This is a genomic window from Streptomyces sp. NPDC015144 (assembly GCF_043079735.1).
Taxonomy (GTDB): Bacteria; Actinomycetota; Actinomycetes; order Streptomycetales; family Streptomycetaceae; genus Streptomyces.
The window spans coordinates 1-922746 of sequence record NZ_JBIBUU010000001.1; the positions used below are offsets into that span (position 1 = coordinate 1).

753 protein-coding genes, 2 tRNA genes, 12 pseudogenes, 1 CRISPR repeat array and 4 riboswitches are annotated in these 922746 nt (G+C 72.6%); of the genes and pseudogenes, 452 read left to right on the forward strand and 315 right to left on the reverse strand.

Annotated features, from left to right (window positions below):
• The 8 genes from ACF08W_RS00005 to ACF08W_RS00040 form a co-directional block, all read right to left on the reverse strand.
• Positions 1–6499 (reverse strand): amino acid adenylation domain-containing protein (locus ACF08W_RS00005; RefSeq protein WP_392277853.1); only part of this gene is annotated, 6499 nt, incomplete at its 3' end.
• Positions 6500–6656: 157 nt separating this feature from the next.
• Entirely contained in the window at positions 6657–6863 is a 207-nt protein-coding gene (locus ACF08W_RS00010) for an MbtH family protein (RefSeq protein ID WP_385217509.1), read from the reverse strand.
• Between the two features lie 74 nt (positions 6864–6937).
• Positions 6938–17167 (reverse strand): amino acid adenylation domain-containing protein, encoded by a 10230-nt coding sequence (locus tag ACF08W_RS00015; protein ID WP_392277854.1) that lies wholly within the window; start codon positions 17165–17167, stop codon positions 6938–6940.
• Positions 17168–17299: 132 nt separating this feature from the next.
• Positions 17300–18643 carry a serine hydrolase domain-containing protein gene (locus ACF08W_RS00020; RefSeq protein ID WP_392277855.1) on the reverse strand — a complete coding sequence of 448 codons (1344 nt, stop codon included), beginning with the start codon at positions 18641–18643 and terminating at the stop codon, positions 17300–17302.
• Positions 18644–18773: 130 nt separating this feature from the next.
• A complete protein-coding gene (locus ACF08W_RS00025; protein ID WP_385217498.1) occupies positions 18774–20153 on the reverse strand; it encodes a sensor histidine kinase in 1380 nt (459 codons plus the stop codon).
• A gap of 22 nt (positions 20154–20175) precedes the next feature.
• A complete protein-coding gene (locus tag ACF08W_RS00030) occupies positions 20176–20847 on the reverse strand; it encodes a response regulator transcription factor (protein WP_352279710.1) in 672 nt (223 codons plus the stop codon).
• Between the two features lie 299 nt (positions 20848–21146).
• On the reverse strand, positions 21147–23165 hold the full coding sequence (locus tag ACF08W_RS00035) for an FtsX-like permease family protein (protein WP_392277856.1): 2019 nt from the start codon (positions 23163–23165) through the stop codon (positions 21147–21149).
• Complete coding sequence (locus ACF08W_RS00040) at positions 23165–23911, reverse strand: ABC transporter ATP-binding protein (protein WP_352279706.1); 747 nt, start codon at positions 23909–23911, stop codon at positions 23165–23167. Before ACF08W_RS00040 ends, ACF08W_RS00035 begins: the two co-directional genes overlap by 1 nt.
• Before the next feature lie 175 nt (positions 23912–24086).
• Between ACF08W_RS00040 and ACF08W_RS00045 the strand changes: the two genes are divergently transcribed.
• Both ACF08W_RS00045 and ACF08W_RS00050 read left to right on the forward strand, forming a co-directional pair.
• Positions 24087–25370: a sensor histidine kinase gene (locus tag ACF08W_RS00045; RefSeq protein ID WP_392277857.1), complete on the forward strand. Its 1284-nt coding sequence runs from the start codon at positions 24087–24089 to the stop codon at positions 25368–25370.
• Entirely contained in the window at positions 25358–26023 is a 666-nt protein-coding gene (locus ACF08W_RS00050) for a response regulator (protein ID WP_385217486.1), read from the forward strand. The genes ACF08W_RS00045 and ACF08W_RS00050 overlap by 13 nt, the downstream gene beginning before the upstream one ends.
• A 76-nt stretch (positions 26024–26099) precedes the next feature.
• Here ACF08W_RS00050 and ACF08W_RS00055 read toward each other — a convergent pair whose 3' ends face one another.
• Positions 26100–27269, reverse strand: coding sequence for a glycosyltransferase 87 family protein (locus tag ACF08W_RS00055; RefSeq protein WP_392277858.1), 1170 nt, complete (start codon positions 27267–27269; stop codon positions 26100–26102).
• Between the two features lie 414 nt (positions 27270–27683).
• On the opposite strand from ACF08W_RS00055, the gene ACF08W_RS00060 reads away from it, so the two are divergent.
• Positions 27684–29489: a gamma-glutamyltransferase family protein gene (locus ACF08W_RS00060; RefSeq protein WP_392278317.1), complete on the forward strand. Its 1806-nt coding sequence runs from the start codon at positions 27684–27686 to the stop codon at positions 29487–29489.
• Positions 29490–29552: 63 nt separating this feature from the next.
• A complete protein-coding gene (locus ACF08W_RS00065; protein ID WP_385217478.1) occupies positions 29553–30380 on the forward strand; it encodes an inositol monophosphatase family protein in 828 nt (275 codons plus the stop codon).
• Positions 30381–30390: 10 nt separating this feature from the next.
• Here ACF08W_RS00065 and ACF08W_RS00070 read toward each other — a convergent pair whose 3' ends face one another.
• The gene (locus ACF08W_RS00070) at positions 30391–31239 is read right to left on the reverse strand and encodes a nucleotidyltransferase domain-containing protein (protein ID WP_385217475.1); all 849 of its coding nucleotides are present in this window, start codon (positions 31237–31239) and stop codon (positions 30391–30393) included.
• Positions 31240–31335: 96 nt separating this feature from the next.
• On the opposite strand from ACF08W_RS00070, the gene ACF08W_RS00075 reads away from it, so the two are divergent.
• From ACF08W_RS00075 to ACF08W_RS00090, 4 genes are all read left to right on the forward strand, one after another.
• On the forward strand, positions 31336–32742 hold the full coding sequence (locus tag ACF08W_RS00075) for a phytoene desaturase family protein (protein ID WP_385217515.1): 1407 nt from the start codon (positions 31336–31338) through the stop codon (positions 32740–32742).
• A 26-nt stretch (positions 32743–32768) separates the two neighbouring features.
• Entirely contained in the window at positions 32769–33305 is a 537-nt protein-coding gene (locus ACF08W_RS00080; protein ID WP_385217471.1) for an O-acetyl-ADP-ribose deacetylase, read from the forward strand.
• A 137-nt stretch (positions 33306–33442) separates the two neighbouring features.
• Positions 33443–34918, forward strand: a complete 1476-nt coding sequence (locus tag ACF08W_RS00085) for an AlkA N-terminal domain-containing protein (protein WP_352279689.1) — start codon at positions 33443–33445, stop codon at positions 34916–34918.
• 21 nt (positions 34919–34939) lie between these two features.
• Positions 34940–35464: a methylated-DNA--[protein]-cysteine S-methyltransferase gene (locus ACF08W_RS00090; protein WP_385217466.1), complete on the forward strand. Its 525-nt coding sequence runs from the start codon at positions 34940–34942 to the stop codon at positions 35462–35464.
• A gap of 61 nt (positions 35465–35525) precedes the next feature.
• Here ACF08W_RS00090 and ACF08W_RS00095 read toward each other — a convergent pair whose 3' ends face one another.
• The gene (locus tag ACF08W_RS00095; protein WP_352279685.1) at positions 35526–36113 is read right to left on the reverse strand and encodes a TMEM165/GDT1 family protein; all 588 of its coding nucleotides are present in this window, start codon (positions 36111–36113) and stop codon (positions 35526–35528) included.
• 334 nt (positions 36114–36447) lie between these two features.
• Between ACF08W_RS00095 and ACF08W_RS00100 the strand changes: the two genes are divergently transcribed.
• Entirely contained in the window at positions 36448–36855 is a 408-nt protein-coding gene (locus tag ACF08W_RS00100; RefSeq protein ID WP_385217462.1) for a (2Fe-2S) ferredoxin domain-containing protein, read from the forward strand.
• 9 nt (positions 36856–36864) lie between these two features.
• Here the strand turns inward: ACF08W_RS00100 and ACF08W_RS00105 are convergent, their stop codons facing one another.
• From ACF08W_RS00105 to ACF08W_RS00115, 3 genes are all read right to left on the reverse strand, one after another.
• Positions 36865–37605 carry a Sir2 family NAD-dependent protein deacetylase gene (locus ACF08W_RS00105; RefSeq protein WP_352279682.1) on the reverse strand — a complete coding sequence of 247 codons (741 nt, stop codon included), beginning with the start codon at positions 37603–37605 and terminating at the stop codon, positions 36865–36867.
• A 65-nt stretch (positions 37606–37670) separates the two neighbouring features.
• Positions 37671–38870 (reverse strand): hypothetical protein, encoded by a 1200-nt coding sequence (locus ACF08W_RS00110; protein ID WP_392277859.1) that lies wholly within the window; start codon positions 38868–38870, stop codon positions 37671–37673.
• Positions 38871–39028: 158 nt separating this feature from the next.
• Positions 39029–39559, reverse strand: a complete 531-nt coding sequence (locus ACF08W_RS00115) for an NUDIX domain-containing protein (RefSeq protein ID WP_385217452.1) — start codon at positions 39557–39559, stop codon at positions 39029–39031.
• Positions 39560–39691: 132 nt separating this feature from the next.
• Between ACF08W_RS00115 and ACF08W_RS00120 the strand changes: the two genes are divergently transcribed.
• Positions 39692–40810, forward strand: a complete 1119-nt coding sequence (locus ACF08W_RS00120; protein WP_352279677.1) for a glycerate kinase — start codon at positions 39692–39694, stop codon at positions 40808–40810.
• 46 nt (positions 40811–40856) lie between these two features.
• On the opposite strand, the gene ACF08W_RS00125 is transcribed toward ACF08W_RS00120, so the two are convergent.
• From ACF08W_RS00125 to ACF08W_RS00190, 14 genes are all read right to left on the reverse strand, one after another.
• Positions 40857–41345: an SRPBCC family protein gene (locus tag ACF08W_RS00125; RefSeq protein WP_352279675.1), complete on the reverse strand. Its 489-nt coding sequence runs from the start codon at positions 41343–41345 to the stop codon at positions 40857–40859.
• A 130-nt stretch (positions 41346–41475) separates the two neighbouring features.
• Positions 41476–42435 carry an MASE1 domain-containing protein gene (locus ACF08W_RS00130; protein ID WP_392277860.1) on the reverse strand — a complete coding sequence of 320 codons (960 nt, stop codon included), beginning with the start codon at positions 42433–42435 and terminating at the stop codon, positions 41476–41478.
• Between the two features lie 77 nt (positions 42436–42512).
• Positions 42513–43355, reverse strand: coding sequence for a PP2C family protein-serine/threonine phosphatase (locus ACF08W_RS00135; protein ID WP_392277861.1), 843 nt, complete (start codon positions 43353–43355; stop codon positions 42513–42515).
• 69 nt (positions 43356–43424) lie between these two features.
• Positions 43425–43823 carry a DUF6221 family protein gene (locus ACF08W_RS00140; RefSeq protein ID WP_385217438.1) on the reverse strand — a complete coding sequence of 133 codons (399 nt, stop codon included), beginning with the start codon at positions 43821–43823 and terminating at the stop codon, positions 43425–43427.
• 240 nt (positions 43824–44063) lie between these two features.
• Positions 44064–44921 (reverse strand): CDP-diacylglycerol--serine O-phosphatidyltransferase, encoded by an 858-nt coding sequence (gene pssA, locus ACF08W_RS00145; protein WP_352279668.1) that lies wholly within the window; start codon positions 44919–44921, stop codon positions 44064–44066.
• On the reverse strand, positions 44908–45555 hold the full coding sequence (locus tag ACF08W_RS00150; protein ID WP_352279667.1) for a phosphatidylserine decarboxylase: 648 nt from the start codon (positions 45553–45555) through the stop codon (positions 44908–44910). Before ACF08W_RS00150 ends, pssA begins: the two co-directional genes overlap by 14 nt.
• A gap of 181 nt (positions 45556–45736) precedes the next feature.
• Positions 45737–46942 carry an acyl-CoA dehydrogenase family protein gene (locus ACF08W_RS00155; RefSeq protein ID WP_352279666.1) on the reverse strand — a complete coding sequence of 402 codons (1206 nt, stop codon included), beginning with the start codon at positions 46940–46942 and terminating at the stop codon, positions 45737–45739.
• A 2-nt stretch (positions 46943–46944) separates the two neighbouring features.
• Complete coding sequence (locus ACF08W_RS00160; RefSeq protein ID WP_352279664.1) at positions 46945–47472, reverse strand: MaoC family dehydratase; 528 nt, start codon at positions 47470–47472, stop codon at positions 46945–46947.
• Between the two features lie 2 nt (positions 47473–47474).
• Positions 47475–48437, reverse strand: coding sequence for a CoA ester lyase (locus ACF08W_RS00165; RefSeq protein WP_352279662.1), 963 nt, complete (start codon positions 48435–48437; stop codon positions 47475–47477).
• Positions 48434–50446 carry a protein meaA gene (locus ACF08W_RS00170; RefSeq protein ID WP_392277862.1) on the reverse strand — a complete coding sequence of 671 codons (2013 nt, stop codon included), beginning with the start codon at positions 50444–50446 and terminating at the stop codon, positions 48434–48436. The genes ACF08W_RS00165 and ACF08W_RS00170 overlap by 4 nt, the downstream gene beginning before the upstream one ends.
• A 1-nt stretch (position 50447) precedes the next feature.
• Positions 50448–51821, reverse strand: a complete 1374-nt coding sequence (gene ccrA / locus ACF08W_RS00175) for a crotonyl-CoA carboxylase/reductase (RefSeq protein ID WP_392277863.1) — start codon at positions 51819–51821, stop codon at positions 50448–50450.
• Positions 51822–52180: 359 nt separating this feature from the next.
• The gene (locus ACF08W_RS00180; RefSeq protein WP_392277864.1) at positions 52181–52978 is read right to left on the reverse strand and encodes a GNAT family N-acetyltransferase; all 798 of its coding nucleotides are present in this window, start codon (positions 52976–52978) and stop codon (positions 52181–52183) included.
• A 61-nt stretch (positions 52979–53039) separates the two neighbouring features.
• Positions 53040–53855: a TetR family transcriptional regulator gene (locus ACF08W_RS00185; RefSeq protein ID WP_352279654.1), complete on the reverse strand. Its 816-nt coding sequence runs from the start codon at positions 53853–53855 to the stop codon at positions 53040–53042.
• Between the two features lie 91 nt (positions 53856–53946).
• The gene (locus ACF08W_RS00190; RefSeq protein ID WP_392277865.1) at positions 53947–55728 is read right to left on the reverse strand and encodes a 3-hydroxyacyl-CoA dehydrogenase family protein; all 1782 of its coding nucleotides are present in this window, start codon (positions 55726–55728) and stop codon (positions 53947–53949) included.
• Between the two features lie 359 nt (positions 55729–56087).
• On the opposite strand from ACF08W_RS00190, the gene ACF08W_RS00195 reads away from it, so the two are divergent.
• A complete protein-coding gene (locus tag ACF08W_RS00195) occupies positions 56088–56669 on the forward strand; it encodes an adenylosuccinate lyase (RefSeq protein ID WP_352279651.1) in 582 nt (193 codons plus the stop codon).
• 24 nt (positions 56670–56693) lie between these two features.
• Here ACF08W_RS00195 and ACF08W_RS00200 read toward each other — a convergent pair whose 3' ends face one another.
• From ACF08W_RS00200 to ACF08W_RS00210, 3 genes are all read right to left on the reverse strand, one after another.
• On the reverse strand, positions 56694–57032 hold the full coding sequence (locus ACF08W_RS00200) for a GNAT family N-acetyltransferase (protein ID WP_392277866.1): 339 nt from the start codon (positions 57030–57032) through the stop codon (positions 56694–56696).
• Positions 57033–57238: 206 nt separating this feature from the next.
• Positions 57239–58843, reverse strand: coding sequence for an alpha/beta hydrolase (locus ACF08W_RS00205; protein WP_392277867.1), 1605 nt, complete (start codon positions 58841–58843; stop codon positions 57239–57241).
• Between the two features lie 154 nt (positions 58844–58997).
• Positions 58998–60038: an Rv2578c family radical SAM protein gene (locus ACF08W_RS00210; protein ID WP_392277868.1), complete on the reverse strand. Its 1041-nt coding sequence runs from the start codon at positions 60036–60038 to the stop codon at positions 58998–59000.
• A 180-nt stretch (positions 60039–60218) separates the two neighbouring features.
• On the opposite strand from ACF08W_RS00210, the gene ACF08W_RS00215 reads away from it, so the two are divergent.
• The 6 genes from ACF08W_RS00215 (at position 60219) to ACF08W_RS00240 (ending at position 67954) form a co-directional block, all read left to right on the forward strand.
• Entirely contained in the window at positions 60219–60662 is a 444-nt protein-coding gene (locus tag ACF08W_RS00215; RefSeq protein ID WP_352279646.1) for an SRPBCC family protein, read from the forward strand.
• Between the two features lie 230 nt (positions 60663–60892).
• Complete coding sequence (locus ACF08W_RS00220; RefSeq protein ID WP_392277869.1) at positions 60893–63427, forward strand: MFS transporter; 2535 nt, start codon at positions 60893–60895, stop codon at positions 63425–63427.
• Positions 63428–63558: 131 nt separating this feature from the next.
• Positions 63559–65964 (forward strand): SpoIIE family protein phosphatase, encoded by a 2406-nt coding sequence (locus ACF08W_RS00225; protein WP_392277870.1) that lies wholly within the window; start codon positions 63559–63561, stop codon positions 65962–65964.
• 118 nt (positions 65965–66082) lie between these two features.
• Complete coding sequence (locus ACF08W_RS00230; RefSeq protein ID WP_352279642.1) at positions 66083–66802, forward strand: class I SAM-dependent methyltransferase; 720 nt, start codon at positions 66083–66085, stop codon at positions 66800–66802.
• Positions 66803–66874: 72 nt separating this feature from the next.
• Positions 66875–67381: a DinB family protein gene (locus ACF08W_RS00235; RefSeq protein WP_385217392.1), complete on the forward strand. Its 507-nt coding sequence runs from the start codon at positions 66875–66877 to the stop codon at positions 67379–67381.
• A gap of 6 nt (positions 67382–67387) precedes the next feature.
• Complete coding sequence (locus ACF08W_RS00240) at positions 67388–67954, forward strand: DinB family protein (RefSeq protein WP_392277871.1); 567 nt, start codon at positions 67388–67390, stop codon at positions 67952–67954.
• A 60-nt stretch (positions 67955–68014) separates the two neighbouring features.
• On the opposite strand, the gene ACF08W_RS00245 is transcribed toward ACF08W_RS00240, so the two are convergent.
• From ACF08W_RS00245 to ACF08W_RS00255, 3 genes are read right to left on the reverse strand one after another with little or no spacing between them, the layout of a single operon-like run.
• Positions 68015–68422, reverse strand: a complete 408-nt coding sequence (locus tag ACF08W_RS00245) for a GntR family transcriptional regulator (RefSeq protein WP_385217386.1) — start codon at positions 68420–68422, stop codon at positions 68015–68017.
• An 18-nt stretch (positions 68423–68440) separates the two neighbouring features.
• Positions 68441–69415, reverse strand: a complete 975-nt coding sequence (locus ACF08W_RS00250) for an ABC transporter permease (protein WP_392277872.1) — start codon at positions 69413–69415, stop codon at positions 68441–68443.
• Complete coding sequence (locus ACF08W_RS00255; RefSeq protein WP_352279635.1) at positions 69412–70356, reverse strand: ABC transporter ATP-binding protein; 945 nt, start codon at positions 70354–70356, stop codon at positions 69412–69414. Before ACF08W_RS00255 ends, ACF08W_RS00250 begins: the two co-directional genes overlap by 4 nt.
• Before the next feature lie 218 nt (positions 70357–70574).
• On the opposite strand from ACF08W_RS00255, the gene ACF08W_RS00260 reads away from it, so the two are divergent.
• The 7 genes from ACF08W_RS00260 to asnB all read left to right on the forward strand — a co-directional run bounded on the left by ACF08W_RS00260 (position 70575) and on the right by asnB (position 80892).
• Entirely contained in the window at positions 70575–71408 is an 834-nt protein-coding gene (locus tag ACF08W_RS00260) for a M55 family metallopeptidase (protein ID WP_352279633.1), read from the forward strand.
• The gene (locus ACF08W_RS00265; RefSeq protein WP_392277873.1) at positions 71401–72744 is read left to right on the forward strand and encodes a M20/M25/M40 family metallo-hydrolase; all 1344 of its coding nucleotides are present in this window, start codon (positions 71401–71403) and stop codon (positions 72742–72744) included. Before ACF08W_RS00260 ends, ACF08W_RS00265 begins: the two co-directional genes overlap by 8 nt.
• A gap of 21 nt (positions 72745–72765) precedes the next feature.
• Positions 72766–74745 carry a prolyl oligopeptidase family serine peptidase gene (locus ACF08W_RS00270; RefSeq protein WP_392277874.1) on the forward strand — a complete coding sequence of 660 codons (1980 nt, stop codon included), beginning with the start codon at positions 72766–72768 and terminating at the stop codon, positions 74743–74745.
• Positions 74742–75701 (forward strand): LD-carboxypeptidase, encoded by a 960-nt coding sequence (locus ACF08W_RS00275; RefSeq protein ID WP_392277875.1) that lies wholly within the window; start codon positions 74742–74744, stop codon positions 75699–75701. The genes ACF08W_RS00270 and ACF08W_RS00275 overlap by 4 nt, the downstream gene beginning before the upstream one ends.
• Before the next feature lie 125 nt (positions 75702–75826).
• Positions 75827–77656 carry a CocE/NonD family hydrolase gene (locus ACF08W_RS00280; RefSeq protein ID WP_392277876.1) on the forward strand — a complete coding sequence of 610 codons (1830 nt, stop codon included), beginning with the start codon at positions 75827–75829 and terminating at the stop codon, positions 77654–77656.
• Between the two features lie 208 nt (positions 77657–77864).
• Entirely contained in the window at positions 77865–78422 is a 558-nt protein-coding gene (locus ACF08W_RS00285) for a GNAT family N-acetyltransferase (protein ID WP_392277877.1), read from the forward strand.
• Positions 78423–78984: 562 nt separating this feature from the next.
• Entirely contained in the window at positions 78985–80892 is a 1908-nt protein-coding gene (asnB, locus tag ACF08W_RS00290) for an asparagine synthase (glutamine-hydrolyzing) (protein WP_392277878.1), read from the forward strand.
• On the opposite strand, the gene ACF08W_RS00295 is transcribed toward asnB, so the two are convergent.
• Positions 80805–82505 (reverse strand): hypothetical protein, encoded by a 1701-nt coding sequence (locus tag ACF08W_RS00295; protein WP_392277879.1) that lies wholly within the window; start codon positions 82503–82505, stop codon positions 80805–80807. The two genes, asnB and ACF08W_RS00295, sit on opposite strands and share 88 nt — an antisense overlap.
• A 229-nt stretch (positions 82506–82734) precedes the next feature.
• Between ACF08W_RS00295 and ACF08W_RS00300 the strand changes: the two genes are divergently transcribed.
• The 3 genes from ACF08W_RS00300 to ACF08W_RS00310 are packed head-to-tail and all read left to right on the forward strand — an operon-like array spanning position 82735 to position 85363.
• Positions 82735–83820: an NAD-dependent epimerase/dehydratase family protein gene (locus tag ACF08W_RS00300; RefSeq protein WP_392277880.1), complete on the forward strand. Its 1086-nt coding sequence runs from the start codon at positions 82735–82737 to the stop codon at positions 83818–83820.
• Entirely contained in the window at positions 83817–84377 is a 561-nt protein-coding gene (locus tag ACF08W_RS00305) for an NUDIX domain-containing protein (protein WP_352279620.1), read from the forward strand. Before ACF08W_RS00300 ends, ACF08W_RS00305 begins: the two co-directional genes overlap by 4 nt.
• Complete coding sequence (locus tag ACF08W_RS00310; RefSeq protein WP_392277881.1) at positions 84374–85363, forward strand: mevalonate kinase; 990 nt, start codon at positions 84374–84376, stop codon at positions 85361–85363. Before ACF08W_RS00305 ends, ACF08W_RS00310 begins: the two co-directional genes overlap by 4 nt.
• On the opposite strand, the gene ACF08W_RS00315 is transcribed toward ACF08W_RS00310, so the two are convergent.
• The 4 genes from ACF08W_RS00315 to ACF08W_RS00330 form a co-directional block, all read right to left on the reverse strand.
• Positions 85345–86445 (reverse strand): radical SAM protein, encoded by a 1101-nt coding sequence (locus ACF08W_RS00315; protein ID WP_352279617.1) that lies wholly within the window; start codon positions 86443–86445, stop codon positions 85345–85347. The two genes, ACF08W_RS00310 and ACF08W_RS00315, sit on opposite strands and share 19 nt — an antisense overlap.
• A gap of 117 nt (positions 86446–86562) precedes the next feature.
• Positions 86563–87420 carry a carbohydrate ABC transporter permease gene (locus tag ACF08W_RS00320; RefSeq protein WP_352279616.1) on the reverse strand — a complete coding sequence of 286 codons (858 nt, stop codon included), beginning with the start codon at positions 87418–87420 and terminating at the stop codon, positions 86563–86565.
• Complete coding sequence (locus ACF08W_RS00325; protein ID WP_392277882.1) at positions 87417–88331, reverse strand: carbohydrate ABC transporter permease; 915 nt, start codon at positions 88329–88331, stop codon at positions 87417–87419. The genes ACF08W_RS00320 and ACF08W_RS00325 overlap by 4 nt, the downstream gene beginning before the upstream one ends.
• Complete coding sequence (locus tag ACF08W_RS00330; protein ID WP_392277883.1) at positions 88321–89574, reverse strand: extracellular solute-binding protein; 1254 nt, start codon at positions 89572–89574, stop codon at positions 88321–88323. Before ACF08W_RS00330 ends, ACF08W_RS00325 begins: the two co-directional genes overlap by 11 nt.
• Positions 89575–89931: 357 nt before the next feature.
• On the opposite strand from ACF08W_RS00330, the gene ACF08W_RS00335 reads away from it, so the two are divergent.
• On the forward strand, positions 89932–91128 hold the full coding sequence (locus tag ACF08W_RS00335; protein ID WP_392277884.1) for a serine/threonine protein kinase: 1197 nt from the start codon (positions 89932–89934) through the stop codon (positions 91126–91128).
• A 2-nt stretch (positions 91129–91130) separates the two neighbouring features.
• On the forward strand, positions 91131–91889 hold the full coding sequence (locus tag ACF08W_RS00340; protein WP_392277885.1) for an HAD family hydrolase: 759 nt from the start codon (positions 91131–91133) through the stop codon (positions 91887–91889).
• Here the strand turns inward: ACF08W_RS00340 and ACF08W_RS00345 are convergent.
• Complete coding sequence (locus ACF08W_RS00345; RefSeq protein ID WP_392277886.1) at positions 91837–93306, reverse strand: N,N-dimethylformamidase beta subunit family domain-containing protein; 1470 nt, start codon at positions 93304–93306, stop codon at positions 91837–91839. The two genes, ACF08W_RS00340 and ACF08W_RS00345, sit on opposite strands and share 53 nt — an antisense overlap.
• A gap of 168 nt (positions 93307–93474) precedes the next feature.
• Between ACF08W_RS00345 and ACF08W_RS00350 the strand changes: the two genes are divergently transcribed.
• From ACF08W_RS00350 to ACF08W_RS00360, 3 genes are all read left to right on the forward strand, one after another.
• Positions 93475–94335, forward strand: coding sequence for a class I SAM-dependent methyltransferase (locus ACF08W_RS00350; protein WP_385208727.1), 861 nt, complete (start codon positions 93475–93477; stop codon positions 94333–94335).
• 9 nt (positions 94336–94344) lie between these two features.
• A complete protein-coding gene (locus tag ACF08W_RS00355) occupies positions 94345–95091 on the forward strand; it encodes a GNAT family N-acetyltransferase (protein WP_392277887.1) in 747 nt (248 codons plus the stop codon).
• Positions 95092–95108: 17 nt separating this feature from the next.
• Positions 95109–96967: a CRISPR direct-repeat array (repeat unit 29 nt; unit sequence GGGACCACCCCCGCACGCGCGGGGAACAC).
• Between the two features lie 275 nt (positions 96968–97242).
• Positions 97243–97527, forward strand: coding sequence for a hypothetical protein (locus ACF08W_RS00360; protein ID WP_392277888.1), 285 nt, complete (start codon positions 97243–97245; stop codon positions 97525–97527).
• 157 nt (positions 97528–97684) lie between these two features.
• On the opposite strand, the gene ACF08W_RS00365 is transcribed toward ACF08W_RS00360, so the two are convergent.
• The gene (locus ACF08W_RS00365) at positions 97685–99109 is read right to left on the reverse strand and encodes an amidase (RefSeq protein ID WP_392277889.1); all 1425 of its coding nucleotides are present in this window, start codon (positions 99107–99109) and stop codon (positions 97685–97687) included.
• A 47-nt stretch (positions 99110–99156) separates the two neighbouring features.
• Between ACF08W_RS00365 and ACF08W_RS00370 the strand changes: the two genes are divergently transcribed.
• Both ACF08W_RS00370 and ACF08W_RS00375 read left to right on the forward strand, forming a co-directional pair.
• On the forward strand, positions 99157–99807 hold the full coding sequence (locus ACF08W_RS00370; RefSeq protein ID WP_392277890.1) for a TetR/AcrR family transcriptional regulator: 651 nt from the start codon (positions 99157–99159) through the stop codon (positions 99805–99807).
• Positions 99804–100688 (forward strand): alpha/beta fold hydrolase, encoded by an 885-nt coding sequence (locus ACF08W_RS00375; protein ID WP_392277891.1) that lies wholly within the window; start codon positions 99804–99806, stop codon positions 100686–100688. Before ACF08W_RS00370 ends, ACF08W_RS00375 begins: the two co-directional genes overlap by 4 nt.
• Before the next feature lie 163 nt (positions 100689–100851).
• Here ACF08W_RS00375 and ACF08W_RS00380 read toward each other — a convergent pair whose 3' ends face one another.
• Positions 100852–101976 (reverse strand): hypothetical protein, encoded by a 1125-nt coding sequence (locus tag ACF08W_RS00380; RefSeq protein ID WP_385208741.1) that lies wholly within the window; start codon positions 101974–101976, stop codon positions 100852–100854.
• Positions 101977–102245: 269 nt separating this feature from the next.
• Here ACF08W_RS00380 and ACF08W_RS00385 point away from each other — a divergent pair, with 269 nt between their 5' ends.
• The 6 genes from ACF08W_RS00385 (at position 102246) to ACF08W_RS00410 (ending at position 110610) form a co-directional block, all read left to right on the forward strand.
• Entirely contained in the window at positions 102246–103895 is a 1650-nt protein-coding gene (locus tag ACF08W_RS00385; protein WP_392277892.1) for an ABC transporter substrate-binding protein, read from the forward strand.
• Positions 103896–104005: 110 nt separating this feature from the next.
• Complete coding sequence (locus tag ACF08W_RS00390) at positions 104006–106066, forward strand: alpha/beta hydrolase family protein (RefSeq protein ID WP_392277893.1); 2061 nt, start codon at positions 104006–104008, stop codon at positions 106064–106066.
• Positions 106063–107127, forward strand: a complete 1065-nt coding sequence (locus tag ACF08W_RS00395; protein WP_392277894.1) for an ABC transporter permease — start codon at positions 106063–106065, stop codon at positions 107125–107127. Before ACF08W_RS00390 ends, ACF08W_RS00395 begins: the two co-directional genes overlap by 4 nt.
• Positions 107124–107981: an ABC transporter permease gene (locus ACF08W_RS00400; RefSeq protein ID WP_392277895.1), complete on the forward strand. Its 858-nt coding sequence runs from the start codon at positions 107124–107126 to the stop codon at positions 107979–107981. The genes ACF08W_RS00395 and ACF08W_RS00400 overlap by 4 nt, the downstream gene beginning before the upstream one ends.
• Complete coding sequence (locus ACF08W_RS00405) at positions 107981–109894, forward strand: ABC transporter ATP-binding protein (protein WP_392277896.1); 1914 nt, start codon at positions 107981–107983, stop codon at positions 109892–109894. The genes ACF08W_RS00400 and ACF08W_RS00405 overlap by 1 nt, the downstream gene beginning before the upstream one ends.
• 98 nt (positions 109895–109992) lie before the next feature.
• Positions 109993–110610: a helix-turn-helix domain-containing protein gene (locus ACF08W_RS00410; protein WP_392277897.1), complete on the forward strand. Its 618-nt coding sequence runs from the start codon at positions 109993–109995 to the stop codon at positions 110608–110610.
• Between the two features lie 85 nt (positions 110611–110695).
• On the opposite strand, the pseudogene ACF08W_RS00415 reads toward ACF08W_RS00410, so the two are convergent.
• The 3 genes and pseudogenes from ACF08W_RS00415 to ACF08W_RS00425 form a co-directional block, all read right to left on the reverse strand.
• Positions 110696–111882, reverse strand: a pseudogene (locus tag ACF08W_RS00415) (dihydrofolate reductase family protein).
• A 38-nt stretch (positions 111883–111920) separates the two neighbouring features.
• The gene (locus ACF08W_RS00420) at positions 111921–112907 is read right to left on the reverse strand and encodes a DNA-binding protein (RefSeq protein ID WP_392278339.1); all 987 of its coding nucleotides are present in this window, start codon (positions 112905–112907) and stop codon (positions 111921–111923) included.
• 216 nt (positions 112908–113123) lie between these two features.
• Positions 113124–113483, reverse strand: a pseudogene (locus ACF08W_RS00425) (helix-turn-helix domain-containing protein); the annotation flags it as partial.
• Between the two features lie 239 nt (positions 113484–113722).
• Between ACF08W_RS00425 and ACF08W_RS00430 the strand changes: the two are divergent.
• From ACF08W_RS00430 to ACF08W_RS00450, 5 genes are read left to right on the forward strand one after another with little or no spacing between them, the layout of a single operon-like run.
• Positions 113723–114283 (forward strand): nucleoside-diphosphate kinase, encoded by a 561-nt coding sequence (locus tag ACF08W_RS00430; protein WP_392277898.1) that lies wholly within the window; start codon positions 113723–113725, stop codon positions 114281–114283.
• 19 nt (positions 114284–114302) lie between these two features.
• Positions 114303–115481: a radical SAM protein gene (locus tag ACF08W_RS00435; protein WP_392277899.1), complete on the forward strand. Its 1179-nt coding sequence runs from the start codon at positions 114303–114305 to the stop codon at positions 115479–115481.
• Entirely contained in the window at positions 115478–116080 is a 603-nt protein-coding gene (locus tag ACF08W_RS00440; protein ID WP_392277900.1) for an exonuclease domain-containing protein, read from the forward strand. Before ACF08W_RS00435 ends, ACF08W_RS00440 begins: the two co-directional genes overlap by 4 nt.
• On the forward strand, positions 116074–116685 hold the full coding sequence (locus tag ACF08W_RS00445; RefSeq protein WP_392277901.1) for an AAA family ATPase: 612 nt from the start codon (positions 116074–116076) through the stop codon (positions 116683–116685). Before ACF08W_RS00440 ends, ACF08W_RS00445 begins: the two co-directional genes overlap by 7 nt.
• Positions 116682–117461: an aldo/keto reductase gene (locus ACF08W_RS00450; protein WP_392277902.1), complete on the forward strand. Its 780-nt coding sequence runs from the start codon at positions 116682–116684 to the stop codon at positions 117459–117461. Before ACF08W_RS00445 ends, ACF08W_RS00450 begins: the two co-directional genes overlap by 4 nt.
• 115 nt (positions 117462–117576) lie before the next feature.
• Here the strand turns inward: ACF08W_RS00450 and ACF08W_RS00455 are convergent, their stop codons facing one another.
• Positions 117577–117930, reverse strand: coding sequence for a DUF6204 family protein (locus tag ACF08W_RS00455; protein ID WP_352280669.1), 354 nt, complete (start codon positions 117928–117930; stop codon positions 117577–117579).
• A gap of 233 nt (positions 117931–118163) precedes the next feature.
• Between ACF08W_RS00455 and ACF08W_RS00460 the strand changes: the two genes are divergently transcribed.
• Positions 118164–120131, forward strand: a complete 1968-nt coding sequence (locus ACF08W_RS00460; protein WP_392277903.1) for a DUF5107 domain-containing protein — start codon at positions 118164–118166, stop codon at positions 120129–120131.
• Between the two features lie 79 nt (positions 120132–120210).
• Here the strand turns inward: ACF08W_RS00460 and ACF08W_RS00465 are convergent, their stop codons facing one another.
• Positions 120211–120576: a VOC family protein gene (locus ACF08W_RS00465; protein WP_352280673.1), complete on the reverse strand. Its 366-nt coding sequence runs from the start codon at positions 120574–120576 to the stop codon at positions 120211–120213.
• A gap of 51 nt (positions 120577–120627) precedes the next feature.
• Entirely contained in the window at positions 120628–121437 is an 810-nt protein-coding gene (locus ACF08W_RS00470; protein WP_392277904.1) for a class I SAM-dependent methyltransferase, read from the reverse strand.
• Between the two features lie 220 nt (positions 121438–121657).
• Here ACF08W_RS00470 and ACF08W_RS00475 point away from each other — a divergent pair, with 220 nt between their 5' ends.
• The 3 genes from ACF08W_RS00475 (at position 121658) to ACF08W_RS00485 (ending at position 124950) form a co-directional block, all read left to right on the forward strand.
• Positions 121658–122509: an SMP-30/gluconolactonase/LRE family protein gene (locus tag ACF08W_RS00475; protein WP_392277905.1), complete on the forward strand. Its 852-nt coding sequence runs from the start codon at positions 121658–121660 to the stop codon at positions 122507–122509.
• A 90-nt stretch (positions 122510–122599) separates the two neighbouring features.
• Positions 122600–123835, forward strand: coding sequence for an aminotransferase class I/II-fold pyridoxal phosphate-dependent enzyme (locus tag ACF08W_RS00480; RefSeq protein ID WP_392277906.1), 1236 nt, complete (start codon positions 122600–122602; stop codon positions 123833–123835).
• Positions 123836–123885: 50 nt separating this feature from the next.
• Positions 123886–124950 carry an MBL fold metallo-hydrolase gene (locus ACF08W_RS00485; protein WP_392277907.1) on the forward strand — a complete coding sequence of 355 codons (1065 nt, stop codon included), beginning with the start codon at positions 123886–123888 and terminating at the stop codon, positions 124948–124950.
• On the opposite strand, the gene ACF08W_RS00490 is transcribed toward ACF08W_RS00485, so the two are convergent.
• Complete coding sequence (locus tag ACF08W_RS00490; RefSeq protein WP_352280682.1) at positions 124898–125518, reverse strand: DedA family protein; 621 nt, start codon at positions 125516–125518, stop codon at positions 124898–124900. The two genes, ACF08W_RS00485 and ACF08W_RS00490, sit on opposite strands and share 53 nt — an antisense overlap.
• Positions 125515–126297, reverse strand: a complete 783-nt coding sequence (locus ACF08W_RS00495; protein WP_385208785.1) for an MBL fold metallo-hydrolase — start codon at positions 126295–126297, stop codon at positions 125515–125517. The genes ACF08W_RS00490 and ACF08W_RS00495 overlap by 4 nt, the downstream gene beginning before the upstream one ends.
• 185 nt (positions 126298–126482) lie before the next feature.
• Here ACF08W_RS00495 and ACF08W_RS00500 point away from each other — a divergent pair, with 185 nt between their 5' ends.
• The 6 genes from ACF08W_RS00500 to secD all read left to right on the forward strand — a co-directional run bounded on the left by ACF08W_RS00500 (position 126483) and on the right by secD (position 135261).
• Positions 126483–126896, forward strand: a complete 414-nt coding sequence (locus ACF08W_RS00500) for a hypothetical protein (RefSeq protein ID WP_352280686.1) — start codon at positions 126483–126485, stop codon at positions 126894–126896.
• Positions 126897–127036: 140 nt separating this feature from the next.
• Positions 127037–129088 (forward strand): phage holin family protein, encoded by a 2052-nt coding sequence (locus ACF08W_RS00505; protein ID WP_392278318.1) that lies wholly within the window; start codon positions 127037–127039, stop codon positions 129086–129088.
• 38 nt (positions 129089–129126) lie between these two features.
• Positions 129127–131229 carry an NAD-dependent DNA ligase LigA gene (gene ligA, locus ACF08W_RS00510; protein WP_392277908.1) on the forward strand — a complete coding sequence of 701 codons (2103 nt, stop codon included), beginning with the start codon at positions 129127–129129 and terminating at the stop codon, positions 131227–131229.
• A 136-nt stretch (positions 131230–131365) separates the two neighbouring features.
• Complete coding sequence (locus tag ACF08W_RS00515) at positions 131366–132208, forward strand: rod shape-determining protein (RefSeq protein WP_385208792.1); 843 nt, start codon at positions 131366–131368, stop codon at positions 132206–132208.
• A 29-nt stretch (positions 132209–132237) separates the two neighbouring features.
• Positions 132238–132819: a hypothetical protein gene (locus ACF08W_RS00520; RefSeq protein WP_385208796.1), complete on the forward strand. Its 582-nt coding sequence runs from the start codon at positions 132238–132240 to the stop codon at positions 132817–132819.
• A 30-nt stretch (positions 132820–132849) separates the two neighbouring features.
• The gene (gene secD / locus ACF08W_RS00525; protein ID WP_392277909.1) at positions 132850–135261 is read left to right on the forward strand and encodes a protein translocase subunit SecD; all 2412 of its coding nucleotides are present in this window, start codon (positions 132850–132852) and stop codon (positions 135259–135261) included.
• Between the two features lie 35 nt (positions 135262–135296).
• On the opposite strand, the gene ACF08W_RS00530 is transcribed toward secD, so the two are convergent.
• A complete protein-coding gene (locus ACF08W_RS00530) occupies positions 135297–136091 on the reverse strand; it encodes a helix-turn-helix domain-containing protein (RefSeq protein ID WP_392277910.1) in 795 nt (264 codons plus the stop codon).
• A gap of 62 nt (positions 136092–136153) precedes the next feature.
• On the opposite strand from ACF08W_RS00530, the gene ACF08W_RS00535 reads away from it, so the two are divergent.
• On the forward strand, positions 136154–136459 hold the full coding sequence (locus ACF08W_RS00535; RefSeq protein WP_392277911.1) for a 4a-hydroxytetrahydrobiopterin dehydratase: 306 nt from the start codon (positions 136154–136156) through the stop codon (positions 136457–136459).
• Between the two features lie 7 nt (positions 136460–136466).
• Here ACF08W_RS00535 and ACF08W_RS00540 read toward each other — a convergent pair whose 3' ends face one another.
• On the reverse strand, positions 136467–137429 hold the full coding sequence (locus tag ACF08W_RS00540; RefSeq protein WP_352280701.1) for a LysR family transcriptional regulator: 963 nt from the start codon (positions 137427–137429) through the stop codon (positions 136467–136469).
• A 170-nt stretch (positions 137430–137599) separates the two neighbouring features.
• Here ACF08W_RS00540 and ACF08W_RS00545 point away from each other — a divergent pair, with 170 nt between their 5' ends.
• The gene (locus tag ACF08W_RS00545) at positions 137600–138550 is read left to right on the forward strand and encodes a class I SAM-dependent methyltransferase (RefSeq protein ID WP_392277912.1); all 951 of its coding nucleotides are present in this window, start codon (positions 137600–137602) and stop codon (positions 138548–138550) included.
• An 80-nt stretch (positions 138551–138630) separates the two neighbouring features.
• Here the strand turns inward: ACF08W_RS00545 and ACF08W_RS00550 are convergent, their stop codons facing one another.
• Positions 138631–139467 carry an aldo/keto reductase gene (locus tag ACF08W_RS00550; protein WP_392277913.1) on the reverse strand — a complete coding sequence of 279 codons (837 nt, stop codon included), beginning with the start codon at positions 139465–139467 and terminating at the stop codon, positions 138631–138633.
• A gap of 340 nt (positions 139468–139807) precedes the next feature.
• On the opposite strand from ACF08W_RS00550, the gene ACF08W_RS00555 reads away from it, so the two are divergent.
• Together ACF08W_RS00555 and ACF08W_RS00560 are read left to right on the forward strand one after the other, a co-directional pair.
• Positions 139808–141085, forward strand: a complete 1278-nt coding sequence (locus ACF08W_RS00555; protein WP_392277914.1) for a glycosyl hydrolase family 8 — start codon at positions 139808–139810, stop codon at positions 141083–141085.
• Between the two features lie 11 nt (positions 141086–141096).
• Complete coding sequence (locus tag ACF08W_RS00560) at positions 141097–142221, forward strand: PQQ-dependent sugar dehydrogenase (protein ID WP_392277915.1); 1125 nt, start codon at positions 141097–141099, stop codon at positions 142219–142221.
• A gap of 57 nt (positions 142222–142278) precedes the next feature.
• On the opposite strand, the gene ACF08W_RS00565 is transcribed toward ACF08W_RS00560, so the two are convergent.
• On the reverse strand, positions 142279–144078 hold the full coding sequence (locus tag ACF08W_RS00565; RefSeq protein ID WP_392278319.1) for an AMP-dependent synthetase/ligase: 1800 nt from the start codon (positions 144076–144078) through the stop codon (positions 142279–142281).
• 287 nt (positions 144079–144365) lie between these two features.
• Positions 144366–145268, reverse strand: a complete 903-nt coding sequence (locus tag ACF08W_RS00570; protein ID WP_392277916.1) for a LysR family transcriptional regulator — start codon at positions 145266–145268, stop codon at positions 144366–144368.
• 197 nt (positions 145269–145465) lie between these two features.
• Between ACF08W_RS00570 and ACF08W_RS00575 the strand changes: the two genes are divergently transcribed.
• Positions 145466–146491, forward strand: a complete 1026-nt coding sequence (locus ACF08W_RS00575; protein WP_392277917.1) for a bile acid:sodium symporter family protein — start codon at positions 145466–145468, stop codon at positions 146489–146491.
• 17 nt (positions 146492–146508) lie between these two features.
• Here ACF08W_RS00575 and fdhD read toward each other — a convergent pair whose 3' ends face one another.
• Positions 146509–147357, reverse strand: coding sequence for a formate dehydrogenase accessory sulfurtransferase FdhD (fdhD, locus tag ACF08W_RS00580; protein WP_392277918.1), 849 nt, complete (start codon positions 147355–147357; stop codon positions 146509–146511).
• A gap of 294 nt (positions 147358–147651) precedes the next feature.
• Between fdhD and ACF08W_RS00585 the strand changes: the two genes are divergently transcribed.
• From ACF08W_RS00585 to ACF08W_RS00595, 3 genes are all read left to right on the forward strand, one after another.
• Positions 147652–148602 (forward strand): beta-ketoacyl-ACP synthase III, encoded by a 951-nt coding sequence (locus ACF08W_RS00585; RefSeq protein ID WP_352281095.1) that lies wholly within the window; start codon positions 147652–147654, stop codon positions 148600–148602.
• A gap of 67 nt (positions 148603–148669) precedes the next feature.
• On the forward strand, positions 148670–150046 hold the full coding sequence (locus tag ACF08W_RS00590; protein ID WP_392277919.1) for a VWA domain-containing protein: 1377 nt from the start codon (positions 148670–148672) through the stop codon (positions 150044–150046).
• Between the two features lie 188 nt (positions 150047–150234).
• Positions 150235–150322: transfer RNA gene (locus ACF08W_RS00595), tRNA-Leu, on the forward strand.
• A 146-nt stretch (positions 150323–150468) separates the two neighbouring features.
• Here the strand turns inward: ACF08W_RS00595 and ACF08W_RS00600 are convergent.
• Positions 150469–151167 carry a tectonin domain-containing protein gene (locus ACF08W_RS00600; protein WP_392277920.1) on the reverse strand — a complete coding sequence of 233 codons (699 nt, stop codon included), beginning with the start codon at positions 151165–151167 and terminating at the stop codon, positions 150469–150471.
• A 454-nt stretch (positions 151168–151621) separates the two neighbouring features.
• On the opposite strand from ACF08W_RS00600, the gene ACF08W_RS00605 reads away from it, so the two are divergent.
• Positions 151622–152569 carry a RimK family alpha-L-glutamate ligase gene (locus tag ACF08W_RS00605; RefSeq protein ID WP_392277921.1) on the forward strand — a complete coding sequence of 316 codons (948 nt, stop codon included), beginning with the start codon at positions 151622–151624 and terminating at the stop codon, positions 152567–152569.
• The gene (locus tag ACF08W_RS00610; RefSeq protein ID WP_392277922.1) at positions 152566–153372 is read left to right on the forward strand and encodes a RimK family alpha-L-glutamate ligase; all 807 of its coding nucleotides are present in this window, start codon (positions 152566–152568) and stop codon (positions 153370–153372) included. The genes ACF08W_RS00605 and ACF08W_RS00610 overlap by 4 nt, the downstream gene beginning before the upstream one ends.
• Before the next feature lie 81 nt (positions 153373–153453).
• Here the strand turns inward: ACF08W_RS00610 and ACF08W_RS00615 are convergent, their stop codons facing one another.
• From ACF08W_RS00615 to sph, 6 genes are all read right to left on the reverse strand, one after another.
• Entirely contained in the window at positions 153454–153945 is a 492-nt protein-coding gene (locus ACF08W_RS00615) for a hypothetical protein (protein WP_352274796.1), read from the reverse strand.
• A 209-nt stretch (positions 153946–154154) separates the two neighbouring features.
• A complete protein-coding gene (locus ACF08W_RS00620) occupies positions 154155–154802 on the reverse strand; it encodes a class F sortase (RefSeq protein ID WP_392277923.1) in 648 nt (215 codons plus the stop codon).
• Between the two features lie 106 nt (positions 154803–154908).
• The gene (locus tag ACF08W_RS00625; RefSeq protein ID WP_385208845.1) at positions 154909–155355 is read right to left on the reverse strand and encodes a hypothetical protein; all 447 of its coding nucleotides are present in this window, start codon (positions 155353–155355) and stop codon (positions 154909–154911) included.
• Positions 155356–155456: 101 nt separating this feature from the next.
• Positions 155457–157445, reverse strand: a complete 1989-nt coding sequence (locus tag ACF08W_RS00630) for a sensor histidine kinase (RefSeq protein ID WP_392277924.1) — start codon at positions 157443–157445, stop codon at positions 155457–155459.
• A complete protein-coding gene (locus ACF08W_RS00635; RefSeq protein ID WP_392277925.1) occupies positions 157435–158166 on the reverse strand; it encodes a response regulator transcription factor in 732 nt (243 codons plus the stop codon). Before ACF08W_RS00635 ends, ACF08W_RS00630 begins: the two co-directional genes overlap by 11 nt.
• Before the next feature lie 52 nt (positions 158167–158218).
• Entirely contained in the window at positions 158219–159199 is a 981-nt protein-coding gene (gene sph / locus ACF08W_RS00640) for a sphingomyelin phosphodiesterase (protein ID WP_392277926.1), read from the reverse strand.
• A 339-nt stretch (positions 159200–159538) separates the two neighbouring features.
• On the opposite strand from sph, the gene ACF08W_RS00645 reads away from it, so the two are divergent.
• Entirely contained in the window at positions 159539–161656 is a 2118-nt protein-coding gene (locus ACF08W_RS00645) for a tetratricopeptide repeat protein (RefSeq protein WP_392277927.1), read from the forward strand.
• A 22-nt stretch (positions 161657–161678) separates the two neighbouring features.
• On the opposite strand, the gene ACF08W_RS00650 is transcribed toward ACF08W_RS00645, so the two are convergent.
• Positions 161679–163466, reverse strand: a complete 1788-nt coding sequence (locus ACF08W_RS00650; RefSeq protein ID WP_392277928.1) for a hypothetical protein — start codon at positions 163464–163466, stop codon at positions 161679–161681.
• A gap of 126 nt (positions 163467–163592) precedes the next feature.
• Complete coding sequence (locus tag ACF08W_RS00655; protein ID WP_392277929.1) at positions 163593–164405, reverse strand: SAM-dependent methyltransferase; 813 nt, start codon at positions 164403–164405, stop codon at positions 163593–163595.
• 283 nt (positions 164406–164688) lie between these two features.
• Between ACF08W_RS00655 and ACF08W_RS00660 the strand changes: the two genes are divergently transcribed.
• Positions 164689–166002 carry a cytochrome P450 gene (locus ACF08W_RS00660; protein WP_385208860.1) on the forward strand — a complete coding sequence of 438 codons (1314 nt, stop codon included), beginning with the start codon at positions 164689–164691 and terminating at the stop codon, positions 166000–166002.
• Positions 165999–167270, forward strand: coding sequence for a cytochrome P450 (locus ACF08W_RS00665; RefSeq protein ID WP_392277930.1), 1272 nt, complete (start codon positions 165999–166001; stop codon positions 167268–167270). The genes ACF08W_RS00660 and ACF08W_RS00665 overlap by 4 nt, the downstream gene beginning before the upstream one ends.
• Before the next feature lie 18 nt (positions 167271–167288).
• On the opposite strand, the gene ACF08W_RS00670 is transcribed toward ACF08W_RS00665, so the two are convergent.
• From ACF08W_RS00670 to xylB, 5 genes are all read right to left on the reverse strand, one after another.
• Positions 167289–167822, reverse strand: a complete 534-nt coding sequence (locus tag ACF08W_RS00670) for a DUF4232 domain-containing protein (RefSeq protein WP_392277931.1) — start codon at positions 167820–167822, stop codon at positions 167289–167291.
• A gap of 180 nt (positions 167823–168002) precedes the next feature.
• Positions 168003–169370 (reverse strand): cytochrome P450, encoded by a 1368-nt coding sequence (locus tag ACF08W_RS00675; protein WP_352274784.1) that lies wholly within the window; start codon positions 169368–169370, stop codon positions 168003–168005.
• A gap of 218 nt (positions 169371–169588) precedes the next feature.
• On the reverse strand, positions 169589–170434 hold the full coding sequence (locus ACF08W_RS00680) for a hypothetical protein (protein ID WP_392277932.1): 846 nt from the start codon (positions 170432–170434) through the stop codon (positions 169589–169591).
• Positions 170434–171708: a VWA domain-containing protein gene (locus tag ACF08W_RS00685; RefSeq protein ID WP_352274782.1), complete on the reverse strand. Its 1275-nt coding sequence runs from the start codon at positions 171706–171708 to the stop codon at positions 170434–170436. The genes ACF08W_RS00680 and ACF08W_RS00685 overlap by 1 nt, the downstream gene beginning before the upstream one ends.
• Before the next feature lie 75 nt (positions 171709–171783).
• Complete coding sequence (gene xylB, locus ACF08W_RS00690) at positions 171784–173265, reverse strand: xylulokinase (protein WP_392277933.1); 1482 nt, start codon at positions 173263–173265, stop codon at positions 171784–171786.
• A 206-nt stretch (positions 173266–173471) separates the two neighbouring features.
• On the opposite strand from xylB, the gene xylA reads away from it, so the two are divergent.
• Positions 173472–174641, forward strand: coding sequence for a xylose isomerase (xylA, locus tag ACF08W_RS00695; protein ID WP_352274780.1), 1170 nt, complete (start codon positions 173472–173474; stop codon positions 174639–174641).
• A 25-nt stretch (positions 174642–174666) separates the two neighbouring features.
• On the opposite strand, the gene ACF08W_RS00700 is transcribed toward xylA, so the two are convergent.
• The 5 genes from ACF08W_RS00700 to ACF08W_RS00720 form a co-directional block, all read right to left on the reverse strand.
• Positions 174667–175911: an ROK family protein gene (locus tag ACF08W_RS00700; protein ID WP_392277934.1), complete on the reverse strand. Its 1245-nt coding sequence runs from the start codon at positions 175909–175911 to the stop codon at positions 174667–174669.
• Positions 175912–176009: 98 nt separating this feature from the next.
• Positions 176010–176624: a DUF305 domain-containing protein gene (locus ACF08W_RS00705; protein ID WP_392278320.1), complete on the reverse strand. Its 615-nt coding sequence runs from the start codon at positions 176622–176624 to the stop codon at positions 176010–176012.
• A 50-nt stretch (positions 176625–176674) separates the two neighbouring features.
• Positions 176675–177319, reverse strand: a complete 645-nt coding sequence (locus ACF08W_RS00710; protein WP_392277935.1) for a DUF3105 domain-containing protein — start codon at positions 177317–177319, stop codon at positions 176675–176677.
• A 92-nt stretch (positions 177320–177411) separates the two neighbouring features.
• On the reverse strand, positions 177412–177834 hold the full coding sequence (locus ACF08W_RS00715) for a hypothetical protein (RefSeq protein ID WP_385208881.1): 423 nt from the start codon (positions 177832–177834) through the stop codon (positions 177412–177414).
• Positions 177835–177931: 97 nt separating this feature from the next.
• On the reverse strand, positions 177932–179449 hold the full coding sequence (locus tag ACF08W_RS00720; RefSeq protein ID WP_385208883.1) for an APC family permease: 1518 nt from the start codon (positions 179447–179449) through the stop codon (positions 177932–177934).
• 233 nt (positions 179450–179682) lie between these two features.
• Between ACF08W_RS00720 and ACF08W_RS00725 the strand changes: the two genes are divergently transcribed.
• Together ACF08W_RS00725 and ACF08W_RS00730 are read left to right on the forward strand one after the other, a co-directional pair.
• Positions 179683–180405 (forward strand): GntR family transcriptional regulator, encoded by a 723-nt coding sequence (locus ACF08W_RS00725; protein ID WP_385208885.1) that lies wholly within the window; start codon positions 179683–179685, stop codon positions 180403–180405.
• A gap of 33 nt (positions 180406–180438) precedes the next feature.
• Positions 180439–181641: an amidohydrolase gene (locus tag ACF08W_RS00730; protein ID WP_392277936.1), complete on the forward strand. Its 1203-nt coding sequence runs from the start codon at positions 180439–180441 to the stop codon at positions 181639–181641.
• 142 nt (positions 181642–181783) lie between these two features.
• On the opposite strand, the gene pcaB is transcribed toward ACF08W_RS00730, so the two are convergent.
• Positions 181784–183160: a 3-carboxy-cis,cis-muconate cycloisomerase gene (pcaB, locus tag ACF08W_RS00735; RefSeq protein ID WP_385208891.1), complete on the reverse strand. Its 1377-nt coding sequence runs from the start codon at positions 183158–183160 to the stop codon at positions 181784–181786.
• 138 nt (positions 183161–183298) lie between these two features.
• On the opposite strand from pcaB, the gene ACF08W_RS00740 reads away from it, so the two are divergent.
• Entirely contained in the window at positions 183299–184972 is a 1674-nt protein-coding gene (locus tag ACF08W_RS00740; RefSeq protein ID WP_392277937.1) for an FUSC family protein, read from the forward strand.
• Positions 184969–185475, forward strand: a complete 507-nt coding sequence (locus tag ACF08W_RS00745) for a MarR family transcriptional regulator (protein WP_352274771.1) — start codon at positions 184969–184971, stop codon at positions 185473–185475. Before ACF08W_RS00740 ends, ACF08W_RS00745 begins: the two co-directional genes overlap by 4 nt.
• A gap of 185 nt (positions 185476–185660) precedes the next feature.
• Here the strand turns inward: ACF08W_RS00745 and ACF08W_RS00750 are convergent, their stop codons facing one another.
• A complete protein-coding gene (locus ACF08W_RS00750) occupies positions 185661–186527 on the reverse strand; it encodes an IclR family transcriptional regulator (protein ID WP_385208897.1) in 867 nt (288 codons plus the stop codon).
• 420 nt (positions 186528–186947) lie between these two features.
• Between ACF08W_RS00750 and ACF08W_RS00755 the strand changes: the two genes are divergently transcribed.
• From ACF08W_RS00755 to ACF08W_RS00780, 6 genes are all read left to right on the forward strand, one after another.
• Positions 186948–188588, forward strand: a complete 1641-nt coding sequence (locus tag ACF08W_RS00755; RefSeq protein WP_352274769.1) for an ATP-binding protein — start codon at positions 186948–186950, stop codon at positions 188586–188588.
• Positions 188585–188992, forward strand: coding sequence for a roadblock/LC7 domain-containing protein (locus tag ACF08W_RS00760; protein ID WP_352274768.1), 408 nt, complete (start codon positions 188585–188587; stop codon positions 188990–188992). Before ACF08W_RS00755 ends, ACF08W_RS00760 begins: the two co-directional genes overlap by 4 nt.
• Positions 188989–189360 carry a DUF742 domain-containing protein gene (locus ACF08W_RS00765; RefSeq protein ID WP_392277938.1) on the forward strand — a complete coding sequence of 124 codons (372 nt, stop codon included), beginning with the start codon at positions 188989–188991 and terminating at the stop codon, positions 189358–189360. Before ACF08W_RS00760 ends, ACF08W_RS00765 begins: the two co-directional genes overlap by 4 nt.
• Positions 189341–189955: an ATP/GTP-binding protein gene (locus tag ACF08W_RS00770; RefSeq protein WP_352274766.1), complete on the forward strand. Its 615-nt coding sequence runs from the start codon at positions 189341–189343 to the stop codon at positions 189953–189955. Before ACF08W_RS00765 ends, ACF08W_RS00770 begins: the two co-directional genes overlap by 20 nt.
• A gap of 63 nt (positions 189956–190018) precedes the next feature.
• Positions 190019–191590 carry a cytochrome P450 gene (locus ACF08W_RS00775; RefSeq protein ID WP_392277939.1) on the forward strand — a complete coding sequence of 524 codons (1572 nt, stop codon included), beginning with the start codon at positions 190019–190021 and terminating at the stop codon, positions 191588–191590.
• A gap of 321 nt (positions 191591–191911) precedes the next feature.
• Positions 191912–193258 (forward strand): 6-phospho-beta-glucosidase, encoded by a 1347-nt coding sequence (locus ACF08W_RS00780; RefSeq protein WP_392277940.1) that lies wholly within the window; start codon positions 191912–191914, stop codon positions 193256–193258.
• A gap of 73 nt (positions 193259–193331) precedes the next feature.
• On the opposite strand, the gene ACF08W_RS00785 is transcribed toward ACF08W_RS00780, so the two are convergent.
• From ACF08W_RS00785 to ACF08W_RS00795, 3 genes are all read right to left on the reverse strand, one after another.
• Entirely contained in the window at positions 193332–196916 is a 3585-nt protein-coding gene (locus ACF08W_RS00785) for a WGR and DUF4132 domain-containing protein (RefSeq protein ID WP_392277941.1), read from the reverse strand.
• Between the two features lie 211 nt (positions 196917–197127).
• Complete coding sequence (locus ACF08W_RS00790) at positions 197128–197559, reverse strand: hypothetical protein (RefSeq protein WP_385208916.1); 432 nt, start codon at positions 197557–197559, stop codon at positions 197128–197130.
• Positions 197553–198011: an ATP-binding protein gene (locus ACF08W_RS00795; RefSeq protein WP_352274761.1), complete on the reverse strand. Its 459-nt coding sequence runs from the start codon at positions 198009–198011 to the stop codon at positions 197553–197555. Before ACF08W_RS00795 ends, ACF08W_RS00790 begins: the two co-directional genes overlap by 7 nt.
• 206 nt (positions 198012–198217) lie before the next feature.
• Here ACF08W_RS00795 and ACF08W_RS00800 point away from each other — a divergent pair, with 206 nt between their 5' ends.
• The 4 genes from ACF08W_RS00800 (at position 198218) to ACF08W_RS00815 (ending at position 200768) form a co-directional block, all read left to right on the forward strand.
• On the forward strand, positions 198218–199078 hold the full coding sequence (locus tag ACF08W_RS00800; protein WP_385208922.1) for a helix-turn-helix domain-containing protein: 861 nt from the start codon (positions 198218–198220) through the stop codon (positions 199076–199078).
• Positions 199078–199314, forward strand: coding sequence for a DUF397 domain-containing protein (locus ACF08W_RS00805; RefSeq protein WP_352274759.1), 237 nt, complete (start codon positions 199078–199080; stop codon positions 199312–199314). Before ACF08W_RS00800 ends, ACF08W_RS00805 begins: the two co-directional genes overlap by 1 nt.
• 125 nt (positions 199315–199439) lie before the next feature.
• Positions 199440–200249, forward strand: a complete 810-nt coding sequence (locus ACF08W_RS00810; RefSeq protein ID WP_385208925.1) for an SAM-dependent methyltransferase — start codon at positions 199440–199442, stop codon at positions 200247–200249.
• 84 nt (positions 200250–200333) lie between these two features.
• Positions 200334–200768 (forward strand): YchJ family protein, encoded by a 435-nt coding sequence (locus ACF08W_RS00815; RefSeq protein WP_385208928.1) that lies wholly within the window; start codon positions 200334–200336, stop codon positions 200766–200768.
• A 51-nt stretch (positions 200769–200819) separates the two neighbouring features.
• Here ACF08W_RS00815 and ACF08W_RS00820 read toward each other — a convergent pair whose 3' ends face one another.
• The 4 genes from ACF08W_RS00820 to ACF08W_RS00835 form a co-directional block, all read right to left on the reverse strand.
• Positions 200820–202907, reverse strand: coding sequence for an MDR family MFS transporter (locus tag ACF08W_RS00820; RefSeq protein WP_392277942.1), 2088 nt, complete (start codon positions 202905–202907; stop codon positions 200820–200822).
• Between the two features lie 57 nt (positions 202908–202964).
• The gene (locus ACF08W_RS00825) at positions 202965–203792 is read right to left on the reverse strand and encodes a hypothetical protein (protein ID WP_392277943.1); all 828 of its coding nucleotides are present in this window, start codon (positions 203790–203792) and stop codon (positions 202965–202967) included.
• A 65-nt stretch (positions 203793–203857) separates the two neighbouring features.
• Entirely contained in the window at positions 203858–204121 is a 264-nt protein-coding gene (locus tag ACF08W_RS00830) for a hypothetical protein (protein WP_352274754.1), read from the reverse strand.
• A 213-nt stretch (positions 204122–204334) separates the two neighbouring features.
• Positions 204335–205549: a helix-turn-helix domain-containing protein gene (locus ACF08W_RS00835; RefSeq protein ID WP_385208935.1), complete on the reverse strand. Its 1215-nt coding sequence runs from the start codon at positions 205547–205549 to the stop codon at positions 204335–204337.
• Between the two features lie 967 nt (positions 205550–206516).
• Here ACF08W_RS00835 and ACF08W_RS00840 point away from each other — a divergent pair.
• The 18 genes from ACF08W_RS00840 to ACF08W_RS00925 all read left to right on the forward strand — a co-directional run bounded on the left by ACF08W_RS00840 (position 206517) and on the right by ACF08W_RS00925 (position 224282).
• On the forward strand, positions 206517–207167 hold the full coding sequence (locus tag ACF08W_RS00840) for a hypothetical protein (RefSeq protein WP_352274752.1): 651 nt from the start codon (positions 206517–206519) through the stop codon (positions 207165–207167).
• A 135-nt stretch (positions 207168–207302) separates the two neighbouring features.
• Positions 207303–208793 carry a DUF6801 domain-containing protein gene (locus ACF08W_RS00845; RefSeq protein ID WP_392277944.1) on the forward strand — a complete coding sequence of 497 codons (1491 nt, stop codon included), beginning with the start codon at positions 207303–207305 and terminating at the stop codon, positions 208791–208793.
• Positions 208794–208842: 49 nt separating this feature from the next.
• On the forward strand, positions 208843–209802 hold the full coding sequence (locus ACF08W_RS00850) for a hypothetical protein (RefSeq protein ID WP_385208940.1): 960 nt from the start codon (positions 208843–208845) through the stop codon (positions 209800–209802).
• Between the two features lie 22 nt (positions 209803–209824).
• On the forward strand, positions 209825–210373 hold the full coding sequence (locus ACF08W_RS00855; RefSeq protein ID WP_392277945.1) for a hypothetical protein: 549 nt from the start codon (positions 209825–209827) through the stop codon (positions 210371–210373).
• Positions 210374–210930: 557 nt separating this feature from the next.
• Complete coding sequence (locus tag ACF08W_RS00860) at positions 210931–211926, forward strand: ATP-binding cassette domain-containing protein (protein WP_352274748.1); 996 nt, start codon at positions 210931–210933, stop codon at positions 211924–211926.
• Positions 211923–212786 (forward strand): MlaE family ABC transporter permease, encoded by an 864-nt coding sequence (locus ACF08W_RS00865; RefSeq protein WP_392277946.1) that lies wholly within the window; start codon positions 211923–211925, stop codon positions 212784–212786. Before ACF08W_RS00860 ends, ACF08W_RS00865 begins: the two co-directional genes overlap by 4 nt.
• Positions 212787–212789: 3 nt before the next feature.
• Positions 212790–213593 (forward strand): MlaE family ABC transporter permease, encoded by an 804-nt coding sequence (locus ACF08W_RS00870; protein WP_392277947.1) that lies wholly within the window; start codon positions 212790–212792, stop codon positions 213591–213593.
• Complete coding sequence (locus ACF08W_RS00875) at positions 213593–214906, forward strand: MCE family protein (RefSeq protein WP_392277948.1); 1314 nt, start codon at positions 213593–213595, stop codon at positions 214904–214906. Before ACF08W_RS00870 ends, ACF08W_RS00875 begins: the two co-directional genes overlap by 1 nt.
• Positions 214903–215934, forward strand: a complete 1032-nt coding sequence (locus ACF08W_RS00880; protein WP_385208953.1) for an MCE family protein — start codon at positions 214903–214905, stop codon at positions 215932–215934. Before ACF08W_RS00875 ends, ACF08W_RS00880 begins: the two co-directional genes overlap by 4 nt.
• Positions 215931–216950, forward strand: a complete 1020-nt coding sequence (locus tag ACF08W_RS00885) for an MCE family protein (RefSeq protein WP_385208956.1) — start codon at positions 215931–215933, stop codon at positions 216948–216950. Before ACF08W_RS00880 ends, ACF08W_RS00885 begins: the two co-directional genes overlap by 4 nt.
• A gap of 1 nt (position 216951) precedes the next feature.
• The gene (locus tag ACF08W_RS00890; protein WP_392277949.1) at positions 216952–218061 is read left to right on the forward strand and encodes an MCE family protein; all 1110 of its coding nucleotides are present in this window, start codon (positions 216952–216954) and stop codon (positions 218059–218061) included.
• Entirely contained in the window at positions 218058–219200 is a 1143-nt protein-coding gene (locus tag ACF08W_RS00895) for an MCE family protein (RefSeq protein ID WP_385208962.1), read from the forward strand. The genes ACF08W_RS00890 and ACF08W_RS00895 overlap by 4 nt, the downstream gene beginning before the upstream one ends.
• Positions 219197–220459 carry an MCE family protein gene (locus tag ACF08W_RS00900; RefSeq protein ID WP_392277950.1) on the forward strand — a complete coding sequence of 421 codons (1263 nt, stop codon included), beginning with the start codon at positions 219197–219199 and terminating at the stop codon, positions 220457–220459. The genes ACF08W_RS00895 and ACF08W_RS00900 overlap by 4 nt, the downstream gene beginning before the upstream one ends.
• Entirely contained in the window at positions 220456–220977 is a 522-nt protein-coding gene (locus ACF08W_RS00905) for a hypothetical protein (RefSeq protein ID WP_392277951.1), read from the forward strand. Before ACF08W_RS00900 ends, ACF08W_RS00905 begins: the two co-directional genes overlap by 4 nt.
• A gap of 23 nt (positions 220978–221000) precedes the next feature.
• Positions 221001–221651 carry a hypothetical protein gene (locus tag ACF08W_RS00910; RefSeq protein ID WP_392277952.1) on the forward strand — a complete coding sequence of 217 codons (651 nt, stop codon included), beginning with the start codon at positions 221001–221003 and terminating at the stop codon, positions 221649–221651.
• 88 nt (positions 221652–221739) lie between these two features.
• Positions 221740–222237: a hypothetical protein gene (locus ACF08W_RS00915; protein WP_366298244.1), complete on the forward strand. Its 498-nt coding sequence runs from the start codon at positions 221740–221742 to the stop codon at positions 222235–222237.
• A 40-nt stretch (positions 222238–222277) separates the two neighbouring features.
• Positions 222278–223033 (forward strand): hypothetical protein, encoded by a 756-nt coding sequence (locus ACF08W_RS00920; RefSeq protein ID WP_392277953.1) that lies wholly within the window; start codon positions 222278–222280, stop codon positions 223031–223033.
• A gap of 31 nt (positions 223034–223064) precedes the next feature.
• Positions 223065–224282 (forward strand): lytic murein transglycosylase, encoded by a 1218-nt coding sequence (locus ACF08W_RS00925; RefSeq protein ID WP_392277954.1) that lies wholly within the window; start codon positions 223065–223067, stop codon positions 224280–224282.
• Here the strand turns inward: ACF08W_RS00925 and ACF08W_RS00930 are convergent.
• Complete coding sequence (locus ACF08W_RS00930; RefSeq protein WP_392277955.1) at positions 224265–225332, reverse strand: ATP-dependent DNA ligase; 1068 nt, start codon at positions 225330–225332, stop codon at positions 224265–224267. The two genes, ACF08W_RS00925 and ACF08W_RS00930, sit on opposite strands and share 18 nt — an antisense overlap.
• 97 nt (positions 225333–225429) lie before the next feature.
• Between ACF08W_RS00930 and ligD the strand changes: the two genes are divergently transcribed.
• Positions 225430–226440, forward strand: coding sequence for a non-homologous end-joining DNA ligase (ligD, locus tag ACF08W_RS00935; RefSeq protein ID WP_392278321.1), 1011 nt, complete (start codon positions 225430–225432; stop codon positions 226438–226440).
• Positions 226437–227516 carry an ABC transporter permease gene (locus ACF08W_RS00940; protein ID WP_392277956.1) on the forward strand — a complete coding sequence of 360 codons (1080 nt, stop codon included), beginning with the start codon at positions 226437–226439 and terminating at the stop codon, positions 227514–227516. Before ligD ends, ACF08W_RS00940 begins: the two co-directional genes overlap by 4 nt.
• Here the strand turns inward: ACF08W_RS00940 and ACF08W_RS00945 are convergent, their stop codons facing one another.
• Both ACF08W_RS00945 and ACF08W_RS00950 read right to left on the reverse strand, forming a co-directional pair.
• A complete protein-coding gene (locus tag ACF08W_RS00945; protein ID WP_392277957.1) occupies positions 227517–229805 on the reverse strand; it encodes a DEAD/DEAH box helicase in 2289 nt (762 codons plus the stop codon).
• 102 nt (positions 229806–229907) lie between these two features.
• Entirely contained in the window at positions 229908–230690 is a 783-nt protein-coding gene (locus ACF08W_RS00950) for an IclR family transcriptional regulator (protein WP_392277958.1), read from the reverse strand.
• A gap of 216 nt (positions 230691–230906) precedes the next feature.
• Here ACF08W_RS00950 and ACF08W_RS00955 point away from each other — a divergent pair, with 216 nt between their 5' ends.
• The 9 genes from ACF08W_RS00955 (at position 230907) to ACF08W_RS00995 (ending at position 237781) form a co-directional block, all read left to right on the forward strand.
• On the forward strand, positions 230907–231017 hold the full coding sequence (locus ACF08W_RS00955) for a putative leader peptide (protein WP_366298210.1): 111 nt from the start codon (positions 230907–230909) through the stop codon (positions 231015–231017).
• Between the two features lie 168 nt (positions 231018–231185).
• A complete protein-coding gene (locus ACF08W_RS00960) occupies positions 231186–232208 on the forward strand; it encodes an ABC transporter substrate-binding protein (RefSeq protein ID WP_392277959.1) in 1023 nt (340 codons plus the stop codon).
• Between the two features lie 2 nt (positions 232209–232210).
• A complete protein-coding gene (locus ACF08W_RS00965; protein WP_392278322.1) occupies positions 232211–233224 on the forward strand; it encodes an ABC transporter substrate-binding protein in 1014 nt (337 codons plus the stop codon).
• Positions 233221–234051, forward strand: coding sequence for an ABC transporter permease (locus tag ACF08W_RS00970; RefSeq protein WP_392277960.1), 831 nt, complete (start codon positions 233221–233223; stop codon positions 234049–234051). Before ACF08W_RS00965 ends, ACF08W_RS00970 begins: the two co-directional genes overlap by 4 nt.
• Positions 234048–234812 (forward strand): ABC transporter ATP-binding protein, encoded by a 765-nt coding sequence (locus ACF08W_RS00975; RefSeq protein ID WP_385208996.1) that lies wholly within the window; start codon positions 234048–234050, stop codon positions 234810–234812. The genes ACF08W_RS00970 and ACF08W_RS00975 overlap by 4 nt, the downstream gene beginning before the upstream one ends.
• Positions 234813–235700, forward strand: a complete 888-nt coding sequence (locus ACF08W_RS00980; protein ID WP_392277961.1) for an ABC transporter substrate-binding protein — start codon at positions 234813–234815, stop codon at positions 235698–235700.
• Between the two features lie 4 nt (positions 235701–235704).
• Positions 235705–236778 carry an LLM class flavin-dependent oxidoreductase gene (locus ACF08W_RS00985; protein WP_352274725.1) on the forward strand — a complete coding sequence of 358 codons (1074 nt, stop codon included), beginning with the start codon at positions 235705–235707 and terminating at the stop codon, positions 236776–236778.
• A 191-nt stretch (positions 236779–236969) separates the two neighbouring features.
• Positions 236970–237218 carry a WhiB family transcriptional regulator gene (locus ACF08W_RS00990; protein WP_352274724.1) on the forward strand — a complete coding sequence of 83 codons (249 nt, stop codon included), beginning with the start codon at positions 236970–236972 and terminating at the stop codon, positions 237216–237218.
• A gap of 62 nt (positions 237219–237280) precedes the next feature.
• Positions 237281–237781: a tetratricopeptide repeat protein gene (locus ACF08W_RS00995; protein WP_352274723.1), complete on the forward strand. Its 501-nt coding sequence runs from the start codon at positions 237281–237283 to the stop codon at positions 237779–237781.
• Between the two features lie 57 nt (positions 237782–237838).
• Here ACF08W_RS00995 and ACF08W_RS01000 read toward each other — a convergent pair whose 3' ends face one another.
• Together ACF08W_RS01000 and ACF08W_RS01005 are read right to left on the reverse strand one after the other, a co-directional pair.
• Positions 237839–238813: an acyl-ACP desaturase gene (locus ACF08W_RS01000; RefSeq protein WP_352274722.1), complete on the reverse strand. Its 975-nt coding sequence runs from the start codon at positions 238811–238813 to the stop codon at positions 237839–237841.
• A 170-nt stretch (positions 238814–238983) separates the two neighbouring features.
• A complete protein-coding gene (locus ACF08W_RS01005) occupies positions 238984–239400 on the reverse strand; it encodes an SsgA family sporulation/cell division regulator (RefSeq protein ID WP_392277962.1) in 417 nt (138 codons plus the stop codon).
• Between the two features lie 174 nt (positions 239401–239574).
• Here ACF08W_RS01005 and ACF08W_RS01010 point away from each other — a divergent pair, with 174 nt between their 5' ends.
• A complete protein-coding gene (locus ACF08W_RS01010) occupies positions 239575–240675 on the forward strand; it encodes a WD40/YVTN/BNR-like repeat-containing protein (protein WP_392277963.1) in 1101 nt (366 codons plus the stop codon).
• Between the two features lie 57 nt (positions 240676–240732).
• On the opposite strand, the gene ACF08W_RS01015 is transcribed toward ACF08W_RS01010, so the two are convergent.
• Positions 240733–241032: a YciI family protein gene (locus ACF08W_RS01015; RefSeq protein WP_392277964.1), complete on the reverse strand. Its 300-nt coding sequence runs from the start codon at positions 241030–241032 to the stop codon at positions 240733–240735.
• Positions 241033–241199: 167 nt separating this feature from the next.
• Between ACF08W_RS01015 and ACF08W_RS01020 the strand changes: the two genes are divergently transcribed.
• Positions 241200–241877 carry an endonuclease V gene (locus tag ACF08W_RS01020; protein WP_392277965.1) on the forward strand — a complete coding sequence of 226 codons (678 nt, stop codon included), beginning with the start codon at positions 241200–241202 and terminating at the stop codon, positions 241875–241877.
• Between the two features lie 49 nt (positions 241878–241926).
• Positions 241927–242070, forward strand: a complete 144-nt coding sequence (gene mmpA, locus ACF08W_RS01025) for a morphogenic membrane protein MmpA (RefSeq protein WP_352274718.1) — start codon at positions 241927–241929, stop codon at positions 242068–242070.
• 28 nt (positions 242071–242098) lie between these two features.
• Here the strand turns inward: mmpA and ACF08W_RS01030 are convergent, their stop codons facing one another.
• Entirely contained in the window at positions 242099–243289 is a 1191-nt protein-coding gene (locus ACF08W_RS01030) for a saccharopine dehydrogenase family protein (protein ID WP_392277966.1), read from the reverse strand.
• A gap of 217 nt (positions 243290–243506) precedes the next feature.
• Between ACF08W_RS01030 and ACF08W_RS01035 the strand changes: the two genes are divergently transcribed.
• Genes ACF08W_RS01035 through ACF08W_RS01050 form a run of 4 tightly spaced genes read left to right on the forward strand, consistent with a single transcriptional unit; the run spans position 243507 to position 249280 of the window.
• Entirely contained in the window at positions 243507–244637 is a 1131-nt protein-coding gene (locus ACF08W_RS01035) for a CaiB/BaiF CoA transferase family protein (protein ID WP_392277967.1), read from the forward strand.
• Between the two features lie 51 nt (positions 244638–244688).
• Positions 244689–245831: an acyl-CoA dehydrogenase family protein gene (locus ACF08W_RS01040; RefSeq protein WP_392277968.1), complete on the forward strand. Its 1143-nt coding sequence runs from the start codon at positions 244689–244691 to the stop codon at positions 245829–245831.
• A gap of 32 nt (positions 245832–245863) precedes the next feature.
• Positions 245864–247078, forward strand: a complete 1215-nt coding sequence (locus ACF08W_RS01045) for an acetyl-CoA C-acetyltransferase (protein ID WP_392277969.1) — start codon at positions 245864–245866, stop codon at positions 247076–247078.
• A gap of 30 nt (positions 247079–247108) precedes the next feature.
• Positions 247109–249280, forward strand: coding sequence for a 3-hydroxyacyl-CoA dehydrogenase NAD-binding domain-containing protein (locus ACF08W_RS01050; protein ID WP_385209033.1), 2172 nt, complete (start codon positions 247109–247111; stop codon positions 249278–249280).
• 28 nt (positions 249281–249308) lie between these two features.
• On the opposite strand, the gene ACF08W_RS01055 is transcribed toward ACF08W_RS01050, so the two are convergent.
• The gene (locus tag ACF08W_RS01055) at positions 249309–250040 is read right to left on the reverse strand and encodes a MerR family transcriptional regulator (protein ID WP_385209036.1); all 732 of its coding nucleotides are present in this window, start codon (positions 250038–250040) and stop codon (positions 249309–249311) included.
• A gap of 131 nt (positions 250041–250171) precedes the next feature.
• On the opposite strand from ACF08W_RS01055, the gene ACF08W_RS01060 reads away from it, so the two are divergent.
• From ACF08W_RS01060 to ACF08W_RS01070, 3 genes are all read left to right on the forward strand, one after another.
• Positions 250172–250648: a macro domain-containing protein gene (locus ACF08W_RS01060; protein WP_385209039.1), complete on the forward strand. Its 477-nt coding sequence runs from the start codon at positions 250172–250174 to the stop codon at positions 250646–250648.
• 206 nt (positions 250649–250854) lie between these two features.
• Positions 250855–251880 (forward strand): helix-turn-helix transcriptional regulator, encoded by a 1026-nt coding sequence (locus ACF08W_RS01065; protein ID WP_392277970.1) that lies wholly within the window; start codon positions 250855–250857, stop codon positions 251878–251880.
• Positions 251881–252013: 133 nt separating this feature from the next.
• Positions 252014–254704: a M4 family metallopeptidase gene (locus tag ACF08W_RS01070; RefSeq protein WP_392277971.1), complete on the forward strand. Its 2691-nt coding sequence runs from the start codon at positions 252014–252016 to the stop codon at positions 254702–254704.
• Between the two features lie 84 nt (positions 254705–254788).
• On the opposite strand, the gene ACF08W_RS01075 is transcribed toward ACF08W_RS01070, so the two are convergent.
• Together ACF08W_RS01075 and ACF08W_RS01080 are read right to left on the reverse strand one after the other, a co-directional pair.
• Complete coding sequence (locus ACF08W_RS01075) at positions 254789–255838, reverse strand: LacI family DNA-binding transcriptional regulator (protein ID WP_392277972.1); 1050 nt, start codon at positions 255836–255838, stop codon at positions 254789–254791.
• Between the two features lie 162 nt (positions 255839–256000).
• The gene (locus ACF08W_RS01080) at positions 256001–257494 is read right to left on the reverse strand and encodes a M1 family metallopeptidase (RefSeq protein WP_392278323.1); all 1494 of its coding nucleotides are present in this window, start codon (positions 257492–257494) and stop codon (positions 256001–256003) included.
• 213 nt (positions 257495–257707) lie between these two features.
• On the opposite strand from ACF08W_RS01080, the gene ACF08W_RS01085 reads away from it, so the two are divergent.
• A complete protein-coding gene (locus ACF08W_RS01085; RefSeq protein ID WP_392277973.1) occupies positions 257708–259702 on the forward strand; it encodes a Xaa-Pro dipeptidyl-peptidase in 1995 nt (664 codons plus the stop codon).
• 51 nt (positions 259703–259753) lie between these two features.
• A complete protein-coding gene (locus tag ACF08W_RS01090; protein ID WP_392277974.1) occupies positions 259754–261391 on the forward strand; it encodes an ABC-F family ATP-binding cassette domain-containing protein in 1638 nt (545 codons plus the stop codon).
• A 40-nt stretch (positions 261392–261431) separates the two neighbouring features.
• On the opposite strand, the gene ACF08W_RS01095 is transcribed toward ACF08W_RS01090, so the two are convergent.
• Positions 261432–263852, reverse strand: a complete 2421-nt coding sequence (locus ACF08W_RS01095) for a Tex family protein (RefSeq protein ID WP_392277975.1) — start codon at positions 263850–263852, stop codon at positions 261432–261434.
• Positions 263853–264078: 226 nt separating this feature from the next.
• A complete protein-coding gene (locus tag ACF08W_RS01100; protein WP_385209059.1) occupies positions 264079–264942 on the reverse strand; it encodes a hypothetical protein in 864 nt (287 codons plus the stop codon).
• Positions 264943–265088: 146 nt separating this feature from the next.
• Here ACF08W_RS01100 and ACF08W_RS01105 point away from each other — a divergent pair, with 146 nt between their 5' ends.
• Together ACF08W_RS01105 and ACF08W_RS01110 are read left to right on the forward strand one after the other, a co-directional pair.
• Entirely contained in the window at positions 265089–266051 is a 963-nt protein-coding gene (locus ACF08W_RS01105; protein WP_392277976.1) for a GlxA family transcriptional regulator, read from the forward strand.
• 17 nt (positions 266052–266068) lie between these two features.
• The gene (locus ACF08W_RS01110) at positions 266069–266704 is read left to right on the forward strand and encodes a DJ-1/PfpI family protein (RefSeq protein ID WP_352274702.1); all 636 of its coding nucleotides are present in this window, start codon (positions 266069–266071) and stop codon (positions 266702–266704) included.
• A gap of 30 nt (positions 266705–266734) precedes the next feature.
• Here the strand turns inward: ACF08W_RS01110 and ACF08W_RS01115 are convergent, their stop codons facing one another.
• On the reverse strand, positions 266735–267493 hold the full coding sequence (locus ACF08W_RS01115; protein ID WP_392277977.1) for an enoyl-CoA hydratase/isomerase family protein: 759 nt from the start codon (positions 267491–267493) through the stop codon (positions 266735–266737).
• Between the two features lie 80 nt (positions 267494–267573).
• On the opposite strand from ACF08W_RS01115, the gene ACF08W_RS01120 reads away from it, so the two are divergent.
• The gene (locus ACF08W_RS01120; protein ID WP_385209069.1) at positions 267574–268200 is read left to right on the forward strand and encodes an HdeD family acid-resistance protein; all 627 of its coding nucleotides are present in this window, start codon (positions 267574–267576) and stop codon (positions 268198–268200) included.
• 135 nt (positions 268201–268335) lie between these two features.
• Positions 268336–268791: an ATP-binding protein gene (locus ACF08W_RS01125; RefSeq protein WP_392277978.1), complete on the forward strand. Its 456-nt coding sequence runs from the start codon at positions 268336–268338 to the stop codon at positions 268789–268791.
• Between the two features lie 49 nt (positions 268792–268840).
• On the opposite strand, the gene idi is transcribed toward ACF08W_RS01125, so the two are convergent.
• From idi to ACF08W_RS01140, 3 genes are all read right to left on the reverse strand, one after another.
• A complete protein-coding gene (gene idi, locus ACF08W_RS01130) occupies positions 268841–269434 on the reverse strand; it encodes an isopentenyl-diphosphate Delta-isomerase (RefSeq protein WP_352274698.1) in 594 nt (197 codons plus the stop codon).
• 134 nt (positions 269435–269568) lie between these two features.
• Positions 269569–270132 (reverse strand): GNAT family N-acetyltransferase, encoded by a 564-nt coding sequence (locus ACF08W_RS01135; RefSeq protein ID WP_392277979.1) that lies wholly within the window; start codon positions 270130–270132, stop codon positions 269569–269571.
• A 235-nt stretch (positions 270133–270367) separates the two neighbouring features.
• Positions 270368–271309 carry a cation diffusion facilitator family transporter gene (locus ACF08W_RS01140; protein ID WP_385209076.1) on the reverse strand — a complete coding sequence of 314 codons (942 nt, stop codon included), beginning with the start codon at positions 271307–271309 and terminating at the stop codon, positions 270368–270370.
• A 435-nt stretch (positions 271310–271744) separates the two neighbouring features.
• On the opposite strand from ACF08W_RS01140, the gene ACF08W_RS01145 reads away from it, so the two are divergent.
• The 17 genes from ACF08W_RS01145 (at position 271745) to ACF08W_RS01225 (ending at position 289988) form a co-directional block, all read left to right on the forward strand.
• Positions 271745–273514, forward strand: a complete 1770-nt coding sequence (locus ACF08W_RS01145; RefSeq protein WP_385209605.1) for a DUF5941 domain-containing protein — start codon at positions 271745–271747, stop codon at positions 273512–273514.
• The gene (locus ACF08W_RS01150; RefSeq protein ID WP_385209079.1) at positions 273511–274248 is read left to right on the forward strand and encodes a sugar phosphate nucleotidyltransferase; all 738 of its coding nucleotides are present in this window, start codon (positions 273511–273513) and stop codon (positions 274246–274248) included. Before ACF08W_RS01145 ends, ACF08W_RS01150 begins: the two co-directional genes overlap by 4 nt.
• Complete coding sequence (locus tag ACF08W_RS01155) at positions 274236–275297, forward strand: iron-containing alcohol dehydrogenase family protein (RefSeq protein WP_352274694.1); 1062 nt, start codon at positions 274236–274238, stop codon at positions 275295–275297. The genes ACF08W_RS01150 and ACF08W_RS01155 overlap by 13 nt, the downstream gene beginning before the upstream one ends.
• Positions 275275–276054 (forward strand): CDP-alcohol phosphatidyltransferase family protein, encoded by a 780-nt coding sequence (locus ACF08W_RS01160; protein ID WP_366299378.1) that lies wholly within the window; start codon positions 275275–275277, stop codon positions 276052–276054. Before ACF08W_RS01155 ends, ACF08W_RS01160 begins: the two co-directional genes overlap by 23 nt.
• An 8-nt stretch (positions 276055–276062) precedes the next feature.
• Positions 276063–276935, forward strand: a complete 873-nt coding sequence (locus ACF08W_RS01165) for a glycosyltransferase family 2 protein (protein WP_392277980.1) — start codon at positions 276063–276065, stop codon at positions 276933–276935.
• 109 nt (positions 276936–277044) lie between these two features.
• Positions 277045–277974, forward strand: a complete 930-nt coding sequence (locus ACF08W_RS01170) for an ABC transporter permease (protein ID WP_385209084.1) — start codon at positions 277045–277047, stop codon at positions 277972–277974.
• Complete coding sequence (locus tag ACF08W_RS01175) at positions 277967–278752, forward strand: ABC transporter ATP-binding protein (protein ID WP_352274690.1); 786 nt, start codon at positions 277967–277969, stop codon at positions 278750–278752. Before ACF08W_RS01170 ends, ACF08W_RS01175 begins: the two co-directional genes overlap by 8 nt.
• Positions 278753–279212: 460 nt before the next feature.
• Entirely contained in the window at positions 279213–280124 is a 912-nt protein-coding gene (hpnC, locus tag ACF08W_RS01180) for a squalene synthase HpnC (RefSeq protein ID WP_392277981.1), read from the forward strand.
• Between the two features lie 29 nt (positions 280125–280153).
• Entirely contained in the window at positions 280154–281074 is a 921-nt protein-coding gene (gene hpnD, locus ACF08W_RS01185; protein ID WP_392277982.1) for a presqualene diphosphate synthase HpnD, read from the forward strand.
• A 118-nt stretch (positions 281075–281192) separates the two neighbouring features.
• Positions 281193–282581 carry a hydroxysqualene dehydroxylase HpnE gene (gene hpnE, locus ACF08W_RS01190; protein ID WP_392277983.1) on the forward strand — a complete coding sequence of 463 codons (1389 nt, stop codon included), beginning with the start codon at positions 281193–281195 and terminating at the stop codon, positions 282579–282581.
• Complete coding sequence (locus ACF08W_RS01195) at positions 282578–283681, forward strand: polyprenyl synthetase family protein (RefSeq protein ID WP_352274686.1); 1104 nt, start codon at positions 282578–282580, stop codon at positions 283679–283681. Before hpnE ends, ACF08W_RS01195 begins: the two co-directional genes overlap by 4 nt.
• Before the next feature lie 106 nt (positions 283682–283787).
• Positions 283788–285785 (forward strand): squalene--hopene cyclase, encoded by a 1998-nt coding sequence (gene shc, locus ACF08W_RS01200; RefSeq protein ID WP_392277984.1) that lies wholly within the window; start codon positions 283788–283790, stop codon positions 285783–285785.
• Positions 285785–286444, forward strand: coding sequence for a 1-hydroxy-2-methyl-2-butenyl 4-diphosphate reductase (locus ACF08W_RS01205; RefSeq protein ID WP_385209097.1), 660 nt, complete (start codon positions 285785–285787; stop codon positions 286442–286444). The genes shc and ACF08W_RS01205 overlap by 1 nt, the downstream gene beginning before the upstream one ends.
• A gap of 5 nt (positions 286445–286449) precedes the next feature.
• Positions 286450–287469, forward strand: coding sequence for an adenosyl-hopene transferase HpnH (gene hpnH, locus ACF08W_RS01210; protein WP_352274683.1), 1020 nt, complete (start codon positions 286450–286452; stop codon positions 287467–287469).
• 254 nt (positions 287470–287723) lie between these two features.
• Complete coding sequence (locus ACF08W_RS01215) at positions 287724–289121, forward strand: aspartate aminotransferase family protein (protein WP_392277985.1); 1398 nt, start codon at positions 287724–287726, stop codon at positions 289119–289121.
• A gap of 62 nt (positions 289122–289183) precedes the next feature.
• The gene (locus ACF08W_RS01220; RefSeq protein WP_352274681.1) at positions 289184–289789 is read left to right on the forward strand and encodes an XRE family transcriptional regulator; all 606 of its coding nucleotides are present in this window, start codon (positions 289184–289186) and stop codon (positions 289787–289789) included.
• Positions 289790–289820: 31 nt separating this feature from the next.
• A complete protein-coding gene (locus ACF08W_RS01225; protein ID WP_352274680.1) occupies positions 289821–289988 on the forward strand; it encodes a DUF6126 family protein in 168 nt (55 codons plus the stop codon).
• A gap of 10 nt (positions 289989–289998) precedes the next feature.
• Here the strand turns inward: ACF08W_RS01225 and ACF08W_RS01230 are convergent, their stop codons facing one another.
• Positions 289999–290811: a tyrosine-protein phosphatase gene (locus ACF08W_RS01230; RefSeq protein WP_392277986.1), complete on the reverse strand. Its 813-nt coding sequence runs from the start codon at positions 290809–290811 to the stop codon at positions 289999–290001.
• Positions 290812–291036: 225 nt separating this feature from the next.
• Here ACF08W_RS01230 and ACF08W_RS01235 point away from each other — a divergent pair, with 225 nt between their 5' ends.
• The 3 genes from ACF08W_RS01235 to ACF08W_RS01245 all read left to right on the forward strand — a co-directional run bounded on the left by ACF08W_RS01235 (position 291037) and on the right by ACF08W_RS01245 (position 295504).
• Positions 291037–293133 carry an alpha-galactosidase gene (locus ACF08W_RS01235; protein WP_392277987.1) on the forward strand — a complete coding sequence of 699 codons (2097 nt, stop codon included), beginning with the start codon at positions 291037–291039 and terminating at the stop codon, positions 293131–293133.
• 295 nt (positions 293134–293428) lie between these two features.
• Positions 293429–293585, forward strand: a riboswitch (cyclic di-AMP (ydaO/yuaA leader).
• Between the two features lie 3 nt (positions 293586–293588).
• Positions 293589–294494: a peptidoglycan DD-metalloendopeptidase family protein gene (locus ACF08W_RS01240; protein WP_392277988.1), complete on the forward strand. Its 906-nt coding sequence runs from the start codon at positions 293589–293591 to the stop codon at positions 294492–294494.
• A gap of 164 nt (positions 294495–294658) precedes the next feature.
• Positions 294659–295504, forward strand: coding sequence for an SGNH/GDSL hydrolase family protein (locus tag ACF08W_RS01245; RefSeq protein WP_366299397.1), 846 nt, complete (start codon positions 294659–294661; stop codon positions 295502–295504).
• A gap of 54 nt (positions 295505–295558) precedes the next feature.
• Here ACF08W_RS01245 and ACF08W_RS01250 read toward each other — a convergent pair whose 3' ends face one another.
• From ACF08W_RS01250 to ACF08W_RS01275, 6 genes are read right to left on the reverse strand one after another with little or no spacing between them, the layout of a single operon-like run.
• Positions 295559–296434, reverse strand: coding sequence for an STM4011 family radical SAM protein (locus ACF08W_RS01250; RefSeq protein WP_392277989.1), 876 nt, complete (start codon positions 296432–296434; stop codon positions 295559–295561).
• 8 nt (positions 296435–296442) lie between these two features.
• Positions 296443–297819, reverse strand: a complete 1377-nt coding sequence (locus ACF08W_RS01255) for an STM4012 family radical SAM protein (protein ID WP_392277990.1) — start codon at positions 297817–297819, stop codon at positions 296443–296445.
• Positions 297816–298631, reverse strand: a complete 816-nt coding sequence (locus tag ACF08W_RS01260; RefSeq protein ID WP_352274673.1) for an STM4013/SEN3800 family hydrolase — start codon at positions 298629–298631, stop codon at positions 297816–297818. Before ACF08W_RS01260 ends, ACF08W_RS01255 begins: the two co-directional genes overlap by 4 nt.
• 37 nt (positions 298632–298668) lie before the next feature.
• The gene (locus ACF08W_RS01265; protein WP_385209122.1) at positions 298669–299823 is read right to left on the reverse strand and encodes an STM4014 family protein; all 1155 of its coding nucleotides are present in this window, start codon (positions 299821–299823) and stop codon (positions 298669–298671) included.
• A complete protein-coding gene (locus tag ACF08W_RS01270) occupies positions 299804–300772 on the reverse strand; it encodes an STM4015 family protein (RefSeq protein WP_392277991.1) in 969 nt (322 codons plus the stop codon). Before ACF08W_RS01270 ends, ACF08W_RS01265 begins: the two co-directional genes overlap by 20 nt.
• Positions 300773–300779: 7 nt before the next feature.
• Entirely contained in the window at positions 300780–301733 is a 954-nt protein-coding gene (locus ACF08W_RS01275) for an STM4015 family protein (protein WP_385209128.1), read from the reverse strand.
• A gap of 191 nt (positions 301734–301924) precedes the next feature.
• Here ACF08W_RS01275 and ACF08W_RS01280 point away from each other — a divergent pair, with 191 nt between their 5' ends.
• Both ACF08W_RS01280 and ACF08W_RS01285 read left to right on the forward strand, forming a co-directional pair.
• On the forward strand, positions 301925–302251 hold the full coding sequence (locus ACF08W_RS01280; RefSeq protein ID WP_352274669.1) for a hypothetical protein: 327 nt from the start codon (positions 301925–301927) through the stop codon (positions 302249–302251).
• Between the two features lie 94 nt (positions 302252–302345).
• Positions 302346–303347 (forward strand): DUF6745 domain-containing protein, encoded by a 1002-nt coding sequence (locus tag ACF08W_RS01285; protein ID WP_392277992.1) that lies wholly within the window; start codon positions 302346–302348, stop codon positions 303345–303347.
• Between the two features lie 49 nt (positions 303348–303396).
• Here ACF08W_RS01285 and ACF08W_RS01290 read toward each other — a convergent pair whose 3' ends face one another.
• Both ACF08W_RS01290 and ACF08W_RS01295 read right to left on the reverse strand, forming a co-directional pair.
• Positions 303397–303987: a TetR/AcrR family transcriptional regulator gene (locus tag ACF08W_RS01290; RefSeq protein WP_352274827.1), complete on the reverse strand. Its 591-nt coding sequence runs from the start codon at positions 303985–303987 to the stop codon at positions 303397–303399.
• 104 nt (positions 303988–304091) lie between these two features.
• Positions 304092–304655, reverse strand: coding sequence for a carboxymuconolactone decarboxylase family protein (locus ACF08W_RS01295; protein WP_385209136.1), 564 nt, complete (start codon positions 304653–304655; stop codon positions 304092–304094).
• A 314-nt stretch (positions 304656–304969) separates the two neighbouring features.
• Here ACF08W_RS01295 and ACF08W_RS01300 point away from each other — a divergent pair, with 314 nt between their 5' ends.
• From ACF08W_RS01300 to ACF08W_RS01325, 6 genes are all read left to right on the forward strand, one after another.
• A complete protein-coding gene (locus tag ACF08W_RS01300; protein ID WP_392277993.1) occupies positions 304970–306172 on the forward strand; it encodes an MBL fold metallo-hydrolase in 1203 nt (400 codons plus the stop codon).
• A 744-nt stretch (positions 306173–306916) separates the two neighbouring features.
• A complete protein-coding gene (locus tag ACF08W_RS01305) occupies positions 306917–308863 on the forward strand; it encodes an ATP-binding protein (protein ID WP_392277994.1) in 1947 nt (648 codons plus the stop codon).
• 7 nt (positions 308864–308870) lie between these two features.
• Positions 308871–309305 carry a roadblock/LC7 domain-containing protein gene (locus ACF08W_RS01310; RefSeq protein WP_352274664.1) on the forward strand — a complete coding sequence of 145 codons (435 nt, stop codon included), beginning with the start codon at positions 308871–308873 and terminating at the stop codon, positions 309303–309305.
• A gap of 2 nt (positions 309306–309307) precedes the next feature.
• Positions 309308–309679, forward strand: coding sequence for a DUF742 domain-containing protein (locus tag ACF08W_RS01315; RefSeq protein ID WP_352274663.1), 372 nt, complete (start codon positions 309308–309310; stop codon positions 309677–309679).
• Positions 309680–310103: 424 nt separating this feature from the next.
• A complete protein-coding gene (locus ACF08W_RS01320) occupies positions 310104–310664 on the forward strand; it encodes an ATP/GTP-binding protein (protein WP_385209607.1) in 561 nt (186 codons plus the stop codon).
• Positions 310661–311248: a GAF domain-containing protein gene (locus ACF08W_RS01325; RefSeq protein ID WP_385209147.1), complete on the forward strand. Its 588-nt coding sequence runs from the start codon at positions 310661–310663 to the stop codon at positions 311246–311248. The genes ACF08W_RS01320 and ACF08W_RS01325 overlap by 4 nt, the downstream gene beginning before the upstream one ends.
• 117 nt (positions 311249–311365) lie before the next feature.
• Here the strand turns inward: ACF08W_RS01325 and ACF08W_RS01330 are convergent, their stop codons facing one another.
• Both ACF08W_RS01330 and ACF08W_RS01335 read right to left on the reverse strand, forming a co-directional pair.
• Positions 311366–312277 carry a transketolase family protein gene (locus ACF08W_RS01330; protein WP_385209150.1) on the reverse strand — a complete coding sequence of 304 codons (912 nt, stop codon included), beginning with the start codon at positions 312275–312277 and terminating at the stop codon, positions 311366–311368.
• Between the two features lie 29 nt (positions 312278–312306).
• Complete coding sequence (locus tag ACF08W_RS01335) at positions 312307–313008, reverse strand: transketolase (RefSeq protein WP_352274660.1); 702 nt, start codon at positions 313006–313008, stop codon at positions 312307–312309.
• 125 nt (positions 313009–313133) lie between these two features.
• Between ACF08W_RS01335 and ACF08W_RS01340 the strand changes: the two genes are divergently transcribed.
• Positions 313134–313207, forward strand: a tRNA-Pro gene (locus tag ACF08W_RS01340).
• A 274-nt stretch (positions 313208–313481) separates the two neighbouring features.
• Positions 313482–313637 (forward strand): annotated as a pseudogene (locus ACF08W_RS01345) (threonylcarbamoyl-AMP synthase); the annotation flags it as partial.
• Between the two features lie 73 nt (positions 313638–313710).
• Here the strand turns inward: ACF08W_RS01345 and ACF08W_RS01350 are convergent.
• Together ACF08W_RS01350 and ACF08W_RS01355 are read right to left on the reverse strand one after the other, a co-directional pair.
• Positions 313711–316692, reverse strand: a complete 2982-nt coding sequence (locus ACF08W_RS01350) for a S8 family serine peptidase (RefSeq protein ID WP_392277995.1) — start codon at positions 316690–316692, stop codon at positions 313711–313713.
• 360 nt (positions 316693–317052) lie between these two features.
• Positions 317053–319209 carry a M4 family metallopeptidase gene (locus ACF08W_RS01355; RefSeq protein WP_392277996.1) on the reverse strand — a complete coding sequence of 719 codons (2157 nt, stop codon included), beginning with the start codon at positions 319207–319209 and terminating at the stop codon, positions 317053–317055.
• Positions 319210–319516: 307 nt separating this feature from the next.
• Between ACF08W_RS01355 and ACF08W_RS01360 the strand changes: the two genes are divergently transcribed.
• Positions 319517–320203, forward strand: a complete 687-nt coding sequence (locus ACF08W_RS01360; protein ID WP_392277997.1) for a hypothetical protein — start codon at positions 319517–319519, stop codon at positions 320201–320203.
• A gap of 132 nt (positions 320204–320335) precedes the next feature.
• On the opposite strand, the gene ACF08W_RS01365 is transcribed toward ACF08W_RS01360, so the two are convergent.
• The 3 genes and pseudogenes from ACF08W_RS01365 to ACF08W_RS01375 form a co-directional block, all read right to left on the reverse strand.
• A complete protein-coding gene (locus tag ACF08W_RS01365) occupies positions 320336–320782 on the reverse strand; it encodes an Lrp/AsnC family transcriptional regulator (protein WP_381476929.1) in 447 nt (148 codons plus the stop codon).
• 423 nt (positions 320783–321205) lie between these two features.
• Positions 321206–321384, reverse strand: a pseudogene (locus ACF08W_RS01370) (mobilization protein); the annotation flags it as partial.
• A 109-nt stretch (positions 321385–321493) separates the two neighbouring features.
• Positions 321494–322344: pseudogene (locus ACF08W_RS01375) on the reverse strand (IS5 family transposase).
• Positions 322345–322498: 154 nt separating this feature from the next.
• Here ACF08W_RS01375 and ACF08W_RS01380 point away from each other — a divergent pair.
• Positions 322499–322969 (forward strand): hypothetical protein, encoded by a 471-nt coding sequence (locus tag ACF08W_RS01380; RefSeq protein ID WP_234357293.1) that lies wholly within the window; start codon positions 322499–322501, stop codon positions 322967–322969.
• 129 nt (positions 322970–323098) lie between these two features.
• Here ACF08W_RS01380 and ACF08W_RS01385 read toward each other — a convergent pair whose 3' ends face one another.
• Entirely contained in the window at positions 323099–323449 is a 351-nt protein-coding gene (locus tag ACF08W_RS01385; protein ID WP_392277998.1) for a hypothetical protein, read from the reverse strand.
• Between the two features lie 49 nt (positions 323450–323498).
• Here ACF08W_RS01385 and ACF08W_RS01390 point away from each other — a divergent pair, with 49 nt between their 5' ends.
• The 7 genes from ACF08W_RS01390 to ACF08W_RS01420 all read left to right on the forward strand — a co-directional run bounded on the left by ACF08W_RS01390 (position 323499) and on the right by ACF08W_RS01420 (position 331352).
• Positions 323499–324329: a GntR family transcriptional regulator gene (locus ACF08W_RS01390; RefSeq protein WP_392277999.1), complete on the forward strand. Its 831-nt coding sequence runs from the start codon at positions 323499–323501 to the stop codon at positions 324327–324329.
• A gap of 31 nt (positions 324330–324360) precedes the next feature.
• Complete coding sequence (locus ACF08W_RS01395) at positions 324361–325404, forward strand: helix-turn-helix transcriptional regulator (protein ID WP_392278000.1); 1044 nt, start codon at positions 324361–324363, stop codon at positions 325402–325404.
• A 209-nt stretch (positions 325405–325613) separates the two neighbouring features.
• On the forward strand, positions 325614–326663 hold the full coding sequence (locus ACF08W_RS01400) for an ABC transporter substrate-binding protein (RefSeq protein WP_392278001.1): 1050 nt from the start codon (positions 325614–325616) through the stop codon (positions 326661–326663).
• A 29-nt stretch (positions 326664–326692) separates the two neighbouring features.
• Complete coding sequence (locus ACF08W_RS01405) at positions 326693–327826, forward strand: FecCD family ABC transporter permease (protein WP_392278002.1); 1134 nt, start codon at positions 326693–326695, stop codon at positions 327824–327826.
• Positions 327813–328757 (forward strand): ABC transporter ATP-binding protein, encoded by a 945-nt coding sequence (locus ACF08W_RS01410; RefSeq protein ID WP_392278003.1) that lies wholly within the window; start codon positions 327813–327815, stop codon positions 328755–328757. Before ACF08W_RS01405 ends, ACF08W_RS01410 begins: the two co-directional genes overlap by 14 nt.
• Positions 328754–330136 (forward strand): MFS transporter, encoded by a 1383-nt coding sequence (locus ACF08W_RS01415; RefSeq protein WP_392278004.1) that lies wholly within the window; start codon positions 328754–328756, stop codon positions 330134–330136. The genes ACF08W_RS01410 and ACF08W_RS01415 overlap by 4 nt, the downstream gene beginning before the upstream one ends.
• A 532-nt stretch (positions 330137–330668) precedes the next feature.
• The gene (locus ACF08W_RS01420; protein WP_385209191.1) at positions 330669–331352 is read left to right on the forward strand and encodes a hypothetical protein; all 684 of its coding nucleotides are present in this window, start codon (positions 330669–330671) and stop codon (positions 331350–331352) included.
• 82 nt (positions 331353–331434) lie between these two features.
• Here ACF08W_RS01420 and ACF08W_RS01425 read toward each other — a convergent pair.
• Positions 331435–331614, reverse strand: a pseudogene (locus ACF08W_RS01425) (transposase family protein); the annotation flags it as partial.
• Between ACF08W_RS01425 and ACF08W_RS01430 the strand changes: the two are divergent.
• The 8 genes and pseudogenes from ACF08W_RS01430 to ACF08W_RS01465 all read left to right on the forward strand — a co-directional run.
• Positions 331608–331727, forward strand: a pseudogene (locus ACF08W_RS01430) (IS701 family transposase); the annotation flags it as partial. The pseudogenes ACF08W_RS01425 and ACF08W_RS01430 overlap by 7 nt on opposite strands.
• Positions 331728–331997: 270 nt before the next feature.
• The gene (locus tag ACF08W_RS01435; protein WP_385209194.1) at positions 331998–332840 is read left to right on the forward strand and encodes a CPBP family intramembrane glutamic endopeptidase; all 843 of its coding nucleotides are present in this window, start codon (positions 331998–332000) and stop codon (positions 332838–332840) included.
• Positions 332837–334162 (forward strand): sensor histidine kinase, encoded by a 1326-nt coding sequence (locus ACF08W_RS01440; RefSeq protein ID WP_392278005.1) that lies wholly within the window; start codon positions 332837–332839, stop codon positions 334160–334162. The genes ACF08W_RS01435 and ACF08W_RS01440 overlap by 4 nt, the downstream gene beginning before the upstream one ends.
• The gene (locus tag ACF08W_RS01445; protein WP_392278006.1) at positions 334159–334839 is read left to right on the forward strand and encodes a response regulator; all 681 of its coding nucleotides are present in this window, start codon (positions 334159–334161) and stop codon (positions 334837–334839) included. Before ACF08W_RS01440 ends, ACF08W_RS01445 begins: the two co-directional genes overlap by 4 nt.
• 557 nt (positions 334840–335396) lie before the next feature.
• Positions 335397–335819, forward strand: coding sequence for a hypothetical protein (locus ACF08W_RS01450; RefSeq protein WP_392278007.1), 423 nt, complete (start codon positions 335397–335399; stop codon positions 335817–335819).
• Between the two features lie 38 nt (positions 335820–335857).
• Entirely contained in the window at positions 335858–336601 is a 744-nt protein-coding gene (locus ACF08W_RS01455; RefSeq protein WP_392278008.1) for a transcriptional regulator, read from the forward strand.
• A 38-nt stretch (positions 336602–336639) separates the two neighbouring features.
• Positions 336640–337104 (forward strand): roadblock/LC7 domain-containing protein, encoded by a 465-nt coding sequence (locus tag ACF08W_RS01460; protein ID WP_392278009.1) that lies wholly within the window; start codon positions 336640–336642, stop codon positions 337102–337104.
• 94 nt (positions 337105–337198) lie between these two features.
• Complete coding sequence (locus tag ACF08W_RS01465) at positions 337199–337573, forward strand: hypothetical protein (protein WP_385209212.1); 375 nt, start codon at positions 337199–337201, stop codon at positions 337571–337573.
• A 235-nt stretch (positions 337574–337808) separates the two neighbouring features.
• Here ACF08W_RS01465 and ACF08W_RS01470 read toward each other — a convergent pair whose 3' ends face one another.
• From ACF08W_RS01470 to ACF08W_RS01485, 4 genes are all read right to left on the reverse strand, one after another.
• Positions 337809–338786, reverse strand: a complete 978-nt coding sequence (locus ACF08W_RS01470) for an alpha/beta hydrolase (RefSeq protein WP_392278010.1) — start codon at positions 338784–338786, stop codon at positions 337809–337811.
• A gap of 446 nt (positions 338787–339232) precedes the next feature.
• Entirely contained in the window at positions 339233–340471 is a 1239-nt protein-coding gene (locus tag ACF08W_RS01475; RefSeq protein ID WP_392278011.1) for an NAD(P)/FAD-dependent oxidoreductase, read from the reverse strand.
• 404 nt (positions 340472–340875) lie between these two features.
• On the reverse strand, positions 340876–341535 hold the full coding sequence (locus ACF08W_RS01480) for a fasciclin domain-containing protein (protein WP_385209221.1): 660 nt from the start codon (positions 341533–341535) through the stop codon (positions 340876–340878).
• Positions 341536–341604: 69 nt separating this feature from the next.
• Positions 341605–343206 carry a molybdopterin-dependent oxidoreductase gene (locus ACF08W_RS01485; protein WP_392278012.1) on the reverse strand — a complete coding sequence of 534 codons (1602 nt, stop codon included), beginning with the start codon at positions 343204–343206 and terminating at the stop codon, positions 341605–341607.
• A gap of 229 nt (positions 343207–343435) precedes the next feature.
• On the opposite strand from ACF08W_RS01485, the gene ACF08W_RS01490 reads away from it, so the two are divergent.
• Together ACF08W_RS01490 and ACF08W_RS01495 are read left to right on the forward strand one after the other, a co-directional pair.
• A complete protein-coding gene (locus tag ACF08W_RS01490) occupies positions 343436–343864 on the forward strand; it encodes a CBS domain-containing protein (protein WP_385209227.1) in 429 nt (142 codons plus the stop codon).
• A gap of 103 nt (positions 343865–343967) precedes the next feature.
• The gene (locus tag ACF08W_RS01495; RefSeq protein WP_392278013.1) at positions 343968–344627 is read left to right on the forward strand and encodes a DUF2461 family protein; all 660 of its coding nucleotides are present in this window, start codon (positions 343968–343970) and stop codon (positions 344625–344627) included.
• A gap of 181 nt (positions 344628–344808) precedes the next feature.
• Here the strand turns inward: ACF08W_RS01495 and ACF08W_RS01500 are convergent, their stop codons facing one another.
• The 3 genes from ACF08W_RS01500 to ACF08W_RS01510 all read right to left on the reverse strand — a co-directional run bounded on the left by ACF08W_RS01500 (position 344809) and on the right by ACF08W_RS01510 (position 346237).
• The gene (locus ACF08W_RS01500) at positions 344809–345252 is read right to left on the reverse strand and encodes a DUF2267 domain-containing protein (protein WP_385209233.1); all 444 of its coding nucleotides are present in this window, start codon (positions 345250–345252) and stop codon (positions 344809–344811) included.
• Between the two features lie 65 nt (positions 345253–345317).
• Positions 345318–345713: a DUF2267 domain-containing protein gene (locus tag ACF08W_RS01505; protein ID WP_352274636.1), complete on the reverse strand. Its 396-nt coding sequence runs from the start codon at positions 345711–345713 to the stop codon at positions 345318–345320.
• 92 nt (positions 345714–345805) lie between these two features.
• A complete protein-coding gene (locus ACF08W_RS01510; RefSeq protein WP_385209239.1) occupies positions 345806–346237 on the reverse strand; it encodes an Hsp20/alpha crystallin family protein in 432 nt (143 codons plus the stop codon).
• Between the two features lie 129 nt (positions 346238–346366).
• Here ACF08W_RS01510 and ACF08W_RS01515 point away from each other — a divergent pair, with 129 nt between their 5' ends.
• The 3 genes from ACF08W_RS01515 to ACF08W_RS01525 all read left to right on the forward strand — a co-directional run bounded on the left by ACF08W_RS01515 (position 346367) and on the right by ACF08W_RS01525 (position 348757).
• Complete coding sequence (locus ACF08W_RS01515) at positions 346367–346990, forward strand: type III effector protein (RefSeq protein ID WP_392278014.1); 624 nt, start codon at positions 346367–346369, stop codon at positions 346988–346990.
• A gap of 166 nt (positions 346991–347156) precedes the next feature.
• Positions 347157–348203: a helix-turn-helix domain-containing protein gene (locus ACF08W_RS01520; protein ID WP_392278015.1), complete on the forward strand. Its 1047-nt coding sequence runs from the start codon at positions 347157–347159 to the stop codon at positions 348201–348203.
• A 146-nt stretch (positions 348204–348349) separates the two neighbouring features.
• Positions 348350–348757, forward strand: a complete 408-nt coding sequence (locus ACF08W_RS01525) for a hypothetical protein (RefSeq protein WP_385209248.1) — start codon at positions 348350–348352, stop codon at positions 348755–348757.
• A gap of 327 nt (positions 348758–349084) precedes the next feature.
• On the opposite strand, the gene ACF08W_RS01530 is transcribed toward ACF08W_RS01525, so the two are convergent.
• Positions 349085–349651, reverse strand: coding sequence for a TetR/AcrR family transcriptional regulator (locus tag ACF08W_RS01530; protein ID WP_385209251.1), 567 nt, complete (start codon positions 349649–349651; stop codon positions 349085–349087).
• 99 nt (positions 349652–349750) lie between these two features.
• Here ACF08W_RS01530 and ACF08W_RS01535 point away from each other — a divergent pair, with 99 nt between their 5' ends.
• A complete protein-coding gene (locus ACF08W_RS01535) occupies positions 349751–350656 on the forward strand; it encodes an alpha/beta hydrolase family protein (protein ID WP_385209254.1) in 906 nt (301 codons plus the stop codon).
• Positions 350657–350699: 43 nt separating this feature from the next.
• Here ACF08W_RS01535 and ACF08W_RS01540 read toward each other — a convergent pair whose 3' ends face one another.
• Positions 350700–351251 carry an HAD domain-containing protein gene (locus ACF08W_RS01540; RefSeq protein WP_392278016.1) on the reverse strand — a complete coding sequence of 184 codons (552 nt, stop codon included), beginning with the start codon at positions 351249–351251 and terminating at the stop codon, positions 350700–350702.
• 176 nt (positions 351252–351427) lie between these two features.
• Between ACF08W_RS01540 and ACF08W_RS01545 the strand changes: the two genes are divergently transcribed.
• Together ACF08W_RS01545 and ACF08W_RS01550 are read left to right on the forward strand one after the other, a co-directional pair.
• Positions 351428–353656, forward strand: a complete 2229-nt coding sequence (locus ACF08W_RS01545; RefSeq protein ID WP_392278324.1) for a HelD family protein — start codon at positions 351428–351430, stop codon at positions 353654–353656.
• A 340-nt stretch (positions 353657–353996) separates the two neighbouring features.
• Complete coding sequence (locus tag ACF08W_RS01550) at positions 353997–355508, forward strand: alpha/beta fold hydrolase (protein ID WP_392278017.1); 1512 nt, start codon at positions 353997–353999, stop codon at positions 355506–355508.
• A 142-nt stretch (positions 355509–355650) separates the two neighbouring features.
• On the opposite strand, the gene ACF08W_RS01555 is transcribed toward ACF08W_RS01550, so the two are convergent.
• Positions 355651–356289 (reverse strand): TetR/AcrR family transcriptional regulator, encoded by a 639-nt coding sequence (locus ACF08W_RS01555; protein ID WP_385209264.1) that lies wholly within the window; start codon positions 356287–356289, stop codon positions 355651–355653.
• A 69-nt stretch (positions 356290–356358) separates the two neighbouring features.
• Between ACF08W_RS01555 and ACF08W_RS01560 the strand changes: the two genes are divergently transcribed.
• Positions 356359–357642, forward strand: a complete 1284-nt coding sequence (locus tag ACF08W_RS01560; RefSeq protein WP_392278018.1) for a glycosyltransferase — start codon at positions 356359–356361, stop codon at positions 357640–357642.
• 64 nt (positions 357643–357706) lie between these two features.
• Here ACF08W_RS01560 and ACF08W_RS01565 read toward each other — a convergent pair whose 3' ends face one another.
• Positions 357707–358642: an NAD(P)-dependent oxidoreductase gene (locus ACF08W_RS01565; protein WP_392278019.1), complete on the reverse strand. Its 936-nt coding sequence runs from the start codon at positions 358640–358642 to the stop codon at positions 357707–357709.
• A gap of 239 nt (positions 358643–358881) precedes the next feature.
• Entirely contained in the window at positions 358882–359817 is a 936-nt protein-coding gene (locus ACF08W_RS01570) for a bacteriocin fulvocin C-related protein (protein ID WP_392278020.1), read from the reverse strand.
• 346 nt (positions 359818–360163) lie between these two features.
• Between ACF08W_RS01570 and ACF08W_RS01575 the strand changes: the two genes are divergently transcribed.
• Positions 360164–362407: a PQQ-binding-like beta-propeller repeat protein gene (locus ACF08W_RS01575; protein WP_392278021.1), complete on the forward strand. Its 2244-nt coding sequence runs from the start codon at positions 360164–360166 to the stop codon at positions 362405–362407.
• Positions 362408–362518: 111 nt separating this feature from the next.
• On the opposite strand, the gene ACF08W_RS01580 is transcribed toward ACF08W_RS01575, so the two are convergent.
• Positions 362519–362962 carry a MarR family winged helix-turn-helix transcriptional regulator gene (locus ACF08W_RS01580; RefSeq protein ID WP_385209278.1) on the reverse strand — a complete coding sequence of 148 codons (444 nt, stop codon included), beginning with the start codon at positions 362960–362962 and terminating at the stop codon, positions 362519–362521.
• 94 nt (positions 362963–363056) lie between these two features.
• Between ACF08W_RS01580 and ACF08W_RS01585 the strand changes: the two genes are divergently transcribed.
• Both ACF08W_RS01585 and ACF08W_RS01590 read left to right on the forward strand, forming a co-directional pair.
• Positions 363057–363404, forward strand: a complete 348-nt coding sequence (locus tag ACF08W_RS01585; protein WP_385209281.1) for a DoxX family protein — start codon at positions 363057–363059, stop codon at positions 363402–363404.
• Between the two features lie 170 nt (positions 363405–363574).
• Entirely contained in the window at positions 363575–364303 is a 729-nt protein-coding gene (locus ACF08W_RS01590; protein WP_392278022.1) for a GNAT family N-acetyltransferase, read from the forward strand.
• 76 nt (positions 364304–364379) lie between these two features.
• On the opposite strand, the gene ACF08W_RS01595 is transcribed toward ACF08W_RS01590, so the two are convergent.
• A complete protein-coding gene (locus ACF08W_RS01595) occupies positions 364380–365165 on the reverse strand; it encodes a response regulator (RefSeq protein WP_392278023.1) in 786 nt (261 codons plus the stop codon).
• Positions 365166–365316: 151 nt separating this feature from the next.
• Between ACF08W_RS01595 and ACF08W_RS01600 the strand changes: the two genes are divergently transcribed.
• On the forward strand, positions 365317–366282 hold the full coding sequence (locus ACF08W_RS01600) for an ABC transporter ATP-binding protein (protein WP_392278024.1): 966 nt from the start codon (positions 365317–365319) through the stop codon (positions 366280–366282).
• Positions 366279–367115: an ABC transporter permease gene (locus tag ACF08W_RS01605; RefSeq protein ID WP_392278025.1), complete on the forward strand. Its 837-nt coding sequence runs from the start codon at positions 366279–366281 to the stop codon at positions 367113–367115. Before ACF08W_RS01600 ends, ACF08W_RS01605 begins: the two co-directional genes overlap by 4 nt.
• Before the next feature lie 16 nt (positions 367116–367131).
• Here the strand turns inward: ACF08W_RS01605 and ACF08W_RS01610 are convergent, their stop codons facing one another.
• The 3 genes from ACF08W_RS01610 to ACF08W_RS01620 form a co-directional block, all read right to left on the reverse strand.
• Positions 367132–368727, reverse strand: a complete 1596-nt coding sequence (locus ACF08W_RS01610; protein ID WP_385209294.1) for a sensor histidine kinase — start codon at positions 368725–368727, stop codon at positions 367132–367134.
• A 64-nt stretch (positions 368728–368791) separates the two neighbouring features.
• The gene (locus ACF08W_RS01615; RefSeq protein WP_392278026.1) at positions 368792–370354 is read right to left on the reverse strand and encodes a mucoidy inhibitor MuiA family protein; all 1563 of its coding nucleotides are present in this window, start codon (positions 370352–370354) and stop codon (positions 368792–368794) included.
• A 7-nt stretch (positions 370355–370361) separates the two neighbouring features.
• The gene (locus tag ACF08W_RS01620; protein WP_392278027.1) at positions 370362–372326 is read right to left on the reverse strand and encodes a DUF4139 domain-containing protein; all 1965 of its coding nucleotides are present in this window, start codon (positions 372324–372326) and stop codon (positions 370362–370364) included.
• 235 nt (positions 372327–372561) lie between these two features.
• On the opposite strand from ACF08W_RS01620, the gene ACF08W_RS01625 reads away from it, so the two are divergent.
• Positions 372562–373353 carry an SGNH/GDSL hydrolase family protein gene (locus ACF08W_RS01625; RefSeq protein WP_352274614.1) on the forward strand — a complete coding sequence of 264 codons (792 nt, stop codon included), beginning with the start codon at positions 372562–372564 and terminating at the stop codon, positions 373351–373353.
• A gap of 212 nt (positions 373354–373565) precedes the next feature.
• Here the strand turns inward: ACF08W_RS01625 and ACF08W_RS01630 are convergent, their stop codons facing one another.
• From ACF08W_RS01630 to ACF08W_RS01650, 5 genes are all read right to left on the reverse strand, one after another.
• Positions 373566–374735 (reverse strand): glycosyltransferase, encoded by a 1170-nt coding sequence (locus tag ACF08W_RS01630; RefSeq protein ID WP_385209303.1) that lies wholly within the window; start codon positions 374733–374735, stop codon positions 373566–373568.
• Positions 374732–375541 (reverse strand): alpha/beta fold hydrolase, encoded by an 810-nt coding sequence (locus tag ACF08W_RS01635; RefSeq protein WP_352274612.1) that lies wholly within the window; start codon positions 375539–375541, stop codon positions 374732–374734. Before ACF08W_RS01635 ends, ACF08W_RS01630 begins: the two co-directional genes overlap by 4 nt.
• Positions 375542–375631: 90 nt before the next feature.
• Complete coding sequence (locus tag ACF08W_RS01640; protein ID WP_385209309.1) at positions 375632–375976, reverse strand: acyl carrier protein; 345 nt, start codon at positions 375974–375976, stop codon at positions 375632–375634.
• Positions 375966–380492 (reverse strand): beta-ketoacyl synthase N-terminal-like domain-containing protein, encoded by a 4527-nt coding sequence (locus ACF08W_RS01645; RefSeq protein ID WP_392278028.1) that lies wholly within the window; start codon positions 380490–380492, stop codon positions 375966–375968. The genes ACF08W_RS01640 and ACF08W_RS01645 overlap by 11 nt, the downstream gene beginning before the upstream one ends.
• Positions 380489–387340: an SDR family NAD(P)-dependent oxidoreductase gene (locus ACF08W_RS01650; protein WP_392278029.1), complete on the reverse strand. Its 6852-nt coding sequence runs from the start codon at positions 387338–387340 to the stop codon at positions 380489–380491. The genes ACF08W_RS01645 and ACF08W_RS01650 overlap by 4 nt, the downstream gene beginning before the upstream one ends.
• A 409-nt stretch (positions 387341–387749) precedes the next feature.
• On the opposite strand from ACF08W_RS01650, the gene ACF08W_RS01655 reads away from it, so the two are divergent.
• The 3 genes from ACF08W_RS01655 (at position 387750) to ACF08W_RS01665 (ending at position 390118) form a co-directional block, all read left to right on the forward strand.
• A complete protein-coding gene (locus tag ACF08W_RS01655; protein ID WP_392278325.1) occupies positions 387750–388985 on the forward strand; it encodes a sensor histidine kinase in 1236 nt (411 codons plus the stop codon).
• Complete coding sequence (locus tag ACF08W_RS01660; RefSeq protein ID WP_352274608.1) at positions 388957–389625, forward strand: response regulator transcription factor; 669 nt, start codon at positions 388957–388959, stop codon at positions 389623–389625. Before ACF08W_RS01655 ends, ACF08W_RS01660 begins: the two co-directional genes overlap by 29 nt.
• Before the next feature lie 127 nt (positions 389626–389752).
• On the forward strand, positions 389753–390118 hold the full coding sequence (locus ACF08W_RS01665) for a zf-HC2 domain-containing protein (protein ID WP_385209324.1): 366 nt from the start codon (positions 389753–389755) through the stop codon (positions 390116–390118).
• Between the two features lie 59 nt (positions 390119–390177).
• Here ACF08W_RS01665 and ACF08W_RS01670 read toward each other — a convergent pair whose 3' ends face one another.
• From ACF08W_RS01670 to ACF08W_RS01680, 3 genes are all read right to left on the reverse strand, one after another.
• The gene (locus tag ACF08W_RS01670) at positions 390178–391278 is read right to left on the reverse strand and encodes a C45 family autoproteolytic acyltransferase/hydolase (RefSeq protein WP_392278030.1); all 1101 of its coding nucleotides are present in this window, start codon (positions 391276–391278) and stop codon (positions 390178–390180) included.
• Positions 391275–392906 carry an amidohydrolase gene (locus tag ACF08W_RS01675; protein WP_392278031.1) on the reverse strand — a complete coding sequence of 544 codons (1632 nt, stop codon included), beginning with the start codon at positions 392904–392906 and terminating at the stop codon, positions 391275–391277. Before ACF08W_RS01675 ends, ACF08W_RS01670 begins: the two co-directional genes overlap by 4 nt.
• Before the next feature lie 75 nt (positions 392907–392981).
• Positions 392982–394415 (reverse strand): purine-cytosine permease family protein, encoded by a 1434-nt coding sequence (locus ACF08W_RS01680; protein ID WP_392278032.1) that lies wholly within the window; start codon positions 394413–394415, stop codon positions 392982–392984.
• Positions 394416–394504: 89 nt separating this feature from the next.
• Between ACF08W_RS01680 and ACF08W_RS01685 the strand changes: the two genes are divergently transcribed.
• From ACF08W_RS01685 to ACF08W_RS01695, 3 genes are all read left to right on the forward strand, one after another.
• Positions 394505–395137: a TetR/AcrR family transcriptional regulator gene (locus ACF08W_RS01685; RefSeq protein WP_392278033.1), complete on the forward strand. Its 633-nt coding sequence runs from the start codon at positions 394505–394507 to the stop codon at positions 395135–395137.
• A 180-nt stretch (positions 395138–395317) separates the two neighbouring features.
• Positions 395318–395938: an L-threonylcarbamoyladenylate synthase gene (locus ACF08W_RS01690; protein WP_392278034.1), complete on the forward strand. Its 621-nt coding sequence runs from the start codon at positions 395318–395320 to the stop codon at positions 395936–395938.
• A 189-nt stretch (positions 395939–396127) separates the two neighbouring features.
• Complete coding sequence (locus ACF08W_RS01695; protein WP_392278035.1) at positions 396128–397393, forward strand: MFS transporter; 1266 nt, start codon at positions 396128–396130, stop codon at positions 397391–397393.
• A gap of 231 nt (positions 397394–397624) precedes the next feature.
• Here ACF08W_RS01695 and ACF08W_RS01700 read toward each other — a convergent pair whose 3' ends face one another.
• Positions 397625–398812: an amidohydrolase gene (locus tag ACF08W_RS01700; protein WP_392278036.1), complete on the reverse strand. Its 1188-nt coding sequence runs from the start codon at positions 398810–398812 to the stop codon at positions 397625–397627.
• Between the two features lie 30 nt (positions 398813–398842).
• Entirely contained in the window at positions 398843–400039 is a 1197-nt protein-coding gene (locus tag ACF08W_RS01705) for an MFS transporter (RefSeq protein WP_392278037.1), read from the reverse strand.
• A gap of 139 nt (positions 400040–400178) precedes the next feature.
• Between ACF08W_RS01705 and ACF08W_RS01710 the strand changes: the two genes are divergently transcribed.
• The gene (locus tag ACF08W_RS01710) at positions 400179–400700 is read left to right on the forward strand and encodes a nucleoside deaminase (protein WP_352274598.1); all 522 of its coding nucleotides are present in this window, start codon (positions 400179–400181) and stop codon (positions 400698–400700) included.
• Positions 400701–400798: 98 nt separating this feature from the next.
• Here ACF08W_RS01710 and ACF08W_RS01715 read toward each other — a convergent pair whose 3' ends face one another.
• Entirely contained in the window at positions 400799–401203 is a 405-nt protein-coding gene (locus ACF08W_RS01715) for a DUF5997 family protein (RefSeq protein WP_392278038.1), read from the reverse strand.
• A 58-nt stretch (positions 401204–401261) separates the two neighbouring features.
• Between ACF08W_RS01715 and ACF08W_RS01720 the strand changes: the two genes are divergently transcribed.
• Positions 401262–402050 carry a LysR family substrate-binding domain-containing protein gene (locus ACF08W_RS01720; RefSeq protein ID WP_352274596.1) on the forward strand — a complete coding sequence of 263 codons (789 nt, stop codon included), beginning with the start codon at positions 401262–401264 and terminating at the stop codon, positions 402048–402050.
• Between the two features lie 51 nt (positions 402051–402101).
• On the opposite strand, the gene ACF08W_RS01725 is transcribed toward ACF08W_RS01720, so the two are convergent.
• Together ACF08W_RS01725 and ACF08W_RS01730 are read right to left on the reverse strand one after the other, a co-directional pair.
• Positions 402102–403433 (reverse strand): geranylgeranyl reductase family protein, encoded by a 1332-nt coding sequence (locus ACF08W_RS01725; RefSeq protein ID WP_392278039.1) that lies wholly within the window; start codon positions 403431–403433, stop codon positions 402102–402104.
• Positions 403434–403712: 279 nt separating this feature from the next.
• Positions 403713–404666 (reverse strand): DUF3048 domain-containing protein, encoded by a 954-nt coding sequence (locus ACF08W_RS01730; RefSeq protein WP_392278040.1) that lies wholly within the window; start codon positions 404664–404666, stop codon positions 403713–403715.
• Positions 404667–405207: 541 nt separating this feature from the next.
• Between ACF08W_RS01730 and ACF08W_RS01735 the strand changes: the two genes are divergently transcribed.
• On the forward strand, positions 405208–406653 hold the full coding sequence (locus ACF08W_RS01735) for a helix-turn-helix domain-containing protein (RefSeq protein ID WP_392278041.1): 1446 nt from the start codon (positions 405208–405210) through the stop codon (positions 406651–406653).
• 70 nt (positions 406654–406723) lie between these two features.
• Here ACF08W_RS01735 and ACF08W_RS01740 read toward each other — a convergent pair whose 3' ends face one another.
• Positions 406724–410212, reverse strand: a complete 3489-nt coding sequence (locus ACF08W_RS01740; protein ID WP_392278326.1) for a M28 family peptidase — start codon at positions 410210–410212, stop codon at positions 406724–406726.
• A 238-nt stretch (positions 410213–410450) separates the two neighbouring features.
• Positions 410451–410996, reverse strand: a complete 546-nt coding sequence (locus ACF08W_RS01745; RefSeq protein ID WP_392278042.1) for a hypothetical protein — start codon at positions 410994–410996, stop codon at positions 410451–410453.
• A 334-nt stretch (positions 410997–411330) separates the two neighbouring features.
• Between ACF08W_RS01745 and ACF08W_RS01750 the strand changes: the two genes are divergently transcribed.
• Positions 411331–411834 carry a DUF6924 domain-containing protein gene (locus tag ACF08W_RS01750; protein ID WP_392278043.1) on the forward strand — a complete coding sequence of 168 codons (504 nt, stop codon included), beginning with the start codon at positions 411331–411333 and terminating at the stop codon, positions 411832–411834.
• Positions 411835–412001: 167 nt separating this feature from the next.
• On the opposite strand, the gene ACF08W_RS01755 is transcribed toward ACF08W_RS01750, so the two are convergent.
• The 3 genes from ACF08W_RS01755 to ACF08W_RS01765 form a co-directional block, all read right to left on the reverse strand.
• Complete coding sequence (locus tag ACF08W_RS01755; RefSeq protein ID WP_385209624.1) at positions 412002–412160, reverse strand: hypothetical protein; 159 nt, start codon at positions 412158–412160, stop codon at positions 412002–412004.
• Between the two features lie 107 nt (positions 412161–412267).
• Positions 412268–413497: a serine/threonine-protein kinase gene (locus tag ACF08W_RS01760; RefSeq protein WP_392278327.1), complete on the reverse strand. Its 1230-nt coding sequence runs from the start codon at positions 413495–413497 to the stop codon at positions 412268–412270.
• A 224-nt stretch (positions 413498–413721) separates the two neighbouring features.
• Complete coding sequence (locus ACF08W_RS01765) at positions 413722–414207, reverse strand: Lrp/AsnC family transcriptional regulator (protein ID WP_352274590.1); 486 nt, start codon at positions 414205–414207, stop codon at positions 413722–413724.
• A gap of 257 nt (positions 414208–414464) precedes the next feature.
• On the opposite strand from ACF08W_RS01765, the gene ACF08W_RS01770 reads away from it, so the two are divergent.
• The 5 genes from ACF08W_RS01770 (at position 414465) to ACF08W_RS01790 (ending at position 420009) form a co-directional block, all read left to right on the forward strand.
• The gene (locus ACF08W_RS01770; RefSeq protein WP_392278044.1) at positions 414465–415442 is read left to right on the forward strand and encodes an alpha/beta hydrolase; all 978 of its coding nucleotides are present in this window, start codon (positions 414465–414467) and stop codon (positions 415440–415442) included.
• On the forward strand, positions 415435–416601 hold the full coding sequence (locus ACF08W_RS01775) for an acyltransferase (RefSeq protein WP_392278045.1): 1167 nt from the start codon (positions 415435–415437) through the stop codon (positions 416599–416601). The genes ACF08W_RS01770 and ACF08W_RS01775 overlap by 8 nt, the downstream gene beginning before the upstream one ends.
• A 10-nt stretch (positions 416602–416611) precedes the next feature.
• Complete coding sequence (locus ACF08W_RS01780) at positions 416612–417994, forward strand: sensor histidine kinase (protein ID WP_392278046.1); 1383 nt, start codon at positions 416612–416614, stop codon at positions 417992–417994.
• On the forward strand, positions 417991–418659 hold the full coding sequence (locus tag ACF08W_RS01785; protein WP_385209376.1) for a response regulator: 669 nt from the start codon (positions 417991–417993) through the stop codon (positions 418657–418659). Before ACF08W_RS01780 ends, ACF08W_RS01785 begins: the two co-directional genes overlap by 4 nt.
• A gap of 204 nt (positions 418660–418863) precedes the next feature.
• Positions 418864–420009, forward strand: a complete 1146-nt coding sequence (locus ACF08W_RS01790) for a glycosyltransferase family 4 protein (RefSeq protein ID WP_385209379.1) — start codon at positions 418864–418866, stop codon at positions 420007–420009.
• Between the two features lie 73 nt (positions 420010–420082).
• On the opposite strand, the gene ACF08W_RS01795 is transcribed toward ACF08W_RS01790, so the two are convergent.
• The gene (locus tag ACF08W_RS01795; protein WP_392278047.1) at positions 420083–420721 is read right to left on the reverse strand and encodes a TetR/AcrR family transcriptional regulator; all 639 of its coding nucleotides are present in this window, start codon (positions 420719–420721) and stop codon (positions 420083–420085) included.
• 116 nt (positions 420722–420837) lie between these two features.
• Between ACF08W_RS01795 and ACF08W_RS01800 the strand changes: the two genes are divergently transcribed.
• Positions 420838–421848 carry a hypothetical protein gene (locus tag ACF08W_RS01800; protein ID WP_392278328.1) on the forward strand — a complete coding sequence of 337 codons (1011 nt, stop codon included), beginning with the start codon at positions 420838–420840 and terminating at the stop codon, positions 421846–421848.
• 22 nt (positions 421849–421870) lie between these two features.
• Here the strand turns inward: ACF08W_RS01800 and ACF08W_RS01805 are convergent, their stop codons facing one another.
• From ACF08W_RS01805 to ACF08W_RS01820, 4 genes are all read right to left on the reverse strand, one after another.
• The gene (locus ACF08W_RS01805) at positions 421871–422431 is read right to left on the reverse strand and encodes a hypothetical protein (protein WP_392278048.1); all 561 of its coding nucleotides are present in this window, start codon (positions 422429–422431) and stop codon (positions 421871–421873) included.
• Between the two features lie 96 nt (positions 422432–422527).
• Positions 422528–423313, reverse strand: a complete 786-nt coding sequence (locus tag ACF08W_RS01810) for a 3-oxoacyl-ACP reductase (protein ID WP_352274582.1) — start codon at positions 423311–423313, stop codon at positions 422528–422530.
• 5 nt (positions 423314–423318) lie between these two features.
• Positions 423319–424689, reverse strand: coding sequence for an aldehyde dehydrogenase family protein (locus tag ACF08W_RS01815; RefSeq protein ID WP_392278049.1), 1371 nt, complete (start codon positions 424687–424689; stop codon positions 423319–423321).
• An 83-nt stretch (positions 424690–424772) separates the two neighbouring features.
• Positions 424773–426137 carry a glutamine synthetase family protein gene (locus tag ACF08W_RS01820; RefSeq protein ID WP_392278050.1) on the reverse strand — a complete coding sequence of 455 codons (1365 nt, stop codon included), beginning with the start codon at positions 426135–426137 and terminating at the stop codon, positions 424773–424775.
• A 321-nt stretch (positions 426138–426458) separates the two neighbouring features.
• Here ACF08W_RS01820 and eat point away from each other — a divergent pair, with 321 nt between their 5' ends.
• The 3 genes from eat (at position 426459) to ACF08W_RS01835 (ending at position 430171) form a co-directional block, all read left to right on the forward strand.
• On the forward strand, positions 426459–427916 hold the full coding sequence (eat, locus tag ACF08W_RS01825; protein ID WP_385209393.1) for an ethanolamine permease: 1458 nt from the start codon (positions 426459–426461) through the stop codon (positions 427914–427916).
• Between the two features lie 47 nt (positions 427917–427963).
• Entirely contained in the window at positions 427964–428683 is a 720-nt protein-coding gene (locus ACF08W_RS01830; RefSeq protein ID WP_392278051.1) for a gamma-glutamyl-gamma-aminobutyrate hydrolase family protein, read from the forward strand.
• 135 nt (positions 428684–428818) lie between these two features.
• Positions 428819–430171 carry a transglycosylase family protein gene (locus ACF08W_RS01835; RefSeq protein WP_392278052.1) on the forward strand — a complete coding sequence of 451 codons (1353 nt, stop codon included), beginning with the start codon at positions 428819–428821 and terminating at the stop codon, positions 430169–430171.
• Here the strand turns inward: ACF08W_RS01835 and ACF08W_RS01840 are convergent.
• A complete protein-coding gene (locus ACF08W_RS01840; protein ID WP_392278053.1) occupies positions 430161–431195 on the reverse strand; it encodes a DMT family transporter in 1035 nt (344 codons plus the stop codon). The two genes, ACF08W_RS01835 and ACF08W_RS01840, sit on opposite strands and share 11 nt — an antisense overlap.
• Positions 431196–431403: 208 nt before the next feature.
• Here ACF08W_RS01840 and ACF08W_RS01845 point away from each other — a divergent pair, with 208 nt between their 5' ends.
• Positions 431404–432084 carry a (2Fe-2S)-binding protein gene (locus ACF08W_RS01845; protein WP_392278054.1) on the forward strand — a complete coding sequence of 227 codons (681 nt, stop codon included), beginning with the start codon at positions 431404–431406 and terminating at the stop codon, positions 432082–432084.
• 34 nt (positions 432085–432118) lie between these two features.
• Here ACF08W_RS01845 and ACF08W_RS01850 read toward each other — a convergent pair whose 3' ends face one another.
• On the reverse strand, positions 432119–432574 hold the full coding sequence (locus ACF08W_RS01850; RefSeq protein ID WP_352274574.1) for an ATP-binding protein: 456 nt from the start codon (positions 432572–432574) through the stop codon (positions 432119–432121).
• 289 nt (positions 432575–432863) lie between these two features.
• Between ACF08W_RS01850 and ACF08W_RS01855 the strand changes: the two genes are divergently transcribed.
• Positions 432864–434348, forward strand: coding sequence for an SDR family NAD(P)-dependent oxidoreductase (locus ACF08W_RS01855; protein ID WP_385209408.1), 1485 nt, complete (start codon positions 432864–432866; stop codon positions 434346–434348).
• 465 nt (positions 434349–434813) lie between these two features.
• Positions 434814–434990, forward strand: coding sequence for a hypothetical protein (locus ACF08W_RS01860; protein WP_352274572.1), 177 nt, complete (start codon positions 434814–434816; stop codon positions 434988–434990).
• 159 nt (positions 434991–435149) lie between these two features.
• On the opposite strand, the gene ACF08W_RS01865 is transcribed toward ACF08W_RS01860, so the two are convergent.
• Together ACF08W_RS01865 and ACF08W_RS01870 are read right to left on the reverse strand one after the other, a co-directional pair.
• Positions 435150–435524, reverse strand: a complete 375-nt coding sequence (locus ACF08W_RS01865) for a fluoride efflux transporter FluC (protein WP_385209413.1) — start codon at positions 435522–435524, stop codon at positions 435150–435152.
• Positions 435521–435994 carry a fluoride efflux transporter FluC gene (locus tag ACF08W_RS01870; RefSeq protein ID WP_392278055.1) on the reverse strand — a complete coding sequence of 158 codons (474 nt, stop codon included), beginning with the start codon at positions 435992–435994 and terminating at the stop codon, positions 435521–435523. Before ACF08W_RS01870 ends, ACF08W_RS01865 begins: the two co-directional genes overlap by 4 nt.
• A gap of 178 nt (positions 435995–436172) precedes the next feature.
• On the opposite strand from ACF08W_RS01870, the gene ACF08W_RS01875 reads away from it, so the two are divergent.
• From ACF08W_RS01875 to ACF08W_RS01915, 9 genes are read left to right on the forward strand one after another with little or no spacing between them, the layout of a single operon-like run.
• Positions 436173–437135 (forward strand): urea transporter, encoded by a 963-nt coding sequence (locus ACF08W_RS01875; protein ID WP_385209416.1) that lies wholly within the window; start codon positions 436173–436175, stop codon positions 437133–437135.
• Between the two features lie 36 nt (positions 437136–437171).
• Positions 437172–437477 carry an urease subunit gamma gene (locus ACF08W_RS01880; protein ID WP_352274568.1) on the forward strand — a complete coding sequence of 102 codons (306 nt, stop codon included), beginning with the start codon at positions 437172–437174 and terminating at the stop codon, positions 437475–437477.
• A 5-nt stretch (positions 437478–437482) separates the two neighbouring features.
• A complete protein-coding gene (locus ACF08W_RS01885; protein WP_392278056.1) occupies positions 437483–438328 on the forward strand; it encodes a sirohydrochlorin chelatase in 846 nt (281 codons plus the stop codon).
• Positions 438325–438786, forward strand: coding sequence for an urease subunit beta (locus tag ACF08W_RS01890; RefSeq protein ID WP_385209422.1), 462 nt, complete (start codon positions 438325–438327; stop codon positions 438784–438786). Before ACF08W_RS01885 ends, ACF08W_RS01890 begins: the two co-directional genes overlap by 4 nt.
• Positions 438786–440510 (forward strand): urease subunit alpha, encoded by a 1725-nt coding sequence (gene ureC / locus ACF08W_RS01895; protein WP_352274565.1) that lies wholly within the window; start codon positions 438786–438788, stop codon positions 440508–440510. Before ACF08W_RS01890 ends, ureC begins: the two co-directional genes overlap by 1 nt.
• Positions 440511–440530: 20 nt before the next feature.
• Positions 440531–441313 carry an urease accessory protein UreF gene (locus ACF08W_RS01900; protein ID WP_392278057.1) on the forward strand — a complete coding sequence of 261 codons (783 nt, stop codon included), beginning with the start codon at positions 440531–440533 and terminating at the stop codon, positions 441311–441313.
• A gap of 42 nt (positions 441314–441355) precedes the next feature.
• The gene (ureG, locus tag ACF08W_RS01905; RefSeq protein WP_385209428.1) at positions 441356–441976 is read left to right on the forward strand and encodes an urease accessory protein UreG; all 621 of its coding nucleotides are present in this window, start codon (positions 441356–441358) and stop codon (positions 441974–441976) included.
• 1 nt (position 441977) lies between these two features.
• Complete coding sequence (locus ACF08W_RS01910) at positions 441978–442937, forward strand: urease accessory protein UreD (RefSeq protein ID WP_392278058.1); 960 nt, start codon at positions 441978–441980, stop codon at positions 442935–442937.
• Between the two features lie 27 nt (positions 442938–442964).
• Positions 442965–444314, forward strand: coding sequence for an ammonium transporter (locus ACF08W_RS01915; RefSeq protein WP_385209433.1), 1350 nt, complete (start codon positions 442965–442967; stop codon positions 444312–444314).
• A gap of 15 nt (positions 444315–444329) precedes the next feature.
• Here ACF08W_RS01915 and ACF08W_RS01920 read toward each other — a convergent pair whose 3' ends face one another.
• From ACF08W_RS01920 to ACF08W_RS01945, 6 genes are all read right to left on the reverse strand, one after another.
• On the reverse strand, positions 444330–445751 hold the full coding sequence (locus ACF08W_RS01920; RefSeq protein WP_352274561.1) for a lipase maturation factor family protein: 1422 nt from the start codon (positions 445749–445751) through the stop codon (positions 444330–444332).
• Positions 445752–445788: 37 nt separating this feature from the next.
• Positions 445789–446292 (reverse strand): DUF1990 family protein, encoded by a 504-nt coding sequence (locus ACF08W_RS01925; protein ID WP_392278059.1) that lies wholly within the window; start codon positions 446290–446292, stop codon positions 445789–445791.
• Positions 446289–447167 (reverse strand): YndJ family protein, encoded by an 879-nt coding sequence (locus ACF08W_RS01930; protein WP_392278060.1) that lies wholly within the window; start codon positions 447165–447167, stop codon positions 446289–446291. The genes ACF08W_RS01925 and ACF08W_RS01930 overlap by 4 nt, the downstream gene beginning before the upstream one ends.
• Before the next feature lie 154 nt (positions 447168–447321).
• Complete coding sequence (locus ACF08W_RS01935) at positions 447322–448386, reverse strand: FecCD family ABC transporter permease (RefSeq protein WP_392278061.1); 1065 nt, start codon at positions 448384–448386, stop codon at positions 447322–447324.
• A gap of 11 nt (positions 448387–448397) precedes the next feature.
• The gene (locus tag ACF08W_RS01940; protein WP_392278062.1) at positions 448398–449438 is read right to left on the reverse strand and encodes a FecCD family ABC transporter permease; all 1041 of its coding nucleotides are present in this window, start codon (positions 449436–449438) and stop codon (positions 448398–448400) included.
• An 11-nt stretch (positions 449439–449449) separates the two neighbouring features.
• Positions 449450–450496: an iron-siderophore ABC transporter substrate-binding protein gene (locus tag ACF08W_RS01945; RefSeq protein WP_392278063.1), complete on the reverse strand. Its 1047-nt coding sequence runs from the start codon at positions 450494–450496 to the stop codon at positions 449450–449452.
• Positions 450497–450856: 360 nt separating this feature from the next.
• Between ACF08W_RS01945 and ACF08W_RS01950 the strand changes: the two genes are divergently transcribed.
• On the forward strand, positions 450857–451909 hold the full coding sequence (locus tag ACF08W_RS01950; protein ID WP_352274555.1) for a chitinase: 1053 nt from the start codon (positions 450857–450859) through the stop codon (positions 451907–451909).
• A gap of 104 nt (positions 451910–452013) precedes the next feature.
• On the opposite strand, the gene ACF08W_RS01955 is transcribed toward ACF08W_RS01950, so the two are convergent.
• Positions 452014–453381, reverse strand: coding sequence for an FAD-dependent oxidoreductase (locus tag ACF08W_RS01955; protein WP_392278064.1), 1368 nt, complete (start codon positions 453379–453381; stop codon positions 452014–452016).
• A 256-nt stretch (positions 453382–453637) separates the two neighbouring features.
• Between ACF08W_RS01955 and ACF08W_RS01960 the strand changes: the two genes are divergently transcribed.
• From ACF08W_RS01960 to ACF08W_RS02005, 10 genes are all read left to right on the forward strand, one after another.
• A complete protein-coding gene (locus tag ACF08W_RS01960) occupies positions 453638–455704 on the forward strand; it encodes a SpoIIE family protein phosphatase (protein ID WP_385209456.1) in 2067 nt (688 codons plus the stop codon).
• 174 nt (positions 455705–455878) lie between these two features.
• On the forward strand, positions 455879–457264 hold the full coding sequence (locus ACF08W_RS01965; protein WP_392278065.1) for a wax ester/triacylglycerol synthase family O-acyltransferase: 1386 nt from the start codon (positions 455879–455881) through the stop codon (positions 457262–457264).
• Positions 457265–457397: 133 nt separating this feature from the next.
• A complete protein-coding gene (locus ACF08W_RS01970) occupies positions 457398–458387 on the forward strand; it encodes an aldo/keto reductase (RefSeq protein ID WP_392278329.1) in 990 nt (329 codons plus the stop codon).
• A 1-nt stretch (position 458388) separates the two neighbouring features.
• On the forward strand, positions 458389–458700 hold the full coding sequence (locus ACF08W_RS01975; protein WP_385209461.1) for an L-rhamnose mutarotase: 312 nt from the start codon (positions 458389–458391) through the stop codon (positions 458698–458700).
• Between the two features lies 1 nt (position 458701).
• Positions 458702–459556: an amidohydrolase family protein gene (locus ACF08W_RS01980; protein ID WP_385209464.1), complete on the forward strand. Its 855-nt coding sequence runs from the start codon at positions 458702–458704 to the stop codon at positions 459554–459556.
• A gap of 36 nt (positions 459557–459592) precedes the next feature.
• Entirely contained in the window at positions 459593–460453 is an 861-nt protein-coding gene (locus ACF08W_RS01985; protein ID WP_392278066.1) for an Fpg/Nei family DNA glycosylase, read from the forward strand.
• A gap of 68 nt (positions 460454–460521) precedes the next feature.
• Positions 460522–461274, forward strand: a complete 753-nt coding sequence (locus tag ACF08W_RS01990; protein WP_352280232.1) for a LytTR family DNA-binding domain-containing protein — start codon at positions 460522–460524, stop codon at positions 461272–461274.
• 61 nt (positions 461275–461335) lie between these two features.
• A complete protein-coding gene (locus ACF08W_RS01995; protein WP_392278067.1) occupies positions 461336–461698 on the forward strand; it encodes a hypothetical protein in 363 nt (120 codons plus the stop codon).
• On the forward strand, positions 461695–463176 hold the full coding sequence (locus tag ACF08W_RS02000) for a cation acetate symporter (protein WP_352280234.1): 1482 nt from the start codon (positions 461695–461697) through the stop codon (positions 463174–463176). The genes ACF08W_RS01995 and ACF08W_RS02000 overlap by 4 nt, the downstream gene beginning before the upstream one ends.
• Positions 463173–464420: a sensor histidine kinase gene (locus ACF08W_RS02005; RefSeq protein ID WP_392278068.1), complete on the forward strand. Its 1248-nt coding sequence runs from the start codon at positions 463173–463175 to the stop codon at positions 464418–464420. Before ACF08W_RS02000 ends, ACF08W_RS02005 begins: the two co-directional genes overlap by 4 nt.
• 10 nt (positions 464421–464430) lie before the next feature.
• Here ACF08W_RS02005 and ACF08W_RS02010 read toward each other — a convergent pair whose 3' ends face one another.
• Positions 464431–464952, reverse strand: coding sequence for a hypothetical protein (locus ACF08W_RS02010; RefSeq protein WP_352280236.1), 522 nt, complete (start codon positions 464950–464952; stop codon positions 464431–464433).
• Positions 464953–465077: 125 nt separating this feature from the next.
• Here ACF08W_RS02010 and ACF08W_RS02015 point away from each other — a divergent pair, with 125 nt between their 5' ends.
• Positions 465078–465275, forward strand: a complete 198-nt coding sequence (locus ACF08W_RS02015; protein WP_352280237.1) for a zf-HC2 domain-containing protein — start codon at positions 465078–465080, stop codon at positions 465273–465275.
• Here ACF08W_RS02015 and ACF08W_RS02020 read toward each other — a convergent pair.
• The 6 genes from ACF08W_RS02020 to ACF08W_RS02045 form a co-directional block, all read right to left on the reverse strand.
• Positions 465209–465778 carry a sigma-70 family RNA polymerase sigma factor gene (locus ACF08W_RS02020; RefSeq protein WP_352280238.1) on the reverse strand — a complete coding sequence of 190 codons (570 nt, stop codon included), beginning with the start codon at positions 465776–465778 and terminating at the stop codon, positions 465209–465211. The two genes, ACF08W_RS02015 and ACF08W_RS02020, sit on opposite strands and share 67 nt — an antisense overlap.
• 202 nt (positions 465779–465980) lie before the next feature.
• On the reverse strand, positions 465981–467423 hold the full coding sequence (locus ACF08W_RS02025; protein WP_385209483.1) for an amino acid permease: 1443 nt from the start codon (positions 467421–467423) through the stop codon (positions 465981–465983).
• Between the two features lie 203 nt (positions 467424–467626).
• Complete coding sequence (locus ACF08W_RS02030; RefSeq protein ID WP_385209486.1) at positions 467627–468088, reverse strand: universal stress protein; 462 nt, start codon at positions 468086–468088, stop codon at positions 467627–467629.
• 117 nt (positions 468089–468205) lie between these two features.
• Positions 468206–468601 (reverse strand): hypothetical protein, encoded by a 396-nt coding sequence (locus ACF08W_RS02035; RefSeq protein ID WP_385209488.1) that lies wholly within the window; start codon positions 468599–468601, stop codon positions 468206–468208.
• Between the two features lie 188 nt (positions 468602–468789).
• A complete protein-coding gene (locus ACF08W_RS02040; protein ID WP_385209491.1) occupies positions 468790–469557 on the reverse strand; it encodes a hypothetical protein in 768 nt (255 codons plus the stop codon).
• A gap of 16 nt (positions 469558–469573) precedes the next feature.
• On the reverse strand, positions 469574–470083 hold the full coding sequence (locus ACF08W_RS02045; protein WP_385209493.1) for a hypothetical protein: 510 nt from the start codon (positions 470081–470083) through the stop codon (positions 469574–469576).
• A gap of 664 nt (positions 470084–470747) precedes the next feature.
• On the opposite strand from ACF08W_RS02045, the gene ACF08W_RS02050 reads away from it, so the two are divergent.
• Positions 470748–471566: an SAM-dependent methyltransferase gene (locus tag ACF08W_RS02050; RefSeq protein WP_352280244.1), complete on the forward strand. Its 819-nt coding sequence runs from the start codon at positions 470748–470750 to the stop codon at positions 471564–471566.
• Positions 471563–473737: a putative bifunctional diguanylate cyclase/phosphodiesterase gene (locus tag ACF08W_RS02055; RefSeq protein WP_392278069.1), complete on the forward strand. Its 2175-nt coding sequence runs from the start codon at positions 471563–471565 to the stop codon at positions 473735–473737. The genes ACF08W_RS02050 and ACF08W_RS02055 overlap by 4 nt, the downstream gene beginning before the upstream one ends.
• A 45-nt stretch (positions 473738–473782) precedes the next feature.
• Here the strand turns inward: ACF08W_RS02055 and ACF08W_RS02060 are convergent, their stop codons facing one another.
• A complete protein-coding gene (locus ACF08W_RS02060; RefSeq protein WP_352280246.1) occupies positions 473783–474667 on the reverse strand; it encodes a LysR substrate-binding domain-containing protein in 885 nt (294 codons plus the stop codon).
• Positions 474668–474762: 95 nt separating this feature from the next.
• Here ACF08W_RS02060 and ACF08W_RS02065 point away from each other — a divergent pair, with 95 nt between their 5' ends.
• From ACF08W_RS02065 to ACF08W_RS02075, 3 genes are read left to right on the forward strand one after another with little or no spacing between them, the layout of a single operon-like run.
• Positions 474763–475470 carry a succinate dehydrogenase gene (locus ACF08W_RS02065; protein ID WP_352280247.1) on the forward strand — a complete coding sequence of 236 codons (708 nt, stop codon included), beginning with the start codon at positions 474763–474765 and terminating at the stop codon, positions 475468–475470.
• 1 nt (position 475471) lies between these two features.
• A complete protein-coding gene (locus ACF08W_RS02070; RefSeq protein WP_385209506.1) occupies positions 475472–477421 on the forward strand; it encodes a fumarate reductase/succinate dehydrogenase flavoprotein subunit in 1950 nt (649 codons plus the stop codon).
• The gene (locus ACF08W_RS02075; protein ID WP_385209509.1) at positions 477418–478164 is read left to right on the forward strand and encodes a succinate dehydrogenase/fumarate reductase iron-sulfur subunit; all 747 of its coding nucleotides are present in this window, start codon (positions 477418–477420) and stop codon (positions 478162–478164) included. The genes ACF08W_RS02070 and ACF08W_RS02075 overlap by 4 nt, the downstream gene beginning before the upstream one ends.
• A gap of 85 nt (positions 478165–478249) precedes the next feature.
• Here the strand turns inward: ACF08W_RS02075 and ACF08W_RS02080 are convergent, their stop codons facing one another.
• From ACF08W_RS02080 to ACF08W_RS02090, 3 genes are all read right to left on the reverse strand, one after another.
• Positions 478250–480016 carry a glycosyl hydrolase family 18 protein gene (locus ACF08W_RS02080; RefSeq protein ID WP_385209511.1) on the reverse strand — a complete coding sequence of 589 codons (1767 nt, stop codon included), beginning with the start codon at positions 480014–480016 and terminating at the stop codon, positions 478250–478252.
• A gap of 235 nt (positions 480017–480251) precedes the next feature.
• The gene (locus tag ACF08W_RS02085) at positions 480252–482678 is read right to left on the reverse strand and encodes an ABC transporter (RefSeq protein ID WP_392278070.1); all 2427 of its coding nucleotides are present in this window, start codon (positions 482676–482678) and stop codon (positions 480252–480254) included.
• Between the two features lie 138 nt (positions 482679–482816).
• On the reverse strand, positions 482817–484208 hold the full coding sequence (locus ACF08W_RS02090; protein ID WP_392278071.1) for a polysaccharide pyruvyl transferase family protein: 1392 nt from the start codon (positions 484206–484208) through the stop codon (positions 482817–482819).
• A gap of 226 nt (positions 484209–484434) precedes the next feature.
• On the opposite strand from ACF08W_RS02090, the gene ACF08W_RS02095 reads away from it, so the two are divergent.
• A complete protein-coding gene (locus tag ACF08W_RS02095; RefSeq protein ID WP_352280253.1) occupies positions 484435–484923 on the forward strand; it encodes a hypothetical protein in 489 nt (162 codons plus the stop codon).
• A 30-nt stretch (positions 484924–484953) separates the two neighbouring features.
• Here the strand turns inward: ACF08W_RS02095 and ACF08W_RS02100 are convergent, their stop codons facing one another.
• The gene (locus ACF08W_RS02100; protein WP_352280254.1) at positions 484954–485169 is read right to left on the reverse strand and encodes a dodecin; all 216 of its coding nucleotides are present in this window, start codon (positions 485167–485169) and stop codon (positions 484954–484956) included.
• Positions 485170–485372: 203 nt separating this feature from the next.
• Between ACF08W_RS02100 and ACF08W_RS02105 the strand changes: the two genes are divergently transcribed.
• The 3 genes from ACF08W_RS02105 to ACF08W_RS02115 all read left to right on the forward strand — a co-directional run bounded on the left by ACF08W_RS02105 (position 485373) and on the right by ACF08W_RS02115 (position 488473).
• Positions 485373–486629, forward strand: a complete 1257-nt coding sequence (locus ACF08W_RS02105) for an extracellular solute-binding protein (RefSeq protein ID WP_385209522.1) — start codon at positions 485373–485375, stop codon at positions 486627–486629.
• Positions 486630–486821: 192 nt separating this feature from the next.
• Positions 486822–487616, forward strand: coding sequence for a GNAT family N-acetyltransferase (locus ACF08W_RS02110; protein WP_392278072.1), 795 nt, complete (start codon positions 486822–486824; stop codon positions 487614–487616).
• Complete coding sequence (locus ACF08W_RS02115; RefSeq protein ID WP_392278073.1) at positions 487613–488473, forward strand: lysophospholipid acyltransferase family protein; 861 nt, start codon at positions 487613–487615, stop codon at positions 488471–488473. The genes ACF08W_RS02110 and ACF08W_RS02115 overlap by 4 nt, the downstream gene beginning before the upstream one ends.
• On the opposite strand, the gene egtD is transcribed toward ACF08W_RS02115, so the two are convergent.
• Genes egtD through egtA form a run of 4 tightly spaced genes read right to left on the reverse strand, consistent with a single transcriptional unit; the run spans position 488416 to position 492777 of the window.
• A complete protein-coding gene (gene egtD / locus ACF08W_RS02120) occupies positions 488416–489378 on the reverse strand; it encodes an L-histidine N(alpha)-methyltransferase (protein WP_352280258.1) in 963 nt (320 codons plus the stop codon). The genes ACF08W_RS02115 and egtD overlap by 58 nt on opposite strands.
• The gene (gene egtC, locus ACF08W_RS02125) at positions 489375–490130 is read right to left on the reverse strand and encodes an ergothioneine biosynthesis protein EgtC (RefSeq protein WP_392278074.1); all 756 of its coding nucleotides are present in this window, start codon (positions 490128–490130) and stop codon (positions 489375–489377) included. The genes egtD and egtC overlap by 4 nt, the downstream gene beginning before the upstream one ends.
• Positions 490130–491461 carry an ergothioneine biosynthesis protein EgtB gene (egtB, locus tag ACF08W_RS02130; protein WP_385209536.1) on the reverse strand — a complete coding sequence of 444 codons (1332 nt, stop codon included), beginning with the start codon at positions 491459–491461 and terminating at the stop codon, positions 490130–490132. The genes egtC and egtB overlap by 1 nt, the downstream gene beginning before the upstream one ends.
• A complete protein-coding gene (gene egtA, locus ACF08W_RS02135) occupies positions 491458–492777 on the reverse strand; it encodes an ergothioneine biosynthesis glutamate--cysteine ligase EgtA (RefSeq protein WP_392278075.1) in 1320 nt (439 codons plus the stop codon). The genes egtB and egtA overlap by 4 nt, the downstream gene beginning before the upstream one ends.
• A 146-nt stretch (positions 492778–492923) precedes the next feature.
• On the opposite strand from egtA, the gene ACF08W_RS02140 reads away from it, so the two are divergent.
• Entirely contained in the window at positions 492924–493751 is an 828-nt protein-coding gene (locus ACF08W_RS02140) for a TIGR02452 family protein (protein ID WP_392278076.1), read from the forward strand.
• Positions 493752–493830: 79 nt separating this feature from the next.
• On the opposite strand, the gene ACF08W_RS02145 is transcribed toward ACF08W_RS02140, so the two are convergent.
• Positions 493831–494298, reverse strand: coding sequence for a type II toxin-antitoxin system PemK/MazF family toxin (locus ACF08W_RS02145; protein ID WP_352280263.1), 468 nt, complete (start codon positions 494296–494298; stop codon positions 493831–493833).
• Positions 494299–494418: 120 nt separating this feature from the next.
• Here ACF08W_RS02145 and ACF08W_RS02150 point away from each other — a divergent pair, with 120 nt between their 5' ends.
• Both ACF08W_RS02150 and ACF08W_RS02155 read left to right on the forward strand, forming a co-directional pair.
• Positions 494419–495441, forward strand: coding sequence for a LacI family DNA-binding transcriptional regulator (locus ACF08W_RS02150; protein WP_352280264.1), 1023 nt, complete (start codon positions 494419–494421; stop codon positions 495439–495441).
• Between the two features lie 66 nt (positions 495442–495507).
• The gene (locus ACF08W_RS02155; protein WP_352280265.1) at positions 495508–495855 is read left to right on the forward strand and encodes a hypothetical protein; all 348 of its coding nucleotides are present in this window, start codon (positions 495508–495510) and stop codon (positions 495853–495855) included.
• 33 nt (positions 495856–495888) lie between these two features.
• Here ACF08W_RS02155 and trxA read toward each other — a convergent pair whose 3' ends face one another.
• Positions 495889–496266 (reverse strand): thioredoxin, encoded by a 378-nt coding sequence (trxA, locus tag ACF08W_RS02160; protein WP_352280266.1) that lies wholly within the window; start codon positions 496264–496266, stop codon positions 495889–495891.
• A 116-nt stretch (positions 496267–496382) separates the two neighbouring features.
• Between trxA and ACF08W_RS02165 the strand changes: the two genes are divergently transcribed.
• Positions 496383–497822: a dihydrolipoyl dehydrogenase family protein gene (locus ACF08W_RS02165; RefSeq protein WP_392278077.1), complete on the forward strand. Its 1440-nt coding sequence runs from the start codon at positions 496383–496385 to the stop codon at positions 497820–497822.
• 118 nt (positions 497823–497940) lie between these two features.
• Here the strand turns inward: ACF08W_RS02165 and ACF08W_RS02170 are convergent, their stop codons facing one another.
• Both ACF08W_RS02170 and ACF08W_RS02175 read right to left on the reverse strand, forming a co-directional pair.
• Complete coding sequence (locus ACF08W_RS02170) at positions 497941–498828, reverse strand: family 16 glycosylhydrolase (protein WP_392278078.1); 888 nt, start codon at positions 498826–498828, stop codon at positions 497941–497943.
• 189 nt (positions 498829–499017) lie between these two features.
• Positions 499018–499635 carry a histidine phosphatase family protein gene (locus ACF08W_RS02175; protein WP_392278079.1) on the reverse strand — a complete coding sequence of 206 codons (618 nt, stop codon included), beginning with the start codon at positions 499633–499635 and terminating at the stop codon, positions 499018–499020.
• Positions 499636–499906: 271 nt separating this feature from the next.
• Here ACF08W_RS02175 and ACF08W_RS02180 point away from each other — a divergent pair, with 271 nt between their 5' ends.
• Together ACF08W_RS02180 and ACF08W_RS02185 are read left to right on the forward strand one after the other, a co-directional pair.
• A complete protein-coding gene (locus ACF08W_RS02180) occupies positions 499907–500122 on the forward strand; it encodes a CbtB-domain containing protein (protein ID WP_352280270.1) in 216 nt (71 codons plus the stop codon).
• 27 nt (positions 500123–500149) lie between these two features.
• Complete coding sequence (locus tag ACF08W_RS02185) at positions 500150–500911, forward strand: CbtA family protein (protein WP_392278080.1); 762 nt, start codon at positions 500150–500152, stop codon at positions 500909–500911.
• Between the two features lie 281 nt (positions 500912–501192).
• On the opposite strand, the gene ACF08W_RS02190 is transcribed toward ACF08W_RS02185, so the two are convergent.
• Entirely contained in the window at positions 501193–501537 is a 345-nt protein-coding gene (locus tag ACF08W_RS02190; protein WP_352280272.1) for a tetratricopeptide repeat protein, read from the reverse strand.
• A gap of 176 nt (positions 501538–501713) precedes the next feature.
• Here ACF08W_RS02190 and ACF08W_RS02195 point away from each other — a divergent pair, with 176 nt between their 5' ends.
• Positions 501714–502679 (forward strand): pirin family protein, encoded by a 966-nt coding sequence (locus ACF08W_RS02195; protein WP_392278081.1) that lies wholly within the window; start codon positions 501714–501716, stop codon positions 502677–502679.
• A gap of 209 nt (positions 502680–502888) precedes the next feature.
• On the forward strand, positions 502889–504643 hold the full coding sequence (locus ACF08W_RS02200; protein WP_392278082.1) for a carbamoyltransferase N-terminal domain-containing protein: 1755 nt from the start codon (positions 502889–502891) through the stop codon (positions 504641–504643).
• Positions 504644–504710: 67 nt separating this feature from the next.
• Here the strand turns inward: ACF08W_RS02200 and ACF08W_RS02205 are convergent, their stop codons facing one another.
• The 4 genes from ACF08W_RS02205 to ACF08W_RS02220 all read right to left on the reverse strand — a co-directional run bounded on the left by ACF08W_RS02205 (position 504711) and on the right by ACF08W_RS02220 (position 509240).
• Positions 504711–505703 carry a TauD/TfdA dioxygenase family protein gene (locus tag ACF08W_RS02205; protein WP_392278083.1) on the reverse strand — a complete coding sequence of 331 codons (993 nt, stop codon included), beginning with the start codon at positions 505701–505703 and terminating at the stop codon, positions 504711–504713.
• The gene (locus ACF08W_RS02210; RefSeq protein ID WP_392278084.1) at positions 505700–506683 is read right to left on the reverse strand and encodes an NAD-dependent epimerase/dehydratase family protein; all 984 of its coding nucleotides are present in this window, start codon (positions 506681–506683) and stop codon (positions 505700–505702) included. The genes ACF08W_RS02205 and ACF08W_RS02210 overlap by 4 nt, the downstream gene beginning before the upstream one ends.
• 61 nt (positions 506684–506744) lie before the next feature.
• Positions 506745–508205: a sulfotransferase family protein gene (locus tag ACF08W_RS02215; RefSeq protein WP_392278085.1), complete on the reverse strand. Its 1461-nt coding sequence runs from the start codon at positions 508203–508205 to the stop codon at positions 506745–506747.
• A gap of 108 nt (positions 508206–508313) precedes the next feature.
• Positions 508314–509240 (reverse strand): aldo/keto reductase, encoded by a 927-nt coding sequence (locus ACF08W_RS02220; RefSeq protein ID WP_392278086.1) that lies wholly within the window; start codon positions 509238–509240, stop codon positions 508314–508316.
• Positions 509241–509430: 190 nt separating this feature from the next.
• On the opposite strand from ACF08W_RS02220, the gene ACF08W_RS02225 reads away from it, so the two are divergent.
• The 3 genes from ACF08W_RS02225 to ACF08W_RS02235 are packed head-to-tail and all read left to right on the forward strand — an operon-like array spanning position 509431 to position 512457.
• On the forward strand, positions 509431–510471 hold the full coding sequence (locus tag ACF08W_RS02225) for a cupin-like domain-containing protein (protein ID WP_392278087.1): 1041 nt from the start codon (positions 509431–509433) through the stop codon (positions 510469–510471).
• Between the two features lie 13 nt (positions 510472–510484).
• The gene (locus ACF08W_RS02230; protein WP_392278088.1) at positions 510485–511354 is read left to right on the forward strand and encodes an SDR family NAD(P)-dependent oxidoreductase; all 870 of its coding nucleotides are present in this window, start codon (positions 510485–510487) and stop codon (positions 511352–511354) included.
• Positions 511351–512457, forward strand: coding sequence for an amidinotransferase (locus ACF08W_RS02235; RefSeq protein WP_392278089.1), 1107 nt, complete (start codon positions 511351–511353; stop codon positions 512455–512457). The genes ACF08W_RS02230 and ACF08W_RS02235 overlap by 4 nt, the downstream gene beginning before the upstream one ends.
• A 46-nt stretch (positions 512458–512503) precedes the next feature.
• On the opposite strand, the gene ACF08W_RS02240 is transcribed toward ACF08W_RS02235, so the two are convergent.
• On the reverse strand, positions 512504–514486 hold the full coding sequence (locus tag ACF08W_RS02240) for a B12-binding domain-containing radical SAM protein (protein ID WP_392278090.1): 1983 nt from the start codon (positions 514484–514486) through the stop codon (positions 512504–512506).
• 260 nt (positions 514487–514746) lie between these two features.
• Between ACF08W_RS02240 and ACF08W_RS02245 the strand changes: the two genes are divergently transcribed.
• Genes ACF08W_RS02245 through ACF08W_RS02265 form a run of 5 tightly spaced genes read left to right on the forward strand, consistent with a single transcriptional unit; the run spans position 514747 to position 519931 of the window.
• Complete coding sequence (locus tag ACF08W_RS02245; RefSeq protein ID WP_392278091.1) at positions 514747–515877, forward strand: amidohydrolase family protein; 1131 nt, start codon at positions 514747–514749, stop codon at positions 515875–515877.
• A gap of 40 nt (positions 515878–515917) precedes the next feature.
• Complete coding sequence (locus ACF08W_RS02250; RefSeq protein ID WP_392278092.1) at positions 515918–517177, forward strand: hypothetical protein; 1260 nt, start codon at positions 515918–515920, stop codon at positions 517175–517177.
• Between the two features lie 28 nt (positions 517178–517205).
• On the forward strand, positions 517206–518060 hold the full coding sequence (locus ACF08W_RS02255) for a hypothetical protein (protein WP_392278093.1): 855 nt from the start codon (positions 517206–517208) through the stop codon (positions 518058–518060).
• Positions 518061–518095: 35 nt separating this feature from the next.
• Positions 518096–519070 (forward strand): TauD/TfdA dioxygenase family protein, encoded by a 975-nt coding sequence (locus ACF08W_RS02260; RefSeq protein WP_392278094.1) that lies wholly within the window; start codon positions 518096–518098, stop codon positions 519068–519070.
• 21 nt (positions 519071–519091) lie between these two features.
• Entirely contained in the window at positions 519092–519931 is an 840-nt protein-coding gene (locus ACF08W_RS02265; RefSeq protein ID WP_392278095.1) for a hypothetical protein, read from the forward strand.
• On the opposite strand, the gene ACF08W_RS02270 is transcribed toward ACF08W_RS02265, so the two are convergent.
• Positions 519904–520425 carry a class I SAM-dependent methyltransferase gene (locus tag ACF08W_RS02270; protein ID WP_392278096.1) on the reverse strand — a complete coding sequence of 174 codons (522 nt, stop codon included), beginning with the start codon at positions 520423–520425 and terminating at the stop codon, positions 519904–519906. The genes ACF08W_RS02265 and ACF08W_RS02270 overlap by 28 nt on opposite strands.
• Before the next feature lie 433 nt (positions 520426–520858).
• Here ACF08W_RS02270 and ACF08W_RS02275 point away from each other — a divergent pair, with 433 nt between their 5' ends.
• Positions 520859–522760 carry a Gfo/Idh/MocA family oxidoreductase gene (locus ACF08W_RS02275; protein ID WP_392278097.1) on the forward strand — a complete coding sequence of 634 codons (1902 nt, stop codon included), beginning with the start codon at positions 520859–520861 and terminating at the stop codon, positions 522758–522760.
• A 68-nt stretch (positions 522761–522828) separates the two neighbouring features.
• Positions 522829–523377: a hypothetical protein gene (locus tag ACF08W_RS02280; RefSeq protein WP_392278340.1), complete on the forward strand. Its 549-nt coding sequence runs from the start codon at positions 522829–522831 to the stop codon at positions 523375–523377.
• 224 nt (positions 523378–523601) lie between these two features.
• On the opposite strand, the pseudogene ACF08W_RS02285 reads toward ACF08W_RS02280, so the two are convergent.
• The 3 genes and pseudogenes from ACF08W_RS02285 to ACF08W_RS02295 all read right to left on the reverse strand — a co-directional run.
• A pseudogene (locus ACF08W_RS02285) lies at positions 523602–523730 on the reverse strand (IS5/IS1182 family transposase); the annotation flags it as partial.
• 105 nt (positions 523731–523835) lie between these two features.
• Entirely contained in the window at positions 523836–524702 is an 867-nt protein-coding gene (locus ACF08W_RS02290; RefSeq protein WP_392278098.1) for a DUF3592 domain-containing protein, read from the reverse strand.
• Positions 524703–524779: 77 nt separating this feature from the next.
• Complete coding sequence (locus tag ACF08W_RS02295) at positions 524780–525889, reverse strand: hypothetical protein (RefSeq protein WP_392278099.1); 1110 nt, start codon at positions 525887–525889, stop codon at positions 524780–524782.
• Positions 525890–526203: 314 nt separating this feature from the next.
• On the opposite strand from ACF08W_RS02295, the gene ACF08W_RS02300 reads away from it, so the two are divergent.
• Both ACF08W_RS02300 and ACF08W_RS02305 read left to right on the forward strand, forming a co-directional pair.
• The gene (locus ACF08W_RS02300; protein ID WP_392278100.1) at positions 526204–526755 is read left to right on the forward strand and encodes a DinB family protein; all 552 of its coding nucleotides are present in this window, start codon (positions 526204–526206) and stop codon (positions 526753–526755) included.
• A gap of 16 nt (positions 526756–526771) precedes the next feature.
• Positions 526772–526948: pseudogene (locus ACF08W_RS02305) on the forward strand (IS5/IS1182 family transposase); the annotation flags it as partial.
• A 273-nt stretch (positions 526949–527221) separates the two neighbouring features.
• Here the strand turns inward: ACF08W_RS02305 and ACF08W_RS02310 are convergent.
• Positions 527222–527776 carry a hypothetical protein gene (locus tag ACF08W_RS02310; RefSeq protein ID WP_392278101.1) on the reverse strand — a complete coding sequence of 185 codons (555 nt, stop codon included), beginning with the start codon at positions 527774–527776 and terminating at the stop codon, positions 527222–527224.
• Between the two features lie 244 nt (positions 527777–528020).
• On the opposite strand from ACF08W_RS02310, the gene ACF08W_RS02315 reads away from it, so the two are divergent.
• Positions 528021–529145, forward strand: coding sequence for an XRE family transcriptional regulator (locus tag ACF08W_RS02315; RefSeq protein ID WP_392278102.1), 1125 nt, complete (start codon positions 528021–528023; stop codon positions 529143–529145).
• Positions 529146–529505: 360 nt separating this feature from the next.
• Here the strand turns inward: ACF08W_RS02315 and ACF08W_RS02320 are convergent, their stop codons facing one another.
• From ACF08W_RS02320 to ACF08W_RS02335, 4 genes are all read right to left on the reverse strand, one after another.
• Complete coding sequence (locus tag ACF08W_RS02320; RefSeq protein ID WP_385209577.1) at positions 529506–529799, reverse strand: DUF1330 domain-containing protein; 294 nt, start codon at positions 529797–529799, stop codon at positions 529506–529508.
• 352 nt (positions 529800–530151) lie between these two features.
• Positions 530152–531432: an MDR family MFS transporter gene (locus ACF08W_RS02325; protein ID WP_392278103.1), complete on the reverse strand. Its 1281-nt coding sequence runs from the start codon at positions 531430–531432 to the stop codon at positions 530152–530154.
• Positions 531429–532553, reverse strand: a complete 1125-nt coding sequence (locus ACF08W_RS02330) for a PLP-dependent cysteine synthase family protein (protein ID WP_392278104.1) — start codon at positions 532551–532553, stop codon at positions 531429–531431. The genes ACF08W_RS02325 and ACF08W_RS02330 overlap by 4 nt, the downstream gene beginning before the upstream one ends.
• 191 nt (positions 532554–532744) lie before the next feature.
• Positions 532745–533173 carry a hypothetical protein gene (locus tag ACF08W_RS02335; protein ID WP_385215886.1) on the reverse strand — a complete coding sequence of 143 codons (429 nt, stop codon included), beginning with the start codon at positions 533171–533173 and terminating at the stop codon, positions 532745–532747.
• A gap of 311 nt (positions 533174–533484) precedes the next feature.
• Here ACF08W_RS02335 and ACF08W_RS02340 point away from each other — a divergent pair, with 311 nt between their 5' ends.
• Complete coding sequence (locus tag ACF08W_RS02340; protein WP_352276486.1) at positions 533485–533862, forward strand: SAV_915 family protein; 378 nt, start codon at positions 533485–533487, stop codon at positions 533860–533862.
• A gap of 19 nt (positions 533863–533881) precedes the next feature.
• Positions 533882–535231 carry a diaminopimelate decarboxylase gene (gene lysA, locus ACF08W_RS02345; RefSeq protein WP_392278105.1) on the forward strand — a complete coding sequence of 450 codons (1350 nt, stop codon included), beginning with the start codon at positions 533882–533884 and terminating at the stop codon, positions 535229–535231.
• Positions 535232–535428: 197 nt separating this feature from the next.
• Here lysA and ACF08W_RS02350 read toward each other — a convergent pair whose 3' ends face one another.
• Complete coding sequence (locus ACF08W_RS02350) at positions 535429–539661, reverse strand: S8 family serine peptidase (protein ID WP_392278106.1); 4233 nt, start codon at positions 539659–539661, stop codon at positions 535429–535431.
• Positions 539662–539752: 91 nt separating this feature from the next.
• On the opposite strand from ACF08W_RS02350, the gene ACF08W_RS02355 reads away from it, so the two are divergent.
• A complete protein-coding gene (locus tag ACF08W_RS02355) occupies positions 539753–540715 on the forward strand; it encodes a helix-turn-helix domain-containing protein (protein WP_392278107.1) in 963 nt (320 codons plus the stop codon).
• Between the two features lie 166 nt (positions 540716–540881).
• On the opposite strand, the gene cynS is transcribed toward ACF08W_RS02355, so the two are convergent.
• Positions 540882–541352: a cyanase gene (gene cynS, locus ACF08W_RS02360; RefSeq protein ID WP_352276492.1), complete on the reverse strand. Its 471-nt coding sequence runs from the start codon at positions 541350–541352 to the stop codon at positions 540882–540884.
• A gap of 62 nt (positions 541353–541414) precedes the next feature.
• Entirely contained in the window at positions 541415–542014 is a 600-nt protein-coding gene (locus tag ACF08W_RS02365; protein ID WP_352276494.1) for a carbonic anhydrase, read from the reverse strand.
• Between the two features lie 123 nt (positions 542015–542137).
• Between ACF08W_RS02365 and cynR the strand changes: the two genes are divergently transcribed.
• From cynR to ACF08W_RS02410, 9 genes are all read left to right on the forward strand, one after another.
• Positions 542138–543085, forward strand: a complete 948-nt coding sequence (cynR, locus tag ACF08W_RS02370) for a transcriptional regulator CynR (protein ID WP_392278108.1) — start codon at positions 542138–542140, stop codon at positions 543083–543085.
• Between the two features lie 16 nt (positions 543086–543101).
• Positions 543102–543746, forward strand: a complete 645-nt coding sequence (locus ACF08W_RS02375) for a GntR family transcriptional regulator (RefSeq protein ID WP_352276498.1) — start codon at positions 543102–543104, stop codon at positions 543744–543746.
• Between the two features lie 223 nt (positions 543747–543969).
• A riboswitch (cobalamin riboswitch) is annotated at positions 543970–544115 on the forward strand.
• Positions 544116–544216: 101 nt separating this feature from the next.
• Positions 544217–545326 carry a FecCD family ABC transporter permease gene (locus ACF08W_RS02380; protein ID WP_392278109.1) on the forward strand — a complete coding sequence of 370 codons (1110 nt, stop codon included), beginning with the start codon at positions 544217–544219 and terminating at the stop codon, positions 545324–545326.
• Positions 545326–546111, forward strand: a complete 786-nt coding sequence (locus tag ACF08W_RS02385; RefSeq protein ID WP_385215868.1) for an ABC transporter ATP-binding protein — start codon at positions 545326–545328, stop codon at positions 546109–546111. The genes ACF08W_RS02380 and ACF08W_RS02385 overlap by 1 nt, the downstream gene beginning before the upstream one ends.
• Positions 546112–546126: 15 nt before the next feature.
• A complete protein-coding gene (locus ACF08W_RS02390; RefSeq protein WP_392278110.1) occupies positions 546127–547149 on the forward strand; it encodes an ABC transporter substrate-binding protein in 1023 nt (340 codons plus the stop codon).
• Complete coding sequence (cbiE, locus tag ACF08W_RS02395) at positions 547142–548401, forward strand: precorrin-6y C5,15-methyltransferase (decarboxylating) subunit CbiE (protein ID WP_392278111.1); 1260 nt, start codon at positions 547142–547144, stop codon at positions 548399–548401. Before ACF08W_RS02390 ends, cbiE begins: the two co-directional genes overlap by 8 nt.
• Positions 548398–549147: a precorrin-4 C(11)-methyltransferase gene (cobM, locus tag ACF08W_RS02400; protein WP_352276507.1), complete on the forward strand. Its 750-nt coding sequence runs from the start codon at positions 548398–548400 to the stop codon at positions 549145–549147. The genes cbiE and cobM overlap by 4 nt, the downstream gene beginning before the upstream one ends.
• Positions 549148–549225: 78 nt before the next feature.
• Entirely contained in the window at positions 549226–549930 is a 705-nt protein-coding gene (locus ACF08W_RS02405) for a HEAT repeat domain-containing protein (RefSeq protein ID WP_392278330.1), read from the forward strand.
• Positions 549931–549934: 4 nt separating this feature from the next.
• Entirely contained in the window at positions 549935–550939 is a 1005-nt protein-coding gene (locus ACF08W_RS02410) for a MerR family transcriptional regulator (RefSeq protein ID WP_392278112.1), read from the forward strand.
• 9 nt (positions 550940–550948) lie between these two features.
• Here the strand turns inward: ACF08W_RS02410 and ACF08W_RS02415 are convergent, their stop codons facing one another.
• A complete protein-coding gene (locus ACF08W_RS02415) occupies positions 550949–552082 on the reverse strand; it encodes a cobalt-precorrin-5B (C(1))-methyltransferase (RefSeq protein ID WP_392278113.1) in 1134 nt (377 codons plus the stop codon).
• An 11-nt stretch (positions 552083–552093) separates the two neighbouring features.
• On the opposite strand from ACF08W_RS02415, the gene ACF08W_RS02420 reads away from it, so the two are divergent.
• Complete coding sequence (locus ACF08W_RS02420; protein WP_385215854.1) at positions 552094–552867, forward strand: cobalt-precorrin-6A reductase; 774 nt, start codon at positions 552094–552096, stop codon at positions 552865–552867.
• Here the strand turns inward: ACF08W_RS02420 and ACF08W_RS02425 are convergent.
• The 3 genes from ACF08W_RS02425 to cobG form a co-directional block, all read right to left on the reverse strand.
• Positions 552852–554357, reverse strand: coding sequence for a precorrin-2 C(20)-methyltransferase (locus ACF08W_RS02425; protein WP_392278114.1), 1506 nt, complete (start codon positions 554355–554357; stop codon positions 552852–552854). The genes ACF08W_RS02420 and ACF08W_RS02425 overlap by 16 nt on opposite strands.
• 2 nt (positions 554358–554359) lie before the next feature.
• Complete coding sequence (locus ACF08W_RS02430; protein WP_392278115.1) at positions 554360–554986, reverse strand: precorrin-8X methylmutase; 627 nt, start codon at positions 554984–554986, stop codon at positions 554360–554362.
• A gap of 62 nt (positions 554987–555048) precedes the next feature.
• Complete coding sequence (gene cobG, locus ACF08W_RS02435; protein WP_392278116.1) at positions 555049–556377, reverse strand: precorrin-3B synthase; 1329 nt, start codon at positions 556375–556377, stop codon at positions 555049–555051.
• A gap of 114 nt (positions 556378–556491) precedes the next feature.
• Positions 556492–556564: riboswitch (cobalamin riboswitch) on the forward strand.
• 91 nt (positions 556565–556655) lie between these two features.
• Here cobG and cobN point away from each other — a divergent pair.
• The gene (gene cobN, locus ACF08W_RS02440; RefSeq protein WP_392278117.1) at positions 556656–560252 is read left to right on the forward strand and encodes a cobaltochelatase subunit CobN; all 3597 of its coding nucleotides are present in this window, start codon (positions 556656–556658) and stop codon (positions 560250–560252) included.
• Positions 560253–560364: 112 nt separating this feature from the next.
• Positions 560365–560601, forward strand: a complete 237-nt coding sequence (locus ACF08W_RS02445; RefSeq protein ID WP_352276521.1) for a hypothetical protein — start codon at positions 560365–560367, stop codon at positions 560599–560601.
• 146 nt (positions 560602–560747) lie between these two features.
• On the opposite strand, the gene ACF08W_RS02450 is transcribed toward ACF08W_RS02445, so the two are convergent.
• Positions 560748–561758 carry a hydroxyacid dehydrogenase gene (locus ACF08W_RS02450; RefSeq protein ID WP_385215842.1) on the reverse strand — a complete coding sequence of 337 codons (1011 nt, stop codon included), beginning with the start codon at positions 561756–561758 and terminating at the stop codon, positions 560748–560750.
• A gap of 479 nt (positions 561759–562237) precedes the next feature.
• On the opposite strand from ACF08W_RS02450, the gene ACF08W_RS02455 reads away from it, so the two are divergent.
• The 8 genes from ACF08W_RS02455 to ACF08W_RS02490 all read left to right on the forward strand — a co-directional run bounded on the left by ACF08W_RS02455 (position 562238) and on the right by ACF08W_RS02490 (position 571283).
• Positions 562238–563566: an extracellular solute-binding protein gene (locus ACF08W_RS02455; protein WP_392278118.1), complete on the forward strand. Its 1329-nt coding sequence runs from the start codon at positions 562238–562240 to the stop codon at positions 563564–563566.
• Positions 563563–564534, forward strand: coding sequence for a carbohydrate ABC transporter permease (locus tag ACF08W_RS02460; RefSeq protein ID WP_392278119.1), 972 nt, complete (start codon positions 563563–563565; stop codon positions 564532–564534). The genes ACF08W_RS02455 and ACF08W_RS02460 overlap by 4 nt, the downstream gene beginning before the upstream one ends.
• Positions 564531–565397, forward strand: a complete 867-nt coding sequence (locus tag ACF08W_RS02465; RefSeq protein WP_385215833.1) for a carbohydrate ABC transporter permease — start codon at positions 564531–564533, stop codon at positions 565395–565397. Before ACF08W_RS02460 ends, ACF08W_RS02465 begins: the two co-directional genes overlap by 4 nt.
• Before the next feature lie 92 nt (positions 565398–565489).
• Positions 565490–566794: an alpha-L-fucosidase gene (locus ACF08W_RS02470; RefSeq protein WP_392278120.1), complete on the forward strand. Its 1305-nt coding sequence runs from the start codon at positions 565490–565492 to the stop codon at positions 566792–566794.
• A gap of 44 nt (positions 566795–566838) precedes the next feature.
• Positions 566839–568269 carry a polysaccharide lyase 6 family protein gene (locus ACF08W_RS02475; RefSeq protein WP_392278121.1) on the forward strand — a complete coding sequence of 477 codons (1431 nt, stop codon included), beginning with the start codon at positions 566839–566841 and terminating at the stop codon, positions 568267–568269.
• 94 nt (positions 568270–568363) lie between these two features.
• A complete protein-coding gene (locus ACF08W_RS02480; RefSeq protein ID WP_392278122.1) occupies positions 568364–569791 on the forward strand; it encodes a polysaccharide lyase 6 family protein in 1428 nt (475 codons plus the stop codon).
• Positions 569788–570612: a sugar phosphate isomerase/epimerase family protein gene (locus tag ACF08W_RS02485; protein ID WP_392278123.1), complete on the forward strand. Its 825-nt coding sequence runs from the start codon at positions 569788–569790 to the stop codon at positions 570610–570612. The genes ACF08W_RS02480 and ACF08W_RS02485 overlap by 4 nt, the downstream gene beginning before the upstream one ends.
• Positions 570613–570650: 38 nt before the next feature.
• Positions 570651–571283, forward strand: coding sequence for an SGNH/GDSL hydrolase family protein (locus tag ACF08W_RS02490; protein WP_392278124.1), 633 nt, complete (start codon positions 570651–570653; stop codon positions 571281–571283).
• A 70-nt stretch (positions 571284–571353) separates the two neighbouring features.
• On the opposite strand, the gene ACF08W_RS02495 is transcribed toward ACF08W_RS02490, so the two are convergent.
• Complete coding sequence (locus tag ACF08W_RS02495; RefSeq protein ID WP_385215815.1) at positions 571354–571515, reverse strand: hypothetical protein; 162 nt, start codon at positions 571513–571515, stop codon at positions 571354–571356.
• A gap of 250 nt (positions 571516–571765) precedes the next feature.
• Here ACF08W_RS02495 and ACF08W_RS02500 point away from each other — a divergent pair, with 250 nt between their 5' ends.
• Together ACF08W_RS02500 and ACF08W_RS02505 are read left to right on the forward strand one after the other, a co-directional pair.
• The gene (locus ACF08W_RS02500; RefSeq protein ID WP_392278125.1) at positions 571766–573388 is read left to right on the forward strand and encodes an amidohydrolase; all 1623 of its coding nucleotides are present in this window, start codon (positions 571766–571768) and stop codon (positions 573386–573388) included.
• Between the two features lie 92 nt (positions 573389–573480).
• Complete coding sequence (locus ACF08W_RS02505; RefSeq protein ID WP_385215806.1) at positions 573481–574266, forward strand: hypothetical protein; 786 nt, start codon at positions 573481–573483, stop codon at positions 574264–574266.
• A 31-nt stretch (positions 574267–574297) separates the two neighbouring features.
• Here the strand turns inward: ACF08W_RS02505 and ACF08W_RS02510 are convergent, their stop codons facing one another.
• From ACF08W_RS02510 to ACF08W_RS02520, 3 genes are all read right to left on the reverse strand, one after another.
• On the reverse strand, positions 574298–575293 hold the full coding sequence (locus ACF08W_RS02510) for an Acg family FMN-binding oxidoreductase (RefSeq protein WP_392278126.1): 996 nt from the start codon (positions 575291–575293) through the stop codon (positions 574298–574300).
• Positions 575294–575368: 75 nt separating this feature from the next.
• Positions 575369–576421, reverse strand: a complete 1053-nt coding sequence (locus ACF08W_RS02515; RefSeq protein WP_392278127.1) for a polyprenyl synthetase family protein — start codon at positions 576419–576421, stop codon at positions 575369–575371.
• Between the two features lie 5 nt (positions 576422–576426).
• A complete protein-coding gene (locus ACF08W_RS02520) occupies positions 576427–577473 on the reverse strand; it encodes a tetratricopeptide repeat protein (protein WP_392278128.1) in 1047 nt (348 codons plus the stop codon).
• 342 nt (positions 577474–577815) lie between these two features.
• Here ACF08W_RS02520 and ACF08W_RS02525 point away from each other — a divergent pair, with 342 nt between their 5' ends.
• The 3 genes from ACF08W_RS02525 to ACF08W_RS02535 all read left to right on the forward strand — a co-directional run bounded on the left by ACF08W_RS02525 (position 577816) and on the right by ACF08W_RS02535 (position 579597).
• Positions 577816–578265 (forward strand): hypothetical protein, encoded by a 450-nt coding sequence (locus ACF08W_RS02525; protein ID WP_352276546.1) that lies wholly within the window; start codon positions 577816–577818, stop codon positions 578263–578265.
• Positions 578262–578453 carry a DUF6381 family protein gene (locus tag ACF08W_RS02530; protein ID WP_352276547.1) on the forward strand — a complete coding sequence of 64 codons (192 nt, stop codon included), beginning with the start codon at positions 578262–578264 and terminating at the stop codon, positions 578451–578453. Before ACF08W_RS02525 ends, ACF08W_RS02530 begins: the two co-directional genes overlap by 4 nt.
• A gap of 127 nt (positions 578454–578580) precedes the next feature.
• The gene (locus ACF08W_RS02535; protein ID WP_392278331.1) at positions 578581–579597 is read left to right on the forward strand and encodes an LLM class flavin-dependent oxidoreductase; all 1017 of its coding nucleotides are present in this window, start codon (positions 578581–578583) and stop codon (positions 579595–579597) included.
• On the opposite strand, the gene ACF08W_RS02540 is transcribed toward ACF08W_RS02535, so the two are convergent.
• A complete protein-coding gene (locus ACF08W_RS02540) occupies positions 579594–580505 on the reverse strand; it encodes an aminoglycoside phosphotransferase family protein (protein ID WP_392278129.1) in 912 nt (303 codons plus the stop codon). The genes ACF08W_RS02535 and ACF08W_RS02540 overlap by 4 nt on opposite strands.
• A 245-nt stretch (positions 580506–580750) precedes the next feature.
• Here ACF08W_RS02540 and ACF08W_RS02545 point away from each other — a divergent pair, with 245 nt between their 5' ends.
• Positions 580751–581260 carry a DUF664 domain-containing protein gene (locus tag ACF08W_RS02545; RefSeq protein ID WP_392278130.1) on the forward strand — a complete coding sequence of 170 codons (510 nt, stop codon included), beginning with the start codon at positions 580751–580753 and terminating at the stop codon, positions 581258–581260.
• Positions 581261–581326: 66 nt separating this feature from the next.
• A complete protein-coding gene (locus ACF08W_RS02550) occupies positions 581327–582343 on the forward strand; it encodes a phosphotransferase (protein WP_392278131.1) in 1017 nt (338 codons plus the stop codon).
• A 10-nt stretch (positions 582344–582353) separates the two neighbouring features.
• Here ACF08W_RS02550 and ACF08W_RS02555 read toward each other — a convergent pair whose 3' ends face one another.
• Positions 582354–582920 (reverse strand): DUF4291 domain-containing protein, encoded by a 567-nt coding sequence (locus tag ACF08W_RS02555; protein WP_385215783.1) that lies wholly within the window; start codon positions 582918–582920, stop codon positions 582354–582356.
• 166 nt (positions 582921–583086) lie between these two features.
• Here ACF08W_RS02555 and ACF08W_RS02560 point away from each other — a divergent pair, with 166 nt between their 5' ends.
• From ACF08W_RS02560 to ACF08W_RS02575, 4 genes are all read left to right on the forward strand, one after another.
• A complete protein-coding gene (locus tag ACF08W_RS02560; RefSeq protein WP_352276554.1) occupies positions 583087–583533 on the forward strand; it encodes a nitroreductase family deazaflavin-dependent oxidoreductase in 447 nt (148 codons plus the stop codon).
• 78 nt (positions 583534–583611) lie between these two features.
• Positions 583612–584289 (forward strand): ABC transporter permease, encoded by a 678-nt coding sequence (locus tag ACF08W_RS02565; RefSeq protein ID WP_385215780.1) that lies wholly within the window; start codon positions 583612–583614, stop codon positions 584287–584289.
• Positions 584286–584963, forward strand: a complete 678-nt coding sequence (locus ACF08W_RS02570) for an ABC transporter permease (protein ID WP_392278132.1) — start codon at positions 584286–584288, stop codon at positions 584961–584963. Before ACF08W_RS02565 ends, ACF08W_RS02570 begins: the two co-directional genes overlap by 4 nt.
• The gene (locus ACF08W_RS02575) at positions 584960–585910 is read left to right on the forward strand and encodes an ABC transporter substrate-binding protein (protein ID WP_392278133.1); all 951 of its coding nucleotides are present in this window, start codon (positions 584960–584962) and stop codon (positions 585908–585910) included. The genes ACF08W_RS02570 and ACF08W_RS02575 overlap by 4 nt, the downstream gene beginning before the upstream one ends.
• A gap of 25 nt (positions 585911–585935) precedes the next feature.
• Here ACF08W_RS02575 and ACF08W_RS02580 read toward each other — a convergent pair whose 3' ends face one another.
• Positions 585936–586712, reverse strand: coding sequence for a nucleotidyltransferase domain-containing protein (locus tag ACF08W_RS02580; RefSeq protein ID WP_392278134.1), 777 nt, complete (start codon positions 586710–586712; stop codon positions 585936–585938).
• 98 nt (positions 586713–586810) lie between these two features.
• Positions 586811–587974: an ATP-binding cassette domain-containing protein gene (locus tag ACF08W_RS02585; RefSeq protein ID WP_352276562.1), complete on the reverse strand. Its 1164-nt coding sequence runs from the start codon at positions 587972–587974 to the stop codon at positions 586811–586813.
• A 106-nt stretch (positions 587975–588080) separates the two neighbouring features.
• On the opposite strand from ACF08W_RS02585, the gene ACF08W_RS02590 reads away from it, so the two are divergent.
• Entirely contained in the window at positions 588081–589376 is a 1296-nt protein-coding gene (locus ACF08W_RS02590; protein WP_392278135.1) for an alpha/beta fold hydrolase, read from the forward strand.
• Positions 589377–589448: 72 nt separating this feature from the next.
• Here ACF08W_RS02590 and ACF08W_RS02595 read toward each other — a convergent pair whose 3' ends face one another.
• Positions 589449–590030: a rhodanese-like domain-containing protein gene (locus ACF08W_RS02595; protein WP_392278136.1), complete on the reverse strand. Its 582-nt coding sequence runs from the start codon at positions 590028–590030 to the stop codon at positions 589449–589451.
• Between the two features lie 98 nt (positions 590031–590128).
• Between ACF08W_RS02595 and ACF08W_RS02600 the strand changes: the two genes are divergently transcribed.
• On the forward strand, positions 590129–590407 hold the full coding sequence (locus tag ACF08W_RS02600; RefSeq protein WP_352276566.1) for a metal-sensitive transcriptional regulator: 279 nt from the start codon (positions 590129–590131) through the stop codon (positions 590405–590407).
• Between the two features lie 62 nt (positions 590408–590469).
• Here the strand turns inward: ACF08W_RS02600 and ACF08W_RS02605 are convergent, their stop codons facing one another.
• Entirely contained in the window at positions 590470–591225 is a 756-nt protein-coding gene (locus tag ACF08W_RS02605) for a sulfite exporter TauE/SafE family protein (RefSeq protein WP_392278137.1), read from the reverse strand.
• 292 nt (positions 591226–591517) lie between these two features.
• Between ACF08W_RS02605 and ACF08W_RS02610 the strand changes: the two genes are divergently transcribed.
• From ACF08W_RS02610 to ACF08W_RS02635, 6 genes are all read left to right on the forward strand, one after another.
• Positions 591518–594196, forward strand: coding sequence for a beta-N-acetylglucosaminidase domain-containing protein (locus ACF08W_RS02610; protein ID WP_392278138.1), 2679 nt, complete (start codon positions 591518–591520; stop codon positions 594194–594196).
• A gap of 169 nt (positions 594197–594365) precedes the next feature.
• Complete coding sequence (locus tag ACF08W_RS02615; protein WP_385215757.1) at positions 594366–595334, forward strand: NADPH:quinone oxidoreductase family protein; 969 nt, start codon at positions 594366–594368, stop codon at positions 595332–595334.
• The gene (locus tag ACF08W_RS02620; protein WP_392278139.1) at positions 595331–596518 is read left to right on the forward strand and encodes an acyl-CoA dehydrogenase family protein; all 1188 of its coding nucleotides are present in this window, start codon (positions 595331–595333) and stop codon (positions 596516–596518) included. The genes ACF08W_RS02615 and ACF08W_RS02620 overlap by 4 nt, the downstream gene beginning before the upstream one ends.
• The gene (locus ACF08W_RS02625; protein WP_392278140.1) at positions 596515–597654 is read left to right on the forward strand and encodes an acyl-CoA dehydrogenase family protein; all 1140 of its coding nucleotides are present in this window, start codon (positions 596515–596517) and stop codon (positions 597652–597654) included. Before ACF08W_RS02620 ends, ACF08W_RS02625 begins: the two co-directional genes overlap by 4 nt.
• 140 nt (positions 597655–597794) lie before the next feature.
• Complete coding sequence (locus ACF08W_RS02630; RefSeq protein WP_392278141.1) at positions 597795–598688, forward strand: phosphatidylinositol-specific phospholipase C/glycerophosphodiester phosphodiesterase family protein; 894 nt, start codon at positions 597795–597797, stop codon at positions 598686–598688.
• 111 nt (positions 598689–598799) lie between these two features.
• Complete coding sequence (locus ACF08W_RS02635; RefSeq protein ID WP_352276578.1) at positions 598800–598991, forward strand: hypothetical protein; 192 nt, start codon at positions 598800–598802, stop codon at positions 598989–598991.
• Positions 598992–599035: 44 nt separating this feature from the next.
• Here the strand turns inward: ACF08W_RS02635 and ACF08W_RS02640 are convergent, their stop codons facing one another.
• From ACF08W_RS02640 to ACF08W_RS02650, 3 genes are read right to left on the reverse strand one after another with little or no spacing between them, the layout of a single operon-like run.
• Positions 599036–599407 (reverse strand): DUF779 domain-containing protein, encoded by a 372-nt coding sequence (locus ACF08W_RS02640; RefSeq protein ID WP_352276579.1) that lies wholly within the window; start codon positions 599405–599407, stop codon positions 599036–599038.
• Positions 599404–600117 carry a response regulator gene (locus tag ACF08W_RS02645; RefSeq protein WP_385215742.1) on the reverse strand — a complete coding sequence of 238 codons (714 nt, stop codon included), beginning with the start codon at positions 600115–600117 and terminating at the stop codon, positions 599404–599406. The genes ACF08W_RS02640 and ACF08W_RS02645 overlap by 4 nt, the downstream gene beginning before the upstream one ends.
• Positions 600114–601712, reverse strand: a complete 1599-nt coding sequence (locus ACF08W_RS02650) for an ATP-binding protein (RefSeq protein ID WP_385215739.1) — start codon at positions 601710–601712, stop codon at positions 600114–600116. The genes ACF08W_RS02645 and ACF08W_RS02650 overlap by 4 nt, the downstream gene beginning before the upstream one ends.
• A gap of 219 nt (positions 601713–601931) precedes the next feature.
• Between ACF08W_RS02650 and ACF08W_RS02655 the strand changes: the two genes are divergently transcribed.
• Genes ACF08W_RS02655 through ACF08W_RS02665 form a run of 3 tightly spaced genes read left to right on the forward strand, consistent with a single transcriptional unit; the run spans position 601932 to position 604702 of the window.
• A complete protein-coding gene (locus tag ACF08W_RS02655) occupies positions 601932–602747 on the forward strand; it encodes an ABC transporter ATP-binding protein (RefSeq protein ID WP_392278142.1) in 816 nt (271 codons plus the stop codon).
• A complete protein-coding gene (locus ACF08W_RS02660; RefSeq protein WP_392278143.1) occupies positions 602737–603609 on the forward strand; it encodes an ABC transporter permease in 873 nt (290 codons plus the stop codon). Before ACF08W_RS02655 ends, ACF08W_RS02660 begins: the two co-directional genes overlap by 11 nt.
• A gap of 58 nt (positions 603610–603667) precedes the next feature.
• Complete coding sequence (locus ACF08W_RS02665; RefSeq protein ID WP_392278144.1) at positions 603668–604702, forward strand: ABC transporter substrate-binding protein; 1035 nt, start codon at positions 603668–603670, stop codon at positions 604700–604702.
• Between the two features lie 52 nt (positions 604703–604754).
• On the opposite strand, the gene ACF08W_RS02670 is transcribed toward ACF08W_RS02665, so the two are convergent.
• Together ACF08W_RS02670 and ACF08W_RS02675 are read right to left on the reverse strand one after the other, a co-directional pair.
• Complete coding sequence (locus tag ACF08W_RS02670) at positions 604755–606053, reverse strand: hypothetical protein (RefSeq protein WP_392278145.1); 1299 nt, start codon at positions 606051–606053, stop codon at positions 604755–604757.
• A complete protein-coding gene (locus ACF08W_RS02675; RefSeq protein WP_392278146.1) occupies positions 606050–608077 on the reverse strand; it encodes a transglycosylase domain-containing protein in 2028 nt (675 codons plus the stop codon). The genes ACF08W_RS02670 and ACF08W_RS02675 overlap by 4 nt, the downstream gene beginning before the upstream one ends.
• 544 nt (positions 608078–608621) lie before the next feature.
• On the opposite strand from ACF08W_RS02675, the gene ACF08W_RS02680 reads away from it, so the two are divergent.
• The 7 genes from ACF08W_RS02680 to ACF08W_RS02710 all read left to right on the forward strand — a co-directional run bounded on the left by ACF08W_RS02680 (position 608622) and on the right by ACF08W_RS02710 (position 620201).
• Positions 608622–609653 (forward strand): pyridoxal-phosphate dependent enzyme, encoded by a 1032-nt coding sequence (locus ACF08W_RS02680; protein WP_352276591.1) that lies wholly within the window; start codon positions 608622–608624, stop codon positions 609651–609653.
• Between the two features lie 3 nt (positions 609654–609656).
• A complete protein-coding gene (locus ACF08W_RS02685; protein ID WP_392278147.1) occupies positions 609657–610883 on the forward strand; it encodes an MFS transporter in 1227 nt (408 codons plus the stop codon).
• A gap of 94 nt (positions 610884–610977) precedes the next feature.
• Entirely contained in the window at positions 610978–612051 is a 1074-nt protein-coding gene (locus tag ACF08W_RS02690; RefSeq protein ID WP_392278148.1) for an ornithine cyclodeaminase family protein, read from the forward strand.
• Between the two features lie 11 nt (positions 612052–612062).
• Positions 612063–612878 carry a methyltransferase domain-containing protein gene (locus tag ACF08W_RS02695; protein ID WP_352276596.1) on the forward strand — a complete coding sequence of 272 codons (816 nt, stop codon included), beginning with the start codon at positions 612063–612065 and terminating at the stop codon, positions 612876–612878.
• Positions 612875–616177 (forward strand): amino acid adenylation domain-containing protein, encoded by a 3303-nt coding sequence (locus ACF08W_RS02700; protein WP_392278149.1) that lies wholly within the window; start codon positions 612875–612877, stop codon positions 616175–616177. Before ACF08W_RS02695 ends, ACF08W_RS02700 begins: the two co-directional genes overlap by 4 nt.
• On the forward strand, positions 616174–617931 hold the full coding sequence (locus ACF08W_RS02705) for an amino acid adenylation domain-containing protein (RefSeq protein WP_392278150.1): 1758 nt from the start codon (positions 616174–616176) through the stop codon (positions 617929–617931). Before ACF08W_RS02700 ends, ACF08W_RS02705 begins: the two co-directional genes overlap by 4 nt.
• Positions 617928–620201, forward strand: coding sequence for a M20/M25/M40 family metallo-hydrolase (locus tag ACF08W_RS02710; protein WP_392278151.1), 2274 nt, complete (start codon positions 617928–617930; stop codon positions 620199–620201). The genes ACF08W_RS02705 and ACF08W_RS02710 overlap by 4 nt, the downstream gene beginning before the upstream one ends.
• A 58-nt stretch (positions 620202–620259) precedes the next feature.
• On the opposite strand, the gene glpK is transcribed toward ACF08W_RS02710, so the two are convergent.
• Complete coding sequence (gene glpK, locus ACF08W_RS02715; RefSeq protein ID WP_392278152.1) at positions 620260–621777, reverse strand: glycerol kinase GlpK; 1518 nt, start codon at positions 621775–621777, stop codon at positions 620260–620262.
• Between the two features lie 46 nt (positions 621778–621823).
• Positions 621824–622669 carry an MIP/aquaporin family protein gene (locus ACF08W_RS02720; protein ID WP_385215707.1) on the reverse strand — a complete coding sequence of 282 codons (846 nt, stop codon included), beginning with the start codon at positions 622667–622669 and terminating at the stop codon, positions 621824–621826.
• A 191-nt stretch (positions 622670–622860) separates the two neighbouring features.
• On the opposite strand from ACF08W_RS02720, the gene ACF08W_RS02725 reads away from it, so the two are divergent.
• Both ACF08W_RS02725 and ACF08W_RS02730 read left to right on the forward strand, forming a co-directional pair.
• The gene (locus ACF08W_RS02725; protein WP_392278153.1) at positions 622861–623277 is read left to right on the forward strand and encodes a hypothetical protein; all 417 of its coding nucleotides are present in this window, start codon (positions 622861–622863) and stop codon (positions 623275–623277) included.
• A gap of 103 nt (positions 623278–623380) precedes the next feature.
• Positions 623381–624043, forward strand: coding sequence for a DUF305 domain-containing protein (locus tag ACF08W_RS02730; protein WP_385215702.1), 663 nt, complete (start codon positions 623381–623383; stop codon positions 624041–624043).
• A gap of 58 nt (positions 624044–624101) precedes the next feature.
• On the opposite strand, the gene ACF08W_RS02735 is transcribed toward ACF08W_RS02730, so the two are convergent.
• A complete protein-coding gene (locus ACF08W_RS02735; protein ID WP_392278154.1) occupies positions 624102–625766 on the reverse strand; it encodes an ABC-F family ATP-binding cassette domain-containing protein in 1665 nt (554 codons plus the stop codon).
• A gap of 528 nt (positions 625767–626294) precedes the next feature.
• Positions 626295–626482: riboswitch (cyclic di-AMP (ydaO/yuaA leader) on the forward strand.
• Positions 626483–626485: 3 nt separating this feature from the next.
• Here ACF08W_RS02735 and ACF08W_RS02740 point away from each other — a divergent pair.
• Complete coding sequence (locus ACF08W_RS02740; protein WP_392278155.1) at positions 626486–626968, forward strand: transglycosylase SLT domain-containing protein; 483 nt, start codon at positions 626486–626488, stop codon at positions 626966–626968.
• 4 nt (positions 626969–626972) lie between these two features.
• On the opposite strand, the gene ACF08W_RS02745 is transcribed toward ACF08W_RS02740, so the two are convergent.
• Positions 626973–627290 carry a hypothetical protein gene (locus ACF08W_RS02745; protein WP_392278156.1) on the reverse strand — a complete coding sequence of 106 codons (318 nt, stop codon included), beginning with the start codon at positions 627288–627290 and terminating at the stop codon, positions 626973–626975.
• A 323-nt stretch (positions 627291–627613) separates the two neighbouring features.
• Between ACF08W_RS02745 and ACF08W_RS02750 the strand changes: the two genes are divergently transcribed.
• From ACF08W_RS02750 to ACF08W_RS02760, 3 genes are all read left to right on the forward strand, one after another.
• Positions 627614–629011: an APC family permease gene (locus ACF08W_RS02750; RefSeq protein WP_392278157.1), complete on the forward strand. Its 1398-nt coding sequence runs from the start codon at positions 627614–627616 to the stop codon at positions 629009–629011.
• A 180-nt stretch (positions 629012–629191) separates the two neighbouring features.
• Complete coding sequence (locus ACF08W_RS02755; protein ID WP_352276616.1) at positions 629192–630244, forward strand: NAD(+)/NADH kinase; 1053 nt, start codon at positions 629192–629194, stop codon at positions 630242–630244.
• A 195-nt stretch (positions 630245–630439) separates the two neighbouring features.
• Positions 630440–631321 carry a DMT family transporter gene (locus ACF08W_RS02760; protein WP_392278158.1) on the forward strand — a complete coding sequence of 294 codons (882 nt, stop codon included), beginning with the start codon at positions 630440–630442 and terminating at the stop codon, positions 631319–631321.
• A 70-nt stretch (positions 631322–631391) separates the two neighbouring features.
• Here ACF08W_RS02760 and ACF08W_RS02765 read toward each other — a convergent pair whose 3' ends face one another.
• Entirely contained in the window at positions 631392–631982 is a 591-nt protein-coding gene (locus tag ACF08W_RS02765; protein ID WP_352276619.1) for a lytic polysaccharide monooxygenase auxiliary activity family 9 protein, read from the reverse strand.
• 946 nt (positions 631983–632928) lie between these two features.
• Here ACF08W_RS02765 and ACF08W_RS02770 point away from each other — a divergent pair.
• From ACF08W_RS02770 to ACF08W_RS02795, 6 genes are all read left to right on the forward strand, one after another.
• The gene (locus tag ACF08W_RS02770) at positions 632929–633831 is read left to right on the forward strand and encodes a sterol desaturase family protein (RefSeq protein ID WP_392278332.1); all 903 of its coding nucleotides are present in this window, start codon (positions 632929–632931) and stop codon (positions 633829–633831) included.
• A gap of 51 nt (positions 633832–633882) precedes the next feature.
• On the forward strand, positions 633883–643260 hold the full coding sequence (locus ACF08W_RS02775; protein ID WP_392278159.1) for an amino acid adenylation domain-containing protein: 9378 nt from the start codon (positions 633883–633885) through the stop codon (positions 643258–643260).
• Positions 643250–644932 carry a phytoene desaturase family protein gene (locus tag ACF08W_RS02780; protein ID WP_385215680.1) on the forward strand — a complete coding sequence of 561 codons (1683 nt, stop codon included), beginning with the start codon at positions 643250–643252 and terminating at the stop codon, positions 644930–644932. Before ACF08W_RS02775 ends, ACF08W_RS02780 begins: the two co-directional genes overlap by 11 nt.
• A complete protein-coding gene (locus ACF08W_RS02785) occupies positions 644929–646677 on the forward strand; it encodes a phytoene desaturase family protein (protein WP_392278160.1) in 1749 nt (582 codons plus the stop codon). The genes ACF08W_RS02780 and ACF08W_RS02785 overlap by 4 nt, the downstream gene beginning before the upstream one ends.
• Positions 646674–647729: an NADP-dependent oxidoreductase gene (locus ACF08W_RS02790; RefSeq protein ID WP_352276627.1), complete on the forward strand. Its 1056-nt coding sequence runs from the start codon at positions 646674–646676 to the stop codon at positions 647727–647729. The genes ACF08W_RS02785 and ACF08W_RS02790 overlap by 4 nt, the downstream gene beginning before the upstream one ends.
• A 126-nt stretch (positions 647730–647855) precedes the next feature.
• Entirely contained in the window at positions 647856–649010 is a 1155-nt protein-coding gene (locus tag ACF08W_RS02795; RefSeq protein WP_385215889.1) for a cytochrome P450, read from the forward strand.
• Positions 649011–649033: 23 nt separating this feature from the next.
• Here ACF08W_RS02795 and ACF08W_RS02800 read toward each other — a convergent pair whose 3' ends face one another.
• From ACF08W_RS02800 to ACF08W_RS02820, 5 genes are all read right to left on the reverse strand, one after another.
• Positions 649034–649912 (reverse strand): NmrA family NAD(P)-binding protein, encoded by an 879-nt coding sequence (locus ACF08W_RS02800; RefSeq protein WP_392278161.1) that lies wholly within the window; start codon positions 649910–649912, stop codon positions 649034–649036.
• A 64-nt stretch (positions 649913–649976) separates the two neighbouring features.
• Positions 649977–651185, reverse strand: a complete 1209-nt coding sequence (locus ACF08W_RS02805; RefSeq protein ID WP_392278162.1) for an MFS transporter — start codon at positions 651183–651185, stop codon at positions 649977–649979.
• 61 nt (positions 651186–651246) lie between these two features.
• Positions 651247–651720, reverse strand: coding sequence for a hypothetical protein (locus ACF08W_RS02810; protein ID WP_392278163.1), 474 nt, complete (start codon positions 651718–651720; stop codon positions 651247–651249).
• Between the two features lie 230 nt (positions 651721–651950).
• Complete coding sequence (locus ACF08W_RS02815) at positions 651951–653372, reverse strand: NAD(P)/FAD-dependent oxidoreductase (protein ID WP_392278164.1); 1422 nt, start codon at positions 653370–653372, stop codon at positions 651951–651953.
• A 71-nt stretch (positions 653373–653443) separates the two neighbouring features.
• Entirely contained in the window at positions 653444–654049 is a 606-nt protein-coding gene (locus ACF08W_RS02820; RefSeq protein ID WP_392278165.1) for a TetR/AcrR family transcriptional regulator, read from the reverse strand.
• A gap of 177 nt (positions 654050–654226) precedes the next feature.
• Between ACF08W_RS02820 and ACF08W_RS02825 the strand changes: the two genes are divergently transcribed.
• Positions 654227–655642: a purine-cytosine permease family protein gene (locus tag ACF08W_RS02825; RefSeq protein ID WP_392278166.1), complete on the forward strand. Its 1416-nt coding sequence runs from the start codon at positions 654227–654229 to the stop codon at positions 655640–655642.
• 69 nt (positions 655643–655711) lie between these two features.
• A complete protein-coding gene (locus tag ACF08W_RS02830; RefSeq protein WP_392278167.1) occupies positions 655712–657364 on the forward strand; it encodes an amidohydrolase in 1653 nt (550 codons plus the stop codon).
• A gap of 246 nt (positions 657365–657610) precedes the next feature.
• Here ACF08W_RS02830 and ACF08W_RS02835 read toward each other — a convergent pair whose 3' ends face one another.
• The 4 genes from ACF08W_RS02835 to ACF08W_RS02850 form a co-directional block, all read right to left on the reverse strand.
• A complete protein-coding gene (locus ACF08W_RS02835) occupies positions 657611–659056 on the reverse strand; it encodes a glyceraldehyde-3-phosphate dehydrogenase (protein ID WP_385216321.1) in 1446 nt (481 codons plus the stop codon).
• 283 nt (positions 659057–659339) lie between these two features.
• Entirely contained in the window at positions 659340–660143 is an 804-nt protein-coding gene (locus ACF08W_RS02840; protein ID WP_352276639.1) for an N-acetyltransferase, read from the reverse strand.
• 52 nt (positions 660144–660195) lie between these two features.
• Positions 660196–660534, reverse strand: coding sequence for a GNAT family N-acetyltransferase (locus ACF08W_RS02845; protein WP_392278168.1), 339 nt, complete (start codon positions 660532–660534; stop codon positions 660196–660198).
• Positions 660535–660641: 107 nt separating this feature from the next.
• Complete coding sequence (locus ACF08W_RS02850) at positions 660642–661715, reverse strand: DUF2776 family protein (RefSeq protein ID WP_392278169.1); 1074 nt, start codon at positions 661713–661715, stop codon at positions 660642–660644.
• Positions 661716–662024: 309 nt separating this feature from the next.
• Here ACF08W_RS02850 and ACF08W_RS02855 point away from each other — a divergent pair, with 309 nt between their 5' ends.
• Positions 662025–662483: an Hsp20/alpha crystallin family protein gene (locus ACF08W_RS02855; protein WP_392278170.1), complete on the forward strand. Its 459-nt coding sequence runs from the start codon at positions 662025–662027 to the stop codon at positions 662481–662483.
• A 68-nt stretch (positions 662484–662551) separates the two neighbouring features.
• Positions 662552–663133: a hypothetical protein gene (locus ACF08W_RS02860; RefSeq protein ID WP_392278171.1), complete on the forward strand. Its 582-nt coding sequence runs from the start codon at positions 662552–662554 to the stop codon at positions 663131–663133.
• A 25-nt stretch (positions 663134–663158) separates the two neighbouring features.
• On the opposite strand, the gene ACF08W_RS02865 is transcribed toward ACF08W_RS02860, so the two are convergent.
• Together ACF08W_RS02865 and ACF08W_RS02870 are read right to left on the reverse strand one after the other, a co-directional pair.
• The gene (locus ACF08W_RS02865) at positions 663159–663764 is read right to left on the reverse strand and encodes a CBS domain-containing protein (RefSeq protein ID WP_392278172.1); all 606 of its coding nucleotides are present in this window, start codon (positions 663762–663764) and stop codon (positions 663159–663161) included.
• Positions 663765–663885: 121 nt separating this feature from the next.
• Positions 663886–666240: an ATP-binding protein gene (locus ACF08W_RS02870; protein ID WP_392278173.1), complete on the reverse strand. Its 2355-nt coding sequence runs from the start codon at positions 666238–666240 to the stop codon at positions 663886–663888.
• Positions 666241–666455: 215 nt separating this feature from the next.
• Between ACF08W_RS02870 and ACF08W_RS02875 the strand changes: the two genes are divergently transcribed.
• The 9 genes from ACF08W_RS02875 to ACF08W_RS02915 all read left to right on the forward strand — a co-directional run bounded on the left by ACF08W_RS02875 (position 666456) and on the right by ACF08W_RS02915 (position 675491).
• Positions 666456–667289, forward strand: a complete 834-nt coding sequence (locus tag ACF08W_RS02875; RefSeq protein WP_392278174.1) for a hypothetical protein — start codon at positions 666456–666458, stop codon at positions 667287–667289.
• The gene (locus ACF08W_RS02880; protein WP_392278175.1) at positions 667286–668077 is read left to right on the forward strand and encodes a hypothetical protein; all 792 of its coding nucleotides are present in this window, start codon (positions 667286–667288) and stop codon (positions 668075–668077) included. The genes ACF08W_RS02875 and ACF08W_RS02880 overlap by 4 nt, the downstream gene beginning before the upstream one ends.
• 354 nt (positions 668078–668431) lie before the next feature.
• Positions 668432–669025, forward strand: a complete 594-nt coding sequence (gene sigK, locus ACF08W_RS02885) for an ECF RNA polymerase sigma factor SigK (protein WP_392278176.1) — start codon at positions 668432–668434, stop codon at positions 669023–669025.
• Positions 669022–669771, forward strand: coding sequence for an anti-sigma factor (locus tag ACF08W_RS02890; RefSeq protein WP_385216355.1), 750 nt, complete (start codon positions 669022–669024; stop codon positions 669769–669771). Before sigK ends, ACF08W_RS02890 begins: the two co-directional genes overlap by 4 nt.
• A 216-nt stretch (positions 669772–669987) precedes the next feature.
• Positions 669988–671295, forward strand: a complete 1308-nt coding sequence (locus ACF08W_RS02895; RefSeq protein WP_392278177.1) for an NAD(P)/FAD-dependent oxidoreductase — start codon at positions 669988–669990, stop codon at positions 671293–671295.
• Positions 671292–672065, forward strand: a complete 774-nt coding sequence (locus tag ACF08W_RS02900) for a DUF1365 domain-containing protein (protein WP_392278178.1) — start codon at positions 671292–671294, stop codon at positions 672063–672065. The genes ACF08W_RS02895 and ACF08W_RS02900 overlap by 4 nt, the downstream gene beginning before the upstream one ends.
• Entirely contained in the window at positions 672062–673381 is a 1320-nt protein-coding gene (locus tag ACF08W_RS02905) for a class I SAM-dependent methyltransferase (protein ID WP_392278179.1), read from the forward strand. Before ACF08W_RS02900 ends, ACF08W_RS02905 begins: the two co-directional genes overlap by 4 nt.
• A complete protein-coding gene (locus ACF08W_RS02910) occupies positions 673378–674664 on the forward strand; it encodes a class I SAM-dependent methyltransferase (protein ID WP_385216364.1) in 1287 nt (428 codons plus the stop codon). Before ACF08W_RS02905 ends, ACF08W_RS02910 begins: the two co-directional genes overlap by 4 nt.
• Complete coding sequence (locus ACF08W_RS02915; RefSeq protein WP_392278180.1) at positions 674661–675491, forward strand: DUF1295 domain-containing protein; 831 nt, start codon at positions 674661–674663, stop codon at positions 675489–675491. The genes ACF08W_RS02910 and ACF08W_RS02915 overlap by 4 nt, the downstream gene beginning before the upstream one ends.
• A gap of 74 nt (positions 675492–675565) precedes the next feature.
• On the opposite strand, the gene ACF08W_RS02920 is transcribed toward ACF08W_RS02915, so the two are convergent.
• The 5 genes from ACF08W_RS02920 to ACF08W_RS02940 form a co-directional block, all read right to left on the reverse strand.
• Positions 675566–675796: a CDGSH iron-sulfur domain-containing protein gene (locus tag ACF08W_RS02920; RefSeq protein ID WP_392278181.1), complete on the reverse strand. Its 231-nt coding sequence runs from the start codon at positions 675794–675796 to the stop codon at positions 675566–675568.
• Positions 675780–676469: a HemK2/MTQ2 family protein methyltransferase gene (locus ACF08W_RS02925; RefSeq protein ID WP_385216374.1), complete on the reverse strand. Its 690-nt coding sequence runs from the start codon at positions 676467–676469 to the stop codon at positions 675780–675782. The genes ACF08W_RS02920 and ACF08W_RS02925 overlap by 17 nt, the downstream gene beginning before the upstream one ends.
• Positions 676470–676507: 38 nt before the next feature.
• A complete protein-coding gene (locus tag ACF08W_RS02930) occupies positions 676508–677470 on the reverse strand; it encodes an iron-containing redox enzyme family protein (protein WP_392278182.1) in 963 nt (320 codons plus the stop codon).
• A gap of 147 nt (positions 677471–677617) precedes the next feature.
• The gene (locus ACF08W_RS02935; protein WP_392278183.1) at positions 677618–678544 is read right to left on the reverse strand and encodes a Rieske 2Fe-2S domain-containing protein; all 927 of its coding nucleotides are present in this window, start codon (positions 678542–678544) and stop codon (positions 677618–677620) included.
• 148 nt (positions 678545–678692) lie between these two features.
• A complete protein-coding gene (locus ACF08W_RS02940) occupies positions 678693–678863 on the reverse strand; it encodes a CsbD family protein (RefSeq protein ID WP_352276669.1) in 171 nt (56 codons plus the stop codon).
• 148 nt (positions 678864–679011) lie between these two features.
• Here ACF08W_RS02940 and ACF08W_RS02945 point away from each other — a divergent pair, with 148 nt between their 5' ends.
• From ACF08W_RS02945 to ACF08W_RS03000, 12 genes are all read left to right on the forward strand, one after another.
• Positions 679012–679977 carry an LLM class F420-dependent oxidoreductase gene (locus ACF08W_RS02945; RefSeq protein WP_385216384.1) on the forward strand — a complete coding sequence of 322 codons (966 nt, stop codon included), beginning with the start codon at positions 679012–679014 and terminating at the stop codon, positions 679975–679977.
• Positions 679978–680038: 61 nt separating this feature from the next.
• Entirely contained in the window at positions 680039–680713 is a 675-nt protein-coding gene (locus ACF08W_RS02950) for an HAD family hydrolase (RefSeq protein ID WP_385216387.1), read from the forward strand.
• A 174-nt stretch (positions 680714–680887) separates the two neighbouring features.
• A complete protein-coding gene (locus ACF08W_RS02955; protein WP_392278184.1) occupies positions 680888–681946 on the forward strand; it encodes an SDR family oxidoreductase in 1059 nt (352 codons plus the stop codon).
• A 59-nt stretch (positions 681947–682005) separates the two neighbouring features.
• On the forward strand, positions 682006–682161 hold the full coding sequence (locus tag ACF08W_RS02960) for a hypothetical protein (protein WP_352276675.1): 156 nt from the start codon (positions 682006–682008) through the stop codon (positions 682159–682161).
• A complete protein-coding gene (locus tag ACF08W_RS02965; protein WP_385216393.1) occupies positions 682158–682607 on the forward strand; it encodes a monovalent cation/H+ antiporter complex subunit F in 450 nt (149 codons plus the stop codon). Before ACF08W_RS02960 ends, ACF08W_RS02965 begins: the two co-directional genes overlap by 4 nt.
• A complete protein-coding gene (locus tag ACF08W_RS02970; protein ID WP_352276679.1) occupies positions 682600–682896 on the forward strand; it encodes a hydrogenase subunit MbhD domain-containing protein in 297 nt (98 codons plus the stop codon). The genes ACF08W_RS02965 and ACF08W_RS02970 overlap by 8 nt, the downstream gene beginning before the upstream one ends.
• The gene (locus tag ACF08W_RS02975; protein ID WP_392278185.1) at positions 682893–683630 is read left to right on the forward strand and encodes an MnhB domain-containing protein; all 738 of its coding nucleotides are present in this window, start codon (positions 682893–682895) and stop codon (positions 683628–683630) included. The genes ACF08W_RS02970 and ACF08W_RS02975 overlap by 4 nt, the downstream gene beginning before the upstream one ends.
• Positions 683627–683977, forward strand: coding sequence for a cation:proton antiporter subunit C (locus tag ACF08W_RS02980; protein WP_352276681.1), 351 nt, complete (start codon positions 683627–683629; stop codon positions 683975–683977). The genes ACF08W_RS02975 and ACF08W_RS02980 overlap by 4 nt, the downstream gene beginning before the upstream one ends.
• The gene (locus ACF08W_RS02985) at positions 683974–685734 is read left to right on the forward strand and encodes a complex I subunit 5 family protein (protein ID WP_392278186.1); all 1761 of its coding nucleotides are present in this window, start codon (positions 683974–683976) and stop codon (positions 685732–685734) included. Before ACF08W_RS02980 ends, ACF08W_RS02985 begins: the two co-directional genes overlap by 4 nt.
• Before the next feature lie 150 nt (positions 685735–685884).
• Positions 685885–686664, forward strand: a complete 780-nt coding sequence (locus ACF08W_RS02990) for an alpha/beta fold hydrolase (protein WP_392278187.1) — start codon at positions 685885–685887, stop codon at positions 686662–686664.
• Positions 686661–688052 carry a hypothetical protein gene (locus ACF08W_RS02995; RefSeq protein WP_392278188.1) on the forward strand — a complete coding sequence of 464 codons (1392 nt, stop codon included), beginning with the start codon at positions 686661–686663 and terminating at the stop codon, positions 688050–688052. Before ACF08W_RS02990 ends, ACF08W_RS02995 begins: the two co-directional genes overlap by 4 nt.
• A gap of 73 nt (positions 688053–688125) precedes the next feature.
• Entirely contained in the window at positions 688126–688557 is a 432-nt protein-coding gene (locus ACF08W_RS03000) for a hypothetical protein (protein ID WP_392278189.1), read from the forward strand.
• Here ACF08W_RS03000 and ACF08W_RS03005 read toward each other — a convergent pair.
• Genes ACF08W_RS03005 through ACF08W_RS03025 form a run of 5 tightly spaced genes read right to left on the reverse strand, consistent with a single transcriptional unit; the run spans position 688539 to position 696989 of the window.
• Entirely contained in the window at positions 688539–689675 is a 1137-nt protein-coding gene (locus tag ACF08W_RS03005) for an enolase C-terminal domain-like protein (protein ID WP_392278190.1), read from the reverse strand. The genes ACF08W_RS03000 and ACF08W_RS03005 overlap by 19 nt on opposite strands.
• Positions 689672–691480 (reverse strand): thiamine pyrophosphate-requiring protein, encoded by a 1809-nt coding sequence (locus ACF08W_RS03010; protein ID WP_392278191.1) that lies wholly within the window; start codon positions 691478–691480, stop codon positions 689672–689674. The genes ACF08W_RS03005 and ACF08W_RS03010 overlap by 4 nt, the downstream gene beginning before the upstream one ends.
• A 58-nt stretch (positions 691481–691538) precedes the next feature.
• The gene (locus ACF08W_RS03015) at positions 691539–694646 is read right to left on the reverse strand and encodes an FAD-binding and (Fe-S)-binding domain-containing protein (protein ID WP_392278192.1); all 3108 of its coding nucleotides are present in this window, start codon (positions 694644–694646) and stop codon (positions 691539–691541) included.
• Between the two features lie 60 nt (positions 694647–694706).
• Positions 694707–695744, reverse strand: a complete 1038-nt coding sequence (locus ACF08W_RS03020) for an NAD-dependent epimerase/dehydratase family protein (RefSeq protein ID WP_352276691.1) — start codon at positions 695742–695744, stop codon at positions 694707–694709.
• Positions 695745–695804: 60 nt separating this feature from the next.
• Positions 695805–696989: an alcohol dehydrogenase catalytic domain-containing protein gene (locus ACF08W_RS03025; RefSeq protein WP_352276692.1), complete on the reverse strand. Its 1185-nt coding sequence runs from the start codon at positions 696987–696989 to the stop codon at positions 695805–695807.
• A 354-nt stretch (positions 696990–697343) separates the two neighbouring features.
• Here ACF08W_RS03025 and ACF08W_RS03030 point away from each other — a divergent pair, with 354 nt between their 5' ends.
• The gene (locus ACF08W_RS03030; RefSeq protein ID WP_392278193.1) at positions 697344–699416 is read left to right on the forward strand and encodes a catalase; all 2073 of its coding nucleotides are present in this window, start codon (positions 697344–697346) and stop codon (positions 699414–699416) included.
• A gap of 41 nt (positions 699417–699457) precedes the next feature.
• Here ACF08W_RS03030 and ACF08W_RS03035 read toward each other — a convergent pair whose 3' ends face one another.
• From ACF08W_RS03035 to ACF08W_RS03045, 3 genes are all read right to left on the reverse strand, one after another.
• Positions 699458–700345: a glucose 1-dehydrogenase gene (locus ACF08W_RS03035; protein WP_392278194.1), complete on the reverse strand. Its 888-nt coding sequence runs from the start codon at positions 700343–700345 to the stop codon at positions 699458–699460.
• 86 nt (positions 700346–700431) lie between these two features.
• On the reverse strand, positions 700432–701205 hold the full coding sequence (locus tag ACF08W_RS03040) for a VOC family protein (RefSeq protein ID WP_392278195.1): 774 nt from the start codon (positions 701203–701205) through the stop codon (positions 700432–700434).
• A gap of 719 nt (positions 701206–701924) precedes the next feature.
• Positions 701925–702263 (reverse strand): hypothetical protein, encoded by a 339-nt coding sequence (locus tag ACF08W_RS03045; protein WP_392278196.1) that lies wholly within the window; start codon positions 702261–702263, stop codon positions 701925–701927.
• A gap of 20 nt (positions 702264–702283) precedes the next feature.
• Here ACF08W_RS03045 and ACF08W_RS03050 point away from each other — a divergent pair, with 20 nt between their 5' ends.
• The 3 genes from ACF08W_RS03050 (at position 702284) to ACF08W_RS03060 (ending at position 704694) form a co-directional block, all read left to right on the forward strand.
• Positions 702284–702439 (forward strand): DUF6131 family protein, encoded by a 156-nt coding sequence (locus ACF08W_RS03050; protein ID WP_283850580.1) that lies wholly within the window; start codon positions 702284–702286, stop codon positions 702437–702439.
• Between the two features lie 120 nt (positions 702440–702559).
• On the forward strand, positions 702560–704041 hold the full coding sequence (locus ACF08W_RS03055; protein ID WP_392278197.1) for an aminotransferase class I/II-fold pyridoxal phosphate-dependent enzyme: 1482 nt from the start codon (positions 702560–702562) through the stop codon (positions 704039–704041).
• Positions 704042–704124: 83 nt separating this feature from the next.
• Entirely contained in the window at positions 704125–704694 is a 570-nt protein-coding gene (locus ACF08W_RS03060) for a type 1 glutamine amidotransferase domain-containing protein (RefSeq protein WP_385216441.1), read from the forward strand.
• 70 nt (positions 704695–704764) lie between these two features.
• On the opposite strand, the gene ACF08W_RS03065 is transcribed toward ACF08W_RS03060, so the two are convergent.
• The gene (locus ACF08W_RS03065) at positions 704765–705091 is read right to left on the reverse strand and encodes a plasmid stabilization protein (RefSeq protein ID WP_385216444.1); all 327 of its coding nucleotides are present in this window, start codon (positions 705089–705091) and stop codon (positions 704765–704767) included.
• 305 nt (positions 705092–705396) lie between these two features.
• Between ACF08W_RS03065 and ACF08W_RS03070 the strand changes: the two genes are divergently transcribed.
• Together ACF08W_RS03070 and ACF08W_RS03075 are read left to right on the forward strand one after the other, a co-directional pair.
• On the forward strand, positions 705397–705879 hold the full coding sequence (locus ACF08W_RS03070) for a hemerythrin domain-containing protein (protein WP_392278198.1): 483 nt from the start codon (positions 705397–705399) through the stop codon (positions 705877–705879).
• Positions 705880–705953: 74 nt separating this feature from the next.
• Positions 705954–707045: a glutamate--cysteine ligase gene (locus ACF08W_RS03075; RefSeq protein ID WP_392278199.1), complete on the forward strand. Its 1092-nt coding sequence runs from the start codon at positions 705954–705956 to the stop codon at positions 707043–707045.
• A gap of 39 nt (positions 707046–707084) precedes the next feature.
• On the opposite strand, the gene ACF08W_RS03080 is transcribed toward ACF08W_RS03075, so the two are convergent.
• On the reverse strand, positions 707085–707312 hold the full coding sequence (locus ACF08W_RS03080; protein WP_352276699.1) for a hypothetical protein: 228 nt from the start codon (positions 707310–707312) through the stop codon (positions 707085–707087).
• Positions 707313–707334: 22 nt separating this feature from the next.
• Positions 707335–707511, reverse strand: a complete 177-nt coding sequence (locus ACF08W_RS03085) for a hypothetical protein (protein ID WP_392278200.1) — start codon at positions 707509–707511, stop codon at positions 707335–707337.
• 374 nt (positions 707512–707885) lie between these two features.
• Between ACF08W_RS03085 and ACF08W_RS03090 the strand changes: the two genes are divergently transcribed.
• Positions 707886–709406 (forward strand): cytochrome bc complex cytochrome b subunit, encoded by a 1521-nt coding sequence (locus tag ACF08W_RS03090; RefSeq protein WP_392278333.1) that lies wholly within the window; start codon positions 707886–707888, stop codon positions 709404–709406.
• A gap of 21 nt (positions 709407–709427) precedes the next feature.
• On the opposite strand, the gene ACF08W_RS03095 is transcribed toward ACF08W_RS03090, so the two are convergent.
• Both ACF08W_RS03095 and ctaD read right to left on the reverse strand, forming a co-directional pair.
• On the reverse strand, positions 709428–709817 hold the full coding sequence (locus tag ACF08W_RS03095; protein WP_385216454.1) for a cytochrome c oxidase subunit 4: 390 nt from the start codon (positions 709815–709817) through the stop codon (positions 709428–709430).
• On the reverse strand, positions 709814–711529 hold the full coding sequence (gene ctaD, locus ACF08W_RS03100) for a cytochrome c oxidase subunit I (RefSeq protein ID WP_392278201.1): 1716 nt from the start codon (positions 711527–711529) through the stop codon (positions 709814–709816). Before ctaD ends, ACF08W_RS03095 begins: the two co-directional genes overlap by 4 nt.
• Before the next feature lie 418 nt (positions 711530–711947).
• Here ctaD and ACF08W_RS03105 point away from each other — a divergent pair, with 418 nt between their 5' ends.
• Complete coding sequence (locus ACF08W_RS03105) at positions 711948–712484, forward strand: cysteine hydrolase family protein (protein WP_392278334.1); 537 nt, start codon at positions 711948–711950, stop codon at positions 712482–712484.
• A gap of 210 nt (positions 712485–712694) precedes the next feature.
• Here the strand turns inward: ACF08W_RS03105 and ACF08W_RS03110 are convergent, their stop codons facing one another.
• Together ACF08W_RS03110 and ACF08W_RS03115 are read right to left on the reverse strand one after the other, a co-directional pair.
• On the reverse strand, positions 712695–714044 hold the full coding sequence (locus ACF08W_RS03110) for an MFS transporter (protein WP_392278202.1): 1350 nt from the start codon (positions 714042–714044) through the stop codon (positions 712695–712697).
• A gap of 439 nt (positions 714045–714483) precedes the next feature.
• Positions 714484–715122, reverse strand: a complete 639-nt coding sequence (locus ACF08W_RS03115) for a Dps family protein (protein WP_392278203.1) — start codon at positions 715120–715122, stop codon at positions 714484–714486.
• A gap of 420 nt (positions 715123–715542) precedes the next feature.
• Here ACF08W_RS03115 and ACF08W_RS03120 point away from each other — a divergent pair, with 420 nt between their 5' ends.
• Entirely contained in the window at positions 715543–715872 is a 330-nt protein-coding gene (locus tag ACF08W_RS03120; protein WP_392278204.1) for an ANTAR domain-containing protein, read from the forward strand.
• 89 nt (positions 715873–715961) lie between these two features.
• Here ACF08W_RS03120 and ACF08W_RS03125 read toward each other — a convergent pair whose 3' ends face one another.
• Positions 715962–716867 carry a polysaccharide pyruvyl transferase family protein gene (locus tag ACF08W_RS03125; protein WP_392278205.1) on the reverse strand — a complete coding sequence of 302 codons (906 nt, stop codon included), beginning with the start codon at positions 716865–716867 and terminating at the stop codon, positions 715962–715964.
• A gap of 334 nt (positions 716868–717201) precedes the next feature.
• On the opposite strand from ACF08W_RS03125, the gene ACF08W_RS03130 reads away from it, so the two are divergent.
• The 12 genes and pseudogenes from ACF08W_RS03130 to ACF08W_RS03185 all read left to right on the forward strand — a co-directional run bounded on the left by ACF08W_RS03130 (position 717202) and on the right by ACF08W_RS03185 (position 729672).
• Complete coding sequence (locus tag ACF08W_RS03130; RefSeq protein WP_392278206.1) at positions 717202–718206, forward strand: NAD-dependent epimerase/dehydratase family protein; 1005 nt, start codon at positions 717202–717204, stop codon at positions 718204–718206.
• Positions 718207–718217: 11 nt separating this feature from the next.
• The gene (locus tag ACF08W_RS03135) at positions 718218–719852 is read left to right on the forward strand and encodes a carbamoyltransferase (protein ID WP_392278207.1); all 1635 of its coding nucleotides are present in this window, start codon (positions 718218–718220) and stop codon (positions 719850–719852) included.
• Positions 719849–720904 (forward strand): glycosyltransferase family 2 protein, encoded by a 1056-nt coding sequence (locus tag ACF08W_RS03140; RefSeq protein ID WP_392278208.1) that lies wholly within the window; start codon positions 719849–719851, stop codon positions 720902–720904. The genes ACF08W_RS03135 and ACF08W_RS03140 overlap by 4 nt, the downstream gene beginning before the upstream one ends.
• Positions 720901–721506: a D-glycero-alpha-D-manno-heptose-1,7-bisphosphate 7-phosphatase gene (locus ACF08W_RS03145; protein ID WP_385216481.1), complete on the forward strand. Its 606-nt coding sequence runs from the start codon at positions 720901–720903 to the stop codon at positions 721504–721506. Before ACF08W_RS03140 ends, ACF08W_RS03145 begins: the two co-directional genes overlap by 4 nt.
• Positions 721503–722510 carry a glycosyltransferase family 9 protein gene (locus ACF08W_RS03150; protein ID WP_385216484.1) on the forward strand — a complete coding sequence of 336 codons (1008 nt, stop codon included), beginning with the start codon at positions 721503–721505 and terminating at the stop codon, positions 722508–722510. Before ACF08W_RS03145 ends, ACF08W_RS03150 begins: the two co-directional genes overlap by 4 nt.
• Entirely contained in the window at positions 722507–723469 is a 963-nt protein-coding gene (locus ACF08W_RS03155) for a glycosyltransferase (RefSeq protein WP_385216487.1), read from the forward strand. The genes ACF08W_RS03150 and ACF08W_RS03155 overlap by 4 nt, the downstream gene beginning before the upstream one ends.
• Entirely contained in the window at positions 723466–724707 is a 1242-nt protein-coding gene (locus ACF08W_RS03160) for a glycosyltransferase (protein WP_392278209.1), read from the forward strand. The genes ACF08W_RS03155 and ACF08W_RS03160 overlap by 4 nt, the downstream gene beginning before the upstream one ends.
• Positions 724704–725327, forward strand: coding sequence for an SIS domain-containing protein (locus ACF08W_RS03165; protein ID WP_392278210.1), 624 nt, complete (start codon positions 724704–724706; stop codon positions 725325–725327). The genes ACF08W_RS03160 and ACF08W_RS03165 overlap by 4 nt, the downstream gene beginning before the upstream one ends.
• Positions 725324–726787: pseudogene (gene rfaE2 / locus ACF08W_RS03170) on the forward strand (D-glycero-beta-D-manno-heptose 1-phosphate adenylyltransferase). Before ACF08W_RS03165 ends, rfaE2 begins: the two are co-directional and overlap by 4 nt.
• Before the next feature lie 6 nt (positions 726788–726793).
• The gene (locus ACF08W_RS03175; RefSeq protein ID WP_392278211.1) at positions 726794–727813 is read left to right on the forward strand and encodes a glycosyltransferase family 9 protein; all 1020 of its coding nucleotides are present in this window, start codon (positions 726794–726796) and stop codon (positions 727811–727813) included.
• Between the two features lie 49 nt (positions 727814–727862).
• Positions 727863–728768: a glycosyltransferase family 2 protein gene (locus tag ACF08W_RS03180; protein WP_385216591.1), complete on the forward strand. Its 906-nt coding sequence runs from the start codon at positions 727863–727865 to the stop codon at positions 728766–728768.
• Complete coding sequence (locus ACF08W_RS03185) at positions 728761–729672, forward strand: glycosyltransferase family 2 protein (RefSeq protein WP_392278212.1); 912 nt, start codon at positions 728761–728763, stop codon at positions 729670–729672. The genes ACF08W_RS03180 and ACF08W_RS03185 overlap by 8 nt, the downstream gene beginning before the upstream one ends.
• Before the next feature lie 60 nt (positions 729673–729732).
• Here the strand turns inward: ACF08W_RS03185 and ACF08W_RS03190 are convergent, their stop codons facing one another.
• Entirely contained in the window at positions 729733–730773 is a 1041-nt protein-coding gene (locus ACF08W_RS03190; protein WP_385216507.1) for an AI-2E family transporter, read from the reverse strand.
• 386 nt (positions 730774–731159) lie between these two features.
• Between ACF08W_RS03190 and ACF08W_RS03195 the strand changes: the two genes are divergently transcribed.
• Both ACF08W_RS03195 and ACF08W_RS03200 read left to right on the forward strand, forming a co-directional pair.
• Positions 731160–732947 (forward strand): serine/threonine protein kinase, encoded by a 1788-nt coding sequence (locus ACF08W_RS03195; RefSeq protein ID WP_392278213.1) that lies wholly within the window; start codon positions 731160–731162, stop codon positions 732945–732947.
• Positions 732944–734086 (forward strand): serine/threonine-protein kinase, encoded by a 1143-nt coding sequence (locus tag ACF08W_RS03200; RefSeq protein WP_392278214.1) that lies wholly within the window; start codon positions 732944–732946, stop codon positions 734084–734086. The genes ACF08W_RS03195 and ACF08W_RS03200 overlap by 4 nt, the downstream gene beginning before the upstream one ends.
• Before the next feature lie 157 nt (positions 734087–734243).
• Here ACF08W_RS03200 and ACF08W_RS03205 read toward each other — a convergent pair whose 3' ends face one another.
• Positions 734244–734699: a cyclic nucleotide-binding domain-containing protein gene (locus ACF08W_RS03205; protein WP_352276735.1), complete on the reverse strand. Its 456-nt coding sequence runs from the start codon at positions 734697–734699 to the stop codon at positions 734244–734246.
• 245 nt (positions 734700–734944) lie between these two features.
• Between ACF08W_RS03205 and ACF08W_RS03210 the strand changes: the two genes are divergently transcribed.
• Complete coding sequence (locus tag ACF08W_RS03210) at positions 734945–736669, forward strand: GAF domain-containing protein (protein ID WP_392278215.1); 1725 nt, start codon at positions 734945–734947, stop codon at positions 736667–736669.
• Positions 736670–736709: 40 nt separating this feature from the next.
• On the opposite strand, the gene ACF08W_RS03215 is transcribed toward ACF08W_RS03210, so the two are convergent.
• Together ACF08W_RS03215 and ACF08W_RS03220 are read right to left on the reverse strand one after the other, a co-directional pair.
• Positions 736710–737435, reverse strand: coding sequence for a response regulator (locus ACF08W_RS03215; protein ID WP_385216523.1), 726 nt, complete (start codon positions 737433–737435; stop codon positions 736710–736712).
• Positions 737436–737480: 45 nt separating this feature from the next.
• Positions 737481–738365, reverse strand: a complete 885-nt coding sequence (locus ACF08W_RS03220; protein ID WP_392278216.1) for a universal stress protein — start codon at positions 738363–738365, stop codon at positions 737481–737483.
• 579 nt (positions 738366–738944) lie between these two features.
• Between ACF08W_RS03220 and ACF08W_RS03225 the strand changes: the two genes are divergently transcribed.
• The 5 genes from ACF08W_RS03225 to ACF08W_RS03245 all read left to right on the forward strand — a co-directional run bounded on the left by ACF08W_RS03225 (position 738945) and on the right by ACF08W_RS03245 (position 744848).
• Positions 738945–741269 carry a heavy metal translocating P-type ATPase gene (locus ACF08W_RS03225; protein ID WP_392278217.1) on the forward strand — a complete coding sequence of 775 codons (2325 nt, stop codon included), beginning with the start codon at positions 738945–738947 and terminating at the stop codon, positions 741267–741269.
• Positions 741270–741476: 207 nt separating this feature from the next.
• Positions 741477–742505, forward strand: a complete 1029-nt coding sequence (locus ACF08W_RS03230; protein WP_385216532.1) for a zinc-binding alcohol dehydrogenase family protein — start codon at positions 741477–741479, stop codon at positions 742503–742505.
• A gap of 302 nt (positions 742506–742807) precedes the next feature.
• Positions 742808–743098, forward strand: coding sequence for a DUF1918 domain-containing protein (locus ACF08W_RS03235; protein WP_392278218.1), 291 nt, complete (start codon positions 742808–742810; stop codon positions 743096–743098).
• Positions 743095–743808: a helix-turn-helix domain-containing protein gene (locus ACF08W_RS03240; RefSeq protein ID WP_392278219.1), complete on the forward strand. Its 714-nt coding sequence runs from the start codon at positions 743095–743097 to the stop codon at positions 743806–743808. The genes ACF08W_RS03235 and ACF08W_RS03240 overlap by 4 nt, the downstream gene beginning before the upstream one ends.
• Before the next feature lie 134 nt (positions 743809–743942).
• Positions 743943–744848 carry a universal stress protein gene (locus ACF08W_RS03245; protein WP_392278220.1) on the forward strand — a complete coding sequence of 302 codons (906 nt, stop codon included), beginning with the start codon at positions 743943–743945 and terminating at the stop codon, positions 744846–744848.
• A 223-nt stretch (positions 744849–745071) separates the two neighbouring features.
• Here ACF08W_RS03245 and ACF08W_RS03250 read toward each other — a convergent pair whose 3' ends face one another.
• Complete coding sequence (locus tag ACF08W_RS03250) at positions 745072–745728, reverse strand: CBS domain-containing protein (protein ID WP_385216546.1); 657 nt, start codon at positions 745726–745728, stop codon at positions 745072–745074.
• 189 nt (positions 745729–745917) lie between these two features.
• Between ACF08W_RS03250 and ACF08W_RS03255 the strand changes: the two genes are divergently transcribed.
• The 4 genes from ACF08W_RS03255 to ACF08W_RS03270 all read left to right on the forward strand — a co-directional run bounded on the left by ACF08W_RS03255 (position 745918) and on the right by ACF08W_RS03270 (position 751149).
• Positions 745918–747000 (forward strand): zinc-dependent alcohol dehydrogenase family protein, encoded by a 1083-nt coding sequence (locus ACF08W_RS03255; protein WP_392278221.1) that lies wholly within the window; start codon positions 745918–745920, stop codon positions 746998–747000.
• Complete coding sequence (locus tag ACF08W_RS03260) at positions 746997–747770, forward strand: HAD family hydrolase (RefSeq protein ID WP_385216552.1); 774 nt, start codon at positions 746997–746999, stop codon at positions 747768–747770. Before ACF08W_RS03255 ends, ACF08W_RS03260 begins: the two co-directional genes overlap by 4 nt.
• A complete protein-coding gene (locus ACF08W_RS03265; protein ID WP_392278222.1) occupies positions 747767–750169 on the forward strand; it encodes a glycoside hydrolase family 65 protein in 2403 nt (800 codons plus the stop codon). Before ACF08W_RS03260 ends, ACF08W_RS03265 begins: the two co-directional genes overlap by 4 nt.
• Before the next feature lie 119 nt (positions 750170–750288).
• Positions 750289–751149, forward strand: coding sequence for a universal stress protein (locus ACF08W_RS03270; protein ID WP_392278223.1), 861 nt, complete (start codon positions 750289–750291; stop codon positions 751147–751149).
• A gap of 264 nt (positions 751150–751413) precedes the next feature.
• Here the strand turns inward: ACF08W_RS03270 and ACF08W_RS03275 are convergent, their stop codons facing one another.
• Positions 751414–752214: a GPP34 family phosphoprotein gene (locus ACF08W_RS03275; RefSeq protein WP_392278224.1), complete on the reverse strand. Its 801-nt coding sequence runs from the start codon at positions 752212–752214 to the stop codon at positions 751414–751416.
• Positions 752215–752557: 343 nt separating this feature from the next.
• The gene (locus ACF08W_RS03280; RefSeq protein ID WP_392278225.1) at positions 752558–754447 is read right to left on the reverse strand and encodes an ATP-binding cassette domain-containing protein; all 1890 of its coding nucleotides are present in this window, start codon (positions 754445–754447) and stop codon (positions 752558–752560) included.
• Between the two features lie 344 nt (positions 754448–754791).
• Between ACF08W_RS03280 and ACF08W_RS03285 the strand changes: the two genes are divergently transcribed.
• A complete protein-coding gene (locus tag ACF08W_RS03285; protein ID WP_392278226.1) occupies positions 754792–755199 on the forward strand; it encodes a hypothetical protein in 408 nt (135 codons plus the stop codon).
• 114 nt (positions 755200–755313) lie between these two features.
• Here ACF08W_RS03285 and ACF08W_RS03290 read toward each other — a convergent pair whose 3' ends face one another.
• Positions 755314–755682, reverse strand: coding sequence for a VOC family protein (locus ACF08W_RS03290; protein WP_392278227.1), 369 nt, complete (start codon positions 755680–755682; stop codon positions 755314–755316).
• Between the two features lie 353 nt (positions 755683–756035).
• Positions 756036–757001, reverse strand: a complete 966-nt coding sequence (locus tag ACF08W_RS03295; protein WP_392278228.1) for a pirin family protein — start codon at positions 756999–757001, stop codon at positions 756036–756038.
• A gap of 120 nt (positions 757002–757121) precedes the next feature.
• Here ACF08W_RS03295 and ACF08W_RS03300 point away from each other — a divergent pair, with 120 nt between their 5' ends.
• Complete coding sequence (locus ACF08W_RS03300) at positions 757122–757622, forward strand: carboxymuconolactone decarboxylase family protein (protein WP_366298522.1); 501 nt, start codon at positions 757122–757124, stop codon at positions 757620–757622.
• A gap of 217 nt (positions 757623–757839) precedes the next feature.
• On the opposite strand, the gene ACF08W_RS03305 is transcribed toward ACF08W_RS03300, so the two are convergent.
• From ACF08W_RS03305 to ACF08W_RS03320, 4 genes are all read right to left on the reverse strand, one after another.
• Positions 757840–759975, reverse strand: a complete 2136-nt coding sequence (locus tag ACF08W_RS03305) for an ATP-binding protein (RefSeq protein WP_392278229.1) — start codon at positions 759973–759975, stop codon at positions 757840–757842.
• Positions 759972–760676: a DUF4255 domain-containing protein gene (locus ACF08W_RS03310; RefSeq protein WP_352276768.1), complete on the reverse strand. Its 705-nt coding sequence runs from the start codon at positions 760674–760676 to the stop codon at positions 759972–759974. Before ACF08W_RS03310 ends, ACF08W_RS03305 begins: the two co-directional genes overlap by 4 nt.
• The gene (locus ACF08W_RS03315; protein WP_392278335.1) at positions 760673–763765 is read right to left on the reverse strand and encodes a hypothetical protein; all 3093 of its coding nucleotides are present in this window, start codon (positions 763763–763765) and stop codon (positions 760673–760675) included. Before ACF08W_RS03315 ends, ACF08W_RS03310 begins: the two co-directional genes overlap by 4 nt.
• Positions 763766–764028: 263 nt before the next feature.
• Positions 764029–764757 carry a LuxR C-terminal-related transcriptional regulator gene (locus ACF08W_RS03320; RefSeq protein WP_352276770.1) on the reverse strand — a complete coding sequence of 243 codons (729 nt, stop codon included), beginning with the start codon at positions 764755–764757 and terminating at the stop codon, positions 764029–764031.
• Positions 764758–764960: 203 nt separating this feature from the next.
• On the opposite strand from ACF08W_RS03320, the gene ACF08W_RS03325 reads away from it, so the two are divergent.
• The 14 genes and pseudogenes from ACF08W_RS03325 to ACF08W_RS03390 form a co-directional block, all read left to right on the forward strand.
• Positions 764961–766265, forward strand: a complete 1305-nt coding sequence (locus tag ACF08W_RS03325; RefSeq protein ID WP_392278230.1) for a hydrolytic protein — start codon at positions 764961–764963, stop codon at positions 766263–766265.
• Between the two features lie 649 nt (positions 766266–766914).
• On the forward strand, positions 766915–768450 hold the full coding sequence (locus tag ACF08W_RS03330) for a phage tail sheath family protein (protein WP_385218236.1): 1536 nt from the start codon (positions 766915–766917) through the stop codon (positions 768448–768450).
• Between the two features lie 41 nt (positions 768451–768491).
• Complete coding sequence (locus ACF08W_RS03335; RefSeq protein WP_352276775.1) at positions 768492–768932, forward strand: phage tail protein; 441 nt, start codon at positions 768492–768494, stop codon at positions 768930–768932.
• Positions 768929–769429, forward strand: coding sequence for a hypothetical protein (locus tag ACF08W_RS03340; RefSeq protein WP_385218233.1), 501 nt, complete (start codon positions 768929–768931; stop codon positions 769427–769429). The genes ACF08W_RS03335 and ACF08W_RS03340 overlap by 4 nt, the downstream gene beginning before the upstream one ends.
• The gene (locus tag ACF08W_RS03345; RefSeq protein ID WP_352276778.1) at positions 769426–769584 is read left to right on the forward strand and encodes a DUF6760 family protein; all 159 of its coding nucleotides are present in this window, start codon (positions 769426–769428) and stop codon (positions 769582–769584) included. The genes ACF08W_RS03340 and ACF08W_RS03345 overlap by 4 nt, the downstream gene beginning before the upstream one ends.
• Before the next feature lie 4 nt (positions 769585–769588).
• Positions 769589–772630 carry a hypothetical protein gene (locus ACF08W_RS03350; protein ID WP_392278231.1) on the forward strand — a complete coding sequence of 1014 codons (3042 nt, stop codon included), beginning with the start codon at positions 769589–769591 and terminating at the stop codon, positions 772628–772630.
• Positions 772631–772691: 61 nt separating this feature from the next.
• A complete protein-coding gene (locus tag ACF08W_RS03355) occupies positions 772692–773117 on the forward strand; it encodes a phage tail protein (RefSeq protein ID WP_072486909.1) in 426 nt (141 codons plus the stop codon).
• Positions 773118–773182: 65 nt separating this feature from the next.
• Positions 773183–773905, forward strand: coding sequence for a LysM peptidoglycan-binding domain-containing protein (locus ACF08W_RS03360; RefSeq protein ID WP_366299189.1), 723 nt, complete (start codon positions 773183–773185; stop codon positions 773903–773905).
• A complete protein-coding gene (locus ACF08W_RS03365) occupies positions 773902–775668 on the forward strand; it encodes a VgrG-related protein (RefSeq protein ID WP_392278232.1) in 1767 nt (588 codons plus the stop codon). The genes ACF08W_RS03360 and ACF08W_RS03365 overlap by 4 nt, the downstream gene beginning before the upstream one ends.
• A gap of 98 nt (positions 775669–775766) precedes the next feature.
• Positions 775767–776084 (forward strand): PAAR domain-containing protein, encoded by a 318-nt coding sequence (locus ACF08W_RS03370; protein WP_352276785.1) that lies wholly within the window; start codon positions 775767–775769, stop codon positions 776082–776084.
• A complete protein-coding gene (locus ACF08W_RS03375; RefSeq protein ID WP_352276786.1) occupies positions 776081–776506 on the forward strand; it encodes a GPW/gp25 family protein in 426 nt (141 codons plus the stop codon). Before ACF08W_RS03370 ends, ACF08W_RS03375 begins: the two co-directional genes overlap by 4 nt.
• On the forward strand, positions 776506–778467 hold the full coding sequence (locus ACF08W_RS03380) for a putative baseplate assembly protein (RefSeq protein ID WP_385218220.1): 1962 nt from the start codon (positions 776506–776508) through the stop codon (positions 778465–778467). The genes ACF08W_RS03375 and ACF08W_RS03380 overlap by 1 nt, the downstream gene beginning before the upstream one ends.
• Positions 778464–779027 (forward strand): phage tail protein I, encoded by a 564-nt coding sequence (locus ACF08W_RS03385; protein ID WP_385218217.1) that lies wholly within the window; start codon positions 778464–778466, stop codon positions 779025–779027. The genes ACF08W_RS03380 and ACF08W_RS03385 overlap by 4 nt, the downstream gene beginning before the upstream one ends.
• A gap of 4 nt (positions 779028–779031) precedes the next feature.
• Positions 779032–779097 (forward strand): annotated as a pseudogene (locus ACF08W_RS03390) (zinc ribbon domain-containing protein); the annotation flags it as partial.
• 2 nt (positions 779098–779099) lie between these two features.
• On the opposite strand, the gene ACF08W_RS03395 reads toward ACF08W_RS03390, so the two are convergent.
• The gene (locus tag ACF08W_RS03395) at positions 779100–779348 is read right to left on the reverse strand and encodes a hypothetical protein (RefSeq protein ID WP_392278341.1); all 249 of its coding nucleotides are present in this window, start codon (positions 779346–779348) and stop codon (positions 779100–779102) included.
• Between the two features lie 139 nt (positions 779349–779487).
• Between ACF08W_RS03395 and ACF08W_RS03400 the strand changes: the two genes are divergently transcribed.
• Positions 779488–780261 (forward strand): zinc ribbon domain-containing protein, encoded by a 774-nt coding sequence (locus ACF08W_RS03400; protein WP_385218252.1) that lies wholly within the window; start codon positions 779488–779490, stop codon positions 780259–780261.
• Between the two features lie 126 nt (positions 780262–780387).
• On the opposite strand, the gene ACF08W_RS03405 is transcribed toward ACF08W_RS03400, so the two are convergent.
• Entirely contained in the window at positions 780388–781332 is a 945-nt protein-coding gene (locus ACF08W_RS03405) for an aldo/keto reductase (protein ID WP_392278233.1), read from the reverse strand.
• On the reverse strand, positions 781329–783251 hold the full coding sequence (locus ACF08W_RS03410) for a hypothetical protein (RefSeq protein ID WP_392278234.1): 1923 nt from the start codon (positions 783249–783251) through the stop codon (positions 781329–781331). Before ACF08W_RS03410 ends, ACF08W_RS03405 begins: the two co-directional genes overlap by 4 nt.
• 133 nt (positions 783252–783384) lie before the next feature.
• On the opposite strand from ACF08W_RS03410, the gene ACF08W_RS03415 reads away from it, so the two are divergent.
• Complete coding sequence (locus ACF08W_RS03415) at positions 783385–784203, forward strand: amidohydrolase family protein (RefSeq protein ID WP_392278235.1); 819 nt, start codon at positions 783385–783387, stop codon at positions 784201–784203.
• 260 nt (positions 784204–784463) lie between these two features.
• The gene (locus ACF08W_RS03420) at positions 784464–785342 is read left to right on the forward strand and encodes a GntR family transcriptional regulator (protein WP_392278236.1); all 879 of its coding nucleotides are present in this window, start codon (positions 784464–784466) and stop codon (positions 785340–785342) included.
• Between the two features lie 64 nt (positions 785343–785406).
• Here ACF08W_RS03420 and ACF08W_RS03425 read toward each other — a convergent pair whose 3' ends face one another.
• From ACF08W_RS03425 to ACF08W_RS03450, 6 genes are all read right to left on the reverse strand, one after another.
• Positions 785407–787395 carry a right-handed parallel beta-helix repeat-containing protein gene (locus ACF08W_RS03425; protein WP_392278237.1) on the reverse strand — a complete coding sequence of 663 codons (1989 nt, stop codon included), beginning with the start codon at positions 787393–787395 and terminating at the stop codon, positions 785407–785409.
• Between the two features lie 79 nt (positions 787396–787474).
• Positions 787475–788386, reverse strand: a complete 912-nt coding sequence (locus tag ACF08W_RS03430; RefSeq protein ID WP_352280409.1) for a carbohydrate ABC transporter permease — start codon at positions 788384–788386, stop codon at positions 787475–787477.
• A gap of 10 nt (positions 788387–788396) precedes the next feature.
• Entirely contained in the window at positions 788397–789320 is a 924-nt protein-coding gene (locus tag ACF08W_RS03435) for a sugar ABC transporter permease (RefSeq protein ID WP_366299178.1), read from the reverse strand.
• Positions 789299–790543, reverse strand: a complete 1245-nt coding sequence (locus ACF08W_RS03440) for an ABC transporter substrate-binding protein (protein ID WP_392278238.1) — start codon at positions 790541–790543, stop codon at positions 789299–789301. The genes ACF08W_RS03435 and ACF08W_RS03440 overlap by 22 nt, the downstream gene beginning before the upstream one ends.
• 191 nt (positions 790544–790734) lie before the next feature.
• Positions 790735–792780 carry a heparinase gene (locus ACF08W_RS03445; protein WP_385218058.1) on the reverse strand — a complete coding sequence of 682 codons (2046 nt, stop codon included), beginning with the start codon at positions 792778–792780 and terminating at the stop codon, positions 790735–790737.
• Positions 792777–794063, reverse strand: coding sequence for an alpha-L-fucosidase (locus ACF08W_RS03450; RefSeq protein WP_392278336.1), 1287 nt, complete (start codon positions 794061–794063; stop codon positions 792777–792779). The genes ACF08W_RS03445 and ACF08W_RS03450 overlap by 4 nt, the downstream gene beginning before the upstream one ends.
• A gap of 175 nt (positions 794064–794238) precedes the next feature.
• Between ACF08W_RS03450 and ACF08W_RS03455 the strand changes: the two genes are divergently transcribed.
• Positions 794239–794988: a ribonuclease activity regulator RraA gene (locus ACF08W_RS03455; protein ID WP_352280414.1), complete on the forward strand. Its 750-nt coding sequence runs from the start codon at positions 794239–794241 to the stop codon at positions 794986–794988.
• A 181-nt stretch (positions 794989–795169) separates the two neighbouring features.
• On the opposite strand, the gene ACF08W_RS03460 is transcribed toward ACF08W_RS03455, so the two are convergent.
• Positions 795170–797518, reverse strand: coding sequence for an FtsX-like permease family protein (locus ACF08W_RS03460; RefSeq protein ID WP_392278239.1), 2349 nt, complete (start codon positions 797516–797518; stop codon positions 795170–795172).
• Positions 797515–798222: an ABC transporter ATP-binding protein gene (locus tag ACF08W_RS03465; RefSeq protein ID WP_385218052.1), complete on the reverse strand. Its 708-nt coding sequence runs from the start codon at positions 798220–798222 to the stop codon at positions 797515–797517. The genes ACF08W_RS03460 and ACF08W_RS03465 overlap by 4 nt, the downstream gene beginning before the upstream one ends.
• 213 nt (positions 798223–798435) lie before the next feature.
• On the opposite strand from ACF08W_RS03465, the gene ACF08W_RS03470 reads away from it, so the two are divergent.
• Both ACF08W_RS03470 and ACF08W_RS03475 read left to right on the forward strand, forming a co-directional pair.
• On the forward strand, positions 798436–799749 hold the full coding sequence (locus ACF08W_RS03470) for a sensor histidine kinase (protein WP_392278240.1): 1314 nt from the start codon (positions 798436–798438) through the stop codon (positions 799747–799749).
• Positions 799746–800480: a response regulator gene (locus ACF08W_RS03475; protein WP_392278241.1), complete on the forward strand. Its 735-nt coding sequence runs from the start codon at positions 799746–799748 to the stop codon at positions 800478–800480. The genes ACF08W_RS03470 and ACF08W_RS03475 overlap by 4 nt, the downstream gene beginning before the upstream one ends.
• A 48-nt stretch (positions 800481–800528) precedes the next feature.
• Here ACF08W_RS03475 and ACF08W_RS03480 read toward each other — a convergent pair whose 3' ends face one another.
• Together ACF08W_RS03480 and ACF08W_RS03485 are read right to left on the reverse strand one after the other, a co-directional pair.
• On the reverse strand, positions 800529–801227 hold the full coding sequence (locus ACF08W_RS03480) for a DUF1326 domain-containing protein (protein ID WP_385218044.1): 699 nt from the start codon (positions 801225–801227) through the stop codon (positions 800529–800531).
• A gap of 144 nt (positions 801228–801371) precedes the next feature.
• Positions 801372–801968: a TetR/AcrR family transcriptional regulator gene (locus ACF08W_RS03485; RefSeq protein ID WP_392278242.1), complete on the reverse strand. Its 597-nt coding sequence runs from the start codon at positions 801966–801968 to the stop codon at positions 801372–801374.
• 121 nt (positions 801969–802089) lie between these two features.
• Here ACF08W_RS03485 and ACF08W_RS03490 point away from each other — a divergent pair, with 121 nt between their 5' ends.
• From ACF08W_RS03490 to ACF08W_RS03500, 3 genes are all read left to right on the forward strand, one after another.
• Positions 802090–803103 carry a zinc-binding dehydrogenase gene (locus ACF08W_RS03490; RefSeq protein WP_392278243.1) on the forward strand — a complete coding sequence of 338 codons (1014 nt, stop codon included), beginning with the start codon at positions 802090–802092 and terminating at the stop codon, positions 803101–803103.
• A gap of 317 nt (positions 803104–803420) precedes the next feature.
• A complete protein-coding gene (locus ACF08W_RS03495; protein WP_385218034.1) occupies positions 803421–803684 on the forward strand; it encodes a hypothetical protein in 264 nt (87 codons plus the stop codon).
• A complete protein-coding gene (locus ACF08W_RS03500) occupies positions 803677–804756 on the forward strand; it encodes a response regulator (protein WP_392278244.1) in 1080 nt (359 codons plus the stop codon). The genes ACF08W_RS03495 and ACF08W_RS03500 overlap by 8 nt, the downstream gene beginning before the upstream one ends.
• Before the next feature lie 28 nt (positions 804757–804784).
• On the opposite strand, the gene ACF08W_RS03505 is transcribed toward ACF08W_RS03500, so the two are convergent.
• Positions 804785–806071, reverse strand: coding sequence for an MFS transporter (locus ACF08W_RS03505; RefSeq protein ID WP_392278245.1), 1287 nt, complete (start codon positions 806069–806071; stop codon positions 804785–804787).
• A 293-nt stretch (positions 806072–806364) separates the two neighbouring features.
• On the opposite strand from ACF08W_RS03505, the gene ACF08W_RS03510 reads away from it, so the two are divergent.
• The 5 genes from ACF08W_RS03510 to ACF08W_RS03530 all read left to right on the forward strand — a co-directional run bounded on the left by ACF08W_RS03510 (position 806365) and on the right by ACF08W_RS03530 (position 811306).
• Positions 806365–806679, forward strand: a complete 315-nt coding sequence (locus tag ACF08W_RS03510) for a rhodanese-like domain-containing protein (RefSeq protein ID WP_352280421.1) — start codon at positions 806365–806367, stop codon at positions 806677–806679.
• A gap of 108 nt (positions 806680–806787) precedes the next feature.
• A complete protein-coding gene (locus tag ACF08W_RS03515) occupies positions 806788–808173 on the forward strand; it encodes a rhodanese-like domain-containing protein (RefSeq protein WP_392278246.1) in 1386 nt (461 codons plus the stop codon).
• Between the two features lie 62 nt (positions 808174–808235).
• Positions 808236–808817, forward strand: a complete 582-nt coding sequence (locus tag ACF08W_RS03520; protein ID WP_392278247.1) for a rhodanese-like domain-containing protein — start codon at positions 808236–808238, stop codon at positions 808815–808817.
• A gap of 136 nt (positions 808818–808953) precedes the next feature.
• Positions 808954–809826 (forward strand): hypothetical protein, encoded by an 873-nt coding sequence (locus tag ACF08W_RS03525; protein WP_392278248.1) that lies wholly within the window; start codon positions 808954–808956, stop codon positions 809824–809826.
• A gap of 205 nt (positions 809827–810031) precedes the next feature.
• A complete protein-coding gene (locus ACF08W_RS03530) occupies positions 810032–811306 on the forward strand; it encodes an MFS transporter (protein WP_392278249.1) in 1275 nt (424 codons plus the stop codon).
• A gap of 145 nt (positions 811307–811451) precedes the next feature.
• On the opposite strand, the gene ACF08W_RS03535 is transcribed toward ACF08W_RS03530, so the two are convergent.
• Positions 811452–811976 carry an NUDIX domain-containing protein gene (locus ACF08W_RS03535; RefSeq protein WP_392278250.1) on the reverse strand — a complete coding sequence of 175 codons (525 nt, stop codon included), beginning with the start codon at positions 811974–811976 and terminating at the stop codon, positions 811452–811454.
• A gap of 780 nt (positions 811977–812756) precedes the next feature.
• On the opposite strand from ACF08W_RS03535, the gene ACF08W_RS03540 reads away from it, so the two are divergent.
• Together ACF08W_RS03540 and ACF08W_RS03545 are read left to right on the forward strand one after the other, a co-directional pair.
• Positions 812757–813545, forward strand: coding sequence for an SAM-dependent methyltransferase (locus tag ACF08W_RS03540; RefSeq protein ID WP_352280427.1), 789 nt, complete (start codon positions 812757–812759; stop codon positions 813543–813545).
• A 132-nt stretch (positions 813546–813677) separates the two neighbouring features.
• Positions 813678–814697: a carbon-nitrogen hydrolase family protein gene (locus tag ACF08W_RS03545; RefSeq protein WP_392278251.1), complete on the forward strand. Its 1020-nt coding sequence runs from the start codon at positions 813678–813680 to the stop codon at positions 814695–814697.
• Positions 814698–814771: 74 nt separating this feature from the next.
• Here the strand turns inward: ACF08W_RS03545 and ACF08W_RS03550 are convergent, their stop codons facing one another.
• Entirely contained in the window at positions 814772–815980 is a 1209-nt protein-coding gene (locus tag ACF08W_RS03550; RefSeq protein WP_392278252.1) for a Dyp-type peroxidase, read from the reverse strand.
• Positions 815981–816076: 96 nt separating this feature from the next.
• On the opposite strand from ACF08W_RS03550, the gene ACF08W_RS03555 reads away from it, so the two are divergent.
• Positions 816077–817378, forward strand: a complete 1302-nt coding sequence (locus tag ACF08W_RS03555) for a right-handed parallel beta-helix repeat-containing protein (RefSeq protein ID WP_392278253.1) — start codon at positions 816077–816079, stop codon at positions 817376–817378.
• A gap of 42 nt (positions 817379–817420) precedes the next feature.
• Here the strand turns inward: ACF08W_RS03555 and ACF08W_RS03560 are convergent, their stop codons facing one another.
• Complete coding sequence (locus tag ACF08W_RS03560; protein WP_392278254.1) at positions 817421–818248, reverse strand: hypothetical protein; 828 nt, start codon at positions 818246–818248, stop codon at positions 817421–817423.
• Positions 818249–818394: 146 nt separating this feature from the next.
• Entirely contained in the window at positions 818395–821133 is a 2739-nt protein-coding gene (locus tag ACF08W_RS03565) for an SdrD B-like domain-containing protein (RefSeq protein ID WP_392278255.1), read from the reverse strand.
• A 351-nt stretch (positions 821134–821484) separates the two neighbouring features.
• Here ACF08W_RS03565 and ACF08W_RS03570 point away from each other — a divergent pair, with 351 nt between their 5' ends.
• From ACF08W_RS03570 to ACF08W_RS03595, 6 genes are all read left to right on the forward strand, one after another.
• Positions 821485–822501, forward strand: coding sequence for a phosphotransferase family protein (locus ACF08W_RS03570; protein WP_392278256.1), 1017 nt, complete (start codon positions 821485–821487; stop codon positions 822499–822501).
• A 179-nt stretch (positions 822502–822680) separates the two neighbouring features.
• Positions 822681–823295 carry a helix-turn-helix domain-containing protein gene (locus ACF08W_RS03575; protein ID WP_392278257.1) on the forward strand — a complete coding sequence of 205 codons (615 nt, stop codon included), beginning with the start codon at positions 822681–822683 and terminating at the stop codon, positions 823293–823295.
• Positions 823296–823300: 5 nt separating this feature from the next.
• Complete coding sequence (locus tag ACF08W_RS03580; protein ID WP_392278258.1) at positions 823301–824749, forward strand: MFS transporter; 1449 nt, start codon at positions 823301–823303, stop codon at positions 824747–824749.
• A gap of 202 nt (positions 824750–824951) precedes the next feature.
• A complete protein-coding gene (locus ACF08W_RS03585) occupies positions 824952–831719 on the forward strand; it encodes an amino acid adenylation domain-containing protein (RefSeq protein WP_392278259.1) in 6768 nt (2255 codons plus the stop codon).
• A gap of 86 nt (positions 831720–831805) precedes the next feature.
• Positions 831806–836443 carry an amino acid adenylation domain-containing protein gene (locus ACF08W_RS03590; protein WP_392278337.1) on the forward strand — a complete coding sequence of 1546 codons (4638 nt, stop codon included), beginning with the start codon at positions 831806–831808 and terminating at the stop codon, positions 836441–836443.
• The gene (locus tag ACF08W_RS03595) at positions 836440–840429 is read left to right on the forward strand and encodes an amino acid adenylation domain-containing protein (protein ID WP_392278260.1); all 3990 of its coding nucleotides are present in this window, start codon (positions 836440–836442) and stop codon (positions 840427–840429) included. The genes ACF08W_RS03590 and ACF08W_RS03595 overlap by 4 nt, the downstream gene beginning before the upstream one ends.
• Positions 840430–840863: 434 nt before the next feature.
• On the opposite strand, the gene sbnB is transcribed toward ACF08W_RS03595, so the two are convergent.
• From sbnB to ACF08W_RS03625, 6 genes are all read right to left on the reverse strand, one after another.
• Positions 840864–841871 (reverse strand): 2,3-diaminopropionate biosynthesis protein SbnB, encoded by a 1008-nt coding sequence (gene sbnB, locus ACF08W_RS03600; protein ID WP_392278261.1) that lies wholly within the window; start codon positions 841869–841871, stop codon positions 840864–840866.
• A 53-nt stretch (positions 841872–841924) separates the two neighbouring features.
• The gene (sbnA, locus tag ACF08W_RS03605) at positions 841925–842872 is read right to left on the reverse strand and encodes a 2,3-diaminopropionate biosynthesis protein SbnA (protein ID WP_392278262.1); all 948 of its coding nucleotides are present in this window, start codon (positions 842870–842872) and stop codon (positions 841925–841927) included.
• Positions 842869–844095, reverse strand: a complete 1227-nt coding sequence (locus ACF08W_RS03610) for a glutamate synthase-related protein (RefSeq protein ID WP_392278263.1) — start codon at positions 844093–844095, stop codon at positions 842869–842871. The genes sbnA and ACF08W_RS03610 overlap by 4 nt, the downstream gene beginning before the upstream one ends.
• Positions 844092–845090, reverse strand: coding sequence for an asparagine synthetase A (locus ACF08W_RS03615; RefSeq protein ID WP_392278264.1), 999 nt, complete (start codon positions 845088–845090; stop codon positions 844092–844094). Before ACF08W_RS03615 ends, ACF08W_RS03610 begins: the two co-directional genes overlap by 4 nt.
• A gap of 97 nt (positions 845091–845187) precedes the next feature.
• Positions 845188–846474, reverse strand: a complete 1287-nt coding sequence (locus tag ACF08W_RS03620; protein WP_392278265.1) for a methylaspartate mutase — start codon at positions 846472–846474, stop codon at positions 845188–845190.
• Complete coding sequence (locus ACF08W_RS03625; RefSeq protein WP_385216071.1) at positions 846461–846931, reverse strand: cobalamin B12-binding domain-containing protein; 471 nt, start codon at positions 846929–846931, stop codon at positions 846461–846463. Before ACF08W_RS03625 ends, ACF08W_RS03620 begins: the two co-directional genes overlap by 14 nt.
• Positions 846932–847306: 375 nt before the next feature.
• On the opposite strand from ACF08W_RS03625, the gene ACF08W_RS03630 reads away from it, so the two are divergent.
• Positions 847307–856183 carry an amino acid adenylation domain-containing protein gene (locus ACF08W_RS03630; protein ID WP_392278266.1) on the forward strand — a complete coding sequence of 2959 codons (8877 nt, stop codon included), beginning with the start codon at positions 847307–847309 and terminating at the stop codon, positions 856181–856183.
• A gap of 85 nt (positions 856184–856268) precedes the next feature.
• Here ACF08W_RS03630 and ACF08W_RS03635 read toward each other — a convergent pair whose 3' ends face one another.
• Positions 856269–857264, reverse strand: a complete 996-nt coding sequence (locus tag ACF08W_RS03635; RefSeq protein ID WP_385216065.1) for a helix-turn-helix domain-containing protein — start codon at positions 857262–857264, stop codon at positions 856269–856271.
• Between the two features lie 651 nt (positions 857265–857915).
• Here ACF08W_RS03635 and ACF08W_RS03640 point away from each other — a divergent pair.
• Positions 857916–859856 (forward strand): glycoside hydrolase family 5 protein, encoded by a 1941-nt coding sequence (locus ACF08W_RS03640; protein WP_392278267.1) that lies wholly within the window; start codon positions 857916–857918, stop codon positions 859854–859856.
• Positions 859857–859939: 83 nt separating this feature from the next.
• Here the strand turns inward: ACF08W_RS03640 and ACF08W_RS03645 are convergent, their stop codons facing one another.
• Positions 859940–862363: an endonuclease/exonuclease/phosphatase family protein gene (locus tag ACF08W_RS03645; RefSeq protein WP_392278268.1), complete on the reverse strand. Its 2424-nt coding sequence runs from the start codon at positions 862361–862363 to the stop codon at positions 859940–859942.
• Between the two features lie 549 nt (positions 862364–862912).
• Here ACF08W_RS03645 and ACF08W_RS03650 point away from each other — a divergent pair.
• The 3 genes from ACF08W_RS03650 to ACF08W_RS03660 are packed head-to-tail and all read left to right on the forward strand — an operon-like array spanning position 862913 to position 865090.
• Entirely contained in the window at positions 862913–863728 is an 816-nt protein-coding gene (locus ACF08W_RS03650; RefSeq protein ID WP_392278269.1) for a thaumatin family protein, read from the forward strand.
• 16 nt (positions 863729–863744) lie between these two features.
• The gene (locus ACF08W_RS03655; protein WP_392278270.1) at positions 863745–864617 is read left to right on the forward strand and encodes a glycoside hydrolase family protein; all 873 of its coding nucleotides are present in this window, start codon (positions 863745–863747) and stop codon (positions 864615–864617) included.
• A gap of 44 nt (positions 864618–864661) precedes the next feature.
• Positions 864662–865090 carry a septal ring lytic transglycosylase RlpA family protein gene (locus ACF08W_RS03660; protein ID WP_392278271.1) on the forward strand — a complete coding sequence of 143 codons (429 nt, stop codon included), beginning with the start codon at positions 864662–864664 and terminating at the stop codon, positions 865088–865090.
• 153 nt (positions 865091–865243) lie between these two features.
• Here the strand turns inward: ACF08W_RS03660 and ACF08W_RS03665 are convergent, their stop codons facing one another.
• Positions 865244–865897: a hypothetical protein gene (locus tag ACF08W_RS03665; protein WP_392278272.1), complete on the reverse strand. Its 654-nt coding sequence runs from the start codon at positions 865895–865897 to the stop codon at positions 865244–865246.
• Between the two features lie 41 nt (positions 865898–865938).
• Entirely contained in the window at positions 865939–867012 is a 1074-nt protein-coding gene (locus tag ACF08W_RS03670) for a MerR family transcriptional regulator (protein ID WP_392278273.1), read from the reverse strand.
• 944 nt (positions 867013–867956) lie between these two features.
• Between ACF08W_RS03670 and ACF08W_RS03675 the strand changes: the two genes are divergently transcribed.
• The 10 genes from ACF08W_RS03675 (at position 867957) to ACF08W_RS03720 (ending at position 900227) form a co-directional block, all read left to right on the forward strand.
• Positions 867957–873446, forward strand: a complete 5490-nt coding sequence (locus tag ACF08W_RS03675; RefSeq protein WP_392278274.1) for an SDR family NAD(P)-dependent oxidoreductase — start codon at positions 867957–867959, stop codon at positions 873444–873446.
• Entirely contained in the window at positions 873443–879808 is a 6366-nt protein-coding gene (locus ACF08W_RS03680; protein WP_392278275.1) for an amino acid adenylation domain-containing protein, read from the forward strand. Before ACF08W_RS03675 ends, ACF08W_RS03680 begins: the two co-directional genes overlap by 4 nt.
• Positions 879805–887562, forward strand: a complete 7758-nt coding sequence (locus ACF08W_RS03685; RefSeq protein WP_392278276.1) for an amino acid adenylation domain-containing protein — start codon at positions 879805–879807, stop codon at positions 887560–887562. Before ACF08W_RS03680 ends, ACF08W_RS03685 begins: the two co-directional genes overlap by 4 nt.
• Positions 887563–887571: 9 nt before the next feature.
• Positions 887572–887805 (forward strand): MbtH family protein, encoded by a 234-nt coding sequence (locus ACF08W_RS03690; RefSeq protein ID WP_392278277.1) that lies wholly within the window; start codon positions 887572–887574, stop codon positions 887803–887805.
• Complete coding sequence (locus ACF08W_RS03695; protein ID WP_392278278.1) at positions 887802–890042, forward strand: lantibiotic dehydratase; 2241 nt, start codon at positions 887802–887804, stop codon at positions 890040–890042. Before ACF08W_RS03690 ends, ACF08W_RS03695 begins: the two co-directional genes overlap by 4 nt.
• Positions 890035–891807 carry an ABC transporter ATP-binding protein/permease gene (locus tag ACF08W_RS03700; RefSeq protein ID WP_392278279.1) on the forward strand — a complete coding sequence of 591 codons (1773 nt, stop codon included), beginning with the start codon at positions 890035–890037 and terminating at the stop codon, positions 891805–891807. Before ACF08W_RS03695 ends, ACF08W_RS03700 begins: the two co-directional genes overlap by 8 nt.
• Positions 891782–892573 (forward strand): thioesterase II family protein, encoded by a 792-nt coding sequence (locus tag ACF08W_RS03705; protein ID WP_392278280.1) that lies wholly within the window; start codon positions 891782–891784, stop codon positions 892571–892573. The genes ACF08W_RS03700 and ACF08W_RS03705 overlap by 26 nt, the downstream gene beginning before the upstream one ends.
• A 70-nt stretch (positions 892574–892643) precedes the next feature.
• The gene (locus ACF08W_RS03710) at positions 892644–893603 is read left to right on the forward strand and encodes a zinc-binding alcohol dehydrogenase family protein (protein WP_392278281.1); all 960 of its coding nucleotides are present in this window, start codon (positions 892644–892646) and stop codon (positions 893601–893603) included.
• Between the two features lie 54 nt (positions 893604–893657).
• Positions 893658–898739: an amino acid adenylation domain-containing protein gene (locus ACF08W_RS03715; protein ID WP_392278282.1), complete on the forward strand. Its 5082-nt coding sequence runs from the start codon at positions 893658–893660 to the stop codon at positions 898737–898739.
• Between the two features lie 528 nt (positions 898740–899267).
• Positions 899268–900227 (forward strand): helix-turn-helix domain-containing protein, encoded by a 960-nt coding sequence (locus ACF08W_RS03720; RefSeq protein ID WP_392278283.1) that lies wholly within the window; start codon positions 899268–899270, stop codon positions 900225–900227.
• A gap of 78 nt (positions 900228–900305) precedes the next feature.
• On the opposite strand, the gene ACF08W_RS03725 is transcribed toward ACF08W_RS03720, so the two are convergent.
• Genes ACF08W_RS03725 through ACF08W_RS03735 form a run of 3 tightly spaced genes read right to left on the reverse strand, consistent with a single transcriptional unit; the run spans position 900306 to position 903155 of the window.
• Positions 900306–900962, reverse strand: coding sequence for a response regulator (locus ACF08W_RS03725; RefSeq protein ID WP_385216014.1), 657 nt, complete (start codon positions 900960–900962; stop codon positions 900306–900308).
• A complete protein-coding gene (locus ACF08W_RS03730; RefSeq protein WP_392278284.1) occupies positions 900941–902029 on the reverse strand; it encodes a hypothetical protein in 1089 nt (362 codons plus the stop codon). Before ACF08W_RS03730 ends, ACF08W_RS03725 begins: the two co-directional genes overlap by 22 nt.
• Complete coding sequence (locus tag ACF08W_RS03735; RefSeq protein ID WP_392278285.1) at positions 902022–903155, reverse strand: sensor histidine kinase; 1134 nt, start codon at positions 903153–903155, stop codon at positions 902022–902024. Before ACF08W_RS03735 ends, ACF08W_RS03730 begins: the two co-directional genes overlap by 8 nt.
• Before the next feature lie 485 nt (positions 903156–903640).
• Here ACF08W_RS03735 and ACF08W_RS03740 point away from each other — a divergent pair, with 485 nt between their 5' ends.
• The 3 genes from ACF08W_RS03740 to ACF08W_RS03750 all read left to right on the forward strand — a co-directional run bounded on the left by ACF08W_RS03740 (position 903641) and on the right by ACF08W_RS03750 (position 906656).
• Complete coding sequence (locus ACF08W_RS03740; protein WP_392278286.1) at positions 903641–904474, forward strand: peptidoglycan-binding protein; 834 nt, start codon at positions 903641–903643, stop codon at positions 904472–904474.
• Between the two features lie 152 nt (positions 904475–904626).
• Positions 904627–905400: a D-Ala-D-Ala carboxypeptidase family metallohydrolase gene (locus ACF08W_RS03745; RefSeq protein ID WP_392278287.1), complete on the forward strand. Its 774-nt coding sequence runs from the start codon at positions 904627–904629 to the stop codon at positions 905398–905400.
• A gap of 158 nt (positions 905401–905558) precedes the next feature.
• A complete protein-coding gene (locus tag ACF08W_RS03750; protein ID WP_392278288.1) occupies positions 905559–906656 on the forward strand; it encodes a M23 family peptidase in 1098 nt (365 codons plus the stop codon).
• A 125-nt stretch (positions 906657–906781) separates the two neighbouring features.
• On the opposite strand, the gene ACF08W_RS03755 is transcribed toward ACF08W_RS03750, so the two are convergent.
• The 4 genes from ACF08W_RS03755 to ACF08W_RS03770 form a co-directional block, all read right to left on the reverse strand.
• Entirely contained in the window at positions 906782–907369 is a 588-nt protein-coding gene (locus ACF08W_RS03755; RefSeq protein ID WP_385215997.1) for an HAAS signaling domain-containing protein, read from the reverse strand.
• Entirely contained in the window at positions 907366–907758 is a 393-nt protein-coding gene (locus tag ACF08W_RS03760; protein WP_385215995.1) for a PadR family transcriptional regulator, read from the reverse strand. The genes ACF08W_RS03755 and ACF08W_RS03760 overlap by 4 nt, the downstream gene beginning before the upstream one ends.
• Before the next feature lie 142 nt (positions 907759–907900).
• A complete protein-coding gene (locus ACF08W_RS03765; protein ID WP_385215992.1) occupies positions 907901–909082 on the reverse strand; it encodes a PP2C family protein-serine/threonine phosphatase in 1182 nt (393 codons plus the stop codon).
• A 197-nt stretch (positions 909083–909279) separates the two neighbouring features.
• The gene (locus ACF08W_RS03770) at positions 909280–911556 is read right to left on the reverse strand and encodes a catalase (protein WP_392278289.1); all 2277 of its coding nucleotides are present in this window, start codon (positions 911554–911556) and stop codon (positions 909280–909282) included.
• 591 nt (positions 911557–912147) lie between these two features.
• On the opposite strand from ACF08W_RS03770, the gene ACF08W_RS03775 reads away from it, so the two are divergent.
• The gene (locus ACF08W_RS03775) at positions 912148–912375 is read left to right on the forward strand and encodes a hypothetical protein (protein ID WP_392278290.1); all 228 of its coding nucleotides are present in this window, start codon (positions 912148–912150) and stop codon (positions 912373–912375) included.
• A gap of 127 nt (positions 912376–912502) precedes the next feature.
• On the opposite strand, the gene ACF08W_RS03780 is transcribed toward ACF08W_RS03775, so the two are convergent.
• Positions 912503–912961: an NUDIX domain-containing protein gene (locus tag ACF08W_RS03780; RefSeq protein ID WP_392278338.1), complete on the reverse strand. Its 459-nt coding sequence runs from the start codon at positions 912959–912961 to the stop codon at positions 912503–912505.
• A 942-nt stretch (positions 912962–913903) separates the two neighbouring features.
• Between ACF08W_RS03780 and ACF08W_RS03785 the strand changes: the two genes are divergently transcribed.
• Positions 913904–914461 carry a hypothetical protein gene (locus ACF08W_RS03785; protein ID WP_392278291.1) on the forward strand — a complete coding sequence of 186 codons (558 nt, stop codon included), beginning with the start codon at positions 913904–913906 and terminating at the stop codon, positions 914459–914461.
• A 14-nt stretch (positions 914462–914475) separates the two neighbouring features.
• Here ACF08W_RS03785 and ACF08W_RS03790 read toward each other — a convergent pair.
• A protein-coding gene (locus ACF08W_RS03790) for an IS5 family transposase (protein ID WP_392278292.1) occupies positions 914476–915335 on the reverse strand; the annotation gives its coding sequence in 2 pieces (ribosomal slippage) (positions 914476–914993 and positions 914993–915335; 861 coding nt in all).
• Between the two features lie 50 nt (positions 915336–915385).
• Here ACF08W_RS03790 and ACF08W_RS03795 point away from each other — a divergent pair.
• The 8 genes and pseudogenes from ACF08W_RS03795 to ACF08W_RS03830 form a co-directional block, all read left to right on the forward strand.
• Positions 915386–915646, forward strand: a pseudogene (locus ACF08W_RS03795) (Tn3 family transposase); the annotation flags it as partial.
• A gap of 293 nt (positions 915647–915939) precedes the next feature.
• Positions 915940–917103: an ATP-binding protein gene (locus ACF08W_RS03800; protein ID WP_392278293.1), complete on the forward strand. Its 1164-nt coding sequence runs from the start codon at positions 915940–915942 to the stop codon at positions 917101–917103.
• A gap of 120 nt (positions 917104–917223) precedes the next feature.
• Positions 917224–917721, forward strand: coding sequence for a DUF4265 domain-containing protein (locus tag ACF08W_RS03805; protein ID WP_392278294.1), 498 nt, complete (start codon positions 917224–917226; stop codon positions 917719–917721).
• A 198-nt stretch (positions 917722–917919) separates the two neighbouring features.
• Positions 917920–918417, forward strand: coding sequence for a recombinase family protein (locus ACF08W_RS03810; protein WP_392278295.1), 498 nt, complete (start codon positions 917920–917922; stop codon positions 918415–918417).
• Entirely contained in the window at positions 918417–918926 is a 510-nt protein-coding gene (locus ACF08W_RS03815) for a hypothetical protein (protein ID WP_392278296.1), read from the forward strand. Before ACF08W_RS03810 ends, ACF08W_RS03815 begins: the two co-directional genes overlap by 1 nt.
• Before the next feature lie 307 nt (positions 918927–919233).
• Positions 919234–920352: a tyrosine-type recombinase/integrase gene (locus ACF08W_RS03820; RefSeq protein WP_392278297.1), complete on the forward strand. Its 1119-nt coding sequence runs from the start codon at positions 919234–919236 to the stop codon at positions 920350–920352.
• A complete protein-coding gene (locus ACF08W_RS03825; protein WP_392278298.1) occupies positions 920352–920678 on the forward strand; it encodes a helix-turn-helix domain-containing protein in 327 nt (108 codons plus the stop codon). The genes ACF08W_RS03820 and ACF08W_RS03825 overlap by 1 nt, the downstream gene beginning before the upstream one ends.
• 3 nt (positions 920679–920681) lie before the next feature.
• The gene (locus tag ACF08W_RS03830) at positions 920682–922148 is read left to right on the forward strand and encodes a hypothetical protein (protein WP_392278299.1); all 1467 of its coding nucleotides are present in this window, start codon (positions 920682–920684) and stop codon (positions 922146–922148) included.
• Positions 922149–922189: 41 nt separating this feature from the next.
• On the opposite strand, the gene ACF08W_RS03835 is transcribed toward ACF08W_RS03830, so the two are convergent.
• The gene (locus ACF08W_RS03835; protein ID WP_392278300.1) at positions 922190–922576 is read right to left on the reverse strand and encodes a hypothetical protein; all 387 of its coding nucleotides are present in this window, start codon (positions 922574–922576) and stop codon (positions 922190–922192) included.
• Positions 922577–922746: the final 170 nt, after the last annotated feature.

Here is a 922746-nt window from a genome sequence, read left to right on the forward strand (position 1 = left end):
TGACGGTGGTGTGTGGGGGTGTGGTGGGGTGTTGGGTGAGGGTGTTGTGTTCGGTGTCGAGGTTGATGGTGCGGACGCCTGGGGTGGGGTTGTCGCTTTGTGTGATGAGGAGTCGGGCGCCGGAGTTTTCGAGCATGTAGGTGAGTCGGTCGGCGGGGTATGCGGGGTCCAGGGGGAGGTAGGCGGCTCCGGCTTTCATGATGGCGAGGAGGCCGATGGCCATGCGTGTCCCGCGTTCGACGGACAGGCCGATCAGTTCGCCGGGTCCCGCGCCGAGTGAGATCAGGTGATGGGCGAGCTGGTTCGCGGAGCGTTCCAGTTCCGCGTAGGTGAGGGAGTGTTCGCCGCAGGTCACGGCGGTCGCGTCGGGGCGCTCGGCGGCCCGTTCCGAGACCTGGCTGTGCAGCGTTCCCGGCCACGGGTCGGCGCCCTCGGTCACCGCCCACTCCCGCACCACCCGATCCCACTCGCCCGCACTGAGCATCGGGACGGCGGACACCGGCCGGGCCGGCGCGTCGGCCATGCCGATGAGCAGGGCTTCCAGGTGCGTGGCCATCCGCTCGACAGTCGACGCGTCGAAGAGCGCCGGGTCGTAGGCCAGTGCGTACGCCAACTCCTCACCGGCGTAGGCGACCAGGTTCAGCGGGAAGTTGGTGACATCGGCGCCCTCCAGCCCGTGCAGCCGGATGCCGTCGTCGGCGTCGCCGGTGTCTCCGTCCACGGGGAAGTTCTCGAAGGCCACCAGGCTGTCGAAGAGGTTGGTGCCGCGCTCGACATCGCTCCAGCCCTGGATGCGGGGGAGCGGTACGTACTCGTACTGCCGCGCTTCGGCCTGCGCCTCCTGCACCCCGGCGAGCCAGGCGCCGACCGAGGAGTCCCCGTCCACACCGACGCGCACCGGCAGCGTGTTGATGAGCATGCCCACCATGGAGTCGGCGCCCGGCAGATCGGCGGGGCGGCCCGAGACGGTCGCGCCGAAGACGACGTCGCTCTCCCCGGCGTACCGCGAGAGCAGCAACGCCCAGGCGCCCTGGACCACGGTGTTGACGGTGAGCCGTTCGGCGCGGGCGAAGTCGTAGAGCTTGCGCGACGCGGCGGCGGGGAGCCGGGTCACCAGCCGTTCGGCCGACCGGGCGCGGTGGGTGGCGACCGGACGGCGGTCGTACGGGAGCGCCGTCGGCTGGTCGAACCCGTCGAGCAGGCCCCGCCAGTACGCCTCGGCCTCGGTCAGGTCCTGGCCCTGGAGCCACTCGACGTAGGTGCCGAACGGGCGCCGCGAGGGCAGCGCGGGGCGCTCGCCGGCCAGCAGTGCCCGGTAGGCCCTGGTCAGCTCGTCGAGCATCTGGAAGGTGCTCCAGCCGTCGAGCAGCACATGGTGGGAGGTACGCACCACCCGCACCGAGGTGTCGGAGGTGCGGGCGACGGCGATCCGGACCATCGGGGCGGCGGACAGATCGATGCCCAGCTCCCGGTCCTCGGCCAGGTGGCGGGCGAGCGCCCGGTCCTGCTCGTCGCCGCTCAGGAGGCGCCAGTCGAGGTGGCGGACCGGCTGCACGACGTTCCGCCGTACGACCAGCAGGGGTTGTTCCACCTGCTCCCAGACGACGGCGCCCCGCAGGATCTCCAGATGGTCGGTGACGTGCTGCCAGGCCTTCTCCAGGAGTTCCGGCTCGGCGACGCCGTCCATCCGGAAGCTCATCTGCTCGAAGTAGGCGCCGCTGTCCGGCTCGGCGAGGGTGTGGAAGAGCATGCCGCTCTGCATGGGGGTGAGCGGGTAGATGTCCTCGACGTCCCGGCCGTCACCGGCGATCCGGTCCACCGCGGACTGGTCGAGACGGGCGAGGGGGAAGTCGGACGGGGTCGCGCCGCCGCTCGACGGGTCCTGGCAGTGCTCCAGCAGGGAGCGCAGCGCCACCAGATGCTCCCGCGCCACCCGCTCCACCGTGGACCGGTCGAAGACCTCGCCGGAGAAGATCCAGGTGAAGCCGAGGGTGCCGTCCTCCACCATGCCGACGACGTCCAGCAGGTACGGGCGCGGCTCGTCCGCTGCGTGGTCCTGGCCGAGGGCGGGCAGCCGGTCGCGGACCAGACCGTCCTGTGCGGTGATGCCGTCCCACTGGCCGAGGTAGTTGAAGCTGATCGGCGGAAGCGGGTCGGTGCGCAGCGCGTGGCCGGGTGAGCCCGGCGGGGAGAGGAAGCGCAGGGCGTCGTAGCCGAGGCCGTGGCCCGGGACGGCGTGCAACTGCTCCTTGACGGACTTGATGGTCCCACCCCAGCCGGAGCCGTCCGGGAAGCTCAGCGCGACCGGGAAGTGCGTGGTGTACCAGCCCACGGTGCGCGACAGGTCGAGGTCGTCGAAGAGCTCCTCACGGCCGTGCCCCTCCAGGCCGATGACCAGGCGCTCCGCGCCGGTCCACGAGGTGAGTGAGCGGCCGAGCGCGGCCACGAGGACGTCGTTGATCCGCGTGCGGTACACCGACGGGACCCGGTGGAGCAGCGCATCGGTCTCCGCGCGGTCCAGGCGCACCTCGACGGTCTGCTCGGCCGCGGTGACGTTGCGCCCGGCGGGGTGGTCGACGGGCAGGGCGGGGGCGTTCGCGACGTCGACCGAGCGCCAGTGCGCCACCTCGGGGTCGAGACCGCCGCCCCGGACGTACGCGGTGAGGCGTTCCGCCCACTGCTGGTAGCTGCTGGTCCGGGCGCCGAGGCCGGCGGGGCGGCCCTCGGACAGGTGCGTGTAGGCGGTGGCGAGGTCCTCCAGCAGGACCCGCCACGAGACACCGTCCATGACGATGTGGTGGACGGCGAGGAAGAGACGCGGCGCCGGCTCGCCGACGCCCTGGGCGAACACGCCCTTCACCAGGGTGCCGGCCGACAGGTCGAGGGCCCGCTGTGCCTCCAGGGCCGCCGCGTCCAGCGCCTGTCCGGGGTCGGGGACCGCCGTGAGGTCGAGGACGGTGAGGAGGCCGGCGGGCTGCTCGCCGTACTCCTGGACCCAGTCGCCGTCCTGGCGGAGGTACCGCAGCCGCAGGGCGTCGTGGTGGGCGACGACCGCGTCCAGGGCCCGCGCCAGCAGGGCCGCGTCGGTGCCGGGCGCCAGCCGCAGGTGCACGGACATCGCGTAGTGGTCGGGGTCGACGGTGTGCTCGTCGAGGAACCAGCGTTGGATCGGGGTCAGCGGGACCCGCCCGGCGACCTGTGCTTCGGCCGGTGCCGACAACTCCTCGGCGGGGGCGGTGACCGCCGCGAGCGCGGCGACGCTCTGGTTCAGGAAGAGCAACCGCGAGGTGAGGCGCAGTCCGGCCTGGCGGGCGCGGGAGACGACCTGGATGGCGAGGATCGAATCGCCGCCGAGGTCGAAGAAGTTGTCGTGGACGCCGACCCGGGCGACACCGAGAACCTCCGCCCAGACGGCTGCCAGCGTCTCCTCGGTCGCGTCGCGCGGCGCGGTGTACTCGGTGCCCAGCCGGTCGGTGTCGACCTCGGGTTCGGGCAGCGAGCGCCGGTCGACCTTGCCGCTGGGGAGGAGGGGCAGTCGGTCCAGGGTGACGAAGACCGCCGGGACCATGTAGTCGGGCAGCTGCCCGGACAGGTGCCCGCGCAGGTCGGTGCCACGGGGCCCCGCCCCGCCGTCCTCGGGCACCACGTACGCGACCAGCCGCTGTCTGCCGGACTCCTCCTGCCAGGTGAGGACCACCGCGTCCCGCACCTCCGGGTGGCTGAGCAGGGCGCTCTCCACCTCACCGAGCTCGATCCGGAACCCGCGGATCTTCACCTGGTCGTCGGCGCGGCCCAGGAACTCCAGGTCCCCGGAGGCCAGCCACCGCGCCCGGTCGCCGGTGCGGTAGAGCCGGCCGCCGCCGGGGAAGGGGCTGTCGGTGAACCGTTCCGCCGTGAGTTCCGGCCGGCCGTGGTAGCCGCGGGCGATGCCCTCGCCGCCGATCCAGACCTCGCCCGGCACGCCCTGCGGGACCAGGTTCCGCCGGGCGTCCAGCACATAGACGCGGGTGTTGGGCAGCGGGCGGCCGATGGGGACGTAGACGGTGCCGCCGAGGCTCTCCTCGCTCGGCACGAAGACGGTCGAGTCGACGGTGGCCTCGGTGCCGCCGTAGGCGTTGGCGACGACACAGCCGGGGCTGATCCGGCGCAGGAGGTTGCGGCAGTCCTCGACCCGCCAGCCTTCGGAGCCGACCGAGATCAGTCGCAGCGGGGGGAAGTCCTCGCCGCGCCGCTCGACCTCCTGGAGGACGGCGTTGAGCAGCGACGGCACGATCTCCAGACCGGTGGCGCCGGTCCGTGCGATCAGGTCGAGGAGCGCGGCCGGGTCGGTGGTGACGTCCTTCGAAGCGATGACCAGGGAACCGCCGAAGGGCAGCGAGCGGATGAGGTCGGCGAAGAAGAGGTCCACGGAGAGGCTGGAGACGGACAGGAAGCGCGGCTTCAGCTCCGTGAGGCCGTACCGCTCGTCCCAGGCGTTCAGGATGTGCCGGACGTTACGGTGCTCGACGGCGACGCCCTTGGGGCTGCCGGTGGAGCCCGAGGTGTAGATGACGTACGCCAGGTCGTCCGGTGCGACGGTGGCCGGCGGCGGGGTGGCGGGCCGCCGCCCGATCTCCTCCGCCTCCGCGGCCAGGTCCACGAACCGTACGCCGTCCTCCAGCCGCAGGCGCTCACGCGCCGTGCCGTCGCCGACCACGATCCGGGCGCCGGAGTCGGCCAGCATGTAGGCGAGGCGGTCGCCCGGGAAGCCGGGGTCGAGCGGGACATAGGCCGCGCCCGCGCGGAGGATGCCGAGCAGGCCCACCGCCATGGCGGAGCCGCGCTCGACGCTCAGGCCGACCAGCGAGCCGGGGCCGGCGCCCAGGCCGGCCAGGTGGTGGGCGAGCCGGTTGGCACGCTCGTCCAGTTCGCGGTGGGTGAGGGTGGCGTCGTCGGCGACGAGGGCGACGGCGCCGGGCGTGCGGGCGGCCTGGGCGGCCAGCCGCTCGTGGACGAGCGCGTCGTCGCCGCACGGCAGCTCGGTGGCGTTCCACTCCACGGCGAGCCGGTGCCGCTCCGCCCCGGTCAGCAGCGGGAGCGCGGCCACCGGGCTGCCGGGGTCGGCGATCACGCCGTCGAGCAGGACGAGCAGATGGCCGGCGAGCCGCTCCACGGTGCCGGGGTCGAAGAGGGCGGTGTCGTACTCGACCAGGCCGCTCAGGGCCCCGTCCCGCTCGGTGAACTCGAAGGTGAGGTCGAACAGCGCGGCGTCCCGCTCCAGCGGGTAGAGGGAGACGGCCGCGCCGGGCAGCGAAACGGTGTCGGCGGGGGAGTCCTGGAGGGCCACCATGGCCTGCACCAGCGGGGTGCGGCTGGTGTCGCGCTCCGGCTGGACGGCCTCCACGAGCTTGTCGAACGGGACGTCCTCGTGGGCGAAGGCGTCGAGCACGGTCTCCTTCACCCGGTCCAGCAGCTCGCCGAAGGGCAGCTCCGGCGACACGTCGGTCCGCAGGACCACGGTGTTGACCAGGAAGCCCACCAACCGCTCCAGGTCCCGGTGGCCGCGCGCGGCCGACGAGGTGCCGAGGGCGATGTCCTGCTGGCCGGACCAGCGGGCGAGGACCGCCTTGACGGCCGCCGTCAGCGCCATGAAGAGGCTTGCGCCCCGCTGCCGGGCCAGCGCCCTGATCCCCGCGACGGTGGCGGCGGGCACGGTGAAGTGGTGCACCGCGCCGGCCGAGTCGCGGACGGCGGGTCGGGGCCGGTCGGTGGGGAGTTCGAGCGGGGTGATGCCCTTGAGCTGTTCGCGCCACCAGGTGAGTTGTTGGTCGAGGAGGCCGCCGTCTTCGAGTCGGTCGCGTTGCCAGGCGGCGAAGTCGGGGTACTGGACGGTGACGTCGGGCAGTTCGTGCGGGCGGTTCTGGACGTGGGCGGTGTACAGCTCGCCGAGTTCCTGGGCGATGACGCCCATGGACCAGCCGTCGGTGACGATGTGGTGCATGCCCAGGACGCAGATGTGCTCGTCGTCGGCGAGGCGGACGAGCAGGACGCGGACGAGCGGGCCGTTCCCCAGGTCGTACGGACGGGCCAGCTCCGCCAGGACGGTCTTGCGGGCGGCCTCCTCGTCACCGGCCTCGGCGTCCACCCAGTCGGCGTCGAGCCGCTCGTGGACGAACTGCACCCCCACGCCGTCCCGCAGGCCGAACGTCGTCCGCAGCGCCTCATGACGGGCCACCAGGTCACCGACGGCCGTGCGCAGCGCCCGGGCGTCGAGGCGTCCGGTGATCCGCAGCGGCAGCGCCGAGTGGTAGGCGGCGCCGCCCGGCTCGAAGTCCTCCAGGAACCACAGGCGTTGCTGGCCGTGGGACATCCGCAGGTCCCCGTCGCGGGCCACCGCGGGAACCAGCGGCGCGGTCCTCGCCGCCCCGCCGCCCCGACCGGCCAGGCGCTGGGCGAGGGCCTCCCGGAGGTGTGCGGGGAGTCCTGCTATCCGGTCATCGCGGGAAGACGGCTGGTTCATCGGAACAATCCCCCAGGGATATGCGGGTCGGCGGTCTGCTGGTCGAGGAGCGGGCTCCCGGCACGGGGTCCGGGGCGGTACAGGCGCGGTGTGCGGCGGGCCGGGCGCCCGGCCCGCCGCACGGAGCGGGGCCGGGGCCAGGTGGCGCCGTGCCGGGTCAGGCGGTCGCGGCGCGCAGGCTGCGCGGGCGCATGTCGGTCCAGAGCTCCTCGACCCGGGCGAGGCACTCCTCGCGGGAACGGTCGGCGAGCACGGTCTCCCAGCCCGCCGGGACGGCGGTGCCGGTCGGCCACAGGGAGTACTGGCCCTCGTCGTTGACGAGCACGTCGTAGGAACGGTCGGAGTTCTCGAAGGGGTTGGACACGGTGTGCCTTTCGTACGGGAGGGATGGGAGTGGGGTGCGGGCCGTCGTCGGCCCGTCGGGGACCACGGGACGCGTCAGGACGGTGCCGCGGCCGCCTCCAGTTCGGCGAGGATCACTTCCTCGACCTCGGCGGCCGATTCGAGGACCGTCGGCCGGTCGAAGACGGCGCGCGGGGTCAGGTCGGTGCCGAACACCGCGTTGATCCGCGACACCGTCCGCAGGGCCAGCAGCGAATCTCCGCCCAGTTCGAAGAAGTTGTCGTGCAGGCCGACCCGTTCGGCCCCGAGCAGCTCCTGCCAGATCTCGGCGATCAGCGTCTCGGTGGGCGAGGACGGCGCCACGTACGCGGTGGCGGTGGCGAGCCGCGTCTCCTCCGGGCCGGGCAGCGCCGACCGGTCGACCTTGCCGTTCGCGGTCAACGGCAGGGCGTTCAGGGCGGTGTAGTGCGCCGGCAGCATGTGCTCCGGCAACGAGGCCGCCAGATGGGCGCGCAACTCCGCGGCACCGGGCAGAGCGGCTCCCCGGGCCGGGACCAGATGGCCGACCAGGACGGTCCGGCCCGAGCCGGGTTCGGTGTGCGCGGCCACGGCCGCGTCCCCGACGGCGGGATGGGCGGCGAGCACGGCCTCGATCTCGCCGGTCTCGACGCGGAAGCCGCGGATCTTGACCTGGCCGTCGCCGCGGCCCAGGAACTCCAGCGTGCCGTCCGCCCGCCACGCCACCCGGTCCCCCGAGCGGTACATGCGGCTGCCCGGGGCGCCGAACGGGTCGGCGACGAACCGCTCCGCCGTCAGCCCGGCCCGCGCGTGGTAGCCGAGGGCGAGCCCCGCACCGGCGATGTACAGCTCGCCCGGCACCCCGCGGGGAACCGGTGCCAGCGCCCCGTCCAGGACGTACACCCGGGTGTTGGCCAGCGGCGAGCCCAGCGGCACGGAACCCTCGCCGAGCGCGCCGCGCACATCGTGCGTGGTGGTGAAGGTGGTGGCCTCGGTCGGGCCGTAGCCGTTGGTGAGCCGCAGCGAGGGGAGGGCGTCGAGGACCCGGGCACAGTGCTCGGGCGAGAGCCGGTCGCCCCCCGCCAGCAGTTGGCGCAGCCCGGCGAAGACCGTGACGTCGTCCTCGGCGACCTGGTGGAACAGGCCCGCGGTGAGCCACAGGTGGGTGACCGCGTGCTCCGCGAGGAACCGGCCGAGCCCGGCCGCGGTCGGCACCCCCGGCGGGTGCACCGCCACCCGGGCGCCGCGCAGCAGTGCCGTCCACAGCTCGAAGGTCGACGCGTCGAAGGAGAGCGAGGCGAACTGCGCCACCGTGTCGCCGGGGCGGACGTCGGTGTAGCCGCTCGCCGACGCCAGCCGGACCACGGCCCGGTGCGGGGTCAGCACGCCCTTGGGGGTGCCGGTGGAGCCCGAGGTGTACATGACGTACGCGAGATCGTCCGGCGCCGGGTGCGGCGCGGGCGCCGTGCCGCCGGGCCGGGCGGCGACCGCCCCGGCGTCCTCGTCCAGGTCGACCGTCCGGACCGGGGCGGCGGGCAGCCGGTCGCGCAGCGCCTTCTCGGTGACCAGTAGCCCCACCCCGGCGTCGCCGATCATGTACGCCAGCCGGTCGGCCGGATAGCTGGGGTCCAGCGGGACGTACGCCGCCCCGGCCTTGAGCGTGGCGAGCAGCGCGGTGACCGTGCGCGCGCCACGTTCCAGGCACAGGCCCACCGGGGTGTCCCGCCCGGCGCCGAGCGCGACCAGGTGGTGGGCGAGGCGGTTGGCCCGCTCGTCCAGTTCCCGGTACGTCAGTTCCCCGTCCGCGCCGGTGACGGCGACGGCGTCGGGGTGCTCCCGGACGCGGGCGGCGAACAGCTCCGGCACCGACGCCCCGGGCAGCTCCTCGGCGGTGTCGTTCCAGTCGCGTACGGTCTGCTCCGCCTCCGCCCCGGTGAGCATCCCCACCGCGGATACCGGCATGTCCCCGTCAGCGGCCGCGAGGGAGCCGAGCAGCGCCTCCAGCCGGCCGCAGAGCAGCTCGGCGGTCGCCTCCTCGTACAGCTCGGCGTCGTACGCCAGGGTGTAGCTGAGGTCGTCGCCCGCGTAGGCGATGAGGTTGAGCGGGTAGTGGGTGGCCTCCGTGCCCGCGAGACGGCGCAGCCGCAGCCCGTGGGCGGCGGCCGCCTCGTCGTCCATCGGGTAGTTCTCGAAGACGACCAGGGTGCGGAAGAGATCGGCGCCGCGCCCGACCGCGCCGCACGCCTGGATGCGGGGGAGCGGCACGTACTCGTACTGGCGCGCCTCCACCTGGGTCCGCTGGAGCTCCTGGAGCCAGGCGGTGACGCCCGCCGACTCCTCGACGCGCACCCGGACCGGCAGGGTGTTGATGAGCATGCCGATCATGGCGTCGGCGCCGGGCAGGTCGGCCGGACGGCCCGAAACGGTGGCGCCGAAGACCACGTCGGACTCGCCCGCGTGCCGGGCCAGCAGCAGCGCCCAGGCGCCCTGGAGAACGGTGTTGACGGTCAGCCGGTGCCGCCGGGCGAAGGCGAACAGCTCGCGGGAGGCGGCGGGGTCCAGACGCCGCGCCAGCCGGGCCGTGGAACCGGTGGCGTGGCCCGCAGCGGTGTGCCGCACGGCGGGCAGCGGCGTCGGCGCCGCGAAGCCGTCGAGGGTCTCGCGCCAGTACGTCTCCGCCTCCGCCAGATCCTGCCGCTCCAGCCAGTCGAGGTAGGCGCGGAAGGGGCGCCGGGCGGGCAGCGGGTGCTCCCGGCCCGCGGCCAGGGCCGCGTAGGCGGCGTGGGTCTGCGCCAGCACGTCGAAGGTGGACCAGCCGTCGAGCAGGATGTGGTGGAAGGCGCAGACCAGCCGGACGGTGGTGTCCGAGAGCCGGATGAGGGCGAGCCGCATCAGCGGCGCGGTGGTCGGAGCGACGGGGCGTGCGCGGTCCTCGGCGAGGAACCGCCGTACCGCCTCTTCCCGCTCGTCGGCCGGCAGCGCCCGCCAGTCGAGATGGGTCACCGGCAGTTCGGCGTGGCGCCGGACCACCATCAGCGGGCGCTCGACGTCCCGCCACTCCAGACCGGCGCGCAGGACACCGACGTGGTCGGCGACCTGCTGCCAGGCCAGGGCGAGCAGCCCGGGGTCGGCGATGCCGTCCAGCTCGAAGGTCACCTGCTCGGAGTAGGCGCCCGGGGTGGACAGGGTGTGGAAGAGCATGCCGCTCTGCACCGGGGTGAGCGGGTGGATGTCCTCGATGTCCCGGCCGGTGCCGGCGATCCGGTCGACCGCCGCCTGGTCGAGCCCGGCGAGCGGGAAGTCGGACGGGGTGGCGCCGCCGTTCTCCGGCCGCAGGCAGTGCTCCACCAGGCCGCGCAGCGCGGCGAGGAACGCGTCGGCGAGCCGCTGGACCGTCTCCGTGCGGTGGACGGCGGGGGCGTGGAACCAGTCGACGCGCAGTTCGCCGTCCCCGACGGCGGCCACGACGTCGATCAGGTGCGGACGGGGCTGTGCGGGCGCCTGGTCGGCACCGAGCCGCTCCGCGAGCCGCGAACGGACCAGGCCCTCGGTGCCGGTGGCACCGTCCCACCGGCCCAGGTAGTTGAAGCTGATCTCGGGGGCCGGGGCGTGTGACAGGGCGCGGTGTGCGGCGCTGCCGGGCTCGGAGAGGTGGCGCAGGGCGCCGTAGCCGATGCCGTGGCCGGGTACGGCCCGCAGCCGCTCCTTCACCGCCTTGAGGGCGCTTCCCCAGTCGCCGTCGGGGCCGTCGGGGAGATCCAGCGCGAACGGGTGGATGGTGGTGAACCAGCCGACGGTGCGGGTGAGGTCGACGTCGTCGAAGAGCTCCTCGCGGCCGTGGCCCTCCAGGGCGACGGTGACCGGCGCCCCGGCCCAGTCGCGCAGCACCCGGCCGAGCGCGGTCAGCAGCACGTCGTTGATCCGGGTGCGGTACGCCGCGGGCACCTGCTGGAGCAGGGCCCGGGTCTCGGCGCGGCCCAGCCGCACGGAGGCGGTCGCCGCGCCGCCGAAGGTGTTGGCCCCGGGCGCCTGGTCCCCGCCGCCGTCGCGGGGCAGCGGCCGGACGCCGGCCGACACCGCCCGCCAGTGGGCCAGTTCACCGTCCAGTGCGCCGGAGCGGACATGGCCGGCGAGCCGGGCCGCCCAGTGCTGGTAGCTGCTGGTCCTGGTGCCCAGGTCGACCGGGCGTCCCGCGGCGAGTCGGGTGTAGGCGGTCGCGAGGTCCTCCAGGACGACGCGCCAGGAGACCGCGTCCATCACCAGGTGGTGGACGGCCAGGAACAGCCGGGGCAGCAGGGAGGGGCCGAGGCGGAAGAACACGCCCCTGAACAGGCTGCCGCCCGCCAGGTCCAGTGACCGCTGCGCCGCCGACGCGGCCTCGTGCAGGGCGGCCTCCCGCCGGTCCGCCGGGAGCCCGGAAAGGTCGCGCACGGCGAGCGGCGGGGCGGCGGCACCGCCGTACTCCTGGACCCACCGGCCGTCGTCCCGGCGCGTGTACCGCATCCGCAGGGCGTCGTGGTGGCCGACGACCGCGGCGAGGGCACGCTCCAGCAGAGCGATGTCCGTGTCGGGCGCCAGTTCGACCTGCGCGGACATGCCGTAGTGGTCCGGGTCGACGGTGTGCTCGGTGAAGAACCAGCTCTGGATCGGGGTGAGAGCGACCTCGCCCGTCACCTCGGCCGGTCCGTCGCCCGCGGCCTCCTCGACCGTCCCGGCGGCCTCCGCGAGGGCGGCGACGCTCTGGTTGAGGAAGAGCAGCCGGGAGGTGAGCCGGATGCCGGCCTGGCGGGCGCGGGAGGCGACCTGGATGGAGAGGATCGAGTCGCCGCCGAGATCGAAGAAGTTGTCGTGGACGCCGACCCGTTCCACGCCGAGCACCTCGGCCCAGATGCCGGCCAGCAGCTCTTCGGTGCGGTTGCGCGGCGGGGTGTGGTCCGAGCCGCCGAGCTCCGCCCGGAAGTCCGGTTCGGGCAGGGCCCGCCGGTCGACCTTGCCGCTCGGTGTGAGCGGCAGCCGCTCCAGCCGGACGTACACACCGGGCACCATGTAGTCCGGCAGCGAACCGGACAGATGGGAGCGGAGCTCGCCGGTGGTCAGGTCGCGGTCGGCCACCAGGTGGCCGACGAGCCGCTGCCGGCCCGCTTCGTCGCGGTGCACGGCGACCACGGCGTCCCGTACGTCCGGATGGCGGCCGAGCGCCGTCTCGATCTCGCCCACCTCGATGCGGAAGCCGCGCAGCTTCACCTGGTTGTCGGCGCGGCCCAGGTACTCCAGGCTGCCGTCGGCCCGGCGGCGCGCCACGTCACCGGAGCGGTACATCCGCTCGCCCGGCGCCCCGTACGGGTCGGCGGTGAACCGCTCGGCGGTCAGACCCGGCCGCCGGTGGTAGCCCTGGGCCAGGTGCGGCCCGGAGATGTACAGCTCACCGGGGACCCCGACGGGCACCGGCTGGAGCGCGGCGTCCAGCAGCCGGACGCGCGTGTTGGGCAACGGGGTGCCGATCGGCGGGACGGCGCCCCCGGTGAGCGGAGCGCTCATGGTGGCGACGACGGTGGACTCGGTGGGTCCGTACGCGTTGATCATGCGCCGGCCGGCGGACCAGCGGGCCACCAGGTCGCCGGTGCTCGCCTCACCGCCGACGACCAGGGTGCGCAGGCCCTCCAGCCCCTCCGGGGTCAGGGTGGCGACGGCCGAGGGCGCCAGCAGGGCGTGGCTGATGCGGCGTTCGCGCAGGAAGCTCTGGAGCGCCTCGCCGACCAGCGGCCCGTGCGGCGGCAGGACGAGGGTGGCGCCCGCGGGCAGCGCCATCAGGATCTCCATCACCGCGCCGTCGAACGACGAGGAGGCGAACTGGATGACGCGGCTCCCCTCGGTCACCTCCAGCCGCTCGATCTCGGCGGCGGCCAGGTTCCCGACCCCCCGGTGCGGGACGAGCACCCCCTTGGGCGTTCCGGTCGACCCGGAGGTGTAGATGACGTACGCGAGGTCGTCCGGACGCGGCCCCGGCGCGGGCGCGGTGGCCGGGAGCCGGTCCCTCAGCCCGGGGTCGGCGTCGAGGTCGACGACGACGGCGCCGGTGTCCGGAAGGTACCCGGCCAGCTCGGTGCGGGTGACGACGAGTGAGGCGCCGGAGTCCTGGAGCATGAAGGCGAGCCGGTCGGCCGGGTAGCCGGGGTCGAGCGGCAGATAGGCGGCCCCGGCCTTCATGATGCCGAGCAGCCCCACCACGGTCTCCACGCCGCGCTCCAGGCACAGCCCGACGCGGGTTCCGGGCCCGGCACCGAGCGAACGGAGCTGGTGGGCGAGTTGGTTGGCCCGCTCGTCCAGCTCCCGGTAGCTCAGCGTGGTGTGCGGATCCTCCACGGCGGGCGCGTCGGGGCGACGGCGCGCGCTCTCGGCGACCAGCTCCGGGAAGGTACCGGCCGGCGGGGAGGTGGTGGCGCCGTTCCAGTCGTGGACGAGCTGGTGGTGCTCGGCGTCGGTCAGCATCGGCAGGGTGGCGAGGCTGCGGTCCGGCTCGGCCGCGGCGGCGGTCAGCACCGTGGTCACGTGCCCGGCGAACCGGGCGATGGTCGCCTCGTCGAACAGGGCGGTGCTGTAGCCCACCTGGGCGGTGAGGCCGTCCTCGCCCTCGAAGAACTCCACGGTCAGGTCGAACGGCGCGGCCTCGCGGTGCACCGGGTGGTCGGCGACGTCGAGGCCGGGCAGCCGGGCGCGGTCGGACGGCGCGTTCTGCAGCACCACCATGGCCTGCACCAGAGGGGTGCGGCTGTTGTCGCGGGCCGCGCCGACCGCGTCCACGATCCGCTCGAAGGGCACGTCCTCATGGGCGAACGCCTCCAGGGCGGTCTCCTTCAGCCGTGCCAGCAGTTCCTTGTACGACGAGGCGGTGTCGACGTGGGAGCGGAGCACCACCGTGTTGACGAGGAAGCCGACCAGTTCCTCCAGGTCGCGGTGGTTGCGGCCGGAGGAGGCCGTGCCGACGGCGATGTCCGTCTGGCCGGACCAGCGGGCGAGGACCGTCTTCACCGCCGCCGTGAGCGCCATGAAGAGGGTCGCGCCCTCCCGCCGCGCCAACTCCTCGACGGCCCGCGCGGTGGCGGCGGGCACGGCGAAGGTGTGCGTGGCGCCCGCGGTGGAGCGCACCCTGGACCGCGGTCGGTCGGTGGGAAGTTGCAGCGGAGTGATGCCGTCCAGCCGCTCGCGCCACCACTCCAGCTGCCGGGTGAGGAGGCCGCCGCCCTCGAGGCGTCCGCGCTGCCACGCGGCGAAGTCCGCGTACTGCACGGCGGGTTCGGGCAACCGGTGCGCACGGCCCTCGGTGCGCGCGGCGTAGCACGCGCCCAGTTCGCGCAGGACGATGCCGGTGGACCAGCCGTCGGTGACGATGTGGTGCATGCCCAGGACGCAGACGTGCTCGTCGTCGGCGAGGCGGACGAGCAGGACACGCACCAGCGGGCCGGCCGTCAGATCGTACGGGCGGGCCGTCTCGGCGCGGACCAGCTCGCGCAGCCGCTCCTCGCGCAGGGCTTCGGGGACGGCGGAGAGGTCCTCGGTCCGCCACGCGGGGGCGAGCCGCGCGTGGACGACCTGGACGCCGCGGCCGCCGACCACACCGAAGGTGGTCCGCAGCGCCTCGTGGCGCGCGGTCAGGTCCTGGACGGCGCCGTGCAGCGCGTCCGGGTCGAGGGCGCCGGTCAGCCGCAGGCCGGCGGCGGTGTGGTACTCGGCGCTGTCGGGGTCGAAGTCATGGAGGAACCACTGGCGTTGCTGACCGTACGACATCGGCATCGGCCGGGCGCCGTCGCGAGGCACGAGCGGGATGGCGGAGTCCTCGACGGAGTCCTCCGGTGCCACCGAGGCGGCGAGCCCGGCGATCGTCGGGGTGTCGAAGAGGGCGCGGGGCGCCACGGCGACGCCGAGTGCCGCGCGCATCCGGGAGACGGCGCGGACGGAGAGGATCGAGTTGCCGCCGAGCGCGAAGAAGTCGTCGTGGACACCGATGCGTTCGACGCCGAGCACGTCGGTCCAGATGGCGGCCAGGGTCTCCTCGACGGCGGTACGCGGCGCGTCCTCGGCGCCGCCCCCGCTCTCCCGCGGGGTGGCGGGGTCGGGCAGCGCCCTGCGGTCCACCTTGTCGTTGGGGGTGAGCGGCAGGGCGTCGAGGACCACGACGGCGGTGGGCACCATGTGGTCGGGCAGGCTCCGGGCGAGGAAGGCCCGCAGGTCGTCGGCGGCGGGGTGCCGCTCCCCGGCCGCCGCGACGTACGCCAGCAGGTTGGCGTTGCGGGTCACCACGACCGCCTGGGCGACGTCCTGGTGGAGCGCCAGGGCGCTCTCGATCTCGCCGAGCTCGATGCGGAAGCCGCGCACCTTGACCTGGTCGTCGACCCGGCCCAGGTATTCCAGGTCACCCGCCGCGTTCCAGCGGGCGATGTCCCCCGAGCGGTACATGCGCTCGCCGGGCGCGCCGAAGGGGTTGGCGACGAACCGCTCCGCGGTGAGGCCGGGCCGCCCCCGGTAGCCGCGGGCCAGCCCGGGGCCCGCGAGGTACAGCTCGCCGCGCACACCCGCCGGGACGGGCCGCAGGGCGTCGTCGAGGACGTACGCCCGGAAGTTGGCGATCGGGGTGCCGATCGGGGGGACCACGGCGCCGCTGAGCGGGCGGCTCATGGTGGCGCAGACGGTGGTCTCGGTCGGGCCGTACGCGTTGATCATGCGGCGGCCGTTCGACCAGCGGGCGACCAGGTCGGCGGTGCTGGCCTCGCCGGCGACGACGAGGGTGGCGCCGTCGGGCAGGCCGCGCCCTTCGGGCAGCACGGCGACGGTGGCGGGCGTCAGGGTGGCGTGGGTGACGCAGTGCTCGGCGGCGTAGGCGGCGAGCGGTTCGCCGGGCGCCAGGGTCTCCTTGGAGCCCATGACGAGGGTGGCGCCGTTCAGCAGACCCATGCAGATCTCCCAGAACGCCGCGTCGAAGCTGGCGGAGGCGAACTGGAGGACCCGGCTCCCGGTGGTGACGCCGAACGCCTCGGCCTGCACCGCGGCCAGGTTGCCGATGCCCGTGTGGGAGACGAGGACGCCCTTGGGGCGGCCGGTGGAGCCGGAGGTGTAGATGGCGTACGCCAGGTCCTCGACGGCCGGCGCCGTCCGGGGGGCGGTCGTCGGGCGGGCGTCGAGCGCGGCCCGGTCGGCGGTGAGGTCCACCAGGGCCGCGTCGGTGTCGGGCAGCCGGTCGCGCAGCTCGCGCTGGGTGACGACGATGCGGGCGTCCGAGTCCTGGAGCATGTACGCCAGCCGGTCGGCCGGGTACGCCGGGTCGAGCGGAAGGTAGGCGGCGCCCGCCTTCATGATGCCGAGCAGTCCGGCCGCCATGGCCGCGCCCCGCTCGACGCAGAGGCCGATCAACTGGTCGCGTCCGGCGCCGAGTTCCAGCAGGTGGTGAGCGATGCGGTTGGCGCGCTCGTCCAGTTCCCGGTAGCTCACGGGGCCGTGCTCGTCGATGACGGCACTCGCCTCGGGCCGGGCGGCCACCCGGGCGGCGAACAGCTCGGGGAAGGTGCCGGCGGGGACCGGTCGTGCGGTGTCGTTCCAGTCGTGCACGACCTCGGTGAACTCGTCCTCGGTGATCAGCGGCAGCGCGCTGACCGGTGTGTCCGGGCCCGCCGCCGCCCCGGCGAGCAGGACGGCGAGGTGCCCGGCGAGCCCGGCGGCCGTCGCCGGCTCGAAGAGAGCGGTGCTGTGCCGCACCCGCAGCCGGGTGCCGGTGACCTCCACCGAAAGGTCCAGCGGGTCGAAGTCCCGGTGCTGCGGAGGGAGTTCGTCCAGAACCGCGACCATGGCCTGGATCAGCGGGGTGATGCTGGTGTCGCGGGTGGGGGCGAGGGCGTCGACGAGGTCGGCGAACGGGACGCCGTCGTGGCCGAGGGCCTCGTCCAGGGCGCGGCCGGTGTCGTCCAGCAGGACGGCGAAGGGCGCGGCCGGGTCGACGGTGGTGCGGACGACGACGGTGTGGCCGGAGCGGGGGGAGACCGTTCCGAGCGCCATGTCCTCCTGGCCGGAGTAGCGGGCGAGCAGGGCGGTGACGGCGGCGGCGAGGACCGCGGTGGGGGCGGTGCCACGGCTTCGGCCCAGCTCCGCCAGGGCCGCCGCGGGCAGCTCGCACTCGTGGGTGGCGGTGCCGCTCGACCGGATCACCGGGCGCGGTCGGTCGGCCGGCAGGTCCAGCGGCGGGACACCGTCCAGCCGGGTCCGCCAGAAGTCGGTCTGAGCGGTGACCGTCCGGTCCACCGGCGCGTCGGCGCGAACCACGTGTGTACCTCCAGAGAAGCGGTTTCCGGGCAGGGGAGGGCGCGGGGTGCCCGGAAGCCGACGGGAAAGTCGGGAAGGGGGGCGAAGGACGGACGGCGCGCGGTGTCCCGGCCGGGACACCGCGGAAGGGCGCTACGAAGCCGCGGTACGCCGGGCGGAACGGCCGCCGAGTTGCATGAGGTGCGTCTCGCCCGAGGCGCGGTCCGTGACGAACCGGCCGGTGTAGGGGGCGGTGTCGGTGTCGGTCCGCCGGGCGGTGAAGGTGAGGTCCTCGTGGACCGTCAGGTCGGCGACGAGGCCGGTGGCGTCGGTCAGGCGGGGTGCGGTGCCGTCCTCGGCAGTGCGCACGCGGAACAGGGTGTCGCCGTTGCGGTAGTCGCCGTCGAACCGGCCGAGTCCGGTGGTGAGCCGTGGCGTGGCGGGGGCCACGGGCCGGTGGTCGCCGACCGGGACGCCGTCCTCGCGGAGCGCGTCGACCAGCTCCGCCCACATCGTGGTGCCGGTGGTGGCGTTGGTGGTCAGGGCCACGATGGTGCCGTCGGCGGGCCGGAACCGCAGGTGGGCGGTGCCGCCGTCGACCGTGCCGTCGTGGCCCAGCCAGTCGCCGTCCGGCGACGTGTGACGGGCCAGCCCCAGGCCCCAGCCGTCGGCCATGCCGAACGCGTCGGCCGCGGGCGTCCGGGCGTGCATCTCGGCGCGCTGCTCCTCGGGCAGGAGTGCGGCGGCGTCGGGACAGGTGCCCAGGAGCAGGGTGGCGAGGCCGGCCAGGTCGTCGGCGCTGCCGGCCAGCCCGCCCGCCGGGGCCCAGCTGGGGGGCAGGAAGAGGCCGACGGGCGTGACCGGGCGGGCCCCGCCGGGGCGGACCGTGTGACACTGCGCCAGGGGCCGCTGCCTGCTCGGTGCGTCATGCACGAAGGCCGGGTCGATGCCGAGCGGACGCAGTGTCATGTTGGCCAGGGCGGCCTGCCACTTCATGTCGGTGACGGCTTCGACGACCCTGCCGAGAATGTTGTATCCGGAATTCGAATAGGAGAAGCACGATCCGGGCCGGTGCAGTGTGCGGGTCGTTGTCGCGACACTCGCCGTGTAACGGGCGAGAGAGGTCTCCGCGACATCGTCCGTCTCGTGGTCGGCCACCAGTCCGCCGGTATGGCTGAGCAGGTGCCGCAGGGTGATCCCGGAAAACGCGTCGTCCGCCGCGCTGTCGAATTCCGCCACGTATTCCGCGACGGGGTCGTCCCACTCGATTTCACCTTCGGCGACGAGTTGGCCGACCAGAGTCGCGGTGAATGCCTTGGTCACCGAACCCAGGGCGAAAGCCGTTGTGGTGGAGACCGGATCGGTGGTGCCGGTCCGTGCCACCCCGGTGGTCACCGAGAGGCTGCTGCCCGCTCGGTGGATGGCGAGTTGTGCGCCAGGGACCGCGTGCGCACGGGCGAGAGTGCGTAGGAGATCCTCCGCCTGGTCCGCTTCCAAGATTCCCCCTTGTCGAACGCCGACGGTGCGGCTACCCGTACCGCGAGGGGTGCGGGTAGCCGTACCACCTCATCTTCGATCAACTGTTCGTTGAACGGCAAGAGCTTTCGATGTGAGGAAAAGTCCCAGCTCAGATGGGGTGCGGAGTCCAGGGAAGGGTGACGGTCACCCGAGTGGGGCCACCTGGTGGACTGCTGATGTCCAGCCAGCCGTTGAGCGCGGCGGCCCGGTCGCCCAGCCCGCGCAGCCCCGTCCCGCCCGCCAGCGAGGCGCCGCCCGTGCCGTTGTCGGTCACCGAGACGGCCAGGTGGTTGTCGTGCTCCTCGAGGGTGACCTGAATGAGGGGGGCGGAGGCGTGCTTCACGGTGTTGGCGAGGCATTCGGCGACGATGTAGTACGCCGTCGACTCGACATTCACATCGGGTCGCCGCCGAAGCCCGCTGATCACTTCGACCGGCACATGAAAGCGCTCGGTCAGCGCGGTCACCGCCGCTTCCAGGCCGCGGTCGCTGAGAATGGGCGGCTGAACTCCCCGTACCAGACTGCGAATCTCGTCCAGTGCCTTTCCTATTTCCTCATGCGTTTCCTCGACCACGGCACGCAAATGCGCGGCGTCGTCCCCGTGGCGGTTCTTGGCGAGGGAAAGGTTCATGAGAAGTACGGCCAGCCGTGCCTGCGCCCCGTCGTGCAGATCACGCTCCAGACGGCGGTAATCGGCGTCGTTCACCCGCAGCGCGGCGATGCGCTGGCGCTCCGCCGCCTCCTCGCGGCGATGGGTCTCCGCCTCGTCGAGGCGGCTCAGGATGCGGAGCACCACCCGGGCCCGCAGTCCGCCCATCCAGAACAGCAGCCCCATGAGCAGGGTGAAGACCGCCACCGAGGCCAGCGCCACCGCCACCCGGGTCACGGTGCTGGACACCGTCAGTGTGTTGCCGGGACCAAAGGCCAACTGCTCGGCCGGTCCCAGTGGCAGCGACACGAGGAAGACCACCACGGGCACCGCGAGCGCCGCCAGCGGCAGCAGCCACACCGTGCCGAGCAGAAGCAGACCGATGTACCGGATGTCGTCCCAGCCGGCCCGGGGCTGCTCCTCCGGCTCGGCCTTCGCCGTCGGCCGGATCGGGGCGTCGGTCTGGCCGGTGTCGGCGATCACCGAGCGGGCGAGGAGCCGCTCCAGGTCGGCGACGGCCCGCAGCAGCGGCAGACTGAACGAGAGTCCCTTGTACAGGACCGCCATCCGGTCCGGGAGCAGCCGCAGCACCTCGCGCATCGGACTCTCCGGTTCCGGGGGGCCCGGGTGGTCCTTCTTGCCGGGACGCCGTCGGAGAACCGTCGGCACCACGCGTACGCAGAGGACGACGGCTTGCGGCACGGCGACGAGCGGCAGCCACGACGCGACGCGCAGCAGCAGCGAGAGGACGAGCAGCGGGGCCAGCAGCAGCCCCACCAGGCTGCCGATGGAGAGGTAGATGAGGCCGGCCGCAACTCTGTACGGGGTCGAGGAATTCACCGGATCAGGAGCCCACCGCATCTCATTCGGGTTTGTCGTGGAGCCTGTCGGTTCCCCGCAGATAGTTCAGAACGGCCAGCACCCGCCTGTGATTCTCGCCCGAGTTCGCTATTTTCAGCTTGCCCAGGATCGAAGTGACGTGTTTCTCCACCGCGCGCTCGGATATCCCGAGACGGTTGACGATTCCGCTGTTCGTCAGCCCGGTCGCCATCAGTTCCAGCACCTGTCGTTCCCGCGGGGACAGTAGTTCCGTCGCGTGCTTCTCGCGCGGACTTCCCACGAACTGCTTGAAGATGTCCGAGTCCAGCACCGTCTCCCCCTGCCGGACCCGGTGCAGCGCCGAGAGGAACTCCGCGAAGTCGCCCACCCGTTGCTTGAGCAGGTAACCCGTCCCGGCCGGTGCCCCGTGGACCAACTCCTCCGCGTACGTGGGTTCCACGTACTGGGAGAGCAGCAGGACGGCGGTGCCGGTTCCCAGCCGCTGGATCTCCAGCGCGGCCCGAATACCTTCGTCGGTATGGGTCGGCGGCATCCGGACATCCATGATGACCACGTGCGGCCGGTCCTTGCGCACCACTTCCAGAATGCCCGTCGCATCGCCCAGCGAAGCCACGACCTCAATGCCCTCGTCCGCCAGCAGTCTCGCCATTCCCGCCCGCAGAAGCGCGGAATCCTCGGCGATCGCGACGCGCATGGAGACTCCTGCTCTTCGGGTTCGTGCCCATCAACCGATGGGTGAGTGATGCCGATTGGTACAAAAAAATGGTGTGGGCTGTCAGCATAGGGGCGGCGCGGAGCACACCGCTACGTTCACGGCGGCGACCGGCACGGAGCGGACGGAGGCGGGGAGCCCCCCTGCCGGGGGCGGAGCGGCGCGGCCCGAGAGTAGCCCAGACACGCCCTAGATGCCCGTGGTACCGGGCGGAGGTGCGTCGGGGGCGTCGCACCTCCGCCGGGGAGACCCGTGACCGGACTCGGACCCCCGGGGCCGGGTCAGACCTTCTGCGGGACCCGGTGAGCCCGGTGCGGTGTCGTGGTGGCGGTGCTGACCTGCCGCAGGAGGCGACCGGTCGCGGCGAGGCTCACCACCACCCCCACCAGGACACACGCCGCGAAGAGCGTTCCGAGCATGCCCCACGGCACGCTCAGCGGAGGCTCGCCGCCGAACACGCTCAGCGACCCCCGGTAGGCGTGGGCGCCCCACGCGACCACCGCGGCCGCGATCAGCGCCCCCAGCACCGTGGTGGCCAGGGTCTCCCACAGCGCCATCCGCCGGACCTGGCCCGCACTGACACCGATCATCCGCATACCGGCGATCTCCCGGCCGCGCCTGCTGTACGACATGACCAGGGTGCTCGCCACCGCGATCAGCGCGTACAGCGAGGCGGGCACCGTCAGCACGGCCAGCACCAGGCTGTTCAGCCGGTCCTGGTCGGTCCCGGTGCGCCCGAACCACGTGTCGGCCGACAGCACCCGCACCCGGTCGGCGCCGAGCCGCTCGGTGAGCTCCGCCGCGGCGGCCCCGGCAGAGGCCGCGCCCCGCCCGTCGAGCAGCACCGCCGCACGCTCCGGGCGCGGGGCGGGGGAGGCGCCCCGGGTGTCCGGCGGCAGCACCACCGGAGGCACGGCGGAACCGCCGTCCAGCACCGCCGCGACCTTCGCCCGGACCGGCTCGCCGCCGAACAGGCTGTAGGTGATGGTGGAGCCCGCGTGGTTCCCGTACCACTCGGAGAACTCCTTCGAGATGGCCACCGTGCCCGGCTCCAGCGGCCCGAGGGAGCCGCCCACCACGGTGATCCGGTGCGTACGCGAGAGCGCCACCGGGTCCGCCAGCGCCGCCTGCTCCTTCCACACCGAGTACGGTCCGGCCACCGCGATCTCCAGCGGCGCGGGGGCCGACACGGCGGCCACCCGCGGGTCCTCCCGCAGCCGGTCGACCGTGTCCCGGTCCAGCGTGGCGCCGTCCCGGGCGGGCTCGACCACGAGCTGGGCGGTGGTCCGCGCCCGGTCGTCCGCCGAGGTCGCCGCGCCCGTGGTGGAGAACACCGTGGTGAAGATCCCGACGATCGCGAGGATCGCCAGCACCGGCCCCACCAGCGACGCGGTCCGCCGCCGGGACGTACGCACCGACTCCGCCGCCAGCCGTCCCGCCACCGGGTCCGCCCAGCGCAGCGGCACCGCCATCAGGAGCAGCAGCGGCGGCAGGTACCACGGCCCGAGCAGGGTGGCCCCGATGGCCAGCGCCATCGTGCCGAACAGCGCCAGCGGCGTCGCCGCCTCGGCGCCCGAGCCCGGTGCGAGCGCCACCATCACCGCACCGGCGAGCAGCGCCGGCACACCGGTCACGGCGCGCCCCACCGTCATCGTGCGGGAGTCGAGGTCGGCCTCGCGCAGCGCCTCGCTCGGCCGTGCCCGCGCGGCCCGCTTCGAGGCGGCCACCATGCCGAGCACGGCGATGACCAGTCCGCTGCCCGCGGCGAACACCAGGGGCCACAGCAGCGGGCCCGGCCGCAGGTCGACCGGCGACAGACCGGTCCCGTTCAGCGCCTCGACGGCGACCGGCGCCGTCACCGCGGCGACCGCGCAGCCGAGCGCCGCGGCCGGCACCGCCACCGCCAGGGACTCACCGAGCACCATCCGGCGGACCTGGCCGCCGCCCGCCCCCACCAGACGCAGCAACCCCATGTCGCGGCGGCGCAGCGCGATGCCGAAGGCACAGGTCCCGGCGATGACGAAGACCGTCACGAACGCCGACACCACCCCGGCCATCGCCAGCACGCTCTGCACCCCGCCCATGTCCAGATCACCGCTGGAGAGGGTGTGGGCCGTGCCGGCGCCGTCCTTCAAGGTCGCCGTGGGGTTCGAGCCGTCCGGCGTCCCGTCCACCGCCCAGGTCGCCGCCAGCGCCGCCGCCGAGACGCCGATCAGCGCGACGCCGAGAGCGAGCGCGACGAACGTCCCGGCGAACAGGGCCCAGTAGTGCCGTACCGACTGCAACGAGATGCGCCACATCACTGCTCCCAGAGGCTGAGCTGCTGAGCGACCGCTTCGGCCGTCGGGTGGTCGAGCTTGCCGACGATGTGACCGTCGGAGAGGAAGATGACACGGTCCGCGCAGGCGGCGGCCGCCGGATCGTGGGTGACCATCACCACCGTGCGCGCGGCCCGGTCGACCGTGTCGCGCAGCAGCTCCATGATCTGCCGCCCGCTGCGGCGGTCCAGGGAGCCGGTGGGCTCGTCGGCGAACACGAGTTCCGGTTCGGCCACCAGCGTCCGCGCGATGGCCACCCGCTGCTGCTGGCCGCCGGAGAGCTGTGCCGGGCGCCGGCCCGCCTTGTCCCCAAGACCCACCTGCTGCAACGCCTCCATGATCCGGTCCCGTCGCACCCGCCCGCGCTGCAGCCGCAGCGGCAGCGCCACGTTCTCGTACACGGTCAGCATCGGCAGCAGGTTGAACTGCTGGAAGACGAAGCCGATGCGGCTGCGGCGCACCACGGTCAGCTCGCGTTCCCCGCAGGCCGCCAGGTCGGTCTCACCCAACAGGACCCTGCCGGTGTCGGGCTTGTCGAGCCCCGCCGCGCAGTTCAGCAGCGTGGTCTTGCCGGAACCGGAAGGACCCATCACCGCGGTCAGCGCCCGTTGGGGGAAGCCCACGCTGACCTCGCGCAGCACGGGTACGGGACCCGCGGCGCTCGGATAGCTCTTGGAGACGGCCGAGAGCTGGATGGCGGGGAGCTGAATGTCCGTGAGCAGTGGCATGCTCCCAGTCCAGCAGAGACACGGGCCCGGGGCAGTGGGGCTGCGAGGAGTGTCGGGGGGAGGGTTTTCCCTACTGCCGGGCCGCCGCCGGGCGGATAGAGTTCCAGGTGAACCCCACTCGATCGCCGTCCCGGTGCATCCGCCGGCCCCAGATCCTCCGGAGGAACACGGACCGATGAGTGTCGCCGTCTGGGAGGCCGTGCGACGGCGCCCGATGCGCTTCCTGGTCTCCGCCTGGCCCTGGCGCTGCTGGGCCTTCCTGCTGAGCGGCCTGGTCGTGGGAGCGGTGGTGCTGTTCCTGTGCGCCGCGCTGTTCCTGGCCGGCGTGGGCCTGTCGGTGGTGGGTGTCGGACTGCTGCTCCTGCTGGCCCTGGCGGTCCTCGGAGTCCCCGTCGCGGCCCTGGAACGGCGCCGGCTGCGGCTCGTGGAACCGGAACCGCCGCTCGACCCGCACGGCTCCCTGCCCGGGACGAGCGCGCTGCCGTGGCTGCGTACCCGGCTGCGGGAGCGGGCGACCTGGCGGGAGCTGGCGTACGCGCTGCTGCTCGGGTTCGTCTTCACGGCGACGGGCATCGGTTTCGCCGCGCTGCTCGGGCTCTCGCTGGTTCTCATGGTGACCCCGGTGATCGTCTGGGCCATCGCCCCCGACACGGTGATGCTGGTGCCCGGGCAGCCGATCTCCGACCCCGTCGCCGCTCTGCCCGGCAGCGCCGCCGGGCTGTTCGGCCTGGTGGTCTCGGCGTACGCGGGCGGCCTGCTGGCCGGTCTCCAGGTACGCGTCGCCCAGGTCCTGCTCTCCGCCCGCGACGAGGACTTCCAAAGCCGGGTCATCGAACTCACCCGCTCCCGGGCCCGGTTGGTCGACGCCTTCGAGGCCGAGCGCCGCCGGATCGAGCGGGACCTGCACGACGGCGCCCAGCAGCAGCTCGTGGCGCTCACCATGACGCTGGGGCTGGCCGAACTGGAGCTGCGCGGCGGGGAATCGGGCGCCAAGGAGCTCGTCACCCGGGCGAGGGGCGAGGCCCGCCAGGCCCTGGACCAGCTGCGTTCGCTGGTACGCGGTATCCATCCGCAGGTGCTCACCGACCACGGGCTGCCCGCCGCGGTCGCCGAACTCGCCCTGCGCAATCCGATTCCCGTCGTCGTCGACCTGGATCTGCCGCACCGGCTGCCGTCCGCCATGGAGACCATGGCGTACTTCACGATCACCGAGGCACTCACCAACGCCTCCAAGCACAGTGGCGCGGACCAGGTGTCCATCGTGGGCCGGGTCCGGGACGACACCCTCGTCCTGCTCGTCACCGACGACGGCCACGGCGGCGCCGACCCCGAGGCCGGTGCCGGTCTGCAAGGATTGGCGGACCGGGTGGCCATTCTGAAAGGCAGGCTCATCGTGACCAGTCCCGTCGGCGGACCCACGCAGCTCCGGGTGGAGGTGCCGGTTCCGTGCTCCGCGTAGTGCTGGCAGAGGACGCCGTCCTGCTCCGCGCCGGACTGGTCGAACTGCTCTCCCGGGTCGGGCACCAGGTGACCGCCGCCGTCGGGGACGCGGAGGAACTGGCCCGCGCGGTGCGGGCGGACCGGCCGGACGTGGTCATCACCGACGTACGGATGCCGCCCGGCTTCCGCGACGAGGGGCTGCGCGCGGCCCTGGAACTGCGCCGCGAGGATCCGTCCCTGCCGGTGCTGGTGCTGTCGCAGTACGTCGCCACCGCCTACGCCACCCAGCTGCTGGGCGGTTCGTCGACGGCGGGCGGCCTCGGCTACCTCCTGAAGGACCGGGTGGGGGACGTCACCGAGTTCCTCGACGCGCTCGACCGGGTCGCCGCCGGGCAGACCGTGATCGACCCGGAGGTGGTGCGGGTACTGCTCCAGCAAGGGGCCGCCGACAAGCCGCTCCAGCGGCTGACCCCCCGCGAGCGGGAGGTGCTCGCCGTCATGGCGGAGGGCCTCAACAACCAGGCCATCGCCCACCGGCTCACCATCACCGAGGCGTCGGTGGTCAAGCACGCCAGCAGCATCTTCATGAAGCTGGAGCTCGACCCGGCCGAGGGCAACCGCCGGGTCCTCGCCGTGCTCGCCCATCTGCGCCGCGAGGACCCCGCCGCCTGAGTGCCGGCACCGCGCTGCCGGGCCGGAGTTCCACCGGGGGCGCGGCCGTCCGGGCCACTCGCCGTCCGCCGAGCACTCACCGGTCACCGCCGGCCGGGACCGGACGGGCCGCGGGGCCGGCCGCCGCGACGAGGCTCCTGGCGGGTGCCGGCCGCCGCGCCGGGTCGGCCAGCCGGGCCCACACGCCGAGGAAGACCGGCAGCGCCAGGTAGCCGAACCGCCCCGCCGGAGCCAGCAGGAAGGCCGTACAGAGCCCCACCGCCAGCCGGTCGGCGGCCGGGACCAGACCGGCCGGCGGCCGGACCCACAGCGAGACGGCGACGGCCAGCCCGCCTGCCGCCAACAGGGCCGTCGCCGCATACCAGCCGTACGGGCCGAGGTCCGCGAGGAGCCGTCCGGGCAGCGGGCTCGCCGCCGGGGTCTCCCACTCGCCCCGCCCGGCGGGGAAGGCGAAGACCTGCTGGACCAGCGGGCCCGGCGACAACAGGGCGCTCGGCAGGATCGCCAGCACCGTCCCGGTCACCGTCACCACCGTGGCGCGTACGGCGGCACCCGGTCCCGAGCGGGTGGCCAGGAGCGCCGTGACGACGGCGAGCGCGGGCCACGCCGTCCACTTCAAGGAGCACGCCAGCGCGAGCGCGATCCCGGCGGCCACCGGACGGTGCCGGGCGGCCGACGCCAGTGCCAGGCAGAGCAGTCCGGTGAGCGGCAGATCGACACCGCTGACCGTGAGCGGCAGCGCCACCACCGGCGAGACGATCAACGCGGCACCGACGACCTGGCCGACACCCCTGCCACCAAGGACACGGCCCGCCGCCCACAGGCACCCGAGAAACACCGCCGCGAACCAGAGCCGCGCGTCCCCGAGGAACCGCAACGCCTCCCAGCCGTCACCCGGCAACGCCTTCGGCAGCCCGAACAGCGCCATGCCCGGCAGATAGGGAGTGACCTCCGCCACGGACTGCGGATCGGCCAGATAAGGAGTGCCCTGACGCAACGTCAGCAACCCGGCCCGCTCGACCACATCGACCTCGATCTGCGCCCCACCGGTCAGCACGAGCACCGCGAGCGGCACGAGAACGGCCCCCACCCCGGCGATCCACACCGAGACGACCTGGCCGTGCGAGCGCGAGCAGAGCACCACAACGGCCGCACACAGATACCCGACGCAGGCGCTCGCCCCCCAGAAACGGTGCGGCCCGAGCGTCGAAACCAACGGAAACGCGGCGGCCCACACCGCGGCCACGAGCCATCCGCAGCACCACAACTTCCGCGCGTTCAAGGTCTGTTGTACCCGGCGAGTCAGCACCGGACCATTGCAGCCAACTCCTTGGCCCGGGTCATGACAGCCAGGTCGAGACTTGGCGGTGGGGTTTTCCCCACCCCGCCCCGGCGGGTCCGGCGGCCGCTGTCCCCTCGACGCAGGAGAGTCGGCCGTGACCCTCGCCACGTGGCCGGGGCACTCGTCGCCTACCATCGCCCTTGACCACTACGCCCACTTCATGCCGGAGGCCGGGAAGAGGGGGCGCCGGGCGATCGACCGTGCGCCGGGGGAGCGGGGGGCGGAAAGCCCCGGCGCGGACTCCCCGGATCCTCCCCAGGACCGACCCCGCGTCCACGAGTTGGGCCGAAGCGAGCAGACAGCGAGGTGAGAGACCCTGTGTTCACCACCCGGCCCACCCTCCAGGGAACCTTCGGCATGGTGTCGTCCACCCACTGGCTCGCCTCGCAGTCCGCGATGGCGGTCCTGGAGGACGGCGGCAACGCCTACGACGCGGCCGTCGCCGCCGGATTCGTCCTGCACGTCGTCGAACCCCACCTCAACGGCCCGGCCGGCGAGGCACCGATGATCATCGCGCCGCGCGACGGCGAGGTGCGCGTGGTGTGCGGCCAGGGCCCCGCCCCGGCCGGTGCGACCATCGCCCACTACCGCTCCCTCGGCCTCGACCTGGTCCCCGGCACCGGACCGCTCGCCTCCGCCGTACCGGGCTCCTTCGACGCCTGGATGCTGCTCCTGCGCGACCACGGCACCAAGGGCCTCGCCGAGGTGCTCCGGTACGCGATCGGCTACGCCGAGGACGGCCACGCCCCCGTCGAACGGGTCGGCCGGACCGTGGAGACCGTCCGCCGGCTCTTCGAGACCGAATGGCACTCCTCCGCCGAGGTGTACCTGCCCGGCGGCCGCCCGCCCCGGCCCGGTGAGCTGTTCCGCAACCCCCGGCTCGCCGCGACCTGGCGCCGCCTGATCGCCGAGGCGGAGGAGAACGGCGGCACGGGGCGGACCGCGCAGATCGAGGCCGCCCGCCGGATCTGGCGCGAGGGATTCGTCGCCGAGGCCCTCGTCCGCCAGGCCGCCCGCGCCACCATGGACACCACCGGCTCCCGCCACACCGGCACCCTCACCGCCGCCGACCTCGCCGACTGGTCCGCCTCCTACGAGGCGCCCGCCACCTACGACTGGAACGGCTGGACGCTCGCCAAGGCACCCGGCTGGAGCCAGGGCCCCGCCTTCCTCCAGCAGCTCGCCCTGCTCCCCGCCGAACTGCCCCGCTACGGCAGCGCCGACTACGTCCACCTCCTCATCGAGGGCTGCAAGCTCGCGATGGCCGACCGGGAGGCCTGGTACGGCGACGCCGCCGACGTCCCGCTCGACGCGCTGCTCTCCGAGCCGTACAACGCCGAACGCCGCGCCCTGATCACCGGCACGGCCTCGCACGCGCTGCGCCCCGGCCGCCCGGACGGCCGCGAACCGGTGCTCGGCGCGCACGTGAGGGCCCTGGTGTCGGGCGCCGCCGGGCCCGCCCCCGACACCGCCCCGGCCCCCGGGGTCGGCGAGCCGACCGTGGCGGAGGACGGGACGACCCGGGGAGACACCTGCCACCTCGACGTGGTGGACCGCTGGGGCAACATGATCTCCGCCACCCCCAGCGGCGGCTGGCTCCAGTCCAACCCCGTCGTGCCGGAGCTCGGCTTCCCGCTCGGCACCCGGCTCCAGATGACCTGGCTCGAAGAGGGGCTGCCCAACTCCCTCACCCCCGGCCGCCGCCCCCGCACCACCCTCTCCCCGTCGCTCGCGCTGCGCGACGGGGTCCCCGTGCTGGCGTTCGGCACGCCCGGCGGTGACCAGCAGGACCAGTGGCAGGTGCACTTCTTCCTGGCGGTGGCCCTGCGCGCCCGGGTCCGCGGCGGGCTCGACCTCCAGGGCGCCGTCGACGCCCCGAACTGGCACACCGACAGCTTCCCGGCCTCCTTCTTCCCGCGCGGGATGCGCCCCGGCAGCGTCACCGTCGAGGGGAACACCGACCCGGAGATCGTCGCGGAGCTGCGCCGCCGGGGCCATGACGTCACCGTCGGCGAACCCTGGTCCGAGGGCAGGCTGTGCGCCGTGGCCCGGGACCCGGAGACCGGGGTGCTGTCCGCCGCGGCCAACCCGCGCGGCATGCAGGGTTACGCCGTCGGTCGCTGAGCGGCCATGCTCCCGCCACGACCGGGTCGTCGGCGCTCCGGTGGGACGTGATTGGCTGGGGGCATGTACGACGCACTCCTCACCGACGGTTCGACCGAGGTCCAGGCGGCGGTCCGCGCAGCGGCCGCCGCCGAGATCATGCCCCGCTTCCGGCAGCTCGCCGAGGACGAGATCATCGAGAAGAACGGCCCGTACGATCTCGTCACCACCGCCGACCGCCTCGCCGAGGAACACCTCACCGCCTCCCTGACCCGGCTGCTGCCCGGCTCGGTCGTCGTCGGTGAGGAGGCGGTGCACGCCGACCCGAAGGTCTACGACGCCCTCGGCGGCGACGCGCCCGTGTGGATCGTCGACCCGATCGACGGCACCCGCCAGTTCGTCCACGGCGAGCCGGGCTTCTGCACCCTGGTCGCCCTCGCCCACCGCGGCGAACTCCTCGCCTCGTGGACGTACGCCGCGGCCCAGGACCTGATGGCCGTCGCCGTACGCGGCGGCGGCGCCACCCTCGACGGCGAGGCGATACGCTCCGGCTCACCCGTCTCCGGCGAGCCGCTGCACGTGGCGTCGTCGCACCCGGACTACACCACCGACGAGCAGAAGCGCGCCCTGCTGGGGCTGCGCACCGACGGGATCGCCGCCCGGCCCTGCGGCTCGGCCGGCCTCGAATACCTCGACATCGCCCGGGGCGCGCTGGACGCGGTCGCCTTCACCTGGGAGTACGCCTGGGACCACGCGGCGGGGCTGCTGCTGGTCGCCGAGGCGGGCGGCACGCACACCACGCTCTCCGGCGCGCCGTTCCGTATCGCCGGCGGCAACACCCTGCCGTTCACGGCGGCCCGTGACGAGGCGACCGCCGCCCGCGTCCTGGCGGCCCTGCGCACCGGGGCCTGACCGGGGCGCCTCACCCGCCGCAGGCCGCGCGCACCTCCCCGACCAGCTCCGCCGCCAGCTCCACCGCCGCCGGATCCAGCCCCCGCAGCGCCGCGCCGACCCGCTCCGCGTAGCGCGCCGGGGCGTCCGGCAGGGCGGCCGCGGCGGCCGTGGCCCCCTTCTCGTTCAGGCACCAGACCCGGTGGTGGGCGTGGAGGGACTGTGCGAGGACCCCGAACGCCCGGGACAGGCACAGGGAGACGTGCAGCGCGTCCCCGCCGGGGGCCGACTTGCGGGCGGCGGCCACCGAGAAGTCCGCCTCCCAGGCCGCCGCGACGAGCGCCGCGCGCAACGGCTCCGGATAGCGCAGGGTCTCCTCCCTGAGCGGCGCCAGCTCCCCGCGCGGATCGGCCAGTACCCGCCCCAGCGCCACCTCGCCCGGATACGCGGGGGACCAGAAGCCGAGCGGATGGCCGGGCTGTACGCCCACCTCGTACCGGCCCTCGCGGCAGTCCGCCCAGACCGCCTCCACCCGGTCCAGGTCGCGCAGGATCCAGTCGACCTGGACGCCGTCCACCCGCAGCCAGGCCCCGCCGTCCACCCAGGGGCCCCAGCCGCCCGGCCCGGCGACCTCGACGGGGGAGCCCTGGAACCCGGAGGCCAGCGCGGCGAGCGCGGCCGTGTCGGGGGCGCCCCGGTAGTACACCCCGAGGTCCCAGTCGGAGTCGGGGCGGTGGGCGCCGCGGGCCCGGCTGCCGCCGAGGGCGACGGCCCGGACGCCGGGCACGGCGGCGAGCCCGGACGCCATCGCGGCGATACGGGCGGGCAGGACGGGGGCGGGGGCCGGAGCGGACACGGCGCGGGAATCCGAGGTGTTCATCGGGCGGTGACCCTACCCGCGGCGGGACTGTCGGTGGCGCCGAATATCCTGGCTCTCCTGGCCGTCGGCTGACGAAGGAGTCCGAAGGTGACGTCGATGCTCGATGCCGTCGTCGTGGGGGCGGGGCCCAACGGACTGACCGCCGCGGCCGAACTGGCCCGCAGAGGCTTCTCCGTGGAGGTCTTCGAGGCGGAGGAGACCGTCGGGGGCGGGGCCCGCACCGAGGAACTCACCCTCCCCGGCTTCCGCCACGACCCCTGTTCCGCCGTCCATCCGCTGGCCATCGGTTCGCCCGCGTTCGACACGATGCCGCTCGCCCGGCACGGCCTGGAGTGGATCCAGCCCGAGCTGGCGCTCGCCCACCCCTTCCCGGACGGCACGGCCGCCGTGCTCACCGGCTCGGTGGGCGAGAGCGCCATGTCCCTGGGGCCCCGCGACGCGGGCGCCTACCGCAGACTCGTCGCCCCCTACCTCGGCCACTGGGAGACCCTCGCCCAGGACTTCCTGCGCACCCCCTGGGACGGGCTGCCCCGCGACCCCTACCGCTGGGTGCGGTTCGGGCTCGACGCCATCCAGCCCGCCTCGCTCCTCTCCCGCCGCTTCCGCGACGCGAAGGCGCGCGGCCTGTTCGCCGGGCTCGCCGCCCACGCCATCGCCCCCACCAGCGGCCCGGCCACCGCGGGGATCGCCCTCCTCTTCGCGCTGGCGGCGCACGAGCGGGGCTGGCCCGTGCCGCGCGGCGGCTCGCAGGCGATCTCCGACGCCCTGGCCGGCTACGTACGCGAACAGGGCGGCACGATCCGCACCGGCACCGAGGTCCGGCGGCTCGACGAGCTGCCGCCCGCCCGCGCCTACGTCTTCGACACCTCGCCGACCGCCCTGGCCCGCATCGCCGGTCTCGGCCGCGCCTACCAGGGCTTCCGGTACGGCGCCTCCTGCTTCAAGATCGACTACGCGCTGTCCGGCCCCGTCCCCTGGACCGCCGAGGAGGCCCGCCGGGCCGGCACGGTCCACATCGGCCCCACGGCCGGTGAGATCGACGCCGCGCTGACCGCCGCGGTGCGGGGGCAGGACCCGAGCGTGCCGTTCCTGATCACCGCCCAGCCCAGCCTCGTCGACCCGTCCCGCGCCCCCGAGGGCAAACACGTCTTCTGGGCCTACGGACACGTCCCCTCGGGCTGGGAGGGCGACGCCACCGACGTCATCGAACGCCAACTGGAGCGCTTCGCCCCCGGCTTCCGCGACCTGGTGCTCGCCCGCGCCGTCGCCGGCCCGCCCCAGCTCGCCGCGCGCAACGCCAACTACGTCGGCGGCGACATCGCGTGCGGCGCGTTCGCCGGACTCCAGACCGTGATCCGCCCCAAGCTCGCCCGGGTCCCGTACGCGACGGCCCACCCAGCGGTTTTCCTGTGCTCCTCGGCGACCCCTCCCGGCCCCGGAGTGCACGGCATGTGCGGCCACCACGCGGCGAAGGCGGTCTGGCGCCGTCTGCGGGCGACGTGAGCCCGGGGCACGGCATGATGTCCGTCATGCGCACTTCCCACGGCGTCACCGTCAGGCTGGTCCGCGGCGACCTCACCCGGCAGTCCGCCGACGTCATCGTCAACGCGGCCAACTCCTCCCTCCTCGGCGGGGGCGGGGTCGACGGCGCGATCCACCGGCGCGGCGGCCCGGAGATCCTCGCCGCCTGCCGGGAGCTGCGCGCCTCGCACTACGGAAAGGGCCTGCGCACCGGCCAGGCGGTCGCCACCACGGCCGGCGCGCTCGACGCGCGCTGGGTGGTCCACACCGTGGGGCCGGTCTGGAGCAGCGTCGAGGACCGCTCCGCCCTGCTCGCCTCCTGCTACCGCGAGTCCCTGCGGGTGGCGGCGGAGCTGGGGGCGCGCACCGTCGCCTTCCCCGCCATCTCGACCGGCATCTACGGCTGGCCCCTGGACGACGGGGCGCGGATCGCCGTGCGCACGGTGATCGAGGAGGCCGTGCCGCCCGTCGAGGAGGTGCGGTTCGTCCTCTTCGACGACCACGCGTACGTGGAGTTCGAGTCGGCCCTGGCGGCGCAGCGCTGAACGCCCACCGGACCCGGGCCCCACGCGTACGTCCGGCACGCCTACGGCCCACCGGGCATCGGAGAAGTCCTGGCAGCCGGAGGTTGATGTCGGATTCTCGCCAGCCTCCGGGGCCCCGGACGACGGATGCTTGACCCATGTACACCGACACCGAGCGCTGTGTGCGGGCCGTCCGGTCCAAGGACGCCCGCTTCGACGGCTGGTTCTTCACGGCGGTCCTGACCACCCGGATCTACTGCCGTCCCAGCTGTCCGGTCGTGCCGCCCAAGGCCGAGAACATGACCTTCTACCCCAGCGCGGCCGCCTGCCAGCAGGCCGGCTTCCGGGCCTGCAAGCGGTGCCGCCCCGACACCAGCCCCGGCTCCCCCCAGTGGGACGCCCGGGCCGATCTGGTCGCCCGCGCGATGCGGCTGATCCAGGACGGCGTCGTCGACCGGGAAGGCGTCGCCGGACTCGCGAACCGGCTCGGCTACTCCGCCCGCCAGATCGAGCGCCAGCTCCACGCCGAACTGGGCGCCGGACCGCTCGCCCTGGCCCGCGCCCAGCGCGCCCAGACCGCCCGGGTGCTCATCGAGACGACCGGGCTGCCCATGGCGGACGTCGCGTTCGCCGCCGGCTTCTCCTCGGTCCGCACCTTCAACGAGACCGTCCGCGAGGTCTTCGCCCTCACCCCGGGCGAGCTGCGCGACCGCGCCGCCCGGGAGACGAGGCCGCCGGCCACCCCGGGCGCGATCACGCTGCGCCTGCCGTACCGGGCCCCGCTCAACCCGAGCAACCTCTTCGGCCACCTCGCCGCCACCGCCGTCCCCGGCGTCGAGGAGTGGCGCGACGGCGCCTACCGCCGCACCCTCGCGCTGCGCCACGGGCACGGCACCGTCGCCCTCGCCCCGCGCCCCGGCCACATCGTCTGCCGGCTCCACCTCACCGACCCGCGCGACCTCACCCTCGCGATCAGCCGCTGCCGCCGGCTGCTCGACCTGGACGCCGACCCGGTCGCCGTCGACGAGCAGCTCCGCGCCGACCCGCTCCTCGCCCCGCTGGTCGAGGCGGCGCCGGGGCGCCGGGTGCCGCGTACCGTCGACGGCGCCGAGTTCGCCGTACGCGCCGTCCTCGGCCAGCAGGTCTCGACCGCCGCCGCCCGCACCCACGCGGCACGCCTGGTCACCGCGCACGGCCACCCCGTCGACGACCCGGAGGGCGGTGGCCTCACCCACCTCTTCCCCGGCCCCGAACAGCTCGCCGGACTCGACCCCGAACAGCTCGCCCTGCCGCGCAGCCGCCGCACCACGCTCACCACCCTGGTGACCGCGCTCGCCGACGGATCGCTGCGGCTCGACACCGGAACCGACCGCGAACGGGCCCGCGCCCAGCTGGCCGCCCTGCCCGGCTTCGGCCCCTGGACCGTCGACGTGATCGCCATGCGGGCCCTCGGCGACCCGGACGCCTTCCTCCCCACCGACCTCGGCATCCGGCGCGCGGCCGCGCACCTCGGTCTCCCGGCCACCCCCGCGGCGCTCACCGCCCGTGCCGCCGCCTGGCGCCCGTGGCGGGCGTACGCGGTGCAGTACCTGTGGACCGTCGACGACCACCCCATCAACCACCTGCCCACCTGACCACGACCGGGAAGCCCAGCCATGACCACGACATCCCCGGACCCGGCGACCCGACGGCACACCGTCGTCGACAGCCCGTACGGCCCGCTCACCCTCGTCGCCGCCGACGGCGTCCTCTGCGGCCTCTACATGACCGGGCAGCGCCACCGCCCGGCCGAGGAGACCTTCGGCGCGCCCGACCCGCGCCCCTTCACCGAGCCGGTCCGCCAGCTCGACGCCTACTTCGCCGGGGAACTGCGCGACTTCGACCTGCCGCTGCGACTGGACGGCACCCCCTTCCAGCGCGAGGTCTGGGCGCTGCTCCAGCACATCCCGTACGGCGAGACCCGCTCGTACGGCGAACTGGCCGAGGAGCTCGGCAAGCCGGGCGCCTCCCGCGCCGTGGGGCTGGCCAACGGCAAGAACCCGGTGGGCATCATCGTCCCCTGCCACCGGGTCGTCGGCGCCTCCGGAAGCCTCACCGGCTACGGCGGCGGGCTCGACCGCAAGCAGCGGCTGCTGTCCTTCGAGAGCGGCACGGCCGACGACACCCCGGCCCTGTTCTGAACCGCGGACGGGCCCGGACCACCCCCCTCGGCAGGGGTGGTCCGGGCCCGTCCGTTCGGCGTCAGCCGACGAAGATCTCCACCAGGGTCCAGATCGCCAGCCCCAGCATGCAGAGCCCGCCGATCCGCTGGACCGTCTTCAGCGGCACTCGCTTGGCGATGAAGCGCCCGGCGAGCAGCGCCAGCGCCGACACCGACATCAGGGCGGCGGCCGACCCGATCGCGGTGGACCAGGTGCCGTTGCTCGCGGCCAGGTTGGCCGTGGTGATCTGGGTGAGGTCGCCCCACTCGCTGATGAAGACGGCCATGAACGCGGTCGAGTACACCGGCCAGAAACCGGTCACCGTCTTCGCGCCGCCGTCCTCCTCGTCGTCGTCACCACCGCCGGAACGCAGCAGCATGAACGCCCCGAACCCGAAGAGGGCGGCGGAGACGAGCTTGACGGTCCAGTCCGGCAGCAGCCCGATCAGGCTGCCCGCCCCCACCGCGATGGCGACATGGACGATGAACGCGGACGACGTGCCGAACCAGACGTACAGCGGCCGCATGCGGGTGCCCATCGCGAGCGACGCGAACATCGTCTTGTCGGGGAGTTCCGCGAGGAAGATGAGCCCGAAGGCGGTGACGATCGCCAGGGGGTCGAGATGCATTCCGGGTGGCTTTCTTCTAGGAGCCGGGCCCCGGGCCTTCGCGAAGCGCCACGGTGGGCATCCGGAGGACCACTCGGCCCGGCATGACGTCGGCGCCCACGGATGCGGGCGTGTCATACCTGACCGAAGGTCTCGCCCGCCCGCGACCATCCACGGGCCCGGCCACCGGGAACCCGGGGGCTCCAGTGTGTCGACGACCGGTTTGCGGGGCTACTCCCCTTCGCAGCCGCCCACTCTACCCCAGCCCACCCGGTTGTGGGCGATCGGATGTTCGAAAGGAAGGCGGGTAGAGTCCCCGGGTGATCGCCCGCGCCCGCACCGGAGGCCGCCCCGCATGAGCCGCCGCACCCGAGGAACGGTCCCCGACCAGGGGGCTTCCCGGCCCACCGTCAGCGTCTGCCGGGGCTGCTGCTGCGGAACGCCCAAGGTCCCCGGCCTGGACCACGCCGGGCAGCTCGCGGGGCTGCGGCGATCGCTGGAGGGGGCGGCCCGGGTGCGCGCCGTGGAGTGCCTGGACGCCTGCGAGCAGGCCAACGTGATCGTCGTGCAGCCGTCGGCCGAGGGCCGTCGCGCGGGCGGCCGCCCGGTCTGGCTCGGCCTGGTCAACGACCCGGACGCGGCCGACGACATCGTCGCCTGGGTCGCCGCCGGCGGCCCGGGAGTGGCCGAACCGCCGGAGATCCTCGACCTCTACACGTTCCGCCCCTCGCGCCGTGTGCAGCAGGAGCTCGACCGGGGCTGAGCGCCTCCCTCACGCCCCGGCCGCGCCGCCCGGAGGAGCCAGCCGCCGCAGCAGCGCGGGCAGCGCCGTACCGATCGGCTCCCGCACGACCTCCTCGGCGAGCGCGTCGTACGGCGTCGGCTCCGCGTTCACCACCACGAGCCGCGCCCCGTGCTCCACCGCGATCCCGGCCAGCGAGGCGGCGGGCTGCACCTGGAGCGTCGTCCCCACCGCGATGAACAGCTCGCAGCCCTTGGCGATCGCCATCGCGTCGCCCAGCACCACCGGATCGAGCCGCTCGCCGAACATGACCGTGGCGGACTTCAGGATGGAGCCGCAGGCCGTGCACGGCGGATCGGCCTCACCGGCCTCCACCCGGGCCAGCGCCTCCTCCATCGACGACCGGGCGTGGCAGCCGGTGCACACCACCTCGCGCGCCGTCCCGTGCAGCTCCAGGACCTTGCGGGCGGGCAGCCCGGCCAGCTGGTGCAGACCGTCGACGTTCTGCGTGATCACCCGGACCGGGGTGCCGGACCGCTCCAGCTCCACTACCGCGTGGTGCGCCGCGTTCGGCCGGGCGGCCCAGGTCGCGCTGGTCCGGCGCATCTGCCAGGAGCGGCGGCGGATCTCCGGGTCGGCCATGTAGAAGTCGTACGTGACGAGCTTCTCCGCCTCCGGGTCCTTGCGCCAGAGCCCCTGGGGGCCGCGGTAGTCGGGAATGCCGGAGTCCGTGGAGATCCCGGCGCCGCTGAGGATCGCGACAAGCGTCATGCCGCGAGCGTACGCAGCGCCGGGCGGGCTCCGCGAGACGGTTTCCCCCGGTGCGGGGGCGGACGTCAGGGGACGGGGGTGAACGGGGACGGGGTGAGCCCCGTCCAGGTGTTCAGCAGGGCGTGGGCGGTCTGCCGGGTCACCCCGCCGTCCTGGACCGTGCCGCTGCGCGCCACGTAGAACCGCCCGTCGTCGAGCGAGACCAGCCCGTACTGCCCGTACTGGCCCGGCGCCGGCCAGCCGTGCGTACCGGTCGCGGGGTCCTGCGCGCCCGCGCGCAGCAGCGACAGCAGCAGGCCGCGCTCCGGGCGCTGCTGCCCGCGCACCGGGCCGCGCACCGGCTTGCGGGACCCGTCCACGGCGAAGACCGAGTAGTTCGGGAAACCGGGCTTGGTGCCCTTGTAGACCGCCATCAGCCAGTTGCCGCTGTGCCCGTCGTACTCCAGGTTCTGCACGCCGTACGTGGTGTTCCCGGTGTACACGAAGAACTTGCCGCCGACCCGGGCGGGGCCGCTGGTGTGCGGGGCCGACTCGGTCAGCGGGCGCTCGTACTTCCTCCACCGGGAGACGTCGTACTGGAGCAGCACCTGGTGGTCGTTGTCGGTGCGGCCGGTGTTGGCGTACACGCCGTACGCCACGGTCAGCCGCGTCCCGGCGCGCTTGCCGCGCCGGTCGCCGAAGGCCGGGCCGAACGCGACACCGTCGATGCCGCTGCAGCCGTAGCGGTGGTCGGGGGTGGCGCCGGTGTCGCCGTCGAAGACGCCGTCGCCGTTCATGTCGGCGGTGAAGTCCTTCACGACCTCCTTGAGGTGGACGGTCGAGACGACCCCGGTGGACTGGGCGTCCATGTTCATCCGGGTGATGCGGTCGACGTCGAGGATCGCGATGTAGAAGGACTTCGCCTCCTTGTACTCCAGCGAGCCGTAGACCCGGCCGTCCTTCTCGTTGAAGTCCAGGTCGCCGAGGTGCCCGGTGAAGCCGGTGACCGAGCCGACCGGTCTGCCGGAGAGATCCGTCTTGACCAGCAGATTGGTCATCGAGAAGTACATGAAGCCCTTGCGGCGGTCGATGGCCATGCCCTGGAGATGGCCGGACTGCCAGGCACCGCCGTCGACCGACGACGGCAGGGTGGAGCGGGCGGCGGGCGCGGTGGCCGGTGCCGGTCCGGCCAGCGCCGTCGGCGCGGTGGCGACGACCGCCGCGCAGGCCAGTGCGGCGACGGCCGCGGCCGGCCGCCCACCAAGGAGTCCCGAGTGCGTACGCATGATCCCTCCGCTGTCCGTGGAGTTCCGGATGATGCCGGTCCGGCGTGCACGGCGGACCAAGAGCACATGAACGCACGATTCCGGCAGCCGTCGACCGGACTACCAGGTGACGCCCCGTCAGCACAACGGGGCACAACGGGAATTCGGCTCGTATCCGACTATGGGGTGATCCGGGTGCCGTACTCCTCCCCGGGCCGGACCTCCACCGGTCGCCCGTCTTCCAGCTCCACCGGCCCCCCGCCGTGACCGAGCACCTCCAGCGCCGCCCGTACCCGCGAGGCGAGCGGACCGAGCAGATAGCGGTCGGTCTCCGAGGGCTCCACCAGCCGCCAGGACAGCAGTTCCTCCTCCTGGAGCCGGATCGCCGCCAGCCGCGCCGCGTCCAGCACCCCGCCGTCGTAGACGTACGCGGCGATCGGCGGACGGTGCGGGCCGCGCGTCCAGTCCACGGCGAGCAGCCGCCCCGGCGGCAGGTCCAGCCCGATCTCCTCCGCCGTCTCGCGCCGCGCGGCCTGCCGGGGGGTCTCGCCCTCGTCGGACTCGATGGTCCCGCCGGGCAGCGCCCAGCCCTTCCGGTAGTTCGGCTCGACGAGCAGCACCCGCCCCCGCTCGTCCCGGAACAGCGTGGCCGCGGCGGCCAGCACCCGGGGGAGTCCGGCGATGTACGCGGCGTAGTCAGAAGTGGTCACGCGGGCAGCGTATCGGCCGGGCGCAACCGGGCGACCAGGGCTCTGGGCAGGGGGTATCCGCTGCGGATAGGGTCGGGGCGGCGCGACTGCCTGTTCGAGAGCAAGGGATGCAAGGTGGCGGACGGAGCAGTGATGGAGACCGCACGCGTGCTCGTCGCGGCGGACAAGTTCAAGGGCTCGCTCACGGCCGTGCAGGTCGCGGAGCGGGTGACGGCCGGGCTGCGGCGGGCCGTGCCCGGGGTGCGGGTGGAGACCCTGCCGGTGGCGGACGGCGGCGACGGCACGGTCGCGGCGGCGGTGGCCGCCGGGTTCGAGCGCCGCGAGGCGCGGGTGACCGGGCCGCTGGGGGAGCCGGTGACCGCGGCGTACGCGCTGCGCGGGACCACGGCGGTCGTGGAGATGGCCGAGGCCTCGGGCCTCCAGCACCTGCCCGCGGGGGTCTTCGCCCCGCTGACGGCCACCACGTACGGCTCCGGCGAACTCCTCGCCGCCGCGCTGGACGCCGGGGCCCGCACCCTCGTGTTCGGTGTCGGCGGCAGCGCGACCACGGACGGCGGCGCGGGCATGCTCACCGCACTCGGGGCCCGCTTCCTGGACGGTGACGGCGAGCCGGTCGGCCCCGGCGGCGGCGGGCTGGCCGCGCTGGCGAAGGCGGACCTGTCCGGCCTCGACCCCCGGCTGGCCGAGGTGGACCTGATCCTCGCCAGCGACGTCGACAACCCGCTGACCGGACCGAAGGGCGCCCCCGAGGTCTACGGCAGGCAGAAGGGCGCGAGCGAGGACGACATCGCGGTCCTGGACGCCGCGCTCGCCCACTACGCCTCCGTCCTCGGCCCGGAACAGGCGCGGCTGCCCGGCGCCGGAGCGGCCGGCGGCATCGGCTACGGGGCGCTGGTCGCCCTCGGCGCCCGCTTCCGCCCCGGCATCGAGGTGATGCTCGACGTCCTCGGCTTCGCCCCGGCGCTGGCCCGGGCCACCCTGGTGATCACCGGGGAGGGCTCGCTCGACGAGCAGACCCTGCACGGCAAGGCACCGGCCGGGGTGGCGGCCGCCGCCCGCGCGGCCGGGGTCACGACCGTGGCGGTCTGCGGCCGGCTCGCCCTGCCCCCGGAGGCCCTGGAAGCGGCGGGCATCCGGCGGGCGTACGCCCTCGCGGACCTGGAGCCGGACCCGGCCGTCTCCATGGCCCAGGCGGGCCCCCTGCTGGAACGCGCCGCCGAGGCGCTCGCACGCGACTTCCTGCTGCCCTGAGCAGGGGCCGCGCGGGGGCCGGGGGGACAGCCCCGGCCCCCGCGCGTCAGCCCTTGGACGGGGACGGATCCCGGTCCTCCCGCTCCTCGTCCGACCGCCCGCCGCCCAGCAGCTCGGCCAGGCAGTGGAGCTCCGAGGGCAGGTCCCGGCGCCAGGCCATCGTCACGAACGGCGCCAGAATGATCATGCCGCCGTCCAGATGGGGCCGGACCGAGACGGTGACCTTCGTCCCCTCCCCGCCCGGACTCAGCCGGAACTCCACCTCCGGGTAGTGGCGGCCCAGCGGCGTCCACATGCCCGTACCGCGGAAGGCCAGGTACTCGCCCGGGGTGCTCGCGACGCACCGCAGCCGGTGCATCCGCCGTCTGCCGGGGAACTTGCAGGTGTACTCGTCGCCCGGTTCGGCGGCGACCGGACCCTCGACCACCCGCTCTATGGTCGAGGACCATTCCGCCAGGTTCCGCGGATCCCGCAGGAACGAGAAGATCTCGTCGGCGGGGCGGGACACATGGACATGCGCAGAAACATGGGGCATGGCTCCACCTCTTACGGCGACCGTACGCCCGTTCAGCGGCCGTCCGGTTGCCCTTGTCGCGGTGCCGTCACCCGTCAGCCTGCGGCGCGTCACCGCTTCGCGCACCCGACACGGGGCCGATGGAGTGAGCTCAGGGCTCCTGCCGGCTCACCTTCCCGGAGAGCTGGTCACAGAGCCGCTTGATCTCCCGGTACGTGGCGCTCCGCTCCGTGACGACCGCGGCCAGCAGCAGCGAGGTGAGCGCGGCGGTGCCGATGAACGCCTGGAGCGTGATCATGTTGGCGAGCAGGCTGTGATGGGCGAAGGGCCCGGTGCCCCGTCCGGCACCGAGCACCGCGAGCACCGACACCCCCAGCGCACAGCACGCGGCGCCGCCGCGCTCGAAGCGGAAGGCCGCCCAGACCAGGAACGGGAACACGAGGAAGAGCAGCGGCGCCCCGACCACGACGGTGACCAGGACGGTGACGGCCCCGGTCGCCACCGCCAGCACGGCGGCCTCCGCCCACCGGGCCGGTCCCGCATCGAGCGGCGGCCGTACCCTGCGCAGCGCGAGCAGGAACGGCGTCACGACCATGACCCCGATGGCGTCGCCCGTCCACCAGACCGACCAGGTCGGCCAGAACTCCGCCGTGGAGAGCGCCCCCGAGGCGACCAGGGCGCCGACCCCCGTCACGGAGCTGATCAGCATGCCCGCCAGCGCGCCCAGGAAGACGAGCGCCAGCGCGTCCCGCAGCCGGTCCAGCTCCTCCCGGAACCCCGCGCGGCGCAGCAGCAGGACGGAGAAGATTGGGGCGAGCGTGTTCCCGGCGGCGATCACCAGCACGTACGAGAGCGAGGGCCCGATGGTGATGTTCACGCAGAGGGCGCCGAGCGCGATCCCGGGCCATACCCGCAGACCGAACATGAGCAGCGCCGCCACCGCGATCCCGGTCGACGGCCAGAGCGCGGTGACCTGTCCGCGCACCAATTGCTGGAGCAGCCCCAGCCGGGCCGTCGCGTAGTAGCAGGCGGCCACCGCGAGGACCGTCAGGACCGTCACCGTACGCTGCCGCGCCCGCGTCCTGTCCACCCTCCCAGCATCGGGCACCATGCCGCCGCCCGCCGCCTCAGGCGCCGCGGGAGGTGCCGGACACATGCCTGCGGCGTGGGGCCCGGCACCACCCGCACTCATTCATCGGACACCCGGCCCACCGGCGGCGCCCCGTCGTACCGCACCACGAGCACGGCGGCGTCGTCCTCGTGGCCGGTCAGGTCCGCCACCTCGATCACCTGCCCGGCCAGCGCCTCGGGATCGGCCCCGCGCGCCGCACCGACCAGCTCCGCGACCGCGGCGAGCCCCCGGTCCACCTGATACGCGGGCCCCTCCACGACCCCGTCGGTCAGCAGGACCAGGTACCCCGGTCCCGGCAGCCGTCGGCGGGTCACCGGGTACCACTGGTCGTCCAGGATGCCCAGCGGCACCCCGCCCGGGTCCAGAAGGACCCCGGACCCGCCGTCGTCGCCGCCCCACACCACCGGTACGTGGCCGGCCCGCGCCACCGAGAACCGGCCGCTGCCCGGGGCGATGCTCAGCAGACAGCAGGTCGTGAACAGCTCGCCGCCCAGCGAGATCAGCAGGTCGTTGACGCGGGCCAGCACGCTGCCGGGGTCGGTGGTGACACTGGCCAGCGCCCGGAGACTGGCCCGTACCTCGCCCATGAGCGCGGCGGCCTCCACCCCGTGCCCCTGCACGTCCCCGATGGCGAGCCCCACCGCCCCGTCCCGCAGGGCGAACGCGTCGTAGAAGTCGCCGCCGACGGCCAGGCCGTTCTGCGAGGGCGAGTACCGGGCCCCGACCCGCAGCCCCGGGAAGTCCGGCAGCCCGGCGGGGAGCATGTGCCGCTGGAGCTCCAGCCCCAGCTCGGCGCGGGCGCGCTGGTGCCTGATGTCCTCCAGGGCCTGGTCGACGAGGCGCCCGAGGTCCACGAGGAGCTCCTGGGCGGTCTCCGAATCCCTGCGGTGTCGGTGCATGGCGTCCCCGGGCGGTCCGATACGCCCCTTCTGAAACTTTAGGCCCATCCGTCGCCGCCCGTACGGTCGCTACTGGATGAACCGGGGCAGCCACCTGGCCCGGTACCCGGGGTGGGCGGCGTGCTCAGCGGCCAGCTGCCGCACGGCGAACCCCAGCCCCACCGCCCGGCCGGACCGGAACTCCTCCTCGGGCCGGTCGGTGTCCAGGTCCGCGACCTCGGCGTACTCGTTCAGGAGGACCCGGCTCGTCTCGATCCGGCGCAGCGTGCGCGCCGGGTCCTGGAGCGCGATGTGCTGGTCGAACCCGAGCGTGCGCAGGGTGAACGCGATCGACCCCGAGCGGTCGTGGATCTCGCCGGGCACCCCGGCCGGACACCGCCAGCTGTCGCCGCCCGCCTCCAGTGCGAGACGCTCCTCCTCGGCGAGCCGCGCCCGGACGAACTCGATCATGTCGGCGTTCTCTGTCATCGGGGTCCGCGTCCTTCGTCATCATGGCCTGGCTTCCAGGAACCGCGCCCCATGGCTCCGCTCCGCGGATGCCCGTGACCCGTGCCCGCCGGACACGGCCCGGAAGCCCCCGTTCCCCAGGGGTCAACATACTGTGCCCGCGCCGCCGCGCGGGGGCGCCCGCGCGGCGGCGCGCCCCGTACGAGAAGGACCCGGGTGCTGGGGAGCACCCGGGTCCTTCTCGTCACGTTCCGTACAGCGTTACGGCAGCTGCGCCGTGCGCGCCTCGCGGCGGTTGTCGCGGAAGGTGTTCACCCGCCGGGCCGTCGCGAAGAGCGGGATGACCGCGCCCAGGACCACCTGGAGCGCGCAGCCGGTCTGCAGGAGCAGCTGCCCGCCCGGGGCGTCCAGCGCCCATGCGGCCAGCAGCCCCATCGCGGAGACGATCCAGCTGAGCATCGCCACCGCGAGCACGCCCCGCGGCTTCGGGTACTCGACCCTGCTGACCATCAGCCACGCCACCCCGATGATCGCGAGGAGCGTCGGCACGAAGGGCAGCTCCAGAAGCACGATCGAGACGACCGTGAGCGCTCCGAAGGGGCTCGGCATGCCCTGGAACATGCCGTCCTTCATGGTCACGCAGGAGAATCTGGCAAGTCTGAGCACCACCGCCAGCAGCACCACGACCGCCGCGAGCGCCGACACCCGCTGGTGCGCGTCGTCCGCGACCATGCCGTAGACCAGGACGAAGTACGCCGGGGCGAGCCCGAAGCTGATCAGGTCCGAGAGGTTGTCCAGCTCGGCCCCCATCGGCGAGGAGCGCAGCTTGCGCGCCACGAGCCCGTCGAAGAGGTCGAAGACCGCGGCCAGGAGCATGAGGATCACGGCGGTGGCCGCGGAGTGCCGCGCCATGCCGCTCTCGTCGCTGCCCGTCAGGTGCGGGATGAGGATTCCGGTGGTGGTGAAGTACACCGCCATGAACCCGCAGGTCGCGTTGCCGAGCGTCAGGGTGTCCGCTATCGACAGCCGCAGAGAGAGCGGCATGTCCTCGCCGGCGTCCTCCTCGGACTCCGACTCCGGCACCCAGCCGGCCTTTGTGTCGGGATCAATCACGGTCAATTCGAGTCACCCCCGCGGTGGTGGCCTGGCCGACCTCGACCGCGACCTCGACACCTTCCGGCAGGTAGATGTCGACCCGCGAGCCGAAGCGGATCAGGCCGATGCGCTCGCCCTGCTCCACCTTCGTCCCCTGCGGGATGTACGGGACGATGCGACGCGCGACCGCACCGGCGATCTGCACCATCTCGATGTCGCCGAGCTCGGTGTCGAAGTGCCAGACGACGCGCTCGTTGTTCTCGCTCTCCTTGTTGAACGCCGGAACGAAACCGCCGGGCACGTGCTCGACGGACGTCACCGTGCCGGCCAGCGGCGCACGGTTGACGTGGACGTTCAGCGGGCTCATGAAGATCGCGACACGGGTGCGTCCGTCCTTCCACGGCATGATGCTCTGCACCACGCCGTCGGCCGGGGAGATGACCCGGCCCTGCGCGATCTCGCGCTCGGGATCGCGGAAGAACCACAGCATGCCCGCCGCGAGCGCGGTGGTGGGCACGGCCACCGCGGCCCAGCGCCCGGACTTGCGCGCCCGGGAGAGGCTGAGCGCCGCGGTGGCGACGGTCGGGAGGAGCCACGGCGAAGCTCCGCGCGCAAGGCGGACCCCGCCGCGTGGTGCAGAGGTTTGGCTGTCGGGCATGGATGACCTTCGTAGCGGATGAGGCCGCGCTGGCAACGGGGGACGGCGGCTTTTCCGGCGATGTTATCGGTTGCGAGCAACAACTGGGCAAGCCAGCAGCCGAGTCGGACGGGGGGCAGGCACCGGCCGAGGGTGACAGGGTGTGATCTTCTTCGCGGCCAAATCGCCCGCAAGGGGACAATCACCCCTGGAACCGGTACTCCTCAAGGAGTCGGCGCCCAATGATCATTTTCTGGATCTCGGCGGTACCTTCGCCGATGAGCAGCATCGGCGCCTCCCGGTAGAGGCGTTCGATCTCGTACTCCTTGGAGAAGCCGTAGCCGCCGTGGATGCGGAAGGCGTCCTCGACGACTTCCTTGCAGTATTCGGAGGCGAGGTACTTCGCCATCCCTGCCTCCAGGTCGTTTCGTTCGCCGGAGTCCTTTTTGCGGGCTGCATTTACCATCATCGCATGGGCGGCTTCCACCTTGGTGGCCATTTCAGCCAGCTTGAACTGGATGGCCTGGTGCTGCGCGATCGGCTTTCCGAAGGTCTGGCGCTGCTGTGCGTACGAAACGCCCAGCTCGAACGCACGCTGCGCGACTCCACAGCCACGGGCGGCCACATTCACCCGGCCGACCTCGACGCCGTCCATCATTTGGTAAAACCCCCGACCGGTGGTGCCCCCCAGCACTCGATTGGCCGGAATTCGTAGTCCATCCATGATGAGCTCGGTCGTGTCGACGCCTTTGTAGCCCATTTTGTCGATCTTGCCGGGAATGGTGAGCCCCGGCCGGACCTCTCCGAAGCCGGGCTCCTTCTCGACCAGGAACGTGGTCATCGACCTGTGCGGGGCGGTGCCCTCGGGGTGGCCTTCGTCACTCCGGCACAACACGGCCACCAGCGAGGAGGTGCCGCCGTTGGTCAGCCACATCTTCTGGCCGTTCAGCACGTACGCGTCGCCGTCCCGGACCGCCCGGGAGCTGATCGCCGAGACGTCCGAGCCCAGCGCCGGCTCGGACATCGAGAACGCGCCCCGGACCTCGCCCAGCGCCATCCGGGGCAGGAAGGTGTCCTTCTGCTCCTGGGTGCCGTGCTGCTTGAGCATGTACGCCACGATGAAGTGCGTGTTGATGATTCCCGACACGCTCATCCAGCCGCGGGCGATCTCCTCCACGCACAGCGCGTATGTGAGAAGCGACTCACCCAGCCCCCCGTACTCCTCGGGGATCATCAGCCCGAACAGGCCGAGCTCCTTGAGTCCCTCGACGATCTCGGTCGGGTACTCGTCGCGGTGCTCCAGCCCGGTCGCGACCGGAATGATCTCCTTGTCGACGAAATCCCGGACCGTGGCGAGGATTTCCCGCTGGACATCGGTGAGGCCGGCGGTCTGGGCGAGTCGCGTCATGGCTACTTCTCCACGTTCTTCTGCGAAGGCTGCTTCAGCTCGGGGCGGCCGGGCTGCTCGCCGCCGCGCTCCTTGATGTACGTCTCGGTGGGGACCATCACCTTGCGGCGGAACACGCAGACCAGAGTCCCGTCCTGCTTGTATCCGCGGGTCTCGACGTGGACGATTCCGCGGTCGCTCCTGGATTTTGACGGAATCTTGTCGAGCACGGTGGTTTCGCCGTAGATCGTGTCCCCGTGGAAGGTCGGTGCGACGTGCTTCAGCGACTCGACCTCCAGATTGGCGATCGCCTTTCCGGAGACGTCCGGTACGGACATGCCGAGCAGCAGCGAGTAGACGTAGTTGCCGACGACGACGTTCTTTCCGAAATCGGTCGTCCGTTCCGCATAGTTGCTGTCCATGTGCAGCGGGTGATGATTCATGGTCAGCAGGCAGAAAAGGTGGTCGTCGTACTCGGTGACCGTCTTTCCGGGCCAGTGCTTGTAGAGGGCACCGACCTCGAACTCCTCGTATGTGCGGCCGAACTGCATGGTCAGGCCTCCGGGGCTTCGAACTTGGAGGTGCGCTGCATACCGGCGGCGCGTCCCTTGCCCGCGACGACCAGGGCCATCTTGCGGCTCGCCTCGTCGATCATCTCGTCGCCGAGCATCGCCGAGCCCTTCTTGCCGCCCTCCTCGGAGGTGCACCACTCGTACGCGTCGAGGATCAGTTCGGCGTGGTCGTAGTCCTCCTGCGAGGGCGAGAACACCTCGTTGGCCGCCTCGACCTGACCCGGGTGCAGCACCCACTTGCCGTCGAAGCCGAGGGCCGCCGCGCGCCCGGCGACCTCGCGGTACGCGTCCACGTCCCGGATCTGGAGGAAGGGGCCGTCGATCGCCTGGAGGTCGTGCGTGCGGGCCGCCATCAGAATGCGCATCAGGATGTAGTGGTACGCGTCGGCGCCGTAGCCGGGCGGCTGCTGACCGACGACCAGGGTCTTCATGTTGATCGAGGCCATGAAGTCGGCCGGGCCGAAGATCAGCGTCTCCAGCCGGGGCGAGGCGGCCGCGATGTCGTCGATGTTCACCAGGCCCTTGGCGTTCTCGATCTGCGCCTCGATGCCGATCCGCCCGACCTCGAAGCCCATCGTCTTCTCGATCTGGGTGAGCAGCAGGTCGAGGGCGACCACCTGCTGGGCGTCCTGGACCTTCGGCAGCATGATGCAGTCGAGGTTCTGGCCGGCGCCCTCGACGACGGTGATGACGTCGCGGTACGTCCAGTGCGTGGTCCAGTCGTTGACGCGGACGACCCGGGTCTTGCCCGTCCAGTCGCCGTTGTTCAGCGCGTCCACGATGGTGTGCCGGGCGCCCTCCTTGGCGAGCGGGGCGCAGGCGTCCTCCAGGTCGAGGAAGACCTGGTCGGCGGGGAGGCCCTGGGCCTTCTCCAGGAACCGCGGGTTCGAGCCGGGCACGGCCAGGCACGAGCGGCGCGGACGCAGGCGATGGGTGGCAGTCATGCGGGGACCTCCAGAGGGTCGAGCTTGTTCGCTTTCCGGATCTCGTCGACGATACGGCCGATGATCTCCGTGATACCGAAGTCCTTCGGGGTGAATACGGCGGCGACACCGGCCCCGACCAGGGCCGCGGCGTCGGCGGGCGGAATGATCCCGCCCGCGATGACCGGGATCTCGGCGGCGCCCGCCGCCCGCAGCCGGCCGAGCACGTCCGGCACGAGTTCGGCGTGCGAGCCGGAGAGGATCGACAGCCCGACGCAGTGCACGTCCTCGGCGAGCGCGGCCGAGACGATCTGCTCGGGGGTCAGCCTGATCCCCTGGTACACGACCTCGAACCCGGCGTCGCGGGCCCGTACGGCGATCTGTTCGGCGCCGTTGGAGTGCCCGTCCAGGCCCGGCTTGCCGACCAGCAGCCGCAGCCGTCCCACACCCAGGTCGGCCGCGGTGCGGGCGGTCTTCTCGCGGACCAGTGCCAGCGGGGAGCCCGCCTCGGCGGTCACCGCGACCGGGGCGGACGAGACGCCCGTCGGGGCCCGGAACTCGCCGAAGACGTCGCGCAGCGCCCAGGACCACTCGCCGGTGGTGACCCCCGCGCGGGCGCACTCCACGGTCGCTTCCATCAGGTTCCCGGTGCCCGCGGCGGCCTTCTTCAGCGCGGCCAGCGCCTCGGTCGCCCGGGCCTCGTCGCGGTCGTCGCGCCATGCGTGCAGGGCGGCGACCACCGTGGCCTCGTTGGCGGGGTCGACCGTCATGATCGCCCCGTCGAGGTCCGCGGTGAGCGGGTTCGGCTCGGTCGTCTCGTAGATGTTGACGCCGACGATCCGCTCCTCGCCCGCCTCGATCCGGGCCCGCCGGGCGGCGTGCGAGGCGACCAGTTCGGACTTCAGGTAGCCCGACTCGACGGCGGCCATGGCGCCGCCCATCTCCTGGATCCGGTCGATCTCGGTGAGCGAGAGGGTGACCAGTTCGTCCACCGCGGCCTCGATCACGTGCGAGCCCGCGAAGATGTCCTCGTACTCCAGCAGGTCGCTCTCGTGCGCCAGCACCTGCTGGATGCGGAGCGACCACTGCTGGTCCCAGGGGCGGGGCAGGCCCAGCGCCTCGTTCCAGGCGGGCAGTTGGACGGCGCGGGCGCGGGCGTCCTTGGAGAGGGTGACGGCCAGCATCTCCAGGACGATCCGCTGGACGTTGTTCTCCGGCTGCGCCTCGGTCAGCCCGAGCGAGTTGACCTGGACGCCGTAGCGGAAGCGGCGCTGCTTGGCGTCGGTGATGCCGTACCGCTCGCGGGTGATCCGGTCCCAGATGCGGCCGAAGGCGCGCATCTTGCACATCTCCTCGATGAAGCGGACGCCCGCGTTGACGAAGAACGAGATCCGCCCGACCACGTCGCCGAACCGCTCCTCGGGCACCTGGCCGGAGTCGCGCACGGCGTCCAGCACCGCGATCGCGGTCGACATGGCGTACGCGATCTCCTGGACCGGGGTGGCCCCCGCCTCCTGGAGGTGGTAGCTGCAGATGTTGATCGGGTTCCACTTCGGGATGCGGCCGACCGTGTAGGCGATCATGTCGGTGGTCAGCCGCAGCGAGGGGCCGGGCGGGAAGACGTGCGTCCCGCGCGAGAGGTACTCCTTGACGATGTCGTTCTGCGTGGTGCCCTGGAGCTTCGTCGGGTCGGCGCCCTGCTCCTCGGCGACCACCTGGTAGAGCGCCAGCAGCCACATAGCGGTGGCGTTGATCGTCATCGAGGTGTTCATCCGTTCCAGGGGGATGTCCTGGAACAGCTTCCGCATGTCGCCGAGGTGGGAGACCGGCACACCGACCCGGCCGACCTCGCCGCGGGCGAGGACGTGGTCGGGGTCGTAGCCGGTCTGCGTCGGCAGGTCGAAGGCGACGGACAGGCCGGTCTGGCCCTTGGCGAGGTTCTGCCGGTAGAGCTCGTTGGACGCCTCGGCGGTCGAGTGACCGGCGTACGTCCGCATGAGCCACGGGCGGTCCTTCTGACGCCCGCCCATGTCAGACGCCCCGGCCGTGCTCGCCGGTCCGCGCCGTCGGGGCGTCGCGGAACAGGTTGATGGCGTCGAGGTGCTTCGCGCGCATCTCCTCGTCCCGGACGCCGAGCCCCTCGCGGGGCGCCAGGGCCAGGACGCCGACCTTGCCCTGGTGGAGGTTGCGGTGGACGTCGTAGGCGGCCTGGCCGGTCTCCTCCAGGGAGTAGACCTTCGAGAGGGTCGGGTGGATCTTCCCCTTGGCGATCAGGCGGTTGGCCTCCCACGCCTCGCGGTAGTTGGCGAAGTGCGAGCCCACGATCCGCTTGAGCGACATCCACAGGTAGCGGTTGTCGTACTCGTGTTGGTAGCCGGAGGTGGAGGCGCAGGTGACGATGGTGCCGCCCTTGCGGGTGACGTAGACGGAGGCGCCGAAGGTCTCGCGGCCCGGGTGCTCGAAGACGATGTCCACGTCCTCGCCGCCGGTCAGTTCGCGGATCCGCTTGCCGAACCGCTTCCACTCGCGCGGGTCCTGCTCGTGCTCGTCCTTCCAGAACCGGTAGCCCTCGGCGTTGCGGTCGATGACCGCCTCCGCGCCCATGGCCCGGCAGATGGCGGCCTTCTCCGGGGAGGAGACGACGCAGATCGGGTTGGCGCCGCCGGCCAGCGCGAACTGGGTGGCGTACGACCCGAGTCCGCCGCTGGCGCCCCAGATCAGGACGTTGTCGCCCTGCTTCATGCCAGCGCCGTTGCGGGAGACCAGTTGGCGGTAGGCGGTGGAGTTGACCAGGCCGGGCGCGGCGGCCTCCTCCCAGCTGAGGTGGCCGGGCTTCGGCATCAGCTGGTTGGACTTGACCAGGGCGATCTCGGCCAGGCCGCCGAAGTTGGTCTCGAAGCCCCAGATGCGCTGCTCGGGGTCGAGCATCGTGTCGTTGTGGCCGTCGCTGGACTCCATTTCCACGCTCAGGCAGTGCGCGACGACCTCGTCCCCGGGCTTCCAGGCGTTGACGCCGGGACCGGTGCGCAGGACGACACCCGCCAGGTCGGAGCCGATGACGTGGTACGGCAGGTCGTGGCGCTTGGTGAGCTCGGAGAGCCGTCCGTACCGCTCCAGGAAGCCGAAGGTGGACAGCGGCTCGAAGATCGAGGTCCAGACGGAGTTGTAGTTCACCGAGCTCGCCATGACGGCCACCAGGGCCTCGCCCGGGCCGAGTTCGGGCACCGGGACCTCGTCCAGGTGCAGCGACTCGCGGGGGTCCTTGTCGCGTGTGGCGAGCCCGTGGAACATCTCGGTCTCGTCCTTGTGCACGGTCACCGCGCGGTACGACTCGGGCATGGACAGGGCGGCGAAGTCGGCGGCGGTGCTGTCCGGCGACTGGATCGCGTCCAGGATTTCCTTCACGGGGTGCCTCCGGGGATCGGGGCGCTGAGGGAACGCTTGCGAGTCCCTGCGAGCAGAGGGGTGCGGTGGAGTGGAGAAACGGGTGCCGTCGGTCCGGCGGTGGAGAACTTCGGCTTGCTCTGTGGAGCGGAAGGGCTGCCTGTGACGCAGGCGTCCGGGCACGCGGGTGTTGCGCCCGCTGGGACAACCGCCGTTCGCGAGTTCTCGCTCCGGCGGCCGCCCGGACCACTTCAACGTATGGCACTCCGTGACACGTGGCAAGGCACTCCGTGCCAACAATTTCTCTCACTTGTCGGCACCCTGGCACCGATGAGCGAAAAGTGGGGTGTTCTGAGGGGAAATGCCCGATGGATGATCGATCAGTGGGAGCGGTGGACGAAGGGGGTCGTGGTGGTCAGAGCGAGGAATCCCAGCCGCTGGAGGATCGGGCGGCTCGTCTCCATGGCGTCCACCTGGAGGTGGCGGTAGCCGCGCTCCGCGGCGATCCGGGCCCGGAAGGCCACCAGCGCCCGGTAGACACCCTTTCCGCGCCACTCCTCGACCGTGCCGCCGCCCCAGAGCCCCGCGAAGCCCGTGCCCGCGTACAGCTCCATCCGGGCCGAACTGATCGGCTCCTCGCCCGCCATCGCGAGGACCCCGACGAAGTCGTCCGGGTCCTCGGCCAGCCTGGTCAGCACCTGGTGCCGCAGATGCGGCTGGGGCGTGCCGAACGCCCGCTCGCCGGCGCGGACCATCAGCTCCACGTCCGCCGCGTCCCGCACGGTGCGCAGCCGTACGCCCTCGGGGAGCGCCACCTCCGTCGAGACCTCCCCGACCGGGGCGACCATCAGGGTCTCCCGCTCCTCGGCCTCGAAGCCCGCCGCCAGCAGCCGGTCCGCCAGACCGGCCGGCCGGTCGTGCCCGTACAGCTTCCACTCGAACGCGTCGTGCCCGAGCGCCGCGTAGTGCGCCACCTGGGCCGCGATCACCGCGTCCGCCCGCGCGGGGTCCAGGCCGGGGTCCGACCAGACGACGCCGTTCCAGTCGTCGGCCGTGCCGGACTGGCGGACGACGTCGCCGGTGTGCTCGACCCGGACGCCCGGGCCGTCGGGGCGGGAGTGCTCACGCCTCTCGCGGTCGAAGAGGGCCAGCAGTGCTTCGGGGGTGGGTGCAGTCATCCGGCCACCCCAGCACCGGGGTGCGGGGGCGGCAACCGGATTTGCGTACGGGGCCCGCCGGTCAGCGGTCCCGGAGCGCCTGCTGGATCGTGCGCATGACCTCGTCGAGCGGCGCGTCCGTCCGCGCCACGGTGACCAGCACCTCGCCCTGGGACGACACCGACGCGGCCGGCTGCGGCGCGGGCTCGGCGCCGGTGGTCCGGCCGGCCCCGATGCCGGTGCCGAAGGTGTCCCGGACGATCGCGAACGCGTGGTCGAGCTGCGCCTCCACGTCGCCCTCGCCGCCCGCCCGCAGCCAGCGGCGCAGCACATGGTTGTGCGCGGTGACGACGGCGGACGCCGCGACCTCCGCCAGCAACGGGTCGTCGTTGCCGACATGGTGGTCGCGCTCGTCGAAATGGCCCAGCAGATAGCGGGTGAACAGCCGCTCGTAGCGGGCCACCGAGGCGATCTCCGCCTCCCGCAGGGTGGGCACCTCGCGGGTCAGCTTGTAGCGGGCCACGGAGACCGCGGGCTTCGCCGCGTACATCTTCATGACTTCCTTGATGCCGCGGCAGACGGTGTCGAGCGGGTGCTCGTGCGCCGGCGCCGCGTTCAGGACGGCCTCCGCCCGGACGAGGGTGTCGTCGTGGTCCGGGAAGATCGCCTCTTCCTTGGAGCGGAAGTGCCGGAAGAAGGTCCGCCGGGCGACCCCGGCGGCGCCCGCGATCTCGTCGACGGTCGTCGCCTCGTAGCCCTTCGTGGCGAAGAGTTCCATGGCCGCGGCGGCCAGCTCACGGCGCATTTTGAGCCGTTGGGCGGCGGCGCGCGTGCCTGCGGCACTTTCCGGGGCGTCGGGCGCGGCGGTGGCACGGGAGGACCTGGCGGGCTGGGACATGGTGTGAACGTACTGCATCGGGTCCGGGGAGTGCGCCCGTGGGGGAGGGCCGCCCGACGGATCGAGCAGCCCTCCCCACCCGGCCCCGCGGTCAGCGACGGGCATACTCGCGGAAGCCGCGCCCCGTCTTGCGGCCGAGACAGCCGGCGGCCACCAGATGTTCGAGCAGCGGCGCCGGGGCCAGGCCGGGATCGCGGAACTCGTTGTGCAGCACCTTCTCGATGGCCAGCGAGACGTCCAGCCCGACCACGTCGAGCAGCTCGAACGGACCCATCGGGTAGCCGCCGCCCAGCTTCATCGCCGCGTCGATGTCGTCGAGGCTGGCGTAGTGCTCCTCGACCATCTTGATCGCGTTGTTCAGGTACGGGAAGAGCAGCGCGTTCACGATGAACCCGGCCCGGTCCCCGCAGTCCACCGGGTGCTTGCGGACGGCACCGCACACCTCGCGGACGGTGGCGTGGACGTCGTCGGCGGTGAGTACGGTACGGACCACCTCGACCAGCTTCATCGCCGGTGCCGGGTTGAAGAAGTGCATCCCGACCACGTCCTCGGGGCGGGAGGTCGCCCGTGCGATGGCCACCACCGGCAGCGAGGACGTCGTGGTGGCCAGGACCGCGCCCGGCCGGCAGACCTTGTCCAGCGTCCCGAACAGCTGCTGCTTGACCTCCAGGTCCTCCGCCACGGCCTCCACCGCGAGATCGACCCCGGCGAAGGCGTCCAGCGAACCGGCCGGGGTGATCCGGGCCAGCGCCGCGTCCCGCGCCTCGGCGGTCAGCCGCCCCTTGGCGACGGAACGCTCCAGGGACGCGGCGATCCGGCCCTTGGCGGTGTCCGCCTTCTCCTGGCCGCGCGCGGCGAGCACCACGTCGTACCCGGCCTTCGCGAAGACCTCGGCGATCCCCGAGGCCATCGTCCCGGAACCGGCCACCCCCACCGAGCGCACCGGCCGCCCGGCCACCGCCGAACCGCCGTCCTTCGGGGTCAGCGCGTCCGGCACCACCTCCTGGCTCCCGGCCTCCGCGTACGTGTAGAAGCCGCGCCCCGCCTTGCGGCCGGTCAGCCCGGCGTCGCTGAGCTGGCGCAGTACGGGGGCGGGGGCGTGCAGCCGGTCGTGGGACTCGGCGTACATCGCCTCCAGGACGGTGCGGGCGGTGTCGATGCCGATCAGGTCGAGCAGCGCGAGCGGGCCCATCGGCAGACCGCAGCCGAGCCGCATCGCCGCGTCGATGTCCTCCCGGGAGGCGTAGTTGGCCTCGTACATCGCGGCGGCCTGGTTGAGGTAGCCGAAGAGCAGACCGTCGGCGACGAAGCCGGGACGGTCGCCGACCGCGACCGGCTCCTTGCCCAGACTGCGGGCGAGCGCGGTGACCGCCTCGACGGCCGGCGGCGCGGTCAGCACCGAGGAGACCACCTCGACCAGCTTCATCGCCGGTGCCGGGTTGAAGAAGTGCAGCCCGAGGACCCGCTCGGGGCGCAGCGACTCGGCGGCCAGCCGGGTCACCGACAGGGCGTTGGTCCCGGTCGCCAGGATCGTGGTCGGGGAGACGATCGCGTCGAGCTCCCGGAACACCCGCTGCTTGACCTCGTACGACTCGGGCACGACCTCGACCACCAACTCCGCCCCGGCGGCGGCCGCGAGCTCGGTCGAGGTACGGAAACGGGCGAGGACCTCGCCCCGCTCCCGCTCGGTGATCCGCTCGCGCCGCACGGCACGGGCGGTCGCGGATTCCAGCGCGGCGACGGCCCGGCGGGCGGCCGCGTCGCTGATGTCGATGCCGATGACCTGGTGACCGGCGCGGGCCAGGACCTCGGCGATGCCGGTGCCCATGGTGCCGAGACCGACGACGGCGATGGTGCCGATGGGGGTGTCCATCACGGGACTCCAGAGAAAGAGTGACGGCTGAGAGGAAGCGCGGCGCACGCCTACGGGCGAACAGGAGCCGCACACGCGGGCGTTGCGTGTCGTGGAGAACGGGCCCGGAGCGATGGGCGCACCGGGAACCGGAGAAGGGTGACGGGCTCTGTCCCGGAGCCGCGTCTGGCAGAACTGCCGAACCGACAAGCACTCCGGGCGGCTGCGTCACCAGGCCGTCGGAGCAGAGCGGGGAAGGTGTCCCGCTCACATGAGATTAACCGCGGGGTAACGAGCGCGCCAGACCTCGGCCGTTGTGTGTCGGGCCACATTCCGCCGCCCCCTCGATACGCTGCGTCCCCGCCGATACGCTGACGGTCATGGACGAGGAGTTCCGGTCGCTGGCCGACCGGCTTGCCGACGAGGCGGAGGCGGCCGGGCAGTCGGCGGCCTTCCGCGCCCTGCTCGCCACCGAGGACCCGGAGGAACTGGCCGGTGTCCTGGTGGAGCGCGAACGCCCGCTCTGGGCCCGGGAGATGGCCGCCTTCCGGCTCGGCTGCGAGGGCGACCGGCGGGCCTTCGAGGCGCTGGTCCTGCTGCTCAACCACCGCGACCCCGAGCGCTGTGTCTCCGCCGCCGTCGCCCTGGCGCGCCTGGGCGACCCCCGTACCCCCCGGGCCGCCGCCGCCCTGGCGACCAACGCCCTGCGCACCGCCTACGCCCTCCACCCGGTACGGCTGCTCACCGCGTTGCGCGCCCCGGAGTCCGTGCCCGCGCTGATGAGCACCCTGGAGCGGCTGCTGGCACCGGGCGAGCCGTACTGGCGGGTGGCGCTCGCCTGCGTGGAGGGGCTGGGGCAGTTGGGCGACGAGCGGGCCCGCCCCCTGCTGGCGGCGGCGGTGCCGCATCCACGCCTGGGCGGCGCGGCCCGGGAGGCACTCGCCCGGCTGGGCACCGGCTGAGCGGACGCGGAACCGTGGCGGGGCTCAGGCCGCCGCGCGCACGTACCGCACCTCGGGGACGAGCACACCGTCCGCCTCGAAGGTCTCCTCGGCGCCGTCCGCCGCGAAGCCCGCGCGTTCGTAGAAGCAGCGGGCCCGGGCGTTCTCCTTCAGCACCCACAGCTCCAGGCGGGTGAGCCCCCGCGCCGCCGCGCGGGCCAGGACCTCGGCCGTCAGGGCCCGGCCCGTCCCTGTCCCGATCCGCTCGGGCGCCACGTAGAGCGCGTACAACTCGCCCCGCTCGGGCGCGGCGGGGCCCTGGAGCGGTCCGTAGCACGCCCAGCCGATCACCCCCGGGCCGTCCGCCTCGGCCACCAGGTTCACCAGCGGGCCGCCCCGGGTGAGGGCGGCCCGCCGTCGTTCCGTGTCCTCGGCGACGTCCCCGCCAGCCGCGCGCCCGGAGCCGGGTGACCGCCGCGCAGTCGTTGGCGGTCATGTTCCTTATGCGCACGTCCGGTCGTGCCGTGTGGTCCATCGGGCCATCCTGGCGCAGCCGCCGGGACGGCCCGCGGGCGGGCGGGGCCGGCGGGTCAGGTGCGGGCGCCGAGCATGCGGTGCAGGACGGCGCCCCGGCTGCCGGAGTCCGGCGGCCGCACCGACTTGGCGGCGGGCCCGTCGGCCGGCGGCTCCGGCTCGGGGGTCCGGGGGCAGACCGCGTCCGCGACGTCCCGGCCGTGCCGGGCGCGGGGGACGGTGCCCTTGGCGAGGTAGTCCGCCAGGTAGCCGTCCAGGCAGTCGTTGCCGCCGAGGGTGATGCCGTGGTTGCCGCCGCCCTCCTCCACGACCAGGCTGGAGCCGTGCAGCCGGCGGTGCAGGGTGACCCCGCCCGGGTACGGGGTGGCCGCGTCGTCGGTGGCCTGGAAGAGCAGTGCCGGCGGGAGCGACCGGTTGGAGACGCGCACCGGGTTCAGCGGCGCGACCGGCCAGTCGGCGCACGGCGCGTTGTACCAGTGGTTGTTCCAGGTGAAGAAGGGTGCCTTGGTGTGCGTCCGGCGGCTGTCGCCGAGCCAGGTGTTCCAGAACCGGGGCCACCGCGCGTCGCGGCACTGCACGGCCACGTAGACCGCGTACCCGTTGTCGGCCTCGGCGTCGACCGCGCCGAACCTCTCGTACGCGTCCACCAGCGCGTCCTGGTCGCCGTCGTGCGCGTACGCGGCGAACGCCTCGGCCAGTTCCGGCCAGTAGCCGTCGTAGTAGCCGCCCGGCAGGAAGGTGTCCTCCAGTTCGCTCGGGCCGACCTTCCCGCCCGCGGGGTGGCGCCCGACCGCCGCGCGCATCGCGTACCAGGCGCGCTCCACCCCGGCCGGGTCGGTGCCGAGGCGGTAGGTGGCGTCGTGCTTCGCGATCCAGGCGGTGAACGCCTTGTGCCGGGCGTCGAAGGCGTGGTCCTGGGCGAGGTTGGCGTCGTACCAGACGTCGTCCGGGTCGACGTTGGAGTCCAGGACCAGGCGCCGCACCCGCTCCGGGAAGAGCTTGGCGTACACCGCGCCGAGGTAGGTGCCGTAGGAGTACCCGAAGTAGTTGAGCTGCCGGGCGCCGGTGGCCCGGCGGATCACGTCGAGGTCCTTCGCCGCGCTGACCGTGTCCATGAACGGCAGCAGGTCCGGGTACTTGCGCCCGCACGCCTCGGCGAACGCCCTGGTCCGGTTCCGGTTGGCCCGCTCCACGCCGGGCGAGTCCGGCACCGAGTCGGGGCGCACCGGGTCGAAGTAGTGGGGGACGCAGTCCAGCGCCGGTCTGCTCCGGCCGACACCGCGCGGGTCGAAGCCGATCACGTCGTAGTCCGCGGCGACCGCCTTCGGCAGCGCCGACGCCACGAATCCGGCCATCGTCAGGCCGCTGCCGCCGGGGCCGCCCGGGTTGACGAGCAGGGGGCCCTGGAAGTTCTTCGAGGTGTGCGGGACGCGGGACAGGGCGAGCGTGATCCGCCGGCCCGACGGGTCGTCATGGTCGAGCGGAGCGGTGACCTTGGCGCACTGGAGCCGCGGATACGCCTTGGTGCCGCAGTCGGTCCAGCGGAGCTGCGCGGCGGCGGGCCGGGCGGCCCCGTCGGCGGTCGCCGGGGGCGGTGCGGCGGTCACCAGACCGGCGACCGCCGCACCGACGGCGAGAAGAATTCCCGGACGTTTCGTCATATGGCCTCCCGAGGTGGGGGAAAGACGGCTGCGCGGGGGCACGGCCCCCGCCGCATGCTCCCCGCATTCGCGCCGGGTAGGACCTGTTGTGTGGAGAGTTGACCCGTTTGCCCGTGCGGCCCGTGTCCGGCCGCCCGTGCGGCGGGGCGCCGGGTCAGAGCAGGGACAGCTGGGTGGGGCCGGGGCCGTCGAGCGCGGCGGGCCGCTCCTCGCGGGCGGGGAGCTTCCGGGCGGCCCCGCGGTGGGCGGGGCCGATGCCGTACTCGGCCGCCAGCTCGTGGACGTACCGGGTGATGCGGCGCTGGTACCAGGTGGGTGCGTAGGCGCCCTGGGCGTACAGCCGTTCGTAGCGCCGGACCAGGTGCGGGTGGTGCTTTTCCAGCCACTGCGTGTACCACTCGCGGGCGCCGGGGCGCAGATGGAGGACGAGCGGGGTCACCGAGGTGGCCCCGGCCGCGGCGATGGCGCGGACCGTGGCGCGCAGCTGGTCGGGGTGGTCGCCGAGGAACGGGACGACCGGGGCCATCAGGACGCCGCAGTCGATGCCGTGCTCGCTCAGCCTGCGGACGGTGTCGAGCCGGCGGGCGGGGGAGGGGGTGCCGGGCTCCACGGTCCGCCACAGCGTCTCGTCGACGAAGCCCACCGACATGGAGACGCCGACCTCGGTCACCTCGGCCGCCTGCCGGAGCAGCTCCAGGTCGCGCAGGATCAGGGTGCCCTTGGTCAGGATCGAGAAGGGGTTGGCGTGGTCCCGCAGGGCCGCGAGAATGCCGGGCATCAGGCGGTACCGGCCCTCGGCGCGCTGGTAGCAGTCGACGTTGGTGCCCATCGCGATGTGCGCGCCGTGCCAGCGGCTGGAGGCGAGCTGGGCGCGCAGCAGCTCCGGGGCGTTGACCTTGACGACGATCTGGGTGTCGAAGCCGAGGCCGGTGTCGAGATCCAGGTAGCTGTGCGTCTTGCGGGCGAAGCAGTAGACGCAGGCGTGCGAGCAGCCCCGGTACGGATTGACGGTCCACTCGAACGGCATCCGGGACGCGCCCGGCACCCGGTTCACGATTGAACGGGCCCGGATCTCGTGGAAGGTGATCCCCCGGAACTCCGGGGTGTCGATGGTGCGCGTGGTCACCGCGTCCGCGGTGAAGAGCGCGCTGTCCCCGGCCGTCGCGGGGTTCTCGGTCAGATGGTCCCAGCGCATGGACGCCTCCTCGGTAGCACTGGCCCGAGAATAGAACACTTGTTCCCTTGATCGTTTTCTCCCCTTCGTCCCGGGCCGGGCGGAAGCGGACGGGGCGGGCGTCCGGACCGGATTTTGAGCGCGGTGCCGGAGATGGAAGGCTCGGTGTCCCCCGAACAACCGAGTGCTGGAGGAAGAGCCATGGCGCAGGTCGAGGCCACCACGGAGCGAGTCATCGCGGCGGACGCGGAGACGGTGTTCGACGCCCTGGCCGACTACCAGGAGGTCCGGGGCGAGGTGCTGCCCGGACACTTCAGCGAGTACGAGGTGCGCGAGGGCGGCGACGGCGAGGGCACCCTCGTCCACTGGAAGCTCCAGGCCACCAGCAAGCGGGTCCGCGACTGCCTGCTGGAGGTCACCGAGCCCACCGACGGGCAGCTCGTCGAAAAGGACCGCAACTCCTCGATGGTCACCACCTGGACCGTCACCCCGGCCGGCGAGGGCAGGTCGAAGGCGGTCGTCTCGACCGTCTGGAACGGCGCCGGCGGCATCGGCGGGTTCTTCGAGCGCACCTTCGCGCCCAAGGGCCTCGCCCGGATCTACGACGAGCTGCTGCAGAACCTCGCCACCCGCGTCGAGAAGTAGCCCCGGCTCCTCTCCCGGGCCCGGTCCGAACGCCAGACCAGGCCCGGGACGGCCATGATCCGCCTCACCGGTTCGGGTGGTTTTCCCCGTGCGCCGGTCCACCCGCCGCAGCGGCTCCCACCGGGCGTTAAACCGTTTCGCGCGCGCTGTCGGCGCCCCCGCCGCGTTTGCCTCGCTCCCCGCGCAGTGCGAGAAAAGGGCGGCGCAGACGCGACGAGGGGAGCGGACACGTGGTGGGCGGGAAGACTCTGCTGGAGGAAGAACCGGGTGGCGAGGAGACGGCCCGTACGGCCGTCGTGCCGCCCCCGCGGTCCGTCGGGCCGTTACCGGAGCAACGCTCCGGATCGTCCGCGCCACCGGGCGAGGCCGGTGGAAGGGCGGGCGCGGGAGCCGTCGGTGGGGGCGGGCCGGAGACCGACCCCCGGCGCATCCGGCTGATCTTCTTCGGACTGATGCTCACCCTGCTCCTCGCGGCGCTCGATCAGATGATCGTGGCCACCGCGCTGCCGAAGATCGTCGGCGAGCTGCACGGCCTGGAGAAGATGTCCTGGGCCGTCACGGCCTATCTGCTCGCCTCCACGATCGGCCTGCCGATCTACGGGAAGCTCGGCGACCTCTTCGGCCGCAAGGGCGTCTTCCAGTTCGCCATCGTCGTCTTCGTGATCGGCTCCGCGCTGGCCGGCTGGTCCCGCACCATGGACGAGCTGATCGCCTTCCGGGCCGTCCAGGGCATCGGCGGCGGCGGGCTCATGATCGGCGTCCAGGCGATCATCGCGGACGTCGTGCCGCCCCGCGAACGCGGCCGGTTCATGGGGCTCATCGGCGCCGCCTTCGGCCTCGCCTCGGTGGCGGGCCCGCTGCTCGGCGGATTCTTCACCGACCACGCCTCCTGGCGCTGGTGCTTCTACATCAACGTCCCGTTCGGCCTGGTCACCTTCGCCGTGATCACCGTCGTACTGAAACTGCCCAGGCCCGCCGTACGGCCCCGGCTCGACGTCCTCGGCGGGCTGCTGCTCGCCGCCGCGTCCACCTGCCTGGTGCTGCTGACCAGTTGGGGCGGCACCGAGTACGCCTGGGGCTCGCCCATGATCCTGGGGCTGGGCGCCGGAGCACTCGCGACGGCCCTGCTCTTCCTGGCCGTCGAGCGCCGGGCGGCCGAACCCGTCATCCCGCTGCGGCTGTTCCGCGACTCGATCTTCAACGTCACCGCGCTCGTCGGGGCGGTCATCGGGGTGGGCCTGTTCGGCGCCGCCAGCTATCTGCCGACCTTCCTCCAGATGGTCGACGGCGCCAGCGCCACCGAGTCCGGACTGCTGATGCTCCCGATGATGGGCGGCATCGTCGTCGCGTCCGTCGTCTCCGGCCAGCTGATCTCCCGCACCGGCCGCTACCGGCTGTACCCGATCATCGGCAGCGGGACCTCGGCGGTCGGCATGTGGCTGCTCTCCTTCCTCGACGTCGACACCCCGCGCATCGAGTACAGCATCGCGCAGGCCGTGCTCGGCATCGGGATCGGACTGGTCATGCCGGTGCTGGTGCTCGCCGTGCAGAACTCGGTCGTCCCCGCCGACATCGGCTCCGCCACCAGCGCCAACAACTACTTCCGGCAGATCGGCGGCAGCGTCGGCGCCGCCGTCTTCGGGACGCTCTTCGCTGGCCGGCTCGCCGACGCGCTCGCCGTCCGGCTCCCGTCCGGCGCCGACCTCCCGGACCCCGAGTCCATCACCCCGCAGCTCGTCCACGCGATGGAGCCCGCGCTGCGCGACAGCTACATCCAGGCGTACGCCGACGCGATGCCGCGGATCTTCCTCTACCTCGTGCCGGTGCTCGCGCTCGGCCTGTTCCTCGCCTTCTTCCTCAAGGAGAAACCGCTGGTGTCCCACCACAGCCCCGACAGCACCACCGAGTCCGTCACCACCGAGTCCCCCACCGTCCCGGTCGCCCGCACCGCCCCGGCGCTCCCGGCCGCACCGGCCACCGGCGCCGTCCCGCCCGCCGCCGCGCGCTCCGGCGTCGCGGTCTCCGGCCATGTCCAGCACCCCGACAGCACCAAGGTCGCGCGTGCCGCGCTCACCCTCATCGACGTCCAGGGACGGCAGGTCGGCCGGGGCGCCAGCGCTGCCGACGGGCGGTACACGCTGAGCGCCCCCGGTTCGGGTTCGTACGTCCTGATCGCCGCGGCGGGCGGACACCAGCCGCAGGCCGTCAGCGTCACCGTCGGCGAACGGCCGGTCGAACTCGACGTGGTGCTCGGCGGCGCCGGGCGCCTCGCCGGGGTCGTCACCACCGCCGACGGCACCCCGGTGCGCGACGCCTCCGTCACCCTCACCGACGTCCGCGGGGAGGTCGTCGCCTCCGCCCGCAGCGGCCGCGAGGGCGGCTATGTCATCACGGAGCTGGTGGCGGGCGAGTACACCCTCGCGGCCAGCGCCCCCGCCTTCCGGCCCGCCGCGCTGCCGGTGAGCGTGCAGGCGGCCCGGGAGACCCGGCAGAACATCGAGCTGGCGGGCGGCGCGGTGCTGCGCGGCGTCGTCCGGGCCAACGGCGGCAGGCCCGTCGAGGACGCCCGGGTCACCCTGCTGGACGCGGCGGGCAACGTGGTCGACACCCTCACCACGGGCGCCGACGGGACGTTCCGCTTCGTGGACCTGTCCACCGGCGAGTACACGGTGATCGCGGCCGGCTATCCGCCGGTCGCCACCGTCCTCCAGGTCGCGGGCGGTGGACGGACCGAACGCGACCTCCAGCTCGGCCACGAGGACTGAGCAGGCGCCAGCGAAGGACCGGGGCCGCCCCCGGCGACGATCGGCCCGACGACCGGCGCACACCGGTCGCCGGGCCTTACCGTGGAATCACGCACCGCGGAACGTCGCGGTGGGGAAGGAGCCTTCCACCCATGGACCGCGAGGTGCCGGGCCAACGGTCGCCCGTGCTGTACGACGCCGCGACGGGCCGGGTCCCGCTCGCCGTCGCCGTGGTCGACCAGGACGGGCGGATCTCCCACTGGTCGAGCGGCGCGGGCCGGCTCTTCGGCGTCGGCAGACACGCGGCGATCGGCAGCCCGGCCGCCGAACTCCTGCCGGTGTACGGGGCGTTGGCGCGGTCGGAGGGGGCGGCGGCGGAGGGTGACGGGTCCGACCCGGGGCCGGGCGGGGCCCTCGACCACCCGATGTCCGGCCGGGCCCGTCTCGACGAACCCGTACGGGGCCGGATCGATGTCCTGTGGTGGGCGTATCCGCTGATCGGCCCCGGGCCCGGGCGGCTCCTGGTGCTCGCCGCGGACAACGGGCGGCCGGGCGGCGACGGCCGGGAGACCGGGACGGCCGCCCCCGCCTTCGCTCTCCACACCGACTTCCCCGGCTCCCGTGAACTGGCCGGACGCCTTCCCGAGATCCTGCCCAGCATGAGCGTCGGCGAGGCCACCCGGATCGTCGACCAGGTACTCGAACTCGGCTATCCCGTCCTGGAGTTCAACCACCGCAGCCAGGCGCCAGTCACCCCCGACTGGGGCGTGCCCCGCCGCCCGGCACGCCACCCCGCCCCGCACGGTGACCAGGAGCGGACACCCGCCCCCGGCGCCGCGCCCCACCGGGAGGCGGACCTCGAACACGCGGCGGCCCGCGAACGGCTGGAGTTCCTCAACGAGGTCAGCGACCGCATCGGCACCTCCCTCGACCTGGCCCGCACCATCCGCGAGGTCACCAGCGCCGCCGTACCCCGCTTCACCGACTTCGCCGGAACCCACCTGCGCGCCGCCGTGCTGGCCGGGGAGGGGTTCCCGGACGGGCCGCCCGACGTCACCACCGTCTGGCACCGGGTCTGGGTCGAGCACAACGACGAACCGGGCCGCTGGGACGACACCGTCCCCGTCGGCGAGTCCATCGCCTTCCCCGAGCACACCCCGTTCTTCCGGTGCATGGTCACCGGCGAACCCGTACTCGTCCCGTACGTCGACGAGGAGCTCAGCAACCGGATCTCCGGCGAGTTCGAGAAGCGCGACCTGCGCCCGCTGATCACCCACCGCTCGCTGCTGATCGTGCCGCTCAAGGCGCGCGGCGTGGTCCTCGGCTTCATGGTCCTGATGCGCCGCCCCGACCGCGAGCCCTTCGACGACATGGACCGCACCACCGGCGCCGAACTCGCCGCCCGCGCCGGGCTCGTGCTCGACAACGCCCGGATGTACACCTACCAGGAGAACGTCGCGGAGACCCTCCAGGACAGCATGCTGCCCCGGATCGCACCCCGGACGGCCGGCTGCGACATCGCCACCCGGTACCTGCCCGGCGCCCGGCTCGGCCGGGTCGGCGGCGACTGGTTCGACTCGGTGGAACTGCCCGGCTCCCGGACCGCGCTCGTCGTCGGCGACGTCATGGGCCACGGACTCAACTCGGCAGCGATGATGGGGCAGTTGCGCACCGCCGTGCTGACCATGGCGACGATGGAGATGGCCCCCGCCCAACTGCTGCGCCGTCTCGACGACCTCGCCCAGCGCCTCGGCGAGCAGTATCTGGCGACCTGCCTCTACGCCGTCTACGACCCGATCCGCTCCGAGGTGCACCTGGCCAACGCGGGTCACATCCCGCCCGTACTGGTCCATGCCGAGGACGGCCGGGCGGAGCTGCTCGACCTGCCCACCGGCGCCCCGATCGGTGTCGGCGGCGTCGCCTTCCGGGCCGCCACGATACGTGTCCGCCCCGGCGACCGGCTGATTCTCTGCACCGACGGGCTGGTCGAGGTGCGCGGCCAGGACATCGGCGCCGGACTGGCCGCGCTCTGCGCCTTCGCCGCCCACCCCGCCGCCTCCATGGACGACGCCTGCGACGCGATCATCCGCGCCCTGAACCCGGCCGGCGGGCGCAAGGACGACGTCGCCCTGCTGATGGCCCGGCTCAACGGCATCCCGGAGGACCACGTCGCCTCCTGGCAGCTCGCCCCCGACCCGCGCGAGGTGGCGCGGGCCCGGCGCCTGGTGCGCGTCCGGCTGCGCGACTGGGGGCTGCCGGACGCGGTGGAGGCGGCCGAACTGATGGTCAGCGAGCTCGTCACCAACGCCGTACGGCATGCCCGTGGCAGCCGCCCCGTCGAGCTGCGGCTGGTCCGCACCGACGCCCTGCTCTGCGAGGTCCGTGACGACGAGCCCGCCCCGGCCACCCTGCTCGACGCCGCCCACGACGACGAGTCGGGGCGCGGCCTGCGGGTGGTGAGCAGCCTCGCCCGGACCTGGGGCACCAACAGCACCGGGCACGGCAAGACCGTCTGGTTCGAGCAGGCGATCGACCCGGCGCCGCGCCCCGCCCGGTGACCGGCGCGCGGACCGCCCGCCGAAGGTTCACCGCACGCCCCCTTGCCCCGGCCGCACCGGGACGGTAGGCCGGTCCCGGACGGGGGAGACACCCCGGAACGGACACCAGGGAGCGCGCATGGACGTGTCACAGCGGTACCGCGAGGCGTGGGAGGGCTACTGGACCGCCACCTCGGACACCCCGGGCGACGCGATCTGGGACGCCGACCCGTCCGTCACCGCCGCCCCCGACATCGAACGGCTGCTGCCCCACGCCGACCCCGCGCTGCCCGTCCTCGACCTCGGCTGCGGCAACGGTACCCAGACCCGCTACCTCGCCACCCGGTTCGTCCGCGCGATCGGGGTGGACCTCTCCCACGCGGCCGTCGCGCACGCCCGCCGCGCCGACCCCGGGGGCTCCGCCGAGTTCGCCCAGCTCGACCTGGTCGACGCGGCGGCCGTGGCCGCGCTGCACGACCGGATCGGCGACGCCCACGTCTATCTGCGCGCGGTGATCCACCAGAGCGAGCCCGAGGCCCGGCCGGCCGTCGCCGCGGCGGTCGCCACGCTGGTCGGGAAACGGGGGAGGGCCTTCGTGACCGAACCGACCCCCGCCTCCAAGGACGTGCTCCGGCAGGTGGCCCAGGGGCCGGACGGCCCGCCGGAGAAGCTGCGCCGGGTCCTGGAACACGGACTCCGGCCCGCCGAGGCCACGGAGGAGGAGGTGCGCCGGCTGCTCGGGGAGACCGGCCTCACCCTGCTGGCGGACGGTGCGGGCGCCCTGGTGCAGACCGCGTACCTGCCCGACGGGACCCGCGTCGAACTGCCCGCCCGCTGGTTCGTCCTGGGTCGCACCTGAGCAACGGCCGCACCCGGTGCGCCCGTCGGAAAACACGGGCGCGCCGGGGACCGGGCTTGGCATGATGACGCGATGACCGAGGACGTGAGAAACATGCCCCCGCAGGTGGGCGACGAGCGTGCGTCACTGAGCGGCTTCCTCCAGTACCAGCGGGAGACCCTGGCGATGAAGTGCGCCGGGCTCACCGTCGCGCAGCTGCGGACGGCGGCCGTGCCGCCCTCGGACCTGACCCTGCTCGGGCTCGTGCGCCATCTCGCCGAGGTCGAACGTTCGTGGTTCCGGCGGGTGCTGAAGGACGAGGTGGCACCGCCGCACTGGCCGGGGCCGAACCCCGGGGAGTTCGCCGAGTTCGACGTGGCGGACGCCGATCCCGCCGAGGCGTTCCGCGTCTGGGAGGAGGAGTGCGCCCGCTCCCGGGCCACCGTCGAGGCCGCCGACTCCCTCGACATCACCGGGAGCCACGGCGAGGAGGTGTTCTCGCTGCGGTACATCCTCACCCATCTGATCGAGGAGTACGCCCGCCACAACGGCCAGGCCGACCTGCTCCGCGAACGCCTCGACGGCGTCACCGGGGAGTGACCCGGAATGGACGGGAGGACGTGGACGGCGCCCCGGGTCGACCGTACGACCACCGGCGGCGACCAGGTGAACGTGCCGAGCGCCGCCGACGAGCGCGTCCTGCTCGACGGCTGGCTGCGCTGGCACCGGGAGACGCTGCTCACCAAGTGCGCCGGGCTCGACCCGGCCCGGCTCGCGCGGACCGCCGCCGAGCCGTCCGGCCTCAGCCTTCTCGGTCTGGTCCGGCACATGGCGGAGATCGAACGCTGGTGGTTCCGCCGCGGCTTCGCCGGTGCGCCGCTCGGCGACGTCTTCACCGGACCGGGCGACGGCGACGAGGGGCTGGAGGGCGTCGACGCCGCGCACGCGGAGCGCGACTTCGCCCGCTACCGCGACGAGGTCGCGGCGTGCGAGGCCGCGGTGGCGGGGCGCGGGCTCGACGAGACGTTCGTCCTGGCCACCCGCGGCCGGACCGTCAGCCTGCGCTGGGTGTACCTGGCGATGATCCAGGAGTACGCCCGCCACAACGGCCACGCGGACCTGCTGCGCGAACGGACCGACGGCGCCACCGGCGACTACCCGGCGGCGCGGTGAACGACGGCCGCTCCGGTCCCCTGCCGGGGGCCGGAGCGGCCGTACGTACCGGACGCGTGGTCAGCCGGTGTCCGCCTCGGGCGGGTACACGGCCGCGTACGCCGAGCGGAAGAGGGCGTCCACCTCCTGGCCGCTGAGTCCCTGGCCCTTCGCCTCGGTCAGCCACTCGGCGAGCGAGGCGCGCAGCGGGGAGTCGGTGCCCGCCTGCGGCGGGACGAGGGTGCGGGTGATGAAGGTGCCCGCACCCTGCCGCACCTCGGCGAGACCCGCCCGCTCCAGCTCCCGGTACGCCTTGAGCGTGGTGTTCGGGTTGACCTTGGTGTCGGCCGCCACCTGCGCGGCCGTGGGCAGCCGGTCACCCTCTTCCAGGGCGCCCATCCGCAGCGCCTGCTCGACCTGGCGCACGATCTGGAGGTACGTGGCCACTCCGCTGCGCCGGTCGATCCGGAACACGACCACTGCCTTCACCTTCCCGTCTGCCAGGCTCTAGAGCGGTCGACGGGACACCCGCCACAGGACGAACGCGGTGAGCACCGCGGTGCCCGCGAGCAGCAGGGCCGCCCCGAGCCACTGCATGCCGCCCATCTGGTTGTACTCCAGGTACTCGTAGACATTGTTCACGATGCCGTGCTTCTCGATGCACGCGTCCGTGGCCTTCTCGGTGGTCTTGGAGCACAGGCCCCAGCCGTAGAGGTGTCCGTCGGCGGAACTGATCCAGCGGTCCACCTCCAGCGAGTCGTTCAGCCGCGCGGGCATGTCGGCGTCGAGCGGGTAGACGAGCGTGCGGGTCGAGGCGAGGTGGACGATCATCTCGTCCCAGAACACCCCGAAGCCCCAGGAGAAGAAGAGTCCGGCCGCCATCGCCGGGAGGGTCCGGCGCACCAGCACGCCGATGGTGACGCCCACGGCGGTCAGGAAGAGGCAGAGGGCGGGGAGCACCGGTCCGGTGATGTCGAAGATCGACCCGCTCGCCCAGTCGTACGGGAACACCGAGCGGTAGGGCTTCCACCACCAGGTGAAGACGACCGACAGCACCACGCCGGTCACCAGCACCGCGCCGTAGGTCCAGGCGAGCTTCGCCGTCGCCCAGCGTCCGCGCGAGACGGACTGGGTGGTGACCAGTTGCGCGGTGCCGTTCTCCTTGTCGCCCGCGATCAGGGGGGCGCCGATGAAGACGGCGAGCAGCAGCGGCAGCGCCCCGAGCGCGCTGACGACGAGGTTGACGCCGTCGGAGTCGAAGTTCAGCGACATGACGTCCTTCTCCGGCCAGCCCGCGGCCGTCAGGACGTCCTTCATGCTGCTGCGCTCGTACATGATCCAGAGCGAGCCGAGGACGGTCGCGCCGAGTAGGGTGAGCAGGGCGCCCCGGTGCTGGCGCACGACGAGCCAGCTCAGCCCGCGCAGCAGCCGCGGTTTGGTGGTGTCGCCGGACCGGGGGGCTTCGGTGAGGGTGGTGCTCATGCGGTGTGGCTCCCTTCGGCCTCGGTACGGGCACCGGGTGTGAACAAGGGGGGCGCCTGCGGCGAGCGCAGATGGGCCAGGAGGACTTCCTCCAGGCTGGGTTCGGCGACCACCCAGTCGCCGGACAGCGGGCCCCGGGGCCGGACGAGCGCGTGGAACTGCCGGCCCTGGACGCGGTACTCGATGACCGTGTGGGGGGCGAGCAGGGCGGCCGGGTCGCCGTCCGTGGCGAGTCCGGTCACCAGCGAGTGGGCCGGGACGAGCGCGTCCGCGTCCCCCGCCATCCGGAGCCGGCCGCCCGCGAGCACCAGCAGGTAGTCGCACATGTCCTCCAGCTCGGAGAGCATGTGGGAGGACATGACGACGGTGGTGCCGTGCTCGACCGCCTCGGACATCAGCAGCGTGCTCATGTCGTGGCGGGCCAGCGGGTCGAGGTCCGACATCGGCTCGTCGAGCAGCAGCAGGTCGGGCCGCTTGCCGAAGGCGAGGGCGAACGCGACGCGGGTGCGCTGGCCGCCGGAGAGCGTGCCCACCCGGGCGTCCATCGGCACCTGGCCGGCCCGGACGATCCGCTCCGCCGAGGCCGCGTCCCAGTTGGGGTTGAGCTCGCTGCCCATGCGCAGGGTCTCGGCCACGGTGAACCGCTTGAACAGCGGCTTGTCCTGGCCGAGGAACGCGAATCTCGGCATCGCCCGGGGGTCGTCCACCGGCACGCCGAAGATGCTCAGGCTGCCTTCCGTGGGCTGCACCTGACGGGTCGTGATGCCGAGCAGGGTGCTCTTCCCGGCTCCGTTGGGGCCGACCAGGCCGCAGATCCGGCCGGCCGGCAGCCGGAAGGAGACATCCTCCAGCGCCCGGCCGCGACGGTAGCGCTTACCCAGGCCACGGGCCTCCAGGGCCCAGGCACCGGACGAGCCGGCCGGAGTCAATGCGTCTGCCATGCACTTCGCCTCAATTCCATTAGTCAATTAATGGAATCATGGTCTGGGGTAGTGGAATGTGTCAAGGCGACCCGGGGGCGCCGGCGCCGCCCCCGCAGGGCCCGGTGTCCGTGATGCGCCCGTTCGCGGTGTGCGTCGCGCACCCTTCGGAGGACTGGACCATTGAACGTGCTCGTGGCTCTGGCCTGGCGGTTCTCGGGCGCGTACCGTGGCCCGGCATGAAGATCCTGATCAGCGCGGACATGGAAGGCGCCACCGGCGTCACCTGGCCCGCCGACGTGCTGCCGGGCACGCCCCAGTGGGAGCGGTGCCGCGCCATGTTCACCTCCGACGTGAACGCGGCGGCGCTCGGTTTCTACGACGGCGGCGCGGACGAGGTGCTCGTCAACGAGGCCCACTGGTCCATGCGGAACCTCCTGCTGGAGCGGCTCGACGACCGGGTCGAGATGCTCACCGGGCGGCACAAGTCCCTCTCCATGGTCGAGGGCATCCAGCACGGGGACGTCGACGCCATAGCCTTCATCGGCTACCACACCGGCGCCGGCGCGGAAGGGGTCCTCGCCCACACCTACCTCGCCAACTCCATCACCGGCGTCTGGCTCAACGGCGCCCGCGCCAGCGAGGGCCTGCTCAACGCCCATGTCGTCGCCGAGTACGGGATCCCCGTCGTCCTGGTCACCGGCGACAACCTGACCTGCGTGGACGCGGAGGGGTACGCCCCGGCGGCCCGCAAGGTCGCGGTCAAGGACTACGTGTCGCGGTACGCGGCGGTCTGCCGCACCCCGGCCCGCACCGCGGCCGACATCAGGGCCGCCGCCAAGGAGGCCACCGCGCTCGCCGGACGGTACGAACCCGTCGCGGGCGGCCCCTTCACCGTGGAGCTGGAGTTCGACGCCGAACACCTGGCCCAGGCGGCCACCGTCGTCCCCGGCGTGGCGCCCAGCGGTGAACGGCGCGTCGCCTACACCAGCGCGACGATGTACGAAGGAATCCGCACGTTCAAGGCCGTGACGACGATCGTGTCGTCCGCCGTGGAGGAACAGTATGGCTGACGCGACCGGTACCCAGGACGGCGTCGACCGGCAGTCGCTCGACGAATCGGTGACCTTCACCTCCGAGCTGATCAGGATCGACACCACCAACCGGGGCGACGGCGAGTGCCGGGAACGGCCGGCCGCCGAGTACGTCGCCGAGCGGCTGGCCGCCGCCGGGATCGAGCCGACCCTGCTGGAGCGGACCCCCGGACGCACCAACGTGGTCGCCCGCATCCCCGGCACCGACCCCTCGGCCGACGCCCTCCTCGTCCACGGCCACCTCGACGTGGTCCCGGCCGAGGCCGCCGACTGGACCGTGCACCCCTTCTCCGGAGAGGTCCGCGACGGCGTCGTCTGGGGACGCGGCGCCATCGACATGAAGAACATGGACGCGATGGTCCTGGCCGTCGTGCGCGGCTGGGCGCGGGCCGGGATCCGGCCCCGCCGCGACATCGTCATCGCGTACACCGCCGACGAGGAGGCCAGCGCCGACGACGGCTCGGGCTTCCTCGCCGACCGGCACGCCGATCTCTTCGAGGGCTGCACCGAGGGCATCAGCGAGTCCGGCGCCTTCACCTTCCACGCCGGACCCGACATGCCGCTCTACCCGATCGCCGCCGGGGAACGCGGCACCGCCTGGCTGAAACTCACCGCGCACGGCAAGGCCGGACACGGCTCCAAGGTCAACCGGAACAACGCGGTCAGCGCGCTCGCCGCCGCCGTCGCCCGGATCGGCGCCCATGAATGGCCCGTCCGGCTCACCCCCACGGTCCGCGCCGCGCTCACCGAGATCGCCGCCCTCCACGGCATCCGCCCCGACCTCGACGCCCCCGGCTTCGACGTGGACGAACTGCTCGGCAAGCTCGGCCCCGCCGCCGACCTGGTCGCACCCACCGTCCGCAACAGCTCCAACCCGACGATGCTGGACGCCGGATACAAGGTCAACGTCATCCCGGGCCACGCCACCGCGTTCGTCGACGGCCGGATGGTGCCCGGCGGCGAGGACGAGTTCCACGCCACCCTGGACCGGCTGACCGGCCCCGACGTCGACTGGGAGTTCCACCACCGGGAGATCCCGCTCCAGGCCCCCGTCGACTCGCCCACCTTCGCGAAACTGCGCGCCGCGATCGAGCGCTTCGACCCGGACGGCCACGTCGTGCCGTACTGCATGTCGGGCGGCACCGACGCCAAGCAGTTCTCCCGGCTCGGCATCACCGGCTACGGCTTCTCGCCGCTGAAGCTGCCCGTCGGCTTCGACTACCAGGCGCTCTTCCACGGAGTCGACGAACGCGTCCCGGTCGAGGCCCTGCACTTCGGCGTCCGCGTCCTCGACCACTACCTGCGTACTGCCTGACGGCAGAGGGGGAATCGACACATGCAGCACACCGGGCCCCACGGAACCTGGCCCTCGCCGATCGACGCCGCGCTCGCCGCCTCCCAGGACGGCCGCCCGGAGTACGCCGGCACCGTCGGCGACGAGGTGTGGTGGACGGAACCGCGCCCCGCCGAGTCCGGCCGCCGCGCCCTGGTCCGCCGCCGGGCCGACGGCACGACCGAATCCGTCCTGCCCGCCCCGTGGAACGTACGGAGCCGGGTCATCGAGTACGGCGGAGTGCCCTGGGCCGGGGCCGCCCGCGCCGAGGGCGGCCCGCTGATCGTCTTCGTCCACTTCGCCGACCAGCGGCTCTACGCCTACGCCCCCGACGGGCCGGACGCGCCCCGCCCGCTCACCCCGCTCTCCGCCACCGGTGGCGGGCTGCGCTGGGTCGACCCGCAGCTCCATGCCGAGCGGGGCGAGGTCTGGTGCGTCCTGGAGGAGTTCACCGGCGAGGGCCCCACCGAACTGCGCCGGGTGATCGCCGCCGTACCGCTCGACGGCTCGGCCGCCGACGACCGCCGGGCGGTCCGCGAACTCGGCGACGACGGCCACCGTTTCGTCACCGGGCCCAAGCTCTCGCCGGACGGCACACAGGCGGCGTGGATCGCCTGGGACCACCCCCGAATGCCGTGGGACGGCACCGAGGTGATGCTCGCGGACGTCGCCGAGGACGGCACCTTCCACCACATCCGGTCCCACCTCGGCGGCCCCGAGGAGTCGGTGCCGCAGATCGAGTGGGACGCCGACGGGCGGCTGCTGTTCGCCAGTGACCGCGGCGGCTGGTGGAACCTCTACCGCGACGACCCGGACCGGGGCGCGGTCGCCCTCTGCCCCCGCGAGCAGGAGTTCGCCGGCCCCCTCTGGAAGATCGGCCTCGCCTGGTTCCGGCCGCTGGACAACGGGCTGATCGCCACCATCCACGGCAAGGGCACCACCACGCTCGGCATCCTCGACCCCCGGACCGGCGAACTCGTCGACGTCGCCGGACCCTGGACCGAATGGGCCGAGACCCTCACCGCGCACGGCAGCCGCGTCGTCGGCGTGGCGGCGAGCCCGTACAGCGGGTACGAAGTGGTTGAGCTGGACACCGCGACCGGCCGCACCCGCGTCATCGGCGCACCGCACCGGGACGTCGTCGACCCCGTCTACTACCCGAGGCCCGAACAGCGCACCTTCACCGGCCCCGGCGGACGCGAGATCCACACCCACCTCTACCCGCCGCGCAACCCCGACCACACCGCCCCCGCCGGAGAACTGCCGCCCTACGTGGTCTGGGCGCACGGCGGCCCCACCGGCCACGCCGCCCTCGTGCTCGACCTGGAGATCGCCTACTTCACCTCGCGCGGCATCGGCGTCGCCGAGGTCAACTACGGCGGCTCCACCGGCTACGGCCGGGAGTACCGCAACCGGCTGCGCGACCAGTGGGGCGTCGTCGACGTCGAGGACTGCGCCGCCGTCGCCGAGGCGCTGGCGAAGGAGGGCACCGCCGACCGGCGTCGGCTGGCCATCCGCGGCGGCAGCGCCGGCGGCTGGACCACCGCCGCCTCGCTGACCGGAACCGACGTCTACGCCTGCGGGACGATCATCTACCCGATCCTCGACCTGACCGGCTGGGGGACCGGCGAGACCCACGACTTCGAGTCCCAGTACCTGGAGTCCCTGGTCGGCCCGCTCGCCGAGGTCCCGGACCGCTACCGCGACCGCTCCCCGGTCGGCCGCGTCGACCGGCTCACCACCCCCTTCCTGCTGCTCCAGGGGCTGGACGACCCGATCTGCCCGCCCGTCCAGTGCGAACGCTTCCTCGCCGCACTCGACGGACGCGGCATCCCGCACGCCTACCTCACCTTCGAGGGCGAGGGCCACGGCTTCCGCCGCGCCGACACCATGATCCGCGCACTGGAGGCCGAACTCTCCCTGTACGGGCAGGTCTTCGGAGCCGAGCACGCCGACGTACCCCCGCTGGAGCTGAAGCGGTGACCCTCGAACCCCCGACCCTCGAACCACTGACCCGCCCCGCCCGGCTGCGCCCCGGGGCCCGGGTCGCCGTCGTGTCGCCGAGCGGCCCGGTCCCGGCCGACCGGATGGAGGCGGGGCTGGACATCCTGCGCGGCTGGGGCCTGGAGGTCGTCGAGGCCCCGCACGCGCGGGCGGTCCACCCCCGGCTCGACTACCTCGCGGGCACCGACGAGGCACGGGCCGCCGACCTCCAGGCGGCCTGGTGCGACCCGTCCGTGGACGCGGTGATCTGCGCCCGCGGCGGGTACGGCGCCCACCGGATGGCCGACCTCGTCGACTGGGCGGCGATGCGCGCGGCGGGGCCGAAGGTGTTCGTCGGCTACAGCGACGTCACCGTGCTCCACGAGGCGTTCGCCCGGCATCTGGGGATCGTCACCCTGCACGGCCCGATGGCCGGGACGGAGACGTTCCTCAAGGACCCGGACACCCAGGAGTCGCTGCGGACCACCCTGTTCGTGCCCGAGTCGGTGCGGACGCTCGGCCTGCCCGCCGCGCGGGCGCTGGTGCCCGGCCGGGCCCGCGGCATCGTCTACGGCGGCTGCGTCAGCCTGCTCGCCGCCGACCTCGGCACACCGTCCGCCCGGACCTCGGCGCGCGGCGGACTGCTGGCGATAGAGGACACCGGCGAGGACCCGTACAGCCTCGACCGCATCCTCACCCAGCTGCTGCGGGCCGGGGCGCTGAACGGGATCGCCGGGGTGGTCTGCGGGTCGTGGTCGGGCTGCGGGCCGTACGAGCGGGTGCGGGCCGTGCTCGCCGACCGGCTGGGACCGCTGGGCGTGCCGGTCGTCGAGGAGCTGGGCTTCGGCCACGGGCCGACCTCGCTCACCGTGCCGCTCGGGGTGTCCGCGGTGCTGGACGCCCCGGCGGACGGCGGTCCCGCCACCCTCACCGTCGAGGAGCCCGCCCTGCGCTGAACCCCGTCGAATCGTAAAGAAGTTGAGCAGTGTTCAGGAATCGCCGTCCGGGACGTTGACAGCCTCGCGACGCCGTCACAGCATGAGCGCGTTCCGTTACTTACCGTTCGGTAAGCGCTCTCGGTGTGGAGGTCCTCGTGTCGCGTGCTGTGTCCCGCCCCCGGTCCGGATACCGGACGACCTCCCGCAGGTCGCTCGCCTGGGTGGCCGGGGCCGCCCTCGCCGCACCGCTGGTCCTCACCGGTGCGGCGAGGGCGACCGCCGACGGGGCGGGCGGATACACCGTCACCCCGCTGAAGTTCACCGTCCGGGCCGGTGACCGCTCCTGCACCGTCGACGCGGACCTGTACCGCCCCGCCGGGGCCGACGCCGGCCACCCGGCCCCCGCCGTCCTCGCCACCAACGGCTTCGGCGGCAGCAAGTCGGACGGCACGACCGACGCCATCGGCAAGGCGTTCGCCTCGCGCGGCTACGTCGGCCTGGTCTACTCCGGCCTCGGCTTCGGCAAGTCGGGCTGCCTCATCACCCTCGACGACCCGGCCGTCGACGGCCGGGCGGCCGCCGGCCTCATCGACTTCCTCGCCGGGACCCGCGCCGCCGACGACGGCACCCGGGCCGACTACGTCGTCCAGGACGGCGCGGGCGACCCCCGGGTCGGCATGATCGGCGGCTCGTACGGCGGCGCCGTACAACTGGCCACCGCCTCCGTCGACCACCGGGTCGACGCCCTCGTCCCGCTGATCACCTGGAACGACCTCGCGTACGCGCTCGCCCCGAACAGCGCCGACGCCCGCACCGGTGTCTCCTCCGACACCGCCGGGGTCTTCAAGTGGCAGTGGACCAACGGCTTCTACCTGATGGGGGAGGGGCAGACCCTCCTCAACGCGAGCCTGGACCCGTCCCGGATCAACAACCTCGCCTGCCTGCACTTCGCGACGCCCGCCTGCGACACCGTCCGGCTGCTCAACTCCGGCAGCTTCCCGGCCGACCGCACCACCGCGATGCTCGACTACGCGCGCAGCGTCTCCCCGGTCGACTACCTCGGCAAGGTCAAGGCGCCCACCCTGATCGTCCAGGGCCAGACCGACAGCCTGTTCAACCTGAACGAGGCCACCGCCACCTACGAGAAGCTCAGGGCGCAGGGAACCACCACCAGGATGATCTGGCAGTCCTGGGGCCACAGCGGCGGCCAGAAGCCCGGCGAACTCGACCTGGGCCAGGGCAACCTGGAGGGCAGCTACGTCGGCCGGCGCGTCCTCGCCTGGTTCGACCGCTACCTCCGGGGCGACCGGAGCGCCGACACCGGCCCCGCCTTCGCCTACTACCGCGACTGGCAGAGCGGATACGGCACGGCGTCCGCCGTACCGGCCCTGTCGCGGACGATGTACCTCTCCGGCGACGGCAAGCTCGTCGGAGACCGGTCCGAGGTCGTCCGGGGCAGCCGCCAGTACGCCAACTGGCTGGTTCCGACCAGCCATTCGGAGAGCTCGCTCGCCGGGGTCATCGGGCTGCCCGACCCGAAGCCCTACGACATCAAGGGCACCTACCTCGGCTGGACCAGCGCCCCGCTGACGTCCCCCGTCGACGTCGTCGGCGCACCGAAGGCCACCCTGAAGGTCGTCTCGCCGGCGACGGAGCAGGTCCAGAACAGCGGCGACGCCGCCGACCGGCTCGTCCTGTTCGCCAAGGTCTACGACGTCGCCCCGGACGGCACCAGGAGCCTGGTCAACCGGCTGGTCGCACCGGTACGGGTCCCCGATGTCACCCGCCCGTTCACCGTACGGCTCCCGGGCATCGTCCACCGCTACGAGACGGGCCACCGGCTCGAGTTCGCGATCGCGGCGAGCGACACCGCGTACTCCGGCAACCGGGGGATCAAGCCGGTCACGGTCGTCAGCGCCCCGCAGGACACCGGCGTGCTGGAGCTGCCGGTGGTCGGCGGCGGGCTGGACTGAACCGCCTTCCCACTCGCCCTAGGACCTGTCTTCAAACTGCCGCCTGCCGTGCGGCGCCCGGCACGCACGCTCGCCGCGTTGTCGGGGTCACCCCGATACATCCAGTATCGGAGCGACCCTCCGCCTTGCGATCGCACGCACCGGACACCGCACGGCCCGGCCTCCGGCCGGACGACGGCAGTTTGAAGACAGGTCCTAGGGTGGCCGGATGACCGAACGTGAGTATCTGGCCGAGGGGCGGAGGGTGGGGATCCGCCCCTTCACCCCGGGCGACGCCGAGGAGTTCACCGCCCGCGCACGGGAGAGCCGGGAGCTGCACCGGCCCTGGCTCTTCCCGCCCGAGGACACCGCCGCGTACACCGCGTACGCGGACCGGCTGACCGGCGACCCGGCCAGGGCGGGCTTCCTCGTCTGCGAGCGCGGCGGCACGGGCGGCCGGACGGACGCGATCGCCGGATTCATCAACATCAACAACATCGTCGCCGGGGCGTTCCGTTGCGGCGCCCTCGGCTACGGGGCCTTCGCCCACGCGGCCGGGCGCGGCCTGCTCGGCGAGGGGCTGCGCCTGGTCCTGGACCATGCCTTCGGCCCGCTCGGACTGCACCGCCTGGAAGCCAACATCCAGCCCGGCAACGCCGGTTCGATCGCGCTGGTCCGGCGGGCCGGCTTCCGGCTCGAAGGCTTCTCGCCGGACTTCCTCTTCATCGACGGCGCCTGGCGCGATCACGAACGGTGGGCCGTCACGGCGGAGATGACCGGCCGATAGGGGTGCGGCGGGACGAGCCCGTGCGGTTCCACCGTCTCCTGGTCCTCCCGCCCGGTGGTCAGGGTCGGCAACGCGTACGTCGTCGACGGCACCGGCACCCGACCTCCGGCACCGCCCCCGTGCCGTCGACGGCTGTCCTCACACCCGCTGACCTGTGCCTTTCCGTCCGCTGCCGTCCTCGCTCCCCGGTCGCATACTGGGGAGAGCGGGGCGGCACGGGCGTGGGCCGTGCGGGGGAGCCGCCGACCTGGTTGGGCAAGAATTTGCCCGTGGCCGAATATCGTCTGCCCGCGGGGCGTGAAAGCCGTGCTCGCAGGGGTTACGGAGGTCCGGCAGCCGTATACGAATCGTTCTACGAAGCGGGAAACCGCGGCCGAAAGCAGCCGACGCGACCACCTGGACCGGTCGCGCTCGTGTTGACCGCGAGCGGGTACGGGCGGACGCTCGCCATATAGCTGCTGAATACAACTGGTTCGGCCGGCCACCGTCGTCCGGTACGCCCACGAGAGGGGCGGCACCGTGCGTACGGGCACCCGGGACGGACCGGATCAGGAGGACGCGCATGTGCGGCATAGTCGGCTGGGTCTCCTTCGACCGCGATCTACGGGCGGCCGAGCAGGTCACGGCGGTGGAAGCGATGACGGAGACCATGGCCTGCCGGGGCCCGGACGACCAGGGCGTCTGGAACGCCCCGCACGCCTCGCTCGGCCACCGGCGGCTCGCCATCATCGACCTGCCCGGCGGGCGCCAGCCCATGAGCGCCGGCACCCCCGAGGGCGCGGTCGCGCTCGTCTACTCCGGCGAGGCGTACAACTACACCGAGCTCCGCGAGGAGCTGATCGCACGCGGACACCGGTTCACCACCGACTCGGACACCGAGGTGGTGCTCCGCGGCTACCTGGAGTGGGGGGAGCACCTCGCCGAGCGGCTGAACGGCATGTACGCCTTCGCGATCTGGGACGGCCGCCACGACCGGCTCGTCATGATCCGCGACCGGATGGGCGTCAAGCCCTTCTACTACTGGCCGACGCCCGACGGGGTCCTGTTCGGCTCGGAGCCCAAGGCGATCCTCGCCAACCCGCTGGCCCGTCCCCGGGTGACCCTCGACGGGCTGCGCGAACTCTTCACCATGGTCAAGAACCCCGGCCACGCCGTCTGGGACGGCATGTACGAGGTGCAACCCGGCACGGTCGTCACCGTGGACCGCTCCGGACTGCGCACCCGCGTCTACTGGCGGCTGGAGACCCGCCCGCACACCGACGACCAGGACACCACGGTCGCCACCGTCCGCGCCCTCCTCGACGACATCGTCCGCCGCCAGCTGGTCTCCGACGTCCCCCGGTGCGTCCTGCTCTCCGGCGGGCTCGACTCCTCGACGGTCACCGCGCTCGCCGCCCGGCAGCTCGCCGAGACCGGCGAGAAGGTCCGCACCTTCGCCGTCGACTTCGTCGGCCGCACCGAGAACTTCGTCGCCGACGAACTGCGCACCACCCCCGACACCCCGTTCGTCCACGACGTGGCCCGGCAGTCCGGCACCCTCCACCAGGACATCGTGCTCGACCCCGGCACCCTCGCCGACCCCGGGGTACGGGCCAGGATGATCCGGGCCCGCGATCTGCCGATGGGCCTCGGCGACATGGACTCCTCGCTCTACCTGCTCTTCCGGGCCATCCGCGAGCACTCCACCGTCGCCCTGTCCGGCGAGTCCGCCGACGAGGTCTTCGGCGGCTACCTCCAGTTCTTCGACGAGAAGGCCCGCACCGCCGACACCTTCCCCTGGCTGGTGCGGATGGCCGAACACTTCGGCGACGACGCCGATGTGCTCCGCCCCGACCTCGGCGAGGCCCTGGACCTCGGCGGATACATTCAGGACAGCTACCGCACCGCCGTCGCCGACATCGAACGGCTCGACGGCGAGAGCGACTTCGAGTACCGGATGCGCCGGATCTGCCACCTCCACCTCACCCGCTTCGTCCGCGTCCTGCTCGACCGCAAGGACCGCGCGAGCATGGCGGTCGGCCTGGAGGTCCGGGTGCCGTTCTGCGACCACCGGCTCGTCGAGTACGTCTACAACGCGCCCTGGGCGCTCAAGTCGTTCGACGGCCGGGAGAAGAGCCTGCTGCGCGAGGCCGCCGCCGACGTACTGCCCCGCTCGGTGTACGACCGGGTCAAGAGTCCCTACCCCTCCACCCAGGACCCCGAGTACGCCGTCGCCCTCCAGGAACACGCCCGCGCACTCCTCGCCGACCCGGACCACCGCGTCTTCGAACTCGTCGACCGGGACCGGCTCCGCAGGGCCGCCGAGCGCCAGGCCCCGCAGATCACCGCCGCCTCCCGGCGCGGCCTGGAACGCGCCCTGGACCTGGCCGCCTGGATGGAGCTCTACGACCCCGAACTGGTCCTGGACGAACCGGCCGGACCTTCCCCGGCCGGAGACGGCCGGCCGGAGTCCTCGGGCACCTCCTCGTAGGCGAGCCACTGGGCGAAGGCGTGCAGCCCGCGCGCCCGCCCGGTGGCGGGCGCCCAGCCCGCCGGGAGCGGAGCCGCCACCGGGCGGCGCCACCCGGGCCGGGCGCCCGGCTCCGGCCGCACCGGTACGGGCCGCACCGCGTCGTGCACGGCCTGCGCCAACTCCGCCGCCGTGCACGGCTTCTCCGGCGCGACCGCGAAATCCCGCCCCCGGGGCCGGGTGCGCAGCACCACCGCGATCGCGTCGGCGAGGTCGGTCACGTACACCGGCCACACCTCCGCGTCCGGGTCGCCCTCGGCCACCACCGGGCGGCTGCGCAGCGCGTCCCACACCATCCGGCCGATGGGGGAGCGGCGCGAACAGCCGGGACCGTACACCTCGCCCACGTGCAGCGTGTACGGGACCGGCTCGTCCGGCGGACGGACCGTGACCCGGGGCTCGGGGGAGCCCAGCGCGGTCAGGTCGATCACCGCGGCGGACCGCTCCGACAGATCGGCCAGCCTGCGCACGAGGTGCTCCCCGAGCGGGTTCGCGGCCCCGTGCCAGACGGGACCGCCCGGCCGCCGACGGGGCGGGCGCCGGCCGTCGGCGGCCTCCCGCCCGGCCTCGAGCGCCCGGTGCGCCACCTCGGCCAGGGGCGCGCGACGGTGCGCGAGGTGCTCCTCCGTGCTGTTGTTGCTGATGCCACCGGTGCCGATCGTCGCCACCGACTCCGCGTACGCCGCCGACGCCCCGGGCGGGACGTCGAGCCCGGCGCGGACCGCCTCGAACCCCATGGCCAGGGCGGTCAGCCAGGTCCCCCGCACATCCGGTCCGGGCGCCCCGGCACCCGGTGGGCGCAGCAGCGTGCCGGGCAGCCCGGCCCCGCGCAGGTACTGCTCGGTGTCCAGATGCAGCCACCGCTCGGGGCCGGGCCCCGCGACCCGCACCGCGCACTGCGCCACCGAGTGCTTGAAGAACGGCACCACCGACAGGCCGGTCAGCGTCCGGCCCTCCTGGCCGGGCAGGTCGCCGGGGACGAAGCAGACCGAGCGGCGCGGGCCCCGGAAGGCGTTCCCGGAGATCGAGCCGCGGTCCTCGTGCTCGGCGAGATTGGGCACCGCGACGTAGCGGGGCACGCCCCGGGCGGTGAGGTAGCGGTGCATCAGGATGTCGTCCGGCCAGCCGCCGAGCCGCTGCCGCCCGTACGCCACGAATCCCTCGGCGACCCGGCGGGGCAGCACGATCGCCACGCACGGGAAGTACTCGTTGACCGCCCCGACCCAGCGGGCGCCCGCCATCGCCCCCATCCGGACCGCCGCCCCGTTGCGCGAGTCCCAGAGCGCGAACAGGGCCAGCGCCGCGTCCGGCAACTCCTCGACGGCGGACCGCACCCGGTCCAGGAAGGTTTCGGACAACACCATGTCGTCCTGGACCACCAATTGATGGGTGGCCCCCTCCTCGATCGAGGACCAGGCGGCGAGCGCGGTGCGCAGCACCGACGGGGTGCCGGTGGGATCGGGGTCCATGACGACCCGGAAGAGGCCGCCGTCCACGCTCAGGGCCAGTTCCTCGGCCGCCGCGCGGCGTCTGGGGTGGGTCATGACCACCGCGCTGAGCCGTGGGCGTGCCATAGGTCCTCCCTGGGTCCGAACCGGCCCGGCCCGCACCGGACACCCCGCGGGGACCGGATCCGCCAGCCGGATTCGGACAGTACGGGCGGCGCGGACGGCCCGCAAGAGTGCCGAAACGGCCCTCTGGCAGAGGGCCGACGAGCCCGGGAATGCTGGGGCCGGTATGCGCCGGAGCCCGGGGCCCGAGCGCCGCGTACCCCATCCTCCCCGACGCAGAAAGAGGCTTCCCATGCCCGCGTTACCCCCTTCGCAGCGGACCGACGGCGACGAGTCCGTCCACTCCCGCCTCGGCAAACTCCGCGACGCCCGGATCGTCGTGACCGGTGGCGGCGGCCTCGTCGGCAGCAGGCTGGTCCGCCTGCTGCACGGCGCCGGGGCCGTCGTCACCGCCCTGGACCGGATGGACGCCTACCCCGGCACCGGCCACGAGACCTTCGGCACCGCGCGCAGCGGCGCCCGGCTCGTCGTCGGGGACGTCCGGGACGCCGACACCGTCGGAGCCCTGCTGAAGGACGCCGACTTCGTGGTCCACGCGGCCGCCTACGCCGACGTCGCGGCCTGCACCCGCCGCCCCGACATCGCCTTCCGCGCCAACGTCGAGGGCACCCAGGTCGTCCTGGAGCAGGCCGCCCGCTTCCCCGTCCGGCGCCTGGTCCTCGTCTCCTCCGCGTCGGTGTACGGCAACGGCGACCCGGACATCGAGGGGCCGCAGGTCTTCCACGAGGACATGCCGCTCAGCCCGGTCTCCGTCTACGCCAACGGCAAGCTCTGGGCGGAGCACCAGACCCGGCTGATGCTCGGGGCCGGTGGCGGCACCGAGTACGCGGTGGTCCGCTACTTCTCCGTCTACGGCGACCCCCAGATACCCAAGCCGGGCAGCCACTCCTGGATGGTGCCCTGGCTCTCGCTCCAGGCCCGCCTCGGCCGCCCCATGCGGCTCAACGGCGGCGGGAACCAGGTCCGCGACCTGGTCCACGTCGACGACATCGCCGAGGCCACCGCGCTCGCCCTGATCGAGGAGCAGATGGCCGAACGGACCGTGAACGTCGGCACCGGCCGCCCCACCTCGGTCCGCGAGGTCGCCGACCTGATCGCCCCGTACTTCCCCGGCGCCCGGCGGATCGTCACCCCGCGCCCCGAGGGCGACCCGCTCGGCGGCTACGCCGACACCACGCGCTCCCGTGAACTCCTGCGCTGGCAGGCCCGGATCGGCGTCGAGGAGGGCGTCGACCGGTACGTGCGCTGGCTGCTGGCGACCCCGGACGCCACGCCACGCTGGCTGACCGAGGAGTACGAGGAGGCGGACCGGGCGTGACACGCTGCGCACCGACGGCCCCCACGGGGCGCACCGGCGGCGACGGAGGCGACACGCACACCATGGGCTACACCGGTTCCCACATCTGGTCACTGCGTCAGCGGGTCGGCTCCCGCAAGCTGCTGGTGCCCGGCGCACAGGTGCTGCTGATCGACGGGGCGGGCCGCGGTCTGTTCCAGCAGCGCGCGGACACCGGCGTCTGGGAGCTGCCGGCCGGCGCCTGCGAGGAGGACGGCGACTTCGCCGACGCCGCCGTCCGTGAACTCGCCGAGGAGACCGGTCTGCGGGTGGCGAGGGAGGACCTGGAGGCGTTCGGGACGCTCTCCGACCCCCGGGTGCACACCCTGACCTACCCCAACGGGGACGTGACGCACTGCTTCGCGCTCTGCTTCACCGCCCGGCGCTGGTCGGGGGAGTTGGCCCCCGGCGCCGACGAGGTGCGCCGGGCCGTCTTCCGGCCGCTCGACGCCCCGCCCCGACCCCTGCACCCGCCCACGGAGGTGGTGCTGTCCATGTACGAGACCTACCGTGCGGAAGGAAGGTTCCAGGCCCGGTGAACGCCACGGATCCGATACGTGCCGAGGTGCCCTGCCGGGCCTGCCTGTCCGGTGAGGACCTGGACTGGCTCGGCGGGGGCCGCTCGGTGAGCCTCGCCCTCGCCCTGCCGACGACCGTGGAGGTGCGGCCCGGCCCCGCGCCCGACGACGGGCCCGCGGACGGTTGGCAGCGGGAGGTGTGGACGTTCCTGCGCGGGCGGCTGGCCGGGCTCGCCCCGCGCCCGCCCGCGGTGACCGTGCGCAGCCAGGCGCCCGCGGCGAGCGGACTGTCCTCGTCCACGGCGCGGATCGTGGCCCTGTTCCGGGCGTACGCGGACCACGCCGTGCCCGGCGAGCGGGTCCCGGACGCCACGGTCACCCGGTGGGCGTACGAGTTCGAGTTCGCCGTCTTCAACGGGGGCGGCATGGACCACCTCGCGGTCGTCGAGGGCGGCGCGCTCCTCATCGACGGCCGGGAGGAGGGGCTCCCCGCCGTACGGGACCGCCTCGACCTCCCGGAGGAGTGGCGGGTGCTCGTCGTGGACTCCGGCACCCGCAAGGACACCCGCCACCACATCCGGGACGTCCGGGCGCAGCTCGCCGCGGGCGACCCGGCGCTGGCCGCCTACCGGGCCGCCGCCGATGCGGCGTCGGGCCGGGTGTGGGCGGCGCTGCGGGGCCGGGACCTGGCGGCGCTCGGGGCCGCGATGTCCGACGCCCACGCGGCCATGCGCGACCACCAGCGGATGTCGACACCGCTCCTGGAGAAGCTGCGGGCCCTCGCACTCGGCTCCGCCGGCCTGCCGCTGAAGCTCAGCGGGGCCGGCGGGGGCGGTGCGCTGGTCGGCGTCTGCCGGGCGGACGCGCTGGAGGAGACGGCGGCCCGGCTGACGGCGGCGCTGCGCACCGCGCACCCGGGGGCCCGGGTGGTGCCCGCCGCGGCGGCTCCGGGTGTGCGGCGGGCCCCGGAGCCGGTGGCGGCGGGAGGTCAGATGAAGGGGTCGTAGTCCTCCGGGAGCGGGGGCTCGCCGGTTCCGTCGGCGATGCGGTCCAGCTCCAGGTTGGAGCGGTGCCGTGCGCAGTGGAACCGGCAGTCCCGGCTCGGGTCGACGATGCCCCGGCGGTCCGCGTCCCGCCAGATGTCGGCGAGGTCGTCGGTGACCGCGTCCCCGATCCTCGCGAGCGGGTTGCCCCGGTGGTAGGAGCACACGTACACCCCGGACGGGGTGATCAGCGTGCGGAGTTCGGCGACCCGGCAGCGGTCGTACGCCTTGGGCTGGACGGGGCCGACGTGGCCGCGCAGCGAGGTGAGGGTGGAGGAGTTGACGAGCTGGAAGCGGTCGCTCTCCAGCCGGGCGGCCTCGGCGAGCTGGCGGTCCACGGACTCCAGCATCTCGCCGGGGACCTGCACGATGTGGTGGTCGTCGTCGAACATGGCCTTGGTCTCGAAGTAGTCGCAGCCGATGTCGTGGGCGAGTTCGGCCGCCAGCCCCACCTCGTGGTGGTTGGTCACGGTCGGCCCGCCCGGTTCCTGACGCGACATCACCAGGAAGGAGTAGCCGAGGGCGCCCTTCTTCTCGGCGGCCAGCAGCCGCATGTTGCCGATCACCTTGTCGAAGACGCTGCGGCCCTTGCGGTCGGGCCGGAACAGCCCGTACGTCTCGGCGGTGCCCGCGTCGACGGAGACCCGGACCCAGCTCGCGTACCGGGCGAGCTCGGCGAGGTTCTGCCGGATCATCGTGCCGTTGGTGACGACCCCGATGGCCAGGCCCGCCTCGCCGAGGATGCGTAAGACCTTGCGGGTGCCGCGGTGGGCGAGCGGTTCCCCGCCGCCTATGAGGACCACCGCGCGCACGGACAGGTCGACCAGCTCCTCGGCGAGCGAGGCGAGCCGCTCGGGGGTGAACCGGCCCTGGTTGAGGAGCTTTCCGCTGATGCACTCGGGGCAGGCCAGGTCGCAGAACGTGGTGGGGTCGAGGTCCACGACGAGCGGTGCGGCCGACGGCTCGCCCGAGGCGGCCCCGACGACCCGGGGCCAGTCGGTGGGCTGGTACAGCTTGGAGACGAGATCGAGGCGGTCGTGCGTCACAGGGTTCTCCTCTGCGGGGTGTACGGGTGTCGTCGCGGGGCGCACCGGTCCCGGCAGGGCCTCGGGGGTGTCCGGCGGACGCGTGCGACGTCCGCACCCGTCCGCCGGCCCCCTCGCTCAGCCCTTGACCGCTCCGGTGGCGAGCCCCGCGGCGATCTTGCGCTGGACGACCAGGAAGAAGACCACGACGGGCAGCGCGGTGAGCGTGGCGCCCGCCATCAGCCCGCCGTAGTCGGTGCCGAAACTGGTCTGGAAGGAGACCAGCCAGATACTGACGGTCTGTTTCTCCGGGGTGGACAGCAGCACGTAGACGAGGACGTACTCGTTCCACGCCTGCACCATCGCGAAGACGGAGGTGGCGACGAGCCCGGGGGCGAGCAGCGGCAGGACGACCCGGACGAACGCCCCGAGCCGGCCGCAGCCGTCGACCATCGCCGCCTCCTCCAGCTCCGCCGGGATCGCGACGATGAAGCCGTGCAGCATCCACACGGTGAACGGCAGGGTGAAGACGAGGTAGACGAGGATCACCCCGCCCAGGCTGTCGGTGAGACCGGCGTCGTTGAGCAGCAGGTAGACGGGGATGATCAGGGCGGCGAGCGGGATCATCTGGACGGTGAGGATCACCAGGACGAACGCCTTGCGCCCGGCGAACCGGAACCGGGCGAGCGCGAACGCGGCGAGGGTGCCGACCAGCAGCGAGACCAGGACGGTGCCCAGACCGATGACGGCGCTGGAGCGGACGTTGGCCCAGAAGTTGTCCGTACCCATGGCGCGGGCGAAGTTGTCGAGCGTGGGGTGGCTCGGCCAGAACTCGGGCGGCACACCGAGGATCTCGCTCGCGGGCCGGAACGCGGTGAGCACCATCCAGTAGACGGGGAAACCGAGGACGGCGGCGGTGAGCAGGCCGAGCAGGTCGTGGCGGAGGCGGTGGCGCCGTACCCCGGCCGTCCGCCGCCCGGTGCGTGCCCGGCTCATTCGACCTCCCCCAGCCGCAGCATCTGCCGCAGGTACACGACCGCGCCCACGAGCAGCAGCACGACGGTGACCAGGGCGATGGCGGCCCCGGCGCTGTAGCGGTTGACGGCGAACGACTCGATGAAGGAGTAGACGCCGAGGAGGTAGTACTCCCGCTCCGGCTGCCCGCCGCGCATCAGCCAGATCTGGTTGAAGACCCCGAAGTCCCAGATCGCCATCAGGGTGGTGACCATCACGAAGAGGGGCTTGATCGACGGGAAGGTGACGAACCGGAAGAGCTGGCCGGGCCGGGCGCCGTCGATCAGCGCGGCCTCCTCCAGCTCCGCCGGGATCCGGGTGAGCGCGGCGTGCAGGCTGACCGCGGCGAACGGCAGCGCCCCCCAGACGACCACCGCGACGATCACGGCGAAGCCCTGCCGCGGGTCGGTGAACCAGTTGTGCCGGGAGAGATCGACACCGGGCAGCGTCGACAGCAGCCAGTTGACCACCCCGTAGTCCGTGTCGAAGAGCCAGCGGAAGACGGCCGCGGCCACCATCACCGGCATCGCCCACACGGCGACCAGCACCCCCGCCAGGACCGCCCGCACCCAGGTCGACGTACGCCGCATCAGCAGCGCGACGAACAGGCCGAGCACCATCGTGAGGGTGACGCAGACGACGGTGAACAGGGCGGTGCGGGCCACCACCGTCCAGAAGAACCCGTCGCCGAGGATCGTCCGGAACTGGCCGAGACCGGCCCACGGCGGCGACTGGCCGCTGAACAGCTCCTTGCGGGTCATGTCCTGGAAGGCCAGGGCCACCATGTCCGCGAGTGGATAGGCCAGCACCACCAGCAGGGACAGGAACGCCGGAGCGATCAGCAGATAGGGCAGGGGGCGGCGCCGCCCGCGGCCGGGCGGGTCAGCGCTCATTGATCACCGCGTCGATCCTGCGGTCCGCCTCGCGCGTCGCGTCCTGGACGGACGCCTTCCCGGTGGCGATGCGCTCCAGCGTCTCGGGCAGGATGTTGGACTTCTCCACCGCGGTCCAGCCGGGCGCGAGCGGGGTGACCCAGCCGCGCGTGGCCGCCTGGGCGGCCGGGCCGTTGACACCCCCGGCGGCCACGTCGGCGAGCTGCACGGTGTTGTTCGGGAGCGTGTTGGCGGCGATCAGCTTCCGCTGCGACTCGCTGTCGGTGAAGAGCCGGATCCATTCGGCGGCCAGCTCCTGGTTCTTCGACTTCGCGGGAACCGCCAGCGTGGATCCCCCGAGGAACGGCGGGAGCAGCTTCCCGGACGGGCCGGGGAAGGCGAAGGTGGCGAACTTGCCCTTGAGCGCCGGATCGCCCCCGGAACGGGCGTCGGCGGCGGCCTCGGCCTCCCAGGTGTTCCCGTAGAAGACCCCGACCTTGCCCTGCCCGACCACGGCCGGCTCGTCGCCGTTGTCCTTCGCCCGGTCGCCGACGTAGTAGTCGTCCATCAGCTTCTTCCAGGTGGTGAGCCCGGCGACGGACTTCGGCGAGGAGAGCGCCCCCTGCCAGCGGCCGTCCTTCTCCACCGCCATCTCGCCGCCCGCGTCCTTCACGAAGGCCATCGCCGCCGACCAGTACCGGCCGGGCAGGTAGAGCGCCGAGAAACGCGGGTCGTCGGCCCCGTACTTCTCCTTCAGCCGGTCCAGGTCGGAGATCAGCTCCGGGTAGGTGCGCGGGGCGCGGGTGATCCCGCTCGCCTTGAAGTAGTCGGTGCGGTAGACCCCGACACGCGCCCCCGCGTAGTACGGCACGCAGTACGTCTTCCCGTCGAGGCGGCAGGCGTCGGCGAGCGCGGGCAGCCACTGCCCGGACCGCTCGAACGACTTCGGGTCCAGCTCCGCGAACGCCCCGTTGACCAGGTAGTTGGTGGTCTCGCTGTTCCCCATCTCCACCACGTCCGGGGCGTTTCGCCCGGCGAGGACGGCGTCGAGCTTCTGGTTCTTCGTCGTCCACTGCTGGTACTGGACGGCGACCTTCACGCCCGGGTGCTTCTCCGTGAACCGCCGGTTGGCGTCGGCGACCATCTCCGGCCAGCTCTCCTTGGCGTCCACGGTCAGCCACACCGTCAGATCACGACCGCCCCCCGACCCTCCCGAGGAGTCGCCCCCGCCCGAGGAACAGCCCGTCAGAGCCAACAGCAGCAAAGCACCCAGGATCCCGGATCGGCGGGGCAGGCGCGGTGTCATGAGTTCCTCCGTGCGGGATTCGTGGGGGACGTACGGGACTGCTGCGACGGTCTTCATCACTACCCCGGCGACCGGGACTCCCCGCCATAGCACGGAGTTTCGGCCGGAAGACAACGGTGCGCCCCGGGCCGAGGACCGGGCGCTCCCCGGCTGTGCTGCGCCGATGCCGAATCCCACCCCGGCGGCGACAGCCGTACTCCGGCCACGCTGACGCGAATGGCACGTTCGGTAGCCGGACGGCTCTTGACGGTGACGGCGCACTGCCCGCAGTTTGGCCCCTGCGGCACCCCACGACCCCGATCGAAGGGCTTGTACGTGACCGAGCAGAGCACCACCGCGTCCACCGACCCCGCCTCCCGCGGGGCCACCGCTCCCGCCGGCTCCGAACGTCCCGTACGGGTCAACGCCTGGAACGGGTGGGACCCCCTGCGCCATGTGATCGTCGGCCGCGCGGAAGGCACCGTGGTGCAGGCCCCCGAGCACGCGGTACGCCGCGACTACCCCGACGACGGCTTCCCGCTCGGCACCTACGGCCCCATGCCGACGGACATGGTGGCCGAGGCCGACCAGCAGCTCGACGACTTCGCCGAGATGCTGCGAAGGCGCGGCATCCGCGTGGACCGCCCCACCCCGGTCGACTTCACCCAGCGGGTCTCCACGCCGGAGTGGGAGCACGACTCCATGTTCGGCTGCATGCCGCCCAGGGACCTGCTGCTCACCGTGGGCAACGAGGTCCTCGAAGCGACCATGTCGTACCGCAGCCGCTGGTTCGAGTACCTCTGCTACCGGCCGCTGCTCCAGGAACTCTTCGATGCCGACGACCGGATGCGCTGGGAGGCGGCGCCCAAACCCCGGCTCACGGACGCCTCGTACAAGACCGGGTTCTGGGACACGTACAACGAGCTGCCCACCGAGGTGCAGCTGGCCCGGGTCCGCGACTACGACCTGGTGCTCACCGAGGCGGAACCGCTCTTCGACGCCGCGGACGTGGCCCGGTTCGGCAAGGACCTCTTCGTCCAGCTGTCGTTCGTCACCAACCGCAGCGGCTACGACTGGCTGCGCCGCCACTTCCCCGACCACCGGGTGCACGCGGTGACCTCGACCAACACCCATCCGCTGCACATCGACGCGACCTGGGTGCCGCTGCGGCCCGGTCTGGTGCTGCACTGCGGGGAGCGGCTGGCGGACGCCGAGCTGATGGAGTTCTTCAAGCTGAACGACTGGGAGATCGTGGAGGCGGTGCAGCCCGCCAGCTGGGACCACCCGCCGAAGCTGTCGTTCTGCAGCCCCTGGCTCGCCGGGAACATGCTGAACCTCGACGAGAACACCCTGTGCGTGGAGGAGAAGGAGGTGCGCCTCGCCGAGCAGCTCTCCTCCTACGGCTTCGAGATCGTGCCCGTGCCGTTCCGGGCGGTCGGCCCGTTCGGCGGCGGGCTGCACTGCGCGACCGTCGACATCGAACGGGACGGCTCCCTCCAGGACTACTTCCCGCGCCGGTACGGCCGGTTCTAGGGATGGCGACGGCGGGCGGGGGCGGGACCGGGGCGGTCGTTCTCGACTTCTACGGGACGCTGGTGCGGATGGTCGAGCCCCTGCCGCCGGACCACCGCGCGATCTTCGCCCGCCGGGGCCTGGCCGACCAGGGCGAACGCTGGGGCGACCAGTGGTCGGTGGGCCCCGCCGAGGGCGAGGAGCATCTGGCGCACTCGGCCGACGAGACCGCGTACGTCACCTGGGAGCGGGACCGGCTGCGGCGGCGGGCCCGGGGCTGCGGAGTGCCGGAGGGGGAGCTGGACGGTCTGGTCGCCGAGCTGGACGCGGCGATGAAGGCGGTCCGGCTCGCGCTCTACCCGGACGTCCCCGGCGTTCTCACCCGGCTGCGGGAGCGCGGGCTGCTGGTCGGGGTCTGCTCCAACTGGTTCTGGAACCTGGAGGAGTGCCTCGCCGGGGCCGGCATCGACGGCCTGGTGGACGTGGTGGTGGGCTCCGCGCGGGCGGGCGCCCGCAAACCGCATCCGCTGATCTACCGCACCGTGGCCGAGCGGTGCGGGCTGCCGCCGGGACGGGTGCTGTTCGTCGGCGACATGTGGACGCCCGATGTGCTCGGCCCGCTGGCGGCGGGGATGCGCGCGGTCCATCTGCACCGGCCCGACCGGGCGGTACGGGAGGCCGCGCCGCCCCTGCCCGAAGGGGCGGCGCGCATCACGTCACTGTCCGGCCTCATCCCGCTGCTGGACCCCGGTGGCGCAGCCGGTCCAGGAGGTTGCGGGTGACGCGCACGACGGCGGGGTCCTGCTCGTGCCCGCAGACCACGGGCCAGTCCGTGGTGCCCGCGGTGAAGACGGTGCCGCCCGCGGTGTAGAGGCCCATGGTGGCGGCGCGCGGGCTGCGGACGGACGGCTCGCGCACCGGAACGTTCCAGTGCCCCGGTTTGCCGTCATGGAAATTCTCGTGCACCGGATCGAGGACGTATATCCCGAGAATGAGAAAGGATTCCGGAGTTCCGTCCTCGCCGGTGGCGTGGGCGATTCCGTCCGCGTCGCGGAAGAACGCCGCCCCGTCGCATTCGTATCCGATGAGCGGTGTTCCGGCGCCCAGCCGATCCGGTGTTCCGCCGCCGGACGCGTCGCGCATGCCGGTGCCTTCGTAGAGCCAGTGACCGGCGTGCTGCACGGTGTATCCGACGCGCGGCCGGTCGCCCGGCCATTCGGTGGCGGGCCACATTCCGCCGTTGCGGAAACTCACCCCGGTCAAGGTGTTCTCCGGGCGGCCGACCCCGTCCGGTGCGGGCACCCACCACTGGTCGGTGGCCGGCAGATGCGGATATTCCTCGCCGACATGGTGATCGGTGTCGGAGACGAAAGCGGTGTTCCCGTCCGTCGGACGCACGCGCCACCAGCAGGTGTTGGCGCTGAGAAAGGCGATGTTCCCGCCGCTCCGGACGAACCGCTCGGCGTGCTCGCGCATCTCCGCGCTCCAGTACTCGTCGTGGCCGACGCTGAGCAGGAGGTCGTAGGAGTCGAGCAGGGCGGGGTCCTCGTGCAGGTCGAGGTCGGTGCAGTACTCGACCGGGTAGCCGTTCCGCTCCAGCCAGCCGATGAACGGAGCGTCCCAGTAGGCGAGGTCGATCACACCCCCCGGGCGGTGGAAGCCGACCTTGTGACCTCGGGGTTCGCCGTCGCCACCGGCCCGGTGCACCGGATGGTCGTACAGGCTGGCGCCCCGGTCCGCCCCCGGCAGGTCGGCACGGTTGTAGGCGTGCCGGGTGAAGGTCGACTTCTTGTAGAGGATGCGGGAGCGGCAGGCGGGGACCCGGGGGCGTACGACGAAGAACTCCCGGGCGGGCCCCTCCAGCCCGGCGAGGTCCAGAAGCGGTGGATTCTCCGGGCGGCCCGGTCCGCATGCGACGAACTCGACCACATGGATTCCCGGCTCCCAGTCCCCGGGAACGGGAAGGGTGAGCGGCGGCCAGCCCCAGTCGTCGGCGGGCGAGGCGAGCCCGGGCAATCCGTCGGGATGGGCGGGCGGCTCGTGCCGGGTACCGGGAAACTCCCCGGATTCCCCGACGGGGAAGAGTTCGCTGCCGAGCCGGTAGAAACGGAGACGGAATCGGGGGGCGTCGGTGGAGAGATGGAACGTCATTTCCTCGCCGACGGTGACGCTTTCACGGCCGAGATATCCCTCAATCATGCCGGTCATGCTAGGCAGCCGCCCCGGACCCGACAACGCCACCGCCAACAGGCCACCCGATCCGCTGTTTTCGGCCACGCACGGCGGGTCGGGACTTTCCGCCCGCTCTTCTGGGTAGGGCGGAATCCGGAAATGGCACAGCCGTCGATCGACCGCTGAGGGGCTCGCATGGGTGAAGAATTCCGCGGTGAATTCCGTGTACGGGAACTGGTGCTGGGTATCGAGGGGCTGGCGCTGCTGCGCAACGCCGTGGACGGTGACGAGACCTTCCTGCGCGAACGGGTGGCCGACATACGCCGCTTCGCCGTCGACGAGGAGCGGCTTCCGGACGGCGGCGCCCGGGTCAGCGAACTGGACGCGGCGGCCGGGTACGCCTCGTGGTCGACGGTCTACGACTCGCTGCCCAGCTCGTACATCGAGGTGGAGGAGCCGGTCGTCGCCGCGATCCTCGACGGCCTCGCACCGGGCACGGCGCTCGACGCCGCCTGCGGCACCGGCCGCCAGACCCGGACCCTGGCCGCGCGCGGCCACCGCGTCATCGGCGTCGACCAGTCGCCGCACATGATCGCCAAGGCCCGGGAACACACCCCGGACGCCGAGTACCGGGTGGGCCGCCTGGAGCGGCTGCCGGTCGACGACGACTCCGTCGACCTCGCCGTCTGCTCGCTGGCGATGACCCATCTCCCCGACCTCGCCCCCGCCGTGGCGGAACTGGCCCGGGTGGTCCGGCCGGGCGGCCGGATCGTCGTCACGGACCTGCACCCCTTCGTGATCGCGCTCCAGGGCCAGTGCCTCTTCGTGCACGGCGCCGAGGAACTGGCCTTTGTCCGCAACCACGTCCACCTGCCGAGCCACTACCTGGACGCCTTCGGCCGGGCCGGGCTGCGGGTGCGCGGCTGCCGCGAACCCCTCTTCAACGGGAGCCTGGCGCCCGGCGGTTACGAGGAGTTCATCGCGGACGCGGCCCGCGCCGCCTGGGACGGCCTCCCGATCGTCGTCGTCTGGGACGTCGAGGTCCCCGCAAGCTGAGGAGAACCCATGCCCCTGGACCTGGTACGCCACGCGCAGCGGCCCGAGCTGTGGGACCGCATCCCCGAGCGGTTCGCCGGAGTGGTGCCCGAGTACAACCTGCACGGCGACATCAACGGCGACTACTGGAATCGGCTGTTCGACGACTTCCCGGAGTTCCAGTTCCTCCTGTACGACGACGAGCACGAGGAGATCGCCGGCGTCGGCCGCTCACTGCCCCGCACCTGGGACGGCACCGAGGCGGACCTCGGCCCCGGACTCGACGACTCGATCGCCCGCGCCTTCGCCGACCGCGACGCCGGCCGCGCCCCGGACGCGCTCGTCGCGCTCGGCATCGAGGTCGCCCAGGACCACCAGGGGCGCGGCCTGTCCAAGGTGCTGCTCGATGCGATGACGGACACCGCCCGGCGGGCCGGGCTCGGGACCGTCCTGGTGCCCGTCCGCCCCACTTGGAAGGACCGCTACCCCCTGGTACCGATCGAACGGTACGCGGCGTGGACCCGCGACGACGGAACCCCGTTCGACCCCTGGATCCGGACCCAGATCGGCGCCGGCGGCACCCTCGCGGGAGCCTCCGCGCACTCCTCCCGGATCACGGGCACGGTCGCCGAATGGGAGAGCTGGACGGGCCTCCCACTCCCGGAGACCGGCGAATACACCTTCCCCGGCGGCCTCGCTCCCCTCCACGTCGACCGGGACCGTGACGTGGCCGCGTACTGGGAGCCGGGGGTGTGGATCGCGCACACGGTTCGGTAGACGGGGGCGGGGTCAGAGGGAGCATCCCCGCACGCGCGGGGAACACGCCGCAGTCGCGGCAACCGTTGTTGGTCGTGGGGACCACCCCCGCACGCGCGGGGAACACGTGGCCACGGTCCAGCTTGCACCCGCTCACACGGGACCACCCCCCGCACGCGCGGGGAACACGGACATGCATTCCTCCAGTGAGTGACGCTCGGGGGACCACCCCCGCACGCGAGGGGAACACTGCGCGGCGCGGACAGTCTCGATGGTGAGGGCGGGACCACCCCCGCACGCGCGGGGAACACCCGGTCGAGATGAGCGGCACGGCGCGCGCCTCGGGACCACCCCCGCACGCGCGGGGAACACTGACGCTCGCGAAGTCCGGCGTCGGCACCATCGGGACCACCCCCGCACGCGCGGGGAACACGACCCCTGGCGTGACCTACGAAGAAGGCCGTCGGGACCACCCCCGCACGCGCGGGGAACACAACCGGCGGGGCTTTTGTGCTTGTTACGCCTGGGGACCACCCCCGCACGCGCGGGGAACACGAGCACCGCCTGATGCTCCACGGCTGGGCACCGGGACCACCCCCGCACGCGCGGGGAACACGCGCGAAGTCCGCCATCCGCAGGTCCGTGGGCGGGACCACCCCCGCACGCGCGGGGAACACAGCTCGTCGACGGTGACGAAGACGACCGGCAGGGGACCACCCCCGCACGCGCGGGGAACACTTCGAGGCGGACTTCTTGGCCTCACGGGCCTCGGGACCACCCCCGCACGCGCGGGGAACACCGAGCCGTCGCGTACGGCGCGGACCCGGGCGAGGGACCACCCCCGCACGCGCGGGGAACACGCGGTGCATGTCATGCCCGCAAACATCTGGCGGGGACCACCCCCGCACGCGCGGGGAACACGCCGCCGCCGTGCCCCCGCGCCCGCGACGGCCGGGACCACCCCCGCACGCGCGGGGAACACGACGCAGGTGCGGCGGGCGGTTTTCTGGGCCTGGGACCACCCCCGCACGCGCGGGGAACACTCCCGTTTGAACCGGCCCTGGTCGACGGTGGAGGGACCACCCCCGCACGCGCGGGGAACACACCATTCAGGCTCTGGTGCGTGTGCCCGGCGCGGGACCACCCCCGCACGCGCGGGGAACACTGCCCCGCCGGGCTCCTCGGCTACGCCAGCGGGGGACCACCCCCGCACGCGCGGGGAACACACCATTCAGGCCCTGGTGCGTGTGCCCGGCGCGGGACCACCCCCGCACGCGCGGGGAACACGTGCCGGGGCACGGGTCCTCGCGAGGTGGATGGGGACCACCCCCGCACGCGCGGGGAACACGGGTGCTTCACCCGCTGGAGCTTGTTCGCCCAGGGACCACCCCCGCACGCGCAGGGAACACACGACGCAGGGCATTCCCGAGGCCACCGCCGAGGGACCACCCCCGCACGCGCGGGGAACACCAGCCGGACCGTGTTGCCCGCACCACCGCGGCGGAACCACCCCCGCACGCGCGGGGAACACAGAGCCCGGTGGCCTGGTCGTATCCGGGGGCGGGACCACCCCCGCACGCGCGGGGAACACCGCCGCCCGACCCCGGCCCCGGCTGTCGCGCAGGGACCACCCCCGCACGCGCGGGGAACACCGAGGCCGACGAAGCCGACGCGGAGCGGATCGGGGACCACCCCCGCACGCGCGGGGAACACGATCTGCTCATGTCGGCCGACGCGGCCGAGGAGGGACCACCCCCGCACGCGCGGGGAACACTGTCGGCCGTGTCGCGGCCGTGTCGGTGATGCGGGACCACCCCCGCACGCGCGGGGAACACTTGCCGAGCTCGGGTTCGATGCGGAGTGGTGCGGGACCACCCCCGCACGCGCGGGGAACACTCTTCGTGACCTGCGAGTTTATCGAGCGAGGGAGCTGTCCTGATCCAACTTCGTTGAATCCGTCATCCGGGGCATAAGCGTCATAATCCCTCTCTTGCGGTGTCTGGCCGGCGGTCGCCCAACATCATCGCTCCGCCCAAGGTTTCACGAGAAGTGGCCCGCGTCCCCGGCCTGCGGCCGAACCCTCGACGGCGGAATCGGGCTTCGCGAACTCCCGCAGGGCCGTAACGTATCCCGTTCTCGCCTCGTGAAGCAGTCTGCCTAAAGTTGCGGGCCATGGGATGGAATGAGTGGGACGAGTCGGAGTATCTCGACTGTCTGCGGTCCGAGCGGCGCGGGTACGCGTGGGTGATGAGGCGTCATGGCGGGATGACGCGGGAGCAGGCCGAGGCAGCCGCTCTGGACTGGTACCCGTACGAGGACCCTGGTGCTCCGTACCGCGGGCTCGTTTTCCATGACGAGGCGTGGCATTGGGCGATGCTCGCGATCCATGGTGACCGGTACGCGGTCGAGCGCCCCGACCTGGGCAGCCCGTCGTCCGAGTACCTGGCCCTTGAGTGAGTGTCGCGCCAGGAGCGTGTTCCGCCGGATCGGAAGGGGGCCGGGTGCCCGGAGAACGGGGGCGGACGCGGATGTGAGCGGTGCTTCGTGGACGCCGGGGCGGTGTGGTCGCCGCCCCAGGGTTCCGGACCGGCCGGGGCCGATTCGGCGGCGAGGTTCATGCCTTGCCGTGCTCTCCGTAGCGGTGGGCCCAGGGCAGGGCCTCCTCCAGTGAGGCCGATACACCGAGCAGAAGGTCCTCGCGCCCCCAGTCGGCCGTCAGTGAGACCCCGAGGGGCAGGCCCTGCGAACTCCAGCCCAGCGGAAGGCTGATGGCCGGGAAGCCGGTGGCGTTCGCCAGTACGGTGTTGCCCGTGAACGCGGTCATCGCGGCCAGTTCCGCCGCCGGGTCCGCGTCGTTGCGGAGGCGGCCGATGGGCGTCGGCGGGTTCGTCACCGTCGGAGTGATCACCACGTCCGCGTCGGCGTGGTCGAGCGCCCAGGCGCGGGCGCGGGCCTGGACGGTGCCGATCGAGGCGGCCAGCTCGCCCGAGGTGAACTCCTGCGAACGGGAACGGAGATGGCGGACGATCGGCCGCAGGGACGATGCGTCGAGAGCCATGGTCCTCGACCCGACGAGTGCCGCGAACATCATCTGGAACCCCTCGGTCAGTTCGGGGTCCGGTGCCTGGTCCCGGGCGAAGACCTCGTGTCCGAGCCCGGCCAGTGTGCGGGCGGTGAGCTCCGCGGCCGCGGCGACCTCGGGATCGACGGGGCCGCCGGAGACCGAGCCCTGGGCGAGTGCGATCCGGAGCCGTGGCACGGGCGCGTCGCATGCGCGCTCGTAGCTGTCGCACCGAGGTGGATGCACGGTGCCGGCCCCGGTGCGGCCGGTCAGGGCGTCCAGGAACGCCGCGGTGTCGCGGACCGTTCGGGCGATCGGCCCCCGTACGGAGAGGCCCATGCCGTCGTTGCCCGCCGGGCCCGCGGTGACAAGCCCGCGGCTGGGCTTGAGCCCGACCACACCGCAGGCGCTCGCGGGTGAACGTATCGAACCGGCGGTGTCACTGCCCTGCGCGATCGGGACCAGCCGGGCGCCGACGGCGGCCGCCGCGCCTCCGCTGCTGCCCGCCGCGCTGCGGCTGAGGTCGAACGGGCTGCGCGCCGGGGCGGACACCTCGGGTTCGGTGTAGCAGGCGGCTCCGAACTCGGGGACCGTGGTCTTGCCGAGGCTGATCAGCCCGGCGCCGGTCATGACGTCGACGATCTCGTCGTCGTGCTCGGGGATCCAGTCGCGGAACAGCGTGGACCCCAGCGTGGTGCGTACGCCCGCGGTGGCCTCCAGGTCCTTGATCGCGGTGGGCACGCCGAACAGGCGCGGCAGCCCGGCGTGATCCGTCGACCGCAGGACACGTTCGGCCTCGGCCGCGGCGACGCGGGCCCGGTCGGCCGACACGGTGGTGAACGCCCCCACCCGGTCGCCGTCGCCGTCGCCGTCGCCGATCCGGGCCAGCAGGTGCTCCACGACGTCGGTGGGACTCGTCTCGCCGCATGCGTAGGCGGCGGCCAGTTCCAGGGCCGTGAGGTCGTGCAACTCCGTCATCCGCACTCCCGTTGAAGTTTCGTTACGCGTATCGATATGGTGCGGGCATGGTGACCGAAAAGGCAAGCACTCCGAAGAACGGCCGCCCCCGGGCGGTGGCGCTCGACGCGATCCTGGACGCGGCGACCGAACTCTCCGACGACGAGGGGCTCGACGCCGTGAGCTTCCGCGCGCTGGCCGACCGGCTGGGCGTGTCGCCCATGGCGATCCACCGCACGACGGGAGGCGTCGACGCGCTCCAGCACGCGCTGGTGTCCCGCATCGTCGGCGAGGCGACCCGGGCGGTGGAGTGGCCGGAGGACTGGCGCGGCACCGTCCGGGTCTTCGCGAACGCGCTCCACGATCTGCTCATGCGACACCCCGTGATCCTTGAGGCCCATCGCCGGGCCCCGCTGGTCGGGCCGGGCGCCGACGAGACCGCGTTCCGGGTCGTGGCGGCGCTGCGCGGCGCGGGGCTCGACGAGGAGGCCGCCGCGTACGCGTACGGCACCGTGCACGACTTCGTCACCGGCCATGTGGCGATCCGCCTGGGCCGCGGCGATCTGGAACTGCACCACCTCCCGCCGGAACGCCGGGACACGTCGGTGTTCGCGGACCACCACGACTACGACCGCCGGTTCTCCTTCGGCCTCGACGTCGTCATCGGCGGAATCGCCGCGGCTGCCGAGGCCCCCGTGACCCACGAGGAGCGGCGATGACTCCCTCCCGGGCGGACCTGCCGCGGGTCGAGCTGCCCGAGACGCATCATCTGACGGTCCCGGGCGGGCGCCGCATCGCGTACTGCTCCTACGGCGACCCGGCCGCGCCGCCCGTGATCGTGCTCCATGGAAGCCCCGGCAGCCGCTACGAGGGCCTCGCCCTGCGGCAGGCAGCGACGGAGGCGGGCCTGCGCCTGGTCTTCCCGGACCGTCCGGGGTACGGCGAGACCGACCCGGTGCCCGGTCGTGGCTTCCACCGCTGGAACGACGATTTCGTGGCCCTGCTCGACCATCTCGGCCACGAGCGGGCCGTACTCGTGGCGATCTCGGGCGGCGGCGGGTACGCGCTCTCGGCGGCCCAGCGGCTTCCCGGGCGGGTGACGAGGCTGATCCTCGCCTGTGCCGCCGTTCCCGGGGCTCCCCGCGAGGCGTACGCGCACCGGATCCCACTGGTCAAACTGGTGAACATGGTCGCCGTCCGGGCTCCGGCGGTCGCCCGGCGGATGCTTGCGGGGAAAGGCGTCTTCAAGAAGGCGAGGAACGAGCCGAACCTCGATGCCTGGCCCCGCTCCGACCGGCTGCTCATGGCCGACCCCGACTACCGGGCGCTGTCCGAGGCGGACACGTCCGAGGGGCAGCGCCAGGGCGCGGACGCGGCCGTCGCCGACCTCGCCGGCTACTCCCGCCCGCTGCCGGACCCGCTGCGCTCGGTCTCGGTGCCGACCCTCTTCCTCCATGGCGAGGCGGACGGCAACGTCCCCGTGGAAGTGGCGCGCTGGGCGCACGCGCAGATCCCGGGGGCCGAACTGCGCACCGTCCCCGACGGCGGTCACCTGTTCCTGCTCGCGGACCCGGGGCCGCTCCTGCGGGAACTGGCCTGAGCGGTACCGGCGGCCGCGCGGGTTTAGGCAGGGGCGGTCGCGGACGCCGCGAGGAAGCCGGGGCGGACGGTCGATCGGCTCAAGGCTTGGCGAGCGTCGCGTCGCGTCGCGTCCGGGGGTGTGCCCGTATTCCGCCGGGCACACCCCCGTCCGTATCCGCTGGTCACACCAGAGCCCGGCCTGATCCGAACGAAGGACGCTCACCCACCGACTCGCCCGCGCGGACGCCCGCCCAGGCCAGGGCGGTCATCGCGCGGGCCTCGTCCGGGCCCGCCTCGGGGCGGCGTTCGGGCGGGAGGCCGGCCGGGCCTGCGGTGGCGACGGCGGAGTGCCGCAGCCGCTCCAGCGCGTCCGGGGGGACGCCGTCGGGCAGTGGCCCCAGGCTTTGGGCGGCGCGGGCCGCCTGCCTCCCGAGGAGCAGGCAGTGGATCCACAGCTCCTCGGCGAAGGCGTCGCCGAAGGTCCGGGCCACCTCCGTCGCGAGGTCCTTCGGCATCCGTGGGGCCCGTACGGCTTCCTCGGTGAGGCCGGTCGCGGGGAGCGCGTCGCGCCAGCGGTGGTGGCCGCGTCCGCCGTCGGCGCCGTTCTCCTGCCCGACGAGCCGGACGTACCCCTCGCCGTACCGCATGTACGGGATCCAGCCCGGCTCCTCCAGGACCCGCCCCCGGTCCAGCAGCGGTGCGGCGTCGGCGGCGGAGGTGGGGCAGACGGCGAGCCGGATGCCCTGCGCGGCGTGGTCGTTGATGCTCGTCGTGCCGATGTGCTCGACGACGTTCGGCACGGCGAGCAGGCTCATCCGGCCGCGCCCCCGGAAGAAGGCGGAGAGCAGTTCGTCGTCGTGGCGCTCGGCGCTGTCGCGGGCGTACGCGCGGAACGCGGCGGCGCTTTCGACCGGCAGGCAGAGGGCGAGGGACGGCGTGAACTCGTCCGGCACGGCCCGTACCCAGGAGGCCCCCGCGAGGGCGGCGAGCCGGGCGGCGGCGCCGTTGCGGGCGTGCCAGTTGGTGTAGAAGACCAGGGCCTCGTCGGGGAACCGGGCGGCGGACCGGCCCACGATCTCCAACAGTTCGGCCGGGGCGTCGACATCGTCCTGCACGACCAGGTGGTGACCGGCCCCCGGGGCCACCGCGGCCCAGGCGACCAGGGCGGTCCGCAGGGCGGAGGGCGGCCCCTGCGGGTCCGGGTCGAGGGCGAGGCCGTCGAGCCGGAGCCGGGCGGCGAGATCCCGGGCCTGGGCGAGGCGGACGGGGTGGGTCATGACGGCCGAACTCACGTGGGGCTGGGGCACGCTGCGCTCCTCGTCAGGGATGGTCGCCGGTCATGGTCGCAGAGCGGGGCCGGGCGGACCCGGGTGTGCCAGGAGTTTGGCCGGATCGGGGGCGGTGGCGGCCGAGGGGAGGCAGCAGTAGCCGACAAGAAGGGACAAATAAGCGTCAAAGGGGACTGTTTTGTTCGAATCCTAGGACTCCTTTGACACCCTCAAAGTTTCGCGTATACCTTCCATGCCCAGTTGGGTGTCCTCAGTGGACGCTCGATGTGGACGAAGGGGCTGTTCCCATGCATGCGGAACCCACAGGACAGTACGGTCGGATCGGGCGGCGCGGAGTGCTCCGCGCGGCGGGAGCGGGTGCCGGTGTGCTCGCCTTCTCGGCGATCCTCTCGGCCTGTGCGCCGCAGCGGCCCGAGGGCGGGGAACCGGCGGACGGAACCGCGGCCCGGGGCTCCGACGCCCCGATCCGCACACTGACCCTGGCGCTGCCGTCGTCCCTCTCCACCCTGGACGTCAGCCGCGAGTCCGGCATCCTCAACTACGTCGTGGCCTGCCTGGCCCAGGAGTCGCTGCTCTCGGTCGGGCCCACCGGCAAGCTCGGCCCCGGTCTCGCCGAGAGCTGGAAGCAGCCCGACGCCACGACGTACGTCTACACCCTGCGCCGCGACGCCAAGTTCTCCGACGGCACCCCGGTCACCACCGACGACGTGCTCGCCTCCATCGACGCCGCCCGGGACACCGGCAGCGGACTGGCCTACGCCTGGGCCGACGTCGCCTCCGTCCGGGCGACCGGGGCCCGCGAGATCACCGTACGGCTGAAGCACCCCGACGCGGCCTTCGCCTGGACGCCGACCCCCGGCACCCTACTGATCAGCAGCAAGGCGTTCCTCACCCGGAACAAGGGCAAGGTGGGCACGCCGAGGACGCTGCTGCTGGGATCGGGGCCGTACCGGGTGACGTCCTTCGCCGCCGACGACCACGTGGCCCTGGAGCGCAACGACCACTGGTGGGGCGACCGTCCCTCGGTGCGCACGCTGAAGCTGTCCTTCGTCCCCGACGCCGGGACCCGGCTCGTCGCCATGAAGTCCGGTTCCGTCGACGGTGCGCTGAGCCTCCCGTCCGACGAGGCGCGCAGCTGGGAGCGGGAGGCCCGGGTCACCTACACCGGCGACCGCTCCGTGGTGGCCCTCGCCTTCGACACCGCGCGGGCGCCCTTCGACGACGTGCACGTGCGCAGGGCGTTCGCCCACGCGGCCGACCGGGCCGGGATGACCAAGGGCATCCTGCACGGCAAGGCAGAGGTGGCCTCCACCCTCGTCTCGCCCGACATGTGGGGCGACCTGCTCACCGCCGACGCGGTCGGCACCGCCTACGACAAGCTCCCCGCCTGGGACTTCGACCTCGACCTGGCCCGGGCGGAACTCGCGAAGTCCGCCCACAAGGACGGCTTCACCGTCGACCTCACGTACCCGAGCAGCGGACCCCAGCTGGGCAAGGCGGCCCTGGCGCTGGCGGCCTCGCTGAAGGAGCTCGGCATCACGCTGAACGTCAAGGAGACCACGCTGGAGCAGTGGATCGCCGACCTGGTGCCCGGCAAGAAGCCCCTCCAGTTCCTCTGGTACTACCCCGTCACCGGCGACCCGGCGGAGCTGACCAACGCCTACCTGGACAGCGGGGCCACCCCGACCAACCTGCCGCACTACGCCAACAGGACCGTCGACAAGGCCCTGGCCACCGCCCGGAAGACCGTCGACCCGGCCGTGCGCGGCACCCACCTGATGACCGCCGTCACGGCCGCCGCCGCCGATCTGCCCTACCTGCCGCTGTGGTGGGCGCAGACCGCGACGGCCTTCTCCAAGGACCTCGTGTTCGAGGAACCCGGCCCCTTCGCCCTCGTCGGCCCCTGGGCCACCCGGGTCAAGAAGGCGGCCGCCTGAGACCGCGTGCCGGGCGGGAACCCCCTCAATTCCCCCGAGCCCGCCCGGCACGCACCCCTTCGGAACCGCCGGTCCGCCCCCACGCCCGTAGCAGCACGAACGGAACGCCCATGCCCTCCGCCTTCCCGGTACCCGGCACCGCCGGGGAACCGGCCGCCGCCGTCCGCCGCGTCCGTACCGCCATGTCCGAGCAGACCGTGCCGTCGGACAGCCGGATCGGTCCGGACGGACGCGGAGTGGCGGTCACCGTCTACGGGCCCTGGGGCAGCGACGTCCTGATCGCACCGGTCGACGGCCCCGGACTCCCGCTGCCCACCGCCCCGTCCGACCCCGCCGGACGGTCCCGGCACACCCCGCGCTGGCTGCCCGACTCCCGGACGGTCCTGCTGGTCACCGAACCGGTGCGGCCCGGCCCCCCGGTGCTGACCGCCTGGGACACCCGGACCGGCGAACACCGCGAACTCGCCACCGTCCCCGGTGCGGTGGAGGAGCTGTACGTCTCCGACGACGGCACCGAGATCCTGCTGCTGGCCGCCGACGACGGGGCCGAGCGCGACGGGATGAACCTGGGGCTGCCGGTCCGGCTCGGCCCGGCCCCCGCACCGGTCTCCCACCACCCGGACGCCGGACGGCGCCGGCTGCTCCACGCCCCGCTCCGGCCCGCCGACGGGTCCGGGCTGCCCGCGCCCGTCGAACTGCGGGACGCCGGGCCCGCCGGGCTGACCGTCTGGAACGCCGCCTGGCGCGGCGGCCGCACCGCCGTGGCCACCGTCTCCGAGGAACCGCTGCCCGCCGGCTACTACCACGCGCGGCTGGCCCGGATCGACCTCGCCGACGGTTCCGCCGTCACCCTCCACGAACCCCTGGGCCAGCTCGCGGCGCCCGCGCTCGCCCGGGACGGACGCCGTGCGGCGGTCGCCGAAGGCATCTCCATCGTCGCGGGCCGCCCGCTCCTCCTCGACCTCGACGACCCCACCGCCACGGCCGTGCGAACCCCCGGCGCCGAGGACGTCACCTGGACGGGATTCCGCCCGGACGACGAGGACCGGCTCCTGACCGCCGGATGGAGCGGCACCGGAAGCCGGATCGCGGAGATCCGGGCCGGGGCAGTCACCGTGCTCCACGAGGAGCGGGCCGTGCTCGGCGGGGCCGGCGCCCAGCCCGCCCTCAGCCTCAGCGTCGACGGCCGGACCGCCGCGACCGTGCGCGAGGCCCCCGGCGAACCGCCCCGGGCCGTCGTCGCAGCCACCTCCGGCCCCGACGCCTGGGCCTGGCGGCCCGTCACCGCCCCGGACCCGGCCGCCGCCCGCCGCGCCGGGGGCCACGGCGACCTCGCCCGGCTCCGGACCCGCGACACCGTCTGGACCGCCTCGGACGGCACCCCCGTACACGGCCTGCTGCTCGACGACCCCGCCCCGAAGCCCGGCCCCCGCCCGCTCGCCGTGGTGTTGCACGGCGGCCCGTCCTGGCAGTGGTCCGCCGGATACGCCCCGGCCGACGTACTCGGACTGGCACCCGCCCTGGCCGCCGCCGGATGGCTGGTGCTCCTGCCCAACCCGCGCGGCAGCAGCGGCTACGGCCTGGACCACGCCCGCGCCGTCGTGGGCGCCTGCGGCGAGGTGGACCTCGACGACGTCCTCACCGGCGTCGCCCACCTGGTCGCCGGGGGCGAGGCACTGCCCGGCCGGTCCGCCGTACTCGGCCACAGCTACGGCGGATTCCTCGCCGCGCTCGCCGCCGCCCGCACCGACGCCTTCCGCGCCGCGGTCGTGGTCTCCGCCCCCACCGACTGGCTGAGCTTCGCCCACACCTCCGTCATCGGCGGCGGGTACGAGGAGACGTACGCCCTCGGCGACGCCCGCACCCCCGAGGGCCGCACCGCCCTCCTCGACCACTCCCCGCTCTTCGCCGAGGGCGGCGGCGCCACCCCCGTCCTCGTCCTGCACGGCGAGCACGACCGGATCACCCCGCCCGGCCAGGCGCACGAGCTGTACCGCGCCCTGGCCCGCCGCGCCGGGGCCCCCGTCGAACTGCACGTCTACCCCGCCGAGGGCCACGAGTTCACCGACCCCGCCCACCTGCTGGACGCCACCGCCCGCGCCGAGCAGTGGCTCGCCCGGCACACCGGCCCCGAGGCGGCGCCCCGCCACGGCACGAAGGACACCCCGTGACCGACACCGGCCTTCCCCCGGCCGCCCCGCCGCCCCCCTGGCACACCCGGCTGCGCGACGCCCTGCCCCTGCGCCATGTCGCGCGGCGGCTCGCGGGCACCGCCGGGCTGCTGCTCGTCCTCTCGCTGGCCGTCTTCGCCCTGCTCCGGTTCGCCCCCGGCGACCCCGCCCGTACCCTCCTCGGCACCCGCAGCGCCACCCCCGAGGCGCTGGCCTCCGTCCGGGCCGCCCACCACCTGGACGAACCCTTCGTCACGCAGTACGCGCGCTGGCTGACCGGCGCGTTCGGCGGCGACCTCGGCACCTCCATCCGTACCGGCGAGAGCGTCGCGGCCGCACTGGGCGAACGGCTGGCGCTCACCGGCCAGCTCGTGTCCGCGGGCTTCGCCGTCGCCCTGCTGCTGGGGATCCCGCTGGGCGTGCTGGCCGGGCTGCGCGCCCGGCGGCCCGTCGACCGCGCCGTACAGAGCCTCGGCGTCCTCGCCCTGTCCACCCCGGCCTTCGCCGGCGGCCTGCTCCTCATCTACGTCTTCTCCCTGATGCTGGGCTGGCTGCCCGCGTACGGGCCCGGCACCGGCGGCACCGACCGGCTGCTCCATCTGCTGCTGCCCGGCATCACCCTCGGCCTCGCCGTGACCGCCGTACTGATCAAGCTCGTCCGGGCCGCCGTCATCCGCGAACTGGCCCAGGAACACGTCACGTTCGCCCTGGCCCGCGGCGTGCCGACCCGCACCGTGCTCGTCCGGTACGTGCTCCGGGGCACCGCCGTGCCGGTCACCACCGGCATCGGACTCGTCCTCGCCTATCTGCTGGCCGGAACCGTGCTGGTCGAGCAGGTCTTCGCGCTGCCGGGGCTCGGACAACTCCTCGTCCAGTCGGTGACCTTCAAGGACATCCCCGTCGTCCAGGCCGAGGCGCTCCTGCTCGCCGCCCTGATCTGCCTCGCGAACCTCGCCACCGACCTCACCCACCCCCTGGTCGACCCCCGGCTGCGCACCGGCCACCCCCGCCGCGCCCCCGGCCGGACCGCACCGGACGAGCCCGCCGAGGTGACGGCATGACCACCCCCTCCGCCACCGTCGCCACCACGCCCGCGAAGCGGACCGGGCGGCGCCTGTTCGGCCCGCTCACCACCGTCTGCGCCGTGATCGCCGTCCTCCTGGTCGCCGCCGCCGTCGCCGGACAGTGGCTGTTCCCCGACTGGAACCGGCAGGACCTGCTGGCCACCGGCGCCATGCCCGGCGCCGGACACCTCCTCGGCACCGACGAACTCGGCCGGGACATCTGGCACATGCTGATCGCCGGGGCGCGCAGCACCCTCGCCGGGGCCGCCCTGGTCGCCGTCGGCTCCATGCTCATCGGCAATCTGCTCGGCCTGACCGGCGGCTACTTCGGCGGCCCCGCCGACACCGCCGTACGACGCCTGGCCGACCTGCTGCTGGCCCTGCCCGCCCTGCTCGTCACCATCGTCGTCGCCGGGATCGGCGGCGGCGGGTACGCGCTCGCGGTCGGGGTCCTGATCGTGCTGACCTCGCCCGGCGACATCCGACTGGTCCGGTCGGCCGTCCTGGAGCAGCGCCACCGCCCGTACGTGGAAGCGGCCCGGACCCTCGGCCTGCCCGCCCGGACGATCATGGTGCGGCACATCTGGCCCACCGTGCTCCCGGTCGTCGTGGCCAACACGATGCTCAACTTCGCGGGCGCGATCGTCGCCCTGGCCTCGCTCTCCTTCCTCGGCCTGGGCGTACCGCCCGGGGCCCCGGACTGGGGCCGGATGCTCGCCGAGAACCGCACCCTCCTGTACGACAACCCGGCGGCCGCCCTGGCACCGGCCGTCGCCGTGATCGTTTCCGCGGTCGTGGTGAACCTCCTCGGCGACCGGCTGTTCGAGTACTTCTCCGACCGGAGGCCCTGATGACCGAGGTCCACACCGCCACCGTGCCCCTCCTGGAGGTCACCGGCCTGCGGATCGCCACGACCGGGGCCGCGTCCGGACCCGCCACCGTCCTCGACGGGATCGCCCTGACCGTCGCCGCGGGGGAGTGCGTCGCGGTCGTCGGGGAGTCCGGCAGCGGCAAGTCGCTCGCCGTGCGCGCCGTCGCCGGACTGCTCCCCGAGGGCGTCGCCGTCACCGGCGGCACCGTCCGCCTGGCCGGCCAGGACGTCGGGCGACTGCCCCGCGCCGAACGGCACGCCCTGCGCGGCCGCCGGATCTCCCTGCTCATGCAGGACCCGTTCACCATGCTCCACCCGCAGCTCACCTGCGGACAGCAGATCGCCGACGGGCTCCGCGCCGACCTGCCCGCCCTCGCCGCGGCCCGCGGACGGCGCGCCCGCCGCGCGGCCCTGCGCGCCGAGACGGTGCGCCGGCTCGCCGAGGTCGGTCTCGCACCGGACGTCGCCGACCGCTACCCCCACGAACTCTCCGGCGGCATGCGCCAGCGCGTCGCCACCGCCGCCGCCCTCGCCGGCGACCCGGAACTCCTCGTCGCCGACGAACCCACCACCGCCCTGGACGCCGCCAACCAGCGAGCCGTCCTGGAACTCCTGCGCGGCCTGCTGGACCGGCGCGGCATGGGACTGCTGCTCATCACGCACGACCTCTCGGTCGCCTTCGCCACCTGCGACCGGGTCTACGTCCTGTACGCCGGGACCGTCCTGGAGGAGGGCCCGGCGGCCGACCTGCGCCGCGCCCCCCGCCACCCGTACACCGCCGCGCTGCTCGCCGCCGAGCCCTCGGCCCACGTACGGCACGAACGGCTGCCCACGGTCCCCGGCTCCGTACCCCCGCCGGGGCGGCGGACCGGCGGCTGCCCCTTCGCCGACCGCTGCCCGCACGCGGCCCCGGAATGCCGCACCACCGCCGTCACGCTCCGGGTGCCGCCCCCGCTCCCGGGCCGCCCGGACAGCGGCGAACGGCTCTCCGCCTGCGTACGGCTGGCCGGGATCGGCGCCGACCTCACCCCGCCGTCCCCCGTACCGGCCGCCCCCGGCACCGGTCCCGACGTGGCCGAGGGCGCCGTACCGGCCCTGCGGATACGCGGAGTGCGCCGCACCTTCCGGGACGGCGGCGACCCCGCCGTCCGCGACGTGGACCTGACCGTGCCCGCCGGGCGGATCACCGCACTGGTCGGGGAATCCGGCTCCGGGAAGACCACCCTGGCCCGCATCGCCGTCGGCCTGGAGACCTTCGACGAGGGCCGGGTGGACGTCGGCCCCGTTCCGCTGACCGCCGGACGGCTGCCCACCCGGGCGGAGCGGGCACGGCTCGCCCCGCAGGTGCAGATCGTCTTCCAGGACCCGTTCTCCTCGCTGCCCCCGCTGCGCACCGTCGGAGCCACCCTGGCCGAGGCGCTGACCGCCGCCGGCCGGATCACCGGCGGCTCGGCGGCCGCGCGCCGGGCCCGGCGCACCGAACTCGTCGGCCAGTTGCTCGACCAGGTCGGCCTGGAACGCTCCTACGCCGAACGGCGCCCCGCCGCGCTCTCCGGCGGGGAACGCCAACGGGTCGCCCTGGCGCGCGCGTTCGCCGTCCGGCCCAGGCTGCTGATCTGCGACGAGGCGGTCGCCGCGCTGGACGTGTCCGTCCAGGCCCAACTCCTCAACCTGCTGGCCGACATGCAGCGCACCGAAGGGTTCGCGGTGCTGTTCATCACCCACGACCTGGGGGTGGTGCGCCAGATCGCCGACGAGGTCGCGGTCATGGTCCGGGGCGAGCTGGTCGAACGCGGCACGGTGTCCGAGGTCCTGGACGACCCGCGTCATCCGTGGACCCGCCGCATGCTGGACGCCGTACCGGGCTTGGACCCGTCCGTGTCCCCGTCCTAAACTGACGCCCGCCCAGGCCCGTGCCACCGCACCGACGAGCCGGAGGAGCAGGGGCGCCGCCCACCGGGACCGCAGCCCGGCCGAAGGAGACGTCCGCGATGCCCGTGCCCCAAGGCCCGCCACCCGCCGCCGCACCCGCCAGCACCCCGGCGACGAACCGCCCGGCCACCGGCGACGTCGTCCGCACCGCGCTGTCGGTCAACCTCAACCGCCGCCGTCTCGCCCGGGGCTGGAGCCTGCGCGAGATGTCCGCCGAGACCGGGATCAGCAAGGGGCTGCTCTCCCAGATCGAACGCGGCGAGGCCAACCCGACGCTGGACGTCGTCACCCGCATAGCCGCCGTCCTGCGCACCGACCCCGCCGACCTGCTGCGCGGATCGCTGCGCGAACCGGAGATCCTGCGGGCCGGCGAGATCGACGAGCCCGACGGCGAGAGCGCCGTCAACCTCCTCTTCGCCGCGCACGGCCACAGCCGCTTCGAGGTCTACCGCTCCCGCCTCCACCCGCACGCCCAGAGCCAGATCAGCTCGCACGGCACGGGATCCGTGGAGTACGTCATGGTCGTCTCGGGCCGGGTCACCCTCGTCGTCGACGAGGTGCCCTACGACCTACACGCCGGGGACAGCGCCCGCTTCGACGGCCGGGTCAGCCACTACTACACGACCGAGGACAGCCCGGCCGCCACCCACAGCATCGTCGGCTACCCGCTCGGCTGACACGGGGGCGTCACGGCGCCCCGCGTCGGCCCTTCGTGGTGATCCATGTCCGGCGCCAACGGGCGATCATGGTCTGACCCGTTACTCAGAGCAGGTGCCGGTTGGGGGCTTGCGCGGCGTCCGCGTATTCCGGCAGGGCGACGACCATGACGTCGGCTTCTTCGAGGATCTCGATGCCTTCGGCATCGGTGACGAAGGTGTCGGGTTCGCTCCAGGCGGTGACGACGCGGTGGATGCCGGATTCCTTGATGAGCTGGGCGCAGGGGCGGGGGCGGGATGCCCGCTTGGCGCAGGGTTCGAGGGAGCTGTAGATCGTGGCGGTGGCGAGGCGGGGGTCGGTGGCGGGGAGTTTGGCGAGGGCGCCTTCTTCGGCGTGGTCGTGCGGGTCGTTCTCGCGGGAGTAGCCGCGGGCGAGCTCGGTTCCGTCGGCGGCGACGATGACGGCCCCCACACTGAATGCGGTGACCGAGGGTGGGCAGCAGGTGGCCAGCTCGCAGGCGAGGGCAAGCCAGGCCCGGTCCGTCGCCTCGGCTGTACGGCCGGTGCCGGGTGGACCGGCTTGAAAGGGCGTGCTCATCGGGGCTCCGTCGATGTGTCCTTGGGCGCGTACCTCAGGAGTACCACGTCGTTGATCCGACGGACTTCGAGGAGCCTGAGTCGCGCGGTCGGACCACCGGGGTATCCGGCCGGGCCGAACATGCGTACCGCGTCCGGCTGGCCGACCAGCAGTGGGGCGACGACGAGTTGCAGCTCGTCGGCGAGTCCTGCCTCAAGGAGTTGTGTGTGGATGGTGCCGCCGCCTTCGATCATGAGCCGCTCGACGTCGTACACCTCACCGAGGAGGCCGAGTGAGGTCGGCCAGACGGCCTCGGCAGGGATGCTCCGTACGGTGGCCAGGTTGCCGAGGTTGGCTCGGGCCTTCGTGGCGGCCTCATCCCCGACGGCCAGGACGAGCTTGTCGCCGCCGTGGTGCCAGAACTTCCAGTCCGGGTCGAGATCGCCCGTTCTCGTGAGGGTGACCTTCAACGGGTACTCCGGCTTGCCAGCGGCGACCCGGGACGCCCTGCGCTCGGCAGAGTTGACGAGGAGGCGGGGGTTGTCGGCGCGGAGTGTTCCAGCGCCGACGAGGATGGCGTCGACGTCGGCTCGTACGGAGTCGACCCGGTCGAAGTCGTCCTGGTTGGACAGCAGCAGCCGTGCCTCGCCCGGACGGGTGTCGAGGTGGCCGTCAATCGATACGGCAGCGGACAGCAGGACGTAGGGGCGGGACACGCTATCTCCAGATCTCCAGAAGGTGCGCACGGGTCGGGTCAGGCTGGATGCAGAACGATACGGTCGAGCGCGGACCGGAATTCGGCTACGTCGTCCTCACCGACTGCCGGGGCCAATGCCTGGTCGAGCCGGTCGAGCTGAACGAAGATCCGTGCGGAACCGGTTTCGGCAGCGATTCCCACAGCCTGCCGGCCGATTCGTGCGGCCAGTGTCACGTTGCCGGTACCCGCGTGGGAACGGGCGGCGCGGGCGAGATAGACGCCACGGTCCCGCCGGTATGTGGAAGGAAGCACCGTGAGAGCGGCGTCGAAGCCCGCTGCGGCCCGTTCGTAGTCGCCGAGCGCGGCGAGCGAACGGGCTCTGGCAGTGTTGATGTAGGCCGTGTCGAGCCATGAGCCCCACACACCATCGCTATCCGATCGGCCGAGCATCAGGAGTGCGGTGTCGTACGCCCTGTGTGCTTCGTCTCCTTCGCCGAGCACGGCATGTGCGTGTGCTGCGTGCAGGACGGCGATGACTTCGAGCCGGCTGCCGGGCCGGGCCGTGCGTCGGGCGGCGGAGGCGAGCCCGAGGGCATCGATGGGATGCCCGGTGTCGACCGCGAGCTGAGCCTTGCGGGCGAGTACGTACGCGGTGAGGTTCGTATCGCCTGCGACGTGGGAGGCGTCGAGTGCTTTCGCCGTGTGGCCGTGGGCGGTACGTGTGTCGCCGATGTCCTGGGCGAACCAACCTGCCAGCTCTTCGTAGCGGGTTTCCAGCCCGCGAAGCCTCACGGCATCGGCGCCCCGCGCTGCCCGGCGTCTGGAAACGAGGTGGGCGAGATGTTGCTGTAACGCGGGCAGCACGTGGCGGGGGCCGATGAGGTTGTCGGTCTGGATCAACGTCCGGCGGAGCAGTGCGAAGTATTCGATGGGCGAGCCCATGTCCGCGAGTTCGGCGATGGTTGCCACTGTTGGGGCTGAGAGGGCCGATGCCGCCAGGCCAGCGATCCCGGAGGCGAGAACGGCACGGCGGGGCATGGGCACGAAGTGGATCCTTCCGAGGATTCGAGCGGGGACGACGACCAAGCTCGCCTCGTCATCCAGTGAGCTTGGCCGACTGGGCACGTACATGGCCAGAGGTGTCCTGTTGCTGGCCCCATGGCCCAGTCCATTGGCCCCATGGGCAGTTGTCTCACCTCTGGACAGGAGAACCGATCCGTTCTGGGGAGCCTGGCACTCTGCCTCGTCCCAGTGACGCACCAATGCGCCTGCGGTGTCGAGCACTCTGTCGAGGACGACGGCTGCCTCCCGTGGGACGGGACGTTCGGCGCGTTCGAAGCGCCCGAGATGAGAGCGGTCGATCAGCGCCTTCCGGGCGAGGACCTGTTGTGACATGCGGCGGGCCTCACGGAACTGGCGAAGTTCGTAACCCCACCGGTGCCACGGGCCAGCACCGGGAGTCAGCTCATTCGGTCGCTGCCCCATGCTTCCCCCACTGCCAATTTCGGGTTGCCCTGTGGATTGATGCCATCGGGAAGGCCGCATCCCGACGGGGCCTGCGGAGCCAGCTCGTGGGGCTCCATCCAGAGGCTCCCGAGCAGGCGCTCGAGCCGCTTTCATCGTCCGTACGAGCTGATCACACGGTATCCGAAGGGTCCACGTGGTGCTCCGGAACCGCGTCGTGAGACGCGAGAGTCAGCGATCCTATCCCGCGCTTCTTTCTCATTTGGGAGGCACATCATGTCCCTGGCGCTCCATCCGCACAGCAGATCTGCGTGGGCTGACCTGCCCAACGCGAGTGGGCTCGGCACGGATTCATGCGCTGGCCTGGGGGAGCCCCGTTCCGGCAGAGGCCCGTGGTGAACGGCAAGCCGCCGCCCGGGGCGGTGGTCGACGGGGTCGACTTCGGCCGTTGGTCCGTCGTGCTGTGCAAGCCGGACGCGGTGGAACGCGGTCTGGTCGACGCCGTCCTGGAGCGGATTGCCGCGACGGGCGCCACGATCGTGCACCGTGAGCAGATCGTCGCGGGGGCCTGGCAGGCCCACGTCCACTACTGGGACCTCCTGGTGGACCGCGACTGGTTCCCCGGCCGGGACATCCCCGCGTGCCTGGACGCGGAGTACGCGGGGCGGACCGTGGTCGTCGCGCTCGCCCACGGTGCCTCGGGCATTCAGGCCCGGCTGCGGGCCGTGCTGGGCCACTTCGACCCCACCGAGGCCGCGCCGGGCACGATCCGCGGCGACCTCGGCGACGACAGCCTCCGCGCCGCGCTCGCGGAGAGCCGGCTCGTGCGCAACCTCGTCCACACCAGCGACGACGAAGCCGCCGCCCGTCGTGACTTCGGCACCTGGTTCGGCGCCGGCCGCCGTGACCTCCTTGCTCCGGTCCTTCCTGTACAGAGCACGTCCGTCGAAGCCTGACTCCCACCTGGAGACCCTGATGAGCATGCCCGTCACCGGCGCCCGGCGCGCCCTGCCGATCCTCACCCCCGACCAGATCGGCGGCCTCAAGCAAGAACTCGCCGACGTCATCGAGTACCGGAAGTCGGGACTCTCGCTGAACTGGATCGTCGGGTGCCCGCTCGACTGCGGCTACTGCGTGCGCCATCTCTTCGACAACTTCGAGATGAAGGTCCCCCGCCGCCTGATGAGCGACGAGGAAGCCGTCCGTCGCCTCGTAGGCCACCCGTACTTCCGCCCGCACCGGACCCCGATCCAGCTGCTGAACCGGGCCACCGACCCGATGCTCCCCGTTGTCAAGCCACATCTCTTCCACGTGCTGCGTCAGCTCGACGACCAGGGGCTGACCAACCACGTCCTGATCATCACCCGCTGGCGCGTTGATCCTGTGGACTGCGCCGTCCTGAACAGCTTCACCCATCTGCGGCTGACCGTCCTGGTCACCCACTCCGGCATCGACAACCCGGCGATCGAACCGGTGGACAGCAACATCGCCGCCGCGTCCCTGCGCACCCTTCACATGCACGCCGAGCGGTACCGTACCGTCCTGTACTGGCGCCCCATCGTGCCCGGCCTCAACGACACCGGCCAACACATCGCCCGTGCCAAGGAGTTGTCCCAGCACGCTCACGCGACCGTCTTCACCGGGTTGTTCTTCCGCAAGGAGATCGCCGCGTACTACGAGGCGCACGGCCTGGAGATGCCGTACGAGGACACCGCCCGGCGCAAGATCATGCCCGAGGCTGCCGAGCGCCGGTTACTGGCCGCCTTCGAGGAGGACACCTCCTGGGGGCCGCTGTTCCGCAAGACCTCGTGCGGTGTCGCCTACGCGCACGGAGAGGCCGACTACAACGGGCACTACGGCATCCGCGAACTCTGCGACATCTGCCCGCCCGAACAGATCGCAAGGTGCGAGTCCGCATGGGTCCGGCCGGACCTGAACGCCGTCACGCGGGAGGCACGGGGGCTCGGCGCGAGCGGCGAGATCGAAGTCAATGACCGGGCCATCGTCGTTGAGGGGTTGGACGAACCGCCGCGCTACTACCTCCAGCACGGCTTCGGCTACCAGTGCCACGACCGAGCCAAGCCCCACCACCACCGCCAGCACGGCCGCGCCGACATCGGCTGGACGGCGGAGAACGGAACACCGACCCCATGAACTTCTCCTCCTGGCCCCCGCTCCTTGTCGTCGACGTCGAGGGCAACGGCACCAACCCGCCCGACCTCGTCGAGATCGCCGCGCTCCCGGTACGCGACGGACATCCCGACACCAGCACGGCGGGTGCCTGGCTGATCAGGCCCGCTCGCCCGGTGACACCGTTCGCGGTACGGGTGCACGGCCTGACCAACCAGGTCCTGGCCGACAAGCCGGGCTGGGAGGAGACCAAAGACGCGGTCCACGCCCTTCTCGGCACGGCGTGGATCGCCGCCCACCACGCGCACGTCGACTACCGGGCCCTGACCGCACACCTCCCGCAGTGGAAGCCGGCCGGGGTCATCGACACCCTCCGGCTGGCCAAGGCCACCTATCCCGACCTGCCGAAGTACGGCTTGGACGCGCTGATCGAGCACACCGCCCCCGACCTGAGCCAGGCCCCCGCCCAGCGCCACCGTGCCACGTACGACGCCTACGCGACCGCGCAACTCCTCATCACCATGGCCGACCACTACGAGACCTGGGACCAGCTTGTGGCCGCCGCCGTACCGCCCGGCCTCCCCGGCGCACCCGAACCCGAACAGGAGTCCACCCTGTGGTAATTACCCACCGCTCCATCCGCATCGGCGTGATGGGCACCCACTCCACCGGCAAAACCCTGCTGTTGCGCCGGATCGAGAGGGAACTGTTCGCCCGGGACATCACCGTCGCGCGCACCGGCCAGCTCGGCCGGCGCGCGGCGCTCGTCCCGCTGCCCAAGATGATGCACCACACCGCGGACTCCACCCGGTGGGTCATCGCCACCGGGATCGCGGACGAAGTCGCCGCCGCCGCACGCCCGGTCGGGGACACCTCTGTACAGGTCGTCCTCGCCGACCGGGCCTGCTGGGACGCGATCGGCTACTTCCGCGCCGCCCAGGAATGGAGCGGCCGGACCACACACCGCACCGAACGCGAAGCCCTGCACCAGCTCGCCGCCGCGAACCCCCCGTACGACCTCCTCCTCACCACCGTCCTCGACCCCCACCTCCCCGTCCGGCGCAAGCACGACTACGACCCCCGGTACCGGCAGCTGGTCGACCACCACACCCACGCCCTGCTCCGCGAGGAGAACCTGCCGCACCTGCGGGTCACCAGCGACGAAACCAGCCGGCAGCACGCCATCGACCGAGCCGTCGAACTCTGCCTCACGGAGACGCCGGTATGACCACCCAGCCACCCGGCGGCACCGTCGACATCGCCGGAAAGACCGTCTCCCGCCTCGGCTTCGGCACCATGCGCCTCACCGGCCCCGGCACCTGGGGCGACCCCGACAACCGCGACCGGGCCATCGGCATGCTGCGCAGCGCGGTCGACGCCTTCGGTATCACCCACCTCGACACCGCCGACGCCTACGGCCCTCACACCGTCGAGCACCTGATCAAGGACGCTCTCCACCCCTACCCGGGCAACCTCCTGATCGCGACCAAGGTCGGCTTCGCGAGACCGGCACCAGACGTGTGGGTGCCGCACGGCCACCCGGTCTACCTCCGTGCCTGCGTCGAAGCGAGCCTGCGCCGCCTCGCCGTCGAACGGCTCGACCTGTGCTACCTGCACCGCATCGACCCCGCCGTCCCCCTCGCAGACCAGCTCGGAACCCTCGCGGAACTGCGCGACGAAGGGAAGATCGGGCACATCGGCCTCTCCAAGGTCACGCACGACGACTTCACACTGGCCCGCAAGCAGATCCCCGTCGCCGCGGTTCAGAACGTACTGAACATCCACACCCGCTACGACGCAGTCCTGGAGGCGTGCATCGACGCGGAGATCCCCTACGTCGCCTACCGGCCGCTCGACGCGGGAGCCGCACTCCTGGACAGGGACGCGACCGGCCCGCTGTGCTGGCTCCTCGCCCGCGCCCCGAACATCGCCGTCATCCCGGGAACCAGCAAGCCGGAGCACCTGGCCCGCAACGTCAAAGCCATAACCGGGAGCCGAGCATGACGCTCCTCGCGGCTCCGGTTGTCGCTTGGCCACGGCACAGGACTCCGCGCCCGCATGGCCGACATGGAGCAGCTCCCGGGCTGGCTCCTCCGTGAGCTGCCGCGCCGGGGTCTTGTCACGCCGCCCCCGGCGCCCGCCTCCCCTTGTGGTTGACCTTCATGGTGTCCATGTCCGTCACCGTGGAGCGCAGCGGGCCGTGGCCGTATCCCTGCCCGTCCAGGTACGTCTCCGCGCGGTCCTCGGCGATGGCGCCCGCCATCTCCTCGCCGTCCTCGGCGTCGGAGACGACCACGTAGCGGAAGCTGAAGTGCTTGAGCACCCGGTCGTAGGCGAGCGTGCCCTCCTCGGTGAACCGCATCGCGCTCAGCCCGTGGTCGTCCACCTCGGCGAGCAGCCGGGCGCGCGCCGTGTCCGTCAGCCCGTCCCAGGTGCCGCGCACGATTACTCGGTAGGTGTGCTGCGTGCTCATCGTCTTCCACTCCGCGTTCCGGTGCGTGTGCCGCGCCGCTCGCGGCGCGGGCGGGGTCGGGGCCAGGGTACGGCGGTACGGGCGCGGCGCATCCGAATTTCCGGGCGACCCAGGCGGCGGCCGCTTTTGCCGAAGTCTGACAGCGGCGCCCCTGGTCAGGGAATTGCCGAGCGTGTTCCATGGTCATCGGGCGCCCGGACCCGCGGCGGCCCGCGTGAGGGAACGAGGTTGCCTTGGCCACGACCGTACGACGTGCCGTACTGACCCTGCCCGCCGCACCGCTGGGCCCGGAGAATCCGCTGCCCGCGCTGCGGCCGCTCGACGAGACGCACACCATCGACGAACGCGAACGGGCCGCGCTGCCGCGCGACATGGCACGCCAGATCGGCTACCAGCCCCTGACCACCGTGCTGCCGGTGCGCGTCCTCGACGGCTACGGCCGCGAGCGCACCCCCACCGCGATCGACACGATCGTCATCGAGAACGACCGGCTGCGCGCCACCGTGCTGCCCGGCCTCGGCGGCCGGATCCACTCCCTCCACCACAAACCCACCGGCCGGGAACTGCTCTACACCAACCCGGTCCTCCAGCCCGCCGACTTCGCGCTCAACGGCGCCTGGTTCTCCGGCGGCATCGAGTGGAACATCGGCGCCACGGGCCACACCACCCTCTCCTGCGCCCCCGTGCACGCGGCCCGCGTCCCCGCGCCGGACGGCGGCGAGATGGTCCGCCTCTGGGAGTGGGAGCGCCTGCGCGACCTGCCGTTCCAGGTCGACCTGTGGCTCCCGGAGGACTCCGACTTCCTGCATGTCGGTGTCCGCGTCCGCAATCCGCACGAGCACACCGCACCGGTGTACTGGTGGTCCAACATCGCCGTCCCCGAAGGGGACCGCACCCGCGTCCTGGCCCCCGCCGACGAGGCGTGGCACTTCGGGTACGAACGGTCCCTGACCCGGGTGCCGGTCCCGGTCTCCGGCTCCGTGGACCGCACGTACCCGCTGCGTGGCGACTTCCCCGCCGACTACTTCTACGAGGTCCCCGACGGCGCCCGCCGCTGGATAGCCTCGCTCGACGAGCACGGCCACGGGCTCGTCCAGACCTCGACCGACCTGCTGCGCGGCCGGAAGCTGTTCGTCTGGGGCGGCGGGGCGGGCGGCCGCCGCTGGCAGGAGTGGCTCACCGAATCCGGCACCGTCGGCTACGCCGAGATCCAGGCCGGGCTCGCCCGCACCCAGCTGGAGCACGTACCGCTGGAGCCGGGCGGCGAGTTCAGCTGGCTGGAGTCGTACGGTCCGCTCTCCGCGGACCCGGACACCGTGCACGGCGAGGACTGGGCCGCGGCCCGTGCCGAGGCCGAGGGACGGCTCGCGAAGGCGCTGCCGCGCGCCGATGTCGACGCCGCGTACGCCGCCTGGCGGCGCTGCGCCGACACCGCCCCCGGCGAGACGCTCGCCACCGGTTCCGGCTGGGGCGCCCTGGAGGTCCGGCGCGGCGGGTACGAGCTGCCCGGCACCCCGTTCGCCGAGTCCACCCTCGGCGAACAGCAGCGCCCCTGGCTGGAGTTGCTGGACCGGGGCGCCTTCGCGGAGCCGGACCGCCCGGTCCCGCCCGGTCCCTCCCTGGTCTCCCCGCACTGGCGCGACATGCTGGAGACGGCCCCGGCCGACCCGCTGACCGAATACCACCTGGGCATCGCCCAGTGGCACGCCGGGGACCGCGCCCAGGCGGTGCGGAGCTGGGAGCGCGGGCTGACGGCGGCCCCGTCCCGCTGGCCGCTGCTGCGGTGCCTGGCCGTCGCCGCCGGGGACGGGCGGCAGGGGGAGCGGGCGGCGGACCTGCTGGCCGAGGCGTTCGACGACCTGGGCGCGCGGCGCGACGGCGGCGAGGAGTGGACGGCGGTCGCGGCGGCGCTGGGCCGGGAGGCGATGGAGGCGCTGCTGGCGGCCGGGCGCCCGGCCGCGGCCCGGACCGTGTGGGACGCGCTGCCCCCGGAGGTCCGAGAGCGTGGCCGATTCCGGCTGCTGGAGGCCCGGCTGCTGCTCGCCGAGGGCGACCGGGGCGCCGCCCGGGCCGTCTTCGACGCGGGCTTCGAGGTAGCCGACCTGCGCGAGGGCGCGGAGATCCTGGGCGAGGTGTGGGCCCGGATCACCGACGAGCCGCTGCCGGACGCGTACGACTTCCGGATGCGCCCCAGCGGCTGAGCGCGGAACCCCGGGCCGGCCGGACCGGCCCGGGGCGGGGTTCAGCGGCTCCCGCCGGGCTCAGCGGGCCTCGTCGGGCTCAGCGGGCCTCGTCGGGCGCCTGGTTGCGGTCGGCGTACTCGAAGACCGAGCCGTCCGGGTGGACGGCGATCAGGTTGCGGCCCACCGGCGTCGGCACCGGCCCGGCGAGGATGCGGGCGCCGACCCGGGTGAGGTCGGCGTACGCCTCGTCGACGTCCTTCACCGCGATCGTCGCCGTCACCTTGCGGAGGATCTCCAGCTCCGACTCCGGGCCGCTCATCAGCAGGAAGCAGCCGATCGCGGCGACCGACACCCCGCCGCGCTCGAAGCGGAGCGCGGGACTCCCGGTGAGCTCCTGGTAGAAGGCCGTGGCGGCCTCCAGGTCGTCGACGCAGATCCGGAGCGTGGTTCCCTGAATGTCCATGCGGCCCAGGGTAGTTGCCGGTGTCATGCGGTGGAACCGGTTCCGGCCCGGTCAGGCCCGGCAGAGCACCTCGCCGTGCGGGACCATGAACCAGGCGTCCTCCCGGGTGCCCCACGCGCGCCACGCGTCGGCGATCGCCGCCAGTTCCCCGGCGCTCGCGAAGCCGCCGGAGACGGCCCGTTCCGCGTACGCCGAGCCGACCGTGCGGTCCGCCCACAGCCCGCTCCACCAGGCCCGGCTCTCCGGGGTGGCGAAGCACCAGCTCCCGGCGGACGGGGTGATGTCGGTGAAACCGGCCTGCCGGGCCCAGGAGAGCAGCCGGCGGCCCGCGTCCGGCTCGCCGCCGTTGCCCCGGGCGACCCGGCGGTACAGGGCGAGCCAGTCGTCCAGGCCGGGCACCTCGGGGTACCAGCTCATCGCCGCGTAGTCGCTGTCGCGGGCCGCGACGATGCCGCCGGGGCGGCACACGCGCCGCATCTCGCGCAGCGCCCGCACCGGGTCGCCCACGTGCTGGAGCACCTGATGGGCGTGGACGACGTCGAAGGAGTCATCGGGGAAGTCCAGGTCGTGGACGTCGGCGGTCGCGAACTCCACGTTCTCCAGGCCGCGTTCGGCCGCCACAGCGGCCGCCCCGGAGAGCGCCTCGGCCGAGGTGTCGACGGCGGTCACCCGGCCCGGGGCGACCAGGGCGGCCAGGTCCGCGGTGATGGTGCCGGGGCCGCAGCCGACGTCCAGGACGGAGAGGCCGGGGGCGAGCCGGTCGATCAGATAGGCCGCCGAGTTCGCGGCGGTGCGCCAGCGGTGCGAGCGCAGCACCGACTCGTGGTGGCCGTGGGTGTAGACGGCGGTCTCCTCGGGCATGGCCGTACGTCCTTCCGGAATGTGGGCGGGCGCGCCCCGGCGTGCGACGGCCGGGGCGCGGACGGCGGAACGCCGACCGGTGCGTCCACCGTACGCCGACGTGTCGCATGATGAGATGTGTGTCTTGTTATGTGGACAAGCGCCCGTTGCCGGGTCAGAAGGCGGCTGACTACGCTGGGTTCGGCGCTCCGGCCGCCCCCGCACCGCACGAGAGGCAGAAGTGAACGCACCACACCTGGACGTGGCCGTGCCCGAACGGGCCGAGCTCGGCGAGGGCCCGACCTGGGACGCCGCCACCGGCCGGCTGATCTGGGTCGACATCCTCTCCGCGCGCGTCCACACCTACGATCCGGTCGACCACCGCCGTACGGTGCTCGCCACCGAACAGCACGTCGGCGCGGCCAAACCCCGCGCGGGCGGCGGGCTCGTGGTCCATCTGCGCGACGGCATCGGCCTGTACGACCCCGACGGGGCCTTCCGCTGGCTGGTCCGTGATCCGGTGCCGGGCCGGCGGGGCAACGACGCGGCGGTCGCCCCGGACGGATCGCTCTGGGCGGGCACCATGCGGTACGACGGGGCCGAGGGCGGCGGAAACCTCGCCCGGTTCGCGGCCGACGGCACGGTGAGCGAGGTACTGCCCGCCGTGTCCTGCGGCAACGGCATCGGCTGGAGCCCCGACGGGCGGCTGATGTACTTCATCGACACCCCCACGCGCCGGATCGACGTCTTCGACGTCGACGGCCCGCACGCCGTGCGACGCCGCCCGTTCGCCACCGTCGAGGAGGGCGTGGGCTTCCCGGACGGGCTGACCGTCGACGCCGAGGGCGCCGTCTGGGTCGCGCTCTGGGACGGCGCCGCGGTGCGCCGGTACGCGCCCGACGGCGCCCTGGACCGGGTCGTCCCGCTGCCGGTGCGCCGCCCGACCGCCTGCGCCTTCGGCGGCGCCGCCCTGCGCGACCTCTACATCTCGACCGCCCGCACCGGGCTCACCGCACCGCACCCGCTCTCCGGCGCGCTGCTGGTGCTGCCCGACGCGGGACGCGGACTGCCCCAGGCGGCCTTCGCGGGCTGACGCCACCGGGCGCGCCCGCCCGATCCCTCGTATAAAGGGCCTGATGTACGAAGGGCCTGATGTGACGGCGCGGCGGCGAAGGAGGACCGGATGGCGCGGCGGCCGACCGACGACCGCTCCGTACGCGAGGACCGGGGCCCGGTCCGCTACGGGCCGCCCGCCCCGGACCCCGGCCTGCCCGTCCTGCCCGAACTGGCCGCGGTGCTCGCCTCGGCGGCCGACTCCGGCGCGCCCGAACCGACCGGCGGCGGCGCGCCCCTGCGCGAGGCCGCGACCGCCTACTGGCGGCGGCGCGGACTGCACGGCGGTCCGGAGCATGTCGCCGCCGCCCCGGGCGCCTCGCCGCTGCTGCTCGCCCTGATCGCCGCGCACGGCGGCGACGTGCTCGTACCGCGCCCCTGCCCCGCGAGCTGGATCCCGCAGGCCCGGCTGCTCGGCAGGCCCGCCTACCAGGTGCCGACCCCCGCCGAGTGCGGCGGCGTGCCGGACCCGTACGCGCTCCTGGAGACCGTGCGCAGGGTGCGCGCCGAGGGCGGCAGGCCCCGGCTGCTGCTGGTCTCCGTCGTCGACGACCCGACCGCCACCGTCGCCCCGCCCGAGCTGGTGAGCGAGGCGTGCGAGGCGGCGATCGCGGAGGGGATGCACGTCATCAGCGACGAGACCTGGCGCGACACCCTGCACCGGCCGCGCGACACCGTCCTGCTCAGCCCGGCCGAGATGTTCCCCGACGACGTCACCGTCCTCTGCGACCTGGCGGGTGCCCTGACCCCCGCCGCCTGGCCGGTCGCGGTCGCCCGCTTCCCGGGCACCGCACGGGCCGCGCTGCGCCACGCCCGTACGCTCGACATCCTCACCGCGCTCGGCGCGCACGTCGCCGGACCGGTCGCCCGGGCCGCCGCCCACGCGCTGCGCGAACCGGACGCCGTGACCGAGCGGGTCCGCCGGGCCGCCGCGCTCCAGGCCCGGGTCGCCGCCGCCGCGCACCGCGCGGTCCTGGCCTCCGGCGCGCTGGCCAGACCCCCGCAGGCGGGCCGTCACCTCTACGCCGACCTCGGCCCGCTGCGGGCCCGGCTGGCCGAACGCGGCGTCACGGACTCGCTGGAGCTGGAGGAGTACCTGACCGAACGGCTCTCCACCCCGACCCCGGGCGGCCACCGGTTCGGCGACGAACTGGGGGCGCTGCGCGTACGGCTGGGTACCGGCCCGCTGCTCGGGACGACGCCGGAGCGGCAACGGGAGTCGCTCACCGCTGTGGCGCCCCTCGAATTGCCGCACGTGGCCGAAGCGCTGAGCATTTTCGGGACGGCCCTGGCCGAACTGCGCTGACCATCCGCCGGGCGGTTCCGGGCGAGGAACCGCGAGACGGGAGTCGACCGATGACGGAACGGACCCGGCGCCCCCGCGCCGCGACCACGCTCCCGCGCACCGCCCCGCGCCCGCCCGGCGAGATCCGGCACTGGCCCAGGACCTTCGCCGACCGGCTCACCGCACCCCTCCCTGGGGTCATGGCCATGTCCCGGCTGCTCCGCGAGCGCGCCCTGCGGCCCGACGCCGAGGGACTGCGCGGCATCCCGCACCTCCCGTACGCCCCCGCACCGCTCCCGGCCGTCCCCGCCGGCGGCACCTGGGCCGGGCACGCCGGCTGGATCGTCCGCACCGGCGGGCTGACCGTCCTCACCGACCCCGTCTGGTCCCGGCGCATCCTCGGCACGCCCGCCAGGATCACCCCGGTCGGCGTCCGCTGGGAGGACCTGCCGCCGGTGGACGCCGTCGTCATCAGCCACAACCACTACGACCACCTCGACGCCCCCACCCTGCGCCGACTGCCCCGGGACACCCCGCTCCTCGTCCCCGCCGGGCTCGGCCGCTGGTGCCGCAGGCGCCGCTTCACCCACGTCACCGAACTCGACTGGTGGGAGGCGGTCGAACTCGGCGGCGTCCGCTTCGACTTCGTACCGGCCCACCACTGGTCCCGGCGCACCCTCACCGACACCTGCCGCTCGCTCTGGGGCGGCTGGATCATCGGCGCCCCCGGCGGCCGTCGCGTCCACTTCGCCGGGGACACCGGATACGGGCACTGGTTCACCGAGATCGGCCGCCGCCACCCCGGGATCGACCTGACCCTCCTGCCGATCGGGGCGTACGAGCCGCGCTGGTGGCTCGGCGACGTGCACCTGGACCCCGAGGAGGCCGTACTGGCCTACCGGGACCTGGGCGCCCGGGCGATGGCGCCGATGCACTGGGCCACCTTCCTGCTCTCCGCGGAGCCCGTGCTCGAACCGCTGACCCGGCTCCGTACCGCCTGGGAACGGGCCGGCCACCCCCGGGAACTGCTCTGGGACCTGCCGGTCGGCGCCTCGCGGGTCCTCGGCCCGGAGCCGTCGCCGGTCAGTGGCCGAACCGGGCCCGCGTCCGCCGCCACACCGCCGGACCGCCGCTGACCAGCAGCGTCAGCCCGACCGCCGCGACCACGCCCTGCCACGGCTCGGGGAAGAGCGAACCGCCCAGGATCCCGATCAACTGGTACGTCGCCGCCCACGCCAGACACGCCGGCACATCGCCACGGGCGAACCTGCGCAGCGGCATCCGGCCCAGCAGGCACGCCAGCATCACCGGTATCCGGCCCGCCGGCACCAGCCGGGACAGCACCAGCACCATCGCACCGTGCTCGTCCAGCTTCCGTTGCGCCTGGGCGAGCCGCTCCGGGGCGGCCCGGTCCCGGATCGTGTTCAGCCAGCGCGACCCGTTCCGCGACCGCACCCCGCGCTGACCGAGCCAGTACAGGCACAGATCACCGACGAACGCCGCCGCCGAGGCCACCAGGAAGACGATCAGCAGGGAGAACGGCGACGACTGGTGCAGCGCCACCACCCCGGCCGAACTCACCAGCGCCCCCGTGGGCACCACCGGCACCAGCGCACCCAGCGACACCAACAGGAACAGCGACGGATAGCCGACCGCCTGCTGCGTCGACTCCGGGGGCAACTGCCCCACGACCTGCGCGATCACCCGGCGGTCTCCGGCCGTATCCGCTCGCCGTGCGCCAGCCGGTGCACCGCCACCTCCGGAACCAGCAGCGCCGACTTCCGGACGAACTCGTCACCCGGCGCGTGGAACTCGTGCGGCCGGACCCCGTCCAGCCCGATCGGCCAGTACGTGCCGTAGTGCACCGGCACCGCCGACCGGGGCGACAGCAGGGCCAGCGCCTGCGCCGCCCGGCCCGCGTCCAGATGGCCGTGGCCCAGGTAGGGACCCCAGCCGCCCACCGGCAGCAGCGCCACGTCCACCGGCCCGACCGCGTCCGCCATCCCGTCGAAGAGCCCGGTGTCGCCCGCGAAGTACGTCCGCGCCTCGCCCTCGACCACGAAACCGAGCGCCGGGGAGCGGTGCCGGCCCATCGGCAGCCGCCGCCCGTCGTGCAGCGCCGGAACCACCCGCACCCGCACCTCGCCGAGCCGGACCGTGTCGCCCGGGACCACCTCGGTGATCCGCAGCTCCAGCGCCGCACCCAGCGACCGCAGCCCCGGCACCGCGCGCACCGCGCCGCGCGGCACCACCAGCCGGCTGCCCGGGGCGAGCCGGGTCATCGACGGCAGGTGCAGATGGTCGGAGTGCAGATGCGAGACGAGCACGGCATCGGCCACCGCCGCCTCCGGACCCGGCAGCTCACCGCGGCGGCGGCGCAGATGGGCGAAGCGCCGCGCGAACAGCGGATCGGTCAGCACCCGCACCCCGGAGTCCTCGATGGTGCAGGTGGCATGACCCCACCAGGTGACTTCCACCGGCACGTGCCGCCTCCTCGCTCCCGGGCCCATCCCGCCGCGTCCTGCTGTCGAGCCTAACGAACCGGGTGGGGGCGCACAGAGGCGTTCCCGGCCTGCGCCCCGCACCTCCCCGTGGTCCCGGCACGCGCCTTCTTGCGCCGCCGTGCGAACGGTAGGGTCGCCGACAGGGCTCAGCAGGGGGGACGGCCATGGGGGACAGGACGGACGTACGGGTGGCGGCCATCGCCAGCCTCACGCCGCTGGAGGAGCTCGACGACGATCCGTTCCTCGTGGACACCCGCGGCCAGCACGACATGTGCGCCCGCTGGGCCGCGGACAAGGGGTACGTCGTCACCCGCCAGCTCCGCCTGTACGGGCTGCGCCCGGACCACCACGCCTTATGGGCCGACGTGGAGAGCGGTGAGGTGGAGCTCTTCGTGGCCGCCAGCGACCGTGTCCTCGCCCGCGCGCTCTCCTCGGTGCCGGAGTTCGCCGCCGAGTGCGAGCGGCGCGGGGTGGGGCTGGAGATCGCGGGGCTGGACGAGCCCCGCTACACCCCCCGCACCAAGGCGAACGTGCACCGCAGACTCTCCATGCCGACGGCCGGCTACGACGGCTGCTGACCGGACCACCGGCCGCCGTGCCCGGCACCCCGCGGACCCGCTGTGAAAAGCTGGGGGCCCAGGGCCCGGAACGGAGGGGTCCGGACAAGAGGTGGAGCGGCGTGGTCGACGGGCGATGGCGGACGGCCGGCAGCGCCCTGATGCGCGTGGTCCTGGTGTGGGCGGTCTCGACACTCACGATGCTGGTGCTCGCCGGGATCCTGCCCGATTTCCACCTCCAGTCGGCCGACGGCGACAGCATCACCAAGACCGCGTTCACCGCGGCCTGGGGCGCCGGGGCCTTCGGCCTGCTCTCCGCCCTGGTCTGGCCGGTCCTGGTACGGGCCCTGCTCATCGTGCCCGCGCTCGTCCTCGGCCTGCTCGTCTTCTTCCTCAACGGCTCGCTGCTGCTGCTCGCCCTGCGCCTCATCCCGGACGGGCGCGGCGCCGCCAACCCGGAGACCGCGGTCGTCGTCGCCGCCGTGATGTCCGCCGTCGCCTCCGCCACCTCCACCGCGCTCGCCGTCCGCGACGACAACGCCTACCGGCGCAGGCTCTCCCGGCTGGCCGACCGGCGCCGCCGGCGCAGCGGCGCGGACGGCGGGCGCAGCGGCCCGCCCGGCACGGTCTTCCTCCAGCTCGACGGGGTCGGCCACGACACGCTCGCCCACGCCGCCGACACGGGGCTGATGCCGACCGTCGCCCGCTGGCTGGCCGACAAGGACCAGGGCCACCGGCTCACCCCGTGGCGCACCGACTGGTCCAGCCAGACCGGCGCCAGCCAGCTCGGCATCCTGCACGGCAGCAACCACGACGTCCCCGCCTTCCGCTGGTACGAGAAGGAGACCGGCGACGTCATGGTCTCCAGCCGCCCCGCCAGCGCCCTGGAGCTCCAGCGCCGGGCCGTCGAGCGCACCCGCGACGGCGGGCTGCTCACCCTGGACGGGGCCAGCCGGGGCAACCTCTTCAGCGGCGGCGCCGACCAGCTGGCCCTCGTCCTGTCCATGGCGGCCCGGTTCGGCAAGGGCCGCCGCTCCCGGGCCGGGTACTTCGCGTACTTCTCCGACCCGGCCAACGCCGTACGCACCGCGCTCTCCTTCGCCGCCGAGGTCGGCCGGGAGATCGGCCAGTCGACCCGGGCCCGGATACGGAAGGAGGGCCCCCGGGTCAAACGCGGCGGCTTGTACCCCTTCATCCGGGCCTTCGCCACCGTGGTCGAACGCGACGTGGTCGTCTCCGCCGTCGTCGGGGACATGTTCGCCGGACGCACCGCCGTCTACGCCGACCTGGTCGCCTACGACGAGGTCGCGCACCACTCCGGGCCGCACAGCCGCGACGCGGAGAAGGTGCTCGCCCGGCTGGACCGCTCGCTCGCGCTGATCGCCAAGGTCGCCGAGCACACCCCGCGCACCTACCGGATCGTGCTCCTCTCCGACCACGGGCAGAGCCCCGGGGAGACCTTCGAGGGGGCGTACGGGCTGAGCCTCAAGGAGCTGGTGCGGGCGGGCTGCGGGCTGCCGGTGCCCCGCCGGGCCCAGCGCACCCCCAGCGCGTCCGAGGCACGCGACACGGTACGGATCGCCCTGCACCGGCCGGTCGACGAAGGTGTGGCGGAACCTTTCGCCAAGCCGTCCGACCCCGTGGTCCTCGCCTCCGGGAACCTCGGCCTGATCTCCTTCCCCGACATCCGGGGGCGCGCCTCGCGCGAACAGCTCGACCGCGGCCGCCCGGCCCTCCTCGGCACCCTGGCCAACCATCCGGGCATCGGCTTCCTGCTGGTCCGCAGCGAGCGCCACGGATCGGTGGTGCTGGGGCGCGGCGGCACCGAGGTCCCGGTGGCGGAGCTGGTGGACGGCGAGGGGCCGCTGGCCCCGTTCGGCCCCGGCGCGGCGGACGCGGTGCGGCGCACGGACACCTTCCCGCACGTGGCCGACATCATGGTCAACTCGATGTACGACGGCGCCACGGGCCGCGTCCACGCCTTCGAGGAGCAGATCGGCTCGCACGGCGGCCTGGGCGGCGAGCAGTCCCGGCCCTTCCTGCTGTGGCCGGCCGGACTGTCCGCGCCGGTCGCGCCGGGGGAGGAGCTGGTCGGCGCCGAGCAGGTGCACCGGGTGCTGCGCCGCTGGCTGCGGGAGTGCTCGGGCCCTCAGGTCCCGCTGGTCCCGGGCGAGGAGGACGAGGGGGAGCCCCCGCTCCGGGCGGCCGGCTGACGGGCGGCCGAGGGGCGTTGTCAGTGGTGGACGGCAGGATGGGGGCCATGACGAACTCAGCTGTTGTGCTCGCCGACACCGCCGCCTACGCCGCCGCGGTCGAGGAGGCGACGCGGGCCGCCGCCGCGTACTACGCCACGGGTGAAAGCACCCTCGACGACGACGCCTACGACCGGCTGGTGCGGGGGATCGCCGCCTATGAGCAGGACCACCCGGAGGAGGTGCTCGACGCCTCGCCCACCGGCAAGGTGGCGGGCGGCGCCGCGAGCGGCGACGTCCCGCACACGGTGCCCATGCTCTCCCTGGACAACGTCTTCTCGGCCGAGCAGTTCGTCACGTGGACGGCCTCGCTGGAGCGCCGGATAGGAAGGCCCGTCGCGGCCTGGAGCGTGGAGCCGAAGCTCGACGGGCTGGCCGTCGCGGCGCGCTACCGGGCGGGCCGCCTGGAGCAGCTGATCACCCGCGGCGACGGCACCGCCGGCGAGGACGTCTCGCACGCGATCGGTACGGTGGTCGGCCTGCCCGAGCAGCTCGCCGAGCCGGTGACGATCGAGATGCGCGGCGAGATCCTCATGACCACCGAGCAGTTCGAGCGGGCCAACGCCGTCCGCACCGAGCACGGCGGCGCCCCCTTCGCCAACCCGAGGAACGGCGCCGCCGGCACCCTGCGCGCCAAGGACCGGGCGTACACGGTGGAGATGACGTTCTTCGCCTACGGAGCGCTGCCGCTGCCCGGGTCCGGCGAGCTGACCGACACCCTCGCCGAGCTCCCGCACAGCGAGGTCCTCGCACACGTCGCCCGCCTCGGCGTGCACACCGCCGCGGACACGGACGTCGCGCCGCGCACGGTCGCCACCGTCGAGGAGGTGCAGAGCGGCGTCGAGGAGATCGCCGCCCGGCGCGCCACCCTGCCGTTCGGCATCGACGGCATCGTGATCAAGGCCGACCTCGCCGCCGACCAGCGCGAAGCCGGCTCCGGCACCCGGGCCCCGCGCTGGGCCATCGCGTACAAGCTCCCGGCCGTCGAGAAGGTCACCCGGCTCCTCGACGTCGAGTGGAACGTGGGCCGGACGGGCATCATCGCGCCGCGCGCCGTACTGGAGCCGGTCGAGATCGACGGCTCGACCGTCAGCTACGCCACGCTCCACAACCCCGCCGACATCACCCGCCGTGATCTGCGCCTGGGCGACCGGGTGATGGTCTACAAGGCGGGCGACATCATCCCCCGCATCGAGGCGCCCGTCGCCCATCTGCGGACCGGCGAGGAGAAGCCGATCGAGTTCCCCGGGTCCTGCCCCCAGTGCGGCTCGGAGATAGACACCAGCGAGCAGCGCTGGCGCTGTGTCCGGGGCCGCGCCTGCCGCCTGGTCGCCTCGATCTCGTACGCGGCGGGCCGCGACCAGCTGGACATCGAGGGCCTCGGCACGACCCGGGTCGTCCAGCTCGTCGACGCCGGCCTGGTGACGGACTTCGCCGACCTGTTCACCCTCGACCGCGAGCAACTGCTGGGCCTGGAGCGGATGGGGGAGACCAGCACCGACAACCTGCTCGCCGCCATCGGGGCGGCCCGGACGCAGCCGCTCTCCCGGGTCTTCTGCGCGCTCGGGGTGCGCGGCACGGGGCGCTCCATGTCCCGGCGGATCGCCCGCTACTTCGCGGAGATGGACCGGATCAGGGCGGCCGACGCCGAGGAGCTCCAGCGGGTCGACGGCATCGGCAAGGAGAAGGCCGCCGGGGTCGTCGCCGAGCTCGCGGAGCTGGCCCCGCTGATCGAGAAGCTGAGGGCCGCCGGGGTCAACATGACCGAGCCCGGTGCCACGCCGCCGCCCCCGCCGGGGGAGGAGACCGGGGCGGACGAAGGTGCCGGGGCCGGGGAGGGACTGCCGCTCGACGGGATGACCGTGGTGGTCACCGGGGCCATGACCGGAGCCCTGGAGAAGCTCTCCCGCAACGAGATGAACGAGCTGATCGAGCGGGCCGGCGGCAAGTCCTCCTCCAGCGTCTCCAAGCGCACCTCGCTCCTGGTCGCCGGGGAGAAGGCCGGCTCGAAGCGCACCAAGGCGGAGGACCTCGGCGTCCGTACGGTCACGCCCGACGAGTTCGCCGGGCTGATCACCGACTTCCTGCCGCAGCCGGTGTGAGCCCGGCCGAGCCCTTGGAATCTGATCGGGAGTGGCTTTCTTTGCCTCCCTATTGCATAGTGAGGGCTCGGCCATGCCTCGCAATCAGCGGGCGCATGAGTGTGTGCGGCCGCGTGGGCGAGCCGGGGGAGGGACGATGCGTTCACTGCACCGCGGACCGCGGCTCGGCCCGTCCGCCCACCGCGACCACCGGGGCGCCACCCGCGGCCTCGCCCTCGATCTCGGCAGCTCCCGCACCCGGGTCTGGGTGCCCGGCCACGGCGTCCTGGCCGACCCGGACGTCCGCGGCGCGACCGACGCCGACGGCGCGTCCGGTACGGGGGCCGGTCACGGCCGCCCGGTCCGGCGCGGCCGGATCGTCGACCCCGACTCCTGCGGCCGGATGCTCGGCCGGATCGCCGACACGGCCCTGGGCGCCGACCGCACCGGCACCGTGATCGTGCTGAGCCACCCCGTCCTCGCCGGCCCCCGGCACCGCGCGGCGGCGCGCGAACTGCTCGCCGCCCTCGGGCCGTCCACCGTGATCGCCCTCGACAGCGCGCGGGCCGCCGCCGCGTCGGCCGGGCCCCGGGACGGCGGCCCGCTGCTCGTCGTCGACATCGGCGCCGGGCTGACCGAGGCCACCCTCCTCGTCGACGACCGGGTCCGCGACGCCCGCCAGGCGGAGACCGGGCTGGGCGATCTCGACCCGGCCGGGCCGCCCACCGCCGTCGTCCACGCCGTTCTGGAGATGGTCCTGGACATGTGGCAGCAGGACCGGCACGGCGCCGTCCTCGGCGCCCTGCGCAAGGGCCCGCTGCTCACCGGGGGCGGCGCCGCCCGCCCCGACATCACCGACCGGATCGCGGCCCGCCTCGGCACCCCGGTCCGCCTCGCCGACGATCCGGCGACCGCCGTCGTCCGGGGCGCCGGGATGGTCCTCAGCTCCGTGCTCCGCCAGGCCGCCACGGTCGCGTTCCCGACCGGCCGAGCAGGGTGACCCCCCTCCCGGGGCCGCCCCCGGGGAACGTGCCCCCGAGGGCACGGCCGGATGCCCCGGCACACCATCGCGCCGCCCGGGCGGCCCGGCTGCTCCTCGCCGCCCTCCTGCTCACCGCGCTCGCCGTCACCGGCGGCGCCCCCTCCGCCACCGGCTCCGTGCTGCCCGCCCGGCCCTCCGCCGGGGTGCCGTCCGCCGCCGCGTACACCCCCGGGGCCCACCGGCCCACCCCGCACAGCGACCGCACCGCCGGCACCGGCGCCGGTACCGCCCAGGACCTCCGCCGTGCCCGTACGGCCGCGGCGGCCGGACACACGGTCCACCCGCAGACCGGTCCCGCCCCACAGCCCCGGGCCGGCCGCGACCAGGCCCGTACCGCGCACCACCTCCCGCCGCCCCCCGGGCACGGCGCCCTGCTGCCCGGCACCCCCGGCAGCCTCCCCCCGCTCCGTCTCCACCAGCCCGCCCCCGCCGCGTCGCCGCGCGCCGCCGGGCGCCCCCGCGTCGCGCTCCCCGGCGTACGGGGACCTCCGAGGACGGCCGTCCCCCGGCCACCGGTCCTGCCACCGGTCCCGTCCCACAGCACCGCCGTTCCGTCCCCGCCGAGGTGAGGGCGGCCGGCGCCCCCTCGGAGGAAACCCATGACTCGCGCCACCACGGTGCGGGCGGTTCTGGCTGCGGCCGTACTGCTCGTCTCCGTGCTCATCACGCTGACCATGTCACCCAGACTCGGCCTCGATCTTCAGGGCGGCACCCGGATGGTGCTCCAGGCCAAGGACTCGGACACCGCGAAGGCGGACCGGGAGAGCACCGATCGCACCCTCGAAGTGCTGCGCCAGCGCATCGACTCCCTCGGCGTGGCCGAACCCACCCTGACCCGTTCCGGCGAAGACCGGATCATCGTCGAACTCCCGGACGTCCAGGACCCGCGCAAGGCTGCCGAGGTGATCGGCCGCACCGCCCAGCTCAGCTTCCACACGGTCCGGGGCCCCGGCACCGAGGAGAGCGCCGAGAAGGAGAACGGCACCAAGAACGGCGCCGAGAAGGAGAAGGACGCCGGGGAGGCGAAGGACGCCGGGAAGGAGAAGGACGCAGGGGAGGCGAAGGACGCCGGGAAGGACAAGAAGGACGGTCCGACCCTCCGCGACGAGCAGGGACGCGCCCTCGACCTGGGCCCCGTCCGGCTCACCGGGGCGGGCGTCAAGGACGCCACCGCCGAGTTCGACGCCCAGCAGGGCGCCGGCTGGACCGTCTCCCTCGACTTCCACAAGCAGGCCGGGCGGGACTGGACCCGGCTGACCGGCGAGGCCGCCTGCTCCCCCGAGGGGGACGAGCGCCGTCGCGTCGCCATCGTCCTCGACCAGCAGATCATCTCCTCGCCGCAGGTCTCCCCCTCGGTCGCCTGCAATGTGGGACTGCCCTCCGGCTCCACCCAGATCACCGGATCGTTCGGCGCGGACGAGGCCCGCGAACTGGCCCTGCTGATCAAGGGCGGCGCCCTGCCGCTGCCGGTCGAGATCGTCGAACAGCGGACCGTCGGCCCGACGCTCGGGGCCGCCGCCATCGACGCCAGCGCCCGCGCCGCCCTCATCGGCGCCGCCGCCACCGCGCTCTTCATCACCATCGTCTACCGGCTCTTCGGCGCACTGGCCGCCGTCGCGCTCGCCGCCTACGGGCTGATCTCCTACGCGGCCCTGGTGGCACTCGGCGTCACCCTCACCCTGCCCGGCCTCGCCGGTTTCGTGCTGGCCATCGGGATGGCGGTCGACGCCAACGTCCTGGTCTTCGAACGGGCCAGGGAGGAGCACGCCCTGCATCCCGGCCGGACCCTGCGCTCCTCGCTGACCGCCGGATTCCGCGGCGCCTGGAGCGCCGTCGCCGACTCCAACGTGACGACGCTGATCGCGGCCGGGCTGCTCTTCTTCCTCGGCTCCGGGCCGGTCAAGGGCTTCGGCGTCACCCTCGCCATCGGTGTGCTCGCCTCGATGTTCTCCGCGCTGGTCATCGCCCGTGCGCTCACCGAGATCGCCACCGGCTCCCGGTTCGTCAACGACTACCGGGGCGTCAACGGCATCGGGATCCCCGGCCGGGTCCGCACCTGGCTGACCCGCCGCGACCCCCGGCTGATGAAGTCCCCGCGCCGCTGGCTGACGGTCTCCGCCGTCCTGGTGGCGGTCGCCGTCCTCGGCATCGTCGTGCGCGGGGTCAACCTGGGCGTCGAATTCACCGGCGGCCGCCTGGTCGAGTACTCGACGAGCCGGCCCGTCGACGTGGAGCGGGCCCGGACCCTCCTGGCGGGCGCGGGCTTCGGCGACGCCGAGGTCACCACGGCGGGCGCGGGCGACCTCTCCGTCCGCACCGCCGGACTCGACAACGACGAGGAGCACGCCCTGCGCGCCGCCCTCGCGAAGGAGGGCGGCGAGACCACCAAGGTCCGTGACGAGCTCATCGGCCCCAGCCTCGGCGACGAACTGCGGCGCAACGCGCTGATCGCGCTCGGCATCGCCGTGCTGGTGCAGTTGGCCTACCTGGCCGTCCGGTTCCGCTGGACCTTCGCCCTGGGCTCGGTCGCGGCGCTGGTCCATGACGTGATCATCCTGGTCGGGGCCTTCGCCTGGCTCGGCCGGACCGTCGACGGGATCTTCCTGGCCGCGCTCCTCACCGTCATCGGGTACTCCGTCAACGACTCGGTGGTGGTCTTCGACCGGGTGCGCGAGATCTGGGCGAAGGCCCGCCGCACGCCGCTGTCCGTCGTCGCGGACCGGGCCGTCGTCCAGACCGTTCCGCGCACGGTCAACACCGGGATGGGCGCGCTCTTCATCCTCGTCGCCCTCGCCGTGCTGGGCGGCGACTCCCTCGCGGACTTCGCGCTGGCCCTGCTCATCGGCATCTGCGTCGGCACCTACTCCTCGGTGCTGACCGCCGTACCGGCCGCCCTGGTCCTGGAACGCAGCAGCAAGGCCCCGCCGCCCGCCCGCAAACGGTCCCCGGGCCGCCGCTCCGGTACGAAGAAGCCCCAGCGCGACCCGTACGACAACGGGGCACGCGTGTAGCACCGCGCCCCGACGGCCCCGGCTCCCCGGGGCCGTCAGGGCATGAGGGCGCGCAGATGGTCGGCGGTGGCCCGGTCGGCGGGCAGGAACGTCTCGATCGCCAGCTCGGCCACCGTCACGTCCATCGGCGTGTTGAACGTGCCGATCGAGCAGACGAAGGAGAGCGTCCGCCCGCCGTGCTCGATCAGCAGGGGGAGCGCGAAGGGCAGCGACGGCACAGGACCGGCGGCGCCGCCCTCCGGTACGGGGTAGGCCGCGACCTCCTCGTACAGCGCACGCAGCTCCGCCGACCGCACCAGGGCGATCTGACGCTCCATCTGGCCCAGCAGGTCGGCCCGCCACTCCCGCAGGTTCCGGATCCGCGGGGCGAGCCCCCGAGGGTGCAGCGTCAGCCGCATCGCGTTCACCGGGGGCGTCAGCAGATGCTCGGCCGCCCCCTCCGCCAGCACCGCCATCCCCCGATTGGCCGCCACCACGTCGTAGGTGCCGTCGACGACGATCGCCGGATACGGCTCGTACGCCTCCAGCAGCCGTTCCATCCCCTCGCGCAGCGGGCCGAACGCCGGGTCGTCCAGCGGGGTCTGCGCGTAGCGCGGCGCGTAACCCGCCGCCAGCAGCAGGGCGTTGCGCTCCCTGACCGGAACGTCGAGACGGTCGGCCAGCCGCAGGATCATCTCCTCGCTGGGGCGTGAGCGGCCCGTCTCGATGAACGAGATGTGCCGGGCCGAGGAATCGGCGCGCAGCGCCAGCTCGAGCTGGCTCATCCTGCGCCGCTCACGCCAACTGCGCAGCAGCGTCCCTACCCCCGTGTCGAGCGCGACAGTCGTCATACCCAGACCGTAACGTCACCGGCACCCCCGGCCGTACCGAACACCGAAGAGGGAGCCGCCCCATGCCCGCCGCACCGCTGTCCCGGCAGGAGATCGAGGACCGGCTGGGCGATCTGCCCGGCTGGTCGCTGGAGGGCGACCGGATCACCCGCGTCTACCGGCTCGGCGACCACATCGCCGCCGCCGCGTTCGTCCAGCACGTCGCCGCGGTCCAGAACGAGCTCAACCACCACTCCGACCTGACCCTCGGCTACAACACCGTCTCTCTCTCAGTGAACACGCACGACGCGGGCGGCGCGGTCACCGCCCATGACCTGGAGCTGGCCGCGCGGGTGGCGGCGATCGCCCCCGCCCACGGCGCGCGGTAGCGCCGCGTCACGCCGCCGGGCCGAAGCGGGGGTGCGCGGCGAGCCAGTCGGTGTAGCTCCCGCTGCGCCGCACCGCCTCGTCGTACGCCGCCCGGGTGTACCCGCTCACCGAGCCCGCCGCCGCACCGGCCGCCGCCGAACGCGGATGCCAGCCCAGCAGATGGCGCCAGCTCAGCGGCGAGCCGGTGATCGGCCGGGTCACCACCCCCGGAGCCGGCGGGAAGGTCGCCCGGCACAGCCCGACCGCCCGCCCCACCTGCACCAGATGGACGACGGACGCGGTGTCCGTCTCGTACACCGAGACGGGGCTGAAACCGGCCCGGGCGCAGGCACTCACGAAGCAGTCGGCGAAGCAGCCCTCGCCCGGCACGTCCGCCCAGCACTCCCGCGCCAGCTCGGCGAGGTCGAGCTCCGCCTCCCCGGCGAGCCGATGGGACTCCGGCAGCATCACGAAGACCGGGTCGACGCCGATCACCTGCCAGGTCAGCCGGTCGTGGGCGGGCGGCGGGCTCTCCCCGCACGTTCCGATGAGCGCGAAGTCCAGCCGTCCGTCCACCAGTTGGGTGGCGATCTCCGTGACCGACCAGGAGGTGTACGTCGACACGGGGGCCGCCGGGTGCGAGGCGACCAGCCGGTCCACCAGACCGCCCAGCAGCGGACCGTGCGTTCCGCCGAGCCGGAAGCGCTCCATCGCCCCCCACGCGTTGGCGAGGCGGACGGCCTCCTCCTGGAGCTCGCTGACCGCCGGCAGCACCACCCGGGCCCGCTCCAGCACCAGCTCGCCCAGGATCGTGGGCCGGGCCCCGGTGTGGTCGCGGTCGAAGAGCGGACCACCGAGCGCCTTCTCGATCCGGCGCAGCTGCGCGCTGAGCGCGGGCTGGGCAAGCCCGAGCGCCGCGGCGGCCTTGGTCAGGCTGCCGGTGTCGGCTATGGCACGTACGGTTCGCAGATGGCGCAACTCCAGCTCCATAAACGCAAGTTATGGGCCCGGAGGCCTACCGGCAATATGCAGGTGTCCATTGTGTGAGATACGCCCCGGAGTCGGCCGGTGCCGGACGGTCGCGCGCGTACGGAAACGGCTGCTTGCCGGACCGGCAACAAAACTTGCCGTGACCCTGGGGGCGTGATGACGCTGTTGCCATGAGCCAGCACACCGGACACGGACCGCACGCATCCACCGCGCCCAGCCACCACCACGGCGCCGCCCACGCGGGTCACCACCACGGCCACGGTCACCAGCAGGACGCGGGTGACATCGACTGGGACGTGATGGGGCCGGTACTGGAACTGGAGGCCGAGATCAGCAGGCCCCAGTACGAGCAGGCGGCGCGCTGGATCGCCGGACTCCCAGAGGCGCCGAAGGTGCGCCGGATCCTCGACATCGGCAGCGGCCCCGGGCTGATCACCTGCCTGCTCGCCGAGGTGTTCCCCGACGCGGAGGCCGTCGCCGTCGACGGCACGCCCGCACTCCTGGAGCGCGCCCGGGACCACGCCGAGCGCCTCGGCCTCGGCGACCGGTTCCGCACCCACCACGCCGACCTGGAGGACGGCCTCGACGGACTGGGCGAGGCCGACCTGATCTGGGCCGGGAACTCCCTCCACCACGTCGGCGACCAGCGCGCCGTGCTGGCCGGATTCGCCGGACTGCTGCGCCCCGGCGGCGTCGTCGCCCTGGCCGAGGGCGGACTCCAGCCCCGCCGGCTCCCGCGCGACCTCGGTTTCGGCCGCCCCGGACTGGAGGCCAGGCTCGAAGCGATCCATGTGGACCGGTTCGAGGAGATGCGGGCGGCGCTGCCCGGCAGCAGGCGGGAGACCGAGGACTGGAGCGCGCTCCTCGCCGCGGTCGGGCTGACCCCGCAGGGCGTGCGGAGCTTCCTGCTGGACCTTCCGGCACCGCTCGACGACCGGGCCCGCGAGTACGTCACCGTCGAGTTCGCCCGGCGGCGCGAGATGTTCCGGGACGAGCTCCCGGCCGAGGACGCCGCCGCGCTCGACCGGCTGCTCGACCCCGAGGACCCGGCCGGGCTGCGGCTGCGCCCCGATGTCTTCCTGCTCTCCGCGCGCACCGTGCACCTGGGCCGCCGGGGCTGAACGGAGCGCCGAAGGACGACAACGGCCCGCCGCCCGGCCGTGGAGCCGGGCGGCGGGCCGCCGCGTACGGGCGCGGGGGATCAGGCGCCGACGTTGAACTCGCCGGGGTTCGGGCCGATGCGCCTGCCCTCGTCCAGCGCGGCGAAGGCGGCCAGGTCGTCCGCGTCCAGCTCGAAGTCGAAGACGTCCAGGTTCTCCCTGATCCGGGAGGGCGTCACGGACTTGGGGATCACCACGTTGCCGGTCTGGAGGTGCCAGCGGAGCACCACCTGGGCGGGCGAGCGGTCGTGCTTCCGCGCGACCGCGACGACCGTCGGGACCTCCAGCAGGCCCTTGCCCTGGCCCAGCGGCGACCATGCCTCGGTCGCGATGGAGTGCTTCGCGTGGAAGGCCCGGGAGTCGGCCTGCTGGAACTGGGGGTGGAGCTCGATCTGGTTGACCGCGGGGACCACGGAGGTCTCGCCGATGAGGCGCTCCAAGTGCTCGGGCAGGAAGTTGGAGACGCCGATGGCCCTGGCCCGGCCCTCGGAGCTGATCTTCTCGAGGGCCCGGTAGGTGTCGATGTACGCGTCCTTGGCCGGGACCGGCCAGTGGATCAGGTAGAGGTCGACGTAGTCGAGCCCCAGCCGGTCGAGCGAGGCGTCGAAGGCGCGCAGCGTCGAGTCGTGACCCTGCTCGCTGTTCCAGAGCTTGGTGGTGACGAACAGCTCCTCGCGGGGGACGCCGGAGGCCGCGACGGCCTTGCCGGTGCCCCGCTCGTTCTCGTAGATCGCCGCGGTGTCGATGCTCCGGTACCCGGCCTCGATGGCCGTGGCGACCGCCTTCGCGGCCTCGTCGTCCGGCACCTGCCAGACCCCGAAACCGAGCTGAGGCATCTCGACGCCATTGTTGAGGGTGATGGAGGGGACCTTGCTCACGAGCGGTCGATCCTTACGTCGTCGGTCTGGTTCAACCACCCCAACGATCATCGACCGCCCAGCATTCCCGCCCGCCGGGCCGCCGTCCCGGGCTGCGGGCGCCTCGCGGGTACGTCCCCCCGTCCGTCACTCCCGACCGGGTCCGCCGGCCCGCGGTCGGCGGTCCGGAATCATCCCTCCGGCGTCATCCGTCCGGGGGATTGACCGTGTGTTGAGGGCACCCCGCCACCTCGGCACTTGGGATTTGGGCCCGCGAGAGGCATTGACAGAAGGCTCCGCAGGGAATCCCATGCTGTATCGGTTAGGAACCTTTCCTAACACCGGATCGGAAGGGACCACTGTGCACCCTGCCACCCCCCGACGCCGTCTGACGGCCGCACTCGCGGGCGTCAGCTGTCTGTTCCTGCCCCTGCTCGGTTCCCACGCGGCGACCGCCGCCGTCGACCCAGCGAAGGCCGCCGCCGACACCCCCGCGGTGCCCTTCGGCAGCCACACCAAGCCCTACGCCGCCGGGACCCTCAAGCCCTCGGGCACGCAGTCGGCGCTCGACCAGGCCGTGATCAAGGCCTACAACGCCTGGAAGGCCGCGTTCGTCAAGAAGAACTGCGGCAACGGCTGGTACGAGGTCATCTCGCCCGACGCCGACCACCCCTACGTCGCCGAGGCACAGGGCTACGGAATGGTCGTCACCGCCACGATGGCGGGCGCCGACCCGGAGGCGAAGACCGTCTTCGACGGCATGGTCAAGTACATGCTCGCGCACCCCTCGGTGAACAACGCCAACCTCCTCGCCGCCGAGCAGGACGCCTCCTGCAAGAGCGTCGACGGCTCCGACTCGGCGACCGACGGCGACCTGGACGTGGCGTACGGGCTGCTCCTGGCCGACCGGCAGTGGGGCTCCGGCGGCACCTACAACTACAAGGACCTCGCGGTCAAGCACATCAACGCCATCAAGAAGAGCGAGATCAACCCGACCACCCGTCTGACGCTCCTCGGCGACTGGTCGGACTCGGGGGAGGAGCACTACTGGATGACCCGCTCCTCGGACTGGATGATCGACCACTTCCGCGCCTTCAGGACCGCGACCGGCGACTCCACCTGGGACACCGTCCGCACCGCCCACCAGAAGCTGATCACCGGTCAGCAGTCCTCGTACGCCTCCTCCACCGGGCTGCTCGCCGACTTCGTCGTCAACACCAACGGCACCGCCAAGCCCGCCCCCGGCGAGGTGCTGGAAGGACCCAACGACGGCGACTACTCCTGGAACGCCTGCCGTGACCCGTGGCGCATCGGCGCCGACGCCGTCACCAGCGGCGACAGCGCCTCGCTCGCCTCGGCCCGCAAGCTGAACTCCTGGATCAAGACCAAGACGGGCGGCAACCCGGACAAGATCGTCAGTGGCTACCACCTGAACGGTTCGGCCTTCGACAGCGGCAAGGACATGGCCTTCACCGCCCCGTTCGTGGTCACCGCGATGACCGACTCCGGCTCCCAGGCATGGCTGGACGCCCTGTGGAAGAAGCTGGCCGGCACCTCGATCGACCCGGACCAGTACTACGGCGGGAGCGTCCAGCTCCAGTCGATGATCGTCGCGTCCGGCAACTACTGGGTCCCGTGACGGGCGCCGGGATGCGGACCGGAATACCGGCGACGCCACGGACGAGGGTGGCCGCGGCCCTGTCCCTGCTGCTCTGCGCCGCACTGGTGCAGGCGGTGCCCGGGCCGGCCGCCGCGGCCGGAACCACCCGGTACGGGGCGGAGCCCCCGGACGGCGGCGCTCCGTCCGGCGTCGCCACCGTCTCCGAGGGCTGGACCATCCCATGGGGCATCCACTGGATGCCGGACGGCACGAGTGCGCTGGTGACCGAACGGGACAGCTTCAAGGTCTTCAGGGCGACCCCCGACGGCACCAGGACCCGAGTCGGCACCGTGCCCGAGGCCGTCACGACCGGCGGCGAGGGCGGACTCCTCGGCATCGCCGCCGACCCGGAGTGGGCCGACAACCACTACGTGTACGTCATGCACACCGCCGCCGAGGGCAACCGCATCGCGCGCATGACGTACGACGGAACCTCGCTCGGCGGGTACACCGTCCTGCTCAAGGGGATCAAGAAGAACAAGTACCACAACGGCGGACGGCTGCTGTTCGGCCCGGACGGCTATCTGTACGCGTCGACCGGCGAGGCGCAGACCCCCGACCTCGCCCAGGACAAGGACTCGCTGAACGGCAAGATCCTGCGGCTGACCACCGACGGCGAGCCCGCCCCGGGCAACCCCTTCGGCACCTACGTCTACAGCTACGGGCACCGCAATCCACAGGGGCTCGCCTTCGACCGCAACGGACGGCTGTGGGAGGCGGAGCTCGGCGACAGCAAGAAGGACGAGCTCAACCTCATCGAGCCGGGCGGCAACTACGGCTGGCCGGTCTGCGAGGGCGACTGCGCCACCGCCGGCATGACCAACCCGAAGAAGACGTGGAAGGTGGCCGAGGCGTCGCCCAGCGGGATCGCCATCGTCCGCAACGTCATCTACATGGCCGCCCTGAAGGGGCAGCGGCTGTGGCGGATCCCGATCACGGGTGACACCGAGGAGGTCGGCACACCGAGCGCCTACTACGTCGGCACGTACGGGCGGCTGCGCACGGTCACCAAGGTGCCCGGCGCGGACCGGCTCTGGCTCTCCACCACCAACTGCGACAACAACGGGAAGCAGCCGGCCGGCTCGGACAAGCTGTTCCGGGTCTCGATCACCTAGAACGGGCCCGGAACGGGCCGTGTCGTACCGCTGTACCGCTGGGGCGCCCGGGTCGCCTCAGCGGTACAGCGCGGCGACCTCCGCCGCGTACGCCGTCTCGATGGCCCGGCGCTTCAGCTTCAGCGACGGGGTGAGCAGGCCGTGCTCCTCGCTGAAGGGGTGGGCCAGGATCCGGAAGGTACGGATCGACTCGGCCTTCGAGACCGCCGTGTTGGCCGCCACCACCGCCCGCCGGATCTCCGTCTCCAGCTCCCGGTCGCGCACCAGCTCCTCCGGCTTCAGCGGCGCCCGCCCCTGCATCGCCAGCCAGTGGTCCACCGCCTCCTGGTCCACCGTGACCAGCGCCGCGATGTACGGCCGGTCGTTGCCGACCACCAGGCACTGGGCGACCAGCGGATGCGCCCGCACCCGCTCCTCCAGCGCGGCCGGCGACACGCTCTTTCCGCCCGACGTCACCAGGATCTCCTTCTTCCGCCCGGTGATCGTCAGATAGCCGTCGGCGTCGAGCGCGCCCAGGTCCCCGGTGGCCAGCCAGCCCTCGCGCAGCACCGTCCGGGTGGCCTCGGGGGCGCCGAGGTAGCCCGAGAACACATGGTCGCCGTGGACCCACACCTCGCCGTCCTCCGCGATGTGCACGGTCGTCCCCGGGATCGGCAGCCCGACCGTGCCGTACCGGGTGCGCTCCGGCGGATTGGCCGTGGCCGCGGCGGTCGTCTCGGTCAGGCCGTAGCCCTCGTACACCGTGACGCCCGCGCCCGCGAAGAACAGTCCGAGCCGCCGCTCCATCCCGGAACCGCCGGACATGGCGTGCCTGATCCGGCCGCCCATCGCGTCACGGACCTTCTTGTACACGACCTTGTCGAAGAACTGGTGCTGCATCCGCAGCCCGGCGGACGGCCCCGGCCCCGTTCCGAACGCCCGGGCCTCCATCGCCTCGGCGTACTTCACCGCGATGTCCACGGCCTTGTCGAACGGCCCGAGCCGCCCCTCCGCCTCCGCCGTGCGCCGGGCGGCGTCGAAGACCTTCTCGAAGATGTACGGCACCGCCAGGACGAACGTCGGCCGGAACGACACCAGGTCCGGCATCAGCGCCTTCGCCGACAACTGCGGCTGGTGGCCCAGCTTCACCCGCCCCCGGATCGCCGCGACCTCCACCATCCGGCCGAAGACATGGGCCAGCGGCAGGAAGAGCAGGGTGGCCGCCTCGTCGCCCGGGGTGGAACGGAAGACCGACTTCCACCGGGCCACCATGGTGTCCGTCTCGAACATGAGGTTGGCGTGCGTGAGCACACAGCCCTTGGGGCGTCCGGTGGTCCCCGAGGTGTAGATGACCGTGGCCACGGAGTCCGGGGTCACCGCGCGCCGGTGCCGGTGCACCACCGAGTCCTCGACGTCGGCGCCCGCCCCGGTCAGTTCGGCCACCGCTCCGGCGTCCAGCTGCCACAGGCGCTTCAGCCCGGGGAGCCGGTCGATCACCGAGGCGACGGTCATCGCGTGGTCCTCGTGCTCGACCACGACGGCCGAGGCCCCGGAGTCGTGCAGCATCCACAGCACCTGCTCGGCCGAGGACGTCGGATAGACCGGCACGGACTGGGCGCCGATCGTCCACAGCGCGAGGTCGAAGAGCGTCCACTCGTAACACGTGCGCGCCATCAGGGCGATCCGGTCACCGAACCTGGTGCCCTGCGCGATCAGCCCCTTGGCCAGGGCCAGCACCTCGTCACGGAAGGCCGCGGCGGTGACATCCCGCCAGTTCCCGTGCGCGTCCTTGCGGCAGAGCGCGACCCGGCCCGGATCCTCCTCGGCATGGTCGAACACGGTGTCGGCCAGGCCGCCCACGAGGGGCGCGGCCGCCATCGGGGGGACAGTGAACTCGCGCAATGACCTGCTCCTTGTGGCGCTCCGCACGGCGCCGTGACGCTACCCCAACCGGCGGCGCGGCGGGAGGGCCCCGTACCGGCGGACAAGGTGGCATATGCACTGCCCAGCCGCCGAAATCCGGCCAGATGGGCAGGGCGCGGGCGCGGCTGAGGCCGCCACGTAAGCGACGGGAGGGGGAATCTCCACCGAATCTGTACGCCTCGGCCATTCCCGTTCCGGGGCAGAATCCGCCCGCTCACCCCATAAGCGGAGGATGGGCGGGGTCAGACGATGTCCGTACCGTCGGCCGGGCCGAGCGTGCCCGCGCCCCGGACCAGCCGGTCGGCACCGGCCAGGATCGCCGCCGCCAGCGCGTCCGCGGCCTCCTGCGCCGCGCCCCGGCGGCGGTCGTGCGACAGCACGAAGTCCACCCCGCCCAGCTCCGGCAGCCCCGCCCGGGACGGGAGGGGCACCAGGCCGGGCGGGACCAGCCCCCGGCTGTGCGCCATCACGCCCAGACCGGCGCGGGCCGCCGCGATCAGCCCGCTCAGGCTCGTGCTCGTACACGCCACCCGCCAGGACCGGCCGTGCTCCTCCAGCACCTCCAGGGCGCGGGCCCGGGTGATCCCGGGCGGCGGGAAGAGCACCAGCGGAACCGGCCGGTCCGGGTCGATCCGCAGCTGCGGCGCGCCGATCCAGACCAGTGTGTCCCGCCAGACCAGCTCGCCGTGCGAGTCGCCGACGCGCCGCTTGGCCAGCACCAGATCGAGCCGGCCGGCCGCGAGCCGCTGGTGCAGCGTCCCGGAGAGCTCCACCGACAGCTCCAGCTCGACCTCCGGATGGTCGCGGCGGAACGCCTCCAGGATCTCCGGCAGCCGGGTCAGCACGAAGTCCTCGGAGACCCCGAACCTCAGCCGTCCGCGCAGCCGTGTCCCGGCGAAGAAGGCCGCCGCCCGCTCATGGGTCGCGAGGATCGTCCGGGCGAAGCCGAGCATCGCCTCGCCGTCCACGGTGAGATCGACCCGGTGCGTGTCCCGGGCGAACAGCTGCCGCCCGGTCGCCTCCTCCAGCCGACGCACATGCTGGCTCACCGTGGACTGCCGCAGCCCGAGCCGCCGGGCGGCCTGGGTGAAGCTCAGCGTCTGGGCCACGGCGAGGAACGTGCGCAGCTGCGCGGGGTCGTACACGGCGTCAGGCTATCGCGATACGTGATGACAGTGAGAGCGGTGTACGGGATTCCCGATCGCACCGTTCCGGAGCAGCATGGGGCGGGCCCGGCCGCGCCCGTCACTGACCGACGGCGGCCGGGGGACCGGCCGCACCCGGCAGAGACCGGCGGGAGGCCGGGCGAACTCGACCGCGACCGGAAGAACATGTGGAAGTGATGACCCGCCGCATCCCGAAGCCGCCGTCCTGGCTGCCGCTCGACCCGTACCTCCTGGCGCTGATCGGCACCGTGGTGCTCGCGGCGGTACTGCCCGCGTCGGGCACCGGGGCACGGGTGGCGGGCGACGCCTCGACCGGGGCGGTCGCCTTTCTCTTCTTCCTGTACGGGGCCCGGCTCTCCACCGCCGAGGCGATGGACGGGCTGCGCCACTGGCGCCTCCACCTCACCGTGCTGGTCTGCACCTTCGTGGTGTTCCCGCTGCTCGGGCTGGCGGCCCGGGGGCTGGTCCCGTACGCCCTGACCCCCGATCTCCACCAGGGCCTCCTCTTCCTCTGCCTCGTCCCGTCCACCATCCAGTCCTCGATCGCCTTCACCTCGATCGCCCGGGGCAACGTGCCCGCCGCGATCTGCGCGGGCTCCTTCTCCTCCCTCGCCGGGATCTTCCTCACCCCGCTCCTCGCGGCCGCCCTGCTCGGCGGCGACGGCGGCGGCTTCTCGGCGGACGCGCTGCTGCGGATCGGGGTCCAGCTGCTGCTGCCGTTCGCCGCCGGGCAGGTGCTGCGCCGCTGGATCGGCGGCTTCGTCGCCCGCCACAAGAAGGTCCTCGGATACGTCGACCGGGGCTCGATCCTGCTCGTCGTCTACACGGCGTTCAGCGAGGGCATGGTCGAGGGCATCTGGCACCGGATCACCCCGGCCCGGCTCGGGGTGCTGCTCGTCGTCGAGGCGCTGCTGCTCGCCGCGATGCTCGCACTGACCTGGTACGGGGCCAAGCGGCTCGGCTTCGGCCGGGCGGACCGGCTCGCCATCCAGTTCGCCGGATCGAAGAAGAGCCTGGCCTCGGGGCTGCCGATGGCGAGCGTGCTGTTCGGGGCGCAGGCGTCGCTGGCCGTGCTGCCGCTGATGCTCTTCCACCAGATGCAGCTGATGGTGTGCGCGGTGATCGCCCGGCGCCGCGCGGGGGACGCATCCGAGGAGGCCGAGGAGGCCGTGCGGGGGCCGGAGGCCGCCGCGGTGGGCTGAGCGCGCGGCCGCCGCCGTCAGGACCCGTCGGCGGCGGGGTCGAGATCGATGCGGTGCTCGCCCGCGTACACGTTCATGGAGGCGCCCCGGAGGAAGCCGACCAGGGTCAGTCCGGTCTCGGCCGCCAGCTCCACGGCGAGCGACGAGGGCGCCGAGACCGCCGCCAGCATCGGGATCCCGGCCATCACCGCCTTCTGGGCCAGCTCGAACGAGGCGCGCCCCGACACCAGCAGGATCGCCCGGGACAGCGGCAGCCGGTGGTCGGTCAGCGCCCGGCCGACCAGTTTGTCCACCGCGTTGTGCCGCCCCACGTCCTCCCGGACGTCCAGCAGCTCGCCCGTCTCGGAGAAGAGCGCCGCGGCGTGCAGCCCGCCGGTCCGGTCGAAGACCCGCTGCGCGGCGCGCAGCCGATCGGGGAGGGCGGAGAGCAGGGCCGGCGCGACCCGCAGCGGTGGTGTGTCGGAGACCGGGTGCCGGGTCCTCGTGCGCACCGCGTCGAGGCTGGCCTTCCCGCAGAGCCCGCAGGACGACGTGGTGTACACATGGCGTTCGAGCGTGATGTCGGGGACCGGGACGCCGGGGGCGAGCCGCACGTCCACCACGTTGTACGTGTTGACGCCGTCGTCGGTCGCCCCGGCGCAGTAGACGATCGACCGGACCTCGGAGCCGTCCCCGACGACGCCCTCGCTCACCAGGAACCCGGCGGCCAGCGCGAAGTCGTCGCCCGGTGTGCGCATCGTGATCGCCAGCGGTCTGCCGTTCAGCCGGATCTCCAGGGGCTCCTCGGCGACGAGCGTGTCCGGGCGGGTGGATACGGCACCGTCGCGGATGCGGATGGTGCGGTGGCGCGTGGTGGCCCGTCCCATAGCGGTGAACCCGATCCCTGTCTCTGTGCGTGTCCGACGCTGTTCCCGTGCGTGCCGGAGCTGTACCCGCGACCTGCCCGGGTGTTGGCTCGTGCCTCCCCGGGCGCGGCCCTGGAATGCCCATTGTCCTGTACCCGGCGAGAACTGCCGTACCAGGGACGATGTCAGGCACATGCTGTTGTCAAGTCTCCAACGCCCCGCCGTGATTCCTGTGGGAACCCTTGACCCCGTACTGGACGGTAGCGACCAAGACTGGATGGTTCCTGCCCTATATGTAGCGAGGGGACTTCGTACATGACCGGCTCACGTGTCGTGGCGCTCGGCCACTACCAGCCCGCCCGGGTACTCACCAACGACGAACTGGCCACGATGGTCGACACCAGCGACGAGTGGATCACCAGCCGGGTCGGGATCCGGACCCGGCACATCGGGGGCCCGGACGAGCCGGTGGACGAGATGGCCGCGTACGCGGGCGGGAAGGCGCTGGCCGCGGCCGGGGTGGCGCCGGGCGAGATCGATCTGGTGCTGGTCGCCACCTCGACCGCGATGGACCGCTCGCCGAGCATGTCGGCCCGGGTCGCCGCCCGGCTGGGGATGGGCTCGCCCGCGGTGATGGACATCAACGTGGTCTGCTCCGGCTTCACCCACGCCCTCGCCACCGCCGACCACGCCGTCCGGGCCGGGGCGGCGACCCGCGCCCTGGTCATCGGCGCCGACAAGATGGCGGACATCGCCGACTGGACCGACCGCTCCACCTGCGTCCTGCTCGGCGACGGCGCCGGCGCGGCGGTGGTCGTCGCGGAGCCGGACGGGGACGGCCCGCCCGGCATCGGCCCGGTGCTGTGGGGCTCGGTGCCGGAGATGGGCCGGGCCGTCCGGATCGAGGGCACCCCGCCGCGCTTCGCGCAGGAGGGGCAGTCCGTCTACCGCTGGGCCACCACCCAGCTGCCGCCCATCGCCCGCAGGGTGTGCGAGAAGGCCGGGGTGACCCCCGAGGAGCTGGGCGCCGTCGTGCTCCACCAGGCCAACCTCCGGATCATCGAGCCCGTCGCCCGGAAGATCGGCGCGGTCAACGCCGTCGTCGCCAAGGACGTGGTGGACTCCGGCAACACCTCCGCCGCCTCGATCCCGATGGCGCTGTCGAAGCTGGTGGAACGCGGCGAGGTGGCGAGCGGCGCCCCGGCCCTGCTCTTCGGCTTCGGCGGGAACCTCTCGTACGGCGGCCAGGTCATCCGCTGCCCCTGACCCCGGACAGGGGCGCGTCCGGGGAGGCGGGCACCGTCCGACGAGGGTTCAGGGCAGACTGACCGGTATGACGACATTGAGCAAGGGCGCCAACATACCGGTCACGGCCACCGCTACCCGGGCCGTGCTCGAATGGTCGGCCGGGGGCGGAGTGCCGGACGTGGACGCCTCCGCCCTGCTCCTGGGCCGGGACGGCCGGGTGCGGTCCGACGGCGACTTCGTCTTCTACAACCAGCCCCGGCACGCCTCGGGCGCCGTGCGCCACGCCGGCAAGCGGCCCGGCGCGGACACGCTCGACGCCGACCTGTCCGCGCTGGAGCCGGAGATCGACCGCGTCGTGCTCTGCGCCTCCGCCGACGGCGGCACGTTCGGCCAGGTGCCGGGGCTCCGCCTTCGGCTGCTGGACGCGGCGTCCGGGGCGGAGCTGGCCCGGTTCGAGATCGCCGCCGCCACCGAGACGGCGCTGGTCGGCGGCGAGCTCTACCGCCGCGACGGCGGCTGGAAGTTCCGCGCGGTCGGCCAGGGGTACGCGAGCGGACTGGCCGGACTGGCGACCGACTTCGGGATCAGCGTCGACGACGCACCCCCGTCGGCCGCCGCCCCGGCCCCCGTACGGTCGGCCCCCGTACCGCCGGTCCCCGCCCAGGTCCCCCCGCCCCCGGCGCACGCCCCCGTGGCGCCGGTGCCGGGGGAGGAGCGGCTGCCCGTGGAGATGCGGGAGCGCCTGTCGCTGCGCAAGGAGCAGGTCCGGGTCAGCCTGAGCAAGCACGGCCTGCCGCAGGTGAGCGCCCGGGTCGTCCTCGTCCTCGACGCCTCCGGCTCGATGAGCGGGCTCTACCGGCGGGGCACGGTCGCCGGCGTCGTCGAACGGATGGTGGCCGTCGCGGCCCAGCTCGACGACGACGGCCGGATGCAGGCGTGGACCTTCGCCAGCAACTCCGCCCGGCTCCCCGATCTCGCCATCGGGGAACTGCCCGACTGGATCCGGCTGCACGTACGCGTGGGGCAGCTCTACGGCTTCGGCCGCAGGAAGCCGCCCAAGGGCCACCTGCCCGGCCAGATCGACATGCGTACGGTCGGAATCCAGAACGAGGAACAGAAGGTCATCGCCGAGGTGCGGGACTTCGTGCGCGCCCACCCGCTGCCCGAACCGACCCTGGTGCTGTTCTTCTCGGACGGCGGGGTGCACCGCAACCGCGAGATCGAGCAGGAGCTGCGGGCGGCCGCCGACGAACCGGTCTTCTGGCAGTTCGTCGGGCTGGGCCAGTCCGACTACGGGGTGCTGGAACGGTTCGACACCATGCCGGGCCGCCGGGTCGACAATGTCGGCTTCTTCGCGGTCGACGACATCGAGAGGATCGCCGACCAGGAGCTCTACGACCGGGTCCTGTCCGAGTTCCCGTCCTGGCTGCGAGCCGCCCGGCAGGCCGGGATCCTGCACTGACCCGACGACCCGGGGCACCGTCCGTAGTGACATGAACGCGTACGGTGCCGCCGGGGCGGGCTGCGGTGCGGGACCGGGCCGCCCGTACCGGCCGCACCGCACTGACCACCGGAAACGTGGGTGAGAGCCACCCCGAACCCCTGGTATTGTTTTCCATGTCGCCGCGGGAAACCGGGGCCGACCACCTAGTCCGGGTGGCGGAATGGCAGACGCGCTAGCTTGAGGTGCTAGTGCCCTTTATCGGGCGTGGGGGTTCAAGTCCCCCCTCGGACACCAGCAGAAACCCCAGTTCATCTGGGGTTTTTCTGTTTTTCCGGCTGGCCGGCCGGCGCTCGAAGAGGTCGGCGGGCTGACCGGATGCCGGGCCCGGTCACGCCACGATGGCGTAACCGGGCCCGGTACGGGGTGTCGGCGGACACGGCTCAGCTGGGCTGGTCCCCGGTGTAGCGGTAGATGTTCCCGGCGGAGTTGACGCCCCAGACGGTGCCGTCGGCCCCTGCCCCGACATCGGTGAGCGCGCCGGGGATCTGTACCCAGGGGCTCGCGTCGTTGTTGGTGTAGCGGTAGATGTTCCCGCCGGCGTTCGCCCCCCAGACCGAGGTGCGGGAGCCCGCCGAGATCGCCTTGAGGGAGCCGCTGATCTGCTTCCAGGGGCCGCCTTCCTGGTCGCCGGTGTAGCGGTAGATGTTTCCGGCGGAGTTGACGCCCCAGACGGTGCCGTCCGCGGCTGCGCCGATGTCGGTCAGGGCGCCGGGGATCTGTACCCAGGGGTTGGCGTCGTTGTTGGTGTAGCGGTAGATGTTTCCGCCCGCGTTGACGCCCCACACGTTGGTCCTGGATCCGGCCGAGATCCGGACGAGCGCACCGCTGATCTGCTTCCAGGGGCCGCCTTCCTGGTCGCCGATGTAGCGGTAGATGTTTCCGGCGGAGTTGACGCCCCAGACGGTGCCGTCCGCGGCTGCGCCGATGTCGGTCAGGGCGCCGGGGATCTGTACCCAGGGGCTGGCGTCGTTGTTGGTGTAGCGGTAGATGTTTCCGCCCGCGTTGACGCCCCACACATTGGTCCTGGACCCGGCCGAGATCCGGACGAGCGCACCGCTGATCTGCTTCCAGTCGGCCATTTCACCGGCCCCTTTCCCTCTGGGATTGCTGCACACGGACGCTCCCGCGACGGAACGATTCAGCATGCGAGCGTCTTCGCGGCACGGCTTTTCGTTTGTCCGGAAAGCTGCGTTTATCGGACGGAGTGGCCTCCGGGTCGGACCTGTTGGGCCCGGAGGTTCGCCATGGATGACCTGAACGCGGTTCCCGACTGTGGGTTACGCGGGGATACCGCGTTGACTCCCACGCGTACCGCCCGGGCGGAGGGCCCCGAGAAGAGATCCGCCGGGCCACACGGCCGTACGCCCCGGCCGCGCACCCGGGCCGACGAGCGGGCAACGTACCGTCAGGATGGTCTGGTCGTCATGGTGTTGGCTTGAGCGTGACGTAGCGTTGACCTTTTGACGGTGCTCGCAGGGCACCGTGGAGCATCGTTGTGCCCTCACCGCCGTGGGGGCTTCGAGGGGTGTTGGGATGAAGCTCTGCTTCCTCGTCGAGGAGCTGTACCGGTGTGACGGCATGCCGCTCGACGTGGTCCGGCGGCTGGTGTCGTGGGGCCACCAGGTGGACGTGGTGCGGCCGGGCGGCTCGTTGCTGCGGGTCTCGGAGGAGGTCAGGGCGGGGACCCACGACGCCTGGGTGCTCAAGACGGTGTCCGGCGGGCCGGGGCTCGCCCTGCTGGAGGCCGCCGCGGCCGTGGGTCTGACCACGGTGAACGACGCACGGTCGATACGCGCGGTCCGGGACAAGGTCCTCACCTCGATCATCGCGTCCCAGCACGGGCTGCCGGTTCCGCCGACCTATTCGGCGCCGCGGGCCTCGATGTTCGCGGACGTCCCCGAGGAGTTGTTCCCGCTGGTGGTCAAGCCCGCCGACGGCAGCTCCGGGCGCGGGGTGCGGTTGGTGGCGGACCCGGCGGGGCTGGCGGACGCGGAGCAGCCGGGCGAGGGCCAGTTGATCGCGCAGCCCTACGTGCCCAACCCGGGCACGGACCTGAAGGTCTACTGCCTCGCGGGCGAGTTCCACGCGACGCTGCGGCGTTCCCCGATCCACCCGGACGGACCGGCCGACGCGGGTCCGGTCCCGCTCTCCTCCGAAGTGGCCGCCGTGGCGGCCGAGGTGGGCGCGGTCTTCGGCCTCGATCTGTACGGCATCGACGTGGTGCTCGGCCCGGACGGTCCGGTGGTCGTCGACATCAACGACTTCCCGAGCTTCCGCCAGGTGCCCGACGCGGTGTCCCGGGTGGCCGGTGCCGTGCTCGACCTGGCCAGGGCCGGCGGCGGTGCCGGGCGCGGGGTACGGGTCCCGGCGGCGCAGGCGCCGGCCCGGCCGCGGCTCTCCCTGGGACTGCCCCACCCCCGGCCGGTTCCGGGGGCCGGGGCGGGCCTGCCGGTGGGCGCGCCGGGGGGCGTCCAGATATGAGGGTGTGCCTGCTGACCGACAAACCCGGCCACCCGCTGCTCGCCGCGACGGCGGCCCTGCTGACCGGGGCGGGGCACCGGGTGACCTTCCTCGACCCGGACGGCGGGCCGGGTGACTCGTGGGAACGGATCGCCGCGGACGGCCCCGCCGAGGTCTTCCTCCTCAAGGCGCACACCCCCGCGGCGCTGGCCCTGGCCCGCCGCCTCGAAGCCCACGGCGCCCGGGTGGTGAACTCCGCCGCCGCGACCGAGCTGTGCCAGGACCGGCACCGGATCGCCGGGACGGCCGAGGCCGGGGCCCTGCCGATGCCGCCCACCCGTACCCTGCCGACGCTGTCCGAGGCGCTCCCGGGAGCGGAGCGGCAGCGCTATCCGGTCATGGTCAAGAGCCGGCACAGCCGTCGCGCCGACCTGGTGGCCCGCGTCGACGGCCCGGACGCGCTGCGGGAACTCGCCGCCGCCTGGCCCGACGAGCCGGTCGTCCTGCAGGAATTCGTCCCGAACAGCGGCTGGGACCACAAACTGTGGGTGATCTCCGGAGAGGTGTTCAGCGCGGTGCGGCCCACGCCGGTGGGCGGCCCGCCCCGGGATGCGCACCCCACGCCGCTGGTCCGCGACCTGCCGTCCGGCTGGGTCGCGACGGCGCTGCGCGCGGGCGAGGTCTTCGGCCTGGACGTCTACGGGGTCGACCTGCTGGACCGGGAGGGCGAGCCCGTCGTCGTCGACGTCAACGCCTTCCCGGGCGTCCGGGGCCCGGAAGGGGCACCCGGGGCCCTGGCTGCCCTGGCGCTGCGGCGGCCCTGAAGACCGGCCCGGCGGCCGGGCGCCTCCTCCCGCGGGAACGCGGTGGGGAGACGCCCGGCCGGTGGGGCGGGGATGCGGCGATCAGTGGAAGTTCAGCGAGGCGGAGCCGGGGTCGGCGGTGATCGATCCCGGGCAGAGGAAGCTGCCGGAGCTCTTCGACGCGGTGAACGCCTGGTTCTTGTAGGTGCGGGTGGAACCGTCGCGGGACCAGCCGACGTTCGTCGCCCGGTAGCTGCACGAGATGATGCTCTGCTTCACCGTGATGTCGATGAGGTCGGACGTCGCGGTGCCCGCCGTGTCGTTGAAGGTGACCGTCGGGTTGTTGTTGAGGGTGGCGCTCGCGCCGCCGCCGCAGCTCACGCCGCTGTTGACGGTGGTGCGGTCGATGGTGAGCGTGGTGGGCGCGGCGGCGCTGGCGGTGGCGTTGGCCCAGGTGCAGGTGGAGCCCGCGGCCGTGATGCTGCCGTCCACCTGCGAGGCCTGGGGGCCCAGGGCGCTCGCCGCGGTGGCGGCGCCGGCGATGACCGCGACGGTCAGGGCGGTGACGCAGGAGATTTTCGGTGTGAGCCTCATGTCACTCCTCGTGCCGCGTCCGTATGGGTGTGGGGGACGAGCGGCGCCTCGTCCGCGTGCGCGGCGGGGGTACGGACGGGCGTGCCAGGGACGGTCCCAGAAACGCCGTCAAATGTCAGGTGCGCGTCAAGAATTGGCTGGATGGTGTCCTCCGGGCCGAGGGCGTGGCGGGCCGGGGCCGGGAGCGGGCGGCCCCGGCCCCGGCGTTCTCAGCTCCGGTCCGCGTAGACGATGAGGTTGTCGACCGGGTGGCCCTGGGCGTCGAAGGCGCCGTCGCAGGTGATCAGGCGCAGGGTGCTGGTGCGGGTGGCGCCGTAGACCTTCTGGGTCGGGAACGCCTTCTTGGCCACCGATTCGGTGGCGGTGACCGTGAAGCGGAGCTCCGCGCCGTGCTCGTCGCGGACGGTGATGTCCGCCCCCTTGGCGATCCTCCGCAGGTCGTGGAAGACGGCCTTGCCGTAGCGGGTGTCGTTGTGCCCGATGATGACGGCCGCGCCGGGCTCGCCGGGTGTGGCGCCCCCGGTGTACCAGCCCGCCGTCATGCCCTTCTCGGCGGGCGGGACCTCGACGGTGCCGTCCTGGTTGAGCCCGAGGCGCATCAGCTCGCTGTCGATCCCGAGCGACGGGATGCCGACGCGGACGGGGGCGGCCGCCGGGGAACGGGAGCCCGCCCGCGTGCCGCTCTCCGCCGCGCCGGTCCGCGGCCCGGTGCCGGGGGCGGACGTCCCCGTACCGTTCCGGGGCGGTGTGGTGGACGGGGCGTCCGGAGCGGCGGAGCAGCCGGCCAGGAGCAGGGCGGCGAGCAGCGGCGCGATCCACCGGAGCGGGGACGGGACACGGGGGCGGGTACGGGGCATGGGCGCTCCAGGGCTGGACGGGGCGGACGGGGCGGACGGGCTGGACGGCGAAGCGACGGTGGCGCCGCCCGGGAACGGGCGGCGCCACACACGGGTTCCGGGCCGGTCAGCCGTTCTGGCGGGCCGCCGAGCGGCGGCGCAGCACGAAGGTGCCGGCCCCTGCGAGCAGCAGCGCCCCGGCGGCCGACCCGGCGAGCGCCGGAGTGCTGTCGCCGGAGGTCCCGGCCGGGCGCTCACCGGCGTCGACGCCGCCGCGCGGAGCGGCGCCCTCCCGGACCGTGGGCTCGGCGGCGGCGTCCCTCGCCGGGACCGGGCTCGGACTCTCGCCCGCGGCGACCCCGCCACGGGGCATCGCCGACGGGGTCGCGGACTGCCCGGCCGCCGCTTCGGCCGCCGCCGCCCGGGCCCGTTCCTTCGACGGGACGGCGGACGGCTCCACCGACGGGGTGGCGGGCTTGGGCGTGCTGTCGGCGAAGGCCGCGGCGGAGGGGGCGAGCACCGCGCCCGCCGCGACGGCGGCGAGGACGGCGGTGCGCAGGAGACGGTGGGGCATGGGGTGACTCCATTCCAGGTCGGCCTCGTTGCTGCCCGGTACGCGTTCGGCGCCGGGCGCGAGGCATGCCGACAGGCTGGCGTGGAGTTGTGAGGAAGCTGTCAGATCCTTGTGGTCATCGCATCAGGCCCGGTCGAGGGCGGTGGCGGCATGGGGGCGCCGGTGTCGGCGGGCAGCCGGAGCGTGAACACCGAGCCCTCCCCCTCGACGCTGGTCACGTCCACCGAACCGCCGTGCCCCTCCACGAGTTTCCGTACGATCGCCAGCCCCAGCCCACTGCCCCCGGTGCGGCGGCTGCGCGACTTCTCGGCCCGCCAGAAGCGGTCGAAGACGTACGGCAGATGCTCGGCCGGGATGCCACTGCCGGTGTCCGCGACCTCGATCACCACGTCCGGGGCGTCCCCGTCCGCCCCGTCCACATGGGCGCGGACGGTGACCCGCCCGCCGGGCGAGGTGTGGCGCACCGCGTTGGAGACCAGGTTGCCGATCGCCTGACGCAGCCGGACCGGATCGGCCCACAGCATGCCGGGGGAGCCGACCCCGGCGGTGAGCGCGACCCCCGCCGTCTCGGCCCGCCCCTGGTGCGCCGAGACGACCTGTGCCACCACGTCCTCGACCCGCACCGGCTCGGGGTGCAGCCGCAGCGCGCCGGCGTCCGCCGCGGCGAGGTCCTGGAGGTCGTCGATGATGTGCTGCAACTGCACGGCCTCCGTGTGCAGCGAGGCGATGAACGCCGGGTCCGGCTCCGCCAGGCCGTCCTGCGCGGCCTCCAGCCAGCCCCGGATGTTGCTCAGCGGTGTCCGCAGCTCATGGGCGACATCGCTGACCATGTCCTTGCGCTGCGCCTCCAGCCGCGCCCGGTGGTCGGCCATGTCGTTGAACGCGGCGGCGAGCCGCCCGATCTCGTTGTCGTCCCTGACCAGCACCGGTTCCGAGTCCTCCCCGTCCCGCATCCGCTGCGCCGCACCGGTCAGGGCGTGCAGCGGCCGTACCAGCCGCGAGCCGGCGAGCACGGTGGCCCCGACGGTGAGCGCCAGGACGAGCGCCGCCGCGCCCGCGATCTTCGCGGTGTTCGCGGGGGAGAGGTCAAAACCCGGAACGGTCGTGCCGTTCTCCGCGCCGATGAACAGCAGCGCGGGCGAGGCGACGTAGGAGCTGAGCTGCTCCCGCCGCGCCGTGTCCACGCAGGAGGCGGTGGCCCGGTCGTCCTCGCCGGTCCGCACCGTCGGCACGGGGGAGGGGACCGCACGGGCGGCCGTGCTCGCGGCCTCCCGGGGCCGGGCGCCGTCGTCCCAGGAAAGATCCGGGTTGAGATGGATGACGGAGCGGTCCTGGCGCTTCAGACAGGCGTTGGCGAGGGCGTCGAGCGCGTCCAGCGCCTTCCGTTCGGTCGCGGTCGGGGTGTCCAGCGCCTCGGAACCGCACCGGTCGTCCCCCGCCCGGTCCGGGCCGCCGCCGACCCGCTGCACCCGGGGGCGTCCGCTGGGGCCGCGGACCACGTCCGCCGCGACCCCGGTCCGGTTCAGGCAGGCCGCGTACCGTTCGGCGGTGCGCAGCAGGGTCGTACGCTCGGCGGCGGGCAGGCGGAACGGGCCGACCGCCCTCGGGTCGACCCGCTCGGCGGTCCCGGCCGTCCCGGCCGCGGCGCCACCGGTTTCCCCGGCCGTGCCGCCCGTCCCCTCGACGGTCCGGGACAGCGCGGTGTCCACCGACAGCGGATCGACGATCGCCGAGACCTGGGGCGGCAGCGCGGACGGCGAGGACGGGGCGGCGGAATCGGCGAGCGGTACCCGCCGCTGGGTGGTGAGCGCGATCCGCCGCCCGGACTGCCGCGCCAGCTCGCGGACCGTGCCGCCGACCCCGTCCCAGGTGGGATGGGTCGCCGCGTACCCGAGCAGGGTGTTGTAGATGCGGGCGTCCGCCGTCAGGTTCTGGCCCTGCTCCTGTTTGATGGCGCCGGAGGTGGTCTGTACGGCTATCCACGCGGTCGCCGCCACCGAACACGCGGCCACCAGCGCGGACACCGTCAGCAGCCGGCCGAACAGGCTCCGGCGCAACGGCAGTCGGGCCCGCCGCCGCTCACGACGCACGGGGGGTGCTCCTGGCCGGGTCCGTCAGCTTGTAGCCGACGCCGAAGACCGTCAGCAGCCGGATCGGGCGGCGCGGGGCGGGCTCGATCTTCTTGCGCAGGTTCATGATGTGCACGTCGACCGTGCGGAAGCTGACGTACCGGTCGAAGCCGTGCAACTCCTCCAGGAGCCGCTGCCGGGTGAAGACCCGGTCGGGTTCGGCCGCCAGGGCGGCCAGGATCCGGAACTCGCCCGGTGTGCAGTCCACGGCCCGGTCCCCGACCCGGACCTCGTGCCGGTCCGGGTCGACGAGCAGCTCCCCGACCCGCAGCGCGGAATCCGCGCCGGGGACGGGAACGCCGCCGGTCCCGACCCGGCGGGTGCGCCGCAGCAGGGTCCGCACCCGGGCCATCAGCTCGCGGGGGCTGTACGGCTTCGTGAGGTAGTCGTCCGCGCCGAGGTCCAGCCCCAGCAGCAGGTCGTCCTCGGTGGACCGGGCCGTCAGCATCAGCACCGGCAGTTCGCGCCGCTCGGCCCGCAGCACCCGGACCACGTCGAGACCGTCGGCCCGAGGCATCATCACGTCGAGCACCAGCAGATCGGGCTCGCGGTGCCGGACCCCGGCGAGGGCCGCGAGCCCGTCACCGACGACCGTGACCGCGTGGCCTTCGTGTTCGAGATAGCGGCGGACGAGCTCGGCCTGCTTCTCGTCGTCCTCGGCGACCATGACATGTGCGCACATCCGTACGATCGTAGAGGGCCGCCCCGTCACCGGCCGCCGGGGCCCGGGGGGGTCACCGCGCCGAGGCGACCAGCGGGTAGTGGTCGGAGAGGTTGGTGTACGTGTAGCTCTTGCCCCAGCTGCTCACGGTCCAGGGCGCGCTCTCCTCCTTGACCACGTCGTTGGTCCACCCGGCCGGACGCACGTGCCCGGCGCGGTGCAGCACGTGGTCGAGGTCCTCGCGCGGGTCGTCCGGGTAGCGGTCGGCGGCGATCGAGTTGTCCCGGGTGTCGAAGGAGTACGGGTGCCCGGTCCGGGCGTCGGGGGCGACCAGACCGGCGTCGGCGAGCATCGACGGGTACTCGGCGGAGCGGGAGTCGACGTTGAAGTCGCCCGCCACGAGGACCTGTTCGGAGGCCGGTATGTTCTTGGCGTCGAGGAAGGCGTCGATCTGCCGGAACTGGAGGGCGCGCTTGGCGGCCGCCTCGCCCGCCCCGCAGCCGGAATCGGTCGACTGGGTGTGCGTCCCAACGACGTGGACCCGTACGCCGTTCACGTCCAGCTCGGTGTAGACGAACCCCTTGTTCGACCAACTGTCGCTGCCGCAGGCGTCCTTGTAGATGAACTGCTCCTTGCGCACGATCGGCCACTTGCTCAGCACCGTCACCCCGCCGTCCTCCGGGGTGAGCGCCGAGTACGCCCCGCCGGTCGCGTCCCAGCCGCTCCTGCTCCGGCCCACCACCGGCGTCTGGTACGGGTACCGGTCCGAGGCGGCGCGCAGCAGCGCGTCCGAGGCGGAGTTGTCGAACGCCTCCTGGAGCACGACGACGTCATTGCCCTGGAAGAACGGCGTCTTCGGGATCTCCGCCGCCCGGTGGTCCTGGCCCCAGTTCGGATAGAGGTTCTTGCTCATCAGGAACGTGTTGTACGTGAGGACGCGCAGCGACGGGGTGTCCGCCGCCGCGGCCTGCGGAGCGTTGACGGCCAGGGCCGCCGCGGCGAGCGCGCCGGCCAGAACGGTGCCGGAGAGACGGCGGATCACGGGGTTCGGCACGGTTTCTCCTGATGGGGAAGAGGGCGGGTGGTGGCGCCGACCATCAAAGCAAAGGCAGTTACCCATGGGTAGACACCGGGTGCCGCCGGTCTGGCCGCTGCCGGAACGGACGGACACAGGGGCGTCCGGCGAACGCCCGGGGGCGGTCGCCCGCAGCCAATCCGGAACGGCGGCCGGTGAGTTGCGCTCCGTGGCCGGTCCGCCGAGGAACCGCCGACGGCACCGGCGGGAAGCCGGGAGAGTCCGGCCCTGCGGACGCTAACGTGTGACCCGCACGGTGACAGCGACGGCGCCGGGGAGGGCGACCGAGCCAAACACCGGGAACGAGGAGTGCGCGACATGCTGGACCCCACGTCGGTGGCGGCGATCTCGGCTGTGCTCGGTGCGGTCGGCTCGGGAATGGCCGGCGAGGCCGGGAAGTGGGCCTGGGAGACCACCGGTGGCGCCGTGCTCAGAATCATCGGCCGTGAGGTATCCGCACCGGCGAACCCGGAGGAGCGGGACGCCCTGGCCCGCCTGCTCCACGAACAGATCCGCGCCGACCCGCGACGCGCCGTCCACTGGAACGCATTGGCCGCCCGGGTGCGCCGCGCACCCTCCCCGACCGGCGCCGTCCGCTCCGACCTGCCCACCTCCATCAGGTTCTTCACGGACCGCAAGGACGCTCTGCGCGACCTCCAGCGGGAGGCGTCCCGGCGCCCGGACGGACGGCCCCGCATCGCCCTGGTGCACGGCCCGGACGGCATGGGGTCCAGCGCCCTCGCCGTGCACTTCGGCGCGCAGCCGAACCGCCTCTTCCCGGACGGCACCCTCTACGCCGACCTCGGCGCCCGGGGCGGCGGCCGCGACGTCGGCAGCGCGCTGCGCGCCCTCCTGCGCCAACTCCGCGTCCCGGACGAGGAGATGCCGACCGGAGTCGACGACCTCGCCGAGGCCTTCCGCCACCGGGTGGCGGACCTCGGGCTCCTGGTCGTGCTCGACCACGCGTACTCCGCCGCGCAGGTGCGGCCCTTCCTCACCCCGGCGCCCGGGGTCTTCACGATCCTGGTCGCCCGTACGCCCTTCCCCTCCGTCGACGCCGTACGGGTGCCCGTCGGCCCGCTCCCGGACCGGGACGCCGAGCGCCTGCTCACCGCCCTCACCGACAAGTCCACCGTCGCAGCCGCCCGCGCCACGCTGCCCTCGCTCCTCCAGCGGTGCGGCGGCTCCCCGTACGCCCTGCGCGCCGCCGCCCACCAGCTCACCGCCTCCGCGCTCCCGCCCCGGCCCGCCACGACGGGCGGCGACGCGGTGCGGGCCGCCGCCGAGGACAACTACCGGCTCCTGACACCGGACGCCGCACGGGTGTACCGGCTGATGGCCCTGCGTCCCTGGCCCGCCTTCGACGCCGCCGCGGCCGCCCGGACCACCGGTCTGGACGCGGGGAGGACGGCGGACCTCCTGGAGGAGCTGGCCGACCGGATGCTCCTGGAGTACGCCACCGGCCACGGCCGCTACCACTACCGCCCGGGGGTCCGTGTCCACGCCGAGGCGACCGCCATCGAGGAGGACGGCATCGCGGCCTGCTCGGCGGCGCTGGCCAAGGCCCTGAGCGGCTACGCCGACCTCGCGGCGTCCGCCGCCCACCAGGCGCTCCCGAAGAGCTGGCGCGTCCCCGCCCCGACCGGGCCCGCCACCGGGCCGCGCCACGAGAACGAGGGCGCCGCCCTCGGCGTGCTCCTCGCGGAGCTCGGCAACCTGACGGAGGCGGTGCGCTGCGCCGAGGAGTCCGGCGACCCGGACACCGCCGTGCGCCTGTGCCGAGCGCTGTGGCCGCTCCAGCTCAAGGCAGGTCACCACGAGAGGCTGCTGCCGACACTCCGTACGGGCGCGCGGCTCGCCGACGAGCGGGACCCCGACAGCCCGGACGCCGGCGCGCTCCACGCACAACTGGCCCACACACTGACCGAGCTGAAGCGCTGGCGCGAGGCGGAGACGGCGGCCCGGGCGGCGGCGAGGGCCGAGGAAGCGGCCGGTCACAAGCGGGGCCACGCCTCGGCCGTCGAGTTCCTGGGGCTGCTGCGCCTGCGCGAGTGGCGCGGCCGCGAGGCGTACGACTGCTTCGAGGAGGCGGGCGCCGTTCTGGACACGATCGGTGAGGGGGACCCCGGCGTCGCCGACCTGCCCCGGGCCCGGACGCTGCTGGAACGGCACCGGGGGCGGGCGCTGCGTGTCTCCGGTGAGACGGCCGCCGCCCGGGAGAAGCTGGAGGCCGCGTTGCGGGACTTCCGGGCGAGCGGCGACACGTACAACACGGCCCGGACACTCACGGATCTCGCCGAGACCCGGTTGGACGAGTCGGACACCGGGGCAGCACTGCCGCTGATCGACGCCGCGATCACCGAGCTGGACGGACAGAACGCCACGTACCAGCTCGCCTACCTCCGGCATCTGCGGGAGAGCTGCGCCGGGAGCTGAGGCCGCGCTCCGGGCGCCCGGCTCAGCGGCCGGTGGGCCCGGACCCGCCGGGCGCCACCCGTACGCGGTGGGCGCGGTCACCGGTCCGCACGACGAGGCCCTCGGACACCACCCGGGCGAGCCGCCGCTCCGCCGCCGGGCCGTGGCCGCCGCCCGCCAGCCAGGCGTGCAGGGCGGAGGCGTACGCGGCGGGGTCCGCTCCGGGTTCGTCCGCCGCCAGGGACAGGGGCTCCCCGTCGCGCACCCGCACCACGCACGTGGCCGGACCCGTCACAAAGGCCGCCAGGGAGCACCCCGGAAGGCGGCGGAGTACCTCGGCGGTCCACCGCTCCGGGGAGCCGAAGCGGGGATCGTCGGGGGTGCCGTGCCGGAAGACGACGTCCGCCAGCTCCAGCAGGCCCACGTCCCGGGTGTCCTCGTGGACGGCGATGTGCAGTTCCGCGTCGTCCCGGGGGCCGGCCGCCGAACGGTCGCCCGCCCACCGGCGGACCGCCACCTCGCCCGGTCCGAGCACCCGCGACCGGACCCGCAGCGGCACCGTCGCCGTCCCGGGCTCGAGGGCGGGCAGCGGGAGCGGCTCCAGGGAGGCGGGCCGGGCGGGTTCGGGCACCGCCATCATCGAGTAGAAGAGCCGCCGGAGCCGGGCGGCGGACTCGCCGGGCACGGAGGTGGTGAACTCGGCGGGCCCGGGCAGGGGGCGGTGCCGGTCCACGATGCCGTCGATCTGCGCGGCGAGCGGGGCGGCCGGGTCGAGCCGGGGGGCCTCCCGCATGAACGCGGAGATCGGCGCGTCCGGATCGAGGTCGTCCAGCGGCGTGGCGCCCAGCAGGACGGGGATGCCGAGGGCGGCGGCGTAGTAGGTGACCGAGCCGTGGTCCCCGATCACCGCGTCGGCGGCCAGCAGGGCCTGCCGCCAGCCGTGCAGCGGATCGACCAGGGTCAGCCCGGCGCGCCGTGCGCGGTCCAGCCAGGAGCGGATCTGCCCCGGGCCGTGTCCGTGCCAGATGTTGGGGTGCAGCACGGCCGCGAACCGGTACTCGTCCACGGGGAACTCGTCGGCGACCCGGCCCAGCAGGGCGGCGACCAGATCGTCGCCGTCACCGAGGAGGGAGGCGGCGCCCCAGGTCGAGCTGAGCAGGACGAGCCGCTGCCCCGGCCGGACACCGAACGCGCGGCGGAAGCGCTCGCGGTACGGGCGGGCGGCGAGCATCCGGTCGTAGCAGGGGTCACCGGCGAGAACCGCGGTCGGCGCGGCCTCGGGACAGGCGGCGCGCAGCCGGTCGAGTTGTTCGGGGTGGGAGAGCACGAGCGCGTCCGCGAGGGGCGCGCCCCGGTCCGAGAGCAGCCACGCCGGCGCGAGCCCGAAAACCGGCGCGGGCGCCGACCCCGACCCCTGTCCGGTGTCCGGTGTCCGGTGTCCGGTGTCCGGTGTTGCCAGCCTTTTAGTGTATCCAATGCCGTGCGAGAGGATGGCCAACCGCCCGGAGAACGCCTCCAGTCGGCCGCCGAAGCTGGCGGAGATCACCAGGTCCGCGTCGGTCCCGAGGGCCTGCTCCCACGGCAGCACCGGCACTCCGACTTCGGCCAGCAGTTCGGCGGTGCCGGCCGTGAAGGCGGAGGAGCCCGTGCAGGTGGCCAGTAGCTGGACGCGCAGATCGTCGTCGAACAGGGGCAGTACGTCGAGCAGCCGGGTCGCGGAGGTCACGTTGTGCACGACGACGAGGACCCGCAGACACTCCTTCCGGGTCGCCCACCGTGCCGCGTCGTCCCCCACCGGCACGCGAAGCCACCCGGTCCGCCCCTGTTCCATCCGTACGCTCCTCGTCCTTCGTCCGGTCGGCCGGGCGGACCTCCGGGCATTCGTCCGGCCGTGACAGTCAATCAGCAGATCCGGCGGCCGGGCCACCGCAGGGGGACGGCGGCCCGCCCGGGAGCGTCACGGCTTGCGGGCGAGGCCGCCGTGTTCGCCGACCGGGCGGGCGGCGGGGGCGGCGGGGTCCGGTCGCCAGAAGGGGACCGACACGACGCCGGGGTCCAGTAGCTCCAAGCCGTCGAAGTACGCCGTGATCCGGTCGACGGGGCGCAGGAAGTAGGGGATGGCCCCGGTCTCGTTGTAGGCGTCCTGTGCCCGCTCGTAATCGGCGTCGACGCCGCGCGAACCGTCGTTGACGGCCAGGTAGCTGCCGGAGGGCAGTGCGTCCATCAGCCGGGTGACGATGGCGCGCGCCTGGTCGTGGTCGGCGATGTGGCCGAGGATGTTGCTCAGAATGAGGGCGGTGGGGCGGGACAGGTCCAGTGTCCCGGCGGCGAGCGACAGGATGCGGTCCGGGTCGGTGAGGTCGGCGTCGACGTAGGCGGTCGTGCCCTCGGGGGTCGAGGTGAGCAGGGCACGGGCGTGCGCGAGGACCATCGGGTCGTGGTCGGCGTAGACGATCCTCGCCTCCGGGGCGAGCCGCTGCGCCACCTCGTGGGTGTTGTCCACGGTGGGCAGGCCGGTGCCGATGTCCAGGAACTGCCGGATCCCCGCCTCCGTGACCAGATGGGTGATCACCCGGCCCAGGAAGGCCCGGCTGCTGCGGGCGACGGTGGTGATGCCCGGGAAGACGGCGCTGTACGCGTCCCCGGCCTGCTCGTCGACCGGGTAGTTGTCCTTGCCTCCCAGCCAGTAGTTCCAGATCCGGGCCGAGTGCGGCACCGATGTGTCGATCTTCTGCCGCTCGGGGCCGGACACCGCTGTGTGGTCGGTCATGGGTATCGCCCGTCTCTCGGCCGAGGTGGAATCTGTCCACCGCACAACCTACGCCCGACGGAACGGCAGAGCTGAACAGGTTCAGGCTTTCGATTTCCACCTACGGGAAGGGAGGTCCGACGGGGAGTGGGGGGAGTTTTTCGGGGTGCCTCCGGTCGAAGAAGTAAAAGGAATGATCAGAAACAGCATACGAAGAGTCACTGAACGTCCTTATAGTGAAGCCGCGTTGATCGGCCGACCACCGCAGACCGAGCGAAGCCCTCGTTGCAGGAGATTCCGTACGATGACGACGCCCGCATCCGCGGTGCCCGAACACCCTTCCGCCTTCCCGCCGCCCGTCACGGGTCGCTGTCCCCTGGGGGGCGACGCGTCCCGGGTGCCGCTGAGCGGGCCCGGATTCCACACCGAACCCCACAAGGTCTACCGCGCGATGCGCGCCGAGCACGGGCCCGTCGTGCCCGTGGAACTGCCCGGCGGGATCCCCGCCTGGCTGGTCATCGGCTACCGGGAACTCCACCAGGTCACCACCGACGGCGAGTTGTTCCCCCGGGACGTCGGACTGTGGAACCAATGGGGGAACATCCCCGAGGACTGGCCGCTGCTGCCCATGGTCGGCCGCCCGATGCCGTCCATCTACTTCACCGCGGGCGCCGAGCACCGGCGCCATGCCGCCATGGTCGGTCAGGCGCTGGAGGAGGTCGAGCACTTCGAACTCCGCACGCAGTGCGAGGAGTTGGCGGACCGGTTGGTCGACGGATTCTGCCACCGGGGCACCGCCGACCTGATCGCCGACTTCGCCGTACCGCTGCCCGTGCTCGTCCTCGCCCGGCTCCTCGGGTTCCCCGACGACGAGGGCCCGCTGATCGCCGAGGTGCTCCGGGACCTGGCCGACGGCGGCCCCGGCGCCCAGGAGGCCCATCTCCGGTTCGGCGAGCACATGGGGCGGCTGCTGGCGGCCCGCCGGGCCGCGCCCGGCACCGACGTGACCTCGCGCATGCTCGCCCACGCCGGGGAGTTCACCGACGAGGAGTACGTCCTCGACCTGATGGCCATCACGGCCGCGGGCCACCTCACCACGGCCGACTGGATCGGCAACTCGCTCAGGCTGATGCTCACCGACGACCAGTTCGCCGTCGCGCTCACCGGCGGCCGGCACAGCGTCGCCGAGGCCATGAACGAGGTGCTCTGGGAGGAGGCGCCGACCCAGATCCTCGCCGGGCGCTGGGCCGCCCGCGACACCCGGCTCGCCGACCGGAACATCCGCGCCGGGGACATGCTGCTGCTGGGCCTCGGCGCGGCCAACTCCGATCCGCACATCCGCCAGCACCTCGCCACCGCGCAGAGCCCCTCCGGCCGCAGCGGCAACAGCGCCCACCTGGCCTTCAGCCACGGCGAGTACCGCTGCCCGTTCCCCGCGCAGGAGATCGCCGAGATCATCGCCCGCACCGGCATCGAGGTGCTGCTCGACCGCCTGCCCGACCTGGAACTGGCCGTACCGGTGCCGGAACTGGTCCGGCGGCAGTCCGCCTTCCTGCGCGGGATGACCGCCCTGCCCGTGAGCTTCGCCCCCGTACGCCCGACAGGAGACCTGCCGTGACCTGCCCGCACGCCGCCGCCGCGAACGGCACCACCGTGGCCGTCCCCACCGGTGCCGTCGTCATCGACCCGCTCGTCCAGGACCTCGACGGCGAGACCGCCCGGCTGCGTGACGCGGGCCCGCTCGCCCGGATCGAACTCCTCGGCGTACCGGCCCTCGCCGTCACCCGGCACGCCCTCGCCCGCCAACTGCTCGTCGACCCGCGCCTGGTGAAGGACCTCGACGCCTGGGACCTCTGGCGGCGCGGCGAGGTCACCCACGAGTGGCCCCTGATCGGCATGATCGACGCCGGACGGTCCATGTTCACCGTGGACGGCGCCGAGCACCGGCGGCTGCGCAGCAAGACCTCCCAGGCGCTCACCCCGCGCCGGCTGGAGGAGATCCGTCCGGACATCGAGAGGTTCACCGCGGAACTCCTCGACGCCCTCGCCGAACAGGCCGCCCGGAGCGAGGACGGAGTGGTCGACCTCAAGTCGGTCTTCGCCCAGCCGCTGCCGATGCGGGTCGTCGGCATGCTGATGGGCGTCGACGAGGCCGAGCACCCCATGCTGCTCAGCCGCTACAAGGCGTTCTTCTCGATGCTCACCCCGCAGGAGGAACGGCTCGCGCTCCTCGCCGAACTGGACGTCTTCTACACCGCCCTCGTACGCGAGCGGACCGCGCACCCCGCCGACGACCTCACCAGTGCGCTGATCCTCGCCGATGAGGGCGGCGAACCGCTCACCGAGGAGGAGGTCGTCGGCAACCTCAAGGCGATGGTGGCCGCCGGGCACGAGACCACCATCGGGCTCGTCCTCAACGCCGTACGCGCCCTGCTCACCCACCCCGACCAGCTGCGCCGGGTCCTCGACGGGGAGATCTCCTGGGAGAACGTGATCGAGGAGACGCTGCGCTGGGACACGCCCACCACCCATCTGCTGATGCGGTTCGCGACCGAGGACATCCAGGTCGGCGACGTCACGATCCCCCGGGGCGAGGGGGTCGTCATCTCCTACCGGGCGATCGGCCGCGACACCGAGCAGCACGGAGCGGACGCCGACGCCTTCGACTGCGGACGCCCGGCCCCGATCCGGCACATGACCTTCGGCCACGGTCCGCACATCTGCCCCGGTGCCGCGCTCTCCAGGGTCGAGGCGCAGATCGCCCTGCCCGCGCTGTTCGCCCGCTTCCCCAAGCTGCGCGCCGCCGTCCCGGACGAGGACGTGACCAAGCTTCCGGTCATGACGCAGAACGACATGGCCGCCTTCCCCGTCCTGCTGAACGGCTGAGCCCGGGGCCTCCCGGGGTCAGTTCGGCGCGTTCCCCAGCGCACGGTCCGCCGCGGCGGCCGACTCCTGCCACAGCGTGGTGACCGGCTCCCACACATGGACGCCCCGGGGCATGCCCACGGCCGCCCCGCCGAAGGTCACGCCGTAGTGGGAGGGGTCCGCCGCGACGGACAGGCTGCCGACGACCCGGCCCTCGGTGGCCGAAGGGTCCGCGGTGCGCACGGCGGCGTAGGCCCGCTCGCCGCCGGACAGCACGTACGGGCCGCTCTCGGAAGGCGGTACGGGCAGGGCGGAGCCGTCCAGTCCGCGGAAGGTGATCGTGGGGATGCGGTCCACCGTGCAGGACCCCTCACCGGTGTTGGTGACGCTGATCCGGGCGACGTTCCGCTGTCCGCCGGGCGCGGCGCGTACGTCGAGGTTCTTCTCCCGGCAGGTCGCGGGGGCGGCGGTCGCGGTGGACGCGGATCCGGCGGCGGCCGCCGCCGCGGTGCCGGTCAGGGCCAGGGCGGCCGCGGCGCAGAGGGCGGGCGTGAGTGCGGAGCGGAGGCGCATGGTGGTTCTCCCCTTCGATCGGCATGCGTCGGCACGCATCGACATGCGTCGACGGCCCGCAGGCCGGGGCGGCCGACATGGACAGTGTGGACCGTGGGACCCGATCTCCGCGACAGATCGGGCATGGGTGCGCCACCGCGCCCGGTGCGGGACCGCCCGCGCACCCGTGCCGGACGCCCCCTACCGTGCGCGGACCGTCGCCAGGACGTCCCGGTCCGGTTGCAGGGTCAGCGACGGCACGGGGTTGACGACCCCCGGGTCCACCACCAGCTCGAAGCGGCGCGCCAGCACGGCCAGCACCAGCACCGCCTCGACCATCGCGAACCGGGTGCCCAGGCAGGCCCGCGGGCCGCCGCCGAACGGGAACCAGGCGTACTCCGGGATGTCGTCGCCGGATTCCGGGTCCCAGCGCTCGGGGCGGAACTCCTCCGGCTCCGGGAACCACCGCGCGTCGCGGTGTGTCACCCACTGGCTGCTCCACACCCGGGTGCCCTCCGGCATCGGGACGCCGCCGATCCGCGCCCCCTCCTTCGCGACCCCCGTGACCAGCCAGATCGTCGGATACAGCCGCAGCGTCTCCTTGACCACGGACTGCGTGTACGTGAGCCGCGCGTAGTCCTCGATCCCGGGCTCCCGGTCGCCCAGCACCCGGTCCAGTTCCTCGGCGAGCGCGGTACGCACCCGGGGCGCGCGGGACAGCAGGTACCAGGCCCACACCAGGGTGGAACTGGTCGTCTCGTGCCCGCCGATGTACAGCGTGACCGTCTCGTCCCGGATCTCCCGGTCGCTGAGCCGGGCCCCCTTCTCGTCGACGGCGGTCAGCAGCCGGCTCAGCAGGTCGGGGCGGTCCTCCCCGCCGTCGCGGTGGCGGGCGACGACCCGGGCCACCTCGGCGTCGATGACCGCGGCGGCCCTCCTGATCCGGGCCCGGCCCGGCGTCGGAACCCAGTCCGGCAGGACGGCGCCGAGCCCGGCGAACTCCTTGCCGATCTCCCGCTGCGCCACGTCCATCGCCCGGCCCATCGACTCCGCGTCGGCCGCCGTGTCCACCCCGAAGATCGTGCGCACGGCGATCCGCTGGGTCAGCGCCGCCATCTCCCGTTTGACGTCGATCCGGTCGCCGTCCGACCAGCCGTCCGCCAGCTCCACCGTGCTGTCCGTCATCGTCGCCGCGTACGAGCGCACCTGCTTGGGCCGTACCGAGGGCTGCACCAGGGAGCGCTTGCGCCGCCAGTCGGCGCCGCGGGCGACCACCACGCCGTTGCCCATCACCGTGCGGAAGGCGATGCCCAGGGCAGGCTGGTCGAAGGAACGTTCCGTCTCGGTGAGCAGTTCGCCCACGCACTCCGGATCGGAGACGAACACACAGGGATTGGGGCCGAACCGCCAGCTCACCATCGGCCCGTACGAGCGCAGCCGGCCGAAGAAGGCGAGCGGGTCCTTCCCGAACCGGAGCAGACTGCCGAGGAACGGCAGCCCCTTCGGGCCGGGGACGATCCGGTGCTCGCGCGCCCGGCCGCCGACGGCCGGGCCGGTCTGCGTGGACATGGGAGGTCTCCGCTCTTCATGGCGCGCCCGAACCGGTACGCGGCGACTGGATCCAGCCGCACCGCCCGCCGTCCGGAAACACCATCGGCCTTGTGCGGTACGTGGGTTGACGAGCCTAGTCGCGTGCCGCCCGCCTGGGGACGGGGCGGGCGGCAGGTGGCGGAGAATGGGCGGTCCGTGACCGCCGGACGGCTGTCCGGCGGTCACGGAGCCGCGGGTCAGACGTGCGGCGGTACGTGCGACGGGCGGCCGCGCCCGCGCGTGAGGGAGTACCCGAAGACGCCCGCGAGCGCCCCGAGGATCCCGCCGCCGACCGTCCACAGCCAGCGGTCGGTCCACCAGCCCGAGGCCCAGCCGTCCTCGGGCTCACTGCCGAGCGAGACCGTGCGGGTGGAACCGTCGTCGTCCGACGACTCGTCCGCGGCCTGCGCGACGGAGGAGATCCCGGGGACCAGCGGCTTCGACAGGGTGCCGTCCACGTCGGCGGAGCCGCCCTTGTCGACGGAGGTGACCTCGACCTCGGCCCGCACCGGCAGACCGAGGTCCGTCGACGGCAGGTCCACGACCGTCAGCCGGACGTAGTAGCTGCCCGGCAGCGGGTCGTTGGCCCACGGCTCCGACCAGGCACGGACGGTCCGCAGGACGCACTTCAGCTCGACCGTCGGCGCGTCGGCGGCGGCCTTGCCGGTCTGCCGGCCGTACATGCACGCCTGGCGGCGGCGCAGTCCGTCGTACACGTCGACCTGCCAGGTCGACGCACCGTGCCGGGCGGTGTCCTGCGGCAGGGTGATCGTCGCCGTGACGGTGGCGCGCTGGCCCGCGTCGGCGGGGAACACCCAGTACAGGTAGTCGCCGGTGGACGCCTCGGCGGTGGCGCGCTGGCCCTGCTGGAGGGCGGTCGCGGTCCGGAAGGCGGTCCCGGCCTCGGTGGGAGCGGAGCCGTCACCGGAGGCGCTGGGGCTCGGGCTCGTCGACGGGTCGTCGGCCAGCGCCGCGCCCGCCGGGGTGAGCAGGGCGAGCCCGGTGATCAGGGCGCCCGCGAGCAGACGGGTTGTCCTACGCATCAGTTGGTCCTCCAGACGGCGACGCGCCAGCGCGAGATCCAGCCGAAGACCAGGCCGGCGAGCAGTCCGGTCAGGACGAGCACGCCCAGCAGCCACCAGCCGCGGCCGAGTCCGAACGCGGCGACGTCGGCGGCGTCGTCCGGGCCGTCCACCACGTCGATGGTCAGCTCGATCGGCAGGCCGGGCTCGGTCTTCACCGAGGCGGGGGCGGAGAACGAGTTGCCGACCTGGAGGCAGACCGTCTCGGCGGCGGGCTTGTCGCTGTCGGTGTCGTCCAGTTCGGCCTTCGGGTAGCGCAGACCGGAGGAGATCACGTCGGTGCGTCCGGTGCCGGACTCCGAGCCCCGTACGATCTCGCGGCCGTGCACGGTCAGCGCCCGCATCAGCACGCCGTAGTCGTTGTTCACGGCGCGGTCGGCGGCGACGCTGACCGAGGCGCGCAGCTCCTGACCGGGCAGTACATCCACCCGGTACCAGCGGTGCTGGCCGAAGGTCTCGCGGTCGGTGTACAGGCCGGGCTTGAGCTGCGGCGCGTCGGTGCAACTGTTCGCGCCCTCGGTCGCCACCGGGGTGACGACGGGTTCGGCGGCACGGTCCACCAACTGCTTCACGCGGCCGGAGAGTTCGTCGGTGTGCTTGACCGCGGTGTAGGTGCCGCCGGTGGCCTCGGCGATGCAGGTCAGCTGCTCGCGGATCTTGGTGTTGGGCACCAGGCCCAGGGTGTCGATGACCAGGTGGATGCCCCGGGCCGCGATGTCACGGGCCACCTCGCACGGGTCGAGCGGACCGCAGGTGTCCTCGCCGTCCGTGATCAGGACGATCCGCCGGGTGGCGTCACCGCCCTTGAGGTCGTCGGCGGCGCCCAGCAGGGCCGGGCCGATCGGGGTCCAGCCGGTGGGCGCCAGGGTGGCGACGGCGGTCTTGGCCTCGGTGCGGTCGAGCGGGCCGACCGGGTAGAGCTGCCGGGTGTCCTTGCAGCCGACCTTGCGGTCGTTGCCCGGGTAGTCGGCGCCGAGCGTGCGGATGCCGAGCTCCACCTGCTCCGGCACCGCGTCCAGCACCTCGTTGAACGCCTGCTTGGCGGCGGTCATCCGGGACTGGCCGTCGATGTCGCGGGTCCGCATGGAACCGCTGACGTCGAGCACCAGCTCGACCTTGGGGGAGGGTTGGGCGGTGGGTTCGCCGGCGGCGGCGGGGAGCGCCGAACCGAGCCCGGCGGTCAGGGTGGCGAGCAGAATGCCCACCCCGACCGTCAGCCTTCTTCTTATGATCATCGCCGGATCCTATTGAAGTTCGCGGGGCATCCCCAAACCGGCGTGGGGCCGGTCGCCGGGCCCGCTGGGGAACTGTCAGGAACCGCCCAGCAGGGGGCCGGAGGCCCGTTCCAGCACCGATCCGATCCGCTCCCAGGTGGCCAAGTCCCTCGGCACCGGCGGTAGTTGGTGTCCATTGCCGGTTCCCCAGCCGGTGGCGACCGCGACCGGGTCGGCCCCGCCGACCGCGGCGGCGGCCAGTGCGGCGGCGCCCAGCGCCACCGGTTCGTCGCCGCCGGGTACGATCACCGGCCGCCCGGAGAGCCGCCGTACCGTCTCCACCCAGACCCGCCCCCGCGCCCCGCCGCCGATCAGCCGGAGCGGGCGGGCGGCCACCGAGGGGTCCGCCGGGTCGAGCCCGCAGGCCCGCGCCAGCTCGTCCTGGGCGCGCAGTACGGTGACGACGGCCCCCTCGTAGGCGGCGCCGAGCAGCTGCCTGGGCGTGGTGTCGTGGCGCAGGCCGGTGAGCAGCCCGGAGGCGTGGGGCAGATCGGGGGTGCGCTCGCCGTCGAGGTAGGGGAGGAGCACCGCCTCGCCGCCGGGGTCCGCCGCCTCCCGGTCCAGACCGAGCAGGGCGGCGATCCGGTCCACGGCGAGCGTGCAGTTCAGCGTGCAGGCCAGCGGGAGGTAGGTGCCGTCCGTCGCGGCGAAACCGGACAGGGCCGGTGAGACGGGCCGCGTCCGGGAGGCGGCGAAGACGGTGCCGGAGGTGCCCAGGCTGAGTACGGGGTGGTCCAGCAGCCCGGCGGCGCCCAGGCCGAGGCCGACCGCCGCGCCCATGTTGTCCCCGGTGCCCGCGGCCACGGCGATCCCGGCGGGCAGGCCCAGTGCCCCGGCCGCCTCGGCGGTCAGCCCGCCGACGCGGTCCGCGCCCGTCCGCGCCACCCGGGGCAGCAGGTCGGCGTCCAGGCCGAGGAGTTCCAGGAGGACGGGGTCGTAGCCGCCGCTCGCGGTGGAGTACCAGCCGGTGCCCGAGGCGTCGCCCGGGTCGGTGACGGCGGCGCCCGCGAGCCGTTCGGTCAGGAAGTCGTGCGGCAGGCGCAGCGCGGCGGCCGCGGCGGCGGTCTCCGGCTCGTGCTGCCGCAGCCACCGCCACTTGGACGCGGTGGCGGAGGCCACCGGCACCGACCCGGTCCGCGCGGTCCAGGCGGCCGGGCCGCCCAGTTCGGCGGTGAGCGCGGCGGCCTGCGGGGCGGAGCGGGTGTCGTTCCACAGCATCGCGGGGCGCAGCGGGCGGCCCGAGGCGTCGAGCACGACCAGCCCGTGCTGCTGTCCGGCGACCGCGATGCCGGCCACCTCCCGGGCCTCGGCGCCCGATTCCGCGAGCCCGGCGCGCACGGCCGCGCACAGCGCCCGCCACCACTGCTCGGGATCGCTCTCCCGGGCACCCGCCTCCCCGGTGACGGTGTGCGGTGCCCGGCCGACGCCGAGCGTCCGGCCGCTGTCGGCGTCGACGAGGACCGCCTTGGTGGACTGGGTGGAGCTGTCCACGCCGATGACGACGGTACGCGGCGGCATGGGGCCTCATTCCTGGGGGCGCTGGGCGGGGCACGGCATTCGATCGTGCGCGGAACAAATTACGGGAGCGGAGGTTCCAAGAACACCCCGGTGCTCGGTACTTACCAGAAGGAGGCGCCCCGTGCATCATTAGTCATGTCAGTGAACAAATAAGAGCCGGGTGCCCTCGCGGCACCGGGCCCGACGGCAGCGAAGGCGGCCAGACGATGACGGAACGCTTCACGCCCACCCCGGACGACCGGTTCACCTTCGGGCTGTGGACGGTGGGCTGGCAGGGGCGCGACCCGTTCGGCGACGCGACCCGGGCCCCGCTCGACCCGGCCGAATCCGTGCGACGGCTCGCGGAGCTGGGCGCGTACGGGGTGACCTTCCACGACGACGACCTGATCCCCCCCGGCGCGACGGAGGCCGAGCGCGAGGGGACCGTGAAGCGGTTCCGGCAGGCCCTGGACGCGGCCGGACTGGTCGTGCCCATGGCCACCACGAACCTCTTCACCCACCCGGTCTTCAAGGACGGCGCGTTCACCGCCAACGACCGGGACGTACGCCGCTACGCGCTCCGCAAGACCCTGCGCAACATCGACCTCGCCGTCGAGCTGGGCGCCACCGTCTACGTGGCCTGGGGCGGCCGCGAGGGAGCCGAGTCCGGTGCCGCCAAGGACGTCCGGGTCGCCCTCGACCGGATGAAGGAGGCGTTCGACCTGCTCGGCACGTACGTCACCGAGCAGGGGTACGACCTGAGGTTCGCCATCGAGCCCAAGCCGAACGAGCCGCGCGGCGACATCCTGCTGCCGACCGTCGGCCACGCCCTCGCCTTCATCGAGCGCCTGGAGCGCCCCGAGCTGTTCGGCGTCAACCCGGAGACCGGCCACGAGCAGATGGCCGGGCTGAACTTCCCGCACGGCATCGCCCAGGCCCTGTGGGCGGGCAAGCTCTTCCACATCGACCTGAACGGCCAGTCCGGCATCAAGTACGACCAGGACCTGCGCTTCGGCGCGGGCGATCTGCGCCAGGCGTTCTGGCTCGTCGACCTGCTGGAGACGGCCGGTTACGCGGGCCCGCGCCACTTCGACTTCAAGCCGCCGCGCACCGAGGACCTCGACGGCGTCTGGGCGTCGGCGGCGGGGTGCATGCGCAACTATCTGATCCTCAAGGAGCGGGCCGCGGCGTTCCGTTCCGACCCCGCCGTCCGCGAGGCGCTCGCGGCCGCCCGCCTCGACGACCTGGCCCGGCCCACCGCCGAGGACGGGCTGCGCGGGCTGCTGGCCGACCGCTCGGCGTTCGAGGAGTTCGACGTGGACGCGGCGGCGGAGCGCGGCATGGCGTTCGAGGCCCTGGACCAGCTGGCCCTGGACCATCTGCTCGGCGTCGCCTGAACCGTGGCCGGGGCCCGGTGGCCGGTCAGCGCGGCGGGCCGGCCGCGTACGCCACCGGGTCGGCCAGCACCTCCGCCAGCACCAGGGCGGCTGCGCCCCGGGCCGCGTCCCCCGCACCGGACGAGGGACGCAGCCGCCCGCTCCTCGGCGACCAGAGCCCCGACACCACCCGGTCGGTCAGCTCCCGGGCGGCGGGCGGCGCCAGCCACGGCATCAGCCCCCGGTAGATCCCGCCGAGCACCACCGCGTCCGGGTCCAGCAGATTCACCGCCCCCGACAGCACCCGGCCCAGCATCCGGCCGGCCTCCGTCAGGGCGGCCACCGCGGGCCCGTCCCCGGCGCGGGCCCGCCGCTCCAGCTCGGCGACCCCGGCCCCGCCCCCGCCGTCCTCGATCCCGGCGGCCCGCAGCAGCGCCGTCTGTCCGGCGTACCGCTCCAGACAGCCGCGCGAGCCGCACCGGCACCGGGGGCCCTGCGGATCGACCACCACGTGCCCGATCTCCCCGGCGAACCCGTGCGCCCCGCGCCACAGCTCGCCGTCGACGACCAGGGCGCCGCCGACCCCGATCTCCCCGGTCAGATAGAGGAAGCCGCGGACCGGCCCCAGCCCGCCGAACCACAGCTCGGCCAGTGCCGCCAGATTGGCCTCGTTCTCCGCCCGTACCCGCAGCGCCGGACGGCCGGGGCGCGCGGCGGCCAGCGCGGCCGCGAACAGCTCGTCGGCCGGTACCGCGTTCCACCCCAGATTGGGTGCCTGGCGCACCGTGCCCCCGGAGACCAGACCGGGCAGCGCGAGCGTCGCCGCCACCGGGAACAGCTCCTGCTCGCGCGCCGACTCCAGGGTCCGCGCCGCGATTCCGGCCGCCCGCGCCAGCACGTCCCCGGGCGATGCGCCCCGGTTGTCGAGGTGTTCGGTGAGCCGGACCCGTCCGGTGCCCGCCAGATCGACGACGCACACCGACACGTAGTCGATGTTGACCTCCACACCGAGCCCCGCGGGCCCGGTGCGGGCCACCTTGAGCGCGGTGCCGGGGCGGCCCGCCTGGCCGCTGAAGGTCTTGCCGGACTCGGTCAGGAAACCGATCCCCAGCAACTGCTCGACCAGCGAGGAGACCGCGGCCCGGGTCAGCCCCACCCGGGCGGCGACCGTGGCCCGGGTGGCACCGCCGTCGGGCTCGTCGCGGACCGCCCGCAGGACCAGGCTGAGGTTGCTCCGGCGCACGGTGTCCTTGTCGGCCTTGGGCCCCAGCGGTGTGACGTTCCTCTTCATGTCGGGCCGAGCCTATGCGATCGCCCGTACGAACGGCCGGGTGCGCCGGAGCCCCCGTACCCGGCGGGGCGGACGGGGGCTCCGGGGCGGGCGGCCGCTCAGGGCTTCGCGCCGCGCTCCTTCAGCATGTCGGCCATCAGCGCGATCTCCGACTCCTGGCCGCGCACCATGCCCGCCGCCAGGGCGCGGATCGCGTCGGTCCCCGCCGCGTTGGCGGCCGCCTGGGCCATCTCGGCCCCGGCCCGGTGATGCACGGTCATCAGCTTCAGGTACATCACCTCGGCGTCCTTGCCCTTCGCCGCGCGCAGTGCGTCGAGTTCGGTGTCGGTCGCCATGCCGGGCATCAGCGAACCGTCGCCCCGCGGCTCGAAGGCGTGCCCCATCCACTTCATGGGCGGGGCGCTCGACGACTTCGGCCGGCCCCACAGCTCCAGCCAGCCGAGCATCATGCCGCGCTGGTTGGCCTGGGTGTTGATGATGTCGTACGCGAGCCGGCGCACCGCCACGTCCGAGGTGCGGTCCCGGACGATGAACGACATCTCGACCGCCTGCTGGTGGTGGATCGACATGTCCCGGGCGAATCCGACGTCCACGGAACTGTCCGAGGGCACGGCCGCGCCCTCGTCGGGCCCCGCGGACGACGACGGCCGTACGAGCATGAGCGCGACCAGCCCGAGGGCCAGCAGCAGCACCGCCCCGCCGGCCAGCATCATCGGACGCGAGGAACGGGCGGGCCGGGAACCGGGGGCGGGGGACGCGGACGTCACTGGGCGATCCCTCCCGTGCAGGCGGCACCGGGCTCGGGGGTCTGCGGGCCCTGCACGTACTTGGTGAAGAACTGCTCGACCCGCGAGTCGGCGGCGTCCTTCACCGTCACCTGCTTGCCCCAGGCGCTGAGCATCAGCGGGTCGGCCTGGTCCTCGACCGGGCTCATCAGCGAGTAGGGCGTCGACTCGACGCGCTCACGGAGCTTGTCGAGGTCGGTCTTCTTCGCCTTGCTGGTGTACGTGACCCAGACCGCGCCGTGTTCGAGGGAGTGGACCGCGTTCTCCTTCGGTATCGCCTTGCTGTAGACATCGGCGTCGCAGTTCATCCAGACCGGGTTGTGATCACCGCCGACCGGCGGGTTCATCGGGTAGTCGACCTTCTTCTCGACATGGTTCTGGGTGAGCTTGTCCCAGGTCCGCTCGCCCGTCACCGGCGAGGTCTTGGCCTGGGCCTCGGCCTTGTCCTTGTCGTCGGCGGCAGACATCAGATACGCGCCGCCCGCGACGAGCGCACCGACCACGACGACGGACGCGGTGATGGTGAGGATGCGGTTGCGCCGCTCGCGGGCTTGTTCCTTGCGGCGGGCCTCCTCCAGCTTCGCGCGGCGGGCGGCGGAGTTCTGCTGCTTGGTGTTGGCCATGGGGGTCCTCGGGTTCGACGGGGAAGGGGGAGAGGGGAACAGGGCATGCGTGAAGCGTCCCCGGGGCGCTGCCCGGGGAACGGGGCCTGTTCCTAGATCCGTTGAACCTGGAGGCGGAGCCGGTCGACGTCGTGTGCGGCGTCGTTGGACGGGCCGCGGATCGCGGCCGCGCCGGTGAGCGGGGTGGCCGGGGCGGTGGCGACCACGCAGGGCAGGGCCGCCGGGGCGCTCTGGCCGGGCAGCACGACCGGGATCGTGTGCTCGGAGGTGCCGTGGCAGGAGCTGCCCGCGCCCCGGTCGTTCGGGGCGTCGGCCACCACGATCCGGGCCGGCCCCGGGTCGACGGGCGTGAAGACCCGGTCGGCGGTCGTCCCGTGCTCGGCGCCGTCGTGCGCGGAAGGCGCCGCGATCGCGCAGCACGAGACCATGGCGAGCAGCACGAACACCCAGCCGAGCACGGTCGGGGCGCAGATGCCCCGGGTGCGTCGGCGCGGATGTCCGCTCAGCTCGTCCATTCCGTCATCCTACTGGTGTGTGAAGTTTCAATGAAGGGTGGTCGCGGCGGCGGCCGGACGGGATCCGCCCGGCCGCCCGGGTGCGTGCCGGAGGCCGTCAGCCCCGCTCGACGTCCACCTCGGTGAGCCGCCCGTACCGTTCCGGGTCGGTGCGGCGGATGCGCAGCGCCACCACGACACCGGCGACCACCACCACGGGCAGCGGCACCAGCAGCGCCGCGTTGACCGCGCCGGTGCGCCCGGTGAGCAGGTCGAAGTGGAGTATCGCGAGCACCGAGAGCACCGAGAGCCCCACGAAGGCGATCAGCGGAGCGATCCCGACCCGCCAGAACGACATCCCCCGACGGTCGCCGCGGAAGAAGAAGCAGACGGCGAGCGCGGCCAGCGCCTGCATGATCATGATGCCGAGCACGCCGGTGCTGTTGGTCCACAGGAAGATCTCGCCGTACGGGTCGGCGCCGATCAGCGCCCCGCCCCCGACGATCACCAGGCCGATGGCGGTCTGGACGACGACCGCGGCCACCGGCGACCCCTGCCGGGCCGACACCCGGCCGAGCCGGCGCGGGAGGAGCCCCTCGCGGCCCAGGGCGTAGAGGTAGCGGGCCGCCGCGTTGTGGAAGGCCAGGGTCGCCGCGAAGGCGCTGACCACGATCAGCACCTGCATCGAGTCGGCCAGCCAGGGGCCGACGAACCGGTCCGCCACATGGAACGTCAGCTGCGGACCGTCCGAGGACCGGGCCATCGCCACCGACCGGTCCGTGCCGAGCCCGCCCATCAGGATCCAGACGCCGGCCGCGTAGAAGAGCGCCAGGAAGCCGATGGCCACGAAGGTGGCGCGGGGCACCGTGCGGGCCGGGTCGCGGGCCTCCTCGGCGTAGATCGCGGTCGCCTCGAAGCCGGTGAACGCGCCGATGACCAGGACGAACATCCCCGCCATGCCGCCCGAGGAGGTCAGCACCGACGGATCGAAGGAGGTGAGGTCCAGGGCGGCGGTCCCCCGGTCCGCCAGCACCCCGATGTCCATGATCAGCAGCACCAGGACCTCCAGCACCAGCGCCACCCCCAGCACCTTCGCGCTGAGCGTGACCCGCAGCCAGCCCAGCACTCCGGTGCCCAGGACGCAGAGGAGGGACAGCGGCCACCACGGCAGCTCCGTCCCGGTGAGGTCGCTCAGCGTTGTCGAGGCGAAGTAGCCGAAGCCGGCCGCGACCCCGGGGGCGACCAGGTTGTACGAGAGCGTCGCCAGATAGGCGGTGGCGACGCCGAGCGTGCGGCCGAGCCCCCGGGCCACGTACGCGTAGAAGGCGCCGGCGTTGCGCACATAGCGGCTCATCGCGGTGAAACCGGCGGCGAACAGCACCAGCAGCGCGCCGGAGACCAGATAGCCGAGCGGGGTGCCCGGCCCGCCGATGCCGATGGCGAACGGGGCGACCCCGGCGAGCACCGTCAGCGGGGCCGCCGCCGCGACCACGAAGAAGACCAGGTCGAAGGTGCCGATCCGGCCCTCGGCGAGGCGCCCGGCCGCCGCGCCGTCCGAGAGGGCCTCCGGCGGGGGAGGGGCGGCGGGAGAGGGAGCGGGGATGGGCGGCGGGGTGGCCGCGGAGGCTTGCTTCATGGGTGGTTCCTCTGGTGCAAACGGGCGACCAAATGCCGAAGGTGGTACCTGCTTCAGGCGTGGGTCAGCAGAAAAAGCCAGTTCAGAGCAGCCCTGTCGGGGCGCGGCGCTCAAGCTATCTGGTATACCGAATACCAGGCAAGGGGGTGCGGAAGCTTTTCGGAATCTGCGATGATCGCGGCACGGGAGCCGGAAGGGACCGGCTCCGACGGGCAGGATGAGGAAGCGAGTCCATGAGCAGCAGCCGAACCGCCGGCCCCGCCGCCACCGGCACGATCGGTGCCGCCCACCAGTCGCTCGGCGACCAGGTCTACGCGGAACTGCGCGAGCGGATCATCGACGGCCGCCACCCCTCCGGGCACCGGGTCGTCGAACGGGAGCTCGCCGACGAGCTGGGCGTCTCCCGGATCCCCGTGCGGGAGGCCATCCAGCGGCTGGAGACCGAGGGGTTCATCGCCGTCCGGGCCCGCCGGGGCGCGGTCGTGGCCCCGCTCGGACCGGCCGAGGCCGCGGACTTCTTCGACATCCGCGAGCGCCTGGAGGCGCTCGCGGCCTCGCTGGCCGCCCGCCGCGCCGACCGGGACGGACTGCGCGCCCTGGAACGGCTCCTGGAGCGTGCCCGCCGCGTCGCGGACTCCCCCCGCCGCATCCACGAGCTGGGCTCGGTCCACGCCGACTTCCACCAGCAGATCGTCCTCATGTCCGGCAACCCGCTGCTCCAGGGCCTGATGGCACCGCTCGACGGGCGGCTGCGCCGGCTGTTCGGCCTCACCTCCGAGCCGGGCGACGGGCCCGTGATGTGCGGCGAGCACGAACGGCTCTACGAGGCGATCAGCGGCGGCGACGCCGAGGCGGCGGAGCGGATCGCCCGCCTCCATGTCGCCGGGACGCGCGAGGCCGCCCTGCGGATGCTCGCCGCCGCCGAGTCCGCCGGGCCCGCAGCTCCCCGCCCCTGACCGTCCCCGTACCACCGAAGGAGACCCGCCCCCATGGCTTCACCCGTCCCCGCCCCCGCGCACGTCCTGTTCACCGCCGTCCGCCGCCCCGACGGGAGCACCGGCGACCTCCTGGTCTCCGACGGCCGCATCGCCGGCCGCGACCCGGCGGAGCTCCCCGGGGACTGCGCCCGGGTGGACGCCGCCGGGGCCCTCGCCCTGCCCTCGCCGGTCGACGCGCACATCCACCCCGACAAGTCGACCTGGGGCGGCCCCTGGCTCAGCCGGGAGCCCGCCGCGACCCTCCGCGACCTGATCGACGGCGACGTCCGGGCCCGCGCCGCGATCACCGCACCGGTGGAGGAGCGGGCCGGCGCGCTCATGGGCCGGGCGATCGCCCACGGCACCCGCGCCATGCGGGCCCATGTGGACGTCGCCCCCGTCCACGGCCTGGACGGGGTGCGCGGGGTACGGGCCGCCGCCGACGCCCGCAAGGACCTCCTGGACGTCCAGATCGTCGCCTTCCCGCAGCTCGGCCTGTTGACCGAGCCCGGCACCGCCGAACTGATGGAACGGGCGCTCGACGAGGGCGCCGACGTGATCGGCGGCCTGGACCCGATCGGCATCGACGGGGACCTGGACGGCCACCTGGACTTCGTCTTCGGCCTCGCCGCCCGCACCGGCGCCCCGCTCGACATCCATCTGCACGACGGCGGCCCCGAGGGCATCCGCCAGGTCACCGAGATCGCCCGGCGCACCGTCGCGGCCGGGATGGAGGGCCGGGTCACCATCGGGCACGCCTTCGCCGTGGCCGAGCTGGCCGGTGCGGAACTGGAGCCCGTCGCCCGGCTGCTGGCCGGGGCGGGCGTGTCCCTGGTCACCTGCGCGCTCGGCGCCGACCCGGTCCTGGACCCGGCGCTGCTCGCTCCGCACGGGGTGCGGCTCGGCGTCGGCTCGGACGGGGTGCGCGACGCCTGGACACCGTTCGGCGACGGCGACATGATCGCCCGCGCCCATCTGCTCGCCTACCGTACGGACGCCCGCACCGACGCGGAACTCGCCGCCTGCTACGAGGCGGTGGCCCAGGAGGGCGCCGCCCTGCTGGGGCTGCCCGCCTCCCGGCTGGAGGCGGGGGACCCGGCGGACTTCGTCCTGGTGGCCGCCGGGTCGGTGGCCGAGGCCGTGGTGGACCGCCCGGTGCCGTCCCTGGTGGTACGGGGCGGCCGGATCGTCGCCCGCGACGGCCGACTGGTCTGAAACGTGCCCGTGCGGCACATCGAGGGCATCGGGGGACACGTCCGCACGGACACCCGGCGGCACGGCGCGGGGCCGTCCGGGCGCCGTGCCCGCAGCCGTGGACGCCCGGACCGCTCGACCGCTGCCGCCCGGTGCCGGGCGCTCAGCCCCGGTCGAGCGCGCGGTCGGTGAGGGGGCCGGCGCAGCCGGTGTAGCGGGCGGGGTCGGTGAGGTCGCGCAGATCGAGCCCGGCGAGTCCGGGCTCCTCGTCGAGCACGTCGGCGAGGATGTCGGACAGGTCCGTGGTCTCCGCGCGGGCCCGTTCGGCGGCGTTCACCAGGACCTCCTCGGCCCGCCTGCGGCCGAGCCGCTCGGCGAAGACCGCCGCCAGCCGCTCCGCGACGATCTGCCCGCCGGTCAGCTGGAGGTTCTCCCGCATGGCGTAGGGGGCGACGCGCAGCCCGTCGAGGAGCCCGGCGGTCTGCCGCGCCGCCCCGCCTACCAGCCTCAGCAGCTCGCGCAGCGGCTCCCACTCGGCGTGCCAGGCCCCGGCCGCCCGCTCGTCCTGGGCCGCGAGCGAGCCGTACAGCGTCGCCGCCAGCCCGGGGGCGCGGCGGGCGGCCGCCGCGATCAGGGTGGCCCGTACCGGGTGGCTCCGGTGCGCCATGGCGGGCCTGCCGCCGCCGTGTTCCTCGGCGACCTCGCCGATCTCGGTGCGGGAGAGGCTGAGCACGTCGGCCGCCGGTTTGCCGAGCGCGCCCGCGGTGAAGGCGAGGGCCCCGGCCAGGTCGGCGACCGGGGTGCGCAGGGCGTGCCACGGCAGCAGCGGCTCGGCGAGGCCGAGCTCGGTGGCGTACGCCTGGAGCAGTGGCAGTCCGGGGTCGATGCCGTCCAGGTCCACGGTGGTCGCGTACGCCCCGAAGGCCGCCAGGGTGCCCGCCGCGCCGCCGAGCTGCGCAGGCAGCGATTCGCGGACGGCCATCAGCCGGTCCCGTGCGTCGAGGATCATCGCACGCCACCCCGCGGCCTTGAGCCCGAAGGTGGTCGGCGCCACCTGCTGGGTGAGGGCGCGGCCCGCCATCGGGGTGTCGCGGTGCGCGGCGGCCAGCCGGGCCGCCGCCTCCCCGGCCCGCGCCAGGTCGTCCAGGACCGGGGCGAGGGTCCGGGCGGCGACGAGCATGGCGGCCGTGTCCAGGATGTCCTGGCTGCTCGCGCCCCGGTGCACGTACGGCCGGACCTCCGGCGCCACCGCGGCGGCGAGCCTGCGGGCCAGCGGGAGGACCGGGTCGCCGCCCGGCCCGGCGGCGAGCGCCAGCTCCCGTACGTCGAAACGGTCCGCGTCGGCCGCCTCGGTGACGGCCCGCCCCGCCTCGGCCGGGGCGAGCCCGCAGTCGGCCTGGGCCCGGGTGAGCGCCGCCTCGGCGTCGAGCATCGCCTGGAGGAAGGCGCGGTCGCCGGCGGCCGCCTCGGCGGGGGAGCCGGCCCGGCCGGGGGCGAGCAGCCCGGCGTCGCTCTCGGCCGCCGGGTCGGTGGGCTGCATGCGGGGTCCCTCCGTGGCTGCGGGGGCGCGCCGGTACCGGGCGCCGCTGCGTGCGCATTCCGCACGCTAGAGCCTGGCGCGCCCGGCGGCCATCCGGACAATATGTTTTACGGGTGTAATACCTGCTAAGGTATGTGAGTGAGTGATACAACTACCTGGTCCCGGCAGCCCGCCGTCCGCAGACTCCCGCTGGTCGCCCCGCTGCGCCTCGCCCGCCCCTCGGACATGTGGTTCAAACCGGCGCTGAGCGTGGTCGTCGCCACCGCCGTACCCGACCTGCTGCTGTGCGCCGTAGGCCGGCTCGACCTCGTGATGTACACGATGGCCGGATCGCTCTGCGCGCTGTACGGCCACAACCTGCCCTACGCCCGCCGCGCCCGGGCCGTCGCCGGGGTCGTCCTCGGCATGGTCCTCGGCATGGCGGCCGCCCTGGTGGCGGCCTCCCTCACCGACTCGGCCGCCGTGCTGATCGCGGTGGGGGCACTCCTCGCGGCGGTGCAGAAGACGCTCTGCGACGCCACCCGGATCGGCCCGCCCGGACCGGTGATCTTCACCTTCATCACCTCCGCCTCGCTCTTCGCCCCGCAGCACCTCGGACAGGTGCCGGGCCATCTCGCGCTGACCCTCGCCGGGGGCGCCTTCGCCTGGCTGGTCACGGCCGGCCCCGCGCTGCTGCGCCGGGAGGGCCCCGAGCGCCGCGCCACCGCCCGCGCCCTCGACGCCGCGGCGGCCCACCTCGCCCACCCCGGCCCCCGCACCCGGCACACCGCGGCCGCCGCCGTCCACGCGGCCCGGCAGACCCTCCTCGACACCGGCCGCCCCACCCCCGCCCGCCGCGCCCTCGAACGCCTGGTCGCCGACGCCGAGGCCGCCCTCGCCACCGCCCCGGCCCCCGACCCCGCCACCCCCGAACAGCTCCGCGCCCGGGCCCGGGCGACCCGTGCCCGCGGCCCGGTCCCCGGCACCCCCGAGGAGTTCCCCGGCGCCGGTGCCGAACGGGCGGCCCGGCGCGGCCCCGGCCGCCGCGAGGCCCGCCGCGCCCTGCTCCGCCGGCTCGCCCCGGGCTCCCCGCTGCTCCCCATCGGCGCCCGCGCGCTGCTGGGCTGCGCCCTGGCCGGATACGCCTCCCAGGCCGCCGGTGTCGGCCGGCCCTACTGGGCGATCGTCACCGCCGCCGCACTCTTCCAGGCCAACGTGACGCTCTCCTGGCACCGGGCGGTCCAGCGCACCCTCGGGAACCTGCTGGGCGTGCTCGTCTTCGCCGCCGTCCTCCCGCTCAGCCGCCTCACCCCGCTCGCCCTCATCGGCCTCTGCCTGTTCTTCGCCTTCATGGCCGAGGCGCTGATCACCCGCAACTACTGGCTCGGCTCCGTCGCCGTGACCCCGATGGCCCTGCTGGTCCTGGAGTTCGCCGCCACCCACCCGGCCGGCGAACTCGTCCGGGACCGGGTCCTGGACACCGTCATCGGCGCCGCGGCGGGGCTGCTCGCCACCATGCTGGTCACCAACCGCCGGGCCGCCGGACGGCTGGAGCTGGCCCTCGCCGCCACCGACCGGGCCCGACTCGGAGCCGTCCGGGCCCTGGCCGCCCCGCAGACCGGCCCCGAGGCGCTCGACGCCGCCCACCGCGAACTGGCCGGATCGCTCGTCGAACTGCGGGAGGCCGACGACACCGCCGCGGGCGAGTGGTGGCAGCGTGCCCTGCCCCGGGACCAGGTGCGCGCCGCCGAGCAGGCCGGACACCGTACGCTCGCCGAGACAGCGACCCGGCGGGCCTCGATCGCCCGCGTCCCGGAGAACGGAGCGGTGTGACCGACGACATCGTCGCCTCGGTGGTACGGCAGTGGCAGGCCGTCAACCCGGAACTGGACACCGGACCGATGGAACTCATCGGCCGCATCAACCGCTGCGCGGCCCTGCTCCAGCAGGCGGAGGACGCCCCGCTGCGCGCCGCCGGCCTGACCCGCGCCGAGTTCGACCTGCTCGGCGCCGTACGCCGGACCGACCGCGAACTCACCCCCGGCGAACTGGCCAGGGAGACCTTCTCGTCCGGAGCCGCGGTCACCAAACGCCTGCGGGTCCTCCAGGAACGCGGCCTGCTCGACCGGCGCGGCGACGACCGGGACCGCAGGGTCAACCACGTCCGCCTCACCGAGCAGGGCCGCGAACTGGTGGACATGCTGCTGCCCCGGCAGCTCGCCTACGAACGCACCGTGCTGTCCGGCCTGGACGAGCGGTCCCGCGACCGGCTCAGCGCCCAGCTCAGCGAGCTGCTGGTGCAGCTGGAGGGACGCATCGGCGGCGCCCGGCGGTGAACCGGGGCGGGGCCGGGCGGCGATGCGGGGAAGAGGCAGAGCGGAGGGCGGGACGCCGCTGCCCCCTCCACGCATGGTGCGGGGATCAGTAGAACCAGCTACTCGCCCCGGGCTCCGTGCTGTTCCCCGGTCACCCGCCCGGCGACCGCGAGGAGAACCGCCGCACCCGGCGTCCCGGAACCGTCTCAGGGGCCACCCAACAGCGCCGCGGACAGGGCGAGTTCCCCGGCGAGCCGGGTGAGCGCCGGGTCGTCGCCGCGGTCGGCGGGCACCGAGGCCATCAGGGCGAGCCGGTCGCGCCGGCTCGCCCCGGCCAGCGGCACCGCCACGGTGTGCAGGCCCGGGACCGCCTCCCCGCGGCCGACCGCGTAGCCCCGGGCGCGGACCCCGTCCAGCTCGGCGAGGAGCGCGGCGCGCGAGCCCGCGGCGGCCGGCCCCACCGCGGGCAGTGTCTCCTCCGGGTAGAGGGCGCGGACCTGCTCCGGCGTCATCCGGGCCAGCAGCATCCTGCCGCCCGCCGTGGCGTGCGCCGGGAACGTGCCGCCCACCTGCGGGGCCACCCGCACCGGATGTGCGGACTCGCGGCCGTCGGTGACCAGGACCCGGTCGCCGAGCAGCGCCGTGGACTGCACCGTCTCGCCGGTGCGCCGCAGCGCGTCCGCGAGGACCGCCGCCACCCGCTCGCGGACCGTCGCGCCGAAGCCGGCCGGGCGGCCGATCCGTAGCAGCTCCGGACCGGCCGAGTAGCCGCGGCCGGAGAGGTCGCGGACCGCGAAGCCGCGACCCTCCAGGGTGCTGAGCACCCGGTGCGCGGTGGACCGGCCCACGGCCAGGAGCGCGGCCGCCTCCGAGACGGTGAGCGCGTCATGGGTGAGGAAGAGCCGCATCAGCCGCAGCCCGGTGTCCAGCGACTCGATGGTGTAACCCCGGTTCGCCCCGGGGCCGTCCGGATCCCGCCCCTTCCCGGCGTCGCGCGCGGGGTACGCGCCTTCGGCGCCGGCCGCCCGGCCCGTCACTCCGTCGCCCGTGCCGTCCACCCGGGTACGCGTCATGAATCTGCTCCTTTCGGGTTCGTTCGCTCGCATGTGCTGATGTCCTGCCCTGCGGGACATGAGCGCTGGCATATGCGGCGCCGTTGACGCAACGTCACTGCAACCTCCGTACCGGCCCGAGGGGACAACCCCGCCCCAACTGCCTTGTCCCGTCCCGCTCTCCGGGGCGGTCCCCCTGGTTTCGCGCCAGATCGGACCGAAAGTAACTCCCCGTGTGCGAGTGGAAGCTATGCGTGCAAAAACTGGTGAGTGTATTACCGCCGGAGCGCTCGCGCAGGGGGTTGGGTGAATATGCCGAAGCACTGATTCGATCTGACTAAGCTCACGCGGAGTGAAGTCGAGTTGATATGAATTCGAGCGCTTGTTCCCGACTGTCCTGCAAGCGCGCTTACCTCCCGAATCAACCGCCAGAGGTCTTAGATGGTTCGTGTTGAATCACCGCCGAGCGGCCGGGATGTCCCCGTCGCCCGTGCCGTGCTCCTGCCCGTGCTCCTGATGGGCGGTGCCACCGCCGCCGCGGCGGCACTGATTTCCGGGGCCGCCCGCATACCGGTCGTCTGGTGCGGCGCCGTCGCCACCGTCGTGGTGGTCGCGCTGAGCGTCCAACTCGCCCGCCGCGGCCGCGACCTGCGCGCTCAGCGCACCACGTACGAACGGCGCTTCGCCGATCTGGAGCGGCGCATCGCCACCCACGACGACGAGACCGTACGCATCAGCAAGGAGCTCCTGCCCGCCGCCATCCACCGGCTGCGCGTGGGAAATTCACCCGAAGAGGTGCTCCGCGACGTCGTCGACGCGGACGAGGCGTACCGCGAACTCCCCGACGCCCAGCGCAGTCTCGTCTACACGGTGCTGACGATCATCGACAACGAGGAGGCGATGCGCGACTCCGCGCAGCGCGCCTTCGTCAACGTCGCCCGGCGCGTCCAGGCGATCGTCCACCGCCAGGCCAGCGAGCTGCGCGAGATGGAGGAGCACCACGGGCGCAACCCCGACGTCTTCGACGACCTGCTCCGCATCGACCACGGCACCGCGCTGATCGGCCGTCTCGCCGACTCCATCGCGGTGCTCGGCGGCGCCCGCCCCAGCCGCCAGTGGCCCAAGCCCGTACCGCTGTTCAGCGTGTTGCGCGGCGCGATGTCGCGGATCCTGGAGTACCCCCGCGTCGACCTGCACTCGATCGCCAAGGTCGCCATCGTCGGCACCGCCGTCGAGCCGCTCATCCACGCGTGTGCCGAACTCCTCGACAACGCCACCCGCTACTCGCCCCCGCAGACCCGGGTCCATGTCACCGCCGTCGAGGTGCAGACCGGCATCGCCATCGAGATCGAGGACGGCGGCGTCTCGCTCAGCGAGGAGGCCCGCTCCCGGGCCGAGAACATGCTCGCCAGGGCCCAGGCCGGCTCCAACATGAACGACCTCGGCGAGTCCCCCCGGCTCGGCATGGCCGTCGTCGGCCGCCTCGCCCGGATGTACGACCTCCAGGTCTCGCTGCGACAGTCCGCGTACGGCGGTGTCCGCGCCGTGCTCATCGTGCCCCGCGCCATGATCACCACCGGGCCCGCCCCCGGCATCGCGCACGGCATCGGCGCCACGTCGAGGCCCACCAGCGACATCGACCAGGAGGCGATGAAGCACGTGGTGCCGGCTCGTCGCAAGCCCCGCACCCCCGTGGCCCAGCGCCCCGCCACCGGGCCGGTCGCTCCCGCCGCCCGGCACGCCGCCCCCGCGGCGGCCCTGGAGGACGACGCCCCCGTGGTGACCGAGTGGACCGCGGGCGGCCTCCCGCAGCGGCGCAGCCGCGGCCGGGCGCCGCTGGGCTCGCACAACCTCCCGGCCCAGTCCAGCGACCCCACCGCCGGCCGGCACAACGGCCACGCCAACGGCCACGGAGCCGGTGGCGGCCCGGGTGGTTCCGGTGGCCCCGGGGGCTCCGGCCCCAAGGAACAGCCGCCCGGTCTCTGGCTGGAGGCCTTCACCAACGCGGTCAACGGCGTGCCGCAGGACCCCAGGACCGACGAAGACTCTGACGATGCGTGGGACAAGGGAGACCTGAAGTGATCCAGCAGCGGGGAAACATGGACTGGATGCTCAAGGAACTGGCCGAGGACGTACCGGACATCCACCAGATCGTGGTGCTCTCCGCCGACGGCCTGCGCATCGCCCAGCACGGCGGTGACCCCGACGTCGCCGACCGCCTCGCGGCGGCCTGCGCCGGACTGCAGAGCCTGGCCGCCGCCGTCGCCTCCGAGATCCCGTACAGCGACGGGATCATGCGACTGGTCGTCATCGAGGTCACCGGCGGCTTCTTCTACCTGATGGCCGCGGGCACCGGCGCCTACCTGGCGGTCCTCGCCGGTGAGACGGTCGACGCGGGGCTCGTCGGTTCACGGATGCGTGATCTGGTCGTCAGGATCGGGGCCCACCTGACGAGTCCGCCCCGCCACGGCGGGCAGACAGGATGAGTCACCCACGACGAGAACGCCGCACGGCCGATCCGGAGCTGAGCGATCCGGAACGGCTGTACGTGATCACCGGCGACCCGGACGGCAGCGAGCGGGCCCACCTCGACCTGGTCACGATGATCGTGGCGAAGGTACTGCCGTCCCCGACGGTCCAACCCGAACAGGCCGTGATCCTCCGACTCTGCCAGGCCCCCTTATCCGTCGCGGAACTCTCGGCGTACCTGGAGCTGCCGTTCAGCGTGGTGACCTCGCTGCTCACCGAGCTCCTCGCTGCCGAACTCATCGAATCGCGCGCACCCATCGTCCGCGCCACTCTCCCGGACAGGTCCCTTCTCGAAGCGGTGATGCATGGACTTCAGAAGCTCTGACACGATCACCGGCCCCCGGAGCGAGGACGTCCTTCCGACCACGGCGACAGCCGCGGTGAAGGTCGTGATCGTCGGAGGGTTCGGGGTCGGCAAGACGACCATGGTCGGATCCGTCAGCGAGATCCGGCCACTGACCACCGAAGAAACCATGACCCAGGCCGGGGTCGGCGTGGACGACAACTACGGGGTGGAGAACAAGACCGCCACCACCGTGGCCATGGACTTCGGCCGGATCTCGATCAGTGAGGAACTGATCCTCTATCTGTTCGGCACCCCGGGCCAGGAACGGTTCTGGTTCCTGTGGAACGGCCTGTTCGAGGGTGCCCTCGGCGCTGTGGTCCTCATCGACACCCGGCGGCTGGAGGTCAGTTTCGACGTCATCGGGCGGCTGGAGGAGCGTGGCGTGCCGTTCGTCGTCGCCATCAACACCTTCCCCGACGCCCCGAAACACCCCGTCGAGGCATTGCGCAGCGCCCTGGACCTCCCCGACGAGGTCCCGATGATCGACTGCGACGCCCGGCTGCGCGGCTCCAGCCGCGACGTGCTGATGACCCTGATGCGCTATCTGCACAGTCTGGCCCTTCCGCTCGCCTGACCGCAGGCCTCCCGCGCGCATCCCACCCGTCCGGTTCCCGGAAACCTGATCCCTGGAGCGATCGTGACCACCCCTTTCCCATACGAGCCCGGAGCGGCCTCCGGGCCGGTCCCGCCCCCCGAATGCCCGGCCCACGGCCTGGGCATCGGCCCCGGCGGACTGCGCCGGCTCTACGGCCCGGAGGCCGAGCGGGACCCGCACGGGCTCTACGACAAGCTGCGCGCCGAGCACGGCAGCGTGGCCCCCGTACTGCTGCACGGGGACGTGCCCGCCTGGCTGGTCCTCGGGCACAGCGAGAACCTGCACATGACCCGCACCCCCTCGCAGTTCTCCCGCGACTCCCGCCGCTGGCGGGCCCTGCAGGACGGCAGCGTCGCCCCCGACCACCCGCTGGCCCCGATCTTCACCTGGCAGCCGGTGTGCGTGTTCGCCGACGGCGCGGCGCACGAGCGCCTGCGCGGCGCCGTCACCGACAGCATGGCCCGGATCGACACCCGCGGCGTCCGCCGCCACGTCAACCGCTACAGCAACCGGCTCGTCAACGACTTCTGCCAGCAGGGCCGCGTCGACCTGGTCTCCCAGTTCGCCGAACGGCTGCCGATGATGGTGATGTGCGCGATCCTCGGCATGCCCGAGGAGTACAACGACCGGATGGTCGAGGCCGCCCGCGACATGACCCGCGGCACGGCGACCGCCGTCGCCAGCAACGCCTACGTGATCGACGCGCTGTCCCGGCTGGTCCAGCGCCGCCGGCGCGAACCCTCGGACGACTTCACCACCTGGCTCGTCGAGCACCACTCCGGGCTGAACGACCAGGAGGTCAGCGAGCACCTCCGGCTCGTCCTCATCGCCGCGTACGAGGCCACCGCCAACCTGATCGCCAACGTGCTCCGGATGGTGCTCACCGATCCGCGCTTCCGGGCCAGGCTGAGCGGCGGGCACATGACGGTGCCCGAGGCGGTCGAGCAGACCCTGTGGGACGAGCCGCCGTTCACCTCGGTCTTCGGCCGCTGGGCGGTCGGTGACACCGAGCTCGGCGGCCAGCGGATCAAGGCCGGTGACGCGCTGATCGTCGGCATCGCACCGGCCAACATGGACCCGGCGGTCCGGCCCGACCTGAACGCCGACATGGCGGGCAACCGCGCCCATCTCGCGTTCAGCGGCGGCCCCCACGAATGCCCCGGCCAGGACATCGGCCGGGCCATCGCGGACGTCGGCGTCGACGCCCTGCTGATGCGCCTGCCCGACCTCGAACTCGCCGTCGAGGAGAGCGAACTGCGCTGGGTCGGGAACCTCATGGGCCGGCACCTCGTCGACCTTCCGGCGGACTTCGCGGCCCGCCCGCCGCAGGACGACAAGGAACCGCCGTCCATGGGCCGGCCCAACCCGCAGCGCACGGACTGGGAGGTGCAGTCCACGGCGCGGCACACCACCACCGCCCCGGGGCGCGCCCCCGTTCCGCCGGTCGCCCCCGCGGCCGCCACGGAAGCGGTCACGGCGACGACCACCACCGCCGACCCGGACCGGCGCACGGCCTTCGGTTCCTCCACCGTCGGGCACATCCCGCAGCAGCGCACGGGCTCCGCCCCGGTGCGGCTGTGGCGGGCCGTCTCACGCTGGTGGAGCGGCGACTGACCCCCGGAGGACACGCCGCGACGGGCGGCAGCCGGCCCGGCACCCGCGGACCCGAGTGGTCCACGGCGCCGGGCCGGACGCCGTTCCCGCCTAGGACCTGTCTTCAAACTGCCGTCGTCCGGCCGGAGGCCGGGCCGTGCGGTGTCCGGTGCGTGCGATCGCAAGGCGGAGGGTCGCTCCGATACTGGATGTATCGGGGTGACCCCGACAACGCGGCGAGCGTGCGTGCCGGGCGCCGCACGGCAGGCGGCAGTTTGAAGACAGGTCCTAGCGCCGGCAGGAGCCGCTCGTGCACCGGCCCGACCCGTACCATGCGGAAGCGTGAAGCTGACAATTCTGGGCGGCGGCGGATTCCGGGTTCCACTCGTCTACGGGGCGCTGCTCGCCGACCTGGCCGAAGGCCGCGTATCCGCGGTCACCCTCCACGACACCGACCGGGACCGGCTCGCCGCCGTGGCACGGGTCCTCGCCGAGCAGGCCGCCGGGGTGCCGGACGCCCCCGCCGTCACCGCCACCACCGAACTCGACGAAGCGCTGCGCGGCGCCGACTTCGTCTTCTCCGCGATCCGGGTCGGCGGCCTCGAAGGCCGGGCCGCCGACGAGCGGGTCGCCCTCGACGAGGGCGTGCTCGGCCAGGAGACGGTCGGCGCGGGCGGTATCGCGTACGGGCTGCGCACCGTGCCCGTCGCCGTCGACCTGGCGCGGCGCATCGCCCGGATCGCCCCGGCCGCCTGGGTCATCAACTTCACCAACCCGGCGGGCCTGGTCACCGAGGCCATGTCCCGCCATCTGGGCGACCGGGTCATCGGCATCTGCGACTCCCCGGTGGGCCTCGGCCGCCGCATCGCCCGGGTGCTGGGCGCCGACCCGGACCGGGCCCGGATCGACTACGTCGGGCTCAACCACCTGGGCTGGGTGCGGGGCCTGTACGTCGACGGCCGGGACGAGCTGCCGAGGCTGCTCGCCGACCCGGAACTCCTCGAATCCTTCGAGGAGGGGCGGCTCTTCGGCGCCGACTGGCTGCGGTCGCTGGGCGCCGTCCCCAACGAGTACCTGCACTACTACTACTTCAACCGGGAAGCCGTCCGCGCCTACCAGGACGCCGAGCAGACCCGGGGCGCCTTCCTCCGCGAGCAGCAGGAGGGCTTCTACGCCCGGATGAAGAACCCCGACACCCCCGCCCTCGACGCCTGGGACCGTACCCGGGCCGAGCGGGAGGCCACCTACATGGCGGAGAACCGGGAGGTCGCAGGGGCCGGCGAGCGGGAGGAGAGCGACCTGGAGTCCGGCGGCTACGAGCAGGTCGCGCTCGCCCTCATGCGGGCCGTCGCCCGCAACGAACGGACCTCGCTCATCCTCAACGTCCGCAACCGCACCACGCTCCCGGTGCTGGACGAGGACGCGGTGATCGAAGTGCCCTGCCTGGTCGACGCCAACGGCGCCCGCCCGGTCGCCGCCGACCCGCTGCCGTACCACGCCGTCGGGCTCGTCACCGCCGTCAAGGCGGTCGAACGCGCGGTGCTGGAAGCCGCCGAGAGCTGCTCGCGGGCCGCCGCCGTGAAGGCGTTCGCCCTCCACCCGCTGGTCGACTCGGTGTCCGTGGCCGAACGGCTCCTCGACAACTACACCAAGGTCCACCCCGGTCTCGGCTACCTCGACCGGCCCTGAGGCCCCGCTCGCGGGGCGCGCCCGCAGGGCGCCCTCCCGGGGCCCGGCTCGTGAGGGCCCCGGGAACTCCTCCCTACGGCGTCATGCCCGCGGTGAGCCCGGTCAGATCGCCGAGGAGTTCGGAGAGGGCGACCGGGTCCAGTCCGGCGAAGCGGAGCGTGTGGTCGCGCTCCTGCCAGTGGTCGTCGGGGCGGTCGTCGAGCCAGACGGTCTCCAGGGTCTGTTCGGGGAACATGTCGACCACACCGGCCGCTATCCCGGGGTTGAGCGCGACCACCAGGTAGCAGTCGTTCGCCAGTTGCTTGGAGATCCAGCGCTCCACCCCGGCGTCCTGCGGCACCCCGCGCCGCCAGCCGCGCCGCTCCAGCCCGAGGACCTTCCCGACCGGCACCTTCACCCCCTCGAACCGGGGAAGCCGGTACGCGCCGGACTCCTCCTCGGCCAGGGTGAACACGGCGCGCCCGAGCTGCGGGAAGGGCTGGAGGATCCCGTGGCCGGCGAACACCTCCGACCAGGCGGTGAGCGCGTCGCCGAGGTGCAGCGGATGCGCGAGGCGCACCGCCGCCCCGTCCGGCAGCGCGAAGACGGCGTCCTCGACATCCGTGAACGTACGGTCCTCCGCGACCCGGAACGCGACGGGGCCGGAGCCCTCCGCCCCGCTCAGCCACACCAACCGGCGCACCAGGTGCCCCAGCAGCGGATGACCGACGAACAGCTCCCGGAACTCCTGGGCGGTCCAGGAACGGCCGCCCACCATCGCGGCCTCCAGCCGCCGCACCTGGTCCGGGGCGACCGTACGGACGTCCTTCTTCAGCGCCATGAACCGCTTGCGTTCGGCGGGGGCCAGCTCGGCGTCGTCCCGGGCGCCCGGCTTCGGGAGGTCCTTGCGGCGCTTGCCGTCACCGTCCAGCACGTACGGCCGCAGCTGCTCGTCGAAGCCGACCCTGAACGAGCGGGTGCCGTAGTCGACGACGGTCGAACCGTCGGCGTCCAGACCGAAGTCCGGGACCAGGCGGTCGGCGAGCTGCTCCCCGGTCAGCCCGAGCCCCGCGGCGACCTCCGCGATCTTCTCCTGGGCCCGCACCTTGAGCGCCTTGAACTTCACCCGCTGCGAGATGCCGTGCAGATGCAGCAGCGCCACGTCGCTGCCGATGGACGCCAGCACGTCGAGCCCTTCCACGGCCCGGTGGTGCGCCCCCTCGCCGGGCCAGGTCCGGACGATCGGGGTGAGCAGGCGGACCGTCCTGTCGTCGCCCAGCAGGCCAAGGGCGTGCAGCGCCCACGACTCCTTGGCGGGCATGTTGGCCAGCCGCCACTGCTCGAACAGGGCCCAGGCGAACTCGGCGAGCGAGGCGGCGGTGGCCGTACCGGTCAGCGCGGCGACGCCGGGATACACCTCGTCGGGCTTCGACAGCGCCAGCGCCATCAGGGCGTGCCGCACCGCCGCGGCGGGCAGCGCCCCGCCGGAGCGGACCACGATCTGCGGCAGCACCGCCGGATCGGCCCAGCCGGGCAGCACCGGCATCCTGGCGGGCAGCGCCCGCTCCAGCGGGTCCACCGAGAGCAGCTCCTCCACCGCTGCCGCCGCCTGCGCGCCGTACGTCCGGGCGGCCCCGCGCACCACGTCGTCGCCGTGCACCGAGGCGATCAGCGCCAGCGCCTGCTCGGCGGCCCGCCGCGCGGCCCCCGCCCGGCCCACGGCGTCCGGCACCAGGAGCGGGGCGGCCGCGACACCGTGCCGGGCGAACCAGGAACGGGCGGTCGTGGCGGTGGACTTGAGCCGCACCGCCCAGTCCGCCATGAGCCGGGCGACCTGCACGTCGACGAAGGGGAGGAGCAGCGGGGCGAGGGGGCCGGGCTGCCGGGGCACGGCGCGCACCAGCAGGGGCAGCGCGGCCGGGCCGAACCGGGCGGCGATCGGCCTGAGGGTGTCCTCGCCCTCCCACAGATCGGTCGGGTCCCAGACGGCGAGCAGCGGGGCGACCGTCTCCTGGGGGCCGTGGACGAATGCCCAGGCGGGCCGCAGTCCGTCCCCGGACGGATCGCGGCGCACGGCGTCGAGCGTCCCCGCCAGGTCGCCGCGCCTGCCGGTGTACCAACTGGAGGCGGACGCCCAGGACTCCCGCTCCCCGGGCAGCCACGCCACGCGCGGCTCGGACACCGGGGTCAGGCCGGGCACGACCGTGGGCTTCGCGGCGGTACGGGGGCGCGACCACGGCGGCGCCGTCAGCAGGGGCGGCAGGGCGTCCAGCGGGGCGTCCGCGATCAGGCCCACCGGGTTGAGCAGCGGTTCGACGATCCTCACGACCTCGGGAGCGAGGCTTTCGAGCGCCGCCGACACCACCTCGCGCCGGGCTCCGACATGGCTCCGCAGCAGCTGCGACGACCAGGAGGCCGTGGCCGAACGGCCGCTCGCCGCGGAGGCCAGCAGCCGTACGGCGCGCACCGGGTAGCGGCGCATGGCGTCGAGGAGCGAGGGGCGGACGTGCTTCGAGTCCGCGTGGGCCAGCAGCCCGAGGAACGCCTCGTCGGTGGGGATCTCGGCCAGGGCCTCGGCGGCGAGCTTCATGCTGTCCGCGTAGTAGTGGCTGCCGCCGAGCGAGGCGGCCAGCGGCCCGGCGACGGCCGTACCCACTCCCTCGGCGACCGTGGCGATCATCGCGAGGCCGAGGGTGAAGTCCGGGGCGTAGGGGAGCAGCGCGAGCTGGTCCGCCGAGTAGAGCGAGCTGAACACCATGGAACGCAGGGTGCGGTCGTGCTCCGCGCCGACCCCGGGGTCCGTGCAGAGCTCGTCCACCCAGCCGGTCTCGCCCGGCACCAGGTAGGAGACGACGATCGTGCGCAGGGTGTCGGTGCGGCACGGGGCGAGCGCCTCGACGGTGGCCCGGTAGATGTCCTCGTCCGCCACGGCGAGCAGGGCGCGGACCCGGTCGATCGGCGCGCGGTGGTGCCAGGCCCAGTGGGCCTGGCGGGGGCCGGGAAGGGCCCGCAGCCGGTGGTCGGTGCGGCTGCGGCGGCCCTGCCGCCAGTCGGCGTCGACCGAGAACACCTCGGTGGCGGCCCGTGCGGCGAACGGCAGTCCGTACCGGGCGGTCCAGTACTCCGCCCAGCCGGAGCCGTTGAGGATCGCGGTCAGCGCGGCCGCGCCGAGCGGGGAGGGGGAGCCGTTGAGATGGGCCCGCAGCGCCTCGGCCAGCGAGGGGTCCGAACGCGGCGAGCGCACGAACTCCTCGATCCAGGCGGCCTCGTCCGCGATCCTCGCGTCCAGCAGGTCGTGCGTCTCCGGCTGACGCCCGACGGGGGCGCCGTGCGCTCCGCCGCGCCGGGGGTGGACCACCCGCTTCCACTCGGCGGGCAGGACGAAGGTGTCCTCGTCGGGGAGGACGACGGGGACCCGGGCCGGAACCGGGGCATCGGAGGCCCGGGGCCGGGGAGTGGCGGCCGCGTCCGGTGAACCGACCTCGCGGTAGCCCTTCTTCTCCTTCTCGCCGATCGCTCTGGCGATCTGGGCCGCGGCGGCCTCGGGGGAGGCGTACTCCTTGGACCGGGTGCGTCCGTCGCTGCCGCACCGGCCGTACCTGACCGTCACCACGGCGCCCTCGGCCCCGGTCTCCCAGAACTTCGACGTACTGCCCTCGACCAGCTCCCAGCGGCGCACAGCTCCGCCCCCCTTCCGCCCGACGCCCGCTCCCGCGCGGGCCTTTCGATCACTCGTGCCACAGTAGAACGACCCACTGACAACGCAGCGTGACCAGAGCGTCCGGCGGTCACCCCGGTGCTCCGGAGCGGTCGGCAAGGGCCGGCCCGGAGGAAGGACCGCCCGGAGTCGACCACAAAGCCCGCCGGCCCCGATCCGCCGGGCCACCGGGTCAGGGGGCGGAGACGGCGCGCTCGTCCCTCGACGGCGCCCACGACGGCGCCACACCCATCACCTGGCACACCATCAGGAACAGGGGGATCGGCGGGGTGTACGGCGTATGGCCCTCCGGCCGGTGGATCAGCCGGGGCCGTGCGGCGGGGACGAGCGCCCCCTTCGCGTAAACGGTCTGCTCGGGCCAGTCGAGATCCAGGTCGGAACCGGTGGGCACGATCCACCACCAGTGGTCGTCCGCCGCGAAGACGCAGCCGGTGCGCGGCAGATGGGACAGCAGCCGGAAGCCGAACCGGGCCGGCACCCCCACCGCGTCGCAGCCGAGGGTGGCCGAGAGCGAGGGGGGCACCGGCAGCCGTACCGTCCCGGACGGGCCCGGACCGGCCCCCCGCCATCCCGTGAGCAGATGCGACATCGCGTCCCTCAGCACGGGAGTCCCGGGCCGTGCGCCAGTTCGGCCCAGACGATGCGGCCCGAGCCGTTCCCCGCGTCGCGCGAACCCCAGGCGCTGCACATCGCGTCGACGAGCACCAGACCGCGCCCGTGCTCGTCGTCGGAGCCCCGGCGCAGCCGCGGCCCGCCCGGCTGGTGTCCCTGGTCCTGCACGGTTATCCGCAGCTTTCGGTCGAGGCGGCGCAGCTCGCAGACGACCCGGGCGCTCATGGTGTGCACCACGGCGTTGGTGAACAGCTCCGAGACGATCAGGATCGCCGAGTCGCAGGCGTCCGCGTCGAGCCGCCACTGGTCGAGCCGGGCCCGGGTCAGTCTGCGCGCACCGGCCACCGACTCGGGGCACGCGGGCAGGGCGAAGCAGTACCGGAGCGCCTCCGTCCCGGGACTGAGATCCATGAGCCGGGGGATGAGCGCACTGCCAGGTGCCACAACCGATTCCTCACAGTGGGGGCTGCGTCACGCTCCGCGCTCCCACGCGAATGAGGGCGGGCGAGACTTCGTGAACTGGTTCACTCACCAACTCTCCCCCTGTCGTGAACACTTGGCAAGGGGCACTCTGAAATTTTCAGAGTGGCTGTGTTCTGCTCGGCCGACGCATGGCACACTGCTCGGAACAGCGCATGGGGAGGTCTGAAGTGAGCGAACCGCGGTCCGCCCCGACCGTGGGTCAGGTCGTTCTCGGCAAGCGCCTGCAGGATCTGCGGCAGCGCGTCGGCCTGAGCCGCGACCAGGCCGCCAAGGTGCTCAGAGTCGCGCCCGCGACCATCCGCAGGATGGAGACCGCCGAGGTCGCGCTCAAGATCCCCTACGTACAGGTGCTGCTCAAGGCGTACGGGGTGCCCGAGGACGAGTCGGACGCCTTCGTGGAGCTCGCCGAGGAGGCCAACAAGCCGGGCTGGTGGCAGCGGTTCCACGACGTGCTGCCCGACTGGTTCAGCATGTACGTCAGCCTGGAGGGCGCCGCGAGCCTGCTGCGCATGTACGAGCCGCACTTCGTCCCCGGGCTCCTCCAGACCGAGGACTACGCCCGCTCGGTGATGCGCACCGGAGCCGTCGGACAGACCAGGCCCGAGGACATCGAACGCCATGTGGCGCTGCGGATGGAGCGTCAGTCCCTGCTCACCCGCCCCGACGCCCCGAGGCTCTGGGTGATCATGGACGAGACGGTGCTGCGCCGCCCCGTCGGCAGCGTCGCCGCCATGCGCGCGCAGATCGACCGGCTGCTCGAAGCGACCGAGATGCCGCATGTGACGCTCCAGATCGCGGAGTTCTCGACGGGGCACCACCCGGGCACCTACGGCCCGTTCGTCCTCTTCCGCTTCGCCGTCCCCGAACTGCCCGACATGGTTTACAGCGAGTACCTGACCGGCGCCGTCTACTTCGACGCGCGCCCCGAGGTGGCCTCCTACCTCGAAGTCATGGACCGCATGGCGGCCCAGGCCGCGACTGCACAACGCACGAAGGAAATCCTCCGGGACTTCCGCAAGGAGCTGTGATGGATCCCATTTACAACGGCATGCCGGCCGCCGCACTCGGCACCGAGGGCTGGCACAAGCCGTGGAGCGGGGGGAACGGAGGAAACTGCGTCGAGGCGATGAAGCTGTCCGACGGCAGGGTCGCCGTACGCCAGTCCGCGGACCCCGACGGGCCCGCCCTCATATACACCCCCCGGGAGATCGCGGCCTTCATCCAGGGAGCCAAGTCCGGTCAGGCGGACTTCCTGCTCACCTGAACCGCGGGCGGCCCCGGGCCCCGGCCCGGGGCCGCCCGAATCCGTTGCGCCGCAGCCGTCCCGCCCGCGGAATCCTGTTGTCCACCGATGCTGTCCCCCCGACCTACGCACCCACGGAGCGCGCTATGACCGGGCACGACCCCCGAAGTATCGAGATCGACACCACCAAGCCCCACCCGGCCCGGATGTACGACTGGTTCCTCGGCGGCAAGGACAACTACCCCGTCGACGAGGAGATGGCCCGCCAACTGCTCGCCCTCGACGCGCGGGGGCGGGACATGGCCCGGGTGAACCGCGCCTTCATGCACCGGGCCACCCGGTGGCTCGCCGACCGGGGCATCCGCCAGTTCCTCGACATCGGCACCGGCATACCGACCGAGCCGAACCTCCACCAGATCGCCCAACGCACCGCCCCGGACGCGCGCATCGTCTACTGCGACAACGACCCCATCGTCCTCGCCCACGCGGCCGCGCTGCTGCGCTCCACCCCGCAGGGCGCCACCGAGTACATCCAGGCCGACGCCCGCAGGCCGGAGACCATCCTGGAAGCCGCCGGGAAGGTCCTCGACTTCGACCGGCCGATCGCCCTGTCGCTGCTCGCCCTGCTCCACTTCGTGGACGACGAGGACGGCGCCGCCGAACTCGTCGACAGCCTCGTGGAGCGGCTCCCCTCCGGGAGCTACCTGGTGCTCTCGCACACCACCGGGGACTTCGACCCGGAGCGCGCCGAGCAGGCGTCCGCCATGTACCGGTCCCGGGGGATGACGCTGCGGCTGCGCTCGCACGCCGAGGTCGCCGCGTTCTTCCACGGCCTCGACCTCGTCGAACCCGGCCTCTCCCTGTCGGCGGACTGGCACCCCGAACTCGGCGAGGCCGTCGAGGTCCCCGGCGACGAACCGATCCCCGGCTACGCGGGCGTGGCCCGCAAGCCCTGACCGCGTCCGCCCACCGGTCCGTCCGTCCGCGGCCGCCGTACCCCGGCGCCCCGGACGGGCCGGGGCGCGGGCCACAATGGACCCATGTCACGACGCCCCACACGCCCCGCCCGGAGCACCACCCCCGAGGTCACCGCGCAGTCCCCGTGCCCGTGCGGCCTGCCCGCCCCGTACGCGGAGTGCTGCGGCCGGATGCACACCGGGGCACTCGCCGCGCCGACCTGCGAAGCGCTGATGCGCTCCCGGTACGCGGCCTTCGTGGTCCGGGACGAGGCGTATCTGCTGCGCAGCTGGCACCCCGGCACCCGCCCGCCCGCCGTCGACTTCGACCCCCGAACACGCTGGGTGCGCCTGGAGGTGCTGGGCACGACGGACGGCAGCCCGTTCCACGCCACCGGCACGGTCACCTTCCGCGCCCACTTCACCGAGCGGGGCCGGCCGGGCACCCTCCACGAGAAGAGCCGCTTCGCCCGCCACGAGGGCGCCTGGGTCTACGTGGACGGGGAGTTCCTCGACTGAGAGCCTGCCGGCCCGGGACGGGGCGTGGCACGGACCGGCACGGACGCGCGGTCAGCTCCCCGTTCCCGCCAGCGCCCTTGTCCGCGGCGGTGCCGGTGAGAGCGCCTGCTCCAGGTCCTCGGCCAGCAGCCGCTTGGCGATCACGTCCACCGCCGCCCGCAGCCGCCGGTCGTCCGGGCGCGCCCCGTGCTCGTCCAGCCGCTCGCCGAGCCACCGCGCCCATGCCTCGGTGATCACCGCCGCCTCCCGCCGCCCGGCCGCGGTGTGCGCGAAGAGATGGCCGTCCCCGGTGAGATAGCCCTCCTCGATCATCCGGTCGAAGACCGGCACCAGCACCTCGTGCGGCAGCCGGTGCCGGGCCGCGATCAGCCGCAGCCCCGCATGGCCCACCATCCGGGTGAACAACTCGACCTGCATCACCGCCCAGGCGCCCGCCATGTCCAGCCGGGTGTCCGACCCGGCGACGATCCGCCGGGCGGTCTCCGGACCGGCCCCGTGCAGGATCTTGGCGACGGCGAATTCGAGGAGCCGGGCCGAGTCACCGGCGCTGGGCTGCGCGAAGCCCTCGCCCATGTCCGTCGAGCTCACCCGGGCGGTGTCCCGCAGCTCCACCTCCTTCAGGAAGAACGCCACGACCAGCCCCAGCACCGCGACCGGCACCGTCCACAGGAACACGGTGTGCAGACTGTCCGCGTACGCCTGGGCCAGCGGGGCGGACTGGGCGGGCGGCAGGGCGTGCAGCCCGGCCGGGCTCTGCGCGGCCTTCGCCAGCGTCGCCGGGTCGCCACCGGCCCGGGCCGCGGCGGTGATGCCGTCGGTGAGGCGGGGCTCGAGGGCGTTGGCGTAGATCGTCCCGAAGACCGCGGTGCCGAAGGAGCTGCCGAGGGTTCGGAAGAACGTCACGCCCGACGTCGCCGTCCCCAGGTCCGCGTAGTCGACGGTGTTCTGCACGGCGATGGTCAGCACCTGCATGGCCAGCCCGATGCCCACGCCGAGGACCAGCATGTACAGCGACTCCAGCCAGACCCCGGTCTGCGGACCCATCCGGGACAGCAAGTACAGCCCCACCGCCATGACGGCCGAGCCCACGATGGGGAAGATCCGGTACCGGCCGGTCTTCGACACCACGTTGCCGCTGAAGACGGAGGCGACGAGCAGCCCGATCACCATCGGCAGCGTCCGCACCCCGGACAGGGTCGCCGAGTCGCCGTCCACGTACTGGAGATACGTCGGCAGGAAGATCATCGCGCCGAGCATCGCGAAGCCCACGACGAAGCTCAGCACGGAGCAGACCGTGAACACCGGGTTCCGGAAGAGCCGCATCGGCAGCATCGGCTCGGCGGCCCGGAACTCCACCAGGCAGAAGAGCACCAGGGCGACCAGGCCGCCCGCGAAGAGCCCGAGGATCACGGGCGAGCCCCAGGCGTACTCGTTCCCGCCCCAGCTCGTCGCCAGGATCAGCGCGCTCGCGCCGACCGTGACCATCGCGATGCCCAGGTAGTCGATGACGGGCCGGCCCGCCGATCTCACCGCCGGGATCGTCCGGGCCGCCGCGACGACCACCGCGATCGCGATCGGCACATTGACGTAGAAGGCCCAGCGCCAGCTCAGATGGTCGGTGAAGAGCCCGCCGAGCAGCGGCCCCACCACCGTCGACACCCCGAAGACCGCGCCGATCGCGCCCTGGTACTTCCCGCGCTCGCGCAGCGGGATCACATCGGCGATCAGCGCCATCGAGGTGACCATCAGCCCGCCCGCCCCGATGCCCTGGAGGCCGCGCCAGACGATCAGCAGGGTCATGTTGGTCGCCAGCCCGCAGAGGAACGAGCCGGTGATGAAGATGACCGCCGACAGCTGAAAGATGATCTTCCGGCCGAAGAGGTCGCCGAACTTGCCGACCAGGACCGTCGCCACCGTCTCCGCCAGCAGATACGCGGTGACCACCCAGGACATGTGGGCGGCGCCGCCCAGGTCCGAGACGATCGTCGGCAGCGCGGTGCCGACGATCGTCTGGTCCAGGGCGGCCAGCAGGATGCCCAGCACGATCGTCGCGAAGACGATGTTCCGACGGCGCGGATCGAGTACGGCCGGAGCGGTGGCGCTCCGCGTGGCGGGGGCGGTCTCGCTGGCAGTGGTCACGCCTGCACCCTCACACCACCCCCGGCCTCGCGCATGTGGGGGACGGCCGGACGGGGGTCAGCCCAGCAGGTCCCGCAGCGACGCCGTCATCCGTACGGCGAACGCCTCCCGCACCGACGCGTCCACCCGGTCCAGCGAGAGATACGGATTCAGGTCCTCCAGCTCGACGAGGAGCAGCTCGCCCCCGGCGGTCCGGCAGGCGTCGACCCGCTGGATGCCGTGGTCCAGGCTGTTCCACTCCACGAAGTCGCGGGCGAACGCCAGGTCCGCCGCGTCCGGTGCGTAGGGCACGAGCTCCCACCGGCGTTCCGGGTCCGGCGCGTACAGCGCGTACTGGAAGTCGTGGTCGACGAAGTAGAAGGACACCTCGTAGCGGAAGTCGATCCGGGGCTGGACGAGCCAGGCGCCGTCCTCGCCGTCCGGGAGTACGGGCTCCGGCACGAACCGGAGCCCGGCCGAGTCCGCGCCCAGCTTCGGCTTGACCACGTACTCGGGCGCCGTGGGCAGCGAGCCCAGGTCGGCCGTCCGGTCCACCGTCGGGATCACCGGGTGTCCGGACCGGCTCAGATCGACCAGGTACTGCTTGCCCGCCATGTCGCCGCGGCCGTGCAGCGGGTTGTAGACCCGGGTGCCCAGCTCCCGGGCCCGGGAGCGGAACGCCTCGTACGCCTCCCGGTGGTGCAGCACCGGGCCGCTGTTGCGTATGAGGGCCGCGTCGAAACCGTCGAGCAGCGCGGCGGCGTCCCGGGGGTGGTAGAGCGCGAGGGCGAAGTCCTCCCGCAGCCGCGCGGTCAGCGAGATGTCCTCGTCCCCGTAGCGCCTGCCGCGGGCCGGGTAGGCGAGGTCGGTGACGTACAGGACGGACGGGCGCGGTCCGGTGGGCATGGCGGTTCCTTCGGGGAGGGGTCGGCGGGCGGTGGATCGTGCCCGGCATTCTCCCCTCGGGGTGTTCACCAGGAACTGTCGGGGCGTACCGGGAGGCGGGGGTGGTGGGCGGCGAGGATCTTGTTGGCGCGGGCCAGTTCGGAGAGCGCCTGCTCACGGTCGGCCCGGTCCTCGTCGCAGAGGAGCGGCCCGCGGAAGGCGCGCACCTCGCGCGCGGCGCACGCGGCCTCGAACTCCGCCTGGAGGATGTGCTGAGGGATGCAGGACCCGATCAGCGCGACGACCCGGTCGGGGATCGGCACGGGGACGAGCAGGTGGGAGGCGGTCATGTGGGGCCCTCTCGGAAATGGTCGACCAGGAGGTGGTGCGAGGCGCGGCCGCCGGGTGCGGCGGCCGACCCCTCCATGTGTACGGGACGCGGTTCCGGGTTTCTCGTTGAGAACGTCTCCGTGTGGCAACCGTTTGAGAGTGACCGGCTATTTACCATTACTCACAGGTAAGTTGACGTGGCGCGAGGAAAGTGATTCGGCGCGGAGCGCGGGTCAGGACGTCGGTTCCTCGCTGCGGGAGCGCAGTTGGAGCGCCCGCAGGACGGCCTCGGTGGAGAATCTGCTCTGGGGGTCGGTCAGTTGCCGGCCGAAGATGGACTCCAGATTCCGCATCCGGTACCGGACGGTCTGGGGGTGGACGTCCAGAAGCTCGCCCATGTGGGCCGCGGTGCCGCGGGTGTCGAGCCAGATCCGCAGGGTCTCGACCAGCCGCTCCCGGCGGGTGGTGCTGATCCCGGCGATCGGCGCCAGTTCGCGCTGGGCCAGCTGGTCGACCAGCGCCGGGTCGGAGAGCAGCCACAGGGTGGTGAGGTGGTCCTCGCACAGAACGACGGGTGCGTCGTCGATGACCTGGGTGTCGACGAGTTCGAGCACCCGGCGGGCCCAGCGGATCGAGTCCGAGGCCAGGGCGGTGGGCACGGTCAGGCCGATCGCGGCGTGGGCGCCGAGCAGTGCCTCGTCCAGCATGCGTGCGCGGGCCTCGTCGAAGGGGCCGGGGATCAGTAAGTGCGGTTGTGGGTCGCTGAGATCGGCCAGTATGTCGCGGTCCACCACGGACCGGTCCAGGGTGGCCGGGGGGCGTACGGCGACCAGGGTGACCTCTTCGGGGAGCGCCCACCCGGTCTGTTCGCAGAGCTCGGCGATGGCGGTGCGCGGCGCGGGGCGTCCGGCGAGGATCAGGTGGAGCAGCCGGCGGCGCATGGCCTCGCTCTGCTCGCCGGTCTGCGACTGCACCTCCAGGAATCCCTCCCGCGACAGGGACTCCAGCTCGTCGATGTAGGCGAAGAGCGCGTCGGCGAAGCTGAGCATCAGGGCGGGGGAGAAGTTGTAGCTCTTGCCGACCTTCTTGGCCCGCCGCAGCGCGATCCGCGCCCCGAGCCGGTACGCGCCCTGGAGCGTCTCCATCGTGCGCCCCTCGTACGCCTCGAACCGGCCGAACCGGCGGCACATGTCGTCGCGGAGCGAGGTGGAGGCGGTCGGCTCGGCGACCAGGTCCACGAAGGAGGAGAGGCTCTGCTCCACGCCGACCCGGATGGCCTGTCCGTTGGGGCCGTTCAGCAGCCGGGCGTACTCCGGATAGGCGCGGGTGACCTCGACGCCTATCTCCTTGATGAGGCTCGGAAGCTCGGGCCGCATGATGGCGGCGAACTCCTGGGGGAGCGGTCCGAGCGGATCCCCCGTGTCCGACGGCTGTACGAGTGCTGGCATGACTGTCCCCTCGTTTATCCGGCGCCCGGTGGGGGGTCAGGCGGGGGAGAGCGCTCCCACGAACCGATCAGGTGCGTACCAAGTTCGCGATGAAGATAGACCAACTCGGCCACCGTGCCCACCACTTCGGCAAGATCGAAGTGCAAGGGGCACATATCCCGGCCTTGTTGTGGTGCTTCGGTGCAGGTGGGACGCGACTGCTCACTTCAAGACAATGTTTTTCGGACAACTGCTCCGGAGGCGACAAGAAAGTAACCGTGGGTAACGGACTCTTGGCCGGGGGATTGGCAGGGATTCGTGCGACTGGTGCGTATCCGTCCGGAGTGGTGCGATCGGGGAGGGTGTGCGGGCGGTCCCACTTCCGGCGGTGCGGGTATTCGAGGCCATGTATTCATTGCCCGGGAAATACTCCGGGATTCACGGTCCGGAAGACGTTCGATCGATCGGAACGGTAATTCGTCGGAGCTTTTGACGGAAGGGGGCCGTCCGGTTACGGGCGTGCGGGGCCGCTGCCCCGCGACGGCCGGGCGCGTGGGGCCGACGGCCGGTACATGCCTGGCCGGGGCGTCATTCAGCCGCGCGGGAGACGATCTTACCGGCGGGTAGGCGGGTGATCGGGGGTCGCGACGGGTACCGGCGAGTGTGTCCGGGGTGAGTGTCGGGGCCCCCGAGGGGCATATGACACGGCCGTAACTACTCACTTTCCGATAGAAGATCGCGGCGATCTGCTGAGTTGTCGCTAAGCTGGAATGCTTTTACCGACCCGGTCACGGAATTTCTGCGTCGGGTATTGCCGCGTCGGTCTACTGGCTCGTAACGTTCGAGCCGCACGGAGTTCGATCACGCAGTCGAGTCCATCGACCGCTGCGTTCCACGATGTGAGCCGCCCTCGCCGCCGCGAGCCATTCCCTGGCCCCGGAGCGAGGTAATCGGGTACGTCCAACTCCACTTCCCGGAGGTAAGTTCCGTGAGTAAGACCCTCAGCCGCGCCCTGTTCGCCACCACCGTCGCCGCCGCCGCGCTCGGTTTCGCCGCGACGTCCGCCTCGGCCACCGCCCTCGCCGGGTGGACCGTGACCAACTCCAACGCGGGCGGCACCTTCACCGCGTCGCTCAAGGCAGGGACGGTGGCGACCCTGGTCGACACCAACACCAGCCAGCAGGTCGACTGCTCGGTGTCCTCCGCCAGCGGCACCGCCGTCAACGGTACGTACGCCTCCGGCGCCGGCATCGCGAAGATCACCTCGGTCACCTGGGGATCCGCGGCCAGCCCGTGCCCCGGGCCGCTCGGCTCCAGCTTCCAGGCATCGCTGGCCGCCGGTTCGGTCATCAACATCAACGCCAACTCCTACAGTGGCGGCATCTCCTCCGGCACGTTGAGCGGGGTGAAGGTCAACCTGGTGGGTGACACCATCCTCGGGACCTGCAACGCCGTGATCAGCGGCACCGTGAGCAACGTGACGTACAACAACGCGACCAACGAGCTCGACATCAACAACGGTGCCGGTCTGAAGGTCGACAGCGCCACGAACTGCGCGGGGCTGCTCAACGCGGGTGACTCGGCCACGTTCGACGCGACGTACAAGGTCACCAACCCGCTGTCCATCACCTTCTCGTAAGGGGACCGCGCCGACAAGGGCAACGAGGGCCGCGGAGCGGGGGTTCGCCTCCGTTCCGCGGCCCGCCGTCGCTGCTCCGTATGTGTCCTTCCCGCGCCAACCGCCGAATTTCGGGACGAACAGCAGGATGTCGAGATGAGAATCAGAGCCTTTCGGAGCGAACGCGCCGAGGAGGGGCACCGGGGACCGGCCCGTACCACCATGCGGGTCGCCGCGGTGGGCGCGCTGGCACTGGTGGCGGGGTTCATGCCGGGGACGGGATCGGCCGCAGACACCCGTACCGCCGAGGCCGATGTCACCTACAGCTGCGACCTGCCGTCCGGTGCGCAGCAGGTCGCGGTGCACATCGAGGCGGAACTGCCGGTTAGCTCCGGCGTCGGGGCGAAGATCCGGGCGGAGGAGGTCTCGCTCTCCTTCGAGCTGCCGCGTGCCGCCCTGACCGACCTGCCGGGGATCGAATCGCCGCTCGTGACGGGATCGGCGCGACTGCTCACCGAGGTCTCCCAGCGCGGCCAGAGCACCGAAGTGCCCTGGCAGGAACTGGCCATCGCCGAGACCGCCGTACCGGACACCGGGGAGATCGCGCTGCGCGCCACCGGCGAGGTGCCGACGGTCACCCCGAGGTCCAGCGGCGACGTGCTCTTCGCTGTCGGGCGGCTGGACGTCGGCCTCACCGTTCGGGGTGCCGAGGGCTCGGGGGACGTACCAGCACCGAGGTCCGTCACCTGCGAGGTCGACCCGGACCAGAACGCCGAGCTGGCCTCGGTCACGGTTCCCCGGCCGGCGGACACGACGCCCGGGGAAGGAGTGTCCCCCGAGTCGTCCGGGACCGTATTCCCCGGCGGGTCCAAGACCGCCCGTGCGACCGCGGACGGGCCGGTGAGGAGCGTGCCCATCCCCGAGGGATGCACGGTCGTCACCGGGCCGCTCCCCCAGGTGCCCAAGGCGGCGCACGGCTACATGGCCGGCTACAGCAACGTCAACAAACTCGACGGGGCGGTGAAGTTCAAGGACCCCGGGCACATCCTGCTCAACCTCAACAGCTCGGTCTCCTTCCTCAGGTGCGGGACGGCCATGAAGAGCTGGCTGACCAGCGACGGCACGCTCGACTACCAGGGCAAGCCCCAGATGCCGCCGGCCAAGGCCACCTTCCTCACCTTCGGCTTCATGCCGACGACGGGGAAGCTGGAGCTGACCCTCCAGGATCGAATCTCCGTCGCAACGATGGGTGACTCGGTCCCCGACGCGAACGGCCAGTACAAGGAGACGACCACCGCCCTGGTGCCGGTGAGCCTGCGTCTGTACGACGTTTCCGTCAACGGGGAACCGCTGGAAGTCGGCCCCGACTGCCGCAGCGCCGCTCCGATGCAGCTGGAGCTGGTCGGCAAGGGCGAGACCGGCCGACAGGGACCGAAAGGCTACACGGTGAAGACCGGCGGTCCGCTGATCGGCTACCCGGACGTACCGCCTTTCACCGGATGCGGGGTGACGGAGGACCTGGACAACCTCTTCACCGCGTCGATCTCCAGCCCGGACAACTACACCAAGATGATGCAGTCCCCGCTCTGCGTCGACGGTGCTCCCGCCAACTGCCCCGAACCGCCGAAGCCCGAACCCGAACGCTGACCGTTTCTCCGCACGTGCCACTTCCGTTCCCCAGAAAGGCAGACGAACCATGCGAGCTGCTTCGAAAAGAGTGAGACCCGCCCTCCTCGGCGCGCTGGCGGCGGTGGCCGTCGGAATCCCGCTCAGCACCTCACCGGCGGGCGCCGCCTCCGCGCAGGGGATGAACGGCAACTGGGCGCCGTTCAGCCGCTGTCCGGTCGACGACCCGGCGATGCTGGCCGCGGACGGGACGAACGAGATCGCGATGTGCGTGTCCTCGCACTCCGAGAGCGGCTCCATCAAGCTCGGCAACACCGAGGCGACGACGGGGGCCAACGACCTCCAGTTCGGCATCGTCCGCAACACGTCGACCGGTGCGTCCAGGGTCGTGCCGGCCGCGGGCGGATCGATCGTCGGCGCCCCGACGGAGATCCCCGGCGGACTCCTCGGGCTGATGTGCCCGAACGACATCCCGGTCGTCTCCGACATCTGCAAGCAGCTCACGGACAACAGCCTCAACCGTGTCGTCGCCACCGTGCAGTCGGTGGGCACGCCCACGAACTTCGACCTGACGGCCGGGATGCAGAGCGGGAAGACGATCGTCAACATCCCGATCCGTATCCACCTGGAGAACCCCTTCCTCGGCTCGAAGTGCTACATCGGCACCGCCTCCAACCCGATCGTGCTGAGCCCGCGCAACCTCAGCCAGCCCGCCATCGGCAGCCGCCGCTTCGACGCCGACGGCACCACGAACACCGGGGGCTTCCTCAACCGGATCGAGCTGACCGGGAACGCGCAGGGCGACTCGTCCTTCGCGGTGCCCGGCGTGAGCGGCTGCGGCCCGCTGACCCTCGGCGAGCTGAACTGGGCGGTCAACCTGAAGACCGGCCTCCCCTCGGCCGCCGGAAAGAACAGCCTGACGCTCAACAACGCCGCCACCTACACGGCGGGCCTGGCCCTGCCCGGGGCGTCGGCGCCCAACGCGGGCCGTCTCCTCGCGGAGAACTGGCACGCGGGCGTCGCGAAGTAGCCGGGACGGGGGAGGAGAGGCGATGAGGAACAGGACCGGACGGTTAGCGTGCGCGGCGGCGGTCGGCGCGCTGATCGCGGCCGCGGTGCCGTCCGCGTACGCCACCTCGGCGGGTGAGGCTACGGCACCGCTCGCCGGGGCCTGGACGGCGAAGCTCGTACCCGGGACCACGGCCGTAATGGGCGGGTTCACCTGCGACAGCGGCACGGCCTCGGGCGTGGACAACACCATCCTGTCCGCCACGTGGCAGTGCCAGGGGCCGCTCGGCGCCACCGGCTCGGCCCGGCTGACCCGGGCAGCGGCGTTCGCTCCGTCGTCGTCCTCGGGAACGGTCGTTTCCGGGAATGTCCAGGGCGTCGTTCTCGCGGTCCGGATGGAGACCCTGTTCGGCACCTGCACCGTGACGGCGACCGGAAACGCGCGGAACGCCGCGTTCGATCAGGCGACCAGCGAATTCTCGGTCGGCTCCGGTGGCGGGCTCACCGTCTCGCAGGCCAACAACTGCGCGGGTCTCGCATACGCCGGGGACCAGTTCCCCTATTCGGGAACCCACCTGGTCACATTCACCTAGCAGCACGCGTACCGCACACCTCGTCCGCCCCACCCGGATGGTGCTTCCGGGTGGGGCGGACGTATGCAAGGGGTCTTCGGCCGGGCGCCGCCTCCACTCACTTCTTCATAAGCGAATGGAGGCGAATACTCACCGGACGACAAAAAGCGCCGAGAACGTGTTTCAGCCCACAGAAAGTTTACGATCCAGTATTGCTAAGCAGGTTACCGGGTCGTAGCGTCCCGGTTGAGCAGCGGGGAAACGTATCCGTGGCTGCTCGCCCGGTACCCCGGGGGCCCGGACGGAACCGGCTTCGCCGGCCGTCGGCGCCCGATCCGCGGGCCGGAGGGCTTGCGCACCTTTCGACAAAGCGACCGTAGGTCTTTGTCACTTGGTGACAAGTGCTCCGGACCCCGCCCCAGATTCGTCGATCTCCGCTGCTCAACGGCTTGTCCTGGCGGTTTCGACGGACATAGCGTGTGCGCCTCCTGGTGCATGTGTGACGAGCCGCCATTGGATTTCTCAGAGCCGGAGCGCTGACAGATGACTTCGTTCACCACAACTTCGAAGGAGGGCCGATGGGAATCGAAGTAGTCGTCGAGGGCCTCACGAAGTCCTTCGGCAAGCAGAACATCTGGCAGGACGTCACCCTCACGCTGCCCGCCGGAGAGGTGAGCGTGATGCTCGGCCCGTCCGGCACGGGAAAGACCGTTTTCCTGAAATCCATCATCGGCCTGCTCAAGCCCGAACAGGGCCGTGTTCTCATCAACGGCGTCGACATGGTGAACAGTCCGGAGCGCGACATCATGGAGACCCGGAAACTCTTCGGTCTCATGTTCCAGGACGGCGCCCTCTTCGGGTCGATGACGCTCTTCGACAACATCGCGTTCCCGCTGCGCGAGCACACCCGCAAGAAGGAGTCGGAGATCCGCCGCGTCGTCATGGAGCGGATCGAGATCGTCGGCCTCCTCGGGGCCGAGGACAAACTCCCCGGCGAGATCTCCGGCGGTATGCGCAAGCGGGCCGGCCTGGCCCGCGCCCTGGTGCTGGACCCGCAGATCATCCTCTGCGACGAACCCGACTCCGGCCTCGACCCGGTCCGCACCGCCTACATCTCCCAGCTGCTCATCGACCTCAACGCGCAGATCGACGCGACGATGCTCATCGTCACCCACAACCTCGACATCGCGGCCACCGTCCCCGACAACATGGGGATGCTCTTCCGCCGCAACCTGGTCACCTTCGGCCCCCGCGAGGTCCTGCTCACCAGCGAGCTGCCGGTCGTCTCCCAGTTCCTCGCGGGCCGCCGCGAGGGCCCCATCGGGATGGCCGAGGAGAAGGACGCGGCCACCCTCGCCGCCGAGGAGATCAACGGCTACGGGGTCGGCATCAGCTCCGCCAACGCGCCGCGCACCGTCGTCCCGCAGCTGGAGCCCTCGCCCGGCATGCCCGTACGGCAGGCCGCGCTGCGCCGCCGGGAGCGGGTCATGTCGATGATGGGGCAGCTCCCCGAGGCCGCCCGCACCGCCATCCTGAAGAGCTACACCCCGGCCGGCGGCGGTGAGCGCCCGTGACGGCCCCCATGCCGGTGCTGCCCCCCGAACCGCCGGACTCCGGCCCGCCACCGGGGCCCGAGGCCCCGAAGAGCGCCGGGCAGAAGCCGCCCAGCAGGCTGCTCGCCCCGCTCCGCGAGACCGGGAAGCTGTTCTCCCTGGCCGCCACCGTGAGCCGCGAGGTCTTCCGACGCCCCTTCCAGGTGAGGGAGTTCATCGAGCAGTTCTGGTTCGTCGCCAGCGTCACCATCCTGCCCGCCGCACTCGTCTCGATCCCGTTCGGTGCCGTCATCGCCCTCCAGGTCGGCTCGCTCACCCAGCAGCTCGGCGCCCAGTCGTTCACCGGCGGCGCCAGCGTCCTGGCCGTCATCCAGCAGGCCAGCCCGATCATCGTGGCGCTGCTGATCTCCGGCGCCGCGGGCTCCGCCATCTGCGCCGACCTCGGCTCGCGCAAGATCCGCGAGGAGCTCGACGCGATGGAGGTCATGGGCGTATCGCCGATCCAGCGGCTCGTCGTCCCCCGGGTCCTGGCCACCATGCTCGTCGCCGTCCTGCTCAACGGCCTGGTCTCGGTGGTCGGCACACTCGGCGGCTACTTCTTCAACGTGATCCTCCAGCACGGCACCCCCGGCGCGTACCTGGCCAGCTTCTCCGCCCTCGCCCAACTGCCCGACCTCTACATCAGCGAGCTCAAGGCGCTGATCTTCGGATTCATCGCGGGCATCGTCGCCGCCTACCGCGGACTCAACCCGCGCGGCGGCCCCAAGGGCGTCGGCGACGCGGTCAACCAGTCCGTCGTCATCACCTTCATGCTGCTGTTCTTCGTGAACACGGTCCTCACGGCGATCTACCTCCAGATCGTCCCCGCGAAGGGGAGCTGACCGATGTCGATGCTCAGCTGGCTCGACCGATCCGGCGAACAACTCACGTTCTACGTCCGCGCGCTGATCTGGATCCCCCGGACCCTGCGCCGCTATCTGCGCGAGGTCCAGCGGCTGCTGGCCGAGGTGGCCTTCGGCAGCGGCGGGCTCGGTGTCATCGGCGGCACCATCGGTGTGATGGTCGCGATGACCCTCTTCACCGGCACCGTCGTCGGACTCCAGGGGTACGCGGCCCTCGACCAGATCGGCACCTCCGCCTTCACCGGCTTCATCTCCGCCTACTTCAACACCCGCGAGATCGCCCCGCTCGTCGCCGGGCTCGCGCTCTCCGCGACCGTGGGCGCCGGGTTCACCGCCCAGCTCGGCGCGATGCGGATCAACGAGGAGGTCGACGCCCTGGAGGCGATGGGGATCCGGTCCATGCCGTACCTCGTCTCCACCCGGATCATCGCCGGGGTCGTCGCGATCGTCCCGCTCTACGCGGTCGGGCTGCTCTCCTCGTACCTCGCCTCCCGCCTGGTCACCGTCCTGTTCAACGGGCAGTCGGCGGGCACCTACGACCACTACTTCAAACTCTTCCTCTCCCCGGACGACGTGCTGCTGTCGGTGCTCAAGGTGCTGATCTTCAGCGTGATGGTGATCCTCGCCCACTGCTACTACGGCTTCCACGCCACCGGCGGACCCGCCGGGGTGGGTGTCGCGGTGGGGCGGTCGGTCCGCAACGCCATCGTGCTGATCAGCGTCACCGACTTCTTCCTCTCGCTCGCGATCTGGGGCGCGACCACGACGGTGAAGGTGGCCGGCTGATGATCTCCCCCAGCACGCAGACCGTGCGCCGCAGACTGGCCGGAGTCGCCTTCCTCCTCGTGCCCGCCGTACTCGTCTGGGTCTCGGTCTCGGTGTACCGGAAGGACTTCACCGACGACGCGACCGTGACCGTACGCACCTCCAGCGTCGGCAACGAGATGCACGACAACGCCGACGTGAAGCTGCGCGGCGTCGTCGTCGGGCAGGTCCGCCACATCGCCGCCGACGGGGACGGGGCCCGGCTCACCCTCGCCATCGACCCCGGCAAGCTCGGCCGGATCCCGTCCGACGTGACCGCCCAGATGCTGCCCACCACGCTCTTCGGGGAACGGTTCGTCGCCCTCGTCCCGTCGGCCACGCCGTCCACCGAGCCGCTGCGGGCCGGGGCGGTCATCCCGCAGGACCGGTCCAGCAACGCGATCGAGCTGGAGGAAGTGCTCGACAACGTGCTGCCGCTGCTGACCGCCGTCAAACCGGAGAAGCTCGCCGCCACCCTCGGCGCCGTCTCCCAGGCGCTCCAGGGACGCGGCGAGAAGCTCGGCGAGACCCTCGCCACCCTCGACGCCCACCTGGCCAGGTTCAACCCCCAACTGCCCACGCTCAACGACGACATCAAGGAACTCGTCAAGGTGTCCAAGGTGTACGGGGACGCCGCCCCCGACGTCCTCGACGCGCTCACCGACTTCACCACCACCAGCGGCACCCTCGCCGAACAGGAGGCGCAGCTCGCCGGTCTCTACGGCTCCACCACCGCCTCCGCCCGCGACCTGACCTCCTTCCTCCAGGAGAACAAGGGCAACCTCATCCGGCTCTCCGCCACCGGCAGGCCGACGCTGGAGACGCTCGCCCGGTACTCGTCCTCGTTCCCCTGCACCCTGCGGACCCTGGCCGGATTCGTCCCGGCCATGGACAAGGCGCTCGGCAAGGGCACCGACCGGCCCGGGCTCCACGTCACCGTCAAACCGGTCGCGTCGAAGGGCAAGTACCTGCCCGGCCGGGACACCCCGGTCTACAACGCCACCGGCGGACCGCACTGCTACTCCGTGCCCTACATGGGCAAGGCCGCGCCGACCGCCGACGCCCGCACCGCGAGCCCGGTCACCGCGCCCGGCACCGAGGACGCCGACCGCCCGGCCGGCACCGCTCCCTCGGCCGCGAAGTCCGGACTCGGCATGCCCAACTCCCCGCAGGAGAGCCGGCTCGTCAACGAGTTGGTCGCTCCCTCACTGAAAGTCCAGCCGCAGACCCTGCCCGACTGGAGCAGCGTGCTCATCGGTCCGGCCTTCCGCGGTGCGGAGGTGAAGCTCAAGTGAAGCGCCGCTCTCTCGCCGGCCCCCTCACCAAGTCGATCGTCTTCGTCCTGGTGACCGTGGTGGCCACCAGCGTGCTGGCCCTGTCCATCGCCAACACCAGCGTCGGCGACACCACCACCTACCGGGCCCGGTTCACCGACGTCACCGGACTGGTCGTCGGCGACAGCATCCGGATCGCCGGCGTCAAGGTGGGACAGGTCGAGTCCATCGAGGTCGCCGACAAGCGACTGGCCGAGGTCGCCTTCGCCGTACGCAAGGGGCGCAAGCTCCCCGCCTCGGTGACCGCCTCGATCAAGTACCTCAACATGGTCGGCCAGCGGTACATCGACCTCGACCAGGGGGCCGGACCGGTCGGCCGGAGCTTCGCCGCCGGGGCGACCATCCCGGTCTCCCGCACCACCCCCGCGCTCGACCTGACCCAGCTCTTCAACGGCTTCCAGCCCCTGTTCGAAGGTCTCTCCCCGCCCGACGTGAACCAGCTGGCGGGCTCCATCGTCCAGGTGCTCCAGGGCGAGGGCGGAACCGTCGACAGCATCCTCCAGCACGTCGGTTCGCTGACCGGAACGGTCGCCGCGAAGGACAAGGTGATCGGCGAGGTGATCAAGAACCTCAACACGGTCCTGAAGACCGTCAACGACCGTGAGGCGGGCTTCGACGACCTCGTCGACACGCTCCAGCAGCTCGTCACCGGCTTCGCCGGCGACCGCAAGCCGCTCGGTCGGGCCGTCACCGCGATGGGCGCGCTCACCACCGTCACCGCGGACCTGCTCGAGGACGGGCGCGCCCCCCTCAAGCAGGACATCAGACAGCTCGGACGGCTCTCCGGCCAGCTGGAGAAGGGCACGCCGCAGATCGAGAACTTCCTGGCGAAGACCCCGGCGAAGATGAACGCGATCACCCGGCTCACCTCCTACGGCTCCTGGCTCAACCTCTACCTCTGCGAGGCCCGGGTGAGCGGAGTGACCACCGAGGACGGCAGCACCCCGCCCACCGGCATCGAGGTCAGGAAGCCGAGGTGCCAGGGATGAGGATCAAACCCGTACGGGAACGCAACCCCGTGGCCGTCGCCGTCGTGGGACTGCTCGTCCTCGCCCTCGTCGGCCTGGGCGCCTACCGCGTCGACGCGCTGCCGTTCATCGGCGGCGGCACCACCTACAGCGCCGACTTCACCGAATCGGCCGGACTCTCCGAGGGCGACGAGGTACGGGTCGCCGGGGTGAAGGTCGGCGAGGTCACCGGTGTCGCGCTGGACGGCCCCAAGGTGAAGGTCAGCTTCAAGGTCAAGGACGTCTGGATCGGCAACTCCTCCACCGTCGGCATCGCCATCAAGACCCTGCTCGGCGAGAAGTACCTCGCCGTCGACCCGCTGGGCGACGCCGCGCAGGACCCGGACGAACGCATCCGGGCCAGCCGCACCACCTCCCCGTACGACGTCACCCAGGCGTTCAACGGGCTCGGCGAGACCATCGGCGAGATCGACACCGCGCAGCTCGCCAAGAGCTTCGAGACGATCTCCGCCACCTTCAAGGACTCCCCGCCGGACGTGAAGAGCGCCGCCGAAGGGCTCTCCGCCCTCTCGAAGACGGTCTCCGAGCGCGACGCCCAGCTCGCCACCCTCCTCAAGGGCAGCAAGCAGCTCACCAAGACGCTCGCCCGCAAGAAGAGCAGCTTCGAGACCCTCCTGGAGGACGGCAACCTGCTCCTCGGCGAGATCCAGGCCCGCCGCGACGCCATCCACCAGCTGCTCACCGGCACCCGGAACCTCGGCACCCAGCTCACCGGACTGGTCCGGGACAACGACAAGCAGCTGAAGCCGACCCTGGACTCGCTCGGCCGGGTCACCGCCGTACTGGTCAAGAACCGCAAGAGCCTCGACAAGGTGCTCTCGCTGGCCGGCTCGTACAGCCGGCTCGTCGGCAACACCCTCGGCAGCGGCCGCTGGTTCGACAACTACGTCTGCGGAGTCGTCCCGAAGGAGTACGTGCCCGCGGGCACACCCGCCGGGGCCGAGTGCAAGCCACCCAAGCAGCAAGGCGGCCGCTGACATGAGAATGAAGCGCATCGTCGGCATCGGCGCCGGACTCGCCGTGGTGGCCGTGGCCGCCACCACCGGGGTCCTGGCCATGGACGACGAGGGAACGACCATCACCGCCTACTTCGACCAGGCCACCGGTGTGTACGCCGGGTCCGACCTGCGCGTCCTCGGCGTGCGGGTCGGCACGGTCGAGTCGGTCACCCCCCGCGGCAAGGAGGTCAGGGTCACCCTCCGCCTCGACAAGGGCGTCAAGGTCCCCAAGGACGCGCACGCCGTCGTCGTCGCGCCCAGCCTGGTCGCCGACCGCTACGTCCAGCTCGCCCCCGCCTACGACGGCGGTCCGGAGCTGGCGGACGACGCCGTACTGCCCGCCGCCGGCAACGCCACCCCCGTCGAGGTGGACCAGCTGTACGACTCCATCACCGAGCTCTCCAAGTCCCTCGGCCCGGACGGTGCCAACGCCGACGGGGCGCTCACCGACCTGCTCGACACCGGGGCCAAGAACCTCGACGGCAACGGCGCGGCCATCGGCGACTCCATCGAACAGTTCGGCAAGGCCACCAAGACCCTCGACAAGAGCAGCGGCAACCTCTTCGACACGCTGTCCTACCTCCAGTCCTTCACCACCATGCTGAAGGAGAACGACGGCAACGTCCGCGACGCCGAACAGCAGCTCAACTCCGTCACCGGCTTCCTCGCCGACGACAAGGAGAACCTCGGCGCCGCACTGAAGGAACTGGGCACCGCGCTCGCCCAGGTCAAGGGATTCATCCAGAAGAACCGCGGCGCGCTCAAGAAGAACGTCGAGGCCCTCGTGCCGATCACCCAGAGCCTGGTCGACCAGCGGGCCTCGCTCGCCGAGGCGATGGACACCCTGCCGCTCGCCGCGGGCAACGTCCTCAACGCCTACGACCCGGCCAACCGCACCCTCAACGGCCGCACCAACCTCAACGAGCTGTCCATGGGTGGACCGCTCACCGAGAGCCCCGGGCTCGCCGGTCTCGCACCGGTGGACACCGTACGCCAGAAGGCGCTGCCCGGCCTGCCGCTGCCCGCCGTCGGCACCGTCTACGGCACCCCGGCGAAGACCGCCACGCAGAAGAAGGGGGCGAACCGATGAGCCCAGCGCTGCGCAGACCCGGAGCCCGTACCACCGGGGTCGCCGCCCTGCTGGCGGTGGGCGTCGGCCTCGCCCTCGTCGTCGCCAACTCCGGCCTGCCCACGTTCACCGGCATCGACCAGCTCCCGCTGCCCGGCGGCGCCGACCTCGGCGACCACCCGTACGAGATCACCGCCGAGTTCGCGGACGTGCTCAGCCTCGCCCCGCAGGCCTCGGTGAAGGTCAACGACGTCGCCGTCGGCCGGGTCACCAGGATCTCGCTCTCCTCGGACAGCTGGAACGCCAAGGTCACCATGCGGGTCAACGGCAAGGTGGAACTGCCCGCGAACGCCTACGCCCACCTGGAGCAGTCCAGCCTCCTCGGCGAGAAGTACGTCCAGCTCTCCGCCCCCGCCAACGGCGCCGCGCCGGGCCACCTCGCCGACGGGGACCGCATCCCGCTGGCCCGCACCAACCGCAACCCCGAGGTCGAAGAGGTCTTCGGCGCCCTGTCGATGCTCCTCAACGGCGGCGGCGTCAACCAGCTCAAGACCATCACCACCGAACTCAACAAGGCGCTCTCGGGCCGCGAACCCGAGGTCCGGTCCATGCTCCGCCGGGTCGACACCCTCGTGACCAACCTGGACGACCACAAGAAGGACATCACCGACGCCCTCGACGGGGTGAACCGGCTCTCCGCCACCCTCGCCACCCGCAAGCAGGACGTCGGCACGGTCCTCACCGGACTCAGCCCCGGCCTCAAGGTGCTGGAGAAGCAGCGCGGTTCGCTCCTCACCATGCTCCGGTCGCTCGACACCCTCTCCGACGTCGCCGTCGACACGATCGACAAGAGCAAGGCCGACATGATCGCCGACCTCAAGGCCCTCGCGCCCAGCCTCAAGGCGCTCGCCGACTCCGGCCGCGACCTGCCCGACTCCCTCCAGGTGCTGCTCACCTACCCGTTCACGGACGAGGTGCTGCGCGGAGTGAAGGGCGACTACCTCAACGTCTACCTGGATGTGACGGCCATGCCCGGCACACAGATCGTCCCGTCGCTGATCCCGGCAGAGGCACCGAAGAGCGGGGCCGCCACCACGCGCTCCCTGCCCCTGCCGCTCCCCGCGATCCCGACCGCGGGCACCGACGGGAGCAGCCGATGATCACTCTCGCCATCCGGCTCAAGAACATCTCGTTCCTGATCATCGCCGTGCTCGTGCTCGGCTTCCTCGGGGTGCGGTACGCCGACCTCGGCCACTACGTCGGCCTGCGCAGCTACTACACCGTCAAGGTCCAACTCCCGCGCACCGGGGGGCTGTACACCCACTCCAACGTGACCTACCGGGGCGTCTCGGTGGGCCGGGTCGGCCCCATCGAGCTGACCGACGACGGCGTCGAGGCCGAACTGCGCATCGAGAAGGACGCGCCGAGGATCCCGGACGGGCTGAAGGCCGTGGTCGCCAGCCTCTCCGCCGTCGGCGAGCAGTACGTCGACCTGCGGCCCACCCGCGGCGGCGGCCCCTACCTGGCGGACGGCTCGGTCATCGACCAGGCCGACACCACCGTGCCCGCCCCCGTCACCAACGTCCTCACCAGCGTCAACGACCTGGCGGGCTCGGTGAACCTGGAGTCCCTGCGCACGGTCGTCGACGAGTTCGGCACCGCGTTCGAGGGGCGCGGCGACGACCTCCAGGTCCTGCTCGACACCAGCAGCGACTTCGTCCAGGCGGCGGACAAGGCACTGCCCACCACCACCAGGCTGATGGCCGACGGCCGGACCGTGCTGCGCACGCAGGCCGAACAGGGCGAGGCGCTCAAGGGCTTCGCCTCCGGCGCCGAGGAACTCGCCGCCCAGCTCAAGAGCTCCGACACCGATCTGCGCAGGCTGATCGCGGCCGCCCCCGACGCCACCGGGCAGATCAGCGGACTGCTGCGGGACGTCGACCCGGCCTTCGGTGTCGTCGTCGCCAACCTCCTCACCACCTCCGAGGTGGCCGTCACCCGCCAGCGCGGTCTGGAGGAGCTCCTGGTCAAGCTGCCCGCGGTCGCCGCGGCCGGGTCCAGCGCGATCGACGAGAACGGCGCCCGGTTCGGGATGTCCGTCACCTTCTTCGAACCCCTGCCGTGCACCGCCGGATACGGCGGCACGACCTACCGGGCCGGCCTGGACACCACCGCCGGACCGCCCGTCAACACCAAGGCCCGCTGCGCCTCCTCGCCCGGCACCGGCATCAACGTGCGCGGCAGCGCCAACGCCCCGAAGGGCGGCGCCGTCCCCGAGCCCGCCAAGCCCGGATCGATGCTGCTCGGCGACCGGGAAGCGGGCCGGCTCCCCGGCGCGCTCGGCGTCACCGGCCGGGCCCCGCGCGGCGGCGACGCCATGGCGGGACTCCTGGGCCTCGGTCAGGAGGGCGGCCGATGACTTCCCGCGGGAAGAGCCTGACCGGCTGGGTGGTGCTGCTGGTCGCCGCGGCGGTCTGCGCGCTCGGCGGCTGGTCGTACCTCGGGGCGCGCGGTGACGAGAACCTGGCCTACGCGAAGAGCCGGGACGCCGCGCTGGCCGACGGCAAGCACCGCCTCGCCCTGCTCAACAGCCTCGACGCCAAGGACGCCCGGAGCGTGGACGCCGGCCTCGGCGCCTGGCTCGACTCCGCGACCGGTCCGCTCCACGACCGGCTCGGACGCACCCGGGGCGAGGACGCGAAGGAGCTGACCAAGGCCGGTGCCACCGCCCGCGGGAAGGTCACCGACGCCGCGCTCACCGCGCTCGACGAGCGGGCCGGAACCGCCGAGATGATCGCGACCGTCGACGTCGAGGTCACCCCGCGCACCGGGCAGCCGGGCACCGAGCGCAAGCGCTTCGAGGCCACGCTGGCCCGGACCCCGGACGGCTGGAAGATCAAGGCCCTCACGGCGATCCCGGTCGGGGGCGGCGCATGAACGAACGGGGAGGGACGGCGGTCGTGAGCACCGACACCGACGCGGAGGCCCGGGAGACCGGGACGGACGAGAGCGCGGAGACGACCGGAGCGGACCGGAGCGCCGAGGGGACCGGGGCGGACCCCGGCACCGAGGGGACCGGGGCCGCGCCGGAGCCGGCACGGGCGGCCGCCGCCCGGCGGTGGCCGCGCGTCGTCGCGGCGGTCCTCTCCGCCGTACTGCTGGTGGCCGGCGGGGTGCTGTTCGCCCAGGGCCGTGCCCTGCGCGACACCCCCGCCACCGCGAACCACGCGCTGACCGACAGCGAGGCGACCACCCGGGTGGCGGGCGATGTCAGCAACGCGCTCGGCAAGGTCTTCTCGTACAGCCCGCAGGCCACCGGCGTCACCAAGGAGTCGGCGAAGCAACTGCTGGCGGGCAAGGCGCTCCAGCAGTACGCGGCCCTGTTCGGCCAGGTCGAGAAGCAGGCCGCCGACCAGAAGCTGACCCTCACCACCCACGTCGTACGCGCCGGGGTCACCCGGCTGACGGACGACAGCGCCCACCTGCTGGTCTTCCTCGACCAGGTCTACGAGCGCGCGGGAAAGCCCGCCACCACGGCGGCGGCCCAGCTCTCCGTCACCGCGCAACTGCGCGACGGGCGCTGGACCGTGGTCGAGATCACCGCCAGATAGCAGCGTCCGCGCGACTCGGTACGCAACGGCCGGCAGAGCAGAAGAGAGACAGCACATGGCACGGGTACGGAAGACGAGGAACCCGCTGATGGTGGCGGCGGTCGTCCTGACGGTCGCGGCGACCGGCGCGGCGGCCTGGGGCGGGGTGTCCTGGTACGGCGCCGCGCACGACGACTCGGCCGCCTACGCACAGGCCCGCGACGCGGCGCTGGCGGCGGGGGAGCAGGCCGTGCAGAACATGAACACCCTCGACCACCGGAAGCTGGAGAAGGGCCTCGACAGCTGGGAGGACTCCACCACCGGCGACCTGCACCAGCAACTCGTCGACGGGCGGTCCGCGTTCATCAAGCAGATCCAGGAGGCGAAGACGGTCAGCACGGCCCAGATCCTCTCCGGGGCGGTGACCGAACTCGACGACCGGGCGGGCAAGGCCGGGGTGATGGTGGCCCTGCGGGTCACCGTGACGGCGCCGAAGGGCAAGCCCGCGGTGAAGGAGAGCCGGATGCTCGGCAAGCTCACCCGGACCTCCGAGGGGTGGAAGCTCAGCGCCCTCGGCCAGGCGCCCGTCGGCAACACCGCCGGCTGACGCCACCGAACCCCACCCCGCCACCGAGAGGATCCCGGACATGTCGACGACCCGTCACCTCGTCAACCGCCAGCGCCGGCTGGCCACCGTCGCGGCGGAGCGCACCGCCGCCCCGGAACGCGCGCCCGCCGCCCCCCAGGAGCCGGACGCCGAGGCTGCGGTGAAGGACGCCCCCGCCGGCGAATCCGCCGACTCCGACGGCTCCGACGCGCCCGAGAACTCCGAGGACAAGGACGCCGCGGCCGCCGACGGACGGTCGACGAAGGCACCGCGGACCACCGGCCTGCGGGAGCGGCTGCCCGTCGTCCTCTGCGCCCTGACCGTGCTGCTCGGAGCCCTCGCCGCCTGGGCGTTCGGCTCGGCCGCCGACCTGCGCGACGACCCGTCCCGGCAGAACACCGCCCTCACCGACATCGCCCGCACCAGCGAGGTGAAGGGCCAGATCGCCGACGCCGTCGGCGCGGTGTTCTCGTACAACTACGCCGCGCCGGAGCGGTCCGAGGAGGCCGCCGCCGGACATCTGGTCGGCAAGGCGGTGCAGCAGCACAAGGACATGCTGGCCCAGGTCCGGGCGCAGGGGCAGAAGCAGAAGCTGGTGCTGACCACGACCGTCACCGACAGCGGGGTGGAGCTGCTCGACGGCGACCGGGCCCGGCTGCTGATCTTCGCCGACCAGAGCAACACCCGTACCGGCGCGTCCGACGAGACCACCTACGCCGCCGCCATGTTCGCCGTGGACGCGGTCCGCCGGGGCGGCACCTGGCGGATCTCCTCCATCGACACGTTCACCCGCTGACCCGGCGACCCGGGGGAAGAGAGGGGCACGCATGAGGATCAACGGCACGATGCGCCGCGGACTCGGCGGCACGGCCGTCGCGGTCGCCGCGGTGGCCGCGCTCACCGCGTCCCAGGCACCGGGACTCGCGAGCCAGCGGACGAAGCCGGTCAAGACCCGGGAGACGGACGAGGTCACGTGGACGCAGGTGCCCAACGACGACTCGTACCACACCGAACTCCCGCCGCTGGCCTCGCCGAAGCCGCCCGGGCCCGGGGCGAAGCAGAGCCCGGTCGCCGTCCGCGCCTGGGCCGAGGCGGGCATCCCCGCCACCGTGCTCGCCGCCTACCGCAAGGCGGAGAGCGACCTCGCGCGGACCGCCCCCGGCTGCCGACTGCCGTGGCAGCTGCTCGCGGCGATCGGCAAGGTCGAGTCCGGCCACGCGGGCGGCGGACGGGTGGACGCGCGGGGCACCACCCTCACCCCGATCCTCGGCCCGGTCCTCAACGGTGACGGCTTCGCCCGCATCCCCGACACCGACAACGGCCGGTACGACGGCGACCGCGGTTACGACCGGGCGGTCGGCCCGATGCAGTTCATCCCCTCCACCTGGGCCCACTGGGGCAAGGACGGCAACGGCGACGGCCGCAGCGACCCGAACAACGTCTTCGACGCCGCGCTCGCCGCCGGGTCCTACCTCTGCGCCGGTTCGCGGGATCTGTCGGTCAAGGCGGACCTGGACCGGGCGGTCCTCAGCTACAACCACTCGGACACCTATCTGCGCACCGTGCTGTCCTGGCTGGATTTCTACCGCAAGGGCATCCACCCCGTGGCCGACGGCAAGGGCGTCGTCCCCAAGAGCCCCGGCGCGGGCGGACCGAACAAGCCGAAGCACCCGGTCGGCGGCCCCGGCGCCCCGGACGGCGGCATCATCGTCGGCCCGCAGCCCTCCGGCTCGCCCCACCCCTCCGGCTCGGCCACCCCGAAACCCTCCGGCTCGCCGACCACCTCCCCGTCCGCCCCCGGCTCCCCGGACCCCACCGACCCGGGCAGCGGCTCGCCCGACCCCACCGACAGCGGCTCGGCGAGCCCGGACCCCGGAGAGAGCCCCGAGCCCGGCACCCCGGAGCCCACCCCCACCTGCCCGACGGACCCGGCGACCCCGGATCCCGGTGACACGACCACGCCCGAGCCGGACCCGACGGCGAGCGACGACCCTTGCGCCACCCCGACCGACCCGGCGTCCACCGGCTCAGCCGCCACCGGCTGACAGCACCTCGGCCAGGTCGTACCGCACCACCTCCTCCAGCTGCGCGTAGGTGCAACTGGCGGGGGCGCGGTCCGGCCGCCAGCGGCGGAACCGGGCGGTGTGCCGGAACCGGTCGCCCTCCATGTGCTCGTACGCCACCTCGCAGACCCGCTCCGGGCGCAGCGGCACCCAGGACTGGTCCTTCTTCCCCGACCAGCGGCTCGGCGCCCCCGGCAGCCGGGCCCGCTCGTGCGCCCCGGAGTCCTCCCAGGCCGCCCACGGATGGCCGTCGAAGCCGGTGCGCAGCGGCTCCAGCTCGGCGACCAGTTCCGCGCGCCGCTTCATCGGGAACGCCGAGCAGACCCCCACGTGCTGGAGGACGCCCTCGGAGTCGTACAGCCCGAGCAGCAGCGAGCCGACGACCGGGCCGCTCTTGTGGAGCCGGTACCCGGCCACCACGCAGTCGGCGGTGCGCTCGTGCTTGATCTTGTACATCACCCGGACGTCCGGGCGGTACGGCAGGCCGAGCGGCTTGGCCACCACGCCGTCCAGCCCGGCGCCCTCGTACCGCTCGAACCATTCGAGGGCGACATCCCGGTCGGTGGTGGCCGGGGCCAGATGGACCGGGGGAGCGGCCCCGGACAGCGCCGCCACCAGCACGGCGCGCCGGTCGGCCTGCGGGGTGGCGAGCAGTGACTCCTCCCCCACCGCCAGCACGTCGAAGGCGATCAGACTGGCCGGGTTCCGTTCGGCGAGCAGCCGTACCCGGGACGCCGCCGGGTGGATGCGTTCGCTGAGCCGGTCGAAGTCCAGCCGCCCGTCGTGGGCGACCACGATCTCGCCGTCGATCACGCAGCGCGGCGGCAGGTTGTCCCGTACGGCGGTGACCAGCTCGGGGAAGTAGCGGGTCAGCGGCTTGCCGGTGCGGCTGCCGATCACGACCTCGTCGCCGTCCCGGTGCACGATCGCCCGGAACCCGTCCCACTTGGCCTCGTACTGCATACCCGGCGGGATCGTGGCCACGGCCTTGGCGAGCATCGGCTTCACGGGCGGCATCACCGGCAGGTCCATGGCCCGATCCTCCCGTACGACCTGCCGCGTGTCGCCCGATATGCGGCATAGGTGAGCCCGGCCTACCGTGACCGTCATGGGCGCAGCGGTGAAGGCAGTGGAACTCGACGTCGACGGGCGGGCCGTGCGGCTCTCCAACCCGGACAAGGTCTACTTCCCGGAGAAGGGCTACACCAAGAGGGACGTGGCCGAGTACTTCCTGGCCGTGGCCCCCGGCATCACCCGCGCCCTGCGCGACCGCCCCACCACGCTCCAGCGCTTCGTGGACGGGATCGAGGGCGAATTCTTCTACCAGAAACGCGCCCCGAAGAACCTGCCCGACTGGATTCCCACCGCACGCATCGCCTTCCCCAGCGGCCGCACCGCCGACGAGATCTGCCCCACCGAACCGGCCGCCGTCCTCTGGGCGGCCAACCTCGGCACCCTCACCTTCCACCCCTGGCCGGTCCGCTCAGCCGACACCGACCACCCCGACGAACTCCGCATCGACCTCGACCCGCAGCCCGGCACGGATTACGCCGACGCGGTGCGCGCCGCCCACGAACTGCGGTCCGTCCTGGACGACCACGGGCTGCGCGGCTGGCCCAAGACCTCCGGCGGCCGGGGCCTGCACATCTTCGTGCCGATCGCCCCCAAATGGACGTTCACCGAGGTCAGACGGGCCACCATCGCCGCCGGACGGGAACTGGAACGGCGGATGCCGGACCGGGTGACCACGGCCTGGTGGAAGGAGGAACGCGGCGAGCGGATCTTCGTCGACTACAACCAGACGGCCCGCGACCGCACCATCGCCTCCGCCTACTCGGTACGCCCCCGCCCCCACGCCCCGGTCTCCGCGCCGCTGCGCTGGGAGGAGATCGACGACGCCGAACCGCGCGACTTCGACATCCGGACCATGCCCGGGCGCTACGCGGACGTGGGCGACGTCCACGCCGACATGGACGAGCACGCCTTCCGGCTGGACGCGCTGCTGGAGCTGGCCGACCGCGACGGACACGAACGCGGCCTGGGCGACCTGCCTTATCCGCCGGAGTACCCGAAGATGCCGGGCGAGCCCAAACGCGTCCAGCCGAGCCGGGCCCGGCACGACGGGGACGCCACGGAATGAGCGCCCCCGACCTGGAACCCACCTCCCCGCACGGGGCGCACGGCAGGCCGGCGGGCCGGGCGGAGAAGTGGGCCGCGTTCAAGAAGTCGCCGTACTTCCCCGCCACCGTCCTGGTGTTCATCGTCGCCGCGGCCGCCGGTCTCTTCGCGGGCTCCTACACGTACGCGATGGCCAACCCGACCCCGCACACGATCCCGGTCGCGGTGGTCAGCGACACCGGTCAGGGCAGGGGGCAGGAGTTCGTCGCGGGGATGGACGAGGCACTCGACACCTCGCTCGACGTCCATCTCTTCGCGACCCGGAACCGGGCCCGCCACGCGCTGGAGGAGCAGGAGGTCTTCGCGATCATGCGGGCCACCGACCGGGGGGTGTCGCTGGACGTCGCGAGCGCCTCCGGGGCCACCGTCGCCGAACTGCTCACCCAGTCCGCGGTGAAGGTGGCCAAGGAGATCGGCGAACCGGTGGCCGTGAAGGACGTCAAACCGCTCCAGCCGGGCGACCCGCGCGGCCTCGCCCTCTTCTACATCTCGCTCGCCGCCGTGATCGTCGGCTTCGTCGGAGCGATCCAGCTCAGCGTGCACGCCCGGAGCCTGATCCCGCTGGAACGGATCGCCTTCACCGTCGCCTACTCCCTGCTCGGCGGTTTCGTGATCGCCGCGGTGGTCGACTGGCTGCTGGGCGCGGTGGACCTGCCGTTCGTCGAGTCCTGGCTGATCCTGGCCTTCACGATGTTCACCAGCGGCATGGTCTTCACCATGTTCAACACCCTGATGGGACGCTGGGCGATGATCCCTACCTGGGGCCTCATGGTCCTGCTGGGCAACCCGTCGTCCGGCGGCGCGGTCTCCTGGCCGCTGCTGCCCTCCCCGCTCGGGTACATCGGGCGCTGGCTGCCGCCCGGCGCCTCCGTCAACGCCCAGCACAGCGCCGTCTACTACCAGGGGCACCAGCGGCTCTTCCCGTTCCTGGTGCTCGGGGCCTGGGCGCTGGTCTCCTGCACGGTGTTCTGGGTGTGGCGCCACCGGCACCCCGGCGGCCGCGACCGGATGCCCCGGCACGCGGCCACAACCGGCTGATCAGGCCGGGCCCACCGGATCCGCCGCGTCCGTATCAGCCACGTCCGCGTCCGCCCCGGCCGTTTCCGCCTCGTCCGTGTCGGCCGTGAACTCCCCGTCCGTACCTGCCGCACCGGTCACCAGGCGCTGCTGCTCCTCCTCCACGATCCGCCGGGCCAGCGCCCCGTCCGACACGTCCACCGCGTCGGGCGTCGTCTCGGCGACGTCGCTGCGCCGCGCGTAGAGGTCGAACAGGCGCTCCTTGCGGGCCAGGATGTCGAGCATCCGCTGGTCGACGCTGTCCGTCGCGAGGAGCCGGTGCACCCGGACCGTCCGTATCTGGCCCATCCGATGGGCGCGGGCCACCGCCTGGTGCTCCATCGTCGGCTTGATCTGCGGCTCGCAGAGGATGACCACCGAGGCCGCCTGCATGTTCAGCCCGACCCCGCCCGCCTGGATCTGGCTGAGCAGCACGGCGTGGCCGTCCGTCGCGGTGAAGTCGTCGATCAGCCGCTGCCGCCCGGCGGCCGCGAGCCGCCCCGACAGCGGGCCGAACACCGGCGAGTCCAGCGCCTGTCCGACCGTGTCGAGCACCTCGCGGAAGTACGAGAACACCACCACCTTCAGCCCGCCCTCCGAGGCCTCGGCCACCAGCTCCCGCAGCCGGTGCAGCTTCGCCGACGTCTCCGGACGGGCGTACGCGGCCCGGCGCATCCGCATGAAATGCCCGGCCCGCACCGCCGCGCGGTAGACCTCCAAATCCTCCGGGCCGAACTCCTCCCACTCGTCGACCTGCACCAGCGCGGGCAGCTCGGTCAGCACGTCCACCTGGTTGCGGCGCAGATAGGCCGGGGCCACCGCCCGGCGGAAGGCGAGCGAACCGGCGGCGCCGTGCGTGATGCGTATCGAGGGGGCCAGCTCCGGCTGGAGGTGCCGGACCAGGCTGCGGAACTCCTCGACCCGGTTCTCCATGGGCGTACCGGTCAGGAACAGCACCCGTTCGGTGTGCTGCGTCCAGCCGGAGACGGCCTGGGCGCGGCGGGTGGCGGGGTTCTTGACGTAGTGCGCCTCGTCGACCACCAGCATGCCGGGACGCAGTCCGCACCCCGCCGCGTCGGGCAGGGTGTGCAGCGCGTCGAACGTGGTGAGAGCGACCCCGCCGCCCTCGCGCCACGCGTCGAAGGCGGCCCGCCGCTCGGGGCCGTGCACCGGCAGGGTGCGCAGCGTGGAGCGGGCGCGGACCTCCCGCACCCAGTTGATCAGCACACTGGCCGGGCAGACCACCAGGAAGTGCGTCTCGCCGCGCGCCGAGAGGTGGGCGAGCGCGGCGATGGCCTGGATCGTCTTGCCGAGCCCCATCTCGTCACCGAGGATCACCCGCTTCTGCGCGAGGGCGAACCGGGCCCCGAACGACTGGTAACCGCGCAGCGAGACCCGCAACCGGGTGTCGTCCAGTTGGAGTTCGCGGACCCGCTCCGCTATTCCGGACGGCAGGAAACCCTCGGCCGCGTCCCGGTCTGGGCTGAGGCCGGACAGCTCGGCGAGCAGGCTGTAGTACTCGGCGGACCGCAGCTCGAAGTCGACCCAGGCCGCGACGTCGGACTCCCCGGCCCGCAGCAGGTCGACGGAGACCTGCGCGAACAGCAGCGACAGCTCGCGCCGCTCCGCCTCGGCGACGACATCACGGACCTCGCCGACGGCCTCCAGCGCCCGGGAACGGTTCTCCCGGCCGGTGAACAGCATCCGCATCCGGCGCCGGGCCGGACCCGCAGCGATCAGCAGCGGTTCGAGCCGCCCGGCCAGCCGGCCCGCCGCGTCGACCGCCCGGCGGACGTCCGGCCCGGCATCGACCAGCCGGTGCAGGGCCATGACCAGCGCGGTCGTCGTCTCGTCCGGTTCCTCCACGGAGATCCGGACCGCGACCGTCTCCCGTACCGCGTGGGCGATCTGCCCGGCCGCGGCCAGTGCCTGGGCGGCGGTCTGCGAACCGACCCCGGGGATCTGCTGCAGCTCGTACCGCCCGGCGGCGTGGATCTGGCCCACGGTCGTGAAACCGGCCTGGTCGAACGCGCCGATCCGCAGCCGGCCCTCGGTGACGTCCTTCAGCCGGGACACCGGGATCACGGCCAGCTCCCGGCCGACCAGGCCGTCGAGCAGCGGGTCCAGCACCCCGCGCACGGCGTCCACGGCGCCGGTGTGGTCGGCCAGGACGGTGCGGGCGGACGCCAGCAGCACATCGGCCCGCTCCAGCAGCTCCCGGGCGGCCCGCCCGGTGGGCGCCGCCTCCTCCACGACCCCGGCCTGTGTCATCCACGTCCCTCTGTCCGCGCAGCCCGGCTGCCGTCCCCCGCCCGGTCCGGTCCCTCTCCGGACGGCTCCTATCGTGCCACGCGGCACCGACAGCCCCCCTGCTCAGGGCGCGGGCGGACGGCGCTCGGCCGGAGGGATCAGCAGCACCTCCAGAGCCCGTGCGCAGGACCGGGCCCGCTCCAGGAACCAGTCGGCGCGCTCGTCGGTGATCACCGCCGGGGTGGCCCTGAGGGCCAGCGCGAACCGGGCGTGCCCGGCGACGTCCAGCACCGGGACCGCCAGGGTCCGCACCCCGTGCGCCGACTCGCCGTCGTTGACCGCGTACCCCTCGACCCGCACCCGCGCCAACTCGGCCTCCAGCGCCGCCGGTTCGACGATCGTACGGTCGGTGAAGGCCGGCAGCGGGGGCAGTGAGGCGGGGCCGCCCTCGCCCGGCCGGGCCCAGGCCAGCAGGACCTTGCCGAGCGCGGTGGAGTGCAGCGGCCTGCGCAGCCCCGTCCTCGGGGTGACCGAACCGCCCGCGACGATCACCGCGTGCGGGCCGCTGCGCAGGGCCAGATCGGCGGTGGCCCCGGTCCGCCCGGCGAGATCGGCGAGCTCGGGAGCGGCCAGATGCAGACCGCGCTGGTGGTACGAGAGCCTGCCCAGCTCGGTCACCGCGGGGCCCAGCCGGTAGCGGGACGTCCGGGCGTCCTGCTCCAGGAAGCCCGCGCCGAGCAGCGTACGGGCCAGCCGGTGCGCCGTGGAGCCGGAGAGGCCGAGGCGGCGGGCGAGGTCCGAGGCGCTGAGATCGGGGCCGTTGTCGTGGAAGCAGTGCAGGACGTCCAGGGCCCGCCGCACGGCCTGCGCGCCGCCGGGGCCACGCGTCGTCGCGTCCTCGGCCATGTCGGTTCACTCTCCGCTCGTCGGGTGCCGCGGCCGGGTCCCGGGGGCCGTGACCGGGCCGAAGGTGCCACATTACGGGAGCCGGAGTCGTGCGGAACGGGGTGCCGAAACACCGCGTTCATACCGAATCCCACATCATGGGAAGCGAGTTGTGGGGCCGTCCCGGCGCGTGGCAGTCTCGGCACGTCAGCCCGACGAACGGAAGGGAGCAGTGCCATGGCCGACCGCCGAACCGCGGACCGTGTCCACGCCGCTCCGGTCCCGCTCGCCCTGACGCTGCGCCGCCACATCGACCTGGCACGGGTCGCCAGCGCCGCCTGTCGCTGACACCCCGCGGCTCCTCCTTTCCGCGCCTCGCGCCCTTCCTGCCCTCGTCGCCCCTGCCGTGCTCCGGTGCGACGGGGTGCCCCGCCGTACCCGGTGACCGGGCCCCGGAGTTGATCCGGTGCACCCCGGCACCCTCCTTCCGCCGCACCGACCCCTCGGGAAGATCCCATGACGCCTGCCGTCCTGCCTTCGACGCTCTGGTTCACCCGCTGTCCCGTCCCCACCGCGACCGGCATCGCCGCCGACCGCGGCTGGCTCACCGAGGAGTTCGCCCCCGACGGCATCACCGTCCGCTCCCTCCAGGACACCGCCCCCGGCACCGACCCGGCCGCCCACTTCACGCACGCCCTGCCCGGCCTCTTCCGCGAGGGCGGCAACGTCCCCGCGCTGTGGGCCCGGTCACGCGGCGAACGGACCCGGCTCATCGGCCTGACCTGGATCGAGGAACGGCAGACCGTCCTCGTCCGCCCCGGCTCCGGTATCCGGGGCGCCGAGTCCCTGCGCGGGCTGCGGCTCGCCGCCCCCGTCCACGCCATCGCCATCGACTTCTGGCGGGCCATGGCCCTGCGCGGCTTCGACGGCGCGCTCGCCGCCGCCGGGCTCACTCCGGACGACGCCGCGTTCGTCGACGTACCCGCCGCCGGACACCGGGGCCAGTGGGCCGCCGAACTGGCGGCGCTGCGCCGGGGCGAGGTCGACGCCGTGTACGTGAAGGGCGCCCGGGCCGTCGAGGCCGCCCGGCGCGCGGGTGCGGAGGTCGCCGTCGAACTCGACGACCTGCCCGGCCGCTTCCGCGTCAACAACGGCACCCCGCGCCCCATCACCGTCCACCAGGAACTCCTCGACGCGCACCCCGGACTCGTCGACCGCTTCCTCACCGTCCTGCTCAGGGCCGCCGACTGGGCCGCCGGACAGCCCGCCGAGGTCGCCCGCATCCTCGGCGCCGAGACCGGCGCGGGCGCCGAAGGAGTCGCCGGGGCCTACCGGCCGGGCACCCACCTCGCCCTGCGCCCCGGCCTCGCCCCGGACCGGCTGGCCCTGCTCGCCGAACAGGAGGCCGCCCTGCGCGCCCACGGATTCCTGCCCGAACCCGTCGACGTCACCGCCTGGGCCGACCCCGAACCGCTGCGCCGCGCCACCGCGTCGGCTACCGCCGCCCGCCCCGACCCCGTGAGGACCCCCGCCCCGTGAACATCCCCCGCACCCGCCGAAGGGCCGCCGCCGCCCTTCTCGCCGCCACCGCACTGCTCGCCCTCACCGCCTGCGGAACCTCCGGCGGTTCCGGTTCCGGCAACGGCTCCACGGCCCGGTCCACGGTCGAGGTCCGCATCCCCGACCCCGGCAACTCCGGCGTCCTCGCCCTCGGGAAGAAGGACGGCAGCCTGGACCGGGCGCTCGCCGCGGTCGGTGCCAAGGTCCGCTGGACCGGCAGCGCGGGCCCCTTCGCCCCCGCCGCCCAGGCGATGAACGCCGGCCAGCTCGACATCGCCACCGGCTCCATCACCTCCGGGATCACCTCGCTCGCCCAGCGCCCCGGCTTCAAGTTCTTCACCGCCGTCGCCCCGGACGCGGCCGGTGAGGGCATCCTGGTCAGGAACGGCTCCGGCATCACCTCCGTCAAGGACCTGGTGGGCAAGCGGGTCGCCGTCAACCAGGGCGGCACCGGCGAGTACCTGCTGCTGAAGGCCCTCGCCCGGGCGAAGATCCCCGCCGACCGGGTCGAGCGGGTCTATCTCCGCCCCGACCAGACGGCCGCCGTCTTCAACGCCGGGCAGGTCGACGCCTGGGCGGTCTGGGCGACGTACGCCGTGGCCGAGATCGGCAGCGGCAAGGCGCACTTCGTCGCCGACGGCGCCGCGATCGGTTCCGACAACTACAGCCTCAACGCCGTACGCACCGGCTTCGCCGAGCGGCATCCCGAGATCGTCAAGGCGCTCTACCGCTATCTGCACGAGGCCAGCGCCGAGGAGAAGCGGAACCCGGCCGCGTACCTCAACGTCTTCACCGATGTCGGGCCGACCGCCGTCACCGGCAAGGCGAAGGAGGTCCAGACCGGGTTCACCCGTCAGGGCGGCACGGTCGACCCCATCGGGCCCGAGGACATCGAGCGCTTCCGGGCCGTCGCGGCCTTCTACGCCGAACAGAAGGTCACCAAGGGCCGGATCGACGTCACCCCCCACCTCCTCGACATCGAGAAGCCGGCGTGAGCGCCACCGCCCCGCCCCCGGGGCTCGTCCGCCCACGCCCGCCCCGCCACCGGGCCCGGAGCCGCGGCTACGCGGCGACCGTCCGGGCCCTCGGCCCGGTCGCCCTGCTCGTCCTGTGGTGGACGGCGTCCGCCACCGGCGCCCTCACCCCCGACGTCCTCGCCTCGCCCGCCGACGTGGTGCGCGCGGTGGGGGAGCTGTGGGCCGACGGACAGCTGCCCGACGCCCTCACCACCTCCCTGACCCGCTCCGGAATCGGCCTCCTCATCGGCCTCACCGCCGGACTGGTCCTCGGCATCACCACCGGATTCACCCGGCTCGGCGACGAACTCCTCGACTCCTCCCTCCAGACCCTGCGCACCATCCCCTTCCTCTCCCTGGTGCCGCTCTTCATGGTCTGGTTCGGGATCAACGAGACCGCCAAGATCCTCCTCATCGCCGTGGCCACCACCTTCCCGATGTACGTCTCGACGTCCGGCGGGGTGCGCGACACCGACCCCAAGCTCGTCGAGGCCATGCGCAGCTTCGGCATGGGACGGCTCGCCCTGGTCCGCGAAGTGGTCCTGCCCGGGGCACTGCCGTCGCTCCTGGCCGGGCTGCGGCTCTCCATGACCCTCAGCGTGATCGCCCTGATCGCCGCCGAGGAGATCAACGCCACGGCCGGCATCGGCTATCTGATGTCCCAGGCCCAGAGCTACGCCCGCACCGACGTCCTCGCCGTCTGCATCCTCGTCTACGGACTGCTGGGGCTCGCCGCCGACATCGCCGTACGGCTCCTGGAACGCGTACTCATGCCCTGGCGCACCCGGCAGGGGGCCACCCGATGACCGACTCCACCGCCGTCCACGTCAGCGGGGTGCGCCGCGTCTTCGGCGGACGCGCCGTGCTCGACGGGCTCCGGCTCGACATCGCACGCGGCGAGTTCGTCGCCCTGCTCGGCGCGAGCGGCAGCGGCAAGACCACCCTGCTCCGCATCCTCGGCGCCCTCGACGCCGCCGACGCGGGGGAGGTCCTGGTCCCCGAGGCCCGCACCATCGTCTTCCAGGAACCCCGGCTCGTCCCCTCCAAGAAGGTCCTCGCCAATGTGACCGTCGCCCTGCCGCGCGGACGCTCCCGGGACGGGCTGCGGGCGCTGGCCGAGGTCGGTCTCGAACGGCACGCCGATGCCTGGCCCGTCACCCTCTCCGGTGGCGAGGCGCAGCGCGTCGCCCTCGCCCGGGCCCTGGTGCGCGAACCCGAACTGCTGCTGCTCGACGAGCCGTTCGCCGCCCTCGACGCCCTGACCCGGCTCCGGATGCAGGACCTGGTGGGGGAGTTGTGCCGTCGGCACCGGCCGGCCGTCCTGCTCGTCACCCACGACGTCGACGAGGCCGTACGGCTCGCCGACCGGGTCGCCGTACTGCGCGACGGCCGCCTCGTCACCGACGAACCCGTCACCGTCGACCGCCCGCGCGACCCGGGCGACCCCGCCTTCGGCGCACTGCGCCGACGCCTCCTGGACGACCTCGGCGTCCGTACCGACCCACCCCTACCGAAGACCCCCGATGCTCCCGAAACCCCCGACCGAACCGAAGCCGGAGTGATCTGAATGACCATCACCATCGGAGTGCACAGCAGCAACCCGTCGCTCTACCACCTCCACCACCTCACCCGGCTCGGCCTCGCCCAGGAGGAACTGGCCCCGCTCGGCGAACGCGTCGTCTTCCACCCGTACACCGACGGCGTCCGCACCGGCGAACTCCTCGCCCGCGGCGTCATCGACTTCGGAGGCACCGGCTCCACCCCGCCCATCACCGCCCAGGCCGCCGGCCACGACATCGTCTACGCCGCCGTCTCCGCACCCCGCCCCGAGCACGGCGCCCTCCTGGTCCCCGAGGACTCCCCGGTACGCACCGTCGCCGACCTCAGGGGCACCACCGTCCACCTCGCCGTCGGCTCCTGGCAGACCCACCTCGTCGCCAAGGCGCTCGACGACGCCGGACTCTCCTACGCCACCGACATCACCCCGGTCCGCGGCGGCGCCCACAGCGAGGAACTGCTGCGTACCGGCGCCGTCGCCGCCTGGGTCGCCCAGGGCGCCCAACTGGCCGCCGCCCGCCGCACCGGCGGCCTGCGCACCCTGATCCGCACCGGCGACGTCATCACCGACCGCTCCGTCTTCTTCACCCGCCGGGACCTCGCCGAGAGCCGCCCCGAGGTGGTCGAGGCGCTCGTCCGGGCCCTGCGGAAGGCCGACGAATGGGCCGCCGCCCACCCCCGGCAGGCGGCCGGGATCGCCGCCGCCGACCTCGGCGGATCGGCCGACGACTGGGAGAGCGCGCTGCGCGCCCTGCCGTGGCGGATCGAACCGGTCACCGACGCCTTCCTCGCCGAGCAGCAGGAGGCCGCCGACATCTTCCACCGCACCGGCGTCGTCGACAGCGCCGTCACCGTCGCCCACGCCCTGGCCGGGGCCCGCGCGGACCGGGCGGCGTGACGCCATGACGACCGAAGTCCTCTGGTACATCATCCCCCGCGAGGGCGCCTACCCCTGGGAGCCCGAAGGCAGGCGCCCCATCGACCACGGCTACCTCGCCCACCTCGCCGGCGCCGTCGAACGCCTCGGCTACAGCGGGGCGCTCCTCGCCACCGACCTGTACGACGTCTGGCCGCTGGGCAGCGCGCTGGCCGCCTCCACCAGCACCCGGTTCAAACCGCTGCTGGCCGTCCACCCCGGCCTGATCCCGCCCACCCTGCTCGCCAAGATGGCCCTCACCTTCGACCACCTCTTCGGCGGCCGGCTCCGCTTCAACGTCGTCAACGGCTCGACGAAGTCCCTCCAGGAGTACGGGCTCCACGTGGAGCACGACGAACGGTACGAGCTGAGCGCCGAGTACTGGTCGATCGTCAAACGGCTCACCGCCGGCGAGGTCTTCGACCACAAGGGCCGCTTCTACGACCTGAGGAACGCCGGGGCCTCCTTCGGAGAGCTGAAACCGGTCCAGGAGTCGCACGTACCGCTCTGGTTCGGCGGCTCCTCCGACCCCGGCATCGAGATGGCCGCCCAGCACGTCGACGTCTTCCTCACCTGGGGCGAGCCCCCGCACCTGCTGAAGGAGAAGCTGGACCGGGTCAGGGCGCGGGCCGCCGCCCACGGCCGCACGCTCAGGATCGGGCTCCGCCTCCACCTGATCGTCCGTGACACCGAGGCCGAGGCGTGGGCGGCGGCCGACCGGCTCCTGGACGTGACGAGCGCGGCGACCTACGCCCGGCAGCTCGGGGCCGGGGCGGGGGAGGACGGGGTGGGCTGGCAGCGCCAGTTCCGCCAGCACGGCGGCAGGGTTCCCGCCCGGGCCCGGGAGCTGGAGACGTACCCCAACCTATGGCCGGGCATGAGCCTGTTCCGGCCAGGGCCCGGCACCGCCGTCGTCGGTTCCACGGCCCAGGTCGTGGAGCGGCTGACGGAGTTCCGGGAACTGGGCGTCGACACCTTCATCCTCTCGGGGAACCCGCTGCTGGAGGAGGCGTACCGGGTGGCGGAGACGGTGCTCCCGGCACTCGGCGTCCGCCGCTGACCCGGGCGGGGAGGGCGCCGGCGGGGGCAGGGCGCGGCCGCCTCCGGCGCGGGGGAGCGCCGGGCCCTCCCCGGCGTCCGGGTTTCCCGGCCCCGCCGCCCGGGTAGTCGAAGAGCTGGCCGGAAGTCGTCGGCGCGCCGCATTGATGGCGCGTTGATCAGTCGTTTATCGCGGCCGGGCATGGTGGTCCCATGCTGATCAACACCGCGACCGACCCCGCGCTCGCCTGGCAGGAGACCGCGCTGTGCGCCCAGGCCGGCCCCGAGTTCTTCTTCCCCGCCCCCGGCAGCTCCACCCGTGAGGCCAAGCAGCTCTGCGGCGCCTGCGAGGGGCGGGTGGCCTGTCTGGAGTACGCCCTCGCCAACGACGAGCGCTTCGGCGTGTGGGGCGGACTCTCCGAGAAGGAGCGGGAGCGGCTGCGCAGAACGCGCCGCGCCTGAGTGCCCTCCCGAAGGTCCCGCCCGGATCAGGCCGGACGCACGGGACCTGGGAGGATACGGGAATGAACGACAACGACCGGGACACTCTGCTCGCGGCGGCCGTGGCCCTGCGCACGGAGGGCCACCGCGAGGAGGCCCGGCAGCGGCTGCTCGCCCTCTGCTCCGCCTTCCCCGACGACGCGACGATCGCCTACCAGACCGCCTGGGCCCACGACGTACTCGGCCTGGAGGCGGAGGCCGTGCCCTTCTACGAACGCGCCCTGGCCGTGCCCGGACTGACCGAGGAGGACCGCAGGGGCGCGCTGCTCGGACTGGGCAGCACCTACCGGGTGCTCGGGCAGTACGGGAAAGCGGTCGGGACCCTGCGCGAGGGCGCGGAGGAGTTCCCCGGGGACGGGGCGCTGCGCACCTTCCTCGCCATGGCGCTCTTCAACACCGGCGAGCACCACGAGGCGATGCGGCTGCTGCTGGAACTGCTCGCGTCCGGCAGCACGGACCCGTCGGTGCGCGAGTACCACGAGGCGATCACGTACTACGCCCAGGACCTGCGCGCGACGGTGTGAACGCCGGGCGGCGGGGCGGGGCCGGTCGCCCGCCCCGCCGCCCCGGGCCGTCCGCCGTCAGGCGCGGCCGCGCGCCGCCATCCGGGCCTTGCGGGCCGCCAGCTTCTCGTCGAACTTCGACGCCTCGTGGTCCAGACCGCCCATGAACAGCCCCAGCTCCTCCTGCGCCTTGAGCCCCTCCGGGCCCAGGCCGTCGATGGAGAGGACCTTCAGGTAGCGCAGCACCGGCTGGATCACGTCGTCGTGGTGGATGCGCATGTTGTAGATCTCGCCGATCGCCATCTGCGCGGCGGCCCGCTCGAAGCCGGGCATGCCGTGGCCGGGCATCCGGAAGTTCACGACGACGTCGCGCACGGCCTGCATCGTCAGGTCCGGGGCCAGCTCGAAGGCCGCGCCGAGCAGGTTGCGGTAGAAGACCATGTGCAGGTTCTCGTCGGTCGCGATCCGCGCCAGCATGCGGTCGCAGACCGGGTCGCCCGACTGGTGGCCGGTGTTGCGGTGCGAGACCCGGGTGGCCAGCTCCTGGAACGCGACGTACGCCACCGAGTGCAGCATCGAGTGTCGGTTGTCCGACTCGAAGCCCTCCGCCATGTGCGCCATCCGGAACTGCTCCAGCTTGTCCGGGTCGACCGCGCGCGAGGTGAGCAGGTAGTCGCGCATCACGATGCCGTGCCTGCCCTCCTCCGCCGTCCAGCGGTGCACCCAGGTGCCCCAGGCGCCGTCGCGGCCGAAGAGCGAGGCGATCTCGTGGTGGTAGCTGGGCAGGTTGTCCTCGGTCAGCAGGTTCACCACCAGCGCGATCTTGCCGATGTCGGTGACCTTGGACTGGTCGGGCCGCCACGCCTCGCCGTCCTCGAAGACGCCGGGGAAGTTCCGCCCGTCGGAGAACGGCACGTACTCGTGGGGCATCCAGTCCCGGGCGACCTTCAGATGGCGGTTGAGCTCCTTCTCCACCACCTCTTCCAAGGCGTACAGCAGCTGGGCGTCGGTCCACGCCTTCGGACTGCCGAGGTGGGGAGCGGTGATCGTCACGGGGGACTCCTGGGGACGGGAGAAGTACCTACGGATACGTAGGTTACGAGACCGTAGGTTAAGGCGGGGGTAAGCCCACCGCCAAGCCGCCCCGTTCCACGACCTGTTATCTGACGTTATGTGGGGATTTGCTGCTTCGGATGCGTCGGCCCCTCCGCCGGGGCCGGGGTTCAGCAGGCGTCGCCGAGCAGCGCGGTCAGCCCCCGGTCGAGGTCGAGGAAGCGGTGCTCGTCGCCGGCCGGCACCCGCTCCTGCGAGCGCGTCAGGAAGCGCCGCAGCTCCGCCGTGCGGACGTGCACCATCGCGACCCCCTCGACGGCGTGGAACTCCAGGACCGTACGTTCGTAGCCGAACGGTGCGACGCGTACGTCCCCGACGCCGGCCGGCGCCTCCAGCCCCTCGGCCAGGAGTTCGCGGGAGAACTCCCAGACGACCTCGGTGCCCTCCAGGGTCGCGGAGGCGGGGAACGCCATCCGTACGGTGAACGGGTCGGCCGGGTCGTACTGGAGCCGGGCGGGAAGGGTCTCCATCCGCGGCGCGGACGCGACCATGCGGGCCTGCACGGACTGCTGGATGACGGTGGACACGACCTGCTCCCCTCTCTGCGGGACGAACGGTTCCCGCCGCTGAGGGAGACGTCGGTTTCCGCCCATCCGTGCATCCGGCGGCGAGGTGAACTGTGTCACCGCACGTCGCGGCGGTGCGTCGTCGCGCGGCGACCTCTGGACGCGGCGCGAACGTGTGGGCTAGCTTCCACCGCCATGAGGGTCAAGGGGAAGACGAGACGACTGATGTCCTGGGGGCTCTGCGCGGCGGCGCTGGTCGCGGCCGCGTCCGCACCGGCGGGAGCGGCGACCCCGCACGACCGGGGCCGACCCGGTGAGCGCCCGGTGTGGACGCTGACCGACACCGGCACCGACGCGCGGTTCCGCGGCCTGGCCGCCGTCGATCGCCGCACCGCCTGGGTCGCCGGCTCCAAGGGCACGGTGCTGCGCACCGTCGACGGCGGCCGGCACTGGCGCGACGTGTCACCGGCCGGGGCCGCCCGGGAGGCACTGGAGTTCCGTGACATCGAGGCGTTCGATGCCCGCCGCGCGGTGGCCCTGGCCATCGGCGAGGGGGAGGCGTCCCGGGTGCTGCGCACCGAGGACGGGGGCGCGACCTGGACGGAATCGTTCCGCAACACCGACGCCCGTGCCTTCTACGACTGCCTCACCTTCTTCGACAGCCGCAACGGGCTGGCGATGAGCGATCCGGTCGACGGGAAGTACCGCATTCTCTCGACCGGGGACGGCGGCCGCAGCTGGCGGGTGCTGCCCGCCGCGGGCATGCCGGCCGCGCAGCCCGGGGAGGCGGCGTTCGCCGCCAGTGGCCAGTGCCTGGTCTCCTCGGGCCCCCGGGACGTCTGGCTGGCGACCGGCGGCGCCGCCGCCGCGCGGGTGCTGCACTCCGCCGACCGGGGGCTGACCTGGACCGCGACCGGGGCGACGATCCCGGCCGGGGACCCGGCCCGGGGCGTCTTCGGCCTCGCCTTCCGCGACCGCCACCACGGCATCGCGGTCGGCGGCGACTACCGGGCCGGCGAGCCCTCGCCCCGGGCCGCCGCGGTGACCGGCGACGGAGGCCGCACCTGGCGGCAGTCCGCCACCCCGCCGAGCGCCTACCGCTCCGGCGTCGCGTGGCTGCCGCACGACAGGTCCGGCGCGCTCGCGGTCGGCCCGACCGGCACCGACCTCACCACGGACGGCGGCCGCACCTGGCGCACCGTCGACACCGGCTCGTACGACACCGTGGACTGCACGGCGGACGGGGGCTGCTGGGCGGCCGGGGAACAGGGCCGCGTGGCCCGCGCCGGACGCTGACCCCGTACGGCACACCTCCCCGCGGCGGGCTCCGGACCGCCCCGGGGAGGTGCCCCGCTACCCCGGCAACTGCTGCCGGTACGGGGCCAGTTCGGCGGCCGTCTTCGTCGCGATGAACTCCGTGACCGCGTACGCGCACACCCCGTGCACCGTGAACGGGTCCGCCGCGACGATCTCCTCGATCGCCGCCCGGTCGTCGCCGACGGCCAGGATGATCCCGCCGTCACGCGGATTCTTGCGCCCCGAGGCGATGAACACCCCGGCCGCGTACTGCGCGTCCAGCCAGGCGACATGGTCCGCGAGCAGCGCGTCGACGCGCTCGACGGGTGCGGTGTAGGTCAATTCCAGTACGAACATGCCGCCAGGCTACGGGCCGGAAAGCGGCCCCCGGACACCGCCCGGCCGGTCGTCCCGCCGCCCCCGGACGCCGTCAGGCGGTCCCGGACGACCACCATCGGCTTCGGCACGCTCACCTGTTGCCGCGGACCCACCGAACGGGGCGACCTCCTAGACTCGATCGCACCATGACAAAATTCTCGATGCCCGCCGACGAGACCGAGGCCCGTGCCGTCCAGGAGACGCTGCGCGCCCGGGTGGTGCTCGACGAGCCGGGGCCGCCGCCCGGCACCGGGCGGGTCACCGGCGTCGACGTGGCCTACGACGACGAGCACGATGTCGTCGTCGCCGCGGCGGTCGTCCTCGACGCCGCGACGGCCGAGGTGGTCGCCGAGGCCACTGCCACCGGCCGGGTCACCTTCCCGTACGTCCCCGGCCTCCTGGCCTTCCGGGAGATCCCGACCGTGCTGGCCGCCCTCGAAGCGCTGCCGGTCGACCCCGGGCTCGTGATCTGCGACGGGTACGGCCGGGCGCACCCCCGCCGCTTCGGGCTCGCCAGTCATCTCGGGGTGGTCACCGGCCTCCCGGTGATCGGCGTCGCCAAGAACCCGTTCACCTTCACCTACGAGCAGCCGGGTCCGTGCCGGGGCGACCGGTCACCGCTGCTCGACGGCGAGGAGGAGGTGGGCGCGGCCCTGCGTACCCAGGACGGCGTCAAGCCCGTCTTCGTCTCGGTGGGCCACCGCACCGGCCTCGACAACGCCTGCGCCCACACCCTGCTCCTGTCCCGCGGCTTCCGGCAGCCTGAGACCACCCGGAGGGCCGACGCGCTCTGCCGCCGGGTCCTGAAGGAAGCGACCGCCTGAGTACCCCCGCGGATACCGCTCGACGATCATGACCGGCAAGCTTGTGTTCATGAACGAACATCGAACGTCTACGCGACCCGGCACCGTCTACCTGGCCCAGCGCCGACTCGCGGTGGGGGTGACACTCGGAATGGTGGCGGGCGTGGTCTGGGCCGTGTCGATCGTCTGCACGCTGGTGTCCTGGGCGCTCTGACGCCGTACGGGCGGCCCCGGGCCGCCGCTCAGCGGACGGCCGCGACCCGGAAGCGCAGCCCGGCCGCGCGCAGCCGCTCCAGCAGCGCGTCGCCCATCGCGGCGGCCGTGGTCAGCTGCCCCGAGACCGGCGGGAGGTCGTCCAGGGCGAGGCAGAGCGCGGACTCGGCGAGCATCTTCGCCGTCTCGTCGTAGCCCGGATCGCCGCCCGAGACCTCGGTGAAGACCCGCCGTCCGCCGCCCTCGCCGATGAACCGCACCCGGAACCAACTGCGCCCCCGCCGCTCCGCGTCCGGCCCCTGCCCCGGCTCGTACCGGGCCATCAGCCAGGACCGGGCCGCCGGGATCTGCGCGGCCCCCAGCAGGAGGCCGGCCGCCGCCGCGCCGCCGAGCGCCACCGGCAGGCGCCGCACCGAGGCGAAATGGCGGTACCGGAAGTCGGGGCCGTACCGGTCCAGCGCCCGCGCCGAACGCTCGACGACCCGGGGGTCCAGGGTCGGCAGCGGCAGCGCCCAGGCACCGGTCTCCGGGCTGAAGTGCGGGACGCCCAACGGGGCGCGCGCCCGGCGGGCGACCAGCCGGGGCTCGTGCAGCCGGCGCTCCCGGGCGGCGCGCAGCATCCCGGTGCCCCGGCCCATCGCGGTGAGCGCCGAGGCGAACGTGCCGCCGGAGAAGACGGCGTCGCTGCTGACGAAGGCGTCGACGGTCAGCGGCACGTCCCGCGGCAGTTGCCGCACGGTGAAGTACGCCCCGAGGTCGTGCGGTACGGAGTCGAAGCCGCAGGCGTGCACGAGCCTGGCCCCGGTCTCGCGGGCCCGCGCGTCGTGCTCCAGGTACATCCGGTCCACGAACTCCGCCTCGCCGGTGAGGTCCGCGTAGTCCGTCCCCGCCTCGGCGCAGGCCGCGACGAGCTTCGCCCCGTACCAGACGTAGGGCCCCACCGTGGTGGCCACCACCCGGGCCGACTCGGCGAGGGCGCGCAGCGAGGGCTCGTCGTCCGCGTCGGCGTGCAGCAGCGGGAGGTCCGCGCAGTGCGGGGCGAGCGCGGTGAGCCGCTCGCGCAGGCGCTCCAGCCCGGCCCGGTTCCGTCCGGCCACGGCCCAGCGCAGACCGGCGGGGCCGTGGGCGGCCAGATACTCGGCGGTGAGGGTGCCCACGAAGCCGGTGGCGCCGAAAAGGACCACGTCGTAGGGGCGTTGTGCCCCGTTCCGTCTGTTCATTGACTGCCTCCGCGGGGGCCGGGTGCCGATGTGGCAGCCAGAGGCTAGCGGAGGGGTCCGTGGCGCTGCCCGGCAGGGCGGCCGGGGTGCGGGAGGATCCGGAACGCGGCACCGGGGACGTCCGGGGCGCCCGCTCGGGCCCAGGGGTTGTGCGGAGCGCGGCACATTCTTAGCATCATCGATGTTACATCAGTTGTGTCATACCGCTGGGGGCTTGATGACCACGACAGAGCACGACCCGCGGGGCCCGCTGGCAGGGGTGCGGGTGGTCGAGCTGGCCGGCATCGGACCGGGTCCGTTCGCCGCGATGCTCCTGGCCGACCTCGGCGCCGACGTCGTCCGGGTCGACCGGCCCGGCGGCCCGGGGCTGGGCATCGATCCCGCGTACGACCTCACCAACCGCAACAAGCGCTCCGTCGTCGTCGACCTCAAGGCCGAGGGCGGGGCCGCCACGGTGCTCGACCTGGTCGAGCGCGCCGACGTCCTGATCGAGGGCTACCGGCCGGGCGTCGCCGAACGCCTCGGGGTCGGCCCGGACGCCGCCCTGGCCCGCAACCCCCGGCTGGTGTACGGCCGGATGACCGGCTGGGGCCAGGAAGGGCCGCTCGCCGAGCGCGCCGGGCACGACATCGCGTACATCGCGCTCACCGGCACCCTCTCGATGATCGGCCGGCCCGACGAGCCGCCCACCGTCCCGGCCAACCTCGTCGGCGACTACGCGGGCGGCTCGCTCTACCTCGTCGTCGGCGTCCTCGCCGCCCTCCAGCACGCCCGCACCCCCGGCGGCCGGGGCCAGGTGGTGGACGCGGCGATCGTCGACGGCTCCGCCCATCTCGCCATGATGATCCACGGCATGCTGGGGGCCGGCGGCTGGCAGGACCGGCGCGGCTCCAACCTCCTGGACGGCGGCTGCCCCTTCTACGGCACCTACGAGACCGCCGACGGGCAGCACATGGCGGTCGGAGCACTGGAGCAGCGGTTCTACGAGGAGTTCGTCCGGCTCCTCGGTCTCGGCGACGCCGCGCCGGACCGGGGCGACATCGTCCGGTGGGAGGAGCTGCGCACGGCGGTCGCCGCACGGTTTCTTACCCGTACGCGCGCCGAGTGGACCGAGGTGTTCGAGGGGACGGACGCCTGTGTCGCCCCCGTCCTCTCGCTCCGTGAGGCGCCCGGCCATCCGCACCTCGCCGCCCGTTCCACCTTCGTCGAGCACGAGGGCCTCACCCAGCCCGCCCCCGCGCCGCGCTTCTCCGCCACCCCCGTCTCCGTACGCCGGGGGCCCGCGCGGCCCGGCGCGGACACCGAGGCCGTCGCCGCCGACTGGGACGTCCCCGGCCTCACCGGCTGACCGGACGGCGCGGCGCCCCCACCACCGACCCACGACTCCAGGAGGACCGCTGTGCAGCGGCAGATCTTCACCGAGGAGCACGACGCGTTCCGCGAGACCGTGCGCACCTTCCTCACCAAGGAAGTGCTCCCGCACTACGAGCAGTGGGAGAAGGACGGCATCGTCTCGCGCGAGGCATGGCTCGCGGCCGGCCGTCAGGGGCTGCTGGGCCTCGCCGTGCCCGAGGAGTACGGAGGCGGCGGGAACACCGACTTCCGCTACAGCGCCGTCCTCGCCGAGGAGTTCACCCGGGCGGGCGCCCCCGGCCTCGCGCTCGGCCTCCACAACGACATCATCGGCCCCTACCTCACCGGCCTGGCCACCGAGGAGCAGAAGCGGCGCTGGCTGCCCGGCTTCTGCACCGGCGAGACGATCACCGCCATCGCGATGACCGAACCCGGCGCGGGCTCCGACCTCCAGGGCATCCGCACCACCGCCGAGGACATGGGCGACCACTGGCTGCTCAACGGCTCCAAGACCTTCATCTCCAACGGCATCCTCGCCGACCTGGTCGTGGTCGTCGCGAAGACCACGCCCGAGGGCGGCGCGAAGGGGCTCTCGCTGATCGTCGTCGAACGCGGCGCCGAGGGCTTCGAGCGGGGCCGCAACCTCGACAAGATCGGCCAGAAGTCCCAGGACACCGCCGAGCTCTTCTTCCACGACGTACGCGTCCCCAAGGAGAACCTGCTCGGTGAGCGGGACGGCGCCTTCATCCACCTGATGACCAACCTCGCGCAGGAGCGGATGGGCATCGCCGTGGCCGGGATCGCCGCCGCCGAGCACCTGCTGGAGATCACCACGAAGTACGTCAAGGAGCGCGAGGCGTTCGGCCGGCCGCTCGCCAAGCTCCAGCACATCCGCTTCGAGATCGCCGAGATGGCCACCGAGTGCGCCGTCACCCGCGCCTTCCTGGACCGCTGCATCGCCGACCACTCCGAGGGGACGCTGGACGCCGTGCACGCCTCGATGGCCAAGTGGTGGGCCACCGAACTGCAGAAGCGCGTCGCCGACCGCTGCCTCCAACTGCACGGCGGATACGGCTACATGGCGGAATTCCCGGTCGCCAGGGCGTTCACCGACGGCCGTATCCAGACCATCTACGGCGGTACGACCGAGATCATGAAGGAGATCATCGGCCGCTCCCTGCTCGCCTGAACCTCGCACAACCACCCCGAAAGGCTGCTGTCTTGAGTACCGAAGCGTTTGTCTACGACGCGATCCGCACCCCGCGCGGCCGCGGCAAGGCCAATGGGGCCCTGCACGGCACCAAGCCGATCGACCTCGTCGTCGGCCTCATCCACGAGATCCGCGACCGCTTCCCCGGCCTCGACCCGGCGGCCATCGACGACATCGTCCTCGGCGTGGTCAGCCCGCTCGGCGACCAGGGCTCCGACATCGCCAGGATCGCCGCCATCGCCGCCGGGCTCCCGGACAGCGTGGCCGGCGTCCAGGAGAACCGCTTCTGCGCCTCCGGTCTGGAGGCCGTCAACCTGGCCGCGGCCAAGGTCCGCTCCGGCTGGGAGGACCTGGTCCTCGCGGGTGGCGTCGAGTCGATGTCCCGGGTGCCGATGGGCTCGGACGGCGGCGCCTGGGCGATGGACCCGATCACCAGCTACCAGGTCGGCTTCGCCCCGCAGGGCGTCGGCGCCGACCTCATCGCCACCATCGAGGGCTTCTCCCGCCGCGACGTCGACGAATTCGCCGCGCTCTCCCAGGAGCGCGCCGCCGAGGCGTGGAAGGAGGGCCGCTTCGCCCGCTCCGTCGTCCCCGTCAAGGACCGCAACGGACTCGTCGTCCTCGACCACGACGAGCACATGCGCCCCGGCACCACCGCCGACTCGCTCGCGGCCCTCAAGCCCTCCTTCGCCACGGTCGGCGAGCTGGGCGGCTTCGACGCGGTGGCGCTCCAGAAGTACCACTGGGTCGAGAAGATCGACCACGTCCACCACGCGGGCAACTCCTCCGGCATCGTCGACGGCGCCGCCCTCGTCGCGATCGGCAACAAGGAGACCGGCGAGCGCTACGGGCTCACCCCGCGCGCCCGGATCGTCTCCGCCGCCGTCTCCGGCTCCGAGCCGACCATCATGCTGACCGGCCCCGCGCCCGCCACCCGCAAGGCCCTCGCCAAGGCCGGGCTGACCATCGACGACATCGACCTCGTCGAGATCAACGAGGCGTTCGCCGGCGTCGTGCTCCGCTTCGCCCGCGACATGGGGCTCTCCCTCGACAAGATCAACGTCAACGGCGGCGCCATCGCGCTCGGCCACCCCCTCGGCGCCACCGGAGCCATGATCCTCGGCACCCTCATCGACGAACTGGAGCGCCGCGACCAGCGGTACGGCCTCGCCACCCTCTGCGTCGGCGGAGGCATGGGCATCGCCACCGTCGTCGAGCGCGTCTGACCGTCCCCCCGCCTACGGAGAAGAAGAACCATGACCGAGAGCACGACCATCCGCTGGGAACAGGACGAGACAGGCGTCGTCACCCTCGTACTCGACGACCCGGACCAGTCCGCCAACACGATGAACCAGGCGTTCAAGGACTCCATCGCCGCCGTCGCCGAGCGCGCCGAGGCCGAGAAGGACTCCATCCGGGGCATCATCTACACCTCCGCCAAGAAGACCTTCTTCGCCGGCGGCGACCTCAAGGACATGATCCAGGTCGGCCCCGACAACGCCCAGCAGGTCTTCGAGACCGGCCTCGCCATCAAGAGCGCGCTGCGCCGCATCGAGACCCTCGGCAAGCCCGTCGTCGCGGCCATCAACGGCGCGGCGCTCGGCGGCGGCTACGAGATCGCCCTCGCCGCGCACCACCGCGTCGCCCTCGACGCCCCCGGCTCCCGGATCGGCCTGCCGGAGGTCACCCTCGGCCTGCTCCCCGCCGGCGGCGGCGTCACCCGCACCGTCCGCCTCATGGGCATCGCCGACGCCCTGCTGAAGGTCCTCCTCCAGGGCACCCAGTACACCCCGCGCCGCGCCCTGGACAATGGCCTGGTCCACGAACTCGCCGCGACCCGCGAGGAGATGCTCGACAAGGCCCGCGCCTTCATCGACGCCCACCCCGAGTCCCAGCAGCCCTGGGACGTCAAGGGCTACCGGATCCCCGGCGGCACCCCGTCGAACCCGAAGTTCGCGGCCAACCTGCCGGCCTTCCCGTCGAACCTGAAGAAGCAGCTCGGCGGCGCCCCGATGCCCGCGCCCCGCAACATCCTGGCCGCCGCCGTCGAGGGCTCCCAGGTCGACTTCGAGACCGCGCAGACCATCGAGGCCCGCTACTTCACCGAGCTGGTCACCGGCCAGGTCGCGAAGAACATGATCCAGGCGTTCTTCTTCGACCTCCAGGCCGTCAACTCCGGCGCCAGCCGCCCCAAGGGCGTCGAGGAGCGCCAGGTCACCAAGGTCGCCGTGCTCGGCGCCGGGATGATGGGAGCGGGCATCGCCTACTCCTGCGCCCGGGCAGGGATCGACGTCGTGCTCAAGGACGTCTCCGCCGAGGCCGCCGCCAAGGGCAAGGCGTACAGCGAGAAGCTGCTCGACAAGGCGCTCGCCCGGGGCCGCACCACCGAGGCCAAGCGCGCCGAGCTGCTGGCCCGGATCACCCCGACCGCCGACCCCGCCGACCTGGCGGGCTGCGACGCCGTCATCGAGGCCGTCTTCGAGGACACCGCGCTCAAGCACAAGGTGTTCCAGGAGATCCAGCACGTCGTCGCCCCGGACGCGCTGCTCTGCTCCAACACCTCCACCCTGCCCATCACCGTCCTCGCCGAGGGCGTCGAGCGCCCTGCCGACTTCATCGGGCTGCACTTCTTCTCGCCCGTGGACAAGATGCCGCTGGTCGAGATCATCAAGGGCGAGCGGACCGGCGACGAGGCCCTGGCCCGCGCCTTCGACCTGGTCCGCCGGATCAGGAAGACCCCGATCGTCGTCAACGACTCGCGCGGCTTCTTCACCTCCCGGGTCATCGGCCAGTTCATCAACGAGGGCGTGGCGATGGTCGGCGAGGGCGTCGAGCCCGCCTCCGTCGAGCAGGCCGCCGCCCAGTGCGGCTACCCGGCCAAGGTGCTCTCCCTGATGGACGAGCTGACCCTCACCCTGCCGCGCAGGATCCGGAACGAGACGAAGCGGGCCGTCGAGGAGGCCGGCGGCACCTGGCCCGGCCACCCCGGCGACGAGGTCGTCGACCGGATGGTCGACGAGTTCGGCCGCCCGGGACGCAGCGGCGGCGCGGGCTTCTACGAGTACGACGAGAACGGCGCCCGCACCCGCCTGTGGCCCGGACTGCGCGAGCACTTCACCAAGCCGGACACCGACATCCCGTTCCTCGACATGAAGGAGCGGATGCTCTTCTCCGAGGCGCTGGACAGCGTCCGCTGCCTGGAGGAGAACGTCCTGATCACCGTGGCGGACGCCAACATCGGCTCCATCATGGGCATCGGCTTCCCGCCGTGGACCGGCGGCGTGCTCCAGTACATCAACGGCTACGAGGGCGGGCTGCCCGGCTTCGTGGCCCGCGCCCGGGAGCTCGCCGAACGGTACGGCGACCGCTTCCTGCCGCCCGCGCTGCTGGTGGAGAAGGCCGAGAAGGGCGAGACCTTCCACGACTGACGGCGGCCCCGGCCCCCGCGGGCCGCGTTCACTCCGCAGTGAACGCGGCCCGCAGCTCCTGCTTCAACGACCGCTGGAACGCGGTCACCAGCGCCTGGAGCACCATCGGCTGCATATGGGCCGAGAGCGACTTCATCGCCGCCACGTGCTCCGGGTCCGACTCCCGCTCCCGGTACGGTCCCCACACCTCGTCCCGGAACAGCCGGGTCAGATCCCGCGCAGCCGACCGGGAGTGCTCCAGCAGCACCGTGCGGGCGGCCAGGATCGTCTCGTGGGCGATCGGCACGCCCAGCAGCTCGACCCCCAGCCGCAGCAGACCCGGATCCAGCCGGTAGTTCCCGTCGACCGGCTCCGCGCGCTCCAGCACCCCCATCGCCGCCAGCCGGGCGAGATCCTGCTCGGACAGGGCCCGGCCCGCCCGCCGCTCCAGCTCCGCCCGGGTCGCGTCCTCCGGTGAGTCCGGTGCCCAGGAGGCGACCAGGGCCCGGTGGATCGCCAGGTCCTGGGCGCTGAGGTCGGGCGGCAACTGCTCCAGGTAGCGCTCGATCGCGGCCAGGGTCATGCCCTGGTGCTGGAGCTCCTCGATGAGCGCCAGCCGGGAGAGGTGGTCGGGGCCGTAACGGCCCACCCGGCGCGGGCCGATGACCGGGGGCGGCAGCAGCCCGCGGGTGCTGTAGAAACGCACCGTACGCACGGTCACCCCGGCGCGTGCCGCCAGCTCGTCGACGGTGAGCGCGGGCTCGTCGGCCCCGGTCGCCATATCTGCTCCTCGTGTCCGGCCGTGGGGGACGGGCCGCGGCGCGCGGCGTCCGTCCACTGCAACAGTATTGCTGTCTCACCAATGATGTGAAAGTGCCCGACTGTCAGAGGCGCCGCGTAGGGTCTGTCCGCATGTCCGGGATCACATACATCCAGGGGGACGCGACCGCGCCCCAGGCCAGGGGCGTCAAGCTGATCGCCCATGTCTGCAACGACCTCGGCGGCTGGGGCAAGGGGTTCGTCCTCGCGGTCTCCCGCCGCTGGCCCGAGCCCGAGGCGGCCTACCGCCGCTGGCACCGCGAGCGCGCGGAGAACGACTTCGGCCTCGGCGCGACGCAGTTCGTGCAGGTGCGCCCGGACGTGTGGGTGGCCAACATGGTGGGCCAGCGGGGCATGCGCCGGGGAAGCAACGGCGTCCCGGTGCGCTACGAGGCGATCGGCACGGCGCTCGACGCGGTCGCCGGGAAGGCCCGGGAGCTGGGGGCCTCCGTCCACATGCCGCGGATCGGCTGCGGGCTCGCCGGCGGGAAGTGGTCCCGGATCGAGCCGCTGATCGAGGAGCGGCTGACCGGCCGGGGCATAGCGGTGACGGTGTACGACTTCGACTGACGCCCCGGCCGCCCCGACCCGCCCCGGCCGACGAGAACCGGCCGGATAGCCTGCTTCCGTTTGGCGTGGCGGCAGGAAGCGGGGTGGGGCCGGTGACGGGTGCCGGGGCTGGTGACGGGGCCGGGGCCGGTGCGGGTGACGGGGTGTCCGCGGGGCGCGGGGAGCCCGGAGGACCCGGGGGCGCTCCACCACCCGGCCCGGTCGACATGTCCCTGCTCACCATGCTGGGGCTCGCCCCGGACGAGGACGCGGTCTACCGCCGTCTGGTGGACCGGCCCGACAGCGAACCCGAGATGTTCACCGGTCCGCTGGACGTCCGGGCGGTCACCCGGGTCCTCGACTCCCTCGTCGACCGGGGGCTCGCCAGCGCCGCCCGGCCGGACGACGGGGGCGTGGTCCGCTACCGGGCCGCCTCCCCGCTCCTCGCGCTCGGCCCGCTCCTGGAATCCCGCCGCTCCACGCTGCTCCGGGTCGAATCGCTCGTCGGCGATCTCGCCGAGCGCCACCGCTCCGCCCAGACGCACGCCTCGGGGGCACCGGTGGAGGTGCTCTCCGGCCCGGCCGCCATCCGGCAGCGGCTGCTGAGCATGCAGCGCCGGGCCAGGAGCGAGGTGTGCACCCTGGTGCCGACCCGGCGGGTGCCCGCCGTGCTCAGCTTCGAGGACAACCACCACGAGGTGGACGCCGAGATGGCCCGCCGGGGCGTGAGCGTGCGCAGCGTGGTCGAGCGGGAATGGCTGGAGAACCCGCACACCGCCGCGCTGCTCTCCTCCTGCGTCGCCCAGGGCCAGCACGTCTCCGTCACGGACAAGCTACCGATCAAGCTCGCCATCGTGGACCGCCGGGTCGCCCTGCTGCCGCTGGACCCGGAGCGCGAGTCCGAGCCGGTCGCCCTCGTGGTGCACCGTACCGGCCTGCTCACCGCGCTCGTCTCGCTCTTCGAGGAGCACTTCGAGAAGGGCTGGCGGCTGAGCATCACGGGCTCCGAGGAGGAGCGGGGCGACCGGATCGCCGCCGTCGACCGGCAGATCGTGGCCCTGCTCCACGTCGGCCTGACCGACGCCGCCATCGCCCGCCAGCTCGGCATGGGCCACCGCACCGTCCAGCGGCGGCTGCACGCGCTGATGGACGAGGTCGGCGCGGCGACCCGCTTCCAGCTCGGCTGGTACGCGGCGCGGGCGGGCTGGCTGCCGGATGTTCCGGGCAACTCCGGCGCACCCGGCGGCGGCTGAGGCGTAATTACGCCACGGCGCTTTCGCGCCAGCGTCATCCCTTGTTCACCCGCACCCGCATGGCGAACGATCAGCACGTCAAGCGCTCGATGCCCTGTACGGGTCGGGCGCAGGTATGCGATGGGGAGGTCCTGTGAGACGAACGAACGTGCTGCGCCTGCTGGCGACCGGGGTGGTCGCCGCCGCGACCGGCGCGTCCCTGATGGCCGCGCCGGCCTGGGCGGGCGACACCGCACCGGAGCCGGCGCCGGACCGGGCCGGGGTCGCCCCGGCGATGACGCAGGGGCTGGACAAGGCCGCCCGCGCGGGCACCCCGGCCCAGGCCGCCCGTGCCCACATCAAGGCGCACCAGGGCACGTACAAGGTTCCCGTCTCCGAGCTGAGCACGGTCAGGACGACCAAGGACGGCGCGCAGTCCTCGGTGCGCTTCCAGCAGAAGCACCACGGGGTCCCGGTCTTCGGCGCCGAGTACGCGGTGCAGACCCGGGCGGCCGACGGCGGCCAGCAGGTCACCTCCGCGACCGGCACCCTCTACACCGACCTCACGGTCTCCACCACGCCGACGGTGAGCGAGGCCACCGCGAAGCAGCGGATGTTCTCCCTGGACCGCGGCCTGTCCGGCGTGCGGGGCGCGAAGACCGAGGCGCACGGCCTGTCCGTCCTGCCCGACGCCAAGGGCGGCCGGCTGGCCTGGCACTTCACCGTCACCGGCGGCAAGGCGAACGGCGCCCCGGTCCGCCAGGAGGTGTACATCGACGCCCGGGTCGGCGGCATCGCGCTCTCGTACAACAACATCGACGCGGCCGACGCCTCGCCCGCGCAGGGCACCGGTGTCCGGGTCGACGGCACCGAGGCGAAGCTGGACGTCAACAAGGAGACGGACGGCTCGTACACCCTCGTCGACTCCACGCGCACCATGTACCCGGTCACCGGCGGCCAGATCCGCACCTACGACGCGCAGCGCAAGCAGTACACGGACGTCGCGGGCGGCCCGGTCGGCGACGACGTCCCGCTGGTCACCTCGGCGGGCGACCGCTTCGACGGCGCCCACACCACCTCCGGCGCGGTCGACGCCCATCTGAACGCGGCGAAGGTCTACGAGTACTACGAGAACCAGATCGGCCGCGACGGCGTCGACGGCAAGGGCGGCACGATCTACTCCGTCGTCAACGTCGCCTCCAACGGCAAGGACTACGCCAACGCCTTCTGGGACGGCTCCAAGATGGTCTACGGCCACATGAACGGGGTTCCGCTCTCCGTCGGCCTGGACGTCGTCGGCCACGAGATGACGCACGGCGTCACCGAGCACTCCGCCGGTCTCGTCTACCTCAACCAGTCCGGCGCGCTCAACGAGGCGATATCCGACTACTTCGGCAACGCCATGGAGACCGCCGACAAGGGCATCGCGATGAGCGACCCCACGTCCGGCCTCATCGGCGAGTACCTCTGCAACGGCACCAAGCCGCTGGAGGAGTGCGCCCTGCGCGACCTGAACGACGGCCGCAGCGCGCAGAAGGACTACCAGCCCATCCCGCTCGACATCGACAACGGCGGGGTGCACTACAACTCCACCATCGTCGGCGGCGCGCTGTGGGACATGCGCAAGAACATCGACAGCAAGCTCGCCGACCGGATCGTCTACCGGTCCGCGCAGAACTACCTCACCCCGCTGTCCGGCTTCACCGACATGCGCAACGCGGTCACCCTGGCCGCCAAGTCGCTGAACGTCTCCCAGGCCGACCTCGCCGCCATCGACAAGGCGTTCGACGCGCACGGCATCGAGACCGGCTGGGAGCAGAAGGGCGGCACGCACGACGGCACCACCCTCGGTGCCGACGTCCTGCCCGCGTACGAGGTCTACAGCGGGGTCGACGAGCAGGCCGCCCAGATCAACGGCGACGTCTACGCGATCAGCCACGGCGACGCCATCGCCTGGGACCAGGGCAGCGCCGCCTTCGGGATCACCGTGGGCCGCTTCGACAAGAAGCCCACGCACGAACTGGCCCAGAAGGACGCCTACCTGCTCGACCCCTCGCTCGACGACGACCGCATCGTCTTCACCCGGATCGCCGGTGACTCCATCGGCGTCTACCAGACCGGTCCCAAGGGCCAGGGCGCGATCAAGAAGGTCGTGGACCGCGCCGACGCCGACGAGACCGAGCCGGTGACCGACAACGGCGCGCTCGCCTACATCAGCACCACCGCCGACGGCGAGCAGGACGTCATGCTCCGCAAGGCCGACGGCACCACGGTCAACGTGACCCCCGAGGCCGGAACCCGCGCGAGCCGTCTGGCGATGAAGAACGGCCGCATCGCCTGGGCCGGCGGCGACGGCACGTACGTGTACGTCCACGACATCAAGACCGGTACCACGCAGACCAAGAGGATCGCCGGCTTCCTGTTCAACTACGTCTCGGACATCCAGCTCACCTCGGACCGGGTCTTCTGGCGCGAGACCGGCGGCTTCCTGATCCCGAGCACCGGCTTCGTGTCGGCCCCGCTCGACGACCTGTCCAAGGCCGCCAAGCTGCGCTACCCGTCGAGCGTCTTCCTCGCCCAGTTCTCCGTCACCGACGAGTACTTCGCCTACTCCACGTTCGACCTGTGGGGCGCGCTCGGCTCCTGGAGCGGGCCGGGCAAGGCGAAGGTCGCCAGGACCGCCGACGTGGTCGCCGGTCTCGACACGTACACCCGGGTCTCCTGCTCCTCCGGCGCCCAGCTGGCCCCGTCGCTCGGTGACGGCCAGCGCATCGCCTGGCTGGACACCACCGCGGCCGCCACCGATGTGGTGACCCGCGCGACCTTCGCCGGAACCTGCGAGTAGCGGTCCGGCACCACCGCACCGAAGCGAAGGCAGGGGCGTCCACCGGTACCCGGGGGGCGCCCCCGCCACGTGTGCGACGGGGGCTCAGGCGGAGGCCCGGCGCACCAGCTCGGTCGGGGTGACCACCGACCGGGGCCCCTCGTCGCCGCCGTCGCCGGACAGCCGCTCCATCAGCATCCGCACCATCAACCGCCCCATCCCCTCGACGTCCTGACGGACCGTCGTCAGCGGGGGATCGGTGGCCTCGGCTATCGACCCCATGTCGTCGAAGCCGACCAGCGCCACCCCGTCCGGCACCACCCGCCCCCGCTCGCGCAGCACCCGCAGCGCGCCGGAGGCCATCAGGTCGTTGGCGGCGAAGACCGCGTCCAGGTCCGGGACGCGGTCGAGGAGCTCCGCCATCGCCCGCGCACCCCCCTCCGCGGTGAAGTCCCCGTCCGCGACCATGGCCGGGTCCGCGCCCGGCAGCACGTCGCGGTAGCCGTCGATCCGGTCGAGCGCCGAGGTCTGGTCCCGGGGCCCGGCGATGTGCGCGATCCGGTGGCGGCCCAGGGAGACCAGATGGCGCACGGCCGCCGCCGCGCCGCCCCGGTTGTCGCAGTCGACATAGGGCGCGCCCGGTCCGGGCTCCTCGCCGGGGCGGCCCGGCCGGCCGCCGTAGACCGTGGGCACCCGGAACCGGTGGATGACCGAGGGGAGTCCGCCGTCGGTGTGCAGCGAGAAGGCCAGTACGCCGTCCACATGACCGCCGGCCAGGTAGCGGGCGACCCGGTCGAAATCGCCGCGCCCCTCCACCAACAGCAGCACCAACTGCGAGTCGTGGAAAGTGAGTTCGCGGCTTATGCCGCGGATCTGCCGGGAGAAGAACGGGTCGGAGAAGAGCCGGGACTCCGGTTCGTCGACGATCACGGCCACCGCGCCGTTGCGCCGGGTGACCAGGGTCCGGGCGGCGTGGTTCGGGACGTAGCCCAGCTCCTCGACCGCCCTGCGCACCTGCTCCGCGAGCGGCTTGCGCACCCCGGCCCCGCCGTTCACCACCCGGGACGCGGTCGCCCGCGAGACCCCCGCGCGGGCGGCCACCGCCTCCAGGGTGGGGCGGGCCTCGGAAGCGGAATCGCGGGACGGACCGGGCAAGGGGCGCTCCTCGTACACACGGCATCGGACCGGCCCTACCGCACCGGCGCCGCCAGCCTAAGGGCTTGCAGGAAGCAACACCTTGATTCCCTGCAAGCCCTTACCGACGCCGCCGCCCCTCCCGGTGGAAGAGGGCGGCGGCGCCGGACGCCGGTGTGCCGGTCAGTGGCGGTCGTGCACGGAGTTCGTCGCCGCGATCCGCTTCCAGGAGGCGGGCCGCGCGGGCTTCGCGTCGGCGCCCCGGCTCCGCGCTCCGGCGGCCGCCGGAGCCCCGGGCCGTACCGGCTGGAACAGCCAGGTGTCCAGCAGCGAGGCCAGCGGCTTGCCCGAGACCCGCTCCGCGTACGCGACGAAGTCGCTCACGCTCGCGTTGCCGTAGGCGTGCTCGGCGGGCCAGCCCTTCAGCAGCGCGAAGAAGCTCTCGTCGCCCACCTCGTTGCGGAGCGCCTGGAGGGCGAGCGCGCCCCGGTCGTAGACCGCCCCGTCGAACTGGTTGTCCGGGCCCGGGTCGCCGGGCTTTACCTGCCAGAACGGGTCGTCGGCCGGGTGCTGGGCGTAGGTGTAGTCCGCCAGCTCCTGGGCGGTTCCCTCGCCCTCCTTCTCCGACCACAGCCACTGGCTGTACCGGGCGAAGCCCTCGTTGATCCAGATGTCCTTCCAGCCCTTGACCGAGACGCTGTCGCCGTACCACTGGTGTGCCAGTTCATGGACGACGACCTGGAGGTTGGCGCCGCTGGCGAACTGCTTCGGGCTGTAGAACGGCCGGGTCTGCGTCTCCAGGGCGAAGCTGCTGGTCACATTGGGGACGAAGCCGCCGAGTGCCTCGAAGGGGTACGGGCCGTAGACCTCCGACAGCCACTCCGCGACCTCGGTGGACCGCTCGATGCTGGCGCGCGCGGCCCCGGCGTTGACGCCGAGGTCCTTGCTGTACGCGTTGATCACCGGCAGCCCGTCGGCCGTGGTGTCGGTGGTGATGTCGAACTTCCCGACCGCCAGCGTCGTCAGATACGTCGCCTGCGGCTTGCTGGAGCGCCAGTTGAAGCGGGTCCAGCCGAGCTTGGAGCTCTGCGACTGGAGCGTGCCGTTGCTGATCGCCTGGAGGCCGTCCGGCACCGAGACGGAGATGTCGTACGTGGCCTTGTCCAGCGGGTGGTCGTTGCTCGGGTACCACCAGGCCGCCGACTCCGGCTCCTGCGCGGCCACCGCGCCGTCCGGGGTGCGGACCCAGGACGTCCAGCCGTTGATCTTCACCTCGGACGGCTTGCCCGCGTACCGCACGACCACCGAGACGGCCTTGTTCTTCGCCAGCGGGGCCGCCGGGGTGATCTCCAGCTCCTGCTCGCCGGTCTTCTGGTGACCGGCGATCTTGCCGTTCACCCGCACCTCGGAGACGTCCAGCCCGAAGTCCAGGTTGAAACGGGAGAGTTGCTGGGTGGTCGTGGCGAGGATCGTCGCCGTCCCCTCCAGCAGATCGGTCCGCGGCTGGTACTTCAGTCGCAGGTCGTAGTGGGAGACGTCGTAGCCGCCGTTGCCGCTGTTCGGGTAGTAGGGGTCGCCGATGCCCGGGGCGCCCGCGGTGCCCCCGGCGGCCGAGGCCGGGATCGCCAGCAGCAGGGAGGCCGCGAGCGCGCTCGGGACGATGAGTCTGCGGTGCACGGAATGCTCCAAGTGGTCGGGGCGGAAGATCTCTTGAACCGTCACGTCGACCCTAATCAGAGGCCACCGCCCCGGTCGTGTCCATGGCCACACCTGTCACACGATCGCCATTCGGCCGCCATCGCGGGGCGCCCGTTCTCCACCGCGATCACGCCCCTTTCGCCCTCGACCGCCCCCTGTCGTAAGGGAGTTGACCAGGAGTACCTTCCGCCCATGCCGACACGTGCGCAAGGACTCCGTTCGAGGTACAGATCCCTGGTGGCGGCGGCCGTGGCCGCCCTGATGGCCGTCCTGCTCTCCCCGGCCGGCGCCCAGGGCGCGGGCCCCCGCGAGGCCCGGCCGCCGGAGAGCCGGCCCGTCTACTCCTACCCGGACGCGGTCCGCGAATCCGTCTGGGTCGACACCGGCCTCGACAGCGACGGGGACGGCCGCTCCGACCGGGTCGCCGCCGACATCATCCGGCCGCGGGAACCCGCCCGCCAGGGCCGGAGGATCCCCGTCATCATGGACGCCAGCCCGTACTACTCCTGCTGCGGACGCGGTAACGAGAGCCAGCTCAAGACCTACGACAGCGACGGCCGCCCGGTCGGATTCCCGCTCTACTACGACAACTACTTCGTCCCGCGCGGCTATGCTTTCGTCGCCGTCGATCTGGCCGGAACCAATCGCTCGGACGGCTGTGTCGACGTCGGCGGACGCGCCGAGGTGCAGTCCGCCAAGGCCGTGATCGACTGGCTGAACGGCCGCGCCCGCGCCTACACCACCCGCACCGGCGACGGACGCGCCACGGCGGGCTGGTCCAACGGGCGCACCGGAATGATCGGCAAGAGCTGGGACGGCACCATCGCCAACGGCGTAGCCGCGACCGGCGTCCGGGGACTGCGCACCATCGTGCCGATCAGCGCCATCTCCTCCTGGTACGACTACTACTTCGCCCAGGGCGCCCCCCTCTACGACGGCGGCCCCGACATGCTCGCCGGCTACGTGGAAAGCCCCGAGGCGGGCGAACGCTGCGCCGCCGTGCGGCAGCGGCTCGCCGACGGGGCGCCGCGCAACGGCGACTGGACCCCGCTGTGGAGCGAGCGGGACTACGTGAAGGACGCGCGCAAGGTGCGGGCCAGCGTCTTCGCCGTCCACGGCATGCAGGACCTCAACGTCCGCACCAAGCACCTCGGCCAGTGGTGGGACGCGCTCGCGGCCCAGGGCGTGGAACGCAGGATCTGGCTCTCCCAGACCGGGCACGTCGACCCGTTCGACTACCGGCGCGCCGAGTGGGTCGACACCCTGCACCGCTGGTTCGACCACTACCTCCTCGGCTACGACAACGGCATCGACCGCGAGCCGATGGCCGACGTCGAACGCCACCCCGACCAGTGGTCCACCGACCGGGTCTGGCCGCCCCGCGCCACCCGTCCCACCACCGTGCGCCCCGCCCCGGGCACCGCCCCCGGTGTCGGCACCCTGGGCCTGCGGCCCGCCCGCCCCGGCGCCACCGAGACGTTCACCGACGACCCGGCCCTGAGCGAGACCGACTGGGCCGCCGACCTGGACCGGAGCACCGGCGCCAAGGCCGGGTTCCGCACCGCGCCGCTCACCGCCGACCTGCGCCTGGCCGGCTCCGCGAAGGTCACCGTCACCGCCACCCCGACCACCTCGACCGCCCACCTCTCCGCGGTCCTGGTGGACATCGGACCCGACACCATCCGCGACTACGGAGCCTCCGGCGAGGGCATCACCACCCTCGCCGACCGCGGCTGCTGGGGCGGGAGCACCCCCGGCGACAGCTCCTGCTACCGGAACACCGCGGCCCGCACCACCCCCGTCGACCGGACGGTGATCAGCCGGGGCTGGGCCGATCTCGGCACCTATGCCTCGCCCGGCAGGGGCCGCCCGCTCACCCCGGGCCGCCCCGTCACCCTCACCGTCGACCTGGCCGCCACCGACCACGTCGTCCCGGCCGGCCACCGCCTCGCCCTGATCGTCGCGGGCACCGACCGCGACCTCATCGACCCGCCCGACTCCACCCCCACCCTCACCCTCGACCTCTCCCGCACCACCGCGAAGCTGCCCCTGGTCGGCGGCGCCGGCGCCTTCGTACGGGCCACCGCCGGCTCCGCCACAGCGACGGCCGCGGACCCGGTGCCCGGGGTCCGGGGCGTGACCCCGCCGCACCGGACCCGGCACGTTCCGGGAGGCGGCCGCTCCTGACACCGCCGGCCGGCGGGTCATCGGGGGGCGTCCCCTAAAATCGGCCCCCTGATGACTGCCACTCTCGTCGCCAAGGACCTCGCCGCCGGACACGGCGACCGCACGCTCTTCGCCGGGCTCGACCTCGTGGTCGCGCCCGGCGACGTGATCGGTCTCGTCGGAGTCAACGGGGCCGGAAAATCGTCCCTCCTCCGGCTGCTCGCCGGACTCGACCGGCCGGAGGAGGGCGAGCTGCGGCTCTCCCCGCCCACCGCCACCGTCGGCCACCTCCCGCAGGAGCCGGAGCGGCGCGCGGGCGAGACCGTGCGGGAGTTCCTGGCCCGCCGCACCGGCGTCGCCGAGGCCCAGGCCGCGATGGACGCGGCGACGCAGGGGCTCGTCGACGGGGCGCCCGGCGCGGACGACGCCTACGCCGAGACCCTGGAGCGCTGGCTGGCCCTGGGCGGCGCCGACCTGGACGAGCGCGCCGAGGAGACCGCGGCCGAGCTCGGCCTGACCGTCGGCCTCAACCTGCCCATGACCGCGCTCTCCGGCGGCCAGGCCGCCCGCGCCGGACTGGCCTCCCTGCTGCTCTCCCGGTACGACGTCTTCCTGCTCGACGAGCCCACCAACGACCTGGACCTGGACGGACTGGAGCGGCTGGAGCGCTATGTCTCCGGGCTCCGCGCGGGCACGGTCGTCATCAGCCACGACCGCGAGTTCCTGATGCGCACGGTCACCAAGGTCCTCGAACTGGACCTGGCCCAGCAGCAGATCAACCTCTACGGCGGTGGCTACGCCGCCTACCTGGAGGAACGCGACCGCGCCCGTCGGCACGCCCGCGAGGAGTACGAGGAGTACGCCGACAAGCGCTCCGCGCTCGAGGGCCGCGCCCAGATGCAGCGTTCCTGGATGGACAAGGGCGTCAAGAACGCCCGCCGCAAGGCCACCGACTCCGACAAGCAGGGCCGCAAGTTCCGCAGCGAGTCGAGCGAGAAGCAGGCCGCGAAGGCCCGGCAGACCCAGCGCATGATCGAACGGCTCGACGTCGTCGAGGAGCCCCGCAAGGAGTGGGAGCTGCGGATGGAGATCGCCTCCGCGCCCCGCTCCGGGTCCGTGGTGGCCACCCTGCGCGAGGCGCGGGCCGTGCGCGGCGACTTCGGCTTCGGCCCGGCCTCGCTCCAGATCGACTGGGCCGACCGGGTCGCCATCACCGGCGCCAACGGCGCGGGCAAGTCCACCCTCCTCGCCGCACTTCTCGGCCGCCTGCCGCTGGACTCGGGACAGGCGACGCTCGGCTCGGGCGTGGTGGTCGGCGAGGTCGACCAGGCCCGCAGGCTCTTCCACGGTACGGAGACGCTGCTGGAGGCGTTCTGCGCGGCCGTGCCCGACACCGAACCGGCCGACGTGCGCACCCTGCTCGCCAAGTTCGGCCTGCGCGCCGACCATGTGATGCGCCCCGCCACCACGCTCTCCCCGGGCGAACGGACCCGGGCGGCGCTCGCCCTGCTCCAGGGCAGGGGCGTCAACCTCCTGGTGCTCGACGAGCCGACCAACCACCTCGACCTGCCCGCGATCGAGCAGCTGGAGTCGGCGCTGGACTCGTACACCGGGACGCTGCTGCTGGTCACCCACGACCGGCGGATGCTGGAGGCGGTCCGTACGACCCGCCGGATCGAGGTGGCGGGAGGGCAGGTGACGGAGGTCTGAGACGGGGTGGAGGGCGGCGCGCCGCCCTCCACCCCCGGCGCTACCGCTTCCGGCCGCCGTCCCGCTCCGGGCCGGTGAGACCGGCCCGCCGCAGGGCGTCCGCCATCGCGCTGTTCACCGGAGCGGGGGCCTGCCGGGTCGCGCCGCCACCGCGCCGCTCACGGTTCTGGCCGCCGCCCTGCTGTCCCTGCCCCTGCCCCTGGCGCTGCCGGGGCGGCCGGCCACCCTGACCGCCGCGCTCACCGCGCTCGCGCCGCGCACCGCCGCCCTGGGCGCCCGCGCCCGCCGCCGCGTCGTCGTCCAGCCGCAGCGTCAGCGAGATCCGCTTCCGGGCCACGTCGACGTCCATCACCTTGACCTTCACGATGTCGCCCGGCTTCACGACGTCCCTCGGGTCCTTCACGAACGTCCGCGACATCGCCGACACATGGACCAGACCGTCCTGGTGGACACCGACGTCCACGAACGCGCCGAACGCCGCGACGTTGGTGACGACCCCCTCCAGCACCATGCCGGACTCCAGGTCGCCGATCTTCTCGACCCCCTCCTTGAAGGTGGCGGTCCGGAACGCGGGCCGGGGGTCGCGTCCCGGCTTCTCCAGCTCCTTCAGGATGTCGGAGACCGTCGGCAGACCGAACTTCGCGTCCACGAAGTCGTCGGCCCGCAGCGACCGCAGCACATGCGTGTTGCCGACCAGCGAGGCCACGTCGCCGCCCGTCTTCTTCGCCATCGCCCGGACCACCGGATACGCCTCCGGGTGCACGCTGGAGGCGTCCAGCGGGTCGTCGCCCCGGATGCGCAGGAAGCCCGCGCACTGCTCGTACGCCTTCGGCCCGAGCCGCGCCACGTCCTTCAGCGCCCGGCGGGAGAGGAAGGGGCCGTTGGCGTCGCGGTGCGCCACGATGTTCTCGGCGAGCCCCGCGCCGATCCCGGAGACCCGCGAGAGCAGCGGCGCGGAGGCGGTGTTGACGTCGACCCCGACCCCGTTCACACAGTCCTCGACGACCGCGTCCAGGGAGCGGGAGAGCTTCACCTCGGACAGGTCGTGCTGGTACTGGCCGACGCCGATCGACTTCGGGTCGATCTTCACCAGCTCGGCGAGCGGGTCCTGGAGCCGCCGGGCGATGGAGACGGCCCCGCGCAACGACACGTCCATGTCGGGGAGCTCCTGCGAGGCGAAGGCCGAGGCCGAGTACACGGAGGCGCCCGCCTCCGAGACCATCACCTTGGTGAGCTTCAACTCCGGGTGCTTGTCGATGAGTTCACCGGCGAGCTTGTCCGTCTCGCGGGACGCCGTGCCGTTGCCGATCGCGATCAGGTCGACCTGGTGGGCCTTGGCCAGCCGGGCCAGCGAGGCCAGCGCCTGGTCCCACTTGTTCGCCGGGACGTGCGGATGGATGACGTCCGTCGCGACGACCTTCCCGGTGGAGTCGACGACGGCGACCTTCACCCCGGTACGGAAACCGGGGTCGAGCCCGAGCGTCGCCCGCGTCCCGGCCGGGGCGGCGAGCAGCAGATCACGCAGGTTCGACGCGAAGACGCGCACCGCCTCGTCCTCCGCCGCGGTGCGCAGCCGCAGCCGCAGATCGATGCCGAGGTGCACCAGGATCCGGGTCCGCCAGGCCCAGCGCACCGTGTCGCCGAGCCACTTGTCGCCGGGCCGGCCCCGGTCGGCCACGCCGAAGCGCCGGGCCACCAGGTTCTCGTACGCCGAGGGGCCGGGGGCGTCGGAGGGCTCCTCCGGCTCCAGGACCAGGTCGAGCACGTCCTCCTTCTCGCCGCGCAGCATCGCGAGCACCCGGTGCGAGGGCAGCTCGGTGAAGGGTTCGGCGAAGTCGAAGTAGTCGGCGAACTTCGACCCGGCCTCCTCCTTGCCCTCCCGGACCCGGGCCACCAGCCGGCCCCGCGTCCACATCCGCTCGCGCAACTCGCCGATCAGATCGGCGTCCTCGGAGAACCGCTCGGTGAGGATGGCACGGGCCCCCTCCAGAGCCGCCGCCGGGTCCGCGACGCCCTTGTCGGTGTCGACGAACGCGGCGGCGGCGACGAGCGGCTCCACGGACGGGTCGCCGAGCAGCCCGTCGGCGAGCGGTTCGAGCCCGGCCTCCCGGGCGATCTGCGCCTTCGTGCGCCGCTTGGGCTTGAACGGCAGGTAGATGTCCTCCAGCCGCGCCTTGGTGTCGGCGGCCCGGATCCGCGCCTCCAGCGCGTCGTCCAGCTTGCCCTGCTCACGCACCGAGTCGAGGATCGCCGACCGGCGGTCCTCCAGCTCCCGCAGATAGCGCAGCCGCTCCTCGACCGTGCGCAGCTGCGCGTCGTCGAGCATCTCGGTCGCTTCCTTGCGGTAGCGGGCGATGAACGGGACGGTCGACCCGCCGTCCAGCAGCTCGACGGCCGCCTTCACCTGCCGTTCGCGTACGCCGAGCTCCTCGGCGATCCTGCCTTCGATGGACGTCGTCACGGTTCTACCGACTCGCCTTCTCGTACGGGCTCCACTGCTGTGCATACCGGGGCACTGCCCCCAGGGGGTGTCCGACACATGCCTGCGGCGTCGCGCACTCATCGATCGGACATCCCCTGGGCGCGCGTCCGGCGGCTCAGGGCCGGACGTGCTCCAGCCCTGCATTGTGCCGGGTGGCCGGGCGCCGTGTCGCCCGGCCACCCCCGGTTGTCGGCCGGACGGCGGCTCAGCCCCTGCCGATCAGATCATCGGGGAAGGCGCCCGCCGAGGCCGCCGCGGCCAGGAAACCGCGCCCCAGCTCCGTCAGCCGCTCCACCCCCGCCGCGCCCAGATGCTCGTACGGCGCCGCGTCCATCCGGTCCGTGGTCTCCTCCAGCTCCGCGCGGAGCGCCGTGCCCGCCTCGGTCAGCTCACCGTCCGCGTCCAGCACCCCGCGCAGGCGCAGCCGCTCCCGCGCCGCGTCCAGGTCGGCGTCCACCCAGCCCCGGGTGGTCATCACCCAGCGCGGGGACATCCCCCGGCCGGTCGCGGTGTGGCTGACCACCGACTCCAGGGGGTCGAGGCCGGCGGTCAGCAGCGCCGCCATGTGGCCGTCGCCGCGGTGCTCGCGCAGCAGTGTCGCGGCGTGCCAGAACGCCAGATGCGGCTCCTCGGGCACCGGGAGGTCGGCATGGGCGGCGTAGAGCGGACGGGAGTGGCGGGTGCAGGCCTCGGTCGCGCGCAGCGCGAGCTTCGCCGCCTCGGCCATCTCCGGGGAGGCGACCGCCGCCTCGCCCAGCAGCCGGCGCAGGGTGGCGTCGGCGGCGCGCAGCCGGGCGGCCAGGGCCTCCCCGGGCGAGACGGTGGACCACACGGCGGGCAGGTAACGGGCGATGAGCCGGTGGTCGAAGTTGTAGAAGGCCGCGGTGACCGGGCCCGGACCGACGGCACCCATCGCCGCCGCGCGCGAGGCGAAGTAGGCGCCGCTCCAGTCGTCGACGCCGAGCGCGGCGTACTGCTCGGCGAGATCCGGTGAGAAGTAGACCGTCGAGTGCAGCGTGTTGAGGGCGTTGTGGCAGCGGCGTCCGGCGCGCGGCGGCAGAGTGCTCATGGCGGCACACTACCGACTGGTCGGTACGCCCGATACCCCGTGCGGCGGCCCGCTTCCGCCGACCCCGGACCGGCCCGTGGCCCATGGCAGGAAAGGTGGGTTCCTCGTCGTTGCCGCCCTCACCGGGGCCCGCCAGGATTGCGGCCATGACGCAGCGATCCGTACTCGTCGTGCTCTACGAAGGGGTCCAGAGCCTCGACGTCACCGGGCCGGTGGAGGTCTTCGCCGGAGCCTCCCGCTTCCCGGGCGCCGGGTACGCCCTGAGCACCGCCACGCTCGACGGCGCCCCCGTCCGCACCAGCAGCGGGCTCCTCCTCGTCCCGGACACCGCCCTGACCGCCACCGGCACGCCCCACACCCTGCTCGTCCCCGGCGGCGAGGGCACCCGCACCCCGGATCCGGCGCTCGTCGACTGGCTGCGGGAGCACGCCCCGCGCGCCGAACGGCTCGTCTCCGTCTGCACCGGGGCTCTGCTGCTCGCCGCCGCCGGACTGCTGGACGGCCACCGGGTGACCACCCACTGGACGGTCTGCGGCCACCTCGCCCGCCACCACCCCGCCGTCGAGGTCGACCCGGACCCCATCTTCGTCCGCGACGGCAGACTGGCCACCTCCGCGGGCGTCACGGCCGGCATCGACCTGGCCCTGGCGCTCGTCGAGGAGGACCACGGCCGGCGGATCGCCCACGACATCGCCCGTCACCTGGTGGTCTTCCTGCGCCGACCCGGCAACCAGGCCCAGTTCAGCGCCCAGCTCGCCGTCCAGACCGCCCGGCGCGAACCGCTGCGCGAGGTCCAGCACTGGATCACCGAGAACCCGGCCGCCGACCTCCGCGTCGAGGCACTCGCCGCCCGTGCCCGGCTCTCGCCCCGGCACTTCGCCCGCGCCTTCCGGGACGAGACGGGCCTCACCCCGGGCCGCTACGTGGACCGGGTGCGCCTCGAACAGGCCCGCCGACTGCTGACGGACACCACCGACGGCGTCGAAGGCATCGCGCGCGCCTGCGGATACGGCACCCCCGAGGCGATGCGCCGCGCCTTCGTGAAGGTGCTGGCCACCACCCCCACCGCATACCGCCGGAACTTCCGGACCCGACCCGACACCCACTGACCCCGAAGGACCAGCCCATGCAGATCGCCGTCGTCCTCTTCGACCGCTTCACCGCACTCGACGCCGTCGGCCCCCACGAGATGCTCGCCCGCCTCCCCGGCGCCGAGACCGTGTTCGTCGCCGGGCGAACCGGTCCCGTACGCAACGACACCGGCGGCCTCTCCCTCCTCGCCGAGCGGACCTTCGCCGACGTGACCGCGCCCGATGTGCTGGTCGTGCCCGGCGGGCCCGGGCAGCGCGACCTGATGGCCGACCCCGAGCTGCTCGGCTGGCTGCGCACCGCCGACGCCACCAGCACCTGGACCACCTCCGTGTGCACCGGCTCGCTCCTGCTCGCCGCCGCCGGGCTGCTGACCGGGCGGCGGGCCACCTCGCACTGGCTCCAGCTGGACGTGCTGGCGGAGCTCGGCGCCGAACCGACCGGGGAGCGCGTCGTCGTCGACGGCAAGTACGTCACGGCGGCGGGCGTCTCGGCCGGCATCGACATGGGGCTCACCCTGGCGGGCCGGATCGCGGGCGAGGACCACGCCCGCGCCGTCCAGCTGCTGACCGAGTACGACCCGCAACCGCCCTACGACGCGGGCTCGCCGGAGAAGGCACCGGCGGCCATGGTCGAACGCTTCCGCGCCGGACGCCACCGCCTCCTGCGGTAACACGTTCCGGCGGCGTACACCCGGACGGCGTCAGGCCCCGCCCGTCCAGGCGAAGCGCGGCGCGCGCCGCTCCAGGAAGGCGGCGGCCCCCTCGGCGGTGTCGCCGCTGCGGCGGGCCTGCTCCGCCCAGTACGCCTCCCGCCCCTCCCGGCCGTCGGCGAACTCCTTCGCCGCCGCCTGCGTCAGCCCCGAGCGGGCCACCAGGGTCCGTACGTAGGCGGCGACCCGGCCGTCCAGCCCGCCGGCCGGCAGCACCTCGTCGACCAGGCCGGTCCGCAGCGCCCGCGCGCTGTCGATCAGCTCACCGGAGAAGAGCAGGTGCTTCGCGGTGGCCGGACCGGTCAGTGCCACCAGCCGACGGGTCGACGACGCGGCGTACACGACGCCGAGCTTGGCCGGGGTGACGCCGAAGGACGCGCCCTCCTCGGCGAACCGCAGATCGCAGGCGGCCGCGAGCTGACTGCCGCCGCCCACGCAGTAGCCCCGGATCGCCGCGAGCGTCGGCCGGGGGAACGCGGCCAGCGCCTCCTCGGCCGCCACCGCGAGCCCCTGCGGGTCGCTCCCCGGCTCGCGCAGCGAGGCGATGTCCGCACCGGCGCAGAAGGTGTCCCCGGCACCGGTGAGCACCAGCACCCTGACCGCCTCGTCCTTCGCCAGCCGCTCCAGCAGAACGGGCAGCGCGGACCACATCGCGAGGGTCATCGCGTTGCGTTTGGCGGGGTTGCGGATGACGACGGTGGCGACGCCGTCCGCGACGGCGTGCTCCAGCCCGGGTTCGGTGCGCTCCATGGGCCGGATGCTATCCGGCGCGTTCGAACCTACGATCAGGAAGGGGTCGCCGATCCGGCACGTACCGTGAGGAGCTTCCCATGGCCGATCCCGCAGCCGAGGGCAGGAGGCTGAGCCGCAGTTTCGGCTGGCTCGCCCTGCTCGGCACCCTTCTCGTCGTGGCCGGACTGGTCGGCCTCGTCTACACCGGCGTCGCGACGCTGACGTCGATGCTCCTGTTCGGCTGGCTGCTGCTGCTCGGCGGGATCGTCGGACTGCTGCACGCCATCGACTCGCGGGGCACCGACTACTTCTGGCTGGGTGTCGTGGTGGCCGCGCTGAACATCGCCGCCGGAGTCGTCGTCATCCGCCATCCGCAGGGCAGTGCGGAGGCACTGACCATGTTCGCCGCGCTGCTCTTCCTCACCGGCGGGGTGTTCCGCCTGGTGGGCAGCGTCGTGGTGCGCGGCCCCCAGTTCGGCTGGACGCTGCTGCAGGGCGCCTTCGGCCTGCTGCTGGGTCTGCTGGTGCTCTTCGACTGGCCGCACAGCAGCCGCTACGTCCTCGGCCTCTTCTTCTCGCTGGCGCTGCTCTTCGACGGGCTCGGCCTGATCGCGACCGGGATCGGCGGCCGCCGGGTCGTCTCGCTGGTCTCGGAGCAACAGAGGGTGACCGGAGGCTTCCCCGAGTCACCCGGCAAGGACGGGCACAACCGGTCCGAAGGCTGAGCCGCCGGCGCCCAGTCCGGTCAGAACACGTCGATAGGAGTCGAATTCAGTTCAGTGACCCTGTCCGTACCGGATACGCCCAGCACTCTGTACCCGACGTGCAGTCACCATCGAGTGGAGAGCGGGTACCGGACTATGGAGAGCCGCGGGAGTGTCCCCGCCCGGCCCGTGTCGTACGAGGGAGTCTGGCGGTTCACCGCCCCGGCCGTGGACGTCTCCGTACCGCAGGCCCGGCACGCGGTGCGCGACCTGATCGCACGCCAGGGTGTTCCGCTGGACGAGGACGTGGTCGGAGGGCTGCTGGTCATCGTCTCCGAACTCGTCACCAACGCGGTGAAGCACGCCGCGCTGCTCTCGCCGGAGCTCGCCGTCGAGGTGGCCGTCGACGAGACATGGATCCGGGTGTCCGTCGAGGACAACCATCCCTACCGGCCGACGGCCCTGGAGACGGACCACGGACAGACCGGCGGGCGCGGCCTGCTGCTGGTCCGGGAGATCACCCGGGAGGCGGGCGGCGCCTGCGACGTGGAGCACACCGCGGGCGGCGGGAAGATCATCTGGGCGGCCCTGCCGCTGACCCCCCGGCCCTGAACCCCGGCCGCGCCCCGCCCGACCGGGCCGGGCGCGGCCGGGCGGGACGTCACCAGCCGGCGGACGGCCCGGTCAGCTCCCTGATCGCCGGACGCGCGGCGTCCAGCACCGTCATGAACCACGCCGAGAACGGCGCCTCGGCGTGCCGCTCGACGAGCTCCGCCGCCGTCACGAAGGCGACCTCGCCGACCTCCTCCGGATCGGGCTCCGGCCGGTCCTGCGCCATTCCGACGAAGAGGTGGTTGAACTCCTGCTCCACCAGGCCGGAGGCCGGGTCGGGGTGGTTGTAGCGGACCGTGCCCGCCTCGGCCAGCAGGGAGGGGGAGATCCCCAGCTCCTCATGGGTGCGCCGGGCGGCGGCGGTGAACGGCGCCTCGCCCGGGTAGGGGTGGCCGCAGCAGGTGTTCGACCAGACACCGGGGGAGTGGTACTTGCCGAGCGCGCGGCGCTGGAGCAGCAGTCTGCCCTGCTCGTCGAAGAGGAAGACGGAGAAGGCACGGTGCAGCTGTCCCGGCGCCTGGTGGGCGGCGAGCTTCTCCGCCGTACCGATGGTGGTGCCGTTCTCGTCGACCAGTTCGAGCATGATCTCTTCTGCTGCGCCGTTCGACGAGCTGTGCGCCGCGGTGGCTGGTGTGGTCGGCATACCCATCCTTCGCTATGGTCCCGGCCCGGTGCGCCGGTCCCGTCGAGTCCGGCCAAGTCTGCCGTACAAAAGGGGCTTGTCCGTACCTGGGGCACGTCCGCCGGACACGCCTCGGGCGCGTCCGGCGGACCGGGTCAGACGCCGAAGGCGGCCGGGTAGACGATCGTGCCCCCGGGGACCGGCGCGGACGCGTCGAGCACCAGCGCCATCATCGCCTCGTCCGGGACCTCGAAGCCCGGCCGGATCCCGTACCGCGACGCCGGCACGAAACCGAACATCGGGTAGTACTCGGGGTGGCCGAGCACCAGGACGAGCGGTTCGCCCCGCAGCCGGGCCGCGTCGAGCACCGCCCGTACGACGGCCTGCCCGGCGCCCCGCCGCTGGTACTCCGGGGCCGTGGCCACCGGGGCCAGCGCGAGCGCCGGTGCCGCGCCGACCCGGCACCGGGTCAGCAGGGCGTACGCCACGACGGCGCCGCCCGGGCCGTCCGTCGCGACCATGGAGAGACCGGGCAGCCAGGCCGCCGGGTCGGTGCGCAGCGCGTCGACGAGCGCCGCCTCGTGGGGTGTCGGGAAGGCGGCGGTGTTGACCGCGCGTACGGCCGCCGCGTCGGCGGGCGTCTCCGGACGGGTCGGCCAGTGAGGGCCGGCCGGGGAAGGCGCGGAAGGAGTGGTGTGGTCGTTCTCGTTGTCGGTCAACGTGGAAACCCTTGGACGGGAAGGGGTCCGGCCGACGGGTGGCCCGCCGAGGGGCGGGAACGTCAGCCGAGAACCCGGGAGACGGGGAGGGACCGGAGGCCGCGCCGGGTGGGCGCCTTCACAACCGTCATCCGCCTCGACCCCTCTCCCGTTCCGTTCGTCCCGCGCGCCGGGAATCGGCGCACCAGAGGTCGAACGTCTCTGCGACGAGACTACACGGCCCGCCGCACGGGGGTCAGTGACAGAGCCGGGACTCGTGCTCGGCGTGGCCGACCGGCTCCAGCTGGAAGGTGCAGTGCTCCACGTCGAAGTGGGTGCCGAGACAGCCCTGGAGGTCGTGGAGGAGCTTCTCGTGGCCGATGGAGTCCAGCACGTCCTGGCGCACCACCACATGGGCGGAGAGCACCGGCATGCCCGAGGTGATCGTCCAGGCGTGCAGGTCGTGGACGTCCAGCACACCGGGCAGGGCGACGATGTGGGCCCGGACCTCCGCCATGTCGACGCCCTTGGGCGCCGACTCCAGCAGTACGTTGAGCGTCTCCCGGAGCAGCTTCACGGTACGCGGGACGATCATCAGGCCGATGAGCAGCGAGGCGATCGGGTCGGCGGCCTGCCAGCCGGTGAGCAGGATGATCCCCGCCGAAACCAGCACCGCGACCGAGCCCAGCGTGTCCGCCAGCACCTCCAGATAGGCGCCGCGCACATTGAGGCTCTCCTTCTGCCCGCGCATCAGCAGCGACAGGGAGACGATGTTGGCGACCATGCCGACCGCGGCGACGGCGATGGCCACCCCGCCCCTGGTCTCCGCCGGGGTGATGAACCGGTCGACGGCCTCGACCAGCAGGAAGCCGCCCACCCCGAGCAGCAGCAGGCAGTTCGCCAGCGCCGCGAGGATCTCGGCACGGGCGTAGCCGAAGGTGCGGTTCGGCCCGGCCGGCCGGTTGGCGAAGTGGATCGCCAGCAGCGCCATGCCCAGCCCAAGGGCGTCGGTCGCCATGTGGGCCGCGTCGGCGATCAGCGCGAGGGAGTTGGCGACCAGGCCGCCGACGATCTCCACGGTCATCACGGTGAGTGTGATGCCGAGCGCGATCCGCAGCCGCCCCCGGTGGGCGGCCGCCGCCGTGCCGGTGGGCGGCGGCCCGCCGTGTGTGTGTCCGTGGTCGTGCCCTGCCCCCATGGGGACGCCTCCCGGTCGTCTCGGAACCCCGGACGCGATCGGCCCGGCAGGCCCAGTGAACTACGGGTGGGGGGTATGCGGCAACACGGTACTGAACACCGTTGTCAACGTCTCTGACCTGCGGAAATGCCTGCAGGTCAGAGACTTGGCGCGGTGCGGGCGAACAGAGCGGGGCGGCCGCGTTTTGTCAGCCGGGCGGACGATCGACGATGATGATCGCGGACGGTGTCGCAGGACGCCGGTCCGCCCCGAACGGGGCACGAACGGTCGGTGAACTCGCGCTTCCGTTGATCCGATAGCCTCTGCCGACGTGCCGCCGGCCCGCATCGGGCCGCACTGTCGCGCGCCGACCCCGTCAGCACCAAGGAGTGAGTTCGTCTGTCGACCGCCATCCTCACCGGTGCACCGGTACCCGGGTCGTCGCTCACGGACGATCTGCGGTCACTCGGCTTCGACGTACAGATCGCCGCCGACGTGACCGAGGCCGCCCGGCTGCTCTCGGCCGTCCCCGCCGACCGCCGCGTCGCACTGGTGGACCCCCGCTTCGTCGGCCATGTCCACGCCCTCCGGCTCGGGCTGACCGACCCCCGCTTCCCCGCCGCCACGGTGCCCGGCGCGCTCACCGCGCAGCCCGAGGCGCGCCCCGCGCTCGCCCGCGCTCTGGACACCACGGCCGAGGCCGTCGGCGCGGGCCTGCCCACCGGCCCCGCCGACGTACCGGTCACCGACCGCACCGTCCCCGGCCGGATCGCCCTGACCATGGACGCCGGGGGCACCGCGGTCCAGCGCCCCGAGCTCGGCTCGCTGGTCGCCGCCGTACCGGCCGACGGCCCCGCCCGCGAGACGGCGCGGGCCGCCCGCGACGCGGTCGACGACGAGGCGGTACGGCTGCGCAGCGCGGTGAAGGCCCACGACGGCTTCTTCACCACGTTCTTCATCAGCCCGTACTCCCGCTACATCGCCCGCTGGTGCGCCCGCCGGGGCCTCACCCCCAACCAGGTCACCACCGCGTCCCTGCTGACCGCGCTCATAGCGGCCGGCAGCGCCGCCACCGGCACCCGCGGCGGCTACGTCGCCGCCGGCGTGCTGCTGCTCCTCTCCTTCGTGCTCGACTGCACCGACGGACAGCTCGCCCGCTACTCGCTCCAGTACTCCACGATGGGCGCCTGGCTGGACGCGACCTTCGACCGCGCCAAGGAGTACGCCTACTACGCGGGCCTCGCGCTCGGCGCCGCCCGCGGCGGCGACGACGTCTGGGCGCTCGCCCTCGGCGCGATGGTGCTCCAGGCCTGCCGGCACGTGATCGACTTCTCGTTCAACGAGGCCAACCACGACGCGGTGGCCAACTCGAGTCCCACGGCCGCCCTCTCCACCCGGCTCGACAGCGTCGGCTGGACGGTCTGGCTGCGCCGGATGATCGTGCTCCCGATCGGTGAGCGCTGGGCGATGATCGCGGTCCTCACCGCCGTCACCACGCCCCGGATCGTCTTCTACGCCCTGCTGATCGGCTGCGGATTCGCCGCCTGCTACACCACCGCCGGCCGCCTGCTGCGCTCGGTGACCCGCAAGGCGCGGCGCACCGACCGCGCCGCCCGGGCCCTCGCCGACCTCGCGGACTCCGGCCCGCTGGCCGAGGCCGTCGCCGCGGTCGGACCCAAGCTCGGCGGAAGCTGGAGCGCCCCGGTCACGGCCCTGCTCGCCGGGGTCCTGATGGTCGCCTCCGCGCTCACCCAGCCCTTCGGCAGCTGGCACACCATCCTGGCCGCGGTGGTCTACGCGCTCTTCTCCGGAATGGCCGTCTCCCGCCCCCTCAAGGGCGCCCTCGACTGGCTGGTGCCCCCGGCGTTCCGGGCCGCCGAGTACGGCACGGTGCTGGTCCTCGCGGCCCGCAGTGACGTGCCGGGCGCGCTCCCGGCGGCCTTCGGCCTGGTCTCGGCCGTCGCCTACCATCACTACGACACCGTCTACCGCATCCGCGGTGGCACCGGCGCACCGCCCCAGTGGCTGGTCCGCACGATCGGTGGGCACGAGGGCCGCGTCCTGGTGGTGGCCGTACTCGCCGCCGTGTTCACCCGGCATTCGGCGTTCGCCACGGCACTCACCGTGTTCGCCGTGGCGGTGGCCCTGGTGGTGCTCGTGGAGTCCATCCGCTTCTGGGTGTCCTCCGGAGCACCCGCCGTTCACGACGAAGGAGAACCCGCATGATCGGCCTCGTACTGGCAGCCGGTGCAGGACGGCGTCTGCGCCCCTACACCGACACGCTCCCGAAGGCCCTCGTGCCTGTCGACGGTGAGAAGACCGTCCTGGACCTCACGCTGGCCAACTTCGCGGAGATCGGCCTCACCGAGGTCGCCGTCGTCGTCGGCTACCGCAAGGAGGCCGTGTACGCCCGCAAGGCCGAGCTGGAGGCCACCTACGGCGTCCGCCTCACCCTGATCGACAACGACAAGGCCGAGGAGTGGAACAACGCCTACTCCCTGTGGTGCGCCCGCGAGGTCCTGGCCCGCGGCGTCATCCTGGCCAACGGCGACACCGTCCACCCGGTCTCCGTCGAGAAGACCCTGCTCGCCGCCCGTGGCGAGGGCCGCCGGATCATCCTCGCCCTCGACACGGTCAAGCAGCTCGCCGACGAGGAGATGAAGGTCGTCACCGAGGACGGCAAGGGCGTGCGGCACATCACCAAGCTGATGGACCCCGCCGCCGCGACCGGTGAGTACATCGGCGTCACCCTCATCGAGCCCGAGGCCGCCGCAGAGCTGGCCGACGCCCTGAGGACGACCTTCGAGCGCGACCCCGACCTCTACTACGAGGACGGGTACCAGGAGCTGGTGAACCGGGGCTTCACCCTCGACGTCGCCCCCATCGGCGACATCGCGTGGGTGGAGATCGACAACCACGACGACCTCGCGAAGGGCCGTGGCATCGCGTGCCAGTACTGACCCGGCTCATTCCGTCCCCGGTCGTCGTCGACATCCGTCGCGGCGCCCTGGACGATCTGGCCGGCCTCCTCGCCGACCAGCGGATCTCCGCCTCCGGCAAGCTCGCCGTCGCGATCAGCGACGGCTCGGGGCGCGCCCTGCGCGAGCGGCTGGCCCCCGCGCTGCCGGGCGCCGACTGGTACCCGGTGACCGACGGCACCCTCGACTCGGCGGTCAAGCTGGCCGACGAGATCAAGGGCAACCGCTACGACGCCGTGGTCGGCCTCGGCGGCGGCAAGATCGTCGACGTCGCGAAGTACGCGGCGGCGCGGGTCGGGCTGCCCATGGTCGCGGTGGCGACGAACCTCGCCCACGACGGCCTGTGCTCGCCCGTCGCCACGCTCGACAACGACAACGGACGCGGCTCCTACGGGGTCCCCACCCCGATCGCCGTCGTCATCGACCTCGGCATAGTCCGCCAGGCACCCGCCCGTTTCGTACGGTCGGGCATCGGCGACGCGGTCTCGAACATCTCCTGCGTGGCCGACTGGGAGCTCTCCCACGAGATCACCGGCGAGGAGATGGACGGCCTGGCCGCCGCCATGGCCCGGCAGGCCGGCGAGGCCGTGCTGCGCCACCCCGGCGGGATCGGCGACGACGCCTTCCTCAAGGTGCTCGCCGAGGGCCTGGTGATGACCGGCATATCGATGTCCGTCGCCGGGGACTCCCGGCCGGCCTCGGGCGCCTGCCACGAGATCAACCACGCCTTCGACCTGCTGTACCCCCGGCGTGCGGCCAGCCACGGCGAGCAGGTCGGCCTCGGCGCCTGCTTCGCCATGCATCTGCGCGGCGCCCGCGAGGAGGCGCGGCTGATGGCGGCCACCCTGCGCCGGCACGGCCTGCCGGTCCGGCCCGAAGAGATCGGCTTCACCGCCGACGAGTTCGTCCGGGCCGTCGAGTACGCCCCGCAGACCCGCCCGGGGCGCTTCACCATCCTGGAACACCTCAACCTCTCCACCGACCAGATCAGGGACGCGTACGCCGACTATGCAAAAGCCATCGATAGCTGAACTCCGTCCGGTCGTGCACCCGCCGGGCGTGAAGGACCGGCGCAGCGGTGAGCACTGGGCTGGTCGGCTCTACATGCGCGAGATCTCGCTGCGCATCGACCGGCACCTGGTGAACACCCGGGTCACCCCCAACCAGCTGACCTACCTGATGACCATCGCCGGGGTGCTCTCCGCGCCGGCCCTGCTCGTGCCGGGCATCCCCGGCGCGCTGCTCGGCGTGCTGATGGTCCAGCTCTACCTCCTGCTCGACTGCGTCGACGGCGAGGTGGCCCGCTGGAAGAAGCAGTTCTCGCTGGGCGGTGTCTACCTCGACCGGGTGGGCGCGTACCTGTGCGACGCGGCCGTGCTGGTCGGTTTCGGCCTGCGCGCCGCCGATCTGTGGGGCACCGGGCGGATCGACTGGCTCTGGGCCTTCCTGGGCACGCTCGCGGCCCTGGGCGCCATCCTGATCAAGGCCGAGACGGACCTGGTCGGCGTCGCCCGGCACCAGGGCGGGCTGCCGCCCGTCAAGGAGGCCGCCTCGGAACCGCGCTCCTCCGGTATGGCGCTCGCCCGCCGGGCCGCCGCCGCGCTCAAGTTCCACCGGCTGATCCTCGGCGTCGAGGCGTCCCTGGTCATCCTGGTCGCGGCGGTCCTCGACGCGGTCCGCGACGACCTCTTCTTCAGCCGTCTGATGGTCGCGGTGCTGGCCGGCATCGCGCTGCTGCAGACCCTGCTGCACCTGGTGTCGATCCTGGTGTCGAGCAGGCTGAAGTGAGTTCGCCCATGAAACTCGGCGCGGTCGTGATCACCATGGGCAACCGCCCGGAGGAGCTCCGCGCCCTCCTCGATTCGGTCGCCGCGCAGGAGGGCGACCGGATCGAGGTGGTGGTCGTCGGCAACGGCGCCCCCGTGCCCGACGTCCCCGCGGGCGTCCGGACCGTCGAGCTGCCGGAGAACCTGGGCATCCCCGGCGGCCGCAACGTCGGGATCGAGGCCTTCGGCCCGTCCGGCGCCGACGTGGACGCCCTGCTCTTCCTCGACGACGACGGGCTGCTGCCGCGCACCGACACCGCCGAGCTGTGCCGCCGGGCCTTCGAGGACGACCCCCGGCTGGGCATCGTCAGCTTCCGGATCGCCGACCCGAACACCGGCGTCACCCAGCGTCGCCACGTGCCGCGGCTGCGCGCGTCCGACCCGATGCGCTCCTCCCGCGTGACGACCTTCCTCGGCGGCGCCAACGCCGTACGCACCAAGGTCATCGCCGAGGTCGGCCCGCTGCCCGGGCAGTTCTTCTACGCACACGAGGAGACCGACCTCGCCTGGCGGGCGCTGGACGCCGGCTGGATGATCGACTACCGCGCGGACATGGTGCTCAGCCACCCCACGACCGCCCCCTCGCGGCACGCGGTCTACCACCGGATGGTGGCCCGCAACCGGGTCTGGCTGGCGCGCCGCAACCTGCCCGCCCCCCTGGTGCCGGTCTACCTCGGGGTGTGGATGCTGCTGACCCTGCTCCGCAAGCCCTCCGGGGCCGCGCTGAAGGCGTGGTTCGGGGGCTTCCGGGAGGGCTGGTCCACCCCGTGCGGAACCCGGCGCCCGATGAAGTGGCGCACGGTCTGGCGGCTGACCCGCCTCGGCCGACCGCCCGTGATCTGAGAGAGACCCCCCTCTGAGAGCATGGGACGTACGTTTTCCCTTTGGGACCTGTCCGCTCCGAGCCGCGCCCGCGACTGGCTGCGCATCTTGAATACGAGAGTTTCATCTGGTGAGTGACACAACCCACGACGGTGCGGTCGCCCTGGGCACCCCGCCGTCCGCCGACGACGGCCTGAGCCCGGCCGAGCTGGCCGCCAAGTACGGCCTGACGGTGAGCGGCGCCCGGCCGGGGCTCTTCGAGTACATCCGGCAGCTCTGGGGCCGGCGCCACTTCATCATGGCGTTCTCCCGGGCGAAGCTGACCGCCCAGTACAGCCAGGCCAAGCTGGGCCAGCTGTGGCAGGTGGCCACGCCGCTGCTCAACGCCCTGGTCTACTACTTGATCTTCGGGCTGATCCTGGGCACCCGGAAGGGGATGACCCAGGAGGTCTTCATCCCGTTCCTGGTGACCGGGGTGTTCGTCTTCACCTTCACGCAGAGCTCCGTGATGGCCGGGGTGCGGGCCATCTCCGGCAACCTGGGGCTGGTCCGGGCGCTGCACTTCCCGCGCGCCTCGCTGCCCGTCTCGTTCTCGCTCCAGCAGCTCCAGCAGCTGCTGTTCTCGATGATCGTCCTCGGGGTCGTGGCCGTCGCCTTCGGCAGCTATCCGAGCCTCTCCTGGCTGCTGATCATCCCGGCGCTGGCCATGCAGTTCGTCTTCAACACCGGTCTGGCGCTGATCATGGCCCGGCTCGGCAGCAAGACCCCCGACCTGGCCCAGCTCATGCCGTTCGTCATGCGGACCTGGATGTACGCCTCGGGCGTCATGTTCTCCATCCCGGTGATGCTCAAGGACAAGCCGGCCTGGATCGCCGACCTGCTCCAGTACAACCCGGCGGCCATCTACATGGACCTGATCCGCTTCGCGCTGATCGACGGCTACGGTTCGAGCAACCTGCCCGCGCACGTCTGGATCGTGGCGCTCGCCTGGGCGGTCCTGATCGGGCTGGTGGGCTTCGTGTACTTCTGGAAGGCAGAGGAACGGTACGGCCGTGGCTGACGACAAGACCCAGGGGCGCGTCCCCACCGTCATCGCCGACGATGTGCACATCGTGTACCGGGTCAACGGCGCGGGCGGCGGCAAGGGAAGCGCCACCGCGGCGCTGAGCCGGATACTGCGCCGGGGCAAGGGCGAGCCCCGCGGGGTGCGCAAGGTCCACGCGGTGCGCGGCGTCACCTTCACCGCCTACCGGGGCGAGGCGATCGGCCTCATCGGCACCAACGGCTCCGGCAAGTCGACGCTGCTGCGGGCCATCGCCGGTCTGCTGCCGACGGAGAAGGGCAAGGTCTACACCGACGGCCAGCCCTCGCTGCTCGGGGTCAACGCGGCGCTGATGAGCGATCTGACCGGTGAGCGCAACGTGGTGCTCGGCGGCCTCGCCATGGGCATGTCCCGCGAGGAGATCCGCGAGCGCTACCAGGGCATCGTCGACTTCTCGGGAATCAACGAGAAGGGCGACTTCATCACCCTGCCGATGCGCACGTACTCCTCCGGCATGGCCGCGCGGCTGCGGTTCTCCATCGCCGCCGCGAAGAACCACGACGTCCTCATGATCGACGAGGCCCTGGCGACCGGTGACCGCAAGTTCCAGATCCGCTCCGAGAAGCGCATCCGGGAACTCCGCAAGGAGGCGGGCACGGTCTTCCTGGTCAGCCACAGCAACAAGTCCATCCGGGACACCTGCGACCGGGTGCTCTGGCTGGAGAAGGGCGAGCTGCTGATGGACGGCCCGACCGACGAGGTGCTCAAGGCGTACGAGCGCGAGACCGGCAAGTAGCCCGCCGCTCCGCGGCCTCCCGACGGTCCCCGCCGGCCATCCCGGCGGGGACCGTCGCGCTGTGCGGACCGGCGGCCGCGCCGCCCCCGGGGACCGTCCCGGCGGTCGTGTCCACGCCCGGCGGTATGCGCCGTTCCCGATCTCGTCCCGTCGGATGACGCCAAATACCTTGATCCGGTAGAAGGTTGGCGGGGCGTCGAACGGAGGGGCGGGGCGGCCCGCACCCCGCCGTATGGATGAGCGTTGTACAACGTAAGCTGTACCGGTGCTGATTCGAGGCAAGTGGGGCGATCGTCCCTGGTGCACGGCCCGCAACCAGCGCTCCGCACTCGGCCGACCGGGCGGCGTGTCCGGAATGGGATGTTTTGGGTCAGCGGTGTAGAACGGGAGATGTGGCGGCAATGACGGAAGATCTCCAGCTCCGGGGTGCTCACGCCGTCCCAGCACCGGGCGGCGACCGGTGACCCCGACGCACGTCGACGAAGCGGTGCCAGGCACGCTCGACAAGGCCGCGCACGAGAACTTCCCCGTAGCCCCCTTCTTCCTGCCCCGGGCCTGGCGGGACGACCTGATGGCCGTCTACGGCTACGCCCGCCTCGTCGACGACATCGGCGACGGCGACCTGGCGCCCGGCGGCGCGGACGCCCGTCATCTCGGCCTCGATCCGGAGGCGGCCGCGGACCGGCTCGCCATGCTCGACGCCCTGGAGACCGACCTGCGCAGGGTCTTCGACACCTCCGGCGAAGCACCCCGTCACCCCCTGCTGCGCGGGCTGCTGCCCACCGTGCGGCGCCGCGCCCTCACCCCGGAGCCCTTCCTCGGCCTCCTGGAGGCGAACCGGCAGGACCAGAAGGTCCGCCGCTACGGGACCTACGAGGAACTCCTGGCCTACTGCGAGCTGTCCGCCAACCCCGTGGGCCGGCTCGTCCTCCAGATCACCGGCACCGCCAGCCCCGAGCGCGTCCGCCGCTCCGACGCCGTCTGCACCGGACTCCAGATCGTCGAACACCTCCAGGACGTCGCCGAGGACCTCGGCCGAGACCGGATCTACCTGCCCGCCGACGACATGGCGCGGTTCCATGTCACCGAGGCCGACCTCGCCGCCCCCTCGGCGGGGGCGGCGGTCCGCTCACTGATCGCGTACGAAGCCGAACGCGCCCGCGCCCTGCTGGACGAGGGCATCCCCCTCGTGGCCAGCGTCGACGGCAGGCTCAAGCTCCTGCTCGCCGGATTCGTGGCGGGCGGGACCGCCGCCCTGGCCGCGATCACGGCCGCCGGGTTCGACGTACTGCCCGGACCGCCCAAGCCCAGCAAGCCCGGACGGCTGCGCGAAGTGGGAGTTGTCTTGCGAGAAGCGCGTGGAGAGGGGTGAGCCGGACCGTGGAGGGACAGACGACGTACATGTCGGCACCGGTACAGGCCGCATACAGTTACTGCGAGGCGGTCACCGGACAGCAGGCGCGTAACTTCGCCTACGGGATCAGGCTGCTGCCGACCGAGAAGCGGCAGGCCATGTCGGCGCTGTACGCCTTCTCCCGCCGGGTCGACGACATCGGCGACGGCGCGCTCGACCCGGAGACCAAGCGGGTCCGGCTGGAGAGCACCCGCACGGTCCTGGACCGGATCCGCGACGGAGCGGTCGACGAGGACGACACCGACCCGGTGGCCGTCGCGCTCGCCGACGCCGCGCGCCGCTTCCCGCTGCCGCTCGGCGGGCTCGACGAGCTCATCGACGGTGTGCTGATGGACGTGCGTGGAGCGACCTACGAGACCTGGGACGACCTCAAGGTCTACTGCCGCTGCGTCGCGGGCGCCATCGGCCGCCTGAGCCTGGGCGTCTTCGGGACCGAACCCGGCGCGCCCGGCGCCGAACGGGCCGCGGAGTACGCCGACACCCTCGGCCTCGCGCTCCAGCTCACCAACATCCTGCGCGACGTCCGCGAGGACGCGGGCAACGGGCGCACCTACCTGCCCGCCGACGACCTCGCCAAGTTCGGCTGCTCGGCCGGCTTCCACGGCTCCGTGCCCCCGCCCGGTTCCGACTTCGCGGGGCTGGTCCACTTCGAGGTGCGGCGGGCCCGCGCCCTGTTCGCCGAGGGGTACCGGCTCCTGCCCATGCTGGACCGGCGCAGCGGGGCCTGCGTGGCGGCCATGGCGGGCATCTACCGGCGGCTGCTGGACCGGATCGAGCGCGACCCCGCGGCCGTGCTGCGCGGCCGGGTCTCGCTGCCGGGACACGAGAAGGCGTACGTCGCCGTCCGCGGTCTGTCGGGCCTCGACGCCCGGCACGTCTCCCGGCGCACCGCCAGGGGGCGCGTCTGATGCGCCGTGAGGACATCTCGCGCACCATGTGCATCACGGAGAACCGGCCGTGCCGACGATCAACCCCGTGCCGCGACGGCGCGTCCCTGACTGAAGTGACCCGGCGGAAGGAGAAGCCATGACGCACGACGCACCGGCGACCGCCCGCGCGGTCGTGGTCGGCGGCGGGCTCGCCGGTATCACCGCGGCCCTGCGCCTCGCCGACGCCGGGCTTGACGTGACCCTGCTCGAAGGGCGGCCCCGGCTCGGCGGTCTCGCCTTCTCCTTCCGGCGCGGCGAACTGACGATCGACAACGGGCAGCACGTCTATCTGCGCTGCTGCACCGCCTACCGCTGGTTCCTCGACCGGGTCGGCGGCGCCCACCTCGCGCCGCTCCAGGACCGGCTGGACGTACCCGTGCTCGACGTCGGGCGCCCCTCGGGCCCCCGACTCGGCCGGCTGCGCCGCAACGGCCTGCCGGTCCCCTTCCACCTGGCCGCCGGGCTGGCCGGCTACCCGCACCTCTCGCTCGCCGAGCGGGCGAGCGTCGGACGCGCCGCGCTGGCGCTCGGCCGGCTCGACCTGGACGACCCCGCCCTCGACACCGTCGACTTCGGCAGCTGGCTCGCGCGGCACGGCCAGTCGCCGCGCACCGTCGAGGCCCTGTGGGACCTGGTCGGCGTCGCCACGCTCAACGCCACCGCGCCCGAATCCTCGCTGGCGCTCGCCGCGAAGGTCTTCAAGACCGGCCTCCTTTCCGAGCCCGGCGCCGCCGACATCGGCCTGCCCCGCGTACCGCTGGGCGAGGTGCACGACACGCTGGCGCGCAAGGCCCTCGACGCGGCTGGGGTCCGCACCGAACTGCGGACCAAGGCCACCGGCCTCACCCGCACGGCGGAAGGCCGGTGGACGGTGCTGATCGGCGGCGAACACATCGAGGCGGACACCGTCGTCCTCGCCGTCCCGCAGCACGAGGCGCACGGCCTGCTCCCCGAGGGCGCGCTCGACGACCCCGACCGGCTGCTCGCCATCGGCACCTCGCCGATCCTCAACGTGCACGTCGTCTACGACCGCAAGGTGCTGCGCCGCCCGTTCTTCACCGCGCTCGGCTCCCCGGTCCAGTGGGTCTTCGACCGTACGGACGCCTCCGGGCTCACCGGCCCCGGTCAGTACCTCGCGGTCTCCCAGTCCGCCGCGGGCGACGAGATCGACCTGCCTGTCGCCGAGCTGCGCGCCCGCTACCTGCCCGAGCTGGAGCGGCTGCTGCCCGCCGCCCGCGGGGCCGGCATCCGGGACTTCTTCGTCACCCGGGAGCGTACGGCGACCTTCGCCCCCACCCCGGGCGTGGGCCGGCTGCGACCGGGCGCCCGAACCCGGCTGCCCGGCCTCGGCCTGGCCGGGGCGTGGACGGCCACCGGCTGGCCCGCCACGATGGAGGGCGCCGTCCGCAGCGGATCCAGCGCGGCGGACGTCGCGCTCCGGGCGCTCGGCCGCACCCATGAACATCCGCTGCAGGAGGCGGCATGAGCAGTACCACCGGAACAAGAGGAGAGTCAGTGACCCCGGCGAATACGGCTTCCGACACCGTGGCCGACACCACGGATGTCACCGCGCTTCTGGAGCGTGGACGAGCCCTTTCCGCTCCGGTGCTCCGGGCCGCCGTCGACCGGCTCGCACCGCCCATGGACACCGTCGCCGCCTATCACTTCGGCTGGATCGACGCCCACGGGCGGCCCGCGGACGGCGACGGCGGAAAGGCCGTCCGCCCGGCCCTCGCCCTGCTGTCCGCGGAGGCCGCCGGTGCCGCCCCCGAGGCGGGCGTCCCCGGCGCCGTCGCCGTCGAACTGGTGCACAACTTCTCGTTGCTGCACGACGACCTGATGGATGGCGACGAACAGCGCCGCCACCGCGACACGGTCTGGAAGGTCCACGGCCCCGCCCAGGCCATCCTGGTCGGCGACGCGCTCTTCGCCCTGGCGAGCGAGGTCCTGCTGGAGCTCGGCACCGTCGAGGCGGGCCGCGCCACCCGCCGGCTGACCACGGCCAGCCGCAAGCTCATCGACGGCCAGGCCCAGGACATCTCGTACGAGCACCGCGAGCGGGTCACCGTCGAGGAGTGCCTGGAGATGGAGGGCAACAAGACCGGCGCCCTGCTCGCCTGCGCCTGCTCGATCGGCGCGGTGCTCGGCGGCGCCGACGACCACACCGCCGACACCCTGGAGGCGTACGGCTACCACCTCGGTCTCGCCTTCCAGGCCGTCGACGACCTGCTCGGCATCTGGGGCGACCCCGAGTCGACCGGCAAGCAGACCTGGAGCGACCTGCGCCAGCGCAAGAAGTCGCTGCCGGTCGTCGCCGCGCTGGCCGCGGGCGGTCCGGCGTCGGAGCGGCTGGGCGAACTGCTCGCCGCCGACGCCAAGAGCAGCGATTTCGACAGCTTCTCCGAAGAGGAGTTCGCCGCCCGCGCGGCGCTCATCGAGGAGGCGGGCGGCCGCGACTGGACCGCCCAGGAGGCCCGTCGGCAGCATGCGGTCGCCATCGAGGCGCTGCACCGCGTCGACATGCCGCAGACCGTGCGGGCGCAGCTCACGGCGCTCGCGGACTTCGTCGTCGTACGAAAGAGATGATGACCATCTGGTCCATATGACTCGCAGTCGCCGGCCGGTGCCCTGACAGGCACCGGCCGACGGAGACCCCAGCACAGCAGAGGACCTACTGCACGAAGGGGAAGCCATGACAGCGACGACCGACGGAAGCACCGGGGCCGTGAACTCCCGGGCGGCCTCGGCCAGTGAACCGACCGACACAACCACCGCGGACGGCGTGTTCGACGCCGCGCGGCAGGCCGCGGAGCGCTCGGTGGAGCACCTCCTCGGCCGGCAGGACGAGCAGGGCTGGTGGAAGGGCGACCTCGCCACCAACGTCACGATGGACGCGGAGGACCTGCTGCTCCGCCAGTTCCTCGGCATCCAGGACCCCGACACGGTACGGGCCGCCGCCCTCTTCATCCGTGGCGAACAGCTCGGGGACGGCACCTGGGCCACCTTCCACGAAGGGCCCGGCGACCTCTCCGCCACCATCGAGGCGTACGTGGCCCTGCGGCTGGCCGGGGACCGGCCGGACGAACCGCACATGTCCCGCGCCTCGGCCTGGATCCGGGAACAGGGCGGGATCGCCGCCTCCAGGGTCTTCACCCGGATCTGGCTGGCCCTCTTCGGCTGGTGGAAATGGGACGACCTCCCCGAACTCCCGCCCGAGCTGATGTTCTTCCCCACGTGGGCGCCGCTCAACATCTACGACTTCGGCTGCTGGGCCCGCCAGACCATCGTGCCGCTCACCATCGTCTCGGCGAAGCGGCCGGTCCGCCCGGCCCCCTTCCCGCTCGACGAACTGCACACCGACGCCCGCAACCCCGCCCCGCCCCGCCGCCCCGCGCCGGCCACCAGCTGGGACGGCGTCTTCCAGCGCCTGGACAAGGCGCTGCACCTCTACCGCCGGATCGCCCCGCGCGGACTGCGCCGGGCCGCGATGAACACCGCGGTCCGCTGGATCATCGAGCGCCAGGAGAACGACGGCTGCTGGGGCGGCATCCAGCCCCCGGCCGTCTACTCCGTCATCGCCCTGCACCTGATGGGCTACGACCTCGGCCACCCGGTGATGCGCGCCGGGCTCGAATCGCTCGACCGGTTCGCGGTGTGGCGCGAGGACGGCTCCCGGATGATCGAGGCGTGCCAGTCGCCTGTGTGGGACACCTGCCTCGCCACCATCGCGCTCGCCGACGCCGGGGTCCGCGCCGACCACCCGGCCCTGGTGCGGGCCGCGGACTGGATGCTCGACGAGGAGATCGTCCGGCCCGGTGACTGGACCGTGCGCCGCCCCCGGCTCGAACCGGGCGGCTGGGCCTTCGAGTTCCACAACGACAATTACCCGGACATCGACGACACCGCCGAGGTGGTCCTCGCGCTGCGCCGGGTCCGCCACCCCGATCCGGCGAGGGTCGAGGCCGCGATCCGGCGCGGCGTGCGCTGGAGCGTCGGCATGCAGTCCCGCAACGGGGCCTGGGGCGCCTTCGACGCGGACAACACCAGCCCGTTCCCCAACCGCCTGCCGTTCTGCGACTTCGGCGAGGTCGTCGACCCGCCGTCCGCCGACGTCACCGGACACGTGGTGGAGATGCTCGCCGTCGAGGGGCGCTCCGGCCACCCCGTCACCCGGCGCGGCATCCGGTGGCTCCTGTCCGAACAGGAGGAGAGCGGCGCCTGGTTCGGCCGCTGGGGCGTCAACTACGTGTACGGCACGGGGTCGGTGGTCCCCGCGCTGGTGGCCGCCGGACTCCCGGGAACGCACCCGGCGATCCGGCGCGCGGTCGGCTGGCTGGAGTCCGTGCAGAACGACGACGGCGGCTGGGGCGAGGACCTGCGTTCCTACCAGGAGGAGAAGTGGATCGGCCACGGCGCCTCGACCGCCTCCCAGACGGCCTGGGCGCTGCTGGCGCTGCTGGCGGCGGGGGAGCGCGACGGCGAGGCCGTACGGCGGGGCGTCCGCTGGCTCTGTGAGACCCAGCGGGCGGACGGGTCCTGGGACGAGCCGTACTTCACCGGCACCGGGTTCCCGTGGGACTTCTCCATCAACTACCACCTCTACCGCCAGGTCTTCCCGCTCACCGCGCTCGGACGGTACGTGCACGGCGAACCCTTCGCCGACCGCCTGGCCGTCCCGAAGGGGGCCTGATGGCCGACGGGCCGAGGGTGCTCGCCCCCGCCGCTCCGCTGCTGATCGCCTGTGCGCTCGGCATCGAGCGGTTCGCCCTGAGCCGCGGCCGGGCCGGGGCGGGCGACGCCCCCGGCCCGGTCACCGTGCTCCGTACCGGCATGGGCCCCGAGGCGGCCGAAGCGGCCGTCGCACGGGCACTCGGCCGGGCCGGGGCGGCCGGGACGGCGGTCCTGGCCTCCGGGTTCTGCGCCGGGCTGCGGCCCGGGATGCGGCCCGGGGACCTGGTGGTCGCCGACGAGACCCGGGAGGCCGGGCGGTCGACGGCCTGCACCGGCACGGGCCTGCTGGTCGAGGCCCTGGCCAGGGCGGTGCCCGGTCGCACCGTCCACACCGGTCCGCTGGCCGGCTCCGACCATGTCGTACGCGGACATGAGCGGGCCGGTCTGCGCGCCACCGGGGCGATCGCGGTGGACATGGAGTCCGCCGCCACCCTGCGCACCGCCCTGCGCTCCGGGCCACGCCCGGTTGCCGCCGTACGGGTGGTCGTGGATGCTCCGGAGCATGAGCTCGTGCGCATCGGGACGATACGCGGTGGAATATCGGCTTTCCGTGTCCTCCGTGCCGTCCTGCCTGCTTTCTACGAATGGCACCGATCCTTGCTGCTCCCCAGGAGGTGAGCCAGATGGCCATGCCGCTCCGTCAGTCCATCAAGGTTGCTACGTATCTCATCGAACAGAAGATTCGTAAGCGGGACAAGTTCCCGCTCATTGTGGAACTGGAACCCCTGTTCGCCTGCAATCTCGCCTGCGAGGGCTGCGGGAAGATCCAGCACCCCGCGGGCGTGCTCAAACAGCGCATGCCGGTGGCGCAGGCCGTGGGCGCGGTGCTCGAGTCGGGGGCCCCGATGGTCTCCATCGCGGGTGGCGAACCGCTGATGCACCCGCAGATCGACGAGATCGTCCGGCAGCTCGTCGCGCGCAGGAAGTACGTCTTCCTGTGCACCAACGCGATGCTGATGCGGAAGAAGATGGAGAAATTCACTCCCTCGCCGTATTTCGCCTTTGCCGTGCACATCGACGGGCTGCGCGAACGCCACGACGAATCCGTGGCCAAGGAAGGTGTTTTCGACGAGGCGGTGGCGGCGATCAAGGAGGCCAAGCGGCGCGGCTTCCGGGTCACCACGAACTCCACCTTCTTCAACACCGACACCCCGCAGACCATCATCGAGGTCCTCAATTACCTCAACGACGACCTCAAGGTCGACGAAATGATGATCTCGCCCGCCTACGCCTACGAGAAGGCGCCCGTCCAGGACCACTTCCTGGGCGTGGAGCAGACCCGTGAACTCTTCAGGAAGGCGTTCGCGGGCGGCAACCGGTCCCGCTGGCGGCTGAACCACTCGCCGCTCTTCCTGGACTTCCTGGAGGGCAAGGCGGACTTCCCGTGCACGGCCTGGGCCATTCCGAACTACTCGCTGTTCGGCTGGCAGCGGCCCTGCTACCTGATGAGCGACGGGTACGTGCCGACGTACCGTCAGCTCATCGAGGAGACCGACTGGGACAAGTACGGCCGGGGCAAGGACCCGCGCTGCGACAACTGCATGGCGCACTGCGGCTACGAGCCCACCGCGGTGCTCGCCACCATGGGGTCGCTGAAGGAGTCCCTGCGCGCGGCGCGCGAGACGGTCTCCGGGAACCGCTGACGACGGGGCCGTGGACGGACCGGCGGCCCGGGACCACCACCCCGGGCCGCCGGTCCGGCGGTGTTCCCGGGCGGGGCCGCCCCCCCCGCACACGAGCAGAGAAGGGTACCCGGGCGTGACGATCCAGGAGTCCATCCGGACCCCGCGACGCCGCAGGCATTTGTCAGACACCCCCTGAGCCGGACCGGCGCCGCCCTCGCCGCCGCGCGGCCCCACGACGCCACCGAGGACCCCAGGAACGAGGAGAACGGGCGATGACGGACGACCGGCCCCAGGGCTTCGACCTGACACGGCTGCTGGCCGAGCGCGGCGCCGAACGCTACGAGCTGCACACCCGGCACCTCAACCACCAACTGCCCCGGATGCTGCACACCATCGGCTTCGACAAGGTCTACGAACGGGCCGAGGGCGCCCACTTCTGGGACGCGGAGGGCAACGACTACCTCGACATGCTCGCCGGCTTCGGCGTGATGGGCCTCGGGCGCCACCACCCCGTCGTCCGCAAGGCACTGCACGACGTGCTGGACGCCTCGCTGGCCGACCTGACCCGCTTCGACTGCCAGCCGCTGCCCGGACTGCTGGCCGAGCGGCTCCTCACGCACAGCCCGCACCTGGACCGGGTCTTCTTCGGCAACAGCGGCACCGAGGCGGTCGAGACGGCGCTGAAGTTCGCCCGCTACGCCACCGGCAGACCCCGCGTCCTGTACTGCGCCCACGCCTTCCACGGGCTCACGACGGGCTCCCTCTCGGTCAACGGCGAGAAGGGCTTCCGGGACGGCTTCGCACCGCTGCTGCCCGACACCGCCATCGCGCTCGGCGACCTCGACGCGCTCCGGCGCGAGCTGGCCCGCGGCGACGTGGCGGCCCTGGTCGTGGAGCCGATCCAGGGCAAGGGCGTCCACGCCGCGCCCCCCGGCTTCCTGCGCGAGGCGCAGGAGCTCCTCCACCGGCACAAGGCGCTGCTCATCGCCGACGAGGTGCAGACCGGCCTCGGCCGCACCGGCGACTTCTACGCGTACCAGCACGAGGAGGGCGTCGAGCCCGATCTCGTCTGCGTGGCCAAGGCGCTCTCCGGCGGTTACGTGCCGGTCGGCGCGACCCTGGGCAAGGACTGGATCTTCCGCCGCGTCTACTCCTCGATGGACCGGGTGCTGGTGCACTCCGCGAGCTTCGGTTCCAACGCCCAGGCGATGGCCGCCGGGCTCGCGGTGCTCGCGGTGATGGAGGACGAGGAGACCGTCGCCCACGCGCGCCGCACCGGCGACCTGCTGCGCGAGCGGCTGACCGCCCTGGTCGACCGGTACGAGCTGCTGCACGAGGTGCGCGGGCGCGGGCTGATGATCGGCATCGAGTTCGGCCGGCCGTCCTCGCTGAAGCTGCGCAGCCGCTGGACGATGCTCCAGGCGGCCCGCAAGGGGCTCTTCGCGCAGATGGTCGTGGTGCCGCTGCTCCAGAAGCACCGCATCCTCACCCAGGTCTCGGGCGACCACCTGGAGGTGATCAAGCTGATCCCGCCGCTGGTGATCGACGAGGCGGACGTCGACCGGTTCGTGGCGGCCTTCACCGAGGTGATGGACGACGCACACCGTGGGGGTGGGCTCATGTGGGACTTCGGGAGGACACTGGTGAAGCAGGCGGTGGCCAACCGCTGAGAGTTTTTGCCTCAGAGGTAAGAAATTTGCCTCTGAGGCAGGTCGCCTGGCCCAATGGGTACATGAATCCTCCCGAAGGAGGGGCGGCCGAGGAGCTGCCCGGTGTCGCGCCCCGCCTGCGCGACCTGCGCAGGAGTCGCGGCCTCACCCTGGAGAGCGCGGCGCAGCGGGCCGGGCTCTCGCCCGCCCATCTCTCCCGGCTCGAAACGGGCCGCCGTCAGCCCTCGCTGCCGATGCTCCTGGGCCTCGCCCGGATCTACGGCACGACCGTCTCCGAGCTCCTCGGTGAGATGCCCCCGGAGCGCGACGCGGTCATCCGGGGCGGTGCGTACGAGGGGGCCGAGGCCGACGGCTGGATGTACCGGCGGGCCGGTGGCTCCGGCCGGGCCATGCAGGCCCTCCGCGTCCGGGTCCCGCCCGGCGCCCAGGGCGAACTCGTCCGGGTCCACCCCGGCGAGGAGTGGCTCTACGTGCTGTCCGGGCACCTCCGCGTCTGGCTCGGGGACACCGTGCACGACCTCGCCCCCGGCGACAGCGCGCACTTCGACTCCCTCACCCCGCACCGGATCACGGCCACCGGCCGGGAGGGCGCCGAGCTCCTCTTCGTCCACACCCTGCTGCAGAGCCCCGCCGCCGAGCTGTGCCTCGGCGGCGGCATCCACCACTGAGACCGGTTCCCGGTCGCCAGAGAGGACCGTCATGTCCGATTCCGAGAACTACGACCCGCTCGGTTCCAGCAAGCACTACGAGGCCCAGGAGTCCCGGTTCCCGCGCGGCATCGTGATCCGGCTCATCGCCTATCTCGTCGCCGGTCACGTCGTCGCCGCCTTCCTCTACCTGCTGTTCGAGGTGGCCGGCAAGGGCTGAACGGCCCCGGTCACGCCCGGTCGAGGAGCCGGTCGCGCAGCCGCTCACGGGTCTCGGGGGCGAGACCGAGACCCTCGGAGAAGTACCGCTCCGTGGAGCCCCAGGTCTCCTCGATGGTGTCGAAGGCGGCGGCGAGATACTCGGCGCGGGCGCCGAAGAGCGGGTTCAGCAACTCCATGACCTCGGCCGACATCCCGGCGGGCGAGGTGTCGCTGCGACGTATCCGGTAGCGGCGGTGCGCGTCGTTGGACTTGAGGTAGTCGGCCTCGATGGCCTCGCGCTCGACCCCGACGGCCAGCAGCGACACCGCGATCGACAGCCCCGCCCGGTCCTTGCCCGCCGCGCAGTGCATCAGCGCGGGCACGCTGTCCTCGGCCAGGGCGTGCAGCACCCGGCCGTGCTCGGCGGTGCGCTCCCGGATGATCGACCGGTACGAGGCGACCATCCGGTCCACCCCCTTGCCGTCGCCGAGGACGGAACGCAGCTGGTCCATGTCGCCGTCCCGGACCATGCGCCAGAACTCCGCGCCGTCGGCCGGGTCGGAGAGCGGGATGCTCACGTTCCGCACGCCCGGCAGCTCCACGTCCGCGCCGTCGAGGCGGCGGTCGGCGGAGTTGCGGAAGTCGAAGACCGTGTGCAGCCCCAGGCCGCCCAGGAAGGCGGCGTCCTCGGTGGTGGCGTGCGCCAGGTGACCGCTGCGGAAGAGCCGCCCGTACCGCACCCGCCGGCCGTCCACGGTGGGCAGACCGCCCACGTCGCGGAAGTTGCGGACACCCGCCAGTTCGGGCTCCGTCGACGGTGTCTGCGGCAGCTGCTGCGTCACGGTTACTCCAGGAATGTCCGGCGCCGTCGTGGTCGTCGGCGGCACGACTGCCGCGACCCTACGGCATCGATTCCTCAGGCAACCATCTCGGGCCCCGGCTGTCGATACCCGGGCGAACCCGGGTCCGCCCGGCGGCCCGCCCAGCCGACGCGTCCCCCGAGGCACCGTTGCCCGCACCCTCCCGTCGGCCGATGATGTGCGGAACTGTCGGAAAATGGGGGCGCGATGATCGAGACGGGCCGTACCGGCCGCACCTGGCTGCTCACCGGCGAGAACAGCGGCTACGCACTGACTCTGACCGAACGGGACGAGCTGCTCCATCTGCACTGGGGCCCGAGGATCGGCCTCGCGGCCGCCGAGGCCCTGGCGGCCGTACCCGACCTCCTCCACCGGAGCTTCGAATCCCCCCTCGACGGCCACGAGGAGTACCCGGTCGAGGGCGGCCCCCGGTTCGTCCGCCCCGCCCTCTCGGTCCGCACCCCGCTCGTCCGCGGCACCGAGTGGACCTTCCGGGGTGCCGAGACCGACGGCGACGAACTGCGGATCGGCTTCACCGACGCCGTGCACCGGCTCGGCCTCACCCTGCACTACCGGATGCGGGACGACTCCGACGTCGTGGAGCGCTGGGCCACCGTCGCCCACACCGGCCCGGACGGCCCGCCGCTGGAACTGCTGCGCGCCGACGCGGCCGCCTGGTCGCTGCCCGCCCGGGACGGCTGGCGGATCAGCCGGCTGCACGGCCGCTGGTCGGCCGAGACCCGGATCGAGCGCGCGGAGCTGCTCCACGGCGAGAGCGTCATCTCCAGCAGACGCGGCCACACCGGCCACCAGTACCTGCCGTGGGCCGCGCTGGACGCCGACGGCGCGGCGACCGAGGAGAGCGGCGAGGTCTACGGCTGTGCGCTCGGCTGGTCCGGCTCCTGGCGGATCTGCGTGCAGCGGCTGCCCGACGGCCTCGTACAGATCACCGGCGGCGCGGGGCACGACGAGTCCGGACTGCTCCGGCTCGCCCCGGGGGAGTCGTACACCACGCCCGTCTTCGCCGGGCTCTGGAGCGATCAGGGTTTCGGCGGGGCCAGCCGGGCCTGGCACGCCTGGCAGCTGGCCCATGTGATCCCGGACGCCGGGACCCTTCGGCCGGTGCTCTACAACTCCTGGGAGGCGACCGGCTTCGACATCTCGCTGGACCAGCAGCGGACCCTGGCCCGGCGCGCCGCGGACATGGGGGTCGAGCTGTTCGTGGTGGACGACGCCTGGTTCGGGCGGCGGACCAGCGACCGGGCCGGGCTCGGCGACTGGACCCCGAACCCGGACCGGTTCCCCGGCGGGCTGAAGCCGCTCGCCGACGAGGTGCACGCACTCGGCATGCGGTTCGGCATCTGGGTCGAACCGGAGATGGTCAACCCCGACAGCGACCTCTACCGGGCGCACCCCGACTGGGTCCAGCACGTCCCCGGCCGGACCCGCACCGAGTACCGCAACCAGCTGGTGCTCAATCTGGCCCGGCCCGATGTCCGGGAGTACCTCTGGGAGCAGCTCGACGCACTGCTCTCCAGCACCCCCGTCGACTACGTGAAATGGGACTTCAACCGCTGTTTCACCGACCCCGGCTGGCCCGGTGAGGAGTACCCGCAGCGGATCTGGACCGCTCATGTGGACGCCCTGTACGCGCTGATCGACCGGCTCAGGGCCGCGCACCCCCACGTCGCCTTCGAGTCCTGCTCGGGCGGCGGCGGCCGGATCGACCTGGGCATCCTCTCCCGCACCGACCAGGTGTGGACCTCCGACAACACCGATCCGCTCGACCGGCTCGCCATCCAGGAGGGGTTCAGCCACCTCCACCCCGCCCGGGTGATGGCCGCCTGGGTCACCGACAGCCCGAACCGGCAGCTCAACGGCAGGGTCAGTTCGCTGCGTTTCCGGTTCGTGAGCGCCATGGCCGGAGTGCTCGGCATCGGCGGGAACCTCGCCGAATGGAGCGAGGAGGAGCTGGCCGAGGCGCGTGGCTGGGTGGATCTCTACAAGGAGATCCGCCCCGTGGTGCAGCAGGGCGCGCTGTACCGGCTGCGCGAACCGCGCGGCGGACTCAGCGCCGTCCAGTACGTACACGGCGAGGAGACCGTGGTGCTGATGTGGCTGGAGGCCCAGCGGTACGGGGAGCGCCCGCCGGCCCTGCGGCTGCGCGGGGTCGACCCCGCGGCCACGTACACCTGCCAGGACACCGGGGCGGTCCACCACGGATCGGTCCTGCTCCACCGGGGGCTGCACACCGGCCTCCGGGGCGATCTCGACGCGCGGGTGCTGCGCCTGCGACGGGACTGACCGCCCCGCCATGTCCGTAATGCGCACTTTTTACGAACATCTCCCGCTTATAAGAGGGATGGCCGGTGCCCCGTGAGCGGGATCATATTCGTGACGGTGTGTGGCGGCGGGCGGGACGGGAATTCCGTTCGCCGCGCGGAACAACAAGATCCGTAATCCACGGAGGGTGACCGGAATTCCCTACCGAATTCCCGAAAAGGAATACCGGCGGGGAACCCGGTGCTTGTTCTCGCCGTCCCGGCTCGCTTACGGTCACCGCATTCCGGACGGCCCGCCCAATCCTGCCGCCGACCGGAATTCACATCCACTTATCGCGTGGCAGGAGCGGGGGAACCAGGTAGGCCGCTGGCCGGAGAGATCCGGACGGCTCGGGGTGAAGTCGCACACCGTGCGGCCGGGCATCTCCAGCCCGAACCCGACAGCTCACCTCGCAGGCGCCGGAGAGGAAAGACGCCATGCCCATCACGGGTAAGCACCGCCGTCCCAAGATCGGCCCCATCGCTCGCGGTTTCGCCGCGGTCAGCACCGGTGGCGCCGTCATCGCACTGCCGCTGCTCGGTGCCACCGGCGCCCACGCCGCCGACCAGGCCGCCGCGCCGGAGCAGGCCCCCGTCGCGCACACCGCGCCGAAGGCCGCCCCGCAGTCCGCGCCCACCACGTACTCCGTCGTCCCCGGCGACTACCTGTCGAAGATCGCGGCCGAGCACCACGTCGCGGGCGGCTGGCAGAAGCTGTACCAGGACAACCGCGAGGTCGTCGGCAAGAACCCCAGCCTGATCCTCCCCGGGATGAAGCTGACCCTCGGCGCCGCCGCCGTCGGTACGGCCGCTCCCACCGGTGCGGCCGCGCCGTCGAAGGCCGCCCCGGCCGCCGAGCAGCCCGCCCCGGCGGCCCCGGCCGCCAAGGAGGCCCCGGCCCCGGCCACCAAGGAGGCCCCGGCCACCGAGAACACCGGCTCCGGCTACGTCCACCCGGTCCCCGGCAGCCACACCACCAATTACCGGGCCTCCGGCTCCAACTGGTCCAGCGGCAGCCACACCGGCATCGACTTCCCCGTCTCCACCGGCACCGGCGTCAAGGCCATCACCTCCGGCACCGTCGTCACCGCCGGCTGGGGCGGCGCCTACGGCAACCAGGTCGTCGTCAAGCACGCCGACGGCCACTACTCGCAGTACGGCCACCTGTCCTCCCTCTCCGTCTCGGCGGGCCAGTCCGTGAGCGCCGGCCAGCAGGTCGGCCTCTCGGGCGCCACCGGCAACGTCACCGGCCCGCACCTCCACTTCGAGGTCCGCACCGGTCCCGAGTACGGTTCGGACATCGACCCGATCGCCTACCTGGCCTCGCACGGCATCTACGTCTGAGCGTGACCCGGAGCAGGACGAAGGAAGGGGCGGTGCGCGGTGGCGCACCGCCCCTTCCGCCTATTCCCCCTTTGCCAAAAACTGACCGGGTGGCCTATGTCACCACCCGTCAACCCTTTATTACGGTCGCGTAGGTCACATTCGACGGTGCAGGATAAGCGCTTGTGGCAGACGATTCGAGAAAAATGCAGCGTGGCGTCAACAACCGACAGGGCGTCATCGGGTCGTACGCGGCGATCGGCGACAGCTTCACCGAGGGAGTCGGTGACCCCGGCCCGGACGGAACATTCGTCGGCTGGGCGGACCGGTTCGCGGTACTTCTCGCGGACCAACTCCCGGACCCCGATACGGCACACGACGCCGAAGGACCCGCACACCCGGAATTCCGATACGCCAATCTCGCCGTACGCGGACGTCTCCTCGACCAGATCGTCGAGGAGCAGGTGCCGCGTGCCAAGGAGCTCGCCCCCGACCTGGTGAGCTTCTGCGCGGGGGGCAACGACATCATCCGGCCGGGCACCGACCCCGACGACGTGGCCGAACGCTTCGAGCGCGCCGTCGCCGAACTCACCGGCGCGGTCGGCACGGTCATGGTCACCACCGGCTTCGACACCCGGGGCATCCCCGTCCTGCGCCATCTCCGCGGGAAAGTCGCGACGTACACCGCCCATGTGCGGGCCATCGCCGACCGCTACGACTGCCCGGTCCTGGACCTGTGGTCGCTGCGGTCCGTCCAGGACCGGCGCGCCTGGGACGACGACCGGCTCCACCTGTCGCCGGAGGGGCACACCAGGGTCGCGCTGCGCGCCGCCCAGGTCCTCGGCATCGACGTACCGGCCGACCCCGACCAGGAATGGCCCCCGCAGGCCCAGCGCGGCACCCTGGAGGTCCGGCGCGACGACATCCACTGGGCGCGCGAGCACCTGGTGCCGTGGATCGGGCGGCGGCTGCGCGGCGAGTCGTCCGGCGACCACGTCGAGGCCAAGCGCCCCGACCTGCTGCCGCTGTAGCCCCGCGGACCCGCTCCCGACGCACCGCGGCCGCCCGGCGGACGTGGCCGAAGCTCAGCCACGCCCGCCGGGCAGCCGCGGAGAGGCGGGTATCCGCTCCAGCACCCCGCCCGCGAAGACGTCGTACAGCGGCAGCGTCTCCAGGTGCACATAGCCGATGTGGCAGTCGCAGACCGCCAGCGGGCAGGCGCGCGGCCGCAGCGCCCGCCGGTAGCTCCCGTCGTAGAGATTGCCGAGCGGCGCCGGGACGAAATGGCAGCGCCGCACGGTGCCCTCCCCGTCCACCGAGATCACCGACTCACCGGTCCGGCACGGCAGCCCGGCCGAGCGGTGCGGATCACGGCTGTACGGGAAGAGCGGATCGATCGCCGTCCAGCGGTCCGCCTCCGCGTCGGTGTAGCGGTGGCCCTCCGCCGCGTTCACCCAGAGATAGACCTCCCCGGGCAGCGCGGCCCGCAGCCGCCGCGCCTCCTCCATGTGGGCGTCCAGCCCGACGATCCCGACGCTGTGCCGGATCCCGAGCGCGCCGAGCTCCCCGCACTTGGCGAGGAACCGCTCGTACGGCGTCTGCCCCGGGTGGTACGTGCACCACAGGGCGATCTTCTCCCGCCCCGCCGCTCCGGCCTCGGCCAGCCAGCCCGTACGGCTGCTCAGATTGGTCTGGATCGCCACCCGGGCCACGTGCGGCAGCCCCGCCAGCTCCACCAGTGCCCGGCGGTACCAGGAGCGGACCAGGCCCTCGCCCCACGGCGTGAACAGCACCGAGATCCGGTCGCCGGTCTGCTCCGCCACCCACGCCGTGAACCGCTCCAGCGCCGCCCGGTCGGCCCGCAACTGCTCCCGGCTGTCGCGCCGCTTGGCGAACGGGCAGTACGGGCAGTCGTAGTCGCACGAGGCCAGCGGGCCCCGGTACAGGATCGTCAGCTCCATCGACGCGCTCACTTCAGCTCGTACGCGGCCATCGCGGCGCGCACGGCGGGTGAGAAGAGCTCCGGGCCCAGGGCGTCGGAGTGGGCCAGGCCCTCGGGGGACAGACGCAGCAGCCCCGACGCCCCGGCCGAGGTGTCCAGCCAGCCGCGCGCCTCGAACACGGCGAGCTCCTCGGGGAAGTCCGCGCCGGGCGAGGTGCCGAACCGCTCCTCGTACTCGGCCAGGGCCAGCCCCTCGGCCTGGAGCACCGACTGCAGGAGATGGCGGCGGCGCGCCTCGTCCCCGTCCACGTACCGCCCGACCTCGGCGCGGGAGAAGTCCTCGGTGGCGGTGTAGCCGTCGATGATCGCCCGCACCTCCCGCATCTCCACCGCGTAGTCGAAGGAGTAGTGCAGGGCCGTGGTGTACGAGCGGGCGCCGCAGCCCAGGCCGATCATGCCGTCGGTCTGGCAGGCGTAGTCGTCCGGACCCTCCGCACGCGGGGCGTCGGCGCGGCGGAACATCCGCATCGAGACCTGCTCGTAGCCGTGCGCCAGGAGGTGGTCGCGGCCCGCCCGGTACAGCCTCAGCCGCTGCTCGTCCCAGGCCGCGTCCGCCGCCCCCTCGTCGGTGCCGAGCCGTCCCAGACCGGTCAGTGGGCGCACGTACAGCGGGTAGAGGTACAGCTCCTCCGGCCGCCAGGCCAGCGCCGCGTCCAGCGAGGCGCGCCAGCTCTCCTCGGTCTGGCCGTCGATGCCGTAGATCAGGTCGATGTTGAGGACCGGGATGGCGGTCTCGCGTATCCGGCCCAGTGCCGACTCCACCTCGGCCCGACGCTGCGGGCGCACCGCGGCCCGCGCCTCCGACTCGACGAAGCTCTGCACCCCGATGCTGATCCGGGTGGTACCGCGGTCGGCGAGGACGGCCAGCCGGTCGGCCGTCGCGGTCGACGGCGAGGTCTCGACCGACAGTGGCACGGACCGCAGATCGGCGCCCATCCGCTTCTCCGCGATGTCGCAGAGCCGTTCCAGCTCGGCCGCCGTCAGGAACGTGGGCGTACCACCGCCGAAAGCGGCGGCGGCGAACCGCACGGGCTCCTCGTCGCCGAGCGCGTCCCGGACCGCGAGGGCCTGCCGCTCCAGCGCGTCGAGGTAGCGGGTCGTCAGCTCGTCGGGCGCGCCGATCCGGGTGAAGAGGTTGCAGAAGCCGCAGCGGACCTCGCAGAACGGTATGTGGAGATAGAGCGAGAGCGCGTCCTTGCGCTCACCGGCCCACAGCTCGCGCAGCCCGGGCCGCCCGGCCAGCGGCCGGTAGGCGGTCTTGTGCGGGTAGGCGTAGACATAGCTCTGGTACGGCCGGACGGCGGACGCGGCAGGCGTGGTCGATGCCGATGTGGTGCGGCTCATCGTGCGGAGGCCCCCGGTTCCAGGAAGAAGTGCGCGTACGGAACGGTCCACACGGACGGGTGGCCGAGGCGGTGACCGGTGTAGCCGTCGTCCCCGTAGGCCGTGCCGTGGTCCGAGCAGACGATGGCGAAGCAGCGGCGGCGGCTGCTCGCGGCCGCGAAGAGCCGGCCGATGTGGGCGTCGACGTACTCCAGGGCGGCGGCGTGCGTGGCGCGGGAGTCGCCCGCCTCGCGGGTGGCCCCCGGCCGGTGGAACCAGTTGGGCTGGTGCAGCGCGGACACATTGACGAAGAGGAACAGCCGCTGCTCCGCGGGGAGCCGGGCGACGACCTGCTCGGCGCGGGCCACCTGCGCCTCGAACGAGGTGGGCGAGGCCACACCGAACTCCGGCTCCCAGTGGCTCTCCTGGAACATCCCGGGCAGCACGGAACCGAGCGCCGCCTGCTTGTTGAAGAAACCGACCCCGCCGATGCACACCGTGCGGTAGCCGACGCCCGCCAGACCGGAGACCAGGTCCGGCGTGTCGAACACGAAGGTGTCCGAGGCCGTCGACTCGCTGCCCGCGAACCGCGCCGCGAAGAGCCGGGGATGCGGCCCCTGACCCGTCGGCGTCGGCAGGAAACCGGCGAACATCGCCTGGTGGGAGGCGTACGTGAAGCTTCCCGGCGCATGCCGCTCCTCCCAGGCACCGCCCGGCAGATGGCGGGCCAGATTCGGGATGCGGCCGGCGGCGGCGAGCTCCGCCGCCACGTCGTGGCGCAGGGTGTCGAGGGTGACGAACAGCAGGTCGTGGCTGCCCACGATCCGGCTCATGTCGGGATTTCCGGCGGACTCGGGGGAGCGCTCGGTGTCAGACGGTGGCGGTTGCACGGTGGTTCCTTGCTCTGTTCATGACGGCGGCGACCTGCGCCGCGTAGGTGTCCAGGCCCTCGGCGCCGCTGCCGTCGAGGCCGGTCAGCCGGGGCAGCAGATCACCGAAGGCGTTGACCTCACCGACGGCGAAGCGCCGCCAGCCGGCCGAGGGCAGCAGGTCGACGCCCACGCACAGGGTGTCCGGGAAGCAGGCGGCGGCCCGCTCGCACACGGCCAGGGCCTCGCTCCACCTGCTTCCCGCCGCTTCGACGGCGGCGCGGACCCGGCCGAGGTCGCCGCGCTCACCGCCGAGGTGGAGGTTGGTCAGGGGGGAGCGGCTGGTACGCGCGACGGCATGCGTGGCCCGGCCCGCCACCACCACGACCCGCAGGTCCGTGGCCCGGCCGCCGAGGGTGGCCTTGGGCAGCCAGCGCTCGACGTGCAGCCCCTCCGGCGCGAGGGCGTCGACGACCGCCGCGACCTCCCGCTCCGTCGTCAGACGGCGGAGCCGGAGCGAGTTGAAGAGCCGGCCGGAGGCGTCGCGCTCCACCGAGGTGGTCGCCCTGATCCGGCCGGGCCCGGCCGTCTCCACGGCCAGCACCCCGGAGGCGGACGAGCCGTGCGCCGGCTTCACGAAGACCCTGGGCATGCCGTGCTCCGCCATCCGGCCGCGGATGTCCGCCCAGCCCCGCACCACGGGGGCCGCGGCCCCCGAGGTCGGCGAGGCCGGGACCGGCACCCCGGCCCCGGCCAGCACCGCGTGGCAGAGCCGCTTGTCGAACAGCACCGCCACCTCGCCGGGGCCGTCGAGAAGGGTGGCCCCGGCATCCGCCGCGGCCCGCGCCACCTCCCGTACCGCCCGGGTGAAACCGGCGTACCAGGCGGCGCCGCCCTCGACCCTGGTCGGGTCGTCGACCTTCCGGAGCAGCCGCTCCACCTCGGCGTCCTCACCGGGGGAGTCCAGCCGCACGGTCTCCCCGGGCAGGAAGACCGCCTCGCCCCGCAGCACCGAGGACCAGGGCACCACCCGCGCCGCCGGCAGTCCGGCGGCGCGCACGGCGTCCTGGAAGAGCGTGACCCGGCGGTTGCCGGGCACCCCCACGACGGCGAAACGGGGTGACGGACCGGCCGCGCTACTCGTCGATGGCGACATAGCGGTGGCCGTCCTCGTCGTCGTCCCAGTCGGCGTCGTCGATGTCGTCGTTCAGCCGGTCGGGACCGAGCAGCTCCCTCAGCCGCTCCACCAGCGGCTCGCTCATGTAGTGGTGGTGCAGGTCCAGCGAGGCCAGATGGGTGAGCGGCTGTCCCCGCAGCAGCGCCTCGGCGCCCTCGTCGCCCAGCGTGCCCATCGAGAGGGCGAGCGACTCCAGCTGGGCGACCACCGGCGCGGAGGCCACGGCCGCCGCGATCTCGTCCTGGATCTCGCTGTTCTGCAGCCCCAGGTGGCGCAGGGCGGGAAAACCGGCGCCGGACAGGAACGGGGCCAGGTCCGCCACCCCGGCGTCCCCGCCGTACTCCTCGACGCCGAGCCAGAGTTCGAGCCGCTCCAGCGCCGGGAGCTCGGAGGCGCCGACCGCCCGTACGACCGGGGCGGGAAGCCCGCCCGACTCGAACCGGAGCGTCTTGAGGGCCTTGTGCCGCACCGGCCGCAGCGCCAGGGACGTCCGCTCGCCGTACTGCTGCCCGCAGCCGCGCACCACGAGCTCCTCCAACTGCCCGAACGCCTCGACCACCGGCGTGATGTCGCACATCTCCAGCCACGACAGCTCGCACTCCTCGCTGACGACATCGGCGAGGAAGAGCGCCCGCAGGGCCGGGAAGCGGTCGGCGTCGGCGGCCAGCAGCTCGACGACCGGTGTGAAGGACGCGTACTCCTCCTGCCACCAGGCGCCGATGACCAGGGCCCGCACCCGCGTCGTGTCGACCGTGCCGGTGAAGTGCCGCCACAGCGCTTCGAAGGTCAGGTCGCCCTGCCAGGCGCTCTCCAGCCGCCAGGCGACCGCAGCGGCCTCCGGGAGCACGCCGCCGGAGGACTCACCGGGGCGGGGAAAAGTGTGGACGGGCAGGCCGTGGAACGTTTCGGGGTGATCGATACCGGTCATCGCCGCCTCACTCCGCGACCGAGGTGTAGCGGCCCTCGACGCCCCCGTCACCCCAGGGTGTCTCGCGCTCCGACACGTCGACCCGCACCCCGTGCGGCTCCAGCGCCGCCACGATCCGGCGCTCCACCGGCTCGGTCATGAAGTGATGATGCAGATCGAGCTGTTCGAGATGGGTCAGCGGCTGGCCCTCCAGCAGCGCCGCCGCACCCTCGTCGCCCAGGGTGCCGTCCGACAGGCCGAGCACGCGCAGCCGGGCGACCACCGGGGCGCTCGCCACCGCCGAGGCGATCTCGTTCTGCAACTCGCTGTTGCGCAGCCCGAGATGGGTGAGGAGGGGGAACCGGGTGCCGGAGAGGAGCGGCGCCAGGTCGGCCACGTCGGCGTCGCCCCCGTAGGCGGAGACACCCAGCCAGAGGTCCAGCCGCTCCAGCGCGGGCAGTTCACTGTCCAGCACGCCCCGGACCACACCGACCGGCAGCCCACCGCTCTCGATCGTCAGCGACCGCAGCCGCTCGTGCTTCACGGCCGGGAACAGCAGCCCCGTCCCGCCGCGCACCCCCAGCTCGACCAGGGCGGGGAAGGCGGTCAGCAGCGGCGTGACGTCGTCGTGCTCGATCCAGGAGATCTCGCTCTCCTCCATCGTCATGTCACCGAGGAAGATCGCCTCCAGCGACGTGAGCCGGTCGGCGGCGGCGACGAGCCGCTCGACCACGTAAGACGAACTGTTGTCGTACGCCTCGCCCCACTGACCGACGACCAGCGCCCGCACCCCGGCCGGATCGACCTTCTCCAGGAACGCCTTGAAGGCGTCGTCCCAGGTCACCTCGTCGTCCTCGTACGGATCGACGGAGATCCGCCAGGCGGCCGCCCCGGCGGCCTGCTCGGGCGCCGCCCCCGACGTGTGCGGGAAATCGACAACGGGAAGGCCGAGCAATTCCTGCAGATGGTCCACACCGGACATGACGCTGAACTCCTGGTACTGGAGGACGACTGATGTGCACAAGGTTTATCAAGCCCCACTGACAACGCCGCGACCGGGACGGCACGAGCGCCCGTCCGGGGCGGACCGGCCGCCGACGATTGTCAGACCCCCGCCGTAGCGTCTTCTGCGTGGCCGGCACAGCGGGTGCGGCCCGGCGAGGGGAGAGGTCTGTGTACAGGCAGGGCGACGTACTGATCGTGTCGGTGGAGGAGTCGGCGGTTCCCGCGCACCTGGTGGAGGCGCCGGGCGAGCCGAGGGACGGCCGCGGCCGCATGGTCCTCGCGCTCGGCGAGGTCACCGGCCACGCCCACGCGGTGCAGGGACCGGGCCGGCTGATGCGGGAGGCGGGCCCGTTCGGCCCCATGCTGCTCCACCTCCCCGAGGGCGGCCGGGTGGTCCACGAGGAGCACGCGACGATCCCCCTCTCCAAGGGCTGGTACCGCGTGGTGCGCCAGCGGGAGTACGCGCCCGGGGCGGTCCGCATCGTCGCGGACTGACCGCGCGCACGGCCCGCGGCACCACCGGCCGGGCCGAAGTCACCACACCGAACACCGAAGACACCACACCGAACACAGGGGACGGGAAAGACCGATGCAGTACGTGGACTCATGGCGGACCGTGGCAGCGGCGACCGGCGCGGCGGACCGGGCCGCCGCGGAGGACGGGATCCGGCTCGCCTACCGGAGCGCGGGGCTGGCGGAACCGGAGCGGATCGTCTGGGCCGACTCGCCCAGGGCCGCCGTGGAGGCCGTCGGAAAGCTCGTCGACGCCGGACGTTCGGTCCGCGACGAGGTGCGCACCCACCCCTGGGCGCGGGAGCGCCGCCGGATGTACGACGAACTGGGCCCGGCGGGCTGGTCCGCGCTGTGGTCCGCCACCGGCGCCCAGCTCTGGGAGACCACCGCGGCCCTCGCCGACCGGATCAGGTCGGGCGTCGTCGCGGACCTGGCCCGGCGCCCCGAGGACGAGACCGGTGTCCGGCTGGTCCTGCTCGACGCGGTCCTGGGCCAGCACGACGCGGCCTGGCTCGCCGCCTTCGACGGGAGGGGCGGCCGGCTCGACGGCCTGGCGGCGGTGGCTCGGCACGCGGGCTGGTGGTGGCCCTACGAGCGCGCCGTGGTGATCAGCGAGCGGCCGCAGGAGCTGTACCGGGACGAGGCGGGCCGACTCGACCGGGGAGACGGCCCGGCGCTCGCCTACCGTGACGGCTTCGCCCTGTACGCCTGGCGCGGCATGCCGGTGCCCGCCGAGTTCCTGGAGGAGCTGAACTCCCTCACCCCGAAGCGGATACGCGAGGAGGAGAACGCGGAACTGCGCCGCGTGATGCTGGAGTTCTACGGCTACGACCGCTACCTCACCGAGTCCGGCGCGGAGCCGGTCCACCGCGACGAGACGGGTGTCCTGTGGCGGATCGCGATGAACGGCGACGAGGACGTGGTGATGGTCGAGGTGGTCAACTCCACCCCGGAGCCGGACGGTACGCACCGGGTCTACTGGCTGCGGGTGCCGCCCGGCACCAGGACGGCGAAGGACGGTGTGGCGTGGACCTTCGGGCTGGCGGGCGAGGCCTACGCCCCGGTGCGCCAGACCTGACCGGGGCGGTCCGGGAGCGGCACAGCTGTCCGGCGCGGGCCCGGGAGGGTCAGGCCGTCAGGGCCGCGCGATCGATACCGAGTTCACGGGCGAGCGCCTCGTCGGTCCAGGCCAGCATCGTGGCCCGGGAGAGGGGGCCGGCGTACGCGGTCGTCTGCACGGCCAGGCCGTCCAGCAGGGCGGTCAGCCGCCAGGCCGCGGACATCGGGTCGTCGCAGTGGAACTCCCCGGCGGCGGCGCCCTCCTCGATGACCTCGGCGAGTTCGGCCTTCCACTGCTGGTCGAGATCGCCGGCCACATTGCGCAGCGCCGGATCACGCAGCGAGGCGGCCCAGCCCTCGATCCACAGCCGCCAGCCCTTGGCCCGGCCGGTCGGCGCGTACCAGCGGACGGCGGCGCGCAGCCGCCGGACCGCGCTGGTGCGCCGGCCGAGCAGCTTGCGCAACTGGGCGAGGTCGGCCTCGGCGGCATGCGCGAAGGCCGCCGCCACGAGCTTCTCCTTCGTCGAGAAGTGGTAGAGCACAAGCGCGTTGCTCACACCGAGGACGGAGGCCACGTCGGCGATCCGGACGGCGGCGACCCCCCGCACCTCGATCTGCTCGACGGCGGCGCGCAGAAGTTCCTCACGCCGTTCCGCCACACTCAAGCGCACTCTTGCCACGCCGTCACCCTAACGAATATGCCAGGAGCGGGAAGACCGGGGGCGGAGCGGCGCACGCCCCGTCGCCGGTCCGCCCGGCCGGCTCACCGGTTCGCGGGCCGGCCCACCTCGCAGCTGTCCTTGAAGCCCTGGCTGGTCAGGCCCAGGGCGGAGTTCGTCCGGGAGCGCATGTTCTCCACCGCGACCATGGTCGTGAGTTCGATGAACGCCGCCTCGCCGAGCGCGCCCCGCAGCCGCTCGGCCAGATCGTCCGCCACCTCCGGCGGGGTGAGGCTCATCGCCTCCGCGTACGCCATGACGTCGCGTTCCAGCGGGGCGAACACCTCGCTCTCCCGCCACGCCGGGACATCGCGCAGCTTGGCCGGGTCCATGCCGTGGCGGTGGTTCTCCCAGTACCCGAAGTCCATGCACCAGCCACAGCCGATGGTGGCCGCGGACGCCATCACCGCGAGTGCCTTGAGCTGCGGGTCCAGCTTCTTCCAGCGGCCGGCCGACAGTTCGAGACGCGACTGGGCCCACAGCACCCCGGTGTGGTGGGCGGCGGCCCGCAGCGGGTCGAGGACCTTGCCGTACGCGCGCCTCGAGTACCACGACACGGCGCGGAAGAGGAGCGTACGGGGCGGGTCGAGCGGGATACGGGCGGTCATGACCGGTCTCCTTCGGTACGGCTCGGACACCGCCGGTGAGGTCGCGGGGACCGTGCCGACGGCTGCTTGCACCGATGCGACGGACGGGACACCCGCGGATGTGACATGCCGGACCGCCGGACCCGGAATCCTGGCACCGGCCCGCACGTTGGAGTCGGCGTGAGGGGACGCGGCACGGGGTGGAACGCGCCGCCCGGGAGCGCGCCAGCCGGGCGGTGGAGATGTGTGCGCGCTGCCCGGACCGGGTCCGCCGCGCTCGCACCGTCGTACCGCCTGCCCATAATGAAACGACACCGACTCCCCCAGGAGATGCTGTGACCGGCGCCGATGCCCTGCCCCCGCTCCGCACCCGGCTGCGTGCGCTGCGCCCCGCCGCCTTCGGCGCGGATCCGGAGGGCGCCCGCATGGAGCGCATCCGGCGCTCGCCCAACTTCGCCGACGGCGTTTTCCAGAACCCGGTGGGAGCACGGACCAGACCGTCGGGATCCACGCTGGAGTTCGCGAAGGTCTACTTCCGCAGGGAGGAGCGGGTCCGCCGGGCCCCGTCGGGCACCCTGCCCGTCCACCCCACCACGTACGCGGACCTGGCCGAGCCGCCGGCCACGGGGCTGCGGCTCACCTGGATGGGCCATTCCGGGGTGCTCGCCGAGATCGACGGGCGGCGGGTGCTCTTCGATCCGGTCTGGGGGGAGCGCTGCTCGCCCTTCGCCTTCGCCGGCCCCAGGCGTCTGCACCCCGTGCCGCTGCCGCTCGCCGCGCTCGGCCCGGTGGACGCGGTGGTGATCTCGCACGACCACTACGACCACCTCGACCTGCCGACCATCCGCGCCCTCGCGGGCACCGGAACGGTGTTCGCCGTCCCGCTCGGTGTCGGCGCCCATCTGGAGCACTGGGGGGTCCCGGCCGACCGGCTGCGCGAGCTGGACTGGAACGAGACGACACGCATCGCCGGGATCGACCTGACGGCCACTCCCGCACGGCACTTCTGCGGCCGGGGCCTGCGCAATCAGCAGCACACCCTGTGGGCGTCCTGGGCCGTCACCGGTCCCGAGCACCGGATCTACCACAGTGGTGACACCGGCTACTTCTCCGGCTTCCGGGACATCGGCGCCGCACACGGCCCGTTCGACGCGACGATGATCCAGATCGGCGCCTATGCGGAGTACTGGCCCGACATCCACATGACCCCGGCCGAGGGGATGCGGGCCCACCTCGATCTCCAGGGCGGCAGTCCACACGGCGTGATGCTGCCGATCCACTGGGGCACCTTCAACCTCGCACCGCACCCGTGGGCCGAGCCCGCCGAGTGGACCATGGACGTGGCGGAGGAAGCCGGGCAGGACGTCGCGTTCCCGACCCCGGGGCTGCCGTTCGAGCCTGCCGGGGCGCTGCCCACCGAGCAGTGGTGGCGGCCCGTCTCCCACCCGATCGCGCACCCCTGGCGCAGCGATCGGGAGACCCCGCTCGCCGCCCCGGAGACCGACGAGCAGAATCTCGATCTCACCAGCGGTCGCTGAGCCCGGCGGGCGGCGGCCAGGGCCACGCGGGCGGTGGCCGGGGCGTGGCGGTGGCCCGCGCCGCCGCCCGGCTGCCCCGGCCGGTCGGGCCCCGAACCGAGCCTGCCTCCGTCCCCGGAGCCGTTGCCGAGGCCGTAGGGCCCGCAACACCCGATTCCGCACGGCGCCCGCCTCCAACCGCCGCCTGGAACCAACCGACGCGAGCCCCCGCAGCAGCCCCATGATCCATGGCCGACGATGGCCGGATCACTGACGCTGAGACCCCTGTGACGGATGAGGCGCACGAGGGGCAGTCCCGTCGCGCGCGTCCGGATTCCCCGTCCGTCGACCCCCTCGGATCGCGCCATTCACCCGATCGGCCCCATGGCCATGATGGTTACGCCGCGTAGCAAACCGGTAGGTCGGTACGGAGTGCCCGTGCGGTCCGCGCGGAGCGGACGGGACGTGGGTGCCGCGCGTTCACGGGTTCGTACCGGTAGATCGTTCGGGCGTCGGCCGACCGGGTGTCAAAACAGTGTGATCGGCCAGTTGTTCGAGAGTTCATACCAGAGCGGGACGGATGGCGGGCAAGTTCGACAACTCGCCGCCGCACCCCGGTGCGGGACGACTACCGTGTGTGGCCGGTGATCAACGGTGGGCTCATAAGTTTCGAGCCTGCCCGACCGATGCACCGGGCCTGACCGACCACCGTAGGTGCCACCGCAGGAACACCGTTTCCGGGTGCCCCACGTACCAAGGACACCGATGTCTCAACTTCGCGCACCCGAAGCGCGACCGGAGCGCCGTGAGGGCGGGCGGCACGGCCGACCGGGCGCCCGTTCCCACTCGGCCGCGGCCAGACCGCGCGCCGCCCAGCCGACCGCCGAGACGCGCATACGCCCCCAGATCCTGCGCGCCGCGGTGCTGCCGACCACGGCGGCGGTACTGAGCGGTGCCGCGGCGGTCATCTTCACCATCCGCTCCACCGGAGCCCGGCTCTCCACCGAGCTCTGGATCGCGCTCGGCGCGGCCGGTGCGCTGGCGCTCGCCGCGGTGCTGGCCGCCTTCCTGGCCGCCAACCGGCTCGCCACCACCGTGTTCGGCCGCTGCCTGGCCCTGCGCCGTGCCAGTGCCCAGGGCCAGGCAGAGCTGCAGCGGGTGATGGAGCAGCTCCGCAACGGTGAGCCGGTGGCCGTCCGCCGGCCCGCCGGCCCCGGCACCCCGGGCAGCGACGCCTTCGAACTGCTCGCGCAGGAGCTCGGCCGCCACCAGACCGCCGCCGTGGCCGCGGTCGTCCAGGCGGCCCGGCTCGCCGACCGCTCCGGCGAGGACCAGAAGGTCGAGGTCTTCGTCAACCTCGCCCGGCGCCTGCAGTCGCTCGTGCACCGCGAGATCCAGATCCTCGACGAGCTGGAGCACGAGGTCGAGGACCCCGATCTGCTCAAGGGCCTCTTCCACGTCGACCATCTCGCCACCCGGATCCGCAGGCACGCCGAGAACCTCGCGGTGCTCGGCGGCGCCGTCTCCCGGCGCCAGTGGAGCAACCCCGTCACCATGACCGAGGTCCTGCGTTCCGCGATCGCCGAGGTCGAGCAGTACCCGCGGGTCAAGCTCGTGCCGCCGATCGACGGCACGCTGCGCGGCCACGCGGTGGCGGACGTGATCCACCTGCTCGCCGAACTGGTGGAGAACGCCACGGTGTTCTCCGCACCGCACACCCAGGTGCTGATGCGCGCCCAGCAGGTCACCGCCGGACTGGCCCTGGAGGTCGAGGACCGGGGGCTCGGCATGCCGGTCAACGAGCAGAAGCGGATGAACGCCCTGCTCGCCGCGCCCGACCAGGTCAATGTGGCCCACCTGCTGCAGGACGGCCGGATCGGCCTGTTCGTCGTCGCGTCACTGGCCCGGCGGCACGGCATCGCCGTCCGGCTGCAGAGCAACATCTACGGGGGCACCCAGGCCGTACTCGTCCTGCCCCAGGGCCTGTTGGGAGTGGACGGGGACGCCTCGGCCGAGCGCGGCGCCGCGCCGGTCCCGCCCCCGGGCCCCGTGCACCGTCCGCCGGCCGAGGACGAGAGGGCCGGACACCACGGCCGCTCCCTGCCGAGCCTCACTCCCGGCCCCGGTGCCGCCCCGCAGTCGGAGACCGGCCCTCAGCCGTACGTCCCCAGCCAGTCCCCGGGGCCGCACCCGGCACCGCAGCAGGCACCCGGACCGAGCGAGGCCCCGCCGCTCCCGCAGCGGACCGAACACCCCGCCCACCCCGAACCGGCCGAGAACGTCCCCGGCCCCCGGCCCCCGGAGCGGACCGGCGACGCACCCCGCCCCGAGCCCGGCGGTGCGGGCGGAGCCCCGGGCCGCCCCCAACTGCCCCGGCGCAGCAACCAGGAACACCTCGTCCCGCAGCTGAGGCAGGCCCCGGTCCCGCGCACCCAGGACGAACAGGCCCTCCACGACCCGGGGCTCATGGCGGCCTTCCGCCGGGGCATCGAACTGGCCGAGGCCCGCACCGAGTCCGACACCACAGGCTCCCCGGAGCCGGCCCACGGCCCCGAAGCGGCGGCCGGGCAGCCCTGGCCGCCGGCCCCGCTCGAACCGCTGCCCGTACGCGGCCGCACCCCGACCGCCGCCCCCTACCCCGCGAGCCCGGCACCGGGCCCGGAGGGGGCCCCGGCGGTCGATCCCCTCGAAACGCACACCCCGAAGGAGTAGATGCTTCATGGCGACCGACATGCCGTCCGGTCAGGTCTCGGACCTCGACTGGCTGCTGAGCGGCCTGGTCCAGCGTGTCCCGTACACGCGCAGCGCGGTGCTGCTCTCCGCCGACGGGCTGGTGAAATCCCTGCACGGCATGGATGCCGACAGCGCCGACCACATGGCGGCGCTGGCCGCCGGTCTGTACTCGCTGGGGCGCAGCGCCGGCGCGCGCTTCGGCGACAGCGGCGAGGTCCGGCAGGTGGTGGTCGAGCTCGACTCGACCCTGCTGTTCGTCTCCACGGCCGGATCGGGCACCTGTCTCGCCGTCCTCGCCGGTCGGGAGGCGGACGCGGCGGTGCTCGGCTACGAGATGACGATGCTGGTCAAGAGCGTCCGCCCGTACCTGATGACGCCCGTGAGACAAGCGGCCGGCGCCCCCGGCAGCACGGGACTGTGAGGGTGTCGGTGCCGCAGGACGGGCCGCTGCTCGACGACGCGGCCGGGCGGCTCATCCGTCCCTACACCGTGAGCAACGGCCGGACCCGTCCTTCGGCCGTGCTCGACCTGCTCTCGCTGATCATGGCCACGGGGAGCGAGCCGCAGACCCATCTCGGTCCCGAGCACTCCGTCGCGCTGGGGCTGTGCGACGGTCCCACCTCCGTGGCCGAGATCGCCGCCCATCTGCGGTTGCCCGCGGTCGTCACCAAGGTGCTCGTCTCCGACCTGGTCGACTGCGGGGCGGTGACCGCGCACCCGCCCGCCTTCCACGACATGCCCACCGACCGATCTCTGCTGGAGGCAGTGCTCGATGGCTTACGACGACAGCTCTGACGGATTCGGCAGCTCCGCCGCGTACCGGAACGGCTCGGACCCCGAAGGTTTCGCAGGCCGGGGAAGCCATGCCCGTTCCGGCGACCACGGGAGTCCGGAGAGCTACGGACGCCCGGAGAGCCACGGGGGCACCCCGAACCACCCGGGCACGCAGGACTACGGGCACCCGCCCACCCACGGGGAGGCCCAGGGGTACGAGGGGTACGAGGAGACGCGGAACTACGGGGGGACACCGGACTACGGCTACGCGCAGGGGTACGGGGAGCCGCAGGGCTACGGACAGGCGCCGCAGGGCTACGCCGACCCCGGCCCCGCCCCGCACGTACCGGACGACGCCCCGCACACCTCGCACCCGTCGGCCGACCCGGACGTCTCCGGGGCCGAGGGACCGGGCGGGACGGAGGGCTTCCCCGTCGCGCTCAAGGTGCTGGTGGCGGGCGGATTCGGCGTCGGCAAGACGACGTTCGTCGGCGCCGTCAGCGAGATCGCGCCGCTGAGCACGGAGGAGCTGCTGACCCAGGTGAGCGTCGGGACCGACCATCTCGACGGCATCGAGTCCAAGACCGCAACCACCGTGGCGATGGACTTCGGCCGCATCACGCTCGACGAGCAGCATGTGCTCTACCTGTTCGGCACCCCCGGCCAGGAACGCTTCTGGTTCATGTGGGACGAGCTCTCCCAGGGGGCGCTCGGCGCGGTCGTCATCGCCGACACCCGGAGGCTCGCGGAGTGCTTCGCCGCCGTCGACTTCTTCGAACGGCGTGGCATCGGTTTCATCATCGCGGTCAACGAGTTCGACGGTGCCTACCGCTACGCGCCGGAGGAGATCCGGGCCGCGCTCGATCTCGGTCCTGACGTCCCGGTGGTGCTCTGCGACGCCCGGATCGCCAGTTCGGGCACGGGCGCCCTCGTCACCCTCGTCCAGCACCTGATCAACGCGACCTCGGCCCCGGCACCGCTGACCGGCTTCGGGGCCCGTCCGTGACGCGGAACGCGCCCGGCCGGCTGCTGCTCACACCGGTCGACCGCGATGCCGTCGCCCGTACCCGGCGGCTGCGGACGCTCGGACTCGGGGAGCGCGCCGACGCGTCGTTCGACAACTTCGACGCCTTCGCCGACCGGGTGGCGGAGCTGACCGAGGTCCCCTTCTCCATGGTCAACTTCATCGACGGGAACCGGCAGTTCTTCGCCGGTCTGCACACCCCGGCCGGCACGCGCAAGGGCACCGACCTGGGCATCGCGGCCGCGTGCAGCAGCCGCAGCGGCCGCTATGTCGCCATCGACCGCGGCTACTGCCCCCATGTCGTCGTCCGGCGCAAGGCGCTGGTGCTGGAGGACGTCTGCGACTACCCGAGGTTCGCGGGCAACCCGGTCGTCGACGAGATAGGCATCCGCTCCTACCTCGGTGCTCCGCTCATCGACCGCACCGGCATCGCCCTGGGCGCCGTCTGCGCGGTCGACACCGTGCCCCGTTCGTGGGGCAGGGCGGGGCTCGACACGATCAAGTCACTGGCCCTGGAGCTTGTGGTGCACATCGACCAACGGGAGGGACACGGCTTCCGGACCTGAACCGGCCCGCTCCGGGGACCGGCTCGGTCGAGCAGCGCGGTCGCGTAGCCCCGCACCGCTCTCGACCGGCCCGGCCGCGCCCGGACAGACACCGCCCGTCCGGGCAGACGGCGACCGTCAGGGCCGGGGCCGACCGAGGAAGCCCCCGATCCGCTCCCGCAGCCCTCGCGCGTCCAGCCCGTGCGCGGCGAGGTGCTCGTCCATCTCCCCGTACTTGCGCAGCTCGGCCCGTCCCACACCGAGGCCCAGCACACGGTGCGGCAGCGCGGCCAGCGCGTCATTGGCGGCCGCGGTGGAGGTGCCCGCCAGATACGGCTCGACGATCACCACATCGGCTCCGGCTCCGGCCCCGACCGCCCGTCGCAGTCCGGCACCGTCGAACGGGCGCACCGTCGTCGCGTACAGCACCGTCACATCGAGCCCCTCGGTCGCGGCGAGTACGTTGTCGAGCATCGGCCCGACCGCGATCACCACGCCGCCCCCACCCTCCCGCACCGGCGCGAACCCGGTCCCCGCGCCGACCGCCCGGGCCCGCTCGTTGGACTGCAGCGACAGCCGTACGTACACCCGGCCGTCGTCGGCCGCGGCCTGGCGCAGCAGCGCCTCCGCCTCGTCCGGGTGGCCCGGCACGTGCACCGTCCAGCCGTCGAGGGTGTCCAGCAGCGCCACATCACCCGGCGCCATATGGGTGAACCCGCCGGCCGGCCAGTCGTACGAAGCACCCGCGCTCACCAGTACTCCGCTCACCCCCTGATGGCCGAAGTCCAGCTTGACCTGCTCGAACGGCCGCTCCACCAGGAAGCTGGCGAAGGTGTGGACGATCGGCCGCATCCCGGTGAGCGCCATTCCGGCCGCCGCGCCGACCAGCAGCTGCTCCCTGATGCCGACATTGACCACCCGGTCCGGATGCGCCTCCAGAGCCGGGCCGAAGCCGTCCCGGCTGATCTCGGCCAGAACCAGCGCGAGGGCCGGGTCCTCGTCCAGCAACCGGGTCGTGGTGGCGATGAAGCGGTCACGCATCGTGTCCATGTGCGGGTCCTCCGTGTTCTGCGGGGCGTTCAGTTCTTGGGCTCGACGCGGGCGACGACGGCGCGTGGCCGTCCGGGGTGCGGTGCGGTGAAGGCCGTGTAGAGCGCCTCGTGGTCGCGCCCGTCGACCGTGTCGACCGACCAGCCCGCGGCCTCGAACCGGGCCGCGATCCCGCCCGGCCGGGCATAGGACGCCGAGACGTTGTCGATCACCACGGTGTGCAGCTGCTCCAGCCCGGCCGGGCCCGCGTAGGCGAGCGCCTCGTGGTTGCTGCCCTCGTCCAGCTCGGCATCCCCGACCAGCACCCACACCCGGGGGTCGGTGAGCCCCTGGGCCCGGAGCCCGAGGACGCTTCCGACGGCCAGCGGCAGCCCGTGCCCCAGTGAGCCGCTGCCGATCTCGACCCCGGGCAGCAGCGTCCGGTCCGGGTGGTGCCCGAGCGGCGAGTCGTACGTCCCGAAGCCCGGCAGCAGTTCCTCGCCGAAGAACCCGTGAGCGGCGAGGACCGCGTAGTACGCCATCGGCCCGTGGCCCTTGGAGAGCAGGAACCGGTCGCGGTCCGGTGCGTCGACGGTGTCCGGTGTCACCCGCAGCACCCGGTCGTACAGCACCCACAGCACGTCCAGGGTGGAGGTGGCCGCGGGGCCGTGCTTCTCGTCCCCGGTCATCATGCCCATCAGGCGGTTCATCTCGCGGTGGTCGCGCCGCGCCGCGGTGGTCGTGTGTGTCATGGAACAAGCGTTGAACATCAAGTTCGGTTGAGGTCAAGCGCCAAAGCTGTTCGTAACCACCCACCCGAGTGCGGTATTGTTCTCATGCGCGTTCGGCCCGGGGGAAACCCCAGGTCAGCGGGTATCGGGACGTGGCGCAGCTTGGTAGCGCACTTGACTGGGGGTCAAGGGGTCGCAGGTTCAAATCCTGTCGTCCCGACTGGAGACAGTCGCAGATCAGGGCCGGTTTCGGAGCAATCCGAAACCGGCCCTTGATTATTCTCGGGGACCGGTTGGCGACCGGCGTCCTTGACCGGGGTCGGCGGGTCATGACGATCGGGCTCGGCAGCGAGCGCGGTGTGCGCAGCGCGCTGAGGTGTGGGGAGAGCGCCGCTCCGGCAGCCGTGATCTTTTGAACGTCTGGGTGCAGGTGGCGCTGGGTGGTGGTCAGTGACCCGTGGCCGGCGATCCTGCGGAGGACGTGTACGTGGACAACCCGGGGTTGGGAGATCAAGCAGCGCCTGGACTACGAGGGGGACGTCGTCATCGGCTCCGGTGACTGCGGCACCGAGCCGACGACCGTCATTGACTTCCCCACCGGCGAGCTGCAGATCGTCCGCAGGGGCGCGGGCGACACCTCGCGGTTCGAGTGGCCGGCATGTGCGGAGGGCGTGTGGGGGGCGGCACGTGTGTGCGTGCCGCCCCGCCGGTGGGTATCGGGATTCAGTTGAGGGTCAGGAAGGAGCCCGCCTCGTTGCCGTACTCGATCCAGGCGCCGGACCGGGTGTTCGCTGGGACGCCGGACCAGGCGGCGGTCAGGTCGGTCGGCACGCCGGGGGTGACGCGGGCCCGGTCGGGCGTGACCGTGACTTTGCCGGTGACGGGGCTGTCCGCGGTGATGTGGTTCGCCTGGTAGGTGTACGGGGTGACGGTCTCCCCGTCGACCCCCATCGCGACCAGGGACACGAAGAGAGCGTCGGCCGTGGGATGCGGCACGGTGATCGTGACCGTTCCGTCACTGTCGGGGACGGCGACGTGGACGCCCTGGAGGACCCCGTCCACCTTGTCGCCCCAGAGGACGCCCGTGATCGTGTCCGCCGCCGCGTCGAAGTGGACCGTGATCTGCGACGCCTTGGTGCCGGAGGGGATCTCGGCGTCGTAGGAGATCTCCTGCATCTGTGTCACGGTGCCCTCGGTGACCGGTGAGGAGACCGGTCCGTAGGCGGTGGCCGTCAGGGTGCTGGTGGCCGGGGTGACCGGGAACTCGGTCGAGCCGCTGGAGCCGGAGCCCTTGATTTCGGCGGGGGCGCGGACGATTTGCGGGGTGACGGCGATCGGGCTGCGGACGGTGGTGCGGCCGGAGAGCCAGGTGAGGGCCCCGGTGGCGGTGCGTCCCGCGGGCGCGGTGGTCACGTCCAGGGTGAGGGTGAAGGTGCGCTTCTGGCCGGGGTGGCTGAAGTGCAGCACGGACGGGCTCACCGTGGCCTTGATGCCGGGGAGGTCCACCCGGGCGCGGTAGGTGCCGGCCGTGGTCGCGGTGACGGTGCGGGTGATGGTCTGCTTGCCGAAGAGGTCGCCGATGGCTATGGACGGGTAGTTGAGGTCGCTCGGGTCGATGGCCTTGACGCCGCTTCCGGTGTCCACGCCGGAGCCCTCGAGGTAGGCGAGCCAGTCCCGCTCGCCCGAGTCGTAGACGAGTCCGGGCCGCAGCATGGCCCGTGCGTCCACCCCGCCGGCGCCCTGGGCGAACACGTCGCCGCTGTTCTTGCCGTCCGCGGTCCTCGTCGGCGTGGCGGTGGTCATCATGGCCGACTTGACGCTCATCGGGGACCAGGTGGGGTGCTCCGTGAGGTAGAGCGCCGCCAGGCCACTGATGTGCGGGGTGGCCATGGAGGTACCGGAGTAGTAGTCGAAGTCGCGGCCGTGGTTGCCGTCCGGGGACACGGCCTCGAGGATCGTGACGCCGGGCGCGGTGATGTCGGGCTTGAGCAGGTCGCCGTTGCCGGTGAGCGAGGGGCCGCGCGAGGAGAAGCCGGCCACCTGCGGGTAGACGTCCGAGGCGCCTCCCTCGGTGAGGGTGGCGGTGGCTCCGCTCGTGGCGGCGTAGGCGCGCACGGGGGCCGCGTCCGCCTTGTCGAGGTGGACCGCCGGCACGCTGTGCAGGTCGCCGTCCGTGCTCTCGTCGCCGGGGTTGACCAGGACGAGGCCGATGCCGCCGGCCCGCTTGACCTCGGCGGACTTGTCGGCGCGGCCGTTGACGCCCCGTTCGCAGACGACGATCTTCCCGGTCGTACGGGCGGGGTCGAGGGAGTCCGGCATGCAGTAGTCCGCGTAGACGTCCACGGTGTCCGCGACCCGGACCGCGGAGCCCTTGACCAGCGGGGCGGGGCCGACCCGCCGGTGGACTGTGGTGCTGATGCCGGTGTGGCTCGCGCCGTTGCCGAGGGTCACCGTGCCGGTGTGCGACTTGATGGTGCCGGCGGCGACCGTGGTGGTCCAGGGCGCGGTGTTGGAGAGGCTGGACGCTCCCGGGCCGGAGTTGCCCGCGGCGGTGGCGACGAAGACTCCGGCCGCGGCGGCGTTGCGGAGCGCGACCTGCGCCGGGTCGTCGTACGCGCTCTCGAACGCGGCGCCGAGCGAGTAGTTGATGACGTCCACGCCGTCGGCGACGGCCTGGTCGATGGCGGCGACGAGGTCGCTGGTCAGACCGCCGTCCGCCTGGCCGTCCTTGCTCTGCCAGAGGGCTTTGTAGACGGCGATGGTGGCTGCGGGGGCCACGCCGGAGACGGTGCCGAGGTCCTCACCGTCAACCTTGGCGCGGACGTCGGCGTTGCCGGCCGCGGTGGCCGCCGTGTGGGTGCCGTGGCCCTGGCTGTCGCGCGGGGAGACGTATCCGGCGCGGTTGGACTCCGGAACGGCGTCGAACCATGCCTTGCCGAAGTAGCGGGCGCTGACGACCTTCTCGTTGCAGGCCGCGGCGGTGAAGCTCTCGCCGGTCTGGCAGGTGCCCTTGAAGGTGCCGCCGTCCGCCTTGTGCATCACGGTGGTGGTGCCCACGCGGTAGGGGCGGTGACGGCCCTTCGGGCCGGGTTCGCGGGAGCTCAGGGCCGGGGCGGCGAAGGAGGGGTTCTCGGGCCAGATGCCCGTGTCGATGTCGCCGATGACGATGCCCTTGCCGGCTTCGGCGGTCCCGCCGAGGGCCTTCCACAACCCCTTGCGGCCGGAGAGTCCGAGGAAGTCGGTGGAGTTCCGGTCGTCGGTGGCGTGGTGGAAGCGGTCGGGGGCGATGTGCACGACGTTCCCGGTGCGGGCGAGGCGCACCAGTTGGCGGGCGTCGAGCCGGGCGCTGAAGGTGTTGGTGGTGACCGCGTAGTGCTGGCGGACGGTGGCGCCGACCTTCTTGGCGACGCGGGTCTGCTGGTCCGTCAGGTGGGTGCGGTACCGCTTGGCGGTGGCCGATGCGACATCGAGCTTGTCGCCCTCGGCGGGCTTCGTGGCGGGGAGGTCGCGCACCCCGCCGTCGTAGGTGACCAGGGGCTCGTCGGCGAGGGTGACCAGGTAGGTGCCCGTGGTGGATTCGGCGGTCGGAGTGGCGGCGGTCGCGGCCGTGGCAAGGGGAAGGCTGAGCGAGGCAAGGGCGGTGGTAAGCAACCCGGCGAGGGCGGCTCGCCGGTTGCGCGATGTTCTACGCCGCAGGCGTGACACGAACTCTCCTCTTGGATTTCCACGCACGCCGGAGCGACGAGCGTGACTGCTCGCCTGCGGTGTGCGCTGGCGGCGGGAGTTTCCGAACCGCCTGACACCAGAAGTGACTGACGGGTGGTCCGGGACGAGCGGAAACTCTTTCTTCCCTGTATGGGGTGATTTGACTGACAGGGAAGACATTCACGATCAAACCCGCGATCGTTCCTGTCATGTATGCGACAGGTAGGTGGGTTGGGCGGTTGAACACCGGAAATCCCTCGGAGTGGGAACCGGGCCGCCACGGGCATGCGGCGGCTCCCGCGGCCGGAGCACCTGAGCAGGGGCTTCGGCCGCGGGAGCGCGGGTGGTGGGCCGGAGCGGTCAGCCGATCGCGATGTCGTCGAGCAGGAAGATGGTCGACAGATAGGCGTCCTCGGTGCCGGCGAACTCCAGCTTCACCGTCTGCCCCCTGTAGGCGGACAGGTCGATGGTCTTCTGGACGTAGCCGGCACTGGCGTTCGCGTTGGAGTAGGTGGCCAGCGCGGTGCCGTTGACCTTGACCTTGAGGGTGTCGTAGGCGGTGTAGCCGGACTCCTGGGTGGAGACCTTCAGCCAGAAGGTGAGCTTCGGGGTGCCGGTGGAGGGCACCGCGATGTTCGACTGGGACACGGACTCGATGGCGGAGGTTCCGTAGCCCATCATCCAGGCGTACCAGGACCCGCCGTGCCCGGCCTGCAGGGGCGAGTTGGTGATGATGTCGTCGCTCTGGGTCCAGCCGCTGGTGCCCTGCTCGAAGCTGCCGTTGGTCAGCGCGTTACCGGTGGGGGGATCGGTCGGATCGGGGGTGGGGGTGGGGGTGCCGTTGCCGGGGTCGGGCAGGGCGGTGCCGACGCTGACGGCCGCCCATGCCTTGGAGACGAGGTACCGCTCCTGGGAGTTGGTGCCGTACAGGTCGGCGGCGGCCTGAAGGGTGGCGGTGCGGGCGCCCGCGTAGTTGGTGGTGGAGGTCATGTAGGCGCTGAGCGCCCGGTACCAGACGGCGGCGGCCTTGTCCTTGCCGATGCCCGCGAACGTGTCGCTGTTGCAGGTGGTGCCGTTGTGCGAGCGTCCGCCGATGGTCTTCGCGCCGGTGCCTTCGGCGGCCAGGTAGAAGAAGTGGTTGCCGATGCCGGAGGAGTAGTGGACGTCCACGGAGCCGGCGCCGGATCTCCAGCAGGACAGCGAGTTCCCGTCGGCGGAGGGGTTGTCCATCCGGCGCATGTAGCCGCCGGACATGTTGAGCTTCTCGCCGATGAAGTAGTCGCCCGGGTCGCCGGCGTTGTTGGCGTAGAACTCGACCATGGTGCCGAAGATGTCGCTGGTGGCCTCGTTGAGACCACCGGACTCACCGGAGTAGGTGAGGTTGGCGGTCGCGGAGGTGACGCCGTGGCTCATCTCGTGACCGGCCACGTCGAGCGCGGTGACCGGGGTGTTGCCGTTCTGCGAGGATCCGTCGCCGAAGAACATGCAGAAGCAGGTGTCGTCGTAGAAGGCGTTCAGCAGGCCGCTGTCGACGTGTACGTAGGCGGGGGCGCCGCGGCCGTCGTTGCGGATGCCGGAACGGTTGAAGGACTCCTTGTAGTAGTCCCAGGTCTTCGCCAGACCGTAGGAGGCGTCCACGGCGGCGCTCTCGCGACTGGACGTGGTGCCGTTGCCCCAGGAGTTGGTGGTCTTCGAGAAGGCCCGGGCGTTCTGCTTCGGGTTCGACTGCGGGCTGTTGTACGAGTCGTAGACGACCGTGCCGCCGTGCGCCGCGTCGGTCAGGGTGTAGCCGCTGCCGGTCTGGGTGGTCTCGATGGAGACCTGGCCGGAGGTGACGCCGTTGCCGGTGCCCGTGATGCTCTGGTGCAGCTCGTACTGGTCCAGCAGCGTGCCGCTGGTCGCGTCGACGATCACCGCCTCCCGCGAGGCCGGGCCGGCCTCGCCCGCGCCGGTGACGGTCGAGCGGTAGGCGAGTACGGGGACCTTGCCGACCGCGTACACCACCAGGGTGCTGTCCTTGCCGGCGGCCTTCGCCTTCCTCACGTGCCTGGCGTGCTTCACGGCCTTGGCCGAGGCATCGGCCGCCGACAGCTTCGGCGTGGTGCCGGCGACCTTGATCGCGCCCTGGTGCGCGAGGTCCGAGCCGGTGATCTTTCCGTCCTTTGCGATGTGGACCACCAGGTCGCCGCCGATGACGGGCAGGCCGCTGTAGGTACGGTCGTAGCGCACGTGCCGGGCGCCGTCGGCGTCGATCAGCACGTCCTTGACCACCAGGCGTTCGGCCGGGCCCAGGCCGAGCTCGCGGGCGGTGGCGGCCGTGCCGCGCTCGGCGGTGCGTATCGCCCCGCTGCGCGTGTCGGGCGTCATCGCCCGGAACCCGGCGCCGGGGTCGGCGGCGGAGTCGGCGGCTGCCGCGTGGGGCCGGGGGGCTGCGGTGGACTGGGTGACCACCATGGTCACGGAACCCAATGCGAGGGCTGCCGCGACACCGGCAGCCAAGGCGTTTTTGCGGTACATGACAAATCCTTCCACCGGGCCTCGTCGGGGAGTTGCCGCAGGACGTCACCTGGAGTGCGGGGGGTGTTCGGCGGCAGTTGGCTCGGTTGTGGCCATGAGGCTAGAGATGCAGAGAGCGGCCGACATCGGGGTAAACCCTTGACCTGGACGGGGAGGCCCGGCGGGCGCACCATGGCCCGATGCCAGACTCCGAGACGTGGATCAGCACGGCCCACGAGGCCGGTCCCGTGCTGCGACAGGCCCCGGGCTCACAGGACACCGGGATTTCGTATACCGGGCTGCTCGAACCGCGATCGGCACGGAACTCGTGGCCCGGCTGCCGGGCGATGCGCGCAGGCTCCTGCACGCTCGCCTGGCCGAGGCCGGCCGTGACAGCGTCCGCCGCAACCGGCACACCGTGCCGGCGGCCGACGCCGACGACCCGCGGTCGGCCCGCCGCGCCGCCCGCGCCGCCGACCGCGCCCGGCAGCGCGGAGACCACGCACTCGCGGTGGAGCTCTCCCTCCTCGCCGCCCAGCGCACCCCGCACGACGACGGCGACCTGCTCATCGAACGGGCCCTGACCGCCGTACGCGACGCCGCCCACTACGGTGACCTCCCCCGCGCTCGGACCGCCGCCCGCTTTGTCCTGGGCCAGGACACCACCCTCGCCCAGCGCGTCGATGCCCTCGTCGCCCTGATCGACGCGAGCGGCCAGCACCTGTACAGCGCGGACGAACTGTTCGCCGACGCACTCCGAGCGGCGGCCGGACGATCCGACCTCACCGCGCGGATCCTCATCCGCCAATCCGTCTGGGCCAACGTCAACAAGGGTGACCCCCACCGGGCGTGTGCCCTGGCCGGTCGGGCCACCGCCCTTGCCGAGAGCGCCGGCGACACCACAACCGCCCTCAGCGTCAAGACGGTCGAAGCGACCCTCACCCGCGTCTACCGGAAACTGGGCCTGCGCTCACGCTTCCAACTCGCGCACACCGTCGCACCAGCATGTGAGTGATCCGCCCCGACGGCCCCGGAAGCCGCCGGGGTCAGTCGTGTACCGGGCGACGACGTCGGGCCCGCACCACCGATCGAGGCCGCCGTCGGCAGGCGGACGGCCTCCGGGCCGCAGCACGACGTCGTTTCGGGGTTACGGGGTGCCGGCACGCGCGGTCGCGCGGGTCCAGGTGTTCATGATGATGAAGGTCTTGGTGCCCTCCACTGTGCCGGTCCGGCGTACGGCGTTGATCACCTGCTGAAGATGCTTCACGTCCCTGACCCGGAGCTTGAGCAGGGCGTCGGAGGTACCGGCGATGCTGTGGCTCTCCTCGATCTCCGGGATGCTCTCGGCGATGCCCTGGATCTCGTCGCTGTCGGTCGCGCCGAGCAGGCGGATCTCGATGAACGCCTGAAGCATGCCCGCCCGGCTGTCCTCGATGACCGCGGTGTAGCCGCGGATCACGCCCGCCCTCTCCATGCGCTCGATGCGGCGCGCGCACGGAGCCGCTGAGAGTCCCACAGCACGCGCGATCTCCGACACGGGCGCTCGCCCGTCCTTGCGGAGGATGTTCAGTATGTGACGGTCGATCGCGTCCACGGCCAACTCCCCGAATCGTGCGCGCCACGCACGAGTCGCGCGCCGAAAGCTCCCCTGTTCCTTGCAGGTCGAGTGAACCACGCTCGACATATGCGTGATGATGCTCGGCCTGTCACCTGGAGACCGTCGTCCTGTCATCGTCGTGGTGTCCGGGTGATCCCCGGCAGGAGGCCCGCACCGGCCAACCCCTACGGTGCGGACTCCGACCAGGTGACAGGTGCGCGGGCATCCCCAGCACCCCGCGGCCGGCCCCACATCCTGGGGCCGGCCGGGTACCGAACCAGGCCCGTCGGCAGCGATCACCGCGCGGGGCACAAGAGCTGACTTCTACGACACGATCACGAACCTGTGCTGTACCTGATCCGTTGCGCCGCCACGACGCGTGGTGAGCATGGGATCGGGGTGCCAGCGGTATCGGCTGCCAATGGCACTTCGGTTGTGAGCCATTTGCTTCCGCCGGTTCGGTTGAGCGGAGCTGCGCCAGTTGAGAACCTCGGCGGGGTCCTCGGCGCTGTCGAGCTCCTGCTGGGTGCTCACCTCGGTAACAGGAGACGTCGGGGATTGTGGCCGGCGGTCTTGGCCTGCGCCAGGGCGGTGGTCACAGGCCAGCAGCCGGTAGAGCGTTGCCTGCGACGGCAGTTCCACCGACTCGCCGTTCTCCCGCAGGATCTCGCCCGTCCGCCAGATGATGTAAGGGCGTCCGCCAGTAGGTCATCGGATGCGTGGGTTTCGCGGGCGGGTGTTCCAGCGGTAGAGGGTCCAGGCGCGTCGGATCAGGCAGCGGACCGTGATGACGGTGGCGGCCAGGGCGAGGAAGAATTCAACGGCCTTTCTCCGGCGTTCGGTGCAGCGTCGGAGCTTGCCGAAGTTGTTCATCCAGGAGTTCGTGCGCTCGACGACCCACCGGCCGCCGGTCTGGATCGGGGTCTTCGCGCCGCACGGGGCGATACGGGCATCGATCCCGCGGCCGGCCAGGTCGTCGTGGACGATCCGGTAGTCGTAGCCGGCGTCCAGGGCGAGATGTGGATGCTCCGGCAGCGGTCCGAGGGCCTGTTCGAGGGCGTGAAGCGGTCGAGGGTGGCGGGCAGCAGGGTGTGGTCGCGGACGTTGGCCGGTGCCGGCTCGGTGACCAGGGGTATGCCGGTGCCGTCGGTCAACTGCGAGCGTTTCAGACCGAGTTTGGCACGGTCGACCGGGCTCTTCCCGGCGCATTCACCGCCGGAGAGCGCCTTGGTGATGCAGCCGTCGGCGCTCACGCGGTCGAGTTCGAGGCCGATCATGCGGTCGTAGGCGGCGAGCGCGAGCAGCCGCAGGCTCTCCATCACGCCTTCGGAGTTCCACTCGTCGCGGCGTCGGCGCAAGGTGGTGGCCGAACAGTGTTCGTCGGCGGCGCGTTCGTATCCGCAGCCGAAGACCAAGACCTGCACCAGCCGGTCGAAGACGACGGCGTCGCTGATCCGGGGGTTGTGACAGCCCAGCGGGTGCCGGTTCTCGCGCACGGGCAGGAGCGCGAGAAACTGGTCGCGGATCGGGTCGAGAACGCATGATGGGACGGCAGGCACGGATCCCTCGGTGATCATGAAGCGTAGAAAACTCCATGATCGGGTGAACCGTGCCTGCCTTGCTGCCAACACCTGCTGCCGGACGCTCGTACGATGGCGCGGAGTGCGAAGCATCCGGCCGAGATTCCGGCACCGGCGTGAGGGAGGGGTCAGGATGTTCGGTTCGAAGAAGAAGCTCACCATCAACATGTTCAGTTCGCAGAAGAAGCTCAACGATGTGATGGCGCAGCTCAGGCCCGACCTGAGTCGGGAATCGCTCGGTGTCGGGCCCGATTTCCCGGGCGTCGCCCCGAACCCGCTCCTGAGCAGTGATGCACGGCAGCGCAATGCGGAACTGCGTACGGGGGCGCTTGCGCTCGGCGTTCTCGTCGACTGGCGGGAGGTCAACAGCAACCCGCGCGTGGTCTTGATGTTCGACGTGGAGACCGCCGGCGGCCGCTCGTTCCGCGGTATCGCAGACGAAGACCTCACGATCACCGAGCTCACCCGACTCGCCCCAGGACAGACGTTGCCCGTGCGCTACCGGCCGGCCGTCAGGGACCACTACGTCGCCCTTGCCCGAGACGCGGACCCCGCCCACGTGCAGCGGCTCTCCGAGGAGATCGCGAGCCGCAAGCGGACCTGACCCGAAGCCATTGGCCGGATCCCTGCACCGTCATCACGGTCCGCTGCGTGATCCGACGCGCCTGGACCCTCTACCGCTGGAACACCCGCCCGCGAAACCCACGCATCCGATCACCTACTGGCGGACGCCCTAAGCCGGATCGTACTCAGGCCGCGGTCCGGCCTCTCCGTCCGCATGCGGACCGACGCCGTGCAGGACCTCCAGGACGTGGCCTTCCCACCACAACGCCTTCTCCCGCGCGCGCCCCGGAAGCGCCGCGTCCAGCAGCGACACCGGCGGCAGAGGAGGCCGCACCGGGCTGTTCAGTACCTCGAAGTCCTCATCACCCAGCAGCACTGCCAGCGGGACGTCCCGCAGCGAGTCGTCTTCATCGGTCAGCGTCACCGCACGAGCGGACACCGCGAGCACCGCCTGGACCTGGCCGGCGAACCGCACCCGATCGCCCACACCGACCGTTGCCGGCCTCGACGGCTTGCGCATCTGGCTCCCATCGCCGTGCATGCCCGTCCTCGGCCGAAGAGGCGCGGGCATGGCAGCAGGCAATGCTGCGGGAGCCGACGACGACATCCGCGCAGTGCGCCGGTGGGTACGGCTCTCGCGCACCGAGCCGGGCACCCACCTGCCCGTGCCGGCCGAGATCGCCGCCGACCTCCGGCTGTCCAGGGACACGGTCCGGGCCGCGCTGGAGCGGCTCGCCGCCGAGGGGACGGTGACCCTCTACGAGGGCTACCGCCTCTACAGCGTCGGCACCACGACACCGACAGAACGTACCTACCGGCTCCTGCGCACCGCGATCCACCGCAGCTACGAGCCCGGCGAACGGTTCATGACCCGTTACGACATCGGCCAGCGCTTCGACATCGGCGGCAAGGAAGCCGCGGCCGTCGTACGCCAGCCGATCGCCGAGGGGCTGCTCACCGGGCCGCGCGGGCAGTACGTCAACGCCTTCAGCCCCCAGCAGCAGCGCCGGCAGGTGCAACAGCTGCGCGAGCGCGCCGGCCGGCTGCGCCGCGAGGCCCTCGAACTGATATGGACGGCATGGGAGAGATCGAGCAGGAACTCCCCGCCGGAGGCGACGCCCAGCCGACGTGACCGCCCCCGGTCCAGTGCCACACGCCAGGCCTCACGCTGTGAGCCCAGGGGGTGCTGCTCGGGTATCGTCCGGGTCGGCTGCAGTCCCGGTGCTGCAAAGACGGGCGCGACCGGGTTCCCGTCGCTTGCGCCCGTACCAATGCCCATCCCCGCCGGCGGTCGCCCGATCGAACCCCGACGCGGGTGTCGCCCTCACCCGGCTCGGCTCGAACGGGTTGGTCCCTTCCACCTGCCGCCCAGGCCAGTAAGGGTACCCTTACTTCAGTAGGTGATCGTTTCCTCGTGACCCGGGGTGAGGCATGGCAGGCCGGTTTTCGGTTACTTCCGCGCGGGGGTTCGCGGATCTGGAGCGGCAGTACCGCGCGTTCTACGCGGCCGTCGCGGAGCGGCGGGAGCTCGGGGGCGGGGCGGTGGTGCACGAGCTGCGGCCCGAGGTGGGGGAGGGGCGCATCACGGTGTACGAGTTGCTCGAAGGGGTCACGCTCACCCTGTACGACGTGGAGTTCCACGACGAACTCGTCCTCGACTTCGACCTGGGCGGGGAGTACTTCGAGCTGGAGTACTGCGTCGACGGCCTGATGCTGCTGGAGGAGGCGGGCACGGGGACGTCGGTCTTCGGGGCGGGGCAGCTGTCCATCTCGCACTCCCGGGCGTCGGCCGGGCGGCTGACGCGGCCGGCCGGGCAGCGCTATCGGGGGGTGTCGGTCGCGGCCGAGCGGGCGGCGACCACCGCGTTCTTCGGGAGCGTCGGGGCCGGGGCCTGGCAGGAGAGCGTGGAGGGGATGCCGGCCGCCGAGCGGGACGCGCACTATCTCGGCCGTCAGGCCCCGCCCGAACTGGCCGCCGCCTTCGGGGACCTGTTCCTGTGCACGCTGCCCGTCCGCTTCCGGGCGCTCTACTACGAGGCGAAGGTCATGGAGGTCCTCGCCCGGATCGTCTCCCGCGACGACGTCCCGCGCGGACCGGCTCAACCGCCGCTCGCGGAGTACGAGATCGAGCGCATCCGGACGGTGCCGGCGCTGCTGATGGAGAACCTGCATGAACAGCACACCGGCGAATCCCTCGCCCGTGCCCTGCGGATGAACCCCAAGCGGCTCAGCCACGGGTTCAAGCAGCTCTACGGCGACACGATCTTCAGCCATCACCGCAACGAGTGCCTGCGCCGGGCCTCGCTGCTGCTGGTGGAGACCGATCTCAGCGTGGCCGCGATCGCGCTGCGGGTCGGCTACTCCAGCCCCAGCAACTTCTGTTACGCGTTCAAGAAGAGGTTCGGGCGGACCCCGCGGCAGTACCGGGTCGGGCGGAGGAGCGGCGCGGGTGGCCGGGGCGCGGACGCGGCGTAGCGCCATGGCCGTGCGGTGACGCGGCGGCGCGGCGGGAGGGGGTGCGCCGTTGGTGCTGCGGGTGCCCTGAGTGTCGTGAGTGGCTTCGGTGGTGTCGGCGTCGGGGCGTTCGCTCCATATTTCGAGGGACCGCGCTCCGTACGAATTCCGCTTTCGTCCGTTTCAGCATGGGCCCGTGGCCGTTGCCACGCCCGGCTCGAAAGGACATCGTGAACGTCTCCCCGATACGCGTCTGCGCCGCGCTCGCCGCCGGTGCGGCCCTGCTGCTCAGCGGCTGTGCGGCCCCGGCGGAACCCGCCGGGCGCACCGGCGCCGCGGCGCCGTCCGGTCACTACCCCGTCACCCTCGACGTCGTCGACGACTCGGGCGGGAAGATCACCCAGACCGTGGAGAAGAGCCCGGAGCGGGTGGTGGTCATCGGGCAGGCGCTCGCCGAGCTGATGATCGAGTTCGGTCTGGAGGACCGGATCGTGGGCGTCGGCTATCTCGACAACTCCTACTCGTCGGCCTACGCGGACCGGATCGGGAAGCTGCCGAAGATCTCCGACCAGCTGCCCTCCAAGGAGGCGGTCCTCGAACGCCGGCCCGACCTCGTGCTGACCATGTCGTTCGCGCTGAAGCCCGACAAGATCGGCGAGGTCCCGTTCTGGAACGCCCGGGGCGTGGCGGTGCTGCCCGCCGTCAACTACACCGTGGGCCGGGACCTGGACAGCTACTTCGAGGACGTGCGCCACGTCGGCGAGGCCTTCGGGGTGACGAAGCGGACCGGGGCCCACATCGCCGAGCAGAAGGGCAGGATCGCCGCCATCGCGAAGACGGTGGAGGCGGCGGGGAAGGAGGGAAAGGCCCGGGGCTCGCGGAGGTCCGGGGGCTCGCCGAGGGTGCTGCTGGTCGCCAGCGGCGGGCGGGACACGTACGACTACTACTCGCCCTCGCTCGGACTCGTGGACGAGATGGTGAACGGGGCGGGCGGCACGTACCTGGAGCTGACCCGGGACACCTACGCGCAGCTCTCGCTCGAATCGATCATCGCGGCCGACCCGGACAAGATCGTCGTGACGGAGTTCCAGAAGTCCGACGCGGAGAAGTCCCGCAACCGGCTGCTGCGCGACCCCCGGCTGAGGAACGTCACCGCGATCCGGAACGGCGACGTGATGACCGCCGACTACACGACCTCGATCCGCGGTTCGCTGGCGCTCGCGGACCTCTGCGAGAAGATCGCGGCGTTCGTGCGTCCCGACCTCTTCCCCGCCGCATGAGCGCCTCCGGTACGCAGGTGCCCGGCCGCGTGTCCGATGCGGCGACCGGGGCCGACGCGGCAGGGGAGCCGCGGAGCGGCGGGCTCCGGAGCGGGCAGCTCCGGCGCGGCGGGCTGCGGAGCGTGCCGCTTCCCGTTCTGCTGGTCGTCCTTGGGCTCGCGCTGGGGGTCTCGGTCGTGGCCTCGGTCTCGATCGGACAGGTCGGCATCCCGCTGGGGGAGTCGTTCCGGATCCTGTCCGGCAGGCTGACCGGGACCGGCGCGGGCGGCGATCCGATGGCCGTGGACGTGGTCTGGAACATCCGTCTCCCGCGGGTGCTGCTGGCTGCCGTGGTCGGGACCGGGCTCGCGCTCTGCGGGACAGTCATGCAGGCGGCGTTGCAGAACCCGCTCGCGGACCCGTTCGTCCTCGGCATCTCCTCCGGCGCCTCCTTCGGCGCGGCCTTCTCCCTCCTCGTGGGGTTCGGGGCGGCCGGGGCGCTCGGCGGGGCCGGCGGGTTCGGCGTGCCGTTCTGGGCGTTTCTCGGGGCGCTCGGGGCGGCGGCGCTCGTGCTCGGCGCCGGGAGCGTCGGTTCGCGCACGTCGCCGGTCAAGCTCATCCTCGCCGGGACCGCGGTCAACGCCCTGTGCAGCGCCGCCTCCAGTGCGCTCGTCTACTTCGCCAACAGCGCCGAGGGCATCCGCTCGGTCACCTTCTGGACCATGGGCAGCCTCGCCTCCGCCGCGTGGGACTCCCTGCTGGTCGTCTCCGGGGTCGTCCTGGCTGCCACGGTCTTCTTCCTCCTCCAGGGCCGGGTGATGAACTCGATGCTGGTCGGGGACGAGGCCGCCGTCACGCTGGGGATCAGCCCCAGGCTGTTCCGGCGCGTATATCTGGTCGTCGCCGCCCTGGCCACGGGGGTGCTCGTCGCCTGCTGCGGAATCATCGGCTTCGTGGGCCTGATCGTGCCGCACATCGCACGCAGCGCCGTGGGCCCCGATCACCGCAGGCTGCTGCCGGTCAGCGTGCTGTGCGGAGCCTTGTTCCTCGTCTGGGCGGACGTCGTCGCCCGGGTCGCCGTCCCGAACGCCGAACTGCCGATCGGCATCGTCACCTCGGTCCTCGGCGCCCCCCTGTTCATGTACATGCTTATCCGGAAGGAGTACGGCTTTGGCAGCGCGTGACGCGGGGGCGACCGCGGCCCCGGGGCAGGGCGTGGGACTGCGCGCGGAGCGCGTGTCGGTGCGGCTCGGCGGGACCCCGGTCGTCCACGATCTGACCCTGCGGGTCGCCGCCGGCGCCTTCGTGGGGGTCGTCGGCCCGAACGGCTGCGGCAAGTCCACGTTCCTCAGAAGCGTCTACAAGGCCGTCCGGCCGCACTCCGGAACGGTGACGCTGGGGGAGCTGGACGTCCTGGCGAGCCGGCCGGGCGCCGTCTTCACCGAACTCGCCGTCGTCGGCCAGTTCAACGAGCTGAGCTTCGACTTCACCGTCGCGGAGATTGTCGCGATGGGCCGCACACCGCACAAACGCCTGCTGGAGACCACCGGCCCGCACGACCGGGCGATCGTGGCAGAGGCGTTGCGCCGGGTCCGGATGGACGGGCACGCCGACCGCGCCTACCAGTCGCTCTCCGGCGGCGAGAAGCAGCGTGTCGTCCTCGCGCGGGCCCTCGCCCAGGAGCCCGGCTTCCTCATCCTCGACGAGCCGACCAACCACCTCGACATCAAGTACCAGTTGCAGATCCTCTCCCTGGTCGGGCAGCTCGGCATCGGGGTGCTCGCGGCCCTGCACGACCTGACGATGGCGGCCCGCTACTGCGACGAGCTGTACGTCCTCAAGGACGGCTCCGTGGTGACCCACGGGCCGCCCGAGGAGATCCTCACGCCCGAACTCGTCCGCGCGGTCTACGAGGTCGAGTGCGAGACGTACCGGAACCCGGTGACGGGGGAACTCGCCCTCGCCTTCCTCGACGGCCCCCGGCGACGACGGCCGCGCCCGTCGCGGGTGTCGTACCCGCCGTCTCCGTCGTCGCCCTTGTCCTCCTCGTCCCCGTCGCGCCCGTCGGAAGGGCCGACCGGCACGGCGATTCCGCGGAAAGGGAGGCGGCCGTGAAGACGCGTCACCGGATGCCCCTCGTCGTCTCCTGTCTCGCCACCTTCCTGCTGCTGGCGTACGCCACGATCGTGACGGTGGCCATCCCCGCCGTCGCCGACGGGCTGCACACCGGCTTCGCCGCCCTGCAATGGGTCGTCGACGCGTACACCCTCGCGCTCGCCGCGCTCCTCGTCGTGGCTGGCGCGGTCGGGGACGTCCTGGGGCGGCGCCGGGTCTTCGTCACCGGGTTCGTCCTCTTCACGCTCGCCTCGCTGGCCTGCGGGCTCGCTCCGGACGTCGTCGCCCTGACCGCGTTCCGCGGCGTCCAGGGCGTCGGCGGGGCGGCGATGTTCGCTACCACGCTCCCGCTCATCCGGGCCTCCTACAGCGGTCGGGAGCAGCAACGGGCCTTCGCGGTCTGGGGAGCAGTGGCCGGGCTCGCGGCGGCCGTCGGCAATGTGTCGGGCGGGCTGCTGGCCGAGGCGCTGGGGTGGCGGTCGATCTTCCTCCTGGCCGTCGTGCCGGGCGCGCTGGGCGTGGTTCTGGCCGTGCGCTTCCTCCCCCGCGACCCGGAGCGCGACGCCCGCCGCGTCGATCTCGCGGGCGCCGTGCTGCTCGGCGCCGGGCTCGCGGCCCTGGTGGTCGCCGCGCTGCTGTACGGCGAACACGGCGCGGGCCCGGGGCCGACGGCGGCGGCGCTGGTCGCCTGCGTGTGCGGCGTCGCCTTCGTCGGGTGCGAACGCCGTGTCCCCGACCCGCTCGTCGACCTGGCGCTCTTCCGCCACCCGCGGTTCCTCGCCGTGGTCGCGGTGGCGTTCGGCTACTACTTCGCCGCGTTCGGGCCGCTGACCGTGCTGTCGTCCTGGTTCCAGGACGCCGCCGGGCTCGACGCCGTGCGGACGTCCCTGCTGCTGTCCGTGCAGCCCGTCGTCTTCTTTGTTGTCTCGGCGCTGTGCGGCGCCGCGCTCCAACGCGCCCCGCTGTGGCTGCCGCTCGGCGTCGGCACCGCGCTCTGCGCCGTCGGCTGCCTGAGTTTCCTGCTGCTCGGTCTCGTGTACGGGCCGGTGGCGCTGGTGCCGTCGCTGGTGCTGACCGGCGTGGGCGCGGGCATGGTCTCCCCGGTGCTGGCGCCGGCCGCCATGCGGGACGCCGACCCGGCCCGGGCGGGGGTGGCATCCGCCGTGTCCAACACCGCCCGGCAGGTGGGTCTGGCCGTGGGGGTCGCGGTGTGCGGGGGGCTGTTCGTCGGGCTGCCGGCCCCGGACAGGGCCGTGTACACCCGGATGTTCGGCGAGGTCGCCGCGGTCGCGACGTCGGTGGGCCTGGCCAGCGCGGCGCTCGCGGTCGTGCTGCTGCGGCGGGGCCGGGCGCGCACGGCTGACGGCGGGGACGCATGAGGCCGGCACGGCGCCTTCACCCGGCTTCCGCCGTCCGCCGCCCGGTGCGTGCAACCGCTGTATGCCGTACCGCCTCGACCGCGACGTCCTCCGGCCGTGCGCCTCGAACCGGGACAGTGGCCCCGCTGGCAGCTCAACTACCGTTTCAGTAGCCCGACGGGGATACGCGGTCGGTCCCGAACTGCGCTACTACCGAGCATTCCGCGACCGTTGGCCCGACCTGACCGCCTGGTTCGCTGAACCACTGGTCGAGCGAGTGGGGCGACTGCCCGCGAGTCCGCGACGGCTCGGCGTTCCTCGATTCGCACAAGGCCCGGCCCTATCTGACGTATCTGGGTCTGTGCGGGTACGCGACGTTCGACGAGTGCGAGGTGGAGGGGATCAGCGCCATGGGTGAGGGCCTCTTCGAGCTGGCGGCCACCCGAGCCTCCTCGCCTTCACCCCGATCACAGATCGATCGGACGAAGTGAGAACGCTTCAGCTTGTCGTTTAACGTCCGGCTTCGAACAGGTGCGCCCCGAGGTGGCAGGCTGTGATCGTGAAGATCGTGAGGGACGACCACCCGAGGCCGCTGTCGACGTGCTGGCTCTACTGGATCGCCGTGCCGACCGGGGACCAGGGAGGAGTCATGGCGTCCCTGGGCCTCACCCGACCTGCCCCTGTGACGTTCGCCGAGGCCGAGGCTGTGATCGACGAGGACGGACACGGAGGGGCTGAGGAGAATCCGGACGGGATGGCCCGGGTGTACGTGAGTCCCGAGATTGACGGATGGACTCTGGTGATCGGCCCGTGGTGCGATCCGTGCGACAGCGACAGAAGCGACGAGGTCCTGCGACTGTGTGTCGACCTCAGCTCCCGCTACGGAGTGGCGCAGGCGTACTACTTCGGTATACAGGGCGACGGCTCGGCGTGGCTGATCGCGGAGGACGGAGTTGTGGTGCGGCGGTACTGCGAGACCGGAGAGGTCGACGACGGACTTTTCACGCTGGGACAACCCCTTGTGCAGGAACAGGCCGAACGCGAGCGGATGGGCCTGCCGGCCGCCTGTGCCGAGAGCGCACGCAACGACGATGCCGAGGAGGAGTGGAAGTGGCGAGCGTTCGACATGGCCCCCGAGATCGCCTCGGCCCTGGGCGTCAGTCCACTCGCGCTGACCGCAGCGATGCGAGTGCGCGGCGTCGGCGTTCTTGCGGAGACACCTGTTCCGGCGCACTGATACGTTCAGCGCGACTTCGAGCATCAGCTCCCCGAGCGCATGGGTACTGGCGGCAAGTCGTCGACGACGCGGCGCAGCGCGGCAACGGTCGGGTCCGCCGACGGATGAGGTCCGCCGCCGACTTCGAGACCCCCAACAGCGGCGCGAGCTGCCGCACGGTCAGGGTCGTGCGCCAGTAAGCCGCGACCAGCAGTGCCCGGTCCTCCAGCGGAAGACTCCGCGGCCGGCCCTTGGGAACGGCATCCGCACCCTGGCGCCGCAGAAAGCGTCGCCCACCCCGAAGAGCTCTCCTACTACATCGCCTACTGCCTCGACGGCACCCCCCTGGACGAGCTGATCCGCGTCGCCGGCAGCCGCCGGGCGATCGAGGAATGCCCGGCATGTCGGACGACTGGGGCGCCGGCAGGCCCGCCCCAGCGTTCTCCGTCCGGGTCGCCGAAGTTGTCCCGTACGAGCCCGGCGAGATCGGGTGCCTCTTCTGGGTGACGTCCCGCCCCTCTGTCCCCCGTGCGAGCTACAAGCGAGTGCCCACTGCACGGTGACGATTCCCCACCATCGAATCCGTAGTGTTCGAATCACCGCGGAACGCCGGGCCGCGGGCCGGAGAAGGAACCGGGGTCGGAACCGGCAAAGGGAGTCCACGTGTTGAGAGCCTGGAAGATAGTCCTGCAGGTAGTCGTCGTCTTTGCGGTCTACGCGGTGTGCGGCGGTCTCACCAACGGGGTGAAGGACAACCCCTGGCTCTCGCTCCTGGTGGGCGCCCTCACCGTGGCCGTGATGACCTTCGTCTACCGGTGGGCCGTGCGGCGCACCGAGAACCGCGAGGTGTCCGAACTGCGGGGGAAGGAAGCGACGAGCGCGACCTTCTGGGGCCTGGTCTTCGGCACGCTGATGTTCCTCTGCGTCATCGGCAACATCTACTTCCTCGGTGACTACGAGGTCCACGGCATCGACTCGGTGAGCGGGGCCATCGGGCTGATCGGCTTCATGGCGGCCGCCGCATCGACGGAGGAGATCATCTTCCGCGGACTGCTGTTCCGGCTGCTGGAACGCGGCACGGGCACATACATCGCCTTGGTACTGTCCGGCCTCGTGTTCGGCGCCATGCACCTCCTCAACGACGACGCCACCGTCGCCGGCGCCCTGGCCATCGCCATCGAGGCCGGCGCCATGCTCGCCGCCGGTTACGCCGCCACCCGCAACCTGTGGCTGCCGATGGGCGTGCACTTCGCCTGGAACTACATGGAGTCCGGCGTCTTCAGCACCCAGGTCTCGGGCAACGGCGACACCCACGGTCTGCTGGACGCCACCCTGTCGGGCAACCATCTGATCACGGGCGGCGAGTTCGGTCCCGAGGCGAGCATCTACTCGGTGGTCTTCGGCGCGCTGCTGACGGTCTGCTTCCTGGTCGTGGCCCACCGCCGCGGCAACATCGTCCCCCGGCGCCGCGTCGAGCGCGTCGACGCCCTCGCGGCGCTCGCCCGATGACAGACCAGCGATCCGCCGGTTCGCCGGAGCACTGGACGGACGGAGCCGGACACCGCGAGAGCGGTGCGGGGCACCGGTCGACCGGGCTCCGGCTCCGGCCGCTGGTGAACCGGGCCCGCCTGGACGGCATCCGACACCGTCTGGACAGCACCCGGAAGCGGCTCGGTGGAGTCTGGTACCGGCTGGACGTTGTCGTCCGGGACCTTCCCTTCGGGCTCTTCCTCCTGATCGGTTCCTTCCTCCCGGCGCTCCGCAGCAACGGAACGGTCATCGGGGGTGTCCCCGACCGCCCGCACGACGCGCTGGCCGTTGTGGTGATCATCCTCGAGACCCTGCCCCTGGCGGTGCGCCGGCGGTGGCCGGCCCTCTCCCTGGCCCTGGTGTCCTGCGGGTTCGCCGTCGACCAGCTCCTCGGCTACCACACCTTCGCGGCCACCGCGATGAGCATCGTGCTGGTGAGCACCGGCTCGCACCTGGAACGGCACCGCCGGAGCTTTGTGGCCGGCCTCACCGTGGCGTACGTGGCGCTGTCGGTGGGCCTGTCCCACCTCGGCACGGGCGAGACCGCCGCGGAGTTCACCACCTTCTACATGGCGCTGGGCCTGGCCTGGGGCGCCGGAAGCTGGCTGCGCACCACCCGGCAGGCGGAGGCCGAACGTCGAAAGCGGGTCGCGGTGGAGGCACGGAACGCCGAACGCACCCGGATAGCGAGGGAGTTGCACGACGTTGTGACCCATCATGTGACGGCGATGGTGGTGCAGGCGGAGGCCGCCCGCTATCTGACCGCCGCGCCCGAGCGGCTGGAGCAGTCCCTGAGCGCCGTCTCCGACGTCGGGCGCCGGGCGATCACCGATCTGCGGCACCTGCTGGACCTGCTCAACCCGGATCACGGCACCGGGAACGGCGGCGATGCCGCGGCCGAGCCGAGGACACCGGCCGTCGGCCGCGTCCTGACCCTCGTGGAGCAGACACGCCGGGCGGGCCAGCCGGTGGAGTTCACCGAGGAGGGCACCCCGCCGGAGTCCACCGGCAGTTCCGACCTCGTGGCCTACCGGGTGGTGCAGGAAGCACTCACCAACGCCCTCAAGTATGCTCACGGCAGCCGCACTTCGGTCACCGTTCGACACGGCGAGAGGGAGATCACCGTGGAGGTCAGCACGGACGGCACCGGATCACGGGCCGCCGCCGTCGGTGGCAGCGGACGGGGGCTGGCCGGTCTGCGCGAGCGGGTCGACGTGCTCGGCGGGGACTTCAGCGCGGGCGCCGTCGCGGGCGGCGACTTCGTCGTCCGGGCGCGGATACCGGCCGGGGGCCGCTCGTGAACACACCTTCGCCGTCCGGGTCCGCGCCGACCCGGGTGCTCGTCTGCGACGACCAGGCGCTGATCCGCATGGGCCTGGTCACCATCATCGACGCCCAGCCCGACATGGAGGTGGTGGGCGAGTGCGGTGACGGCCGGAAAGGAGTCGACCTCGCCCGCGAGCTCGACCCGGACGTCGTGGTCATGGACATCCGCATGCCGGTCCTTGACGGCCTCGAAGCCACCCGCCTGCTGGCGGGAGCCGGGGTCGCCCACCCCGTCAAGGTCCTCGTGGTCACCACGTTCAACCTCGACGAGTACGTCTACGAGGCGCTGCGCGCCGGAGCAAGCGGCTTCCTCCTCAAGGACGCCCCGCCCGACCACCTGCTGCACGGCATCCGCACGGTCGCCATGGGCGCGGCGCTCCTCGACCCCGAGGTCACCCGCCAGCTCGTCGGCCGGTACGCGACCCGCATCCGCCCCACCAACGGCGCCCCCGAGGACATTCCGCTCACCCCCCGCGAGCTGGAGGTGCTGAGGCTGATCGCGAACGGCCTGTCCAACAGCGAGATCGCCGCCGCCCTCGTCATCAGCCAGGAGACGGTGAAGACGTTCGTCTCCCGCATACTCGCCAAGCTGAACCTGCGCGACCGCGTCCAAGCGGTCGTCTACGCGTTCCGTCACGGCCTGGCGAGCTGAGCCTCACGGGCCTGGAAAACAACCGCGGGTGGGCCAGCAGCCACTTTTTGATGCCGGATGTCTTGGTGCGGTGCGTGGAAGCGCGGCTGGTCTCGTTCCTGTCCGCGGTGCCGTTCCGGTGCGGACCACGCGGACGTAGCTGCAGATGCCGCCGAGGCGGCGGTGGAGACGGGACTGCTCGGGTGGCTCGGACGGGGATCACGGGAGCCGCGCTGCTGGTGCTGCGCGCGTTCGACTGACCGGGCTCACGCCGGTGTGAGCCCGGTCAGCGCAATGGAGTCGGCTGCTCGCACAGGGGCTTTGAACTTGATCATGTTGTCGTGGCCGGGAAGCGCAGCACGAAGCAGCACATACTCGTAGTCAACGGGTACGCGCCCCCACTTGGCCCGACCGGTGCCGGAGACCTCTCGCGCTCGGAGGACGCCGCCCCCGCGCCGGGGCGCCCTTTACATGCCTCGGAGCATGTACCTATGGAAAATGCCAGAACTCCCGCCGGGGGCGAGCACTTTGCGTAGCCTCGGGGCACAGCCGTACGCCGCGTCGGGAGAGGAGTCCGCGTGCCCGGAATCGACGAGTGCTTACTCGAAGTCATGAGGCTGCCCGGTGCCCGCGGCGCCGCGGTGGTCGACTGGACGAGCGGTCTCGCCCTCGGCACCGTCGGCGACTCGCCCAACGGCGATCACGAGGCCGCCGCAGCGGAGACGGCCGAGGTGGCGAGAATGGCGGCCGAACAGCCCGCCTTCGCGCTGCCCGCTTCTGATCCCTCAACTTCTTCGAAACAAGGGGATGTTAAGGGCGCAGCGCCTCCGGTCGAGGATGTCATCGTCACCACCCGCGCCGGGTACCACATCCTCCGTTTCGTCGAGACGTCCTTCGACAGCAGTGTCTTCCTGCATCTGTGGCTCGACCGTGCGGAAGGCAATCTGGCTCTCGCCCGAATACGGCTGGGCGAGATGGCGGAGCGGCTGGTCCTGGCGTGAGAGCTACCGCCCCCGCACCAGCCACGGCTCTCTCCCCGATGCTGCAGCGTCTCGCCGCCGAACGCGCCACCGGCGCCCTGATACGCGACCGCGGCACCCTCTATCTCGCCGACGGCCAAGTGGTGCACGCCGAGAGCCCGGCGACACCCGGTATCGACGTCCTGCTCACCACGGGCGGCGCCCTGCACCGCGACGGCTGGTGGGACGCGGTCGCCCGGGCGGGCGCCGGGCAGCGCGTCGGCCGATATCTCGTGGACAGCGGATGGATACCGGGCGGGGCCCTGGAACTGTGCCATCTGGGCGCGTTGTACGACGCCGCGTTCTTCGCCCTGGCGCCCGCCCGTACTCCGGCCCGCTTCCGCTACGGGGTCTCCCACTGGATCGGCCCCGTCCGCCCCGTCCCCGTCGACGCCGTGCACCGCGAAACGCTCCGGCGCCGGGAACTACTGGACCGGATCTGGCCCAAAGCGGTGACCGACAGCGCCCCGCTCGTACGGGCCGCGCATCCGGTCGACGCCCCCGTTCCGCCCCGCCAACGCCGCGTACTCGATCTCGTGGACGGGGCACGTACCGCATCGGACATCGCCCAGGAGCTGGGCCGGTCGGCGTTCCACGTCCTGGTCGATCTCCGGCGGCTGGCAGCGGCCGGGCTGGTGGACGCGTTGCGGGAAACACCCGGCGCCACCGCTTCCACCTCCGGCCGGATCACGATTCCGGAGGTCACGGCCGACCCCGACGTCGCCCTGCTGCGTCGGCTCCGAGATGCATTGGAGGCTCTGTGATACGTGCACTCAGACAGCGTGCCGGGAGGAGACAGCTGATGGTGCCCGAGGCCGAAGCGCAGGATGTCCTGGCCGAGCTGCAGCGGTTGAGGGCCCGGGTTCCGCTTCTCTCCGGAGCCCTGGCGGCCAGTGCCGACGGTCTCGTCCTGGCCCACGACACCCCGGGAGTGGAGGCGGAGGGCGTCGCCGCACTGACCGCCGCCGCCCTCGGGGTAGCGATCCGGATGACGCAGGCCACCGGCAGGGGCGGATTCCGTGAACAACTCGTACGCGGCGAAGACGGCTACATCGCCACGTACGCCGCAGGCTCCAGTGCCGTCCTCACGCTGCTGGCCGAGGACCGGATCAATGTCGGCAGGCTCCATCTGGAAGGCCGCCGGGCCGGTATCCGCATCGGCGAACTGGTCGACGCCGCGCTGGACCGCGCGGCACAGCCCGCGCCTCCGGCCCACCCTCCCGGGCCGCGCGCCCCGCATCCCGGCCCACTGCCGCACCGCACGTAACGCCGCCCCCTGAAACGCCCCGGGCAGCAACGACCCCAGACACCTCATCAACGGATCCGGTCGCCTCGGCCGGCCAAGGAAAGGAAACGAGCACATGGCGAACACGGAAGCGTCACTGAAGGAAGCGATGTCGACCATCGAGGGCACCCTCGGTGTCGCCCTCGTCGACTACACCAGCGGCATGGCGCTGGGCACCCTCGGCGGCGGGAAGGACTTCAACCTGGAGGTCGCGGCAGCGGGCAACACCGACGTGGTGCGCGCCAAGCTCCGCACCATGGAGCACCTCGGCCTCCAGGACGAGATCGAAGACATCCTGATCACGCTCGGCGGCCAGTACCACCTGATCCGGCTGCTCAAGGCCCGGGGCATCAACGGCCTGTTCCTGTACCTGGTACTGGACTCCGGCCGCGCCAATCTGGCGATGGCCCGGCACCAGCTGAAGCGGATCGAGGCCGACCTGGAGGTCTGATCCGACGGCCGGGCCACAGCGGTGACGCCGCACCCCCGCGGTGACACGACGCCTCAGCGATGACGCCGTGCCCCACCGGGCGCGGCGTCGCCCGCTGCCGGCCCGGTCGTCCGGTACCCCTTTACCTGCTTGCCCGCAGGCCGCCCGTGCTCCGCCGGTCGAGGGCCGGTTTCGGAGTCATCCGAAACCGGCCCTCGGTCGTTCCTGGGGTCCGGTGGGGTACCGGTGTCCGCGATCAGCTGTCGTGCAGGGCCGTCCGCAGGGCGTCGATGGCGAGCTTGCGTGCCACGTTCGCGGCGCGGGTGTCACGGAGGCTGTCGAGGAGCAGGAAGTCGTGGACCATGCCGGCGACACGGACGGCGGTCACATCGACACCGGCCTCGCGCAGCTTGTTGGCGTACTTCTCGCCTTCGTCGCGAAGGACGTCGGCCTCGTCCGTGATGACCAGGGTGGTGGGCAGACCCCGGAGCTGATCGAGGGTCGACTGCAGAGGGGAGGCGTAGTGATCCTTCCGGTCGGCGGGATCGGTGGTGTAGGCGTCCCAGAACCACTTCATGCCGTCTCGGGTGAGGTAGTAGCCCTCGGCGAACTGCTGGTACGACGGCGTGTCGAAGTCGGCGTCGGTCACCGGGTAGAGCAGGACCTGGGCCTTCAGGTCGAGGCCGTCCTCACGCTCCTTGTTCATCAGCGCGAAGACGGCGGACATGCATCCGCCGACGGACTCGCCGGTGACCGCCACGCGGGAGGTGTCCATGCCGTGGTCGGAGCCGTTCTTGCGTACCCACTGACCCACCGCGTAGTTCTGCTCGACCTGTGTCGGGTACTTCGCCTCCGGCGCACGGTCGTACACGGGGAACACACCCACCGCGCCCGCGCCGACGACGAGCTCACGGAAGAGGCGGTCGTGGGTCTTGTCGTCGCCGAAGACCCACCCCGCCCCGTGGATGTAGACGATCACGGGCAGGGGGCCGGTGGCGCCCTTCGGCCGGATGATGCGGGTGCGGACCGTGCCCCACTCGCCCGCGTCCACCTCCACCCACTCCTCGTCGACCTCCGGCCGCGCCACTCCCTCGCCGCTCTGCAGCCCTGCGAGGATGTCGCGGCCCTGTTCCGGCGGCACCTCGTAGATGCGTGGGTGGGCGTCGGTGGCCTCGGCGAGTTCCTTCGCGGCCGGTTCCAGGTAGGGCGTGACGGGCGGCGGAAGCTGCGTCATGTGTGCTCCAGTGTGTGGGCGCCTCGGAACGAGGCGCGCCCCCCTGAGGATCTCTCTGTGAACCATGCTCCCTGACAGGGGCGACGGCGCAAACCGGCGTGTCTCTCATTCTCTTCACCGGCCTGCGCGGGGGCTGCCGACTTTCGCGCGCTCCGTCCGCCCGGCTACGTGCGGTGCCGACAGTGAGCTTGGGGGTGAGGGGGAAGGCCCACACCCTGGGAGCCCCGGCACCTGTCGGTCTCCTTCCCTGGTGCCACGGAGCGTGACGCCGGGGAGGTCGGGCGGGCCCGAGAAGGAGCAGCTGAGCCGCCCACCTTTCCGGTCACCGTCAGAAGCGCCCGGCAGAACCCGGCGGGCGAGTTTTCGGGGCGAGTGAAGCAGCGACGGGACAGGGGGCGGGGATGCGGCCGGAGACGGCTCGGCCACCCACCGGCTCCACCTCGGTGTCACCGGTCGGCGAGCACCTCGCGCGCGGCGCGCGCGCCCGATGCCATGGCACCCTGCACCGATCCGGTCGCCCGGTGGTCCCCACACACGTACCTGCCTGGGCGCAGGCGGGTGGTGCGACTCAGCGGCCAGGGCGGAAGCATCGCGGGCAGCGCGCCCTCGACCGTGCGGGCGGCGACCTGCTGCCAGTCGCTCGTGTCGGTGCCGTACAGGTCGGCCAGACGGGACAGCACCGCCTGTGCCCTGCCGGGTAGGTCGGTTCCCAGTACGGAGGTGGAGACCAGCGCGGTACCGCGGGGTGCGTAGGTGGGTGCGATCTCGCTGAGTACACAGGTGTTCAGGATCGCTCCGGTGCTGTCCACCATCAGGATCGGTTCGGCCATCGGTGTCCTGCCGGTTGCGTGGTAGTAGGTGGTGACGGTGCGTGTGTCCGGCACGGCCAGCCCCGGCAGCAGGCGGGCGGCGGTCGCCGGGTCCGTCGCCACCACGACCGCCCGGGCCGGCACCTCGTTCCCGTCCTCCAGCAGCACACCCGTGTCGGTGACCGCGGCGACGGGGGCGCCGGTCCGCAGTACGCCGCTGGGCAGCTCGTCGGCGAGTTGGGCCGGGACGGCGCCGATGCCCTGCGCAGGCAGGCACAGAGACCCTCGGACCATGCTCCGCCAGACGAGGTGGAAGAAGCGTGCGGAGGTCTCCAGTCGGTCCTCCAGGAAGACGCCGGACAGGAACGGCCGCAGAATGTCGGCGACCGCGGCGTCCGACACTCCCGCTCGGGCCAGGGCCGCCGAGGTGGAGCCGTTTTCGCGTCTCCTGGCGACGGCAGCGGGCAGAACGGCGTCCCGCACGGTGAGGGCCGCCAGCGCTGCGAGGTCGCGCGGCGAGAGGACCCGTCCCATCAGCAGAGGCCCCGCCGCTCTGGGTTCTCTCGTCGGGTCGGTGAGGCGGACAGGCCCCTTCGACGTGTGCGCGACGAGGCCCGCGGTGAACGGCCGCAGCCGCAGACCCTTCAGATCAATACGCCGCTTCACCTGCGGATACGAAGTGTTGAACACCTGGAAACCACGATCCAGCAGGAACCCGTCCCGCCGGTCCGTGCGCATGCGTCCGCCTACTCGCTCGGACGCCTCCAGGAGAATCACCCGCCTCCCGGCACGGCAAAGGTCCAGCGCGCACACCAGGCCGGACAGGCCCGCTCCGACGACGATCACGTCCGGTGCCCGGCGGTGTTCCCTGCTCATGCTTCTCCTCGGTCGACGCCTGCTCTCGGCACCCGCACATCAGGGCCGTCCGCTCGGCTCCTTCCTCGGCCGGTCCTTTTGACCAACGCGCACGGAGCCATGCCGGAACGTGGCGCGGAAGGCATGCTCGCCCATGGGCGAGCGACCCGGCCGCGACCACTGGTCAAGCGGACCACGTTCCCCGCCCGTCGCGCAGGCGCCACGACCAAGCGCTGGGGGTCCATGTCGTCGAGCGGCGCCGGTTCGCTCTCCTCGGTGTGGTGTCGCCGGCGGCTCTCGCACAGAGAGGTGCGTGGCCGATGGCGTCGACCACGCACCTCCACGACCAGGAGATCGGCCGGTTTCGCCAGGTTCCAAGTCGCCTGCGGGGGCCACCGGTGTGGCACCCCGCAGGCGACGAGGCATCAGTTGGCGGGCATCAGAACGCTGTCGACGATGTAGACGGTGGCGTTGGCGGTCCGGACGTTGCCGCAGACCACCTTGGCGGAGTCGTTGACGGTGTAGGACGTGCCGGAACCGGTGGTGGTGAGCTTCGTCTTCTCCAGGGTGTCGAAGGAGCCGTTCTCCAGGTCCTTCGGGTCGAGCTTCTGGCCGACGACGTGGTAGGTGAGGATCTTGGTGAGCTGGGCCTTGTCGCCCAGGACCTTGTCCAGGGTGGCCTTGGGGATCTTCGCGAAGGCGTCGTTGGTCGGCGCGAACACGGTGATGTTCTGCGCGTTGTTGAGGGTGTCGACCAGGCCGGCCTTCTTCACCGCCGTCACCAGCGTGGACAGGGCGGGGTTGTTGGAGGCGGCGGTGGCGACCGGGTCCTGGGCCATGCCGTCGAAGGAACCGGCACCGCTCCTGGGCACCGCCGAACAGGCCGTACCGAAGGGCTGGTCCGTCGAGGCGGCGCTGTTGGATCCGGTCCCGCTGTCGTCCCGGGCGGCGGCCGACGCCGACGACTCCGACGCGGAGTCCGACTTGGTGGAGTCGGAGCCGCTGTCGGAGCAGGCGGTCAGCGCGAGGGGCAGGACGGCCGCGGCTGCCAGGATCACGGCGGTGCGGCGGATACGGGCGTTCATGATGGTTCTCCTACTTGGTTGGCGCAGCCTGAGCTGCCTTGACGGGGGATGGGAAAGGTGGCTCGGGGGTCAGTCGACGGTCACGACCACGGAATGCCGTCCGTCGGCGCCGTCGGGGATGGTGCGGGTACGTTTCTCGGTCTGCACGGCGGCGGTGCGGTCGGTGGCCCGGACGGTGAGGGTGTGGCCGCCCTTGGTGGCCTTCCAGGGGAAGGTCCACTGGCGCCAGGTGTCGGCCGTGTCCTCGGTGGCGAGCCGGGCTTCCTGCCAGGGGCCGTCGTCCACGCGGACCTCGACCCTGTCGATGCCGCGGTGCTGGGCCCAGGCGACGCCGGCGATCGTCACCGTTCCCGCCTTGGGCCGTGCGAACGGCTTGGGCGTGTCGATGCGCGACTGCGTCTTGATCGGCGCCCTGCGGGCCCAGCCGCGCTTGACCCAGTAGGCGTCGTACGCGGCGAACGTGGTGAGCTCGATGTCCTCGATCCACTTGCAGGCGGAGACGAAGCCGTACAGGCCGGGTACCACCATGCGGACCGGGAAGCCGTGCGCGAAGGGCAGCGGTTCGCCGTTCATGCCCAGGGCGAGGAGGGCGTCACGGCCGTCCATCACGTCCTCGACCGGGCTGCCGATCGTCATGCCGTCCACGGAGCGCGCCACCAGTTGGTCGGCGGGGCCGCCCTTCGAGGGCGGTTTCACCCCGCACTCGGCCAGCAGATCGGCCAGGCGTACGCCGATCCAGCGGGCGTTGCCGACATACGGGCCGCCGACCTCGTTGGAGACACAGGCCAGCGTGATGTCCCGCTCGACCAGGTCGTGGCGCAGCAGATCGCTGTAGGAGAGCGTGAGGGGACGGGTGACGCCCGTGCCGTGGATCCGCAGCTTCCAGGTCGTCGCGTCCACCCTGGGGACCACCAGCGCGGTATCGACGCGGTAGAAGTCCGGGTTGGGCGTGATGAACGGGCTGAGGCCCGGGATCCGCGGTCCGGCGCCCTTCGGCACGGCGGGGGCGGGGGACGTGGGCGCGGGCAGCACCACGTCGCGCCGGGAGGCAATCGCGTCCCGGCCGCCCGCCCCGGTCAAGGACCGGCCCAACAGACCGGCTCCCGCCGAGGCCACGGCCGCCGTACTCGCGGCGATCACGAAGCCGCGCCGGTCCCAGTCCCTTGCGGAAGGGGCCATCGGGGACGCGTGGGGTTCCGTCCGGGGTTCGAGGCGGCCGATGAGCACGTACAGGAGTACCGATCCGGCGACGGCTCCCACCACCGAGGGCAGCGCGTCCGTGACGCCGGTCGAGTCGGGCCTCCCGATGGCCGTGAGCGCTCCCACGGCCCCGAACAGCAGCACAGCGACCGCAGCGCGGCGGCGGAACCGCAGTCCGACGATTCCCAGGGACACCGCGGACAGCGCGAGGATCGCGAGAATCCCCGATTGGAGAACCAGTTTGTCGTCGGTGCCGAAATTTCGGATCGCCCAGTCCTTGACCGCGGTGGGCGTGCGGTCGATCGCGGCGCCGCCGACGGCGACGACGGGACCGGTCTGCGGACGGATCGCAGCAGCCACGGCTTCGGCGAACGCGAGCGCGGCACACCCGGCCAGCGCCCCGCTGAGCGCGCCCAGCAGCAACCGGACCGGACCGGGCCGGCGGCAGGGATTCTTCTCGTTCTCGCTCACGTGGGGAATACGGTCCCTAAGCCCCGCCGGATTGGTCGCTCCCACGATCGGGGGAATTTCCCGCGTTGGCGGGGAGCGGTTCGGATCCACTGCGGTAAGCGGCGGCGCCCGCTCGCCGGACCCCACCCGTGGCGCAACCATTGAAGGAGACGTGCACAGGGATGCCTGGCAAAGAGACGGGGATGCCTGGCAAAAGAGCAGTCACCGCACCCAGTGAGGAGAGATTTCCATGACCACGGCCAAGGACATCATGCACGAGGGCGCGCAGTGGATCCCGGAGACGGAGACGCTGCTCCACGCCGCGCAGCGGATGCGCCAACTGCATGTCGGGGCGTTGCCGGTCAGCGACGAGGACGAGCGGTTGTGCGGGATCATCACCGACCGTGACATTGTGGTCAAGTGCGTTGCCGAGGGCCACGATCCGAGCCAGTGCACCGCTGCGGACCTCGTCGAAGGAACGCCCCGCTGGATCGACGGCAACGCCAGCGTGGAAGACGTGATCACCGAGATGGGCACCCATCACATCCGCCGGCTTCCGGTGATCGAGGACAAGAAGCTGGTCGGAATGATCAGCGAGGCGGACGTCGCGCGGAGCCTGCCCGAGGACCAGGTACACGCGTTCGCCGCGCAGGTCTACGCGGCGCCGCCCCAGACATAGCCGGTCGGCCGACTCCAACTCCGCGTCGCACGGCCCGAGGTGCGCCGTCCCGGTCCGCGGCGCACCTGTGTGGGCGGGCCCCGGGCCGGGCTATTCTCCCCGCATGCGCAGACAGTTCACCGGCTGGCCGCCGCAGGCCATGGACGTGTTGTGGCAACTCCAGGGTGAACCGACCAGAGCGACCAAGGAGCGCTACCGGGCGAACCGCGAGCGCCTGGTCCGTCGGCCCATGATCGCTCTGCTCAACGACATCGCCGACACCGATCCCCGGTACGAGGACTTCTCGGTCTGGCACTTCCGCACCGGGTCCTGGTGGTGGCAGCACCAGAGCGCGGTGATCCGACTCGGCCGCAAGGTCGAGATCGGACTCCGGCTCTCCTTCGACGGCCTGCGGATCCAGGGCGCCTGGTGGTATCCGGACCCCGGCCAGGTGGACACGTTCCGTAGCGCTGTGGCCTCCGAGAGCGGCGGTCGTGAACTGGCGGCCATCGTCGACGACGTACGGCACAAGGGCTACGACATCTCCGGGGACGTGATGAAACGCCCTCCGCGAGGCTATCCGGCGAGCCACCCTCGCGCGGACCTGCTGCGCCACCGCTCGCTGATCGCCGCCCGTTCCCTGGGCTGCGAGGAGTGGCTGCACACTCCCGAAGCGGCCGACCGAGTACTCTCGGCGGCCGCCGATCTGGACGCTCTGCTGGTGTGGCTGGCGCGCCACGTCAACCACGCCGCCATCGCCCCGGCCGACGTACCGACCACCTGAAGCCGCACACGGCCATCGCAGATCCACGGCGGCTACGTCCCCGTCGGCGGCGTCGACCAGGCGTGGTGAGTCTCAGGAAGTCCCCGATCCCGGCAACGGATCGGGGACTTCCGTCTTTCCGGCCCCGGTCGGGGAGGAGCTGGGCGGAGCCCCGCCGCCCTCCCCGGTGCCGGGTGCTTGTTCAGGAGGCCGGGGCGAGTTCGGCGCGGCCGAACAGGAGCGCGTAGCCGGAGGGGAGCTGCTGCAGGATGCGGGTCAGGAGGTCCGGGCCCGCGCAGGCCCCGACGACGGAGAAGACGGAGCCCGTGTCCCAACGGGTGGTGGCGAGGGACGCGTTGGCGCGGCCGGCGATGTCCTTGACGAAGGCCCAGCCGGTCAGCGGCCGCGTGTCAGGGATCTGCGCCGTCAGGACGCGAGCGGCCTCCAGCGGCAGCCGGGCGGCCAGGTCGACGCGTTCGTCGCCGGTCAGTTGGCGCCCCAGCCCCGCCAGGACCAGGCGGACGGCTTCGTCGGCTCTCTCGCGGGTGGGATAGGCGCCTTCGTAGCGGACCTTCTCCAGCATCTGCTCGTACGCCGTCCCGTAGGTCTGCTGGTGCTCAAGCGGTGCGCGCACCTCGGTGATCACTGCAGTGCATGCCTTTCGTGGAGCCAGGGTGGAACGGTGCCCGGTGTGCGGCACCGATGTGGTGGTCAGATGGGCTGGGGGCGGCCGAAGAGGAGGTCGTAGCCGGCGGGGAGCTGGAGCAGGATCTGCCCCAGCAGGTCGTCGTCGGCCGTATCGGCGACCGTGGACAGTACTGCGCTGACGTCCCAGGTCGCGGTCTGCTCGGTGGCGCCCTCGATCCAGGCCGCGGTCGCCCGCACGAACCGCTCCGGCGAGAGCGGTTCGGCGCTCTGGAGCGGGTTGAGGAGGATCAGGGCGAAGCCCTCCGGCAGGCGTGCCGCGAGCTGGGCGCGGACGTCGCCGACCAGGTGCGCGCCGAGCAGGGCCAGCACCACGCGGGCCGCGCGCTCGGCTTCCTGCTCGGTCGTGTACTTGCCGCGTTCCTTCACGCGGTCGAGGAACGCCTCGCGTCGCAGAGTCATCTCAGCTGCCGCCCCTTCCTGTCCTTCGGACTGCCCACGGGCGCGGAGGGTGGACCGAGGGGGAGGTCACACGCCCTCCGCACCCGTCCGTCTCAGCCGGAGATCTCCCGCTGGCCGGAGCCGACGCCGATGGAGATCTTGCGGGGCTTGGCGCGCTCGGCGATCGGGATGCGCAGGGTGAGCACGCCCGCGTCGTAGTCGGCCTGGATGTGCTCGGTGTCGAGGGTGTCGGCGAGCATGATCTGGCGGGAGAAGACGCCCAGCGGTCGCTCGGACAGCTCCATCTGCACGTCGTCGGACTTCGCCACCGGGCGCCGCTCGGCCTTGACGGTGAGCATGTTGCGCTCGACGTCGATGTCGATCGCGTCCGCGGCGACGCCGGGGAGGTCGAAGGCGACCACGTACGCGTCGCCCTCGCGGTAGGCGTCCATCGGCATCGCCGACGGCTTCGACCAGGTTCCCGGGCCCATCAGCGTCTGTGCCAGCCGGTCCAGCTCACGGAACGGATCAGTGCGCATCAACATCGTGAAAACACCTCCAGCAGGTTCAGGCAGTTGCTGCCAATGCGCTTCACTGACTCCGTTGTAACATGTCATCCAATGGATGACAAACACGATGTCGTCAGTGCGATGACAAACCGAGGGAGGGTGCCCGTGCCCCCGGCCGACCAGCCGTCACTGCCCCACACCGACGCCCGCAGCCCGGTGTCGTTCCTCGCCGCCGCAGCGGCCCTCCACGCCATAGACGCCGCCCTGCGCGAAGCCCGGCGCGAGTCCCCGGAGGCCCCCGCCCCGGGTCCGGAGCAGGCCCTGGCCTCCTTGTCGCTGCTCCGGCAGGTGCGCGAGCAGCTCGCCGGATGGGAGACCGGCCTGATCGAAACGGCCCGCGACGCGGGCGCCAGCTGGGCCGACCTCGCGCACCCCCTCGGCGTCGCCAGCCGCCAGGCTGCCGAACGCCGCTACCTGCGCGGCCGTCCCGGCCCGGCCGGGACCACGGGCGAGCAGCGCGTCCTGGCCACCCGCCAGGCCCGGGCCGCCGACCGCAGCACCGCCGCCTGGGCCCGTAGCAACGCGGCCGCCCTGCGCCGCCTCGCCGGCCAGATCACCGCACTCACCGACCTTCCCACCGTGGCCCGCCTCCCGATCAGTCAGCTCCACGCGGCCCTGGCCCACGACGACCCGGCAGAGCTCATCAGCCCCCTCCACGCCAGCCGCCCCCACCTGGCTGCCGCCCACCCCGACCTCGCTGCACAACTGGACACCCTCGCGCTCCCCTGAATCCGGATGCCGGACCCCGCAGTTCGCCGACCAGGAGCGACCCGCACGTTGTTACGCGGGACGGCGGGCCGGCGGGTCGTGCCTGGGCGGGGCGGGAACCAGCGCCCGGGGGCGGTCGCCGGGAAGTGATTGCCGAGCCGTGAGTCCCACGCCCATGATGGTGGTCATGACGGAGGAGTCGGTGTCGGCAGACGGGCGGGGTGCTGGTGCCAGCGCTCTGGTCTCGCTGTCGAGTGGTGCGTTGCCGCGCGGCGACAGGTTCGACTGGTTCACGGAACTGGTGCGGGAGAACGTCGCCGCCTTCTCCCTCGGAAGTGCCCATGCCCACGATTTCGAAGCCCGAATGACCGGAGTGGATCTCGGCTCCGCGCAGCTGACGCACCTCGTCTTCGAACCGCTTCACGCCGTCCGGACCCCTCGGCACATCAGGCGCGGTGACCCGGAGACGTATCAGCTCGCCCTGATCGGTGGCAGTCCCATGGTCACCCGCCAGCACGACAACGAAGCCGAGATCCCCACCGGCAGCCTGGTGTTCTTCGACACCTCCCACCCGCTGGACACCCTCGTCACGGACGAACGCGGACAGGGCCGCGTCACCTTGTTACGGATACCCAGGAGCGCCCTTCCGCTGCCCGCCGGCCGGGTCGACCGCGTCCTGGCCCGGCGACTCGCCCCGGACGGGGTGACCGGGCATGTGCTCTGCCAGTACTTGACCACGATCCGGGACCGTGCGGCCGACCTCGGTACGGGTGAGCGTCACCGACTCGGAACGATCGCGGTGGATCTCGCCGCCGCATTCCTCGCCGAGCACTCCGACACCCGGTACCTCCAACCACCGGAGACCCGCCGTCAGGCGCTTCGCACCAGAATCGACTGCTACATAGAAAGCAATCTCGGGAGTGCGGACCTGACCGTCACTCACCTCGCCGCGCGCCATCACATATCCGTGCGCTCGCTCCACCGGCTCTACGACGACCAGCAGGAGACCGTGGCGGCCTCGATCCGCCGACGCCGCCTGGAACGCTGCCGTGCCGACCTCGCGGACCCCCGCCTGGCCGCGTACCCGATTGCCGTCCTCGCGTCCCGCTGGGGCTTCTCGGCGCCCGCCGAGTTCAGCCGTGCCTTCCGAACGGCGTACGGGCTGAGTCCCCGAGCCTTCCGGCACCGAACCGCGTCCAACGACGCTCCTCGCGTGGCATCTCCTGCCAAGTAGCACGGCGCACGGGGCCAAGTGCGCTCCTCGAACTGCCACGAGGATGTGAAACCCACTTCGGGTGACACACCCACCCGTCCCCACACTCACCGACGGCCGCAGCCGGGCCGTACGCCGGATCGGCCGACGGGACACCAGGAGGAATCATGCGACGCACCGAACAGACCACCGACGGCGTCCAACCGTCGCCCGTCAACCGCCGGGCGGTAACGGCGAGGCGACTCGCCCGCCTCTTCGTCGTGCCGGTGATCGCCTTGGCGACGGCCGTGGGGGTGACGTCGCCGGCCTCTGCCGAGAGCAGGGTCATCACGGGCGCCTACGGCTACTTCGACCCGGGAAGACTCATGTTCGGGCTGGGCGACACCGAACCCGACGGTCACACCGTATTCATCAGCTGGCATGTGGACACCTACTGGGACGAGTTTGAGAACGACACGGGCAACGGCACGTGGAAGGACGTGTACCTCCCTTACAACTGGCCCGATGCGACCCTGGAGTGGAAGGTCTGCGTCACCCGTGTCCGCTGCTCCTCGTGGGTGCAGGAACGCCTGTAGACCTGTGACCGCCAGGCCCCCGGTCTCCTGCACGTGGTTCCCGGGCCGGTGCGTATCAGCCGGCGCCACGAATCCCGCTGTCGTCGTCCTCGGCGTACCCGTTGGGCATCGCTGCGCCGGAGGAACGCGGCCGGGCGGGTGAAGTCGTCGTGCCCACCCACTGAGGCTGTACCGGTCCGCGTCGCCGCTGCCATCCGCTCGATCGGTGACTGTGGCGACGGCGTCCGCGACGGCCCGTGCCTGAATCCCATGGATGCTGCGCCGCCGTGGCGCCCATGGGATTCAGGCACGGGCGGGGGTACTTGCTCACGGTCGTCCAGGCGGTGGTCACGCATCCGGCCGGCAGCCGGCCAGGAGTCGGGCCACCATGGCGCGCGCGTCTTCCCGCTCATAGCCGGGGCCCAGGATGCAGAGGTTGCCGATCGCCCGCATCAGCACGTACGCGCTCACGTCCGGGTCCAGTTGTCCGCGAGCCGCGGCGGCCTCGATGAGCAGTCCGCACGCCGGTACGAGCTTGTCGAGCATCAGGGAGTGCAGGGTGTGGAGGCTGGTGTCCTCCGACTGCAGGGCCGCTCCGAGGCCGTGTTTGGTGACCAGGAACTCGACGAACGCGTCGGTCCACCGGGCCAGGGCGTCCCCTGGGTCGGGCGAGTCGGCCAGTTCGGTCGCGAGGGCGGCGCACTCGTCGATCTGATGCCGGTAGACGGCGACGACCAGCTCGGCCCGCTGGGGAAAGTGCCGGTAGACGGTGCCCAGGCCCACCTGGGCGCGGCTGGCGATGGCGCGGATGGGGGCGTTCACGCCCTGCTCCACGAACACTTGGGCCGCTGCCGTCAAGAGCGCTTGACGGGTGCGCTTGGCTCCGGCCTCCCGGACGCCTCCTTCTTGCGGCACGACTTCTCCTTGATTCGCGGAACATCGTTCCGCTAGTGTGACGGAACATTGTTCCGCCAAGTATGCGGGACATGCCCCTCCAAGAGGAAGCCAGCGCACATGCCTGTTCTCGCACAGCACCGGACGATCGCCGTCAAGCCGATCACCGTCCCCACCGATGGCCGAGAATTCGAGCTGCAGGTGAAGGTGACCGCCCCGGTCCAGGGCGCCGACCTGCCCGTCATCGTGTTCTCCCACGGCAACGCGTGGTCGATGGACGGCTACGAGCCGTTGGTCGACCGCTGGAGCGCTGCGGGCTTCGTCGTCGTCCAGCCCACGCATCTCGACTCCCGCCGGTTCGGCATCGGGTTCGACGACCCGCGCTTCGGCGCCATCTGGCGGGTTCGGATCGCCGACCTCCATGGTGTGCTCGACCACTTCGGCCATGTCATGGAGCAGGCCGGGCTCGCAGGCCGGGTCGACCCGTCACGTGTCGCACTGGTGGGGCACTCCTGGGGTGCCCAGACCGTGGGTGCGCTCCTCGGCGCCCGCGTCGTTGACGGTGCGGGCAACCCCGGGGAGGATTTCTCCCGCGAGGGCATCGGGGCCGGCGTCCTGATCGCCGCGACCGGAACGGGGGACTCCCTGAGTCCGTTCGCCGCCGAGCATCTGTCCTTCATGAGGCCGGACTACAGCACCATGAGGGCTCCCGCGCTCGTCATCGCCGGTGAGAAGGACCAGTCGAAGATGTCCACCCGGGGCCCGGACTGGTTCCTCGACGCCTATCACCTGAGCCCCGCGCCGAAGCGGTTGATGGCCGTACCGAACGGCGAGCACACCCTGGGCGGGATCGCCGGGGAAGCCGTGGCCGAGACCACCGACCCCGACCCCGCCCGCGTTGCCCTCGTGGCCGACGCGGTCGGCGCCTACCTGCTCGATGTTCTCGACGGCCGAGGCGATGCCTGGTCCGAGTTCCGCGTTGCGGCGGAGGCCGGGCGGTGGGCCTCCCTGGAGCGCAAGGACTGACTTCCGTGAGTCTCGTCCTTCCGGGTCACCGGACCGTTCGCCCCTATCGCGTTGTCGGCCGGGTTGTTTCCGGTTCCTGCGGATCGCGCGGGAATGCTCGCAGGGCCCGTAGCCACTGGTCGAGGGCTGCGAAGTCTTCGTCGGTGAGGCCGAGGGACGGCGTGACGGGGTGGAGGAGCGTCGGGGCGGGGTGGCGGGCGTTCACCCAGTTCTGATCGGCGCCGGTGATCCCGTCGTCGACCCAGGCGAACGGGCGTCCGTCCGCCCATGCCGCCAGGGTTCGGGTCTTCCAGTGGAGCCTGTACCACTGGTCCTCGCGTTCATGGGCGTCGGAGGGGTCGGGCCAGTGCACGACCGGGAGGGGTGACAGTCCGAGCCGCGGTGCGATGTGGGCGTTCGCTTCGTCCTCCCATGTGGTGGCCCAGACCAGCTCGCACGGCAGGGCCGCGAGGCGGGGCCCCATGCGCGGGTCGAGCCGCGTCAGGTGCGGGTCTGTCGTGGCACCCGACGGCTCGCGCTGCGGGCCGTCGCCGAACGGCAGGAGAGGTCCGTCAATGTCCAGGAACAGCAAGGGGTGATCCTCGCGCCCGCTCATACCAAAGCCTTCCGTACGCAAGCCTCCTGCACAAAAGGATCGGGCTCCGAGTGAATTGACACTCGGAGCCCGATCCTGCGTATATTTGATTCTTCATGACTTTGGCGAAAAGGTCGTGAAGAGAAACTTTCTACGAGAACCATATCGCGTCAGGAGCGGAATTGTCAAGCGAGGAAATGCGGCAGGAGCAGCAATTCATCACCGGCCTCTACGCACGGCTCGATCTCCTCAGGAAGCAGGCCGAGGAGTCGGTGCGTGCCGCGCTCGCGCAGGTGGGGAACGGTTTCCAGGCGAGGATCGAGCGGGACGTCCTGGTGGCGGAGCAGTCCGGGCTGCTCAGTGCGATCCAGACGGGGGAGAACGGGCTGTGCTTCGGACGCATCGATTTCCGGGACGGCCGCAGCCATCACATCGGACGCATCGGAATTCGCCAGGACGATGAATCCCGCACACCGCTGGTCGTCGACTGGCGGGCGGATGTGGCGCGTCCCTTCTATCTGGCCACCGGCCACACCCCGATGGGGCTGCGGCGACGGCGGCACATCACCACGCAGGGGCGCACCGTCACCGCGCTCCACGACGAGTTGATGGATCTCGCCGACCCGACCCGCACCGGACACGAGGGCGCCGACGCCGACGAGGTCCTGCTGGCCGCGCTCGACGCGTCCCGCACGGGCCGGATGCACGACATCGTCCGGACCATCCAGGCCGAACAGGACGCCATCATCCGGGCTCCGCACCAGGGTGTGCTGGTCGTCGAGGGCGGTCCCGGCACCGGGAAGACCGTCGTCGCGCTGCACCGCGCGGCGTACCTGTTGTACGAGCACCGGGAACTGCTGGCCCGCCGCGCCGTGCTGATCGTCGGCCCGAACCCCGCCTTCCTGAGCTACATCGGCGACGTGCTGCCGTCCCTGGGTGAGACCGGGGTGCTCCTGGCCACCGTCGGTGAACTCTTCCCCGGAGTGCACGCCACCGGCACCGACAGCCCGGCGGCCGCCGAGGTCAAGGGCCGGGCCGGGATGGCCGAGGTGCTGGCCGAGGCGCTGCGGGACCGGCAGACCGTGCCCGAGCGGGCGACCGAGATCGACCACGAGGGGTACGGGACGCTCCTGCTGGACCGGGCCATGGCCGAGGACGCGCGCCACCGGGCGCGCGAGAGCGGGCTGCCCCACAACCTGGCCCGCCCCGTCTTCGCGTTCCACGTCATCGACGCGCTCACCGCGCAACTGGCCGAGCGCATCGGCGCCGACCCGTTCGGCGGCCCCAATCTGCTGGGGCCCGACGACCTCGCCCAGATGGGCAAGGAGATCGCGACGAGCCGGGAGGTCCATGCCGCCGTCGACGAACTGTGGCCGCAGCTCACCCCGGAGGAGTTCGTCGCGGACTTCCTCGCGGAGCCGGTCCATCTCGACGACGAGTCGGCCGGACTGATCCGCCGGCAGGCGGGGGAGTGGACCCCGGCCGATGTGCCGCTCCTCGACGAGGCGGCGGAGCTGCTCGGTGAGGACGACAGCGCCGCCCGTGCCGCCGCCGAGGCCGAGCGGCAGGAGCGGATCGCCTACGCGCAGGGGGTGCTGGACCTCTCGGCGGGTTCGGAGACGTACGAGTTCGAGGACGAGGAGTCCGAAGTCCTCGCCGCGCACGACATCATCGACGCCGAGCGGATGGCCGAACGCCATGAGGAGGCCGACCACCGCACGGCCGCCGAACGGGCGGCGGCCGACCGGACCTGGGCGTTCGGCCACATCGTCGTCGACGAGGCGCAGGAGCTCTCGGCGATGGCCTGGCGGCTGCTGATGCGGCGCGTCCCGACCCGCTCCATGACCCTCGTCGGGGACCCCGCCCAGACCGCGGAGCCGGCCGGCCTCGGCTCCTGGCAGCGCATTCTGGAACCGTACGTGGGCGACCGCTGGGAGCACGTACGGCTGGGGGTCAACTACCGTACGCCCGCCGAGATCATGGAGGTGGCGGCCGGGTTCCTGCGGGCGCACGACCCGTCGTTCGTGGCGCCCGGTTCGGTGCGGTCGACCGGGGTGCGGCCCTGGGCGCTGCGGGTCGCCGGGGACGGGCTCGCCGTAGCCGTGGCCCGGGAGGCCGTGGCGGCGGCCGAGGGCGGGGGACGGGTCGCCGTCGTCGCTCCGGCCGCGCTGCACGCGTCGCTGCTGGCGGAGCTGCCGGACGCGGGGCACGGGGCGGCGCCCGACCTCACCCGGGACGCGGTGCTGCTGGACGCGCGACAGGTCAAGGGCCTGGAGTTCGACACCGTGCTGGTGGTGGAGCCGTCCGCGTACGGGGTGAGCGATCTGTACGTCGCGCTGACCCGTGCCACCCAGCACCTCGGGGTGGTGCACACCGGTGATCTGCCCGGGGCGCTCGGGGGACTGCTGGAGGAGGCGCGCCGCTGAGGCCGTCTGCCGGCCCGGGCCCCGACACGGCCGGAGGCCCGGGCCGACCCATTCCCCGGCCACCCCTTCCGGACCGGCGAGCACGGTCACCGGAAGGCGATCCGAGTCCGTTCGCCCAGGGAGTCACCGAGGGACCGCCGAGGGACCGCCGAAGGACCCGCCGGAGACGTCCCGGCGGTCGCGCCGTGCGGGCCGGAAGGAACCCTTGTTACGTTCCCACCACGTGGCCATGGAGCCACCGTCATACGGCGTCTCCACAGTGCCATGCATGAACACGACCATGAACGGGGCACCGCCCCCGGGACCGCCGGCACGCCGGAACCGGAGCCCGGAACCCACCTTGAGGACCACGTTCCGCACCACCTCGGAGCGGCTGTCCCGCCCGGGCCCCGGGCGGCGGCGCGCCGTCTCCGTCATGCTGGCGCTCTCCGTCGCCGGCACGCTGTTCGTCCCCGGGGCGGCCGCCGCCCCGGGACGGCCGACGGGCACCGCCTCCGTACCACCGATCCGCTGGGGCGCCTGCCCGCCGGCCGAGCCGCCCTACCCCGACCCCAGCCCGAGGGCGCAGTGCGCGACGGTCGATGTTCCGGTGGACTGGGCGGAGCCGGACGGACCGAAGACCGGCATCTTCGTCGCCCGGTACCGGGCCACCGACCCGGCGCGGCGGATCGGCGTCCTGATGTCGAACCCGGGCGGTCCCGGGGCCGCCGGGGCCGACGACGCGCTGTACGCGGACGACCCGACCGAGGGCTACACCCCGCAGATGCTCCGGCGTTTCGACATCATCGGCTTCGACCCGCGCGGCATCGGCCGCAGTCGGAACGCCGAATGCGACGAGACGATCAGCGCCGCGATCCCGGCCCGCCCCCGGGACGCCGCCGAGTTCGAACGGCTGCGCACCCTCAACGGCCGCCTCGCGGAGAGCTGCCTGGAACGGACGGGCCCGCTCGCCGCCCATGTGGACGGCGAGAGCGTCGCCCGCGACATGGACGCGATCCGCGCCGCCCTCGGCGAACGCAGCATCAGCTTCATCGGCCACTCCTACGGCACCTTCCTCGGCGAGCGCTACGCCCGGCTCTTCCCGGACCGGGTGCGCGCCCTCGCCCTCGACAGCGCGATGGACCCGGACCGGCCGGACGCCGAGCGCTACCTCACCGACGGCAGCGTCACCATCGACAACACCCTGAAACGGCTCGCCGCCTGGTGCGCCACGGACACGGCGTGCGCGCTGCACGGCAGGGACCTCACAGCCGTCACCGACACACTGTTCGCGCGGGCCGACGCCGGCACCCTCCGCGAGCCCGGCCCGAACGGTCCGACCCGGACCAGGGTCGACGCCGACAGGCTCTCGGACTTCCTGACCTTCGCGCTCGGCAAGGGAAGCCGGGAAGAGACGGCACGCCAACTGGCCGCCCTGGACACGGGGAAGGGCGAGGTCCGATGGATTCCCACAGGTGCCCAGTCGTTCCCGCGGCTCGTGCTCTGCCGGGACCACGACTTCCGGATCCGTGACTACGCCCACTACCGGGCCATCCGGGAGCGGGTCGCGAAGGCGGCCCCGCACGTCCGGTACAACGCCCAGTCCCTGGACACCGTTCTCGGCTGCCAGGGCTGGACCCTGCCGCCGAAGCCGCGGCCCGCCCGCGTACCGGGCTCCCTCCCGCCCGTCCTCGTGGTCAACGCCACCCACGACCTCGCCACCCCCCTGCCGGGTGCGCGACGGATGGCCCGCTCCTTCCCCCGGGCGTCCTTGTACACCATGGACGTCGTGGGCCACTGGCTCTACCGCAGGGGCGGGACGGAGGAAGCGATGCGTGTGATCGACTCCTATCTCACCAGCCCGAACGACTGACCGGGAGAGACCGCCGGGTTCTCGCCGGTCGGTGCGGGCGGGGCCTCGCCCGCACCGACCGCGAGGGGGCCGCTCCGCCACGCCTTCGCAGCCTGTCCGCGAGCACCTGCGACCGCGACGTCGTACGGGACGTGCGGCGCGGTCAGGGGCCGGGGCGCAGTACGGCCGCGACGAGCCGGACCAGGCAGTCGCGGTACTGCTGCTCGGTCAACCCGGCGTGGAGGACGAGTTGTTCGTACCCCTCGGGGGAGAGGACGAACGGCAGGGCCGCCGCGGCCTCCTCGCCCACGGAATCGTCCACCAGGCCACGGGCGCGCAGTCGGGCGACGGCCTCACCGATGTCGGTGCGGCGGCGGTCGAGCAACTCGTCCAGGACGGCCCGCACGTCGGCCTCCGTGTCCGCGGCGGCGAGGAAGGCGCGCCACAGCCGTGCCGAGCGGGCGTTGGCGGCGGCGATCAGCTCGATCCCGGCGGCGAGGTACGCCTCGCCCTCCAGGTGCTCGATGGCGGTGAACGGCTCACGCTCCAGCAGGGGCACCGACCCCTCGGCCCCGGCGAAGGTCTGCTCGAAGGCGGCCAGCAGGAGGGCGCGCTTGGGCCCGTACCCCTTGACGGTCTCGACCGAGACGCCGGCGTCCTCGGCGATCCCGGTCAGCTTCGTCCGCCCGTACCCGTGCTCCGCGAAGCGGTCCGCGGCCGCGGCGAGGACCCGCCGCCGGGTCGCCTCGGCCTGCTCCGCGCGCAGTGCCGACCGGTAGCCACGGCGTTCCGCCCCACTCATTTGACCTTCCTCGGGGTGTAGTCAATACTCGCTGACGTTAGTGAATACTAGCGGAGGGGGAAGGCACACATGTCCGGAGTTCTCATCTGCTCGTCGCCCGCCGAGGGGCACGTCACCCCGCTGCTCGCGGTCGCCCGCGGCCTGGTCGGGGCCGGGCACCGCGTGATCCTGCTGACGGGCCGTCGCTTCGCCGACCGGGTCCGGGCCACCGGGGCCGATTTCGCGCCACTGCCGCAGGCGGTGGATTTCGACGACACCTGGGTCGACTCCCACCCGGAGCGGGCGGGGAAGCGCGGCCTCGCGGCGATGCGCTTCGACCTGGACCACATGTTCTTCCGGGCGGCGGAACCGCAGTACGAGACCGTCACCGCGCTGATCGACGCGCACGGCATCGACGTCGTACTCGCCGAGCCGTTGTTCCTCGGCGCCGCTCCACTGGCCCTGCTGCCCCGTGACCGGCGCCCGCGCCTGATGCTGGCGGGCATCGTCCCGCTGCCGCTGACGGGCCCCGAGGTCGCTCCGTTCGGGCTCGGTCTGCCGCCGCGCGGCGGCCCGCTCGGCCGACTGCGCAACCGGGTGCTGACCACGCTGGTGCGGCGGGTGGTCTTCCCGGAGCAGCAACGGAACCTGTCGGAGCTGTGCCGGCGGATCACCGGCCGCCCCCTGCCCGGACTGTTCCTCGACTGGCCCGCGCTGGCGGACGACCTGGTGCAGCTGACCGTTCCGGCCTTCGAGTACCCGCGCCCCGGCACGGCCACGCCCGTGCACTTCATCGGCCCGCTGGCCCGCAGTTCCAGCGGCGACCATCCGCTGCCCGACTGGTGGAGCGCGCTCGACCACGAGCGCCCGGTCGTCCTGGTCACCCAGGGCACGGCGGCCAACACCGATTTCGACGAGCTGATCAATCCTGCGGTGGCGGCACTGGCGGGCGAGGACGTGACCGTCGTCGTCGCCACCGGCGGCCGCGGGACCCCCGCCTGGCGGGCCGGGCTGCCGGGCAACGTGCGAACGGCCTCCTTCCTCCCGTACGACGAACTGCTGCCGCGCACCGCCCTGATGATCACCAACGGCGGGTACGGCGGCGTGCACTTCGCGCTCCGCCACGGGGTCCCGCTGGTGGTCGCCGGGGCCACCGAGGACAAGGCCGAGGTGGCGGCGCGGGTCTCCTGGTCGGGAGCGGGCATCGGGATGCGTACCAACAGTCCGTCGGCCGGGGCCCTGGGTGCGGCGGCCCGCCGGGTGTTGGCCGAGCCCGCCTATCGGCGCCGGGCCGGAGCCCTGGCCGAACAGATCGCGGCGGCGGGCGGGGTGGCCGCCCTCGCCGCCCTGATCGGCTCCGGGGACCCGGCCTGACACGCCGTCCGGGGCCCGTCCGCGCAACTTCGTCGAGCGGTCGTCGGGAGTGGGCGGCGACCGGTCACAGCCCATCGTCCACGGGAACGTCCTGGGGCTCCAGCGTGAGGCCCGAGCTTCTGGCCTGCTCCACGATCAGGGCCGCGAAGTCCTCCTCGGCGTGCCCCGCTCCGATGGCGGCGGCGACCAGTTGGGCGGTGGCGGCGGCGAGCGGCATCGGGACCTCCAGCTCGCGGGCCGCGGAGAGTCCCAGGTCGAGGTCCTTGCGCAGCAGCGGCATGGTGAACGTCGGAGTGAAGTCCAGATGCACCAGTGCGGGCGATTTGTAGCGGGTGAAGGCCGAGCCCATCACGGAGTCGTTGAGGAACTCCAGGAAGGCGGCACGGCTGACGCCGCCCTTCTCCGCGAGAACGGTGATCTCGGCGAGCGACTGGGTGACGACACCGAGAAAGACGTTGTGCGCGAGTTTGACGAGGCGGGCGGCTTCGCCCTCGCCGACATGGGTCACCCCGCGGCCCAGCGCGGAGAGCAGCGGTTCGACCCGGGTGAACACCTCCTGCGGGCCGGAGACCGCGATGGTCAGCCCGCCCGCGGCGATCACCTTCGGGTTCCCGCTCAGCGGGGCGGCGAGGAACTCCGTCCCGCGCCGCGCGGCCTCGTCCCGGACCAGTGCCGACATCCGCGTGGAGACCGTGGAACTGTCGACCAGTACCCCCGGCGCGGCGGCCGACGAGGTCAGCACGCCGTTCGGTCCCGTGGTGACGGCCTGGAGATCGGGCGAGGCGGAGACCGTGGTGAAGACGACGTCCCGGTCGGCCAGGTCGGCCGGGACGTCGACGACCTCCGCCCCGCGGTCGGCCAGCGGTTCGGCCTTGGCCCGCGTACGGTTCTGCACCGCCACGTCGTATCCCGCGTCCAGCAGCCGGGCGGCGAGCTGGAAGCCCATGCGGCCGGTGCCGATCCAGCCGACGCGCGGGCGCTGCCGGGCCGCGTCCGTCATGGCCGTACCTCGTTCCTGGGAGATGGCTCGGTGCGCGCGGTCCGGGGTAACGCGGCGGACGCCGGGCGGGGCCGTGGCCGCGTACGCGCACCCACGAGTCTGCCGCCCCGCCCGCCCGCACCGTCCCGGACACGGCCGCGGGCACCCCTGATGGGGGACACCTTCTTACGCGGACGGCTCCCGCCCGGTGGCCACCGGCCGTCCCGGCCCGTGGTCACGGAGGGCCGAAGGGTGCGTTCTCAGATGCAGAAGCCGCTGCACGGGCCCAGCCACAGCGGGCCGCAGCCGTGGTCGGTCCAGTTGCAGTACGGCTGGTCGTAGCAGACCGTGTCGCAGCTTCCGCTTCCCGCGCACTGGGAATTGCAGTCGAGGACCTGGACGGTGTCCCGGCCGTTCCCGGGCGCCGCGGCCCGTGTTTCGGCAGGTCCCAGTGTCATGAGGACCGCCCGTGCCCCGTCGTCGCCGAACGCTTCCCTGGTCGCCCTCTCCAGCTCTTCGAGAGCGGCCTCCTGCCGGTGTCCCGCGATGATCCGCGGTGCCAGCCGTGCCGCGTCGTCCAGGACGGCGGACTGCCCGGCCGACAGGTCGGGGTGCGTCCTGCGGTACTCCGCGAAGTGCGCCACCCACAGATCGCTCCGGGCCGGAGCGGGCAGCGAGCCGTAGACGGCGCGCCGGTAGTCCGCCGGGTACGAGACGAACTCGGCGTAATCGGAAGGCAGCCGGCCGGCGTTGGCCTTCACCCACCGCGATGCCCGGCTGCCCCTCACCCGGTTCATGGCCTGCGCGGGGGAGGCCGCCAGCCCGCCGGTGACCAGGAACGCGCCCAGGGCGAGCCCCGGTACGGCCCTGAGGATCCCCCGACGGCTCGGCGACCGCAGCACGTCCAGACCCCGGAGCGCGCGCACCACCCGCAGCGAGTCCGCCGGTCCCAGCAGCCGGGCCAGGCGGACGGAGAGCGCGGTTCCGGTCCAGGCCCGGACCCGGTCGCCGTCGACCGCCAGCAGGGTCGGGGCCCACTCGGCCCTCGCGCCCATGGCCCGTGCGCGCAGCTCGCGGACCCGGGGTTCGGTGAGGCCCGCAGTGGTCAACGTGTCGTCGACGGACGCACGTACCCGTTTCACCACTTCTTCGCAGAACGGGCAGTCGGCGTCGAATGCCAGAATCCACTCGGTCACAAGCGTCACCCCATGTCTGCCCGACAGTCCGTCTCATGGTGCTCGTCCGGTGTGTGTTGTCACGCCGGTCCGAGGCGCGCCCGTCCGATGCTGCGCGCGCCCGGGTCCGACCGGGCAGAGAGTATTCCCCCGGGCCTCCGGGAGCGTCAATCGGGCGTGGCGACGGGACGGGGCGCGGGGAGATGCTCCTCCCGGCGGCCGTTCCCGCCGCATCCGGCCCGGAGCCGCTCGGCCGTCCGCCACCCGCTTTGCTCCGCCCCACCTCCCTGCGGCTACTTTGTAGGCAGCACAAATGGAGCGGGCCCGTGGCGGCGGAGATGCACGGGGAACGGGGAGGTCGGGAAGAGTGTCGCTGCGCGGAGGTGATCCCGTCGAGGTCGGCGGTTATCCGCTGGAGGCCCGGCTCGGCTCGGGCGGTATGGGTACGGTCTTTCTCGCCCGTACGAGTTCGGGGCGGCCCGTCGCGATCAAGGTGATCCACCAGCAGTTCGCGGCGGACGACGAGTTCCGGATCCGCTTCCGCCAGGAGGTGGCGGCGGCACGGCGGGTGAGCGGCGCGTTCACCGCCGCCGTGGTCGACGCCGACCCCGAGGCCGACCAGCCGTGGATGGCGACGGCCTTCATCGAGGGGCAGACGCTCACCCAGCGCATCGCCGCGGACGGCCCGCTGGACGGGGCGGAGCTCAGGCGGCTGGCCATCGGGCTGGCGGAGGCGCTGCGCGACATCCACCGGGTGGGGGTGGTCCACCGCGACCTGAAGCCCTCGAACGTCGTGCTCTCGCCCGAGGGCCCGAGGGTCATCGACTTCGGCATCTCGCGCGCCATCGACCAGCAGACGCTGACGATGACCGGGCGGATCATCGGCACGCCGCCGTTCATGTCGCCGGAGCAGCTCCAGGCGCCGCGCGGTGTGGGACCGCGCTCCGACGTCTTCTCGCTGGGCACGCTGCTGGTGTACTCGGCGACGGGCCACGGCCCCTTCGACGCGGACAGCCCTTACATGACGGCTTACCAGGTGCTGCACGAGGAGCCGTCGCTGGACGCCGTGCCGACGGCCCTGCGCACGGTCGTCGAGCTGTGCCTGGACAAGGAGCCCGAGAAGCGTCCCTCGGCGGACGAACTCCTCGTGCTGCTGCGGGACCTGCCGGCCGACCTCGGCGGCGCCGGCGACACCGGCGCGAACGGGCCCGGCGCGGGCCACACCCGCGACGTGAGCACCCAGCACCACCTCGCGACGCGGGACACCCCGGCGCCGACCGAACCGGCCCCCGCCCCGGCCGGATCCGGCGAGGCGGGGACCGCCACCGGTCGCCGTCCGCACCGCCGATGGCGCCCCGTGCTGGCGGCCGCGGTCGCGGTGGCGGCGATCGGCGGGGGAGCCGCCGCGCTGACGGTGGCCGGTCTCGGCACGAAGGACGGCGGCAAGGGGGACACGGTCGCGGCCCCGGTCGCACCCCTCCCGGACGGTTTCAAGCCGTGGCACACGGTCGCGCTGGGCGCCCGCGAGGACATCCCCGACGAGCTGCGCTGCGTCGCGCACGGCGACGCGGTGTTCTGCGGGGGCGGCGGCGTGGTCGCGACCCGCGTCAGCGCCGTGGACGGCTCACGGGCGTGGACGGTGAAGAGCCCCGGCGTCCCCGTCCAGGGCATACACCTGGTGGGCGCCACGGACGACACGGTGCTCGGCTACCGCATCGCCGCGCAGGGCGAAGCGGTGGGCTCGCCCATCGAGGTGGTGGCGGTCGACGCGCGGAACGGACGGGAGCTGTGGTCCACGCCGTCCGGCGCCCAGCCGCAGGCCGTCATGGGCCGGTCCACGGACGCCCTGGTGCTCGGTTCCTCCGTCGTGACGGTCGACGTCTCCAACTCCCGCCTCGAGTACCGGGACGCGCGCAGCGGCAAGATCGCCTGGACCGCACCGTTCCCCGCGGACTCGTGGTGCGCCCCCGTCCCGGTGGGCTCGCGGCTGCTCGCGATGTGCGCCCCGGCGGAGGAGGCGAACGCCGTGGAGGTCCGCCACGCCACGCTGTACCCGGTCGACCGCGCCTCGGGGAAGCTGGGCGGGGCCATCGCGGTGGACGGCCCCGCCGTGCCGATGGGCGTCGCGGACGGCAGGCTCGTACTCCTCCAGGAACACCGGGAGGGGACGGACATGTCCGGGTACGACGGGGTGGTGCGGGTCGACCCGGACTCGGGGAAGGTCGCGTACTCCCGGCTGGCCGAGCCGTACGCGGGGACGCCGGGCATGGTTGACGGCACCCTCTACGTCAGCGGCCGGACCGGTCGCATCACGGCGCTCGACCCCATGACCGGCCGGACGAAGTGGGTACGGCAGACCGGCGTGGAGGGCGCCTCCGGCCCCGCCGGGGGCACCGGCGCGCTGTACTTCAGCTCGGCCACCGGCCGGGTGGTCGCACTGTCGCCGAAGGACGGGACCACCCTGTGGACGACGGACCCGCAGGCGGACGGTCTGACGGGCGAGCTGGGCGCGACCCCGCGCGTGACCGTCGTGGGGCGGGTCGTGGTCGTCACCGCGGCCCAGAACACGATCTTCGCCTTCGACACGGAGAACCCGCCGAAGGCGGGCTGACCCGGGCGGCGGGGTAGGTCCGTCGCGTACTTCGCCGAAACCGGCACCGATACCGACCGCGGGCACCAGCACCGGCCCGGCCGAGACCCTCGGCCGGGCCGGTGCGGCTTTTCACTCGCCGCACTCGTGGGCGGCGGGGTCCACCACGACACGGTCGAGCAGTTCCCGCAGCAGGGCCTGCTCGGCTTCGGTGAGATCACCGAAGATCTCGCGCTCGGCCTCGCGCACCGCCTCGTCCATGCGCTCCAGGACCCCCTGGCCCGCCGGGGTGATCTCGACGATGTGACGCCGCCGATCGGCGGGGTCCCGTCGGCGCTCGCACAGCCCCGACGACTCCAACTCGTTGAGTATGGCGACCAGTTGACTCGGATCGATCTCCATCGCGGCCGCCAGTTCGCGCTGACTGGTGGCGCCGGGGGCCAGCTGCATCAGGGTCATCGCCTGGCGCGGGGGCAGCCCCACGACGCCCAGGGCGGCGCGGATGCGTACGCCGGTGAGCTCTCCGCGGAAGGAGAGGAGAAAGCCGAGTCGGTCGTCCGGTCGCGCAGCTGCCATGGCGCCACCGTAACAGTGACTCCATTGTGGATCGCGGCAAATCGTTGATACCGTTCAACGATTGCTCGTCATTGATCATTGGAGTTGTTCCATCGTGTTCATCGGTTATGTCGTCGTCGCCGCGCTGCTCGCGCTCGCCTCCGCCGGTTCCGCCTTCCTCACGTTCACCCGCAACCCCCAGGTCGTGGGCAGCATGGCGAAGGTGGGCGTGCCGGATTCCTGGCTTCCCCGGCTCGCCACGGCGAAGGCGGCGGGCGCGCTCGGCCTGCTCGCGGGCCTGGTGGTCGCACCGCTCGGCATCGCCGCGGCCGTGGGGCTGGTTCTCTACTTCGCCGGAGCCGTCATCGCCCACCTGCGCGTGAAGGACTACGCCGTGGCGCCGGTGGTCGTGCTCACCCTGCTCGCGGTCGCCGCGCTGGTGCTGCGCATGGCCTCCGCCTGATCCGCCCTCGCTCCGGCGGACGGCGACGCGACGGCGCGGCGACGCGATGTCCTCGCGCCCTCGCGGTGCGTACCCCCCGTCCTGGCCCCGCGGAATGACCTTACTGTGGACCCCGTCGGGGGCCGCGCGATGCCTGGCCCGGAAGAGCCGGACCACGCGAGGAGATCAGCATGTCCGCACGTCCCAACGAATACGGCCAGCCCGTCGGGCCCTCTCTGCCCGGCTGGACGGGCGTTCCCGCGCCCGGCCGGGTCACCCTTGAGGGCCGCTTCTGCCGGGTGGAGCCCCTGGACGTGGACCGCCATGCCGACGACCTGTACGCGGCTTTCGCCCTCGCGGAGGACGGCAGCGACTGGACGTACATGACGGTCGGCCCCTTCGACGGACCGGCCGACCACCGCGCCCACCTGGAGGAGGCGGCGCGGGCGGACGACCCCCTGACCTACGTGGTCGTGGACCTGGGCACCGGCAGGGCCGTGGGCACCCTGGCCCTGATGCGCCAGGATCCGTCCAACGGCGTCGTCGAGGTCGGCAGCGTCACCTTCTCTCCCCTTCTGAAGCGGACCCCGGTGTCCACCGAGGCCCAGTTCCTGCTGATGTCCTACGTCTTCGAGGACCTCGGCCACCGCCGCTACGAGTGGAAGTGCGACAGCCTCAACGCGCCCTCGCGCGGGGCGGCCCTGCGGCTGGGCTTCACCTTCGAAGGGATCTTCCGTCAGGCCGTGGTCTACAAGGGCCGCAGCCGCGACACCGCCTGGTACTCCGTCATCGATGCCGAGTGGCCGCGCGTCGGCACGGCGCTGCGGCAGTGGCTCTCGCCCGACAACTTCGACGCGGAGGGCCGCCAGAAGCGGTCCCTGTCCGACGTCCGTGCCGCCGACGGGGAACCGGGGCACTGACGCGCGTCCACCCCGTTCGGGGACGCCGAGTTGCACGCCGAGCGCCTGCGGGCCGGGTCCGGGCGCCCGGACCCGGTCACGCGGGGGAGCCCCGTCCGGTCGATCGTGCGACGGCCGCGGGGCCCTGGCCGCCGGTCCGGGGCGTCGGGCAGGAGAGCGGAGCCCGGACGCGGCGGACCACGCCCGCCTCGTGGGCGGTGATGGCGGCCTCGACCCGGTTGCGTACCCCGAGCTTGGCGAGGATCGCGCTCACGTGCGCCTTGACCGTGCTCTCCACCAGGAACAGTTCCGCCCCGATCTCGGCGTTGGACAGTCCGGCCCCGAGGAGGGCCAGTACGTCCCGCTCCCGCTTGGTGAGGTGCTCCACGGCCTGCCGCGACGGCGTTCCGTGCGCCGACCGGCCGGTACGCAGCGCGTTGATCACCCGCGCCGCCACCCTCGGCGAGAGGTAGGCGCCCCCGGCGGCCACCGCCCGTACCCCGTTGAGCAGCTCGCGGGGGTCGTCGGCCTTCAGCAGGAACCCGCTGGCCCCGTCGTGGAGCGCGCGGACGATGAACGCCTCCTCGCCGAACGTGGTCAGCATGATCACCGCCGCACCGGGGCGGTCGCGGTACATCCGCGCCGCCGCGTCCAGGCCGTCCAGCCGGGGCATCTGGATGTCCAGCAGGGTCACGTCGGGCCGGTGCAGGCGGGCCAGCTCCACGGCCGCCCGGCCGTCGGCGGCCTCCGCGACCACCTCCATGCCCGGATGCCGGGCCAGGATCGCGCGCACCCCGGAACGGATCATCGCCTCGTCGTCGGCGAGCAGGATCCGCAGCGGTCGCGCCTCCCCGGCCTCCTCGTTCTCCCGTGTCTCCCGCACAGGACGACCCTACGGGGTGGACGCGCCCTCCGGGCCGGTACCCGACGCCACCCCCGACGAAAGCAGGGGGTGCTCCCGGCGAACGACCGATGTGCCGGACCCGGTCGCTCCCTAGCGTGACGGGAGTACGAGCGAGTCGAAGGGACAACCAGTGATAAGCCTGCGAGGCCTGACCAAACGTTACGGCGGAACCGTCGCCGTGGACGGTCTGACCCTGGACGTCGAAGGGGGCCGGGTGACCGGATTCCTGGGGCCCAACGGCGCCGGGAAGTCGACCACCATGCGCATGATCCTCGGCCTGGACCGCCCGTCCGGGGGCGAGGCGCGCATCGGCGGGAAGCCGTACTCCTCCTTCCCGCACCCGGTCCGCGAGGTCGGCGCGCTGCTGGACGCCAAGGCGCTGCACCCGGGCCGCTCCGCCCGCGCCCACCTGGTGGCGCAGGCCCGCAGCAACGGTATCCCGCCGCGCCGGGTCGACGAGGTGCTGGAGACCGTCGGTCTGGCCGGGGTGGCGCACCGCCGGGCCGGGGCGTTCTCCCTCGGCATGTACCAGCGGCTGGGGATGGCGGGCGCCCTGCTCGGCGACCCGGGGGTGCTCGTCCTCGACGAGCCGGTCAACGGACTCGACCCGGACGGCGTCCGCTGGGTGCGCGAGCTGGTGCGGTCCCTGGCGGCGGAGGGCCGGACGGTCTTCCTCTCCAGCCACCTGATGAGCGAGATGCAGCTCACCGCCGACCAGTTGGTGATCATCGGCCGGGGCAGGCTCCTGGCCGACACCCCGATGGCCGAGCTGCTGGCCGGCGGCTCCCCGGCGTCGGTGCGGATCCGCGTCCCCGACCCGGACGGACTGCGCCTGCTGACCGGCCGGCTGCGCGAGGACGGCGGGGCGGAGGTGGAGACCACGGCCGACGGCGGGCTCGTCGTGAAGGGCCGCGCCGCCGGGGAGATCGGCGACCTGGCCCACCGGCTCGGCGTCCGGCTGCACGAACTGCGCACCGATTCGGCCTCGTTGGAACAGGTCTACATGGAACTGACCGCGCGGAGCGTGGAGTACGGGACGGGGAGCACGGGGACCGGCGAGGCCGGACCCGGCGAGAAGCGGGGAGCAAACGCATGAGCGCGGAACCGGCCGTCGCGGACGGCGAACGGCGGGAGCACCCGGACCGGGACCGCCCGGACCGCGGCCGTCCCGAACAGGGCCGTGGTGGCGGCGGGTTCGCCGGTGCGTTCGCCGCGGAGTGGACCAAGCTGTGGTCCCTCCGCACGCCCTACGTCTGCCTGGTCGCCGGTCTGGTCGTCACGGCGGTCTTCACCTTCTACTACGGGTCGATCGCCCGGATCAACGACAAGCCGGTCCAGCCGGTGGGCAACGCCCCGGTCTCCTCGGTGGCCCTCACCCAGTTCGTCCTGGTGGTCCTCGCGGTGACCGTGGTGACCAGCGAGTACACGACCGGCAGTGTGCGGAACTCGCTGCTGTGGGTGCCGGTCAGACACCGGGTGCAGGGGGCCAAGGCGCTGCTGAGCGCCGTGGTGGGCTTCGTGGCGGGCATTGTGTTCGGCGCGCTGGGCACTGCCGTGGCCTGGGGCCCGTTCCGGGGGCATGCCGAGTTCGAGGTGTCCGAAGTGGCCTCCCGGATCCTCGCCATGGGCGTCTACTGCGCCCTGATCGGGGTGCTGGCGGTGGGGGTCTCGTTCGCCGCGCGGGCCGCGGCGGGTGCGGTCGCCGTCCTCTTCGTCCTGATCACCGCGCTCCCCGCGATGCTGGTCGGGCTGGGCGGCCCGGTGCTGCTGGCCGTCAACGACTATCTGCCGCAGACCGCGGGCGGGTACTTCATGCTCGGTGACGGCAACGCCCCCTATCCGGCCCCGGTGGGCCTCCTGGTCCTGCTGGGGTGGACGGCCGCCGCCCAGGTGGCCGGTGCCTGCGTGCTCCGGCACCGGGACGCCTGACCCGGTCCCCGGGACGTCATAGCGGGCCGCCCGGTATGACGTCCTTGGCGACCAGCCGGCCATCGGAGAAGCACAACCGGTACAGGTCGGCCTGGTCGAGAAGGCTGCCGTTCGACCGGTAGAACACGCAGGTGCTGCCGTACGGGCGGGGGACCGCGCGTGCCGCGTCCGACGGGTAGCGGTATCCGCGCGGCGGCAGGAGACGGACGAGCTCGGCCCGGTCCTGGCCGATCCGGACGGCGGCGTAGTCCACCGGGCGCAGTATGCACGTCGACAACTGGTAGGCGAGGTATCCGGCGGCCGGCAGGACCGTCGCGGCGAGGGCCGCCGGGGCGACGAACGCCACCGCGAACCGCAGCCTGACCTCGCGCCGCGCGTCCCGCATCCGGCGCGCCGACTCCGCCCCGTCGTCGTGGCCGTCCGGTACGGCACGGTCCGGAGGCGTACCGCCCACCCGGTCCGGCATCACGGCGGTGACCCGGAACCCGTCCTCGAACGGTCCGGCGCGCAGCACCCCGCCGAGCGCGCCCACCCGTTCCCGCAGCCCGGTCAGACCCCGGTTGCCCGGCACCTGTCCGGGCAGCGGGCCCGCCGGAGGAGCCGCGTTGATCACGGCGACCTCGGTACGGCCGTCCGCATGGGCGATCCGGACACGTACCGCACTGCCGGGGGCGTGCTTCGCCGCGTTCGTCAGGGACTCCTGCACCACCCGGTACACGGCGTGTCCGACCAGCGGGGAGAGGGACGGGCTGTCACCCTCCCGGACCAGCTCCACCGCGACCCCGGAGGCCCGCGCCCGGTCCAGGAGCTCCTCGACCGATTCCACGGAGGAGTCCTCGGGGCCCGCGCCCGGTCCGTCGCGCAGCACCGTCACCGTCTCCCGCAGATGGTCGACGGCCTCCGACACCGTGCCGCGCAGCTCCGCCGCATCGGCACGGTCCCGGTCGGTCAGGTCCGGGGACAGTTCCAGGGCGCCCGCCCGCAGGGCGATCAGGCTCAGTACGTGCCCGAGGGAGTCGTGCATGTCGGCCGCGATACGCGTCCGCTCCCGCAGCCGGGCCTGCTCGGCGACGAACCGCTGCCGCTCCTCCAGGTTCCGTGCGAGCCGCCACCCGTCCGACACCAGGGCGCGCCGCGCCTGCTGGTAGCGGCCGACGAGCCACGGCACCAGCAGGACGACCGGCAGCACGGTGACCGCGTAGAACCACCAGATCGCGCCCTGTCCGAGCACCGCGCACACCGCGAGGTCGACGGCCAGGCACGAGGCGAGCACCACCAGGGGGACGCGCACCTCCCGCACCCGGGCGCCCAGCAGGCACGTCATCGCGCCGAGCCCCAGGGCGGCGGCGTTGGCCGGGTCCGAGGAGTCGGCCAGGCCCAGCGCGCACAGCCCGTTCACGGCGACCACGGCGGTGGCCGGCCACCGGCGGCTCGCCGGAACGGCCACCGCCAGGACGAGAAGGGGCGCCACCAGGTCCCGGACCGCCGAGGGGGCGAGCGCGGACCGGAAGTCCCACACCACCGCACCGGCCAGCGCCGCCCACAGCGCCGCGTCGAAGAGCCGGGCCCGCCCCGTCCTCGGCGGCGGCCCGGGGGGTGTGCCGCCGGTCATCGCCCTGCCCCGTCACCCGGCAGGTCCCGCCGCACCCGCCCGGCGGCCGGGCCCGCCAACGGGCTCACAGACCGGTGACCTTGGCACTCGCCACCAGTTCGTAGACCAGGGTGACGGTGCGTCGGCCGCCGGGCGGCAGGGGGACGGTCCAGTGGACGATGCCGTCGGCGTCGACCTCGTCCGGGGCAGGGGAGCAGGAGCCCTCGCGCAGCCGGACCTCCACCGCCGAGACCTCCGCGACCGGGATCCGTTCGCGGACGGCGACGGTGCGTTCGTCCCGCTCGCCGGGGGCCGAGAACCGGGACAGGTCGAGTCGGACGGTGCGGGTGACCACGGTGCGGTGGGTGAGGCCGGTGGTGTCGCGGGACTCCTCGGTACGGCGGACCACCCGGTGGTCGTCGCAGCTGCCGAAGGCCAGTTCCACCGGGGCGCCGGGGGCGGTGAACTCCAGGGTGCCGCGCCCGGCGAAGCCGCTGTCCCGGACCAGGTCCACGGGCCCGGCGAGCAGGGCGTGGCCGGACCGGTTGTCGAACCGCACCACCCGGGTCACCAACGGTGAGAGCTCGGGGACGCAGGCGTACTCGGTGGGCGCGTCCGTGCTGAACACGGAGACCGGCACCCGGTGGGCCCGGCCGTCGCCCGGCACCGAGACCGGTGCGGGGGCCCGCAGCACGCGGGTCTCGCCGCCGTCGTCGACCCCGGGCAGGCCGAGCACCGGGGCGGGGCCCAGGTCCGCGATCTCCTCCTCGCGCAGCTCCACCTCGACCGTGCGGCGCTCGTGCGGGGGTCGGTCCGTCAGGACCAGCCGGTCCTCGACCAGCCGGGGCGGCTCGGCGGCCAGGGACGAACGGGCCGTCGACAGGGTCAGCCGTACGTCGGACCAGTCCTCGCCGGTGTGCTGCCAGACCACCGCTTCGGTCTCCAGCGTCAACGTGTCCCCGTCGAGCACCGCGCGGTAGGCGGGCCGCCACAGGGCGCACGGGGTGAGGTGGCTCAGCCGCAGGGTGACCGGACCGGCCGCCTCCGCCGCCACGGTCAGCTCGATGTGGCCGACCAGCTCGGCCGGTTCCTCCTCGGCGAGGTCCAGCGCGTGCCGGGTCTCGGCGCGTTCGGCGGAGAGTGCCGTCAACCGGGCCTCGCAGGAGCGGAGTTGTTCGGCGTACGTGTCACGCTCCTCGTCGGCGCGGTCGAGCTCCCGCGTCCAGCGCGCGAGCTCGCTCTCCCCGGAACCGGCACCCTCGCCGATCTCCCGCAGCAGGTCGGCGGCGAGACGGCCGAGGACGTCGAGCCGGGTACGGAGCCGGTCGCGCCGCTGTTCCAGCTCGCGCTGCTCCGTCTTCAGGGCGTGGAGGCGGTGGCGCAGGGCGGAGTCGCCGTCGGCGGGCGGCCGGGGCCCGCGCGGGGTCCAGGTGCGGACGATCCGGGCGTCGAGCACGGTCGCGGGGGGACCGGAGACCAGCTCGGCGTGGAGGGTCCGGTCGACGGCCGCCGCGCCGACCGGACCGAGGCGCAGCCGCTGGACCCCGGCCGTCAGGTCCAGTACGGCGGTCCGCTCCACCTGGGCCCGGTCCTCCAGGCAGGTGACGGCGGTGACGGGCAGGGCGATCGGCTTCGGGGGCGTGGACATGGTGTGTTCAGCTCCTGCGGTTGCCGCCGGCCAGGGCCTTGCCGGCCGGGATGCGGATCTCGTAGCCGCCGTCGAGGGCGGCGGTGGTGCCCGGGGGCAGGTCCACACGCCAGACGCGGGTGCCCGGCGGGTGCGGATCGGGTCCGGCACCGTCCTCCGGGGCCGTCCAGCCGCCCCGTTCCTCGATCCGGACGTTCGGGTCGGAGGTGACCGGCACCCGCTCGCGCACCTCCACCGTGACCGGCCGGGCCAGCCGGTTGGCCAGTTCCACCTGGACGTGGTGGTCGAGCACCGTGGTCGTGCCGCGCAGGCCGGAGGTCGACTCGTCCAGCCGCGTGCGGCGGGTGACGCGGACGGCCTCCGCCGGGCCGAGCCCCATCCGGCGCACCCCGCCCGGGGCGAGCGTGGGCAGCGCGGCCGTCAGCAGGAACTCGTCGTCGGCGGTGACCTCCACCGGGCCGGCCAGCAGCGCCTGGTCGGTGGCGTTGGACAGGACCAGGGTCGCGTACACGGTCTGCTCCACGGACGGCACGCAGAGGTACTCGGTCCGCAGGCCGACCGGGATCTCCCCGACGGTGACGGTGTGCCAGGTGCCGTCGGACGGGATGTCGGCGCGGGCGGCGGCGTCGAAGCGGTGGTCGAAGGAGCCCGCCGACTCACGGGGCCTGACCGCGTGACCGGGCAGCGGCAGCCCGGCCACGGCCTCGGCGCGGCGGCGGTGTTCGGCCGTCACCGGGTCGAAGGCGGCGCCGGGGAAGAGCCTGCCCCGGCGTCCGCCCTGTTCGTCGGGGCCGTACAGGACGAGCCCGGCGTAGTCGAGTTCGGCGTCGCCGGGGCGCGGTGGTCCCGTCACCGGGGGAGGGGGCGGCGGTACGGCCCCGCCGGGCGCGGCCGGGGCGGCGGAGCGGGCGGCGGCCGGGGCGGCGCCGTACCCGCCGGCCATCGGGGCCCCGGTCGGCGGCGGGGGCGGCGGAGGCGGCGAGGACGGCCGTACGGATCCGGCTCCGACGGCCACCGCGAGGAAGCCCGCCGGTTCCGGGGCCGGCCCCGCCGCGTCGTAACCGGAGAACAGGTCGGCCAGCCCGGCCGGGGGTTCGCGCCAGCCGGAGGGCGCGGGGGCGGGCCGCCCGCGCCCGATCCGGAGCGAACGGAGCCTCGGCAGATCGGTACGTCGGCGGAGGTCGGCGGTGGCCAGGGCGATGCGCACGCCCGTCCAGTCCTCGCCGGTCCGCTGGGCGACCGAGGCGCGGAGCACCAGGCGTCCGGCGTCGTCGTCCTGACGGAGGCCCAGCCGGTACGTCGGCACCCAGACGGCGCCCGGCACCCCGTACTCCACCTCCACCTCGGTGGGGCCGTCCCCGGCACCGTCGAGCGTCAGGACCGCGCGGACCGTGGTGTCCACACCGGTCGACGGCGCGTCGGTGGAGGCACGTTCGAGGCGGTCCGCGGCGACGGTGAGCCGGTGCTCCGCCTCGCGCACCGCCTCCTCCAGCTCGACCAGGCGGGCGTGCAGCCCCGTCAGCCGCCCGTCGACGAAGTCGGCGAGGGCCAGCCAGGCATCGGCGGCGGTGCGGCGGTGCGGGTCCTCGCGCCTGCGGGCGGGCGGGACGGGCCGGAGCGCGGACACCTCCTCGATCAGGCCCAGTTGCCGGTCCCGGCGCCCGCGAGCCGCGGCGTACTCCTCGGTCAGCCGCTCGACCTCGCGCCGGGGTCCCTCGGGCACCTCGGCGCCGGACGGCTCGGCCCCGACCTCCACCCGGGCCCCGGTGACCCGCGCCCCGGAGTCCCCCAGGACCCGGACCCGCAGCGAGCCGGGGTCCAGCGAGCGGGGCAGGCCCGTCACCCGTATCCGGCCGTCCGGCGGCACACTGCCCCGGGCCAGGCGGCGGCAGAGGGCGCCCCGCGCGTACACCACGACCGAATCGAGGGCCGAGCCCCACTCCGGCAGCGAATCGAGCGAACCAGCCGTCATCCGTCCAGCCCCCCTTGACGTGTCCGTGTTGAGCGCAGCATAGGCGCCGCGGCCACCGGTCGGCCGGACACCCCCCGGACGCGCCGTGCGGCGCCGGGAACAGAAGGCATCCGTTCGGACGGACGTCATCGGGAGTTTTTGATTTTTCCGATGAATGGGTGTTCCCGACGCATTCACCGATGGTATTTCATGGGGGTCGGTAATTTCCTCAATCGGAGAGGGTCCCATGCGATCCATGAAGATCGTTCTCGGTATGGTTTCCGCCTTATTGGTCGGTGCGATATCAGCTGCCCCGGCACATGCGGCGGGCGGAAAGTACGTGGCGCTCGGCGACTCCTACGCGGTGGGCGTCGGTACCCGTACGTACGACAACTCCGGCGACGCCTGCCGCCGGGGACCGCTGGCGTACAGCAGGCTGTGGGCGGCCCAGCACACCGGCTACGCCTTCGTCGAGGCATCCTGCTCCGGCGACACCACCACGGAGCTGCTGGCCAACCAGGTGCCCCAGGTGACGGCGGACACCACCCTGGTGACGGTCCAGGTCGGCGGCAACGACGTGGGCTTCGTCGACGTGCTGAAGAACTGCATCCTCACCATCGACGACAAGGACTGCGTCGCGGGCGTCGAGGCCGCGAAGGCCGCCGCGACCGGCTATCTTCCGGGCCGGCTCCAGCAGGTGTACGCCGCGATCCGGGCCCGCGCCCCCCAGGCCCGGGTCGTCGTCGTGGGCTACCCGCGCCTGTACACCATCGGTGGCAGCTGCGGCATCCTCGGGCTGAGCGACAAGGAGCGCACGGCGCTCAACTCGGCGGCCGACACGCTGGCCGGCGTGGAGTCGGCGGCCGCCTCCGCCGCCGGGTTCACCTATCTCGACCCGCGGTCCTCGTTCGACCCGCACACCATCTGCTCCAAGGGCCCCGAATGGGTCACGAGCCTGGAGTGGAGCAAGCTGGACGAGTCCTACCACCCGAACACCGCCGGGCACCGCGACGGATATCTCGCACTGCTCAACGGTATTACCGGCTGAACCGGACTCCGCTGATTTCCGGCGCGGTGAGACCATGAAAAGGGCATGCGAAATTCAGTGGCCGCGGGAACGGGAATTGAAATACCGGCCCTCCTGGCGGGTGGAATTCGAAACGCCTGCCGTGGCGGGAATTCGGGAGAACGGATGAGGAGCGGGGCGGGGGTGTCCGGCCGGGCGGCCGGGCGCCCCCGCCCCTGTGGAACGGACGTGCCTCAGGACCGGCCGGCCACGGCGCTCTCCACCAGATCCGCGGCGGCCCGCCGGCCGCCCGCCGCCCGCAGCGAGCGGCCGATGGCCCGGGCGGCGGTGCGGTGGCCGCCGGTGTCGTCGAGCACGGTCTCCAGCGCCGTCCGCAACCGGGCCGCGTCGACCCGCCCGAACCGGACCCGGATCCCGGCGCCCGCCGCGACGACCTGCCCGGTGACGATCGGCTGGTCGTCCCGGATCGGCGCCAGGACCAGCGGCAGCCCGTGCCACAGCGACTCGCAGACGGTGTTGTGCCCACCGTGCGACACCACCGCCGACGCCCGTGCCAGCAGGTCGAGTTGGGGCACGTGGCCGCGGACCAGAATGCCGTCGGGCACCTCCTCCAGCAGGCCGCCCGGGTCGGTGACCACGCCCTGGACCCGGTCGCGCAGCCCGTCCAGGGCGGTGACCGCCTCCCGCAGGAAACGGCCCCCCGCGTCGGTGTTGGCGGTGCCCAGCGAGACCAGCACCAGCGCGCGGTCCCCGTCCAGCTCCTCCCACGGGAAGTCGCCGTCACCGGGGCGCTCCGCGATGACCGGGCCGACCAGCCGCACCCGGTCGTGCGGCAGCGGCGCGTCACCGATCAGCTCGCGCCCGGTGAAGGCCACCACTCCGTACGGGGAGAACCGCGGGTCGCCCTCGGCGGCGGGGTCCCCGATGCGGCTCCGCAACCCGGCCAGCAACTCCTCCAGCCACGCACCGATCTTCGGGAACGCGGCGAGCGGATCGACCAGTTCGGCCGAGGTGCTGGCCGTGCTGACGTACACGATGCCGCGCCGCTCCGCGACGAGCGCACCGGCCAGCGTGTGCTGGTCGGTGAGGACGGCATCGGGCGCGAAGTCGTCGACGGCGGCCTCCACGCCCGGGGCCATGCCCTCGGCCAGCGGGACGAAGAAGTTCTCCCACAGGAACCGGAACGCCGCCGGACCGGTCAGCCCCGGCGGCCGGACCATCCGCCCGTCGACCGGCATCGGGCAGTCGTAGATCCGCGCGTCCCCGCCCACGAGCCGCCCGAGCTGCTCGGCGTTCCCGCACCAGGCGACGGTGTGGCCGCGCCCGGCCAGCTCCTCGGCCACCCCGACCAGCGGGTTGGTGTGGCCGACGAGCGGCGGTACGACCAGCAGGAACCGTGTCACCGCGCGACCCCCGCCGGGGTGTGCTCGGCGATCCACCCCAGGATCAGGTCACGGGTGACGGCGGGCTGTTCGACCAGGACCGAGTGGCCCTGCTCCGGCAGGACCACCGTGCGGCAGCCGGCCACCCGCTCCTCCAGGTCCGGGACCTGGGCGCTGAGCCCCGACTCGTCGCCGAAGACGGCGAGCAGCGGGCAGGCCAGCGCGGACAGGTCGTCGTCGATGGTCCGGCTCAGCGGCACGTCCTCGGCGAGCGTCGTCGCCCGCAGGATGCGGCCCGCGTTGCGGGAGAGCCGGGCGGTGTGCGCGCCGTGGTGGGCGGCGATCCAGCTGATCGACTCCTCCAGGACCAGGTGCTCCTTGGCGTCCGCGAGCCCCGCCCGCATGTGCTCGTTCCACAGGGCGACCGGCGGTTCGGACTCGATCATGGTGATGGTGGCGACCCGGTCCGGGTACCAGGCGGCGAAACCGGCGGCGATCGTCCCGCCGAAGGAGTTGCCGACCAGGTGCACCCGGCCGGTGACGTCCAGCCCGTCCAGCAGCGCCGCCAGATCGTCGACGAACGCCTCCAGCCGGTAGCCGGTGGGCGGCCGGTCGCTGCGCCCGTGCCCGCGCAGGTCGTACATGACGACGTCGTGCCCGGCGGCGGCGAAGGCGGGGCCGAGCGTGAAGTAGTAGCTGGCGAGGCTGTCGGTGAGCAGCCCGTGGACGAGGACGACGACCTGGGGCTCACCGCCGTGGGCGGGCACGGCGGTGGCCGGTAACCGCTGTACGTGGGTGGTGATCTCGCCGGTACGGATCTTGGCCATGGGGGGTGGGGCCTTTCGTGGGAAGGTGGCGCGGGAGTGCCGGACGGGCCCGGGAGCGGGGGCCCCGTCCGGCGGGACGGGCGCCCCGGTTCAGGGGGCGGACCGCAGCGAGTCCGTCACGAAGTCGACGAGCTGACCGACCGTCAGGGCGATGATCTCGTCGAGCTCCAGATCGGCGATGAACAGGGCCACATTGACCCTCTCGCCGTAGTGCTCGCGGAGCGAACCGGCCAGGGTGACCAGGTCGATGCTCTCCAGTTCGAGGTCGTCGTGGAACCGGGTGTCCCGGTCGATCCCGATGTCGTCCAGCCCCTCCTCGGCCAGCAGCTCGCGGAGCATGCCCGCGATGTCGTCGAGGGTCCTCGCGCGCAGTTCGTCCGCCGGGACGGTGGCCGTCACGGCGGCCCCGATCGCCTCGGTCGCTTCAGTGGTCATCCTGGGCTCCTGTCGTTCCGTCGTCCGCCGTCCAGGCGACGACGTACCGCCGCCCGTCCGGCTCCCGTGCGCCGCCGGTCAGCTCGGCGCTGTTCACCTCGTACGCCACGCCCCCGGCCACGACGCTCAGCCGGTCGGGGGCGGCGGACACCACCCGGAAGTCGGCGGGGCGGCCCCGCAGCCCGGTCCCGAGCCGTTTGGAGACCGCCTCCTTGGCCGTCCAGAACCGGGTGAACCAGACCGCCGCACCCTCGTCGTCCGCCGCCACGAGCCCGTCGAGCAGGGCCAGTTCGGCCGGGTCGCAGGAGGCCGTCATGGTCTCCCGCGAGCGGTCGGCGACCTCCTCGACGTCGATCCCGCAGGGGCCCCGGCGGGCGATGGCCACCCCGGTCTCCCCGCAGTGCGCGAGTGAGACGACCAGGTCCTCGCCCAGCTCGCGGCCGTGCACCCCGCGCACCAGCGGCCGGCCGGACGCGGCGTTGTGCACGGCCACCTCCGCCGGGTAGACGTCGCCCGCGCCCTCCCGCCACAGCAGGGTGCGCACCGCGTCCTTGGCGGCGATCCGGCCGAGCAGCCAGCGGCGGCGGACCATCGGCTTCAGCCCGTCGTACACCTCGCGCTCCGCGCCGCCCAGCATGTTGCGCATCACCAGTTCGCGGGTGGCCAGATCGGGCCAGCGCTCCCGCACCGCGAGCCAGCCGCCGGGGTGCTGCTCGGAGAGGGTGTTGCGGCCGGGGAAGCGGTCCACCGCGCGCATCGTCGCGTCGTTGTCGAAGCGCCGGTCCTGCCAGCCGGTGAACTCGGCCCACACCCGCCCCTCGTGGCTGAGCCGCATGTCGGCGGTGAGCGTCGAAGCGGTCACTCCGGTGATCCGGATCGCGCAGGTGAGCCGGGTGCCGGGGGCGGGGTGCGGGCCGAAGAAGCGGATACGCTCCATGGCCACGGGGAAGACCGTGGTGCGTTCGTCGAGCTTCGACATGATCCAGTAGCCGAGCAACTGGCCGACGTTGTCCAGCAGCGCGCCGGGCGCCTCGGGGGTGGTCAGCACGCCCCGTACGTAGTGGTCCGCCTCGGCCGTCAGCTCGCTCACCCCCTGGAAGCGGGGGCCGTGGAACATCCACCGCTCCGTGTACAGCTGCTCCGCGCGCAACTCGGGGCGCCGTTCCGAGGCCGGGTCGACGGGCCACGTCGGCGGGGCGTCGGGGTAGCGCGGCGCCAGTTCGACGACGGCCCGGGAGTAGCCGGTCAGGGCGACCTCCACCCGGTCCGGGGCCACGTCCCGCACCTCCACCGGCACCCGCACCGAGGGGATCGCGGCGATCCACTTCAGCAGCCGTACGTCGTGCACGGCGACGGCGCGCGTCCCGGGGCGGGCCCGCTCGGCGAACTCCATGAGGTGGGTGACGACCGTGGTGGCGGGCACCACGGGCCAGCGGTCCCCCTCGTCGGGCCAGCCGGGACGCTGCCGGAAGAAGCAGTGGTCCAGCAGGTAGGGCATCGTGGTCACGTCCACCCGCAGCTCCCGCTCCGCCCCGGGCGGCCGGACCGTCGCGGCCGGACCCACCGGACCCACCGGACTCGCCCGACGGGCCGGACTTGCCGGCCGGACCGGCCGGGCGGCGGGGGAGCGGCGGGCGAGGGCGCGGGCGCCGACGAGCTCCCTGGCCGCCGACGCGGTGGCGTCGAGCAGCGCGGACAGCTCGGCGCTCAGCGGATCGCGCGCCGCACCGGGGGCCGGCGCCGGGGCCGCCGGCGCGGACGTCCGGGCCAGCAGCCCGTGCTCCCGCGCGGGCAGGGACACCAGCGCCCCGCCGAGGTCCAGCCGAACCCCCGGGCGGGCGGTGCGTTCCGCCTTCCGGGCCGCGGATCCGGCCGGTTCGGCCGTGCCCGGGGTGAGCAGCGGGGTCACGTCGGGGGTGGCGCCCTCCACCCACAGCGCGGTCACCACCCGGCGCAGCTGCGCCAGGCTGTCGTGGGCCGACGAGTGCGCGGAGACCACCAGCCGGTCCTGCCCGGCGAGCGTGTCGTCGATCAACGAACCGAGCTGGCCCGCCCCGAGCTGCACGAAGGCCCGGAACCCGGCCGCGTGGAGCGCGAGGACCGTCTCCCGGAAGCGGACGGGCTCCAGCAGATGGCGGACGAAGAGCTCACGCACCGCGTCCGCCCCGGCCGGGAAGGGCGCGGCGGTGGTCGCGGACCAGACCGGGGTGGTCTGCGGGTGCAGCGAGTAGCGCTCGGCGGCCTCCCGGATCGGCCCCAGGTACGGCGCGAGCAGCGGGGTGTGGAACCCGGAACGGAACGGCAGCACCTGGCAGACGACCCCCTGGGCGCGGAAGTGGTGCACCAGCGCGGCCACCTCCTCCTCGGGGCCGCAGATCATCGACTGGCGCGGCGCGTTGTCGTGCGAGAGCACGACGTCCTCACGGTCCCAGAGCTCCGCCAGCACCCGCTCGGCGGGCAGGCCCAGCACTCCGAAGGCGACCCCGGGCACCCGCAGCGCGTCCGGGTCGAAGGCGGAGAGGAACGCGTCGACCTCGTCGGCCGCGTGGATGCCGCCGCAGGCCATCGCCGTCCACTCGCCCACGCTGTGCCCGGCGACGGCGTCCGGCACCACGCCCACCCGGCGCAGCGCGGTGTCCAGCAGCCGACCGAGCTGGAAGACGGCGGCGCCGTGCCGGCCCACGTCGCCGACCCGGGCGTCGGAGCCCAGGGACCACGGCAGGGCGAAGAGGGTGGCCAGCTCCTCGACGCGCGGCGTGAATTCGGCCTCCAGGCCGGGGAAGACGAACGCGGTCCGCCCGCCGCCCGGCCCCAGGACCGGGCGAGGTGTGAACCACACGTCGCTGCGGCCCCGCCACGGCATCCCCTTGGCCACGGCCCTGCGGGCCAGCTTCAGCCGGCGTTCGGTCGGGTCGACGATGCCGAGGCGCACCGGACCGCCGCCCGGCGCCTTCTCGTCCCGGCCCGCGGCCAGGACCGAGGCGTCGTCACCGGCCAGCAGCGCGGCCAGTGCGTCGACCGAGCCGGCGGCCAGCCGCAGCACCTGCTCCGGCTCGCTCACCGTCACCCGGGGCACCGCCCGGGGCGCGGCCGTGGGCGGCTGCTCCAGCACCACATGGGCGTTGATCCCGCCGAACCCGAAGGCGTTCACCCCCGCCCGGCGCGGCGCACCGCCCACCGGATCCGGCCAGGGCCGCGCCCGGGCCAGCGGGGCGAACCGGGTGTCCGCGAGCGCCGGATGCGGGTCCTCGCAGTGCAGCGTCGGCGGCAGGACCCCGTGGTGCACCGCCAGGGCCGCCTTGATCAGTCCGGCGATCCCGGCGGCCGGCATGGTGTGCCCGATCATCGACTTCACCGAGCCGATCGCCGCCCGGCCGTCCTCCCCGGCCGGGCCGAACACCTCGGCGAGCGTGGCGAGTTCGGCCCCGTCGCCCGCCGGGGTGGCGGTGCCGTGCGCCTCCAGCAGACCGATCGACCCGGCGGCCCTGGGGTCGAGCCCGGCGGCCTGCCACGCCTGGCGCACCGCACGGACCTGCCCGCCCGGATCCGGGGCGAGCAGGCTCGCCGAACGGCCGTCCGCGGCCACTCCGGTGCCGGTGACCACGGCGTAGATCCGGTCCCCGTCCCGTTCGGCGTCGGCGAGCCGCTTCAGGACGACCACCCCGGTGCCCTCGCCGATCAGCACCCCGTCCGCGCCCCGGTGGAAGGGGCGGATGCGCTCGGAGGGGGAGAGCGCCCCGAGCTGGTTGAAGACGCTCCACAGGGTGATGTCGTGACAGTGGTGCACCCCGCCCGCCAGCATCAGGTCGCAGCGCCCCGAGGCCAGTTCGCGCACCGCGTGGTCGACCGCGATCAGCGAGGACGCGCACGCCGCGTCGACCGTGTACGCGGGTCCGCGCAGGTCGAGCCGGTTGGCGACCCGGGAGGCCACCAGATTGGGCACCAGTCCGATGGCGGACTCCGGCTGCTCGGGCCCGAGCCGCTCGGTGAACGCCGCCCGGACCCGCTCCAGCTCCTCCTCGCCGAGCTGCGGGGCCAGCTCGCCCAGTGTCCGCACCAACTGGTGCGCGGTACGCACCCGCTGGTCCAGCCGGACCAGGCCGGGCGTCAGATAGCCGCCCCGGCCCAGCACGATCCCGGCCCGCTCCCGCGCGGACGGCAGCACACCGTCGCCCCCCGCGTCCTGGAGCGAGCGGTACGCCACCTCCAGCGCGATCAGCTGGTCCGGCTCGGTCCCCGCCACCGACGACGGCATGATCCCGAACCGGGCCACGTCGAACTCGGCCGTCCGGTCCACGAACCCGCCGCGCCGGCAGTAGATCCGGTCGCTGCGCCGGTCGCCGCCGGTGGCGCCCGGCGCGTAGAACCCGGCGTCCCAGCCGTCGTCCGGCACCTCGGTGATGGCGTCCACCCCGCCGACGATGTTGTGCCAGTACGTGTCCAGGTCCCCGGCGCCCGGCAGGAAGACGTCCATGCCGACGACGGCGACCGGAGTCTGTGCGGTCACGCCGGTCACCAGCCCGACGCGGTGTAGACCGCGGCGTACGTCCCGGCCGGTCCCCAGGCCAGTTCCCGCAGCAGGCTCAGCGGGCCCTCCTCCGGGTCGATCAGCTTGATCCCCCGGGCCGCGTACGAGCGCATCAGCTCGGGGGTCACCATGCCGCCGCCGGTCTCCGCCGCCGCCCAGGGCCCCCAGTGCACGGTGAGCCCGCGCCGTCCGGGCCGGGTCCAGCGGCGGCCCAGCTCTTCCAGGGCGTCGTTGGCGGTGGCGTAGTCGCTCTGGCCGCGGTTGCCCAGCGCCGCCGCGATGCTGCCGAAGAGCACCGCGAAACGCGGCCCGGAGGGCAGCGAGTCCACCGCGTCCAGCACCGCCCGTGCCCCCTGGACCTTGGTGGCGAGGACCCGGGCGAAGGAGTCGGCGGTCTTCTCCGCGATGAGCCGGTCCTCGATGACCCCGGCCGCGTACACCACCCCGTCCAGGCGGCCGTACTCGCGGTGCACCTCCTTCACCGCCGTGTGCACGGCCTCGGCGTCCAGCACGTCCACACAGTGGTAGCGGGCCTCGCTGCCCAGCTCCGCCAGCTCCCGCAGGGTGGCGCGCACCTCGCGGGCCGCCAGCAGGGCGTTGAGCCTGCGCTCGATCTCGGCGGGCCGGGTGAGCCCCGTCGCCAGCAGCGCCCGGCGCAGCGCGTCACGGCCCCGCGCGCCTGCCGTCGCGGGGTCCTCGGTCTCCGCCGGGACCGGGGTGCGGCCCATCAGGACCAGTCGGCAGCGGCTCGCGGCGGCCAGCGTCCGGGCGAACCGGGCGGTGATGCCGCGCGCGCCGCCGACCAGCAGCACCACGGCGTCCCGGTCGAGACCGACGGCCTCCGCCTCCGCCACCCCGTCCCCGGCCGGGCCCGCGCCGGTCTCGGCGAGCGCGCCCAGCCCGGTCGGGGTCAGCCGCAGCGCCCGCCGGACGGTGCCGTCGGTGAGCACGACCGGCTCGCGGTCGGTGGCCGCCGCCTCGGTGAGCAGGGCCCCGGCGACGTCCCCGGCACCGGCGTCCGCCGCCACCTCCAGCAGGGTCGCGGCGCACTCCGGGTACTCGCGGGCGACCGTACGGAAGAAGCCGCGCAGCCCGGTCACCGCGCCGGTCTCCCGCCGCTCCACCGCGACCAGCCGGGCCGGGGCCGCCGCCAGCAGCTTCTGGAACAGCGGCAGTGCCTCGGGCAGCGGCGGTGCGTCGGCGTCCAGGGCGCCCAGGTAGAACACGGTGCCGGGGAGTTCGTCCGGTACGTCGTCGGCGGTGACCGGGTCGGCGCCCGCGGCCCGCAGCCGGTCCGCCAGCGCCCCGGCGGCCGTACCGCCGCCGAGCAGCAGCACCCGGGTCCCGGCCGGGAGCGCGGCGGCCACCCCGGGCAGCTCCTCCTCGGTGAACTCCAGCCGGACGGGGGCGACGATCTCCGGTTCGACGGCCCCGGACTCCGCCTCCGGCGCCTCCGAAGCGGCGGCCCCGGGCTCCGGGGAGCCGCCGCCGAGCGCCTCGACGAGGAGGTCGGTGAGGGCGGCGGCGGTGCGGGCCGCACTGAGCCGGTCCAGCCCCTCCGGGGTGTCGGTGGGCAGGCCGAGCCGGCCGGCCAGTTCGCCGGCGATCTCGGCGCGCTTGATGGAGTCGACGCTGAGGTCGGCCTCCAGGTCGAGTCCGGGCTCGATCATGTCGACCGGGTAGCCGGTGCGCTCGGCGACGACGTCGAGGACGGCGGCGAGCACCCCCGCCCGGTCGGTGGCGGGCGCCCCGGGAGCCTCGGACACACTGGGAACGGTGACGGGGACGGGGACGGCCGGCAGCGCGGGCGGCTCGTACGCCGCCGCCGGGGCGTGCACCGGCGTGCCCGGCACCGACAGGGGCGCCGGATGTCCGCCCTCCGGGCCGCCCAGGTAGCGCAGCAGTACGTCGCGCTGGGCGGCGACCATCTCCCGGCTGCTGCGGAGGAACTCCGCGATCAGGGCGTCGGGCCCGGACGGGGAACCGCTGGGGTGGGGATGCTCCGGCACGACCGACTCCGATATCTGGGTGGGGGGATGGAGGGCGCCCGACGGGATGGTGCCGTCGGCGCGGCGCAGCAGATGGCCGTCGACCGTCCACCCCGGCGCGCGCGGTGCGGTGGCGGTCTCCGGGTCGACGGTGGCGCGGCCCTGGACGAGCCGGGCGAGGCGGACGTCGACGCCGAGGACGGCGAGCCGGGCCAAGGCGTCGAGCAGTCCGCGCAGCCCGCCCCGGTGGTCGGCGGCCAGCGGGACGGTGCGGTGCGGGCGGCCCTTGAGGATCGCGCCCACCAGCCGCGACATGGTGCGGCCGGGGCCGATCTCGGCGAAGACCCGGGCGCCCGCCGCGTACATGGCCTCGATCTGTGCGGTGAACCGGACCGGCGATTCGATCTGGGCCGCCAGCGACGCGCGGATCTCCCCGGGCGTGTCCGGGTAGCGGTCGGCGGTCCGGTTCGCCCACACGTCGAAGGCGGGCGGACGCACCTCGACCCCGGCCAGCCGTCCGGCGAAGGTCTCGCCCGCGCCCGACAGCAGCGGACTGTGGAAGGCGCAGGCCACCTGGAGCCGCACGACCGGAAGACCGGCGTCCCGCAACGCGGTGCAGGCCGCCTCCACCGACGCGGTCGGCCCCGAGACGACGGTCTGTTCCGGCGCGTTGTGGTTGGCGGTGACGACGTCGCCGTCGTGGCCGGTCAGCCGCAGCACCTCCTCGACCCGCTCGGCGGACGCCTTCACGGCGGCCATCGCCCCCGGGTCACCGCCGTCGACCGCGCCGAGGATCGCCGAGGCGCGGGCGGCGCTGACCGCCGGCAGGTCCTCCGGTGCGAACACCCCGGCGGCGCCCAGTGCGGCCAGCTCGCCGTAGCTGTGCCCGGCCGCCATCGCGGGCCGCACCCCCAGCCCGCCGAGCAGCTCGGCCGCGGCCAGTTCCACGATGCCCAGCGCGGGCTGCGCGACCGCTGTGTCGGTGAGCCGGGCCAGCTGCCCGGCCCTCGTCTCCGCGTCGAAGGCGGCGGGCGGGTGCAGCACCCCGGCCCACCGCGCACCGAGATGCAGATGGCGGTGGAGTTCGGGGAAGGCGACGAAGAGGTCCGCCAGCATGCCCGGCTTCTGGCTGCCCTGCCCCGGGAAGAGGAACGCCAGCGCCTCGGCGGGAACCTCCCCGGTCTCCCCGTACAGGCCCTCCCGCTCCTGTTCGGCGCCGAACACACCGTCACCGGGGGCGTGTTCACCGGCGGCCGCCCGCTCCAGCAGGCCGGGCAGCGCCCCGAGCGACTCGGCCACCACCGCGTAGTGGACGGGCTCCCCGTTCAGCGCGGCCCGGTCGGCGCGGTGCGCGGCGTGCCGGGCGTAGTCCCGCAGCCGCCAGGGCCCGCCCCGGCCCAGCAGATCGAGCAGCCGCCGTACGGAGCGGCCGGCCGCCTCCGCGTCCGCGCCGCGGAAGACGAACAGCTCGGCGGGCCAGTGCTCCAGGGCGTGCGGTGCCGGAGCCTGCTCGTGGGCGCGCATCACCACATGGAAGTTGGTGCCGCCGAAGCCGAAGGCGCTGACTCCGGCGACCCGCCGGTCCGGCTCCACCGGCCACGGACTCGCCTCGGTGTGGAAGACGAACGGGCTGGTCTCCTCGGACCAGGCCGCGTTCGGTTCGCGGACGTGCAGCGTCGGCGGCCTGATCCCGTGGTGCAGGGCGAGCGCCGTCTTGATCAGTCCGGCCATGCCCGCCGCGCACTTGGTGTGCCCGATCTGTGATTTGACCGACCCGATCGCACAACTCCCGGGCACCGCACCCGATTCGGTGAACACCTCGGTGAGGGTGGCGAGTTCGGTACGGTCGCCGACGACGGTACCGGTGCCGTGCGCCTCGACGAGGCCGACCTCGGCGGGGGAGACGCCCGCGCCCGCGTACGCCCGTTCCAGCGCGGCGCGCTGGCCCTCGGGGCGGGGCGCGGTCAGCCCCAAAGCCCGGCCGTCGCTCGCGCTGCCCACCCCGTCGATGACGGCGTAGATCCGGTCCCCGTCGCGCTCCGCGTCGGCGAGCCGCTTCAGCGCCACGCACGCCACGCCCTCGCCGAGCGCGATCCCGTCCGCGCCGCTGTCGAAGGTGGCCGAGCGGCCGGAGGGGGAGAGCGCGTGCACCGAGGAGAACAGCAGGTAGTCGTTGATGCCGTTGTGCAGATCGGCGCCGCCGCACAGCACCAGGTCGCTGGTGCCGGTGACCAGCTCCTTGCAGGCCGCGTCCACCGCGGTCAGCGAGGAGGCGCAGGCCGCGTCCACCGTGTAGTTGGCGCCGCCCAGGTCGAGCCGGTTGGCGATCCGGCCCGCGATGACGTTGGCCAGCATCCCCGGGAAGGAGTCCTCGGTCAGCCGGGGCAGCTGCTCGTCGAGACCGGCCGGGATGCTCCCGATGTACGAGGGCAGCACCGTGCGCAGCGCCGTCGCGTTGGACAGGTCGCTGCCCGCCTCCGCCCCGAAGATCACCGAGGTGCGCCGGTGGTCGGTGCCCGGCGCGTCGTACCCGGCGTCCGCCAGTGTGCGGCGGGCCGCCTCCAGTGCCAGGAGCTGCACCGGCTCGATGCTGGCGAGCGAGGCCGGCGGGATGCCGTACACCAGCGGGTCGAAGGGGATCTCGGGCAGGAAGCCGCCCCAGCGGGACGGGGTGCGCTCCCCGTCGCCGTCCGGCGCGTAGTACAGCCCGGGGTCCCAGCGGTCCGCCGGAACCTCCGTCACGCAGTCCTTCCCGGACAGCACGTTGGCCCAGAACTCGGAGAGGTCGGCCGCGCCCGGGAACATTCCGGCCATCCCGACCACCGCGATCCGCAGCGGCGCGGACTCCTCGGCGGGCGTCTCCGGAGCGGTGGCGCGCTCCCGCAGCAGCCGGGCGGCGCCCTCGGTCACCGAGGAGTGCAGCGCCGCCACCCCGGTCGGGCCGTGCCGCAGCACCACCACCTCGCCGGCCATGAACATGCCCTCGTGCGCCTGGCGTTCCTCGCCCACCGCCAGCAGTTCGTCGCCGACCCGCTCGATGCCCTTGGACGCCAGCCGGAGCCGGCCCACGTTGAACCGCTCCAGTCGTTCCCACGCCTCCCGGTCGGGCACCCCGCGCTCGCGCAGCTCGTCCCGGAGGGCCGCGAAGTCGCGGGTGATCGCGGAGTGCGCGCACCGGGTGGCGTGCCCGGGGGCGGTCTCCAGCAGATCGGTGCGGTCCGCCGCGATCACCTGGCGCTGGTACAGCGGCTGGATCGCCCCGGCGGCCACGGCCTCCTCGGTGAACAGGTACGCCGTGCCCATCAGGACGCCGAAGCCCACCCCGGCCCGGGTCAGCGGGGCGGCCAGCGCCGCCGCCATCGCGGCCGACCGCTCGTCGTGGACGCCGCCCGCGAGGAGCACGGTCAGCTCGTCGGCGCCCCGGCCGCCCGACTCGGCCAGGAAGTCGAGCAGCACCTCGGTCTGCGCCTGCCAGAGCGGGAAGCTGCCGCGTGGTCCCACGTGGCCGCCGCACTCCGAACCCTCGAAGACGAACCGGCGCGCCCCGGCGGCCAGGAACTGCCGCAGCAGACCGGGTGACGGCACGTGCAGGAAGGTGGTGATGCCCTCGGCCTCCAGGGCGGCGGCCTGCGCGGGCCTGCCGCCCGCGATGATCGCGTGCGAGGGCCGCAGCTCGCGGACCACCTCGAGCTGTGCTTCCTTCACGGCGTCGTCCGCGAAGCCCAGGATGCCGACGCCCCAGGCGCTCTCGCCGAGCAGCGCCCGGGTCTCCTCCAGCATCGCGCGGGTGCGGTCGGGCCCCGCCAGCGCCAGAGCCAGGAACGGCAGCCCGCCCTCGGCGGCGACGGCGGCGGCGAACGCGGGCCGGTCGCTGACCCGGGTCATCGGTCCCTGGGCCACGGGCAGGGCGGTGCCGAGCGTCCGGGCCCCGGGGGAGCCCGCCGCCAGCGCCTCGCCGGCCGTGCCGTCGGTCAGCGCCCCGGCCACGGCGTCCCGTACCGCGCGCAGCGCCCGGGAGACGTCCGGGTACCGCCGGGCGAACGAACCGGCCAGGTAGACGTCCTGCCCGGCCGGCAGGAACTGGGTGCCCGGGTCGTCCCCGCCGATCCGGGCGGTGAACTCCTCGGCGTCCCCGGGGAGCGCGGGCGCGGCCGGGCCCCGGCGGCGCAGCACCCGGTGGCCGTGGTGGACGACGGTCTCGGAGCCGTCGAGCCCGCGCAGGGCCTCGGCGGTTCCGGCGGGCAGCTGGGCCTCGTCGAACAGGGCCAGCTGGGTGTCGAGGACGACTCCGGCGGCGCCGCCCGCGACGGCCGCCGCCGCGCTGTACGGGCCGATGCCGCCCGCGGCCCACACGGGCAGGGTCAGCGCCTCGTCGGCCAGGATCTGCTGGAGGAGGATGAACGTGCTCAGTTCGCCGACCCGGCCGCCGCTCTCGTGACCGCGCGCCACCAGGCCGTGCGCCCCGTTCCGGGCCGCCGCGCGGGCCTCGGTGAGGGAGGTGACCTCCACCAGGACCCGGCGGCCGGGGAAGTCGGCGGGGCGGCGGGCGGAATCGGCCAGCAGGACGGTCGCGGCGCGCCCGGGGAGCGCCCCGGGGCCGTCGTCGTCCGGCAGTACGCAGCCGGGGCGGATCCTCACGCCGAACGGGGTCCGGGTCCACCGGTCCGTACGGGCCAGTAACTCCTCGGCCCCGCGCGCGTCCCCCGTGGGCAGCTCCAGCACACCGAGAGCGCCCGCCCGGGCCGCCGCGGCGGTCAGCCGGGGGGAGGGACGGTGGAGCGGATTGACCGCGATGACCAGGTCCGGCGCCGAGGGCAGGGCGGGCGCGCCGGGTAACGGCATCGGCATGAAGTCCCCCGATTCAAGGGTCTGTTGGCGTGATCTGCGGTAGTTAACTGGTGAGGGATCAGCGGGGTCAACAGGTCGTGATGTCCTCTCCCGGCCAAGGTGTCTACGCGCGTTAAGCGGGTGTGAACCGCAAAGACCCCGAGGTGCGGCAATGCGGACTTCCTCGCGCGGGTGTGCACCGGCCGTCACCTGCAAGTCATGGTCATGACACGTGTCGGACACGCGTGTCCCCGGCATGAAACATGCGGTGTGTCGAAGGTCACAGCAACCCGAAAGGGCTTTCTGTCCCCCGGTGCCCCCGACGCGCGGCGCGGAGGCCGGACCCGGGCGCCTCCCGCACGTCCCGCGCGGGTCCAACGGCCCAGCCGATGCCCGATTCGTCCCCCGCCCCTACGGTGGAGGGATGGCCATGACCCAGGTGTGGCGGCCGGGCGGACCGGCCCGGGGCCTCGCGGCGGACGCGATGCGCGCGGTGGCGCTGTTCGTGCTGTCCGTCGTGGCGGCTTCGGTCAACCCGCACCAGCGCACCTTCGAGATGCGCTGGTCCACGGTGGTCGTGGCGGCGATCGGCTGCGCCGCGCTCGTCTGGCGGCGCCGTCACCCGCTCGGCGTACTGGCCGTCACCACCGGCTGCGGCGTGCTCTTCCAGTTGCTCGGGGTCCGCGACAGCCCGCTGGTGGCCGGTCCGGTCCTGGTCTCCGTCTACACCGTGGCGGTGCGCACCGACCGGCGTACCGCGTGGACGGCGGCCGCCGTCTCGGCCGCCGTCCTGGTGGGCGCCACGGTGGGCACCGCGGGATCATGGCTGGAACCCGACACCCTCGCGACGGTGGCCTGGACCGCGCTGCCGGCCGCCGTGGGGGAGGGGGTGCGCTCGCGCCGCGCCTACGTACTGGCCGTCGAGGAACGGGCGGAACACGCGGAACGCACCCGTGAGCAGGAGGCGCGGCAGCGGGTGGCCGCCGAACGGGTCCGCATCGCCCGCGAACTGCACGACATCGTCGCGCACCACATCGCCCTGATCAACGCCCAGGCGGGCGTCGCCGTGCACCTGGTGGACCAACGGCCGGAACAGATCCTCACCGCACTGGAGCACATCCGCGACACCAGCCGCTCCGCCCTGGACGAACTACGGGTGACCGTGGGGCTGCTGCGGCAGTCCGACGACCCGGTCGCCCCCCGCGCCCCCATGCCGGGCCTGGCCCAGGTGCCCGCCCTGCTCGCCTCGTTCGAACGCGCCGGGCTGTCCGTCAGCCACACCCGGCACGGCGACGCCGGCCCCCTGGACCCGGCCGTCGACCTCGCCGCGTTCCGCATCGTCCAGGAGTCCCTGACCAATGTGCGCAAGCACGCCGGCGCCGACCGCGCCCGGCTCTGCCTGCACTACCACCGCGAACGGCTTACGATCACCGTCGAGGACGACGGGTCCGACGGGCCGCGCCGTCCGCATCCGGGCGCCGGTCACGGACTGATCGGCATGCGCGAACGGGCCGCCGCCATCGGCGGCCGACTGCGCGCGGGACCACGCCCCGAGGGCGGATTCACGGTGACGGCCGAACTGCCGCTGCGCCCCGGCCGCTCCCGCCCCGGACCGGCACGGGACCAGAGGGACGGGCATGACGATCCGCGTACTGCTTGCCGATGACCAGGCCCTGTTGCGGGGCACCTTCAGGATGCTGTTCGACGCCACGGAGGACATGGAGACCGTGGGCGAGGCGTCCGACGGCCGCGAGGCGGTCGACCTGGCCGCCGCCGAGCGCCCGGACGTCGTCCTCATGGACATCCGCATGCCCGAGATGGACGGTCTGGAGGCCACCCGGCTGATCACCGAGGCGGACGGCACGGCCGGGGTCAAGGTGCTCGTCCTGACCACCTTCGAGGACGACGAGCACGTCGCCGAGGCACTGCGCGCGGGCGCCAGCGGCTTCCTCGGCAAGGGCGCCCGGCCGGAGGAGCTGCTGGACGCCGTCCGTACGGTCGCGAGCGGCGAGGCCCTGCTGTCGCCGACCGCGACCCGGGCCCTGATCACCCGGTTCCTGGCCCAGCCGGACCCCTGCCCGGCCGGGGTGCACGAGCGGCTGGCCTCCCTGACGCCGAGGGAACGCGATGTCACGGCGCTGGCCGCGCTCGGCCTGTCCAACGAGGAGATCGCCGACCGCCTGTTCGTCAGCCCGCTGACCGCGAAGACGCACGTCAACCGGGCGATGACCAAGCTGGCGGCCCGGGACCGCGCCCAGCTCGTGGTCGTCGCCTACCAGTGCGGGCTGGTCAGCCCCGCGGCCTGAGACCCTGGCGGGCGCCGGGCCGCGGGCCCGGCAGTACACCGGCGGACCGGATACCACGGCCGTGGTAGGCGCGAATCACTGTGTGCGGACGATGTGCCCGGACCCCTCGCCGGGGGATGGTGGGGCCATGAACGGAGGTTTCGCCATGACCGGAGCCCGCTGCCTGACCGAGACGTCCGGCAAGAAGCCCGTCGCCGAGAAGTGCCGCACGATCCGTGAACAGCTGGCCGCCAACGCACCCGAGACCCTCACCCCCGACGAGGCCCGCGCCGTGGCCGCCCACCTGGCGGCCTGCCCCGCCTGCCGGAGGGCCTACGGCCGCCCCGCGCAGGTCCCGGCCCATCTGGCCCTGCTGCGCGAGGCCCTCGCCCACGGCCAGGGACCGGGCCGGGGAGACGCCCCCTCGGGGCGGCGTGGCGCGGAGCGCGCCGCGACCCGGCAGATCACGCTCTCCCAGTGGGTCAGCAAGACCTCGTACGCGTCCGCCGGCTGAGCGGACCCGCGCGCCCGCCCGGCGGACCCGTGGGGCCCGGTCGGGCGGGCGCGGCGCGGTCAGCCGGCGGTGAGCACGCGCCAGTCGCGCGAACCGATGTCGTCCGGTGTGCCGTCGAGGACCCGGGCGGTACGCGTCGCCGGGTCCAGGGCGACCGTCGCCAGGCTCGCCCAGCGCTGCCCGAGCGGCTTGTCCAGGTCCGGCAGACAGGTCACCGCCGGCTCGCCCTCTCCCGTCACCAGCACGGCGGCGAGCTCCTCGGGCGTCGCGGCCGGTGCCCGGTCGAGGCGGGCGCGGACGAAGTCGTACCGCTCGCCCGAGTCCGGCTGGTAGAGCCAGGTCTTCTCGTCCGCGGCGGGGGCCGGGGTCAGGAAGTGGTTGGTCCGCACGAGCGTGCCGCCCCGGACCTCCACCGGGAACACTCCGGCCGGGCTGAGATCGAGCAGCACCGCGTCCGCCCCGTCGAACAGGGCGAACGACCCCGAGGACGCCAGCGGGGCGGAGCGCACCAGCTCGACCGCCTCGGCGACGCTGCCCGCCTCCTCCAGCACGATCGCCGCGAGGACGTGCACGGGGACGCCGCCCACACCGTCGCGGACATGCCCGAGGATGTTGAAGTGCAGGGCCAGCCCGGCGCTGTTGACCCCGATCTTGCCGAGGATGCCGTCCTCGGTGAGGCCCACGAAGCCGTGGCGCCCGCCGCGTATCTCCTGGGTGTGCCAGGCACCGCTCAGCTCCACGTGCCAGTCCCAGGTCTGGACGCCGAAGGTGCGCGCCGAGCCGTCGGCCCCGGTGGTCCGGCGGACGAGCGTGGTGCACTCGCCGGGCGGTACGGTCGCGCTGCGCGCCAGGATCTCGGTGCGCGCGTTGAGGGCGGCGACGCGCCAGAGGTCGGTGCCGGAGCCGTGGGCGATGCCCTCGATCTCGGCACGGGCCCCGGGACGGAACCGGCCGATGTCGTCGAGGGCCCGCTCGGCGTCCCCGCGCACCGTGGCGGCGGAGATCCCACCGAGCGCGAAGAGCCGGTCGTACGTCTCGATCGCGGCGGGCAGGGCGTCGCGCAGCTGCTCGCCCCTGACGACGCCCCGGGCGCGCGGGTCGGTGCCGGTGGCCTCGACATGGCGGCGGTGTGTGGGGCGGGGGATCGGCGTCGTGGTCACGACTGTCCTTTCACGGGGTGCGGGTGGAGCTGTACGGCACCGCCGACGACCGTCGCGAGGACGGGGTTGCCGGGCTGTGCCTCGGGGGCCAGACGGAGCGGGTCGGCCGCGAAGACGGTGAGATCGGCGAGGCAGCCGGGCGCGATCCGCCCCAGCTCGTCCCCGGCCCCGGCGGCGTACGCGGCGGCGGCGGTCATCGCCGTGTACGCCTCGCGTGCGGTGACGGCCTGGCCGGGCTGGACGGGCGCGGCCTCGGACTCCTCGACCGGGCGGCGCAGCTGGCAGTCGGCCAGGCCGACGCGCGGATCGCCGGGGCCGATGGGCCAGTCGGAGCCGAGCGCGACGACGGCGCCGTGGTCCAGCAGGTCGCGGGTGCGCCAGCCGTGGGCGGCGCGCTCGGGGCCGATCCGCCGCGACCAGTTGTCGCTGCCGTCCGCGCGGGTGTGCCGGGTGCCGTGCACGGGCTGGAGGCTCGCGACGACGTCGAGCGCGGCGAACCGGTCCAGCAGGTCGTCCGGTACGGACTCCAGGTGCTCGATGCGGTGCGGGGCGCGGCCCGCCGGGCCGACCTCCTCGATGACGTCGAGGGCGAAGCGGACGGCCCGGTCACCGATCGCATGGGTGGCGGTCGGGATGCCGCGCTCGGTGAAGAAGCGCATCGCCGCCCGGTACGCCTCGGTGTCCCGCCACAGCGGCTCGCGGTTCTCGCCGTGGATGTCGGGCTCCTCGAACCAGGCCGTGCCGTTGTCGGCGGTGCCGTCGAGCATGAACTTGGCACCTTCGACGTGCCAGCGCCGTCCGCGCAGGCCCTGGAGGCCGGCGACCTCCTGCCAGACCTCGGGCGGCGAGTCGGCCGGGACCAGCGGCGAGCAGCGGATGCGCAGCGGCAGCTCGCCGTGGTCCTCCAGGTACCGGTACACCTCCTCGGAGGGGTCGGAGAAGTCGAGCGCGTGCAGCCCGGTCAGCCCGCCGCGCGCGAGCCGTTCGAGCTGCTCGCGGACGTAGCCGGCGGCCGTCTCCACCGGCACCTCGGGGTAGTGCGCGAAGACCAGGTCCATCGCCTGGAGCTCGACCACGTAGCCGGTGGGGCGGCCGTCCGGGCCGACCTCGACACAGGAGGCGTCGGTGAAGGTCTCCCCGCCGGTCAGCCCGGCCAGCTCCACCGCCCGGGGGCTCACCACCAGCGCGTGCGCGTCGCTGGTCATCAGCGAGATCGGCCGGCCGGGGAAGCGCTCCTCGAACACGGAGCCCTCCGGGTCGCCGTCGAAGACGTTCACATCGAGGTCGTACCCGCTGATCCACTCGTCCGCCGGTGCGGTGCCCACCGCCCCGGCCAGGCGGTCGAACACCGCCTCCAGGGTGGCGGCGCCGGACAGGTCCACCCCGCTGCCGATGGAGATCGATCCCCACACGGGGTGGGCGTGGATGTCGGTGAGGCCCGGCAGGACGGTGGCGCCGGGGAAGTCGTGGACGACCGTCCCGGGGCCCCGGAACTCGTCGATCTCCGTCGCGGTGCCCACCGCGAGGATCCGGCCGTCGGTGATGGCGACGGCGTCGGCGGAGGCGTCCACGGCCTCCCCGGCGAGGTGTTCGATGTGCTGGGCGTACACGATGACGTCGGCGTACACAGGCTTTCCTTCGGGTCTTGCGGAGGGTGCGGGGCGGGCTGTCCTGCCCGGTCCGGCGCGCGGACCGGGCGCGGGTCAGCCGCGCGGGATGCTGCCGAGGGCGCGGGCGGCCGCCCAGTAGACGGCGGCGGCGGTGACCATCCCGGCCGGGATCGCCAGGTCGACCTCGCCCAGCGCCCCGGCGATCGGGCCGATCCAGAAGCTGGTGTTCACCCACAGCGCGGAGACGACGCCCCCGGTCACGAGGGCGAGGAACCCGGCCCGGTGGAAGCCGCCGCGGTACCAGAACGGGCCGCCGTGCCGCTGCTCCAAGAGGTCCGTCCCGCTGTAGCGGTTGCGCCGCAGCAGCAGGTCGCACACCGCCACCGCCATGGCCGGGCCGGTCACCACGACCACCAGCTGGAGCATGGTCTGGACGCTGGTCAGGAAGTCGAAGACGAGGATGGCGTACAGCGTCATGACGGTGCCGAGGATCCCGATGATCAGGACCGCGGGGACGCGCGCGAGGCGCACGCCGACCGACTGGATCGAGAGGCTGGCGCTGTAGGCCGTCATGCCGTTGTTCGTCATGGTGTTGACGACGACCGCGACGACGAAGACCGGGATGAACCAGCCCGGCAGGATGCTCTCCAGCGCGGCTTCCGGCTCGTTCATGTCGAGGGTGGTCGCCGCCAGCGCGCCGACCATCGTGAAGACGGTGCTCGGCAGGTACGCGCCCAGCGCCGTCCACCCGGCGACGGCGAACGGGCTGCTGTCGCGCGGCAGGTAACGGGCGAGGTCCGGGCTGTTGCTGTACGAGAGGGGCGTGGAGGCGATGAGGGTGAAGCCGGTGGCCAGCGCCACGGCGAGCGCACCGCCCTTCAGCGGTTCGGCCGGGGCGTAGGACCAGTCGGTGTGGGCGAGCACGTACCCCGTGACCACGAAGAACACCACGGTCAGCAGCACGCTCAGGGCGGTGTAGAGGCGGACGATCGTGGCGTGTCCGAAGATCGCGATCAGCAGCGTGCCACCGGCGATCAGGCAGATGACCGTGGCGTCGACGGCGGTGTTGTCCGGCAGGCCGAACCGGCCCGCGAGGCCGATCCCGGCGACCGAGGCGGCCGACCAGTTCAGCGCGAGGTAGGCGGCGGCGATCAGCCAGCCGGTCACCACCAGCACCACCTTGTTCCCGACGATCCCGTAGAACGCCCGGCTGATCACCGATCCGCTCGTCCCGGCGACCGGTCCGCTCGCCGCGAGGACGCCGGTACAGATCCACAGCAGGTTCCCGGCCGCGATCACACCGAGGGCCTGGGGGAGGGTGAGGCCCATGAGGATCAGCGCCGCGCCGACGACGAAGCTCAGATAGCTGACGTTGGGAGCCGCCCAGACGGCGAACAGCTGACGCGGCCGACCACCGCGCTCGTCCTCCGGGACCAGGTCGATCCCCCTGGTCTCGACGTGTCCCGCGCGCTCGGAGCCGGGCTCGTCCAGGGGGCTCGCGGAGGAGCCGGTGTGCGTCGTCGTCATCGAGGACCTCTCGCGTTCCGCCGGCCGTGGTCCACTATTGGGCAACTGGCCAACTGCATGTTGGTCACACATCCAATAGCGTGTCCCCCATGACGTCAAGACCCCGGTCGGCAAGAGTTCGCAAACAGCCCGGCGAGCGCCGCGCGGAGATTCTGCGGACCGCGGCGGCCATCGCCCTGGAGGAGGGGCTGGAGCGCGTGACGCTCCGCCGCGTCGCGGACGACCTGGGTGTCCGCCCCGGGCTCATCGGCCACTACTTCCCGGCCGCGGACCGGCTGGTGAGCGAGGCGTTCTCGCACGCCGCGACGGAGGAGCGCGAGGGGCTGCTGCCGCTCGCCGAGCGCGGGCTGCCCGCCGACGTACGGCTCGCGCGCTTCCTCGTCCGCCTCGCCGACGGCGCCTACCGCGACCTCAGCCGGCTCTGGCTCAACGCCCGGCACGCCAGCAGGTTCCGCCCCGGCCTGCGCGAGGCGGTACGCGCCGAGGAGTCCGCGACCCGCGACGCCCTCGCCGGGCTCATCGAGGACGGCCGGAGCGCCGGGATCTTCGCCACCGACGACGCGCTCGGCGCGGCCCTGCACATCCTGGTCACCGTCGACGGCCTCGGCGTGTACGCGAACGACGACGCGCAACTGGACCACCCGGTGCTGGAGGACATGGCCATCGCGACGGCCGAACGCCTCCTCGGCCTGGCCCCCGCCACCCTCCGCGCCCGCGCCTGAGCGCCGCCCGCCGATCCGACGCCGATGACGGGCGGGCGAAGGCGGCTACGGCACCTCGCCGCGCTGGCAGGGCGCCCGCAGGCATCCAGTGTTCGGGCGTCCCTCCGCCCTGCGATGCGCCGCATCCGGCGCCGCCCGCCGATCCGTCGGGGGCGACGGGGCAGCCCGTAGACTCCGCGAATGGCGAAATACTTCGACGTGCACCCCGAGAACCCCCAGCGGCGCACCATCAGCACGGTGGCCGACAGCATCCGCTCCGGCGCGCTCGTCGCGTACCCGACGGACTCCTGCTACGCCCTCGGGTGCCGGATCGGCAGCCGGGACGGCATCGGCCGCATCCGGTCGATCCGGCACCTCGACGACCGCCACCACTTCACGCTCGTCTGCCAGAACTTCGCGCAGCTCGGCCAGTTCGTACAGATCGACAACGACGTGTTCCGGGCCATCAAGGCGGCGACCCCGGGCAGTTACACCTTCATCCTCCCCGCGACGAAGGAGGTGCCGCGCCAGCTGCTGCACCCGAAGAAGAAGACCGTCGGCGTGCGGATCCCGGACCACGTCGTGGCCCAGGCCCTCCTCGCCGAGCTCGGTGAGCCGCTGCTCTCCAGCACGCTGCTCCTGCCCGACGAGGACGAGCCGATGACCCAGGGCTGGGAGATCAAGGAGCGGCTCGACCATGTGGTGGACGCCGTGGTCGACTCCGGCGACTGCGGCACCGAGCCCACCACGGTCGTCGACTTCTCCGGCGGCGGGCCGGAGATCGTCCGCCGGGGCGCGGGCGACGTGACCCGCTTCGAGTAACGGCGCGGCCCCGGGGCGCCGTCGCCCCGGGAGGTGCCGGCCGCCCGCACGGCCGGTTCGCTCCCCGCCGTCCCCGGGGAACGCATCGAGGAGAACCCTCGCCCGGGGGCGCGGCCACCGTCCGACACATTCGGTATACCATTTCCGTGTCGTCGGACGAGGAGGGGCGCGTTGTCGCGGGAGGAACCGGTGGAGGCATCACCGAAAGCGGGGGGACGCCGGGCGGCGCGGGCCGGCCGGGCGATCGCCTCGCTCCGCGGCAGCCCGGGGTTCCGGCTGCTGTGGGTCTCGAACCTGTTCTTCTACGGCGGGGCCTGGACCCAGACCATGGTGCTGGGCTGGCTGGTCTTCGACACCACCGACTCCGAGTTCCTGCTCGCCGTGTTCACCGCCGTACGGCTCGCCCCCATGCTCCTCGGCCCCTTCGCCGGAGTGCTCTCCGACCGGTACGACCGGGTCCGGCTGCTCATGATCGCCTGCCTGTGGGCGCTGTGCGCCGTCGTCGCCGTGGCGGTCATGGCGTCCGCGGGCCAGGTGTCGTACGGGGCGCTGGTCGCCGGGGGGCTGGCGATCGGCCTGGCCCAGTCCCCGTCCCAGCCCGCGCGCGGCTCGCTCGTCCTCGACCTCGTCGGACGGGAGAACCTCAGCAACGCCAACGCCCTCAACGCACTGGCGATGAACATGACGCAGGTCGTCGGCCCGGCGATCGGCGGGGCGATGATCAGCGCCTTCGGTGCGCCCGCCGCCCTGTGGATCTCCACGACCTGGTACGCGGTCTCCCTGCTGGCGCTCTGGCCGCTGCGCGGCACCGGCCAGGCCGGACGGGGTCGTCCGGAGCCGGTGCTCGGGATGCTCGTCAGCGGGTTCCGCACCGTCCTGACCAGTCGGCTCACCGCCGCCGTCCTCTTCGTCACCCTGGCGGCCAACGTTCTGCTCTGGCCCGTCTACCAGGGGTTCATGCCGGTCTTCGCGAAGGACGCCCTGGGGCTGGACGCCGCCGGACTGGGCTGGCTCCTGACCTGTAGCGGCCTGGGCGGCCTGGTGGGCTCGCTGGTCATCGCCATGCTCGGCGACTTCACCTTCAAGGGCGGCCTGTTCGTGCTCGGCACCGCGGCCTGGGGCGCCCTGTGGTCCCTGTTCGCGCTGTCCCGGAGCGTGCCGCTCTCGTTCGCCCTGATGGCCTGCATCGGCCTGATGAGCGCCTCGTTCGGGGTGCTCCAGACCACCCTGCTGCTGATGACGACCGCGCCCGAGGTGCGCGGCCGCGCCCTCGGCCTCCAGGAACTCGCCATCGGCGTCATGCCGGTCGCCTCGCTGGGACTCGGCGCGGCCGCCGAGCTGGTCGGGGTCCAGGCCACCGCGTTCCTCAGCGGACTCCTGCTGGTCGTCGTGCTGCTGACCCTCGCGGCCAGGGTCCCGCAACTGGTCCGGTACAGCGGGGTGGACGTCCCCTGACGCGTCGTTGGGCGGCCTGTGCCTCGGGCCCGGTCCGCCTGCTCGCCCACGTGACCGGGTCGGGCGGCGAGCGGCGACGTCACGGTCCGGTCGCGCGCGTCCAACTCGCGGACAGCTCCGACGACGCGGAGCGGCGCCACTGCTGACGTGCCGCAGGGCCGGCGCCTTCGCCGGGCCGCCGGTCCCGTGCTCCGCGCCGCGAAGCGCGGGACCGGCGGTCGCTCGGCGGGGTCAGACCCGCAGTTCGCCGTCCTGGACCACCACGCGGCCGCCGGCGAGCACCAGTTGTCGGCGCGGTGCGCGGACCAGGGCGTCCTGGACGTTCTCGGCGTCCAGCAGCACGATGTCCGCCCGCGCCCCCGCCACGAGGTCGTGGGCCGCGCGGTGGACGAAGCCCGCCGCGCGGGTGGTGGCCAGCTCCACCGCGTGGGCCAGCTCCTCGTCCGTGCGCAGGCCGTGCAGCCGGGCGAAGCCGAGCGCGACGCGGAGGATGTCGCCGTCACCGTACGGCGACCACAGGTCCCGGATCCCGTCGGTGCCGAGGCCGATCGGGACACCGTGCTCCCGCATCCCCCGCCAGGGCAGCGGCGCGGTACGGACCGGGGCCACGGTCGCCCAGGAGACACCGGCCTCCGCGCAGGCCTCGACCAGGCGCAGCTGCCGGTCGGCCGGGAGCTCGCCCAGCGCGAAACCGTGCGAGACCGTCACCCTGCCGCGCAGCCCGGTGCGCAGCGTGCGGTCGATGATGAGCTCGAACTGGAAGGCGCCGAGCTCGCCCCGGTCGTGCAGATGGATGTCGAGCCCGACTCCGCGCCGCTCGGCGACGGAGAAGAGGCCGTCGAGCTGCGCCACCGGGTCGCGGTCGATCGAGGCCGGGTCGAGCCCGCCGATCGAGGTCGCCCCCGCCGCCGCGGCCCGGTCCAGAAGATCCAGCACGCCGGGACGGCGCACCACACCGTCCTGCGGGAAGGCCACGATCTCCACGTCGACCGCGCCGTCGAGCGCGGCCACCGCCTCGCGGACCACCTCGATCCCGCGCAGCCCGACGCCCAGGTCCACGTCCACATGGCTGCGCACCGCCGTCGTGCCGTGCCGGAGGAACTCGCGCAGGACCGCCACGGTCGAGTCCGCACTTGGGATACCGAGGGCGTCGCGTTCGGCGCGCTCGTGGGAGATGCGCCCCTGGGTCGTGGCCTCGCCGCCGTAGGACACCCAGGGCTGCCCCCACCAGCTCTTGTCGACATGGGCGTGCGCGTTGATGAAGCCGGGCAGGGCCAGGAGACCGCCGCCGTCGAGGTGGTCGCCGTCGCCCGGGGCCGGGCCCGCGGGCCGTACGGAGCGGATCTCGCCGCCGGACACCACGATGTCCGCGGGCGCCCCGCCCCAGGGACGGACGTTCGTCAGAATCACATCAGCCATGACCGGATGGTATGCCAAAAGGCCCGTCTGTCAGCCGTTCCGGCGGGTCAGCGCGAGCGGCAGGGTGGCGAGCGAGAGCGCGGCGGTGACCAGGAGGGCGACGGAGAAGGAGGTGCCCGTCGCCAGGAATCCGACGAGGAGGGCGCCCAGCCCCGTCCCGCCGTCGAAGCCGATGTTCCACACCGCGCTCGCCACCCCGCTGGACCGGGGGTCGACGGCGGCGAAGGAGTCCACCAGGGTCAGGTTCTGGAGTCCGCCGTAGCAGACGCCGACGAGGGCCGTCCCGGCCAGCAGGGGCACCACCCGCGTCTCTCCCGGCGTGGCCACCGCCCAGGCGGTCAGCACGAGCCCGGCGGCGGTGGCGGCCACCAGCGGCCAGAGGAACGGCCGGGTGCCGTACCGGTCGGCCGCCGCCCCGAACCGCCAGCGCGCGACGGCCGCCGTCCCGGTCAGCAGCAACAGCGCGGCCAGCGTCGCGGCGGGGTCGTCGCTCATCTGCGGGGCGAAGGTGATCAGGGCGCCCCCGGCCGTCGTGGCCCCGAGCAGGAGCACCATCGGCCGCAGCAGCGGCAGATACGCGGTGCGCGCGACGACGGCCCGGTCCTGCGCGTCGCCGGTCGCGGCCGGGCGCCCGTCCAGCCGACGGGCCAGCCGCAACGCGGGCACCACCCCGAGCAGGGGCAGTGCCCCGACCACGAACACGGCCGTGAACCCGATGTTCTCCGCGGCCCACGGGGCGGTCGAGACCAGGATGAACTGCGGCCCCGCGATGGCCAGTCCGTACGCCCCGACCGCCTTCCCGCGCCGCTCCGGCCCGACGAGCTCGGCGACGGCACCGGCGCCGCAGACCGTGAGCACCCCGAAGCCGAGCCCCCGCACAGCGGCCAGGGCCAGCACCGCGCCCAGTCCGGTGGCCCACGGGTGCGCGAGCGAGGGGGCGCCGAGCAGGACCGCCCCGGCGACGAGGGTGGTTCGCCAGCCCAGGCGCCGGATCGTGGCCGGGACCAGGGTCTGCGCGCACACGGTGCACAGCATCAGGACCGCGTTGACCGAACCGGCCCCGGCGGTGTCCGCGCCGCCGCGCACCGCCCAGAGCGGCGCGGTGGGCAGCAGTGCCGCGAATCCCGAGAACCCGGCGGCCGTCAGGAGCAGCAGGGCGGGCATGCCCGGCGCCTTCCACACCGACACCGAGGTGTGCGTGATGCTGTGCGTCGGGGCGTTGTTCACTGGCCGGGCCTCCGTGTCGCCGTCGCCGGACCGGCATGCGTGAGGTGGGGGGCCGCGGCGTGAACGGCCATGGAATCATGAATGGTATACCGAATGTCGCAGGACTGTGAGCCTGGAAGAACAACTACGGAGAGTGGCTATGAGCACGGAGAACGGGACGGGCGCGCAAGGGGTCGCGGAGCCGGTCACGGAGACGGACCGGACCTTCCTCCGCCGCTGCGTCGAGCTCGCCCGCGAGGCGCTCGACGCCGGTGACGAGCCGTTCGGCTCGCTGCTCCTGGACGAGCACGGCACGGTCCGGTTCGAGGACCGCAACCGGGTCAAGGACGGCGACGCCACCCGGCACCCGGAGTTCGAGATCGCCCGCTGGGCGGCCGAGAACCTCTCGCCCGAGGAGCGGCGGGCGAGCGTCGTCTACACCTCGGGCGAGCACTGCCCGATGTGCAGCGCGGCCCACGCCTGGGTCGGCCTGGGCCGCATCGTGTACGCGTCGAGCAGCGGGCAGCTGGTCGCCTGGCGGCAGGGCTGGGGCTTCGACGCGGGACCGGTCGCGGCGCTGCCGGTGAACGTCGTCGCCCCCGGCGTACCGGTCTCGGGCCCCGACCCGGTGCTCGCCGAGGAGGTCCGGGCCCTGCACGCCCGGATGCTGGGCGTGGCCTGAGGGCCGCCGCCGGAGCATCCCCGCCCGGCCCGCCGAAACGCCGTCGCCGCCCCCGGGAGCCGTGAAGGTCCTGGGGGCGGCGACGGAAACGGAAGGGATCAGGACTGGGCGTCCTCGGCCCGGGCCGCTCGGGCCGCGTGCTTCTCCTTGATGCGCACGGCTTCCTTGCGGACCTCGGCCTGGGTGGTGCGCTCCTGGCGGAGCCACTCGGGGGCCTCCTGCTTGAGCGCGTCGATCTGCTCGGTGGTGAGCGCCTCGGTGACCCCGCCGCGGGCGAGGCCCGAGATGGAGACGCCGAGCTTGGCGGCGACGACCGGCCGGGGGTGCGGGCCGTTGCGTCGCAGCTCGCGCAGCCACTCGGGCGGATCGGCCTGGAGCGCGTTGAACTCGGTGCGCGAGACGACACCCTCCTGGAACTCGGCGGGGGTGGCCTCTAGGTACACACCCAGCTTCTTCGCCGCGGTCGCGGGCTTCATCGTCTGGGCGGTCTTGTGCGACGTCATGCGTACCAGGGTATCGAGCATGTGCACCACCCCTGACCAGGGCCGGTAACCTGGCGGAGTGACAAGCTCGGAAGAAACCCCGTCGTTCCGGCTCGCGTACGTTCCCGGGGTGACCCCCGGCAAGTGGGTGGGCATCTGGAACGAGCGGCTGCCGGACGTCCCGCTGACCCTCGTGGCCGTGGAGGCCGCCGAGGCGTCCGACGCACTGCGGGGGCGTGCCGCCGACGCCGGGCTGGTACGGCTGCCGGTCGACCGGACGGTCCTGAGCGCCATCCCGCTCTACACCGAGACGACCGTGGTGATCGTCCCGAAGGACCACGCCGTCGCCTCGGCCGAGGAGATCACGGTGGCCGACCTGGCCGACGAGATCGTGCTGCACCCGCTCGACGACACCCTCGGCTGGGAGCGGCTTCCGGGGCGGCCCGCGATCGAGCGCCCGGCCACCACGGCGGACGCCGTCGAGCTGGTGGCGGCGGGCATCGGGGTGCTCGTCGTCCCGCAGTCGCTCGCCCGCCTCCACCACCGCAAGGACCTCACCTACCGGCCGGTGTCGGACGCCCCCGGGTCGAGCGTGGTGCTGTCCTGGCCGGAGGAGGAGACCACCGACCTGGTGGAGGAGTTCATCGGCATCGTCCGGGGGCGGACCGTCAACTCCACCCGGGGCCGGCCGCGCTCCCGCGTGGAACCGGAGAAGAAGCAGGAGGACGCCCGGCGCAAGCCCGCCCCCGGCCGGGCGGCCGGGAAGCAGGGCGGCGGCTCGTCCGGCGCCCGGAAGCCGCGGACCGGCACCGGCGGGGCCAAGCAGGCCAAGGCCGCCAAGCGGGGCAGGCCCCGCCGCCGGTCCTGACCGGCGGACCCGCCCCACGGTCCGCCCGGCCCCCGTCCGCCGGGCACGGCCTCAGCGCCGCCGGAGCCGCGCCTTCGGCTCCGGTACGAGCCGCACGGCGCCGTTGAGGAGATGGTCGATCAGGTCGTGCGAGGGCTTGTCCGTGAGGTTGGTCAGCAGGCGGGCCATGGTGTTGAGCAGGAACGGCGACCCCATCACGTACCGGTTGAGGACCGGCTGGAAGCCGGAGCGGCTGAAGACGAGGTCGGCGGCCGTGTTGCCGAGGCGGTAGTAGCGTCCCCAGCGGCGGTTCATCTCGACCGGGTAGCCGCGCAGCACCCGCTCGCGGCGGGCGCCCCGGGGCAGCGCGAGGGCCAGCGTGACGGACTCCGCGGCGACCTCGCCCGCCTCCATGGCCTGGGCGATGCCCTCCCCGTTCCAGGGGGAGACCATGCCGCCCGAGTCGCCGACGAGCAGCAGCCCGCGGGTGTAGAGCGGGTGGCGGTTGAAGCCCAGCGGCAGGGCCGCGCTGCGGACCGGCCCCTGCGCGTTCTCCTCGCGCAGTCCCCAGGCCTCCGGCGTACGGGCCAGCCAGCCGTCCAGTACGGCACGCAGGTCCGCCTTGCCGTGCCGCCGGTGCGGCAGCGCGCCGAGGCCGACGTTGACGCGCCCGTCGCCCATCGGGAAGATCCAGCCGTACCCGGGCAGGAAGCGGTCGCTGTTCGGGAACGTGAGATCGGCCCAGAGCTCCAGGTACTCCTCCGTCGAACGCTCGGGGCTGTGGTAGTAGCGGCGGGCGGCCGTCGCGATCTGCCGGGCCGGGTCGCGCTCGACCCCCATGGCGAGGGCGAGCCGGGCCGAGGCGCCGTCGGCGGCGATCACGACCGGTGCGTGGAAGGAAAGCGGCTCCTTCTCCTCGGTGACGGCGGCGACGCCCGTGATCCGGCCGACCCGGTCGGTCAGCGGCTCGGTCACCTTCACGCCGGTGCGCAGCCGGGCCCCGGCGTCGGCCGCGTGCCGGGCCAGGATGTCGTCGAAGTCGTGCCTGCTGCGGGAGAGGCCGAAGTCCGGGTACTGGCCCAGCGCCGGCCAGTCGATGTGCACCTGGTGCTTCCCGGCGATCCAGCGCATGCCGCGGGAGCGCATCCAGCCCGGCGCCTTGATGTCGACGCCCATCCTGATGAGCTGGTGCACCGCGCGCGGGGTCAGGCCGTCCCCGCACACCTTCTCCCGGGGGAACCGGGACTTCTCCAGCAGCAGGACGTCGACACCGGCTCTGGCCAGGTGGAAGGCGGCGGACGAGCCCGCGGGCCCCGCCCCCACCACGATCACCTGGGCCTCCTCGGCCGGGCCGTGCTCGGACGGCGCGTGTGACGTGGACCGCTCTGGCGTCGTGTCCCGCATCGGGGTTCCCTTCCTGGAGCCGGTGCCGTACCGGGGACGGCAGTCGTCCGCACATCATCGATCATGGACGGCCGGTCCGTGGGTGATCCGGGAAACCTCCACCCTCCTGTGCGCGGGCCATGACGCGAAGCGGCCGGAGCGGTGACGGTCCACGTTTCCGTCCGCGCGAGGAGCGCCGCACGGGCACCACGGACGGGTCCCCACCGCAGGCGCGGAACCACCCGGCGCCACGGCTTCCCGGGCCGCGGAACGCCGACGCCCACCGGAACCGGCACCCGGTCACTTCGGCGCGAGGACGAACCAGACCTGCCCCGCCGCGAAGGTCATCCGCTCGCCGTCCGGGGTGGTGAACTCCGTGGTGTCCCCGGCCGAGGGGCGCGACCAGCGCGCCTCGTACTCCTTGCCGTCCCGCAGCACCAGCGCGGACCCGGAACCCACGGTCTCGGTGTACGGGGAGGTGCTGCCCCACTTGTCCCGGTACGCGGACGGGCGCACCGTCACGTACTGCACCACCACATCGGCCGCGCGCAGCCGGGCCCCGTCGGCCGTACGGGCCGGGGTGCCGTCCATCGACACCAGCCAACGGCGCTCCCCGGCGGACCAGGTGAAGGTGAGACTCGCCTCCGGATAGCGGACCGTACGGCCGGTCACGGCCCGGCCGCCGGGCACGGCGGCGGCGAACCGCAGCCCGAGGTCCTCGGCCGCGTTCACTCCCGTGGTGACCCGCGGGGCCTTCCCGGGGCGCAGGTAGAGGTCGTGCGGAGCCGCCCGGCCCTGGGCCCGGTAGAACGCGTCCGGGTCCTGATCGGGGGTCAGCCGGTTCAGCGGCGCCGCCGCGATGACCGGGAGGAGCTTCGACTGCGCGCCGGAGAAGGCGAGCGTCGGCCGGTCGAACTGGCGGAGCAGCTCCAGATCGGTCTCCCGGGCGCTGCGCACCGGGCCCACCTTGGACGGGAGCCGGGAGGAGTAGACCGCCATGATGCGGCTGAGACCGGCCTCGACCTGCTCCACGTAGACGAGGTCCGCCGCGTCCAGTCCGGACTGCGGGCGCGCGGGGGCGACGTTGTCGACCTTCACGGCGAGGACATGACCGCGCCCGCCGGTGGATGCGGGCGGTGCGGTGCTGCTGGACGGGGCGCCCTTGCCGCCCTGGCAGCCGGCCAGGGCGGCAACGAGCAGTGCCAGCGCGACCGGCACCGCGGCGACCGGTCTCCTCGGCCGGATTGCGTGCATGGGGGCCGTCCCTTCCGAGCCGGCCGGCCGGGCGCCCCGGGCCGGACACCGCGCGCCACGACGGCTCGCCGCCCTCATCATCACGCGGAACGGGGCCCCGGACGCTCCACCGGCCACCGCGCGGCGCGCCGCGCGGTGCCGGGATCAGTAGGGCAGGGGACGGCCGGACGGGGTGCGCAGATCGAGCGGCGGCGGCGGTCGGTGCGGGGTCTGTGGTCGTCGGACGATCCTGATGCGGCCCACGGCCATCACCTCCTGACGGTAACCCGTCATATGCCCGGCGGGCGGACCGTTCATGCGGCCACCCGCCGATTGTCCTGGCCACCGGCCGTGATCGGCCGAATCGTCCCACCAGTCATATGAGCGCAGGAATATGACGGAGTGTCCGGTCGGCCGGACCGCCGCCGAACGGCGGGGAAGGGGAAGGCGTCATCTTCCCGGCGCACGGAGGACAGCGTGGCCGCGCGCTCGCTATCCTCCCGGCCATGAGTCATGAGCACGGCAAGGGTGGAGGGTCCGGCGAGGCTCCGCGGAGCGCCGGGTGACCGAGGGCGTCGGCCCCGCGCCGGACGCCCGTACCGCCGAGGCGTGGCGGGTCTTCGGCACCCGGCTGCGCCAGTGGCGCAGACGCGCCGGACTCACCCAGGTGCAGGTGGGGGCCCGCGTCGGATACGACCACACGGCCATCAGCAAGCTGGAGCACGGCACCCGCCGCACCCCGCTGCCGCTGGCCCGCCGGCTGGACGGGCTGATGTCGGCGGACGGGGCGCTCCTCGCCGCCTGCGAGGAGGCGGAGGCGGCCGGGGCGGGCGGCACGGGCGAGGAGGCTCCGGCCGTGCTCCCGCCGCCCGGGCCCGCCTGCCGGGGCCCACTGCCCGGCGAGCCCGCGGGCGCCGGCCTGCTCGCCATGCTGCCGCCGGACACCGTCCTGCCCACCCGCCTGCCCAGCTACGGCCTGATGTGCCCGGTGCACGGGCGGGGCGGCTGCACCGTCCCGGCCCTCGCCGACGTCGTCGCCCTGCACGCCGCCTTCTGCGCCCTCGGCCCGGCCACCGTCGACGCCCCGCCGCTGGACCTCGACACGGTGCACGCCCTGACGGCGCTGCTCGCCGCCTGCCTGCGCGCCGACGAGGAACGCGCCTGGCCCGGGGCGACCGCCGTGGTCGAGCGCACCCTGCACGCGATGCTCCGCTGGATGGCCCTGCCCGCGGCGCCCTACCAGCGCCAACTCGCGCCCCTGGCCGCGGAGTACGCCCAGTCGGCGGGCTGTCTGCGGCTGCTGTGGGGCCGCAACGCCACCGCGATGGCCTGGCTCGACCGCTCCCTGGGCTGGGCCGGACTGGCCGGGCACATCGGGACGGAGGTGGCCGCGCTCGGCGACATGAGCACCCTGGCCCGGCTGGAGGGTGACGGCCCGTCCGCCGTCGCCTACGGGGGAGCGATCCGGCAGGCCGCCGCGGGCCGGTACTGGGCGGGCGCGATGAGCGATCTGTACCTGGCGCGCGGCCACGCCGTCCGGGGCGACGCCCGCCAGACCCTCGCCCACATCGACCGCGCCTGGTCCCAACTGGACCGGGTCGGCGAGCGGGACGAGACGGAGGCGCCCTGGCTCTCCGTCGCCTCCGTCCGGTTGCGCGTGGAGTCCGGTGCCGCCGGGGCGCTGCGGGACCTCGCCGCGGCGACGGGGGACCGCCGGCTGGCGCTGCGCGCGGTCGGGGCGGCCCGCTCCGCGCTGGGGCTGCTCCCGCCCGGGATGCACTCGGCGCGGATGCTCTTCCTCGCCCGGATGGCGGACGCCCACGCCTGCGCCCGCGACCCGCAGGCTGCGATCGACATCGCCGGGCCGGTGCTCGACACCACCGAGGTCAACGCGTCGACCCTGCTCGGCCAGGAACTGCGCGGCCTGCACGTCCGGCTGGCGGCCGGTCACGACGACCGGCCGGAGACCGAGGACTTCATCAGGCGGCTGGCCGCCGTCGTCCGCTGAGAACGCCGGAGGCGGGACGTGTCCGCACACGCCCCGCCCCGGCCGGTGAACCGCCCGGAAAGACCCCGGATCAGCTCGCGTCGAGCGCCACGTCGTCCAGGACGAAGCTCGTCTGGAGGTAGGCGTCCTCCTTGCTGGTGAATCCGAGGGTGACCGTCTGGCCGGCGAGGTCACCGACGTCGAAGGTCTTCTGGACGTAGGAGTTCGTCGCGTCCGCGTTGGAGTACGTCGCGAGCGTCCTGGTGCCCAGCTTCACGGTCAGCGTGTCGTACGCCGTCGGGTCGCCCGCCGACTCGCCGGTGTCGGTGCGCAGGTAGAACGACAGCTTGTACGCCGAGCAGCCCGAGGGGATCGTCACCGACTGCGAGAGCGTGTCGGAGTGCGTCGATCCCCAGCCGCCGAGCCAGGCCTGGTACGCGCCCGTGTGGGCCGGCTTCTCCGACGTCCGGTTGTTGATCACACCGTCCGACTGGGACCACGGGGCGGTGCCGCTCTCGAAGCCGCCGTTGCCGACGACCTGCTTCGGCTGGCAGCTGCCGCCACCGCCCACCACCAGCGAGTACGTGGTGGTGTGGGTGGCCTTGCCGGTCCCGGTCACCGTCAGGGTGTACGTACCGGCCGTGGCCTGGGCCCCGGCGGCGACGGTCATCGTCGAGGAGGAGCCCGACTGCACGGACGCCGGGGCGAAGGAGACGGTGACCCCGCTCGGCGCGCCGGAGGCCGTCAGCTGCACGGACTGTGCCGAGCCCGCGGTCGTGGCGGTGGAGACCGTGGCGGTCACCGAGGCGCCCGGCTGGACGCTGCCCGAGACCGGGCTGACCGAGACGGAGAAGTCGTCGGCGGGCGCGGTGGTGCCGACCGCCGTCTTCCACAGGGTGTACGCCACACCGTCCGCGCTGCGGTCGAGCGCGGTCGCGTTGATGTTGGACGTGGTGTCGCAGGACGAGTGGTAGCAGGGGTCGTAGGAACGGCCCGCGGTCCCGCCCCACTTGGCGGCCTGCGCCGACGTCTTGGTTGCGCTGGCGCCGGTCGCGTATCCGGAGGTGGCGATGCCGACCTGCTGGAACGAGTAGTCGTCGGACCGGCCCCGGCCCTCGACGTCCTCCTCCGGCGCCAGGTTCAGCGAGTCCCAGTACTCCTTCATCGGGGCCGAGGCGGCCGAGTTGACGTTGTTGATGAAGTAACCGGCGTTGGTCGAGGCGACCATGTCGAAGTTGTAGTACGCCTTGACGGCACTGCGCTGGGCGGAGCTCAACTGGCCGACGTAGTAGGCGGATCCCTGCATGCCCTGCTCCTCGCCGGTCCACCAGGCGAAGCGCACGTGCTTGGTCATGGTCGGGTTCTGCTGGGCCAGGACGAGCGCGTTCTCCAGCAGCGTCGCGGAACCGGAGCCGTTGTCGTTGATGCCGGGACCGGCCGAGACCCCGTCCAGGTGGGCACCGAACATGACGGTCTGGTCGGACGGGCCGCCCGGCCAGTCGGCGATCAGGTTGTTGCCGCCGTAGGTGCAGCTGGTGCAGGGCTGCTCGCTGACGGTGTATCCGGCGGCCTGGAGCTTGCCCTTCACATAGGCGACGGACGCCGTGTAGCCGGCGCTCCCGGCGCGGCGGTGGCCGCCGTTCTGGGTCGCGAGGGTGTTCAGCTGCGCGAGGTGGGCCTGGATCTTCGCGACGTCGATGTCGGGCGCGCCGCCGCCCGGGTTGCCGCCCCCGCTGGTGACGGTCAGGGTGTACTGCGCGGTGTGGCTCTGGGTGCCGTCACCCTTCACCGTGAAGGTGTACGGGCCGGGCGCGGCAGCGGAGGACGCCGACACGGTCATCGTCGAGGTGGCACCGGCCTGCACCGAGGCGGGGCTGAAGGTCGCGGTGACGCCGCTCGGCAGACCGCTCGCCGACAGGGTGACCGTCTGCGCGCTCCCGGAGCTGACCGTGGTCCGCACCGTGGACGTCACCGAGGCGCCCGCCTTCACGGTGCCGGACGACGGGTCCAGGGACAGCGTGAAGTCGTTGTTGCCGCTCGGCGTACAGGTCGGGTCGCCGGTCTGGGCGGGGACGCTGATGGCGTCCCAGGCGGCCCTGGCCCGGTCGAAGAAGACACAGCTCGGGTCGAGGTTCTTCGCGGCGGTCAGCGTGGCCGTGCGGTACCGCTTGTACGTCATCCCGCTCGTCTTCAGCAGCATGCCGCCGTAGAAGACCTTGCCGGCGTTCTGGATGCCGATGCCCGTGACGGAGGAGCTGTTGCAGGTCGGGCTGGTCGGCTTGCCCCCGCCGGGGTTCGAGCCCTCGGCCAGCAGGTAGAACCAGTGGTTGAGCGGCCCGGCCGCGGCGTGCTCCTCGGTGTTGGGTATCGAGGAGCTGTAGCAGTTCGGGTCGCCGATCTGGCCCGGGTTGTACATGATCCGGATCGGCCCGTTGCCGACCAGGTTGATCTTCTCGCCGACGGTGTAGTCGGGGTCGTCGTACGGGGCCGGCTCATTGGTGTACGCCTCGGTCAGGGCACCCATGATGTCGCCGGTGGCCTCGCCGAGCCCGGACTCGTTGTTGGCGCCGCCCGGGGTGTACTGGTCGATGCCGTGGCCGAACTCGTGGCCGACGACGTCCATCGCGCCGATCCACTGGTTGGCGTTGTTGTGGCCGATGGAGACCGAGGAACCGTCCCAGTAGGCGTTGACGTCGTTCAGCCCGACCTTCACCGGCCAGCTGCCGCCGTTGCCGTTGTGCCCGTTGCGGCCCAGCCAGTCCTTGAGCATGTTCCACTCGTGCTGCGCCGCCCACATCACGTCGACGCAGCCGGTCTCCTTGCTGGAGGCGTTGCCGGTGCCCCAGGAGTCCGTCGACTTGGTGAAGACCCCGCCGGTGCTGTAGTCGGCGCAGCTCAGGCCGGGCCGGTTCGGGTCGCGCAGCGAGAAGCTGCCGCCCGACGAGGTGGTGTCGATGGCCAGCGGGGACGGGCCGTTCCACTGGCTGTTGCCGGTGCCCGCCTTGACGTCGTCGTAGCTGTCGAGCACCTTGCCGGTGCCCGCGTCGACGAAGACATGGAGCCGGCTGGGCGCCTTCGCGGTGCGCCCGGCCAGGACCGTCTCCCAGGCCAGCCGGGAGTTCTTCCCGGTGGCGCGGACGACGAGCCGGTGGGACTCCACCCGCCGCACGGTGCGCAGCTTCTCGCGGGAGGTCTTCTCGGCCGCCTTGGCGGAGACGGTCGGTGTGGTCGGCACGTTGATCCGCCGGGAGACCGCGGACTGGGTGCCGCGCACCCGGCCCTTCGAGTCGGCCACCACGACGGCGTCCCCGCCGACGACCGGCAGGCCGCGGTAGGTGCGCTGGTACGCGACGGAGTACAGACCCTTGATCCACGGGGTCACCATCTGCCGCTCGTACCGCTCCTCGGGGCCCTTCGCCAGGGTGTCGAGACCACTGGCGGCGGCCCGGTCGGCGGCCGTGACGGCGGCCGTGAGCGCGCTCGGGGCGGGCGCCGGCGGGGACGGTTCGGCGGACGCCGAGGGGGCACCCGTCGCCACCAGCATTGCGGCGAGGACGGCCAGGGTCGTCCCGGCCGTCATCGGTCTGAGATTCATCGAGGCTCCTTGAATCGGTGGGGGCCTCGACCACGGGCAGCCGCGTACCACGGCGCACATGCCCGGCCGTCGCCGACCGCCCGCGCCCCGGTGTCCGTGATCGAGCGACCGAACACTCACACGTGGTCATGGTCGCGTCAATGAACCGCGGTGCTGGTGGCGGGAGTTGGCAAGTTTGGTCAAGCCGCGCTGGTGGGATCGCACAACGGCCTCACGAGGCCGGTCACTCCAGCCCGGAGAGGGTGAACACCCGCAGCGCGTGCCTGCTGTCGACCTGCTCGGACAGGCGGCGCAGCGTCGTCACCCCGCACCGCAGGGTCCCGCGCTCCGCACTGCCCCGGGCGTCCGTGTCCACCCGGTGCCACAACGCCGGATTGGCCAGGAACACCTCCGGATCGACCTCGACCCGCGCGCCCCCGGCGTCCCGGAACACCACCCGCCGGGCGACACCCTCCGGCAGGCACACCGCGACGAGCCGGTCGGTGCGCACGGTCCGCTCGCACAGCAACCCCCGGCAGGACAGCCACCCGGCACCCGCCCGGACCCGGGGCGGTACCAGCACCGCGCACAACAGGGCCGCCAGCCCGGTCCACAACAGCGCGCGCGGCCCGGTGAGGCGCCCGGCCGCCCCGTCGACCCCCAGCAGCAGTACGAGCAGGACCACCGAGCAGTGCACCGCGAACCGCAGCTCGGCGGCCCAGCCGAGGTCATGGGCGAGCGTGCCGGAACGCACCGGACGCGGCCCGGTGCGGGGGAGGTGATGTCGCATGACGGCGACGCTAGGCGGGACAGCCGCGCCCCCGGCCGCCGTTGACGGACCGCTGACGTCGCGGCGCACGGTCCTGACGGTTGTTTGACGCCGGGCGGGGCGCGGAGGTCCGCTCACGAGGCAACGGCCCACCCGGTTCGGCCATCGTGGCCGGGTCGCATCGCATCCGGACCTAGGTGTCGACGTCGCCGTACTCGACTTCACGTAGCAGCATGTGTGGTGCTCCCTCGCTTCTGGGTCCAGGTGTCATTGTGACGGTGACTGACCTTGGCCGACGTCTCTTCTGGGCCACTCGGGGGGCTGGTTGTCAGTGCGGCGTGGAAGAGTTCTGGGCATGACGATGCCGGAGGGCCTTGAGCGAGTGCTGCCTGAGACCGGACGCGACTTGTTCGACGTTCTCATCATCAGGACCGACTTTAGCGACGACGAGTCGTGGAGCGCGGTGGTGGAGGGGTTGCGCCGGCCGTGGGGGCCGGGTGCTGAGTTTCCCGCAAGCGTGCAGCTGGTTGATGCGCCCGCTTGGTCAGGGGCGACGGCTGACGAGGTTCTTGCCGCCGTGGTGGCTGAGGACCTGAGCGTTGTCTTCCTCGCCGACCGCGAAACGATGCAGTCGCCGACACGTGCGTTGCTGGCTCTGTCGACCGTCTGGGAGGACAGCAGCGGGCTTGACCCCCTCTACTACCAGGAGCTCATCGAGTCGCCGGAGCCCAGGGATTTCCGAGCCGTGCCCGCCGCGGTGCACGGCGTCCAGGTGGACCTGGCGCTCGGCAACGTGGACTTCGCGGAGTGCGCCGGGACTGCTTCCGAAGAGCCCGATCAGGTCCTGCGGCCCATCTGACCGGAATGGCGGGCGGTCGCTGCTTCGCTCGCCCTCGGCCCAACTCGACCGGAGCGGCCCGAGATCCGGGCTCTGGCCTGGCCGAACATCATCCGCGAGCGGGCAGGGTCCGCGCCATGGCCCGCAGGGACCATACGATCCTCGTTTGTCCGCACGCCAACCGATGATCACGCGGTGGCCGCCCCTGTTCCCGACCAGGCCCGTGACGAGGCCGCGAGATCAGGGCGAATAGCAGGAGCCCCGTCGCCCTCGACATTGGCCACCATCCTGCGCAGCACCTTGAGCGCGGCCGCGTACTGCTCGTCGCTGATGCCCTGGTGCACCACGGCGCGTACCTGTCGTCGTTTCCGGGACCGCCGCAGCCTCGTGTGCCGCCATGCCACGACCCGATGCGGCGGTTCCCGCTCGCCCACGCAGCCAGCGGGTAGATCAACTAGTCGTCCTGATCGCCCTGGTCGCCGTCCTCCGAACCCTGCGCGGGCGGCAGCGGGGCGGTGGACGCGTCCTGCTGCCGCATGTCACCCGTCGCGGACGGGGCCGGGTCAGGGGTGCCGGAGTCGTCGGAGTCCGGGGAGAACAGGGTCATCCCCACGTACACGGCCGCGATGAAGGCGACCGTGCCGGCGATGGCGCTCGCCACCCGGGGGCGGCGCCGGATCGCTTCCCGGGCGCTGGTGCCGGTGATCCGGGTGGGCGCGGACCGGTCCGGCTGACGGCGTCGGTGTCCGCTCGACTGCGGCAGCCGGTACGTCGCCTGGCCCGCGCCCTGCTCGGCCGCGCCGGGCTGCGGGGCCGCGCCGTACGGAGGAACGCCGGACGGTGCGTGCGGGAGCCCCGGCATCGCCGGGGCGGGCCCGGCGGCCGGGTGCGGGGCGGGGGCGTACATCGGCAGCGGCTCCGGCTGCCCCCGCCACGCGTCGCTCTGGAACCACTCGGCGACGTCCTGGGCGCTCGGCCGGTCCTCGGGCTGCTTGGCGAGCAGCCCGAGGAGGTAGGAGTCGAAGGCCGGGGGCAGGTCCACACCCCGCTGCCGCAGCGGCACGGGCGGGGTGTCGACATGTTGATAGAGCGTCGCGGTCGCCGTGTCGGAGCGGAACGGCGGCTCGCCCAGCAGGAGTTGGTAGATGACACAGCCGAGGGAGTACATGTCGGACGCCGAACCGGCCGTGCGCCCGAGAGCCCGCTCCGGGGCGAGATAGAGGCTGGTGCCGACGATCTGCCCCGTGGTGGTCAGTGCCGCGGACGGGTCGTCGACGAACTGGGCGATCCCGAAGTCGCCGATCTTGACCGCGCCCTCGGCGTCCAGCATCAGGTTCCCAGGCTTGATGTCGCGGTGCACGATGCCCTGGCGGTGGGCGGCGGCGAGCCCCGCGGCCGCCTGCCCGGCGATCCGGGCGACCCACTCCGCGCCGAGCCGCTCCTCCGCCGCGAGGACGGCACCCAGGCTCCGGCCCTCGATGAGCTCCATCACCAGGTAGAAGCGGTCCTCCCAGGCGCCGAAGTCGAACACCGCCACCAGGTGGGGGTGGCTCAGCCGGGCCGCGGTCTGCGCCTCCAGCCGGAACCGGGCGGTCGCCGACTCGTCCGCGTGGTCGCCCAGCAGCAGCTTCACCGCGACGGCCCTGCCGAGCACTTCGTCGGCGGCACGCCACACCTCGCCCATGCCGCCGCGGCCGATGGGGGATATCAACCGGTACCGACCTGCTACCAGCACCTGTACACCATTTCTCGGATCGTGGGCCGCTTCTGCATCTGATGCCACGGCGGCGACCCGATCGCAACCGGGAGGGTGGGGGGCGCGCGGCAAGATCAGGATATCGGTCCGCCGAGCTCCGAAGACCGCCGAGCGGCATCGCCGTCCGGCATGCCCGGCATGCCCGACCCTGATCACCTCCGCTCGGCCGCCGCCGTCCGGCCCACCGATTCGACCAGCGGCAGCAGCCGGTGCGCGACCCGTTCGCGCAACGCCACCTCCGTACGCGTCCGCACCACCCCGGGCAGCTGGATCAACCGCTGGATCACATCCTCCAGATGCCCGTTGTCACGGGCCACCACCCGGGCCAGCAAATCCCCGCCGCCCGTCGTCGAGAACGCCTCCACGATCTCCGGCACCTCGGCGAGCGCCTCGCCGACCTCGTCCAGATGCCCCTGGGTCACCTCGAGATGGACGAAGGCCAGCACCGGATGGCCCAGCGCCGCCGGGGACAGCACCGGACCCGTGCCGGTGATCACACCGTCCCGCTCCAGCCGGTCGATCCGCGCCTGGAGGGTGCCCCGGGCGACGGAGAGGATGCGCGCGTACTCGCGGACGCTGGTACGCGGCTGCTCGATCAACAACCGGAGGATACGGGTGTCGAGATCGTCCACCGCCATGGTCCGCTGGCCTCTTCCTGGTCCGGCAATTCGGGCTGTGACTGTACCAACGGCACAGTTCGGGCGTGCCACCGACCGTCCGGTCCCACCCGTTCCCGCCCCTGACCGCCGGTCATACCCGTAGTCCCAGGGAGCTACGGAACAGGTTCACACCCCGGTGGGACGCCGACTACCCGGCCCGGTCCCTAGCTTCTGTACCACTCGCTCCCCGCCCGTCCCTCCCCGAAGCCGCCAGGCACGGAAGGAACCGCCTCGTCATGCCGTCCTCACCCCGCACCGGTCGACTGCGCCGCGGCCTGCTCGCCGGGCTCGTGGCCGCCTCGGTCGCCGTTCCGGTCTCCGGCATGGCGCGCCCCGAGGCCGTCCCGGCGCCCGCGCCGGCCGCCCGGAACCCGCTGGGCACCGCCGCCCCGGCGGCCCTCGCCGAGCGGTACGCGGCCACCCGGACCGACATCGTCGCGGCCGAACGCGCGGCGGCCGGCCACGGGGACCGCGTCCGGGCCGCCGCACTCCACGAGATGGCCGGCCCCGCCCGCACCTTCCTCACCTTCGACGGGCGCGACGGCGGCCGCTCCGCCGAGGTCTTCGGCGACCTGGCGCGGGCGGAACGGATCGCCGTACTCGTCCCCGGCGCGGGCATCGGCCTCGACCACTACTGGCGGCTGCGCGACGGATCGCGCGCCCTGCTCCGCGAACTGGGCGGCCGCTCCGCGGTGATCGCCTGGCTCGGATACCCGACCCCGGACACGGTGAGCGTCGGCTCCGTCACCCCGGACCGCGCCATCGCGGCGGCCCCCGGACTCGTCGACTTCACCCATGAGCTGGAACGGCTCAAACCCGATGCCCGGACCGCACTGCTCTGCCACTCCTACGGCACCGTCGTCTGCGCGCGGGCCGCGCACGGAGTTCGGGCCGCCGACATCGTCCTGTACGGCAGCCCGGGAACCGGCTACCCGGACGCCGCCGCCCTGCGCACCGGGGCGACCGTCTGGGCGGGCCGCGCCGACGGTGACTGGATCGCCGACGTGCCGCACGTCCGGCTGCGACTGCCCTTCCTGGAGCTGGGCTTCGGCACCGACCCCGTCTCGCCGCGGTTCGGCGCCCGGATCTTCGCGGCGGGCGACGGGGGCCACGGCGACTACCTGAAGAGCGGCTCCGAACCACTGCGGAACATCGCCCGGATCGTGGCCGGCCGGGCCGGATCCGAACCGACCCGGGGAGAGCGCCATGCGTGACGTCGCCCAGCGGATCGAATCCGCCGCAACCACCACCACCGACCGCGACCGCGCCCTCGACGCCCTGCGCGCCCTCGCCATCCTCGGCGTCGTCCTCGGCCACTGGCTGGTGACTGCCCTGGTCGCCGACAGCGGCACCGTGCACGGCGCCAGTCCGCTGCGCGACCTCCCCGAACTCGTTCCGGCCACCTGGCTGTTCCAGACCCTGGCGGTCTTCTTCCTGGTCGGCGGAGTGGTCGGGGCGCGCAGCCATGCCACGGCCCGCGCCCGGGGCGAGAGCTACGGCCGCTGGCTGCGGGCCCGGACCGTCCGGCTGCTGCGCCCGACCGCCGTGCTCCTGGCCGTGTGGGCCGCCGTGGCGGTCGCCCTGCTGGCCTCCGGCACCGACCAGGACACCGTGCGGGCCCTGGGCAAGCTGGTCTGGTCGCCGCTGTGGTTCGTCGTGGTCCTCATGGGCCTCACGGCAGCCACCCCCCTGGTGGCACGGCTCCATCCGCTCTGGCCGTTCGCCGTCGTGCTCGTCGTCGACCTGTACCGCTTCGGACTGGACGCCCCCACCGCGCTCGCCTCGGTCAACGTGGCGGCCGGCTGGCTGGTGCCGTACTGCCTCGGCGCGGCCTGGGCGCGCGGCGAGCTGTGCGGCCGCCGGACCGGCTGGACCCTGCTGCTCGGCGGCGCCGCGGCCACCGCCGCGCTCGTCCGCTGGGGCGGCTACCCCGCGTCCATGGTCGGTGTGCCCGGCACGGAGATCTCCAACCTCGACCCGCCGACCCTCGCGGTGGTCACCTTCGGCCTCGCGCAGTGCGGCGCGGCGCTGCTCCTGCTCGGCCCGCTGCGCCGGATGCTGCGGCGCCCCGTTCTCTGGGCCGGGGTCGCCGTACTCAACCTCTCCGCCATGACGGTGTTCCTCTGGCACCAGACCGCGATGATCGCGGTCACCGCGCTCGGCCTGACGGCCCCAACCCCCCTGCCGGGCCTGCACACCCCGCCCGACCACCCCGGCTGGGTGCTCGCCCGGCTGGCCTGGCTACCGGTGTTCGCCGTCGCGCTGGCGCTCTGCCGGGCGGCCTTCCACGGGTACGAGCGGCGGCGTCCGCGCGGAGAGAGCCTGGTCGTCAGAGCGGAACGCCCCCGACGGACGGCGGCCGGAGGTGTCTAAGGTGCCAACCGTGAACGGGGAATACACGGTGAAACGTTCGGTACGGTGGCTGCGGGCCCTGCCCCGTACGCTGCGCGAGGACCTTCTGACGACGCGGGAGGACCCGAACAGGAGCTACGGGAAGCCGCGTTGGCTGGAGTGGCGACCGGTCATCATGGTGCCGCTGGTGATGGTCGCGGCGGGCCTGCTCGTCGCCAACACCAACCTGTACGCCTTCCAGTTCGGTGCGGGCATCCAACTCGGCCTCCCCTTCGCCGTGGTCCAGACGGTGGCGCTCCTCGCCGTCCTGTACCGCCCGGTCCCGGCCTGGTGGGCATCGCTGCTCGTGACGGTGGTGGTCACCCCGTTCGCCGCCAACGCCGCCTCCGCGCCGGAGGAAATCCTCTTCGGAGCCACCCCTTTCGCGGGGCCCGAGCCCTCCGTGTACCCCTGGAACGCGACCTGTGTCGCGGTGCAGGCCGGGGTGCTCTTCCTGCTCGCCCTGAGGGTGCGGCCCAGGGTCGCCGTCGAAGCCCTGGCGATCACCGCACTGGTGGGACTCGCCTGCGACGCGGCGGTCTCCCGGGGCGGGGGCCCCGGCCCCCGACTCGCCCTCGTCGTCCTCGTCGTCGTCACGATGCTGGGCACCGCCCTGCGCGGCCTGTCCGTGGCCCGTACCCGACTGGTCGTGCAGGAGGGGCTGACCGCCGAGGAGCGCGCCCGACGCACCCTGCTGGAGGAACGCAACCGCATCGCCCGCGAACTCCACGACGTGGTCGCCCACCACATGTCCGTCATCTCCATCCAGGCCCAGGTCGTCCCGCACCTGGTCGACAACCCCTCCGACGAACTCCGGGAGAACGTCGAGGGCATCCGCCGCAACGCGGTCGACGCCCTCACCGAACTCCGCCGCGTCCTCGGCGTACTGCGCTCCGAGGACCCCCTTCCGCAGGCGGACCGGCACGCCCCGCAGCCCACCCTCGACCGGCTCGACGACCTCGTCGGCAACGCGCGCGCGGCCGGACTCGACGTCACCGCCACGGTCACCGGGGAACGGCGCCCGCTGTCGCCCGGCGTCGAACTGTCGGCCTTCCGCATCGTGCAGGAGGCGCTCAGCAACGCGATCCGGCACGCCCCCGGCGCCCGGGTCCGGGTGGAGATCGGCCACCAACCGGACGCGGTCGTGGTCCGGGTCACCAACACCAGACCGGACCGGGCCGCCCCGCCCGCCCGCGACGGGGGCCACGGCCTGCTCGGCATGCGCGAACGCACCGCGATGCTGGGCGGCGAACTCGCCACCGGAGCCACCCCCGACGGGGGATTCGACGTCACTGCGATACTTCCCGCACTGCCCCCGGCGGAGCCCGTCCGCCGCCCCGTCCGCCCCGCCGACCCCGCAGAGGATCCCCGATGACGGACATCCGCGTCCTGATCGCCGACGACCAGATGATGGTCCGCCAGGGCTTCACGGTGCTGCTGAACGCCGAACCCGGGATCGAGGTGGTCGGCCAGGCGGTGGACGGCGCCGACGCGGTGGAGAAGGTGGCCGAACTCGCCCCGGACGTCGTCCTGATGGACATCCGGATGCCCCGGCTCGGCGGCATCGAGGCGACCCGTGCCGTCACCGGGGCCGACGGCGCCACCACCAAGGTCCTGGTCCTGACCACCTTCGATCTCGACGAGTACGTCTACGAGGCGCTGCGCGCCGGGGCCTCCGGATTCCTCCTGAAGGACGCCTCGGCCGATGAACTCGCCCACGCCGTACGGGTGGTGGCCGAGGGCGACGCGCTGCTCGCCCCCAACATCACCAAGCGGCTGATCGCCGAGTTCGCCCGGGTGAGCGCCGCCCCGCGCCCCCCGGCCGGGCGGGCGGGGGAGCTGACGGAGCGCGAGACCGAGGTCCTGGCGCTGATCGCCCAGGGGCTGTCCAACACCGAGATCGCCGGACGGCTCGTGGTGGCGGAGCAGACCGTGAAGACCCATGTGGGCCGGATCCTGGCCAAGCTCGGGCTGCGCGACCGTACCCAGGCCGCGGTCCACGCCTTCGAAACCGGCCTGGTGCGCCCCAGCGGATACTGAACAACCACCTTTCACACGGCAGTTGGCTGCCTCTTGCAGGTAGCGTACTGCCGGGTACCGTCCCGCCCGCACCCTCATCACATCGGTGACCGGACGCCCCCTGGGCCGCCCCGGTGAGCCGTCATGCCCGTGACCGGGCTCCGGGCTGCCCGCTTCCGTACGAATCCGACCGTTCCCTGCCTGCCGAAGGAAACCGAGAACCACATGGGCTCCACCCTCGTCATCACCAACGACTTTCCGCCACGTCAGGGCGGTATTGAGACGTTCGTGCACGCGATGGCCACCCGCGTCCCCGACGACGACGTGGTCGTCTACACCTCGCACGAGCCCGGTGACGCCGCGTACGACGCCGGCCTGCCGTTCCCCGTGGTGCGCGACCCGGCCCGGACGCTGCTGCCGACCGGGCGGGCGACCCGCAGGGCCGTCGAGATCGCCGAGGCGCACGGCTGTGACCGGGTCTGGTTCGGTGCCGCCGCCCCGCTGGCCCTGATGGCGCCGGCCCTGCGACGCGCCGGGGTGCGGCGCATCGTGGCCACCACCCACGGCCACGAGATCTGGTGGGCCAGGACGCCCGGCGCGCGCCAACTCATGCGCCGAATAGGCACCGGTGTCGACGTGGTCACCTACCTCGGGCAGTACACCCGCGCCCGGATCGAGCCCGCGCTCGGTCCCCGGGCGAGCATGAGCCGGCTGGTCCCCGGGGTCGATCCCGAGGCGTACCGCCCCCGCGCCGACGCCGGACCGGACCCGCGCACCGCGCTCGGGCTGGGAGACGCGCGCATCATCCTCTGCGTGGCCAGACTGGTGCCCCGGAAGGGTCAGGACACCCTCATCCGGGCGCTGCCGTTGATCCGGCGGCGGGTGCCCGACGCGGTGCTGCTGGTGGTGGGGAAGGGGCCCGACGAGGCGCGGCTGCGCAAGCTGGCGGCCCGGCACGGCGAGGGGGCCGTCCACTTCGTGGGCGGGGTCCCGCACAGCGGCACACCGTCCTACTACGCCGCGGCGGACGTCTTCGCGATGCCCTGCCGCACCCGGCGGGCCGGTCTGGAGGCGGAGGGGCTCGGCATCGTCTTCCTGGAGGCGGCGGCGAGCGGACTGCCGGTGGTCGTCGGCGACTCGGGCGGCGCCCCGGACACCGTCCTCGACGGCCGGACCGGCCGGGTGGTGGACGGCACCGACACCGGGGCCGTGGCCGAGGCGCTGACCGGCGTCCTCCTCGACCCGGACCGTGCCGCGATGGGCGCCGCCGGCCGTGCCTGGGTCGAGGAGTCCTGGTCCTGGGACGCGTCGGCCCGTCATCTGACCCGGCTTCTGACCCCCGTCGACGAGGAGCCGCCGGGCACCGTGTGAGCGGGACCGCCCGGGAGTCCGACATCGCTGCGCCCGAGGCCGCGCCCGCCGGACGGCCCCGGCGGGCGCGGGTTCACGGCCGGGCGGCCCGTTCGGCGGCGTCCAGCGCGGGCGCGAGCGGGGCCAGTGCCGCGCGGAGCCGGTCGGCCAGGGGGCCCGAGGGCACGACCAGCCCTCCGGCCCCGGGGCTCTCGGCGGGCCGCAGCCACTCCTCCAGCGCGATGCGGACCGCCGCCGCCACGCTCGCCGCGAGGACACGGGCCGTCTGCGCTCCGGTGCCGCCCAGCCGTTCGGAGATCACCGCGGCGAGCGGCGGTTCGATGGCGGCGGTGGTCCCGAGGAACGCCTCGCGCAGCGCGGTCCGCGTGGTGATCAGCAGCAGCGCCCGGGGCGTCTGCTCGCCGGTGTCGGTGTACTGCCCGACCACCGCCTCGGTGATGGCGTCGGCCAGCCGCACTCCGGCCGGACGGGCCGCGACCGCCGCCGCGATCCGGGTCTCCCGGTCGTCGGTGACGGCGGAGACGATCGCCTGCTCGCGGCTGGCGAAGTAGTTGTTGTAGGTGCGCGGCGAAACCCCGGCCGCCTCGGCGATGTCCTCGACCCGTACCTGGTCCGGTCCGTGCTCCACGGCCAGGCGCAGCGCCGCCTCGCGCAATGCCGCACGAGTCGCCTGCTTCTTCCGTTCCCGCAGACCCGGTGGTGGTGTCGTCATGGCGACAGCCTCCCATGTGAAAGTGCGTGCACGCAAACTTGCGTGCACGCACTTTTTGCGTCAGCCTCGGTGTCTCCGGGAGCGAGAGGAAGGACGCCACCGTGCGAGCAAGAGGAATGACCTACGACACCGGATTCGTCCGGAACGGCCGGACGGCCCGGGAGCGGCTCGACCCCGAGGTGGTCCGGCGCGAACTCGCCGTCATCCGCGACGACCTGCACTGCAATGCCGTCCAGGTCATCGGTGGCGACCCGGGTCGGCTGGAGCTGGCCTCGGGGATCGCCGCGGAGCTCGGTCTGGAGGTCTGGTTCTCGCCCTACCCCCTGGAGCTCGAGCCGGAGCGGATCCTCGCGCTCTTCGCCGACTGCGCCGAGCGGGCCGAACGGATCCGGCGGCGGGGAGCCGACGTCGTCTTCGTCGCGGGGGTCGAGCTGAGTGTGATGAACCGGGGCTTCCTGCCCGGCGGGACTCCCGAGGAGCGGGTCCAGGGGCTGATGGGACGGCCCGAGCGGCGGAGCGAGGCGATGGGCGAACTCGGCGTCCGTGTCAACGCGTTCCTCCGCGACGCCGCGGCCACCGTCCGCGAGCGGTTCGGGGGACGGCTCACCTACGCGGCCATCCAGTTCGAGCAGATCGACTGGGACCCCTTCGACATCACCACGTTCGAGCTGATCCGCTCCGCCGGGATCGCCCATCTGTTCCGGGACGCGGTGCGCACCCTGGCCCGGGGGCCGAAGCCGCTCGCCATGACCGGGTTCGGCACCGCGGCCTACCTCGGCGCGGGGGACCGCGGCGGACGCGTGCTGGACGTGGTCGAGCACGATCCGGAGACCGGCGCGCCGGTGCGGCTCGACGGCGTGTACGAGCGCGACGAGGCCGGTCAGGCCGCCTACCTGGACGAACTGCTGGAGGTCTTCGAGACCGAGGGCGTGGACAGCGCGTTCGTGTTCCTGTTCGCCCTGTCCGGCTACCCGCACCGCCCGGACGGTGACCCCCGGGACGACCTGGACCGGGCCGGGCTCGGCATCGTCAAACTCCTCGAAGGCCGTCGCGGGCACACCTACCCCGACATGGAATGGGAGCCCAAGGAGGCGTTCGCGGCGGTGGCGCGGCGGTACCGGCGGTGACGCCCGCGCGCGCGGCCTTCGGCTACGACGCGGACCCGCGCTCCATCACATAGGTGTTCCCGATGTCGGGGTCGCCGCAGAAGAAGAACAGCACCGGCGCGTCGCGCTTGTCGCGGTCCACGTGGAAGCTCCACGCGTACGTCGACGGGGCCTCGGGGCCCGAAGCGCCGGGTTCGGAGGCATCGGGCTCCGGGGTACCGGGTTCCGGGGTTTCGGCGGACGTCCCGGGAGGACGCCGGTCCACCCGCGTCCGGTCCGTCAGCACGAGTCGGACGGTCTGTCCGCCGCTCGTGTCGGTCAGTCGCCAGGTTCCCCGGCCGGAGAGGCGCCAGCCGTCGTCGTAGTCGAAGCCCTGTCCGTCGAGCTTCTCCAGAACGGCCGTGCCGTCCCGGCGGAGGACGACACGGGTCCCCTCGACGGACTTCCAGTCCCCGGCCACCTCGGTGACCGTCGCGTCGTGGAGCCCGGTTCCCTCGTAGTACTGGGCGGCGCCGGCGCACGACACCGTCGTGGCGGCCACCACGACGGCCGCCACGGCTCCGAGGAACGCCCGCCGCGTGCGCGGCCCGCCTCCACCCGACATCGGGACCTCCCGTACGCGGCCCGTTCCGGTCAAGCCGTCGGCGGCAGCCTCCCATACCCCTGTTGAACACGTTCAACAGGGGTATGGGGCCGGGCTCTAGAGCGGCGTGACGTACGCGCCGGAGATCCCGCCGTCCACCAGGAAGTCGGTGGCGTTGACGAAGGAGGAGTCGTCGCTGGCGAGGAAGGCCACGGCGGCGGCGATCTCGGTGGCCTCGGCGAAACGGCCGACCGGGATGTGCACCAGCCGGCGGGCGGCCCGCTCCGGGTCCTTCGCGAACAGCTCCTGGAGGAGCGGGGTGTTGACCGGCCCGGGGCAGAGCGCGTTGACCCGGATGCCCTCCCGCGCGAACTGCACGCCCAGCTCCCGCGACATCGCCAGCACCCCGCCCTTGGACGCGGTGTACGAGATCTGCGAGGTGGCCGCGCCCATCCTGGCCACGAAGGACGCCGTGTTGATGATGGAGCCCTTGCCCTGGCGGCGCATGTACGGGATGGCCGCCTTGCAGCACAGGTAGACGGAGGTGAGGTTGACCTCCTGCACCCGGCGCCAGGCGTCGAGCCCGGTCTCCAGGATGGAGTCGTCCTCGGGCGGCGAGATCCCCGCGTTGTTGAAGGCGATGTCGACCGAGCCGTAGGTGTCGAACGCCGCCCTGAACAGGGCCTCCACCTGCTCGGCGTCGGTCACGTCGGTGCGGACGAAGAGGCCGCCGACCTCCTCCGCGGCGGCCTTGCCGTGCTCCTCGTCCACATCGGCGCAGACGACGTGCGCGCCCTCGGCGGCCAGCCGTCGCGCGGTGGCCAGCCCGATGCCGCTCCCGGCCCCGGTGACGACGGCGGTACGGCCGGTCAGGCGGCGGCAGACACTGGTGGTGTCGGTCATGGTGCTCAGTCCTCCGTGCTGATGAAGATGTTCTTGGTCTCGGTGAACGCGGTGAGGGCGTCGGGGCCGAGCTCGCGGCCCAGCCCGGACTGCCGGTAGCCGCCGAAGGGCGTGGCGTACCGGACGCTGGAGTGCGAGTTGACCGAGAGGTTCCCGGCCCGCAGCCCCTGGCCGACCCGCAGCGCACGGCCCACGTCCCGGGTCCACACGGACCCGGACAGTCCGTACTCCGTCGCGTTCGCCAGCCGTACGGCGTCCGCCTCGTCGTCGAACGGCAGCACCACGGCGACCGGGCCGAAGACCTCCTCGACGGCGACCGGGGCGTCGGGATCCACCCCGACGAGGACGGTCGGCGGGTACCAGAACCCCGGGCCGTCGGGCGCCGAGCCGAGGATCCTGCCCGTCCCGGCCGACGGCGCGCCGGCCACGTAGGAGCGCACCCGGTCCCGCTGGGCGGCCGAGATCAGCGGCCCCATCGCGGTCTTCTCGTCGGACGGGTCACCGACCACCACGCCCGCGACCGCCGGTTCCAGCAGCTCCAGGAAGCGGTCGTGGACCGACCGTTCGACCAGGATGCGGGTGCGGGCGCAGCAGTCCTGTCCCGCGTTGTCCAGGAAGGACATGGGGGCGGCGGCCGCCGCGGCCGGCAGATCGGCGTCGGCGAAGACCACGTTCGGGCTCTTGCCGCCGAGCTCCAGGGTGAGCCGCTTCACGCGGTCGGCGCAGCGGGCCATGATGTGCTTTCCGGTCCGGGTGGAACCGGTGAAGACGATCTTGGCGACACCGGGGTGCTCCACCAGGGCGGCACCGGCCACCGGCCCCTCGCCCGGCAGCACCTGGAGGAGTCCGTCGGGCAGACCGGCCTCCAGGGCCAGTTCGCTCAGGCGCAGTGCGGTCAGCGGGGTGGTCTCGGCGGGTTTGAGCAGGACGGCGTTGCCGGCGGCGAGCGCCGGCGCCGCTCCCCAGGCGGCGATCGGCATCGGGAAGTTCCAGGGCGCGATGACACCGACGACGCCGAGCGGCTCCAGCAGGGTGAAGTCGATGCCTCCGGCGACCGGGATCTGACGGCCCAGCAGCCGCTCGACACCGCCCGCGCAGTAGTCGAGGAGGTCGCGTACGTTGCCCGCCTCCCAGCGGGCGTTGCCGAGGGTGTGACCGGCTTCGCGGACCTCGGTCAGGGCCAGCTCCTCGACGTGCGCGTCGACCGCGGAGGCGAACCGGCGGAGCAGCCGGGCGCGGTCGGCGGGTGCCGCGGCGGCCCAGACGCGCTGGGCGGCCGTGGCGCGGACGACGGCCGCGTCGACATCGGCGGCGGTGGCGGCCGGGACGGTGGCGACCACCTCGGCGGTGGCCGGGTTCAGGACGTCCAGGGTCACTCGTGCGTCCGTGGTGGGTGCTGCGTTCGGGTGGGACACGTACGGGCCTCGATCGGGAGTGGCGGACGGGGCGGGGGAGGAGGTCACAGGCGTTCGAAGGAGCGCCGGAGTTCCCAGTCGGTGACGGCGGCGTCGTAGGCGGCCAGTTCGACACGGGCCATGTTCAGGTAGTGCGCGACGACCTCCTCGCCGAACACCTCCTTGGCGATGGGGCTGGCCTCCCACAGGTCGGCGGCCTCGCGCAGGGTGGTGGGCACCTGCTCGTACCCGGCGGTGTAGGCGTTGCCCGCGCAGGGCTCCGGGAGTGCCAGCCCCTTCTCCACGCCGTACAGCCCGGCGGCGACCAGTCCGGCGGTGGCGAGGTACGGGTTGACGTCGCCACCGGGCAGCCGGTTCTCGAAGCGGCGGGAGGAGCCGTGCCCGACCACGCGCAGCGCGCAGGTGCGGTTGTCGTGGCCCCAGGCGACGGCGGTCGGCGCGAAGGAGCCGGGCTGGAACCGCTTGTAGGAGTTGATGTTCGGCGCGTACAGCAGGGAGAAGTCGCGCAGCGCGGCGAGCTGCCCGGCGAGGAAGTGCCGCATCAGCTCCGACATGCCGTCCGGGCCGTCACCGGCCATGGCGTTCACGCCGTCGGCGTCGGTGAGCGAGAGATGGATGTGGCAGGAGTTGCCCTCGCGCTCGTCGTACTTGGCCATGAAGGTGAGCGCGACGCCCTCCTGCGCGGCGATCTCCTTGGCGCCCGTCTTGTAGACGGCGTGCTGGTCGCAGGTGACCAGCGCCTCGTCGTAGCGGAAGACGATCTCGTGCTGTCCGAGGTTGCACTCGCCCTTGGCGGACTCGACGGTCAGTCCGGCGCCCCGCATCTCGTTGCGGATGCGGCGCAGCAGCGGTTCGACGCGGCCGGTGCCGAGGATGGAGTAGTCGATGTTGTACTGGTTGGCCGGGGTCAGCCCCCGGTAGCCGCGGTCCCAGGCCTGCTCGTAGCTGTCCTTGAAGACGATGAACTCCAGCTCCGTCCCCACCTGGGCACGGAGCCCGAGGGCGGCCAGCCGGTCCAGCTGACGGCGCAGCACCTGGCGCGGTGCGGCGGCGACCGGGCTGCCGTCGTCCCAGGCGAGGTCCGCCAGCAGCATCACGGTGCCCTGGTGCCAGGGCACCGGCCGCAGCGTCGCCAGGTCCGGGAGCATCGCGAAGTCGCCGTAACCGCGCTCCCAGGAGGACATCGCGTACCCGTCGACGGTGTTCATCTCGGTGTCCACCGCGAGCAGGTAGTTGCAGCCCTCGGTGCCGTGCTCCAGCACCTCGGCGAGGAAGAAGTCCGCGGCGAACCGCTTGCCCTGGAGCCGCCCCTGCATGTCCGGGAAGGCCAGCACGACGGTGTCGACGGACCCGTCCGCGACGAGCGCGCGCAGCTTCTCGACGGTCAGCGGGGGTGTGCGGTCTGCCACGGGATTCCTCCTTGGGTGCACCGGGATCCGTAAGGTATGACAGGAGACCATTGATTGGGAAGGGGGCCCGGCCGAGGGTGCCGGACCGGTGTTCCGGTCGCTTGAGGCGGGTGGGTGCGGAGGTCTTGACGGTGGCTGATGACGGGAGATCGCGTCATCCGTGTCGCCGTTCGATGCCTGCCTCTTGTGTTTCACCGGGCGTTCCACAAAGGTGTGCGGTTGAACCTTTGATCGACGACCGGTCCGTCTGCCCTCCCCGTCTCCCCGTCTCCCCGCGACTCCGTGCCGACACGGAGCCGTCGCCACACGTCTGGAGCGCCCATGACCCAGGGAACCGACACCCCCACCAGCCCACCCGGCGAACCGTCTGGCACCGACGCCTACCTGCACCGCCGCACCCTGCGCCGGGGCAGCGCGGGATGGCTGCTGCTCACCGGTCTCGGCGTCGCGTACGTCGTCTCCGGCGACTACTCGGGCTGGAACATCGGCCTGTCCAAGGGCGGCTTCGGCGGACTCGCGGCGGCCATGGTGCTGATGGGCCTGATGTACGCCTGCCTGGTCTTCGCGCTCGCCGAACTCTCCGCCATCCTGCCCACCGCGGGCGGCGGTTACGGCTTCGCCCGCCGGGCGCTCGGCACCTGGGGCGGCTTCCTGACCGGAACGGCCATCCTCATCGAGTACATCCTCGCCCCCGCCGCCATCTCGCTGTTCATCGGCGACTACGTCGAATCCCTCGGTCTGTTCGGGCTCACCTCGGGATGGCCCGTCTACCTCGTCTGCTTCGCCCTGTTCATCGGCATCCACCTCTGGGGCGTCGGCGAGGCGCTGCGGTTCAGCCTGGTCGTGACCGCCGTCGCGGTGGCCGCGCTGCTCGTCTTCGCCGTCGGCGCGCTCACCGACTTCGACGTCCACCGGCTCGACGACATACCGGTGGACCACGGCGCCTTCGGGGCGTCGAGCTGGCTGCCCTTCGGGCTGCTCGGCATCTGGGCCGCCTTCCCCTTCGGCATGTGGTTCTTCCTCGGCGTCGAGGGCGTGCCGCTCGCCGCCGAGGAGGCCAGGGACCCGGTCAGGTCGATGCCGAGGGCGCTGGCCATCTCGCTGACCGTCCTGGTGGGGCTGGCGGTGCTCACCTTCCTCGCCGCCACCGGGGCCCAGGGCGCCCGCGCCATCCAGGAGGCGGGCAACCCCCTGGTGGTCGCGCTGGAGGGCGGGGGCGGACCCACCGGCCTGAGCCGCTTCGTGAACTACGCCGGCCTCGCCGGACTGGTGGCGTCCTTCTTCTCACTGATCTACGCCGGCTCCCGCCAGCTCTTCGCGCTCTCCCGGGCCGGCTACCTGCCGCGCTTCCTCTCGCTGACCAACCGCCGCAAGTCCCCCTACCTCGGCCTGTTGATCCCCGGCGCGATCGGCTTCACCCTGGCCGCCTGGATCGGCAACGGCGGCCGGATCCTGAACGTCGCCGTCTTCGGCGCCACCATCAGCTACGCCCTGATGGCGCTCTCCCACATCGTGCTGCGCCGCCGCGAACCGGCGCTCGAACGCCCCTACCGCACCCCGGGCGGCGCGCTCACCTCCTCCGTGGCGTTCGTCCTGGCATGCTCGGCGCTGGTGGCGACCTTCCTGGTGGACCGGGACGCGGCGTTCATCGCCCTCGGCGTGTACGCGGTGGCGCTGGCCTACTTCGCGTTCTACAGCCGCCACCGTCTGGTCGCGGGCGCCCCGGAGGAGGAGTTCGCCGCCCTGGCGGCGGCCGAGGCCGAACTGTCACGCGACTGAACACCCCCGACCGGCAAGGGAGTCGGGGAGAAACCGGAGGAAGCCCCATGGCCCGGCCCGTCATCGGCATCAGCACCTACCAGGAACCGGCCCGGTGGGGCGTGTGGGAGATGCCCGCCGCCCTGCTGCCCGCCGGCTACCCCCGCCTGGTGCGGGCGGCGGGCGGGCTGGCGGTGCTGCTGCCGCCCGACGACACCGCCGACGCGGCCCGGGAGGCCGTCGACGCGCTGGACGGCCTGGTCGTCGCGGGCGGCGCCGACGTCGAACCGGCCCGCTACGGCGCCCGCCCCGACCCCCGCACCGGCTCGCCCAGCCGCGCCCGGGACACCTGGGAGCTGGCGCTGATCGAGGCGGCGATCGACCGGGGCGTCCCCCTGCTCGGCATCTGCCGGGGCATGCAGCTGCTCAACGTCGCCCTCGGCGGCACCCTGCACCAGCACCTGGACGGGCACACCGGAGGCACCGGCGTCTTCGGCGAACACACCGTCACCCCCGTGCCCGGCACCCGTTACGCCGAGGCCGTCGCAGGGCCGGTCGCGGTGCCGACCTACCACCACCAGGCCGTGGACCGGCTGGGGGCCGGGCTCACGGCGAGTGCCCACGCGGCCGACGGCACCGTGGAGGCGATCGAGCTGACCGGCCGCACCGCCCTGGTGCTCGGGGTCCAGTGGCACCCCGAGGCGGGCGAGGACACCCGGGTCATGGCCGCGCTCGTGGCAGCGGCCCGGGACCGCTCCGTCACCCGGGCGGGCGTGCCGACACTCTGACGCACGGGCCGCGGCGGGGCGGCGCGGGTGCGCCCCCCATGCCCCGTGCGCCCCCTCGCTCCCTTGTCATCTCCCTTCACCTGCACATAAGTTGGGCGATTGCGACGTGTCCTATGCCAGTGGGGGAGCCAAGTCATGGCCGCGAACGGACGGCACCGCAAGTACCAGCCCAGCCGGATCAACCGCGCCTCGCTCACGGTCACCATCGGCGGTGCGGGCATTGCGCTCCCGCTCATCGCCGCGGTACCGGCCGAGGCCGCCCCGACGGACGTCTGGGAGAAGGTCGCCGCCTGCGAGTCCACCGGCAACTGGCAGATCAACAACGGCAACGGCCACTTCGGCGGGCTCCAGTTCACCCGCTCCACCTGGTCGGCCTACGGCGGTACGGCCTACGCCCCGCGCGCCGACCTGGCCACCAAGCAGCAGCAGATCGCCGTCGCGGAGAAGGTGCTCGACGCACAGGGGCCCGGTGCCTGGCCGACCTGTTCCACGCGAGCGGGGCTGACCCGCGACGGGCAGGAACCCGACGTCGCCCCCCAGTCGCAGACCACCCGGAAGGCGGGGACCGGGCAGCCGGCTTCGCGCCCCGCCGCCGCTCCCGCCACCCCGACCACCGTGCCCGGCAAGCGGGAGTCGTACACCGTGGCGCGCGGGGACTCGCTCTCCGCGATCGCGGCGAACAAGCGCCTCAAGGGCGGCTGGCAGCACCTCTACGAGCGCAACCGGGACGTGGTGGGCGACGACCCCGACCTCATCCTTCCCGGGCAGCGGCTCAGCCTGGACGCCACCCGCGCCCCCCGTCCGCAGAAGCGCTCCGCCCCCGCGACCACACCGAAGCGCCAGCAGACCACCGCACCGAAGAGAACCGGGACCGGGACTGCGAAGGCCGCGACGCCGCACCGGACCGAGGCCGCGAACACCGACCGGCACGACCGGGCCACCGCCCCCAAGCAGCAGGCCGCCAAGCCCCACCAGGAGTCCGCGAAGCCCGGGACGCGCCACGAGCCCGCCAAGACCAGGCCGACGACCCGGCCGAAGCCCCAGCACGAGCAGGCCAAGCCGCACCCGAAGGAGACGGCACACCGCCCCGCCCTCGTCGCCCCCGTGGCGGCCGGCCTGGGGACGCCGTACCACAAGCCCGGGTCCTGGGCGAGCGGCTACCACACCGGGGTCGACTTCCCGGTCCCCACCGGTACGTCGATCCGGGCGATCGCCTCCGGCACGGTCGTCTCGGCGGGCTGGGGCGGGGCGTACGGCTACCAGGTCGTGATCCGGCACAGCGACGGCAAGTACAGCCAGTACGCCCATCTGTCCGCGCTCCATGTGCGCGAGGGCCGGCATGTCACGGCGGGCCAGCGCATCGCCCGTTCCGGAGCGACGGGCAACGTCACGGGACCGCACCTGCACTTCGAGATCCGTACCGGCCCCGGCTACGGATCGGACATCGACCCGCTGGCCTACCTGAGGGCGGGCGGCGTCAAGGTCTGAACGGCGGCGTACGGACCGGGCGGACCGTCGGACCCCGCCCGGCCGCCCGGGGCCCGACGGGGTTCCCCGTGGCGAACGTCACCCGGTCCAGGCGCTCCAACGGCAGGACCGGAGGCAGCGGACGCGTCACGGGCACCGGGGCCCCGGCCGTTCCCGGACCGCCGTCCGCTCCGGGGCGCCCGTCGTCCGCCGCCCCGTTCCGCTCGGCGCCCAGCCGCTCCGTCACGAGCAGGACCAGACCGCCCGCGGCGACCACCGCGCAGCCCAGCGCGAGCACCGTCCCGGCCGTGCCGTACCGGAACCGCTCCCCGAACAGCGTGATGCCGACGACCGCCGCCACCACGGGATTCGCCACCGTCACCGTCGCGAGCGGCGCGGTCAGCCCGGCGCCCCGGTACGCGGCCTGGGAGAGCAGCGTACCGGCGGCCGCGAACACGGCGATCGCCACCAGCCCGACCAGCACCGTCCCCGAGGTCCACGCCACCGCCACCGTCTTTATGAACACCGAGGCGACTCCGAACGCGATGCCCGCCGCCCCGGCCAGCACCACGCTCCGCACCGCCGGTCGGCGCACCCCCGCAGTGGCGACCAGGGCGAGCAGCGCGACCGCGCCCAGCGCCACCCCGGCGAGCACCAACTGCTCGGGACCGCGCAGCGCATGGGACGTGGCATGCCCCGTCAGCGCGAGCAGCCCCGACAGCCCCGCGGCCGCCATCACCGCGCCCCGCCACGCGGTGGCCCCGGCCCGGCGGCGGACGAGGAGCGCCGCCATCGGCAGGGCGAAGACGATGGTCAGCGCGCCGAGCGGCTGGACGAGGCTGAGCGGACCACAGGCCAGCGCCACGACATGGAGGAGCGCCCCCACCCCGTTCAGGGCCACGGCGGCCCACCAGACCCGGTCGCGCAGCGGGGCGAACGCACCACCGCCACCGGTGGCCGCCACGCGCTCCTGGACGATCGCCCCGGCCGCGTAGGCGACCGCCGAGACCAGGGAAAGCAGCACGGAAAGCGCGAGGGAGCTCATGTACCCCACCATGTCGCTCCGGCGGCGCCACGTCGTCGTCCCTGAGAGGGCAATCGGACGTACTGCTCCAGTAGTACGGGCGTGGCCCGCTTCTCCGCCCCCGGTCGGTGGCCCTTCCACCCGGAGCCGTTCCCCCTCCGCCCACGGGTCTACGGTGGGCGGGGCCGCTTCGTCCCCGGAAGACGGGCGCCGGGAAGGAGCACAGCCCATGGACGAGTCCGCCCAGGGTCCGGCGGAGGGGTTCTTCGCACTGCGGTCCGTCGCACCGACCGGTGGCGAACACCGCCCCCTGGCACGGCTGTACGCGGGGGAGCAGGCCCCGCTGACGGCCCGCATCGACACGGTCGCGGCCCGGCTGGGCACCGCCGAGCGCAGGGTGGCCGCCTCGATCGCGCACCTGGGGCTGGCCGCCCGCCTCTGGTCGACCGCGCTCGGACCGGCGGTGGTGACCGGCCGCTTCCCCGACCTGTCGGCCGGTTCCCTCCACTGGGACCCGGGGCAGTCGTCCCCCGACGACCTGTGGCTGGACGGCACCGAATCGCTGCCCGGAACCGCCGACCGTATCCGCGAGACCGTCCAGTACGGGCACCTCGTACCGCTCGCCGACGCGGTCCACCGGGACGGGCCGCTCTCCGACCGGCTGCTGTGGGGCAACGCCGGCTCCGCGCTCGCCGGGGCCCTGCGCCAGCTCGTCTCCTGGGCGGCGACGCACCGCCGCCCCGACGCGGCGGCCCGGGCCCGTGCCCTGACCGCCGAACTCCTCGACCACCCGGACCTGCGGACCACCGGCGCCCCGCACGACACGGCGTTCCGCCGGCGCAGCTGCTGCCTCTACTACCGCGTCCCGGCGGGCGGACTGTGCGGCGACTGCGTCTTCGAACGCCGCTGACCCCGCCCGCCCAGCGGTCGAGGTGTCCGGCGGCTCAGCTGCTCAGCTCGAACTCGGCCCGGATGCGTTTGCCCACCGGCACCCGCTCGGCGGTCAGCCGGTCGCACAACGCCACCACGATCTCCATGCCGTGGCCACCGGGGCGTGCCGGGTCGGGGGAGTAGAAGACCGGGAGCGCGGTGCTGGAGTCGTACACCGTCACACTGACGCGCTCCGCGGTGCCCTCCAGCTCCAGCAGGTAGGGGCCCTGGCTGTAGCGGTCGGCGTTGGTGACCAGCTCGCTCACCGCCAGCAGCAGATCGCCGCGGGTGCGCTCGCCCAGGACCGCGAGCCACTCGGCGGCCAGCCGGACGAGGAAGCGGTCGGCCAGCGCGCGGGCCTGTGCGATGCAGCCCGGCTCGCCGTCGAACACCTCGGCGCTGTGCAGAACCTCCAGGGGCCGGTCCGGGCACGGCCCGTCCGCCGGTCGTGAGGTGACCTGTTCGTTCATGTGCTCCAGCCAGGGCGACGCAGGGGTGTTCGGTGACGGCTTCTCGGTGTCCGCCTACCCGCGAAGCACGGTCCCACTCCGGCGGAAACCCGGCAGTTCCCGGCCACCGCCGCACCGGTCGGCCACGACGCCGCAGCGAAGAGTACCGCCCCCGGGTACGGCCGGTCCCACCCCGTCACGCGAACGGAGCAGCATCAGGTGCATGGCAGACTTGACCGGGGCGTTTCGGCCCGGCACAAGCAGGTACGGCGGTCGGCCGCCATGAGAGACGGACGGCAGAGGAACGGCGATGACGGTGACAGAGGACAGCCAGGAGCTCGCTCCCGGTACGGAGGAGTTCGGCCCCGGGATCGACCCGGAGCGGCTCGCCGTCTGCCTCAGTGTGCTCGACGAACTCGACCGTATCGAGGTCGACCACCCCGACGCCGTCGCCGTGCGCCGTGCCACCGCCGGGATCTACCGGACGGTGAAGCAGCGCCGCCGCCAGGAGCGCCGTGCCGCCAAGACCGCCCACGACAAGGCGGTCACCGAGGCCACCGCGACCGGCTCGGCCGACCGGATCGACGACGAGACCCAGGGCGTCCTGCCGTCGTCGTCCACCCGCGGCGAGATCGCGGGCGTGCTCCAGCGCCCCCGGTCCTGCTACATCTGCAAGACCCGGTACGTCGAGGTGGACGCGTTCTACCACCAGCTCTGCCAGTCGTGCGCGCAGGAGAACCGCGCCCGCCGCGACGCCAGGACGGACCTCACGGGCAAGCGCGCCCTGCTGACCGGCGGCCGGGCCAAGATCGGCATGTACATCGCGCTGCGGCTGCTGCGCGACGGCGCCCACACCACCATCACCACCCGCTTCCCCAACGACGCGATCCGCCGCTTCAAGGCGATGCCGGACAGCGGTGAGTGGATCCACCGGCTGAAGATCGTCGGCATCGACCTGCGCGACCCCGCCCAGGTCGTCGCCCTCGCCGACTCGGTGGCCGCCGAGGGCCCGCTGGACATCCTGATCAACAACGCGGCCCAGACGGTGCGCCGCTCACCCAACGCCTACAGCGAACTGGTCAACGCCGAGTCCGCGCCGCTCCCGGCGGGCGAGCTGCCCGCCGCCGAGGTCATCGGCACCTTCGGCAGCGGCACCGTCGACCGGGTGGCCGCCCTGCCGTCCGCCCGCAAGGAGGGGCTGAGCGCCCAGGACGTCACCGAGCTCGCCCTGGTCACCGGCTCCGCCTCACTGGAGCGGATCGCCGCCGGGACCGCGATCGACGCGGGTGGGCTCGTCCCCGACCTGCACGACACGAACAGCTGGGTGCAGACCGTCGACGAGGTCGGGCCGATCGAGCTGCTGGAGGTCCAGCTCTGCAACTCGACCGCCCCGTTCATCCTCATCAGCCGGCTCCGCCCGGCCATGGCGGCCACCGCGGCCAAGCGGGCCTACGTCGTCAACGTCTCCGCGATGGAGGGTGTGTTCAGCCGCGGCTACAAGGGCGCCGGTCACCCGCACACCAACATGGCCAAGGCCGCCCTGAACATGCTCACCCGCACCAGCGCGCAGGAGATGTTCCAGAACGACGGCATCCTGATGACCGCCGTCGACACCGGCTGGATCACCGACGAGCGCCCGCACCCCGACAAGATCCGTCTGGCGGAGGAGGGCTTCCACGCCCCGCTCGACCTGGTCGACGGTGCCGCCCGGGTCTACGACCCGATCGTGCGCGGCGAGGCCGGCGAGGACCTCTACGGCTGCTTCCTCAAGGACTACGCCCCGGCCAACTGGTAGCCGTCCGGACATCCGCCCCGGGGCCCGTCGCCCCGGGGCGGATGTCGTCATGGGGCGGACCGCGTGATGCCGCTCCGCCCGGCGGGGTACCGGCAGCTTGCCGACATGCCGTCCCGGACACGCGGGGTGCGGTGCCATGCTGTCCGTCACGGCCGCTCTCCGGGCCGTGATCGCGGACGGGTCTTTTCCCTGCGGAGTGGCTGAAAGTGACCTACTGCACACGTTCTATCGAGCGCGGAAGCGCTCATTTGGTTACTCTGATGTGAACGGACGCCATCGAGAAGTCCACAAACCCTCCTCGACCGTCCCGGGACAGACTTGTCAACCAGGTCGCCGTCCCGCCCTGTACCCGGCGCCACCGCGACCGAGCTGTTCTCTGCCCCTGCCCCGCACGGGCGGCCGATTCCGGCAGTCAGGCCGGAGCTTCGGCGCCGTCCGGGGCGATGCGACACAAAGGAGTGCGCGGTGACGACACCGGAACTGACGAAGCACGAGAAGCGCCCCGCCGATCGGCACACGGGCCCGGCCCGCAGGCCCGAGAAGCTGCGCAACATCGAGGTGTGGGCCCGGTCCGCCCCGATCCGGCTGGCCGGCTACGAGGACGACCTCGCCGAGCCGCACATCCTGCCCGGCATCGACTGATCCCGCTCCACCCCGGGCCCCCCGGGAACCACCTCTTTTCGGCCTTGGCCTCGGTCCGCTCCGCGCGGGCCGGGGCCGAAACCCGTTGCCCGGCCGTGCGCCACCCCGGCGCGCGGACCCGTCCCCGCCGCCCGCACCGTCGCCGCCCGCGCCCCGCGCTCATCGGACCGCGTCCGCCAGAGCCGCCCCGGCGAAGGACAGCCCCATGCCCGCCGCGACGGTGAGCGTCAGATATCCGGCGGCCAGCGCCGTCCGCCGGGCCGAGGCGAGGGTCAGCAGCTCGTACGAGAACGTCGACCAGGTCGACAGCGCCCCGCAGAATCCGGTGGCCAGCAGCAACTGGAGGCGGGGCCCGAACTCCCCGTCGGTCACCGCCTCGGAGACGTAGCCGAGGAAGAACGCCGCCCCCGCGTTGGCCGCGAACGTGCCCCACGGGAAGGCGGTGTGCAGGCGGAACTTCGCGTCCACCCCGAGCAGGTAGCGGAGCGGCGCACCGACCATCCCGCCGACGAGCACCAGCAGCCAGTCGGTCATCGGGCACTCTCCGGCTCTTCCGCGTAACCCCGCCCGAGCACCAGGTGCGCGGCGAAGGCACCCGCCGTCACCGCGGCCAGCGCCGCCACGACGGTCAGCAGCAGACAGCCGACCGCGTCACCGGTCCGGCCCTCCGTGAAGAGCTGCCGCACCCCGTCCGTGTAGTGCGAGAACGTGGTGAACCCGCCGAGCACCCCGGTGCCGAGCAGCGGGCTGATCAGCCGGGGCGCGCCGGGGAACCGCAGTTTCAGGGTCACCATCAGGATGCCCATGAGGAAACAGCCCACGGCGTTGACCAGCAGCACCGTCCAGGGGAACGCCTCGGGGCCGTCGGGCCACAGCCGCTCGGCGGCGTAGCGGGCCAGCGCGCCCACGGCGCCGCCGACGGCGACCGCCGCCACGACGGCGGGCTGCGCTCCGGGGTGGTGATCGGGGTGGGTGCGATGGTGCAGGCGCATCTGCGGGGACATCCACCGAAGCTAACGAGCCGGTCCGGACATCCCCGTCTCCCACGCCCGACGGCGCGGTTCACGACCCCAACGGCGCAGCCGGACGGCGCTCCGCGAGAAGACCGGGCCGACCTGTGCGTTGATGGCGGCAGACCGCGAAGAGCGTTCCATCCCTGATCCGCTATGCGCTGGAGTCCCCTTGTCCCTCGCCGAGCCGACTGCCGTCCGCAGGCTGGAGCAGCGGCAGCCGACCGCGTTCCTGCTGGCCACGATCCGAGGGGTCGGGCAGGTGGACCTCCAGTCGTGCCTGTGGACCGGGGCGTTCATCCTCGCCGGACTCTGGGCGGCCGGCTGGCAGATCGGTCTCTTCGCGACCCTGGGCACCGCCCTCTCGACGCTGACCGCCTACGCGTTCGGCGTCGACCGCCCCTCCATCGCCCTCGGCCTGCACGGGTACTCCGGCTGTCTCACCGGCATCGCCCTGGTCACCTCGCTGGGCCACCACCCCGCCACGTACGTCCTCGCGGTGATCGGCTCGATCATGTGCACCGTGCTGACGATGGCCCTGACGAACCTGCTGAAACCGTACGGACTGACCGCGCTCACCGCACCGTTCTGCCTGGTCTCCGGCGTCATGGTGCTCGGCGCGCCGTCCTTCGCACGGATCTGGCACGGCGCCCCGAAGCAGGTGTCCAGCACCACCAGCGGCGCCACCGGGCTCTCCTGGAGCGATCTGTGGCACGGCTTCTTCACCAACGTCTCGCAGATCTTCCTGGTCGACGCCTGGTACGTCGGGCTCATCATGCTCGTCGGCCTGGCCTGCGCCGGGGTGCGGGTGGTGCTCTTCGCGGCCGGGGGCAGCGTCGTCGGGATCCTCGCCGCCTGGCTGCTGGGCGCCCCCAGCTCGCTGATCGCGAACGGGATCTACGGATACAACGCCGTGCTCGTCGCCATCGCCATCGGCGCGGTCTTCCTGACCCCGACGGTGTGGAACGGGGCGTACGCGCTCTTCGGCGCCGCCGCCTCCACGGGCCTCACGGCCTCCCTGACCTCGTTCTTCAAACCCTTCGGCGGCCACACCTTCACCTGGCCGTTCATCCTCGTGACCTGGGCGTTCATGGCGGCGGTGCCGCTGCTGCCCCGGTTCCGGAAAAGCGGCTGACCGCCCGTTCCCCCTCACCCCAGAGAGGTACTGACGATGAACCTCGCCCCCCGCGAGATCGACAAACTGCTGGTCTACGTCGTGGCCGACCTGGCCCGCAAGCGCCAGGGCCGCGGCCTCAAGCTCAACTACAGCGAGGCCGTGGCACTGATCAGCGAGGCGATCCTGGAAGCGGCCCGCGACGGCAAGAGCGTCGCCGACTGCATGGAGCTGGGCCGCCATGTCGTCGGCGAGGACGACACCATGCCCGGCGTACGGGAGATGCTCGGCCTGCTCCAGATCGAGGCGTCCTTCGTGGACGGGACCAAGCTGGTCTCCTGCCACGATCCCATCGGCGGCTGAACCCGGTGGACGCGAACCGCCGGGTGATCGCCGTCTGCGGCCACGAAGCCGGGTACGGCGCCGCCCTGCACGACCTCGCGGAGACCGGGCCCACCGTCGTACGGGACGGGCGCGCCCTCTTCCGGACGGTCACCGCCCTCGCCCGCCGCGGCGAGGAGGCCTGTGTCGTACCGATGACCCTCGGCCGCGACCCGGAACTCGTCGCCGACACCGCCCGCACCCTGCGGGCACTGCCGCCCGCCGCCCGCGCCCGCACCCTGCTGACCGAGCCGTTCGGCACCGCGCAGCACCTGACCGCCTGGCTGCGCGCGGCGGCCGGCCGGGCCCCCGGAACCGCCGCCCTGCTGGTCACCGCCCCGGCCGGGGACCCCTTCGAGGACGCCGAGCTGTACCGCGTCGCCAGCCTGGTGCGCCGCTACGGCGGCCATGAACTGGTCGAGGTCGCGTTCGCCGGGGGAGACCCCGGCCCCGCCGAGGGCGTCCGGCGCTGCCAACTGCTCGGCGCCCGCGAGGTGGTGCTGCTCCCGGCCGCGTTCGCCCGGCCGCCGCTGCCGGACGTACCCGGCGCGCGGATCACGGACGGCGGCCCGCTGCTCTCCCCGGCGGCGCTGGCCCGGGTGCTCGCCGAGCGGGTGGCCGACGCCCGGCGCCACCGGGCCGAGCACGGCGACGACGGCATCGCGGCCGGGCTGACCGCCGCCGACCACCACGGCCACGCCCACACCCACCCCCCGGGCGAGGGCCACCCCCACGGCCACGGGCACGGCCACCCCCACGGGGCCGTCCACACGCACCCGCATCCGCACCCGCATGTCCACGGTGCGGGCCGAGTCATCAGGAGCACCGCATGACATCCCGCCAGAGGTACATCTACGGCAAGGAACCGATCGAGATCAACGCCGGGCGCCGCCGGGTGAAGCTCACCGTGCGCAACACCGGGGACCGGGCCGTCCAGGTCGGTTCGCACTACCACTTCTTCGAGGTCAACTCGGCGCTGTCGTTCGACCGGCAGCAGGCGCTCGGCATGCACCTCGACATCCCCGCCGGCACCTCGGTGCGCATCGAGCCCGGCGGCACGCGCGAGGTGGAGCTGTGCGCGTACGCCGGCACGGGCCGGCTCGTCGGCTTCAGCGGGCTGTTCAACGGCAGCCTCGCCTCGCAGCCGGTGCGGATCGAGGCGGTCCGCCGGGCGATCGAGCTGGGCTTCGCCGGGGCCCAGGAGAAGGCCGGGGGCGGCAAGAACACCAAGGACGCCAAGAGCGCCAAGGCCGCGAAGGACGCCAAGGAAAAGAAGAAGGGTTCGCGCTGATGCCCATCCTGCCGCGCAAGCAGTACACCGACATGTTCGGCCCGACGGTCGGCGACCGCTTCCACCTCGCCGACACCAACCTCGTCGTCGAGGTCGAGAAGGACTACAGCGAGGGCCTCTACGGCGACGAGGTCGTCTACGGCGGCGGCAAGACCATGCGCGACGGCATGGCCGCCGACCCGCAGGCCACCGCCGCGCAGGGAGCGCTCGACACCGTCATCACCAACGTGGTGGTCATGGACCCCGTCGTCGGCATCGTCAAGTGCGACATCGGCATCAAGGACGGTTTCATCGCGGGCATCGGCAAATCCGGCAACCCGCAGACGCAGAACAACGTCCACCCGGACCTGGTCGTCGGCCCCGGCACCGAGGCCATCGCCGGTGAGCACCTCATCGCCACCGCGGGCGCCATCGACACCCACGTCCACCTGATCGCACCGCAACAGGCCGAACAGGCGCTCACCAACGGCATCACCACGCTCATCGGCGGCGGCACCGGCCCCTCCGACGGCACCAACGGCACCACCTGCACACCCGGCCCCTTCAACATCGCCCGCTTCCTCCAGGCGGCCGAGGGCGTCCCCATCAACCTCGGCATCATGGGCAAGGGCAACGGCAGCCTCCCCGAGGCACTGGAGGAACAGGTCCGGGCCGGGGTCTGCGCGCTGAAGGTCCACGAGGACTGGGGCGCGACGCCCGCCGTCATCGACAACGCGCTCAAGGTCGCCGACCGGCACGACATCCAGGTGGCCATCCACACCGACAGCCTCAACGAGAGCGGATTCTTCGAGGACACCCGCTCCGCGATCGACGGCCGCACCATCCACACCTTCCACAGCGAGGGCGCGGGCGGCGGACACGCCCCGGACATCCTGCGGGTCGCCGGGGAGCCCAACATCCTGCCGTCCTCCACCAACCCGACGCTCCCGTACACCAGGAACTCGGTGGACGAACTCCTCGACATGGTGATGGTCTGCCACCACCTGAGCCACGACATCCCCGAGGACGTGTCGTTCGCCGACAGCCGGGTACGGGCCGAGACCATCGCCGCCGAGTCGGTCCTGCACGACCTCGGCGTGATCAGCATGATCTCGTCCGACTCGCAGGCGATGGGCCGGGTCGGCGAGTCCGTCACCCGCTGCTTCCAGATCGCCCACCACTGCAAGGACAAGCTCGGCACCCTGGAGGGCGACTCCGCCCGCAACGACAACCAGCGGGTGCTGCGCTACCTCGCGAAGGTCACCATCAACCCGGCCATCGCGACCGGGATCTCCGACCACGTGGGCTCCATCGAGAAGGGCAAGCTCGCCGACATCGTGCTCTGGCCCATGCACTCCTTCGGCGCCAAGCCGAAGATGATCATCAAGGGCGGCATCATCGCCTGGGCGCAGATGGGCGATCCCAACGCCTCGCTGCCGACCCCGCAGCCGGTGATCTACCGGCCGATGTTCGGGCAGTACGGCAAGGCCCAGGCCAGCACCCACGTCACCTTCATGTCCCAGGCCGGGATCGCCGCCGGGGTCCCGGCCGAACTGGGCCTGGACCGCAAGGTGCTGCCGGTCCGGCGCACCCGGACCATCGGGAAGCACAACATGGTGCGCAACGACGCCCTGCCCGACATCAAGGTCGACCCCGAGACGTTCAAGGTCACCCTCAACGGCAAGGTCGCCACCATCGACCCGGCCGAGGAGCTCCCGCTCAACCATCTGTACTTCCTGGTCTAGGGCGCGAGGAAGACGCGGCCGTGTACCAGGACGAGGAAGAGATCCGGGGCGGGGTGGCGCCCGCCCCGGCGAACGCGGAGGCGAAGGCCAACGCGAAGGCCAACGCGGAGGCCGGGCCGGCGCTCGGGCCGTTGCTGGTCGGCCTCCAGCTGACCGACTCGGCGTTCCCCAGCGGCTTCTACACGCTCTCCCACAGCCTGGAGGGGTTCGCGCAGGCCGGGGCGGTCGACCGGCAGAGCCTCCCGGCGCTGCTGGCGGACCTGCTGCGGCACGGGGTCGGTCCGGCCGACGCCACCGCGCTCGCGCTCGCCCACCGGGCCACCCGGGCGGGCGACGCGGCGGCCGTCGTCCGGATCGACGAGCACCTGTTCGCCACCAAACTGGGGCGCGAGATGCGCCAGGCCGCCACCCGGACCGGGCGGCAGCTCCTCGACCTCGCCGCCGAGGTGTTCGACCGGCCGGAGATCACCGAGCACTTCGACCGTGTCGTACGCGGCGAGTCGCCCGGCACCCAGGCGGTGGCGGCCGGGGTGGTCCACGCGGCGGCCGGGGTCCCCGTCCGCCAGGCGGTGGCCTGCGACCTGTTCGCGTTCTGCGCGAGCTTCGCCGGCGCCGCGCTGCGGCTGCGGCTCACCGACCACCGCGGGGCCCAGGTCCTGCTGCGGAACGCCGCAACCGTCGTCGAGGAGACCACCGAGGCGGCGCTCCGGCGCGAACTGGCCGACGTCGGCGCCACCGTCTTCGCCTCGGACATCATGTCGGGCCGTCACGAACGCGCCGAGGCCCGGCTGTTCGCCAGCTGATCCCCACCCCACCCCCCAACGACGCGAGGAAAAGGGAACACCATGGACGACAACGTACTGCGGGTCGGCATCGGCGGACCGGTCGGTTCCGGCAAGACCGCGCTCATCGAGGCGCTGGTGCCGGTGCTCATCGAGCGCGGCCACCGCCCGAGCGTCATCACCAACGACATCTACACCCAGGAGGACGCCCAGCACATCCGCCGCACCCTCGCCGGGGTCCTCGAACCGGAGCGCGTCGTCGGCGTGGAGACGGGGGCCTGCCCGCACACCGCCGTCCGCGACGACCCCACGATGAACCTGGCCGCCGGGGCCGAGATGCTGGAACGCTTCCCGGACACCGACACCCTGCTCTACGAGTCCGGCGGCGACAACCTCACCCTCACGTTCAGCCCGGCCCTCGTCGACCTCTTCGTCTTTGTCCTGGACACCGCCGAGGGCGAGAAGATGCCGCGCAAACGGGGCCCCGGCATCACCGACTCCGACCTGCTCGTCATCAACAAGATCGACATCGCGAAGTACGTGCGCACCGACATCGGCGTCATGGAGTCCGACGCCCACCGGGTGCGCGGGGACGGGCCGGTCGTCCTCACCGACTGCCTCACCGGCATCGGGGTCGAGGACGTCGCCGGTTACCTGGAATCCCGTCGCAAGGCGCTGATCTGAGATGCGGCCCACCCCGTCACCGCCCCGGCCGGACCGGCTCGCCCCCGGCCACTACACCGTGGACCGCCTCCCCCCGGAGGTGGCGGCCCTGGCGTCCGTGCCCGACACGCTGGGGCCCGGCGCACCGGCCAAGGTCGGCATCCTCGACCTGGCCTTCGCCGTACGGGGTGGGCGCACCGAACTCGTGGAGCGCTACCAGAAGACCCCGCTCCAGATCATGCGGCCGCTCTGGATCGACCCGGCGATGCCCGGGATGAGCTACGTCTACCTGATGGCCACCGGCGGCGGGGTCGCCCAGGCCGACCGCTACCGCATGGACTTCCGCTGCGGGCCCGGCACCCAGGTCCACCTGACCACCCAGGCGGCGACCAAGATCTTCCGGATGGAGCACGACTACGCCAGCCAGCGCGTGCACATCACGGCGGAGGACGGCGCCTACGTCGAGTACCTGCCCGACCCGCTGATCCCGTTCGCGGACTCCCGCTTCTACCAGCGCACCGAGGCCACCGTCGCCCCCGGCGCCACCGTGCTCCTCGGCGACACCGTGACCGCCGGGCGGCTCGCCCGCGGCGAGCGCCACGCCTACCGGACGCTCGCCACCGATCTGCGCGTCACCCGCCCCGACGGCACCCTCCTCGCCCTCGACACCCTGCGCCTGACGCCGGGCGCCGCGGACGGCGGCGTCCTCGGCCCCGGGGTGTTCGCCGGGCACGACCACGTCGCCTCGCTCTTCGTCGTCACCGACCGGGCCCCGGCCGGTGAGCTGGCCGACACCCTCCACACCGCGCTCGCCGGGCTCGGTGTCCTGTACGGGGTCAGCGTGCTGCCCCGGGACTGCGGCGCCTGGCTGCGGCTGCTGGACGACAGCCCGGTACGGGTCGCCGCCGCGCACGCCGCCGCCTGGGACGCCGTACGCCGACTGCTCACCGGCCACCCCGCCCCCGCCCTGCGCAAGCCCTGACACCCCACCACGAGGAGGGACCCGCCGATGAACTTCGCACCCCCACCGATGCCGCCGGCGTACGACTCCGGTGACACCGCCTGGCTGCTCGCCTCCACCGCCATGGTGCTGCTGATGACGCCGGGACTGGCGTTCTTCTACGGCGGTATGGTGCGCACCCAGCACATCCTGATGATGATCAAGATGAGCTTCGCCGCACTCGCCTTCGGCACGCTCGTCTGGTGGATCATCGGCTACTCGCTGGCCTTCGGGCCGGACGTCGGCGGCGCCGGACTCATCGGCAACCTCGACCACGTGTTCATGCACGACATCGGGCTGACCACCCTCACCGGGCACATCCCCACCTATGTCTACAGCACCTTCCAGATGGGCTTCGCGATCATCACGGTGGCCCTGATCAGCGGCTCGATCGCGGACCGCGCCACCATGCGGGGCTGGCTCGTCTTCGTCCCGCTGTGGCTGCTCGTCGTCTACGCCCCGCTCGCGCACTGGGTGTTCGACCAGAACGGGTGGATCGTCAAGCACCTGGGGGCGCTGGACTTCGCGGGCGGGCTGCCGGTGGAGCTCAACTCCGGGGTCGCCGGACTGGCCGTCGCGCTGGTGCTGCGGGCCCCGCGCGACTTCGCCCGCCGGGAGGAGCGCCCCAACAACATCCCGCTGGTGGTGATCGGCGTCGGGCTGCTGTGGTTCGGCTGGTTCGGCTTCAACTCGGGCTCGGCGCTCACCACCCAGGGCGCCGCCAGTGCCGCGTTCCTCAACACCCAGCTGGGCGCCGCGGGCGCCATGGTCACCTGGCCGCTGGTGGAGAAGTGGCGCACCGGCACCGTCACCACCATGGGCGTGGTCTCCTCGGCCGTCGCGGGCATGGTCGCCATCACCCCCGCCTGTGGCGAGGTCGACCCGCTGGGCGCGGTCATCACCGGACTGGTGGTCGGGGCGGTCTGCGCCTTCGCCATTACGCTCAAGTACCGGTTCTCCGTGGACGACACCCTCGACGTGGTGGGGGTGCACGGGGTCGGCGGACTGGTCGGGCTCATCATGGTCGGGCTGTTCGCCACCGCGCGGATCAGCGGCAAGAAGGGGCTGTTCTACGGAGGCGGCTGGGGACTGCTGGGCAGACAGCTCCTCGCCATCGTCTGCGTGATCGCGTTCTCCTTCCTGCTCACCTGGATCATCGCGAAACTGGTCGATGTGGCCGTCGGCTTCCGGGCGAAGGACGAGTACGAGAAGGTCCCCGGCACGGAGCGGGAGCGCGCCTACGACTTCCAGACGGCCGAACGCCTCGGCGCCCTGATCGCCGGCAAGCGGATCACCAGCGACGACGAGCTCGTCAAGCAGATCACCCGGCTGCTGCGGGCCCGGGAGGAGTCCAAGTGACCCGCGCCCGGAGGTTCAGGACCGGCGGTCCGGGCCGAGCGAGACCGGCGGCATGAACTCGCGCACGTAGGTGCGGTGCCACCAGCGTCCGGTGGCCCGCAGCTCGCGCCAGGTGGTGTACCGGTAGTGGTACACCCGGGCGCGGACGTGCGCGGGCGGGGCGTCGGGGAACGGATTGTGCCGCAGCAGCCGCAGGGTGTCCCGGTCGTTCTCCAGCAGCCGCTCCATGAACGGGCCGAACCACGGCCGGGCGTACGCGGGGGAGAGCGCCGCGAACCACATCAGCCAGTCCAGCCGCAGATGGTACGGGGCGAACTGGCGGGGCAGCCGGCGCGGGTCGCCCGGTTTGCCGCGGAAGCCGTACTCCTGCCAGCGCGTGCCCTCGTGGAGGACCCGTTCGTCCGTGCCCTCCACCACCACCTCCAGCCGGACCCGGCTGACGCTGCCGAACGCGCCGTACGTGTTGACCAGGTGCAACGGGTCGAACGAGCGGTTCATCACCTGGCGGCGGGAGACCAGGTTGCGGGCCGGGCGGTAGCTGAGGAACAGCACCAGCGCGGTCACCGCCGCCACCACCACCTCGTACCAGAGCGGCGGCGCGGTCTGGGCGGGCGGCTCGGCCAGGGGCGACCAGTCGACGACGGACAGGGCCAGCGTGATCGTCAGCCAGTTCAGCCAGGCGAAGTTGCCCGAGAGGACCAGCCACAGCTGGGTGACCACCATCAGTCCGGCCGCCACGCTCGCCACCGGCTGCGGTGTGAAGAGCAGCACCGGCACCAGGAGCTGGGTGACGTGGTTGACCGCGACCTCGGCCCGGTGCAGGGGCCGGGGCAGCCGGTGGAAGAACCAGCTCAGCGGCCCCGGCATCGGCTGGGTCTCGTGGTGGAAGTAGAGACAGGTCAGCTTCCGCCAGCAGTCGTCACCGCGGATCTTGATCAGACCGGCGCCGAACTCGACCCGGAACAGCACCCAGCGCAGCAGCCACAGCACCAGCACCGGCGGGGCGGTGTGCCCGTTGCCGAGGAAGACCGCGAGGAAGCCGGTCTCCAGCAGCAGCGACTCCCAGCCGAAGCCGTACCAGGTCTGGCCCACCTGGACGATCGACAGGTACAGCGCCCAGGGCACCGCCCAGAGCGCCATCCCCGCCCAGAGCGGCAGGTACGCGTCGGCCCCGGCGAGCAGCGCCACGGCGACCGCGCAGCCGGTCCAGGCGACCGAGGCGAAGAAGCGGTCGCTGTAGTGCAGCCGGAAGAGGCCGGGGCCGTCGCGCCAGTCGGTGCGCCGCAGGAACGCCGGCACCGGCAGCATGCCGCGCTCGCCGATCAGCGCCCTGAACTGGAGCGCGGCGGCCAGGAAGGCGACGAGGTACACGGCGGCCAGCGCCCGCTGGAAGACCAGCCGGCTGAGCCAGTACCCGTCCGCGGTGAACCACTGCATCGCCTCCAGTATCGGTCAGAGGACGCCCGGCAGGCTCTCAGGCGGTGATCCGGCGCAGCGTGGCTCCGAGACGGCGGGCGTACCAGCGCTGGAGCACCGGTACGACCGGCCCCGCGAGCCGGGCGTACCAGGCGACCGGCCGGCTGAACGCCGTGACGGTGAACCACACCGTCCCGTCGTCCGTCAGCTCCGCCACGAAGGACTCCTCGCCGGACTCGGGGTGGCCGGGGGCCGTCCCGTACGCGAACCCGATCCGGTCGGGCTCGTACGCGGTCCAGACGACCCGGCAGGGGGCGTGGAAGCGGAGGGGGCCGATCCCGAGCGAGACGGTCAGGGTGGTCCCGGCCTCGGCCCGGTCCGCCGAGGACTCGACCCGGGCCCCGGAGCCGCGGTGCATGCCCCAGCCGGTGATGGCGGCGCCGACCGTTTCGAGGTCGGCCCGGCCGCGGCCGACCCGGGTCCGGTGATGGAGGTGGTGGTACCCGTCGGGCAGCGGGCCGAGCCGGGTGGTCCCGACCTCCGGGTAGGAGAATGCGTTCACGCGGTCCGTCCTTCGTGGTGGGTGTCGTGCCGGGGAGCCGTCCGGCCGTGGGCGGCCGGGGCCTCCCGGAGCCTTCGCCAGGCGAGCAGCGAGCAGAGCGCGAAGCCCAGCGCGTTGCCGAGGCCGTGGGTGGCGGCCATCCAGCCCAGGGTGGGATGGGGGATTCCGGTGGCCTCGCCGAGCGCCCAGCTCAGCGCGAGGAGCATGGTGACGGCGAGCACGCCGGAGGAGACCGCGAGCAGCAGCCGGGTGGTCCGGTCCCGGTCGGGCCCCCGGACCGAACGCCAGGTGAGCAGGGCGACGGCCCACATCCCCGCGGTCAGTACGAGCGCACCGGCCAGCTCGGCCCGGTCGCCGACGAAGTAGCCGCCCAGGACGAGCAGGGTGCCCAGCGGCACGCTCAGCGCGGCGAACCGGCCCGCCGGGGTGTCGGCGACCCGGCAGACGAGCCTGGAGACCAGCGCCGCGGCGAAGCCCGCGAAGTGGAAGTGCGGCACGGTCAGCGCGAGGATGCCGAGCCCGAAGCCGAAGAGCCGGTGGCCCGAGCGCTCGGCGACCAGCGCGGTGGCCGCGATCGACGGCATGACCAGGGCGGTGAGCAGGGCGATCTCGGCCGGTGCCCGGTGGGCCCGGGGCTCGCGCAGCAGGCGCTGCGGCGCGTGCAGCGCGAGCAGTGCGGTCCCGAGGGCGTAGCAGGCGGCGAGCGCGGTGGCCGCGGGTCCGCGCGGCAGCCACAGGGCGACGGCGCCGGGCACCGCGAACAGCGGCCACAGCCGCCGTATCCGGTCCAGCTCGGGCGCCCCCACCAGCCGCAGCCCCATCGGGACCACCACCAGCATGCCCAGCATCACGATCACGTTGACCAACGACGACATCGCCGCACCGCCCCCTTCGACTTGAACGTGTTCAAGTCCGTCTGGCGGTGACTCTACGACTTCTTTTGAACGCGTTCAAGAAGGGGGTGGGCGAACAGCCGGAAGGGGGCGGTCCGGTCACGGGACCGCCCCCTTCCTGCTGTTCCGGGCGGGGTCAGAGAACCCCTCGGCGCCACTCCCGGACCAACAGCCACCCCAGGTACACCCCGCCGACGGCCATCGTGTAGATGCCGACCGGCAGGTTGTCGAAGAGCGGCGACTGCTGGGCACACAGGTCGGCCAGTACGAGCAGCACCGCACCGGTCAGCGCCGACAGCGTCAGATGCGGGCCCGGGAGCCGGGTGATCCGCCGGGCGATCTGCGGAGCCGTCAGCGCGACGAACGCGATCGGCCCGGCGACGCTCACCGCTCCGGCCGAGAGCACGATCGCCAGGACCACGGCCACGGTCTTTGTGGTACGCGGCCGCGCCCCCAGCGCGTGTGCGATGTCGTCGCCCATCTCCCCGATGTCCAGCCGCCGCGAGACCAGCGCGGCGCACGGGGCGACGGCCAGCAGCACCAGACCGATCGTCGCGGCGTCGGTCCAGGAGCGCGCGGACAGGCTGCCGTTCACATAGGCGGTGAGGACGGCCGCCCGGTCCCGCTCCATCGCGTACACGACGTACTGGGTGATCGCGGTACCGATCGCGGCCACCCCGATGCCCGCGATCACCAGCCGGGCCGGGTCGCGGAAGCCGGTGCCGGTCGACACGTACACCAGGGCCATGGCGAGGACTGCACCGAGCAGCGCGCCGAGCGCCACCGGCACGCTGTCCGGGAGGAACAGCGCGCTGATCGCGGCGCCCGCACCGGCACCGGAGGCCAGCCCGATCACATCCGGGCTGCCCAGCGGATTGCGGGTCACGGACTGGAACAGCGCCCCGGAGAGCCCGAGCGCCGCGCCGGTCCCGGCGGCGACCGTCAGCCGGGGCCCGCGCAGCCGCTCCAGGACGAACGCGTCCTTGCCCTCCGCCCCGCCGGTCAGCGCCCCGGGCAGATCGGCGAGGGCGATGCCGAGCCGTCCCAGCGACAACGTCGCCACCGCCCCCGCCGCCAGCAGCACCAGCAGCGCCACCGCCGTCAGCACCGACACCCGCCGGACCGGCAGCGCCACCCGCCGGCCGACCGTCAGCACCTTCCGCGGCGACGCGGTGCGGACCGCAGCCCGACGCGCCGTCATGGCCGTGTCCCTCATCCCGCCTCGCCTCTCATCCTGCGTACGGCGACGAGCAGCGCGGGCGCCCCGAGGAACGCGGTCACCACACCGACCATCAGCTCCTGCGGGCGCATCACCACCCGCCCCACGACATCCGCCAGGAGCAGCAGCGCCGGACCGGCCAGCGCCGAGAAGAGGAGCTGCGCCCGGAAGTCGACCCCGGCCAGCGCCCGCACCACATGCGGAACCGCCAGCCCGACGAAGGCGACCGGGCCGACCGCCGCGGTGGCCGCCGCGCTCAGCAGCGTGGCCGCCAGCAGCCCGCCCGCGCGCACCAGCGCGGGGGAGGCGCCCAGGGAGGCCGCGGTGGAGTCGCCCAGGGCCAGCGCGTTGAGCCCCGGACCGAGCAGGGCGGCCACCACCAGACCGGCCACCGCGAACGGCAGCACCGACCAGAACACGTCGAAGTCCCGCCCGCCGAGCGCGCCGACGACCCAGTACCGGTAGCTGTCGAACACCTTCGGCCGGCTCAGGGTCACCGCCTGGACGAACGCCGTCAGCACCGCCGAGAGCACCGCCCCGGCGAGCACCAGCCGGACGAGACCGCCGCCCGATCCCGTCGAGCCGAGGGCATGGACCAGCAGTCCGGCCCCCAGGGCGCCGGGCAGCGCCCACCACATCGTGGCCGTACCGCCCGAGGCGCCCAGGAACGCGGTGGCGGCGACGATGCTCGCGGAGGCGCCCGCGTTGATCCCGAGCAGCCCCGGGTCGGCCAGCGGATTGCGGGTCACCCCCTGCATCAGGGTGCCCGCGACGGCCAGGCAGAGCCCGGCGAGCAGACCGAGCGCGGTGCGCGGGTAGCGGCTCTCGACGACGGTGGTGACGCCCGCGTCGGCGGTGCCGTCCAGGACGTGGAGCACATCGGTGAAGGAGGTGGTCCGGCTGCCGTACATGACGCTCGCACAGACCGCGAGCGCCAGCACGGCGACGGCGAGGACGAGCAGGGACAGCCGCCGGACGGCGCCGGACCGCGAGGTTCCGGCGGCGCCCGGCGGCGCGTGCGTGGTGGTGACCATGGGGGGCGGGGTCAGCCGTTGTCGGCGGCCTTGACGGCCCGGTCGATCAGCGGCAGATAGCGGTCGAGGACCCACGGCACGGTGAGCGGGTTGATGATCGAGGAAGCGGTGACGAACGAGTTGTCCGTCCCCGCCACCACGGCCCCGCTCCGCACCGCCGGGATCGCGGCGTACAGCGGCTGCGCCTCGATCTCCTCGCGGGCCTTGTCGTTCATGTAGAAGGTGAAGACGAGGTCGCTGTTCTTCAGCTTCTCGGCGTTCTCCAGACCGATGAGCGCGGAGGCGGTGCCCTTGGTCTCCTTGAAGGTGTCCACCACCGGGTCGACCTTCAGCCCGAGAGCGGAGACCATGGAGACGCGCTGCTCCTCCGGCTTGAACACGCCGAGCGTGCCGGGGCCGGTGTTGTAGATGTACGAGAACGTGTGCTTCTTGTACTCCGGCCGGCTCGCCGCCGCGTCGGCCAACTGCTTCTCGATTTTCGAGGTGAGGACCTCGGCCTGCTCGGGCCGGCCGAGCGCCTTGGCGATGATGTCGATCTGCTCGTCCCAGCCGGTGCTCCACGCCTGGCCCGGGTAGGCGACGGTGGGGGCGATGTCCTTGAGGATGTCGTAGTCCTTCTGCGTGATCCCGGACCACGGCGCGAGGATGACGTCCGGTTCGAGCTCGGTGATCGCCTCGAAGTCGATGTCCTCGCCCCCGGCGAACTGGACCGGCAGCTTGTCGCCGGACTTCTTCACCGCCTCGTGCACCCAGGGCAGGTAGCCCGACTTGTCGCTGCCCCACTCGTACTTCTCGATGCCGACCGGGGTGTGGCCGAGCGCGATGGCGGTCTCCGCCGAGCCCTGGCCGAGGGTGACGATCCGTTCGGGCCGCCGCTCGATCTCGGCGGTGCCGAGCGCGCTCCTGATGGAGACCGGGAACGCCCCGGAGCTCTTTCCGGCCGCGCCGGACTTCTCCTCGTCGCCGCCCGACGAGCAGCCGCCCACGGCGAGGGCGAGAGCGGTGGCGGCGGCGGTCGCGAGGAGGGTGCGGCGACGTACGCGGGTGAAGCGGGACATGGGTGTTCCTCGTGCTGGGGGACGGAGCGGACCCGGCGACCGCACGAGGGCGTGCCGAAGCGGTGGCCGAAGGCGTACGACGACGGCCCCGATGCGTGTCGCAGAGAGTTAGGTAAGCCTAAGCTAATACATTTCACGGCGACAAACGCCCTCGGGGGAGTGGGGCTTCTTTGGTCCAGACCTATTGACGGGTCGTTCGGGCCTCCCTAGCGTGTGACGGGCCGTGAAATGCGGGACCGCGTTCCGTCTCTGCGTTGTCAGGCGCATGTCATTCCACGGGTCAACTCGCCCCGCACCGGGCCGATTCGGGCCTGTGCGCCACCCCGGTGGTGCCCGGCCGTGACAGGAAGGGAAGCAACCATGTTCGGTCGGACAACGCGCCTGCTGGGGGTCGGCCTCGCGGCGGCCTGTGCCGTACAGATGCTGGTGGCGGCGACACCCAGCTCCGCCGCCGACGAGACCTGCGCGGTCAAGTCGAAGCCCGCCGGGAAGGTGCTCCAGGGCTACTGGGAGAACTGGGACGGCGCCTCCAACGGGGTGCACCCGCCGCTCGGCTGGATCCCGGTCACCGACAGCCGCATCGCCCAGCACGGCTACAACGTGCTCAACGCGGCCTTCCCCGTCATCCTCTCCGACGGCACCGTCAAGTGGGAGGACGGGATGGACTCGACGGTGAAGGTCCCCACCCCGGCCGAGATGTGCCAGGCGAAGGCCGCGGGCCTCACCACGCTGATGTCGATCGGCGGCGCGACGGCCGGGATCGACCTCAGCTCCAGCACGGTCGCCGACCGCTTCGTCGAGACCGTGGTGCCGATCCTGAAGAAGTACAACTTCGACGGCATCGACATCGACATCGAGACCGGACTCTCCGGCAGCGGGAACATCAACCAGCTCTCGGCCTCGCAGGCCAACCTGATCCGGATCATCGACGGCGTGCTCGCCCGGATGCCCTCGAACTTCGGCCTGACGATGGCGCCGGAGACGGCCTACGTCACCGGCGGCAGCATCACCTACGGCTCGATCTGGGGCGCGTACCTGCCCATCATCAAGAAGTACGCGGACAACGGCCGCCTGTGGTGGCTGAACATGCAGTACTACAACGGCAGCATGTACGGCTGCTCCGGCGACTCGTACTCCGCGGGCACCGTCCAGGGGTTCACCGCCCAGACGGACTGCCTGGACAAGGGGCTCGTCATCCAGGGCACCACGATCAGGGTGCCGTACGACAAGCAGGTGCCGGGGCTCCCGGCCCAGCCGGGTGCCGGTGGCGGGTACATGTCGACCGGTCAGGTCGCCCAGGCGTGGAACCGCTACAACAACGGGCTCAAGGGCCTGATGACCTGGTCGCTCAACTGGGACGGCTCGAAGGGCTGGACCTTCGGGGACAACGTCAAGGCGCTCCAGGGGCGCTGACGCCCCGGAGTCACCGGACCGGCGGCCCTGCCGAGGTGGACGGGGCCGCCCCACGCCGACCGGCCGGCCGCGTCACGCGGCCGGCCGGTCGGTTCCGTACGGGGTCAGTCCTGCGGCTCGGAGGCGTCCAGCATCGCCTCGCGGTCCACGACCTTGATCCGCTCGCGGCCCTGCTCCGCGCCCAGCGCCTGCTCGTGGGCGTCCAGGCGGTGCCAGCCGTCCTTGGTGGTGTAGCGGATGCCGCGGTCCTCCAGGAAGGCGGTGACGGCCTCCGGCTCGGGGCGGACGGGCGCGGCCAGCCGGCCCTCGGCGCGGTCCTCCAGCAGGCAGGCCACCGTCTCGTTGGCGTCGCCCTTGGTGTGGCCGATCAGCCCGACCGGGCCGCGCTTGATCCATCCCGTGACGTAGACCGAGGGCAGGTGCTCCCCGCCGTCCAGGACCCGGCCCGCGGCGTGCGGGACCGTGCCGGAGACCACGTCGAACGGGAGCTTCGGCAGCTCCTGGGAGTAGTAGCCGACCGCGCGGTAGACGCTCCGCACGTCCCAGTCGGTGAAGGTGCCGGTGCCCCTGACGTTGCCGGTGCCGTCGAGCTCGGTCCGCTCGGTGCGCAGGCCGACGACCCGGCCGTCCTCGCCGAGCACCTCCACCGGCGACTCGAAGAAGTGCAGGAACAGCTTGTGCGGGCGGTCGCCGACGTCCCGGATGGCCCAGTTCTCCAGCGTGGAGGCGACCATGTTGGCCTGCTTGTTGCCCCGCCGGGTCTCGATGGAGCCCGCGTCGTAGTCGATGTCCTCGGGGTTGACGATGACCTCGATGTTCGGCGAGTGGTCCAGCTCCCGCAGCTCCATCGGGCTGAACTTGGCCTGCGCGGGGCCGCGACGGCCGAAGACGTGCACCTCCAGCGCCTTGTTGGCCTTGAGGCCGTCGTAGACGTTGGCCGGGATCTCGGTCGGCAGCAGCTCGTCGGCCGTCTTGGCGAGGATGCGGGCCACGTCCAGGGCCACGTTGCCGACGCCGAGCACGGCCACCTTCTCGGCCTCCAGGGGCCAGGTGCGCGGGACGTCGGGGTGGCCGTCGTACCAGGAGACGAAGTCGGCGGCGCCGTACGAACCGTCCAGGTCGTGGCCCGGGATGTCGAGCGCGCGGTCGGCGTCGGCGCCGGTGGAGAAGATCACCGCGTCGTAGAAGGAGCGCAGATCGTCCAGGCCGATGTCGTTGGGGTAGTCGACGTTGCCGAACAGACGCAGCTGGGGCTTGTCGAGCACCTGGTGGAGCGCCTGGACGATGCCCTTGATCCGCGGGTGGTCCGGGGCGACCCCGTAGCGGATCAGACCGAAGGGGGCGGGCATCCGTTCGAACAGGTCGATCGAAACCCCCGGATCCTGGGCGGCATCGGATTTCAGCAGCGCGTCCGCCGCGTAGATGCCGGCGGGGCCGGCTCCGACTATGGCAACACGGACGGGGCGGGTCATCAGGTGCTGGTCCTTAGAACGAACTGGTGCGGTCTGTGCAGCTCAGGGTAAAGGTAAGGCTGGACTTACCGTGCCCGTGGATACGGTATCCGCTGCCCGTCCGGGTGCCACGTCCGGTTCGCCCTGCGAGACGCCCCGTCCCGCCGGCCGGCGCCGCGGGGCGGTCCGCGGTGGCGGCCGGGTGGTGCTCGGGTGATTCGCCCGACCGCGCGGGGTTCGCTCGAAGAAACGGACAAATGATGGCAGAGTGACCCACATGGATGATCGGGTAGCGGGTGCCCTGTCACTCCCGGACGACTGGCCCGCCCACCCGGATCTCAGCCTCGCCCTGAACCGTATGGGCAGCTTCGACTGGGATCTCGACAGCGGCCTCATGCACATGGACCGGCCCGCGCTCGACGTGTTCGACCTGCGGCCGGAGGAGTACGACGACCGCCCGGAATCGCTCGCCGTCCGGGTGCCGCCGGACGAGGGCGAACGGCTCGACGCCATGGTCGCGCGGGCGCTGAGGGGCGGGCAGGCCAACTACGGCGCGTACTTCCGGATCAGGCGGCGCGACGGCGGTCTGCGCTGGACGCACACCCAGGGCTTCATCCGGCGCGACGGCGAGGGCCGCGCCCGCCGGATCATCGGCATCGTCCGCGACGCGACCCAGGAACTGGCCGACTCCACCGCCCGCCACGAACTGGACCTGGAGCGCCGCCGCCGCACCAGCCTGGTCGACGCCACCACGGCCGCCCTGGCGCACGCCCGGACCGTCGCCGACGTCATCGAGGTGCTGAAGAACTCCCGTGGCCTGGCGCTCCTCGGCGCGACCAGCCTGGTGATGGGGCTGATGGAGTCCGGGCGCATCCATCTGGTGGCGGACGGTCCGGAGGGATCGTTCGTGCCGGGCACCCGCTACACCCGGACGGACGAGCAGTACCCGATGAGCGAGGTGGTGCGCACGCTCGTGCCGCGCTTCATCGACTCCGCCGCCGACTTCGCCGCCTCGTACCCGATCCTGTGGCCGCACATCAGCCACCTCGGCATCACCGCGGCCGCCTATCTGCCGCTGGTCGCCCAGGCCCGTCCGATCGGCGCGCTCGGCCTGCTCTACCGCGACAAGAGCGGCTTCACCCCGGACGAACGGAACCTGCTGATCGCGCTCGGCAGCTCGATCGCGCAGAGTATCCAGCGGGCCATGCTCTACGAGCAGGAGCACGATCTCGCCGAGGGGCTCCAGCAGGCCATGCTGCCCCGCCGGATCCCGGACGTCCCCGGCGCGCAGATCGCCGTCCGTTACCGCTCGGCCCGGCTCGGCCGGGACATCGGGGGCGACTGGTACGACGTGATCCCGCTGCCCGGCGGCCGGGTCGGCACCGTCATCGGGGACGTCCAGGGACACGACACCCACGCCGCGGCCGTCATGGGGCAGCTGCGCATCGTGCTGCGGGCCTACGCGGCGGAGGGGCACAGCCCCGCCACGGTGATGGCGCGGGCCTCGGTCTTCCTGCACGAGCTGGACACGGACCGCTTCGCGACCTGCACCTACGCCGAGGCCGACCTGACGACCGGAGTGGTGCAGCTCGTCCGGGCCGGGCACGTCGACCCGCTGGTGCGCGAGAGCGACGGCGACTGCCGCAGGCTTTCCGTCGAGGGCGGGCTGCCGCTGGGGCTCTCGGCCGAGTTCGGGCGGCTGGAGTACCCGGTCAGCACCGTGGAGCTGGACCCCGGCCAGACCCTGGTGCTCTTCACCGACGGGCTCGTGGAGCTGCCGGGCGCCGACCTCGACGAGGGCGTGCAACTGCTGACCGCCATGGTGCGCAACGGCCCCCAGGACCTCCAGCGGCTCGCCGACCGGCTCTGCGCCGCGGTCGACGAACGCGGGGGCGAGGACGACGTCGCGGTCCTGCTGCTGCGCCGCAAGGCCGCGCACGCCCCGCAGCCCGGTGGCCGTCTCCAGCAGCACGTCGCCCAGAACGACCCGGAGGCGCTCAGCTCCGCCCGCCACATGGTCCGGGCGGCGGTGCGCGCCTGGGGCGCCAAGGAGCGGGCGGACGAGATCGAGCTGGCCGCCGACGAACTGATCACCAACGCGCTGATGCACACCGACGGCGGGGCCATCGTCACGGTCCGGGTGCTCGCCGGCCCCGAACGGCGCCTGCGGGTCGACGTCGAGGACCGCTCCAGCGCGCTGCCCAGACGGCGTGACGCGGGGGACACCGGGGTCTCCGGGCGGGGACTGATGCTGGTGGACCGGCTGGCCGACCTGTGGGGCGTGGAGTCCCGGGGCGGCGGCAAGTGCGTCTGGTGCGAGTTCGTCATCCCGGTACCCGGGTGACCGCGTACGCGGCGGGCGCCCCGGCACCCGAGTGACGCCTGGGCCGCACTGTCCGACCGCAACAGATCGCTACATGTCTGTACTTGACCGTAATCAACCATAGCGATTGACTGCGGTTCCGTCGGTTCTGTCTTCCGCCGCCTTCCGGCGACGCCGCGCCCCCATGAGGACCCGTTGGACACTGAGCTGCTGGCCCCGCTCGACCTGGCCTTCTGGCACCTCGAATCCGCCGCCCATCCGATGCACCTGGGCGCGCTGGCGGTCTTCGACCCGGCCACGCCGCCCGCCGCGGACGCGGAGGCGGTGCTGGCCCTGCTGGGCAGCCGGGCCGCGGCCATCCCCCGGCTGCGGATGCGGGTCAGGGACGTGCTGCTGCCGGTCGGCGGGGCCGCCTGGTTCACGGACCAGGACTTCGACGTCCGCCGGCACGTCCACCGGTTACGGCTGACCGGGGCCGCCCCGGGGGAGGAGGACGGCGCTTTCATGGCCGGTGCCACCCGGCTCGCCGGAGAACTGATGGAACGGCCCCTCGAACGAGGGCTGCCGCCCTGGCAGATGTACCTGATCGACGGCGCCCCCGGCGGCCCCTTCGCGGTGCTCGTCAAACTGCACCACGCGCTGGCCGACGGCATGCGCGCGGTCACCATCGGGTCCGGGATCTTCGACGAGATCGCCGCCGGGCACGCCCCGGTCGGCCGGTCCCGCCCCGTTCCGTCCCGCTCCCGGCCGCCCGGCCCGCTCGCGCTGCGCCGGATCGAGGACCTCGGGCGCGCCTTCGGCGTCGGCGCCTCCATGGTGCGGGCCAGCCGGCTGGACCCGCGCGGCACCCCCGCGCTCACCGCGCCCTCCAGCGGCACCCGGCGGCTGGCCACCGCCGACCTGGACCTCGACGCCCTCCGCCGCATCCGCCGCGCCGCGTGCGGCACCGTCAACGACGTCCTGCTCGCGGTCGTCGCCGGGGCGCTGCGCCGCTGGCTGGGCGAGCGCGGCGAACCCCTGCCCGGCCAGGACCCGCGCGCCCTGGTCCCGGTCTCCCGGCGCAGACCCGGCCGGTCCGCGACGAGCGGGAACCTGCTCTCCGGCTATCTGCTCGACCTCCCGGTCCGCGACCCCGACCCCTGGCGGCGGCTGGACGCCGTGCGCGCCGCCATGGACCGCAACAAGGCCGCGGGCCCGCTGCGCGGCGCCGGGGCGGTCGCCGTCCTCGCCGACCAGCTCCCCTCGCTGGCCCACCGCTTCGGCGCCCCGTTCGCCCAGGGAGCGGCCAGGATGCTCTTCGACGTCCTGGTCACCAGCGTTCCCCTGCCGCGCTCGGCGCTCTCGCTCGGCGGCTGCCCGCTGCGCGCCGTCTACCCGATGGCGCCCCTCGCCCGGGGCCAGGCGCTCGCCGTCGCGCTCGCCACGTACGGCGGCCGGGTGCGGGTCGGGCTGGTCGCCGACGGCGAGGCGCTGCCCGACCTGGAGCGGCTGGCGCGCTGCGCCGACGAGGAGGTGGCGGAGCTGCTCGCGCTGCTGCCGTCCGTCGCGGCCCCCCGCCCCGGACCCGTCGAGCAGTCATAGGAGCCGTTCAGAGATCGGACAGATTTCCCGAGAAATGCCGGATATGATGGCAGCCCGGGTGTTGACGTGCCCAAGTGATCCGATGAATATTCGCTCTGTGCAGGAAGCGATCATCGGGGAGGGCGGCGGAAGCATGCGGCGCAACACGCTGGGAAAGAGCGCGGTGGAGATCACCGAGCTGTCCTTCGGGGCGGCCGCCATCGGCAACCTCTACACCGCCGTCGACCCGGAGAGGGCCACCGCCGCCGTCGACGCCGCCTGGGACGAGGGCGTCCGCTACTTCGACACCGCGCCGCACTACGGGCTCGGCCTCTCCGAACGGCGGCTCGGCGAGGCCCTGCGCCACCGCCCCCGCGACTCGTACGTCCTGTCCACGAAGGTGGGGCGGGTGCTCGACCCGCTCCCCGCCGGGGCCGCTGCCGAACCCGGCCCCGACGGGCTCAGCGAGGGCTTCGCCGTCCCCGCCACCCACGTCCGGCGCTGGGACTTCAGCGCCGAGGGCGTACGCCGCAGCATCGGGGAGAGCCTGGAACGGCTCGGCCTCGACCGCGTCGACATCGCCTATCTCCACGACCCGGACGACCACGCCGGGCCCGCCTTCGACGAGGCGTACCCGGAGCTGGAGAGACTGCGCGCCCAGGGCGTCGTCGGAGCCATCGGCGCCGGGATGAACCAGACCGCGATGCTGACCCGCCTGCTGCGCGACACCGACGCCGACGTGGTCCTCTGCGCCGGGCGCTACACCCTCCTCGACCAGTCCGCCCTCGACGAGCTGCTGCCCGAGGCCGCCGCCCGGGGCCGCTCCGTGGTCGTCGGCGGGGTCTTCAACTCCGGGCTGCTCGCCGACCCGCGCCCCGGCGCCACGTACGACTACACCACCGCCCCGCGCGCCCTCGTGGACAGGGCGCTGCGCATCAAGGCCGTCACCGAACGCCACGGCGTCCCGCTGCGGGCCGCCGCCCTCCACTACCCGCTCGCCCACCCCGCCGTCGCCGGAGTCCTCGTCGGCACCCGCTCCCCGGGCGAGGTGCGCGACGCCGCCGACCTGCTCCGCCGCGCCGTCCCGGACCAGCTCTGGGAGGAGCTGCGCGCCGAGGGCCTGCTCACCGAGAACGGAAACTGACATGAGAATCGCCCTGCACACCAAGGTCCGCGCCGACCGCATAGCGGAGTACGAGGCCGCCCACCGCGAGGTCCCCGCCGAACTCACCGCCGCGATCCGCGCCGCGGGCGCCACCTCCTGGACGATCTGGCGCAGCGGCACCGACCTCTTCCACGTGATCGAGTGCGCGGACTACGCGGCCCTCCTCGCCGAACTCGAGCAGCTCCCGGTCAACGTGGCCTGGCAGGCCCGGATGGACGAACTGCTCGACGTCGCCCACGACTACTCCGCCGAGGGCGCCGGGGCCGGCCTCCCGGTCGCCTGGGAGCTGTGACATGACCACCGGACCGGGCATCGTCGACGCCCACCACCATGTGTGGGAGCTCGCGGTACGGGACCAGGACTGGATCACCGGCGAGGAACTCGCCCCGCTCCGCCGCGACTTCACCCTCGCCGACCTGGAACCCGAGGCCCGTGCCGCCGGGGTGCGCGCCACCGTGCTCGTCCAGACCGTCACCGTCGCCGAGGAGACCCCCGAGTTCCTGGCCCTCGCCCACGGCAGCGACCTGGTCGCCGGGGTCGTCGGCTGGTGCGACCTGACCGCACCCGACGTCGCCGACACCCTGGCCGCCCTGCGCGCGCTCCCCGGCGGCGACCGGCTCGTCGGCATCCGCCACCAGGTCCAGGGCGAACCCGACCCCGGCTGGCTGCTCCGCCCCGACGTACTGCGCGGACTGCGCGCCGTCGCCGACGCCGGTCTCGTCTACGACCTCGTCGTCCGGGCCCACCAGCTGCCCGCCGCCGTCCGGGCCGCCGAACTGGTGCCCGGACTGACCTTCGTCCTCGACCACGCGGGCAAACCCCCCATAGCCACCGGCGAACCGCAGCCCTGGGCCGACGACGTACGGGCCCTGGCCGCCCGCCCCAACACCGTCTGCAAGCTCTCCGGGCTGGTCACCGAGGCCGATCCGCGCGGCTGGACCGTGCACGACCTGCGCCCGTACGCCGACACCGTCCTCGACGCCTTCGGGCCCGACCGGCTGATGTTCGGCTCCGACTGGCCCGTCTGCCGGCTCGCCGCGACGTACGGAGAGGTCGTCGACACGGCGTACCGCCTCACCGACACCCTCGGCGAGAACGAGCGCGCCCAGGTCCTCGCCACCACCGCCGAACGGGTCTACCGGCTCTGACAGGCGCCCCGCCGGGCTCTTTGGCAGTCTGGAACCATGCCCGAACTGCCGGAGGTCGAAGCCCTGCGGATCTTCCTCGACGACCATCTGGCCGGCCGGGAGATCGACCGCGTCCTGCCGCTCAACATCAGCGTGCTCAAGACCTACGACCCGCCGCTCACCGCCCTGCACGGGGCCACGGTCACCGGCCTCGCCCGGCACGGCAAGTTCCTGGACGTCGAGGCCGGGCCGCTCCACCTGATCACCCACCTCGCCCGGGCCGGCTGGCTGCGCTGGAGGGACTCCTTCCCCGCCGCCCCGCCGCGCCCCGGCAAGGGCCCCCTGGCCCTGTGCACCGTCCTCACCGGCGGCGACGGCTTCGACCTCACCGAGGCAGGCACCACCAAACGCCTCGCCGTGTACCTGGTGCGCGACCCCGCCGAGGTGCCCGGCATCGCCAGGCTGGGCCCCGACCCGCTCGACGACGCCTTCGACCGCGACACGTTCGCCGCCCTGCTCGGCCGCGAGCGCCGCCGCCTCAAGGGCGCCCTGCGCGACCAGTCGCTCATCGCCGGCATCGGCAACGCCTACAGCGACGAGATCCTGCACGCCGCGAAGATGTCGCCGTACCTCCTCACCACCGACCTCACCGAGGACCGGATCACCCGGCTGCACACGGCCCTGCGTACCACGCTCGACGACGCGGTGGCGCGCTCCGCCGGGCTCGCGGCCAAGGACCTCAAGTCGGAGAAGCGGAGCGGGATGCGGGTCCACGGGCGCACCGGCGAGCCGTGCCCGGTCTGCGGCGACACCATCCGCGAGGTGTCGTTCAGCGACTCCTCGCTCCAGTACTGCCCGACCTGCCAGACCGGCGGCCGGCCGCTGGCCGACCGCCGGATGTCCCGGCTGCTCAAATGACCGCGACGGAGAGCGGATCCGTGCCTCGACCGGTCCCCGCGGCCCGATGTGCGCTCTACACTCCGGCCATGCTCCGCGTACTCGCCGTCGACGACGAAGAACCCGCCCTGGAGGAACTCCTCTACCTCCTGCGCGCCGACCCCCGCATCCGCAGCGCCGAGGGGGCCACCGGCGCCACCGAGGCACTGCGCCGCATCGGCGGCGCCGTCGAGGCGGGTCCGGACGACCCGGCCGCCATCGACGTCGTCTTCCTCGACATCCACATGGCGGGCCTCACCGGCCTCGACGTCGCCCAGCTGCTGGCCGGATTCGCCGCACCCCCGCTCATCGTCTTCGTCACCGCCCACGAGGGCTTCGCCGTCCAGGCGTTCGACCTCAAGGCCGTCGACTACGTGCTCAAACCCGTACGCCGCGAGCGGCTGGCCGAAGCCGTGCGCCGGGTCGCCGAACAGGTCGGCGACCGCACCGCCCCCGTACTCGACACCCCCGGCGACCAGATCCCCGTCGAACTCGGCGGAGTCATCCGGTTCATCCCCGTCGACGACATCGCCTACGCCGAGGCCCAGGGCGACTACGCCCGGCTGCACACCGCCACCGGCAGCCACCTCGTCCGCGTCCCGCTGACCACCCTGGAGGAGCGCTGGCGGTCGAGGGGTTTCGTCCGGATCCACCGCCGCCACCTGGTCGCCCTCGGCCGGATCGACGAACTCCGCCTCGACGCGGGCAGCATGAGCGTCCGCATCGGCACCGCCGAACTCGCCGTCAGCCGCCGCCACACCCGCGCCCTGCGCGACCTGCTGATGCGCCAGACCGGCCGCTGACCACCTCCCGCCGGAATCCGGCCTTCCCACGGCGGTCGGGGGCTGCGTACACTCCGGCCCCATGTCCGCAGAGCCAACACCCCGGCGCGAAGTGGTGACGGGGGAGCCCCGGCGGGTGCGCCCGCTGCCGCGCTACCGCACCCAGTCGGAGATCGACGAGCAGACCGCGCTCGGCGGCGCGTACGTCCGCTCGCTGATGCGCGGACAACTGCGGGCCGGACTGACCGCGTTCACCGTCGTCGCGGTGGTCGTCGCCACCCTGCCGCTGGTCTTCGAGGCCCTGCACAGCTCGGCGCTGGTCTGGGTGGTCCTCGGCTTCGCCGCCTATCCGCCGCTCACCCTCATCGCCTGGTGGTACGTGCGGCGCGCCGAGCGCAACGAACGCGACTTCGCCCGGCTCGTGGAAGGCCGCCCCACCCCGTGAGCCGTACGTACGCGGTGGCGGCGGTCGCCGTCGTCGTCCTCGCGACCGTGCTCGTCGGCGGTTTCGGACTGCGCATCTCCCGCACCACCTCCGACTTCTACGTCGCCTCGCGCACCGTGCGCCCCCGCCTCAACGCCGCCGCCATCAGCGGCGAATACCTCTCCGCCGCCTCCTTCCTCGGCATCGCCGGACTGGTCCTCGTGCACGGCCCGGACATGCTCTGGTACCCGGTCGGCTACACCGCCGGGTACCTCGTCCTGCTGGTCTTCGTGGCCGCGCCGCTGCGCCGCTCGGGGGCGTACACCCTGCCCGACTTCGCCGAGGGGCGGCTGGAGTCGCGGACGGTGCGCAGACTGGTCAGCGTCTTCGTCGTCGCCGCGGGCTGGCTCTACCTCGTCCCGCAGCTCCAGGGCGCCGGCCTCACCCTCAAGATCCTCACGGGGGCGCCCGGCTGGCTCGGCGACGTGCTCGTCGCCTCCGTCGTCGTCGTGGCCGTCGCCGCGGGCGGCATGCGCTCCATCACTTTCGTCCAGGTCTTCCAGTACTGGCTCAAGCTGACCGCGCTCCTGGTCCCCGCGATCTTCCTGGTCCTCGCCTGGCGGGGCGACGGCAGCCCCCGGGTCACCTTCACCGAGCAGCTCCCCGTCTTCCGCGCCGAGCACCCGATGTACGCCACCTACGGGCTGATCGTCGCCACCTTCCTCGGCACCATGGGCCTGCCGCACGTCGTCGTCCGCTTCTACACCAGCCCCAACGGCCGCGACGCCCGCCGCACCACGGTCGCCGTCCTCGCCCTCATCGGCGTCTTCTACCTGCTGCCCCCGGTCTACGGGGCACTCGGCCGCCTCTACGCCCCCGAACTGGTCCACGGCGGGGACGCGGACGCCGCCGTCCTGCTGCTGCCCGCACGCGTCATCGGCGGGCTCGGCGGCGACCTGCTCGGCGCGCTCATCGCCGGGGGCGCATTCGCCGCTTTCCTCTCCACCGCCTCCGGGCTCACCATGGCCGTCGCCGGGGTCATCACCCAGGACGTGCTCCCCTCCCGCGGGGTCCGGCACTTCCGGCTGGCCACGCTCCTCGCGATGTGCGTGCCGCTGGCCGGTTCGCTGCTGGTCAGCCGGGTGCCGGTGGCCGACTCGGTGGCCATGGCGTTCGCGGTCTCCGCGTCCTCCTTCTGCCCGCTGCTCGTCCTCGGGATCTGGTGGCGGCGGCTCACCCCGCCCGGAGCCGTCGCCGGACTGCTCCTCGGCGGCGGCTCCGCGTTCCTGGCCGTCACCATCACCGTCAGCGGCGCGGTGGAGCCGCCCGGCTGGCCGCACGCACTGCTCGCCTGGCCCGCCGTCTGGTCCGTACCGGTCGGCTTCCTCGCGATGGTCCTGGTCTCCCTCGCCACCCCAAGCCGGATCCCTCCCGGCACCAACGCCGCCATGACCCGCTTCCACCTGCCCGAAGCGCTCACCTCCGGGAGACACCGATGACCGGAGCCGGCTGGGCGGCACTCGTCCTGCTCGCCCTCCTGCTGCTCGGCGCCGGGTTCCTGCTCGGCCGCCGCACCGCCCGCCCGCTGCGCACCAGCGACGTGGGGACCCCCGTCGAGCACGCCACCTTCGAGACCCTGCACACCGCCTCGCTCGCCGCACCCCCGCTGCGCGCCGGGCTCACCGAGGAGAGCGCCCGCAAGGCCGCCCGACGACTGCGCTCCCTGCTCGGCACCGACGCCCTCTGCCTCACCGACCGCGACCGGGTCCTCGTCTGGGACGGGGAGGGCGAGCACCACGGCCGCCCCGTCATGGACCAGGTCCGCGACCTGCTCGCCACCGGCCGGGACACCGCCTTCCGCAGCGACTGCGACGACCTCGACTGCCCGCTGCGCTGGGCCGTCGCCGTACCGCTCACCGTCGACAACCGGGTGCTGGGCAGCCTGGTCGCCTACGCGCCCCGCGAATCCGCGGTCCTGGCCAGGGCCGCCGGGGAGGTCGCCCGCTGGGCCTGCGTACAACTGGAACTCGCCGAGCTCGACCGCTCCCGCACCCAGCTCATCGAGGCCGAGATCCGGGCCCTGCGGGCGCAGATCTCCCCGCACTTCATCTTCAACTCACTGGCCGCCATCGCCTCCTTCGTCCGCACCGACCCCGAGCGGGCCCGCGAACTCCTCCTGGAATTCGCCGACTTCACCCGCTACTCGTTCCGCCGCCACGGCGACTTCACCACGCTCGCCGACGAACTCCACTCCATCGACCAGTACCTGGCGCTGGTCCGGGCCCGGTTCGGCGACCGCCTCGCGGTCACCCTCCAGATCGCCCCCGAGGTGCTGCCCGTCGCCCTGCCGTTCCTCTGCCTCCAGCCCCTGGTCGAGAACGCCGTCAAGCACGGCCTCGAAGGGGCGGTCCCCGCGGCCCGGAGCGAGGCCGGCGCCGGCGGCACCTCCGGCGCCGAGGGGACCAGGAGCGCGACCCGGATCACCATCAGCGCCTTCGACGCGGGCTCCGAGGCCGAGGTCGTCATCGAGGACGACGGCACCGGCATGGACCCGGAACGGCTCCGCCAGATCCTGCGCGGCGAGGGCGGCCGCTCCACCGGCATCGGCCTGCTCAACGTCGACGAACGGCTCCGCCAGGTGTACGGGGACGACTACGGGCTCGTCATGGAGACCGGCATCGGCGCCGGGATGAAGATCACCGTACGGCTGCCGAAGTACCGTGCCGGGGTGCACGGCTCATGACCGGCGGCGCTCAGTGGAGATGGATCGCCAGATGACCCAGGGGCAGCCCCAGTTGCCAGGCCGGAGTCCAGACCTGGGCCGCGTCCTGCGCCGGGTCGGAGAGGTCCGGCCGCTCCTCCGGCGGGGCCGGGGGCGGCGAGCCGATCGCGTCCAGGTCGGCCGCCAGCAGTTCCGTCTCCTCCAGCCACCGCCAGGCGGCCCGTGCCAGGCGCAGGTCCGGGTCCCCGCCGGCCGCCGGGTGCGCGCCGAGCGCGTCCAGCCGCTCCCGGACCCAGCCGGACCAGGCCGCCCCGTACGCCGTCAGCAGGATCAGCTCGTCCAGCCGGGCGGCGGACAGCGCCTCGGGCACCGCACCGCCGGAGAGGAAGACCGTGAGCGCCAAGGCGTCCCGCCCGGCCCGGTACTCCAAGGTGGCCGGCTCCATCAGATCGCCGGTCCGCAGCATGGTGTCGGCGACGTACTCCGCGTACATCCAGTCCATCGGGACCAGCAGCCCGCCACCACCGGTTCCGTCCTGACGCTCCGGGCCCATCCTGTCGTGCCTCTTTCTCTGTTCGGTACCGCGCTTCAGGGAGCATTGAACCGGGGGAGTGCGCCCCGCGTGGCCAGAAGTACCGGATCCGTCGGGACCGGATCCGCTCACGATGCGAGGATGCGATGACCGCCGACCCCGGGGAGGGCACGCACGTGCGGCATGTGCTCGGCGCCTATGTACTCGACGCGCTCACGGACGGCGAGACCCGCGAGGTCTCCCGGCACCTTCAGTCCTGCGACCGCTGTGCCGCCGACTACGTGGCGGCCGCGGAAGCGGTCTCGCTGCTCGCCCTGGTGCGCGAGGAGGACCTGCTGGAGTAGCCGGGCAGGCTGCGGGAGAGCCGGCGCAGCGCGTAGTACGACCGGGACTTGACCGTGCCGGCCGGGATGCCGAGCACCTCGGCCGTCTCGTCGACGGTGAGGCCGCGGAAGTACATCTGGACGAGGACCGCGCGGTGTTCCGGGCTGAGGGTGCGCACCGCCTCGCGCACGTCGAGCGCGCAGACCGTGGCCTCCGCGGTGTCGGTGCCGGTTGCGGTGGTCTCCAGCACCGCGTCGCCGACCTCGGCCGGCCGGGCCTGCCGGGACCGGCGCGCGTCGATCGCCAGCCGCCGGGCCACCGTGAAGAGCCAGGGCCGCATCGACTCGTACGGGGCGTCGAACGCCTCCGGGTGCTGCCAGGCCCGCACCAGCGTCTCCTGGAGCAGGTCCTCCGCCCGCTGCCGGTCGCCGAAGGTCAGCCCCAGCAGGAAGTGGAGCAGGGCGGGCCCGTGGTCCCGCTGGAGCGCGGCGATGGCCCGCTCGTCGGTCGTCGTGGTGGTCATCGTGAACGCCCTTTCCGCCGAGGCCCCTGCCGCCGCACTGCCGATTCGCGTATCCGAACGCATCGGAGCGCCGAGGAACAGGCGACGGGCGGTTCTCTGCGACGAGCGGTCGCACAGTGCGGCGAGTGGTGCGGTGAACGGTCGGGCGGCGGCGCGGACGGCCGCCGCCCGACGGCCCCCGCCCGGCCGCCCGGCGACCCGGTCAGCGCTGCTCCGGGGTGGCTTCCGGCGCCTTCGCCATCTCCGACTTCCGGTACGAGTAGCCGAAGTAGATGACCAGGCCGACCAGGAACCACACCACGAACCGCACCCAGGTCTGCCACTGCAGGAAGGTGATCAGCCAGAGGGAGAACACCACCCCGAGGGCCGGGACGACCGGCATGCCGGGGGTACGGAAGGTGCGCGGCAGCTCCGGCCGCTTGTAGCGCAGCACGATCACCGCGATGCACACCACCACGAAGGCCAGCAGGATGCCGATGTTCGTCAGCTCGGCCGCCTCGCCGATCGGCAGGAACCCGGCGATCAGCGCCGAGGCCGCGCCGACGATCCAGGTCACCCGGGTCGGCACGTGCCGGGTCGGGTGGGTCTTGGCGAACCACTTCGGCAGCAGCCCGTCGCGGCTCATCGAGAACCACACCCGGGTCACCCCGAGCATGAAGGTGAACATCACGGTGAGGATGCCGATGATCGCGCCGACCGCGATCACATCGGCGAGGCTGCTGAGCCCCACCGACTTGAACGCCGTGGAGAAACCGGACTCCGGGTCGATGTCCTTGTAGTTCTGCATCCCCGTCAGCACCAGGCACGCCGCCACGTAGAGCACCATCGAGATGGCCAGCGAGTACACGATCGCCTTCGGCATGTGGCGCTGGGCGTCCTTGGACTCCTCGGCGGCCGTCGACATGGCGTCGTAGCCGAACACCGCGAAGAACACCGTGGCCGCGCCGGTGAAGGCCCCGCTCACCCCGAACGGGAAGAACGGGTTGTAGTTGGCGGTGTTGATGTGGAACACCCCGACCCCGATGACCAGCAGCACGACCAGCACCTTCAGCACCACCACGACCGTCTCGAACCGGGCGGCGTTCTTGATGCCGAGGGTCAGCAGGTACGCGACGAGCAGACAGAGCAGCGCGGCGAACAGGTCCACCTTGTGGCCGTCGCCGGTGCCGGGCGCGCCCAGCATCCACTTCGGCACGTCGAGCCCCACCTCGCCGAGCAGGAAGCTGAAGTAGCCGGAGATGCCGATCGCGACCACCGCCACGATCGCCGTGTACTCCAGCAGGAGGTCCCAGCCGATGAACCAGCCCACCAGCTCGCCGAGGACCGCGTACCCGTAGGTGTACGCGGAGCCGGCCTTCGGGATCAGGCCCGCGAACTCGGCGTAGCTGAAGGCGGCCGCCGCGCTCGCCAGACCCGCGATGAGGAAGGAGACCAGCACGGCGGGACCGGCGGTGCCGTTGGCCACCGTGCCGGCGAGGGTGAAGATGCCGGCGCCGATGATGCCGCCGACGCCGATGGCGGTGAGCTGCCACAGCCCGAGGGTTCTGGTGAGCTGCGAGACGGCCCCGCCCTCGGGACCCTTCTCGTCGATCTGCTCGATCGGCTTGCGGCGCAGTACGCCCTCGCCCACTCGGAGCCTTGCCATGAGTCACCTCTCCACCGACGGCTGTCCCTGACGGGCGCTCATGATGGCTCAGGTGGGGCTGGTGCGAAAGAAGGCGTGCCGTCGGACGGAATGGATGATTCCGTATCTTTTCCGCAGGTTCGTCCGGACCGGTCCGCGCGGGTACGCGCCCCGGTCCGTTCCCCGGTCTGTTCCTCGGTCCGTCCCGGTTCGGACCGGAATCGTCAGGGAACCACCGTGACGGGCCAACGACCCGCCTTGACCAGCCGTACCGCGACCGAGCCGATGAAGCGGTGACCGGCCGATTCCGAGGCGCCCACCACCACGGCATCCGCCTTCAGCTCGTCCGCCGCGGCCACCAGTCCGTTGTACGGATCGCCGCGGAAGGTGTGGAACTCCCAGCGCACGTTCCAGGTGTCCTTGATCCGGTGCGTCGCCTCGCGGATCTCGTCCACCAGCCCCTGGGCGACCTCGCCGGTGGTGTCGGCGATCGGCGCGCCGAGCGCGGCCCCGGCGGAGAGCACGGGCTGTACGTAGACCAACGCGAGCACGGCACCCTGGCGCCGGGCCAGGCCGGCCGCGTACGCCGCCGCCCGCATGGAGGAATCGGAACCGTCCAGGCCCGCGACGATCACTTTCGGGCCGTCCGTGCCACGTTCGAACTGATGGGGCTGCCGTTCTGTCACGGCAGTGAGGCTATCCGTAGGCTGCGCCAGCTGCGGAGAGGGGGCACGACGTACGTCGCCCCGGGGCCTGGGGAAGGACCCGGGGCGACGTGCCGTCCGTCCGGCACTGCCCTGCTGTCAGTGCGCGCGGCGCTCCTCGCGGTGACGCGCCATCACGGCGGCTCCGGCGACGGCGGTCACTGCCGGCGCCGCGCCGACCGCCGTCGTGGCGGTGCTCATCCGGTCGACGGCGCCGCCGGGCCTCGCGTCCCGGTCGACCCTCGCGGCGACGGACCCGTCACGTGTGACGGTGACCGCGCCGAGGGCGCCGGAACCGGCGGTTGCGGTGGTGGGGCACCCCCGGGCGGCCAGGGCGGCCTGGCGTCCCGGCGGGGTCACCGACGGAGCGACGGTGACCCCGGTCGCGGGCGACGCGCCTCCCGACGCCGCCGCGTACGCGTACGCGGCCGGATTCGTCGGGACGAGAGCGGCGGCGCCGAGCAGGGCGACGGGTGCTACTCGTATCGAGCGCATGGGTGAGTCCTCCGGGTCCCCGAGGAGCACTTGCGGAACGAGTTTCCACAGAGTGTCAGAAATGCACCTCGACGGGCCACACGCTAGGAGTCGCCCGGGGGCGCCGCGAACCGGGTGCTCCGCCCGGGGCACCGGCATCCCCCGGGCGGAGCATCGGGCGCGGCCGGGACCGTCCCGGCGGATCGGCCTCAGCCGCCGGTGGCATGCGGGAACAGATCGAAGAACGGCTCGGCGGTGGCCGAGATGTCCCGGCCGAACGGGGTGTCGAAGTCCCAGATCAGGAAGAGCAGAAAGGCGATCAGAACACTGAAGAGACCGGCCAGGAGGAGTTCGCGGAAGGTTCTGCGGATCTGGAGCGTGAACAGCAGACCGACCGTCACCAGGGCACCGGCGATCAGGCCGAACCAGACCACGCCGGGCATGGTCGCACCGGCGCTCTGGCCGCGGGCGCTGCGCGCGTCGTCGGCCGCGGCGACCTGGTCGACGAGTGGCTGATACGACTGCCCCTCGTAGTCGTTGCGCGGGTGGTAATCGGTGACGTCGGCCCGTACCCGGTCCAGCAGGCGGGTCCCCTCGGCGGTGAGGGAACCGTGCTCGCTCATCGCCCGCCACTCGTCGTCGACGACATGGCGCACATAGGCGTCGACATCGGCGCGGATGCGCGAGCGCACCTCCGCCGGGTACGCCGAGGACCGGGCCTGCACCTCGTGCAGGGCCTGGGCCTCCTGGCGTACGTACTCCTGGGCCTCGCCCCGGCCCTCCCAGACGCCCGCGATGGCGAGCCCCAGCACGATCGCGTAGACCACCCCGATCATCATCGTCATGTACTCGATGACGTCGGGGGTCTCGGACGGGTCGTCATCGGCCCGGACCCGGCGGTTGGTGAGGACGGCGATGGTCAGGACGACGGCACAGGCCGCGGTCATGGCCAGGGTGAGAACAAGCCATTCCGACATGTGTTTTCTCCGGAGGTCAGCGGGAGCGGGGGCGCAGCACGGCGACGGCGAACACCGCGGGCGCCGTGATCAGCAGCGTGGTGGTGACCACGGAGCCGCTGTGCCGTACGGTCTTCCGCTCCGGCCTGCGGTAGTGGGGCAGCGCCACCGGGCGCGGCGAGGGCGGCGCGGGGCGCGCCGAGGACGAGGGGGTCGGGTCGGGCGAGGGAGCCGGCGGGGGCGGTGGCGCGGGGGGTGGCGGCACCACGGGGCCGGGCGTCGGCCGGGGTGGTGCGGGCCGGGACGGCGGCGGAGGGACGGGCGCGGGCGGAGGGGACGAGGAGGGCGGCGGGGCGGGCGGCTTCGGTGTGGGCGTCGGGCTCGGGAAGCACGGGCCGATCCCCGCCGTGGCGATCCACGACGAGCCGTCACCGGCCTCGCCGACGGAGGCGTACGCGCAACTGTCCGCCCGTGCGGGCGTCGGGGTGCCCAGCAGCCAGAGCAGCGCGAGGGCCGCCCCGAACCGTCCTATGAATGATCCGTACACGAGCCGGAGCATGGACCGGCGCGTCGCGCGACACGCGGTGCGGGGGCGTGATTCGCCTGATGGTGGGGATCTGGAGAAGCCGGTTCCTCGGTGGCCGCGCGCCGGGTGGAAGGGTATCGGCGCAGGTGGCGGCGGCTTTCCATGCCCTGGCCGGGGCCCTGGCCGGGGTGGTGGCCAACCCGGTTCTCTGGTAAGGGAGTTGCTGCCGTGGCGGTCGGGGGTGTGGCAACGGGCGGGGGAGGGCCGCGGAAGGGCGGGGCGCGGAGGGGTGCGACGCCCGCCAATGCCGTATTGGTAAAGAATGCTGCCAATAAAGTCGGTGACCGTGGTTTTACCGAACGCAATCGAAGCGCCACTCCCGTGCGACCGGACAAGGCGTGTCGTCCGGTCCGTCCCATTTCCCGCGCGATAAAACCGGTGCCGTGCCCGGATATAACAACGGCCGGGCCAGGAGGGGCGGATGGGTCGATGGCCCGACGCCCGCCCGATCGGTACCGAATGTCACACGTAGCGACGGGTCGGTTGCACATGCCAGTGGTGTGTGACCAATAACGGACGGCTAATTTCCGTTTCCGCTCGCTCTCTTGGCGGACGATCAGTAGCCTCTGGTCAACACTGACCATGAACATGGCCGGATCGCCGTAGCGACTTGTTGGAGACTTTGATGGAGCGTCCCGCTTGGGCACCGCGAGGCATAGACATTTCGGTGCCGAGCGTGTCCCGCATGTACGACTTCTATCTGGGCGGCTCGCACAATTTCGAGGTGGACCGGGAAGCCGCCCGCAGGGCCATGGAGTTCATGCCGGGGCTGCCCAAGATCATGCAGGCGAATCGCGCCTTTATGCGCCGAGCCGTGCGATACGCGGTGAGTGAGGGCATCACCCAGTTCCTGGACATCGGATCCGGAATACCGACCTTCGGCAATGTGCACGAAGTGGCCCAGGCGGCCGACCCGGAGGCCCGGGTGGCGTACGTGGACCACGACCCGGTCGCCGTCGCGCACAGCCGGGCCGTGCTGGAGGGCAACGACCGCGCGGTGATCGCCGCCGAGGACCTCCGCCGCCCCCAGGAGATCGTGAAGAACCCCGAGATAACCGGACTTCTCGATCTGGACCGCCCGGTGGCCCTGCTGCTCGTCGCCGTGCTCCACTTCATCGAGGACGCCGACGACCCGCTGGGCTCCCTCGCCGAACTGCGCGAGGCCCTCGCCCCCGGCAGCCTCGTCGTCCTCACCCACGCCTCGTACGAGGGCATACCGCTCAGCCGGGAGGAAGCCGGCGGCACGGTCGAGGTCTACAACAGCATCCGAAAGCCCCTGGTCATGCGGTCCCATGACGAGATCGCGCGCTTCTTCGAGGGATACGAAATGGTCGAGCCCGGACTGGTGCAGATGCCGCACTGGCGCCCGGACACCCCGGTCGTCGCGGAGCAGGAGGACCCCTACGCGTTCTCGGGCTTCGCGGGAGTGGGACGCAAGGCGTGAGCATCCCCGCCCAGTCGTCGGGCACACCGGACACGGAGCCCGACGGTCCCGAGGGCCGGCTCCGAAGATTCGCCACCATCTGGAGCCGGGCCATCTTCCCCTCGACGGCCACCTCCCTGACCCGCGCCGAGTTCGAGCAGCATCTGCTGCCGCTGGCCCGCGCGCTCAGTTCCGTCCTGCACGCGCACCCCTTCGACGCGGCCCCCGCCGCCGAGGTCGGCGGAGCGCTCGTCGCCGCGCACTGCACCGACCCGGAGGCGCTCAGCAGCACGCTCGGCGTCGTCGACGCGTATCTGGTGCTCTACTGCGGCAGCGACGGCACCACCTCCCTGCCCGCCGAGGACGGCCGGGCCCGCTGCGCCCGCATCCAGCACGCCCTCGCGGCCGGCTTCACCCGGGCGCTGCGCGAACGCACCCGGTCCGAGCAGGAGGCCATCGCCCGCTCCGCCCTCACCGCCCGGACGGAGGCCGAACGCGCCCTGCACGCCACCGAGACGCGGTTCCGCGCCGTGTTCAAGGACGCGGCCATCGGCATCGGCATCGCCGACCTGGACGGCAACGTGCTGGAGATCAACGACACCCTCACCCGGATGTTCGGCGGACTCGACCACCATGTGCGCAGCCACAAGGTGAACGAGTGGGTCCACCCCGAGGACCCGCCGTACGTGTGGAAGTACTACGACGAGCTGGTTCGCGGCGAACGCGAGCACTACCGGGTCGAGAAGGCGTTCTACCGCAACGACGGCACCGTGCTGTGGACCAACCTGACGGTCTCCCTGCTGCGCGACACCGAGGGCCGGCCGCAGTACCAGCTCGCCCTGATGGAGGACACCACCGAGCGTCGGCTGCTCAACCTGCGGCTGCGGTACGAGGCCACGCACGACGCGCTCACCGGGCTGCCCAACCGGACGCTGTTCTTCGAGCGGTTGGAGAAAGCGCTCTCCGCCGACGACGGCAACCGCTTCGGCCTGTGCTACCTCGACCTGGACGGCTTCAAGGCGATCAACGACAGCCTCGGCCACGCCTCGGGCGACCGGCTGCTCGTCGAGGTCGCCGACCGGTTGCAGAGCTGCGCCACCGCGCCCGGCGAGATGGTCGCGCGGCTCGGCGGCGACGAGTTCGTGGCCCTGACCACCGGACCCGACACCGAGACCGAGGTCGACGAACTCGCCTGCCGCATCCTCGGCGCGCTGGGCTCCCCGATCCGCCTGGACGGCCGGGAGCTGACCGTGCGCGGCTCCATCGGGGTCGTCGAGGGCCCGGCGGGCGAACGCAACGCCGCCGAGGTGCTGCGCAGCGCCGACATCACCATGTACCGGGCCAAGTCGGCCGGCGGCAACCGCTTCGAGTTCGCCGACGCCGAGGCGGACGCCCGGGCCATCACCCGGCACGGGCTGACCACCGCGCTGCCCGCCGCCCTGGAGCGCGGCGAGTTCTTCATCGAGTACCAGCCGCTGGTCCACCTCGGCGACGGCACCGTGCACGGCGCGGAGGCGCTGGTGCGGTGGTGCCACCCGCAGCACGGGGTGCTGGGCCCGGACCGGTTCATCGCGCTCGCCGAGCACACCGGACTGATCGTGCCCCTGGGCCGCTGGGTGCTGGAGGAGTCGGTGCGCCAGGCCAACTTCTGGCAGAACCGGCACAGCGACAACGGCCGGGTCCGGATCAACGTCAACCTGTCGCCGACCCAGCTGCACCACCCCCGGCTGGTCGCCGAGACGGTCGACGTCCTGGAGCGGTCCGGGCTCGAACCCGAGGCGCTCTGCCTGGAGGTCACCGAGTCCGCGCTCATCGGCGCCGACGACGACCTGCTCAAGCCGCTGCGGCAACTCGCCGAGATGGGCGTCGACATCGCGCTCGACGACTTCGGCACCGGCTACTCGAACCTGGCCAACCTGCGCCGGCTGCCGGTGAGCGTGCTCAAGCTGGACCGCTCGTTCACCATGGGCATGCAGCAGCACCCGGCGGACCCGGTCGATCTGAAGATCGTCGAGGGCATCGTCTCGCTGGCGCACAGCCTGGACCTCGCCGTCACGGTGGAGGGCGTCGAGACCGGCGCCCAGGCCGAACAGCTGCGCAAGCTCGGCTGCGACACGGCCCAGGGCTGGTACTACGCCCGCCCCGGCGCCCCGGACCGGATCCACTCGCTGCTGCTGGCCGACGCGGTGTGACCGGACGGGGGTACGGGAGAGCCGCCCGTACCCCCGCCGGCCGGCTCAGCCGACCGCCAGCAGCATCTTCTGGAGCTCGCGCGCCGCACGCGGCGGGGCCACGTCGCTGCGGTGCGCGAGCGCGATGGTGCGCCGCAGACCGGGCCGGGCCAGCGGAGTCGTCCGCAGCCCGTGGCCGGAGCGTCCGGCGACCATGCTCGGCACCACCGCGATCCCGAGCCCCGCCCGGACGAAGCCCAGCACCGCGTCCATCTCGCCGCCCTCCACCGTGAAGGACGGCTCGAACCCCTCCGCCCGGCAGGCGGCCACCGTCAGCTCCCGCAGGTCGTAGCCGTGCCGGAACATCACCAGCGGCTCGCCCGCCAGATCGGCGATCCGCACCCGGCCGCCCCGCCCCGGCCGGGGCGCCTCGGCCGACGACACCACGACCAGGTCCTCCTGGAGCAGCTCGACCGTCGTCAGCGCGGGCGACGCGGCCGGCAGCGGCAGCACCACCAGCGCGAGATCCAGCGCGCCGCGCGCCAGCTCCCGCACCAGATCGAGCGAGCCGCCCTCCTCCAGCAGCAGCCGGATCCCCGGATGCCGGTCGTGGAAGGCGCGCAGCACGTCGGGGAGCAGGCCGGTGCAGAGACTGGGCGTCGCACCGAGCCGGACCCGGCCCCGGCGCAGCTGCGCCAGCTCCTGCACCTCGTGGCGCGCGGTGTCCGCGTCCGCGAGGATGCGCCGGGCCAGCGGCAGCAGGGCCTCGCCCGCGTCGGTCAGCGCGATGTGGCCGCGCGCCCGGCTGAACAGCTCCGCCCCCAGCTCGCTCTCCAGCGCCCGGATCTGCTGGGAGAGCGAGGGCTGCGAGACGTGCACCGACTCGGCGGCGCGGGTGAAGTGCAGGGTCTCGGCCACGGCCACGAAATACGTCAGCTGCTGGAACTGCATGCACCCACTCTAGCCCGCACGATAGCCATTCCCTATGGAGATCAGCCGCTCCATGTCTTGGACTGATGAGGCCGTTCGGCCCTAGCGTCGTGGGCATGGCATTGGCAACCCGGACGGACCGACGGCCGTCCATGACGCGTACGCTCTGGGACTCGTCCGTCGGCAAGAAGACGGTCATGGCGGTCAGCGGCCTGATCATGCTGGCCTACCTGGTCGTCCACATGATCGGAAACCTGAAGATCTTCTTCGGTCCCGGCGAGTTCGACCACTACGCCCACTGGCTGCGCACCCTCGGCGAGCCCTTCCTGCACTACGAGTGGGCCCTGTGGATCATCCGGGTGGTGCTGGTGGCCGCCGTGGTCCTGCACGCGGTCTCCGCGTACCAGCTCAGCCGCCGCGACATCCGGGCGCGGCCCACCGGCTACGTGCACCGCAGGCCGCGCGCCGCCTACGCCACCCGCACCATGCGCTGGGGCGGGATCATCCTCGCCCTGTTCATCGTCTGGCACATCCTCGACCTGACGACGGGCACCGCGCACCCCGGCGGCTTCCAGCCCGGCCACCCGTACCAGAACGTCGTCGACACCTTCTCCACCTGGTACGGCAACACGGTCTACATCGCCGCCGTGCTCGCCCTCGGGCTCCATGTCCGGCACGGGCTGTGGAGCGCCGCGCAGACCCTCGGCGCGGGCCGGGCGAGCCGCGACCGGCTCCTGCGGGCCCTCGCCAACGCCCTGGCCGCGGTGCTGACCCTGGGCTTCATCTCCGTACCCGTTGCCGTCATGACCGGAGTCGTGAGCTGACATGACCGACTACGCGCACTACGCGACCGGCGACCCCGTCGCCGACACCAAGGCCCCCGAGGGGCCCGTCGCCGAACGCTGGGACACCCGCCGCTTCCGGGCCAAGCTGGTCAACCCCGCCAACCGTCGCAAGCACACCGTGATCGTCGTCGGCACCGGCCTGGCCGGCGGTTCGGCCGGCGCCACCCTCGCCGAACAGGGCTACCACGTCGTCCAGTTCTGCTTCCAGGACTCGCCCCGCCGGGCCCACTCGGTCGCCGCCCAGGGCGGCATCAACGCCGCGAAGAACTACCGCAACGACGGCGACTCCGTCCACCGCCTCTTCTACGACACGGTCAAGGGCGGCGACTTCCGCGCCCGGGAGTCCAACGTCCACCGGCTCGCCCAGATCTCCGTGGAGATCATCGACCAGTGCGTCGCCCAGGGCGTCCCCTTCGCCCGCGAGTACGGCGGCCTCCTCGACAACCGCTCCTTCGGCGGCGTCCAGGTCTCCCGCACCTTCTACGCCCGCGGCCAGACCGGACAGCAACTGCTGCTCGGCGCGTACCAGGCGCTGTCCCGGCAGATCGCCGCGGGCACCGTGGAACTGCACGCCCGTACCGAGATGCTCGACCTGATCGTCGTCGACGGCCGGGCCCGCGGCATCGTCGCCCGCGACCTGATCACCGGGCGGATCGACACCTACTTCGCCGACGCGGTGGTCCTGGCCAGCGGCGGCTACGGCAACGTCTTCTACCTGTCGACGAACGCCATGAACTCCAACGCCACCGCGGTCTGGCGGGCCCACCGCCGCGGCGCGTACTTCGCCAACCCCTGCTTCACCCAGATCCACCCCACCTGCATCCCGCGCACCGGCGATCACCAGTCCAAACTGACGCTGATGAGCGAGTCGCTCCGCAACGACGGCCGGATCTGGGTCCCGAAGGCCAAGGGCGACGACCGCCCCGCGGCCGAGATCCCCGAGGAGGAGCGCGACTACTACCTGGAGCGCATCTACCCCTCCTTCGGCAACCTCGTCCCCCGGGACATCGCCTCCCGCGCCGCGAAGAACGTCTGCGACGAGGGACGCGGCGTCGGCCCCGGCGGCCAGGGCGTCTACCTGGACTTCGCCGACGCCATCGCCCGGATGGGCCGCGACAAGGTCGAGGAGAAGTACGGCAACCTCTTCGACATGTACGCCCGGATCACCGCCGAGGACCCGTACGAGACCCCGATGCGGATCTACCCGGCCGTCCACTACACCATGGGCGGGCTCTGGGTCGACTACGACCTCCAGACCACGATCCCCGGCCTCTTCGCCATCGGCGAGGCCAACTTCTCCGACCACGGCGCCAACCGGCTCGGCGCCTCCGCGCTGATGCAGGGCCTCGCCGACGGGTACTTCGTCCTCCCCTCGACGATCAACGACTACCTGGCGCGCCACCCGCACCACGACGAGATCGACGCCTCGCACCCCGCCGTGGAGGAGGCCGTCGCCGACACCGAGGACCGGCTCAACCTGCTGCTCTCGGTGAACGGCGACCGCACCCCGGACTCCTTCCACCGGGAGATCGGCGAACTCATGTGGGAACACTGCGGAATGGCCCGCACGGAGGCCGGACTGCGCACCGCGCTCGCCCGCATCCCCCGGATCCGCGAGGAGTTCTGGCGCCGCATCAAGGTCCCCGGCACCGGCACCGAGTTCAACCAGTCGCTGGAGAAGGCCAACCGCGTCGTCGACTACCTGGAACTCGCCGAGCTGATGTGCCTCGACGCACTGCACCGCGCCGAGTCCTGCGGCGGCCACTTCCGCGAGGAGTCCCAGACCCCCGACGGCGAGGCCGCCCGCCGCGACGAGGAGTTCTCCTACGCCGCCGCCTGGGAGTTCTCCGGCACCGGCGAACCCCCCGTCCTGCACAAGGAAGAACTCGTCTTCGAGTACGTCCACCCCACCCAGCGGAGCTACGCATGAAGCTCACCCTGCGCGTCTGGCGCCAGAAGAACGCCGACGCCCCCGGAGCGATGTCCACCTACGAGGTGGACGGCATCTCGCGGGACATGTCGTTCCTGGAGATGCTCGACACCCTCAACGAACGGCTCATCCTGGACGGCGACGACCCCGTCGCCTTCGACCACGACTGCCGCGAGGGGATCTGCGGCGCCTGCAGCCTCGTCATCAACGGCGACGCCCACGGCCCCGAGCGGACCACCACCTGCCAGCTCCACATGCGGTCCTTCGAGGACGGCGACACCATCGACATCGAGCCGTGGCGCGCCGCGGCCTTCCCGGTCGTCAAGGACCTGGTCGTGGACCGCTCGGCCTTCGACCGGATCATCCAGGCCGGCGGCTACATCTCCGCCCCGACCGGCACCGCCCCCGAGGCGCACGCGACCCCGGTGCCCAAGCCGGACGCCGACTCCGCCTTCGAGCACGCCGAGTGCATCGGCTGCGGGGCCTGCGTCGCGGCCTGCCCCAACGGCTCGGCGATGCTCTTCACCTCGGCGAAGGTCAACCACCTGAACGTGCTGCCGCAGGGCGCCCCGGAGCGCGAGACCCGGGTCCTGGACATGGTCGGCCAGATGGACACCGAGGGGTTCGGCGGCTGCACCCTCACCGGGGAGTGCGCCACCGCCTGCCCCAAGGGCATCCCGCTCCCGTCGATCTCGGCCATGAACAAGGAGTGGCTGCGCGCCACCCGCAAGGTGCGCCGCTGACCGGCCGCGGGGCCCGTACGCACGGATTCCCGGTCCCGGGGGCCGCCCACCCCCGGGACCGGGAAGACTCACCGGACGCGGCGGATCAGGACGTCACGGAGATGTCGTCGCCGTAGACCGTGCCCTGCCCGTACCAGCCGTGCAGGTAGACGGTGACCGCGCCGGTCGAACCGGTGGTGAACTTCACCGACTGCTTCGCGTAGCCGCTCGACGAACCCCAGACACTGGCGGTCGCGTCACCGCGCACCCCGAGGTACCCGTAGTTCCCCTGCACCCAACCGCTCAGCGTGTACGTGGTGTTGGGGGACAGGGTGACGGTCTGCGCGCACTCGCCGGTCTGTGAGGCGGTGGCCGCCGCGGCGAGCGCGTGCGTGCCGCCGTGCACCGGGGTGGAGACGACCGCGCCGCCCGCGCCACAGGTCCAGGGGCTGAGCGAGCCGGACTCGAAGTCGCCGTTGACCAGGACCCCGGTGCCGCCGCCCGGCCCCGGGACCGTCAGCGTGAAGGTGGCGGTGTGGCTCAGGGTGCCGGAGGTCCCGGTCACGTCGATCCGGTACGTGCCCGGCGCCGTGGCGGCCGGGACGGCGATCGCCAGCTTGGCGCTCTCGCCCGCCGTCACCGATGCCGGGCTGAGCGTCGTGGTCACCCCGGCGGGCGCCCCGCTCGCCGTCAGCGCGACGGTCTTGGCGCTGCCCGAGACGACCGCGGTCTTCACCGCCGTCGAGACCGAGCCACCGGGGGCCACCGTGGCCGAACCGGGGGAGAGGACGACCGAGTAGTCGTCCGTCACCGGGCCGCTGCCGCCACCGGTGAACGGCGCGAAGGTGTGGCTGAAGTACCAGGTGTCCTGCGCGATCCCGGAACAGGTGTCGCTGCCGCCGGTGCCGGGGCAGCCGCCGTTGTCGCGCTGGAGCGCCCAGAACGACAGGGTGCTCAGCCCCTTGGAGACCGCCCAGTCGTAGACCACCGGGGCGTCCGCGGTGGTGAACGTCTCGGCCGGGCCGTAGTCGTCGATGCCGGGCATCTCGATGATGCCCGCCATGCCCCAGAGCTGCGCCTCGGTCTTCGACGGGTAGAGCTGGGCGAGCTGGTTCTTGAGACCGGTGATCGCCGTCTTGGTGTCCTGCGCCATGTTGTGCGTGGCGCCGTCGTAGTAGTCGAACGTCATGAGGTTCACGACGTCGACCTTGGCGCCGTTGGAGACCGCGTTCTCCAGCACCGCGAGCCCGCTGTCGGCGAGACCGCTCGTGGTGGTGGGCAGGGTGTACGAGATCTGCAGCGGGCGCCCGTTGGCGGCGGCCCAGTCCTGGACCTTCTTGATCGCCTTGTTGCGGCGGTCGATCCCGGCGTTGTTGTCCAGCGAGTTGTCCTCGATGTCCATGTCGAGGCGGGACACGTCGTAGGTCGTGATGACCTTCTCGTACGCGGCGGCGATCGAGTCGACGTTGGTGCAGCTGTCGGCGATCTCGGTGCTCTCGTTGTCGGCGGTGTAGCCGCCGAACGACGGGATCACGTCGCCGCCCCGGGACCGCATGGTGGTGAAGTCGGAGCCGAAGACGGACTGGGCGATGGGGGTGCCGGTGTCGCCGTTCCAGTACGGAGTGCAGGAACCGCGGGCCTCGGTCTGGATGAAGGCCATGGTCAGGTACTTGGCACCGGAGGCCTGCGACAGCGCGGCCGGGCTGTCGCCGTTCCACGCCTCGAAGTACGGGGCGAAGACATGGGCCGGCATGGGGGTCGCGGCGGTGGGGGCGGCCTCGGCACCGGCACCGGCCCCGAGGACCAGTCCGGCGGAGGCGACGGTGGTGGCCAGGGCGCTCAGGACTGCGCCGAGTGCTCTTGGACATCGCATGGGGGATGCTCCCGGGGGGTGAGACGACGGGCGGATCGCACGGCTCGGCCGCGCCCGTCGAAGGGCGCGGCCCGTTCCTGTGAATCCCGGCCGGGGGTCACACGCCGCACGGTGTGGAGCGGCCGTGAGGCATGCCCATAATTGGTCTGGACCAGAACGCGGTCAAGAGTCTTTGCCGTTTCATTCCCCATTGCTTGCCGTCCGTCAACTCGCCATCCAACTCGGCGAGTTGGCGTCAGGGACGGTGCAGCGCCGCGGCCAGGTACGGAGCCGTGCGACTGCCGGGGGTCGCCGCCACCTCGGCCGGAGTGCCCGCCGCCACGATCCGCCCGCCCCGGTCGCCGCCGCCGGGACCGAGGTCGATCACCCAGTCGGCCCCCGCCACCACCGCCATGTCGTGCTCGACCACCACGACGGTGTCGCCCGCGTCGACGAGGCCGTGCAACTGCCGCATCAGCACCTCGACATCGGCGGGGTGCAGCCCGGTCGTCGGCTCGTCCAGCAGGTACAGCGTGTGGCCCCGGCGGGTGCGCTGGAGCTCGGCCGCCAGCTTGATCCGCTGGGCCTCGCCGCCCGAAAGCTCCGTGGCGGGCTGCCCCAGCCGCAGATACCCGAGCCCGACGTCGAGCAGGGTCCGCAGACTGCGCTCCGCGGCCGCGGTCCCGGCGAAGAACCCGGCCGCCGACTCCACCGTCAGATCCAGCACCTGGGCGATGTCGAGCCCGCGCACGGTCACCTCCAGCGTCTCCGCGTTGTACCGGGCCCCGTGGCAGTCCGGGCAGGGCGCGTACGTACTGGGCAGGAAGAGCAGCTCCACGGAGACGAAGCCCTCGCCCTGGCAGGTCTCGCACCGGCCGCCCGCCACGTTGAAGGAGAACCGCCCGGCCTTGTAGCCGCGCTCCTTGGCGGTGTCCGTGGCGGCGAACAGCTTCCGTACGACGTCGAAGAGCCCCGTGTACGTGGCCAGGTTGGACCGGGGCGTACGGCCGATCGGCCGCTGGTCGACCTGGACGAGCCGGTCCACCGCCGCCAACCCCTCGGCCGAGGCGCACCAGCGGCGCGCGGGTTCCGTGCCCGGCTCCCCGGAATCGGCGGACGGCCGCCGGTCGGCGAGCAGCCCGGCCAGCACCTGACCGGTCAGCGTCGACTTCCCCGACCCCGACACCCCCGTCACGGCGGTGAACACCCCGAGCGGGAAGGCCGCGTCCACCCCGCGCACGTTGTGCCGGTCCACCCCGGTCAGCCGCAGCCAACCGGTCGGTGTGCGCACCGTGCGCTCCGGCGGCGGGCCCTGGTCGAAGAGGAACCGCCGGGTGGCCGACTCCGGCACCTGCGCGAGCCCGGCCGGGGGACCGCTGTGCAGCACCCGGCCCCCGTGTTCACCGGCCAGCGGCCCCACGTCCACCAGCCAGTCCGCCCGGCGCACCACGTCCATCTGGTGCTCCACCACGAAGACCGTGTTCCCGGCCTCCTTGAGCCGCCCCAGCACCCCGAGCAGCGACGCGGTGTCCGCCGGATGCAGCCCGGCCGACGGCTCGTCCAGGACGTAGACGACACCGAAGAGGCCCGAACGGAGCTGGGTGGCCAGCCGCAGCCGCTGCAACTCGCCGGAGGAGAGCGTCGGGGCCGTCCGGTCCAGGCTGAGATAGCCGAGGCCCAGCTCCGTGACGGTGGCGATCCGGGCGAGCAGGTCCGCCGTCAGCATCCGGGCCGTGGCGTCGCCGCCCGCCCCGCCCAGCAGCTCCGCGAGCGAACTCAGCGGCAGCGCCGCCAGCTCCGCGATGGTCCGCCCGGCGAAGGTGATGGCCAGCGCCTGCGGGCGCAGCCGGCTGCCGTGGCACTCCGGGCACGGCTCGGAGGTCAGGAACCGCTCGGCCTTGGCCCGCAGCGTGCGGCTTTTGGAATCCGCGAAGGTGTGCAGCACATGGCGGCGGGCGCTGGTGTAGGTGCCCTGGTAGGGGCGCTGGATGCGGCCCGCCTCCCGGACCGGGTGGACCGTCACCACCGGCTGCTCGTCGGTGAAGAGGATCCACTCCCGCTCCTTCGCGGGCAGCTCGCGCCAGGGCCGGTCGACGTCGTGGCCCAGCGCGTCCAGCACGTCGCGCAGGTTCTTGCCCTGCCAGGCGCCCGGCCAGGCGGCGATGGCGCCCTCGCGGATCGACAGCGAGGGGTCGGGGACCAGCAGTTCCTCGGTGGTGCGGTGGACGAGGCCGAGTCCGTGGCAGGCCGGGCACGCCCCGGCGGCGGTGTTCGGCGAGAAGGCGTCGGAGTCCAGCCGCTCGGCCCCGGCCGGGTAGTCCCCGGCCCGGGAGAACAGCATCCGCAGCGAGTTGGAGAGCGTGGTGACCGTGCCGACGGAGGAGCGGGCCCCGGGCGCCGAGCGGCGCTGCTCCAGCGAGACGGCCGGCGGCAGACCGGTGACCTCGCCGACCGCGGGCGCCCCGACCTGGTGGATCAGCCGCCGGGCGTACGGGGCGACGGACTCGAAGTAGCGGCGCTGGGCCTCCGCGTAGATCGTCCCGAAGGCCAGCGAGGACTTCCCGGAGCCGGAGACCCCGGTGAAGACGGTGAGGGTGTCGCGCGGGATGTCGACGGAGACGTCCCTGAGGTTGTGCTCACGGGCGCCGCGCACCCGTACGTACGGATCGTGGGGGGTGGGCATGGGCGCGGGACTCCGTACGGATCGGGGCGGGCCGGTGGTCCGGGGGCGGACCGGGGCAAACACTCCGATAGTAGGCCCGGCGGGGCCGTACGGTTCCGGGACGCCCCGTACCGGCCGGACCGGTACGGGGCGGGCGGGTCAGCGGGAGGGGCGCAGGGCGCGCTTGATCGGCCGTCCCACGACGCTGCGGGCGCGCTGGTACGTGGAGCGCTGGGCGGGCAGCGCCGCGCTCTTCGCGACCGTGCGCTTCAGCCGGGTGTTCTCGGCCTCGACCTCGGTGAGCCGGGTCTGCAGCCAGTTCAGCCGGGGGGCCAGCTCCGCGGCCTCGGGGCCGGTCCAGGGGCGGACGCCGGGCGGGAAGGAGAGCTTGCTCATCCGCTGCTCGAAGGCCGCGCCGCCGTCGCCGTGGGTGAAGGTGTTCTGCAGCCCGTTCTTGTCGAGGAAGTTGGTGAACCGGTCGAACCGCTCCCGGTGGCCGCGGGTCAGCGGTCCGAAGTCCGCCGACTTGTGGAGCTCGGCGGGGTCGAGGTCGGCCGGGACCTGGGCGAGCGTCCGGTGCGGGATCTCGAAGTAGCGGCACAGCTCCAGGGTCCGGGAGTCGCCGCAGAGCACGGTGGCCGGTGTCCCGGCCAGCAGCGCGGCGATGTTGCCGTGGATCCGGGAGCCGAAGGAGAAGTCGAAGCCCCGCAGGTCCTCCATCCAGGTGACCGGGTCGATGTAGACGCGGACCTTGTCCTCCGCGTACATCGGGTGGTCGGGGTGGGTGGGGATGCCGGTGACGGCGGCGTTCGGGTGCGAGAGGTCGCGCCAGTGCAGCTGGCGGGCGTCGGAGAGGTTCTGGCCGATGAACCGGAGGTGCGGGTAGCGGGCGTGGGTGCGGTCGATGATCTGCCCGAGCTTGGTCTTGCGCACCGCGTCGTGCGATCCGTTGACGGCGATCCGCGACCCGGGGCCGAGCGCCCCGCCACCCTCCCGGATGGTGAGCGTGTCGCCGTGCAGGAACATCGACGGGCAGCCGATGACGTCCACGTCCCGGAAGCCCATGTCCCGCAGGTAGCGCTCGGTGAACTCGCCGCGCACCCCGATGGAGGCGCTGCGGTCGAGCACGGCGGAGACGAAGGCGTAGACCGAGGACTGCATCGGCTTCAGCCGGTCCGCGGAGTAGTTGACCCCGGTCTGGGCGCCGACGCCCGGAACGACCACCGGGATCTTCAGCTTCGAGATGAGCTTGGTCAGCCGCTTCAGCTGCGGCTCGAAGGAGGGCCGGAAGGCGTTGGCGAGCGGAACGACGAAGACGTCGTACTCGCTGTTGATGCGGTCCACGTCGGCGATCCGGGTGGCGATCCCGTTGGAGACCACCTCCGTGTGTGGCGTCTGGAGGATCTTGTGGGCGGCGTCGCTGAAGATCAGGTTGCCCGAGTTGGTGGCGAACACGTCCTCATGGAGGGCGCGTTCGACCGGGACCACGTCAAAGGGGCTCTTCCCCGAGCGCAGGAGTATTCGCTTCACGTCGTTCACGTTCGATGCCACAAAGATGAATATAGCTTTACGATCGTTTTTGGTTCCACGTGCATCCTGTACAACCTTTTGCGATCTTGGCGGAACGTGAGCAGGTGATGTCACCTCCGTGCGCGGTCGGTGCGCGAGGATTCTGTGCTCACTTGTGCCGATTCGGTGGGAAGAGTGCCGGCGTCGGTGACGCCCGGAGCGGCCGATCGGCGCTGTCGACCGCGGGGCGGTCTGGTGGGATGGGGACATGAAGAGCGACCCCCGGCCCCTGGCCGTGTTCGACCTGGACGGCACCCTCGCGGACAGCGGCCATCGCCAGCACTACCTGGAAGGTCCGCGGCGCGACTGGGACGGCTTCTTCGCCGCGGCCGTCGACGACCCGCCCCTGCCCGAAGGGGTGCGGCTGGCGCTGGAGAGCGCCGAGGAGTGCGAGGTCGGATACCTCACGGGGCGGCCCGAGCGGTGCCGTGCGGACACCCTGGCCTGGCTCGCGGCGCACGGGCTGCCGGAGGGGCGGCTCCACATGCGGCGCGACGACGACCGCCGGCCGGCCCGGCACGCCAAGCTGGAGATCCTGCGCCGACTGGGCCGGGGGCGCGAGGTCCGCATGCTGGTCGACGACGACGAACTCGTCTGCGACGCGGCGGAGCGGGCGGGCTTCACCGTGGTGCGGGCCCGCTGGGCCGAGGAGTCCTCGGCGTTGAAGGACGCCCAGGAGCGCGAGGGGCGTACCTGACCGGCCGTACTCCGTCGGAGTGCCTCCGGGTCAGCTCGTCCCGTCGAGCCGGAAGCCGACCTTCAGGCCCACCTGGTAGTGCTCGATCCGGCCGTCCTTGATCTCCCCGCGCACCTCGGTGATCTCGAACCAGTCGAGATTGTGCAACGTTTCCGAAGCTCTTGCGACGCCCCGCCGGATGGCGTCGTCGACCCCTTCATGGGAGGTTCCCACGATTTCGGTGACCCGATAGGTGTGATTTGACATGGTATGTCTCCTCTCGTCCCTATCACGGTGCCCCATCCGACCCCGCTCCGCGAGGGATCGGCGCGGAAAACGCCCGGTGAACGGCCCTTGACCAAATCAATGGTCCATACCAAAATCCAGCCACGCCCGTGCGGGCGCCGCCCGCAGTCCCCCACACCGGGTTCCTGAATCAAGCCGTTTTTGTTCAGCAGAAGGTGAACCTGGTGAAGAACCGCATACTCGTCGGAGCTGTCGCGCTCGTTTCCGCCTGTGCGCTCACAGGATGTGGAACGGTATTCGGCATGGGGAGCTCGGACAGCAAGAAGGTCACTGTCTGGCTGATGAAGGACAGCGTCTCCGCCGATTTCCTCAAGCGGTTCACCAAGGACTTCGAGGACGAGCACCCCTCCATCGAGCTGGAGTTCAAGTTCCAGGGCTGGGGCGGCATCGGCCCGAAGGTCATCAGCGCCCTGAAGGGCAAGGACACCCCTGACGTCATCGAGGTCGGCAACACCCAGGTCGCCCAGTACGCGGCCAGCGGCGGCCTGCGCGATCTGACGCTGGAGGCCGTACGGGACATGGGCAGCGAGGACTGGCTTCCGGGCCTCGCCGACCCGGGCAGCATCGACGGCATGCAGTACGGCATTCCCTGGTACGCGGCCAACCGGGTGGTGATCTACAACAAGGAGATCTTCGAGCGCGCCGGAATCAAGAATCCGCCGAAAACCCGGCAGGAGTGGATCGCCGATACCCGGCTGCTGAACGAGAACGGCAATCAGGGGATCTATCTCGCGGGCCAGAACTGGTACGTGCTCGCCGGATTCATCTGGGACGAGGGCGGTGAACTGGCCGAGGACGAGGGCGGATCATGGAAAGGCGCCCTGGACAGCCCCGCGGCGCTCCGCGGCATGAACTTCTACAAGGAGCTCCAGGCGCTCGGCGAGGGCCCCAAGGATGCCGACGAGGAAAAGCCGCCGCAGTCCGACGTGTTCGCCCGGGGGAATGTCGCGCAGATCATTTCGGTGCCCGGCAGCGTGGCCCAGATCGTGAAGCGGAACCCCGAACTCAAGGGGAAGCTGGGCTACTTCCCGATCCCGGGCAAGACCGCCAAGAAGCCCGGCGCCGTCTTCACCGGCGGTTCCGACCTCATCGTCCCGGAGAAGGCGGACCGGCGCGCCGAGGGCGTCGAGGTGGTCAAGGCGCTGGCGAGCCGGAAGTGGCAGGAGGAACTCGCCCGGACCATGAGCTACGTGCCCAACAAGCCGGGCCTCGCGAAGGCTGTCGTGGGACAGGCGGGTACGGCCGCGATGGCCGAGGGGGCCACGCAGGGCCGGGCGACCCCGAACTCGCCGCAGTGGGCCGACGTCGAGGCCGACAACCCGATCAAGCCGTACATGACGGCGGTCCTGGAGGGCGGTGACCCCCTGCGGGAGGCGCGCACCGCCTCGGGGAAGATCACCGCCAAGCTCTTCGGGGGCTGACCCCGCAGGGCCCCGCCGGTGGCGTCCGGAGGGGCCCGAACCGGCCACCCCCGGGATTCAGCCGTCGCACATGTCGGCGCTCCCGGACCGTCATGTCGAATCCAGTCGGTCGCGGAAGAAGTAAGGGGCCGGGCCGTCGCACCCCGTGCGACGGCCCGGCGGCCGCCTTGCCGATCCGTCCGGGAGATTGTCATGAACGCGATGCCCGTTGCCTCCCTTCCCGCCACTTCACCGCCGACCGCCCCCGAACGGCCGCGCTACCGGGTCTCCCTGGCCACCGGCCCGGCCGAGGTCCGCGCCGCCCAGCGCCTGCGCCACCTCGTCTTCGCCGGCGAACTCGGCGCCCGTCTGCACAGCCCCGAACCCGGCCTGGACAGCGACGCGTTCGACGCGTACTGCGACCACCTGCTCGTCCGGGAGGAAGCCACCGGCGAGGTCGTCGCCACCTACCGGGTCCTGCCTCCCGAACGGGCGGAGGCGGCCGGGGGCCTCTACGCGGAGAGCGAGTTCGACCTCGGCCGGCTCACCCCGATCCGGGACGACCTGGTGGAGGTCGGACGGTCCTGCGTCCACCCCGCCCACCGCGACGGCGCCGTCATAGCCCTGATCTGGGCCGGACTCGCCCGCTACATGGAACGCACCGGACACAACTGGCTGGCCGGCTGCTGCTCCATCCCGCTCTCCGACGGCGGCACGGCGGCGGCCGGAGCCTGGGAGACCGTACGGACGAAGTACCTCGCCCCCGAGGACCACTGGGTCACCCCGCACCGCCTCTGGCAGCCCTCCGGCACGGCCGGACCGGTACGCACCGGACTCGCCACCCTGCCCCCGCTGCTCCGCGGCTACCTCCGGCTGGGCGCCCAGGTGTGCGGGGCACCCGCCCACGACCCGGACTTCGACGTCGCCGACCTGTACGTCCTGCTGTCGCTGCGCCGCACCGACCCCCGCTACCTCCGCCACTTCCTCGCCCTCGCCCCGCTGCGATGAACCCCTGGCTGCCCACCGCGCCGTGCGCCCCGGGGACCTGCGCCGCCCACACCGGCCGGACCCGGCTCCCTCCCGTCGCGGCGGCCCTGCTGCTCGCCGGGTGCGCCTGGGCCCTGGCCGGTGTGCTGGGGGCGCCGTTCCTGCCCCTGTTCGGCCCGGCCCGCCGGGAGCGGCTGATCCGCCGCTGGTCGTACGGGGCCGTACGCGCCTTCGGCGTACGGGTGCGGGTCACCGGCGACCCCGTACCGCCCGCCGGGACACCCGGGACGCTCGTCGTCGCCAACCACATCTCCTGGCTGGACATCCCGCTCGTCGCCGCCGTGGTCCCCGGCCGGATGCTCGCCAAGCGCGAGATCCGCCGGTGGCCGGTGCTCGGGCCGCTCGCCGCCCACGGCGGCACCCTCTTCGTCGACCGCGACCGGCTGCGCGCGCTGCCGGCGACCGTCCGCGCCCTCGCCGCGGCGATGCGCGGCGGATCACGGGTGGTGGTCTTCCCCGAGGGCACCACCTGGTGCGGGCGCGGCCCCGGCGGCCGGTTCGGCCCGGCCGCCTTCCAGGCCGCGATCGACGCCGGCGCCACCGTCCTGCCGGTACGCATCGGCTACCGCGTCACCGGCCACCGGGCGGCACCGGCGGAGCGCCACGCCCCGGCCGGTGCCGCCGCCTTCGTCGGCGACGATCCGCTCCCCGCCTCCCTGTGGCGGGTGGTGCGGGCGGCCGGACTGACCGCCGAGCTCCACGTCCTGCCACCAGTCCCGGCGGCCGCCCTGCCGGACCGGCGGGCCCTGGCCCGCCGCGCTCAGAGGGCCGTCGCCAGCGAGAGCGCGAACCGCTCCCCGGAATCCGTCCACCACTGATCCAGCCGCAGACCGGCCGCCTCCAGTTCCGCCCGGACCCGCTCCCGGCGGAACTTGGCCGACACCTCCGTACGCAGCTCCTCACCGGCCTCGAAACCCACCAGCAGATCCAGGGCCGGGACCTTCACCGTCTGCGCCCGCCGGGCCCGCAGCCGCATCTCGATCCACTCGTTCCCCGGGTCCCAGAGCGCCACATGGTCGAAGCCCTCCGGGTCGAAGTCCGCGCCCAGCTCCCGGTTGACCACCCGCAGCACGTTCCGGTTGAACTCCGCGGTCACCCCGGTGGCGTCGTCGTAGGCGGCGACCAGCACCTTCTCGTCCTTCACCAGGTCGGTGCCGAGCAGCAGCGCGTCGCCCGGAGAGAGCAGCGACCGCACCGACCGCAGGAACGCCGCCCGCTCCTCGGGCAGCAGATTGCCGATCGTGCCGCCCAGGAAGGCCAGCAGCCGGGGCCCCGGCGTCCCCGGCAGCGCCAGACCTCCGGTGAAGTCGGCGACCAGGGCGTGCACCGAGAGCCCGGGGCGCCGGGCGAGCAGCGCCTCGCCGGCACCGCGCAACGCGCTCTCGCTCACGTCGACCGGTACGTAACTGTGCAGCTCCGGCAGCGAGTCCAGCAGATGGCCGGTCTTCTCCGACGAACCGGACCCCAGCTCGATCAGGGTCCGGGCCCCCGAGGCGCGGGCGATCTCGTCGGCCCGTTCGATCAGGATCTCCCGCTCGGCGCGGGTCGGGTAGTACTCGGGCAGCCGGGTGATCTCCTCGAACAGCTCGCTGCCCCGGGCGTCGTAGAACCACTTGGGCGGCAGTGACTTGGGATGCCGGGTCAGTCCGTGCAGGACATCGGCGCGCAGCGCCGCGTCCGTCGCGTCGGCCGGCAGGGTGCGGGTCAGCAGGAAGGGACTCACGCAAGGGGCTCCTTGAGCGGGGTCAGTGAGACATCGGCGCGGGTCGCCACCAGCAGGGTGCGGTCGGGGACCGGGCGCCAGAGCGGATCGTCGTCGTAGGGTTCCGAGGCCACGACCGTGCGCGGGCCCGGTCCGGTCAGGCACCACAGGGTGTCGCCCCAGGCCGTCGCGACGATCGACGCGCCATCGATGAGCAGCAGGTTCAGCCGGGATTCCGGTGCGGCGGCGGCCACGTCCAGCACGGTGGCGGAGACGGCCTCGGGCAGCGCGTCGCCGTCCGCCAGCCGGCGTCGCACCAGGGCCCAGAGCAGCGCCGAGTCGCTGCGGGCGGTGAGGGACAGCAGTTCGGCGGGCGGCAGCGCCGCGGCGAGCGGGGCCACCGCGTGCGGCCAGCCCCGCACCGCGCCGTTGTGGCTGAAGAGCAGCGGCCCGGCGGTGAAGGGCGCGGCGGCCGCCTCGCCGTCGGCGCCCGCCTCCGTGGCGTCCCGGACGGCGGCCAGCAGGGCCGGGCTGCGCACCACCCGGGCCAGGTCGGCGAAGGTCTCGTCGCCCCAGACCGGGCCCCGGCGCCGGTACCGTCCGGGCACCGGGTCGCCGTCCGCGTACCAGCCGACGCCGAAGCCGTCGGCGTTGACCGTCCCGTACCGCTGGTGGCGCGGTGCCCAGGACTGGCGGACCAGCGAGTGGGGTGGCCGGGACAGCAGTTCGCCGAGCGCCACCGGCGGCCCCAGATAAGCGAGATGACGGCACATCAGCCGACGTCCCGCGCGGTACGGAAACCGGCGAAGATCTGCCGACGCACCGGCAGGTCCCAGTTGCGGAAGGTGCCCCGGCAGGCCACCTGGTCCACGGCGAACGAACCACCGCGCAGCACCTTGTGGGCGGACCCGAAGAACACCTCCGAGTACTCCCGGTAGGGAAACGCGCGGAATCCCGGGTACGGCAGGAAGTCACTGGCCGTCCACTCCCACACGTCACCGATCAACTGCCCGGCCCCGTGCGGGGACCGGCCCTGCCGGTACGCCCCGGCGGGTGCGGGCCGCAGATGGCGCTGGCCGAGGTTGGCCCGCTCGGGCGCCGGGTCCTCGTCGCCCCAGGGGTAGCGGCGCGACCGCCCGGACACCGGGTCGTGGCGGGCCGCCTTCTCCCACTCCGCCTCGGTGGGCAGCCGGCGCCCGGCCCAGCGGGCGTAGGCGTCCGCCTCGTACCAGCTGACGTGGAGCACCGGTTCGTCCCCGGGGACGGGTTCGGTGACCCCGAAGCGGCGGCGCAGCCACTGGCCGCCGTCCCGGCGCCAGAACAGCGGGGCGGCCAGGTCGTGCGCGCGGACCATCTCCCACCCCTCGGGCGCCCACCAGCGCCGCTCGGTGTAGCCGCCGTCCTCGACGAACTCCTGGTACGCGCCGCAGGTGACCGGTGCGGTGTCGAGGTAGAAGCCCGGTACGTCCCGCACATGCGCCGGGCGTTCGTTGTCCAGGGCCCAGGGATCGGCGGACGTCCCCATGGTGAACGGGCCGCCCCCGACCAGGACTTCGGCAGGGAGATCCGCCGTGTCCTCGGCGCGCGGCGGCACGGGCGCGGCCAGCACGGGCGGTCCGGACCGGAGCTGATGGGTGATCAGCATCGTTTCGTCGTGCTGCTGTTCGTGCTGGGCGATCATTCCGAAGGCGAATCCGGACCGCACCAGCGGCCGGTCGTCGTCCAGGGCGGTGGTGTCGAGGACGTCCAGGGCACGGCCGCGGACCTCCGCCGCGTACGCCCGCGCCTCGGCGGGCGGCAGCAGCGGCAGCGAGGGGCGGGTCGCCCGCGGGTGCTCGAAGGCGTCGTACAGGCCGTCGATCTCCGGGCGCATCGCCTCGCGCCCGGCCACCCCGCGCAGCAGCCACAGCTCCTCCTGGTTGCCGATGTGGGCGAGGTCCCAGACCAGCGGGGACATCAACGGCGAGTGCTGGGCGGTCAGTTCGCGGTCGTCGACGCTGTCGGTGAGCCGGGTGGTGCGGTCCCGGGCGGTGCTCAGCGCGGCGAGGGCGCGGCTGCGCAGCGGCTCGGGGTCCATCCCGTGGGGGGCGGGGGAGTCGTTCATGGGCGGAGTCCCTCGAAGTGGTGGCCCGGACCGCCGGGCCCGATGGGTGCGAGCAGTGCGGGGAGGTCGTCGGCCGGGCAGCGGCCCCGGGCCACGTACCGGTCGTGGAAACCGGCCGCGGCCTCCTGGACCCGCCCGGACGCCCCGAGCCGGGGCAGTGCCTCCAGCGCGGCCCCGAAGCAGGCGGTGGCCGCCGCCCGCAGCTCGGGATCGGCCAGCCCGTCGCGGGCGGCGCGCGTCCAGAGCGCATTGAGCGGCGCGGGCTCCGGCCCGGCCGCCCCGGCCAGGGGCGCCACGGCACGGAACACCGTCTCGGCGGCCTCCGGATCGTCGAACAGGGCGGTGGTCACGGCGAGCGGCACCAGCCAGCCGTCCGCCCCGTACTGGGCGTCGATCATGCGCAGCTCCAGATGGCCGCGCGGGCGCACCGGCGGGAAGAGCGTACTGATGTGGTAGTCGAGATCGGCGCGCACCGGAGGTCTCGGGGCGCCGGTGCGGATCCAGTCCCGGAACGTCAGTCCGTTCGGCACGGACCACGGACCGCTCTCCTCCCGGATGCACATCACCGGTGTGTCCAGCACATGCCCGGCCCAGGCGTCGCGCGGCAGCGGACCGTGCGGCGGAGCCACCGGCCGCCAAGGGTCGAGGGCGGCCCACAGCGACTGACGGGTGGAGCGCCAGGAGGTGGGGCGGCCCAGCCGGAGGGGCGAATTGGCGAAGACGGCCACCAGGACCGCGCCCAGCAGATGGCACAACTGCCAGCGCCGCCCGTATCCCAGGGGCCCCGGCTCCTCCTCCCCGGCGTCCAGGCAGACCTGGACGGACGCGGTGTTGCACATCATCACCCGACCGGCGGGACCCGACCGGTCCAGGGCGATCTCCATGGCGTCGTAGCGGGGTTCGCGCAGCAGCCGGCGCGGGGCGTGCCAGGGGTCGACGCCGAGCCCCACCGGCACCAGCCCCAGCGGGTCCAGGGCCGCGCGCACCGCGGCCAGGTCGGCGGCGGTGGTCTCGACGCACTCCGTCAGGGAGTCGGCGGGGCGCGAGCTGAGCTCCAGCTGGCCGCCGGGTTCGAAGGTGACCGCCGCGCTCAGGGGCAGGGCCCGCAGGACGGCGGTGGCCGCTTCGAGGCGGTCGTGCTCGACGGGGACACGCGGACGGTCCCGGTCGTGGATGAGCCATTCGAGTTCCACACCGACCCTGCGGGGCGGTCCCGTCTTGAAACAGATGCAGCGCAGTAAGTCCTCCGCCTCGCCCTCGTCCAGGGGCGGGGAACCGCCGGGCGGGCCATGGCCCCCCGAGGTGTCGTACGACATGCGGGCCTCCTTCCACAGGTCTCTCCCACCACCCAAACCCCTGCGAGTGGATCGCACAAGAGTGCCCCTGGACGGGAGAAATCGGGTTGCGCCGCCGCCGTCCGGGCGCCGAGCATGCCCCGTATGCACCACACGGGGGAGTACCGATGAGCGCCAGGCTGCGCGGGATCGCGCGCGAGACCGAGGCCGTCGTCGCAGCAGGCCGCTACCGCACCCCGGACGGCCGGGAGGTGTCCATCGAACGGGCCCTGAGCAGCGCGATCTCCGGGACCACGCTGTACGGGCCCGAGCCGTTGCCGCTCGTCGTCCTGGACGGCGACCGCACCCCGTCCGTCGAGGTCACCGGCGAGAGCAGCCTGGCCGCCGCCCACCGGATGACCCGAGAGGGCCCCGGCAAGGTCGCCGTGCTCAACTACGCCTCCGCCCGCAACCCCGGCGGCGGCTACCTCAACGGCGCCCAGGCCCAGGAGGAGGCGCTGTGCCGGTCCTCCGGCCTGTACACCACCCTGCTGCGCGCCCCCGACTTCTACGCCCACCACCGCGCCGAACGCAGCCCCCTCTACACCGACCGGGTGATCCACTCCCCGGGCGTACCGGTCTTCCGGGACGACCGGGGGCGGTTCCTCGACACCCCGTTCACCGTCGGCTTCCTGACCTCCCCGGCGCCCAACGCCGGCGTCGTCCGCGCCCGCACCCCCGAAGAGGCCCACCGCATCCCCGCCGCCCTCGCCACCCGGGCGGAGCGGGTGCTGGAGGTGGCGGCGGTGCGCGGGTACCGGCGGCTGGTGCTCGGGGCCTGGGGCTGCGGGGTGTTCCGCAACGATCCGGCGCAGGTGGCCGGGGCATTCGGGGCGCTGCTGCTGGACGGCGGCCGGTTCGCCGGGCACTTCGAACAGATCGTCTTCGGCGTCCTCGACCGGGCCCCGGACTCCGCCACCCGGGCCGCCTTCGACCGCGCCTTCGGTACCGCGTAGCGCCGTACGGGGCGTGTGGCGACGGGCCGGAACCGGGGTCGCGGTGCCCGTCCCCGGTCCGCCGGACACGCCCCGGCGCCTACGCCCAGCCGTAGCGCTCCCGCAGCCGCCCCACGACCTGGTCGAACCGCGCCCGGTCCAGGGCGCACGCCTCCCGCCGCATCCCGTCCTCGTGCACCCGCAGCACCCGGTCCAGGTCCACCCAGGACGGGCGGCCCGAGCCGTCCCAGGGGCCGGAGCCGAGCGCCACCCACTCGCGGTCCCGGTCGTGCTGCTTGCTGGAGAGCCGCACCGCGAGCAGTGTGCCCGCCGCCTCCCGGGCCACCACCAGGACCGGGCGGTCCTTGCCCCGCCCGTCGTTCTCCTCGTAGGGGACGAACGTCCAGACGATCTCCCCGGGATCCGGGTCGCCGTCCCGGTCCGGTGCGTAGGAGGTGCGGACCGGCCCCACCCCGAACGGGTCGACCTCCGTCGTGGCGGCCGGGCCGGAGCGGCCCGGGAGGTCGGCCGAGGGATCGAAGCTGTCGTCACGGTGTTCGATGATCATCCCCACACCGTAGGGCCCGCCCCGCGGAGCCGGGGCGCGGGGGCGGACGGGACATCCGCCGGACCGGTACGTGCCCCGGGGCGCATTCGGGCGGCGCGCTCTGGAAGACTGCCGCAAGCCATGAGCCAGTTACCGAACCAGCCCACCGAACGCCCCGTCCCCACCAGCGCCGACGTCGCACGGCTCGCCGGGGTCTCCAGGGCCACCGTCTCGTACGTACTGAACAACAGCGCCTCCGTGCGGATCAGCGAGACCACCCGCCGTCGGGTCCGGGAAGCCGCCGCCGAACTCGGCTACGTGCCCCATGCCGCGGCCCGCAGTCTGCGCGCCGGACACACCCGCATGGTCCTGCTGCCCACCGTGGATCCCCCGGCCGGACCGCTCCACCACCGCTTCTTCCGCGAACTGGAGGCGGGGCTGCGCCGACTCGACTACACCGTCGTCCAGTACGGCAGCACCGGCCTCGACCCGCAGGACGCGCCGCGCGCCTGGGCCGAACTCCGCCCGGTCGCCGTGATCGCCCCCGGCGCCGTCGACCTCACCCCGCCCGGGATAGCGATGCTCCGGCGGTCCGGGGCCAGGGCCGTCATCACCCTCGGCCCGCGCCCGGTGCCCGGCGCCCACGCCCTGGTCATGGACCAGCAGGCGGTCGGCGACTGCGCGGTGGGGCACCTGCTGGCGGGCGGCCGGCGCCGGATCGGCGTGGTCATGCCCGAGGAGAGCGGACCGGACCGCCTCGCCGGCCCCCGGCTGACCGGCGCCCGGCGGGCCGCCCGGCGCCACACCGCCCGGGTGGAACCGCTGCCCCTGCGGTACGACGAGGAGTCGGCCGCCCGGCTCGCCGCCCGGTGGCGCTCCCTGGACCTCGACGCCGTCTTCGCCTTCGACGACGCGTACGCGATGCTCCTGATGCGGGCCCTCCAGGACGCGGGCATCGACGTACCCGGCGAGACCGCGGTGATCGGCGCCGACGACCTGATGCTGGGCAGGCTCCTGCGGCCCCGGCTCACCACCGTACGGATGGAACTGGCCACCCCGCAGCCGCTCGCCGAGCTGGTGGACCGGCTGGTCAAGGAGCCCGGGGCCGACCCCGAGCGCCACGACCTGCTCCGGGTCGCGGTGGTACGGCGCGAGTCCGCCTGAGACACCGGACGGTCCGGCACGCACGGATCCGTTCCGGACCGGGGGAGAGCCCTTAACGTGAGGGCCATGAGCCATCCGCAGAGCTACGAGATCCTCCTCGTCCCCGGATTCGTGGAGGAGACCCCCGGGACCGGGGAGAGCGACGGCACCACCGCAACGGCCGAGCCCGCCGGGGCCGACGACCCCGCCGAACCGGACGGCGGCGCCGGTGGTGCCGTCCGCTCGGCGGTCGTCTCGGCGACCGGCGAGACGGGCGCGTCCGGATACCCCCGGTACGCCGGGGACGGCGTCGTGGCCGACATCGACCCCGCGACCCGCACGGTCGAGGCCCTGCTGGTCGACGGGGCCGAACTGACCTACGGCCTCACCGTCAGGGTCAGGGCGCGGGACGCCGGGACCGCCGCCGGGCGCTGAGGCGCCCCGGCCCGGCCCCGGCGAGAACCGGGCCTACTGCCCCGGCGCCTGGTTCTTCTGCTCCTCGATGGACTTGCGGACCTCGTCCATGTCCAGCTTCCGGGCCTGCCCGATGACGTCCTCCAGCGCGGCCTCCGGCAACGCCCCGGGCTGCGCGAACACCGCCACGTTCTCCCGGACGATCATCAGCGTGGGAATGGAGCGGATCTCGAAAGCCGCCGCCAGCTCCTGCTGCTCCTCCGTGTTGACCTTCGCGAAGACCACGTCGTCGTGGCGCTCGGAGGCGGCCTCGTAGACCGGCGAGAACTGGCGGCACGGACCGCACCAGGAAGCCCAGAAGTCGATCAGGACGAAGTCGTTCCCGCTGACGACCTCGTCGAAGTTTTCCTTGGTGAGCTCGATGGTGCTCATGTCCTCGATACCTCTTTCTCTGCCCGCTCGGAATCTGTCCGGACAACGGTGCCCGACCCCGTGCTATTCCGCCTGCCCATGTGGCCGCCGTCCACACCCGCCACCAGACTGTCCCCATGACAGATCCTTCCCTGAACACGGAATACGACGTCGTGGTCGTCGGAGCCGGCCCGGTGGGCGAGAACGTCGCCGACCGGGTCCGGGCCGCCGGGCTGACCGCCGCGGTCGTCGAGTCGGAACTGATCGGCGGCGAATGCTCCTACTGGGCCTGCATGCCCAGCAAGGCCCTGCTGCGCCCGGTGGTCGCCCGCGCCGACGCCCGCCGCGTCCCGGGGCTCGCCGCCGCCGTCCAAGGGCCGCTGGACACCGGGGCGGTCCTCGCCCACCGCGACTCCTACGCCTCGTACTGGAAGGACGACGGCCAGGCCGCCTGGCTGGAGGGGATCGGCGCCGACATCCACCGGGGCACGGGCCGGCTGACCGGCGAGAAGGAGGTCTCCGTCACCGCCCCCGACGGCACGGAGCACCGGCTCACCGCCCGCCATGCCGTCGCCCTGTGCACCGGAAGCCGCGCCGTCGTCCCCGAACTGCCCGGCGTCGGCACGGCCCGCCCCTGGACCAGCCGGGAGGCGACCAGCGCGAAGGAGGTGCCCGGCCGTCTGGTGATCGTCGGCGGCGGTGTGGTCGGCGTGGAGATGGCCACCGTCTGGCAGGCCCTCGGCGCCCGGGTGACACTGCTGGTCCGCGGCACCGGGCTGCTGCCGAAGATGGAGCCCTTCGCGGGTGAGCTGGTCGCCCGGGCCCTCACCGAGGCCGGCGCGGACATCCGCACCGGGACCTCGGCCACCGCCGTGCACCGCCCCGCCCCGGACGGGCCCGTCACCGTCGAGCTGGACGACGGCGAACGGATCGAGGCCGACGAGATCCTCTTCGCCACCGGCCGGGCCCCGCGCACCGACGACCTCGGGCTGGAGACGGTGGGCCTGGAGCCGGGCTCCTGGCTCACCGTCGACGACAGCTGCCGGGTCGAGGGCAGCGACTGGCTCTACGCGGTGGGCGACGTCAACCACCGGGCGCTCCTCACCCACCAGGGCAAGTACCAGGCACGCATCGCGGGAGCGGCCATCACCGCCCGCGCCACCGGCGCCCCGCCCCTGGAGACCGGCCCCTGGGGCGCCCACGCCGCCACCGCCGACCACGCCGCCGTACCCCAGGTCGTCTTCACCGACCCGGAGGCCGCCTCGGTCGGCCTCACCCTCGCCGAGGCGGAACGGGCGGGCCACCGGGTCCGCGCCGTCGACCACGACCTCGCCGCCGTCGCCGGCTCCGGTCTCTACGCGGACGGCTACCGGGGCCGCGCCCGCATGGTCGTCGACCTCGACCGGGAGATCCTGCTCGGCGTCACCTTCGTCGGCCCCGGCATCGGCGAACTGCTGCACTCGGCGACCGTCGCCGTCGCGGGCGAGGTGCCCGTCCACCGGCTGTGGCACGCCGTCCCCGCGTACCCCACGATCAGCGAGGTCTGGCTGCGTCTGCTGGAGGCGTACCGGGGCTGAGCGCCGGCGGCCCGGCAGCGCGGGCGGCCGGGACCGGGGAGCGCCCTTCATCACCAGCACCCGGCCGCCGATCCGGCCGACACCGGCTCCGCCGCCTCCCCGTGCCGGCTGTGACGCGTCAGGCGGGCGGCCGGACGCCGCTGGTGGTGACGTGCACGTAGTCGACGACGAGCTGTTGCGGGAAGGTGGTGTTGCCGTCGGGTTCGCCGGGCCAGTCGCCGCCGACCGCGAGGTTCAGGATCAGGAAGAAGGGCTTGCCGAACACCCAGTTGTTCCCGTTCAGATCGGCCGGGGTGCGGCGCTGGTAGACGTTCCCGTCCACCGACCAGCTCACCGAGTCCGGTGCCCAGTCGACGGCGAAGGTGTGGAAGTCGTCCGCGAACGCCTGGCCGCCGGGGAGGCTGTACGGGGCGCCGATGCCGTTCGCGCCCGAGTACCCCGGACCGTGCAGGGTGCCGTGGACGGTGGAGGGCTCGAAGCCCACGTTCTCCATCACGTCGATCTCGCCCGAGTTCGGCCAGCCGACCTGGCCGATGTCGTCGCCGAGCATCCAGAAGGCCGGCCACATGCCCTGGCCGCGCGGGATCTTCATCCGGGTCTCGAAGTGCCCGTACGTCTGGCTGAACCTGCCCGAGGTGTTCAGCCGGGCCGACGTGTACTCGCATGTGCCGTACCAGCACTGGTAGTTGCCCGGGTTCTCGCGGCGGGCGGTGATGACCAGGTGGCCCTGGCCGTCGAGCGCGGCGTTGCTGTTCCCGGCCGTGTAGTACTGCCGCTCGTGGTTGTTGACGTTGTCGCCGGTCTCGGTCTGCCACTTGGCGCCGTCCACGGCGGAGCCCGCGGGACCGTCGAAGTCGTCGACGAAGCCCGCCGCCGCGGCGGCCGCGCGCGGCCCGGGGGGCTGGGTTCCGGCTGCCGGTCCCGACAGGGCCGGTACGAGGGCGAGGGCGGAGAGCGCGCAGAGCGCGGACGTCAGCAGACGCCGCGGACGGTACGGAGGAGTCATGGGGGTCCTTCCCGTGCGAAAGGGAGCGGCCGGAGCTCGGTCATACGTATGACGGGCCGCATGTGTGGGGGAGCAGGGAGAGGTCGTGGTGCTGTACGTGATTTAAGAAGTGAAGCAATACCGTGTCAAGAAGCGGGTACGGACCGTAGTTCTTGCACACGGACGAGGGACGACACGGGCCGGACGGGATTAGTCGGCCGGTGCCGGGGAAAGGGGCTGCCCGCACCGCAGGTTCCACCGGCCGGACCGTCCGGAGAGCGCGGTCAGGGTGAGCGGGGCGACGTCGAGCCGCCAGAAGGACTCCGGCGGCAGGGCCAGTGCCGCGACGACCGCCGCCCGCACCACCGAGGGCTCGACGACGGCCAGCACCCGGCCCTCCCCGGCGCGCCCGTCGGAGCCGGAGCCGGAGCCGGAGCTGGAGCCGAGCGAATCCAGCCAGCGCCCGGTCCGGGAGCACAGTTCCAGCAGGGATTCGCCGCCGTGCGGAGCCGCCGAGGGATCGGCCAGCCAGGCCGACACCGCCGCCGGCTCGGCCGCGCCCACGTCGTCCAGCCGCAGCCCGGTCCACCGGCCCAGGTCCCAGCCGCGTACGGCCGGTTCGGGCACCGCGCGCAGCCCCAGAGCCTCGGCGGTCCCGGCACACCGTACGGACGGTCCGTGCAGCCGCCGTCCGGCGTCCGGCACACCCGGAGCGGCGGCCCGGGCCCGGCGGGCCCCGGCGGCGTCCAGGGGAGCGTCCCCGTCGAAACGGGCCTCGCGCAGCGCGGCGTTCAGCGCCGGCGAGATCAACATCACGCGTACCGTCATGATCTCCGGTCAACTCCTAGGGGTGTTCGGGCTCCGCGCCCGCCGAGGGGTCCACCCTCGCACCGGCGCGTCCGAGCCGTTGCCGGGGCCATGGCGGCGCGTCCTCCCGAGCGGTATGGTCACGGCGGACACGACGTGGGTGCATCTGGAAGTCCGGTGGGAATCCGGCACGGTCGCGCCACTGTGAACCCGTACGTGTGCGGGAAGTCAGACCCAGTACCCACGTCTCAGGCACCACGATCGGGACGCGTGTTCCCCAGGAGGTTCTGCCATGGCACAGACTGCTGCCCCCGCCACCGCCGCACCGGCGATCACCCCCATCTCGCTGAAGGCCATCGCCCCCTGGGCGGTCTTCTTCGGCATCCTCATGCTCGTCCTGCTCTACTTCGTCGGCGCCGAGCAGGGGGCCACCGCGGTCATCTCCGGCGAAGGCGTCCACGAGTGGGTCCACGACGGCCGCCACCTTCTCGGTTTCCCCTGCCACTGACCCACCGCGCGATCCAGGGGAACCCCCATGAACTCCATATCCGTCAGAGCCCTGCTCGTCCGCGGCATGCTGGCCGGCCTCGCCGCGGGCGTGCTCGCCCTGCTAGTCGCCTACTTCCTCGGTGAGTCGCGCGTCGACGCGGCCATCGCCCTGGAAGAGGCGCACAGCCACTCCCACGACGGCGGCGAGGAACTCGTCAGCCGCACCGTGCAGTCCACCGCCGGGCTCGCCACCGGCGTGCTCGTCTTCGGCGTGGCGATCGGCGGTATCGCCGCGCTCGTCTTCTGCTACGTCCTCGGCCGGATCGGCCGGTTCGGGCCACGTGCCACGGCCGCTCTGATCGCGGGCGCGGCGCTGCTGGCCGTGTACGTCGTCCCGTTCCTGAAGTACCCGGCCAACCCGCCGGCCGTCGGCAACCCCGACACCATCGGGAAGCGCACCGCGCTCTTCTTCCTGATGGTCGCGCTCAGCGTGCTGCTGGCCGTCGCCGCGGTGATCCTCGGCAAGCGGCTCGCCCCGCGCCTGGGCAACTGGAACGCCACGGTCGTGGCGTCCCTCGCCTACGTCGTGGTCATCGGGGTCTCGTACGTCTTCCTGCCCTCGTACAACGAGGTCGGCAAGGACTTCCCGGCCGCCCTGCTGTGGGAGTTCCGGCTGAGCACCCTCGCCGTGCAGGCCACGCTCTGGGCGGCCTTCGGCCTGGTCTTCGGCCACCTCACCGAACGGCTGCTGGTGCCGGGAGCGGCCGTCGCCCCCGGGCCGGACCGCACCGTGGCCACCGCGGGCTGACCGGAACCGGCTCCCCGGCGCGGCCGGGGAGCCGGTACGGGCGCGGACCGCTACGGCAGCGCGTACGGCAGCGTCGTGATCCCCATGTCGTGGCCGCCCGGGGCGCCAAAGCGAGCTGGGCGTCCGCCGAAGAGGCGGTTGGTCCGGCCCGGCCCGGCCCGGTTGCCCGCCCCGGGCGAGCCCCGCACCGGAGCGGCCGCCGAAGCGCCGGTTCTCCCCGCAGGGCCTCGCCCCTTCCTCCGGTTCGTCCCCGTCCTCTCCGCCCGCTCCCTCTTCCTCGTTCAGTCGTCGAAGTCCCCGGCGAGCGCCGCCGCCATCCGCAGGTGGCCCGCCGCCTCCGCGCCCCGGCCCTGGCGCTCCAGGGTGCGCCCGAGCATCAGCCGCGCGTAGTGCTCCACCGGGTCGCGGTCCAGCACCGCCCGCAGCTCGGTCTCGGCCTTGCCGAGCCGCGCCGAGTGGTAGTACGACCGGGCCAGCAGCAGCCGCGGCGCCACCAGCTCCGGAGCCTCCTCGACCAGCCCCTCCAGGATCCGCGCCGCCGTCAGGTACTCCTTCGCCTCGAAGAACATCCCGGCCCGGTCCCAGCGGTCGGCGGCCGTGCCGAACTCGAAGTAGGTATCGCTCACTTGGTCTCCTCCGTCGTGGACCGCCACCGGGAATGTCCCCGGCCCGGTCCTGCCGCCGACCCGGCTGCCGCCCGGTCCTTCCGCACGCTCCAACCGCATGCAGTGGTTGAATATTCCACCAAATCTTCGGCGTGGGTACCGGCACCCCGGTGCCGCGCGGGAATAGGTTGAGCGCCATGAGCAATCTCGATCGCCAGGCCGTTCCCGCCGTCTGCGGCGGGCGCGGCTTCGTCGTCGCCGAGCCCGTACGCGAACTCCTCGCCCCGCGCCATGTGCGGCTGGGCGAGTCCACCGAGGTCCGCAGGCTGCTGCCCAACCTCGGCCGCCGGATGGTCGGTGCCTGGGCCTTCGTCGACCACTACGGCCCCGACGACATCGCGGACGAACCGGGGATGCAGGTGCCGCCCCACCCGCACATGGGGCTCCAGACGGTCAGCTGGCTGCACGAGGGCGAGGTCCTGCACCGGGACAGCCTCGGCAGCCTCCGTACGATCCGCCCGCGCGAACTCGGGCTGATGACCTCCGGCCGGGCCATCAGCCACTCCGAGGAGAGCCCCCGCGCCCACGCGAGGCTCCTGCACGGCGCCCAGCTCTGGGTGGCGCTTCCCGACGCCCACCGGCGGGTCGAGCCCCACTTCCAGCACCACACCGACCTGCCGACCGTCTCGGCCCCCGGCCTCACCGCCACCCTGATCCTCGGCGAACTCGACGGCACCGCCTCACCCGGCACCACGTACACCCCGCTCATCGGCGCCGACCTCGCCCTGGCCGCCGGAGCGGAGGCCCGGCTGCCGCTCGAACCGGACTTCGAGTACGCCGTGCTCTCCATGTCCGGCCGGGCCGAGGTCGACGGGGTGCCCGTCCTGCCCGGCTCGATGCTCTACCTCGGCTGCGGCCGCACCGAACTCCCGCTGCGCGCGGACAGCGACGCGGGCCTCATGCTCCTGGGCGGCGAGCCGTTCGAGGAGGAACTGATCATGTGGTGGAACTTCATCGGACGGTCCCAGGAGGAGATCGCACAGGCCCGCGCGGACTGGGCGACGGGAGACCGGTTCGGCACCGTCCACGGGTACGACGGCCCGCCGCTCCCTGCCCCCGAGCTGCCCGCGACTCCGTTGAAGCCGCGGGGACGAGTGCGCTGACCTGAATTTTTCCTCTCGGGGTGCAGCGGACGGCGGAGGGGCGGCGAGGGCGGTGTCCGGAACGCGTCGGGGGCAGCCATGCGGACGGTATGGAGAAGGCTGCGGGGGGTAGCCATGGAGGCGGGCCACCGGCGTGACATGTCGAGGCAGGAGGGGCCAGGAGGCGCGGCGTCCGGATGGTGTGCTGAGTACGCGTGTGGACGACGGCGGTGAGCCCGTACGCACCGGCCGCCGAGGCGGCGCATGACGAGTTCCACCTCGTTGGGAAGGGCATCTCCTTGTTGATCTGCGGCATCAAGGTTTCGCACGACGGTGGCATCGCGGTGATCGACGGAAACCGCCTGGTGTTCAGCGTCGAGTTGGAGAAGATCGACAACAATCCACGCTACAGCCCGCTGGGGGACCTCCGCCGGGTGCCGGACATCCTCAGGTCCGAAGGCGTGGAGCCCGAGGACATCGACCGCTTCGTCGTGGACGGATGGAGGACGTCGGCCGCGAATCCCTGGGCCGTGTCCACGCTCAAGGGCGGAGAGCCGATCTTCCTGCCCGTAGCGCCCTACGTGGACGGCTCGCTGTCGGACGACCCCCTGCACCGCTACCCGTTCACCGCGCACGAGTTCAGCAAGAGGTCTCCCGGATACGTCAGCTACCACCACGTCACGAACCATGTGCTCGGCGCCTACTGCTCCAGTCCCTTCGCCGCGCCGGGCCACGAGGCCCTCGCGCTCGTGTGGGACGGCGGCACCACGGCCAGGCTGTACGAGGTCGCGCCGGAGCGGGCGGCCATCAGACCGGTCGCCGAACTGCTGCCGTTCCGCGGGCGGCTGTTCGCCCTCTTCGCCGCCAACCTCGGGCCGTTCCGCACCAGCTCCGAGAAGGCCGACCCCGACGCCACCTACCGCTACCGCTCCGTCCCGGGCAAGGCGATGGCCTACGCGGCGCTGGGCAGGATCGAGCAGGACGCGCTCCCGGTCCTGGACACTCTGCTCGGCGGAATGTCCGAGGCGGACAGGGAGAGCGGCGTCGCCCTGGGCCGAGAGTTGACGGCCAGGCGTGAGCGGCTCTTTCCGGGAATGTCCGACGCCGATCTGATCGCGACCTTCCAGGAGTATCTCGGTCGCGCGCTCGTAGCCGCCCTCACATCCGTGGTGCGGGACAGGTACGAGGGCCGACATCCGCACCTGGTGATGGCCGGCGGCTGCGCACTCAACATCAAATGGAACTCGGCGATCCGGGCCAGCGGGCTTTTCGAGGACATCTGGGTCCCGCCGTTCCCCAATGATTCCGGCGCCGCCATCGGCACTGCCTGTTGCGAGATGGTGAGCAGCACGGAGCACCGATCCCTCGCCTGGGAGGTCCACAGCGGTCCGCGAGTCTCCCAGGAGGGGACGCTGCCGCAGGGGTGGAGCGTACGGGCCTGCGACGAACGCCGCCTGGCCGAACTGCTGCACACCGACGGGTCTCCCGTCGTCGTCCTCTCGGGCCGGGCGGAGCTCGGGCCGAGGGCGCTGGGGAACCGCAGCATCATCGCCCCCGCCACCGAAGCCGGCACCAGGGCTCTGCTCAACGCGATGAAGGAGCGGGAGGCGTACCGTCCCGTCGCGCCGGTCTGTCTCGCGCACCGGGCGGGCGAGGTGTTCGACCCGGGCTGCGAGGACCCGTTCATGCTCTTCGAGCACCGCGTGCGGCCGGCCTGGGTGAAGCGCGTACCGGCGATCATCCACCTCGACGGCACCGCGCGGCTGCAGACGGTCAGACCCACGTCGAGCAGTGCCATCGCGCGCATCCTCACGGCTTATGAGGAACTGACCGGCATCCCCGTTCTGTGCAACACCAGCGCCAACTACAACGGACGAGGCTTCTTCCCCGACATCGTGTCGGCAGCCGAATGGGGCCGAACCCGGTACATCTGGTCGGACGGCCGGCTGTTCACCTCTCCGGAGCGCGCGGTCCCGCCGGTGTAGGGACGGCTCAGTCCCAGCTGAATGGGAGGCGCGCGACTCCACGTTCGCCTCGTCCGATGTCAGCCGCTCAGCTTCCGCCGCGAGAGCTTCCCCGGTGAACGAAGGGTTCGAGCGCCGCGCCGCGCAGGGACTCGGACCGGAAGCCGTCCGGCCCCGTCGGTCGGTCGCCCAGGACCACGACCCGGTACATCCTGCGACGGTAGTCCGTGTAGTGGAGGTCTGCGGGCTGGAGGTGGGCCACCGCGCGGTTGTCCCAGACCGCGATGTCGCCGGGCTCCCATCGGTGCCGCACCGTGTACTCGGGGCGGCTGATGTGGGAGAAGAGTATTTCGAGAAGGCCCCGGCCTTCCCAGGGGAGTAGTTCGGTGAGGTGGGAAACCGACGCGGGCGGAAGGAAGAGCGCTTTCTCTCCGGTCTCCGGATGGACGCGCACCACCGGGTGGAGCGACAGCAGATTGTCCGCGATTCTCTTGCGGATGATCGCCACGTCCTCTTCGTCGGAGAAGAGCAACTGCACCCCGGCATGGAGTGCGTGCTCGGCCCGTAATCCGTCGGCCAGCCGCTGCAACGGTTTCGACAGACCTTCGTAGGCGGCGACGAGATTGGTCCACTGGGTGTCGCCGCCATGCTCCGCGGAAACTTCGCATCTGAGGACCGAAATGGCCGGAGGGTTCACGGCGGCTCCGATATCCACATGCCATCCGGAGTCGTGCCGGTCCGACTTGCGGTACAGGCGCTCCTCGAATCTGAGGCCGCGTCGATCGCCGTTCATGTTCGGATCGACGACGAGTATCTCGGGGAACCCTTCTGGGTGCGGGCCGTGTTTCGGTCCCGGAAGGCGGGTGATCTCTCCGAAACCGCGTGCGAGAGCCACCTGGCCGGCGTGGTTCAGACGCTGGCCCCGAAAGAAGATCACTTTGTGGCGAAGCAGAGCGGCACGTATCTCCGCCATGATGTCGGCCGCGTGCTCGCCCGGGTCCATCAGGTCCACGCCCTCGACGTCCGCCCCGATCCGTCCCGCGACGGGGCGGACGACGATCCTGGAGAACTCCTGGGTCACGAGGCGACCTCCTCGGTCGTGTCCGGTGAGACGGGTGTGTGCCGCCTCATCCACGCCAGGTGCCGGACCACTCCGGTGGCCACGTCCACATGAGGTTTCCAGCCCAGGATCTCGCCCGCCTTGCGCGGATCAGCGAGCGTCGCGCCGACGTCCCCCGGCTGGTCGTGCGTCGAACAGGTCGGCACGGAGGCCCCGGCTGCCCGTCCCACGATCTCCAGGAGTTCGGTGACGGAGACACTGCGGCCTCCGCCCACATTGATCACCTCGGCCCGTGCCTCGGCCGTCGCGGCGGCCAAGGTCGCGCAGACCACGTCGTCGACGTAGGTGAAGTCACGGCGGGCGCTGCCGTCCCCGAAGACGCGTAGCGGGGCCCCGTACAACGCCGCGCGAAGTGCCCTGTCGATCAGCATGTCGGCGCGCTGGCGCGGTCCGTAGACGGTGAAGTACCGCAGAGCGACCACGCTGGTGGTGGCGGCCGGGCGTTGCGCGAAAGCGAGGCACAGCTGTTCGGCGGCGAGCTTGGTCACTCCGTAGGGCGAGATCGGCCGGGTCGGAGCGTCCTCGCGGCAGCGCTCACCCGCGTTGATCTGTCCGTAGACGCTGGAGGAGGACGCCAGGACCAGCCTGGGGACGTGCTGCTTCTCGCATTCTGCCATCAGCCGGTGGGTGGCCAGCACGTTGCAGGTCAGGTACTCCGGGAACGCCTCGCCCCAGGAGGGGCGCACTCCGGGCTGTCCCGCCAGGTGGAACACCACATCCGCTCCCGCGACAGCCGTGGCGAGATCGTCGTGCCGCAGGTCGGTCTGGACGTACTCGAAGGCCGGGTGGCCCAGGCTGGACCGGAGGTTGGCAGCGGCACAGCCCCGGTCGAGCGGAAGCCGGTCGAGCCCGACGACGCGGGCGCCCCGGCGGAGCAGGGCGTCGGCGAGATGCGAACCGATGAAGCCCGCGACGCCCGTGACCAGGGCCCGGCCCGGCACGGCGTCGCACGGTAGGACGGATTCCAACGGATCCTCCCAGGACGGGGGGGAGCGGGGCCGGTCAGCCGCGCTCGGTGGGGAACGGACGGGCGGGTGCGGGGACTCCCAGGAACGGCGCGAGCCGGTTCCAGCCCTCGCCCCCGGCGATGTCCAGGACGAGGAGGTCGCCGGGCCGACCGTCGAAGTGCTGACGGACGGCGGCGAGATGCGCGTCGTACACGCGGGAGAGCCGCCCGGCGTCGAACGCGTGACAGCCGTAGACGGCCTCTCGAAGGAGGTGTCGCGTCCGGCGGGCGGCGTTCCGGGCGTCGTCGTCCGGGCCGCAGGGCGATCCGGGGGCGGTGGTGTCCGGCCAGTTCTTCTCCAGGGACGCGAGCCAGCTCTCCTTGTCCCGGATGGTGAGGATGAACTTCGCGCCCCTGTGCACGGCGTCGAGCTCCCGGAAGCACGGGATGGCTGCCGCATCGACCAGGCCGTCGTAGTGCTCCAGCAGCGGGAAGCGGGCGTCGCCCCGGACCAGCGTGTCGAGCGAGGGGCGGTCGACGGGGTAATGGGCCACGTCGTACCCGAGCAGGTGCAGGGCCGACCGCAGGCTGCGGGTGCCGGTGCGTGGCAGTCCCAGGCCGAAGACCTTGGGTCGGTGCGGCGTGCGGACGCGCTCCGCGGTCCGGGCGACGTCGCGGAGGCTGAGCCCGGGCCGGGCCGGCAGCCTCATCGCCGCCACCTCCCGCAGAGCTGTCTCCGGGAGCCGTTCGATGTAGCGCTGCACGTCACGGGCCGGGGCGTCGTCGGGGACATGCGCCCGCGCGTGGGCGACGGCGGCGCGGGCGATGTCGAAGTCGGGCCCGTCGCCCCACCGCGCGACGGCCGCGGCCAGGACGGGACGGCTCGCCTCCGTACGGCTCCGGAGCTCCCGGAGCGCCAGCTTCGCGAAGACGTGGTGACGGTGCTGGAAGTGGTCGTGGAGGATGTGCGCGCCCCGGTACTGCACGGAATCCTGGACGCCCTCCAGCGCGCGCTCCAGGCGCGTGCTCTCGGGCCGCAGCATCCACGCGACGTCGTTCCTGGGCGGCTCGATCCGTCGCATGCGCTCCATCACGTCGGCCCGCACGATGTGCACACCGCACGGCACCCGGCCCCGGAACGGGTCCTGGACGTAGCACTCGACGAACGCGAGGTCGTTGGCGTCGAGGAACGGGCGCATGTCTTCGAGGACGAGGCAGTCGGCGTCGAGGAGGACCACGTGTGAGGCGCCACCGTGGTCGATGTCCAGCATCAGGTCGACGGCGCGCCAGAAGGGCCTGATGTCGTCGACGACGTGCACCCGGCGAGGCCGAAGATGCCGGACGGCCAGCTGGAGAGCCAGGTCCGTGGTGCGTTCCCCGACCGTGCGCACCACGAGATCGACACGTCGTCCGCCGGGGGGCGGGGGCACGCCCTTCAGCTCCCGAACGGCACCGGTGCCCCACGGCCCGCCCGTGCGGCTCTCCGAGACGAACTCCCCGTCGGCCGAGCTGTTCATGACACCGCCGTTTCTGCCCCGGGCCCGGAGACCGATGCACCGGAATGAGCGCGTTCCTGAACGTGTCCTGTCGCGTCGGCCCACGGACGAGCGGGTCCGGGTGCCGCCCTACAGCAATGCCAGAACAGCCTGCAGTTCGTCGGCCGTGGGCTCCCACGCGCCCGCCGCCGCGTTGGCCCGGACCTGCTCCGGTCTCTTGGCGCCGGCGATCACCGAACCGCAGCCCGGGAGTGCGCCGAGGCCGCTGATGGCGATCTCCAGGAGGCTGCGGCCGTTGCGCCGGCCCCAGTCGGCCAGAGCCTCGACGGTGTCCAGCCGCTCCTTCGTCACCCGATGCGCGCTCTCCGCGATCCGAGTGCCTTCGGGGAGCGCCTTGCCGCGCCGTACCTTCCCCGTCAGCAGGCCGTGAGCCAGGGGGAAGTAGGGCAGGACACCGACCCCGAAGTGGCATGCGGCAGGCACGATCTCGTTCTCGATGCCGCGTTCCAGCAGCGACCAGTGGTTCTGTGCGGAGACGAACGGCTCGAACCCGTGGGCGCGGGCCGCGCACGCGGCCTCGGCGATCTGCCATCCCGCGTAGTTGGAGCTTCCGATGTAGCGGACTTTCCCCTCCCGGACCAGTTCGGTCAGGGCGGCAAGGGTCTCCTCGACGGGAGTGTGCGGGTCGGGCGTATGAATTTGATAGAGATCGATGTAATCCGTGCGAAGACGGCGGAGAGATTCTTCGACGGCGCGGCGGATATAGGCACGTCCACCTTTCGACCCGGCTGCCGGGCCGTATTCCATGCTCAGCTTCTGGTGTCCGAACTTCGTTGCCAGCACGACGCGTTCCCGCCGTCCTTCGAAGCATTTACCGAGAAAGGACTCCGATTCGCCGTAGACATCGGCCGTGTCGAACAGGGTGATCCCGGATTCCAGCGCGGCATCGATCACCTCGCGAGAATCTTCCAGTCCGACGGATCGCCCCAACTCATTGCATCCCAGGCCGACCGCGGATACCTGTAATCCTGAAGTGCCCATGGAGAGATAGCGCACGAACCCGCAGTCTAGTGACGCGCGGCGCAAACTCAAGAGGGTGTCACGGAAGCTCGAGCATAGGCATATGCCCGGAGCCGGTAATTTCCTCGTCGGTATCTCACACGTGGCTCAAAATCGGGCCTTCCCGCCCGGTCTCGGCGGGAAGGGGTCTATGCACGGCCCCGGATTGCCCCGACAGTGGGATGCCATGACCCGAATCGAACGGTCCGGAGCAGGACGGTCATCGGGGGAGCGGGAGCGGACGGACACGCGGCACGAGGCGCAGCACGAGGTGGCGCCGACCCTGCGGGCCGCAGGACTGACGGTCCGTCCGATCGTGCGCACCGGCCCTACGGGAACGGACGTCCTGCACCGAAGGATCGCCACCCGGTCCGGCCCCCTGGTCTGCACCGGCCTGCTGGAGAACTGGCCCGCGCGCACCGCCTGGAACCCGGAGGACCTGACGAAGCGGCACGGCGACCGCACGGTGACCGCTCTGCTGGACCTTCCCACCACCGGTGTGCTCTTCCCCCAGGACCAACGACGTTACGAGCGGGAGCTGGCCTTCGCCGAGTTCCTCGACCGGATGACGTCCGCCACCGCGGCCTCCGCCCCCTGCTACCTCGCCTACCAGCGTGCCCACGAGATCTTCGACCCGGCGGACTGCGACTTCACCTCGTTGCTGCCGGCGGACCGGCACTCCACCGACACCCGGGTGTGGATCGGCTCGGCCGGTACGCGTTCCATGCTTCACTCCGACCTCAAGGACAACCTGTTCTGCCAGGTGTGGGGCGAGAAGAGCGTCATCCTCATCTCCTGGAGCGACAGCCGAGCGGCCTACCCCTTCCCCGACAACCTGGTGAACAGCCAGATCGACCTGGCGGAACCGGACGTGGACCGGTTTCCGAGACTGCGCGACGCCGTCCTGCACCATGTGCGCATGCGGCCCGGGGATCTGCTGTACATCCCGCGCGGCTGGTGGCACGACATCCGGGCGCACTCGCCGTCCGTCTCCGTCAACCACTGGTTCGGCGAGCCACTGGGGCTGAAGCAGTACGCGCGTCTGCTCGGCCGGCTGGGACCCGCGTACTGGCGGGCCACCGCCCGCGACTTCGTGGCCCACGGAATGCTGCGCCGCCAGGAGTCGACGCGCTTCTTCTTCAGCCCCGCGTCGACGGGGAGGCGGCTCTACGACGCGCTGCGGACCGGAAGCTTCTCCCACAGCAACGACCCGAGCACCGACGCCTAGCCGAAGGGTTCGCATGCCGTACGACCTGACAGAGTCCGCCGGACCGGGGTCGCGTCCGCCGCGCCGGGTCCTGGTCACCGGCGGTGCCTCCGGGATCGGTGCCGCCATCGCACGGCGCTTCCTCACCGACGGCGCCAGGGTGGCCGTCCTCGACCGCGACCGTGACGCGCTCGCCCGATTCGGGAAGGAGACACCCGACGCGGAGCTGCTCCTCGCCGCGGACGTCGGTGACGAGGGAGAGCTCCGTGCCGCCCTCACCGAGACCGACGCGGCCTGGGGCGGGCTCGACGTGGTCTGCAACAACGCGGGCATCAGCATCCGGAGCCCCTTCCTGGAGACCTCGCTCGCCGACTGGGAGCGGACGCTGCGGGTGAACCTCACCGGCGCCTTCCTGGTCGCCCGGGAAACCGCCCGACGCATGGCGTCCGGCGACGGCGGAGTGATCGTCAACACCGCCTCGGTCAGCGGGATGGTGGGCATGCCCCACTACGCCGGGTACAACGTCAGCAAGGCGGGACTGATCGAGCTGACCCGGACGATGGCCCTGGAACTGGCTCCGCGCATCCGGGTGAACGCCGTCTGCCCGGGATATGTGCTCACCGCGATGCAACGGGCCGAGTACACCGCGGAGCAGCTCGGCGAGCAGGAGCGTTCGCTGCCCCTGGGCAGGCTGGGCTCGCCGGAGGAGATCGCCGGCCTGGTGGCGTATCTGGCCTCCGCGGATGCCGCGTTCGTGACCGGTCAGTCGTTCGTGATCGACGGCGGCGAGACGGCGGGCGGGCTCGCCAGCGGGCTGCCCGGCGCACCGTTGGCCGCCGGGGCATTCGGACGGGACGTACCGGGGACGCCGGTCCCCGGCCCGAGCAAGGACGGGGAAGCATGACGAGCGAGGGCGTACAGCCGACGGGGAACCCTGGCCGGACCGGGGCCGGGCCGGCGGTCAACTCGTACACGGAGTGGGACCCCCTGCGCGAGGTGGTGGTGGGGAGCCTGCTGGGAGCGGTCTTCCCGACCTGGCAGGAATCGATGAAGCACACCATGCCGCCGTCCGCCTGGCCGGTGTTCCGGGAACGCGGCGGATCGCCGCTGCCGGAGCGCCACCTCAAAGCGGCCGAGGCCGAACTGGACAACCTCGCCGAAGTACTGGAGTCCGAGGGCGTACGGGTGCGGCGTCCCGACACCGCCCGCCACCACCGTCCCATCCGGACACCGGAGTGGGAGTCGGACGGTGGCCTGTACGCGGCGATGCCCAGGGACTCGCTGATGGTGGTGGGTGACGCGATCGTCGAGGCACCGATGTCCTGGCGCTGCCGACTCCACGAGAGCGACGCCTTCCGGCCCCTGATCAAGTCGTACTTCCGCCGGGGTGCCCGCTGGCTGCCGGCCCCTCGCCCGCAGCTGACCGACGATCTCTACCAGGACGTCGGGGACTCCGGGCCGTGGGCGGTCAGTGAGTTCGAGCCGGTGTTCGACGCCGCCGACTTCCTCCGCTTCGGGCGGGACCTGGTCGTGCAGCGCAGCCACGTCACCAACGCCTTCGGCATCGACTGGCTGCGCAGTGCCCTCGGACCGGACTTCTCCGTGCACGTGGTGGAGACCGACGACCCCCACGCCATGCACATCGACGCGACCATCACCCCGCTCGCGCCCGGGAAGCTGCTGGTCAATCCCGAACGCTATGTGCACAGCGAGCTGTTCGACGGATGGGAGATCCTTCCCGCCCCGTCCCCCGCCCTCCCGGCGGACTGGCCCATGTATTTCTGCAGCCCCTGGGTGAGCATGAACGTGCTCTCCCTGGATCCGGGGACAGTGGTCGTCGAACGGCAGGAGCGGCCGCTGATCGAGGCGTTGACGGCCTGGGGTTTCCGCTGCGTCGAGGTGGACTTCCGGCACGTCTACAGCTTCGGCGGGTCGTTCCACTGCGTCACGCTGGACACCGTGCGCGAGGGCGGCCCGGGCCGGTACCTGTCGGTGCCCGGAAGGTGAGTCCGGTGCGGGGCGGCCGATCGCAGAGTCGGCCGCCCCGCACCGCTCAGGCGGCGAACAGCACCCGGCTGTAGTCCGGGCGGAGCACGACGTTGTTCTCGTACAGGCAGTACCGCACGGCCAGCAGTGCCACGGCGGGGTCGCCCGCCCCCACCGCGGTGCGTGCCTCCGCCAGGACCTTGTCCACGGAGCCGAACCGGGCGGCGAGCCGGGCGCACACCTCGTAGGCGGTGAGCGCGGTCCGGTCGTCCCAGTAGCCGGGCAGGCCGATCCCGGCCAGAGCGGCGCGGACGGCGGGGAGGTCGCTGCCCACCACCAGTTCCACCAGGGACCGGGCCGGCGGGTCCTCGTGCCCCGCCTCGTCCGCCGGGGCCAGCAGTCGCGCGACGAGCCCCTCGCAGCCGTCCGCCGCGAACTCCGCGCGAAGGACGCGCACGTACTCGTGCTCCTGCCCGTCACGGGCCAGCAGGGCGCACCATCCGGCCAGTTCGTCCGCGTCGGTGTGCCGGGCGAGAAAGCCGTGCCAGTCGAGGCCTGCGCGGTAGGCACGGGACAGGTAGGTCGCCTCGACATGGGCGAAGAACTCGTCCACGGTCCGGGCGTCGCCGAGCGCCTCGACGAGCGCGGGCGGATAGCTGAAGGTCGGGTACAGCAGGTCCACGGTGTCCAGCCTGCCCCGGGGGCCGACCGAGTAGGTCGTGCCTCCCGGCTCCTCGGCGATTCCTTCGCCGAGGTCGAAGACGCGGGTGGCACGGGTGATCAGTGAGTCCTCGAAGCGTTCGGCCAGCCGCAGATCACTGACCGTCCGCAGGGTGACCGCCACGGTCTCGGGCGTGGCGTAGGAGTTGCCGAGGAACATGTCCAGGCGCAGTGGCACCGGCGGCAGGCCGAGCGCCCGGCGGTACTCCTGTTCCTCCTCCATCCAGGAGACCTGCGCCCGCACCGCGTGCCGGGCCCGGTAGGGCACACGGGTGCGTTTGAGATTGGTGTCGTCGTACGACCCGAACTGGTTCCAGCTCGGCTCGAAGTGCGATTCCAGCAGCATGCGGATCTCGGCGCGTTCGAGCGCCGGATTGGGCAGCAGGTAGCAGGTCCAGTGCACCGGTCGTGACCGTCCGCGGTTGAGCCGGCGCATCCGGTCGGCCATGTCGAACAGCAGGGTGTTGTGACCGACGTTGATCTCGGAGCAGACCAGCCAGATCCGGGTGACGCCACGATCGGCGAGGAAGCGGATATCGGCCATGACCGTGTCCAGGTTCCGCACCCGATGCCGACGGCCCTTGACCATCGGCTCGGTGCAGAAGTAGCAGCGGTACGGGCAGCCGCGCTGCACCTCGACCGGTACATGGACCCGGGGGTCGGGGCCGAGGACGTTCTCGCGACCGTAGAAGGACAGCAGGTCGTCGAGGATCTCCTCGGTGTATTCCGGGTGGTCGGAGGGAGGAAGGAAGACCCGCTCGTTGACCGTGTAGCCGCCGTCGCGGCGATGGGCCAGGTTGGCGACCTTGTCCAGATTTCGCCCGGTCAGGACGTCGTCGAAGCGGCCGAGGACGTCGTCCGGCTCGCCGACCACACCGTAGTCCGGCCGCAGCCGTTCCAGCAGGGCCTGCGGGCGGGTGGTGAAGCCGAATCCGCCGAGCATGACCGGCGTGTCCGTCAACTCCCGCAGGAGGGTGATCAGCTCCTCGGTCTCGTGCATCGGCCAATAGCTGTTGCGGCGCACCGGCGGCGCACCGGGGAGATCGGTGTCGGCGTAGTTCCAGATGAAGATGGAGTCCAGTTGCCGCAGATGGATGCCGATGAGGCGGGGAGCGGCGCGCTCCAGCGTCGTGGTCAGCACCGAACGCCACTCGGGCTTGGGCGTGTGCAGCAGATCGAGCCGGGCGGTGGTCAGACCGTGACGTGCGGCGACCGCCGAGACCTGGACGAACGCGTAGGGGTAGATGGGCAGTGCGGGGTAGTTCGAGGCGCTGAGCAGCAGGAGGTCCACGCCGCGCCGCCCCGGTGCCCCGGATATGGGGTCCGCCATGCTGGGGATGGTGGCACAGCGCCGGTCCGCTCCACCACCACGCGGCCCGGCGCGCACTGTCCGGATCGGCGCGCCCGGCCGCACGCCCCCTTGACCGCACCATGCGTCCGACAACAATGGACTCCGCGCTTCTGCCCGTCCGCCTTCCGGCGGGCCATCCACGAGTTCCCGCGTGCCACCGCGCCACCGTCGCTCCGCTCCCGTGAGTCATCCGCCGGGACCCGCGACGGCCCACTCTCCCTCCCGTGAGGAGTGCATCCGTGACCGCTCCCGTGCTGTCGGCCGACTCGCACGTCGTCGAACCCGTGCGTCTGTGGACCGAAGGGCTGGAACGCAGATACCGGGACCGGGCGCCCCGGGTCTCCTGGGACGCCGAGCGGCGAGGCTGGTTCTTCACCTGCGACGACCTGCGACCGGCGCTGGTCAACAGCCTGTACGCCACCGACGCCACCGCCGAAGGGTTCGTCGCCGACGCGGAGACGGTGGTGGAGGCCGCCCGCGCGGGCGGCAGCGATCCCGCGGCGCGTCTGAAGGACATGGCCCTGGACGGGGTCGCGGCAGAGGTGCTCTACCCCAGCCTCGGCCTGCATCTGTTCTGGCTCTCGGACGGGGAGTTCCAGCGCGCCTGCTTCCGTGCCTACAACGACTGGCTCGCCGACTACGTCCGCCACGCACCGGAGCGGCTGGCCGGTCTCGGGCTCATCTCGCTGTGGGACACCGAAGAAGCCGTACGGGAGCTGCGCCGCTGCCGGGAGCTGGGACTGCGGGGCGCGGCGATCTGGGCCTCCGCCCCCGTGGAGCGCGACTTCGGCGGCCAAACCAACGACCCGTTCTGGCGGGAGGCCCAGGAACTGGGCATGCCCGTGTCCATGCACTGCCTCACCGGCTACCGGGACAGTCCCAAGCTCTTCGACTACGACAGCCCGCTGGGCCGTGTCCGGCGCAACATGGGCTACCCCGAGGAACTCCAGCACACGCTCACCGACCTGATCTTCTCCGGGGTCCTCCAGCGCTTCCCGGACCTGCAGGTCGTCCTCGCGGAGAACGACATCGGCTGGATCGCCTACCACCTGCTGCACGCCGACCGGATCCACGACAAACTCGGCCCGGCTCTGCGCAGCGACCTCGCCATGCGTCCCAGCGAGTACGTCCGCCGCCAGGTGCACGCCACCTTCACCGAGGACGAGGTCGGGGTGCTCACCATGCGCCTGCTCGGCTCGAAGAACTTTCTCTGGGGGAGCGACTACCCCCACTACGAGGGAAGCTGGCCGAACTCCCAGGACGTCCTGCGGCGCTGCTTCGACGACACGCCGGAACAGGCGCGCCAGGACGTGACCGCCGGCAACTGCGCCAGGCTGTACGGATTCGACCTGGCCACCCTGACCTCCTGAACCGCCCGGCGATCCCACCGCCCACCGCAGAGGAGTCCGCATGGCGGAACAGAGCACGGACAACTGGTACCGGTTCATCGACGAGGACATCGAACGCAGGACCCGCACGAGTGTCGGCTTCACCAACCTGATCTCCGACCGGCCGTACCCGATGGACGACGCGACGCTCCAGGGCTTCGTCGACCGCAACGCCACGATCCGCGCGTTCCAGCGGATCACCCGCGACGTATTCCTGGCCAGTGTGCGCGGCGAGGCCGATCCTGCCATCGCCGACACCGTACTGGCGGGGCAGCCACCGGAACGCGACCACGCCTACCACAAAGGATTGACGGAGCGTCAGCTCGCGCTTCCGCGCTACTTCCGCACCGACGAGCCGTCTCCCGGCCAGATCGCGGAGGTGCAGTGCCCCGCTTCCGGCTGGGAGATCGCCGACCAGGTGCACGGGCTGTACCAGGCGTTCCCGGCCGACTTCGGGGCCGCGACGCGGGGGCTCGGCTCGTCGATCGACAACCTCGCCGCATCGCTGCGCGCCGGGTTCGGTGACGACCTCGTCGTGCACCACCTCACCGGCAACGCCTCCCGGCCGCACGGCGTCCACTACACCGTGCAGCGGCTGCGCGAGCACGGGATCCGGCACTTCGCCTTCGACCGGGTCCACTGGAAGGACTGCCGGCTCATCCGCGGGCACGAGTTCTACGACCTGCGCTACAACGGCTTCTTCGACCAGTGGATGGAGGCGTGCGAGCGCGGCGACATCTTCTTCGACCACCCGCCGACGCCGCTCTACGACGCCAAGGTGACCATGGCCTGGCCGTTCTGGGCGAAGACCCGGCAGTACTACACCGACGAGATCCGCGGCCTCTTCCCGCACACCGAGATCATCACACCCGACGGATTCCACCTGCCCGACGGCGACTGGATCGGACTGGACGAGTACTGCGCGCTCGGGCAGGGAAAACGCCAGTACTACATCAAGTTCGGAGGCCACCATCCGACCCTGAACTGGGGCAGCCGCGCGGTCTACCACGCGGGCAGCTTCTCCCGTCCGGCCCTGCGCGCGCTGTTCGACCGGGTGCGGGTCGACACCGCCGCCGGTCACCTCTGGGTGGCCCAGGACGCCCGGCTGCTGCCGGAGCCGGCCTCCGGCGTCACCCGCGACGGCGAACGGGTGGCCTTCGACGCCTACACCAAGATCAGCGGCTTCTACACCCCGGAGGGCCTGGCCGGTGTGATGGTCATGCAGGAGCGCGCCCACAAGGTGCACGGATCGCCGCAGACCGTGCTGAGCATCGTCCACTGAAGTCTCCGACCCGGGGAGTGCCACAGCCATGACCGAGACGAGCTCCGATCCACCGACGGCCGGACGCCGCACGGACGCGTACTTCCGTTTCCTCGAACGCGACGACGTGGACTGGGACGCGTGGTGGGAGGTGCTGTGCGGCCGGGTCGCCGGTGCGATCTTCCGCGGGGCGCTGACGCCCGAGATCTGCGAGCGCACCTGCCGCAGGTTCTGGGACAGCCCCCTGCTGACCAGGCCGAACGCGACCCGCAGCAGCGAATGCGCCGTGGGCCCCCTCCTCGTGTCCTCCGACAGCCTCGACACCTACCTGACCGAGTCCGAGCGCTCCCGCACCGGTCTCGGCGAGATCTGCGGCGGGCCCGGCCGCACCCTGCCCGTCCTGATGGACGAATGGCGCGCCCACCTGTCCGGTCGCGGAGTGCCCTTCCGCCTCGCCGCACACGACGGACGGCAGGCCGGCGCGTACAAACTCCGCTCACGCGCGGACAGCGAGAACTTCGGACTGCTGCCCCACGACGACGCCATGCACAACTGGCAGCTCCCGCACCTCCTCGACTTCGAGATCCAGGGAGTGACGCGCGTCTGCAACGCGCTGGTATGTCTGGAGAACGGCCCCGGCGGCGAACTGCTCTACTGGAAGGCCGCGTTCGGCCCGGAGGACCGCCAGGCACTGGGAATGCGGCCCGGCGCTTACGGATACCCGCTGGAGGCACTGGCCGACGTGGAGCGGATCACGCTGCCGATCCACGCCGGGGACATGTACGTCTTCGACGGCGGCAACGTCCACGCCGTCGCGCCCAGCGAATCCGAGGACGTACGCCGCACCGTGGCCCTGTGGATCACCGGCCCGCTCGACGACGGGACCGTCCTGCAGTGGGCCTGATCCGGCCCACCGAACCGACCGGAGGGGAAGACCGCATGGCGTCAGGAACGGAGCACGACCCCGCGGTCGGCATCCGGCGGATCGCGGGCCGCATCGGTGCCGAGGTCTCCGGGATCGACCTCGCCGCACCGCTGTCCGAACCGGTGATCGCCGCCATCCGCGCGGCGTTGCTGCGGCACAAAGTGATCTTCTTCCGCGGACAGCGGCTCGACCACGCCGGCCATGTCGCCTTCGGACGGCGCCTCGGGGAACTGACCCGGCGTCCGGGCCGCAAGCACGGCGTCCACCCCGAGGGACACCCGGAGATCCTCACCGTAGACCCGGACGTGGAGGACACCCGGCACGGACAGCGGTTCGAGGAGCGGCTGCGGCCCAAGTCCCTCACCCCCTACTCCGACTGGCACGTCGACCTGGCCGCCACCGTCAATCCGCCCGCCATGTCCGTGCTGCGGGCCGAGACCGTGCCCCCGTACGGCGGCGACACCCAGTGGACCAGTCTCGTCGCCGCCTACCAGGGGCTCTCCGCACCGTTGCGTGCCTTCGCCGACGGGCTGCGTGCCGAACACACCCTGTACGCCGCCACCAGACTGCTGCTCTCCGACAAGGAGGACACCGAGGTCCTGCGACGGCTCACCGAGGACACCCTGCTCTCCGTCCATCCGGTCGTCCGCGTCCATCCCGAGACCGGTGAACGAGCCCTGTTCGTACCGCCCGCCTCCGTCACCCACGTGCAGGGGCTGCTGCCGTGGGAGAGCCGCCACCTGCTGGAACTCTTCCACGGCCATATCGGAAAGCCCGAGAACAGCGTGCGCTGGCAGTGGGCCCCCGGCGACGTGGCCATCTGGGACAACCGCGCCGTCGCCCACCTCCAGCCGGCCGACCTCGACCACACCGACCACCGCCGCACCCTCCACCGGGTGACCGTGCTCGGCGACCGTCCCGTCGGCCCGGACGGTTTCGTCTCCGAGGCCGTCCGCGGCGAACCACTCACCGCATACCGCGACCACTGACCGGAAGGGGTTCGACGACCAATGCCCGGCACCCGAGGCGTCTACTTCGTGGCCAACGACCGCGTACTCGAACTCGCCACCGTGTTCCTCAACAGCTTCCGCAGCAACAACCCCGACATCCCGCTGCGCCTCATCCCCTTCGACGACGATCACCAGCGGATCGCCGCGCTCGCCGAGCGCTACCGCTTCGACGTCTGGGCGGACGAAGGACTGCTGGCCCGCTGCGACGAGATCAGCCTGTCGTTCCACGACAGCCCGAAAGGGCATTTCCGCAAGCTGGCGGCCTGGGACGGAGAATTCGACGAGTTCCTGTACATCGACAGCGACACGGCCGTCCTCCGGAACATCGACTTCGTATTCGACCGGCTCGACGGATACGGATTCCTGACCGCCACGTCCAACCTTCCCGGACGGGCCTGGAAGGACAGCATCGAGGAAGCCGGAATCCTCACCCCGGAACAGTACGGATACCGGGCGAACACCGGATTCGTCGCTTCCCGGAAGGGGGCGCTCACCCTCCAGGGAATCACCGCCGCCCTGCCGGCCGCCCGGGAAGTGGCACCGCACATGAAGCTCGGCTACGAACAGCCCTTCCTCAACTACCTGATGGTGACCTCCGGTCACCGCTGCACCAGCCTGCACCACCTGCGCACCACCACTGGTGACCAGTCCATCCCCGCCGAGGTCTTCGCCTGGACACCGGGCATCGAAGCGAAGGACGGCGAGATCGTGCACCCCGCCGTCCCACCCACCCTCCTGGTCCACTGGACGGAGCCGGTGAAACCGACCCAACAGGCCCCCGAAGAGGTTCCCCTCTACGACCTGTGGTGCTACTACCGCGACCTGCGCGCCACGACATAGAGCGACTGATCGTCGTCGTGGCGCGGTGGGAACTCCGGGTGCGCGGTGAGCAGTTCGGCCTCCTTCACCTCCTTGACCAGGTCGAACCCGGCCTGGCCGAGGGCCCAGGCGAGCAGTTCGAAGTCGAAGAGGTTGCGATGCCGACCGCGCGCCTGGAAGAGGTCGTTGACGAACTGCTGCACGGGCGCGCCACCCAGCGAGTAGTCCGGGTAGCGGCTGCACCGGTCATCCTTCAGTGCCTGCCCGCGGTCGGCCGTGTACCCGGCACAGACTTTGGCGAGATCCGGGCAGGAGAGCCACAGCACTCCGTCCGGAGTGCACACCCGGTGCAACTCCCTCAGCAGCGGGATCAACTGCCCGTGCAGCTCCAGGTGCTCGACCACGTGCTGCATCACCACGGTCTCGGTCGAGCGGCTGGCGAACGGCAGTCGGCCCGCCGCCAGGTCCACGTCGAACTCCGACCCGGACACGTCGCAGTTGAGCCAGCCCGGCACGCGCCGCCCGCCGCAGCCCAGATGGAGTCTCCGGGAGCACGGGAGCCCGCCCCCGCACGCCACGCGGCGCGACCGGCGGCGGGCCGACAGCCGAGCCAGGTCGTGCCTGACGAACGCCACGGTCCGGGGATCGAAATTCAGTCTGCGCAGAAACCAATTCATCACTCTTCTCACGATGGCCGGAAAAATAATTACGGTCAACCCCGCGTTCCGTAAGATTTCTTTGATCATCATTTTCGGTCATCATTTCCAGAAATCTCTGCGACAGTTGTCCATGCTCTTTCCGGAAGTGTTGAGCGTGGTGATGATGGGCGAAAAGAAATCACAGGAGGAATGCATGCGAGCGGTGGTCCTTACCGGTCCCGGGAAGTGCGAATTCGTCGATCGCGACGAACCTCCGGGCGGCCCCGGACTGGTCGTGGTGGACCTGAGCGTGAGCGTCGTCAGTCCCGGGACCGAACGGGCCGTCCTGCTGGACCTCCCGAACGCCGGCGCCCGGTTTCCCGAGTACCCCGGCTACCAGGGCGCCGGGACCGTCCGCAGCGGGTCCTCGCTTCCCGCCGGCACCCGGGTCGCGGTTCGCCGGGCCCGGCACGCGCAGGTCGCGGTGGTTCCCGAGCGCCTCGTCCGGCCGTTGCCCGACGGTGTCCGGCCCGTCGACGCCGCGGTCTGGCAGCTCGCCCTCACCGCTCTGCACGGCCTGGAGACCGGCGGGCAGCGTCCGGGCGAGCCGGTCACCGTGGTCGGCGGCGGGCTGCTCGGCATCATCACCCGGCGCCTGGCCGCGGCACGCGGCGCGTCCAGGGTGAAAGCGGTCGCCGCCTCGACCGCCAAGGCATGGACCCTGCGGGCCGAACCGTTGTCCGTACGCCACGAGCCAGGCGGGCCCGACGACGACGGCACCCCGCTCGTCCTGGACGTCACCGACAGCGGTCCGGGCCTCGCCGTCGCCATCGCCGCAGCTTCGCCCGGAGGCCGGGTCGTCCTGCTCGGCTCGCCCCGGACCGAGCGCGCCGACGTCCCGCTCCAACTGCTCCACGACCGTGATCTGGAACTGCGCGGCGCCCATGTCAGCAGGCTCGGGGAAGCGGACGAGGACCGGCTGAGCGACGAGTTCTTCACCCTTCTGGAGCAGGGCCGGTTCACCGTGCGCGACGTCCTGTCCGACTACCCGGCCCACAAGGCCGCGCAGGTCTACCACCGGGTCGCCACGGACCGTACGTTCATCAGCGCCACCCTGCGCTGGGACGCGCCCCGCCCGGCCACCGGCCGACCGCCCATGTCCGCGCGCCCGTTGCGCTTCGGCCTCATCGGCTGCGGAGACATCGGCATCGAGGACGCCAAGGCGCTCGCCGCTGCCGACGAGGCCGAGCTGGTCGCCTGCTTCGACCCCGTCGCCGATCTGGCCGAGGAGACCACCGCCCGCTTCGGCGGCGGCCGAACTCCGGACGTACCCGCCCTGCTCGCCCGGGACGACGTGGACGCCGTGATCGTCGCCACCCCGCACGACACCCACGAGCAGCTGTTCGCCGCAGCGCTGGCCGCCGGCAAGCACGTGCTGCTGGAGAAGCCCGTCGCCCAGGACCTCGTCACCGCCCGCCGCATGGCGCGACGCGCCCACTCCACAGGGGCGTTGCGCACCGGTGTGCTTTTCCCGACCCGCACCGATCCCCGATTCGTGCAGGCCCGGGCCGCCATCGCGGCCGGAGAGATCGGCGAACCCCTGGGCGTCACCGCCACCTACTTCACCGACAAACCGGCCGGCTATTTCCAGGGCGGTCTCAGCGGCCGGGCCCCGTCCAGTTGGCGGCTCGACCGCGCCCGGGCCGGCGGTGGCTTCCTCATCATGAACCTGATCCACCAGATCGACACCGTTCGCGCCCTGCTCGGCCGTGAAGTGGACCGCGTCTACGCCGAGACCGCGCCGTCCGCGGTGGCCGACGCCGAGGGAATCGAGGACGCGGTCAGCCTCGTCCTGCGCTTCGGTCCGATCGTCGCCACCCTGATCGGAAGTGCCAGCGTGGTCGGCGGGACCGGCATGCGCACCAGCGTGTGGGGAGAGAAGGGTGAAGTGGCGCTGACCCCCGGCTTCCGGCTGGTCCGGCGCGCCCCGCTCGGGCCCGTGGCCCCCGACGACTACCCGGTGCCCACCGCGATCGACCTGCGGACGACCGCGTTCACCCGCTTCGCCCGAGCCGTGCGGGACGGCACACCGGTCGACGTCACCATCGCGGACGGGCTGCGCACCCAGGCGGTCGTGGCCGCCGGCTACGAGGCCGCGCGCCTCGGCCGGGCCGTCGACCCCGCGCGGCTGCTCGACGGCGGTGAAGCATGAACGGCCCGTCGCGCGTCGTCCGGGTCCCGGACGGCGGACACCTGCCTCCCACCGGAGCCGCACCGCACATGGTCTGGTTCGTCGACGACTCCGCCGCCGAGGAGACCTGGGCGGTCGGCTACCCGGAGCCGGACGCCGAGAAGCACGCGGCCCGTGCCTGGGCGGCCACCGCGACCGCCGTGTCCGATGCCGCGAGGGCCGCGGCGGAGGGAGCGACGGTACGCGTGCTCGGCGACGGCGTGCTGGCCCGACTCGTCCGGCTCGCGCTCGACAACATGGGTCGGCCTTCCGGGGAGGAGCCACCTGCCGTGGTTGTCGAGACGACAGGGACCGAAAGAGGGATTCTCGACGCGCTTGTCGCAGCCCGCCCCGGCGGATGCGTGCTCCTCGCGGTTCGCCCCCTGCACCCCGCCACGGCAGTGCCCACCTACTGGTCCGTCCACCACCCGGGACTCCGTGTGAGGCCCGTGGGCTGGGCCCGTTCCGCCGACGATGTGCCGGAGCCTCTTGCTGTCGGTGCCCTTGCCCAGTTGAGACGGACGGGCCCGGGACGGACCGCCCCCTTGGAAGAGCGGCATCCGCCTGGATGTGCCGATGTCCGGACAAAGGGTTCCTGACCACCGGCCGCCGAATTCGCACCGCAGCGGGTGCGGAGGGCCGAGCGGCTCTGCCCGCTGGCGCGGGATCGTCGATGCACTCGCCGGGGACTGAAGCGCTGGGCGGACAAGGCGTACCAAGGTGCCGGACGGCACATCCGCGTGCTCTTCCGGGGCCGTCGGCTCAAGCGCTGGAAGCGATGGCGCAACAACAGCCACGCCGAGATCCGGGAGGTCGGCGAGCAGCGCCTCTCCAGGGTGGGGACGGCTTCGGTGATGACGCTCATGCGGTCGGGGTCGATGCGGGGTCTACGGAAGATCCGCCAGGACCTCAGCCGCGCCATGCCTCGTTCGACGGGCGCCCGACCCGCGCCGCCGGCGCTGCGGCACGACGAGGGAGTGAGCGGCGACTCGGAGGCGTCGGCTGTTGCCCGACATCGTGCCGGCCGCCGGGCCGGCACGTCAGGGGGCGGTGGGCGTCAGCCCGCGATCAGGATGCCTCCCGCCACGGCCGCCGCCACCCCCACCAGAAGGGCCACGACGCTGAACGCGATCTCGCCGACGCGGGAGCGATGTTCGGCGGCGAGGTCCGTGGTGAAGACGGCCGGGTTGTCGGGGCGGTAGTGGATCGTGAGGTCCCGGCCGCGCGAGCCGGCGGGATCGCGCAGTCCTTCGGCGCGGTAGGCGGTGACGGCGGTGCCGTCGTGGGTGGTGAAGGTGACGACCGGGGTGTGGCTGGTGGCGGTGTCGCCGTCCTCGTCGACCGTGACGTCCTTCAGTACGGCGATGACGCGGCCCGGGACCGGGCCGCCGGAGGCGAGGCCCTCGATGCGCAGGCGTGTGTCGCGTACGGCCCCGGGCAGGTAGGCCGCGCCCAGTAGCGTCCAGGGCACGCCGAAGCCGATGAGGGCCCACGGCCAGCCGCAGTCGACCGAGGCGGCGACGACCAGCCCGACGTAGACGAGAAAGACCGCGAAGTTGGGCCAGCCGAGCCCGCTCCGTCCGGCGTCCGGGTCGGTGGTGAAGCGGTAGGCGTGCGGGCGGCCGGGAGGGTAGCGGATGCCGATCTCCCGGCCCGTCCAGGCCGTGCTGATTCGGTCGCCGCACTCGCCGTCGTTGGTGACGGTGAACTCCTGACCCGTGGCGGGATCGCGGAAGGTGACGACCACGGCGATCCCCTCGCGTCCCGAGCTCCCGTGCCGGGGCTCCGCGACCCGTTCGATCCGGCCCATGACGCGGACCGCCCGCTGGCCGCGGGTCACCCCGGCCAGCGACCGTCCGTATCCGACGAGCGCGACGGCGCCGAGAACGACGCACCACAACGCCAGATATCCGTGCCGATCCATCCGTGCTCCTCCTGGTCGAAACCGCCTGCCCCGCCCGGCTCACCCGTTCCGTCCGGGTGCCCGTCCCGTCCGTCCCGTCAGCGCGCCGGGACGCGCCGCACGATCTCGCCGTGGCCGTTCGCCTCCAACGAGGCGGTGCCGTCGGTGCCGGTCACCCCGACCCTGAGGACGAGGGCGCCGGACAGGCTCTCGGCGGTGAGCTGCCAGGTCCGTGGGGAGCGGACGCCGAGAGTGGTCCTGGCCTCCCGGACGAGGGCGGGGATGCGTGGGTAGGGCAGGGCGTCCAGGTCGAAGCCGGGTGCCTGCGAGCCCGCGGGGGTGAAGACGACAGTGAGGAGGCGGTCCTGCACGACGACGGTGAGGGCCTGGCGCTTTTTGCCGTCGCCCTTGGTGAGGGAGTCGACCGCCAGACGCAGTCGGCCCTCGTCGAACAGGGACTGCCCGGGGCCGAGGGCGACGGTGCCGGACGCGGCCGAGACGATCGTGGTGGACGAGGTGCCGGGGTCGGCGGGCCCAGCGGCCGAGGGGGGCCGGTCGGTGGGGTCTTCCGGGCCGAAGAGTTCGGCCCGGAAGCCGAAGACCACGCCGGCCGCGCCGAGCAGGAGGGCGAGGAGCGTCAGGTAGCCGCCGACGGTGCCGCCCGGGGGCGGCTCGTCGGCCAGGACCGGGCCGGGCACCGAATCGATGCGGGCCGCGGCCGCGCGGTCCTCCCACTCCGGTGTCGGGCGCTTCACCAGCTTCACCGCCCACGGCCGGTGCGGTGGGTACTGGACGACGACGATGCCGCCTGGTTTGTAGTCGGGGAGGTCGACGAGATTGACGGACTGGGTGGACTCGACGCGGTACGCCGGTCCGCCGTCCGGGGCGACGGTGAGGTCGAAGCGGACGGGCACGTCGCTGCCCTCCCCGCCGGTGGCGCGCAGGCTCTCGATCATGGCGAGCGCGGTACGGGGGACGACGGCCGCCTCGCGTGCGCGCGCGGGCGCCCCGGCGGCGAGGACCAGCAGTCCGTAGGCGATGGGGACGGCCAGGCCGCCGACCAGCAGGGGAACATGTTCGAGCACGGTGCCGACGACGAGTGCGGCGAGCGAGCTCCCGATCACCGCGCCCGTGACGATCCCGCGGGCGAGGTCGAGGGGGGTGCGGCGCGTCGGCGGTGCGCTCGGAGGGCCCGGCGTGATCGTCATACCGAGATTGTGGCGGGCCGGGCAGCGGTCCGGTAGGCGTCCGGGCGCCCTTCTCTCCCTCAACGGCGTTTCGGGGGAAGGACGTTGTCATCTGCCGGGCAACCCGGGTAGCCGACGATACGTCAACCATTCCGCCAGAGGCCCTGTACGCGGCCCCGCACCCGCACTCGCGCGCCGAGCCCGTTCATGAAGCGGGTCGGTGAAACGACATCGAGCGTCCCGGACCACGGCCTGTCCGGCGGACCTTGAGTGAGCGATCCGTTCGGTCCACCCGTCAGCCACGCTGTCAGCTCCGTTCGCTAAGGTCTGCAGCCATGATCGAGAACAAGGCCGAAGCCTGGCCGGAACCTCCCCTCGCCGGCACCGAGGCCGCAGCGATCCTCGGCGCCCTCGAACGTCAGCGGGCCACCCTTGCCTGGAAGTGCTCCGGCCTGGACGCCGCCGGTCTTCGCGCCACGCTCGGCACGTCCGCCATCACTTTGGGCGGCCTCCTCAAGCATCTGGCGCACACAGAGGACAGTCACTTCGCCCGGTTGTGGCTCGGGTCCCCCGTGGGTGCTCCCTGGGACACCGTCGACTGGGACAGCACTCCCGACTGGGACTACCGCTCCGCCGCCGAGGACACCCCCGAGCAACTGCGCGTTCTCTGGCGGGAATCGGTCGCCCGCTCACGTGCCATCGTCGACCAGGCGCTCAGCACGGGCGGACTGGACCAACTCGGCGCCTACACCACCCGTAGCGGCGAACGCCCCAACCTCCGCCGTATCCTCCTCGACCTCATCGAGGAGTACGCCCGCCACGTCGGTCACGCCGACCTCATCCGTGAATCCGTCGACGGGCTCACGGGCGAGGACCCACCGAGGTGAAGGCACAGGAGCCCGGTTGGTTCCCTGTCCTGCCGCACTCGACCTCCCGCACGGGTTGGTCGAGTGGGTCACGATGCTCCCGCCGCACCAGCGCGAGCCCGTCGCTCCGGTGTACCTGCGCCGCCATGACGGTCTCGCGAGGATCGCGGCCAGCTTCGGGACATCCGTCGGCACCGGGCACGCTTACCTGAGCTGGGCGCGACTCCGCTCAGGCTGCGGGGACGGGTGCGTTGAGCTGGGCTTTTACTCTCGGGGCAGGCGTTGGGAGGCATCGAGCGGTGTGTGCGTCGCCGCCACACCCATGCGCACCCCTGCACGACCACCGGCGGCTCGGTGTAATCGGCCCAAGTAGCGGGCAGCAGCGAGGTGTCCTGCACCGGTGCGGGCCCTGTTGGCATGGCATCTGCCCTGGAGACCTCTGGGCCGGCCACCGGCCGCTCCCAGCCCCCGACATCATCCTGCGGCCTCACGGTGGAGTCTCCATCACCCCGCGAGCACGCCGGGCGAACTTCTCCCGGCTCACTTCCACCGCGTCTACTGCGTCTTCGAGGCCGGTGCGGTACCCGCCGTCCGACAACTCCCCTTCGTGTGTCCCGTGGAGCACACCTTCGAGGTACGTCCGCAGGGACCGCACGTCCGACCATACGTTCACGGCTTCCGCGGCCACGGCTTCCGGCCCCATCAGATCGAGCCGCGCCTGTGCCTTGTAGAGCGCGTCCACCGCGGTACCGAGCTCCTCGACGGCTGTGCGCAACACATCGGTCGGAGGCGGGGTGTCCCGGACGGACGCCCGTGCGCCGTCCTGGTGCGCGATCCGGTGCAGCACGCTGTCGACCGGCTCCGCCGCCTCCATGAAGGCGAGGTACGCCTGGAGGCGTTCACTCCGTAGCGCCCGGCCATGCTCGACCACCCCCTGGTCGGGCGCCTGCCGCCGCGCGGCCCTGTACGCCAGCCACGAGGTGAACAGAGCGCCGACAACGCCTACTCCGGCTCCTGCCAGGGCAGCCCATCCTTCATCCATGGAGTCCATCCTTCTGTGGTACGCCGCCGCGCGAGACCTTTTCCCCGGATCCGCGTGCCTCCTAGACTCGGAGAAGCTGACCAGGCGTCACACACAGACGATCACAGGCCATGGCTTGGAGGGCGGACGGGTGGCCGCAGCATCACAGCCCCCATCGGGAGATCCGGCGGAGGATCCGGCAGAGCGGTTCGCCTTCGAGTTACGGGCCCTCCGCAACTCGGCGGGCGGCCCGACGTACCGGCAGATGGCCGCGCGTACGGGCCAGTCGCCCAGTGCCCTGTCCAACGCCGCGAAGGGCAGACAACTGCCGCCCCTGGACGTCGCCTTGTCCTATGCCGAAGCCTGCCACGGCGACCGCACGGAATGGGAACGACGGTGGCGGGCGGCGAAGGCCGAGCAAGACACGGCGCCAGCACCGGCACCGGGACGACGGTGGCCGATCGTCGTCGGCGTGGGTACCGCGACGCTCGCGTTGGTGGCCGCGGCGGCGGTTCTCGCGAGTCGGCTGGCGCACGAGCCGCCACCGTCGGGCGGCCCCGACCACTCTCCCCGCTTCTTCGCCGACGATGACGCCTTCAATCAGCGGCACCCGCGTCCCCACCTGTCGTCCGACTCCGCGCAGATGGCCGCTGACCTGCTCGCTCTGGGCCGGGTGGAGTTGTACACCGGCAAGGCCGCGCCTCCGATCCACCGAGCCACCGCGAGCACCCCGACCTACGAAGTCACCCCGCGCAAGCACATCGGGCCGTGGGGACCCAACCCCTTCGAAGGCGTCGGCGTTCCCTGGGACGCGTCGTGGAAGGCGCCGTCACCGGATCGCCAATGGACGGTGGTGCTCACACCGGACGGCCGGTCGGTGGAGTGCTGGCGGACCGAGGTGCGGGACGGCAGGCCGAGCTGCGAATGGGGAGCCGTGTCCGACACCCGCGGTTCATCGGTCTCCCTCAAGGGCCAGGCCACCGGCAGCGGCCTGTCCCGCCTCGCCGGAGTGATCACCCGCGCGGACTGGAAGGCCGGCCGCATCGATCACGCCCTGAGCTTCGGCACCCCGGACAACAACGGTCGGTATGTCTTTCCGGCGGTCGGCAGCGACGGCCAGGAGCAAGGCCGCTGGCGCGAGGGGCAGTTCATCTGGCTGGACCGCGCGTACAACATCGACGCCGACACCTCGCTCAGGCCGTACGAGCGGATGGTGGCGAAGTCGCTGCAGGAGTACGGCGCGTTCAACGTCAAGAACGCCGGGAGGTTCAGCTTCACGTCCGAGTACGGATCGAAGCCGCCGGGCACCAACGGCGACGGCTACGCGTCCCTCACGCACATCAAGTTCGCGCAGTATCTGCGCGTCGGGACGATCGCGCCCGCGTCGTAGGAGGCTGTCGTGCTCGGCGTCGTTCAGCGGGGCGGTCGGCTCGGCCACGCCAGGCACGGGTCGGGGCTGCGCTCGTTAGTTGGAGCTTCCGCGTGTGTACGCCGACACGCGGCCCGTGCGACAAGTCTCGCAGTCGGGCAGCAAGGGCGCTCATCGCTCCCCGGGTCCGGGCCGGGCCGGGCCCCGGTTGTGCTGTGCGGTGTGGGCTGTACACGCCCATGCCGACGAGGAACGGCGCCTCCTGGCAGGCTCCTCGTCAGCACGCCGGACCTGAACCGTTCGTGATGTCGGGCCCGATGCCCGAGCCGACGCGCCCGCTGAAGGCCGCCGAGCGTCAGCGAGGATCCGGATGACCTTCGGTCAGTCCAGGCCCTCGACGATGCGGAAGTCGCGCTCGACACCGTCGGCGAGGACGGCCAGCGCCTCCTGGTAGGCCGCGCTCTCGTGCGCCGCGACGGCCTGCTCGAAGCTGTCGAACTCGATCAGGATGGTGCGCTCGGCGATTCCGGCGTCGTGCGCCACGACCCGACCGTCACGGACGAAGGTCCGGCCGCCCGCGGCCTTGACGGCCGCAGCGGCCAACTTGTTGTAAGCGGCCAGCTTCTCGGGGTCCGAAATGGTGCGGTAGGCGCTGACCCAGTAGCCCTTGGGCATGGAACCTCCAGTGTGAGGATGAGTGCGGTCTGACGTACGGGTTGGTCGTGGACGAGCGTCGGCGGACGGGAGTGAGGCTTGTCAGCGTACTGATCGCCATGGTGCTGATGCCGATCGGTGCCGCGGTCCGGTCCAGGGTGGCAAACCAGCTGGCAAACCAGGGCGGCGGCGGACGGCAGGCCTATGTCGCGGGGTGGACGTCGCGCGCGGCCCTGGTGGCCAGGCCGTAGAGGGCTGCCCCGACGGCAGCGCATCCGTCGATGCCCGATGACCGATGCCCGGTGCCCGTCCCTGCCCTCTGCAACGGGACCGGCCACCGCCCGCATCCCCGACCCGGGCGGCCGCGCCCGCTTCAGGCCGCGGTCGGTGCTCCGGCCGGGGGGACGGCGGAGGTGAGGCGCAGGTGGCCGGTGCGGTGCAGGCCCGTCAGCGCGCCCGCGCATGCCGCGCCGAGCGCGGCCCAGGGCAGCCAGGGAGTCTGGACCCGGGCGGCCAGGTCGAAGAGGGCGCCCACCCCCAGGTTCCCGACGGCGACGGAGATCCCGGCCACCGTGCTGTACGCACCGTAGTAGGTGGCCACCAGACGCTCCCCGGAGAGCCGTACCAGGGTGTCCATCTCGAACGGGTACAGCAGCGAGGACCCCGTGGCCAGCAGCGCGGCGCACACCACCAGACCCACGAGCCCCAGCGCGGCGCCCACGCGGCCCGCGCCCCGGTCCGGGCCGGGCAGCAGCGGGAGGAAGGCCGCGCCCATGGCGACCAGGCCGAGCGCGATGGCCCGCGCCGGGTCCAGGCGCTTCCTGGCCCAGTCGGTCAGCCGGAGCTGGCCGGCGACCGCGACCAGGGCGGAAACGGCGAAGACGACCCCCATCGCGGCACCGTTCCCGTCACCCAGCACGGCCCGGGCCCGGAGCGGCAGGGCGAGATAGGTCTGGAAGGCCAGCAGATACGAACCGGCCATCGCGGCGGAGAACAGGAGGAACGGCCGGTTGCCCAGGACCGTCCGCCAGTCGGTGGCGACGCCCCGCCAGCCGCCCGCGCGTTCCGGGTCCGGCACCGGACGCCGTCCGGGCAGGCGGCGCGCCTGGACGACGGCCAGCACCCCGAACACCGTCGCGGAGGCGGCGCACACCACCCGGAAGTCGAGCGTGAGCAGGGCGAGTCCGGCGAGCGGGCCGAGCAGGATGCCCGCCTGGTAGAAGACGTTGAAGGTGGCGAACGCCTCCACCCGGCGCTCCCCGGCACCCTCGGCGATGCAGGCGCGGACCGCGGGGTTGAACAGGGCGCCGGCCAGCCCCGTCGCGGCGGAGGCGACGACCAGCGAGGGCAGGTTCCCGGCGAGGGCCAGCAGGGCGAACGCCCCGGTCCGCAGGGCACAGCCCGCAAGGATCATGGGCTTGTAGCCGATCCGGTCGGCCAGGGTCCCGCCGAGCCAGAACATCCCCTGCTGGGAGAGGTTGCGTACGCCCAGGACGAGGCCGACCGCCCAGGCCGCCAGCCCCAGGCCGTGCGCGAGATGGTCGGCGAGATAGGGCATCAGCATGTAGAAGCCGAGGTTGATGCCGAACTGATTGATCATCAGAAGCTGGACGCCAGGATCGAAGGAGCGCACCCGCGCGCGCAGCCCCCTCACCGCGCACCCGCCGCGACGACGGGGGCGACTGCGATGCCGGCGGTGCCGGCCGCCGGGCCGGTGACCGTACGGCAGCGGGTCCAGGACGTCACCGTACGCTCACCCGGATCGGTGATCTCGTCCGGTTCCTCCGGCGGCGGAGCGGAGAGATGCGCGAGGCCCTGCCCCTGGCACCAGGCGTCGTCGTAGACGGTGTCGAGATAGCGGTGCGGGCCGTCGGGGAAGACCGCCGCGATCCGCGTACCGGCCGGACGGGTGCGGGCGGCCCAGCCCGCGACCAGCGCGACCGCGCCGACGCTCCAGCCGCCCGAGGCGTAGTGGTGGCGGGCCAGCGACCGGCAGGAGCGGACCGCCTCGGCCGGGGCCACCCAGTGCACCTCGGAGAAGGCGGAGTGGGCGACATTGCCCGGGTGGATGCTGGAGCCCAGGCCCCGCATCAGACGCGGCCCGGCCGGCTGCCCGAAGATCGTCGAGCTCACGGAGTCCACGCCGATCAGCTCCAGGCCGGGGAACGTGGGCCGCAGCGCGGCCGAGATCCCCGCGGAGTGCCCGCCGGTCCCGACGGAGGCGACCAGCACGTCGATCCGGCCCAGCTGCGCGACGAGTTCGGCGGCCAGCGGCGCGTACGCCGCCACGTTGTCCGGGTTGTTGTACTGGTCGGGGCACCATGCCCCGGGCAGGGCGGCCAGCAGTTCCGCCACCCGTTCCCGCCGGGCCTGCTGCCAGCCGCCGGACGGATGCGGGGTGTCGACGGTCTCGATCCGGGCGCCGTGGGCGGTCAGGGCCCGCCTGATGCCCGGTTCCAGGCCGGGATCGGTGACGACGGTGACCGGATGGCCCAGGACGATCCCAGCCAGTGCCAGCCCCAGTCCCAGGGTGCCGCTGGAGGACTCCACGACCGGGGCGCCGGGCGCCAGTTCGCCGCGCTCGCGGGCCCGGGCCACCATGTGGAGGCCGGGTCGGTCCTTGATGCCGCCGGGGTTGGCGCCTTCGAGCTTGGCCCAGAAACCGCGGCCGGCATCGGCGAAGGGCTCGCCGATCCACAGCACCGGGGTGCGGCCCACCAGCTCGGAGGGCCCCCGGGCGGAGGTCGGGGCAGGTGCGTACGAGGACATGTTCATGCGGGTGTCACGGCTCCTCGCCCCGGGCCGGAAGCGGCCGTCGGGGCATCGGGGAATGGGGGACCGGGTCACTACGGCCCGCGACCGGCCCGGGAGGCGCCGGGGGCGGTCGGGCGGCGGCGCCGGGGTATGCCCGGCGGATCCGGACCGGGGCGCCCCGGTCCGGATCCGCCGAACACAACCCGGCCCTGTCAGGTCCGCGCCACGCAGAGTGCCGTGAGAACGCATCGCCCACCGGCCGGCCGACGTACCGAAGCCCGGTCCGCTCCGCACCCCATGAGCGCGGCGGCGGCCGGACAGGGCCGGACCTGCGCCGTCAACGCCCCGCCCGGCACCGGCGCGGACGGGGTGTCGGTGCGGAGCCAGTCCGCCGCGTGATCCGACTCCGGGCAGCACGAGCCGGAATCGGAGGACGACGCCGTCACCGGGCCGGTCCCGGGCGGGGCGGGGGCAGCCGGAGCGGTGACGCGCACCTCCATCGGGACGTGGTGGGCGCCGAGTTCCGAGGCATGGCTGTGCACACAGCCGAGCAGATGGAAGGCGATCCAGACCAGCGCGAGGAGCACACCGCTGCCGCGCACCCGGCGATGCGCCGGAGGGAGGGGCGCGGCAGCGATCACTCACTCAACGTACTCAATCGCATGCGTGAAGTCACATTCAGTGCTTCCGTGCGTGGTCACCCAACTCGGCCGCCGCCCGCACGGGCCCGGCCGGTGACCGGTCGTCAAACGGACGTCAAGAGGGGCGCGTACGAGGTCAAGGGGGCGCTAACGGGTGGGTCCGGACGGGCGGGAGCGGGCCTAGGGTGTGTCGTCGGATGCCCGGCCGCCCCGTCGGGCGGCGACGGCGGTCCGGCGACGCACCCCGGCGTCGTACCGTGCCCCGGCCATCGGCGGTCCGGGGCGAACCGCCCGTTCCCACAAGGAGTGCCATGAACGACCACCCGTGCGCAGAGGACCCCGACCCGCTTCGGGCCGGCCGGACCGGAACGCTGTTCGTCCCGGTCCGGCCGGGACCGGCGGGCTGCTGCGCCCGCCTCTTCCGCACGCCGCTCGGGGAGCGGACCGCCGTCGCCTTCACCGGTGAACGGCAACTGGTCCGGGCCCTCGGCGTCCGGCAGCACTGGATCCGGCTGTCCGAACCGGCGGTCCGCGCCCTGGTCGCGCCGCTCGGCGTCACCGGACTCGTCGTCGATCCGCTGCTCGTCGTACCGGGCCCCGCCGCCGTGCCCCGGCGGCCCGCGTGCCGGACGGTGCGGGAACCGCGCACCGCCAGGACGCCGTCGCTGTCCGCCACATCCGCCTCCTGACCGGCCGAGGGAGACCACCATGACCACCGCAGCTCCCGAGGGCCCGGACACGGCCGCGCCGCCCGCCGCCCCCGCCGGTCTGTCCGTCTGGCCCGCCTCGGCACGCCACCTTCCCGGCGGGGACGTCGCGCTGGGCGGCGTCCCGCTCACCGAGGCGGCCGAACGGTTCGGCACCCCGCTCTACCTCCTCGACGAGCACGAGGTGCGCGAGCGCTGCCGCACCTACCTGCGCTCCTTCCCGGACACCGACGTCCTCTACGCGGCCAAGGCGTTCCTCTGCCGCGCCCTGCTGCACTGGGTGCGCGAGGAGGGGCTCGGCCTCGACGTCTGCTCCGCGGGCGAGCTGGAGTACGCAGTCACCGCGGGCTTCCCGCCCGGACGGATCGTGCTGCACGGCAACGCCAAGAGCCCGCAGGACCTGGAGGCCGCGCTGCGCCTGGGCGTCGGCCGGATCGTCATCGACAGCACCTGGGAGATCGCCCGGATCGCCGCGCTCGTACCGGCGGGCACCCGCCAGAAGGTACTGGTCCGGGTGGTCCCCGGCGTCAGCGCGGGCGGTCACGCGGCGATCCGCACCGGCACGGACGACCAGAAGTTCGGGCTGTCGGTCACCGACGGCGGCGCGGAGCGCGCCGTCGCCCGGATCCTCGACCAGCCCGGACTCGAACTCGTCGGGCTGCACTGCCACATCGGCTCGCAGATCACCACGCCCGAGCCCTACACCGCCGCCCTGCGCACGGTCGTCGCGCTGCTCGCCCGGATCCGCGACCGGCACGGCACCGCCCTGCCGGAGCTGGACCTCGGCGGCGGGCACGGGGTCGCCCACCGGCCGGGGGAGACCGCGCTCGACCTCCCCGCCCTCGGCGCCCTCCTCCGCGGGGAACTGGCCGAGAGCTGCGCCGGGGCCGGCCTCCCCGTGCCCCGCCTCGCCGTCGAGCCGGGCCGGGCGCTGGTCGGGCCCGCGGGCGTGGCGCTCTACCGGGTCCTCGCGGTGAAGCGGACCGGTACCCGGGTCTTCGTGGCAGTGGACGGCGGGATGAGCGACAACCCCCGGCCCGCGCTCTACGGGGCGCGGTACGCACCCCGGCTCGTCGGGCGGCGGAGCACGGCGGAGCCCCGCACGGCGACCGTCGTCGGACGCCACTGCGAGGCGGGCGACGTACTCGCCGCCGACGTGGACCTGCCCGGTGACGTCCGCCCCGGGGACCTGATCGCCGTACCGGTCGCGGGTGCCTACCACCTCTCCATGGCGTCCGGTTACAACCTGGTGGGCCGCCCGCCGGTGGCCGCCGTGGCGGACGGCCGCGCCCGGCTGCTGGTCCGCCGGGAGTCCCTCGCCGACCTCGTCGGCCGCGACGTCGGGCCGTGAGCCGCCCGCCCCGCCCCGTCAGCCGTGCGTCTCCGTGCCGGTCGTCCGGCCATCGCCGCCCCCGCCCGGTCGGCCAGGGTGACCGCCACCAGACGGGCCTGGAGCGGGGCGGGCTCGGTGCCGGGCTCCGGCGTCAGCGCCCGCGGGGGTGCCCGGACGGTGCGGTCCCGTCCCGGCGCCCCCGCGGGGCCGGTGGATCAGCGACGCAGCGCGAGGCGGTGGACGCCGCCGTCGACGGTGCCGACGAAGAGCGTGGAGCCGTCGGGGGTGGCGGCCAGCTTCGTGGTGTCGGTGTTCTGCAGACCGGACGAGATGTTCTGCCAGCTGCGGCCGCCGTCGGTGCTGCGCAGCACGCCGCGCCCGCCCTGCGGGAGGCCGCTGGCCCGGGAGGCGGTGGTGGCCGCGTACCAGGTGCCCTTCACCCGGAGCAGGTCGGAGACGTGGACCGCGAGCGGGCCCGTCCCCGAGGTGCGGAAGGTGCGGCCGCCGTCCGTGCTGACCCGGACGTCCTCGCCGCCGACGACCAGGCGCCGCCCGTCCAGTCCGATCGCCGTCACCGGGCCGTCCGCCACCCTGGTGACGGTCACCCCGCCGTCGTCCGACCGGTACAGACCGTCGCGGCTGCCGAGCCACAGGCGCCGCGGATCGGCCGGGTCGCCCACGAGGGTGGTGAAGGAACGGCCGTGGTACAGGTTCTTCCACGTGGCCCCGGCGTCACCGGTGGCGAACAACCCCTTGCCGAGCAGGCTCTGGAAGCCGACCAGCACCCGGTCCGGGTCGGCGGGGTGGACCAGCAGGGACGTCGGGACCTCGGAGGAGGTGCCCCGCCGGTGCCAGGTGGCACCGGCGTCACCGCTGCGTTCGACGTCGAACGTCCCCGACGCGGTGCGCCGGACCCGCCAGACCACCTTCGGGTCCTTCGCCGACACGGCGAGCTGCGGGACGGCGACCCCTCTCCTTCCCTCGCCGCCCGACCGGCCCCACTCCGGGCCCTGGACGGGAAGCGCGGTGCGGTAGACCGAGCTGTCGGTGGCGGCGAGCAGATGGCCGTCGCTGACCGCGAGGTCGTTGACGGTCAGTCCCTGGACGCCGATCCGCCGGAGCCCGGTGCCGTGGGCGGAGCCCTGGTAGAGGCCGTCCTGCTCGCTGGCGACGGTCACGGACCCGTCGGCCCACCGGTCGTAGTCCAGCGGCAGCGCCGCCGGGGTCGGCTGGGGCACCTCGGTCCAGGTCCTCCCGCCGTCGCGGCTGAGCCGGCCGGTGCCGAGCGTCGTGGTCAGGTACAGGTCACCGCCCGAGGCCAGCAGAGTGACGCCGCGCTCTACCAGGGGCAACAGGGTGGCCCACGTCTTCCCGGCGTCGTGGGAGCCGACCACGCCCCGGCCTGGGACGTACGCCGCCACGACCGAGGCGTCGGCGGCCATCGAGCCGACGGTCGCGCCGTCCGGGTCGAGGATCCGGCGCGCCTCGCCGGGCTCGCCCGCGCCGATGCCCGACCGGGACCAGATGCCGTGCAACGTCGACAGGTAGAGGGTGTCCCCGGTGAGGACGGCGGTCCTGACCTGGCCGGGTACACCAGTCGGGTACGTCGTCCAGTGGTCGCCCGCGTCCGTGCTGACCAGAAGCGCGTCCGAGGTGACCGCGACCAGGGTGCGGGTCCGCTCGTCGGCGGTGAGCGCCACGAACCGGGTGTCGGGGACGTCGAGCGTGCGCCAGGTGCGTCCGTTGTCGTCGGTGCGCAGGACGGTGCCCTGCCTGCTGCCGTCGTGGACGCTGTTCACCGCGTACCACCAGCGGTCGGCGTTCTTCGCGTCGACCACGAGCGGTCCGGTGCCCTCCGGGACGGGGAGGCGGCCCAGACGGCGCCAGGAGGCACCGCGGTCGGTGGTGAGCCAGGGGGCCGCCTGCTGGTACTGGGTGAGGACGGCCTGCTGCGGCCGGTCCGGCGAGAGCGCGACCCAGCCCGCCTCGCTGTTGGGCCCGGCGGGCTGCCAGCGGCCCGCGCGGCTGTCGACCGGGGTCACCTCGAAGAAACCGGTTCCGGTGAGCAGCCGGCCGCCGTGGGCGGTGCCGCGGACCGAGACCCGGTAGACGCCGGGGTCGGCGCCGGCGGCCGGGGCCCGGTAGTAGCCGGTCCGGGTGTCGAGGGTGGCGGGCACCTCGACGGACCGGCCTCGGGGCGGGGTGACGGTGACGGTCGGCGGGGCGACGAGCGGGGTCGGCGGGGCGATGTGCACGGTGGTGCGGCCGTCGCTGGGGTCGGGGGCCGCCTGGACGGCGAGGTGCCGCACCACCAGCAGGTACGGCACCCCGATCGAGGGGCCGCGGTCGGGGGTCGCCGTGAGCCGGCCGGCGATCTCGGTGTCGGTCCCGGGCCGGGCGGTGCGCAGCGAGAGCGTGACGGTCGCCGTGCGTCCGGCCGGTACCGTGATCCGCTTCGGCGAGACGGTGGCCGGGCCGTCGGTGCTCAGGGCGGCCGACAGGGCGCGGTCGCCGGTGTTGCGCAGTGTCACCTTCGTGGTGCCGCCGACCCGGTTGCCCGACAGGTCGGCGAGGCCGAACGACACCGACGGGGGAGAGGCGGCGAGGGCGGTGGCGGCGGCCGCGGCCACGTCGAGCCGGCCCGCGCCGTGCGTGGTGGGCCCGCTGCCGGTCAACGGCTGCGCGGTGCCCATGAGTTCGGCCTTGATCCCGGCGGGCGTCCGGCCGGGGTGCAGCTGGCGCAGCAGGGCGGCGGCCCCGGCGACGTGCGGGGCCGCCATCGACGTACCGGACATGCGGTACCGGCCGGGCCCGTACAGGGAGGAGGGGATGGTGGAGCGGATCTCCACGCCCGGTGCGACCAGGTCGGGCTTGAGGCCGAAGGACGGGGTGGGGCCGCGTGAGGAGAACGAGGCGATCTTGTCGGTCGTGTCGGTGCCGCGCAGGGTCACCGACACCTTTCCGGCGGCGAGCCGGGCGCTCAGCTCGGTGTACTGGGTCGGGTCGATGCCCATGACCACCAGGTGGTCCATGCGCAGCGAGTCGCCGGAGGCGTCGATCCGCGCGGACGACGAAGGCACCTGGACGATGCCCGGTCCGGGGTCCGCCACCGGCGGACGGGCCGCTCCCGGCTCCCCGGCCAGGAACACCGGGCCGTCGGAGGTGGGCAGCCCGCCGAGCACGGCGAGCGCGCCGCGCCTCTCGGCCTCCTGGGCCCACTCCAGCGCGTCGGCCCTCACGTCCCGGGTCTCGGAGGCGATGAGCATCTCGACGCGGACGATCTTCCCGCGGACGTCACCGGCCCGCTCCCAGTCCTCCGCGGTGCCCCTGCCGAGGTCGACGAGCGGTGCCGTGACCGGCCGTTCGGGCGGGTTCGCGGACAGGATGCCCCGGTAGGTCTGGATCAACTCGGGCTCCTTGCCCGCCAGATAGGCGCTCGGCAGCCGCAGACCGCTGGTCGAGGCGCCCACCGAGAGCACCCCCTCGGCGATGCCGGGGGTGCTGACCGTGCCGGTGCCCGGTCCCTCGTTGCCCGCCGCGGCCACCACGACCACACCGGCGGCCACGGCGGCGGTCGCCGCGCGGCCCAGCGGGTCGGTGCCGTCGCCGGGGCCGCCGAGGCTCATGTTGATCACGTCGGCGCGGTGCGGATTGGCCGGGTCGGCGGCCGCCTCGATCCCGGCGATGATGTCCGAGGTGTAGCCGGAGCCGTCGGCGCCCATCACCTTGTACGCCAGCAGGTTCGCGCCGGGCGCCATGCCGGTGACGCCTTCCTTGCCGGCGGCCCGGCCCGCGACGATGCCCGCGACATGGGTGCCGTGGCCGTTGTCGTCCATCGGGTCGTCGTCGCCGTTGGCGAAGTCGTACCCGCCGACGACCTTGTGCCCCTTGCCGATACCGCCGCCCAGGTCGGGGTGGGTGTAGTCCACGCCGCTGTCCAGGATCGCCACGGTGGTCCCGGTGCCGGTGACCCGGGCCCCGGCGCGGTCCTCGCGCCGCCAGACCTCGGGGGCGCCGGTGAGCGGCACGCTCGCGTCGGTCTTCGTCAGCATCCGGGTGTCGGGGTGGACGGCGGCGACCCCCGGCAGCGAGGAGAGCCGGCCCACCTCGGAGGCGGGCACCGTCATCGCCACGGCGTCGACGAGCAGGCCGAGTTTACGGGTGGCCGAGGGGTGCAGCCCGGCATCCCGGGCCGAGCCGAGGAACGTCTCCTGCCGTGCGGCGAGGGCGCGGCGCGCGGCGCCGACGTCGCGGGCAGCCCCGGCGGCGAGCAGCGAACCGCCGGGCGCGGCGGTCACGGCGGGGCTGCCGGAGAGTTCGACGAGCACCCGGCGCGGCGGGTCGGGGGTGGTGGACGCGTCGGCGGCGCCCGGCGTCGCCGCCAGGACACCGGCGAGCACGACGACGGCGAGTGCCGCGTGACGTGGTCTTCGTGACTTGATTGCCATGCGTAAAGGTCCTACTGGTCGCGGCACTTGTCGCACAACGGATCCCCGTGGCCCATTGCTGCAGGTGGCACAACTGGGCCACGATCCCCCCATGAATCCCGAGTCTTCACAGCTCACCGCCGCGGGCATCGATCCGTTCGACGAGAGCGTCTACCGTCATGTGCTCGCCCGGCGGACCGCCGCGCCCGCCGAACTCGCCGCAGACCTCGGATGTTCGGCCGAGCGCGTCGCCCGAGCGTTGGACCGGCTCCGCGACCACGGGCTCGTCGGCCGGCTCGCCGGTGCCCGCCGCCGGTACGCGGCGATCGAGCCGGAGGCCGCCGTCGAGGCGCTGGTGCGGGCCAGGAGCAAGGAGCTGGAGAAGGTCCGGTCGGCGGCGGGGGAGCTGTCCCGGCTGTTCGCCGCGGCGTGCGCCGGGGCGGGCGGCGAGGACGAGGTGGAGATCACCACCGGGAGCGAGGCCCTCGGCCGCTGGTTCGTCCGCCTCCAGCAGGAGGCCCGCGAGGACGTGATGACCCTGGACCGGCCGCCGTACGCCCTGACCACCTCCAATCCGGTGGAGGCGACGGCGCTGGGCCGGGGCGTCCGCTACCGCGCGGTCTACGCCCCCGAGGCGCTGGAGTGGCCCGGCGTCCTCGACGACATCCGCGAGCTGGTCCGCCACGGGGAGCAGGCCAGGGTCCTGCCCGGCCTCGGGATCAAGCTCGCCATCGCCGACCGGAAGCTCGCGCTGATGCCGCTCTCCCTCGACCTCCACGACGTACGCGCCGCGGTGATCCGTCCGTCCACCCTGCTCGACGCGCTCACCCACTACTGGGAGCTGTGCTGGAAGCAGGCGCTGCCACTGGAGGCCCCCGCCGAGGACCCGCTCGGCGAGGAGGACCGGCTCGTCCTCATCCTGCTGGTCAGCGGGCTCAAGGACGAGGCGATAGCCCGCCAGCTCGGCTGGTCGGTACGGACCATGCGCCGCCGGATCAGCCGGCTGCACGAACTGCTCGGTGCCGCCAACCGCTTCCAGGCCGGGGTGATCGCCGCCCGCCGGGGACTGCTCTGAGACCGGGGCCAGCGGTGCGGGGAGCGACGGAGTGTTCCGTATCCCATTTGCGCGGCGATCCAGGCCCTGAGCGGAATGCGGGAACACGGCGGGCCGGAGTCCGCCGTGGGGGGCGTCTTCCGGCCCGCCGTGTCGTGTTGCGTACGGCGGTGGGGGGAGGGGCGGGTCAGAAGGGCTTGGTGGGGAGGTACTTGCCGTCCAGGGTGATGACGGCGCGCTCGCCGCCCTCGGGGTCGGCGACCTTCTTCACGTCGAGCTTGAAGTTGATGGCGCTGATGATGCCGTCGCCGAACTGCTCGTGGACCAGGGCCTTCAGGGTGGTCCCGTAGACCTGGAGCATCTCGTAGAAGCGGTAGATGGTCGGGTCGGTGGGGATGCCGCCGGGGATCGATCCGCGGGTCGGGATGGTCTGGAGCAGCAGCACCGCGTCCTCGTCGAGGCCGAGCAGCTCGGCGACGGCGCGGGCGGCGTCCTCCGGCAGGGCGTGCTGGCCGAGGACCGCGGCGGTGACGAAGGCGACCGACAGCCCGGCGGCGTCGGCGATCTGCTCCCAGGTGAGGTCCTTGCGGGTCTTGGCCTCGACGGCGGCGATGGCGAGGGTCTGGCGGGCGGTGGGGTCGAACTGCGCGTGCGGCACGAGGGTTCCTTTCGGGGGCCGGTCCCGGGCGGGGCCGGTGGTTCGGTTGGGGGTGTGGGTGGTCAGGCGGCGGCCAGGGCGGTCCCGGCCGGCTCGACGGTGCCCGTGGCGATGTCGAACACCCAGCCGTGCAGGGTGACCGAGCCCTCGGCCAGGGCGCGGGCCACGGAGGGGTGGGTGCTCAGGTTCTGCAGCTGCGCGGCCACGTTGGCGCGCACCAGGGCGTCGACCCGCTCCGGGCCGGTCACGGCCGGACCGGCGGCGGTACGGGCCAGGGCGGCGTCCGCGTGGTGCAGCCAGTCGGCCACGACCGGGGCGGAACCGAGGTCGTGCCCCTCCGCCAGGGCGGTCATCGCCCCGCAGGCGGAGTGGCCGCAGACGACGATGTCGGTCACGCCGAGCACGGCGACGGCGTACTCGACGCTCGCCGCGATGCCGTCGCGGCCCGACCCGTACGCCGGGACGAGATTGCCCGCCGTACGGATCACGAACAGCTCACCCGGATCACTCTGGGTGATCAGCTCCGGGACCACCCGGGCGTCGGAGCAGCCGATGAACAGCGTCTTCGGGCGGTGGGTCGTGGCCAGATGGGCGAAGAGCCCCGCCTTCTCGGGGAAGACGTCGCGGCGGAATCGTGCGACGCCGTCCGTGAGGTCCTGCATCGGTCACTCCTTTCGATGGGGGCCGCCCCGAGGGGCTGACGAGAACCACCATGCATGACCTGGGCCTATAGAGTCCAAGACTTGATATCCATGATCCTTATAGGTCGGTTCTATAATGCGTTCATGGGTCCGGAACTACGTCACCTCCGCTATCTGATCGCGGTCGCCGAGCACGGCAACTTCACGCGCGCCGCCGAGGAGCTGCGCATCTCGCAGCCCACGTTGTCGCAGCAGATCAAGCAGTTGGAACGGGTCGTCGGCGCCCGGCTGCTCGACCGGAGCGGCCGGGGGGTCCGTACCACCGACGCGGGCGCCGCCTACGTGCACTACGCGCGGCGCGCGCTGCGGGAGCTGGCCGCCGCCGAGCGCGCCGTCCTCGACGTCGCCGATCTCGCCCGGGGGCACCTGCGGCTGGCGCTCACCCCGACCTTCACCGCCTATCTCGTCGGCCCGCTCGTGGCGGCGCTGCACGCGCACCATCCCGGCATCACCCTGGACCTCCGGGAGATGCCCCAGGACCGCATGGAGGCGGGCCTGCTGGCCGACGAACTCGACCTCGGCATCGCCTTCGAGGGAACCCACCTCCAGGGCATCGCATCGACCGCGCTGTTCACCGAACCCCTCGGCCTGGTCACCGGTGCGCACCGGGCCGGGGACGAGCGTCCCCTGCCGGTACGGGAACTCGCCGGTCAGCAACTCGCCCTGCTCAGAGGCGACTTCGTCACACGCGTCCACGTCGACGACTACTTCGCCCGGCACCGGATCGCCCCCCCGATCGCCGTGGAGGCCAACACCATCCAGGCCCTCACCGAGATCGTCCGGCGCATCGGCCCCCTCGCCACCGTGCTGCCCCTGGCGGTCACGGACGACGACCCGCACCTCGGTCACGTCCCCGTCGACCCCCCGCTGCCCACCCGGGTCGCGACCCTGCTGCGCCGGGAGAGCGGCTACGAGAGCGCCGCCGCCCGCGCCTTCACCCGGCTCGTCCACGATCTGGTCCGTACCCGCGGCTACGCCCCGCCCGGTGGGCCCGCACCGGGGAACGGCCTGCCCGGAGCGGGCACCGGGTGATGAGAGAATCGGGCACATGACAGGGTCTGGGGACTTCGAGCCCGAGTCGGAACGGGTCACGCGCCAGCTGCGTGACGAGATCATCGACGGTGTGCGCGAGCCGGGCAGCAAACTCGTCGAGCGCGAACTCGCCGCGGAGCTCGGGGTGAGCAGACTGCCCGTCCGCGAGGCCCTGAAGGCGCTGGTCACCGAGGGCCTGGTCACCCCCAGGCCCCGGACCTGGGCCGTCGTACGGGAATTCACCCCGGCGGACGTGGACGACCTCGACGAGGTGCGCGCGGCGCTGGAGGCCCTGACCTTCCGGCTGGCCGCCCAGCGGCGCACCCGCGCGGGGCTCGAAAAGCTCCGCGCGGACCTGGACGCCGAGCTGGGCGCGGCGGCCAGGGGCGACGCCGTGGCCGCCCGCCGGGCCGCCGCCGACTTCCACGAGACGGTCACCGCCCTGGCCGACAACGAGCTGCTGAACGAGCTCCAGGCCACCCTGCGCAGCAGGATGCGCTGGCTGCTGGGGCAGCACGACGACCTGGAGGGCGTCGCGCGGGAGCACGAGGACCTCTACGCGGCGATCGCCGACCGGGACGCCGAGACCGTGGTGGAGCTGGCCGGCCGGCACCTGATCTCGGGCCGCCGGGCCGCCGCAGCCCGTCGCGGCCGCTCCTGAGGGCGGGTCAGCCGCCCAGCAGCCGGGCGAATCCGTGGACGGCGCCCGGACGGTACGGGCCCGCCCCCCCCATGCTCGGCGCGCGTTCGGGCCCGGCGGTAGCCGGACCGGTCGGTGATGCGCGGCCGTCGGGACGACCTCCGTGTCGGCCGTTCGGGGGATGCGCCCACGGCTCCGCCGGCCGCACCGGAGGAACAGGGCGGCCCCGCCCGGACCAGGACGGGGTGGAAACCCGCCAAACCGTTCGCGTTAAGCTGCATCTGCCCCACGGGGGAAGTCCGGTCGAAGTCCGGCGCTGACCCGCAACGGTAGACGGTGCCCGAAAGGGCCCCGTGAGCCCGATCACCCGTGGCGGTGAAGGCTCCTGTCAATTCGCCGTGGACTGCGATGGGTGCTGCACCGGGCGCGCCGCGTCCGGGCCGCTCCGTTGATGACGTAGATGCACGGCCCGAGGCGAAAGCGAACCGCCCGTGGCCACCCCCCTCGACCGACGGCCCGCTGTGCCGTCCCGCGCGGCCCGCGCCGCCTCCGGCCCCGCTCCACCACGCCGGATGTCACCCGCGCTCCTCGTGCCCGTCCTCGTCGTGGCGCTGCTGCTCTCGCTGGTCTGCGGGGCGGGCATCGGGGCGTCCGGGCTCTCCTGGGGCGAGGTGCTGCGCCACCTGTGGGCCGGGCTGACCGGCGGCCGAATAGCGCCCGACGAGGTCGCGGCGTACACCATCGTCTGGGAGCTGCGCTTCCCGCGCGCCGTACTGGCCGCCGTCGTCGGCGCCGGGCTCTCCGCCATCGGCATCGCCGTGCAGGCCATGGTCCGCAACGCGCTCGCCGACCCGTTCGTCCTCGGTATCTCCTCGGGCGCGGCCGTCGGCGCCAACGCCGTCCTCATCTTCGGGGCCTTCGGCGCCCTGGGCATCTGGGCGCTGTCCACGGCGTCGTTCCTCGCCGCGCTCCTCGCCATGGTGCTGGTGTACGCCATCGCCCGCACCGCGCGCGGCCTCACCCCGCTGCGGCTCGTCCTCACCGGTACCGCGATGTACTACGGCTTCTCCGCCGTCACCACCTTCATGGTCTTCGCGGCCGAACACGGCGAGGCCGCCCGCTCCGCCATGATGTGGATGCTCGGCAGCCTCGGCGGCGCCAACTGGGCCTCGGTGCCGATCGCCGCCGGAGCCGTGCTCTGCGGCATCGCCCATCTCGCCTGGTCCGCCCGCCGGCTGAACGCCCTCGCCATGGGCGACGAGACGGCGGCCGCCCTGGGCGTCGACGCCGGGCGGCTGCGCAAGGAACTCTTCGTGGTCTGCGCGGCCGTCACCGGAGCGGTGGTCGCGGTGAGCGGCGCGATCGGCTTCGTCGGACTGATGGTGCCGCACGGCGTACGGATGCTCGTCGGCGCGGACCACCGGCGGCTGCTCGCCGTCGCCCCCCTGGTCGGCGCCGTCCTGATGATCTGGGTGGACATCCTCTCCCGGGTGGTCCTCGCCCCCGCCGAACTGCCGGTGGGCGTACTGACCGCGGCCATCGGCGTGCCGTGCTTCGTGCTGCTGATGCGCCGCCGCACCTACACCTTCGGAGGCGCCTGATGCGGATCGACATCGAATCCCTGACCGTCGAGATCGCCGGCGCGCGGCTGGTGGCCGACGCCACGCTCGGCGCGGGCGCGGGACAGCTCGTCGGCCTGGTCGGCCCCAACGGCAGCGGCAAGTCGACCCTGCTGCGCTGCGTCTACCGGGCGCTGCGCCCCTCCGCGGGCACCGTACGGCTCGACGGCGAGGACCTGTACGCGCTGAGCCCGCGCGAGAGCGCCCGCCGGCTGGCCGCGCTTCCCCAGGAGGCCGTCTCCGAGTTCGACTTCACGGTGGCCGAGGTGGTGGCCATGGGACGCACCCCGCACCAGTCGTCGATGGGCCGGGCCACCGAGGCGGACCGCACGGCCTGCGCCGAGGCGCTGGCCGGGGTCGGTGCCGCCCACCTCGCCGACCGGGGCTTCCTCACCCTCTCCGGCGGCGAGAAGCAACGGGTCCTGATCGCCCGCGCCCTGGCCCAGCGGCCCCGGCTCCTGGTGCTCGACGAACCGACCAACCACCTCGACATCGCCCAGCAACTGGACGTCCTGGCCCTGGTCCGCGACAGCGGCCCCACCGTCCTCACCTCCCTGCACGACCTCAACCTCGCGGCCCTCCACTGCGACCTGCTCCACGTCATCTCCGGGGGCCGGATCGTCGCGTCCGGAGCCCCCCACGACGTGCTCACCCCCGAGCTGCTGGCCGACGTCTTCGGCGTACGCGCCCACCGCGTCGCCCATCCGGAGACCGGCGCCGTGCAACTGATCTTCGACCGGCTCCTTCCCGCCCGAACCGACTCCTGAGGACGCCTCACCGCCATGCCCCGCCCCGCACGCCCCGCCGCGTACGCCCTCGCCGTCGCCCTGGTCCTCACCGGGTGCGGCGCCCAACTGCCCACCTCCCAGGAGGAGAAGAGCGGTAGCGACGCGTCGGGCCACTACCCGGTGACCGTCGAGAACTGCGGCGAGAAGAAGACCTACGACAAGGCCCCCCGACGCGTCGTCACCAACGACGTCGGCATCACCGAGATCATGTTCGCGCTCGGCCTGGCGGACCACATGGCCGGCTACGTGATGCCCGACGACAAGGGCGACCTCACCTCCGTACCCTGGAAGGACGGGTACGGGAAGACCGCATGGCTCTCGAAGAAGACCATCAACAAGGAGCTCGTCCTCGACGCCCGCGCCGATCTCGTCTTCGCGGGATGGAACTACGGATTCAGCGAGGAGGGCGGCTTCACCCCCGCCGAACTCCGGCGCGTGGGCGTCGACTCGTACCTGCTCAGCGAGTCCTGCCGCAACGGCCGGGGCGACGCGCGCGGGGTGATGGCCCCGCTCGACGCGCTCTACACCGACCTGCGCAACCTGGGCAGGATCTTCGACGTCGAGGACCGCGCCGAAGCCCTCGTCACCGGCTTCCGCGAGCAGGTGGCCCGGGCACGCGACACGGCGCCCAAGGGCTCCGACCGCCCCCGGGTCTTCCTCTACGACGACGGCCGGGACAAACCGCTGACCGCCGGGGTCTTCGCCGGCCCGCACGACATCATCACCAAGGCCGGCGGCGACCACGTCATGAAGGACCTGAAGGACACCTGGGTGACGGTCGGCTGGGAGACCGTCGTCGCCCGCGACCCCGAGGTCATCGTGATCAACGACTACGGGGACCGGAGCGCCGAGCAGAAGAAGGCGTTCCTGAAGTCCTACCCGCCGCTGGCCAACGTCTCCGCGATCAAGAACGACCGCATCCACGTCCTCGACTACGTCGACCTCGTGGAGAGCCCCCGCAACCCCGCCGCCGTCGCCTCCCTCGCCACCTACCTGAAGGAGGTGTCCCATGGCTGACCGGCCGGACCCGGTGACCGTCGTCGGCATCGGCGCCGACGGCTGGGCGGGACTGACCGACGCGGCGCGCACCGCACTGACCGGCGCCGAGGTCCTTATTGGCGCCGGACGCCAGCTGGACCTCCTCCCCCCGTCCTGCCCCGGCCGGCGGATCGCCTGGCCCTCGCCGCTGCGCCCCGCCGTCCCCGGACTCCTCGCCGAGCACGCCGGGAGCCGGATCGCCGTCCTGGCCAGCGGCGACCCCATGTTCTACGGGATCGGCCGGGCCCTCACCGAGGTGCTCGGCGCCGACCGGCTGCGCGTCCTGCCCCACCCCTCGTCCGTCTCCTACGCCTGCGCCCGGATCGGCTGGCCGGTCGAGGACACCGAGACCGTCACCCTGGTCGGCCGCCCCACCGCCCGGCTCGCCGCCCACCTGCACGAGGGCCGCCGCGTCCTGGTCCTCGGCGCGGACGCCGACGCCCCCGCCGCCGTGGCCCGGCTCCTGCGCGAACAGGGCTTCGGCCCCAGCCGGCTCCGGGTGCTCGAACAGCTCGGCGGGCCCGCCGAGAACTGCCTGGAGGGCACCGCCGACGACTGGCCGCACCCCCCGTCCGACCCGCTGAACATCGTGGCCGTCGACTGCCGCCGCGCCCCCGGAGCCCTGCGCCTGGGCGCCGTACCGGGCCTGCCCGACGACGCGTACGAGCACGACGGACAGCTCACCAAACGGCACGTCCGGGCCGCGACCCTCGGCGTCCTCGCCCCCGCCCCCGGCGAACTCCTCTGGGACATCGGCGGCGGCTCCGGATCGATCGCGGTCGAATGGATGCGCAGCCACCCGTCCTGCCGCGCGATCACCGTCGAACGCGACCCGGAACGCGCCGCGCGCATCACCCGCAACGCCGACCGCCTCGGCGTGCCCGCCCTCCGCGTGGTCACCGGCCGCGCCCCCGGCGCACTGGCCGAACTGCCCGTGCCCGACGCCGTGTTCATCGGCGGCGGGCTCACCGGGCCCGGTCTGCTCGACACCTGCTGGGAGGCGCTGCGGCCCGGCGGGCGGCTCGTCGCCAACACCGTCACCCTGGAGTCCGAGGCCCTGCTCGCCGAGGCGCACCGCCGCCACGGCGGCGAACTGGTCCGGCTCGCCGTCGCCCACGCCGTACCGGTCGGCGGCTTCACCGGCTGGCGCCAGGCCATGCCGGTCACCCAGTGGTCCGTGCGCAAACCCCCGACCGAACCCGCACCGCACTCAGGAGACACCCACAGATGACCGTCCACTTCATCGGCGCCGGCCCCGGCGCGGCCGACCTGATCACCGTGCGCGGCGCCCGCCTCCTCGCCTCCTGCGCCGTCTGCCTGTACGCGGGCAGCCTGGTGCCCCGGGAACTGCTCGACACCTGCCCGCCGGACGCCCGGCTGGTGGACACGGCGCAGCTCGACATCGACCAGATCACCGCCGAACTGCTCGCCGCCCACGAGGCCGGTCACGACGTGGCCCGGCTGCACTCCGGCGACCCCGCCGTGTTCAGCGCGGTCAACGAGCAGATGCGCAGGCTCGACGAGGCCGGGGTGCCCTACGACGTGGTGCCCGGCGTACCCGCGTTCGCCGCCGCCGCCGCGTCGCTCAAGCGGGAACTGACCGTGCCGACCGTCGGCCAGACCGTCATCCTCACCCGGATCGCCCACCGGGCGACCGCCATGCCGCCGGGCGAGGACCTGGACACCCTGGGCCGCAGCGGCGCCCTGATCGTGCTGCACCTCGCCGCCCGGTACGTGGACCGCGTCGTCGCGGAACTCCTGCCGCACTACGGCGCCGACTGCCCGGCCGCCGTCGTCGCGCTGGCCTCCCGCCCGGACGAGATCGTCCTGCGCGGCACCCTCGACGACATCGCCGGACAGGTGAAGGCGGCGGGCGTGATCCGTACCGCCGTCATCATGGTCGGCCGGACCCTGGGCGCCGAGCAGTTCCGCGACAGCCACCTCTACTCGCCCCACCGCGACCGCCACACGTGCTGACCCGCCCGGCCCGCCCCGCACCGGCTTGACCTTGACACGGTGACAAGCGGTTCACTGCGGGGCGAGGAGGTGGTCCCGATGAACCTGCCCACCGAGGACACGCACGCCCGGAACGCACCGGCCGAGCACACCGGGCACCCGCACGCCGTACGCGCGCTGCGGGCGCTCGCGCACACCGACCCGTCGGTCCGGCTCCGAGCGGCCCTGACGGTCGGCTCCGCCCCGGGCCCCGGCTCCGTCGGCGCGCTCGTCGAACGGTGCGCGATCGAGCCCGAGTTCCAGGTGCGCGAGATGCTGACCTGGGCGCTCACCCGGCACGCCCCGGCGGCGACGGTCCCGCTGCTGGTCGGCGAGGTCCGCTCGGGAGGGGCCCGGGCACGGGCCCAGGCCCTGCACACCCTGTCCAAGATCGGGGACCGGGCGGCCTGGCCGGTGATCACGCCGGAGCTGCTGGCCGATCCCGACGACGAGGTGGCCCGCAGCGCCTGGCGGGCGGCGGTCGTGCTGGTGCCCGAGGGTGCGGAGCCCGGGCTGGCCGTAGGGTTGGCCGGACAGCTCGGGCGCGGCCCGCACGAGACCCGGCTGAGCCTCAGCCGCGCGCTGATCGCGCTCGGGGACGCGGCCCTGCCGGCCCTGGCCGCCGCCGGATCCGGCCCCGACCCCCGGGCGCGCGCGCACGTGCTCGCCACGGAACGGCTCCGGCGCGACCCGGACGCCGGGTCCGCGATCGAGGCGGCGAAACGCGTCGTGGCCCTCGGCACCGACGCCGGTGAGGAGCGGTGAAACGGTGCTGATCGGCGAGGTGGCGCGGCGGTCCGGGGTGAGCACCCGCATGCTCCGGCACTACGAGTCGCTCGGGCTGGTCCGGCCCGACGGCCGCAACGACTCCGGCTACCGCGAGTACTCCGACGAGAACATCCGGCGGATCTTCCACATCGAGAGCCTGCGGTCCCTGGGGCTCTCGCTGCGCGAGGTGGCACGGGCGCTCGACGACCCAGGATTCGCGCCCGCCGCACTCGTCGACGACCTGGTCCGCCGCACGCGGGAACGCATCGCCGCCGAGACCGAACTGCTCGAACGGCTCCGGCGGATCGGCGCCGCCGGACCCGCCGACTGGACCGGTGTCCTGCGGACCGTGGCGCTCCTGCGCGAACTGGGCTCCGCCAGCCCCGCGGACCGGCAGCGCGCCGCCCTCACCGCCGCCGACGACCGCCCCGTACCGGTGGAGGCCCTGGTCGAGGCGGTCCTGGCCGAATCCGACCCGCACGTGGCCGGGGCCCTGCGCTGGGCCCTGGCCCGCTCGGGCGAGGACGGCCAGGCCCTGCTCGCCGAGGCCCTGCGCGCCCCCTCCGCCCCGGTACGGGAACGCGCCGCGCGGGCCCTGGCCGCCCTGCCGCACGCCACCGCGGCCGCACCGCTGCGCGCCGCCCTCGCCGACCCGGCCCCCGAGGTCCGGGCCCCCGCGGCCCTGGCACTCGCCGCCCGGGGCGCCGCCGACGCGGTCCCCGAACTCCTCGCCATGGTCGTCGAAGGCCGGGGCGACACCGATGCCGCCGACGCGCTCGCCGCCCTCGCCCAGGACCCGGCCGCGGCCGACCGGATCGCCACCGGACTGGTCGGCCGGCTCGCCCGGAACGGCACCGCACCGCCCGAGCGGCTGCGGCTCGCCCAGGCGCTCGCCGACATCCCGGGCGCGAAGGCCGAGCAAGCCCTCGCCGCCCTGGCGCAGGACCGGGACCGGGCCGTCGCGCTGACCGCCGCCCACGTACTGCGCCTGCGGGACGGAGCCTGAAGGCACCGCTCAGCCGCCGCGCACCGGCCCGCGCACCCCGCTGCGCCCCACGACCGTGCCCGCCCGGTCGATGCAGACGACGTCCACCGAGACCGGCGCGCCGCGCAGCACCGACAGCGCCTCGTCCCGTGCCGTCACCGCCACCAGGTCCCCGAGCGGCACCCCCCGCGCGAGGCACAACCGGAGCGCTTCGAGCCCCGTGTTCGCCACCGCTACCTCGGCCGCCAGCGCCTCGTCCGCCCCGCCCCGCCGGGCCAGCCGGGCCAGGAACGGCTTGTCGACCTGGGACCGGCCGGAGTGCAGGTCGAGGTGGCCGGCGGCGAGCTTCGACAGCTTCGCGAACCCCCCGCAGACCGTGAGCCGGTCCACCGGGTGGCGGCGGATGTACTTCAGCACCGCGCCCGCGAAGTCCCCCATGTCGAGCAGCGCGATCTCCGGCAGCCCGTACTCGGCGACCACGGTCCGCTCCGAGGTGGATCCCGTGCACCCCGCCACATGGGTCAGCCCGGCGGCCAGTGCCACGTCCACCCCGCGGCGGATCGAGTCGATCCACGCGGAGCAGGAGTACGGCACCACGACCCCGGTCGTGCCGAGGATCGACAGACCGCCCAGGATGCCCAGGCGCGGGTTCCAGGTGGACCGGGCGATCTCCTCGCCGTCGTCCACCGACACCGTGACCTCGACGTCCCCCGACCCCCCGTGCCCGGCGGCGACCCGGGCCAGGTGCTCCTGGATCAGCCGGCGCGGCACCGGGTTGATCGCGGGCTCCCCGACGTCGAGCGGCAACCCGGGCAGGGTGACCGTGCCGACCCCCGGCCCGGCCCGGAACACCACCCCGGAGCCCGGCGGCAGCCTCCGCACCGAGGCCCGGACCAGGGCGCCGTGCGTCACATCGGGGTCGTCGCCCGCGTCCTTCACCACCCCGGCCGTCGCCCGCTCCCCGGTGAGCTCCTCCACCGCGAGCGCGAAGGCGGGCGTCTGCCCCTTGGGTAGGGTGATCGTCACCGGGTCGGGGAAGTCGCCCGTCAGCAGGGCCGTGTACGCGGCGGTGGCCGCCGCCGTCGCGCAGGCGCCGGTGGTCCAGCCCGGCCGCAGGCCGGTGTGTTTCAGCTGGGCGTCGCGCCCGCCCTCGATCTCACCCATGGATGGTTCCGATGCATGTACTCGTACTCGGCGGCACGACGGAGGCCCGCCGCCTCGCCGAGGCACTGGTGGAAGAGCTCCCCGCCGGTGACCGGCTGACGAGCTCGCTGGCCGGACGGGTGGCGGGCCCGAGGCTGCCGCCCGGTGAGGTCAGGATCGGCGGGTTCGGGGGAGTGGACGGGCTGACCGGGTGGCTGCGGACGCACCGGGTGGACGTGCTCATCGACGCCACCCACCCTTTCGCCGGGACGATCAGTTTCCACGCGGCGGCCGCCGCCGCTGCCGCCCATGTTCCCCTGCTCGCGCTGCGCCGTCCCGGGTGGGTGCCCGGGGACGGCGACGACTGGCACCCGGTCGGCTCGCTGGCCGGGGCGGCGGCGGCCCTGCCCGCACTGGGGCGGCGGGTCTTCCTCACCACGGGGCGGATGGGCCTGGCCGCCTTCGCCGGGCTGGACGAGCTGTGGTTCCTGATGCGCTCGGTGGACGCGCCCGAGCAGCCGTACCCGGCCCGGATGGAGGTCCTGCTGGACCGGGGGCCGTTCAGCCTGGACGGGGAGCGCGAGCTGATCCGCCGCCACCGCGTCGACGTCCTCGTCACCAAGGACAGCGGGGGCGCCGCCACCGCCCCCAAGCTGACCGCGGCCCGCGAGGCGGGGATCCCGGTCGTGGTGGTGCGGCGGCCCCCCGTCCCCGAGGGCGTACCGGTCGTGGAGACGCCGGAGTCGGCCGTCGCCTGGCTGCGCGGGCACGCCCTGCGGAGGACGACCTCTCAGCCCTCCGGGTAGCGGCGCGGCGTCCACACGATCTGCCGCCCGCCCTCGCGTTCCACCCAGCGGGTCTGCGATGACCCCACGATCAGGATCGTCCGCATGTCCACCTCGGCCGGGTCGAGATCGGCCAGCCGCACCGTCCGTACGCTCTGGGCCGGGCCGCCCACGTCCCGGCCCAGGACCACCGGGGTGTCCGGCGAGCGGTGCTCCAGCAGCAGGTCACGGGCCTTGCCGACCTGCCACGTCCGGCTCCGCGAGCCGGGGTTGTACAGCGCCAGCACCAGGTCCGCCCCGGCCGCCGCGCGCAGCCGCTCCGCGATGACCTCCCACGGCTTGAGCCGGTCGGAGAGCGAGATCGTCGCGTAGTCGTGGCCCAGCGGGGCGCCCGCACGGGCCGCGGCCGCGTTGGCCGCCGTCACCCCCGGCAGCACCCGGACCGGCACCCCCGCGTACTCCTCCTGCGAGGCGACCTCCAGGACGGCCGTCGCCATGGCGAAGACGCCCGGGTCACCGCCGGAGACCACGGCCACCCGCCGCCCGCGCCGGGCCAGGTCCAGGGCGAACTCGGCGCGCTCCGACTCCACCTTGTTGTCCGAGCCGTGCCGCACCTGCCCCGGCCGGACCGGCACCCGGTCCAGGTAGGTGGTGTAGCCGACCAGGTCGTCCGCGGCGGCCAGCGCCCCGCGCGTCTCCGGGGTCAGCCAGAGCGGCCCGGCCGGGCCGGTGCCCACCACCGTCACCCCGCCGCCCTCCGGGGCGGGCTCCGGGCGCACGGCCCCGACCCGGCTGGGCAGGACCGCGACCGCGAAGTACGGCACCGAACCGGGCTCCACGTCCGCCAGTTCGCCCACCCGTTCCCCGGCCATCGTGGCGCGCTCGACGTACCGCGCCTCCGGCAGCCGGCCGGACGCCTCGAACGCGCCGCGCACCGCCGGGAACGTACGGCCGAGCTTCATCACCACGGCGGCGTCGGTGGCCGCGAGACGGGCCGTCAGCTCCTCCTCCGGCAGGGTGCCGGGCAGGATCGTCAGCACCTCCTCGCCCTCCACGAGCGGGGTCCCGAGCCGGGCGGCGGCCGCGCTGACCGAGGTGACCCCGGGGATCACCTCGGTCGGATAGCGGTCCGCGAGCCGCTTGTGCATGTGCATGTACGAGCCGTAGAAGAGCGGATCGCCCTCGGCGAGGACGGCGACCGTGCGCCCGGCGTCGAGATGTGCCGCCAGCCGGGCCGCCGCCTCGGCGTAGAACTCCTCCATGGCGCCCCGGTAGCCGCCCGGATGGTCGGTGGTCTCCGTCGTGACGGGGTAGACCAGCTGCTCCTCGACGTGGTCGGCGCGGATGTGCTTCGCCGCGATGGAGCGGGCTATGGACCGCCCGTGCCGGGCGCTGTGGTACGCGACGACATCGGCCTCGGCGATGACCTCCACCGCGCGTACGGTCATCAGGGCGGGATCACCGGGCCCCAGCCCGACCCCGTACAGTCGGCCCGTGCTCTGGTCGCTCACGTCTACTCTTCCTCGCTGGCGATGGCGTTGAGGGCGGCGGCCGCGATGGCGCTGCCGCCGCGGCGGCCCCGCACGATGAGGTGCTCCAGCCCGGACGGATGCGCGGCCAGCGCGTCCTTCGACTCGGCGGCGCCCACGAATCCGACCGGCACACCGATGACGGCGGCCGGACGCGGCGCGCCCTCCTCGACCATCTCCAGCAGCCGGAACAGGGCGGTCGGCGCGTTCCCGACGGCGACCACCGCCCCCTCCAGCCGGTCGCGCCACAGCTCCAGCGCTGCGGCGCTGCGGGTGGTGCCCAGCTCCTTCGCGAGGTCGGGGACCGAAGGGTCGGACAGGGTGCACACCACGTCGTTGTCGGCGGGCAGCCGCTTGCGGGTGACACCGCTGGCGACCATCGCCACATCGCACAGAATGGGCGCACCGGCCCGCAGCGCGGCGCGCGCACGGACCACCACCTCCGGGGAGAAGGCGAGGTCCCGGACGAGATCGACCATCCCGCAGGCATGGATCATCCGGACCGCGACCTGGCTCACATCGGCGGGCAGACCGGCCAGATCGGCCTCCGCCCGGATCGTGGCGAACGACTGGCGGTAGATCGCCGGCCCGTCCTTCTCGTACTGGTGCACAGTGCTTTCGCTTTCTTCGTCGAAGGTGACAACGGTTCGGGTACGGGGGAGTGGGGCGGGGATCAGCCGTGGGCGCGGCGGGCCGCGGCCACCGCGGCGGCGAGCCCGTCCGGTCCGTCGGCGACCGGCACGTGCGTGCCCCGCTCCCCGTCCCGTACGACGGAGACATGGTGCCGCCCGCCGGGAGCGGCCACGACATCGACCCAGGTGCCGCGCGGGTGACCGCACCGGCGTTCGCACCCGGACCAGTACACCGGCAGCGGTCCCACGGCCCGCACCGAGGCCGCCGCCTCGGCCCGTACGTCGGCCAGCGACCTGGCGCAGCCGGGCCGGCCGATGCAGGAACCCACCCCGGCCCAGGGGGAGTCGGGCGCGACGACGAGACCGGCCGCCGCCAGCACGTCCAGCGCCCCGGCCGCCTCCCGCTCCTCCACGCCCGGGACGACGACGCCGCGCCACGGCGTCAGACGCAGCTCGCCGCGGCCGTGGTGACGAGCCGTCTCCACCAGCGCCCGCCACTGCGCGGCCGTGGCGCGCCCCAGCGGCAGCCCGGCCGACAGCGCGGCCGTCCCGGACGGCGCACCGGTCACGATGCCCGGCACCGGCCCGTCCGAGCCGCCCGCACACTCCCGGTGCCCGGCGGCCGCGACATCGACCCCCGCCTCGCGCAGCCGTTCCGCGACCAGGCCGAGGAGCCCGTCACCCCCACCGGGCAGGTCGGAAACCCGCCACACCCCGGTGTCCGGGGCCCGCTCCAGGAAGGCACCGGCCGCCACCAGCGCGGCCCGTGGCGCCTGCGCGGCCGGGACCCGCAGCACGGACCCGGCCGTACCGATCCGCAGCAGCGCCCACGCGCCGTCCAGGGCCAGCAGCGACACATCGCCGCCCAGCGCGTCCACATCGCCGCGCCCGTCGTCGAGGACGAACAGGAACCTGCCGGACAGCCCGGCCGCCCGCTCGTCCGCGCACAGCAGCGCGTCCAGTTCGAGGAGCCAGGGCCCCACGTCCCGTACGCCGCGGCCGTCGAGCCCGCTGAGCGGGGACGCCACGACATTGCGCACCCGTTCGTGGCGCACGGAGGGCAACAGCCCCGCCGCGTCCAGCCGTCCGGCCAGCTCGCCCCCGCAGTCCGGGCGCAGCCCGCGCAACTGGACGTTGCCGCGCGAAGTGAGATGCACCTCACCGTCGCCCAGGGCCTGCGCGGCGGCTCCCAGGGCGTCCGCCCGGTCCGCCGTCAGCAGACCGCCGGGCACCCGGACCCGGGCCAGCGCACCGTCGTCCGCCCGGTGCAGCCGCAGCGCGCCGGGGCAGGCGTCACCACGGCCCCGGGACGGCGGAGCTCCCGACGGATCGGCGGGGGAAACGGCAGGTGGGGGCATGGCGGCGAGCATACCGACGATCCGGACGGAACCGAACGGATGCGCCTGCCACCGCCGGGCGTCCGGCCCTTACTATGCCTAGCGACGGGCCAACCGGCACGTCGTCGCCACAGACGGCGACAAGGGGAGGAAGCCCGGTGCGATTCCGGCGCGGTCCCGCCACTGTGAGCCCGGCCACGGCCGGGTGAGTCAGGAACTCCCCTCACCGGAACCCCCGGTCCTCTCCGGGCAGGGGCGTTCCATCCGACACCGCCCGGGGCGTGGACACCCCGAGGAAGGCCCGACGCCGCATGATCCTGCTCCTGTCGACGTCCGACACCGACCTGCTCAGCGCCCGCGCTTCCGACGGCCCGGTTCCCTACCGCTACGCCAACCCCGCCCGCCTCCCCCTCCAGGACCTCCCGGAGCTCCTGGACGGCACCGACCTGGTCGTCGTCCGCCTCCTCGGCGGCGTACGGGCCTGGCAGGAGGGGCTCGACCAGGTGCTCGCCACCGGCCGCCCGGTCGTCGTGCTCACCGGCGAACAGGCCCCCGACGCCCAGCTGATGGCCGCCTCCACCGTCCCCGTCGGCATCGCCGCCGAGGCCCACGCCTACCTGGCCCACGGCGGCCCCGCCAACCTGGACCAGCTCGCCCGCTTCCTCTCCGACACCGTGCTGCTCACCGGCCACGGATTCGAACCGCCCGCCCCCGCCCCCTCCTGGGGCCCGCTGGAGCGCACCGCCCACCGCACCGACGGCCCCGTCGTCGCCGTGCTCTACTACCGCGCCCACCACATGAGCGGCAACACCGCCTTCGTCGAGGAGCTCTGCCGGGCCGTCGAGGAGGCGGGCGGCCGCCCGCTGCCGCTGTACGTCGCCTCGCTGCGCAGCCCCGAGTCCGAACTCATCGAGGCGCTCGGCGCCGCCGACGCGATCGTGACGACCGTCCTCGCCGCGGGTGGCACCCGCCCGGCCGAGGCATCGGCGGGCGGCGACGACGAGTCCTGGGACGCGGGCGTCCTCGGCGGCCTCGACGTCCCCATCCTCCAGGCGCTCTGCCTCACCGGCTCGCGCACCGACTGGGAGGACAACGACGAGGGAGTCTCCCCGCTCGACGCCGCCAGCCAGATCGCGGTGCCCGAGTTCGACGGCCGCCTGATCACCGTCCCCTTCTCCTTCAAGGAGATCGACGAGGACGGACTGCCCGCGTACGTCGCCGACACCGAACGCGCCGCCCGCGTCGCCGGGATCGCCGTGCGCCACGCCCGGCTGCGCCACATCCCGGCCGCCGAGAAGCGGATCGCGCTGGTGCTGTCCGCGTACCCGACCAAGCACTCCCGCATCGGCAACGCCGTCGGGCTCGACACCCCGGCCAGCGCCGTCGCCCTGCTGCGCCGGCTCCGCGAGGCGGGCTACGACTTCGGTACGGAGGAGATCCCCGGCCTGGTCTCGGGCGACGGCGACGAGCTGATCCGCGCGCTGATCGAGGCGGGCGGCCACGACCAGGAGTGGCTCACCGAGGAACAGCTGGCCCGCAACCCCGTCCGCATCCCGGCCGCCGACTACCGGCGCTGGTACGCGACGCTCCCGGCCGAGCTGCGCGAGGCCGTCGAGGAGCACTGGGGCCCCGCCCCGGGCGAGATGTTCGTGGACCGGTCGAGCAACCCGGAGGGCGACATCGTGCTCGCCGCCCTGCGGTTCGGCCATCTCCTGATCCTGATCCAGCCGCCGCGCGGCTTCGGCGAGAACCCGATCGCGATCTACCACGACCCGGACCTGCCGCCCTCGCACCACTACCTGGCCGCCTACCGCTGGATCGCCGCCCGCGCCGACGACAACGGCTTCGGCGCCGACGCGATGATCCACCTCGGCAAGCACGGCAACCTGGAGTGGCTGCCCGGCAAGAACGCCGGACTCTCCGCCGCCTGCGGCCCCGACGCCGCGCTCGGCGACCTCCCGCTGGTCTACCCGTTCCTGGTCAACGACCCGGGCGAGGGCACCCAGGCCAAGCGCAGGGCGCACGCCACCCTCGTCGACCACCTGGTGCCGCCGATGGCGCGGGCCGACAGCTACGGGGACATCGCCCGGCTCGAACAGCTCCTGGACGAGCACGCCCAGATCGCCGCGATGGACCCGGCGAAGCTCCCGGCGATCCGCGCCCAGATCTGGACCCTGATCCAGGCCGCCAAGCTCGACCACGACCTCGGTGTGGCGGACCGGCCGGAGGACGAGGGCTTCGACGACTTCATCATGCATCTGGACGGCTGGCTCTGCGAGATCAAGGACGTCCAGATCCGCGACGGCCTCCACGTCCTCGGCGGCGCCCCGCAGGGCCCCGACCGGGTCAACCTCGTCCTCGCGATCCTGCGGGCCCGTCAGATCTGGGGCGGTACGGCCTCGCTGCCGGGGCTGCGCGAGGCGCTCGGTCTCGACGAGTCGGCCGCGACCCGGATCACCGCCGACGAGGCCGAGGAGCGGGCCCGCGCGCTGGTCCAGGCGATGGAGGACGCCGACTGGTCGCCCGAGGCGGTCGAGGCGGTGGCGGCCGGGCACCCGGCGGCCGTCGCCGACATCCTCGCCTTCGCGGCCCGCGAGGTCGTGCCGAGGCTGGCCGCCACCACCGCCGAACTCGACCACGCCCTGCACGCGCTGGACGGCGGGTTCGTGCCGGCCGGCCCCTCCGGCTCCCCGCTCCGCGGCCTGGTCAACGTCCTTCCGACCGGCCGCAACTTCTACTCCGTCGACCCCAAGGCCGTACCCTCGCGCCTCGCCTGGGAGACCGGCCAGGCCCTGGCCGACTCGCTGCTGGAGCGCTACCGCACCGACAACGGCGACTGGCCCACCTCGGTCGGCCTCTCCCTGTGGGGCACCAGCGCCATGCGGACCGCCGGCGACGACGTGGCGGAGGCGTTCGCCCTGCTCGGCGTGCGGCCCGTGTGGGACGACGCCTCGCGCCGGGTCACCGGGCTGGAGGCCATCCCGCCCGCCGAACTGGGCCGCCCCCGCATCGACGTGACGCTCCGTATCAGCGGCTTCTTCCGCGACGCCTTCCCGCACACCATCGGCCTCCTGGACGACGCGGTCCGGCTCGTCGCCTCGCTCGACGAGCCCGCCGAGCAGAACCACGTGCGCGCCCACACCCAGGCCGACCTGGCCGCGCACGGCGACGAACGCCGCGCCACCACCCGTATCTTCGGCTCCCGCCCCGGTACGTACGGGGCCGGCCTGCTCCAGCTCATCGACTCCCGCGACTGGCGCACCGACGCGGACCTCGCCGAGGTCTACACGGTGTGGGGCGGCTACGCCTACGGGCGCGAGCTGGACGGCCGGCCGGCCCGGGAGGAGATGGAGACGGCGTACAAGCGGATCGCGGTCGCGGCCAAGAACACCGACACCCGCGAGCACGACATCGCCGACTCCGACGACTACTTCCAGTACCACGGCGGCATGGTGGCCACCGTCCGGGCGCTCCGGGGCACCGCCCCGGAGGCGTACATCGGCGACTCCACCCGCCCCGAGACGGTCCGCACCCGCACCCTGGTCGAGGAGACCTCCCGGGTCTTCCGGGCCCGGGTGGTGAACCCCAAGTGGATCGAGGCGATGCGGCGCCACGGCTACAAGGGCGCCTTCGAACTGGCCGCCACCGTCGACTACCTCTTCGGCTACGACGCCACGACCGGCGTGGTCGCCGACTGGATGTACGACAAGCTCACCGAGACGTACGTCCTGGACCCGGTCAACCGCGAGTTCCTCCAGCAGGCCAACCCCTGGGCCCTGCACGGCATCGCGGAACGCCTGCTGGAGGCGGAGTCGCGCGGCATGTGGGCCGAGCCCGACCCGGCGGTCCTCGAAGCGCTGCGTCAGGCGTACCTGGAGACGGAGGGCAACCTGGAGGGCGAGGACTGAGCGGGCGCCGGGCCGCCCTCCGGCGGCCCGGCCGGGCCCGCCCCGGACGGTACGGAATCACCCCTTCCGATCCGGGGCATAGTGTCGCCCGCCGCGTGGAAGCGATCTTGGTATGACCGAAAGCAACAGTCCTCACATCTCCGTGCCCCGGATCGTCGTCCTGGGGGTGCAGCGCACCGACCCGCCGTTCCGCCTGGTGGAGATCGACGGCGAGGTCGCCGGCGAGGCGACCTCGATGCTGGATGTGCTCACCCTCGCCTCGGCCTACGGGATCCACGTCCACGACCTCGACGATCCCGGTGTGGTGCGCTGGGTGGGCGGCGACAAGCTCACCTGGCGGGCGCACTGAGCACCGACGCGGCGGACGGTGCCGGAGACGGTCCTCTGCCGCTTCGAACTCTTCTTCCTCGTACTGACGTTTCACTGACGTTTCGCTGACGCCCCGGTGCCACGCCGCCGTACCGGGGCCGTACCTGGGCCGACGGCCGGGTGGCCTCAGGCCAGCGACGCCGCGTGCTCCGGATCGATGGCGTGCGCGAAAGGCACGTCATGTATAAAGCGTCGGAGTTCGTCGAGCACAAGCTCTCCGAGACGATGACGTTCGGCCCCCAGGGCACCGCCGATGTGGGGTGTCAGGACCACGTTGGGAAGGGTGAACAGTGGCGAGTCATGGGCGGGAGGCTCCGGGTGCGTGACATCGAGTACGGCGGTGAGATCGGGCCTGGCGCGCAGGACCTCCGCCGCGGCGGCCTCGTCGACGAGCGCGCCGCGCGCGGTGTTGACCAGGGTCGCCCCCGGGGTCATGGAGGCCAGCAGCCGGTCCCCCACCATGCCGCGGGTCCCGGGCAGCAACGGGGCGTGCAGGCTGACGACATGGCTGGTGGCGAACAGCTCCTCGACGCCGACCAGCCGGACACCGGCCTCCCGGGCGGCCCCCGGGGAGGCGATCGGGTCGGTGGCCAGGACCTCGACGTCGAACCGGCTCAGATGGGCGGCGACCAGCCGGCCGATGTGCCCCAGTCCGAGCAGGCCCACGCGTGAGCGGTAGGCGCCCGGCACCCGGGGATCGGACGGGAAGCGGCGGCTGCTCTCCATCTCCCGGGTGAGGCGGTGGGCGTGCTTCAGCCCGAGCAGGATCTGGGCGAGGGTGAACTCCGCCACCGGTACGGCGTTGGCCGCGGCGGCGGAGACGATCGGGATCCCGCGCGCCCAGAACTCGGGCGTGGTCAGGTGCTTCACCGAACCGGCGGCGACCAGGACCGCCCGCAGCCGGGGCGCGCGCGACAGGAGGGCGGCGTCGAGCACGGGCGCGCCCCAGCCGGTGAGCAGGATCTCGACCTCGCGCAACGCGTCCGGCGCGGCGTCGAGCTGCTGCCGCGTCAGGGGCGGGCCCTGCAGCCGGGTGAGAGCTCCGATCGCGGTCAGGACCTCGGGCGGATAGACGTCCGCCCTGCGTCCCTCCTCCATGACCAGCAGGGCGGTCGGTCGGTGGGCCGGCTCGTTCATGGCGATGTGCTCCTCGGCTCTGCGCGGCCGGGCCGTCGGTCGGCCGGTCCGCGACCCTGATCGGGTGCGTGGGGAAATGTCTGACCGGATGGGGAAGATTGGCGTGGCTTGTTTATTGTCATGGCTGATGGGTGTGCAGCACGATACATCGGATGACTGAAAAGTCCTCGGGGGAAGCCGGAACATCCGATCCCTGTGGTCGTCGCACTGCTCGCGGCGGTGAACGGTCGGATCCCGGCCAGGGATCGTTGCCTGGGGCAGTTAAATTCGCACGTCATGAGGTACTTTCACGGAAAGCTCAGTCCACCGTGCGTACCTCGTGTCACCGTCGGGCGGTCGTGGGGCCGTCCGGGCGGGCGAGCGTTCATCTCCGCGAGACTTTGTATTCATCGGACTATTGACCACGGGATTCGGACCCCGTTAGCGTCCGAGCAAGCGCTTTCCAGGCCAGCTGTGATGCGGCGAAAACAGGAGTTGTCATGCAGAGATCGCGGTGGATAGGTGCGGGTGTCCTCGCTTCGGCACTCGTCCTCACCGGCTGTAGTTCCGGGCCTGCGGGAGTGAACGCCAAGCAGGACCCGAAGGCACCGCTCGAACTGTGGACCCGGACGACACCGGGCGGACCGGGGGAGCAGGGCGCGCTCCGGCTCGCCGCCGCCTTCGAGAAGTCCACCGGCTTCAAGGTCGAGGTCACGGCGATCTTCGACGACTTCGAGACCAAGCTCCAGCAGCGCGCCGCGCAGAAGAACCTCCCCGACATCGTCCTGAACGACGTGACCCAGCTCGGCGCCATGCACAGCCAGGGCCTGCTCAGGGAGATCGACCTGGCCAAGCTCAAGAGCGGCAAGGACGTCGTCGCCCAGGGGCTGGACTCCGGCAAGAGCGTGGACGGCAAGCAGTTCGGCCTGCCGTACTCGGCCCAGGCGTCCGCCCTCCTCATCCGCAAGGACTGGCGCGAGAAGCTGAAGCTGGACGTCCCGAAGAGCTGGGACGACTTCGCCGCCATGGCCGAGGCGTTCACCACCAAGGACCCCGACGGCGACGGCAAGAACAACACGTACGGCCTCGCCGCCCCGCTCTCCACCAAGCGCGGATACGCCTCCTGGTACTTCTCCAACTTCCTCTGGGCGGCGGGCGGGGACTTCATCGCCGACGCCGGTGACGGGAAGTACAGGCCCGCGATGACCACGAAGGAATCGGTCCGGGCCGTGCAGTGGTTCCGCGACCTCGGCTGCCGGAAGAAGGCCATCCAGCCCGGCGCCGTCACCATGGAGACCCCGCCCACCAACGAGACCTTCGAGGCCGGCCGGACCGGCATGTTCGTCGTCGGCCCGTACCTGCTGCCCCGCTTCGACGAGACCCTCGGCAAGGACAAGTACGAGGTCGTCCCGATGCCCAAGGGGCCGAAGGACGCCACCGTGCTCGCCGAGGGCGGCTCCGTCTACCTGATGGCCGGCTCCGGGAACACGGCGGGCCAGGACGCCTTCGCCGACTTCGCGCTCTCCGCCGAGGGCCAGAAGACCGGGATGCAGGGCGAGACCGGCTTCACCGTCCAACTGCCCGTCAACAAGACGGTCGACATCGCCCAGGTCCGCCCCGACCCGCGCTGGAAGACCTACGCGGACATCTACCAGAGCTCCGGCCGCTACGCGCCGTCCATCCCCAACTGGACCCCGGTGCGGCAGACCACGGCCGACGCCGTCAACGCCCTGATGGCCGACTGCGGCCTGGACACCGCCACCAAGCTCAAGGCGCTGGACAAGCAGCTCGCCGACATCCTCGAGGAACAGGGAATCGCCGCGTCATGAGTCTCGACCAGGCGGGCCCGGCCACTCTCCCGGAGGCCGGGCCCACCTCCCGGAAGCCGGGCCGCACGGCCGGCGGGGCCGACGGCCGCAGCGGGCACAGCCGTCGGGCCGGCCGCTGGTGGACCCCGTGGCTGTTCCTGGCCCCGGCCCTGCTGCTCTTCCTGTACTTCAAGTTCATCCCCATGGTCAGCGCCCTGACCATGTCCTTCCAGGACGTCCAGCCCTACCTCGGCAACAAGTGGGTCGGCACCGACAACTACGCCACCGTGCTCCAGTCCGACGGCTTCCGCGAGGCCGCCTGGCACACCGTGGTCCTGGCCGCCGGACAGACCGCCGGATCGATGGCGCTCGGCCTGGTGCTCGCCCTGCTGATGGAGGGTCAGGGACGGCGGCTCGGATTCATCCGCTCCGCGGCGTTCCTCCCGGTGGTGGTGCCCATCGCGGTCGTCGCCGAACTCTGGCGGATCATGTACCACCCCAGCTCGGACGGGATGCTCAACTCCGTCCTCGGTCTGGTGGGACTCGGCCCCTCCGGATTCATCAACGACCCGGACTCGTCGATGGCCTCCATCATGGTCACCGGCGTCTGGCGGGGCGCCCCCTACGACATGATGATCTTCCTCGCCGGTCTGACCGGGGTGGACCGCGGCCTGTACGAGGCCGCGAAGGTGGACGGCGCCTCCCGGCTCCAGCGGGTCTGGCACGTCACGGTGCCCGGACTGCGCTCGGTCTTCTCGATCCTGTTCATCCTCGCCGCGATCCGCGGACTGCGGGTCTTCACCGAGGTGTTCCTGCTCACCAACGGCGGACCCGACGGATCCACCGAAGTCGTGATGACCCTGATCTACAAGCTCGGGCTGGAGCAGAACCGGCTCGGCGTCGGCGCGGCGGGAGCCGTCCTGCTGTTCCTCGCGACGCTGGTCCTCACAGTCGTCGTCCACCTGCTGCGACGGAGAGAGAGCAAATGAACGGGCCGACCGAGACCGCGCTGGGCCTGACCGAGAGCCGCAGCCCCGGCGGGCGGATCCTGAAGGCCGTCACCTACCTGCTCGTCCTGATCGTCTTCGCCGGGCCGCTGCTCGCCCTGCTCGTCAGCGCCTTCAGCCAGGTCAAGGACCCGACCCAACTGAGCGTCATCCCCTCCGGCGCCACCCTGGACAACTTCGAGGTCGCCTTCGACCAGGGCGTGCTCGGGTATCTGCTGAACTCCTTCTTCGTGGTCGGCTTCGGGCTGCTGCTCCAGGTCGCCGTCTCCGTCCTCGCCGGATACGCCCTGGCCCGCAAGGTCTTCCCCGGGATGACCCTGGTGCTGGTCGGCATCCTGGCCACGCTGATGCTGCCCGAGGAGATCCTGGCCCTGCCGCTCTCCGTGATCCTCGCCGATCTGCCGGTCGTCCACTTCAACCTCATCGGCACCCTCGCCGGAATGATTGTCCCGCTCGGTGCCTGGGGATTCTCCATCCTGGTGATGACCGAGTTCATGAAGGACGTACCCCGGGAGCTGGAAGAGGCCGCCCGGATCGACGGCGCCGGTGACCTGCGCATCTTCGCGCAGATCATCCTCCCGATGTGCAAGCCCGCGCTCGGTGTCATCGGAGTCTTCGGCTTCACCATGATCTGGGACCAGTACCTGCTGCCCCTCCTGGTCTCCACCGACTCCTCCTCGTACACCCTCCCGCTGGCGCTGCGCACCCTGCGGATCGACCCGGCCGTCACCCCCGGCGTGGTGATGGCCGCCTCCCTGCTGGCCCTGCTGCCCTCCGTGATCGTCTTCCTCTTCTTCCAGCGCTCCTTCGTGCACGGACTGGCCTCCGGCGCACTGAAGGGCTGACCCGGCGGACCGTCCGCCCCGACCGCCCCGTACCCCCGCCCCGCTGCCGGCGCACCGGCCCCGCCGGTCGCCGACGAGAAGGAACGATGTCCATGACCCCGAGCGCCGCGACCCCCGACACCACCTGGTTCACCACCGACCGGTTCGGCATGTTCGTCCACTGGGGCCTGTACGCGCTGCCCGCACGGCACGAATGGGTCAAGAACCGGGAGAAGCTGACCGACGAGCAGTACCAGGTCTACTTCGACCACTTCGACCCCGACCGCTACGACCCCGTCCAGTGGGCCAGGACCGCCAGGGCGGCCGGCATGCGGTACGTCGTACTGACCACCAAGCACCACGACGGCTTCTGCCTCTGGGACAGCGCCCTCACCGAGTACAAGGTCACCAACACCCCCCACGGCCGCGACCTCGTCGGCCCCTTCGTCGAGGCCTGCCGCGCCGAAGGGCTCAAGGTCGGCTTCTACTACTCCCTCATCGACTGGCACCACCCGTCCTTCCCCGTGGACGGCACCCACCCGCAGCGCGACGACGAGGAGTTCAAGGCGGCCCACGCCGACCGCGACATCCGCGACTACCAGCGCTATCTGCACGGCCAGGTCCGCGAACTGCTGACCTCCTTCGGACGGATCGACTACCTCTTCTTCGACTTCTCCTACGAAGGCCGCACCTGGTGGGGCGGCAAGGGACCGGCCGACTGGGACTCCGCCGGGCTGCTGGAGACCGTCCGCGAACTCCAGCCGCACATCCTGGTCAACGACCGCACCGGCCTGCCCGGCGACTTCATCACCCCCGAGCAGTACCAGCCCTCCGGCCCCATGACCAAGGACGGCCGCCCCGTCCTGTGGGAGGCCTGCCAGACCCTCAACGGCAGCTGGGGCTACGACCGCGACAACCTCGACCACAAGAGCGCCGACCTGCTGATCCGGATGCTCGTCGACGGCGTCTCCAAGGACGGCAACCTGCTCCTCAACGTCGGCCCCACCGGGCGCGGCGACCTCGAACCCCGGGCCATCGCTGCACTCGAATCGATCGGCCGCTGGATGGACCTGCACGAACGCGCGGTGCGCGGCTGCGGCCCCTCCTCCTACACCGCGCCCCCCGAGTGCCGTTACACCCAGCGCGGCGACCGGCTCTACGTCCATCTGTTCGCCTGGCCGCTGCGCCATCTGCACCTGCCCGGACTGGCCGGCCGGGTCCGCTACGCCCAACTGCTCAACGACGCCTCGGAGATCGTCCGGGTCCACATCGACCCCGACCGGCCCGCGCAGAACACCGAGATGGGCGGCCAGCCCGCCGGCACGCTCACGCTCGAAATCCCCGTACAGCGTCCCGACACCCCCGTACCCGTCATCGAGCTGTTCCTGAACGCCCCGGCCGAACCGGCCGCCGGCTGACACCGGACCGGCCCGCGCACCACCACCACGCTCACGGAGGCACCATGCAACGCCGCACGTTCCTCATGGGTACCGGGGCGGCCCTCGCCGTCACCGCCACCGGCCTGTCCGCCGCGAACGCGTCCCCGGCCCCGGCCCCGGTCACCGTCGCCTCGCTGGACGAACTCCAGGCCGCGATCGACCGGGCGGGGCCGGGCGACCGCATCGTCCTGGCCGACGGCCGGTACACCGTCCCGTCCGACCGGCCGATCACCGTCCGGAACAAGCGGGGCACCGCACACGCCCCCCTCACCATCACCGCCCGGACCCCCGGCGGCGCCGTCCTCGACGGCGAACAGGGCTTCGTCCTCGACGCCTCCAGCCACATCACGATCAGCGGCTTCTCCTTCCGTCAGAGCACCACCTTCGACCTCCCGCCGAACTGCTCGCACATCAGGCTCAGCCGCAACGACTTCCAGCTCGCCGACATCGAGGGCCTGCACTGGCTGATGGTGCGCGCGGACGACAGCACCGTCGACCACAACCACTTCCACGGAAAGTCCACCCTCGGCATCTACCTCGGCGTCGAGGGAGCCGGTACGGAGGAGATGGCGCAGCGCGTCCACATCTTCCGCAACCACTTCTCCGACCACACCTTCCCCGGGGACAACGGCGGCGAGCCGATCCGGCTCGGCGTCAGCCCCCGCGCCCTGTCCAGCGCCCACGCGGTCGTGGAGTACAACCTGTTCGAGCGCGCCAACGGCGACCCCGAGGCCATCTCGGTGAAGAGCTCGGACAACATCATCCGGCACAACACCATCCGCGACAGCTTCGGCGGCATCGTGCTGCGCCACGGCAACCGCAACCGGGTGGAGGCCAACCACTTCCTCTCCGGCACGGAGGGCGTGCGGATCTACGGCAACGACCACGTGATCGTCAACAACCACCTCTCCGGCCTGGCCGGGCGGGCGATGGTGATCGGCAGCGGTTCGGAGCGCGACCACCTGCCCGGCGAGACCCCCGAGGCGCGGCGCGGCAACGACGCGCCCGACCGGATCCTCATCGCGCACAACACCCTGGTGGGCAACGGGGGCACCCTCTCCGGCGAGAGCCACCGCCCGCACGAGCCGCGCGACGTGACCGTCGCGGACAACCTGTTCGTCGCGGACGCGGGCGCACTGGTCGAGATGGCGAACACCGAACGGTTCACCTGGACCGGCAACATCCTGTGGGGCGCGGCCGGCGACGGGAACATCCCGGCCGGCGGTTTCACCCGCGTCGACCCGAAGCTGGTGACGGGAGCGGACGGGGTCGCCCGGCTCGCCCCGGACAGCCCGGCCATCGGCGCGGCCACCCTGCGCAAGCCGCCCGTCACCCACGACATCGACGGCGACCCGCGCGGCCGCTCCCGGGACGTCGGCGCCGACCAGTACGCCCGGCGCGCGCCCCGCACCCCGCCGCTCACCCCGGCCGACGTGGGCCCGCTGGCCCGCTGACCCCCGCCCGGCACCGCACCTCCGGTCCGCCCGACCCCGGGCCGGGCGGACCGCCCCGGAGCACCCCGTCCCACTCGTCGCGACAGGAGACACCATGCAACGACGCACGTTCCTCAGGGGATCCGCGGTGGCGGCGCTCGCCGCCGTCCCCCTCGGTACCTCGATGTCCCTCGAAGCCTCGGCGGCCGACAAGCCCGTCAGCACACTGGCCGAGCTCCAGAGCGCCATCAACGCCGCCGCCCCCGGTGACCGGATCATCCTCGCCGACGGCACGTACACCGTCCCGGCCGGCGGGGCGATCAACATCTCCGGCAAGAACGGCACCAGCGCCGCGCCCATCACCATCGTCTCCAAGAGCCGCGGCGGCGCGGTCCTCAAGGGCGAACGCGGCTTCGTCCTCGCCAACTCGACCAACATCACCATCAGCGGCTTCGCCTTCCGGCAGAGCACCACGCTGGAGATCCCGGTGACCTGCTCCGGGATCCGGCTGACCCGCAACGACTTCCAGCACGCGGACGCGGGCGACAAGTACTGGGTCGTGGTACGGGCCGACGACACGAAGATCGACCGGAACCACTTCCACAACAAGACGACCACGGGCATCTTCCTGATCGTCGACGGCCCCGGCTCGACCGACATGGCCCAGCGGACCCACATCTTCCGCAACTACTTCTCCGACCACAGCTTCGCCGGGGACAACGGCGGCGAGTGCATCCGCATCGGCGTCAGCGGACGGGCCCTGTCCGCCGCCAACGCGGTCGTGGAGTACAACCTGTTCGAGCGCGCCAACGGCGACCCCGAGGCCATCTCGGTGAAGTCCTCCGGCAACACCATCCGCTACAACACCATCCGCGACAGCCGCGGCGGGATCGTGCTCCGCCACGGCAACGGCTCCCGGGTCGAGGGCAACCACGTGATCGGCGGCCTGGAGGGCATCCGGCTCTACGGCAACGACCACCTGATCGTCAACAACTACCTCGCCGGACTGTCCAAGCGGGCCCTGGTCGTCGGCAGTGGCAGCACCCGCGACCACAACACGGGCGAGACCGAGGAGGAGCGCCGCGGCAACGACGCCGTCGACCGCGCGATCATCGTCCACAACACCCTTTACAACAACGCGGGTTCGCTCTCGGGGGAGAACCGGACGTACGAGCCCCGCAACGTCGTCCTCGCGGACAACCTGCTCGTCGGCAACACCGGAAGCCTGGTCGAGATGGGGGCGACCACCGGCTTCACCTGGCAGACCAACCTGCTGTGGGGCTCCGCCGCCAACGGCAACATCCCGGCCGGCGGTTTCACCCGCGCCGACCCGAAGCTGGTCCTGGGCGCGGACGGGGTCGCCCGGCTGTCGGCGGGCAGCCCGGCGATCGGCGCGGCCACCCTGACCGGGACGTCGGTGCCCGACGACCTCGACGGCGACCCGCGTGGCAGCAAGCGCGACATCGGCGCGGACCAGTACTCCACCGCGGCCGCCCTCCGGCACCCCCTCACCAGCGCGGACGTCGGGCCGAACGCGACGTGAACCGTGATGCCCGCAGCGGCCCGCCCACCCCGGGCGGGCCGCCCGCGCCCCTGATCACCCCGGGGATCTGCTCGGTCACCTTCCGACGGCTGCCCGTCGACGAGGTCGCCCGCCTGGCCGCGGACGCCGGGCTGGCGGCGGTCGAGTGGGGGGCCGACGTGCACGCCCCGCCCGGCGACCCCGCCGCCGTCCGCGCCGCCCGCGAGGCGGCCGGACGGCACGGGCTGCGGTGCTGTTCCTACGGCTCCTACTTCCGGGCCGAGCCGGGAAGCCCGGCCGGACCGGACGACGGCTTCGCCCCGGTCGCCCGCGCGGCGGTGCTGCTCGGCGCACCCCGGGTACGGGTCTGGGCGGGCACCACCGGGTCGCGGGAGGCCACCGCGGGGCAGCGGGCCGCGACGGTGGCCGCCCTGCGGGAGGCCGCCCGCACCGGCGCCGACCACGGGCTCGAACTCGGACTGGAGTTCCACGGCAACACCCTCACCGACACGGCCGCCTCCACCCTCCGGCTCCTGGAGGAGGTGGGCGCCGACAACCTCCGCACCTACTGGCAGCCGCCGCAGAACGCCTCCGACGAGGAGGCGCTGGACGGGCTCGCCGCCCTGGGCGACCGGGTCGGCGCCATCCATGTGTTCTCGTGGTGGCCCGGCAACCGCCGGCTGCCGCTGGCGGACCGCCAGAACCTGTGGACCAGCGTCTTCGACCTGCTCGGCCGGCGGGGCGTCCCGCTGGAGGCACTGCTGGAATTCGTGCCCGGCGACGACCCCGCCGTACTGGCGCGCGAGGCGGATACGCTGCGACGCGCGGCGGACCGGCGCTGAGCCACGCTCCCTTCGACCCCGACCTGGACGGCGAGAACATGCACATCAAGGACACGGACACCCTGCTCTTCATCGGTGACTCCATCACCGACGCCGGACGCGACCGCACCGACCCGGCGTCGCTCGGCAACGGATACGTCCAGGAGATCGCCCGCACCCTGGGCGAGCGCCCGCACGCCGGGCCGCGCCCCACCGTCATCAACCGGGGCATCAGCGGCCACCGGGTCTACGACCTCGAACCCCGCTGGACCACCGACGTCGTCGAGCACCAGCCCGACGTGGTCACGGTCAAGATCGGCATCAACGACACCTGGCGCCGCTACGACCAGCAACTCCCCAGCCCCATCGATGAGTTCGAGGGCTGCCTCGACGGCCTGCTCGCCCGGGCCGGGCGGGAGACCTCCGCGCGGCTGGTCGTGGTCACCCCGTTCCTGCTGCCGGTCACCCCGGAGCAGGCGGAGTGGTTCGAGGACCTGACGCCCCGTACCGAAGCGGTGCTGCGGGCGGCGCGCGCCCATGACGCCCTGCTGGTCCGCGCCGATCTGGTGCTGGCCCGCGCCGCCGAGGACAAGGAGGCGACGGAGCTCGCCCGGGACGGCGTCCACCCGAGCCCGCTCGGCCACCGGCTGATCGCCGACGCCTGGCTCGCGGAGGTCGATGCCGCCTCCTGACGAGGGGCGGCCGGTCGACGGGAGCGTCTCGCACTCCTCGACCGGCCGCCCCGGGGCGCGTCCGGAGGGATCAGTGCCGGGGCTCCTCGTCCTCCGCCGTGCGCTCGCCCTCGGCCTGCGACGGCTGGGTGCGCCGGGTGGCGGGGTGCCGCTCCTCGGCCGGGTCGCGGTCCTCGTCCAGCCGCTCGCCCTCGGCCTGGGACGGGGTCGAGTACTCGATGTTCTTGTCCATGGCCGCCTCCGTGATCGGGCTGCGTGCCTACACGTCCAGCCTAAGGGCTCTCCCGTACTTGTCTATTGGTTGCACGATCAATAGCATCGGGTCCGTGCCGCGCCGACGGGCCGGGCGACCGGGGATCCGCACCCGGATCGGTCACCATGTCCCAGAACGCCGAGCACCACCACAAGGCGGCGGACGGCGGTGACGGGGGACCGGCCCCTCCGCGCCGCCCACCGACCCGCCGGCCCCAAGGAGTCCGTACGTGTACCCCGGCCTCGTTCTGCTCAACGCCCGCCTGCTGGATGTCGTCGCCGGGGAACCGCTCCCGCAGACCGCCCTCGCCGCGACCGGCGGACGGATCTCCGCACTCGGCGACGACCGGAGCGTCCGCGCCCTCGCCGGGCCGGCGACCACGGTGATCGACCTGAGGCGCGCCGTCGTGACCCCCGGGCTGGTCGACGGGCACCTCCACCCCGTCATGGGCGCCGAACTCGCCCAGGGCCTGGACCTCTCAGGCTGCACCACCCTCGACGAGGTGCGCGAGGCCCTGGCCCGGGAAGTGCGCTCGCTGGCCCCCGGCGCGTGGCTGCGCGCCCACGGCCTGGACCCGAACGTCTTCGGCGACCTGCCCATGGCCTCCGCCTCCATCGGGCCCGTCCTGGACGGCGTCCCGGCCCTCCTGATGCTCTTCGACGCCCACTCCATGCTGGCCAGCCCCCGCGCGCTGGAACTGGCGGGCATCGACGGCCCGCGCCGATTCGAGCAGTCCGCCGAGATCGTCTGCGACGAGGCGGGCCGCCCCACGGGCCTGCTCCTGGAGGACGCCGCCTTCGAACCGGTCGAACGGGTGGCTCCGCAGCCCTCCCCGGCCGAGCGGCGCGCCCGCGTCGCCGAGGCCCTGCGCGAGGTGGCCGCCTCCGGGCTCACCGGCGGCCACGCCATGGACGCCAACGGCGACAGCCTGTCGCTCTACGCGGCGCTCGACGACGCCGGAGAGCTGCCGCTGCGCCTCAGGGTCGCCCCCTGGTGCCAGCCCGGGGCCGACCACGAGGCGGTGGCCGGGATCGTCGGCCGGCAGGGCACCGGCGGGCGGCTGTGGCGGGTGGCGGGCGTCAAGCTCTTCATGGACGGCACCATCGACAACGGCACCGCCTGGCTGGAGCGGCCCGACTGCCACGGCGAGTCCACCCATGCCTTCTGGCCCGACCCGGAAGCCTTCACCGCCGTCATCGGCCAGTTCCACAGGGCCGGGGTGCCCACCGCAACCCACGCCATCGGCGACGCCGCCGTCCGCCACGTCCTGGACGCGGTCGCGGCGGCGGCCGGTACGGACGCGCGCACCGTACGGCACCGGGTCGAGCACATCGAGACGGTCCCCGACGACACCCTGCGCCGCTTCGCCGAGCTCGGCGTCATCGCGTCCATGCAGCCCACGCACTGCTGCGACTTCACCCGCGCCGACCACACCGACAACTGGTCCCGGCGGCTCGGCGAGGAGCGCGCCTCCCGCGCCTGGCGCTGCCGCGACCTCTGGGAGTCGGGCGCCACCGTCGTCCTCGGCTCCGACTGGCCCGTGGCGCCCTACCCACCGCTCACGGTGATGGCCGGGGCCCGCCACCGCCGCCCCTCCCGCGACCTCACCCGCCCCCCGCACGGCCCGGAGCAGGCCCTCACCGCCCTCCAGGCACTCCAGGGCATGACACTCAACCCGGCCCGCGCCGCGGGCGAGGAGCACGAGTCCGGACGGCTGGCCCCCGGCTACCGCGCCGACCTCACCGTCTTCGCCGAGAACCCCCTCACCACCCCCGCGACGGACCTGGCGGCCCTGCCCGTCCCGCTCACCGTGGTCGACGGACGCCCCACCCACCGCGACACCGCCCTCTGAGCACGACGGCCGCCACCGCCCGAGGGGCGCGGCGCGGTGATCGGTACGCTGTGCTGCCCCCGCCACGGGGCGGGGTGGAAAAGGGGTGGGACATGCACAGACGCATCGCCGTGCTCGCCGCGGCGGGAGCGGTCGGCGTCACCGTCGCGGTGACACCGGCCGCGCACGCGGAAGGGCGCGGGGACATCCGGATCACCCGGACCGTCGTCAACAACGGCGACAACGTGATCGTCGGGATCAAGAACATCAAGCGGTTCCCGATCACCATGACGATCAAGGACGACTCGGGGGTGAAGTACGTCAGTGATGTGTCCGCGTTCAACGCGAAGAACGCCCACGGACCGGTGTCGTACCTCGGGACGACCTGCCGGAAGACCAGTGCGACGGTCTCGGTGTGCACGGCGACGATGGAGATCGACCCGGCCTGGATCGACCCCTACGGCAGCGGCAACCGGGGCTGGAACGCCAACGACGTCGCGGGGGAGTGGCAGGTGAACGCCACGGTCCACGCCAACGACCGCGACTACTGGATCTCGGACCGCATCGCCCTGTTCAAGATGAAGCGCGCCGCGACCCTCACCACCGACGCCACGCCCGAACCGGTGCGCAGGGGCGGCACGCTCACCGTCACGGGGAAGCTGTCCCGGGCCAACTGGACGGACCTGAAGTACCACGCGTACACCAAGCAGGTGGTCAAGCTCCAGTACAAGAAGCCCGGCGGCAGGTACAGCACGGTGAAGACCGCGACCACCGACAGCAGGGGGCATCTCCGCGCGACGGTGCGGGCCACGGCCCCGGGCAGCTGGCGCTGGGCCTTCCTCGGCACCGCCACGACCATGAAGGTCGTCTCGACGGGTGACGCCGTCACGGTGAAGTGACCGCGCGGCGGGCCGGGCGACCGGCCCGCCGTCAGGGCTCGATCGTCAGCACCTCGTCCACGCCCCGGCGCGGCGTGGGCGGGCCCGTGGGGCCGTAGCCGAGGCGCAGGAGCATCTGCGGATGCCCCGTGCCGAGGACCGGGTCGCGCAGCAGACGGCGCAGCTCCGGCCATTCGAGGGGCTGGGTCGCGAACGAGGCGACGAGTCCGTGCGTCACTGCGGTCAGCAGGACGCGCTCCAGCGCCTGACCGGCCCGCAGCCAGTCCGCCGGGCGGTCGCGCGAGGTGCGCAGCAGGGCGAGCTGCGGCCGGTCCTCGAACAGGGCGTGGGCCCGGCCCGGGACGGGCTCCGTGCCCGCGAAGTCCCGGTTCAGCGCCCGGCCCGACGCGTCGGTGGGGCCGAAGGCGTAGTCCGGGACGCCGTCCACCGGGACCCGGTCGTCGGTGTTCCGGGTCCAGTAGCGCTGCTCCGCCTCCCGCGCCGGGTCCGACAGGTCGAGCGCCTCGGCGTCCCGGATCAGGACGAGTACGCCCTCCAGCGCTTCCGGCGGCAGGAAGGCGAACGAGACGTCCTCCCGGCGGGCCGCCCCGGCGAGGAGGTCCCGGACGTCGTCGGGGACCACCCGGTCGTCGAACGGATAGCGGCTGGTGCGGCGGAGCCGGATCGCCGGGTGCAGCGCGGCGAGCGCCGCGTCCCCCGGATCCCCGGCCCGGCCCGGGTCCAGGCGGACCGTCGCCAGCAGCTCCGGATCGACCGGGCGCGGGAACGGCGTGGTCACCGCCGCGAGGCCCCGGTGGGCCGCCGAGACCCGGAGGTTCAGCAGCGCCGCCCCGCACCCCACGTGCAGACCGCGCGTGGACGGATCGGCCTCCGGCATCTCACGGCCGAACTCCGCCCGCAGCGCGAGCGTCCGGCTGGAGCGCCGGAACCGGAACCGCCAGGGCTGGGCGTTGTGCATCGACGGGGCCGCGACGGCATCGCCGACCAGCTCCCGCAGCATGGCGTCGTCGAACGGCCGCACCGGCATCCGAGACCTCCCACGACACGGCACAGGGGTGCCCCTCCACCCTCCCACGTCCGGCCCGCCCCGGCCGGGCGTCCCTCACTCCGCGCGCTCGACGAGGTACGGGAACAGCGCCAGGATCTCGCCGAGCGCGACCGGGGCGAGCGGAACGCTCTCCAGCTCGCGGCGCGCCCCGTCCAGTTGCCGGTGCGCCTCGGCCAGGGCGGCGGCGCGGCCCCCCGCCTCCTCGGCCAGTCCGGCCGCCCGGCGGGCGTCGGCGGCGCCGAGCGGCTCCCCGGCGCCGAGCAGCGCGGCCAGCCGGCCGGCGGCGGGGTGGTCCGAGGCCAGCGCGGCGAGGACCGGGTACGTCTTCTTCAGCCGGCGCAGATCGCTGTGCACCGGCTTGCCCGTGACCTCGGGGTCGCCCCAGGCGCCGAGCAGGTCGTCCACCACCTGGAAGGCCACCCCGAGGTGCCGGCCCGCCCGGCACAGCGCGTCCGCCGTCGCCGCCTGGGCTCCGGCGAGCACCGCGCCCAGGCCCGCCGCGCAGCCGAGCAGCGCCCCGGTCTTGTGCTCCGCCATCCACCGGTACTCGTGCGGCTGGACCGCCTCGGGGCCGAGCCACGGCCGGGACTCGAAGAGCAGGTCGTCGGCCTGGCCGCGGACCAGGTCGGCCAGGGTCGAGGCGAGCAGCCGTACCGCGGGCGCGCTGTGCTCCGCCGGCGCCTCGGCGAGGGTCTGCACGGCCAGGGCGAAGAGCGCGTCGCCCGCGAGGATCGCCGGGCCGGTGCCGTACTCCTTCCACACGGTGGCGCGCTGCCTGCGGGTCTCGTCGCCGTCCATGATGTCGTCGTGGAGGAGCGAGAAGACATGGACCAGCTCCACCGCGACCGCGCCGGGCACCGCGTCCCGCGCCGGTGCCCCGGCGGCCCCGGCGCCGAGCAGGGTGAGGGCCTGGCGGATGCCCTTGCCCTGCGAACCCGGGGCCGGGGTGCCGTCCACCCGCTCCCAGCCGAGCGAGAAGGCGGCCATCTCCGCGTGCCACGGATGCAGCCGGTTCACGGCCCGCACCAGCGCCGGGCGGACCTGCTCGCGGCAGCGGGAGAGGACCTCCACCACGGGGAGCTGCTGGGTCGTGGGCGATGCGGTCATCGTCGTCAGCCCTCCTGGGTGGTGCCGGCCGGTGCCACGCCGAGTTCGGCGTACGCCTTGTCGACCATCTCGCGGGCGTTGAGCAGCCCGATCCGGTCGAGGGTGCGGCGCAGCCCGTCCAGGTCCGCCGCGGTCTCGGCCCGGTCCCGGCCGAGCCGGGCCAGCGCCTTGACCAGGCCGAGCCGGGCCAGCGCCTCGCCCCTGGGCTCGGTCATCGCGCGGAACTCCTCCAGCGCCCCCGCGTAGCCGTCCCGCGCCTCCTCGTAACGCCCGGCCCGGAACAGGACGTTGGCGCGCATCTTGTGGTTGTAGGCGAGCGCGCTGGACAGCTTCATCTCACGGCAGGCCGTCTCCGCCTCCGCGAGGAGGGCCAGGGCCCGCTCCGGGTCGTCCCGCAGCGAGACGATGTCGGCCATCCCGCGCAGCGCCCAGGCCCGGCCCCGCCGGTCGTCCGCGTTCCCGGCGAGCTCGGCCGCCTCCTCGAACATGGCCAGGGCGGTGTCGAGCGAGCCGGTGTTGCGGTGGATCTGGGCTATGCCCTCCAGCGCCCACACGGTGTGGCGCGCCTCGCCGCGTGCCCGCGCCTCGGCCAGCAGCTGTTCGTGCAGCTCCGCGACCTTCCGGTAGTCGCCCTGGATGCGTCCGGTCTCGGCGAGGCCCGCCAGGGAGTAGCCCCGGGCGACGATGTCGCCGCCGCGCTTGCCCATGTCGGCCGCGAGCCCCAACAGCCGGAAGGCCAGCCGGAGTTCACCCCGCTGCCGGGCCAGGGTGCCGCCGCTCCACAGCGCCCAGGCCATCGCCCCGAGGTCGTCGGCCGAACGGGCGGAGCGGTAACTGGCCTTCCAGGCACGGTCGGCCTCGGCCACATTGCCGAGCCTGCGGTGCGCCTCGGCGACCGCGAGCCCGCACCGGGCCACCTCCTGCCGCGATCCGGAGCGCTCGGCCTCCTCCAAGTGGCGTATGCCTTCGGCGAGTACGTCGGTGAGGGAGGAGTTCACGGACATCTTGGTGAGGGCGCCCTGGTACTCGGGCGCCAGTGCCTTGCTCTGCATGGGGGCCTTCCTGCACGGCCGGATCGTGACGGAAGGCAACTGTGCACTCTATGTATACATGAAGCGCATAGTTGCCCCGTGGTCTGGCCTGGTGACTCGTGGGGATCGGGCGCACTGTGGTGCCTGTGCTGCATGTGGTGCGGGCGGAGCGGATGCTGCCGGTATTGCTGGTGGTGCGCCGCCCTGTTGTTGATCAAGACGACACCCGCGCCCCGAAGGTTGCTCCGTGCCCGACAGAAGTCGACTTCGGTGCGTCGGCGGGGGTGAGGAGCGTCCGGTGGCGCGCCATCGGCCCCTTCTGGCTAAGCTCGACGGGGGGCCCGGTACTGGACGGAGACTCCGATGAGGACGTTCTACGAACCGCGTGACGTGCCCCCGCGCCTCGCCACCGGCGCGTTCATCCTGAACTCGGGCGTGGGCAAGCTGAAGGCCGACGCCGAGACGGCCCAGGGGCTGCACGGCATGGCCTGCGTCGCCTACCCGTTCCTGGAGCGGATCGGGCCCGAGCGGTTCACCCGGCTGCTCGCCTGGTCGGAGATCACGGTCGGCGCGGCGCTGCTCGCCCCGTGCGTACCCACCCGACTGGCCGGGCTGGCGCTGACCGGACTCTCCGGTGGCCTGGTCGGGCTGTATCTACGGGTTCCCGGCATGCGGGAGCCCGGAAGCCTCCGGCCCACCCAGGACGGCATCCCGCTGGCCAAGGACTCCTGGATGCTCGGCATCGGCCTGGGTTTCCTGGGCGCCGGGTCCTGCCGCCGCAGGGGGGTTCGCACACCCAAGGAGCGATCATGAACGAGTCCGACGAACTCCGCAGCCGAGTGCAGCAGTTGAGAGCCAAGGCGAAGGACCTGAACGCCGAGGCCGAGCGCGCCACCGACCCCGAGAAGCGCCGCCGCCTGAAGGAGAAGGCCGACCGGATCGCGTCGGAGAGCGAGCAGGTCAGCGGCATGGCGAGCGGGGACATCCGCCCCATGGAGTAGGCCCGCCCCCGCAGCGGCCGGGACAGTGGCCGGGGCCCGGCGCCCGTACGGGAAGCGCCGTACGGGCGCCGGGGCGCGGCCGGGGAATGCCCGCGTCCCGCACGCGTTGGACCATGGTGTGAGCTCCCTGATCGCATCCACCCGGTTCTCCGTGCTCGACCGCTCCCGCGTCCGCGAGGGCCACGCCCCCGGCCAGGCGCTGCGCGACACGGTGCGCCTGGCCCAGGAGGCCGAAAAGCTCGGCTACGACCGCTTCTGGGTCTCCGAGCACCACGGTGTACCGGGCGTCGCCGGATCGGCGCCGACCGTGCTCGCCGCGGCGGTGGCGGCCGCCACCAGCACCATCCGGGTCGGAACCGGCGGCGTGATGCTGCCCAACCACCGGCCCCTGGTGGTGGCCGAGCAGTTCGGCGTACTGGAGTCGCTCTTCCCCGGCCGGATCGACCTGGGCGTCGGCCGCTCGGTGGGCTTCACCGACGGCATCCGGCGGGCGCTCGGCCAGGACCGGTCGGCCGCCGACGGCTTCGCCGGACAGCTCGACGAACTCCTCGGCTGGCTGGACGGCACCCAGCGGGCCCATCCGCAGGTCCACGCCCTGCCCGCCGAAGGACTGCGCATCCCCCCGTTCGTGCTCGCCACCGGCGAGGGCGCGGGCATCGCGGCCCGGGCGGGCCTGCCCCTGGTGATCGGCGACCTCCGGGGCCGGGAGAAGCTGCTCGCCGCCGTCGAACGCTACCGGCGGGAATTCCGCCCCTCGGTCCGGGCGACGGAACCCTACGTGATCGTGGCGGGCACCGTGGCGCTCGCCGGGACCACCGAGGAGGCCCGGCGCATCCTGATCCCGGAGGCGTGGTCCATGGCGTACTCCCGGACCCACGGCGTCTTCCCGCCGCTCGAACCCGCCGAGCGGATCGAGGCACGGACCATGACGGACAAGGAGCGCCACCTCTACGAAAGGGGCCTGCGCGGCCACCTCCACGGTACGCAGGAGGAGGTCGCCGAGCAGCTGGAGACCGTCATCGAACGGACCGGCGCCGACGAAGTGCTCGTCACGACCAGCACGTACGACCGCGCCGGCCTGATCGACTCCCTGCGCCGGCTGGCCCGGATCGCGCGGCTCGCCCCCCGCCCGGACACCCCCTAACGGCTCAACAGCGCCTCGGCGATGATGATCTGGGCCGGGTCCAGGGCCCTCTCGCCGTCCTCGACGTCCCACAGCGCGTTCTGCAGGACCCGGCCCAGCGTCCAGCCGGTCGCCCGCTGCCGGTCCAGGCCCAGCACCTCGGTCAGCTGGTCGAAGCGGCGGAGCACGGTGCCGGTCACGTCGCCGGTCGCCTCCGCCTCGGCCCAGCGGTTGTGCAGGGCCGGGAGCAGATCGAACCCGGGGTCGCCCGAGAGGGGTTCGGGGTCGATGGCGAGCCAGGGCTCGCGTTCGCCCGCCAGGACGTTGTCGTAGTGCAGGTCCCAGTGCAGCAGCCGGTCCCCGGGCTCCGAGAGGAGGTCGGAGACCGCCGAGGCGCAGGTGCGCAGCAACTGTTGTCCGGCGCGGTCGTGCAGCATCGGTACGGCGCGCGGTGCCCCGTCCACCAGCGCCGCGCCCACCTCGGCCAGGGTGCGGATCCCCGGCGGCGCGGCCACCGCGACCAGCCGGGCCAGCAGCTCGGCGAGGATCTGGACGGCGGCCACGTCGTCGGCCACGACCGACAACGGCCGCTCCGCGTCCAGCCGTTCCAGCAGCATCGTGCCGCTGTCCTCGTCGTGGTCGAGCAGCCGTACCACTCCGTCACCGTTCCACACCCGCAGCCCCGTGGCGGCCCCGGCGTTGTCCTCCGTGACCTGCTGGAGCTTCAGCACGGCGGGCATACCGTCCGCGCGGGTCACCGGCAGCACCAACGAGGCCATGCCGTGCGCCGGGGCGCCGTCCGGCCGCAGGGCCCAGCGATCCAGGAACTCCGCCCCCAGCGCGGGCAGCGCGGCCAGCCAGGCACGGCCGGACTCACCGCCGCTCGCACCGTACGAGGCGATGAAGGCGGCGGGCACGTCGAAGGGCATGCGGTCCACCTTAGGGGGTGTCTGACAAATGCCTGCGGCGTCGCGGGGTCCGGCACGCACGCTCGCGGCGTTGCCGAACCGCCCACGTGGCTCCGCCACGCAGACGTCCCGGCGCCTTGCGATCGCACGCACCGGACCCCGCTCCTTCACCCGCACTCATTTATCAGACACCCCCTAGGGCCTGGCATCGTGGCCGAGGCGTGTCGATGGCCCGGGAGCGGCCCGTCGGCCGCCAAGGTGAGGGCATGAAGAGCGCTGACCTTTTGACCGACGCGTTCAACCGCGTCCAGGAGACCGTGCATTCGGCGGTCGAGGGACTCTCCCTCATCGACCTCCATGCCCGGATCGGCAGCAGGGCGAACTCGATCGCCTGGCTGGTATGGCATCTCACCCGGGTCCAGGACGACCACGTCGCGGACGCCGCGGGCATCGAACAGGTGTGGTTCCGGGACGACTGGGTCGGTCGGTTCCGCCTGCCCTTCGCGGGCGAGGCCACCGGCTACGGACACACCAGCGCGGACGTCTCCGCGCTCCGGGTCGAGTCGGGCGAACTGCTCCTCGGCTACTACGACGCCGTCCACGAACAGACCCTCGACTTCGTGAGCGAACTGGACGGCCGCACCCTGAACGACATCGTCGACGAATCCTGGTCGCCGCCGGTGACCCTCGGCGTACGGCTGATCAGCGTCATCTCGGACGACCTCCAGCACGCAGGCCAGGCGGCCTTCGTCCGGGGCGTGCTGGGACACGGATAGCGCCGGCCGCCCCGGGGCCCGGAAAACCGGATGAGAACCGGGCCCGGGCGGTGATGGGATGGCGCGATGCGAATCGATGTGCCGACAGCCGTGGACCGGGGCGACTACCCCGCGGCGAGAACACCGTGGGAACGGGACGAGTGGCGGGCGGACGTCCTGGGCTGGGCGGAGCACGCCCTCGCCGCCCACGGGCTGCGGGAGACCGGGCCCCGGGAGGTACGGCTGCGGCCGTGGTCCGTACTGGTCCGGATGACCGTCGGGAGCGGCCGCGCCGTCTGGTTCAAGGCCAACCCGCCCGGCAGCGCCTTCGAGGCGGGGCTCACCGAGGCCTTGGCCCGCTGGGTGCCGGGGCGGGTGCTCACCCCGCTCGCCGTGGACGCGGACCGGGGCTGGGTGCTCCTCCCGGAGGGCGGCACGCTCTTCCGGGACGCGCTCGACGCGGCCACCGGTGCCGACGCCGATCCCCGCGCCTGGGAGGAGCCGCTGCGCCAGTACGCGGCGGTGCAGCGCGCACTCGTCCCGCACACCGGCGAGATCGCGGCGCTCGGAGTCCCCCGTGCCCCCGCCACCGTGCTCCCGGACCTCTTCGACCTCGCCGTGCGGCACAACACCGCGCTGGAGCCCGAGGAGCGGCGGACGCTGGAGGAGCTGCGGCCCCGGCTCGTCGGCTGGTGCGAGGAGCTCGCCGCGACGGGCATCGCCGACACCCTCGACCACAGCGATCTCCACGACGGCCAGCTCTTCGCACCCGAACAGGGCCGCTACACCTTCTTCGACTGGGGCGACGCGCTGATCGGCCACCCCTTCCACAGCTTCCTCATCCCCGCCCGTGACGCCCGCGAACGGTTCGGCCCCGAAGCCCTGCCCCGGCTGCGGGACGCGTACCTGGAGGCGTGGACGGGCGACGGGCACACCCGGGCCGAGCTGCGGCGGGCGCTGAGCCTGGCCTGGCGGCTCGGGGCGATCGGCCGGGCGGGCGCCTGGGGCCGGCTCTTCCCCGGCACGGCCGACGACCTCGGCGGGGCCGGTGACCCGGAGGGCGCCTACTGGCTGCGCGAACTCGCCGCCGAACCGCCGCTGTAGTCCGCGCCGCTCAGACGCCGGCCCCCAGCCGCCGCGCCACGGCCCCGGCCAGCGGATAGACCCGCTCGGGCGGCAGCAGCCGCTGCGCCTGGGCGGCCCGGCCGTTCTGCCGCAGCTCGGCGATCCTACGGACCGTCGGTGTCACGTCGGTGATCCCGGTGACCCACTCCTCGGCGAACGTCCGGACCAGCCCGCGCCCCACCCCGACCTGGATGCTGTAGTGATTGAGCGCCGCCCCGCGCAGCGAACGCTCCGGGTCCCACTGGACGTGCACCTCGGCCTCGGCGATCGCCGCCGCACCGGCCGTCGTCGGCACCGCCCGCGACAGCGCCTCCTCCCAGCCCTCCCGGGTGATCCGCACCGCGAGGACACGTTCCTGACCGGGCTTGCGCGCCCAGTTGCTGCGGTGCATCAGCCAGAGGAACGACGGCTTGATCCACGTCATCCGGCCGAACGAGAACGGCGGCACGAACCGCTGCGCCCGCAGGGCCGGATCGGCGATCGCCGGGGAGTACGCCTGGTACACCACGAGGGTGCGGGGGTCGTAGTCGGCGCGTATCACGTACTGTGAGGTCATGCCCGGAGGCTTTCACCCCATTGACCGCCCGGCGACCGGTTTTTCCACCGCCGGAAGCGGGCGTGGAGGCCGATTCCACGCGGAGGTGCGAGAGTTGTCCACGTTGGCAGGACGCGCCCCCGCCGGTCCGCGTGGCGCGACGACGAAACGACGACGGGACACCTTCATGCCTCTCCAGGGAGAGTACGAGCCGAGCCCCCAGCAGTGGGTCCGCGACCAGGTCGAGCTGTACGAGGGCTCCGGCGGAACCGAGGGCACCACGATGCGGGACATGCCCGTGATCATCCTCACCACCCGGGGAGCCCGCAGCGGGAAGATCCGCAAGACCCCGCTGATGCGGGTCGAGCACGACGGGACGTACGCCGTGGTCGCCTCGCAGGGCGGTGCCCCCACCCACCCGTTCTGGTACCACAACCTCGTGGCCGACCCGCGCGTCGAGCTCCAGGACGGCCCGGTGCGCCAGGACATGAACGCCCGCGAGGTCACCGGCGAGGAGAAGGACCGCTGGTGGCGGCGCGCGGTCGAGGCGTTCCCGGACTACGCCGACTACCAGCGCAAGACGGACCGGCAGATCCCGGTCTTCGTCCTCGAACCGGCCGACCGGCCCCACTGAACCGGCCCGCCCCGGCCCGTCCGCCGGACGGCCGATCAGGACGCGCGCCCGCACGGCCGGGCGCGCTCCAATGAACGGGTGACCGCACCCCCGGACGACTGCCTCGCGCGCAACGAGTGGATCTGCGGGGCCTACCTCACCAGCCGCCGCGGGATCCTCCGGGACGCCGTGGTGCAGCACGTCCAGCTCACCGCGGTCTCGGTCCTCATCGGACTCGCCGTCGCCGTGCCGCTCGCCCTCGCGGCCCGGCGGTGGCGCTGGGCCGCGGGCCCCGTGCTCGGCCTGACGACCGTCCTGTACACCGTGCCGTCGCTCGCCATGTTCTCGCTGCTGCTGCCGGTCTACGGGCTCTCCGCCTCGCTCGTCGTCACCGGGCTCGTGCTGTACTCGCTCACCCTGCTCGTCCGCAACATCCTCGCCGGGCTGCGCGCCGTGCCCGAGGAGACCCGGCAGGCCGCCCGCGGCATGGGCTACGGGCCGCTGCGCCTGCTGCTCACCGTGGAACTGCCCCTCGCCCTGCCCGCCGCCATGGCCGGGCTGCGGATCGCGACCGTCTCCGCCGTCTCCCTGGTCACCGTCGGCGCGATCGTCGGCTACGGCGGACTCGGCAACCTCATCTACTCCGGGATGAACACCTACTTCAAGGCCCAGGTGCTCACCGCCTCCGTCCTCTGCGTCCTCATCGCCGTCACCGCCGACCTGCTGCTCCTGCTCGTCCAGCGGCTGCTGACCCCCTGGACCCGGGGCCGGTCGTGAAGACCCTCGCCGACGCCTGGTCCTGGCTCACCACCGCCGCGCACTGGTCCGGCGAGAACGGCATCACCCACCGACTGGGCCAGCACCTCTTCCTCACCGTCGTCTGCCTGCTGATCAGCAGCCTGATCGCGCTGCCCGTCGCCGTACTCCTCGGCCATCTCGGCCGGGGCGGCGCCCTCGCCGTGAACATCTCCAACATCGGCCGGGCCGTGCCCACCTTCGCCGTGCTGGTACTGCTGCTCCTCACCCCGATCGGCGGCCACGGCGACTGGCCGACCGTCGTCGCCCTGGTGCTCTTCGCCGTACCCCCGCTGCTCACCAACGCCTACGTCGGCATGCGGGAGGTCGACCGCGACGTGGTCCGGGCCGCCCGGGGCATGGGCATGACCGGCAGACAGCTCATGCTGGGCGTCGAACTGCCGCTCGCCCTGCCGCTGATCCTCACCGGCGTACGGATCGCCGCCGTCCAACTCGTCGCGACCGCCACCCTCGCGGCCCTGGCGGGCGGCGGCGGGCTCGGCCGGATCATCACGGCCGGCTTCAACCTCGCCTCCACCCCGCAGGTGGTCGCCGGGGCGGTGCTCGTCGCGGCCTTCGCGCTGATCGTCGAAGGCCTCTTCGAGGCGGGCCGGCTGCTGGCCCCCTCCCGGCTCCGCGGCGAAGGACCGCGATGAGGGCCCGCACCAAGGTCCCCGTGGTGCTGGTGCTGCTCTGGGCGGCCGCCTGCGCCACCGGCCCGGCCCTGGAGGACCGGGGCGAGGTCACCGCACCGCCCGGCGACAGCAGACACCTCACCATCGGCACCGCAGGATTCACCGAGAGCGATCTCCTCGCCCAGCTGTACGCGCTCCTGCTGGACCACGCCGGATACACCACGAAGATCATCTCCGTCACCAACCGGGAGATCTACGAACCGGCCCTGGAGAGCGGCCGGATCGACGTCGTACCCGAGTACGCCGCCACCTTCGCCGACTGGCTGAACGCCCGGAGCAACGGCCCGGACGCCGCCCCGGCCGGTTCGCCCGACCTGGCCGCCACGATGAAGGCCCTGCGCGCGCTCGCCGCCCCCCGCGGCCTCACCGTCCTCGACCCGGGACGCGCCGTCGACCAGAACGCCTTCGCCGTCACCGCCGACCACGCGGCCCGCCACCATCTGCGGACCCTCACCGACCTGGGCCGCTCCGGGCTGCCGGTGCGTCTGGCGGCCGGTGACGAATGCGTGCAGCGGCCCTACTGCGCACCCGGGCTGAAGAAGACGTACGGCATCCGGATCACCGCCGTGGACCCCAAGGGCGTCGGCACCACCCAGGCCAAGCAGGCCGTCCGCAACGGCGAGGACCAGATGGTGCTGACCACCACGACCGACGCCACGCTCGGCGGCTTCGGCCTCGTCCTGCTCGCCGACGACCGGCACCTCCAGAACGCCGACTACATCGTCCCCGTCGTCAACCGCTCCCGGGCCGGCAGCGAGGGCGTACGCACCGCGCTGGGCCGCCTCAACACCGTTCTGACCACCGCCGACCTGGCCCGGCTCAACGAACAGGTCGACAGCTGGCGGCGACTGCCCGAGGACGTCGCGCGTACGTATCTGCGCTCCAAGGGGCTCGTCCGGGGCGGCTGAGTCCCCCGCTCGCCGTCGGGGCCGGTCACCTTCCGCGGTCCGAGCGTGGAGGACCGACGACATCACCGATCGCGGTTGCGAGGAAGGACAGCGTCAGCCCGGCCCGCCGCTCGGCCCACCGGTGGTCGGCGGGCGGGGGAGTGCCGTAGCGGCGTCGGCGGATGTCGTCCACGACCTCGGCGGGGGCGCACAGTCCGGCGAGCACGTCGAGCGCCTCGCCCTTGGTGATCAGCCTGCCGTCCCGCAGGGTCACCGTCGCCCGGGCCAGGGTCAGCAGGCCGAGGTCGACCCAGATGTCGCGCGTCCACCGCTCCGGGTGGTCCAGGGCCGGCCGCCAGAAGGTGCGCAGGTCCTCGACGACGAAGTCGGCGAGCTGTCGGTCGGTCACCGGCGTCAGGACCTCCGCGGGCGGCGGGCCGTACAGGACACGTCCGAAGGCGTGCAGCTCGCGTCGGGTCACGGGGGTGACCGGACGGTGGAGCAGCTCCCGATGGGCCCAGGCCAGGTGCGGACGAGCGGGGTCGTCCAGTTCGGCGGCGACCGGATAGGCGCAGTGCAGCCCGGACGCGAGCGGGACGGCACCGTCCAGGCGCTCGTGCGTCGTGCCCAGGCGCTGTTCCTCCGTCGCCGTGCAGGGCCGCTCCAGGACCGCGATCAGGTCGAGATCGCTGCGGCCCGGCTGGTAGTCGCCCCCGGCGAGCGACCCGTGGGCCCACACCGCGACCAGTGGTACGACGGGGCGCAGGTCATCGACGAAGCGGTCGAGGAGCTGTTCGGTGGGCCGATCGGCCGTTTCGGTCATGGGGACAGTCTGGCCGTCCGGCGGGACACGGCAAGGGTCCGGCACCGGGTGGGGTCCTGGCCCGGCACCGGGTCGGGTCCGGACCGGCGCCGGGGTCCTCAGGCGTCCGCGACGGAGTCGAACCGCACCTCGTCCCGGGCCACGCCCCGGGCGTCCGCGTCGACCGAGCGGCGCAGCGCCTCGTGCAGCCGGGCCGGGGTCAGCACGCCCAGGAAGCGGGCCCCGTCCAGGACCGCGACCCAGCCCGCGTCGTGCTGGAGCATCTCACTGAACGCCTGCTTCAACGGCGCCCCGACCGGCACCCAGGCATCCATCCGGCGGGCCAGTTCGCCGACCGTGCCGTGGTCCCCGGCGATCCGCAGCGCGTCCGCCGCCACCCAGCCGTGCAGCTCGCCCGCCCCGCTCAGCACCACCGCCCAGCGGGCGCCCGCGGCCCCCAGCCGGGCCGCCGCGACGCCGGCCGGCTCGTCCAGCCGGGCGACCGGCGGCTCCTCCAGGTCGGCCGGCTCGATCGCGGTGACCGAGAGCCGCTTCAGCCCCCGGTCGGCGCCCACGAACCGGGCCACGTAAGGGGTCGCGGGGGCCCCGAGCACGGCGCCCGGGGTGTCGAACTGCTCGATGCGCCCGGCCCCGTACACCGCGATCCGGTCGCCCATCCGGACCGCCTCCTCGATGTCGTGGGTGACCATCAGGACCGTCTTGCGGACCCGCGACTGAAGGCTCAGGAACTCGTTCTGCAGCCGCTCGCGCACCACCGGGTCGACCGCGCCGAACGGCTCGTCCATCAGCAGCACCGGCGGATCCGCGGCCAGCGCCCGCGCCACCCCCACCCGCTGGCGCTGCCCACCGGAGAGCTGCGCGGGATAGCGGGAGCCGTATGTCTTCGGGTCCAGCCCCACCAGGTCCAGCAGTTCGGCCGCCCGCGCCCGGGCCCGCGCCCGTTTCCAGCCCACCAGCGAAGGGACGGTCGCCGTGTTGTCGAGGACGGTGCGGTGCGGGAAGAGCCCCACCTGCTGGATGACGTAGCCGATCCGTCGGCGCAGCCGCACCGGATCGATCCCGGAGATGTCCTCGCCGTCGAGGAGGATCCGGCCCGACGTCGGCTCGATCAGCCGGTTCACCATCATCATCGTGGTGGTCTTGCCACAGCCGGACGGACCCACCAGAGTGACCAGCTCCCCCTCCGCGACCTCGAAGGACAGGTCGTCGACCGCGCTGGTGCCGTCCGGATACACCTTCCCGACCTGCTCGAACCGGATCATGCCTGCACGGTAGGGGGCACCGCGGAACCCGGCACCCGGGCCGCGGCCGTCCGGGTCACGGCCGTGTGCTGAACTGTCCGTGGCACAACTGATTCAGGAGCACCTTGTGAGCAGCTACCGGCAACCCGGCATTGTCTTCACCGACCGCTACTTCACGGTCCCGCTCGACCACGGCGACCCCGGCGGCGAGCAGATCGAGGTCTTCGGCAGGGAGGCCGTGGCGAGCGGCCGGACCGGCGAGGAGCTGCCGTGGCTGGTCTACCTGGAGGGCGGCCCCGGCTTCGGCGCCCGGCGCTTCGTCGGCGCGGAGGCCTGGCTCGGCCGGGCCGTCCGGGAATTCCGGGTGCTCCTGCTCGACCAGCGCGGCACCGGCCTCTCCACCCCCGCCAACCGGCAGACCCTGCCGCTGCGCGGCGGCCCGCGCGAGCAGGCCGACTACCTCACGCACTTCCGGTCCGACAGCATCGTGCGCGACTGCGAGCTGATCCGCCCGCAGCTCACCGGCGGTGAGCCGTGGACGGTCCTGGGCCAGTCCTTCGGCGGCTTCTGCGCCGTCCGCTATCTTTCGGCCGCGCCCGAGGGGCTCAAGGCCGTCCTCATCACCGGCGGTCTGCCCTCCCTCGACGCCCACGCCGACGACGTCTACCGTGCCGCGTACCCCCGGATCGAACGCAAGGTAGCCGCCCACTACGCCCGCTACCCGCAGGACGTCGAGCGAGCCCGGGAGATCGCCGCCCATCTGCTGGAACGCCCCGTCGAGAGCGCCGGGCACCGGCTGACCGTCGAGTCGTTCCAGTCGCTCGGCATCATGCTGGGCGGCGGCAGCGGCAGCCACCAGCTGCACTACCTGCTGGAGAACGCCTTCGTCCGCACCCCGCACGGGTCCGAACTCTCCGACACCTTCCAGGAGGCGCTGCGGACCGCCACCTCCTTCGCCGGGCACCCCCTCTACGCGCTGATGCACGAGGCGATCTACGGGCAGGACGCCCGGCCCACCGCCTGGTCCGCCGAGCGGGTCCGCGCCGAGTTCCCGCGGTTCGACGCCGCCGAGGCGCTGAAGGGCGACGGCCCGGTGCTGTTCACCGGCGAGAGCATCCACCCCTGGCACTTCGAGGTGGACCCGGCGCTGCGTCCGCTGCGCGAGACCGCCGAGCTGCTCGCCGCCCGTACCGACTGGGCCCCGCTGTACGACGGCGAGCGCCTGGCGGCCAACGAGGTGCCGGTCGCGGCGGCCGTCTACCACGACGACATGTACGTCGACACCGCGCACGCGCTGAGTACCGCCGCCGCGATCCGGGGCCTGCGCACCTGGGTCACCGACGAGTACGAGCACGACGGGGTCCGCGCGGGCGGCCCGAAGGTCCTGGACCGGCTGCTGGCCCTGGTCCGCGACGAGATCTGAGCGCGCCGACGACGCGCGGAGCCGGTCGCACCGTACGGTCCGGTGCGACCGGCTCCCACGCCGCGGAACGGGTCAGGGGTGACGGTTCTGCAGGGCGTGCAGCGTGTCGGCGAGCCCGGTGGCCGAGCGCGGCGCCCGGTTGTACGGGAGCTTCGACAGGACGGCCGCCATGCCGCAGGTGTTGGAGACGGCCGAGAACACCAGGCCGGAGCCGACCCCGGCGGAGATCCAGCGCGCGGCGGGGAACCGCACCCCGGCGAGCAGTCCGGCCACCACGAGCGAACCGGCGGCGAGCCGGACCTGGCGCTCCATCGGCCAGGTGGTGCGCGCCCCGGCGGGCTGCGCGACGGCACGGCCCTCGGCCTCCCAGGCGGAGGTGCCGCCGGTGAGCGTCACGGCCTCGATGTCGGCGGCGGCGAGGATGTCGCAGGCACGGGTGGAGCGGACGCCCGAGGCGCACACCAGGAGCAGCGGGCCCCGGGCGGCGGCGGACTTCAGCGCGGGCACGGCCTCGGAGAGGCGGTCCAGCGGTACGTTCAGCGCACCGGGGACGTGGCCGGAGGCGTACTCGCCGGGGGCACGCACGTCGATCACGGTGAACTCCGCGAGACGGGCCGCGGCCTCGGCGGGGGAGAGGGATGCGGGGCTGGTCACGAGCAGTGATTCCTTTCGTTCACCGGGAGAGGAGGGATGCGGTCCCTCCCTCCCCGGTCAGGTTAGAATACCCCTTGGGGTATTGAGGAGGAGGAATTGTGGAACTCGACATGGCGGCCGACGAACTGAAGTCGGTCCTCAACCGCCTTCGCCGGGCGCAGGGCCAGCTCACCGGGATCATCAGGATGGTCGAGGAGGGGCGCGACTGCGAGGACGTGATCACGCAGATGGCGGCCGTCTCCCGGGCACTGGACCGGGCCGGGTTCGCGATCATCGCGACGGGGCTGCAGCATTGCATGGCCGACGGCGGGCAGGAGCCCGCGGACCGGGACCAGATGCGGGCCCGGTTGGAGAAGCTCTTCCTCTCGCTGGCCTGAGCCGGCCGGGGGCGGAGCGAGGGGAGGCGCGGGTTCGTCCCGCGCCTCCCCTTCGTCGTGTCCTACGCCACGGCGTCGACGAGCATGAAGACGGCCACGGCCAGCAGTACGACGCCGAAGATCCGTTGCAGGGCGGCCGTGGACACCTTCGCGGCCAGCCGCTTCCCGTCCCAGGCGCCGAGGATCGCCGCCGCCGTGAACGGGGCGATCACCGCCCAGTCCAGCACGGTGGGCGTGGTGAGCCGGGTGGCCAGCGCGGCCGTGGAGTTCACGATGATGACGAGCAGGCTGGTGCCGACCGCCGAGGTCATCGGCACGGCGACGACGGCGACCAGCGCGGGCACCACCAGGAAACCGCCGCCCACCCCGAGGAAGCCGGTCACCGCGCCGAGTCCGGCCCCGGTCCCGGCCACCCGCCCGGTGGACGAGGGGCGCGCGCCGTCCGGGGCGTCCACTCCGGCGCGCGGCCGGATCATCCGTACGCCGGCGACCACCGCGAGCGCCGCGAAGGCGGCCGTCAGCGCCCAGGACGGGATGTGCGCCGACAGCGCCCCGGCGACCGCGGCCGGAACGAGTCCGGCCGCCGCGAAGAGCCCTCCGGTGCGCCAGCGGACGTGGCCCTCGCGGGCGTGGGCGACCAGCCCGGTGAGCGAGGTCGCGATGACGATGAGCAGTGCGGCGGTGGTGGCCGCGGCCGGGGTGAACCCGAGCAGGTAGATCAGCGCGGGAACGGCGAGCACACTGCCCCCGCCGCCCAGCCCGCCGAGCGCCAGTCCGACCACGGCGCCGGCGATCAGCGCCACGACCAGCGCGGTCATATCGTGCCTCCGCTCGGGACGGGGCCGGTGGGGCCCGGTGTGCGGCCGAGCGGGCACGGGCCCCCGGGGGTGCGGGTGAAGAACACGACGCGGCTCCTTCTGCGATGCTTTACCCCTGGGGGTATTACGGAACAAGGCTAACACTCATACCCCCAGGGGTATTTTTCCTGGGGTGGGGCGCGCGACCGGAGGTCGGCTTGTTCCGTGTCATTGACATGCAACTGCCATGATGTTGAATTCGGTGAAGTTGTGTTGCGCGACTCTGATGACTTGAGTGATCAAGGGAGAATCAGTGACACCTCGCCCTTCCCGCCTCACCGCGCTCTCCGCGGCGGCGGCCCTCCTCGTCGGCGGCCTGCTGACCGCGACGCCGTCCGCCCGGGCGGACGACCACCCCCGCCCCGCCGGCCCGGCGGCGGACAGCGTGCCGGTCCCCGCCATCACCCCGACCCCGCGGTCGGCGCGGGCCCGCACCGACCGGATCACCATCAGCCCGACCGTCACCGTGGTGGCGGGCGGGGTCTACGACGAGTCCGCCCTCCAGGTCGTGGAGAGCGCGCTGCGCCGGGCCGGCGCCCAGCGCGTCGTACGCGCCGACCGCCCCGCGCGCGGCGGACTCACCGTCCACGTCGGCGACCCGGCCGCGCTCGCCGCGCAACGGATCGACGGCCCGTCCGCGCTGCCGGCCGAGGGATACGTGCTCGGCATCGGCGCCGACCGCATCGTGCTGGCGGGCAAGGACACCACGGGCACCTACTACGCCGCCCAGACGCTCCGCCAGGTCCTGCCGCGAGCGAGCCGTCCGGGAACCACCGTCGCCGGACTCGCCGTACGCGACTGGCCCGGCACCGCGCTGCGCGGCACCATCGAGGGCTTCTACGGCACCCCCTGGTCGCACGAGGCCCGGCTCGACCAGCTCGACTACTACGGCGAGCACAAGATGAACATCTACGCCTACTCGCCGAAGGACGACCCCTACCTCCGCGCCAAGTGGCGCGACCCCTACCCGGCCGACCGGCTGGCGCAGATCCGGGAACTCGCCGACCGGGCGGCACGGCGGCACGTGGAGTTCACCTACGCCCTCTCGCCCGGCCTCTCGGTCTGCTACAGCTCGGACGCCGACGCCGAGGCGCTGGCCGACAAGTTCCAGACCATCTGGGACGTCGGCGTACGCACCTTCGCGGTCCCGCTCGACGACATCAGCTACACCGACTGGAACTGCGCCGAGGACAAGGCGAAGTGGGGCACCGGCGGCGGTGCGGCCGGGGCGGCGCAGGCGTATCTGCTCAACCGGGTCAACCGGGAGTTCATCGCCACCCACCCCGGCGGGCAGCCGCTCCAGATGGTCCCGACCGAGTACTACGACGTCTCCGGCTCGCCGTACAAGAAGGCGCTGTCCGAACAGCTCGACCCGGACGTCCTCGTCGAGTGGACCGGCATCGGCGTCGTCGCGCCGACCATGACCGTGGCACAGGCGGAGGCCGCCCGTACGGTCTTCGGCCACCCCATCCTCACCTGGGACAACTACCCGGTCAACGACTACACGACCAGCCGGCTGCTGCTCGGCCCGTTCACCGGGCGGGAGAAGGGGCTGCCCGGCAGGCTGGCGGGGATCACGGCGAACCCGATGATCCAGCCGTACGCCTCCAAACTCGCGCTGTACACCGTCGCCGACTACGCGTGGAACGACGCGGCGTACGACCCGCGCACCTCCTGGGGCGCGGGCCTGAAGGAGTACGCGGGCGGCGACCCGCGCACCGGGAAGGCGCTGCGGGCCTTCGCCGACGTCAACTACAGCTCGGCCCTCGACAAGGCACAGGCCCCCGAGCTGGCGGCCGAGTTCGCCCGCTACTGGACGGACGGCGACGCCGCCCGGCTCGGTGCGGCGCTCGACACGCTCGGTGCGGCGCCCGCCCGGCTGCGCGCCGCCCTGCCGGACCGGGGCTTCGTCGCCGACGCCGCGCCCTGGCTCGACGCCACCGCCGCCTGGGCCACCGCCGCCCGCACCGCGCTGGGGATGGTGGAGGCGGCCCGCGCCGGAGAGGGCGCACGGGCCTGGGAGCTGCGGCAGCGGCTGCCCGCGCAGCTCGCCGCGGCGAAGTCCTTCACGTACACCGGACTCGACGGGCGCCGGGTGCCGGTGCTGGTCGGTGACGGTGTCCTCGACCGGTTCGTCGACGCGGCCACCGCCGAGCACGACCGGATCCTCGGTGTGAGCGGCCGGCCCACGGCCTCGACCAGCCTGGGCACGTACCAGAGCAACACCGCCGCCCGGATGCTGGACGGCGACGACACCACGTACTTCTGGAGCGACGGGGCGCCCGCCGCGGGCGACAGCGTCACCGTCGACCTCGGCCGGGTGCGGGAGCTGGGCACCGTCACCCTGGCGATGGGCAAGCCGGGCAGCACCGAGGACTACCTCCACCAGGGGGTGCTGGAGTATTCGTCCGACGGGCGGGACTGGCGGCAGCTGACCGCCTTCTCCGGAACCCCGGACGTCACCGCCGCCGCACCCGCCGGGACGACGGCGCGCTACGTACGGGCCCGGGCCACCGTGGGCCAGGAGAACTGGCTGGTGGTACGGGAGTTCGGCGTCCCGGCCGACGAGGCGGCGGTGACCGGCGGACCGCCCGCCGCCGAGGGGTCGTCGCTGCGCGCGGCGGCCGACGGGGACCCGGGCACCGTCTACCGGGCGGCCCGTGCGCCGGAGGCGGGGGAGGCGCTGGAGCTGGCGCTGGGCCCGGCCCGCGCGGTGCCCTTCGTCACCGTGCTGCAGGCGGCCGGGGCCACGGGCCGCGCCGACCTCCAGCTCCGCTCCGCCGACGGCACCTGGCACACGGCCGGCGCGGTCGACGGCCCCTACACCCGGGTGGACACGGCCGGGGCGGAGGCCGACGCGGTGCGGCTCCTCTGGCGCTCCGGGACGTCCGCCCCGCAGGTCGCCGAAGTGGTGGCGGCCGACGCCGGCTGACCCCCGCGCGCCGCACGGCCCACACGTCCGGCCCGGACCGAAGCCCTCTTCGGCCCGGGCCGGACGCATGGGCGGCCACGGGACCGGGCGAGTTGTTCCCAGAGAGGCAAGCAACCGCTTAGTATGCGCCGGAGCAGTGGTAATGCCGACAGCGTTGTGGAGGCCCCTGATGCAGGCATGGCGAGTGCACCGGAACGGCGAACCGAGCGAGGTGATGCGGCTGGAGGAGACCGGCGTGCCCGAGCCCGGCGAGGGGCAGGTGCTCGTCGACGTGCTCGCCGCGAACATCAACTTCCCCGACGCGCTGCTCTGCCGGGGCCAGTACCAGGTGCGGCCGCCGCTGCCCTTCACCCCCGGCGTGGAGATCTGCGGGCGCACGGCGGACGGGCGCCGCGTGCTCGCCACCCCGGCCCTGCCGCACGGCGGGTTCGCCGAGTACGCCCTCGTCGACGAGGCCGCCCTGCTGCCCGCCCCCGACACCCTCGACGACGCCGAGGCGGCCGCCCTGCACATCGGCTACCAGACCGGCTGGTTCGGCCTGCACCGCCGGGCGCGCCTGCAGCCCGGCGAGACCCTGCTGGTGCACGCGGCGGCCGGGGGCGTCGGCAGCGCCGCCGTCCAGCTCGGCAAGGCCGCGGGCGCCACCGTCATCGGGGTCGTCGGCGGCCCGGAGAAGGCGAGGACCGCCGCGGAACTCGGCTGCGACCTGGTCGTCGACCGCCGTACCGAGGACATCGTCGCCGCCGTCAAGGAGGCCACCGGCGGACGCGGCGCCGACGTGGTGTACGACCCGGTCGGCGGCGAGGCGTACGCCAAGTCCGTCAAGTGCGTCGCCTTCGAGGGCCGGGTGGTCGTCGTCGGCTTCGCGAGCGGGACCGTCCCCGCCCCGGCGCTGAACCACGCGCTGGTCAAGAACTACTCGATCCTCGGGCTCCACTGGGGCCTCTACAACGCCAAGGACCCGGCCGCCGTCCGCGCCTGCCACGGCGAACTCACCCGGCTCGCCGCCGAGGGCGCCGTCCGCCCCCTGGTCAGCGAACGCGTCGGACTCGACGGGGCGGCCGCCGCCGTCCAGCGCGTCGCCGACGGCGCCAGCACCGGCCGGATCGCCGTACTTCCCCGAGGAGCCGCCCGATGACCGCACCCGACGCGGCGGAACTCCGCCGCCGGACCCAGGAACTGCTGGCCGCGCACCCCCCGGCCACCACCGACCGCACCGCCTTCCTCCGGGCCCGCTTCGACGCCGGGCTGGCCTGGGTCCACTACCCGGCCGGGCTGGGCGGCCTCGACGCGCCCCGCTCCCTCCAGGGCGTCGTCGACGCCGAACTCGCCGCCGCGGGCGCCCCCGACAACGACCCGCGCCGGATCGGCATCGGCCTCGGCATGGCCGCCCCCACCATCCTCGGCTTCGGCACCGACGAGCAGAAGGAACGCTTCCTGCGCCCGCTCTGGGTCGGCGAGGAGGTCTGGTGCCAGCTCTTCAGCGAACCCGGCGCGGGCTCCGACCTCGCCGCGCTCGCCACCCGCGCCGTGCGCGACGGCGAGGACTGGGTGGTCGACGGACAGAAGGTCTGGACGTCCAGCGCCCATCTGGCCCGCTGGGCGATCCTGATCGCCCGCACCGACCCGGACGTGCCCAAACACCGCGGGATCAGCTACTTCGTCTGCGACATGACCGCCCCCGGCGTCGAGGTCCGGCCACTGCGCCAGATCACCGGCGAGGCCGAGTTCAACGAGGTCTTCCTCACCAGCGTCCGCATCCCCGACCACCACCGGCTCGGCCCGGTCAACGAGGGCTGGAAGGTCGCGCAGACCACCCTGATGAACGAACGCGTCTCCATCGGCGGGGCCCGCGTCCCGCGCGAGGGCGGCATGATCGGCCCCGTCTCCCGCACCTGGCGCGAACGCCCCGAACTGCGCACCCACGACCTCCACCAGCGGCTGCTGACCCTCTGGGTCGAGGCCGAGGTGGCCCGGCTCACCGGCGCCCGGCTGCGCCAGCAGCTCGTCGCCGGACAGCCCGGCCCGGAGGGCTCCGGGATGAAGCTGGCCTTCGCCCGGCTCAACCAGGAGATCAGCGGCCTGGAGGTCGAACTGCTCGGCCAGGAAGGGCTGCTGTACGACGACTGGACCATGCGCAGGCCCGAACTCGTCGACTTCACCGGCCGGGACGCCGGCTACCGCTACCTCCGCTCCAAGGGCAACTCCATCGAGGGCGGCACCAGCGAGGTGCTGCTCAACATCGTCGCCGAGCGCGTACTCGGCCTGCCCGCCGAGCCGCGCACCGACAAGGACGTCGCCTGGAAGGACCTCTCCCGATGACAGCACCGACCGCATCCGCCGACGCGACCGGCACGCCCGACCTGCTCTACTCGGAGGCGGAGGAGGACCTGCGGGCCGCGGTGCGCTCCCTCCTCGCCGACCGGGGCGACGTGCCCGCGCTGCTCGCCCGCGCCGAGGCCGGCGCCCCGTACGACCCGGAGCTCTGGCGGGCCCTGTCCGGCGGCATCGGCGCGGCGGGGCTGCTGGTGCCGGAGCGGTTCGGCGGCCAGGGCGCGAGCCACCGCGAGGCCGCCGTGGTCCTGGAGGAGCTGGGCCGGGCGGTGACCCCGGCGCCGTATCTGACCGGTGCGGTCGTCGCCGTCCAGACACTGCTCGCGCTGGGCGAGCCCGCCGGGGCCGTCGCCGAACTCCTCGGCCGGATCGCCGACGGGCGCCGGGTCGCGGTGCTCGCCGTACCGTTCGCCGTCGACGCGCCCGAGGCGGTCCGGCCCGCGGCGGTGGTGGCGGGCCGGGTGGAGGGCGGCGTGACCGGTGTCGCCGACGCCACGGCCGCCGATGTGCTGCTGGTGCCGACGACGGACGGCCTGTACGCGGTCGACACGGACGCCGAGGGGGTCGCCGTGACCCCGCTGGTGTCGCTCGACCTGACCCGCCCGCTCGCCGACATCACCCTCACCGGGGCCCCGGGAACCCGCCTCGCCGACGGCGCGGCGGCCGTCGACGCCGTACGCCGGGGCCTGCTGGCGGGCGCCGGACTGCTCGCCTCCGAACAGCTCGGCATCGCCGAATGGTGCCTGGCCGAGGCGGTCCGACACACCCGCCAACGCCACCAGTTCAACCGGCCGGTCGGCTCCTTCCAGGCGCTCAAGCACCGCATGGCGCAGCTCTGGCTCGACGTCGTGTCGGCCCGCGCCGCCGCGCGCAACGCCGCCGACGCCCTCGCCACCGGCAGCCCCGAGGCGCCGCTCGCGGTGGCCGTGGCACAGGCGTACTGCTCCGGGGCCGCCGTGCACGCCGCGGAGAAGTGCGTCCAGCTGCACGGCGGGATCGGGATGACCTGGGAGCACCCGGCGCACCTGTACCTCAAGCGGGCCAAGGCCGACGCGATCGCGTACGGCACCGCCGGACGGCACCGCGCCACCGTCGCCGAACTCATGGAGCTGCCCGCGCCCTGACCCGGCCCCCACCGGACGAACGACGGCCGGCGGGCGGGCGGCGAACGAGTCAACTCTTCTGTTCGGTATGCCGGTTGGGATGCGCACCGGCGCATACTCGGTCCCGTCCGCCCGTCCAGCCCTCGCTCCCGGGAGAACCCATGGCGCCCCCGACCCGCCGAAGCGTCGTCACCGCCGCGCTCGCCACCGCGGCCGCAGGCATTTTGCTGCCCCCGAGAACGGCCGCCGCGTCCCGCCCGGCACCCCGCCCCCGGGCGCTGCGCCGGGCCCACGCCCACAACGACTACCTGCACCCGCGCCCACTGCACGACGCGCTCGACCACGGCTTCACCAGCGTCGAGGCGGACGTCTTCCTGGTGGACGGCGAACTGCTCGTCGCCCACGAGGCCACCGGACTCGACCCCGCCCGCACCCTCGCCTCGCTCTACCTCGACCCGCTGCTGGCCAGGGTCCGGGCCCACCACGGCAGGGTCCACCCGGGCTACCACGACCCCGTGCAGCTGCTGATCGACATCAAGACGGACGGCGCCGCGGCCTATCTCGCGCTCGACCGGCAGCTCCACCGCTACCGGTCCATGCTGACCTCGTACCACGGCGGCCGGGTACGGCCCGGCGCCATCACCCCCGTCGTCTCCGGCGACCGCGCCGCCCGCGTCCCGATGGAGGCCCAGCGCACCCGCCACGCCTTCTACGACGGCCGCCCCGATGACCTCGGCACCACCGCCCCCGCGTCCTTCGCCCCGCTCATCAGCACCAGCTGGAGCGAGGTGTTCGACTGGCAGGGCACCGGCCCCTTCCCCGCCGCCGAGCGGGCGCGGCTGCGGACCCTGGTCGCCCGGGCCCACCGGGAGGGCCGCCGCATCCGCTTCTGGGCCACCCCCGACGCCTCCGGGCCGGAACGGGAGGCGGTCTGGACCGAGCTGCTGGCCGCCGGGGTCGACCACCTCAACACCGACGACCTCGCGGGCCTGGAACGCTTCCTGCGGGCCCACGACCGGAACACCCGTGGCGAGGAGGCCCGTCCCCGGGCGTGACGGACGGTCACCCACCCGATCGGCGGACACGCCGGGGCGCCGAACGGCCTCTCCGCTGCGCCAGACTGGCGGCCGTATGCCGCCTACCCGGCGCGGCGGAGGAGGTTGGCCATGGCTATTTCGATCTCACTGGTGGTGCTCCTGCTGATCCTGGCGGTGGTCTTCCTCCGCAACGGGCTGAAACTCTCGCACGCGGTGGTCTGCGCGCTGCTCGGCTTCTTCCTCGCGGGTTCGAGCATGGGACCGACCATCCAGGACAGCCTGGCCGCCACGGCCGACGTCGTCGGCAGCCTGCGGCCTTGACCCCGGCGCGGGGCGCGGCGCACACCGCGTCCCGCACCGCCGTATCAGTCCCCGTCCCCGCCCGCCAGCCGGGAGCGGATGAGGAAGCGCACCCCCTCCGGGGCCTCCAGCGAGAAACCGCTGCCCCGCCCCGGCACCACGTCGACGATCAGCCGGGTGTGCGACCACAGCTCGTACTGGCTCCGCGACATCCAGAACGGAACCGGCTCCGCCACCCCCGCCACGTCGAGCGAGGCCACCAGCACATCGGAGCCGCCGGTGCGGAACTCGCCGTCCTGGTAGCACATCGGCGCACTGCCGTCGCAGCAGCCGCCCGACTGATGGAACATCAGCGGCCCGTGCAGCTCCCGCAGTTTCCGCAGCAGCTCCTCGGCGGCCGGGGTGAGCTCCACCGCGGCCTCTCCCGCCGGGCTCATCGCAGCGGCTCCGCGCCGAGGCCCGCCCAGGTGTAGCGGTGCTCGGGACGGCCGGTGTCGCCGTACTTGAGGCTGAGCCGCAGCCGCCCCGCCCCCTCCAGGTATTTGAGATAGCGCTGCGCCGTGGAGCGGCTGAGCCCGGCACGGGCCGCGACTTCGTGCGCGGAGAGCGGTCCCTCGGCGGCCGACAGCACATGGCGGATCGCCTCCGCGGTGGGCGCCGAATGCCCCTTGGGCAGCCCGGACGACGGACCGGACCCGGCGGTGCGAAGGGCCCCGAAGATCTGGTCGACCTGCTCCTGCCCGGCCTCGCCCCGGCCGCCGCCCACCCCGTCGAGGGTCCGGCGCAGCGCCGCGTAACTCTCCAGCTTGGCCCGCAGACCGGTGAAGCTGAACGGCTTCACCAGGTACTGGAGGGCCCCGTACCGCATGGCGGTCCGTACGGTCGCCACGTCGCGGGCCGCGGTCACCATGATCACATCGGCCGGATGGCCGAGCTGGCGCAGCCGCCGCACCAGCGTCAGCCCCGTCTCGTCCGGCAGATAGTGGTCGAGGAGGACCAGATCGACCCGGTCGCGTTCCAGGAAGGCCAGGGCCTGTGCGGCGGTGTGCGCACGGGAGACCACCCGGAAGCCGGGGACCTTCGCCACGTACGCGGCGTTGATCTCGGCGACCCGGAAGTCGTCGTCCACCACCAGGACATCGATCATCGCGACTCTCCCACTTCTGTCAGGGGCCGGACGGTGAGTGCCTCGGGCAGGACGACGGTGAAGACCGCTCCGCCGCCCGCACGTGCCGTGACACGGGCCGCGCCACCGTAACGCTCGGCCAGCCGGCGCACCAGCGCCAGTCCCAGGCCGCGGCCGCGGTGCGCGGGTGACTCCTTGGTGGACCAGCCCTCGGTGAAGATGTGCTCGCGCATCGCGGGCGGCACCCCGGGGCCGTTGTCGCTGACCCGCAGGACCGCCGTGGAGCCCTCGGCCAGCAGCTCCACCTCGACGAGCGTGGCGACGTCCAGCGCGTTGTCGATGAGGTTGCCGAGCACCGTCACCAGGTCCCGCGGGTCCACCACCGCGTCCGGGAGCAGGGTGTTCGGCGAGACGCGCAGCTCCGCGCCCCGCTCCGCCGCGATGGCCGACTTGCCCACCAGCAGCGCCGACAGCAGCGGGTCGTTGACCCGCTCGGCGACCTGCTCCGCCGACGCCCGGTGACCGCTGGTCACCTCCTCCACGAACTCCCGCGCGGCATCGGGCCGGCCCAGCTCCAGCAGCCCCAGCAGGGTGTGCAGCCGGTTGGCGTGCTCGTGGTCCTGGGCCCGCAGCGCGTCCAGCAGACCGTGCGTGGAGTCCAGCTCGCGCCCCAGCAGCTCCAGCTCGGTACGGTCGCGCAGGGTCACCACCGCTCCGCCGTCCCCCGTGGGCATCCGGTTGGCGATCAGCACCCGGCCCCGGCACACCGTGATGAGGTTGTCGCCGCCCACCCGGCCCGCCAGCACCTCGGTCATCCGGCCCGGCGGCAGCACCTCGCCCAGCGGACGGCCGACGGCGTCCCGGTCCAGCTCCAGCAGCCGCTGGGCCTCGTCGTTGAGCAGCCGGATCCGGCCCCGCGCGTCGAGGGCGAGCACGGCCTCGCGGATGCTGTGCAGCATCGCCTCGCGCTCGTCCAGCAGCGCCGAGATGTCGGCGAAGGCGATCCCGTGCGTACTGCGCTGGAGGCGCCGTGAGACGGCCAGCGCGGCCAGGACGCCCACGGCGAGGGCCGTACCGGAGTAGAGGAGCAGCCCCGGAATGGTCCCCAGGAGCCGGTCGTGGACGCTGTCGTAGGCGATGCCCACCGAGACGGCGCCCACGATGGCTCCCCTCCGGTCGCGCAGCGGGACCTTCGCCCGCGCCGACCTGCCCAGGGTGCCGTCGTCGATCTGCATGATCTCCCGGCCGCCCAGTGCCGTGCTGGGGTCGGTGGAGACATGCCTGCCGATCTGCCCGGTCTCGGTGTGCGACCAGCGCACCCCACGGGTGTCCATGACGACGATGTACAGCGCCCCGGTGGCCCGCCGGATGCGCTCGGCCTCGGTCTGCACCGGTCCGCCGGGGGTGGGGTCGGTGGTGAGCAGTTCGTCGACCAGGCCGGGTTCGGCGGCCGTGGTCTGGGCGATGGACAGGGCCTGGTGCATCGCCTGGTTGTCGAGCTGGCGGCTGAGCGGGGCGAGGAAGAGGCCCGTGACGAGCATGATCACCCCGGTGGTGATGGCCACCTGGGTCAGGAGCACCTGGGCGAAGACACGGCGGGGCCAGTGGATGCGCATGTGCTCGCCCTCTGCCTTCCGCTCGTGTGGAACATGTTGCTCCGTTTCGCCCTCGTGTGAACGCAACGTAAACGCCGGGGTCGCCGATGACCAGTCCTCGTGGCGCATTCGTTGTCCTGCCGCGAGCAGAACGAGCAGAACCCCGGGTTATCGGCAGAACCGGGAGTTGTGGGCGCAAGGCTCCCCGGCCCCCCGGGGCCGCCTCTAGCGTCCCGCCCCATGAACAGCGAAACGAGCCCCGCCATCGAGCTGCGGGGGGCGAGCAAAGCGTTCCGGACTCCGTCGGGGGCGCTCCACACCGCCGTACGGGATCTGGACCTGACCGTGGGGCGCGGCGAGTTCGTCGCCGTCGTCGGACCCACCGGATGCGGCAAGTCGACGACGCTGACCCTGGTCAGCGGCCTGGAGGAGCCCACCGAGGGCGAGGTGCTGGTGGCCGGGGAGCCGGTGCGCGGCATCGGCGACAAGGTCGGCTTCGTCTTCCAGCAGGACGCGGTCTTCCCCTGGCGGACCGTGCTGTCCAACGTGATGGCGGGACCCCGGTTCCGGGGGGTGCCCAAGGCCGAGGCGAAGGAGCGGGCCCGGGAGTGGCTCGCCCGGGTCGGCCTCGCCTCCTTCGAGGACCGCTACCCGCACCAGCTCTCCGGTGGCCAGCGCAAGCGCGTCGCCCTCGCGGCCACCTTCGTCAACGACCCCGAGATCCTGCTCATGGACGAGCCGTTCTCGGCGCTGGACGTGCAGACCAGGGCGCTGATGTCGGACGAGCTGCTGGAGCTGTGGGGCGGGACCGGCGCCTCCGTCGTCTTCGTCACCCACGACCTGGAGGAGTCCATCGCGCTGGCTGACAAGGTCGTGGTCATGACCGCCGGACCGGCCACGGTCAAGGAGGTCTTCGAGATCGACCTGCCCCGGCCCCGCAAGGTCGAGCAGGTGCGGCTGGAGCCCCGGTTCATCGAGATCTACCGGGAGATCTGGTCCTCGCTCGGCGAAGAAGTCCGCATCACCCGCGAGAGGGGTGCCAGCGATGTCGCCTGACACCATCACGGCCAAGGCCGGGGCCGTCCCCGCCGGCGGGACCGACCGGGCGCGGGCCAGGGCGCGGGCCGCCCGGAACCGCGCGTACCTGGTGACGGGGAGCCGGATCGCGGTGCTCCTCGCGGTCGTCGGGCTGTGGGAGTGGCTGGCCCGCACCGCCGTCATCGACCCGTTCAACTTCTCCATGCCCTCGAAGATCTGGGAGCAGATCCGTACCTGGGTCGTGGACGGCACCGCCCAGGGCTCGCTCTGGGAGCAGATCTGGTACACGCTCTACGAGGCCCTGCTCGGCTGGGTCATCGGTGTCGTCGCCGGTGTGCTGCTCGGGATCGCGCTGGGCCGGGTGCGGTTCGCCGCCGACGTCCTCGGCCCGTACATCAAGGTGCTCAACGCGCTGCCCCGGATCGTGCTCGCGCCGATCTTCCTCATCTGGTTCGGCCTCGGACCGGCCTCGAAGGTGGCCTCCGCGGTCGTCCTGGTCTTCTTCCCCGTCTTCTTCAACGCCTTCCAGGGGGCCCGGGAGGTCGACCGCAACCTCGTCGCCAACTCCCGCATCCTGGGCGCCAGCAACCGGCAGGTCACCCTCCAGGTGGTGATCCCCTCCGCCACGTCGTGGATCTTCACCAGCCTGCACGTCAGCTTCGGCTTCGCGCTCATCGGGGCCATCGTCGGCGAGTACATCGGCGCGACCAAGGGGCTCGGGCTGCTGGTCGCCGCCTCCCAGGGCACGTTCAACGCCGCCGGTGTCTACGCCGCGATGGTCATCCTCGCGATCGTCGCGCTGCTGGCCGAGGGGCTGCTCACCTTCCTGGAGAAACGCCTCTTCCGCTGGAAGCCCGCCGATGCCGACAGCCCCCGCTGACGCCCCGCGCCACCTCTCCCACCACCCCGGACCCCCTCTCCACAAGGACGTGCATCAGATGCGTACCTCCCTCCGTGTTCCCGCCCTGGCCGTCGCCGGTGCGCTCGCCCTGACCGGGCTCACCGCCTGCGGCGGCGAGGACTCCGGCTCCGCGGGCAAGGGCGACCAGGTCAAGATCATGGTCGGCGGCCTCGACAAGGTCATCTACCTCCCCGCGATGCTCACCGAGCGGCTCGGCTACTTCGAGGACGAGGGCGTCTCCGTACAGCTCCTCACCGAACCCGCCGGAGTGCAGGCGGAGACGGCGCTGGTCTCCGGCGACGTCCAGGGCACCGTGGGCTTCTACGACCACACCCTCGACCTCCAGGTGAAGGGCAAGCAGGTCGAATCCGTCGTCCAGTTCTCGCAGGCCCCCGGCGAGGTCGAGATCGTCTCCAACCAGGCGGCCGACAGCCTGAAGTCGGCGAAGGACTTCAAGGGCAAGAAGCTCGGTGTGACCGGCATCGGCTCCTCCACCGACTTCCTCACCAAGTACCTCGCCGTCAGCAACGGGGTGGCGACCAGCGAGTTCTCCCCGGTCGCGGTCGGTGCCGGGCAGACGTTCATCTCCGCCCTCCAGCAGGGCTCCATCCAGGGCGGGATGACCACCGACCCGACGGTCGCCACCATCCTGGACAAGAAGCTCGGCAAGGTCCTCATCGACATGCGTACCCCGGAGGGCTCCAAGGAGGCGCTCGGCGGGCTCTACCCCTCGTCCAGCCTGTACATGCGGACCGACTGGGTGAACAGCCACAAGGAGACCGTCCAGAAGCTCGCCAACGCCTTCGTCCGGACGCTGAAGTGGATGTCCACGCACAGCGCCGACGAGATCGCCGAGAAGATGCCCGCGGACTACGCCCAGGGCGGCGGCAAGGCCCTGTACGCCCAGGCCATCAAGAGCACGCTGCCCATGTTCACCACGGACGGCGTCATGCCCGCGGACGGGCCCGCGACCGTCGAGCGGGTCCTGAAGGCGTTCAACCCGAACCTGAAGGACGCCAAGGTGGACCTCGCCAAGACATACACCACGGAGTTCGTCGACCGGGCGAAGTGATCCGCCCGGCCGGTCCGGTCCGTCCCCGTGGACGACCGGACCGGCTTCCCGGCTACTGGTGCTTCCAGCTCGGCGGCTGGGCGGGGTCGAGGTTCCGCCACTCGGCGAGCACCTCGGGGTCCTGGGCGTCGAGCCAGTCGGCCAGTTCGCGGAAGGACACGCAGCGCACCCCCTTGCGGGGGCAGACCTCGCGCATGGTGTCCTCGACGGCGTCCATGTAGATCCCGCCGTTCCAGTCCTCGAAGTGGTTCCCGATGAAGAGCGGGGCGCGGCTGCCGTGGAAGACCCGCTCGAAGCCCGCGAGGTAGGCCGCGCGGGTCTCCTTGCGCCAGGCCGGATATTTGGCGGGGTCGCCCTCGGTGCTGCCCTCGGACTGGTTGTAGAGGAAGTTGAAGTCCATGGACAGGACCTGGAACTCCTTGCCCGGGAACGGCAGCATCTGCAACGGGAAGTCCCAGACGCCGTTCTTCTTGGCCGGCCAGAGCTGGAAGTCGCCGGGGGAGCTGGCGTCGTAGCGCCAGTGGAACGGCTTGGTGGCCGGCAGCAGCGTCTTCTGGCCCTCCAGACAGGGCGCGCGGCCGCCGACGACCTCGCGGGTGGGGTCGAAGGGCAGCGGATCGAGGTCCTTGTACCCGGTGTTGGTCTTCCAGTTCTGCACGAAGGAGTAGAACTGGTCGATCTCGCTGGTCCACTCGGCCGTGCTCCAGTCCCCGCCGCCCTTCTTCTCGCAGAAGTGGCCGTTGAAGTGGGAGCCGATCTCGTTGCCCTCCTTCCAGGCACCGCCGAGCTGGTCCAGCGTCATCCGTATGTGCTCGCGCGTCGGGTACGAGATCGCGGCGGAGCCGGGCTTGTGCTGGGGCGGCCGGTACAGGCTCCGTTTGTCCTGCGGCAGCAGGTAGATCCCGGTGAGGAAGAACGTCATGTGGGCGTTGCTCTCCTTCGCGGCGCGGCGGAAGCGGGAGAACATCCGGTCGTCGCCCTCCAGTGCCCCGTCCCAGGAGAACACCACGAACTGCGGCGGCCGTTCGCCGGGCTTCAGCCGCTCGGCCTTCAGCTGGTGCGGCTGCGGACCGGTGTACGAGGTGGAGCCGTCCCCGAGGACGCTGGTCTTTCCGTCCCAGCCCTTCTCCGCGCTGCCGCCGCCCTCGGGACGCTCCCGGGCGGTCGGGGTCGGCGCGGCGACGGTACGGGTACCGGCCGGCGTGCGGTCGTCGGAGGAGCTTGCGGACAGCAGCGGTACGAGCGCCGCCGTGCCCGACACCGCGAGGCACCCGGCGATGCCCAGGGCGACCCGGGGCGTGAGGCGCTTCCGGAGGCGGCGGACGGCGGACGTGGTGCGGGTCTCGGTCACGTGGTCGTGGCTTCCGTGTAGGTGTTCCAGATCAGGGCCGGGAGCTTCCCGTCGTCCTCGCCGCCGGCCAGGCCCTTGAGCGGCAGCGGTGCGAGGCTCTTCGCCAGGTCCATCCGGTAGACCACGACGGCGGTGGACACGGCCGGCCCGTAGCCGACGTACCAGCGCGCGGTGTCGTCCTCGGTGGTCCCCGTCTTCCCGGCGAACCGGGTCGCGGACGCGGAGCCGTCGCGGACGAAGGGCCGGCCGAGCGCCGAGGTGATCTCGTCGGCGACGTCGGACCGCATGGCGCGCCGGGGGCGCGGCAGGTCGAGGCGGACCGGCTCTCCGTTGCGGGTGATCCTGCGGACCGAGTACGGGTCCATGTGCATCCCGTGGGCGGCGAACGTCCCGTACGCGCCGGCCATCCGGATCGCGCTGGGGGTGGAGTTGCCCAGGGCGAACGCCGGTACGGGCGGGCCGAAGCTCGACGGCAGGAGTCCGGACGCCTCCGCCGTGTCGCGGACCTTCCTCAGGCCGGTGTCCATGCCGAGCTGGAGGAAGGGCGCGTTCGCGGACTTCGTCATGGCGTCGTGGAGGCTGATGGAGCCGTAGGAGGCGTTCCCGTCGTTCTCGCCCCTGACCATCTTCCCGCCCCGGTCCCAGTAGGGCCCCTCGGGCGTCATCACCGGCGTCCCGTCGTCGGCGTCGTAGACGGTGGAGGGCGCTATGGCGGTGCGCGGGGCGTCGCGCTTCCTGGTCACGCCGTGCTGGAGGCCGGCGGCGTAGACGAACGGGGTGAAGGCCGAACCCGCGGGCACTGTGGCGGCGTTGGACTCGTTGAACGCCTGCCGTTCGAAGTCGGGGCCGCCGTAGACCGCGAGGATGCGGCCGTCCGGGGCGACGGAGGAGGCGCCGAAGCGGACGGACCGGTCGGCCTTGCGCCGGTCGGGGTCGAGCAGCTTCCGGGCGTCGCGGACGGACTTGGTGAGGGCGGTCATCCGGGACTTCTCGAAGGTCGTGTAGATCTGGTAGCCGCCGAGGTCGAAGCGGGCGTCCGAGATGTGCCCGGCCCGTTTGGCGTACGACTCCGCGAGCTGGACGAGATAGCCGTCCTGGCCGCCCGCGTCGTTCGGCCGGTGCGGCGGCTTCGGCTCGGGGAAGGTGGTGTACGTGGCCCGCTCGGCCTTGCTCAGCCTGCCGATCTCCACCATGCGGTCCAGCGTCCACGACCACCGGGCGACGGCCCGCGCGCGGTTGCGGGGGTTCACGGCGGGGTCGTACAGCGAGGCGCCCTTGAGCAGCGAGGCGAGGAACGCGCCCTCGCTGGCGTTGAGTTGGGTGACCTCCTTGCCGTAGTACGCCTGCGAGGCGCGCTGGAGGCCGTAGGTGCCCCGGCCGAACCAGCTGGTGTTGAGGTACTCCTGGAGGATCTTGTCCTTGGGCAGCTTCCGGTCCAGCTTGACCGCGAGCAGCATCTCGGTGAACTTCCGGGAGAACGACTGGTCCTGCGAGAGGTACACGTTCTTGACGTACTGCTGGGTGATGGTGGACCCGCCCTGGGTGTCCCCGTCGCCGACCGTGCGCCACAGGGCCCGGGTGATGCCCTGCGTCGAGATCCCGTGATCGGAGTAGAAGTCGGCGTTCTCCGCCGCGAGCACGGCCCACCGGACGTGCTCGGGGATCTTCGACAGGGGCATCTCCTGGCGGCTCACCCAGCCGGTCCGGGCCATCGGTGTGCCGTCGGCCCAGTAGTAGACGGTGTCCTGCTGCGTGGCGAAGGCGTTGAGGTCCTCGGGTATCTCGGTGCGCGCGTAGGCGATCCCCACCACGGTCGCCAGGGTGGCGGCGAACATCAGCGCCGAGCCCAGGACCAGTCTCCACGAGGGCACCCACCGCCGCCAGCCGTCGCGGCCCGCCCGGGGGTAGTCCGGTCTGCGCGGCCGGGCGAAGGGGCGTCCGGGCTGCTTGCGGCGTCCGGTTCCCCGGCCCGCGAAGGCCCGTGCGGAGCGCAGGAATCTGCTGAATACGTCGAGTTGTGTCATCCCGTCCAGCCGTGCCAGGCCGGACGCGGCCGCGAAGGGCGGCCGCGTCCGTGCGGTGGTCGTTGCGCGTCCGTCGCCCCACAGCCGGTGGTCACACCGGTCCCCCCGTGGCGCCCGGAGAGCGGCCCGTGCGCGGGCAACTCCGGCACAGCAAAGGCCAAAGCTTGACCGAGAGTTGCGGTGCGAAGTCACGTAAAGATAACAGGCCCCGCGAGGGGGTGCGCCGCCCGTGGTGGACTCCCGGTGCGGGCGGCGCGCGGGCGGTGCGAGAGGTCCGCGGGCAGGCGCCGAACCGGCCAATTCCTCGCCCCGTACCCGACCGGGTCCGCCCGGGTGCAGGAACGTTTTCGCACCATGGGCCGCCCCGGAACGGGTGGGTGGATGAAGTCACCGGAGAGTCAAGTTCCGTTCCGGCCAAGGCTGTTGATCGACACGCCGTGGTGGCGTGGTGGCGCCGGTCCCGCCTGCCTAAGGTCTGGAAGTGCGCAGCCGGGCCGGTCCGTCGATCCACCGTGGCCACACACGTACCGCACAGGGGGAATCAGTGTCACGTGTCAACAGTGTTCTGGCCCGAAAGATCGGCACAACTCCCTTATATCGCCTGGACGTCGTCCACCACGGCCAGGTGCGGCGGCTGGGCCTCAAGCTCGAATCCCACGGCCCCACCGGATCGGTGAAGGACCGCAGCGCCCTCGGCCTGCTGCGGGCGCTGCACGACGAGAAGCCGCTCGCCCCGGGGACGGTGGTGGTGGAGTCCACCTCCGGCAATCTGGGGCTCGCCCTGGCCCGTCTGCTGCCCGCGATCGACTGCGCGTTCCTCGCCGTGGTCGACCCCAAGACCCCGCACGCCACCCGCCGCAGGCTCGCCGACGGCGGCGCCCGGGTCATCGTCGTCGACGAGCCCGACGGCCTGGGCGGCTACCTGCTGAGCCGGCTGCGCCGGGTGCGCGAACTGTGCGCGGACAACCCCGGATACCGCTGGCCCGACCAGTATGAGAACTGGGCCGCGCCCGACATCCACCGGCGCACCACCGGACCCGAACTCACCGAGCAGGCCGGACCCGCGCTCGGCGCGGTGTACGTCCCCGTCTCCACCGGCGGCACCCTCGCGGGCATCGCCGCCCACCTGCGCGAACACCGGCCCGACGTGGCCGCGGTCGCCGTGGACGTACGCGGCTCGCTGGCCGTCTCGGGCAGCGGCGGACGGCGTCTGGTCCCGGGCATCGGGGCCAGCCGGCCCTCCGTCTTCCTCGGCGCGCCGCACAGCTACGACCGCGCCGTCCACGTCGACGACATCGAGGCCATCGCCGTCTGCCGGATCATCGCCGAGGACACCGGCCTCGTGCTCGGCGGCTCCAGCGGCTGCGCCGTGCGGGCGATGCTCAGCGACCAGGAGGCGGGCGGGGACGGCCGGCTCGCCGTCTGCCTGGCCGCCGACGGAGGGACCAAGTACCGCGACACCCTCTACTCCGACGACTGGGCGGCCGAGCAGGGCGTGGCCAGGGAGATAGCCTCGGCCGTGCGACGACTGCGCGGCGAGGGTCTCTTCTTCGACCGGAAGCACCAGGAGCACTGACCCATGGGCACCAGCACCACCCTCGACCAGCCGCGGACGCGTCCCGGCCCGCGGGAGTTCCTCCCCCTGGTGCAGGGCGCCACGCTGATCGAGTGGACCGGAACGGGCCTCTTCCTCGCCGTCTCGACGATCTACTTCGTCAAGGTCGCCCACCTCAGCACCTCGGCGGTCGGCACCGGCCTGACCATCGGCGGCGCCATCGCCGTCGCCGCCGCCGTGCCCATCGCCCGGCTGGCCGCCCGGTTCGGGCCGAAGCCCGTGCTGATCGGCGTGATGCTGCTGCGCGCCCTGGCCACCATCGGCTACCTCCGGGTGGACGGCTGGTGGAGCTTCCTCCTGGTGGTCGCCGTCATCGCCGTCACCGAGCAGTCCTCGCCCCCGCTGGTCCAGTCGTACGTCGGGGCCCGCGCCCCGGACAGCCTGCGCGCGAAGGTCATGGCCGTCCAGCGCACCGTGGTCAACCTCGGCATCAGCCTCGGCGGGCTGATCGCCGGGGTCGCCCTGGGCACCGGCTCGCCGGAGGCCTTCCGGCCGCTGCTGATCGGCGGCGCGCTCGCCTACGTGGTGGTCGCCGCGGTGTACGCGACGGCGCGGAAGGAGGAGGGCGCGACGACGGTCGAAAGCGCCCGCGTCCTCGACCTGCTCAAGGACCGCCGACTGCTGGGCTTCACCGCGTACAACGCGCTGGTGTCGCTCTGGATGCCGGTGCTCAACGTGGCCTTCCCGCTCTGGCTCGTCACCGAGACCGACGTCCCCGAGCGCTACGTCGGCATCCTGTACGCGGTCAACACCGTGCTGTGCATCGCCCTCCAGTACCCGCTCAACCCCTGCTACCGCACCACGCGCCGGGCCTGGCTCTCCTACGCCGCCGCGGCGCTGCTGCTCGCCGTGGGCGCCCTGGCCTTCGCCGCCGCACCCGGCTTCGGCCCGCGGCAGGCGCTGCTGGTGCTCGGCGGGGCCGTCGTCCTGCTGACCTTCGCCGAACTGCTCCAGGTCGGCGCCTCGTGGACCCTCTCCTTCGACCTGGCACCGGAGGGCGCGCGCAGCGCCTACCTGGTGCTGTTCAACACCAGCCGCACGGTGGCCAACCGGGTCGCGGGCCCGGTGCTGATGACCGGCGTCGTCCTCGCCCTCGGCACGGCCGGCTGGATCGCGCTCGCCGGTGTCCTGTTGCTCGGCTCGCTCGTCCCCTTCGCGATGCTCCGTGCGGCGCGCGCCACCGGCGGCTGAACCCGCCCCTTCGTACCGTTCCCGTCCCGACCGCCACCCGCCGTACCCGCTCACCCGCCCCACTCGTCCCACTCGTCAAGGAGCCCCTCCCGTCATGGACTTCGAGCACTACCCCGACAGCGACTTCCGCTACCTGTCCCGCGCGGACGTCGTCGAGGCCGCGCGCGGCCTGGACATCGTGGCGACGGTCGCCGAGGCGCTCACGCTGCACTCCGCCGGACAGTCCGTCCTCCCCGAGGAGGCGTACCTCGGCTGGACCACCCCGCAGGGCGACGCGGCCAGGCTGCTGGCCATGCCCGGCGCCCTGACCCGGCCGGGGCGGCCCCCGGTCGTCGGCATGAAGACCATCAACGCCTCCATCGGCAACCCCGGGCGCGGGATACCCCGCTCCCAGGGGTTCACCCTGCTCCTCGACCCGGAGACCGCCCGGCCCCTCGCCCTGATGGAGGCCGCCTACATCAGCGCCATGCGCACCGCCGCGGTCACCGCGCTCGGGGTGCGCCACCTGGCGGTGGCGGAACCGCGCGGACTGGCCCTCCTCGGCTGCGGCCCCCTCGCCCGGGCACACATCGCGCTGCTGCTGCCCACCGTCCCCACCCTGCGCCGGATCGCCCTGTACGACGTGGCGCCCGAGCGGGCGAAGTCCCTCGCCGAGCACATCGCCTCGCTGCCCGGTGCGGAATCCATCGAGATCGTCGTTGCCGAAGGGCCGCGCGAAGCGGTGCAAGGCGCCGAACTTGTGGTCCCGGTCACCACGGTGACGGAGGGGTACATCGAGCCGGACTGGCTGCGGCCCGGCGCGCTCGTCTGCCATGTCTCGCTGGACGACCTCACCGAGGCGGCCGTGCTCGCGGCGGGCACGGTGATCGTCGACGACTGGAGCCTGGTCCGGGACGACCCCCGGCGACTGCTCGGCCGGATGCACCGGGCGGGCACCCTGCTCGGCCCCGACGGCACCCCGCGCGAGGGGGTGGCGGCCCGGCCCGGGGCGCGTCCCGTGGACGGCACGCTCGGCGACGTCCTCGCCGGGCGGCACCCCGGCCGCCGCGACCAGGACGAGACCGTGATCAGCAACCCGTTCGGCATGTCGATCCTCGACGTCGCCGTGGCCGACCGTATCCACGCCCGCGCCGAAGCCGCCGGTCTCGGCGCCCGGCTCACGCTCTGAGGGGAATCCGCATGTCGATCGATCAGAACATCCAGGAGATCAACCGCACCATGTGGTCGTACGGCGAGTACCGGCACGTCGCCGACCTGCTGCGGCCGGGCGCCGTCGACCTGGTCGACCGGCTCGCCCCCGCCCCGGGCACCGCCCATCTGGACGTGGCCACCGGCAACGGGAACGTGGCGCTGCTGTCCGCCCTGCGCGGCTGCCGCGTCACCGGTCTCGATCTGACCGACGAGTTCTTCCCCGACGCCCGCGAACGGTTCACCGAGGCCGGTGTCGAGGTCGAACTGCACCGGGGCGACGCCCAGGAACTCCCCTTCGAGGACGCCTCGTTCGACCTGGTGACCTCCACCTACGGAATCCAGTTCGCCCCCGACCACGCCGCCGCGGGCGGGGAGATCGACCGGGTGCTCCGGCCGGGCGGCCGGATCGGCATGTGCAACTGGACGGCCCGGAGCTGGACCGCGCACTTCCAGGCGATCCTCTCCTCCTACTTCCCCTCGCCCAACGGCCACCAGGGGCAGCCCATGCTGTGGGGATCGCCGGACTACCTCGCCGAACTCCTCGGCCCCGGTTTCACCGTCACCGCCGAACGCCGTGAACTCTTCTACCCGTTCGACGCGGCCGAAGAACTGGTGGCCTTCTTCGAGAACTGCTTCGGCCCCTGCATCGCGGCGAGGAACACCATCTCGCCGGCCTCGCGGTGGAAGGAACTGCGCGCCGAGATGGTCGAGATGACCGAGGGCTTCCACACCACCGACGAGCGCGGCACCGGCGTCCCCGTCGAGTACCTGCTGGTCGTCGCGGAGAAGCGGGCGGCGCGGTGACCGGCATACCCGAGCACTACCCGCGGCTCCCGCTGGCCGAGGGGGCGCGGGAAGCGGCCCTCGCCGCGGCCCTCACCCGGCACGAACCGTACGAGCTGGGCGACAAGGTCCACACCTACGTCGAGCGGTTCGCGGCCCAGGACCCCGGCCGGACCGCGATCGAGGACGGCGGCACCGTACTCGGATACGGCCGGCTGGCCGAGCTGACCCGGCGCACCGCCGGCGAGCTGGCCGCCGCCGGGATCGGGGAGGGGCGGATCGTCGCGGTCGGCGGCCGGCGCGGCGCCGACGTCGTCGTGGCCTTCCTCGCCCTGGAACTGCTCGGCGCCGTCTATCTGCCGGTGGACGCGGCCTGGCCCGCCGCCCGCGTCGAGTCCCTGCTCACCGACAGCGGCGCCGCCCTGCTGCTGACCATCGGCGCACCGGAGGACCACGGCGAACTGGCCAAGGGCGCCCGCGCGGCCGGCGTCCCCACCGCGTCCCCGCGACCGGCCGGCACCCCGCACCCCGGCACCCGGCCGCCCGCCCCCGACGAGGTGCGCTACGTCCTCTACACCTCGGGCTCGACCGGCCGTCCCAAGGCCGCGGTCGTCGAGCACCGGGGGATGCTCAACCACCTCTGGGCCAAGGTCGACGACCTCGGCCTCACCGCCGACGACCGGCTGGCCCAGACCGCGCCGCTGAGCTTCGACATCTCCGTCTGGCAGATGCTCGCCCCGCTGCTCGTCGGCGGCCGGGTACAGGTCTTCGCCGACGAACAGGCACAGGACGGCGCCCTGCTCCTGGCCGAACTGCGCGAACGGGGAACCACGGTGCTGGAGACCGTGCCCACCCTGATGCGCTTCCTCCTCGACGCCCAGGAGGGTGCGGGGACCGGCCCCGGCGCGCTGCGCTGGATGATCGCCACCGGCGAGGAGCTGCCCCCGGCCCTGGCCCGGCGCTGGCACGACACCCTGCCCGGGATCCGGCTGCTCAACGCCTACGGACCCACCGAGTGCTCCGACGACGTCACCCACGCCGAACTCGGCCCGCCCGCCCCCGGCGTGCGCCACCTCCCGATCGGCTCACCCGTCGGCAACGCCGAACTGTACGTCCTGCGCGAGGAGGACGGGCTCTGGCACGCCTGCGCGCGCGGGGAGGCGGGGGAGCTGTTCGTCGGCGGACTCGTCGTCGGGCGCGGCTACCTCGGTGACCCGGAGCGCACCGCGCGCGCCTTCTTCACCGACCCCTTCGGCGGCGACGGCGGACGCCTCTACCGCACCGGGGACGCCGTCCGCGCGGGGCGGGACGGCCAACTGGAGTACCTGGGCCGGGTGGACCGGCAGGTGAAGCTCGGCGGCGTACGCATGGAACTCGCCGAGATCGAGGCGGTCCTGGGCAGCCACCCCGCGGTCGCCGCCTGCGCCGTCACCGTCCACACCCCCGACGACACCGGGGCCCTGGTCGCCCGGGAGAGCGCCCACACCCCGGCGGCCGCGGAACCGCCCCGCCTCGTCGCCTATCTCACCGCCTCAGGCGACGAACCGGCGGAGTCGGAGCTCCGTACCCACCTGGCCGACCGGCTCCCCGCCCCCATGGTGCCGCGCACCTTCGTCGTCCTGCCCCGGCTCCCGCTCACCCGCAACGGCAAGACCGACTACAAGGCCCTGCCCGCACCGCCGCGCCGCAGCCGCCCCGACACCCGCGCGTACACCCCGCCGCAGGGCGAGGCGGAGACCGTGATCGCCGGGCTCGTCGCCGGGCTCCTCGGCACCGGCCGGGTCGGCCGGAACGACAGGTTCCTGGAGCTGGGCGGCGACTCGCTGCTCGCCATGCGGCTGGTCGCCGCCCTGCGCGGCACCGGATCGGCGGCCGGACTGCGCGATGTACTGCGCGACGGCAGCCCCGCCGCCCTCGCCGCACTCGGCCGCGACCGGCTCCCCGCCACCGGCGCCCGCCCGCCCGCACGGCCGGACGGCGCACCGCGCACCCGGCCGCTCACCCCGCAGCAGGCCGGCGTCTACTTCCACTGGCGGCTCGACCCGCTCAGCCCCTACTACAGCTACCAGGGCTCCCTGGAGCTCGACGGCCCCCTCGACGTGGAGCGCCTGGCCCGCGCCTGGGACCTGCTGCTCGCCGAGAACCCGCTGCTCCTCGCCCGGTTCGAGGAGACCGACGGCGGGGAATCGGGGGACGAGGTCGTCCACCACTACCCGCACTGGAAGGTGCCGCTGCCCACCGCCGTCCGGGAAGCCACCGCCGAGCAGTTCCGCGCGGTGGCCGCCGAGGAGGCCGCCAGGCCCTTCGACCTCCTGGCCGAACCGGCCCTGCGCACCGAACTGTTCGTCCTGCCGGACGGACAGCACCGGCTCCTGGTCACCATGCACGAACTCCTCCTCGACGGCTGGGGAGCGACCGTGCTCTTCCAACGACTGGCCGAACTCTACGAACACCGGCCCGCCGCCCCCGACCCCGAACGGGCCACCCGCTACGACCGCTACCTCGACCACCTGGCCGAACGGCTGGCCACCGACGAGGTCGCGGCGGCGGGGGAGTACTGGCAGCGCCGCCTCGCCGGCGAACTCCCCGCCCTCCAGATCGCCCAGAAACCCCGCCCCGCCGCCCCCACATACCGGGGCGGCGTCACCGAGACGGTCCTGGACGAGGAACTCTCCCGGCGGCTGCGCGACGCCGCGGTGGCCGCGTCCGCCACCGCCTTCGTCCCCCTGCTGGCCGCCTACGCGCTGGCGCTGGGCTACTACGGCGACGCCGACGAGGTGGTCGTCGGCGCCCCGATGGCCGGACGGGAACGGCCGGAGACCGCCGACGTACCCGCCTTCACCCTCGCCATGCTGCCGCTGCGCCTGCACCTCGAACCGGACGCCACCCTGACCGAGTTCACCGCGCAGGTCAGGGAGACGGTGTACGACGCGTACGCCGCCGCCGAGCACCCCTTCGGCTGGACGCTGCGACGGCTGCCCGCCGCCTCCCGAAGCTCGTCCGCCACCCCGGTCTTCCAGACCATGCTCAACATGCTGCCCTACCCGGCACGGGCCACCACCGCCTCCGACGTCCGGTTCCGCTTCGTCGAACTGGACACCGGCTACACCAAGTACGACTGCGCCCTCTACGTCCAGCCGCACGGCCCCGGCCGACTCCTCCTCCAATACGCCTACCAGCAAGAACTGCTCGACGCCCCGGCCGCCCGGAACGTACTGGAATCCACCCTGATCGCGCTGCGGGCCCTCACCGACCCCCGGCGCGCCGAGCACACCACCGTTCGCTCCCTCGACCTGCTGCCCGGAGACGATCAACGATGACCACGCCGACCCTGCTGGAACGATTCGCCGAGCAGGTGGCGGCCCACCCCCGGGCCGTCGCCCTGCGCCACACCGGCACCAGCGTCAGCTACCGCGAACTCGACGAGTGGAGCGGCCGGCTGGCCGCCCGGCTCACCGCCAAGGGCACCGGCCCCGGCTCCCTGGTGGCCCTGGCCGCCCAGCGCGGCCCCGCCGCCGTCGCCGGAGTCCTCGCCGTCCTGAAGACCGGTGCCGCCTACCTGGGACTGGACCCCGCGATCCCCGTACGCCGGCAGCGCCGGATGGTGGAGGAGACCGGACCGCACTGCGTCCTGGCCGAACCCGGACTCGACCAGTTCCCCACCCTGGACGCACCGCGCGTCACCCTGGCGCCGCTCACCGAGGGCCCTCTCCACCAGGCGCCCGAGCGGGAGCCGGACGAGGACGCGCTCTTCCACATCGTCTACACCTCCGGAACGACCGGAAACCCCAAGGGCGTACGCGTCGGCCACCGCTCGGTGCGCGGCCGACTGGAGTGGATGTGGCGGGACCACCCGTTCCCCGCCGACGCGGTGCTCGCCATACAGAAGTCCCTGGCCCTGGTCGCCTCGCCCTGGGAACTGCTGGGCGGACTGCTCCAGGGCGTCCCGTCCGTCGTGCTCGCCACCGACGAACTCCTCGACCCCGCGCTCTTCGCCGCCGTCGTCGAGCGGGAACGCGTCACCCACCTCTTCCTCACCCCGCAGCTCGTCGCCGGACTGCTGGAGGAGAGCGCCGCCCGCCCCGGCGGCCACCAGCCGGTCCTGGTCACCAGCGGCGCCGACACCCTGCCGGTGGCGACCGTCCGGCGGTTCCACGAGGTCTGGCCCGACGCCACCCTGCTCAACCTGTACGGCATGACGGAGACCGCCTCGAACGTCGCCGCGTACGACACCGCCCTGCTGCCCGCCGACGCCGAACGCGTCCCGGTCGGCGCCCCGGTGGCGGGCGCCGCCCTCACCGTCCGCGACCGGCACGGCCGCCGGCTGCCGCCGGGCACGACCGGCGAGGTCTGGGTCTCCGGCCCGCCGCTCGCCCTCGGCTACGTCGGCGGCGACGGCGAGGACCGCTTCACCACCGACGACACCGGAACCCGGCACTACCGCACCGGCGACCGGGGCCGCGTGCTCCCGGACTCGGGCCTGGAGATCACCGGCCGCGCCGACAACCAGATCAAGGTGCGCGGCTACCGCGTCGAACTGGAGGAGATCGAGGCCGTCCTGCGCAAGGCCCCCGACATCGCCGAAGCCGGGGCATACGCGGAGACCGAGGACGGCGAGACGCGCATCGTCGCCTGCGTCACCGCCACCGGCGACGAACCCGCCGAGGCCGCCCTGCGCGCGTACCTCCGCGACCGGCTGCCCGACTACATGCTCCCCGCCCGCGTCCAGCGCGTCCCGCACCTCCCCCTCGGCACCAACGGCAAACTGGACCGCGCCGCCCTGCGCACCCTCGTCGCGGACATCGGCCGGCCCGGCGAGACCGCGTTCACCCCGTCCGACGACACCGAGGCCGCCGTCGCCGCACTCTGGGCAGAACTGCTCGGCACCCCGCCCGCATCGGCCGACCAGAACTTCTTCGACGCCGGGGGCCACTCCCTGCTCGCGGTACGGCTCGCCAACCGGCTGGCCGCGGTGGCGGGCCGCCGGGTCCCGCTGCGCCGCATCCTCGGCGCCCCCACCGTCACCGCGATCGCCGCCACGTGCCGCGAGATCCAGCGGGAGGAGCGGATATGACCAGCCCCTGGCTCACCCTGCCCGGCGACCGCACGGCCGCCACCAGCACCCTCGTCGTCTGCTTCGCACCCACCGGCGCCCACGGCTCCACGTTCGCACACTGGCGCGGCCGGCTCCCCGAGGGCACCGCCTTCGCCACCGTCGTACCCCCGGGCCGCGGCACCCGTGTCGACGAGGAACCCGTCACCGACATGGCCGCCTTCGCCGACGCGGTGGCCGACGGGATCCGCGAACTGCGGGACGGGCGGCGCCTGGTGCTGATCGGCGTCAGCCTCGGCGCCCTGCTCGCCTACGAGACCTGCCGCCGCCTGCTCGACTCCGGGGTGCCCGTCGCACGGCTGTGCGCGGTGGCCGCACAGTGCCCCGGCGACTTCCACGGACACGGCGAGGAGGTGACCGTCGAGGACGCCCGCGCCTTTGTCACCGGGACCGGACTCACCGATCCCGAACTCCTGGCGGACCCCGAGTTCGAGGAGGTGCTGCTCCCACCCGTCCTGGCCGATCTCCGGCTGGCCGCCGGGTACGACGGCCGCCCGGGAACCGTCCCCGAAGTCGAACTGCGCGCCGTGTGGGCCACCGACGACCCGCACGTACCCGAGGCCGCCGTACGCCGCTGGACCGGGTGGACCCGCGGCGCCTGCACCCTCACCTCCGTCGAGGGCGGGCACTACGCCCACCAGGAGAACCCCGCCGCCGTCATCGCCGCCTGCCTCGACGGACTCCCCGGCACCCGGCCGTCGCGGCGCTCCGTGCTCGGCGCCGGGGCGACGGCCGTCGCCTCCACGGTGCTCGGTCTCGGCGCGGTGGCCTCGGCGGCCCCCGAGGCACGGGCCGACGCCCCCGCGGCTACGGAGAAGGGCGACGCCTCCTTCGACGGCGACCCCACCGACCCGGTGGCCCTCGCCGTCGCCATGATCCGCCAGAACACCAGCAACCCGGGCGACGGCGCCGAAACGCTCCCGCTCGCCCGGATGCTCCAGGGCGTCTTCCGCTCCGCCGGGGTCACCACCGAGATCGTGCCCACCCCGAAGGACGGCAACGTCCACTTCCTCGCCCGCGTCCCGGGCAGCGGACCGGCCACCCGCAAGCCCCTGGTCCTGCTCGGCCACTCCGACGTGGTGCCCGCCATCGGCGACCGCTGGGAGACGGACCCCTTCGCCGCGGAGATCAAGGACGGCAAGCTCTACGGCCGCGGCGCACTGGACATGAAGGGCGTCAACGCGGCCTTCGTCGCCGCCCTGCTGCGCCACGTCCGCGAAGGAGCCGCCTTCGACCGCGACATCGTCTTCTGGTCCGACTGCGACGAGGAACAGGGCCCCTACGGCGTGCGCTGGTTCCTCACCGAACACCCCGGCAGGGTCACGGCCGGAGCGGTCATCACCGAGGGCGGCTGGGTGCTCAACCAGCGCGACGGCACCACACCCATGATCGCCTCGCTCACCTGCAACGACAAACGGTCCCTGCTGCTGCGCCTGGAGACCGCGTCGTACGCCACCCACACCTCCAAGCCGTTCAGCGGGCAGGCGGTGATCCGGCTCGGCGAGGTACTCGACCAGCTCGGGCAGTGGCGCGCCCACATCCGCCCCAACGCCCTGTCCCGGCGGTACTTCGCCGAACTGGCCGAGGCCACCACCGACCGCTCCTTCGCCCGGGCCCTGCGCGAACTGCTCGACGCCCGCACCGACCGGCAGCGGGACAGGGCCGGGGAGGAGGTGGTACGGCTCAGCGAGACCCCGGAGCTGCACAACGCGATGCTCCGGACCACCCTGGCCTTCACCGCCGCCCGGTCCGGCTACTACCCGAGCATCGTGCCCGGCACGGCGACCGCGGAGTTCCGGGCCGCCTTCCTGCCCGGGGCCGAGGACCCCGGACGCGTCGTCGCCGAACTGCGCTCGCTGATCGGCAACCGGGCGACACTGAGCGTCGTTGGCAACCCCGGCGAGACCGAACAGCAGGCCCTGGACCGGCTGCGCGGCTACCTCGCCACCCCCGACTCCAGCTACGACACGGACGTCTTCCGCGCCTGGCAGAACGCCGTACGCCACACCCACCCCGGCGTACGGGCCACCGCCTGCCAGTTCGAGGCGGTCACCAGCGCGGTGCCGTTCCGGGAGGAGAACATCCCCGTGTACGGCATGTACCCGTTCACCGTGAACCGGGACATGCTCAAGCGCATGCACGGCACCGACGAGCACATCGGGGTCGAGGCCCTGCGCCGGGGCACCGAGACCGTCTACCAGCTCCTGGCCGGACTGCGCACCGACACCTGAGCCACCGGCGCGCCGTCCGGGACGGGGCCCGGCCCCTCCCGTACGGCGCGCCACCGGATCACTCCACACTCACCCAGTCCAGGGTGCGCCGCACGGCACGCTTCCAGTCCGCGTACCCCCGCGCCCGCCGCTCCTCGTCCCACTGCGGTTCCCAGCGCCTGGACTCCTGCCAGTGCTCCCGCAGTTCGTCCTGGTCCCGCCAGAACCCGGTGGCCAGACCGGCGGCGTACGCGGCGCCCAGCGCCGTCGTCTCGGCGACCACCGGACGGCTGACCGGGACGCCCAGCACATCCGCCTGGATCTGCATGCAGAGGTCGTTGGCCGTCACCCCGCCGTCGACCTTGAGCACATCGAGATGGACGCCGGAGTCCTGCTCCATCGCCTCCACCACGTCCCGGCTCTGGTAGCAGATCGACTCCAGGGTGGCCCGCGCCAGATGGGCGTTGGTGTGGTAGCGGGCCAGACCGACGATGGCGCCCCGGGCGTCCGAGCGCCAGTACGGGGCGAAGAGCCCGGAGAAGGCCGGGACGAAGTACATCCCGCCGTTGTCGTCCACCGTCCGGGCGAGCCGCTCGCTCTCGCTCGCCTCGCTGATCACCTTCATCTGGTCCCGCAGCCACTGCACCGCCGAACCGGTGACCGCGATGGAGCCCTCCAGGGCGTAGACCGCCGGGGCCGTACCGAAGCGGTAGGCGACCGTGGTCAGCAGGCCGTGCCGCGAGCGGACCGGCGTCGTACCGGTGTTGAGCAGCAGGAAGTTGCCGGTGCCGTAGGTGTTCTTCGCCTCGCCGGGCGCGAAGCACACCTGCCCCACCGTCGCCGCCTGCTGGTCGCCGAGGACCCCGGCGATCGGGACCGCGGCCCGCAACGGGCGGGACATGCGGGTCCGTCCGTACGCCTCGGCGTCGGAGGACGGCCGGATGGCCGGGAGCATCGCCCGGGGGACTCCGAAGATCTCCAGCAGTTCTTCGTCCCAGTCCAGCGTCTCCAGGTCCATCAGCATCGTCCGGCTGGCGTTGGTCACATCGGTGGCGTGGACTCCGCCCTCGGGGCCGCCGGTGAGGTTCCACAGCACCCACGAGTCGGTGTTCCCGAACACCGCGTGCCCCCGCTCCGCGGCCGCCCGGACGCCGTCGACGTGGTCAAGGATCCACTTGATCTTCCCGCCGGAGAAGTACGTCGCCGGGGGCAGCCCCGTCTTGTGCCGGATCACCTCCCCGTGCCCGGCGTCCTCCAACGACTTGGCGATCGAGTCGGTGCGGGTGTCCTGCCACACGATGGCGTTGCAGTACGGCCGCCCGGTGCGCGGATCCCACACCACGGTCGTCTCGCGCTGGTTGGTGATCCCGAGGGCGTGCAGGTCCGTGCCGCTCAGCCCGCCGGTGCGCAGCGCGGTCTGCATCACCGAGTTGGTGCGCTCCCAGATCTCCACCGGGTCGTGCTCCACCCAGCCGGGGCGGGGCATGATCTGCTCGTGCTCCAGCTGGTGCCGGGCCACCTCGTTGCCGCCGTGATCGAAGATCATGAAGCGGCTGCTGGTGGTGCCCTGGTCCACCGCGCCGATGAAGTCCGCCATGGCATGCCGCCTCTCCTGGGTCCCGGTCCGCCGCGCGGACCGGCGCTCATTTCTCGGGCAGTACGGGGATCCTGCCCTCCGGCTCCTCCTCGGGCGAGGGCAGGAAGGTGCTGATGAGGACCTTGTAGACGAACGCCCCCACCGGGCCGCCGACCAGCGGGCCGATGATGGGCACCCAGAAGTAGAGCTCCCCGTACTGGTCGCGCCAGGCGCCGCCGTATCCGGTGAGGAAGCTCGCGAGCCGGGGGCCGAGGTCACGGGCCGGGTTGATGGCGTATCCGGCGTTGGTGCCGAACGCCATGCCGATGGCCACCACGATGAGCCCCACGACGAACGGGCCGAGGTTGGCGCCCGGCGGGGTGTTGAGGAGGTCGGTCACCGCGAAGATCAGCAGGACGAGGATCGCGGTGCCGATGACCTGGTCGCGGAAGGCCCCCCACTCATGGATCGGCAGCGCGTGGTTCCCGTTGGCGGGCAGGGTGGAGAACACCGCCTGTGTCTTGATCGTGTGCCCCGGGTCGACCTTGGCCAGCGCCTCCGAGTAGTTCCACCGGACCAGCAGCGCCGCCACGAACGCGCCCGCCAGTTGGGCGAGCGAGTAGGGCGCGACCTTCCTCCAGGGGAAGCCCTTGAACGCGGCCAGCGAGACCGTCACCGCCGGATTGAGGTGGGCGCCGCTGAGGCGGCCCGCCACATAGACGCCGAGGGTGACCCCGAGCCCCCAGGCCCAGGCGATGCTGTCGTGGTTGCCCAGACCTCCCGGCGGATCGGTGAGCGCGCCGCCCGCCGCGACCTGGGCCACGACCCCGCAGCCGAAGAGGATGAGGATCAGGGTGCCGAGGAACTCCGCGGAGAGCTCCCCGGCGAGTCCCGAGTTCCTGAGTCGCCCCATGGGGAACTCGCTTCCTGTCGGTCCGCGGGGATAGGGGTCGTGGATACGGATTTGAGCGTAAAGGGAGGTATGTGATTCCGCATGCGGTTCACGGCCCTCCCGGACCGGGGGTGCCATCGGACAGGACACCCGGTGGGGGTATCGTCGGGCCCGTACCGCAGGACTCTTACGACCAGGGATTCGAGGCAGCCGTGGATCGCGGACGGACCCGCGCACCGGGAGCGTTCCGGTTGCTCGTGCTCTGCGCCGCCCTGTTCGGGCTGTTCCTCATGCACGGAGCACCGGCCGGCGCGGCGGCGGGCTGCCACGACGCCGGGACGGCGATCGCCGCCGCTCCGGGTACGGCGACGGCCGGTGGCCACGCCGCCATGGCCGAGGGGCACGGCTCCGAGCGGGTGGCCGTCGCGGCGCCCGCGGCGGACGGCGAGTCCTGCGTCTTCACCCAGTCCCGGGACCGGGTGCTGCCCCTGCTGACGGCGCTGGGGCTGCTGGTGCCGGTCACGGGCGTGGCCTCCGGTGCCCGCACCGCCGTACGGGGACCGGCGCGGCGAGGACCGCCGTTCGCCGGCCGGGGGCTGCTGCTCCAGGTGTGCGTCGCGCGGACGTGACAGGGATCCGCCGGTCCACGGCCTTCGGGCCGGTCCGGCCGGACCTCCCTGCCCTTCCGCGCCACGGACGTGGCGCGCCCACACACCTGGAAAGAGAACCGCGATGTCTGCTTTCGCGCCCTTCGCCGCCCGCCGCCGTACGCTCGCGGCGGTCGGCACCGCCGCCGTGCTCGCCCTGGCCCTGACGGCTTGCGGCTCTTCCGACGACTCCTCGGACGGTTCGTCCATGCCGGGCATGGACCACGGCTCGCCCAGGGCCTCCGCCCCGGCCGCCGCCGGTACGTTCAACGACGCGGACGTGGAGTTCGCGCAGCAGATGATCCCGCACCACCAGCAGGCCATCGAGATGGCGCGGCTGGCCGACGGCCGGGCCGCCGACGCCGAGATCAAGAAGTTGGCCTCCGCGATCGAGGACGCGCAGGACCCCGAGATCAACACGATGAAGGGATGGCTGACGTCCTGGGGCAAGCCGCTGCCCGACGCCTCGATGGGTGACATGCCCGGGATGGACCACGGCTCGGACGGCGCGGGCATGCCCGGAATGATGTCCGACAAGGAGATGGACGGCCTCGAGGCGGCCAGGGGCAAGGACTTCGACAGGAAGTTCGCCCGACTCATGATCGGCCACCACGAGGGCGCCGTCACCATGGCCGAGAAGGAGCAGAAGGACGGCAGGAACGCCGACGCGAAGAAGCTCGCCGAGGCCGTTGTCACGGCCCAGACCGCCGAGATCGAGCAGATGAACAAGATCCTCGACCGGCTCTGACCCGCAGGGGGCGCGGGTTCCCGTACGTCCTTCGTACGGGAACCCGCGCCCCGGCCGCTCAGGCGGAGTCCGCCGGTGCGGCGAGCAGCTCGGCCACCTCCTCGGGGGTGGTCTCCCGCAGCTCCTCGTCGACCAGCAGCCACCGGGTGATGGAGACCGCTTCGAGGAACGGCAGATCGTGGCTGGCGATGAGCAGCGCGCCCTCGTAGGACTCCAGGGCGCTGGTCAGCTGCCGCACACTGGCGATGTCGAGATTGTTGGTCGGCTCGTCCATCATCAGGAGCTGCGGGGCCGGCGCGGCGAGCATCGTGGCCGCGAGCGCGGCACGGAACCGCTCACCGCCCGAGAGGGTGCCCGCCGGCTGCTCGGCCCGCTTCCCCTGGAAGAGGAAGCGGGCGAGCTGGGAGCGGATCTGGTTGTCGGTGACCCCGGGAGCCAGCCGGGCCGTGTTCGCCGCGACGCTCAGCTCCGGGTCCAGCACATCGAGCCGCTGCGGGAGGAACCGCGTCGGGACGAAGGTCCTGGCCTCGCCGGACAGCGGGGCCAGCTCACCGGTGAGCGTGCGCAGCAGTGTCGTCTTCCCCGCGCCGTTGCGGCCGACGAGCGCGATCCGCTCCGGGCCGTTGACCTGGAGCGTGCCCTCGCGCAACCGGCCGAACCGCGGGCGCAGTTCGTCCAGGGTCAGCACGGTCCGTCCGGCGGGCACCGCCGTGTGCGGCAGCCTCACCCGGATCTCGGCGTCGTCGCGGATCGCGTCCGCGGCCTCCTCGCGCCGCTCGCGGGCCTCGTTGAGCCGGTCCTCGTGGAGGCCGCGGAGCTTGCCCGCCGACTCCTGGGCGGACCGCTTGCGGCGGCCCGCCAAAATCTTCGGCAGGCCACCGTCCAGCTCAGCCTTTTTGCCGGTGCGTTGACGCCGGGCCAGCTTCGTCCGGGTCTCCTCCAGTTCGCGCTTCTGGCGGCGCACGTCCGCCTCGGCGGCGCGCAGCGTCCGCCCGGCCGCCTCCTGCTCGGTGGCCACGGCCTCCTGGTACGCGGACCAGCCGCCGCCGTACCAGTTCACCGAACCGGCGCGCAGCTCGGCGATGCGGTCCACGCGCTCCAGCAGTTCACGGTCGTGGCTGACCACGATCAGCACGCCCGAGTGCCAGGAGTCGACGGCTTCGTACAGCCGCCGGCGGGCGAACAGGTCCAGGTTGTTGGTGGGTTCGTCCAGGAGGACGACGTCGGGGCGTTCCAGCAGCAGCGCCGCGAGGCGCAGCAGCACGGTCTCCCCGCCGGACAACTCGCCCACGGTGCGGTCGAGTCCGATGTCGCCGAGGCCGAGCGAGCCCAGGGTCGCCAGGGCCCGTTCCTCCACGTCCCAGTCGTCGCCGATCGTCTCGAAGTGCTTCTCGTCGACATCCCCGGACTCGATGGCGCGCAGCGCCTCGCGCCGTTCGGCGATGCCGAGCGCGTGGTCCACCCGCAGGGTGGTGTCGAGGGTGATGTTCTGCGGCAGGTGGGCGAGGCTGCCGCCGATGGTCACCGTGCCCTCGGACGGGCGCAGTTCGCCGGTGAGCAGCCGCATCAGGGTGGACTTGCCCGCGCCGTTGTTGCCGACGAGCCCGATCCGGCCGCGGCCGACGCTCAGCGAGAGCCCGTCGAAGACCGTGGTGCCGTCCGGCCACCGGAAGGTCAGTGCCGAGCAGGTGAGGGAGGCGCTGGGGGCGGTGGGTGTCGCCATGGATTTCCTCGCAGTCGTGATCGCAATGAAGGGGGGATTCGTATGCGAGCACCACGCGGCGACCGAGCAGCGGAGAAGGATGCGGCTGTCCTGGAAACGAGGGACGGCTCATGCATCGAGGTCGCATCCACGCGGCGGCCACGGGCAGTGCGGAAACACTGCGACGACGTGACAGTCATACGGCGAGAGCCGTACGGCGTGGTGTTCGCGGACCTCAGATGCGCAACGTCCACCTCTATCGGAGACAACAGGACACGAAAACCATAGCGGCAGAGGCAGTGGTTGGCAATGCTCGCCGGTCCGGCGGGGCGGAGCCCGGAACGCCGCTCCCCTCTCCCCGTGGTGCGAGTCACATTTCGCCCCCGACCGCCGTGCCGCATGCCGCGGATCCCTTTGCCCGCAAGGGTCGTCACCGGGTCGGTGTGAGGTGGATTACCGGAAATGAAATGACTTGATCTTGTTGGGCAATTACATGCGGAAAAAGGGTCTTGTCCCCTTCGGATTCTCTCGTCTACGGTCTTCGTCAATCCGGACGGAACGCCGAATCCTGCCGCTGTCCGGAGCATTCCGACCACTCGTGTACGGCAGGAGCGGGGAACCCAGGTACACCGCCGGTCCGGACATCCGGACGGCTCGGGGTGAAGCCGCGTCGACGCGCGGCCGGGCAGCTCCAGCCCGAACCCGACAGCTCACCTCGCAGGCGACGGAGAGGAACCACCATGTCCTTCACCGGTACGCGCCACCGTCGCGCCGCCACCTCGCTGACCAGGGGATTCATAGCCGTGGGTACGGGAGCGGCCGCCCTGCTCCTGCCGCTGCTCGGTGCCCAGGCCGCTTCGGCGGCGCCGACCGCCGCGCCCGCCGCGCGAACCGCGGCGTACACCGACGACCTGGACGGCTGGATCAAGGAGTCGCTGGCCGTCATGGCCGAGCACGGCATCCCCGGCAGCTATGAGGGGATCCACCGCAACGTCATGCGCGAGTCCTCCGGCAACCCGCTCGCCGTCAACAACTGGGACTCCAACGCCGCCGCGGGGACCCCTTCCAAGGGTCTGCTCCAGATCATCGATCCGACGTTCCTCGCCTACCACGTGCCCGGCACGTCGACGGACAGCTTCGACCCCGTCGCCAACATCACCGCCGCGTGCAACTACGCCGCCGACCGGTACGGCTCCATCGACAACGTCAACGGGGCCTACTGAACCGTCACTCCGGGGCGGACCCGGCCGCCCGTTCCGGAGCCGCGCGGGGCGGAACGGGCACCGTGGCCGCCGCCCCGTTCCGTACCGCCTGCACGGCCGCGTCGTGCAGGCGGCGGCTGTCCTCCTCCGAACAGCACGCGACGGGGCTGCCCGCCATGGTGAACCAGTCGATCGCCCCCGAATACTGCACCGTGATCTGGGCCGTGTCCTCGGCCCAGGTCGTGTGCACGGTCAGTTCCCCGGACAGGACACCGACCTCCTCCGTCAGCACGCCGCCGTGCCCGGAGAACACACCACACGTAGTCCATGACGCCCAAGTCATGCATCCAGGCTGGCACCGGGGCGGCGAATGCGCGACCCATGGGCCCCGTGCCCGCGCCCGATGCCGACCGGGGGAAAAATTCCCGGGGTCCGGCCTTCGGTTCCCGCACCCCCCGATCCTTCGACGTCCTCTGCTCAGTTAGCGCCAAATCGTCGAAACTGATCACTAGAACAACGAATTCCGAAGGTGAACACCTCTTGACCTGCGGAACACGTCGGGATTGCATAGCGCGCTGGGAGCGACGAAACCACTCATCACGTCCTCGTCTGGAGGCGATACCGCTCCCGCGCTCAAACACCGCACTTTTTGATCGGAACCGCACGATGACCGACACGCTCAGCGCACCTCAGGCGCTCGCCCCGGCGACCGGCCCCACTCCCCAGAAGCTCAAGCGCTCCATCGGCGTCGTGGGCGGCACACTGCTCACGCTGTCCTGCGTGACCCCCGCCTCGACCCTCTTCGTGGTCGTGCCGGACCTCTTCTCCAGCCTCGGCACGTACACCGCCCTGACCATCGCCATCGGCTCGCTGCTCTGCATCGCGGTCGCCTTCTGCTACTCGGAACTGGGCACCCTCATCCCCAGCGCCGGCGGCGAGTACGCCATGGTGTCGACCATGGCGGGACGGCTCGCCGGATGGCTCGTCTTCGTGCTGTCGCTGCTCGTCGTGATGATCGTGCCCCCGGTGATCTCCATGGGGACGGCCGACTACCTGGCGCCCATCGTGCACATCCCGGCCCCCCTCGCGGGCGCCGGGGTCATGCTGCTGGCCACCCTCGCCGGCCTGCTGGACCTGCGCGCCAACGCGTGGATCACCGGAATCTTCCTGGTCCTCGAAGTGATCGCGGCGGGTGTCGTCGCCGTACTCGGCTTCGCCCACACCGAGCGCGGCGCGTCCTCGCTGGTGCACGGCACGGTCGCCTCGGCCGGCGGTTCCCACTCCACGGTCACCGCGATGATGGTCGTCTCCGGACTCGCCATCGCGCTCTTCATCACGCAGGGCTTCTCCACCGCGGTCTACCTCTCCGAGGAGCTGGAGAATCCCCGCCGCAACGTGGCCCGCACCGTGCTCGCCACCCTCGCCATCTCCACCGCCGTCATCCTGATCCCGGTCATCGCCATCACCATGGGCGCCCCGGACCTGGCGGCCCTGACCTCCGGCGACCTCAGCACCATGGTCACCGCCTGGTCCAACTCGGCGGTCGGCACCTTCGTCAGCCTCTGCGTCGCCCTTGCGATCATCAACGCGGGCATCGTCATGGTCATCCAGAACTCCCGGGTGCTCTTCGCCTCGGCCCGTGACAAGGCGTGGCCGGCACCGGTCAACAACGCCCTGTCCCGGCTCGGCCGGTTCGGCTCGCCGTGGGTCGCGACCCTCCTCGTCGGCGTCCCCGGCGCGGCGCTCTGCTTCGTCAACCTCGACACCCTGTACGGCGTCACCGGCGTCTCCGTCACCGCCATGTACCTGTTGGTCGCCGTCGCGGCCCTGCTCTGCCGCCGCGGCGCGCACCGCGAGGCGCAGGCCTGGCGGATGCCGCTCTGGCCCGCCGTCCCCGTGCTGCTGATCGCCGTGCTGGCGTACATCCTGACCCAGCAGGAGGTCGAGTACCTGCTGTGGACCGGCGGCATCACCGCGGTCGCCACGCTCTACTGGGCGCTTTACCTGCGGCCCCGCCGCGACACCCGCTGGCTGGTCAGCATCCCGGAGGACGCCCGGTCCTGACCCGGGGGCGCGTCCCGTGCGGTGTCCGGCCCGTCGGTGGAGATCCTCCACCGGCGGGCCGGCCCCGTCCGCGCCCGTCGCCCGACCGGGCGCAGCGCCGTCCCGGCGACGGGCGGACCCACCACCCCTTGCCCACAGTGGGACGAGGAAGGTCGTCGGAGCACGGGGAGCGGTGGCGCGATGGGTGTCGAACGGGTCGGAGTCGTCGTGCACCAGGGCCGCCCCGAGGCCGTCGCCGCCGCGGGCGTCGTACGCGACTGGTGCGCCCGCGAAGGGGTCCCCTGCACGGACATCGACGTGTGGCGGGGCGACGGGCACCGACGCGGCGGGCGCGAGGAGGCCGACGTCGCGGGGCACCCCGATCTGATCGTGACGCTCGGCGGCGACGGCACGTTCCTGCGCGGCGCCAGGATCGCCGCCAAGCACGACGGTGCCGTGCTCGGGATCGATCTGGGCCGCGTCGGCTTCCTCACCGAAGTACCGGCCCATGACGTGGTGCGCGCGCTCGACGCCGTCCACCGGGGCCGGGCGGAGTTCGAGGAGCGGATGACCCTGACCATGCGGGCCTCCCGGGTGCTCGAAGTGCCCCCGGACATCGATGCCCTGATGGGCTACGGGCGGCGCCCGATGCTGCCGCCGCCCCAGCCCGCCCCGGACGCGGAGGTCGCGGCGGAGGACTGGGGCGTGGCGCTGGACGTCACCGCCCTCAACGACGTCGTCGTGGAGAAGCTCGCCCGCGACCGCCAGGTGAGCCTCGGCGTCTACATCGGCGGCCGGCTCCTCGCCTCGTACTCGGCCGACGCCGTCGTCATGGCCACGCCCACCGGCTCGACCGCGTACAGTTTCGCCGCCGGCGGGCCGGTGGTCTCGCCCCGGATGGACGCGGTCCTCTTCACCCCCGTGGCGGCGCACATGACCTTCGACCGCACCGTGGTCGCCGCCCCCGACGAACCGATCGCCGTACGGGTCCTGCCGCACTCCGGACAGGCCGCGGTGACCATCGACGGCCAGCTGCGCGGCGTACTGGACGCCGGGGACTGGGTCGGCGTCTACGCGGCACCGCGCCGGCTGCGGATCGTCCGGCTCGGCCCGCACGACTTCTACGGGCGGCTGCGCACCCGGATGCGCCTCACGGACGCGCCCGCCACGGCCGCGGACGGCGAGAGCGCGCCGCTCTTCCGCCACGGCGGCCCGGTCCCGCACGACCTCGCCCACCTCCACCTCGCCCCGTGAGCCACCTGGCCCGACGACCCCTGCCACCGGGCCGGCCGACGCCGATATAGTCGGCCGCCGCAGGAGGGCGGCCCCGGGGGAGGAACAGTGCGTCGCGCTCCGGACCCTCGTCGATGCCCACTGCCCCGTCCCGTCCCCGGTCGAGCCGCCGAGGGCGCCCCGGAAAGGCTCGCCACCCACGGAAGGGGCCACGCGATGCCGGCCGTCCTCGTCCTGCTGCTCTCCGGTACCTGGCTGCTGTCCGGGGCCCTGGTGACCGGGACCGATCCGCTGATCGTCGCCGTGGGCCGCACGGCGGTGTGCTGCGCGGTGCTCACCGCCGTCGCCGCCTCCCGCGCGGACGGCCGGGCCGATCTGCGCAGGGCCGCCGCCAGGCCGGGCACCGTATGGCTGCTGGGCCTGCTCGGCTTCGCCGGATACGCGGCGGGCACCCTTCTGTCCATCTCCCGGATCGGGACCTCGCTGGCCAACGTCGTCGTCGCGCTGCTGCCGTGTGCCACGGTGGCGGTCGGCGCGCTGTTCTTCGGCGAACGCTCCGGGGCACGTCGGGCGACCGGAGCGGTGCTCGCCTGCGCGGCCGCCGTCGGGTACGCCGCGCTCGGCGCCGGGACGGGCGACGCGGACGCGCTCGGACTGCTCCTGGTCACCGCGGCGACCGTGGCCTTCGCGGTGTACGGCTTCCTCTACCGGAGGCGGATGCCGGGGATGGCGCCGCTCACCGTGCTGCCCGTCCTCCTCGCGGCCGCCACCTGCCTGCTGCTGCCGATGGCCCTGCCCGCGCTGGTCTCGCACCCGCCCACGCCCGCCGCGATCGGCGGCATCGTGCTCCTGGGCGGGGCCGTGTACGCCCCCGCCTACCTCGTGCAGCACCGGCTCATCCTGCTGCGCGGGCCGGTCTTCACGGCGGCCGTGCAACTGGCCGTCCCGTTCACGGTGCGGCTCGGTGACTGGGCCCTGGGCACCGGGACCGCGCCCTCCGCCGCGGAACTGCTGCTGCTCGCGGTGTGCTGCGGCGGCATCGCGCTCGTCACCGTGGAACCCGGTCCGCGGCGGCTCGCCGGCGCGGAGGCGGAATGACGGCGGGGCCGAGTAGCCGACCCGTCGCCGGACGACCCTCCGTCCGGCGACGAGCCGGGTACGCCCGGACTCAGAAAGTGACGTCCGAGCAGGCGTAGAACGCGTTGCCGGTGTCGGCGATCGTCCAGACGCCGAGGATCAGGTGCTTGCCCGACTTCTGCGGCAGCACTCCGGAGTGGGTCACGGTGGACCCGGGCAGACGTCCGCCGAAGGGCACGGTCAGGAACGGCTGGGGATCCAGGTCGGCCCTGGTCAGCGGCTTGGTCGGGTCGTAGCCGTCCTTGGTGATGTAGTACCGGAAGTCGGTCGTGGCGTGCCGCGCCTCGATCTGCCAGCGGAACGTGTAGCTCTGCCCCGCGGTGACCTTCGTGGCGGGCCAGTTGCCGCCGCGCGGGTCGTCGAGCTCGGAGAACCGGCCGATGCCGCCGGCGCAGATGGTGCCGTCGACCGGCCCGCGGGCGGGGAAGCCCTTGGGCCCTTCGACGCTCGGCGGCTCCCACTGGACCTGGCCGCAGTTGCGTACGGTGCCGAGGCCGCAGAGCTGCTGACGGCTGATGGGGGCGTCGGTGTAGCCGTGGGCCTGGGCGCTGCCGGTCGTGGCGAGCAAGGAAGCTCCGGCGATTCCGAGACCCAGGACGAATGAAGTGATCTTTCTGCGCATGCTTCGCTCCTGAGGGAGGTGTGGGGGCGCTGCGAGACGAGTGGGGGAGTGGCATCCCACCCTCACTAGGTCTAGACCAACTCCGAGACTAGCCAGAGGCGTTGGTCATGTCCATACCATTGGCGCCCGATCGCGCGAGGGGGTCCGTGCGGTGCTGGAGTTCTCCCGCCCGGCGGATGTCAAGGACCTCGAACAGGTCATCGTCGATCGGATCTGGACACGCGGACGAGTGGTGCCACCGGCTGTCGGCGGGGCGAGCGGTGCCCCATCGCGGTTCTCGCCCTCGTCCGGCCGTCCTGTATCCGGGAGTTGGTGAATCCCTGCCGACAACTCCGGGGAATTCCGCAGGCAATGGACTAATCGACCCTGGTCATTCGGGTCGGTGGGGGCGACTACCGGACATCCGTGATCACGGTCGCCGGGGACGTGGGCGGTGGAGGCGGGGGAGGTGGGTGCCGGCTCTCGCCGAAACTGCTGAGGCTGCGTCAGGCGGCCCTTGCTGCCGCGGGGTTGGTCGCGAATCCACTTCCGGCGAAGGGCCGGTGGGGCGGGGGCGGCAATTCCCGATATGAAAAGTAATTAATATGAGTGGCAATTTGGGGTGGCTTGGGGGGCGCTCTTGATTTTGTCGCGCCCGTCGCAAAGTGGCGCCATGCGGCTTGAATTCGACGGTTGAGTCAGCTCATCAGGGAAAAATTACTAGGGCGAACCCCGGTGACGACGCCCAGGCTCGCGGAGCCCATGAAGGCGCTCCTCACGCACTTCGAACCCATTTCCTGCGCGTGACAAGTGGCGAACATTCGTCCGGTCGCGTGCATTCGCAGGTATCCGATCAGATTTTCATTCATGGCCCGCGCACTCTTCCGTGCACCGCGCCGTGCTGCTTCCTTCCGAAAAGGTGCTGAGAGTGGAAAGTCGCGAACCGCTGCCCGGCGGTGGCCCGGAGGTGACTTCTGGTCGGGCCCGGGGGCACGATACTCCGGAGTTCTCCGTACGCGCGGTACTGCGCGTGTCGGCGTATCCGCTCCTCCTGGTGAGCACGGTCGCGGTGGGTGCCGCTGCGCTCCAGCTCGACTGGGACCCCGGCCTGGTGAGCCCACTCTTCCTGGTCGGCGTCATCGTCTACCTGACCGCACTCGAACGCCTGATTCCGTACCAGCGGTCCTGGCACCCGGACGCCCGCGAATGGCGTTGGTACGGGGCCTACTTCCTGCTGACCATGGTGTCCAGCGCGGTCGCGCAGTATCTGGTCACCGCGGTGGTCGCGATGCTCTCGCCCAGCGAGCCCGCACTCAATCTCTGGGCGGAGATCCCGGCGGCGCTGCTGACCGGCTCGCTGGCCAGCTACCTGGTGCACCGGCTGGGGCACACCAATGCCACGCTCTGGCGGCTGCACGGTGTGCACCACGTGCCGGAGAAGGTGAACGTCGCGAACAACGGTGTCAACCACGTCCTCGACATCGTCCTCGCCCAGGGCGTCGTGCAGCTCGCGCTCTCGCTCATCGGGTTCTCCCGCGCATCCGTGTTGGTCGTGGGCCTGTTCGTGGCCGCCCAGGGATATTTCGTCCACGCCAACATCGATGTGCGCATCGGCCCGCTGAACCATGTGCTCGCCAGCCCGGAGCAGCACCGGCTGCACCACAGCACCGACCTGTCCGAAGCCGGCCACTACGGCTCGGACCTGTCGATCTGGGACCACTTCTTCGGAAGCTACACCTGGCGGCCCGGCCGTGAACCGGTCGCGGTCGGCCTCGGTGATCCCGCGTCCTTCCCGCCCACCGGGGAGATCGTGTCCAGCCTTCTCCACCCCCTGCGCCGTGCGAAGACGCCCGGAACCGGCCCCGCCTGAACTTGCATGTCCACGCCGTGCCGCGCGGCGTCACGACCTAGGAGTACGACCTTGCCCGACGTGAACAGCGCCTCTGTGAGCGACAAGGTAGCGATCATCGGCATTGGGTGCCGACTGCCCGGCGGTGCGTCGGACCATCGCTCTTACTGGCAGAACCTCATGGCGGGCAAGGACTGCATCACACCGACGCCCGCCGACCGCTACGACGTCGGCAGCCTCGGCAGCAGACGAAAGGACAAGCCGGGCCGACTGGTGGGCGGCCGCGGTGGATACATCGACGGCTTCGACGAGTTCGACCCCGCCTTCTTCGGGATCAGCCCGCGCGAGGCCGACCACATGGACCCGCAGCAGCGCAAGCTCCTCGAAGTCGCCTGGGAGGCCCTGGAGGACGGCGGCCAGCGGCCCGCGGAGCTCGCCGGCAGCAACACCGCGGTCTTCGTCGGGGCGTTCACGCTGGACTACAAGATCCTGCAATTCTCCGACCTGGGCTTCTCGTCGCTCGCCGCGCACACCGCCACCGGCACGATGATGACGATGGTCTCGAACCGCCTCTCGTACTGCTTCGACTTCCGCGGGCCCAGTCTCTCGATCGACACCGCGTGCAGCTCCTCGCTGGTGGCGGTGCACCTCGCGTGCCAGAGCCTCAACAACCGGGAGACCGACCTCGCGCTGGCCGGCGGGGTGCTGCTGCACATGGCCCCGCAGTACACCATCGCCGAGACCAAGGGCGGCTTCCTCTCGCCCGACGGGCGCTCGCGCGCCTTCGACGCCGGGGCCAACGGCTACGTCCGGGCCGAGGGGGTCGGCCTGGTCGCACTCAAGCGGCTCGACGACGCCCTGCGCGACGGCGACCCGATCCACGCCGTGGTCCTCGGCGCGGGCGTCAACCAGGACGGCCGGACCAACGGCATCACCGTGCCCAACGCGGACGCCCAGGTCTCCCTCATCCGGCGCGTCTGCGGCGAGGCGGGGATCGCCCCCGGCGACCTCCAGTACGTCGAGGCGCACGGCACCTCCACTCCCGTCGGCGACCCGATCGAGGCGAACGCGCTGAGCCGGGCCCTGTCCGTCGGCCGTCGCCCCGACGCGCCCTGCTACGTGGGCTCCGTCAAGACGAACATCGGGCACACCGAGTCGGCGGCGGGCATCGCCGGACTGATCAAGGCCGTGCTGTGCCTCGAGCACCGCATGATCCCGCCGCACATCAACCTGGAACAGCTCAACTCCGCCATCGACCAGGCCGCCTCCCCGTTCCGCATCCCGACCGAGCCGACCCCCTGGCCCGCGCACGAGGGACCGGCCCGGGCCGGGGTGAACTCGTTCGGCTTCGGCGGCACCAACGCCCACGTCGTACTGGAGCAGGCGCCGGACCGCACCACGGCCGGGCCCGCGCCCGAGGAGCGCGCCTGGAACATCCTGCCGCTGACGGCCCGGGTCCCGGAGGCCCTGCCCGAGCTGGCGGCCGGCATCCGCCGTGAGCTGGCGGGCACCGACGGCCCCGCGGTCGAACTCTCCGACCTCGGCCACACCCTGGCCCACCGCCGCCAGCACCTGGAGTCACGGCTCTCGGTCGTGTACTCCTCGCGGGCCGGACTCGACGAGGCGCTCGCCGCCCACGTCCGGGGCGAGCCGCACCCCGCCGTCGTCGAGGGCAGGCAGCTGGAGGCCGACCAGCGCGGCCTGGTCTGGGTCTTCACCGGCATGGGGCCGCAGTGGTGGGGCATGGGCCGTCAGCTGCTCGACGGCGACGCCGTGTTCCGCGAGGCCGTCACCCGCTGCGACGAAGCCATCCGGGCGCTCGCGGGCTGGTCCCTGATCGAGGAGATGCGGGCCGACGAGGCGGAATCGCGGATGGCCGAGACCTGGCTCGCGCAGACCGCCAACTTCGCCGTCCAGGTGGGCCTCGCCGCCATGTGGCGCCACTACGGCGTACGGCCCGACGCCGTCGTCGGCCACAGCACCGGGGAGGTGGCCGCCTTCTACGAAGCGGGCGTCTACACCCTGGAGGACGCGGTCAAGGTGGTGATCCACCGCAGCCGGCTCCAGCAGAAGCTGACCGGCACCGGCACCATGCTCGCCGTCAGCCTGCCCGAGGCGGAGGCACAGTCCAGGGTCGCCCCCTTCGGCGACCGTGTCTCGGTCGCCGCCGTCAACAGCCCCTCCGCGGTCACCCTGGCCGGGGACCGGGACGCGCTGGCCGAACTGGCCGACCAGCTCCGGGCCGAGCAGGTCTTCGCCAAGTTCCTCACGGTGCAGGTCCCGTACCACAGCGCCGGGATGGAGACGATCAAGGACGAACTGCTGGCCTCGCTGGAGGGCATCGACCCCCGCCCGGCCACGGTCCCGCTGTACCTGACCGGGCAGGAGGGCACGGCCCACGGCACCGAACTCGACGGACACTACTGGTGGAAGAACGTCCGCGACCGCGTCCGCTTCCGCTCGGCCGTCGACCGGCTCGCCGACGACGGGTTCGGCCTCTTCCTGGAGGTCGGCCCGCACCCGGTGCTTGGCCACTCCATCCGCGAATGCCTGGAGGACCGGGCCACGGCCGCACGGACCCTTCCGTCGATCCGGCGCCAGGAGAACGAGGCCGAGCGCTTCGCCACCTCGCTCGCGGAACTGCACACCCTCGGCGTCCCCGTCGACTGGAACGCCCTGCACCCCACGGGCAGCCCGGTCGTCCTGCCCCGGTACCCCTGGCGGCGTGACCGCTACTGGACGGAGCCCGCCCCCGTCGCCCAGGTCCGCCTCGGCCACGTCGACCACCCCCTGCTGGGCCGTCGCACCACGGACACCGAACCGACCTGGCACGCCACGCTGGACACCGAGCGGCTGCCGTACCTCGACGACCACCGCATCCAGTCCACCGTGGTCTTCCCGGCCGCGGGATACCTGGAGATGGCCACACAGGCGGTCCGCTCCCTCACCGGCGGCACCCACGCCGTCCTGACGGACATCGAGTTCCGCAAGGCGCTGTTCCTGCCCGAGGGCGAGGACCGGGGCGTGACGCTGACCCTCTCCTCGCAGAACGCCGCCTTCACCATCGCGTCGGCCACCGGGGAGGAGAGCGGCCGCGCGGTGCACGCCACCGGCGTGGTCCGCTCCGGACAGCCCCGCCCGGCCGGCCCCCGCGCCGACACCGAGGAGCTCCGGGCACGCACCCGGCGCCGGCTCGACGGCGCGGACTGCTACACGGCCCTCGCCGAGCAGGGCTACCACTACGGCCCGGCGTTCCGGGCCATCGACGAAGTGTGGATCGGCCACGGGGAAGTCCTCGCCCGGCTCCGGCCGCCCGCCGTGATCGGTGACGACGCCGCCGGACACCACATCCACCCGGTGCTCCTCGACGCCTGCTTCCAGTCCCTGCTGGCCACCCAACTGCCCGAAGCGGGAGCCCCCGCCGGTCCGGACCAGGGCACCGGAATCCGCCTCCCCCTGTCGATCGAGGAGCTGTGCCTCGCCCCGGTCGGCGACCGCCCGATCTGGGTGCACGCGCGCGTGACCCGCGACAACGGCGACGAGCTCGTCGGGGACATGGAGCTCTACACCGAGGACGGCGAGCCGCTCGGCGGCATCCACGGCTTCCGCGCCGCCGACGTGGAGAAGGCGTCCACCGCGGTCGGCCTCGGCACCATCGATGCCTGGCTGGCCGAGACCGTATGGACCGACAGCCCCTCCACCGACGACACCACCACCCCCCTGCCCACCACCGGCTCCTGGCTGCTGTTCGCGGACCGTCAGGGTGTCGCCGACGCCCTGGGCACCCTGCTCACCGAGCACGGCCAGCGCTGCCACCTGGTACACCCGGGGGAGAGCTACAGAAGAAGCGACGACGGCCGCACGTTCACCATCGACCCCGGGGCCGACGCCGACCTGGACCGCCTCTTCATCGAACTCGGCGCGGACGGCCCCGTCGGCACCGTCGTCCACCTGTGGAGCCTCGACCTGCCGCCGCTCGCCGAGGCCGCCCCGCAGGACCTGGTTCGCCACGGCGACAACGGCTCCTACTCGCTGATCGCGCTCGCCCGTGCCCTGCTGCGCCGCGAGGCGACCGGCCGGCTGCACATCGTCACCCGGGGCGCCCAGCACACCGGGCCGGGCGACACCGTGGAGCCGCTGGGAGCGCCCGCCTGGGGCGTGGGACGGGTCCTCCGCCACCAGGAACTGCTCTCCCACCCCGGCAAGCTGATCGACCTGGGCCCGGCCCCGCGGGGCGAGGAGGGCCGACTGGCCGAGGCCGGAACGCTGCTGCGCGAGTTCCTCACCGACGACGAGGAGGAAGTCGCGCTGCGCGGCGGGGCTCGCCTCACCAGCCGGATCCGCCAGGCGCAGGAGCTCACCCGCCCGCTGCCCCTGAGCCTGCGCACCGACGCCAACTACCTGGTCACCGGCGCCTTCGGCGCTCTCGGCCGACTGCTCTGCCGCACCCTCGTACGGCGCGGGGCGCGCAGCCTGATCCTGATCGGGCGTACCACGCTGCCCGAGCGCTCCGCCTGGCGGACCCTGGACCCGGACACCGCCGTGGGCCGCGCCACCGCCTTCGTCAAGGAACTGGAGGCACTCGGGGCCCGCGTCGTCCTGGCACCGCTCGACATCACCGACGAAGCAGCGCTCACCGCCTGGCTCGAGGCCCACCGCCGCACCGACCCGCTCCCGGTACGCGGGGTGTTCCACCTCGCCGGGCAGGTCCGCGACACCCTCGTCGAGGACATGGACCGTCGGACGTTCGCGGCCGCCCACGACCCCAAGGTCGTCGGCGCCTATCTGCTCCACCGCCATCTGCGGGACGAACCGCTGGACCACTTCGTCCTGTTCGCCTCCATCGCCTCCCTGCTGACCACGGCCGGCCAGACCAACTACGCCGCCGGCAACGCGTTCCTGGACGCGCTGGCACAGCACCGCCGCACCCTCGGACTGCCGGGGCTGAGCGTGGACTGGGGGCCGTGGGCCACCGGCATGATCGAGGAGCTGGGGCTCGTCGACCACTACCTCCACAACCGCGGGATGAGCTCGCTCGCACCCGACGTCGGCATGGCCGTACTGGAACGCGTCATCGGACAGGACCGAGCGCAGCTGCTCGTCGCCACGGTCGTCGACTGGCCGGTCTTCCTCGCCTGGTACGCGACCCCGCCCGCGCTGGTCTCCGAGCTGGCCGAGGCGGCCCCCGCCGGGGCGGCCGGCGGACCCGGCGAGGGCGTCCTCGACGCCTTCCGCCACGCCGACCCCGCCGCACGGGTGACCCTGGTCACCGGACGGTTCATCGAGCTGACCGCGGCCGTGCTGCGGACCAGCCCCGAACGGATCGACCCGCTGGCCGGGCTGAACGCACTCGGACTGGACTCGCTCCTGGCCATGGAGCTGCGCGCCCGGCTCAGCTCCGAGCTCGGGGTCGCCCCGCCCGTGGTAGCCCTGCTGAGCGGTACCCCCGTGGCCGAACTGATCACCCAGCTCCACGACGCTCTGGCCGAGTTGGTCGCCCACCAGGCCGGAGGCGCCGACCAGGACGCCGTCGAGGTGTTCGAGGACGAGCTCCGTCACCCGCTGACGCAGAACCAGAAGGCCCTGTGGTTCCTCCGGCAGCTCAACCCCGAGGGCTACGCCTACAACATCGGCGGCGCCGTCGAGGTCCGGGTCGCCCTCGACCCCGACCTCATGTTCGAGGCCGTGCGCTGCATGGTGGCACGGCACCCCGCGCTGCGGACCAACTTCCTCACGGTCGACGGCGTCCCGCTCCAGCAGATCTCGCCGGAGGCCGATGCCGACGTGGCCTTCTTCGACGTACAGGGCCAGGAGTGGGAGGAGATCCACCGCACCATCGTCGCCGAGTACCGCAAGCCGTACGACCTGGAAAGCGACCCGCTCTTCCGCTTCCGGCTCTTCAAGCGCGGCGAGGACCGCTGGGTGATCATGAAGGCGGTGCACCACATCGTCTCCGACGCGATCTCCACCTTCACCTTCATCGAGGAACTCCTCGCGGTCTACGAAGGGCTGCGCCAGGGGCAGGCTCCTTCGCTGCCGCCGGTCACCGCCCGCTACCTGGACTTCCTCAACGCGCAGAACCGCTTCCTGGCCGGACCCGCCGCACCGCGCATGTTCGACTACTGGCGCACCCACCTGCCGGCCGAGGTCCCCACCCTGGAACTCCCCGTCGACAAGCCCCGCCCCGCCGTGCAGACGCACAACGGAGCCTCGGAGTTCTTCGTCCTGGACACCGGGCTCACCGCCCGGGTGCACACCCTGGCCCGTGAGCACGACGTGACCCCGTTCATGGTCCTCCTCAGCGCCTACTACGTGCTGCTCCAGCGCTACTCGGGCCAGGACCAGGTGATCGTCGGGAGCCCGGTGACGGGCCGCACCGAGCAGGAGTTCGCCTCCGTCTACGGCTACTTCGTCAACCCGCTGCCGCTCCACGCCGACCTGTCCGACGACCCCTCCGTCGGCCGGCTGCTGCAAGAGGTCCGGGCGACCGTGCTGGGCGGCCTGGACAACCAGGAGTACCCGTTCGTCCTGCTGGTCGACAAGCTGGGACTCCAGCACGACCCCAGCCGCTCCGCGGTCTTCCAAGCCATGTTCATCCTGCTCACCCACAAGGTCGCCACCGAGAAGTACGGCTACCGCCTGGAGTACATCGAACTCCCCGAAGAAGAAGGCCAGTTCGATGTGACCCTGTCCGTGTACGAGGACGAGGCCGACCACCGCTTCCACTGCGTCCTGAAGTACAACACCGACCTGTTCCTGCCCGAGACCATGCGGCGGATGGCGCGCCACTACACCGCGCTGCTCGACAGCATGACCGGATCCCCGGCCGGGCTGCCGGTCTCCCGGCTGTCGATGCTCGGCGGCGAGGAACGCGAGCGGCTGATCGGCGAATGGAGCGGTGCCGGGCACCTCGCCCTGCCGCCGGCCGGGAAGGACGGTGCGGACGGATTCCGCCCCGTGCACCAGCTGATCGCCGAGACCGCCGCCCGCCGCCCCGACGCCGTGGCGATCACCGCCCCGGCACCCCGGGGCGCGGCCCGCCGGATGACCTACGCGGAACTGGACCGCAGGTCCGAGGCGTCCGCCCGGCGGCTGCGCGGGCTCGGGGTCGGCGCCGGATCGGTGGTGGCGCTCTGCCTCGACAAGTCGCCCGAGCTCCTTGTCGAGCTCCTCGCGGTCCTCAGGGCCGGCGGCGCCTACCTTCCGATCCCGGCCGACCACCCGGCCGACCGGGTCGCCCACGCGGTACGGACCGCGGAAGCGGTCCTGGTGCTCACCGCCGACGATGCCGGCCGCGACCGGCTGGCGGAACTCCCGGCCCGGACGCTGACCCTGCGGGAGCTGCACGAAGCGGCCCCGGCGGACGGCCCCGGAGGCCCGGTGGACCCCGACGCGCCCGCGTACGTCATCCACACCTCCGGCTCGACCGGCCTCCCCAAGGCCGTGCGGGTCAGCCACCGCAACCTCGCCTCGGCGTACGGGGCCTGGCTCCAGGAGTACCGGCTGGACCGCGACGTCCGCGTCCACCTCCAGATGGCCGCCCCGTCGTTCGACGTCTTCACCGGGGACGTGGTCCGCGCGCTCTGCTCCGGCGGCAACCTGGTCCTCGTCGACCGCGACCTGCTCTTCGACACCGAGCGCCTGTACGCCACGATGCGCGAGGAGCGCGTCGACTGCGCGGAGTTCGTGCCCGCCGTCGTGCGCGGCCTCATGGAGCACTGCGAACGCCGTTCGCTGCGGCTGGACTTCATGCGCCTGCTGATCGTCGGCTCCGACGTGTGGAAGGTGGCGGAGTACCGCAGGCTCCACGAACTGTGCGGTCCCGGCACCCGCCTGATCAACTCCTACGGTGTCACCGAGGCGACCATCGACAGCGCCTGCTTCGAAGGGCCGCTCGACGACCTGGAGCCCGGCCGGATGGTGCCGATCGGACGGCCGCTGAGCAACAGCACGCTCCATGTGCTCGACGCGCACGGCGAACCGGTCCCGCCCGGCGTCCCCGGCGAGCTGTGGATCGGCGGCGAAGGCGTGGCCCTCGGCTACGCGGGCGACCCCGAACTGACCGACAGCCGCTTCGTCACCCGCACCCTCAGCCGGGAACCGGGCGCGAGCCCCGTACGCCTCTACCGCAGCGGTGACGCGGCGCGCTGGGACGCGGACGGGCGGATCCACCTGCTCGGCCGGGCCGACGACCAGATCAAGCTGCGCGGACACCGGATCGAGCTCGGCGAGATCGAGGCGCACCTCGCGCAGCGGCCCGAGCTGGCCCGCGCGGTCGTCACCGTACGCCAGGACGCCCGGGGCGAGGACGTGCTCTGCGCCTACTGCGTACCGGTCGAGGGCGCGAACCCGGACCGGCGCGCGCTCCGGCGCCACCTCGCGGACCAGCTCCCCGGCTACATGGTCCCGGCACACTTCGTCACCGTGCCGCGGCTGCCGCTCACCGCCAACGGCAAGGTCGACCCCACCGCCCTGCCGATGCCCCGGTTCGACCTGGAGGACCAGCCCGAGGAGAAGCCCCGCACACCCTTCGAGGTGAGCATGGCCCGACACTGGAAGGAGCTCCTCGGCCTCGAACAGGTCGGCCTCACCCATGAGTTCTTCGAGGCCGGCGGCAGCTCCATCAAGCTGATCGAACTGATCCACCGGCTCCGCAAGGAGTACGGCGTCGGCATCCCCGTCAGCCTGCTCTACCGCGTGACGACCCTGCACGGCATGGCCGCCTCCGTGGAGCGCCTCGCCACCGGATCGGTCTTCGAGGACCTGCCCTACCTCGCCTTCAACAGCGACCAGGAACGGACCGTGTTCTGCTTCCCGCCGGCCGGCGGCCACGGTCTCGTCTACCGGGAGTTCTCCACGAGAATGCCGGAGTACCGGATGATCGCGTTCAACTACGTCCCCGGCACGGACAAGGTCGCCCGCTACGCCGACCTGGTCGAGACGGACCAGCCCACCGGCAGGTGCCTGCTCCTCGGCTACTCGCTCGGCGGCAACCTCGCCTTCGAGGTGGCCAAGGAGCTGGAAGGCCGGGGCCGCGAGGTCGCCCATGTGGTCGTCCTGGACTCGCACCGCATCGTCGAAGCGTACGAACCCGGACCGGAGCACCTCGAATTCTTCGAGGCGGAACTCTCCGAGCACCTGCGCAAGCACACCGGATCGGACGCCGTGGCCCGCGAAACCATGGACCACGCCACCGAGTACCTGGCCTTCTGCGGACGCACCCCGAACCTGGGAACGGTGTCCGCGACGGTCAGCGTGATCACCGACCAGGAGAAGACGGCGCTCTACGCGGCGGACGAGACCGGCACCTGGCACGGCAGCTCCACCACGGGCACGGCCGTGCTGCGCGGTTCAGGCGTCCACGCCGACATGCTCGATCCCAAGCACGTGGCGCGCAACGCCGACCTGGTGCGCGACATCCTCCGGGAGGGCGGCGCGGATGCCCGCTGAGGTGGAGGACGAGTGGAGCACCCGGGACCGGGCGGCGGACGGAAGGCCCCGGGTCATCGTGATCGGCGCCGGCGTCGCGGGCATGTCCACCGGGTGCTACGCCCAGATGAACGGGATGAACTCCCGCATCTTCGAGAAGCACGTACTGCCCGGCGGTTGCTGCACCGCCTGGTCGCGCGAGGGCTACATCTTCGACTACTGCATCGAATGGCTGATCGGCACCGCCGAGGGCAACGAGGCCAACCAGGTGTGGCGCGAACTGGGGGCACTCGACGGCAAGACCATCACCAACTTCGAGATGTTCAACCGGGTCGTCGACGAGACCGGGCGCTCCGTGACGTTCTACAACGACCCGGACCGCCTCGAACGTCATCTGATGGAGCTCTCGCCCGCCGACGCCCGGCTGATCCGGACCTTCTGCCGGGACCTGCGCCGGTTCACCCGTATCGAGCTCTACCCCTTCCTCACGGCCCCCGCGCTGCGGACCGTACGGGAGCGGGCGGCGCTGATGCGGACCGTCCTGCCCGCGTTCCGGCTCTTCTGGCGCACGGCGGCGACCCCGATGCACACCTTCGCCGACCGGTTCCAGGATCCGCTGCTCCGCCGGGCTTTCCGCAACATCTTCTTCCAGGACCCGGAGGGCTTCCCGCTCCTGCCGTACCTGTTCAACATGGCGGGCGCCCACCACCGGAACGCCGGTTTCCCCCAAGGGGGTTCACTGGGCCTGTCCCGGTCCATCGAGGAGCGCTACACCTCGCTCGGCGGCCGGATCGACTACCGGGCGCGCGTCGAGCGCATCCTCGTCGAGGACGGCCGCGCCATCGGGATCGAGCTGCGCAACGGCCGGCGCTACTTCGCCGACCACGTCGTCTCCGCCTGCGACGGCCACACCACGATCCACGGGCTGCTGGAGGGCCGGTTCACCGGCCCCCGGATCGACAAGCTCTACGACGAACTGCTCGACCGCCCCGGAACCCTGTTCCCCGCGGTGGTCTCCGCCTTCGTCGGCATCCGGGGCGAACTGGACGGCGACCGGGCCCACAGCACCACCTACCTGCTCCAGCCCGAGGACGCCGAGCGACTGCCCGGCGCCCTGCAGAACAGCATCGTCGTCCAGCTGCGCTCCCACTACTCCGACGGCTTCGCCCCACCGGGAAAGTCAGTGATCCACTGCACCTACTTCAGCGACTTCGGGTACTGGAAGGCGCTGCGCGCCGCGGACCGCAAGGCGTACCGCGCGAAGAAGCAGCAGGTCGCACGGTTCGTCGAGGAGTTCCTCGAACGCACGATGCCGGGGATGGGCGAGCGCATCGACCTGGTCGACGTCGCCTCCCCGGCCACGACCCGCCGCTACACCGGCAACCACGACGGCTCCATCCTGGCCTGGAAGGCGTTCTCCGAGGCCGACGACATCTCGGCCAAGCTGGTCGGCAAGGACCGTATGCGGCTGCCCGGGCTGAGCGGATTCTCGATGGCCGGACAGTGGGTCGGCATGGGCGGCCTGATCCGCGCCGCATCCACCGGACGCTTCGTCGTCCAGTACCTCTGCGACGAACTCGGGGTCGGGTTCACCGCGTCCGAGAGCCGGGGCACCGAGCCCTGGCACCCCGGAAAGCTGGGCCGACTGCCCCAGCTCGACAAATGGTCCATGCGTGGTGACACCCGGACATGAGAACCGAGGAGAGCACGAACGTGCCGCGTTCCGAACGACAGTCGATGATCATCATCGGCGCAGGTCTGGGCGGTCTTTCCACCGGCTGTTACGCCCGGATGAACGGGTACCGGACCCATGTGCTGGAGATGCATGAGCTGCCCGGCGGCTGCTGCACGGCCTGGGACCGCGGCGACTTCCGGCTGGACCCCTGCGTCAGCTGGCTGCTGGGCAGCGGCCCCGGCAACGAGATGCACCAGATCTGGCTGGAGCTCGGAGCGCTCCAGGGCAAGGAGATCCGGCACTTCGACGTGTTCAACGTCGTCCGCGGCACGTGCGGGCGGGCGGTGTACTTCTACTCCGACCCGGACCGGCTCCAGGCCCATCTCACCGAGCTCTCACCCGCGGACTCCGCGCTGATCAAGAACTTCTGCAAGCAGCTGCGGGCCTTCAGGCGCTGTCTCGCCGTCTATCCGTTCCTCAGGCCGGTCGGGCTGATGCCCCCGATGGAGCGCTGGCGCATGCTGGCCTCCTTCATCCCGTACTTCAACGTCGTACGCAAATCCATCAGCGTCCTGATGACCGACTACTCGGCGCGGTTCAAGGACCCCCTGCTGCGTGAGGCGTTCAACTTCATCCTGTACGAGAAGCACCCGGCCTTTCCCGTCCTGCCGTTCCACTTCCAGCTCGCCTCGCACGCCAACCTCTCCGCCGGCGTCCCCGAAGGGGGCTCGCTGGGACTGGCCGAGTCGATCGAGCAGCGCTACCGGCGGCTCGGCGGCGAGGTGACGTACAACGTCAAGGTCGAGGAGATCCTGGTCGAGGACGACCGGGCGGTCGGGGTGCGGCTCAGCGACGGACGCGAACTGCGTGCCGACATCATCGTGTCGGCCTGCGACGGGCGCACCACGATGATGGACCTGCTGAAGGGCCGGTACCTCAACGAGGACTACCACCGCCTCTACACCCGCACCATCGAACAGCCCGGCATGGTGTTCCCCGGTTACTTCACGCTCTTCCTCGGCCTGCGCCGCGATTTCCCCGACGCCGACCCCTGCACCACCTACCTCCTGGACGAGAAGGAGGCGGCGGGACTTACCGGCATACGGCATCCCAGCATCAACGTCCAGTTCCGCAACCGGCACTATCCGGAACTCTCCCCGGCCGGGACGAGCGTCGCCTACGTCACCTACTTCTGCGACATCGCCCCCTGGCGTGCCCTGGACGAGGGCCCCGAGCAGGCGACCCGCAAGCGGGGCGGCCAGGAACTGCACACCCTTCCGGTTCGCCACGGCAAGGGCTACTACGCGGCCAAGCGCCGGGCCCGCGAGACGCTCGTGGCCTTCCTGGAACGACAGCACCCGGGCATCTCGGACGCGATCGCCGTACGCGACGTGTCCAGCCCGCTCACCCAGGTCCGCTACACCGGCAACTACGACGGCACGGTGCTCGGCTGGCAGCCCTTCGTCGAGAGCGGGGAAACGCTGGAGACCCTCATCAAGAAACACGGCCCCGGCCTGCCGGGTCTGCGCAACTTCTACCAGTCCGGCGTCTGGGCCACCACCGGCGGTCTGATCCGCGCGGCGGCGGCCGGCCGGCACGTCATGCAGTTCATCTGCCGCGACGACGGACGTGCCTTCACCGCGTCCGTCGACGACAACGGTCCACCGCCGACCCACCGGATCATCGAGGTGGGTCCCCGGCCGGTGCCACGGCCCGTCACGGAGGGCCGGCCGGCCCTCGTCGAGCGAAGGGGAACGGGATGAAGGCCAAGAAGTGGGTGGTGCGCGAACACGTCGAGGGCGTGCCCGACGTAGCGAGGATCTACGGACAGGTCGAGGAGGAACTGGACACCGGACTGGCCCCGGACGAGATGCTCCTGCGGACGCGCTACGTGTCCGTGGACCCCTACCTCCAGGGCATCGCGCTGGACACTCCGCTCGGTGGGCACATGGGCGCCGACTCGATCATGGAAGTGCTGGACGCCGGCCCGGAAGCGCTCCACCGGCCCGGGGACCTGGTCCAGGGATTCGGCGGCTGGCGCACCCATCTCGTCAGCAACGGGGCGGCCACGCCCTGGCAGACCGGGACGTTCCCGATGGTCTTCCCCGCCTTCCGCCGTCTGGACCCGGACTGGTACGACGACGCGCTGCCGCTGCCGACCGCGCTCAGCGCCATGGGCGGGCCGGGGATGACCGCGTGGGGCACCCTGACCAAGTTCCTGTCCGTCAGCCCCGGGAACACCGTCGTGGTCAGCGGCGCCTCCGGTCCGGTCGGCTCGCTCGTCGGCCAACTGGCCAAGCGGGCCGGCGCCCGGGTGGTCGGCACCACCTCCTCCACGGCGAAGGCGGACTACCTCGACGAACTGGGCTTCGACGCGGTCGTCCTCTACCGCCACGGCGACCACCCCGACGCGGTCCGGGACGCCCTGCAGTGGGCCGCACCGGACGGCGTCGACAGGTACTTCGACAATCTGGGCGGCACCGTCACCGACACCGTCTTCTCCATGCTCAACGTGGACAGCCGGGTGGCCGTCTGCTGGCAGTGGTCCACCCAGGTGGGCCGCGAGGCCACCGGCCCACGGCTGCTGCCGTACATCATGTTCCCGCGCGCCCATGTGCGGGGGATCTTCTCGCTGGAATGGTTCACCGAGGAGAACTGGCGCTCGCTCCACGACGAGCTGGGCGGCCTGATCAGGCGGGGCGAGGTGCGCTGCGAGCACACGCTCCACCAGGGCTTCGAGAACATCCCGGACGCCTACCGGAGCCTCTACCAGGGCACGGGCGCCGGCCGGGGCAAAGTCCTGGTCGAGCTCTGAACCCGCCACCGAACCACCACGCCCGAACCGCCCCCCTACCGCAGTCCGCCGTATCCGTGCAGACCAGGAGGTCCCGTGTCCTGCCCCGCCGACGCCCGCGTCAGCCCCGGCCCGTCCGCCCCGCCGATGCACCGGCTGACGTTCGCACCGGTCGGACCGCCCCGGACCGTCGCACTGCCGGACGGCGGCGAGGCGTGGCTGGTGACCCGCTACGCCGACGTCCGCAAGGTGCTGACCGACAGCAGGTTCGGCCGCGCCGCGCTGCACGCGGCGGACGCCCCGTCCCGCTCCGGCGAATCCGGCCTGGTGAGCAGTCTCGACCTGATCTTCAACCAGGACGGGGAGGACCACCTCCGGCTCCGCCGCACCATGCGCCGTGCCTTCACACCGCGCGCCGTCGCCCGCTGGCGGCCCTGGATCGAGACGATCGTCGAGCAGTGCCTGGACGATCTGGAGGCCGGTGAGCGCCCTGCCGACCTGGTGTCCGGCTTCACCCTGCCGCTCCCCGTCGCGGTGATCAGCAGGCTGATGGGGCTCGACGACGAGGTCCGGGACCGGCTGCGCCACTGGAGCCGGTACGCCTTCTCCGACGGGTCCCACCCCGAGGAGGAGATGGCCGCCGTGCTCGCCGAGTTCTCCGCCTTCGGCGCGGAACTGCTGGCACGGCGGCGGAAGGAGCCGGGCGAGGATCTGACCAGTGTGCTGGTCATGGCCGCCGACGAGGAGGAGGGCGGAGTTCCGGAAGGACAACTCATCGATCTGGTCTGCGGGTTGGTGGTGGGCGGTCATGACAGCACCATGACGATGCTCAGCAACTCACTGCTCTACCTGCTCGGTGAGCGACAGGACGTCTGGCCCAAGCTGGGAGCGGACGAGGAGGCCACCGGGGCCGTGGCGGAGCGGCTGCTCCATCTGATCCCGCTCGGCGACGACCAGGGGTCGCCGCGCCACGCCGTCGTCGACACGGAGGTGGGCGGGGTGGTGATTCCGGCCGGGTCGGTGGTGCTCGCCGACTGTCAGGCGGCCAACCGCGACCCCGAGGTGTTCGCCCCCCGGCAGCTGGACGACCTCTTCACCCCGCTCCCGGCGCCCACCCTGTCGTTCGGGGCCGGAGTGCACTACTGCATGGGGGCCTGGCTGGCCCGGCTGGAGCTCCAGCTCGCCCTGCACCGGCTCGCCGCCCGGCTGCCGGGGCTGCGGTTGGCGCAGCCGGCCGACACCGTCGAATGGCACCTCGGCTCCACCTCCCGCAGCCCTCGGCAGCTCAAGGCGACCTGGTAGGGACACGGACCGCGGGGCGGGCGTCAGGCACGGGGCTTCGGCCACTCCTGGGCGCCCGCCCACGCGGCGTAGGAGGTCCAGGGCACGTCCGGGAAACGTTCCCGCAGCGCCGGGATGTCGATCCGGTAGCCGCCGCTCTCGAAGAAGCGGTACATGGCGAACATGTCGGGGTTGACGTCGCGGAGGTCCTCCAGCGCCGACTGGAGGAAGGTGACCGTGCCGCCCGCCGCCCGCCCGATCTCCTCGGCCATCCGGACCGGGGTCGGATCGTCGCCCGCCACCTCGATCCGCTCCCCGATCCAGCGCTCCGGATCGGCGACGACCGTGGCCACGACCCGGCCAAGGTCCTGCCGGGCCACCTGCTGGAGCGGGGTGTCCCCGGGGAGCGGCATGGTGAGCAGGCCGGCGGCCACCTGGTCCCTGCCGCCCAGGGCGTTGTCGTAGAAGTAGGCGGGCGCGACCACCGTCGCGGGCAGCCCCGAGGCGGCGAGCAGCTTCTCGGTCTTCGCCTTGGTCTCGAAGTGCGGTACGCCCGTGCCGCGGTCCGCGCTGGCGACGGACGCCATCACCAGGTGCGGGAGAGCGGCTTCCGCCGCGGCCCGCACGATCGCCGCGCCCTGGGCGACCTCGGCGTCCAGCCCGTCCTGGAACGGGGTGGTGACGGCGAACGCGGCCGACGCGCCCCGGAAGGCGGCGGCCAGCGACGCCGGGTCGGACAGGTCTCCCGGTACGAGCTCGGCCCCCGCCCCGGCCAGCGCACGGGCCCGCCCGCCGGCCGGGTCGCGTACCACGGCACGTACCGGCCGTCCCGCTTCCAGCAGGGCGGCGGCGACCGCGCCGCCCTGGCCACCGGTCGCACCGAGCACGGCTACGGGCATGAGGTCTGCTTGATCGAGTGGCATGCGTCCATGCTGACCGCAGTCCGCCGTGTCCGCCACCGTGCGGTGGTTCCGCCCGGTGGGGGTGTCACAGGGCCCGGGGGAGTCTGCGCTCGGCGTAGGTGCCCGCGCCCGCCGCCAGCAGCATCACGCACCCCGCGAAGATCAGACCGGCCGGCCGGAGCCCGAGCCCGGTGGCCAGGGCGCCGACCCCGATCACCGGTACGGAGATCCCGGCGTAGGCGACGACGAAGAACGCCGAGATGGTGCCGCCGCGGTGCCGGGCCGGGGCGGCGTCGCTGATCAGGGCGAGGGCGGCCCGGAAGGCCAGCCCCTGGCCGGTGCCGCCGGTCAGGGCGCCCAGGACGAGCAGCGGCAGCGAGGCGGCGAGCAGCGACGACGCGACCAGCAGCAGTCCGGCGAAGAGGACTCCGCAGCCGGCCGGGAGCGCGCGTCGCGCGCCGATCCGCCGGGTCAGGGACTGCCCGGCGGTGGAGGCGAGGAACACGGAGAAGACCACGGCGCCCGCCACGGCCAGGTTGTGCACCTCCAGGGTGTGCGCGACGAAGCTCGGCGCGACCGCGGTGAACAGCCCGAGCAGTGCGAAACCCGCGAAGGCCGCCAGCGAGGCGGGCAGGAAGACCCCCTTGACCTCGGGCGGGACGGAGAGCCCCTGCGGCCTTGGCGGCGGGCGGTGCCTGGGCCGGTCGACGGTCTCCGGCAGCAGCCAGGTGATCCCGCAGGCGAGCGCGACCAGCCCGAGGTGGACCCAGAACGGCAGGGTCAGCGGCCAGGGCGTGTACTGGGCGAGCACCCCGGAGAGCAGCGGGCCGCAGCCCAGACCTCCCATGTTCGCCGCGGTGGCGGCGAAGCCCGCGCGGGCCCGGCGCCCGGGGCCGGCCAGTTCGATGACGGCGGCCGTCGCCGCGCCGCTCAGCAGTCCGGCCGAGCAGCCGGAGAGCAGCCGTCCGGCGAAGAGCAGCGGCAGCCCGTGCTCCAGCAGGAAGCATCCGGAGCTCGCCGCGGACAGCCCCATGGCACACAGGAGCACCGGGCGGCGCCCGACGACGTCGGAGCGGTTTCCCGCGAGGAGGAGAACCGTGATGACGGCGACGGCGTACACGGCGAACACCACGGTCACCATCAGCTCGGAGAACCCGATGCGCTGCTGGTAGAGGCCGTAGAGCGGGGTGGGCAGGGTGGTCCCGGCCATCCCGATGGCGAAGACCGCGGCCGCCGCCGGATAGCCGGGGCGCCACCGGCCCCGGGGTTTCGACGCGGACCCGCGGACGCTCACACATCCCCCCTCACGGCCGGGGCGGGCGGCGCCGTGGATCCGGCGCCGCCCGGTCGGGCGGTCAGTCCCAGAGCTGCTGCGTCATGACCCGTCCGGTGGCGGCGGGCGAGCCGTCGGTGTAGACGAGCGTGATCCGCGTGAACCGCTGCACGTCGGGACGGGCCCCGGAGGGCTCCGGACCGTCCAGCCGCACGATGACGGGGTACGCGTGGAACGTGCCTGCCGCGCAGTACGGCTGACAGTCGTTCACGTTGTCGAGCGCCGTGCCCAGGGCGGAGGACGGTCCCCAGTGCGACCAGTGGATGTTGGTGAGGCGGTTGTTGCCGTCCCCGCAGGCGAGCAGGAAGTCTCCCGGACGCACCTGCGGGTTCGAGGAGCAGTCGATGGCCACTACACGGGCCGTCTCGTGCGAGGGGGCGGTCGCCGCCGCGGATGGGGGAGCGGCGGCGGAAGCGGATGCCGGAAGGGAAATCGCCGCGGCGAGCGCTGCGGTGGCGCACAGCGTGAAAGCGGTCCTGAGCTGGTGTTTTTGCATGTCGGCTCCTCGGCTGCCTGGCGCCGGGCCCACGCCGCCCGGGGCGGTCGTCGGGCGCGTCGCCCTTCTTCCAGCCGTTGTTCCTGCATCGACAATATGGCCACACCCAGTGATACACCACCCGTACGGGTGAGAACAGTGCAAAAATGGTGCGAAAGGTATTCGAGTTGTCGCCCGCCGTTCGCCGCCGGGCGGCGGCGAACGAGCGGCGGACGACGGGCGGTCCGAGGTCAGGCGGTGGGGGCCGGGCGGCGGGTGACCGCCTCCCATTCGGTGCGGGTCGGGCCGTCGAACGAGGGTGTGAAGCCGGGGTGTTGGTCGAGCCAGCGCGCCAGCCGGGCGCGTACCTCCTCGGTGCCGTACGCCTGATCGGCGGTCAGGACGAGATGGCGGACCTGGGCCCGCGCCCGCATGACCAGGGGGTCCTCCAGTGCGCAGGCGGCCAGGGCGGCGCGTTCGCGGGCGGCCGGGGTGGCGGGGCCGGACGGTGTGCGAGCCGGGTGCGCGAGCCGGTCCGCCTCGGCCCGGTCCGCCGCGACCTGGCGGTCGAACCACGGGCGCAGCTTCCGCCGGGTCCAGCGGTGGTATGCGGCGGTGAACGAGGCCGGGTCGCTCGCCCCGTCGGCGTGGTGGGCCACCCATTGCGCCGCCCACAGCGCCATGGACACGCCCTGTCCCATCGTGGGGTTGGTGTACGCGACCGAGTCCCCGACCCCCACCAGGCCGGTGACCACGGGGCCGTCGGCGTCGCTCAGTGAGGTCCAGCGGTTGTGCAGGCCGCCCATCGCCAGGACCCCGGAGAGCGGCTCGGGCGTCAGCGCCAGCCAGGCCGCGATGGCCGGGAACGTGAGGGCGGCCCGCTCGAACACCTCGGGGTCGCGCAGCGCGGTACGGGTCGGGTCGGCGGTGGAGACCGTCAGGGAGGCGGCGAGGACACCGTTGTCCGACGGGAAGACCCCGCCGACCGCGAAGGGGGTGACCGACCCGGCCCGGACGCGCCCGGGGTCGCGCGGGCCGTCCGGGCGCAGCCGGTACCAGCGGCAGAAGTACGCGATGCCCACGCGGTGGTTCTCCACGACCGCGTCCCGGCATGCCGCCCCGGCGAGCCACCCGGGCACCGGCGACCGCCGCCCGGCGGCGTCGAGCACCAGCTCGGCCGGATACTCCCGCACTCCGGACCGCACCCCCGTGACCTGCGGGACCTCGCCCCTCCGGTCGAGGAGCAGCCCCTCGGCCGCCTCCCCGAGCCGTACGTCGATGCCCGGCTCGCGGTCCACCGCGTCGTGCAGGGCGGCTTCCAGGACGATCCGCCGGGACCGCAGCGTCACCAGGTCGTCGTCGCCGGGGCGGGCGGGCGGACGCGTGTCGAACCAGTCGAGCTCGTTGTGCTCGCGGGCCCCTCGCCGCAGCGCCGCGCGGTAGACGTCCGGGGCTTCCGCGCGCAGCACGGTCCGTACCGGCGCCAGGAGGCCGTGCGGCTGGACCGCGTGCGGGACGCCGGGGCGGTTCCAGTGGAAGAAGTCCCGGTCGAGATCGTGTCCCGGCCGATGGCCGTCCCGTTCGAACAGCGTCACCCGATGGCCCCGGCGTCCCAGGAACAGCGCGGCGGCCAGGCCGCCCATGCCACCGCCGACAATCGCAACCCGTGTCAATGTGGTCCCCTCCACGCCGTGTTGCGGACTCACCCTATCCCCGGGGTGTGCGGCGTGAAGTCGCCCGGTTCTCAGGCCCGTTCGATCAGCCGTTCGGCTGCCGACCGTGCCATCCGGAGCGCCTTCTCCCGGTCCGCCCCCCACTGGCCGAGCACCACCCGGGTGCTCAACCCGTCGAGCAGGGCGAGGAGTTCGTCGGCGCGCGCCGACGGATCGAGGTCCGCGGCGAAGCGGCCCTGCCGTACGCCCTGGGCGAGGAGTGTTTCGAGGTCCTCCTGCCAGCCCCGGTCGATCTCGGCCTGGGCCTGTCGCAGCGGTTCGTTCGACGCGGTGCGTGCCCACAGTTCGATCCAGAGCGTCCAGCGCGGATCGCGCGGTCCGCGCGGGAGGTACAGCTCGAGGAAGAGGTCCAGCTTGCGCCCGGCGCCGGCCCGGCCGGTCAACAGTGTCCGGCGCTCCTCGGTGAGGGTGTTCTCGCTCCAGCTCAGCACCTCCAGGAGCAGCCGGTCCTTGCTCCCGAAGTAGTAGAGGATGTGGCCGCCGCTGGTGCCGAGCCGCTTGGCCAGCGCCGACATGGTGAGGGAGGCCAGGCCGTCCTCGGCGATGGCCGTCATCGCCTCCTCCAGCATCCGTTCCCGGGCCAGGTGCCCGTCGCGCCGTCGCGCCGTCACTGCCACGCCACCCTCCGTCACTGCTCTGCGGTGAATCCCGCTGCCGACCTTAGGCCATCGGTTTTCCCGGAGGTCTTGACGGGCACCCCGGATCACATCTTGAATGCCGTTCTAATTCCTAGAACGGCATTCAAAGTCTTGATCCGGTGCTCCCGGACCACGCACGGATGAGGGGCAGGTCGCATGGCGCAACAGGAGACAGCCGCGGGGGCACCGGGTGGGGGAGCCGTCGTCGACCAGGCGTTCCAGGTCGAGACGCACGGCATCGACCCGATCCCCGACGCGGACCGCCACGGCAGTGCGAAGGACCTGTTCTGGCTCTGGTTCGGCTCCAATCTGACCTTCACCTACGTCATCAACGGCGCCCTGGCCGTCGCCTTCGGGCTCTCCTTCTGGCAGGCGACGGGGGTCGTCGTCATCGGCGGTCTGGCGTTCTTCGCCATCAGCGCCGCCGGGCTGAGCGGGGTGCGCACCGGCACCGCCACCCTGGTCGTCTCCCGGGCCCCCTTCGGGGTCCGCGGCAACTGGCCGGCCGGGATGCTCAACTGGGTGGTCAGCATCGGTTACACCATCCTCAACACGGTCGTCGGCACGCTCGCCCTCGAAGCGTTCCTCACCGATCCGGGGTGGGCCTCCGGGAACACCGGCCGGGCCCTCGCCCTGCTGGTCACGCTGGCGCTCACCTTCGTCGTCGCGCTCTGGGGGCACGCCACCGTCCAGCTCGCCGAGCGCTGGATCGCGTACGTCCTCGCCGCCGGGTTCGCCGTGATGCTGGTGCTCCTGCTGCCGGGTGCCCACACCGGCGGGGCGGCGGGCCACCCGGGCGCCTCCGGGTGGAGCCTGGCCTTCGTCGTGATGCTGGCCGGGCCGTTCTCGTACGTGCCGATGCCGGCCGACTACACGCGCTACCTGCCGAGGACCACCTCGATGCGGTCGCTGACCTGGTACGGAGCGCTCGGCGGCTTCGTCTCCTCGGTCGCCCTGGGCGTGGCCGGGGTGGCCGCGGCGACCCGGACGGACATGACCGATGCCGTGGCGGGTGTGGAGAAGCTGCTGCCGGGGTGGTTCCAGTCGCTCTTCCTGGCCCTGGTGCTCGGCGGCTCGGTCACCAACTCGATCGTCACGCTCTACTCGTCGAGCCTGAACCTCCAGGTGCTCGGTGTGCCCTGGAGCCGCTCCCGGGCCATCGTCATCAGCGCCGCCGTGACCGCGGGCGGCTCACTCTGCGCGCTCTTCCTCACCGACTTCACCAGCTCGCTGCTGTCCTTCCTGTCCCTGCTCATCATCGTGTTCGCGCCCTGGGGCGGTGTGTTCCTCGCGGACATGCTGATGCGCCGCTGCCGCTACGACGCGGACGCCCTGCACACCGGCCGGGACGGCGCCTACTGGTACCGCTCCGGCTACCACCCCGCCGGAATGGCCGCGCTGCTCATCGGGATGGTTTTCGCCGCTCTGACCTGCGACTCCGAGCTGTGGACCGGGCCGCTGGTCGCCCCGCTCGGCGGCGCCGACCTGACCCTGCTCGGCTCCGTCGTCTCCGGGCTCGTCTACTGGGCGCTCGCCCGGCGGACCGTCGTACCCCACCACGGACCCGCCTGACCGGCGCGGAACACCGACCCGCGCTGCTCGCACCACGTGCACCACTCGCACCACAAGGAGTCACCTCAGATGTCCAGCCCCGCCACCCCCGCCCAGCTCGTCCTGCGCAACGCCCGCATCCACACCGTCGACCCCGAGCTTCCCGAGGCGCAGGCCATGGCGGTGGTCGACGGCCGTATCGCCTGGCTCGGCCCCGACGACGAGGCGTCGGCGTGGACCGGCCCGGACACCCGGCTGATCGACGCCGACGGAAAGCTCGTGCTCCCCGGCTTCATCGACGCCCACAACCATGTCCGGCTCGGCTCCGACGACGCCTGCGTCCAACTCTCCGGGGCCGGCACCCTCGACGAGGTGCACGACCGCATCCGTGCCTGGCACACGGCCCACCCCGACGCGGAGTGGATCGAGGCCGAGGCCTTCGACTACTCGGCCGTCCCGGACGGCCGGATGCCCACCGCCGCCGACCTCGACCCGGCCACCGGCGACGTACCGGCCTTCGTGCTCAGCTACGACGTGCACACCGCCTGGGTGAACACGGCGGGTCTGCGCCGCCTCGGCATCGACCGGGACCACACCGACCTGCCCTTCGGCCGGGCCGCCACCGACCCGGCCACCGGTGAACCCACCGGCTTCATCAAGGACTTCGCGGTCAGGGGCCTCTCCCGCGACGGCCACCGGGCGCTGCGGGAACTGGGCCTGCCGTGGGCCTCCCCGGACCGGCAGTACGGACGGCTCGCCAGGTCCCTCGACGACGCCATCGGCTTCGGGATCACCACGGTCGTCGAGCCGCAGAACTCGCTGGACGACCTCCCCCTCTTCGAGCGCGCCCGCGCCGAGGGGCGGCTCAGGTCCCGTGTCGTCGCCGCGCTCTTCCACCCGCGCGGCACCACCGACGCCGACCTCGACGACTTCGCGGCCGCCGCCGGACACTACGCCGACGACCGGATCCGGGTCGCCCCGCTCAAGCTCTACATCGACGACGTGGTGGAGCCGCGGACCGCGGCCCTGCTGGAGCCGTACGCGGGCTGCCGCCACCACCGGGGCGACACCTTCTACCCGCCCGAGGAGTTCGCCGGGCTGCTGGCCAAGCTGGACGCCCGCGGCTTCCAGTGCTTCGTCCACGCCACGGGGGACCGGGGCATCCGCACCGTGCTGGACGCCGTGGCGCACGCCCGCGCGGTGAACGGGGAGCGGGACGCCCGCCACCAGATCGTCCACGTCGAATGCCTCGACCCCGAGGACACCCCCCGCTTCGCCGAGCTGGGCGTGGTCGCCTGCATGCAGCCCCGCCACAGCGCGCCGGAGGTCGCGGGCCCGGGCAAGGACTGGGCGGAGAACGTCGGCGCCGAGCGCTGGCACAAGGCATGGCCGATGCGCAGTCTGCACCGCGCCGGTGCGGTGCTCGCCCTCTCCAGCGACTGGAACGTCGCCGAGATGGACCCGATGATCGGTATCCACACCGCCGTCACCCGGCGCCCGCTCCACGGGGGCGAGCCCTGGATGCCGCAGGAGACGATCAGCGTGGAGACCGCCGTGCACGGCTACACCATGGGTTCGGCGTACGCCAACTTCCTGGAGACGGAGCGCGGTTCGCTGACGGTCGGCAAGGCCGCCGACTTCGTGGTGCTCTCCCGCGACATCCTCCGGGTCGCCCCCGAGGAGATCCCCGGCACGGTCGCGGAGACCGTCGTGGTCGGCGGGGTCGTCGAGCACTCCGTGTGACCGGCCCGGTGGCGTCCCGCGCGTGATCACAGCGGGCCCGGGACGTCACCGCGGAGGCGGGCGTGCAGATGCCGGTCGTGCCTTCCGTCCGCCGGCCCGCGGCGACGACCGGGGGAGGGGCGATTCGGTGGTCACCCGGGCATCGCGCCACAGCGCTCACGGGGGTGGCCGTCGGGAGACGTGCGAAGGGCGCCCCGGGCGAGCAACCGCTCGCCCGGGGCGCCCTCCTCGGCACGGGGCCCGGGATCAGACCGCCGGGGCGGGGAACGTCGGGTACTCCACGCCGGAGACGTGCTGGACGACGCGGATCACCTGGCACGAGTAGCCGAACTCGTTGTCGTACCAGAGGTAGAGGATCGCGTTGTCGCCGTCGACCTTGGTGGCACCGGCGTCGACGATCGAGGCGTGACGCGAGCCGATGAAGTCGCTCGACACGGCGTCGGGAGCGGTGACGAAGTCGATCTGACGCTTCAGCGGCGAGGTCAGCGACACGTTGCGGAGGTAGTCGAGGACCTCCTCGCGGCTCGCCTCGCGGCCGAGCCGCAGGCTGAGGATCGCGATCGAGACGTCCGGCACCGGGACCCGGATCGAGCTGCCGGTGATCGGCGCCTTCAGCTCGGGCAGCGCCTTGGCGACCGCGGAGGCGGCACCGGTCTCGGTGATGACCATGTTCAGCGGCGCGGAACGGCCGCGGCGGTCGGCCTTGTGGTAGTTGTCCAGCAGGTTCTGGTCGTTGGTGAACGAGTGGACGGTCTCCACGTGGCCGCGGAGCACGCCGTACTCGTCGGCCATCGCCTTCAGCGGCGGCACGATCGCGTTGGTGGTGCAGGAGGCGCAGGACAGGATCCGCTCGTCCGGCTTGATCGTGTCGTGGTTGACGCCGTGCACGATGTTGGGCACGTCGCCCTTGCCCGGGGCGGTCAGGACGACCTTGTCGATACCGGGGCGCAGGTGGTGGGAGAGCCCCTCGCGGTCGCGCCACTTGCCGGTGTTGTCGATGAGGATGGCGTTCTTGATGCCGTACGTCGTGTAGTCGATCTCGGAGGGGTCGTTGGCGTAGATCACCTTGATCTCGTTGCCGTTGGCGACGATGGTGTTCTTCGTCTCGTCGACGGTGATCGTGCCCTGGAACTGGCCGTGGATCGAGTCGCGGCGCAGCAGCGAGGCACGCTTCACGATGTCCTGGTCGCCGCCGCCCCGGACGACGATGGCGCGCAGCCGCAGTCCGTTGCCGGAGCCGGCCTTCTCGATGAGCAGCCGGGCGACGAGGCGGCCGATGCGGCCGAAACCGTACAGGACGACGTCGCGTCCCTCGCCGCGCTCCAGCTTGTTGGCGCCCGTTGCCCCGGCGACGGCCTCGGCGGTGAACTCCTCCACCGACAGGCCGCGCTCGTCGGCGGCGTAGGTCGCGGCGAGCATCCCGATGTCGATCTGGGAGGGACCGAGGTCGAGCGTGGTGAGGGCCTGGAGGAACGGCAGCGTGTCGGTGACCGACAGCTCCTCGCCGGCGATCTGGCGGGCGAACCGGTGGGTCTTCAGGATGCTGACCACCGACTTGTTGACCAAGGACCGGCTGTGGAGCAGAACCGTTACGTCCCGCTCGCGGTGCAGTTTCCCGATGACCGGGATCATCGACTCCGCGATCTCCTCGCGGTTCTTCCAGCTGGTGAACGAGTCGTCATTGACAGTCACAGGTTTATCTTTCGAGCTAGGCGGCGCTCATATGGTAACCCGATGGTCCTGCGGGCATCCAAGGGGGCCGTGCGGGGATGGCCGAGATATGCCGTATGCCCCGAGGGGCCCGTTTCCTCGGACAGTTCGGGCCCGCCCCACGCGACCTGCGGCGCTCTTCGGACGGAACGCCCGGACCCACCTCCGGCAGGGCGGCCGGATCCGTCCTCGGACGGGACGGCGCCGACGGACGCCCCGGCCGCGATGGCGGCCGGGGCGCCGGAGGCGGGGGTGTGCGGGGGTCTCAGTCGGTACGCGGCCCGGTGGCGTGCCGGATCCACACGTTGGGCTCGACGTAGACGGCGTGGTCGCGCGCGGTGTCGCAGTGGACCGGTGCCAGTGCGCCGGGTACGTCGACGGCACCGTCCCGGTCGAACGGCAGCCCGGTCCACCGCCGCCACTCGGCCAGTGAACCGGCCACCGTCATCGAGGCGGGCGCGACCTTCTCGACGGTGCCGCCCGCCTTGACGTGCACCCGTACCCACGGGTCGGCCGGCAGCCCGTCGTCCCGGCGCCGACGGAGGTAATCGGCCATGGGGAGGCGCGGCTCCAGGTGCTTGGCCGTGGGGCGGACCGGTGCCAGCAGGGCGTCGTGGCCCTGCCGGCCGACCGCCTCCCGCAGCGCTGCCAGCAGCCGGTAGGACAGTCCCCGGCCGAGGTGGCCGACGTCCAGGGTGATCTCCAGCGCGCTGGCCGCCGTCGGTGTGCGCCCGGCCTGCCGGTCCTGGAACGCCCAGACCAGCACCCGGTCCCAGCCCTGGTCGGGCATCTCCTCACGGCCGTCGAGCCCGGCGGCGAACGGCACGGCGAACCCGCGCGCCACGATCCGGTCCCCGTCCGTGGCGACGACGCAGTACTCCGGGAACTCCACGGGCACCCTGCTCAGCAGGGCGTTCGCCACCGGCTCGTGGTGGGTGAACACCGGCCAGGAGTCGTCGATCTCGTAGAGCCGCGAGGCCAGTGCGGGGCGCTCGGCCAGCCGGGTGATCCGGATGCCCTCGTCCGTCGTGGCTGTCGCGGTCCCGGGCGCTGTCTCTTTCTCTGTCATGACGCAGGACCCTGCCATGGGCCGTGCCCCGCGCCAAGGGAAATACCCCAGGTCAGGCGCGGTCGCCCTGGAGCCACTGGAGGATCTCCGGAGTCACCGGATCGGTGATGTCGGCGAACCCGTCGTGCTTCTGGAGGTACTTGGCCACGTACGGGCAGACGGGGACGATGCGCATGCCGCTGTTCCGTACGTCCTGGAGAGCCGCCGTCACGAGCACCGATGCCAGGCCGCGGCCGGCGAAGGCGTCGTCGATCTCGGTGTGGTAGAAGACGCGCTGCTTGTCCCGGTCGCGGTAGACGGTGAAGCCCGCGGGCTCCCCGTCGACCTGGATGGTGTACCGGTGCCGTGCGTCGACGCGCTCGACGACGGGGGCGGGGGTGTCCTGGGTCATGGTGGTCCGTTCCTGGGACGCGGGGGTGGGGATGAGAAGCTGATCATCAGGGTAGCCCCCGAGCCTCGCCCGGGTGTTCGGATGCGTGCGCGTGGCCGGTGCACGGGTCAGGTGGGTGCGTCGTCCCCGCCTCCTGTGCCGCTCTCCAGGATGGAGACGATGGAGAACAGCGAGAAGCAGATGGCGCCCAGGCCGACGAGGACACGGGCCGCGACGACCACGGCGGGATCGGCCGACTCGAAGAGGAACGAGGAGAGGAACAGGCAGAGCAGCGCGGTGCCGACCGGAATCAACGGGACCCGGTTCGCCAGCGGGGCCTCGCGCCGCCAGACGAGCGCGAGCAGCAGCACCTTGCTGAGGATGCTCCAGCAGATCAGCCCCAGCCCGATCAGGACGAAGGGGGCGGCCAGCTGGGAGGGCCGGGTGTGCACGGCGAGGACGATCAGTGCCCAGACGATACCGATGGCACCCAGGGCGGCGGCCGCGGCGGGCCACAGCACGCGTTCCCGACGGGTGTAGGTGTTCTGGATCTGCCGCAGGATGCTGGCCACGAGGCCGATGAGACACGTGCAGACGAGCGCCAGCCCGGCCATGACGTGCCCGGCGGTGAACCGCCCCGCCGCCTGGCCGCCGCCCCCGCCGGCCAGCAGGGTGAGGGCCCAGGCCCAGGTGACCAGGGACGCGAGGACCGGAAGCGCGGACAGGGCCAGGACGGCGGCCCGGCCGAACGGCGCCGGCGAACGCGGTGCGGAGCCCTCCGGCAGCGCCGAGTTCTCGGTGATCAGCACGAAGCGGGTGGAGGCCGTGGCCACGCACGACACGCACACGCAGATCATGCCGACCCCGAAGATCACGTGTCCGGCGACGAAGTCGGGAGGCGGCCGCGGCCTCTCGGTGAGCAGCGAGAGCCCGTATCCCACGGTGACCCCGCTGACCGCGAACCCGAAGACCGGGTAGAGGAACCGGTCCAGCGTGGTGTACCGGCCGATGAGCTGCCTGATGATGGTCGCCGCGGTCGCGAACAGGCACAGGCAGATGGCCGCCAGAAAGATGAGGACCGGACCCGCGACGTGGGCGGCCGGTCCGGACGCGTGGGCGAGCACGTATCCGCCGAGCGCGGCCGACACCGCGCCCATCAGCAGAGGAATGGCTCGGAACAGGACACTGACCTTGTAGTTCATCAGGCCTCCCGGCGATGGGCATCCCCATCATCCTCATGCGCGCCGTGCCGCGCTGCCACCGGGCACGGCGTGAGGAGCGCTTCCCCCGGCGGACGCCGATGGGTTCCGGCATCAGGGGGCCGGCGTACGGGGCACGACCGGCCCGCGTCTGCCTGGCCGCACCGACCGGACACCCGGGCGGCGCCCCCTTTCGACGCTGCGCACCGCACCGCGTCGGAGGCAGGCTTGAAGGAGCGGGGCCGGAGGGGCTCCGTGAACCGGCCCGTCCGTGGGCGAAGGCCCCGGGGCCCGTACACGAGGAGCAGGACGATGACCGGTGCGAAGGTGGAACGCAGGCACAGGGTCTTCCCCGACTTCAACGACTGGTTCAGCAGGGAGTTCCCCGGGCTGCCCGGCTGGCGCCCCGACGCGGCGGCCCACTCGATTCCGGTGGAGGTCACCCGGGGCGACGGCGCGTACGTCCTGAGGGCCGAGCTTCCCGGAATGGACCCGGAGAAGGACATCACGATCACGGTCGACGACGACCTGGTCACGGTGAGCGCCGAGCACGGCGAGAGCACCCGGGACACGGAGCATTCGGAGTTCCGCTACGGATCGTTCCGCCGGACCGTGCGTCTTCCGGACCGGGTGCCCGCCGAGGGCGTCGAAGCCTCCTACGCGGACGGCATCCTCACCGTCCGCGTCCCGATGCCCGACCAGCGGGTCCGGGAAGCGCGGACCATTCCGGTGAGGCGGGCCGGGACCACGGGCGGGGGCGACCGGCCGTGAGCCGGAGGCACGGCCCGGACGGGAACGGCCGGACCGGACGTGCGTGAGGACCCGCCGGGAGGTGTGTGATGAGCGTCCGCGAGCGGCCGGTCCGCCGGTCCGGCTCCTGGGGCGGATACGTCCACGGGCGTGTTGCCGTGGTGTTGGTCCTGGTCGTGGCGTTGGTCTGCGGTGCGGTCACGGCGGGGCTTCTGTGGGCTGCCGGGGTACGGGCCGAGCGGGCGTACACCGGGCGGCTGCACCGGGTGACGGCGACGACCACCGGGCCGGCCGAGCCCTCGGTGCCCCTGGCCGGGCAGGAGGGGTGGCCGCATTCCGTCGCCTCGGCGGTCTGGGTCTATCCCGAGGGGGTCCGGCGTTCCGGGACTGTCGAGGTCCCGCCCCGGACGCCCGAGGGGCGCGCGGTTGCGGTGTGGGTGGACGCGGCGGGTGCCCCGGCCCGGCCGCCTGACGACGGGACGGAACGGGTGCTGACCTCGTTCTGCGGCGGTACCGCGGCGGCGGGGACCGCCGGAGCGGCCGCGGCCGGCGTCCTCCTCGTGATGCGGCGACGCTCCGAGGCCCGTACCTTCGCGGCGCTCGACCGGGAGTGGGCCCGGGTGGAACCCGTGTGGTCCGGGCGGCCCCGGAGCGGGACCGACAACGACTGAACCGGGTCGGTCCCGGGCACGGACGTCACGTACCGGCGTCGGTGCCGTCCTTGTGGTGGAGCCGGTCGACTACCCCCACCACCCCGTCGGCGCTGTTGCAGAGCCTGAGGAGGACCGGGACGAGCCCGGGGCGGCGCACGGTTCCGCTGAGGGTGACCAGGCCGTCCTCGACGTCCACGGAGAGATCCGAGGGGCTCAGGCCGAGCGTACGGGTGATCACGTCCTCGATGATCTCCTCCTGGATCGCCCGGTCCCTGCGGAGGAAAAGCTGGATGAGATCGCTCCGGCTCAGCACGCCCACGAGCCGCCCGGAGTCGTCGGTCACGGGCAGCCGCTTCACCCGCTCCCGGTCCATCACACGAGCGGCCCGCACCACGCTCCATCCGGGCCGGGCGACCACCGCGGGGCTCGACATGAGAGCCCCGGCGGTCTCCCGTCCGGAGCCGACGGCGCGCCGACGCACGAGATCGGCCTCGGAGACGACCCCCAGCGGGCGGTTCGCCCCGTCCACCACGCAGACCGCGGTGATGTCGAACTCGTCCAGGAGACGGGCGATCTCCTTGAAGCCTGTCTCCGGTACGACGCTGACGACTGCCGGCGTCATCAGCTCGGCGACGCTTCGGTGCCTCATGGCGGGTTCCCTCCCGTGCTCGGTGCCGTGCTGCCACCTCTCAGGATCGCCGGTACCCGCCCCGTCCGGCGAGGGCCGTCCGGCCCCGCCCCCGGACCCGCCCCGGGCGGCGGATCGTGCGCTACCGCCCGCCGCCGGAACCCACGGGCCGGGGCCGCCCGCCGTCGGCGCGCGGCCCGGTCACTCCCTGCTGCTCGTACGTCCACACCGCCAGCTGCGTACGGGACGTGAACCCCAGCTTGCCGAGGATGCGCTCGACATGGTTCTCTGCGGTGCGCTGCGCGATCGTCAGCCGCACCGCGATCTCCTTGTTCGTGAGCCCCGCGGCGACCAGCTCCGCGACCTGGCTCTCCCGCCGTGTCAGCCCCGGCGCCCCGGCCGGACCGTCCAGTGCGTACGCCATCGCCTCGTCCACCGTGGCCCGCGCCCCACGTCGGAACTCCCGCTCGAAAACCGCCCCGGACAACGCCTCCCGCACCCCCGCGTCGAAGCGCAGATGCTGCCCGCGCATGAACGGCGCCGCACCGAGCCGCCCGCCCAGCGACCCCCACAACTGATGCAGCACACCCAGCAGCCGGGCCGCGGACCGTGGCGCGTCCCGCATGCTCCACGCGATCACCTCCACGCACATGGCCACGTCCCACCAGTCCTCGAAGGGCCGCAGCAGGCCGATGGCCGCCCGGGCGTGTCCGATCGCCTCCCCGGGCGCACCCGCGCGCCGCGCCAGCAGGGCACGGGCGAGCAGTGCCATCCCGCGCAGCCACGACTCGCCCCGCTCCCGCGCGGCGTCCTCGACCTCGCCGCACGCCTCGGCGGCCGTCGCGACGTCACCCCCGTAGGCGTGCGCGATGGCGAACTTGACCCGGCACTCGAGCGCCGCGTCGAGACATCCCCGCGCACGGAACTCGGTGTACGCCCGGACGAACAGCCCGGCGGCGCCCGCGAAGTCCTCGCGCCAGACGGCGAGGATCCCGTGGTGGTGCCGGACCCATGCCGCCTCCCGCCGGTGACCGCCGAGCCGTGCCGCCTCCTCGCACGCGGCGAGCGCGCCGGCCACCTCGTCGTCCGGGGCGCCCTGCAGAATGCCCAGGTAGGTGTCGGTGACCAGGGCCCGGACCCGGGCCTCCTCCGTGTCCGGGCCGCCCCGGGCCCGGTCGGCGGCGAGCAGCAGCGACAGCCAGCGGCGCCCCTCGGACAGCAGCCCCGCCGTGAGCCAGTAGTGCCGGGGCGACACGGCCAGCGCCAGACCGGCCCGCGCCCGGCCGGGCCGTTCCAGACAGAACTCCAGGGCCGCGCGCAGGTTCGGATGGTCCGTCCGCAGCCGCGTGAACCAGTCGACCTGCCGGGGCCCGAACCACTCCTGCCCGGCCCGCGCGGTCAGCTCCGTGTAGTGGTCCAGGTGCCGGGCGCGGAGCGCGTCGAGCGAGCCCGACGCGACCAGCCGCTCATGTCCGTACTCCCGGACCGTCTCCAGCATGTGGTAGGTCGAACGCCCATTGTTCCTGCGGCAGTTGACGATCGACTTCGCCACCAGCGCGTCGAGGGCGTCGAGCAGGGAGGCGGCCGGCAGCCGGTCGTCCGCGCAGACCCGCGCCAGCCCTTCGAGGTCGAAGCCGCCCCGGAACACCGAGGCCCGCGCCCACAGCAGCCGCTCGTGCTCCGTGCACAGCTCGTGGCTCCAGTCGATCAGCGCGCGCAGGGTGCGCTGCCGGTCGACGGCGACGCGGCTGCCGCCGGTCAGCAGCGTGAACCGGTCCGTGAGCCGCTCCAGGATCTCCTGCGGTGTCAGGCTCCGGACACGCGCCGCGGCCAGCTCGATCGCGAAGGGGAGCCCGTCCAGACGGCGGACCAGCTCCGCGACGGCGTCGGCGTCGGCCTCCGTCACCGTGAAGCCGGGCAGCACGGCGGCGGCCCGCTCGGCGAACAGCGCGACCGCCGGACTGCCGCTCGGAGTACGCGCCCGGCGACCCGCCCCCGCGACGTCACCGGCCTCCGGCACGGGCAGCGGCTCCACCGGGAACACCTGCTCGCCCGCGATCCCGAGCGGCTGCCGGCTCGTCGCCAGCACGCGCAGTCCGGGGGCGGCCCGCAGCAGTGTGTCGACGAGCCGGGCGCAGGCGTCGACCAGATGCTCGCAGTTGTCCAGGACGAGCAGGACGCGCCGTTCGCCCAGCCGGTCCACCAGCGCGGCCGTCGTCCCGGCCCCCGGACGCACCGGACGGCCGGCGTCGAGGGCGCCCAGGACACTCGTCGCCAGCAGCTCGGCATCGCGCAGATCGGCCAGCTCGGCGACGTGCACCCCGTCGGGGAACGAACCCGTCACATCCGAGGCCACCCGCAGCGCCACCCGCGTCTTGCCCACACCGCCGACCCCGGTGAGCGTCACCAGACGGGCACCGGAGAGCAGCTGCGCGACCCGCGAGCACTCCGCCCGCCGCCCGATCAGCGACGTCAACTCGCCTGCCCCCGCCCTCATGGGCGGCCATCATACGGACGTGCGACGACCGGGACCGGCCGATCAGCGGGCAGAGTTGAGTAGTTCTCCCGTATCCCCGCACGCGCACCGGTCCGACACTCGACGACGTGGAATCGGACGATCATGCGAGGTGTGCGTTGACGGCGGACGCGGCAACGGGGAACGGCGAACGGGCAGGGCGCCTGGGGGAGCGCGTGTGGACCTACCAGGGAGCGGTGTCCAGACGGGTCCTGAGCGTGTTCGTCGTACTCGTCATCGTGTTCATCGTGATGTGCGTCGTCGCCCGCGACCACGCCGTCGAGGGCTCCTTCCTCGTCGCCATGTGGGCGGTCCCCACGGTGGCCGCCGGGTGCGCCGCGCTCTGCGTCCGGCACACCAGGATCCGGCTCCGCGAGTACGAGCACGGCTTCGAGTTCCGCCGCCCCGGACGCCGGACGCTGCGCCGCACCTGGGACGAGATCGCCTCCGTCGAGTCGACCAAAGTGTCCGTCCGCATCAACTTCAGCCACTCCCACGACGTGGTCAAGACCGTCCTGCGCCCGTACGAGGGCGGCCCGATCCGGCTCAAGGACCTGGACTACATCAAGGTCCGCCAGGAATCCGGCTTCTGGCGCCTGGCCACCCGGGGCCCGGTCGACAACGCCCGGCCGTTCACCACGCGCGCCACGAGGGAAGTGGCCGAAGCCGTCGCGGCACGGCACCTCGAAGAGTTGGGCGAGGGCGGCGAGTTCCGCTGGGGCGCCCTGACGTTCACCCGTGACGGCCTGACCCTCGATCCCTTCCCGGGCCTGCTGGAGTGGTCCCGCATCGCCTACGTGTCCGGAGGTCCGAACACCGGCGTCCTCCTCGACGTACGGGGCCTGGCCGGGCACGTCGGCAGCCGGGCCCTGAAGCCGCGCGCCACCAGGGCCGGCTACAGCACCGAAGGCGACCGCCTGGAGGTCTTCAGGCCCGTCCGCCGTCCCGGGTCGGACTACGCGGCCCTGGAGCGCGTCCTCGCCAACGGCGCCGCCCTGACCGACCTGCGGCACCAGGACCCCGAGCGGTGACCGGCCCGGGACGGAACACTCCTGGCGATCTGGGCCCGGTGATCGGCCGCCATCCCGTCGACCACCGGAAGCGATGGGTGAACGCGGGCTGGGCCCTGCTCGTGGCCGTTGTGTCCGGCCTGCTCGGCGCAGGGACCCTGCCCGCGACCGACGAGGGCACACCCGGCGGCAACAAGGCGGTCGGCCTCGTCCTCGGGCTCTGCCTGGGCGCGGTGATCGTCGCGGTGACCCAGATCGTCCGGGCGCTGCGTTGCAAGCCGGGCGAGTACTTCGAGACACACGAGGAGGGCCTGATCCATGGATCCCGGCGAGGTACCACGGGCTGGTCCTGGAACCGCGTCACCTCGCTCCATGTCGACGGCGACGCGGTGAACGGCCTCGCGACCCGGCTCGGCAACGGCTACCGCATAGAGATCGGCCTCGACGACGGCACCCGGCTGCGCACCGACGGACTCGCCGAACGCGCCGGCGACCTGGGACGGGTCCTGCTGGCCCGGTGCCCGCACGTCGCTCTGAAACCGCGGATCCCCTGGTACGGCCGGGCGGGCGCCTGGCCGCTGGCGGCGGCCGCGGTGTGCGCGGCGGCGATCCCCGCGACGATCCTCTACATCCTGGACCACCCGGACGAGGAACACCGGATCACCACGGGCGCGGGCATGACCATGGTGCGGACCGAACCGGGCATCGGCGAAGCGGGTTACGCGTTCCTGTCCATCGGCATGCTTATGTGCGCGATCACCGCGATCTCCCTCGTCGTCGCCTACGTGCGCGGCAGGGCCTACCGCTGAGCCGCCCGGTCCGCGGCGCGGCGGCCGCCAGGCGGAACCACGAGGGGAGCGGCGGGGGCCCCGGCCGGACGGTGCCGGCCGCGCCGACGGCCCGAGCGAGCCGGAGCAGGTGCGTCGATGTCGGTTCGTCGGGAGCGGCGGCCGGTGCGGGTGGCGAAGAAGTACCCCATCCGCGTGCCCGTCGGCTACGAAGAACGAGCGACACAGCACATGTTCCCCGAGGCCGGACCATCCCCGGGCCGGTCCGGCTCCGCTCAGCGACAACCCGAGGACCGGCATGCGATGGACGCCCCGCCCCCAGACGGCCGCACCAGGCCGCCTATTCACCTTCTCCCCACAGCCGGAGCCCCAGAGGTGAACCAACCCGTCCCCTTCAGCGCCCGCCGCGCCTGCGACCCTGCCCGACGCGACCTCGACGACGTCATGCAGAAGGTCGCCCACGGCGACAAACAGGCGTTCTCCGCGCTCTACGACGCCCTGGCACCCATGGTGTTCGGGATCGTGGTCAAAGTCGTACGCGACCGGGCACAGTCCGAGGAGGTCGCGCAGGAGGTCATGATCGACCTGTGGAGGCAGGCCGCCCGCTACCGCCCCGACGCCGGCTCCGTGACGACCTGGGCCGCCACCATCGCCCACCGGCGCGCGGTGGACCGGGTCCGCTCCGCCCAGGCCGCCACCGACCGCGAGCAGGCCCAGGCCGCCCGCGAGCACACCACCGCCTTCGACGAGGTCGCCGAGCAGGTCGAGACCCGCCTGGAATCGGAGCAGGTACGCCGCTGCCTCCAGGGGTTGACCGAGCTGCAGCACCAGGCGGTGACCCTGGCCTATTACCGGGGGCTGACCTACCGTGAAGTCGCCGAAGCCCTGCGCGCTCCTCTTCCCACCATCAAGACACGCATGCGCGACGGGCTCATCCGGCTCCGCGACTGCATGGGGGTGACCACATGAAACACCACGCCACCGACGCCCACACCCTCGCCGCCGCCTACGCCCTCGGAGCCCTCGACGACGGCGAGCGGCAAGCCTTCGACGCCCATCTTCACGCCTGCGAGGCGTGCAGGCAGGAAGCGGCCGAGTTCGAAGCCACCGCAGCCCGGTTGGCCGCGGCCGTCTCCCAGCCGCCGCCCGCGGCGGCCAAGGCGCAGGTCATGGAAGCCATCGACGGGGTCCGTCAACTGCCCCCGCGGGTGCCCGCCCCCGCGGCCGTGCCCGCGCTCGGCGACATGCTGCGCCGCCGGGCCGTGCCCCTGGCCCTGGCCGCCAGTGTCGCCGCCGCCGCACTCGGTGGCGTCGCCGTGTGGCAGGCGCAGAACGGACAGGGGCTCAAGCAGCAGGCCCGACGGGCCCAGCAGCAACTCGACACCGTCAGCGCCGTCCTGGCCGCCCCCGACGCCCGCACCCTCCACGGAAAGGCGGCCAACGGAGCCCTGACCACCGTGGTCTCCTCCGGACGGCAGAACAAGGCCGTCTTCACCGCCGCCGGCCTCCCCGCACCCGGAGCGGGCAGGACCTATCAGCTGTGGCTCGACCACGACGGCACCATGCGCCCCGCCGGACTCATCGACCACGACGGCACCGTCGTCCTCGACGGTGACCCCGCGGACGCCGGCGCCGTGGGCCTCACCCTCGAACCCGCCGGAGGCTCCCCCCGGCCCACCACCGATCCTCTGCTCCTGATGGCCTTCCCCACCTGATCGGGGCAGACCACCGCGATCATCGGCGGTGCGCCGCCACCGACGCACCGGATCGAGACCCCGGGGACCTCGTCGGTGGGTTCCGCCCGCCCGCCGCCACCCCGACCGCACAGCTCATCGGGCTTTCCGCCTGAACACACGCACGATTCCCGCGACACGACGTCACACCGCCGTGGATCTCCCCCAATCCGCCCGCCCGGCCGCTGCGAAGTACGGATGAGACGCAGCGGCCTGGCGGCGTACCGATGGGTGGGAGCGGTTGTGAGGGAAGCGCGGAAAGCGGCTGTCGTGGGAGGCGGCGTGGCGGGTCTCACCGCCGCCTACATCCTGGCGTCCTCGTACGAGGTCACCCTGTACGAGGCGGACGACCGGCTCGGCGGTCACGCCCACACCCGCGAACTGCCGGAACCCGGTGGGGGCACGGTGGCCGTGGACTCGGGGTTCATCGTCCACAACGAGCGCACCTATCCCACCCTGCTCCGGCTCTTCCGTGAACTGGACATCGGCACGCAGGACGCCGAGATGAGCATGTCGGTCCGCTGCGACGGCTGTGACCTGGAGTACGCGGGGGCTCGTGGCCCGGCTGCCCTGTTCGCCTCCCGAGCGGCCCGGCGCGGCCGCCATGTACGGCTGCTGGCGGAGGTACCGGTCTTCCACCGCGGCGCCCGCCGCCTCCTCGCCCGCAAGGTCCACCCCGGCGTCACCTTCGGGGACTTCCTGCGCGAGGGCGGATTCTCCCCCTACTTCGTCAGCCACTTCGCCCTGCCCCTGGTCGCCGCGGTGTGGTCCTGCCCCGCAACGACGGCCCTCTCCTACCCCGCCGCCTACCTGTTCGCCTTCCTCCACCACCACGGCCTGCTGTCCGTCACGGGCTCCCCGCAGTGGAAGACCGTCACCGGAGGCTCCGGCGCCTACGTCACCGCCGCCGCGAAACACGTCCAGCGCATCCGCACCTCGAGCCCGGTCGACACCGTCCGGCGCACCGGCCGGGGCGCGCTGATCACCACCGGGGACGGCGCCACCGACGCCTTCGACGCCGTGGTGATCGCCACGCACCCCGACCAGGCGCTCCGTATGCTCGCCGACCCGACCGAGGAGGAACAGCTGCTCCTGGGCTCGTTCACCTACTCGCGCAACCCCACCGTGCTGCACACCGACACCCGGGTCCTGCCGCGTTCGCCACGCGCCCGCGCCTCCTGGAACTACCGGATGACGGGCTGCGACCCCTCTGCGGAGCCCGTCCGCGTCAGCTACGACATGCGGCGTCTCCAGGACCTGCCCGAGGGTGCCGACTACATCGTCACCCTGGGCGGGGAGGACGGCATCGCCGCCGACCGCGTCGTGGAGCGGATGGTCTACGAGCACCCGGTGTACACGGCTGCCTCCGTCGCCGCACAGAATCGGCTGCCGCGCCTGAACGACGGGGTGACCGCCTACGCAGGGGCCTGGCACCGCTGGGGCTTCCACGAGGACGGCTGCCGCTCCGGCGTACGGGCCGCCCGGTCCCTGGGGGTGCGCTGGTGACCGGGGCCGCGCGACCCGCCGCCCCCGCGGCGACCTCGGCGCCCCCCGCGGCGCTCTACGAGTGCGTGATCACACATGCCCGCACCACCCCGCTGCGCCACTCCTTCCGGCACCGCACCTACCTGTGGTGCGTGGACCTGGACCGGCTGCCGGTGCTGCCCCGGCCGGTGCGCCCGCTCGCCCGGTTCGACGCCCGCGACCACTTCGGCGGCGGCACCGATTCCATCCGTGCCGGACTCGACGCCCACCTCGCTGCCCACGGCATCGAACTCGACGGCGGGCGCGTCACGATGCTGGCGCACGCCCGGGTGTTCGGATTCGTCTTCAACCCGCTCACCGTCTACTGGTGCCACGACCGCTCCGGCGCCCTGGTCTGCGTCGTGGCCGAGGTCCACAACACCTACGGGCAGCGCCACTGCTACCTCCTGCGCACCGACGCCACCGGTGGGGCGGAGACCGACAAGGCGTTCTACGTCTCGCCCTTCTTCGCCGTCGAGGGGCACTACCGGATGCGGCTGCCGCCGCCCGACGACCGGCTGCGGCTCGCCGTCCACCTGGAGAACGAGGAGGGCCGGGCGTTCACCGCCGTCGTCCGGGGCCGCCGACGCCCCGCCACCGTCCCCGCCCTGCTGTCCGCCGCCGCCCGCAGCCCCTGGTCGACCGCCGCCGTCTGGGCCGGCATCCGCCGCCACGGCATCCACCTGCTGCTCCGCGGCCTGCCCGTACATCCTCGTCCCCGGACCGCCCCTCAGGAAGGCACGCCGTCGTGACCCAGCCCGCCACCACGCCCCACGGCCGCACCGCCGGGAACCTCCCGCGTACCGACCCCCGGCAACGGACCCACCCCGCCCGTGCCACCGTCCCCGCCGCGCGCCGTAGCGAGGTCGACACCGGACGCTGGCCGGACGTGGCCCAGCTTCCGGCGTCCGGAGCCGCCCGGACCGCCCTGGCCGGACTCCTGGTCGGACGCGCCCTGGACCGGCTCGGCCTGACCGCGCCCGGCGCCGGAGTCCCCGGCCCGCGGCTGACCCTCCACGACCCGGACGCCTTCCACCGGCGCATCGGCCGCCACGGCCTGATCGGCTTCGGCGAGTCCTACATGGCCGGTGAATGGGACAGCGACGACCTGGCCGGGGTCCTGACTGTCCTCGCGCGCCACGTCGACGAGCTGGTCCCCGCCCCCCTGCGGCGGCTGCGCGGTGTGTGGACGTCCGCCCGACCCGCCGCCGACCGCAACACCCGCACCGGGTCCCGCGAGAACATCCAGCACCACTACGACCTGTCGAACGACCTCTTCGCCGCCTTCCTCGACCCCACCCTCTCCTACTCCTCCGCGGTCTTCACCGGCTTACCCGCCGACTTCGCCTCCCTCGCCGATGCCCAGCACCGCAAGATCGACCGGCTCCTGGACCTGGCCCGGGTCGGCGACGGCACCCGGCTGCTGGAGATCGGCACCGGCTGGGGCGAACTCGCCCTGCGCGCCGCAGCCCGCGGCGCCCGCGTCACCACCCTGACCCTCTCCGCCGAACAGGCCGGCCTCGCCCGCGCGCGCATCGCCGCCGCCGGGCTCTCCGACCGGGTGGACGTCCAACTACGCGACTACCGCGACGCCGAGGGCCGCCACGACGCCGTGATCAGCGTCGAGATGATCGAGGCGGTCGGCGCCGAGTTCTGGCCCTCCTACTTCACCGCGCTGCGCCGCGCGCTCGCCCCCGGCGGCAGGATCGCCCTTCAGTCCATCACCATGGGCCACCGGCAGATGCGGCGCACCGCCGCCACCCACACCTGGATCAGCAAGTACGTCTTCCCCGGCGGCCTGATCCCCTCCCGCCGGGCCATCGCCCGGCACTCCGCCGCCGCCGGACTGACGACCGCCGCCGACCACGGCTACGGCGACCACTACGCGGAAACCCTCCGCCTGTGGCGGGAACGGTTCACCGCGGCCCGGCCCACCGTCACGGCCCTCGGCTTCGACACCGTCTTCCAGCGCATGTGGGAGTTCTACCTCGCCTACTCGGAAGCCGGATTCCGCTCCGGCTACCTCGACGTGCGCCAACTGCTCCTCACCGAAGGGACCCACCGATGAAGCATGCCGCAGACCGACTCGCCCAGCTCATCGGCCACTTCCTCCCCGGCCCCCTCCCCGTGCGCGTCCGTGCCTGGGACGGCAGCCAGGCCGGCCCGGCCAACGCCCCCCTCGTCACGCTCCGCTCACCCGCCGCCCTGCGCCGCGTGCTCTGGCAGCCGGGCGAACTCGGCCTCGCCGAGGCGTATGTCACCGGAGACCTCGATGTCGACGGCGACCTCGCCGACGCCCTGTCACGGGCCGGCCGGACCGTCCGAGCCCGTCCCGTCGCCCGCCTCGGGCCCGCGGGCGTGGCGGCGGCGGCCGCGCTCGCCCTACGCCTCGGCGCCGCCGGTCCGCCCCCGCCCCGTCCCCAGGGGCGGGCCCGCCTCACCGGCGGCCTGCACAGCGCCTCCCGGGACGGGGCCGCGATCAGCCATCACTACGACCTGTCCAACGACTTCTACGCGCTCCTGCTGGACGAGTCGATGGCGTACTCCTGCGCCTACTGGACCCGGCCCGCCGGTCCCGCGTACACGCTCGCCGACGCCCAGCGGGACAAACTCGAACTGATCTGCCGCAAACTCGGACTGCGCGCCGGGGACCGGCTGCTCGACGTCGGCTGCGGCTGGGGCTCCCTCACCGTGCACGCGGCCCGGGAACACAAGGCCCGCGTCACCGCCGTCACCCTCTCCCGCGCCCAGCAGGAATTCGTCACCGAGCGGGCCGCGCGCGAGGGGGTCGCCGACCTGGTGGACGTCCGGCTGCGGCACTGGCGGCACATCGACGGCGGCGGCTACGACGCGGCCGCCGCCGTCGAGATGGGCGAACACGTCGGCGACGCCGAGTACCCCGCCTTCGCCACGAAGCTGCACGACGCGCTGCGCCCCGAAGGCCGACTGCTGATCCAGCAGATGTCGCGCGGCGCCCACGCACCCGGCGGAGGCGCCTTCATCGAGACGTACATCGCCCCCGACATGCACATGCGCCCTCTCGGCCGGACCGTGGACCTGCTGGAGACCGCCGGCCTGGAGGTGCGGTCGGCCGAATCCCTCCGCGAGCACTACACGGCCACCATCGACGCCTGGCGCGCCACCCTGGAGGACCGGTGGCACGAGGTCCGGGCCCTCGTCGGGGAGACGACCGGGCGGGTGTGGCGCCTCTACCTGGCCGGGGCCTCGCTCGCCTTCACCGAACGCCGCATGGGCGTCGACCAGATCCTCGCCGTGCGCCCCACCCGCGAGGGGACCTCCGCCATGCCCGCGACCCCCGCCCCCTGGTACACCGCCCAGAGCCCGGCATGACCGGCACCGACCGGGGCGCCCTCGCCGTCAACCTCGCCGCCTGCGCGGCCACGGCGGGGGCAGTGCTCCTCGCCACGTTCGCCGTCGCCGCCCGCCGCGGCCTGCACCGCCTCGTCGACATCGCCTGGGGCCTCGCCTTCAGTGCCGTCGCCGTCGTCACCTGGCTCCTCTCCGACGGACACGGGGACGACGGCCGACGCCTGCTCGTCGCCGCTGCCACCACCGTCTGGGGGCTGCGACTCTCCGCGCACATCGCACGGCGCTCCCGCGGCCACGGCGAGGACCCGCGCTACACCGCCCTCCTGGACAAGGCCCCCGGCAACCGGACCCGCTACGCGCTGCGCACCGTCTACCTGGCCCAGGCGGCCCTCGTCTGGATCATCTCCCTCCCCGTCCAGGCCGCCTCCTACAGCTCCCGGCCCCTGGACCTGCCGGCCTTCTGCGGGATCGCGGTCTGGGCCGTCGGGCTCGGCTTCGAAGCCGTCGGCGACCACCAACTGGCGCGCTTCAAGGAGGATCCCGCCCACCGGGGACGGATCATGGACCGGGGCCTGTGGGCCTGGACCCGGCACCCCAACTACTTCGGGGACAGCCTCGTCTGGTGGGGCCTGTACCTGCTCGCCTGCACCGCCTGGCAGCCGGCCCTCGCCGTACTGCTCTCCCCGGTCCTGATGACCCTGCTGCTGACCGTCGGCAGCGGCAAACGCCTTCTGGAGAAGCACATGTCCCACCGTCCCGGCTACGCCGACTACGCCGCCCGCACCAGCGGCTTCCTGCCGCTGCCCCCGAAGAGGCCCGGTCCCGCCGGGCCGACGGGCATCGAGTGAGCGGGTCCGTCCTGGACCCGAGGGACGCACGCCGTGCTCCCGGCCCGCCGCGACGGCCGTCCCGTGAGGAGACCTCAGGCTCTCGTCGTTCGCGGGGCGGCGTCGCGCAGACAGGGCCGGGCGCGGTGGCTGGTGTCGCACCAGGGGAAGATGGCGCTGCGTCGGCAGGCGCAGATCGCGACGACGAAGCGGTCGGAGGTGTGCACGGACCCGTCCGGTGCGGTGACTTCCACCGGCCCCTCGACGAGGAGGGGGCCGCTTTCGGTCAGGGTGACGCGGCACGGTGCGTCAGGGGCGTTCGGCACGGATGACCACCAGTTCCTCGTTCGTGTCGTCGTGGCGCAGCAGCCGGTGGTCGCGCAGCCATCGGAGCCGCGAGAGCAGCACGGGACCGAAGGGGATGCGGACCCGGCTGCTGATGGTGGCGTTCAGCCCCGCGTGTTCGAGCCGGCCGAGGGTGGTTTCGGCGCCGCAGAGCCCGGAGTGCACCATGAGAAGGACCCCGCCACCGCGCCGCAGCACCGAGGGCGCCCCCGCGCAGACACGGTCGATCAGCTCCCGGCCGTCGCGGCCCGCGTTCCAGGCGCGGGCCGCGCCGTGGCGGGGGATGCCCGGTGCCGGAACGTAGGGCGGGTTGCACAGGACGAGGTCGAACGAGCGTGCTCCGACGGCGGACGTGAGATCGCTGCGGCGTACGGTGATCCGGCGGCGGTGCAGCATCGCGTTGAGGCGTGCGGTGACGACCGCCCGGAGCGCGATGTCCACGGCCGTCACCTCGCAGCCCAGTTGGGCGGCCCGCAGGGCCAGGGCGCCGCTGCCCGTCCCGATGTCCAGCACGTGGGTCCCGGGGCCGGTACGTTCCCGTTCGAGTGCCGCCAGCAGCAACCGGGTGTCGCTCTGCGGTGCGTAGACCCCGGGGAGCGTGACGAGGAACGGCGGCTGTGCGTGGGTGCGTGTGCGGTCGGCTTCGGCGTCCATGGCGTCCCGCCCTCTCCCGTTCCGGTGACGCACGCGCGTCACACTCCCCATCCTGCGAGGAACCTCCGGCCGAGGCGGTCCTCGAGGAAGGAGGTGGCGGCGATGCCGAACGCGATGTCCGGCTCCAGCTCGGGTTCGTCGTCGAGGAGCCCGCCGATCACGTCGTTCCGGACCACCTGCTCGTGCACGGCGTCGGCTTCGACGTGTTCGTCGTAGAAGTGCTGTGCGGCCGGTCCCGCGCCGGTACGGGCCATTGCGCGGGCGAGGTGCCGGGAGGCCGGAGACGAAGTGATCTCGACGGCGGCGAAGTGCCCCACGAGGGCGCCGCGCAGCGACCGGTGCAGCCCGAACAGGGACATGGCGTTGACGAGGGCGAGCATCTCGGCGTACCCGTGGTCCAGGTAGTACCCGTATCCGGTGTTCAGCCCGAGGTCCGACATGAGGTCCGCGAACAGCCGGGCGTGGACGCGGTCCGCTCTGCCGCCGCCGAACTCGTCGAACTCCACGGCGGCCATTCCGGCCTTGGCCCGCCCGCTGAGCCGGGGCAGCACCCAGGCGTGCGGATCGGCCTCCTTCAGGTGGTAGAGGGAACGCTGCCGCGCGTATTCGCGCAGATTCTCCAACGTGCCCCGTCGCGCGAGGAACTGGGACATTCCGTCGGGATCGACGGGCTGGACCAGCAGTTCGGCCAGGACGTCGGCCAGCGGTCCCGGAGCGGGCACGTCCCGGCGCAGTGCGGTGAGGAAGCGGTCCTCCAGCGAAGCCCGCAGGGAGAGCAGACCGGTGTCCCACTCCCACCCCGGATCGACGCCCCGGAAGCCGCGGTAGTGGAGTTCGTAGGCGGTGTACAGGGCGAGTTGCAGATCCTCGCCGTACGGGTCGCCCGGACACGCCGTCGTGATCCCGGGCGGTGCGGACCGGCACAGCAGCGCGTCGGTCACCGCTGCCGACAGCACCCCTCTGGGGCGCGGCAGCGGCGGCGTGGTGGGGGCTTCGTGCATCGCGCTTCCCTCCGGCCCGCTCCGGGCGTGCGGAACACGGCCACGCCCGTCGGGCGAGACGTTCACATCCACCTACGATGCTGCCCGTGCCCGGGGAATCCCGCATCCGCGGCGCCGTGGGCCGGTCGGGTCCGGCGGAGCGAGGGGTCAGTCACTGCTCCGGGCCGCGCCCGGCAGCCGCACCTGCACCATTCCGTCGTCGGTCACCCGGGTGTCGAAGACCGGCTGGGGCGCGGTCGCGGGCCCGCGCACGTTGGCACCGTCCGACAGGCGGAAGACGCTGCCGTGCCAGGGGCATTCGACGCAGCCGTCAACGATCCTGCCCTCGGACAGGGGCCCCGCCAGATGGCTGCACCGGTCCGCCAGCACGTGGATCCGGCCGTCGTCCTCGCGGAAGACCAGCACGGCGGCCTCACCCAACTGCCGCCGTACCGCTGTTCCGGCCGGGAACGACTCGGTCCGCCCCACGGCGTGCCATCCGTCGTCCAGCTCGAACGCGAGCGCGCCGGCCTTGTCGGAACCGGCCGCCTGCCGGTAGGCGAGATGGCCGCCCAGCAGGGCACCGAAGCCGACCGCGCCCAGACCCGCGAACCCGAGCGCCCTCGCTCTGACCGGATGGCCGTGGGGCCCTCGGTGGGTCCAGGAACGGGCGTACAGCGCGACGGCGGTGGAGACGGACGCGGCGTGGACCAGTCCGGTGCGCTTCTGCTGCGGGTGCTGCTCCGCCCAGTCCACCCACCCGGCCAGGGCGGCCGGCGCGGCGGTCAGCAGCCCCATGCCGATCAGCACCCTGGCCCCGCGACGGTTGCCGGGCAGGCAGTCCAGTACCGCTGCCGACAACCAGGCGCCGAGCGGGGCCTGGACCAGGGCGGGGTGCAGGGGGTGTCCGATCGGCAGGCCGTGCAGCACATCACGCGCGCGGCCCAGGGGGAGGGCCTGCACCGCCTGTCGTACCGGCCCGGACAGCACGTCGAGCCGTTCCTGCCGGCCCAGTGCGTCGAGGAACCGCAGAAGAGGGTTCTCGCTCCCGGCACCGCGGCTTCCCGCCGAGCCGTTCCCGGTACGGGGCGACATGTGTTTCCGGATGGTCCGCGAGAGGCTCATGGCAGGCGTTTGCCATGCGCGTGCCGTGGCCAAACGCCGACCGTCCGGCTCCCACTCCGTCAGCGGCGGACGGTCGCGGAACTGCCCCACCCGGAGGGCGGGGCAGTGGCGGAAGCCGTTACCGGTCGGTCGGCGGAGGCTGGTCGTGGCCGCCGCTCATCTTCTTCTTGACCTCGCCCTTGGCCTGCTGCATCTTCCCCTCGGCCTTCTGGCGGCGGTCACCGGTCAACTTGCCCATGGCCTCCTTCGCCTTGCCCTGGATCTTGTCCTTGCCGCTTCCCTGGGTCATGCCTAACCCTCCGAACGTGTAGCGTTTTGCCCCTTCCAACGTAGTTCCTCCCGGCCGTGCGGGCGCGGTGGGGGGAATTGCCGGACAGGGGCGGAGTCGCGGGGTGCAAGGGAGGTTTCAAGCCAGCAAAGCTGGCAAAAGGTCTTATATGGCTCAATTCGGATACACGATGATGACCGAACAAGCCGGACCGTGTTCCCTCGTCGAGCACGTGGTGGCGGCCGAGCGGGCCGGCTTCGACTTCTCCGTCACCTCCGACCACTACTTTCCCTGGCTGGAATCCCAGGGCCACGCGCCCCAGGCGTGGAGTGTGCTGGGCGCGGCGGCCCAGGCCACGTCGACGATCCCGCTGATGACGTACGTGACCTGCCCGACGCGCCGCTACCACCCCGCGGTGGTGGCCCAGATGGCCGTGACGGTCCAGGAACTCTCCGAAGGGCGGTTCCGGCTCGGGCTGGGGTCCGGGGAGAACCTCAACGAGCACGTGGTGGGCGGCGGATGGCCCGGGGCCTCCGTACGGCTGGACATGCTCGAAGAAGCGGTGGAGATCATCGCGGCCCTCTTCGACGGCGGCTACGTCGACCGTCACGGGCCGCACTTCTCCGTCGAGCGCGCCAGACTCTGGGACCTGCCCGCCACCCGGGTGCCGATCGGGGTCGCGGTCTCGGGCCCGCGCTCCTGCGATCTCGCCGGACGCCTCGCCGACCTCGTCATCGCCACCGAGCCCGAGCGTGAACTCCTCGAATCCTTCGACCGGTCCGGCGGCGCGGGGAAGCCGCGCGTGGGACAGCTGCCCGTCTGCTACGACGACGACCGGGACGCGGCGGTCGAGCGGGCCCACCGGCAGTTCCGCTGGTCGGTCGGCGGATGGAAGGTCAACTCCGAGCTGCCGGACCCCACGGCCTTCGCGCAGGCCACCACGTACGTACGCCCCGAGGACATGGCGAAGGCGGTGCCCTGCGGGAACGACGTCGACGAGTTCGTACGGGCGGTACGCGGCTTCACCGACGCGGGGTTCACCGAGGTCGCCCTCGTGCAGATCGGCGGCGCGCACCAACTGCCGTTCATCCGGTGGGCGGAGCGGGAACTGCTGCCCGCCCTGCGCGAGCTCTGAGGGCTCCGCCCGCGGGGAGGGCCGGAGCCACCGCACCGACGCCACGACGAAGGGCGCAGCCATGACACGATCCGCATTGTTCGACGTCGACGGCACACTCACCGACACCAACTACCTCCATGTGACGGCGTGGTGGGAAGCGCTGAGACAGGGCGGGCACACCGTCGCGATGACGGAGATACACGACGCGATCGGCCTCGGCTCCGACGACCTCCTCGACCGGCTCCTCGGCGAGGACCGGGACCACGAACAGGACCCCCACCTCTCCGACGCCCACAGCGCCCTCTACGCCACCTGCTTCGAACGGCTTCCCGCGCTGGGCGGGGCGGGCGACCTCCTGCGGGCGCTGGCGGACCGGGGATGGACCGTGGTCCTCGCCACGTCGGCCCCGGCGCACGAACTGGAAGCGCTGCGCCGGGCGCTCGACGCGGACGAGGCCATCGCCGGGGCCACGAGCGCCGACGACATACAGGAGGGGAAACCCGCGCCGGAACCGGTGCGTCGAGCGATGGAGACCGCCGGGGGAACGCCCGAGGAGACCGTCTTCACCGGGGACTCGGTGTGGGACATGCGCGCCGCCGTGAAAGCCGGTGCGGCCACCGTCGGCCTGCTCAGCGGCGGCATCTGCCGCTCCGCACTCACGGAGGCCGGTGCGGGCGAGACGTACCGGAGCCCTTCCGATCTCCTCGCACACCTCGACACCAGCGTCTTCGCCCGGCTGGAGCGGAACGGCTGATCCCGCGACGCACCGGGCGATCGGCCATTGCGGTACGTTCCGCCGTCCCGTGTGCGGGCCGCTTCGCGGGGCGGGTAGGCCACCCGGTGTCGTGCCGTGACCGGTGCGGCGCGCTCGCATGCGGACCCCGCGCTCCGGTGTCCCCGTCGCCCCATCGTCAGGAGAGGCCGCGCAATGCCCCGAACGGTACTGGTCACCGGTGCGAGCGCCGGTGTGGGACGGGCCGTCGCCCGCGAGTTCGGCCGCAGAGGGGAGAGGGTGGGACTCGTCGCACGCGGCCGTACCGGGCTGCGTGCCGCCGCGGCCGAACTGCACGAGATGGGCGTCGAGGCGGTCGTGGCGCCCGCGGACATGGCCGACGACACGGCCGTACGCGCCGCGGCCGACCACGTCGAGAGTCTCCTCGGCCCGATCGACGTATGGGTCAACGTCGCCTTCACCTCGGTCTTCGCCCCGTTCACCGAGATCGCGCCGGACGAGTTCCGCCGCGTCACCGAGGTCAGCTACCTCGGATACGTCAACGGCACCCGCGAGGCACTGGCGCGCATGAAACCCCGGGGGACGGGGACCATCGTGCAGGTGGGATCCGCGCTGGGGACCCGCTCCATCCCGCTCCAGTCCGCGTACTGCGGTGCCAAGCACGCCGTGAACGGGTTCACCTCGTCGGTCCGCACCGAACTGCTCCACGAGAAGAGCCGGGTGCGCATCACCGTGGTCCAACTGCCCGCGGTGAACACACCGCAGTTCTCCTGGACCCTGTCGCGACTGCCCCGCCACCCGCAGCCCGTCCCGCCCATCTACCAGCCCGAGGTGGCGGCCCGTGCCATCGTGTTCGCCGCGGACCATCCCCGACGCAAGCAGTACTACGTGGGCTCCTCCACCCTGCTGACCATCCTCGGCGAGAAGGTCGCCGCAGGGCTGCTGGACCGCTATCTCGCCCGCACCGGGTACGACGCGCAGCAGACCGGCCGGCCCGTCCCCGCCGACCGGCCGCACAACCTCTGGCATCCGCTCGACGGCGACGACGAGGACGCGCGCGACCACGGCGCCCACGGCGTCTTCGACGACCGGGCCCGCGAGGGATCCGCCCAGGCATGGTGGTCCCGGCACGCCCGGGCGGCCGGACCGGTGCTCGCGCTGGCCCTCGGCGCCGCGGCCGTGGGGGCCCGCAGGCGGGCGGGGCGGACCACCGCCGGTGACATCGCCGGGCGGCGAAGCAGGTGGTCCGGGTGAGACGGACCGGGACGGACGGCCGCGCCGGCGGGGACCGCCCGGGGCGGCGGGGAAGCACCGTGGCCCGGACGGTCCTGTGGTGGGCGGCCCTGTTCGGCCTCTGGCTGATCCTGATCAGCTCGGTCGAACCGCTGGAGATGTGGGTCGGCGCGGCGGCCGCACTCCTCGCCGCGGTCGCCGCAGTGGCGGCCGGACGGGCCGTGGCACGGCAATGAACCTGTGGCTGGTCCTCGCCGCGGCGCTGCTGGTCGTCACCGGGTTCACCGTCCTCGCCGCCACCACCGGCCCCCTGGCTCGTGGCGCCGGTGCCCAGAACTTCGCCACTCTCCTGATCTGCCTGGTCCTGCTCCTGCTCGCCCAGGGGTTCGCCCGGCCCTCCTACGGCGACGCGGCCCTGGTGCTCGCCCTCCTGGGACCGGCCGGGACGCTCGTCTACGCCCGCCTGCTCGGGACCGAGCTGCGGGGCGCCGCCCGGCATCGGTTCGCGTGGCTGTGGACACCGGCTCTCGTCGCCGCCGTCGTCCTCCCGCTCTGCGCGGCGACCGGACCGGGGCGCGCGGCCGCCAAACTCCTCGTGACCGGGGTCCTGCTGGTCGTGGGAAACCTGGTGGGAACGGACGCGCTGCGCAGGGCGGGGACCGGGGCGGCCGGGGATGGCTGACGCGCTGATCCCTGCCGCCCTCGCCCTCGTGGTGGTGGCGGCGACCGCCGCGGCGCTGGTGAGCGACCCCGTCCGGCAGGCCCTGGTCCTGTCCCTGCTCGGGCTCGGTCTCGCGGCGCTGTTCCTCGTGCTCCAGGCGCCCGACGTGGCGCTCTCGCAGCTCGCCGTCGGTTCGGCCCTGACCCCTCTGCTGCTGCTCCTCACCGTGCGCACGTCGCGGCGGCGCGCCCGGCGGACCGGGGACGACAAAGCCGCGACCGCGGAACCGGAGGACGGGAAGCCGCGGTGAACACCACAGGACGCCGCTGGACGGTCGCCGTCGGGGCCACGGGCATCGCCGCACTGCTGGGAGCGGCCTGCTTCCGGCTCCCCGGCTTCGGGGGCGACGTCCACCCGTACGGCGAACGGGCGGTCCGGGCCGCGCTGTCCCACCGCACGGCGAACGTCGTCTCCTCCGTCAACTTCGATCAGCGGGCCTTCGACACACTCGGCGAGGAGAGCATCCTGTTCGCCGCCGTCCTCGGCACCGTCGTCCTGCTGCGGCAGACCCGTGACGAGCGGACCGTCGCACCCGAACCGCTCCGCGTCGCGTCCCGCCCGCGCCGCTACGCGCTGCTCGCCCTCCCGGTCACCGTGCTCGTCGGTCTCTACGTGGTCGCGCACGGGCAGCTCAGCCCCGGCGGCGGATTCCAGGGCGGCGTGGTCGTGGCCACCGGGCTCCACCTCCTCTACATCGCCGTCGACTACCGCGCGCTGGAAGCGATCCGCCCGGTCCCGCTGTACGAGTTCGGCGACGCCGCAGGCGAGGCCGCCTACCTGCTGATCGGAGCCGCCGGGCTGGCCTTCGGCTCCGCGTACCTCGCCAACACACTGCTGCCCTACGGCACCTTCAACACCCTGGCCTCCGGTGGCATCGTGCCGCTGCTCAACGCGGCGATCGGCGTGGAGGTGGCCTGCGCGGTCGTCGTGCTGCTCGCCCAGTTCCTGGACCAGGCCCTGGAGATCGAGGAGAACCGGCCGTGACGCGTGTGCTGCCCTACCTCGCCGCCGCCTGGATCTTCCTCGTCGGCGCCTACGGACTGGCCACCAGCCGCAACCTCGTGCGCTCCGTGGGCTGTCTGGCGGTCTGCCAGTCCGCGACCTACGTCCTGCTCCTGGCGATCGGCTACCGCGACGGCGGCACGGCCCCCGTCTTCTCCGACGTGAAACCCGGAGCCCGCCCGGTCGTCGACCCCGTCGTCCAGGCGCTGGCGCTCACCGACGTGGTCGTCGGAGCCACCGTCACCGCGCTCCTGCTCGCCCTGGTCGTCCAGATCTCCAAGCGCCACCGGACACTCGATCCGGACGAACTGTCCGAGCTGCGCGGATGAGCCGACTGCTGCCGCTGCTCGTCGCCGTCCCGCTGTTCGGCGCGGCCCTGCTCGTCGCGGCGGGGCGCCGACTGCCCCGGCTTCCCGCCGAGGCGTTCGCGGGCGTCCTCGCCGCCGCCACCGCGGCGCTCGCGCTGACGATGCTGGTCCGCCCCTCACCGGTCCACGAGGAATGGGTCGGCGGCTGGGAGCCGGCGCGAGGACCCGCCGTGGGCATCGTCCTGGTCGGCGACGGTGTGGCGCTCGGCCTCGTGACGCTGATCTCGCTGCTCACGACGGCGGTCGTGATCTACTCGTGGCGGTACTTCGACGAGCGGACACTGCGTCACACCGGCGCCTTCCCGGCGTTGATCCTGCTGTTCCAGGCGGGCATGTGCGGCTTCGTGCTGGCGGGCGACCTCTTCAACGCGTTCGTCTTCTTCGAGCTGATGGGCGTGGTGGCCTACGCGCTGACCGGCCACCGGGTGGAGGAGCCGAAGGTTGTGCAGGGCGCGCTCACCTTCGGCGTGGTGAACTCGCTGGGGGCGTACGCGACCCTCGTCGGCATCGCCCTGCTGTACGCCCGCACGGGGGAGCTCTCGATGCAGGCCATCGGGCAGCGGCTCGACGAGCGGGAGGGGCCCGACGCCCTGGTCCTCGCCGCGTTCGCGCTCGTCCTGACGGGGCTGCTGGTCAAGGCCGCGGCCTTCCCCTTCCACTTCTGGCTTCCCGACGCGCACGCCGTCGCCCCCACCCCCGTCTGCATGCTGCTGTCCGGGGTGATGGTCGAACTCGGTGTGTACGGCGTGGCCCGCGTGTACGGGACCGTGTTCGGCGGACCCGGCGGCATCCCCCCGGCCGACGCGGGCCGGGCCCTCGTCGTGCTGGGCGCCGTCACCGGTCTCGTCGGTGCCGTCATGAGCTGGCAGCAGCGGCACGTGAAGCGGTTGCTGGCGTACGCGACGGTCGCCCACACCGGCCTGTTCCTCGTCGGCCTCGGGCTGACCTCGCCGAAGGCGACCGAGGGCGTCGCCCTGTACGTCGTGGGACACGCCGGGGCGAAGGCCGCGCTGTTCGCCTGCGCCGGAATCCTGCTGGACCGCTACGGCAGCATCGACGAGCACGACCTGTTCGCGAAGGCGCGTGAACTTCCTCTGGTCTCTGCCCTGTTCGCCATGGGCGGCCTGGCTCTCGCCGGGATGCCGCCGTTCGGCACCGGGCTCGGCAAGGCGGCCGTGGAGGAGGAGGGCGGCGCCCTGCTGACCGTGCTCTGCGTGGCCGTCTCCGCCGCCACGGGGGCGGCCGTGCTGCGCGTGACCGCCCGGGTCTTCTGGGGGCTCGGCCGCAGACCGCAGGGGGCGCGGGCGGACGAGACGACGGGCACGGACGAGGAACCGGAGACCCAGGGGCCGTTGGGCCGGGTGCCGGTCACCATGCTGGCCGTCCCGGTCGCGCTGCTTCTCGGGGCGCTGGCCGCCGGGCTGGCACCCGGGTTCGCCGGGGCCGTCGCGCGAGCCGTGGCCGACATGGGTTCCGGCGGGCCGGTGGAGCCCGTGCACTGGACCGCGGCGGGACTGGCGCTCGGCGGGGCCTCGACCCTGCTGGCCGTCGTGACCGCGGCCGCGGCCCTGCGCGGGCGGGCGACGGCGGAAGGGCATCCGTGGATCGCCCCGCTGCGGCGCCTGCACTCGGGACACGTCGGCGACTACGTGGCCTGGCTGCTGGTCGGCACCGCTCTGCTCGGCGCGCTCGCATGGCCGGCCCTCGGCGCCGGATGAGGGCGGAGGCGGTCCGACGCCCGGGCCCGATGGGATGAGCGCTGTTTACCGCGCGTGCCGCGGTGATACGTCTCCTACGAGGGCGGCCCGAAGGCCGTGACGGACCCGATCGCCCGTACGGCTCGGGCGAGGAACGAGGTACCGACGCCCATGCGACGCGTCACCGTGCAGGTGGACGGCTTCCCGATGGTCGGCCGGCGAGCGCCCGGACCGGGAGGACCACCGGTGGTCTGCGTGCACGGCGCCGGCATCTCCAGCCGGGCCTTCCGCCCGTTCCTGGCGGAACTCGGCGGACAGCACGACACCTGGGCCGTCGATCTGCCCGGCTGCGGCGCCAGCGCGGCACCGTCCGGCCGCATGCCGTTGCGCGCGCTCGCGGACGCGCTCGTCCAGTGGCTGCCCGCCACGGGACCGGAGCCGGTCGTGCTGCTGGGAGGTTCCTTCGGCTGCCAGATCGCCGTCGACGTCGCGGTCCGGTACCCCGACCGCGTAGCGGGCCTCGTCCTGGTGGGGCCCACGGTCGACCCCAAGGCCCGCACGGCCCCGCGGCAACTGGTCCGCTGGCTGCGCAACGCCCCGTACGAGCGGCCCTCGATGGCCCGGCTGAACGTCGCCGACTACCGGGACGCCGGACTGCGGCGCGTACGGTGGGCGTTCGCCGAGGCCCTGCGCGACCGCGTCGAGGACAAACTGCCGCACGTCCACGCACCCACGCTCGTGGTGCGGGGGTCCACGGACCGGCTGGTCCCCCAGGAGTGGGCGGAGGAGGCGACCGCGCTGCTGCCGTCCGGCCGACTGGCCGTGGTCGAGGGGGCCGGACACATGGTCCCCCATCGACGCCCGGCCGAACTGGCCTCGATCGTCAGGGAGTTCCTCGCTGATCGGTGCGGATCGGTCGGTGTCGGCGGCGGACGGGGGAGCGGAGCGTGAAGGCATCCAGGGCGGTCGCCGCGTTCGACTCCTCGACCGGCATGCTGCGCGCGCTCTCCCGGTTCCTGGGAGGCCGGGAGAATCCGGGCCTCGGCCAGGCTCCCGGCGCGTTGGAGATCCCGTTGTCCGGCTTCCTGGGCGCACTCGACCGGCTGCCGGTCCGGGTGAGGGAGAAGGCGTACGCACTCAGCGGCTGGACGGGCGCGGTCCCGCTCTCCTCGGCCGGTGCCATCCGCTCCGACGAGCTTGCCGCATGGGTCACCGGCCACTACCCGCGACGCCGCTACCCGGTGATCTTCATCGGCTCCAGCAACGGCGCGCTGACGCACTTGGCGGCGGCCCTGGACGCCGCCTGGCTCCCCCAGACGCTCCTCCTTCCGATGCGGCGCCGGGGCGTCGCCGTGGACGACCCGCGCGGCGACCTGGCCGCCGTCGCCGGAGCGGGGCGGGAACTCCTCGCCGCCAACCCGGACCTGGTCCTGCACCACATGCACGACCCCAACCAGGACCGCCTCATGATCGCGGGCATGACGTACTTCCGCGTCAAGTGGCATCGGCTGCCCGGCGCGTACCGCCGGTTCGTCCGGGAGCGCCTGGAGCCCGGCGGCCTGCTCGTCGCCGTCGACTGCGCACTGAGCTGGCCCACCACGACCGTCGACGACCGGTACGTCTTCCAGTTCGGCGCCCCCGGCGACGCCACCCCCGAGGAGTACCGCCACGGCGGCCCCCGGGTCGCGGAATTCCTGGCCCGCTACGGCTCGCCGGTACGGAGCTGGAACCCGCCCGCCGCGGACGGGGAGAGCCCCGAGGCGGAGTGGGGATTCCGTCCGACGCTCCTCGACGACCTGGCGGGCCTCGCCGAACAGTGCGGGACGCCGCTCTCCGCCCTCCGCTTCGACACCCCGCAGCGGCTCAGCCCCGCCGTGGCCGACCTGTACCGGCACTGGTACCGGCGGCTCGGACTGCCGGCGGAACGCCTGCTGGCCGAGTCGTTCCTCCTGCTCGACCCGCGGCAGGCACTGCTCACCGGGTCGGTGCCCTACTGGACCGTGTTCCCCACCGAATCCTCCCGCGCCGGTCTCGACGCCTACCTGGACGCCACCGATCCCTACGACGAGATCCGGGCGCTGCTGTTCAACCACGGCACGGAGTCGATCGGTCTGGCGAGTGCGCGCGCGTGGCAGCGAACGGTCGACCGGGCGCGGAAGATCGGCACCCTGACAGGCGTCAACGCCTCCGCGTTCCCCAGGGACTTCGCCGCCCTGGTCCGTGCGCACCGCGAACTCACCAGGATCCGCCTCCGCCGCCCCCTGCCCCTGCCGCTCAGCGCCGCCGAGGCGTCCAGTGTGCTGGCCGGAAGCGGAATCCGTTGGGAGCCGCTGGCATGACGGCGACCGGTCCCGCCTCGCGGGCACTCCGCTCGACCCACCCGGTGCGGCCCGGTGGGGATACCGTTCCGGCATGACGTCAGCGCCGCCGCTGTTCCCGCCCCGTCCGATCCGTGGTGTGCGTGTGCTGCACCGGAGGCAGAACTGTGCGCCGCAGTTCGCGGAGTTGGAAGTGGACTCCGAGCCCGCGGCCGGGGGCTTCGCCTTCGAGGTGCCCGAAGGGCTGCCGTCGGCGGGCGATCCCCCGGACGACCTGTCGCGCCTCGTCGCCGCTGCCGCCGCCGGGATCCAGGAGGAGCTGAGCGCGTCCGGGCACGGACTCGTGGTCTCCGTGCGGGTGGTGCTGCGGAGCATCCGTACCGACATATTCGGCTCGCACGAACTGGCGTTCAGGGTCGCGGGCGGCCTCGCCGCCCGCGAGGCCCTGGCGCGCGGTCGTGGAGCAGGTGACGGACAGGGTGCTCCGGATGCGCGGTCGAGCCGTGGTCACGGGCCGACGCGGTAGCGTTCGGCGCTCTCCTCGCTCAGCTCCAGGCCGAGCCCCGGCCGCCCCGTGCCGCCCGGACGGACCGTGCCGCCGGCGGGGGACAGTACGCCGTCCAGGAGGCGCTGTTCGACGCGTACGTGGTCGTGGAACCACTCCGCGTGGCGCAGGTTGGGGATGGCGGCGGCCGTGTGGGCGTGGACGTGCGGGGCGCAGTGGGCGGAGAGCTGGAGACCGGCGGCGTCGGCCAGGGCCGCGGCGCGCAGCCATCCGGTGACGCCCCCGCACCGGGTCGCGTCCGCCTGGAGGCAGTCCACCGCGCCCGCGTCGACCATCGCGCGGAAGTAGGCCGGTGTGCAGCCGTACTCACCGGCGGTCACATCGGGGAGTACGGCCGCCCGGACCCGGGCCAGCCCCGCCAGGTCCTCGGAGGAGACGGGCTCCTCGAACCAGGTCACCGCCTCGTCGCCGAGGAAGGAGGCCAGCCGGATCGCCTGCTTGCGGGTGTAGGCGCCGTTGGCGTCCACGTACAGTTCCGCGGCTTCGCCGATGCTGGAGCGCGCGGCGGCGATCCGCGTCCGGTCCCGTCGTTCCTCCTTGCCCCACGACTCCCCGATCTTCATCTTGACCCGGGGAATCCCCAGCGTCTCGACCCAGCCGCGGAGTTGATGGTCCTGCTGGCGCGCGGAGTACGTGGTGAACCCGCCGCTTCCGTACACCGGGACGTCGGGCGTGACGGCGCCCAGCAGATCGACGAGCGGGAGCCCCAGCAGCCGCGCCTTCAGATCCCACAGGGCGATGTCGACGGCGGAGACGGCGCCCGCCACCAGCCCGGGGTACCCCGCGTTGCGTACGGCGCGGCGCATCGCCTCGTTGGCGCCGGGCGGATCCCAGGCGCGCAGACCCGTCACCACCCCGGCCAGCAGGTCCTCGACGACGGCCGTGGCCGCGGCGGCGCCGTAGGTGTAGCCGAGCCCCGTCGCCCCGTCGGAGCGCGCGTGGACGACGACCAGTGTGGTCTCCTTCCACGCGAGCGTGCCGTCCCCCTCGGGGCTGTCCGTCGGCACGGTGTACGCCGCGGCCCCGACGGCGGACACCCGGGGCCCGGAGTCCGCCGGAACCGCGTTCGGCCCGGTCATCCGGCCTCCGGGGATTCGCCGCGCCGGTGGTGTCCGGGCAGCATCTCCTGCACCTTGGCCTTGAGCCCCTGCCTGATGATGCCGCCGCGGTCGCTGTCGCCCTTGACGGTGGCGGCGACCAGCGCCTCGGCCTGCTCCCGGGTGGCGTGCGGAGGGATCGGGGGGACGGCCGGGTCGGTGACGAAGTCGATGACGAAGGGGCGGTCGGCACTGAGCGCGCGGCGCCAGGCTTCCTCGACGTCCTCGGGCTTCTCCACCCGCGTCCCGACCAGTCCGATCAGGTGCGCGAAGTCGCCGTACCGGACATCGGGCAGGGACTGGGAGGGAAGGAACTGCGGGGCTCCCGACATGGCGCGCATCTCCCAGGTGACCTGGTTCAGGTCCTGGTTGTTGAGCACGGCGACGATCAGCCGCGGATCGCGCCACTGCGACCAGTACTTCGCGACGGTGATCAGCTCCGCCATACCGTTCATCTGCATGGCACCGTCCCCCACCAGCGCCAGCGCGGGCCGGTCGGGATGCGCGAACTTGGCCCCGATCGCGTAGGGGACCCCGGGCCCCATGGTGGCGAGCGTTCCCGAGAGCGAGCCGCGCATCCGCCCGCGCATCCGCAGATGGCGCGCGTACCAGTTGGCTCCGGAACCGGAGTCGGCGGAGATCATGACGTCGTCGGGCAGCAGGGCGTCGAGCGTGTGCACGACGTACTCCGGGTTGAGCGGGTCGGCGGCCACGGCGGCGCGCCGCCCCATCACCTCCCACCAGCGGGCGGTGTCCTTCTCGATCTTCTTGCGCCAGGCGCCGTGCTTCTTCCGTTTCAGCAGGGGGAGCAGCGCCCCGAGGGTCTCCTTCGCGTCACCGGCGAGGTTCACCTCGAAGGGATACCTGAGCCCGATCATGCGCGGATCGATGTCGATCTGCACCGCGCGCGCCTGGTCCAGTTCGGGGAGGAACTGCGTGTACGGGAAGCTCGACCCCACCACCAGCAACGTGTCGCAGTCCCGCATCAGCTCGTACGAGGGCCGGGTGCCCAGCAGTCCGATCGCGCCGGTCACATAGGGGAGTTCGTCCGAGAGGACGTCCTTGCCCAGCAGCGCCTTGGCGACCCCCGCCCCCAGCACATCGGCGAGTTCCTCGACCTCCGCCCGCGCGTTCCGAGCGCCCTGGCCGATGAGCACGGCCACTTTCTCGCCCGCGTTCAGCACGTCGGCGGCGTGTGCGAGGTCCTGGGGCGAGGGCAGTGCGGCCGAGGACGCCAGCCCCAGGCTGGACGGCACCATCTTGAAGGCGTGGGTGGGCGGGGAGTAGTCGAGCTCCTGGACGTCCGCGGGGAGGATGACCGCCGTCACCGTGCGCCCGGCGTACGCGGTGCGGAACGCCCGGTCGATGACGTTGGGGAGCTGCTCGGGCACGGTCACCATCTCGCAGAACTCCGACGCCACGTCCTTGTAGAGGCTGACCAGGTCGACCTCCTGCTGGTAGGAGCCTCCCATCGCGCTGCGGTTGGTCTGGCCCACGAGCGCCACCACGGGGACGTGGTCGAGCTTCGCGTCGTACAGACCGTTGAGCAGATGGATCGCGCCGGGGCCGGAGGTGGCCGCGCACACCCCCACCTTGCCGGAGAACTTCGCGTAGCCCACCGCCTCGAACGCGGCCATCTCCTCGTGACGGGCCTGGACGAATTCCGGGTCGTTGTCCGCGCGCCCCCAGGCGGCGAGGAGGCCGTTGATGCCGTCGCCCGCGTAGGCGAAGACATGGTCCACCTCCCACTCGCGCAGACGCTGAAGAACGTAGTCGGACACCTTCATGGGCCTGGTCTCCTGTCGTGTGGTGTGCCGTGCCGCGTGGGTGGGGCCGGGGCTTGCCTCAGGTGCGTGAACGGCAGTGCCGGAGCAGGCCGTACGCGCCCGCTCCCGCCGCCGCGACGGTGGCGAGGACGGCGGCCGTCGCCCGGCCCGCGTCCCCCTCGGGCACCTCGGGGCGCGCGACGAGCCGTTCCGGACGGTCGGACGGAAGGCCGCCGTCCAGCCCGAGGGCCAGTGCCTCCGCCAGATGCATCGCCCGGCGGCCGGTGCCGCCCTCCTCGATCTGCGTACGGCAGCTGAAGCCGTCCGCCAGGACGAGCGCCCCGGGAGGCGCGGCGCGTACGGAGGGCAGGACCCCCAGTTCACCGATGGCGAGCGAGAGCCCGTGGTGCCCCCGCTCGAAGCCGAAGTTCCCGGCGAGCCCGCAGCACCCCTCGTCCAGGACGGTCGCCTCGATGCCCGCGCGGCGCATGAGCTCGCGGTCCGCGTCGTCCTTCAGCACGGCGTGCTGGTGGCAGTGGGTCTGCACGACGGCGGACCGGGCGAGCCTCGGCGGCTGCCAGTCCTGGTCGGGCAGCTCCCCGACGAGGAGTTCCGCGAAGGTGCGCACCTGCCGGGACAGCCGCTGGACGTCCCGGTCCCGCGGCATCAGCTCCGGGGCGTCGACGCGGAGGGCGGCGACGCACGACGGCTCCAGCCCGACGACGGGGGTGCCTGCCTCCACCCACGGCCGGAGCGCCTCCACCGTCCCGCGCAACGCGGCCCGCGCCGCACCGAGCTGACCCGTCGAGATCCAGGTGAGTCCGCAGCACGCCCGCCGGTCCGGGACCGCCACCCGGAATCCCGCGTCCTCCAGGACCCGCACCGCCGCCTTCGCGACGGCAGGGTGGAAGGAGTCGCTGAACGTGTCCGGCCACAGCACGACCGCATGTTCGTCCCCCGGCTCGGGCCCGGGCACGTCCCGGGAGTCCCACCACTGCCGGAAGGACTCCCGGGCGAACACCGGCGCGCTCCGTTCGCCGGCCACCCCCGCGAGCCGCTTCCCGGCGCGCGCGAGGCCAGGGGCGTGGAGGAGGGCGTTCACCACGCGCGGTGCCAGGCGCGTCAGCCGCGCCCACACCGGGAGCCAGCCCAGGGAGTAGTGGGCGGCCGGGCGCAGCCGGTGCGCGTAGTGGTGGGAGAGGAACTCGGCCTTGTAGGTGGCCATGTCGACGCCCACCGGGCAGTCGGAGCGGCACCCCTTGCAGGAGAGGCAGAGATCGAGCGCGTCGCGGACCTCGGGGGAGTGCCAGCCGCCGGTCACGGGGGAGTCGTCGTGCCCGCCGAGCATCTCGAACAGCAGCCGGGCCCGGCCGCGCGTGGAGTGCTCCTCCTCGCCCGTCGCCCGGAACGACGGGCACATCACCCCGCCGGAGTGGGTCCGGCAGTTCCCGATGCCGACGCAGCGCTTCACCGCCGTGGTGAAGGACCCGTCGTCCTGCGGGAATCCGAAGTGGGTGGCAGGGTCGGCCGGGCGCCACTCCGAGCCCAGCCTCAGGTTCTCGTCGGTGCGGTGCGGGGCGACGACCTTCCCCGGGTTCATTCTGCCGCCCGGGTCGAAGAGCCGCTTGACCTCGCCGAACGCGTCGACGAGCGGCCGGCCGAACATCCGCTCCAGCAGTTCGCCCCGCGCCTGCCCGTCGCCGTGCTCCCCCGAGAGCGAACCGCCGTAGGAGACGACGAGATCGGCCGCGCGGAACAGGAACGCGCGGAACGTGGCGATCCCCTCGGCGTGCGTGAGGTCGAACGGGATGCGCGTGTGGACACAGCCCTGCCCGAAGTGTCCGTAGAGCGAGGGGTGGTCGTAGTCGAACTCCGCGAACAGGTCCTTCAGGTCGCGCAGGTAGTCGCCGAGCCGTTCCGGCGGAACGGCGGAGTCCTCCCACCCCTCCCAGGTCTCCCGGTCGTCGGGCGGGCGCGCGGTCACCCCCAGCCCCGCCTCCCGGGCCCGGAGCATCTTCTGTTCGCGTCCGGGGTCGTCCGAGAAGGAGACCCGCGGGTCGTCCGGGCCGCGGCCGAGCGCGTCGAGGAGTCCCCGCGCCCGGGCGTCCACGTCGTCCTGGCTGTCCCCGCCGAACTGGACGAGAAGCCAGCTGTCCCCCTCGGGGAACGTGTCCAACGACTCCAGATGGGAGCCCTCCTCCCGCATGAGCTGGGCCATGCGTCCGTCCAACGCCTCCAGCAGCTCCGGTTCGCCGTGGCCCAGCACCCGGGGCACGTCGTCGGCGGCCGCGCAGATGTCGTCGTAACCGAGGACGACCATCGCCTCGCACCGGGGCACGGGCACCAGGTCCAGCTCGGCGCGCAGGACGACGACCAGGGTGCCCTCGCTCCCGACGAGCGCGCGCGCCACGTCGAAACCGTTCTCCGGCAGCAACGAGTCGAGGTTGTAGCCGGACACCCGTCGCGGAATGCGGGGATAGCCGTGGCGGATGTCGGCCAGGTGCTCGTCGACCACCTGGCGCAGCCCGGCGTAGAGCTCGGCGCGCCGGCCCCCGGAACGCAGCACGGCCTCGTACTCCTCGCGGGAGGTGGGCCCGACCCAGCAGCGCGTTCCGTCGTACGTGAGGATCTCCAGGCGGCGCACGTTGTCCACCGTCTTGCCGTACGCCTGGGCCGACGCCCCGCAGGAGTTGTTCCCGATCATCCCGCCCAGCGCGCAGTGGCTGTGCGTGGAGGGCTTCGGCCCGAACTTCAGCCGGTACGAGGAGAGTTGGCGGTTCAGCTCGTCCAGGACGATCCCGGGCTCGACCACGCAGGTCGCCCGGTCCGGCTCCACGGACACCAGCTTGTGGCAGTACTTCGTCCAGTCGACGACCACCGCGGCGTTGGTGCACTGGCCGGCCAGGCTCGTTCCGCCGCCCCTGGACAGCACCGGCGCGCCGAACCGCGCGCAGACCCGCACCGCGTCCGCCCCGGCGTCGATGTCGCGCGGCACGACCACGCCGATGGGCACCTGACGGTAGTTCGACCCGTCCGTGGAGTACGCGCCGCGGCTGCCCGCGTCGAACCGGACCTCGCCCCGCACGCCCGCCCGCAGCGCCCGCTCCAGGCCGACGACATCGATCGGCGCGCCGTCGACGGAGCCGCGATCCGGCGACGGCGACCGCGAGGAGGTCTGGGGTTCCATGACGGTTCCTCTCTCCGGTGATCCACTCCGGACACGAGGGGGCTCATCCCCCGGACGCGTTCACTTCCACGTGCTGCCCACCAGAGGCGGCGTGTCCAGGCCCGACCCGGTCCGTACGCCGTGCAGGAACTCCGACAGCGCCTCCTGGGCCGACCGGGTCGGCCGCCACCCCAGCACCTCGTGGGCGCGGGAGCAGTCGAGGACCGGGAGGCGGAGCACCGCGTCGAAGAGATGGGGGGAAGCGGGCACGGCCCGGCCGTGCCACGCTGCCGACAGGACCGTCCGGACGACGGCGGGCGGGACGCGCACCACCCGGGCGCCGAGCAGGTCGGCGAGCTCCCGGGGGCCGAGCACCGGCTCCGCCGCCAGGTTGAACGGACCGTGCACGTCGGTGAGCACGGCCGCCCGGTAGGCCCGGGCCGCGTCATCGGTGTGCAGCACCTGGAACCGCAGCCCCGGCAGGTCCGGGACGAACGGGAGCAGGTCCGGCCGGAGCAGGACACCGGGCAGATGGCGGCCCGCGAAGATGCGGCGCTGCTCGCTGGCGGACTGCTCCTTGAAGAGGAAGCCGGGACGCATCCTCACCACCCGGACGTCCGGACGACGCAGCTCGAACGAGTCCAGCACCCGTTCCAGATAGGACTTCTCCCGGCAGTAGGCGGCATCCGGCCACCCGTGCGTCGGCCAGTTCTCGTCCACGCCCCGCACGCTCTTCGGGCCGGGGGAGTACGCGCCCACCGACGAGGCGTGCACCAGGGTCCGGACCCCGGCCCGCGCCACGGCGTCGAAGACCCGGACGGAGCCCAGGACGTTGCTGCGCCAGGTGACCACCGGATCATGCGTCGGCTGGAAGCGCCACGCCAGGTGGACGACCGCGTCCGCGCCGGTGAGGAGCCCGTCCAGCGCCGCCGGACTGTCCTCGCGGGAGAGGTCCACGGCGGCCCACCGCACCTTGGGCACGGAGATCGACGGCAGCCGGCGGGCCAGGCCGACGACCTCCGCCACGCCGGGGTCCGCCGCGAGCGACTCGACGACGCTGGTTCCCACATTGCCGGTGGCTCCCGTCACCACCACGCGCAGTCCCACGGGTGTGCCCATGGTGTTCCGTCCTTCCGGAGGGTTGCGAGGATCGTGTCCGTGCCGTCCGCCGTACAGGCCCTACGGACGCAGCAGCGTCTTCACCATCCCGTCCTCCTTCTCCTGGAACATCGCGTACGCCTTCGGACCGTCCTCCAGGGGGAGGTGATGGGTGGCGAACCCCTCGACCCCGAGCACGTCCTCGTCGTCGAGCAGCGGAAGGATCTCCGGCACCCAGCGCAGGACGTTGGCCTGACCCATGCGGAGCTGGATCTGCTTGTCGAACAGGGTCAGCAGGGGCAGCGGGTCCGCCGCGCCCCCGTAGACACCGGACAGGGAGATGGTCCCGCCGCGACGCACCACGTCGATCGCGGTGTACAGGGCGGCGAGGCGGTCCACCCCGGCGTGCTCCATGAGGGTCCGGGCGACGAGGTCGGGCAGCAGACCGGTGGCCCACTGCGCGGACTTCGCGAACGGCGCGCCGTGGGCCTCCATCCCGACCGCGTCGATGACGGCGTCGGTCCCCCGGCCGTCGGTCAGTTCCCGGATCGCGTCCGGCAGCCCCTTGCCGAGGCGTTTCACGTCGAAGACCTGAACGCCCCGCGAGGCCGCGCGGGCCAGGCGTTCGGGCACCAGGTCGACGCCGACGACCAGACCGGCGCCGAGGTGCCGGGCGATCCTGGCCGCCATGTCACCGATGGGGCCGAGCCCCAGCACGGTGACGCTTCCCCCGGGAGGTATGGAGGCGTACTGGACGGCCTGCCAGGCGGTGGGGAGCACGTCGGAGAGGTAGACGTAGCGGTCGTCGGGCGGGCCGTGCGGGACGGGGATGGGCAGCGTGTTCCCGAACGGCACCCGCAGCAGCTCCGCCTGCCCGCCGGGCACCTGCCCGTACAACTTGGTGTAGCCGAACAGCGCGGCGCCGGTGCCCTGCTCGCGGACCTGGGTGGTCTCGCACTGCGAGTGCAGCCCGGCCCCGCACATGAAGCACGTGCCGCACGACACGTTGAAGGGGACCACGACGCGGTCGCCCACCTGCACCGCCGTGACGTCGCGGCCCACCTCCTCCACCACCCCCATGGGCTCGTGACCGAGCACGTCACCCTGGTCCAGGTAGGGCCCGAGCACTTCGTACAGATGCAGATCGGAACCGCAGATCCCGGTCGAGGTGACGCGTACGACGATGTCGGTGGCGTCCTCGACGCGTGGATCGGGGACGGTCTCCACCCGTACGTCCCGTCGTCCCTGCCAGGTGAGTGCACGCATGCGGCCCTCCTCGGGGTGATGCCGGTGGATCGCGGTCGGGCGTGGCGGTTCGAGCCCCTCCAACCAGCCAATCAGGGACCGGCCCGTCCCGCCTCCCGTGGCGCGAACGTTCACAGCAGGGCAGATGAGGGACACGAAGAGTGCGGCACGGCAGGATCCGGTCGCCCACAACCGCCTTGCGGGACGGGGAGGCCCACTTGGCCCTGTACCCGCCCGATTGCCGGGGCCGTTGGAGGGAGCGGGTCCCGGGCGGCGTTACCGACCGTGGTCACCGGATACCCGCTTGGAGACGAACCCACCAGCCGCCCTTGCCGCTCCGACCGGAGCGAGCGCGGATGCGCACAGGAGTTGCAGATGACCGACGCCAAACAGATCCAGCGGGACGGCGCACGCGTCGCGGATCCGGCCGACGGGCCGATGACCACGGACCAGGGGGTCGCGGTCGAGCACACCGACGACTCACTGACGGTCGGCAACCGGGGCCCCACCCTGCTGGAGGACTTCCACTTCCGCGAGAAGATCACGCGCTTCGACCACGAGCGCATCCCCGAGCGAGTGGTCCACGCCCGCGGGGCCGGGGCATACGGATTCTTCGAACCGTACGAATCCTGTGCCGCGTTCACCCGGGCGGCCTTCCTCCAGGACCCGGCCGTCCGCACCCCGGTGTTCGTGCGGTTCTCCACCGTGCAGGGCCCGCGCGGTTCGGCGGACACGGTGCGCGACGTACGGGGCTTCGCGACGAAGTTCTACACGTCCGAGGGGAATTACGACCTCGTCGGCAACAACTTCCCCGTCTTCTTCATCCAGGACGGAATCAAGTTCCCCGACTTCGTGCACGCGGTGAAGCCCGAACCGCACAACGACATCCCCACCGGCGCGTCCGCCCACGACACCCTCTGGGACTTCGTGTCCCTCCAGCCCGAGACGCTGCACACGATCATGTGGCTGATGTCGGACCGGGCGATCCCGCGCAGCTACCGGATGATGCAGGGGTTCGGCGTCCACACGTTCCGGTTCGTGGACGCCGAGGGGCGGGGCACGTTCGTGAAGTTCCACTGGACACCCCGGCTCGGTGTGCATTCCCTGGTCTGGGACGAGGCGCAGAAGGTCCAGGGGCGCGACCCCGACTTCAACCGGCGCGACCTCTGGAACGCCATCGAAGCCGGCCAGTACCCCGAGTGGGAGCTGGGGGTCCAGCTCATTCCCGAGAAGGACGAGCACTCCTTCGACTTCGACCTCCTCGACGCGACGAAGATCGTGCCGGAGGAACTCGTCCCGGTGCGGCCGATCGGCCGGATGGTCCTCGACCGCAACCCCGACAACTTCTTCGCCGAGACCGAGCAGGTCGCCTTCCACACCGCCAACGTGGTCCCCGGAATCGACTTCACCAACGACCCGCTGCTCCAGGCGCGGAACTTCTCGTACCTCGACACGCAGCTTCTGAGGCTGGGCGGCCCCAACTTCGCCCACATCCCGGTCAACAGGCCGGTCGTCGACGTACGCAACAACCAGCGCGACGGCTTCCACCAGGAACAGATCCACACCGGAACCAACTACACCCCCAACACCCTGGGGGTCGGCTGTCCCGTGCTCGCCGACGTCGACTCCGGTGCCTATCGGCACCTCACCGAAAGAGTGGACGGGACCACGGTCCGCCGCCGCAGTCCCAGCTTCGAGAACCACTACCTCCAGGCGGCCCTCTTCTGGCGCAGCATGTCGCACTGGGAGCGGGAGCACATCGTCGACGCGTTCCGCTTCGAACTGGGCAAGGTGTCGGCGATGGACGTCCGGGCCCGCACCGTGGCCCAACTGGTCCAGGTGGACACCGAACTCGCCCAGAGCGTCGCACAGGGCGTCGGGGTGCCGCTGCCCGAGCCGACGGTGACGCCGGAGCCCGCCCCCTCCCCGGCACTGAGCCTGGAGAACCAGCGGGGCGACGGCTCCATCCTCTCCCGGCAGATCGCCGCGCTGGTCACGGGCGGCGCCGACGCGACGCAGATCGACGCGGTCAGGGACCCCCTGGTCGCCGAGGGGGCGATCGTCGAACTCCTCGCCCCGCAGGACGGGATCGTCGTCACCAGCCAGGGCGGGACACTGGAGGTCGACCGGGCCCTCCCGACCGTCGCCGCCGTGCTCTACGACGCGGTCCTGCTGCCGGACGGCGCGCAGTTCACCGAGGACGCCGTGCGCCGGTTCGTACGCAACGCCTACCGGCACGGCAAGCCCGTCGGCGGTTACGGGGGCGGGGTCGCCGCGCTGGCGGAACTCCTCCCCGGGGCCGTGACCAGCCGTCCGCCCGAGGAGGAGGGCGGCCCGGTCGGCATCCACGGGGTGGTGACGGCGGACGTCGGTGACGACCGCTTCGCGGCGGCGTTCGCCTCCGCCGTCGCCGCGCACCGGCACTGGGACCGGCCGGGTCTCGTCTGAGGCGAACCCGGCCGGTGGGCACCCGCGTCGACGCGGAGCGGTCAGGGAAGCGGAGTCCCGCCCGTCACGTTCATGACCTCACCGGTGATGAACGAGGCCCTCGACGACGCGAGGAAGACGTACGCGGGGGCGATCTCGGACGGCTGGGCGGCACGTCCGAGAGGGGCCTCCTTCCCGAACTCACGGGTGTCGGGCAGCGTGGCGGGGATCAGCGGGGTCCACACCGGCCCCGGGGCCACGGCGTTGACGCGGATCCCCCCGGAGGCCAGCTCCTGGGCGAGGCCCTGGGTGAACGTCACGATCGCCCCCTTCGTCATCGCGTAGTCCAGGAGGTGCGGACTCGGCCGGTAGCCCTGGACCGACGCCGTGTTGATGACCGAGCCGCCGGTGGGGATGTGCGGCAGTGCCATCCTGCAGAGCCAGAACATGCCGTACAGGTTGGTCCGCACCACACGGTCGAACTGGTCGGTGGAGATGCCCGCGATGCCCTCCGGCCGCGCCATCTGGTAGGCGGCGTTGTTGATCAGGACGTCGACACGGCCGAACTCCGACACCGTCGTGTCGACGAGGGCGCGGCACGAGGCCTCCTCGCGGATGTCGCAGACCACCGGCACGGCACGTCGGCCCGCCGCCTCCACCAGGACGGCCGTCGTCCGGGCCTCTTCCGCCTCCTCCTTGAGATGGGTGAAGACGACGTCGGCGCCCTCGCGGGCGAAGGCCAGCGCCACGGCCCGGCCGATGCCGGAGTCCCCGCCGGTCAGGAGCGCGACGCGATCCGTCAGCAGGTCGCTGCCCCGATAGCTGTCCTCACCGTGGTCGGGGCGTGGGTCCATGGATTCGGTCCATCCCGGATACGGCTGGCTCTGCTGCGGAAGCTGCTGCCGGCGAGCGTCCTGCGCGGGGTCCCGCGGCCACGGGGCTGTGCTCATGGCTCTGTCCTCCTCGGCGTGGGGGTTGTGCCTGGCGTGTGCGGTGCGTCGAGGAACGGCCCCGGAGCGGTACCTCTCCGGCGGGGTCAGCCGCCGGAGACGGTGAAGAACGCGCCTTCGGGGTCGTGGATGACGAAGGTGCTGCCGGAGGCGGAGAGCGGCGAGGTGACCGGCGCCGCGTCCCCGCCGGCGGCGACGGCCGCCGCAGCCGTCCTCGCCGGGTTCCCGACTCGGAAGTCGACGACCCATCGGGGGCGCGCCGCCCCTTCCGGATCGCGGTCCGGCGTCCGGCTGTGCACGGTGGCGAGGGTGTGGCCCGCCGACCGGACGAGCACGCGGTCGTGCGCGTAATCGACCGTGCACGCACTGGGCGGCTGGGCCCAGCCGAAGACCTCCGCGTAGAAGATGGCGGCGTCGAAGGCGTCGCGGGTCTCCAGGTCCAGGCGGGCGGGTGCGTTGCCGTGCCCCACGCGCCAGGCCGTGATGGGCCCTTCCCAGAAGCCGAACACGGCCCCGTCGCGGTCGGCGGCGACGCCCGCGCGCCCGTTCCCCAGCGGGAGGGGGCCGACGGCCAGCGTGGCGCCGCGCTCGCTGATCCTGCCCGCGGTCTCGTCCGCGTCCCGGACGGCGAAGTACGGCGTCCAGATGACCGGCTGACCGGCCTCGCGGCAGCATCCGATTCCGGCGACGCGCTCGCCGTGGGCCAGCGCGACCGTGAGATCGTCGTCGAGCGTGCTCCTACGGAACTCCCATCCCATGATCTCGGAGTAGAAGCCCTGTGCCTTTTCCAGGTTCCGCGCCATCAGGTTGACCCAACACGGTGTGCCGGGGGTAGGAGTGGTGTCTTCGACGTTCGACATACGACGCGCCTTTGGACGGAGAAGCAGCCGGAGGAAGGCATGGGGCCCCGTGGGTTCCAGGGGCCGTACGCACATCGAACGGCCTGACGAATCCACGGGGCAACGCTTTCGGAGGCCCGGACCCGTCACGGAAGGCCGCCCGTGCCGTGTGGCCGATTTCCGGGGGCCGGGCCGACAGTGGAGGTGGCGGGCCGGATTCCCTACCTGCCCACCATTCCCCTGCCCGCGCCATGTCGCACCTCGGCGTCGCCGCCGACGCACCCGATAGCGCGCCGGTGCGGTGACGCGACGCGCCGTCGCGGTGCGCCGGGAGGAATCCGAGGAAGGGAACCGCTCACACACGGTGGGTGAGGCCGTACACGGCGCCGGGATCGGACGGTTGGTGACGCGGAGCCGTGCACGGCACACGACCGGGACCCCGGGGTCGGCTCCGGCACACGTCGGAGCGTGACGCCCGGGCACAGGAGGAAGCCGATGAGCGCGGTGGACCGGATCGCCGATCCCTGGGGCACCCGTACCCCCTGTGCCCGCCACGCCCCCTGGCCGCGCCGGGTACGCGCGCCCCGGCGCCCACCAACACCGCCTCCGCTCCGGCCCGTTCCCGCCGGATCCCGGCCACCGAAGGCGGCCCGCCGGCCTTCGCCGACGAGGACATCGAACCGGGCGCGGACACCGGGCGGGGAGGGAGCGCGGTGAACGGCGTCGCACGTGTTCTGCGATCACTGCACCACCGTGAACGGCTGCTCGCGGAACAACTCGTCACCGTGGCCCAGCGCCATCGCGCCGAGCACGAGATCCATCACGTGGCCACGGACCTCGCCCGGTGGTCCGACGAGCACCGCCTGCGCATCGCCGAGGAAGAAGTCCGCCACGGCCTCGGTCTTGACGGGGTGGTGTGCGATGGCGGAAACGTCGGCGGTACGGGAGCCGACGATGCCGCCGACCGTCCGGACCCCGCGCTGCTGCCCCAGACCCTCGCCGTCACGCGGGACGGTTCGACCTGAAACCCTGGCCGGTTGCCGCGACGGCTCACCAAGAACAGAGTGGAAGAGGAACACACACGAGAACGGAGCGTGTTGTGATCATTCTGGGAGTCATTCTGCTCGTCATCGGTTTCGTCACGGGCATCTCCATCCTGTGGACCATCGGGATCATTCTGGCCGTGATCGGCCTGATCCTATGGATCCTCGGTGGGATGGGACACGCCGTGGCAGGACGCAGACACTATTGGTGACGCTTCCGGAGAGCTCTCGTCACCCGGGAAGCGTGTCACTGGTGGCTGCCCGAGAAACCGACCACCTGCACTGGGCACGTCGGCGGTAACGCCGTCCGACGTGCCCAGAAAGGCGTCGACATGCGTATGGACCATACCGAGGCGCCCGTCCTGGACGCCCTCGCCGCGTACACCGAGAGGGACGAGCTTGGGTTCTCGCCGCCCGGTCACAAACGGGCCAGGGGAGCCGACCCGGCCGTGCGTGCCGTACTGGGGGATGCCGTCTTCCTCGGCGACGTCCTGGCCAGTGGCGGTCTGGACGACCGGCGGGAGCGGGGGAACGTGCTGGGGCACGCCGAAGAGTTGATGGCGGAGGCCGTGCACGCGGAGCACACCTTCTTCTCCACGTGCGGAAGTTCCCTCTCGGTGAAGGCTGCCATGCTCAGTGTGGCCGCGCACGGACAGAAGCTGCTCGTGGGGCGGGACGCGCACAAGTCGGTGGTGTCCGGCCTGATCCTGTCCGGTATCGAACCGGTGTGGGTGGAGCCCCAGTGGGACACCGGACGGCACCTCGCCCATCCGCCCTCGGCCGACTCCTTCGAGCGGGCCTTCGACGAGCATCCGGACGCCCGTGGCGCCCTGGTGACGAGCCCCACCCCGTACGGGACCACGGCGGATCTCTCCGCGATGGCCGAGGTGTGCCACCGCCGCTCACGGCCCCTGCTCGTCGACGAGGCATGGGGTGCCCATCTGCCCTTCCACGAGGAACTTCCGTCCTGGGCGATGGACGCGGGCGCGGACGTGTGCGTCACCAGCATCCACAAGATGGGCAGCGGTCTGGAGCAGGGCTCGGTCTTCCACCTCCAGGGAGACCTGATCGACCGGGCCACCCTGGCTTCCCGGGCCGATCTGCTGGGGACCACGAGCCCGTCGGTCCTGCTCTACGCCGGGATCGACGGCTGGCGGCGCCAGATGGTCCTGCGCGGTCACGCCCTGCTGACCCGTGCGCTGGAGCTGGCGAGATCCGTCCGCGAGGAGATCGAGACCATCGAGGGAATGCACGTCAACGACCGGGAGGACTTCTGCGGCCCCGGAGCGGGAGCCGATCTCGATCCGCTGCCGATCGTGATCGACATCTCCGGACTCGGCACGTCCGGCTATCTCGCCGCCGACTGGCTCCGCGAGAACCACCGGATCGACACCCACCTGATGGATCACCGCCGCATCAGCGCACAACTCACCCACGCCGACGACGCCCTCACGACCGGCCGCCTGCTGACCGCGCTGCGCGACCTCGCCGACCGGGTGGAGACGCTGCCGTCCGGGCGCCCCGTCGAACTCCCGGACCCCGGTGAGCTGAGGCTGACCCAGGCCCGTCTGCCGCGCGACGCCTACTTCTCGGTGACCGAGGACGTACCGCTGGAGAAGGCGGCGGGCCGCACGGCCGCCGAAATGATCACGCCCTACCCGCCGGGCATCCCCGCGGTCCTGCCCGGTGAACGCCTGAACGAACCCGTCCTGCACTACCTCCGCTCGGGGATCGAGGCGGGAATGAACCTCCCCGACCCCGCCGACCCCGAACTGCGCACCATCCGCGTCTGCGCGACGGACGACGACACCTGAGCCTCGACGGGCAATCCGTCGACGAGTCCCCGGGCGTACGGCCCGTCGGGCACGTTCCAACCTCACCACCGAAGGGATCACCCATGACTGCCGACGACGTGAGCGCACGGAAGGTACTGGCGATCGTCACGAACTACGGCGTCGAACAGGACGAGCTTCTCGTTCCCCAGGAGCATCTGAGCGGCTGGGGCGCCGAGGTCTCGGTCGCCGCCGTGTTCATGGACGAGGTCCGGACACTGGTGGGCGACGAGGAACCGGGACGGGCGGTACGACCGGAACTGACGCTCGCCGAAGCGGATCCGGCCGCCTACGACCTGCTGTTGATCCCCGGCGGGACGCTGAACGCCGACGCGCTGCGCCAGCAGGACGACGCCACGCGCATCGTCCGCGCGTTCACGTCGTCCGGGCGGCCCGTCGCGGCCATCTGCCACGGGCCGTGGGCCCTGGTCGAGGCCGACGTGGTGGCGGGGAAGCGGCTGACGTCCTACCCCTCGCTCAAGACGGACATCCGCAACGCCGGCGGGGAGTGGACCGACGAGCCGGTCGTCACGGACGACGGCCACGGCTGGCCGCTCATCACCTCGCGCAACCCGGGAGATCTGGAACCGTTCCTCCGCGAAGTGGACGCGGCCCTCGCGGTGGCCACGCGGTGAGGCCGGGCCCGATACGGAAGGGCCCGCCCGCACCGACGTGGCCGGACGGCGATCCGCGCGGTGTGCCGCCTCAGCGGCCGAGGGCCCGGCGCAGTTCCTGCTTGTTCATGGTCGAGCGGCCTTCGATGTTCTTGCGCTTGGCCTCCTCGTACAACTGGTCCTTGGTGGGGCCCTGCGATCCGCTGTGGGAACGCTCGCCGCCCCGTTCGTAGGCGGACTTGGGGTCGCGGGTGGACGTCTTGCTGGACGTCCTGGCCTCGCCGGAGCGGGCGCGTTCCTTGTTGACGACGCGCGAGGCGAGTTCCTTCGCGCGCTTCTCCGAGGCGCCGCGTTCCTCGGCGCTCTCCTTGATGTGCTCGTACTGGCGCTCACGCTTCTTGTTCGATCCGGCCGGCATGGGTGTCTCCGGTGTGTCGGTGCGGCCCGCGGGCCGCACAGGGGCGAAGAGGGGCCCCTCCAGTCGACGCACGGATTCCGCGGCCCGCCACACGAGCGGTGCGGCGGGGCGCGGGCGGACGTGCCGCGACGGTGCGCTCCTGCCCGGCACCAGGGGCTTTCCGGCGCCCGCCGGGAGCCGTGGGGCGACTCCGCCGAGGAGGTGACCGTACAGGTGTCGCCGCGCGAGGGGCGCGGGTTCCTTGTTCCGGACCTGCTTGTCTGTCCTGGCCCCTCCTACCGGGAGGCGAAGAGAAGGAGGGTGCCGTGACGCAGCCCGAAGGCGACGTGCTCCACGAACTCGCGGCCGACCACCGCGAACTGGAGGCGATGTTCTGGGAGATCGAGCTGCAGCCGGTGGACCACCCGCGGCGCGGGGAACTCGTGGACCGGCTGATCGCGGAAGTCGTCCGGCACACCGCCGCTGAGGAGGCGCATCTGCACCCGGCTATGCGCGAGTACCTGCCGCACGGGCAGGCACTGGCCGACAAGGAGCTTGCCGATCATGCCAAGGGTGAGCGGCTGCTCGGCCGGCTCGAAGGGCTCAGCGTGGGCGATCCGGACTTCAACGACACCCTCGCGAGGCTGAAGTTCGCGATCGCCTTCCATGTGCGCGAGGAGGAGCACGACCTGTTCCCGAAGCTCGCCGCCGCGCTTCCGCCCGAGGAGCGCGCGGAGCTCGGCCGGCGGGTCCGCCTCGCCCGCCTGCGTCCGGCCGTACGACGGGCCGCGAGGTCCTCGGGCGAGTAGCGGTGACGGCGGCGGGACGCCGCCGACGGTGAGCAGGACCCGTTCCCATGAAGGTGTGTCGCAGGGAGGAAGCGATGGTGCGGACCGTCGGAGTGGAGGAGGAGCTGCTGCTCGTCGACCCGCGCAGTGGTGAACCACGAGCACTCTCCGCCGCGGTGCTGGCCGTGGCGGATCGCCGGGCCGACGGGGAATCGGCCTTCGAGGCGGAGCTCCAGCACCAGCAGGTGGAGTTCGCCACGAAGCCGCACAGCGCCATGGGGGACCTCGGGGAGGACATCCGCCGCGGACGCTCCGAGGCCGCCGAGAGCGCGGCCCGCGCCGATACCGCCGTCGTGGCCCTCGCGACCGCGCCGACGCTGGTCAAGCCCTCGCTCGGCGACGGGGAGCGGCACGGCTGGCTGGCCGAGCGGTTCGGTGAGACCACGCAGGAACAGCTGACCTGCGGATGTCACGTGCATGTCTCCGTGGCATCGGACGAGGAAGGCGTCGGCGTACTGGACCGTGTGCGGGCATGGCTGCCGGTCCTTCTCGCGCTGAGCGCCAACTCCCCCTTCTGGCAGGGCCGCGACACCACGTACGACAGCTACCGCAGCAGGGTGTGGGGGCGCTGGCCGTCGGCCGGACCGGTCGAGGTCTTCGGCACGGCGCAGCGCTACCACGAGCAGGTCAGGGCCCTGATGGAGACGCGTGTCCTGCGGGACCCGGGGATGATCTACTTCGACGCCAGGCTCTCCCACCGGTACCCGACGGTCGAGGTCCGGGTCGCGGACGTCTGTCTGGATCCGGCCGATACCGTGCTCCTCGCCACCTTGACACGAGGGCTTGTCGAGACGGCGGCACGGGAGTGGCGGGCGGGCGAGGAACCGCGTGCCGTCGGTGTGAGCCTCCTGCGCATGGCGGCCTGGCAGGCGGGCCGGTCGGGTCTCGACGGGGAACTCCTCCACCCCCTCACGATGCGCCCCGAGCCCGCCGCCGATGTCACCAGAGCCCTGCTCACCCACGTGCGCGAGGCCCTGGAGGAAACGGACGACCACAGGTCCGCCGAGTCGGCGCTCGAAAGGCTGTTGGAACGGGGGACCGGTGCGAGGACCCAGCGCCAACTGCTCGACCGCACCGGAAGGCTTGGCGCCATGGTGACCGAATGCGTGGCCAGAACGCGAGGCTGAACCTCCCTCCGTGACCCGCGGTCCCCGGAGGACGCTCCCTCAGGCCGCTCCGTAGCAATGTGCCCGGCCACCGCTCCATTCGACCCAGTGGGGATCGTCGACGAGCTCCCACGCGTCGTCCAGCCCGGCACGTCTGAGGAACTCCACGAGGTCGCTGTCGTTGTGGGCCCGTCCGACGACCTTGCCCCTGATGGCCACTCTCCGCCCACCGGCGCCGGAGAGGCGGTGCACGACGACGGGAGCCCTCGTCTCCCCGGACCGAACCATGCGCTGCCCTCGATCCTTCTCCCTAGATCAGCGGCACGACGACGGCGACCGCCACGATGATGATGACGAGCACGATGATCCAGACCCATGGAGTCCGGTGTCTGGGCGACGGATCCTCGGGACCTCCTCCCCGGGGTCGGTCCTCGGGAAGACTGGCGTTCTTCGGCCGGTCGCGGCGGTAGAACTCCGGGTCGGTCATGGGAGGGATCCTCCTCTCGCACGTCTGCGTCCCGATCGGGGCGCCCTGCTTCTCCATGCTCCCACTTCTGCCTTTGTCGCGATATTCGCGTCATTTCTCTGATTTCCTGGCGTATATCGGTGTGGCGGCGCCGTGCCCCTGATGCGCGTAATGCGGCTGTGCGCACCGGAACAGACCGCATAGTGCGCAGAGAGCAGGTGTGGTCCGTGGTCGCGCTGCTCGGCGTACCACCCGCAAGCCGGAGAGGGAGTCGACCGGTGCTTCTGTTTGCCAGGCGCAGGCGCGCGATCAAGGAAGGGGTCCGTCGGGCCGGGGTGGCGGGCTATGTCGCGATCGACCGTCGTACGCCTCTTTCGGAGGCCGCCCGGTCCGTGATGCGCAAGGCGTTCCCCGACCACTGGTCGTTCCTCCTGGGGGAGATCGCCCTGTACGCGCTGGTCGTTCTGGTGCTGACCGGCAGCTTTCTGACGCTGTTCTTCGACCCCAGCATGAAGTCCGGCCCCTACCTCGGCTCCTACGCACCCCTGCGGGGTCTGACCGTGTCGCAGGCGTACGCGTCCACCCTGCACATCAGCTTCGACGTACGGGGCGGGCTGCTGATCCGGCAGGTGCATCACTGGGCCGCCCTGATCTTCGTCGCGGCCATCGGGGTCCACCTGCTCCGGGTGTTCTTCACCGGCGCGTTCCGCCGGCCCAGGGAGGTCAACTGGATGGTGGGGGTGACCCTGTTCCTCCTCGCCCTCCTGGAGGGGTTCGCCGGCTACTCGCTCCCCGACGACCTGCTGTCGGGGACGGGCATGCGCACGGCGAACACCATCGTGATGTCCCTCCCGGTCGTGGGCACGTACCTGAGCGACCTCCTGTGGGGCGGCCCGTTCCCGGGCCAGGTCATCCTTCCGCGCCTCTACATCGTCCACGTCCTCTTCGTGCCCGGCCTCCTCCTCGGTCTCGTGGTGGTGCACCTGATGCTGGTCCTCTACCTGAAGCACACGCAGTGGGCGACGCCCGGCAGGACCAACCGCAACGCGGTGGGGCAGCCGATGGTCCCGCACTTCGCCGCGAAGTCGGCGGGGCTGAGCCTGATGGTCGCCGCTGTCACCGTGTGGCTGGGCGCCACCGCCCAGATCAACCCGGTCTGGAGCTACGGCCCGTACCGGGGGGACCAGGCCGTCGTCGACTCCCAGCCCGACTGGTACGTCGGGTTCCTGGAGGGCGCGTTGCGGCTCATGCCCCCCTGGGAGAACGAGGTCGCGGGGCACACGCTCATGTGGAACGTGCTCGTCCCGGCGGTGTTGCTGCCCGGCCTGCTCTTCCTGGTCCTCTACGCGTACCCCTTCTTCGAGGAGTGGGTCACCGGCGACCCGAGGGAGCACCACCTCTGCGACAGGCCGCGGGACCGCCCCACGCGCACCGCACTGGGTGTGGCGGCCATCGTGTTCTACGCGGTGCTGCTGATGGCGGGCGGCAACGACGTCACGGCCCTCGTCTTCCATGTCTCCGTGGAAGCGCTGACGTGGATCCTCAGAGTCGCGCTGGTCGTCGGCCCGCTCCTCGCCTACGCCGTCACCGCCCGCGTGTGCCTCGCACTCCAGGCGCGTGAGCGCCGGCTCGTACGCACCGGTACGGAAACGGGGCAGGTCGGGCAGAACGTCTACGGCGCGATCCATGAGGGCCACCGACCGCTCGACTCCGCCCGGCTCCGTCGGGCCCTGGTGCGGGATGTTCCCCGGCCCCTCGGCTCCCCGGGCGGCAGAGTGGCTAGGCGCGCGCGGATCCGCTCGTCGCTGAGCCGCTGGTACTACCGCGACCGGGTCGACATGCCGACGACCTCCGCACAGCGCGAGCGGATCGACGAGGTGTTCAGGGAGCCGGCCGAGGACCGGGAGCGGAGGTAGCCCCGCTCCTCCCGCCGACCTTCAGTCGTCCCGGCCGGCGAACTGGAACGTCATGCCGAGCACCCCGGCGAGGAGCACGCCCAGCCCGATGAGGAACAGGAAGAGGGCGTAGACCACCCCCAGGCCGATCAGTGCCGCGCCCACGCCGATGATCGCCGGCCAGGCGCTGTGCGGGGGGAAGAACCCCAGGGCGCCGGACCGTTCCCGGATCTCCGCGCCCTTGCGGTCCTCGGGCCTCGTTCCCCTCTTGTAGTGGTTCGTCGCGCAGAACAGGCTGATGAGCGCGGACATGAGGAAGGAGACGGTCAGCGCGGCGACGCCCGCGGGTTCGCGCGCGAACCAGGCGTAGACGACATCGGTGACCAGGAAGAAGACGGCCACACCGGCGAAGAGCCGGGCTTCCGGTTTCATGCGTTCCGCCCTTCGATCGTGTCCGGGGTGGCCGAGTCGCGCGATGCCTCTCCCGGTGCGTACGCCTCCGGATGGTGCAGGTCGAAGGCGGGTGAGTCCGACCGGATCCGAGGCAGGGCGTCGAAGTTGTGGCGCGGCGGCGGACAGGAGGTGGCCCACTCCAGGGAACGGCCGTATCCCCAGGGGTCGTCGACCGTCACGAGCGGCGCGTGGACGGCGGTTCTCCAGACGTTGTAGAGGAAGGGCAGGGTGGAGACGCCGAGGAGAAAGGCTCCGGCCGAGGAGACGGAGTTGAGCAGGGTGAACCCGTCCGTGGGCAGATAGTCGGCGTACCGCCGGGGCATGCCCATCTCGCCGAGCCAGTGCTGGACGAGGAAGGTGACCTGGAACCCGACGAAAAGCGTCCAGAAGTGGATTCTGCCGAGCCGTTCGTCCAGCATCCTGCCGGTCATCTTGGGCCACCAGAAGTAGAAGCCGCCGAACATCGCGAAGACGATCGTGCCGAACAGGACGTAGTGCAGATGGGCGACGACGAAGTAACTGTCGGTGACATGGAAGTCCAGCGGCGGCGAGGCGACGAGGACACCGCTCAACCCGCCGAGCAGGAACGTCACGAGGAACCCGATCGCCCAGAGCATCGGCGTCTCGAAGGAGAGGCTGCCGTTCCACATCGTGCCGATCCAGTTGAAGAACTTCACCCCGGTCGGCACGGCGATCAGGAACGACATGAGGGAGAAGAACGGCAGGAGCACGGCCCCCGTCGCGAACATGTGATGGGCCCAGACCGTGGCCGAGAGCATGGTGATGGCGACGGTCGCGCCCACCATCCCGACGTAGCCGAAGACGGGTTTGCGGCTGAACACGGGGAGGATCTCGGTCACCACGCCGAAGAAGGGCAACGCGACGATGTAGACCTCCGGATGCCCGAAGAACCAGAAGAGATGCTGCCAGAGCAGCGCGCCGCCGTTGGCGGGGTCGAAGACGTGGGCGCCGAACTTGCGGTCGGCCATCAGCGCGAGCAGGGCGGCCGTCAGGACCGGGAACGCCAGCAGCACCAGGAGGGAGGTGAAGAGCACGTTCCAGGTGAAGATCGGCATCCGGAACATGGTCATCCCCGGGGCGCGCAGACAGACGATCGTGGTGATGAAGTTGACCGATCCCAACGTGGTGCTGACACCGCTCAGCACCAGCCCCATGGCCCACAGGTCACCGCCGGCCCCCGGGGAGCGGACGGCGCTGTTCAGGGGGGCGTACGCGAACCAGCCGAAGGAGGCGGCGCCGCCGGGAACGATGATCCCGCTGACGACGATCAGCCCCCCGAAGAGAAAGAGCCAGTAGGTGAGGGCGTTGAGCCGGGGAAACGCCACGTCCGGCGAACCGATCTGGAGCGGCATGACGGCGTTCGCGAACCCGGCGAAGGTCGGCGTCGCGAACAGCAGCATCATGACGGTGCCGTGCACGGTGAAGAGCTGGTTGTACTGGGAAGGGCTCACGAACTGCAGACCCGGACGCGCCAGCTCGGCACGCATGACCATCGCCAGGGCCCCGGCGAACAGGAAGAAGGCGAACGAGGTGACGAGGTACATGTTCCCGATCGTCTTGTGATCGGTGGTCGTCACGATCTCCCGGATCCGAATGCCCAGGAGCACCCGGGAACTGTCGGGCTCGTCCTCCTCCGAGAGCGTCCGTCGTGGTTGCTCCAGCCATGACATGCGTGCCTCCGCGGTTCCGGGTGGCGGAGAGGGACTGCGCCGACAGCACCGGGCAGCGGGGACGCCCGGCGTCGGACCGAGGCCCCGGCTCTCCCACCTGAGAACGAAACCGGGCCGCCGGTGATTCGCTGCCGAACGGGTGAGCCGGGGCTCCCGGACCGGCTCCGGACGGTGCTCCCGAGCCCTCGGACGTGGCATGCCGCGCCACCGTGGGACAGGTCCGCCCCGGCGTGAGACGGTGGACGACAGGGGGTGGGCCCGAGGCGCCGGCAGGACGCCGCGCTCCCCGCCCCGGCCCACCCACCGGCGGCGCTGCGGGCGAAGGGCCGGAACACGGCGTACCGGGGTCCGCTCCCGGACCCGCGGGCGGCCGCGCGATTCCCCGGACGGGGCAGGAGCGGACGGAGGCGTGATAGCGGTGAGCGGCTCGGCACTCGTCGTCATCGACATGATCAACACGTACGAGCACAAGGACGCGGAACTTCTCCTGCCTGCGGCCGAGGCCGCGCTGCCGGGGATCGAGCACCTGCTCGGCCGGGCCCGTTCGGCCGGGACGCCGGTGATCTACGCCAACGACAACTGGGGCCAGTGGCGCTCCCACCAGGGCGAACTGCTCGACGCGGCCTTGGCCGCGCCCCACGCCGCGCTCGTGGATCCGATCCGGCCGGACGCGGAGTCCCTGTTCATCGTCAAGGCCAGGCACTCCATCTTCTACGAGACCCCGATGGCCTATCTCCTGAGGGCCCTCGAGGTGGACCGGGTGGTCCTCACCGGTCAGGTGACCGAACAGTGCGTGCTGTACTCGGCACTCGACGCGCACATCCGGCACCTGGACGTGACGGTACCCGTGGACGCGGTGGCGGCCATCCACCCCGACCTCGCGCGGGCCGCGCTGACCATGATGCGGAGGAACATGGGTGCCCGGCTCACCAGGGCCGCCGACGTCGCGTGGTGAGGCCGGACCACGACGGGCGCGGACGGAGACACTCTTCGACCGGGCGGGACACGGGGCTTCAGGACGAGCGGTCCACCCGGACCCGGCACCGGCCGTCCCCGGGTCGTTCGCGAGGTCAGTGCCTACCTCGGCGCCCCTGCGGCGCGTCGACGCCCCTTTCGGCCGGCCCGCCCTCAGGGCGCGGCCGAGGAAGAGGTCCTGCGCCTCCTGTCATGACCGCTCACCGGAAACCATGGACACGGACGGACACGGGGAGGGGAGGACGACGGGCCGCTCCCGGCGGATGTACGGGACGAGCGGGACCGGGGCGCCGACCGCGCGCCGACCGGCCGCACGGTGACGCAACCCGCCGATCAGCACGACCCCGGCGATCAGCAGACCGCCCGAGACGAGGGCGCCGCGCGCGCCCGCGAACTCCAGCAGCACGCCGAGCAGGGGCGGGCCCGCCAACTGCCACCCGGTGCTGGCACTGCGCCAGACCCCGAGAACCCGGCCGCGCATCTCCGGGTCGGGGTCGGTCTGGAGGATCGCCGCCCCGGCGGTGTCCGAGACGGACTCCACCACGGCCATGGGGATGACCAGCGCGATCAGCACGACGAGTCCGGGAGAGAGCCCGGCCGCCATCTGGAGCACACCTCCGGCGGCGGCCAGCACACCCACGAGCCGCACGGTCGGGCTCCGGAGCCGCCCGGCGAGCAGGGCGCCCAGGATGCCGCCCACGGCCAGCACGGTGGAGACCGTGCCGAAATCGCTCTGCTGGGCGTGGAGCGGTCCGATGACCAGGACGGCGAGGGTCAGCTGGTAGTTCCGCCCGAAGACCGAACTGACCGCGGTGATCCCGGCGAGAGCGACCAGGCGCGGCCGTCCCAGGAAGTAGGCGAGACCGGCCCGAGCACCTGCGGACGCGTCGGTGGACCGCCCGCCCGCACGCGGCTCGGGGACACGCGCCGCCCGGTCGGTACCCGGTCCGCGCACAGCGGGCGCGGCCTTCCGTACCCCTTCCCGCAGTGCGTGGGAAGCCGGACGCAGGAAGGGGATGACGGCGGTCACGAAGAGGAACGAGAAGCCGTTGACCACGTAGGCGGACGCCGTGCCGAAGGCACCGACGGCGACCGCCGCCAGTGCGGTACCGGCGAGCCGTCCGGTGCTGTGCACCATCGCCCCCAGCGATATGGCCGAGGGCACGTCCTCCCTGGGCACCAGATCATTGCCCAGCAGTGAGGTCGCCGGACCGTCGATCGTGCTGACGATGCCGGTCACCGCCGCCAGGGCGAGCAGGACGGGCACGTTCAGCAGGTCGAGACCGATCAGGACCGCCGTGGAGAAGGCGATCAGACCGAGCACGGCCTGGCTCACCGCCGCGGTGATCTTGCGGGGCCACCGGTCGACCGCGGCCCCTCCGAGAACACCCAGCAGCAGGCCGGGGCCGGCCTGCACGGCCAGGGACAGCCCGGTGGCCGCCGCCGACCCCGTGATCTGGAGCACCAGCAGGTTCTGGACCGTGAGCTGCATCCACGTGCCGGTGTTCGACACCAGGTTGGCCACGGACCACCAGCGCATGCTCGGCACCTTCAGGCACCGCCACGGGCTGCTGCTGCCGCCCCGCCGGCCGAACCGCTTCGGCCGGGTGGGGGGCTCGGGGACGGGGACGGCGGGAGCGGGCACGGCAGGCACATTTCGACGAGGGCTGGGGGAAGGCACACGTCGGCCCCGGCGGGGGCGTATCGGTGGGTGTGCCCGGGCTGCCGGGCGAGAAGGCGGGGTGGGGTGCCGCCCCGGCCGCCGGCGCGCACCCATCGTCGCAAACGCCGTGCCGTCGCCGGAAGCGTCCGACGCCGGGAACGGCCCCGGGGACCGGACCGCCCGGCCCAACTCCCGTGCGGCCGGGCGGCGTGCGCGGTCCGGTGTCCTTGCTCACACGCGGCCGGCCGGCGCGACGGCCCGCCCCCGTGGGGGACGGACCGTGAGCGGGCACGCGCAGAGGGGAACGGGACGGGCGTCAACGTGTCCGCTTGGCCGTGGCCGTCTTCCTGGGTGCCCGCTTCGTGCTCGTCGCCTTCTTCGCCGTCCTGCGCGCGGAGGGCGGCGACCCCGCGTCCGCCCCCTTGTGCCCCGCGTCCATCCCGGACAGGTCGCCGGAGCCGCTCTCCCGGTGTGCGCGTACGAACCACTGGAACTGCTCCAGGGCATGCAGGTGCTCGACGAGCAGGTCCTCGGTGACGGGATCGATCTCGGCCGCCTCCGACGCGGCACGTCGGTGATCCTCGATGACGCCGGAGTACACGAGGTCGAGGGAGCCGAGGTGCGTCATCGCGTCCGCGCGCCCCAGGCCGTAGTCGTCCCAGGTGCGCTCGGCCACCAGGGCTCCGGCCGTACCGCGCGGTTCGCCGCCCAGCGTGGCGATGCGTTCGGCGACGCCGTCGACCATGTCCCGCACAGCCGCCGCCTGCGGATCGAGCATCTCGTGGACGGCGATGAAATGCGGTCCGACGACGTTCCAGTGGATGTGCTTGAGGGTGAGGGCGAGATCGTTGAGCGCGTGGAGCCGCGGCCTCAACAGCTCGATGACCTTCTCGCCCTGGGCCGTGTCGAGGCCGGGGACGGTGTAGCGGGGGGCGGTGGTGTTGCTGGGGGGCATGAGGGCTCCTGTGCTGAGTGCGTGGTTCCTCAATGTGTCCCAGGGGGCGCCCGCTTCCGCGTACGACTGTTGCGAGAGGCACCTGACTGGTGGAACCACTGCTCACGATCGGCCCCCTCGGACGGTGTCCGGTACCCGGGTCCGGCGACGGGGGACCGGTGCCGAACGGGCCGACCGCCGGGAACCGGTTCCGGACGCGTGTGGGTTCCCGCTCCCGCGCCGGGAGGAGCCCGGACATCCCGATGATTGGGGCAATGCGGTGGTGCCGTCACGTCAATGGCTCGGTGCACTTGTCCTGCGGCCGCCGGATGGAAAGCGTGGGAGCGCGGTCCGACGGCCGGCGTGCGGGCGGTCGGACCGGCCACGCCGAGCCGGCCCCATGCGCTGCACGGCAGCGCGGCAAAGGAGTTGTGCCGCCCCATGGACACGTCCACCCCCGCGCGACCGGATCCCACCGGGCCGTCCGGTGACGGCTGGGACCAGGTCGCCACCCTCAGCCGGGAAGTGCGGGGACTTCGCGAAGCACTGAAGTCCCGTTCGGTCATCGACCAGGCCCGCGGCATCGTCATGGCGGAGGCGTCGTGCTCCTCGGAGCGCGCGTGGTCCGTCCTCCTGGAGGTCTCACAACGCACCCACGTCAAACTCCGCGACATCGCCGAGCGGTTGGTCGGCAGCTACGCGGGCGGAACGCTGCCCGCGGCGGTCCGCGACGACCTCCGCGAAGCGCTGAAGCGGCTTGGACGGGAGTGAAGCGGCGGCGAGAGTGACCTGTCACCCGCCGCCGGTGGTGCGCGGCCCCGCGCCCGCACCGGATCGCGGTACGGGGAACGCGTCGGGGCTCACGCGTTCCGCACCATGAAAGCCCCGAGTCGGCGGGCCGCGGCGCTTCCCGCGGGGGACAGACACCACTCCCACCAGCCGTCCAGCGCCCGGTCCGAGATGTCGTCGCAGGCCAGCAGGGCGGGCCAGCCCAGCACGTCGGCCTGGGCGGTGACCTTGGCGCCGCCGCGCACCGGGTCGAGCGCCAGCACCGGCACCCCCATGCGCAGCGACAGCACCAGCCCGTGCAGACGGTTGGTGACCATGACGTCCAGCTTCCCCACGAGGGAGAGGTACTGGTCCGCGCTCCGGCACAGGCGCCAGTCGTCACGGGCCAGTCGGGTGTCGGCCTCCACCCGGGCGCAGTCCTTGCGGGCGAGCCAGCGGAGCACGGCCTCACCCGCCTCGGTGTGGCGCCGCCGCGCACCGTACTCTCCCTGACCCATCGTCAGGGCCACTCCCGCCAACGGGCGTCCAGGGCCGACGCCGGCGGCCGTCGCCAGGTCCGGCAGGGAGCCGCGTCCGGGCGCGTCCCGTGGCAGGACGCGGTGGAAGCCGGTGACCGCGGGCGACCCGGGGTCCACGACGCTCACCCCCACGGCCAGCCGTCGGCAGGCGGCATACCGCTGGTGCAGTCCGGCCACCTGCTCCCCGTGCACGGGGCCGCAGACGAACAACACCTGCTCGTAGCGGCCGGGGAGGGCCGACTCCAGCGAGAGTTCGCCGGGTGCGAAGACGGGGCTCCAGGCGGTGTCGTGTCCGACACCCAGATGGTCGAGCGCCCGCGACACGGTTCGCTGGGCCAGCGCGTCCCCGGCGGTGACCTCTCCGTCCGGGAAGCTGAACCATCCGGTGACCAGCACCCGGCCCGTCGGGGTGCGGGGGGAGAGGAGGTCGTCGAGGGCGGCGCGAATGTCTTCGTGCATGGGGCAGTCCCTTCGTCGATCCGTTCCCACGGTACGCCCGGGATGCGAACGGGCCGTGGTTCGGCAGAATCAGTTCCTGTGACCGGGCGCCGTGAGTGCGCGCCCGGTGGCCGTCAGGAAGCGGCGGCGCGGACGGGACGGGGCGAGCGGGCGGGCCGTGGCGAGGACCACGGACGCGGCTCCCGGACATCGGTCCCGGTCTCCGTACACAGTGCAGCCGGGTGACCCGATCACGACGCCCCGTACCCGATCCGGTGACGCACCGGGCGGAACGCCGAACAGCCGGCCGGTCCGCTCCGGTCCGCCACACCCCCGTGGAAGAGGAGTCCGCCCCATGATGCCCTCATCGGCTGAACCCTGGCCGTGGCGACGAGCCGTTGTGGCCGGCGGCGCCGGCTTTCTCGGCTCCCATCTCTGCGAGCGCCTCCTCAAGGGCGGGGTCGAGGTGGACTGCGCCGACAATCTGGTGACCGGATCGGCGGAGAACATCGCCCATCTCATCGGCGTACCCGGCTTCCGGTTCGTCAACTGCGATGTCGTGGACGCCTCGTGCGCGCGGCAGCTTCCCGGCCCCTACGACCTCGTCCTGCACTTCGCCTGCCCCGCCTCGCCGGCCGACTACCTCAGCCTGCCGCTGGAGACGCTGGACGCCGGCAGCCTCGGCACCCGCAACCTCCTGTCCCTGGCCGCCAGGGACGGGGCACGGCTGCTGCTCGCCTCCACGTCGGAGGTGTACGGCGATCCCCTGGTCCACCCACAGCGCGAGGACTACTGGGGCAACGTCAACCCGGTGGGTCCGCGCAGCGTCTACGACGAGTCGAAACGCTTCTCCGAAGCCCTGGTCACCGCGCACGCCGCGGCCGAGGGGACGAACGCCGGAATCGTCCGGCTCTTCAACACGTACGGACCGAGGATGCGGGCCCACGACGGCCGCGCGGTCCCCACGTTCATCTGCCAGGCGCTCGCCGGAGAACCCCTGACGGTCTCCGGCGACGGCGGCCAGACCAGATCGCTGTGCTACGTCGACGACACGGTCGAAGGAGTGCTGCGGGTGGCCGCCAGCCGATCGGTGCGACCGGTCAACATCGGCGGCAGCGACGAGACCACCGTCCTGGAGATCGCCCGCAGAGTGGTCAAGCTGACCGACTCCGCCTCCCGGGTCGAGTACATGGACCGCCCGGCCGACGAACCGGCACGCCGCCGCCCCGACACGACGCTCGCCCGCGAGCTGTTCGGCTGGGAGCCGAGGGTGTCCTGGGAGGACGGCCTGGAGCAGACCATCGCCTACTTCGCCTCACGGACCGGACCGACGGCCGAGCCCCCGGCCCGCGACCTCTGAAGGGTGTGCGCATGCGCGTGCTCGGTATCAACGCCCTGTTCCACGACCCGGCGGCGGCGCTCGTCGTCGACGGGGAGATCGTGGCCGCCGCCGAGGAAGAACGCTTCAGCAGACGCAAGCACGGAAAGCGCCCGCTGCCGTTCTCGGCCTGGGAGCTGCCGGAACTCTCCGCCCGGTGGTGCCTGGAGAAGGCCGGGCTTACGGCGGCGGACCTGGACGCGGTGGCCTACTCGTACGATCCCCGGGCCGCCCTGCCGGCCGACCGGATGGGCCTCGACGACCCGTGGGACGAACTGCGGCAGATGTACGCCCGCCGGGCCCCGGACTTCCTCGCCGAGGCCCTGCCGGGGCTGGACCCCGCCAAAGTCCGGTTCGTCGCCCACCACGTGGCGCACGCGGCGTCGGCGGGCCTCGCCGCACCGCTGGGAGACTGCGCGGTCCTGGTCCTCGACGGCCGGGGGGAGTGCTCCTCACAGCTCGCCGGCCACTACGAGGACGGCGGACTGGAGGTCCTGCACACGCAGTTGCTGCCGGAGTCGCTCGGTCTCCTCTACGAGGAACTCACCGAACACCTCGGCTTCCTGCGCAGCAGCGACGAGTTCAAGGTGATGGCGCTGGCCTCGTTCGGAGAGCCGCGTTTCGCCGAGGAGATCAGCCGCCATGTGCACGGCACGGGCGACGGCGGGTTCCGCGCCAGCGGAGTCCCGTGGGCCGACCTGGCACCGCGCAGGGTCCCCGGCGAACCACCCGCCCCCCACCACGCCGACCTCGCCGCCAGCGCGCAGCGCTGCCTGGAGGAGACGGTCCTGGACACGGCGCGCTGGCTGCACGACCGTACCGGCGCTTCCGCCCTGGCACTTGCCGGGGGAGTGGCCCTGAACTGCGTGGCCAACGCACGGCTGCACCGGGAGGGGCCCTTCGACGACATCTGGGTGCAGCCCGCGGCCGGCGACGCGGGCACCGCCCTCGGCGCCGCACTCCACGTCACCGCCGAGCGGGTGCGGCCCCGGCCGATGCGGACCGCCGCACTCGGACGGGAATGGAGCGACGAACACCTGCGGCGCCTGCTGGAGGCGGCGGCCCTGCCCTACGAGGAGCCGGAGGACGTCGCCGCCGCCGTCGCGGAGGAGTTGGCACAGGACGGCATCGTCGCCTGGTTCCAGGGACGGGCCGAGTACGGACCGCGCGCGCTCGGGCACCGGTCCCTGCTCGCTCACCCGGGACGCGCGGAGAACCTCGACCGCCTCAACGCCGTCAAGGGCCGCGAGGAGTTCCGGCCCGTCGCCCCCATGGTGCTCGCCGAACGGGCCGCCGGACTCTTCCGGGGGCCGCTGCCCAGCCCGTACATGCTCTTCGTCCACGAGGTCGCCGAGGAATGGCGGCCCCGGATCCCCGCCGTCGTCCACGTGGACGGCACGGCACGGGTGCAGACCGTGGACAGCGCGACCGAACCACTCGTCGCCCGGATGCTCCGGGCGTTCGAACAGCGAACAGGACTCCCCGTGGTGGTGAACACCAGCCTGAACACGGCCGGCCGCCCCATGGTCGACCATCCGCGTGAGGCGCTCGAATGCTTCGGCTCCGCGCCGGTCGACCTGCTGGCCCTCGGCCCCTACCTCGTCCGCCGCGCGAAGGCGTTCACATGACGGGCCGCGAGGACACCGGACGGCCGGGGACCGGGGGCCCGGCCGAGCGGGAGACGGCACCCGGGGCGCCGCGCTACTCCGTCGTCGTACCCACCATCGGCCGCCCCTGTCTCGACGACTGTCTGCGGGCCCTCGCGGCCTCGGCGCTGCCCCCGCCGGACGCCGTCCACCTGGTCGACGACCGTCCCTCCCCGGCCGGTCCGCTCGACGTTCGCGGGGCCGGACCCCTGCTCGACCGCCTCACGGTGCTCGCGACGCACGGCCGGGGCCCGGCCACGGCCCGCAACGCGGGGCTCCGGGACGTGACCACCGAATGGGTGGTCTTCCTCGACGACGACGTGCGGATCCTGCCCGGGTGGGGCGCCCGCCTCGTCCGCGACCTCCGCGAAGCCCCTCCCCGCACCGTGGGCGTCCAGGGCCGACTGCACGTGCCCCTGGCCGTCGACCGCAGACCCACCGACTGGGAACGGTGCACGGCGGGACTGGAGGACGCGGCCTGGGCGACCGCCGACATGGCGTACCGCACCGACGCGCTCCGGGCGGTGGGCGGATTCGACGAACGCTTCCGGCGGGCCTTTCGCGAGGACGCCGACCTCGCCCTGCGCCTGCGGGACGCCGGCTGGGACCTGGCACGGGGACGACGGGAGACCCTGCACCCCGTCCGGCCCGCGGACCGCTGGGTGTCCGTGCGCGCCCAGCGCGGGAACGCGGACGACGCGCTGATGCGCCACCTGCACGGACCGCGCTGGTGGGCCAGGGCCGAGGCACCGCGCGGCCGACTGCCCCGCCATCTCGCGGTCACCGGGGCCGGTGCCGCCGCGGTGGCCCTCGCCCTGTCGGGGCGGCACCGGGGAGCCTCGCTGGCGGCGGCCCTCTGGGCGCTCGGCACGGCGGAGTTCTCGTGGGCCCGCACGGCCCCCGGCCCCCGCACCGCGTCCGAGATCACCACCATGATCGCGACGAGCCTGATCATCCCGCCCCTCGCCGTCGGGCACTGGAGCGCGGGGCTGCTCAGGCACCGGGGGGCAGTTCCCTGGAAAGGACGCCCATGAAGACCGCCCACCGCCCGGCACTCCCGCCGCGCGACCAGGTGTGCCGGCCGGCCGCCGTACTCTTCGACCGGGACGGGACGCTCGTGCACGATGTGCCCCACAACGCGGATCCGGACCGGGTCTCGGTGATCCCCGGTGTCCGCGAGGCCGTCCGGCTCGTCCGGGAAGCGGGGATCGCGACGGGCGTCGTGACCAACCAGTCCGGCATCGGACGGGGACTGCTCACCCACGAGGACGTACGCCGGGTCAACGCCCGGGTGGACGAACTGCTCGGGCCCTTCGACGTCTGGGTCTACTGTCCGCACCGCCCGGGGTTCGGATGCCCCTGCCGCAAACCGCGGCCAGGACTGGTCACCGACGCCTCCCGACGGCTCGGTGTCCGTCCGGACGCCTGCGTGGTGATCGGTGACATCGCGGCGGACGTGCTCGCGGCCCGGGCGGCCGGCGCCGAGGGGATCCTCGTTCCCAACGCGGCCACCCGGCCGGCGGAGACCGCCGCCGAGGACGACCCCGCCCCGGACGTCCTGACCGCGGTGCGACGTGTCCTGGCCCGGCCGTGCCCGGGCGGGCACGGCGGCCTGGAGCCGGGGCGGCCGGTATGAACGTACTCGTCGTACGACTCGACAGCTTCGGCGACGTGCTGCTCGCCGGACCGGCCGTGCGCGCCGCGGCGGAGTCCGCCGACCGTCTCACCCTGCTCTGCGGCCCCTCCGGCGAACCCGCCGCCCGGATGCTCCCCGGGGTCGACGACGTGATCGTGTGGCGGGCCCCGTGGGAGGGCGTCGACCCGCCTCCCGTGGACGAGGCGGAGGTGGCCGGACTCGTCGGAACGCTGCGGGAGCGGGCCTACGACGCGGCCCTCGTCCTGACCTCCTTCCACCAGAGCCCGCTCCCGGCCGCACTGCTGCTCCGCCTGGCGGGCGTCCCCCGGATCGGGGCGGAGAGCGTCGACCACCCCGGCCGGCTCCTGGACGTGCGGCACCATCGGCGCCCCGACCGGCACGAGGCCGAGGCCGCGCTGGACACGGCCGCGGCCATGGGATTCGTACCCCGCAAGGGCGACGACGGCCGACTGCGCGTCCTGCCTCCCCCCGACACCGCGATGCTCACGGGCAACGGCCCGTACGTGGTCGTGCACCCCGGAGCCAGCGCCCCGGCCCGCACCTGGTCCGCCGAACGGCACGCCGAGGCGGTCGGACTGCTGGCCGACGCGGGCCACCGCGTCGTCGTCACCGGGGGACCGGACGAGACCCGGCTGACCCGGTTCGTGAGCGGCGACACGGCGGTCGACCTCGGCGGGCGCACCGGCCCCCGGCAACTGGCCGGGGTGCTCGCCGCCGCCGACGCCCTCGTCTGCGGCAACACCGGGCCCGCGCACCTGGCCTCGGCGGTCGGCACCCCCGTCGTCTCCCTCTTCGCGCCGGTCGTCCCCGCCTCCCGGTGGGCTCCCTACGGAGTCCCGACGGTGCTCCTGGGGGACCAGCGGGCACCGTGCGCCGGCACCCGTTCCCGGCACTGCCCGGTGGCCGGGCACCCGTGCCTCGCGGGCGTGACCGCCCAGGACGTGGTGAGCGCGGTACAGAAGCTCCTGAAGGAGAGCGGATGAACATCCTCGTATGGCACGTGCACGGCTCGTGGCTCACCGCGTTCCTCCAGGGCCCGCACACCTACCTCGTGCCGGTGACACCCGACCGGGGACCCGACGGCCTCGGCCGGGCCCGGACCTGGACATGGCCGGAATCGGTCCGCGAACGGACCCCCGGGCAACTGCGCACCGACGACATCGACCTCGTCGTCCTGCAACGGCCGCACGAGGTGGAACTGGCACACGAATGGACCGGCCGCAGACCCGGGCGGGAACTGCCCGCCGTCTACGTCGAACACAACAGCCCGCACCACACGCCCGTGGACACCCGCCATCCGCTCGCCGACCGTGCCGACATCCCTCTGGTCCACGTCACCCACTTCAACAGACTGATGTGGGACAACGGCCGGGCGCCCACCAGCGTGATCGAACACGGAATCATCGATCCGGGGCACCTCTGGACGGGCACCGAGGAGCGGGCGGCCGTGGTCGTCAACGAGCCGATACGGCGCGGGCGGACGACGGGAACCGACCTTCTGCCCGCCTTCGCCGGATCGGTACCGCTCGACGTGTTCGGAATGGCCACCGACGGGCTGGCCCGTCATCTCGGTGTGCCGCCCGCGCTCTGCCGCACCTCCGACCTGCCGCAGGGCGAACTCCACCGGGCGATGGCCCGCTGCCGGGCCTATCTGCACCCCGTGCGGTGGACCTCGCTCGGCCTCTCGCTCCTGGAGGCCATGTTCCTCGGCATGCCCGTCGTCGCCCTCGGGACCACCGAGGCGCACGAAGCGATACCCGCCGGAGCGGGTGTGGTGTCCAACCGGCCCGAGGTCCTCATGGACGCCCTGCGGTACTTCCTCGCGGACCCCGGACACGCCGAGCGGACCGGACGCCTGGCACGGGCCGCGGCCCGTGACAGATACGGAGTCCAGCGGTTCCTGGGCGACTGGGAACGACTCATGAAAGAGGTCACACGATGACGTACGTCAAGCCGCGCCCCGGAAGAATCGCCCTGGTGTCCGAACACGCCAGCCCGCTCGCCGAGCTGGGCGGCCCCGACGCGGGGGGCCAGAACGTCTATGTGGCGCAACTCGCCGACCGGCTGGTCCGGCGGGGACACGACGTCACCGTCTACACCCGCCGCGACGCCCCCGAGCCGCCGACGATGGTCCGGACCCCGCAGGGCGTCAAGGTCGTCCATGTGCCGGCGGGCCCGCCCACGGCCGTGCCCAAGGACGAACTCCTCCGCTGGATGCCGGAGTTCGGCGCCTATCTGGCCCGGGCCTGGCGCATGACCCGGCCCGATGTCGCGCACGCCCACTTCTGGATGTCGGGACTGGCGGCCCTGGAGGGCGCCCGCGGCACGGACATCCCCGTCGTGCAGACGTACCACGCGCTCGGCACGGTGAAGAAGCGCCACCAGGGCACGGCGGACACCAGCCCGCCCGAGCGCGTCGACATCGAGTCACGCATCGGACGCCGGGCCGACCGGGTCATCGCCACCTGTGCCGACGAACTGTCCGAACTCGTCGCCATGGGCGTGCCCCGGACGAGGATCAGCGTGGTGCCGTGCGGTGTGGACACCGCCCACTTCGCCCCCGTGCCACCGGCCGGCCGGGCTCCCGCGCGGCCACGAAGGCTCCTGGCCGTCGGCCGGCTCGTCCCGCGCAAGGGCTTCGACCGTGCCATCAAGGCGCTGAAGGACATCCCCGACGCCGAACTGCTCATCGCCGGAGGGCCCGAGGCACCACTGCTGTTCGCCGACCCCGAGGCGGAACGACTCCGCAAGATCGCCTTCGAGTACGGGGTGACGGACCGGGTCCGCATGCTCGGCCGGGTTCCGCAGGAGGGGATGCCGCACCTGATGTCCGGTGCCGACCTCGTCCTCTCGCTCCCCCGCTACGAGCCCTTCGGCATCGTCCCCATCGAGGCCATGGCCTGCGCCACGCCCGTGGTCGCCACGGCCGTCGGCGGCCACCTCGACACCGTGGCCGACGGTGTGACCGGCCGACTGGTGTCCCCCGACGGCAGCGCCGACCGCGAACTGGCACGCATCGTCCGCTCCCTGCTCGACGACCCGGCCCGACGCGCCCGCTACGGCGTCGCCGGCCGGACCCGGGTGCTCTCCCACTACACCTGGGACCGGGTCGCGGACGCCGTCGCCCAGGTCTACGGCGAGCTGAGCACCGGTCCCGTCCTCTCGGGGGTGGCCCGATGAAGCTCATCGCCCGGAGCCGGCACTGCGACGACCTGGCCCGCGCCCTCCCCGCGTTCCGCACGGCCGCCTCCGCGACGGAACGGTGGGGCGCCGCACTCGCGCGCGTCCTGCCCGCCGGAGGACGGCTGCTCGTGGCGGGCAACGGGGGCAGCGCCGCCCAGGCCCAGCACCTGACCGCCGAACTCGTCGGCCGCTACCGCGAGGACCGCCCGGCGTACTCCGCGCTGGCCCTGCACGCGGACACCTCCACCACCACGGCCATAGCCAACGACTACGGCGTCCAGGAGGTCTTCGCCCGGCAGACGCTCGCCCACAGACGCCCCGGTGACGTACTGATGCTCCTGTCCACCAGCGGAGCCAGCGCCAACCTGCTGAGCGCCGCCACCGCGGCCACCCGGATCGGGATGTCCGTCTGGGCGCTGACCGGTCCCGCGCCGAATCCGCTCGCGGACGGAAGCCACGAGGCACTCTGCGTCGAGGCCGACACCTCCGCGACGGTGCAGGAACTCCACCTCGTCGCCGTCCACATGATCTGCGAGGCGTTCGACCGCGAGATCGCCGCGGCGACCGCCGCGCCCGAAGCGCACCGCGCCGCACCGACCGGGGAGGACCTCGCATGACCACCCGCGCCCCGCTCCTGGTCGTGGGCGACGCCCTCCTGGACCGTGACATCGAGGGGCGGGCCGAACGACTCGCCCCCGACGCCCCCGTCCCGGTCGTGGGCCGCCCCTAGAGAACCGCACGCCCGGGCGGCGCCGCGCTCGCCGCCTGCCTCGCCGCCGCGGACGGAAGGGACGTCACCCTGGTCACCGCCCTCGGCGAGGACCCGGCGTCCCGCACGGTCCGGGACATGCTCCGCGACCGGGTCCGGCTCGTCGAGATACCGATCAGGGGCCGGCTGGCGTGCAAGACCAGGATCATGGCGGACGAACGCCCCCTGCTCCGCCTCGACGACGGGGACGGCCGTGCCGGGCCCGCCACCGACGAGGCCGAGGAGGCCGTGTCCGGCGCCGGGGCGGTGCTGGTCGCCGACTACGGCCGCGGTACGGCGGACTCCCTGCGCACCGTACTGAGCCGGTCCGCGGGCCACGTCCCGCTGGTGTGGGACCCGCACCCGTCCGGCCGTCCGCCGGTCGCCGGTGTCCGGCTGGCCACGCCGGCCTACGCCGAGGCGCGCCACTTCGCCGGGCCGGAACCCGGGAAGGAGGACCGGAGCCGGGAAGCGCCGGGGAACCGGCCCCGGGACGCCGCTCTGTGCGAGAAGCTGCGCGTCGCGGACGGGGACGCGCGACTGTTGCTGGCCCGCTGGGAGGCCGCCTCGGTGGCGGTCACCCTGGGCGCCGACGGAGTGCTGCTCTCCCAGGGCGGCCCGCCTCTCCTGGTGCCCGCCCCGTGGCGGGCGCGGGGGGACTGCTGCGGGGCGGGGGACCGGTTCGCGGCCACGGCCGCCGGGCGGCTCGCCGACGGCGAGCTGACCGAACTCGCCGTACGCGAAGCGGTGGAGGCGGCGGCCCGGTTCGTCACCGACGGCGGAGCGCACGCGGCCCTGGACGTGCTCCCGGCCGGCGACGGCGGACCCGACCCCGCCCGAGGCGCACACGCGCTCGCCCACCGCGTCCGGGATAACAAGGGCACGGTCGTCGCGGCGGGCGGCTGCTTCGACCTGATCCACGCGGGACACGTCGAACTCCTCCAGGCCGCCCGCGCGGTCGGCGACTGCCTGATCGTCTGCGTGAACTCGGACGAATCGGTACGGCGCCGCAAGGGCCCCGGCCGACCGGTGGTGCCCGTCGCCGACCGGGTCCGTGTCCTGCGGGCACTGGACTGCGTCGACGCGGTGGCCGTCTTCGACGAGGACACCCCGGAGCGGCTCCTGGGCGAACTGCGGCCGCACGTCTGGGCCAAGGGCGGCGACTACGCGCTCGCCGAACTCCCCGAGGCCGCGCTGCTGGAGAGCTGGGGCGGGCAGGTGGTCCTCCTGCCCTATCTGGACGGCCGTTCCAGCAGCCGCCTCGTCGAGCGCGCCGCCCGCGGCTCCGCGGCACCCGGACGGCCCGCGGCCGACACCCCGCGAAGGTGAGCGACCATGGACGAACCGATGCCGCCGGGCCGCCTCGCCCCGGCCGGAGAACGGCCGACCGTGCTGGTACTGCGGGCTCTGGGCCTGGGGGACCTGCTGGCCGGAGTGCCCGCCCTGCGCGGGATCCGGCGCGCCTTTCCCGGACACGAGACCGTGCTCGCCGCACCGGCCGGACTGGGGCCCGCCATCCGCGCGACCGGGGTGGTCGACAGGCACTTCCGCACCGCCGACAACGGCCGCCGGGTCCCCTCGCTCGGCCACTGGCGCGGTGCGCCCCCGGCGGTCGCCATCGATCTGCACGGCAACGGGCCGGAGAGCCACGAAGCCCTCGCGGCGCTGTCCCCGGCCCGGCTGCTCTCCCCGGCCCGGCCCGAACCCGGGCACCCCGCACCGCCCCGCTGGCGGGCGGACGAGCACGAACGGCACCGCTGGTGCCGCTTCCTGGACGCCTACGGGGTACCGGCCGACCCCGAGGACCTGCGGATTCCTCCGCCCCCCGGCCCCTCCCCGGCCCCGGGAGCCGTCGTGCTCCACCCGGGGGCCGACTCGGGGGCCCGGCGCTGGCCGGCCGACCGGTACGCCGCGGTCGCCGCCCGGATCCGCGACGCTGGGCACCGGGTCGTCGTCGTCACCGGACCGGGCGAGGGGGAGCTCTGTCGGTCGGTCGCGGGCCCCGCCGGCCTGGGCCCGCGGGACACCTTCGCCGCCACGCTGCCCTTCGACGCGTTCTCGGCCCTGATCGCCCACGCCCGCCTCTTCCTCAGCGGGGACACCGGCCCCGCCCACCTGGCCTACGCGCACGGCGCCCCCTCCGTGACGCTCTTCGGGCCGGTCTCCCCGCACCTGTGGGGCCCACCGCCCCTCCCTCGGCACATCGCCCTGTGGAGCGAGGGGCCGCCGGGCGACCCGCACGCCGCCGAGCCGGACCCCTGCCTTCTGCGCCTGGGCGCCGACACCGTGCTCGGTGCCTCCCTCGACGCGCTGGGACGTGCCGGTCCCCGCGAAGGAGCGACTGCCCGTGCCTGAACACCGCAGAACGCGGGACGCCGTGCCGCGCCCGGTCGCGGAGGAGCCCGTGAAGCACCGGCCCGATGCCCGGACCACCGTCGGGATCATCACCCGGGACCGTCGCGAGAGCCTCGTACGGACCCTCGACCATCTCGGCGCGCTGCCGGAGAGACCACCCGTGGTCGTGGTCGACAACGGGTCGACCGACGGAACGGCGGAAGCCGTCCGCACCCACGCGTCGGGGGCCCGGCTGCTGAGCCCCGGCCGCAACACCGGTGCGATGGGCCGGAACCTGGCCGCCCGCCACGCCACCACGCCCTACGTGGCGTTCAGCGACGACGACTCCTGGTGGGCCCCGGGGGCCCTGGAAGCCGCGGAGGCCCTCTTCGACAGGCACCCGCGACTCGGTCTGCTGGCCGCGCGTACCGTGGTCGAGCCGGACGGATCGGACGACCCGCTCAACGCCGTCCTGGCCGGTTCCCCCCTGCCGGCCCACCCGGACCTGCCGGGCCGACCGGTACTCGGCTTCCTCGGATGCTCCGCCGTGGTCCGCAGGTCGGCGTTTCTCGAAGTCGGCGGCTACCACGCCCTCCTGTTCTTCGGCGCGGAGGAGACCCTGCTCGCCTACGACCTGGCGGCGGCCGGCTGGGGCGTGGCGTACGAACCCTCACTGACCTCGCACCACTGCCCGGACCGCGGCGAACGGCCCGGCCGTTCGACGGCCGTGCGGCGCAACTCCGTCCTCACCGCGTGGCTGAGGAGACCCGTTCCGGTGGCGCTCAAGGAGACCGCGGGGCTGCTGAGGGACGGTGTGGCCGCCCGGCCGGGCGCCCGCGCCGCCCTGCGCGGCGCCGCGGCCAGACTTCCCGCGGCGCTCCGGCACCGTCGGCCGCTGCCCCCGTCGGTCGAGCACCGGGTCCGCCTGCTGGAACGCGGAGCCCCGGCGGGGACGAGCGGCGGTGACGATGACTGACGGACCGGTACCGGACCGACGCGTCACGGTCGTGGTCATCACCCACGACCGACGCGCCGAACTGCTGCGTACGCTCAAATCGCTGGCGGAGATCCCGGAACGCCCGGCGGTGATCGTGACGGACAACGCGTCCGTCGACGGCACGGCCGAAGCCGTCGCCCGGGAGTACCCGCACGTCCGGCTGCTCGCACCGGGGCGCAACCTCGGTGCCGTCGGCCGCAATCTCGCGGTCCGGCATGTCCGGACCCCCTACGTGGCGTTCTGCGACGACGACACCTGGTGGGAGCCCGGCGCCCTGCGGGTGGCGGCCGACCACCTGGACCGCCACCCCCGGCTCGCCGCCGTCACGGCACGGATCGTCGTCGAACCGGCGGGGGAGGACGACCCCGTGGTGGCCGAACTGCGCGAGTCACCCCTCAGCGGGCCGGACTGGCTTCCCGGCCCGGCCATCGGTTCCTTCCTGGCCGGCGCCACCATGATGCGCACGGACGCGTTCCGGGCCGCCGGCGGCTTCCATCCGGGTCTCTGGCTCGGCGGAGAGGAAGAACTGCTGGCGACGGATCTCATGCGGATGGGCTGGTGGCTGGCCTACATTCCGGAAGCGGTCGTCCACCACGCTCCTTCCACGGTGCGCGACAGCACCGCCCGGCGTGTGGTCGGGCTCCGCAACACGCTCTGGTTCACCTGGCTCCGGCGTCCTGCGGGCGCGGCCCTGCGACGCACGGTGTATCTGCTCACCACGGTTCCGAGGGACCGTGCCTCCCTCCGCGCCTTCCTGCTCGCGGCGGGCGGACTGCCCTGGGTGCTCCGTCAGCGGCGACCGGTGCCTCCCGCGATCGAGGCGCGGCTGGCCGCCCTGGAGGAGGCCCAGCGGAAGGGCACCGCGAGGCGGTACGTCGGCTGACCGGCAATCGCCCGACGGACTGCCCGGGGCGGCACCGCGGCCGGGCCCGGGGGCACGGATTCACGTCCCGGTCGGCCCCTCTGCCCGGCGGAGGGCCTGCCGGACCGACCAGGCGACCGAGACGAGCGGGACGGCCACCACCGCGCCCAGGACCCCGGCCGCGATGGCGCCGCCGATCACCGAGAGCGCGACCACGACCGGGTGCAGCCGGACGGCCCAGCTCATCACGAGGGGATGCAGGAGGTGGCCCTCGATCTGGCCGATGATCACGATCAGGGCGACGACGACCGCCGCCACGACCGGGCCTTTCGCGGCCAGTGCGACCACGGCGGCGACCGCGAGCGCGATCGGTGAGCCGATCAGGGGGACGAAGGCGGCGAAGAACTCCAGCAGGGCCAGGGGGAGCGCCAGCGGCACCCCGAGGGCGAACAGCGCCAGGCCCACGAGTACGGCGTTGGTCGCCGCCACCACGATGATGCCGTGCGTGTACCCGGTGAAGGTCCGCCAGGCGGCCCGTCCGGCGGTCGACACCCTGCCCCGGGCCGTCTCCGGCAGTTGGGCGCAGAACCACCGCCACTGCCGGTCGCCCGAGTGGATGAAGAAGACGGAGCAGAACACGGCGAGGACCAGGACCGTCACCACTTCCACGAGCCGCCCCAGACCGCTGACGGCGGTGCTGACGATGGTGGAGCGATGCCCGGACAGGAATTGTCCGATGCGGGACTGGAGATCGTCGAGCGTTCCCCGGGCGAGCCGGAACGGCGGCCTCTCCAGCCACTGCTCGATCCTGCCCAGCCCGTCACTGAACTCCTTCTCCAGCCTGCCCTGCTCCCCGGCGACCGCCTCGCCGACCAGGCTCAGCACGCCGAGGACGAGGACGATGCTGCCGATCAGGGCCACGGCCACGGCCAGCGGGCGCGGCATCCGGCGGGCCAGCAGGTTCGTGACCGGCTCCAGCACCGCGGTGACGACCAGGCCGAGGAAGACGGCCGCCGCGACCTCGTGGAACCGTCCCAGCACCGCGAACGCCGCGTACACGGCCGCTCCCACGACGAGGATCCGCCAGGCGTACGCGGCGGCGGTCCTCAGCGCGGGGTTCACCCGGAGTTCGTAGCGCGGCCCCGCCCGCACCTCCCGGGCCCGTCCGCTCCGGGAGCCGGTACGGTTCGTGCCGCGCCGCGACAACAACTGACGCGACGCGGCACGGATCCGGCGCCGACGCCCCTCGGACGGAGCGCCGGAACCCGTGTCGTCGGGCCGGGAACGTGATGGCCTGGGCATCCCCCGCTGGTACCAGGAAGAGGCCCGGCCGATCCGGCGGCGCGCGGCGACACGCTCCCGGTGTCACCCCTGGGGCGGAGCCGGGCCCGGCCCGGAGGGACGTGCGGAGCCGCGACCGCGCACCACTTTGCTGGATGGGTGCCCCTGGCTACACTGCGGCGTCGACCAGGGGATGGCGGCGAACGGGGAGCCGGGGGAGACTGGCGTTGACCGCTGGGGGAGAGATGTTCGGGGCCGACCATGGGGCGAGGATCCAGCCGCTGGAGGAGGGCGATCCGGTACAACTCGGCACGTACACACTGATCGGACGGCTCGCGTCGGGTGGGATGGGGCGGATCTTTCTCGCCCGGTCACGGGGCGACGGTTCGCTGGCCGCGGTCAAGACGCTTCTTGCCGAGGGGCACATCGGTGATGCGGACCGACGGCGGTTCGCACGCGAGGTCAAGGTGGCCCGGCGCGCCGAGGGAGTGCGTACCGCCCGGGTGCTGGACGCCGATCCGCAGGCGGAACGTCCGTGGATGGCGACGGAGTACGTGCCTGCGCCGTCCTTGTCCGAACTCGTCTCCCGTGCCGGCCCGTTGACCGGAACGGCTGCCCGCTGGGTGACACGCGGCGCACTGGAAGCGCTGGTGGAGCTGCACCGGCAGGGCATCGTGCACCGGGACGTGAAACCGCAGAACCTTCTGTTGGAGCTTTCCGGCCCGCGCCTCATCGACTTCGGAATCTCGCACGCGGCGGACCTGACACGTACCCAGCTCACCCTGGGCACGATCGCGTTCACGTCCCCGGAACAGGCGCGCGGCGAACCCTCCACCGCAGCGTCCGACGTGTACTCGCTCGGCGCCACCCTCTTCCACCTCGCCGTCGGGCGCTCCCCGTATCCGCCCGATACCGAGATGCTGCTCCTGCTGACGTACGTGGCGGAGGCGGACACGGACCTGGCCGGGTTGCCGGAGGAACTCGGGCCAGTGGTCCGCGCCTGCCTTTCGCTGTCGCCGGAGGACCGGCCGAGCGCGGAGGAACTGCTCGACCGGTTCGCTTTCGAACTGGCCGAGATGCCGACGGCTGCGGACGCATCCGGATGGCTGCCGAGCCCGTGGGCGCGGCTGATCGAAGGCTACGCACGCCAGGGCCGTGCCCTGGCTGCCGACCCGCGTGACGAGCCGCCGGAGGACGAGGCACGGACGCGGGTGCTGCACGACAGCACGCGGGACAGGGCGGCGGCGACTCGGATGCTCCGGGAGGCGCCCGTTGCCGGGACCGTGCAGGAGGATCGTGCGTACGCGGAGATCGAAGGGCCGCCCCGTGCGGAAGTCGCGGCCGAGGCCGAAGTTCCCTCCCGTGCGGAAGCCGCCACCCCCGCACCCGCCGACCAGCCCGGCGCGGGCAGAGGCGCCCGTATCCTGGTCCGCTCCATTCAGGTGTTCATGGCCTCCCTCCTGCTGCTCCTCGCCGTCGGCGCCACGTACGGCTACTACCGGTACAGCCACGCGGACGACCCGGACGCCACGGACCGGGCCTTCGACGCCGTCGTCACCGGCGACTGCGTCACCACCGACCTCGACCTCGAACACGGCTGGACGGACGAGGCACCCCGGACCGCTGATTGCCGCACCGCGACGAACGCGCCGTGGAAGGTCATCGCACGGGAGAAAGGGGGACTCGTCGAGCGGTGCATGGGCGGTGACGGGGCGATGGCGTGGACACGGCAAAGCGGCGCGGGCACGGTCAGCCTGTGCCTGGAGCGCCGGTTCACCGACGGGGAGTGCGTACTGGGGGCCGAGCCCACGGACGACATCGTCCTGCAGGTCACACCCCTCCTCGAGGACACCGTCTTCGCCACCACCGTCGGCTGCTCCGACGCGCCTCCCCGGGGGCGGGCGGTGCTGCGGGTGATCAGCTCCGCGCAGGTCGAGCAGGGCTGCCCCGAAGAGGCCGTCGTGCAGTACCGATTCACCGAACGGGGGCGCCTGCTGTGCCTGACCCGGGCGTGACCCCGAGCCCGCTGCACCGGTCCGATCCGACGGGCCTCGGCCCGTACCGGCTCGTGGGCCGGCTCGCCGTCGGCGGTATGGGCCGCGTCTACCTCGCCGTGCACTCCGGCACGGGCGAACTGGCGGCGGTCAAGACGCTGCTGGTGGAGGAGATCGGCGACACCGACCGGCAGCGGTTCGCGCGGGAGGCGGCCCTGGCCCGGCGGGTCCCGGGACGGCACACGGCCCGGCTGTTGGACGCGGCACCCGGAGAGCGGAGGCCCTGGCTGGCGACGGAGTACGTACCGGCACCCTCCCTCGGCGAACTCGTCGCCCGAGGCGGGCCCGTGGACGCCGTGACCGCCGCCTGGCTGGCTGCCGAATGCGCGACGGCCCTGACGGCGCTGCATTCGGCCGGTGTGGTCCACCGCGACCTCAAACCGCAGAACATCCTGCTGTCGGCCGATGGGGTCAAGGTCATCGACTTCGGTATCTCGCACGCCACTGATCTGACCCGGACGCGGCTGACGCTGGGCACGCTCGCGTACATCGCCCCGGAGCAGGCGCGCGGCGAACCGGCGACTCCGGCGGGAGACGTGTACGGGCTCGGCGCGACGCTGTGCACCCTGGCGACCGGCCGGGCGCCCTACCCCGACGTCGGCGATCCCATACAGCTCCTGGGGCTCGTCGCACGCGGTGCCGTCGACACCGCGGAGGTGCCGGAGCCGTTGCTCGGTCTGGTGTCGGCCTGCCTCGCGGCCGACCCGGCGGACCGGCCGCGTCCGGACGAGCTGCGGGAGCGGGCGGAAGCGGTGGGCCGAGCGGGCGCGTCCCGGATGCCGGACCGCTGGGCCGGGATCGTCCTGGCGTACCAGCGGCAGGGGCGGGAACTGGCCGGGAAATATGCGAGCACCCCTGTGCCGGGAGCCGATGGCCCCGCATACGACGAAAGCCCCCCGCACGACGCCGAGGCCATGTCCGCCGAGAGCCCCCCGGACACCAGAACCTCCCCCCGTCGCACGGTTGGCCTGACCCCCCGGGGGTGGCGCGCGGCAGGAGGCTTCGCCGCGAACTGCGCGGGCCTCGGCCTGTTCCTTCTCGGCGCTCTGGCCGTCCTCGCCACGGTGATCGTGATCGTGGTCGCCGTCGCCACCGACTGACGCCGAACTCCGCAGACCGGCTTCCCCACGCTCATGCCGTTCTCCCCGGTCGATTCCCGTCCCGCACCGGAGACGATCCCGGCTCCCACGAGGCCGCACCACGGAGCGGCCTCGGACTCCTCGGGCGCGAGTGCCGTCACCGTAAGCGCATGGGCGCTCATGCTCCGCCGCTGCCGTAGGGGGCGTAGAGGTCGAGGAGCCGGACCCGGGCGGCGTGCAGCCGCTGGGCGACGACGCGGCCGACCCAGACCGCGATCGACCGGCCGAACTCCGCGTCCTCGGCGCAGAGCGACCGGACCGCTTCGGCGTCGAACTCCCAGGCCCGGACCGGGCTCATCGCCTCGGCACCCAGGTGCCAGGTGAACGGCGGGTAGTGCCAGGACCAGCCGATCAGTTCGCCGTGGCCGAGCGACTCGATGACGGCGTGCCGACGCCCCGGCACACGCAGGTCGAGGGCGACGGTTCCGGTGCGGATGATCCAGAACCGGTCGGCGTGCCGCCCCTCCTCGAACAGACGCGTACCGGCGTCGAAGGAGGTTTCCCGGGCGAGGCCCAACAGCCGCTCGCGGTGCTCGGCGGGCAGCGCGGTGCCGATGGTGGTGGCCGAAGTCATCTCAGCGGCTCCCTTCGTGATCACTCCCTCCAGGGTGAACGCTCACGGGCCACGTCACCACGGGCCGCCCGGGTCCGATTCAGAGGCCCAACGGCCCCTGTACACGGCCGCCGCACAGTGCCCCGTCGGCCGTCTCCCCGCACGGGGGGCGGCCGGTACCCCGCCACCGGATGCCTCCCGGCTCAGGGCCATTACCGTGAAGGTGTGGCCCCATCGCGTCCCACGGGGGCCGCAACGGAGGCATCGTGGGCGGCAACGACAAGTCACGTGACCACTGCGGAGAGGGACGTCGCCGGCTGGGCTCGCTCCCCGGCGGGCTCCAGGAACGGCTCGCCGCAGTGATGCGGGAGCCGGTGGAGATGGCCCAGCTCTTGGACGCGGTCATGTCCGTGGGCCGGGAACTCGATCTGCCCCGCGTGCTGCGCCGGATCGTCGAAGCGGCGGTTGTCGTGGTCGACGCGGAGTACGGGGCGCTCGGAGTGGTCGGTGATGAGGGAACGCGGCTGGCCCAGTTCCTGCCGGTGGGCCTCACGGCGGAGCAGCACGAAGCCATCGGCCACCTGCCAACGGGGCACGGCATTCTCGGTGAGCTGATCCGCCATCCCGAACCGTTGCGGTTGGCGGAGCTCTCCGAGCACCCTTCGGCATACGGATTTCCGCCGAACCACCCCCCGATGCACTCGTTCCTCGGCGTTCCCATCCGGGTCCGCGACGAGGTCTTCGGCAATCTGTACCTGACGCAGAAGCGGGGCGGCCGGGCCTTCGACGCCGAGGACGAAGCCGTGCTGTCCACGCTGGCGGTCGCGGCGGGCGTGGCCATCGAGAACGCCCGCGTCCATGCGGAGACGCGTAACCGCCAACGCTGGCAGGAAGCCAACAACGAGGTCGTCGCCGCTCTGATGAGTGGGGCGGGTCAAACCCGTGTCCAGCGGATGATCGTCGGTCACTCCGCTCGCATCCTGGCCGCGGATCTCGGAGTGCTGGCACTGGTCGCCGACAAGAAGAGCCTGCGCGTGGTGGAGGCCTCCGGGCTGGACGCGGAGTCGCACCGCGGGCTGGTCCTGCCGCGGGAAGGCTCGTTCTCCGGCGCGGCACTCGACGCGGCTGAGCCGATCACCAGCCGTGATGTCGAACACGACCCGAGGATCACGGAGGGACCACGGCGATGGGCGGGACTGGGCCCCGCTGTCGCGGTTCCGATGATCACAGGGGGCCGGGCCCGAGGAGTCCTGCTGCTGGCCCGGACACGGGATCGTCCCGTCTTCACGGATGCGGAGACCACGCCGCTGCTGACGTTCGCCGGACAGGCCGCGCTGGCGATGGAGCTCACCGAGCGACGTGAGTCCGCCGAACAGATCGCTCTGTTGGAGGAGCGCGACCGTATCGCCAGGGATCTGCACGACCTGGCCATTCAGCGGCTGTTCGCCACGGGGATGACCTTGCAGAGCGTGGTGCGCCTGGTGGAACAGCCGGAGGCGAGTGAGCGGCTGCTGCGGGCGGTGGACGACCTGGACGAGACCATCAAGATCATCCGGTCCACCATCTTCGGCCTCCGTGTCACCGGCTCGGGCCGGGGCGGCCAGGGGCTGCGTGTCCGTGTGGCCACCACGGTCGAGCAGGCCGCCAGGACCTTGGGGTTCCAGCCGTCGCTGCGGCTGGCGGGGCTGATCGACACGGATGTTCCGGCCGCGATCGCCGAGCAGGTGATCGCGGTGCTCGGCGAGGCTCTGAGTAATGTCGCCCGCCACGCACGGGCGACGGCGCTGGACATCTCGCTGGTGGTGGGTGAGGGCGAAGTGGAGCTGGTCGTGTCGGACAACGGCGTCGGCATGCCCGGGCACATCGCTTCCCGGAGCGGGCTCGACAACCTCGCGCGGCGCGCGGAGAAGTTCGGCGGCGCGTTGACGGTGGGGGAGGCGGACCGGGGCGGGACCAGGCTGAGTTGGCGGGTTCCGCTGCGTCTCTCCTGACAGCACCCGGAGCGCGGCGGGAAGTGCGGGGGACAGGGGATCAGGCCGTGTGGTGTGCGGTGGTGTGCGGGGACGTGCCTGCGGCGTGGTCGTCCGCGGCGTGTGCGGCGATCACGGCCGCCTGGATGCGGCGTTCGACACCGAGCTTGGCCAGCAGCCGGGAGATGTGGTTCTTGACCGTCTTCTCGGAGAGGTAGAGACGCTTGCCGATCTGGCCGTTGGTGAGTCCTTCGCCGATCAGAGCGAGGACGTCCTTCTCCCGGGGGGAGAGCGCCGTCAGCGCGTCGCCCTCCGCGGAACCGCTGCCGGAGCCCTCCCCGCGCAGGCTGTTCATCAGCCGTGCCGTGGTCGAAGGATCGAGGGTCGACCGCCCGGACGCCAGGGTACGGACGGCGGCGACGAGGTCCGTGCCCTTGATCTCCTTCAGCACGTAGCCGGCCGCGCCGGCCATGATGGCGTCGAGCAGCGCCTCGTCGTCGTCGAACGAGGTGAGCATCAGACAGGCCAGCTCCGGCATGCGCGAACGCAGTTCACGGCAGACCGTGATCCCGTCGCCGTCCGGCAGCCGCACATCGAGGATCGCCACATCGGGGCGGAGCGCCGGGCCCCGGGCCAGCGCGTGGTCGGCCGTACCCGCGTCACCGACGACCTCGATGTCGGCCTCCGCGTCGAGCAGATCCTGCACACCGCGCCGGACGACCTCGTGGTCGTCCAGCAGGAACACGCGGATCGGACTCTGTGCGGAGAACTCCGTTCCGTTGCCCATGACGGCCCTCCTCGTCTCCAAGGATCGCGCTGTTCTCCCGGTTCCTCACTGTGGGGCCGGGGTGTCGGGTACGACGGCGACCGGGCAGGACGCATAGTGCAGTACCGCGTGATTGACCGGACCGAGGCGCGAGCCGGGGTGCCCGTCGGCCCGCCGCGCACCGACGACCAGGAGATCCGCGCCCTCGGCCGCCTCGATCAGTACCTGATGGGCGGGGCCCTGGACCACGGACCGGTGGATGTCGGCTCCGGGCCCGGACCGTTCCAGTACGGCCAGGACTTCTTCCAGGTGGTCGGCGGCCTCCTGATGATGTGCGGAGGTAGGAGAGCCGGAGAGCAGCGGATGCTTCGCCGCTTCGTGGGCGGGGGAGCGCCAGGCGCGTACGGCGATCAGCTCGCCGTGGCGCGAGACCGCCTGGGCGAGAGCGAAGCGGACGGCCGCGGACGGCCCCGCGGCGTCGCCGATCCCGACGACGACGCGGGCCGGCTCGGGCGGGATCTCCGGTGCGGCGGCGGGTACCACGACCACCGGGCAGTGGGAACGGCCGGCGACGGCGAGGCTCACGGACCCCAGGAGCATTCCGGCGATCCGGCCGCGGCCACGGGAGCCGAGCACGAGCAGCGCGGCCTCGTGGCTCTCGTGCACCAGCGCGTGAACCGGATCCTCGGGCCGTACGTCGGCGGTCGTCCTCACCTCGGCATGGAGACGCTCCACCCGTTCCTGTGCGGACGCGACGAGGTGCTCGGCGAGAATCTGCTCGGCCGGGCGCCCGGTGTCGAACGTGGGCCACGCGGTCTCATAGCGCTCCCACAACGACGCGTGGACGACGCGCAGCGGGAGCTGTGAGCGCGCCGCTTCCGAGGCGGCCCAGTCCAGGGCCCGGAGGCTGCCCTCCGACCCGTCCACCGCGGCGACTATCGGGAACTGCATGGCTCCTACCACCTTCCTCGAAGAGGCGTCGCCCCGTCTTCAGCATGGGGCGGTTCGTCGGCCGGTGCGTAGGGGCCGTTCGTCCCCCGTCCGGGCCCGGAAGGTTCCTCAAGGGGACGGCTCCGTGGCCCTACCGGTCCGCACCGGGCCTTCGAGCGAGCACGAACGGGTAGGGCGGCGGCAGGTCCTCGGCACGCTGTTCCCGGGAGACCACGGGAACGTACGGGTGGATGTCACCCGGGGCGTGGCCACGCTCACCGGCCGTGTACCCGACGCGGTGCTGATTCCCGTCGTCGCCCGCCTCGCACGGTCGTGGAGGGTGTCGCGGGCGTGGAGACGAACTGCGCCGCTACCTGATTCGTCGCCATACCGGGGCGGACGACTCCGGGGAACGGGAATGACCACCGCAGGAGCCCGCGCCCCGTCCGCGTCGCCGCCGAGCGGGCGCGGGGCCAGAAGCACATCCCGCCACCGTGCGGTCCGCCAAACGGGTCGCGGCCCCGGCCGCTCGACCTGCTTCCGTGATGCGATGGCAGGAGACCACCCAGACGGTTGCCCCGCCGAGGACCGAGGTACGCCATGAACCACAACCGGGCACGGCCACGCCGCCCGACTGCCCCGACCGCGTTCCTGCGGCTCGAACCCATGCTCGTGGCAGTGACGACCACGGCCTTGGCAGCGGGAGGAATCGCCTGGCTGGCCGACGCACCCGCGCTCGCGGACCTGTTCTGGGCGCTGGGCACCGCAGCCGCCATCGGCCCCGCGGTCGGCTGGGTGGTGGCGGCTCTGCGGCGCGGGCGAGCCGGGGTGGACGTGATTGCCGTACTCGCGCTCGGCGGCACCCTGGCCGTGGGCGAGTACGTGGCGGGTGCCCTGATCGCGTTGATGCTCGCCACCGGTCGAGCCCTGGAGACGGCCGCCCAACGGCGGGCCTCCCATGACCTGCGTGCCCTGCTCGAACACGCACCGCGCTCGGCGCATCGCCGTACGGACACCGGAGTGGACACCGTGCCGCTGAGCGAAGCCGTCGTCGGTGACCTGCTCGTGGTACGCCCGGGTGAGGTGGTGCCCGTCGACGGGTGGGTGGAAAGCGCCGTCGCGGTCCTGGACGAGTCGGCACTCACCGGCGAACCCCTCCAGGTCCAGCGTCGCCACGGCGAAGGGGTGCGCAGTGGGGTGGTCAACGCGGGCGGGGCCTTCGAACTGCGGGCCACCGCCACCGAGCGGGACAGCACCTACGCGGGCATCGTGCGGCTGGCCGAGCAGGCCGGGGCCGAGTCCGCGCCGGTCGTACGGCTGGCCGACCGCTACGCGGCCTGGTTCCTCCCCCTCTCCCTCGCGGTGGCGGGACTGGCCTGGCTGCTCAGTGGCTCCGCGGTACGCGCGGTCGCCGTTCTGGTCGTCGCCACCCCCTGTCCTCTGCTGCTCGCCGCCCCGGTCGCCGTCGTGTCGGGGCTGTCCCGGGCATCACGCCTCGGCGTGGTCGTCCGCGACGGCGGCGCCCTGGAGAATCTCGGGCGCGCCCGTACCCTCCTGCTCGACAAGACCGGCACCCTCACCGGGGGACGCCCTCGGGTCCTCGATGTCGTCGCCGCCCCCGGGCTGAAGCCCGCAGAGGTGCTGCGACTGGCGGCCTCGGTCGACCAGTACTCACCGCACGTACTGGCCCGGGCCATCGTCGACGCGGCCCGGGAGCGTGGACTGGAGCTGTCGACCGCCGAGGACGTCGTCGAGGAGCCCGGCCGGGGAGCCGTCGGCACCGTGGACGGGCGCAGGGTCGGCGTGGGCCGCCCCAGGGCCGTGGACGTACGTCCCGCCTGGGCCAGGGCGGTGGAGAACCGTGCGCTCCTCGACGGTGCGGCACTCGCCTGGCTCGTCCTCGACGAGCGGCCCGCCGGTGCCGTCCTGCTGCGCGACCCCCTGCGGCCCGACGCCCCACGCACCCTGCGCCACCTGCGTACGGCCGGGATCGATCGACTGCTGATGCTGACCGGCGACCGTGCCGCTCCCGCCCGTGAAGTCGCCGCGGTACTCGGCCTCGACGAGGTGCACGCCGAACTCGGCCCGGCCGAGAAGGTCGCCGCCGTGCACGCGGAACGGGAGCACGCGGTCACGGTGATGGTGGGCGACGGGGTCAACGACGCCCCCGCCCTCGCCGCCGCCGACATCGGAGTCGCCATGGGGGCACGGGGCGCCACCGCCTCCTCCGAGGCCGCCGACATCGTCCTGACCACCGACCGCCTCGACCGCCTCGCCGATGCCGTCGCCATCGCCCGGCGGTCGCGTCGCATCGCCGTCCAGAGCGCTCTCGGGGGCATGCTGATGTCCATCGCCGCGATGGCCGCAGCCGCCGTCGGACTGCTTCCGCCCGCCGTCGGCGCGCTGCTGCAGGAAGGCATCGACATCGCCGTCATCGTCAACGCTCTTCGTGCCCTGCGCGTCGATCGGACCGCGCGGCCGACCCTCACCCCCGAGGCCGAGGCGCTCATCCACCGCTTCGCCGCGGAACACGACGACCTCCAGGACGTTCTCGACGCCGTACGTGCTGCCGCCGATCAGCTCTCCGACACCACCGGCCCGGAGGCTCTCGCCGCTGTCGAGCAGACCCATCACCTGCTCACCGAACGACTCCTGCCCCATGAACAAGCCGAGGAGAACCAGCTCTATCCCGCTCTCGCTCCCGCTCTGGGAGGCCCCGAGGCGACCGCGACCATGAGCCGTGCCCACACGGAGATCGAACGTCTCTCCCGCCGTATCGCCACCCACCTGCAGCTCGCCCGGAGCGGTGGTGGCCTGGCCCCCGAGCAACTCGACGACCTGCGCTCCTGTCTCTACGGCCTGAACACCGTCCTGCGTCTGCACTTCACCCAGGAGGAGGAGAACTACTTCTCCCTCGCGCCGTAGCAAATTCCCGGCAGAAGCCCGATATGGACTCACCCTGGCTCGCACGACGCGAAGCCGTGGGAGGGTGCCCGCTTTCCCGCGTCACCGGGCGGACGCCGACAGAGTCGTCAGCCCCGGGTAATCCTTGGCATCGGCGCTTTCCCGCTGCGGTCGGCCGGTCCCTGGTGAGCGTTTGCCGGGCCGGTGTCCCGGTGTGACGCTGGGAGCATGGTGCGCGTGCCGGACGAGGAAGCGCTGACCGGGTGGGCCGTAGGGAACCCCGGCCCGATCGAGGGCGGCCCACTGATGCGGATACGGCGGGCTGCCCCTTCCCCCGGCCCCGGCGAGATGCTGCTCATGGTGGAGGCATGCGGTGTGTGCCGTACCGACCTGCACCTCGCCGAGGGCGATCTTCCCCCGCACCGGCCGTCGACCGTCCCTGGGCACGAGATCGTCGGGCGGGTCGCCGCCGTCGGTGAAGGGGTCACGGATTTCCGGGCCGGTGACCGCGCGGGCGGGGCCTGGCTCCGCGGGACCTGCGGCCGTTGCCGGTACTGCCGGGCGGGCCGTGAGAACCTCTGCCCGGACTCCCGGTACACCGGCTGGGACGCGGACGGCGGATTCGCCGAGGCCGCCCTCGTACCTGCCGACTACGCCTACCGGCTCCCCGACGACCAGGACGCCGCGCTGCTGGCGCCGCTGCTGTGCGCCGGAATCATCGGCTACCGGGCCCTGCGCCGCAGCGCCCTGCCCCCCGGCGGACGGCTCGGGATCTACGGTTTCGGGGCCTCGGCCCATCTGGCGGCGCAGGTCGCACTGGCCGAAGGAGCGACGGTGCACGTGCTCACGCGCTCGGCGCGAGCCCGCGAGCTCGCCCTCGAACTGGGTGCCGCCTCCGCGCGCGGCGCCTACGACCGCCCGCCGGAACCACTGGACTCGGCGATCCTGTTCGCACCGGTCGGCGACCTGGTCCCCGTGGCGCTGGAGGCACTGGACCGCTCGGGCACACTCGCCGTCGCCGGGATCCACCTCACCGACGTTCCCGTGCTGAACTACCGCCGCCACCTCTTCGAGGAACGGAGCCTGTGCAGCGTCACCTCCAACACCCGGCAGGACGGCCGGGAGTTCCTGGAGACGGCGGCCCGGATCGGTATACGGGTCACGACCAGCCCCTATCCGCTCGACGCCGCCGACCAGGCGCTCAAGGACCTCGCCGCCGACCGGGTCGACGGTGCCGCCGTCCTCGTCCCCGGATGACGTCGGGCCTGCCCCGTCCGGCGGGTCTCGCAGGCGTCCCCGAACAGTGACGAGTCGCGGTGACGACGTTGTGCGTCATGAACTCGGAAACCGTGCGGTGCCGCATGACGGTTCTCCTCCAGGAGCGTGGAATCCGGCGGATTCCACGATGGGGCACCGGCGCCGCGGACAGGCAGTGCCGAACGGTCCTGTTCCGGGGCCGGTGGCCCCTATGAGGAGAACTCCGGACAGAAGCAACATGGGTTCGGGAACGCGGGCCGCCCCAGAAGGAGCCCGGAGATGCACGGCGACGGGAGACGGTCATGGCTGGGACCCAAGTGCCGGACGGCTCGGTGAAACCGCGTGCGGGTCTCTGGGCCCGAACGGGCGACCGGCTTGTCGTGGGCGGTGCCACCGTCGGGGACGCGGGGCGGGACGGAGAGATCGTCGGACTGCACCACACGGACGGCACCCCGCCCTACGATGTCCGCTGGTCGGACACCGGCCGGGTCACCCTGGTGTTCCCCGGCCCGGACGCCCGGGTCCGGCACTACCCGGCCGATGACTCCTCCGCCGGACCTCGGCGTCGGACCGTCCAGGAGGAAAGACGATGAACACCGTTGACAAGGTGCCGCACCCGAGCGATTTCGGCCGCCGTGTCGCGACCAGGCGTCGGCAGCTCAACCTCTCCCGGGAGGACGTGGCGGACCGGGCCGGATCCACCGTCGGCTACATCACCTACGTGGAGGAGCGGTTGCCCGGTCCGGGAACGGGGTTCCTGGTCCGGCTCGCGGACGCCTTGGAGACCACGGTCCAGGACCTGATGGGGATGACGGCCGACCTCCCGTCCGGGGAAGGGCACGCAGGATCACGGCCGAGGCTGGAGAGGATCGACGAGAAGGAATGCTGGGTGCTGCTCGGCGACCACGGCGTGGGCCGGATCGCCATCGAGGTGGCGGACACACTTGACGTCATTCCCGTCAACTACCGGGTCATCGACGGGCGGGTGCTCTTCATGACCACGGCCACGTCCGCACTCGGGCGGGCCGCAGCCGCCGGTGCCGAGATCGCCTTCGAGGAGGACCATGTGGACGAGGCGTTCCGCCAGGGCTGGAGTGTGCTACTCGTCGGCCCGGTGCGCATCGTCTCGGACTCGGCCGAGTCCCAGTCCCTCCGGGTTGCCGCGCAGGCGCAGGCGCAGTCGTGGGCCGGGGAGGGGCGGGACACCCCCGTTCTGCTCCTGCCGCACCGTGTGACGGGGCGCCGGATCCTGGTGCCGGGTGCGCCCGGCACGGCCGACGGGGCCGGTACGCGGGAGCGCTGAACCCGTGGCCGGCGGTCGGGCCGCACTCCATGGGACCCGAACGGCCCATGGCGGTGGAGGCCGCGGCGGTGTCGGCATACCCATCGCCGGCCACGGGGTGCGCGCAGGCTCCGGGGCGGACCGAAGGAGGAACCATGAACAAGCAGACCGCAGCCCCGCTCGGGCTCGCCGAGGTCGTCGTGGGAATCGACGGTTCCCCCTCGGCGCGGACCGCCGCGCTCTGGGCCGCCGAGGAGGCCGACCGCCGCTCGCGCGCCCTGTGTCTCGTGCACGCCATCGACACCGGCCGGCGCGTCCACACCCGCGACGCGAGATCGGCGCACACGGCACGTGAAGCCGCCCATGAGGTGCTGACCGGGACGGCGGAGGCCGTACGCGAACGCTTCCCGGGCCTCGCCGTCACCCAGAAGCTCGATGAACAGGAACCGGTCGCCGCACTCCTCACGTCCGCCGGCTCCCGGGGAACGGTCGTGGTCGGAAGCAGGGGGCTCGGCGGCTTCTCCGCCCTGCTGCTGGGCTCCGTCGGACTGGGAGTGGCTGCCTCTGCCGAGGTGCCCGTGGTCGTGGTGCGCGGGGAGACCGGGCGCCCGGAGTCGGACTCGGTGACCGCGGCCGTACGTGACTCCGCGGACCTCGGGTGGCTGCTGCTCGCCGCAGCGGAGGCGGATGCCCGCAGGGCGGCGCTGCGCATCATCAGCGTGTGGAACGTGCTCGCCCATGTCGGCACCGTCGCGACGATGCTCGACGACCTGGACGAGATGGCGCAGCAGCGGGTGAGGGAGATGAAGGAGCTTGCCGACCGCGTGCGCGAGAGGTTCCCGGGCCTGGTCGTCGGCCATCATGTGGAGGCCGGAACGAGCACCCCGGGCGTCCTGACCGAAGCGAGCGCCCACACCGACCTCCTCGTGATGGGCCGGGGCCACCCTTCGACGGGACTGGGGCCCTCCCTCGGGCGCGTCGCCCACGCGCTCATCCATCACGCGCGCTGCCCCGTGGAGATCGTTCCGGCGGCGTTCGTGGCCATGGACGGCACGCCGTGACGGGCCTTCTGCCCGGAGTGGATCCCGGGAGCCCGGATGCGCCCGCACTGGCCCGGGCCACTGCCGAGGCGAAACGCGGACGCCCGAGTTCCGGTGCCCGTCGGGCGGCCCCGGAGCGGGACCGACGACGACTGAACCGGACGCTGCCGCACAGCGGGACGAATACGCCGGTCGGGAACCATCGATCCGACGAAACTCCGGCGCCCGAGTTCGCGGAGAGGCGTCACCGCTGCGTCCCCTCAGCGGTGAGTTCGCACCGCACGTCCACCACGCCTTCGACGGTGCGCGCCAGCCGCTCCGCCACGGGGACGAGTGCGCCGTCGCTCACCTCACCGGTCAGGATGACGACGCCCGCCTCGACGCGCACCACGACCCGGTCGTGGGACAGGGGGAAGAGCCGGTCGACGACTTCGCCGCGGACCTCGTCGGCGAGATCCTCGTCCGGCCGGAGGAAGACCTTCAGCAGGTCGGACCGGCTCACAATGCCCTGGATCAGACCGTGCGGGCCGACGACCGGCAGCCGTTTGACGTGCCGTGTAGCCATCAGCCGCGCGGCTCGGGACAGTGAGGAATCGGGGTCGACGGTAACGGCCGGCGAGGTCATCAGGTCCTCGGCCCGGCCGGAACCCGCCTTCGCGGCGGCGCCGGGTCTGCGCAGCTGCTCCACGAAGCCGAGGTGGCGATCGTGGAGTTCCTCCTTGAGAACCAGATCGGCCTCGGATACGACACCCACGACCCGGCCTTCCCCTTCGATCACGGGGAGCGCGGTCACCTTCCATCTGTTCATGGCAGTGACGATCTCCTTGAAGTCCGCACCGGGCCGGACGGCGACGACCTTCGTGGACATCACGTCCGCGACGGTGAACGGGGGACGGGCCATGGCGGTCTCCTTCGGCTGGCCGGGTACGCACCTGCCCGCATCAACCTTCACATCCACACGGCGGCGCAGCACGGGCCCGAGGGGGTCGTTCCGGGGACCGATCGGCCCATGTGCGGTGTCCGGGCCCGGCGCCAGCCTGACGTTGACACCTGCGGGGCGATACCCGCTGACACCGGGAAGGCGGCTGTCATGAAGGCTCTCGTGTTCCAGGGAACGGGCCGCGTCCAGTGGCAGGGCGTGCCGGACCCGGGCATCAAGGACTCGGCCGACGCGATCGTCCGTGTCGAGGCCGTCACCATCTGCGGCACGGACCTGCACATCGTCAAGGGGGACGTGCCCGAGGTCGAGCCCGGTCGCGTCCTCGGGCACGAGGCGGTGGGCACGGTGGTGGAGACCGGCCAGGACGTCCGGACCGTGGTGCCGGGCGAACGTGTCCTGATCTCCTGCATCTCCCCCTGCGGACGTTGCCGCTTCTGCCGTGAGTCCCGCTACGGGCAGTGCCTGGGCGGCGGAGGATGGGTGCTCGGCCACACCATCGACGGAACGCAGGCCGAGTACGCGAGAGTGCCCTTCGCCGATCTGTCCGTCCACCCGCTCCCGAACGCCGTCGACAGCTTCGACGCCGTGCTGCTGGCCGACGTCTTCCCCACCTCCTACGAGGTCGGCGTCCTCAACGGCGGTGTCCGGCCCGGAGACACGGTCGTGGTGGTCGGCGCCGGTCCCATAGGACTCGCCGCGATCACCACGGCACGCCTGTACAGTCCGGGGCGGATCGTGGTCGTCGACCTGGCGACGAACCGTCTCGAAGCCGCCCGCCGGCTGGGCGCGGACGCCACCGCCACCGCGGACGAGGAGCCCGAGCAACTCGTGGCCGACCTCTCCGACGGCCTGGGCGCCGATGTGGTCATGGAGGCGGTGGGAGTCCCGGAGACCTTCGAGATGTGCACCCGGATGGCACGGCCCGGCGGCCGGATCGCCAATATCGGGGTCCACGGCAGCCCGGCTGCCCTGCATCTCGAAAGCTTGTGGATCAGGGACATCACCCTCACCACCGGGCTTGTGGACACAGTGTCCACCCCCGTCCTGCTGAGCATGATGGCGTCCGGTCGGCTCCCCACCGCGGAACTGGTGACCCACCGCTTCGAACTCGGGCAGATGGAGGAGGCGTACGACGTCTTCGGCCGCGCGGCGGAGACCGGCGCGGTCAAGGTCGCGCTCGGCAGCCCGCAGCACACGGTCGTCGAGGCCGCACAGCCGGTGGCGCGGGGATGAGCGGACACCGTCCCGGACGCCGACCGCCCCGGGGCGTCGTCCTCGACACCGACGGAGTGCTGCTCGCCTCCGCAGCCGTTCACGCGGCGGCGTGGAAGGTCGCGTTCGACGGATGCCTGGCCCGATGGGCGTCCGGGGAACAGAACTGGATGCCGTTCGACGCGGACGCCGACTACTGCCGCTTCGTGGACGGCAAGTCCCGGTACGACGGGGCGGAAGCGTTCCTGACCGCCCGAGGAATCCGCCTGCCGCCCGGGCGGGCGGACGCGTCCCCCGGCTGCGAAACGATTTGGGCCGTGGCGGCGCGCAAGGAGCGGGAGTACCGGAAAGCCGTGGGGGAGAAGCCGGTCGCACCCTTCGAGGACGTCGTGCCCGCGCTCACCGCCCTGCGCTCCCTCGGTGTGCCGTGCGCCGCGGTCTCCGCGTCCCGGCATGCCCGGCGGCTGCTCAGCACAGCCGGACTCGACCGGTTCCTGACCGTCGTCGTCGACGGCGCCGACGCCGCCGAACTCGGTCTTCCGGGCAAGCCCGACCCCGCACTGTTCCTGCGGGCCGCAGGGCTGCTCGGCACACGGCCCGGGGACGGCGCGGTCGTCGAGGACGCGCTCGCCGGGGTCTCGGCGGGCCATGACGGCCGCTTCGGGCTCGTCGTCGGCGTCGACCGCACCACGGACCGGCACCGCACCGCACCACTGCGGGAACACGGGGCCGACCTGGTCGTCGCCGACCTCACGGAATTCGTGACGGCCGTGTGGGGAGCGGACCCATGACCCCCGCGGCCATCTGGCGGTACGACGCGTACGATCCGGCGCGGGAGCGGTTGGTGGAGGCGCTCTGCACGCTCGGGAACGGCCGGTTCGCCGTCCGGGGTTCCACGCCCGAGTGCGCCGCCGACGCCGTGCACTATCCGGGCACCTACCTGGCGGGCTGCTACGACCGCCGTACGTCGTACGTCAGCGGTGAGCGCGTCGAGAACGAGGACCTCGTCAACCTGCCGAACTGGACGCTCCTGCGCTACCGCTGCCTCCCAGACGACCGGTCCCCGGGGGAGTGGCTCGGGCCCGACTCCGCCCAGCTGCGGCACTGTGACGTCCAGCTCGACCTGGAACGGGGCGTGCTCACCCGGCACCTCTTCTTCCAGGATGCCGCAGGGCGCGGTCTGCGCGTCAGCCACCTGCGGATCGTGCACATGGGGGACCCCGGGATCGCGGCCCAGCTCACCACGTTCCACGCGTACGGCTGGGCCGGGACGATCGAGGTTCAGTCGGTCCTGGACGGCGCCGTCCTCAACGCCGGGGTCGAGCGATACCGGAACCTGGACGGCCGCCACCTCACCGGCCACCGAAGTGGTTTCGAACCGGACGGCGTCGCCTTCCTCTCCTGCCGCACGAGCGATCCGGGCCGTCTGATCGCCATGGCGGTCCGTACGGTGACCAGCCCTCGGTGCGGTGGCAGGTCGGTGACCACACCGACCGGAACCGTACAGACGTACCTTCTGCGTCTCGGGCGGAGCCGGTCGGCGACCGTGGTGAAGACCATGGCCCTGCACACGTCCCTGGACCGCCCGTCCGGCTCCCCCCTCGTGACGGCGGTGGAGGCAGCCGCGCGTGCCCCGGAGCTCCCTGTCCTGCTGGCCACCCACCACGCCGCCTGGCAACGCCTCTGGGCGGAGGGGGAACTGCATGTCCCGGGCGAGGCGGGCCGCATCCTGCGGCTGCACCTGTTCCACCTGCTCCAGACGGTTTCCCCGCACACGGCCGAACTCGACGTGGGAGTCCCGGCGAGGGGCCTGCACGGAGAGGCGTACCGGGGCCACGTCTTCTGGGACGAGCTTTTCGTCCTCCCCTACCTCGACCTCCACTTCCCCGAAGTGGCCAGGGCGCTGCTCATGTACCGCCACCGTCGGCTCCCCGCCGCCCGGGAAGCAGCCCGCCGCACCGGCCGACAGGGCGCCATGTACCCCTGGCAGAGCGGGAGTTCCGGAAAGGAGGAGACCCAGGAGCTCCACCTCAATCCGCGTTCGGGCCGGTGGCTGCCCGACCACTCCCGGCTCCAGCGCCACGTGGGCTCGGCCGTCGCGTACAACGTCTGGAAGTACGCGCAGGCCACCGGGGACCGTGGATTCCTGTATGCCGAAGGTGCCGAGATACTTCTGGAGATCGCCCGCTACTGGGCCTCCTCGGCGGAGTTCGACGCGCCGCTGGGCCGGTACCGCATCCGCGGGGTGGTGGGCCCCGACGAGTACCACGACGCATATCCGGGGTCGACGGAGCCGGGCATCGACGACAATGCCTACACGAACGTGACGGCCGCGTGGGTCCTCGCGCGCGGCCTCGACCTGCTGGACGAACTGCCCGCCGCCCGGCGGGACGAACTGTGCGAACGGCTCGCGCTCGACGCCACGGCCCTCGACCACTGGGCCGAGGTGTCACACCGCCTCCACGTGCCGTTCCACCGGGGCGTCGTGAGCCAGTTCGCGGGATACGGCGAGCTGGCGGAGCTCGACTGGGCGGCGTACCGAACCCGTTACGGTGACATCCGCCGACTCGACCGCATCCTGGAGGCCGAGGGCGACACCGTCAACCGCTACCAGGCGTCGAAGCAGGCAGACACCCTCATGCTCGGCTACCTCTTCCGGGCGAAGGAGCTCTCCGATCTGTTCGCCCGGCTCGGATACCGGATGGACGACGAGATCTGGCGCGACACAGTCCACCACCACCTGAGGCGCACCAGCCACGGTTCGACCCTCAGCAGCCTGGTGCACGGCTGGGTGCTTGCCCGTTTGAAGGGCCCCGACGCCTGGCGGTACTGCGAGGAGGCGCTGATGGCCGATGTGGCCGACGTACAGGGCGGGACGACCGGCGAGGGAATCCACCTGGGAGCCATGGCCGGCACGATCGACCTGGTCGAACGCGGGATCACCGGCCTGGAGGCGGGACCGGGCGGACTGCTCGTGGCACCGGTGCCGCTGCGGGAGTTCCCTCGGTTCGCCTTCACGCTCTGCTGCGGCGGGCACCGCGGGATACGTCTGCGTATGCTGCCGGGCCGTCTGGGGATACGGGTGCCCGCGGCATCGCCGGGACCGCTCGACATTGCCCTGCCCACAGGGCGGCGTACCGTCGCACCGGGCGAGGAACGATGGTTCCGGTTGCGGGGCGGCGCGTCGTGAACCGCGGCGTTTCAGCGAGGCGTCCCGGATGGGCCGCAGCCAGGCAGCCAGGTCGCCACCTCCCTGAACGGTACTGGAACGAGACCCGACAGGAACGAGACCCGAGAGGGGAGCACTCCATGAGTACAGCCGGACAGGGCGAAGGCATCGTCGTCGGAATCGATCCCGTCCGCACCGGGCCTCTCGCCCTGGCCTGGGCAACGGATGAGGCCCACCGGCGCAGACTGACCCTCCACCTCGTCGTCGCCGTGCCACCGCTACGGGAAGCGCAGCTCGTCGACGACACCCCGCGGCATCGGGCGCAGACACGCGCGGGAAACGAGGCGTTGCGGACCGCGGCCGACTGGGCGCGTGCCCGGCACATGGGTGTGAGAACCACATCCGATCTCCTTGACGGTGCCCCGGCACCCGTCATGTCCCACATGTCGCGGCAGGCCGCCATGGTCGTGCTCGGTTCCCGCCACCTCAGCCGCACCGAGGAGTTTCTGAGCGCCGGTTCCCTGGTCGTCCCGGTCACCGCGCAGGCACGGTGCCCCGTCGTGGTCGTCGGGGACGCGGAACACGGCACTCAGGATCCGCCGTACCTGGTCGTCGGTGTCGACGGCAGCGAGTCGTCGCGTTCCGCCCTGGCCTTCGCCTTCGAGGAGGCGGACCTCAGGCGCTGCGAACTGCGGGCCGTCGCGGTCTGGCAGCCTCCCGTGTTCTTCCGGCACCCGGAGGATACGTCGCTCCACGCGGAACGCCGCCTGCTGGCCGAGACCACCGCTGGCTGGTCGGAGAGGTACCCCGACACCCGAATCACCCACGAAGTGCTCATCGGGTCGCCCGTCGAACTGCTCGCCGAGGCCTCCGAGCACGCTCTGGCTGTCGTGGTCGGGCGCCGGGGCCGGGGCGGCTATTCGGGGATGCGGCTCGGATCCGTCGTCCACGGACTGCTGCACCGGGCCCACTGCCCCGTAATCACGGTTCCGGGCCCCTGACGGCCGCGCGCCGACGAGGAACTGATGCTCATCCGGGCCGCCGAACCCCTGATTCACCGCCCCGCATCATCAATCCCGCCCCGCGGCTTCAGGGGCGTTGTAGGCAGCTCGGGGCAGGGAGCAGGCATCGTCGTAGCCATGAACGGTGCCCGAAGTGGTCGGAGGCGTTCGCCCGGTCCTGACGGGCCTGGGCGATGTCCTCGTGGGGCCGGCCGATGAAGTTCCACCACATACCACGGCATCCGCGCGGGTTCGATGTCGGAGTCACCAGCCGGCGTGCCCGTCGCCGTGGTGGCCGGTGCCGTCTGCGCCGCCCTCGGACCAACTGCCGGGGTCCAAGCTGTGGCCAAGACCGTGGCCACCGGTGGTGAAGTCGGCGTAGAGGTCACTGAGCTCGCCGAGGAGTTGGCGGGTGAGGACGTCGGCGCCGGTGGTCAGTGCCGCAGCGAGTTCCTCGTCGGCGACCGGGGCCGCTCCGGCGGTTGAGGGGGTGAGACGGTGCGTTGCGGCGAGGGCGGCCATACGGCGGCGGTCGGTGATGCCGCGCAGTCCAGGGTAGGCGGCAGGGGCGAGGCCCGCGGCCTGGGCAAGCACGGCGAGGGTGAGGTCACGGTCAGCGGTGGACTTGGCGGAGCCGGAGCGGACCACGCTGTCGAGGCGGTTCAGCAGCGCCTGGCGGCGCGGCATGTCCACGGAAAGAATGTCGTTGCGGGTACGGCCACTGCCATCGCGCCACCGACGGACACGGACCGCCTTCTGGTCCTCCAGTCGGGAGAGGTACTCGACGGTCAGGGAGTGCGGTGTCCGGCGCAGCCAGTCCTTGAGGTCGGGCGGGGGAGTAGCTGCGCCGAGACCGTGCAGGACATTGCTCAGGCGACGGTCTTCGACAGGCCGGGCGTCCAACACCTCGATCCGTCGGCGCCCGACGGCGATCCGTCCCGCCAGGCAGAGATCCGCCAACTCCGAGGACCGCAGGGCGTACCGAAGCCGAATGTCGCTCCGTATGCGTATGCGCTGCCTGCCTGGGGCTATCGCGAGCAGGAGTAGCTCATCCCCCGTAGTCATGCCTGCCAGGGTAGGTGCGGCGGTCCGCGGAAGGGAGAGCTCCCGCAGGATGCTCAGCGCGCCGCCTGTACCGGAGCGTCTGCCCCCGGTAGGCCAAGCCCGGACGCACAGGCAAGGGGATGCCCCCGTCCCACCGGTCCGGTTCAGGCAGTTGGAGTCCTTGTGCGAGTTGGTGGTTGCTGCCGTAGGTGTTCCACGTCTTGAGGGTCTCCTGGTCAGTGTTCATCGGTCCTCCACCGAAGAGGGAGAAGAGGGAGTGGGCGGGGGCAGAGGAGCAGGGCGTGGCGCACCACGCCGGGCGAACCCCGGAATTGCCCGGTCCGATCGAGCTGTGTGCCCGTGATCATCGGTCCTGGGACAGTCGAAGGAGCTCGGCGAAGGTTCCGCCGGCGTGGACGAGGTCGTCGTACCGGCCCTGTTCGGTGATCTGGCCGTGCTCCATCACGATGATGTGGTCGGCGATCTTGGTGTTCTCCAGACGGTGGGTGACCACGATGGTGATGCGGTCGGCGGCGATGGCCTTGATCTGCTCGAAGATCTGGTGCTCACCGCGCGGGTCCATCTGGGACGTCGGCTCGTCCAGGATCAGCAGACCCGGGCGGCGGTACAGGGCCCTGGAGCAGGCGATGCGCTGCCACTGTCCGCCGGACAGTTCCGAGCCGCCGAAGACCTCGCGGGACAGCAGGGTGTCCAGGCCGGCGGGGAGGTCGTCGACGGCTTCGCGCAGGTCGACCGCGTCGATCGCCTCCCACACGGGGCCGTCGTCGTGGGTGCGGGGCTGGCCGAGGGTGACGTTCTCGCGGAGCGGCATCGGCCACTGGGCGAAGATCTGTGGCACCAGGCCGGTCTGCTGCCACACACTGGCGGGGTCCACCTCGGCCAGGTCGGTGCCGTTCCAGGTGACCTTGCCCTTGTCGGCCAGGTAGATGCCGGTGAGCAGCCGGGTGAGCGTGGACTTGCCCGAGCCGTTCGCGCCGACGACGGCGAGGATCTGACCGCGTTCCAGGGTGAGGGAGACGCCGTCGACGGCGGGCTTGCCCTTGCCCGGGTACTGGTAGACGACCTCGTCGAGACGGATCTGCTCGACCCGGTCGCCGGGCCCGCGCGGGCCGCGCCGGGGAGTGCGGGCGGCGGCGTCGTCGAGGAATGCCTGCATGTCGCTCAGGTAGAGGCTGGTGTGGAAGACCGCGGCGCCGTTGAGGACGACCTGGGAGAGTGCGGCGAGTGTGGTCTGCACGGCGATGACGGCCGTGGCCGCGACCGCCAGTTCGATCCGGCCCGAGACTGCCAGCCACGCCAGCGTTCCCCAGGTCGCCACCAGGAAGACCCCGCCGGCGAGCGCGGACAGCACCGCGATCCGCAGGGTCCGCGGGGCGGCGGCCAGAGTGCGCCGGTCGCACCGGTCGGACAGGGCCCGGTACCAGTGGACGAGGTAATCGGTCATCGAGTTGGCGCGGACCTCGTCACCGTATTTCGACGCGGTCGCCCACCAGCGCATCATTCCCCGCACGTTGCGGTCGGCGATGTTGGCGTAGTGGATCTCGTAGTCGACCCGGGCGGTCAGCACCGCCCCCACCCCGGCCGGCACCACCGCGAGCAGGAGCAACGGCAGCATCAACGGATTCAGCACCGACAACACCCCGGCGGCGGAGACCATCCGGATCAGCGCGGACAGGAACCGCTGGGCGTCGGTGACCATCACCTGGGTGCGCATCACTCCCATCTCGGCGGCCTCGTGCCGGTCGGAGAACCCCTCCTCCGCGTACGCGGACGCCTCCACCCTGCATACCGCCTCGACCAGCGCGCTGTCCGTCTCCGTCGTCAGCCGCGGAGTGATCCGCCGCTCCGCGTACGCGGCCACCGCCGCCGTGCCGCGGCCGAGTGCGGCCGCGAGCGCGACCACGACCAGGGCCGACACGGCTCCGTGCAGCCGGTCGCCGGCCGACCCGTCGCCGAGGACGGGCCTCATGGCCCGGGCGGTGGCGGCCAGCAGCACGGCGGCCGACATGCCGGTGACGGCCTGGCAGCCCAGCAGCAGTTGCACGGCGCGCCGGTCGGTCCGCCACGACAGGCGGGCGATCCGGGCCAGCACGGCCGGGATCTGCCCGCACATCCGTCGGAAGGACACCTCGGCGAGCGGATTGACGGAGTACTGCCCGCTGTAGGTGATCTCCGCCGGTGGCGGCGGGGGAGGTGCGGTGGCCTGCTGTTCGTTGGCGGCGGCTGAGGTCAACGTGGTCTCCCTTGACGGTCGTCCAGCGTGGTCGGGAGGTTCAACGACCTGGTCGGGATATCGAACACATGTGTTTCGGTCGGTCCTGGAATCCCGAGTTAGAGCGGGCGGCGGTGTGTGGAGGATGCATGGACCCAACTCCCACAACAGGTGTGCGCACGCAGGGAGTTGGCCGAATCGCCGAGGATGCTCTTCACAGACCGGGACGGGCGCGTTGGTCCGCGCCGGCTCGCGCCGGGCCCCGTCCGGAGGCGGATGAGGGCATGAAGGTCATCCAGGTTTTCCGAAGAAGATGACCTACGCCAACGGAACGCCGGTGAACCAGTGAGAGGATGATGGTGATCATGACGGATTTCATCCGGGAGGGGCGGCTCTTCAGGGTCACCGGGTTCCTCCCCTCGCACCGGCAGCTCTTCCTGACCAGTCACGCCACGCTGGTGGACCGGACCACGACGCAGGTCGAGGTCTCTGTCGGGCATGTGGAACTGATGTTCCTCAAGCCCCTCTACCGGAACGGGCTCCACATCCGGCGGGCGACCTCCGACGAGTTCGGCGTGCTCAGCGAACGGCACGGCATTCCGGCGGAGGACGCCGCCTACACCTGGATGTTGGATCGGGACGGCGACAGCTTCGTCGTCGGCGGCAACCCGAGCTGGCGGGAGGCGGAGTACGAGCTGATGGGTGAGTGGCAGTCGTTGTACGACCAGCCCTGGCCGCCGGAGTTCCCGGCGGAATCGGGGTACGTCGACTGACCGCCCGCCGACCGGAGCCACCCCTGCCCGGAACAGGGAGGCCGCCTGTCGACGAGAGGGGGGCCGTCCCCAGTGAGATCCACTGGGGACGGCCCCCTCTCCGTGCCTACGGCGTCACTGAGGCGGGATCGGCTGGGTGAGGTTCACCGGGTTCCCGTCGGGGTCCTTGATGTGGGCGACGCGCTGTCCCCACGGCATGTCATTGGGGCCGCCGCTGACCGAGCCGCCCAGCGCCTCCACCCGGCCGAACGTCTCGTCGACGTCGTCGACACCGATGCTGAGCAGGATCCGCGGCTCCGTCCCGGTCCCCGCGTCCTCCTTGGCCACCAGCCCGAGGTCGGTGTCGCCGATACGCAAGCCGATGTAGAAGGCCGGACCTTCCTCCGGTACCCGGAAGATCTCCTCGGCGCCGAACAATTCCGAATAGAAGCCGAGCAGAACGTCCTGGTCAGCGGTCAGGATCACTGGCTGGATGGTGGACATGGCACTCCTGTCGAGAACGGTCGTGTCACTGGGTGGACCGTTCGAGGACGGTGAACTCATCGGTAGATCCACCCCGCCGGACGATCCACAACACAGACTGCCGCCCGAATTCCTTCGACTGCTGGTCGACGCCGAACTTGCCGTGCAGAGATCCGACTCACAACTGCGCCCCGGATATCCGGGGCGCAGTTGTGATCCCTGTCTTTGGCTGATGTTGCGTCAGTAAAATCGGCATCAGGTCGGCATGAGTCCGACTGAACGCTGTGACGGACGGTCGAACTTTCTGACGGCTCCAGCTGCGGGGGTGCGGCGAGGCTCCGGTCGCCGCACTTCCCGCCCATCGGATATGCAGGTCAGCGCAGGCTGCGGGGCCTCAGGCGGGTGTTGGGGAGTTCGGGTGCGGGGAGGCGGTCACCCGGATAGCCGTGTACCTCGCCGAAGCGTTCGGAGGCGTTCTCCCAGTCTTGACGGGCTTGGGTAATATCTTCATGAGATCGGCCGATGAAGTTCCACCACATGACGATCTCCTCCTCGAACGGGGGACCGCCGAGCAGCACCAGCCGGGCCGGCTCTTCGGAGGTGTTGGTGAGTTCCAGCGCCTCGCGGCCGGGGCCGGCGTAGCCCAGCTCCGCCCGGTCCACGGCGGTCCCGGCCAGGCGGACGGAGCCCTGGTCGACGAGGACGCCGTGCTCGAACGCGGGATCCACGGCGAGGGTGAGGCTCGCGTGCGGGTCGAGGACGATCTCGGCGCCGAGCAGCGGGGTGAAGGTGCGTACGGGGGAGGCGTCGCCGCACAGGCTCCCGAGGAAGACCCGGACCAGGGCCCCGTCCACCCGGACCGGCTCGGGGGCGTAGTGCTGGAAGTCGCGTTCCGCGTGCCGGTGCTCCTCGGGGAGTGCCACCCAGAGCTGGACCCCGTGCAGGACGGTGGTGCGCGGGGTCGAGACCTCCGTATGGCTGATGCCGTGGCCGCCGGTCATCAGATTGAGCTCGCCGGGGCGTACGAAGGCGTGGCTGCCCAGGCTGTCGCGGTGCTCGATCTCACCGGTGAAGAGCCACGACACGGTCTGCAGCCCGGTGTGCGGGTGGGGTGCGACGTCCATGCCGCCGGTCGCGGCGACATCGTCGGGGCCGTAGTGGTCGGCGAAGCACCAGGCGCCGATCAGGGAGCGGGACCGCTGGGGCAGGGTGCGCCGTACCGTCATCGCCCGCGGACCGCCCAGCGGGACGTCGCGGGCCGACAGCACCTCGACGCGGGGCTCCTCGCTCACCGAGGCCGCGCAGCGCACCTCGGCCGGTTCCGTCTCAGCGTTGCTCATCGTGGACCGCCCTCGGCTCCATTATTGTTGGATATTCAACTACCATGGTGGATCATAGAACACCATGGTCCGGGGCGCACCGCAAGCGTGCCCGGCCGCCCCGGTCAGAAGGAGATCCGAGTGAGCGCCACCACACCCGCGGACGGTCGACGGGTCTACGTCGACAAGCAGACCCCCAAGGCGTACCAGGCCCTGGTCCAGACCTCCGAGGCGGTCCGCGCGAGCGCCGCCGAAGCGGGGCTGGACCGGGTCCTGGTGGAGCTGGTCAACCTCCGGGTCTCCCAGCTCAACGGCTGCGCCTACTGCCTGGACGTCCACACCAGGGCGGCGCTGCGCGCGGGCGAGACCACCCAGCGCCTCGGGGTACTGGCCGCGTGGCGGGACACCGAGGTGTTCACGGCGCGGGAGCGCGCGGCCCTCGCCCTCGCGGAGGCCACCACCCACCCCGCGGACGCCTCCGCGCAGGAGACCGCCTACGCGGCGGCCCGCGAGGAGTTCGACGACACCGAGCTCTCGGCGATCGTCTGGGTGGCGATCACGATCAACGCCTTCAACCGGGTCTCCATCCTCAGCAAGCACCCGGTGCGCAGGGCGCCCGCGATCCCGGCACCGGGCCGCTGAGCGCCGCCCCCGGGCGCCGCAGGCGTGTGTCGGACACCCTCTAGGACCTGTCTTCAAACTGCCGTCGTCCGGCCGGAGGCCGGGCCGTGCGGTGTCCGGTGCGTGCGATCGCAAGGCGGAGGGTCGCTCCGATACTGGATGTATCGGGGTGACCCCGACAACGCGGCGAGCGTGCGTGCCGGGCGCCGCACGGCAGGCGGCAGTTTGAAGACAGGTCCTAGGAACCACCCGGCCGCGCCCGCTCCAGCCAGGGGCCGAACTCGCTGTCCCGGACCAGCCGCCCGAGCTTGCGGTACTCCTGGAGCACCGCCGTGACGATCTGCTCCATACCGAGCGGTTCCCCCGACTCCGCCGCCAGGTAGGCGGCGGTCACCGCGCAGGCCCGGATCGACCCGCCCGCCAGCTGGAAACGCTCCGCGCAGAACTCCAGGTCGAGCCCGGCCCCGCGCGGGAGGGCCGGTCCGAGACAGCGGTCCCACAGGGCGAGCCGCTGGGCCGCGTCCGGCATCGGGAACTCCGCGATCACATCGAGGCGACGGGTGAACGCCTCGTCGAGATTGCCCCGCAGATTGGTCGTGAGCACCGCGATCCCGTCGAACGACTCCATCCGCTGAAGCAGATACGCGGACTCCACATTGGCATGCCGGTCGTGCGCGTCCTTCACCTGCGAACGCTTCCCGAAGATGGCGTCCGCCTCGTCGAACAGCAGGATGCCGTTGACGTCCGACGCCTCGACGAAGATCCGTTCCAGGTTCTTCTCGGTCTCGCCGATGTACTTGTCGACCACCGTGGACAGATCGATCACATAGAGCTCCATGCCGAGCTCCGACGCCAGCACCTCGGCGGACATCGTCTTGCCGGTGCCGGACTCGCCCGCGAACAACGCGATGATCCCGCGCCCCCGCCCGCCGCCCGGCCGCATCCGCCACTCCCCGAGGACCTGCTCCCGGTGGCGGGCGCGCAGCGCCAGCTCGGACAGTTCGCGCCGGGCCGTGTCGGGCAGGACGAGATCGTCCCAGCCGACCGCCGGTTCGATCCGGCGGGCGAGCCGTTCGAGCCCCGCCCCGTTCTGGGCCCGCACCGCCGCCCGCAGGTCCCGCACGTCCACCGCGCGTTCCTCCACCGCCGCCAGCCGGGCGGCGACCGAGGCTGCCCGGCGTACCTGCGCGGCGTCGAGCCGGTACGAGGAGGCGGCCCCCACCAGCGCTTCGACGTCCGGTCCGCCCCCGCCGGGAAGCCCGGTCGCCGCAGCGGCCCCGGCGAGCGCCCGGCGCCACCGGCGCGCCGACTCCTCGGGACCGGGGGACGGGACGGTAACGACGACGGGGCTCTCCTCCGCCCACAGCGGATCCCAGTGCTTCTTCCCGTACGCGACCAGCGGGACGCCGTCGAGCGCCGCGCACAGGCTTCCGAGCAGCCGGGCGCCCCCGGGCTGCTCCGGGGCCAGCGCCTCCAGCGGCCCGAGGACGACCCCGCCCCGGTCCAGCCGGGCCTCGGCCGCCAGGATCCGCACGGCCTCCGCCGGTTCGGGCAGGGCGGTGAGGGCGGCGATGTCGACGACCAGAGGGCGGCGCCCCGCGGCGACCAGCGCCGCGACGGCCACCCCGCCCGGGTCCCCGCCCCGGTCCAGCAGATGCACCAGGCCGCCGCCGGTGCCCAGGCCCGCCGCGACCCGCCGCACCAGCGGACCGTCGTCCGCCCCCGCGCCGGGGCCGGCCGCCCGGACCAGCCCGCGCAGCCTCCCGTCGACCACGTCGTCGCCGAGCAGATGGGCGGTGACCCGGTCCGGCACCCGCAGCACCCGGGAGAGCAGCGGCCGCTCCGCCTCCACCACCTCCACCAGCCCGCCCGCCACCAGCGGGGCGAACGGCGCGAACCGGAACCGCCCGCCGCCCGCGGCGGGCAGCCCGCACAGTTCGAGCGCCAGACCGATGGTGGGCCGACGCCGGGTCAGATCGTCGTTGAGATAGCCGTACAGCCGCTCGAACCGGCTGTCCACGTCCGGGGCCATCGCGACCAGCAGCAGATCGACGTCGAGCGGAAGCAGCCCGAAGGCGTCGGCCAGCCGGCCGAGGCGGCCGCCGGACGGGATCCCCGGACCGGGCCCGCCGCCGTACGGGGGGACCGGGGAGAACGCGTCGCGGGACTCGACGATCCGCGCCGCCGCCTCAGGAGTGAGGTACTGCCCCCGGAACGGGTCGTCCGGCTGCGGGTCGGCCGCCCGCCGCACCGCCACGGCCTCCCTGACCCGCTGCTCGACGTGGACCAGCTGCTCCCAGAGGTCCGCGACGGCCGCCGCCGGGGCGTCGGCCGCCCCGTGGAGCGCCTCCTCCGTACTCCGTGCCGTGCTCATCGGGCGGCTCCCCCTCGGCGGCGCCGACCCGGCGGCAGCTGCCGCTCGCGCTCCGCGGCGAAACCGCGCTCGCCGGGATCGGAGACACCGTCGTAGCGCAACCGGCGCCCCGGGCTCGCCTCCCCGCCGTCCCGGGCCGCGGCGGTCCGTACCACCAGCCCCTCGGTGACCGGCGGCCCGGCCTGGGTCCGCTCCCCGGCCAGCGGCGCCCACACCCGCAGGTCGATCGCGGCCTTGAGCTCGCCGCCGAGCGCGGACCACACGTCCGAGGCGGACGGCCCGTCGAACCCGGGGCCCGCCGCCTCGATCTCCACCGACAGGCCCAGCTCGGCCAGGCTGCCCGTCCGCATCCGGTCGGGCAGTACGTCGGACCGTACGAGACAGCGCAACACCTCGGAGAGCAGGCGGTGTTCGTCCTGCGGGTGGTTCGTCCAGGCGGTCACCAGATAGGTCAGCTCGAACCAGCGCGGCGGGGTCCGCCAGCCGACGACCATGCCCTCGTCGTCGTGCTCCTCGGCGGTTCCGGTGCGGCGCCGGGTGGCGTCCTCCCGGATCCGGTGCAGGAAGACACTGATCGTGGGCGCGTTGCGCCGGGCCGACCACTCCTTCGTCGGCGCGTCGAAGACCAGGTCGACACCGCTCTCCTGGAGCCCGGAGTCGATCAGCAGCAGCCGCAGTCCCTCGTCCACTTCGTGGATCATCGACGCCCCACCTCGTCCGGCGGGACGATGGTCCCCGCGACCACCAGGAAGTCCACGGGAGCCGCCTTGAACCCCGGCCCGGTCGCGGTGATCGTGCGCGGTCCGGTCTCGTCCTTCGCCAGGATCAGCAGCTGCGCGATGAACGTGCCGTCGCGGCGCGGAAGAGTCGGCACCGCGGCGGCCGTGATCCCCGGCTTCCACGTCAGCTTCACCGGCGCGCCGGGCGGGAAGTCCTTGCCCCGTACGGAGGTGACGAATCCCGGCTTGCCGACCTCGGGCACCGTGATGATCCGGGGCTGGAGGACGCGCAGCTTCTGCCGGGACACGTTGTCGCTCCGGTCCGCGTCGGTGCCGGTGGTGGTCAGCGTCCCGGTGATCGTCGCGGTCAGCGCCCGGTCGGGCTTGAGCACGACCCGGACGACCGTGGAGGCGCCCGGCGCCAGATCGGGCAGCGCGCACGTGCCCCGCGCGCAGCCGGCCGGGAGCGGGCCCGCCGGGATGCGGCCGGGCAGCCCGAGCTTCAGCCGCAACCCGGTGGCCAGGGCGTTTCGCCCGTTGCGCACGGTGTACGTCACCACGACCCGGCCGCCCACGTAGCCCGGGTTGGGCAGGGCCTTCACGGTGACGCCCGGTCCGGCCTTCGGCGCGGGCGGCTCGGGGGCCGGGGGTTTGGGCTTCGAGGGGGTCGGGGAGGGCGTGGGCGCGGGGGCCTCCGTGACCGGGACGGTCGTCGCGCTGGCGTTGTCCGTGGGGTTCGGGTCCACCACGGAACCGGCGACCGACCAGCCGATCCGCTGGTCTCCCGCCGTCACCCCGGTCAGCCGAGCGGTGACCGTCACGCTCTGACCGGGCCGCAGCGCCCCCAGTGCGCACTGGGGCGATCCGGCGGCACAGGAACCGACCGGGGTGGTGAGCTCCTCCAGGCGCACCCCGGCCGGAGCGTCGAGGGTGAGCACCGTGCCGGGCGAGACGGCGGGGCCCCGGTTGGTGACGGTGACCGTCGCCTCACCGGTGGAGCCGGTCTCGATCGAGGGGACGGTGGGCGGCGCGGTCAGGGACAGGTCGACGGACTTCTGGAAGGCGGGCTCCTTCTGCCGTCCCGCGAGCGCCCCGCCGAGCGGCGTGAGGGCGCCCGAGGCCAGGTCCAGGATGGAGAGCTGTTCCGGGGAGTTGGCGTCGGCCTCGCGGCGCGAACTCAGCACGACGCGTTCGCCGTCCGGCGACCAGGCCACGTCACGGGGCTGGAAGGGGCCGTACGACGGGGGATCCGGAATGTCCTGGCGGCAGGCGTCGGGGTCGTTCCGCCGGGTGTCGGGGAGCACGACCCGGCAGGTGCCGCCGTTCAGCGACGTGATGATGACGCCGGTGCGACCGTTGTCCTGGTCGTTGCCGCCGTCCTTGCGGTTGAAGGCGATGCTGGTGCCGTCCGGGGAGAAGGCGGGGCTGTCGTCGAGCTTCTTGCACTCGCCGGGGCAGATCTTGGCGCTGAGGTCGCTCTGCTGGCCGAGCGCGTCCACCGGCGCGGTCCAGATGTGCTTGATGCCGCCCAGTCCCCGGATCTCGTGATTGCGGGTGAAGGCGAGCGTCTTGCCGTCCGGCGACCAGGCCGGCTGGGCGTCCTGCCCCGTCAGCTGCCCGGCCGGCGGCACGACCCGGCCGATGATCGCGCCCGTCGCGACATCCGCGATCAGGACGCTGCTCGGTCCGGCGTTCGCACCGGTCCCGCCGGGCGAGACCCTGGCGAACGCGAGCTTGGTGCCGTCCGGGGAGAAGGCGGGGTCGGTGTCCCAGTCACCGGGGGCGCGCCCGGCGAGCGGGAGCGGGGCCGCGTTGGCGCCGTCGGCGTCCACCAGGAAGATCTGCTCGCCGCGGGCCCGCTTGGCGCCCTCGAACCGGGTCACGACGATGCGGCGGCCGTCCGGGGTGTAGCTCTGCCGCTCGCTCCACGGGTCGAAGTCCGCCTTCGGGTTGAACAGGAGCTTCGCGTTGCCGACGGCATCGGGGTCCTCGTGCAGGATCGGGACTCCGAGGTCCCGGGGGTCCGAGCCGTCCTGCCGGACGTCCTGGAGCGTCGCGACGACCGCATTGTCGTCGTTGTCGTTGCCCGGCCTGCGGGACGTCTGCCGGGAGACGATGGCGGTACCGCCGTCCAACGGGCCCGTCCAGGTGGGTGAGTCGACCTTGCGGTTCTCGTCCAGCTCGGTCCTCGGCACGGCCCCGTCGAAGGCGGTTCCCCGGTAGACACGTTCGTACTGGCACGTGCAGTCGCGGCCGAGGTAGAGCAGACCCGATCCGTCCGACAGCCAGGCGGCCGAGCGGGTGCGCCAGGTCGCCAGTCCGCCGCCCAGCAGCGCGCGGTCGGTGCCGGGACGCCCCTCGGTCACCCACAGCCTCGGGTCGTCCTCCTTGGGGGAGGGGTTGAGGGTGTACGCGATCCGGTCGCGGTGGGCGTCGTCGTCCACCGGGTTCCACGCCGGTTCGGTCGCGCTGCCGGTCGCATTGCTGACGACCTTCGCCGGTCCACCGGACACGGCCTGTTCGTAGATGATCCCGGCGCCGCCGGTGCCGGAGTCGCAGGAGAACGCGACGCGGGTGCCGTCGGGGGAGAAGGTCGGGGAGGTCTCGTTGTTCGGGGTGTCGGTCAGCCGCCGCAGTCCGTCGCCGTCGACCCCGATGACCCACAGGTCGCGCTGGACCTTTCCGTCCGCGCCCCGTTCCGCGGAGTCGAACACCACGGTCAGTCCGTCGGGGGAGAGTTCGGGGTGTGCCGCGTCCCGGTCGCTGGTGAGCTTGAGTACCGTTCCGTCCGCCTCGCGCACGTACACCTGGGGCCGCACGCTGTCGCGCAGGCTGGTGAAGACCATCCGGTCGCCGCGTACGAACGGGTCCTGGTCGTAGTGGGTCGGCCCCTCCCCGAACAGCGGGTCGGAGTTGTCCTTCCCGGTGACCCGGCCGATGCTGCGGTGCTCGGTCCCGGCGTAGGTGATGCGTCCGGCGTCGACCGGCTTCTCGTCCGCCGCGGCGGCCAGCCGTGGCGCACCCTGCGGGGCGGACGCGGAGCCCGCCACCAGCAGCGGGGCCAACAGCATCACAGCGCCCACCAGTCGGCCCAGCCTGGTCTGTCCCGCAGGGCCAGCAGTGCCGGTCACGGCCCACCTCACAGTCTCTCGATGACTCTCCAAGCACAGCATCGTGGCTGCGCCGGGCGGGGGACAGGTCCCAAGTACCCGGACCGGGGGAAGCGACGGTTGCCCTTTGCGGCGCCCCGCGGCCCGTCCGGCCCGGGACCGTACGGACCGGCACGGCCGCGTACGGACCGGCGGGCCTCCGCGACGGAGGCCCGCCGGCGGGCTCAGATAAGCCCGTGGCGCATGGTGTAGCCGACGGCGTGGGCCCGGTTGCGCAGTTCGAGCCGGGTCACCACCTCGTGCAGCACGTTCTTGACGGTGCGTTCGGAGTACGAGGTCTTCTGCGCGATCTCGGCGGTGCCGTAGCCCTCCGAGACCAGTCTGATCATCTCGGCCTCCCGCGTCGTGAGGGTGGAGAGGGAGAGCCCGCGGGGGTCGAGGACGGTGCGCTGGAGGCTGCTGACGTGGTCGAGGAGCTTTCCGAGCAGGTCGCCCGGGAGCACACCCTCGCCGTTCGCCATCGCCGTCACCAGGTGCACCAGGCTGTTCTGATCGGCCTCCGCCCGGCGCAGCACGGCGGCGACACCGCACTCGATCATGGTCTGGAGGGCACCCGACTCGAAGAATCCGACGACGAGTCCGGTGCGGGTCACGGTGTTGCGCTGGAGGCGCTGGAGCAGTTGGATGGTGCGTTCGTCCACCATGTCCACCACCACCAGGGAGACCTGGGCGCGGTCCGCCTCTGCCTCGTCCACCAGTTCTATCTCCGGGCGGGGGCGTATCTGGTGGACCACACCGGTCCGCAGGATCAGATCCTCCGCGTACACGGCCACCGAGACCCGGTCCCCGGGGGTCGTCCGGGTGCCGGTCGCGGCGGCGCGTTCCGCCGCGGTGGGCCTGCGGTAACGGCCGCGGTCCGCCGCCCCGTTCATCGTCTCTGCTGTGATCGTCATGTCGTTTGCGTGCCTGTCTTCCTCGGATGTTCCGTTCGGTACCCCTGTTGCCGCGCTCGGCCGCACCGGGTCCGGCATGGCGAACGGGCCCGCGGGAGGGTCGGCGGGACACCGGTCCGGTGGGCCCCCGGGGCACCACCCCTGCCCGATCGTTGCCCTCGCGTCTCTGCTGCCGGGCCCCGGTCGCGGCCTAACGTCGCATCGTGACCACATCTGCCGAACTCGAAACAACCACGCTGACGGTGTCGCCCGGCGCCGAAGCGACGACCACACTGACCGTGCGCAACGACGGCGACATCGTCGAGGCGTACACGCTCGAAGTGGTCGGTGACTGCGCCGCGTGGAGCACCGTCGAGCCGGCGAGGGTCTCCCTCTACCCCGGTACCTCCGAAGTGGTGACCGTACGGCTGACGCCGCCCCGGTCCCACGAGGTCCGCGCCGGTGAAATCCCCCTGGGCGTACGGGTACTGCCCGCGGAGCGCCCCGAGTCGGTGGCCGTACCCGAGGCCACGGTGGTCGTCGAGCCCTTCCACGAGCTGCGGGCGGACCTCGATCCGCGCAGGCGCTCCGGCTGGCTCGGCGCACGCTTCCGGACCGCGGTGCAGAACCGGGGGAACACCGCGGTCGACGTGGCACTGACCGGGAGGCAGGAGGGGGAGGAGCTGAAGCTCGCCTTCACCCCGGCCGAACAGCGCCTGGAACCGGGCGAGTCCGCCGAGGTGGGGCTGAAGGTCAGGACCCGGAAGCTGATCTGGTTCGGCAAGCCCGTCGCCTGGCCGTTCGAGATCGAGGTTGCCGAGCCCGTCCAGGACGGTGCCGCCGAGGCGGAGCCCGGCCGGAGCGAGAAGGTGCCCGGGGAGTTCTCCCAGATCCCGGTGCTGCCCCGGTGGTTGCTGATCGTGCTGGCCGCGCTGCTGGCGCTGTTGCTGGCCTGGTTCGCGCTGGTCCGCCCCGCGATCAAGAGCAGCGCGGAACAGGCGGTCGCGAAGGCCGCGCAGGAGAAGACGCCGCCCGGCGGGAAGCAGGACTCCGCGGCAGGCGGCACGGGCGACCAGGGGAACGGCCAGAACAAGGGGGACGGCAAGGGCCAGGGCAACTCGTCCGGCGGTGGTTCGGGCGGATCGGGTTCGGGCGGCGGGAACGGCAACCCCGAGCAGATCTCGGCGACGATCGACGTGCAGACCAAGGCCGGGGGCGAGAACAAGGGGACGTACCCGGTCGACCCGGGCAAGGTCTTCGGGGTCACCGACATCGTCGTGGCCAACTTCCAGGGCGACGAAGGGGTGCTCACGATCTACTTCGGCGACCGGAAGATCACCACCATCGCGCTGGAGACCTTCCGCAACCAGGACTACCACTGGGTCACCCCCATCGAGATCCAGGAGAACGAGAAGGTCACCGCGTCCGTGACCTGTGCCAAGCCGGGCACGCCCGCGACCGGAACCCAGGCTTCCGGATGCCATCAGGTGCTGAATGTCAGCGGTGAGCTGAAAGACGTCGCCCGGTAGAAACGGAACGTCGGCCCCCCGGCTTTCCCGCAGAGTGATGAGAACAGCAGAAAACCCCGTCGAGTGAAACCCGGCTGGTCGGGCGCGTGGCAGTTTCTTTCGCCCGGTCAGATGGGAGGTCTGGACCTCTCGGTTGCATTCCGGCGCCCGGATGGCGTGGGACTTTCGGTCCCCGACCCTTCCGGTAGTGCCGGGGAGACCGGGTGGGACGGCCGCCTGCCTGCCGAGGCCGTGGTTTCCGAATGGTCGGTCGGGGGTTTCGGCGTGCTCTGAAATATGGCTGGTTTACGTCTGTCCGCTATGGAGCGGGGGTGTTGCGCGAGCCGGCGGGGGGAACCGCGGGAATCCCTGGCGGGGTGGGGTGCGGCGTGAATCGCGCTAGCAGAACGTTCGGCAATTCAGCGGGTGAACACGCCGGTGACGGCGGAGAAAGTCCTGCTGAAATGAGTTGTACATCGTGCCGTCATAAAGACGGCCCGTGAAATGTGGCGTACGCCACGAACGGTCCGCGAGGGGAAACGGATCCCGCCGCGCGGGTGCCCGGGAAGGCAGCGGTCTTGCCCCGTGCCCAGGACCTTGGGACCTACTGTCCGCCATGGCCGCCGGGGAAGACTCGGCGACGAACGAACGACCACGCGAAGGAGCGAGCATGCCGTCGTACCTCACCCCCGGTGTTTACGTGGAGGAGGTGCAGTCCGGAGCGCGGCCCATCGAGGGAGTCGGCACCGCGGTCGCAGCCTTCGTCGGTTTCGCGGAGTCCGGCCCCTTCCACCAGCCGACGCTGGTGACCAACTGGGACCAATACGTCCAGACCTTCGGCACCTTCACCCCCGACACGTATCTGACCCCCGCGGTCTACGGCTACTTCGCCAACGGTGGCGGCGCGGCCTACATCGTGCGCATCGGCGGCCCGGCCGAGGGCGCCGAGGGTACGGAGCGGGGCCGGGCGGCGGAGGCGGCTCCGGCGACCGTCCTCGGCGGCTTCCAGGTCTCCGCCCGGCCCGGCGCGAGCGGGGAACTCTCCGTGGAGGTGGCCGACGCCGAGGGCGAGAACCCCCCGGAGGACCGGTTCCGGCTCCTGGTCCGGCAGGCCGGCAAGGTCGTGGAGACCTTCGAGGCGTCCAGCCGCAAGAACGTCAAGGGCTACCTGGTCACCCAGGCCCGCCAGTCCAAGCTCATCCAGGTCACCGAGCAGCCCGGCGCCACCCCGGCCCGCCCGGAGAACCAGACCCTCGCCCTCGCCCCGGCCGCCGCACCGGGCGCCGGGGTCGCCCGGCTCGACCCGGCCGAGTACGTCGGCGACGCCACCGCCCGTACCGGGTTCGCCGGCCTCGAAGCGATCGACGAGATCACCATGGTCGCCGTCCCGGACCTGATGAGCGCCTACCAGCGCGGCGACATCGACGCCGACGGCGTCAAGGCCGTGCAACTGGCGGTGATCTCGCACTGCGAGCAGATGGGCGACCGGGTCGCGGTGCTGGACACCCCGCCCGGCATGAACGCCCAGCGCGTCCGCACCTGGCGCAACGACGACGCCGGATACGACTCGCGCTACGCGACCGTGTACTACCCGTGGGTCAAGGTCTTCGACCCGGCGACCGGCCAGAACACCCTGGTACCGCCGAGCGGCCACGTCGCCGGTGTCTGGGCGCGCAGCGACGGCGAGCGAGGCGTGCACAAGGCCCCCGCCAACGAGGTCATCCGCGGCGCGCTGGACCTGGAGGTCCGCCTCAGCAAGGGCGAGCAGGACCTGCTCAACCCGATCGGCGTCAACTGCGTACGGGCCTTCCCCGGGCGCGGCATCCGGATCTGGGGCGCGCGCACCCTCTCCTCCGACCCGGCCTGGCGCTACCTCAACGTGCGCCGCCTCTTCAACTACCTGGAGGAGTCCATCCTCCTGGGCACCCAGTGGGTGGTGTTCGAGCCGAACGACGACCGCCTCTGGTCGAGCATCCGGCGCAACGTCACGGCGTTCCTCACCGAGGAGTGGCGCCGGGGAGCCCTCTTCGGCCGCACGGCCGAGGAGGCGTTCTACGTCAAGTGCGACCGTGACAACAACCCGCAGGAGTCGATCGACCTCGGTCAGGTCGTCTGCGAGATCGGCGTCGCCCCGGTGAAGCCCGCGGAGTTCGTGGTCTTCCGCCTCGCGCAGTTCTCCGACAGCACGAGCCTCGTCAACGAGTGACCCGGCAGGGTCCGCAAGAACGGAACAGGTGACACAGAGTCATGGCAGAGGGCGATGCTCTTTCCACTCACGTCTTCGGCGTGCAGCTCGGCGGCTATCTCGTCGAGTCGATCCAGGAGATCAGCGGCCTGACGGTCGAGGAGGAGGTCGTCGAGGTCCGTCAGGTGACCTCCGACGGCAAGCAGATCATCCGCAAGCAGCCCGGCGCGCGCCAGGCTGGCGAGGTGACCATCACCCGCGGGCTCGACAAGAGCAGCGAGTTCACCAAGTGGATCAAGGAAACGCTCAACAACGGGGCGGTCGACACCGCGCGCCAGAACCTCACCATCGAGATCAAGGACTCGAAGGGTGACACGGTCCGGCGCATCCAGCTCATGCAGGGCTGGGCCAGCAAGTGGGAGGGGCCCTCGCTGAAGGCCGGCGAGTCCAGCCCCGCCACCGAGTCGGTGACCATCACCTTCGAGGAGATCGTGGTCGAATGAGGCGACGGACCGTTACGTCGGGCGGGCTCGAAGAAGTCCTCGACAGCCTCGCCTCGGCCACGTCCGCCGCGCGGGAGGAGGCGCCGGCCCAGACGCCCGCGCCTCCCGCCGCCCGGAACCAGCCGGACCTGCGTACGGAGTTCGAGTTCGAGCTCCCGCGCGGATTCGTCGACGACGACGGCCAGGTCCACCGGACCGGCTCCATGCGGCTGGCGACGGCCCGCGACGAACTGCGCCCGCAGATCGATCTGCGGGTGAAGGAGAACCCGGCGTACCTGAGCGTGGTGCTGCTGAGCCAGGTGATCACCCGGCTCGGCACCATCACCGACGTGCACGCCGGGGTCGTCGAGCGGATGTACGCCACGGACGTGGCGTTCCTCCAGGACTTCTACCGCCGCATCAACAGCGAGGGCCACACCCACGCGGCGGTGACCTGTCCGCTCTGCCAGGGGTCGTTCGAGGTGGACCTCTCGGGTGGGCGCCTGGGGGAATCGTGACGTACGCCCTTCCCCGCCTGCGGGAGGAGATCGCGTACATCGCCTACCACTTCCACTGGCAGCGAGAGGACATTCTCGACCTCACCCACGGTGAGCGTCAGGAATGGGTGCGGGAGATAGCGCGGATCAACACCCGCGTCAACGAAGGCGGGTGATCGTGTGGGGTTCGGAAGCTGGTTCCGCAGGGCGGACCGGGAACGGTCCGGGGCGCTGGACCGGGACGGGGCCGACACCGGTCGCGCCCCGGAACCGGCGCAGGCGCAGGCGCGGGAGCCGGAGCCCGAGTCCGGCCGGGGCGACGGCGGTGCCGCGCGGACGGCCGGTGACTGGGACGGCGGCTGGCGGCGGGTGACGCCTCCGGCGGTGACCGTCGCCCGGTCGTCGATCGGGGTCAGCGACGGACTCCGGTTCCGGGACGGCCTCGCCTCCTGGCAGGACCTCTCCTTCGGGAGCGAACTCGGCCACGCCGTGCTGCCGTCCGCGCCGGTGGGGCTCATCCACGGCGTCGCCCGCCCCGGCGCCGCCCGCTCGGATTCCCCGGGCGGACCGCTGCTGCTGCGCGCCGCCCGTACCGCGCCCGAGGAGGAGCCGACGAGCGGTCCGGGCCGACCGGCGCCCGCGACGGCGGGCGACAGGACCGGCAGGGGCGGGGCACCCGGGAAGCCCGCCCCTGCCACCGCCCAACGGGCCCCCGTCCAGCGGGCCACCAGGGCACCGGACCGGCGTTCCGCCTCCGCCTCCGCCCCGGCAACGACCGCGGATCCGGTCGCCGCGCCCACCCCGCAGTACCAGCAACCGGCGGAACCCGCCCGGACCCGGCCCGCCCGGCCCGCGGCGGTACGTCCGCAACGGACCGCGCCGCCCCTGATCGTCGCCCGGCGCCCCGTGATGCCGCTGCGGCGGATCGCCGGGATACGGCCGGCCGGCGAGCCGGCCACCGCTCCCGCACCGGCCGCTCCCGCACCGACCGCGTCCTCATCCCCGTCCTCGTCCGTGTCCGCTTCGGCACCGGCCGTGCAGCGGGCGGAGCGCGCGGAGGCGTCGCGGCCGAACCCGACCGTGCGCGCGGAGAGCCCCCGGACCGCCTCGACCGCCTCGCCGGAGGCGGCATCGACGGGTGACCCCGCCACGGCCCGTCCCGCGGAGACGGTGCGCCCCGCCCTGGGCCGCCCCCTGCGCGAGCTGCCCATGGGCGCGATCCCCGCCGGGCGGGACACGCGGAGCACCCCCGCGCCGTCCGCCCCGGAGGGGGCGGGCCCGGGGATGCCCGTGATCCAGCGGCAGACGCCGGACGCCACGGCTCCGTCGACTCCGTCGGCCCCGGCCACACCGGCATCGATGCCGAACCGGACGTCGGCCCCGAAGCCCCCGCCGTCCCCCTCGGCCTCCCTCCCCGTACAGCCGTCGCGGTCCGAGCCGGGGCGGCCCGGCAGGTCCGGCGCGCGGGCCCGTGGCGGGATCGGCACCCCTCTTCCCGCGCTTCCGCCCACGGCCCGGACCGGTAACGACGCGCCGCTGCTCGGCGACCGGAGCCGGCCCCGGGCCGGAGCCACGACCCCGCCGCCGGGCCCCGGGACGCCGCGCCCCGCAGCCACCCCGGCCGGTCCCGCGCCGCAGCAGCCCACCGCGCCCGCCGACCTGCCCGTGCGCTCGTCCGCCGCGCCCGCGGGCCCCGGCGCCCCGGCCCCGGCCCGCCCCGAGCCGGTCCAACGGGCAGCGAGCGACACCGCCGCGAACACCACGTCCACGAAGTCCACGTCCACGAAGTCCACGTCCGCGAACACCACGTCCACGAGGACCACTTCCGCGAGGGCCACTTCGGGACACGCGACTTCCACGGGGTCCGCGTCCGCGAGGACCGCCGCCCCCGCGCCTTCCGGTCCTGTGCGACCGGTACGCATCCGGCGGGTCGCCCCGGACCGGGCACCGGGACAGGGGGCCGGACCGGTGCCGCCGCTGCCCTCCGTCCAGCGGGCGCGGCCGCTGCTGACGAACCGCGCCCTGAAGGTGAACACCGGCTCCGGCGAAGGCTTCTCCGGCCCGGCGGCACGCGCCTCGGCCAGACCGGTCGTACCGGCCACCTGGCGCCGCGACACACCGCAGCCCGTGGCCGCCCCACCCGCCCGGGACGGATCCCCGAACCCCGGCCCCGCGAACGTCGGTGCCGGGAACCCGAGTACCGGAAGCCCCGGCCCGGGGATTCAGCGCACCACGCGGGGCGCCGTTCCCCGACCGGCCCTCCGCCGACCAGGCACCACCGCCCCGGCCGAGGCCGCCCAGCCGCACCGGCCCGGGGCGACTCGCGGCCCCGCGTCCCCGGCCCCCGGCGAAACCGTCGTCCGTACCTCCGGACCCGCGTCCACATCCGCACCGACGTCCGCGCCCGGACACACGTCCACGTCCGCGCCCGCGTCCGGTCCCGCATCCGCCGCCGGATCCGTGCCGGGGCCGGGCGCGCGGACCGGCCGGGCGGAGCGCGGGGCGGGTGGCGGCTCCCTGCTGCGGCTCGTGCAGCGCTCGGTACGTGGGGGCGGGGCGAGGACCGGGCCCGACGACCGCCCGCAGGCGGGACCCGCCGCACACCGTCCGGAGCAGCCGTCCCCGTCCCTGCCCGCGGTGACGCGACCGGCTCCCGGAGCCGGGGCTGCGGCCTCCTTCGCGCCCCGGCCGGCCGTTCCGGTGGTGCGACCGCACCCGCCCGCCCAGAGCGGTGCGGGAGCGCCCGTCACCCCCGTACAGCGCGCGCCGCTGCCGGTGGTGCCCGAGTCCGCCACCGCCCTGCCCGTGGGACCGCAGGCCGGTCCCGGTTCCATGCCGCCCGGGCCGCCGGCCCTCTCGGTGCGCGTCCCCCGCCGCGCACCGGCCACCGTCACTCCCGCCGACGTCGCCGCCCCGCCACCACGCCCCGGCACCTCCGCCCACACCGCCGAGGCGATCCAGCGCGCGGTGGCCGACGCCGGGATCACCGGTGTTCCGGTGCGGGCCGTCCAGCCGAAGACGAAGCCCGCCACGCCGGGGCACCCCGGCCCGGCAGTACCCGCCGGGCCGGCCGCCGCGGACGCCCGGGCCGAGAACCGGATCACCGGCGCGGACATCGAGGAGCTGGCCCGACGGCTGATCGACCCGGTGAGTCGGCTGATCCGCGCGGACCTGCGCCGAGGACGGGAACGCACCGGACGGCTGTACGACGGCCGTCGCTGACCGGCAACGAACGGCCGTACACAGCAAGGAACTTGGAAGAAGCCGGGAAGAAGAGAAGCACATGACGGACAACATCTTCGCGACGAGCGTGTTCTTCAAACTCGTCATCGGGGGCAGCGACCTGGGCGCCTTCCACACCTGCTCGGGGCTGGGCGCCGAGGTGGAGATGGAACAGTACGCCGAGGGCGGCAACAACGGCTTCACCTGGCAGCTGCCGGGCCGGATCACCTGGACCAACATCACACTGACCCGCCCCGTCACCGCCGACACCCTCAAGATCGCGCGCTGGCTCAACGAGACGATCCAGCGCGTCGAGCCCAAGGACGGCGAGATCGTGGCACTCCGCCCGGACCTCAGCCGCATCATCAGCTGGCAGGTGCACGGCATCGTGCCGGTCCGCTGGCAGGGGCCGTCCTTCGACCCCGCCAACTCCCAGGCGGCGATCGAGACACTGGAGATCGCCCACGAAGGACTGGAGCCGTCCTGATGAACCCCCGTACCGCCGGACGGCACCGACCGTAGACCCCGGAGAGAACCGGGAGGAGGAGCGCAATGTCACCCGCTGTCCGCGCGAGCCGCGCTCGCGCCCAGCTGACCATCATGGAACCGCCGTCGACCGTCGGCGCCAAACCGGGCGGGAACCTCGCCAGAATCACCCTGCAGTTCAACCCCGCGAAGCTGTCGCTGAGCAAGAGCACCGAGTGGCGGCGCACCCCGTCCCGGATGGCCGGGCAGTCCGCGCTGCCCGAATTCGTGGGCAGCGGCCCCCGGTCGCTGTCCCTGGAGGTCTTCCTGGACTCCACCGCCACCCATGACAACTCGGTCGAGAAGGCCGTGGAGCAGATGATGCTGGCCTGCGTGCCCACCCCGAGCAGCCTGGCCCGCAAGACCCCCGCCAGCCCCTGGGTCCGCTTCGACTGGGGCACCTCGAAGACCACGTCCTTCGACGGCGTGCTCTCCAACTTCTCGGTCACGTACACCCTGTTCGACGTCGACGGGAAGCCACTGCGTGCCACCTGCTCCCTGTCGATCGAGGAGGCGAGCGTCGACCCGGCGGGCCAGAACCCCACCTCCGGCTCGCGGGAGGCCCGGCGCACCCACCGGGTCGTCGCCGGGGACAGCCTGCCGCTGCTCGCCTGGCGGGAGTACGGCGACGCCACCGCATGGCGCACCATCGCGGAGGCCAACGACGTGGACGACCCGATGCAGCTGGTCCCGGGCACGGAACTGGTCGTGCCCGGCCTGGAGACCCATGTCCCGGAGGGCGGCCGATGACCGCCCCCGGCCGCTCCTTCGCCGCGGACCCGATCGTCGAGGCCCCCGCCGAACTGCCGGCCGCCTGGGCCGCCCAGCTGGTGAGCTGTGTCGTGGACGAGAACGTCGGCCTGCCCGACACCGCCGTCCTCACCTACCGCGACCCCGACCACAAACTGCTCACCGCCACCGGCATCACCATCGGCAACCCGCTGAAGATCTCCGTGGTCACCGTGCAGGAACGGGCGCGGGAGCGGCTGTTCACCGGTGAGGTCACCGCGATCGAGCTGGACAGCGACACCACCGGATCGTTCACCGTGGTCCGGGCGTTCTCCCGGGCCCACCGCCTCCAGCGCGGCCGGAAGGTGGTGGCCTTCCGCAACATGAAGGCCGCCGACATCGTCCGCAAGGTCGCCGCCGGTGCCGGGCTGGCCTGCGGGAGGATCGAGGCCGCGCCGGTCACGTACCGGCAGCTGACCCAGCCCAACGTCTCGGACTGGGAGTTCCTCCAGTTCCTCGCGGGGGAGAGCGGCGCCCAGGTGCGGGTGGACGATCAGGGGCTGCTCCAGTTCGTGAAGCCGAAGCCGGCCTCCTCCGCCCCCGCGCCCAGCACCCCGGCGAGCCGCCACCCGATGGTCCTGGAGTACGGGCGCAACCTCCTCGCCCTGCGCGCGGTGCTGACCGGTGCGGACGGGGCGGACAACGTGGAGGTGCGCGGCTGGAACGTCGACACCAAGTCCCGGCTGGTGGCCCGTGAGCAGTCCCTCCGCAGCGACACGGTGGTCCCCGGGATGAGCCCGTCGGTGGTGGCCGGGGCGTTCGGCGGGGGCGCGACGATGACGGTCGCCGACACCCCGTACCGCACCCAGGCCGAGGCCACGGCGGTGGCCGGGGCGGTCGCCGCCTCGGTCGGCTCCGGGTTCGGGGAGATCGAGGCGGTCGCCGAGGGCAACCCCCACCTGCGCGCGGGCGAGCCGGTGGCCCTCGGCAACGTCGGCCCCGCGTTCGCCGGGCGCTACACGGCGACCGCCGCCCACCACGTGCTCGAACCCAACGGCGGCTACCGGACGACGGTCCTGGTCAGCGCCGCCCCCGACCGCTCCCTGACCGGGCTGGCCAGCGGCGCGAACGCGCCCTCGCGAGGCCCGAGGATGCCGGGACTCGCGATCGGCGTGGTCACCGACATCCGCGAGGGCCAGGCCGAACGCGGCTGGGTCAAGCTGAAGTTCCCCTGGCTCGACGACACCTACGTCACCGACTGGGTCCGCACCGTGCAGTGGGGCGGCCAGGGCGGCGGCGGGGTGTTCAGCCCCGAGGTCAACGACGAGGTGCTGGTCGGCTTCGAACAGGGCCTGCTGGACAGCCCGTACGTGATCGGCGGCCTCTACAACGGCGTCGACAAGCCCTCCCCGCACGACGTCCCCCTGGTCGACGCGACCAGCGGAAAGGTCAACCGGCGCTCCCTGGTGTCCCGTTCGGGCAACCGGCTGGAACTGCTGGACGCGCCGCGCGGCCCGTCCGGCGTCCGCATCGCCACCGGCGACAAACGGCTCGACGTCCGGCTGGACGAACGCAAGGGCGAGATCGCCCTGACCGTGTACGCACGCGGCGGCGGCCGGGCGCTCAGCTCCGTGACCCTCTCCTCCTCCGGCATCACACTGGACGCGGGGACGGGCGACGTGAACATCAAGGGCAGCTCCGTCACCGTCAACGGCAGAACCGGTGTCACGATCGACGGCGGACTGCTCGGCGTACTCAAGGCGAAGCTCATCAGGATCAACTGACCGGCCGTCGACCCGAGGCCCCCGGACCACGGGACGCGTCACCCGACGCCCCCGAACCCCCCTCACCACCACCTTCACCGCCGAGGAGAACACCGACCATGCCCCCCGCAGCCCGTACGGGCGACAGCACCGCCCACGGCGGCGTCATCGGCACCCCGCCCCCGGGCGCGGTGGCCGTCGCCACCGTGCTGATCGGCGGGCGGCCCGCGGCCGTCACCGGGAGCCTGCACGTGTGCGTCGTACCGCCGCACGCCGCACTCGGACCGGGAAACATGATCATGCCCAACCCGGCCGCCGCGCTCGGCGGACAGGTCCTGATCGGCGGGCTGCCCGCCGCCCGGATGCGGGACAACACCACCTGCGGCGCCCCCATCATCAGCGGCGCGCTGAACGTCCTGATCGGGGGCCCGATGTGAGCGGCAGCGGATTCATCGGACGCGGCTGGGGCTTCCCGCTGCGGGTCGGCGCCACCGGCGGCATCGGCATGGTGGAACGGGACCGGGAGATCGAGGAGGCCATCGGGCTGATCCTCGGCACGGCCCCCGGCGAGCGGCCGATGCGCCCGGAGTTCGGCTGCGGCATCCACGAGTACGTCTTCGCGCCCGGCGACGGCGCGACCGCCGGACGCATCGCCCACGAGGTCCGCACCTCGCTGGAGCGGTGGGAACCGCGCATCGAGGTGACCGACGTGGTGATCGCGTTCGACGCCATCGAGGAGGGCACCCTGTACATCGACGTGCACTACACCGTGCGGGCCACCAACGACCTGCGCAACCTCGTCTTCCCCTTCTACACCATCCCGTCCTCCGAGGGATCCGACGAAGCCGGAGCACGCTGATGGCCCTGCCCTCACCCAACCTGGACGACCGGCGCTTCCAGCAACTCGTCGACGAGGCCAAGCGGTACGTCCAGCAGCGCTCCCCGGAGTGGACCGACCACAACGTGTCCGACCCCGGGGTCACCCTCATCGAGACCTTCGCCTACATGGTCGACCAGCTGCTCTACCGGCTGAACCGGGTGCCGGACAAGAACTACGCGGCCTTCCTCGACCTGCTCGGCGTCACCCTCTTCCCGCCGACCGTGGCGCGGGCCGAGGTCGACTTCCGGCTCTCCGCGCCGCAGCCGGAGACCGTGCGCCTCCCGGCGGGCACCGAGGTCGCCACCGCGCGCGGCGAGACCGAGGAGTCCGTGGTCTTCTCCACCGTCGACGAACTGGCCATCGTGCCGAGTTCGCTGATCAGGCTCGTCACCGCACCGGCCTCGGGCGACCAGACGGACCGCACGGCACCGCTCGGCGCGGGCAAGGACATCCCGTGCTTCCAGTCCCGGCCGGAGCCGGGCGACGCCCTGCTCTTCGGGTTGCCCACCGCCGTACCCCGCTGCATCGTCGCCGTACGGCTGGACAGCCGGGTCGAGGGCGTCGGCGTCGACCCCCGCCAGCCGCCACTGGTGTGGGAGGCGTGGGACGGGGCCCGCTGGGTGGTCTGCGAGACCGGCACCGACAGCACCGGCGGCCTCAACCGGCCCGGCGAGGTCATCGTGTTCGTCCCGGCCGGGCACACCGCCTCGGTCACGGCGGGCGTACGGGCCGGATGGCTGCGCTGCCGCGTCACCGCACCCGAACCGGGTCAGCCGTTCTACTCCGAGTCGCCGACGATCCGCGAGGCGGAGGTCTTCACCGTCGGCGGCACCATGGACGTCGAACACGCCGAGACCGTCCTCGACGTACCGCTCGGCACCTCCGAGGGCGTCGCCGGACAGCGGTTCACCGTGAGCCGGGCCCCGCTGCTGATGGACGGGGAACCCCCGGTCGTCGAGGTCTCCACCGCCGAGGGCTGGCAGGTCTGGACCCCGGTGGAGCACTTCGGCGCCTCCGCCCCCAACGACCGGCACGTCCGGATCGACGCGGTCTCCGGCGAGTTCGCCTTCCCGCCCGAGGTCCGCGAGCCGGACGGCACGATGCGCGCCTACGGGGCGGTACCCGAGAAGGGCGCACAACTGCGGGTGCCCCGGTACCGCACCGGCGGCGGCTCCGCCGGCAACGTCGCCCGGGGCGCCATCAGCGTGCTGCGCAGCTCCGTGCCGTACGTGGCCGGGGTGGAGAACCGCGAGGCGGCCCGGGGCGGGGTCGACGGCGAGACCGTGGAGAACGCGAAGACCCGGGCGCCCCACATCCTTCGGGTCCAGGAACGCGCGGTCACGGCCGGGGACTACGAGGCCGTCGCCCGCGAGGCCGCCCCCTCCCTGCGCCGGGTCCGGTGCCTGCCCGCCGTGGCGGGGGAGGCCGGGGCGGTGCGGGTGCTGGTGGTGCCCGACGCGGTCCCCGACCGGGGCGGCCAGCTCCGGTTCGAACAGCTGATCCCGTCCGACGCCGTGCTCGCCGCGGTCACCGAACGGCTCGACGAACGGCGCCTGGTCGGCACCCGCCTCGTCGTGGAACCGCCCGCGTACCAGGGCGTCACCGTGGTCGCCCGGCTGGTGACCACCGGCGGCGACCCGGACCGGGTCCGCACCGACGCGGTCGCCGCGCTGTTCCGCCACATCGACCCGCTGCGCGGCGGCGCCGACGGCACCGGATGGCCCTTCGGCCGCCCCGTGCAGTACGGCGAGATCTTCGCGGTGCTCCAGAACGTGCCGGGGGTCGCCCTGGTCGAGGACGTACGGATGTTCCCGGCGGACCCGATCACGGGCAGGCGCGGGGCGGCGGTGCAGCGGATCGACGTCGCGCCCGGGGCCCTGGTCTTCTCCCACCAGCACCAGATCGAGGTCACCGTGAGCGGGGCAGGTGACGGCGCATGACCCGAGCCGCGGTACCCGGACTCCCCAGCCGCTACCCGATCGGCGGGCTGCTGCCCGCGCTGTACGCGGACGACGACCTGGCGCAGCGGTTCACGGCGGGCCTCGACACCGTGCTGGCGCCCGTCCTGTCCACCCTGGACAACCTGCCCGCCTACTTCGACCCCGCGCTCGCCCCGGCCGACTTCCTGCCCTGGCTGTCGACCTGGGTGGCGGCCGACGTCGACCCGGCCTGGCCCGAGGAGCTGCGCCGGGCCGTGATCGCCCGCGCCGTCGAACTGCACCGGTGGCGCGGCACCCGCCGGGGGCTGACCGAACACCTCCGGCTCTGCTTCGGCGTCGAGGCGGACATCCGGGACGGCGGCGGCGCCGCCTGGTCGAACGAACCGGGCACCGCCCTCCCCCCGGCACCCACCGGGGAACTGCTGGTACGGGTATGGGCGCCGCACGGCGGACCGGTGGACGCGCACCGCGTCCGGGCCGTCGTCGCCGCGTCCTGCCCCGTACACCTGACCCACCGGGTGGAGATCCTGCCCGGCCCACCGGACGAGACAGGAGACTGACACGATGCGCTCGTGTCCGGCGTGCGGTGCGGCCAACCGCGAGGACGACGAATTCTGCGGGAACTGCGGTTCCTACCTGGGATGGTCCTCCCGGCCGCCGAGCGGCACCCCCGCCACCACCCCGGAGCCCACCACTCCGGAGCCCACCACCTCGGAGACCGCGGCGCCCGCGCCACCGACACCCGGCCCCGCGGTCGGTTCGACGGGCGGTTCGACGGCGGACGGGTCCGCGCCCGCGTCCGCGACCGCCCCCGAACCGGCGCCCCCGGCCGCCGAACCTCCGGCCGTCCCGGCGCCCACGCGTGCGCCCGAACCCGTCACGCCGCCCCCGACTCCGGCCCCCGTACCGCCACCGGCGCCGGAGCCCGCTCCGCCCGCCCCGGTGCGCCCGGCCAGGCCCGCGACGGCCTCGGAACCGCCCGCCCCGCGACCGACGGAGCCGGACGAGCCGGACGGGCCCGTGGGCGCGGTACAGCCCGCCAGGCCGGTCGCCCGGCGGCCCGTGGTGCGCCCGGTCGCGGCGGACGAGGAACCCGAAGGGCCGCCGTGCCCGGCCTGCGGCACGCCCAATCTGCCCGGGCGCCGGTTCTGCCGCCGCTGCGCGGCCCCCCTCCAGCCCAAGGAGGAGGCGGCGCCGCTGCCCTGGTGGCGGACCGTGTGGCCGTTCCGCCGCCGGGTCAGGAGCAGTTCGGGCCGGGCACTGCGGCGCACGCTGATGGCCCTGGCCGTCGTCGCCGTGCTGATCGGGGGCTACCTGCTCGTACCGGCCGGGCGGTACGTCTACGAGGACGTACGCGACAAGCTCGGCAAGACGGCGGAGATCGCCCCCAGCAGGGTCACCGCCAGCACCGACCCCCCGGGCCACCCGGCCAAGTCCGTCACCGACGGACTGAGCAACAGGTACTGGGCGGCGCCCGGCCTGGGGGCCTCCCTCACCTTCACCTTCGACCGGCCGTTCCGCATGGTCGGCGTCGTCGTCTACCCGGGGGCGTCCACCGAGCCCGAGGAGTTCGGGCGGACGGCCCGGCCCACCGAGATCGAGATGGTCGTCACCAAGGAGGACGGCGGGACCGAGACGGTGCGGCTGAAGCTCAACGACAAGCCCGGCAAGTTCACGGAGCGGACCCGGATCAGCGACGCGGTCTCCGTCAGGATGGTGCTGAAGGCCGCCGCCGGCCAGGGCGAGGGACGGCCGATCGCCGTCGGCGAGGTGGAGTTCTACCGCCGCGCCTGAACCGCCGCGCCTGACCGACGGCGCCTGAACCACCGTGTCTGAACCGGTTCTCCGGTACCGGCGCGCGGCCGGTACCGGAGAACCGGGCGGGCCGGGGACCGTTCGTCCCCGGCCCGCCCGGTCCGGTCACCCGAGCAGCTGCTCCGGTACGAACCCGGCCTCCGCGAGCCGCAGCCACAGCTCGTCCGGGACCGGGAACCGGGCCGCCGCCGCGTTCGCCGTGACCTCGGCCGCGGACCGGCAGCCGAGCACCACCGAACTCACGGCACCGTGCAGCAGCGGAAACTGGATCGCGGCCGCCGTCAGCGGCACCCCGTACTCCGCGCACAGCTCCCGGCACCGCCGGGCCCGCTCCAGTGCCTCGCTGGGGACCGGCCGGTAGTTGAACATGGCGCCGGGGGTCGGATCGGCCAGCAGGCCGGTGTTGAAGACCCCGCCGACGACCACCGCCGTATCCGTCCTCGCGCACAGCGGCAGCAGGGTGTCGAGCGCCTGGTGGTCGAGGAGCGAGAAGCGGCCCGCGATCAGCACCACGTCCACGTCGAACTCCGCCACGTACGAGGCCAGCGGACCGCTGTGGTTCATCCCGAAGCCGATCGCCCGGATCAGCCCCTCCTCCCGCAGCCTGCGCACCGCCGGATAGGCGGTGCGGCGGATCTCCTCGGGGTAATCGTCCGGGTCGTGCAGATACAGGATGTCGACGCTGGAGCGGCCCAGCCGGGTCAGGCTCGACTCCAGGGACTCCCGGATGCCGCGCTCCGTCCAGTCGGTGACCACCTCGCCGGGGGAGCCGTCCGGCCGGGGCCGCAGCAGCCAGCCCGTCTTGGTGGAGATGACCGGGTCGGTGATCCCGGCCGGTCCGAGCAGCCGGCCCAGCCGCTCCTCGGCCTGTCCGTGCCCGTAGCGCGGCGCGGTGTCGAAGTAGCTGATCCCGGCCTCGGCCGCGGCCCGCAGGGTCGCGGCGGCCTCCGCGTCGGCGACCTCCTCGAACAGGCCGCCCAGCGGGGCGGTGCCGATGCCGAGGCGGGGCAGGTCGAAGGGGAGCCGGCCGGTGGCGGCGGTCTCGGTCATGCCGTCTCCCACGGGGAGGCACAGGCCGCGCGGCCCGCGCGCAGCGTCATGGTCAGGGTCAGCCGGATACGGGAGTGCCCGGCAAGGTCGACCCGGCAGTGCGGCCCGTCGACCGGCTGCTCGGGTCCGTCGTCCACGCGTACCGAGGCGACGTGGTGCTCGGCGAACGAACCCGCCTGCACCAGCAGCGCACGGGCCTCGGCGCCGAGGTTCACCAGCTCCACCACCGTGTGGTCCGGACGGATGTCCGAGACCAGCGCGGCGACGTCCTGCGGCAGACCGGGGCGCCGGGCGTCCGCGTCGAAGTAGCGCACGTGCAGATGGGTCAGCCCGCCGTTGTACAGCACCTGCGGCGAGCCGGTGGTCAGCTGCAACAGGGCCTCGGTCACCACCGGGTTGAGATGCTGCCAGTGATGGATGTCCAGGGCGTCCGGGCCGACCGCCGGGTCGGTGGTGTCGCCCTCGATGGCCGCCACCCGCTCGGCGCAGCTCGCCAGTGCGCTGCGCAGCATCCGCTCGGGGAAGTCCGGGTTCCGGCCGTGCAGGAACTCGTACCAGGGCTCCTCGTGACCGGCCTCGTCCTTGATGCGCTGGGTGTGCACGGCCGTCCAGTCCCAGTTCGAGCCCGCGCGCAGCCGCTCGATCCGCTCCCGGTCGGCCTCGTCACGGCTGAAGTGCCAGAGCGAGAGCGGCAGTTGGCCGGGCATGACGGTGAAGTCGAACCAGCCGGAGTCGTTGTGCCGCTGGGGCACCATCAGCGTGCGCTCCGCCGTCATCGACCGCAGGTGCGGCTCCCAGCGCTCACCCAGGGTGCCCATCTGGTCGGACCCGCGCTGCTCGGCGTGGGCCAGCACCGCGTCGAGCGGGTTGCGCGCCAGGTCCAGGAAGCCGCGGTCCCCGGTGAGCAGGGTCGCGTTGGCCGCGCCGACCACGGTCGAACTCCCGACCGGCGACAGGCCGTGCGGCCAGGACCAGCCGTAGTGGCCGCCGTACCAGCGGCCGTCCAGGTACTGGCCCACCACACCGTCCAGGCCCACGTTGTCCGGCACCACCTCGCGGCCCGCCAGCCGCTCCTGCCAGGCGGAGACGTACTCGGCCACCCAGTCGGCGTACCGCTGCTCCCCGCTGAGCAGGAAGGCGTTGGTGGCGAGCCCGGTGGCGCCCAGGTTGGCGATGGTGTCGCCGCGCCCCATCCGGTCCCACATCGCCCGGCCGTAGGAGCGCGCCAGCTCGGGCGAGGCGGCCAGTTGCTCGAAGGACGTGACGCCCTCGAACCCGTCCAGCGGCAGACCGTACGGGTGCAGCGCCAGACTCCACGGGAAGTACGGTTCCTCGTCGCTGAAGCCGTAGCGCGGCCCGGTCGAGCCGTTGTGCGGGGCGCGCAGCAGCCGGTGCCCGGCATCGTAGTTGGGGCCGCCGGGAAGGTAGAAGTCGGCGAACCGGCTGGCGAGTTCACGCAGCTCCGGGTCGTCCGGGTCGGCGAGGCAGAGCCCGTAGAACAGCAGCAGGCCCTCGCCCTGGTGGAACCAGTCGTAGCCGCGCTCCAGGCCGTCCACCAGCATGCCCATCCCGGTGAGCTGGGCGGTGACCCCCTCCCAGTGGCGCCGCGATGCGGTCAGCAACTCCGGGCTCCCGCCGAGCAGATAGAGCGTCGGCCAGTTGAAGAACGGCTCGTAGAAGTCGTCCACCCCGTCCCGGCCGTCCATCCCCTGCCCGAGGGTGTCCCGGAAGACCAGCCGGCCGTCCCCCTCGGTGTAGCGGTCGGCGAAGAGCCGCCACGCCTTCTCCTGGGCGGCGAACAGCTCCCGCTCCAGGCGCGCCCACGCGGGCACGTCGGTGACGCGCCGGGTCGCCTTCAGTAGAGGGCCGTGCGGCTCGCCCGTCGTGTGTGTGCCGTCGGTCCGCTCGGGCCTGAGCATCGAGTACACCCGCTCCCTCGTCACATTCGATTTAACAATCGCCCATCGATAGCCGATGGTTAGACTCACTGGCGGGGAGCCGACGTGTCAATACTCCGGAGCGGCCCCGCAAGCCCCGACGAGGAGGCACACCGTGATCGACTGCCATGTCCACCTGTGGGATCCGGCCGAGGGTTTCCCCTGGATCAAGCCAGGTGATCCACACCACCGGGCCTTCGGCGAGGACGACCTGGAACGCTCCGGCGCCGGTCTCGGCCTGACCGGGGCGGTGCTGGTGGAGGCCTCGCGCGGAGACATCGGGGAGACCCGGGCCCTGCGCGAACTGCGCCTGCGTCGACCGGACCTGGTAGCCGGCTATGTGGCCAATCTGCACGTCCACGCACCGGCCGGCCCCGCCGCGCTCCGCGACCTGCTCCGGGAGCCCGGCCGTCCCAACGGGATGCGGCTCGGCGGAGCCGAGTGGGACGGGACCCCCGAACAGGCCCGTACGCTCGTCCCGGTGCTCGCGGAGACCGGGACCGTGCTCGAACTCAACCTGTACCGGGGAGCGTTCACCGCCGCCGCCGAGGCCGCCGACCGGCACCCCGGCCTGACCGTCGTCGTCGACCACCTGGGCAACGCCCCGGACCCCCGCGCGCCGGAGGCGGGGGAGTGGTACCGCGACGTCGAACGCGCCGCCGCGCACCCGAACGTGGTGGTGAAGATCTCCGGCCTCCTCACCCAGCAGCACGGCGTCCCGCCCGAGCGCGTCGCGCACCTGGTGCGGTACGCCGTGGACGCGTTCGGCCCGGACCGCTGCCTCGTCGGCTCGGACTGGCCGATCTGTCTGCCCCGGGGCGGCCGGGCCGACGCGCTGGCCGCGCCCCGCCCCGGACTCGCCCACCTGACGGACGACGGGCTGCGGCGCGTCCTGCACACCACCGCGGTCCGGGTGTACGGGCTCACCGGCTGACCGGGCGTGGTTGACAGTGCTCGAACGCCCCTGCTTCGATTCTCTCGATGATCGATAGGCGATGAATACTGTCCGACCCGTCCGTCGAGAGTCGCCCCGGGCCCCGCGGGGCCGTCACGAGGCGCCTGCCGGGGCTGTTCCGAGGGGGCCGCACGGCCTTGACCGGCCGGGTGGCCGACACCCTCGGTGTGATTCCGTCGAGAGAAGACGGGCGCGTATTATGTCGCAACTCACGTGCCCCTGTGCTGGATTGGGAATTCATGGCATCTAACGCGTCGGGTGGATTCGTCTCCACACTGGCCACCAACAAGGACCGGTTCCGCAAGACGCTGATCTCGGACCAGGTGTACGAGCTGCTCCGCCAGGCCGTGGTCGAGGGCGATCTCGCGCCGAACGACCGTGTGGTCGAGTCGGAGATCGCGCGTCGGCTCGGGGTGAGCCAGGCCCCGGTGCGCGAGGCGGTCAAGCGGCTCGCCCGTGAGGGTCTGCTGACCCATGTCCCGCGCCGGGGCCATTTCGTCGTCGAGATCTCCTCGCAGGACGCGGAGTACGCCCGGCAGGTGCGCGAGCCGCTGGAGGGGCTGGCCGCCCGGCTGGCGACCGAGCACATCACCGAGGAGCAGCTCGCCGAGCTCGACGCCCTCGTGGAGCGGATGCACGAGGCGGTGGCCGCGAGCGACGTCAGCGGGTTCCGCGACGCCGACATAGAGTTCCACACCCTGGTCAGCCGGTACGCGGGCAACCCGTTCCTGGCCCGGATGTGGGAGGTCATCGAGCCGAGTCTGCGCACGCTGCGGGCCATCTCCGATCCGCTCTTCGACGGGGACCGGTGCGCGATGGCCGACGAGCACGGCCGTCTCGTCGGTCTGCTGCGGGCCAGGGACCCCGACCGGGCGGCCGAGGCGTTCGCCGACCACGCGGCGGGCCGGGGGCCCGTCCCGGACGGGCGGGAGGCCAAGCAGCCCGCCGGGGGCGCCGCGACGGACAAGGCGGGTACGGAGAAGACGGGCACGGGCAAGGCCGGCCCGGCGAAGGCGGCCGCGAAGAAGACAGCGGCGAAGAAACCGGCCGCGAAGAAGACGACGGCCCGGAAGACCGCTGCCCGGAAGCCGGCGGCCGCGGCGTCACCGTCGGACTGACCAGACCGCTGTGGGCCCGGTCCGGAGATCTCCGGACCGGGCCCACAGCCGTTCTCGTACGCGGTTACCTACGGGCGCCCGCGATCCAGCGGGGAGCACCGTACTGGTAGGCACCCAGGCTCGGCGTCGCGTCCGTGGAGCCGTCGTTGATCCCCGGGAGCGGGATCGCCTGGTTGCGCGCGGGGGATTCCGCGCTCAGCCGGTAGTCGCGCCCGGCCGCGTCGACGAAGAGCGGGTCGGTCCCCGTGGGGAGGTTGTTGGAGAGCACCAGCCCGCCGTCGGTCGCACCGGCCAGGCCCCGGATCTCGCCGATGTTGTTGTAGATCTTGGTGCCGGTCGACGCGTTCGGCTCCTTCACGTAGAACAACGTCATCCCGCCGGTGTTGTTGTACACGCTGTTGTTGTGCGAGCCGGTGCCCAGACCGTTGAGCATCACCGTGCCCTCGCGGTTGCCCCAGCCCACGTTGTTCGCGATCACCAGATCGCTCTGGCCGTTGTCCGCGTAGACCCCCGAGATCCCGAACGTGGTGGAGGTGGTGGCGGGCTTCGGGTCGTGCAGCACGTTGTGGTCGATGGAGGTGCCCATCATCCACGCGCTGCAGCAGGTGTAGATCGCGGCGACATCGAGGCTGAGGCGGGCGTAGCCGGAGATGTCGTTGTACGCGATGACGTCCTTGCCGGGCGTGAGCCCCGGGACCTCGTTCCACTGGAGGTTGATACCGCTGCGGCCGACGTCGGCGATCGTGTTGTGGGTGACCGTCTGGCTGTTGCCCTGGACGGCGACGCCCGCCGCGTAGGTGCCCATGTAGTCGACGTCGCGGATCACGTTGTCGGTGGCGGTGTTGTTCTGCCCGCGCAGCGCGATGCCGTTGCCGGCGCTCAGCGCCAGATCGCTGTTGACGATCTTGTTGAAGGTGCCGTCCAGGATGATGCCGGTGTCGCCGACGCCCCGGGTGACCGTGGAGCCGCAGTCCGTCCCGCCCCGGGTGATGTCCGTGTAGTGCGACAGGTAGCGGCCGGTGATGCCGTCCAGGGTGACGCCGGTGCTGGTGGCACCCGTCCGCGCCGTGGTGGCGAAGAGGCCGATGCCCTGGACCGTGGTGTGGCTGGCGTTCGCCAGGTCGAAGCCGTAGGTGCGGCGCTTCGCCTCGACGGTGTGGCCGCTCGGGTCGTCGGTGGAGTACAGGTACAGGCGCTTGGCGGTCGGGTCGTAGAACCACTCGCCGGGGCGGGCCAGCTCACCGATCTTGCCGGAGAGCGCGTACCGGGTCTCCTTGGGCACCACCTTGTGGGAGCAGACCGGCGCCTCGCTCAGGGTCACCGAGCCGGGGGCGGAGCTCTTCACCGTGGTGGTGGCGGAGATGTACCAGTAGCCGGTGAGGGCGCGGGCCCCGTCCCAGTACCCCGCCGGGCGGGTCAGGGCGGGGTCGGCGATGGTGGCCTCCGCGCTGCCCGCGCCGGCGTACTGGAGGGTGGGGGAGAGCAGATCGAGCCCCGGGTAGGGCCACTGCGCCTCGATGTCCATCTTCTTGTCGGTGAACACCTGCACGGTGGTCACGTCCTGGCCGAGGTCGACATCGGTGCTGTACACGTTTCCGGCCGCGACCGCCTCGCTGAACGGCGAGTCCGCCGCGAACGGGTCGGTTTCGGCGATCCGGGTGACGTCGGCACCGGTGACCTTGTGGAAGCCGCCGACCTTCGACGCCCCGCTGACCGTGACCTGGGCCCCCGGAGCGGCCCGGTAGGTGATCGGCTCCGCGGCCGTGCCGGAGCGGGCCGGCACGACGGTCTCCTCGTACGTGCCGGACAGGATCAGGCAGGTGTCGCCCGGCACCATCACGTCCGCGCACTGCTGGATGTGCTGGAACGCGGATCCCTGGGTCCTGCCCCCGGCCTGGTCCCGGCCGGTCGGGGAGACGTAGTACGTCTGTCCCGACCTGGCCCGGTCCGGCTGGGCGACGGCCGGGTGACCGGCCGCCACCACCATCAGGGATGTGAGCAGGGCGGCTGCGGACCAGGGCCCCTTGCGGGACCATGGCCTCCGACTCCTCATCACGCTGTGGTCCTTTCTCTACTCTTTCTCGGAGGGGAAACGTCGAACCCGGTCGTCCCTTGCCGGTTCGTCCACCGGCTCATCCCTTGACGGCGCCGACGGTGAGACCGCTGATGATGTGGCGCTGCATGTAGATGAAGAAGATGACGACGGGTGCGATGGCGAGCAGAAGGTTGGGAAACACCTTCGTCAGGTCGGTCGAGTACTGACTGATGCCGGCGTAGATCGCCGTCGTGACCGTGTAGTGCCCGGAGGACGGGCTGAGCAGGATCTGCGGGGAGACGAAGTCGTTCCAGATCCCAATCGAGTTGAGGATGAGCACCGTGACGACCGCGGGACGCATCAGCGGGAAGATGATGGACCAGAACGTGCGGTACCGGCCCGCCCCGTCGATCGTCGCCGCGTGGTCGATGTCCACGGGGATGGTGCGGATGAAGCCGACGAACAGGAAGATGCTCACCGGCAGTGTGGACGCCACGTCGTGGGCGACCAGACCGGTCACGGTGTTCGCCAGACCGATCTCCCGCAGCACGTAGATCACCGGGATGATCACGGCGGCGCCCGGGATGAACGTCCCGGCCAGGAAGTACAGCAGCACCAGCTGCGTACGCCGCTTGAGACTGCGCGCGATCGCGTACGCGGCGGGACCCGCGAGCAGGATGCACAACACGTCCACGATCACGACGAGGAACAGGGTGAAGCCGTATCCGCCGATCACGTTGAACTGCGGGCTGTTGATCGCGGCCGACATGTGCTCGAAGGTCAGCCCGCCCAGCGGAATCGAGAACGGGTTGTCGAGAATGTCCTGCTGGGACTTGAAGGCGTTCACCACCAGCAGGTAGATCGGCACGATCATGGCGACGAAGAGCACGCCGAGCAGGACCCACCGCACGGGTGAGCGCGGCTCCTTCTCCTCCGTCCCCCGGGTGTCGTCACCCTTGGCCGGCCGGGCCTCGGCCCTCTCGCGGACCTCTGCCTCTAGTACCACCACCACCGGCTCCTCACTGACCTGTCGCTGCTTGGTCTTGACGGTTGCGCAGCGCCGTCACGAGGAGGGCGAGCGCGGCGGACACCACCATCAGGAAGACCGCCTGAGCGGTCGCGTACCCGACCTTGGTGCCCTCGAAGGACCGGGCGAGAATGAGGTACGTGAACGTCTGGGTCGAGCCGGCCGGCCCGCCGCCGGTGAGGCTGACCACGATGTCGTACGCCCGGATCAGACCCACCAGGTTGAGTACGGTCGCCACCGTCACCACGGGCGCGATCATGGGGATCACGATGCGGGTGTTGATCTGCCGCCGGGAGGCGCCGTCGAGCGCCGCGGCCTCCAGCAGCTCGGCGGGCACCGTCTGCAGGGCGGCCACGAACAGCACCACGTTGAAGCCGAACCCGGCCCACACGATCACGCCGATCAACGAGATCAGGGCGAACTTCTCGTCGAAGAGGAAGCCGATCGGCTCGATCCCGAACTTGGCCAGCGTGTTGTTGATGGCGCCGTTGGTTCCGAGGATCGCCGCCCAGAGGTAGCCCAGGATCAGCGCGCTGATGACGTGCGGGAAGTACGCCACGGCCCGGAAGAACGAGTTCGAGCGCGAGCGGCCCTTGAGGGCCAGCGCGTACACCAGCCCCAGGCCCACCATGAGCGCGGTGCCCACCACCGAGATCAGCCCGGTCACGTACCAGGCGTCCGAGGAGCTCGGGTCGTCGAACAGGTGCTTGTAGTTGTCGAGCCCGATGAACGCGGCGGTGGAGAAGCCGTCCCAGTCGGTCAGGCTGAGGTAGACCGCGACGCCCACCGGTACGACGGTCATCACCGTGTAGAGCAGGACGGCCGGACCGATCATCCCGAGGGACACGGCCGACTCCCGCAGCCGTGTCCGTCGCTGCTGCCGCCGGCCGGTGTTCAGCCCTGCGAGTTCCACCACTTGTCCAATCCCTTGGCGGCGTCCGAGGCGGACGAGCCCGTGTACAGGGACTGGACCTGCTTGTTGAGCTCGTCGCTGAACCCGGCGATCGGCTGGCGGTCACCGGACTTCACGAGCACCGAGGGCGCCTTGTCCAGGATCTGCTGCACGGCGGTGCCGAGGCTGGAGGTGTCGTACGTGAAGCCGCTGCGCAGGTTGCCGTCCGAGGCGAGCTGGCTCTTGATGGCCTCCGGGTCGGTGGTCGCCCACTTCACGAACTCGATCGCCTCGGCCTTGTGGCGGGACTTGTCCACCACGACGTACGGGTTGGAGAGGTTGCCGAACTGGCCCGACGGGTAGGCGCCGTCGGTCGGCATGGTGAACACCCCGACCTCGTCGCTCTTCTTCGCCGCGTCCGCGGCCGGAACGAAGAACGACCCCATCATGTACATCGCGGACTTGCCGTTGAGGAAGTTGGTCTGACCGTCCGCGTAGGTGAGGCCGAGCGCGCTCTTCTGCAGGTAGCCCTTGTCGATCCAGCTCTTGTAGGTCTGGAGGTAGGGGAGGTAGCCGCTCTCGGCGAAGGAGTTCTTGCCGCTCTTGCGCTTGGCCGTCCAGTCCGGGTCGGCGGTGAGCACACCGGCGTCGGCCATCATCGAGAACTGGCCCCCGGTCACCCACTGCCCGGCGGTCTGCAGCGGTGTGTAGCCCGCCTTCTTCAGATCCCCCATGGCCGTGGTGAACTGGTCCATGGTCCGGATCTTGGTGGCATCCACGCCCGCCTTCTCGAAGGCGGCCTTGTTGTAGAAGACGAGGGACTGGATCTGCTCGCCGACGCCCGCCACGTAACGCTTGCCGTCCACGGTGTACTGATCGGCCAGCGGGGTCTTCCCGGCCCAGTCCTGGTCGGACAGGTCGGCGAAGAGCTTGGCGGTCTCGGCGCTCGGAATGATCTGCTGGGCCACGTCCGGCGGGTCGCCCGCGGCCAGGTCCTGCCGGAGCTTCGCGTCGGCGGATATCGTGCCGGTGAGTTCGAGCTTGATCTTCACACCGGCGTGGGCCTTCTCGTACCTGGCGAAGAGGTCGTTCCAGTACTTCTCCGTCAGATTCGGCGTGATGTTCACGATGACGCGGAGGGTCGTGCCCTCCGAGGCCTGGTCGGAGTCGCCGCCGCAGGCGACGGCGGAGACCATCACCAAGGGAGCCAAGGCGAGTCCGCAGGTACGGCGCCACACTGATTTCATGGGACACGCTCCGTTGCGTAGTCGTGAATAATCGATAGGTGATACTCAGCCGCAGATCCCCGGGAGGAACGGCGGCGGGGTTCCGCGGGCATTCCTGGGTGGTGAACGCCCGGCGGGGGTGGTGCGATTGCGATGAGATGGAGGCGGTTGAGGTCCTCGCCCCTGTGTCTATCGTCTATCGATTGCTGATGCTAGGGGTGGCACTCCGCTTCTTCAAGAGTGCTGCCACAAACCTCTGCGGTCGGTTTTCCATGCCCCGGCCGGCCGGGGGTGTGCGGCAACCACCGTACGGTGATGTGGCCTTGGGGTGCCGGGGTGCGCACTGTGAGCGTCAGTCGGCTCAGATGATCGCCCCAACTCCGGTGCAGCTCCGGGTCGTCGATCTCCCTGCGGACCACGTGGGCGTCCGCGACCAGGGGATCCCATCGCATCAGCAGACCGCCGCCCCCGGGGCCGGTGACGGTGGCCCAGCCCTCGCCGTACGCGACCTGACCGGCCAGCACATGGTGGAGCGCCACCCCGGCGCCGGGGTCCTCCCACCGGTCCTCGACGCTCACGTACGCGTCCGCCTCCCCGTCGGCCCGCACCAGTCGGACGGTGCGGTGCCACCGGGCAACCGTGCCGGACGGATAGGCGCCGCCGATCTCGGCGGTCATCCCCGCCGCCCCGGGGCCGAGTTCGACCTGGACGTCCCGCGCCCGGTGCCCGGGGCCGGGCTGTTGCGGGGCGCCGGGATCGGGGACGTTGTGCCAGTCGCTGCGGAACGGCCAGTCGGCGTAGCGGTCCGGTCCGAAGGTCCGCACGGTGTACGTGGGCCGGCCGACGTCCACCACCAGGGGGCGCCCGTCGGCCGCCACCCAGTAGGAGCCGACGTCCAGGTGGTTGTGGTGCTCGCCGTTGTGCCCGGCCTTCACGGCGACCGCGAGCCCCTCGGCGCTGGACGCCCGCTCGCGGGCGAGCAGGATCTGGAGCCGGGGGAGCCAGGTGTGCGCCGCCAGCCAGGGAGCGGGGGGCTCCGGTGCGGCGGGTTCCGGCGGCCCGGCCACGACCGCGCGGCACCAGCGCCGGTCGGCGAGCGCGGTCAGGGCCCGGCCGAGCCCCGCACGGGGCGGAGCGGCGTCGCGCCGGCGCCGGGCCCCGGCCAGGGCGTGGGCGGCCGTGGCGGGCTGCCCCAGCCGCAGACCCCAGCGGAAGGGGACCTGCCAGGGCTGCTCGGGGGAGAGCCGGGCCGGGGCGTCGCCCACGTTCACGTACCAGTCGCCGCCGAAGTGCATGCGCTGCGGATACTTCAGCAGCTCGCCCAGGAGCGGCAGCCGCCGGGCGTCCAGCGCGGGGCCGCCCACCCCGGCCAGCAGGTCGAGGATCTCCATCAGCCGGCAGGCCCCCACCCACCAGTAGGCGATCCCCTCGTCGATCCCGCCGTCGTCGGGGAGCGTGACGACATAGTGGTCCAGGCCCGCCACGACCAGACGCACCAGCCGGGCCCGCCGGGCGTCGTCCTCGCAGAGCAGCAGCGCGGCGGTGAGCACGGCGCCATGGATCCACGGGTTCCAGTTGTTGGCGTCGCCCTCGGTGCCGATCCAGCGCCAGTCCCGGCGGCGCTCGAACGGGAGCAGCACCCGGTGCTCCACCTCCCGGCGCAACCGGCGCCGGAGCCCCGGCATCCGGTGGTCCAGCCGCGGCCCCAGGACGTGGTCCGCCCAGGCGAGGAGGGAGGCGACCTCGGCCGCGCCCAGGTCGAGACAGGGGTCGTCCGGGTCGGGCACCAGTTCCCCGCGGTCCGCCGTGAAACGGTCGTGCGGCGCCCAGCACCACGTACTGGCCTCGGTGAAGGACACCAGCCCGTCGATCGCCGCGTCCAGGAACGGGCAGGCCCCCGGACCGTCGGCCGCCCCGGCGTCCTCGTCGGCCAGTACCGCCGCCAGGACCAGCAGCGACACCCGCTCCTGGAGTGCCCACGCGGCGTCCTCGTACGCGCCGCGGTTCCCGTCGCGGAAGGCGCGGGCCCACGCCCCGGCGGTCAACCGCGGCTCCGGCCGCCCGAGCTCCGCCTCCGCGTCGGCCAGCATCCGGTCCCGTATCTCTTCCGGGACCGCGTCCCAGACCTCGCGGCGGGTGATGTCCAAAACCCCCGTCCGGGCGGCCGGAGCGCCGAGCAGCCGTATCAGCCCGGCATCGTCCTCGGCCGCGAGGACCGCCGCGAGGCAGGTGCCCAGTGGCCCCGTCCCGGCGCTCATTCCTCCCCGTCCAGCTCCAGCTCGATCACCGGGAGCAGCACGTCGGGCCGGGCGATCGGCAGGGTCAGCGTCAGGGTGCCGGCCGGCTGGTCCGGCGGGGCGAGGTTGTTGTGCTCGTGCCGCGCGCCGTCCAGTTCCTGGAAGCGGATCTCCGAGCCGTCGTGCAGGAGCTGCGCGTACCGCACCCGCCCGGCCAGCCCGGGCAGATGGAGGTGCTTGAGCGGCCAGGCCAGCAGGTGCAGGTACAGCCGGTTGCCGGACCGGGTGTACAGCGCGTTCGCGGGCGGCCGGTGCGGGCTCGGCCCCGCGCCGTGCACGGCGCGCCCGTGCAGCGCGGTCCACTCGCCGATCGCCCCGAGCGTGGCGCGGGCCCGGGCGTCCAGGGCGCCGCGGCCGGTGGGGCCGACGTTCAGCAGCAGATTGCCGCCGCAGGCGACGGACTCCACCAGCATCCGGACCAGCAGCGCGGGGTCCTTGTAGTCGTGGTTGTCCCGGTCGTACCCCCACGAGCCGTTGAGCGTGTGGCAGGCCTCCCACCGCACCCGCTCGCCGCCCCGCTCCAGCGGCCGGTCCGGCTGGTACTGCTCGGGCGTCACGTAGTCACCGGGGATGCCGAGCCGGTCGTTGACGAGGATGCCCGGCCGCAGCTCCTTCGCCAGCGCCATCAGCCTTTCGGCCCCCCACTCCCCGGGGCCCTTCTCCGGGTAGCTGAAGTCGAAGAAGAGCAGGTCGATCTCGCCGTACCCGGTGAGGAGTTCACGTATCTGCCCCTCCATGTACGCCCGGTAGCGCGCCATGTCGCGGGGCTCGTCGCACGCCTCGGTGCCGCGCAGCGGATGGTGCTCGTCCACCGGGAAGTCGGGGTGGTGCCAGTCGAGCAGCGAGTAGTACAGGCCGACCCGCAGTCCCTCGGCGCGCATGGCCTCGACGAACTCGCGCACCAGGTCACGGCCGTTCGCCCGGACCGAGGTGTAGTCCGTCAGGGCCGAGTCGAAGAGGCAGAATCCGTCGTGGTGCTTGGTGGTCAGTACGGCGTACCGCATGCCGGACTCGCGTGCGGTACGGGCCAGTTGCCGGGCGTCGAAGAGGTCCGGGTCGAAGCGGGACAGATAACGGTCGTACTCCTGCTGGGACATGGCCTCCCGGCTGCGTACCCATTCGTGCCGGGCGGCGAGGCTGTACAGCCCGAAGTGGACGAACATCCCGAAGCGCGCCGCCTCGAACCAGCCGGTGGCGTCGGGGGAGTGGGGAGAAGCACCGGTCACGGAGGACTCCAGACACATTGACATCACTAATCGATTGGCTGTTATCTACCATCGATAGGCGATGATGTCACTGGCATTGCGTGCGGTGAGCACGCGGAAGGGCACGTGCATGCACCCGATTCGGGACCAGGAAACGCCGTCGACGGGGGAGACCCGAAGCAACGGCGAGGAACAGAACCGTAGTTACGAGTCGATGCGAGCACCGGTCCACACCTCGGACTACGTACGGCCCACGGCGCGGATGGTGGACGCGCTCAAGAACGTGAGCGCCGCGACGGCCTGCGCGAAGCTGCACCAGATGGGGATCACCCGGACGTTCATCGACGGCCCGGTGCCGCTGCACCGCGAGCCGGACGTCAGGATCACCGGCGGAGCGGTGACCCTCCAGTTCCTGCCGCAGCGCGAGGACGTCTTCAACGGCGCCGAGCAGGAGGACATCGAGCGCAAGACCGCGCTGTGGGCCGTCCTCGAATCCGTCCAGCCCGGCGACGTGCTGGTCGTCTCCGCCCACGGCAGCCACTTCACCGGCTGCCTCGGCGACATGCTGGTCCGCTACTTCAAGCTGCGCGGCGGCGCCGGGATCGTGGTGGACGGCCGGGTCCGGGACGCCGCCCGGATCCGCGCCCTCGGCGTACCCGTCTGGTGCACCGGGGTCACCCCGCACTACGCCTCGCAGACCGACCTGTTCCCGTCCGCGTTCAACGTGCCGGTCGGGGTGGGCGGTTCGCTCGTGACGCCCGGCGACCTGATCGTCGCCGACGAGGACGGAGCCGTGGTCGTCCCGCAGGCGAACGCGATCCCGCTCGCCGAGGACTCCCTCCTCCACCAGGACCGGGAGGAGTTCGCCCGCCGCCGCCTGGACGAGGGCGGCCGCCTCTCCGACTACTACCCCCTCACCGGCGAGGGCCTGACGGAGTACCTGGCGAGCCGGTCCGCCACCTGATCCGGGCGGGGGAGCGGGCGCGACGCCGGTCGGCGGCCCGGGGCGCGCCGTCCTCCCGGACCGTTCCCCGAGCCGCCTGCCCGCTCGTACCCGTCAGGGCCGGTGCGTGCGCCCGGCCCTTGACGGACCGCTCCGGGAGACCTGCGTATCGGACGCCCGCCCGCTCCGGGCGCAGTCCGGCCTACTCGGCGCGCAGGGCCGTGGCGGTCCGGGCCCGGGCGGCCCAGGTGCCGGGCAGGAGCGCTCCGAGGACGGCGATGAGCAGACCGCCGAGCACGAGCGGGACGACCTCCGCGGCGTGGTAGACGTCGAGGACGGAGCCGGGGAGCCGGAGCCCGGCACCGTCGCCCATCGCGGGCATGACCCGGTGGTGCAGGGTCATGCCGAGCGGCACCCCCAGCGCGCCGGCGACCAGACCGGTCACCACGACCGAGGTCACGACCATCGTGAGGGTCTGGAGGGGGGTCATGCCGAGTGCCTTGTGGATCCCGATCTCCCGGACCCGTTCGTGGGTGTCGAGCAGTACGCCGTTGAGCACGCCGAGCGCGGCGACGGCGACCAGCATCACCGTGAGGAGCGCGGACAGGGCGTTGAGCGTGACGACCATGTCGCTGCCCGCGCCGGGCCCGCCGACCTGGGCCTTGACCCCCAGCGGCGCCAGCTGCGCGTTGAGCGCGTCGACGTACTCCGCGGCATCCGTGCCCGGCGCGAGCGCGATGTGATGGCTCGTCGGTGCCGGGTCGGGACGCGCCGCGGAGAGGGACGAGATGTCGGTGAAGACCTGCATGCCGTCGTTGCGGGGGTCCAGGGCCTCCCCGACGATCCGGACCGTGACCGGCTCGGCCAGGCCGTTCAGGGTGACGGTGGAGCCGATCCGGGCCCCGGTGGCGGCGAGGAACCCGGTCGGTACGGCGGCTTCGCCCGGGCCGTCGATCCAGCGGCCCTCGACCATGGTGTAGCCGCCCCAGGAGGCGTCGCCGGTGAAGGCGACGACATGGACGGTGCCGGTCAGTCCGGACACGGTCACCGGTACCGTCGTCGCGCTGTAGTGCCTCCCGGTCCCGGCAGTGGCCTCGACGGCCGCGGCGACCGCGGCGGGATCGGCCCGCGGCCGCTTCCCGGCGTCGGGTTCCCGGGGGCCGAAGTCCGGCGGGGGAGCGGGCACGGTGACATCGGCGGCATCGTGGGCCTTCGCCGTCATCACCTGGCCCAGCGTGGCGCCCATTCCCACGGTGAACGTGACGGCCAGGGTGCCGAACAGGACCGCCGTGCCCATGGCCAGTACCCGGCCGGGCCGGGCGAAGGGCCTGGTCAGCCCGAGGGCGATCGATTGCGGGAACGGCAGCCGCGCGGCCACCCGGGCCGCCCGGCGCCCACCCCCGGCCGAGGACGTGCGTCCTACGGCGAGCGCGTCGACCGTGCGCAGGCGCCCGGCTCGCCCTGCGCTCGCCCACGCGGTCCCCGCCACCAGCCCGAGCACCCCGGCGACCACGGCCACGTCGACCCGGGGCACGAGGACCAGGGACGAAGTGCCGTAGACCTCCCCTGCCTCGGCCAGCACCGGCACCGCGAACAGATGGCCGAGGAGCAGACCGAGCCCCGTGCCGACCGAGGCCGGGATCAGCGCCTGGCCGACATGGGCCCGGACGACCTGGGCCGGAGTGAGGCCGATGGCCTTGAGGATGCCGATCCGGCGCCTTCCGGTGCCCACGGCGGAGGCGACGACATTCCCCACGACCAGCACCGACATCACCAGCCCCAGGACGCCGAAGGCCATGAGGAACGGCACATAGAGAGCGGTGGCGCGTTCGGCGCTGTTCCTGACGGTGAGCCAGGACCGGTCGCCGATGGCCGCACCCGGCGGCAAGGACGCCGTCACCGACTTCCTTCCCGCGGCGATCTGCGCCTCGGTCTCCGCGGCCGTGAACCGGTACAGCATCTGGATGCCGCCGTTGCCGGACGTGGTCAGCCCGGGCACCTGGGACGGTACGACCCAGGCGTCGGCGGTCCCCGTGACCGAGCGGGCCACCCCGACCACCGTCAGAGTGGGCGCTCCCGCCGGGCGGGCGAAGGAGATCCTCCCGCCCAGGACGGGGATCACCGACGAGTCGGCGGAGAGCACGATCTCGCCGGGGCGCGCGGCCCACCGCCCGTCGAGCAGCGCCAACTCGTCCACGCCCCGGCCGGTCCCGCCCCGGCCGGCCACGGTCATCGGCCAACCGGGGCCCGCCCCGTCCGCCCGTGGCGTGACCGTCGCCGTACGGAACGGCCCGGCCGCGCGGCCGACCCCGTCGGCCCGCCCGGACGCCGCCAACTGCTCGGCGCCGACCCGGCCCGCGTCGAACTGGACCGACAGATGCGCACCGTGCTGTCCGGCGAAGGCGTCGTCGAAGGGTGCGCCGGAGACCACCAGCAGCGATCCGCCGAGGACGGAGGCGGCCACGGCCATCATGGTGGTGAGCCCGATCACCAGCATCTGCACCCGGCGTCGTCCCACGCCCGAGCGCACCACCGTGCCGAGGGCGCTCATCGGACGGGCTCCTCGGCGATGTCGCGCGAGCGGACGTCCTCGACGATCCGGCCGTCGGCGATCCTGACCGTACGGTCCGTGCAGGAGCGCGCCAGAGCCAGGTCGTGGGTGACGACGACCAGGGTCTGGCCCTCGGCGTTGATCTCGGTGAGCAGCGCGCTGACGTCCTGCCCGGCGGCCGTGTCCAGGGCCCCGGTCGGCTCGTCGGCCAGGAGCACCGGCGGACGGTTCATCAAGGCCCGTGCGACGGCGACGCGTTGCCGTTCCCCGCCGGAGAGTCGGCCGGGGTGGGCGCGGGCGTGCCGGTCGACCCCGAGGCTCTCCAGGAGTTCCGCCGCCCGGCGGCCCGCCTCGGCACGGGACATCCCGGCGAGCCGGGCGGGCAGGACGACGTTGTCGGTGACGGTCAGATCGTCGAGCAGGTGGAAGAACTGGAAGACCATGCCGATCCTCGACCGCCGGTGGAGGGCCGCCCCGGCCTCGCCCAGCAGGTCCACCCGCACCCCGTCCACGGTGACGGCCCCCGCGTCCGGCCGGTCCAGCCCCGCGATCAGGTTGAGCAGCGTGGACTTGCCGCTGCCGGACGGGCCGAGCACGGCGACGGCCTCGCCGGCCCGTACGGTCAGCGACACGTCGTGCAGGGCGGGCGGGCCGTCGTCGTACCGGCGGCTCACCTCGCGCAGTTCGATCACGGGCGTGGTCATGGACGGGCTCCTTCGAGGGGTGCGGTCGGACCCTCCGGACGCTAGGAGCGGGCCCGTCCGGCGCGCGTCGCCCGCCCGGACCCTTTGCCGTACCGCGCCGGGACCAGCCGCCGAGTCGTCATCCTCACGATGTAGTCGTCCGATGCAGCCGGGGAGCCGGGAACAGCCGCCGGGGCGGACTCCGGCCGGGGCCCGGACGGAGACAATGAGCCGGTGACGAACACGCGTGCGACGTTGGAGGCGTTGTGGGCCCTGGCCCGCGGAGCGGTCCGTGACGCCGGACGCCCGACCGGACCACCGCCCCGCCCCGGCCGCCGGGGACAGCAGCTCGACGTCCTCGTGGCGCTGGTGCTCGGCATCGCCACGGTCCACTACGGCATCGACAACGCGAACGTCACCGTGGTGCGCGAGATCGCACCCGGCGTCGAGTACGTCGTGCCGCGCCCGTCCGGTCCCGGCGGCCTGGCGCTCATGGTGGCGCTCGCGTTCGTCGCCTCCGGCGCCGTGGCCCTGCGACGGCGCTTCCCGCTCGCCGTGCTGTGCGTGGTGACGGCCGCGGTGCTGGCCACGCCGCAGAGCGTGCTGCGCCTGACGCTCTACGCTTTCGTGATCGCCGTCTACAGCGCCGCCGTCCACAGCCCCTACCGGACGGCGACCCTGGCGGTCCTTCCGGTGTCGGTCCTCCTCGTCGGGATCTCGGGGGACTCGGTGACCCCGATCGTCCCCAACGAGTACCTGGTCCTGCTCATCCTGGTCCCGATGGCGGGAGCCGCCCTCGGGCTGCGCACCTGGAAACACCGGACCGACGAGGGCCGGACCCGGCTCGCCACCATGGAACGCGAACAGGCCGAGGCGCTGCGCCGGGCGGTGGAGCACGAACGCGGGAGGATAGCCCGTGAACTGCACGACGTCGTCACGCACAACGTCAGCGTGATGGTCATCCAGGCGGGTGCGGCCCGCATGATCATGCGTACCTCCCCCGAGCAGGCCGGCGAGGCGTTGCTGGCCGTCGAGGCCGGCGGGCGGGCCGCCATGACCGAACTGCGGCACGTCATGGGCCTCCTCACCATGACCGGCGAGGGTGAACCAAGCGATGGCGGGGCCGACTTGGCCGGAGCAGGGACGGAACTGGCTCCGCAGCCCGGCCTGGACCAGCTGGAGACGCTCGTCGGAGGCGTACGGCACGCCGGGCTCCCGGTCGAGCTGACCGTGACCGGCACACCCCGGGCGATCCCGCCCGGGGTCGAACTGGCCGCCTACCGGGTGGTCCAGGAGGCGCTGACCAACACGGTGAAGCACGCGTCCGGTGCCACGGCCTCGGTCACCGTCGAGCGGGGACCGGAACGGCTCCGGGTGGAGGTCATCGACACCGGCGGGCGCCCGGGACCGGGCTCGGCCACCGGGGGCGGCCGGGGCCTGATCGGCCTTCGCGAGCGCCTCGCCGTCTACGGCGGAAGCCTGAGCAGCGGCCGTCGGCTGACCGGCGGCTACCGTGTGGAAGCCCTGATCCCCCTGGAGACACTGTGACCGAGCAGCAGACGCGGGTGCTTGTGGTCGACGACCAGACTCTGGTCCGCACCGGCTTCCGGATGATTCTCGGGGCCGGCGGCATCGACGTCGTCGCCGAGGCGACCAACGGGACCGAAGCGGTCGAAGCGGTCCGGCGCACCCGTCCCGACGTGGTCCTGATGGACATCCGGATGCCGGAGACGGACGGCCTGGAGGCGACCCGCCGCATCCTCGCCGCCCCACGGGCGGACGACGCCGACCGGGCGGGAGAGCCCCCGCCCGGTCGGCCCCGCGTCATCATCCTCACCACGTTCGACCTCGACCGGTACGTCTACGCGGCTCTGTCCGCCGGGGCCAGCGGCTTCCTCCTCAAGGACGTCACGCCCGAGCAACTGGTCTCGGCCGTCCGCACGGTCCGCACCGGCGACGCGCTCCTCGCGCCCGCCATCACGCGCCGTCTCGTGCAGCGGTTCACCCGGCAGGGCGCCGACGCCGCCGCCCTCCACCGGGACCTCGCCGCGCTCACCCCGCGCGAACTGGAGGTTCTCGGCCTGCTGGCCCGGGGACTGAGCAATGCCGAGCTGGCTGCCCGCCTCCACCTCGCCGAGGCGACGGTCAAGACGCATGTCGCCCGTATTCTGGCCAAGCTCGGGCTCCGCGACCGCGTCCAAGCCGTCATCGTCGCCTACGAGACCGGACTGGTCAGCGCCGGTGAACGGGAGGCCACCGAGCCGTTCCCGGACACGTGACGGCCCGGCCCTCCCTCGGGCGCCGGACCGTCACGTGCCGCCCCGGGGTCAGGGGCGCCAGTCGAACGGGAAGTGCTTGCTGGAGCCCCCGTGGTACTCGTGGGAGAAGTCGAACCCCTCCGCGTGGTCGTTCTCGACGACGCCCCAGGTGGCGATCTGGCCGGGGCCGACCTCGGCGCCCGGGGCGTTGACCAGCTGGACACGGCGGGTGGGGTCGGCCGTGGGGCCGGTGAGGGCGGTCGCGCCGACGGAGACCGAGTCGCCGACCCGGGCCCGCCAGTACGAGAGGTCCTCCGCCGCGTCGAACTGGACCGGGGCGTACCGTACTTCGCGCAGCTCGCTGATGAGCGAGCCGAACTGGCCCGGCCAGCCGCCGACATGGCCGGCGAATATCCGCTCCAGCGCGTCGCGCTGCGCCTGGTCGCCCTTGGCGTCGATGTAGAGCATCACCTTCATCGTGGCGTCCGGGTCGCCGACCCACATGTTCCCGGCGAACTCGCCCAGCGCCACCACACCCAGACCGTCCAGACGGACGTCTCCGAAGTGCCCTTCGTGGACCTGCCAGACGAGGGTGAAGAGGCAGTCCCCGTGGGTCGGGGCCTGGGCGAAGGTGCAGGGGCAGGGCAGGGAGCAGCTGCATACGTCGAACCACTCCCCCCGCAGGTGCCAGTCGGGCAGCGTCCCGTCACCGGCGCCCGCGCGGACGACGGCGGGCGCGTTCTGCGATGCGGCGGAAGTGGTGCACATGAGGGTGTCTCCTCCCAGATCGCTTATACCCCGTGGGGGTATCGTGTGATGAAGGTAAGACGTGAGCGGTGCACGTGTCAAGTACCCCAGGGGGGTACCGAGTTGCGGCAGGCTTCGCGGGAGGGGGGCGAGCGCGGTCCGGCGTCAGGCGGGGGTGCGCGGGAGTGCGCCGGTGAGCGTGAGGGCGACGAGCCGCTCGGCCAGGCTCTCGTCGAGCGGGGCCCCGCTGACGAGGGTGCGGGTGAACAGGGCGCCGCTGATCGCCTCGATGACGAGACCGGGGTCCGTGTCCGGTGCGAGCTCGCCGCGCTCGATGCCCCGGCGGACCATCACGGCGCCGCGCTCCAGGCGCTCGGTCCAGTAGGGGAGGCGGTGGTCCGGCAGGGTGTCGTCGCGCTCGGTGCTCAGTCGCAGCAGCGCCTCACCCTGGGGCGTCGCGAGCAGTCGCGCCAATGCGCCGAAGTAGCGGGCCAGGTCGTCGTGGACCCGCCCGGTGTCCGGGATCGGCATCGCCGTGTCGAGTTGCTCGGCCAGCGCTTCCAGAATCAGCTTCTCGCGGGTTCCCCACCGCCGGTAGACGGAGGTCTCGTGGACGCCGGCCGCGCGGGCGACGGCGCCGACGGTGGTCCCGGCGAGTCCGTGCTCCGCCAGGACGTCCACGGTGGCGGAGAGGACCGCGGAGCGCATGCGGGCCCCGCGGCGGCGCAGCGGTGGGGCGTTCTTCTGGTCGGGCGGGGTCATGCTCCACTTTAACGCAGCTCCACTTGCTTTACCTGGAGTGCGGACGTACGTTTCATTGCAAGGTGACTTGCGTTATGGGGCTTCGAGCCCGAGGTCGCCGTCATGCCAAGGAGGTCATGTCATGGAGCAGATGCTCGCCGCCCGGCTGCACGTGCCGAGCCGTACGCTGCGGATCGAGGAGGTGGCGAAGCCCGCCCCCGGTCCCGGCGAGGTCCTGGTGAAGGTGGAGGCCGCGGGCGTCTGTCTGTCGGACGTCCACCTCATCGACGGCACCCTCACCCCGCTGCTCCTGCGCGGCGACACGGTCACCCTCGGCCACGAGGTGTCCGGCACCATCGCGGAGACCGGTCCGGGCGTCACCCGCTGGACCGCGGGTCAGCGCGTCGTGCTGTACGCGGGCGAGGTCCGCGACGGGGTCACCTACACCCGTGGTGTGGACTACGACGGCGGCTGGGCCGAGTACGCGCTCTCCGCCGAGGACGCCCTCACGGAGCTGCCCGACGCCATCCCCTTCGACCAGGGCGCGATCATTCCGGACGCGGTCTCCACGCCCTGGGGCGCGATCACCGTCACGGGCGCAGTGAAGCCCGCCGAGGCCGTGGGCGTCTGGGGCGCGGGCGGCCTCGGCGTCCACGCGATCCAGCTGCTGCGCGCCGTCGGCGCGTGCCCCGTCGTCGCGATCGACCCCAACCCGACCGCCCGCGAGCGCGCCCTCGCCCAGGGGGCGGACCTGGCGCTCGACCCGGGCGACCCGGCGCTGCGCGACCGCGTCGCCGAGGTCACCGGCGGTGCCGGACTTGCCGCGGCCTTCGACTTCGCGGGGGTGCCGGCCGTCCGTGAGCAGGCACTGTCGGTGCTCGCGCCCAAGGGCCGCCTGGTTCTCGTGGGCCTGACCGACCAGCCGCTGACCGTCGCCGACGGCACCCGCTTCAGCTATCTCCAGCAGCGGATCCTCGGCCACTACGGTTCCGACATGCCGGTGGCGCTGCCCGAGCTGCTGACCCTGCTCCAGGGCGGCCGGCTGGACTTCTCCGGGTCGATCAGCGGCGAGTTCCCGCTGGCGGAGGCCGCCGAGGCGGTGGAGCGGCTGGAGAACAAGACCGGCGACCCGATCCGGCTGATCCTGCGCCCCTGAACGGGGGCCCGGGCTGTCTCCCCGGCCGGGACGGCCCCGTACCTTCCACGCGAACCGGGTCGAACACGCGTTGCGGACCTCCCGTGGTGTTGCGGTGCAACGGTCCCGTCGCCCGCACCGGTCCCACCCCCCGCCACCGGCCGGAACACCGGCCGACGGGCCGATGGCGGGGGTGTGGCGGCGGGACCGGTGTTGCGTCCGCCTCCCCGTTGCGGAGCGCAACGGGTCCCGTCTCCTCCATGCTGTGGTTCCCCTTCCGCGTTCCACCGGACGGGTGACAGGTGACAGGATCCCCATCCGTGTGATGGGGCGGACACATGGAGGCCTGGATGGACCGGCCGCTGCTCTCCCTGAGAACGACCCTGGTGTTCCTGCTGGCTCTGCTCGTCGGCGCGGCGGCCGGCGGGCTGGCCGCGCTCGCGGGGGAAGGCGCCCCGCGCAGCCTGCTCGCGGGCCTCGGCGCCGCAGGACTGGCCGTTCCCTTCTTCGACCGGCTCATCGACGCCGATGCCGATGGCGGCCGGGCCGGGCGGCGCGACCGCTCCGGCGCCGGCACCGGACGGGGGGAAGGGCGTGGGTGAGCTCCGGCCGCTGGGCAGCGAGCTCACCGATGCCTCCCGCGCCCTCGCCGAGGCCCTGCGGAAGCTGTTCGAGGGCCTGGACGTATCGGTGCGCCGGTACGCGGCCCGGCACCAGCGCGACCCGGGAACGTTCTCGCGCTATCTGAACGGCACCCGCTTACCCCCGTGGCAGGTGATCATGGACCTCTTCACCGACCTCGCCGAACACCGGGGCCTCGCGATGACCACCGAGGCCATCGAGTTCGTCCGCGGGCTGTACGGGGAGGCGGTCCACGCCGGGGCCTCGCCCAAGCACGCTGTGGAGATCCTGGAACAGCAGCTCGCCGACGCCGACCGGATCTCGCGGAGGTCCAGCGTCCGTGGCGACGTACTGGGCGACGCGCTGCTGGACCGTACGCACCGCATCGCGGACCTGGAGGTGCGCCTCGGCCAGCTGGAGGCCGACCGGATCGCGGAACGGCGGCGGGCCGACGAGCTGGCGGCGGCCCATCCCGACGTGTCCGGCCTCCTGCGGGAGCGCGACGCGCTCCGGCTCGACGTGCGGCGGCTGGCGGCGGAACTCCGCGAGGCCCAGGCGCTGCGGATCGCGGCCGAGAGCCGCTGCGACCTGCTCGAACGGCAGCTGGACGCCGTCGAGGAGCCGACCGCCCCGCTGCCCGTCTCCGCGGCCCGGAACCTGCCCAAGATCCTCGTCGTCGACGACCAGCCGGGCAACCTCCTCGCGATGACCGCGGTGCTGGCCTCCCTCGACCAGGAGCTGGTCACCGTCTCCTCCGGGCGCGAAGCGCTCAAGGCGCTCCTCGACCACGACGACTTCGCCGTCATCATCATGGACGTCCAGATGCCGGAGATGGACGGCTACGAGACCTGCGCGCACATCAAGCGCCGCCCCCGCGACCGGGACGTTCCCATCATCTTCCTCACCGCGATGGGCGCGGACTCCGAGCACTCCGCCCGGGGCTATGCGGCCGGCGCCGTCGACTACATCAGCAAGCCCTTCGACCCCTGGGCCCTGCGGGCCAAGGTCGCCGTGTTCACCGCGATCCACCTGGAACGCCGCGCCTCGCGGTGACCCTCCGCCGATCCGGCCGCCCGGCTCCTCACCGGGCGGCCGGCCGGTGCTCGGCGATCCAGCGGGCGGCGAGGAGCCCGGACACGGCGGTGAGAACGGCCGCCGCGACGACGGTGGCCTCGAGACCGACCCGGTCCGCGAGGACGCCGGCCACGAGGGCCCCGGCGGCGTAGCCGATGTCCCGCCAGAACCGGTAGGTACCGAGGGCGTTGGCGCGCCATGCCGGGTGGGCGTGGTCGGAGACGGACGCGATGAGGGCCGGGTAGACCATCGCGGTGCCGAGCCCGAGGACGACGGCCGAGAGGATTCCGGCGAGCAGTGGTTGCTCGATCAGGGCCAGGGCGAGGACGAATCCGCCGGCCTGGACGAGCATGCCGGCCACGATCAGGGGCTTGCGGCCGATGCGGTCGGCGAGGTGGCCGGTGGGGATCTGCCCGAGGCCCCACAGGATCGGATAGAGGCCCTTGACGAGGCCGACGGCGGCGAGGCCGAGTCCGTGGTCGGTGAAGAGCAGAGGGAAGACGCCCCAGGTCAGACCGTCGTTGAGGTTGTTGACCAGCCCGGCCTGGCTGGCACCGCGCAGGGAGCGGTCGCGCCAGGAGGTACGCAGGAACGCCGCCTTCGGGCCGGTGTCTTCGCCGGTGGGCGGGGGCCCGGGGTGACGGGCCAGTTCGAGGGCGGCGTGCGCGGCGGTGTCGCGGACCACCAGGGTCAGGGCGAGGCCCGCGACCACGAAGACGACGCCGATCAGCTCGGGGACGGGGCGCAGGCCGTAGCCGGTGGCGAGGTATCCGGTGAGCATGGCGGTGACGCCGACGGCGGTGTATCCGGCGGCCTCGTTCAGACCCGTGGCGAGCCCGCGCCGGGCCGGGCCGACGAGGTCGATCTTCATGTTGACCGTCATCGACCAGGTCAGGCCCTGGTTGAGCCCGAGCAGGACGTTGGCCCCGACGATCCACCCCCACGAGGGCGCGTACGCGAGGGCGAAGGGGACGGGGACCCCGATCAGCCAGCCTGCCACGAGGAGCTGCTTGCGGCGGAAGCGGGCGGTGAGGGCCCCCGCGGCGAGGTTGGTGAACGCCTTGGTGAGGCCGAAGGCGACGATGAAGGAGAAGACGGCCGTATCGCTGGTCAGACCGAACGTCTCCGAGCCGATCAGCGGGACGGTGGTGCGCTCCAGGCCCACCAGGCCGCCCACGGCCACGTTCACGACGACCAGCAGGGTGAACTGGGCCGCGTTCTCGCGCAGCCCCAGCCGTACGGGGCCGGTGGCGCCGTCGGCCGGGCGGGCGGGGCGGGTGGTGGTGTCGTTCACGGGCGGATGTCCTTGGGAGAGGGGAGCCGGTCCGGCGGAGGCACTCGCCCGAGCTGCGGGCAACGGTGCGTGGGTCACGTCGGGTGACGGTGGTGAGCGGGAGGGCTCCGCACCGCGCAGGCCGCGTACGCCCAGTTCAATATACCCCCGCCGGTATTTTTCCCCGATGCGCGCAGTCGATGTCGCCACGCCCGGGAAGATACCCACGGGGGTATTTGACTTCTCGTGTGGGGGCGCCCTACTGTCGAACCAGTAAATACCCCTGGGGGTACCCGAGAGTGAGGGATGCCTCGATGCGTGAAGTAGACCTGGAGAGCTTCGCCGCGGACATGGCCGCCGGTGCGTTCGTCATCGATGTCCGCGAGCCCGACGAATACGTGGCCGGACATGTGCCGGGCGTCCACAGCGCACCGCTGTCCGCGCTGGACTCCGTCCTCGACGTGCTGCCCGCCGACCGGACGGTGTACGTGATCTGCGCGACCGGCAACCGCAGCCTGCGGGCGGCGGACCGGCTCGCGGCCCGGGGCGTGGACGCGCTCTCCGTCGCGGGTGGCACCAAGGGCTGGGCCCGCACCGGCCGGCCGCTGGCGAGCGGAACGACCGCCTGACCGCCGCCGCTCCCCGGGCCCGCCGCTCGTACGCCCCGTGACCCGGCCTTTCGTACCCACAGTCTTTCGCACCCGACGAGGGTGAGCGTTTCTCAGGAAGGATCCGCCGTGTTCTTCACCCAGTACTACCTCGACTGCCTCTCCCAGGCGTCGTACATGATCGCCGACGAGAAGACCGGCCAGGCGGTGGTCGTCGACCCGCGCCGGGACGTCTCCGAGTACCTGGCCGACGCCCGGGCGCACGGCTTCACCGTCGTCGGCGTCATCAACACCCACTTCCACGCTGACTTCGTCGCCGGGCACCTGGAGATGGCGGACGCCACCGGCGCCTGGATCGGCTACGGGCGGCGCGCCGAGACCGAGTACCCCATCCGCAAGCTCGCCGAGGGCGAGCGGATCTCCCTCGGCGACGTCGTCCTGGAGATCATGGAGACCCCCGGGCACACCCCCGAGTCGGTCAGCGTCCTCGTGTACGAGCGGTCCGACGACACCGTCCCGTACGGCGTCCTGACCGGCGACGCGCTGTTCATCGGCGATGTCGGCCGCCCCGACCTGCTGGCCTCCGTGGGCGTGACGGCCGAAGAGCTGGGCGGGATGCTGTACGACAGCGTCCAGAACAAGCTGATGGCGCTGCCCGACGAGGTCCGCGTCTTCCCCGCGCACGGCGCCGGATCCGCCTGCGGCAAGAACCTCTCGACGGAGAAGCAGTCGACCATCGGCGAGCAGCGCGCCACCAACTACGCCTGCGCCCCGATGAGCCGCGAGGAGTTCGTCGCACTCGTCACCGCCGGGCAGTCGGCCGCGCCCGGCTACTTCGCCTACGACGCCGACCTCAACCGCAAGGAACGCACCCGCTACGACGCGACGGCCGCGGCCCGCCCGCTGGCCCTCGACGCGTTCACCGCGCTGCGCGCCGGGGGAGCGGTCGTCGTCGACACCCGCGACCCGCAGGAGTTCGCCGCCGGGCACCTCCGGGGCGCGGTCAACCTGCCCGCCGACGGGCGGTTCGCCGAACAGGCGGGGACCGTCCTCGACCCGGCCGACGAACTGCTCGTCATGGCCCCGCAGAACCGCGAGGAGGAAGTCGTCACCCGCCTCGCCCGCATCGGCTTCGACCGGGTGGCCGGCTACCTCCGCAACCCCGAGGACGTCCTCACGGCCCTGCCGGACGAGGTCGCACCCGCCAGCCGCGTCACCGCCGCACAGCTCAAGGCGGCGCTCGCGGGCGACAACCCGCCCGTCGTCGTGGACGTCCGTACCTGCGGCGAGCGCCAGACGGCCGGCTTCATCCCCGAGGCCCTGCACATCCCGCTGAGCGAGCTCCCCGCGCGTGCGGACGAACTCCCCACGGACCGCCCGCTCGTCGTGCACTGCGCCGGCGGCCACCGCTCGTCCATCGCGGCCAGCCTCCTGCGTCACCGGGGCGCCCAGGACGTCTCCGACATCCTCGGCGGCTACGCCGCCTGGGCCCTCGCGGAATCCGCCGAGGCCTGACCGCAGCCCCCCCCCGCCCACCCGTACACGCCCCCACGGGCACACCTTCTCCGGAGTCATGCATGAGTGCCGAGCGCACCGTCCCGTCCATCTCCCCCGCCGTGCTGCGCGGGCTCACCGAGGAAGGCCGCACACCGCGCCTGCTCGACGTGCGCACCCCCGCCGAGTTCCGTGCCGCCCACATCCCCGGCGCGTACAACGTGCCGCTGCCCGCCCTGCGCGAGCACCGCGCGGAGCTCCGCGCCCACCTCGACGAGGACACCGTGCTGGTCTGCCGCTCGGGGGCCCGCGCCACCCGGGCCGAGCAGATGCTCGCCGAAGCCGGCCTGCCCGGCCTGCGGGTCCTGGGCGGCGGGATGAACGCCTGGGAGATGGCGGGCGCCCCCGTGGAGCGGGGCCCGGAGCGCTGGGACATGGAACGCCAGGTCCGCCTCGTCGCCGGGTCGATCGTCCTCGCCACCGGCATCGCCGGCATCTTCGTGCCCGGTGTCCACCTCGTCGGAACGGCGGTCGGCGCGGGCCTGGTCTACGCGGCGGTCAGCAACTCCTGCGCCATGGGCGTCCTGCTCTCCAAGCTCCCGTACAACCGAGGGCCCCGTACGGACATCCGCACGATGATCGCGGGGCTGCGGAGCGCTTCCTAACCTTCCGGCGCGGACGCCCGGGCAGGGCCTCGCGAGAAATTCCATCGCCTAACCCCTATACCCCCCTGGGGTATAGGGGTTAGGCTGCGTGCGGAAACAGGAGATGCCGAAAGGCCCGACCCACCCTGGAGACGCCATGAACAGCCACGCCGCCCACAGCCACAGCAGCCACGCCGACCACGACAGCCACGCCCACCACGGCGGTCACGGCAGCCATGCCGGCCACGCCGCCGGCGGCCCCGGCGGACTCTCGGTCTCCGAGCACGGCTACACCCTCGAACTCGACACCACGCTCTTCACCGCCGGGACGCGGCCGGTCGGCTTCCGGATCATCGGGCCCGACGGACACCCGGTGACCCGGTTCGTCCCCGAGCACGAGAAGGAACTCCACTTCATCGCCGTCCGGCGCGACACGTCCGGATTCCAGCACGTGCACCCGGTCAGGGACGACCAGGGCAACTGGAGCACCGAACTGAACCTGGAAGCGGGCGACTGGCGGTTCTTCGCCGACATCCACCCGGCGGGCCACGACGCCACCATGACGCTGGGCATCGACGCCTCGGTCGCCGGACCGTACGCCCCGGAACCACTGCCCGCCGCCACCGGGACCGCGCGGATCGACGACTACACCGTCACCCTCGACGGGACGCTCCGGCCCGGCGAGCCGAGCGAACTGACCCTCACCATCGGCCGGAACGGCAGCCCCGTGACCGACCTCCAGCCCTACCTGGCCGCGTACGGGCACCTGGTGGCGCTGCGCGTCGGCGACCTGGGCTACCTCCACGTCCACCCGGACGGCGCGCCCGGTGACGGCATCACCGCGCCGGGGCCCGGGATCACGTTCATGGCGGTCGCGCCCACGGCCGGCACCTACCGCCTGTACCTGGACTTCCAGCACGACGGCGTCGTACGGACCGCCGAGTTCACCGTGCGCACGACCGGGGCGGAGCCCCGCCAAGTCCCGGCGCACGGGGCGCCGTCCGGACACGGCGCCCACGCGCACCACTGACCCCACCCGCACACTCCGCGGCGAAGGAGACGACATGCCCTGTCCGCCCCGCCCCCTGCCCCACCCGGCGGCCCGTGCCGCCGGCCGTCCCGCCCGTCCCGCACCGAGGAGCGACACCGGTGCGCAGTGACCCCGCCTGTAACCGCGGGGCATGGACCCCGCCCCGGGGCCGTGCCCCGCCGCATGGACACGGAAGGAACCCGCCATGCGACTGTTCTCCGTCCGCGACTACCGCCACCTGTTCGGCGCCCAGGTCATCGCCCTGTTCGGTACCGGGCTGACCACCGTGGCCCTCGGACTGCTCGCCTACGACCTCGCCGGCCCGCGCGCCGGAATGGTCCTCGGCACCGCCCTGACCATCAAGATGGTCATGTACGTGATCATCGCCCCGCTGGCCGCCGCCTCCATCGACCGGCTTCCCAGACGGACGCTTCTCGTCCTCCTCGACGTGATCCGAGGCGCGGTGGTCCTGGCGCTGCCCCTGGTCACCGAGGTCTGGCACATCTACGTACTGATCGGCCTGCTCCAGGCCGCCTCCGCGGCCTTCACCCCGACGTTCCAGGCCGTCATCCCCGACATCGTCCCCGACGAGGCCGCCTACACCCGGGCCCTGTCCGCGTCCCAGGTCGCCTCCACCATGGAGAGCCTGCTCAGCCCCGTACTGGCGGCCGTCGCCCTCACCTTCCTGACCTTCGACCGGCTGTTCCTCGGCACCTCCATCGGCTTCGCCGCCTCCGCCGTGCTGGTCCTGTCGACCCGCATCCCCGACGCCCGCCCCAGCGCCCGCACCACGGCATGGGACAAGGCCGTGGGCGGCATACGGACCTTCCTCGCCACACCACGCCTGCGCGGCGTCATGGCGCTCAACCTCGTGGTCGCGTCGGCCGGATCGATCGTCGTCGTCAGCACCGTCAACCACGTCCGCGACCGGCTCGGCGGCACCCAGCAGGACGTCGCCTGGATGCTCGCCGCCTCCGGTACCGGCACCCTGCTGGCCGCGCTCGTCCTGCCCCGCCTGCTCGACCGGATCAGCGCCCGCACCGTCATGACGACCGGGGCCGGCGTCCTGGTCGGCGGCACCGCCGCCGCGGTGACGATCACCGCGACCGGCCTCACCACCTGGACCGGCACGGCGGTCATCTGGGCCGTGATCGGCGTCGGCATGGCCCTGATCATCACACCGACCGGCAAGGTCCTGCGGGCCTCCGTCGAACGGAACGCGATCCCCGAGGCGTTCGCCGCCCAGTTCTCCCTGTCCCACCTCGCCTGGCTGATCACCTACCCCGTCGCGGGAGTGCTCGGCACCAACGCCGGTCTCACCCCCGCCTGGTCCACCCTCGCGGTGCTCGCCGTGACGGGAACGGTCGCCGCGCTCGTCCTGTGGCCGCGCCAAGACGGCGGCGGAGCCCCGGGGGCGGACGCCACGACCGCCTGGCACCTGTCGGGCCGGAGTCGGTCCTCCCTGGCCAAGGCCGCGTGAACGCCAAGCCGCTTCCCGTGAGTTGACCGCATTGCAGGGCCGCCCGGAAGACCGGGCGGCCCTCGGGTGTCTCCGGACGCGGACGTACGAATCCGCGCGCACGAGGAGTTCCCGGTCGCCCGAGCGGCCGTGGTACGGGCGATGCTCAGCCGGTTCCCCATCCCCAGGACTCGACGTACGCCGTCACGCCGGAGCGGCGCGCCTCCGCCACCGCGGTGAGGCGGTCGAAGTCGCCGGGCGGCATCAACTCCTGCCACTCGGACAGGGAGAGGACACGGAACTCGTCGTGCTCCGCCGGGTCGAGCGTGATGCCGCGGATCTGCGCGGCGGTGAGCCGGCCGCCGTCGAAGACGCAGCCGAGCGTGCTGTAGGGCCAGCCCCCGCCCGGCGGGCTGTACACCGTGGCCAGGAGCCGGGGCTGCCCGGCCGGCCTGATCCCGGTCTCCTCCTCGCACTCCCGCACGGCCGTCTGCCAGGGATGCTCGCCGTGGTCCATCGTGCCGCCCACCAACTGCCACGGGTAGGCGGGAGAGTAGACGGAGTGGACCTGGAGCGGCCGGTCGTCCTCGTCGGTGAAGTAGAGGCATGCCCAGGCAGTGGCCTTGGCGACTGTTTCGGCATAGTGCGCCGGCGTGGAGGTCTGCGGTTCGGTCGTGGCGGCCGAGGTCAATTCTGGTTCCTCTTGACGGTTGTCCGGCATGGCCATGAGAGTCAAGGACCAGGCCGGCGGACGAGCACATGGGTCGGCGGGGTTCTGCTCCTTTAACGAGGCCCGAGCGAGATCGGAACGGCCCGTGCCCGAACCCGTCCTGCCGTGGGACACCGGGTGGAACCCGGCGCAGTGCGGGAGCCGGCCGATCAGGTGCGCCGACGGGGGTTCGGCCCGATCCGGTTGGCCAGGAGCGTTCCTCCGGTGGCCAGTGCGAGGCCGCCCAGGATGAGTACTGCGGTCGCCCGAGCTCGGGTACCAGGTGATCACCGCGCACTTCCGGCCGCACAGCGCGCTCGGCGAGAAGCTCCAGCAGGAGCCACCGCCGCGGACAGACCCAGGCCGCTCAACGCCTTCGAGGCGACGGCGACGGCGACGTCGGGCTCGTGCGCGACCGCACGCGGGGCACGGGCACGGTCCACGAGTGGCTCGGCGTGGAGGGAGGAGCGCGGTGAGCGCGCGGGACCCGCTGCTCTGCCTCTGCGCCCGGGTACCCGAGTCCGAGGTGGTGGCCGTGGCGGCGGCGGGAGCCACGGAGGTGGCCGCAGTGGGCCCGGCCGTGGAAGCGGCGACCGGCCGGCCGAAACGAACTCATGGGGTCGTAGGATCAGTTGGCATCGCCAGCACGTGGCACGGCATACGATTCGGCCGTACGGAGGACGAACCGCACGCCGGTCGCGACGGCTACGACACCCTCATCGGGTTGGACCGCGACGCGCACGACACGAAGCGAGAAGGTACATGAACACCAGCTCCGAGCTCGAAGCCGAGATCCGCAGCGGCATACCGCACTCCGCCCGCGTGTGGAACTACTGGATCGGCGGCAAGGACCACTACCCCGTCGACCAGGAGCTGGGGGACCAGGTCATCGCCAGCTATCCCCAGACCCGGGATCTCGCCCGGGCGTCGCGTGCCTTCCAGGCCCGTGCCGTGCGGTACTTGGCCGGTGAGGCGGGAATCACCCAGTTCCTCGACATCGGAACCGGCCTCCCCGTGCAGAACAGCACCCACGAGGTCGCCCAGAGCGTCCGGCCGACGGCGCGCATCGTCTACGTCGACAACGACCCGCTGGTCCTGGCCCACGCGCGCGCCCTGCTGACGAGCGCGCCGGAGGGCGTGACGGACTACGTGCACGCCGACATGCTTGAGGCCGAGCGGGTGCTCCAGGAAGCCGCCCAGACCCTGGACATGACCCGGCCGGTGGCCGTCATGGTGCTGTCCACCCTCGGCCACGTCGAACCGCAGGCCGGCATCGACCTCATGCGCCGGTACCTGGCCGGTGTGCCCGAGGGCAGCCACCTGGTGCTGTGCGACACCGTCGCCACCCCGCAGACGGTGGCGGCCCAGGAGGCGTACGCGGCGGGGGACACCCCGCCCTACCTGGTGCGCCGGCCCGAGGAGATCCTCGCGAGCGCCGACGGGATGGAGCTGGTGGAGCCGGGGTTCGGTTCCATCTCGCTGTGGCGCCCGGAGCCGGGCGACGACATCTCCGAGCCGGTTGACCAGTGGGGTTTCGTCGCCCGTAAATGACGGGCCGCCCCGCCGCGTCCACGGAACGGCGGGTGAGCGGGACCGGGGCGGAGCCGCCCGCGCACGGCGGTGAACCGTGGCACACTGCGCGCCACCGGCCCGTGCCGGCCGTGCCGCTCCCGAGGAGGTCCCATGCCCGCTCCCGCCACCAGGAAACGAACGGTCGCCGCGGTCCACGCCGCCCCGGTGTTCATGGACACCGGGGCGACGGTCGACAAGGCCGTCGCCCTCATCGAGCGGGCCGGCCGGGAGGGCATCGACCTGCTGGTGTTCCCGGAGACCTTCGTACCGGGCTACCCATACTGGATCGAGGCGTACGCCCCGCTGGACCAGCAGGGCGCCGACGCCGCCTACGCGGGGGCGTCCGTCGAGGTGCCGGGCCCCGAGATCGCCCGGGTCCGGTCGGCCTGCCGACGGGCGGGTACCGGGGTGGTCCTCGGCGTCAGCGAACGCCTCGAATCCACTCGGACCTGCTTCAACAGCCAGGTTTTCATCGACCCCGACGGGACCCTGCTCGGAGTGCACCGCAAGCTCCAGCCCACCTATGCGGAACGGATGGTGTGGGCCCAGGGCGGCGGCGCCACGCTCCGGGTGTTCGACAGCGCGCTCGGCCGGATCGGCGGTCTGGCCTGCTGGGAGCACACCATGAACCTGGCCCGGCAGGCCCTGGTCGCCCAGGGGCAGGAGATCCACGCGGCGGCCTGGCCCGGACTGTCCACCATGGCCGGGTTCGAGGAGGTCGCCGACGTACAGATCGACGCGATGATGAAGACCCACGCCCTCACCGCCCAGGCGTTCGTGATCTCCGCGGGCAATCCGGTCGACCGGACGTGCCTGGACTGGATGGCGGCCAACCTCGGCCCGCAGAAGCACATCGCCGAGGGCGGCGGCTGGTCGGCGGTGATCCACCCCTTCACCCAGTACCTCGCGGGCCCGCACACCGGCCCCGAGGAGCGGTTCGTCACGGCGGAGATCGACCTCGACGACCTGAACGCCGTCAAGGTCTGGGTCGACTCGCGCGGCCACTACGCACGACCGGAGATCCTCGGCCTGCGCGTCGACCACCGGCCGCTCTGGCACGACGAGACCAACCACCGTTGGCCCATGGCCCCGGGCGACGACGGGCCCGCCACCACCGACGGAACGGACTGACCGGGGCGGCCCGCACACCGGTCCGGGGTGCGGGCCGCCGCCTCGGGGGACCGCCGTAGCAGGTTTAGCGGGCCTCACGTCCAGAGCTGGTCCCCGAGGGATCCGGAGGGTGCCGCGCCCGGCAGGACGTAGGCCACGGCCGAGGCCCGGTGCTGGAGGAACGGATTGAGGGCGTCACGGTCGGCCAGGCGGTTCTGGACGCGGGTGAACCGGCCGGGGTCGCGCATGAAGGCGCAGAAGAGCAGACCCCGGTCGTCCGGCCCGTCGTCGTAGCTGTAGCTGCGACGGAGCATCCGGGCACCGCCGTCGAAACGGGGGCTGGCCAGGCGCACATGGGCGGTGGCGGGAAGGACGTAGGAACCGTCGGGGTGCTTGGCGTAGATGTCCGGCTCGTCGTGCTCGACGGTGCCGCCGAGGGCGACGCCGTCGCGGGTGCGGCGGCCGACCGCCCGGTCGCGGTGGCTCTCGGGGAGGGCCGCGAAGCCGGTGACGTCCATGTGGATCCTGCGGTAGACGAGGACGGTTCCGTTCCCGTGTGCTCCGGGAGGACCCCAGACCCACTGCTCGGCCGCCGCGCGATCGGGGTTGGCGGTGCCGTCCTTGGAACCGAAGAGATTGCGCGGGGTGGTGCCCGGGGCCGTGGGCGGCAGGAAGCCGGACTGGCTCCAGCGGAGCACGGCCCCGGCCGTGCGCGCGGCCCCGACGACGAGTTCGGCGACCACGGTGAGCGTCCAGCGGTCGGCCGCGCAGAGCTGGACCAGCAGGTCGCCGCCGCTGCGGCGCGGGTCGAGGCGGTCGCCGGGAAAAGGCGGCAACTCACCCAGCACGGACGGGACGTCGAGCCCGAGCCGGTCGGCGAGCGCGGGGCCGATGCCGACCAGGGAGGTGAGCCGGGTCGTGCCACCGCCCTGGAGCCGCAGGTCCTTCGGGGCGTCGGAGGCCGCGGTGGCCAGCACCCCGGTCAGTTCGCCGAGGACACCGCGGAGCGCCTTCCGCCCGGCGGCGGCCGAGGTCCTGGGAAGGTCGAGGGCGAGCAACTGCGTCGTCGGCTGCTGGGGAGCCGTGACCCCGGCCTGCCGGACGCCGTGGAAGGGAATCGCGGCGCTCGCCGCCGGGGCGCCGGAGGCACCGTCGGCCGCCCGGTCGTCCCTCACCAGTCCATCGGCCGCCGCTCCGGCCCCGGCGGCGAGCACCGCCCCGGCCGCGAACAGGGCCCGCCGCCGTCCCAAACCGGTTGCCGGGGGGTGGGGCGGATCCTGCGCATTTCCCTGTTCCGTGGGCATGGCCCTATTGGAGACGATAAAACATCTGCCATGCAAACCCTGTTCACAGCAAGCCTGTTGAACCGTGCGGCATTACGGAAAGCGGCGTTCCGGGCGATGCTGAGGCTGTCGGCACTGGCCGTCTCGGCGGTGCTGGCGGCCACCGGATGTTCCGGCGCGGGGCCGAAGTCCGAGGACGCGCGACATCCGGCGGGGAGCGTGCTGCGGGTTCCGCAGGACTTCCGCACGGTGCAGCAGGCGGTGGACGTCGCCCGCGCGGGCGAGACGGTGCTGGTCGGACCCGGTGTGTACCGGGAGAGCGTGCGCATCACCAAGGACCGCCTGGTGCTCCGTGGAACGGACCGCAACAAGGTCGTCCTCGACGGCGGTCTGCGCCGGGCCAACGGCGTCACTGTGACCGGCGCCGGATCGGTGGTGGAGAACCTCACCGTGCACGGATACCTCGCCAACGGCGTCCTGTTCACCGGAGTCACCGACGAGCGGTTGCAGCGGCGGGGTGCCGGCGGTTCCGCCTACGATCCGTTGGACACCACCCGCTTCCCCCCGGTCCGGGGCTTTCGGGCGAGCCGGGTCACGGCGTACAACAACGGCCTGTACGGCATTTACGCCTTCGACGCGCGCGACGGTGTGATCGAGGACTCCTACGCCTCCGGGCACGCCGACTCGGGCGTCTACGTGGGCCAGTGCAAGCCCTGCAACACCCTGGTCCGCGGCAACACGGTGGAGCGCAACGCGGTCGGCATCGAACTGACCAACGCCTCGGACAACCTGTCGGTGGTGGGCAACCGCGTCGTCCGCAACCGGGTCGGGGTCACGGTCAACTCCAACGACCTGGAAGCCCTCGCCCCGCAGCACGGTGCGGTGATCGCCGGGAACGCCGTCGTCGACAACAACGCGGCCGACACACCCGAGCAGGCGGACGGGGGCTTCGGCATCGGGATCGGCATCGGAGGCGGGACCGACAACCGCGTCCGGCGCAACCTGGTAAGCGGCAACCACGCGGCCGGAGTGATCGTCACCGACCCGCCGGGGCATCCGGCGAGCGGCAACCGCGTCGAGGACAACCGTGCCACCGGCAACGGCGTCGACCTCGTGCTGGCCTCCACGGACCCCGGCAACTGCTTCGCGGGCAACCGCCCCGGCACCCAGAGCCCGGCCTCCCTGGAGAACCGCGCGGGCTGCGGCACCCGGGGCCGGGGCGCGCTGCCCGCGGGCCGCACCGCGTCGGTGCAGGCACCGCCGGGGATGCCGTTCAGCCGCGTCCCGGCCCCACCGGCCCAGCCGTCCATGCCGGATCCGACGGTCCCGGGGCGCCCGGCGACCGGGCTGCCGGGCGCCGTCGACATGGCCGACTACCCCCTCCCGAAGAACGTGGACGCCGTACCGCGCACCCACTGACCACGGGACGACACGGCGGCGGAGCCGTGGGCCCCGATACCGTCAGCCGGCGCTCCACGGCGCCTCGGGCAGTTTCGCCCGGCTCTCGCGCCCGGAGAACTCCACCGTCGTCGGGGTACCCAGACCGGGCATCCGCATCGTCACCCGGCGCAGCCCGCCGTCACCGTCGACCCAGTACGTCAGCGGCGACCGTCCGCCGCCGGGCTCCGCGCCGGGCGTGGAGCCCTGGGCGCGCGGCCCGGCGAACCGGTCGTAACCGCGGCCGTCGATCCGGTCGCGGCCCAGCAGCCGGGCACCGGACTGGGCGAGCAGCAGCGGGTTGTCCGGGCGGTCGGCACCCAGCTCGATCAGCAGCCGGAGCCCGGCATCCAGGGGGTCGGCCGTGTACGAGCGGGGGGACCAGCCCGAGCGCGGGATGTGCTCGGCCCGCCGCCAGGGCGGGCTGCCGTCGTCCTCGGACGTCGGCGCCAGACCGAGGCCGCCGCCGTCCCAGACGACCAGCCCGCGGTCGAGCCGGCCGGTGGTGGGGCCGGAGGTGCCGGAGGCCCCGGTGATCCGGTAGCTTCCCACGGCCCGGTGCTTCCGGTAGTCCACGACGCCCTCGACCCGGACCACGACCCCGCCGCCCTCGGCAGCGGTCAGGGTCACCGCCACCGGGCTCGCCTCGTAAAGATTCAGCCGCGACAGGGCCAGCCTGGACGCCTCCTCCATCGTCACCGGCCGCTCGGCGGCGGTGGCGGTGTCGTCGGACCGGACCCGGTAGAGGACCAGGCCACCGACCACCGCGCCGCACACCGTGATCGCGATCAGTGTTCTCCGCCAGAGGGCCCGACGCGGTGTCCGGTCGTCGGCCTTCCTCTTCCGAGCCATGTGGTTGCCTTCTCCCATCGGTCGTTCGCACGGAAGGGCGGGCCCGCGGACCGCTGGTCCGCGAACCCGCCCGAACCGGACCGGCCGGTCACCGGCGCCGGTCGCCCCGACACGGGGTCGGGGCGTGTTTGGCTCTCAGGCTCCCTCTAGCGGTGCTGCGCCCTTCGCCTGCGCATCAGGACGACCAGAGCCGCACCGAGGACGGTGAGCGCGGCACAGCCCGCCAGGGCCAGGGGGACCAGCGGGCTCGTACCGGTGGCCGCGAGGCCGGAGCCGGAGGTGTGACCCGGTGTGCCCGGAGCCCCTGGTGCGCCGGGGGAACCCGGTGTGCCCGGTGTCGCGGGTGCCGTGGGCGTCGGTTCGGTGCCCGGGAGCCGCTTGTTGACGGCTGTCACCGAGACCCCGTCGTCGAGGTTCTCGGCGGTCAGCACGAGCGGCCCGAACACGGAGACGTCCGGGGCGGCATAGCCCTTGGGCGGGCTCACCTCCTGCCAGTAGTAGGTGCCGGGCGCACCCGTACCCTGGCAGAGACCGTCGGTCCCGGTCATGCACGGTTCGCCGACCTTCGTGTCCGGATCGGTCCCCTCGGTCTGGAGCTCGTCGGAGTCGTTCGTCTCCTTCCACAGCTGGAACTTCGCACGGGCCAGTGCCTTGCCGTCCTGATCGTGCTTGATCAGGCGCAGCTCGCCCTCCTGCTGCCGGAAGCCGAAGTCGTAGGTGTGGTCGTTCTCCCCGGGGCCGCCGGTGGTCAACTCCCTCTCCGGGAAGCGGCCGTCGCGCGGAACGACGCCCTTGGAGTCGACGAAGTGGTTGTCGCCGACATCCGCTTCCGTCGGCACCCACTGGTGGAGCGGGCCTCCCTTGGCGTAGTCGGCCGGTTCGTCGAGGCGGATGGTGTATTTCGTCCTGGGCAGGAGGCCGCCGGTGACGTTGGAGTCGTCGAAGTAGTACTCGCCCCGTGCCGTGGTCTCGGCCGTTCCCACGAGTTTGCCCGCCCCGTCGTACAGATGGACGGTCGCGCCGACGACCGGGCGCTGTCCCGGGCTCTGGATGCCCTTGCGTTCGGGGTCGTACCAGACCCGGTTGCCGATCTGGAGCGGGGCCTGGTCGCAGAGCACCTCCAGGTCGCCCATCGAGGCGCCCTTGCCGAACGGGGCGGCGGTCCCGGGCGGGTTGAGGCGCAGGCCGGACTGCGGGTCCTGCGTGCCGTCGCGCTTGACGAAGGTGGTGCCGTAGCCGAAGGCGGTGCTGTTGGGGTCGAATCCGCCGGTCGCGATGGTGTCCTCGACCCGGGAGAACGCCATGCCCGCGAAGGAGGCGTTGTGGTGGGAACCCATGCGGCTGGTGTCGAAGAACCGGGTGCCCCGGGGGGAGAGCCCGCAGCCGTTGTTGGTGTCCATCACATAGCGCCCGTCCACCGGGCACGCCTTGTTCAGGTCGCCGCCGGACAGGACGTTGCCGACCGAGCCGGGCGTGGGACCGGCCGGGGCGCGGTCGCCGAAGCGGTCGCGGAAGGCCAGCAGCATGGACCCGTCGGTCTCGAAGTCGATCTCGCCCAACTCCGGTTCGGGCTGGGCCAGATAGTTCCGGCAGGTCTGACCGTTCTGGGAGGTCGGGAAGGTGTTGGTCCAGGGGAACCAGCCGGGACCGTCGCACGGGGGCCCGCCGACCGTGGACTCGCGGGGATAGTCCAGCGGCTGGTCCAGCACCGGCTCGTGGAACGCACCGGTGTCGAGGTCGAAGGGAAGGACCACCGCACGCAGGTCCGCGGGTTTCCCGGTGGACTCGCCGGAGCACACCCCGCCGACGTAGCCGACCCCGTCGTGCAGACCGAGGCCGAACGGGCGCCAGTCCACCGCCGCCGGGCAGCCCGGGTCCGGAATCGCCTTGGCGGACTCGGGCGCCGAGGCGGTGTCCGCGGTGGCGTCGTAGCGGTAGAGCTTGCGGTCGTTGAGGTTGACGACGAACAGGTCCTTGCCGTCGTCCGTGATCTTGATACCGCCCAGGCTCTCCTTGCCGGGCGTCGCGAGGAAGGCGTCGTCGGTGCCCTGGCCGTGGGCCGTCGTTCCGGCGTCCGGGACGACGGTGAACAAAGTGGTCTTCTTCTGCGCCCGGTCGGTCACGTAGATGCCTCCGGCGCCGCCCGGACCGTAGTCCGTGGTGCGTTTGGCCACGGCCGCGGAGAACACCCGCTTGTCGGCCTTGTTCCACGCGATGCCGAACAGTGTGCCGGTCTCGGAGTTGGTGGCGACGTCCGTGACGTTGACGTCGACACCGTCCTGGCCGCGAGCGCCGTACGGGAAGGAGACGAGGGTGCGCTGCGACCCGCCCTCGCGGGTGGTCGGCTGGCAGGTCGTCACCAGAGGTGCGTTCTTCTGGCAGTAGTCGGCCGGGTTCCACAACCCCGTGGTGTAGGCCACGTTCTTCTGGTCGGAGAGGTCGACGAACTCCTCGTTGCTGCTCAACTGGTTGGGTGCGCCGTCGAGCCCCTGGCGTGAGGCGAAGGCCGGGAACAGGACACCCGGCTTCGGATTCACCACCTGCACACGGTACTTGCCGTTGGTGGAGCCGCTGGCGGTCGGAGTCAGTGTCACGGTGCCGTCGGCGGCCGTGACCCCTTCGACGCCCGTCCCGGAGTCGTCGGTGAGCGTCACCTTGACGCCCGCGAGACCCGGTTCCAGCGCGGGTGTCCACACTCCGGTGTTGTCGACGGCCCGGATCACCCGGACCGTCACCGAACCGTCCTCGGTCTGCGAGTGGGCCGCGGGCGCGACGGCCAGCGAACCGCCGCCGATCCCCAGGGCGAGCGCGGCCAGGCTGCCGACGGTCCGACGGCCGGGCGCGCCCCGCCGTCGCCGACGCGGCTCGGGCGCGGCCCCGTTCACTTGATCATTCGTAGCTGTCATCTCCCGCTCTCAGCGTTCAGAAGGGCCTGATGCCCTGCTCGTGAGGGAGTACATAGAGATGCGGAGAACCGCCTCGGCCGCGATCTTAGAGGGGCTTTGGGAAAGATCGTGGGGGAATGGCGAAGTTGTTCTTGGGCGGGGGTGACGTGTGTTCCGGAAATCGGCGGTGTGGTCACGTGTGCCATGGCCCGGCGCCGTCCGTGTGCTGGTGAGGGCCGTACGGGGACGCCGGGCAGGATGTCCGTGCCCCGCGCGTCGCACTCGTGTGCCGGTTCCGGGCGGGGGGCACGGCACCGGATCCGGCCCGTGGGGGAGGAGTGAGAAGTGAGCATGTCGTACGAGGAAACCGTTGCGGCGGCCGAGGCCGTCCTGAGGAGGGCCGGGGTGCGGGGGAGCGCGTCGGCCCGGTACACACCGCTCTCCGGTGGTACATACAACACGGTCGTTCGCATCGAGCTGGACCAGGGGCGCGACTGGGTGCTGAAGATACCGCCGCGTGCGGCCGAGGGCCTGGCCTACGAACGCGCGCTGCTGACCGGTGAGGCCGCCTTCTACGCGTGCGCCGGGACGGCCTTGGGCGTCGGTGTCGTGCCCCGGGTCGTCCACAGGGGGACCGGAGACGGTGCGGGGAACGTCCCGTACCTGATCATGACCGCATGTCCGGGGACTCCCTGGAACGAGGTGAAGGATTCCCTGGAGGAGCCCGAACGGCGGCGGCTGCGTCAGGAGTTGGGGCGCGTCGCGGCCCGGCTGCACGCGGTCACCGGGCCGGGATTCGGATACCCCGCCGAGCCGTGGGGGCCGTTGGCGCCCACCTGGCGGGAGGCGTTCACCGCGATGACCGCGGCAGTACTGGACGACGCGGAGCGGTACGCGGCATGGCTGCCGCGCCCCCTCGCGGAGATCGGGGCCGTGGTCGCCGCCGCCTCCGGCGTACTGGACGACGTCACACGGCCCGCCTTGGTCCATTTCGACCTCTGGCAGGGCAACCTGCTTCTCGCCGGGGAGCCCGGTGACCGTCGTGTCAGCGGCCTCATCGACGGTGAGCGAATGTTCTGGGGCGATCCGGTGGCCGATTTCGTCTCGTTGGCACTCTTCGCCGACATGGAGGACGACACGGCATTCCTGGCCGGTTACGCGGATGCGGGCGGGGCAGTGGTGTTCGACGGGCCGGTGCGTCTGCGGCTGGCGCTCTACCGGGCCTATCTCTTTCTGATCATGCTGGTCGAGGTGGAGCCCCGGCAGGCCGGGGAGGCCGACCTGACCTGGGTACGGAGCCATGTGGGCCCCCAGCTCGTCGCGGCGCTGGAGGACGTGGAGTCGGGGCTGCGCGGCGGCTGCCGGTGACTTCGGCGCCCCGGCCGCGGCCGTCCTGGAGCGGGACCGGCCGGCGGTGCCGCGCCGGGCCGTGAGTCGACGTGGGGAGCAGCCTGCGGGCGGTTGCATTTCAGCCATCCCGCCGATTGCAGAGGTTCCTGTGCACAGATTCCTGTGCACAGGAACCTTTGTCATCTACCGTGAAGCTCATGGAACTTCCCGAGCAGTCGACTCAAGTCAAGCTGACCGCACGGAACTTGAGGGGGGTCACCCACCCGCTCCGGGTGCGGATGCTGACGGTCCTGCGGACGGACGGGCCGGCCACGGCCACCACACTCGCCCGGCGGTTGAACGCGAACACCGGGGCCACCAGCTACCACCTGCGCCAGCTCGCCGAGTACGGCTTCATCGTCGAGGCGCCGTCCCGGGGTGGCCGCCGGGAACGCTGGTGGCAGGCGGCGCACGTCAACACCGTGCTCCCGGACGATCCGGCGCTGGAGGGCGAGGACGGCCTCGGTGCCGCGTATCTGCAGGCGCTGGGCCGGGTCTGGTCCGACGCGATGACGGCCGCCATCGACGCGACCCCCGCGCTGTCGCCCGAATGGCGCGACGCCCAGGACTTCGGCGACTACGTGCTCACCCTGACCCCGGCCGAGGCCGAGGAGCTGTCGGCCGAGATCCACCGACTGCTCCGGCGACGCAACTCCCCGCCGCAGCCCGCCGGTTCGCCGATCCCCGACGGTGCGGAGCGGGTCGCCTTCCAGTTCCAGTTGTTCCCCACCAGCGCAGACCGGCACGTCTCCCACCCCACCGACTCGGAGTGAGAAAGATGACCTCTCGGCACGCGGCCGCCCAGCGGGCGGCGGACAGTGACACCCCCGAACCGGCCTCACCCGCTCCACCGGCCCCGGACGCCGTCGACGCCCCGGAGACCTCCGACGCCCCGGACGGCGGGCCCCGGGTCTGGCGCGGACTGGTCGGCATGCTGTCGGCCAACGCGGCGTCCCTGTCGGCCAACCGTGTGCTCTCGATCGCGCTGCCCTGGTTCGTCCTGACGACGACCGGCAGTGTCGGCAAGACCGGCCTGGTCGCCTTCTGCCAGATAGTCCCCTACGTGGTCGCCCAGGCGCTGGCGGGGCCGATCATCGACCGGGTCGGCCCCAAACGCATCAGCATCGCCGGTGACCTGGCCTCCACCGTGGCGACGGCCGCCGCCCCACTGCTCTACATGTCGGGAAACCTGTCCTTCGGCCTGCTGCTGGGGCTGCTGGCGGTGGTCGGGGCGGCGGACGGCCCGGCCAACGGGGCCAAGGGACTCTTCGTGCCCGCCGCCACCCGCGCGGCCCGGGTGCCGCTGGAACGGGGCACCGGACTGTCGACGGCGGTCGAACGGACCGCGACGACCATCGGACCGGCCATCGCCGGTGTGGTCGTCGCCTCCTTCGGCAGCCTCTACGCCCTGTGGATCACCGCCTGCCTGTTCGGTGTGTCGGCGCTCATCGTCTCCACCACGCTCAGCGATCCGGTGCCCGAGCCGCACGAGACGCCGGTCGACGAGGTCGAGGGCTACTTCTCCCGGCTGCGTCAGGGTGCCGTGTTCCTGCGCGACGCCAAGCTGCTGCGGTCCATCGTGTGCATGCTCGCCGTGACCAACCTGCTCGACCAGGCGTTCATGTCCGTGCTGCTGCCGGTCTGGGCGAAGGAGACGGGCAACGGAGCGGGCGCCATCGGCCTGGTGGTGAGTGTCTTCGCCGCCACATCGATCGTCGCCGCACTCGTCGCCGCGGGGGTGGCCGAGCGGCTGCCCCGGCGGGCCGTCTTCCTGATCGGCCTGACACTGGGCGGCGTCCCGCGCTTCGTCGCCATGGCCACGGGCGCCCCCCTGTGGCTGGTCCTTGCGGTGCTCGCCGTGGGCGGCCTCGGCTCCGGCTTCGTCAACCCGATCGTGGGGGCCGTGACGTACGAGCTGATCCCCACTCCGTTGCTGGGCCGGGTCAAGACGCTGGCCCAGGCCGTCACCTGGGCGGGCATCCCCTTCGGCGGACTGCTGGGTGCCGGGCTGGTGACGGCGGTGGGCACCTCCGGCGCGTTGTGGATCGTCGGCGGACTCTACCTCGTCGCCATCGGCGTCCCGGCCATGAACCGGGAGTGGGCGGGCATGCGCAAGCGGACGACGCCCGCAACGGCCCCCGCCCGGACCGGGGGCGAGCACGGTGACGCGAGCGCGCCCGGAGAGACCCCGGCCCCCGCCAAGGAGGCGGTCGGGGAAGTCGCGTAGGCGACCGGGTCGGAGCGGGGCCGTACGGGCGGTGGACCGTCCGTACGGCCCCGTTCCCGTACCCGGCGGCCAGGGCAGAAGCGGCCACGCCCGGCGGGCACAAGTGACCAGTTCATTCCTCCAGAGCGCTCTGCGAGCATCGGATTCGGCTGAGTTTCCAAGGGTTTTCGCAGACGGTCGACGACGAGGAACTGGTGGACACATGACGACGAAGCCGATGGCGGCCGCGGCCCTTGGCCAGAGGGCCGAAAAGGGCGGTCTCTCTCCTGCGGAAGCCCGCGTCGCGGCAGTGTGGAACGCGGTGCTCGGCGCCGGGGCGACCGGGGCGGAGGCGACCGGGGCGGACGACGAATTCTTCCGGCTCGGCGGTACCCGTGCGCAGGCGGCGGAAATGGCCCACCGGATCGCGGAGGAATTCGGTTCGGAATTCGGCGCGGAAGAATTGCCGGAGCCGCTGACGGTGCGGTCGGTGGCGTCGTTCCTCGCCCAGGAGGCGCTGCTGCGGGCCCGCAGGCTGTTCGAGTCGGCCGACTTCGACGCCGAGAGCGCGACCGACGCCATGGAGGCCCTCGTGGCACCCGGGGCGCCGGACGACGTCCCGGCCATCCCCCGTGCGTCCCGGTCCGGGCAGCCGTTGCCGCTGTCGTTCGCGCAGCGCCGGCTCTGGTTCCTGGACCAGCTGGATCCCGGCCGGGCCGAGTACCTGATCCCCATGGGACTGCGCATCAGCGGCCCGCTGGACGTCCCGGCGCTCCGCGCCTCCCTCTCCGAGCTGGTGAGCCGGCACGAGGTGCTGCGTACCCGCTTCGTCGGCGACGACGACGGCGATCCCGGCCAGGTCGTCGACCCGCCCCGGCCGCTGCCGCTCGCCGTGCACGACCTGCGGTCCGTCGCCGGACCGGACGCGCAGGAGGCGGCGGCCGCCGCACTCGTGGAGACCGAGGGCTTCCGGCCGATGGATCTCGGCACCGGACCGATGGTGCGTGCGCTGCTGATCCGGCTGGCCGACGAGGAGCACCTGCTTGCTCTGACGGTGCATCACATCGCTTTCGACGGCTGGTCGGTGGGGGTGCTGTCCCGGGAACTGTCCGCCCTCTACGGCGCGCGTACCACGGGCACCGACGCCGACCTGCCCGAACCTCCCCTCCAGTACGCCGACTTCGCGGTCTGGCAGCGCGAGTGGTTCACCGGCGAGGTGCTGGCGGAACAGCTGGACTACTGGCGCGCCCGGCTGACCGGCACCGAGCCGCTGGAACTGCCCACCGACCGCCGCCGCCCCGCGCGGCGCAGCGGCAACGGCGCCATGCTCACCTTCCGCGTACCGGCACGGACCGCCGACGGCGCCCGCAGGGTCTCCAAGGAGACCGGTGCGAGCCTGTTCATGACCCTGCTGGCGGTCTTCCAGACGGTGCTGTCGCGCTACAGCGGCCAGGAGGACATCGCGGTGGGCACCCCGATCGCGGGCCGCAACCGCGCCGAGATCGAGAACATGATCGGCTTCTTCGTGAACACGCTGGTCATGCGCACCGACCTGTCCGGCGACCCGACCTTCGCCGAGCTGCTGGACCGGGTCAAGGAGACCGCGCTCGGCGCCTACGACCACCAGGACCTGCCCTTCGAGCGCCTGGTGGAGGAGCTGGCTCCACGACGGGACCTGTCGCGCAATCCGCTCTTCCAGACGATGTTCGTCCTCCAGAACACCCCCGACAGCCGGTCCTGGGACCTGCCGGGCCTGACCGTACGGCAGCTCGACGTATCGGCCCAGGACTCCAAGTTCGACTTCACCTTCTACACCTCCGAGGCCGCCGACGGCGCCCTGGACGGCACCATCGTGTACGCCACCGACCTGTTCGACGAAGCCACGATGGAGCGCCTCGCCGGGCACTTCGGGACGCTGCTGGAATCCGCCTGCGCCACCCCGGACGCCCGGCTTTCCGAGCTCACGATGCTGACCGCCGCCGAACGCCGGACGATCCTCGGCGAGTGGAACGGCGCCGACACCGACGCCCCGGACACGGTGACCGTGCCCCGGCTGATCGAGGAGCAGGCCGCCCGGCGGCCCGACGCGACAGCCGTGATCTGCGGAACCGACCGGCTGACCTACCACCGGCTCGACGAGCGGGCCGGGTGGATAGCCGACCGGCTGCGCGAGCGCGGCGCCGGACCGGGCACCCTCGTCGCGGTCTGCCTGGACCGGGGCACGGACATGGTGTGCGCGCTGCTCGGCATCCACCGGGCCGGGGCGGCCTACCTGCCGCTGGACCCGGACTACCCCACGGACCGGCTCGCCTACATGGTCGAGGACAGCGGCGCCCCGCTGATCGTCACCCAGACCACGCACACCGGCCGCCTGCCCTCCGGCGTCCCGACGCTGCTGCTGGACGGGGACCGGCCGGACACCACTCCGGCCGGCCCGGAGACCTCCGCGGGTCCGGTGGTCCAGGCCGGTCCGGACGACGTGGCCTACGTGATCTACACCAGCGGTTCCACCGGCCGCCCCAAGGGCGTGCAGATCACCCACGGCGCACTGCGCGCGCGGATGCGGGAGACCTGCCGCGAGCTGGGGTTCACCCCCGAGGACCGGGTCCTCCAGTTCGCCTCGATCGCGTTCGACTCGTCGGTGGGCCAGATGTTCGCCCCGCTCGTCTCCGGGGCGGGCCTCGTCCTGCGTGACGACACCTGGGACCCGGGCCGGCTGGCGGCGGCGCTGCGCGAGCACCGGGTCACGGTGGCCTGGCTCACCCCGTCCGCTTTCGGGGCGCTCGCCGCCGACCTGGACGGACCGGAGGCGCTGGGCCCGGAACTGCGGCTGGTCCGGCTCGGCGGCGAGGCGCTCCAGCGGGAGCAGGTCCGGCAGTGGTTCCGGCACTGCGCGGTGCCCCTGGTCAACGGCTACGGCCCCTCGGAGGCCGCTCAGGAGGCGACGACCGCCAGGATCGACGGCCCCGTCGACCGGGTCCCGATCGGCCGGCCGGTCGCCAACGCGAAGGTGTTCGTCGTCGACCCCCACGGCCGGCCGGTTCCGGTGGGCGTCCCGGGCGAGATGTGGATCGGCTGCCCCGGGCTGGCCCGCGGCTACCTGAACCGGCCCGAGCTGACCGCCGAGAAGTTCACCGTCGTGGACGTGGACGGCACACCGCGACGTGTCTACCGCACCGGCGACCTCGCCCGGTGGATGCCGGACGGGCGGCTGGAGTTCGTCGGCCGCTCCGACAACCAGGTCAAGCTGCGCGGCTACCGCGTCGAACCGGGCGAGATCGAAGCGGCGCTGCTCACCCACCCAACGGTCAACGGCGCCACCGTCGTCCTGCGGGAGGACGTCCCCGGCGTGCAGAGGCTCGTTGCGTACGTGGTGCCCGTGGGCCCCCTCGACGCGAGCGCGCTCCGCGCCCACCTCCAGCGCGACCTGCCGGACTACATGGTGCCCACGGCGTTCGTGCCGCTGGAGCGCATCCCGCTCACCCCGAACGGCAAGACCGACCGCCGGGCCCTCCCCGCGCCCGCCTCCGACCGGTCCGGGCTGGACGCCGCGTACACCGAGCCGCGCACGGACATCGAGCGCACGGTGACCGAGGTGTGGTCCGAGGTGCTGGGTGTCGACCGGATCGGCGTGCACGACGACTTCTTCGCCCTGGGCGGGCATTCGCTGCTGGCCACCCAGGTCGCGTCGCGGCTGCGCCGACGACTGGGCGCCGATGTGCCGGTGCGTACCCTGTTCGGCGCACCGACCCCGGCACTGCTGGCCGCCGCCGTGACCGGACTCGACGGCACGGGAACCGACCGCATTCCGGCGGCACCGCGCCACGACGGCCCGCCGCCCCTCAGCTTCGCCCAGCAACGCCTCTGGTTCCTCGACCAGTTGGAGCCGGGCCGCGCCGAGTATCTGCTTCCCTTCGCCCTCCGGGTCCACGGACCGCTCGACATCGACGCCCTGAACGCCGCGTTCACCGCGGTGGTGGCACGCCACGAGGTCCTGCGCACCCGGTTCGTCACGGATGCGACGGGCTCCCCGGCACAGCTCATCGACCCGCCGCGGCCGGTGCGGATGCTGGTCCGGGACCTGCGCCGGACGGGCGACGCGGCCACCCGCGAGGACGCCCTCGCGAAGGCACTGGGTGAGGACGGACTGCGACCGATCGACCTCGGCACCGGGCCCATGCTGCGCGCACTGCTGGTGCGGCTGGCCGACGAGGAGCACGTTCTGGCGGTCACCGTGCACCACATCGCCTTCGACGGCTGGTCGGTGGGGGTGCTGGTACGCGAGCTGTCCGCCCGGTACGCGGAAGCCCTCCCGCACGGCTCCGGCGCACCCGGCCCGGACCCGCTGCCCGTGCAGTACGCCGACTACGCCGTGTGGCAGCGCGCCTGGCTCGACGGCGCGCCGCTGGAGCGGCAACTCTCCTACTGGCGGAACCAGCTGGAAGAACTGGAGCCGCTGGAACTGCCGACCGACCACCCCCGGCCGGCGGAACGCGGCGGACGCGGCGAGATGGTCCGGTTCTCCGTCCCCGCCGAGGTCGCCGCCCGCGCCCGAGCGGTGTCCGCGGAGAGCGGCGCGAGCCTCTTCATGACCCTGCTGGCCGTCTTCCAGCTCCTGCTGTCCCGCTACAGCGGGCAGCGGGACATCGCGGTGGGCAGCCCGGTCGCCGGTCGGAACCGGGCGGAGACGGAGGAGCTGATCGGTTTCTTCGTGAACACGCTAGTGCTGCGGACGGATCTCGCCGGGGACCCGACCTTCGTCGAGTTGCTGGGCCGGGTGAAGGAGACCGCGCTCGGTGCGTACGACCACCAGGACCTGCCCTTCGAACGCCTCGTGGAGGAACTCGCCCCCGACCGCGACCTCTCCCGCAACCCCCTCTTCCAGACCCTGTTCGCGCTCCAGAACACGCCGGGCGCGGACGCCTGGAACCTCCCGGGCCTCACGGCGGAGCCCGTCGAGCTCCCCGCCCGGGACGCCAAGTTCGACCTGGCGATGTACCTCGCCGAGGCCGCGGACGGCACATTGGACGGTGCTCTCGTCTACGCGGACGACCTCTTCACCGACGACACCGCGCGCCGCCTCGTCGGCCACTTCACCCACCTGCTGGCCGCGGCCACGAACCGCCCGCACAGTGTGCTGTCCGAGGTGGAGATGATGGACGCGGCGGAGCGGCACCGCGTCCTCGCCGAGTGGAACGACACCGCCGTACCCGTACCGGCGACAACACTGCACCAGCTGTTCGAGCAGCGCGCGGCCCAGGCCCCGGACGCGGTCGCGGTCGTCTGCGGCACCGAGACCCTGACGTACCGCCGGCTCGACGAGAGGGCCAACCAACTGGCCCACCGCCTGCGCGCCGTGCCCGGCATCGGTCCGGACGTACCCGTGGGCGTCTGCCTGGAACGGTCTCCCGCCATGGTGTGGACCCTGCTCGGCATCCTGAAGGCCGGGGCCGCGTACGTACCACTCGACCCGGAGCACCCGGCGGAACGGTTGGCGTACCTGGTGGCGGACTCCGGCACGCCGCTGATCGTCACCGACACCGCCCATACCGAACTGCTGCCGGACGGCCCGGACCTGCTGATCGCTGACCGCCCGGCCGATCTGCCGGACACCCTGCCCACGGACGCGCCGGAACCCCTCGCGACCCCCGGCGACCTCTGCTACTTGATCTACACCAGCGGCTCCACGGGCCGCCCCAAGGGCGTCCGCGCCGAACACCGCGGCGTGGTCAACTACCTGGCCGGCATGCAGCACCCGTTCCCGATCGCACCGGGCGAGGGCTTCCTCCAGGCCACACCGCTCTCCTTCGACGTGTCGGCGTACGAGATCTTCTGGCCCCTGTGGCAGGGCGGCACGGTCGTGCTGGTGCCGGGATCCGACCGGCTCGACATGGCCGAGGTGTCCCGCCTGATGCGCGCCCACCGCGTGGTCGGCCTGCACTTCGTGCCGAGCCTGCTGGACCTGTTCGTCTCCGGGGTACGGCCCGAGGACTGCACCCACCTGCGGTACGCCTTCGCCAGCGGCGAGCCGCTCCAGCCCACGCTGGTGAGCCGGTTCACCGAACGCTTCCCCGGCGACCTGATCAACCTGTACGGCGCCACCGAGGTCTCGGTCGACACCACGTACTGGCGGGCCTCGCGCACCGACCCCGCCGCACCGGTCCTCGCGGGCCGCCCCATGGTCAACCAGACCGTGTACGTCCTGGACCCGGACCTCCGGCCCGTGCCCGCGGGCATCCTGGGCGAGGTGTACCTCGGCGGCGACAGCGTCTGCCGCGGCTACCACCAGCGGCCCGACCTCACCGCCGGACGCTTCGTCGCCGACCCGTTCCGGGGCGGCCGGATGTACCGTACCGGCGATCTCGGCCGGTTCACCGCGGACGGCGAACTGGACCTGCTGGGACGGATGGACCGGCAGGTGAAACTCCGCGGCGTCCGGGTCGAACTCGGCGAGATCGAGGCGACGCTCCTCACCCACGGCACGGTCGGAGCCTGCGCGGTGGTGGTCCGGGAGGACACCCCGGGCGACAAACGTCTGGTCGCCTACTGCGTGCCCGCGCCCGACGCCACGGCGGACGCCGGAGTGCTGCGCGAGTGGGCCGCCGAACGCCTGCCCCGCGCCATGGTGCCGTCCGGGATCGCGATCCTGCCGGAACTGCCGCTCAACCGGAACGGCAAGGTCGACCACGCCGCACTGCCCGCTCCCGGGAACACCGGCGAAAGCACGGCCGGCTACACCGCGCCACGCGACGAGATCGAGGCGGAGATCGCCGGGATCATGGCCGCCGTGCTCGGCGTGGAACGCGTAGGCGTCCACGAGAGATTCTTCGACGCCGGCGGACACTCCCTGCTCGCCCTCCAACTCGTCAACCAGATCGAGTCGGCGACCGGAGTCCGCATCGGACTGCGACGTCTCTTCCAGTCGCCGACCGTCACCGGCATCAAACAACAGCTCATCGAACTGTTCGACGCGCAGGAACAGCATTCCTGAACAGCGGCCCCACTCCCCACGCGACACGACGAAGAGGACGGAACATCATGGGCGAGAGCTCGGTCGAGGCACGGCTGCTGTCCCGTATGAAGCGGAGCGCGGAAGCGGCCCGTATCGTACGGGCCGACCGGGAGGACGGACCGCTGCCGCTGTCGTTCGCGCAGCAGCGACTGTGGTTCCTGGACCGGCTGACGCCGGACAGCGCGGAGTACCTGGTGCCGACGGTGCTCCGGGTACGCGGCGCACTCGACGTACCCGCGCTCGGCACGGCACTCTCGGGCCTGGTGGCCCGGCACGAGGTGCTGCGCACGGCCTTCCCGGCGGACGCCGACGGCGCCCCGCGACAGGCGATCGGTGCCCCCTGGCCGGTGGAGGTCACCGTCCACGACCTGCGGGCCGAGCCGGACGCGGAGACCCGCGCGGGCGAGGTGCTGCGCCGGGAGGCGACGCGCCCGTTCGACCTGGAGACCGGACGGCTGCTGCGGGCCGACGTGGTGAGGCTCGCGGAGAACGACCACTTCCTTCTTCTGACGGCCCATCACATCGTGTCGGACGGGTGGTCCTCCGGGATCCTGGCCCGTGAGCTGCGTGAGCTGTACGCGGCCGCCGTGGCGGGGCGTGAGGCTTCGCTTCCCGAACTGCCTCTTCAGTACGCGGACTTCGCCGCCTGGCAGCGGGAGCAGCTCAGCGGGGACTTCCTGGAGCGGCAGCTGGCGTACTGGCGCGGCCGCCTCGCCCATGTGGCACCGCTCGAACTCCCCACCGACCACCAGCGTCCGACGGAGCCGAGCGGCAGCGGTGACGTGGTCACCTTCTCGGTGCCGCCGGAGGTGGTGGAGGCGCTGCGGAAGACGGCGCGTGCGCAGGGTGCGAGCCTGTTCATGGCGTTGCTGGCGGTCTTCCAGATCGTGCTGGCCCGTTACTGCCGGCAGGACGACATCGCGGTGGGCACCCCGGTCGCCGGTCGGAACCGGGCGGAGACGGAGGAGCTGATCGGTTTCTTCGTGAACACGCTGGTGCTGCGGACGGATCTCGCCGGCGATCCGACCTTTGTCGAGTTGCTGGGCCGGGTGAAGGAGACCGCGCTCGGTGCGTACGACCACCAGGACCTGCCCTTCGAACGCCTCGTGGAGGAACTCGCCCCGGACCGGGATCTGTCCCGCAACCCCCTGTTCCAGACGATGTTCGTCCTTCAGGCGCCCGGAAGCGCGGACGGCCAGGAATGGGAGCTGGCGGGCACACGGACCGAACCGGTCGAGATCGAGCGCGGAGTCGCCAAGTTCGACCTGACGCTCACGGCGGTCGAGTCGGCGGACGGGCTGCGCGCCGTCCTGGAGTATCGGACGGATTTGTTCGATCGGGTGTCGGTGGAGCGGTTGGCGGGGCATTTGGTGACGTTGGTGGGGTCGGTGGCGGTTGCTCCGGGGGCGCGTTTGTCGGAGTTGAACATGTTGACGGTGGGTGAGCGGCGGGAGGTGTTGGTGGAGTGGAATGGTGTGGTGGGTCCGTATCCGGATGGGGCGAGTGTTCATCGGCTTGTTGAGGAGCGTGTGGCGGTTGATCCGGATGCGGTTGCTGTTTCGTTCGGGGGGTGTGAGTGGTCGTTCGGTGAGGTGAATGCGCGGGCGAATCGGCTTGCTCATCATTTGCGTGGTGTGGGTGTGGGGGCGGGTTCGTTGGTCGCGGTGTGTCTGGATCGTTCGCCGGAGCTGGTGGCGGTGTTGCTGGGGGTTTTGAAGGCGGGGGCTGCTTTTGTTCCGTTGGATCCGGAGTATCCGGTGGACCGGATTGCGTACATGGTCGAGGATTCGGGGGCGTCATTGGTCGTGACGAGTTCGGATCTGGTGGGCCGGTTGCCTGGTGGGGTCGAGTCTCTTCTGGTGGATGTGGGGTGGCCGGAGGGTTCGGTGGTGGATCTGGGGGTGGTGGGTTCGGTGGATGATCTGGCGTATGTGATTTATACGTCGGGTTCGACGGGGCGGCCGAAGGGGGTGGCTCTGGAGCATCGGGGTGTGGTGAATTATCTGCACTGGTGTGATGAGAATTATCCGGCGCCGGGTGTGGGTGGTGTGGGGTCGGTGTTGTATTCGTCGGTGGCGTTCGATCTGACGATCACGGCGTTGTTCCTTCCGTTGATCCAGGGTCGGCGGTTGGTGATTCCGGTGCCTGGTGCGGGCGAAACGGCGTTCGATGCGGCGATCGATCTGGTGTGTTCGAATGTGCCGATCGGGTTCTTGAAGGCGACGCCGTCGCATTTGGAGGTGTTGGCGGCGCATTTGGAGAGTCGTGGTGCGCGGCATTGCATCGGGACGATCGTTGCGGGGGGTGAGAGTCTTTCGCCGGGGTTGGTGGCCCGGTTGTTGGGGGCGAGCAGTACGCGGACGACGGTGAGCAATGAGTACGGTGCGACCGAGGGTTCGGTGGCGAACGTGATGAGTCTGACGACGGCGCCGGATCCGCATGGTGGCACGACCACGCTGGGCCGGCCGATCACGAACACCACCGCGTACGTCCTGGATCATCACAATCAGCCGGCGCCTGTGGGTGTTCCGGGGCATGCGTTGCTCGGGGGTATTTGTCTGGCCCGGCATTATCACAATCGGCCGGAGCTGACCGAGGAGCGGTTCATCCCGAATCCGTTGACGCCGCCGTGGCCGGATCCGCGGACGTATCGGACGGGGGATCTGGTGAAGTGGCGGGCGGACGGGACGTTGGAGTTCGTCGGGCGGATCGACAACCAGGTCAAGTTGCGGGGGTACCGGATCGAGCTCGGTGAGATCGAGGCCGCTCTCACCGCGCACCCCGGCATCCACACCACGGCCGTCATCACCCGCGAGGACACACCCGGCAGTAAACAGCTGGTCGCCTACATCGTCGCGACGCCCGGCAACGCACCCACCACACAACAACTGCGCACCCACCTCCAGCAGCAGCTCCCCGAGTACATGGTTCCCAGCATGTACGTACTCCTCGACGAGTTGCCTCTGACGCCCAACGGGAAGGTCGACACCAAGGCCCTTCCCGCCCCCGACCACCACCGCCCCGACCTCGCCACCACCTACACCGCACCCCGGACGGACACCGAGCGCACCCTTGCCGCGATCTGGTCCGAGATCCTCGGCATCGACACCATCGGCATCCACGACAACTTCTTCGAACTCGGCGGGGATTCGATCGTCAGCATCCAGATGATCGCCCGGGCCAAGAAGTTCGGCGTGCACCTCACGCCGCGGCAGATCTTCAAGAGCCAGACGATTGCCGAGATCGCCGTCCACGCCGCCGCGGCCACCTCGGTCGACGCGGAACAGGGCCGAGTGGCGGGCGAGGTCCCGCTGACACCGATCCAGCACTGGTTCTTCGAGAAGGACCTGTCGACGTTCGACCACTTCAACCAGGCCGAGCTGCTCGTCACCGACGGACTCGCCCCCGACGTGCTGCGGCTCGCGTTGGCAGACCTGACGGAGCACCACGACGCACTGCGCCTGCGCTGTGTGAACGGGCCCGACGGCTGGCGTCAGTACCTGGACGAGACCGTGGACACCGACATCCTCGACGTGCACGACCTGTCCGGGGTCCCGGACGAGTCCTTGGCGTCGGTGGCGCAGGACATCGCGGAGGAGACGCAGCAGAGCCTCGGCCTGGCCAAGGGGCCGTTGCTGCGGGCCGCCCTGCTGGAACTGGGGCCGACGCGCGGACAGCGGTTGCTCACCGTCGTACACCACCTGGCGGTCGACGGTGTGTCCTGGCGGGTCCTCCTGGAGGACCTGGGCAGCTGCTACGAGCGGCGGGCTGCCGGCCTCGCGCCCCTGCTGCCGGCGAAGACGACGTCGTTCCGGTCGTGGGCCCAGCGGTTGAGCGCCTTCGCGGAATCGGCCGAGGCGCGCTCCGAGTACGCCTACTGGGCCGAGCCCAAACCGGCCGGTCGGGTGCCGCGCGACCGGGACGGCCGCAACGACGTGAGGTCGGCCGCCAGCGTCTCGGCGGCGCTCAGCCCCGAGGAGACCCGTGCCCTGCTGAGAGACGTGCCCCGGGCTTTCAGCACCCGGATCAACGACGCGTTGCTCACCGCACTGGCCCACGCCCTGCGGGACTGGACGGGGGACGACGAGATCCTGATCGGCCTGGAGGGACACGGCCGTGAGGACCTCTTCCCGGACGTGGACCTGTCACGAACGGTCGGATGGTTCACGTCCGTCTTCCCCGTCGCACTGCACCTTGCCCCCGGAACCACGGGACCGGTGGCCTCGCTCGACTCGGTACGCGAGCAGGTGGCGCGGATCCCCAACAAGGGCATCGGCTACGGCATCCTGCGCCATCTCGGCGCCCCGGACGTGGCCGACGTACTGCGCCGGCAGCCCACTCCGGAAGTGAACTTCAACTACCTGGGGCAGTTCACCAGGGAGCTGCCGGGCATCGGCCGGTACGCCGGCCCCGACGAGTCGAAGGGCCACTCGATCGGCCCGGACGGTATGCGCTGGAACGTACTGGACGTGACCGCGGCCGTCGAAGGCGACACGTTCGGGCTGTACATCAGCTACTCGACCGCGCTGCACGAGCGGCACACCGTGGAACGCCTGGCCAACGGTGTCGTCGGCCACCTGCGCGAGCTGATCGCCGGAAGCGTGGACGGAGCCGCCGACGCCCGCCGGGAGACCCCCGGCGTTCCCCTCACCGATGTCGGTGAGACCGACATGGCCGCGATCCTGAAGAGGTTCTCGATATGAGCGCGCACAACGTGGAAGACGTCTACGGACTCTCGCCCCTGCAGTTCGGCATGCTGTACCACTCGCTGGAGGACACTTCCGACACGCGCCCGTACATGGTGCAGATGGCCGAGGAGTTCTCGGGGCCGCTCGACGAGAAGCTGTTCGGGGGCGCCTGGCAGCAGCTCGTCGACCGGCACTCGATCCTGCGCAGCGCGTTCGTGTGGGAGGGGGTCTCGGAGCCGGTGCAAGTGGTGCAGCGCAGCGCTCCGCTCCCCTTCGAGACGAGGGACCTGCGCGGCCTGCCCGATCAGGAGGAACGGCTGAGCGCCTTCCTGGCGGAGGACTGGGACCGGGGGTTCGACCTCTCGCGGGCCCCACTGGTCCGGGTCACCGTGCTGCGGATGGAGGAAGAGCGCCGGATCGTTGTCTGGTCGTTCCACCACATCCTCCTCGACGGCTGGAGCGTGCAGATCCTCCAGAAGGAGCTGTTCGCCCTCTACCGCGCCCTGCTCGACGGTGTTCCCGCCGAACTGCCGGCGACCGCTCCCTACCGCCGCTACATCGAGTGGCTCAACGCCCGGCAGGACGACGGCTCCGCGGCGTTTTGGACCGACTACCTCGCGGGCGTCACCGAACCCACCGCCCTGCACGTCGACCGGGACACCGGGGACACGGGAGTCGGCGAGTTCGAGGTGTGCGCCTCCACGGAGCTCTTCACACGGGCCCGGGAGTACGCCAAGTCCCAGCGCGTCACGATGAACACCCTGGTACAGGGTCTGTGGTCGATCCTGCTCTCGCGGTACAGCCGCCAGGACGAGGTGCTGTTCGGCTCCACCATCTCGGGCCGGTCGATCGATCTGCCCGATGTCGATTCGATGATGGGGCTGTTCATCAACACGCTGCCGGTGCGCGGCCGCCTCACCGGCGACCTGGTCGTCTCCGAGTGGCTGAGGGACCTCCAGGACGAGCAACTGGAGATGCGGCAGTGGGAGTACTGCCACCTCGTCGACGTGCAGAAGCACAGCAGGATCCCCCGCGGCGAGCCACTTTTCCGATCCATCCTCGTCTTCGAGAACTACCCGGTGGTGCAGAAGCCCTCGGACTTCCCCGAGAGGCTGACCCGGCGTCTGATCAACTGCGTGGAGCGCACCGGATACCCGCTGACCCTCGTGGTATCGGCCGGCCGGGCACTGGAGTTCCGCTTCGTCTATGACCGGAGCAGATTCGACGCGAAGACGATCGAGCGGATGGCCGGCCACCTCGAAACCCTGCTGACCTCAGTAGTGGACGCGCCCGGCGCACGCATCGGCGACCTCCAGATGCTGACGGTGGATGAGCGGCGGGAGGTGTTGGTGGAGTGGAATGGTGTGGTGGGTCCGTATCCGGATGGGGCGAGTGTTCATGGGCTTGTTGAGGAGCGTGTGGCGGTTGATCCGGATGCGGTTGCTGTTTCGTTCGGGGGGTGTGAGTGGTCGTTCGGTGAGGTGAATGCGCGGGCGAATCGGCTTGCTCATCATTTGCGTGGTGCGGGTGTGGGGGCGGGTTCGTTGGTCGCGGTGTGTCTGGATCGTTCGCCGGAGCTGGTGGCGGTGTTGCTGGGGGTTTTGAAGGCGGGGGCTGCTTTTGTGCCGTTGGATCCGGAGTATCCGGTGGATCGGATCGCGTACATGGTCGAGGATTCGGATGCTTCGCTGGTGATCACCAGCACGGTGTTGGACGACCGTGTTCCGGAGGGTTTTCCGCGTCTTCTGGTGGATGTGGGGTGGCCGGAGGGTTCGGTGGTGGATCTGGGGGTGGTGGGTTCGGTGGATGATCTGGCGTATGTGATTTATACGTCGGGTTCGACGGGGCGGCCGAAGGGGGTGGCTCTGGAGCATCGGGGTGTGGTGAATTATCTGCACTGGTGTGATGAGAATTATCCGGCGCCGGGTGTGGGTGGTGTGGGGTCGGTGTTGTATTCGTCGGTGGCGTTCGATCTGACGATCACGGCGTTGTTCCTTCCGTTGATCCAGGGTCGGCGGTTGGTGATTCCGGTGCCCGGGGCGGGCGAAACGGCGTTCGATGCGGCGATCGATCTGGTGTGTTCGAATGTGCCGATCGGGTTCTTGAAGGCGACGCCGTCGCATTTGGAGGTGTTGGCGGCGCATTTGGAGGGTCGTGGTGCGCGGCATTGCATCGGGACGATCGTTGCGGGGGGTGAGAGTCTTTCGCCGGGGTTGGTGGCCCGGTTGTTGGGGGCGAGCAGTACGCGGACGACGGTGAGCAATGAGTACGGTGCGACCGAGGGTTCGGTGGCGAACGTGATGAGTCTGACGACGGCGCCGGATCCGCATGGTGGCACGACGACGTTGGGCCGGCCGATCACGAACACCACCGCGTATGTTCTGGATCATCACAATCAGCCGGCGCCTGTGGGTGTTCCGGGGCATGCGTTGCTCGGGGGTATTTGTCTGGCCCGGCATTATCACAATCGGCCGGAGCTGACCGAGGAGCGGTTCATCCCGAATCCGTTGACGCCGCCGTGGCCGGATCCGCGGACGTATCGGACGGGGGATCTGGTGAAGTGGCGGGCGGACGGGACGTTGGAGTTCGTCGGGCGGATCGACAACCAGGTCAAGTTGCGGGGGTACCGGATCGAGCTCGGTGAGATCGAGGCCGCTCTCACCGCCCACCCCGACATCCACACCGCCGCGGTCATCACCCGCGAGGACACGCCGGGGGACAAGCGCCTGGTCGCCTACGTGGTTCCCGTTCCCGGGCGCGGTCCCGGTGTGCGTGAGCTCCGTGCCCATCTCCAGGAGCAGTTGCCCGAGTACATGGTTCCCAGCACGTATGTGCTCCTGGACGAGTTGCCTCTGACGCCCAACGGGAAGGTCGACACCAAGGCCCTTCCCGTCCCCGACCACGACCGCCCCGACCTCGACACCACCTACACCGCACCCCGCAACTCGACCGAGGAGACCATCACCGCTGTCTGGACCGACGTCCTGGGCATCGACACCATCGGCATCCACGACAACTTCTTCGAACTCGGCGGACAGTCGATCAGCGCTGTCCGGGCGGTCTCTCGGCTGCGGGAAGCCGGTCTCGACGTCGCCCTTCAGCAGTTCGTGCGGCACCCGACGGTGGCCCAGCTGGCGGGCGCACTGGATGTCCCGCAGGCGGCGTCGGCCGGGCTGGTGGTGCTCCTTTCGTCCGCGGTGGACCCGGAGCTGCCCGTTCTCTTCTGCGTGCACCCGGGCGGCGGCAGCACCCATCCGTACCGGGCCCTCGCGCGATGCCTTACGGGCCGGTTCACCGTGTACGGCGTCCAGGCTCCGGGGCTGAACGCGGGCGAGGCGCCTCTCGTCGGCATCGAGTCGATCGCGGAGCGGTACTGGCGGGAGATCCGCCGGGTGCAGCCCACGGGGCCGTGCACCCTCCTCGGATGGTCGACCGGCGCGGTGATCGCCCATGCGATGGGGGAGCAGGCGCCGGAGGAGGTGGCCGGTCTCTATCTGCTGGAACCGGCGGTCACCGGCGACGACCAGCGGGCGCGCTTCCAGCGCCACGCCGAGGTGTACCGCCGGGTGGACGAGCTGTGGCGGCGCGGCCAGGACGAGCGGGGTACCGAACGCGCCGCAACGGAGCAGGAGTTGCGGAGGCTCGCTCCGGAGATGAACCTCGACGAGAACCTCGTCACGCTCGATGAATGGCTCCCCTACGCGGTACTGGAGGCCGAGGTGCGCTCGCTCGCCGCCTACCGGCCCGGTCGCTCGGCGGCCAGGGCGACGCTGTTCGTCAGCGACACGGTGCGCGACGGCAGCGGCGACGAGGTGCCGGAGGCCCGCTACCTCGCCCACTGGCACGGGCTCTACCCCTCAGGACTGGCCCAGCGGGCGATGCCGGGCCGGCACATGGAGATGGTGAGGGGCGCCGATCAACTGAACGCCGTAGTAGCCGAGTTCGGCCTTGCCGTGTCGGCCGGACCCGCCACCAGGGAGCGGGATCTGCAGCGGATCTGAGTACGGACCGCCGCCGCGGTACAGGGCCGGCGAGGAGCTGACAGGGTGTCGTGCCAGTCACGGCAGGACATCCTGCGAGGCTTCCTCGCCGGCCTTGCCGCATGTCCCGCCCCTGTCTCGACGCATGCCCCGCTGCACGCCCCGGCGATCCGGGCCGAAGGGCTTCGCTCCCGGCCCCCGGACAAAGCTTGAACGGGTCCCGGAGGAACCTTGAACGGATCCCGGCAGGAGCCTGCCCCTGGGTGTCGCCCTGCCGGAGGGCCTCGGTGAAGTCGTCGGGGACGGTGTCCAGCTCGGCTCACTGCCCGGTACGGGCCCGGCCGGCAGCCCCGTACCCGTTCGGCGCACAAGCCGAAGCCCCGGCCCCCTGGTCCCGCCGTGTGTGGCGGGGCCGTGGGCCGGGGCTTCGGGCATCGCGGCCGGGGCCGCCCGGTTCACCAGCGCTTCAGCTCCGGGAAGAAGCCCGGTATCTCGGTGGCCCGCCCGGTGCGCAGGGCGGTCCGGTAGATGTGGTGGCCGACGGCCAGGTCGAGGACGCCGAGGCCGAACGGGGAGAAGACGGTGGGGCGGTCGTGGGCCAGGGTCACATCGCCGCGGAGCACGTCGGCCAGGGTGCCGTCGATGAAGTCGCGCGTGCCGTACTCCAGCTCCGTCAGATGGGGCGAGGTCCGCGCGGTGAGGCAGTGGTCCAGGTCGTCCAGGACGTTATGGCACTTGATCATGACGGTGGGGTGGATGTCGCGCAGCGACAGGTTCAGGACGAGCTGGCCGGGCCGGAGGGTATGCCGGTCCGTCAGCCAGGGTTCCGGTGCGGTGGTGGCGAGGACGATCAGGTCGGCTGCGGCCAGGGCCTCGTCGATCCGGTCCACGGCGCGGGCCTGCCAGCCGTGGGTGTCGGCGGTGTACGCGGCGAAGGTCTCGGCGTACGCGTCGACGTGGTCGTGGACCAGGCACTCGCGGACCTCGGTGGTGCGCGCCGCGAGGAAGTCGGAGACGGTCCGGGCGATGACGCCGGCGCCGACGAAGAGAACGGTCTTCGGGCCGTCCCCGTCGGCGAGGGTCTCCACGGCGAGCGCGGCGGACGCCGCGGTGCGGGCGGCGCTGATGCCGGACGCCTCCAGGCAGGCGAACGGGTAGCCGGTCGCGGCGTCGTTCAGCAGCAGGACGGCGGAGGCGCGCGGCAGGTTCTGGTCCACGTTCTGCGGGTAGCTGGCGATCCACTTGAGGCCGGAGACCGGTGCGTCGCCGCCGAGGTGGGCGGGGAGGGCGATGATCCGGGCGCCGGGATCGTGCGGGAAGCGCAGGAAGTAGCTGTTGGGGTTCACGGTGGCCCCGTGGCTGTGCTGGAGGTATGTCTCCCGCACGATGTCCAGGATGTCCGACGGCGCGGAGCCGATGACGTCCTGGGCGACGGAGCCGTCGATGACGTGGAAGGCTGACATCGGTGGTTGCCTTTCGCGTGCGTGCGTGCGTGCGTGCGTGCGTGCGTGCGGGTTCAGGTGAGGGCGCCGAAGTTCCGCTCGACCCAGTCGTTGTTGTAGACCGTGCCGAGGTAGCGCTCGCCGAGGTCCGGGGAGATCGCGGCGACGCGGGATCCGGCCGGGATGGTGTCGGCGCGGCGGCGTATGGCGGCGAGGACCGATCCGGTCGAGCCGCCGGTGAGCAGGCCGTGGGTGCGCGCGAGCAGTCGGCACTCACGTACGGCGTCCTTCTCGGCGATCAGCACCATGTCGTCGGCGAGCTCGGGTTCGAAGAGTTCGGGGACGCGGCTGGCGCCCAGGCCGGGGATGTGCCGGGGGCCGGGCTGGGCGCCGAAGAGGACGGAGCCGAGGGCGTCGACGGCGACGATCCGGGTGTGCGGCGAGAACTCGCGCAGATATTGCGCGCAGCCGACGAACGTGCCGGTGGATCCGACCCCGATGAACAGGTAGTCGAGATGCTGGACCGTCTTGAGCAGGGTGCGCGCGGTCTGTTCGTAATGGGCCCGCGGATTGGCCGGGTTGGCGTACTGGTTGAGCCAGACCACGGCCGGGTCCGCCTCGACGCGGCGTCGGATGTGGGCGATGCGGGACTGGAGGAAGCCGCCGTTGGCGTCGACGGTGTCGACGACGACCACCTCGGCGCCCAGGGCGCGCATGTGGTCGATGCTCGTGGCGTTGGTGTTCGGGTCGACGACGCAGGTGAAGTGGTAGCCCTTGGTGGCGCAGATCGAGCTGAGGGCGATGCCGAGGTTTCCTGACGAGGACTCGATGACGCGGGCACCCGGTGTGAGGACGCCGCGGTGCTCGGCGTCCTCGACGAGACTCAGCGCGGTCTTCAGCTTGACCGAGCCGGCCGGGTTGAGGCCCTCGATCTTCAGGAAGAGGTCCGAGCCGGGCACCATCCGGGGCAGTTGGACGAAGAGGTCGTCGGTGACCAGCTCGTAGGTGTGCTCGTAGATCATGGCCGGGGCTCCCAGAGGTCTTCGGGGCCGGTCTCCTCCGCCGCGTAACGGCCCAGTGCGCTGACGGCCATCCGCAGTTCCAGGGCCATGGCGTCCAGCAGGCGTTCGAGGCCGTGCTCCGGGTCCTCGTCGGCGGCGATCAGCGCGGCGCGGCCGAGGCCGACGGCACGGGCGCCGAGGGCGAGCAGCTTCACGGCGCGGAGGCCGTCCCAGACCCGTCCGCTGGCGAGGAGGGTACGGCCGGCGGGGTCGACGCGGCGCAGGCACTCGGCGAGCGGCAGCCCGACGTGGCCGAGAAAGCCGGTCGGGGCCCAGCCGGTTCCGCCCTCGGCACCGTCGACGGTGACGGCGTCGGCACCGGCGTCCCAGGCGATGGCGGCGGCCCGGCCGACGTCGCGGCCGGGGAAGAGCTTCACCCAGCAACGGGCGCGCGGGTAGTTGTTGCGCATGAGCTGGATCTGCCGGCGGAAGATCTCGTCGGTGAAGGTGCCCGGGCTCGCGCAGCGCAGGACCGAGGAGGCGCCGGGGCCCAGTCGCTCGACGGCGTACTGTCCGGCGAGGTCGGCCGCGACCGCCTCGCTGATCATGGTGAGGCCGCCGAGGCCGGGCTTGGCGCCCTGGCCGGTCTTGAGCTCGAAGCCGAGGCGGCCGGTGGTCAGGAGGCCGGTGACGGCGGGTTCGCTGTAGACCTGGTTCCAGACCTCGGAGTCGGCGTCCTCGGTGCTCTGCTGGACGCAGATGCCGCCCACGCCGTCGGGAAGTTCCTCGCAGTACGCCTGGACACGTTCCAGCAGGCCCTTGCGGTGGTCGTCGCCGCTGGAGCGGAAGCCGTTCATGGGGGCGACGTTCTCGCCGATGACCATGGGGATGCCGAGTCGTCCGGCCTGGCGGCTCAGGGCGAGCCCGGTGCCGGTGACGCGGGTGGAGCCGAGCGCCGACACGTAGACCGGCAGCGGGGCGGTGAATCCACCGAGCGCGGTGTCGAGGACGACGTCGGAGTAGAGGGGTTCGCGGCCGAGATCGATGAGCTTGGCCAGGCGGCCCGGCATGAAGACGGGCGGGGCCAGGCGCAGCCGGTCGATCTCGTCGCCGCCGGATTCGGGGTCGGCGCCGAAGACCGCCGTGCCGTAGCGGTCCGCAGGGGGGAAGACGGCGGCGGCGCCGTCACGGGCCCGGGCCCGGATGGATTCCTCGGGCAGGCCGGGGGCAGCCAGCTGGGTCACGGCGACACGACCCCCGCGATCTTCGGGAAGGCCGTGGTCCGCCAGACGGAGTCCAGGCCGGTGACCCAGCGGGTCAGGCGCTCCAGACCGATGCCGAAGCCGGCACTGCTGGGGATGCCGTGCCGGGCGACGTCCAGATACCAGGCGTACTTGGCGGGGTTCTCACCGGTTTCACGCATCCGGGTGACCAGGGCCGCGTACTCGTACTCGCGTTCGCTGCCGCTGCACAGTTCGCCGCAGCCCTCGGGGGCGATGAGGTCGAAGTTGAGCAGGGTGCCGGGCTCGTCCGGGCTCTCCTTGTCGTAGAAGCCGCGGGAGCCCTTGGGGTAGCCGACGACGAAGAACGGGGCGTCGGCCCGGCGGGAGATCCGCTCCTCGGCCTCCCACTCGATCTCGGTACCCGCGGCCTGCGGGTACCCGTCGCGGCGCAGGGCGTCGACGACCTCACCGTGCGGGACCCGGGCGAACGGCCGGGCCACGTGGCGGCGCAGGGTCTCCGGGTCGCGGCCGAGGACGGCGAGGTCATCGCCGCACTCGTCGACGACGGCGGTCACGGCGTGGCGCACCAGCTGTTCGGCGACGCCCATGGCGTCGTCCCGGCCGGCGCCCGCGTACTCGACGTCGATCTGCCGGAACTCGGTGAGGTGGCGGTGGGTGCCGCTGGTCTCGACGGGTTCGAGGCGGACGTTGGGCGCGACGAGGAAGATGCGGTCGAAGGCCAGCAGCGACGCCTGCTTGTACAGGATGGCGCTGGTCATCAGCTTGTAGCGGTGGCCGTAGTAGTCGACGTCCACCTGCTTGGCGCCGCGCGAGCCGGGGTCGGTGACGGGGCCGATGACCGGGTGGGCCATCTCCACGGCCCCGTCGGAGCGCAGGAAGGAACGGGCACCGGCCACGAGCGCCTGCTGGACGCGCAGGGCCGCCCGGGTGCGCGGGTCGCGCAGGTGCTCCAACGGCGTGGGCAGCGCGGCCCCGGAGGTTGACGGGTGATCCATCTGGAGTGTCATGTCTGTCGTGTCCTGTTCCTGTCGTTGCCGGGCCGGGGCACCCGCCATCGGTGGCGGAGGGGCGCCGGGGCGGGGGCCGCTCGGATCAGCTCGCCCTGTCGAGGCGGGCGGCGGCGGGGACGTCGTAGCGGTTCCTGACATGGTTGAGCGCCTGGAGCAGTCCGGACGAGGTCAGCCGCCCGGACGGCCGTGCGGCGGTGGGGCGGCCGAGCGGGAGCGACCCGGTGCGGGACCACTCCAGCCGACCGTGGTCGGAGATGAAGCTGCGGGTGCGCCCCGCGTTGTCGGGGTGCAGGCAGAACGGGACGTCGAGATAGCCGTGGGCGAAGGCGCGCACCAGGGCCTGCCCGATGTCGTCGTGCAGGTGCAGGACGGCCTCGACGAGGGAGCGGGCCTCCGCCTCGATGCCGGTGGACGGGGGCGGAGCGGCCGGACGCGTGGTCCGGGCGGCCGCGGCGGCGGTCTCCAGCGCGACGACGTTCTCCTCGACGGTGGGGATACGGGCCGACTCCGCCGGTGTCTTGACGATGAGCCGGGTCGCGCCGGTGCGCACGGCGAGCCGGGCGGCGTCCGCCACCAGCCGCAGCGCACCGTCCCAGGTCTCCGGGTAGACGCCCATGTACGTGTAGACGACCACGTGCCAGGAGACGTCCGGGAGATGGTCGGCGGCGAGGGCGCGCAGGGCGTGGAGGGCCTCCTCGTCCTGTTCGCGGTCGGTCTGCTGGGCGTAGCTGAGGGAGACGCTGCGCAGACCGTGCCGGCGGAAGAACACGGCCTCCAGCACGGAGAGGGCGACGAGCAGGGACGGCGGGCAGAGCTGGCCCAGCATGCAGCCGCCGAAGGTCTCCAGATGGGGTTCGGTGCCGGCCTCGCGCAGTGCGGCGAGGCTGCGGCACGCATCGGCCCAGGCCCGGATCGACGTGGCCAGCGGGGTGCGGCCGTAGGGCAGGCAGTAGGAGACGGGGCCGCCCTCGGTGGCGTCGAGTCCGGCCGCGACGAGCGATTCGACGATCCGGCCGGGTTGCGCGGAGCCGTGCCGTACCTGGACGGGGAAACCGGGGCCGTGGACGCCGTCGAGAAGACCGGTGGTGGTCTCGACGGCCATGCTGACCAGCGGATAGCCGTTGAGGTGGTGGCCCTGGGCGACGGCGCGGGCGGCGGCCGCGTAGTCGCCGACGCGGGTGAAGCTGTCCAGGGTGAGGGTGCCGACCGTGGTGGCGTCGGCGCCCCGGGTGGCGATCAGACCGGCACGCATCCTGGCGGGGTCGGCGAAGCCCATGCGGGGCTGCACGACGAGGCCACCGGTACGGGCGGGGTCGGCCATGAAACGGTGGAAGGCGCCACCGGCGGGGGCGGGTTCAGCCGACGACATCGGCGTGCGGCTTTCCGGGCCGGTGCTGGGGCAGGGCGTCGAGCAGGGCGAGCAGCCCGGGGACCGCGTTCGGGCCGGTCAGGACGGCGTCGAAGCCGGCGTCGGTGAGCGCGGCATGGACCTCCGGGGCGAGCGTGCCCGAGGTGTCCAGCTTGCCGCCGACGACCAGCGGCACCCCGGCCAGTGCCGGTACGGCGCGCACCGCGCGGGCCAGCCCCGGGGCCTCCTCGGCACCGTGCCCGTTGACCGTACTGACGACGACGAGGCCGGGCGTACGGGCCGATACCTCCTCGATCAGCACATCGACCGGGACGCACGCGCCGAGATTGGTGACCTCCCAGCCCTGTTCCTCCAGCAGGAGCTGGAGGAAGAGCAGGTTCCAGGTGTGCGAGTCCGAGGCGATGGTGGTCAGGACCGCGTGGCGCGGACCGTCCGGGGGCTGGCGATGCGGGTACACGACCGGATCTTCCTCTCGAAACCGTGATGGGCCGCGACCGCTGAGATCGGGCCGGACACCCGTGACATCGCCCTCCTGGGGCGTCCGGGCGGTGCGCTGACGCGACGCCGTCCATCGTGGCCAGCGGTGATCGGGAACGGCACTGGGCAGTTGTGACCACCCCCGGAGGCGTCACTTCTGTCCACTGGGGGCGCGCGTCCGGGCCTCCTAGCCTGCTCGTCGCGGACGTTCGGCGCCGGCGGCCGCGGTTCCGCCGGCCGCACGTTCCCCGGACCGCCGGGAGGACTCCGCCCCTGCCCTCGACGCACGCCGTACGACGTGCCGCCCGTGAACCGCTTGTACCGCTGACGACGTCCTGACGATGGGGAGAGAACGGTGGCTGATCACCAGCTGGGGGAGTGGCGGCACGCACTGGCGGGCATCGAGCCGCTGGAACTGCCGCTGGACCACAGGCCGTCGGAGGACGGACCGGGTCCCATGGACCGGGTCCCGTTCGACGTGCCCGCCCGCACCGCCGACGCGCTGGCCGCGCTGGCCCGGGACCGGGGAGTGGAGCTGTCCGCGGTCCTGCTGACGGTGTTCCACACCCTGCTGGCGCGGCACGCGGGCCGGGGCGACGTCCCGGTGGCCGTGGTGGCGGACGGCACACGGGACACGGGCGCGGCGCTGGACGGCACGCGGGAATCGGACGCGGATGTGGCGGCCGTGGTGTGCGGCGCGTCCGGCGACCCGGCGTTCACCGAGGCCGTGGCCCATGTCGCGCGGGGCATGGCGGACGCCGCCGCCCGCGGCCCGGTGCCCTCCGGGACGACCGGCACCGCGGTGGCGTGGTTCGCGTGGCGCACCGCCGACCGGGGGCCCACCGCGTTCCCGCCCCACGCGCAGATCACGCTGGACCTCGTCGCGGACGACGGGCGACCAAGAGGCGTCCTCGGCTACCGGACCGATCTCTTCGCACGCGCCACGGCGGAGCGGATGGCGGGCCACCTCACGACGCTCGCGGGTTCCGCCGCCGAGGCGCCCGGCAAGCCGCTCAGCGCGCTGGACATGCTGACGGAGCCGGAACGGCACCGCATCCTGACCGAGTGGAACGGGCAGCGGTCCGCGTTCCCCGACACCGCGACCGTCCACCAACTGGTGGCGGACCGGGCCGTGCGCCGGCCCGACGCGGTCGCCCTGGAGCACGGCGGACAGCGGCTGACCTGCCGGGAACTGGACGAGCGCGCCCAGGGGCTCGCACACCACCTGGCGGAGCGGGGCATCGGCCCCGGCACACTGGTCGCGGTCTGCCTGGACCACGGCCCCGACCTGGTGTGCGCACTGCTCGGCGTGCTCAAGTCCGGCGCCGCCTACGTACCGCTGGACCCGGCCTACCCGGCCGAGCGGCTGCGGTACATGGTCGAGGACAGCGCCGCACCGGTGGTGGTGACGGACTCCGCGCACGCGGACCTCTTCGCCCCGGACACCGCGCTGTTGCGGGCCGACCGGGAGTGGCCGTCGGGCCCCGGCACCGCCCCGCTCGCCGCCGCGGGCCCGGACGACCTGGCGTACGTCATCTACACCTCGGGTTCGACGGGCCGCCCCAAGGGCGTGCGTGTCGCGCACCGGGGTGTCGTCAACTACCTGCACTGGTGCGACCGTAACTACCCCCCGGCACCCGGTGCCCGCATCGGTTCCCTGCTGTGCTCGTCGGCGGCCTTCGACCTGACCGTGACCGCGCTGTTCCTGCCGCTGGTGCAGGGGCTGTGCCTGGTCGTACCGGAGCCGGGGCCGGGGCAGAGTGTGTTCGACGCGGCCATGGACATCGTCGCGACCGGTGTCCCGGTCAGCTTCCTGAAGGCGACGCCCTCGCACCTGGAGCTGCTGACCGCCCGGCTGGAGCAGGACGGCGCCCGGCACGGCATCGCCACGGTCGTCGCGGGCGGCGAGGACCTGACTCCGGCGCTGGCGCACCGGGTACTGGCCCTCGGCACCGGGGACACCGCGATCGTCAACGAGTACGGCCCGACCGAGGCGACCGTCGGCAACGTGGTCGCCCGGACGACATCGGTGGACCCGGCGGCGGACCATGTGCCGATGGGCCGGGCGATCGACAACACCGAGGTGTACGTGGTCGGGACGCACGGCGAGATCCAGCCGGTCGGAGTCCCCGGCGAGCTGCTGATCGGCGGGGTCAACGTGGCCCTCGGCTATCTGGGCCGACCCGACCTGACGGCGCGGCGCTTCGTGCCGCACCCCTTCTCCGACGACCCCCGGGCCCGCCTCTACCGCACCGGCGACCTGGTGAAGTGGCTGCCGGACGGGCGCCTGGTCTACCTCGGCCGCATGGACGACCAGGTCAAGCTGCGCGGGCACCGGGTGGAGCTCGGCGAGATCGAGAACGCCCTGCTCTCCCGGCCGGCCCTCGCGGCGGCCACGGTCGTGGTCCGCGAGGACACCCCGGGCGACAAACGGCTGGTGGCCTACCTCGTGCCGGCCGGCGGCACGCCCCTGGCCGTGGCCGGGCTGCGCGCCGCCCTCGCCCGCGAGCTGCCCGAGCACATGCTGCCCGCCCGGTACGTCGTGCTGGAGCGGCTGCCGCTCACCCCGAACGGCAAGGTGGACCGGCGGGCACTGCCCGCACCCGAGAGCCACCGCCCGGATCTCTCCGCCGCGTTCGCCGCACCGCGCACCCCCACGCAACGGGCGGTCGCCGCCGTCTGGGCCGAGCTGCTGGGCATCGACGAGGTCGGCGCGGACGACGACTTCTTCGAGCTGGGCGGCCACTCCCTGCTGGCCGCCCGGGTCGCCTCCCGGCTGCGCCGCGACCTCGGAGTGGACGTCCCCTACCGGACGCTCTTCGACGCGCCGACCCCGGCGCTGCTGGCGACGGCCGTGGACGCACTGGAGCCGGACACCCGCGCCGCGATCCCGAGCGCGGACCGGACGAGTGTCCTGCCGCTCTCCTTCGCCCAGCAACGCCTCTGGTTCCTCGACCAGTTGGCGCCGGGCCGGGCCGAGTACACGATCCCGGTGGGGCTGCGGGTGCGGGGGGAGTTCGCGCCGGACGCGTTCGGTGCCGCACTGACGGCCCTGACCACCGCGCACGAGATCCTGCGGACCCGGTTCGTCGCGGATGCCACGGGACGCCCGTTCCAGGTCGTCGACGCCGTGCGCGAGGTGGCGGTGGACGTCCACGACGCCCGGCACCTCGGCACCGACGCCGCGCGCGAGATGCTGCGCGAGGCGGCCGGAGAGCCGTTCGACCTGGCCGCCGGGCCGCTGCTCCGGGCGACGGCGGTCCAGGTGGCCGACAAGGAGTGGCTGCTGCTGCTCACGGTCCACCACATCGTCTCCGACGGCTGGTCGGAGGGGATCCTCGCCCGCGAGCTGGGCGAACTGTACGGAGCGGCGGTGGCCGGCCGGCCGGGCGCCCCGGCCCCCCTCGGCCTCCAGTACGCGGACTTCGCGAGCTGGCAGCGCGAGGTGCTGGACGGACCGGCGCTGGCGGGGCAGTCGGCGTACTGGCGGGAGCGGCTCGCCGAAGCACGTCCGCTGGAACTCCCGACCGACCACCGCCGTCCGGCCCAGCGGTCGGGCCGGGGCGGCACGGTGTCCTTCTCGGTCCCCGCCGACGTCGTCGCAGCGGCCCGGCGGCTGGCGGCCGGGCAGGGCGCGAGCCTGTTCATGTCGCTGCTGGCGGTGTTCCAGCTGCTGATGGCCAAGTACAGCGGCCAGGACGACATCGCGGTGGGCAGTCCTGTCGCGGGTCGGAACCGGGCGGAGACGGAGGAGCTGATCGGTTTCTTCGTCAACACGCTCGTCCTGCGGACGGACCTTTCCGGGGATCCGGCGTTCACGGAGCTGCTGGACCGGGTGAAGGAGACCGCGCTCGGCGCGTACGACCACCAGGGCCTGCCCTTCGAACGCCTCGTGGAAGAACTCGCTCCCGACCGCGACCTCTCCCGCACCCCCCTCTTCCAGACGATGTTCGCCCTCCAGAACACCCCGGACGGCCACGCCTGGCGGCTGCCCGGAACGGTGGTGGAGCCGTTCCCCGTCCGCGAGGAGGAGGCCAAGTTCGACCTGTCCCTGATCCTCACCGAGCGGCCCGACGGCTCGCTCGGCGGAGACCTGGTCTTCGCCCTCGACCTGTTTGCCCCGGACACGGCCGAGCGGCTGGCCGGACACTTCGCCACGCTGCTGCGTTCGGCGGTCGCCGGACCGGAGCGCCGCCTGTCCGAGCTGGAGGTGCTGACCGGGGCCGAGCGGCGCCGGGTACTGACCGAATGGAGCGGGACGGCGTCGGCGGCGGCGGACGGGACCGTGGCCGGGGAGACCGTGCACCGGCTCGTCGAGGAGTGCGCCGCCCTGCGGCCGGACACGACCGCGGTGCTCGCGGCCGGCGGAGGAACGACCTACCGGGAGCTGAACACCCGGGCCAACCGGCTCGCCCGCCACCTGCGTCTGCGCGGGGCCGGTCCCGGGGCCGTGGTCGCCGTGTGCCTGGAGCGCGGCCCCGAACAGATCACCGCACTGCTGGCCGTGCTCAAGTCCGGCGCCGCCTACCTCCCGCTGGACCCCGAGCACCCCGCCGACCGGCTCGCCCACATGATCACGGACGCGCGGGCCGGGCTCGTGGTCACCGACGGCGCCCGGTCCGCCCGGCTGCCCGACGGCCCCGGCCGGTTCCTCACCGACCGGGACTGGCCCTCCCTCGCCGACCTGCCGGCCCATGACCCGGAACCCTCGGCGTCCCCCGCCGACCTGGCGTACGTCATCTACACCAGCGGTTCCACCGGCCGCCCCAAGGGCGTCGAGATCGAGCACCACAGCCTGGCCGGCCTGGTCCGCTGGACGGCCGACACCTTCGGCGCCGCTCCCGGACGACGGGTCGCGCTGCTGGCCGGAGTCGGGTTCGACGCGTCGGCCTGGGAGCTGTGGCCCGCCCTGGCGACCGGCGCCACCGTCTGCGTACCCGACGAGACGGTGCGGCTGACCCCGGCGCTGCTCCAGCGCTGGCTGAACGAGCGGCGGATCACGGGCACCTTCGTCTCCACACCGGTACTGGAGGCGCTGGCCTCCCTCGACTGGTCGGAGCCGACCTCCCTGGAACACGTGCTGACCGGTGGTGACGCGCTGCGCCTCCCGGCCGGGCTGCGTCTGCCCTTCCGCGTCGTCAACAACTACGGACCGACCGAGTCGACGGTGGTGACGACCTCGGCCGAGGTCGTCAGCGGCACCGCCGTCCCGCCGATCGGCCGCCCGGTGCCCGGCACCTTCGTGTACGTGGTGGACCGGCACGGCCGGCCGGTGTCGACCGGGGTTCCGGGCGAACTCCTCGTCGGCGGCGGCGGGCTGGCGCGCGGGTACCGGGGGCAGCGGGACCGGACGGCGGAGCGGTTCGTGACCGTCGACGTCGACGGCACACCGCGCCGCGTCTACCGCACCGGGGACCGGGTGCGCTGGCTGGCCGACGGGCAGCTCGAGTTCCTGGGGCGCCTGGACGACCAGGTGAAGCTGCGCGGGCACCGCATCGAGCCCGGCGAGATCGAGGCCGCGCTGCTGACCGGCCCCGACGTCGCCGCGGCCACCGTCGTCGTCCGCGAGGACACCCCCGGCGACAGGCGGCTCGTCGCGTACGTCGTCCCGTCGGAGGGCGCCACGGTGCACGGCGAGACCCTGCGCGGACGGCTCCGCAGGGAACTGCCCGACTTCATGGTGCCGTCCGCCTTCGTGCCGCTGGAGCGACTGCCGCTGACCCCGAACGGCAAGGTGGACCGGCGGAAGCTGCCCGCGTCCGAGCCCCGCGCGTCCGGGGCGCGCGGCCCGGCCCCCCGCACCCCGGTCGAACGGGCGGTCGCCGCCGCCTGGTCCCAGGTGCTGGGCACCGAGGTCACCGGGGTGGACGACGACTTCTTCGCGCTCGGCGGTCACTCCCTGCTCGCCACCCAGGTCACGTCACGGCTGCGGGACGCCCTGGGCGTGGAGGTGCCGGTGCGGGAACTGTTCGCGACCCCCACCGTCGCCGGGCTCGCCGCCACCGTGGAGGAGCTCGCCGCCGACGGGGCGGCCGGCACGGACCGCATCGGGCCGGCCGACCGCACCGGCGGGCCGCTGCCGCTGAGCTTCGCCCAGCGACGGCTGTGGTTCCTCGACCAGCTGGAACCCGGACGCGCCGAGTACGCCGTGCCCTTCGCGCTGCGCGTCAGCGGTGCCCTCGACACCGGCGCCCTCGACACGGCGCTGACCCGCCTGGTGGCACGCCACGAGATCCTGCGGACGAGGTACGTCGCCGACGACGACGGCGAACCGGCACAGATCGTCGACCCCCCGACGCCGGTGCGCGCGACCGTCCACGACCTGCGGCACATCACCGACCTCGGCGAACGGCACCAGGAGGCGAGCGAGTTCGCCCGCGCGGAGACCGCCCGACCGTTCGACCTGGCGGCCGGACCGCTGCTCCGCGCCCATCTGGTACGGCTGGCCGACGAGGAGGCACACCTGCTGCTGACGGTGCATCACATCGCCTGTGACGGATGGTCGGAGCCGGTCATGGCGCGCGAACTGCGGGAAGGCTACCGGGCGGCGACGGCCGGCACCGCGCCCGAGGACACCCGGCTCCCGGTGCAGTACGCCGACTTCTCCGTCTGGCAGCGGCAGAAGTACACCACTGACGTGCTGGAGGGACAACTGGCGTACTGGCGGGAGCGGCTCGCCGGGGTGGAACCCCTCGAACTGCCCACCGACCACCGCCGTCCGGCGGGGCGCCCCGGAGGCGGCGACACCGTGACGTTCGAGGTGGGCGCGGCCGTGGCCGCCGGGCTGCGGGAGGCCGCCAGGAGCGGCACCGCGAGCCTGTACATGGTCCTGCTCGCCGCCTTCCAGGTGCTGCTGGTCAAGTACGCCCGCCAGGACGACATCGCGGTGGGCAGTCCCGTGGCCGGTCGGAACCGGGCGGAGACGGAGGAGCTGATCGGTTTCTTCGTCAACACGCTCGTCCTGCGGACGGACCTTTCCGGGGATCCGGCGTTCACGGAGTTGCTGGACCGGGTGAAGGAGACCGCGCTCGGCGCGTACGATCACCAGGACCTGCCCTTCGAACGCCTCGTCGAGGAACTCGCCCCCGACCGCGACCCCTCCCGCAACCCCCTCTTCCAGACGATGTTCGTGTTCCAGAACACCCCGGACGAGGACGGCTGGAGCCTCCCGGGACTGGACGTCGAGCCGCTCGCGGTCACCCTGCCGGACGCCAAGTTCGACCTCACCCTGATGATCTCCGAGAGCGCGGACGGCGGGCTGCGCGGCACCCTGGAGTACCGGACGGATCTCTTCGAACGGGACACGGTCGCCCGGATGGCCGGCCACCTGGGCACCCTGCTGGAGACGGTGGCCCGCGAGCCCGGGGCACGGCTCTCCCGGCTCTCCCTGCTCACCGCCGAGGAGGGACGGCGCACGGTGGTCGAGTGGAACCGCACCGAGGCGCCCTTCCCGGACACCGCCACCCTCCACGGCCTGTTCGAGGAGCGCGCGGCGCGGCAGCCGGACACGGTCGCCGTGGAGGGACCGCAGGGCACCCTGACGTACGGACAGCTCAACGCGCGCGCCAACCGGATCGCCCACCATCTTCGGACCCGGTACGGAGTGCGGCCGGACATGCCGGTCGCGGTGTGCCTGGAGCGCGGCCCCGATCTGGTGACGGCCGTGCTGGGCGTCCTCAAGGCGGGCGCGCCGTACGTCCCGATGGACCCGGAGTACCCGGCGGAGCGGCTGGCGTACATGGTGCGGGACACCGCGACCCCCGTCGTCCTCACCGGCTCCGCGCACACCGGCCGGCTGCCCGCCGACGTACCGATGCTGCTGCTCGACCTGGACACCACGACTTTGCCCGACGAGCCGGACACCGATCCCCGGCCCGTCGCCGCCTCGCACGACCTCGCCTACCTGATCTACACCAGCGGCTCCACCGGCCGCCCCAAGGGCGTCGAGGTGGAGCACCGCAGCCTGATCAACCTGGTGCACTGGACGGTCGGCGAGTACGGGCTGGAACCCGGGCAGCGGATCGCGCTCATGGCCGGGATCGGCTTCGACCCGGCGGCGTGGGAACTGTGGCTCGGCCTGATCGGCGGCGCGACCTGCTGCGTCACCACCGAGACCGTCCGACTCAGCCCCCACCTGCTGCGGGACTGGCTGTGCGAACAGCGCGTCCACACCACGTTCCTGTCCACACCGATGCTGGAGGCCCTGGCGGCGCTGCCGTGGGAGGCGGACTGCGCCCTCGACTACGTGCTGACCGGCGGCGACCGGCTGCGGATGCCGCCGCGGGCACGGCTGCCGTTCCGCGTGATCAACAACTACGGGCCCACCGAGACCACCGTCATCGTCACCTCGACGGAGGTCGAACCCGGCGACGTGGTCCCGCCGATCGGCCGGCCCGTCGCCAACACCCGGGCGTTCGTCGTGGACCAGCACGGCCGGCCGCTGCCCGTCGGCGTCCCCGGCGAACTCCTCATCGGCGGCGTCCCGGTGGCCCGGGGCTACCGGGGCAGGCCGGAGCTGACCGAGGAGAAGTTCGTCCCGTACGAGGCCGAAGGGGTGAGCACCCGGGTCTACCGCACCGGCGACCTGGTGCGGTGGCGGGCGGACGGGGAGCTCGAATTCCTCGGGCGGATCGACAACCAGGTGAAGATCCGCGGCCACCGCATCGAACTCGGCGAGATCGAGTCCACCCTGCTGACCCACCCCGGCATCGGCGAGGTCACGGTGATCGTCCGCGAGGACACCCCCGACGACAAACGGCTCGTCGCCTACCTCGTGCCCACCGGCACGGACGCGCCGACCACCGCCGACCTCCACGCCCATCTGGGACGGTTCCTGCCCGACCACATGATCCCGGCGGCGTTCGTCACACTGGAGCGCCTCCCGCTGACCCCCAACGGCAAGGTGGACCGGAAGGCCCTGCCGATCCCCGACCACCAACGGCCGGACCTGGGAGAGGAGTACACGGCACCGCGCAACGCCGTCGAGCGGGCGGTCACCACCGTCTGGCAGGAGCTGCTGGGCATCGAACGCGTCGGCGTGCACGACAACTTCTTCCAGCTCGGCGGGCACTCGCTGCTCGCCACGCAGGTGGCCTCCCGGCTCCGGAAGGCGCTCCGGGTGGACGTCCCGGTACGCGCCGTGTTCGAACTCCCCACCCCGGCGCAGCTCGCCCAGGGCATCGCCGACCTGATGATGGCGGCGATCACCGCGCAGTTCGCCCCCGCCGGGTGATCCTGCCCGGTGCCGCGACGGAAGAGGCCGGACCCCGGCGACGGGATCCGGCCCCTTCCCGGCCCGGTGCGCCGGACCGGACCGGTCAGGCCATGTCCTCGGCGCGGATGCCGCCGCTGGCGAGTGCGAGGGCGCCGAGCTGGAACCGGCTCCGGGCACCGAACCGGTCGGTCAGCTTCTCCGAGAGGCGGCGCACCGTGCGCACCGAGACGTCCATCCGCCGCGCCGCCGCCGCGTCCGTCAGCCCCTGCGCCCACAGCAGGAGCACATGCTGTTCCTGGAGGGAGAGATTGCCGCTGGTGCGGGGGCGGGCCTCGGCGAGCGGCAGGGCCTCCTTCCACAGCCGGGCGAACAGGGTCGCGAAGGCCTCCGTGACCGACTCGACGCCGCAGGCCATCGCGCCGACCACGCCGTGTCCGCTGGTGACCGGCACGACGGCGTGCCTGCGGTCGGAGACGATCATCCACACGGGCAGCGACGGCAGGGTGCGGACGGCGCCGCCGCACTCCTCGCTCCGGCGCAGCCGCTCCGTCGCCTCCGGGTCGTTGCGGACGCTCTCCAGCACGATCGTGCGGGCGGGTGTGCCGCGCCGCCGGAGGATCTCGTGGAGCGAGTGACCGGCCTCGAAGGCCGCCGCGTCCGGCCGCTCGACCGGTCCGACGGTCAGCCACTCCTGCGCGCACGCGTCGGCGAGCGAGGTGACGTGCTGCCACACGGCGTCCGCCCCGGCCAGCCACTTCACGTCCGGAACGCTCTCCCGGCCGTCCTGCCCCCGCTCCGACAGCAGCCGGGTCACCTCCAGCCGGCTGCCCTCCACCTGAAGCCGGTGGCGGGCCAGTTCGTCCTGCTGCCAGGTGAGTATCGCCGCCAGCCCGACCTCCGGATCGACCGGCCGCCAGCCGCTGGCGGAGTCCCCCGGGACGATGAGCAGCTGCGCGGACAGCCGCTCCAGTCCGCCCCGGACCGTTTCCTCGGTCTCCTCCAGTCGCGAGGCCAGCTCCGCCACCTCCGCGCCGGGCCGGTCGACCATCGAGATGTACACACTCCGTGCGACGGAGTCGATACCCAGAGAGGTCCGCATGTCGTGCGCTCCTGTATGTCTTGTCGTACGGCACCTGTTGGCTGTGGGACACGAGTCGAGTTCGGACCGGCGGGGTGTTCTCCCGGGGCGTCACCGGGGGAGCCGCCGGCCGGACACCAGTAGAACGGGTGCCGTGGCGGCGGCGGATGCGGGGTGATCCCCCAAGTTCCTTCGGGCCACCGGCCCCCGGGGCGGGCGAGCCACCTCCACGGGCGGCTCCCGGGCCCCGATGGGCCGCTCCCGGGAGCTGAAGCGCACCGCCTGCCTGTTCACAGGTGGCCGCCGCGCCGCTCCCCGTACGCCGACACGGCCGTGCGTACCGTCCCGTGACACCGCCGGACCCCGGGGGCTCCTCCCACCCCCACCGACCGGGGCCCGAGAATATGGGGGGACCGTCCCCCATACGGGGCGCGAAGCCGGAACTCGGCGCTCCGGCCGTCGACCGCACGACGGGGCGGTGGCCGACGAGGGGCGGACCGGTACTCCTCGCCGGCACCGTCGCCACCGTCACACCCCGGCCGTCTTGCTCCTTGCCGCGCGACGGCACATCGTCGAATCCATCGCCACCAGCGGCCCCCAGGGCCGGACCACCGCACGTGACCGCTCCGCACCAGGCAGGCACCGTTCCCCCACCCGTACAGGAGCCTCCCCGTGACACCTCGCACCACTCCGCTCCGCCGCCTGACCGCGGCTCTCGCCACGACGTCCGCGCTCCTCCTCGGCACCCTCGCCCCCACCGCCGCCGCGACGGGTCCCGCGACAGCGCCACCGCCCTCGGTCCTCACGGGTGCCCAGCTCGCCGCCTCGTGGACCGGCCCGCTCTCCACCCGGGACCGGTACGTCGTCGACGCCGACGGGGACCGCTTCAAACTCAAGTCCGGCAACTGGGCCGGTGCCCAAGGAACGTGGGAGGGCGGCGGAAGCGTCGACGACCCGGCGAACCACCAGGCGCGGCAGATGTCGCACAACATCCCGCTCGGCCTCGACCGGAAGCCGATCTCCCGGATCCTGGCCGATTTCCACGCCCTGGGCCTGAACAGCATCCGGCTCCCGTTCGCCAACGCGCTCATCCACGACACGAGCACCGTCCCGGACTCGGCCGTCACCGCCAACCCACAACTCAAGGGGAAGACCCCGCTGCAGGTCCTCGACGCCGTCGTCGCGGCCCTGACCGCGGACGGCTTCGCCGTCATCCTCAACAACCACACCACCAGCTACCGCTTCTGCTGCGGGCTGGACGGCAACGAGCGCTGGAACAGCGGTCAGACCACCCAGCAGTGGATCGACGACTGGGTCTTCCTCGCCAAGCGCTACCGCGACGACAAGCGGGTCGTCGGAGCCGATCTGCGCAACGAGGTCCGCCGCGACACCTGGAACGACGCGAACTGGGGCTGGGGCGACGACCACGACCTCAACAAGGCCCTGGAGGAAGCGGGCAACAGGATCCTCCAGGCCGACCCGGACCTGCTCATCGTGATGGAGGGCATCAACTGGCAGGGCATCCCGACCGACATCACCCCGCACGGCCGCCCCACCCTCACCCCGGTCGCCACCCTGTCCAACACCCTGATCCGCTCCGACAAGCTCGTCTACGCGGCCCACTTCTACGGCTACACCGGCCCGAACCACACCGGCGCCACCGGAACGGGCGAGACCCACGACCCACGTTACGAGGAACTCACCCCCGCACAGCTCGCCCAGGTCGTCGACGACCAGGCCCTGTTCGTCACCCGGTCCGGCCAGCACTTCACCGCTCCCGTGTGGATCAGCGAGTACGGTGCTGCCGGCCGGGGCGACCTCGATGCCAGGGAACGCGCCTGGTTCGCCAATTTCACCGACATCCTGGTGAAGAACGACACCGACTTCGCCATCTGGCCCCTGGTCGGCTGGACCGACGCGAACGGCACCCCCCAGGACAACTGGGCCATGGTCAGCTACAGCGCGGACGGAACCCGGCTCGGTGTCATGGACTCCGGCGACTGGCGCGCAACCGCCTGGGACAAGCTGGTCAACGCCCCCGGCCGGACCGGTCCGATCGCCTCCGCATCCCGCTGGAACATGCTGAACCTGGACTACGCCGACTACAACGTCTCCGCCACCAAGCTCGCCGGACCCGACTGGTCCGTCGGCAACCGCAAGGGCAACTGCCCCGACACCCAGCGCCTCGTCGGCCTCGGCCGCGGCGACAGCAGGGGACTGTGCACCGACGCTGGCCAGCCGGTGAAGGGCGCCGGTTCCTGGACCGTCGTCACCGACGAACGGTACGTCACCGGCGGCGACTGGGCGAGCGGCTACAGCAAGCTCCAGTGCCCCGCCCACGCCTTCGCGGTCGGCTACAGCGTGAACAGGAACGCCATGGCGGCCCTCCTGTGCGCCCCGGCCGCGGCATCCCTGCCCGCCGACGGCCGCGCGGTCTGGTTCGACAGCGGCGACAACCGGCCCGCCACCGGCGGATCGACCGGCAGCGACTGGGCGCCGGGCCACTACAAGGGTCAGTGCGCCGACACCGAGTACCTGGCCGGCGTCGCCCACACCTGGAAGTGGAACCACGGCGGAGTCCCCGACGCCCTCCTGTGCCGCCCGGTCGGCTGAACCGACCCGCAGGGGTCCGGGAGCGGGCCGAGCCCCCGTCCGGTCGGGACCGGACGGGGGCTCGGTGAGGCGACCGGACCGGGTCAGGGCTTGACGCGGACCACCTGCGGGTCGTGGTCGGAGGCCTGGACGGCGAACTCGCTGTTGATGTGGACGACGTCGTAGCGGGTCTGCTGCTTCTTGAACGCGGGGCTGACCAGGATGTGGTCGAGCACCTGCGAGTTGCCCTGGTAGACGTACGAGTAGCGCTCGGAGGCGGGCAGCTCGTTCACCAGGTCGCGCAGGACGCCGTCCTTGGTGAGGGTCTGGAGGGCCGGAGAGAACTGGTAGTCGTTGAAGTCGCCGAGGGAGACCACCCGGGCGCCGGGGTCGGCGGCCAGGAGCTTGGCGACGAAGGCGTGCTCGACCTCGGCCTGCCGGGCGCGCTGCACCTCGGAGCTGCGGGCCGGGGCCTGGAACCGGCTGTCCAGGCCCTGGTCGCCGCCCTTGCTGTTGAAGTGGTTGGCGATCACGAAGACCGGCTTGTTGTGGAACATGAACTGGCCGACCAGCGGCTTGCGGCTGCTGTTCCACGCCTCGTTGCCCGGGTCGATCCGGCCCGGGGAGGCGGTCAGCGAGGCGCGCTTGCCGGTGCCGGTCACGCCCACGGCGGTGGTGGCGTCGCCGCCGGGGATGTCGGTGAAGGAGACGCGGTGCGGGTTGAACAGGAAGACCTGGCGGATGTTGCCGCCGGGCTCGCCGCCGTCCTTGCCGTCCACCGGGTCGACGGAGCGCCAGTCGTACGCGGGGCCGCCGGCCGCCTTGATCGCCTCGATGAACTTGGCGACGGTGGCACCGGCCGCGACCGTGCCGTCGTTGACCGGACCGTTGTCGTCCTGGACCTCTTCCAGGGCCAGGATGTCGGGCGAGCGCAGGTTGGTGACGACGCCCTTCGCCAGCTCGGCGAACTTCTCGTCCGGGTCGCCCGGGTCGAGGTTCTCGACGTTGTACGTGCCGATGGTCAGCTCGCTCGGGAGGGCGCGCTGGGTCACCTCCCGCTGCAGCCCGCCCGACTCGACGGCGCCGAGCCGGTCCGCCTGCACCGCGTATCCGCCGAACTTGGTGTAGTCCAGCGGGCCCCCGGTGGCCCCGGTGAGCCGGTCGCCGACATCGGCGACCGGGAAGTCGGCGGCGGCGCCGAGCGACTGGACCAGCAGCCGGCCGGAGTTCTGCCGGTCGTAGCCGAGGTACACGGAACCGCCGCGCGCCGACCGGGGGTCCTGCTCGCGGGCGTTCACCCACAGCTCCTGGTACGCGTTGCTGGCCTGCGTCACCGGCACGTCGCGGACCTCGACGTTCATGCCCTCCAGCGACTCGTACAGGTCGAGCGCGTAGGCGTCGGGCCGCAGCGCCAGGGACTCGATCGAGCCGCCCGCCATGTCCGGGGCGTACACCGCCGGGATGACCGAGCCGTCCAGGACGACCGGGGCGGGTACCGTGTTGCCCGAGGAGACCACGGTGGTCTTGGGGCCGGAGAGCTCGGTGAGGGACTGCGAGCCGCCCGAGCTGTTCGGGTAGTACTCGGTCACCTTGGCCGTGACCAGCACCGAGTCGCCGACCTTGACGGCCGGTCCGGAGCCGCCGGTGTAGACGAAGACGCCCTCGCTGGTGGCCGGGTCGGCGTCCGGGTTCGGGTCCTGGAACCAGAAGCCCTTGGTGCCGTACGTACGGACGCCGGTGACGATGCCGGGCACGCCCACGACGGTCTGGCCGGCCATCGGCGAGACGCGGGTGGCGCCCTGGATGTCATGGATGCGCACGGTGCCGGGCTCGGTCGGGCCGGTGCCGCCGTCGCCGCCGGGGGTCGTCTCGCCCTTGCCGTTGACCGGGGTGGGCGCGCCGGCCTGGAAGTCGGCGGCGTTGTCGTCGGTGTCGGCGAGAGAGGCGGCGCGGGCCACCGAGGCGCTGTTGGAGGCGCCCGCGGCGGCGCCGGAGCCCTCGTGGACCACGGCGTTGCCGAAGCCGACCAGGTCGACGATGCGCGGATCGGCGGCGCAGTCCGCAGCGGTCTTGCAGGTCAGCGCGTCGGTGCCGCTGACGAGCGCGACGGTCCCCGCGGTGCCGGACAGCGCCAGGCTGCCCGAGGCGTCGGCGGTCGGCAGGTTCACGGTGCCGCCCGTGCCCGCCGCCTCGGCGACCAGGTAGCGGGCGCCCGGGGCGACCGAGCCGCTCAGCGGGGTGACCCCCCACTTGCTGCCGGCGCTGGGCGTGCCCGGCAGGTACTGCACGCTGTAGCCGACCAAGCCGAAGGCGGCCCCTGACGGGTTGGCGAGTTCGATGAAGTCGTTTTTCAGCGTCGCACCCGAGTTGCCGCCACCGCCGTACACCTCGGCGATGACCACGCCCGTGGACGGGGCGGCGACCGCGCCGGGCAGCGGGACGAGCACCAGCGACGCGGTGACCGCGGCGGGCAGGGCGGCGCGCAGCAGTCTGCGGCGGGAGCGACGGTTGGGGAGGGGACTGGGCACCGTTGCGGCACTCCTTCATGGCAGGACACAGCCCGGTCGCCGCGGCGGGCGCCGGGATCGGTGAGGGATCGTCAAGGTGGTGACGGGGGGACGCCGGACGGCGTCTCGCGCAGATCCAGAAGCTGAAGATACGCGCGTAGAACATGGCGTAACAAGGCTTCGGACATGAACTTTTCGTCACCTTTCCCGGCCGGCCCGGTCGCTGTTCCCGCAGGTCGGGCCGGGGCGCACCGGACTGTGCGGCATCCCGCACGGCTCGGCGGCCGATCCGTGCCCGGACTTCCCCCACCCGGAGACGCCCCGAGTGATCGAACTCATGTCCGCCCCCGGTGCGGTCGTTTCCGAGGAACGACGAGTGCGCAGGATCTGTTCCGGGCGAGCTGTGCCAGGGCGTGACCGAGTGCCGGCCCCGTGACCGCACCGGCTTGGCCATGGGCCCGTGGACGCGAGGAGACCTGTGCCCGACGCGCTCCCGGGGCGGCGCGGCAGACCCGCCCGTCCGGCCCGCCTCGACTCTTCACCCCCCACCGCACATTCGACGGAGGAGCATTGCGCAAGGTTCTGAGTACCCTGGCGGCCACGATCGCCGTGGCCGCCGCTCTCCTGGTGCTGGTCCCCCCGCACCCGGGCGCCCGGCCCGAGGCGAGAACGGCCACGGCCACCGCGCTCGACGGCGCCGAGCCGGCCGCGGCCACCGCGGGCGCCCACACGGTGACGTTCGTCAACAGCACCGGCAAGAAGATCTGGGTCGGCTCCACCGTCAACGCCGACGGATCCAGGAACTTCGGATCGTTGCCGGTCCTGGAGCCCGGACAGTCGGCGACGGTGACCGTCCCGGAGGACGAGGCCCCCGGCCACTGGCGCGGCACGTTCTTCGCCCGCATGGGGTGCGGCGGCGAGTCCGGCAGCACCTTCCACTGCGAGCTGGGCGACTGCGGCGCCTTCGCCGACCACTGCGCGCCGGACACCGGTGAGCAGCCGGTGAGCCTCGCCGAGTTCAACTTCGACCCCGGCGACGACATGGCGCCCTGGTACGACGTGAGCTACGTCAACGCCTTCTCCGTACCGGTCACGATCACCCCCACCGAGGTCTCCGGCTCCGGTGGCGGCTGCGGCGAGGTGGGCTGCGCCGAGGACCTGCTGCCGAAGTGCCCCGCCGACGACCTGACACGGTGGAGCGACGGCACACCGAAGCTGTGCACCAGCCCGAACCGTGATGCCAAGACCCCCTACAGCGACATGATCGCCACCAACTGCCCCAAGGCGTACGGCTGGTCGAAGCAGGACCAGGAGCCGGGCAACCAGGTCATGCAGCAGTGCAGCCGATGCGGCGGCTTCACCGTCGAATTCCACCGCGGCGCCTGAACGGACGGGAACCACCATGCGCAGAAGAAGCATCCTCACCGCCGCGCTGACGGCCCCGCTCGCCCTCTCGGCCGCCGGCCGCGCCACGGCGGTCGCGGCCCCGTCCGGCACCCCGGGGACGGCCACGGACCGGATCGCGGCCCCGGCCACCGCCGACGCGAGGAAGAAGGGCGTGAGCGCCTGGAACTTCGACGGCGTCGCCCAGGACCTCGCCGACTCCGGGGCCGGCTGGTTCTACACCTGGTCCTCGGGCAGATCCGGGATCACCGCTCCCGACGGCGTCGAGTTCGTCCCGATGATCTGGGGCCCGGACTCGGCGACCGACGCCGAGCTGGACCAGGCCAGGCAGCAGGGCACGACCCTCCTCGGCTTCAACGAGCCCGACCATCCGGGGCAGGCGGTCATGAGCGTGCAGCAGGCGCTCGACCTGTGGCCCCGGCTGCAGTCGACGGGCCTGCGGCTCGGCGCGCCCGCCGTGGCCACCGGCGCGGACAGCGCGGACGGCTGGCTCGGCCAGTTCCTCCGGGGCGCCGCCGACCGAAACCTCAAGGTCGACTTCCTGCCCGTCCACTGGTACGGCGCCGACTTCGACGCCACCAACGCCACCGACCAGCTGCGCGGCTACCTCCAGGCCACCTACGACCGCCACCACAAGCCGCTCTGGCTGACCGAATACGCCCTCATCGACTTCTCGTCCGGCACACCGAGGTACCCGTCGCAGGAGCAGCAGGCGGCCTTCGTGCAGCAGTCGACGGCCATGCTCCAGAGCCTGCCGTTCGTCGAGCGGTACGCCTGGTTCACGCTCTCCACCAGCCGCGGCGACGGCACCGGACTGTACGACGGTACGACCGCCACCCAGGTGGGCGCCGCCTACCGCGCGGCGGGGTGAGCCGTATCCCCGTCCCGCATCCCCGCAACGGAAAGGCAGCAGCCATGCTCCGTCCTCTCCCTCTCGCCCGTCTGGCCGTCGGCGCCACGGTCCTCGCCGGGGTGGTCGCCGCCGCACCGGCCGGCTCCGCCGCGCCCGCCGTCCCGCTCGCCGGCACCTGCTGGGCGACGCACTACGGCCCCATCCCGCCCGGCTCCTACACCGCCAGCGGCGAGATCTTCGACAACAACGCCGACACCGCGGCGACCTCGCTCACCCGCGACCCGCAACTCCCCTTCAACACACTGGTGAAGGTCACCAACACCGCGAACGGAGCCTCCCTCGTCGTCCGCGTCAACGACCGGGGCACCTTCGCCCAGACTCCGCAAGAACCCAAGTGCCTCGACCTCACCGACGGCGCCTTCCAGCGCCTCGGCGGCGTCATCGACCCGGACCAGGGCCACATCGAGGTGACGGAGGAAGTCCTGCCGTAGCGACCGCCCGGGAGGAGGAAGGCGCCTGACGGACCAGAAGCCCGGATCAGGCGCCTCTTCCCGGGCCGACCGCCAGGTCGGCGGGCCATCAAGGCCGCTGAAAGCCCGTCGGTCGACGTTCGCATCTTGCGGGTCACCGAGGGGCGGGGCGCGTCACGCGGCGGACCGGACTTCGATGGCGTGGCCGAGGGCGGTCTGCTCCTCGTCGGGAAGGCGGCGCTCGGCGTGGAGCATGCGGAGGGCGGTGGTGATGCGTTCCTCATCCCCGGGTGTTCCGAGGCTGCCCATGTACGGGGGCAGCAGCAGGCTCAGGGCTTCGAGGTCGGTGCGGGCGCAGAGCGTGGTGAGGAGCAGGCCGACCGGGTCGTCGTGCTGCTGTGGCGCGGGCCGGGCAGTGGCGCGCAGTCCTGCGGCGATGCGGTAGCGCAGCCATTGGTTGTGGGGGCCGGCCGGGACGTCGTCGATGTGTTCGGCGGCGGACTCGAAGTGTTCGCGGGCCTGCTCGATCTGGCCCAGGTCCCGGTGGGCCCGGGCCATGTTGGCGTGAAGCGAGGTGTAGAAGCCGCGGACACGCGCGTCGCCGACCCGGTCGGCCCGGGTCAGGCACTCCTGGTTCCAGCGCAGGGTCTCCTGCGGGGTCGGCTGGTGCCGGGCGAGGTAGTGCGCGGCGATGCAGGCGTCGTAGTCGTCCTCGGCCGCTTCCCACGCTTGTAGGAACAGCTCCCGTGCTCGGACGTCTCGTCCTTCGGTCTCGGCCTGCATCCCCTGCGCGCACAGCTGGATGACGGTGTTCTCCGGGGCGGTCACGGTTCTCCTGAGGTGATGGGGGGTGTGGTGGTGGGAAAGGATCAGATGGGGGCGTCGAGAGCGACGGGCATGACCAGCGTGGTGAAGCTGCCCTGGTCTGCGGAGCGCAGCACGACAGGCTGGTCCACGGCGGAGATCTCCAGCAGCACGTCGGGACCGACACTGGCCTCCAGGGCGGGAGCCAGGACGGCGGGATCGAACCCGATCCGCCGGGGCAGGTGCTCATGGCAGACCGCGGGCAGGGTGACGGCGTCGGAGTGATCGGCAAGGGAGACGACCAGCTCATCGTCGGCGAAGCTCAGAGCGATGCGTGCAGCCTCTCCGTGGCTGTCGACCGCGTCACGGAGGGCCGGGCGATCCACGATCACGCGGTATTCGGTCGGGGCCAGGGCCGAGAGCATCTCGCGGTAGGCGGGGAACAGGTCATCGGTCGTCACCAGGACACGGGACTCCGACGTACCGCGTGCTCGGGCGCCGTCCGGTCCGACCTGGATGGTGACCTCGTGGACGCGTGCCGCCCATTGCCCGAACTCGATCAGGTCGGCCGCGTGCACCAGAAGGCGGCAGGGACCTCCGTCGAGTGCGGTCGGCCTCAGGACGCGCATCGACAGGCGATAGCGATCGGTGGCCACCAGACGGACCTCGCCGTCACCGATCTCGATGAGGACGCGGCCCAGCGCGGGGAGTTCCACGTCGGAAGCCGCAGCCGGTACCACCTGGCGTACCGCACTGGCCAGCTCCGCACCACCGATTCGCGCTTCCGTCATGCTGTCCGCGGTCGAGAGGGAACGCAGGACCACGGCGATGGCGTCCTCGGCCGTCCGTGTCCGCTCCCGCATCCTCTCCAAGTGCCGCTCCAGCACCTCTCTGCCCTCGTGCTCGGGCCCGTCGAGCACCACGGTGACCTCAGCCAGCGGCAGTCCCGCTTCTCGCAGACCGCGCAGGAGGACGGCCCGGGCCTCCTGCGCAGGGCTGTAGAAGCGGTATCCCGTCGCCCTGTCGACCCACGCCGGCCGCAGAACGCGGCAGTCGTCGTAGAAACGCAGGGCGCTCGGAGCGAGACCGACCCGCCGCGCGAAGACGCTGATGCTCAGTAGTTCCGTGGTGCCGTCCATGGCCCCGATTGTCGACGTTCATCCCACTTGAAGGTCAACTCGCCCTTCGGCCGGGTGCCACGCCACCACCGGGCACAGGAGCTCGACCACTTGGGCATGCTTCCTCCCAGCCGGAGTGCCCAGGGCTTCGAGTGGTTGCCCGCTGTGACACCTCCCGCCGAAACATTGGCCAGATCTTCCCGCCCGATCCGCTGCTCCTGGGGCCTCCAAGCCTGCCTGGCCGTTTCGGGTGCGAAACCGCGAGAAGCCCCGTTCCCGGGTCCGACGGCGGTGGTCCCGATCAGCCGGCTCCTCGGCGAGCGGGTCCATGGGCGGGCCGTTCTGCCCGACGCCTGTCCGGTGAGGGCGCCGGTCCCTCGCTTGATGCCCACCGACTGGAACCCGGCCCGGCGGTGGTCGCGGAGCGCCACGGCGTTGGCGGCGGGACGGTGGTCGGCCGGTGACGACCGCGTTCCCGCATCAGCACATGGTCGGCGTGCCCACCACGTCGGAGCACAGCCGCTTCCTGGGATGACGTGCCATCAGAACCGTGCCGACGCACGCATGGTGGACGTCCGGCTGGGCCTCTGCTCGAACCGGATCGCTTCGACGGCCACTCCCTCGACGACAGCGGCCGGCATGCGCTCCCAGCCGTCCCGGAGCGATCCCCACGGCGCCCCCGGGCCCCGCGCGATCCTGCCGAGGATCTCGCCCTCGTCGTTTGACACGGGTCGCGGTACGGCCTTGCTTCCGGTCGGCCCCATGTCCCGCACCATCGCACGGAGTTGTTGCGGGTCGGACCGCGCGATGCGGTTGCAAACACGCGCGACGATGCAGGTTCCGGCACGAGGGAAGATCTTCACCGGTTGGCTGGTATTCACTGATGCCCGTCGTCCGGAGCGCCGGACTGGACGTACCGAGGGCGGGGTGCCAGGCACCTGCCACGTTTCGAGACTGGGTGGGGTATGTCGCTGCGCAGCGATCACATAGCTGTTGTCGGAATGGCCGCACGATTCCCGGGCGCCGATACCGCGGACGAGTTCTGGCGGAACCTCTGCGACGGTGTGGAGTCCGTCGAGTGGCGTACTCCCGAGGAGCTGCGCGAGGCGGGGGTGTCCGAGGCCGAGTACACCTCGGACACGTACGTGTCGGCCTCCTACTCGGCGTCGGAACTCGACGGCTTCGACCCGGGGTTCTTCGGCCTCACCCAGCGCGAGGCCGAGATCAAGGACCCGCAGCACCGCCTGTTCCTGGAACTCGCCAACACCGCCCTCGAGCACGCCGGTTACGACCACCGCCGCATGACGCGGCGGGTCGGGGTCTTCGGCGGCACCGCGAACAGTCCGTACCGCGAGGACTACGTGTACGAGAACGCGGCGGTCATGCGGGCCACCGGCGCCATGAGCGTCACCGTCGGCAACTACCCGGACTACGTCGCCCCGCTCGTCTCGTACAAGTTCGGGTTCCTGGGGCCGAGCATCTCCATTTACACGGCGTGCTCCACCTCGCTCGCCGCCGTTCACCTGGCCGCGCAGAGCCTGCGCAGCGGCGAGTGCGAGGTGGCTCTGGCCGGGGGCGCGCAGATCGACCTTCCGCTCGGCTCCGGCTACACGCACGCCGAAGGCAGCATCTACTCCGCCGACGGGCACGTGCGGCCGTTCGACGCGAACGCCAGCGGCACGATCTTCTCCAACGGCGGCGGCGTCGTGGTGCTCAAGCTCCTGGAGGACGCACTCAAGGACGGAGACACCATCCACGCCGTCATCCGCGGCTCCGCCGTGAACAACGACGGCGACGACCGGGCCGGTTTCACCGCCCCCGGTGTCCACGGCCAGACCGAACTCATCCTCGACGCACTCAGCGACGCCGAGGTCGACCCGCGGACGATCGGATACCTGGAGGCCCACGGCACCGGCACCGTCGTCGGGGACCCCATCGAGCTCAGCGCGATCACCGACGCGTACGCCCAGCACACCTCCGAGCGCGGCTTCTGCGCCCTCGCCTCGCTGAAGGGCAACGTCGGACACCTCGGTCCGGCGGCCGGCGTCGCCAGCCTGATCAAGGCGGCCTACGCCCTGCGCGAGGGGATCCTCCCGGCCAGCATCAACTGCACCGAGATCAACCCGGCCCTCGAACTCGACAAGACCCCCTTCCGTCTCCAGCGCGAGACCACGCGCTGGGAGCAGGACGGCACCCCGCTGCGTGCCGCGATCAGCTCCTTCGGTATCGGCGGCACCAACGCCCACGCCATCCTGGAGCGCGCCCCGGAGCCGGAGCGCCTGGCAGAGCCCGAGGACGACCGGGCCCACCACGTACTTCCGTTGTCGGCGCGCAGCGCGGACGCGCTGGAGCAGGTCGTCGCGGACCTGGCCGCACATCTGGAGACCGAGGGCGGCAACCTGGCGGACATCGCGGGCACGCTGCAGAACGGGCGCGGCCGGCACGACCACCGGCGCGCCGTCGTCGCGGCCACCCCCGAAGAGGCCGTCGCGGCCTTGCGCCGTCAGGGGAACCCCGCTCTCACCGTCGACGGCCGGGGCGGCAAGCCGCAGGAGGTCGCCTTCCTCTTCCCGGGCCAGGGAGCCCAGTACCCGGGCATGGCCCTGGGGCTGTACCGCACCCAGCCCGTCTACCGGGAAGCGCTGGACCGTTGCGCCGAGGTGCTCGACAAGGTGCTGGACGTCGATGTGCGCGGGCTGCTGCACGTCGAAGCCGACGGTGCCGGTGAAGGCGACGCCGCGGCGCAGCTCGCCGAGACCCGGATCACCCAGCCCGTGACCTTCGCCGTCGACTGGGCCCTGGCCCAGCTGTGGCAGTCCTGGGGGATCAGCCCGGCGGCCATGATCGGCCACAGCGTCGGCGAGTACGTGGCCGCCACCCTCGCCGGTGTCCTCGAACTGGAGGACGCCCTGCGGCTCGTGGCCGGTCGCGGTGCGCTGATGCAGGAGCTGCCGCGGGGCGCGATGCTCGCCCTGCCGCTCGACGCGGAGGCGGTACGCCCGCTGCTCGACGACCCGGAGCTGGCCGGCGAGGTCCAGCTCGCCGCGTCGAACTCGCCGTCGGCCAGCGTGGTCTCGGGCACCCGGGAGGGCGTGGACCGACTGCGCGAGATCCTGGCGGAGATGGGGCTCCAGGCGACCGTGCTGCGCACGTCGCACGCGTTCCACAGCCGGATGATGGACCCGGTCCTGGAGCAGTTCCGGGAGCTCGTCGCCTCGGTCCCGCTGTCGGCGCCCGCCCTCCCGTACATCTCGAACGTCACCGGTGACTGGATCACCGAGCAGGAGGCCACCGACCCCGACTACTGGGTCCGGCACCTGCGCGGCGAGGTCCGGTTCGCCGCCGGGCTGGACACGCTGGCCGAGCGGGGCGGGCTCGCGCTGCTCGAAGTGGGGGCGGGGCAGGCCCTGTCGTCCTTCGCCCGTCAGCACGCCATGGTCGACGGCGGCCAGGTCACCGCCGCCCAGACGCTGCGTTCCCCCGGCAAGAAGATCGACGACGGCGCCTTCGTCTTGGCCGCCGCCGCCCGGCTGTGGGCCTGCGGGGTGCCCCTCGACTGGGACCGCGTCACCGGCCGCCCGTACCGCAAGGTGCCGCTGCCCACCTACCCGTACGAGCGTCGCCGCTGCTGGGTCGACCCCGACCCCGGCACCGAGTCGCCCCAGAGCGTCCTGGCACGGCAGGAGGGTCTGAAGCCGCCGCTCCAGGCCCCGCTGTACGTGCCGGTGTGGATCGAGTCGCCGCACCAGCGGCACCGGGCGGGCAGCGCCCTCGGTGAGACCTGGCTGGTCATCACCGACGACGACACGCGCGGCCATGAGCTGATCGACGCCTGCCGGGCGACCGGTGCGTTCGTCACCCCCGCCGTCAGCGGCTTCGGCTTCTCCGACGACGGCGACGGCGACGGCTACGTCGTCGACCCCGACGACGTGATGAGCGTGCGCGAGCTGCTGGAAGCCGCCTGGGGCGCGGGGCAGGCGCCGGACCGGGTGCTGTACGCGGCAGGCGCGTTCACGGGCGCAGAAGAGGCGACGCCCGCGCTCGCCCAGCGGACCTACGACCGGCTGCTCCACCTCGCCCAGGGCCTGATCCGCGTCGCCCCCGAGAAGCTCGACCTGCTGGTGGTGACCGACCGGGCCCACGCCGTCACCGGATCCGAGAACACCGTGCCCTACGCGGCCACCGCACGCGGCCCGGTCATGGCGATCTCGACCGAGGTGACCGGGGTGCACGCCCGGCACCTCGATGTGCAGTCCACCGACGAGCCCGTCCGGCTGATCCGGAACATCGTGCGTGAACTCGGGCAGTCCACCGACGAGCACGTGGTGGCACGCGGCGCGCGCCGCTGGGTGCGCGACCACCGCCCGATCGACAACGAGCCGGCCGAGACCACCCTGCTGCGCGACGAGGGCGTCTACCTCGTCACCGGTGGCCTGGGCGGCCTCGGCCTCGAGATCGCCCGGGATCTCGCGGCCCGGCACCGGGCCCGCCTCGTCCTCGTCGGACGCAGCGCCCTGCCCGCGCCCGAGGAGTGGGACGCGGTCCTGGCCGACCCGGAGACCGGTGCGGAGACCCGGCGGCGCATCCTCGGCGTGCGGGACCTGGAGTCCCTCGGCGCCCAGGTGCTGGTGGGGACGGCCGACGCGGCGGACGAGGCCGCCATGGCCGCGGTCGTGCGCGCCGCACGGGAGCGCTTCGGCCCGGTCAACGGGGTGATCCACGCCGCCGGCCTGGCCGGTGGCGCGCTGATGGAGATCCACTCTCCGGAGGCCGCCGAGCCGGTGCTCAGCCCCAAGACGGCCGGCACGGTCCTGCTCGACCGTCTGCTCGGCGACGAGCCCGACTTCATCGCGCTGTTCTCCTCGGTCATCTCCATCTGCGGCGACTACGGCCACTCCGACTACACCGCGGCCAACGCCTTCATGGACGCCTTCGCCGCGTACCGCGACGGCTCCGGCCCGTATGTCGTGTCCATCAACTGGGCCGGCTGGAGCGAGGTCGGCATGGTGGCCGACGGCAACCTGTCCCAGGGGATCAAGGAGCTGGTGCGCGCCCGCAGCATCCCGCTCGGCCACCCGCTCACGCACCGCCGGTACGACGACGACGTGACCCTGCGCGAGTACGAGAGCGAATTCCGGCCCGGCTCCCACTGGGTGCTGACCGACCACCAGCTCGACGGCGTCGGGGTCATGCCCGGCACCAGCCTGCTGGAGATGGTCCGCGAGGCGGTGCGGGACACCACGGACGCCGAGAACATCACCCTGTCCGAGGTCATCTTCATCGACCCGCTCGCGGTCCCCGAAGCCACCACCATCCGGATCCAGCTCACCCCCGACGGGGACGACGGCTGGGGCTTCGAGGTGACGGCCCACAGCGTCGACGGCGGCGGTGGCCGCCGCGTGCACTGCCGGGGCAGGGCGGGCGTCCACACCGGCGCCGCACCTGCCGCGGTCGACCTCGACGCACTGCGCGCCTCGCTGCGGGAGGTGGACCTCACCGGTCTCGACGAGTCGGAGGTGGGTGTCATGACGTACGGGCCCCGCTGGGACGTCGTCACCTCCTACCACCACGGCGAGGGCGGCCAGGGGCTGGCGGAACTGACGCTGCCGCAGGAGCTGCACGCCGACACCGAGGGCCTCGTCATCAATCCGTCCCTGCTGGACCGGGCCACGTCCTTCGGCACGGGCGGTCTCGACGACCACAACTACCTCCCGTTCACCTACCGTTCCGTCACCGTCCTGCGTCCCATGCCGACGCACTGCTGGGCCGTCCAGCGGATCCACAGCGACCCGCAGCGCTCCGACTTCCTGGACGTCGACGTCACCGTCACCGACGAGACGGGTCGGCCCTGCGTGGTCATCGAGGGCTACACGATGCGTTCCGTACGCCTCGACGCCACGCAGCCCACCGGCGGCGCCCAGGCACCGGACCGGTCGGAGCCCTCGCAGCGGCCCAGCGACCGGCTGCGCACCGTCGAGGGCCAGGAGATCTTCCGCCGCATCCTGGCCCAGCGTCCCGGCGCACAGGTCGTCGTCTGCCCCGAGGGGCTGTTCAGCCGCCTGGCCCGGTCCCGCTCCTTCGGCACGGCCGAGCTGAGCAAGGCCGGGACCTCCTTCGCCGACGGCCAGGCCGCCCGCACCCTCGACACCCCGTACATCGCGCCGGAGACCGAGGTCGAGCAGGTTCTCAGCCGGCTGTGGGGCGAGGCCCTGGGCGTGGCGGAGGTCGGCATCGACGACGAGTTCTTCGCGATCGGCGGCTCCTCGCTCGTCGCGGTGCAGCTCATCGCGCGCATCGCCGACAGGCTGACGGTCCGGCTGTCCGTCGCCGACCTCTTCGAGTACGTGACCGTGCGGGCCCTGGCGGGCTTCGTCGAGTCCCGGCTGGTCGAGGCCCTGGGGAAGATGAGCGACGAGGAGGCCCGGGCCATGCTGGAGCGCGGGGAGAAGGCATGACCACGGGGCCCGGCTCCCTCTCCCCGGCGAAGCAGGCGCTGCTCGCCCAACTGCTGGCGGGCGGGAACACCGCTCTCGCCCGCCCGCAGGGGCCGGTCGCCTCGGGCGGCCTCCCCGAGGAGGTGCCACTGACCCCGGCCCAGGAGCGCATCTGGCTGGCGGACCAACTGGCCGGTGAAGCACCGCTGTTCACGCTGGGGTTCACCGCCCGCCCGGAGCGGCGCATCACGGTCTCCGAGGCCCGACTGCTGCTGGAGAGCCTGGTCTCCCGGCATGCGGCGCTGCGGTCACGGGTGGTCGTCACCGACGACGGACCCGTCATCCGGTTCCGCCCGGCGAGCGACTTCCGCGTCGAGCACGTCGAGCTGGGCCCCGAGGCCGACCCCGCGACCGCGCGGCGCCTGGCCGAGCTGGAGCGGGAATGGCTGGGACACCGGTTCGACCTGACCGGGGAACCCCTCTTCCGGCTGGGTCTCGTGACCTTCCCCGACGCCATGCCCCGCGTGCTGGTCGCCGTCCACCACCTGACGGTGGACGCGGTGTCCCTCCAGGTCATCCTGATGTTCGCGCTGACGCGCGGGGCCGGCTCCGGCTCGGGGCTCGACTATCCCGACCTCGCGGTATGGGAGGCAAGCGCGGCGCGCAAGGCACACCGCCGGCATCAGGTCGAGGAAGCCGTCGCCGCCCTGTCCGGCGCACCGGATCCGGTGGCGTTGCCGCCCGACCTGGTCCCGCCCGCCGAGCCGGACTTCGCGGCCGGTATCCACCCCATCGCGCTCCCCGTCGAACTGTCCGACCAGGTACGGGAGACCGCCCGCCGGTCCGGGCTGATGGACCAGATGGTGATGCTCGCCGTGTGGGCGGTGCTCGTCGCCCGCTGGAGCGGCCGGTCCGATCTGGTGCTCGGCATGCCCGTCTCCGGGCGCGACTCCGAGGGTTCGCTCGGGGTGGTGGGCCTGTTCATCAACACCATGGTGCTCCGTGTCACCGTGTCCCCCGAGGAGCCGGTGTCGGCCCTGTTCGAGCAGGTCCGCTCGCGGATCACCGAGGCGCTGCGACACCAGGACGCTCCCTTCAACGAGGTGATGGCCGAGGTCTACGGGCGGGGCGCCCGGATCGGCGTGATCTTCAACAAGTACGCCGTCGACCCGGCGTTCTCCACGCTGGAGGCGGGTCTGCCCCGGACGGCGGCGGAGAACGGTGTGGCCCTGGAGATCTCCGACGACGGGCGCGTCATGCGCCCGCGGCTGATCTTCCAGAAGGAGTGCTACAGCGAGGAGAGCATGGCCGCCCTGGGCCGGCGCTACACCGAACTGCTGCGCGCCGCCTGCGCGCGACCGCAGCGGACGGTGGGCGCGCTCGGCTCACGGGCGGCGGCGGCCCGGCCGTCGACCGGGGCTCCGACGGTCACGCGGGAGCGGGCCACGATGGTGGAGCTGCTGGGCCGCACCCCCGGACGGACCGCCGTCGAGACGGACGGCGGGACGCTCTCGTACGGCGAACTCCGCGACCGCGTCGCCTCGTTGCGCGACCGCCTGCTCGCGGCCGGGGTCCGGCCCGGACAGCCGGTCGCGGTGCGCACCGCGCGCTCGGTGAACTCCGTGGTGGCGCTGCTGGCCGTCCTGGACGCCGCGGCCGTCTACGTACCCGTTCCCCCGGACACCCCGCGGGGCAGGAGCGAGCAGATCCTCGCCGCCGCCCGCCCGGGCGTCCAGATCACGGAAGCGGAACACCACGGTGCCCCGGCGGAGCTGGTGATCACGGGGGAGAGCGCCGGCGGGCGGCCCCGACGGCCCGTTCCCATGGCCGAGTCGTGCGACCGGGCAGGCGGGTACTGCCTGTACACCTCCGGGTCCACCGGGCGCCCCAGGGGCGTGCTCGTCCGGCGCGCCGCGCTGCTGGCGCACGCCGCGTCGGCGGCGTTCGCGTACGGCATCACCGAGGACGACCGGTACCTCCAGTTCTCGGGGCACGGCTTCGACGTATGGATCGAGCAGGCCGTGGTGGCCCTGACCACGGGGGCGACCATGGTGCTGCGGGGCGACGACCTGTGGGACCCGGCGGACTTCGCGGCCGCGGTGGCCGCCCGCCGGATTACCGTGGCCAACCTCCCCACCCCGTACTGGCACGAGCTGTGCGCCCGGGGGAGCGCGGTCCTGGAGCCGTTGGCCGAGGGGCCGCTGCGCGAACTGCTCGTCGGGGGAGAGGCACTGGACCAGGGTGCGCTGGACACCTGGTTCGGCCATGTCTCCGCGACCCCGCGGCTCAACAACGTCTACGGCCCGACGGAGACCGTCATCACCGCCGTGCACGGCGGGCTGGATCCGCAGGACGCGCGCTGGGCGTGCGTGCCGCTGGGCACGGCGATGCCGGGGCGCCACGCCCAGGTGCTGGACCGGGAGGCCCGTCCGGCGGAGGAGGGCGCCGTCGGCGAGCTCTTCCTCGGCGGACTCGTCGCCGAGGGCTATCCGGACGACCCCCGAACCACGGCCCTGCGCTTTCTGCCCGACCCCCGGGCGGGGGGCGGGCGGCGGATGTACCGCACCGGCGACGTCGTGCGCCTGCGGCACGACGGCCGCCTGGAGTTCCGGGGCCGCCGGGACGGCCAGGTGAAGCTGTCCGGCATCCGTACGGAGCTCGGCGAGGTCGAATCCGTACTGCGCGGGCACCCGCGGGTCAACGAGGCGGTGGTGCTGCTGCGCACGCGGCCGCAGCCCCATCTGGTCGCCTGGGCCCGGTGCGAGGCCGGGACCGCCGTGGACGAGGCCGAACTGCGCACCCTCGCCGCCGCCCACCTGCCGTCCGCCGCCGTCCCGCGATGGATCAGGATCACCTCCGCCCTCCCGCTCACCTCGGGCGGCAAGGTCGACCGGGCGGCGCTGAGGGCCACCGCGGATCGGGAGTCGCCGTCCGGGACCGCGCTGCCCGCGGACCCGGCCGACGGGATCACCGGTGAGCTGCTCCGGATCTGGGGCGAACTGCTCGGCAGGGCGGACATCCGGGCGGAGGACGACTTCTTCGCGCTCGGCGGCAGCTCCCTGCTGGCCACCCGGGTCGCCGCGGTCTGCACCGAACGCTTCGGCCGCCGGGTGTCCCTGGCGACCGTCTTCCACCACCCCGTACTGCGCGAACTCGCCGCCCGTATCCGCCGGATCCCGGCGAGCGATCCCGGGACCGGGAACACCGCCGCGGACGCGCTCCCGGAACCGAGGCGCCCCGAGGCGGACGCCCTTGTCGCGCTCTCCGCCACCCAGCGGCGGTTCCTCTTCCTGTCCCGCTACTCCGCCGAGCCACAGGCGTACACCATCCCCATCGGCCTGCGGATCGACGGGCCGCTGGATGTCGACGCCCTGGCCGGCGCGGTCCAGGACGTCCTGGGCGCGCACGAGTCGCTGCGGCTGTCCGTCCGTATGACGGCGCAGGGGCCACAGGGCCGTGTCCTGCCGGTGAGCGGGGACCGGATACGGGCCGACCTGGAGCCGCGCCGGTGCGACTCCTGGGCACAGTGCCGTGAGCAGGCGGCCGAACTGGCGGCGCTCCCGATCGACCTGGCCGAAGGACCGGTGCGTGCGGCGCTGCTGTCCGACGGCGCCCGCCACCTGTTGCTGCTGTGCGTGCACCACATCGCGTGCGACGGCGAGTCCGTCGGGACGATCGTGCGCGGGCTCGTACGCCGCTGCGCGGCACACACCGCGCGGGACGCCCCGCACGGCACGGAGCCGATGCCCATGGCCGTGCAGTACAGCGATGTGGCCGGACGGCAGGAGGCCGGACTCGCCGCGTCGGCGGCCGACATGCTGCGGCGCCGGGCGGCGGCGCTGGAAGGCGTGCGCCCGCTGGAGGCGCTGAGCCCGAGGGACGGCTTCGACCACAGGGGCGCGGTCACCGAGGTGGCCTTCGAGAGCGACGCGCTCACCCGCGCCGCCGCCCGGACCGCTGCCACCCCGAACGCCGTCATGGTCGCGCTGTGGCAGCTCGCGGTGTACCGGTGGACGGGGCAGGACGGCTTCGCGGTGGGGCTGCCGGTCTCCCTGCGCACCCGCGAGGACCAGCACGAGGTGGTGGGCCCGCTGCTCAACACCGTCGCGGTGAAGGCCCACTTCCCGGCCACGGGTTCCCTCGCCGACCATGTCGGGCACACCCAGCGGCTGCTGGCCGAGGCGTACGAGGACAGCTCCCTGCCGTTCGAGCAACTGGCCCGGGAGGTCGCGCCGGAGCGGGACACCGCCGCCATGCCGCTGTTCCAGACCCTGGTCGCCTGGGAGGGCAGCCGGGGCGAGGTGAGCGTCGGCGACACCGTGTTCCGCGCCGAGGAGCCGGACTCCCGGACCACCCAGTTCCCGCTCGCGCTGGAGGTGTACGAGGAGGGGGAGCGGATCAGGGCCCAGGTGCGCTACAGCACCACCCTGGTCGGGGACGGCGACGCCCGCTTCCTCGCCCGGTCGGTCGGCGCACTGCTGCGCGTGCTCGACGAGGACCCGTGGCGCCCCCTGCACGACCTCGGCACCGGGGACGCCGAGCCACCCGCGTTCACGGACAACCCCCCGGCCGGGGACTTCCGTTCCCTGCCGGGGCTGATCGCGGACCTGCCCGGCGACCGGCCCGCGGTGGCGGACGGCCGCCGGGAGCTGACCCACGCCCAGCTCGAACGCGAAGTCGCCGAAGCGGCGGCCGAGTTGACGGCGATGGGGGTCGGGCGTGGTGACCGGGTGTGCACCTTCCTGCCCAGGACCGCGGAGACGGTCGTCGCCCTGCTGGCGATCATGCGCTGCGGCGCCGTGTACGTCCCCGTCGACCGGCGGACCCCCCGCGGGCGCGTCCGCCACATCGTCGAACGGTCCGGCGCACCGGTCGTCGTCGTGCACGCCGACGACGCGTCGGCGGCCGGAGAACTCCCCCCGTACGTCCGTGTGCTGCCCCTGGAAGCCCGGGACGCGCGGGATGCCACCGGGGTGCCGCCGGTCTCCGTCCCGGACTTCCGGGTGGTACCGGGCGACGCCGCGTACCTCGTCTTTACCTCGGGATCGACCGGTGTCCCCAAGGCCGTGGTGGTGGGACACGGGGAGCTCGCGGCGTTCCGCGAGGCCATCGCTCCCACGTGGGGGCCGGACGAGACGCTGATCGCGGTGACCACCGTCGGGTTCGACGTGTCCGTACTGGAGCTCCTGGTCGCCCTGTCGCTGGGTGCCCGCGTGGTGCTCCACGACAGCGGCCCGGTCTTCGACCCCGCGGGACTCGCCGCGCACATCGACCGGGTGAGGGCCACCCGCATGTACTCGGTGCCCAGCCTCTGGGAGCAGTTGCTCGCCACCGACGCGGACCTGGCCGGAATGACCGGCGGCTGCGGTGGCGAACCGCTCAGCCCCGCCCTCGCCGAGCGCGCCCACCGCCGGGGAGTGCGGCTGCACAATCTCTACGGGCCGACGGAGACGGTGATCTGGGCCACGGACCAGCCCGTCGACGACCTCCCGTCCCCGCCGACGACGGCGCGGGAGACCACGCGTCGGCGCGTCCCGGTCGGACGCGCCGTGCCCGGAGTCGTCCCCCATGTGCTCGACCAGTGGCTGCGGCCCGCGCGGACGGGCGCCGAGGGGGAGCTGTACCTCGCCGGCCGGACCGTCGCGCAGGGGTACGACCAGGACCCCGCGGCCACCGCCCTGCGTTTCGTGCCCGACCCCTTCGGTCCGGCCGGTGCGCGGATGTACCGCACCGGCGACCGGATGCGCGGGCTCCCGGACGGGGCCCTGGAATTCCTCGGCCGCGTCGACGACCAGGTCAAGGTGCGGGGCTTCCGAGTCGAGCCCGGCGAGATCGAGGCCGTGCTCACCGGCCATCCGCAGGTACGGGAAGCCGCCGTGGCCGTCCGCGACGGGCGGCTGATCGCCCACGTGGTCCCGGGCGAGGGGAAACCCACGCGGGAGGATGTGCGCGGATACGTCGCCGAACGGCTGCCCGCCCACATGGTTCCCGCGGTCGGATTCATCGACGCCCTGCCGCTCACCCCCAGCGGGAAGACCGACCGCAAGGCCCTGCCGGACCCCCGGTCGGCCGAACCCGAGGCGGAAGCACCGCCCGTCGGCGCGGTCGAGCAGGTCCTCGCGGAGATCTGGTCCGGGACGCTCTCCGTCGCCGCCCCGGGACGCGAGAGCAACTTCTTCGACCTGGGCGGGGACTCCATCAGCGCCCTGCGCATCGTCGACCGCATCCGTCGTGTGCTGCGCACCGAACTGTCCGTGACGGACGTCTTCGACGCCCAGACCATCGCACAGCAGTCCGCGAAGATCCGCGCGGCCAACCCGAACGCCGAGCGCGTGGCGAAGGTGGCCGAACAACTGCTCCTGTCCGCAAAGGCGAACCCATGACCGACGTCTTCGACGATCCCGAGTTCCTGCGCCGGCTCGACGCCGAGATGCAGGCTCATGGACTCGACCAGGAATCCGCCACGCGTGCCGGTGCAGCCGTCCCGGGTTCCGGCGAAGCTCCGGACGGCGGCGCCGCGATCGCCTCCCGGCTGACCCCGGCCGAGACCCGATTGTGGTTCCTGCACCGTCTGGACCCGGACAGCGCGGCGTACAACATCGCGGCCGGTGTGCGTCTCTCCGGACCTCTGGACGTCCGGCGGCTGTGCGACGCCTTCACCGCGGTGGTCTCCCGGTACGAGGCCCTGCGCACGGTCTTCGAGGACGAGCGCGGCCATCCCCGGGCCCGGGTGCTGAGCCCGCTCGACCTGTCCCCGGAGACGGTCCTCGGTGAGGACTTCGCCTCCCCCGGGGAGGCTCATCAGTGGCTGGCCGGACAGGCCCGCCGCCCGTTCGACCTCGCGGGCGGCCCGCTCGCACGGCTGGTCGTGGCCCGCGCCGGGGAGAACGAGCATCTGGTCGGTCTCTGCGTCCACCACATCGTGGGCGACGGCGACAGCCTCGACCTGATCATCGCGCAGATGTTCGGGCAGTACATGGGCGCCCCGGCGGGGCCCGTGGTCCCGCGCCGGGTGACCGGACCGGCGGTGGTCGAGCAGCGGGAACTGGACTGGTGGCGCGCGCGGGTGGCGGACGCCCCCACCGTCGTCGAGCTGCCCTCGGACCACCCGCGCCCCGCGGTACGGGGCAACAACGGACGCCGCATCGAGCGCCTGCTCGACGCGGAGCTGACCTCGGGCATCGCCGGGTTCGCCCGCGAACTGCGCGTCACCTCCTCGTCCGTGCATCTGGCGCTCTACCGCTACCTGCTCCAGGTCCTCACCGGTGAGCGGGACCTGCTGATCGGCTGCCCCGTCACCACCCGGCGGGCCGAGGACGCCCCCCACGTCGGGAACTTCGTGAACATGGTGTGCCTGCGCACACCGCTCGCGGACGACCCGCGCGTCCGCGAGCTCGTCGCCCGCGAACACCGCTCGACGAGTGAAGCGGTGTCCCACCGCGACCTGCCCTTCGAGCGGCTGGTGGAGGCGTTGGACGTCGAACGGGAGCGCAGCCGGCCGCCGCTCGTCCAGGCCGTGTTCAGCCACCGTCGTACGGAGACCGGCGCCGGGGAACTGCCCGGTGGGCTCCTCGCCGAGCGCCTCGAAGTCGACCTGGGCATCTCGAAGTTCGACCTCACACTCACCGTCGAGGACGCCGTCGACGGCACGCGCCTGTACCTGGAGTACGACAGCGACCTCGTCCGGGCCACCACGGCCCGTGCCTGGCTGGCCTGCTACGAGGCACTGCTCACCGGAGCCGTCGCGGCCCCCGACGCCGCCCTGTCCACGCTCGGATTCGGCGCCCCGGCGCCGCTCCCCGTCGGCACCCGCCGCACGCCGCCGCGTCCCGGCCCTCGCGGCGTCGTCGGCTGGTTCGAGGAGCAGGCCGCCGCCTACCCGGAGCGCGAGGCCGTCGTGCACGGCTCCACCCGCACCGACTACGGCGACCTGAACCGGCGGGCCGAGGCACTGGCCCAGCGCATCGGCCGCCGGGCGACCGACCCGCGCGTCCCGGTCGCGGTCCTGACCCGGCGCGGCACCGACCTCGTCGTGGCGATGCTGGCCGTGGCCAAGGCCGGGCTCACCGCGCTGCCGCTGGACGAGGAGCACCCGAGGCTGCGGCTCCGCTCGCTGCTCCAGGACGCGGGCTGCACCGTCCTCGTGGGCGATCCCTCCCTCGCGGACTGGGCCGGAGCAGGCCACCTCGACGTCATCCCGCCGGACGGGACGGAGGACGACTCGACCGCCCGGGACTTCGCACCCCACCCCGTGACCCCGGGCACCCCCCTCTACCGCATCTACACCTCCGGCTCCACCGGCGCCCCCAAGGGCGTCACCGTGACCCACGGGAATCTCGCCTCCCTGCTGACCGAGGGCCGCACCGCACTGGGGTACGGGGAGGCCGACCGGTGGACGCTGTTCCACTCGATCGCCTTCGACTTCTCGGTCTGGGAGATATGGGGCCCGCTGACCTCCGGCGGCACCGTCGTGGTCGTCGACCGGGACACCGCCCGCGCCCCCGACCGGTTCCTGAAGCTCCTCATCGACGAGCGCGTGAGCGTGCTCAACCAGACCCCGACCGCCTTCGACTCGCTGGTCCACCTCTGGGCGGGCACGCACGCCCCCTTCCCCGCCGCGCTGCGCACCGTCGTCTTCGGCGGCGAGGCGCTCAGGCCGACCGCGCTGCGGCCGTGGTTCCGGCTGCCGGTCGCCGACCTGCCACGGCTGGTCAACATGTACGGGATCACCGAGACGACCGTCCATGTGACCCTGCGGGAGATCACCCGGGCGGACGCGGACCGGCCCACGACCGGCAGCCCGATCGGCGTCCCGCTGCCGCACCTGGCCGCCTACGTGCTCGACCCCTGGGGACGCACGCTGCCGCCCGGAATCCCCGGTGAGCTGTACGTCGGCGGCGCCGGCGTCGCCCAGGGCTACGCGGGACGGGAGGCGCTGACCGGCACCCGGTTCGTACCGGACCCCTTCGCGGCCGACGGCACCCCGATGTACCGCACGGGCGACCGCGTCCGGCTGCTCGCCGACGGCGAACTGGAGTACCTGGGCCGCGCGGACGCCCAGGTGAAGGTGCGCGGCTTCCGCGTCGAGCCCGGCGAGGTCGAAGCGGCCGTGACCGCCCACCCCGCCGTCGCCGCGACCGGTGTGGTCGCGGACGAGGGCCGGCTGATCGCCTTCGTCGTCCCCGCGCACGACGGCCTGGACGCCGCGGAACTGCGGGCCCATCTGGCGGCCCGGCTTCCCGCGCACATGGTTCCCGTCCTCACCCTGGCCACGGACCTGCCCCGCACGGTCAACGGCAAACTGGACCGCCGCGCACTGCGGGAGAACGCCCGGAAGGTACACCTGGCCGAAGCCGTCCGGTCCGCGTACCGGGCCCCCCGCGGAGCGTCCGAGGAGACCGTCGCCGCGATCTGGGCCGAGGTGCTCCACAGCGAGCGGGTGGGGGCGGACGACAACTTCTTCGAGCTCGGCGGCGACTCGATCCGCGCCGTACAGGTCGCCGCACTCGCCCAGGAGAAGGGGCTGGGGATCTCCGTCGCGGATGTCTTCGCCGCCCAGACCGTGGCCGAACTCGCCGTCCTCGCAGCGGAGCCGGCCGCCCGGAAACACACCGGCACCCGCCCCTTCGAGCTGACCGCCCCCGCCGACCGGCCGCTGCTCCCCGAGAGCTGCGAGGACGCCTACCCGCTGACCCTGCTCCAGCAGGGCATGGTCTTCCACCAGCTCGACGACGCCGCCTATCTGAACGTGACCGGAGTGGCGGTGCGCGCCGCACTGGACGAGGGCCTGCTCCGTGCCGCCGTGCGTCGGGTGATGGCACGCCACGCCGTCCTGCGTACGTCCTTCGACCTGTCCTCCTACAGCGAGCCCCTCCAACTCGTCCACCGCTCGGTCGAACCACCGGTGACCGTGGTCGACCTGCGGGACCGGAACGGGGCGCCACCGGCCCCCGACGACGCCGCCACCCGCGTGGACGCGTGGATGCGCGAGGAGCGGGGGCGGACCCTGGACCTCGGGAACGCTCCGCTCTTCCGCATCACCGTGCACCGGGCCGACAGGGACCTGTTCTGGTTCTGCGTCACCGAATGCCACGCCATCCTCGACGGCTGGAGCTTCACCTCGACGGTCTCCGAGATCCTCGGCACGTACGGAACCCTGCTCGCCGGCGGCGAGCCGCCCGCCGCCGAGGCCCCCGCGACACTGTTCCGCGACTTCGTGGCCGACGAACGCAAGGCCCTCGACGACCCGGCGGCACGTGCGTTCTGGCAGGAGGCCCTGGCCGGGGCCGAGCCGCTGGAGCTGCCCGTCCGGCGCGGCGAGCGGTCCGCCGCCGCCGAACGGCGCGTCGTCCCGTTGCCGCTCGACGTCCAGCGGGGCCTCGAACGGCTCGCCGGCCGGCTGGGAGCCCCCGTCAAGGACGTCCTGCTCGCCGCGCACGTCGCCGTACTCGCCCTGTGGACCGGCCGGGACGACGTGCTCACCGGCCTGGTCGTCAACGGCCGCCCGGAAACGGCCGGAGCCGAGGACACCCGGGGCATGTACCTCAACACCCTTCCCGTGCGGCTGCGGACGGCGGGCCTCACCGGCACCACCCTGGCCAAGGAGTGCTTCCGCGCCGAGACCGCGCTGCTGCGCCACCGCACCTACCCCGGGGCGGCACTGGAGCGCCGCAGCGCACACGGCCCGCTGATCAACGCGGTCTTCAACTACACCCGCTTCCACGCCCTCGGGGAACTCCACAAGGACGCACCGGGCTCGTCGGCGGTCCGGCTCTCCGGGGAGTTCCAGGAGATCGCCCCGACCAACTATCCGCTGTACGTCTCCTTCGACCACGGGACCGACGAGGCACACGGCCACCTGGCGCTCCTCATGGCCGCCTCCCCTCGCCACTTCGCACCGTGGGAGACGGACCAGCTGGTGGAGCTGTACCGGTCGGCGCTGAAATGGCTGGCCACCGAGCCCGAGGAGCCGCTGTCCTCCCGCCATGTCCTCGGACCGGACGCGCGGCGCACGGTCCTGAACGAGTGGGGCCGGGGCCGGCCCGGCACCCCCTCCCCGCTCCCCGTTCCGGACCGTATCCGGACCAGAGCGGCGGAGCGGCCCACGGCTCCCGCCGTCACGGACGCCCGGGGCACGCACACGTACGCCGGACTCGCCGCGGCCGCGGCCCGGATGGCGGACGGCCTGCGCGCCGCGGGAGTCGAGCCGGGCGACCCGGTCGCCGTCTGCCTGCCCCGGTGCATGGAACTGATCGCCGCGGTCGTCGCCGTATGGCGGTGCGGCGGTGTGTACGTGCCGCTGGACCCCGCGCAGCCCGCCGCCCGCACCGGACTCATCGGTGAAGCGGCCCGGCCGCGCGCCGTCGTGGTGGACGCGCGGACCCGGGACCGGGCACCGCACGGTGCCGCCGTGGTCCGGGCGGACGCACCGTCCGGGGGGCGGCCGGGCGCGGCCGACGCGGCCGTGCTTCCCGAGGCCGTCGCGTACGAGATGTTCACCTCCGGCTCCACCGGACGCCCCAAGGGGGTGGCCGTCTCCCATCGGGCGCTGGCGGTGTTCGCCGACGCCGTGACCGGGGAGTGGAGCAGCGCGGACAGCGTGCTGGCCGTCACCACCGCCGGATTCGACATCTCGATCGTGGAGCTGCTGCTCCCGCTGACGGTAGGGGCCCGCCTCGTACTGCACGACACCGGTGGCGTGCTCGACCCGGACGCCCTGATGACGGCCCTGCGCACCGCCGGTACCGGTCTGTTGCAGGCCACCCCGACCGTCTGGGGCGCGCTCGCCGACACCCCGGGCGACCTGGCGGGGCTGCGCGGCTGGTGCGGCGGCGAGGCGCTGCCCGCGCCCGTCGCCGAGACCCTGCTCCAACGCGGGGTGCGCCTGGAGAACTGGTACGGCCCCACCGAGACCACCATTTGGTCCTCGGCGCTGGAGGTGACGGACGCCCACCTGGACCGGGGCGTGGTGCCGATCGGCCGCCCCCTGCCGGGGGAGCGGATGTACGTGCTCGACGAGGCGCTGTCCCCGGTGCCGGCGGGCGTCGTGGGCGACCTCCACATCGGTGGCGGCGGCCTGGCCCAGGGATACGTGGACCAGCCGGGCACGACTGCGGCGCGCTTCGTCCCCGACCCGTTCGCGGGCGATGGCACCCGCATGTACCGCACCGGCGACCGGGCCCGGTGGCGCACCGACGGCGTGCTGGAATTCCGGGGCCGTGACGACGACCAGGTCAAGGTGCGCGGCGTACGCGTCGAGGTGGCGGACGTCGAGTCCGTCGTACGCTCCCATCCGGCCGTCCAGCAGGTCGGCGTCGTCCTGCGCGACGAGCGGCTCATCGCCTACACCACCGCCCGGCCCGGTGCCGAGGACGCCTTCGACGCGGCGGAGGTACGCCGCCACGCGGCCCGGACCCTTCCCGCCCCGGTGGTCCCCGCGGTCGTCCGCGTCGCCCGACTGCCGTTCAACGCCAACGGAAAGGTGGACCGCAAGGCGCTGCGTACCGTGGAGGTCGCCGACGACCCGGGCCGGGGCACCGACCGCGCCGGGCACGTCGCGCCGCGGACACCGATGGAGACCCGGCTCGCACGCGTCTGGCAGGACGTGCTCGGCGTCGAAGCGGTGGGCCGGACCGCCGACTTCTTCGATCTGGGCGGTGACTCGCTGCGGGCCCTCCGGCTGGTCGCCAAGGCGGCCGGCCAGGGCATCACGCTCAGCCCGGCCGACCTGTTCCGCCACCCCGTGCTCGCCGACCTCGCCGCCGTGGCCGCGACGGCGGGGCCTGCCCCCGCGACCGCGTTCGACGACGGGCCGGGTCCGGTGCCGATCCTGCCGAGGGCCCGGGTGTTCCTCGAGCGGACCGGCGACGATCCGGCGCTGGAGCAGCTGTGCCAGTACCTGGAGCTGGACACGGATCTGGCCCCGGAGGCGGTCCGCACCGCCCTGGAGTGGGTCGCGCGGCGCCACAGCGCGCTCCGCATGCGCTGGCAGCACACGGCGGAGGGCTGGCGGCAGTACCTCGCCGAACGGCCCGACCTCGTCACCTTCCAGGTCCTCGATCTGCGGGAGCGGTCCGCGGCCGAACGCGACGAACGGCTCGCGGAGCTGGAACGCACCGTCCGGGCGGTGACCGCACTGGAACACGAACCGCCGTGGTCGGTGACGCTGGTCCGGCTGCGCCCCGGCCGCAGCAGGCTCCTGTTCGCCGTCCACCACCTCGTCGTCGACGGCTACTCGTGGCAGCAGCTGATGGAGGACTTCCACCACGCGTACGGAAACGCCGTGCTGGGCGAGGAGTCGGACGACGCCCCGGTGCCGGGCTTCGCCGCCTGGGCGCGCGCCTCGGTCGCCGCCGCACACCGCCCCGAGGTGCAGGAGCTGGCCGGGCACTGGGCGCGGGTGCTGGACGGGTTCCGGCCCGTTCCCGTGGACCGCGACCCGGGCCCCCCGACCCGCGGTGACCAGTGGAAGCTGCCGCTCTCCCTGGCCCCGGCCGCCACCGCCCGGCTGCGGGAACTGCGCGACGACGAGGGCCGCCCCCTGATGGAGGCCGTGCTGTCCACCGCGCTGGCACGGGCCTACCACCGCTGGGCCGACGGCCGGCCCCTGCTGCTCGGCATCCTCACCCAGGGCCGGGACGGGTACGGCGCGGTGGCGGGCCCCGAACCCGACCCCAGCGGTGCCGTCGGCTGGTACACCGGGATGTTCCCGGTCCGCGTCGACGCCGTACCGGAGGAGACACCGCACGAGGCCCTGCGGCGGGTCGGCGGACTGCTGCCCGGCCGCCCGCTGCTGCGTAACTCCTTCGGCCTGCTGCGCTACCTCGCTGACGGGACCCCCGGCGCGCAGGTGCTGCGGCACCTGAGCCAACCCCAGATCCACCTGAACTACTACGGAGAGCGCTCGCCGCACCATCTGCTGACCCAGCAGCCGTCCGTACGCCTCCTGGACCCGCCGCCCGCACCCATGCAGGACGCCGAGGCACAGCCGGAGGCACTCATCGAGGTCGTCCTGGAAATCGTCGACGGCGTCCTCGAAGGTTCCGTCTGCTACAGCCACCGGCACTTCACCCGCCACCGGATCGCCCGGTTCTCCGCCTGCATCCAGCAAGAGCTCACCGCGCTCGCACAACTCTGAGAAGGTGCCATGCCCCTCTTCGACGAAGACGACCTGACCATCACCTACCACGTGGTCGCGAACCACGAGGAACAGCACTCGATCTGGCCCGCGGGCCGGGAGATACCCGACGGATGGCGCCCGACCGGTTTCACCGGGAAGATCGACGCCTGCCTCGCCGAGATCGAACGCGTCTGGACGGACATGCGCCCGCTCAGCCTGCGCAGGGCCATGGACGACACGGACACGGCAGCCGTCCGGTGAACGGTCCGGGAAACGAGACCCATCTCCTCCCGCTGGGCGGCAGTGGCGACTGGGGTGTGTGGCCCTCCCTCGTCGTCCGCACCACGGGCATGCCCTTCGACTGGCTCGACACCTCAGGCGTGTCCGGCACGCACTCCTTCGAGGCGGCCAAGGAGGCCGCGCTGGGGCAGTTGGCCACGGCGGCCGACGACGACCGCTTCCAGTCCGCGCTCGCCTGGCAGAATCCCCTGCTCGGCGAGCAGGTCCGCAAGGGCGCGCACCTGTCCGGGCGGCGACGGCGCTACCTGCGCCGTTCGCTGGCCGCCTACGTGTCCCGCTACTGCGCCAAGAACGACACCATCGGCTTCTTCGGGCCGTCGGTGTGGGGCACGTGGGGCACGGGACCGACCCGGGTCACACCCGCGGGCCGGGCCCCCCGGTCCCGCGACGTGTACCTGGAGCTGTGGGCGGTCCGCGCCCTGGCCCGCGCGCTGCGCCTGCGGCACGGCCTGGACCCCTGGGTGGTGCCGCACCTCGCCCCGAGCCTGGACCTCGCGAGCGACGTGTTCCCCCTCCAGGACGGCTCCCGGCTCTCCGTGACACCGCTGCGCCGCACCGTACTGGAAGCCTGCGACGGGACCCGCGCCGCCTACGAGATCCCGCTCGGCTGCCCGGACCTGGACGCCGACGAGGTACGCGACGAAGTGCGGCGGCTGCGGGCCATGGGCGTGCTCAGCACCGACTTCGCCATCCACCAGGCACGCCGCCCGGAACGCCAACTGCGCGGCCAGCTCATGCGGGTGAGCGACGTCGCACGCCGAACGGCCGCGCTCCGCGACCTCGACGAGGTCGTACGGGCCGTGGCCGCCCTGAAGAACCACACCGGGCAGCCCGCGCAACTGGCCCAGGCCCTGACCACCGCCGAGGAGGTCTTCGTACGCGTCACCGGCGAACGGGCCGAGCACGGCGCCGGGCAGTTCTACGCCGGCAAGCGCATCGCCTACGAGGACTGCGTCGCCGACCTCGACGTGGAGCTGGGGCCCGAGATCCTCGACAGGGCGGGGCCCGTCCTCGACCTGGTACTGACCAGCTCCCGCTGGTTCTCCCACGTGGTAGCCCAGGAGTACGTCCGCTCGGCCCGGCGGATCATGGCCGACGACGAGGGACGGCCGGCCGACGACGGCTACCCCCTCGCCCGCCTCCTCGCGGCCATGGCCCCCACCTTCTGGGACGACGCCGTCCGCCCCGTCGACGCGGCCCGCGCCGAACTCCGGGCCCGCTGGACGAAGATCCTCGGACCGCATGCGGACGGCTCGCCCACGACCCGTACCGTCGCCGGGATCCGGGACGCGGTGCACGAGATGTTCCCCGCCGACGGACCCGCCTGGACCGAGGCCGGCTGGCACAGCCCCGACCTGATGATCGACGCGGCCAGTGCCGAGGACATCCGGGCCGGGCGCTTCCGGGTGGTCCTCGGCGAACTGCACTCGTGCGTCAACACCGTCAACGCCCTGCTCTTCCTGGACACCGCGCCCAACGCCCCGGAAATTCGCCGCTGGATCGACCGTGAGATCGCCGGGGCCGTCTCCCCGCTCTACCCCTTCTCCACCGGGCACGTGAATTCCCGCACCGCCCCGCCGGGCGCCCACCTCTCACCGATGTGCCGGTACATCGGCATCGGCGGCGAACCGTCGTACCACCCCCGTTCCGCCGAGCTGATCCCCATCACCTCGCTGCGGGTCGTCCCGGCGGGCGAGGGCTTCCGGGTGGTGTCCACGGACGGGACCTTCCAGGAGGATCTCGTCCAGGTCCTGGGGGACTACCTCAGCAGCGCCGCGGTGCAGTCGTTCGGCTTCCTGGAACCGCGGGACCACCAGCCGAGGATCACCATCGACGACGTCGTGGTGTGCCGGGAGACCTGGCGGGTCCCGTTCACGGACCTGCCCGGTCCGGACACGAAGGAGGAGCCCGTGCACACCTTCTTCCAGACGCTGCGCGAACGGCTCGGACTCCCGCAGAACGTCTTCGTCCGGGTCGCCGGCGAGGTGAAACCGGTCTACGTCGACCTGGCCAACCCCTTGATGGCCGACATGCTCTGGTCGAAGATCCGTCGTGGACGGGAGCGGGTGCCCGACGGCGGCCTGGCCTTCTCCGAGATGCTCCCGGGCCCGGACGGAATGTGGCTCAGGGACGACGACGGACAGCGGTATCCCGTCGAATTCAGGATCGTGTGCACAGACAGGAAGAACCATGACTGAGACCCTTGAGACAGCGGGCGGCTCGACAGCCCACGCCCCCCGCGAGGCCGCCGTCCGCATGGCCGGACTGACGAAGTCGTTCGGTGACGTCCAGGCCGTCGTCGAAGGCCGCATGGAGGTGTTCCCGGGCGAGGTCGTGGCCGTACTCGGGCCGAACGGCGCGGGCAAGACGACCAGCCTGCACTGCCTGCTCGGTCTGCGGCAGCCCGACTCCGGTGTCGTGGAACTGATGGGCGGCTCGCCGACCTCCTCACGGGTACGGGCCCAGTGCGGTGTCGTCCTCCAGAACTCCGGCCTGCCGGGCAGCCTCAAAGTACGCGAACTGGTCGACCTGTTCCGCGCCTACTACCCCGCCCCCATGGAGACCCGGGAAGTCCTGGACCTCGCCGGGCTCACGGACCTGGCCGAGCGCTTCTTCGGCGAGCTCTCCGGCGGCCAGCAGCAACGCGTCTACCTCGGGCTCGCGCTGTGCGGAAGGCCCCGCGTCCTCTTCCTCGACGAGCCCAGTGTGGGGCTCGACAGCGTCTCGCGCCGCCAGCTGTGGTCCACCGTGCAGCGCGTCGCGTCCGAGGGCACCGCCGTCCTCCTCACGACGCACTACCTCGAAGAGGCCGATGCCCTCGCGGACCGCATCGTCCTGTTCGCCTCCGGCCGCACGGTCTTCGAGGGCTCGTCCGCGGAGATGAAGTCCCACTTCAACCGCCGCCGCCTCTCGCTGCGCCCCTCCGGCCACCCCGATGTGGAGGCCGTACGGAACAGCGGGGGCGAGGACATCGAGTACGTCGACGGCCTGCTGACGCTCACCACGGCCCGCACCGCGGACGTCCTGCGGGTCCTGCTCGACACCGAACAGGACCTGGACGACATCGAGGTACGCGGCGTCAGCCTGGAAGAGGCCGTCGAAGAGGTCCTGAGCACCTCTACCGCCGGCCTGCCCGCCCCCGCTCCGGCGGCCGCTCCCCACCGCCGGGCCGCCGCGCAGCGGGACAGGGCCGCCGAGCGGCTGGACGCCGCCTCCTGGACGCGGATCGTGCGCGCCCAGACGAAGGCCGAGTTCCTCAAACTCAAGCGGGACGTGGCATTCATCCTGACCACCTGCCTGCTGCCCACGCTCTTCTTCGCGTTCTTCGGTCTCTCCCAGGCCAGGCACGGCGACCAGGAGGCGATGGCGTACACCGTCGCGGGCTTCAGCGCCTACGGCGCCATCGGCGTCGGCCTGTTCGGCTTCGGCGTGGGCATCGCGGCCGAACGCGGCTTCAAGTGGGACCTGCTCATCCGGGCCACCCCCATGTCACCGAGCGCCTACCTGTGCTCGCGGATCATCCCGGCCGCCGTCTTCACCCTGTTCACACTCGCTGTCCTCGGCATCTTCTCCACGCTCGTGGCGGGCGTCCGGCTCAGTGCCCTCCAGTGGCTGGAACTGATGGGCGGACTGACCCTCGGCAACATCGTCTTCGTCGCCATGGGGCTGGCCATCGGCTACAACCTGTCGCCCAAGGCCGCCGGCCCCGTGTCCACCATCATCTATCTGCTGCTCTCCTTCGCCAGCGGGATGTTCGTCCCGATCAACCAGCTGCCGACCCTGGCCGAGAACCTCGCGCCGGCCCTGCCGACCTGGCACTTCGCCCGCATCGGCTGGGGCATCGTCGGCATCGAGCCCGGCTTCGGACTCTCCTCGCTCCTGATCCTGGTCGCCTACACCGCGGCCTTCGCCACCCTGGCCATCATGGGATACCGCCGTGAACTCAAGACCCGCTTCCTCTGAACCCGCGGCGCCGCCCGCCCGGCAGGGGACGCTCCTGCGCCGGATACCGGATCCGTCCGACCGACGCCCGCTGGTCATCGCCTTCCCGTACGCGGGCGGCGGCGCCGCGGCCTACGCCGAGTGGCGCGACCTGCTGGACGCCGACTGCGCCGTCCTCCCCGTCCACCTGCCGGGCCGGGAACGCCGCTTCCAGGAACGCCCCTACCGCCGGATGACCCATCTGGTCCGCGACCTCGTCGCGGAAGTCGGCCCGCACATGGACCGGCGCGTCGTCTTCTGGGGCCACAGCATGGGAGCCTCGGTCGCGGTGGCCCTCAGCCTCGAACTGGCCCGCCAGGGCTTCGCGCCCCCCGCCCACATCCTCGTCTCGGGCGCGGGCTCACCCGACCGCAGGGACCTGAAGGACCTGATCCACGTACTCGACGACGAACGGCTCACGGCCCGGCTCCACCGGTACGACGGAACACCCCGCGAGGTCCTGGACAACCCGGACCTGCTCGCCCTCGTCCTGCCGGTGATCCGGGCGGACTTCGAGATCATCGAGACGTGGGTCCGGCCCCGCCCGGCCCCGCTGCCCGCCCCCCTCACCGTGCTGTACGGCAAGGACGACCAGTCCGTCAGCGCGTACCGGGTCGCCGGCTGGCCCTCGTACAGCGACCGGCCGGTCGACCCGAAGCCCTTCGACGGCGGGCACTTCTTCATCCGCGAGCATGCCGCGGAGGTCGCCGGAATCATCCGCGCACTGGCCACCGGGCCGGACGCCTGACCGCCGCGCCGCACCACGTCCCGGCACACACCCCCCTTCAAGCACAGACACTTTCGAGCAAGGAGCAGCGATGCGGGCCATCGTCATCAAGGAGTTCGGCGGTCCAGAGACCATCGACGTCACGGACGTTCCCGAACCGCAGGCCGCCGAGGGCCTGGTGCTCGTCGACGTGGAGCGCTCCGGACTCAACTTCGCCGAACTGCACCAGATCGCGGGGACGTACCTCAAGACGAACGAGCTGCCGTTCACCCCGGGCACCGAGGTCTTCGGCAAGGACCCCGCGGGCCGTCGGGTGCTCGGCATCATCGCCTCCGGCGGACACGCCCAGCGCGCCGTCGTGCCGGCCGAATCCCTCATCCCCGTACCGGACTTCGTCACCGGCGAGGAGGCACTCGCCCTCGGCCTCCAGGGCTTCACCGCCTGGCACCTGCTGCGCACCTGCGCCCGCGCCGTCCGCGGCCAGTCGATCGTGGTCCACGCCGCGGCCGGCGGGGTCGGCTCGCTCGCGGTGCAGCTGGCCAAGGCATGGGGCGCCTCCCGGGTGATCGGTACGGCGTCGACCCCCGACAAGCGTGAACTCGCCCTGTCCATCGGTACCGACGCCGTCGTCGACTCGAACTCGGACGACATGACCGCGGCCCTTCTGGAGGCCAACCGCGGTCGTCCGCTGGACGTCGTCCTGGAGATGGCGGGCGGCCACACCCTGGACCAGGGACTCGCCGCCCTGGGCACCCACGGCCGCATGGTGGTGTTCGGATCGGCCTCGGACCAGCCGTCGACCCCCGTACGGCTGGAGTCGCTGATCGGCGCGTCCCGCTCGGTGGTCGGCTTCTGGGCCGGTGACCTGATGCGCACCAACCGCCGCTCCCTGACCGACACCCTCAACGGGCTGTTCGGCATGGTCAAGAACGGTCAGCTGAAGCCCGTCGTCGGGGGGACGTACGCCCTGGAGGACGCGGCACGGGCGTTCGGTCTGCTGGCCGACCGCTCCACCACGGGCAAGGTCGTCCTCGACACGACGGGGAACTGACACCCGCCTCGTCGTCCCCCCCCTCTGAACCACTCCGCGAGCGCGAAGGCCGGCATGTTTACGTCAGACGAGGATTCCGCCAGCTTCCTGATCCACCGCCGATTCGAGGCACGGGTCCGGGAGAACCCCGGGGCGCCCGCTCTCATCCATCAGGACCGGACCATCGGTTACGGCGAGCTGGACACGGCCGCGAACCGCCTCGCGGCCGTGCTGCGCGCGACCGGTGCCGGCCCCGAGTCCGTCGTCGGCGTCCATCTGGAGCGGACGCCGGAGGCGGTGACGGCGGTCCTGGCCGCGTGGAAGACCGGCGGGGCGTACGTACCCCTCGATCCCGCGCAGCCCCGGCAACGCCTCGCGCACATCATCGAGGACTGCGATCCGGCGGTGATCGTGACCTCGGCACGGCTGTCGGCCGGGCTTCCGGAGCACCGAGCCCGGGTGGTCCTGGTCGACGGCCCCGCCGAGGCCGCGGCCGGTCCGGTCCCGGTGGCGGCCGTACGGCCCGACAACCTCGCGTACACCATCTACACCTCGGGATCGACCGGACGGCCCAAGGGCGTCGAGGTCGCCCACCGTGGGCTCGTCACCTCCTACCTGGGCTGGGAGGAGGTCTACGGGCTCCGGGACGGCGTCCGCAGCCACCTCCAGGTAGCGGGCTTCTCGTTCGACGTGTCGACCGGTGACTTCGTCCGGGCGCTGCTCTCCGGCGGCACGCTGGTCCTGTGCGGCAAGGAGGACCTGCTGCGGCCGGAGAACCTGCACCGGCTCATCACCCGGCACGACGTGCACATGATGGACATCACCCCCGCGCTCCTGCGGCTGCTGATGGACCATCTGGAGGCCACCGGCGGACGGCTGGACGGCATGCGGCTGATCACGGTGGGCGGGGAGGGCTGGCCGCCCCGCGACTACCGGCGGCTGCGTGCCCTCGTCGGGCCGGGGACGCGGGTCTTCTGCTCCTACGGCGTCACCGAGTCGAGCGTGGACAGCACCTGTTACGAAACCTTCCCCGGTGCACCGCCGGAGACGGCCACGCTGCCCATCGGACACGCCTTCCCCGGCACCCGGGTCGCGGTCCGCGACCGTGAGCTGCGCGAGATCGAGGACGGGGCGGAGGGCGAGCTGTACGTCACCGGCGCCGGACTCGCCCGCGGCTACCGGGGCAAGCCCGCCCTGACCGCCCTGCGCTTCCTGCCCGCTCCCGGCGGCCGGCGCGTCTACCGCACGGGGGACAGGGCCCGTCTGCTGCCCGACCGGGCCGTCCAGCACCTGGGCCGCATCGACGACGAGGTCAAGATCAACGGTGTGCGCGTCCAGCCGGCCGAGGTCGAGACCGTCCTGCGCGCACACCCCGGTGTCGGCCAGGCCGTCGCGGTGACCGCCCACGAGGCCGGACGCGTACGCCTCCACGCCTACGTCACCCCGGCCGGCCCCGCGCCGGTGACCCCCGCCCAGGTGCACGAGCACGCGACGCGCGCCCTGCCCGCGACCATGGTGCCCGCCACCGTCACGGTCCTGGAATCACTGCCCCTCAACACCAACGGCAAGGTCGACCGGCACCGCCTGCCCGCCCCCGCGCGGGGCGACGAGGAGACCTACGAGGAACCCAAGGGGAGCACAGAGATCCGGATCGCCGGGATCTGGCAGGAGACCCTGCGGCTTCCCCGCGTGGGCGCCCTGGACGATTTCTTCATGCTCGGCGGCGACTCCCTCCAGTCGGCACGCGTCTGCGCACGAATCCGCGCGGAGTTCCACGTCGACATCCGGCCCAGCGCCGTACTGACCCACCCCACCGTGCGCGAACTCGCCGCGCAAACAAGCCAGTTGCTGCCCGAGCGCCAACCGCCCACGCGGCACTCCGCCCCCGACGGGCGGTACCCGCTGTCCCCGGCCCAGCGCCGGCTCTGGCTGCTGAACCTGATCACCGGCCCCGACGCCACGTACAACATCCCCATCGCCTTCCGTGTCGAGGGACCGCTCGACCGGTCGGCGCTCACCACGGCGCTCAACCGGATCGTGGCCCGGCACGCACCCCTGCGGACCCGACTGGTCGTGGTCGACGGCGAGGCGATGCAGGAGGTCCTGCCCGGCTTCGAGCTCGGCATCACCGTCACCGACCTGCGCGGCGACCGTGATGCCGAGCACCGGGCACTCGACGTGCTGGCGGACCGGGTAGGCGAACCGTTCGACCTGACGGCCGGACCACTCGTCCGGGCGCACCTGCTGCGACTCGGCCGGCAGCGGTACCAGGTGCTGGTGACGGTCCATCACATCGTGTTCGACGGCTGGTCGGCCGAGCTGTTCCTGACCGGCCTCGGCCAGGAGTACGCTGCGGCGCTGCGCGGCGCGACAGCCGGTCCGCCCGCCTTCGAGCTGTCGTACGGAGACATCGCGGCCTGGCAGGACCATCGGCACCGTTCCGGCGGGCTCGCTCCCCAACTGGACCACTGGAAGCGCCGCTTCGGTACGCTGCCGCCCGCGCTGGACGGCCTCGCGGACCGGCCGGGGCGGGACGCGGGCGGACGCGGCGCGGCCGGGCGGGTCACACGGTGGCTCGATCCGGCGCTCACCCGCGCCGTACGGTCCTGTGGGCAGCAGCACGCGGTGACCCTCTTCGTCACCCTGCTCGGCTGCTTCACCGTCCTTCTGTCGCGGCTGACCGGTGAACACGACATCACGGTCGGCACCCCGATGGCGGGACGCGACCGCGAAGAGGTGCAGGACCTCATCGGCTTCTTCGTCAACACGGTCGCCCTGCGCACGGACCTCACCGGCACACCGACGTTCACCGAGGTGCTCGGCCGGGTGCGCGACGAGGTGCTCGAGGCCCACACCCACCAGGACATCCCCTTCGAGGACGTGGTCGCGGGTGTGTCGGCCGCCGGATCCGTGGGCCGCAACCCGCTCTTCCAGACCTGGTTCAACCTGCTGGGCGGCCCGGACCGGCCCCCGCGCATGCCGGGCCTGGACACCGGGATGATCGAACTGCCCGCGCACGCGGCACTCTTCGACCTCGGCCTGTACGTGACCGACCACGAGGACCGGATCCGGCTGGATCTCTCCTACGACCGGGGGCTGTTCGGTGACGCCCGGGCCCGGGTGATCCTGGACCAGCTCGCCCATGTCATCGCGGCCGTGACCGCCGATCCCGGCGTGCGGATCGGCGGGATCTCCCTGGTGACCGACGCGCATCGCGCGATCCTGCCGGACACCGGGGCGGCGCTGGAGGGTGCTTCGCCGCCCGCGCTCACCGCCGGGGTGCGCAGGGGGATGGCGACGGCGGCCGTGTACGACGCGTCCGGGACCGGGCCGGCACTCGCGGGCGGGCGCCTGGCCGCGCTCGCCTCCCGGGCCACCCGCGAACTGGCCGCACTCGGGGTGCGCGCCGGAGACGTCGTCGCGCTCCACGCGGCCCGGACGGCGGCTCTGGTGCCGCTGCTGGTCGGCATCCTTGAACGCGGCGCGGCATTCGTGCTGCTCGACCCGGCCCACCCGCCCGCCCGGCTGCGGGCCCAGTTGGCGGCCGCGGCACCGGCCCTGCTGATCCGCTTCCAGGAAGCCGGTGCGCCGCCGGAGGCGATCACGGATTCCGGGGTACGGGTGGCCGATGCCGGGCGGCTGCTCGGCGCCCCCGACGCGGCGACGCCCGAGCCGTCGCGGACACCCGCGCCGTCGGCCCCCGGCCCGGAGCGCCCCGCCTACATCATGTTCACCTCGGGATCGACCGGGCCGCTGCCGCGCGGGGTCCTCGGCGGACCGGCCCCCCTGGCCCACTTCCTCGACTGGTACGTCCCGGCCTTCGGCCTCGGCCCGGACAGCCGCTTCGCGCTGCTGGCCGGACTCGGCCACGACCCCCTGCTGCGTGACGTCTTCGCCCCGCTGTGGGCGGGAGGCGAACTCCACGTACCCGGCACCGAGCTCATCGGGAACCCGCTGTCGCTCCTGCACTGGCTGGCGGAGCGCCGGATCACGGTCCTCCACCTCACCCCGCCTCTCGCCCGGCTGCTGGCGATCGCCGCGGGGGAGACCGGGACGCGGCTGCCGGACGTACGCCTGATCTGCTACGGCGGTGACGTCCTGCGGCAGGGCGATGTGGCCGCGCTCGCGGCGGTCGCGCCGTCGGCCCGGCACGTCAACTTCTACGGGGCGACCGAGACCCCGCAGGCGATGGCGTTCCACGTCGCCGATCCGGGGGCCGCGGACCACGGCGCGGACGCGGCCCGCCCGGTACCCGTGGGCAGGGGCATCGCGGACGTACAGATCCTCGTTCTCAACGGCTCCGGGCAGTTGGCCGGGGTCGGCGAGGTCGGAGAGATCGTGATCCGCACGCCGTACCTCGCCGAGGGCTATCTGGACTCCTCGGGCGCGTACTCCTCCGGCAGTGGGGGATTCCACCACGACCGCACGCCGGGGGTACGCAGATACGCCACCGGCGACCGGGGCCGCTACCTGCCCGACGGCACCGTCGAGATCCTCGGCCGTACCGACGACCAGGTGAAGATCCGGGGATTCCGGGTGGACCCGGCCGAGATCGACGCCGTCTGCCGACGGCTTCCCGGCGTGAACGACGCGGTGACGGTCGCGAGGCAGCACGCGGAGGGTGACATCCGGCTGACCACGTACGTGGTGACGGCCGGCGGCCGGACGCCCGAGCCGGGTCGACTGCGCGCGGACCTCGCGGCCCGTCTGCCCGAATACATGACCCCCTCCGAGGTGATGGAGATCAGCAGCATGCCCCTGACACCCAACGGCAAGATCGACACGCGGGCACTCCCGGAGCCGGCACCGGACGTGGAGCCCGGACAGCAGGCGTCGGGAGGGGAAGTGGAGGAGATCGTCCGGGGCATCTGGCGGACCGTGCTGGACGTGGAAGACATCGCGCCGGACGACAACTTCTTCGACCTCGGCGGTACATCACGCCTGATGGTGCAGGTGCAGGTGGCACTGCGCGAACGGCTGGGACGGGACATCACACTCGTGTCGCTGTTCAAGCACGCCAGCACGGGGGCGCTCGCCCGCCATCTGCGGCAGGCGTCGGCACCCGCCCCCGCGGGGACCGCACCGCCCCGCGCACGCCGCCGGGACCACACGGCGGCCCGTGCTCAGCGGCTCGGACGCCGGGGCGGGCGCGCCTGACACCTCGACAAGAAGCCTTCACCGCAGTTCGGATGCCTCGCCGACGGAGTTCCGCATGCTCCGGTCGGCGAGGCTTTTCCACGTCGTTGTGATGAGTCGGTCGCCGTTGTGACGAGAGGGTCACAAGGTTGACATGGCCGTGTCCTGGCGGCGCGCCCGGCTGGATATGGCTGGTTAATCTAATCCGACTCCGTGACCGTGTGTGATGTCTCGGAATTCAGCCCTTGCGCGATATAGAGGTACATCATGGGACGAAGTGACGTGTCGTGCCGACGGGCGTGTGTGCTGGCCGGGACGCTACTGAGGCATCGCCCCGCGGTTCCAGCCGCGCACTGAGTTCGGCATTCCCCGGGACCGGTAGCGCCCTCCTCCCGGCCACCGCGCGAGCGGGGCGGCCGGGCCCGCCCGTCCCGTGTCATCGATTCGTCGGACGGCGGTCCGAGTACTCCAAACCGTCCGGGCCCTTTCTGCCCCCCATCCGTGAGCGGCATGACGAGCCCTTGCGAAGACATTTTTCGAGAGGTTGAAGTGGCGCTTTCCGTAACCGGTCTCGAAGCACGTGCGGAGCTTCTCTACCGGAAGCTGCTCCAGCGGACCCATTGGCGGACGCAGGAACTGGCCCGGGCCGTGAAGTGTCCAGTGGGCGAGGTCGCACAGGCGCTGCAGGCACTGAGCGGCGACGGCCTCGTCGGCGTCTCGGCGGACGACCCCACCTCCTTCCGCGCGGTCGAGCCGTGCGTCGCCTTGCCGGCCCTGCTGGCGCGAGCGATGTGCGAGGGGCGGAATCTGGGGCTCAACCCGGTGGAGGTCGACCGGTTCATCGCCCTCCACGAACTGGCAGCCGAGCGGGACGAAGGCGTTGCCCGCGGCCGCGGCGGCCATCGGACGGATGCTTCCAGCGTGGTCGAACGGATGGTCGCCAAGGCCGAGGAGGACGTGACCTTCCTGGTCCCCGGCTACGTCGACGGCGGATTCGCCTTCTCCCGCCCCAGCGTGGACCTGGGGCTGCGGCGAGGCATACGCCTGCGGGCCGTCTGGGCATCCTCGGTCTTCGACGTCGACGGCGCCATGGATCACGCGCAGTGGCTGGCCCAGCAGGACGTCCCGCCCCGCATGGCCGACGTGGTGCCGGTCTGCGCCATGATCATGGACGGTGCGGCGGCCGTGGTGATCGACGATTCCCGGACACCCCGTATGGTGCGCTCCGGTGCGGAGCTGGAGTCCCTGTGCTCCCTCGCGGAGCGGCTCTGGGGGCGCGGCGCGGAGGTGAGACGACTCAGACGGACGCCCGGTACGGGCGCCGCGCAGCCCCGTATGCAAATGGTGCTCCGTCTCCTGGCCGACGGCCTGACTGACGACGCCATCGCCCGTCGGCTGGGCTGCAGCGTCCGTACCGTGCGCAACGACGTGGCGGCGGCGATGGCCGCACTGGACGCCCGCAGCAGATTCCAGGCCGGCGCACGCGCCATGCGGGCCGGGCTGATCTGAGGCGGTGGCCGGGGGCCGGAGCTGCAGCCGGGGCCCGGGCTACGGCCCGGTCGCTCCGGAGCGAGGGGAGGGCTCGGGTCACAGGTCGTCGACCTGGACCAGTCCGTCCTGGATCGCCCGCGCGAGGAGCGCGGCCTTGGTGGGCGCCTCCCTGCCGATCATCGCGTACTTGACCCGGATGTGTTCGAGGTGGGTGTTGACCGTGCGCGGCGAGATCCCGAGGCGTTGGCCCACGAAGTCCTTGGACTCGGACTGGAACCACTCGACCAGCACCTCGGTCTCGCGTGCCGAGAGCGTCGGCCGGTTGGCGGAGCGGTCACCCGCCAGCGCTCCCGCCAGCGACGGCGGGGTGTACGCGCGGCCCGATGCCGCGGCGACGGAGGCTTCGAGGAGATGTTCGGCACCCTCGGCCTTCGTCAGGTAGCTCAAGGCCCCCAACTCCAGGCACTGCAGGGCGATCTCGTCGTCCGCGCGCATCGAGTAGACGACGACCCTTCGCCCCGCCTCGGCCAGCCTGCGCAGCTCGCTCATGGCCGGTGTCGGCCCGCCCAGATGCAGGTCCAGGATCACCACGTCGGCGGCGGCGCCCTCACCGGTCCACGCGACCCGGACATCGTCACCCGACGCCGCGACCTGGATCGGTGGGGTGCCGGTGACCAGCCATTGGGCGACCCCGGCACGCACTGCGGGGTGGTCGTCGACGATGACGGCGCTCAGCTCCGTTGCTTGCGCCATCTTGCCTCCAGCCGCACGTACTCACCGTAGACATCGCACTCGACCCCGACCCGGCCGGTGGATTCGACGACCAGCTCGGCGCCGGCGTCGGCCACCACCGCGATGCGTACCTCGGCATCGGTACGCAGCATGCTCACCCTGGCACGAATCCGTGCCGCCGACAATGCCGTGACCACCGGCCCGGTCAGCTCGTGGCGCACCTGCGAGGGCACCGGAACGGCGGCGCCGCTGATCGCGAACGACACGTCCACACCCCGTCGCTCCGCCGCGTCGACGCACGCGCCGACCTCGTGCACCAACGGGTCGGGAACGTCGTCGTTCTCGGCGAACAGCCTCCGCAACTGCGTCGCGGCAAGCGCGCAACGCCGTTGGGTGTCACTGTCGCGCGGGTCCAGTTCGCCGTCGGCCAGACCCGCGAGAAGCGACAGCGTCGAACCCAACTGGTCGGCGAAAGCAATCCGTTGGCCCTGCTCCCACCGCTGCGCCGTCAGTACCCGGATCTCCAGCCGGTCCTTCTGCTCGGCCACCGCCATCGCCTCGTGGGTCTGCCGGCGCAGCACCTGCGTGATCACGACGACCGCCAGCTGGACGTTGACCGCGCCGAACGCGGCGGCACCGGCCGCGCCCAGCGTGGCGCGGTCCGGAACGCCTGCCGAGAGGAACAGGCCCATGCTGGTCACCAGATGCGCGGCCAGAACCGTGATCAGCACCCGGACCCGGTCCAGCAACAGCAACAGCAGATGCCAACCCACCAGGCCGAACGACCAGTCGGACGCCTGGAACCGCTGGTCCGGGGCGAGCGCGGAAAAGGCCCCGAACGACGCCGCGAGTACCACCGCCGTGCCGCCGGCGACGGGCAACGGCTTCCGCCGCAGCACCCACCCGCAGCAGACGGCGGTGACGCAGGCCAGGGCGATGAAAGCGGCCATGGCGAGCCACCGGTGCCGGTACTCCTGTGTGAGCAGGGGGTGCAGGGACAGGCCGAACTGGAGAATGCCGGTGGCGCAGACCAGGATGATCCGCGTCGTCGCGTAGACGTGGTCACCCGCCGCGCGTCGCTCACACACCGGACCACGCCAATCCCACGGTGGTTCCCGCACCGGGACGCGAGGTGATCGTGGCGCTGCCGCCGACGGCGACCATGCGCTCGACCACCGAGCTCCGGACCCCGCGCCGGGAGCGTGGCACCCCGTCCGGGTCGAACCCCACCCCGCGGTCGGCCACCGCGACGACGACCCGGCCGCCTTCCTCGCGCACGCTCAGCACGGCGGTGCCGACCTCGGCATGCCGCTCGACGTTCACCAGTGCCTCGCGCACCGCACGCACGAAGGCGAGCGCCACCGAGGCCGGAACCAGCGGGGTCCCCTCCGCGCGGACGTCGACGGCCAGTCGGCCGCGGTCGACGACGGTGTACAACGCGGCCGTCAGGTCCACGGTGCTGTCCTGTGCGGTCGCCCCTCCCGCGGTACCGGTGAGCACCGCGAGGTCGTGCCGGGCGTACTCGGCGACCCGCGCCGGGTCCATCTCCTTCGCCTGCACCGTCACCATGAGGAAGGTCGACGCCGCCGTGTCGTGCAGCAGCGCGAGGTACTCGCGTTCCTCCCGGTGCCGGGCCAGCGAGGCCGCCTCCGCACGTGCCAGCGCCGATCGGCGTTCCCGCAGAGCGTCGACTCGCCCGGCCGATCGGCGGAGCAGTACGAATCCCAGGCGCGCCAGCAGGCACTCGAACACCAGGCGCGGCAGCAGCGTGCCCAGGGCACCGGTTTCCGCCGAGGCCAGGTCGACCGCGACCAGGTCGACCGCGAGCAGCCCGGAGGTGACGGGTACGGCGACCGCCGGAGCCCACTCCAACTGGAGTGTGATCGCCGTTGTGGTCAGCATGTTCAGCGCCCACAGGTTCAGCGGCCCCCCGGTCCACTCCTGGGTGCCGCAGACCGCCGCCACCCTCAGCACCGCGAACCCCAGGGACAGCACCGCGCCGCGCCCCGTGAACCCCGCCCAGCAGTCCACCCCCGCCCCCATGAGTACCAACCCGAACAGGGCGAACCCCAGCGGCAGGGACTCGTCGGGTACGGCGAGCAGGCCGAAGACGCTGATGACGACCAAGGCGATCCCGCGCACGGGAGGGACCAGCCGGCGGGCGGACGCCAGAAATCGAGCCTCGACGCTGCCGTGCGGCGGGAGCGGCGGCATGCCGTTCACCGGGCCGGTCCGGGGGCGGGGGCGTTCGTGCCGCCGTCCGCGCGGGCGAGTGGACAGAGCCCTCGAACAGCCGGTGCGACATCGAGGGGTGACAAGACGGACATCGGTTCACCGTCCTCCTCTTGGTCCGGCCACCTCGTCCGTCGAGGAGGAGCCCCGACGACGCCGGACTATACCGAAGCCGTACGACCGCTCCCCGGGGTCGGGCGTGCGTGCCCGCCGACCGCTCAGGGGCGGGGGCGGAAGTGCCGGCGCCGGGTGAAACCCGACCGCCGCCGGGAAGGAGCGACACGGCGGACATGTCGTGTTCCGTACGTCGGTCGAACACCCGATGCCGACCGGGCCCGGCCGTTGCTACTTTTCGGCCCGCACTATTCCTCGACGTAGGAGTCGGGTTGATATCGGAAACAAGAGTCGGACGCGCGTGGGTCGCGATCGCCGCGGTGTGCGCGGCTCTGGTGGTCTCACTCGGAGTCGTGCCCTCGGCCACCGCCGCTCCGGCCTGGCCCGTCCTCGGCAAGGGCACGACCGGTGCGAACGTCGCCACCGCCCAGTACCTGTTGCGTGGTCACGGTTACGGCCTCGCGGCCGACGGTGATTTCGGCCCGGCGACCGAGAACACGGTGGTCGCCTTCCAGGAGTCCAAGGGATACGCCGCGGACGGTGTCATCGGGGCCGAGACCTGGCCGGGGCTGATCGTCACGGTCCGGGAGGGCAGCAGGGGCGAGGCGGTCGCGGCGGCGCAGACCGCTTTGAACAAGTACGGCTACGGACTGGCCGTGGACGGTCAGTTCGGTCCGGCCACCGCCTCCGCGGTCACCTCGTTCCAGAGAGACAAGGGCCTGTCCGTGGACGGTGTCATCGGCCCCGAGACCTGGCAGAGCCTCGTCGGCCAGGGCGGCGGCGGTGGCGGCGGGGGCTGCACGGTTCCCGACGACCCCGATCCCGAGGTGCTCAAGGTCGTCCACCGCACCGGCGTCGGACTCGGCGTCAGCGACCGGGTGATGCTCGCCGGGTTCGAGGCGGGCGTGGTCGAGTCCCACATGAACAACCTGGACTGCGGTGACCGGGACTCGCTCGGAGTGTTCCAGCAACGTCCGTCGCAGGGCTGGGGCACGCCGGACCAGATCATGGACGTGTCGTACGCGTCGAACTCGTTCTTCACCCGCGCCATCCGGGTGGCGGCGGACAACCCGGACCTGTCCGCGGGGCAGGTGGCGCAGGCCGTGCAGGTCTCGGCCTACCCGGACCGGTACGACGCGGTGGAAGGCACCGCCCGCGAGTTGATCGAGCGCGCATCGCACCTCTGAAGTCCCGGCGACCCCTCCGTCACACCCGGTGCAGCCGGCCTCCCGCCATGTCCCTTCCCGACCGGACCTTGATAGCGGATGGTCCGATTCGCGAGGCCGCGCCCCCTGACCGTCCCATCCGTCCATGTCTTCCTCCGAACAGAGGCCCCCACATGACATCGCGTCCCTCCCTGTTGCTCGCGTCCGCCCTGACCGGCGTCAGCCTGCTCTTCGCCGTACCCGCGTCCGCGGCCACCGCACCGTCCCCCGCGCCCTCCTCGGCAGCCACCGGCCTCGGATCCGCCGCCGGCTGCTTCACCTGGGGCCGGTCCCTGAGCGAGGGAACGTCCGGCGAGGACGTACGGCAGCTACAGATCAGGGTTGCCGGATACCCCGGGTTCGGCGGCGAACTCGCCATCGACGGTGAGTTCGGCTCCGCCACCAGGTCCGCGGTGCAGCGCTTCCAAGCGGCGTACGGGCTGGAGGCCGACGGCATCGCCGGTCCGATCACCTTCGGCACGATCTACGACCTCCAGAAGGGTGACTGCTCCCCGGCCAACTTCGACTGGTCGGAACTCAACCAGTGCGGCACCGACTGGTCCGGCGGCCAGGTCGACGCCGCCACGGTCCGGACCAACGTCCTGGTCACCATGTGGAAGCTGCAGGCCCTGCGGCATGCGATGGGCGACCGGCCCATCGGCATCAACGACGGCTTCCGCGACCACGCCTGCAACGACGCCGTCGGCGGAGACCCCGACAGCCTCCACATGTACGGCCTCGCAGCCGACATGAGCGCCGGGTCCCAGGGCTTCTGCGCCCTGGCCTTCGAGGCCCGCGAGCACGGCTTCACCCAGATCCTGGGACCGGGCTACCCGGGCCACGACGACCACGTCCACGTCGCGGGCGGCACCGGCCGGTACTGGTCGGCCCCCACCTGCGGCCTCTGACCCCTCCAGGCCCCCAGGGCCGGCCGGTCCCCTTCGGGAAGGAAGAAGTACCCGTCGGTCCTTCGGCGTCACCAACTCGTCCGGCGTGCCGCGCGTTCCTCCACACTCCCGCTACCGGTCGGCCCGGCAAGTCCTCTTATGCAGAAGGGATACCTCCCATGCTTTCCAAACCGTTGGTGAGAACCGTCCTCGCCGCCTTCGCCGCCACCGGGCTGCTCGCCGCCGCGCCCTCGGCGGTGGCGGGCAACCGCCACTCGGCTGAGACGGCGGCCTCGGTGGCCGCCGTCCCGTCGTCACCCCCCGGTGTCACCGTGAAGATGCCGGCCACGATCGCCGACCGCCTCGGAGCCGAGCGCGAAGCACTGATAGACGCCGTCTCCGCCGATGTCCTCTCCCGGTCCCACGACGCCAAGGGCCTCACCCCCAAGGCCGCCGTCGCTGAACTCGCCGCCGAGGACCGCAAGGTGGTCGTCGACGTCCGGACCGCCTCGCGCGACTGGGCACGAGGCGTCGCCTACGTCGAGGCGCCGCGCACACGACACGGCGAGCCGGAGGGCTGGCTCTACATCGCCCACCGCACGGGCGGGCGCTGGGTCGCGGGCCTCGAAGGGGACCGCGAATTCGCCGACCACGTGGCGAAGTCCCCGCTGGTCGGCACGGCGGAGCGGCAGACCATGACGGCCTACGCGCAGCGCAAGGCGGCGCCGCAGACGCAGACGTCGTCGGTGGGGGCCATGGCCAACACCAACGGGCTGCTGCTGCCCTGGATGCCCGACTACTACATGACCCTGACCGGCGGCCCGCACTCCAGCGACGGCTCGACCGGCTACTGGAGCAGCCTCGACTTCTCCGGCGGCAACGCCAGTGGCCGGGTCCGCTCCTCCCGCGAGGGCACGGCGACCTCGATGTGCGGTGCCGGCGGCGGCTGGACCAGGGTGATTCACCCGGGCGGCTTCTCGACGGACTACTACCACATGTGGAACGCCACCTACTACAACGGGACGTCGATCGCCCGCAGCGCCCTGCTCGGCAACATCGGCACCGACACCTGCGCAGGCGGTTCCGCGACCGGAGCCCACGTGCACTGGAGTCTGCGGACGTACGACGCGAACTACGTCGGCCAGTACACCTGGCTGAACGGCCGCACCATCGGCGGCTGGACCTGGTGGAGCGGCGCGAGCCAGTACAACGGCTGCGCCACCCGTTCCGGCGTCACCGCCTGCCCCGGCACGGCGATCTACAACCGCATCAGCTGACAACCCGCTCCGCGGCTCCGCACCCGGCCCCGCGCCGGGTGCGGAGCCACGTGGGCCGGGCTTGTGGCGGAGAGGGCGGTGTTCTGCACTCGTGGCGCCGGGACCAGAATCCGGAACCTGCGGGATCACGGGCGCCTGGTGCGCCACAGCCATCCCGCACCGCCCAGAGTGAGGACGAGGCTGACCGCGACCAGCGGCCAGCGCCAGGTGTCGATCACGGAGGCGTTCCCGGGAGCGACGAAGGCCAGGTACCAGGTGGTGCTGATGATCGCGGGAAGGAGTGTGGTCAGGGTGAGCCCGATCCACTTCCGGGCCGCCGTCCAGTGGCGGGAGCGGCACACCATCACCACGGCGGTGACCTTCATGACGAGGCCGATCCAGTTCAGCAGGACGAGGTCTCCCGCGTAGGGCAGCACAGCGCTGATCGTCAGCAGCACGAGGGGCAGCCAGGCCGGGGAGCGGCGACGGCGGGAGGTCGGGGGCTGCGGCTCGCCGGGGTGTCCGAGCTCGTGGAGGGCGGTGCTCGCGATCATGCGGGGGTCGCCCACCTCGCGGAGGATCGTCCGGACCTCGCCGGGCCGTTCCGCGCGTGCGACCTCTATGTGCTCGCTGAGGTCTGCGATGAGCTCCTGGCGGGCCGCCTGGGGCAGCGCCGTGCTCTCGCGTTCGACGGCCGCGAGGTACTCCTGGACCAGGGTGTCGTTGGTCTTCAAGGCTGCGCCTTTCCGGGGGTGTGCCGATGCGTGGTGGCCGGCGTGAGGAGATGGTCGACGGTGTCGCGGAATCCTGGCCAGATCCCGGCGAACGCGGTGAGTGCCGCGCGTCCGGTCTCGGTCAGTTGGTAGTACCGCCGCGGAGGGCCGGACGCGGACTCCTGCCAGGTCGTGGCGACGAGTTCGTCGCGTCGCAGCCGTGACAGCAGCGGGTAGACCGTGCCCTGGCCGGTGGCCAGGCTGCCGGTGTCCTGCAACTCGTTGAGCAACTCGACCCCGTACTTGGGGCCGTTCCACAGAAGGGCCAGGACGCAGTACTCCAGAACCCCTTTGCGGAGCTGGACCTCGACCTTCTCCAGTGCCTTGTTACTTGCGGAGCCAGGTTCCATGCATAACAAGGTACCAGTTGATGCGACCATGATGGGACATGGAGTACGGCGCCGGAAGTTCGCCGAACCGGCGGTCCGCCGCCACCCCGGGCGCAGGGGGAGGAGTCCCCGCTTCGCCATCACGCAGCGGGGGAGGGCGAGCTCACGGCTGCGGAGGCTTCCACTCGAACATCAGGATGGTTGCGTCGTCCCGCAGGCCGGTGCTCTCCGAATCCAGGAGGGAATGGATGAGCCGGCGCAGCGTTTCCGGAGCCAGTTCTCCGCTTGCGGCGGCGCGTACGACGTAGTCGACGAAACGTTCGAGTCCGAACTCCGTGCCGTTGCGCATGCGGGACTCCGTCGCGCCGTCCGTGTACATCAGCACACGGTCTCCCGGCTCCAGGGTGATCTCGTGAACGTGACGTCGGCCGGGCACAAGGGTCGACGGGAACCCCATCGGCGGGTCCGCGTCCTTCTCCATCGCATGGGGAACGAGCGCCTGGCCCCGGATGAGGAGAGGCGCCGGGTGACCGCAGTTGATCCAGCGCAGCAGACCCGACGCCAGGTCCAACTGGGCCAGAACGCCGGTGCAGAACTGTTCGGGCAGCCACCGCGACAGCGCCGCGTCGACATCCTCGACAAGCTGAGGAAGATTGGCACCGATGCGCCGAGCGTTGCGGCAGGCGGCCAGTGTGACCGAGGTGGCAAGGCCGGACGTCAGGTCGTGCCCCATGGAATCGAGAATCGACGCGTGCAGAGTCGTGCCCGTCAGAGCGTGATCGAATCCGTCACCGGCGATTTCGTAGGCGGGCTCGAGAACAGCGGTCGAGACCACGTCCGCCGTGCCGATCGTGCGCGGTGGGAGGAAGGCCCGGAGCAGTTCGGCGGGCAACTGCATCGTGTCGGTTCGGGCCTTGCGTACGAACGAGTCCTTGTAGTGCCGCTTCGAAGTGATCATCATCGCCAGCAGAGCGGCGAGGGCCCGGGCACGGCGCAGCAGCACGGCGTCCAGCACCGGAGAGTGCACCGCCACCACCCCGAGCCGCTCGGCGGCGTCCAGCAGGGGCAGCCATACGGTCAGGCCGTTCTCCTCCGATTCCTCGACCCGCAACGACTGGGTACGGTAGGCCCAGCCGGCCAGTGAGGCGTCGATGTCCGGGGTCGGCCCGTGCTCCGTGAGGGGAACCAGCAGTCGCTGCTGGAGATCGGCGAGGTAGACCACGGACTGCTGGAGACCGAGGGCGTGGGAGCAGCGCTCCACGGCTGTGGTCATGTCGAGGGCCGCGTTGTGGGGGTCGGCCAGGAAGGCGCCCAACAGGTCGTCGCCGGTGGCCCGCGCCATCATCTGCACACCTCTCACTACCCAGCTCGCGTCCCCCCACATGAGCAGTCTCACCCCGGGCTGTGGCGTACGCGCGGTGGGAACTCGAATGCGCGCCGGGAGCCGGTCGCGTACGGACGGCGCGGGGCGCAACAGGGGGAGCCGTCCCGCCCGGTGGGCGGGACGGCCTGAAGAGGGCCGCGCGTCGGCCCGGAGAGGTGTCAGAGAGCGGGCGTGAAGCGGTCCCAGGCGCGGTGACCTGCGAGAAGTCCGGTGAGGCCGTCAAGCACCGTCGCCGCGGACGCGCCCGCCACGACGCCGGGCGCGTCCGTGGCCAGACCCGCCTTCTCCAGCACCGTCGCCCCGTCGCCGCAGGCCCCGATGGCCTTGCCGTGCCGGAATGCCTCGGTGACCAGCAGCAGGACCCGCGGGTCCACACCGGTGGCCGTGGCCGCGTCGTCGGTCTTGGCGTCGCGCGCCCCGTACGCGTCCGGGGCCGGAGCGGGCGCCCCCGCCAGCACGATCGCGTCGAACTCGATCGACCGGGCCGTGGCGAAGGTGCGCTGCACGGTGACCGGGGCGCTCCCGGAGCCCAGCTTGCCGCCCGAAGGCGCGATGACCAGAGGGACCATCCCGGCGGAGAGAACCGCGCCACGCGCTTCCCGTACGGCGTCCAGGCCGGTCTCGCCGTCGGTGACGATGCCGACGACCCGCCCGTCGACCGGCCACGTCCGGCCCAGCTGGGACAGCGCCGGGCTCGGCCGGGGCGAGGCCAGGGGCACGGTCGCCTCCGGCGCCGGCAGACCCAGTCCCTCGGCGACGCGCGCGCACAGTTCGGGGTCGATGTTGGCGAGCGCCTTGAGCCCCCGCTCCTTGACCGCGTCCTCCCAGCATTTGCCGAGCTCGAAGGTGTACGCGGCGGCGATGTGCTCGCGCTCCGTGGGCGTCATGCTGAGCCAGAACAGCCGGGGCTGGCTGAAGTGGTCGTCGAACGACTCGGCCGCGTCCCGTACCTTGCGGCTCTCCGCCACCTCGGCGGGCACCTCGATGTAGGCACCGGTGTCCGCGCCGGCGGTGAACGGACAGCCGCCGTCCAGGGAGTTGGGCCGGTACGGTGCCACACCTCGGTGCACGGCCGTCTGGTGCATGCCGTCGCGCAGCATGTCGTTGACGGGCGCGTGGGTGCGGTTGATCGGCAGCTGCGCGAAGTTGGGGCCGCCCAGCCGGGTGATCTGCGTGTCGATGTACGAGAAGAGGCGGCCCTGCATCAACGGGTCGTTGGTGACGTCGATGCCCGGCACCAGGTGTCCCACGTGGAAGGCGACCTGTTCCGTCTCGGCGAAGTAGTTCGACGGGTTGGCGTTCAGCGTCATCAGCCCGATCGGCCGGACCAGCGCCAGTTCCTCCGGCACGATCTTCGTCGGGTCCAGCAGGTCGATGCCCTCGAACATCTGGTCCTCGGTGTCGGGGAACGTCTGCACACCAAGCTCCCACTGGGGGAAGGCGCCCGCCTCGATCGCGTCGGCCAGGTCCCGGCGGTGGAAGTCCGGGTCCACGCCCCCGGTGATCTGGGCCTCCTCCCACACCTGCGAGTGCACGCCCAGCTTCGGCTTCCAGTGGAACTTCACCAGCGTGGTCGCGCCCTCGGCGTTGACCAGCCTGAACGTGTGGACGCCGAAGCCCTCCATCATCCGGTACGAACGCGGGATGCCCCGGTCCGACATGTTCCACAGGGTGTGGTGGGTCGCCTCGGTATGCAGGGTGACGAAGTCCCAGAACGTGTCGTGGGCGCTCTGCGCCTGCGGGATCTCCCGGTCCGGGTGCGGTTTGCCCGCGTGGATGATGTCGGGGAACTTGATGGCGTCCTGGATGAAGAACACCGGGATGTTGTTGCCGACCAGGTCGAAGACGCCCTCGTCCGTGTAGAACTTCGTCGCGAAGCCACGGGTGTCGCGCACCGTGTCGGCGGAGCCGCGCGAGCCGAGCACAGTGGAGAAACGCACGAAGACCGGCGTCTCGGCCCCCTCGGCGAGGAACGCGGCCTTCGTGATGCCCGCGGCCGCGCCGTACGCCCGGAAGACGCCGTGCGCCGCGGCACCGCGGGCGTGCACCACCCGCTCCGGGATGCGTTCGTGGTCGAAGTGGGTGATCTTCTCCCGCAGGTGATGGTCCTGGAGCAGCACCGGGCCCCGGGGCCCGGCCTTCAGCGAGTGGTCGGTGTCGTACAGCCGGGCGCCCTGCGCCGTGGTGAGATAGGCGCCGCCCTGGGCGACCTTGTCCTGCGGGGTACCGGTCGGCTGCCCGGTCGGGCTGAACGTGTCGGGGCCGCTCTGGTCGTGCTTGGGCGGCAGCGGCCCGCGCGGTTTCGTCGGCTCGTCGACCTGGGCGGGCTCCGGTCCGGGGGCGCCGGGGATTTCGTTGTGCGGGCCGACGGTGTCCCGGACCTTATCGGCGATCTTCTCCGCGGCGGCCGACACCGGGTTCTTCTTCTCGCTCACTGGTATTCCAATCCTGGGGACGGGTAGCGCCGTGCGCGGGGTGGTCGGCACGCGCTGGGGACGGCATCGCCCGACGCGTACCCCTTGGCCCGTGACAGGACACAACGGTTGAGCCATCCGCCCCGGCGGCCCGTTCCAACGAGCGACGTGCTGTCGGCCGGCCGCCCTCCACCGTCCGTCGGGGCACGCCGGGCATACGGGCTCCGTGAAAGCGTCGCGAGCCCGGACGAGGAGGAAGCCGTGCCCGGACGGTGCAGGGCCCTGCTCCCTCGGCCTGCTGCTGGAGGTCCTCAGAGGCGTCCGTGAGCCGGACTGGAGGTGGACGGCTTCCCCACGGGCCAGGCAACCCGTGGTCCGGCCCAGCCCCCGACCTCCACAGGACCGGTGAGGGAGAGGCTGCCCCCGCCGCTGTCCGACGGTGTCGGGTTCGGCCCTGTCCCGGCCTTGGGACTGGTAGGCGCGCATGTTGAGGTGTTGCGTATTCCACCGGGCAGAGCTTTGGCTGGTCACTCTGTGTGGTGAGATCGGTGTTCGTGGTCTAGCCCTGGACAAGTAGGTTGACCGGTGACGTGTTCGAAGGGGAGATCATCGGTGGACGTTGTGGCGATCATGGAAGCACTGGCTGAGCAAGGCATCACAGTGCTGTTCAAGGCTGACGCCGAGCGGATGGCAGAGCGACGCAAGCCCTGGACATTCGTGGCCAGCGGCGCCCCTTTGCGTGACGACATCCTCGTACGAACCGATGCAGCCTCAGTGGAGCAGTGTCTCGAAGCCTGCCTGCCACGCCTGCGTCAGCTGGGCTTTTCGCCGCCCGAGTGACGAGAGTGGTCAGCCGGACACGACGGACGGCTCACCTCTGGTGGTCACCGGGGGCATATCCGGCCTCGGGACTGGTAAGCCCGCATGTTGAGGTGTCGCGTATTCAGCGGCTGGGGCCGACCTTTGACTACTGACTGTCGACGGTGACGGTGGTCCAGCGCGAGTCAATATGGCCCAGCCATGCGTCTTGGCCGTCCGCCAGTGGTTGCTCCAGAGGGAGGGGGAGGAACCGGCAGGCGAAGGTGAGGCCAGTGTCCTCTCCGTCGCCCTTGACGTGGTGTTTCCACGCATCGCAGGTTTCTGCTGATGCTTGCAGAAAGAAGAATGTGGTTCGTCGTGGCTGACCGGTGTCGGGATGGGGCTTGCTCTCCACGGCAATCTGTCGGACGACCGCGGCTGTCAGCAGACCGGTTGCCTCGGCGACCTCTCGAAGGACGCCCTCTTCCAGTTCTTCGCCTGATTTGACGCCCCCCGCTGGAACTTGGGTGCCGGCCTCGGGCATACCGATGTGGTCGGAGACCAGAACCTCGGGGACGGCGCGGTTCCGGATGACGTATGCGGCGACACGGATTCTGGGCCGGGTCATCCCGGCATTGTCAGTCATCTGCGCCGTTCGTGGTTGCCAGGGGCGTATCGGCTCCAGGTTCCTCCGGCTTCGGTGACCAGGCGAGTGGCTGTCTTGTCGTGGTAACCGAGGGCCTTCGCGATGACGAGGGCCGGAGCCTGGAGGACGAGCTGGTGGATCGCGGAGGTCCTGCCGCGCTGCGGCGGGACGCCGAACTCTCGCAGGTGGACGTGGAGGCTGACCGGGGTTCATCGGCTGTCCGGGCTGGCGGCCGGGGAAGAGCCACTGTGAGCTTCTGCTGCTGGTGTAGGGCAGATGCTGGCGGGATTGGATGTAGGCCCGCATGAGGTCGGCGACGGGCTCCGGCAGCGGGGACGGCGGTTCTCCCAGCCGCACGGCGACGGTAGCCCCGTCGTCGAGGACGTCGTCGACCGTGAGGCGGACGATGCGGGTGACGGGTTGCGCGTAGAGGAGAACCAGCGCGGCGGCGACCCGGGCTCGCAGGGGCAGGGAGTCGTCGTTGAGGGCCCGCCGGAGAATGGCGAGTCGTCGGTGCTGGTGCAGTGGCGCTTGGTCCTGGCTGATGGGCTGGGGTGGCAGAGTGAGGCGAGACATCCGGTTCGTCTTCATGCACCAGCGCAGGAACGTCTGGGCCGGGCGCCGGGTGGCCAGCTTCTCGGTGTGCCAGGCGTCGAGGTCGGCCTGCTGGCAGGAAGGCGCCGGCCTGAGTGATCTCCTGTTTCGTCTGGCTGGTCTGGGAGCGTCCTGACGCCCGCGACACGCCCAAAAGCGCCGATCCACCTTACTTTTCGAGAGGTACTTTCCGTGACGACGACGGTGCCAAGACGAGCCCACCGCCACACTGCGCTAGGACCTGTCTCTTGGAAGTGCGGTGCGCACGGTACTGCGGGCTGGATCGATAACCTGTGTCAGCGTCGGCGGCATGGTGCGAAACTTCGGGCCATGACCTCACCCGAGCTCAGTGACCTGGACTATCTCCGGGAGATCGAGCGCCTCGCCAACCGCGTCAGTGTGGAGGCATCCAACGAAGGATGGCTCTCGTTGCAGACAGACCCGGAAGAGGCGACACCACTCCAGCGCAGCGTGAACGTGCTTGCTCGGGCTCTGCGCCACTACCACTTCGAAGGCGATGGCTGCCTGGAGGAGGACCGGCCCCTGGTCCGCCTCGCCGGAGCCTCGGTGTTGAAGCCCGGGGCCATGCCGGCTGGCGCGGAGGAAGCATACGAGGAGGTGTGTGCACGGATCGGCGTCGAACCCAGGCCGGAGGGCTGGGCACTGTGGAACACCTGGAGCGACGGGGACCTGAAGGTGACCATGGTGGTGTCCGCCGTCGAGACGACCGAGGGGCTGTTCAAGAACTGGGCGCGCGGGAGGGCACTCGACCCAGTGTCACCGCTACCCTCTCAGATCGCCCTCGTCCGCCAGGGCTGGATAGGACCGATGACGTTCTCACCCCGCGGCGTCAGACGGACCGGCCTTGGCGGTCGGCCGCTGTCCTAAGCTCTGACCCTCGGTCAAGGCCGTGTCCACATGAGAATCGCAGCGAGGTGCAGTGCGGCCTGGTAGGCGATGGCGAGCTTGTCGGTTCGCATGGCCAGACCCCGCCACTGCTTGAGGCGATTGATGCATCGTTCGACGGCATTGCGCTGTTTGTATGCCTCGGCGTCGAAGCCGGGCGGGCGACCACCGGCGCGACCTCGCCGCAGTCGGTGTCCGACCTGGTCGGCGGGCTGCGGGATCATGGCACGGATCCCTCGCCGCCGGAGATGCTCACGGATCGCGCGGGATGAATACGCGCGGTCGGCCAGGACGACGTCCGGGCGGGTCCTTGGCCTTCCGGGTCCGCTTCGCGGAACACGGATGTTGGCCATGACGGTCTCGAAGGCCGGGGCGTCGCCCGCTTGGCCTGCGGTGACGCGGAGGGTCAAGGGTCGTGCGTGGCTGTCGCTGGCGAGGTGGACCTTCGTGCTCAGGCCGCCGCGGGAACGTCCGAGCGCGTGGTCATCGGGCTCAGCCTGATCCGGAGCCCCTTTTTCCTGGCTCCGGCAGCATGCTGGTGAGCCCGGCAGACGGTGGAGTCCACCGACACGGTCCAACCGATGTCGTCAGCACCATCGGCCGCTGCCAGGAGCGCGGCGAGGATGCGTTCCCAGGTGCCGTCCACGGCCCACCTGATCAGCCGTTTGTGAGCGGTCTGGAATGAGCCGAGCTCGTCGGGCAGGTCCCGCCAGGGCGAGCCGGTGCGGTACTTCCACGCGATGGCCTCAAGGGTTCGACGATGGTCGGCCCATCGCCGACCACGGACCGGATCTGCCGGCATCAACGGCTCGATCCGGCCCCACATCGCATCAGTGATCACCCACCGGACAGACACACCCGACCAACCAACGAGCAGATCAAGGAGACACGCTCTAGTTCGGATAAGACCAGCTCGGCGCGCTCGGCATGGTCCTCAACGCCATCGTGCTCTGGACGACGCGGTACATTGACGCCGCCGTTGCCAAGCTACGCGCCGAGGGCCACGAGATCCGGGACGAGGACATCGCCCGGCTCTCCCCGCTCAAGCACCGCAACCTCAACGTGCGCGGCCGCTACAGCTTCACCGCCTCGCCCCCGGCCGGTGGCGGCCTGCGGCCGCTGCGCGACCCGGATGTCGCCGGGCTTGACGAGGACGACGAGGAGTAGACGAGACCTTGGCGGCTCCCCGGAAGCAGCATTGTTGCCCGGGGTGAGGGCCGGCCAGGGGAATCCTTCCGGAGTCGAAACTGGGGCCTCGGGAGTCGCTGGTAAGGGTGCCGTCCACGCCCTCGATGGGACCGCGGCGGCACTCCGGCGCCGGTTCACGACCTCTGGTCGACTGCATCCAGACAGTCGCTCACGCGTCCGCCTGCGGCATCTGAGAAACGGCTCTGACCTGGTGTTTTCCTGAGATCTATCTAGCCTGGGAGGTTCTGCTCGACATCATCGGAGGGGACATCGTGAGCGAGGAAGACACCAGGTACGACGCCAGCCATATCCAGGTGTTGCAGGGGTGGGAAGCTGTCCGGAAGCGGCCCGGGATGTACGTCGGCTCGACGAGTGAACGCGGCCTGCGTCAGATGGTGTTCGAGGCCGGGGACCGGGCGGTGAACGAGGTTCTGGTCGGCCGTGCCTCCTCCGTCGACATCACCCTGACACCCGACGGGGGCGTGTGTGTCGCCGACGATGGGCCGGGCGTTCCCACCGACGAGACGGAGGGCGCCGACGGTCCCGGGCTCGAAGCCCTGCTCACCCAAATGCAGGCCGGAGCGGGTACCGGAGGCCGCTACGACGTGACGATCGGCTTCTGTGGAGTGGGGCCCTGCGTCGTCAATGCCCTGTCGCGCCGGATGACGGCCGAGGTGCGCCGCGAGGGAGTCCGATGGGTCCAGGAGTACGCGCGCGGCGTGGCCGCCACCCCGCTCACCAAGGTGGGGACGGCGACCGGAAGCGGAACCACCATCACCTTCTGGCCCGACGCCGACATCTTCGGAGCCACGGAGTTCTCGTTCGATGGACTGGAGGAGCGGTTCAGAGAACTGGCCTTCCTGAACCAGGGCCTGGACATATCGCTGACCGACCTGCGCAGCCCAGATGAGCCCCGTTCGGTGCGGCTCCACTTCCCGGGCGGAACGCGGGACTTCGTCAACTACCTCGACGGCCACACAGCGGCGTCCGCCCTCATGGACACCATCGCCTTCGAGCGCGAGGACCCTCGAATGGCAGGGGTGATGGATGTGGCCTTCCGCTGGTGCAGCTGCCCTGACGAGCGGGTGCAGAGCTTCGCCAACAGCTGGCCCACCGTCGGCGGTACGCACGTGGTGGGATTCCGCGACGGGATGGCGGCTGCGGTCACCGCGTACGCGCGGGAGCACGTGCTGCTGACACCCATCGACCCCGACATTGGCGCCGATCGGATCCACGAGGGCCTGACGGCGGTCGTGTCGGTGAAACTGGACCGTCCCGAGTTCGAGGGCGCCACGCGCGGCGTGCTGGGCAACTCCGAAGTGCGCGACTGTGTCGGACAAGCCGTACAGGACCACCTCGGCAGGTGGCTGAAGGAAGACTCGGAGCGGGCCGCAGCCGTCATCGACCCGATCGTCCAGGGTGCCCGCCGGGACTGACCGACAACGAACCGCCCTGCCGGTCCAGAAGACCGAGACCGGCAGGGCGTCGGAGCGCAGAGGCGCGCTGCCTTCAGCCCCGCAGATCAGTCCCCTCCGGGCCGCGTGGATGATGGCGCGGTGACGAACATCAGCGACGCCCATGTGAAGGTCCACTTCCGGATGGAGATTGACGAGGACGGCTGGCCGCCCGCAAGCGTCGAGAGCCTCTGGGCAGTGGAGCTCGGCGACGGAACGGTGCGTCTCGACAACACCCCATGGTTCGTCCGCGGCATCGCGAGCGGCGATGTCGTCCGCGTGGACGTTGACGACGACGGCTTGCGCTGGGCCGGGGAGACCGTTCACCCCTCCGAGAACTGCACCATCCGGTTGATCGTGCTGAAGGACGGTGGCTCTGAGGCAGCCCGGCAGACCGTACTGGAGACCTTCCACCGGCTCGGCACCACCGGCGAGGGCATCCAGCAGTTCCGGATGGTCGCGCTCGACGTCCCGCCGGAAGCGGACATTCAGCGGATCCGCAAGCTGCTCGAACATGGCGAGGCGAAGGGTTGGTGGCACTGGGAGGAGGGGTGTGTCACTGCCGCTTGGGAAGCCAGTGCAGACGCGGAGGACGAGTGAGCGCAGCGACAACGAAGCGTGCGAAGGGGCATCAAAAGCGGTGCCATCCACCGTGCGAACTTGGGGCCACTCTCACAAATGTTCATCTGTGAGAGTTCTGCGAGAGCCCCGCAGCGATCACCTTTCTGCAGGTCGCCGTTCGCAAAAGTCCTCTCGAAACCCGCACGTTGTGCGAGGCACTTCTGAGAGACTTTCCGGATGGATCTCACGCCCGATCGGGCCGCAGTGGCGGTAGAACGGCACGACTGCCCGAACTGTGACGCTCCCGCCGGCTCCGCCTGCCGCCCCCGCGGCGGGAAGACCGCCGCGAAGTACCACACCCCCCGCTTCGTCCTCGTCCCCGCGCTCCGCGAGGAACTCGAAGTCCTCGTCCCCGCCGACCGCCACCCCGGCCGCGCGAGGAAGCGGGGCCCGGAGCTCGCCGTCGTGCCCGCACCCCGCACCGAGCGCCCGGTCCGCATCGGGTACGCCAGGACGTCGACCGCCCGGCAGGAGCTGGCGAGCCAGCTCGAAGCCCTCCACCGCGCCCAATGCCACAAGGTCTTCCAGGAGCAGATCGGCACCCGGGTGAAGATCCGGCCCGAGCTGGAGAAGGCGCTCGCCCTAGCCCACCAGTTCAGGAGGCCGCCCCCGAGACGTCCGTCATCCTCACCGTCCACGAGCTCAAGCGCCTCGCGCGCAACGCGGCCGAGCTGATGACGCTGTCCGCCGAGCTCCAGGCCGGCGGCATCCAGCTCGAACTCCTCACCGGCCCGCTCACCGGGATCTACGACCCCAACGGCATGGGAGCCACGTTCTTCGCTGTCCTGGCCGTGGCCGGGCAGATCGAGCGTAACTACATCCGGGAGACGACCCTCGAAGGCCAAGTCATCGCCGCGTCCAAGGGCAACCACGGCGGACGCCCGAAGGTCATCGACGACGACATGCTCACCTTCGCCGTCGCGCTCAAGGACAAGGGCGTCCCCGTCCCCGAGATCGCGAAGAAGCTGACCATCAAGACCGGGAAGAACGCGGGCAAGTCTCCGTCGATCGCCTCGCTCTACCGGGCGCTCGCGGAAGCCGAGGAAGCCGCGGCCGACGACGCCCTGCCGCTGCGGCCCACGCCCGTACGCATCCGCCGGCCCGAGGACCCGCTCACCCTCGAGGAGATCGACCTCCGCGAACGGCTCCAGGCCCAGCCCCACCCGAACGCCGAGCTGCGGTAGTCCCGCCCACGACCTGCCCCGATCCCAAGATCACCGGCTTAGCGTTGACCGCTGTACCGCTGTACCGCTGTACCTACTGACGCCAATTGCATCGGATGCGAATACGCGACACCCGTCCTGGAGGCGGGTCCAGGACCGCGCGGAAACCACCCCACCAGGGACGTTGGCCTCGAAAGCACGGTAGCGGTTGCGGCGCCGAGTGTCCGCGAACCTCACTCCATCGAGCGATTGAACTGCGAAGACGCCCCCGAGTCGCATCTGATGCGAAATTCTCGCGTCAGATGCGATAGACGGAGAGTGATGGCAGATGAGTCGGGACGGTCTCGTTCCAGGTTCTGCTCGGCTGCACCTGATCGACGGTCTGCCGCTGCTGCGGCCGGACGAGCAAGTCTTCGAGGCGATGATCAAGGGCTGGCGCAACCAGCAGCTCGCCCGGAATCTCTCGCCGGGATACGTCAACGATCAGGAACGCACGGTCCGGGCCCTCACCCGACATGCCGACGCTATGCCGTGGCAGTGGACGCCGCAGCATGTCGACGAATGGTCGGCCGATCTGCGGACCGTGCATGGCTGCGTCCGCTCCACCCTGCGCAACTACCAGGGTTCCGTACGCCAGTTCTGCGACTTCCTGACCAACCCCGCCTACGGCTGGAGCGACGAATGCCTACGGCACTTCGGGACCCACCCCGTCCAGGTGGTCTACGACTGGAACGCCGCGACACACGCCGACGAGGCCGAGGGCGAGCCGGAACGCCGAGCGTTCACCAGGCCCGAGCTGGAAGCGTTCTTCGACCACGCCGACGAGGAGGTCCTGCGCGTCCGCGGCAAGGGCCGCAAGGGCTGGCTGCCGGCCTTCCGGGACGCCACCCTGTTCAAGGTCGCGTACGCCTACGGCCTGCGCCGCAACGAGACCCGGATGCTCGACCTCACCGACTTCGGCCGCAACCCAGAAGGCCGGGAGTTCGACGAGTACGGAACCCTGCTGGTCCGTTACGGCAAGGCCAAGAAGGGCTCGCCGCCCAAACGCCGCAGCGTGCTGACCGTCTGGCACTGGACTCCCTGCACGATCGAGGAATGGATCAGCGAGGTCCGGCCCGGGATGCGGCACTCGACCAGCCGGGCCCTCTGGCCCTCCGAGCGAGGCCCGCGAATCGGGCTCCAGCGGCTGGACTCCCGCTTCGCCGCCTACCGGGACGCCGTCGGCCTGGACCCCGCCCTGGAGTTCCACTCGCTACGCAGGTCCTACATCACCCACCTGATCGAGGACGGCCACGACCCGCTGTTCGTCCAACAGCAGGTCGGCCACGACCACGCCTCCACCACCGCGATCTACACCTGCGTCTCCTCCGACTTCCGCACCCGCTCCCTGCGACGCGTCCTGGACGCCACCGTCGACGCCGCTCTGCGGCCCGGAAGGACCTCCTGATGCCACGCCAGATCAGCTACCGATGGCGCCTGCGCGAGCTGATGGCCGCCCGCGGCATGTTCACCGTCGCCGAGCTCATGCCGCACCTGACCGAACGCGGCATCACACTGTCCTCCTCTCAAGTCCACCGCCTGGTTTCCGGCACCCCGGAACGACTGTCCCTGCCGGTGCTGGCCACCCTCTGCGACATCCTCGACTGCACGCCCACCGACCTGATCACAACCTCGGCCCAGAACCTCCCGGCCCGCCGAACAGCCGGCGAAGAGGCGCCGATCAACCTGGCGGCCCGCCGGCCTACGCGGGTCCGGCTGACGCCGGAAGGGTGAGCCGTGACGCCGGAGGAGTACGAGCGGTGGCACGTCCGTAACTGCGCACGCTGCGGCCGGCGGGCGGCGAAGTCCGCCGAGTGGTCAGACGGCCCGATCTGCCGGACCTGTTACGACCGGGCCATGCGTGTCCGCGGCTGCTGTCCCGGCTGCCTAGCCGACCGGCTCCTGCCAGGCCGGGACGCGACCGGCACGCCGATCTGCCGCGACTGCGCGTGCATCCTCCGCAACTTCTTCTGCGACCGCTGCGGCTTCGAAGGGTTGCTCCTCGGCGGACGCCTCTGCGAACGCTGCACTCTCGCCGATACCCTCGGCCGACTCCTCGACGACGGCACAGGCCACGTTGCCGCCTCGCTGCAACCACTGGTCACCTCCCTGCTGGAGATGGACCGGCCCAAGAGCCGCCTGATCTGGCTCCGCAACCCCAATGTCGTCCGTCTCCTCCGGGGCCTGGCCTCCGGCAGCATCCCGCTCACCCACGACGGGCTGCACCAGGAAACACCCTGGCGAACCGTCGTCCACCTGCGTGACCTGCTGATGGACAGCGGTGTCCTGCCACTCGTAGACCGGCAGCTTCTGCTCTATCAGCGCTGGCTGGCCGAGCGGCTCGCCACCATCGAGAACCTCGAACACCGGCGGCTTCTTCAGCACTTTGCCACATGGCACCAGATGCGAGGCCTGCGGAGCAAGGCGGAGAAGCGACCGCTGGGACGCTCCCAGACCAACCAGACAAAACAGGAGATCACTCAGGCCGGTGCCTTCCTCGCTCAGCTTGCCGACCGAGGCCGCACCATCGAACACTGCCAGCAGGCTGACCTCGACGCCTGGCACACGGAGAAGCTGGCCACCCGGCGCCCGGCCCAGACGTTCCTGCGCTGGTGCATGAAGACGAATCGGATGCCCCGCCTCGCCCTGCCACCCCAGGTCGTCAACCAGGACCCAGCGCCGCTGCACCAGCACCACCGACTCGCCGTTCTCCGGCGGGTCCTCAATGACGACTCCCTGCCCCTACGGGCCCGGATCGCTGCCGCACTCGTTCTCCTCTACGCGCAACCCGTCACCCGCATCGTCCGCCTCACTGCCAACGACGTCATCGACGACGGGACCATGGTCACCGTCCGGCTGGGAGACCCGCCTTCCCCACTTCCAGAGCCCGTCGCTGACCTCATGCGGGCATACGTCCAGTCCTGCCAGCATCTGCCCTATGCCAGCAGCAGGAGCGCACAGTGGCTCTTCCCCGGACGCCAGCCCGGCCAGCCGATGAACCCGGTCAGCCTTCAAGTGCACTTGCGTGAGATCGGCGTCCCGCCGCAGCGCGGCAGGACCTCCGCCATCCGGCAGCTCGTCCTTCAAGCCCCGGCTCCCGTCATCGCCAAGGCGCTGGGTTACCACGACAAAACAGCCACCCGCCTGGTCACCGAAGCTGGAGGAACCTGGAGTCGATACGCTCCCGGCGACCACACACGGTGATCGCGCCTGAGTTCGGTTCGCCGCTCCACACACTCGCGAGATCAGTCGTCTGGCGGAAACTCCCGGTCCAGAAGCTGTAGTACCTCCTGCTGCCGCCGATGAAATCCTGGCAGCAGGGGCTGCACGAAGGCGAGATGCTCCGTAATCGACAAGCCCCGGTGAGCAGGCGGCTGGGCCGGGTGATTCCGGTCAAGGGCCTTGTTCATCGAAGCACAGAACAGGTACGCCGTTCCCATCGCCTCCGAGTCGAAAACGATCTGCCCGGCCGCCACTGAATCGATCGGACCACATACGCCTTCGACCAAGGCGCCCAGCACATCAACGGCGACCGCCGGATCACCGTCCGGGTCCCACCGAGCATGCCTGAGCGCAGCGCGCATGCCCTCAGCCAACTCCGAAGCCGACGGCTCCGCCAGATCGCTCGCCATGCCCGCATCGTCCCAGCCTGGCTCGCGGAAAACCACCCTGAACCAGCTACTCGCCGTGACCGAAGTCATGGATGCCCAGCGAATACACGACACATCAACATGCGAGCCCACCAGTCGCTGTACCGCTGTACCGCTGTACCGCTGTTCCTCAAAGCCGTGTCCCGGGTGTC

Excerpts from the sequence above, each read along its gene's own strand:
- ACF08W_RS01205 (WP_385209097.1), top strand. The coding sequence starts at position 285,785 with ATGGCCGACGGGCCGAGGGTGCTCGCCCCCGCCGCTCCGCTGCTGATC.
- ACF08W_RS01980 (WP_385209464.1), top strand. The coding sequence starts at position 458,702 with ATGACCACCGGACCGGGCATCGTCGACGCCCACCACCATGTGTGGGAG.
- ACF08W_RS02765 (WP_352276619.1), bottom strand. The coding sequence starts at position 631,982 with ATGCGCAGAAAGATCACTTCATTCGTCCTGGGTCTCGGAATCGCCGGA.
- ACF08W_RS00590 (WP_392277919.1), top strand. The coding sequence starts at position 148,670 with ATGACGACATTGAGCAAGGGCGCCAACATACCGGTCACGGCCACCGCT.
- ACF08W_RS01295 (WP_385209136.1), bottom strand. The coding sequence starts at position 304,655 with ATGACCGCCCGTATCCCGCTCGACCCGCCCCGTACGCTCCTCTTCCGC.
- ACF08W_RS02640 (WP_352276579.1), bottom strand. The coding sequence starts at position 599,407 with ATGAGCCCGGCGGGAGAGGCCGCGGTGGAGCTCACCCCGGCCGCCGAG.
- ACF08W_RS03455 (WP_352280414.1), top strand. The coding sequence starts at position 794,239 with ATGCGAGCACCGGTCCACACCTCGGACTACGTACGGCCCACGGCGCGG.
- ACF08W_RS02035 (WP_385209488.1), bottom strand. The coding sequence starts at position 468,601 with ATGCGCTCGATACGAGTAGCACCCGTCGCCCTGCTCGGCGCCGCCGCT.
- ACF08W_RS03620 (WP_392278265.1), bottom strand. The coding sequence starts at position 846,474 with ATGTCGTCGGCTGAACCCGCCCCCGCCGGTGGCGCCTTCCACCGTTTC.
- ACF08W_RS02870 (WP_392278173.1), bottom strand. The coding sequence starts at position 666,240 with ATGAGGGCGGGGGCAGGCGAGTTGACGTCGCTGATCGGGCGGCGGGCG.
- ACF08W_RS00455 (WP_352280669.1), bottom strand. The coding sequence starts at position 117,930 with ATGAGCACGCAGCACACCTACCGAGTAATCGTGCGCGGCACCTGGGAC.
- cobN (WP_392278117.1), top strand. The coding sequence starts at position 556,656 with ATGATCCTGCTCCTGTCGACGTCCGACACCGACCTGCTCAGCGCCCGC.
- ACF08W_RS00945 (WP_392277957.1), bottom strand. The coding sequence starts at position 229,805 with ATGACACAGGCCGGGGTCGTGGAGGAGGCGGCGCCCACCGGGCGGGCC.
- ACF08W_RS00375 (WP_392277891.1), top strand. The coding sequence starts at position 99,804 with ATGACTCCCTCCCGGGCGGACCTGCCGCGGGTCGAGCTGCCCGAGACG.
- ACF08W_RS00650 (WP_392277928.1), bottom strand. The coding sequence starts at position 163,466 with ATGGAACAGGGGCGGACCGGGTGGCTTCGCGTGCCGGTGGGGGACGAC.
- ACF08W_RS03420 (WP_392278236.1), top strand. The coding sequence starts at position 784,464 with ATGGCATCTAACGCGTCGGGTGGATTCGTCTCCACACTGGCCACCAAC.
- ACF08W_RS00240 (WP_392277871.1), top strand. The coding sequence starts at position 67,388 with ATGGACGGGAGGACGTGGACGGCGCCCCGGGTCGACCGTACGACCACC.
- ACF08W_RS03215 (WP_385216523.1), bottom strand. The coding sequence starts at position 737,435 with ATGGGCAACGGAACGGAGTTCTCCGCACAGAGTCCGATCCGCGTGTTC.
- ACF08W_RS02695 (WP_352276596.1), top strand. The coding sequence starts at position 612,063 with ATGTCGATCGATCAGAACATCCAGGAGATCAACCGCACCATGTGGTCG.
- ACF08W_RS00675 (WP_352274784.1), bottom strand. The coding sequence starts at position 169,370 with ATGTCCACGCAGACCGGCCCGGCCGTCGGCGGCCGGGCGCGCGAGCAC.
- ACF08W_RS02965 (WP_385216393.1), top strand. The coding sequence starts at position 682,158 with ATGAACCTGTGGCTGGTCCTCGCCGCGGCGCTGCTGGTCGTCACCGGG.
- ACF08W_RS02740 (WP_392278155.1), top strand. The coding sequence starts at position 626,486 with ATGTCCTTCACCGGTACGCGCCACCGTCGCGCCGCCACCTCGCTGACC.
- idi (WP_352274698.1), bottom strand. The coding sequence starts at position 269,434 with ATGCCGACCACACCAGCCACCGCGGCGCACAGCTCGTCGAACGGCGCA.
- xylA (WP_352274780.1), top strand. The coding sequence starts at position 173,472 with ATGACGGAACGCTTCACGCCCACCCCGGACGACCGGTTCACCTTCGGG.
- ACF08W_RS02650 (WP_385215739.1), bottom strand. The coding sequence starts at position 601,712 with ATGCGCATCCACTGGCCCCGCCGTGTCTTCGCCCAGGTGCTCCTGACC.
- egtC (WP_392278074.1), bottom strand. The coding sequence starts at position 490,130 with ATGTGCCGTCATCTCGCTTATCTGGGGCCGCCGGTGGCGCTCGGCGAA.
- ACF08W_RS00030 (WP_352279710.1), bottom strand. The coding sequence starts at position 20,847 with ATGCGCGTCGCGATCGCCGAGGATTCCGCGCTTCTGCGGGCGGGAATG.
- ACF08W_RS02950 (WP_385216387.1), top strand. The coding sequence starts at position 680,039 with ATGACACGATCCGCATTGTTCGACGTCGACGGCACACTCACCGACACC.
- ACF08W_RS01745 (WP_392278042.1), bottom strand. The coding sequence starts at position 410,996 with ATGCGACATCACCTCCCCCGCACCGGGCCGCGTCCGGTGCGTTCCGGC.
- ACF08W_RS02065 (WP_352280247.1), top strand. The coding sequence starts at position 474,763 with ATGGCATTGGCAACCCGGACGGACCGACGGCCGTCCATGACGCGTACG.
- ACF08W_RS00870 (WP_392277947.1), top strand. The coding sequence starts at position 212,790 with ATGTCGATGCTCAGCTGGCTCGACCGATCCGGCGAACAACTCACGTTC.
- ACF08W_RS01395 (WP_392278000.1), top strand. The coding sequence starts at position 324,361 with ATGGCAGGCCGGTTTTCGGTTACTTCCGCGCGGGGGTTCGCGGATCTG.
- ACF08W_RS02060 (WP_352280246.1), bottom strand. The coding sequence starts at position 474,667 with ATGCAGTTCCAGCAGCTGACGTATTTCGTGGCCGTGGCCGAGACCCTG.
- ACF08W_RS02800 (WP_392278161.1), bottom strand. The coding sequence starts at position 649,912 with ATGCCACTCGATCAAGCAGACCTCATGCCCGTAGCCGTGCTCGGTGCG.
- ACF08W_RS03290 (WP_392278227.1), bottom strand. The coding sequence starts at position 755,682 with ATGTCCACCATCCAGCCAGTGATCCTGACCGCTGACCAGGACGTTCTG.
- ACF08W_RS02310 (WP_392278101.1), bottom strand. The coding sequence starts at position 527,776 with ATGGATGAAGGATGGGCTGCCCTGGCAGGAGCCGGAGTAGGCGTTGTC.
- ACF08W_RS00680 (WP_392277932.1), bottom strand. The coding sequence starts at position 170,434 with ATGCGTAGGACAACCCGTCTGCTCGCGGGCGCCCTGATCACCGGGCTC.
- ACF08W_RS01150 (WP_385209079.1), top strand. The coding sequence starts at position 273,511 with ATGATCGGCCTCGTACTGGCAGCCGGTGCAGGACGGCGTCTGCGCCCC.
- ACF08W_RS00130 (WP_392277860.1), bottom strand. The coding sequence starts at position 42,435 with ATGGTGCCCGATGCTGGGAGGGTGGACAGGACGCGGGCGCGGCAGCGT.
- fdhD (WP_392277918.1), bottom strand. The coding sequence starts at position 147,357 with ATGGGACGGGCCACCACGCGCCACCGCACCATCCGCATCCGCGACGGT.
- ACF08W_RS02760 (WP_392278158.1), top strand. The coding sequence starts at position 630,440 with ATGCCGGCCGTCCTCGTCCTGCTGCTCTCCGGTACCTGGCTGCTGTCC.
- ACF08W_RS02355 (WP_392278107.1), top strand. The coding sequence starts at position 539,753 with ATGAATCCCGAGTCTTCACAGCTCACCGCCGCGGGCATCGATCCGTTC.
- ACF08W_RS00225 (WP_392277870.1), top strand. The coding sequence starts at position 63,559 with ATGGACCGCGAGGTGCCGGGCCAACGGTCGCCCGTGCTGTACGACGCC.
- ACF08W_RS00150 (WP_352279667.1), bottom strand. The coding sequence starts at position 45,555 with ATGCCCGACAGCCAAACCTCTGCACCACGCGGCGGGGTCCGCCTTGCG.
- ACF08W_RS02265 (WP_392278095.1), top strand. The coding sequence starts at position 519,092 with ATGCCCGGCACCCGAGGCGTCTACTTCGTGGCCAACGACCGCGTACTC.
- lysA (WP_392278105.1), top strand. The coding sequence starts at position 533,882 with ATGACCACCGCAGCTCCCGAGGGCCCGGACACGGCCGCGCCGCCCGCC.
- ACF08W_RS03075 (WP_392278199.1), top strand. The coding sequence starts at position 705,954 with ATGGTGCGGACCGTCGGAGTGGAGGAGGAGCTGCTGCTCGTCGACCCG.
- ACF08W_RS02225 (WP_392278087.1), top strand. The coding sequence starts at position 509,431 with ATGACCCGAATCGAACGGTCCGGAGCAGGACGGTCATCGGGGGAGCGG.
- ACF08W_RS00285 (WP_392277877.1), top strand. The coding sequence starts at position 77,865 with ATGACCGAACGTGAGTATCTGGCCGAGGGGCGGAGGGTGGGGATCCGC.
- ACF08W_RS02145 (WP_352280263.1), bottom strand. The coding sequence starts at position 494,298 with ATGATCATCGAACACCGTGACGACAGCTTCGATCCCTCGGCCGACCTC.
- ACF08W_RS03440 (WP_392278238.1), bottom strand. The coding sequence starts at position 790,543 with ATGAAATCAGTGTGGCGCCGTACCTGCGGACTCGCCTTGGCTCCCTTG.
- ACF08W_RS02250 (WP_392278092.1), top strand. The coding sequence starts at position 515,918 with ATGGCGGAACAGAGCACGGACAACTGGTACCGGTTCATCGACGAGGAC.
- ACF08W_RS03235 (WP_392278218.1), top strand. The coding sequence starts at position 742,808 with ATGGCTGGGACCCAAGTGCCGGACGGCTCGGTGAAACCGCGTGCGGGT.
- ACF08W_RS02520 (WP_392278128.1), bottom strand. The coding sequence starts at position 577,473 with ATGCAGAGCAAGGCACTGGCGCCCGAGTACCAGGGCGCCCTCACCAAG.
- ACF08W_RS01760 (WP_392278327.1), bottom strand. The coding sequence starts at position 413,497 with ATGGGCGAGGTGTGGCGTGCCGCCGACGAAGTGCTCGGCAGGGCCGTC.
- ACF08W_RS03460 (WP_392278239.1), bottom strand. The coding sequence starts at position 797,518 with ATGAGCGCCCTCGGCACGGTGGTGCGCTCGGGCGTGGGACGACGCCGG.
- ACF08W_RS02915 (WP_392278180.1), top strand. The coding sequence starts at position 674,661 with ATGACCGGCACCGACCGGGGCGCCCTCGCCGTCAACCTCGCCGCCTGC.
- ACF08W_RS01100 (WP_385209059.1), bottom strand. The coding sequence starts at position 264,942 with ATGAGCACTCTGCCGCCGCGCGCCGGACGCCGCTGCCACAACGCCCTC.
- ACF08W_RS03270 (WP_392278223.1), top strand. The coding sequence starts at position 750,289 with ATGAGTACAGCCGGACAGGGCGAAGGCATCGTCGTCGGAATCGATCCC.
- ACF08W_RS03125 (WP_392278205.1), bottom strand. The coding sequence starts at position 716,867 with ATGCACGAAGACATTCGCGCCGCCCTCGACGACCTCCTCTCCCCCCGC.
- ACF08W_RS02540 (WP_392278129.1), bottom strand. The coding sequence starts at position 580,505 with ATGCCCTTCGACGTGCCCGCCGCCTTCATCGCCTCGTACGGTGCGAGC.
- ACF08W_RS02530 (WP_352276547.1), top strand. The coding sequence starts at position 578,262 with ATGAACGAGTCCGACGAACTCCGCAGCCGAGTGCAGCAGTTGAGAGCC.
- ACF08W_RS00185 (WP_352279654.1), bottom strand. The coding sequence starts at position 53,855 with ATGTCCCAGCCCGCCAGGTCCTCCCGTGCCACCGCCGCGCCCGACGCC.
- ACF08W_RS01495 (WP_392278013.1), top strand. The coding sequence starts at position 343,968 with ATGCGCAGACAGTTCACCGGCTGGCCGCCGCAGGCCATGGACGTGTTG.
- ACF08W_RS02720 (WP_385215707.1), bottom strand. The coding sequence starts at position 622,669 with ATGGGGCGACTCAGGAACTCGGGACTCGCCGGGGAGCTCTCCGCGGAG.
- ACF08W_RS03450 (WP_392278336.1), bottom strand. The coding sequence starts at position 794,063 with ATGTGTCTGGAGTCCTCCGTGACCGGTGCTTCTCCCCACTCCCCCGAC.
- ACF08W_RS01015 (WP_392277964.1), bottom strand. The coding sequence starts at position 241,032 with ATGTTCGTACTGGAATTGACCTACACCGCACCCGTCGAGCGCGTCGAC.
- ACF08W_RS00120 (WP_352279677.1), top strand. The coding sequence starts at position 39,692 with ATGGAGACCGCACGCGTGCTCGTCGCGGCGGACAAGTTCAAGGGCTCG.
- ligA (WP_392277908.1), top strand. The coding sequence starts at position 129,127 with ATGGGGGCCATGACGAACTCAGCTGTTGTGCTCGCCGACACCGCCGCC.
- ACF08W_RS00845 (WP_392277944.1), top strand. The coding sequence starts at position 207,303 with ATGAGAATCAGAGCCTTTCGGAGCGAACGCGCCGAGGAGGGGCACCGG.
- ACF08W_RS01730 (WP_392278040.1), bottom strand. The coding sequence starts at position 404,666 with ATGCACGCAATCCGGCCGAGGAGACCGGTCGCCGCGGTGCCGGTCGCG.
- ACF08W_RS00750 (WP_385208897.1), bottom strand. The coding sequence starts at position 186,527 with ATGACGCGTACCCGGGTGGACGGCACGGGCGACGGAGTGACGGGCCGG.
- ACF08W_RS03120 (WP_392278204.1), top strand. The coding sequence starts at position 715,543 with ATGGACACGTCCACCCCCGCGCGACCGGATCCCACCGGGCCGTCCGGT.
- ACF08W_RS02655 (WP_392278142.1), top strand. The coding sequence starts at position 601,932 with ATGAACAGCGAAACGAGCCCCGCCATCGAGCTGCGGGGGGCGAGCAAA.
- ACF08W_RS01625 (WP_352274614.1), top strand. The coding sequence starts at position 372,562 with ATGAAGATCGTTCTCGGTATGGTTTCCGCCTTATTGGTCGGTGCGATA.
- ACF08W_RS00875 (WP_392277948.1), top strand. The coding sequence starts at position 213,593 with ATGATCTCCCCCAGCACGCAGACCGTGCGCCGCAGACTGGCCGGAGTC.
- ACF08W_RS00125 (WP_352279675.1), bottom strand. The coding sequence starts at position 41,345 with ATGCCCCATGTTTCTGCGCATGTCCATGTGTCCCGCCCCGCCGACGAG.
- ACF08W_RS01285 (WP_392277992.1), top strand. The coding sequence starts at position 302,346 with ATGCAGTACGTGGACTCATGGCGGACCGTGGCAGCGGCGACCGGCGCG.
- ACF08W_RS02970 (WP_352276679.1), top strand. The coding sequence starts at position 682,600 with ATGGCTGACGCGCTGATCCCTGCCGCCCTCGCCCTCGTGGTGGTGGCG.
- ACF08W_RS03205 (WP_352276735.1), bottom strand. The coding sequence starts at position 734,699 with ATGACTTCGGCCACCACCATCGGCACCGCGCTGCCCGCCGAGCACCGC.
- ACF08W_RS00930 (WP_392277955.1), bottom strand. The coding sequence starts at position 225,332 with ATGGACCTGCCGGTGATGCCGCCCGTGAAGCCGATGCTCGCCAAGGCC.
- ACF08W_RS02755 (WP_352276616.1), top strand. The coding sequence starts at position 629,192 with ATGGGTGTCGAACGGGTCGGAGTCGTCGTGCACCAGGGCCGCCCCGAG.
- ACF08W_RS03000 (WP_392278189.1), top strand. The coding sequence starts at position 688,126 with ATGACGTCAGCGCCGCCGCTGTTCCCGCCCCGTCCGATCCGTGGTGTG.
- ACF08W_RS00080 (WP_385217471.1), top strand. The coding sequence starts at position 32,769 with ATGCGCACTTCCCACGGCGTCACCGTCAGGCTGGTCCGCGGCGACCTC.
- ACF08W_RS01970 (WP_392278329.1), top strand. The coding sequence starts at position 457,398 with ATGCGGCGCAACACGCTGGGAAAGAGCGCGGTGGAGATCACCGAGCTG.
- ACF08W_RS02070 (WP_385209506.1), top strand. The coding sequence starts at position 475,472 with ATGACCGACTACGCGCACTACGCGACCGGCGACCCCGTCGCCGACACC.
- ACF08W_RS03080 (WP_352276699.1), bottom strand. The coding sequence starts at position 707,312 with ATGGTTCGGTCCGGGGAGACGAGGGCTCCCGTCGTCGTGCACCGCCTC.
- ACF08W_RS02240 (WP_392278090.1), bottom strand. The coding sequence starts at position 514,486 with ATGGCGGACCCCATATCCGGGGCACCGGGGCGGCGCGGCGTGGACCTC.
- ACF08W_RS01605 (WP_392278025.1), top strand. The coding sequence starts at position 366,279 with ATGAGCGCGGAACCGGCCGTCGCGGACGGCGAACGGCGGGAGCACCCG.
- ACF08W_RS01545 (WP_392278324.1), top strand. The coding sequence starts at position 351,428 with ATGCGGCAGGAGCAGCAATTCATCACCGGCCTCTACGCACGGCTCGAT.
- ACF08W_RS01120 (WP_385209069.1), top strand. The coding sequence starts at position 267,574 with ATGGCCGATCCCGCAGCCGAGGGCAGGAGGCTGAGCCGCAGTTTCGGC.
- ACF08W_RS03220 (WP_392278216.1), bottom strand. The coding sequence starts at position 738,365 with ATGCAGTTCCCGATAGTCGCCGCGGTGGACGGGTCGGAGGGCAGCCTC.
- ACF08W_RS00530 (WP_392277910.1), bottom strand. The coding sequence starts at position 136,091 with ATGACGACTGTCGCGCTCGACACGGGGGTAGGGACGCTGCTGCGCAGT.
- ACF08W_RS01305 (WP_392277994.1), top strand. The coding sequence starts at position 306,917 with ATGTCTCAACTTCGCGCACCCGAAGCGCGACCGGAGCGCCGTGAGGGC.
- ACF08W_RS00205 (WP_392277867.1), bottom strand. The coding sequence starts at position 58,843 with ATGACGAAACGTCCGGGAATTCTTCTCGCCGTCGGTGCGGCGGTCGCC.
- ACF08W_RS03690 (WP_392278277.1), top strand. The coding sequence starts at position 887,572 with ATGCCCCTCTTCGACGAAGACGACCTGACCATCACCTACCACGTGGTC.
- ACF08W_RS02280 (WP_392278340.1), top strand. The coding sequence starts at position 522,829 with ATGGTCTGGTTCGTCGACGACTCCGCCGCCGAGGAGACCTGGGCGGTC.
- ACF08W_RS01610 (WP_385209294.1), bottom strand. The coding sequence starts at position 368,727 with ATGACCGGCGGCACACCCCCCGGGCCGCCGCCGAGGACGGGGCGGGCC.
- ACF08W_RS00825 (WP_392277943.1), bottom strand. The coding sequence starts at position 203,792 with ATGCCCACCGGACCGCGCCCGTCCGTCCTGTACGTCACCGACCTCGCC.
- ACF08W_RS00835 (WP_385208935.1), bottom strand. The coding sequence starts at position 205,549 with ATGCCAGCACTCGTACAGCCGTCGGACACGGGGGATCCGCTCGGACCG.
- ACF08W_RS02075 (WP_385209509.1), top strand. The coding sequence starts at position 477,418 with ATGAAGCTCACCCTGCGCGTCTGGCGCCAGAAGAACGCCGACGCCCCC.
- ACF08W_RS01455 (WP_392278008.1), top strand. The coding sequence starts at position 335,858 with ATGCTGCAGCGTCTCGCCGCCGAACGCGCCACCGGCGCCCTGATACGC.
- ACF08W_RS02925 (WP_385216374.1), bottom strand. The coding sequence starts at position 676,469 with ATGGACGCCGAAGCCGACCGCACACGCACCCACGCACAGCCGCCGTTC.
- ACF08W_RS03245 (WP_392278220.1), top strand. The coding sequence starts at position 743,943 with ATGAACAAGCAGACCGCAGCCCCGCTCGGGCTCGCCGAGGTCGTCGTG.
- ACF08W_RS00465 (WP_352280673.1), bottom strand. The coding sequence starts at position 120,576 with ATGGACATTCAGGGAACCACGCTCCGGATCTGCGTCGACGACCTGGAG.
- ACF08W_RS03240 (WP_392278219.1), top strand. The coding sequence starts at position 743,095 with ATGAACACCGTTGACAAGGTGCCGCACCCGAGCGATTTCGGCCGCCGT.
- ACF08W_RS02175 (WP_392278079.1), bottom strand. The coding sequence starts at position 499,635 with ATGACGGTACGCGTGATGTTGATCTCGCCGGCGCTGAACGCCGCGCTG.
- ACF08W_RS03090 (WP_392278333.1), top strand. The coding sequence starts at position 707,886 with ATGCGCAAGGCGTTCCCCGACCACTGGTCGTTCCTCCTGGGGGAGATC.
- ACF08W_RS00895 (WP_385208962.1), top strand. The coding sequence starts at position 218,058 with ATGAGCCCAGCGCTGCGCAGACCCGGAGCCCGTACCACCGGGGTCGCC.
- ACF08W_RS02005 (WP_392278068.1), top strand. The coding sequence starts at position 463,173 with ATGACCGGAGCCGGCTGGGCGGCACTCGTCCTGCTCGCCCTCCTGCTG.
- ACF08W_RS01850 (WP_352274574.1), bottom strand. The coding sequence starts at position 432,574 with ATGAACGAACAGGTCACCTCACGACCGGCGGACGGGCCGTGCCCGGAC.
- ACF08W_RS00325 (WP_392277882.1), bottom strand. The coding sequence starts at position 88,331 with ATGAGCGCTGACCCGCCCGGCCGCGGGCGGCGCCGCCCCCTGCCCTAT.
- ACF08W_RS03365 (WP_392278232.1), top strand. The coding sequence starts at position 773,902 with ATGACCGCCCCCGGCCGCTCCTTCGCCGCGGACCCGATCGTCGAGGCC.
- ACF08W_RS03320 (WP_352276770.1), bottom strand. The coding sequence starts at position 764,757 with ATGACGATCACAGCAGAGACGATGAACGGGGCGGCGGACCGCGGCCGT.
- sbnA (WP_392278262.1), bottom strand. The coding sequence starts at position 842,872 with ATGATCTACGAGCACACCTACGAGCTGGTCACCGACGACCTCTTCGTC.
- ACF08W_RS01795 (WP_392278047.1), bottom strand. The coding sequence starts at position 420,721 with ATGACGACACCACCACCGGGTCTGCGGGAACGGAAGAAGCAGGCGACT.
- ACF08W_RS02930 (WP_392278182.1), bottom strand. The coding sequence starts at position 677,470 with ATGCACGAAGCCCCCACCACGCCGCCGCTGCCGCGCCCCAGAGGGGTG.
- ACF08W_RS00535 (WP_392277911.1), top strand. The coding sequence starts at position 136,154 with ATGCCCGCCGCACCGCTGTCCCGGCAGGAGATCGAGGACCGGCTGGGC.
- ACF08W_RS02185 (WP_392278080.1), top strand. The coding sequence starts at position 500,150 with ATGAACTCCATATCCGTCAGAGCCCTGCTCGTCCGCGGCATGCTGGCC.
- hpnD (WP_392277982.1), top strand. The coding sequence starts at position 280,154 with ATGTCGGCACCGGTACAGGCCGCATACAGTTACTGCGAGGCGGTCACC.
- ACF08W_RS02890 (WP_385216355.1), top strand. The coding sequence starts at position 669,022 with ATGAAACACCACGCCACCGACGCCCACACCCTCGCCGCCGCCTACGCC.
- ACF08W_RS03410 (WP_392278234.1), bottom strand. The coding sequence starts at position 783,251 with ATGCTCAGGCCCGAGCGGACCGACGGCACACACACGACGGGCGAGCCG.
- ACF08W_RS00920 (WP_392277953.1), top strand. The coding sequence starts at position 222,278 with ATGTCGACGACCCGTCACCTCGTCAACCGCCAGCGCCGGCTGGCCACC.
- ACF08W_RS01480 (WP_385209221.1), bottom strand. The coding sequence starts at position 341,535 with ATGAACGCCCGTATCCGCCGCACCGCCGTGATCCTGGCAGCCGCGGCC.
- ACF08W_RS02575 (WP_392278133.1), top strand. The coding sequence starts at position 584,960 with ATGAGGGCCCGCACCAAGGTCCCCGTGGTGCTGGTGCTGCTCTGGGCG.
- ureC (WP_352274565.1), top strand. The coding sequence starts at position 438,786 with ATGCCCATCCTGCCGCGCAAGCAGTACACCGACATGTTCGGCCCGACG.
- ACF08W_RS03580 (WP_392278258.1), top strand. The coding sequence starts at position 823,301 with ATGACCTCTCGGCACGCGGCCGCCCAGCGGGCGGCGGACAGTGACACC.
- ACF08W_RS02170 (WP_392278078.1), bottom strand. The coding sequence starts at position 498,828 with ATGACTCCTCCGTACCGTCCGCGGCGTCTGCTGACGTCCGCGCTCTGC.
- ACF08W_RS02525 (WP_352276546.1), top strand. The coding sequence starts at position 577,816 with ATGAGGACGTTCTACGAACCGCGTGACGTGCCCCCGCGCCTCGCCACC.
- ACF08W_RS01700 (WP_392278036.1), bottom strand. The coding sequence starts at position 398,812 with ATGGCTGATGTGATTCTGACGAACGTCCGTCCCTGGGGCGGGGCGCCC.
- ACF08W_RS03815 (WP_392278296.1), top strand. The coding sequence starts at position 918,417 with ATGACGCTGTCCGCCGAGCTCCAGGCCGGCGGCATCCAGCTCGAACTC.
- ACF08W_RS02895 (WP_392278177.1), top strand. The coding sequence starts at position 669,988 with ATGAGACGCAGCGGCCTGGCGGCGTACCGATGGGTGGGAGCGGTTGTG.
- ACF08W_RS00480 (WP_392277906.1), top strand. The coding sequence starts at position 122,600 with ATGGCGCGGCGGCCGACCGACGACCGCTCCGTACGCGAGGACCGGGGC.
- ACF08W_RS02080 (WP_385209511.1), bottom strand. The coding sequence starts at position 480,016 with ATGCGATGTCCAAGAGCACTCGGCGCAGTCCTGAGCGCCCTGGCCACC.
- ACF08W_RS01990 (WP_352280232.1), top strand. The coding sequence starts at position 460,522 with ATGCTCCGCGTACTCGCCGTCGACGACGAAGAACCCGCCCTGGAGGAA.
- ACF08W_RS02340 (WP_352276486.1), top strand. The coding sequence starts at position 533,485 with ATGAACGACCACCCGTGCGCAGAGGACCCCGACCCGCTTCGGGCCGGC.
- ACF08W_RS01460 (WP_392278009.1), top strand. The coding sequence starts at position 336,640 with ATGGTGCCCGAGGCCGAAGCGCAGGATGTCCTGGCCGAGCTGCAGCGG.
- ureG (WP_385209428.1), top strand. The coding sequence starts at position 441,356 with ATGGACGACAACGTACTGCGGGTCGGCATCGGCGGACCGGTCGGTTCC.
- shc (WP_392277984.1), top strand. The coding sequence starts at position 283,788 with ATGACAGCGACGACCGACGGAAGCACCGGGGCCGTGAACTCCCGGGCG.
- ACF08W_RS00500 (WP_352280686.1), top strand. The coding sequence starts at position 126,483 with ATGGGGGACAGGACGGACGTACGGGTGGCGGCCATCGCCAGCCTCACG.
- ACF08W_RS03545 (WP_392278251.1), top strand. The coding sequence starts at position 813,678 with ATGCCCGCTCCCGCCACCAGGAAACGAACGGTCGCCGCGGTCCACGCC.
- ACF08W_RS00980 (WP_392277961.1), top strand. The coding sequence starts at position 234,813 with ATGACCATCACCATCGGAGTGCACAGCAGCAACCCGTCGCTCTACCAC.
- ACF08W_RS03510 (WP_352280421.1), top strand. The coding sequence starts at position 806,365 with ATGCGTGAAGTAGACCTGGAGAGCTTCGCCGCGGACATGGCCGCCGGT.
- ACF08W_RS03820 (WP_392278297.1), top strand. The coding sequence starts at position 919,234 with ATGAGTCGGGACGGTCTCGTTCCAGGTTCTGCTCGGCTGCACCTGATC.
- ACF08W_RS03340 (WP_385218233.1), top strand. The coding sequence starts at position 768,929 with ATGAGGCGACGGACCGTTACGTCGGGCGGGCTCGAAGAAGTCCTCGAC.
- ACF08W_RS03285 (WP_392278226.1), top strand. The coding sequence starts at position 754,792 with ATGACGGATTTCATCCGGGAGGGGCGGCTCTTCAGGGTCACCGGGTTC.
- ACF08W_RS01020 (WP_392277965.1), top strand. The coding sequence starts at position 241,200 with ATGACAAAATTCTCGATGCCCGCCGACGAGACCGAGGCCCGTGCCGTC.
- ACF08W_RS03615 (WP_392278264.1), bottom strand. The coding sequence starts at position 845,090 with ATGGATCACCCGTCAACCTCCGGGGCCGCGCTGCCCACGCCGTTGGAG.
- ACF08W_RS02365 (WP_352276494.1), bottom strand. The coding sequence starts at position 542,014 with ATGCAGGACCTCACGGACGGCGTCGCACGATTCCGCCGCGACGTCTTC.
- ACF08W_RS01985 (WP_392278066.1), top strand. The coding sequence starts at position 459,593 with ATGCCCGAACTGCCGGAGGTCGAAGCCCTGCGGATCTTCCTCGACGAC.
- ACF08W_RS02290 (WP_392278098.1), bottom strand. The coding sequence starts at position 524,702 with ATGGATCGGCACGGATATCTGGCGTTGTGGTGCGTCGTTCTCGGCGCC.
- ACF08W_RS00160 (WP_352279664.1), bottom strand. The coding sequence starts at position 47,472 with ATGCAGTTCGGCCGCACATACGAGGAGTTCGAGGTCGGTGCCCTCTAC.
- ACF08W_RS02560 (WP_352276554.1), top strand. The coding sequence starts at position 583,087 with ATGCCTCTCCAGGGAGAGTACGAGCCGAGCCCCCAGCAGTGGGTCCGC.
- ACF08W_RS00360 (WP_392277888.1), top strand. The coding sequence starts at position 97,243 with ATGGGATGGAATGAGTGGGACGAGTCGGAGTATCTCGACTGTCTGCGG.
- ACF08W_RS02665 (WP_392278144.1), top strand. The coding sequence starts at position 603,668 with ATGCGTACCTCCCTCCGTGTTCCCGCCCTGGCCGTCGCCGGTGCGCTC.
- ACF08W_RS00645 (WP_392277927.1), top strand. The coding sequence starts at position 159,539 with ATGCTGGACCCCACGTCGGTGGCGGCGATCTCGGCTGTGCTCGGTGCG.
- ACF08W_RS01525 (WP_385209248.1), top strand. The coding sequence starts at position 348,350 with ATGCGACGCACCGAACAGACCACCGACGGCGTCCAACCGTCGCCCGTC.
- ACF08W_RS00470 (WP_392277904.1), bottom strand. The coding sequence starts at position 121,437 with ATGCCCGAGGAGACCGCCGTCTACACCCACGGCCACCACGAGTCGGTG.
- ACF08W_RS02415 (WP_392278113.1), bottom strand. The coding sequence starts at position 552,082 with ATGGGTGAGATCGAGGGCGGGCGCGACGCCCAGCTGAAACACACCGGC.
- ACF08W_RS02545 (WP_392278130.1), top strand. The coding sequence starts at position 580,751 with ATGAAGAGCGCTGACCTTTTGACCGACGCGTTCAACCGCGTCCAGGAG.
- ACF08W_RS01125 (WP_392277978.1), top strand. The coding sequence starts at position 268,336 with ATGGAGAGCCGCGGGAGTGTCCCCGCCCGGCCCGTGTCGTACGAGGGA.
- ACF08W_RS02850 (WP_392278169.1), bottom strand. The coding sequence starts at position 661,715 with ATGAACTACAAGGTCAGTGTCCTGTTCCGAGCCATTCCTCTGCTGATG.
- ACF08W_RS03380 (WP_385218220.1), top strand. The coding sequence starts at position 776,506 with ATGGCCCTGCCCTCACCCAACCTGGACGACCGGCGCTTCCAGCAACTC.
- ACF08W_RS01775 (WP_392278045.1), top strand. The coding sequence starts at position 415,435 with ATGCGTGACGTCGCCCAGCGGATCGAATCCGCCGCAACCACCACCACC.
- ACF08W_RS01010 (WP_392277963.1), top strand. The coding sequence starts at position 239,575 with ATGAGGGTCAAGGGGAAGACGAGACGACTGATGTCCTGGGGGCTCTGC.
- ACF08W_RS03385 (WP_385218217.1), top strand. The coding sequence starts at position 778,464 with ATGACCCGAGCCGCGGTACCCGGACTCCCCAGCCGCTACCCGATCGGC.
- ACF08W_RS02445 (WP_352276521.1), top strand. The coding sequence starts at position 560,365 with ATGACCGAAAGCAACAGTCCTCACATCTCCGTGCCCCGGATCGTCGTC.
- ACF08W_RS02150 (WP_352280264.1), top strand. The coding sequence starts at position 494,419 with ATGAGCCAGTTACCGAACCAGCCCACCGAACGCCCCGTCCCCACCAGC.
- ACF08W_RS03425 (WP_392278237.1), bottom strand. The coding sequence starts at position 787,395 with ATGAGGAGTCGGAGGCCATGGTCCCGCAAGGGGCCCTGGTCCGCAGCC.
- ACF08W_RS01390 (WP_392277999.1), top strand. The coding sequence starts at position 323,499 with ATGGCAGCAGGCAATGCTGCGGGAGCCGACGACGACATCCGCGCAGTG.
- ACF08W_RS02845 (WP_392278168.1), bottom strand. The coding sequence starts at position 660,534 with ATGACCCAGGACACCCCCGCCCCCGTCGTCGAGCGCGTCGACGCACGG.
- ACF08W_RS02450 (WP_385215842.1), bottom strand. The coding sequence starts at position 561,758 with ATGAACGAGCCGGCCCACCGACCGACCGCCCTGCTGGTCATGGAGGAG.
- ACF08W_RS01580 (WP_385209278.1), bottom strand. The coding sequence starts at position 362,962 with ATGGCAGCTGCGCGACCGGACGACCGACTCGGCTTTCTCCTCTCCTTC.
- ACF08W_RS02515 (WP_392278127.1), bottom strand. The coding sequence starts at position 576,421 with ATGACCGCATCGCCCACGACCCAGCAGCTCCCCGTGGTGGAGGTCCTC.
- ACF08W_RS01220 (WP_352274681.1), top strand. The coding sequence starts at position 289,184 with ATGAATCCTCCCGAAGGAGGGGCGGCCGAGGAGCTGCCCGGTGTCGCG.
- ACF08W_RS00385 (WP_392277892.1), top strand. The coding sequence starts at position 102,246 with ATGCATGCGGAACCCACAGGACAGTACGGTCGGATCGGGCGGCGCGGA.
- ACF08W_RS00405 (WP_392277896.1), top strand. The coding sequence starts at position 107,981 with ATGACCGAGGTCCACACCGCCACCGTGCCCCTCCTGGAGGTCACCGGC.
- ACF08W_RS01650 (WP_392278029.1), bottom strand. The coding sequence starts at position 387,340 with ATGCCGATGCCGTTACCCGGCGCGCCCGCCCTGCCCTCGGCGCCGGAC.
- ACF08W_RS01225 (WP_352274680.1), top strand. The coding sequence starts at position 289,821 with ATGTCCGATTCCGAGAACTACGACCCGCTCGGTTCCAGCAAGCACTAC.
- ACF08W_RS01660 (WP_352274608.1), top strand. The coding sequence starts at position 388,957 with ATGACGATCCGCGTACTGCTTGCCGATGACCAGGCCCTGTTGCGGGGC.
- ACF08W_RS01195 (WP_352274686.1), top strand. The coding sequence starts at position 282,578 with ATGAGCAGTACCACCGGAACAAGAGGAGAGTCAGTGACCCCGGCGAAT.
- ACF08W_RS00435 (WP_392277899.1), top strand. The coding sequence starts at position 114,303 with ATGAGCATGCCCGTCACCGGCGCCCGGCGCGCCCTGCCGATCCTCACC.
- ACF08W_RS02550 (WP_392278131.1), top strand. The coding sequence starts at position 581,327 with ATGCGAATCGATGTGCCGACAGCCGTGGACCGGGGCGACTACCCCGCG.
- ACF08W_RS00410 (WP_392277897.1), top strand. The coding sequence starts at position 109,993 with ATGCCCGTGCCCCAAGGCCCGCCACCCGCCGCCGCACCCGCCAGCACC.
- ACF08W_RS03540 (WP_352280427.1), top strand. The coding sequence starts at position 812,757 with ATGAACACCAGCTCCGAGCTCGAAGCCGAGATCCGCAGCGGCATACCG.
- ACF08W_RS03560 (WP_392278254.1), bottom strand. The coding sequence starts at position 818,248 with ATGGCTCGGAAGAGGAAGGCCGACGACCGGACACCGCGTCGGGCCCTC.
- ACF08W_RS02865 (WP_392278172.1), bottom strand. The coding sequence starts at position 663,764 with ATGAGGCACCGAAGCGTCGCCGAGCTGATGACGCCGGCAGTCGTCAGC.
- ACF08W_RS02165 (WP_392278077.1), top strand. The coding sequence starts at position 496,383 with ATGACAGATCCTTCCCTGAACACGGAATACGACGTCGTGGTCGTCGGA.
- egtB (WP_385209536.1), bottom strand. The coding sequence starts at position 491,461 with ATGAACGACTCCCCCGCCCCCCACGGGATGGACCCCGAGCCGCTGCGC.
- ACF08W_RS00730 (WP_392277936.1), top strand. The coding sequence starts at position 180,439 with ATGGCTTCACCCGTCCCCGCCCCCGCGCACGTCCTGTTCACCGCCGTC.
- ACF08W_RS02350 (WP_392278106.1), bottom strand. The coding sequence starts at position 539,661 with ATGGCAATCAAGTCACGAAGACCACGTCACGCGGCACTCGCCGTCGTC.
- ACF08W_RS01270 (WP_392277991.1), bottom strand. The coding sequence starts at position 300,772 with ATGACCGGTATCGATCACCCCGAAACGTTCCACGGCCTGCCCGTCCAC.
- ACF08W_RS03525 (WP_392278248.1), top strand. The coding sequence starts at position 808,954 with ATGAACAGCCACGCCGCCCACAGCCACAGCAGCCACGCCGACCACGAC.
- ACF08W_RS00685 (WP_352274782.1), bottom strand. The coding sequence starts at position 171,708 with ATGATCATAAGAAGAAGGCTGACGGTCGGGGTGGGCATTCTGCTCGCC.
- ACF08W_RS02710 (WP_392278151.1), top strand. The coding sequence starts at position 617,928 with ATGACCAGCCCCTGGCTCACCCTGCCCGGCGACCGCACGGCCGCCACC.
- ACF08W_RS01335 (WP_352274660.1), bottom strand. The coding sequence starts at position 313,008 with ATGACACACACGACCACCGCGGCGCGGCGCGACCACCGCGAGATGAAC.
- ACF08W_RS02315 (WP_392278102.1), top strand. The coding sequence starts at position 528,021 with ATGGCCGCGCGTACGGGCCAGTCGCCCAGTGCCCTGTCCAACGCCGCG.
- ACF08W_RS00230 (WP_352279642.1), top strand. The coding sequence starts at position 66,083 with ATGGACGTGTCACAGCGGTACCGCGAGGCGTGGGAGGGCTACTGGACC.
- ACF08W_RS02155 (WP_352280265.1), top strand. The coding sequence starts at position 495,508 with ATGAGCCATCCGCAGAGCTACGAGATCCTCCTCGTCCCCGGATTCGTG.
- ACF08W_RS00805 (WP_352274759.1), top strand. The coding sequence starts at position 199,078 with ATGGATCCCATTTACAACGGCATGCCGGCCGCCGCACTCGGCACCGAG.
- ACF08W_RS02785 (WP_392278160.1), top strand. The coding sequence starts at position 644,929 with ATGAGAACCGAGGAGAGCACGAACGTGCCGCGTTCCGAACGACAGTCG.
- ACF08W_RS03040 (WP_392278195.1), bottom strand. The coding sequence starts at position 701,205 with ATGTCGAACGTCGAAGACACCACTCCTACCCCCGGCACACCGTGTTGG.
- egtA (WP_392278075.1), bottom strand. The coding sequence starts at position 492,777 with ATGTCGTACGACACCTCGGGGGGCCATGGCCCGCCCGGCGGTTCCCCG.
- ACF08W_RS02830 (WP_392278167.1), top strand. The coding sequence starts at position 655,712 with ATGTCCAGCCCCGCCACCCCCGCCCAGCTCGTCCTGCGCAACGCCCGC.
- ACF08W_RS02750 (WP_392278157.1), top strand. The coding sequence starts at position 627,614 with ATGACCGACACGCTCAGCGCACCTCAGGCGCTCGCCCCGGCGACCGGC.
- ACF08W_RS03305 (WP_392278229.1), bottom strand. The coding sequence starts at position 759,975 with ATGAGCACGGCACGGAGTACGGAGGAGGCGCTCCACGGGGCGGCCGAC.
- ACF08W_RS03675 (WP_392278274.1), top strand. The coding sequence starts at position 867,957 with ATGTCGCTGCGCAGCGATCACATAGCTGTTGTCGGAATGGCCGCACGA.
- ACF08W_RS00095 (WP_352279685.1), bottom strand. The coding sequence starts at position 36,113 with ATGCATCTCGACCCCCTGGCGATCGTCACCGCCTTCGGGCTCATCTTC.
- ACF08W_RS03005 (WP_392278190.1), bottom strand. The coding sequence starts at position 689,675 with ATGACCGGGCCGAACGCGGTTCCGGCGGACTCCGGGCCCCGGGTGTCC.
- ACF08W_RS02585 (WP_352276562.1), bottom strand. The coding sequence starts at position 587,974 with ATGATCCGGTTCGAGCAGGTCGGGAAGGTGTATCCGGACGGCACCAGC.
- ACF08W_RS01110 (WP_352274702.1), top strand. The coding sequence starts at position 266,069 with ATGCAGATCGCCGTCGTCCTCTTCGACCGCTTCACCGCACTCGACGCC.
- ACF08W_RS00505 (WP_392278318.1), top strand. The coding sequence starts at position 127,037 with ATGCGCGTGGTCCTGGTGTGGGCGGTCTCGACACTCACGATGCTGGTG.
- ACF08W_RS02110 (WP_392278072.1), top strand. The coding sequence starts at position 486,822 with ATGAACGCGATGCCCGTTGCCTCCCTTCCCGCCACTTCACCGCCGACC.
- ACF08W_RS00715 (WP_385208881.1), bottom strand. The coding sequence starts at position 177,834 with ATGGACGAGCTGAGCGGACATCCGCGCCGACGCACCCGGGGCATCTGC.
- ACF08W_RS03055 (WP_392278197.1), top strand. The coding sequence starts at position 702,560 with ATGCGTATGGACCATACCGAGGCGCCCGTCCTGGACGCCCTCGCCGCG.
- ACF08W_RS00540 (WP_352280701.1), bottom strand. The coding sequence starts at position 137,429 with ATGGAGCTGGAGTTGCGCCATCTGCGAACCGTACGTGCCATAGCCGAC.
- ACF08W_RS03480 (WP_385218044.1), bottom strand. The coding sequence starts at position 801,227 with ATGTGCACCACTTCCGCCGCATCGCAGAACGCGCCCGCCGTCGTCCGC.
- ACF08W_RS01800 (WP_392278328.1), top strand. The coding sequence starts at position 420,838 with ATGACCTACGACACCGGATTCGTCCGGAACGGCCGGACGGCCCGGGAG.
- ACF08W_RS01765 (WP_352274590.1), bottom strand. The coding sequence starts at position 414,207 with ATGGCGGTGGACGATCTCGACACCCGTATCCTCCGGTTGTTGATCGAG.
- ACF08W_RS01540 (WP_392278016.1), bottom strand. The coding sequence starts at position 351,251 with ATGAGCGGGCGCGAGGATCACCCCTTGCTGTTCCTGGACATTGACGGA.
- ACF08W_RS01555 (WP_385209264.1), bottom strand. The coding sequence starts at position 356,289 with ATGAGTGGGGCGGAACGCCGTGGCTACCGGTCGGCACTGCGCGCGGAG.
- ACF08W_RS00440 (WP_392277900.1), top strand. The coding sequence starts at position 115,478 with ATGAACTTCTCCTCCTGGCCCCCGCTCCTTGTCGTCGACGTCGAGGGC.
- ACF08W_RS01855 (WP_385209408.1), top strand. The coding sequence starts at position 432,864 with ATGACGGTGACAGAGGACAGCCAGGAGCTCGCTCCCGGTACGGAGGAG.
- trxA (WP_352280266.1), bottom strand. The coding sequence starts at position 496,266 with ATGAGCACCATCGAGCTCACCAAGGAAAACTTCGACGAGGTCGTCAGC.
- secD (WP_392277909.1), top strand. The coding sequence starts at position 132,850 with ATGACTCGCGCCACCACGGTGCGGGCGGTTCTGGCTGCGGCCGTACTG.
- ACF08W_RS03175 (WP_392278211.1), top strand. The coding sequence starts at position 726,794 with ATGGACGAACCGATGCCGCCGGGCCGCCTCGCCCCGGCCGGAGAACGG.
- ACF08W_RS01945 (WP_392278063.1), bottom strand. The coding sequence starts at position 450,496 with ATGTCCCGCTTCACCCGCGTACGTCGCCGCACCCTCCTCGCGACCGCC.
- ACF08W_RS00370 (WP_392277890.1), top strand. The coding sequence starts at position 99,157 with ATGGTGACCGAAAAGGCAAGCACTCCGAAGAACGGCCGCCCCCGGGCG.
- ACF08W_RS01050 (WP_385209033.1), top strand. The coding sequence starts at position 247,109 with ATGACCGAGAGCACGACCATCCGCTGGGAACAGGACGAGACAGGCGTC.
- asnB (WP_392277878.1), top strand. The coding sequence starts at position 78,985 with ATGTGCGGCATAGTCGGCTGGGTCTCCTTCGACCGCGATCTACGGGCG.
- ACF08W_RS03520 (WP_392278247.1), top strand. The coding sequence starts at position 808,236 with ATGAGTGCCGAGCGCACCGTCCCGTCCATCTCCCCCGCCGTGCTGCGC.
- ACF08W_RS00075 (WP_385217515.1), top strand. The coding sequence starts at position 31,336 with ATGCTCGATGCCGTCGTCGTGGGGGCGGGGCCCAACGGACTGACCGCC.
- ACF08W_RS02705 (WP_392278150.1), top strand. The coding sequence starts at position 616,174 with ATGACCACGCCGACCCTGCTGGAACGATTCGCCGAGCAGGTGGCGGCC.
- ACF08W_RS01590 (WP_392278022.1), top strand. The coding sequence starts at position 363,575 with ATGTCCGCACGTCCCAACGAATACGGCCAGCCCGTCGGGCCCTCTCTG.
- ACF08W_RS01770 (WP_392278044.1), top strand. The coding sequence starts at position 414,465 with ATGCCGTCCTCACCCCGCACCGGTCGACTGCGCCGCGGCCTGCTCGCC.
- ACF08W_RS01065 (WP_392277970.1), top strand. The coding sequence starts at position 250,855 with ATGTCCCTGCTCACCATGCTGGGGCTCGCCCCGGACGAGGACGCGGTC.
- ACF08W_RS01710 (WP_352274598.1), top strand. The coding sequence starts at position 400,179 with ATGAGCACGGAGAACGGGACGGGCGCGCAAGGGGTCGCGGAGCCGGTC.
- ACF08W_RS01740 (WP_392278326.1), bottom strand. The coding sequence starts at position 410,212 with ATGACGGCCGGGACGACCCTGGCCGTCCTCGCCGCAATGCTGGTGGCG.
- ACF08W_RS03185 (WP_392278212.1), top strand. The coding sequence starts at position 728,761 with ATGACTGACGGACCGGTACCGGACCGACGCGTCACGGTCGTGGTCATC.
- ACF08W_RS00365 (WP_392277889.1), bottom strand. The coding sequence starts at position 99,109 with ATGACGGAGTTGCACGACCTCACGGCCCTGGAACTGGCCGCCGCCTAC.
- ACF08W_RS03465 (WP_385218052.1), bottom strand. The coding sequence starts at position 798,222 with ATGACCACGCCCGTGATCGAACTGCGCGAGGTGAGCCGCCGGTACGAC.
- ACF08W_RS03765 (WP_385215992.1), bottom strand. The coding sequence starts at position 909,082 with ATGATGGCGCGGGCCACCGGCGACGACCTGTTGGGCGCCTTCCTGGCC.
- ACF08W_RS00515 (WP_385208792.1), top strand. The coding sequence starts at position 131,366 with ATGCGTTCACTGCACCGCGGACCGCGGCTCGGCCCGTCCGCCCACCGC.
- ACF08W_RS01355 (WP_392277996.1), bottom strand. The coding sequence starts at position 319,209 with ATGTACCGCAAAAACGCCTTGGCTGCCGGTGTCGCGGCAGCCCTCGCA.
- ACF08W_RS01440 (WP_392278005.1), top strand. The coding sequence starts at position 332,837 with ATGACAGACCAGCGATCCGCCGGTTCGCCGGAGCACTGGACGGACGGA.
- ACF08W_RS01715 (WP_392278038.1), bottom strand. The coding sequence starts at position 401,203 with ATGACGTCGCACAAGACCGCCCAGACGATGAAGCCCGCGACCGCGGCG.
- ACF08W_RS02940 (WP_352276669.1), bottom strand. The coding sequence starts at position 678,863 with ATGACCCAGGGAAGCGGCAAGGACAAGATCCAGGGCAAGGCGAAGGAG.
- ACF08W_RS02025 (WP_385209483.1), bottom strand. The coding sequence starts at position 467,423 with ATGGCAAGGCTCCGAGTGGGCGAGGGCGTACTGCGCCGCAAGCCGATC.
- ACF08W_RS01845 (WP_392278054.1), top strand. The coding sequence starts at position 431,404 with ATGGACGAGTCCGCCCAGGGTCCGGCGGAGGGGTTCTTCGCACTGCGG.
- ACF08W_RS00195 (WP_352279651.1), top strand. The coding sequence starts at position 56,088 with ATGGACGAGGAGTTCCGGTCGCTGGCCGACCGGCTTGCCGACGAGGCG.
- ACF08W_RS01160 (WP_366299378.1), top strand. The coding sequence starts at position 275,275 with ATGCAAAAGCCATCGATAGCTGAACTCCGTCCGGTCGTGCACCCGCCG.
- ACF08W_RS01880 (WP_352274568.1), top strand. The coding sequence starts at position 437,172 with ATGAACCTCGCCCCCCGCGAGATCGACAAACTGCTGGTCTACGTCGTG.
- ACF08W_RS03355 (WP_072486909.1), top strand. The coding sequence starts at position 772,692 with ATGACGGACAACATCTTCGCGACGAGCGTGTTCTTCAAACTCGTCATC.
- mmpA (WP_352274718.1), top strand. The coding sequence starts at position 241,927 with ATGAACGAACATCGAACGTCTACGCGACCCGGCACCGTCTACCTGGCC.
- ACF08W_RS00260 (WP_352279633.1), top strand. The coding sequence starts at position 70,575 with ATGAAGATCCTGATCAGCGCGGACATGGAAGGCGCCACCGGCGTCACC.
- ACF08W_RS01565 (WP_392278019.1), bottom strand. The coding sequence starts at position 358,642 with ATGACGGACGCGGCCCGGCAGCGCCCGCGCGTCGGCTGGATCGGCACC.
- ACF08W_RS01635 (WP_352274612.1), bottom strand. The coding sequence starts at position 375,541 with ATGGCCAAGATCCGTACCGGCGAGATCACCACCCACGTACAGCGGTTA.
- ACF08W_RS03255 (WP_392278221.1), top strand. The coding sequence starts at position 745,918 with ATGAAGGCTCTCGTGTTCCAGGGAACGGGCCGCGTCCAGTGGCAGGGC.
- ACF08W_RS01240 (WP_392277988.1), top strand. The coding sequence starts at position 293,589 with ATGCCCATCACGGGTAAGCACCGCCGTCCCAAGATCGGCCCCATCGCT.
- ACF08W_RS02465 (WP_385215833.1), top strand. The coding sequence starts at position 564,531 with ATGAACGGGCCGACCGAGACCGCGCTGGGCCTGACCGAGAGCCGCAGC.
- ACF08W_RS01995 (WP_392278067.1), top strand. The coding sequence starts at position 461,336 with ATGTCCGCAGAGCCAACACCCCGGCGCGAAGTGGTGACGGGGGAGCCC.
- ACF08W_RS00400 (WP_392277895.1), top strand. The coding sequence starts at position 107,124 with ATGACCACCCCCTCCGCCACCGTCGCCACCACGCCCGCGAAGCGGACC.
- ACF08W_RS03370 (WP_352276785.1), top strand. The coding sequence starts at position 775,767 with ATGCCCCCCGCAGCCCGTACGGGCGACAGCACCGCCCACGGCGGCGTC.
- ACF08W_RS03360 (WP_366299189.1), top strand. The coding sequence starts at position 773,183 with ATGTCACCCGCTGTCCGCGCGAGCCGCGCTCGCGCCCAGCTGACCATC.
- ACF08W_RS00955 (WP_366298210.1), top strand. The coding sequence starts at position 230,907 with ATGGCCGACCGCCGAACCGCGGACCGTGTCCACGCCGCTCCGGTCCCG.
- ACF08W_RS02945 (WP_385216384.1), top strand. The coding sequence starts at position 679,012 with ATGGCTCAATTCGGATACACGATGATGACCGAACAAGCCGGACCGTGT.
- ACF08W_RS00190 (WP_392277865.1), bottom strand. The coding sequence starts at position 55,728 with ATGGACACCCCCATCGGCACCATCGCCGTCGTCGGTCTCGGCACCATG.
- ACF08W_RS00915 (WP_366298244.1), top strand. The coding sequence starts at position 221,740 with ATGGTGGCGGCGGTCGTCCTGACGGTCGCGGCGACCGGCGCGGCGGCC.
- ACF08W_RS02825 (WP_392278166.1), top strand. The coding sequence starts at position 654,227 with ATGGCGCAACAGGAGACAGCCGCGGGGGCACCGGGTGGGGGAGCCGTC.
- ACF08W_RS00170 (WP_392277862.1), bottom strand. The coding sequence starts at position 50,446 with ATGGGCGGGCGTCAGAAGGACCGCCCGTGGCTCATGCGGACGTACGCC.
- ACF08W_RS02195 (WP_392278081.1), top strand. The coding sequence starts at position 501,714 with ATGAGCAATCTCGATCGCCAGGCCGTTCCCGCCGTCTGCGGCGGGCGC.
- ACF08W_RS02810 (WP_392278163.1), bottom strand. The coding sequence starts at position 651,720 with ATGCAAAAACACCAGCTCAGGACCGCTTTCACGCTGTGCGCCACCGCA.
- ACF08W_RS01215 (WP_392277985.1), top strand. The coding sequence starts at position 287,724 with ATGACGGACGACCGGCCCCAGGGCTTCGACCTGACACGGCTGCTGGCC.
- ACF08W_RS03030 (WP_392278193.1), top strand. The coding sequence starts at position 697,344 with ATGACCGACGCCAAACAGATCCAGCGGGACGGCGCACGCGTCGCGGAT.
- ACF08W_RS02780 (WP_385215680.1), top strand. The coding sequence starts at position 643,250 with ATGCCCGCTGAGGTGGAGGACGAGTGGAGCACCCGGGACCGGGCGGCG.
- ACF08W_RS02320 (WP_385209577.1), bottom strand. The coding sequence starts at position 529,799 with ATGCCCAAGGGCTACTGGGTCAGCGCCTACCGCACCATTTCGGACCCC.
- ACF08W_RS01520 (WP_392278015.1), top strand. The coding sequence starts at position 347,157 with ATGACGGAGGAGTCGGTGTCGGCAGACGGGCGGGGTGCTGGTGCCAGC.
- ACF08W_RS00295 (WP_392277879.1), bottom strand. The coding sequence starts at position 82,505 with ATGGCACGCCCACGGCTCAGCGCGGTGGTCATGACCCACCCCAGACGC.
- ACF08W_RS03825 (WP_392278298.1), top strand. The coding sequence starts at position 920,352 with ATGCCACGCCAGATCAGCTACCGATGGCGCCTGCGCGAGCTGATGGCC.
- ACF08W_RS03635 (WP_385216065.1), bottom strand. The coding sequence starts at position 857,264 with ATGCGGACCTCTCTGGGTATCGACTCCGTCGCACGGAGTGTGTACATC.
- ACF08W_RS03745 (WP_392278287.1), top strand. The coding sequence starts at position 904,627 with ATGACATCGCGTCCCTCCCTGTTGCTCGCGTCCGCCCTGACCGGCGTC.
- ACF08W_RS00180 (WP_392277864.1), bottom strand. The coding sequence starts at position 52,978 with ATGACTGCACCCACCCCCGAAGCACTGCTGGCCCTCTTCGACCGCGAG.
- ctaD (WP_392278201.1), bottom strand. The coding sequence starts at position 711,529 with ATGTCATGGCTGGAGCAACCACGACGGACGCTCTCGGAGGAGGACGAG.
- ACF08W_RS02985 (WP_392278186.1), top strand. The coding sequence starts at position 683,974 with ATGAGCCGACTGCTGCCGCTGCTCGTCGCCGTCCCGCTGTTCGGCGCG.
- ACF08W_RS03165 (WP_392278210.1), top strand. The coding sequence starts at position 724,704 with ATGAAGCTCATCGCCCGGAGCCGGCACTGCGACGACCTGGCCCGCGCC.
- ACF08W_RS02100 (WP_352280254.1), bottom strand. The coding sequence starts at position 485,169 with ATGTCAAATCACACCTATCGGGTCACCGAAATCGTGGGAACCTCCCAT.
- ACF08W_RS03570 (WP_392278256.1), top strand. The coding sequence starts at position 821,485 with ATGTCGTACGAGGAAACCGTTGCGGCGGCCGAGGCCGTCCTGAGGAGG.
- ACF08W_RS01115 (WP_392277977.1), bottom strand. The coding sequence starts at position 267,493 with ATGGAGCGCACCGAACCCGGGCTGGAGCACGCCGTCGCGGACGGCGTC.
- ACF08W_RS01510 (WP_385209239.1), bottom strand. The coding sequence starts at position 346,237 with ATGTTGATGCGCACTGATCCGTTCCGTGAGCTGGACCGGCTGGCACAG.
- ACF08W_RS03260 (WP_385216552.1), top strand. The coding sequence starts at position 746,997 with ATGAGCGGACACCGTCCCGGACGCCGACCGCCCCGGGGCGTCGTCCTC.
- ACF08W_RS00985 (WP_352274725.1), top strand. The coding sequence starts at position 235,705 with ATGACGACCGAAGTCCTCTGGTACATCATCCCCCGCGAGGGCGCCTAC.
- ACF08W_RS00485 (WP_392277907.1), top strand. The coding sequence starts at position 123,886 with ATGACGGAACGGACCCGGCGCCCCCGCGCCGCGACCACGCTCCCGCGC.
- ACF08W_RS01030 (WP_392277966.1), bottom strand. The coding sequence starts at position 243,289 with ATGAACAGACGGAACGGGGCACAACGCCCCTACGACGTGGTCCTTTTC.
- ACF08W_RS03485 (WP_392278242.1), bottom strand. The coding sequence starts at position 801,968 with ATGACCCCGCCCGACCAGAAGAACGCCCCACCGCTGCGCCGCCGCGGG.
- ACF08W_RS03575 (WP_392278257.1), top strand. The coding sequence starts at position 822,681 with ATGGAACTTCCCGAGCAGTCGACTCAAGTCAAGCTGACCGCACGGAAC.
- cynR (WP_392278108.1), top strand. The coding sequence starts at position 542,138 with ATGGGTCCGGAACTACGTCACCTCCGCTATCTGATCGCGGTCGCCGAG.
- ACF08W_RS02630 (WP_392278141.1), top strand. The coding sequence starts at position 597,795 with ATGGCGCCCCCGACCCGCCGAAGCGTCGTCACCGCCGCGCTCGCCACC.
- ACF08W_RS00725 (WP_385208885.1), top strand. The coding sequence starts at position 179,683 with ATGAGCAGCAGCCGAACCGCCGGCCCCGCCGCCACCGGCACGATCGGT.
- ACF08W_RS00720 (WP_385208883.1), bottom strand. The coding sequence starts at position 179,449 with ATGAAGCAAGCCTCCGCGGCCACCCCGCCGCCCATCCCCGCTCCCTCT.
- ACF08W_RS03780 (WP_392278338.1), bottom strand. The coding sequence starts at position 912,961 with ATGACCCGGCCCAGAATCCGTGTCGCCGCATACGTCATCCGGAACCGC.
- ACF08W_RS03020 (WP_352276691.1), bottom strand. The coding sequence starts at position 695,744 with ATGGGCACACCCGTGGGACTGCGCGTGGTGGTGACGGGAGCCACCGGC.
- ACF08W_RS02295 (WP_392278099.1), bottom strand. The coding sequence starts at position 525,889 with ATGACGATCACGCCGGGCCCTCCGAGCGCACCGCCGACGCGCCGCACC.
- ACF08W_RS03760 (WP_385215995.1), bottom strand. The coding sequence starts at position 907,758 with ATGGAACCTGGCTCCGCAAGTAACAAGGCACTGGAGAAGGTCGAGGTC.
- ACF08W_RS02990 (WP_392278187.1), top strand. The coding sequence starts at position 685,885 with ATGCGACGCGTCACCGTGCAGGTGGACGGCTTCCCGATGGTCGGCCGG.
- ACF08W_RS01385 (WP_392277998.1), bottom strand. The coding sequence starts at position 323,449 with ATGCGCAAGCCGTCGAGGCCGGCAACGGTCGGTGTGGGCGATCGGGTG.
- ACF08W_RS02860 (WP_392278171.1), top strand. The coding sequence starts at position 662,552 with ATGAGCGTCCGCGAGCGGCCGGTCCGCCGGTCCGGCTCCTGGGGCGGA.
- ACF08W_RS00155 (WP_352279666.1), bottom strand. The coding sequence starts at position 46,942 with ATGACGCGACTCGCCCAGACCGCCGGCCTCACCGATGTCCAGCGGGAA.
- ACF08W_RS00655 (WP_392277929.1), bottom strand. The coding sequence starts at position 164,405 with ATGACCGACCACACAGCGGTGTCCGGCCCCGAGCGGCAGAAGATCGAC.
- ACF08W_RS01090 (WP_392277974.1), top strand. The coding sequence starts at position 259,754 with ATGACTGCCACTCTCGTCGCCAAGGACCTCGCCGCCGGACACGGCGAC.
- ACF08W_RS02455 (WP_392278118.1), top strand. The coding sequence starts at position 562,238 with ATGCAGAGATCGCGGTGGATAGGTGCGGGTGTCCTCGCTTCGGCACTC.
- ACF08W_RS01640 (WP_385209309.1), bottom strand. The coding sequence starts at position 375,976 with ATGACCACTGAAGCGACCGAGGCGATCGGGGCCGCCGTGACGGCCACC.
- ACF08W_RS02015 (WP_352280237.1), top strand. The coding sequence starts at position 465,078 with ATGACCGCCGACCCCGGGGAGGGCACGCACGTGCGGCATGTGCTCGGC.
- ACF08W_RS02935 (WP_392278183.1), bottom strand. The coding sequence starts at position 678,544 with ATGTCGCCCCGTACCGGGAACGGCTCGGCGGGAAGCCGCGGTGCCGGG.
- ACF08W_RS01475 (WP_392278011.1), bottom strand. The coding sequence starts at position 340,471 with ATGAGCAGGGAACACCGCCGGGCACCGGACGTGATCGTCGTCGGAGCG.
- ACF08W_RS03685 (WP_392278276.1), top strand. The coding sequence starts at position 879,805 with ATGACCGACGTCTTCGACGATCCCGAGTTCCTGCGCCGGCTCGACGCC.
- hpnH (WP_352274683.1), top strand. The coding sequence starts at position 286,450 with ATGGCCATGCCGCTCCGTCAGTCCATCAAGGTTGCTACGTATCTCATC.
- ACF08W_RS02040 (WP_385209491.1), bottom strand. The coding sequence starts at position 469,557 with ATGTCGGAATGGCTTGTTCTCACCCTGGCCATGACCGCGGCCTGTGCC.
- ACF08W_RS01490 (WP_385209227.1), top strand. The coding sequence starts at position 343,436 with ATGACCACGGCCAAGGACATCATGCACGAGGGCGCGCAGTGGATCCCG.
- ACF08W_RS00575 (WP_392277917.1), top strand. The coding sequence starts at position 145,466 with ATGACCCGCCGCATCCCGAAGCCGCCGTCCTGGCTGCCGCTCGACCCG.
- ACF08W_RS00610 (WP_392277922.1), top strand. The coding sequence starts at position 152,566 with ATGAGGGTGTGCCTGCTGACCGACAAACCCGGCCACCCGCTGCTCGCC.
- ACF08W_RS01810 (WP_352274582.1), bottom strand. The coding sequence starts at position 423,313 with ATGACCGACACCACCAGTGTCTGCCGCCGCCTGACCGGCCGTACCGCC.
- ACF08W_RS03495 (WP_385218034.1), top strand. The coding sequence starts at position 803,421 with ATGGAGGCCTGGATGGACCGGCCGCTGCTCTCCCTGAGAACGACCCTG.
- ACF08W_RS03250 (WP_385216546.1), bottom strand. The coding sequence starts at position 745,728 with ATGGCCCGTCCCCCGTTCACCGTCGCGGACGTGATGTCCACGAAGGTC.
- ACF08W_RS01560 (WP_392278018.1), top strand. The coding sequence starts at position 356,359 with ATGTCCGGAGTTCTCATCTGCTCGTCGCCCGCCGAGGGGCACGTCACC.
- ACF08W_RS00960 (WP_392277959.1), top strand. The coding sequence starts at position 231,186 with ATGACGCCTGCCGTCCTGCCTTCGACGCTCTGGTTCACCCGCTGTCCC.
- ACF08W_RS02010 (WP_352280236.1), bottom strand. The coding sequence starts at position 464,952 with ATGGGCCCGGAGCGTCAGGACGGAACCGGTGGTGGCGGGCTGCTGGTC.
- ACF08W_RS02910 (WP_385216364.1), top strand. The coding sequence starts at position 673,378 with ATGAAGCATGCCGCAGACCGACTCGCCCAGCTCATCGGCCACTTCCTC.
- ACF08W_RS03155 (WP_385216487.1), top strand. The coding sequence starts at position 722,507 with ATGAACATCCTCGTATGGCACGTGCACGGCTCGTGGCTCACCGCGTTC.
- ACF08W_RS03530 (WP_392278249.1), top strand. The coding sequence starts at position 810,032 with ATGCGACTGTTCTCCGTCCGCGACTACCGCCACCTGTTCGGCGCCCAG.
- ACF08W_RS00560 (WP_392277915.1), top strand. The coding sequence starts at position 141,097 with ATGCGGACCGGAATACCGGCGACGCCACGGACGAGGGTGGCCGCGGCC.
- ACF08W_RS03085 (WP_392278200.1), bottom strand. The coding sequence starts at position 707,511 with ATGACCGACCCGGAGTTCTACCGCCGCGACCGGCCGAAGAACGCCAGT.
- ACF08W_RS02460 (WP_392278119.1), top strand. The coding sequence starts at position 563,563 with ATGAGTCTCGACCAGGCGGGCCCGGCCACTCTCCCGGAGGCCGGGCCC.
- ACF08W_RS03130 (WP_392278206.1), top strand. The coding sequence starts at position 717,202 with ATGATGCCCTCATCGGCTGAACCCTGGCCGTGGCGACGAGCCGTTGTG.
- ACF08W_RS00850 (WP_385208940.1), top strand. The coding sequence starts at position 208,843 with ATGCGAGCTGCTTCGAAAAGAGTGAGACCCGCCCTCCTCGGCGCGCTG.
- ACF08W_RS02300 (WP_392278100.1), top strand. The coding sequence starts at position 526,204 with ATGATCGAGAACAAGGCCGAAGCCTGGCCGGAACCTCCCCTCGCCGGC.
- ACF08W_RS00905 (WP_392277951.1), top strand. The coding sequence starts at position 220,456 with ATGACTTCCCGCGGGAAGAGCCTGACCGGCTGGGTGGTGCTGCTGGTC.
- ACF08W_RS01750 (WP_392278043.1), top strand. The coding sequence starts at position 411,331 with ATGACGATGCCGGAGGGCCTTGAGCGAGTGCTGCCTGAGACCGGACGC.
- ACF08W_RS00810 (WP_385208925.1), top strand. The coding sequence starts at position 199,440 with ATGACCGGGCACGACCCCCGAAGTATCGAGATCGACACCACCAAGCCC.
- ACF08W_RS03490 (WP_392278243.1), top strand. The coding sequence starts at position 802,090 with ATGGAGCAGATGCTCGCCGCCCGGCTGCACGTGCCGAGCCGTACGCTG.
- ACF08W_RS01870 (WP_392278055.1), bottom strand. The coding sequence starts at position 435,994 with ATGTCCCCGCAGATGCGCCTGCACCATCGCACCCACCCCGATCACCAC.
- ACF08W_RS03700 (WP_392278279.1), top strand. The coding sequence starts at position 890,035 with ATGACTGAGACCCTTGAGACAGCGGGCGGCTCGACAGCCCACGCCCCC.
- ACF08W_RS01805 (WP_392278048.1), bottom strand. The coding sequence starts at position 422,431 with ATGTCGGGTGGAGGCGGGCCGCGCACGCGGCGGGCGTTCCTCGGAGCC.
- ACF08W_RS01940 (WP_392278062.1), bottom strand. The coding sequence starts at position 449,438 with ATGGTCACCACCACGCACGCGCCGCCGGGCGCCGCCGGAACCTCGCGG.
- ACF08W_RS00605 (WP_392277921.1), top strand. The coding sequence starts at position 151,622 with ATGAAGCTCTGCTTCCTCGTCGAGGAGCTGTACCGGTGTGACGGCATG.
- ACF08W_RS01920 (WP_352274561.1), bottom strand. The coding sequence starts at position 445,751 with ATGCAGTGGTTCACCGCGGACGGGTACTGGCTCAGCCGGCTGGTCTTC.
- ACF08W_RS00265 (WP_392277873.1), top strand. The coding sequence starts at position 71,401 with ATGGCTGACGCGACCGGTACCCAGGACGGCGTCGACCGGCAGTCGCTC.
- ACF08W_RS02735 (WP_392278154.1), bottom strand. The coding sequence starts at position 625,766 with ATGGCGACACCCACCGCCCCCAGCGCCTCCCTCACCTGCTCGGCACTG.
- ACF08W_RS01975 (WP_385209461.1), top strand. The coding sequence starts at position 458,389 with ATGAGAATCGCCCTGCACACCAAGGTCCGCGCCGACCGCATAGCGGAG.
- ACF08W_RS00925 (WP_392277954.1), top strand. The coding sequence starts at position 223,065 with ATGAGGATCAACGGCACGATGCGCCGCGGACTCGGCGGCACGGCCGTC.
- ACF08W_RS01165 (WP_392277980.1), top strand. The coding sequence starts at position 276,063 with ATGAAACTCGGCGCGGTCGTGATCACCATGGGCAACCGCCCGGAGGAG.
- ACF08W_RS02855 (WP_392278170.1), top strand. The coding sequence starts at position 662,025 with ATGACCGGTGCGAAGGTGGAACGCAGGCACAGGGTCTTCCCCGACTTC.
- ACF08W_RS00045 (WP_392277857.1), top strand. The coding sequence starts at position 24,087 with ATGAGTGTCGCCGTCTGGGAGGCCGTGCGACGGCGCCCGATGCGCTTC.
- ACF08W_RS00995 (WP_352274723.1), top strand. The coding sequence starts at position 237,281 with ATGAACGACAACGACCGGGACACTCTGCTCGCGGCGGCCGTGGCCCTG.
- ACF08W_RS03680 (WP_392278275.1), top strand. The coding sequence starts at position 873,443 with ATGACCACGGGGCCCGGCTCCCTCTCCCCGGCGAAGCAGGCGCTGCTC.
- ACF08W_RS02230 (WP_392278088.1), top strand. The coding sequence starts at position 510,485 with ATGCCGTACGACCTGACAGAGTCCGCCGGACCGGGGTCGCGTCCGCCG.
- ACF08W_RS03810 (WP_392278295.1), top strand. The coding sequence starts at position 917,920 with ATGGATCTCACGCCCGATCGGGCCGCAGTGGCGGTAGAACGGCACGAC.
- ACF08W_RS03115 (WP_392278203.1), bottom strand. The coding sequence starts at position 715,122 with ATGCCCCCCAGCAACACCACCGCCCCCCGCTACACCGTCCCCGGCCTC.
- ACF08W_RS02375 (WP_352276498.1), top strand. The coding sequence starts at position 543,102 with ATGACAGGGTCTGGGGACTTCGAGCCCGAGTCGGAACGGGTCACGCGC.
- ACF08W_RS03275 (WP_392278224.1), bottom strand. The coding sequence starts at position 752,214 with ATGACTACGGGGGATGAGCTACTCCTGCTCGCGATAGCCCCAGGCAGG.
- ACF08W_RS00085 (WP_352279689.1), top strand. The coding sequence starts at position 33,443 with ATGTACACCGACACCGAGCGCTGTGTGCGGGCCGTCCGGTCCAAGGAC.
- ACF08W_RS00705 (WP_392278320.1), bottom strand. The coding sequence starts at position 176,624 with ATGATGCTGGCCGGCGGGGCGGTGCTGCTGCTGGCCCTCGGGCTGGTC.
- ACF08W_RS02745 (WP_392278156.1), bottom strand. The coding sequence starts at position 627,290 with ATGACTTGGGCGTCATGGACTACGTGTGGTGTGTTCTCCGGGCACGGC.
- ACF08W_RS00165 (WP_352279662.1), bottom strand. The coding sequence starts at position 48,437 with ATGACTGCCACCCATCGCCTGCGTCCGCGCCGCTCGTGCCTGGCCGTG.
- ACF08W_RS00565 (WP_392278319.1), bottom strand. The coding sequence starts at position 144,078 with ATGGCGGCCGCGCCCCTCGTGGGCGGCCTGGCCGACACCGTGTTCGAC.
- ACF08W_RS00250 (WP_392277872.1), bottom strand. The coding sequence starts at position 69,415 with ATGAGCACCACCCTCACCGAAGCCCCCCGGTCCGGCGACACCACCAAA.
- ACF08W_RS02690 (WP_392278148.1), top strand. The coding sequence starts at position 610,978 with ATGGACTTCGAGCACTACCCCGACAGCGACTTCCGCTACCTGTCCCGC.
- ACF08W_RS00700 (WP_392277934.1), bottom strand. The coding sequence starts at position 175,911 with ATGAAGAGGAACGTCACACCGCTGGGGCCCAAGGCCGACAAGGACACC.
- cobM (WP_352276507.1), top strand. The coding sequence starts at position 548,398 with ATGACCGTCCACTTCATCGGCGCCGGCCCCGGCGCGGCCGACCTGATC.
- ACF08W_RS02795 (WP_385215889.1), top strand. The coding sequence starts at position 647,856 with ATGCACCGGCTGACGTTCGCACCGGTCGGACCGCCCCGGACCGTCGCA.
- ACF08W_RS02790 (WP_352276627.1), top strand. The coding sequence starts at position 646,674 with ATGAAGGCCAAGAAGTGGGTGGTGCGCGAACACGTCGAGGGCGTGCCC.
- ACF08W_RS03230 (WP_385216532.1), top strand. The coding sequence starts at position 741,477 with ATGGTGCGCGTGCCGGACGAGGAAGCGCTGACCGGGTGGGCCGTAGGG.
- ACF08W_RS03335 (WP_352276775.1), top strand. The coding sequence starts at position 768,492 with ATGGCAGAGGGCGATGCTCTTTCCACTCACGTCTTCGGCGTGCAGCTC.
- ACF08W_RS03135 (WP_392278207.1), top strand. The coding sequence starts at position 718,218 with ATGCGCGTGCTCGGTATCAACGCCCTGTTCCACGACCCGGCGGCGGCG.
- ACF08W_RS03750 (WP_392278288.1), top strand. The coding sequence starts at position 905,559 with ATGCTTTCCAAACCGTTGGTGAGAACCGTCCTCGCCGCCTTCGCCGCC.
- ACF08W_RS02480 (WP_392278122.1), top strand. The coding sequence starts at position 568,364 with ATGCAACGACGCACGTTCCTCAGGGGATCCGCGGTGGCGGCGCTCGCC.
- ACF08W_RS03150 (WP_385216484.1), top strand. The coding sequence starts at position 721,503 with ATGAACGTACTCGTCGTACGACTCGACAGCTTCGGCGACGTGCTGCTC.
- sbnB (WP_392278261.1), bottom strand. The coding sequence starts at position 841,871 with ATGTCAGCCTTCCACGTCATCGACGGCTCCGTCGCCCAGGACGTCATC.
- ACF08W_RS00340 (WP_392277885.1), top strand. The coding sequence starts at position 91,131 with ATGGCGACGGCGGGCGGGGGCGGGACCGGGGCGGTCGTTCTCGACTTC.
- ACF08W_RS00855 (WP_392277945.1), top strand. The coding sequence starts at position 209,825 with ATGAGGAACAGGACCGGACGGTTAGCGTGCGCGGCGGCGGTCGGCGCG.
- ACF08W_RS01665 (WP_385209324.1), top strand. The coding sequence starts at position 389,753 with ATGAACGGAGGTTTCGCCATGACCGGAGCCCGCTGCCTGACCGAGACG.
- glpK (WP_392278152.1), bottom strand. The coding sequence starts at position 621,777 with ATGGCGGACTTCATCGGCGCGGTGGACCAGGGCACCACCAGCAGCCGC.
- ACF08W_RS03550 (WP_392278252.1), bottom strand. The coding sequence starts at position 815,980 with ATGCCCACGGAACAGGGAAATGCGCAGGATCCGCCCCACCCCCCGGCA.
- ACF08W_RS00545 (WP_392277912.1), top strand. The coding sequence starts at position 137,600 with ATGAGCCAGCACACCGGACACGGACCGCACGCATCCACCGCGCCCAGC.
- ACF08W_RS00300 (WP_392277880.1), top strand. The coding sequence starts at position 82,735 with ATGCCCGCGTTACCCCCTTCGCAGCGGACCGACGGCGACGAGTCCGTC.
- ACF08W_RS01615 (WP_392278026.1), bottom strand. The coding sequence starts at position 370,354 with ATGTCCACGCCCCCGAAGCCGATCGCCCTGCCCGTCACCGCCGTCACC.
- ACF08W_RS01380 (WP_234357293.1), top strand. The coding sequence starts at position 322,499 with ATGTTCGGTTCGAAGAAGAAGCTCACCATCAACATGTTCAGTTCGCAG.
- ACF08W_RS01930 (WP_392278060.1), bottom strand. The coding sequence starts at position 447,167 with ATGTCGTCGTTGGTCAACGTGATCGTGATGCTGGGCATGCTGGTGGTG.
- ACF08W_RS00355 (WP_392277887.1), top strand. The coding sequence starts at position 94,345 with ATGCCCCTGGACCTGGTACGCCACGCGCAGCGGCCCGAGCTGTGGGAC.
- ACF08W_RS03725 (WP_385216014.1), bottom strand. The coding sequence starts at position 900,962 with ATGGCGCAAGCAACGGAGCTGAGCGCCGTCATCGTCGACGACCACCCC.
- ACF08W_RS03035 (WP_392278194.1), bottom strand. The coding sequence starts at position 700,345 with ATGAGCACAGCCCCGTGGCCGCGGGACCCCGCGCAGGACGCTCGCCGG.
- ACF08W_RS02235 (WP_392278089.1), top strand. The coding sequence starts at position 511,351 with ATGACGAGCGAGGGCGTACAGCCGACGGGGAACCCTGGCCGGACCGGG.
- ACF08W_RS00975 (WP_385208996.1), top strand. The coding sequence starts at position 234,048 with ATGACCGACTCCACCGCCGTCCACGTCAGCGGGGTGCGCCGCGTCTTC.
- ACF08W_RS00815 (WP_385208928.1), top strand. The coding sequence starts at position 200,334 with ATGTCACGACGCCCCACACGCCCCGCCCGGAGCACCACCCCCGAGGTC.
- ACF08W_RS00635 (WP_392277925.1), bottom strand. The coding sequence starts at position 158,166 with ATGTGCGCACATGTCATGGTCGCCGAGGACGACGAGAAGCAGGCCGAG.
- ACF08W_RS00070 (WP_385217475.1), bottom strand. The coding sequence starts at position 31,239 with ATGAACACCTCGGATTCCCGCGCCGTGTCCGCTCCGGCCCCCGCCCCC.
- ACF08W_RS02730 (WP_385215702.1), top strand. The coding sequence starts at position 623,381 with ATGTCTGCTTTCGCGCCCTTCGCCGCCCGCCGCCGTACGCTCGCGGCG.
- ACF08W_RS00090 (WP_385217466.1), top strand. The coding sequence starts at position 34,940 with ATGACCACGACATCCCCGGACCCGGCGACCCGACGGCACACCGTCGTC.
- ACF08W_RS01830 (WP_392278051.1), top strand. The coding sequence starts at position 427,964 with ATGGCCCGGCCCGTCATCGGCATCAGCACCTACCAGGAACCGGCCCGG.
- ACF08W_RS02050 (WP_352280244.1), top strand. The coding sequence starts at position 470,748 with ATGGAGCGTCCCGCTTGGGCACCGCGAGGCATAGACATTTCGGTGCCG.
- ACF08W_RS00235 (WP_385217392.1), top strand. The coding sequence starts at position 66,875 with ATGACCGAGGACGTGAGAAACATGCCCCCGCAGGTGGGCGACGAGCGT.
- ACF08W_RS02605 (WP_392278137.1), bottom strand. The coding sequence starts at position 591,225 with ATGACCGCGCTGGTCGTGGCGCTGATCGCCGGCGCCGTGGTCGGACTG.
- ACF08W_RS00450 (WP_392277902.1), top strand. The coding sequence starts at position 116,682 with ATGACCACCCAGCCACCCGGCGGCACCGTCGACATCGCCGGAAAGACC.
- ACF08W_RS01915 (WP_385209433.1), top strand. The coding sequence starts at position 442,965 with ATGAACTTCGCACCCCCACCGATGCCGCCGGCGTACGACTCCGGTGAC.
- ACF08W_RS01890 (WP_385209422.1), top strand. The coding sequence starts at position 438,325 with ATGACATCCCGCCAGAGGTACATCTACGGCAAGGAACCGATCGAGATC.
- ACF08W_RS00710 (WP_392277935.1), bottom strand. The coding sequence starts at position 177,319 with ATGGCCAACACCAAGCAGCAGAACTCCGCCGCCCGCCGCGCGAAGCTG.
- hpnE (WP_392277983.1), top strand. The coding sequence starts at position 281,193 with ATGACGCACGACGCACCGGCGACCGCCCGCGCGGTCGTGGTCGGCGGC.
- ACF08W_RS00625 (WP_385208845.1), bottom strand. The coding sequence starts at position 155,355 with ATGCCCCACCGTCTCCTGCGCACCGCCGTCCTCGCCGCCGTCGCGGCG.
- ACF08W_RS02140 (WP_392278076.1), top strand. The coding sequence starts at position 492,924 with ATGAGCGCCAGGCTGCGCGGGATCGCGCGCGAGACCGAGGCCGTCGTC.
- ACF08W_RS01235 (WP_392277987.1), top strand. The coding sequence starts at position 291,037 with ATGATCGAGACGGGCCGTACCGGCCGCACCTGGCTGCTCACCGGCGAG.
- ACF08W_RS00135 (WP_392277861.1), bottom strand. The coding sequence starts at position 43,355 with ATGCACCGACACCGCAGGGATTCGGAGACCGCCCAGGAGCTCCTCGTG.
- ACF08W_RS01250 (WP_392277989.1), bottom strand. The coding sequence starts at position 296,434 with ATGGAGCTGACGATCCTGTACCGGGGCCCGCTGGCCTCGTGCGACTAC.
- ACF08W_RS01955 (WP_392278064.1), bottom strand. The coding sequence starts at position 453,381 with ATGACCCGCCCCGTCCGTGTTGCCATAGTCGGAGCCGGCCCCGCCGGC.
- ACF08W_RS02675 (WP_392278146.1), bottom strand. The coding sequence starts at position 608,077 with ATGACACAACTCGACGTATTCAGCAGATTCCTGCGCTCCGCACGGGCC.
- ACF08W_RS02615 (WP_385215757.1), top strand. The coding sequence starts at position 594,366 with ATGCAGGCATGGCGAGTGCACCGGAACGGCGAACCGAGCGAGGTGATG.
- ACF08W_RS00615 (WP_352274796.1), bottom strand. The coding sequence starts at position 153,945 with ATGAGGCTCACACCGAAAATCTCCTGCGTCACCGCCCTGACCGTCGCG.
- ACF08W_RS02260 (WP_392278094.1), top strand. The coding sequence starts at position 518,096 with ATGGCGTCAGGAACGGAGCACGACCCCGCGGTCGGCATCCGGCGGATC.
- ACF08W_RS02490 (WP_392278124.1), top strand. The coding sequence starts at position 570,651 with ATGCACATCAAGGACACGGACACCCTGCTCTTCATCGGTGACTCCATC.
- ACF08W_RS03785 (WP_392278291.1), top strand. The coding sequence starts at position 913,904 with ATGACCTCACCCGAGCTCAGTGACCTGGACTATCTCCGGGAGATCGAG.
- ACF08W_RS03095 (WP_385216454.1), bottom strand. The coding sequence starts at position 709,817 with ATGAAACCGGAAGCCCGGCTCTTCGCCGGTGTGGCCGTCTTCTTCCTG.
- ACF08W_RS02085 (WP_392278070.1), bottom strand. The coding sequence starts at position 482,678 with ATGCCCACCCCCCACGATCCGTACGTACGGGTGCGCGGCGCCCGTGAG.
- ACF08W_RS00110 (WP_392277859.1), bottom strand. The coding sequence starts at position 38,870 with ATGCGTACGCACTCGGGACTCCTTGGTGGGCGGCCGGCCGCGGCCGTC.
- ACF08W_RS02215 (WP_392278085.1), bottom strand. The coding sequence starts at position 508,205 with ATGAACAGCTCGGCCGACGGGGAGTTCGTCTCGGAGAGCCGCACGGGC.
- ACF08W_RS03835 (WP_392278300.1), bottom strand. The coding sequence starts at position 922,576 with ATGGCGAGCGATCTGGCGGAGCCGTCGGCTTCGGAGTTGGCTGAGGGC.
- ACF08W_RS03110 (WP_392278202.1), bottom strand. The coding sequence starts at position 714,044 with ATGCGCTGGTGGTCCGTGGCCAACCTGGTGTCGAACACCGGCACGTGG.
- ACF08W_RS01465 (WP_385209212.1), top strand. The coding sequence starts at position 337,199 with ATGGCGAACACGGAAGCGTCACTGAAGGAAGCGATGTCGACCATCGAG.
- ACF08W_RS01690 (WP_392278034.1), top strand. The coding sequence starts at position 395,318 with ATGGCGAAATACTTCGACGTGCACCCCGAGAACCCCCAGCGGCGCACC.
- ACF08W_RS03710 (WP_392278281.1), top strand. The coding sequence starts at position 892,644 with ATGCGGGCCATCGTCATCAAGGAGTTCGGCGGTCCAGAGACCATCGAC.
- cobG (WP_392278116.1), bottom strand. The coding sequence starts at position 556,377 with ATGCTCGCCGCCATGCCCCCACCTGCCGTTTCCCCCGCCGATCCGTCG.
- ACF08W_RS03595 (WP_392278260.1), top strand. The coding sequence starts at position 836,440 with ATGAGCGCGCACAACGTGGAAGACGTCTACGGACTCTCGCCCCTGCAG.
- ACF08W_RS00270 (WP_392277874.1), top strand. The coding sequence starts at position 72,766 with ATGCAGCACACCGGGCCCCACGGAACCTGGCCCTCGCCGATCGACGCC.
- ACF08W_RS00320 (WP_352279616.1), bottom strand. The coding sequence starts at position 87,420 with ATGAGCCGGGCACGCACCGGGCGGCGGACGGCCGGGGTACGGCGCCAC.
- ACF08W_RS02685 (WP_392278147.1), top strand. The coding sequence starts at position 609,657 with ATGGGCACCAGCACCACCCTCGACCAGCCGCGGACGCGTCCCGGCCCG.
- ACF08W_RS02645 (WP_385215742.1), bottom strand. The coding sequence starts at position 600,117 with ATGATCGATGTCCTGGTGGTGGACGACGACTTCCGGGTCGCCGAGATC.
- ACF08W_RS01865 (WP_385209413.1), bottom strand. The coding sequence starts at position 435,524 with ATGACCGACTGGCTGCTGGTGCTCGTCGGCGGGATGGTCGGTGCGCCG.
- ACF08W_RS01655 (WP_392278325.1), top strand. The coding sequence starts at position 387,750 with ATGACCCAGGTGTGGCGGCCGGGCGGACCGGCCCGGGGCCTCGCGGCG.
- ACF08W_RS01535 (WP_385209254.1), top strand. The coding sequence starts at position 349,751 with ATGCCTGTTCTCGCACAGCACCGGACGATCGCCGTCAAGCCGATCACC.
- ACF08W_RS02635 (WP_352276578.1), top strand. The coding sequence starts at position 598,800 with ATGGCTATTTCGATCTCACTGGTGGTGCTCCTGCTGATCCTGGCGGTG.
- ACF08W_RS00830 (WP_352274754.1), bottom strand. The coding sequence starts at position 204,121 with ATGACCGCCTCCCACCTGCTCGTCCCCGTGCCGATCCCCGACCGGGTC.
- ACF08W_RS03310 (WP_352276768.1), bottom strand. The coding sequence starts at position 760,676 with ATGATCCACGAAGTGGACGAGGGACTGCGGCTGCTGCTGATCGACTCC.
- ACF08W_RS01840 (WP_392278053.1), bottom strand. The coding sequence starts at position 431,195 with ATGAGCTCCCTCGCGCTTTCCGTGCTGCTTTCCCTGGTCTCGGCGGTC.
- ACF08W_RS02385 (WP_385215868.1), top strand. The coding sequence starts at position 545,326 with ATGCGGATCGACATCGAATCCCTGACCGTCGAGATCGCCGGCGCGCGG.
- ACF08W_RS00950 (WP_392277958.1), bottom strand. The coding sequence starts at position 230,690 with ATGGCCGAGGACGCGACGACGCGTGGCCCCGGCGGCGCGCAGGCCGTG.
- ACF08W_RS03065 (WP_385216444.1), bottom strand. The coding sequence starts at position 705,091 with ATGCCGGCCGGATCGAACAAGAAGCGTGAGCGCCAGTACGAGCACATC.
- ACF08W_RS00390 (WP_392277893.1), top strand. The coding sequence starts at position 104,006 with ATGCCCTCCGCCTTCCCGGTACCCGGCACCGCCGGGGAACCGGCCGCC.
- ACF08W_RS01330 (WP_385209150.1), bottom strand. The coding sequence starts at position 312,277 with ATGGACACGATGCGTGACCGCTTCATCGCCACCACGACCCGGTTGCTG.
- ACF08W_RS00100 (WP_385217462.1), top strand. The coding sequence starts at position 36,448 with ATGAGCCGCCGCACCCGAGGAACGGTCCCCGACCAGGGGGCTTCCCGG.
- ACF08W_RS00755 (WP_352274769.1), top strand. The coding sequence starts at position 186,948 with ATGGTTCGTGTTGAATCACCGCCGAGCGGCCGGGATGTCCCCGTCGCC.
- ACF08W_RS03265 (WP_392278222.1), top strand. The coding sequence starts at position 747,767 with ATGACCCCCGCGGCCATCTGGCGGTACGACGCGTACGATCCGGCGCGG.
- ACF08W_RS01725 (WP_392278039.1), bottom strand. The coding sequence starts at position 403,433 with ATGCGGGACACGACGCCAGAGCGGTCCACGTCACACGCGCCGTCCGAG.
- ACF08W_RS01085 (WP_392277973.1), top strand. The coding sequence starts at position 257,708 with ATGCCGACACGTGCGCAAGGACTCCGTTCGAGGTACAGATCCCTGGTG.
- ACF08W_RS00770 (WP_352274766.1), top strand. The coding sequence starts at position 189,341 with ATGGACTTCAGAAGCTCTGACACGATCACCGGCCCCCGGAGCGAGGAC.
- ACF08W_RS01910 (WP_392278058.1), top strand. The coding sequence starts at position 441,978 with ATGCGGCCCACCCCGTCACCGCCCCGGCCGGACCGGCTCGCCCCCGGC.
- ACF08W_RS03225 (WP_392278217.1), top strand. The coding sequence starts at position 738,945 with ATGAACCACAACCGGGCACGGCCACGCCGCCCGACTGCCCCGACCGCG.
- ACF08W_RS03585 (WP_392278259.1), top strand. The coding sequence starts at position 824,952 with ATGACGACGAAGCCGATGGCGGCCGCGGCCCTTGGCCAGAGGGCCGAA.
- ACF08W_RS00620 (WP_392277923.1), bottom strand. The coding sequence starts at position 154,802 with ATGCCCCGTACCCGCCCCCGTGTCCCGTCCCCGCTCCGGTGGATCGCG.
- ACF08W_RS00890 (WP_392277949.1), top strand. The coding sequence starts at position 216,952 with ATGAGAATGAAGCGCATCGTCGGCATCGGCGCCGGACTCGCCGTGGTG.
- ACF08W_RS03660 (WP_392278271.1), top strand. The coding sequence starts at position 864,662 with ATGCTCCGTCCTCTCCCTCTCGCCCGTCTGGCCGTCGGCGCCACGGTC.
- ACF08W_RS00660 (WP_385208860.1), top strand. The coding sequence starts at position 164,689 with ATGACGACGCCCGCATCCGCGGTGCCCGAACACCCTTCCGCCTTCCCG.
- ACF08W_RS02475 (WP_392278121.1), top strand. The coding sequence starts at position 566,839 with ATGCAACGCCGCACGTTCCTCATGGGTACCGGGGCGGCCCTCGCCGTC.
- ACF08W_RS01060 (WP_385209039.1), top strand. The coding sequence starts at position 250,172 with ATGTCCGGGATCACATACATCCAGGGGGACGCGACCGCGCCCCAGGCC.
- ACF08W_RS01140 (WP_385209076.1), bottom strand. The coding sequence starts at position 271,309 with ATGGGGGCAGGGCACGACCACGGACACACACACGGCGGGCCGCCGCCC.
- ACF08W_RS01950 (WP_352274555.1), top strand. The coding sequence starts at position 450,857 with ATGTTCGGTCGGACAACGCGCCTGCTGGGGGTCGGCCTCGCGGCGGCC.
- ACF08W_RS00035 (WP_392277856.1), bottom strand. The coding sequence starts at position 23,165 with ATGTGGCGCATCTCGTTGCAGTCGGTACGGCACTACTGGGCCCTGTTC.
- ACF08W_RS03330 (WP_385218236.1), top strand. The coding sequence starts at position 766,915 with ATGCCGTCGTACCTCACCCCCGGTGTTTACGTGGAGGAGGTGCAGTCC.
- ACF08W_RS02495 (WP_385215815.1), bottom strand. The coding sequence starts at position 571,515 with ATGGACAAGAACATCGAGTACTCGACCCCGTCCCAGGCCGAGGGCGAG.
- ACF08W_RS01505 (WP_352274636.1), bottom strand. The coding sequence starts at position 345,713 with ATGACTCTGCGACGCGAGGCGTTCCTCGACCGCGTGAAGGAACGCGGC.
- ACF08W_RS00215 (WP_352279646.1), top strand. The coding sequence starts at position 60,219 with ATGGCGCAGGTCGAGGCCACCACGGAGCGAGTCATCGCGGCGGACGCG.
- ACF08W_RS00940 (WP_392277956.1), top strand. The coding sequence starts at position 226,437 with ATGAGCGCCCCCGACCTGGAACCCACCTCCCCGCACGGGGCGCACGGC.
- ACF08W_RS03735 (WP_392278285.1), bottom strand. The coding sequence starts at position 903,155 with ATGCCGCCGCTCCCGCCGCACGGCAGCGTCGAGGCTCGATTTCTGGCG.
- ACF08W_RS02420 (WP_385215854.1), top strand. The coding sequence starts at position 552,094 with ATGCATGTACTCGTACTCGGCGGCACGACGGAGGCCCGCCGCCTCGCC.
- ACF08W_RS01105 (WP_392277976.1), top strand. The coding sequence starts at position 265,089 with ATGACGCAGCGATCCGTACTCGTCGTGCTCTACGAAGGGGTCCAGAGC.
- ACF08W_RS00140 (WP_385217438.1), bottom strand. The coding sequence starts at position 43,823 with ATGACAGAGAACGCCGACATGATCGAGTTCGTCCGGGCGCGGCTCGCC.
- ACF08W_RS02555 (WP_385215783.1), bottom strand. The coding sequence starts at position 582,920 with ATGACCTCACAGTACGTGATACGCGCCGACTACGACCCCCGCACCCTC.
- ACF08W_RS02390 (WP_392278110.1), top strand. The coding sequence starts at position 546,127 with ATGCCCCGCCCCGCACGCCCCGCCGCGTACGCCCTCGCCGTCGCCCTG.
- ACF08W_RS01835 (WP_392278052.1), top strand. The coding sequence starts at position 428,819 with ATGGCCGCGAACGGACGGCACCGCAAGTACCAGCCCAGCCGGATCAAC.
- xylB (WP_392277933.1), bottom strand. The coding sequence starts at position 173,265 with ATGCCGCCGCGTACCGTCGTCATCGGCGTGGACAGCTCCACCCAGTCC.
- ACF08W_RS01035 (WP_392277967.1), top strand. The coding sequence starts at position 243,507 with ATGACCACGACAGAGCACGACCCGCGGGGCCCGCTGGCAGGGGTGCGG.
- ACF08W_RS00600 (WP_392277920.1), bottom strand. The coding sequence starts at position 151,167 with ATGGCCGACTGGAAGCAGATCAGCGGTGCGCTCGTCCGGATCTCGGCC.
- ACF08W_RS01470 (WP_392278010.1), bottom strand. The coding sequence starts at position 338,786 with ATGACGCAGCTTCCGCCGCCCGTCACGCCCTACCTGGAACCGGCCGCG.
- ACF08W_RS01255 (WP_392277990.1), bottom strand. The coding sequence starts at position 297,819 with ATGAGCCGCACCACATCGGCATCGACCACGCCTGCCGCGTCCGCCGTC.
- ACF08W_RS00765 (WP_392277938.1), top strand. The coding sequence starts at position 188,989 with ATGAGTCACCCACGACGAGAACGCCGCACGGCCGATCCGGAGCTGAGC.
- eat (WP_385209393.1), top strand. The coding sequence starts at position 426,459 with ATGACCCAGGGAACCGACACCCCCACCAGCCCACCCGGCGAACCGTCT.
- ACF08W_RS00105 (WP_352279682.1), bottom strand. The coding sequence starts at position 37,605 with ATGACGCTTGTCGCGATCCTCAGCGGCGCCGGGATCTCCACGGACTCC.
- ACF08W_RS02470 (WP_392278120.1), top strand. The coding sequence starts at position 565,490 with ATGACCCCGAGCGCCGCGACCCCCGACACCACCTGGTTCACCACCGAC.
- ACF08W_RS01790 (WP_385209379.1), top strand. The coding sequence starts at position 418,864 with ATGGGCTCCACCCTCGTCATCACCAACGACTTTCCGCCACGTCAGGGC.
- ACF08W_RS03025 (WP_352276692.1), bottom strand. The coding sequence starts at position 696,989 with ATGCGTGCACTCACCTGGCAGGGACGACGGGACGTACGGGTGGAGACC.
- ACF08W_RS02115 (WP_392278073.1), top strand. The coding sequence starts at position 487,613 with ATGAACCCCTGGCTGCCCACCGCGCCGTGCGCCCCGGGGACCTGCGCC.
- ACF08W_RS03145 (WP_385216481.1), top strand. The coding sequence starts at position 720,901 with ATGAAGACCGCCCACCGCCCGGCACTCCCGCCGCGCGACCAGGTGTGC.
- ACF08W_RS00345 (WP_392277886.1), bottom strand. The coding sequence starts at position 93,306 with ATGATTGAGGGATATCTCGGCCGTGAAAGCGTCACCGTCGGCGAGGAA.
- ACF08W_RS03060 (WP_385216441.1), top strand. The coding sequence starts at position 704,125 with ATGACTGCCGACGACGTGAGCGCACGGAAGGTACTGGCGATCGTCACG.
- cbiE (WP_392278111.1), top strand. The coding sequence starts at position 547,142 with ATGGCTGACCGGCCGGACCCGGTGACCGTCGTCGGCATCGGCGCCGAC.
- ACF08W_RS03715 (WP_392278282.1), top strand. The coding sequence starts at position 893,658 with ATGTTTACGTCAGACGAGGATTCCGCCAGCTTCCTGATCCACCGCCGA.
- ACF08W_RS03010 (WP_392278191.1), bottom strand. The coding sequence starts at position 691,480 with ATGAAGGTGTCCGACTACGTTCTTCAGCGTCTGCGCGAGTGGGAGGTG.
- ACF08W_RS03405 (WP_392278233.1), bottom strand. The coding sequence starts at position 781,332 with ATGACCGAGACCGCCGCCACCGGCCGGCTCCCCTTCGACCTGCCCCGC.
- ACF08W_RS02620 (WP_392278139.1), top strand. The coding sequence starts at position 595,331 with ATGACCGCACCCGACGCGGCGGAACTCCGCCGCCGGACCCAGGAACTG.
- ACF08W_RS02020 (WP_352280238.1), bottom strand. The coding sequence starts at position 465,778 with ATGACCACCACGACGACCGACGAGCGGGCCATCGCCGCGCTCCAGCGG.
- ACF08W_RS03140 (WP_392278208.1), top strand. The coding sequence starts at position 719,849 with ATGACGGGCCGCGAGGACACCGGACGGCCGGGGACCGGGGGCCCGGCC.
- ACF08W_RS03160 (WP_392278209.1), top strand. The coding sequence starts at position 723,466 with ATGACGTACGTCAAGCCGCGCCCCGGAAGAATCGCCCTGGTGTCCGAA.
- ACF08W_RS02625 (WP_392278140.1), top strand. The coding sequence starts at position 596,515 with ATGACAGCACCGACCGCATCCGCCGACGCGACCGGCACGCCCGACCTG.
- ACF08W_RS03315 (WP_392278335.1), bottom strand. The coding sequence starts at position 763,765 with ATGCTGTTGGCCCCGCTGCTGGTGGCGGGCTCCGCGTCCGCCCCGCAG.
- ACF08W_RS03015 (WP_392278192.1), bottom strand. The coding sequence starts at position 694,646 with ATGGAACCCCAGACCTCCTCGCGGTCGCCGTCGCCGGATCGCGGCTCC.
- ACF08W_RS01680 (WP_392278032.1), bottom strand. The coding sequence starts at position 394,415 with ATGACGACGACGCACACCGGCTCCTCCGCGAGCCCCCTGGACGAGCCC.
- ACF08W_RS00900 (WP_392277950.1), top strand. The coding sequence starts at position 219,197 with ATGATCACTCTCGCCATCCGGCTCAAGAACATCTCGTTCCTGATCATC.
- ACF08W_RS02330 (WP_392278104.1), bottom strand. The coding sequence starts at position 532,553 with ATGAACATGTCCTCGTACGCACCTGCCCCGACCTCCGCCCGGGGGCCC.
- ACF08W_RS00990 (WP_352274724.1), top strand. The coding sequence starts at position 236,970 with ATGCTGATCAACACCGCGACCGACCCCGCGCTCGCCTGGCAGGAGACC.
- ACF08W_RS01935 (WP_392278061.1), bottom strand. The coding sequence starts at position 448,386 with ATGACGGCGCGTCGGGCTGCGGTCCGCACCGCGTCGCCGCGGAAGGTG.
- ACF08W_RS01785 (WP_385209376.1), top strand. The coding sequence starts at position 417,991 with ATGACGGACATCCGCGTCCTGATCGCCGACGACCAGATGATGGTCCGC.
- ACF08W_RS03295 (WP_392278228.1), bottom strand. The coding sequence starts at position 757,001 with ATGAGCAACGCTGAGACGGAACCGGCCGAGGTGCGCTGCGCGGCCTCG.
- ACF08W_RS01685 (WP_392278033.1), top strand. The coding sequence starts at position 394,505 with ATGACGTCAAGACCCCGGTCGGCAAGAGTTCGCAAACAGCCCGGCGAG.
- ACF08W_RS00065 (WP_385217478.1), top strand. The coding sequence starts at position 29,553 with ATGTACGACGCACTCCTCACCGACGGTTCGACCGAGGTCCAGGCGGCG.
- ACF08W_RS01310 (WP_352274664.1), top strand. The coding sequence starts at position 308,871 with ATGGCGACCGACATGCCGTCCGGTCAGGTCTCGGACCTCGACTGGCTG.
- ACF08W_RS01055 (WP_385209036.1), bottom strand. The coding sequence starts at position 250,040 with ATGGCGACCGGGGCCGACGAGCCCGCGCTCACCGTCGACGAGCTGGCG.
- ACF08W_RS00255 (WP_352279635.1), bottom strand. The coding sequence starts at position 70,356 with ATGGCAGACGCATTGACTCCGGCCGGCTCGTCCGGTGCCTGGGCCCTG.
- ACF08W_RS00885 (WP_385208956.1), top strand. The coding sequence starts at position 215,931 with ATGAGGATCAAACCCGTACGGGAACGCAACCCCGTGGCCGTCGCCGTC.
- ACF08W_RS02580 (WP_392278134.1), bottom strand. The coding sequence starts at position 586,712 with ATGACCGAAACGGCCGATCGGCCCACCGAACAGCTCCTCGACCGCTTC.
- ACF08W_RS02510 (WP_392278126.1), bottom strand. The coding sequence starts at position 575,293 with ATGCCGGTGCGGCCGTTCGACGACGCCATGCTGCGGGAGCTGGTCGGC.
- ACF08W_RS03445 (WP_385218058.1), bottom strand. The coding sequence starts at position 792,780 with ATGAGCGCCGGGACGGGGCCACTGGGCACCTGCCTCGCGGCGGTCCTC.
- ACF08W_RS03655 (WP_392278270.1), top strand. The coding sequence starts at position 863,745 with ATGCGCAGAAGAAGCATCCTCACCGCCGCGCTGACGGCCCCGCTCGCC.
- ACF08W_RS01275 (WP_385209128.1), bottom strand. The coding sequence starts at position 301,733 with ATGTCCGGTGTGGACCATCTGCAGGAATTGCTCGGCCTTCCCGTTGTC.
- ACF08W_RS02405 (WP_392278330.1), top strand. The coding sequence starts at position 549,226 with ATGAACCTGCCCACCGAGGACACGCACGCCCGGAACGCACCGGCCGAG.
- ACF08W_RS00670 (WP_392277931.1), bottom strand. The coding sequence starts at position 167,822 with ATGCGCCTCCGCTCCGCACTCACGCCCGCCCTCTGCGCCGCGGCCGCC.
- pcaB (WP_385208891.1), bottom strand. The coding sequence starts at position 183,160 with ATGCAGCCCACCGACCCGGCGGCCGAGAGCGACGCCGGGCTGCTCGCC.
- ACF08W_RS02840 (WP_352276639.1), bottom strand. The coding sequence starts at position 660,143 with ATGACAGAGAAAGAGACAGCGCCCGGGACCGCGACAGCCACGACGGAC.
- ACF08W_RS00860 (WP_352274748.1), top strand. The coding sequence starts at position 210,931 with ATGGGAATCGAAGTAGTCGTCGAGGGCCTCACGAAGTCCTTCGGCAAG.
- ACF08W_RS02505 (WP_385215806.1), top strand. The coding sequence starts at position 573,481 with ATGCACAGACGCATCGCCGTGCTCGCCGCGGCGGGAGCGGTCGGCGTC.
- ACF08W_RS01620 (WP_392278027.1), bottom strand. The coding sequence starts at position 372,326 with ATGACGGCTGGTTCGCTCGATTCGCTGCCGGAGTGGGGCTCGGCCCTC.
- ACF08W_RS00040 (WP_352279706.1), bottom strand. The coding sequence starts at position 23,911 with ATGCCACTGCTCACGGACATTCAGCTCCCCGCCATCCAGCTCTCGGCC.
- ACF08W_RS01265 (WP_385209122.1), bottom strand. The coding sequence starts at position 299,823 with ATGTCGCCATCGACGAGTAGCGCGGCCGGTCCGTCACCCCGTTTCGCC.
- ACF08W_RS03590 (WP_392278337.1), top strand. The coding sequence starts at position 831,806 with ATGAAGCGGAGCGCGGAAGCGGCCCGTATCGTACGGGCCGACCGGGAG.
- ACF08W_RS02095 (WP_352280253.1), top strand. The coding sequence starts at position 484,435 with ATGAAGAGCGACCCCCGGCCCCTGGCCGTGTTCGACCTGGACGGCACC.
- ACF08W_RS03670 (WP_392278273.1), bottom strand. The coding sequence starts at position 867,012 with ATGGACGGCACCACGGAACTACTGAGCATCAGCGTCTTCGCGCGGCGG.
- ACF08W_RS00210 (WP_392277868.1), bottom strand. The coding sequence starts at position 60,038 with ATGCGCTGGGACCATCTGACCGAGAACCCCGCGACGGCCGGGGACAGC.
- ACF08W_RS00585 (WP_352281095.1), top strand. The coding sequence starts at position 147,652 with ATGACCGGCTCACGTGTCGTGGCGCTCGGCCACTACCAGCCCGCCCGG.
- ACF08W_RS03555 (WP_392278253.1), top strand. The coding sequence starts at position 816,077 with ATGCTGAGGCTGTCGGCACTGGCCGTCTCGGCGGTGCTGGCGGCCACC.
- ACF08W_RS01960 (WP_385209456.1), top strand. The coding sequence starts at position 453,638 with ATGGATGATCGGGTAGCGGGTGCCCTGTCACTCCCGGACGACTGGCCC.
- ACF08W_RS02180 (WP_352280270.1), top strand. The coding sequence starts at position 499,907 with ATGGCACAGACTGCTGCCCCCGCCACCGCCGCACCGGCGATCACCCCC.
- ACF08W_RS01260 (WP_352274673.1), bottom strand. The coding sequence starts at position 298,631 with ATGAGCCGGATCGTGGGCAGCCACGACCTGCTGTTCGTCACCCTCGAC.
- ACF08W_RS00350 (WP_385208727.1), top strand. The coding sequence starts at position 93,475 with ATGGGTGAAGAATTCCGCGGTGAATTCCGTGTACGGGAACTGGTGCTG.
- ACF08W_RS02255 (WP_392278093.1), top strand. The coding sequence starts at position 517,206 with ATGACCGAGACGAGCTCCGATCCACCGACGGCCGGACGCCGCACGGAC.
- ACF08W_RS02955 (WP_392278184.1), top strand. The coding sequence starts at position 680,888 with ATGCCCCGAACGGTACTGGTCACCGGTGCGAGCGCCGGTGTGGGACGG.
- ACF08W_RS02660 (WP_392278143.1), top strand. The coding sequence starts at position 602,737 with ATGTCGCCTGACACCATCACGGCCAAGGCCGGGGCCGTCCCCGCCGGC.